932 protein-coding genes, 3 tRNA genes, 2 other RNA genes, 4 pseudogenes, 12 riboswitches and 5 other annotated features (1 of these 958 only partly in view) are annotated in these 922,746 nt (G+C 38.9%); of the genes and pseudogenes, 567 read left to right on the top strand and 374 right to left on the bottom strand.

Annotated features, from left to right (window positions below; all coding sequences use genetic code 11):
* Positions 1 to 1,605, top strand: partial view of an ABC transporter ATP-binding protein gene (locus ACFW35_RS12200; protein ID WP_379846021.1) — the 3' portion only. The gene continues 204 nt to the left of window position 1, outside the view; only the last 1,605 of its 1,809 coding nucleotides appear in the window; its start codon lies beyond the left edge, outside the window; its stop codon occupies positions 1,603 to 1,605.
* A gap of 40 nt (positions 1,606 to 1,645) precedes the next feature.
* On the opposite strand, the gene ACFW35_RS12195 is transcribed toward ACFW35_RS12200, so the two are convergent.
* Positions 1,646 to 2,602: a metal ABC transporter solute-binding protein, Zn/Mn family gene (locus tag ACFW35_RS12195; RefSeq protein WP_379846019.1), complete on the bottom strand. Its 957-nt coding sequence runs from the start codon at positions 2,600 to 2,602 to the stop codon at positions 1,646 to 1,648.
* Positions 2,603 to 3,140: 538 nt separating this feature from the next.
* Here ACFW35_RS12195 and ACFW35_RS12190 point away from each other — a divergent pair.
* The 6 genes from ACFW35_RS12190 to ACFW35_RS19840 all read left to right on the top strand — a co-directional run bounded on the left by ACFW35_RS12190 (position 3,141) and on the right by ACFW35_RS19840 (position 5,872).
* On the top strand, positions 3,141 to 3,563 hold the full coding sequence (locus tag ACFW35_RS12190; protein WP_066288500.1) for a CBS domain-containing protein: 423 nt from the start codon (positions 3,141 to 3,143) through the stop codon (positions 3,561 to 3,563).
* Positions 3,564 to 3,609: 46 nt separating this feature from the next.
* Positions 3,610 to 3,999, top strand: coding sequence for a fluoride efflux transporter CrcB (crcB, locus tag ACFW35_RS12185; protein WP_379846017.1), 390 nt, complete (start codon positions 3,610 to 3,612; stop codon positions 3,997 to 3,999).
* The gene (locus tag ACFW35_RS12180; protein ID WP_379846015.1) at positions 3,996 to 4,343 is read left to right on the top strand and encodes a fluoride efflux transporter FluC; all 348 of its coding nucleotides are present in this window, start codon (positions 3,996 to 3,998) and stop codon (positions 4,341 to 4,343) included. The genes crcB and ACFW35_RS12180 overlap by 4 nt, the downstream gene beginning before the upstream one ends.
* A gap of 20 nt (positions 4,344 to 4,363) precedes the next feature.
* A complete protein-coding gene (locus ACFW35_RS12175; RefSeq protein WP_379846013.1) occupies positions 4,364 to 4,948 on the top strand; it encodes a DedA family protein in 585 nt (194 codons plus the stop codon).
* A 131-nt stretch (positions 4,949 to 5,079) separates the two neighbouring features.
* Positions 5,080 to 5,271, top strand: coding sequence for a hypothetical protein (locus tag ACFW35_RS12170; protein ID WP_379846011.1), 192 nt, complete (start codon positions 5,080 to 5,082; stop codon positions 5,269 to 5,271).
* Positions 5,272 to 5,590: 319 nt separating this feature from the next.
* On the top strand, positions 5,591 to 5,872 hold the full coding sequence (locus ACFW35_RS19840; RefSeq protein ID WP_425590086.1) for a HesB-like (seleno)protein: 282 nt from the start codon (positions 5,591 to 5,593) through the stop codon (positions 5,870 to 5,872).
* 45 nt (positions 5,873 to 5,917) lie between these two features.
* Here ACFW35_RS19840 and ACFW35_RS12160 read toward each other — a convergent pair whose 3' ends face one another.
* Positions 5,918 to 6,625 (bottom strand): thermonuclease family protein, encoded by a 708-nt coding sequence (locus ACFW35_RS12160; RefSeq protein ID WP_379846007.1) that lies wholly within the window; start codon positions 6,623 to 6,625, stop codon positions 5,918 to 5,920.
* Between the two features lie 134 nt (positions 6,626 to 6,759).
* Between ACFW35_RS12160 and ACFW35_RS12155 the strand changes: the two genes are divergently transcribed.
* The 3 genes and pseudogenes from ACFW35_RS12155 to ACFW35_RS12145 all read left to right on the top strand — a co-directional run bounded on the left by ACFW35_RS12155 (position 6,760) and on the right by ACFW35_RS12145 (position 7,752).
* Positions 6,760 to 6,942, top strand: coding sequence for a hypothetical protein (locus ACFW35_RS12155; protein ID WP_379846006.1), 183 nt, complete (start codon positions 6,760 to 6,762; stop codon positions 6,940 to 6,942).
* A gap of 15 nt (positions 6,943 to 6,957) precedes the next feature.
* A pseudogene (locus ACFW35_RS12150) lies at positions 6,958 to 7,275 on the top strand (redoxin domain-containing protein); the annotation flags it as partial.
* 114 nt (positions 7,276 to 7,389) lie between these two features.
* Positions 7,390 to 7,752, top strand: coding sequence for a cupredoxin domain-containing protein (locus ACFW35_RS12145; RefSeq protein ID WP_379846004.1), 363 nt, complete (start codon positions 7,390 to 7,392; stop codon positions 7,750 to 7,752).
* Between the two features lie 40 nt (positions 7,753 to 7,792).
* Here ACFW35_RS12145 and ACFW35_RS12140 read toward each other — a convergent pair whose 3' ends face one another.
* From ACFW35_RS12140 to ACFW35_RS12115, 6 genes are all read right to left on the bottom strand, one after another.
* Positions 7,793 to 8,518: a hypothetical protein gene (locus tag ACFW35_RS12140; RefSeq protein ID WP_379846003.1), complete on the bottom strand. Its 726-nt coding sequence runs from the start codon at positions 8,516 to 8,518 to the stop codon at positions 7,793 to 7,795.
* A gap of 15 nt (positions 8,519 to 8,533) precedes the next feature.
* Positions 8,534 to 8,821, bottom strand: a complete 288-nt coding sequence (locus tag ACFW35_RS12135; RefSeq protein ID WP_379846001.1) for a hypothetical protein — start codon at positions 8,819 to 8,821, stop codon at positions 8,534 to 8,536.
* 87 nt (positions 8,822 to 8,908) lie between these two features.
* Complete coding sequence (locus tag ACFW35_RS12130; RefSeq protein ID WP_379846000.1) at positions 8,909 to 9,667, bottom strand: IucA/IucC family C-terminal-domain containing protein; 759 nt, start codon at positions 9,665 to 9,667, stop codon at positions 8,909 to 8,911.
* Positions 9,642 to 10,460 (bottom strand): ABC transporter ATP-binding protein, encoded by an 819-nt coding sequence (locus ACFW35_RS12125; RefSeq protein WP_379845998.1) that lies wholly within the window; start codon positions 10,458 to 10,460, stop codon positions 9,642 to 9,644. The genes ACFW35_RS12130 and ACFW35_RS12125 overlap by 26 nt, the downstream gene beginning before the upstream one ends.
* Before the next feature lie 16 nt (positions 10,461 to 10,476).
* Complete coding sequence (locus ACFW35_RS12120) at positions 10,477 to 11,520, bottom strand: FecCD family ABC transporter permease (RefSeq protein WP_379845996.1); 1,044 nt, start codon at positions 11,518 to 11,520, stop codon at positions 10,477 to 10,479.
* Entirely contained in the window at positions 11,517 to 12,527 is a 1,011-nt protein-coding gene (locus tag ACFW35_RS12115) for a FecCD family ABC transporter permease (RefSeq protein ID WP_379845995.1), read from the bottom strand. The genes ACFW35_RS12120 and ACFW35_RS12115 overlap by 4 nt, the downstream gene beginning before the upstream one ends.
* A gap of 185 nt (positions 12,528 to 12,712) precedes the next feature.
* On the opposite strand from ACFW35_RS12115, the gene ACFW35_RS12110 reads away from it, so the two are divergent.
* The 7 genes from ACFW35_RS12110 (at position 12,713) to ACFW35_RS12080 (ending at position 17,719) form a co-directional block, all read left to right on the top strand.
* The gene (locus ACFW35_RS12110) at positions 12,713 to 13,672 is read left to right on the top strand and encodes an ABC transporter substrate-binding protein (RefSeq protein ID WP_379845993.1); all 960 of its coding nucleotides are present in this window, start codon (positions 12,713 to 12,715) and stop codon (positions 13,670 to 13,672) included.
* A gap of 453 nt (positions 13,673 to 14,125) precedes the next feature.
* On the top strand, positions 14,126 to 15,349 hold the full coding sequence (locus ACFW35_RS12105; RefSeq protein WP_379847481.1) for an MFS transporter: 1,224 nt from the start codon (positions 14,126 to 14,128) through the stop codon (positions 15,347 to 15,349).
* Between the two features lie 106 nt (positions 15,350 to 15,455).
* Positions 15,456 to 15,878 (top strand): DUF1992 domain-containing protein, encoded by a 423-nt coding sequence (locus tag ACFW35_RS12100; protein ID WP_379845992.1) that lies wholly within the window; start codon positions 15,456 to 15,458, stop codon positions 15,876 to 15,878.
* An 11-nt stretch (positions 15,879 to 15,889) separates the two neighbouring features.
* Positions 15,890 to 16,264 carry a cupin domain-containing protein gene (locus tag ACFW35_RS12095; protein WP_379845990.1) on the top strand — a complete coding sequence of 125 codons (375 nt, stop codon included), beginning with the start codon at positions 15,890 to 15,892 and terminating at the stop codon, positions 16,262 to 16,264.
* Between the two features lie 26 nt (positions 16,265 to 16,290).
* Complete coding sequence (locus ACFW35_RS12090) at positions 16,291 to 16,428, top strand: hypothetical protein (protein WP_379845989.1); 138 nt, start codon at positions 16,291 to 16,293, stop codon at positions 16,426 to 16,428.
* Positions 16,376 to 17,311, top strand: coding sequence for a magnesium transporter CorA family protein (locus ACFW35_RS12085; RefSeq protein WP_379845987.1), 936 nt, complete (start codon positions 16,376 to 16,378; stop codon positions 17,309 to 17,311). Before ACFW35_RS12090 ends, ACFW35_RS12085 begins: the two co-directional genes overlap by 53 nt.
* Before the next feature lie 57 nt (positions 17,312 to 17,368).
* Positions 17,369 to 17,719, top strand: a complete 351-nt coding sequence (locus ACFW35_RS12080) for a hydrolase (RefSeq protein ID WP_379845985.1) — start codon at positions 17,369 to 17,371, stop codon at positions 17,717 to 17,719.
* Positions 17,720 to 17,740: 21 nt separating this feature from the next.
* On the opposite strand, the gene ACFW35_RS12075 is transcribed toward ACFW35_RS12080, so the two are convergent.
* Positions 17,741 to 17,959 (bottom strand): hypothetical protein, encoded by a 219-nt coding sequence (locus ACFW35_RS12075; protein ID WP_379845984.1) that lies wholly within the window; start codon positions 17,957 to 17,959, stop codon positions 17,741 to 17,743.
* A 46-nt stretch (positions 17,960 to 18,005) separates the two neighbouring features.
* Positions 18,006 to 18,656: a deoxynucleoside kinase gene (locus ACFW35_RS12070; RefSeq protein WP_379847479.1), complete on the bottom strand. Its 651-nt coding sequence runs from the start codon at positions 18,654 to 18,656 to the stop codon at positions 18,006 to 18,008.
* Between the two features lie 278 nt (positions 18,657 to 18,934).
* Here ACFW35_RS12070 and ACFW35_RS12065 point away from each other — a divergent pair.
* The 3 genes and pseudogenes from ACFW35_RS12065 to ACFW35_RS12055 all read left to right on the top strand — a co-directional run.
* Positions 18,935 to 19,516, top strand: a pseudogene (locus tag ACFW35_RS12065) (DsbA family oxidoreductase); the annotation flags it as partial.
* 413 nt (positions 19,517 to 19,929) lie between these two features.
* Positions 19,930 to 21,153: an MDR family MFS transporter gene (locus ACFW35_RS12060; protein ID WP_379845982.1), complete on the top strand. Its 1,224-nt coding sequence runs from the start codon at positions 19,930 to 19,932 to the stop codon at positions 21,151 to 21,153.
* A gap of 17 nt (positions 21,154 to 21,170) precedes the next feature.
* Positions 21,171 to 21,545: a VOC family protein gene (locus ACFW35_RS12055; protein WP_379845980.1), complete on the top strand. Its 375-nt coding sequence runs from the start codon at positions 21,171 to 21,173 to the stop codon at positions 21,543 to 21,545.
* 102 nt (positions 21,546 to 21,647) lie between these two features.
* Here the strand turns inward: ACFW35_RS12055 and ACFW35_RS12050 are convergent, their stop codons facing one another.
* Positions 21,648 to 21,983: a toprim domain-containing protein gene (locus tag ACFW35_RS12050; RefSeq protein ID WP_379845978.1), complete on the bottom strand. Its 336-nt coding sequence runs from the start codon at positions 21,981 to 21,983 to the stop codon at positions 21,648 to 21,650.
* 164 nt (positions 21,984 to 22,147) lie between these two features.
* Complete coding sequence (locus ACFW35_RS12045) at positions 22,148 to 22,327, bottom strand: hypothetical protein (protein WP_379845977.1); 180 nt, start codon at positions 22,325 to 22,327, stop codon at positions 22,148 to 22,150.
* Positions 22,328 to 22,528: 201 nt separating this feature from the next.
* Here ACFW35_RS12045 and ACFW35_RS12040 point away from each other — a divergent pair, with 201 nt between their 5' ends.
* On the top strand, positions 22,529 to 23,164 hold the full coding sequence (locus ACFW35_RS12040) for a hypothetical protein (RefSeq protein WP_379847477.1): 636 nt from the start codon (positions 22,529 to 22,531) through the stop codon (positions 23,162 to 23,164).
* A gap of 480 nt (positions 23,165 to 23,644) precedes the next feature.
* Complete coding sequence (locus ACFW35_RS12035; RefSeq protein WP_379845975.1) at positions 23,645 to 24,121, top strand: hypothetical protein; 477 nt, start codon at positions 23,645 to 23,647, stop codon at positions 24,119 to 24,121.
* 23 nt (positions 24,122 to 24,144) lie between these two features.
* Here the strand turns inward: ACFW35_RS12035 and ACFW35_RS12030 are convergent, their stop codons facing one another.
* Together ACFW35_RS12030 and ACFW35_RS12025 are read right to left on the bottom strand one after the other, a co-directional pair.
* Positions 24,145 to 24,633: an NUDIX domain-containing protein gene (locus ACFW35_RS12030; protein WP_379845973.1), complete on the bottom strand. Its 489-nt coding sequence runs from the start codon at positions 24,631 to 24,633 to the stop codon at positions 24,145 to 24,147.
* A gap of 58 nt (positions 24,634 to 24,691) precedes the next feature.
* Positions 24,692 to 26,167, bottom strand: a complete 1,476-nt coding sequence (locus ACFW35_RS12025; RefSeq protein ID WP_379845971.1) for a methyl-accepting chemotaxis protein — start codon at positions 26,165 to 26,167, stop codon at positions 24,692 to 24,694.
* A 134-nt stretch (positions 26,168 to 26,301) separates the two neighbouring features.
* Here ACFW35_RS12025 and ACFW35_RS12020 point away from each other — a divergent pair, with 134 nt between their 5' ends.
* From ACFW35_RS12020 to ACFW35_RS12010, 3 genes are all read left to right on the top strand, one after another.
* Complete coding sequence (locus tag ACFW35_RS12020; protein ID WP_379845969.1) at positions 26,302 to 27,165, top strand: hypothetical protein; 864 nt, start codon at positions 26,302 to 26,304, stop codon at positions 27,163 to 27,165.
* 135 nt (positions 27,166 to 27,300) lie between these two features.
* Positions 27,301 to 27,876, top strand: a complete 576-nt coding sequence (locus ACFW35_RS12015; RefSeq protein WP_379845968.1) for an MEDS domain-containing protein — start codon at positions 27,301 to 27,303, stop codon at positions 27,874 to 27,876.
* Between the two features lie 77 nt (positions 27,877 to 27,953).
* Entirely contained in the window at positions 27,954 to 28,097 is a 144-nt protein-coding gene (locus ACFW35_RS12010; RefSeq protein ID WP_171978841.1) for a hypothetical protein, read from the top strand.
* Positions 28,098 to 28,391: 294 nt separating this feature from the next.
* Here ACFW35_RS12010 and cspD read toward each other — a convergent pair whose 3' ends face one another.
* Positions 28,392 to 28,592, bottom strand: a complete 201-nt coding sequence (cspD, locus tag ACFW35_RS12005; protein WP_066237152.1) for a cold-shock protein CspD — start codon at positions 28,590 to 28,592, stop codon at positions 28,392 to 28,394.
* A 396-nt stretch (positions 28,593 to 28,988) separates the two neighbouring features.
* The gene (locus tag ACFW35_RS12000; protein WP_066288578.1) at positions 28,989 to 29,279 is read right to left on the bottom strand and encodes a late competence development ComFB family protein; all 291 of its coding nucleotides are present in this window, start codon (positions 29,277 to 29,279) and stop codon (positions 28,989 to 28,991) included.
* A 212-nt stretch (positions 29,280 to 29,491) separates the two neighbouring features.
* Here ACFW35_RS12000 and ACFW35_RS11995 point away from each other — a divergent pair, with 212 nt between their 5' ends.
* The 21 genes from ACFW35_RS11995 to ACFW35_RS11895 all read left to right on the top strand — a co-directional run bounded on the left by ACFW35_RS11995 (position 29,492) and on the right by ACFW35_RS11895 (position 51,042).
* A complete protein-coding gene (locus tag ACFW35_RS11995) occupies positions 29,492 to 30,169 on the top strand; it encodes a GntR family transcriptional regulator (RefSeq protein WP_379845966.1) in 678 nt (225 codons plus the stop codon).
* A 3-nt stretch (positions 30,170 to 30,172) separates the two neighbouring features.
* Positions 30,173 to 31,105 carry a 2,4-dihydroxyhept-2-ene-1,7-dioic acid aldolase gene (gene hpaI, locus ACFW35_RS11990; protein WP_379845964.1) on the top strand — a complete coding sequence of 311 codons (933 nt, stop codon included), beginning with the start codon at positions 30,173 to 30,175 and terminating at the stop codon, positions 31,103 to 31,105.
* The gene (locus tag ACFW35_RS11985) at positions 31,106 to 31,897 is read left to right on the top strand and encodes a fumarylacetoacetate hydrolase family protein (RefSeq protein WP_379845962.1); all 792 of its coding nucleotides are present in this window, start codon (positions 31,106 to 31,108) and stop codon (positions 31,895 to 31,897) included.
* The gene (gene hpaE / locus ACFW35_RS11980; RefSeq protein WP_379845961.1) at positions 31,881 to 33,395 is read left to right on the top strand and encodes a 5-carboxymethyl-2-hydroxymuconate semialdehyde dehydrogenase; all 1,515 of its coding nucleotides are present in this window, start codon (positions 31,881 to 31,883) and stop codon (positions 33,393 to 33,395) included. Before ACFW35_RS11985 ends, hpaE begins: the two co-directional genes overlap by 17 nt.
* Before the next feature lie 12 nt (positions 33,396 to 33,407).
* Positions 33,408 to 34,883: a 4-hydroxyphenylacetate 3-monooxygenase, oxygenase component gene (gene hpaB / locus ACFW35_RS11975; RefSeq protein ID WP_379845959.1), complete on the top strand. Its 1,476-nt coding sequence runs from the start codon at positions 33,408 to 33,410 to the stop codon at positions 34,881 to 34,883.
* A gap of 13 nt (positions 34,884 to 34,896) precedes the next feature.
* On the top strand, positions 34,897 to 35,880 hold the full coding sequence (gene hpaD / locus ACFW35_RS11970; RefSeq protein ID WP_379847476.1) for a 3,4-dihydroxyphenylacetate 2,3-dioxygenase: 984 nt from the start codon (positions 34,897 to 34,899) through the stop codon (positions 35,878 to 35,880).
* Positions 35,881 to 35,972: 92 nt separating this feature from the next.
* Positions 35,973 to 37,142: an ABC transporter substrate-binding protein gene (locus tag ACFW35_RS11965; RefSeq protein ID WP_379845958.1), complete on the top strand. Its 1,170-nt coding sequence runs from the start codon at positions 35,973 to 35,975 to the stop codon at positions 37,140 to 37,142.
* Positions 37,143 to 37,154: 12 nt separating this feature from the next.
* The gene (locus ACFW35_RS11960; protein WP_379845956.1) at positions 37,155 to 38,036 is read left to right on the top strand and encodes a branched-chain amino acid ABC transporter permease; all 882 of its coding nucleotides are present in this window, start codon (positions 37,155 to 37,157) and stop codon (positions 38,034 to 38,036) included.
* Positions 38,037 to 38,044: 8 nt separating this feature from the next.
* Positions 38,045 to 39,073: a branched-chain amino acid ABC transporter permease gene (locus ACFW35_RS11955; RefSeq protein ID WP_379845954.1), complete on the top strand. Its 1,029-nt coding sequence runs from the start codon at positions 38,045 to 38,047 to the stop codon at positions 39,071 to 39,073.
* Entirely contained in the window at positions 39,070 to 39,837 is a 768-nt protein-coding gene (locus ACFW35_RS11950) for an ABC transporter ATP-binding protein (RefSeq protein WP_379845953.1), read from the top strand. Before ACFW35_RS11955 ends, ACFW35_RS11950 begins: the two co-directional genes overlap by 4 nt.
* Positions 39,834 to 40,565 (top strand): ABC transporter ATP-binding protein, encoded by a 732-nt coding sequence (locus ACFW35_RS11945; RefSeq protein ID WP_379845951.1) that lies wholly within the window; start codon positions 39,834 to 39,836, stop codon positions 40,563 to 40,565. The genes ACFW35_RS11950 and ACFW35_RS11945 overlap by 4 nt, the downstream gene beginning before the upstream one ends.
* Positions 40,566 to 40,744: 179 nt before the next feature.
* Complete coding sequence (gene iadA, locus ACFW35_RS11940; RefSeq protein WP_379845949.1) at positions 40,745 to 41,917, top strand: beta-aspartyl-peptidase; 1,173 nt, start codon at positions 40,745 to 40,747, stop codon at positions 41,915 to 41,917.
* A 95-nt stretch (positions 41,918 to 42,012) separates the two neighbouring features.
* Complete coding sequence (locus tag ACFW35_RS11935; RefSeq protein ID WP_077361867.1) at positions 42,013 to 42,468, top strand: pyridoxamine 5'-phosphate oxidase family protein; 456 nt, start codon at positions 42,013 to 42,015, stop codon at positions 42,466 to 42,468.
* 86 nt (positions 42,469 to 42,554) lie between these two features.
* Positions 42,555 to 42,944 (top strand): hypothetical protein, encoded by a 390-nt coding sequence (locus ACFW35_RS11930; protein ID WP_379845948.1) that lies wholly within the window; start codon positions 42,555 to 42,557, stop codon positions 42,942 to 42,944.
* Between the two features lie 124 nt (positions 42,945 to 43,068).
* Positions 43,069 to 43,674 (top strand): TVP38/TMEM64 family protein, encoded by a 606-nt coding sequence (locus tag ACFW35_RS11925; protein WP_379845946.1) that lies wholly within the window; start codon positions 43,069 to 43,071, stop codon positions 43,672 to 43,674.
* A 377-nt stretch (positions 43,675 to 44,051) separates the two neighbouring features.
* Positions 44,052 to 44,801: a type I methionyl aminopeptidase gene (gene map / locus ACFW35_RS11920; protein WP_379845944.1), complete on the top strand. Its 750-nt coding sequence runs from the start codon at positions 44,052 to 44,054 to the stop codon at positions 44,799 to 44,801.
* Positions 44,802 to 44,957: 156 nt separating this feature from the next.
* Positions 44,958 to 45,359, top strand: coding sequence for a DoxX family protein (locus ACFW35_RS11915; RefSeq protein WP_379845943.1), 402 nt, complete (start codon positions 44,958 to 44,960; stop codon positions 45,357 to 45,359).
* A gap of 173 nt (positions 45,360 to 45,532) precedes the next feature.
* Positions 45,533 to 46,891, top strand: coding sequence for a magnesium transporter (gene mgtE, locus ACFW35_RS11910; protein WP_379845941.1), 1,359 nt, complete (start codon positions 45,533 to 45,535; stop codon positions 46,889 to 46,891).
* Positions 46,892 to 47,139: 248 nt separating this feature from the next.
* Complete coding sequence (locus ACFW35_RS11905) at positions 47,140 to 48,966, top strand: GAF domain-containing sensor histidine kinase (protein ID WP_379845939.1); 1,827 nt, start codon at positions 47,140 to 47,142, stop codon at positions 48,964 to 48,966.
* Positions 48,963 to 49,601 (top strand): response regulator, encoded by a 639-nt coding sequence (locus ACFW35_RS11900; RefSeq protein WP_066288615.1) that lies wholly within the window; start codon positions 48,963 to 48,965, stop codon positions 49,599 to 49,601. Before ACFW35_RS11905 ends, ACFW35_RS11900 begins: the two co-directional genes overlap by 4 nt.
* Before the next feature lie 604 nt (positions 49,602 to 50,205).
* Positions 50,206 to 51,042: a GNAT family N-acetyltransferase gene (locus ACFW35_RS11895; protein WP_379845938.1), complete on the top strand. Its 837-nt coding sequence runs from the start codon at positions 50,206 to 50,208 to the stop codon at positions 51,040 to 51,042.
* Between the two features lie 332 nt (positions 51,043 to 51,374).
* Here ACFW35_RS11895 and ACFW35_RS11890 read toward each other — a convergent pair whose 3' ends face one another.
* Both ACFW35_RS11890 and ACFW35_RS11885 read right to left on the bottom strand, forming a co-directional pair.
* On the bottom strand, positions 51,375 to 52,976 hold the full coding sequence (locus tag ACFW35_RS11890; protein ID WP_379845936.1) for an MDR family MFS transporter: 1,602 nt from the start codon (positions 52,974 to 52,976) through the stop codon (positions 51,375 to 51,377).
* A gap of 72 nt (positions 52,977 to 53,048) precedes the next feature.
* The gene (locus ACFW35_RS11885; RefSeq protein WP_379845934.1) at positions 53,049 to 53,486 is read right to left on the bottom strand and encodes a MarR family winged helix-turn-helix transcriptional regulator; all 438 of its coding nucleotides are present in this window, start codon (positions 53,484 to 53,486) and stop codon (positions 53,049 to 53,051) included.
* A gap of 589 nt (positions 53,487 to 54,075) precedes the next feature.
* Between ACFW35_RS11885 and ACFW35_RS11880 the strand changes: the two genes are divergently transcribed.
* Positions 54,076 to 54,732 (top strand): peptidoglycan recognition protein family protein, encoded by a 657-nt coding sequence (locus ACFW35_RS11880; protein WP_379845933.1) that lies wholly within the window; start codon positions 54,076 to 54,078, stop codon positions 54,730 to 54,732.
* Here the strand turns inward: ACFW35_RS11880 and ACFW35_RS11875 are convergent.
* A complete protein-coding gene (locus ACFW35_RS11875) occupies positions 54,729 to 55,091 on the bottom strand; it encodes a hypothetical protein (protein ID WP_379845931.1) in 363 nt (120 codons plus the stop codon). The two genes, ACFW35_RS11880 and ACFW35_RS11875, sit on opposite strands and share 4 nt — an antisense overlap.
* A 133-nt stretch (positions 55,092 to 55,224) precedes the next feature.
* Here ACFW35_RS11875 and ACFW35_RS11870 point away from each other — a divergent pair, with 133 nt between their 5' ends.
* The 10 genes from ACFW35_RS11870 to ACFW35_RS11825 all read left to right on the top strand — a co-directional run bounded on the left by ACFW35_RS11870 (position 55,225) and on the right by ACFW35_RS11825 (position 72,588).
* Positions 55,225 to 56,055, top strand: coding sequence for an STAS domain-containing protein (locus ACFW35_RS11870; RefSeq protein WP_379845930.1), 831 nt, complete (start codon positions 55,225 to 55,227; stop codon positions 56,053 to 56,055).
* Between the two features lie 92 nt (positions 56,056 to 56,147).
* Positions 56,148 to 56,357, top strand: a complete 210-nt coding sequence (locus tag ACFW35_RS11865) for a hypothetical protein (RefSeq protein WP_379845928.1) — start codon at positions 56,148 to 56,150, stop codon at positions 56,355 to 56,357.
* 15 nt (positions 56,358 to 56,372) lie between these two features.
* Positions 56,373 to 56,732 carry a hypothetical protein gene (locus tag ACFW35_RS11860; RefSeq protein ID WP_379845926.1) on the top strand — a complete coding sequence of 120 codons (360 nt, stop codon included), beginning with the start codon at positions 56,373 to 56,375 and terminating at the stop codon, positions 56,730 to 56,732.
* A gap of 358 nt (positions 56,733 to 57,090) precedes the next feature.
* Positions 57,091 to 57,744 (top strand): serine/threonine protein kinase, encoded by a 654-nt coding sequence (locus tag ACFW35_RS11855; protein WP_379845925.1) that lies wholly within the window; start codon positions 57,091 to 57,093, stop codon positions 57,742 to 57,744.
* A 77-nt stretch (positions 57,745 to 57,821) separates the two neighbouring features.
* Positions 57,822 to 57,911, top strand: a riboswitch (cyclic di-GMP riboswitch).
* A 263-nt stretch (positions 57,912 to 58,174) separates the two neighbouring features.
* Complete coding sequence (locus ACFW35_RS11850; RefSeq protein ID WP_379845923.1) at positions 58,175 to 59,110, top strand: GGDEF domain-containing protein; 936 nt, start codon at positions 58,175 to 58,177, stop codon at positions 59,108 to 59,110.
* A 116-nt stretch (positions 59,111 to 59,226) separates the two neighbouring features.
* On the top strand, positions 59,227 to 60,300 hold the full coding sequence (locus tag ACFW35_RS11845; protein ID WP_379845922.1) for a GGDEF domain-containing protein: 1,074 nt from the start codon (positions 59,227 to 59,229) through the stop codon (positions 60,298 to 60,300).
* A 451-nt stretch (positions 60,301 to 60,751) separates the two neighbouring features.
* Positions 60,752 to 64,255, top strand: coding sequence for a helicase-exonuclease AddAB subunit AddB (gene addB, locus ACFW35_RS11840; protein ID WP_379845920.1), 3,504 nt, complete (start codon positions 60,752 to 60,754; stop codon positions 64,253 to 64,255).
* Positions 64,252 to 67,995 (top strand): helicase-exonuclease AddAB subunit AddA, encoded by a 3,744-nt coding sequence (gene addA, locus ACFW35_RS11835; protein ID WP_379845919.1) that lies wholly within the window; start codon positions 64,252 to 64,254, stop codon positions 67,993 to 67,995. Before addB ends, addA begins: the two co-directional genes overlap by 4 nt.
* Positions 67,996 to 68,005: 10 nt before the next feature.
* Positions 68,006 to 69,187, top strand: a complete 1,182-nt coding sequence (locus ACFW35_RS11830) for a metallophosphoesterase family protein (protein WP_379845917.1) — start codon at positions 68,006 to 68,008, stop codon at positions 69,185 to 69,187.
* On the top strand, positions 69,184 to 72,588 hold the full coding sequence (locus ACFW35_RS11825) for an SbcC/MukB-like Walker B domain-containing protein (protein ID WP_379845915.1): 3,405 nt from the start codon (positions 69,184 to 69,186) through the stop codon (positions 72,586 to 72,588). Before ACFW35_RS11830 ends, ACFW35_RS11825 begins: the two co-directional genes overlap by 4 nt.
* Before the next feature lie 39 nt (positions 72,589 to 72,627).
* On the opposite strand, the gene ACFW35_RS11820 is transcribed toward ACFW35_RS11825, so the two are convergent.
* From ACFW35_RS11820 to ACFW35_RS11810, 3 genes are read right to left on the bottom strand one after another with little or no spacing between them, the layout of a single operon-like run.
* Positions 72,628 to 73,749, bottom strand: coding sequence for a Ger(x)C family spore germination protein (locus tag ACFW35_RS11820; protein WP_379845913.1), 1,122 nt, complete (start codon positions 73,747 to 73,749; stop codon positions 72,628 to 72,630).
* Positions 73,746 to 74,840, bottom strand: coding sequence for a GerAB/ArcD/ProY family transporter (locus ACFW35_RS11815; RefSeq protein WP_379845911.1), 1,095 nt, complete (start codon positions 74,838 to 74,840; stop codon positions 73,746 to 73,748). The genes ACFW35_RS11820 and ACFW35_RS11815 overlap by 4 nt, the downstream gene beginning before the upstream one ends.
* Positions 74,837 to 76,402, bottom strand: coding sequence for a spore germination protein (locus ACFW35_RS11810; RefSeq protein WP_379845910.1), 1,566 nt, complete (start codon positions 76,400 to 76,402; stop codon positions 74,837 to 74,839). Before ACFW35_RS11810 ends, ACFW35_RS11815 begins: the two co-directional genes overlap by 4 nt.
* Positions 76,403 to 76,566: 164 nt before the next feature.
* Here ACFW35_RS11810 and ACFW35_RS11805 point away from each other — a divergent pair, with 164 nt between their 5' ends.
* Both ACFW35_RS11805 and ACFW35_RS11800 read left to right on the top strand, forming a co-directional pair.
* Positions 76,567 to 77,238, top strand: coding sequence for a hypothetical protein (locus ACFW35_RS11805; protein WP_379845908.1), 672 nt, complete (start codon positions 76,567 to 76,569; stop codon positions 77,236 to 77,238).
* A gap of 14 nt (positions 77,239 to 77,252) precedes the next feature.
* Positions 77,253 to 78,332 carry an efflux RND transporter periplasmic adaptor subunit gene (locus ACFW35_RS11800; RefSeq protein ID WP_379845906.1) on the top strand — a complete coding sequence of 360 codons (1,080 nt, stop codon included), beginning with the start codon at positions 77,253 to 77,255 and terminating at the stop codon, positions 78,330 to 78,332.
* Between the two features lie 240 nt (positions 78,333 to 78,572).
* Here ACFW35_RS11800 and ACFW35_RS11795 read toward each other — a convergent pair whose 3' ends face one another.
* Positions 78,573 to 80,330, bottom strand: coding sequence for a B12-binding domain-containing radical SAM protein (locus tag ACFW35_RS11795; RefSeq protein WP_379845905.1), 1,758 nt, complete (start codon positions 80,328 to 80,330; stop codon positions 78,573 to 78,575).
* Positions 80,331 to 80,529: 199 nt separating this feature from the next.
* Between ACFW35_RS11795 and ACFW35_RS11790 the strand changes: the two genes are divergently transcribed.
* Genes ACFW35_RS11790 through ACFW35_RS11780 form a run of 3 tightly spaced genes read left to right on the top strand, consistent with a single transcriptional unit; the run spans position 80,530 to position 83,692 of the window.
* The gene (locus ACFW35_RS11790; RefSeq protein WP_379845904.1) at positions 80,530 to 81,414 is read left to right on the top strand and encodes a fumarylacetoacetate hydrolase family protein; all 885 of its coding nucleotides are present in this window, start codon (positions 80,530 to 80,532) and stop codon (positions 81,412 to 81,414) included.
* Between the two features lie 37 nt (positions 81,415 to 81,451).
* Positions 81,452 to 82,876 (top strand): NAD-dependent succinate-semialdehyde dehydrogenase, encoded by a 1,425-nt coding sequence (locus ACFW35_RS11785; RefSeq protein WP_379845903.1) that lies wholly within the window; start codon positions 81,452 to 81,454, stop codon positions 82,874 to 82,876.
* Between the two features lie 27 nt (positions 82,877 to 82,903).
* Complete coding sequence (locus ACFW35_RS11780) at positions 82,904 to 83,692, top strand: SDR family oxidoreductase (protein WP_379845902.1); 789 nt, start codon at positions 82,904 to 82,906, stop codon at positions 83,690 to 83,692.
* Positions 83,693 to 83,879: 187 nt separating this feature from the next.
* On the opposite strand, the gene ACFW35_RS11775 is transcribed toward ACFW35_RS11780, so the two are convergent.
* On the bottom strand, positions 83,880 to 85,088 hold the full coding sequence (locus tag ACFW35_RS11775; RefSeq protein ID WP_379845901.1) for an ornithine--oxo-acid transaminase: 1,209 nt from the start codon (positions 85,086 to 85,088) through the stop codon (positions 83,880 to 83,882).
* Positions 85,089 to 85,235: 147 nt separating this feature from the next.
* Here ACFW35_RS11775 and ACFW35_RS11770 point away from each other — a divergent pair, with 147 nt between their 5' ends.
* Positions 85,236 to 85,592 (top strand): YisL family protein, encoded by a 357-nt coding sequence (locus ACFW35_RS11770; RefSeq protein WP_379845900.1) that lies wholly within the window; start codon positions 85,236 to 85,238, stop codon positions 85,590 to 85,592.
* Between the two features lie 159 nt (positions 85,593 to 85,751).
* On the top strand, positions 85,752 to 87,593 hold the full coding sequence (locus ACFW35_RS11765) for an EAL domain-containing protein (protein WP_379845899.1): 1,842 nt from the start codon (positions 85,752 to 85,754) through the stop codon (positions 87,591 to 87,593).
* A 24-nt stretch (positions 87,594 to 87,617) separates the two neighbouring features.
* On the opposite strand, the gene mtnA is transcribed toward ACFW35_RS11765, so the two are convergent.
* The 3 genes from mtnA to ACFW35_RS11750 form a co-directional block, all read right to left on the bottom strand.
* On the bottom strand, positions 87,618 to 88,673 hold the full coding sequence (mtnA, locus tag ACFW35_RS11760; protein WP_379845898.1) for an S-methyl-5-thioribose-1-phosphate isomerase: 1,056 nt from the start codon (positions 88,671 to 88,673) through the stop codon (positions 87,618 to 87,620).
* Positions 88,674 to 88,676: 3 nt separating this feature from the next.
* Positions 88,677 to 89,894 carry an S-methyl-5-thioribose kinase gene (gene mtnK / locus ACFW35_RS11755; protein ID WP_379845896.1) on the bottom strand — a complete coding sequence of 406 codons (1,218 nt, stop codon included), beginning with the start codon at positions 89,892 to 89,894 and terminating at the stop codon, positions 88,677 to 88,679.
* Positions 89,895 to 89,981: 87 nt separating this feature from the next.
* A riboswitch (SAM riboswitch) is annotated at positions 89,982 to 90,153 on the bottom strand.
* A gap of 204 nt (positions 90,154 to 90,357) precedes the next feature.
* Positions 90,358 to 91,140 (bottom strand): carbon-nitrogen family hydrolase, encoded by a 783-nt coding sequence (locus tag ACFW35_RS11750; protein ID WP_379845895.1) that lies wholly within the window; start codon positions 91,138 to 91,140, stop codon positions 90,358 to 90,360.
* Between the two features lie 106 nt (positions 91,141 to 91,246).
* On the opposite strand from ACFW35_RS11750, the gene ACFW35_RS11745 reads away from it, so the two are divergent.
* The 5 genes from ACFW35_RS11745 to ACFW35_RS11725 all read left to right on the top strand — a co-directional run bounded on the left by ACFW35_RS11745 (position 91,247) and on the right by ACFW35_RS11725 (position 95,764).
* Entirely contained in the window at positions 91,247 to 92,425 is a 1,179-nt protein-coding gene (locus ACFW35_RS11745) for a pyridoxal phosphate-dependent aminotransferase (RefSeq protein ID WP_379845893.1), read from the top strand.
* Between the two features lie 56 nt (positions 92,426 to 92,481).
* A riboswitch (SAM riboswitch) is annotated at positions 92,482 to 92,595 on the top strand.
* Positions 92,596 to 92,672: 77 nt separating this feature from the next.
* A complete protein-coding gene (locus tag ACFW35_RS11740; protein ID WP_379845891.1) occupies positions 92,673 to 93,914 on the top strand; it encodes a 2,3-diketo-5-methylthiopentyl-1-phosphate enolase in 1,242 nt (413 codons plus the stop codon).
* Positions 93,911 to 94,576: a 2-hydroxy-3-keto-5-methylthiopentenyl-1-phosphate phosphatase gene (locus ACFW35_RS11735; protein WP_379845889.1), complete on the top strand. Its 666-nt coding sequence runs from the start codon at positions 93,911 to 93,913 to the stop codon at positions 94,574 to 94,576. Before ACFW35_RS11740 ends, ACFW35_RS11735 begins: the two co-directional genes overlap by 4 nt.
* A 2-nt stretch (positions 94,577 to 94,578) precedes the next feature.
* Positions 94,579 to 95,250 (top strand): methylthioribulose 1-phosphate dehydratase, encoded by a 672-nt coding sequence (locus ACFW35_RS11730; protein ID WP_379847474.1) that lies wholly within the window; start codon positions 94,579 to 94,581, stop codon positions 95,248 to 95,250.
* Entirely contained in the window at positions 95,228 to 95,764 is a 537-nt protein-coding gene (locus ACFW35_RS11725) for a 1,2-dihydroxy-3-keto-5-methylthiopentene dioxygenase (RefSeq protein WP_379845887.1), read from the top strand. Before ACFW35_RS11730 ends, ACFW35_RS11725 begins: the two co-directional genes overlap by 23 nt.
* Positions 95,765 to 95,932: 168 nt before the next feature.
* On the opposite strand, the gene ACFW35_RS11720 is transcribed toward ACFW35_RS11725, so the two are convergent.
* The gene (locus tag ACFW35_RS11720; RefSeq protein ID WP_379845886.1) at positions 95,933 to 97,027 is read right to left on the bottom strand and encodes an AI-2E family transporter; all 1,095 of its coding nucleotides are present in this window, start codon (positions 97,025 to 97,027) and stop codon (positions 95,933 to 95,935) included.
* 157 nt (positions 97,028 to 97,184) lie between these two features.
* Here ACFW35_RS11720 and asnB point away from each other — a divergent pair, with 157 nt between their 5' ends.
* Positions 97,185 to 99,032, top strand: a complete 1,848-nt coding sequence (gene asnB, locus ACFW35_RS11715; RefSeq protein WP_379845884.1) for an asparagine synthase (glutamine-hydrolyzing) — start codon at positions 97,185 to 97,187, stop codon at positions 99,030 to 99,032.
* 132 nt (positions 99,033 to 99,164) lie between these two features.
* On the opposite strand, the gene ACFW35_RS11710 is transcribed toward asnB, so the two are convergent.
* Positions 99,165 to 100,523, bottom strand: a complete 1,359-nt coding sequence (locus ACFW35_RS11710; RefSeq protein WP_379845882.1) for an MATE family efflux transporter — start codon at positions 100,521 to 100,523, stop codon at positions 99,165 to 99,167.
* A 102-nt stretch (positions 100,524 to 100,625) separates the two neighbouring features.
* Complete coding sequence (locus ACFW35_RS11705) at positions 100,626 to 102,350, bottom strand: glycoside hydrolase family 13 protein (protein ID WP_379845881.1); 1,725 nt, start codon at positions 102,348 to 102,350, stop codon at positions 100,626 to 100,628.
* A gap of 503 nt (positions 102,351 to 102,853) precedes the next feature.
* On the opposite strand from ACFW35_RS11705, the gene ACFW35_RS11700 reads away from it, so the two are divergent.
* The 5 genes from ACFW35_RS11700 (at position 102,854) to ACFW35_RS11680 (ending at position 109,379) form a co-directional block, all read left to right on the top strand.
* Entirely contained in the window at positions 102,854 to 104,119 is a 1,266-nt protein-coding gene (locus ACFW35_RS11700) for an extracellular solute-binding protein (protein WP_379845879.1), read from the top strand.
* Positions 104,120 to 104,274: 155 nt separating this feature from the next.
* On the top strand, positions 104,275 to 105,537 hold the full coding sequence (locus tag ACFW35_RS11695) for a sugar ABC transporter permease (protein WP_379845878.1): 1,263 nt from the start codon (positions 104,275 to 104,277) through the stop codon (positions 105,535 to 105,537).
* Position 105,538: 1 nt separating this feature from the next.
* On the top strand, positions 105,539 to 106,375 hold the full coding sequence (locus ACFW35_RS11690; RefSeq protein WP_379833445.1) for a sugar ABC transporter permease: 837 nt from the start codon (positions 105,539 to 105,541) through the stop codon (positions 106,373 to 106,375).
* Between the two features lie 28 nt (positions 106,376 to 106,403).
* Positions 106,404 to 107,960: an alpha-amylase family glycosyl hydrolase gene (locus tag ACFW35_RS11685; RefSeq protein WP_379845876.1), complete on the top strand. Its 1,557-nt coding sequence runs from the start codon at positions 106,404 to 106,406 to the stop codon at positions 107,958 to 107,960.
* A gap of 396 nt (positions 107,961 to 108,356) precedes the next feature.
* Positions 108,357 to 109,379 (top strand): LacI family DNA-binding transcriptional regulator, encoded by a 1,023-nt coding sequence (locus tag ACFW35_RS11680; RefSeq protein ID WP_379845875.1) that lies wholly within the window; start codon positions 108,357 to 108,359, stop codon positions 109,377 to 109,379.
* A 42-nt stretch (positions 109,380 to 109,421) separates the two neighbouring features.
* Here the strand turns inward: ACFW35_RS11680 and ligD (ACFW35_RS11675) are convergent, their stop codons facing one another.
* Genes ligD (ACFW35_RS11675) through ACFW35_RS11665 form a run of 3 tightly spaced genes read right to left on the bottom strand, consistent with a single transcriptional unit; the run spans position 109,422 to position 112,161 of the window.
* A complete protein-coding gene (ligD, locus tag ACFW35_RS11675) occupies positions 109,422 to 110,342 on the bottom strand; it encodes a non-homologous end-joining DNA ligase (RefSeq protein ID WP_379845873.1) in 921 nt (306 codons plus the stop codon).
* Positions 110,315 to 111,277: a non-homologous end-joining DNA ligase gene (gene ligD, locus ACFW35_RS11670; protein WP_379845872.1), complete on the bottom strand. Its 963-nt coding sequence runs from the start codon at positions 111,275 to 111,277 to the stop codon at positions 110,315 to 110,317. The genes ligD (ACFW35_RS11675) and ligD (ACFW35_RS11670) overlap by 28 nt, the downstream gene beginning before the upstream one ends.
* The gene (locus ACFW35_RS11665; protein ID WP_379845870.1) at positions 111,274 to 112,161 is read right to left on the bottom strand and encodes a Ku protein; all 888 of its coding nucleotides are present in this window, start codon (positions 112,159 to 112,161) and stop codon (positions 111,274 to 111,276) included. Before ACFW35_RS11665 ends, ligD (ACFW35_RS11670) begins: the two co-directional genes overlap by 4 nt.
* A gap of 169 nt (positions 112,162 to 112,330) precedes the next feature.
* Here ACFW35_RS11665 and ACFW35_RS11660 point away from each other — a divergent pair, with 169 nt between their 5' ends.
* A complete protein-coding gene (locus ACFW35_RS11660; protein ID WP_379845869.1) occupies positions 112,331 to 113,479 on the top strand; it encodes a histidine kinase N-terminal domain-containing protein in 1,149 nt (382 codons plus the stop codon).
* A 22-nt stretch (positions 113,480 to 113,501) separates the two neighbouring features.
* On the opposite strand, the gene ACFW35_RS11655 is transcribed toward ACFW35_RS11660, so the two are convergent.
* Together ACFW35_RS11655 and ACFW35_RS11650 are read right to left on the bottom strand one after the other, a co-directional pair.
* A complete protein-coding gene (locus ACFW35_RS11655) occupies positions 113,502 to 113,639 on the bottom strand; it encodes a hypothetical protein (RefSeq protein WP_172827342.1) in 138 nt (45 codons plus the stop codon).
* A gap of 57 nt (positions 113,640 to 113,696) precedes the next feature.
* Positions 113,697 to 114,560, bottom strand: coding sequence for a DegV family protein (locus ACFW35_RS11650; protein WP_379845867.1), 864 nt, complete (start codon positions 114,558 to 114,560; stop codon positions 113,697 to 113,699).
* A 197-nt stretch (positions 114,561 to 114,757) separates the two neighbouring features.
* Between ACFW35_RS11650 and ACFW35_RS11645 the strand changes: the two genes are divergently transcribed.
* Together ACFW35_RS11645 and ACFW35_RS11640 are read left to right on the top strand one after the other, a co-directional pair.
* Complete coding sequence (locus tag ACFW35_RS11645) at positions 114,758 to 115,582, top strand: YitT family protein (RefSeq protein ID WP_379847472.1); 825 nt, start codon at positions 114,758 to 114,760, stop codon at positions 115,580 to 115,582.
* Positions 115,583 to 115,723: 141 nt separating this feature from the next.
* Positions 115,724 to 116,539, top strand: coding sequence for a BsuPI-related putative proteinase inhibitor (locus tag ACFW35_RS11640; protein WP_379845865.1), 816 nt, complete (start codon positions 115,724 to 115,726; stop codon positions 116,537 to 116,539).
* A gap of 220 nt (positions 116,540 to 116,759) precedes the next feature.
* Here ACFW35_RS11640 and ACFW35_RS11635 read toward each other — a convergent pair whose 3' ends face one another.
* On the bottom strand, positions 116,760 to 117,020 hold the full coding sequence (locus ACFW35_RS11635; protein ID WP_379845863.1) for a NifU N-terminal domain-containing protein: 261 nt from the start codon (positions 117,018 to 117,020) through the stop codon (positions 116,760 to 116,762).
* Between the two features lie 20 nt (positions 117,021 to 117,040).
* Positions 117,041 to 117,493, bottom strand: a complete 453-nt coding sequence (locus ACFW35_RS11630) for a GNAT family N-acetyltransferase (protein ID WP_379845862.1) — start codon at positions 117,491 to 117,493, stop codon at positions 117,041 to 117,043.
* A gap of 147 nt (positions 117,494 to 117,640) precedes the next feature.
* Here ACFW35_RS11630 and ACFW35_RS11625 point away from each other — a divergent pair, with 147 nt between their 5' ends.
* Positions 117,641 to 118,228 carry a GDSL-type esterase/lipase family protein gene (locus ACFW35_RS11625; RefSeq protein ID WP_379845860.1) on the top strand — a complete coding sequence of 196 codons (588 nt, stop codon included), beginning with the start codon at positions 117,641 to 117,643 and terminating at the stop codon, positions 118,226 to 118,228.
* A gap of 20 nt (positions 118,229 to 118,248) precedes the next feature.
* Here the strand turns inward: ACFW35_RS11625 and ACFW35_RS11620 are convergent, their stop codons facing one another.
* The 3 genes from ACFW35_RS11620 to ACFW35_RS11610 form a co-directional block, all read right to left on the bottom strand.
* On the bottom strand, positions 118,249 to 118,611 hold the full coding sequence (locus tag ACFW35_RS11620) for a DUF3813 domain-containing protein (RefSeq protein WP_379845859.1): 363 nt from the start codon (positions 118,609 to 118,611) through the stop codon (positions 118,249 to 118,251).
* 2 nt (positions 118,612 to 118,613) lie between these two features.
* Positions 118,614 to 118,757 (bottom strand): hypothetical protein, encoded by a 144-nt coding sequence (locus tag ACFW35_RS11615; RefSeq protein WP_379845857.1) that lies wholly within the window; start codon positions 118,755 to 118,757, stop codon positions 118,614 to 118,616.
* Between the two features lie 136 nt (positions 118,758 to 118,893).
* Positions 118,894 to 119,706, bottom strand: coding sequence for a Cof-type HAD-IIB family hydrolase (locus ACFW35_RS11610; RefSeq protein ID WP_379845856.1), 813 nt, complete (start codon positions 119,704 to 119,706; stop codon positions 118,894 to 118,896).
* A 139-nt stretch (positions 119,707 to 119,845) separates the two neighbouring features.
* Here ACFW35_RS11610 and ACFW35_RS11605 point away from each other — a divergent pair, with 139 nt between their 5' ends.
* A complete protein-coding gene (locus ACFW35_RS11605; protein WP_379845854.1) occupies positions 119,846 to 120,622 on the top strand; it encodes an alpha/beta fold hydrolase in 777 nt (258 codons plus the stop codon).
* Between the two features lie 3 nt (positions 120,623 to 120,625).
* On the opposite strand, the gene ACFW35_RS11600 is transcribed toward ACFW35_RS11605, so the two are convergent.
* Complete coding sequence (locus ACFW35_RS11600) at positions 120,626 to 120,817, bottom strand: hypothetical protein (protein WP_077361738.1); 192 nt, start codon at positions 120,815 to 120,817, stop codon at positions 120,626 to 120,628.
* Between the two features lie 103 nt (positions 120,818 to 120,920).
* Between ACFW35_RS11600 and ACFW35_RS11595 the strand changes: the two genes are divergently transcribed.
* From ACFW35_RS11595 to moaD, 4 genes are read left to right on the top strand one after another with little or no spacing between them, the layout of a single operon-like run.
* Positions 120,921 to 122,243: a molybdopterin molybdotransferase MoeA gene (locus tag ACFW35_RS11595; protein WP_379845853.1), complete on the top strand. Its 1,323-nt coding sequence runs from the start codon at positions 120,921 to 120,923 to the stop codon at positions 122,241 to 122,243.
* The gene (gene mobB, locus ACFW35_RS11590) at positions 122,180 to 122,719 is read left to right on the top strand and encodes a molybdopterin-guanine dinucleotide biosynthesis protein B (protein WP_379845851.1); all 540 of its coding nucleotides are present in this window, start codon (positions 122,180 to 122,182) and stop codon (positions 122,717 to 122,719) included. The genes ACFW35_RS11595 and mobB overlap by 64 nt, the downstream gene beginning before the upstream one ends.
* On the top strand, positions 122,706 to 123,167 hold the full coding sequence (locus ACFW35_RS11585; RefSeq protein ID WP_379845849.1) for a molybdenum cofactor biosynthesis protein MoaE: 462 nt from the start codon (positions 122,706 to 122,708) through the stop codon (positions 123,165 to 123,167). Before mobB ends, ACFW35_RS11585 begins: the two co-directional genes overlap by 14 nt.
* A complete protein-coding gene (moaD, locus tag ACFW35_RS11580; RefSeq protein ID WP_077361730.1) occupies positions 123,168 to 123,407 on the top strand; it encodes a molybdopterin converting factor subunit 1 in 240 nt (79 codons plus the stop codon).
* Between the two features lie 176 nt (positions 123,408 to 123,583).
* Here moaD and ACFW35_RS11575 read toward each other — a convergent pair whose 3' ends face one another.
* Positions 123,584 to 123,880 carry an HNH endonuclease gene (locus ACFW35_RS11575; protein WP_379845848.1) on the bottom strand — a complete coding sequence of 99 codons (297 nt, stop codon included), beginning with the start codon at positions 123,878 to 123,880 and terminating at the stop codon, positions 123,584 to 123,586.
* 371 nt (positions 123,881 to 124,251) lie between these two features.
* Between ACFW35_RS11575 and ACFW35_RS11570 the strand changes: the two genes are divergently transcribed.
* Complete coding sequence (locus ACFW35_RS11570; RefSeq protein ID WP_379833469.1) at positions 124,252 to 124,569, top strand: hypothetical protein; 318 nt, start codon at positions 124,252 to 124,254, stop codon at positions 124,567 to 124,569.
* Between the two features lie 90 nt (positions 124,570 to 124,659).
* Positions 124,660 to 124,839, top strand: coding sequence for a YjzC family protein (locus tag ACFW35_RS11565; protein ID WP_066288770.1), 180 nt, complete (start codon positions 124,660 to 124,662; stop codon positions 124,837 to 124,839).
* Positions 124,840 to 125,171: 332 nt separating this feature from the next.
* On the opposite strand, the gene ACFW35_RS11560 is transcribed toward ACFW35_RS11565, so the two are convergent.
* Positions 125,172 to 125,351 carry a YjzD family protein gene (locus tag ACFW35_RS11560; protein ID WP_077361724.1) on the bottom strand — a complete coding sequence of 60 codons (180 nt, stop codon included), beginning with the start codon at positions 125,349 to 125,351 and terminating at the stop codon, positions 125,172 to 125,174.
* A 422-nt stretch (positions 125,352 to 125,773) separates the two neighbouring features.
* Here ACFW35_RS11560 and ACFW35_RS11555 point away from each other — a divergent pair, with 422 nt between their 5' ends.
* The 3 genes from ACFW35_RS11555 to ACFW35_RS11545 all read left to right on the top strand — a co-directional run bounded on the left by ACFW35_RS11555 (position 125,774) and on the right by ACFW35_RS11545 (position 127,864).
* A complete protein-coding gene (locus ACFW35_RS11555; protein WP_379845846.1) occupies positions 125,774 to 126,514 on the top strand; it encodes an alpha/beta hydrolase in 741 nt (246 codons plus the stop codon).
* 118 nt (positions 126,515 to 126,632) lie between these two features.
* Positions 126,633 to 127,529, top strand: a complete 897-nt coding sequence (locus tag ACFW35_RS11550) for an NAD-dependent epimerase/dehydratase family protein (RefSeq protein WP_379845844.1) — start codon at positions 126,633 to 126,635, stop codon at positions 127,527 to 127,529.
* Positions 127,530 to 127,684: 155 nt separating this feature from the next.
* Positions 127,685 to 127,864 (top strand): ComZ family protein, encoded by a 180-nt coding sequence (locus ACFW35_RS11545; RefSeq protein ID WP_379845843.1) that lies wholly within the window; start codon positions 127,685 to 127,687, stop codon positions 127,862 to 127,864.
* 41 nt (positions 127,865 to 127,905) lie between these two features.
* On the opposite strand, the gene ACFW35_RS11540 is transcribed toward ACFW35_RS11545, so the two are convergent.
* Positions 127,906 to 128,217: a YppG family protein gene (locus tag ACFW35_RS11540; RefSeq protein ID WP_379845841.1), complete on the bottom strand. Its 312-nt coding sequence runs from the start codon at positions 128,215 to 128,217 to the stop codon at positions 127,906 to 127,908.
* Positions 128,218 to 128,406: 189 nt separating this feature from the next.
* Between ACFW35_RS11540 and ACFW35_RS11535 the strand changes: the two genes are divergently transcribed.
* The 3 genes from ACFW35_RS11535 (at position 128,407) to ACFW35_RS11525 (ending at position 131,503) form a co-directional block, all read left to right on the top strand.
* On the top strand, positions 128,407 to 129,339 hold the full coding sequence (locus ACFW35_RS11535) for a beta-ketoacyl-ACP synthase III (protein ID WP_379833478.1): 933 nt from the start codon (positions 128,407 to 128,409) through the stop codon (positions 129,337 to 129,339).
* A 41-nt stretch (positions 129,340 to 129,380) separates the two neighbouring features.
* Positions 129,381 to 130,619, top strand: coding sequence for a beta-ketoacyl-ACP synthase II (gene fabF / locus ACFW35_RS11530; RefSeq protein WP_379833479.1), 1,239 nt, complete (start codon positions 129,381 to 129,383; stop codon positions 130,617 to 130,619).
* A gap of 137 nt (positions 130,620 to 130,756) precedes the next feature.
* Entirely contained in the window at positions 130,757 to 131,503 is a 747-nt protein-coding gene (locus tag ACFW35_RS11525; protein ID WP_066288792.1) for a YjbA family protein, read from the top strand.
* Positions 131,504 to 131,546: 43 nt separating this feature from the next.
* Here ACFW35_RS11525 and trpS read toward each other — a convergent pair whose 3' ends face one another.
* Entirely contained in the window at positions 131,547 to 132,536 is a 990-nt protein-coding gene (trpS, locus tag ACFW35_RS11520; protein WP_379845840.1) for a tryptophan--tRNA ligase, read from the bottom strand.
* Positions 132,537 to 132,594: 58 nt separating this feature from the next.
* Positions 132,595 to 132,843: a binding site (T-box leader), on the bottom strand.
* A 27-nt stretch (positions 132,844 to 132,870) separates the two neighbouring features.
* Positions 132,871 to 133,242 (bottom strand): DUF3899 domain-containing protein, encoded by a 372-nt coding sequence (locus ACFW35_RS11515; protein WP_379845838.1) that lies wholly within the window; start codon positions 133,240 to 133,242, stop codon positions 132,871 to 132,873.
* 428 nt (positions 133,243 to 133,670) lie between these two features.
* Here ACFW35_RS11515 and ACFW35_RS11510 point away from each other — a divergent pair, with 428 nt between their 5' ends.
* The 6 genes from ACFW35_RS11510 (at position 133,671) to ACFW35_RS11485 (ending at position 140,566) form a co-directional block, all read left to right on the top strand.
* A complete protein-coding gene (locus ACFW35_RS11510; protein ID WP_379845837.1) occupies positions 133,671 to 135,359 on the top strand; it encodes a peptide ABC transporter substrate-binding protein in 1,689 nt (562 codons plus the stop codon).
* 232 nt (positions 135,360 to 135,591) lie between these two features.
* Positions 135,592 to 136,521, top strand: a complete 930-nt coding sequence (opp3b, locus tag ACFW35_RS11505; protein ID WP_379845835.1) for an oligopeptide ABC transporter permease — start codon at positions 135,592 to 135,594, stop codon at positions 136,519 to 136,521.
* On the top strand, positions 136,521 to 137,543 hold the full coding sequence (gene opp3C / locus ACFW35_RS11500; protein WP_379845833.1) for an oligopeptide ABC transporter permease: 1,023 nt from the start codon (positions 136,521 to 136,523) through the stop codon (positions 137,541 to 137,543). Before opp3b ends, opp3C begins: the two co-directional genes overlap by 1 nt.
* Positions 137,544 to 137,564: 21 nt before the next feature.
* The gene (locus ACFW35_RS11495; RefSeq protein WP_379845832.1) at positions 137,565 to 138,584 is read left to right on the top strand and encodes an ABC transporter ATP-binding protein; all 1,020 of its coding nucleotides are present in this window, start codon (positions 137,565 to 137,567) and stop codon (positions 138,582 to 138,584) included.
* A complete protein-coding gene (locus tag ACFW35_RS11490; RefSeq protein ID WP_379845830.1) occupies positions 138,584 to 139,582 on the top strand; it encodes an ABC transporter ATP-binding protein in 999 nt (332 codons plus the stop codon). Before ACFW35_RS11495 ends, ACFW35_RS11490 begins: the two co-directional genes overlap by 1 nt.
* 132 nt (positions 139,583 to 139,714) lie before the next feature.
* A complete protein-coding gene (locus tag ACFW35_RS11485; RefSeq protein WP_379845829.1) occupies positions 139,715 to 140,566 on the top strand; it encodes a DegV family protein in 852 nt (283 codons plus the stop codon).
* Between the two features lie 32 nt (positions 140,567 to 140,598).
* On the opposite strand, the gene ACFW35_RS11480 is transcribed toward ACFW35_RS11485, so the two are convergent.
* From ACFW35_RS11480 to ACFW35_RS11470, 3 genes are all read right to left on the bottom strand, one after another.
* Positions 140,599 to 141,138, bottom strand: coding sequence for an HD domain-containing protein (locus tag ACFW35_RS11480; protein ID WP_379845827.1), 540 nt, complete (start codon positions 141,136 to 141,138; stop codon positions 140,599 to 140,601).
* A 108-nt stretch (positions 141,139 to 141,246) separates the two neighbouring features.
* Entirely contained in the window at positions 141,247 to 143,007 is a 1,761-nt protein-coding gene (locus ACFW35_RS11475; protein WP_379845826.1) for a UbiD family decarboxylase, read from the bottom strand.
* 95 nt (positions 143,008 to 143,102) lie between these two features.
* Positions 143,103 to 143,285 carry a hypothetical protein gene (locus tag ACFW35_RS11470; protein ID WP_379845824.1) on the bottom strand — a complete coding sequence of 61 codons (183 nt, stop codon included), beginning with the start codon at positions 143,283 to 143,285 and terminating at the stop codon, positions 143,103 to 143,105.
* Between the two features lie 125 nt (positions 143,286 to 143,410).
* Here ACFW35_RS11470 and ACFW35_RS11465 point away from each other — a divergent pair, with 125 nt between their 5' ends.
* From ACFW35_RS11465 to spxA, 3 genes are all read left to right on the top strand, one after another.
* A complete protein-coding gene (locus ACFW35_RS11465) occupies positions 143,411 to 144,025 on the top strand; it encodes a GNAT family N-acetyltransferase (RefSeq protein ID WP_379845822.1) in 615 nt (204 codons plus the stop codon).
* A 38-nt stretch (positions 144,026 to 144,063) separates the two neighbouring features.
* Positions 144,064 to 144,198, top strand: a complete 135-nt coding sequence (locus ACFW35_RS11460) for a hypothetical protein (RefSeq protein WP_276531343.1) — start codon at positions 144,064 to 144,066, stop codon at positions 144,196 to 144,198.
* Between the two features lie 644 nt (positions 144,199 to 144,842).
* On the top strand, positions 144,843 to 145,241 hold the full coding sequence (spxA, locus tag ACFW35_RS11455; protein ID WP_066288819.1) for a transcriptional regulator SpxA: 399 nt from the start codon (positions 144,843 to 144,845) through the stop codon (positions 145,239 to 145,241).
* Between the two features lie 370 nt (positions 145,242 to 145,611).
* Here spxA and ACFW35_RS11450 read toward each other — a convergent pair whose 3' ends face one another.
* Positions 145,612 to 146,277, bottom strand: a complete 666-nt coding sequence (locus ACFW35_RS11450) for a TerC family protein (protein ID WP_379845821.1) — start codon at positions 146,275 to 146,277, stop codon at positions 145,612 to 145,614.
* Between the two features lie 323 nt (positions 146,278 to 146,600).
* Here ACFW35_RS11450 and mecA point away from each other — a divergent pair, with 323 nt between their 5' ends.
* The 3 genes from mecA (at position 146,601) to pepF (ending at position 150,507) form a co-directional block, all read left to right on the top strand.
* Positions 146,601 to 147,269: an adaptor protein MecA gene (gene mecA, locus ACFW35_RS11445; RefSeq protein WP_379845819.1), complete on the top strand. Its 669-nt coding sequence runs from the start codon at positions 146,601 to 146,603 to the stop codon at positions 147,267 to 147,269.
* Between the two features lie 167 nt (positions 147,270 to 147,436).
* Positions 147,437 to 148,615: a competence protein CoiA gene (locus tag ACFW35_RS11440; RefSeq protein WP_379847470.1), complete on the top strand. Its 1,179-nt coding sequence runs from the start codon at positions 147,437 to 147,439 to the stop codon at positions 148,613 to 148,615.
* A gap of 74 nt (positions 148,616 to 148,689) precedes the next feature.
* The gene (gene pepF, locus ACFW35_RS11435; protein ID WP_379845818.1) at positions 148,690 to 150,507 is read left to right on the top strand and encodes an oligoendopeptidase F; all 1,818 of its coding nucleotides are present in this window, start codon (positions 148,690 to 148,692) and stop codon (positions 150,505 to 150,507) included.
* A gap of 397 nt (positions 150,508 to 150,904) precedes the next feature.
* Here the strand turns inward: pepF and ACFW35_RS11430 are convergent, their stop codons facing one another.
* The 5 genes from ACFW35_RS11430 to ACFW35_RS11410 all read right to left on the bottom strand — a co-directional run bounded on the left by ACFW35_RS11430 (position 150,905) and on the right by ACFW35_RS11410 (position 153,956).
* Positions 150,905 to 151,081: a hypothetical protein gene (locus ACFW35_RS11430; protein ID WP_379845816.1), complete on the bottom strand. Its 177-nt coding sequence runs from the start codon at positions 151,079 to 151,081 to the stop codon at positions 150,905 to 150,907.
* Between the two features lie 93 nt (positions 151,082 to 151,174).
* Positions 151,175 to 152,077: a ClpXP adapter SpxH family protein gene (locus ACFW35_RS11425; RefSeq protein ID WP_379845815.1), complete on the bottom strand. Its 903-nt coding sequence runs from the start codon at positions 152,075 to 152,077 to the stop codon at positions 151,175 to 151,177.
* Entirely contained in the window at positions 152,061 to 152,477 is a 417-nt protein-coding gene (locus tag ACFW35_RS11420) for a globin (RefSeq protein WP_379845813.1), read from the bottom strand. The genes ACFW35_RS11425 and ACFW35_RS11420 overlap by 17 nt, the downstream gene beginning before the upstream one ends.
* A gap of 166 nt (positions 152,478 to 152,643) precedes the next feature.
* A complete protein-coding gene (locus ACFW35_RS11415; RefSeq protein ID WP_379845812.1) occupies positions 152,644 to 153,312 on the bottom strand; it encodes a lytic transglycosylase domain-containing protein in 669 nt (222 codons plus the stop codon).
* Between the two features lie 62 nt (positions 153,313 to 153,374).
* Positions 153,375 to 153,956 carry a CYTH domain-containing protein gene (locus tag ACFW35_RS11410; RefSeq protein ID WP_379845810.1) on the bottom strand — a complete coding sequence of 194 codons (582 nt, stop codon included), beginning with the start codon at positions 153,954 to 153,956 and terminating at the stop codon, positions 153,375 to 153,377.
* 126 nt (positions 153,957 to 154,082) lie between these two features.
* Here ACFW35_RS11410 and ACFW35_RS11405 point away from each other — a divergent pair, with 126 nt between their 5' ends.
* Genes ACFW35_RS11405 through ACFW35_RS11390 form a run of 4 tightly spaced genes read left to right on the top strand, consistent with a single transcriptional unit; the run spans position 154,083 to position 156,832 of the window.
* Positions 154,083 to 154,481, top strand: a complete 399-nt coding sequence (locus tag ACFW35_RS11405) for a hypothetical protein (RefSeq protein ID WP_379845808.1) — start codon at positions 154,083 to 154,085, stop codon at positions 154,479 to 154,481.
* 2 nt (positions 154,482 to 154,483) lie between these two features.
* Positions 154,484 to 155,125 carry a GTP pyrophosphokinase gene (locus ACFW35_RS11400; RefSeq protein ID WP_379847468.1) on the top strand — a complete coding sequence of 214 codons (642 nt, stop codon included), beginning with the start codon at positions 154,484 to 154,486 and terminating at the stop codon, positions 155,123 to 155,125.
* 14 nt (positions 155,126 to 155,139) lie between these two features.
* Positions 155,140 to 155,934: an NAD kinase gene (locus tag ACFW35_RS11395; RefSeq protein WP_066288848.1), complete on the top strand. Its 795-nt coding sequence runs from the start codon at positions 155,140 to 155,142 to the stop codon at positions 155,932 to 155,934.
* A 1-nt stretch (position 155,935) separates the two neighbouring features.
* A complete protein-coding gene (locus tag ACFW35_RS11390; RefSeq protein WP_379847467.1) occupies positions 155,936 to 156,832 on the top strand; it encodes an RluA family pseudouridine synthase in 897 nt (298 codons plus the stop codon).
* Positions 156,833 to 157,034: 202 nt separating this feature from the next.
* Here ACFW35_RS11390 and prpE read toward each other — a convergent pair whose 3' ends face one another.
* The gene (gene prpE, locus ACFW35_RS11385; RefSeq protein WP_379845806.1) at positions 157,035 to 157,775 is read right to left on the bottom strand and encodes a bis(5'-nucleosyl)-tetraphosphatase PrpE; all 741 of its coding nucleotides are present in this window, start codon (positions 157,773 to 157,775) and stop codon (positions 157,035 to 157,037) included.
* Between the two features lie 65 nt (positions 157,776 to 157,840).
* Complete coding sequence (locus ACFW35_RS11380; RefSeq protein WP_066288855.1) at positions 157,841 to 158,998, bottom strand: FtsW/RodA/SpoVE family cell cycle protein; 1,158 nt, start codon at positions 158,996 to 158,998, stop codon at positions 157,841 to 157,843.
* 151 nt (positions 158,999 to 159,149) lie between these two features.
* Between ACFW35_RS11380 and ACFW35_RS11375 the strand changes: the two genes are divergently transcribed.
* The 5 genes from ACFW35_RS11375 to ACFW35_RS11355 all read left to right on the top strand — a co-directional run bounded on the left by ACFW35_RS11375 (position 159,150) and on the right by ACFW35_RS11355 (position 165,709).
* Positions 159,150 to 160,994, top strand: coding sequence for a monovalent cation:proton antiporter family protein (locus ACFW35_RS11375; RefSeq protein WP_379845805.1), 1,845 nt, complete (start codon positions 159,150 to 159,152; stop codon positions 160,992 to 160,994).
* 86 nt (positions 160,995 to 161,080) lie between these two features.
* Positions 161,081 to 161,227, top strand: a complete 147-nt coding sequence (locus ACFW35_RS11370; RefSeq protein ID WP_379837204.1) for a hypothetical protein — start codon at positions 161,081 to 161,083, stop codon at positions 161,225 to 161,227.
* 109 nt (positions 161,228 to 161,336) lie between these two features.
* Complete coding sequence (gene fabI / locus ACFW35_RS11365) at positions 161,337 to 162,116, top strand: enoyl-ACP reductase FabI (protein WP_379845803.1); 780 nt, start codon at positions 161,337 to 161,339, stop codon at positions 162,114 to 162,116.
* Between the two features lie 165 nt (positions 162,117 to 162,281).
* A complete protein-coding gene (locus tag ACFW35_RS11360; RefSeq protein ID WP_379845802.1) occupies positions 162,282 to 163,280 on the top strand; it encodes a glycosyltransferase in 999 nt (332 codons plus the stop codon).
* Positions 163,281 to 163,348: 68 nt separating this feature from the next.
* The gene (locus ACFW35_RS11355; RefSeq protein WP_379845800.1) at positions 163,349 to 165,709 is read left to right on the top strand and encodes a DUF707 domain-containing protein; all 2,361 of its coding nucleotides are present in this window, start codon (positions 163,349 to 163,351) and stop codon (positions 165,707 to 165,709) included.
* Between the two features lie 175 nt (positions 165,710 to 165,884).
* Here ACFW35_RS11355 and ACFW35_RS11350 read toward each other — a convergent pair whose 3' ends face one another.
* A complete protein-coding gene (locus ACFW35_RS11350; protein ID WP_379845798.1) occupies positions 165,885 to 166,838 on the bottom strand; it encodes a UDP-glucuronic acid decarboxylase family protein in 954 nt (317 codons plus the stop codon).
* A 27-nt stretch (positions 166,839 to 166,865) separates the two neighbouring features.
* Positions 166,866 to 168,155 carry a UDP-glucose dehydrogenase family protein gene (locus ACFW35_RS11345; protein ID WP_379845796.1) on the bottom strand — a complete coding sequence of 430 codons (1,290 nt, stop codon included), beginning with the start codon at positions 168,153 to 168,155 and terminating at the stop codon, positions 166,866 to 166,868.
* Positions 168,156 to 168,309: 154 nt separating this feature from the next.
* Here ACFW35_RS11345 and ACFW35_RS11340 point away from each other — a divergent pair, with 154 nt between their 5' ends.
* The 8 genes from ACFW35_RS11340 (at position 168,310) to ACFW35_RS11305 (ending at position 173,997) form a co-directional block, all read left to right on the top strand.
* Positions 168,310 to 169,299: a glycosyltransferase gene (locus tag ACFW35_RS11340; RefSeq protein WP_379845794.1), complete on the top strand. Its 990-nt coding sequence runs from the start codon at positions 168,310 to 168,312 to the stop codon at positions 169,297 to 169,299.
* 60 nt (positions 169,300 to 169,359) lie between these two features.
* The gene (galE, locus tag ACFW35_RS11335; RefSeq protein WP_379845793.1) at positions 169,360 to 170,379 is read left to right on the top strand and encodes a UDP-glucose 4-epimerase GalE; all 1,020 of its coding nucleotides are present in this window, start codon (positions 169,360 to 169,362) and stop codon (positions 170,377 to 170,379) included.
* A gap of 197 nt (positions 170,380 to 170,576) precedes the next feature.
* Positions 170,577 to 170,666 (top strand): glycosyltransferase, encoded by a 90-nt coding sequence (locus ACFW35_RS11330; protein ID WP_379847465.1) that lies wholly within the window; start codon positions 170,577 to 170,579, stop codon positions 170,664 to 170,666.
* Complete coding sequence (locus ACFW35_RS11325) at positions 170,626 to 170,766, top strand: glycosyltransferase (protein WP_379847464.1); 141 nt, start codon at positions 170,626 to 170,628, stop codon at positions 170,764 to 170,766. Before ACFW35_RS11330 ends, ACFW35_RS11325 begins: the two co-directional genes overlap by 41 nt.
* Before the next feature lie 146 nt (positions 170,767 to 170,912).
* Positions 170,913 to 171,596, top strand: coding sequence for a PIG-L deacetylase family protein (locus ACFW35_RS11320; RefSeq protein WP_379845791.1), 684 nt, complete (start codon positions 170,913 to 170,915; stop codon positions 171,594 to 171,596).
* Positions 171,597 to 171,642: 46 nt separating this feature from the next.
* Positions 171,643 to 172,260 carry a methyltransferase domain-containing protein gene (locus ACFW35_RS11315; RefSeq protein WP_379845789.1) on the top strand — a complete coding sequence of 206 codons (618 nt, stop codon included), beginning with the start codon at positions 171,643 to 171,645 and terminating at the stop codon, positions 172,258 to 172,260.
* A gap of 135 nt (positions 172,261 to 172,395) precedes the next feature.
* Positions 172,396 to 173,187 (top strand): glycosyltransferase family 2 protein, encoded by a 792-nt coding sequence (locus ACFW35_RS11310; protein WP_379845788.1) that lies wholly within the window; start codon positions 172,396 to 172,398, stop codon positions 173,185 to 173,187.
* Positions 173,188 to 173,205: 18 nt separating this feature from the next.
* Positions 173,206 to 173,997 carry a glycosyltransferase family 2 protein gene (locus tag ACFW35_RS11305; RefSeq protein WP_379845786.1) on the top strand — a complete coding sequence of 264 codons (792 nt, stop codon included), beginning with the start codon at positions 173,206 to 173,208 and terminating at the stop codon, positions 173,995 to 173,997.
* A gap of 165 nt (positions 173,998 to 174,162) precedes the next feature.
* Here ACFW35_RS11305 and ACFW35_RS11300 read toward each other — a convergent pair whose 3' ends face one another.
* Positions 174,163 to 175,185 carry a glucose-1-phosphate thymidylyltransferase gene (locus ACFW35_RS11300; protein WP_379845784.1) on the bottom strand — a complete coding sequence of 341 codons (1,023 nt, stop codon included), beginning with the start codon at positions 175,183 to 175,185 and terminating at the stop codon, positions 174,163 to 174,165.
* A gap of 220 nt (positions 175,186 to 175,405) precedes the next feature.
* On the opposite strand from ACFW35_RS11300, the gene ACFW35_RS11295 reads away from it, so the two are divergent.
* From ACFW35_RS11295 to ACFW35_RS11275, 5 genes are all read left to right on the top strand, one after another.
* Positions 175,406 to 176,206, top strand: coding sequence for a glycosyltransferase family 2 protein (locus ACFW35_RS11295; RefSeq protein WP_379845783.1), 801 nt, complete (start codon positions 175,406 to 175,408; stop codon positions 176,204 to 176,206).
* Positions 176,207 to 176,212: 6 nt separating this feature from the next.
* The gene (gene glf / locus ACFW35_RS11290) at positions 176,213 to 177,349 is read left to right on the top strand and encodes a UDP-galactopyranose mutase (protein WP_379845781.1); all 1,137 of its coding nucleotides are present in this window, start codon (positions 176,213 to 176,215) and stop codon (positions 177,347 to 177,349) included.
* Positions 177,350 to 177,526: 177 nt separating this feature from the next.
* The gene (galE, locus tag ACFW35_RS11285) at positions 177,527 to 178,531 is read left to right on the top strand and encodes a UDP-glucose 4-epimerase GalE (RefSeq protein WP_379845780.1); all 1,005 of its coding nucleotides are present in this window, start codon (positions 177,527 to 177,529) and stop codon (positions 178,529 to 178,531) included.
* Between the two features lie 14 nt (positions 178,532 to 178,545).
* The gene (locus tag ACFW35_RS11280; protein ID WP_379845779.1) at positions 178,546 to 179,247 is read left to right on the top strand and encodes a glycosyltransferase; all 702 of its coding nucleotides are present in this window, start codon (positions 178,546 to 178,548) and stop codon (positions 179,245 to 179,247) included.
* 60 nt (positions 179,248 to 179,307) lie between these two features.
* Positions 179,308 to 180,027 (top strand): glycosyltransferase, encoded by a 720-nt coding sequence (locus tag ACFW35_RS11275; RefSeq protein WP_379845777.1) that lies wholly within the window; start codon positions 179,308 to 179,310, stop codon positions 180,025 to 180,027.
* Between the two features lie 57 nt (positions 180,028 to 180,084).
* Here ACFW35_RS11275 and ACFW35_RS11270 read toward each other — a convergent pair whose 3' ends face one another.
* Positions 180,085 to 180,348, bottom strand: coding sequence for a hydrolase (locus ACFW35_RS11270; protein WP_379845776.1), 264 nt, complete (start codon positions 180,346 to 180,348; stop codon positions 180,085 to 180,087).
* Between the two features lie 292 nt (positions 180,349 to 180,640).
* Here ACFW35_RS11270 and ACFW35_RS11265 point away from each other — a divergent pair, with 292 nt between their 5' ends.
* Entirely contained in the window at positions 180,641 to 181,183 is a 543-nt protein-coding gene (locus ACFW35_RS11265; protein ID WP_379845774.1) for a DUF6932 family protein, read from the top strand.
* A 62-nt stretch (positions 181,184 to 181,245) separates the two neighbouring features.
* Entirely contained in the window at positions 181,246 to 181,662 is a 417-nt protein-coding gene (locus ACFW35_RS11260; RefSeq protein ID WP_379845772.1) for a helix-turn-helix domain-containing protein, read from the top strand.
* Between the two features lie 158 nt (positions 181,663 to 181,820).
* On the opposite strand, the gene ACFW35_RS11255 is transcribed toward ACFW35_RS11260, so the two are convergent.
* The 3 genes from ACFW35_RS11255 to ACFW35_RS11245 form a co-directional block, all read right to left on the bottom strand.
* On the bottom strand, positions 181,821 to 182,204 hold the full coding sequence (locus ACFW35_RS11255) for a hypothetical protein (RefSeq protein WP_379845771.1): 384 nt from the start codon (positions 182,202 to 182,204) through the stop codon (positions 181,821 to 181,823).
* Positions 182,205 to 182,447: 243 nt separating this feature from the next.
* Positions 182,448 to 182,591, bottom strand: a complete 144-nt coding sequence (locus tag ACFW35_RS11250) for a hypothetical protein (RefSeq protein WP_379845769.1) — start codon at positions 182,589 to 182,591, stop codon at positions 182,448 to 182,450.
* Positions 182,588 to 183,619: a hypothetical protein gene (locus ACFW35_RS11245; protein ID WP_379845768.1), complete on the bottom strand. Its 1,032-nt coding sequence runs from the start codon at positions 183,617 to 183,619 to the stop codon at positions 182,588 to 182,590. Before ACFW35_RS11245 ends, ACFW35_RS11250 begins: the two co-directional genes overlap by 4 nt.
* A gap of 120 nt (positions 183,620 to 183,739) precedes the next feature.
* Between ACFW35_RS11245 and ACFW35_RS11240 the strand changes: the two genes are divergently transcribed.
* The 5 genes from ACFW35_RS11240 to ACFW35_RS11220 all read left to right on the top strand — a co-directional run bounded on the left by ACFW35_RS11240 (position 183,740) and on the right by ACFW35_RS11220 (position 187,576).
* The gene (locus ACFW35_RS11240; protein ID WP_379845766.1) at positions 183,740 to 184,888 is read left to right on the top strand and encodes a hypothetical protein; all 1,149 of its coding nucleotides are present in this window, start codon (positions 183,740 to 183,742) and stop codon (positions 184,886 to 184,888) included.
* A gap of 132 nt (positions 184,889 to 185,020) precedes the next feature.
* Positions 185,021 to 185,911, top strand: coding sequence for a hypothetical protein (locus ACFW35_RS11235; RefSeq protein ID WP_379845765.1), 891 nt, complete (start codon positions 185,021 to 185,023; stop codon positions 185,909 to 185,911).
* A 63-nt stretch (positions 185,912 to 185,974) separates the two neighbouring features.
* Positions 185,975 to 186,229 carry a hypothetical protein gene (locus ACFW35_RS11230; protein WP_379845763.1) on the top strand — a complete coding sequence of 85 codons (255 nt, stop codon included), beginning with the start codon at positions 185,975 to 185,977 and terminating at the stop codon, positions 186,227 to 186,229.
* Positions 186,230 to 186,346: 117 nt separating this feature from the next.
* Positions 186,347 to 186,577: a hypothetical protein gene (locus ACFW35_RS11225; RefSeq protein WP_379845762.1), complete on the top strand. Its 231-nt coding sequence runs from the start codon at positions 186,347 to 186,349 to the stop codon at positions 186,575 to 186,577.
* Positions 186,578 to 186,658: 81 nt separating this feature from the next.
* Positions 186,659 to 187,576, top strand: coding sequence for an MBL fold metallo-hydrolase (locus tag ACFW35_RS11220; protein ID WP_379845760.1), 918 nt, complete (start codon positions 186,659 to 186,661; stop codon positions 187,574 to 187,576).
* On the opposite strand, the gene ACFW35_RS11215 is transcribed toward ACFW35_RS11220, so the two are convergent.
* From ACFW35_RS11215 to ACFW35_RS11200, 4 genes are all read right to left on the bottom strand, one after another.
* Entirely contained in the window at positions 187,548 to 188,243 is a 696-nt protein-coding gene (locus ACFW35_RS11215; RefSeq protein ID WP_379845759.1) for a DUF421 domain-containing protein, read from the bottom strand. The genes ACFW35_RS11220 and ACFW35_RS11215 overlap by 29 nt on opposite strands.
* Before the next feature lie 84 nt (positions 188,244 to 188,327).
* A complete protein-coding gene (locus ACFW35_RS11210) occupies positions 188,328 to 188,768 on the bottom strand; it encodes a GNAT family N-acetyltransferase (protein WP_379845758.1) in 441 nt (146 codons plus the stop codon).
* Between the two features lie 5 nt (positions 188,769 to 188,773).
* Entirely contained in the window at positions 188,774 to 189,289 is a 516-nt protein-coding gene (locus ACFW35_RS11205) for a YjcG family protein (RefSeq protein ID WP_077361613.1), read from the bottom strand.
* 59 nt (positions 189,290 to 189,348) lie between these two features.
* The gene (locus ACFW35_RS11200) at positions 189,349 to 190,080 is read right to left on the bottom strand and encodes an alpha/beta hydrolase (RefSeq protein WP_379845756.1); all 732 of its coding nucleotides are present in this window, start codon (positions 190,078 to 190,080) and stop codon (positions 189,349 to 189,351) included.
* Positions 190,081 to 190,218: 138 nt separating this feature from the next.
* Here ACFW35_RS11200 and ACFW35_RS11195 point away from each other — a divergent pair, with 138 nt between their 5' ends.
* Together ACFW35_RS11195 and ACFW35_RS11190 are read left to right on the top strand one after the other, a co-directional pair.
* On the top strand, positions 190,219 to 190,776 hold the full coding sequence (locus ACFW35_RS11195) for a phosphatidylglycerophosphatase A family protein (protein ID WP_379845755.1): 558 nt from the start codon (positions 190,219 to 190,221) through the stop codon (positions 190,774 to 190,776).
* Between the two features lie 208 nt (positions 190,777 to 190,984).
* Positions 190,985 to 191,060 (top strand) — tRNA-Val (locus ACFW35_RS11190).
* A gap of 155 nt (positions 191,061 to 191,215) precedes the next feature.
* Here ACFW35_RS11190 and ACFW35_RS11185 read toward each other — a convergent pair.
* Positions 191,216 to 192,541, bottom strand: a complete 1,326-nt coding sequence (locus ACFW35_RS11185) for a short-chain fatty acid transporter (RefSeq protein WP_379845753.1) — start codon at positions 192,539 to 192,541, stop codon at positions 191,216 to 191,218.
* Positions 192,542 to 192,719: 178 nt separating this feature from the next.
* On the opposite strand from ACFW35_RS11185, the gene ACFW35_RS11180 reads away from it, so the two are divergent.
* The 3 genes from ACFW35_RS11180 to ACFW35_RS11170 all read left to right on the top strand — a co-directional run bounded on the left by ACFW35_RS11180 (position 192,720) and on the right by ACFW35_RS11170 (position 194,997).
* Positions 192,720 to 193,181: a CotD family spore coat protein gene (locus tag ACFW35_RS11180; RefSeq protein ID WP_379845752.1), complete on the top strand. Its 462-nt coding sequence runs from the start codon at positions 192,720 to 192,722 to the stop codon at positions 193,179 to 193,181.
* A 102-nt stretch (positions 193,182 to 193,283) separates the two neighbouring features.
* On the top strand, positions 193,284 to 194,030 hold the full coding sequence (locus ACFW35_RS11175) for an SDR family NAD(P)-dependent oxidoreductase (protein WP_379845750.1): 747 nt from the start codon (positions 193,284 to 193,286) through the stop codon (positions 194,028 to 194,030).
* A 91-nt stretch (positions 194,031 to 194,121) separates the two neighbouring features.
* Positions 194,122 to 194,997, top strand: a complete 876-nt coding sequence (locus ACFW35_RS11170; RefSeq protein WP_379845748.1) for a cation diffusion facilitator family transporter — start codon at positions 194,122 to 194,124, stop codon at positions 194,995 to 194,997.
* Between the two features lie 7 nt (positions 194,998 to 195,004).
* Here ACFW35_RS11170 and ACFW35_RS11165 read toward each other — a convergent pair whose 3' ends face one another.
* Together ACFW35_RS11165 and ACFW35_RS11160 are read right to left on the bottom strand one after the other, a co-directional pair.
* A complete protein-coding gene (locus ACFW35_RS11165) occupies positions 195,005 to 195,364 on the bottom strand; it encodes a VOC family protein (protein ID WP_379845747.1) in 360 nt (119 codons plus the stop codon).
* 5 nt (positions 195,365 to 195,369) lie between these two features.
* A complete protein-coding gene (locus ACFW35_RS11160) occupies positions 195,370 to 196,101 on the bottom strand; it encodes a sulfite exporter TauE/SafE family protein (protein ID WP_379845745.1) in 732 nt (243 codons plus the stop codon).
* A gap of 121 nt (positions 196,102 to 196,222) precedes the next feature.
* Between ACFW35_RS11160 and ACFW35_RS11155 the strand changes: the two genes are divergently transcribed.
* The 5 genes from ACFW35_RS11155 to ACFW35_RS11135 all read left to right on the top strand — a co-directional run bounded on the left by ACFW35_RS11155 (position 196,223) and on the right by ACFW35_RS11135 (position 201,185).
* Positions 196,223 to 197,092, top strand: coding sequence for a LysR family transcriptional regulator (locus ACFW35_RS11155; protein ID WP_379845743.1), 870 nt, complete (start codon positions 196,223 to 196,225; stop codon positions 197,090 to 197,092).
* Between the two features lie 69 nt (positions 197,093 to 197,161).
* Complete coding sequence (gene dapD / locus ACFW35_RS11150) at positions 197,162 to 197,878, top strand: 2,3,4,5-tetrahydropyridine-2,6-dicarboxylate N-acetyltransferase (RefSeq protein ID WP_379845742.1); 717 nt, start codon at positions 197,162 to 197,164, stop codon at positions 197,876 to 197,878.
* 22 nt (positions 197,879 to 197,900) lie between these two features.
* Positions 197,901 to 199,025 (top strand): N-acetyldiaminopimelate deacetylase, encoded by a 1,125-nt coding sequence (locus tag ACFW35_RS11145; RefSeq protein WP_379845740.1) that lies wholly within the window; start codon positions 197,901 to 197,903, stop codon positions 199,023 to 199,025.
* Between the two features lie 486 nt (positions 199,026 to 199,511).
* Positions 199,512 to 199,757 (top strand): YkuS family protein, encoded by a 246-nt coding sequence (locus ACFW35_RS11140; protein WP_379845739.1) that lies wholly within the window; start codon positions 199,512 to 199,514, stop codon positions 199,755 to 199,757.
* A gap of 114 nt (positions 199,758 to 199,871) precedes the next feature.
* Positions 199,872 to 201,185 (top strand): hemolysin family protein, encoded by a 1,314-nt coding sequence (locus ACFW35_RS11135; protein ID WP_379845737.1) that lies wholly within the window; start codon positions 199,872 to 199,874, stop codon positions 201,183 to 201,185.
* A 15-nt stretch (positions 201,186 to 201,200) separates the two neighbouring features.
* Here the strand turns inward: ACFW35_RS11135 and ACFW35_RS11130 are convergent, their stop codons facing one another.
* The gene (locus ACFW35_RS11130; RefSeq protein WP_379845736.1) at positions 201,201 to 201,404 is read right to left on the bottom strand and encodes a ChaB family protein; all 204 of its coding nucleotides are present in this window, start codon (positions 201,402 to 201,404) and stop codon (positions 201,201 to 201,203) included.
* 251 nt (positions 201,405 to 201,655) lie between these two features.
* Between ACFW35_RS11130 and ACFW35_RS11125 the strand changes: the two genes are divergently transcribed.
* Both ACFW35_RS11125 and ACFW35_RS11120 read left to right on the top strand, forming a co-directional pair.
* On the top strand, positions 201,656 to 202,204 hold the full coding sequence (locus ACFW35_RS11125) for a peroxiredoxin (RefSeq protein WP_066288975.1): 549 nt from the start codon (positions 201,656 to 201,658) through the stop codon (positions 202,202 to 202,204).
* Positions 202,205 to 202,402: 198 nt separating this feature from the next.
* Positions 202,403 to 203,068, top strand: coding sequence for a potassium channel family protein (locus ACFW35_RS11120; protein WP_379845734.1), 666 nt, complete (start codon positions 202,403 to 202,405; stop codon positions 203,066 to 203,068).
* 45 nt (positions 203,069 to 203,113) lie between these two features.
* Here ACFW35_RS11120 and rnjA read toward each other — a convergent pair whose 3' ends face one another.
* The gene (gene rnjA, locus ACFW35_RS11115; protein WP_379845733.1) at positions 203,114 to 204,784 is read right to left on the bottom strand and encodes a ribonuclease J1; all 1,671 of its coding nucleotides are present in this window, start codon (positions 204,782 to 204,784) and stop codon (positions 203,114 to 203,116) included.
* 3 nt (positions 204,785 to 204,787) lie between these two features.
* Entirely contained in the window at positions 204,788 to 204,997 is a 210-nt protein-coding gene (locus tag ACFW35_RS11110; RefSeq protein ID WP_379833604.1) for a DNA-dependent RNA polymerase subunit epsilon, read from the bottom strand.
* 359 nt (positions 204,998 to 205,356) lie between these two features.
* Here ACFW35_RS11110 and ACFW35_RS11105 point away from each other — a divergent pair, with 359 nt between their 5' ends.
* The gene (locus ACFW35_RS11105; protein ID WP_379845731.1) at positions 205,357 to 206,265 is read left to right on the top strand and encodes a DMT family transporter; all 909 of its coding nucleotides are present in this window, start codon (positions 205,357 to 205,359) and stop codon (positions 206,263 to 206,265) included.
* 385 nt (positions 206,266 to 206,650) lie between these two features.
* Here ACFW35_RS11105 and def (ACFW35_RS11100) read toward each other — a convergent pair whose 3' ends face one another.
* Complete coding sequence (gene def, locus ACFW35_RS11100; RefSeq protein WP_379845729.1) at positions 206,651 to 207,202, bottom strand: peptide deformylase; 552 nt, start codon at positions 207,200 to 207,202, stop codon at positions 206,651 to 206,653.
* Positions 207,203 to 207,743: 541 nt separating this feature from the next.
* Between def (ACFW35_RS11100) and pdhA the strand changes: the two genes are divergently transcribed.
* From pdhA to lpdA (ACFW35_RS11080), 4 genes are all read left to right on the top strand, one after another.
* Positions 207,744 to 208,826 (top strand): pyruvate dehydrogenase (acetyl-transferring) E1 component subunit alpha, encoded by a 1,083-nt coding sequence (gene pdhA / locus ACFW35_RS11095; RefSeq protein ID WP_130295819.1) that lies wholly within the window; start codon positions 207,744 to 207,746, stop codon positions 208,824 to 208,826.
* A 1-nt stretch (position 208,827) separates the two neighbouring features.
* Positions 208,828 to 209,805 carry an alpha-ketoacid dehydrogenase subunit beta gene (locus ACFW35_RS11090; protein WP_379845727.1) on the top strand — a complete coding sequence of 326 codons (978 nt, stop codon included), beginning with the start codon at positions 208,828 to 208,830 and terminating at the stop codon, positions 209,803 to 209,805.
* 103 nt (positions 209,806 to 209,908) lie between these two features.
* Positions 209,909 to 211,240, top strand: a complete 1,332-nt coding sequence (locus tag ACFW35_RS11085; protein WP_379845725.1) for a dihydrolipoamide acetyltransferase family protein — start codon at positions 209,909 to 209,911, stop codon at positions 211,238 to 211,240.
* A gap of 4 nt (positions 211,241 to 211,244) precedes the next feature.
* Positions 211,245 to 212,657: a dihydrolipoyl dehydrogenase gene (lpdA, locus tag ACFW35_RS11080; protein WP_379833614.1), complete on the top strand. Its 1,413-nt coding sequence runs from the start codon at positions 211,245 to 211,247 to the stop codon at positions 212,655 to 212,657.
* A 389-nt stretch (positions 212,658 to 213,046) separates the two neighbouring features.
* Here lpdA (ACFW35_RS11080) and ACFW35_RS11075 read toward each other — a convergent pair whose 3' ends face one another.
* Positions 213,047 to 213,487: a DUF1885 family protein gene (locus tag ACFW35_RS11075; RefSeq protein WP_379845723.1), complete on the bottom strand. Its 441-nt coding sequence runs from the start codon at positions 213,485 to 213,487 to the stop codon at positions 213,047 to 213,049.
* A 214-nt stretch (positions 213,488 to 213,701) separates the two neighbouring features.
* Here ACFW35_RS11075 and ACFW35_RS11070 point away from each other — a divergent pair, with 214 nt between their 5' ends.
* Positions 213,702 to 214,001: a DUF3055 domain-containing protein gene (locus ACFW35_RS11070; RefSeq protein ID WP_066289017.1), complete on the top strand. Its 300-nt coding sequence runs from the start codon at positions 213,702 to 213,704 to the stop codon at positions 213,999 to 214,001.
* A gap of 112 nt (positions 214,002 to 214,113) precedes the next feature.
* Entirely contained in the window at positions 214,114 to 214,236 is a 123-nt protein-coding gene (locus ACFW35_RS11065) for a GapA-binding peptide SR1P (RefSeq protein WP_077361557.1), read from the top strand.
* Positions 214,237 to 214,268: 32 nt separating this feature from the next.
* Here ACFW35_RS11065 and ACFW35_RS11060 read toward each other — a convergent pair whose 3' ends face one another.
* The gene (locus tag ACFW35_RS11060) at positions 214,269 to 215,744 is read right to left on the bottom strand and encodes an aminotransferase class I/II-fold pyridoxal phosphate-dependent enzyme (RefSeq protein WP_379845721.1); all 1,476 of its coding nucleotides are present in this window, start codon (positions 215,742 to 215,744) and stop codon (positions 214,269 to 214,271) included.
* 365 nt (positions 215,745 to 216,109) lie between these two features.
* Here ACFW35_RS11060 and ACFW35_RS11055 point away from each other — a divergent pair, with 365 nt between their 5' ends.
* Entirely contained in the window at positions 216,110 to 217,072 is a 963-nt protein-coding gene (locus tag ACFW35_RS11055) for an NAD(P)H-dependent flavin oxidoreductase (protein WP_379845719.1), read from the top strand.
* 108 nt (positions 217,073 to 217,180) lie between these two features.
* On the opposite strand, the gene ACFW35_RS11050 is transcribed toward ACFW35_RS11055, so the two are convergent.
* Positions 217,181 to 217,804, bottom strand: a complete 624-nt coding sequence (locus ACFW35_RS11050; RefSeq protein ID WP_379845718.1) for a YktB family protein — start codon at positions 217,802 to 217,804, stop codon at positions 217,181 to 217,183.
* A 167-nt stretch (positions 217,805 to 217,971) separates the two neighbouring features.
* Between ACFW35_RS11050 and ACFW35_RS11045 the strand changes: the two genes are divergently transcribed.
* Positions 217,972 to 218,160, top strand: a complete 189-nt coding sequence (locus ACFW35_RS11045; protein WP_066289027.1) for a hypothetical protein — start codon at positions 217,972 to 217,974, stop codon at positions 218,158 to 218,160.
* 110 nt (positions 218,161 to 218,270) lie between these two features.
* Entirely contained in the window at positions 218,271 to 219,065 is a 795-nt protein-coding gene (locus ACFW35_RS11040) for an inositol monophosphatase family protein (RefSeq protein ID WP_379845716.1), read from the top strand.
* Between the two features lie 246 nt (positions 219,066 to 219,311).
* On the opposite strand, the gene ACFW35_RS11035 is transcribed toward ACFW35_RS11040, so the two are convergent.
* Positions 219,312 to 219,482: a DUF5325 family protein gene (locus tag ACFW35_RS11035; protein WP_379845714.1), complete on the bottom strand. Its 171-nt coding sequence runs from the start codon at positions 219,480 to 219,482 to the stop codon at positions 219,312 to 219,314.
* Between the two features lie 155 nt (positions 219,483 to 219,637).
* Between ACFW35_RS11035 and typA the strand changes: the two genes are divergently transcribed.
* The 3 genes from typA (at position 219,638) to ACFW35_RS11020 (ending at position 222,125) form a co-directional block, all read left to right on the top strand.
* A complete protein-coding gene (gene typA / locus ACFW35_RS11030; RefSeq protein ID WP_379845712.1) occupies positions 219,638 to 221,473 on the top strand; it encodes a translational GTPase TypA in 1,836 nt (611 codons plus the stop codon).
* Between the two features lie 79 nt (positions 221,474 to 221,552).
* Positions 221,553 to 221,831 carry a YlaH-like family protein gene (locus ACFW35_RS11025; protein ID WP_379847462.1) on the top strand — a complete coding sequence of 93 codons (279 nt, stop codon included), beginning with the start codon at positions 221,553 to 221,555 and terminating at the stop codon, positions 221,829 to 221,831.
* Between the two features lie 15 nt (positions 221,832 to 221,846).
* Positions 221,847 to 222,125: a hypothetical protein gene (locus ACFW35_RS11020; protein ID WP_379833628.1), complete on the top strand. Its 279-nt coding sequence runs from the start codon at positions 221,847 to 221,849 to the stop codon at positions 222,123 to 222,125.
* Positions 222,126 to 222,467: 342 nt separating this feature from the next.
* Here ACFW35_RS11020 and ACFW35_RS11015 read toward each other — a convergent pair whose 3' ends face one another.
* A complete protein-coding gene (locus ACFW35_RS11015) occupies positions 222,468 to 222,668 on the bottom strand; it encodes a YlaI family protein (protein ID WP_379845710.1) in 201 nt (66 codons plus the stop codon).
* Positions 222,669 to 223,052: 384 nt separating this feature from the next.
* Positions 223,053 to 223,688, bottom strand: a complete 636-nt coding sequence (locus tag ACFW35_RS11010) for a YhcN/YlaJ family sporulation lipoprotein (RefSeq protein WP_379845709.1) — start codon at positions 223,686 to 223,688, stop codon at positions 223,053 to 223,055.
* 139 nt (positions 223,689 to 223,827) lie between these two features.
* On the opposite strand from ACFW35_RS11010, the gene ACFW35_RS11005 reads away from it, so the two are divergent.
* Positions 223,828 to 225,162 (top strand): PhoH family protein, encoded by a 1,335-nt coding sequence (locus tag ACFW35_RS11005; RefSeq protein WP_379845707.1) that lies wholly within the window; start codon positions 223,828 to 223,830, stop codon positions 225,160 to 225,162.
* Between the two features lie 51 nt (positions 225,163 to 225,213).
* Here ACFW35_RS11005 and ACFW35_RS11000 read toward each other — a convergent pair whose 3' ends face one another.
* On the bottom strand, positions 225,214 to 225,717 hold the full coding sequence (locus ACFW35_RS11000; protein ID WP_379845705.1) for a peptidyl-prolyl cis-trans isomerase: 504 nt from the start codon (positions 225,715 to 225,717) through the stop codon (positions 225,214 to 225,216).
* A gap of 142 nt (positions 225,718 to 225,859) precedes the next feature.
* On the opposite strand from ACFW35_RS11000, the gene ACFW35_RS10995 reads away from it, so the two are divergent.
* The 3 genes from ACFW35_RS10995 to pyc all read left to right on the top strand — a co-directional run bounded on the left by ACFW35_RS10995 (position 225,860) and on the right by pyc (position 230,954).
* A complete protein-coding gene (locus tag ACFW35_RS10995) occupies positions 225,860 to 226,129 on the top strand; it encodes a YlaN family protein (RefSeq protein ID WP_379837052.1) in 270 nt (89 codons plus the stop codon).
* 198 nt (positions 226,130 to 226,327) lie between these two features.
* The gene (gene ftsW, locus ACFW35_RS10990; protein ID WP_379845703.1) at positions 226,328 to 227,488 is read left to right on the top strand and encodes a putative lipid II flippase FtsW; all 1,161 of its coding nucleotides are present in this window, start codon (positions 226,328 to 226,330) and stop codon (positions 227,486 to 227,488) included.
* 22 nt (positions 227,489 to 227,510) lie between these two features.
* Positions 227,511 to 230,954 (top strand): pyruvate carboxylase, encoded by a 3,444-nt coding sequence (gene pyc, locus ACFW35_RS10985; protein WP_379845701.1) that lies wholly within the window; start codon positions 227,511 to 227,513, stop codon positions 230,952 to 230,954.
* A 564-nt stretch (positions 230,955 to 231,518) separates the two neighbouring features.
* Here the strand turns inward: pyc and ACFW35_RS10980 are convergent.
* Positions 231,519 to 232,403, bottom strand: coding sequence for a COX15/CtaA family protein (locus ACFW35_RS10980; protein WP_379845699.1), 885 nt, complete (start codon positions 232,401 to 232,403; stop codon positions 231,519 to 231,521).
* 392 nt (positions 232,404 to 232,795) lie between these two features.
* Between ACFW35_RS10980 and cyoE the strand changes: the two genes are divergently transcribed.
* From cyoE to ACFW35_RS10945, 7 genes are all read left to right on the top strand, one after another.
* Positions 232,796 to 233,689, top strand: coding sequence for a heme o synthase (gene cyoE / locus ACFW35_RS10975; RefSeq protein WP_379847461.1), 894 nt, complete (start codon positions 232,796 to 232,798; stop codon positions 233,687 to 233,689).
* A gap of 176 nt (positions 233,690 to 233,865) precedes the next feature.
* The gene (coxB, locus tag ACFW35_RS10970) at positions 233,866 to 234,885 is read left to right on the top strand and encodes a cytochrome c oxidase subunit II (RefSeq protein WP_379845697.1); all 1,020 of its coding nucleotides are present in this window, start codon (positions 233,866 to 233,868) and stop codon (positions 234,883 to 234,885) included.
* A 30-nt stretch (positions 234,886 to 234,915) separates the two neighbouring features.
* Entirely contained in the window at positions 234,916 to 236,760 is a 1,845-nt protein-coding gene (gene ctaD, locus ACFW35_RS10965) for a cytochrome c oxidase subunit I (protein ID WP_379845695.1), read from the top strand.
* A complete protein-coding gene (locus ACFW35_RS10960; RefSeq protein ID WP_077361524.1) occupies positions 236,760 to 237,380 on the top strand; it encodes a cytochrome c oxidase subunit 3 in 621 nt (206 codons plus the stop codon). Before ctaD ends, ACFW35_RS10960 begins: the two co-directional genes overlap by 1 nt.
* A gap of 3 nt (positions 237,381 to 237,383) precedes the next feature.
* Positions 237,384 to 237,728, top strand: coding sequence for a cytochrome C oxidase subunit IV family protein (locus tag ACFW35_RS10955; protein ID WP_066289065.1), 345 nt, complete (start codon positions 237,384 to 237,386; stop codon positions 237,726 to 237,728).
* A gap of 136 nt (positions 237,729 to 237,864) precedes the next feature.
* Positions 237,865 to 238,734 carry a cytochrome c oxidase assembly protein gene (locus ACFW35_RS10950; RefSeq protein ID WP_379845693.1) on the top strand — a complete coding sequence of 290 codons (870 nt, stop codon included), beginning with the start codon at positions 237,865 to 237,867 and terminating at the stop codon, positions 238,732 to 238,734.
* 99 nt (positions 238,735 to 238,833) lie between these two features.
* A complete protein-coding gene (locus ACFW35_RS10945) occupies positions 238,834 to 239,556 on the top strand; it encodes a nucleotidyltransferase domain-containing protein (RefSeq protein WP_379845691.1) in 723 nt (240 codons plus the stop codon).
* 42 nt (positions 239,557 to 239,598) lie between these two features.
* Here ACFW35_RS10945 and ACFW35_RS10940 read toward each other — a convergent pair whose 3' ends face one another.
* Positions 239,599 to 239,949 carry a YugN family protein gene (locus ACFW35_RS10940; RefSeq protein ID WP_066289067.1) on the bottom strand — a complete coding sequence of 117 codons (351 nt, stop codon included), beginning with the start codon at positions 239,947 to 239,949 and terminating at the stop codon, positions 239,599 to 239,601.
* Between the two features lie 159 nt (positions 239,950 to 240,108).
* On the opposite strand from ACFW35_RS10940, the gene ACFW35_RS10935 reads away from it, so the two are divergent.
* Both ACFW35_RS10935 and ACFW35_RS10930 read left to right on the top strand, forming a co-directional pair.
* Complete coding sequence (locus ACFW35_RS10935) at positions 240,109 to 240,537, top strand: CBS domain-containing protein (RefSeq protein ID WP_379833647.1); 429 nt, start codon at positions 240,109 to 240,111, stop codon at positions 240,535 to 240,537.
* 107 nt (positions 240,538 to 240,644) lie between these two features.
* Entirely contained in the window at positions 240,645 to 241,676 is a 1,032-nt protein-coding gene (locus ACFW35_RS10930) for a CAP domain-containing protein (RefSeq protein ID WP_379845689.1), read from the top strand.
* Between the two features lie 40 nt (positions 241,677 to 241,716).
* Here the strand turns inward: ACFW35_RS10930 and ACFW35_RS10925 are convergent, their stop codons facing one another.
* The gene (locus tag ACFW35_RS10925; protein WP_379845687.1) at positions 241,717 to 241,908 is read right to left on the bottom strand and encodes a hypothetical protein; all 192 of its coding nucleotides are present in this window, start codon (positions 241,906 to 241,908) and stop codon (positions 241,717 to 241,719) included.
* A 123-nt stretch (positions 241,909 to 242,031) separates the two neighbouring features.
* Positions 242,032 to 242,511, bottom strand: coding sequence for a PaaI family thioesterase (locus ACFW35_RS10920; RefSeq protein ID WP_379845685.1), 480 nt, complete (start codon positions 242,509 to 242,511; stop codon positions 242,032 to 242,034).
* Between the two features lie 460 nt (positions 242,512 to 242,971).
* Here ACFW35_RS10920 and ylbD point away from each other — a divergent pair, with 460 nt between their 5' ends.
* The 4 genes from ylbD (at position 242,972) to ACFW35_RS10900 (ending at position 244,935) form a co-directional block, all read left to right on the top strand.
* The gene (ylbD, locus tag ACFW35_RS10915) at positions 242,972 to 243,373 is read left to right on the top strand and encodes a spore coat protein YlbD (RefSeq protein ID WP_379845683.1); all 402 of its coding nucleotides are present in this window, start codon (positions 242,972 to 242,974) and stop codon (positions 243,371 to 243,373) included.
* A gap of 14 nt (positions 243,374 to 243,387) precedes the next feature.
* Positions 243,388 to 243,675, top strand: a complete 288-nt coding sequence (locus ACFW35_RS10910; RefSeq protein WP_379845681.1) for a YlbE-like family protein — start codon at positions 243,388 to 243,390, stop codon at positions 243,673 to 243,675.
* A gap of 66 nt (positions 243,676 to 243,741) precedes the next feature.
* Positions 243,742 to 244,173: a hypothetical protein gene (locus ACFW35_RS10905; protein WP_379845679.1), complete on the top strand. Its 432-nt coding sequence runs from the start codon at positions 243,742 to 243,744 to the stop codon at positions 244,171 to 244,173.
* A 327-nt stretch (positions 244,174 to 244,500) separates the two neighbouring features.
* On the top strand, positions 244,501 to 244,935 hold the full coding sequence (locus ACFW35_RS10900) for a YlbF family regulator (protein WP_379845677.1): 435 nt from the start codon (positions 244,501 to 244,503) through the stop codon (positions 244,933 to 244,935).
* Between the two features lie 3 nt (positions 244,936 to 244,938).
* Here the strand turns inward: ACFW35_RS10900 and ACFW35_RS10895 are convergent, their stop codons facing one another.
* Positions 244,939 to 245,262, bottom strand: a complete 324-nt coding sequence (locus ACFW35_RS10895) for a hypothetical protein (protein WP_379845675.1) — start codon at positions 245,260 to 245,262, stop codon at positions 244,939 to 244,941.
* Between the two features lie 113 nt (positions 245,263 to 245,375).
* Here ACFW35_RS10895 and ACFW35_RS10890 point away from each other — a divergent pair, with 113 nt between their 5' ends.
* The gene (locus tag ACFW35_RS10890) at positions 245,376 to 245,651 is read left to right on the top strand and encodes a YlbG family protein (protein WP_379845673.1); all 276 of its coding nucleotides are present in this window, start codon (positions 245,376 to 245,378) and stop codon (positions 245,649 to 245,651) included.
* A 41-nt stretch (positions 245,652 to 245,692) separates the two neighbouring features.
* Here ACFW35_RS10890 and ACFW35_RS10885 read toward each other — a convergent pair whose 3' ends face one another.
* Positions 245,693 to 246,070, bottom strand: coding sequence for a DUF7147 family protein (locus ACFW35_RS10885; protein ID WP_379845671.1), 378 nt, complete (start codon positions 246,068 to 246,070; stop codon positions 245,693 to 245,695).
* Between the two features lie 339 nt (positions 246,071 to 246,409).
* Between ACFW35_RS10885 and rsmD the strand changes: the two genes are divergently transcribed.
* Both rsmD and coaD read left to right on the top strand, forming a co-directional pair.
* Positions 246,410 to 246,964, top strand: a complete 555-nt coding sequence (gene rsmD, locus ACFW35_RS10880) for a 16S rRNA (guanine(966)-N(2))-methyltransferase RsmD (RefSeq protein ID WP_379845669.1) — start codon at positions 246,410 to 246,412, stop codon at positions 246,962 to 246,964.
* Between the two features lie 20 nt (positions 246,965 to 246,984).
* Positions 246,985 to 247,473: a pantetheine-phosphate adenylyltransferase gene (gene coaD, locus ACFW35_RS10875; RefSeq protein ID WP_379845667.1), complete on the top strand. Its 489-nt coding sequence runs from the start codon at positions 246,985 to 246,987 to the stop codon at positions 247,471 to 247,473.
* On the opposite strand, the gene ylbJ is transcribed toward coaD, so the two are convergent.
* Positions 247,470 to 248,687 carry a sporulation integral membrane protein YlbJ gene (gene ylbJ / locus ACFW35_RS10870; RefSeq protein WP_379845666.1) on the bottom strand — a complete coding sequence of 406 codons (1,218 nt, stop codon included), beginning with the start codon at positions 248,685 to 248,687 and terminating at the stop codon, positions 247,470 to 247,472. The genes coaD and ylbJ overlap by 4 nt on opposite strands.
* Positions 248,688 to 248,817: 130 nt before the next feature.
* Here ylbJ and ACFW35_RS10865 point away from each other — a divergent pair, with 130 nt between their 5' ends.
* Together ACFW35_RS10865 and ACFW35_RS10860 are read left to right on the top strand one after the other, a co-directional pair.
* Entirely contained in the window at positions 248,818 to 249,615 is a 798-nt protein-coding gene (locus tag ACFW35_RS10865) for a patatin-like phospholipase family protein (RefSeq protein WP_379845664.1), read from the top strand.
* On the top strand, positions 249,602 to 250,645 hold the full coding sequence (locus tag ACFW35_RS10860; protein ID WP_379845662.1) for a SepM family pheromone-processing serine protease: 1,044 nt from the start codon (positions 249,602 to 249,604) through the stop codon (positions 250,643 to 250,645). Before ACFW35_RS10865 ends, ACFW35_RS10860 begins: the two co-directional genes overlap by 14 nt.
* A gap of 444 nt (positions 250,646 to 251,089) precedes the next feature.
* Here ACFW35_RS10860 and ACFW35_RS10855 read toward each other — a convergent pair whose 3' ends face one another.
* Positions 251,090 to 252,295: a nucleotidyltransferase gene (locus ACFW35_RS10855; protein WP_379845661.1), complete on the bottom strand. Its 1,206-nt coding sequence runs from the start codon at positions 252,293 to 252,295 to the stop codon at positions 251,090 to 251,092.
* 151 nt (positions 252,296 to 252,446) lie between these two features.
* Here ACFW35_RS10855 and ACFW35_RS10850 point away from each other — a divergent pair, with 151 nt between their 5' ends.
* From ACFW35_RS10850 to ACFW35_RS10835, 4 genes are all read left to right on the top strand, one after another.
* A complete protein-coding gene (locus ACFW35_RS10850; RefSeq protein WP_379833669.1) occupies positions 252,447 to 252,965 on the top strand; it encodes a YceD family protein in 519 nt (172 codons plus the stop codon).
* A 51-nt stretch (positions 252,966 to 253,016) separates the two neighbouring features.
* On the top strand, positions 253,017 to 253,190 hold the full coding sequence (gene rpmF, locus ACFW35_RS10845) for a 50S ribosomal protein L32 (protein ID WP_066240492.1): 174 nt from the start codon (positions 253,017 to 253,019) through the stop codon (positions 253,188 to 253,190).
* A 79-nt stretch (positions 253,191 to 253,269) separates the two neighbouring features.
* Positions 253,270 to 254,034 carry an enoyl-CoA hydratase/isomerase family protein gene (locus tag ACFW35_RS10840; RefSeq protein ID WP_379845659.1) on the top strand — a complete coding sequence of 255 codons (765 nt, stop codon included), beginning with the start codon at positions 253,270 to 253,272 and terminating at the stop codon, positions 254,032 to 254,034.
* Positions 254,035 to 254,577: 543 nt separating this feature from the next.
* The gene (locus ACFW35_RS10835; protein WP_379845658.1) at positions 254,578 to 255,147 is read left to right on the top strand and encodes an RsfA family transcriptional regulator; all 570 of its coding nucleotides are present in this window, start codon (positions 254,578 to 254,580) and stop codon (positions 255,145 to 255,147) included.
* Positions 255,148 to 255,179: 32 nt separating this feature from the next.
* Here ACFW35_RS10835 and ACFW35_RS10830 read toward each other — a convergent pair whose 3' ends face one another.
* The gene (locus ACFW35_RS10830; protein WP_379845656.1) at positions 255,180 to 255,659 is read right to left on the bottom strand and encodes an N-acetyltransferase; all 480 of its coding nucleotides are present in this window, start codon (positions 255,657 to 255,659) and stop codon (positions 255,180 to 255,182) included.
* A gap of 166 nt (positions 255,660 to 255,825) precedes the next feature.
* Here ACFW35_RS10830 and ACFW35_RS10825 point away from each other — a divergent pair, with 166 nt between their 5' ends.
* The 47 genes from ACFW35_RS10825 (at position 255,826) to ACFW35_RS10595 (ending at position 307,014) form a co-directional block, all read left to right on the top strand.
* Positions 255,826 to 257,169: an acetyl-CoA carboxylase biotin carboxylase subunit gene (locus tag ACFW35_RS10825; protein ID WP_379845655.1), complete on the top strand. Its 1,344-nt coding sequence runs from the start codon at positions 255,826 to 255,828 to the stop codon at positions 257,167 to 257,169.
* Positions 257,170 to 257,188: 19 nt separating this feature from the next.
* Positions 257,189 to 257,401: an acetyl-CoA carboxylase biotin carboxyl carrier protein subunit gene (locus ACFW35_RS10820; RefSeq protein ID WP_066289134.1), complete on the top strand. Its 213-nt coding sequence runs from the start codon at positions 257,189 to 257,191 to the stop codon at positions 257,399 to 257,401.
* A 49-nt stretch (positions 257,402 to 257,450) separates the two neighbouring features.
* Entirely contained in the window at positions 257,451 to 258,992 is a 1,542-nt protein-coding gene (locus tag ACFW35_RS10815) for an acyl-CoA carboxylase subunit beta (RefSeq protein WP_379845653.1), read from the top strand.
* 308 nt (positions 258,993 to 259,300) lie between these two features.
* Complete coding sequence (locus ACFW35_RS10810; RefSeq protein ID WP_379845652.1) at positions 259,301 to 260,194, top strand: 2-dehydropantoate 2-reductase; 894 nt, start codon at positions 259,301 to 259,303, stop codon at positions 260,192 to 260,194.
* A gap of 4 nt (positions 260,195 to 260,198) precedes the next feature.
* On the top strand, positions 260,199 to 260,582 hold the full coding sequence (locus ACFW35_RS10805; RefSeq protein WP_379845650.1) for a DUF3397 domain-containing protein: 384 nt from the start codon (positions 260,199 to 260,201) through the stop codon (positions 260,580 to 260,582).
* Positions 260,583 to 260,662: 80 nt separating this feature from the next.
* Positions 260,663 to 262,285 carry a bacillithiol biosynthesis cysteine-adding enzyme BshC gene (gene bshC, locus ACFW35_RS10800; protein WP_379845649.1) on the top strand — a complete coding sequence of 541 codons (1,623 nt, stop codon included), beginning with the start codon at positions 260,663 to 260,665 and terminating at the stop codon, positions 262,283 to 262,285.
* Positions 262,286 to 262,413: 128 nt separating this feature from the next.
* Positions 262,414 to 262,845, top strand: coding sequence for a division/cell wall cluster transcriptional repressor MraZ (gene mraZ, locus ACFW35_RS10795; protein ID WP_379833683.1), 432 nt, complete (start codon positions 262,414 to 262,416; stop codon positions 262,843 to 262,845).
* 33 nt (positions 262,846 to 262,878) lie between these two features.
* Positions 262,879 to 263,811 (top strand): 16S rRNA (cytosine(1402)-N(4))-methyltransferase RsmH, encoded by a 933-nt coding sequence (gene rsmH, locus ACFW35_RS10790; protein WP_379845647.1) that lies wholly within the window; start codon positions 262,879 to 262,881, stop codon positions 263,809 to 263,811.
* A 15-nt stretch (positions 263,812 to 263,826) separates the two neighbouring features.
* A complete protein-coding gene (ftsL, locus tag ACFW35_RS10785) occupies positions 263,827 to 264,192 on the top strand; it encodes a cell division protein FtsL (protein ID WP_379845645.1) in 366 nt (121 codons plus the stop codon).
* A 15-nt stretch (positions 264,193 to 264,207) separates the two neighbouring features.
* The gene (locus ACFW35_RS10780) at positions 264,208 to 266,430 is read left to right on the top strand and encodes a penicillin-binding protein (protein ID WP_379845644.1); all 2,223 of its coding nucleotides are present in this window, start codon (positions 264,208 to 264,210) and stop codon (positions 266,428 to 266,430) included.
* 67 nt (positions 266,431 to 266,497) lie between these two features.
* A complete protein-coding gene (locus ACFW35_RS10775; protein ID WP_379845642.1) occupies positions 266,498 to 268,432 on the top strand; it encodes a stage V sporulation protein D in 1,935 nt (644 codons plus the stop codon).
* Positions 268,433 to 268,771: 339 nt separating this feature from the next.
* Positions 268,772 to 270,238, top strand: a complete 1,467-nt coding sequence (locus ACFW35_RS10770; RefSeq protein ID WP_379845640.1) for a UDP-N-acetylmuramoyl-L-alanyl-D-glutamate--2,6-diaminopimelate ligase — start codon at positions 268,772 to 268,774, stop codon at positions 270,236 to 270,238.
* Positions 270,235 to 271,617 carry a UDP-N-acetylmuramoyl-tripeptide--D-alanyl-D-alanine ligase gene (locus ACFW35_RS10765; protein ID WP_379845639.1) on the top strand — a complete coding sequence of 461 codons (1,383 nt, stop codon included), beginning with the start codon at positions 270,235 to 270,237 and terminating at the stop codon, positions 271,615 to 271,617. The genes ACFW35_RS10770 and ACFW35_RS10765 overlap by 4 nt, the downstream gene beginning before the upstream one ends.
* Positions 271,614 to 272,588 (top strand): phospho-N-acetylmuramoyl-pentapeptide-transferase, encoded by a 975-nt coding sequence (gene mraY / locus ACFW35_RS10760; RefSeq protein WP_379845637.1) that lies wholly within the window; start codon positions 271,614 to 271,616, stop codon positions 272,586 to 272,588. Before ACFW35_RS10765 ends, mraY begins: the two co-directional genes overlap by 4 nt.
* On the top strand, positions 272,589 to 273,941 hold the full coding sequence (gene murD, locus ACFW35_RS10755; RefSeq protein WP_379845636.1) for a UDP-N-acetylmuramoyl-L-alanine--D-glutamate ligase: 1,353 nt from the start codon (positions 272,589 to 272,591) through the stop codon (positions 273,939 to 273,941).
* A gap of 63 nt (positions 273,942 to 274,004) precedes the next feature.
* Positions 274,005 to 275,078, top strand: a complete 1,074-nt coding sequence (spoVE, locus tag ACFW35_RS10750; protein ID WP_379847459.1) for a stage V sporulation protein E — start codon at positions 274,005 to 274,007, stop codon at positions 275,076 to 275,078.
* A gap of 520 nt (positions 275,079 to 275,598) precedes the next feature.
* Positions 275,599 to 276,510 (top strand): UDP-N-acetylmuramate dehydrogenase, encoded by a 912-nt coding sequence (gene murB, locus ACFW35_RS10745; RefSeq protein ID WP_379845634.1) that lies wholly within the window; start codon positions 275,599 to 275,601, stop codon positions 276,508 to 276,510.
* 240 nt (positions 276,511 to 276,750) lie between these two features.
* Positions 276,751 to 277,530: a cell division protein FtsQ/DivIB gene (locus ACFW35_RS10740; protein WP_379845633.1), complete on the top strand. Its 780-nt coding sequence runs from the start codon at positions 276,751 to 276,753 to the stop codon at positions 277,528 to 277,530.
* Positions 277,517 to 278,212, top strand: a complete 696-nt coding sequence (locus tag ACFW35_RS10735; RefSeq protein ID WP_379845631.1) for a DUF881 domain-containing protein — start codon at positions 277,517 to 277,519, stop codon at positions 278,210 to 278,212. The genes ACFW35_RS10740 and ACFW35_RS10735 overlap by 14 nt, the downstream gene beginning before the upstream one ends.
* A gap of 5 nt (positions 278,213 to 278,217) precedes the next feature.
* Positions 278,218 to 278,925: a DUF881 domain-containing protein gene (locus ACFW35_RS10730; RefSeq protein WP_379845630.1), complete on the top strand. Its 708-nt coding sequence runs from the start codon at positions 278,218 to 278,220 to the stop codon at positions 278,923 to 278,925.
* 1 nt (position 278,926) lies between these two features.
* Entirely contained in the window at positions 278,927 to 279,280 is a 354-nt protein-coding gene (locus tag ACFW35_RS10725; protein ID WP_066289181.1) for a small basic family protein, read from the top strand.
* Positions 279,281 to 279,422: 142 nt separating this feature from the next.
* Entirely contained in the window at positions 279,423 to 280,703 is a 1,281-nt protein-coding gene (gene ftsA, locus ACFW35_RS10720) for a cell division protein FtsA (protein WP_379833703.1), read from the top strand.
* Between the two features lie 31 nt (positions 280,704 to 280,734).
* Complete coding sequence (gene ftsZ, locus ACFW35_RS10715; RefSeq protein WP_379845628.1) at positions 280,735 to 281,928, top strand: cell division protein FtsZ; 1,194 nt, start codon at positions 280,735 to 280,737, stop codon at positions 281,926 to 281,928.
* 745 nt (positions 281,929 to 282,673) lie between these two features.
* Complete coding sequence (gene spoIIGA / locus ACFW35_RS10710) at positions 282,674 to 283,585, top strand: sigma-E processing peptidase SpoIIGA (RefSeq protein WP_379845627.1); 912 nt, start codon at positions 282,674 to 282,676, stop codon at positions 283,583 to 283,585.
* 32 nt (positions 283,586 to 283,617) lie between these two features.
* Complete coding sequence (sigE, locus tag ACFW35_RS10705) at positions 283,618 to 284,337, top strand: RNA polymerase sporulation sigma factor SigE (RefSeq protein ID WP_077363663.1); 720 nt, start codon at positions 283,618 to 283,620, stop codon at positions 284,335 to 284,337.
* Positions 284,338 to 284,458: 121 nt separating this feature from the next.
* On the top strand, positions 284,459 to 285,241 hold the full coding sequence (gene sigG / locus ACFW35_RS10700) for an RNA polymerase sporulation sigma factor SigG (protein WP_066240567.1): 783 nt from the start codon (positions 284,459 to 284,461) through the stop codon (positions 285,239 to 285,241).
* Positions 285,242 to 285,330: 89 nt separating this feature from the next.
* Complete coding sequence (locus tag ACFW35_RS10695; protein ID WP_379845625.1) at positions 285,331 to 285,615, top strand: YlmC/YmxH family sporulation protein; 285 nt, start codon at positions 285,331 to 285,333, stop codon at positions 285,613 to 285,615.
* Positions 285,616 to 285,689: 74 nt separating this feature from the next.
* A complete protein-coding gene (gene pgeF / locus ACFW35_RS10690; RefSeq protein WP_379845624.1) occupies positions 285,690 to 286,517 on the top strand; it encodes a peptidoglycan editing factor PgeF in 828 nt (275 codons plus the stop codon).
* Between the two features lie 4 nt (positions 286,518 to 286,521).
* Complete coding sequence (locus ACFW35_RS10685) at positions 286,522 to 287,202, top strand: YggS family pyridoxal phosphate-dependent enzyme (RefSeq protein WP_379845622.1); 681 nt, start codon at positions 286,522 to 286,524, stop codon at positions 287,200 to 287,202.
* Between the two features lie 12 nt (positions 287,203 to 287,214).
* Positions 287,215 to 287,637: a cell division protein SepF gene (locus tag ACFW35_RS10680; RefSeq protein WP_379845620.1), complete on the top strand. Its 423-nt coding sequence runs from the start codon at positions 287,215 to 287,217 to the stop codon at positions 287,635 to 287,637.
* Positions 287,638 to 287,657: 20 nt separating this feature from the next.
* Positions 287,658 to 287,933 carry a YggT family protein gene (locus tag ACFW35_RS10675; RefSeq protein WP_379845619.1) on the top strand — a complete coding sequence of 92 codons (276 nt, stop codon included), beginning with the start codon at positions 287,658 to 287,660 and terminating at the stop codon, positions 287,931 to 287,933.
* A 9-nt stretch (positions 287,934 to 287,942) separates the two neighbouring features.
* On the top strand, positions 287,943 to 288,716 hold the full coding sequence (locus ACFW35_RS10670) for an RNA-binding protein (protein ID WP_379845617.1): 774 nt from the start codon (positions 287,943 to 287,945) through the stop codon (positions 288,714 to 288,716).
* Between the two features lie 76 nt (positions 288,717 to 288,792).
* Complete coding sequence (locus ACFW35_RS10665) at positions 288,793 to 289,302, top strand: DivIVA domain-containing protein (protein WP_066289220.1); 510 nt, start codon at positions 288,793 to 288,795, stop codon at positions 289,300 to 289,302.
* A 39-nt stretch (positions 289,303 to 289,341) separates the two neighbouring features.
* Positions 289,342 to 289,565: a binding site (T-box leader), on the top strand.
* Positions 289,566 to 289,933: 368 nt separating this feature from the next.
* Complete coding sequence (gene ileS / locus ACFW35_RS10660; RefSeq protein ID WP_379845616.1) at positions 289,934 to 292,696, top strand: isoleucine--tRNA ligase; 2,763 nt, start codon at positions 289,934 to 289,936, stop codon at positions 292,694 to 292,696.
* A gap of 147 nt (positions 292,697 to 292,843) precedes the next feature.
* Positions 292,844 to 293,308 (top strand): signal peptidase II, encoded by a 465-nt coding sequence (lspA, locus tag ACFW35_RS10655; protein WP_379833717.1) that lies wholly within the window; start codon positions 292,844 to 292,846, stop codon positions 293,306 to 293,308.
* On the top strand, positions 293,301 to 294,215 hold the full coding sequence (locus tag ACFW35_RS10650) for an RluA family pseudouridine synthase (protein ID WP_379845614.1): 915 nt from the start codon (positions 293,301 to 293,303) through the stop codon (positions 294,213 to 294,215). Before lspA ends, ACFW35_RS10650 begins: the two co-directional genes overlap by 8 nt.
* A 460-nt stretch (positions 294,216 to 294,675) precedes the next feature.
* Positions 294,676 to 295,218: a bifunctional pyr operon transcriptional regulator/uracil phosphoribosyltransferase PyrR gene (pyrR, locus tag ACFW35_RS10645; RefSeq protein WP_066289231.1), complete on the top strand. Its 543-nt coding sequence runs from the start codon at positions 294,676 to 294,678 to the stop codon at positions 295,216 to 295,218.
* 163 nt (positions 295,219 to 295,381) lie between these two features.
* Positions 295,382 to 296,701: a solute carrier family 23 protein gene (locus ACFW35_RS10640; protein ID WP_379845612.1), complete on the top strand. Its 1,320-nt coding sequence runs from the start codon at positions 295,382 to 295,384 to the stop codon at positions 296,699 to 296,701.
* A 126-nt stretch (positions 296,702 to 296,827) separates the two neighbouring features.
* Positions 296,828 to 297,748, top strand: a complete 921-nt coding sequence (locus tag ACFW35_RS10635) for an aspartate carbamoyltransferase catalytic subunit (RefSeq protein ID WP_379845611.1) — start codon at positions 296,828 to 296,830, stop codon at positions 297,746 to 297,748.
* A complete protein-coding gene (locus ACFW35_RS10630) occupies positions 297,723 to 299,015 on the top strand; it encodes a dihydroorotase (RefSeq protein ID WP_379845609.1) in 1,293 nt (430 codons plus the stop codon). The genes ACFW35_RS10635 and ACFW35_RS10630 overlap by 26 nt, the downstream gene beginning before the upstream one ends.
* Positions 299,012 to 300,109, top strand: a complete 1,098-nt coding sequence (locus tag ACFW35_RS10625; RefSeq protein WP_379833724.1) for a carbamoyl phosphate synthase small subunit — start codon at positions 299,012 to 299,014, stop codon at positions 300,107 to 300,109. Before ACFW35_RS10630 ends, ACFW35_RS10625 begins: the two co-directional genes overlap by 4 nt.
* A complete protein-coding gene (gene carB / locus ACFW35_RS10620) occupies positions 300,102 to 303,308 on the top strand; it encodes a carbamoyl-phosphate synthase large subunit (RefSeq protein ID WP_379845608.1) in 3,207 nt (1,068 codons plus the stop codon). Before ACFW35_RS10625 ends, carB begins: the two co-directional genes overlap by 8 nt.
* Positions 303,305 to 304,075: a dihydroorotate dehydrogenase electron transfer subunit gene (locus ACFW35_RS10615; RefSeq protein ID WP_379845606.1), complete on the top strand. Its 771-nt coding sequence runs from the start codon at positions 303,305 to 303,307 to the stop codon at positions 304,073 to 304,075. Before carB ends, ACFW35_RS10615 begins: the two co-directional genes overlap by 4 nt.
* Positions 304,072 to 305,010, top strand: a complete 939-nt coding sequence (locus tag ACFW35_RS10610) for a dihydroorotate dehydrogenase (RefSeq protein ID WP_379845605.1) — start codon at positions 304,072 to 304,074, stop codon at positions 305,008 to 305,010. Before ACFW35_RS10615 ends, ACFW35_RS10610 begins: the two co-directional genes overlap by 4 nt.
* Positions 304,983 to 305,717 (top strand): orotidine-5'-phosphate decarboxylase, encoded by a 735-nt coding sequence (gene pyrF, locus ACFW35_RS10605; protein WP_379845603.1) that lies wholly within the window; start codon positions 304,983 to 304,985, stop codon positions 305,715 to 305,717. Before ACFW35_RS10610 ends, pyrF begins: the two co-directional genes overlap by 28 nt.
* Positions 305,686 to 306,324, top strand: a complete 639-nt coding sequence (gene pyrE / locus ACFW35_RS10600) for an orotate phosphoribosyltransferase (RefSeq protein ID WP_379845602.1) — start codon at positions 305,686 to 305,688, stop codon at positions 306,322 to 306,324. The genes pyrF and pyrE overlap by 32 nt, the downstream gene beginning before the upstream one ends.
* Positions 306,325 to 306,354: 30 nt before the next feature.
* Positions 306,355 to 307,014 carry a class I SAM-dependent methyltransferase gene (locus ACFW35_RS10595; protein ID WP_379847458.1) on the top strand — a complete coding sequence of 220 codons (660 nt, stop codon included), beginning with the start codon at positions 306,355 to 306,357 and terminating at the stop codon, positions 307,012 to 307,014.
* Between the two features lie 246 nt (positions 307,015 to 307,260).
* Here ACFW35_RS10595 and ACFW35_RS10590 read toward each other — a convergent pair whose 3' ends face one another.
* Complete coding sequence (locus ACFW35_RS10590; protein WP_379845600.1) at positions 307,261 to 308,970, bottom strand: Rqc2 family fibronectin-binding protein; 1,710 nt, start codon at positions 308,968 to 308,970, stop codon at positions 307,261 to 307,263.
* A gap of 97 nt (positions 308,971 to 309,067) precedes the next feature.
* On the opposite strand from ACFW35_RS10590, the gene ACFW35_RS10585 reads away from it, so the two are divergent.
* From ACFW35_RS10585 to spoVM, 17 genes are all read left to right on the top strand, one after another.
* Positions 309,068 to 311,740: a calcium-translocating P-type ATPase, SERCA-type gene (locus ACFW35_RS10585; protein WP_379845599.1), complete on the top strand. Its 2,673-nt coding sequence runs from the start codon at positions 309,068 to 309,070 to the stop codon at positions 311,738 to 311,740.
* Between the two features lie 536 nt (positions 311,741 to 312,276).
* Positions 312,277 to 312,534, top strand: a complete 258-nt coding sequence (gene remA / locus ACFW35_RS10580) for an extracellular matrix/biofilm regulator RemA (protein ID WP_066240628.1) — start codon at positions 312,277 to 312,279, stop codon at positions 312,532 to 312,534.
* 15 nt (positions 312,535 to 312,549) lie between these two features.
* On the top strand, positions 312,550 to 313,167 hold the full coding sequence (gmk, locus tag ACFW35_RS10575) for a guanylate kinase (RefSeq protein WP_379845597.1): 618 nt from the start codon (positions 312,550 to 312,552) through the stop codon (positions 313,165 to 313,167).
* Positions 313,167 to 313,373 carry a DNA-directed RNA polymerase subunit omega gene (gene rpoZ / locus ACFW35_RS10570; protein WP_379833737.1) on the top strand — a complete coding sequence of 69 codons (207 nt, stop codon included), beginning with the start codon at positions 313,167 to 313,169 and terminating at the stop codon, positions 313,371 to 313,373. The genes gmk and rpoZ overlap by 1 nt, the downstream gene beginning before the upstream one ends.
* A 264-nt stretch (positions 313,374 to 313,637) precedes the next feature.
* Positions 313,638 to 314,849, top strand: coding sequence for a bifunctional phosphopantothenoylcysteine decarboxylase/phosphopantothenate--cysteine ligase CoaBC (coaBC, locus tag ACFW35_RS10565; RefSeq protein ID WP_379847456.1), 1,212 nt, complete (start codon positions 313,638 to 313,640; stop codon positions 314,847 to 314,849).
* Entirely contained in the window at positions 314,846 to 317,254 is a 2,409-nt protein-coding gene (gene priA / locus ACFW35_RS10560) for a primosomal protein N' (RefSeq protein ID WP_379845595.1), read from the top strand. Before coaBC ends, priA begins: the two co-directional genes overlap by 4 nt.
* Before the next feature lie 16 nt (positions 317,255 to 317,270).
* Positions 317,271 to 317,744: a peptide deformylase gene (def, locus tag ACFW35_RS10555; RefSeq protein WP_379845594.1), complete on the top strand. Its 474-nt coding sequence runs from the start codon at positions 317,271 to 317,273 to the stop codon at positions 317,742 to 317,744.
* A gap of 6 nt (positions 317,745 to 317,750) precedes the next feature.
* Positions 317,751 to 318,680 carry a methionyl-tRNA formyltransferase gene (fmt, locus tag ACFW35_RS10550; RefSeq protein ID WP_379845592.1) on the top strand — a complete coding sequence of 310 codons (930 nt, stop codon included), beginning with the start codon at positions 317,751 to 317,753 and terminating at the stop codon, positions 318,678 to 318,680.
* A 2-nt stretch (positions 318,681 to 318,682) separates the two neighbouring features.
* On the top strand, positions 318,683 to 320,056 hold the full coding sequence (rsmB, locus tag ACFW35_RS10545; RefSeq protein ID WP_379845591.1) for a 16S rRNA (cytosine(967)-C(5))-methyltransferase RsmB: 1,374 nt from the start codon (positions 318,683 to 318,685) through the stop codon (positions 320,054 to 320,056).
* Positions 320,049 to 321,134 (top strand): 23S rRNA (adenine(2503)-C(2))-methyltransferase RlmN, encoded by a 1,086-nt coding sequence (gene rlmN / locus ACFW35_RS10540; RefSeq protein WP_379845589.1) that lies wholly within the window; start codon positions 320,049 to 320,051, stop codon positions 321,132 to 321,134. Before rsmB ends, rlmN begins: the two co-directional genes overlap by 8 nt.
* Positions 321,135 to 321,141: 7 nt before the next feature.
* Entirely contained in the window at positions 321,142 to 321,900 is a 759-nt protein-coding gene (locus ACFW35_RS10535; protein ID WP_379845588.1) for a Stp1/IreP family PP2C-type Ser/Thr phosphatase, read from the top strand.
* On the top strand, positions 321,897 to 323,867 hold the full coding sequence (gene pknB, locus ACFW35_RS10530; RefSeq protein ID WP_379845586.1) for a Stk1 family PASTA domain-containing Ser/Thr kinase: 1,971 nt from the start codon (positions 321,897 to 321,899) through the stop codon (positions 323,865 to 323,867). The genes ACFW35_RS10535 and pknB overlap by 4 nt, the downstream gene beginning before the upstream one ends.
* Positions 323,868 to 323,869: 2 nt before the next feature.
* Positions 323,870 to 324,760 carry a ribosome small subunit-dependent GTPase A gene (rsgA, locus tag ACFW35_RS10525; protein WP_379845584.1) on the top strand — a complete coding sequence of 297 codons (891 nt, stop codon included), beginning with the start codon at positions 323,870 to 323,872 and terminating at the stop codon, positions 324,758 to 324,760.
* Positions 324,761 to 325,408, top strand: coding sequence for a ribulose-phosphate 3-epimerase (gene rpe / locus ACFW35_RS10520; RefSeq protein ID WP_379845583.1), 648 nt, complete (start codon positions 324,761 to 324,763; stop codon positions 325,406 to 325,408).
* A gap of 19 nt (positions 325,409 to 325,427) precedes the next feature.
* Positions 325,428 to 325,535, top strand: a riboswitch (TPP riboswitch).
* 92 nt (positions 325,536 to 325,627) lie between these two features.
* Positions 325,628 to 326,197 (top strand): energy-coupled thiamine transporter ThiT, encoded by a 570-nt coding sequence (gene thiT, locus ACFW35_RS10515; protein ID WP_379845581.1) that lies wholly within the window; start codon positions 325,628 to 325,630, stop codon positions 326,195 to 326,197.
* Complete coding sequence (locus ACFW35_RS10510) at positions 326,194 to 326,838, top strand: thiamine diphosphokinase (RefSeq protein WP_379845580.1); 645 nt, start codon at positions 326,194 to 326,196, stop codon at positions 326,836 to 326,838. Before thiT ends, ACFW35_RS10510 begins: the two co-directional genes overlap by 4 nt.
* A 106-nt stretch (positions 326,839 to 326,944) precedes the next feature.
* Complete coding sequence (spoVM, locus tag ACFW35_RS10505; protein ID WP_066240671.1) at positions 326,945 to 327,025, top strand: stage V sporulation protein SpoVM; 81 nt, start codon at positions 326,945 to 326,947, stop codon at positions 327,023 to 327,025.
* A gap of 303 nt (positions 327,026 to 327,328) precedes the next feature.
* Here spoVM and rpmB read toward each other — a convergent pair whose 3' ends face one another.
* Positions 327,329 to 327,517 (bottom strand): 50S ribosomal protein L28, encoded by a 189-nt coding sequence (gene rpmB / locus ACFW35_RS10500; protein WP_066240673.1) that lies wholly within the window; start codon positions 327,515 to 327,517, stop codon positions 327,329 to 327,331.
* 234 nt (positions 327,518 to 327,751) lie between these two features.
* On the opposite strand from rpmB, the gene ACFW35_RS10495 reads away from it, so the two are divergent.
* From ACFW35_RS10495 to rnc, 11 genes are all read left to right on the top strand, one after another.
* Complete coding sequence (locus ACFW35_RS10495; protein WP_066289314.1) at positions 327,752 to 328,114, top strand: Asp23/Gls24 family envelope stress response protein; 363 nt, start codon at positions 327,752 to 327,754, stop codon at positions 328,112 to 328,114.
* Positions 328,115 to 328,129: 15 nt separating this feature from the next.
* Positions 328,130 to 329,803 carry a DAK2 domain-containing protein gene (locus tag ACFW35_RS10490; protein WP_379845578.1) on the top strand — a complete coding sequence of 558 codons (1,674 nt, stop codon included), beginning with the start codon at positions 328,130 to 328,132 and terminating at the stop codon, positions 329,801 to 329,803.
* 310 nt (positions 329,804 to 330,113) lie between these two features.
* The gene (gene sdaAB / locus ACFW35_RS10485) at positions 330,114 to 330,776 is read left to right on the top strand and encodes an L-serine ammonia-lyase, iron-sulfur-dependent subunit beta (RefSeq protein WP_379845577.1); all 663 of its coding nucleotides are present in this window, start codon (positions 330,114 to 330,116) and stop codon (positions 330,774 to 330,776) included.
* A gap of 14 nt (positions 330,777 to 330,790) precedes the next feature.
* The gene (gene sdaAA, locus ACFW35_RS10480) at positions 330,791 to 331,678 is read left to right on the top strand and encodes an L-serine ammonia-lyase, iron-sulfur-dependent, subunit alpha (protein WP_379845575.1); all 888 of its coding nucleotides are present in this window, start codon (positions 330,791 to 330,793) and stop codon (positions 331,676 to 331,678) included.
* A gap of 2 nt (positions 331,679 to 331,680) precedes the next feature.
* Positions 331,681 to 333,717 carry an ATP-dependent DNA helicase RecG gene (gene recG, locus ACFW35_RS10475; protein WP_379845573.1) on the top strand — a complete coding sequence of 679 codons (2,037 nt, stop codon included), beginning with the start codon at positions 331,681 to 331,683 and terminating at the stop codon, positions 333,715 to 333,717.
* A 178-nt stretch (positions 333,718 to 333,895) separates the two neighbouring features.
* On the top strand, positions 333,896 to 334,468 hold the full coding sequence (gene fapR / locus ACFW35_RS10470) for a transcription factor FapR (protein ID WP_379845572.1): 573 nt from the start codon (positions 333,896 to 333,898) through the stop codon (positions 334,466 to 334,468).
* A gap of 6 nt (positions 334,469 to 334,474) precedes the next feature.
* Positions 334,475 to 335,473: a phosphate acyltransferase PlsX gene (plsX, locus tag ACFW35_RS10465; protein WP_379845570.1), complete on the top strand. Its 999-nt coding sequence runs from the start codon at positions 334,475 to 334,477 to the stop codon at positions 335,471 to 335,473.
* A gap of 3 nt (positions 335,474 to 335,476) precedes the next feature.
* Complete coding sequence (fabD, locus tag ACFW35_RS10460) at positions 335,477 to 336,427, top strand: ACP S-malonyltransferase (protein ID WP_379845568.1); 951 nt, start codon at positions 335,477 to 335,479, stop codon at positions 336,425 to 336,427.
* Entirely contained in the window at positions 336,420 to 337,160 is a 741-nt protein-coding gene (fabG, locus tag ACFW35_RS10455; RefSeq protein WP_379845567.1) for a 3-oxoacyl-[acyl-carrier-protein] reductase, read from the top strand. Before fabD ends, fabG begins: the two co-directional genes overlap by 8 nt.
* Positions 337,161 to 337,791: 631 nt before the next feature.
* Entirely contained in the window at positions 337,792 to 338,025 is a 234-nt protein-coding gene (gene acpP, locus ACFW35_RS10450; RefSeq protein WP_066289334.1) for an acyl carrier protein, read from the top strand.
* A gap of 175 nt (positions 338,026 to 338,200) precedes the next feature.
* The gene (gene rnc / locus ACFW35_RS10445; RefSeq protein WP_379837064.1) at positions 338,201 to 338,917 is read left to right on the top strand and encodes a ribonuclease III; all 717 of its coding nucleotides are present in this window, start codon (positions 338,201 to 338,203) and stop codon (positions 338,915 to 338,917) included.
* A 47-nt stretch (positions 338,918 to 338,964) separates the two neighbouring features.
* Here the strand turns inward: rnc and ACFW35_RS10440 are convergent, their stop codons facing one another.
* On the bottom strand, positions 338,965 to 339,189 hold the full coding sequence (locus ACFW35_RS10440) for a DUF1128 domain-containing protein (RefSeq protein WP_379845565.1): 225 nt from the start codon (positions 339,187 to 339,189) through the stop codon (positions 338,965 to 338,967).
* 528 nt (positions 339,190 to 339,717) lie between these two features.
* Between ACFW35_RS10440 and smc the strand changes: the two genes are divergently transcribed.
* The 119 genes from smc (at position 339,718) to hfq (ending at position 463,325) form a co-directional block, all read left to right on the top strand.
* Entirely contained in the window at positions 339,718 to 343,284 is a 3,567-nt protein-coding gene (gene smc / locus ACFW35_RS10435) for a chromosome segregation protein SMC (protein ID WP_379845564.1), read from the top strand.
* A 12-nt stretch (positions 343,285 to 343,296) separates the two neighbouring features.
* A complete protein-coding gene (ftsY, locus tag ACFW35_RS10430; protein WP_379845562.1) occupies positions 343,297 to 344,286 on the top strand; it encodes a signal recognition particle-docking protein FtsY in 990 nt (329 codons plus the stop codon).
* A 207-nt stretch (positions 344,287 to 344,493) separates the two neighbouring features.
* Complete coding sequence (locus ACFW35_RS10425; RefSeq protein ID WP_130295710.1) at positions 344,494 to 344,817, top strand: putative DNA-binding protein; 324 nt, start codon at positions 344,494 to 344,496, stop codon at positions 344,815 to 344,817.
* A 15-nt stretch (positions 344,818 to 344,832) separates the two neighbouring features.
* The gene (ffh, locus tag ACFW35_RS10420) at positions 344,833 to 346,179 is read left to right on the top strand and encodes a signal recognition particle protein (protein WP_379845560.1); all 1,347 of its coding nucleotides are present in this window, start codon (positions 344,833 to 344,835) and stop codon (positions 346,177 to 346,179) included.
* Positions 346,180 to 346,261: 82 nt separating this feature from the next.
* Positions 346,262 to 346,534: a 30S ribosomal protein S16 gene (gene rpsP / locus ACFW35_RS10415; RefSeq protein WP_066393596.1), complete on the top strand. Its 273-nt coding sequence runs from the start codon at positions 346,262 to 346,264 to the stop codon at positions 346,532 to 346,534.
* 21 nt (positions 346,535 to 346,555) lie between these two features.
* On the top strand, positions 346,556 to 346,783 hold the full coding sequence (locus ACFW35_RS10410; protein WP_077361335.1) for a KH domain-containing protein: 228 nt from the start codon (positions 346,556 to 346,558) through the stop codon (positions 346,781 to 346,783).
* A gap of 391 nt (positions 346,784 to 347,174) precedes the next feature.
* Positions 347,175 to 347,690, top strand: coding sequence for a ribosome maturation factor RimM (rimM, locus tag ACFW35_RS10405; protein WP_379833774.1), 516 nt, complete (start codon positions 347,175 to 347,177; stop codon positions 347,688 to 347,690).
* On the top strand, positions 347,691 to 348,431 hold the full coding sequence (trmD, locus tag ACFW35_RS10400; protein ID WP_379845558.1) for a tRNA (guanosine(37)-N1)-methyltransferase TrmD: 741 nt from the start codon (positions 347,691 to 347,693) through the stop codon (positions 348,429 to 348,431).
* 113 nt (positions 348,432 to 348,544) lie between these two features.
* Positions 348,545 to 348,889 (top strand): 50S ribosomal protein L19, encoded by a 345-nt coding sequence (gene rplS, locus ACFW35_RS10395; protein WP_066289359.1) that lies wholly within the window; start codon positions 348,545 to 348,547, stop codon positions 348,887 to 348,889.
* Positions 348,890 to 348,973: 84 nt separating this feature from the next.
* Entirely contained in the window at positions 348,974 to 349,525 is a 552-nt protein-coding gene (lepB, locus tag ACFW35_RS10390; protein ID WP_379845556.1) for a signal peptidase I, read from the top strand.
* Between the two features lie 11 nt (positions 349,526 to 349,536).
* A complete protein-coding gene (gene ylqF / locus ACFW35_RS10385) occupies positions 349,537 to 350,397 on the top strand; it encodes a ribosome biogenesis GTPase YlqF (protein WP_379833779.1) in 861 nt (286 codons plus the stop codon).
* A gap of 110 nt (positions 350,398 to 350,507) precedes the next feature.
* Positions 350,508 to 351,293 (top strand): ribonuclease HII, encoded by a 786-nt coding sequence (locus ACFW35_RS10380; protein ID WP_379845554.1) that lies wholly within the window; start codon positions 350,508 to 350,510, stop codon positions 351,291 to 351,293.
* A 1-nt stretch (position 351,294) separates the two neighbouring features.
* Complete coding sequence (locus ACFW35_RS10375) at positions 351,295 to 352,752, top strand: DUF6240 domain-containing protein (protein ID WP_379845553.1); 1,458 nt, start codon at positions 351,295 to 351,297, stop codon at positions 352,750 to 352,752.
* On the top strand, positions 352,749 to 353,015 hold the full coding sequence (locus ACFW35_RS10370) for an EscU/YscU/HrcU family type III secretion system export apparatus switch protein (RefSeq protein WP_379845551.1): 267 nt from the start codon (positions 352,749 to 352,751) through the stop codon (positions 353,013 to 353,015). The genes ACFW35_RS10375 and ACFW35_RS10370 overlap by 4 nt, the downstream gene beginning before the upstream one ends.
* Positions 353,016 to 353,067: 52 nt before the next feature.
* On the top strand, positions 353,068 to 353,226 hold the full coding sequence (locus ACFW35_RS10365; protein WP_379845550.1) for a small, acid-soluble spore protein, alpha/beta type: 159 nt from the start codon (positions 353,068 to 353,070) through the stop codon (positions 353,224 to 353,226).
* Between the two features lie 201 nt (positions 353,227 to 353,427).
* Positions 353,428 to 354,588: an ADP-forming succinate--CoA ligase subunit beta gene (gene sucC, locus ACFW35_RS10360; RefSeq protein ID WP_379845548.1), complete on the top strand. Its 1,161-nt coding sequence runs from the start codon at positions 353,428 to 353,430 to the stop codon at positions 354,586 to 354,588.
* Positions 354,589 to 354,625: 37 nt separating this feature from the next.
* Positions 354,626 to 355,549: a succinate--CoA ligase subunit alpha gene (sucD, locus tag ACFW35_RS10355; protein ID WP_379845547.1), complete on the top strand. Its 924-nt coding sequence runs from the start codon at positions 354,626 to 354,628 to the stop codon at positions 355,547 to 355,549.
* Positions 355,550 to 355,653: 104 nt separating this feature from the next.
* Entirely contained in the window at positions 355,654 to 356,520 is an 867-nt protein-coding gene (gene dprA / locus ACFW35_RS10350; RefSeq protein WP_379845545.1) for a DNA-processing protein DprA, read from the top strand.
* Positions 356,521 to 356,619: 99 nt separating this feature from the next.
* Positions 356,620 to 358,695 carry a type I DNA topoisomerase gene (topA, locus tag ACFW35_RS10345; protein ID WP_379845544.1) on the top strand — a complete coding sequence of 692 codons (2,076 nt, stop codon included), beginning with the start codon at positions 356,620 to 356,622 and terminating at the stop codon, positions 358,693 to 358,695.
* Between the two features lie 11 nt (positions 358,696 to 358,706).
* Positions 358,707 to 360,014, top strand: coding sequence for an FADH(2)-oxidizing methylenetetrahydrofolate--tRNA-(uracil(54)-C(5))-methyltransferase TrmFO (trmFO, locus tag ACFW35_RS10340; RefSeq protein ID WP_379845542.1), 1,308 nt, complete (start codon positions 358,707 to 358,709; stop codon positions 360,012 to 360,014).
* Positions 360,015 to 360,075: 61 nt separating this feature from the next.
* The gene (xerC, locus tag ACFW35_RS10335; RefSeq protein ID WP_379845541.1) at positions 360,076 to 360,978 is read left to right on the top strand and encodes a tyrosine recombinase XerC; all 903 of its coding nucleotides are present in this window, start codon (positions 360,076 to 360,078) and stop codon (positions 360,976 to 360,978) included.
* Between the two features lie 25 nt (positions 360,979 to 361,003).
* Positions 361,004 to 361,543 carry an ATP-dependent protease subunit HslV gene (gene hslV, locus ACFW35_RS10330; protein ID WP_066289386.1) on the top strand — a complete coding sequence of 180 codons (540 nt, stop codon included), beginning with the start codon at positions 361,004 to 361,006 and terminating at the stop codon, positions 361,541 to 361,543.
* A gap of 25 nt (positions 361,544 to 361,568) precedes the next feature.
* Positions 361,569 to 362,963 (top strand): HslU--HslV peptidase ATPase subunit, encoded by a 1,395-nt coding sequence (gene hslU, locus ACFW35_RS10325; protein ID WP_379833793.1) that lies wholly within the window; start codon positions 361,569 to 361,571, stop codon positions 362,961 to 362,963.
* 24 nt (positions 362,964 to 362,987) lie between these two features.
* Entirely contained in the window at positions 362,988 to 363,767 is a 780-nt protein-coding gene (codY, locus tag ACFW35_RS10320) for a GTP-sensing pleiotropic transcriptional regulator CodY (protein WP_379833795.1), read from the top strand.
* 596 nt (positions 363,768 to 364,363) lie between these two features.
* On the top strand, positions 364,364 to 364,750 hold the full coding sequence (gene flgB / locus ACFW35_RS10315) for a flagellar basal body rod protein FlgB (RefSeq protein WP_379847454.1): 387 nt from the start codon (positions 364,364 to 364,366) through the stop codon (positions 364,748 to 364,750).
* A 2-nt stretch (positions 364,751 to 364,752) separates the two neighbouring features.
* The gene (gene flgC, locus ACFW35_RS10310) at positions 364,753 to 365,205 is read left to right on the top strand and encodes a flagellar basal body rod protein FlgC (protein WP_379833797.1); all 453 of its coding nucleotides are present in this window, start codon (positions 364,753 to 364,755) and stop codon (positions 365,203 to 365,205) included.
* Positions 365,206 to 365,217: 12 nt separating this feature from the next.
* Positions 365,218 to 365,517, top strand: a complete 300-nt coding sequence (gene fliE / locus ACFW35_RS10305; RefSeq protein ID WP_379845539.1) for a flagellar hook-basal body complex protein FliE — start codon at positions 365,218 to 365,220, stop codon at positions 365,515 to 365,517.
* Between the two features lie 81 nt (positions 365,518 to 365,598).
* Complete coding sequence (gene fliF, locus ACFW35_RS10300; protein WP_379845537.1) at positions 365,599 to 367,191, top strand: flagellar basal-body MS-ring/collar protein FliF; 1,593 nt, start codon at positions 365,599 to 365,601, stop codon at positions 367,189 to 367,191.
* A 13-nt stretch (positions 367,192 to 367,204) separates the two neighbouring features.
* Complete coding sequence (gene fliG, locus ACFW35_RS10295) at positions 367,205 to 368,218, top strand: flagellar motor switch protein FliG (RefSeq protein ID WP_066289406.1); 1,014 nt, start codon at positions 367,205 to 367,207, stop codon at positions 368,216 to 368,218.
* 1 nt (position 368,219) lies between these two features.
* Complete coding sequence (gene fliH / locus ACFW35_RS10290; RefSeq protein WP_379847453.1) at positions 368,220 to 369,017, top strand: flagellar assembly protein FliH; 798 nt, start codon at positions 368,220 to 368,222, stop codon at positions 369,015 to 369,017.
* Complete coding sequence (gene fliI / locus ACFW35_RS10285; RefSeq protein WP_379845536.1) at positions 369,007 to 370,326, top strand: flagellar protein export ATPase FliI; 1,320 nt, start codon at positions 369,007 to 369,009, stop codon at positions 370,324 to 370,326. Before fliH ends, fliI begins: the two co-directional genes overlap by 11 nt.
* Positions 370,326 to 370,763 carry a flagellar export protein FliJ gene (fliJ, locus tag ACFW35_RS10280; protein WP_379845534.1) on the top strand — a complete coding sequence of 146 codons (438 nt, stop codon included), beginning with the start codon at positions 370,326 to 370,328 and terminating at the stop codon, positions 370,761 to 370,763. The genes fliI and fliJ overlap by 1 nt, the downstream gene beginning before the upstream one ends.
* A 14-nt stretch (positions 370,764 to 370,777) precedes the next feature.
* A complete protein-coding gene (locus ACFW35_RS10275) occupies positions 370,778 to 371,344 on the top strand; it encodes a MotE family protein (RefSeq protein ID WP_379845533.1) in 567 nt (188 codons plus the stop codon).
* Between the two features lie 14 nt (positions 371,345 to 371,358).
* The gene (locus ACFW35_RS10270) at positions 371,359 to 372,522 is read left to right on the top strand and encodes a flagellar hook-length control protein FliK (RefSeq protein WP_379845531.1); all 1,164 of its coding nucleotides are present in this window, start codon (positions 371,359 to 371,361) and stop codon (positions 372,520 to 372,522) included.
* A gap of 6 nt (positions 372,523 to 372,528) precedes the next feature.
* Positions 372,529 to 372,981, top strand: a complete 453-nt coding sequence (gene flgD, locus ACFW35_RS10265; protein WP_379845530.1) for a flagellar hook assembly protein FlgD — start codon at positions 372,529 to 372,531, stop codon at positions 372,979 to 372,981.
* Positions 372,982 to 372,995: 14 nt separating this feature from the next.
* A complete protein-coding gene (locus ACFW35_RS10260) occupies positions 372,996 to 373,373 on the top strand; it encodes a TIGR02530 family flagellar biosynthesis protein (protein ID WP_379845528.1) in 378 nt (125 codons plus the stop codon).
* Between the two features lie 85 nt (positions 373,374 to 373,458).
* The gene (flgG, locus tag ACFW35_RS10255) at positions 373,459 to 374,262 is read left to right on the top strand and encodes a flagellar basal body rod protein FlgG (RefSeq protein WP_379845527.1); all 804 of its coding nucleotides are present in this window, start codon (positions 373,459 to 373,461) and stop codon (positions 374,260 to 374,262) included.
* Positions 374,263 to 374,309: 47 nt separating this feature from the next.
* On the top strand, positions 374,310 to 374,525 hold the full coding sequence (locus ACFW35_RS10250; protein WP_379845525.1) for a flagellar FlbD family protein: 216 nt from the start codon (positions 374,310 to 374,312) through the stop codon (positions 374,523 to 374,525).
* A complete protein-coding gene (gene fliL / locus ACFW35_RS10245; RefSeq protein WP_379845523.1) occupies positions 374,526 to 374,954 on the top strand; it encodes a flagellar basal body-associated protein FliL in 429 nt (142 codons plus the stop codon).
* Positions 374,955 to 374,989: 35 nt separating this feature from the next.
* Positions 374,990 to 375,982, top strand: a complete 993-nt coding sequence (fliM, locus tag ACFW35_RS10240) for a flagellar motor switch protein FliM (RefSeq protein WP_379833818.1) — start codon at positions 374,990 to 374,992, stop codon at positions 375,980 to 375,982.
* Positions 375,976 to 377,118 carry a flagellar motor switch phosphatase FliY gene (gene fliY, locus ACFW35_RS10235; protein ID WP_379845522.1) on the top strand — a complete coding sequence of 381 codons (1,143 nt, stop codon included), beginning with the start codon at positions 375,976 to 375,978 and terminating at the stop codon, positions 377,116 to 377,118. Before fliM ends, fliY begins: the two co-directional genes overlap by 7 nt.
* Positions 377,119 to 377,136: 18 nt before the next feature.
* The gene (locus ACFW35_RS10230) at positions 377,137 to 377,499 is read left to right on the top strand and encodes a response regulator (protein WP_077361278.1); all 363 of its coding nucleotides are present in this window, start codon (positions 377,137 to 377,139) and stop codon (positions 377,497 to 377,499) included.
* Between the two features lie 11 nt (positions 377,500 to 377,510).
* Entirely contained in the window at positions 377,511 to 378,164 is a 654-nt protein-coding gene (locus ACFW35_RS10225; protein WP_379845520.1) for a flagellar biosynthetic protein FliO, read from the top strand.
* A complete protein-coding gene (gene fliP, locus ACFW35_RS10220; RefSeq protein ID WP_379845519.1) occupies positions 378,157 to 378,837 on the top strand; it encodes a flagellar type III secretion system pore protein FliP in 681 nt (226 codons plus the stop codon). Before ACFW35_RS10225 ends, fliP begins: the two co-directional genes overlap by 8 nt.
* 17 nt (positions 378,838 to 378,854) lie before the next feature.
* A complete protein-coding gene (fliQ, locus tag ACFW35_RS10215; RefSeq protein ID WP_066289449.1) occupies positions 378,855 to 379,127 on the top strand; it encodes a flagellar biosynthesis protein FliQ in 273 nt (90 codons plus the stop codon).
* Position 379,128: 1 nt separating this feature from the next.
* Positions 379,129 to 379,902, top strand: coding sequence for a flagellar biosynthetic protein FliR (fliR, locus tag ACFW35_RS10210; protein WP_379845518.1), 774 nt, complete (start codon positions 379,129 to 379,131; stop codon positions 379,900 to 379,902).
* A 4-nt stretch (positions 379,903 to 379,906) separates the two neighbouring features.
* Positions 379,907 to 380,986: a flagellar biosynthesis protein FlhB gene (gene flhB, locus ACFW35_RS10205; protein ID WP_379845516.1), complete on the top strand. Its 1,080-nt coding sequence runs from the start codon at positions 379,907 to 379,909 to the stop codon at positions 380,984 to 380,986.
* A gap of 23 nt (positions 380,987 to 381,009) precedes the next feature.
* Positions 381,010 to 383,043, top strand: a complete 2,034-nt coding sequence (gene flhA / locus ACFW35_RS10200) for a flagellar biosynthesis protein FlhA (RefSeq protein WP_379833829.1) — start codon at positions 381,010 to 381,012, stop codon at positions 383,041 to 383,043.
* Positions 383,043 to 384,167 carry a flagellar biosynthesis protein FlhF gene (flhF, locus tag ACFW35_RS10195; protein WP_379845515.1) on the top strand — a complete coding sequence of 375 codons (1,125 nt, stop codon included), beginning with the start codon at positions 383,043 to 383,045 and terminating at the stop codon, positions 384,165 to 384,167. The genes flhA and flhF overlap by 1 nt, the downstream gene beginning before the upstream one ends.
* Complete coding sequence (locus tag ACFW35_RS10190) at positions 384,160 to 385,017, top strand: MinD/ParA family protein (RefSeq protein ID WP_379845513.1); 858 nt, start codon at positions 384,160 to 384,162, stop codon at positions 385,015 to 385,017. The genes flhF and ACFW35_RS10190 overlap by 8 nt, the downstream gene beginning before the upstream one ends.
* 8 nt (positions 385,018 to 385,025) lie before the next feature.
* Entirely contained in the window at positions 385,026 to 386,075 is a 1,050-nt protein-coding gene (locus ACFW35_RS10185) for a protein-glutamate methylesterase/protein-glutamine glutaminase (protein ID WP_379845511.1), read from the top strand.
* Between the two features lie 18 nt (positions 386,076 to 386,093).
* Positions 386,094 to 388,097 (top strand): chemotaxis protein CheW, encoded by a 2,004-nt coding sequence (locus tag ACFW35_RS10180; protein WP_379845510.1) that lies wholly within the window; start codon positions 386,094 to 386,096, stop codon positions 388,095 to 388,097.
* Between the two features lie 16 nt (positions 388,098 to 388,113).
* The gene (locus tag ACFW35_RS10175; protein WP_379845508.1) at positions 388,114 to 388,578 is read left to right on the top strand and encodes a chemotaxis protein CheW; all 465 of its coding nucleotides are present in this window, start codon (positions 388,114 to 388,116) and stop codon (positions 388,576 to 388,578) included.
* 1 nt (position 388,579) lies between these two features.
* Positions 388,580 to 389,212 (top strand): chemotaxis protein CheC, encoded by a 633-nt coding sequence (locus tag ACFW35_RS10170; RefSeq protein ID WP_379845507.1) that lies wholly within the window; start codon positions 388,580 to 388,582, stop codon positions 389,210 to 389,212.
* A complete protein-coding gene (locus ACFW35_RS10165; protein WP_379845505.1) occupies positions 389,205 to 389,693 on the top strand; it encodes a chemotaxis protein CheD in 489 nt (162 codons plus the stop codon). Before ACFW35_RS10170 ends, ACFW35_RS10165 begins: the two co-directional genes overlap by 8 nt.
* A 35-nt stretch (positions 389,694 to 389,728) precedes the next feature.
* Positions 389,729 to 390,493, top strand: a complete 765-nt coding sequence (locus tag ACFW35_RS10160; RefSeq protein ID WP_379845503.1) for a FliA/WhiG family RNA polymerase sigma factor — start codon at positions 389,729 to 389,731, stop codon at positions 390,491 to 390,493.
* Between the two features lie 12 nt (positions 390,494 to 390,505).
* Positions 390,506 to 391,876 (top strand): DUF342 domain-containing protein, encoded by a 1,371-nt coding sequence (locus ACFW35_RS10155; RefSeq protein WP_379845501.1) that lies wholly within the window; start codon positions 390,506 to 390,508, stop codon positions 391,874 to 391,876.
* A gap of 16 nt (positions 391,877 to 391,892) precedes the next feature.
* Complete coding sequence (locus ACFW35_RS10150; protein ID WP_379845500.1) at positions 391,893 to 392,159, top strand: hypothetical protein; 267 nt, start codon at positions 391,893 to 391,895, stop codon at positions 392,157 to 392,159.
* Between the two features lie 10 nt (positions 392,160 to 392,169).
* Positions 392,170 to 392,604, top strand: a complete 435-nt coding sequence (locus tag ACFW35_RS10145; RefSeq protein ID WP_379845498.1) for a DUF6115 domain-containing protein — start codon at positions 392,170 to 392,172, stop codon at positions 392,602 to 392,604.
* A 159-nt stretch (positions 392,605 to 392,763) separates the two neighbouring features.
* Positions 392,764 to 393,489, top strand: coding sequence for a 30S ribosomal protein S2 (rpsB, locus tag ACFW35_RS10140; RefSeq protein ID WP_379833846.1), 726 nt, complete (start codon positions 392,764 to 392,766; stop codon positions 393,487 to 393,489).
* 387 nt (positions 393,490 to 393,876) lie between these two features.
* Positions 393,877 to 394,755: a translation elongation factor Ts gene (tsf, locus tag ACFW35_RS10135; RefSeq protein ID WP_379833847.1), complete on the top strand. Its 879-nt coding sequence runs from the start codon at positions 393,877 to 393,879 to the stop codon at positions 394,753 to 394,755.
* Positions 394,756 to 395,098: 343 nt separating this feature from the next.
* A complete protein-coding gene (gene pyrH / locus ACFW35_RS10130) occupies positions 395,099 to 395,824 on the top strand; it encodes a UMP kinase (RefSeq protein ID WP_379833849.1) in 726 nt (241 codons plus the stop codon).
* Positions 395,825 to 396,382, top strand: coding sequence for a ribosome recycling factor (gene frr, locus ACFW35_RS10125; protein ID WP_077361240.1), 558 nt, complete (start codon positions 395,825 to 395,827; stop codon positions 396,380 to 396,382).
* 188 nt (positions 396,383 to 396,570) lie between these two features.
* A complete protein-coding gene (locus ACFW35_RS10120) occupies positions 396,571 to 397,326 on the top strand; it encodes an isoprenyl transferase (RefSeq protein WP_379845497.1) in 756 nt (251 codons plus the stop codon).
* A 13-nt stretch (positions 397,327 to 397,339) separates the two neighbouring features.
* Positions 397,340 to 398,128, top strand: coding sequence for a phosphatidate cytidylyltransferase (locus ACFW35_RS10115; protein ID WP_379845495.1), 789 nt, complete (start codon positions 397,340 to 397,342; stop codon positions 398,126 to 398,128).
* A gap of 16 nt (positions 398,129 to 398,144) precedes the next feature.
* Positions 398,145 to 399,302 carry a 1-deoxy-D-xylulose-5-phosphate reductoisomerase gene (gene dxr / locus ACFW35_RS10110; RefSeq protein WP_379845494.1) on the top strand — a complete coding sequence of 386 codons (1,158 nt, stop codon included), beginning with the start codon at positions 398,145 to 398,147 and terminating at the stop codon, positions 399,300 to 399,302.
* A 5-nt stretch (positions 399,303 to 399,307) separates the two neighbouring features.
* On the top strand, positions 399,308 to 400,570 hold the full coding sequence (rseP, locus tag ACFW35_RS10105) for an RIP metalloprotease RseP (protein WP_379845492.1): 1,263 nt from the start codon (positions 399,308 to 399,310) through the stop codon (positions 400,568 to 400,570).
* Between the two features lie 27 nt (positions 400,571 to 400,597).
* Positions 400,598 to 402,304, top strand: coding sequence for a proline--tRNA ligase (locus ACFW35_RS10100; RefSeq protein ID WP_379845491.1), 1,707 nt, complete (start codon positions 400,598 to 400,600; stop codon positions 402,302 to 402,304).
* A 302-nt stretch (positions 402,305 to 402,606) separates the two neighbouring features.
* Entirely contained in the window at positions 402,607 to 406,908 is a 4,302-nt protein-coding gene (locus ACFW35_RS10095) for a PolC-type DNA polymerase III (RefSeq protein WP_379845489.1), read from the top strand.
* Between the two features lie 155 nt (positions 406,909 to 407,063).
* Complete coding sequence (gene rimP, locus ACFW35_RS10090; RefSeq protein WP_066289524.1) at positions 407,064 to 407,534, top strand: ribosome maturation factor RimP; 471 nt, start codon at positions 407,064 to 407,066, stop codon at positions 407,532 to 407,534.
* Between the two features lie 19 nt (positions 407,535 to 407,553).
* Positions 407,554 to 408,660 carry a transcription termination factor NusA gene (nusA, locus tag ACFW35_RS10085; RefSeq protein WP_379845487.1) on the top strand — a complete coding sequence of 369 codons (1,107 nt, stop codon included), beginning with the start codon at positions 407,554 to 407,556 and terminating at the stop codon, positions 408,658 to 408,660.
* A 20-nt stretch (positions 408,661 to 408,680) separates the two neighbouring features.
* Entirely contained in the window at positions 408,681 to 408,947 is a 267-nt protein-coding gene (gene rnpM, locus ACFW35_RS10080; protein ID WP_379845486.1) for an RNase P modulator RnpM, read from the top strand.
* Complete coding sequence (locus ACFW35_RS10075) at positions 408,944 to 409,249, top strand: YlxQ family RNA-binding protein (protein WP_130295654.1); 306 nt, start codon at positions 408,944 to 408,946, stop codon at positions 409,247 to 409,249. The genes rnpM and ACFW35_RS10075 overlap by 4 nt, the downstream gene beginning before the upstream one ends.
* Before the next feature lie 15 nt (positions 409,250 to 409,264).
* Positions 409,265 to 411,568, top strand: coding sequence for a translation initiation factor IF-2 (infB, locus tag ACFW35_RS10070; RefSeq protein ID WP_379833863.1), 2,304 nt, complete (start codon positions 409,265 to 409,267; stop codon positions 411,566 to 411,568).
* Complete coding sequence (locus ACFW35_RS10065; protein WP_077361220.1) at positions 411,565 to 411,843, top strand: DUF503 domain-containing protein; 279 nt, start codon at positions 411,565 to 411,567, stop codon at positions 411,841 to 411,843. Before infB ends, ACFW35_RS10065 begins: the two co-directional genes overlap by 4 nt.
* A 31-nt stretch (positions 411,844 to 411,874) precedes the next feature.
* On the top strand, positions 411,875 to 412,258 hold the full coding sequence (rbfA, locus tag ACFW35_RS10060) for a 30S ribosome-binding factor RbfA (RefSeq protein WP_379833865.1): 384 nt from the start codon (positions 411,875 to 411,877) through the stop codon (positions 412,256 to 412,258).
* Positions 412,259 to 412,632: 374 nt separating this feature from the next.
* Positions 412,633 to 413,544, top strand: a complete 912-nt coding sequence (truB, locus tag ACFW35_RS10055; RefSeq protein ID WP_379845485.1) for a tRNA pseudouridine(55) synthase TruB — start codon at positions 412,633 to 412,635, stop codon at positions 413,542 to 413,544.
* A 24-nt stretch (positions 413,545 to 413,568) separates the two neighbouring features.
* Positions 413,569 to 414,510 carry a bifunctional riboflavin kinase/FAD synthetase gene (locus tag ACFW35_RS10050; protein WP_379845483.1) on the top strand — a complete coding sequence of 314 codons (942 nt, stop codon included), beginning with the start codon at positions 413,569 to 413,571 and terminating at the stop codon, positions 414,508 to 414,510.
* Positions 414,511 to 414,649: 139 nt separating this feature from the next.
* Positions 414,650 to 414,919, top strand: a complete 270-nt coding sequence (gene rpsO, locus ACFW35_RS10045; RefSeq protein WP_379845481.1) for a 30S ribosomal protein S15 — start codon at positions 414,650 to 414,652, stop codon at positions 414,917 to 414,919.
* A 187-nt stretch (positions 414,920 to 415,106) separates the two neighbouring features.
* Positions 415,107 to 417,221, top strand: coding sequence for a polyribonucleotide nucleotidyltransferase (gene pnp / locus ACFW35_RS10040; RefSeq protein WP_379845480.1), 2,115 nt, complete (start codon positions 415,107 to 415,109; stop codon positions 417,219 to 417,221).
* Positions 417,222 to 417,342: 121 nt separating this feature from the next.
* Positions 417,343 to 418,317, top strand: a complete 975-nt coding sequence (locus tag ACFW35_RS10035; RefSeq protein ID WP_379845478.1) for a polysaccharide deacetylase family protein — start codon at positions 417,343 to 417,345, stop codon at positions 418,315 to 418,317.
* Positions 418,318 to 418,396: 79 nt separating this feature from the next.
* Positions 418,397 to 419,638: a M16 family metallopeptidase gene (locus ACFW35_RS10030; protein ID WP_379845477.1), complete on the top strand. Its 1,242-nt coding sequence runs from the start codon at positions 418,397 to 418,399 to the stop codon at positions 419,636 to 419,638.
* 579 nt (positions 419,639 to 420,217) lie between these two features.
* Positions 420,218 to 421,111 (top strand): dipicolinic acid synthetase subunit A, encoded by an 894-nt coding sequence (gene dpaA / locus ACFW35_RS10025; protein ID WP_379845475.1) that lies wholly within the window; start codon positions 420,218 to 420,220, stop codon positions 421,109 to 421,111.
* Positions 421,112 to 421,116: 5 nt separating this feature from the next.
* The gene (dpaB, locus tag ACFW35_RS10020) at positions 421,117 to 421,704 is read left to right on the top strand and encodes a dipicolinate synthase subunit B (protein ID WP_379845473.1); all 588 of its coding nucleotides are present in this window, start codon (positions 421,117 to 421,119) and stop codon (positions 421,702 to 421,704) included.
* A 145-nt stretch (positions 421,705 to 421,849) separates the two neighbouring features.
* Positions 421,850 to 422,893, top strand: coding sequence for an aspartate-semialdehyde dehydrogenase (asd, locus tag ACFW35_RS10015; protein WP_379845472.1), 1,044 nt, complete (start codon positions 421,850 to 421,852; stop codon positions 422,891 to 422,893).
* A 21-nt stretch (positions 422,894 to 422,914) separates the two neighbouring features.
* Positions 422,915 to 424,180 (top strand): aspartate kinase, encoded by a 1,266-nt coding sequence (gene dapG / locus ACFW35_RS10010; RefSeq protein WP_379845470.1) that lies wholly within the window; start codon positions 422,915 to 422,917, stop codon positions 424,178 to 424,180.
* Positions 424,181 to 424,192: 12 nt separating this feature from the next.
* The gene (dapA, locus tag ACFW35_RS10005; RefSeq protein WP_379845469.1) at positions 424,193 to 425,062 is read left to right on the top strand and encodes a 4-hydroxy-tetrahydrodipicolinate synthase; all 870 of its coding nucleotides are present in this window, start codon (positions 424,193 to 424,195) and stop codon (positions 425,060 to 425,062) included.
* Between the two features lie 590 nt (positions 425,063 to 425,652).
* Positions 425,653 to 427,320: a ribonuclease J gene (locus ACFW35_RS10000; RefSeq protein ID WP_379845467.1), complete on the top strand. Its 1,668-nt coding sequence runs from the start codon at positions 425,653 to 425,655 to the stop codon at positions 427,318 to 427,320.
* A gap of 95 nt (positions 427,321 to 427,415) precedes the next feature.
* The gene (locus tag ACFW35_RS09995; protein ID WP_379845465.1) at positions 427,416 to 428,159 is read left to right on the top strand and encodes a ClpP family protease; all 744 of its coding nucleotides are present in this window, start codon (positions 427,416 to 427,418) and stop codon (positions 428,157 to 428,159) included.
* On the top strand, positions 428,156 to 428,365 hold the full coding sequence (locus ACFW35_RS09990; protein WP_379845463.1) for a YlzJ-like family protein: 210 nt from the start codon (positions 428,156 to 428,158) through the stop codon (positions 428,363 to 428,365). Before ACFW35_RS09995 ends, ACFW35_RS09990 begins: the two co-directional genes overlap by 4 nt.
* A 121-nt stretch (positions 428,366 to 428,486) precedes the next feature.
* Entirely contained in the window at positions 428,487 to 430,853 is a 2,367-nt protein-coding gene (locus ACFW35_RS09985; protein WP_379845461.1) for a DNA translocase FtsK, read from the top strand.
* A gap of 142 nt (positions 430,854 to 430,995) precedes the next feature.
* Positions 430,996 to 431,163, top strand: coding sequence for a hypothetical protein (locus ACFW35_RS09980; RefSeq protein ID WP_379845459.1), 168 nt, complete (start codon positions 430,996 to 430,998; stop codon positions 431,161 to 431,163).
* Between the two features lie 96 nt (positions 431,164 to 431,259).
* Entirely contained in the window at positions 431,260 to 431,985 is a 726-nt protein-coding gene (locus ACFW35_RS09975; RefSeq protein ID WP_379845458.1) for a GntR family transcriptional regulator, read from the top strand.
* Between the two features lie 90 nt (positions 431,986 to 432,075).
* The gene (locus ACFW35_RS09970) at positions 432,076 to 433,140 is read left to right on the top strand and encodes a BMP family lipoprotein (protein ID WP_379845456.1); all 1,065 of its coding nucleotides are present in this window, start codon (positions 432,076 to 432,078) and stop codon (positions 433,138 to 433,140) included.
* Positions 433,141 to 433,227: 87 nt separating this feature from the next.
* Positions 433,228 to 434,754, top strand: a complete 1,527-nt coding sequence (locus tag ACFW35_RS09965) for an ABC transporter ATP-binding protein (RefSeq protein ID WP_379845454.1) — start codon at positions 433,228 to 433,230, stop codon at positions 434,752 to 434,754.
* On the top strand, positions 434,744 to 435,796 hold the full coding sequence (locus tag ACFW35_RS09960; RefSeq protein WP_379845452.1) for an ABC transporter permease: 1,053 nt from the start codon (positions 434,744 to 434,746) through the stop codon (positions 435,794 to 435,796). Before ACFW35_RS09965 ends, ACFW35_RS09960 begins: the two co-directional genes overlap by 11 nt.
* Positions 435,796 to 436,758 (top strand): ABC transporter permease, encoded by a 963-nt coding sequence (locus ACFW35_RS09955; RefSeq protein WP_379833895.1) that lies wholly within the window; start codon positions 435,796 to 435,798, stop codon positions 436,756 to 436,758. The genes ACFW35_RS09960 and ACFW35_RS09955 overlap by 1 nt, the downstream gene beginning before the upstream one ends.
* 352 nt (positions 436,759 to 437,110) lie before the next feature.
* On the top strand, positions 437,111 to 438,409 hold the full coding sequence (gene yfmF, locus ACFW35_RS09950) for an EF-P 5-aminopentanol modification-associated protein YfmF (protein ID WP_379847451.1): 1,299 nt from the start codon (positions 437,111 to 437,113) through the stop codon (positions 438,407 to 438,409).
* Positions 438,390 to 439,679, top strand: a complete 1,290-nt coding sequence (gene yfmH / locus ACFW35_RS09945) for an EF-P 5-aminopentanol modification-associated protein YfmH (RefSeq protein WP_379845450.1) — start codon at positions 438,390 to 438,392, stop codon at positions 439,677 to 439,679. The genes yfmF and yfmH overlap by 20 nt, the downstream gene beginning before the upstream one ends.
* Positions 439,680 to 439,739: 60 nt before the next feature.
* On the top strand, positions 439,740 to 440,465 hold the full coding sequence (gene ymfI, locus ACFW35_RS09940) for an elongation factor P 5-aminopentanone reductase (RefSeq protein ID WP_379845448.1): 726 nt from the start codon (positions 439,740 to 439,742) through the stop codon (positions 440,463 to 440,465).
* Positions 440,466 to 440,533: 68 nt separating this feature from the next.
* The gene (locus ACFW35_RS09935) at positions 440,534 to 440,791 is read left to right on the top strand and encodes a DUF3243 domain-containing protein (RefSeq protein WP_379833899.1); all 258 of its coding nucleotides are present in this window, start codon (positions 440,534 to 440,536) and stop codon (positions 440,789 to 440,791) included.
* A 135-nt stretch (positions 440,792 to 440,926) separates the two neighbouring features.
* Positions 440,927 to 441,703, top strand: a complete 777-nt coding sequence (locus tag ACFW35_RS09930; RefSeq protein ID WP_379833901.1) for a YmfK family protein — start codon at positions 440,927 to 440,929, stop codon at positions 441,701 to 441,703.
* Positions 441,704 to 441,721: 18 nt separating this feature from the next.
* Positions 441,722 to 442,588, top strand: coding sequence for a helix-turn-helix domain-containing protein (locus ACFW35_RS09925; RefSeq protein ID WP_379845446.1), 867 nt, complete (start codon positions 441,722 to 441,724; stop codon positions 442,586 to 442,588).
* A 38-nt stretch (positions 442,589 to 442,626) separates the two neighbouring features.
* Positions 442,627 to 443,205 carry a CDP-diacylglycerol--glycerol-3-phosphate 3-phosphatidyltransferase gene (pgsA, locus tag ACFW35_RS09920; protein ID WP_379845445.1) on the top strand — a complete coding sequence of 193 codons (579 nt, stop codon included), beginning with the start codon at positions 442,627 to 442,629 and terminating at the stop codon, positions 443,203 to 443,205.
* 148 nt (positions 443,206 to 443,353) lie between these two features.
* Positions 443,354 to 444,595, top strand: a complete 1,242-nt coding sequence (locus tag ACFW35_RS09915) for a competence/damage-inducible protein A (protein ID WP_379845443.1) — start codon at positions 443,354 to 443,356, stop codon at positions 444,593 to 444,595.
* A gap of 128 nt (positions 444,596 to 444,723) precedes the next feature.
* Complete coding sequence (gene recA / locus ACFW35_RS09910; protein ID WP_379833907.1) at positions 444,724 to 445,767, top strand: recombinase RecA; 1,044 nt, start codon at positions 444,724 to 444,726, stop codon at positions 445,765 to 445,767.
* 514 nt (positions 445,768 to 446,281) lie between these two features.
* On the top strand, positions 446,282 to 447,847 hold the full coding sequence (rny, locus tag ACFW35_RS09905; protein ID WP_379845441.1) for a ribonuclease Y: 1,566 nt from the start codon (positions 446,282 to 446,284) through the stop codon (positions 447,845 to 447,847).
* Between the two features lie 260 nt (positions 447,848 to 448,107).
* The gene (gene spoVS, locus ACFW35_RS09900) at positions 448,108 to 448,368 is read left to right on the top strand and encodes a stage V sporulation protein SpoVS (protein ID WP_010193268.1); all 261 of its coding nucleotides are present in this window, start codon (positions 448,108 to 448,110) and stop codon (positions 448,366 to 448,368) included.
* Positions 448,369 to 448,723: 355 nt separating this feature from the next.
* Positions 448,724 to 450,466: a 2-oxoacid:acceptor oxidoreductase subunit alpha gene (locus tag ACFW35_RS09895; RefSeq protein ID WP_379845439.1), complete on the top strand. Its 1,743-nt coding sequence runs from the start codon at positions 448,724 to 448,726 to the stop codon at positions 450,464 to 450,466.
* 1 nt (position 450,467) lies between these two features.
* Positions 450,468 to 451,334: a 2-oxoacid:ferredoxin oxidoreductase subunit beta gene (locus ACFW35_RS09890; RefSeq protein ID WP_066289611.1), complete on the top strand. Its 867-nt coding sequence runs from the start codon at positions 450,468 to 450,470 to the stop codon at positions 451,332 to 451,334.
* A 346-nt stretch (positions 451,335 to 451,680) separates the two neighbouring features.
* Positions 451,681 to 452,721, top strand: a complete 1,041-nt coding sequence (gene tdh / locus ACFW35_RS09885; protein ID WP_379833912.1) for an L-threonine 3-dehydrogenase — start codon at positions 451,681 to 451,683, stop codon at positions 452,719 to 452,721.
* Positions 452,722 to 452,738: 17 nt separating this feature from the next.
* A complete protein-coding gene (locus tag ACFW35_RS09880; RefSeq protein WP_066289615.1) occupies positions 452,739 to 453,914 on the top strand; it encodes a glycine C-acetyltransferase in 1,176 nt (391 codons plus the stop codon).
* 493 nt (positions 453,915 to 454,407) lie between these two features.
* Positions 454,408 to 455,922 (top strand): tRNA (N6-isopentenyl adenosine(37)-C2)-methylthiotransferase MiaB, encoded by a 1,515-nt coding sequence (miaB, locus tag ACFW35_RS09875; protein ID WP_379845437.1) that lies wholly within the window; start codon positions 454,408 to 454,410, stop codon positions 455,920 to 455,922.
* Positions 455,922 to 456,356: a RicAFT regulatory complex protein RicA family protein gene (locus ACFW35_RS09870; RefSeq protein ID WP_066289618.1), complete on the top strand. Its 435-nt coding sequence runs from the start codon at positions 455,922 to 455,924 to the stop codon at positions 456,354 to 456,356. The genes miaB and ACFW35_RS09870 overlap by 1 nt, the downstream gene beginning before the upstream one ends.
* A 590-nt stretch (positions 456,357 to 456,946) precedes the next feature.
* Positions 456,947 to 457,519 carry an outer spore coat protein CotE gene (gene cotE / locus ACFW35_RS09865; RefSeq protein ID WP_379833916.1) on the top strand — a complete coding sequence of 191 codons (573 nt, stop codon included), beginning with the start codon at positions 456,947 to 456,949 and terminating at the stop codon, positions 457,517 to 457,519.
* A gap of 109 nt (positions 457,520 to 457,628) precedes the next feature.
* Complete coding sequence (gene mutS, locus ACFW35_RS09860) at positions 457,629 to 460,220, top strand: DNA mismatch repair protein MutS (protein ID WP_379845435.1); 2,592 nt, start codon at positions 457,629 to 457,631, stop codon at positions 460,218 to 460,220.
* A 17-nt stretch (positions 460,221 to 460,237) separates the two neighbouring features.
* Positions 460,238 to 462,097, top strand: coding sequence for a DNA mismatch repair endonuclease MutL (gene mutL / locus ACFW35_RS09855; protein ID WP_379845433.1), 1,860 nt, complete (start codon positions 460,238 to 460,240; stop codon positions 462,095 to 462,097).
* Positions 462,098 to 462,106: 9 nt separating this feature from the next.
* Positions 462,107 to 463,057, top strand: coding sequence for a tRNA (adenosine(37)-N6)-dimethylallyltransferase MiaA (miaA, locus tag ACFW35_RS09850; RefSeq protein ID WP_379845431.1), 951 nt, complete (start codon positions 462,107 to 462,109; stop codon positions 463,055 to 463,057).
* A 31-nt stretch (positions 463,058 to 463,088) separates the two neighbouring features.
* A complete protein-coding gene (gene hfq / locus ACFW35_RS09845; protein ID WP_379845429.1) occupies positions 463,089 to 463,325 on the top strand; it encodes an RNA chaperone Hfq in 237 nt (78 codons plus the stop codon).
* Positions 463,326 to 463,354: 29 nt separating this feature from the next.
* Here the strand turns inward: hfq and ACFW35_RS09840 are convergent, their stop codons facing one another.
* Entirely contained in the window at positions 463,355 to 464,329 is a 975-nt protein-coding gene (locus tag ACFW35_RS09840; RefSeq protein WP_379845427.1) for a tyrosine-type recombinase/integrase, read from the bottom strand.
* A 101-nt stretch (positions 464,330 to 464,430) separates the two neighbouring features.
* Here ACFW35_RS09840 and ACFW35_RS09835 point away from each other — a divergent pair, with 101 nt between their 5' ends.
* Complete coding sequence (locus tag ACFW35_RS09835) at positions 464,431 to 465,009, top strand: YhcN/YlaJ family sporulation lipoprotein (protein WP_379845425.1); 579 nt, start codon at positions 464,431 to 464,433, stop codon at positions 465,007 to 465,009.
* A gap of 120 nt (positions 465,010 to 465,129) precedes the next feature.
* Here the strand turns inward: ACFW35_RS09835 and ACFW35_RS09830 are convergent, their stop codons facing one another.
* Positions 465,130 to 465,753: a YitT family protein gene (locus tag ACFW35_RS09830; protein WP_379845423.1), complete on the bottom strand. Its 624-nt coding sequence runs from the start codon at positions 465,751 to 465,753 to the stop codon at positions 465,130 to 465,132.
* A gap of 281 nt (positions 465,754 to 466,034) precedes the next feature.
* Here ACFW35_RS09830 and spoVK point away from each other — a divergent pair, with 281 nt between their 5' ends.
* The 5 genes from spoVK to glnA all read left to right on the top strand — a co-directional run bounded on the left by spoVK (position 466,035) and on the right by glnA (position 471,481).
* Complete coding sequence (spoVK, locus tag ACFW35_RS09825; protein ID WP_379845421.1) at positions 466,035 to 466,985, top strand: stage V sporulation protein K; 951 nt, start codon at positions 466,035 to 466,037, stop codon at positions 466,983 to 466,985.
* A gap of 34 nt (positions 466,986 to 467,019) precedes the next feature.
* Positions 467,020 to 468,276, top strand: a complete 1,257-nt coding sequence (hflX, locus tag ACFW35_RS09820; protein ID WP_379845419.1) for a GTPase HflX — start codon at positions 467,020 to 467,022, stop codon at positions 468,274 to 468,276.
* Between the two features lies 1 nt (position 468,277).
* Entirely contained in the window at positions 468,278 to 469,546 is a 1,269-nt protein-coding gene (locus ACFW35_RS09815) for an aminotransferase class I/II-fold pyridoxal phosphate-dependent enzyme (RefSeq protein WP_379845417.1), read from the top strand.
* A 122-nt stretch (positions 469,547 to 469,668) separates the two neighbouring features.
* Positions 469,669 to 470,070: a MerR family transcriptional regulator gene (locus ACFW35_RS09810; protein ID WP_379845416.1), complete on the top strand. Its 402-nt coding sequence runs from the start codon at positions 469,669 to 469,671 to the stop codon at positions 470,068 to 470,070.
* A gap of 76 nt (positions 470,071 to 470,146) precedes the next feature.
* Positions 470,147 to 471,481, top strand: a complete 1,335-nt coding sequence (gene glnA / locus ACFW35_RS09805) for a type I glutamate--ammonia ligase (RefSeq protein WP_379845414.1) — start codon at positions 470,147 to 470,149, stop codon at positions 471,479 to 471,481.
* Between the two features lie 183 nt (positions 471,482 to 471,664).
* Here glnA and ACFW35_RS09800 read toward each other — a convergent pair whose 3' ends face one another.
* Positions 471,665 to 473,104: a phosphoesterase gene (locus ACFW35_RS09800; protein WP_379845413.1), complete on the bottom strand. Its 1,440-nt coding sequence runs from the start codon at positions 473,102 to 473,104 to the stop codon at positions 471,665 to 471,667.
* A gap of 699 nt (positions 473,105 to 473,803) precedes the next feature.
* On the bottom strand, positions 473,804 to 474,418 hold the full coding sequence (gene lexA / locus ACFW35_RS09795) for a transcriptional repressor LexA (protein ID WP_066289770.1): 615 nt from the start codon (positions 474,416 to 474,418) through the stop codon (positions 473,804 to 473,806).
* 161 nt (positions 474,419 to 474,579) lie between these two features.
* Here lexA and yneA point away from each other — a divergent pair, with 161 nt between their 5' ends.
* From yneA to ACFW35_RS09725, 14 genes are all read left to right on the top strand, one after another.
* Positions 474,580 to 474,846 (top strand): cell division suppressor protein YneA, encoded by a 267-nt coding sequence (gene yneA, locus ACFW35_RS09790; RefSeq protein WP_066289773.1) that lies wholly within the window; start codon positions 474,580 to 474,582, stop codon positions 474,844 to 474,846.
* An 18-nt stretch (positions 474,847 to 474,864) separates the two neighbouring features.
* Entirely contained in the window at positions 474,865 to 475,509 is a 645-nt protein-coding gene (locus tag ACFW35_RS09785) for a YneB family resolvase-like protein (protein WP_379845411.1), read from the top strand.
* Positions 475,510 to 475,570: 61 nt separating this feature from the next.
* Positions 475,571 to 475,810, top strand: coding sequence for a DUF896 domain-containing protein (locus ACFW35_RS09780; RefSeq protein ID WP_379834001.1), 240 nt, complete (start codon positions 475,571 to 475,573; stop codon positions 475,808 to 475,810).
* Positions 475,811 to 475,915: 105 nt separating this feature from the next.
* A complete protein-coding gene (locus tag ACFW35_RS09775) occupies positions 475,916 to 476,200 on the top strand; it encodes a HesB/YadR/YfhF family protein (RefSeq protein WP_379845409.1) in 285 nt (94 codons plus the stop codon).
* A gap of 176 nt (positions 476,201 to 476,376) precedes the next feature.
* The gene (tkt, locus tag ACFW35_RS09770; protein ID WP_379845407.1) at positions 476,377 to 478,380 is read left to right on the top strand and encodes a transketolase; all 2,004 of its coding nucleotides are present in this window, start codon (positions 476,377 to 476,379) and stop codon (positions 478,378 to 478,380) included.
* Between the two features lie 152 nt (positions 478,381 to 478,532).
* A complete protein-coding gene (gene sirA, locus ACFW35_RS09765; RefSeq protein ID WP_379845405.1) occupies positions 478,533 to 478,973 on the top strand; it encodes a sporulation inhibitor of replication protein SirA in 441 nt (146 codons plus the stop codon).
* Between the two features lie 78 nt (positions 478,974 to 479,051).
* Entirely contained in the window at positions 479,052 to 479,270 is a 219-nt protein-coding gene (locus ACFW35_RS09760) for a YneF family protein (protein WP_066241071.1), read from the top strand.
* Positions 479,271 to 479,347: 77 nt separating this feature from the next.
* Positions 479,348 to 480,391: a tRNA 2-selenouridine(34) synthase MnmH gene (gene mnmH, locus ACFW35_RS09755; RefSeq protein WP_379845403.1), complete on the top strand. Its 1,044-nt coding sequence runs from the start codon at positions 479,348 to 479,350 to the stop codon at positions 480,389 to 480,391.
* Between the two features lie 115 nt (positions 480,392 to 480,506).
* A complete protein-coding gene (locus ACFW35_RS09750; RefSeq protein WP_379845401.1) occupies positions 480,507 to 482,258 on the top strand; it encodes an ABC transporter transmembrane domain-containing protein in 1,752 nt (583 codons plus the stop codon).
* Complete coding sequence (locus ACFW35_RS09745; protein ID WP_379845399.1) at positions 482,255 to 484,066, top strand: ABC transporter ATP-binding protein; 1,812 nt, start codon at positions 482,255 to 482,257, stop codon at positions 484,064 to 484,066. The genes ACFW35_RS09750 and ACFW35_RS09745 overlap by 4 nt, the downstream gene beginning before the upstream one ends.
* A gap of 250 nt (positions 484,067 to 484,316) precedes the next feature.
* Complete coding sequence (locus ACFW35_RS09740) at positions 484,317 to 485,165, top strand: M15 family metallopeptidase (protein WP_379845397.1); 849 nt, start codon at positions 484,317 to 484,319, stop codon at positions 485,163 to 485,165.
* Between the two features lie 104 nt (positions 485,166 to 485,269).
* On the top strand, positions 485,270 to 485,980 hold the full coding sequence (locus tag ACFW35_RS09735; protein ID WP_379845395.1) for a cytochrome c biogenesis CcdA family protein: 711 nt from the start codon (positions 485,270 to 485,272) through the stop codon (positions 485,978 to 485,980).
* A gap of 28 nt (positions 485,981 to 486,008) precedes the next feature.
* The gene (locus tag ACFW35_RS09730) at positions 486,009 to 486,464 is read left to right on the top strand and encodes a Na(+)/H(+) antiporter subunit B (RefSeq protein ID WP_379845393.1); all 456 of its coding nucleotides are present in this window, start codon (positions 486,009 to 486,011) and stop codon (positions 486,462 to 486,464) included.
* Between the two features lie 2 nt (positions 486,465 to 486,466).
* A complete protein-coding gene (locus ACFW35_RS09725) occupies positions 486,467 to 486,931 on the top strand; it encodes a CcdC family protein (RefSeq protein WP_379845391.1) in 465 nt (154 codons plus the stop codon).
* A 35-nt stretch (positions 486,932 to 486,966) separates the two neighbouring features.
* Here ACFW35_RS09725 and ACFW35_RS09720 read toward each other — a convergent pair whose 3' ends face one another.
* The gene (locus tag ACFW35_RS09720) at positions 486,967 to 487,392 is read right to left on the bottom strand and encodes a DUF2621 domain-containing protein (RefSeq protein WP_379845389.1); all 426 of its coding nucleotides are present in this window, start codon (positions 487,390 to 487,392) and stop codon (positions 486,967 to 486,969) included.
* 26 nt (positions 487,393 to 487,418) lie between these two features.
* Positions 487,419 to 487,515 (bottom strand) — tRNA-Sec (locus ACFW35_RS09715).
* A gap of 724 nt (positions 487,516 to 488,239) precedes the next feature.
* Here ACFW35_RS09715 and selB point away from each other — a divergent pair.
* Genes selB through phnC form a run of 5 tightly spaced genes read left to right on the top strand, consistent with a single transcriptional unit; the run spans position 488,240 to position 493,565 of the window.
* A complete protein-coding gene (selB, locus tag ACFW35_RS09710) occupies positions 488,240 to 490,129 on the top strand; it encodes a selenocysteine-specific translation elongation factor (protein WP_379845387.1) in 1,890 nt (629 codons plus the stop codon).
* A gap of 3 nt (positions 490,130 to 490,132) precedes the next feature.
* Entirely contained in the window at positions 490,133 to 491,161 is a 1,029-nt protein-coding gene (locus ACFW35_RS09705; RefSeq protein WP_379845385.1) for a glycosyltransferase family 4 protein, read from the top strand.
* On the top strand, positions 491,158 to 492,051 hold the full coding sequence (gene phnD / locus ACFW35_RS09700) for a phosphate/phosphite/phosphonate ABC transporter substrate-binding protein (RefSeq protein ID WP_379845383.1): 894 nt from the start codon (positions 491,158 to 491,160) through the stop codon (positions 492,049 to 492,051). Before ACFW35_RS09705 ends, phnD begins: the two co-directional genes overlap by 4 nt.
* Before the next feature lie 9 nt (positions 492,052 to 492,060).
* Complete coding sequence (gene phnE / locus ACFW35_RS09695) at positions 492,061 to 492,819, top strand: phosphonate ABC transporter, permease protein PhnE (protein ID WP_379845381.1); 759 nt, start codon at positions 492,061 to 492,063, stop codon at positions 492,817 to 492,819.
* Between the two features lie 8 nt (positions 492,820 to 492,827).
* The gene (gene phnC, locus ACFW35_RS09690; protein ID WP_379845379.1) at positions 492,828 to 493,565 is read left to right on the top strand and encodes a phosphonate ABC transporter ATP-binding protein; all 738 of its coding nucleotides are present in this window, start codon (positions 492,828 to 492,830) and stop codon (positions 493,563 to 493,565) included.
* A gap of 26 nt (positions 493,566 to 493,591) precedes the next feature.
* Here the strand turns inward: phnC and selD are convergent, their stop codons facing one another.
* On the bottom strand, positions 493,592 to 494,647 hold the full coding sequence (gene selD, locus ACFW35_RS09685; protein WP_379845377.1) for a selenide, water dikinase SelD: 1,056 nt from the start codon (positions 494,645 to 494,647) through the stop codon (positions 493,592 to 493,594).
* A gap of 93 nt (positions 494,648 to 494,740) precedes the next feature.
* Between selD and ACFW35_RS09680 the strand changes: the two genes are divergently transcribed.
* Together ACFW35_RS09680 and selA are read left to right on the top strand one after the other, a co-directional pair.
* Positions 494,741 to 494,977 (top strand): Rdx family protein, encoded by a 237-nt coding sequence (locus ACFW35_RS09680; RefSeq protein WP_379845375.1) that lies wholly within the window; start codon positions 494,741 to 494,743, stop codon positions 494,975 to 494,977.
* 56 nt (positions 494,978 to 495,033) lie between these two features.
* Positions 495,034 to 496,416 carry an L-seryl-tRNA(Sec) selenium transferase gene (gene selA, locus ACFW35_RS09675; RefSeq protein WP_379845373.1) on the top strand — a complete coding sequence of 461 codons (1,383 nt, stop codon included), beginning with the start codon at positions 495,034 to 495,036 and terminating at the stop codon, positions 496,414 to 496,416.
* A 44-nt stretch (positions 496,417 to 496,460) separates the two neighbouring features.
* Here selA and ACFW35_RS09670 read toward each other — a convergent pair whose 3' ends face one another.
* Positions 496,461 to 496,601, bottom strand: a complete 141-nt coding sequence (locus ACFW35_RS09670; protein WP_066289807.1) for a small acid-soluble spore protein P — start codon at positions 496,599 to 496,601, stop codon at positions 496,461 to 496,463.
* Between the two features lie 78 nt (positions 496,602 to 496,679).
* On the opposite strand from ACFW35_RS09670, the gene ACFW35_RS09665 reads away from it, so the two are divergent.
* Positions 496,680 to 496,937, top strand: a complete 258-nt coding sequence (locus ACFW35_RS09665; protein ID WP_066289810.1) for a hypothetical protein — start codon at positions 496,680 to 496,682, stop codon at positions 496,935 to 496,937.
* On the opposite strand, the gene sspO is transcribed toward ACFW35_RS09665, so the two are convergent.
* Both sspO and ACFW35_RS09655 read right to left on the bottom strand, forming a co-directional pair.
* Entirely contained in the window at positions 496,934 to 497,104 is a 171-nt protein-coding gene (gene sspO / locus ACFW35_RS09660) for a small acid-soluble spore protein O (RefSeq protein WP_077364495.1), read from the bottom strand. The genes ACFW35_RS09665 and sspO overlap by 4 nt on opposite strands.
* 81 nt (positions 497,105 to 497,185) lie before the next feature.
* Positions 497,186 to 497,374 carry a DUF378 domain-containing protein gene (locus ACFW35_RS09655; RefSeq protein WP_379845371.1) on the bottom strand — a complete coding sequence of 63 codons (189 nt, stop codon included), beginning with the start codon at positions 497,372 to 497,374 and terminating at the stop codon, positions 497,186 to 497,188.
* Between the two features lie 280 nt (positions 497,375 to 497,654).
* Between ACFW35_RS09655 and acnA the strand changes: the two genes are divergently transcribed.
* A complete protein-coding gene (gene acnA, locus ACFW35_RS09650; RefSeq protein ID WP_379845369.1) occupies positions 497,655 to 500,381 on the top strand; it encodes an aconitate hydratase AcnA in 2,727 nt (908 codons plus the stop codon).
* Between the two features lie 41 nt (positions 500,382 to 500,422).
* Here the strand turns inward: acnA and ACFW35_RS09645 are convergent, their stop codons facing one another.
* Positions 500,423 to 500,551 carry an FbpB family small basic protein gene (locus ACFW35_RS09645; protein ID WP_379845367.1) on the bottom strand — a complete coding sequence of 43 codons (129 nt, stop codon included), beginning with the start codon at positions 500,549 to 500,551 and terminating at the stop codon, positions 500,423 to 500,425.
* A 423-nt stretch (positions 500,552 to 500,974) separates the two neighbouring features.
* On the opposite strand from ACFW35_RS09645, the gene ACFW35_RS09640 reads away from it, so the two are divergent.
* From ACFW35_RS09640 to ACFW35_RS09620, 5 genes are all read left to right on the top strand, one after another.
* On the top strand, positions 500,975 to 501,118 hold the full coding sequence (locus tag ACFW35_RS09640; RefSeq protein WP_066241162.1) for an acid-soluble spore protein N: 144 nt from the start codon (positions 500,975 to 500,977) through the stop codon (positions 501,116 to 501,118).
* A 105-nt stretch (positions 501,119 to 501,223) separates the two neighbouring features.
* Entirely contained in the window at positions 501,224 to 501,733 is a 510-nt protein-coding gene (locus ACFW35_RS09635) for a hypothetical protein (RefSeq protein ID WP_379845365.1), read from the top strand.
* Positions 501,734 to 501,801: 68 nt separating this feature from the next.
* Positions 501,802 to 502,038, top strand: a complete 237-nt coding sequence (gene tlp / locus ACFW35_RS09630) for a small acid-soluble spore protein Tlp (protein ID WP_066289823.1) — start codon at positions 501,802 to 501,804, stop codon at positions 502,036 to 502,038.
* Positions 502,039 to 502,123: 85 nt separating this feature from the next.
* A complete protein-coding gene (locus ACFW35_RS09625; RefSeq protein ID WP_379845364.1) occupies positions 502,124 to 502,546 on the top strand; it encodes an acyl-CoA thioesterase in 423 nt (140 codons plus the stop codon).
* Positions 502,546 to 502,842 (top strand): hypothetical protein, encoded by a 297-nt coding sequence (locus ACFW35_RS09620; RefSeq protein WP_379845360.1) that lies wholly within the window; start codon positions 502,546 to 502,548, stop codon positions 502,840 to 502,842. The genes ACFW35_RS09625 and ACFW35_RS09620 overlap by 1 nt, the downstream gene beginning before the upstream one ends.
* Positions 502,843 to 502,846: 4 nt before the next feature.
* On the opposite strand, the gene ACFW35_RS09615 is transcribed toward ACFW35_RS09620, so the two are convergent.
* The gene (locus tag ACFW35_RS09615; RefSeq protein WP_379845358.1) at positions 502,847 to 503,140 is read right to left on the bottom strand and encodes a HesB/YadR/YfhF family protein; all 294 of its coding nucleotides are present in this window, start codon (positions 503,138 to 503,140) and stop codon (positions 502,847 to 502,849) included.
* 157 nt (positions 503,141 to 503,297) lie between these two features.
* On the opposite strand from ACFW35_RS09615, the gene asd (ACFW35_RS09610) reads away from it, so the two are divergent.
* On the top strand, positions 503,298 to 504,155 hold the full coding sequence (asd, locus tag ACFW35_RS09610) for an archaetidylserine decarboxylase (protein WP_379845356.1): 858 nt from the start codon (positions 503,298 to 503,300) through the stop codon (positions 504,153 to 504,155).
* A gap of 121 nt (positions 504,156 to 504,276) precedes the next feature.
* Complete coding sequence (locus tag ACFW35_RS09605; RefSeq protein WP_379845355.1) at positions 504,277 to 504,903, top strand: uracil-DNA glycosylase family protein; 627 nt, start codon at positions 504,277 to 504,279, stop codon at positions 504,901 to 504,903.
* A gap of 10 nt (positions 504,904 to 504,913) precedes the next feature.
* Here ACFW35_RS09605 and ACFW35_RS09600 read toward each other — a convergent pair whose 3' ends face one another.
* Positions 504,914 to 506,323 (bottom strand): Na+/H+ antiporter NhaC family protein, encoded by a 1,410-nt coding sequence (locus tag ACFW35_RS09600; protein ID WP_379845353.1) that lies wholly within the window; start codon positions 506,321 to 506,323, stop codon positions 504,914 to 504,916.
* A gap of 488 nt (positions 506,324 to 506,811) precedes the next feature.
* Here ACFW35_RS09600 and ACFW35_RS09595 point away from each other — a divergent pair, with 488 nt between their 5' ends.
* From ACFW35_RS09595 to ACFW35_RS09580, 4 genes are all read left to right on the top strand, one after another.
* Positions 506,812 to 508,344 carry a DEAD/DEAH box helicase gene (locus tag ACFW35_RS09595; protein WP_379834053.1) on the top strand — a complete coding sequence of 511 codons (1,533 nt, stop codon included), beginning with the start codon at positions 506,812 to 506,814 and terminating at the stop codon, positions 508,342 to 508,344.
* 395 nt (positions 508,345 to 508,739) lie between these two features.
* Entirely contained in the window at positions 508,740 to 509,240 is a 501-nt protein-coding gene (locus tag ACFW35_RS09590) for a metallophosphoesterase family protein (protein WP_379845352.1), read from the top strand.
* Positions 509,241 to 509,300: 60 nt separating this feature from the next.
* Positions 509,301 to 509,834 (top strand): GNAT family N-acetyltransferase, encoded by a 534-nt coding sequence (locus ACFW35_RS09585; RefSeq protein ID WP_379845350.1) that lies wholly within the window; start codon positions 509,301 to 509,303, stop codon positions 509,832 to 509,834.
* 127 nt (positions 509,835 to 509,961) lie between these two features.
* On the top strand, positions 509,962 to 513,501 hold the full coding sequence (locus ACFW35_RS09580) for a dynamin family protein (protein WP_379845348.1): 3,540 nt from the start codon (positions 509,962 to 509,964) through the stop codon (positions 513,499 to 513,501).
* A 314-nt stretch (positions 513,502 to 513,815) separates the two neighbouring features.
* Here the strand turns inward: ACFW35_RS09580 and ACFW35_RS09575 are convergent, their stop codons facing one another.
* Together ACFW35_RS09575 and ACFW35_RS09570 are read right to left on the bottom strand one after the other, a co-directional pair.
* Positions 513,816 to 515,267, bottom strand: coding sequence for a UDP-N-acetylmuramoyl-L-alanyl-D-glutamate--2,6-diaminopimelate ligase (locus tag ACFW35_RS09575; RefSeq protein ID WP_379845347.1), 1,452 nt, complete (start codon positions 515,265 to 515,267; stop codon positions 513,816 to 513,818).
* 127 nt (positions 515,268 to 515,394) lie between these two features.
* Positions 515,395 to 516,552, bottom strand: coding sequence for an aminotransferase A (locus ACFW35_RS09570; protein ID WP_379845345.1), 1,158 nt, complete (start codon positions 516,550 to 516,552; stop codon positions 515,395 to 515,397).
* Positions 516,553 to 516,727: 175 nt separating this feature from the next.
* On the opposite strand from ACFW35_RS09570, the gene ACFW35_RS09565 reads away from it, so the two are divergent.
* The gene (locus ACFW35_RS09565) at positions 516,728 to 517,987 is read left to right on the top strand and encodes an MFS transporter (RefSeq protein ID WP_379845344.1); all 1,260 of its coding nucleotides are present in this window, start codon (positions 516,728 to 516,730) and stop codon (positions 517,985 to 517,987) included.
* A 284-nt stretch (positions 517,988 to 518,271) separates the two neighbouring features.
* Here the strand turns inward: ACFW35_RS09565 and ACFW35_RS09560 are convergent, their stop codons facing one another.
* Positions 518,272 to 518,883, bottom strand: coding sequence for a cyclase family protein (locus ACFW35_RS09560; protein ID WP_379845342.1), 612 nt, complete (start codon positions 518,881 to 518,883; stop codon positions 518,272 to 518,274).
* A gap of 4 nt (positions 518,884 to 518,887) precedes the next feature.
* On the bottom strand, positions 518,888 to 520,387 hold the full coding sequence (gene zwf / locus ACFW35_RS09555; RefSeq protein ID WP_379845341.1) for a glucose-6-phosphate dehydrogenase: 1,500 nt from the start codon (positions 520,385 to 520,387) through the stop codon (positions 518,888 to 518,890).
* 95 nt (positions 520,388 to 520,482) lie between these two features.
* Here zwf and ACFW35_RS09550 point away from each other — a divergent pair, with 95 nt between their 5' ends.
* From ACFW35_RS09550 to ACFW35_RS09485, 14 genes are all read left to right on the top strand, one after another.
* Positions 520,483 to 521,316: a sulfurtransferase gene (locus ACFW35_RS09550; protein ID WP_379845339.1), complete on the top strand. Its 834-nt coding sequence runs from the start codon at positions 520,483 to 520,485 to the stop codon at positions 521,314 to 521,316.
* Between the two features lie 48 nt (positions 521,317 to 521,364).
* The gene (locus ACFW35_RS09545; protein ID WP_379845337.1) at positions 521,365 to 522,195 is read left to right on the top strand and encodes a PHP domain-containing protein; all 831 of its coding nucleotides are present in this window, start codon (positions 521,365 to 521,367) and stop codon (positions 522,193 to 522,195) included.
* Between the two features lie 73 nt (positions 522,196 to 522,268).
* On the top strand, positions 522,269 to 522,865 hold the full coding sequence (locus ACFW35_RS09540) for a trimeric intracellular cation channel family protein (protein ID WP_379845335.1): 597 nt from the start codon (positions 522,269 to 522,271) through the stop codon (positions 522,863 to 522,865).
* A 98-nt stretch (positions 522,866 to 522,963) separates the two neighbouring features.
* Positions 522,964 to 523,824 (top strand): putative beta-lysine N-acetyltransferase, encoded by an 861-nt coding sequence (gene ablB, locus ACFW35_RS09535; RefSeq protein ID WP_379845334.1) that lies wholly within the window; start codon positions 522,964 to 522,966, stop codon positions 523,822 to 523,824.
* 58 nt (positions 523,825 to 523,882) lie between these two features.
* Positions 523,883 to 525,283 (top strand): sigma-54 interaction domain-containing protein, encoded by a 1,401-nt coding sequence (locus tag ACFW35_RS09530; RefSeq protein ID WP_379845332.1) that lies wholly within the window; start codon positions 523,883 to 523,885, stop codon positions 525,281 to 525,283.
* Between the two features lie 167 nt (positions 525,284 to 525,450).
* Entirely contained in the window at positions 525,451 to 526,878 is a 1,428-nt protein-coding gene (gene ablA / locus ACFW35_RS09525) for a lysine 2,3-aminomutase (protein WP_379845331.1), read from the top strand.
* 14 nt (positions 526,879 to 526,892) lie between these two features.
* Positions 526,893 to 527,165 (top strand): YokU family protein, encoded by a 273-nt coding sequence (locus tag ACFW35_RS09520; protein WP_379845329.1) that lies wholly within the window; start codon positions 526,893 to 526,895, stop codon positions 527,163 to 527,165.
* Between the two features lie 72 nt (positions 527,166 to 527,237).
* Positions 527,238 to 528,605: an aspartate aminotransferase family protein gene (locus ACFW35_RS09515; protein ID WP_379845328.1), complete on the top strand. Its 1,368-nt coding sequence runs from the start codon at positions 527,238 to 527,240 to the stop codon at positions 528,603 to 528,605.
* A gap of 14 nt (positions 528,606 to 528,619) precedes the next feature.
* Positions 528,620 to 529,348, top strand: a complete 729-nt coding sequence (locus ACFW35_RS09510) for a CoA transferase subunit A (protein WP_379845327.1) — start codon at positions 528,620 to 528,622, stop codon at positions 529,346 to 529,348.
* A complete protein-coding gene (locus tag ACFW35_RS09505; RefSeq protein WP_379845325.1) occupies positions 529,291 to 529,953 on the top strand; it encodes a 3-oxoacid CoA-transferase subunit B in 663 nt (220 codons plus the stop codon). Before ACFW35_RS09510 ends, ACFW35_RS09505 begins: the two co-directional genes overlap by 58 nt.
* Positions 529,954 to 529,974: 21 nt before the next feature.
* Positions 529,975 to 531,234 carry a peptidase gene (locus ACFW35_RS09500; RefSeq protein ID WP_379845323.1) on the top strand — a complete coding sequence of 420 codons (1,260 nt, stop codon included), beginning with the start codon at positions 529,975 to 529,977 and terminating at the stop codon, positions 531,232 to 531,234.
* Positions 531,234 to 532,541: a 4-aminobutyrate--2-oxoglutarate transaminase gene (gene gabT, locus ACFW35_RS09495; protein ID WP_379845322.1), complete on the top strand. Its 1,308-nt coding sequence runs from the start codon at positions 531,234 to 531,236 to the stop codon at positions 532,539 to 532,541. The genes ACFW35_RS09500 and gabT overlap by 1 nt, the downstream gene beginning before the upstream one ends.
* Positions 532,542 to 532,662: 121 nt before the next feature.
* The gene (locus ACFW35_RS09490; RefSeq protein WP_379845320.1) at positions 532,663 to 532,818 is read left to right on the top strand and encodes a hypothetical protein; all 156 of its coding nucleotides are present in this window, start codon (positions 532,663 to 532,665) and stop codon (positions 532,816 to 532,818) included.
* A 217-nt stretch (positions 532,819 to 533,035) separates the two neighbouring features.
* Positions 533,036 to 534,472: a hypothetical protein gene (locus ACFW35_RS09485; RefSeq protein WP_379845319.1), complete on the top strand. Its 1,437-nt coding sequence runs from the start codon at positions 533,036 to 533,038 to the stop codon at positions 534,470 to 534,472.
* Positions 534,473 to 534,523: 51 nt separating this feature from the next.
* On the opposite strand, the gene ACFW35_RS09480 is transcribed toward ACFW35_RS09485, so the two are convergent.
* Complete coding sequence (locus ACFW35_RS09480) at positions 534,524 to 534,772, bottom strand: DNA alkylation repair protein (RefSeq protein ID WP_379845317.1); 249 nt, start codon at positions 534,770 to 534,772, stop codon at positions 534,524 to 534,526.
* A 105-nt stretch (positions 534,773 to 534,877) separates the two neighbouring features.
* Between ACFW35_RS09480 and ACFW35_RS09475 the strand changes: the two genes are divergently transcribed.
* The 3 genes from ACFW35_RS09475 to ACFW35_RS09465 all read left to right on the top strand — a co-directional run bounded on the left by ACFW35_RS09475 (position 534,878) and on the right by ACFW35_RS09465 (position 536,194).
* Positions 534,878 to 535,018: a hypothetical protein gene (locus ACFW35_RS09475; protein WP_165389407.1), complete on the top strand. Its 141-nt coding sequence runs from the start codon at positions 534,878 to 534,880 to the stop codon at positions 535,016 to 535,018.
* A 30-nt stretch (positions 535,019 to 535,048) separates the two neighbouring features.
* Positions 535,049 to 535,233, top strand: a non-coding RNA gene (gene ssrS / locus ACFW35_RS09470) — 6S RNA.
* 73 nt (positions 535,234 to 535,306) lie between these two features.
* Positions 535,307 to 536,194: a 5'-3' exonuclease gene (locus tag ACFW35_RS09465; protein WP_379845316.1), complete on the top strand. Its 888-nt coding sequence runs from the start codon at positions 535,307 to 535,309 to the stop codon at positions 536,192 to 536,194.
* Here the strand turns inward: ACFW35_RS09465 and ACFW35_RS09460 are convergent.
* A complete protein-coding gene (locus ACFW35_RS09460; protein ID WP_379845314.1) occupies positions 536,191 to 537,117 on the bottom strand; it encodes a DMT family transporter in 927 nt (308 codons plus the stop codon). The two genes, ACFW35_RS09465 and ACFW35_RS09460, sit on opposite strands and share 4 nt — an antisense overlap.
* Positions 537,114 to 537,515 carry a reverse transcriptase-like protein gene (locus ACFW35_RS09455; protein WP_379834106.1) on the bottom strand — a complete coding sequence of 134 codons (402 nt, stop codon included), beginning with the start codon at positions 537,513 to 537,515 and terminating at the stop codon, positions 537,114 to 537,116. Before ACFW35_RS09455 ends, ACFW35_RS09460 begins: the two co-directional genes overlap by 4 nt.
* A gap of 73 nt (positions 537,516 to 537,588) precedes the next feature.
* Between ACFW35_RS09455 and ACFW35_RS09450 the strand changes: the two genes are divergently transcribed.
* From ACFW35_RS09450 to ACFW35_RS09440, 3 genes are read left to right on the top strand one after another with little or no spacing between them, the layout of a single operon-like run.
* Positions 537,589 to 538,257: a reverse transcriptase-like protein gene (locus ACFW35_RS09450; protein WP_379845312.1), complete on the top strand. Its 669-nt coding sequence runs from the start codon at positions 537,589 to 537,591 to the stop codon at positions 538,255 to 538,257.
* Between the two features lie 52 nt (positions 538,258 to 538,309).
* Positions 538,310 to 538,609, top strand: coding sequence for a DUF6123 family protein (locus tag ACFW35_RS09445; RefSeq protein WP_379845311.1), 300 nt, complete (start codon positions 538,310 to 538,312; stop codon positions 538,607 to 538,609).
* 2 nt (positions 538,610 to 538,611) lie between these two features.
* Positions 538,612 to 539,256: an HD domain-containing protein gene (locus ACFW35_RS09440; protein ID WP_379845309.1), complete on the top strand. Its 645-nt coding sequence runs from the start codon at positions 538,612 to 538,614 to the stop codon at positions 539,254 to 539,256.
* Between the two features lie 169 nt (positions 539,257 to 539,425).
* On the opposite strand, the gene ACFW35_RS09435 is transcribed toward ACFW35_RS09440, so the two are convergent.
* Positions 539,426 to 539,755 (bottom strand): 2Fe-2S iron-sulfur cluster-binding protein, encoded by a 330-nt coding sequence (locus tag ACFW35_RS09435; RefSeq protein WP_379845308.1) that lies wholly within the window; start codon positions 539,753 to 539,755, stop codon positions 539,426 to 539,428.
* A 165-nt stretch (positions 539,756 to 539,920) separates the two neighbouring features.
* Here ACFW35_RS09435 and ACFW35_RS09430 point away from each other — a divergent pair, with 165 nt between their 5' ends.
* The 4 genes from ACFW35_RS09430 (at position 539,921) to ACFW35_RS09415 (ending at position 544,534) form a co-directional block, all read left to right on the top strand.
* A complete protein-coding gene (locus tag ACFW35_RS09430) occupies positions 539,921 to 541,609 on the top strand; it encodes a formate--tetrahydrofolate ligase (protein WP_379845306.1) in 1,689 nt (562 codons plus the stop codon).
* Between the two features lie 61 nt (positions 541,610 to 541,670).
* A complete protein-coding gene (locus ACFW35_RS09425; RefSeq protein WP_066289923.1) occupies positions 541,671 to 541,820 on the top strand; it encodes a YycC family protein in 150 nt (49 codons plus the stop codon).
* 304 nt (positions 541,821 to 542,124) lie between these two features.
* The gene (locus ACFW35_RS09420) at positions 542,125 to 542,985 is read left to right on the top strand and encodes a CvfB family protein (protein WP_379845304.1); all 861 of its coding nucleotides are present in this window, start codon (positions 542,125 to 542,127) and stop codon (positions 542,983 to 542,985) included.
* Between the two features lie 130 nt (positions 542,986 to 543,115).
* On the top strand, positions 543,116 to 544,534 hold the full coding sequence (locus tag ACFW35_RS09415) for an amino acid permease (RefSeq protein WP_379847449.1): 1,419 nt from the start codon (positions 543,116 to 543,118) through the stop codon (positions 544,532 to 544,534).
* A gap of 15 nt (positions 544,535 to 544,549) precedes the next feature.
* On the opposite strand, the gene ACFW35_RS09410 is transcribed toward ACFW35_RS09415, so the two are convergent.
* Together ACFW35_RS09410 and ACFW35_RS09405 are read right to left on the bottom strand one after the other, a co-directional pair.
* On the bottom strand, positions 544,550 to 546,091 hold the full coding sequence (locus tag ACFW35_RS09410) for a solute symporter family protein (protein ID WP_379845302.1): 1,542 nt from the start codon (positions 546,089 to 546,091) through the stop codon (positions 544,550 to 544,552).
* Positions 546,088 to 546,423, bottom strand: a complete 336-nt coding sequence (locus ACFW35_RS09405) for a DUF485 domain-containing protein (RefSeq protein WP_379845301.1) — start codon at positions 546,421 to 546,423, stop codon at positions 546,088 to 546,090. Before ACFW35_RS09405 ends, ACFW35_RS09410 begins: the two co-directional genes overlap by 4 nt.
* A gap of 208 nt (positions 546,424 to 546,631) precedes the next feature.
* On the opposite strand from ACFW35_RS09405, the gene ACFW35_RS09400 reads away from it, so the two are divergent.
* Positions 546,632 to 547,315 carry an MgtC/SapB family protein gene (locus ACFW35_RS09400; protein ID WP_379845299.1) on the top strand — a complete coding sequence of 228 codons (684 nt, stop codon included), beginning with the start codon at positions 546,632 to 546,634 and terminating at the stop codon, positions 547,313 to 547,315.
* Between the two features lie 9 nt (positions 547,316 to 547,324).
* Positions 547,325 to 547,897, top strand: coding sequence for a cysteine hydrolase family protein (locus tag ACFW35_RS09395; RefSeq protein ID WP_379845298.1), 573 nt, complete (start codon positions 547,325 to 547,327; stop codon positions 547,895 to 547,897).
* A gap of 358 nt (positions 547,898 to 548,255) precedes the next feature.
* On the opposite strand, the gene ACFW35_RS09390 is transcribed toward ACFW35_RS09395, so the two are convergent.
* On the bottom strand, positions 548,256 to 549,320 hold the full coding sequence (locus tag ACFW35_RS09390) for an SDR family oxidoreductase (RefSeq protein WP_379845296.1): 1,065 nt from the start codon (positions 549,318 to 549,320) through the stop codon (positions 548,256 to 548,258).
* Between the two features lie 63 nt (positions 549,321 to 549,383).
* Here ACFW35_RS09390 and ACFW35_RS09385 point away from each other — a divergent pair, with 63 nt between their 5' ends.
* Positions 549,384 to 550,046, top strand: a complete 663-nt coding sequence (locus ACFW35_RS09385) for an oxidoreductase (protein WP_379845295.1) — start codon at positions 549,384 to 549,386, stop codon at positions 550,044 to 550,046.
* A gap of 66 nt (positions 550,047 to 550,112) precedes the next feature.
* Positions 550,113 to 550,541, top strand: a complete 429-nt coding sequence (locus tag ACFW35_RS09380; protein WP_379845293.1) for a BrxA/BrxB family bacilliredoxin — start codon at positions 550,113 to 550,115, stop codon at positions 550,539 to 550,541.
* 104 nt (positions 550,542 to 550,645) lie between these two features.
* On the opposite strand, the gene ACFW35_RS09375 is transcribed toward ACFW35_RS09380, so the two are convergent.
* The 3 genes from ACFW35_RS09375 to ACFW35_RS09365 form a co-directional block, all read right to left on the bottom strand.
* Entirely contained in the window at positions 550,646 to 550,831 is a 186-nt protein-coding gene (locus ACFW35_RS09375) for a YjcZ family sporulation protein (protein ID WP_379847448.1), read from the bottom strand.
* Between the two features lie 229 nt (positions 550,832 to 551,060).
* A complete protein-coding gene (plsY, locus tag ACFW35_RS09370) occupies positions 551,061 to 551,645 on the bottom strand; it encodes a glycerol-3-phosphate 1-O-acyltransferase PlsY (protein ID WP_379845291.1) in 585 nt (194 codons plus the stop codon).
* Between the two features lie 90 nt (positions 551,646 to 551,735).
* Positions 551,736 to 553,913, bottom strand: coding sequence for an MMPL family transporter (locus ACFW35_RS09365; protein WP_379845290.1), 2,178 nt, complete (start codon positions 553,911 to 553,913; stop codon positions 551,736 to 551,738).
* A 109-nt stretch (positions 553,914 to 554,022) separates the two neighbouring features.
* On the opposite strand from ACFW35_RS09365, the gene ACFW35_RS09360 reads away from it, so the two are divergent.
* Both ACFW35_RS09360 and ltaE read left to right on the top strand, forming a co-directional pair.
* On the top strand, positions 554,023 to 554,796 hold the full coding sequence (locus ACFW35_RS09360) for a class I SAM-dependent methyltransferase (protein WP_379845288.1): 774 nt from the start codon (positions 554,023 to 554,025) through the stop codon (positions 554,794 to 554,796).
* A 15-nt stretch (positions 554,797 to 554,811) separates the two neighbouring features.
* Positions 554,812 to 555,831, top strand: coding sequence for a low-specificity L-threonine aldolase (gene ltaE, locus ACFW35_RS09355; RefSeq protein WP_379845286.1), 1,020 nt, complete (start codon positions 554,812 to 554,814; stop codon positions 555,829 to 555,831).
* A gap of 188 nt (positions 555,832 to 556,019) precedes the next feature.
* On the opposite strand, the gene ACFW35_RS09350 is transcribed toward ltaE, so the two are convergent.
* The 3 genes from ACFW35_RS09350 to ACFW35_RS09340 form a co-directional block, all read right to left on the bottom strand.
* The gene (locus ACFW35_RS09350) at positions 556,020 to 556,292 is read right to left on the bottom strand and encodes a hypothetical protein (protein WP_379845284.1); all 273 of its coding nucleotides are present in this window, start codon (positions 556,290 to 556,292) and stop codon (positions 556,020 to 556,022) included.
* Positions 556,293 to 556,341: 49 nt separating this feature from the next.
* Positions 556,342 to 557,466 carry an amidase family protein gene (locus tag ACFW35_RS09345; RefSeq protein ID WP_379845283.1) on the bottom strand — a complete coding sequence of 375 codons (1,125 nt, stop codon included), beginning with the start codon at positions 557,464 to 557,466 and terminating at the stop codon, positions 556,342 to 556,344.
* A gap of 140 nt (positions 557,467 to 557,606) precedes the next feature.
* Positions 557,607 to 558,347 carry a DUF6081 family protein gene (locus ACFW35_RS09340; RefSeq protein ID WP_379845281.1) on the bottom strand — a complete coding sequence of 247 codons (741 nt, stop codon included), beginning with the start codon at positions 558,345 to 558,347 and terminating at the stop codon, positions 557,607 to 557,609.
* 190 nt (positions 558,348 to 558,537) lie between these two features.
* On the opposite strand from ACFW35_RS09340, the gene ACFW35_RS09335 reads away from it, so the two are divergent.
* From ACFW35_RS09335 to ACFW35_RS09285, 11 genes are all read left to right on the top strand, one after another.
* A complete protein-coding gene (locus ACFW35_RS09335) occupies positions 558,538 to 558,822 on the top strand; it encodes a hypothetical protein (protein WP_379845279.1) in 285 nt (94 codons plus the stop codon).
* Positions 558,823 to 558,921: 99 nt separating this feature from the next.
* On the top strand, positions 558,922 to 559,296 hold the full coding sequence (locus ACFW35_RS09330; protein WP_379845277.1) for a DUF2203 domain-containing protein: 375 nt from the start codon (positions 558,922 to 558,924) through the stop codon (positions 559,294 to 559,296).
* Positions 559,297 to 559,376: 80 nt separating this feature from the next.
* A tRNA-Arg gene (locus tag ACFW35_RS09325) sits at positions 559,377 to 559,451 on the top strand.
* 122 nt (positions 559,452 to 559,573) lie between these two features.
* Positions 559,574 to 560,494 (top strand): rhodanese-related sulfurtransferase, encoded by a 921-nt coding sequence (locus ACFW35_RS09320; RefSeq protein ID WP_379845276.1) that lies wholly within the window; start codon positions 559,574 to 559,576, stop codon positions 560,492 to 560,494.
* A gap of 83 nt (positions 560,495 to 560,577) precedes the next feature.
* Positions 560,578 to 560,898 (top strand): hypothetical protein, encoded by a 321-nt coding sequence (locus ACFW35_RS09315; RefSeq protein ID WP_379845274.1) that lies wholly within the window; start codon positions 560,578 to 560,580, stop codon positions 560,896 to 560,898.
* Positions 560,885 to 561,259: a kinase-associated lipoprotein B gene (locus tag ACFW35_RS09310; RefSeq protein WP_379845273.1), complete on the top strand. Its 375-nt coding sequence runs from the start codon at positions 560,885 to 560,887 to the stop codon at positions 561,257 to 561,259. Before ACFW35_RS09315 ends, ACFW35_RS09310 begins: the two co-directional genes overlap by 14 nt.
* A 68-nt stretch (positions 561,260 to 561,327) precedes the next feature.
* Positions 561,328 to 562,143: an ammonia-dependent NAD(+) synthetase gene (gene nadE / locus ACFW35_RS09305; protein WP_379847446.1), complete on the top strand. Its 816-nt coding sequence runs from the start codon at positions 561,328 to 561,330 to the stop codon at positions 562,141 to 562,143.
* A gap of 91 nt (positions 562,144 to 562,234) precedes the next feature.
* Entirely contained in the window at positions 562,235 to 562,486 is a 252-nt protein-coding gene (locus ACFW35_RS09300) for a hypothetical protein (protein ID WP_379845271.1), read from the top strand.
* A 265-nt stretch (positions 562,487 to 562,751) separates the two neighbouring features.
* Positions 562,752 to 563,621, top strand: coding sequence for a D-amino-acid transaminase (dat, locus tag ACFW35_RS09295; RefSeq protein ID WP_379845269.1), 870 nt, complete (start codon positions 562,752 to 562,754; stop codon positions 563,619 to 563,621).
* An 18-nt stretch (positions 563,622 to 563,639) separates the two neighbouring features.
* Positions 563,640 to 564,212: a DUF502 domain-containing protein gene (locus ACFW35_RS09290; protein WP_379845267.1), complete on the top strand. Its 573-nt coding sequence runs from the start codon at positions 563,640 to 563,642 to the stop codon at positions 564,210 to 564,212.
* A gap of 161 nt (positions 564,213 to 564,373) precedes the next feature.
* Positions 564,374 to 565,513 (top strand): DUF2515 family protein, encoded by a 1,140-nt coding sequence (locus tag ACFW35_RS09285; protein WP_379845266.1) that lies wholly within the window; start codon positions 564,374 to 564,376, stop codon positions 565,511 to 565,513.
* A gap of 6 nt (positions 565,514 to 565,519) precedes the next feature.
* Here ACFW35_RS09285 and ACFW35_RS09280 read toward each other — a convergent pair whose 3' ends face one another.
* Together ACFW35_RS09280 and proC (ACFW35_RS09275) are read right to left on the bottom strand one after the other, a co-directional pair.
* Positions 565,520 to 565,891 carry a hypothetical protein gene (locus ACFW35_RS09280; RefSeq protein WP_379845264.1) on the bottom strand — a complete coding sequence of 124 codons (372 nt, stop codon included), beginning with the start codon at positions 565,889 to 565,891 and terminating at the stop codon, positions 565,520 to 565,522.
* Positions 565,892 to 566,508: 617 nt separating this feature from the next.
* Entirely contained in the window at positions 566,509 to 567,348 is an 840-nt protein-coding gene (gene proC / locus ACFW35_RS09275; RefSeq protein WP_379845263.1) for a pyrroline-5-carboxylate reductase, read from the bottom strand.
* 143 nt (positions 567,349 to 567,491) lie between these two features.
* Between proC (ACFW35_RS09275) and ACFW35_RS09270 the strand changes: the two genes are divergently transcribed.
* Positions 567,492 to 567,884, top strand: a complete 393-nt coding sequence (locus ACFW35_RS09270) for a group-specific protein (protein WP_379845261.1) — start codon at positions 567,492 to 567,494, stop codon at positions 567,882 to 567,884.
* On the opposite strand, the gene ACFW35_RS09265 is transcribed toward ACFW35_RS09270, so the two are convergent.
* A complete protein-coding gene (locus ACFW35_RS09265) occupies positions 567,878 to 568,702 on the bottom strand; it encodes a GDSL-type esterase/lipase family protein (RefSeq protein WP_379845260.1) in 825 nt (274 codons plus the stop codon). The genes ACFW35_RS09270 and ACFW35_RS09265 overlap by 7 nt on opposite strands.
* Before the next feature lie 77 nt (positions 568,703 to 568,779).
* Between ACFW35_RS09265 and ACFW35_RS09260 the strand changes: the two genes are divergently transcribed.
* On the top strand, positions 568,780 to 569,724 hold the full coding sequence (locus tag ACFW35_RS09260; RefSeq protein WP_379845258.1) for a DMT family transporter: 945 nt from the start codon (positions 568,780 to 568,782) through the stop codon (positions 569,722 to 569,724).
* A gap of 76 nt (positions 569,725 to 569,800) precedes the next feature.
* Positions 569,801 to 570,763, top strand: coding sequence for a peptide-methionine (S)-S-oxide reductase MsrA (gene msrA / locus ACFW35_RS09255; protein WP_379845256.1), 963 nt, complete (start codon positions 569,801 to 569,803; stop codon positions 570,761 to 570,763).
* 17 nt (positions 570,764 to 570,780) lie between these two features.
* Here the strand turns inward: msrA (ACFW35_RS09255) and ACFW35_RS09250 are convergent, their stop codons facing one another.
* The gene (locus tag ACFW35_RS09250) at positions 570,781 to 572,142 is read right to left on the bottom strand and encodes an MATE family efflux transporter (protein WP_379845255.1); all 1,362 of its coding nucleotides are present in this window, start codon (positions 572,140 to 572,142) and stop codon (positions 570,781 to 570,783) included.
* An 87-nt stretch (positions 572,143 to 572,229) separates the two neighbouring features.
* Between ACFW35_RS09250 and ACFW35_RS09245 the strand changes: the two genes are divergently transcribed.
* From ACFW35_RS09245 to ACFW35_RS09220, 6 genes are all read left to right on the top strand, one after another.
* Positions 572,230 to 572,502, top strand: a complete 273-nt coding sequence (locus tag ACFW35_RS09245; RefSeq protein ID WP_379845253.1) for a hypothetical protein — start codon at positions 572,230 to 572,232, stop codon at positions 572,500 to 572,502.
* Positions 572,503 to 572,558: 56 nt separating this feature from the next.
* Positions 572,559 to 572,763: a binding site (T-box leader), on the top strand.
* A 41-nt stretch (positions 572,764 to 572,804) separates the two neighbouring features.
* Positions 572,805 to 574,487, top strand: coding sequence for an arginine--tRNA ligase (argS, locus tag ACFW35_RS09240; protein WP_379845251.1), 1,683 nt, complete (start codon positions 572,805 to 572,807; stop codon positions 574,485 to 574,487).
* A 146-nt stretch (positions 574,488 to 574,633) separates the two neighbouring features.
* Positions 574,634 to 575,572 carry an EamA family transporter RarD gene (gene rarD, locus ACFW35_RS09235; RefSeq protein ID WP_379845250.1) on the top strand — a complete coding sequence of 313 codons (939 nt, stop codon included), beginning with the start codon at positions 574,634 to 574,636 and terminating at the stop codon, positions 575,570 to 575,572.
* Positions 575,573 to 575,742: 170 nt separating this feature from the next.
* Complete coding sequence (locus ACFW35_RS09230) at positions 575,743 to 578,601, top strand: 2-oxoglutarate dehydrogenase E1 component (RefSeq protein ID WP_379845248.1); 2,859 nt, start codon at positions 575,743 to 575,745, stop codon at positions 578,599 to 578,601.
* Entirely contained in the window at positions 578,594 to 579,877 is a 1,284-nt protein-coding gene (gene odhB / locus ACFW35_RS09225) for a 2-oxoglutarate dehydrogenase complex dihydrolipoyllysine-residue succinyltransferase (protein ID WP_379845246.1), read from the top strand. The genes ACFW35_RS09230 and odhB overlap by 8 nt, the downstream gene beginning before the upstream one ends.
* A 355-nt stretch (positions 579,878 to 580,232) precedes the next feature.
* On the top strand, positions 580,233 to 581,063 hold the full coding sequence (locus ACFW35_RS09220) for an NERD domain-containing protein (protein WP_379845245.1): 831 nt from the start codon (positions 580,233 to 580,235) through the stop codon (positions 581,061 to 581,063).
* A gap of 345 nt (positions 581,064 to 581,408) precedes the next feature.
* On the opposite strand, the gene ACFW35_RS09215 is transcribed toward ACFW35_RS09220, so the two are convergent.
* Positions 581,409 to 582,371 carry a quinone oxidoreductase family protein gene (locus ACFW35_RS09215; RefSeq protein WP_379845243.1) on the bottom strand — a complete coding sequence of 321 codons (963 nt, stop codon included), beginning with the start codon at positions 582,369 to 582,371 and terminating at the stop codon, positions 581,409 to 581,411.
* Between the two features lie 177 nt (positions 582,372 to 582,548).
* On the opposite strand from ACFW35_RS09215, the gene ACFW35_RS09210 reads away from it, so the two are divergent.
* Positions 582,549 to 582,749, top strand: a complete 201-nt coding sequence (locus tag ACFW35_RS09210; RefSeq protein ID WP_066290020.1) for a DUF6501 family protein — start codon at positions 582,549 to 582,551, stop codon at positions 582,747 to 582,749.
* 60 nt (positions 582,750 to 582,809) lie between these two features.
* Here ACFW35_RS09210 and ACFW35_RS09205 read toward each other — a convergent pair whose 3' ends face one another.
* Positions 582,810 to 583,889, bottom strand: coding sequence for a bifunctional 3-deoxy-7-phosphoheptulonate synthase/chorismate mutase (locus ACFW35_RS09205; protein ID WP_139343145.1), 1,080 nt, complete (start codon positions 583,887 to 583,889; stop codon positions 582,810 to 582,812).
* Between the two features lie 315 nt (positions 583,890 to 584,204).
* Positions 584,205 to 584,409, top strand: a binding site (T-box leader).
* A 59-nt stretch (positions 584,410 to 584,468) separates the two neighbouring features.
* On the opposite strand from ACFW35_RS09205, the gene aroC reads away from it, so the two are divergent.
* From aroC to katA, 5 genes are all read left to right on the top strand, one after another.
* Positions 584,469 to 585,638 (top strand): chorismate synthase, encoded by a 1,170-nt coding sequence (aroC, locus tag ACFW35_RS09200; RefSeq protein ID WP_379845241.1) that lies wholly within the window; start codon positions 584,469 to 584,471, stop codon positions 585,636 to 585,638.
* Positions 585,639 to 586,712: a 3-dehydroquinate synthase gene (gene aroB / locus ACFW35_RS09195; RefSeq protein ID WP_379845240.1), complete on the top strand. Its 1,074-nt coding sequence runs from the start codon at positions 585,639 to 585,641 to the stop codon at positions 586,710 to 586,712. It begins immediately after the preceding gene.
* A gap of 18 nt (positions 586,713 to 586,730) precedes the next feature.
* Entirely contained in the window at positions 586,731 to 587,828 is a 1,098-nt protein-coding gene (locus ACFW35_RS09190) for a prephenate dehydrogenase (protein WP_379845238.1), read from the top strand.
* A gap of 14 nt (positions 587,829 to 587,842) precedes the next feature.
* Positions 587,843 to 589,129 (top strand): 3-phosphoshikimate 1-carboxyvinyltransferase, encoded by a 1,287-nt coding sequence (gene aroA, locus ACFW35_RS09185; RefSeq protein ID WP_379845236.1) that lies wholly within the window; start codon positions 587,843 to 587,845, stop codon positions 589,127 to 589,129.
* A gap of 260 nt (positions 589,130 to 589,389) precedes the next feature.
* The gene (gene katA, locus ACFW35_RS09180; protein ID WP_379845235.1) at positions 589,390 to 590,850 is read left to right on the top strand and encodes a catalase KatA; all 1,461 of its coding nucleotides are present in this window, start codon (positions 589,390 to 589,392) and stop codon (positions 590,848 to 590,850) included.
* A gap of 59 nt (positions 590,851 to 590,909) precedes the next feature.
* On the opposite strand, the gene cbpA is transcribed toward katA, so the two are convergent.
* Positions 590,910 to 591,557: a cyclic di-AMP binding protein CbpA gene (gene cbpA, locus ACFW35_RS09175; protein ID WP_379834194.1), complete on the bottom strand. Its 648-nt coding sequence runs from the start codon at positions 591,555 to 591,557 to the stop codon at positions 590,910 to 590,912.
* A 591-nt stretch (positions 591,558 to 592,148) separates the two neighbouring features.
* Between cbpA and abc-f the strand changes: the two genes are divergently transcribed.
* The 6 genes from abc-f (at position 592,149) to ACFW35_RS09145 (ending at position 600,316) form a co-directional block, all read left to right on the top strand.
* Positions 592,149 to 593,768 carry a ribosomal protection-like ABC-F family protein gene (abc-f, locus tag ACFW35_RS09170; protein ID WP_379845233.1) on the top strand — a complete coding sequence of 540 codons (1,620 nt, stop codon included), beginning with the start codon at positions 592,149 to 592,151 and terminating at the stop codon, positions 593,766 to 593,768.
* Between the two features lie 106 nt (positions 593,769 to 593,874).
* Entirely contained in the window at positions 593,875 to 595,416 is a 1,542-nt protein-coding gene (locus tag ACFW35_RS09165; protein ID WP_379845232.1) for an FAD-dependent oxidoreductase, read from the top strand.
* Positions 595,417 to 595,924: 508 nt separating this feature from the next.
* A complete protein-coding gene (locus ACFW35_RS09160) occupies positions 595,925 to 597,664 on the top strand; it encodes an ABC transporter ATP-binding protein (RefSeq protein ID WP_379845230.1) in 1,740 nt (579 codons plus the stop codon).
* Positions 597,661 to 599,439, top strand: a complete 1,779-nt coding sequence (locus ACFW35_RS09155; RefSeq protein ID WP_379845228.1) for an ABC transporter ATP-binding protein — start codon at positions 597,661 to 597,663, stop codon at positions 599,437 to 599,439. Before ACFW35_RS09160 ends, ACFW35_RS09155 begins: the two co-directional genes overlap by 4 nt.
* A 101-nt stretch (positions 599,440 to 599,540) precedes the next feature.
* Complete coding sequence (locus tag ACFW35_RS09150) at positions 599,541 to 599,732, top strand: hypothetical protein (protein ID WP_379845227.1); 192 nt, start codon at positions 599,541 to 599,543, stop codon at positions 599,730 to 599,732.
* Between the two features lie 146 nt (positions 599,733 to 599,878).
* Positions 599,879 to 600,316, top strand: a complete 438-nt coding sequence (locus ACFW35_RS09145) for a hypothetical protein (protein ID WP_379845225.1) — start codon at positions 599,879 to 599,881, stop codon at positions 600,314 to 600,316.
* 45 nt (positions 600,317 to 600,361) lie between these two features.
* Here the strand turns inward: ACFW35_RS09145 and ACFW35_RS09140 are convergent, their stop codons facing one another.
* A complete protein-coding gene (locus ACFW35_RS09140) occupies positions 600,362 to 601,690 on the bottom strand; it encodes a polysaccharide biosynthesis protein (protein ID WP_379845224.1) in 1,329 nt (442 codons plus the stop codon).
* A gap of 132 nt (positions 601,691 to 601,822) precedes the next feature.
* Here ACFW35_RS09140 and ACFW35_RS09135 point away from each other — a divergent pair, with 132 nt between their 5' ends.
* From ACFW35_RS09135 to ACFW35_RS09110, 6 genes are all read left to right on the top strand, one after another.
* Positions 601,823 to 603,094 (top strand): M24 family metallopeptidase, encoded by a 1,272-nt coding sequence (locus tag ACFW35_RS09135; RefSeq protein ID WP_379845222.1) that lies wholly within the window; start codon positions 601,823 to 601,825, stop codon positions 603,092 to 603,094.
* Positions 603,095 to 603,188: 94 nt separating this feature from the next.
* The gene (locus ACFW35_RS09130; RefSeq protein WP_379845220.1) at positions 603,189 to 603,686 is read left to right on the top strand and encodes a hypothetical protein; all 498 of its coding nucleotides are present in this window, start codon (positions 603,189 to 603,191) and stop codon (positions 603,684 to 603,686) included.
* Positions 603,687 to 603,788: 102 nt separating this feature from the next.
* Positions 603,789 to 604,529 (top strand): CBS domain-containing protein, encoded by a 741-nt coding sequence (locus ACFW35_RS09125; RefSeq protein ID WP_379845219.1) that lies wholly within the window; start codon positions 603,789 to 603,791, stop codon positions 604,527 to 604,529.
* Between the two features lie 526 nt (positions 604,530 to 605,055).
* Complete coding sequence (gene fdhF / locus ACFW35_RS09120) at positions 605,056 to 608,010, top strand: formate dehydrogenase subunit alpha (protein WP_379845217.1); 2,955 nt, start codon at positions 605,056 to 605,058, stop codon at positions 608,008 to 608,010.
* The gene (locus tag ACFW35_RS09115) at positions 608,003 to 608,548 is read left to right on the top strand and encodes a DUF1641 domain-containing protein (protein ID WP_379845216.1); all 546 of its coding nucleotides are present in this window, start codon (positions 608,003 to 608,005) and stop codon (positions 608,546 to 608,548) included. The genes fdhF and ACFW35_RS09115 overlap by 8 nt, the downstream gene beginning before the upstream one ends.
* 22 nt (positions 608,549 to 608,570) lie before the next feature.
* Positions 608,571 to 609,830: an L-lactate MFS transporter gene (locus ACFW35_RS09110; RefSeq protein ID WP_379845214.1), complete on the top strand. Its 1,260-nt coding sequence runs from the start codon at positions 608,571 to 608,573 to the stop codon at positions 609,828 to 609,830.
* 213 nt (positions 609,831 to 610,043) lie between these two features.
* Here the strand turns inward: ACFW35_RS09110 and ACFW35_RS09105 are convergent, their stop codons facing one another.
* A complete protein-coding gene (locus ACFW35_RS09105) occupies positions 610,044 to 610,946 on the bottom strand; it encodes a LysR family transcriptional regulator (RefSeq protein ID WP_379834218.1) in 903 nt (300 codons plus the stop codon).
* A 138-nt stretch (positions 610,947 to 611,084) separates the two neighbouring features.
* Between ACFW35_RS09105 and gltB the strand changes: the two genes are divergently transcribed.
* From gltB to ACFW35_RS09070, 7 genes are all read left to right on the top strand, one after another.
* Complete coding sequence (gene gltB, locus ACFW35_RS09100; protein WP_379845212.1) at positions 611,085 to 615,641, top strand: glutamate synthase large subunit; 4,557 nt, start codon at positions 611,085 to 611,087, stop codon at positions 615,639 to 615,641.
* 25 nt (positions 615,642 to 615,666) lie between these two features.
* Positions 615,667 to 617,145: a glutamate synthase subunit beta gene (locus ACFW35_RS09095; RefSeq protein WP_379845210.1), complete on the top strand. Its 1,479-nt coding sequence runs from the start codon at positions 615,667 to 615,669 to the stop codon at positions 617,143 to 617,145.
* Positions 617,146 to 617,250: 105 nt separating this feature from the next.
* The gene (locus tag ACFW35_RS09090; protein WP_379845209.1) at positions 617,251 to 618,180 is read left to right on the top strand and encodes a manganese-dependent inorganic pyrophosphatase; all 930 of its coding nucleotides are present in this window, start codon (positions 617,251 to 617,253) and stop codon (positions 618,178 to 618,180) included.
* Between the two features lie 327 nt (positions 618,181 to 618,507).
* Positions 618,508 to 618,614: riboswitch (TPP riboswitch) on the top strand.
* Between the two features lie 91 nt (positions 618,615 to 618,705).
* Entirely contained in the window at positions 618,706 to 619,416 is a 711-nt protein-coding gene (tenA, locus tag ACFW35_RS09085; protein ID WP_379845207.1) for a thiaminase II, read from the top strand.
* Positions 619,409 to 619,990 carry an ECF transporter S component gene (locus tag ACFW35_RS09080; protein ID WP_379845205.1) on the top strand — a complete coding sequence of 194 codons (582 nt, stop codon included), beginning with the start codon at positions 619,409 to 619,411 and terminating at the stop codon, positions 619,988 to 619,990. Before tenA ends, ACFW35_RS09080 begins: the two co-directional genes overlap by 8 nt.
* Before the next feature lie 15 nt (positions 619,991 to 620,005).
* Positions 620,006 to 621,475: an ABC transporter ATP-binding protein gene (locus ACFW35_RS09075; protein WP_379845204.1), complete on the top strand. Its 1,470-nt coding sequence runs from the start codon at positions 620,006 to 620,008 to the stop codon at positions 621,473 to 621,475.
* Positions 621,459 to 622,250 carry an energy-coupling factor transporter transmembrane component T family protein gene (locus ACFW35_RS09070; protein WP_379845202.1) on the top strand — a complete coding sequence of 264 codons (792 nt, stop codon included), beginning with the start codon at positions 621,459 to 621,461 and terminating at the stop codon, positions 622,248 to 622,250. Before ACFW35_RS09075 ends, ACFW35_RS09070 begins: the two co-directional genes overlap by 17 nt.
* 43 nt (positions 622,251 to 622,293) lie before the next feature.
* Here ACFW35_RS09070 and ACFW35_RS09065 read toward each other — a convergent pair whose 3' ends face one another.
* A complete protein-coding gene (locus tag ACFW35_RS09065; protein WP_379845200.1) occupies positions 622,294 to 622,590 on the bottom strand; it encodes a hypothetical protein in 297 nt (98 codons plus the stop codon).
* Positions 622,591 to 622,701: 111 nt separating this feature from the next.
* Positions 622,702 to 623,322, bottom strand: coding sequence for a DUF2238 domain-containing protein (locus ACFW35_RS09060; protein WP_379845199.1), 621 nt, complete (start codon positions 623,320 to 623,322; stop codon positions 622,702 to 622,704).
* 105 nt (positions 623,323 to 623,427) lie between these two features.
* Between ACFW35_RS09060 and ACFW35_RS09055 the strand changes: the two genes are divergently transcribed.
* Genes ACFW35_RS09055 through ACFW35_RS09045 form a run of 3 tightly spaced genes read left to right on the top strand, consistent with a single transcriptional unit; the run spans position 623,428 to position 624,997 of the window.
* Positions 623,428 to 624,297 (top strand): chemotaxis protein, encoded by an 870-nt coding sequence (locus tag ACFW35_RS09055; RefSeq protein ID WP_379845197.1) that lies wholly within the window; start codon positions 623,428 to 623,430, stop codon positions 624,295 to 624,297.
* Positions 624,298 to 624,336: 39 nt separating this feature from the next.
* Positions 624,337 to 624,501 (top strand): DUF6944 family repetitive protein, encoded by a 165-nt coding sequence (locus ACFW35_RS09050; protein WP_379847444.1) that lies wholly within the window; start codon positions 624,337 to 624,339, stop codon positions 624,499 to 624,501.
* Between the two features lie 31 nt (positions 624,502 to 624,532).
* Positions 624,533 to 624,997: an aminoacyl-tRNA deacylase gene (locus tag ACFW35_RS09045; RefSeq protein ID WP_379845196.1), complete on the top strand. Its 465-nt coding sequence runs from the start codon at positions 624,533 to 624,535 to the stop codon at positions 624,995 to 624,997.
* A 62-nt stretch (positions 624,998 to 625,059) separates the two neighbouring features.
* Here the strand turns inward: ACFW35_RS09045 and ACFW35_RS09040 are convergent, their stop codons facing one another.
* The 3 genes from ACFW35_RS09040 to ACFW35_RS09030 form a co-directional block, all read right to left on the bottom strand.
* Positions 625,060 to 625,647, bottom strand: a complete 588-nt coding sequence (locus ACFW35_RS09040; RefSeq protein WP_379845194.1) for an AbrB family transcriptional regulator — start codon at positions 625,645 to 625,647, stop codon at positions 625,060 to 625,062.
* Positions 625,605 to 626,153 (bottom strand): AbrB family transcriptional regulator, encoded by a 549-nt coding sequence (locus ACFW35_RS09035; RefSeq protein ID WP_379845193.1) that lies wholly within the window; start codon positions 626,151 to 626,153, stop codon positions 625,605 to 625,607. Before ACFW35_RS09035 ends, ACFW35_RS09040 begins: the two co-directional genes overlap by 43 nt.
* An 85-nt stretch (positions 626,154 to 626,238) precedes the next feature.
* A complete protein-coding gene (locus tag ACFW35_RS09030) occupies positions 626,239 to 626,877 on the bottom strand; it encodes a YczE/YyaS/YitT family protein (protein ID WP_379845191.1) in 639 nt (212 codons plus the stop codon).
* Positions 626,878 to 627,032: 155 nt separating this feature from the next.
* Here ACFW35_RS09030 and aac(6') point away from each other — a divergent pair, with 155 nt between their 5' ends.
* On the top strand, positions 627,033 to 627,476 hold the full coding sequence (gene aac(6'), locus ACFW35_RS09025; RefSeq protein WP_379845189.1) for an aminoglycoside 6'-N-acetyltransferase: 444 nt from the start codon (positions 627,033 to 627,035) through the stop codon (positions 627,474 to 627,476).
* Between the two features lie 290 nt (positions 627,477 to 627,766).
* Here aac(6') and ACFW35_RS09020 read toward each other — a convergent pair whose 3' ends face one another.
* Positions 627,767 to 628,033, bottom strand: coding sequence for a hypothetical protein (locus ACFW35_RS09020; RefSeq protein WP_379845188.1), 267 nt, complete (start codon positions 628,031 to 628,033; stop codon positions 627,767 to 627,769).
* Positions 628,034 to 628,313: 280 nt separating this feature from the next.
* On the opposite strand from ACFW35_RS09020, the gene galT reads away from it, so the two are divergent.
* The 9 genes from galT to ACFW35_RS08975 all read left to right on the top strand — a co-directional run bounded on the left by galT (position 628,314) and on the right by ACFW35_RS08975 (position 638,016).
* A complete protein-coding gene (gene galT, locus ACFW35_RS09015; protein WP_379845186.1) occupies positions 628,314 to 629,300 on the top strand; it encodes a galactose-1-phosphate uridylyltransferase in 987 nt (328 codons plus the stop codon).
* Positions 629,301 to 629,428: 128 nt separating this feature from the next.
* A complete protein-coding gene (locus ACFW35_RS09010; RefSeq protein ID WP_379845184.1) occupies positions 629,429 to 631,105 on the top strand; it encodes a DUF6044 family protein in 1,677 nt (558 codons plus the stop codon).
* Between the two features lie 19 nt (positions 631,106 to 631,124).
* On the top strand, positions 631,125 to 632,162 hold the full coding sequence (locus ACFW35_RS09005; RefSeq protein ID WP_379845182.1) for a glycosyltransferase family 2 protein: 1,038 nt from the start codon (positions 631,125 to 631,127) through the stop codon (positions 632,160 to 632,162).
* Entirely contained in the window at positions 632,116 to 632,550 is a 435-nt protein-coding gene (locus ACFW35_RS09000; protein WP_379845181.1) for a GtrA family protein, read from the top strand. The genes ACFW35_RS09005 and ACFW35_RS09000 overlap by 47 nt, the downstream gene beginning before the upstream one ends.
* A gap of 12 nt (positions 632,551 to 632,562) precedes the next feature.
* Positions 632,563 to 633,138 (top strand): hypothetical protein, encoded by a 576-nt coding sequence (locus tag ACFW35_RS08995; protein WP_379845179.1) that lies wholly within the window; start codon positions 632,563 to 632,565, stop codon positions 633,136 to 633,138.
* Positions 633,139 to 633,305: 167 nt separating this feature from the next.
* On the top strand, positions 633,306 to 634,868 hold the full coding sequence (locus tag ACFW35_RS08990) for a phosphodiester glycosidase family protein (RefSeq protein ID WP_379845178.1): 1,563 nt from the start codon (positions 633,306 to 633,308) through the stop codon (positions 634,866 to 634,868).
* 29 nt (positions 634,869 to 634,897) lie between these two features.
* Complete coding sequence (locus ACFW35_RS08985) at positions 634,898 to 635,833, top strand: DUF6454 family protein (RefSeq protein WP_379845176.1); 936 nt, start codon at positions 634,898 to 634,900, stop codon at positions 635,831 to 635,833.
* A gap of 128 nt (positions 635,834 to 635,961) precedes the next feature.
* The gene (locus tag ACFW35_RS08980; protein WP_379845175.1) at positions 635,962 to 636,726 is read left to right on the top strand and encodes a MerR family transcriptional regulator; all 765 of its coding nucleotides are present in this window, start codon (positions 635,962 to 635,964) and stop codon (positions 636,724 to 636,726) included.
* 114 nt (positions 636,727 to 636,840) lie between these two features.
* Positions 636,841 to 638,016, top strand: a complete 1,176-nt coding sequence (locus tag ACFW35_RS08975) for an alanyl-tRNA editing protein (RefSeq protein ID WP_379845173.1) — start codon at positions 636,841 to 636,843, stop codon at positions 638,014 to 638,016.
* A 50-nt stretch (positions 638,017 to 638,066) separates the two neighbouring features.
* On the opposite strand, the gene ACFW35_RS08970 is transcribed toward ACFW35_RS08975, so the two are convergent.
* Complete coding sequence (locus ACFW35_RS08970; protein WP_379845172.1) at positions 638,067 to 639,470, bottom strand: hypothetical protein; 1,404 nt, start codon at positions 639,468 to 639,470, stop codon at positions 638,067 to 638,069.
* Between the two features lie 98 nt (positions 639,471 to 639,568).
* Positions 639,569 to 640,591: an acyltransferase gene (locus tag ACFW35_RS08965; RefSeq protein ID WP_379845170.1), complete on the bottom strand. Its 1,023-nt coding sequence runs from the start codon at positions 640,589 to 640,591 to the stop codon at positions 639,569 to 639,571.
* A gap of 220 nt (positions 640,592 to 640,811) precedes the next feature.
* Here ACFW35_RS08965 and ACFW35_RS08960 point away from each other — a divergent pair, with 220 nt between their 5' ends.
* Together ACFW35_RS08960 and ACFW35_RS08955 are read left to right on the top strand one after the other, a co-directional pair.
* Entirely contained in the window at positions 640,812 to 644,114 is a 3,303-nt protein-coding gene (locus ACFW35_RS08960; RefSeq protein ID WP_379845169.1) for a hypothetical protein, read from the top strand.
* A 66-nt stretch (positions 644,115 to 644,180) separates the two neighbouring features.
* Entirely contained in the window at positions 644,181 to 645,398 is a 1,218-nt protein-coding gene (locus ACFW35_RS08955; protein ID WP_379847443.1) for an MFS transporter, read from the top strand.
* Positions 645,399 to 645,615: 217 nt separating this feature from the next.
* Here ACFW35_RS08955 and ACFW35_RS08950 read toward each other — a convergent pair whose 3' ends face one another.
* Complete coding sequence (locus ACFW35_RS08950) at positions 645,616 to 647,247, bottom strand: sensor domain-containing diguanylate cyclase (RefSeq protein WP_379845167.1); 1,632 nt, start codon at positions 647,245 to 647,247, stop codon at positions 645,616 to 645,618.
* A 247-nt stretch (positions 647,248 to 647,494) separates the two neighbouring features.
* Between ACFW35_RS08950 and speD the strand changes: the two genes are divergently transcribed.
* The 7 genes from speD (at position 647,495) to ACFW35_RS08915 (ending at position 654,746) form a co-directional block, all read left to right on the top strand.
* Positions 647,495 to 648,304 (top strand): adenosylmethionine decarboxylase, encoded by an 810-nt coding sequence (gene speD / locus ACFW35_RS08945; RefSeq protein ID WP_379845165.1) that lies wholly within the window; start codon positions 647,495 to 647,497, stop codon positions 648,302 to 648,304.
* Between the two features lie 162 nt (positions 648,305 to 648,466).
* On the top strand, positions 648,467 to 649,486 hold the full coding sequence (locus ACFW35_RS08940) for a Bug family tripartite tricarboxylate transporter substrate binding protein (RefSeq protein WP_379845164.1): 1,020 nt from the start codon (positions 648,467 to 648,469) through the stop codon (positions 649,484 to 649,486).
* Positions 649,487 to 649,555: 69 nt separating this feature from the next.
* Positions 649,556 to 650,017, top strand: coding sequence for a tripartite tricarboxylate transporter TctB family protein (locus ACFW35_RS08935; protein WP_379845162.1), 462 nt, complete (start codon positions 649,556 to 649,558; stop codon positions 650,015 to 650,017).
* 11 nt (positions 650,018 to 650,028) lie between these two features.
* Positions 650,029 to 651,555, top strand: coding sequence for a tripartite tricarboxylate transporter permease (locus ACFW35_RS08930; protein WP_379845161.1), 1,527 nt, complete (start codon positions 650,029 to 650,031; stop codon positions 651,553 to 651,555).
* 64 nt (positions 651,556 to 651,619) lie between these two features.
* Positions 651,620 to 653,191: an ATP-binding protein gene (locus ACFW35_RS08925; RefSeq protein ID WP_379845159.1), complete on the top strand. Its 1,572-nt coding sequence runs from the start codon at positions 651,620 to 651,622 to the stop codon at positions 653,189 to 653,191.
* A 15-nt stretch (positions 653,192 to 653,206) separates the two neighbouring features.
* Positions 653,207 to 653,896, top strand: a complete 690-nt coding sequence (locus ACFW35_RS08920; protein WP_379845158.1) for a response regulator — start codon at positions 653,207 to 653,209, stop codon at positions 653,894 to 653,896.
* Between the two features lie 130 nt (positions 653,897 to 654,026).
* Positions 654,027 to 654,746, top strand: coding sequence for a YebC/PmpR family DNA-binding transcriptional regulator (locus tag ACFW35_RS08915; protein ID WP_379834275.1), 720 nt, complete (start codon positions 654,027 to 654,029; stop codon positions 654,744 to 654,746).
* A 78-nt stretch (positions 654,747 to 654,824) separates the two neighbouring features.
* Here ACFW35_RS08915 and ACFW35_RS08910 read toward each other — a convergent pair whose 3' ends face one another.
* Positions 654,825 to 655,232, bottom strand: a complete 408-nt coding sequence (locus ACFW35_RS08910) for a disulfide oxidoreductase (RefSeq protein ID WP_379845156.1) — start codon at positions 655,230 to 655,232, stop codon at positions 654,825 to 654,827.
* 2 nt (positions 655,233 to 655,234) lie between these two features.
* Complete coding sequence (locus tag ACFW35_RS08905; protein ID WP_379845154.1) at positions 655,235 to 655,945, bottom strand: DsbA family protein; 711 nt, start codon at positions 655,943 to 655,945, stop codon at positions 655,235 to 655,237.
* A gap of 236 nt (positions 655,946 to 656,181) precedes the next feature.
* Between ACFW35_RS08905 and ACFW35_RS08900 the strand changes: the two genes are divergently transcribed.
* The 6 genes from ACFW35_RS08900 to ACFW35_RS08875 all read left to right on the top strand — a co-directional run bounded on the left by ACFW35_RS08900 (position 656,182) and on the right by ACFW35_RS08875 (position 662,775).
* Complete coding sequence (locus ACFW35_RS08900; RefSeq protein WP_379845153.1) at positions 656,182 to 657,354, top strand: processed acidic surface protein; 1,173 nt, start codon at positions 656,182 to 656,184, stop codon at positions 657,352 to 657,354.
* Positions 657,355 to 657,357: 3 nt separating this feature from the next.
* Positions 657,358 to 657,996, top strand: coding sequence for a class D sortase (locus ACFW35_RS08895; RefSeq protein ID WP_379845151.1), 639 nt, complete (start codon positions 657,358 to 657,360; stop codon positions 657,994 to 657,996).
* A 292-nt stretch (positions 657,997 to 658,288) separates the two neighbouring features.
* Positions 658,289 to 659,005 (top strand): GDSL-type esterase/lipase family protein, encoded by a 717-nt coding sequence (locus ACFW35_RS08890; protein ID WP_379845150.1) that lies wholly within the window; start codon positions 658,289 to 658,291, stop codon positions 659,003 to 659,005.
* Positions 659,006 to 659,110: 105 nt separating this feature from the next.
* Positions 659,111 to 659,294, top strand: a riboswitch (Lysine riboswitch).
* A gap of 83 nt (positions 659,295 to 659,377) precedes the next feature.
* Entirely contained in the window at positions 659,378 to 660,793 is a 1,416-nt protein-coding gene (locus ACFW35_RS08885; RefSeq protein WP_379837080.1) for an amino acid permease, read from the top strand.
* Positions 660,794 to 660,823: 30 nt separating this feature from the next.
* Positions 660,824 to 660,926: riboswitch (purine riboswitch) on the top strand.
* A 252-nt stretch (positions 660,927 to 661,178) separates the two neighbouring features.
* A complete protein-coding gene (locus tag ACFW35_RS08880; RefSeq protein ID WP_379845148.1) occupies positions 661,179 to 661,646 on the top strand; it encodes a hypothetical protein in 468 nt (155 codons plus the stop codon).
* 52 nt (positions 661,647 to 661,698) lie between these two features.
* Complete coding sequence (locus tag ACFW35_RS08875; protein WP_379845146.1) at positions 661,699 to 662,775, top strand: tetratricopeptide repeat-containing glycosyltransferase family 2 protein; 1,077 nt, start codon at positions 661,699 to 661,701, stop codon at positions 662,773 to 662,775.
* A gap of 33 nt (positions 662,776 to 662,808) precedes the next feature.
* Here ACFW35_RS08875 and ACFW35_RS08870 read toward each other — a convergent pair whose 3' ends face one another.
* On the bottom strand, positions 662,809 to 663,996 hold the full coding sequence (locus tag ACFW35_RS08870; RefSeq protein WP_379847441.1) for a glycosyltransferase family protein: 1,188 nt from the start codon (positions 663,994 to 663,996) through the stop codon (positions 662,809 to 662,811).
* Positions 663,997 to 664,151: 155 nt separating this feature from the next.
* On the bottom strand, positions 664,152 to 664,376 hold the full coding sequence (locus ACFW35_RS08865; protein WP_379845145.1) for a hypothetical protein: 225 nt from the start codon (positions 664,374 to 664,376) through the stop codon (positions 664,152 to 664,154).
* An 88-nt stretch (positions 664,377 to 664,464) separates the two neighbouring features.
* On the opposite strand from ACFW35_RS08865, the gene ACFW35_RS08860 reads away from it, so the two are divergent.
* Complete coding sequence (locus ACFW35_RS08860; protein ID WP_379845143.1) at positions 664,465 to 664,557, top strand: DinB family protein; 93 nt, start codon at positions 664,465 to 664,467, stop codon at positions 664,555 to 664,557.
* A gap of 76 nt (positions 664,558 to 664,633) precedes the next feature.
* Here ACFW35_RS08860 and ACFW35_RS08855 read toward each other — a convergent pair whose 3' ends face one another.
* Positions 664,634 to 665,167, bottom strand: a complete 534-nt coding sequence (locus ACFW35_RS08855; protein WP_379845142.1) for a GNAT family N-acetyltransferase — start codon at positions 665,165 to 665,167, stop codon at positions 664,634 to 664,636.
* Between the two features lie 140 nt (positions 665,168 to 665,307).
* Here ACFW35_RS08855 and ACFW35_RS08850 point away from each other — a divergent pair, with 140 nt between their 5' ends.
* The gene (locus ACFW35_RS08850) at positions 665,308 to 665,655 is read left to right on the top strand and encodes a winged helix-turn-helix transcriptional regulator (protein ID WP_379845140.1); all 348 of its coding nucleotides are present in this window, start codon (positions 665,308 to 665,310) and stop codon (positions 665,653 to 665,655) included.
* 469 nt (positions 665,656 to 666,124) lie between these two features.
* Here ACFW35_RS08850 and ACFW35_RS08845 read toward each other — a convergent pair whose 3' ends face one another.
* Complete coding sequence (locus tag ACFW35_RS08845; protein ID WP_379845138.1) at positions 666,125 to 667,387, bottom strand: benzoate/H(+) symporter BenE family transporter; 1,263 nt, start codon at positions 667,385 to 667,387, stop codon at positions 666,125 to 666,127.
* Between the two features lie 122 nt (positions 667,388 to 667,509).
* Here ACFW35_RS08845 and ACFW35_RS08840 point away from each other — a divergent pair, with 122 nt between their 5' ends.
* From ACFW35_RS08840 to ACFW35_RS08825, 4 genes are all read left to right on the top strand, one after another.
* The gene (locus ACFW35_RS08840) at positions 667,510 to 668,379 is read left to right on the top strand and encodes a LysR family transcriptional regulator (protein ID WP_379845137.1); all 870 of its coding nucleotides are present in this window, start codon (positions 667,510 to 667,512) and stop codon (positions 668,377 to 668,379) included.
* 351 nt (positions 668,380 to 668,730) lie between these two features.
* On the top strand, positions 668,731 to 669,105 hold the full coding sequence (locus tag ACFW35_RS08835) for a hypothetical protein (protein WP_379845135.1): 375 nt from the start codon (positions 668,731 to 668,733) through the stop codon (positions 669,103 to 669,105).
* Between the two features lie 547 nt (positions 669,106 to 669,652).
* On the top strand, positions 669,653 to 670,090 hold the full coding sequence (locus ACFW35_RS08830) for a VOC family protein (protein WP_379845134.1): 438 nt from the start codon (positions 669,653 to 669,655) through the stop codon (positions 670,088 to 670,090).
* 348 nt (positions 670,091 to 670,438) lie between these two features.
* On the top strand, positions 670,439 to 672,613 hold the full coding sequence (locus ACFW35_RS08825) for a type IA DNA topoisomerase (RefSeq protein WP_379845132.1): 2,175 nt from the start codon (positions 670,439 to 670,441) through the stop codon (positions 672,611 to 672,613).
* Positions 672,614 to 673,105: 492 nt separating this feature from the next.
* Here ACFW35_RS08825 and ACFW35_RS08820 read toward each other — a convergent pair whose 3' ends face one another.
* Positions 673,106 to 673,249 (bottom strand): hypothetical protein, encoded by a 144-nt coding sequence (locus tag ACFW35_RS08820; protein ID WP_379845131.1) that lies wholly within the window; start codon positions 673,247 to 673,249, stop codon positions 673,106 to 673,108.
* 90 nt (positions 673,250 to 673,339) lie between these two features.
* On the opposite strand from ACFW35_RS08820, the gene ACFW35_RS08815 reads away from it, so the two are divergent.
* Positions 673,340 to 674,599, top strand: a complete 1,260-nt coding sequence (locus ACFW35_RS08815; protein WP_379845130.1) for a YeeE/YedE family protein — start codon at positions 673,340 to 673,342, stop codon at positions 674,597 to 674,599.
* Positions 674,600 to 674,648: 49 nt separating this feature from the next.
* On the opposite strand, the gene ACFW35_RS08810 is transcribed toward ACFW35_RS08815, so the two are convergent.
* From ACFW35_RS08810 to ACFW35_RS08755, 12 genes are all read right to left on the bottom strand, one after another.
* The gene (locus ACFW35_RS08810) at positions 674,649 to 674,954 is read right to left on the bottom strand and encodes a serine hydrolase (RefSeq protein ID WP_379845128.1); all 306 of its coding nucleotides are present in this window, start codon (positions 674,952 to 674,954) and stop codon (positions 674,649 to 674,651) included.
* A gap of 42 nt (positions 674,955 to 674,996) precedes the next feature.
* Positions 674,997 to 678,449: a methionine synthase gene (metH, locus tag ACFW35_RS08805; protein WP_379845126.1), complete on the bottom strand. Its 3,453-nt coding sequence runs from the start codon at positions 678,447 to 678,449 to the stop codon at positions 674,997 to 674,999.
* On the bottom strand, positions 678,442 to 680,292 hold the full coding sequence (locus ACFW35_RS08800; RefSeq protein WP_379845125.1) for a bifunctional homocysteine S-methyltransferase/methylenetetrahydrofolate reductase: 1,851 nt from the start codon (positions 680,290 to 680,292) through the stop codon (positions 678,442 to 678,444). Before ACFW35_RS08800 ends, metH begins: the two co-directional genes overlap by 8 nt.
* 61 nt (positions 680,293 to 680,353) lie before the next feature.
* Positions 680,354 to 680,467: riboswitch (SAM riboswitch) on the bottom strand.
* 15 nt (positions 680,468 to 680,482) lie between these two features.
* Positions 680,483 to 681,106, bottom strand: coding sequence for a precorrin-2 dehydrogenase/sirohydrochlorin ferrochelatase family protein (locus ACFW35_RS08795; RefSeq protein ID WP_379845123.1), 624 nt, complete (start codon positions 681,104 to 681,106; stop codon positions 680,483 to 680,485).
* 15 nt (positions 681,107 to 681,121) lie between these two features.
* Complete coding sequence (locus ACFW35_RS08790; protein ID WP_379845122.1) at positions 681,122 to 681,874, bottom strand: sirohydrochlorin chelatase; 753 nt, start codon at positions 681,872 to 681,874, stop codon at positions 681,122 to 681,124.
* On the bottom strand, positions 681,875 to 682,660 hold the full coding sequence (gene cobA, locus ACFW35_RS08785; RefSeq protein ID WP_379845120.1) for a uroporphyrinogen-III C-methyltransferase: 786 nt from the start codon (positions 682,658 to 682,660) through the stop codon (positions 681,875 to 681,877).
* 12 nt (positions 682,661 to 682,672) lie between these two features.
* Positions 682,673 to 682,894 carry a DUF3906 family protein gene (locus ACFW35_RS08780; protein WP_379845119.1) on the bottom strand — a complete coding sequence of 74 codons (222 nt, stop codon included), beginning with the start codon at positions 682,892 to 682,894 and terminating at the stop codon, positions 682,673 to 682,675.
* 14 nt (positions 682,895 to 682,908) lie between these two features.
* Positions 682,909 to 684,537, bottom strand: coding sequence for a nitrite/sulfite reductase (locus ACFW35_RS08775; protein ID WP_379845117.1), 1,629 nt, complete (start codon positions 684,535 to 684,537; stop codon positions 682,909 to 682,911).
* A gap of 14 nt (positions 684,538 to 684,551) precedes the next feature.
* Positions 684,552 to 685,151 (bottom strand): adenylyl-sulfate kinase, encoded by a 600-nt coding sequence (cysC, locus tag ACFW35_RS08770; protein ID WP_379845115.1) that lies wholly within the window; start codon positions 685,149 to 685,151, stop codon positions 684,552 to 684,554.
* Positions 685,117 to 686,313, bottom strand: a complete 1,197-nt coding sequence (gene sat / locus ACFW35_RS08765; protein ID WP_379845114.1) for a sulfate adenylyltransferase — start codon at positions 686,311 to 686,313, stop codon at positions 685,117 to 685,119. Before sat ends, cysC begins: the two co-directional genes overlap by 35 nt.
* A 24-nt stretch (positions 686,314 to 686,337) precedes the next feature.
* Positions 686,338 to 687,042, bottom strand: coding sequence for a phosphoadenylyl-sulfate reductase (locus ACFW35_RS08760; RefSeq protein ID WP_379845112.1), 705 nt, complete (start codon positions 687,040 to 687,042; stop codon positions 686,338 to 686,340).
* A gap of 107 nt (positions 687,043 to 687,149) precedes the next feature.
* A complete protein-coding gene (locus ACFW35_RS08755) occupies positions 687,150 to 687,293 on the bottom strand; it encodes a YezD family protein (protein ID WP_226534934.1) in 144 nt (47 codons plus the stop codon).
* An 86-nt stretch (positions 687,294 to 687,379) separates the two neighbouring features.
* Positions 687,380 to 687,485: riboswitch (SAM riboswitch) on the bottom strand.
* A gap of 213 nt (positions 687,486 to 687,698) precedes the next feature.
* Between ACFW35_RS08755 and ACFW35_RS08750 the strand changes: the two genes are divergently transcribed.
* The 5 genes from ACFW35_RS08750 to ACFW35_RS08730 all read left to right on the top strand — a co-directional run bounded on the left by ACFW35_RS08750 (position 687,699) and on the right by ACFW35_RS08730 (position 694,214).
* Complete coding sequence (locus ACFW35_RS08750) at positions 687,699 to 688,610, top strand: sulfite exporter TauE/SafE family protein (protein ID WP_379845111.1); 912 nt, start codon at positions 687,699 to 687,701, stop codon at positions 688,608 to 688,610.
* A 41-nt stretch (positions 688,611 to 688,651) separates the two neighbouring features.
* Positions 688,652 to 688,756: riboswitch (SAM riboswitch) on the top strand.
* A 121-nt stretch (positions 688,757 to 688,877) separates the two neighbouring features.
* A complete protein-coding gene (locus ACFW35_RS08745) occupies positions 688,878 to 690,185 on the top strand; it encodes a homocysteine synthase (RefSeq protein ID WP_379845109.1) in 1,308 nt (435 codons plus the stop codon).
* A gap of 352 nt (positions 690,186 to 690,537) precedes the next feature.
* Positions 690,538 to 691,266: a GntR family transcriptional regulator gene (locus ACFW35_RS08740; RefSeq protein WP_379845107.1), complete on the top strand. Its 729-nt coding sequence runs from the start codon at positions 690,538 to 690,540 to the stop codon at positions 691,264 to 691,266.
* Between the two features lie 46 nt (positions 691,267 to 691,312).
* Complete coding sequence (gene gntK / locus ACFW35_RS08735) at positions 691,313 to 692,851, top strand: gluconokinase (RefSeq protein WP_379847439.1); 1,539 nt, start codon at positions 691,313 to 691,315, stop codon at positions 692,849 to 692,851.
* 16 nt (positions 692,852 to 692,867) lie between these two features.
* On the top strand, positions 692,868 to 694,214 hold the full coding sequence (locus tag ACFW35_RS08730; protein ID WP_379845106.1) for a GntP family permease: 1,347 nt from the start codon (positions 692,868 to 692,870) through the stop codon (positions 694,212 to 694,214).
* A 119-nt stretch (positions 694,215 to 694,333) separates the two neighbouring features.
* On the opposite strand, the gene ACFW35_RS08725 is transcribed toward ACFW35_RS08730, so the two are convergent.
* The 5 genes and pseudogenes from ACFW35_RS08725 to ACFW35_RS08705 all read right to left on the bottom strand — a co-directional run bounded on the left by ACFW35_RS08725 (position 694,334) and on the right by ACFW35_RS08705 (position 698,399).
* Positions 694,334 to 694,897, bottom strand: a complete 564-nt coding sequence (locus ACFW35_RS08725; protein WP_379845104.1) for a recombinase family protein — start codon at positions 694,895 to 694,897, stop codon at positions 694,334 to 694,336.
* Between the two features lie 264 nt (positions 694,898 to 695,161).
* The gene (locus ACFW35_RS08720; protein ID WP_379847437.1) at positions 695,162 to 695,851 is read right to left on the bottom strand and encodes a LysR family transcriptional regulator substrate-binding protein; all 690 of its coding nucleotides are present in this window, start codon (positions 695,849 to 695,851) and stop codon (positions 695,162 to 695,164) included.
* 15 nt (positions 695,852 to 695,866) lie between these two features.
* Positions 695,867 to 696,040: pseudogene (locus tag ACFW35_RS08715) on the bottom strand (LysR family transcriptional regulator); the annotation flags it as partial.
* Between the two features lie 223 nt (positions 696,041 to 696,263).
* Positions 696,264 to 697,628 (bottom strand): LVIVD repeat-containing protein, encoded by a 1,365-nt coding sequence (locus tag ACFW35_RS08710; protein ID WP_379845102.1) that lies wholly within the window; start codon positions 697,626 to 697,628, stop codon positions 696,264 to 696,266.
* Between the two features lie 153 nt (positions 697,629 to 697,781).
* The gene (locus ACFW35_RS08705; protein WP_379845101.1) at positions 697,782 to 698,399 is read right to left on the bottom strand and encodes a LysE/ArgO family amino acid transporter; all 618 of its coding nucleotides are present in this window, start codon (positions 698,397 to 698,399) and stop codon (positions 697,782 to 697,784) included.
* Positions 698,400 to 698,437: 38 nt separating this feature from the next.
* Here ACFW35_RS08705 and ACFW35_RS08700 point away from each other — a divergent pair, with 38 nt between their 5' ends.
* Together ACFW35_RS08700 and ACFW35_RS08695 are read left to right on the top strand one after the other, a co-directional pair.
* Complete coding sequence (locus ACFW35_RS08700; protein ID WP_379845099.1) at positions 698,438 to 698,614, top strand: hypothetical protein; 177 nt, start codon at positions 698,438 to 698,440, stop codon at positions 698,612 to 698,614.
* 127 nt (positions 698,615 to 698,741) lie between these two features.
* Positions 698,742 to 699,449 (top strand): DUF421 domain-containing protein, encoded by a 708-nt coding sequence (locus ACFW35_RS08695; protein WP_379845097.1) that lies wholly within the window; start codon positions 698,742 to 698,744, stop codon positions 699,447 to 699,449.
* A gap of 89 nt (positions 699,450 to 699,538) precedes the next feature.
* Here ACFW35_RS08695 and msrA (ACFW35_RS08690) read toward each other — a convergent pair whose 3' ends face one another.
* Positions 699,539 to 700,072 carry a peptide-methionine (S)-S-oxide reductase MsrA gene (gene msrA, locus ACFW35_RS08690; protein ID WP_379845095.1) on the bottom strand — a complete coding sequence of 178 codons (534 nt, stop codon included), beginning with the start codon at positions 700,070 to 700,072 and terminating at the stop codon, positions 699,539 to 699,541.
* 145 nt (positions 700,073 to 700,217) lie between these two features.
* Here msrA (ACFW35_RS08690) and ACFW35_RS08685 point away from each other — a divergent pair, with 145 nt between their 5' ends.
* Entirely contained in the window at positions 700,218 to 702,050 is a 1,833-nt protein-coding gene (locus tag ACFW35_RS08685; RefSeq protein ID WP_379845093.1) for a terpene cyclase/mutase family protein, read from the top strand.
* 18 nt (positions 702,051 to 702,068) lie between these two features.
* Here the strand turns inward: ACFW35_RS08685 and ACFW35_RS08680 are convergent, their stop codons facing one another.
* The 14 genes from ACFW35_RS08680 to ACFW35_RS08615 all read right to left on the bottom strand — a co-directional run bounded on the left by ACFW35_RS08680 (position 702,069) and on the right by ACFW35_RS08615 (position 719,312).
* Complete coding sequence (locus ACFW35_RS08680) at positions 702,069 to 703,571, bottom strand: malate:quinone oxidoreductase (protein ID WP_379845091.1); 1,503 nt, start codon at positions 703,569 to 703,571, stop codon at positions 702,069 to 702,071.
* Between the two features lie 460 nt (positions 703,572 to 704,031).
* Positions 704,032 to 704,547, bottom strand: coding sequence for a type 1 glutamine amidotransferase domain-containing protein (locus ACFW35_RS08675; RefSeq protein ID WP_379845089.1), 516 nt, complete (start codon positions 704,545 to 704,547; stop codon positions 704,032 to 704,034).
* 83 nt (positions 704,548 to 704,630) lie between these two features.
* A complete protein-coding gene (locus ACFW35_RS08670; protein WP_379845087.1) occupies positions 704,631 to 705,137 on the bottom strand; it encodes a metal-dependent hydrolase in 507 nt (168 codons plus the stop codon).
* Between the two features lie 70 nt (positions 705,138 to 705,207).
* Positions 705,208 to 707,652, bottom strand: coding sequence for a DNA topoisomerase IV subunit A (parC, locus tag ACFW35_RS08665; protein WP_379845086.1), 2,445 nt, complete (start codon positions 707,650 to 707,652; stop codon positions 705,208 to 705,210).
* A gap of 13 nt (positions 707,653 to 707,665) precedes the next feature.
* On the bottom strand, positions 707,666 to 709,624 hold the full coding sequence (gene parE, locus ACFW35_RS08660; RefSeq protein WP_379834376.1) for a DNA topoisomerase IV subunit B: 1,959 nt from the start codon (positions 709,622 to 709,624) through the stop codon (positions 707,666 to 707,668).
* Positions 709,625 to 709,828: 204 nt separating this feature from the next.
* Entirely contained in the window at positions 709,829 to 710,236 is a 408-nt protein-coding gene (locus tag ACFW35_RS08655) for a CoA-binding protein (RefSeq protein ID WP_130295358.1), read from the bottom strand.
* Positions 710,237 to 710,402: 166 nt separating this feature from the next.
* Complete coding sequence (locus ACFW35_RS08650) at positions 710,403 to 711,923, bottom strand: carboxypeptidase M32 (protein WP_379845084.1); 1,521 nt, start codon at positions 711,921 to 711,923, stop codon at positions 710,403 to 710,405.
* 96 nt (positions 711,924 to 712,019) lie between these two features.
* Positions 712,020 to 712,199: a hypothetical protein gene (locus ACFW35_RS08645; protein WP_379845082.1), complete on the bottom strand. Its 180-nt coding sequence runs from the start codon at positions 712,197 to 712,199 to the stop codon at positions 712,020 to 712,022.
* Positions 712,200 to 712,666: 467 nt separating this feature from the next.
* Entirely contained in the window at positions 712,667 to 713,812 is a 1,146-nt protein-coding gene (locus tag ACFW35_RS08640; protein WP_379845081.1) for a THUMP domain-containing class I SAM-dependent RNA methyltransferase, read from the bottom strand.
* Positions 713,813 to 713,937: 125 nt separating this feature from the next.
* Positions 713,938 to 714,343, bottom strand: an RNA gene (gene rnpB / locus ACFW35_RS08635) — RNase P RNA component class B.
* Positions 714,344 to 714,419: 76 nt separating this feature from the next.
* Positions 714,420 to 714,731 carry a cell division regulator GpsB gene (gpsB, locus tag ACFW35_RS08630; RefSeq protein WP_077364143.1) on the bottom strand — a complete coding sequence of 104 codons (312 nt, stop codon included), beginning with the start codon at positions 714,729 to 714,731 and terminating at the stop codon, positions 714,420 to 714,422.
* Positions 714,732 to 714,811: 80 nt separating this feature from the next.
* Positions 714,812 to 715,372, bottom strand: a complete 561-nt coding sequence (locus tag ACFW35_RS08625) for a DUF1273 domain-containing protein (protein WP_379845079.1) — start codon at positions 715,370 to 715,372, stop codon at positions 714,812 to 714,814.
* 411 nt (positions 715,373 to 715,783) lie between these two features.
* Positions 715,784 to 717,046, bottom strand: a complete 1,263-nt coding sequence (locus ACFW35_RS08620) for a ribonuclease H-like domain-containing protein (RefSeq protein WP_379845078.1) — start codon at positions 717,044 to 717,046, stop codon at positions 715,784 to 715,786.
* On the bottom strand, positions 717,030 to 719,312 hold the full coding sequence (locus tag ACFW35_RS08615) for a DEAD/DEAH box helicase (RefSeq protein WP_379845076.1): 2,283 nt from the start codon (positions 719,310 to 719,312) through the stop codon (positions 717,030 to 717,032). Before ACFW35_RS08615 ends, ACFW35_RS08620 begins: the two co-directional genes overlap by 17 nt.
* Positions 719,313 to 719,506: 194 nt before the next feature.
* Here ACFW35_RS08615 and ACFW35_RS08610 point away from each other — a divergent pair, with 194 nt between their 5' ends.
* Entirely contained in the window at positions 719,507 to 719,932 is a 426-nt protein-coding gene (locus ACFW35_RS08610; RefSeq protein ID WP_379845075.1) for a VOC family protein, read from the top strand.
* Positions 719,933 to 720,215: 283 nt separating this feature from the next.
* Here ACFW35_RS08610 and mutM read toward each other — a convergent pair whose 3' ends face one another.
* Both mutM and kynA read right to left on the bottom strand, forming a co-directional pair.
* On the bottom strand, positions 720,216 to 721,019 hold the full coding sequence (gene mutM / locus ACFW35_RS08605) for a DNA-formamidopyrimidine glycosylase (RefSeq protein ID WP_379845073.1): 804 nt from the start codon (positions 721,017 to 721,019) through the stop codon (positions 720,216 to 720,218).
* A 96-nt stretch (positions 721,020 to 721,115) separates the two neighbouring features.
* Positions 721,116 to 721,964: a tryptophan 2,3-dioxygenase gene (gene kynA, locus ACFW35_RS08600; RefSeq protein WP_379845072.1), complete on the bottom strand. Its 849-nt coding sequence runs from the start codon at positions 721,962 to 721,964 to the stop codon at positions 721,116 to 721,118.
* Positions 721,965 to 722,148: 184 nt separating this feature from the next.
* Here kynA and ACFW35_RS08595 point away from each other — a divergent pair, with 184 nt between their 5' ends.
* Complete coding sequence (locus ACFW35_RS08595; protein WP_379845070.1) at positions 722,149 to 723,429, top strand: aminotransferase class I/II-fold pyridoxal phosphate-dependent enzyme; 1,281 nt, start codon at positions 722,149 to 722,151, stop codon at positions 723,427 to 723,429.
* Positions 723,430 to 723,446: 17 nt separating this feature from the next.
* Here the strand turns inward: ACFW35_RS08595 and ACFW35_RS08590 are convergent, their stop codons facing one another.
* The 7 genes from ACFW35_RS08590 to ACFW35_RS08560 all read right to left on the bottom strand — a co-directional run bounded on the left by ACFW35_RS08590 (position 723,447) and on the right by ACFW35_RS08560 (position 727,607).
* Positions 723,447 to 723,896: an SRPBCC family protein gene (locus ACFW35_RS08590; RefSeq protein WP_379845069.1), complete on the bottom strand. Its 450-nt coding sequence runs from the start codon at positions 723,894 to 723,896 to the stop codon at positions 723,447 to 723,449.
* A 9-nt stretch (positions 723,897 to 723,905) separates the two neighbouring features.
* A complete protein-coding gene (locus ACFW35_RS08585; protein ID WP_379845067.1) occupies positions 723,906 to 724,688 on the bottom strand; it encodes a metalloregulator ArsR/SmtB family transcription factor in 783 nt (260 codons plus the stop codon).
* Between the two features lie 156 nt (positions 724,689 to 724,844).
* On the bottom strand, positions 724,845 to 725,033 hold the full coding sequence (locus ACFW35_RS08580) for an alpha/beta-type small acid-soluble spore protein (RefSeq protein WP_066290324.1): 189 nt from the start codon (positions 725,031 to 725,033) through the stop codon (positions 724,845 to 724,847).
* A 131-nt stretch (positions 725,034 to 725,164) separates the two neighbouring features.
* Complete coding sequence (locus ACFW35_RS08575; protein WP_379845066.1) at positions 725,165 to 725,353, bottom strand: hypothetical protein; 189 nt, start codon at positions 725,351 to 725,353, stop codon at positions 725,165 to 725,167.
* A gap of 63 nt (positions 725,354 to 725,416) precedes the next feature.
* Entirely contained in the window at positions 725,417 to 726,049 is a 633-nt protein-coding gene (locus ACFW35_RS08570) for a phosphatase PAP2 family protein (protein ID WP_379845064.1), read from the bottom strand.
* 66 nt (positions 726,050 to 726,115) lie between these two features.
* Positions 726,116 to 727,033, bottom strand: a complete 918-nt coding sequence (locus ACFW35_RS08565; protein ID WP_379845062.1) for a rhodanese-related sulfurtransferase — start codon at positions 727,031 to 727,033, stop codon at positions 726,116 to 726,118.
* 85 nt (positions 727,034 to 727,118) lie between these two features.
* Positions 727,119 to 727,607 carry an ankyrin repeat domain-containing protein gene (locus ACFW35_RS08560; protein WP_379845061.1) on the bottom strand — a complete coding sequence of 163 codons (489 nt, stop codon included), beginning with the start codon at positions 727,605 to 727,607 and terminating at the stop codon, positions 727,119 to 727,121.
* A gap of 202 nt (positions 727,608 to 727,809) precedes the next feature.
* On the opposite strand from ACFW35_RS08560, the gene ACFW35_RS08555 reads away from it, so the two are divergent.
* Positions 727,810 to 728,580: a LysM peptidoglycan-binding domain-containing protein gene (locus ACFW35_RS08555; RefSeq protein WP_379845059.1), complete on the top strand. Its 771-nt coding sequence runs from the start codon at positions 727,810 to 727,812 to the stop codon at positions 728,578 to 728,580.
* A gap of 200 nt (positions 728,581 to 728,780) precedes the next feature.
* On the opposite strand, the gene ACFW35_RS08550 is transcribed toward ACFW35_RS08555, so the two are convergent.
* The 5 genes from ACFW35_RS08550 to racA form a co-directional block, all read right to left on the bottom strand.
* Entirely contained in the window at positions 728,781 to 729,077 is a 297-nt protein-coding gene (locus ACFW35_RS08550) for a YciI family protein (RefSeq protein WP_379845058.1), read from the bottom strand.
* Positions 729,078 to 729,169: 92 nt separating this feature from the next.
* Entirely contained in the window at positions 729,170 to 730,393 is a 1,224-nt protein-coding gene (locus ACFW35_RS08545; protein ID WP_379847436.1) for a DEAD/DEAH box helicase, read from the bottom strand.
* A 5-nt stretch (positions 730,394 to 730,398) separates the two neighbouring features.
* On the bottom strand, positions 730,399 to 730,938 hold the full coding sequence (locus tag ACFW35_RS08540; protein WP_379834414.1) for a hypothetical protein: 540 nt from the start codon (positions 730,936 to 730,938) through the stop codon (positions 730,399 to 730,401).
* A 314-nt stretch (positions 730,939 to 731,252) separates the two neighbouring features.
* Positions 731,253 to 731,618 (bottom strand): DUF1798 family protein, encoded by a 366-nt coding sequence (locus ACFW35_RS08535; RefSeq protein WP_379845056.1) that lies wholly within the window; start codon positions 731,616 to 731,618, stop codon positions 731,253 to 731,255.
* 64 nt (positions 731,619 to 731,682) lie between these two features.
* Positions 731,683 to 732,192 carry a chromosome-anchoring protein RacA gene (gene racA, locus ACFW35_RS08530; RefSeq protein WP_379845055.1) on the bottom strand — a complete coding sequence of 170 codons (510 nt, stop codon included), beginning with the start codon at positions 732,190 to 732,192 and terminating at the stop codon, positions 731,683 to 731,685.
* A 215-nt stretch (positions 732,193 to 732,407) separates the two neighbouring features.
* Between racA and ACFW35_RS08525 the strand changes: the two genes are divergently transcribed.
* A complete protein-coding gene (locus tag ACFW35_RS08525) occupies positions 732,408 to 732,542 on the top strand; it encodes a hypothetical protein (RefSeq protein ID WP_379845053.1) in 135 nt (44 codons plus the stop codon).
* Positions 732,543 to 732,582: 40 nt separating this feature from the next.
* On the opposite strand, the gene ACFW35_RS08520 is transcribed toward ACFW35_RS08525, so the two are convergent.
* Positions 732,583 to 733,539, bottom strand: a complete 957-nt coding sequence (locus tag ACFW35_RS08520) for a DUF2515 family protein (RefSeq protein ID WP_379845052.1) — start codon at positions 733,537 to 733,539, stop codon at positions 732,583 to 732,585.
* Between the two features lie 131 nt (positions 733,540 to 733,670).
* On the opposite strand from ACFW35_RS08520, the gene ACFW35_RS08515 reads away from it, so the two are divergent.
* The 3 genes from ACFW35_RS08515 (at position 733,671) to ACFW35_RS08505 (ending at position 737,280) form a co-directional block, all read left to right on the top strand.
* Positions 733,671 to 733,916 carry a glutaredoxin family protein gene (locus ACFW35_RS08515; protein ID WP_379845050.1) on the top strand — a complete coding sequence of 82 codons (246 nt, stop codon included), beginning with the start codon at positions 733,671 to 733,673 and terminating at the stop codon, positions 733,914 to 733,916.
* A 72-nt stretch (positions 733,917 to 733,988) separates the two neighbouring features.
* A complete protein-coding gene (gene recU / locus ACFW35_RS08510; protein ID WP_379845049.1) occupies positions 733,989 to 734,612 on the top strand; it encodes a Holliday junction resolvase RecU in 624 nt (207 codons plus the stop codon).
* 76 nt (positions 734,613 to 734,688) lie between these two features.
* Positions 734,689 to 737,280, top strand: coding sequence for a PBP1A family penicillin-binding protein (locus ACFW35_RS08505; RefSeq protein ID WP_379845047.1), 2,592 nt, complete (start codon positions 734,689 to 734,691; stop codon positions 737,278 to 737,280).
* Positions 737,281 to 737,321: 41 nt separating this feature from the next.
* Here ACFW35_RS08505 and ACFW35_RS08500 read toward each other — a convergent pair whose 3' ends face one another.
* From ACFW35_RS08500 to ACFW35_RS08410, 19 genes are all read right to left on the bottom strand, one after another.
* Complete coding sequence (locus tag ACFW35_RS08500) at positions 737,322 to 738,584, bottom strand: glycosyl hydrolase family 18 protein (RefSeq protein ID WP_379845046.1); 1,263 nt, start codon at positions 738,582 to 738,584, stop codon at positions 737,322 to 737,324.
* A gap of 55 nt (positions 738,585 to 738,639) precedes the next feature.
* Entirely contained in the window at positions 738,640 to 738,996 is a 357-nt protein-coding gene (locus ACFW35_RS08495) for a YpoC family protein (RefSeq protein ID WP_379845044.1), read from the bottom strand.
* Positions 738,997 to 739,206: 210 nt separating this feature from the next.
* Positions 739,207 to 739,866 (bottom strand): endonuclease III, encoded by a 660-nt coding sequence (gene nth, locus ACFW35_RS08490; protein ID WP_379845043.1) that lies wholly within the window; start codon positions 739,864 to 739,866, stop codon positions 739,207 to 739,209.
* A 63-nt stretch (positions 739,867 to 739,929) separates the two neighbouring features.
* Complete coding sequence (locus ACFW35_RS08485) at positions 739,930 to 740,634, bottom strand: DnaD domain-containing protein (protein ID WP_379847434.1); 705 nt, start codon at positions 740,632 to 740,634, stop codon at positions 739,930 to 739,932.
* Between the two features lie 323 nt (positions 740,635 to 740,957).
* On the bottom strand, positions 740,958 to 742,250 hold the full coding sequence (asnS, locus tag ACFW35_RS08480; RefSeq protein WP_379845041.1) for an asparagine--tRNA ligase: 1,293 nt from the start codon (positions 742,248 to 742,250) through the stop codon (positions 740,958 to 740,960).
* 68 nt (positions 742,251 to 742,318) lie between these two features.
* A complete protein-coding gene (locus ACFW35_RS08475; RefSeq protein ID WP_379845039.1) occupies positions 742,319 to 743,509 on the bottom strand; it encodes a pyridoxal phosphate-dependent aminotransferase in 1,191 nt (396 codons plus the stop codon).
* Positions 743,510 to 743,528: 19 nt separating this feature from the next.
* Positions 743,529 to 744,014, bottom strand: a complete 486-nt coding sequence (locus ACFW35_RS08470) for a DUF5590 domain-containing protein (protein WP_379845038.1) — start codon at positions 744,012 to 744,014, stop codon at positions 743,529 to 743,531.
* Between the two features lie 12 nt (positions 744,015 to 744,026).
* Positions 744,027 to 744,197, bottom strand: a complete 171-nt coding sequence (locus ACFW35_RS08465) for a YpmA family protein (protein WP_077364085.1) — start codon at positions 744,195 to 744,197, stop codon at positions 744,027 to 744,029.
* Between the two features lie 867 nt (positions 744,198 to 745,064).
* Positions 745,065 to 747,875: an ATP-dependent DNA helicase DinG gene (gene dinG / locus ACFW35_RS08460; RefSeq protein ID WP_379845036.1), complete on the bottom strand. Its 2,811-nt coding sequence runs from the start codon at positions 747,873 to 747,875 to the stop codon at positions 745,065 to 745,067.
* Between the two features lie 48 nt (positions 747,876 to 747,923).
* Positions 747,924 to 748,307, bottom strand: coding sequence for an aspartate 1-decarboxylase (gene panD / locus ACFW35_RS08455; RefSeq protein WP_077364081.1), 384 nt, complete (start codon positions 748,305 to 748,307; stop codon positions 747,924 to 747,926).
* The gene (panC, locus tag ACFW35_RS08450) at positions 748,292 to 749,176 is read right to left on the bottom strand and encodes a pantoate--beta-alanine ligase (protein WP_379845034.1); all 885 of its coding nucleotides are present in this window, start codon (positions 749,174 to 749,176) and stop codon (positions 748,292 to 748,294) included. The genes panD and panC overlap by 16 nt, the downstream gene beginning before the upstream one ends.
* Entirely contained in the window at positions 749,173 to 750,012 is an 840-nt protein-coding gene (gene panB, locus ACFW35_RS08445) for a 3-methyl-2-oxobutanoate hydroxymethyltransferase (protein WP_379845033.1), read from the bottom strand. The genes panC and panB overlap by 4 nt, the downstream gene beginning before the upstream one ends.
* Positions 750,013 to 750,239: 227 nt before the next feature.
* Positions 750,240 to 751,226 carry a biotin--[acetyl-CoA-carboxylase] ligase gene (locus ACFW35_RS08440; RefSeq protein ID WP_379845031.1) on the bottom strand — a complete coding sequence of 329 codons (987 nt, stop codon included), beginning with the start codon at positions 751,224 to 751,226 and terminating at the stop codon, positions 750,240 to 750,242.
* The gene (locus ACFW35_RS08435) at positions 751,211 to 752,395 is read right to left on the bottom strand and encodes a CCA tRNA nucleotidyltransferase (RefSeq protein ID WP_379845029.1); all 1,185 of its coding nucleotides are present in this window, start codon (positions 752,393 to 752,395) and stop codon (positions 751,211 to 751,213) included. The genes ACFW35_RS08440 and ACFW35_RS08435 overlap by 16 nt, the downstream gene beginning before the upstream one ends.
* 7 nt (positions 752,396 to 752,402) lie before the next feature.
* Positions 752,403 to 753,533 carry an N-acetyl-alpha-D-glucosaminyl L-malate synthase BshA gene (bshA, locus tag ACFW35_RS08430; protein ID WP_379845028.1) on the bottom strand — a complete coding sequence of 377 codons (1,131 nt, stop codon included), beginning with the start codon at positions 753,531 to 753,533 and terminating at the stop codon, positions 752,403 to 752,405.
* Between the two features lie 10 nt (positions 753,534 to 753,543).
* The gene (gene bshB1 / locus ACFW35_RS08425; protein ID WP_379845026.1) at positions 753,544 to 754,236 is read right to left on the bottom strand and encodes a bacillithiol biosynthesis deacetylase BshB1; all 693 of its coding nucleotides are present in this window, start codon (positions 754,234 to 754,236) and stop codon (positions 753,544 to 753,546) included.
* Positions 754,233 to 754,649, bottom strand: coding sequence for a methylglyoxal synthase (gene mgsA / locus ACFW35_RS08420; RefSeq protein WP_379845025.1), 417 nt, complete (start codon positions 754,647 to 754,649; stop codon positions 754,233 to 754,235). Before mgsA ends, bshB1 begins: the two co-directional genes overlap by 4 nt.
* A gap of 11 nt (positions 754,650 to 754,660) precedes the next feature.
* Positions 754,661 to 755,464 (bottom strand): 4-hydroxy-tetrahydrodipicolinate reductase, encoded by an 804-nt coding sequence (gene dapB / locus ACFW35_RS08415; protein WP_379845023.1) that lies wholly within the window; start codon positions 755,462 to 755,464, stop codon positions 754,661 to 754,663.
* Positions 755,457 to 755,804, bottom strand: coding sequence for a nucleotide pyrophosphohydrolase (locus tag ACFW35_RS08410; protein ID WP_066290414.1), 348 nt, complete (start codon positions 755,802 to 755,804; stop codon positions 755,457 to 755,459). The genes dapB and ACFW35_RS08410 overlap by 8 nt, the downstream gene beginning before the upstream one ends.
* 453 nt (positions 755,805 to 756,257) lie before the next feature.
* Between ACFW35_RS08410 and ACFW35_RS08405 the strand changes: the two genes are divergently transcribed.
* Positions 756,258 to 757,130, top strand: a complete 873-nt coding sequence (locus ACFW35_RS08405; RefSeq protein ID WP_379845021.1) for a YitT family protein — start codon at positions 756,258 to 756,260, stop codon at positions 757,128 to 757,130.
* A gap of 30 nt (positions 757,131 to 757,160) precedes the next feature.
* On the opposite strand, the gene ACFW35_RS08400 is transcribed toward ACFW35_RS08405, so the two are convergent.
* From ACFW35_RS08400 to prsW, 43 genes are all read right to left on the bottom strand, one after another.
* Positions 757,161 to 757,841: a zinc metallopeptidase gene (locus tag ACFW35_RS08400; RefSeq protein ID WP_066290419.1), complete on the bottom strand. Its 681-nt coding sequence runs from the start codon at positions 757,839 to 757,841 to the stop codon at positions 757,161 to 757,163.
* A gap of 85 nt (positions 757,842 to 757,926) precedes the next feature.
* Positions 757,927 to 758,721, bottom strand: a complete 795-nt coding sequence (locus tag ACFW35_RS08395) for a sporulation protein YpjB (protein ID WP_379845020.1) — start codon at positions 758,719 to 758,721, stop codon at positions 757,927 to 757,929.
* A gap of 83 nt (positions 758,722 to 758,804) precedes the next feature.
* Entirely contained in the window at positions 758,805 to 759,371 is a 567-nt protein-coding gene (locus tag ACFW35_RS08390; protein WP_379845018.1) for a DUF1405 domain-containing protein, read from the bottom strand.
* 58 nt (positions 759,372 to 759,429) lie between these two features.
* Positions 759,430 to 760,197 carry a menaquinol-cytochrome c reductase cytochrome b/c subunit gene (locus ACFW35_RS08385; RefSeq protein WP_379845017.1) on the bottom strand — a complete coding sequence of 256 codons (768 nt, stop codon included), beginning with the start codon at positions 760,195 to 760,197 and terminating at the stop codon, positions 759,430 to 759,432.
* 48 nt (positions 760,198 to 760,245) lie between these two features.
* Positions 760,246 to 760,917 carry a menaquinol-cytochrome c reductase cytochrome b subunit gene (gene qcrB, locus ACFW35_RS08380; RefSeq protein ID WP_066241815.1) on the bottom strand — a complete coding sequence of 224 codons (672 nt, stop codon included), beginning with the start codon at positions 760,915 to 760,917 and terminating at the stop codon, positions 760,246 to 760,248.
* A 3-nt stretch (positions 760,918 to 760,920) separates the two neighbouring features.
* Complete coding sequence (locus tag ACFW35_RS08375) at positions 760,921 to 761,424, bottom strand: ubiquinol-cytochrome c reductase iron-sulfur subunit (RefSeq protein WP_379834455.1); 504 nt, start codon at positions 761,422 to 761,424, stop codon at positions 760,921 to 760,923.
* A 120-nt stretch (positions 761,425 to 761,544) separates the two neighbouring features.
* Positions 761,545 to 762,009 carry a YpiF family protein gene (locus ACFW35_RS08370; RefSeq protein WP_379834457.1) on the bottom strand — a complete coding sequence of 155 codons (465 nt, stop codon included), beginning with the start codon at positions 762,007 to 762,009 and terminating at the stop codon, positions 761,545 to 761,547.
* Positions 762,010 to 762,294: 285 nt separating this feature from the next.
* Positions 762,295 to 762,846, bottom strand: coding sequence for a ReoY family proteolytic degradation factor (locus tag ACFW35_RS08365; RefSeq protein WP_066290437.1), 552 nt, complete (start codon positions 762,844 to 762,846; stop codon positions 762,295 to 762,297).
* Between the two features lie 90 nt (positions 762,847 to 762,936).
* Positions 762,937 to 764,190, bottom strand: coding sequence for a tetratricopeptide repeat protein (locus ACFW35_RS08360; RefSeq protein WP_379845015.1), 1,254 nt, complete (start codon positions 764,188 to 764,190; stop codon positions 762,937 to 762,939).
* Between the two features lie 38 nt (positions 764,191 to 764,228).
* On the bottom strand, positions 764,229 to 765,101 hold the full coding sequence (locus ACFW35_RS08355) for a hypothetical protein (RefSeq protein WP_379845014.1): 873 nt from the start codon (positions 765,099 to 765,101) through the stop codon (positions 764,229 to 764,231).
* Between the two features lie 486 nt (positions 765,102 to 765,587).
* The gene (gene hisC, locus ACFW35_RS08350; protein WP_379845013.1) at positions 765,588 to 766,691 is read right to left on the bottom strand and encodes a histidinol-phosphate transaminase; all 1,104 of its coding nucleotides are present in this window, start codon (positions 766,689 to 766,691) and stop codon (positions 765,588 to 765,590) included.
* Positions 766,692 to 766,706: 15 nt separating this feature from the next.
* Entirely contained in the window at positions 766,707 to 767,513 is an 807-nt protein-coding gene (gene trpA / locus ACFW35_RS08345) for a tryptophan synthase subunit alpha (RefSeq protein ID WP_379845011.1), read from the bottom strand.
* Positions 767,506 to 768,714 carry a tryptophan synthase subunit beta gene (gene trpB, locus ACFW35_RS08340; RefSeq protein WP_379845009.1) on the bottom strand — a complete coding sequence of 403 codons (1,209 nt, stop codon included), beginning with the start codon at positions 768,712 to 768,714 and terminating at the stop codon, positions 767,506 to 767,508. Before trpB ends, trpA begins: the two co-directional genes overlap by 8 nt.
* The gene (locus ACFW35_RS08335) at positions 768,692 to 769,336 is read right to left on the bottom strand and encodes a phosphoribosylanthranilate isomerase (RefSeq protein WP_379845008.1); all 645 of its coding nucleotides are present in this window, start codon (positions 769,334 to 769,336) and stop codon (positions 768,692 to 768,694) included. The genes trpB and ACFW35_RS08335 overlap by 23 nt, the downstream gene beginning before the upstream one ends.
* Complete coding sequence (gene trpC, locus ACFW35_RS08330; RefSeq protein WP_379845006.1) at positions 769,326 to 770,102, bottom strand: indole-3-glycerol phosphate synthase TrpC; 777 nt, start codon at positions 770,100 to 770,102, stop codon at positions 769,326 to 769,328. The genes ACFW35_RS08335 and trpC overlap by 11 nt, the downstream gene beginning before the upstream one ends.
* Positions 770,092 to 771,120: an anthranilate phosphoribosyltransferase gene (gene trpD, locus ACFW35_RS08325; RefSeq protein WP_379845004.1), complete on the bottom strand. Its 1,029-nt coding sequence runs from the start codon at positions 771,118 to 771,120 to the stop codon at positions 770,092 to 770,094. Before trpD ends, trpC begins: the two co-directional genes overlap by 11 nt.
* A gap of 368 nt (positions 771,121 to 771,488) precedes the next feature.
* The gene (locus ACFW35_RS08320; protein WP_379845002.1) at positions 771,489 to 772,262 is read right to left on the bottom strand and encodes a CheR family methyltransferase; all 774 of its coding nucleotides are present in this window, start codon (positions 772,260 to 772,262) and stop codon (positions 771,489 to 771,491) included.
* A 444-nt stretch (positions 772,263 to 772,706) separates the two neighbouring features.
* Complete coding sequence (gene ndk / locus ACFW35_RS08315; RefSeq protein WP_066290459.1) at positions 772,707 to 773,150, bottom strand: nucleoside-diphosphate kinase; 444 nt, start codon at positions 773,148 to 773,150, stop codon at positions 772,707 to 772,709.
* Between the two features lie 89 nt (positions 773,151 to 773,239).
* Positions 773,240 to 774,205 (bottom strand): heptaprenyl diphosphate synthase component II, encoded by a 966-nt coding sequence (hepT, locus tag ACFW35_RS08310; protein ID WP_379845001.1) that lies wholly within the window; start codon positions 774,203 to 774,205, stop codon positions 773,240 to 773,242.
* A gap of 22 nt (positions 774,206 to 774,227) precedes the next feature.
* Positions 774,228 to 775,055: a menaquinone biosynthetic enzyme MqnA/MqnD family protein gene (locus ACFW35_RS08305; RefSeq protein WP_379844999.1), complete on the bottom strand. Its 828-nt coding sequence runs from the start codon at positions 775,053 to 775,055 to the stop codon at positions 774,228 to 774,230.
* A 6-nt stretch (positions 775,056 to 775,061) separates the two neighbouring features.
* The gene (locus ACFW35_RS08300) at positions 775,062 to 775,652 is read right to left on the bottom strand and encodes a UbiX family flavin prenyltransferase (RefSeq protein WP_379844997.1); all 591 of its coding nucleotides are present in this window, start codon (positions 775,650 to 775,652) and stop codon (positions 775,062 to 775,064) included.
* Positions 775,649 to 776,512 (bottom strand): UbiA-like polyprenyltransferase, encoded by an 864-nt coding sequence (locus ACFW35_RS08295; protein WP_379844996.1) that lies wholly within the window; start codon positions 776,510 to 776,512, stop codon positions 775,649 to 775,651. Before ACFW35_RS08295 ends, ACFW35_RS08300 begins: the two co-directional genes overlap by 4 nt.
* A gap of 16 nt (positions 776,513 to 776,528) precedes the next feature.
* Entirely contained in the window at positions 776,529 to 777,233 is a 705-nt protein-coding gene (locus tag ACFW35_RS08290; protein ID WP_379844994.1) for a demethylmenaquinone methyltransferase, read from the bottom strand.
* Positions 777,234 to 777,237: 4 nt separating this feature from the next.
* The gene (locus ACFW35_RS08285) at positions 777,238 to 777,945 is read right to left on the bottom strand and encodes a heptaprenyl diphosphate synthase component 1 (RefSeq protein ID WP_379844993.1); all 708 of its coding nucleotides are present in this window, start codon (positions 777,943 to 777,945) and stop codon (positions 777,238 to 777,240) included.
* Positions 777,946 to 778,127: 182 nt separating this feature from the next.
* Positions 778,128 to 778,346: a trp RNA-binding attenuation protein MtrB gene (gene mtrB, locus ACFW35_RS08280; RefSeq protein ID WP_066241872.1), complete on the bottom strand. Its 219-nt coding sequence runs from the start codon at positions 778,344 to 778,346 to the stop codon at positions 778,128 to 778,130.
* A gap of 15 nt (positions 778,347 to 778,361) precedes the next feature.
* On the bottom strand, positions 778,362 to 778,928 hold the full coding sequence (gene folE, locus ACFW35_RS08275) for a GTP cyclohydrolase I FolE (RefSeq protein WP_066290471.1): 567 nt from the start codon (positions 778,926 to 778,928) through the stop codon (positions 778,362 to 778,364).
* 262 nt (positions 778,929 to 779,190) lie between these two features.
* Positions 779,191 to 779,463 (bottom strand): HU family DNA-binding protein, encoded by a 273-nt coding sequence (locus ACFW35_RS08270; RefSeq protein WP_066290474.1) that lies wholly within the window; start codon positions 779,461 to 779,463, stop codon positions 779,191 to 779,193.
* Positions 779,464 to 779,959: 496 nt separating this feature from the next.
* Complete coding sequence (gene spoIVA / locus ACFW35_RS08265) at positions 779,960 to 781,438, bottom strand: stage IV sporulation protein A (RefSeq protein ID WP_066290479.1); 1,479 nt, start codon at positions 781,436 to 781,438, stop codon at positions 779,960 to 779,962.
* A 259-nt stretch (positions 781,439 to 781,697) separates the two neighbouring features.
* Positions 781,698 to 782,408, bottom strand: coding sequence for a hypothetical protein (locus ACFW35_RS08260; RefSeq protein ID WP_379844991.1), 711 nt, complete (start codon positions 782,406 to 782,408; stop codon positions 781,698 to 781,700).
* A 14-nt stretch (positions 782,409 to 782,422) separates the two neighbouring features.
* Positions 782,423 to 782,623: a DUF2768 domain-containing protein gene (locus ACFW35_RS08255; RefSeq protein WP_379834484.1), complete on the bottom strand. Its 201-nt coding sequence runs from the start codon at positions 782,621 to 782,623 to the stop codon at positions 782,423 to 782,425.
* A gap of 451 nt (positions 782,624 to 783,074) precedes the next feature.
* Positions 783,075 to 783,335: a stage VI sporulation protein F gene (locus tag ACFW35_RS08250; RefSeq protein ID WP_077364014.1), complete on the bottom strand. Its 261-nt coding sequence runs from the start codon at positions 783,333 to 783,335 to the stop codon at positions 783,075 to 783,077.
* A gap of 111 nt (positions 783,336 to 783,446) precedes the next feature.
* A complete protein-coding gene (locus tag ACFW35_RS08245) occupies positions 783,447 to 784,472 on the bottom strand; it encodes an NAD(P)H-dependent glycerol-3-phosphate dehydrogenase (RefSeq protein WP_379844989.1) in 1,026 nt (341 codons plus the stop codon).
* A 20-nt stretch (positions 784,473 to 784,492) separates the two neighbouring features.
* Positions 784,493 to 785,074: a glycerol-3-phosphate 1-O-acyltransferase PlsY gene (gene plsY / locus ACFW35_RS08240; RefSeq protein WP_379834488.1), complete on the bottom strand. Its 582-nt coding sequence runs from the start codon at positions 785,072 to 785,074 to the stop codon at positions 784,493 to 784,495.
* A 9-nt stretch (positions 785,075 to 785,083) separates the two neighbouring features.
* A complete protein-coding gene (gene der / locus ACFW35_RS08235) occupies positions 785,084 to 786,397 on the bottom strand; it encodes a ribosome biogenesis GTPase Der (RefSeq protein WP_066290493.1) in 1,314 nt (437 codons plus the stop codon).
* A gap of 147 nt (positions 786,398 to 786,544) precedes the next feature.
* Positions 786,545 to 787,147: a YphA family membrane protein gene (locus tag ACFW35_RS08230; protein WP_379844988.1), complete on the bottom strand. Its 603-nt coding sequence runs from the start codon at positions 787,145 to 787,147 to the stop codon at positions 786,545 to 786,547.
* A 94-nt stretch (positions 787,148 to 787,241) separates the two neighbouring features.
* Positions 787,242 to 788,381 (bottom strand): 30S ribosomal protein S1, encoded by a 1,140-nt coding sequence (gene rpsA / locus ACFW35_RS08225; protein WP_379844986.1) that lies wholly within the window; start codon positions 788,379 to 788,381, stop codon positions 787,242 to 787,244.
* Between the two features lie 81 nt (positions 788,382 to 788,462).
* The gene (locus tag ACFW35_RS08220; protein ID WP_379844985.1) at positions 788,463 to 789,044 is read right to left on the bottom strand and encodes a lysophospholipid acyltransferase family protein; all 582 of its coding nucleotides are present in this window, start codon (positions 789,042 to 789,044) and stop codon (positions 788,463 to 788,465) included.
* 1 nt (position 789,045) lies between these two features.
* Complete coding sequence (gene cmk, locus ACFW35_RS08215; protein ID WP_379844983.1) at positions 789,046 to 789,720, bottom strand: (d)CMP kinase; 675 nt, start codon at positions 789,718 to 789,720, stop codon at positions 789,046 to 789,048.
* Positions 789,721 to 789,851: 131 nt separating this feature from the next.
* On the bottom strand, positions 789,852 to 790,037 hold the full coding sequence (locus tag ACFW35_RS08210) for a DUF5359 family protein (RefSeq protein ID WP_379844982.1): 186 nt from the start codon (positions 790,035 to 790,037) through the stop codon (positions 789,852 to 789,854).
* A gap of 42 nt (positions 790,038 to 790,079) precedes the next feature.
* On the bottom strand, positions 790,080 to 790,742 hold the full coding sequence (locus ACFW35_RS08205; protein ID WP_379844980.1) for a flagellar brake protein: 663 nt from the start codon (positions 790,740 to 790,742) through the stop codon (positions 790,080 to 790,082).
* A gap of 335 nt (positions 790,743 to 791,077) precedes the next feature.
* Positions 791,078 to 792,427: a germination protein YpeB gene (ypeB, locus tag ACFW35_RS08200; protein WP_379844978.1), complete on the bottom strand. Its 1,350-nt coding sequence runs from the start codon at positions 792,425 to 792,427 to the stop codon at positions 791,078 to 791,080.
* 18 nt (positions 792,428 to 792,445) lie between these two features.
* Positions 792,446 to 793,312 (bottom strand): spore cortex-lytic enzyme, encoded by an 867-nt coding sequence (gene sleB, locus ACFW35_RS08195; RefSeq protein ID WP_379844976.1) that lies wholly within the window; start codon positions 793,310 to 793,312, stop codon positions 792,446 to 792,448.
* A 119-nt stretch (positions 793,313 to 793,431) separates the two neighbouring features.
* Positions 793,432 to 794,112, bottom strand: coding sequence for a glutamic-type intramembrane protease PrsW (prsW, locus tag ACFW35_RS08190; protein ID WP_379844975.1), 681 nt, complete (start codon positions 794,110 to 794,112; stop codon positions 793,432 to 793,434).
* A 91-nt stretch (positions 794,113 to 794,203) separates the two neighbouring features.
* Here prsW and ACFW35_RS08185 point away from each other — a divergent pair, with 91 nt between their 5' ends.
* Positions 794,204 to 795,172 (top strand): asparaginase, encoded by a 969-nt coding sequence (locus tag ACFW35_RS08185; protein ID WP_379844973.1) that lies wholly within the window; start codon positions 794,204 to 794,206, stop codon positions 795,170 to 795,172.
* 32 nt (positions 795,173 to 795,204) lie between these two features.
* On the opposite strand, the gene ACFW35_RS08180 is transcribed toward ACFW35_RS08185, so the two are convergent.
* From ACFW35_RS08180 to ACFW35_RS08130, 11 genes are all read right to left on the bottom strand, one after another.
* The gene (locus ACFW35_RS08180; protein ID WP_379844972.1) at positions 795,205 to 796,191 is read right to left on the bottom strand and encodes a YpdA family putative bacillithiol disulfide reductase; all 987 of its coding nucleotides are present in this window, start codon (positions 796,189 to 796,191) and stop codon (positions 795,205 to 795,207) included.
* A 128-nt stretch (positions 796,192 to 796,319) separates the two neighbouring features.
* On the bottom strand, positions 796,320 to 797,603 hold the full coding sequence (locus tag ACFW35_RS08175; protein ID WP_379834506.1) for a Glu/Leu/Phe/Val family dehydrogenase: 1,284 nt from the start codon (positions 797,601 to 797,603) through the stop codon (positions 796,320 to 796,322).
* A gap of 244 nt (positions 797,604 to 797,847) precedes the next feature.
* Positions 797,848 to 798,765, bottom strand: a complete 918-nt coding sequence (locus ACFW35_RS08170; RefSeq protein WP_379844970.1) for a D-alanine--D-alanine ligase family protein — start codon at positions 798,763 to 798,765, stop codon at positions 797,848 to 797,850.
* Between the two features lie 167 nt (positions 798,766 to 798,932).
* Positions 798,933 to 799,523: a genetic competence negative regulator gene (locus ACFW35_RS08165; protein ID WP_379844969.1), complete on the bottom strand. Its 591-nt coding sequence runs from the start codon at positions 799,521 to 799,523 to the stop codon at positions 798,933 to 798,935.
* 101 nt (positions 799,524 to 799,624) lie between these two features.
* Entirely contained in the window at positions 799,625 to 800,536 is a 912-nt protein-coding gene (locus ACFW35_RS08160; protein WP_379844967.1) for a MerR family transcriptional regulator, read from the bottom strand.
* Positions 800,537 to 800,606: 70 nt separating this feature from the next.
* A complete protein-coding gene (locus ACFW35_RS08155; RefSeq protein WP_379844966.1) occupies positions 800,607 to 801,350 on the bottom strand; it encodes a metallophosphoesterase in 744 nt (247 codons plus the stop codon).
* A gap of 392 nt (positions 801,351 to 801,742) precedes the next feature.
* Positions 801,743 to 802,195 carry a DUF2663 family protein gene (locus ACFW35_RS08150; RefSeq protein WP_379844964.1) on the bottom strand — a complete coding sequence of 151 codons (453 nt, stop codon included), beginning with the start codon at positions 802,193 to 802,195 and terminating at the stop codon, positions 801,743 to 801,745.
* Between the two features lie 99 nt (positions 802,196 to 802,294).
* On the bottom strand, positions 802,295 to 802,594 hold the full coding sequence (locus tag ACFW35_RS08145; RefSeq protein WP_379844963.1) for a hypothetical protein: 300 nt from the start codon (positions 802,592 to 802,594) through the stop codon (positions 802,295 to 802,297).
* Between the two features lie 5 nt (positions 802,595 to 802,599).
* Entirely contained in the window at positions 802,600 to 803,202 is a 603-nt protein-coding gene (locus ACFW35_RS08140) for a CPBP family intramembrane glutamic endopeptidase (protein ID WP_379844961.1), read from the bottom strand.
* A gap of 8 nt (positions 803,203 to 803,210) precedes the next feature.
* Entirely contained in the window at positions 803,211 to 804,704 is a 1,494-nt protein-coding gene (locus tag ACFW35_RS08135) for a RecQ family ATP-dependent DNA helicase (RefSeq protein ID WP_379844960.1), read from the bottom strand.
* Positions 804,682 to 805,752, bottom strand: coding sequence for a helix-turn-helix domain-containing protein (locus tag ACFW35_RS08130; protein ID WP_379844958.1), 1,071 nt, complete (start codon positions 805,750 to 805,752; stop codon positions 804,682 to 804,684). The genes ACFW35_RS08135 and ACFW35_RS08130 overlap by 23 nt, the downstream gene beginning before the upstream one ends.
* A gap of 231 nt (positions 805,753 to 805,983) precedes the next feature.
* Between ACFW35_RS08130 and ACFW35_RS08125 the strand changes: the two genes are divergently transcribed.
* Both ACFW35_RS08125 and serA read left to right on the top strand, forming a co-directional pair.
* Positions 805,984 to 806,232, top strand: coding sequence for a ferredoxin (locus ACFW35_RS08125; protein WP_066290559.1), 249 nt, complete (start codon positions 805,984 to 805,986; stop codon positions 806,230 to 806,232).
* A 187-nt stretch (positions 806,233 to 806,419) separates the two neighbouring features.
* Positions 806,420 to 807,994 (top strand): phosphoglycerate dehydrogenase, encoded by a 1,575-nt coding sequence (gene serA / locus ACFW35_RS08120; RefSeq protein WP_379844957.1) that lies wholly within the window; start codon positions 806,420 to 806,422, stop codon positions 807,992 to 807,994.
* A 44-nt stretch (positions 807,995 to 808,038) separates the two neighbouring features.
* Here the strand turns inward: serA and ACFW35_RS08115 are convergent, their stop codons facing one another.
* From ACFW35_RS08115 to ACFW35_RS08035, 17 genes are all read right to left on the bottom strand, one after another.
* Complete coding sequence (locus ACFW35_RS08115; RefSeq protein WP_379847432.1) at positions 808,039 to 808,851, bottom strand: histidinol-phosphatase; 813 nt, start codon at positions 808,849 to 808,851, stop codon at positions 808,039 to 808,041.
* A 622-nt stretch (positions 808,852 to 809,473) separates the two neighbouring features.
* Positions 809,474 to 810,022, bottom strand: coding sequence for an ECF transporter S component (locus ACFW35_RS08110; RefSeq protein ID WP_379844955.1), 549 nt, complete (start codon positions 810,020 to 810,022; stop codon positions 809,474 to 809,476).
* Positions 809,994 to 810,395: a DUF4430 domain-containing protein gene (locus ACFW35_RS08105; RefSeq protein ID WP_379844954.1), complete on the bottom strand. Its 402-nt coding sequence runs from the start codon at positions 810,393 to 810,395 to the stop codon at positions 809,994 to 809,996. Before ACFW35_RS08105 ends, ACFW35_RS08110 begins: the two co-directional genes overlap by 29 nt.
* 378 nt (positions 810,396 to 810,773) lie before the next feature.
* Positions 810,774 to 810,957: riboswitch (cobalamin riboswitch) on the bottom strand.
* Positions 810,958 to 811,067: 110 nt separating this feature from the next.
* Positions 811,068 to 812,855 carry an ATP-binding protein gene (locus ACFW35_RS08100; RefSeq protein WP_379844952.1) on the bottom strand — a complete coding sequence of 596 codons (1,788 nt, stop codon included), beginning with the start codon at positions 812,853 to 812,855 and terminating at the stop codon, positions 811,068 to 811,070.
* Complete coding sequence (locus tag ACFW35_RS08095) at positions 812,852 to 813,568, bottom strand: response regulator transcription factor (protein ID WP_379844951.1); 717 nt, start codon at positions 813,566 to 813,568, stop codon at positions 812,852 to 812,854. The genes ACFW35_RS08100 and ACFW35_RS08095 overlap by 4 nt, the downstream gene beginning before the upstream one ends.
* A gap of 163 nt (positions 813,569 to 813,731) precedes the next feature.
* On the bottom strand, positions 813,732 to 814,916 hold the full coding sequence (gene ccsB, locus ACFW35_RS08090; protein WP_379844949.1) for a c-type cytochrome biogenesis protein CcsB: 1,185 nt from the start codon (positions 814,914 to 814,916) through the stop codon (positions 813,732 to 813,734).
* Positions 814,917 to 814,944: 28 nt separating this feature from the next.
* A complete protein-coding gene (gene resB, locus ACFW35_RS08085) occupies positions 814,945 to 816,549 on the bottom strand; it encodes a cytochrome c biogenesis protein ResB (protein ID WP_379844948.1) in 1,605 nt (534 codons plus the stop codon).
* A gap of 12 nt (positions 816,550 to 816,561) precedes the next feature.
* Entirely contained in the window at positions 816,562 to 817,086 is a 525-nt protein-coding gene (gene resA / locus ACFW35_RS08080; protein WP_379844946.1) for a thiol-disulfide oxidoreductase ResA, read from the bottom strand.
* A 53-nt stretch (positions 817,087 to 817,139) separates the two neighbouring features.
* On the bottom strand, positions 817,140 to 817,886 hold the full coding sequence (locus tag ACFW35_RS08075; protein ID WP_379834534.1) for a pseudouridine synthase: 747 nt from the start codon (positions 817,884 to 817,886) through the stop codon (positions 817,140 to 817,142).
* A gap of 93 nt (positions 817,887 to 817,979) precedes the next feature.
* Positions 817,980 to 818,513 carry a spore maturation protein gene (locus ACFW35_RS08070; RefSeq protein WP_066290584.1) on the bottom strand — a complete coding sequence of 178 codons (534 nt, stop codon included), beginning with the start codon at positions 818,511 to 818,513 and terminating at the stop codon, positions 817,980 to 817,982.
* Entirely contained in the window at positions 818,514 to 819,107 is a 594-nt protein-coding gene (locus tag ACFW35_RS08065; RefSeq protein WP_379844945.1) for a nucleoside recognition domain-containing protein, read from the bottom strand.
* Complete coding sequence (locus tag ACFW35_RS08060; RefSeq protein ID WP_379844943.1) at positions 819,101 to 820,270, bottom strand: D-alanyl-D-alanine carboxypeptidase family protein; 1,170 nt, start codon at positions 820,268 to 820,270, stop codon at positions 819,101 to 819,103. The genes ACFW35_RS08065 and ACFW35_RS08060 overlap by 7 nt, the downstream gene beginning before the upstream one ends.
* An 80-nt stretch (positions 820,271 to 820,350) precedes the next feature.
* A complete protein-coding gene (locus ACFW35_RS08055) occupies positions 820,351 to 820,905 on the bottom strand; it encodes an isoprenylcysteine carboxyl methyltransferase family protein (protein ID WP_379844942.1) in 555 nt (184 codons plus the stop codon).
* A 2-nt stretch (positions 820,906 to 820,907) separates the two neighbouring features.
* Entirely contained in the window at positions 820,908 to 821,987 is a 1,080-nt protein-coding gene (locus ACFW35_RS08050) for a type III polyketide synthase (protein WP_379844940.1), read from the bottom strand.
* Positions 821,988 to 822,788: 801 nt separating this feature from the next.
* Complete coding sequence (locus ACFW35_RS08045) at positions 822,789 to 823,148, bottom strand: hypothetical protein (RefSeq protein WP_379844939.1); 360 nt, start codon at positions 823,146 to 823,148, stop codon at positions 822,789 to 822,791.
* Between the two features lie 13 nt (positions 823,149 to 823,161).
* The gene (gene scpB / locus ACFW35_RS08040) at positions 823,162 to 823,755 is read right to left on the bottom strand and encodes an SMC-Scp complex subunit ScpB (RefSeq protein WP_379834545.1); all 594 of its coding nucleotides are present in this window, start codon (positions 823,753 to 823,755) and stop codon (positions 823,162 to 823,164) included.
* A 6-nt stretch (positions 823,756 to 823,761) separates the two neighbouring features.
* The gene (locus ACFW35_RS08035; protein WP_379844937.1) at positions 823,762 to 824,505 is read right to left on the bottom strand and encodes a segregation/condensation protein A; all 744 of its coding nucleotides are present in this window, start codon (positions 824,503 to 824,505) and stop codon (positions 823,762 to 823,764) included.
* Positions 824,506 to 824,641: 136 nt separating this feature from the next.
* On the opposite strand from ACFW35_RS08035, the gene ACFW35_RS08030 reads away from it, so the two are divergent.
* Positions 824,642 to 825,154, top strand: coding sequence for a DUF309 domain-containing protein (locus ACFW35_RS08030; protein ID WP_379844936.1), 513 nt, complete (start codon positions 824,642 to 824,644; stop codon positions 825,152 to 825,154).
* 108 nt (positions 825,155 to 825,262) lie between these two features.
* On the opposite strand, the gene ACFW35_RS08025 is transcribed toward ACFW35_RS08030, so the two are convergent.
* From ACFW35_RS08025 to ACFW35_RS07920, 22 genes are all read right to left on the bottom strand, one after another.
* Positions 825,263 to 825,697, bottom strand: coding sequence for a peptidylprolyl isomerase (locus ACFW35_RS08025; protein WP_066290613.1), 435 nt, complete (start codon positions 825,695 to 825,697; stop codon positions 825,263 to 825,265).
* Positions 825,698 to 825,764: 67 nt separating this feature from the next.
* The gene (gene lysA / locus ACFW35_RS08020; protein WP_379847431.1) at positions 825,765 to 827,105 is read right to left on the bottom strand and encodes a diaminopimelate decarboxylase; all 1,341 of its coding nucleotides are present in this window, start codon (positions 827,103 to 827,105) and stop codon (positions 825,765 to 825,767) included.
* Between the two features lie 76 nt (positions 827,106 to 827,181).
* A riboswitch (Lysine riboswitch) is annotated at positions 827,182 to 827,358 on the bottom strand.
* Positions 827,359 to 827,423: 65 nt separating this feature from the next.
* Positions 827,424 to 828,896, bottom strand: a complete 1,473-nt coding sequence (locus ACFW35_RS08015; RefSeq protein ID WP_379844934.1) for a spore germination protein — start codon at positions 828,894 to 828,896, stop codon at positions 827,424 to 827,426.
* Positions 828,862 to 829,458 (bottom strand): stage V sporulation protein AE, encoded by a 597-nt coding sequence (locus ACFW35_RS08010; protein ID WP_379844932.1) that lies wholly within the window; start codon positions 829,456 to 829,458, stop codon positions 828,862 to 828,864. The genes ACFW35_RS08015 and ACFW35_RS08010 overlap by 35 nt, the downstream gene beginning before the upstream one ends.
* Entirely contained in the window at positions 829,459 to 829,809 is a 351-nt protein-coding gene (gene spoVAE, locus ACFW35_RS08005; RefSeq protein ID WP_379844931.1) for a stage V sporulation protein AE, read from the bottom strand.
* Between the two features lies 1 nt (position 829,810).
* On the bottom strand, positions 829,811 to 830,827 hold the full coding sequence (gene spoVAD / locus ACFW35_RS08000; protein ID WP_379844929.1) for a stage V sporulation protein AD: 1,017 nt from the start codon (positions 830,825 to 830,827) through the stop codon (positions 829,811 to 829,813).
* 11 nt (positions 830,828 to 830,838) lie between these two features.
* Positions 830,839 to 831,294 (bottom strand): stage V sporulation protein AC, encoded by a 456-nt coding sequence (gene spoVAC / locus ACFW35_RS07995; protein WP_379844928.1) that lies wholly within the window; start codon positions 831,292 to 831,294, stop codon positions 830,839 to 830,841.
* 18 nt (positions 831,295 to 831,312) lie between these two features.
* The gene (locus ACFW35_RS07990) at positions 831,313 to 831,735 is read right to left on the bottom strand and encodes a stage V sporulation protein AB (RefSeq protein ID WP_379844926.1); all 423 of its coding nucleotides are present in this window, start codon (positions 831,733 to 831,735) and stop codon (positions 831,313 to 831,315) included.
* Positions 831,725 to 832,345, bottom strand: a complete 621-nt coding sequence (locus tag ACFW35_RS07985) for a stage V sporulation protein AA (RefSeq protein WP_379844925.1) — start codon at positions 832,343 to 832,345, stop codon at positions 831,725 to 831,727. The genes ACFW35_RS07990 and ACFW35_RS07985 overlap by 11 nt, the downstream gene beginning before the upstream one ends.
* Before the next feature lie 123 nt (positions 832,346 to 832,468).
* Entirely contained in the window at positions 832,469 to 833,227 is a 759-nt protein-coding gene (gene sigF, locus ACFW35_RS07980) for an RNA polymerase sporulation sigma factor SigF (protein WP_066290631.1), read from the bottom strand.
* Positions 833,228 to 833,239: 12 nt separating this feature from the next.
* Complete coding sequence (gene spoIIAB / locus ACFW35_RS07975) at positions 833,240 to 833,680, bottom strand: anti-sigma F factor (protein WP_379844923.1); 441 nt, start codon at positions 833,678 to 833,680, stop codon at positions 833,240 to 833,242.
* A gap of 1 nt (position 833,681) precedes the next feature.
* Positions 833,682 to 834,032: an anti-sigma F factor antagonist gene (spoIIAA, locus tag ACFW35_RS07970; protein WP_066290635.1), complete on the bottom strand. Its 351-nt coding sequence runs from the start codon at positions 834,030 to 834,032 to the stop codon at positions 833,682 to 833,684.
* 114 nt (positions 834,033 to 834,146) lie between these two features.
* A complete protein-coding gene (locus ACFW35_RS07965; protein ID WP_379844922.1) occupies positions 834,147 to 835,313 on the bottom strand; it encodes a D-alanyl-D-alanine carboxypeptidase family protein in 1,167 nt (388 codons plus the stop codon).
* A gap of 733 nt (positions 835,314 to 836,046) precedes the next feature.
* Positions 836,047 to 837,351, bottom strand: coding sequence for a pyrimidine-nucleoside phosphorylase (locus ACFW35_RS07960; RefSeq protein ID WP_379844920.1), 1,305 nt, complete (start codon positions 837,349 to 837,351; stop codon positions 836,047 to 836,049).
* Positions 837,352 to 837,433: 82 nt separating this feature from the next.
* On the bottom strand, positions 837,434 to 838,246 hold the full coding sequence (locus ACFW35_RS07955; protein WP_379844919.1) for a purine-nucleoside phosphorylase: 813 nt from the start codon (positions 838,244 to 838,246) through the stop codon (positions 837,434 to 837,436).
* Between the two features lie 12 nt (positions 838,247 to 838,258).
* Positions 838,259 to 839,443: a phosphopentomutase gene (gene deoB / locus ACFW35_RS07950; RefSeq protein ID WP_379844917.1), complete on the bottom strand. Its 1,185-nt coding sequence runs from the start codon at positions 839,441 to 839,443 to the stop codon at positions 838,259 to 838,261.
* A gap of 113 nt (positions 839,444 to 839,556) precedes the next feature.
* Entirely contained in the window at positions 839,557 to 840,447 is an 891-nt protein-coding gene (gene xerD / locus ACFW35_RS07945) for a site-specific tyrosine recombinase XerD (RefSeq protein WP_379844916.1), read from the bottom strand.
* Positions 840,448 to 840,458: 11 nt separating this feature from the next.
* Positions 840,459 to 840,686 (bottom strand): YqzK family protein, encoded by a 228-nt coding sequence (locus ACFW35_RS07940; RefSeq protein ID WP_379844914.1) that lies wholly within the window; start codon positions 840,684 to 840,686, stop codon positions 840,459 to 840,461.
* A 160-nt stretch (positions 840,687 to 840,846) separates the two neighbouring features.
* Positions 840,847 to 841,317, bottom strand: a complete 471-nt coding sequence (locus ACFW35_RS07935) for a Fur family transcriptional regulator (RefSeq protein ID WP_379834570.1) — start codon at positions 841,315 to 841,317, stop codon at positions 840,847 to 840,849.
* 117 nt (positions 841,318 to 841,434) lie between these two features.
* Positions 841,435 to 842,073: a stage II sporulation protein M gene (gene spoIIM / locus ACFW35_RS07930; RefSeq protein ID WP_077363898.1), complete on the bottom strand. Its 639-nt coding sequence runs from the start codon at positions 842,071 to 842,073 to the stop codon at positions 841,435 to 841,437.
* Between the two features lie 70 nt (positions 842,074 to 842,143).
* Positions 842,144 to 843,310, bottom strand: a complete 1,167-nt coding sequence (locus ACFW35_RS07925; protein WP_379847429.1) for an endonuclease Q family protein — start codon at positions 843,308 to 843,310, stop codon at positions 842,144 to 842,146.
* Positions 843,311 to 843,332: 22 nt separating this feature from the next.
* Positions 843,333 to 843,881 carry an NUDIX hydrolase gene (locus tag ACFW35_RS07920; protein WP_379834573.1) on the bottom strand — a complete coding sequence of 183 codons (549 nt, stop codon included), beginning with the start codon at positions 843,879 to 843,881 and terminating at the stop codon, positions 843,333 to 843,335.
* 97 nt (positions 843,882 to 843,978) lie between these two features.
* Here ACFW35_RS07920 and mciZ point away from each other — a divergent pair, with 97 nt between their 5' ends.
* Together mciZ and ACFW35_RS07910 are read left to right on the top strand one after the other, a co-directional pair.
* Positions 843,979 to 844,113, top strand: coding sequence for a Z-ring formation inhibitor MciZ (gene mciZ / locus ACFW35_RS07915; protein WP_066290662.1), 135 nt, complete (start codon positions 843,979 to 843,981; stop codon positions 844,111 to 844,113).
* Positions 844,114 to 844,211: 98 nt separating this feature from the next.
* Positions 844,212 to 845,135, top strand: coding sequence for an aldo/keto reductase (locus ACFW35_RS07910; RefSeq protein ID WP_379847428.1), 924 nt, complete (start codon positions 844,212 to 844,214; stop codon positions 845,133 to 845,135).
* Between the two features lie 48 nt (positions 845,136 to 845,183).
* Here ACFW35_RS07910 and ACFW35_RS07905 read toward each other — a convergent pair whose 3' ends face one another.
* From ACFW35_RS07905 to ACFW35_RS07885, 5 genes and pseudogenes are all read right to left on the bottom strand, one after another.
* Positions 845,184 to 846,356 (bottom strand): thiolase family protein, encoded by a 1,173-nt coding sequence (locus tag ACFW35_RS07905; protein WP_379844912.1) that lies wholly within the window; start codon positions 846,354 to 846,356, stop codon positions 845,184 to 845,186.
* A gap of 18 nt (positions 846,357 to 846,374) precedes the next feature.
* A pseudogene (locus ACFW35_RS07900) lies at positions 846,375 to 846,623 on the bottom strand (TIGR00366 family protein); the annotation flags it as partial.
* A gap of 3 nt (positions 846,624 to 846,626) precedes the next feature.
* Positions 846,627 to 847,280, bottom strand: coding sequence for a CoA transferase subunit B (locus ACFW35_RS07895; RefSeq protein ID WP_379844911.1), 654 nt, complete (start codon positions 847,278 to 847,280; stop codon positions 846,627 to 846,629).
* 17 nt (positions 847,281 to 847,297) lie between these two features.
* Entirely contained in the window at positions 847,298 to 847,990 is a 693-nt protein-coding gene (locus tag ACFW35_RS07890; protein ID WP_379844909.1) for a CoA transferase subunit A, read from the bottom strand.
* A gap of 62 nt (positions 847,991 to 848,052) precedes the next feature.
* Complete coding sequence (locus tag ACFW35_RS07885) at positions 848,053 to 849,252, bottom strand: acetyl-CoA C-acetyltransferase (RefSeq protein ID WP_379844908.1); 1,200 nt, start codon at positions 849,250 to 849,252, stop codon at positions 848,053 to 848,055.
* 145 nt (positions 849,253 to 849,397) lie between these two features.
* On the opposite strand from ACFW35_RS07885, the gene ACFW35_RS07880 reads away from it, so the two are divergent.
* Positions 849,398 to 850,303, top strand: a complete 906-nt coding sequence (locus ACFW35_RS07880) for a hydroxymethylglutaryl-CoA lyase (protein WP_379844906.1) — start codon at positions 849,398 to 849,400, stop codon at positions 850,301 to 850,303.
* A gap of 225 nt (positions 850,304 to 850,528) precedes the next feature.
* Here the strand turns inward: ACFW35_RS07880 and ACFW35_RS07875 are convergent, their stop codons facing one another.
* Positions 850,529 to 850,867: an iron-sulfur cluster biosynthesis family protein gene (locus ACFW35_RS07875; RefSeq protein ID WP_379844905.1), complete on the bottom strand. Its 339-nt coding sequence runs from the start codon at positions 850,865 to 850,867 to the stop codon at positions 850,529 to 850,531.
* Between the two features lie 4 nt (positions 850,868 to 850,871).
* On the bottom strand, positions 850,872 to 851,417 hold the full coding sequence (locus tag ACFW35_RS07870; RefSeq protein WP_379844903.1) for a PadR family transcriptional regulator: 546 nt from the start codon (positions 851,415 to 851,417) through the stop codon (positions 850,872 to 850,874).
* Positions 851,418 to 851,574: 157 nt separating this feature from the next.
* Here ACFW35_RS07870 and ACFW35_RS07865 point away from each other — a divergent pair, with 157 nt between their 5' ends.
* The gene (locus ACFW35_RS07865) at positions 851,575 to 854,721 is read left to right on the top strand and encodes an efflux RND transporter permease subunit (RefSeq protein WP_379844901.1); all 3,147 of its coding nucleotides are present in this window, start codon (positions 851,575 to 851,577) and stop codon (positions 854,719 to 854,721) included.
* A gap of 474 nt (positions 854,722 to 855,195) precedes the next feature.
* Complete coding sequence (locus ACFW35_RS07860; protein ID WP_077363874.1) at positions 855,196 to 855,456, top strand: HPr family phosphocarrier protein; 261 nt, start codon at positions 855,196 to 855,198, stop codon at positions 855,454 to 855,456.
* Between the two features lie 14 nt (positions 855,457 to 855,470).
* Here ACFW35_RS07860 and ACFW35_RS07855 read toward each other — a convergent pair whose 3' ends face one another.
* Positions 855,471 to 856,124 carry a TVP38/TMEM64 family protein gene (locus ACFW35_RS07855; protein ID WP_379844900.1) on the bottom strand — a complete coding sequence of 218 codons (654 nt, stop codon included), beginning with the start codon at positions 856,122 to 856,124 and terminating at the stop codon, positions 855,471 to 855,473.
* 90 nt (positions 856,125 to 856,214) lie between these two features.
* On the opposite strand from ACFW35_RS07855, the gene ACFW35_RS07850 reads away from it, so the two are divergent.
* Complete coding sequence (locus ACFW35_RS07850; protein ID WP_379844898.1) at positions 856,215 to 856,463, top strand: HPr family phosphocarrier protein; 249 nt, start codon at positions 856,215 to 856,217, stop codon at positions 856,461 to 856,463.
* Between the two features lie 91 nt (positions 856,464 to 856,554).
* On the opposite strand, the gene ACFW35_RS07845 is transcribed toward ACFW35_RS07850, so the two are convergent.
* Complete coding sequence (locus ACFW35_RS07845) at positions 856,555 to 857,949, bottom strand: N-acetylmuramoyl-L-alanine amidase (RefSeq protein WP_379844897.1); 1,395 nt, start codon at positions 857,947 to 857,949, stop codon at positions 856,555 to 856,557.
* Between the two features lie 136 nt (positions 857,950 to 858,085).
* Between ACFW35_RS07845 and ACFW35_RS07840 the strand changes: the two genes are divergently transcribed.
* On the top strand, positions 858,086 to 858,817 hold the full coding sequence (locus ACFW35_RS07840) for a ZIP family metal transporter (protein ID WP_379844895.1): 732 nt from the start codon (positions 858,086 to 858,088) through the stop codon (positions 858,815 to 858,817).
* Between the two features lie 38 nt (positions 858,818 to 858,855).
* On the opposite strand, the gene ACFW35_RS07835 is transcribed toward ACFW35_RS07840, so the two are convergent.
* Together ACFW35_RS07835 and ACFW35_RS07830 are read right to left on the bottom strand one after the other, a co-directional pair.
* Positions 858,856 to 859,188: a YolD-like family protein gene (locus ACFW35_RS07835; RefSeq protein ID WP_379844894.1), complete on the bottom strand. Its 333-nt coding sequence runs from the start codon at positions 859,186 to 859,188 to the stop codon at positions 858,856 to 858,858.
* A gap of 13 nt (positions 859,189 to 859,201) precedes the next feature.
* Complete coding sequence (locus ACFW35_RS07830; protein WP_379844892.1) at positions 859,202 to 860,458, bottom strand: DNA polymerase thumb domain-containing protein; 1,257 nt, start codon at positions 860,456 to 860,458, stop codon at positions 859,202 to 859,204.
* Between the two features lie 166 nt (positions 860,459 to 860,624).
* Between ACFW35_RS07830 and ACFW35_RS07825 the strand changes: the two genes are divergently transcribed.
* On the top strand, positions 860,625 to 860,825 hold the full coding sequence (locus ACFW35_RS07825) for a YqzH family protein (protein WP_379844891.1): 201 nt from the start codon (positions 860,625 to 860,627) through the stop codon (positions 860,823 to 860,825).
* Positions 860,826 to 861,086: 261 nt separating this feature from the next.
* Here the strand turns inward: ACFW35_RS07825 and ACFW35_RS07820 are convergent, their stop codons facing one another.
* Together ACFW35_RS07820 and ACFW35_RS07815 are read right to left on the bottom strand one after the other, a co-directional pair.
* Positions 861,087 to 861,878 carry an SDR family NAD(P)-dependent oxidoreductase gene (locus ACFW35_RS07820; RefSeq protein ID WP_379844889.1) on the bottom strand — a complete coding sequence of 264 codons (792 nt, stop codon included), beginning with the start codon at positions 861,876 to 861,878 and terminating at the stop codon, positions 861,087 to 861,089.
* On the bottom strand, positions 861,875 to 862,852 hold the full coding sequence (locus tag ACFW35_RS07815) for an MBL fold metallo-hydrolase (protein WP_379844888.1): 978 nt from the start codon (positions 862,850 to 862,852) through the stop codon (positions 861,875 to 861,877). Before ACFW35_RS07815 ends, ACFW35_RS07820 begins: the two co-directional genes overlap by 4 nt.
* Positions 862,853 to 862,936: 84 nt before the next feature.
* Positions 862,937 to 863,147: a binding site (T-box leader), on the top strand.
* A 49-nt stretch (positions 863,148 to 863,196) separates the two neighbouring features.
* On the opposite strand from ACFW35_RS07815, the gene proC (ACFW35_RS07810) reads away from it, so the two are divergent.
* Positions 863,197 to 864,015 (top strand): pyrroline-5-carboxylate reductase, encoded by an 819-nt coding sequence (gene proC / locus ACFW35_RS07810; protein WP_379844886.1) that lies wholly within the window; start codon positions 863,197 to 863,199, stop codon positions 864,013 to 864,015.
* A gap of 2 nt (positions 864,016 to 864,017) precedes the next feature.
* Here the strand turns inward: proC (ACFW35_RS07810) and ACFW35_RS07805 are convergent, their stop codons facing one another.
* On the bottom strand, positions 864,018 to 864,356 hold the full coding sequence (locus ACFW35_RS07805; protein WP_379834604.1) for a DUF3889 domain-containing protein: 339 nt from the start codon (positions 864,354 to 864,356) through the stop codon (positions 864,018 to 864,020).
* 135 nt (positions 864,357 to 864,491) lie between these two features.
* Between ACFW35_RS07805 and ACFW35_RS07800 the strand changes: the two genes are divergently transcribed.
* The 3 genes from ACFW35_RS07800 to namA all read left to right on the top strand — a co-directional run bounded on the left by ACFW35_RS07800 (position 864,492) and on the right by namA (position 866,621).
* Positions 864,492 to 864,671 (top strand): hypothetical protein, encoded by a 180-nt coding sequence (locus ACFW35_RS07800; protein ID WP_379834606.1) that lies wholly within the window; start codon positions 864,492 to 864,494, stop codon positions 864,669 to 864,671.
* A 109-nt stretch (positions 864,672 to 864,780) separates the two neighbouring features.
* On the top strand, positions 864,781 to 865,545 hold the full coding sequence (locus tag ACFW35_RS07795; RefSeq protein WP_379844885.1) for a glycerophosphodiester phosphodiesterase: 765 nt from the start codon (positions 864,781 to 864,783) through the stop codon (positions 865,543 to 865,545).
* Positions 865,546 to 865,595: 50 nt separating this feature from the next.
* Positions 865,596 to 866,621, top strand: a complete 1,026-nt coding sequence (gene namA, locus ACFW35_RS07790) for an NADPH dehydrogenase NamA (RefSeq protein ID WP_379844883.1) — start codon at positions 865,596 to 865,598, stop codon at positions 866,619 to 866,621.
* A 207-nt stretch (positions 866,622 to 866,828) separates the two neighbouring features.
* Here the strand turns inward: namA and ACFW35_RS07785 are convergent, their stop codons facing one another.
* From ACFW35_RS07785 to ACFW35_RS07755, 7 genes are all read right to left on the bottom strand, one after another.
* A complete protein-coding gene (locus ACFW35_RS07785; RefSeq protein WP_379844882.1) occupies positions 866,829 to 867,353 on the bottom strand; it encodes a phosphatase PAP2 family protein in 525 nt (174 codons plus the stop codon).
* 135 nt (positions 867,354 to 867,488) lie between these two features.
* Positions 867,489 to 868,670 carry a DNA polymerase IV gene (locus ACFW35_RS07780; protein ID WP_379844880.1) on the bottom strand — a complete coding sequence of 394 codons (1,182 nt, stop codon included), beginning with the start codon at positions 868,668 to 868,670 and terminating at the stop codon, positions 867,489 to 867,491.
* A gap of 81 nt (positions 868,671 to 868,751) precedes the next feature.
* The gene (locus ACFW35_RS07775) at positions 868,752 to 869,249 is read right to left on the bottom strand and encodes a MarR family transcriptional regulator (RefSeq protein WP_379844878.1); all 498 of its coding nucleotides are present in this window, start codon (positions 869,247 to 869,249) and stop codon (positions 868,752 to 868,754) included.
* Between the two features lie 196 nt (positions 869,250 to 869,445).
* Positions 869,446 to 870,576, bottom strand: a complete 1,131-nt coding sequence (locus ACFW35_RS07770) for a M20/M25/M40 family metallo-hydrolase (protein WP_379844876.1) — start codon at positions 870,574 to 870,576, stop codon at positions 869,446 to 869,448.
* 17 nt (positions 870,577 to 870,593) lie between these two features.
* Positions 870,594 to 872,141, bottom strand: coding sequence for an acyl-CoA carboxylase subunit beta (locus tag ACFW35_RS07765; protein WP_379844875.1), 1,548 nt, complete (start codon positions 872,139 to 872,141; stop codon positions 870,594 to 870,596).
* 2 nt (positions 872,142 to 872,143) lie between these two features.
* Positions 872,144 to 872,989, bottom strand: coding sequence for a methylmalonyl-CoA epimerase (gene mce / locus ACFW35_RS07760; RefSeq protein ID WP_379844873.1), 846 nt, complete (start codon positions 872,987 to 872,989; stop codon positions 872,144 to 872,146).
* Between the two features lie 22 nt (positions 872,990 to 873,011).
* Entirely contained in the window at positions 873,012 to 874,652 is a 1,641-nt protein-coding gene (locus ACFW35_RS07755) for an acyl-CoA mutase large subunit family protein (protein ID WP_379844872.1), read from the bottom strand.
* Positions 874,653 to 874,835: 183 nt separating this feature from the next.
* On the opposite strand from ACFW35_RS07755, the gene prli42 reads away from it, so the two are divergent.
* On the top strand, positions 874,836 to 874,928 hold the full coding sequence (prli42, locus tag ACFW35_RS07750) for a stressosome-associated protein Prli42 (RefSeq protein ID WP_251320750.1): 93 nt from the start codon (positions 874,836 to 874,838) through the stop codon (positions 874,926 to 874,928).
* 341 nt (positions 874,929 to 875,269) lie between these two features.
* On the opposite strand, the gene ACFW35_RS07745 is transcribed toward prli42, so the two are convergent.
* The 5 genes from ACFW35_RS07745 to ACFW35_RS07725 form a co-directional block, all read right to left on the bottom strand.
* Positions 875,270 to 875,770, bottom strand: a complete 501-nt coding sequence (locus tag ACFW35_RS07745; RefSeq protein ID WP_379834623.1) for a L,D-transpeptidase — start codon at positions 875,768 to 875,770, stop codon at positions 875,270 to 875,272.
* Positions 875,771 to 875,818: 48 nt separating this feature from the next.
* Positions 875,819 to 876,784 (bottom strand): aromatic acid exporter family protein, encoded by a 966-nt coding sequence (locus tag ACFW35_RS07740; protein ID WP_379844870.1) that lies wholly within the window; start codon positions 876,782 to 876,784, stop codon positions 875,819 to 875,821.
* 392 nt (positions 876,785 to 877,176) lie between these two features.
* Positions 877,177 to 877,890 carry an amino acid ABC transporter ATP-binding protein gene (locus tag ACFW35_RS07735; protein WP_379844868.1) on the bottom strand — a complete coding sequence of 238 codons (714 nt, stop codon included), beginning with the start codon at positions 877,888 to 877,890 and terminating at the stop codon, positions 877,177 to 877,179.
* Positions 877,883 to 878,542 (bottom strand): amino acid ABC transporter permease, encoded by a 660-nt coding sequence (locus ACFW35_RS07730; RefSeq protein WP_379844867.1) that lies wholly within the window; start codon positions 878,540 to 878,542, stop codon positions 877,883 to 877,885. The genes ACFW35_RS07735 and ACFW35_RS07730 overlap by 8 nt, the downstream gene beginning before the upstream one ends.
* 21 nt (positions 878,543 to 878,563) lie before the next feature.
* On the bottom strand, positions 878,564 to 879,349 hold the full coding sequence (locus ACFW35_RS07725) for a transporter substrate-binding domain-containing protein (protein ID WP_379844865.1): 786 nt from the start codon (positions 879,347 to 879,349) through the stop codon (positions 878,564 to 878,566).
* 126 nt (positions 879,350 to 879,475) lie between these two features.
* Here ACFW35_RS07725 and ACFW35_RS07720 point away from each other — a divergent pair, with 126 nt between their 5' ends.
* Positions 879,476 to 879,913 (top strand): NUDIX domain-containing protein, encoded by a 438-nt coding sequence (locus ACFW35_RS07720; protein ID WP_379844864.1) that lies wholly within the window; start codon positions 879,476 to 879,478, stop codon positions 879,911 to 879,913.
* An 81-nt stretch (positions 879,914 to 879,994) separates the two neighbouring features.
* Here ACFW35_RS07720 and ACFW35_RS07715 read toward each other — a convergent pair whose 3' ends face one another.
* The 9 genes from ACFW35_RS07715 to ACFW35_RS07675 all read right to left on the bottom strand — a co-directional run bounded on the left by ACFW35_RS07715 (position 879,995) and on the right by ACFW35_RS07675 (position 890,724).
* Complete coding sequence (locus ACFW35_RS07715) at positions 879,995 to 880,432, bottom strand: BrxA/BrxB family bacilliredoxin (protein ID WP_379844862.1); 438 nt, start codon at positions 880,430 to 880,432, stop codon at positions 879,995 to 879,997.
* Between the two features lie 164 nt (positions 880,433 to 880,596).
* Positions 880,597 to 881,913, bottom strand: a complete 1,317-nt coding sequence (locus ACFW35_RS07710) for a dihydrolipoamide acetyltransferase family protein (RefSeq protein ID WP_379844861.1) — start codon at positions 881,911 to 881,913, stop codon at positions 880,597 to 880,599.
* Between the two features lie 19 nt (positions 881,914 to 881,932).
* Positions 881,933 to 882,916 (bottom strand): alpha-ketoacid dehydrogenase subunit beta, encoded by a 984-nt coding sequence (locus ACFW35_RS07705; protein WP_066290759.1) that lies wholly within the window; start codon positions 882,914 to 882,916, stop codon positions 881,933 to 881,935.
* A 14-nt stretch (positions 882,917 to 882,930) separates the two neighbouring features.
* Positions 882,931 to 883,923 carry a thiamine pyrophosphate-dependent dehydrogenase E1 component subunit alpha gene (locus ACFW35_RS07700; protein ID WP_379834637.1) on the bottom strand — a complete coding sequence of 331 codons (993 nt, stop codon included), beginning with the start codon at positions 883,921 to 883,923 and terminating at the stop codon, positions 882,931 to 882,933.
* Positions 883,924 to 883,936: 13 nt separating this feature from the next.
* Positions 883,937 to 885,358 carry a dihydrolipoyl dehydrogenase gene (lpdA, locus tag ACFW35_RS07695; protein WP_379844859.1) on the bottom strand — a complete coding sequence of 474 codons (1,422 nt, stop codon included), beginning with the start codon at positions 885,356 to 885,358 and terminating at the stop codon, positions 883,937 to 883,939.
* 21 nt (positions 885,359 to 885,379) lie between these two features.
* Complete coding sequence (gene buk, locus ACFW35_RS07690) at positions 885,380 to 886,492, bottom strand: butyrate kinase (protein WP_379844858.1); 1,113 nt, start codon at positions 886,490 to 886,492, stop codon at positions 885,380 to 885,382.
* A 26-nt stretch (positions 886,493 to 886,518) separates the two neighbouring features.
* Positions 886,519 to 887,619: a branched-chain amino acid dehydrogenase gene (bcd, locus tag ACFW35_RS07685; protein WP_379844856.1), complete on the bottom strand. Its 1,101-nt coding sequence runs from the start codon at positions 887,617 to 887,619 to the stop codon at positions 886,519 to 886,521.
* 12 nt (positions 887,620 to 887,631) lie between these two features.
* Positions 887,632 to 888,543 (bottom strand): phosphate butyryltransferase, encoded by a 912-nt coding sequence (gene yqiS, locus ACFW35_RS07680; protein ID WP_379844855.1) that lies wholly within the window; start codon positions 888,541 to 888,543, stop codon positions 887,632 to 887,634.
* Positions 888,544 to 888,672: 129 nt separating this feature from the next.
* Positions 888,673 to 890,724, bottom strand: coding sequence for a sigma 54-interacting transcriptional regulator (locus ACFW35_RS07675; RefSeq protein WP_379844853.1), 2,052 nt, complete (start codon positions 890,722 to 890,724; stop codon positions 888,673 to 888,675).
* A 145-nt stretch (positions 890,725 to 890,869) separates the two neighbouring features.
* Here ACFW35_RS07675 and ACFW35_RS07670 point away from each other — a divergent pair, with 145 nt between their 5' ends.
* The gene (locus ACFW35_RS07670) at positions 890,870 to 891,106 is read left to right on the top strand and encodes a DUF2627 domain-containing protein (RefSeq protein ID WP_379834646.1); all 237 of its coding nucleotides are present in this window, start codon (positions 890,870 to 890,872) and stop codon (positions 891,104 to 891,106) included.
* 221 nt (positions 891,107 to 891,327) lie between these two features.
* On the opposite strand, the gene spo0A is transcribed toward ACFW35_RS07670, so the two are convergent.
* The 12 genes from spo0A to nusB form a co-directional block, all read right to left on the bottom strand.
* Positions 891,328 to 892,119, bottom strand: a complete 792-nt coding sequence (gene spo0A, locus ACFW35_RS07665; protein WP_379837108.1) for a sporulation transcription factor Spo0A — start codon at positions 892,117 to 892,119, stop codon at positions 891,328 to 891,330.
* Between the two features lie 550 nt (positions 892,120 to 892,669).
* Positions 892,670 to 893,956 carry a SpoIVB peptidase gene (spoIVB, locus tag ACFW35_RS07660; RefSeq protein ID WP_379844851.1) on the bottom strand — a complete coding sequence of 429 codons (1,287 nt, stop codon included), beginning with the start codon at positions 893,954 to 893,956 and terminating at the stop codon, positions 892,670 to 892,672.
* Positions 893,957 to 894,092: 136 nt separating this feature from the next.
* Entirely contained in the window at positions 894,093 to 895,784 is a 1,692-nt protein-coding gene (recN, locus tag ACFW35_RS07655; RefSeq protein WP_379844850.1) for a DNA repair protein RecN, read from the bottom strand.
* 24 nt (positions 895,785 to 895,808) lie between these two features.
* The gene (gene ahrC, locus ACFW35_RS07650; RefSeq protein WP_077365265.1) at positions 895,809 to 896,258 is read right to left on the bottom strand and encodes a transcriptional regulator AhrC/ArgR; all 450 of its coding nucleotides are present in this window, start codon (positions 896,256 to 896,258) and stop codon (positions 895,809 to 895,811) included.
* A 428-nt stretch (positions 896,259 to 896,686) separates the two neighbouring features.
* Positions 896,687 to 897,505, bottom strand: coding sequence for a TlyA family RNA methyltransferase (locus ACFW35_RS07645; RefSeq protein ID WP_379844848.1), 819 nt, complete (start codon positions 897,503 to 897,505; stop codon positions 896,687 to 896,689).
* On the bottom strand, positions 897,502 to 899,400 hold the full coding sequence (gene dxs, locus ACFW35_RS07640) for a 1-deoxy-D-xylulose-5-phosphate synthase (protein WP_379844847.1): 1,899 nt from the start codon (positions 899,398 to 899,400) through the stop codon (positions 897,502 to 897,504). Before dxs ends, ACFW35_RS07645 begins: the two co-directional genes overlap by 4 nt.
* 20 nt (positions 899,401 to 899,420) lie before the next feature.
* Positions 899,421 to 900,017: a hypothetical protein gene (locus ACFW35_RS07635; protein WP_379834656.1), complete on the bottom strand. Its 597-nt coding sequence runs from the start codon at positions 900,015 to 900,017 to the stop codon at positions 899,421 to 899,423.
* A 701-nt stretch (positions 900,018 to 900,718) separates the two neighbouring features.
* The gene (locus ACFW35_RS07630; RefSeq protein WP_379847426.1) at positions 900,719 to 901,597 is read right to left on the bottom strand and encodes a polyprenyl synthetase family protein; all 879 of its coding nucleotides are present in this window, start codon (positions 901,595 to 901,597) and stop codon (positions 900,719 to 900,721) included.
* The gene (locus ACFW35_RS07625) at positions 901,597 to 901,839 is read right to left on the bottom strand and encodes an exodeoxyribonuclease VII small subunit (protein WP_379844845.1); all 243 of its coding nucleotides are present in this window, start codon (positions 901,837 to 901,839) and stop codon (positions 901,597 to 901,599) included. The genes ACFW35_RS07630 and ACFW35_RS07625 overlap by 1 nt, the downstream gene beginning before the upstream one ends.
* 3 nt (positions 901,840 to 901,842) lie before the next feature.
* Positions 901,843 to 903,189, bottom strand: a complete 1,347-nt coding sequence (xseA, locus tag ACFW35_RS07620; protein ID WP_379844843.1) for an exodeoxyribonuclease VII large subunit — start codon at positions 903,187 to 903,189, stop codon at positions 901,843 to 901,845.
* Complete coding sequence (gene folD, locus ACFW35_RS07615) at positions 903,189 to 904,052, bottom strand: bifunctional methylenetetrahydrofolate dehydrogenase/methenyltetrahydrofolate cyclohydrolase FolD (protein ID WP_379844841.1); 864 nt, start codon at positions 904,050 to 904,052, stop codon at positions 903,189 to 903,191. Before folD ends, xseA begins: the two co-directional genes overlap by 1 nt.
* Before the next feature lie 22 nt (positions 904,053 to 904,074).
* Complete coding sequence (gene nusB / locus ACFW35_RS07610) at positions 904,075 to 904,470, bottom strand: transcription antitermination factor NusB (protein WP_379844839.1); 396 nt, start codon at positions 904,468 to 904,470, stop codon at positions 904,075 to 904,077.
* A 273-nt stretch (positions 904,471 to 904,743) separates the two neighbouring features.
* Between nusB and ACFW35_RS07605 the strand changes: the two genes are divergently transcribed.
* Positions 904,744 to 904,878 carry a hypothetical protein gene (locus ACFW35_RS07605; protein WP_379844837.1) on the top strand — a complete coding sequence of 45 codons (135 nt, stop codon included), beginning with the start codon at positions 904,744 to 904,746 and terminating at the stop codon, positions 904,876 to 904,878.
* Between the two features lie 9 nt (positions 904,879 to 904,887).
* Here ACFW35_RS07605 and ACFW35_RS07600 read toward each other — a convergent pair whose 3' ends face one another.
* The 15 genes from ACFW35_RS07600 to ACFW35_RS07530 form a co-directional block, all read right to left on the bottom strand.
* On the bottom strand, positions 904,888 to 905,292 hold the full coding sequence (locus ACFW35_RS07600; RefSeq protein WP_066290809.1) for an Asp23/Gls24 family envelope stress response protein: 405 nt from the start codon (positions 905,290 to 905,292) through the stop codon (positions 904,888 to 904,890).
* Between the two features lie 17 nt (positions 905,293 to 905,309).
* On the bottom strand, positions 905,310 to 906,668 hold the full coding sequence (gene accC, locus ACFW35_RS07595; RefSeq protein ID WP_379844835.1) for an acetyl-CoA carboxylase biotin carboxylase subunit: 1,359 nt from the start codon (positions 906,666 to 906,668) through the stop codon (positions 905,310 to 905,312).
* Between the two features lie 12 nt (positions 906,669 to 906,680).
* Positions 906,681 to 907,184 (bottom strand): acetyl-CoA carboxylase biotin carboxyl carrier protein, encoded by a 504-nt coding sequence (gene accB, locus ACFW35_RS07590; protein ID WP_379844833.1) that lies wholly within the window; start codon positions 907,182 to 907,184, stop codon positions 906,681 to 906,683.
* Between the two features lie 303 nt (positions 907,185 to 907,487).
* Positions 907,488 to 908,000 carry a SpoIIIAH-like family protein gene (locus ACFW35_RS07585; RefSeq protein WP_066290819.1) on the bottom strand — a complete coding sequence of 171 codons (513 nt, stop codon included), beginning with the start codon at positions 907,998 to 908,000 and terminating at the stop codon, positions 907,488 to 907,490.
* Positions 908,001 to 908,004: 4 nt separating this feature from the next.
* Positions 908,005 to 908,649, bottom strand: coding sequence for a stage III sporulation protein AG (gene spoIIIAG, locus ACFW35_RS07580; RefSeq protein WP_379844831.1), 645 nt, complete (start codon positions 908,647 to 908,649; stop codon positions 908,005 to 908,007).
* The gene (gene spoIIIAF / locus ACFW35_RS07575) at positions 908,646 to 909,269 is read right to left on the bottom strand and encodes a stage III sporulation protein AF (protein WP_379844829.1); all 624 of its coding nucleotides are present in this window, start codon (positions 909,267 to 909,269) and stop codon (positions 908,646 to 908,648) included. Before spoIIIAF ends, spoIIIAG begins: the two co-directional genes overlap by 4 nt.
* A 14-nt stretch (positions 909,270 to 909,283) precedes the next feature.
* Complete coding sequence (spoIIIAE, locus tag ACFW35_RS07570; protein ID WP_379844827.1) at positions 909,284 to 910,453, bottom strand: stage III sporulation protein AE; 1,170 nt, start codon at positions 910,451 to 910,453, stop codon at positions 909,284 to 909,286.
* A gap of 32 nt (positions 910,454 to 910,485) precedes the next feature.
* Positions 910,486 to 910,875 (bottom strand): stage III sporulation protein AD, encoded by a 390-nt coding sequence (gene spoIIIAD, locus ACFW35_RS07565; RefSeq protein WP_379844825.1) that lies wholly within the window; start codon positions 910,873 to 910,875, stop codon positions 910,486 to 910,488.
* 13 nt (positions 910,876 to 910,888) lie between these two features.
* Entirely contained in the window at positions 910,889 to 911,095 is a 207-nt protein-coding gene (gene spoIIIAC, locus ACFW35_RS07560) for a stage III sporulation protein AC (protein WP_066290831.1), read from the bottom strand.
* Between the two features lie 15 nt (positions 911,096 to 911,110).
* A complete protein-coding gene (gene spoIIIAB / locus ACFW35_RS07555; RefSeq protein ID WP_379847424.1) occupies positions 911,111 to 911,623 on the bottom strand; it encodes a stage III sporulation protein SpoIIIAB in 513 nt (170 codons plus the stop codon).
* Positions 911,623 to 912,552 (bottom strand): stage III sporulation protein AA, encoded by a 930-nt coding sequence (spoIIIAA, locus tag ACFW35_RS07550; protein WP_379844823.1) that lies wholly within the window; start codon positions 912,550 to 912,552, stop codon positions 911,623 to 911,625. Before spoIIIAA ends, spoIIIAB begins: the two co-directional genes overlap by 1 nt.
* Before the next feature lie 314 nt (positions 912,553 to 912,866).
* Complete coding sequence (gene efp / locus ACFW35_RS07545) at positions 912,867 to 913,424, bottom strand: elongation factor P (protein ID WP_379844821.1); 558 nt, start codon at positions 913,422 to 913,424, stop codon at positions 912,867 to 912,869.
* Positions 913,425 to 913,443: 19 nt separating this feature from the next.
* A complete protein-coding gene (locus ACFW35_RS07540; protein WP_379844819.1) occupies positions 913,444 to 914,517 on the bottom strand; it encodes a M24 family metallopeptidase in 1,074 nt (357 codons plus the stop codon).
* Positions 914,518 to 914,519: 2 nt separating this feature from the next.
* Positions 914,520 to 914,972, bottom strand: coding sequence for a type II 3-dehydroquinate dehydratase (aroQ, locus tag ACFW35_RS07535; protein ID WP_379844817.1), 453 nt, complete (start codon positions 914,970 to 914,972; stop codon positions 914,520 to 914,522).
* An 80-nt stretch (positions 914,973 to 915,052) separates the two neighbouring features.
* Complete coding sequence (locus ACFW35_RS07530) at positions 915,053 to 915,565, bottom strand: YqhR family membrane protein (protein ID WP_379844815.1); 513 nt, start codon at positions 915,563 to 915,565, stop codon at positions 915,053 to 915,055.
* A 193-nt stretch (positions 915,566 to 915,758) separates the two neighbouring features.
* Here ACFW35_RS07530 and ACFW35_RS07525 point away from each other — a divergent pair, with 193 nt between their 5' ends.
* Complete coding sequence (locus ACFW35_RS07525; RefSeq protein ID WP_379844813.1) at positions 915,759 to 916,706, top strand: DUF1385 domain-containing protein; 948 nt, start codon at positions 915,759 to 915,761, stop codon at positions 916,704 to 916,706.
* 19 nt (positions 916,707 to 916,725) lie between these two features.
* The gene (locus tag ACFW35_RS07520) at positions 916,726 to 917,094 is read left to right on the top strand and encodes an SA1362 family protein (protein ID WP_379834684.1); all 369 of its coding nucleotides are present in this window, start codon (positions 916,726 to 916,728) and stop codon (positions 917,092 to 917,094) included.
* A 3-nt stretch (positions 917,095 to 917,097) separates the two neighbouring features.
* Here ACFW35_RS07520 and ACFW35_RS07515 read toward each other — a convergent pair whose 3' ends face one another.
* The 4 genes from ACFW35_RS07515 to ACFW35_RS07500 all read right to left on the bottom strand — a co-directional run bounded on the left by ACFW35_RS07515 (position 917,098) and on the right by ACFW35_RS07500 (position 922,607).
* On the bottom strand, positions 917,098 to 918,021 hold the full coding sequence (locus tag ACFW35_RS07515) for a patatin-like phospholipase family protein (protein WP_379844811.1): 924 nt from the start codon (positions 918,019 to 918,021) through the stop codon (positions 917,098 to 917,100).
* Positions 918,022 to 918,381: 360 nt separating this feature from the next.
* Entirely contained in the window at positions 918,382 to 918,798 is a 417-nt protein-coding gene (gene mntR / locus ACFW35_RS07510; RefSeq protein WP_379847422.1) for a transcriptional regulator MntR, read from the bottom strand.
* Between the two features lie 111 nt (positions 918,799 to 918,909).
* Positions 918,910 to 919,947, bottom strand: a complete 1,038-nt coding sequence (splB, locus tag ACFW35_RS07505; RefSeq protein WP_379844809.1) for a spore photoproduct lyase — start codon at positions 919,945 to 919,947, stop codon at positions 918,910 to 918,912.
* A gap of 98 nt (positions 919,948 to 920,045) precedes the next feature.
* Positions 920,046 to 922,607 (bottom strand): vitamin B12-dependent ribonucleotide reductase, encoded by a 2,562-nt coding sequence (locus ACFW35_RS07500; protein WP_379844808.1) that lies wholly within the window; start codon positions 922,605 to 922,607, stop codon positions 920,046 to 920,048.
* Between the last annotated feature and the right edge of the window lie 139 nt (positions 922,608 to 922,746).

Here is a 922,746-nt window from a genome sequence, read left to right as displayed (position 1 = left end):
GATCATGCGATTAAGAACAAAGATACATCACTTCTTATTAAATTAATCATTGCTATATCTGCTCTATATCTTATCTCATGGGGAGCGAATACCCTCCGGATAAAATGGATGAATTATCTGGGACAATACGTGATTTATGATATTCGCCAGCATCTGTTCAAACATATCCAGCGTTTGTCACATCGTTTCTTTGATCAGCGTTCGGCTGGTTCGATACTCGTTCGTATCATCAACGATGTTAACTCCCTGCAGGATCTATTTACAAACGGTGTTATCAACGTTCTTATGGATGTAATCATGCTGTTTGGTATCATCGTAATCATGTTTGTTTACAGTCCAGAGCTGACTTTGGCAATTATGGTGATTTTACCGCTGATGTTCTTCATTTCTACAAGCTTAAGAAAGAAAATAAGACGTTCGTGGCAGGTTGTCCGCATTAAGCAGGCAAAGTTGAACTCGCATCTGAACGAAAGTATTCAGGGGATAAGAGTTACAAAGTCTTATACGCAAGAAAAAGAAAACATGGGCTTTTTTAACGGAGTAAATAATGAGACATATAACAGCTGGAAAACGGCAACACAGCAGAATGCTTTATTCCGTCCTTTTGTAGAAATGTCTAACGCGATCGGTACAGCGATATTATTATGGTTTGGGGCTTACTTGATTCAGGGTGAAGCGTTGGAAATCGGTGTTTTTGTTACCTTTGCATTTTATCTGGGGATGTTCTGGGAGCCGATCTCCCGTTTAGGGCAAGTGTATAATCAGCTTTTAGTAGGGATGGCTTCATCTGAACGAATCTTTGAATTTTTGGATGAAAAGCCTAATGTTCACGAGAAAAAAGGTGCCTTTGAGTTTTCCAGAATTAAAGGAGAAATTGAGTTTGAAAGCGTTGAATTCTCTTATGATGATAAACGAAAAGCATTGAAAGGAATCGACCTGACGATTGGTGCAGGTCAGACTGTAGCTCTTGTGGGTCATACAGGCTCTGGAAAAACAACGATCGCAAACCTGGTGAGCAGATTCTACGATCCAACTTCAGGAGATGTTTTGATCGACGGCGTAAACTTGAGAGATGCCAGCTTAGGCAGCCTTCGTGAAAAGGTGAGTGTTGTGCTTCAGGATACCTTCATCTTCTCGGGAACGATCATGGAGAACATCCGGTTCGGAAGACCTGATGCAACAGATGAAGAAGTTAGGAACGCTTCGAAAGCGGTAGGAGCTCATGCCTTTATTGAAAGACTGTCTGATGGTTATGAAACAGAGGTTGAAGAGCGAGGAAATGTTTTATCGGTAGGAGAGAGGCAGCTGCTTTCCTTTGCACGGGCTTTACTTGCTGACCCCGATATTTTAATCCTAGATGAAGCGACTGCAAGTATTGATACAGAATCTGAACAAAAAATTCAAACCGCTCTAAAGACTTTGCTGAATGGAAGAACAGCGATCATCATTGCACACAGACTTTCAACGATCAGGGAAGCGGATAATATTGTTGTCCTGGATCATGGAGAAATCATTGAGCAAGGAAATCATAACGAACTGATGGATGCTGAAGGGGTTTATTATCACCTTGTAGTATCACAATTTAAAATGCTTGATGCGATATAAAAAAAACGCCTGGGAAATGATTCCCTAGGCGTTTTGCTAATTATTGAAGTGCTTTAGATAGTGTATCAATGTTTTCTTTCATGATCGAAAGATAATCACGGTCGTTCTTTAGATCATCTTTTGTAAGTGTTTCAAGATTGTGCAGCGTCATTGTCTTCGCTCCGACTTCTTTATTGATCATTTCAGCCACTTTGTTATTAACGTTTTTCTCGAATAGGATATATTGAATCTTATCTTTCTTTGCACTTTGAATGATGTTTTCGATCTGATGCTGACTCGGTTCATGAGAAGGTGAGAGTCCACTGATCGCAATTTGCTCCAATCCATAGCGCTCAGCCCAATAACCATATGCTGCATGAGATACGATGAAAGAGTTCTTTGGTGCTTCTTCAACTTTACTTTTAAAGGAAGCGTCTAACTCTTTTAGGTCTTTAATCAATGCAGCATGATTCTTTTTGAAATCATCTTTTGCGTCCGGTTTAATTTTAACTAAACCGTTATAGATGTTATCTGCCATTTTTTGAGCAAGAACCGGGTCTAGCCAAATATGTGGGTCCTGTGAGCCATGTTCGCGATGCTCTTCTTTCCCGTGAGATTCTTCACCTTCTTCATGTGCACCTTCTTCTTCATGCTCTTCCATGTTGGCAAGCTCAACATCCTTAGCTGCATCTACAATTGGCACATCTTCTTCTTTTAACGTATCAGCAACTGAGGAGGAGAACTCATCGGATTCCATCTTGTTGTAGACAAACGCATCGCCTTCTGTAATCTCAACCATTTTTTTAGTTGAGGGCTCATACGTATGTGCATCTGCTCCTGGTGGTATAATGGATGAAACTTCAACATGCTTTCCGCCTATTCTTTCTGTAAAGTATTCTAAAGGATACATCGTTGTATATATATTTAAAGTTCCATCTTTTTTATCAGCACCTTTGTTCCCGCAAGCTGCTGTTGCGATCAAAAGAAAAATTATGCCTATCAAGCCAAGTCTTTTCATCGGTTTTTCTCTCCTTTCAAACAATCCATTTTCATTATAAACGGAATCATTACGATTTGCAAAAAAATCTTTTTATGGCCATTTTTTAAATTTATTTTCTTAGGATTTTTGCTCCTGAAAGGTTTAGTCTTAATTCCTCATTGAATAGTTAAGAGGAGCGAAAGGGCGAGACTCCTCGAAAATAAAAATCGCATTTTCTTCGTTCGATGTAATGCTGTCGCAGCCTTCCTTGTCCTGCAGGATGAGTGGGACAGGTGAGACCACTCAATGTCGCGAGGTTACGAGGGGGCTCACCGCACACCCTGAGGAAAGCGAGTCCTGTAGCGGAAATTAACCTCTTATAAAAACAACAATGAATACGAAAACAGCCTTTTTATTAGCCTTGGACTAAAGAATCAGTTGAATGTAAGAGGAGATTTTAAAATAAGACAGTGGTTTAAGAAGCAGACCAAGTTCCTTTTTGATATAATGAAGTAGGTGTTAGAAAAAGCGTTTAAATAAGCGTGAATCATGCTTACAAAGGAGAGCGCGTACCAACATGAATATTGCTTTTTATTTGTTGCCGAAAGATGAAGTAAAGTACTTGAACCCTGAAGCAACTATGAGGCAGGCATTAGAGAAGTTATCTTATCACAAGTATACTTCAGTGCCGCTTGTATCTGAAGAAGGACGCTACATTGGAACGCTGACTGAAGGCGATCTTCTATGGAAGCTTAGGGAAGCTTTTGAAAAGGGTTATGATGAAGTGTTAAAGACAAAGTTAACTGATGTACCGCAGCGTATAAATAACATATCTGTATCGATCAACTCAAATATGGAAGACCTTATTACTTTGTCTACTGACCAGAACTTTATACCTGTTACCGATGACGATGGTCATTTCATCGGTATTATAAGAAGAAGAGATATCATCAAGTATTGTGCAAATTTAATTTGGAAAAAAGAACTGACAAAAGATTAAGGCATGTGTCTTAATCTTTTTGTACATACAGGAGGAATAGTATAGGGTGAAAATCGCAGCAATCACAGCCGGCGGAATGATTGGAGCTGTTCTCCGGTTTTGGATCGGTATTCTTCTTTTTCAGCCTCATGCGCAGTTTCCGTTTTCCACCTTGGCGATAAATCTGATCGGAAGTTTTGTTCTGGGATGGTTTGTTGTTCACGGATCTCAGCATATAAAAAATAGAACACTTGTATCAGGAATTCAAACGGGATTTTTAGGATCTTTTACGACGTTCTCAACCTTTAATGCGGAGATTGTTCTGCTTTTGGATCAAGGACTGTATTCGATAGCTATCCAGTATTTTATAATCAGTGCAGTAACGGGTATTGGAGCGGTCTTACTCGGGATAAAGTGCGGCTCAGTACTTCTAGAAAAAGAAGGTGCAGAACAATGATCGTAAGTTCTATAGCCGCAGCGGCTGGCGGTGCATGCGGTGCACTCGCTCGATACTTTGTGAGTCAGCGATTAAATGGAGAGTTTCCTTGGGGAACGTTTTGTGTTAATATTTTCGGATCGTTCTTATTAGGCTGGTATGTCACGAATGAAGGACGGGAAATACTAGATTCACTGTACGCAGCAGGTTTTCTAGGTGCTCTCACGACATTCTCGACACTTCAATTTGAAGTTGTTACACTTTATAAAAAAGATAAAAGAAAAGTTCTTCTTTATTTGGTTCTGACATACACATTAGGATTGATAGCTGCTTGGACAGGCTTTTTGGCAGCAGCAAAAATATAATTAGAGGTTAAGGAGATACAATGAAAGAATTAGTGATTTCACTGCTTGAATGGATTATGAGTTTAGGTCATCTAGGAATTGCACTTGGATTAATGATTGAGGTCATTCCGAGTGAACTTGTTCTGTCTTACGGTGGGTATATGGTAGCCAAAGGACATCTGAATTTCACCTTGGCTGTTATTGCCGGAACAATCGGGGGAACGCTGGCACAGCTTTTCTTATATTGGATGGGCCATTATGGAGGACGACCGTTTTTAGAAAAGTACGGAAAATACATTCTAATCTCTAAAAAGCAAATCGACCTTTCAGAAAAATGGTTTAATAAATATGGTACAGGCGTTATTTTCTTTGCTCGATTTATTCCGGTTGTAAGACATGCGATCAGCATTCCAGCGGGTATTGCAAAAATGTCATTTGCGAAGTTCACGTTATTTACAACACTAGCAGTTATTCCATGGTCAATCTTCTTCATTGAATTAGGAAGCAGACTCGGAAGCAACTGGGAAGACATTAAAACAATCGCTGCCCCTTACACAAGAGGAATTATGATTGCAGCAGTCGTTATCATCTTCCTATTTATCTTGTATAAAGTAAAAAAGAAATAAGGATTAGTTAGTGAATGAGCCCACTTAATGATAAGCGGGTTTTTAATTTGTTTAGAGGACAAATTCTAATCAAATTCGTCCAAAACATATATATCCCTACTGTGAAAAAATTTCTGAAGGAGGGAAGGGATATGGATACTTTCATAAAAAATTATCATGAAACCTATAATGCAGCAAAAGTTAACGAACTTTTGCAGCGAATTAAAGCTCATAATGAAAGATCAGATATGACAGCAAAAGTCTCGGAAGCGATGCGGAACTGCGGTTTCAACAGCAGCGACATCGAGCAGGTGCTGAAGCAGCTCCGGGGGGACAGTCCCTAGACAATTACACTTTGGCTGATGATTTTGTGTGTTTGGGACGGACATTCGCGGTCAAGGCTTATAAATATTTTTGTAGGCTCATAAAAAAATTGAAGGCTCATAAAATTTCCTGGAAGGCTTAAATATCAAAAAAATCATAAAAATATTACGCTATAAGTTTACATTCCTCTAATAATCGCATAGCCGCTTCACATTAGTGACTTCCACTAATGAGAGCGGCTTTTCAAGATGAATTAGAATGTAATTCCCACTTAGGACAAGCATTTTCTTCACGATTTAGGCAAAAATACGATATACTACACATGAAGAGGTGATGGTTGTGGAAATTACATTAAGCGCAAAGAAGTATATTGAAGAAGTGCTTGAAATGAATAACGCAAACGGAATCCGAGTTTATTTTGCAGGCATGGGCTGAGGAGGTCCAAAGCTTGGCTTGGCTCTGGATGAGCCGGAAAACTCAGATGTTATTGAAGAAATTCACGGAATTCGTGTTGCATTTGACCAAAGAATTAAAGATCAGACAACTGCATTAAAACTTGATTTTGAAGATTCTAAGCACGGGTCTGGATTAATTATGATCGGGCAGGATGAATGCTGCTAAAATAAAAACCGCTATCAGGAACTTTGCCTGACAGCGGTTTTATTATTATTGCTGAGACTTCCGGAATCCGGCATCGATTGCTTCTTGCTCGCTGCAGAACCATTCTTCAGGTTTAGTAATTTTATAATATCTGCCGCTTTCAACATGATAGATTTTTTCTCCAGAAGAGTTAATGTTCCCTTTAATCGTGCATTTTGAGTCAGCAGTCTCCTCGACTGAATCTTCTGCTTCTTCAGGAATATAACGATCCTCTTGTGAATAGTTCTCCAGACTCCAAATGCCAATCCCTTCTTTTTGAGCTTGTTTTTGGATCTTCTCGTAGTCATCCACATATTTTGTGTTTGGCTCAAACACATAGGCCACTCGCGCTAATCCTTTTTCAAGCAGTGATTTCTGAACACTTTTTCCATCTGCATACACGTATGCTAAAAGTCGTCCGTACTTGTCACGTTCACCGATTCCTAGCTCGAGTTCAACATCCGATCCACTCAGCATTCCCTCAGTATGTTTGCTCGCTTCTTTACTGAAAGGCTGAACGGGTTTATTTGGATGGACGCTCTCTGGGGTGTCCACTAGTAAAAAACGAACGGTTTCACTTTTCCCATCGACCTTTACTTTTATTGTGTCACCATCCACTACGTCTAGAACTTGAACTTGAATTCTATCTTTTTCAGACAATTGCAACTGGCTGCATCCTGCGAGAATCAAGGAAATTGAAGAGAGGATCAGCCAAACTTTAAAGCTAAATTTCATATGTATCATCCTTTAATAAACCTATTTATTGTATATGTGTTACCGGTATCTATTATAATAAAAGATAGATTGAAGAAATTATAGAATATCACATTATATGAAAAAAGTGGCGGTATTCTAGAAAGGAGATTGCCTTGAAAAAGATACATAAATTATTTACGATCTGTTTTGCAGTGATTTTAACACTGGCAGTTGCAGGCTGCGGGAATGACTCTAAGCTTAAAGAAGCGAAACTGGAAAACCAGAACGGTGAACCGGTAGCTGTATTTCCTTCAGACAAACCGTCATTAATTTTCTTATTTACAACAGCTGGCTGAGGACTCTGTCAAGCTCAGCTGGTTCAGCTGAAAGAGAATGTAGATAAGTTTGAAGATATGGATGTTAATATGTATGCAGTGAGTTCTGACACGGTTGAACATTTGTCAGCCCTTCATCAAGAAATGCAGCCGCCGTTCCCATTTTTGTCCGATCCAGAATTTAAACTGATCGACCATTTGGATATGAAAGGTGAAGGCGTAGCAAAACGCGGTTATGCACTAGTCGATAAAAAAGGAAAAGTGATATTTACGAAAGTAAACGACCACTGGGGAGAGCAGATCGACCAGACGTCGAAAAAAATTCATGAAGAATATAAAAAGATGGAAAAGTAGTCTGGTGAATATCACCGGGCTTTTTTCTTTGTGACATCTGTCACAGATTCTCCATACTAGATGCATTAAAATAGGGTTATAATTAAATTAGAAAGATTCAAGGAGGCAATTCAGATGTTGAAAAAATCATTATGGCTTGCGGCAATCGCAATTCTTGCTATTGGTATCCTGGCAGCTTGCGGCGGAGGTAAAGATAAAGAAGAAGGTTCTAAAAAAGCAGAAGAAACAGTATCAATCGAAGCGAAGAACTTTGAGTTTGATCAAAAAGAATACAAAATCCCAGCAAATAAAGATGTTGCTCTAAAACTAGAAAACGTTGACGGAAATCATGCCCTTATGATTGAAGGGGAAGATGTTAACATCGCAGGCGGATCGTCTGATGTTGTTAACTTAAAACCAGGTGAATATACACTTCGCTGCAGCATTCCATGTGGTAACGGACATGCAGATATGGTCTCAAAGCTTGTAGTTGAATAAAATTAAGCCCTCCGACTTGTGTTGGAGGGCTTTTTCGTATTTAAGAAAGTGGCTGAATTCGTATAAGGTCTTTATTGTAAGGCAGTTCCTTCATTGTTGAAGCCCATAAGTTCCCGAGCAGACGCGGCATCATCTGATCTGAGGGAATGGAACCATTGTTATCGAGAAAATAAGAAAAATATAACAAATACAGCCATGATGAAACTGGCATCAAAATATCATCCGCAAAATCATTGCTCTCTGTAATCGTAGCAAAAGAGTGTGATTCCCAGCCAGAAATAAAACGAGACCGTTTCCCATTAAGTTTAGACTCAATAAAATGCAGTGAATGAGCCACTTGCGGGTCATCATCTCCATCCGCATGGGCTAACTTAGACTGCATCTCTAAAGAAATTTCATCAAGTTTGCCTACTTCTGCTATCACATGGCATAATGCCTTATCGTAATGAGCATTCATAGGTACCCAATCATTCTTTTCTAATATCTCAACAAAAGAAAGTTCTTCATCAGGAATGTCCTTATAAGGTGGCCGGAATGTTTGTCTCCCATATTTAACGTTGTGCAAAGAATCTTTTACAAAATGAGCAGCAGCATACCATTGGTCGTTCTGATCTTTAAACAGTCGTTCCCTTGAGGAGAGGGAATAGGCGGTAAATAAGTCTTTTTTATTAAACTCATAATCAGGGAGTTTTTCCTGCGTCAAAGAATCAATAATCTGGTTGTCTGGGGCTTCTATTGCAGCTAGCACGAACGTATGAATGCGCAATTATGTCACGATCCTCTAATTTTTTATTTTGTGAATGGTATCCTTTATTTCAGCAAAACCTTCTTTTACAGCCAAAAAGCTGTTTTTCTTTTGATAGATATCATAACGAAGGTAATCTTTCTTTTCCTGCAGAAGCTGCTGCTGGGTTTTTACATCGTTCATGCGGGCAGTGATACTGTCTCCCGTACTTTTCATTTGTTGAACCGTAGTCATGGATTCCTTTATTGCTTTGAACCCTGGAATCAAAAAGAAAACAGCAACACCTGTACAGGCTGCTAAAAATAGAAATAACCACATCATCATCAAATACCTCCAATCATCTTTTCTTTACTAAAGTACCCGGAAATACACAAGAAAAAACAAAAAAAACCGGGGCTGTTTTGCCCGGTTTTATCTCTTGGGACATGTAGAACAGCAAGTCCCGTTTTCAGTTTTGTAATAAAGGCAGCACGTTTTGCGGATTTTCGTTGGTGCGCAGCCGGCAGGTGCCATAAACCGGTGAAATGGATTCTTTGTTAATCCAAAATGATAAGCTTCAGCATCCATGAAAAATGCATAGTCCTCTTGAATGCGCTGTTTCACTTCATCTGAATGATCTTCACTAAGCCATGTTTCGTAAATCCACCGTATGTAGATCCAAGCATTCTCCCATAGTGTTGCTTTAGAGATACGTGCAGATTTCGCCACGTGGTTAAGCATCACTGAAATATTTTCTTTAAAAAGAGTTTCAATCACACTTGATCGCCAGTCTTCTCTTGATTGTGAGGAGAGCTGTGCAGAAGCATCTTTTAATGTGAAAGATGGAAGCCACATTGCATCAGAGTTATGATCGATTAAGTATACGTTCTCAATATCCATGTCAAACGATTTATTTAACATAGTCATTCCGTACAGAGAAGAGGTAAGACTGCAGTAAGCATAGCGTTTAAAAAATAGCGATGCCGTAACTGGACGCTTATTAGAGCCAATTCGCGGTCCAGTTTGATCCAAGAAATCCAGCAAGCTGTCTTCGCTCAATAACTGTCCTGCAGAAATTACAGCTTCGTTCTCGAATGGTGCCTGAAAAGAAAATCGGTAGTTTGAACTGATATGCTTTTTTTCATCTGCAGTCCAGCCGTTAGACTTAGGCGTACCGAGGAGTATTGACATGTCGGACAACCCGCCCCTTTCCATATGGGATACACATTGGCGTTCCGAATACCGGATCCGGAATAACCGTACTGGACATCTGAAAGACATCTTCCACTAATTGTTCAGTCATGATTTCTTCAGGTGCACCTTGTGCGTAAACTGACTTATCTTGAATCGCTACAATATGGTGTGCATACCGGCAAGCTAAGTTCAGATCATGTAGCACCATCACTATTGTGCGCTTTTCCTTTTCGTTTAACTCAAATAAAAGGTCAAGAATTTCTACCTGATGTGTCATATCCAAATAGGTAGTTGGCTCATCCAGCATAATGGTGTCAGTACCTTGTGCGAGAGTCATAGCAATCCAAGCACGCTGGCGCTGTCCGCCTGAAAGAGAGTCAACAGGTGTTTCCATAAAAGGAAGCAGGTTCGTTGCTCTCAAAGCATTCATCACCGCTTTTTCATCTTCTGGTGACCATTGATGAAGCCAAGATTGATAAGGAAAACGACCTTGTTTCACAAGCTGCAGAACGGTTAATCCCTCAGGTGCCATAGGACCCTGGGGAAGGATGGCAAGTTCTTTTGCTACTTGTTTTGTGGAGCGTTTTGCAATGTCTTTTCCGTTTAAAAGCACGTTGCCTGATTTCGGATTTAAAAGACGTGCCATAGATCTTAACAGGGTGGATTTCCCGCATCCGTTGCTTCCGATAAAAACGGTGATTTTACCTTTTGGAATCTGCAGGTTCAATCCATCAATGATCGGTTCCTTTCCGTAAGCTAACGTAAGATTTGAGGTTGTTAATACAGCCATCTGTCATCCACTCCTGTTATTGGTTTTTAAATAAAAGATAAATGAAATACGGAGCACCGATTGCTGCTGTGAAAACACCAGCCGGCACCTCTAATGGTGAGAAAAGAGTTCTGCCAGCTAAGTCTGCTGACACAACCATGATTCCGCCGATTAATGCTGAAGCAGGGAACAATCCGCCGAAGGATGACCCCGTAATTCTTCTGGCGATATGCGGCCCGATTAGTCCGACAAATCCCATTGCTCCTGCAAAGGCGACAGCAGATCCAGCTAAAGCTGTACATACCATTAAAAGCATGAAGCGTTCACGGTGGACCGAAATTCCTGCACCAGTTGTAAGGTCATCACCAAAACCTTGAATGTTCAACCGTCTTACAAGAAGTATGAGTATCGGCAGCATTCCTAAAAACCAGGGAAGCATCGCCTTTACTTCTTTCCAAGAGGTGCCGTACACCGTTCCTGTCAGCCAGACAGTAGCCTGGCTTGCCCGGTAGATCGGTCCCATCAGCATCATTAATGTTGTTAATGCCTGAAAGAGAGCCATTAGCCCGATTCCGATCAAAATGAGTCTTATTGGCGTAACGCCATCTTTCCAAGCTAACCCATATATTAAAAAGGCAACGATTGTCGCCCCGGCAAAAGCAAAAAAAGGCAAATAATTAATACTTAATAACAAGTTGTTGCTATCGTCACTGAACATGGTTAGAAAGGCAACTGCGGCAAATCCAGCTCCGCCTGTAATTCCAATCATGTCGGGTGAAGCGAGGGGATTTCTGATCACCCCTTGCAGGATAGCCCCCGATAGCGCAAGGGACGCGCCCGCGATAAAGGCTACCAATACTCTCGGGAGTCTGAACTCCGTGATGATCAGCTGATTCATTTCAAGACCTGATCCAAATAATGCTGTTAATACTTCGAATGGTGCGATGTACAGTTCACCAACGCCTATACTGACAAGCATTGAAAAGAACGCTGCTAAGGCTAAAATTAAAATTGCTAATGTTGTTTTTTTATCAATTAAGTAAGAAAATGATTTTCGCTGTATTACCCAATACTTTCTCATCTTTGAAATATTCCTTTGCGAACAATGTAAATAAAGAACGGTGTACCGAGTAAAGCGGTAACTACTCCAACAGGAGCTTCTTCCGGCATGATGATGAAACGTGCCCCAATGTCAGCGAGAACAAGCATAATTCCGCCTGTTAGTGCTGAAAATGGGACGATCCATCGGTGATCGCTGCCGACTAGGTATCTTGCAAAATGCGGAACTACTATTCCTATAAAGCTGATCGGTCCTGCAATAGCAACCGAACCTCCTGCAAGGAGAACAACCATTAATGCAGCAGCAAATTTAAAGATCACCGTTTTTTGCCCCAAGCTTACTGCGACGTCTTCACCTAAAGCGAAAGCATTCAACTGGCGCGATAGTAGCATGGAAACAACCCAGGCAATTAACAGTGCCGGCATAACTGCTGCAAGCATGGAAAGCTTTCTTCCTTCTACTGAACCTGCCAGCCAAAACAAAACTTCATCAAGTGCTTTTTCATTTGTTACCAGCATTCCTTGTGTAAGGGAAGCAAAAAGTGCTGCCATAACCGCTCCAGCCAATGTCAGTTTAACAGGTGTTAAACCGCCTCTTCCTGCAGATCCAAGTGCGTATGCAAGTCCGGATGCTGCTGCAGCTCCTAGAAATCCGATCCACATGAATTGCTGAATGGAAGTGATTCCTAAGAAAGTAACACCAAATACAATAAAAAATCCTGCACCGGCATTTACGCCAAAAATATCAGGTGATGCGATTGGATTGCGGGTAAGTGCCTGCATAAGGACTCCTGCAATTCCTAGACTGATTCCTACAGCCATTCCGACGAGTGCACGGGGAACTCGGGAAAGCTGTATGATTAAATGTTCATTTGAGCCGTTAAAAGCGGTGTAAGCTTCAATTGCCATTGATAGCGATGTATCTGTGTAACCTGATACAACACTCAATACCATCACGATAAAAGCTATGAATACCCCTATGATTAATGTGGCTGTTCTTATTTTATTTCCATGTAATATTCCGTTCATCAGAGCCTCTTTTAATAATGAAAAATATTCTCATTTACAGTTTAAAAGTAAAATAGGTATCTGTCAATGACTTTGAAAATCATTATCAATTGGTTATTGACAACGTATACATCCCCGTATTATGATACGAATTGTAATTGATTCTCATTATCATTTACACAATAGAAAAGGGGAGAGACAACAGAATGAAAAAGACTACATACAAATGGCTTGCTTTTGCGGCCGTACTTACATTAATGCTTGCATTAGCAGCATGCGGCGGGAAAGATAAAGCGAAAGAGGAAGAAAAATCAGGCGGATCTGATTCTTCATATAAAGTAGAACACGCAATGGGCACATCAGAAGTTAAGAGTAACAAACGAGTTGTTGTTTTGACAAACGAGGGTACAGAAGCAGTTCTAGCACTTGGCGTAAAACCAGTTGGAGCTGTTAAGTCATGGTTAGGCGATCCTTGGTATGACCACATTAAGGACGATATGGAAGGCGTTGAAGTTGTAGGTGACGAGAGTGCAGTTAACGTTGAGAAAATCGCTGCTTTAAAACCAGATTTAATTATCGGTAACAAAATGCGTCAAGAAAAGCAATACGATGAGCTAAACAAAATCGCACCAACTGTATTTGCAGAAGATCTTCGCGGTGACTGGAAGATTAACTTCGAATTATATTCAAAAGCCTTAAATAAAGAAGAAAAAGGGAAAGAAGTATTATCTGCATTCGATAAGCGTATCGAAGATTTTAAAGCAGAAGCTGGTGACAAGCTGAAAACTGAAGTATCTATGGTACGTTTCATGCCTGGTAAATCTCGTATCTACCACCAGGATTCTTTCTCTGGTGTAATCCTTAAGCAGATCGGATTTGCTCGTCCTGGAGACCAAAACAACCCTGACTTCGCAGAAGAAGTAACACAAGAACGCATTCCTGATATGGATGGCGACATGCTGTTCTACTTCACCTATGAAACAGGAGACGGAAAAGCAACTGAAACAGAAAAAGAATGGACAAACAACCCGCTTTGGAAGAACCTTGGAGCTGTAAAAGAAGGAAATGCACACAAAGTAAGTGACGCAATCTGGAACACAGCCGGCGGAGTAAAAGCTGCTAACCTCATGATTGATGATCTTGAGAAGTACTTTCTAGAAAAATAATACGTGACATAGAGGGAGCATAATTCGCTTCCTCTTTTATTTTAATTTATTTCTTTGTTAAACACTCTTTTCTAAAATTTTGCAGGTGAGGGAATTTTAAAGTTCTTCATTGAATAGTTCATTGGAGCGGAAGGGCGAGACTCCTTGAAAATGAAAAATCACATTTTCTTCGTGCGATGTATCGCTGTCGAAGATTTCCTTGTCCTGCAGGACGAGCGGGGCAGGTGAGACCACTCGATGTACGCAGTACGGAGTGGGCTCACCGCACGCCCTGCGGAAAGCGAGCCACAAAGAGCGGAAATGAATCACATTCAAATGCAACAATGTTTACGATAACAGCCTTTATTTTTTTGTATTCCTAATAAATGAAAAATATTAAATCAATGATCGTTTTCCTGTCTGAATTTTCCTATAATGAGTTTAGATAGAAAAAAGGTCAGGAGATTAATTGTGATGAAGCTTTCAGGGGAGATTTTTCGGAATAGAAGTTTTTCATATTTTTGGTTTAGTTCGATCTTAACAGCTATGGGCGACAGCATTTTTATGATCACATTAATGTGGCTGCTCGTTCAGATTTCTGGTTCACCTGTTATAGTTGGTACGTACATACTGCTTGTTACGCTGACGAAATTCTCGTTTGTTCTGTTTGGGGGAGCAATAGTAGACCGCTTCTCAGTAAAAAGACTGCTGATTGGATCTGCCATTGGAAGAGGAAGTATTTTGCTGCTCCTGTTTGGTGTCATTGCAGCAGGCGATCCTTCCATTTATTTCTATTATATAACAGGTGTACTCTTCGGATTGATTGATGCTGTAAGTGAGCCTGCAGGCATAACCTTCAGGACCCGGCTTGTCCCGGAAAAGCATTACACACAGTCAATGAGCCTTCTAATGATGGCTGGTCAGGCTGCAAGTGTTGTCGGTCCAGCTCTTGGTGCACTGCTTTATGCAATGTACGGAGCTAAAATGGCGTTCTTGTTAAATGGTGTTGCATTCTTCACAGCTGCGGGCTTATTTATTTTTATTAGAGTTTATGACGAGGAGTCAGAAGAAAAAACGACTTCCTTTTTTGCAGGGATTAAAGAGGGATTTTCGTTCTTCATAGGTGCGCCTGTTCTTGCCGCAATGGCAGTGTTCGCCTTTTTTGCAAATGCAGCGGTGGGTGCTGTCATGGTAAGTCTTCCTTTTTTAATGAAGGATTTAGATTTTGGAATTAAAGGGTACGGATGGGCTCATACGTCACTTGCGGTTGGAAGTGTTGTGGCTGCAGTAATTTTCTCTTTATTTGTGATTCATAAACCAAAGCCTTACATGACGTTATTAACTTGTTTCCTGCAGGGTGCAAGCATATTCCTAATCGGTTTCTTTTCAAAAGAGCTGGCTGTTCTTCTGTTTTTGCTTGCTATGGTCGGTTTTCTTGAAGCAGCCGTTAATGTTATCGCTCCAAGCGTAAATCATGCTTTAATTCCGCCAAAGCTGTTCGGGAGGGTGATAGGAATCATGGTAATTATTATGGGGATTTCTGAACCCATTGCAGCAGGAACCGCGGGACTTCTCATTGAAAAGATAGGAGCAGCAGATGTATTTGTGTGGGGAGGTTCTTTGGAGATGGTAGTTGCTTTACTCGTATTCTCACTTCCTTTCATAAGAAATTTTAAAGGTAATGAAAAGAGTTCGTAATTTTTTCACAATTCCGCTACTAATCTGACATAACTTTCGCAAGGCAAATGGATAAGTTTACATAAAATATATAGTAGAAGTAAATTTATTCCTGGAGGTTTTTCCGATGAATAAAAAACCGTCATATGAAAAGGAACTGCAGAAGCGCGAAATTCTAATGAAGGACGAGCAGACAAACGCCTGGTATTATGAAGACCATATCACGGCAATCGTGAACCGTGCCCGAAAGGATGGGGCTTTTGACAATCTGGAAGGCATGGGTAAACCGCTTAATATTGATGAAGATCTCGTTTACAATCCTGAAAAACGCTTGCACAAAGTAATGAAAGATAATAATGTTTTGCCGAATTGGGTGAAACTTGGCAAAGAGATAGACGTATTAAAAGAAGAGCTTAAATCGTACACGGTAGAATATAACATCAAAAAAACAGTTGAGTCCATTAACCAAAAAGTGTTTCAGCATAACTTAACTTGTCCGCCAACTGCACAGCGGATGAAAGTGAATCTGGAGGACGTTTTGAAGAAGTAATTGGAGGATGTATGTCTAAAATAAGCACGTTAAATGCTGAACATTATCAATGGGGAAATGCCTGTGACGGATGGCATCTCCTCAAACAGGATGATCTTAGTATCATCCATGAAAAAATGCCTCCGCAAACAGCAGAGGTTAGACATTACCATGTGTTCTCTCGTCAATTTTTCTTTATTTTAAATGGTGAAATTGTAATCGAAAAAGATGGAGAAGAATGCGTGCTGAGTGCTCATCAAGGAATAGAAATCCCTGCAGGCACACCTCATCAAGTACGTAACGAAAGCGAAGTACCTGCTGAGTTTCTCGTAACCTCCCAGCCTCCTGCACAAGGTGATCGTGTCGTCGTTAAAAAAGTGAAAAGCATCAGTCATGTGACCCTTTAGTATTTATTGCTATAGGGTCTTTTTCTATGGCTGATTTCGTAAACATTCTTACGGCTATTAAGATTCGATTCAAAGGGAAAGCTACTGAAAAAACGGACTGGAGCAGATGTGATGCTGAAATACAAGAAAACCACGAACGAAACTATCCGGCTGAAGCATTTTGAAGTTCCTGATCAGGATGAAACAATTTGGATATTTTATGATTCTCCTGAAGAAATGCAAAAAGACTCTATTCTCGAAAAAGTTGAACTTCATCATCTTGCAGCTTCTGCATTTACCAGCTTTTCAGAACATCCGAGTATTAACGTGTATGCAAAACACGCTGTTGTTTCTACCTTTTATTTAGAAATGGAAAGCCTTGAACCAATCAGGATCAACCTTTTAATTGGGGAACAATATTTGATAGTCCTGTCTGAACGAAAGATACCGTTTAGAGAAGCGCTCGTAAAGGACTTTAAAGAAAATCCGGAGCATATGCAGCACGTCAGCTATATGCTTTATTATTTCATGAAGGATATCGTGAATTCTTATTTAGAAGTAGTGGATCAGCTTTCAAATGAATTTTTAGAGCTCGAAAAAAGTGTGTTTGTTGATCCGTTAAAACGTGAGATCGGTCATAAAGTTTATCGCTGGAAAACCCGGTTGCACAAGTTAAGACAATACGTGGAAGCTGAAGAGAGTGTCATACAAAAGATGGGACATGATGATTTTGAATATGCCAATGAGGAGTCAGGCTTTTATTTTAAGGATTTACTCTCTGCTTTCTCAAGAGTGACAACCGCATTTGACAGTTTTAAAGAGAATTTAAAGGGTGTTCTAGATCTTCAGATGTCATTAAAATCGGATCACATGAACCGCATAATGAAGACTCTAACCCTTGTGAGTGCAGTCTTTGTACCCCTAACATTTATAGCAGGTTTATATGGAATGAACTTTGAATATATTCCTGAACTGAAATGGCGTTACGGCTATTTCTATGTATTAACGTTTTGTTTTGCTTTAGCTGTAATGATTATGGGTTATTTTAAGAAAAAAAGATGGTGGTAAACGTTACATAAAAATCGGCATGTGGCGAAAAATAAATAAAAAAGGAGGACGTCACCCTTGGAGAAAAGACCTTATTATGTGAACGTTGAGAGCGGAGAAATTTTGCCGATAAAAACAGCGTCAACTTTTCAGTTTGAGATATCAGCTTCAGATGAGGATGTGCGGAAACTCGAGAAAAAGTTTCAAGAAGTAGACAGCGCCGCATCAGATACTTTTGTAAGATCACATGTACCTTATGTTCCTTATTCTAATGATCCAGATAACGATCGTTATGATCAAAAATTAAGAGAAGCTTACCGAATTATTCATGATCTCGGTCAAGACGAAACAAGACGGTTTATTGAAACGATGAGCTTCTGGAATCCGGAAAAACCTGAAGACATAGAAAAAAGGCCAGAGACTCATTAATCTCTTGGCCTTTTCTTTTGGTTAATAAACGAAAAACGCGATATAAATGATGAGGATCACCGCTATTGAAAATCCTCCCAATGCAATAAAAACAGGATTTAACAATGCCGTATGTCTTGAAACTGCAGGATTTACTTCATCCTCTGTATAAACTTTTTGTTTCTTTGCAACTTTCATTGTCCACCATAATCCAGCAGCAGCTACAAGGACAGCTAATAAAATAAAGAATAGTGTAAACAAAATGTTCACTCCTTAAAGCTTGATTGTCCATATAGTGTTTGTGAATTTAGTGTGTTTCATGCATTTGATGCTCAAGAGAATCAAGACGCTGAAGCTCATTAATAACAAGTGTCATAATTTTGTCCTGATCATTTTTGTCAAAGATATTGTATTGATCACTTTCGATTATCAAAACAGGTGTCTTATCGTATGCTTTGATCCAGTCCTTATATTTTCCATGAAGAGTTTTGTAATAAGCTAGAAGTTCGGGATTCTCTTCAATCTGTTCATAAGAGCGGCCTCTTTGTTTAATTCGGTTTAAAACGGTATCCAGATCACTGTCTAAATAAATGAGAAGATCCTGACGGGACTTTGGTGTTTTGTCAATTTCGTTCATCATCGTTTCGAGCAGATCTTTATACGTATCAAATTCAAGCTGAGTCATATTGCCGGAATCAAAATTCAGTTCAGCGAAAATCAAGTCTTCATATAAACTGCGGTCGAGTACGTTATCTGGACTAGTTCTAGCTTGGCGAATCGTTTTAAAACGTGTGTTCAGAAAATAAATCTGAAGCGGGAAAGCCCATCGCTTCGGGTTTTTGTAATAATCGGGTAAAATAGGATTATCAACGACGCTTTCGTAAAAAATCTCGCTGCCTAGCTGTTCGCTCAGAAATTCAGCATACGTAGATTTGCCCGTTCCGATCATACCTGCCATTAAAATCACGGTATATCCTCCTAAAATGAAATGCTAAAACACATTGATGTTATAGCGAAGAGTGGTGCATATGTATGTAAATCAATATATGGTATGTATGGCTTGTAAGCCCTTCTAAATATATCACGGAATATAAAAGGTGAACAGAGGGTGTTTGTCGGAATATGGGGAATTACGCATAAAGTTTATATACAAGATATAAAAAGCAATGAGAGGAGATAAAGGATATGACTATTAAAATCAGAGTTTATTCAGATTTCGTTTGACCATATTGTTTTTTAGCGGAGGCTCCGCTACTAAAAGCAACAAAGGATAAAGATGTTGAAGTGGAATGGATGCCATTTGAATTGCGCCCCTATCCAGAGGAAACGTTAAAGCCTGAAGGAAATTACATTCAGCGTGCATGGCAGGAATCTGTCCTTCCGCTTGCACAAAAAATGGGAGTGAAAATGATTCTGCCCGAAGTTTCACCTCAGCCTCATACACATTTGGCACATGAAGGACTTCTGTTTTCAAAAAGGCATAATAAAGAGAAAGAATATGCACATCGTGTTTTCACCAGTTTCTATCAAGAAGATAAAGACATTGGACAGATTGGTGTACTTCGCAGCATCGCTGAAGAGGTTGGACTCGATGGAGAATCGTTTGAGCAGGCACTTGCTTCCCGTGAATTCAGCAGCGAGAGAGAAAAATACTTGCGGCAAGCGTTTGAAGAGGTGCAGATTACAGCTGTTCCAACTATGTTCATAGGTGACAGAATATTAAAAGGGCTGCACCCGCAGGCAAACATTGAACGTGCTCTGAGAGGAGCGATCCGGGACGAGAAAATGGAATTTTGTGAAGGCGACGAATGTGATTAAAGAACAGAAAAAAGAGCGCTTAGAAGGATGTCCTTCTTTGCGCTCTTTCTCGTTCTTAACAATGAAAAAAGGGGGTTGTTGATAGGGATGTCTATAATATAGCAAGTCTCATAAAAATTATGAGGAATATGTGATTTTTTTGATAAACGTTATCACTTTGTGACAAAGTCGCGTTGACGGACTAAAGAGAAGGTGTGAGTCTTGCATCTTCCGCTCGAATCAGCTTTTCATCACAGAAAAAACAAAAAGAAAAAAGCCCATGTAAGGGGAGGGCTCTTTTCCGGGAAAGGGGGGTACACCTATATCAGACGAATCAAATAAAAGAAAGTTTCAAAAAATGTAAATTTTCTTTTCTATCTTTTTTAAAAAAGTGATAAAGTTATTAAACAGAAAAGATGAGAGAAGGAATGGAGATGAACGGATTTTTTGCAAAATGGCATCCAGCTGTCATCGTTATAGTAACGGGAACTCTTTTTACTAGAGCTGCATTTTTTATGACAATGCCATTTTTAGCGATTTACTTGTACAGCGAAAAAGGAATAGAACCTGCTATGGTAGGATTGATTATCGGTGTGAGTGCACTTACAGGAACATTCGGGGGTTTCTTTGGAGGTTATCTCTCTGACCGAGTTGGAAGGCTTCCTGTTATGACAGCTGCTATTTTAACATGGAGTGCTGTTTTTTCAGGGTTTGCGATTGCCGAACATGTCTGGCACTTCTTTATACTGAATATGTTAAACGGCCTCTGCCGATCATGGTTTGAACCGATTTCAAGAGCATTGCTTGCAGATGTTACTACGAAGGAAAATCGACTTCGCGTTTTCAATGCCCGCTATTTTGCAATCAATGTAGGAGCGGCAATTGGACCAGTTGCTGGGACTCACCTTGGAACAAGTTCTTCAACTGGTGCATTCTATATTACTGCTGCTGCGTATCTGGTATACGGACTCTTAATTATCGTTACGCTAAAAGGTTATTCAGCAGAACTAAAAGCCGGTGAAGAAAGAAAGTTCTCCATCAAATCTGCACTGACTGTCCTGTCAAAAGATAGAGTCTTGGCATTTTTTCTAATAGGAAACACAATAGTGATGATGGCACAGTCACAAATGGATACAACACTTGCGCAATATATAGGGAATGCCCCGCAATTTGAGAATGGTGTGAAGCTTTTTGCTTATCTTGTGGTTACAAATGCCGTAACAGTGCTAATTTTACAGTTTCCAGTTACGAACTATGTTAAACGGTTTCAACCGATGAACGCACTTCGCTTTGGAAGCATTGCCTTTAGTCTTGCTTTACTTGGATTCGGATTATCAACGAACTGGATTTTCCTCGTAATAAGCATGGTGTTTCTAACTGTTGGAGAAATAATCGTTTTCGTAATGAGTGACGTATTATTAGACGACCTGGCTCCAGACCATATGAGAGGTACATATTTTGGAGCAATGTCATTTCGCTCGATAGGATTCAGTGCAGGACCATGGATTGGCGGGCTCTTTTTAGGTGCGTTCGGTTTTGAACATGGGTTCTATGTATTTGGGAGCTTGACGCTAATCTCATTATTGTCTCTGCCATTTTTTCAATATGGGGAAGCAATTCGAAAGAACTTAGCAGCTGAACATTCTGTTTCAACTTAAGAGAGGAGTTTACCTACATGATTACAGGTATTGAACATACGGGAATTATGGTAACGAACATGGAAAAATCGCTTTCGTTTTATACGGAAATTTTAGGATTAAAGCTACTGGACCGTTTTGATCATACAAGCCACCCAGTGGAACTTGCTTTTTTAGGATTAGAAGAAAAGGTGCTTGTTGAACTGATATCTGGTTATCCGGGAGAAGTAACGAATGAGGGGAAAGTTCACCATCTTGCTTTCTCTGTCACGAACATCGAAGAAAAGTTCGAGATCTTAAAAGAAAAAGGGGTTCAGCTTAAAGACAAAGAAATCACAGAACTGCCAAACGGAAAATACTTTTTCTTTTACGGCCCTGATGAAGAGTCGCTTGAATTCTTTGAAAGAAAATAAAATGGAGGCTGCGGAGAATTTCTCTGCAGTCTCTTTTTTAATTTTTTGTAAAGGTTATTGAGTTTTAGAAGGAAGGTATTCGAGCAGAGAGAATTCTTCAGTTTAAATACTAGGAAGTGTTTCCTTTAAATATTGATTAGAACAGTATTCGACTCCGTACCTGTAGCGTCGTTCTCTTACATTTCTAGCTTTTTTAGGATCGATGGGAATACGTTTTATTTCTGGATAAGCCTCCATAATCTTTTGCGCGATTTTGTCTCCAGGTTCATCAGGATCTGTTAAAACGTATACCTCGTTACATATAATCAATGCCTCTTCAATCGCTCTTCTTTCTTTATGACGAAATGAAATGCCATTCAATATAACGAAATGAGCATGTGGATCGACACTTTGTACTCTCAGTTGATCACTTTTGCCTTCAACAATGTATCGGGTCATAGCGCCTCCTGTAAAACTTGGATTCACTATGATTTTATGGAGTGCATATTGATAATAGTACAACTTCTAGAAAATTACTCATAAAAAAGGGGATTATACATTTTGAACAGGCTTTATCTCATCACGAAAACATTTTGTTACTGCTTATGTTTGGTATTATTGCTTTATGGTTTGTTTCTTCTGACGGATAAATTACTTGGATTATTGCTAGGTGTGATCTTGATCGTTTCAAGTATTAAATTTTTTCTGGCAAAGAGGTTCACTAAATCAAAAGCTGAAAGAATCAGCTTTTTATGCATCGTTATAACCGTTGTTTTATCCTCTGTTCTTTTTTCTTCATTCAATTTTTTCCTTCATCATACTTTAACTCAAGATTTACCTGCACGAGCCAAAAATCAATTTTATACGAAATCACTTTTTTATGATAATCAATTCTTATTTAAGAGAATTGGTTTCCTTAAAAAGCTCAGCGTAAAATCATCAAAAGAGGCGGTTGTATTCTATAGACCGGGAGATGAGCACTTCGCAAACCTCGCCATAAGCATATCCGAAAAGTGATCACAATGAATGAAAAGTTGATTGATGTCCATCAACCAGTTCCGGTTACAGTCATTCTATATCGAAATCCGGAGAATTTTCAAAAGCAATTACCCGTTCATTCCTATGAAAATTTACATGGCATGTATGTTCCGACAGAGGAAACGATACATCTTTTAGTTACTAAGAAAATGGAGAGGGATTATGAACCTTTTCTAGAACTAACCGCTCATGAGTATACCCATCATTGGATTGTAAGCTATCTGGGACAAAGGGGTCTTGTTAACGGGCATTTGCCTCGATGGTTTGAAGAAGGAATAGCTGAGTATGTTGGATTTGCAAGTATAGAAAAGACCCCCAGGTTTATGCCGCTTCATTTCATTCCTTTTAAAAGAATTCAAAGTGTTAGTGAATGGGCAAATGAAAATCGCAGAAATTCTCCGCATCTTCCATATCGCCAAAGCTATTATGCGATAGATCAACTAGTAAGAGATGGCAATCAATCAAAAATTAAGAATTTATTGCTGGAAAACGACCAAAACTTCTATCAATCGTTCCAAAATGAGCTCGCAGAATCAATGGTAGAATTTGAGTTAAGATTCTTAAGGGATGAAATGAGAGAATATAGAGAGAACCACGAGTGAAAGAGACTAGAATGGAGTTATGGTGCCGTAAAATGAAATCACTCCAAATAAAATCCCTACGAGATTAGGGCATGAGTCCAAAAATTTTAGCGTTTTATCCACTAGTTTTGACCACTTATCCACGAGTCTGCAATCCTCGATAAATATCGATATGTAATCACTAAACTTATCGCAAACAACCTCATAAAAAAAGACCCAGTGAATATGGGTCATTTCATTATCTGCTTTTAAGTTTTCGTTTAATAATTGGCAGCAATCTCTTTTTTCCTTGCTTAATTAAATAGGCAACCGCCATTCCTTTTATACCTTTACTAATGCGTCCCATTAGATCAGCCTCCTTAAAAAACATAGGTGTTTCATGTAATATACCCTAAACAATAGAACAGCAATCCTATTTATTTGGAATTACGGGATACTTGTCTATACGCTGGGGTTAATAGATGAATAAACTAAATCGAGTACAAACAATATATACAGGAGATGAATATTTTGACGCAAAGATATTTTCCTTTCTTTCCGGGTCAAGGCGGAGGACAAGGCGGGGGCCAAGGGTTTGGACCTCCAGGCAGCGGTCAGGGATTCGGACCACCGGGACCTCCTCTAGGTGGACCAGGCGGTAAAGGGCCAGGCGGAAAAGGCGGACCTCCAAGCGGTGGGGGCGGGGGAATGGCGCCAACATCACCACCACCAGGTTTTACACCTTCACAATCCCAGGCTTACAGCTTACAAGGTGGGGGCGGCGGGGGCGGCCAGTATGGTGCTTACGCAGTTGATCCAGTGACACTCAGATATTGTCTGTTTCGTTACGTTTACATTTGGCCGTCTTGGGGACCAGGTTTCTGGGCATGGCTTACATTCGTAGGCAGACGTTCTGTTGCAGGCTTCCGCTGGAACGGACGCCGCTGGGTATACTTCGGAATGGACACACGCCAGATCAGTTCATTTTATTGCTATTAAAAAAGCCGCCTTTGGCGGTTTTTTTATTTGTACTTTGGCAGCTGCAGAACTTCCCATGTACGATAAGACTTTCTTTCAGCCGGTATCTTTTTTTCTAAAAGGTAGTGTTTTGCATCACTAACAAGAGGAGAACACCAATCTTCTTTCAATGATTCAGCGTCTTTCCATAAAGCACCCTTAGAATCTTGATCCGGAATATCTGCTAGACCAATCTTATTCGATTCATCGACCGTACATAAATAATAGACAGCCGTATGCTGAGAGTGTGTCCATTGTTTATAATTCCACGGAAGTTCATAAGACCTTTCGCCTGCTTTATCTGCTGTCAGTACCTTATAGCCGGTTTCTTCTAACACCTCCCGCACAACGGTTTCGATTTCTGTTTCACCACTTTCAGGTGTCCCGCCAGGAAGGTCAAGGCGGTTTTTATACGGGCCGCCGTTTTTTTCCACAGTGAGCAGGTGACCATTGTTATTTGTGCAGATGCAATAAATACCCCTATGTGTGTGCATGATAATCTCCTTAAAAAAAAACCTTTTCACTTTTATATGAAAAGGCATTTCCGTAAATTTATTCTTTTACAAGTTCATTCAATTCGGCCGTTAACGCTTCAAATTTGTTGAAACTCTCAACTACTTCTTCCACACATCTGTGCTGCTCTTCTACACTTGCAAGTACTTCTTCAACAGCACCGCTTGATGTTTCTGCAGTACCAGAAACGGATTGGATCTCACCTACGATGTAACCTGTTGATTCATAAAGCTGATTGATCAATGTTTGCACTTGGAAAGATTGTGCCGCTACTTGATCTGTATTTATTAGAATACGCCCGAAGTTGTCGGCTGTTTTCTGGGTTGCTTCAAGACTTGAGGTGACAACACCTTGTGAGCCGTCAACAAATTGTGCAGCCTGTTTTGCTTTGTTGCGGATTTCACCGAGGATGCTGGCGATTTGTTTAGTAGAGTTTTGTGAGTCTTCCGCCAGCCTGCGAACTTCATCAGCCACCACTGCAAAACCGCGTCCCTGTTCACCAGCACGTGCGGCTTCAATGGCTGCGTTCAGTGCAAGCAGGTTTGTCTGAGAAGAGATTTCTTCAATCGTTGTCAGAATCCCTTCAATTGATTCACTTTGTTGGTTTAGTTCGTGCATTAATGAGTTGGTTTGGCGCATTAGTTCGCTGACTTCTTCCATCTTAGCTGATAGCTCCGAAACTTGGCTTTCTCCTGCCTTAGTTACTTGAGCTGTTTCTTCAGATAATTTTTTCATGTCGCTTGAGTGCTGATAAAGTCCTTTTGCAACATCATTTGTGTTTGTGACAGAGTCGTTCATCCCGCCGACACTAACTGCCTGGGACTCAACTCCTTTAGCCACTTCGGTAAAAGCGTAAGTGATGTTGCTTGAGATCTCACCGGTTCTTGTAACGTTTTCTCTTACAGACTGACTGAAGATGTGCAGATTTTCAGTTGCTTCTTTTACCTTCGCTAATAGATGTTCAAGCTTGATCTTATCATTTTCGGCCTGCTTTTCAGCTTTTCGAATATTTTCCTGCATACGCTGCCCCATTTTGGCTTGAGCAACCAGTGCACCCGTAATTACAATAAGAAACACATTTAATGAAATGATGATTTTAGGATCTTGTCCAGCAAACATGGATTCTTTATATTGAAAAAAGAAAAAATTGGTTAACAATACTCCGCTTACACCCGATAGTAAGATAGAAATGTAATTATGGTATAGCGTGATTACAGCAAGAGATACATAAGTCATCAAGTAAGTGGAGATTTTCGGATTCGAGTGTGCCATGATAACCGTTAAGGCCGTCATGCCGAAAACCACGTAATATTGAACAGCATGCGGCGCCCATTTTCGGTAAGTCCAAACTGTGAGCGAGAGAAGAATTACTAATCCTGATAAACCATAAAACATAACACTGTTAATGGTTTTTGTACTCGCATATGTACTTCCGAGTCCAAGAAAGAACATTCCCCATAACATTTTCGTTACAAGCTTGTTGGTTTGTAAATTTGAGGCAAATGATGGATTCAAAATTTTTCATCTCCGTTTTAGAATGTATAAGTACTGCCTTTATATCGACATATATTATTAAGTTTTAAAGGTGTAATTACCAGTATGTAACAATTTTTTTATAAGTTTCGTCTAAATTAATGAGGTGATGAGTCATGACAGCAAAGACTTGGATGAAGAGATCTATTCTTGCACTTGCGGTATTATTATCGGCGTGCAGCGGTGACGCTAAGGATACAGAGAAAAAAGAAGCAATTAAACAATCAGCAGAACCGGCACAAGCTGAAGATCAAAAGGAAGAACCAGCCGCAGAACCAGCCGCATCTATTGAAGAGGAAGGTACTTATATCGGACAGATCGATAATAATTCTATTGAAGTAGAAGCATCGGGTGATACACTTGTCCTCCGATTGTCTGATGAAGTGCGAGACACTGTTGCAAATTTAGAAGATGGGTCAAAAGTTTCGATCGTTTACAAGAAAAACGAGAATGATCAATGGATTCTCGAAAAGATTATAGCTGCTGAATCTGGAACAGGTGAACCGGCTGCCTCACAAACTCTTAAATATACTGTCAATGGGAACCCGATTGAGAAGGAAGCTGCTCTAACAGAGAGTGAACAAGATTACTACTTTTATAAAATAGAGGATTTTGAGTTTACTGCTGAAGAACCGCGAAAAGACGTAATGTTTGCTACAGAGTTCGCAGAAACGTTCGTCAGAATAGAACCTCTCTCAGAAGATGCATCTATCGAAGACCTTAAAAAATGGGCGCATGATGAGCTTGAGGCTGTTGGGGAAGTAAAAGAGGTAAACGGAGTCGAAACGGCCGGTCCGGCATTTGAATCTACTGAACTCTTTATTACAGCGTCAAAAGATTCCTTTAAGAAATTTATCGTCATCCAGGAACTCGAGAGCGGAGATAAAGTAAAATACACAATTAACCTTCCTGAGCATAAAAAGACAGCTGAGTGGGAGCAAGCGATTTGGGCAATGCTTTCTACCTTGAAAATGAAGTAATTGAAACAAAAGCGTTCCTAATGAGCGCTTTTTTTATTTGTATCTGCTAACCCCTCAGATAAAGGGATTTTATAAAAGATAAAGAATTTAAATGATATAAACATTAAAAAAATAAAGAATGGGGAGGGTAAACTCTTGAAAACTAAAATAGATGAACTTTTACTAGATAATAATAGTGCACATTTGCTTTATGCTTTTAAAAGTATGGATAATTACATGAAAACGGTAGTCCATTACATAATGGATGGGGTTGCAAAAGAACAATCTATTATTCTGATTGAAAATGAAAAGTATTTACCTTTTGTAATAAATGAGTTGAAGATTCATTTGACTGATAATGAAATAGAGAAAGTTCATATTGTAAATAATTTCGATTTTTATTTTTCTACTGGGAGCTATCACCCTCCAGCAATTCTTGGTCATATTGAAAAAATGTACAAGCCTTTATTGGATCAGAACAAGTCCATACGCACCTGGACACATGTAGAATGGAGCACGATAGAGGGACCCCTAGCTATAGTTCAAGAACTTGAAAAAGTAGTTGATAAACTTTCAGCTGACTTGGGCTTGACCATAATGTGTGCATATGAAGAAGAAGGCATGCCTGAATCACTTAAATTATCCCTGCTTCGGACGCACAAATTCATACTGAATGACGATGGAGTGGATTACTCAGATTATTATGACATGGAAAATGTAATCGAGATTTAGAATCATTAAAGTAGCATATGGCATATAATATTTGCAAAGGATAAAAAAGTTTCCTTAAGGAAAGATAGGTGAATGCCATGTGGTACAAAGAAAGTTCTTTATTTAAACTGCAGCAATATACATTGATCCTGCATAAACTCGGTATATTTTCACAGGAAGATAAGGTAGACATACTGGGTAAGATCGAAAACTACAAATCAAAAATTGGATTTAAAGAGTAGAGGTCCTGATCCAAGGAGCCTCTTCTTTTTATGTTTTGGTTCTTTTTTAATTGGTTGCTTTTAATGTTTGTCTTCTCTGTCAGTTGATTGGAGTGCAAGGTGCGAGACTCCAGCGGGATGAGTGGGACAGGTGAGACTCCTAACAGCGCAGAGCGTTAGGTGGCTCACCGCACACCCCGCGGAAAGCGAGCATCCTGGAGCGGAAATCAACCGCATTTAATAGCAAAAGGGTTGAAAAAATTACCAAAGAAAAAAACCGGCAACAGTATGCCGGTTTCATATATAAGTTTAAACTTATTTTTTAGTTACGTTAGCTGCTTGTGGTCCGCGAGCTCCGTCAACGATTTCGAATTCTACTTCTTGACCTTCGTCAAGTGATTTGAATCCTTCAGATTGAATAGCAGAAAAGTGTACGAATACATCGTCTCCACCTTCAACTTCGATGAAACCAAAACCTTTTTCTGCGTTAAACCATTTTACTTTACCTGTTTGCATGTGAATGCCTCCTAGAACGTTTGCACATTTGTGCCGTAATTACCAAACAACTTTCAAACTCTTAATTAAGATGTAATCCAGTCCGGAATGGTTGTCACAAATATATCACAAAGCTGCTTGTCCCGCAAGGAACTATTCTGAAAAATAGGAATAAAGAGACACGTGCATTTAAAGGCTCTTCTCTAAAAGATTGTTCTTAAAGAAGGGTTTTGTTCGATTCTCTCCTTCGAGAAGTTGATTGGAGAGCAAGGTGTGAGACTCCTGACAGCGCAGAGCGCTAGGAGACTCACCGCACACCCCGAGGAAAACGAGCATCCTGGAGCGGAAATCAACTCTTTCAAGACCAACAAAGTTTGCAAAAATATATTAATTAAAAACTAAAGAAAAAACCATCTTCTACTCTTGGGAGGAGGATGGTTTTAAGTCATGTGAAGGACGCGTTGCTACGATGCCTGTTGCCTTAACGATCTGGTTCAGAATATTTACTCGTGATTGGTCATCAAAGTTTTGTGCTTTTACGTATGCATAGCCATCTTCATTTGATACATAGCGGGGAGGTAAATTGTTGAGTGTAATGGCAAAAACATCTGCTTTACAAATCTCACATTTACAAGGAAGCTGTAGTTGTCCCCAATAATTCCGTAATGCTTCATCTACTAGTATTTCCATTGCATTTTTCACATTCATGGGTTAGTTACCCCTTTATACACAATCTATATGAATAGAATAGCTTATTCTTACTATAAGTGTAAACTTCTAAAGTCTTTAACATGACCTTATGACTAGTACATTTTTAAATATATCCCGAAAACATTACTATCTTACTAAATTGACAATAATATATGATTTTTCTGAAAATAAACTTGAAATCATATATGATTTAAGATTAACATAAGATTATGAATACTCAACAAAAACCCAACAAGCAGCAATATGCTTACCAAGTCATCCGTTCCCGCATCTTAGATGGAAGATATCCGCCTGGCCACAAGCTCGTAATTGATCAGCTGGCAAGGGAGCTTCAAACGAGTGCCATTCCTGTTCGTGAAGCGATCAGGCTGCTCGAAGCTGACTCCCTTATTTCTTTCAAACCCTATTCAGGAGCGATTGTTACCCCCTTTGATGAAGAAGCATATTTAGAGACATTGTCTGTACTAGCCGTACTAGAAGGTTTTGCAACAGCAGAATCGTCTAAATCCTTTCCTCACGAAAAACTCTACGAACTAAGAGCGTACACCAAGTTAATGGAAGATGCACTTGATTCACTTGATTTTTCTCTTTTCTCCAACTACAACAAAGAATTCCACAAACTTACCTACAAATATTGCTCAAACCAGTTTTTAATGGAACAAATTCATTCAACATGGGAGAGACTTGGTACAGTCCGAAAGAGCGGTATCACAATGAAACCTTCCAGAATGAAACGATCCATTGCTGAACATTACCTGCTAATTGAAATGATTGAAAAGAGAGAAGATCCAGAGAAAATTGAGTCTTTTACACGCAATCACAAAATGAATACGCTAAAAGCTTTTCTTGAGGAAAAATTGAGTCAGTCAAAAACGATCAATTTCTAGGAGATGAAAAGAATGAATGTAGAAGAAGCCAAAAAAACACTTCGTGGATCTATTGCGCCTATCATCACACCGTTCCACGATGATGAATCACTTGATCTCGACACGCTTAAAAGTTTAATAGATTGGCATATCAAGTCGGGAAGTCACGGTATTTCGGTAACAGGAACAACAGGAGAGCCTTCTTCACTAACGCTGAAAGAGCGTGAGCAAGTGATGGAAACAGCAATAAAGGCTGTAAACAAACGTGTACCGATCGTTCCTGGAACAGGCTCTACGAACCACCTAGAATCACTTCATCTTACAAAACTCGCACAAGAAATGGGTGCAGATGCTGCTATGGTCATCGTCCCATACTACAATAAGCCTTCACAGCATGCCCTTTACAAACACTTTAAAACAATCGCAGACAGTGTAGATATTCCGCTTATCATTTACAACATTCCTGGCCGAACAGCGGTAAACCTTGAAGTGAAAACACTTGCTAGACTTAACGAAGACTGTCCGAACATTATCGGTGTAAAAGAATCAAACAAAGATTTTGAACACATCAATCGTGTGCTATTAAACTGCGGACGTGACTTTTTGCTATATTCAGGAATCGAACTCCTTTGCTATCCGATGCTTGCAATAGGAGGAGCCGGATACATATCTGCAACAGCAAACGTTCTTCCGTCTAAAGTAGCTGAAGTATATAATGCATGGGAAGCTGGAAATGTGGAAGAGGCACTCAAGCTTCATTACGATCTAATGCCGCTGAATGATGTTCTATTTAAAGACACCAACCCAGCACCTTTAAAAGCCGCACTTGGGATGATGGGGAAAATTAATCCGACGTTAAGAATGCCGATGGACCTGCCGGCAGAATCCTTGCAAAATGAAATCAGATCTGTACTAGCTGATTATGGATTAGTAGAAAAAATAGGGAGTGAAGCATAAATGAAACATGCGCGAGTGATATATGAAGGAAGAGAACAAAAAGGGACAGTGTCGGATGATGTGATTACATTCTCATCAGGTAAAACGGCAAACATAAAGGATATTGAAACATGGCTTCCTCCGTTGCAGCCAAACAAGATGATTGGTCTTGCACTTAACTATGCTGACCATGCGGATGAACTGGGTCTTGAGAAGCCAGCTGAACCCGTTCTATTTATTAAGCCGAACTCTTCTCTTGTCGGACATAAAGGGCAAGTGTTCTTTCCAGACGGTGCGACATATATGCACTATGAAAACGAACTTGCGGTTGTGATCGGAAAAGAAGGTAGAAACATTAAAGCTGAAAACGCGATGGATTTTGTAAGCGGTTACACGATCGCTAATGATGTAACAGTCCGTGATTTTGTGAACAATTGGTACCGTCCGCCAGTACGTGCAAAAGGACATGATACGTTTGGTCCGATGGGTCCTTATTATGTGGATGCTGCAGATATTCCAGACGTTACGAACATTGAATTGCGCACGTATGTGAACGGTGAATTAAGACAGCAGGGAAATACGAAAGACCTAATGTATTCAATTCCTGAGATCATCGAGTTCGTGTCTTCGTTTATGACGCTTGAGCCGAACGATGTAATCTGGACAGGAACACCAAAAGGAATTTCACACGTTCACCCTGGAGATGTTGTGAGACTGGAAATCGACTATCTTGGCGTATTAGAGAACACGATAATGGATGGCCGTACCCAAAAGGTGCCAACGGGAGGGAAGGAAAATGAAGCCAGAAGTTAACGAGATGATCCGTCATTATATTAACGGTCAGTTCGTTTCAGGCCATACCGGTGAATTCTTTGTAAACTTAAATCCTTTCACGAATGAAAAAATTAATACGGTCAGTGAAGGGACAAAGGAAGACATCAACCTGGCAGCAAAAGCCGCAAAAGAAGCTTTCAAGCAAGTACCTTGGGGTAGGATGAAACAGGAGAAGCGTCTTCAATTTATTTATAAGATTGCTGAACTGATCGATCGGGACATTGAAGAGATCGCATTGCTTGAATCATACGATACAGGTCTGCCTATCGCACAGACGAGAAAGATGGTTGGACGCGCGGCGGATAACTTCAGATTTTATGCGGAGATGGTAAAAAACCGAATGTCTGGAGAAGCGTATCATGTGGATGATGAGTTCATGAATTATACGATACAAAAACCTGTTGGTGTAGCTGGATTGATCACCCCATGGAATGCGCCTTTCATGCTTGAAACATGGAAGATTGCGCCTGCTCTTGCAACGGGTAACACGGTTATCTTAAAACCGGCGGAGTGGTCACCGCTCACAGCGAACAAATTAGCAGAACTAGTAGACGAAGCAGGCATCCCTCCAGGTGTCTTTAACGTGGTACACGGTTTTGGAGAAACAGCAGGGGCATCGCTCGTTGCGCATCCGGATGTGCAGCTTATCTCTTTTACAGGGGAGACGAAAACAGGTTCAGAGATTATGAAAAACGGAGCGGATTCATTGAAACGCTTCTCTATGGAGCTAGGAGGCAAATCTCCTATTATCGTATTTGATGATTGTGACATGGAACGCGCAATGGATGCTTGTGTGTGGGGAATCTTCTCTTTTAACGGTGAGAGATGCACCGCTAATTCCCGTTTGTTTGTGCAGGAGTCTATTAAAGATGAATTCGTTGCCAAGCTGAAAGAGAGAGTTGACAACATCATCGTAGGTGACCCGTCAGATCCTGATACAGAAGTGGGACCGTTAATTCATAAAGAGCACTATGAAAATGTGAAACGCTATCTTCAGATTGCAGTGGATGAAGGAGCGGAGGTTTACAGCCAGCCTCTCTCTGAATCTCACAAAAAAGGAAACTTTATAGCTCCTACTCTTTTATTAAATGTGAAGAATGATATGACGGTGGCTCAAGAAGAAATTTTTGGCCCCGTGTTATCAGTAATGACTTTCAAAAATGAAGAGGAAGTTATCGAATACGCAAATGATATTAAATATGGTCTTGCGGGTTACGTATGGACGAACGATATGAAAAAAGGACTGCGCGTGGCAAACTCTGTTGAAGCAGGCATGCTGTGGGTGAATTCGCAAAACGTCCGTGATCTTCGCATTCCGTTCGGAGGCTCTAAAAACTCCGGAATCGGCCGAGAAGGCGGGCATTATGCGTTTGAGTTCTACACGGAAATGAAGGTCGTGCATGTTGCACTCGCTGACCATCACATTCAGCAGTTCGGAAAGAAAAAACAATCGCTTCAGACGGAAGCAAAACACTAGGGAGGGATTTCTTTGCCTGCACGTACGGGGGAACAATATATTCAAGGAATCAAGAAGGCAAAAAATAACGTTTGGATTCATGGTAAAAAAGTAGATGATGTACCTTCTCATCCAGCATTCCGAAATATTGTGAGATCCATTGCCAACCTGTATGACCTCCAGCATGAAAAAGCAGACAAGATGTTATATACCTCTGAGACAACAGGCGATCACGTAGGGCTTTCGTTTATCGCACCAAAAACGGTGGAAGATCTGATCCGCCGCCGTGAGATGATTTCGGAGTGGGCGGGCTATACAGGCGGTATGATGGGACGTACGCCTGATTACTTGAATACAAGTGTGATGGCATTCGGTACATCAGGAAGTTTCTTTGCTCAAGATGATCCAATGTTCGCCGAAAACGCTAGAAAGTATTATGTCTATTGCAGGGAAAATGACATCAGTTTAACACATACGCTGATTCACCCGCAAACGAACCGTTCTAAAAAGCAAGCTGAACAAAAAGATCCATACCTATCCGCACGAATTGTAGAAAAGAACAAAGATGGGATCGTTGTAAAAGGCGCTCGATTACTTGCTACACTTGGCGGAGTAACCGATGAGATAGTCGTTTTCCCTTCAACGTTAAACAAGGCGTCATCTGATGATGATCCATACGCAATGGCTTTTGCGATCCCGAACAATACGGAGGGATTGAAGTTCTTATGCCGTGAATCCTTTGACCAAGGCAGAAGCCAGTGGGATCATCCGCTAAGCTCTCGTTTTGAAGAGAGTGACGCAATTGTTGTATTTGATAATGTTCTTGTTCCATGGGAGCGTGTTTTTGTCAGCGGCAACTCTGACATTTGCAATCGCACTTATGTAGAGACAAATGCGATAGTTCATATGGCTCATCAAGTAATAGCGAAGAATACAGTTAAAACTGAGTTTGTCCTTGGTGTAATTCTGAACATGATGGAATCCATTGGAATCGATGTGTTCCCGCATGTTAAAGAAAAAGCGTCTGAAGTGATGCTGATCTTAGAGACAATGCGTTCTCACTTATATCGTGCAGAACACAATGCTTCGATTGATAAGTACGGCAATATGACACCTGACTTTGCTCCATTAAACGCAGCGCGTAACTGGTATCCGAAGATGTATCAGCGCATTGTGGAGATCGTGAAAATTCTTGGTGCATCTGGCTTAATGGGGATACCAACTGAAGCAGACTTCAATGCTGATGACATCGGCGAACTGGTTCACCGCTATACACAAGGTGCAAACATTGATGGATATGAGCGAACTCAACTATTCCGGTTAGCATGGGATATTTCAATCAGCACGTTCGGCGGACGCCAAGCACTATATGAATATTATTTCTTTGGGGATCCGGCGCGTATGTCGAATATTTATTATGACCAGTTCAACAAAGAGCCATATAAGGCAATGGTAAAGGACTTTTTGAACCGTGTGAAATCCTCAAGTCATAATTATACGAGTGTATAAGGAGGTGCAGATGTTGGATTTTAACATTATACGTATCGCGCGAGTTGTCATGAACGTGACTGATCTCAACGCTTCCCGTGATTTTTATGTAAACGCTCTAGGGTTCATTGAAACGGCATCAACTTCAGAATGGATGGCTTTAAGGGGATTAGAAGAGCATTGTCATCATAGCCTTCTTTTGAAAAAAGCCGAACAGCCAGGCGTGCATGCCGTGAGCTACAAAGTGTGGGAAGATGGTCACTTGAAAGCTTTAGAGTCCTTCTTTAAAGGAAAAAGGGCAAAAGTACTCTGGAAAGAAGCTGATAAGTCGGTTGGTATCGGCAAAACACTGTGTGTAGAAGACCCTTCAGGCATTCCTCTCGAGTTTTTTGTCGAAATGGAAGGGGCTGAGCGCTGCATTCAAAAATATGATTTATACCGCGGTGCTCGTGTTCAGCGCATCGATCATATCAACTGTATGGTTCCTGATGTGGAGGCTGCAGTTGCATTCTATACGGATGAACTCGGATTTCGAGTTTCAGAATACACAGCAACTGAAGATGACAGGACTTGGGCTGCATGGCTTCACCGAAAACCAACCGTCCATGACGTAGCATTCATGAATGGTGAAGGGCCTCGTCTTCATCATGTGGGCTTTTGGCTGTCTGACCCGATGAGCCTTATCCACTGCTGTGATGTGATGGCGAGTATGGGATATGCTGATAACATTGAGCGCGGACCAGGACGTCATGGATTATCGAACGCTTTTTTCCTGTATATCCGTGACCCTGATGGAAACCGCATCGAATTGTACAACGGAGATTATTTAACAAGTGATCCTGACTTTAAGCCGGTAAAGTGGGATATTAACGATCCTAGAAGGCAGACGTTCTGGGGACATAAAGCACCTGACAGCTGGTTTAACGAGGCAACCTCATTTTTAGATTTCGAAACGGGTGAGCCAGTTAAACAAAAAAGCCCGACACTCGCGCAGCGCAAGCCGGACTTTGTGACTTGATATAACGTGTTGATGAAAGCTGCCTCGAAGACTAGCAAAACAGATTCGAGGCGGCTTTTTTATTCATATATAAATGAGAGGGGTATCAGAAAATGAAAAAATGGGTTTGGTTATTTGTGATGGCTCTGGTTTTGTTCACGATTTCTGCTTGCAGTGACAGTTCTTCAGGTGAAGGAGATGAGATAATTATCGGAGGAATCTTCTCGGCATCAGGACCAGCAGCACCTCTTGGAAAAGGTGAGATGGATACGGTGAAAATGCTGGTAGATAAGGTAAATGAGGATGGCGGTATCGACGGCAAAAAGATAAAACTTATTTCCTATGATGATAAATCGGATCAGAATGAAGCTGTGTTATCGATGAAAAAGCTCATTGAACAAGAAAAAGTCCATGCTGTGATCGGAGGTACGATCAGCGGGAACACCTTAGCTATGATTCCTCTGGCAGAAAAGTCTGAAATCCCGTTTATCTCACTTGCAGCCAGCAAACAAATCCACAACCCGGATGATAAGTCATCAAGAAAATGGGTCTTTAAGACAGCCCAGGGAGATGATGTAGTAATACCGAAGGTTTTGCAGTATCTAAAAGATGAAGGGTTAACGAAAATTGCCTGGCTGAACGTCGCCAATGCATATGGAACGAGCGGGCATACGGAATTTGCAGCGATGGCAAAAGAATATGGAATAGAAGCTGTTGTTGAAGAAGAATTTGAGGCGACAGTTACCGATGCTAAGGCTATGCTTACACGGGTGAAAAAGGAAAAACCACAGGCTGTAGTCGTCTGGGGTACAGCCCAAGAATCTGCTGTTATTACCAAAAATATTCGTCAGATCGGAATTGATGTTCCCATCATTAACAGCCATGGAATTGGTACAAAACAGTTTATAGAATTAGCTGGAGCGGAGGCAGAAGGAATTATCTTTCCGATTGGCAGACTTCTTGTAGCAGATCAGCTGAGTGATGATGATAAACAAAAAGAGAAGCTATTAACCTATCAAAAAGATTATGAAGCTGAATTTAACGCGCCTCCAAGCACGTTTGGCGGACATTCCTGGGATGCTTTTTATCTTTTGCTAGAAGCGATCAAAAAAGCAAATGGAACTGATCCTGAAAAAGTAAGGGATGCACTTGAAAAAGATACTGGAGGATTCGTAGGGATCTCAGGTGTATTCAACATTAATGAAAAGGATCATAACGGATTATCAAAAGATAGTTTAGTCATGGTAAAAATCAAAGATGGCGGATGGGTGATAAACGAATAGGAGGAACAACAGGTGGAATCGTTAAGTCAGTTAATGCAGCTTTTGTTTTCGGGTCTTACCATAGGGAGCATTTATGCCTTGATCGCTATCGGGTTTGTCATTACCTATAACATCACGGGTGTCCTTAATTTTGCACAAGGAGAGTTTGCCATGCTTGGTGCTCTCCTTACTATCTCTCTATCAAGCGCAGGTCTCCCTCTATATTTAGCCGTAATATTGGCAATTCTAATTGTTATGATGGTTGGCGGGTTCTTTGAAAGAGCAGCGATTTATCCTGCGAGAAAATCGTCTGTCGCAACATTGATCATTATTACAATCGGAGTATCTTTTGTATTTCGTGGAGCAGCCATTTTCATATGGGGAACCCAGCCTCATTCGCTTACTCCTTTTTCAGGAAATTCTCCTATTAGGATTTTTGAGGCTGTACTTCTGCCTCAGAGCTTATGGGCAGTGGGCATCTCATTAGCAGCGCTAGCCGGAATGTATTACTTCTTTAATAAGACTTATACAGGTAAGGCTGTAACTGCATGTGTGATGAACCGTTTCGCAGCCCAGTTGATGGGAATTAAGCCAGAAAAGATGTCTTTTCTTTCTATTTCATTAAGTGCGGGACTCGGCGCATTGGCAGGAATCATCATTGCACCTATTTCCGGTGCTTCTTACCAGATGGGATTAATGCTTGGGATGAAGGCTTTTATCGCGGCTGTTATCGGTGGTCTGACTAACGCGCCAGCTGCTGTTTTAGGTGCATTCTTGATCGGAATAATAGAAGCATTCTCAGAGGGCTATCTATCTTCAGGGTATAAAGATGCCGTTAGCTTTGCAGTATTGCTGCTTGTCTTGTTTTTTATGCCGAATGGACTTTTCTCAAAAAAATCGGGCAAGAGAGTATAGGTGGGAGCATGGATATAAAAAAATTCACTAGAAGTTACAGATTTAATTTATATGGTATTACTGTACTGCTTTTTGCAGTGATCATTTTTCCCTTTCTTGTCCCTTCAAATTATATTATCAGTACGTTTATCTTAATTGGACTGTATGGGATTGTATGTACTGGACTTGTTGTACTAATGGGGCATGCTGGACAAATTTCTCTTGGTCACGCTGCTTTTTATGGGATAGGAGCCTATTCAAGTGCTATTGTGTCGGGGAAATTTGATTTTCCGCCACTTGCCGGAGTATTAACGGGTATCTTAATCGCCTGTATAGTCGCTCTGCTTATCGGTATTCCTTCTTTTAAATTGAAAGAACACTACCTTGCTCTTGCGACACTCGGGTTCGGCGTTATTGTTTTTACCTTTTTAAAAGAATGGACTTCATTAACAGGCGGATTAAATGGCTTTTTTGGCATCCCTCCTTTTGAAGTTGCTGGTTTCTCGTTCACTACAGATCGATCTTTTTACTTTTTAGTATGGGCTGTTCTAGCATTTGGATTGTGGTTTGCGAATAATCTCATACATTCACGGACTGGACGTGCCCTAAAATCAATTCATGGAAGTGAGTCTGCTGCAGAATCAATCGGAATAAACTTAATGACTTCCAAACTTAAGGCCTTAATCATCAGTGCCGTTTTCGCTTCAGTAGCAGGAAGCTTGTATGCACATTACATTAGTTTTATTAATCCTCAGCTTTTTGAAGTTATGACTTCAATCGTTTTTCTGATCATGGTTGTGATAGGCGGAAGTTCTTCACTTTGGGGAGGGCTTGCCGGTGCTATTATCTATGTTTGGCTTGTAGAACTTTTAAAAGACTGGGTTCCTTTATTAGGCTTCTCTACAGGCGGAGAATTTGAGATTGTGTTCTTTGGAGTTCTTCTTGTAGTTCTGTTGATATTTAAGCCTGAAGGACTTATGGGTTCGTGGAAGGAAAGGAAGACTTTATTTTCACCTCAAAAGAAGAAAGTACAGGATAAGAAGGGAGCGGCATTATGAACCTTCTTGAAATAAAAAATTTATCAAAGGATTTTGGCGGAGTACACGCGGTCCAAGATGTTTCGTTCACTATAAAGCAAGAATCGATTACGGCTTTGATCGGTCCGAATGGTGCAGGTAAAACGACCGTATTCAACATGATAACAGGCGTTTTTCCTCCAAGCGATGGAACAATAATACTAGATACAAAGAAGATATCAAATAAAAAGCCGCATCAGATTGCGAAAGAAGGAATCACGAGAACCTTTCAAAATTTGCAGCTGTTTGCTGATATGACTGTTATAGAAAATATTATGGCTGGTATGCACCTTTTAACGAAGGCGGGCGTGTGGAAAGCTGGTTTAAGACTGACATCTGCGAAGAGAGAGGAACAATATATTTACGAAAAATCAATGGAATGGGTTAAAAAGCTTAATCTTGAACAGGAAGCCTATCTTCCGGCAGGGACATTATCATACGGCAAGCAGCGTCTTGTTGAGATTGCCAGAGCGGTAATCACACAACCAAAACTAATTTTACTTGATGAACCGATGGCCGGACTGAACCACAATGAATCTGCAAAACTTGCAGATCTACTCCTTGATATGAAAAAAGAAGGAAACACTTTTTTACTCGTAGAGCATGACATGGAAATCGTTATGAGAGTTGCTGATCATATTGTGGTACTGGATCATGGTGTAAAAATTGCAGAAGGTACACCTGATGAAATCCAGCAGAACGCATCTGTTATTGCTGCTTATTTGGGAAGTGAGGTGACAGTATGATAAACGTTCATAACCTGTCAGTGAATCATGGACATTTAAAAATTATTAAAGAAATTAGCTTCTCTGTTGGCAAGGGTGAGATTGTTTCCATAGTAGGGGCAAATGGAGCAGGGAAAAGCACGTTGCTTGGGGGGATCGCAGGAATTTATCCCCCGGCTTCAGGTTCTATTCGAATGGAAGATGAAGAATTAGCAATGATAAATTCAGTGGCTATTGTCTGTAAAGGAATAACTCTTGTTCCAGAGCGCAGACAAATATTTGATGGATTAACGGTTGAAGACAATCTTATCCTGGGAAGCTATCATCGTTATTCCAAAGAAAAAAAACAGTGTTTACAAGACTTAGAGATGGTCTATGATTATTTTCCTAAACTTGCAACCATGAAGAGCAGACTAGGCGGCTTATTGAGTGGCGGAGAGCAACAGATGCTTGCCATCGGGAGAGGGTTAATGGCAAAACCCAAACTGCTGATGCTTGATGAACCTTCATTGGGGCTGGCTCCTTTAATTGTACGGGATATTATGAACATACTGGTTCAACTCCGTAATGAAACCGGTACTTCAATATTGTTAGTAGAACAAAATATCAAGGCAGCACTTTCTATATCCGATCGTGGATTTGTTTTGGAACGAGGGTCCATTGTACTCGAAGGGGAAGCTGAATCACTGCTTCAAAATCAAAGTGTTAGAGATGCTTATTTGGGTACCAGTCCAAGTTTACAAAAATAAGTGGAAAAAGTTTATTGCATTCAAGTAAGCATCACCTCTTTTATCGCTCGGTTACGTTATGTAGCCGAGTCCTTTTAAATGGTTTTGAGTAGTCGTACATATGTTGCTCCTTCTTTTTTGTATGTATAATTGGAATATGATCGGCTTACAGTTAACGATTTTGTAAAGGGATGATAAAAGTGTTTGTTCTCATTAAAAACGGCGATGTCTTTATTCCTGAGCATATTGGAAAAAAAGACATCCTTTTAGCAGGGTCAAAAATTGCTGCGATTTCCAATAACATTGATTGGCCAGATTCTTTTATTGATGTTCAAGTGATAGATGCAACTGGAAAGTATGTAACACCCGGATTTATAGACAGCCATGTACATATTGCCGGCGGCGGAGGGGAAGGGAGCTTCAAAACACGTACACCTGAACTGTATCTGACAGATGCAACTCTCGCGGGTGTTACTACATTAGTAGGTGTAATCGGAACAGACGGAACAGCAAGAACGATGACCAACTTAATCGCAAAAGCAAAGGCTTTGAAAGAAGAGGGAATTTCTTGTTATGCATACACAGGTTCCTACCAGATTCCCGTTAAAACGTTAACGGGCAGCATAGAAACTGATATTATGATGATTGATGAAATCATCGGTGTAGGAGAAATCGCGATTGCCGATCACCGATCCAGCCAGCTTCAGGCACACGAACTGGCAAGACTCGCCTCGCAAGCACGAATTGCTGGTATGCTGTCAGGAAAAGCGGGAGTAGTAAATATCCATCTTGGGGACAGCAAAACTATGCTTTCTTTAATACAAGAAGTGGTACGTACGAACGATCTGCCGGTCACCCAGTTTTATCCGACCCATATCAATCGCAATCCTTACATATTTGAAGCAGGCATTCAGTATGCCAAGAACGGTGGATTCGTTGATTTTACAACGAGTTCCGTTAAAAAGTATCATGAAGAAGGGGAAGTAAAGTGCAGCAAAGGTTTAAGACTTATGCTTGAAGCTGGTGTACCGATCGAGCAGATTACGTTTACTTCTGACGGTCAGGGAAGCCTGCCGGAATTTAATGAAAAAGGGGAATTAACAGGCTTGCTAATCGGTAAAGTGTGTTCTTTGTATCGAGAGGTTCAAGTGGCAATCCAACAAGAGAATATTCCGATAGAAACCGCACTAAAAGTCATCACTCAAAATCCTGCATCTATACTAAAATTGAAATCAAAAGGAATACTTCAGGAAGGACTGGATGCAGATATAGTACTTTTAGACAGTGAGTCACTGGATATCGATACGGTTATCGCACTCGGTCAAGTGATGGTTCAAAACGGGAAAGCAGTTATTAAAGGAACGTTTGAGTAAAGGGAGTTTTTATCCTCTTCCTTTTCATTTTTCAGATGTGAAAAATATGGTAAAATAAACAGCACACATACAAATACATTTGAGGTGGCGATCACATGGCGAAACAGGAAACACCAACAAAGTTAAGTCCTGAATTGTTTGAACACCTGCAAGGCGAGCAGCTTGTATTACTTGGTACAGTTGACGCAGAATCCAATGCTCCATCCGTAAATGCAATTTCATGGGTAAAGAGTTTATCAGAAGAAAAAATCCGTTTTACAGTAACAAACAATTCCCGAATCGTTACTAACATTCAAGCAAATCCTAATGTAGTGATGACAGTTGTCGGGCTGGAAACCGTTTATTCGATTAACGGAAAAGCGAATATCCTGGAAAATGCTATGGCGGATGTACCTCTTAAGCTTGCGAAAATTGAAGTAGATATTGAACACGTATTTGAGAGCATGTTCTGGGGTGCTAAGATCGTCCAAGAACCTGTTTATGAAAAAACGTATAATGAAAAGAAAGCGAAAGAGCTGGATGAACAGGTATATGCTGCTCTTATGAAGTAAATCTGACAGAATTATGAGGAATGAGCAGAAACCGTCTTAAAGCATGTTAAGGCGGTTTTTATTATACCGAAAAGAGGGGGACTGAAATGACAGCTGCCTGGCGTATGCTGCTTTTATCTGGATTGATATCTGTCTTTACCGGTATATTCTTTGTAACGGATTTGTTAAAAACGAAGTCAGCGGCAGGGATGGGATTATGGGGCTACTTTCTTTTATTTTGGGGGATAGCTGCTGTTATGTTCTCGTTTAAACGGCTGCCGTTTTTTGGGTTGATGAAAGTTTTAGCGGCAGCAGGTATTCTGCTTCATGGATCACTATTTTTATATTGGCTGTTGTTTCCTGAAGGTCTTGGACAGGAATTGGGCAAAGGAAATTCATTTTATGGTATTACCTCAGGGCTTTCCGCTGTTTTCTGCATCTTCATAATCGGAAAAAAGGCAAAGAAAAAAATCCGTTCGCATTCAATTTCAAAATAGTGTGCTTTTTTGAATTATGATAAAATTATAGGAATGAAAGACTCCTTGTTTTTCCTCGATTCAGTTTTAAAAGTGTTAACGATGGCAACGATGAGGGTATGAGGAAGAAAAGGGTGAGCGAACGATGAATTGGAAAAATTGGCAGCAATATTTTACAGAAGACAACATACTTAAATTACTTGAGCAATATCGAGATCTAGGCTTTTTGCCAGGTATTCTATTACCGATGCTTGAATCATTTATTCCAATCTTGCCATTATTCCTTTTTGTAGCGGGTAATGCAGCTGCATACGGATTTTGGTTAGGTTTTATCTATTCATGGGTCGGAGTTTGTTTAGGTTCAGCTATTGTCTTTTTGTTAGTTCGCAGATTTGGACAAAAACGATTCTTGAATTTCTTAAACAGGCATACAAACACAACGCGGATGCTGAACTGGGTGGAACGCCATGGATTTGGAATGCTCTTCTTAATCTATTGTTTTCCGTTCACACCTTCAGCATTAGTTAACGTCGTTGGCGGACTTTCCCGGATTAATGTTAAAACTTTTTTATTAGCTTTAACGCTCGGTAAACTTGTAATGATTGCGATTGTTTCATTCATTGGCTACGATTTCGTAGATGTATTGAAAAGTCCATTAAAATTAGGGTTAATCGTGTTCGGTATATTTGTTTTATGGTTAGGCGGCAAAGTAGTTGAATCCAGATTAAAACAATCGGAACATCAGGCTTAATTTATAGCCTGGTGTTTTTTTTACTTATAGGCTTTTCTAAAAGATTGTTGTTTTTGGATAGTTTATGTAAAGACCTCGTTGACAAGTTGATTGGAGCGCAAGGTGCGAGACTCCTCGAAAATGAAAATCACATTTTCTTCGTGCGATGTAAGGCTTCCGAAGCCTTCCTTGTCCTGAGGGATCAGTGGGACAGACGAGACCCCGCCAGCGTAAAGCGATAGGGTGGCTCACCGCCCGCCCCGCGGAAAGCGGGCATCCTAGAGCAGATATCAACTACTTCCAATAGCTAACTTAAAACGGTCAACCTTAATCAGACAATTTTTCACGCAGAACTTTTCCTCGGAATATAGTTTAAAAAGAGGAAGGGAGATGGCGGTTTGGTTGAGATTAAATCCGATAAACAAATAGAGAAAATGAAACATGCAGGATCAATCCTTGCTGAATGTCACAAAGCTTTAAGCAAAATGGTCTTGCCAGGAATCACAACGTTAGAACTTGATCAATTTGTGGAGCGCTTTCTTCACGAGAGAGGTGCAAAACCTGCGCAAAAAGGGTATATGGGCTATCCTTTCGCAACGTGTTCATCTGTAAACAATGAGGTCTGCCATGGCCTTCCTAATAGAAAACCTTTAAAAAATGGTGATATCCTTACCGTCGATTTTGTTGTGGATCATGATGGATGGCTCGCTGACTCAGCATGGTCATATGAAGTTGGGAAAATCGCACCAGAAGCACAGCGGTTAATGAAAGCAACTAGAAAAGCATTGTATAAAGGGATCGAACAAGCGCAAGTCGGTAACCGATTAGGAGATATTGGGAACGCGATTGAATCGTATGCTGACAGAAAAGGCTATTCTATTGTGAGAGAATTCATCGGTCATGGCATTGGTCGAAATATACATGAGGAACCACAAGTTCATCATATTGGCGAACGGAATACAGGCATTAAATTAAAAGAAGGTATGGTCATAACGATAGAGCCCATTTTCAATGAAGGGCTTCCTTATATCACGATGGGATCAGATGGATGGACGGCATTGACGTACGATGGAAGCTTATCTGTCCAATATGAACATACTGTTGCCATAACAAGAAATGGACCGATTATTTTAACTGAACAAGCTTAAAACTGAATTTGCCGCATATTCTTTATAAAAGGAATGCGGTGATTTTTTTTGACCTTGTAATTATTTTTTTAAAGTAACTTGACACAGACAAGTTACATATTGTAATATACTAACATAAAGTAAGTTAAATAAACTTAAGAAAGAGGGAATCATTACATGTTATCTTTAGGATTACTTATTATTCGTCTAGTTGTTGGTCTGGCACTTGCTGCTCACGGAGCGCAAAAGTTATTCGGCTGGTTTGGAGGCTATGGTTTAAAAGGAACAGGAGGCTGGCTGGAGTCAATTGGAATAAAGCCTGGCTATACGATGGCTCTAATAGCTGGTCTTGCGGAATTTGGCGGGGGATTGCTTTTTGCTGCAGGACTCTTTACAGAAGTAGGGGCGATTTTAATCGCTGCTACCATGCTTGTGGCCATCCTTAAAGTCCACTTGCAGAACGGTTTTTGGGTGACAGCTAACGGATACGAATTCAATCTTGTCCTTATTGCAGTAGTTGTTGGAGTTGCGTTAACAGGGGCAGGTACTTATTCACTTGATTATTTATGGCTGAAGTAGGGAAATAGAATAAAAATAGAGAGGAAACCATCTATTTAAGGTGGTTTTTTCTTTTTGAAAAGCGATATGCTATGAATAGGTTTAAAAAGCGTGATGTTGCATCATTTCTTTCATAGTCACACATGAAAAAATCACTTATAATAAATGAGTATTTTATAAGGAGGTGACGTTCCTTGTTTAAAGAGATGTCAGAGAATCAGATTTTATTGTATGTCATTAAAAACCTGAAAGAACTTAGAAAAAGAGAATTTCAGCTGCTTATTGATGAACTTCATCCATACGACATTGCCAATGTATATAAGAACTTGCCTGAAAAGCACAGACATAAGTTTGTAACGTTTTTGACAACCAGACAGATTGCATCATTGATTCAAGAATTAGACAGTGACCTGCAGATGGAGATTCTTCACAAATTAGGCATCGAACGTTCATCTCATATCATGAACTTGATGGAAAACGATGACCTTGCTGACTTGCTTGGTAATTTGGATGTAAATGAAATTCAGGATTTCTTATCTTCAATGAAAGCGGATGAATCAAAAAGTGTTCAGAGTTTGATGCAATATGACTCTGATACTGCCGGCGGAATTATGACCAACCGTTTTGTCTGGATTCCGAAAGTCTATACGGTTCGGGATGCGGTTGAAAAATTAAAAACATTCGCAGGTTTTGCCGAGAACATTTATTATCTCTATGTTATTGATGAAGAAAAAAAACTGGTTGGGGTTGTTTCGTACAGAGACTTACTGTTGGCTGAAATGGATGAAAAGATTGAAGAGATTATGTACAGCAGGGTTATTGCTGTACCTGCCGAAACAGATCAGGAAGAAGTAGCCAGAACGATTGAGCGATATGACTTTATAGCGGTTCCAGTTATTGATGATCAGGAACGATTGATCGGGATTGTAACTGTCGATGATGTTCTCGATGTCTTAATTGAAGAAGCGAATGAAGACATTGAAAAGCTATCAGCAACTGGTAAATCGATTGACTTTCAAACAAGCGCGATTGTAGCATCATATCGCCGTCTGCCTTGGCTTATCTTGTTACTCTTTATTGGGATATTATCTGGAAGCATCATCAGTACATTTGAAGGCACCATTGAAAAAGCTGTTGCCTTGACTTATTTTATGCCGATGATCGCTGGGATGACGGGGAACACAGGTACACAGTCACTTGCCGTTGTGGTTCGTGGATTAGTATCGCATGATATCGACCGGGCAACGATCATAAAGCTGATCATGCGGGAGTTTGGTGTAGGCTTTATTATTGGAATAACATGCGGTATTTTAATTGCGATTGTCGCTTTTTTATGGAAAGGCAATCTCATTTTAGGTCTTGTTGTAGGAAGTTCTTTATTTTTCACTTTAATAATTGGAACACTTGCCGGTACATTAATTCCTTTACTGCTGTATCGCTTTAAGGTGGATCCGGCTGTTGCATCGGGACCTCTGATTACAACGCTGAATGATATTTTCTCGCTATTTGTTTACTTTGGAACAGCAACAATGTTTTTATCTCATCTCTTATAAAAGGTTAGTTAAAAGGTACTATACTCATATACGTCTTTTGTGTAATAGAAACAGCATAAATGAAGTGCGATAATATTAAAAAAACATGGTTTTTCCGGAATTGGTCAGCGGCGTAAGTCATTCGACTAATTTCGGTTTTTTTACGCTCTGTTTCTTTAGCACATTCACCACATTTTGGAGGAGAATGTCTGCTAAATAGCTATGTTATAATGAATTGACTGAATTTTTTATAAAAAGAGGTGGGAAAAGTGGGTTTGAATCGGGAGGCAGCAGCAAGTAAATTTGTTTCGGCTATCATTTTAGCTGGGTTCATTATTTGGATTTTTAGTGCTTTTTCTATCACGAAATATCCTGATCTGCTTATTTTTTCTACATTATTGCTGTTTCTATTTATTACAGAATACTTTCCGATTCCGATTTGGAAAGGACTTAGTGCTTTAAGTTTTCCTCTGCTTTATACAATTGAACTTCTATATGGCTGGGGATTAACTGTTGTCGTATTTGGCGCAATGGTTTGTCTCATTCATGCGTTGAATAACCGTCCGCTTCGCATTGTTCTATTCAATCCAGCACAGCTCCTGCTTAGTTTTTTTGGTGCTGTTCATGTTACAGAACTTATTCTTTTATCCATAGAAGCTGGATTAAGCGCTTTCTGGTATGCAGAACTAAGAATGATCCTGATCGCTGGGATGTACTATATCATCAATAACCTTATCGTAGATGCTGTTTTACTGATTCGGCCACAAACGTACCCATTAAAAATATGGAAAACAAAAACGATCTCAGAGAGCCTTGTAACACTCTTTTCCATATCGTATATTACCTTAATGTTCTTGTTAGGCAGCCAAAATCGTGGTGTGGTTGACGTATTCTCCTATATCTTTTTCTTCTCCCCGCTGGTCGCGATCGCACTTATCTCTTCATTTATTGCGAGGCTGCACCAGGAGAGAAACCGTTTAAAGGCTTTATACAAAATTAGTACAACCTTCAATGCTCATCTTCCATCGAAAGATTGGCTTCAGCAAGCGGAGCTCCCATTTTTAGAGTTTCTCGGAACTGATGCGGTGATATTGTTTCTAAATGATGGAAACTCATGGAAAAAAGCATATGAAAACGGCGTGGTTTCAGTTGAAAAAGAAATTTGTTCTGATTTTATTGAGCTGCTGGAAACGAATCCTTCCATGCATTTATTTAACAAAAAAAATGAGAATAACGCGTGGGGATTTTCTTTCTTTCCCGGTTCTATCAAGTCTGTCATGCTGGCGCCGCTAATGGCGGAAGAAGAGGTAACGGGGGTACTTATTACTGGCAGAACGAGATCGCATTCTTTTTCTGCAGTTGATACACAAACCATGGCAACATTAGCAAACCAGCTGGCAGTTGCCTGGAAAACAAAATTGCTGATTTCTGAACGTGAAAAACGTGTTTTATTAGAAGAACGAAACCGTATTGCGCGTGAAATACATGATGGAATTGCACAGACACTGGCTGGATCTGTCATGCAGCTTGAAACGGCACAGCGTGTTTTTACCATAAAACCTGAAAGAACAAAACAATTAGTAGCAGTCAGTACAGAGAAGCTGAGAGGGAGTTTGAAGGAACTCCGAGAGTCCATCTATGCATTAAGACCTTATCCAACTGAAAGAATTGGGCTTCATCAAGCAATTAAAGCAAAGATAAAGTCTATAAAAGAAGAAGGGCACATCATTCAGATTCATTTTCAGGAGCGGGGAACACCTAGCAGATTGAGTACAATGGTTGAAAAAGTGATTTTTGATATTTTTCAAGAAAGCCTTCAAAACGTCTTAAAGCATGCAAAGGCTACAAAGGTGAGCATCCTGCTAAGCTACTCAAACGATCAAGTAATTTTTAGGATCAAAGATGACGGTGTTGGATTTTCTCTTTATGAATCGATGATTAAAGCTCAGCAAGAACCCCATTACGGCATATTAAACATGAATGAACAGTCAGATACTTTGGGGGCATCTCTTCATATTGATTCTGCCAAAGGAAAAGGAACAGAAATTAAACTTCAAATACCTCAATTAGAAACAAAGGAGGCTCACATAACATGATTTCTATATTACTAGTAGATGACCATGCTATTCTAAGAGACGGATTAAAAAATATACTATCTTTTGAAGATGATATAAAAGTTATTGGAGAAGCGATCTCTGGTGAGGAAGCACTCAAACTAACAGAAGAATTGTCACCAGATGTGATCATTATGGATATTAATCTTCCAGGTATGAATGGAGTCGAAACAACAGCTGTTATTAAAGAAAAAAATCCTGATGCCCGCATACTCGTTTTAACGATGTACACACACGATGAGTATTTAATGTCTGCATTAAAAGCAGGAGCGGATGGATATTTATTAAAAGATGCTCCTTCTGAACATGTTGTTGATGCTATAAATGCGGTTTACCGCGGCGAATCTATGATTACACCGAGCATGACAAAGAAACTAGTAAATATTCACCTTCAGCAAACCCAAGTGAAGAAAGATGAATCGAACCTGACTGACAGGGAACAGGAAGTGCTGATTGGTTTAGTAGAAGGACTGAGCAATAAAGAAATCGCAGAAAAACTCTTTATCAGTGATAAAACAGTAAAAATCCACGTTAGTAAAATCTTTAAAAAACTAGAAGTTAAGAGCCGTTCCCAAGCCGTCATCTATGCGGTACAAAACCATCTCGTTTCTATGTAAACCAGTCCATTGGCTGGTTTTTTTTGAAAGATTAGAAAGCATAAAAATATGTCGCTTTTGAAAGCAGTTGATTTCCGCTCCAGGTACTCGCTATCCGGGGGACGTGCGGTGAGCCTCCTCTGCGCTTGCGCCGTTAGGAGTCTCACCTGTCCCGCTTCATAGAAGGAACCTTGCTCCTGCGTCTACAAGTTAATGCTACCGATGTGAGTTTCTCGTCGCATGCCTTGCGAGAAGCTTATCATGTGGTAGGCACGCACCTTGCGCTACAATCAACTTTTCAATGAAGATAATGAAAATAACCATAACAATAAGAGCCTTATTTATGAACTGAAATAGCACCCTTTAGTGTCGCTTGTCGAAAATTCGATAAATCTTTTTATGTGTGGAATGATTGAGGATTAGCATGGATTATTCCACATTACCATGAAATAGTTATCTATTACCCTGTTCTGTTGCATTACTGACCCTAATATAAAGAGGAAAAGAAGTTTACTATCTCACAACAAGGGGCGTTTTTTCTTAAAACGCTTTTTTATGAAAAATTGTTGCATTTTTCCACCTTGAGGCTAAAATTAATAGAAACATATGAGAGGGGAACAGGCAGATGGTTGTTAAAGCAGATCAGACGATGCATGAGAAAGTGATGAATTATTTGAGTGATGAACCTGCTCTAAATCTATTTATCATTGCGGATATTGAGAATTTCGGCTATGAAACTGATTTTCAGGAAATCTGGACAGACCTTGATGAGGCAGGAGAAATACAAGGGATCCTCCTTCGCTATATGGGGAACTACTTGCCATATTCAAAAGGAACCATTAATGCAAAAGATTTTTCAGAGATCATAAACAAAGACACCGCATACGAAATGCTCTCAGGGAAAAAAGAGATCACTGAACAGTTCCGTCCATATGTTAAGTTTGGTCGCACAAAAGAAACGTATTTTGCTGAGCTTAAAGATAACCGCTTGTTAAATAAAAACAGCAGCCGAGAAGGTATTCAGGAAGCAGGGCTTCAAGATGTGGATTCATTAATAGAACTGAAACAGCAGATTATAGAATTCACGATTAGAGCTACTGCAAGACAAAGTTTAGAGCAGGCTCTGAAAACAAAAACGGGACGTACATATTTTATGAAAGAAGACAACATTGTCGTTTCATGCGCCTCAACAACTGCTGAAAATTCATTATCCGCTATGATCGTTGGTGTATGTTCACATCCCGAAAAAAGAAACCAAGGTCTTGCAACCCTATGTATGGAAGCACTTTGTCAGGATGTTCTTTCAGAAGGAAAAGCACTTTGTCTTTTCTACGATAATCCAAAAGCGGGTTCCATCTATAAAAGGCTTGGATTTAAAGATATTGGCATGTGGAGTATGAATTTTCCTGTTAATATAACTGTTCCAGAAAACGGTCCAACAGAAGAAACACTAATAAAATAAAGGCTGTTTTCGTAAGCTTTGCTGCTCTTGAAAGTGGTTGATTTCCGCTCCAGGTACTCGCTTTCCGGGGGCGTGCGGTGAGCCTCCTGCCGCTACGCGTCTTTACGGGTCTCACCTGTCCCGCTTCATAGAAGGAACCTTGCTCCTGCGTCTACAAGTTAATGCTACCGATGTGAGTTTCTCGTCGCATGCCTTGCGAGAAGCTTATCATGTGGTCGGCACGCACCTTGCGCTCGAATCAACTTGTCTAAGAAGATAGTCGTACAAAATTTTTTCTTAAGTAGCCAAAATAAAAAAGACGGAGGAAAAATTAATTCTCCTACGTCTTTTCTTTAGGCGGATTGATCTTTTAATTCTTCTTTGCTTTCATTAGATGTTCTTAGCGGTATCTCTTTTAAGAAGAAGAAAGTAAGCAGCAGGGCGGTTCCGATCACGAGTGCTCCTGTCAGGAAAACGCCATTTAAGGCATAGCTTAAAGATTCGCGCAGAATCTCCATGACTTGTTTTAAGAAAACTACAGATTCTAAAGGCATGTCGCTGAACTTCGCCATCACTGCATCTTGGTTCAATAGTACTTGAGGGTTCGCCATCTCCTTAATTTGTTCACTCATCTGAGGAGTAACATTTGGAGTGGAAGCGATCAGTTTTTGAGAATTTTCGCTAAAGTGATCTGCCAATGTGTTGTTCATTACACTTCCCATGATCGAAACGCCGATTGTTCCTCCTAACTGGCGGAACAGCTGTACCGAGGAAGTGGAAACTCCTAAATATTTATGTTCAACGGCATTTTGTACAGTTAATGTAAAGATAGGGAACGTGATTCCAAGGCCTGTTCCTACTAAAATCATGTTCAGTGTAGCTGTAATATTCGTTGTTTCTGTATCCATAAAATGCATGCTTGTCATTCCGCTTGCCATGATGAATAATCCGAACAGGGCAAGTTTTTTATACTTGCCGGTCTTCGTTATGATCTGGCCGCTGATCGTACTTCCGGCTACCATCGCAAGTGTCAGGGGCATCATAACAAATCCGGATTTCGTAGCTGACGTGCCCATTACGCCTTGGATAAAGAAAGGCATATACATGATTGAACCGAACATTCCTGCTCCCAAGAATAATCCGATAATGTTTGAGATTGTAAAAACCTTATTTTTAAACATATCAAGCGGAAGTACAGGGCTCGCGACACGCTTTTCTGTACGGATAAACAAAAAGAGTGCAACGATTGTTACTCCGAAAAGTCCTATGATCTCGGGCGATAGCCATTCATACTGATTTCCAGCCCATGTGAATGAAAGCAGAAGTGGAACTACTGTTATCGTTAAAAGCAAAGACCCGGTATAATCAATGGATTCCTTTTCTTTTCTTGGAACAGATGGAAAAAGAAAATAAATAGCTGCAAAAGCTACTAACCCGAACGGAAGAAAGATCCAAAACACCCAATGCCAATGAAAATGATCCACGATATAGCCGCCCAGTGTTGGTCCGAAGACGCTTGCCAATCCAAAAACACTGCTCATAATCCCTTGCCATTTACCGCGTTCACGCGGAGAAAAGAGGTCACCTACAGCTGTAAAAGCTGTAGACATGATCATCCCTCCGCCAAAACCTTGAATCCCGCGGTATAGGATGAGTTCGAGGATGCTTTCTGAAACACCGCAAAGCAGTGAACCGACAGTGAAAACTCCAATACCTATAAGGATAAAGGGTTTTCGACCATATATATCTGATAGTTTTCCTACAAGAATAGCTGTAATGCTCGATGTTAACATGAAAATTGTAAATACCCAGCTATAATATTCAATGCCGCCAAGATCGGCGATTATTCTTGGCAGTGAAGTTCCTACGATCGTTTGATTTAAAGCTGCAAAAAGCATGGCAGCCATAATAGAAATCATGATTATGATTTTCCGCCGGAGTTCGAGATGTTCCATAATCTGTTTCCTCCTATTCATCTAACAAATAATTAATAAAGTGAAGTATATAAGAAAAGCAAAACTGCCCAATCAATCAAGCAGTTTTGTAGAAGCAGCTACCATGAGCTTCATTTCTTCTTCTGATAAATGAGTAAACTTTTTAGCTAAATACTCATTTTTAATTTGATCCATTTCATCTGCAATTTTCTTGCCGTCTTCAGTAATTTCCAAATATACGATTCTGCGATCAGAATCCGAACGTACCCGCTGAATATAGTTCTTTCCAACAAGCCGGTCTGTAACAGCTGTGATATGGCTGGATGAAACCTTTAATTCATTTGCGATCTCAGAGGCCATTAAAGGACTGTTCTTGTGAAGAGTCTGCAGAACTGCAAATTCATTGCTGGGAATATAATCGGTATAAACTTCATTCAAACCTTTTCTGAGAGTCCGAAAAAGTCTGCGTAAACTCATTTCCAATTCGCGTTCTAAGTTATTTCTTGATTGGGATTGCTCGTTATTTTCCATATTAACACCCTTGCTTTTTGTTTCTTCTCTAACTATATGATAATTTATATTTAATAAGAAAGAAAGTAAAAGGGTTAAGGGGAATAATAGATGAAGAATTCAACATTGTTTTTTGTGCTTCTTGGTTTTGGTTTTTTAATAGGTATCGCCTATTGGATCTGGGCAATTACAACTCAATCGCCACCGGGCGGGATGTAAAAAGAAGCTGTTTTCGCAAACTTTGTTGCTCTTTTAAGTAGTTTATTTCCGCTCCAGGTTGCTTCGCTTTCCGCGGGGCGTGCGGTGAGTCCCCTCGCCGCTTTGCGCCTTTGAGTGGTCTCACCTGACCGCTTCATGGAAGTATCCTTGCTACTGCGTCTACGAGTAAATGCTTCCGATGTGAGTTTCCTCGTCGCATGCCTTGCGAGAAGTTTTTCAGGTAGTAGGCAAGCACCTTACGCTCCAATCAACTTGTCAGTGAAGGGAATGAACAAAATTACATAAAAGCAACAACTTTTTAGAAAAGAGCCAAAAAAAAGAGCCGTCATGGCTCTTTTTTTATGCAGAAAAACATTTATAAATGAAAGGTTATTAATTAGGAGGTGTAACTTTGAAGGAGAAATACTTGATTACAAACCAGCATATCAAAAAGGAGCTCAAGCAGCGTCCAGGCGGAAACCGGACTCCTCGTTATGCAGTTGCTCATGATATTGGAAACCCAGGTTCAACAGCCAGGCAAAATTTTAACTATTTTAACAGCAGACCATTGGAAGCCTCTGCACATGTGTTTATTGACGATAAAGAAATTCTGGTTATTATCCCGCTGCATGAAAAAGCCTGGCATGTCCGATCAAATGTTTCAGATGCCAATGAATGGGCGATAGGAGTAGAATTGTGCTATGGATCATCAATTAATTTTTCAGAAGCTTACAACCGCTATGTTTGGTTTTTTGCTTATTTGTGTGAGAAATACCAATGGAATCCAGAGACCTGCATCAAAGGACATTTTCAGCTGGATCCGAAGAGAAGAACAGACCCGCTGAACAGTTTCCATAAATACGATAAAAGCTTTCCTTTCTTTATTGAAGATGTTAAATATGAATTGAAAAAAAGGCTGGTCAATCATGATGAATTCAAAGAAACAGCAACTTCACCAGACAATCTTTTTAAAGTGCAGATCGGGGCGTTTTCATCCAGAGAGAACGCACAAAAACTTGCAGCCAAGGCTAAAGCTGCTGGTTTTGCTGTTTACATTGAACATAACTAGATGATCTGCTGTTCTTTTTTCCACGTATAATACACTAAGCCGATCCCTGCTATAACAAATAATGGTTCTAGCACATTTGCTTCGGGCCCGCTCGTTACTCTGTGCAGCTGAAAAACCCAATGGAACAAAATGTTGTCTACTGTTAAAAACAATCCTATTGCAGCAATAAATCCGTGAAAAAATGAAGAATGATATCGTTTATAGATAAACAGTAATATAAATAACAAAATAATAACTCCCAAACCAACAGCCCCAATGCGTTCACCCATAGTTTCGGCCTTTAATTCCAAGGCAAAAACATTTGTGGACCAATGAGACATTGCAAAAATACCTAATATAAACCCAAACCAAACCTTCATAGTACCTCCTTACTAGTAAAAGAACAAAATCCGACATAAAATTCTAAAAAACAGGTTTAACTCATGTATAATAATGGTATATAGATAAGTGGTATGCAATCATTTTTTATTCTATAGGGGGATTATAGATACGATGGAACGACAATTGCATGAATTGGGGCAAAAGATCCTTACACATAAATACGATCTTGCCAGAAAAATTGATGAAGTTAAAGCTGAGTATGGTGAACCTGTATCAGAGCTTACTGACCAGGTTTTGAAGCTTCGAGGAGATTTATTCAGTTATTTTGGGGAAGCACTTTATCAAAAAATGGAGGATGTTGAACCTCGGTTTATTGCGTGGGGAAAGATGAGCGGCGAACTTGCCGTTCAATACGAAGTTCCTTTGGACATGGCGTTAAAAAGCACCCGATTCTTCCGGATTGTATTATGGGATTTCATTCGTAACGAGATTCATAATGAAAGTTTTTCAGTAGAGGCGGTACTTACAGCAGCTTCTGTTATTGACCCGTTACTAGATGCAACGGTTCATGCTTTCAGTGTTGCTTATGTTGAAAACAACAACAGAGTCCTTGGACTTGCACGTGAGGCGATTGAGGAGCTTTCTGTTCCTGTTGTCAGATTAACAAGAACTGTTGCAGTTCTGCCGCTTGTCGGTACAATTGATACACACCGTTCTAAGTTAATCATGGAAACGTCTCTTCAGAAATGTACTGAATTGCAAGTTGAACACTTATTTATCGACTTATCAGGCGTACCTGTCATTGATACGATGGTGGCTCACAACCTGTTTAAGGTTATCAATTCGCTTAAGCTTTTAGGTGTAAAAGTTACATTGAGCGGAATGCGCCCAGAATTAGCGCAAACAGTTGTATCCTTAGGAATCAGCTTTGAAGGAATCTCAATTTCAGGGAATCTTTATCAGGAGCTTGAAGCAATGGGAATCGCTCAACAGCCGATTTAAGAATAAATATCTGCCATTTTATGGGCAGGTATTTTTTTCTTGTATAAAAAGAACGTTTGTTCGCATATAATAAAAAAAAGGAGGTTTTTTTAATGACGAACATGTTGTTAAGATGCATCCAGGAGAGGGCAGCCATCGAGATGATCTACTTATCAGAGAAAGGTGTGATCAGCCACAGGCTTATTACTCCATATTCTTTTGATGGCAAATTAATAACGGCCTATTGCGCAGTCCGCAAACAAATTAGAACATTCGAGCTGAAAAATATTTTATCTGCGCAATTCAAATTTTCGCCTTCGTAGAATGGGGGGATAGACATGCAATATGGAAACGAGGAAGAGCGTTCACTCATTGAAAAATTTGTGATGTATCCGATTATGCTTACTCTATTTGACAGAGATTTAAAAGTTGTGAATCGTTCCCCATTTAAAATAAAACGGCCTTATATTGCATTGTTGGAACAGATTATGAATCAAGTGAGCAAGGATCTTCACGATGTCCGCATTGAACTTAGAAAAAGAAAAATTAAAGTGATGGATGGACGAAGAGATCATGATATTACTGAATATGAGATATTTATCAGGGGTTATCGTGAAATTATGCGATTTCCAAACGTTCACTTAAAAAATAAAGCAGAAACCCTCATGCTGTCATATCTTCGAGTAGCATCAAAATAATCAGTACTGCTTTTATTTAGGCTTTCTTCTAAAGCGTTTATAAAGACTCTTCATTGACAAGTTGATTGGAGCGTAAGGTGCGTGCCTACCACATGATAAGCTTCTCGTAAGGCATGTGACGAGGAAGCTCACATCGGTAGCATTAACTTGTAGACGCAGGAGCAAGGTTCCTTCTATGAAGCTCACCGCACGCCCCACGGAAAGCGAGCATCCTGGAGCGGAAATCAACATCTTTCAAGTCGCAACAAAATTAAAGAAAACAACCTTGTTTAAGTTTCCTTTTTGACTCTGTCTGTATACAATGAACGTAATGCAGAATGATATTATTACTGAAGAATATCAGAAATTGAGGAAACACATGGAACGTTTTATCCAAATGGCACGACAATTGAATAGAGAGATTATGATCGAAAGCCGCAACCCGTTTGACCCCGTATGTCCAGTGAATATACCTTTCCCATGGAAGATACTCGGATGCGGAAATTATGCCGCAGTATTTTATCATCCCGATTACCCTTCATATGTTGTAAAAATCTATGGCAGGGATGAGCATGGACTTCTTGAAGAAAAGAAGGTCTATGAACGTTTAGGTGAACATCCGGGCTATTCGGTTTGCTATTATACAGAAAAAAGATTTTTGATTTTAAAGAGAATAGAAGGGATCACGCTTTATGATTGTGTTCATAAAGGGGTCAAAATTCCTGAAAGTGTCATCCGAGATATTGATGAGGCTTTGTATTACGCTGAAAAAAGAGGACTGTTTCCGAATGATGTACATGGAAAGAACGTCATGATTTCAAAAGGAAAAGGTATAATAGTAGATGTTTCTGACTTTTATAAGAAAGTACCTTGCCGAAAGTGGAGGGATTTACGAAAGGCTTATTTCAAGGTTTATAAGCCTGTTTTTTATCGTTTTCCCATTCGGATTCCGTATTTTGTTTTAAATATGATCAGAGTTGGGTATAGGTACTATCGTAAGTTAAAATTATCCATAAACAAGGGTAATAAATAATGGTATTAAAGTCCTATAAAAAATATTGGCACAATTTACCTTCATAGGATATAATATCTATAAACGAATAGAAAACCTTTGTTTAAAGGCAAACCAGTTGAAAAACTGGGACGCAAAGCTATGGGCCTAAAGTATGAAGAAACATACAATGGCAGCCGGTTGCCAAAGGGGAACGGATAATATTGATGTTTTGAGGCGATAGGATTTATTCTATTGAGACAGAACGGAGTCACGAAAACAATGCATCTGAGATTACTCGGTGCAACTCACAGTTTTCATAAAGACTTCGCTGGTCACTGTAGATGAGTTCCGACGCTTGTCAAACATTAAATTAATGTTTTAATGTTATTAAACATTAAAAGCCATTTCCCTTTATTTAAGGGTAATGGCTTTTTGTATGCAAATTTTTAAGATTTGAGGGGTTGCAATAATGGAAAACTTCCAACTAGAATTACGCACACTCAAAAAAAGCTTATTTAAGGAATTCATGAAGTCGATTCCAACGATGATACATACACATAAAGAACACTTAAGCCAGTTTGATGACTTCAGCTCATTTATGAACGGTTTTGTTGAACAATATGAAAAAATATTAGAGAAATTTTTGCGTGGAATCGTACATGCAGTATTTTTGCAGGAGGAACGTTTTCAGCATTTCTTGAAACAAGCTGAACAGAAAGCATTCCGCTCAGGCATCCATTTCTTAAGACACCAGCGAATTCCTCACCAAGCGCTAGCTTGTTTCTCTACAAGTATAAGAGAATCAGTTCTGCAAGAAATGAAAAGAGTGACAGTTTCCGACTCGCTTCCGGTGCAGCTTTTTATGTTAGAACGCTGGAACACGGTAGCACATCGTGCGATTACAGGTTTCTTAAGCGGATTTTCATCTCAGCAATTTAAAGATTTAAAAGAGATCAGTATCCGTGATCCGCTTACTAATCTATATAATCGCCGTTATTTTTACGACTGTCTTGAAAAAGAAATTGGCAAAGCTCAAAAACAAGAGATGCCGATTACACTCGTTATGTTTGATATAAATAACTTCAAACATATCAATGATGAGTATGGCCATCATGCCGGAGATGAGCTTTTACAGCAGATCGCGGAATTATCCAAGCGATTAAAACTTTTATCAGGTTTTCGGTTTGGGGGAGATGAATTTGTCTTTTTGCTGCCGGGAATAACAGAAGAGGACGCTTACAAACTGGTTGAAAAGATGGAAAGCCAGCTAATGGCATGGAACCAATCTATTTCATTAGCATACGGTGCAATCGAGCTGTTAGGTGATGCATGTGAAAATATTGATTATTACCTGCAGCTTGCTGATGAACGGATGTACAGCAATAAAAGAGAAGTTAAAGCATAATTTCTGAGACTTAAGTGTGGTTTTTGTATAATGGAAGTTTAAGTAATATTAAACAAGAAAGACCGTATGCAATAATTTCCTGATTATAGCAACTAAATGCAAAGGAAGATGGCAGCATGAAAGACTTATTTATAATAACTGAACATCGTTCTGAGACCATCTCTTCACTATTGCGATGGTTCTTTCTTGTCATTTGTATACCGCTTTTTTATTACAAGCCGATCGCAGATGTTTTAAATTTTAACAAAGACACATTTCCAGTCCTTTTTACAATAGGGATTCTATATATGACATCTACACAAATCGTCTTAAACCGATTTCCTGAAAAGTCCTCTTATTATCTGATTTTTACCAGAGGCGGAATCCTTTTTGATTATATTGCTTATGTTTGGCTGATGCAGCTGTCTGGAGGCTCGGAAAGTCCATTCATGCCTGTAGGTTATTTGATTGTTATTCATGCCGCTCTTTACTGGAGGTTAAAAGGTTCTTTTATAGTTGGCGGTGCCAGTTTTGCTGTTATTCTGTACTTCTTTTTAAGAGATGGAGGATATCAGGACACAACAGAGTTTTTTCAGTTCTTTATGAATACGTCATTTTTATGGCTGATTGCCCTGTATGGAGGGGTAATTGCATCTAAAGAAAGACAGTATTATTTCGAGAAAAATATGTACCAGCTGCAATCTCTCCAGGATTATCTTACTGGGTTATTAAACCACCGAAAGTTCCAGGAGGATGTCTTAGAGAAAACGAAACAGAAAGCTCCTTTTGCGCTAGTTCTTTGCGATATTGATCATTTCAAAGAATTTAACGATACACATGGACATGTTATAGGTGACGAAGTCCTTAAACTTGTTGCTACAGCATTCGAGCGATATTTACCCGCAAAAGAAGGTAAAGCTTATCGATATGGAGGAGAAGAATTTGCGTGGATCATGGAAACGGCATCTGAATATGAAGTGACACAAACGACCCAGCAGGTTAATACCCACCTTCAAATGTATCCGTATATACATAAGGATGGAGAACTTCCCGTTACATTAAGTTATGGAATTGCTTTTTATCAAAAGGAAGACCGTCCGGCAGATATTATACAGCGAGCAGATACGCTCCTTTATGAAGCAAAAGCAGCGGGGAGAAACACACTAAAATTAGAACATAAAAAAAGTAACGAAAAGCAGCTCATCATGTAGCTGTTTTTCTTTTTTGTTAGGCTTTTCTCTAAAAAATGTTGCTTTTGGTCATTTTTTCATTTTCTTCATTAGCAACTTTATTGGAGCTCAAGGTGCGTGCCTTCTACATGAGAAGCTTCTCGCTAGGCATGCGACGAGGAAGCTCACGCCGGTAGCATTTACTTGTAGACGCAGGAGCAATAATACTTCTCTGAAGCGGTCAGGTGAGACCCCTCAAAGGCGCATATCGCAGAGGAGGCTTACCGCACGCCCCCCGGAAAGCGAGCATCCTGGAGCGGAAATCAACCTCTATCAAAAGCTGCAAAGGTTACGGATACAGCCTTTTTTTATAATAGGTATCCTTTAAATACCAGCCGTATTTCGTGCGTTTTGAGTATACTAGCCTTTGCCCTGCTAGTAGATTGTGAGATAATAGAAGCAGAATTTGTGTACGGAACAGGGGATGAAAAATATGAGTTTGCAATTTATTTTGGGACGATCCGGCAGCGGAAAGTCCCACTCTGTCTTTCAAGAGATACGTGAAAAACTTGCAGAGGATCCGATGGGGAGTCCTATTATCTACTTAGTGCCGGATCAGATGACCTTTCAATCCGAGTATAAGCTTGCATCAACTCCCGGATTAAATGGGATGATTCGTGCCCAAGTTTATAGTTTTTCACGTCTGGCTTGGCGCATTCTTGGTGAAACAGGCGGGATGACAAGAATGCACATCACAAGCACTGGTGTGAGAATGATGCTTCGCAAAATTATTGAGAGTAAGAAAGAAGAACTGAAGATATTTAAAAAAGCTTCTGAACAGAGCGGTTTTTATGAACTGCTCGAGCTTATGACAACAGAATTAAAGCGGTATTGTATATCCTCAGAAGACCTTTCCTGGAATGCAGAAACGCTGCTTTCTCTTGGTCAAAAAGAAAATAACAAAAAAGTGCTCAAAGACAAGATGTATGACTTAAGCATCATTTCAGGCGCTCTTGAAAAAGCTCTTGCTGGAAAATACTTAGATTCTGAAGATTATTTAAAACTGCTGCAAGAGAAAATACCTTATTCAGATACGATAAAGGATTGCGAGATTTACATAGACGGTTTCCATTCTTTTACACCGCAAGAACTTGAAGCAGCTGCTGGACTCATGGCACATGCAAAGAAAGTGACGATTGCCCTGACTTCAGAGGAATCATATCGTCCGGACACTGATCCGCATGAACTGGATCTCTTTTATATGACAAAGAAGACAGCACAAGTTCTCACACAAAAAGCGAAAGAGCTGAATGTGGAGATAGAAGAGCCAATCGTGCTTTCTCATACGCCAAAATTTATTTCTCCTGCGATTGCCCATATTGAAAAACAATATGATGCGAGACCTGCGATCAGCTATTCGAAACCAGAGGGGATACACTTAGCAGCTGGGGTCAATTTAAGATCAGAGGTTGAAGGTGCAGCGAGAAAAATTATTGAACTTGTACGTGATGAAGGATACAGATACCGGGATATTGCTGTAACGGTAAGAAATGCGGGCAGTTATCAGCCTCTTATTGAAACAGTATTTGCCGATTATGGGATACCTGTTTTTCTAGACCAAAAAAAATCGATGCTTCATCATCCGCTCATTGAACTGATCCGGTCTTCACTGGATGTTGTTTTAAAGAACTGGCGGTATGAAGCTGTATTTCGTGCTGTGAAAACGGATATGCTTTATCCGCTTGATGAGATGAGAAAAACAACATCAGAGATTAGAAGATGCATGGACGACCTGGAAAACTATGTATTGGCTCTCGGTATTCAGGGCAGCCGATGGACAGATTCAAAGCCTTGGAAGTATAAGAGATTCAGAGGATTTGAAGCTGATGATTTCGGAAAAACGAGCCAGGATGATGAAAAAGAACAGCTTATCAATGATCTTAGAGATATGATCGTGTCACCGATGAAAAGACTTTCTCGAGATTTATCTAAGAGCATAACCGTAGCAGATTTTTGTACATCACTTTATAAATATTTAGAAGACCTCTCCGTTCCTATGAAACTAGAACGCTTAAGGCTTCATGCTGAATCTGAAGGGAAACTTAGAGCTGCACGTGAGCATGGACAGGTGTGGAATGCAGTGCTTGGCCTTTTAGATGAAATGGTAGAACTGACAGGAAGCGAGAAGCTTTCCAAAGAAACATGGATGCAGATGCTTGAGACGGGTCTTGAAAGTATGAAGTTTGCTCTTGTTCCGCCATCACTGGATCAGGTGCTCGCAGGAACTTTGGAGCGTTCCCGTTTTACAGATGTGAAAGTTAACTTTTTATTAGGGGTTAACGATGGAATCATACCGCTTAAACCAAAAGATGATGGTCTGTTATCGGAAGATGAGAGAGAAGCGCTTGAAAGAAACGGTGTTGTCTTAGCACCTTCAGCAAGAAGAAAACTGCTGGACGAGCAATTTATGATCTATCTGGCATTGACGAACGGCAGTGACCGGTTGTTCATATCCTATGCGCTGGCTGATGAAGAAGGAAAAACATTGCAGCCATCAATGGTCATTCAAAGGATGCGGGATCTATTTCCTGATCTAAAAGAGACTCTATATCAGAATGAACCCGGAGTTGAAGAAGATTTGTCTTTTGTTCAGCATCCTGTGAAAAGTGTGTCCTATTTAAGTACGCAGCTTCGAGAATGGAAAAAGGGTTACCCGATCTCGCCAGTTTGGTGGGATGTCTATAATTGGATCATTACTGATGATCAGTATGACCACTATGCAAAAAAAGCGATATCGAGTTTGTTTTACTTTAACCGTGAAGCACCTTTAAGCTCTTCTGTATCAAAGGATCTTTATGGAGAAAGCATCTTAACGAGTATTTCCCGCATGGAGTTATTTCAATCTTGTCCGTTTTCACAGTTTATGTCATATGGACTGAAACTGCGGGAGCGTCAGATGTACAAACTGGAAGCTCCTGATATCGGACAGCTGTTCCATGCTGCTTTAAAACAGATGAATGATGCATTGCAGCAGAGGAGAGTCCAGTGGAGCGATCTTTCAAAAGGAGATTGCTACCGCATGGCAGGAGATATCGTTGATCTCTTGGCTCCTCAGCTTCAGCATGAGATTCTGTTAAGCTCCAACCGCCATCTTTATATTAAGAAGAAGCTGAAAGAAGTTGTGGGCAAGGCTTCGCATATTTTAAGCGAACATGCAAAGGCAAGCGGATTTACTCCAGCAGGTCTTGAACTGGCATTTGGCACAGGCGGAACGCTGCCGCCATTAGTGTATAAACTGCCGAACGGCACAACGATGGAAGTAGCAGGACGTATTGACAGAGTTGATACTGCTGCTAGTTCAAAAGGTCTCTTAATGCGGGTTATTGATTATAAATCGAGTTCAACAGGATTAAACCTTGCTGAGCTGTACCATGGCATCGCACTTCAGATGCTCACATATCTGGATGTAGCAGTAGCACATTCTGAGAAATGGCTGGGACAAGAATCGATTCCTGCCGGCGTGCTTTATTTCCATGTTCATAACCCTCTTTTAAATCAAAAGAAGCTATTGACTGCTGAGGAGATAGAAAAAGAAGTGCTGAAGAAATTCAAGATGAAAGGTCTTGTTTTAGCAGAAGAAGAAGCCGTGCAATTAATGGACAGCACGATGGATAAGCGTTCTAACATTATTCCGGTTGCACTCACGAATAATGGATTCCATAAGTCGCACTCTTCCGTTGCTTCGGCTTCCAATTTTGAAACAATGAGACATCATGCGCGTAAAATGGCTGTCAGCTCTGGAACAGGTATTACGGACGGAGTGATTGATATTTCGCCTTATGAAATGAAAAAGAAGGTGCCTTGCACGTTCTGTTCGTATAAACCTGTCTGCCAGTTTGATCAGACACTTGAAGAAAATCAGTACCGTCAGCTGAAACCGGAAAAAGATGAAATCATTTTAGAAAAAATGCAGGAGGAAGGAGGCAGCCTCATTTGAAAACATTAATTCCAAAACCTGAAGGATCAACTTGGACGGATGAACAATGGCAAGCAATCCAGGCACGAGGAGAAAATATACTTGTTGCAGCAGCGGCCGGCTCAGGGAAAACAGCAGTTCTTGTTGAAAGAATCATTACGATGATAAGAGAACAGTCTGCAGATGTAGACAGATTGCTCATCGTTACCTTCACAAATGCCGCAGCTGCAGAAATGCGCAAGCGGATTGGAGAAGCGATTGATAAGGAGCTGACTCATAATCCTTCTTCGCTGCATCTTAGAAGACAATTGAATTTATTGAACAAAGCTTCCATCTCTACCCTTCATTCTTTTTGTATTGAAGTTTTAAGAAAGTATTATTACGAAACAGATCTTGATCCAGGGTTCAGGGTAGCTGAAGAAACAGAAGCTGAACTAATCCGTCAGGAAGTGATCGAGGAGCTTTTTGAAGAAGAGTACAGCAAGGGAGAAGACCATACTTTTTATCAAGTGGTTGACGCCTATAGTTCAGATCGGAATGATATGGATCTTCAGAAATTTGTTCTCTCACTCTTTGATTTTGCAAGAAGCCATCCAGACCCTGAAGGATGGCTGGATCAAATGGCTGATACTTACAAGATCAATGCTTCGTCCATCGATGACCTTCCTTGGACTAAAGAACTTCTTGCGGATATTTCCCTGCAGTTAGAAGGACTGCAAGCGATGGCCATTCGTGCGCATGATCTGGCAGAAATTCCAGGAGGACCACTCTCTTATGCAGCGACACTGGAAGAAGACTTGGAATTTTTAAAGTCACTTGGTCATGTGAAAGAGAGCTGGAGCCAATTATATGAGGTTTTCCAAACGTATGAACCGCCAAAGCTAAAAGCGGTCAGAGGAAAAGATGTTGATGAAGAATTAAAGAATAAAGTAAAAGCAATGAGAGACATCATTAAAAAGAAAACGGGCAGTTTAAAAGAAGAATTCTTTGAACGTCATCCTGATTCCTATGTTGCACATATTGAAGAGATGGCACCGATCGTAAGAGAGCTATCATCTCTTGTAAAAACATTCGGCCGCAGATATTCATTGGCAAAGCGCGAAAAATCACTCGTCGATTTTGGAGATCTTGAGCATTATTGCCTGCAGGTATTAAAAGGTGAAGGTTCAACAATGGAAAATCCGGTTCCTTCTGATGCGGCAGCTGAATACCGTGAGCGGTTTGTCGAAGTTTTAGTAGATGAATATCAAGATACAAACTTTGTTCAGGAATCCATTGTCCGTCTCGTTTCAAAGGACTCGGGTTTTGGAAACATGTTCATGGTTGGTGATGTAAAGCAGTCTATCTACCGCTTCAGGCTTGCTGAACCGCTTCTCTTTTTATCAAAGTATAAGCAGTTCACAAAAGAAGGCGGGAATGGACTCCGAATCGATCTTGCCAAGAATTTCAGAAGCCGAAACGAAATTCTTCAGGCTACCAACTATTTGTTCAGGCAGATTATGAACGAAACAGTCGGAGAGATTGAATACAGTGAAGATGCTGAACTTAAATTAGGAGCAGATTATTACCCGGATCAGCCGGGAAATGAACCTGAACTGATTTTGATTAATAAAAGCCAGCCTGCTATTGATGAGGAAGGTCTAGAGAGCGGTGAGCTGGAAAAGTCAGACCTTGAGACCGTCCAGCTGGAAGCGCGTGTGATCGCTGAAAGAATAAAAGAAATAGTCGGGACAACGGGGAATTCTCCTCATCTTGTTTTTGATAAAAAAACGAAGATGATGCGTCCTGCAAAGTACAAAGACATCGTCATGCTTTTTAGAGCAACCTCACAATGGGCACCAGTTATTTTAGAAGAATTTAAACAGCAGGGGATTCCTGCACATGCTGAACTTTCAACTGGATATTTTGACGCGACGGAAATCCATGTGATGATGTCGCTTCTAAAAGTAATCGATAACCCTCTTCAAGATATACCGCTTGCAGCGGTTCTCCGATCTCCGGTAGTAGGTCTGACTGGTGAAGAGCTTGCAATCGTCCGGCTCATTCAAAAAAAGGACAACTATCTTGGAGCGGTCGAGCTATACAGTCAAGAAGGAGAAAATCCGGAAATCAAGGAAAAGCTTTCTCTATTCTTAAAACAGCTTGAATCATGGCGTCATCAGGCTCGTCAAGGGTCACTGGCAGATCTGATCTGGGACATTTATAGAGAAACGGGTTACTTTGATTATGTTGGCGGTCTTGCTGGAGGTAAACAAAGACAGGCAAACTTAAGGGCGTTATACGACCGTGCAAAAATGTATGAAAGCACATCTTTCCGCGGGCTATTTCGTTTCCTGCGTTTTATCGAAAGGATGCAGGAACGCGGCAAAGATCTAGGAGCAGCTAGAGCGCTCGGTGAACAAGAAGATGTTGTACGCATAATGACAATTCATAAAAGTAAAGGTCTCGAATTCCCGATCGTTTTTATCGGAGGCTTGAACAAGCAGTTCAATACGAGAGACCTAAAAGAAAAAGTGCTGCTTCATAAAGAACTTGGTCTCGGAACGCAATATATTAATCCTGTATACCGTGTAGCATATCCAACACTTCCACGATTAGCAATCATAGGCAGAAAAAAGATGGAGCTTGTCGCCGAAGAAATGCGTGTCCTTTATGTAGCACTGACACGTGCGAAGGAAAAATTGTATCTAGTCGGAACTGTGAATGACATCGAAAAATCTGCTGAAAGCTGGAGTGACTCTCTTTATGAAGAAAACTGGCTGCTTCCGGACCATGAACGTGCAGGAGTGAAAAGTTATCTGGATTGGATCGGGCGTGCGGTGATCCGGCATAAAAATGCAGGTCCTCTATTATCTGTACTAGGTACTGGTGAACGAGGAAGAGGAGAAGTTTTCATAGATGAAACAGATTGGAAGATTACCATTCTTCCAGCGAGTGATTATGAAGAACTTGAGACAGCACAAGAGCAGAAACAAGAAGAGCTGCTTTTAAAACTGCAAAAATCCGAGACGGTGGACATTGCTAGTGACTCGAAAGATGAGATCAGCCACCGTCTAGAGTGGCAATATCAACATAAGTCTTCAACTGCAACGCGCTCCAAGCAATCTGTTACAGAGTTGAAAAAGCAGTTTCAGACAGCAGATGAATACAGCAGTACTGATCTTGTAAAAGCAGCCCAGCCTGCCATCCACGAACGTCCTCGATTCATGCAGGAATCTCAGTTGAATGCCGCTGAAGCAGGTACTGCTATGCATATGGTTATGCAGCATGTGGATTTTAAGAAATCTCAAACTCTGGAAGACTTGCAGGAACAGATTGCAATGATGGAATCAAGAGAGCTTCTGACCTCGGAACAAGCCCGTTATATCCAGATTGGACAAATAATTGATTTTATCAATGGACCCCTTGGACAGAGAATCATAGAGAACGGAAACGTAAAGCGGGAAATTCCATTCAGTATGGCACTTCCCCTTTCTGAAACGAGAGAAAATTGGGGCGGGGAAGAGGAGCATGTACTCGTTCAGGGTGTTATCGATTGCCTGATTGAAGATGAGGATGGATTTGTCTTAATCGACTATAAAACAGATAAAATACAGAACAGATTTTCGAATGGATTTTCAGGAGCGAAAGAAACGCTGTTGAACAGATACGAAATGCAGCTTACTTTATACGCAAAAGCAATAGAAAGAATCTTAAAGAAACCGGTAAAAGAAAGCTATCTCTACTTTTTTGACGGTGGACACATTCTTCAAGTGAAATAGGGGGGATACGATGCGATTGCTTCACACCGCTGACTGGCATTTGGGACGTTCTTTGGAAGGACGCAGCAGGCTAGAAGAACAGCAAGCTTTTTTGGACGAACTAGTAGAAATTGTGTCCAGAGAAAAAATTGATGCAGTTCTTATGGCAGGGGATGTATTTGATACGGTGAATCCCCCTGCAGCTGCAGAACAGATGTTTTATGAAACTCTTGCCCGGATCAGCCGGAAAGGTGAATGTCCATTTATAGCGATAGCTGGAAACCATGATCATCCAGACAGACTCGCAGCTTCTTTTCCGCTTTCGAAAGAGCTGGGCATTACGCTAGTAGGACTTCCAACTTTAGAGCTGCAGCGGGTTCCAATTACCAGAACGGGAGAGATGCTGGAGATCGCAGCATTGCCTTACCCGTCTGAATCCCGTTTGAAGATGCTGTTAAGTGAATCAGCTGAAGAACTTGACGTTCGCAGCCAGTATGATGATTGGGTAGATTCCTACTTTAAAGAAATGACATCACGATACACACCTGGAAATGTGCACCTGGCAATGAGCCATCTATATGTTGCAGGAAGCAAGGAGAGCGATTCAGAGCGTCCCGTACATATTGGCGGAGCTTACACGGTCGCAGCAGAAAGCCTTCCTGCTGCAGCTCAATACGTAGCGCTGGGTCATCTGCACAGACCGCAAATCATAAAGCGTGCCAAAACAGAAGCGCGTTATTCGGGTTCTCCGCTTTCATATAGTTTTTCTGAGAGCGGTCAATCTAAATCAGTAACGATCATTGATGTGGAACCAAATCAGAAGGCAAATGTAGAAGAGATTCACTTAACATGCGGCAAACCTCTTGTAGCATGGGAAGCAAAGAATGGTGTTTCCGAAGTCTTTCAAGGTATTCAGGATGGTCTGCATCACAATTGCTGGATTGATCTGTCCATTCATGTGCAGGATGCTCTTTCAATGGAAGAGATTCAGAGACTCAGAAAAGCGCATGATGGTATTGTTCATATAAAGCCCGTTTTTACAGAAGCTCTTGGTGAACAGATCAGCATTTCTGCACAAAAGCTTCCGGTAGATGAGCTTTTTACAGCATTTTATAAACGTCAAACTGGCGGAGCTGTACCTGATCAAGAACTGATTTCACTTTTCCTCGATCTCGTAGGTGAAGAAGATGGGGAAGGAGAGAATGCGGGATGAGACCATTATCATTAAGTGTTTCTGGACTCCAAAGCTTCCGCGAATCACAGACCATACCTTTCAGCGAGCTTTGTTCGGGTGGAGTATTCGGGATCTTCGGACCAACAGGAAGCGGGAAATCAACAATCCTCGATGCAGTAACACTTGCTTTGTATGGAAAAGTGGAGCGTGCTGCTGGCGGAACACACGGAATCATGAACCAGGCTGAAGATAAACTCTCTGTTTCTTTTTCTTTTCAGTTAGGTCAGGACGATACCGAAAAGAACTACACGGTTGAACGTTCCTACAAAAGAACAGGTGAACATACGATTCGGACGAGCACTTCTAGATTGATTGAGTCCGTAAATGGTGAATCCGTTGTACATGCGGACAAAGAAAGAGACGTTACAAGGCTTGTTCAAGAACTCATAGGTCTTACGATAGAAGACTTTACACGTGCAGTTGTACTGCCACAAGGCAAGTTTGCCGAATTTTTATCGTTAAAAGGTGCAGACAGAAGACAGATGCTTCAGCGTCTTTTTCAGCTAGAAAAATATGGCGACGTTTTAAATCAAAAGCTTAAGAAGAGATCTGATGAACAAAAGAACCGCCTAAATGAGATTACGGCGGAACAAGCCGGATTAGGCGATGCTTCACAAGAAGCCTTACAGGAAGCAGAGTCACAGCTCAAAGAAAAAGAACAAGTTCTGCTTAACATTTCAGAACTTCTAAAAGCAGAAGAAGAAAAATATAAGCTGAAAAAAACATATTGGGAGACACAATCAGAAAACGAAAAACTTCTTTTAAGACAAAAAGAGCTGGACTTACAATTGCCTGAAATGGAACAGCTGAAACAATTTCATAAAAAAGCAGTAATGGCTGACCGTCTTATACCATATGCAGAAGAATGGTTCGATTCCGACAAAGTAAAAAAAGAACTGGGAATGGAAAAGGAACAGCTTGAGTTAAATGCTGAAAAGCTAAAAAAGCTTTTTGCAGAACATGAAAAACAGTACGTGGAAGCGAAAGATACAAAGGATAAAGAAGAGCCGGAATTAATAAGAAGACTCAGTGTGTTAGAAGAGGCGTTCCGGTGGGAGAAAGATCTCAATGAAAAGGAAGCAGAATTGCAGAAAGAAACTATAAAGCTTTCTGAAATGGAAAGCTCTTATTCACTTGGTAAAAAATCTGAAGAAGATGCGATTGGCTTGCTTGAAAAAGGGAAGAACAAACAAAGTTCTCTACAAGAGGAATTAACGGGAATTGAGATCAGTCAAAAAGAACGTGCGGTAATGCAGTCTGCTCTATTGCTCTCACAGCGTTATCGAAGCTTTCAAAACGAAGAACAAAACATTCAAAACGAGCTTAAGCAAGCTGTGAAAAATCTGGAATCGATGAACCAAAACATAAAACTTGTAAAGGGCACGATCAGTACAAGCATAGATAACTGGAAAGCTCTATCAAGTGATGTTTTGTCTTTATATAATGAAGCACAAAATGCGATCAGAGAAAATGAAAGTCTGTCTCTTTCGTTACAGGAAACACTTAAAATAGAAAAAGAGTACCAGGAAAAATGTAAGATTCAGCATCTAGCTGCCCAGCTATCTTCGCAATTGGAAGAGAACGAGCCATGTTCAGTTTGTGGCTCGACTGTTCACCCTTTTCCATTTAATGAATCAAACAATGGCTTAGAAAGTAACGATGACAAAGTAGAGTTCTTAGAAGCTGCAAAAGTTACTTTGCAAAATAAGCACCGTGATTTAATTCATCTTACAGAAGCGCTTGAAAAATTATCAAATAAAATATGGTCAAAGATGAATGTGCCAAGCGAGGAAACAGCTGCAGCACGTGATGCTGCAATAACTGAAAGTGTAAATACCGACAGAACAATTGATGATGAGAAACTGAATGAGCACTCAACTAAAGTAAAAGGAGTTGTGCAGGATCAGCTCTCACTAGAAGACCGATTTGAATCACTCACTTCCCGCTTTGACGAACAGCAAAAACAGCTTGAGCATCTGACATTTAACTGTGAACATGCTGACAAGCAGGTGAATGATCTCCAGCAAAAACTAACAGCTAATAAAGAGTCTAAAGAAGAGATTTCAACTGAATGGAAAGAAGCAGAAATATCTTATGAATTAGATAATCTGAATGAAGTAAAAAAGCAGTTTGAACAGCGTGAAACAAGGCAAAGTGATATTCAGGAAAGCCTTAAAGTCGCTGCAGATTTTCTTGAAAAGCAAAATAGTAAAATTGAAAAACTAAAAGAAGAGAACAGAAAGCTTGAATTCTATATAAATACAAATAAGAACCAGCTGGAGCTCCTGAATAAGGATATTCAGCATCTTAAAGAAAAACTGCTCGACCGACTAGGTGATAAAAAAGCAAGTGAACAATATGAATACGTGGATAATCAGCTGAAAACGATTGCTGCCGCATATAAGGATGCTGCAGAGCAACATGAGCGTTCACGCAAACAATTCCAGGAAGCTGACAAAGCATTTCATTCGATTCTGCAGCGTTATGAAGATGCTCTTAAAAGAAGCGAAAAAGCTCATGCCCAATGGAATGAGAAACTGCAAAATTCAATTTTTAACAGCTTTGAAGAGTATTCAGAATCTGTTAGAGATGAAGCTTCTCAACAAAATTGGGAAGAGCAGCTGACGATCTTTTCTGATCAGTGCAAAGAGGTAAAAGCAGCTATTGAAGGATTAAAAGCAAAACTTCCTGAAAAACCAATTAGTGAAGAAGAAATGCTTCAACAGCAAACAGCTTTGAATGAACGGAAGCAAGAAGCTGATGCCACTAGGGAAGCTGTAGGACAGGCAAAGCAAAATTGGATTACAATTGAAAAAAATCACGCTCGTTTTAAAGAGCTCGAAAATGAAAAGCATAAAGTGTCAATACTTCTCGAACAAATCGGAAAGCTTCAAAGTGTGTTTAGAGGAAACGCGTTTGTAGAATTCATGGCAGAAGAGCAGCTCATTCATGTGACGCGTGATGCTTCAAGCCGGCTTTCTAAGCTCACAAGAGGGCGTTATGCGATTGAAGTTGACTCCAACAGCGGTTTTGTTATTCGAGATGATGCAAATGGAGGAATCAAGAGGCCGGTTACTTCTTTATCAGGAGGAGAAACATTTCTGACTTCACTTGCGTTAGCACTATCCTTATCAGCGCAAATCCAGTTGAGAGGTAAGTTCCCGCTTCAATTTTTCTTCTTAGATGAAGGATTTGGAACGCTGGATCAAGAACTGCTCGATACTGTTGTAACAGCACTTGAAAAAGTTCAGATGGAAAACTTTGCAATTGGTGTCATTTCACACGTACCTGAGCTGAAAGCTAGATTGACGAAGCGTCTCATAGTAGAACCAGCTCAATATTCTGGTAAGGGGACTAGAGTAAGACTGGATCAGCTATAAAAGAAAGGGTTCAAGGCAATTATACCTTGAACCCTTTTTTTATTCGATAATACCATGTCCGATTACATCAACATCAATCGAAGCTTTAAAATCAATTTTCGGATATACTTCTTTCCAGTTTAACTTCTCCCAGACTGGATAATGATAGGCCATCACATGTCTGCCGACTCCGTATGGGTCGCTGTTCATTTTTTGAAGTTTATCGATTACTTTTTGTGCATCTTTTGTAAGCTTTTTAGAAAGCCGTTTTTCAACATTTTCCACTTCGCCCGGGGTTGCGAAGTTATCGCTAGGGTACTCCGTTACTAAAACTTTCATTTTTAATTTTATTTCTGCAGAAACTTTTCCTTCTGGTGTTACATCAACATTAAAAGAACGCTTATTCTTTTTAACCTTAATCGTCACATAATTCATTAATTCAGGTTTTTTGTTATTAAAGATTTTCTTCGTTGTACTCATGGCGATCGTATGCTTTTCTCCAGTTAGCATTGTATATGTCACAGATAAAGGTTCTCTGATTGTTCCAACCATCTTATGTTCATGGAACAATGCTACACCACGGATGCTTACTGTTTTTTTTAAGGGCTCTAGATAGGGAAGAGCAAAATCTTGGCCAGGATCAAACATGATAGGACATATCGTCTGTATATTTTCTTTTGGAACTGTGGCAGATTCTTCTGCACTGCGAATGGAATCTCTTAAGTATTCCCCTACGCCTGACGACATTTTAGTCTCCTCAAACCTTGTGCTGATCACATCAGAAGCTTTTCCTTTTGCAACGGCTAGCTTCGCATTCAAAGCTGATTTGGGATCACGGTAAAAAACATCTAAAAGTTGATAAATGTCTTTTTTTGCAGCATCTTCTCCGAAAAGAATGATTTGATTCTTAGAAGCATCAAGTCTTTCTGCTACTCTTCTATCAAGTCTTAACCGGCTCTGCCGAGCTGTGTTGCCTGAAGCAGAGAATATTTGATTTACAATGTTTCCTTTTCCCGCTTCTGTCGCAACAGATTGAGGAATAGCTGCTGTTGTTAATACTTTTCCATCCTTTGTATAATCAAAGCCTCCAGCTGTAATCAGCTTGGTTTGGTTAAGCATATTTTGATCCCAGCATCCAGTTAAAAGAAGCAGAACAGGAAGAATAGATAGAATTTTTCTCATGAAGAAGCTGCTCCTTTCTCCTGCTTTTTCCTAAGTACGGCGATCAGTAGTAGAATGATTGGAAATAGGGCAGAAAAGAAGAGTGATGTAAGGCTTATATATTTGTTCCATGTCATTACTTCCAGTTTTTCATTTGGAATGATAGCAATTAATGCGCAAAAGATAACAACATAAGGTGCTCCTTTTTGATGATTTTTTAGTCTAAAAAGAGTTTGTACGCCTTTTGCTGTGATAAAGAGATAACTGATGAATGAAGTAGCCACTGATATGATCCACACAGAAAGAAAGATCAAGTCGGTTCTTTCAATAATGGAAAATGAAAAAGCTTTAAGCATATATAAAACAGGTTCAGGCACAATTATGATTTCCTCAGGGTTAAAAAATATATAAGTGGTAAAAACGATAAATGCATAAAGGACTGTTATACAAAAAGCTGCGAAAGAAATGACTTTTATATTTTTTGACGGTGTTCCGTTCGAGTAAGCTAAAAATACAAGTGCTGCATCAAATCCCAGCATAGCAACAACAGCATCAGAAGAGCTCTTAATAATCGTAAGCATTCCAGTCTGCCCAACTGGAAAGATATACAGAAGTTGAACATCTGTATAAGCGTACAGGATGAAAAGAAACAAAATAATCAATAGTGGCGTGACGATTACAAAAAATCTTGAAATTTCTCTAGGGGTACTTGTAATGAAATAATATCCTGCAGCGGCCATGATAAAAATTATCACCCAATGCGGTGTTTCAAATAAAATCCATTTACCAACAATGGTGTTATACATGATTAAGATTAAAATTGAAATGAACGCGAAATGCATCGTGTAGATAAAGTTGAACACGAGACCTAAGTTCTTCCCCATTATTTTTGGAAGAATCTCATAAATCGTGTTCTGTGGAAATCTGTCACATAATTTCCAGATTGCCAAAATTGAAAATTGAATGAATAAACCGGCAATGATCAGAGAGATCCATCCATCAATCTTAGCCTTCGTAAATAAAGAGTATGGCAATGATAATACACCGACACCGATCTGTGTCTGAACAATCAAAAAGAATAGCTGTCTATGTGTGATCGTATGACTATTCATGATTTATCCCACTTTCGAGTATGGTTAGCATTATCCACTTTTTGAGCAGTTACATCTTTAGGGCGAGTGTTTTGTTTCCAAAATGGAGCACGTATGAACGCATCCTTTAAATCTGCTAAGTTCAAAGGGGCGATTGGAGCAAAATAAGGCGACCCAAACGTATAAAGTCTGCATAAATGAAAAATTAAGATTAGAAATCCGAATACTATCCCCAAAAAGCCCATAGTAGCAGCTGCAACCATGAACGGGAAACGTAATATACGTACTGCAGCACTCATCTCATTTGACGGAACAATGTAAGCTGCAATGGCAGTAATGGCCACAACGATGATCATTAAATTTGATACTAGTCCTGCTTTTACTACTGCATCACCGATTACGAGACCACCAACAATAGCGATGGTGGAACCGATCCTTGTTGGAAGTCTTATAGAAGCTTCTCGTATCAATTCGATCGTGAGCTCCATCAGAAGTGCTTCAAATAGGGGAGGATAAGGGATATCCTCAAGAGAACTTTTTATCAGCAAAATGAGACCGAACGGAATGACCTCATAATGAAACGAAACGATAGCGATATATACAGCAGGTAATCCCATAGCAATAAAAAAACCCATGATTCGAACAAAACGGAAGAAGGAACCGATATGCCATCTTTTATTGTAATCATCCACGGATTGATAGAACGAAAAGAAATTTACAGGCATGACGTGTGCCGTAGGTGATGTGTCATATATAAGGGCTACTCTGCCTTCCATTAAGTTAGCCGCCACACGATCTGGCCGTTCTGTACTGAGCATCTGCGGGAAAAAGCTGAACGGCTTGTCTTCAATGCTTTCCTCAATATTTCCCGGAGTAAAAACCGCATCAGCCTCAATGGATTTTATTCTTTTTTCAACTTCCTTTACATGTTCAGGGTCACAAATATTGTCGACATATAATAAAGCGATTGTAGTATGAGTCTCTTTACCAACTTGGAGATATTTCACAGTCAATCTTGGCGTTTTTAACCGTTTCCGTACCAGTGCCAGATTAGTTGAAAGGTTTTCGATGAAACCTTCATGGGCACCGCGGATTATTGTTTCATTGTCGGGTTCTGTTATATCTCTCTGAGTTTTCACAGGTGTAGACATAGCATAAAAACAAGTTGTATCTTCAGTAAAAATAAGCGTGTTTGATTGCAGAAGCAGCTCCTGTACTTGTTTCATTTCTGTGTGCTTCTTAAGGTCAATACTCGCCATCTGCTTAAAAGAAGCAAAATTGATATCTTTATCTGTCACAAATAAAGGATTTAAGATCATGCTCTGCACAAGCTGTTTATCGACAATAGATTCAATATAAAGAAGAGCTATCCGGCTTTTATCAGATGGAAGCTCAATTTCATGTGTCATTAAATCTTCAGTTGCAGAGAAGGGTTCTTTAACCTTGGTTAAAATTTCATCTAGACTAAGATTTTGAACCGTGACTGACTCGTAATCTTCCGAATTGGCCTCTTTAGGATTGTCTTGCTGTTGTGGAGCCTCTTTTTCTTGTATTAGCTTTTTAGGTTTCTTAAAAAAAGTCATATAGACCTCATCCCGATCTGCAATAGTTTGCCTTAGTTTTTGCGGATTAAAGGCATTTATACGGAGATGTGCCTATTTTTGAAAAAACGAGTCAGAAATTGTCATTATGAGTAAAAAATTGTGATACGATATATAGATAAACAGAGAGAGAAGGGGGAGGCCTTATGACAGGAAGAGCTCAATTTATTCCTGCTTTAACAAAGCCTTATACATATTTTTCATTTTATAAAGAGTGGAAAGAAAAAGAAGGATTCTGGATTAGATTTATTGCCATATTAGCGGTCAGCGGACTGCTTCATGCGCTATCTTTTTTTGCGGCATATCCATCTTTTAAAACCATTTCATTCGTTGAATCTGCAAAACTTTCAGGAGCAGAACAAGAGCTGCTCAGATTTTTCATATCTTTAGCCGGAGGTGCATGGGGAATTATTGTACCGTTCCTAATTCTCCAAGCAGGGACTTTATATCTTTACGTATTCTTTAGAGATGTCGGCTACAAAGCTCTTTTTTATGTGATGAGTGTCGTGTATGTGCTTTTTCTAATTGGATTAGCATTTGAACTGCCATTTCAATTTGCAACAGGTGCTGAAGAAGTTGTTCAGCCTTTAGGTTTTGGATTTACAGGAGTTCTGTTTTTTAAGCACGGATTTTGGCAGGAGCTTTTGAATTCCATTAATTTATTTACCGTATGGGGTTCAGTTGTCATTTACTTTGCATTAAGACAGTTATCATTTAAAGCAAAAAGTTACTGTTTAGCCATCACAATTTGCGGATCTGTTTTCTGGATAATTTTATATTCCTTATATGCTGCATTAGTCAGCGGACAATTGGTGTAGGGGGGAGCTGTCATATGAATAGGTTGAAATGGATAGCGGCTGGCATAATAATTGTTCTCCTGCTAGTGATGAATTTATTTATATTTGATAAAAAAGAGTCTACAGCAATTGAAGCTCCAAGACTTGAAACAACACTCTCCAAAGAGAGAGATTTTTCGAAAAAGCATGAAGTAACAGGAATTGCATTTTCAAAAAACACGTTTGATATTTATCGGAATGACTCATTAGGATCGATAAAAGAAATAATGGTGAAACCTGGTGATATGGTATCCTCAGGTCAGACACTTGTTACATACGAAAATAACGAAATTGAAAAAGAACTTCGAACACTGAAAAGAGAAAAAGAAGCTGCAGATGTGCGTGCCGATCATTACTCTAGCCAGATAAGCGAGTGGGAAAGCGAACTTTCAAGCTTCGACGATGAGAAAGACAGTGCCGAGGCAAAGGTAAGACTTCAAGAGCAGTTGAGCAATGCTGAACTTCAAGAAGAGCTTGCAGAAAATGAAAGCTCAGTATTATCCGGTGAAATCAGCGATTTAGAAGATCGTCTTGATTCTCTCTCTATAAAAAGTCCTGCAGATGGGGTCGTTTCAGAAGTTAATGGCATTCAAGATCAAAAACCCGTAATGACAATTGTGGGACAAGGAAATTTTGAATTAAAAGCTGAAGTCAAACAAGAGATTGCTGGTTTCGTAAAAACAGGAGATCCTGTCCAGATTGAGTCACCTGCTATTAATAAAAAGCTTAATGGAACGGTTCAAACGGTTCTGCCATCTGAAGAGGATCAGACTTTTACGTTGACAGTTCTTGTAGAGGATGAAGCTGCTTGGGTAGAAGGACAGACAGCGAAAATCATCATTTCTGAAAAATTAGCGGAAAAAGCAGTAAGTGTTCCAAAAAAAGCTGTCTTGAAAGATGAGGGTAATAAGTATGTGCTTATTATCGTAAAAGATAAGCTGTACAAGATGAAAGTTGAGACAGGGATTGAGCAAAAAGGTTTCGTGCACATAAAAAAAGGACTCAAAAAGGACAAAACCGTCATTTTGAATCCTTCATCAGTATTTGTTTCCGGGCAGCCGGTATTTAAAAAGTAGGGTTGTTTAGGTAAACTTTGCAGCTTTTGAAAGAGGTTAATTTCCGTTGCAGTGGCTCGCTTTCCGCGGGGCGTGCGGTGAGCCTCCTGCCGCTTTGCGCCATTAGGAGTCTCCACCTGTCTGCTCGTCCCGCAGGAGTCTCGCCCTTTTACTCCAATTAACTATTCAATGAAGATGCTTTCCTTAATAGCAACAATCGTTAGATAACAACAAATATAATAAACAAAAAAGGGATGCGGATTACGCGTCCCTTTTTACATGTATAAGTGATTTAGGTGCAGTGAAAATCTGCATGTTTTGCTGTTTTGGGTCAAACAGAGCAATCAGCAAATATGATTTTTCTGGATGATGTTCAATTTGATCTAATAATGGATCGATTGCGGTTTCTGTAACAAAGGCATGTTTATAAATGTCTTTTTCAGAAAGTGCCGGGAAACCTTCAATCACTTCAGGTGACTGTGTAAGCAATGACAAGACTTTAGATGTTTCTTCTTTGTTTTGTGTATTTTCCCACCATGGCTTACGAGGCTTATACTGCTGACGTTCTAAATAGTCAAGCTTCATCAGACTTTCAGCTGCAGGCAAAGCGTGTGGTGCAGATTCTTTTAAGAATGCGATCAATCGTTTAAATAAATCTTCAAGCTGGTGTCCGATTCTGGACCACCCTCTTGTCTCCCAATATGTTCCGAACTCCTGGAAGAAATCAAACGGCGAATCAAACACATTGTTGATCAGATATTTTACCGTGTGATCCATTCGATGATCGTTCCAGTATTTCTCCAATACGTCCTCTACTTGCTTAATGCGGATGATTTCGTCAAACGTCAGGACATTGTTCCCTAAAATTTCATATGGAGAATGATCCATATAGATGTAATCATGCTTTTCAGCTGTCAGACGAAGCCCAGTACCGCGCAGCATCTTTAAAAACCCTAACTGAACTTCCTCAATCCCAAATGCAAAAACATCGTTAAATGTTTTACGGAACGAGTTATAGTCTTCTTCAGGCAATCCAGCGATTAAATCTAAGTGCTGAACAATCTTTCCGCCGTCACGCACTGTTGTAACTGTTCGGGTAAGCTTCTCGAAATTTTGTCTGCGCTGTACAAGTTCGTTAACCGCATCATTTGTAGATTGAACACCAATCTCAAAACGGAACAAACCTTTTGGAGCATGTTCATTTAAATAATCGATAACTTCAGGTCTCATAATATCTGCCGTGATTTCAAATTGGAACACGACGCCAGGCCGGCGGTTCTCGATTAAAAAAGAAAACATTTCAAGCGCATAATCACGGCGAATATTGAACGTTCTATCTACGAACTTAATAATCTTCGCCCCGTTATCCATCAAGAAGATTAAGTCATCTTTAACAAGATCAGGATTAAAATAACGGACACCTACTTCGATTGAAGATAAGCAGAATGCACATGAATAAGGACAGCCGCGGCTCGTCTCAAAATAAGTGATGCGTTTAGAAAGAGATTCAATGTCTTCCTCAAACCGAAATGGGGATGGGACTGTTTTTAAATCCAGCTTTTCACGTGGTCCATTGATTTTCGGTTTGCCGTCTTTTCTATATGCAAGACCAGCGACAATATCAAACGAACCGTTATTCTGAATCTGGCCAAGCAAGTGCTTAAAAGTTTCTTCGCCTTCATTCACAACGATAAAATCAACTTCTGGAATACGGTCAAGCCAATACGCTACATCGTAGGAAACTTCAGGTCCGCCAAGAACGATCTTTGTTTCAGGCTTAATCTTCTTAAACATCTGAATAACCTTGATCGTTTCTTCAATGTTCCAGATATAACAGCTGAAACCAAGGACATCTGGCTGCTGGCTGTAAAGGTCAGTCACGATATTCAGCGATGGATCTTTTATCGTGAACTCGCGAATCGTTACAGTAAATTCAGGTTCGCTGTATGCTTTTAAATATCTTAAAGCAAGACAAGTGTGTATATATTTTGCATTTAACGTACTTAGTACAGTTTTCATGGTTTCATTCCCTCATTACGTTTACCCAAATGACTGGGTGATTTAGATGACACACTATTTTACCATATTTTAAAACGAAGAAAAAATCAGTTCTGACTGGAATTATTAACAGCATATTTCTTTACGGTACAAAGCTCTGGAATATATAGTAGAACTAATCATCATGAAAGCGTTTTTTAATAGGAGGAGTTTAGACAAAATGAAACTTGTGTCTGCAGTTCAAAAGAGAGATTCATTTATAGGAATGGTAAATGATGATGCTGTTATCAACGTATCAGCTCTGGCAGCTTCACTGGAAAAAAAGATGCCTCAAACCTTATTAGATGGAATTCAACAAGGGGAAGAATTTATTTCTGCTGTTCAAGATCTTGTGAATTCTGCAAAAGCCGCAGATTATACATATCCATTGGAAGAGGTTCATTTATTAGCGCCTATTCCGCGTCCTTCGAAAAATGTATTTTGTATCGGTAAAAATTATCGTGACCACGCAATAGAAATGGGGAGCGAAGCAGATATTCCTGAAGACATCATGGTATTTTCAAAAGCTCCAACAGCGGTTATTGGACATGGTGAGGGAATTCCAAGCCATTCGAAGGTTACTGATCAATTGGATTACGAAGGAGAACTCGCTGTTGTCATCGGGAAAACAGGAACAGGAATCACTAAGGAAGAAGCAATGGATTACGTGTTTGGCTACACGATTATCAATGACATCACAGCACGTGATCTGCAGCAGAAGCATAAGCAATTTTTGCTTGGAAAAAGTTTAGACGGTACTTGTCCGATGGGACCTTGGATCGTACATCATTCTGAAATCCCGAATCCAGAGAATCTTATGATTGAAACGAAGGTAAACGGGGAAGTGCGTCAGAAAGGAAATACATCTGAATTTATTTTTGACATACGGACTATGATTGCTGAACTTTCAAAAGGCATGACGCTTGAAGCCGGAGACATTATCGCGACAGGAACGCCAGCAGGGGTAGGGAAAGGTATGAAGCCGCCAGTTTTCCTTCAAGCCGGAGACACGATTGAAATCTCAATAGAAGGAATCGGGACACTTCGTAATGAAATAGTAGAATGAAGTCGAATTTTACTAGTTACATAGAGGAGGAATTCACATGGAAAAGCTGCTTTATATTAATGGTTCTTGGACAGGAGATTCTCTTGAAAAAATAGAGGTATTTAACCCTGCTAATGGCGAGGTTGTCGGTACAGTGCCATCTTGCGGAAAAGAAGAAACGGAAGCTGCAATTGATGCAGCGCATGATGCTTTTGCCGGATGGGCTAAACTGACTGCCTATGAGCGTGCTGACTACCTCATGAAACTGCATGACTTGATGATCGAAGAAAAAGAAGAGATCGCAGAACTGATGACGTTAGAAATGGGAAAACCATTAAAAGAATCTGTAGGTGAAGTGATGTATGCAGCTTCTTTTATCAAATGGTACGCTGAGGAAGGTAAACGTGTTTACGGCAGAACGATCCCTTCAAGTGCTGGAAATAAAAGAATGCAAGTATTGCGTCAGCCAGTTGGAGTAGTTGCAGCGATCACACCATGGAACTTTCCGGCTGCCATGATCACGAGAAAGCTTGGTCCGGCTCTTGCAGCTGGCTGCACATTTATCGTGAAGCCGCCAAAGGAAACACCTCTAACAGCTATAAAACTAGTAGAACTTGCAGATAAAGCAGGCTTTCCAAAAGGAGTTATCAATCTTGTAACAGGTTCGTCTTCTATTATTGGGAAAGCGATCATGGATTCTGAAAAAGTAAGAAAAGTAACATTTACGGGATCAACTGAAATTGGGAAAAAGCTGATCGAACAGAGCGCAGCTACAGTTAAAAACGTATCTATGGAACTTGGTGGCCATGCACCTGCAGTCGTACTCGATGATGCTGATCTTAAAAAGGCAGTGGCTGGAATCGTAGCTTCGAAGTTTCGTAATGCAGGTCAAACGTGTATCTGTATCAATAGAGTCTATGTTCAGGAAAACGTATACGATGAGTTTGTGGAACTCGTTGCCGCTGAAGCGAAAAAACTAAAAGTAGGCAACGGACTTGAAGAAGGTACGGATATCGGACCGATCATTAATAAAGACGGCTACGATAAAATATCTGAGCATGTAGAAAACGCTGTTGCAGGCGGAGCAGAGTGTGTAACGGGCGGAAAAGGAAAAGCAGAAAACGGGGCGTATTATTACGAACCTACGGTGTTGAAAAACGTAACACAAGATATGTTGATCATGAATGAAGAGACGTTCGGACCGGTTATTCCAATTCACAAGATCGTTTCCATTGAAGAAGGGATCACACTTGCAAACACAAGCCCATTTGGCTTAGCAGCATATGTGTACACTGAAAACATGTCAAAAGGAACTCAAATCGTAGAAGGATTAGACTATGGAATCATCGGCTGGAATGATGGCGTACCATCAGCAGCTCAAGCGCCATTTGGCGGCATGAAAGAAAGCGGTCTTGGCCGTGAAGGCGGAGTCGAAGGAATGGAAGCTTATCTTGAAACGAAATATGTGAGTTTTGTTCTATAAATCTGTAAAGAAACCAGGTGATATTTGATGGATTTAGGATTAAGAGGTAAAAATGTACTAGTCCTTGCTTCAAGTAAAGGACTCGGAAAAGCGTGCGCACTGCAGTTTGCCAGAGAAGGTGCGAATGTCATGCTCACAAGCAGGGATGAACAGCAGTTATCACAAGCAGCTGAAGAAATAAAAAGCGAAACGGGAGCAGACGTACATTATAAGAAGTGTGATATCACACAGCGGAATGAGATCGATGAACTTGTTGCAGAAACAGTAGAGAAGCTCGGAAGCATCGATGTTTTGGTGAACAATGCAGGTGGTCCGCCAGCTGGAACCTTTAACGACTTTGAAGATGAACACTGGCAGGGAGCGTTTGAACTAACACTCTTGAGCCTAGTGCGGACAGTTCGTGCGGTCACACCTAATATGAGAAAGAATGGCGGCGGCCGCATTGTAAACATCGCATCATCCTCATTCAAGCAGCCAATCGATGGTTTGATTTTATCTAACACGTTCCGTACAGCCATTAATGGTTTATCAAAAAGCCTTTCGCAAGAGCTTGGAAAAGACGGTATCCTGATCAATACGATTGGTCCAGGGCGAATCGGAACAGACAGAGTAGGTGAACTGGATCAGATGGCTGCAGAGAAGAAGGGTGTCTCTGCAGAAGAAGTGAAAGCCGCAATGGAAAGCGGCATTCCGCTTGGCCGCTATGGTGAGCCTGAAGAGTTTGCAAAGATGGTCGTGTTCTTGTGCTCTGGCGCTAACACTTACGTTACTGGTCAGTCATTGCTAATTGATGGCGGAATGGTTAAAGCTCTTTAATATTAAACAAAAAGAAGCAGCAGCGGCTGCTTCTTTTATTATGTGGCGCATATAAAATGCCGTATGGCGCTCATAAAATCCAAATGACGAGCATAAAACTTCGAAAACAAGCAAAAATCGTCCGTGACAAAGCAAAATCTTCCATAAAAACAAAAGAGCTGACCCTCAGAGTCAGCTCTCCATATTTTTAAACAGAAAGTACGTTTTTAATGCGCTCAATCGCCCAATCTAAGTCTTCTTCAGAGATGATCAGCGGCGGTGCGAAGCGGATTACATTTTCATGTGTTTCCTTACATAATAAGCCTTGCTCTTTTAATTTTTCACAATAAGAACGAGCTGGTTCGTTTAGCTCAACTCCGATAAATAATCCTTTTCCGCGAACTTCTTTGATCGCTGGGTTATTAATCTTCTTAAGCTCGCCTAGGAAATACTCCCCAAGCTTTAATGAACGCTCAACCAAGTTCTCCTCAACAAGTACTTCAAGAGAAGCTACAGAAACTGCGCAAGAAAGCGGGTTTCCTCCAAATGTTGATCCGTGTGATCCAGGGTTAAATACACCAAGGATTTCGCGGTTAGCTGCAACACAAGAAATCGGCATAACGCCTCCGCCAAGTGCTTTTCCTAGGATGTACATGTCTGGCTCAATTTCTTCCCAGTCACAAGCGAACATTTTACCAGAACGACCAAGACCGGATTGGATTTCATCTGCTACAAAAAGAACATTCTCTGATTTACACACTTCAAGAGCTTCCTTTAAGAAGCCTTCACGCGGGATAACGATTCCTGCTTCACCTTGAATCGGTTCTAAGATGAATGCTGCCGTGTTTGGAGTAATAGCAGTCTTCAATGCTTCCAAATCGCCGTAAGGAATTACTTTGATTCCAGGAAGCATAGGACCGAATCCGCGCTGATAATCTGGATCAGAACTCATGGATACGGCTGTCATCGTACGTCCGTGGAAGTTTCCTTCACACACGATGATTTCCGCCTGGTTATCAGCAACACCTTTCACATCATAAGCCCAGCGGCGTACGGCTTTAATTGCAGTTTCAACGGCTTCAGCACCAGTGTTCATAGGAAGCACCATGTCTTTTTTCGTCAGGCTAGAAACTTTCTCATAAAAATCACCTAGCTGATCGTTGTGAAAAGCACGTGAAGTTAGTGTTACTCTGTCTGCTTGATCTTTAAGCGCCTGGATGATCTTAGGGTGGCGGTGTCCTTGGTTTACCGCGGAGTATGCACTAAGCATATCCATGTAACGGTTTCCTTCAGGATCTGTTACCCATACACCTTCCGCTTTTGAAATTACGATTGGCAGCGGATGATAGTTTTGTGCACCATACTGCTCCGTTTTAGAAATAACAGTTTCCGTATTCTTAGTCTGTGTCTGTTTCATAGGAAACACCTCTATTCTGCAAGATTTCTCACAGTGCTATTATACCAGTGAAAGTGCTTTCTTTACAGGGGCAACTCATTTGGTTGTCTTGTTGGATAGACTTCGTGTTATATTAATATGGAGAATTATACATAGGAGGATATATTTATGATTCATGCACATGTTACATCTTGGTTTCTGGCTCTCATTTTGTTTTTTGTAACGTATATGCTATACAAAAAAAATGCCGGGAAAAAATCTAAAATTTTTCATATGATTCTGCGGGTTTTGTATTTAGCAATCCTTGCAACAGGTGGGCATATGCTTGCTGGCTACCTTACAGACCCTGGAATTGTAAATAAAGGTCCACTGATTATTAAAGGTGTATTAGGGCTAGTTATGATTGGATTGATGGAAATCATTCTCGTTCAAAGAAAACGCGGTGAAGGCCGTATAATGAACTGGGTATTTTTCTGGGTATCACTTGTTTTAGTATTATTCTATGGTTATATCGTGCTTAGTTAAATGATATAGAGAAATCGTCTGATATTAAATCAGACGATTTTTTATATGGTAAAAATAACCACCAATAGTCCTGTTAAAATATTGAACGATGCACCGATATTAATAATGGCATTATGCCCAAAGCGATACGATTGTTCTTTTAGCAGATGAGGTGTAATCATGAGAACCATCAATTATATAGATAAAAAAGAAATTGAAATAAAATTAAAAATGACAGAGCAATCACAAGAAATAGATGACCTCTTAGCGATGTCACACTTGGTTCAAGCGAGTGCGAAAGAAATGGAGCAGCTGAATAATACACTCCTCGAGTCTGAACAGCGTTACAAATCATTATTCGAACACAATCCTGATATGATCTATTCAATGGATATGAACGGATATATTACAAGTGTGAATCCAGCACTTGTACAGACATTAGGATTTTCTGAAACAGATATGCTCCAGGCTCATGCGTTAAATTTCGTATGTAAGAAAGATCATAAGCGGGTTGTTGAACATTTTCGACTTGCCATACATGACAAACCGCAAACTTTTGTTACGAGTATCAGGAAAAAAGACGGCACCGAAATCGTATGCAGCATTACAAACATACCGATAGTTGTGAACAAGGCAGTTGTTGGCGTTTACGGAATAAGCAAAAACATAACATGGCAGAAAAATGCAGAAGAAAAGATTGAAAGACTTGCTTTTCATGACTCACTTACGGGCTTGCCGAACCGCAGTCAATTCGAGAAACGGCTTCGTGAATTTGTGGATGAGAACCACCATACCAAGAATAAACTAGCTGTCATGTTTATAGATATTGACCATTTTAAAATTATAAATGAAAGTCTAGGTCACCATATCGGCGATGTCGTATTAAAGCATGTTAGCAAGCAGCTCAGACAGACGATAAAAGGAGATGACCTTTTATGCCGTTTTGCCGGAGATGTGTTCACGCTGATCCTGCCAACACTTGAAAAGCCGGGAGAAGTGATAAACACAGCAAACAGAATTGCAGAAGCACTAAAGATGCCGATCTATTTAGACGGACAGGAATATACCGTAAGTGCATCGATCGGAATAAGCATCTATCCAGATGATAGTATGGATGCAGATGTATTGATAAAAAATGCTGACATTGCTCTTCATAAGGCAAAAGAAAAAGGACGCGGCAAACGTGAGTTTTTCACTGGCGAAATGAACGCATTTACACTTGAACGCCTTAAGCTCGAAGGCTATTTAAGAAAGGCAATTCAAAAAGGAGAGCTTCAGCCTTACTTTCAGCCGCAGCTTTGCATGAAGACGGAAAGAATCACAGGTTTCGAAGCACTTGTACGCTGGAATCACCCGGAACTTGGCCTTGTATCACCGATGCAGTTTGTTCCTCTTGCAGAAGAAATTGGCCTGATAGATGACATTGGAAGATTTGTTCTCTTTGAATCTTGTAAACAGCTGAGACACTGGCACGATGAAGGTGCACACCATCTTTCTATATCTGTTAATGTTTCAGGAAGGCAGTTTCAGAGATTGTCATTCGTATATGAAGTAAAAGAGGCGCTGCAAACGTCAGGTATACCTGCTGAGTGTCTGCATTTGGAGTTAACCGAAAGCACGATGATTCATAATGTGCAATACAGTATAAGTATTATGCAGGAATTAAGAGAACTAGGTGTTAAACTATCGATTGATGATTTTGGCACAGGCTATAGTTCACTTAGCTACTTAAAAGATTTTCCTGTTGATTCGCTTAAAATCGATCAAAGCTTTATCCGCCACTTGAGTGATGACTTTTTCAATACGAGTGATGCCGCCATCATTAAGGCTATTATTATGATGTGTGAAGGTTTGTCGTTAACTACTGTGGCAGAAGGTGTTGAATCGTACGAACAGATGAAGCTTCTTCGTGAATATGGCTGCCATACCGCACAAGGATATATCATCAGTAAACCGATGCCTGCTAATGAAGCACAACTTTTTTTAGATGAATTTTATAAAATGAAAAACAGCACATCCTGACCACGGGGTGTGCTGTTTGTTGTATTAATTGTTTTCCTTCTTAAGCCCAGAAAGAGAATCTTTGTAGTTACCGCTCACAATACCTTTTTCCGTAATGATGGCTGATATATACTCAGCGGGTGTTACGTCAAAAGCAGGGTTGAACACTTTAATGCCTTCAGGTGCAATACGGATACCGTTTAAATGAGTGACTTCTTCTTCAGGACGCTCCTCGATCGGAATATCTTCACCGCTTGCTGTTCCTAGATCTAGAGTAGATAAAGGGCAAGCGACATAAAAGGGAATGCCCAGCGCTTTTGCCTGAAGAGCTAATCCGAATGTTCCGATTTTGTTCGCGGTATCTCCATTCGCCGCAACACGGTCACAGCCCACGATAACGGCTTTTATATTTTTTGTTTTAAGGGTATGTGCTGCCATATTGTCTGTAATGAGCGTTACATCAATATCATTTGCCTGAAGCTCCCAAGCTGTTAAACGAGCCCCTTGGAGGACAGGTCTTGTTTCGTTTGCGTAGACGGAGAGATTCAATCCTCTTTCTTTTGCAAGGTGAAAGGGAGCCAGTGCTGTGCCGTATTTACTCGTGGCGATGGCACCAGCATTACAGATTGTCATTACTGCATCGCCATCCTGTAAAAGTGAAAGAGCATATTCGCCAATCTTGCGGCATGTGTTTTCATCTTCTGTCTGAATGTTGATCGCTTCTTGCTCAATCTTTTCTTTACCATCTTCTACCGAAACGGCCTTTTGCGCCGCGCGAACTACCCGGTCAAGTGCCCAAAATAAGTTAACAGCTGTCGGGCGGGAGGAGGCAAGGTAATCTCGCTGAACTTGCAGCTTTGATAAAAAGGATTCAAAGTTGTTATCCTTCTCGCTGTTGCTCCAAAGCACAAGGCCAAAAGCGGCCGCGATGCCGATTGCAGGTGCACCCCGCACCTTTAGTTTTGAAATAGCATCCCACACATGTTCGATATTTGTTACATTCAAGTATACAGTGTGATGCGGAAGCTGCTGCTGATCTAAGATAAGAAGATGATCCCTGCGATATCGAACAGAAGGGACCCATTTTTCAGCTACGTTCATTGTTTATGCACCTCTAATCCAGTCAGTTAGTTGAGTGATACTCTTAAATTTTCTTTGGTTTTTTATGAGATAGCTTCCTAGTTCAAGCGCTTTTTTCTTATAAAAAAGTTCTATATCTTTTTGTTCAATGGAATCAAGGTCAGCAACATGTGCAAGACCGATCGTTCTTCGTATTACTTCACAGCCAGCAAACCCGATTGTTTCCTGAAAGGTGTGCTGAAGGAAATTTTCAAGAACGCCTTCTGTTTTAGCAAAAGGATCTGATGCTTTTTCGCGCCATAGTTCTGTAAAAGTATTCGTGTATGTCTCCCATGTTTTCTCGATCGTTTGCAGCAGGAAGGACTGTACATTTTCCCGATGGAACGGTTCTTTTGCATGTGCGTTTTGTGAAAGATGATTCAGTGTCAGATTCGCAAAAAAGTGTGCAAGATCAAAACCAGCTGGACCATAGAAAGCAAATTCCGGATCAATCACTTTTGTCGAGTCTTCTTTTACAAAAATACTTCCTGTATGAAGGTCGCCATGCAGCAAAATCTCAGCTCTAGTTAAAAAAGAAAATCTGAGTTGAGCGACTTCACGAAGCAATTCTTGATCTGCCCAAATTTTTTCTGCACCACTTCTCAGTTCAGCAGGAAACTCGTTAGTGTCATGGTCAAAAAATGGATCTGTAAATACTAAGTCCTCTGTAATCTTGCAAAGTTCAGGGTTGGAAAAACGCTTTACCTGTTCTTTTTTATCGAAAGGGTGGAGATAAAAATCACTGGAATAAAAAGCTGTATTTGCTGCGAATGTTCCGATGTCTTTTGCTAGAAGAGGATACATATTTCCTTCAATCAAACCTTTGCGCAATATGACATGGTCTGAAAGATCCTCCATCACTGTTACGGCTAAGTGTGGATCGGAGTAATAAACTTTTGGTACGAGGTGCGGAACGGACTCAGCCTCTTGCAATAAAGCATCACTTTCAATTCTGGCTCGGTCTAAAGTAAGCGGCCAGCTTTCTCCAACTACTTTTGCATAAGGAAGAGCCTGCTTCACGATCAGTGCTTGTTCGGAATCAGGATCTTGTAAACGGAAAACAAGATTTAAGTTGCCATCACCAATCTCTTGAACAACGAGCTCGTTTAGAGAGGCTGTATCAAAAAAGTTCAATGGTTTAATTACATCGAGTACAGTCAGTTCGTTTAATGGTTCATATGCTGATTTTACTTTTGCGGTCATTTTATGTTCCCCCCGGAATGTTTTTAAAAAATAAAAGAGCCTCTTTTCATATTAGAAAAGAGGCCCGGAAAGACAGTTGTCCCGCACCTCTTATCTTAGCAAAACGATTAGTTTTGCTGGAATTAGCACCGTGCCATACGCTGATTTCCTTAAAAATTCAGCGGCTCCCCATATCTTGCGGGCGCCCCATTTCACAATGGTATTACGGTCGGTTGCTGGGTTTCATCGGGCCATTCCCTCCACCTGCTCTTGATAAGAGACCAATTATTCAGTTCGTTAAAGCGAAATAATATTCGCGCAATTCATAATCGTTATACTACAATGTTTGGAAACGATTTGTCAAACTTTTTTTTGGTAGCTGTTCTCGTAAAGCTTATTGAAAGTGTTGATTTCCACTCCAGGTGCTCGCTTTCCGCGGGGCGTGCGGTTAGCATCCCCTGCGCTTGCACTAGTGGGGTTTCACTTAGTAAAGATCTACACGGCGGTCATTAAAAACAGGAACCTTCGCCCGAACTTCATCAACCAATTCAGGAGAGATCTCAGCAGAAAGAATTTTTTCTTCAGAAACGGAGGCTTCTGCCACAATATCGCCCCAAGGATCGATGATCATAGACTGACCGGCGAATGTATTTTTCGGATCGCTTCCAACACGATTGCAAGCTACAACATAACACTGATTTTCAATAGCCCTGGCAATCAAAAGAGCACGCCAGTGAGTCTGTCGCTGGATTGGCCATTGAGCAGGAACAAATAAAATTTTTGCCCCTTTTATAAAAGGCATGCGTATCCATTCAGGAAAACGGATATCATAGCAGATCGCAGCTGAAGACAATATCCCATCAACAGTGAAAATACCGTTTTCTTTGCCAGGAGCAATATATTTTTCTTCTTCCATAAGCGTAATAAGGTGTGCCTTGGAATACGTTCCGATATGCGAACCTTTTCTGTCAAAGCTTAGCATTGTATTATAAACGTCATTACCTTTCCGAAACGCCACAGATCCGCCAACGATATTAATTTCGAACTCTTTAGCAAGGGAACTGAGCCATTTTTTTGCTTTTTCCCCATTTTCATCACTGATCTCGTCAAGGCGCGTCAGGTCATACCCTGTATCCCAAAGTTCAGGAAGCACTATGGTGTCGGGCTTGTGATGACGAACTGCCTCACGAATTTTTTTCTCAATGTGTTCCATGTTTTTTCCAGGATTTCCAAATTGGACATCGACTTGTATACATGCAATTTTCACAAAAACACTCCTATCTGCCAAAAAAAGTCTTTACAGAATTTCCTTAAGCGTATAACATAACTGATTAGAATTTCAAGAACATTCAAATAAGACTGGAAGTGATCGTTTGAAACGTTTTGAACAGGCAGAGGTCATGGGGAAACTGCCGGAACAATTTTTCGCTAAACTTGTAAAAAAAGTATCACATTATGTGGATCAAGGCTATGATGTTATTAATCTTGGACAAGGGAACCCGGATCAGCCCACTCCAAATCATATTGTTGATGCGTTAAAAGAAGGGGCAGACAATCCTGCATATCACAAATACTCGCCGTTTCGCGGACATTCCTTTTTAAAGCAGGCTGCAGCCGATTTTTATAAAAGAGAATACGGAGTTACGCTGGATCCGGAAAAAGAAGTAGCAGTATTGTTCGGAGGTAAAACGGGTTTAGTAGAGTTATCTCAGTGCTATTTAAATTCTGGAAATATTGCTCTTGTTCCAGATCCCGGATATCCTGATTACTGGTCAGGAATCGCAATGGCTGGGGCGAAGATGGAGACGATGCCTCTCTTAGCAGAGAATGCTTTTTTGCCTGATTATGATCGTTTAGAGGAAAATGTACTGCAAGAAGCTAAACTTATGTTCTTAAACTATCCGAACAATCCGACAGCAGGTGTCGCTACGAAGGATTTTTTTGAAGAGACCGTTGAACTTGCAAAAAAGCATGATATTTTAGTGTGCCATGATTTTGCGTATGGTGCTATTGGATTTGAAGGCAAAAAGCCTGTCAGCTTTTTAGAGGTTGATGGAGCGAAAGAAGTTGGAATAGAAATCTATACACTGTCCAAAACATACAACATGGCTGGCTGGCGTGTCGGTTTCGCAGTCGGAAATGAGCAAGTCATTGAATCTATCAACCTTCTTCAAGACCATTTTTATGTCAGTCTATTTGGAGCCGTGCAGCATGCAGCGGCCGCAGCACTCAATGAATCCCAGGAATGCGTGGATGAGCTGGTAGCGACATATGAAAAGAGGCGCAACGCTTTTATAGGCAGGTTAAAAGATAACGGGTGGAACGTTCAAGCTCCCAAAGGATCGTTCTTCTGCTGGCTGCCAGTTCCTGAGGGATACACGTCAGAAACGTTTGCGGATCATTTATTAGAGAAAGCGCATGTTGTTGTTGCACCAGGTATCGGATTTGGAAAAGAAGGAGACAAATATGTACGTGCTGGATTGCTTACTTCAGAAGATAGGCTGATTGAAGCAGCAGACAGAATCGCAAAAGTCCTTAAAAAAATTGGTTGACAGGATCTTCATGCCCTGTCATAATCACAATTAATATTATATTCGAACAATTTGCACTCTTATTAAGAGCAGGTGGAGGGACTAGCCCGATGAAACCCGGCAACCATTCAGCTAATGTTTAGCTGAAAACGGTGCTAATTCTTGCAGTCAAATAGACTGAGAGATGAGAGGAAGCGGACCTGCGATATTTAGCACCCCTTCCTTTTGGATGGGGCTTTTTATTGTGTTTGAGAGGAGTTTTAACGATATGGGAAAAGTAACAGCGACCTATTTGGTTCATGACAAGAAAGGTAATTTAGATAAAAAAGCTGAAGGCATTGCGCTGGGATTGACAGTAGGATCTTGGACAGGTCTGCCGCTGCTTGAGCAGGAACAGCTTCGAAAACATAAAGGTGTTGTGGAGAGCGTCGTTGAATTGGAGAGCGACGATGCAGCTGATAGGTTTTTAGGAAATCAGCGTACGAGAGGATTGCTGAAGATCTCTTATCCTTCTGCAAATTTTTCTAACGATATTCCAGCGATTCTAACGACTGTCTTTGGCAAACTGTCTCTTGATGGAGAGATTAAGCTCGTAGATTTGGAGTTTGATAAACAGCTGGAATCGAGCTTCCCAGGACCGAAGTACGGAATATCTGGGATACGTGATATTTTAGGTGTCCATAACCGGCCGCTAGTGATGAGTATTTTCAAAGGAGTGCTCGGTAAAGATCTTTCATTCTTTAAACAGCAGCTATATGAACAGGCACTTGGCGGAGTAGACCTTGTGAAGGATGATGAAATTCTTTTTGATAATCCGCTGACTCCGTTCGAAGAACGCATAAAGACGGCAAAAGAAGTGCTGCAGCAGGCAGAACAACGAACTGGGGAAAAAACGCTCTACGCTGTGAACTTAACCGGAAGGACAAGCGAACTGCGTGATAAAGCAAGGCGCGCTGCAGATCTAGGTGCAAATGCATTGCTGTTCAATGTGCTGTCATATGGTCCTGATGTGCTTCAGGAATTGTCAGAAGATAAAGAAATAACGCTTCCGATCATGGCCCATCCTGCGTTATCCGGAGCAATCGGTTCATCTTCTCTTTATGGAATTGGTTACTCAGTATTGCTCGGAAAACTTTTGCGTTATGCAGGAGCAGATCTAGTACTGTTCCCGTCCCCATATGGAAGTGTGGCACTTGATAGAGATGAAACACTAAATATTGCAGAAGCATTAACAACAGAAAATATTGCGCTAAAAAAATCATTCCCGGTACCATCAGCGGGGATACATCCTGGATTAACTCCAGTACTGTTCAGCGATTTTGGCTTAGATAGTGTCATCAATGCTGGAGGGGGGATTCACGGTCATCCTGACGGAGCTGCAGGCGGGGCACGAGCATTCCGTCAAGCTGTAGATGCAGTAGTTACAGGCGAAAATCTAGAAAATTATGCCGAGAAACACCTAGAACTTCAAAAAGCTTTGGAGTTATGGGGCGGAGTGCCTGTAACATGACGCGCAAAGTAATCTTCTGCGATTTTGACGGAACTGTAACTGAGAAAGACAACATCGTAGCCATAATGGAAGAGTTCGCTCCAGATGGATGGCAGCCGATCGTGAACGATATTTTAAACGAAAACATCTCGATTCGAGAAGGAGTAGGGAAGCTGTTTTCACGGATATCTTCCAACAAGAAGGAGGACATCATACAGTTTGTTTTAACTCGTTCCAAAATAAGAGATGGGTTTAAAGAATTTATAAATTTTACGAAGCAAGAAGAAATTCCGCTTTATATCGTAAGCGGAGGTATTGATTTCTTTGTTCATCCAGTGCTGAAAGATAAACTGAATCCTGAACAAATCATCTGCAATCATAGTGATTTTTCCGAAGAGCAAATCAAAATTACGTGGCCAAACAAATGTGATGAACTTTGCCAGAATGATTGCGGGTGCTGCAAGCCTTCTTTTATCAGAAAGACAGATAACCATTATCACGATTTTCAAAAAATCGTAATCGGTGACTCCATAACGGATCTTCAGGCTTCTAAGCTTGCTGATGTAGTTTTTGCAAGAGACTACTTAATTGAAAAATGTGAAGAAAACAAAATTCAATATACACCTTTTGAAACATTTTTTGATGTCATCCATGCATTGGAAAAAGAGGAGGTAAGAAGTTGACTATTCATGAACAACGCTGGAACGAACTGGCCGATGTGAAAGATGAATTAGCTGCAAGAAACTGGTTTCCTGGAACTAGTGGAAACGTATCTATAAAAGTTGGAGAGAGTCCGCTTACCTTTTATGTTTCTGCAAGCGGCAAAGATAAAACGAAGCGTACGTCAGAAGATTTTTTACTCGTTAATGGAGAAGGGAAAGCAGTTGAGCAGACATCGCTTAAAGCTTCTGCTGAAACCGGCATTCACTGTGAAGTATATCGCTTAACTGATGCAGGCTGCTGTCTGCATGTTCATACCGTTGACAATAACCTTATCTCTGAGCTGTATGGAAACGAAGGAGAGATCACATTTCAAAGACAAGAATTAATCAAGGCATTTGGGATATGGGAAGAAGACGGAAGTATAACAGTACCTATCGTTGAGAACTATGCAGACTTGACTAAGCTTTCTGAAGCCGTTGCCGGTGTGATAAAACAGGATACGAAGGCAGTACTGATCCGCAATCACGGAATCACGGTTTGGGGAAAAAATGCATTTGAAGCGAAAAAACATTTGGAAGCTTTTGAATTTCTTTTCTCCTATCATTTAAAACTTCAAACACTTTCTTTTTTAAGCAAAAAAACAAAAAATATATCATTTGGGGGCGTAAAACATGGCACAATTAAGATTTCATGACAACAACGAAAGAATCGAAAATCAAAGTGAAGTAGAAGCTTACTTAAATTCACAGGAAGTTATTTATGAAAAATGGGATATTGAAAAACTCCCTCAAAACCTTCGTGAAAACTACTCTTTAACGGATGAAGAAAAAGAAGAAGTGCTTCAGACGTTCCAAAGCGAAATTAATGATATTTCGGAGCGCCGGGGGTATGTAACTTCAGATGTAATCTCACTGTCTGATGCAACACCAAACTTAGATGAACTATTGAAAAATTTCTTATCTGAACACCACCACACAGATGATGAAGTGCGCTTTATCGTTTCAGGTCACGGAATTTTTGCAATAGAAGGACCAAACGGCAGGTTCTTTGATGTAGAGCTTGAGCCAGGCGATCTTATATCTGTTCCTGAAAATTACCGTCATTACTTTACTCTGCAGGAAGATCGAAAAGTAGTAGCAGTACGCATCTTTAAATCAAAAGAAGGCTGGGTGCCGATTTACGACAAAAAACCTCTGGAAGCAAAGTAATCTTAACGAAGACACACCATTTCAACTGAAATGGTGTGTTTTTTCTATATTAATAAAAGCAGAGGTGGGATTTATACTCGCTGAATGAGCGCCATCCAAGATATATGAGCGCTACCCCAAGAAATCCACCCAACCAAAAAAGAGCACCGGCCAACCGGTGCTCTTTCCTTATCCCTCTATCTTCTTTTCTCTTCTTAAATTAATCAATCTGTACGTATGCAGAACTATAACCTTTAACACTGCATAGACAGGAACCGCTAAAATTAAACCAAGCAGTCCGCCAAGACTTCCTGCAACGAGCAAGATGGAAATGATCGTAAGCGGATGGATATCAAGTTTTTTACCCATAACTTGCGGCGAAATGACATTCCCTTCAATCTGCTGTGCAATGACCATGATAACCAGCACTTTAATTACCATAGCAGGAGAGTCAACAACCGCTACAATCAGCGCAGGTACAACCCCGATAATAGGCCCTAAGAACGGAATTACGTTCGTAAACATTGCAATGATTGCAAGGATCAACGAATACTCGATCCCAATAATTAAATATCCGATATAAAGCATTGTTCCTACACATACACTGACTAAAATCTGTCCCTGGATATATGAGCTTAGCGCGATATCCATATCTTTTAAAATTTTCGTCCCATTGTTGCGCTGTTTTTCAGGCAATGTCTGAAGCACCATCTGAGGCGCCTTTTCACCTTCTTTTAGCATGTAGTAAAGGATAAATGGTACTGTTACGAAAATCATGATGATGTTGGTAATGATTCCGATGAAGTTCGCAATGTTCGTTCCAATGGTTTGAACACTATTAGATAAGTAAGCTGAAACTTTATCAGAGATTTCTTTCACATCAAATTGTTCACTTTCCTGGAAGCGATTCACCCATTCATTTTGCTGCAGATCGTTCAGCTTTGAACGTATCGCATCAATTAACGCAGGTGTGTTTTCTACCAGGTTGCTGACCTGTCTTTGCAATACAGGACCGATGGAATAGAACAATAAGACAAACAATCCGATGGCAAGCAAGTAGATTAACAAAATAGATAATACTTTCGGTACGTTGCGCTTATGTAGAAATTGAACAACGGGACGGAACAAATAGTACAGAACGCCGCCTAATAAGAATGGGAAAAACAATGTTTGAACAAGAACGACGATCGGTCTGAAAATAAAATCAATCTTTGTTCCTACTAAAATAATAAGAAAAATGAGGAGCAATCCGTAACCGATACGAAAAAACTTCGACTGTGGCATTAAATGATCACCTTTATCTTCTGAAATATAGATTCATTATATACAAGTTGGAAGAACTTGCACAAATATTTCATAACACCCGTACAAGGATAAAAGCATATGTTAAGTATTGGGCATACGCATTATACTCGCAGTTCGCATAGAAAGGATGAAACCAATGTGCGGAATAACAGGTTGGGCAGATTGGAATCGAAACCTCATCAATGAAAAAAATGTACTGTTAAAAATGGCCACAACTTTATCCAAAAGAGGACCTGATGCATTGAATGTCTGGAGCACAACACATGCAGGATTTGGTCACGCCCGGCTTGCTGTTGTCGATATTGAAGGCGGCGTACAGCCGATGAGCAGAAAAAAGAACAACAACAATTATACACTTTGCTATAACGGGGAACTGTACAACACGGAGGATATCCGAAAAGAGCTCTTGCAGGGCGGCTACACATTTGAAGGCCATTCTGATACAGAAGTTCTCCTAGTATCTTATATAGAGTGGGGAGAGGCCTGTATCGAAAAGTTTAACGGGATTTTCGCCTTCGGAATATGGGATGAGGAGAAGGAGAGTTTGTTCGTCGCAAGAGATCGTTTAGGCGTTAAACCATTCTTTTATTCAGAAAAAGGCGGCCGTTTTCTTTTTGGGTCGGAACTGAAAGCTATTCTGGCTCATCCCGAAATGAAGGCGGAAGTTGATCGTGAGGGACTTCAAGAAGTATTTGGCCTCGGTCCATCCAGAACACCAGGTAACGGTGTTTATAAAGGAATAAAAGAGCTTCGGCCGGCACATGCAGCAACCTACACAAAGAATGGATTGAAGATCTGGCGTTATTGGAACGTGGAAAGCAAACCTCACGAGCATTCACTCGAAGAAACAATTGAGAACGTAGGGACGCTTGTAAAAGATGCTGTAACCCGTCAGCTTGTAGCAGACGTACCGGTTTGTACATTTTTATCAGGCGGATTGGATTCAAGTGCGATAACGGCAATCGCATCCAAGCATTTTAAAGAAGAAAACAAAGGTGAACTTCACACATTCAGCATTGATTATGAAGACAATGACAAATACTTTAAGGCGAGCGATTATCAGCCGAACTCAGATGGCTTCTGGATTAATAAAATGGTAGAAGCAACAGGATCCACCCACCATAGCTGTGTCATTGATAACGAACTATTAATCAATCATTTGCGTGAAGCTGTTACGGTACGCGACCTTCCTGGTATGGCAGATGTGGATTCTTCATTATTATGGTTCTGCCGGCAGATTAAGCCGCAATCAACAGTAGCACTGTCTGGAGAATGCGCAGACGAAATTTTTGGCGGATATCCATGGTTTCATAAAGAAGAGCTCATGAACCGGGATATGTTTCCTTGGATGCGCTCAACAAAAGCAAGACAGAATCTTCTTCAGGATTCCTGGGCAGAAAAAATGAATCTCGCATCATATGTTCAGCAAAGATATGAAGAAACAGTAAAAGAAACACCATTACTTGAAGGAGAAACGAGATTAGAAGCAAGAAGAAGAGAAATTTTTTATTTAAATATGCTATGGTTTATGACAACACTTCTTGATCGTAAAGACCGCATGAGTATGGGAGCAAGTTTAGAAGTCAGGGTGCCTTTTGCAGATCATAGAATCGTAGAGTATGCATGGAATATCCCTTGGGAAATGAAGATGCTTGAAGGAAGAGAGAAGGGGATTCTGAGAAAAGCATTAACCGGCATGCTTCCAGATAACGTTTTGTATCGGAAGAAAAGTCCATATCCTAAAACTTTTCACCCCGAGTATACGGACGGCGTAAAAGACTGGCTGCAGTGTATTGTAAATAAGAAGAACTCGCCGCTTTTTGAAGTCCTGAACCGTGAGAAAGTACAGAAAATCATTGATACGAACGGGGATACATTCAAAGAACCTTGGTTCGGACAGTTGATGACTGGTCCGCAGCTAATGGCACATCTGGCTCAAATAGACAGCTGGCTGAGTGACTATAATGTAAATATCATAGATTAATAAACAAAAAGCGGGCAAACTCAGAAGATACCTCTCTTGAGTGACCGCTTTTTTATATTTGTATTTCTTTGAAAGACAAGATATACGTAATGTATGCGTGGAATAATCATATTAAAATAATCCCACGAAAGTTTAAGCAGTCGCCTCAGCATTCCGCACCATAAATTTATTCTGCCATTTTCGTTTTCTCCATCTTGCTAACATGAAAAGCCCGCGCAGCCACTCGTCTGCAATAAAGGCAATCCAAATACCTGCCAATCCAAGTTCAAAGACGATGCCGAGGAGATAGGCGAGCGTTACACTTACACCCCACATAGAAATAACACCCATCACAACGGGGAACTTTACATCACCAGCAGCTCTTAAGCTTGAAATAATGACCAGATTAAAGGAACGTCCAGGTTCGAGCAATAGTGTTAAGTAAAGCAATAGTGTTCCTTCTTTTATAATCTCAGGGTTATCCGTGAAAAGGGAAAGAAGCGGTTTTGCAAAAAAAGAAGCAACTCCAGCCATAAAGAAGCTAATGATCATGGCATAGATCTGGCTTTTTAAACACATTTTATAAGCAGAGTCATATGACTTCGCACCAATCATATGTCCGATTAGAATTTGTGTCCCTTGTCCGATTGCTACGGCAAATAAGAAGATAAACATCATAATATTAAACGTGTACACTTTTGTAGTAAGAGCAGAAGTGCCGAGCAATGTAATGAAAAAAGTAATAACCATTTGAGAACCGCTGTAAGAAAGATGTTCACCTGCAGCCGGAAGTCCGATTTTCAACACGCTTTTAATATGAAGCGGAATCAGCTTAAATGACTTTGCAAAGGGCAGAGGAATAGAAGATCGTTTGAATAATAGATACAAAATGACAACCAATCCTAAAAATCGGCTGAAAACAGTGGAGATGGCGACACCTTCAACACCAAGAACAGGGAATCCAAATGTGCCGAAAATGAATAAGTAGTTTCCGATCACATTTAAGATATTCATCCCGATGGTTACATACATCGCATCCTTCGTAAATCCGTAACTGCGAATAGCGGCACCAATTGTCATAATAACAGATTGGACAAAAGAAAAACCGCCAACGATCATAAGATAACTGGTTGCCTCTTTCATTAATTCAGGCGGAGTATTCATCCACTTTAAGAAAGTGTCACCCCAAATAAGCAATGCTCCGCTTAACAGCAAACCGAAAAGTAAGTTTGCTATAATCGATACAACCGCAACTTCGGCTGCCGTTTTATCAAGCTTCGCACCGATTGCTTGTGCAATGACCACACTCGCCCCTGTAGCAACAAAACCGAACATAACGATTACGACTGATAAAAGCTGGTTAGTTAATCCAACAGCTGCAACCGAGTGATCAGAGTATTGGCTTAGCATAAGGGTATCAGCGTTACCCATCAGCATATGAAGTAAAATCTCTATAAAAATGGGCCACGTAATGGCAAAAAGGGAAAGCTTTGCGGCTTTATTTCCATTCATGTACATCCCTCTCCATCTAGGTGTTTAGAATATTTTCCTATTGTAGCAGAAAATTGAACTCTTGAAAGGAAATCCCCTTACTTTTTTAGTAAGGGGACGGTTTTAATTCTTTTTATACATGCTGAATCCATAAGGCAGTATTACTTCAGATGCATCATTTCCGAATAGTAATTCATAACCTTCTGGGACAACAAATGCTTTCTCAACAGGTTCATCTCCAGCGTTCAGGAGAATCATTATGCTTTCATCATAAGAAGATTTTTCATAAACGAGTGTCTTGCCATTTGCCGAGATGAATGACAGCTTGCCTTCATTTGCTAATACTTTGTGTTCTTTACGAAGAGAAAGGAGTTTCTGGATATGATTAAAAAGATCCAGATCCTGCTTTTCTTCATCCCATTCCATACATTTTCTGCATCCAGGATCCATTTCCCCAGTCATACCGATTTCGTCTCCGTAATAAATACACGGTGTACCTTTGAATGTCAGCATAAGAAGGAAGAGAAGTTTCATTTTGTCCTTGTTGCCTTCACAGAAGTTTAAAACACGTTTTGTATCATGTGAGCCAAGAAGATTAAACGCTGCTTCGTTCACATTTTCTGGATACATATGCATAACAGCGGTGATTTTTTCAACAAAGACTTTTGCACCAATTGTATTTTTTGCAACAAATTCAAGAGCAGCATTTGTAAAAGGATAGTTCATTACTGCATCAAACTGATCCCCTTGCAGCCAGTTCATAGAGTCGTGCCAGATCTCGCCTAAGATGTAAGCTTCAGGTTTAGCAGTCTTTACAGCAGTTCTAAACTCTCTCCAGAAAGAATGATCAACTTCATTCGCAACATCGAGTCTCCAGCCATCTATGTCAAACTCTTCAATCCAATAGCGGGCAACCTTCAACAAATATTCACGGACTTCAGGGTTTTCGGTATTCAGCTTAGGCATTGTTTTTTCAAAAGCAAACGTATCATAATTTGGACGCGGTTCAGTCACAATCGGAAATTCTCTGAGATGAAACCAATTTTTATAACGGGATTTCTCTTCATTTTTAAGTACATCCTGAAAAGGTTCAAAATAGTAGCCGCTATGATTAAACACTGCATCGAGCATCACCTTAATGCCGTTTTCATGACAAACTTTCACGAGTTTCTTAAACGTTTCCTTATCCCCGAATTGAGGATCGATTTCTAAGTAATCGATTGTATCGTATTTGTGGTTAGACTTAGCCTTAAATATTGGCGTGAAATAAATACCTGAGACACCAAGCTTCACTAAATGATCGATGTGATCGATCACGCCCTGAAAATCGCCGCCAAAGAAATTATCTTTTTTTGGTTCTTCACTGCCCCATGGTACCGCGCTTTCAGGGTCGTTGCTTGTGTCACCATTCGCAAAGCGCTCCGGGAATATCTGATACCATACCGTATCCTTTACCCAGGAAGGTGCACGAAATACATCAATCGCATTCAAGAAAGGGAAACAGAAGTAATAGGCAGTGTCGTCAAACGGAGCTTCTTCATAAAAGCCTTTTTCGGTATACACTACTGTTTCATCACCGCTTGTGATTTCAAACCCGTAACGCAATCTGCGAAAAGGCGGCTGAATTTCAATAAGATAATAATCAAACCATTCATCTGTTCCGCTCAATGTCATAGGTGAAGAAGAGGTTTGCCATCCCTCTTTCGTCCAGTTATACGGATCGCCATAAATTAAGGAAACTTTATCAGCATCTCCTTTTTTTGTGCGCAGACGGATATGGAGAGTCTTTTCATCATAAGCATACGCATAATTATTTCCTGCTCTGTGGTAGATCGCTTCTTTTAACATATCTTTTCTCCCTTCATTTTAAAGATTTATCTTATAGTTGTTTCTAAAAACATCATTGTCAGTTGATTGGAGCGCAAGGTGCGAGACTCCTGCGGGATCAGGGTGACAGGTGAGACTCCTAACGGCGCAAAGCGCAGAGGAGGCTCACCGCACCCCCCGCGGAAAGTGAGCACCTGGAGCGGAAATCAACCGCTAACGAAAAAAGGGCACAACCTATAAACTACCTAGGTTGTACCCCCTAACGCTGTACATTGCCTTCATATTGTTGAAAGTAGTATAAACCGCTTTCAAAGTGAAAATCAAGGGGAATGAAAGCGAATCCAAAAAAAAATAAAAAACTATTGTAAAAATTTAATGCCAAGGTATAATGAAATTAAGCAGGTAATGCAATCGTTTTCATAAACGACAAAAAACTACATAATTCAACAGAGTTATATTTTTTTGTTAGTCTGTGCAAACGTTTGTATGCTTTGAATTTTTATATCTTATGGGGGGTACAATTCATGAAAAAGTTATTAGCATTGCCTTTAACTTTTGCTCTTGCTGCAAGTGCTCTAGCTGCTTGCGGACCGCAAGAAGACAGCACTTCAACTGGCGGTAAGAAAGAAGCTTCAAGCAAAAAGCCAGAGAAACTGGTTATCTGGGAAGACCAGGAAAAAGGTATGGGAACGAAGGATGCCATCAAAAAGTTTGAAGAGAAACACGGTATCAAAGTAGAACTAAAAGAAATTCCTATGCTTGACCAACAAGAGAAACTTCGTCTTGATGGACCAGCTAAAAAAGGACCAGATGTTATCACAACACCGCATGACCGCATCGGACCTTTAGCAATTGAAGGCTTAATTGCACCACTCAAAGTTTCTGACGATGTGACAAAGCTTTACACAGAATCATCAATTAACGCATTAACATATGACGGAAACCTTTACGGACTTCCAAAGTCAACTGAAACACCAGTATTCATCTACAATAAAAAGATGATGGATAAAGCACCTGAATCTTTAGAAGACTTAATGGCTTTCTCTAAAGGAGACAAAGGTGGAGCTCAATACGGATACCTTGCAAACTGGACAGACTTCTACTTTGCACACGGTGTACTTTCTGGATATGGCGGATATGTATTTAAGGATGACAACGGTACTTTAGATCCTAAAGATGTTGGCCTTGCTAACGAAGGTGCTGTTGAAGGTTTAGACTATATCACTAGCTGGTACAACGAAGGATTGTTCCCGAAAGGTATCATCGGTGAAAAAGCTGGTTCTACAATCGATGGATTATTCACTGAAGGTAAAGCAGCTTCAGTTATGAACGGACCTTGGTCTTTCCAAGGCTATAAAGATGCTGGAATCGACATCGGTGTTGCACCAATGCCTAAGCTTCCAAACGGTGAGTATGTAAAAACATTCATCGGAGTTAAAGGTTATAACGTAAGTGCTTTCTCTGAAAACCAAGAATGGGCTGCAAAGCTTGTTGAATTCATTACAAACGAAGAAAACGCTAAAGTTCGTTATGAAAAGACAGCAGAAATCCCTCCAGTTGTATCTCTAATGGAGGACCCAATCATTGCAGACAACGAAGCTGCTAAAGCTGTAGCTGTTCAATCAGAACGCGGTGTTCCAATGCCTAACATCCCTGAGATGGCAGAAGTTTGGGCTCCGGCTGCAAACGCACTTCAATTATCTGCAACTGGCAAATCTAAGCCTCAAGCAGCATTAGACAGTGCAGTAAAAACAATCGGACAAAACATTGAAGCAAACCACAAAAAATAAAAAGCACTAAGAGGAAAGCGGTACCCACTCGTCGCGGGTACTGCTTTCTCTCACTATTGTGTATGTTGGAAAGGTTTCGCTAAAAAGAATGGGTCCTGAAATCTTTCGAGCAATACACAATACAGTAAGCGGGAAAAGGAAAGGGGAAACCTGTAATGACACATCGTAAGACGGCAGCGCTGCTGTCCATCATTCCAGGATTGGGGCAATTTTATAACAAGCAATGGGTGAAAGGATTTGTATTCTTATTTTTAGCTGCATGTTATTTTATTGCGTTTCTGGATTTTCTAAATATTGGACTTTGGGGAATTGTAACATTAGGTACAGAAGTGCCAAGAGATCATTCTATATTCTTGCTTGTAAATGGTGTTATCTCCTTGATCGTAGTTGCAATCGGACTAGGCTTTTATGCATTGAACTTTTATGATGCTTATCAAAATGGCAAGAAGCGCGACATGGGGCTGCAGTTAGCGACACTTCGCGAACAATATCATAACGTGATCGACAAAGGGTTCCCTTACCTTATGGTGGGACCTGGATTCCTGCTATTAGTTTTCGTAGTTATTTTCCCGATCGTCTTTATGCTTCTACTATCATTTACTAACTATAATTTATATAACTCACCGCCTAATAAACTAGTAGACTGGGTAGGTTTTCAAACGTTTATTGAAATGTTCACATTAGATATCTGGCGTGAAACGTTTATATCCGTATTTGCTTGGACAATTATCTGGACTTTTACAGCTACAACATTACAAATTGGTGTAGGGATTTTCCTTGCCGTACTTCTTAATCAGAAAGATCTTAAATTTAAAGGGTTAATGCGTACATTATTGATTCTCCCATGGGCTGTACCAGCGTTTGTATCTATTCTTATCTTCTCAGGATTATTCAATGATACTTTCGGAGCAATTAATAACGATATTTTAGCATCTCTTGGAATCGATTCCATACCTTGGATGACAGATCCATTCTATACAAAAATTGCATTGATCTTTATTCAATCATGGCTTGGCTTTCCGTTCGTTATGGCAATGACAACAGGAGTTCTTCAATCTATTCCTGGTGAGCTTTATGAAGCAGCTACGGTTGATGGGGCATCAACTTGGGACAAATTCAGAAAGATTACGCTTCCTATGATTCTATTTACGACAGCTCCGATCTTGATTACGCAGTATACGTTTAACTTTAATAACTTTAACGTAATCTACCTGTTCAACAATGGTGGTCCTGCGATTCCTGATCAGAACGCAGGTGGAACTGATATCTTGATCTCCTGGATTTATAACTTAACGATGACATCTGCACAATACAGTAAAGCTGCAGCAGTAACCGTTATGCTATCCATCATTATTGTTTCGGTGTCACTGTTCTACTTTAGAAAGACCAAATCATTTAAGGATGAAGGAATGATTTAATATGAGTATAAAAACAGCAAATAGAATCCGTTTAACTCTGTCGTATCTTATTCTTTTAGGTGCAATTGCTGTTGTAATCTACCCGATCGTTTGGGTAGTCGGCTCTTCACTGAATCCAGGTAACAGCTTATCAAGTTCGACGATTATTCCCGAAAATGCTACCTTGGATCACTATAGAAAGCTTTTTGCAGAAACTGAATATCTAACATGGTACTGGAATACGCTTAAGATCTGTTTTATTACAATGGTGCTTTCCGTCATCTTTATAGGCCTTACTGCTTATGCCTTCTCAAGATATAAGTTTGTTGGACGCAAGAATGGATTGTTATTGTTCCTGATTTTGCAGATGATCCCGCAGTTCGTAGCAATACTTGCAATCTATATTCTTGCATTCCAAGTAGGATTGTTAGATACACATCTGGCTTTAATTCTTGTGTACGTTGGCGGATTAATTCCGATGAACACATATTTGGCGAAAAACTATTATGATACGATTCCAAAAGAACTGGATGAATCCGCACGTATTGATGGTGCAGGTCACTTCCGTATCTTCTGGCAAATTATTTTGCCGCTTTCGAAACCGATTCTAGCGGTAATTGCGCTATTCAGTTTCATCTCGCCATTTGCTGATTTTATCTTGGCTTCTATTCTTATTAGCTCTGATGAAAAGCAGACACTGGCAGTTGGATTGTTTAACATGATCTCAAATAAATTTGGAAATAACTTTACGCTTTTTGCGGCAGGTTCAGTATTAGTTGCTATTCCAATCGGATTGCTTTTCTTATCGCTGCAGCGTTACTTTATCTCAGGTTTAACAGCAGGCGGAACGAAAGGTTAATAAGTACAACAATCTAGGAGGAACGGCGATGGGCAAAAAGATCATGATCTTGGGCTTGTCGTTTCTTCTTTTTTTATCTGTTCAAAATAAAGCGCTTGCAGAAAAAAAGGAAGAGCGATCATGGAAAGACGAGACCATCTATTTTATTATGATAGACCGGTTTCATAATGGTGATAAAAAGAATGATTTTAATGTTGATACATCAGACCCTGCAGCCTATCATGGGGGAGATTTTAAAGGGATTACTGAAAAGCTTGAATACCTCAAAAAACTTGGTGTAACAGCAATTTGGATGACACCTGTAGTGAAAAATGAGGAACGCGGCTACCATGGTTATTGGACAGAGGACTTTTACGAAACGGAAGAACATTTTGGGACGAAGGAAGAGTTAAAGCAGCTTGTTAAGGAAGCCCATGATCGTGACATAAAAGTAATATTGGATCTTGTTGTGAATCATACAGGCTACAAACATTCATGGCAGAACGAACCTGAAAAAAAAGACTGGTTTCATCCCCAGGAGGAGATCAGCAATTGGGACAATCAGCAAAATGTAGAGAACGGATGGCTTGCAGGATTGCCGGATTTAAATACAGAAAATCCTGAAACGAGAAACTACTTGCTCGAAATGGCTGAATATTGGATAAAAGAAACAGATATTGACGGCTACAGGCTAGATACAGTTAAGCATGTTCCAAAAGATTTTTGGATAGAATTTTCCGAAAGAGTTAAAGGAGCGAAATCTGATTTCTATTTAATCGGTGAAGTGTGGCACAACGATCCTCGGTATATTGCAGAATATAACAAAGCAGGAATTCAATCCTTTGTAGATTATCCTTTGTTTAATGAGATGGTAAGGATTTTCAAACAAAGCGGTCAATCTCTTTCAGAGCTGCACTCTGTGTGGGAAAGAAACAATTATTATTATGAAGATCCCTATACGTTAGGCAATTTCATCGATAATCATGACAACATCCGTTTTGTAAGAGAAGTGCTGCTTAAACAAGAGGACCCAGAAAAAAGACTTAAATTGGCACTAACCTATCTTTACACCGCTCCTGGAATTCCGATTCTATATCAAGGGACAGAACATATGATGGACGGTGCGAAAGATCCTGACAACCGCCGTATGATGGACTTCAGCCAGAACAAAAAGCTGGAAACATTTACAGCGAAGCTTGGTGATATGAGACAAAAACATCCATCACTTCGCCGCGGAGATTTTTCCATGATAAAAGATGATGGAGCAAAAGCGGTATTTAAGAGAACGCATAAAGATGAAACGATTTATATCGTTTATAACAACGATAAAAAAGATGCAGAGATCACTTTTAAAGACAAGGATTTGAAAGGACATATACTAGTTGATCTATTAAACAAAGAAGAAGCAAAAGTTAAAGGTGACACCATGGAACTTCAAGTTAAAGGAGAGGCAGCGCATATTTTCCTTTTACAAAAAGATAGTTCAAATCCTTATCTCTACGCTGAAATAGCTTCAGGAGTTATTCTCGTAATTTTGTTGGTTGTATTTCTGTATAGAAAACTTAAAAGATTAAGATTTTGCGAATTTCTAAAAAATTTTCTCTAAAAATTATTGGTTTTGGGTCGCTTTCATTCTCTTCATTGACAAGTTGATTGGAGCGCAAGGTGCGTGCCTACCACCTGAGAAGCTTCTCGCTAGGCATGCGACGAGGAAGCTCACTTCGTAGCATTTACTTGTAGACGCAGGAGCAAGAATGTTTCAGTGATACTATCTTGTGAGACTCCTAACAGCGCAGAGCGCTAGGAGGCTCAACGCACACCCCACGGAAAGCGAGCACCCTGGAGCGGAAATCAACCACTCACAAGAGCTACAAAGAAAACAGTCAATTTTAGAAACTTAATCAATAATCATATATCTTTTTTCCTAAGGATTCTATACAATTATGTTGGATTAATAAAGCGTATACAGCCAAAGTAATAGTCTGAAAGGAGGACTCCCATTATGTCAGTTACCATTAAAGATGTAGCGAAATTAGCAGATGTTGCTCCTTCAACGGTATCAAGGGTTATTGCTAACAACCCGCGTATATCAGAAAAAACAAAACGAAAAGTGAAAGAAGCAATGGATTACCTTGGCTATCATCCTAACTTTAATGCTAGAAGTTTAGCTAACCGCAGCACTCAGGCTATCGGACTCGTCATGCCGAGTTCTGCAGATAAAGCTTTCCAAAACCCTTTCTTCCCGGAAGTAATCAGAGGAATCAGCACGATGGCGCACGAGCAGGAATATGCGCTATATATGTCAACGGGAAAAACGGAGGATGAAATTTTTGATGGTGTTGTCCGCATGGTGCAGGGACGGCGTGTTGATGGAATCGTTATGCTGTATTCGAGAGTGGACGATCGGATCATGTGCTATCTGCAAGAACAAAACTTTCCTTTTACCGTAATCGGAAAACCTTTTAAAAATGCAGAAACGATAACACATATTGATAACGATAATTTCCGTGCTGGACAGGAAATGACTGAACATTTATTGTCCCTCGGCCATGAACGAATAGGCTTTGTTGGCGGTGACTTAAACCTCGTCGTAACAATCGACCGTTTGTTAGGTTATGAAAAAGCGATACGAAATGCAGGACTGCCGCATAAAGATGAATATATCGTTCACGAAGAGTTCCTAAAAGAAGGCGGGCAGGAAGCTGTAAAAGAACTGCTGGCATTGAAAAATCCGCCAACTGCATTGATTGTGATGGATGATCTTATGTCATTTGGTGTATTAAGTACATTAAATGATCTAGGATTAAGTGTTCCCGAGGATATTTCCTTGTTAAGCTTCAACAATGTAATGCTTTCAGAACTTTCTTCACCGGCCTTAACTTCCGTTGATATTAATATTTTTCAGCTCGGTTATGAAGCAGCAAAGGGGTTACTGGAATGCATTCAAACACCAGGAAAACCAGCAAAACGCGTTGCGGTGCCATTCGAGCTCGTTGAAAGACAATCTTGTAAAAAAATGAATTAGCCTATGTTAAAAAGCCTCTATCTGATGAGTTCATTCTCTCAGTTAAAGGCTTTTTTCTTTTAATGCTTTTAATACAGGAGAAAATTGCTGTCTATTTTTCGCTAAAAAAAACTCTTTAAAAGGATCGCCAACTTCTTTAATTCGATCTTGAATAACAGTTAGCGGAAAAAAGTCAGGTTTAAGCGACTCATCCACCTCATGCCAATAAAGCGGCGCAGCTACGAGTGCATCATCATTTCCTCTTACTGAATAAGGTGCAATAATGGTTTTGCCTTCGGCATGCTGGATATAATCGATATAACATTTGTTGCCTCTGTTCTTTTTTAGCCTTTCGATTGTGAACCAGCGAGGTTCTTTTTCAATTAAATAGTGTGCAAGAAATTCAGTGAAAAGCCGGGCCTCATCAAATGTTACTTGATCATCAGGTAGAGGAATATAGATCTGCATCCCTTTATTGCCGCTTGTTTTAATAAAAGTTGTCAATCGAAGGTTATCGCAAACTTCTTTGATCATCAAAGCGGCTTCAATCGAAAGCTTAAATTCTTCCCGGGATGGTGGATCGAGATCCATCACAATCTCTGACGGAAAGGAAGTATCAGATGTCCGGTAAGGAATATGAAACTCAAATGCAAGCTGATTTCCAAGCCATAAAAGGGTAGGCAAGTTATTGCAAACAATATAATTGATATCCTCTTCTTGAACCGTTTGTATGAATTCAGGCGCATAATCTGGACAGTTCTTTTGATAAAATCTTTCATCTCCAACGCCGTGCGGATATCTGATTACTGTAAGTGCACGGTTCTTAAGGAAGGGGAGCATGTACGGCGCTATGTGTGTCAAATAGTTGATGTATTCGACTTTTACTATGTTATGTTTTGGCCAAAGAGGCTTATCAGGACTCGTCAATGTGACGATCTCTCCATTAACTTGCAGGTTCAGCTGTTCTTTTGCAGGCTTTCCCATGTACAATCCTCCCAGTCAGCGTCAAAACGAAAACGGAAAAAGCGCGGCTGTCTTAACTGTTCTTTGTAAACCTCTAAAAAAGAAAGCTCCACACACAGCGACGGTTCAATCATAATGATAGAGCCTGATTTTCCGCTTCGGTTTCTTTTCACGACCTGAATTAAGGCTTCCTTCTCTTCAGGTGAGATTCCGTGCGAAAACAATCCGACAAAAATGATCTGATCTTCTTTTACAACACCAACATGGAAAAAACCGTTTTCTGTATCGTATCCTGTCAGAATAAACGTACTGTATTTAAGATTTTTTACCTTTATCCAGTGAGTTGTCCGAGTTCCTGAAGACCACTTATTCTTAATATTTTTCGCTACGATACCCTCGCTTTTGTTATTCCGGACAGTATGTTCAATATACTCTTTATCATTAGTAAAAGGGACAAAGTTCATAAAAGATGAAGGGATTACCTTTTGGATATCCACATCTAATGCTTCTATGAAACCCGACAGCAATTCTTTTCTTTTTAAAAAGTGCTCGTGATAGATGTATTGACCTTCAACAGCAAGCAAATCAAAAGCACAAAAAGAGGAGGGACACAGCTTAACAGCTTGTGTAATTCTGTCACTTTGTTTTAGCCGGCCTCTTTTTTGAATCTGTTCAAAGTTTGCTTTAAAAGGATTTTCTAAAATACACAATTCACCATCGAGCAAAAGCGGAAACAAGTGATTCAGCTTATTTTCAAAGCTCTTTAAAAAGTTAGGGATTTCCGGAAATATTGTATGCAGAGGATGCCCATTTCTGGAAGTCATAACAATTTTGGAATGATTCCAATAAAGAAGACACCGAAAACCATCGTACTTTACTTCATATACCCAATCCTCGCCAACCGGAAGTTCATTAGAAAGAGTAGGGAGCATGGGTTTAAGAAAAGCAGAAATCATGAACTTGAAGCTTTCTTCTTAGCTGTTGATTTTTTCTTCTTCGTTTTCTTTTCCTCGTCAGATTTTTTCTCTGCCGTTTCCTTTTGTTTCTTTGTTTCTTTTTTCTTTGGTTCTTTGCCTTTACTTTCGTTGATTGAAGCTTGTAGAGCTTCCATTAGATCAACTACATTTGTCTTTGGTTTTTCTTTTGCCACTTTTACTTCATCACCTGAAATTTTACTGTTGATCAGCTCAAGAACAGCTTCTCTATACTCGTCTTCATATTTTTCCGGCTCAAATGGAGCTGTTAATTGTTCGATAAGCTGTTTCGCCATTTCAAGCTCTTTTTCATTAAGTGAAACTTCGTCAGTTAATCTAGGAACGTGATCAACATTGCGTACTTCGTCCGGGTAAAAGATTGTTTCTAGCACTAACCCGTTTTTATACACACGTACTGCTGCAAGATGCTCTTTAGATCGGAGTGTGAACTTAGCAAGACCGATCTTGCCTGTGTCTTCCATAGCTTTTTTTAATAGTGCAAAGGATTTCGTTCCGTTTTCTCCTGGCCCAACAAAATAAGAACGGTTGTAAAAAATCGGATCAATCTCTTCTAGTTGTATGAAATCAATGATTTCGATCGATTTATCAGACACTCCTGCCAGTTCATCCAGCTCATCCTTATCAACCACGACGAACTTTCCAGGCTCATATTCATACCCTTTAACAATCTCTTTAGAGTCAACTGTTTCTTCACATACAGGGCATATCTTTTCATATTGAACAGGGCTGTGGCACTTTTCATGTAAATATCTCATCTTAATATCTTTATTTTCTGTGGCAGCAAACAGTTTAATTGGAATATTTACTAGCCCGAAGCTGATTGCACCTTTCCACATCGTATGCATGGAAACCATCCTTTCACGATCGTTTATTACATAGTGTTTGATTTCCATTAAAATAAACATCATGTATATTTTTCCATAATTTATACACATTTCGACAATGCATTGTAGAATCATGTAATATCCTTCATAATGGATGACAGAGATTGTTTATTTAAAGGGTGATTACTACATGGATAGCAGTACACATGAACAAATAAATAAGAAGCTGGCTTCGTTCCTTAGTGAGCAGAAATCAAGCATCGTTGAAAAATGGCTTGAAAATGTACTGTTGCCGCAGAATGATCCTTTTTATGAGGAAGTCAAAAAGAACGGCTATCAAACGATCGCAGAACTGATCTATTACTTGGAAACAGGTTCGCTCGACAGAGTAAGTAATCTCACAAACAAAATGGCCAAAGAGCGAATTGAAGCAAAGGCAAACATCGGAGATTTTGTACATAACATAAACATCGGCCGGAGCATTGTTTACGAGCTTTTAATGTGTTCCTTATTAAACGAACATGAAAAAGGCGAAGGTGTCCTTATGATGCAGCGTTATTTTGATCACCTTCTATTTTTAAGCGTGAAAGACTATACGGCACTAAAGGACTCCATCATAGATAGAAAAAATCAGTTCATTCAGGAAATGCATCATGACAGGCTAACGATGCTTGGACAAATCGCAGCAAGCTTTGCACATGAGTTTAGAAACCCGCTGACATCAGTTAAAGGATTTATTTATTTGCTTCAAAGAGAACTGGAGAAAACGGATCAATCAGCTTATTACTTTGAGATCATCCAGAACGAGATGCAGAGTCTTGAAGAAAAGATCACTCAGTTTCTTTATTTATCCAAAATGAGAGGCCTTGAAGATAAGCTTGTAAGTGTACCTTTAACAACACTCCTAAAAGAGATGCTTGAATTTATGTATCCTCGATTCACAGAAACCAATATCATCATTCATTCTGATTTAAGCGATGAGGTATATATTGAAGGAGACAGTTCACAGATCAAACAGGTCTTATTAAATATTCTCGTGAACGCAGTTGAAGAATTAAGTGAGTGGAATGGTAAACGTAATATTGAGGTCAAACTAAAGAGGACCTTAGAAAAAACAGTTGAACTTTCAATCTGTAATAACGGAAATCCAATCCCTGATTATTTACTGGAGAACGTTTTCGAGCCGTTTGTAACGACTAAATCCCTTGGGACAGGTCTTGGATTATCGGTTTGCAAACAGATTGTAGAAAAACATAATGGCACAATCGAAGTGAATTCCAAAGAAGATTTCACATGTTTCACTATAAAATTTCCAGCAATAAAAGAAAGCTCCCGTTGATTCGGGAGCTTTTTTCATGCTGTTAAAGATGATCAGGCTTTTTAGAGTAAGGCTGTTTGCCTTTCTGCTTTATCTCGAGTTCAGCTTCGTTCTTAAGCTGGTTCATCGCCTGATTGTCTTCTGGTCTTTTATTATCGTCCTTTGTATAGCGGTGTGTCATATAGAATCCCTCCTGTCTCTAACATCTGTCAGAAGGAAATCGATTATGCATCATGTTTCAATAAACTTTTTTAGGTGTATTTAAAAAGAATAACGCAATTGTTCCTGGTCCTGCATGCGCACCAATTGCACAGCCGATCATCGTGATTAAGATGTTTCGGTTGCCTGTTTCTTCGATGATCAGTTCTTTAAGTGCTTGTGCCGTTTCTGTATCATCAGCATGGCTGATTCCTATTGTAATATCATCCAGTGACTCAGCACGTTCCTTCATAAGTTCGACCATACGGCCTAAAACTTTCTTTTTTCCGCGCAATTTTTCAAGCGGGAAAAGCTTGCCGTCTTCCATATGCAGCACAGGCTTAATCTTTAAAAGAGCACCCATTACTGCCGCTGTTTTACTAACCCGGCCACCGCGTAATAAATATTCAAGATCATCAACGGTAAAAATAGATTCAAGATGTTTCTGATAATGCTGTAAGGTATTAATGATTTCGTTCAATGCTTTTCCTTCTTTTGCTTCTTTGGCTGCCTCATAGACCATGAGTCCATAGCCGAGTGAAGCTGCCTGACTATCAAAAACTTCAATCTGGGCGTCAGGATATTCTTCAAGCACTTCATTTTTCATAAGGACTGCGGTTTGATACGTGCCGCTAATTCCTGAAGATAAAGTTATGTATATTGCCGGTTTTCCATTCTTTGCATAGGAAGTTAATGTTTCTTTTATAAGAGCAGGAGGTACTTGTGCCGTTTTTGGTACGGCTCCGTCTTTCATATATGTATACAGCTGTTTTGGTTCAATGTTTGACCGGTCTAAATACTCTTCGTTATTGATCTGTACTACTAATGGAAGCATAGAAATATTGTATTCGTCCAAAAGCTGTTTTGGCAGATCAGAACCTGTATCCGTTATAATATGTATCATTTCATTTCACCTGCTTGGCTTTTTCTCTAGTTTAACTTGTGATGGAATGAAAAGGCAATCAACATGTTTTGAAAAAAGGTTAATATGGCTGTTGACGGTGTTCTGTATTATCTGTTAAAAATGAATCTTGGACTATGAAAGGAGGGGCTCATATGATTAAAGAACGTTTTCGTATCTCTGAACTAGGAATAAATGAAATGAAAACAATCTTTTTTATAATAGTAGGGGCAATATTAAACGCAATATCACTGAATATGTTTTTGATTCCCGCAAAAGTATACGCAAGCGGATTTACTGGGGTATCCCAGCTTATTTCATCACTGCTTGAAAATACGGCATTTCCTATCTCAACAGGTATTTTATATCTAATATTTAATATTCCGGTTACAATTCTCGGCTGGATGAAAGTAGGTAAGTCGTTTACAATATACAGTTTCTTAAGCGTACTCATGATTACTTTTTTCTTAGAAATAATTCCTATTACAGTAGTATCAACAGATATCTTGCTGAACGCAGTTTTTGGGGGTGTAATTGCTGCATTAGGTGTCGGGGTTACATTAAAATACGGTGCATCAACCGGTGGATTAGACATCATTGCCATGGTACTTTCCCGAATGAAAAACAAACCGATCGGTGGCTACTTTTTCATATTAAACGGATTGATCATTATGGCGGCAGGTTTCTTATTCGGCTGGGAAAAGGCACTTTATACACTTGTTGCTCTCTATGTTTCTTCACGTGTGATCGACGCAGTACATACTCGTCATGAAAAGCTTACAGCGATGATTGTTACGAAGAAAGGGAAAGAGATACAAGAAGCCATTCACGGCAGAATGGTGCGAGGGATAACAATCATCCCTGCAAAAGGAGCTTTCTCAAATCATGATAAAGAAATGCTTATGATTGTAATAACACGCTATGAATTATATGATTTGGAGCTGGTTCTAAAAGAAGTGGACCCTAATGCCTTTACGAATATCATTCATACCCAAGGCATCTATGGCTTCTTCCGCAACGACTAGGGGGGACAGACCCCATACAAATACAAATTGGCTATTTTTGTACACGCGGCACGGACATTATCCATGCCGCGTTTTATTTATGAATCTTTTCGTTAAAATCACCATATAACGGTAAAAATGAATGAGAAGGTGGTGATTTGCTTGGGACATAAATTAAAACAGATTTTTTTAATAGTTATTACGTCATTACTCATATTTTCTATCCTATCTGCCTGCAGCAAAGGTAAAGAGAAAAAGGCTCAAGGGAATGAAAGCGTAAGTTCACAGCTTAATCCCGTATTATCTGTTCAACAGAGAAACGATGGAATCGATTTTTTAATAGCTTTAGAGAACCAAAGCAATCATACAGTAACTTTGAAATTCGACAGCTCTAAAATGTTTGATATTACGGTTACAGATACAACAGGAAAAGAAAATTATAGGCATTCAAAAGGGAAGAAATATAAGCAGGACACAGAGAAGGTGCAGATTAAAGCAGGAGCAAGCCATTTATGGAAAGCAAAATGGAAGCTATCCCCAGAGGACAGAACAGCGGGAATATACAAAGTAAAAGCGGTATTTAACCCGAGCAAAGTAACACCAGGTTCAATTAAATCTGAAAATCTGGTTGTTACCGAGAACTTGACCTTGCAATCAGGGCTAGCAGATTTAAAAAACAACTCGTTCAGGAATATTCACTTCACAGGGACTGATGGGGAATATAAAGTTTCAGGTGAAGCAAGAGTTTTTGAGGCTTCATTTGCATACTTGGTTACAGATGGCCATGAGGTTTTTGTTGAACAACATGTACAAACTGCAGAAGGAGCACCTGCATGGGCGCCTTTTTCATTCGAAATTAAGATCCCTGAGGAAGACTTGCCGATTAATGGCACATTGATCCTTGAACTGTTCTATTATAGTCCGAAAGACGGCGAGAAAACAGATGTATTGGCAGTTCCACTAGAGAATTTTAGATAAAAATGAGAGGGGAACTACATTTGAGGCAAAGATTAATGCGAGTCTGCGGAGATTTATGAGCGTTCGCAAAGATTTATGAGCGTTCACGGAGGTTTATGAGCGCTCACGGGAATTTACGCTCTTCCAGCAACACTCATCACTCGCTAAACGAGCGTCATTCACCTAATAAAATCAAAAAACCAGCCCTCACCAAACTTAGGCTGGTTTCGCATTTTACATATTAAGCATTTTCGTTTAAAGCTTTTTCAATTTCAGGCATTAGCTGATTCCAGTCACTGTCGTTTGTTTTGTTAACTGTGATGAAATTTTCAAAGCCGAAGATTGATTCTACGCCGTCGATAGATAGCAGTGCTTTTGCAAGAGGTGAATCTGTATCGTCACCAACACGTGCAGATATTCTTCCTTCTAGAAATTTTTCAGATGCATCAAACTTAATTGCGTTTGGATTTGGTGTAGGCTGGATCGAAAATTCAATTGCCATTAAAGAACACTCCTTCTTAATTAAAAATTAAATGCGTATCTCTTAGAGATGATATCATGAAAATCCAGTGAGTTATACAAATGCTTCGTTACAGAGTTATTGATTCCTGTTTCTAATTCAATTGATTTAATTCCATCACGTTCGGCCCAATAGATTAAATGAAGAAGCAGTTTGCGGGCAATACCCTTATTTCGGTACTCTTCATGTACATAAAGTTCGTTAAGCCATAAATAAGGACCACCGATGCGAATGCTTATCCCCAAATTAAAAAAAGCTAGTCCGATAATAGTATCTTCTTCCTGAGCAACAATGATCCCGCTCTTATCAGGGTTTTCCAGCGCAAGCTTAACACCTGCAAGCGTTCGGGAATGTTCTTCAGGTTCACCGTCCATTGTGCGCTGCTGTATAAAAAGGTACGCGATTTCTTCGATAATATGGGATTCTGCGTCATTCGTTACTCGATATATTTTCATTAAAATGCCCCCAAAATTACTCTTAAAACAATAAATTTAAACTTAACATAACACATTATAACAAATTTAATGATGCTATGACGTTTGATAAATGGAAATTTCTTTCGAATAACTATAAAAATAGTCAATAAAAGGAGATGGGTGGGAATGAAGACTCTTGTTTGTTTTGGGGACAGCATCACTTCAAAAGAAAAGAGTAAAGACGGTTCGTTGCGTCTGACCTCCCGGCTAAGACAAGAATTAACAGAATGGGTGGTCATGAACGCTGGTATTCCCGCTGAAACAACAAGGGCTGCTCTTGTAAGGCTGCAAGATGATGTTTTGAGACATCAGCCCGACTTTGTTACGATATTGTTTGGTGCAAACGATTCAAGTGACCACAGACTCATTCCTTTAAAAGAATACGAAAAAAATCTTACGTACATGGTAAATAAAATCGGAGCAAAAAAAGTAATTCTGATTAGTCCGGCACCTGTTTATGAAGAAAAGCAAAAAGCAAGAACGAACGAAAGAATGAAAACATATGCCCAGACCGTTAAAAAGGTGGCAAAGCATGAGGGAACCGCATATGTACCTCTTTTTGAAATACTTAACGAAATGGATATCAAGAACTACGTTATTGAAGATGGCCTCCACTTTAATAAGTACGGATATGAAGAATTAAGTGAACTGGTCTTAAGAAAAATCAATACACTGACCGCAATATCATTTCCAAAAAAACAGCTTTCTCCATAATTAGAGAAAGCTGTTTTCCATTACTGAAGGTTATTTTGATTTTGATCGTCCTCTAAAAGGTTTTGCGCATCTTCTAAGCTTAAGCCTGTCGCCTGAGAGAAGGATGGAGGCTGCCCTGTTTGAGAAGTACCTGCATGATTTGAATGAGCATCAAGTTCCTGCTGAAGTTCAGCAAGCTGAGCACGTTCTGCATCAGAAGAATTCGCCATAGCTGAGGATAAAGCATTCTGAGCAACTTCCATATCATGACTCGAAAGGTTCGTATGTGATGTATGGCTGGTAGTGTTATTTTGGTTACCCATCATCTCATTAGCCGAGTTTTGAAACTTTCCAACAGCCTGCTGAACAGCATTTCTTGCCATTTGATATAATTTATTTGCCATTTTTATATGCCTCCTAAAGAATTTCTTTCTTCTTTTTCACGCTTGCGCTCTTCTTGTTCATTCTTGCTGAATGCCATAGTTGTTTCTTGGCTCACCATATCAGCACCTTGTTTAATTGTTCGTTTTGAGCGGCTTTTTTTACTCATTTTAAATACCTCCTTTTCTCCCGTAGGATTAGTTTTAACCGTGAAGAAGACATTATGTAAAAAGAAGATGAAACGGCATATAAAAGAAATGGAAAAATAAAAAACCTCTGGAATCCCAGAGGTTTTTTCAAGTGAACTACACAAGTTGTAATACATTTTTCAAAAAATGTGCAATTCCTTCTTCTTCATTTGTTAACGTAACATAATTCGCACGCTCTTTAAGTTCATCAATGGCATTGCCCATCGCTACACCATGTCCTGCGTATTCGATCATTTCAAAGTCATTGTCCTCATCCCCAAATGCAATAATTCGTTCTTGAGGGATGTTGTAATAAGCTGCAACTTTTTCAAGACCAGTTGCTTTATTTATGCCTGAACGAATCACTTCGATGATGTTCCATGGAGCTGCCCAAACACGCTGATCAACTACTTCTGCATGCTCAAGTTCCAGCATTTCTCTCAATTCACCTATATGGTGATCTTCAGGATGGACGAGGATGGCTGTTGGATCTTCGGTTAATGTTTTTTGAAGATCTCCGATTTGAAGAGGATTTTCGTTCATTATGAACGTATTAACAATAACTTCATCGTGTTTTCTTAAATAAACTTCATCAAGAACTTCTACCATGATGTTTTTTACTTTAAAGGTTTCACATGCTTTAATAATTCTTTGTGCGACATCCAGCTCCAAAGGTGAATGGTGAATACCGAAAGAAGCATCATGCGGATGGTGAACAAATGCGCCGTTAAAATTTACGATAGGAGTTTTTAATCCAAGCTCTTCATAATACATGTTTGATGAACGAAAAGGTCTGCCAGTCGAAATGCACACATGGTGACCTTTTTCGATCAGTTCAAAAAGCAATGCTTTTGTCTTGCGGGGAATTTTCTTTTCATCTGTCAATAAAGTTCCATCAAGATCAAGTGCGATTAAGTATGGTTGCGTCACAAAAGTACCTGCCTTTTTATTATGCTTTACGTAAAGTGTAATATTTTCCCTTGAAAAAGTCTATTCAAACAGGTCTTCATTCATGAAAATGAAGCGTGTATCATGATAAGATGGAAAAAAAGAGAAAGAGGAGATACATTTGGTTTCGATTCAAAAAGGAACGATAGGGGATATCCCTTTTTTAATGGCTGAAAAAGAAGAAAATAAAGGAATGCCGCTGCCGCTCTTTATTTTTATACATGGATACACAAGTGCGAAAGAACATAATCTGCATTTTGCATATACCCTTGCTGAAAAAGGTCTTCGTGTCATTTTGCCAGATGCTCTTCATCATGGTGAACGAATTTCTCCCAATCCTCCAAAAGTTATGGAATATGAATTTTGGAACATTGTTCATCAAGGGATTAAAGATGTAAATACAATCATTGAATGGGCGAACGGAAATAATTTGGTTTCGGATGGAGAGATCGCGGTTGGCGGGACTTCAATGGGAGCCATTATAACGTATGGTTCACTTGTAAACAATCAGGATATTAAAGCGGGATGTGCATTAATGGGAACTCCTTCGCATGAAGATTTCGCCAGATGGCAAATCGAAAGGATCGAAAAGGATGGGCATAAGCTGCCTCTTTCAATAGAAGAATTAGATCGATCATATGAATTAATCAGTAAATATGATCTTGTTCAAAATATGGATAAACTGAATAACCGACCATTATTCATCTGGCATAGTGAGATCGATGCCGTTATTCCATATGAATTTGCAAAGCCTTTCGTGGATCGTCTTACTGAAAATAACAGCATGTCAGTTTACATGAATGACAAGACATCTGGTCACAAAGTTTCGCGTCCTGCCTATTTGAATGCTGTTGAGTGGGTCGCTCAAAATATTAAATCAAAAAAAGAAACGGTGTAGTCTTTACCCCGTTTCTTCCAATTTAAGGCGATATGTTCTTTTTGGCTGGTACATATGATCAATTTCATCAATTTGCTTTTGAAGTGAATGCATGATGCGTAGTGTCCAAACACCTTTCTCGTTAAATTCTTCTGGGATGTCGGTAATGGTTACTTTATTGCCGCTTCGGTGGTAATATTCATAAGAAACCTTCATAAAATCAACATCCTTTCTATAATTTAAAAAAATAATAACAAATTTAAATAAAAAAGTAAACTGAAAAGTGTTTATTTTCTGATAATTTAAAGGAGGTACTATTTTGCCTGTTGCAAAAAGAAATCCGATTCCTGTTTCAGAAGCAATAAAAAGCATCATGAATCATACCCGTATCTGGGGAACTGAAGAAGTCCCATTAACGGAATGTGACAATCGTATATTGGCAAAAGACCTTTCTGCTTCGCATGATGTACCGCCTTTTAACCGTTCACCTTATGATGGATTTGCTATTCATTCGAAAGACACAGCAGATGCATCTGAAACTCACCCTGTTAAACTTCATGTTTTAGAAACGATCGGTGCAGGTCATGTTGCAGCTAATAAGGTGAAGAGCGGAACTGCAATAAGAATCATGACTGGAGCACAGATACCCGATGGTGCTGATGCTGTAATCATGCTTGAACTTGTAAAAGAAATGGATGAAAATGGAGAGTCCTTCATTGAAATTAAGCGTACCGTTAAATCAAATGATAATATTTCGTTTCAAGGTGAAGATACAAAAAAAGGAACAATGCTTGCTGAATCAGGCACTCGAATAACACCAGGTTTAATCGCAGTTCTTGCAACGTTCGGTCATCATGCGGTCGCTGTTTTTAAAAAGCCTGTCGTAGGTATTTTATCTACTGGAACTGAATTGCTGGATGTTAATGAACCTTTGCAGCCCGGTAAAATCAGAAACAGTAATGCATATATGGTAGCCGCACAAGCCAGAGCAATGGGTGCAGCGGTGAATTTGTATCAACACAGGGAAGATGACTTTGATTCTTTATTTGAGAATATAACAGAATGCCTTAAAGAATCAGATATATTAATTACAACTGGCGGCGTATCTGTAGGCGATTACGACTATCTTCCAGCAATTTATGAAAAGTTAGGGGCTGAAGTCTTATTTAATAAGATCGCAATGAGACCCGGAAGTGTTACAACAGTTGCTGTCTATGAAGGCAAATGGCTCTTTGGACTTTCAGGGAATCCTTCTGCATGCTTCGTTGGATGCGAGCTTTTTGTAAGACCTGTTGTATTATCAGGTATGAAAGTAAAGAAGCCGCATTGTAAAGCAGTTAAAGCTGTTCTTGGTGCTGACTTTCCAAAACCTAATCCCTTTACCCGTTTTGTTAGAGCTGTTTTGACAGAAGGGTTTGATGGGAACGTTGTTACTCCAGCTGGTCTTGATAAATCTGGTTCGGTTTCTTCACTTCTGAAAGCTAACTCACTCATTGTACTGCCTGGAGGAACAAGAGGCTGGGAAAAGGGAAGTGAGGTTGGCGTACTATCCTGGAACGGTGAAGGGAGTGAGTGGCCATGGGATTCCCCGTTATTCTTCAAGTCGCCGGTTTCCAGAACAGCGGTAAAACAACAGTCATAACAAAACTGCTGAAGCAGCTATCACAACAAAGCATAAAAACTGCGGTCATAAAGCATCACGGGCATGAAGATGCACTTGACTTTAAGGATTCTGGCAAAGATACTGAAAGTCACAGAAATGCAGGATCTTTCATTACCGGAATCTCTTCTTCAGGAGGCACCGTTTTTTCAATGAATCACGAAATGCCTCTTGAAAAAGCAATTGAGATATATAAATTATTGGATATAGAGTGTGTATTAATAGAGGGTTATAAAAAAATTCAATTCCCTCGTGTTCTGCTTTGCCGAAATCAAAATGACAGTGACCTTATTATAAAATCCAGTGAGCCTGTAGCTGTAATTAGCGAAAAACAACTAAAGTCCGTCAGCAGTTTACCGTATTTTTTAAGATCGGAAGAAAGCAAGTGGCTCAAATTTTTAATGGATTATATAACAAGCCGGGTGAATGAGGAGAGGGCTTATCATGAAACTGTTTAATATCACCAAAGAACCGATCAATAATCAAGAAGTTATTGATAAAGTGATTCATCATAACGCAGGTGCAGTATCCGTTTTTATTGGAACGGTAAGGGAAATGACTGGAGAAAAGCAGACACGCTATTTAGAATATGAAGCATATGTACCTATGGCAGAAAAACAGCTCGAAAAAATTGGGGATGAAATTCAAGAAAAATGGCCTAGTGCAAAAACAGCAATCACACACAGGATTGGAACACTTCAAATCTCTGATGTTGCTGTTACAATTGCCGTTTCAACGCCTCACAGACAGGACGCATTCGAAGCTAGCCGATATGCCATCGAACGAATTAAAGAAATCGTACCAATCTGGAAAAAAGAACATTACACAGATGGGGAAGAATGGGTAGGCAATCAAAAAGGAACTAAAAAGTATCCAGAAGGCCGTCCGGAAAGGATTGAGAAATAGATGGTGCAAATTTTGCTGTTCGCAAGCCTCGCACAACAAGCGGGTACTCAAAAAGTATCATTGGATTTAGAGACACCAGTTACTGTTGAAAAGGTTAGAGACCACCTTCAAAATCAGCTCGGAGAACTTAACGGAATAGAAAATGCGCTCGTTGCTGTAAATGAAGAATATGTTGATCTTACAGTTGAAATAAAAAATGGTGACACAATCGCGTTTATCCCTCCTGTAAGCGGAGGCTAATAAATAAAAATGAAGGAATTTAACGAAAGATTATTCGTTGGATTCCTTTTTTTCTTCTATATAACATAAAAAACAAAAAAGCTTTCCTGACGGGTCAATTTCACCTTGGAAAAATCCATCCATACAAAATAAATCTTTCTTACAGATTTCACACGAACCAACATGTTCCTTCATATTTATTTTCTCCTCCGTTTAAGCCGGTTTGATTTTTTCATACGTGGCAATGAGGTTGCGGGTTGTTTTCTTAACCAGCTGATAAATTTTTTCATTTCAGGTGCATGCTTTAATGAATCCACTGTAGAATAGAGCTCGGCTAGTTCTGTATTTGTATATAGAAAGTGAATCTGTTTATGACAAGGTATACATATTTGTGCGGTATCTGAAAAACGGACGCCTTCTTCTTTAGGGATTAAATGATGTACGGTTAAATCAACGGGCTGCCGTTTGCAAAGTTCACAAATCCCTTTCTCCATAATATTATCAAACCCTTCTTAATTGTAGGTTTTTTACGCAAACATTGTTGCTCTTGAAAGTGGTTGATTTCCGCTCCCAAGGTGCTTGCTTTCCGGGGGGCGTGCGGTGAGCCTCCTCTGCGCTTTGCGCAGTTAGGAGTCTCACCTGTCCCGCTAATCCCGCAGGACAAGGAAGGCTTCGGCAGCGTTATATCGCACGAAGAAAATGTGATTTTCATTTTCGAGGAGTCTCGCACCTTGCGCTCCAATTAACATGCCAATGAGGAAAAGCCAAAAACCACAATCTTTTGGAAATGAGCCTAATTGTATAATCAGAACATTGAACCAACTTCTTTTTCTTTGAATAGGATGAGTTAAAAGGAGGGCGTATTATGTATCCAAATCAATTTGAAGGGCAGAATCCGATTCAGCAGGCACTTGGCATAAACAAGAATCCATTTAAAAAGATATATAAAACCTGTATGAAGAACAGAAACCAGCATGTACAGCTGATGTTGATTGATGGAATGACATACTCAGGGTTTATAGAATATGTAGATCAGCAAAATGTTTATTTTGCAATTCCTTATGTAGAAAACAAACCGAACGAAACCCGGAACACCCAATCTCAATATAACGTTGCAGGTTATCAATTATACAGATGTATGTTTCCGCTTCAGGCAGTTGCAGGAGTTTCAGGGGCATTTTAAACTTTCTCCCTGATGTGAATCTTTTCTTTTTTTTAGCAAGTGTTATCACGCAAACCGCGGGTAACCTATAAAAGAAAGGAGGCTCATCAAATGGGGCAGCATAGGCATTTTACACACGGTCAAAAAGCACCAAATAACGGCATATATGTTGAGATTGGCGAGACTGGAAGCATGGTCAATGACCCTCGGCAAATTCATTTGTCAGCAGGTGACCGTTTTCCAGAAACAACAAATCACAACCGTGTATGGACATATAAGAGGAAACCATAACATAATTTAAAGGCTGTTTTCGCAAATTTTGTTGCTCTTGGGAGTGGTTGATTTCCGTTTCAGGATGCTCGCTTTCCGCGGGGCGTGCGGTGAGCCTCCTTGGCGCTTTGCACCATTAGGAGTCTCACCTGTCCCGCTGGTCCCGCAGGACAAGGAAGGCTACGACAGCGTTACATCGCACGAAGAAAATGTGATTTTTCATTTTCGAGGAGTCTCGCACCTTACACTCCAATCAACTTATCAATGAAGGCATTTTCAAATAATTATTCAAAAGCAACAATCTTTTAAAAATGAAAAAAAACAAAAACCCGGCATTTTGCCGGGTTTTCATTTTATATCTCTTCGCTTTGAGCTGGCAATAATTCACCAAGTACAGAAATTACGACTGTAAAGATAACGCCGAAGATCGATGCTTTTACAAAATCGAATGTCCCGCCTTGCATAGAGACTAGTACATAAAAAATCATATTACTTAACAATAAAGACCAGATTAACGTCCAAATATAACGCATGCTACATTCACCTCTTTATGTAAACGAATTCTTTACCCTACTGTATAGTAACAAAAGTTGAGGCAAAGGAAAAGATTCTTTACAAGAATTTATACACCTGGGTGTAAGAAATATCAAAAATTTTCATAAAATGTTCATGCTTAACAGGATTGAGTGTCATAAATAAAGAAAGGAATACATATACGTGCACTGCTGATACTTTAAATAACTATTTTAAAGAGGGGGCCGCGATATGGAGCAAAAATGGGAAGAACTTAAAGCGTTGGAAGAACAAGACGAGAAGAACCTTACTCCGGAAGGAAAAGAGGCTCTAGAACAGCTGAAAAAAGAACTCAATTCATAAAAAACATAGGCAGATAACTTTGGCTAATTTTTTTCCCTTGCATACATTAGTTAAGAAAAGCTAATGCGAGGGGAGAAATGTGAGTATCGATAAACGCACTTTCCAAATAGACAATCAATGGAATATTATCCATCTGCCAGTGCGCCCGAATGGATTTGCAGTTATGATCATCGGTGATTGCAGCCATTACGTTGACGCTCATACCAGTCTTTGGAAACAAAGCACTGAACGCGCCCATCTAATTCAATCCCTCAAAGAACAAGGATATACGATCTTTTATTCGAACCTTTATGGACGCCATTGGGGAAGTCCAAAAGCTGTTACCCTTGCAAAAAGGCTGTACCATTATGTCATGAAACACGAAATATTAAATCCGAACATACATCTAATTGCAGAAGGCATGGGTACTTTAGTTGCACTGCGGTTAATGGAAGAAATGGAATCTCATATACGCTCTGCCATTTTCATAAATCCTTGTTTTGACTTGAAGCATCACTTTAACCACGAAATGCAGAATCGTCTTTTTTTTAAGCGGCTAGTGAGGGAAATCAGCTCTGCTTATAATGTAGATGTACTTCAAATCGCTCAGCTTATTGACCAACTTCCAGAAATTAAAGATTTACATGCAAAAACACCCGTGAAAATATGGCATGCTGCAAGAGGTGTTTCCTTTAATTTTCGTGATCATAGCAGAATTTATGAAAAAAGAAGACTAGAAATCCAAGCTCCAATATCACTTTTAATCCATGTACCAGAAAATACATTCAATCCCGCCAGAGCCTTTAGGGAATTTTTTAGAGAAAATGAAAAAGTGTTTTAACCCCATTGTTTCTTTTTAAAAAGGGCAATGGGGTTTTTAAATGCAAAAAAAGTATCGTAATCTTGGCTTTCCTCCCATAGGATAATAAGAAGAGAAAAATGAAACTGGAGGCTCATACATGAAAAAGGCATTTGTTACAGGGGCAGCAGGGTTTATCGGTTTTCATTTGTGCAGCCGTTTGTTGGATGAAGAAGTTGATGTGGTCGGAATTGATATGGCAGAGTCACCAGACCGCATCGATTATATTGCACGCCATGCTGGTTTTCAATATCTCCCATACGATATAAACGAAACAGACCTGCAGCCATACACTAAAGGCTGTGATGTTATATTCCATCTTGCTTGTTCCATTAAACCTGCAGCACCATGGGCAAATATTGAAGATGAAGTTCAAAGGCATGTTTCCGTTCTGAAAAAAGTCGCTTCGTTTGCCAACCCGCAAACCAAGCTCATATATGTTTCTTCATATGATGTCTATGGAAAGAGGCAAGGAGAAGTACTCGAAAATTCTCCAAAGAATCCTGAAACACTTTTTGGTCTTATAAAATTGACAGAAGAAAATATGATTAAACAATTGGCTGAACAGCATGACTTTCCATTTGTTATTATGCGATTGCCAACAGTATACGGACCAGGACAGCCGGAGCATCACACTTATCAGCAAGTGATATCCAAGGAGGATAATAGACAAGAACAAATATCAAAAGATACAGTTACTGAAGATGTTTTATTTGTAGAAGACGCTGCAGAAGCATTATTTTTAGCTGGTAAAGCACCCGCCAAAAATGAAATCTACAATATTTCAAGTGGCAAACCAAACCATTGGCTCGAGGGGCTTACAGAATTAAAAGCAGAAAAGCTGACTTTCACGGAGAAAAGAAAAATGCGCATTAAGGGAGAGAAAGCTGAGCTTGAACTCGGCTTTAGAGCAAAGACAAAGATCAAAGAAGGCATACAAAAACAAATTATGCATTTTAAAAACAAGAAATCCAAGCCAAAATCAAATGAAATCTAAATTTTGAAGGTGGTTTCAGACAATTTAAGAAGTCTGGGGCCATTTTTTTATTTGGTTAGTCTTAATAAAGAGTTTCTTGAAGTGTCTATTTTCTTTATAATATAAAAGGGACTGATCTATTGCCCATTTTACATAATGAGGAGGCAGTTATAACGATGAACAACGAGCTTAACATGAAATTTATGCAGATTGCGATGTCTCATTTACCAGAGGCGAAAGCTTTTTTAGAGCAAAAGGGGATTGAGCTGGGAATGGAAGATATTCAGCCAATGCTTAAGCTTTTAATGAACGTCATGAATGACGCATATGAACTAGGAAAAGAAGAAAACAAATAAGATATGTATGCAAAAAGCCAACCTGAGCGGGTTGGCTTTTTTTACTTCTTTTTAAACGCAGAGAAAATTGGAGAAATCTGCTGAGCAACTTTCACGGATTGATCAATCACGGCAAAAATCTTATTGTAGTCCAAAGATCCTTCCTGCGTTCTGAAAGAATGTAAAAATGGGCGAGGCGGAAACGGCTGCTGAAACGGTGCAGGCGGCATTCCTCTAAATCCAGGCCCTCCAAAGGCTTGAGGCGGCATTCCCTGTCGCATATGAAGGGGCTGCTGCTGCCCATGGCCCATTGGATAACGTCCAGGAAACTGCGGAGGATACATTGGCTGTTGTTGATGCAGAGGATTGTGCATTTTGAACCACTCCTATTATCAATTTCACCAAACTTACATTTTTCTTCTTTACAGGATATGCCCTAAGCCCTGTATTGGTGAAAGAAAACAACTTTAACTAGACAAAATACCGGATTTGGCATAAAATTAGTACCAGGTCATAATATTTGATATTAATTTATTTAAAACTATAGGCAAAGGGGTAATGGTATGAATGCAGGAATCATAGGGATGGGCAGTTATATCCCGGAAAAAATTCTGGCGAACTCCGACCTTGAAAAAATGGTAGATACGAATGACGAGTGGATTAGAACTCGTACCGGAATCGTAGAACGCAGAATTGCAGAAGAATCTGTGACAACTTCACATATGTCAAGACATGCTGCTGAAGAAGCTTTGAAAGATGCAGGCATAAAAGCAGAAGACCTTGACATGATTGTTGTAGCAACCGTAACACCGGATAATCCTTTTCCTTCTGTAGCGTGTCAGCTTCAAGATTATTTAGGAGCAAAGAATGCAGTAGCAATGGATGTCAGTGCAGCATGTGCAGGGTTTATTTATGGGATAGTGGTTGCAAAACAATTTATTGAAACAGGCACGTATAAAAACGTACTAGTCGTAGGGGCTGAAAAGCTATCCAAAATTACAGATTGGAATGACCGCAATACGGCTGTATTGTTCGGTGACGGTGCAGGAGCAGCCGTACTGTCCCCAGTAAGCGAAGGAAGAGGGATACTTTCTTTTGAATTAGGTTCTGACGGGACAGGTGCTAAGCATCTTTACCAGAATGAATTTATTCATATGAACGGACGGGAAGTTTTTAAGTTCGCTGTAAGACAAATGGGAGAAACATCGTTGAGTGTTGTTCATAAAGCAGGTCTTACAAAAGAAGATGTAGACTTTTTGATTCCACATCAGGCGAATATTAGAATTATGGAAGCGTCCAGGGAGAGACTGGAACTACCGAAAGAAAAAATGATCGTAACCATTGATAAATTTGGCAATACATCATCAGCGTCAATTCCAATGGCATTAAAAGAAGCACTAAAAGATGGTAAAATAAAAGAAGATCATACAATCGTACTTGTCGGATTTGGTGGAGGCTTAACATGGGGTGCACTTGCACTTCGATGGGGCAGATAAGCTGAATTTAACAAACCTGATAAAGGAGAGTAGGTTTTACAATGAAAAAAAGAGTAGTCGTAACTGGTTTGGGAGCCGTAACTCCTCTTGGAAATAGTGTTGAAGAAACATGGAAAAAGATTTTAGAAGGACAAAGCGGGGTAGGACCGCTAACGAGAAGAAACGCTGAAAAGTTTCCGGTAAAAGTTGCCGCTGAAGCTACTGAATTTGATCCAACTGCATTTATGGATAAACGTGATGCACGCAGAATGGATCGTTTCACACAATTTGCAGTAGCTGCATCACTGATGGCAGTTAAAGATGCAAACCTGGAGATCACAGAAGACATCGCACCTCGCGTTGGCGTATGGATTGGTTCAGGTATAGGCGGAATGGATACACATGAAGAACAGTTCAGGATTTTTGAAGAAAAAGGCGTAAGACGTGTTAGTCCGTTCTTTGTACCAATGATGATACCTGACATGGCTTCAGGTCAGGTTTCAATTGCAATTGGTGCTCAAGGAATGAACTCTTGTACGGTAACCGCATGTGCTTCAGGTGCAAACTCGATCGGAGATGCATTCAAAGTTATTCAGCGCGGAGATGCTGATGTTATGGTTACTGGCGGTACTGAAGCACCTATTACGGATATGGCATTAGCAGGATTCTGCCAGGCAGGTGCTCTATCAACAAATCCGGATCCGAACACAGCTAGCCGTCCATTCGATAAGAACCGCAGTGGTTTTATTATCGGAGAAGGTGCTGGTATTCTTATTCTTGAAGAATATGAATTTGCTAAAAAACGCGGAGCTAAAATTTATGCCGAAATCGTTGGGTATGGAGCAACTGGTGATGCCTATCACATTACTCAGCCAGCTCCTGGCGGAGAAGGCGGTGCACGTGCAATGAAGCAGGCTGTTGAGGACAGCGGTCTTGCTTTAGAAGACATTTCTTATATCAATGCACATGGCACAAGTACTGATTTTAACGATAAATTCGAAACAGCAGCGATTAAAGCTGTCTTTAATGAGCAAGCATACAAGATTCCTGTAAGTTCAACTAAATCAATGACAGGCCATCTGCTTGGTGCTGCAGGTGGTATTGAAGCTATTTTCTCAGTAAAAGCGATTCAGGAAAACATTCTGCCTCCAACAATCAACTATGAAACACCAGACGAAGAATGTGATCTTGACTATGTGCCAAACAAAGCAAGACAAGCAGAAGTGAAAGCCGTACTAAGCAATTCACTAGGTTTTGGCGGGCATAATGCGTCACTTGTATTTAAAAAAATAGAAGAATAATGAATAAGAACCCCGTTTTCATTAAGGAAACGGGGTTCTATTTTTCAATTTGCTAATTGCCTTATTTTAGAATAAAAAGGACAACCTCTGACTATACTGATTTTAAATACAAATCGGTAAAAAAGTGAGGGGTACAAATGTTATACTTACGTGATGTTTGGGTCAACTGGTTTGAAGGAGAAGAGAATGGCTATAACGTTTGTGAGTTCCATGAATGGAGAAAAGACGACTATATAGAGCTGCTGGATCAAGTACCCATTATCAAGATTGAATCAACACTTTTTCATTACATCGAAAATGACTTAAACGATCTTCCAGATGCATTATTAGAAGAAGTACATCAAAAAGCATATGTCAGAAAGAACAACCAGCGCGTACAGCTAGAACATTGCTTTATCATAACGGATGAGAAAAAATCGTTGATTGTAGATACGATGGGTTATAGAATTCCAATCCGAAAGAGCAGACTCATTCCAAGACAAGAACAGCTCGTTTTTGAAATGGCGGAGCAAACTGAAACAAAAGTTTACACATTCAGCGCAAAGCAGATGAGCAAAGAATATCACATTTTGTCTCCGAATCCAGACAGCATGAGAGGGCTGACAAGAAAGGAAAGACAGTTAAAACAACTGCTCTTTATGGCCCTTGATCAATTGCATTCGACAAAAAATGTAGCTGAAATGAGATATTGGTGTACAGAGTGGATGCCTGAACAATACGGGAAAATTCAAAGAATGGATTTTGACGAAGCATGGGACGCGCTATATTGCGAATTAAAGAGCGGCTGGTCAAAGCAACATTTAGATATGTGCGAAAGGCTTGTTAAAGGTCAGCCATACTTTGAAAAGATCTGGGAACTTGAAAATGGAACTCACGTGAACTAAAAAAACCAGCGGATTTTAGATTCCGCTGGTTTTTATTTGTATATTAAATTCTTTTTCTAGCTAATCCCATAGCACGTTCAGCCTTATTCAGAGTTTTGTTTGCAACTCGGTTCGCTTTTTCTGCACCTCTATCGAGAATAGCATCCAATTCATCTGATTCTAGAAATTCCTTATAGCGTTCTTGAATTGGCTTTAATGTGTTGATGATCGCATCAGCTACACCTTGCTTAAAATCTCCGTAACCTTTTCCTTCGTATTTTTCAACAAGTGATTTAATGCTCTCACCTGTAAGCTGTGAGTAAATAGTCAGCAAGTTTGAGATACCTGGCTTATTTTCTTTGTCATAAGCCACAACTCCATCAGAATCTGTAGTTGCTCGCTTAATTTTCTTTAAGATAACAGATTCGTCGTCCAGCATGGAGATAAAAGAATTCTGGTTCGGATCTGATTTGCTCATCTTTTTCTCAGGATCAACGAGTGACATGATTCTTGCACCTTCAGAAGCAATACGCGGTTCTGGAATAACGAAGACTTCCCGGTATTTCTTATTAAAACGCTGGGCAATATCGCGTGTCAGCTCAATATGCTGTTTTTGATCATCCCCAACTGGAACGATACTTGTATTATATAAAAGAATATCTGCTGCCATCAGTGGAGGATAAGTTAATAAGCCAGCAGAAACAGCGTCCTTGCCAGAAGACTTATCCTTAAATTGTGTCATGCGCTCCAATTCACCGATGTAGGAAACGCATTGCATCATCCAACCCATTTTTGTGTGCGCCGGCACCTCTGATTGAATAAAAATCGTTGAAATTTCGGGATCAATTCCAGCTGCTAAATAAAGAGCAGCTAAATTTCGGCTGTTTCTTTTTAGCTCAACTGGATCTTGTGCTACGGTAATTGCATGCTGATTAACTACGCAAAAATAACAGTCATGTTCATGCTGAAGCTCAACAAAATGTCTCATAGCTCCAATATAGTTGCCGATAGTTAAGTTGCCGCTCGGCTGTATGCCTGAAAAGATTACAGACAAGATTCATCTCTCCTTTTTCTTTTGAAATCAATATAAAAAGGCCCACTCGTCGCCTTATGCAAGGGACGAATGGACCGCGGTGCCACCCTTATAATTCTCACTTAAAATGAAAATCACTCGAATACGTACAGGAAATACCGATACGCTGTCCATTTATATCGTGCGGACACATACACGTCTGAGCCTACTAAAAGGTTCGGTCAGAATGCTCCAAAGCCCATTCCATCATGATCTACTGCCTGCTTTCACCAGCCACAGGCTCTCTGAGAGCTTCTCATCATGTACTCTTCTTCATCATCACATTAGTCATTTATTTTTAAGTAGTATACACAAATTACAATACATATGCAACGGCAATTGAAAGAAATGTTAAAAATAATCCGCTGTATAAGAAAGATTTCATATAAGAAACATTTACTCTTTCTGATAATTGAAAGTTGGTTTTAAAAGATACTTCATCATGAACATCAGGCGTTCTCGTTAATGCTTTCGCTACTTTTTTAAAACTGTATGAAAAAAAGTCAAAAAATCCGCCTTTCACAACATATAAAGCAATACCGATCAATGCAATAGAAAGTGCAAAGTAAAAAAGAGTATTTACGTATTTTTCAAGGGTAAATGGTCCAGAAGATAAAAAAGCAACGATCAAAGCGATAATAATAGGGAATGCCGAAATAACAATAATCCTTCTTATGTGTACGTTCATGAAATAAGCCTCCAAATAGTAAAAATACACCATAAACATTTAAAAATGTACCACGAAATTCAAAATATGCCGTCAGACTATACTCCCATTGTAACAAATGAAATATAAATTTGACGAATTATAATTCAAAATGAGGCATTGTCTATCTGCACAGGAAATCGAGAATGTAATATTCATGCTAGTTTACATATAATATTGGTAAAATTTGTAGAATAATCAGAAAATACACACTTACACATTATAGGTCTTTATACCTATTTTTTGTTAAGGAAAAGTAAATATCATGGGCTTTTTGTAAAACTCTTAAAAAAAATAATTCCACAATTGTTTGAAAACTTGTATAATCGAACTTGTAGATGAAATGTCTGATAATTCTTGAGACTTTCGTCTGCTAACAAATTAACAGGATAAAAAGGGGAGGTCGACTCATGAAGAAGTCAAAATGGTCATTGCTTCTTACGCTAGTTCTTGTTCTTAGCATGTTCTTAGCTGCTTGTAGTGGCGGAGAAAAAGAAAAAGCTGGCGACAAGAAAGGCGGCAACGAAGGCGATAAAACTGAAAAGCCTGCTGAGCCGCAAGTACTTAACATCCTTGATGGAGAAGAAATTCCTTCAATGGATTCGTCTCTTGCAACAGACTCTGTATCATTTGAAGTACTTAACAACGTAATGGAAGGTTTATACCGTCTTGATAAAGACAACAAACCAACTCCAGGTGTGGCGTTAAGCCATGATACAAACGAAGATGGAACAGTTTATACTTTTAAACTTAATCCAGAAGCAAAATGGAGTGACGGATCTAAAGTAACTGCTAACGATTTCGTTTACTCTTGGAGAAAAGCTCTACACCCAGATACTCTTTCTGAGTATGCTTACATCATGGGACCTGTAAAGAACGCTAACGCGATCCAAACTGATGGTGACCCATTATTCGGTAAAGTAGAAGAGCTAGGTGTTAAAGCTGTTGATGAATCAACTCTTGAAGTAACTCTTGAAGCTCCAGCTCCTTATTTCTTAGGACTAACTGGATTCGCAACTTTCTATCCGCAAAAAGAAGAGTTTGTTAAATCTCAAGGCGACAAGTACGCTTTAGAAGCTAACACTCTATTATACAACGGTCCTTTCGTACTTAACGAGTGGAAACACAACGAAGGATGGCAGTACAAGAAAAACGATAACTACTGGGATAAAGACAACGTGAAGCTAGACGAAATTAACGTTAAAATCGTTAAAGACGTTGCTACAAGCGTAAACCTTTATGAAACAGGTCAAACAGATATCACTGGTCTAAGCATGGAATATGTTGACCAATACAAAGATCACGAAGATCTTTACACTCGCGGAGAAGCTACAGTATTCTTCTTGCGTTTAAACCAAAACTCTAAAAATTCAGATGCTCTTAAGAACGCTAACATCCGTAAAGCGATCGACATGGCATATGACAAGCAATCTATGGTAGACGTACTTCTTAACAACGGATCTACTCCTGCTTACTACCTAGTTCCTGGTGAGTTCACTCCAGGTCCAGACGGAGAAGACTTCCGTAAGACTAACGGCAACTTCGGTAGCTATGATTTAGAAAAAGCTAAAGAACTTTGGGCTGCAGGTCTAAAAGAACTTGGCAAAGAAACTGTAGAACTTGAGTTATTGAACTACGATTCTGATGGCGCTAAGAAGATGGGTGAGTTCTTCAAGAACCAACTTGAAAAGAACCTTCCTGGAATCAAAGTTTCTATCAAAGCACAACCATTTAAGCAAAAGTTAGAACTAGAATCTAAAGGTGAGTATGACTTCTCTTATGCTGGTTGGGGTCCTGACTACCAAGATCCAATGACGTTCCTAGATATGTTCGTAACTGATGGAGCTCATAACCAAATGGGTTATTCAAATCCTGCGTATGACAAGTTAATCAACGATGCTAAGAAAGAAATGGATCAAGAGAAGCGTTGGGAAATGATGCTTGAAGCTGAGAAAGTTCTTTTCGAAGATCAAGCGATCTCTCCACTATACCAACGTGGTGTTACTGGCCTTCAAAAGCCGTACGTAAAAGACTTGGCTCATCACTTATTCGGAGCTGATGTTTCTTACAAGTGGGCTTACATTGAAGGAAAACAATAATCTATTGAAAAATAGTAAATAGTTTTTCTCAGGAGAGTACATGTGTTCCTGACATGTACTCTCTTTTTTGCCTTGAAAACAACGGATGAAATATTCATGAATAAAAAAGATATCAGAAAATGTCGAAAAAAGATTATTTTCTATTGATATAAAATATTTTGTCCCTTAAGATAGATATTACAGAAAGATTTCAAAATATTAAGGCTTGAAACATTTGGGGGAGGTGTTTGTAATGTTGCGTTATATATCTAAGCGCGTGTTTGCGATGTTTTTAACACTGCTTATCATTGCAACGATTACATTCTTTTTAATGAAATTATTACCTGGTTCTCCTTTTAACAACCAAGAGAAGTTAACTGAGTCCCAGCGCTTTGCTCTGAACGAAAAATACGGGTTAAATGACCCGGTGCCTGTTCAATACATCAATTATCTAGGGAAATTGGCACAGGGTGATTTAGGATATACGTTTCAGTTCGATGGACGTACCGTTAACTCAATGATCGCTAACGGTATGGGCCCTTCAGCTACAGTAGGTTTTGAAGCATTGGTATTCGGAACGTTAGTTGGCTTGATTTTAGGTATCGCAGCTGCACTTAAACATAATTCGTTTATCGATTATGGTGCTATGGTAGTAGCCGTATTTGGAATAGCTATACCATCCTTCGTATTTGCAGGACTATTGCAATACTACATTGGGGTAAAACTTGGATGGCTTCCAGTTGCATTCTGGGATGGTCCTAAATATCACATTATGCCGGCATTCTCTCTATCCGTAGGAGTTATTGCCACAGTTGCTCGTTTTATGCGTACAGAAATGCTTGAAATATTAGGAACAGACTATATTTTAATGGCGAGATCTAAAGGGGTCAGCAAAAATTCAGTAATCATTAAACACTGTGTACGAAACAGTATGATCCCTATCGTTACAATTCTTGGACCGATGGCAATCGCACTTATTACAGGATCACTCGTTATTGAAAATATCTTTGCGATACCTGGTATTGGTGAACAATTTGTTAAGAGTATCAACCTAAATGACTATCCGGTAATTATGGGTACGACACTATTCTATAGTTTCTTAATCATCGTTATCATTCTTGTAGTAGATATCCTTTATGGAATCATTGATCCTCGTATTCGTGTAGCAGGAGGTAAATCATAATGAGTATGTCAGAAAGAAAATTAACACCTGATTTATTTCGCCCTGCAGATTTAGGTAAAGGTAAAGGCGAAGAAATTACAAAACCGAGTTTAAGCTTTTGGCAAGATGCCTTTAGACGATTGAAGAAGAATAAAGCTGCCATGCTAGGTTTCTTTGCAATCGTATTCATAATCGTATTCTCTCTAATCGCACCATCTTTAAGTAAGTATGGAATGGATGATCAAGAACTCATGCGTGCAAACTTGCCTCCAAAGATCCCAGGATTAGAGAAGATTGGCTTCTTAGGGGTAGATGGGGTAGATATTCGTGGTGTAGATCAGTACGAAATGAAGAATGTACCAGCTGAAGATAAATTTTGGTTTGGAACTGACCCGCTTGGGCGTGACCAATGGGTACGTGTATGGAAAGGGACACAAATTTCTCTTTATATCGCATTTTTGGCAGCAACCATCGATTTGATTGTTGGTGTTGCTTACGGTGGAATTTCTGCCTTTTATGGTGGAAGAGTAGATGACGTGATGCAGCGTGTAGTAGAAGTATTAGTAGGTATACCGAATCTGGTTGTAATTATCCTGTTCATTATCATACTAGATCCAGGGATACTCTCAATCACACTAGCTCTCGTTATAACCGGGTGGATAGGAATGTCGCGTATTGTACGTGCGCAGATTCTTTCATTAAAAAACCGGGAATTTGTATTAGCATCAAAAACACTTGGGTCAACAAATGGCCGATTAATTACAAAACACTTATTGCCAAATACACTTGGTGCAATCATTGTAACAAGTACATTTACAATTCCAGGCGCTATTTTCTTCGAAGCGTTTCTTAGCTTTATCGGTCTAGGTATACAGCCGCCGACTGCTTCGCTAGGTGCTTTGATTGCAGATGGATTTAGATCTTTGCGTATCTATCCGCACTTAGCGATCTATCCTGCTTCCATCATGTGTATCTTGATGATCAGCTTTAACTTGCTTGGGGACGGATTGCGTGATGCACTTGATCCGAAAATGAGAAGATAGTATAGGAAGGAGATTTTATAAATGGAAAAACTTTTAGAGCTAGATAACCTTCATGTCTCCTTCCAGACATATGGGGGAGAAGTTAAAGCCGTTCGTGGTGTTAGCTTATCATTAGATAAAGGGGAATCACTTGCAATCGTAGGTGAATCCGGATCTGGTAAGTCTGTTACTTCTAAAGCAGTAATGAGACTTTTACCAAATAAAATAGGTTCAATTAAAGAAGGCGCAATTCGCTTCCAAGGTAAAGACCTTGCAAAAGCGACTGAGCGTGAAATGGAAAAAATTCGCGGTGCTGAAATCTCAATGATCTTCCAAGATCCGATGACATCCTTGAATCCAACGATGACAATCGGAAAGCAGATCATGGAAGGATTGCGTAAGCATCAGAACATGAGCAAGAGCGAAGCAAAAGAGCGTTCAATTAATCTATTAAAGCTTGTAGGTATTCCAAATCCTGAACTTCGTGTGGATGAATATCCTCACCAATTTTCAGGCGGAATGCGCCAGCGTGTTGTTATCGCGATTGCACTAGCGTGTAACCCTAAAGTATTGATCGCGGATGAACCGACAACAGCACTTGATGTAACGATTCAAGCTCAGATCTTAGACTTGATGCGTGACCTTCAAGATAAGACAGGAACTGCAATCATTCTTATCACGCATGATTTAGGAGTAGTTGCAAACCTTGCTCAGCGTGTAGCCGTAATGTACGGTGGCATGATCGTTGAGACTGGAACTGTTGATGAAATCTTTTACAAGCCGAAGCATCCTTATACATGGGGGCTGTTAGCTTCCATGCCAAAATTGAATTCAGATTCAAAAGAGTTATTAGCAATTCCAGGAACACCGCCTGACTTAATGAATCCTCCGAAAGGATGTCCGTTTGCAGCGCGTTGTCCTTATGCGATGGAAGTTTGCGTAGAACATATGCCTGAAGCAACTGACGTTTCTTCATCGCACAAAGCTGCTTGCTGGTTGTTAGATGAGCGAGCGCCAAAAGTTGAACCGCCTGAAGCGGCAGTAGTTGGGGGTGCTCGATAATGGCAGTTGTAGAGAGAGAAAAGTTACTAGAAGTTAAAAATCTTAAAAAGTATTTCCCAGCTGGAAAAAAGGGCGTTTTACAAGCAGTAGACGATGTATCTTTTGATATTTATAAAGGTGAAACACTTGGTCTAGTAGGAGAGTCCGGATGCGGTAAATCTACTACAGGTCGTACAATCATCAGACTATATGATGCAACAGATGGAGAAGTATTCTATGAAGGTGAAGACGTTCACGGAAGAAAATCCCGTTCTGATCTAAAGAAATTCAACCGTAAGATGCAGATGATCTTCCAAGATCCATATGCATCATTAAATCCTAGAATGACAGTTAAAGATATCATTGCTGAAGGCATCGATATCCACGGCTTGGCAAAAACAAAGAAAGATCGTGACAACCGTGTTTACGAACTTCTTGAAACAGTAGGTTTGAACAGAGAGCATGCTAACCGTTATCCGCATGAGTTTTCAGGCGGTCAGCGTCAGCGTATCGGGATTGCTCGTGCACTTGCTGTAGATCCTGACTTTATCATTGCCGATGAGCCTATCTCGGCACTTGACGTTTCCATTCAGGCACAAGTAGTAAACCTAATGATGGAACTTCAAAAAGAACGCGGTCTTACTTATCTATTTATTGCCCATGATCTATCTATGGTTAAACATATTTCTGATCGTGTAGGTGTAATGTATTTAGGAAATATCGTGGAACTTACAACAAGTGATGAGCTTTATGAAGAGCCTCTGCATCCTTATACACAAGCTCTTTTATCAGCGATTCCTGTTCCGGATCCTGAATTAGAAAGAAGCCGTGAACGAATCATCCTTGAAGGTGATGTTCCAAGTCCTATCAATCCTCCAAGCGGATGCCGTTTCCGTACGCGCTGCCCGCATGCAATGGATGTATGTGCAGCTGTTAAGCCAAAATGGCAAGAAGCACGAGAAGGACACTGGGTAGCTTGTCATCTATATGATGAAGAAGTTGTTAAACAAAATAATTAACACATTTAAAACGGTCTCCCTCATTTAAGGAGATCGTTTTTTATGTTAAACTAAATTGAGTGTGTAAAGCGTATACAATATTATTGTTACACATCCCTACAATTGATTGAGAAGCAGAAAAGGGGTAAATTCATGAAACTAAGTTTTATCGTTGATAGCGCAAGTGATTTAAAAATAAATTCTAAAATAACAGAGATTCCATTAACGATTGTCCCTCTAAATGTACAGTTTGGAGAAGATCACTATTTAGATGGAGTAAATATAACAGAAGATGAATTCTATAAAAGAATGTCAAGTGAACCGGAGCTGCCTAAAACAAGCCAGCCATCACCACAATCATTCTTTGAGGCATTTCAAAAAGAATTGAACAAAGGAAATGAAGTTTTATATATCGGTATTTCTTCAAATTTAAGCGGTACTGTTCAAAGTGCAACAATTGGCAAAAGCATGCTTTCGGAAGAGGAACAACAAAGAGTAACGATTATCGACTCTGGGATTGCTTCTGGCGGTGTACAGATCTTATTGAATGAAGCGATCGAGATGTCAAAAAATGATTCTTCCCTAAATGAAATTGTTAGTCAGCTTGAAAAAACAAAAGCAGGTATTAAAGCTTATGTTCTTCTTGAGACACTGGAGAACCTTAAAAAGGGCGGCAGAATCTCAGCAGTTCAAGGTGCAATAGCTGGCATGCTGAACATTAAACCAATGATTTCTATTATTGACGGTGTTGTTGAAACAATCGGAAAGTTCCGTGGAAGCAAAAAAGGTTTAACGAAAATGAAAGAAATCATTTTAGAGTGGAAATCGGAAAACCCTGAGAAAACACTTTATTTAATTCATAGCTTTTCTTCTACAGAAGATGTAAAAAAAGACTTTAATGAGTTATTTGAATTAGAGAGCTTTCCCAAAGTGATCTATACCCGATTTGGAAGTACAATTGGAACGTATTCCAGTGAGAAAGCTATTGGTTTTGTAGCTTATTAATATGTAAAATGACAAAAACACTCTTTTCCTTCTTAGGAAACAGAGTGTTTTACTTTTTCTTCTTCATTATACTCATCTACCATTTCATCTAATTTTTTGATCATGGTTAATGCCTTTATATCGCTGACAGTTCGATAGTGATGTGATCCACCTGGTTCTTCGTCTGCTTCATCAGCAAGAGCAACAACTTTCTGCAGCGGATTTAAATGTAATGACCCTGCCGGAAGATAAGAATCTGTATGAAGTAAAATAGCCAAAGCGATCTCTTTTGCTTTTTTACGGTCTTCTCCCAATGAGACTAAAATACGGTGTGCACGTTCGGCTCCCTTAATAGCATGAATATCATTTTCCTTATACATGTCATAGTCCCAGTGGCCATTTTTGTACCATGTATAATGTCCGATATCATGAAGAAAAGCTGCCTTAGTTGCCATATCAGGATCTACACCATGTTTCACTGCTAAACGATAAGCATGATAAGCGGTTGAAATGGCATGTACCATACCTGAGCGTTTCACGTATTTTTGTACATAGGAATGTTTGTATAAGTCCGTTAAAGTAATTTTTCTCATAAGCGATTTCTCCTTTCCTCAAAAAATGTATATTGTTAAATACTTTACCACCCTTTGGACAATATATCAACATTTAAAATGTAAAAAAGAAGCGTGAAAACGCTTCTTTTATTTAGGGAAATATTCATTCCATCTTTCAGTAACTTTTTGATCAATATCGGGACGAGTTTCAACAACATCCGGATAGAAAGGCTTCATTCTTGCATCAATGATTATCGTTCCTTCATATTTAATACGGTTCCGGTCAATCGTACTTTTAGCATAGACATCATATGCCGGATCAAAGCGCGTAAAAGTTGTCCATAAAAACTCAGCTTGAGTTGATGCGATGGAAGCATCATCTACTAAAAAGACGAGTGGCCAATCCTTAAAGGAGTCATGGCTATTAGACAAAAGTTGTTCAGCAAAATCTGGAGCTTCATCAAAGGATGGTCCGCTCACAGTTAAACAGCCTCCGCAGAAAACACCCACATCATTAATCCCTGATATAGTTCCTCCTTCATACGTTCTCTTTAATTCACGGACAGGTTCACCAAGACCAGTCATAATTGCTTTTGAGCCTGTATTAAACTTTCGTCCCGTATAATCCAAAGTATCCATGGAAGTATCATGAATAATCAGCAAATCGCGCTCAGGAAGGAATCTTTCGAGAACCCCTTCAGCTAATTCCGCGAAATTTTGCAGGTTAACAGGTTTGTTGGTTACCATCAAAAACTTGGTTAACGTAAGCTGGCCCTCTCCCATAATACGGAATGCATGAGCAAGACCTTCTTTATAATACGATTCACGAACAACTGCACCTGCTAATGCATGGAATCCAGTTTCGGCGTACGTCCATAAATCCCGTACACCATTCATAACTACCGGGAATAAAGGGCTCATTAAACGCTGCAGATATTCTCCGATAAAATAGTCTTCTTGTTTTGGCTTTCCTACTACTGTAGCAGGATAGATCGCATCTTTTCGTTTCCACATCTTATCAACGTTGAAAACAGGGAAGTCATGCGCCCATGAGTAATATCCATAATGATCTCCAAATGGTCCTTCAGGTTCACGAACATGAGGTGGAACCACACCGCCAAAAGCAAATTCTGCTTCGGCAATTAACGGATGAGGGTGGCCATCAACATGAGCAAGGCTTAATTTTTCTCCCATAAGCATAGATGAAAACATCAGTTCGGGAACTGCTTCTGGAAGTGGAGCTATCGCACTGATCATTAAGGAAGGAGGTCCTCCTAAGAATAATGTTACAGGCAGTGCTTGGTTTTTTTGTTCTGCTTCGTAATGATGGAAACCGCCGCCTTTATGTATTTGCCAGTGAATTCCGGTCTTATTTTCTTCTTTAATTTCAATCCGATACATCCCAAGGTTGTGTTCGTGTTTATCGGGATGTTCAGTATAAACGAGCGGCAAAGTAACAAAAGGATTGCTGTCAAGGTGCCACCCAGTAAGAGCCGGGAGATCCTTCATATTGACATTCGTCGTAAACGTTTCGAGGATAGGTGATTTATTCTTGCCGACTTTTTTTGTTCCTAGAGATAAAACGTCCTTGATCATACCTTTTTTCTTCCATAGAACAGAAGGGGAAGGAGGCATGAGTTCATCAATAGATGAGACAAGATCTTTAACTAATTGTTCAGGCTTTGGACCGAAAGCCATATCTACACGTTTTATCGTTCCAAATAAATTTGTCACTACAGGTATGTTTTTACCTTTAACGTTTGTAAAAAGAAGAGCAGGGCCTTCTTCTGCAATGACACGTCTGTGAATTTCAGGGATCTCTAAATATGGATCGACTTCGGCATGTATCTCAATAATTTCGTTTTCTTCTCTTAATTGACTAATAAAAGTTCTAAGGTTTCTATGCATTTGTACACCTCTATTATGTATGTTACCCTTGTATTATAAAGCAGTTCGGGGAAAAAATGTGAAAAAACAACCCAAAAGGTAAGGGTTGTTTCCATTTAATTTCTTCTTTTTACAGGATTCCAATTTTGTTGGAAAGACTTCGATTTATCCACGAAATGTGAAACTTTCTTACCGCCGAACAATTTTACCGCGATGAGTTGAGAAATCGTTCCCATTAATGCTGTAATACCAACCACACATAAAGCTAATAACGTTAAATCGGTAAAGAATGATATCAAAGAGGATGCCTCCTTTTTTTACAACTCGTTCACCACGTACTTCTTTCTCTATTGTATCCCATGATAACAAAGGAAGAAAGAGGGAAAACTATAATAAAAAAAATTAAGGAGCTGATGGGGAAACAATGAATTGGTATGAGAAGTTAAATCAATATTTTCCGATTGAAGAAATGAAATCAAAAGAACATATGGAACTTCTGCTCGATGAAAAGAGTAATATCTATCATAAAGATGAAGGAAAACATCACGTACTAATGTACGTTGAACTTCCAGACTTTGTTTTTATCGATTATTTATTCGTTTCAAAAGATGCCAGAGGACAAGGTTTGGGACATAAGCTTATCGATAAATTAAAATCTAAAGGCAAACCGATTATCTTAGAAGTTGAGCCGGTTGACTATGAAGACAGCGACACAGAAAAACGTCTTCGTTTCTATACACGAGAGGGCTTTGAACATGCATCAAGTATTGGGTATAGAAGACGTTCATTGGCAACTAATGAAGTAAATGAGATGGAGATCTTATACTGGTCACCTACAAAAGAATCTGAAGAAACTATTTATGAAAACATGAAAAAGACGTATAATGAAATACACACGTACAAAGATAGTGAATTGTACGGCAAGTCTTATCAGCCAGCAAGTGAAGTGCTCACCTTGGATACAGAACCAGCGGCTCCAAAACCCGAAATGGTTAAAAATGAGTCTTCCGATACGCCAAGGGAATCCGCTTCCGAATAATTATTACTATTTTCCTTGTTGAAGGAGGAGCAGGCGTTATGAAACAAAAAGATAAGAAGAAAAAAACAAAGCGCGAATTATGGAAAGAGATGCTGAAGAAAAACCTCAAGAACCTTAGACCAAGTATTCCGCGAAAAGGACCTGCATCACAAGTAAATAAAACAATAGCTTAAAAAGAGTGGCTAAGCCACTCTTTTATTTTTTTGCCGTTTTCATAAACTATGCAATTTGAAGGGTTGATATCCGCTCCAGGATGCTCGCTTTCCGCGGGCATGGGTTGAGCCTCCCTATCGCTTTGCGCTGGAGGGGTCTCATTCAAAGAAGTATTTGTGCTCCTGCGTCTGCAAGAAAATCATATCGAAGTTTGCTTTTTCGTCGCATGCCTTGCGAGAAGTAATTTCAGGTGGTTGGCACGCTGATCCCGCAGGACAAGGAAGGCTTCGGCAGCGTTACATCGCACGAAGAAAATTGATTTTTATTTTCGAGGAGTCTCGCACCTTGCGCTCCAATCAACTTATCAACGGGGGTCTTCAAAAAACAATTTAAAAACAAAAAAACTATTAGAAAAGAGCTTATTTTTTATGTTTTATGAAACTTATCTTCGGGTAATACGTCTATATATATGTATGAAAAAATGACGGATAAGTTGTGTAAGACAAGCTGTATATGTATTGCATTTGTATGACAAATTCGTAAAAATGTACAAAAGTCTGTATAACCTCTACCGAAAATGTAAAATGTGTAGTATACTATTAATGATGATTTAATAACTTTTTTAAAGTACCTAAATCAGAGAGAGGGGAAGGAGAGTTCCAATATGGTCACACTATTTACTTCGCCGAGCTGTACATCATGCCGAAAAGCTAAAGCATGGTTAAAAGAAAATGAGATTCCTTATCAAGAAAGAAATATTTTTTCGGAACCTTTATCAATAGAAGAAGTTAAGCAAATCTTGAGAATGACAGAGGACGGTACTGACGAGATTATTTCTACTCGTTCAAAAACGTTCCAGGAACTCAACATTAATCTTGAATCCATGCCATTGCAAGATCTATATCAATTGATTGCAGATCACCCTGGATTATTGAGAAGACCAATCATCCTGGATGAAAAGCGTCTGCAAGTTGGCTATAACGAAGATGAAATTCGCCGTTTCTTGCCAAGAAGAGTTCGGACTTTTCAGCTTATGGAAGCACAGCGTCTTGTAAATGAATAAAAGAAAAACTTCCGCTGCAATTGCGGGAGTTTTTTATATTTTATTGTTGAATTGTTAAATGGAGAGGGCTAGACTCCTCGAAAATGAAAATCATATTTTCTTCGTGCGATACAGTTTTTATAAAGATTATTGCTTTTAGAGGGATTCTTAAGAATTTCTGCATTGTATAGTTAATTGGAGCGTAAGGGCGAGACTCCTGCAGGATGAGTAAGACAGGTGAGACCATTCAATGACGCAAAGCGGCGAATGTGCTCACCGCACACCCTGCGGAAAGCGAGTCCTGGAGCGGAAATTAACTTCTTTCAAAAGCAACCAAAAAAACAGCCTGAAAAAATAATCCTGCCAGCATGTGCCGGCAGGATTCGTATTTTTACTTTGCTTTTCTTTTAATGGAGTTCGTCAATATACCTGCAAATAAGACACCGATGATTAAGAATAAATATAAACCATATTCAAGCATAGTGTTATCAGCAAATACTGTATGAAGCATTTTTTCTTCAATGATCATACCTGCAGCGGTAAAAGCGAGTACGCCTGAACCAATATAAATTAAAACAGGAAACCGTTCCATGAAGTGCAATATTATTTTACTTCCCCATATAATGATTGGTACAGATACTAATAATCCAATTACGACAAGAATAATATTTCCGTGTGCAGCTCCTGCTATCGCTAAAACATTATCCAGACCCATAGCAATATCTGCGAATACAATGGTTTTAACCGCATCAGATAAATTTTTCCCTGCTTTTACATCAAGCTCTTCATCTTCTTCCAGTATAAGCTTGTACGCTATGATTAGAAGTAAAATACCTCCTGCAAGGTATAAGAATGGAATATTTAATAAATAAACAGCTACAATGGTTAATACTACACGTACAACGATAGCCAGTCCTGTTCCTATGAAAATCGCTTTATTTCTCTGTTTCTCAGGTAAGTTTCTGCTTGCAAGGGCTATAACAATAGCGTTATCGCCGCCAAGTAGAATATCAATTGCGATAATTTGCAAAAGGGATATCAGAAAATCTGTTTCCAAAAGTAAAACCCCCGTATTTAATGAAATTTCAAGTGAGTTATGGTACAATATGTTAACCTTTAAGACCATTGAATTATAGTCCAGCTTGACCACTTGAGTCAAGCAGCAGCAGTTTTATTATCATTGATCTAGGCGCAAAAAAGGGCAGTAAATACGGGCCTTTTTTATTTCCAGTTTAGCTGTTTTGTCATAGAATAAGGTACAAGAGGTTTAATTGTGATTGATGTATTTTTAGTTGGGGAATAAAAGGTAATAAGTATTGCTTTTTTCTAGGGGTATTTATCCCTTCACGAACAAACCGGAGAGAAGGGAGAGAAGCAGAAATGGAAATTGAAAGAGTGAATGAGTTCACCATTAAATTTTTCATAACGTACAGAGATATTGAAGATCGCGGATTCGACCGTGAAGAAATATGGGCTGACCGCGAAAGAGGAGAAGAACTCTTCTGGGAGATGATGGACGAAGCACACCAGCAAGAACAGTTTCCATTAGAAGGTCCTCTTTGGATTCAAGTGCAGGCTCTGGATAAAGGTCTTGAAATTATTGTTACACGTGCACAAATGTCTAAGGATGGTAAAAAGATTGAACTTCCAATAGGTGATGATAAATTAGACTTACCTGTTGATCAAAATATCGAAAAACTGCTGGATCAGCAATTTCAAACAGAAGAAGAGTTCGATGAACTTGAAGAAACTGAAGAAGATTACTTGTCATTCTTAATTTCTTTTGGAGATTTTGAAGATGTTATTCTTCTCAGCCATACAATTGATTCTTCCTCATTTGAGAATTCGCTGTTTCACTTCGAAGGCAAGTATTATCTGTATGTGACATTCAACCCAGAAGCGCCTGACAGAGAACAAGATGATTTATTAGCTCAGTTGCTGGAGTACGGCAATGACTCAGATTTGTCAGTATACCGTATTCAGGAATATGGCAAAACAATTGTTGCTGAAGCTGCTTTGGATCATGTACAGAAATATTTTAAATTATAAGTTATAACCGATTTCAGTAACATTTGAAATCGGTTTTTATTTTTTTTTGCTTAAAGGGAATTCTGGATATCTATTGTAATAAAGAGTATTTTTTAGAAAAGCTCCAAATGTTTTTTATGCTCCTTTCCCACATTATTAATTTAGAAGTGAGGGGAGAGGTGACAGAAATGCTTGTTGCTCTATATGAAAATCAATTTGTTGATATGACTGGAGAAACATCAAAGGAACAGTGGTATTCAAAAATGAGAACAGGATTGCTTTTATGTCCCGTTTGCAAGAATAAAGTAATTCCTAAGTGCGGTTCAAAAAAAATATGGCATTTCGCACATCAGTCGCAAAGTGCTTGTACTGGTTTACATGAAGCAGAAACGAACTATCACTTAATGGGAAAAAAGAGTCTGTTTCACTGGCTTATGAAAAAAGAAGAAAACCTATACCTGGAACATTATTTGCGAGACATAGCTCAAAGGCCGGATATTTATCTTGGTAAGAAAAATCATGCAATCGAATATCAATGTGCAACATTGAATGTTGATATGTTTACTAGCAGAATTTATGGATATCAATCAATTGAAGTAGAATCTGACTGGATTTTTGGTATGAAAAGAATTAAGAAAAAGAGGGAGAATTTATATTCTCTGCAAATGACTGATCTTACCGCTGCCAAAAAAGACAAATCAGGAAAGCTATATTTAAATTATTTTTGTCCTTTACAGCAGCAGTTTCTCCTCCTAAGAAATATTCTTCCAATTTCACAAAGAAAAGTGATAGCTGAGGGATATACGTTTCCTGCAAAAAAACTGGAACTGAGCATGATGTTTGATGCATTAAATAGTAAATGTTATAAGCATCAAAATCTATTATGGAATAATCAGAAAAAGACATGGAGGATGACCGCTTATAAAAATGTTTCTCCTTCTATTATGTATGTAAAGAAAGTTATGTATTTTAATCACAGGTCAATCACTTTATTTTCTCCTTTAGCAGGAATGCTTTCTTATAACTATTACTTCATTGAAACTTCACCTTATATTTGGCAATCATATCTTTTGTTTATTATTGATAAATTATCTTCAACCTTTACTTTGCAGCAGCTTGAAAATGAGTGTAAGAAACTGATATCGAAACGGATATTTCAGGAAAGAAAACTTCCTTATCTAAAAGGTAGTTATCAATGTGCCATAAAAGGATATTTAAACTATCTGGAGTCTGAAAATATTATTGAGCAGATTAATGGCATCCATTATAAAAAGAAGAGATCAGTTCCGTATCCAAAAACGCTTGAAGAGGCGTTCGAACAAGACAAAATTTTCAGTAAAAAAGCCGTAATTTTTGACTTTGTATAAGCATTTTCTGGTAATATGTAGATATACATAAGGAGAATGTTATGCATTCTCTTAAATTATATGGAGGTGTTTGTATGTCTCAAACAAAAACAAAATCATTGCCTAAGCGTAATGAAGTTGCTGTTGAAGATACGTGGGATTTAGAAGCAATTTACACGTCGGATGACGTTTGGGAAAAAGAATTTGAGGAAACGAAGCAGATGCTTCCTGAACTTAAATCCTTTCAAGGAAAATTAGGTGAATCAGCTGAAACACTTTATACTTATCTGCAAAAACAAGATGAAGTAACGAAAAAACTTGGTAAGCTTTATACATATGCTCATATGAGATATGATCAGGACACTACTAACTCCTTCTATCAAGGATTGAACGATCGTGCTTCCAATCTTGCAACGCAAGTAAGCAGCACTGTTTCTTTTGCAGTACCTGAAATTTTATCTCTTTCTGAAGAAGCACTCAGTCAGTTCCTTCAAAGTTACGAGCCTCTTGCGCTTTATAAACATGCACTAGACGAGATCAACCGTCAGCGTCCCCATGTGCTTTCAAAGGAAGAAGAAGCACTTTTAGCTGATGTCAGAGAAGTAGCTAATACTTCAAGCAATACTTTTGGTATGCTTAACAACGCTGATTTGAAGTTTCCTGTTATTAAAGACGAGAATGGGGAAGATATTGAAGTTACCCATGGCCGTTACATCCGTTTTCTTGAAAGCTCTGACCGCCGTGTAAGGGAGGATGCGTTTAAAGCGGTTTATGGAACATATGATTCTTATAAGAATACATTTGCAAGCACACTTGCAGGTACTGTAAAACGCGATAATTTCTTTGCGAAAACTCGGCATTTTGATTCAGCTCGACAAGCAGCTCTAAATAACAATAATATTCCTGAAGCGGTATATGATAACTTAGTGAAAACCGTCAATGATAACCTTCACTTGCTTCACCGTTATGTCCGTCTTCGTAAAAAAGCTCTAGGTCTTGATGAGCTCCATATGTACGACTTGTATACGCCGCTTGTTAAAGATACAAAGATGGAAGTTAGCTTTAAGGAAGCACAGCAGCTGGTGTTGGACAGCTTGGATCCTATGGGTGAAGAGTATAAAACAATCGTTAAAGAAGGCTATGAAAAGCGCTGGATTGATGTACATGAGAATGCTGGAAAGCGAAGTGGAGCATATTCTTCTGGTGCCTATGGAACAATGCCATACATCCTGATGAACTGGCAAGACAATGTAAATAACTTGTTCACACTTACTCATGAAATCGGTCACTCTGTTCATAGCTACTATACACGTGAAAACCAGCCGTATCCTTATGCTGATTATTCAATCTTTGTTGCAGAAGTTGCATCGACATGTAATGAAGCTCTATTAAACCACTACATGCTGCAAAAAACTACAGATAAGAAAGAAAAGCTTTACCTTCTGAATCACCACTTAGAAGGATTTAGAGGTACTGTTTTCCGTCAGACGATGTTTGCTGAGTTCGAACAGGAAATCCATGTTCGTGCTGCAAAAGGTGAGCCTTTAACGCCAGAACTATTAACAAAGATCTATTACGATCTGAATGTTAAGTACTTTGGTGAAGATCTTGCAATTGATAAAGAAATTGGATTAGAATGGGCAAGAATTCCTCATTTCTATTACAACTTCTATGTTTATCAATATGCTACAGGATTCTCTGCAGCCGCTTCCTTATCCAAACAGATCCTTGAAGAAGGAAAACCTGCAGTAGAAAGATATCTGGAATTCTTGAAAGCCGGAAGCTCAGATTATCCGATCGAAGTATTGAAAAAAGCTGGTGTTGATATGACAACACCAGAACCAATTGAAGATGCTCTTAAAGTATTTGAGTCTATTTTAGACGAGATGGAAGAGCTGCTATTTGAGAAATAAAAAGGCTCTTTTCTAAAAGATTGTTGCTAATAATTCTTTTTTGTGAAGACACTTCGTTGACAAGTTGATTGGAGCGTAAGGTGCGAGACTCCTCGAAAATTAAAATCAATTTTCTTCGTGCGATGTAACGCTGCCGAAGCCTTCCTTGTCCTGCGGGATCAGCGTGCCGACTACCAGAGTATTCTTCTCGCAAGGCATGCGACGAGGAAGCTTGCTTCGGCAGGGTTTTCTTGTAGTCGCAGGAGCAGCACTTCATATATCTTTCGCCGGGGCTAACCGCACGCCCCGCGGAAAGCGAGCATCCTGGAGCGGAAATCAAACACTTCCACTAACAACAAAGTTTACGAAAACTGCCTAAAAAAATCCTGTCCGGAAAACCGGGCAGGATTTTCTAATGCTATAAAATTCTTTTTAATTTTGAACGGTAGTTGTAGCATAGCATCGTAATTAATATTGCGATGAACAGACTTGGAACCGCAACAATTTTTGGGGCCATATTTAATAGAGAGAGTACAAAATAATAGAAACTCCCTGCTAATGAGATTAGACTAACAATGATAAGTACTAAATACATTTCATCTCCCTCCTTAGTACATGTTTATTCTGTTTTGAGGAGGATATGCAAGCACGTCCTGAAAGAAAACGAAACAAAAAAACCGCTGATTTCTCAGCGGGATTGAATATATCTCCAGAACGTTCCGTATTTTACGGGGACTCGTTCAACTTTTTGCTGTAATACAAGTCTTTTTAATTGTTTTTCAGCTTCTTCACAGCTGATTTGATAAACAACAGAGACTTCTTTTGTAGCGACAAAAGCGTAATTAGCAAGAAATTCCTCTAAGGCAGGAAGTGGTGCTGGTTCAATCTTCACTTCAGACATTTCCCTTAGGATTTCAACATACACATCATAAGAATAGCAGCCGGAAATTTTAATTCCGTCATCATCTGTTTTATCATTAAAGACAATGAGAGTTGGGATTTGAGTTACATCCATCTCTTGTGAAAACTTTAAATCGCATTGCAGCGCTTTAATGGCAGCTTCTGAAGATAAATCATTTAAGAATTCTTCTTCATCCAGTCCAACAGATCGGGCAATCTCCAATAGAACTTCCTCGTTGCCGATGTTTTGTTTGTTTAAGAAAAGGTTCTCTCTTAGCTTTCTAAGAAACTTTATCCCTTGCTGTTTACCTTGAAGTTCAGCTGCTTTGATAGCCAAAGTAGCTTTATGCGGTGACAAAATCGGATTCTCCAGCCATACATCGCCATCACAGCTCATTCCTGAAATTGATGCTGTTTTTTCCCATTTTTCAGCAATTTGTTCAGCGGTTTTTAATCCTTTTCTTTTAGGGATATAGGTATTTAAAGACTCAAGACTTCCACTAACAAAATTGCGAAGTCTGAAATAGTGTCCATATTCAACTTGCAGTTTTTTTAGAACAGGTTCCAATGACCAGCATTCTGGACAAAGCGGATCGATGACAGAATAGATTTCCAATGGCTTTTGACATGCTTGACTTTTATTGTTCTCTTGATCGTCATAAAAGGAATTGGAATTATACAGTGTCAGCATTCTCGCCCCTTTCTGAATCTTCGTTCGTATTTACCATATGATAAGCTGTCATTTTTAGGCGGCTTAGTAAAAACTCTTGTAGTTCGGGTTCCAATTTTTGAATAGTCATTGCTCGCTCCATACAGTTTATCCAAGCTTTTGCATGAGTATTAGTTATAGGGAACGGCATGTGACGGGCTCTAAGCATAGGATGTCCGAATTCCTCTGTATATAAAGGCGGTCCGCCAAAGAACTGACTTAAAAAAAGGGTCTGTTTATAAGCAGTCTCGGTTAAATCATCTGGAAACAGAGGTGACAGCAAAGGATCTTTACTTACCAAACTATAAAAAGTAGTTACAAGTTTTTCGATTCCCTGTTTTTCTCCTAATAGGTAATATGGTGATTTCGTTTCATCAAACATGGTGCAAAAGCTCCTTGCGTTAATTTGTAAGTTTATTGTAGCAAGGTTCATGAATTGTAAGCAAACAATATGAACTCTTAGCAAAGTATTCTATCCGCTATTTACATTCCTTTAGCGCGTGTATTAATGTAATTTAGACAAAAAGAAAACCCTCCCAAAAGGAGGATTAAATCATCGTCTTATATGTATTCATGACCTTTTTAACATAGGCAATGGTTTCCTTAAATGGAGGGATGCCATTATATTTATCAACGTTTCCGGGTCCTGCGTTATAAGCAGCAAGTGCGAGTTGTTCGTTGCCATTATACTTTTCGAGCATCATTTTCAAATACTTAGTCCCTGCCTCAACATTTTGAACGGGGTCAAAAGAATTGGTGACTCCAAGACTTTTAGCAGTGGCAGGCATTAACTGCATGAGTCCTTGTGCACCTGCATGGCTTTGCGCTGTACTTTTGAAATTAGACTCATGCTTAATGACAGAGCGGATTAAATTTGCGTTCACACCATATTTCTCGGCTGTACGTTCAATCAAATCGTCAAGACTCTTTGAAGGTATGTTCATCTTGCCCGAGGCTTGGAAAATAGGATCCACTGTAATACTATTCGAGAGGTCAGGAGCAAAAGGTAATTGCACAGAAAGGGGACTGCTCATTGACTCAAACTGATTCATGCTCAATGTTGAATTTGAGTTTATCCCCGCTTTCGCGTAAGCTTCATTCAGCAATGCAGCAAAGGGGCTGGACCCTGAACCACTGTTATCAGATGAACCTGGATTTATATTGAGTTGCTGCAGAGCTTGGATTTCCATAAGTGCTTTAAAAGATTGGATATTCAAGATGTTTCCTCCTAATAGGAATTCGATAAGAAACTCGTTGTAGTATTTAATTCCTGCAACGGTTATATTTTTGCTGCTTTTTCTGCAAAGAACCGATGGATCTTACTTTTTGTTTCACGTACTGGAATGTTTTTTGATTCTAACAACTTCAGAAAATATTGCTGTCCCTTCTTACAATCGGCAGATTCGTATTCTAATTCATAGTCGATTTTACCTAAATAATGATTTTCATCTAGGACGAGTAAACCCTCTCGGTAAGGGAGTTCGACCCTGTTCGTTGTTAATTCTCCTAAAAATTTTATTTCAGACGTATCAATTTTCAGTTTGCGGATTTCTTCTGTCACTTCACCTTCCGGCAGCGGCACTCCACTAAGCACTTTGGGAAAAATACCATTATCAATTGTTTGATGGGTTTCAAGTATGTGTTTGTCAAACTGCTGTTTTAAAGTAAGAGTGTATGTATTCTTTTTATAACGAATTCTTAATGCGCTTTTATGATTCTTTAATTGAAAATCCTCTGTATCAAAATAATAGTTTGTCTGTTCATTAAAATCGGATTTTTGGACCTCGAATGCACTAATGAGCTGAAAAAATTCTTCATATGTTAATAAGTTTTTAAACTCGATCTCTATTTCTTGTGACACAGCCGTATTCCCCCTATTGCAAAATTAAGTTAAACACATTATCTCATAGCAAAACCCGCTTCTCAATTTCTTAATAAATTCCTATTTTGTGTTACACTAATAGTGAAGAAACAGGAGGTTTTTAAGATGATGCCACTACGATTGAATATGCAGTCAACTGCATGGGAAGAAAACAAACTTTACTTAAATGTATCAGATGAAGTGAGCCAGCAGCTTTCCGAGTGGAAAGACAGTGAGAGAATGCTTGTTGATTCTGATGGTTTAGCATTTATTTATGTACTCGAAAACAATGAAGGCTTTATCCATATCGCGATAGGCAGCAGCCATTGGGCCGATGCAAAAAAAGCATTGTTAGAAAGAGCTGCTGTTGTCATTCGAAACGAAATAGGAGAAGAGCTTGAACTAACTGCTTTCTCTAGTGAAATGGATTATTTGACTGAGAATATTCAAGGTAACGCAAACTATGGTCAACAAATGGAAGAAGAAGTGATTAAGATTTTTGGTACAGAGGAAAAAGCTCAATGAGTATGGACTGGGAAGCTCTATTAATTCCGTATAAGCAAGCTGTTGATGAACTTAAAATTAAGTTTCGGGGGATCCGCGAACAATTTGAAAGATCAAACCAGCATTGTCCTATAGAATTTGTAACAGGAAGAGTGAAGCCAGTTAAATCGATTGTTAATAAAGCGTACCAAAAAAATATTCCAGATAACAGTTTGGAGAAGGAAATACAGGATTTAGCCGGTTTAAGAATCATGTGTCAATTTACTGATGATATTGCGACCGTAATAAATCTGCTCAGGCAGCGCAACGATTTTAAGATTGTTGAAGAAAGAGATTATATTACACATAAAAAGCCAAGCGGCTATAGGTCTTACCATCTAGTTATCGAGTATCCTGTACAAGTTTTAGACGGTGAGAAAAAGATACTAGTGGAAGTTCAAGTAAGAACCCTCGCAATGAATTTTTGGGCGACAATTGAACACTCGATGAATTATAAGTATCATGGACAAATTCCGGAAGACATCCGTCAGCGCCTGCAAAGAGCGGCAGAAGCGGCAAACCGGCTGGATGAGGAGATGTCTCAGATCAAAGGTGAAATCCAAGAAGCACAGCTTGTGTTTTTGGAACGCAACGATAAATCTAGTGAAACCAATCTAGGATCATAAAGGATGGAGAGAGAATGAAATTTGCCATCATTTCAAAAGGCGATAGCAAATCGAATATCTTAACGGAAAAAATCCGTTCGTATTTGGAAGAATTCGAATTAGTTTATGAAGAAAAAGAACCCGAAATCGTGATTACTGTTGGCGGTGACGGAACATTGCTTCATGCTTTCCATCATTATGTACACCGCATTGATCAGACAGCCTTTGTTGGTGTTCATACAGGTCATCTTGGATTTTTTGCAGACTGGCTCCCTGAAGAGGTGGAGAAACTCGTTATACATATTGCTAAGACACCTTTTCAAATTGTGGAATATCCTCTATTGGAAGTAACCGTTCGGTACATTGATGGAATTGACGAGAAAAGATATTTGGCAGTCAACGAATGTACAGTCAAAAGTGTAGAAGGTTCACTTGTTATGGATGTAGAGATCAAGGGTGAAAAGTTCGAAACATTCCGCGGGGACGGCTTATGTATCTCTACACCTTCAGGGAGTACTGCTTACAATAAGGCTCTTGGCGGTGCGATTATCCATCCTTCTCTTGCATCAATCCAGCTATCAGAGATGGCATCTATCAACAACCGTGTATTCCGTACAATTGGTTCGCCGCTTGTACTGCCACAGCACCATACATGTATTTTAAAGCCGGTAAACGATGTGGATTTTCATATTACGATAGACCATTTGTTCTTAGTGCAGAAAAAAGTCAAGTCGATTCAATATAGAGTTGCTGAAGAAAAAATAAGATTTGCCCGATTCCGACCGTTTCCATTTTGGAAGAGGGTCAAAGAATCGTTTGTCAGTGAATAACATGAAAAACTTCTTTGAAATTTCATGGGTTGTAACTGAAGCTGAAGGACCTGTCTTATTGAGAGAGTTTTTGAAAAACAAACAAATATCTAAAGCAGCGCTGACCGATATTAAGTTTCACGGCGGCGCTCTTTTTGTGAATGAAAAAGAAGTGACGGTAAGGACCTTTCTATCAAAAGGGGATGTCGTAAAAGTTCACTTTCCACCCGAGAAACAAAGTGAATCTATGGAAGCAGAGAATATTACATTCGACATCGTATATGAAGATGAGCATTTTCTGGCAGTAAATAAAATGCCAGGAATGCCTACTATACCTTCCCTTTATCAGCCGAAAGGTTCGCTTGCAGCAGGAGTTTTGTTCTTTTATCAGCAAAATGGTATTCCGGGTACTTTTCATGCTGTTAACAGGCTGGACAAAGATACATCAGGCATCGTGATTGTTGCTAAACACCGGTTTGCTCATTCGTTGATGTCCAAGCAGCAAAGAGAGAAGACCATTCAACGTGAGTATATTGCGATCGTTCACGGAGAATTGGAGCAAGATCTTGGGACGATAACCAGTCCGATCGGAAGAAATCCAGACAGTATTATTGAACGAATGGTAAGAGAAGATGGGCAGCCTTCCATCACTCACTTTGAAAAATTAAATTATATTTCTGATTATCATATTTCAGTTGTCAGACTTAAACTTGAAACAGGAAGAACACATCAAATCAGAGTGCATATGGCCTCAATTGGTCATCCTTTAATTGGAGACGACCTGTATGGGGGAAGTCGGGACATAATTAAACGCCAGGCCCTTCATAGCGAGACTGCAAGATTTATTCATCCATTCAGCGATAAAGAGGTTATAATCAAAGTGGATTTGCCAGATGATATGAAGAAGTTATTAAAATAAATTTAACTTTTTGCTGATGTGAATTTATATACATTAATTCGAAACTGTACGCTGCCGCCGTATCAAAATTTCTATGATGCTGAAACGAAAAGGTTAGTGTTCGAAATTTATGAACAAGATTTTATCATGCTGGGTTTTGATCCAGATCAGTTAATATAAACAAAAGGAGTGCAGTTCATTAAAAACTAACACTCCTTTTGTATTAATCATCAAATGAACGGAATTTCTCAGGGACAAAGGGCATCGTGGAAGATACACTAACTGATTCCATCTCAGGGTACCTTAGTGCACTTAACTTACCGCCAAATACACATCCGGTATCAATATTCCATGTGTTTTTTATATGTCGGACACTTTCTACAGGGGTATGGCCATAAACGATAGTTAAATCACCATGGTGTTCCTTCGCCCAATCTCTCCTCACAGGTGTTCCATCTGGATTGGTTTCCCCCGTTATGTCCCCATACAATACAAATGTTTTTACCTTTTTGCTTGTCTGTCCTACATAATCGGCACGGATGCCTGCATGAGCCACTACCAATTTACCTTTATCAAGCTCTAAATAAAGAGGGGCATTTTCATACAGGGTGCAAAAGCGGTCACTAACAGCTTTGCGTTTAGCAGCATCGAGCTCTTCCAGTTCTGCAACAGTAGTTTCTAAGCCATGCTTTACCTGAACATTTCTTCCTAATAAATATCGGTATAGTTTATTGCAATGATTGCCTGGTGTGTAAAGTGCTAAATTTTGATTAACTAGTTCAAAGACATGTTCCATTACTTTTATGGATTCAGGACCTCTGTCAGTAAGATCTCCCAGGAAGACGAGTTTTCTGCTTTCTTTGTGTTTAGGCAATCCGTCAGCCCAATCATAGCCTAATACTTCGGTCAAACCTTTGTATTCATTAAAGCAGCCATGGATGTCGCCGATGATGTCATACTTCATATTTTCACCTCATTTTATCTTAGGATACTTCAATGACATAAGAAAAACACCTGAAAAATCAGGTGTTATTCAAACATATATTTGGTTGTTCTCGACCTTACGTTTAACACGAGTCCAAAGGCGATCATGTAAGCAAGTATCGAACTGCCTCCATAACTGATAAACGGAAGCGGAATACCGGTGATCGGCATTACTTGTATGTTCATACCGATGTTTTGGAACACTTGGAATGTAAGCATTCCGATTACTCCAGCACATAAATAGCTGCCGAAAGCTTCGTTGCTCTCAAGTGCAGTGTTAATCATTCTGTATACCATCAGGAAGAATAATGAAATCACGATACTCGTCCCTAAAAATCCAAATTCCTCACCAATAATCGAGAAAATAAAGTCAGTCTGGGCTTCAGGAAGATAAACGGAACCTTCCGTAAAACCTTTACCGAAAAGCATACCGCTGCCAATGGCCAGCAACGCGTTACGAGTATGATATCCAGCATCTTTATGTTCATAAGGTTCCAGCCAAGCATAGAAACGATTCAGCTGATATTGATCAAGGATATGATCCACGAAAAACTGCGGAAAGGTAAAATATATCCAGACTAGGATTGATATGAACAGAATAAAGGAAAGAATTAGGAATAGAATAATTCTCCATCTCACACCCGAAACGAGTAATAGACTGCCAGTGATCGCCATAAAGACGAGACTTGTGCCAAGATCGGGCTGCATGAGAACCAAAAGGGTAGGGAAGCCGGCAATTAAGGCTATTTTCCCAAGCAATAAGAGGTCTTCATGCATGGTACGGATAATATACTTTTCATTATGTGTAGCTATTGTATTTGCAATAGCAATAACAAGTGAAACTTTTACTAGTTCTGACGGCTGCAAGGCAAAAGGACCAAACCTGTACCAACTCTGTGCACCGTTAATGTTAGGAACAATGCTTTCTGGAGCTGCAAGTATGCCGAGAAGCAGTAATATTCCTAGTCCGTACAAATACCAAGAAAGCTTTCTAAACTGATCGAAATCTAATACCATTACTCCTACAACAGCTATACCGCCAATGAAGTACCAAACTAGCTGTTTGATAACAAAGTTGCTTCCATACTGATCCATCATTTGAGCACTGTAGATGGCAATACAACTTGTAATGACCATGAGGAACAAAATGAACAAAAGATTGTAATCAAGCTGCTGCCATGGAGATTTATGGTTATTATGCATGTTGAATCGACTCCTTAAAGTAAAACAATAACATGTATTATCTTACCTAAAAACACAAGCTTTGCATATCATTTTGAGCACAATCGTTTGACTTTTCTTTTTGGGGTTTAATATAGTAAACCAATAATATCATGGAAATTACGGAGGTCCTATGGAAGAACATGCTTCTTTTACTTCATTAGTATTAGTTATTCTTACCGCATTTTTTATACCGATATTGTTAACCAAATTCCGATTACGCGTTATTCCTGTTGTTGTAGCAGAAATCATTGCGGGGATTATTCTTGGGAAAAGCGGCTTTGATATTGTTCATCCTGACGCGTGGCTAGAGATTCTATCAGTCCTTGGCTTTATCTTTTTAATGTTTTTAAGCGGTCTTGAGATTGATTTTAGTATCTTTTCTGGCGGCAATAACCAAAAGAAAAATAAAGGAGAAAGAAAAGAACCAAACCGTATTTTTGTTTCATCGGTAATCTTTTTGTTTATTCTTATCCTTTCATACGGATTATCCCTATTGTTTGTCTGGGGAGGGTTTACGGAAAGTGCGTTCTTTATGACTCTTGTTATATCTACAATATCATTAGGTGTTGTGGTACCAACATTAAAAGAAGAAAAGTTATCTAAAACTACAATCGGACAGATCATCTTATTAGTCGCTGTAATTGCTGATCTTGTTACAATGATCCTTCTGGCTCTTTTTGTTTCCATGCAATCAGGAGATCCAGGCAGAATGTGGCTTCTGCTCATTTTATTTGCAGCAGGAATAATCTTATACTTTGTTGGTAAACAGATGAGGCATCGATCTTTTCTTGAGACAATGTCTAAAGGAACCATTCAGCTTGATACAAGAGCAGTATTTACGCTGATCATCGTATTAGTCGGCTTATCTGAAACCGTTGGGGCTGAAAATATCCTTGGTGCCTTTCTTGCCGGGGTACTTGTTTCGCTGCTGTCACCCAATAAGCATCTTGTACACAAGCTTGATTCATTTGGTTATGGATTCTTAATTCCTATCTTTTTTGTAATGGTAGGTGTAGAGCTTGATATCCGATCCATTTTTTCAGATACTAAAGCACTGGCATTAATACCTTTGCTGCTCGTTGCATTATTAATTTCAAAGTTCCTTCCAATTCTGTACCTGAGAAAATGGTATGACTGGAAAACGGTAACTGCAGCTGGTTTCCTATTAACTTCCACGCTGTCACTCGTAATCGCAGCAGCAAAAATTGGAGAACGAATTGAGATTATAGATGCGAGGACATCTTCCGCACTAATCTTAACAGCAGTGATTAGTGCAATCATCACACCGATTTTCTTTAAAAAGTTTTTCCCGCGGAAAGAAGAGGGAGAAACAGCCAAAGAACAGCTCGTTATTGTCGGGGCTAATCAATTTACCTTGACTTTAACAACTGAGCTGGATACTACAAGATTCGAGCAAAGAATCTACCACACAAAGCAAGAAGAAAAAGACCAAAAGCAATTAGAAAGCTTCAATATAAAAGAACTTGAAGATTATGAAGGAAACACACTAAAGGAAGCAAATGTATTTAACACAGACGTTTTCATTTGTGCAACTGGTCAGGATGAAACGAACGAAAAACTTGCTCTCCTAGCAAAAGAAGAAGGAGTAAAAAGAATTATTGCTCGAATAGAAGATCCTTCAAAACGTGATGTACTTAAAGATGAGGGGATAGAAGTTTACTCCGTCTATTTCTCTTCTCAGGTTTTATTAAAAGCCTTAATTGAAAATCCTGCTGTTGTTGATATTCTTACTACTCAAGACAACAGCCTGAATGAAATCATCGTAAGAAATAGTTCGTATCACCGCACGGCGTTAAGAAATTTCCCATTCCTGGGTGACAGTATTATCGTTCGGATCTATAGAGGAAAAGAGTCCATTAATCCTCACGGTGACACAGAAATTTTGCTGGGAGATAAGATGGTTGTTACAGGAAGCAAACAACAAGTTCATCAGATGAGAGAGATTCTTTCATAATAAAAGTGCTGGCCTATGCCGGCGCTTTTTTATTTTTGGAAAAATGGAGCATGCTAGTAATAAAACAATAGAAAGGTGAAATTAATATGATTCCAACTGTTTATTGCCCAAATTGTGAGGCGCAGCATAACCTTAACGATGAGATCCTTATCGCCCAATCGAACCAGAATGTCATTTACCGCTGTCATGCATGCGGATTTGAAGTGAAAAATATTGAGACAAGCAAAGGTTAACTAGTGAATTCTCTCTTTTTATCTGTTATACTAATTAGGACTTGGTACTAATAACAAATACTAATTATTAATTTTAATGAAACATAGACCATGGGGAGGAGTTTTTTTTATGTATCAACTATCATTGCAGAATAAAACGTTTGTTGTTATGGGTGTTGCAAACAAAAGAAGCATTGCCTGGGGAATCGCTCAATCTCTATCAAAAGCAGGAGCACGTCTCGTTTTTACATATGCAGGTGAAAGACTTGAAAAGAACGTACGTGATCTTGCTGAATCGTTGGAAAGAAACGATTCTATCGTTTTGCCTTGTGATATTACAAATGATGAAGAGATCAAAAAGACGTTTGCTCAATTAAAAGAAGAAGTTGGAGTAATCCATGGTTTAGCACACTGTATTGCATTCGCGAATACTGAAGAACTGAAAGGTGAATACCTAAACACAACTCGTGAAGGGTTCCTTTTGGCCCATAACATCTCTTCTTATTCATTGACTGCTGTCGTAAAAGAAGCGCGTCCATTGATGACAGAGGGCGGTAGCATTGTAACGCTGACTTACCTTGGCGGAGAAAGAGTCGTATCTAACTATAATGTAATGGGTGTTGCTAAAGCTTCCTTGGATGCAAGTGTGAAATACCTTGCTAGTGATGTTGGAAAAGACGGCATCCGTGTTAACGCAATTTCAGCTGGTCCAATCAGAACGTTAGCTGCAAAGGGAATCGGCGACTTCAACTCTGTATTAAAAGAGATCGAAGAAAGATCACCGCTTAGAAAAGCGAACACACAAGAAGAAGTGGGAGATGCTGCTTTATTCTTGATGAGTGATTTAGCAAGAGGAATAACAGGTGAAATTCTTCATGTAGATAGCGGATATAACATTATCGCTCGTTAAACGAAAAGACCGTTGATTGGTTAAATCCAACAACGGTCTTTTTTATTTTAAATAAAACCCCATAATTTATCCTCTTCTAATCCAGATCTACTTTTACAGTTCTTAAAAATTACGTCCTCCAATACATTAGAAAAGTAAGAATCGTAATAAAAGAGGAGGCTTTTTGTGTTTGTTTCTGTGGTGATGGCTGTTTATAATGGGGAAAAATATCTGAAAGAAGCTATTGATAGCATCATTTTTCAATCATACGATCAATATGAACTTATTATTGTAAATGATGCTTCCAGTGACCAAACTAAAGCTATCTTAGATAATATTGAAAACAAAAAAATAAAAATTATTCATTTAAATAGTAATATGGGGGCAGCTTATGCTCTGAATTTAGCTATTGAACATGCAAGTGGAGATTGGATTGCAGTACATGATGCAGATGATGTCAGCTTTCTCAACAGAATCGAAGAACAAGTTAATTTTATTAAAAAACATCCAGAGTTTGTTGGAGTTGGATCGTTTATAGAATGTATTTCTGGACCACAAAATTTTAAGCATCCTGTAAATGATTTCCGTAAATTTGAAAATGACAGAAATCTGCATTTGAATTGTGAACAAATGAGAGCAGCTTTGTATTTTGGGTGCCCTTTGACACATGGAACAATGATGTATTCAAAAAAAGCATTTTTTAACGCAGGAAGGTATAACACTTCTTTAAGGATTGCATATGATTATGATTTATGGACTCGATTAATTACAGTCGGTCCAATAGTTAATGTTCCTAAAATCTTATATAAATACCGTCGCTATTATGAATCACTATCTAATACGAATTTAAATCAAACGAATAGTGAACTGTTTTATTCTTATTTAAAATTTATCCGAAATACTTGTTTTTTTGAAAAATCAAATAATCCGTCTGTAGTGGTTTTTGGTAAACAAGAAGATTTTAACCACTTTGATTTAGCAGCAAATGCTTTAAACGTGGTGAACATCTTCAATAAAGGTGACCGAAATTCAATCAACTACACACTATCATTATTTGATAATGGAAAGATTGATGGTGTCATAATACTTGATAATGTGAGGAGAAAGAAAAAAATTGTAAGCCGTCTTCAAAAAAATGGATTGGAATTAAATAAACACTATTTTGAATTTTATCTTGCAAATTAATTATTATTAATGGATGTTTAGTCCCGGTTATGAAACTAGTTAACTTCAAAAGTTAAGGAGGGATTACTTTGAAATTAATAAATAATAATAGTATTAATCGTTTTCTAGTTGTTGCAGTAATAGGGGATCATGCTTCACATTATGAATGGATAAAACCATCAGAATACAAAAATTTCGATTTATGTATCATTTATAATGGGGATTATACAGGGGGTTTAAAAGACGATTGTAATTTCTATTTTGAAAAAAAAGGTGCAAAATGGCCTGCAATAAAGGAAATTATAAAAGAATTAGGTGAACAGATAAATAAGTATGATGCTATTTGGTTCCCTGATGAAGAAATTCTAACAAATGCTTATACGATAAACCGAATGTTTGAGATTTTTAACAATCAAAATTTTGAAATAGCCCAACCAGCATTAACGAATGATTCATATTATTCACATCATACTACTTTACAACATTCTTTTTATTTGTGGAGATACAGTTCATTTGTAGAAATTACAGCCCCAATATTTTCTCAAAATGCATTAAAATTATGCTGGAATACATTTGACCTCAATCAATCTGGTTGGGGATTAGATTTGTTATGGCCTAAAATAATTAATAATCCGTATAAAAGAATTGGGATTATTGATGAAACCCCTGTTACTTATATAAGAAAAGGACCATCTTTGTATAATAGGTCATTTTATAAAGACCTTGAAGTTATAGAGAAACAATTCGATGTATCAGCTGCTACTTATTCTCAGACTCACTATGATGGTATGTTAATGGAGAGAAATGTTTTTGTTATAGTCCTTGCTCATAAAGATGAAAAAGTACTAGAAGAACAAATAAAAAATATTCGGCATTTTATTCCTGAAGCAGGAATTATTCTTTATAATGGTGGGAATAATCCAGATTTTGCAAAAAGTTTAAAAATACCAATTTATCCATATAGCCGCCCTGTACAATGGTCTCGTTCAGCTCGAGTTTATTGGGATGTTATGAGATGGTTAGAGGATATGGATGTTAATTATAAATATTTAGTAAATTTTGATCATGATATGTTATTTATAAAACATGGATTTGAGGAATTTCTTGACGAATCTATGAAAGATTTTGATTGTATGGGTTGGCAATTATTTAAGGGAACAGAAATAGAAAAATATCCCGCACCTGTAGTCCCGCAATCTCTATGGAATGAATGGGAAATATGGCAACCAATTTTTCAAACCAATGACTTTCTTCGATATTTTAATCCGGGGCAAGTTTATCGGCGGGGGATTATTCAACAAATGTTAAGGTATCTTCAAACAATAGATGATGAGAAATTGAGCAATCTATTTGATAAAACTCATGTTCATACACTAGATGAAATGTTTTATGTGACACTAGTAATGGCTTGTGGTGGAAAGTATAGAGAGTACCCGGATGGACATCAATATAATGAGGCAGTGCGTTGGGGAGAAAATATTACTTTAAAAGAGCTGAGAATAGTACAAAATAATCCTTCGTATTACTGGATTCATCCCATTAAAGATAAAAAATTAGTAAAAATGAATAAATGGTTACTTTTTTCAGCAGGATCAACAGAGAAAAGTACATCTGAACAAATAGAAGTTGTTAATACAGGAAAAGAAATAAGGAAGGAACGAAAAAAGAGAAGAAAGAGAGAAAAAGAGAAAAAACGTTCAATAAAGAGATCCAGGGAATGTAATTGCCATGACTATCAAAATTTAATGATAGGAAACAATGAAGTATTAGATTTGATAAAATTAGCAGCCCAAAAAAAAGAGGCATTTTCTTTAACCAGATTTTCACATGCGGAAATTTCATATTTAAATTGGGAAATCAATCCTCTCTTAATTAAAAATTATGAAGAATATAGAGCTTATAGCGGGATTACAGGATCTACAGAGGCAGTGGCCGAAAAATTATTAAATTCTATGAATAGTACTGATATTGTTGGATTTGTTCCAATAAATTGTAAGGACAATGGTGAATGGTGGTATACGAATACAAAAAAATTTTTACATCATATCAACAGAATACCAGAAAAAATTTGTTCAGTATGGGTTTCCCAAGAGATTATATATAATAATGAATTCTGGGATTTTTTGAAGCAAAATAGAGTAGCATTAATCGGGAGACGAGCTGAAGAAGCAGTACCTAACTTTACAAAAAAAGGTGTACAATTAACTGTAGTAAAAAGTCTCGAAGGAATTGATGAGATTGATTCCGTACATGAATATATGAAGTATAATAAGAATTGGGATATAGCACTAATTTCTGCTGCAATTCCTGCTACGATTCTAACTCCTTTATTGGCAAAAGATTCGGGGCGTGTTGTTATTGATTTTGGTCATGCAATGGATATGGTTATCGAAGAAGATCGCTATAACTTTTATAAATATTTAAAAGAATGGAATAGTAAAAAACATTAATAGTTTCAAAACATCACGTTATAAGATTGGTTAAAAAAGTTAGCTAGATATTCCGTTATTAAAAAACTACATGTTTCGAATGAGATACTTCAAATAGGGTTTGTTAAGGGAAAGTTGAAATTAAAAAGAGAAAGCGCAGCTTTCTCTTTTTAAATCATTATTCTAAATACATTTTTTATTTTATCTTGATTCTGTATGCCTCAATGGTTTTAAGCAAACCTTTCTTAAGGTTTATTTTTGGCTTCCAACCTAATATTTGTTTGGCTTTATTAGTATTTGGACATCTTTGTTTTGGGTCATCCTTTGGAAGGGGGTGAAAAGTAATTAAACTCGAAGAATTAGTAAGCTTTTGTATAAGCTTAGCTAGATTTATGACTGAAATCTCTTCTGAATTACCAATATTAATAATTTCGCCATTTGCTTTATCATTTTCCATCATTAAAATTAATGCTTCTATCGTATCATCCACATAACAAAATGAGCGAGTTTGAGTGCCGTCCCCATATACTGTAATATTTTCTCCTTTCAAAGCTTGTATGATAAAGTTTGAAATGACCCTTCCATCATCGTTGCGTAATCCCGCGGAATACGTATTAAATATCCGAGCTACTTTGACTTCAATATTAAATAGCTGATAGTACAAATAACAGAATACTTCTCCAAGTCTTTTTCCTTCATCATAGCAAGCTCTTGGACCCCATGTATTTACACAACCTCTGTACTCTTCATGCTGCGGATGTATCTCAGGGTCTCCGTATACTTCACTTGTGCTAAGGTAAACAAGCTTTGCTCTATTTCTTTTTGCAATATCCAACATGTTTTTTGTTCCAATTGTATTAACTGCTATAGTATCGAAAGGAGATTTTTGATAAAAGGTAGGGGAAGCTGGGGAAGCCAGATGATAAATCTCATCAATATCTTTTAATTCTTCTAGATCCATTACTATTTCCATCGATACATCTATATCTATAAACGTGAAATCTGGATTTGATGAAAAAGATAATAAATTTTGTTCTTTTCCAGTTGAGAAATTATCTAATCCAATAACTTTATTTTTTTGAGCCAAAAGTTCTTTTGCAAGGTGAGATCCTAAAAATCCGGCAACACCGGTGATCACGATTTTTTTCAAGCTTTAATCCCTCCATGAAAGTGAAAATTATCGGTAGCCTATCCCTTCATAATAAAAACCTAATTCTGTCATTTTGCTGGCATTTAACATGTTTCTGCCATCAAAAATGTAAGGATTCCTCATCTTTTTCTTAACCAGTAACCAATCAATAGTTTCATACTCCGGCCAATCGGTACAAATTATGAGAGCATCTGCATTTTCTAACAATGAATGAATGGAAGTACTCTGGGTTATTTTCAGCGAAAGGGTTTTAGGGAGTTTTGCTACTGGATCATGAACAACAATGTTTGCTGATTGTTTGTGCAATTCCTCGATAATTTTTATGGCGGGAGATTCCCGGATATCATCAGTCTGAGGCTTAAACGATAAACCAAGAATAACTATCTTTTTCCCCTTTATCTCCCTTAATTTATTTTTAATTTTTTCAATCATATATAACGGCTGAGTGTTGTTAATATCATTTACTTTTTCTAATAGTGAGAGGTTAGTGTTGTATTGTTGGGCAGTTGAGAGTAATGCCAATACATCCTTTGGAAAGCAAGAGCCCCCATAACCTATTCCTGCTTGGAGGAATGACATGCCAATCCTTGAGTCTAAGCCAATTCCGTACGCAACGTCTTTTATATCAACATTCACATTTTCGCATAATTTTGCCATTTCATTTATAAATGATATTTTTGTAGCTAGAAATGAATTTGCAGCATATTTAATCAGTTCCGCAGTTTGCGGTGTAGTGTGAACAAAAGGAGCCTTAAAAATACAATACAGCTTTTTCATGATATTCGTTGCCCTCTCACTTTTGCTTCCAATGACGATTCTTTCAGGATTTAGAGAATCTTGTAAAGCTGTCCCTTCTCTTAAGAATTCAGGATTGGATATAACGTCAAAATTAGTAGGTGATACCAAAGATTCTTCAATCCATTTTGTTACTTTTTCAGCTGTTCCTACTGGTACAGTGCTTTTATTAACTATAATTTTATAGTTATTTAAATAGTTTCCAATCATGGCCGCTGCCTGTTGTACGTATTCTAGATTTGCACTCCCATCCTCTTGTTGCGGTGTTCCTACACAAATAAAGATAATTTCACTTTGTTGAACAGCGTGTTTTATGTTTTCAGTAAATTGAATATTTCCTGAATGTAAATGTTTAACTAATAACTCTTTCAATCCTGGTTCATAAAAGTGTAATTTTTTATTTTGCAAGGAAGCGATCTTTATTGGGTCTACATCGTATCCTGTAACCTGATGTCCAAGTTCACACAAGGTTAAAGCTGTAGTTGTTCCGACATAGCCTGTTCCAATTATTAATATTTTCAATAAAGCACCTCCGTAATTAAAAATGTACATAACATTATATGGGAGTGCTTTCAAACAGGAAACGGCAGTTGCCTAACAGACTTGTTACCATTTCAAGGTTTTCAGCATAGAAATGAAATAGTATGTAAGAGCTTTATAAGAAAAGGAGATTTGTATGCTGGTATCTATAGTAATGCCTGTATTTAATGGTGAATGTTATTTGAAGGAAACTGTTAACAGTGTACTTAATCAAACATATAAACAAATTGAATTAATCATTGTTAATGATGGATCTACTGATGAAACAAAAAACATTTTAAGCTCATTGGATGACGAGCGAATAAAGGTAATCCATCTGGAAATCAACTGCGGTGCTGCAAATGCTTTAAATGTTGGCATAGATGTGGCCCAAGGAAATTGGATCGCAATACAGGATGCTGACGACATTAGTTTACCGAATAAGATAGAGGAACAAATTAGATATATCAGTGAACATACTCATATCCGTGCAGTAGGTTCTTTTGTTGAATGTATATCAGGCAAAACTGAGGTACCAAAAAGGAACCTTCAAATTGAATCAACTAGAAACTATCTTTTTTCTGAAGAGCATATTTATGCGTACCGTTATTATTTAAATCCATTTTGTCATGGCTCTGTTTTATTTTCAAAATCCCTCTTTCATCAAGTAGGCGGCTATGACACACAATATAAAATTTGCTATGACTACGATTTATGGTTAAGGATGCTTGAAAGAACCTCTATTAACAAAATCCCTCTTGTTTTGTATCAGTATCGTCTTCATTCTGATTCATTGAGCCGCAGCAACCAACAAACGATTAATGAAGATTGGCTCGTGGCTTCTAAATATATAAAAAAACAGTTACAAGAAGGTTCCAAAAAGGAGGCTAAATTAATCATTTTGGGCTTAAAGGAGGCATGTGAGGATTTTAAACAAGTCAGTTTAACGAACAGGATAGATGTAACACACTATTTTTCTGAAGACTTTGATGTTGACGATATTCTGCAAGTCTATCAAGAGAGAAATGCAGATGGAGTTATTTTTTTAGAAGATATTAGGTTAATTCATTTGTACAACAAACTGCAAGACAAAGGATTTGAGTTGAATAAAAACCTGTTTAAAATCTGGGCAGGTTATTATGAATAATCAAATACATTCGCCGCAAGTATGGGAGAGTATGAATGGTTTAGAACTGGGGGCAGCTGCATGACTATTTTAGTTACAGGAGGCGCAGGTTATATTGGTAGTCATACGTGTGTTGAGCTATTAAATAACGGTTATAAGCTTGTGGTATTAGATAAATTGATTAATAGCAAACTAGAATCAATAAACCGTGTAAAGAAAATTACTGGTAAGGATTTTATATTTGAGCATATCGATCTTTTAGATAAAAAAGCATTAGAAAGAATCTTTTCCGATCACAAGATTGATGCTGTCGTTCACTTTGCCGGATTAAAGGCTGTTGGGGAATCAGTTATAAAGCCTCTAGATTACTATCGAAATAATGTTACTGGTACGATCGTACTCTGTGAAGTGATGCAGCAGTTCGATGTGAAAAATTTGGTGGTAAGCTCATCTGCTACAGTCTATGGAACCGCTAAGCAAATGCCGATTTCCGAAGATGCTCCGCTTGGTGTTACCAATCCGTATGGTCGGACAAAGCTGATGGTCGAAGAGATTTTACGTGATATATATACTTCAGATAATAATTGGAGCATTGCCCTATTGCGTTATTTCAATCCGTTTGGAGCTCATAAAAGCGGACAGATTGGGGAAGATCCGAATGGTATGCCGAACAACTTAACAACCTATATCACACAAGTCGGGATTGGACGATTAAATGAAGTTAGAATCTTTGGCAATGATTATCCTACGAAAGATGGTACTGGGATTAGAGATTATATTCATATCATTGACTTGGCAAAGGGGCACTTGAAAGCGCTCAATAATGTGCTAAACAGTAATGGTATAGAAGCCTATAACCTTGGGACAGGGAGAGGGTATAGCGTGCTGGAAGTGATCAAAACTTTTGAAAAAACAGCAGGAATAAGTATACCTTACAAAGTGGTTGGCCGCCGACCAGGAGACGTTGCTGTCAGCTATGCTGATCCGTCAAAAGCGAAGAGAGAGCTCGGATGGGAAGCTGAAAAAAATCTTGAAGAAATGTGCAGAGATTCCTGGAATTGGCAGAAGGATAATTTGTACGGTTATCTTAACAAAAAATGATTTAGCAAAACGCTGTTTACTTAGGTAAATAGCGTATTTTAAAAAACGCGTTTTTTACTTCTTCTAAAACTAGTAGCGATATTAACCTTTGAAAATATAATGCTCATAAATGGGTTTAACCTAAAGGAGAGTAAGAATGTTAGTTTCAGTTGTAATGGGGGTCTATATTGCTGAATGCTATGTTGAAGAGGCAATAAATAGTATCTTACCAGACATATAAAAATATAGAACTTATCATAATTAATGATGGATCCACTGACCGGTCATTTGAAATTCTTGAATCATAAAAAAAATCAGGGAGCTGCTCATTGTTTAAATTTAGGGGTCAAGCATGCTAATGGAAGCTGGATTGCAATTCAAGATGCTGATGATTTAAGAAACATATGAAAAGTTAAAGCAGCTGGGAATGACTGTTAACAATCAATTGTTCAGGATAATGGTTTAACTTATTTGTTTTTTTGCCTATACATTCCCAAAATCACCGAATAGATTAAAACTAACGGAAGTATTTAGTTTTTTTTCGGGGGTGTACGATGCTTAACACTGGTAAAGAACGAATATTAATCATAGCTCCGCACTCCGATGATGAAGTGTTGGGTTGTGGAGGGTTAATTGAGAGAGCATGCAGCTTAGGGAACAATGTAAAAGTGGTCATTGCGGCATTGGGAGAGACGACATTCTGGCATTCCGGAATTACAGTGACAGCCGATATTCGAAAAAAAGAACTGTCCGATGCCCTGTTATATCTAGGGTGTCGTGATTTTGAAGTCATGTACGATGATAAGGAAGCGGTTTTGGATACCATACCTCAAAAGGATTTAGTATCTAAAATTGATGAAATATTAATGAGTTTCCAGCCTTCGATGGTGTTTATACCATATCCAAGTTTTCATCAGGATCATAAGGCACTATTTAATGCCTGCATGGCGAGTTTAAGGCCACAGCCGGGGCATCATTATAAGCTGATCGCCATGTATGAGTATCCATTAATTGTCTGGCAGTATCCTCAGATTAACAATACCGGTGTGCTCTTCTTGGATCTTGGTGAAAAAGTAGATAGAAAGGTAGAAGCGATGAGGAAGCATGTTTCTCAACTTCGGGACCCGAAACATCTCATATCACCAGAGAATGTGAAGAAATGGGCAGAAAAACGTGGGATGGAGAATGGTTGCCAGTATGCGGAGAAATATTACATTCTGAGTGCGCAGCTTTTTTAGCACTCAAACCCGCCTGGAAAAAGAACGATGATAAGGAGGAGTTTTGTTGAATAACCATTCAATACGGCCTAAAAGCAGAAATTTTGGTTTTGATCGGGGAAAACCAATCGACAGATATTATATTGAAACGTTTTTGGAAAATAATCGTTCAGAGATAAAAGGGCAAGTTCTGGAAGTAGGAGATAACTATTATACGAGGACGTATGGCGTTAACGTTACAAAAAGCGAAGTTCTTAATTTGATTCCTTCACCAGATGCAACAATTGTAGGTAATCTGGAAACAGGCGAAAATATTCCTGAAGAAGCATTTGACTGTATTATTCTTACTCAGGTTATTCATGTTATTTATGATGTTAAAACAGCTTTAATAAACACATTAAAAGCATTGAAACCAGGTGGTACGTTACTGCTAACGACGACCGGTTTAAGCCAGAGCTGCCGTACAGATTTTCATGGAGACTATTGGAGGTTTACCGATACCTCATTAAAAATGCTGTTGAATGAACTGGTTGATGAAGAAAAAATTGAAATGGAAGTGTTCGGCAATGTTGCGGTAGCCAAAGCATTTCTTGACGGTCTGGCCATTCATGAGATACCTGAAGCCATTTTAGGTATCAAGGATCACCATTATCAAGTGCTTCTGACTGCCAAAGTGAGAAAATGATTATTAATAAAGGGGCAATTAAAGAATTGCTCTTTTTTTGTTTCATAATATACGCATCTGTACAATCTAGCTTTATATTTAGGCATATAAAATAATAAGGGGTATTTTATATAAATTGTAGGAGGTGTTAATAAGTTGAGTAAAGAAGTGACGATTTTAATACCTTCTTATAATTCAGGAATTTATTTAAGAGAAGCTATAGAGAGTGTGTTTAATCAAACCTATCCTTATTGGAACATCATTGTAGTTGATGATGCATCAACAGATGACAGCTTGTCCCATGCTGCAGATCTATTGAAAGATCCAAGAATTACATTGATAAAAAATGAGATAAATAGCGGCCAGTCTGTTTCTCAAAATATTGGACTTCAGAAGATTACAACAGAATTTTTTCTGCAATTAGACAGCGATGATTGGCTTCCAGAAAACACGCTCGAATTATTAATGGATGCTGCAAAAAGTATGCCGGAAAATGTAGCACTGATTATCGGCAATGTGATAGAAGTAACAGAAATGAGCAAAAGAAAAAGGTACAGATTTGTCTCGAATGAATGGAGTAATATTCATCAGGATAAATATGAGCTGTTGCTTGCGAACTTTATTCCCTGGCCTAAATTTTACCGTACATCATCTATAAAAAAGATAGGTGGGTGGGCAGTTAATGACCCTTATGGGGGGAGGCATGCAGAAGATCTTCGCATGTTTCTTAGATTAATAGAAGAGTACCGTTTTTACTATATACCTGAGACGATCCTTTACTATAGAATCCATGGAAATAATTCTACTCATCAGAAAGATGTATACAAAGAGGCAGTAGAATGGATCGTACAGGATGCTCTTAACCGTTGGGGAAATGAATATGAACCCATTTTTAAGACATTAAGAGGCGGTTGGAGAATCGTTAAAAAGTTAAAGCGGATCTTGTAATGGAGGTGTAGAAGAAAAGTGGAAGAAAAGGTAACAGTGTTAATGCCTTCATATAACCCAGGCGAGTATTTGCGAAACGCTGTTGAAAGTGTATTTAATCAGACGTATCATGGCTGGAAGATGGTAATCGTAGATGATGCTTCATCTGATGATAGCTTATCATCGATACAAGACTATCTTTCGGATCCCCGTATAACTCTTATAAAAAATAAACATAACTTGGGCCAGTCCAAAACTCAAAACGCAGGATTAGCATATATCAATACTGAGTTCACCATTATGCTGGACAGTGACGACTGGTTTTTCCGTGATACGCTTGAAATTTTGGTAAATGAAGCTGAAAATGTCTCAGAAGATGTAGGATTAATTTGCGGCAAAAAAATGGTTGTAATAGAAGACAATCATGGCGAAGTTTTGTATAAGATGATCGATGTAAAGGGGCGTTCCTATGACGACCCTTACGAATTTTTGCTGGCAAACTTTATTCCATATCCCCGGTTTTACAGGACATCCGCTCTTAAAAGGGTTGGAGGGTGGCCAACAGATGACCCTTATGAAGGACGTTATCTGGAAGACCGTCGAATGGACGTTCTTTTGATTGAACATTATCGAATTCTTTGGATCGATAAAATGCTTTATAACTATAGAAAACATATCAATAATGTAACGGTAAATAAGAAGGCTGTTTTAAATGAAATGATTAAATGGAACATTCATTATGCTTTAAAGAAATGGGGAAATAAGTTTGAGCCCCATTTTGCATTGAATAAATCAGGATGGGTGGAATTAACCTCCTTAACACCTATATAATCCATACAAAAAAGGCCATCTCAAATTCGAATGAATTGAGAAAGCCTTTTTTCTAGTTTTGATACATTTTAAAGATGTGCCGGTTTGCACTAAAAGGATTGGTTAATTCTGATTGAGCTGCATGAGACTTTTTTAATATATCTGGCTCGTTCTTTTCATTCGTATTCAGGTTAAAATAATTTTTGTTTTGTCTCCAAAAATACATTTTGCTAATTGACCATTTAATCCTTTAATATACGCTTCTCTTCCGAAAACGGAATCTGTAAAGGTGCATGAACAACCTTTAATGACTGTCTCTTCGAGAAGGATACTATTTTGTATTTTGCAATTTTCAATAGAAGAACCTTTGCCAATGGTTACATATGGACCGATTGTTGCATTGTTTAAAGTACAGCCTGGCCCAATAACAACCGGTGGAATAATCAAGCAATCTTGTATTTTTGCTTCATTCATATATTCCATCCCTGATGTGGATGTTATCTCGCTTAAAATCCATTGGTTGGCAAGAAGCCATCTTTCAGTTGTTCCGACATCGATATAAGGCTTTGTGGTAATCGTATAAGAGATTGTTTGTCCATTATCCATTAACCATTGTATAGCATCAGTAATTTCAAGTTCCCCCCTTAGTGAAGGGGTTATTTGATCTATTGCTTTAAAGATAGAGGGACGAAAAGCATATGCTCCTATCACTGCTAGGTTAGATTTCGGAGATTGGGGTTTTTCCTCTAATCTGATGATTTCTTGATTTCTGATTTCGGCAATTCCAAAATCTTTCGGGGAATCAACTTTTGATAACATGATAGAGCTGCTGATTTCTGGATTTTCTAAATTATTTCTAAGGGAAATAAGGGGCTCTTTAATTAAATTATCACCTAATAAGAGTAAAAACGGCTCATTATTTAAATATTCTTCAGCCTGCTTAACTGCATGAGCAATACCTTTTGCCTCATGCTGAATGATAAACGTAATATTAACCGTTTGATCAAATCTGGTATTGATATAATTAACAATCTCGTGCTGTAATGAATTAATAACAATTCCAATTTCTTTAATATTGGCCATTTTTAAATTTTCAATACAATATTCCAAAACAGGTTTATTTGCAATAGGGAGCATTGTTTTAGGCTGTGAAAATGAAAATGGCTGTAACCTGCTACCTTTTCCTGCTGCTAAGATTATTCCTTTCAAAAAACTTCCACCACCATAATACGAATTAATCACTTTTTTTAAAGTATATATATATATAGTATGAGCTCATGTTGGCATTGTGACCTGTAATATAAAAATGAGCGAATAAAATATAAAATTGGATTTTTATAACCTATTTGATTATATGATTACACATTCAATGTAGGGTCTGATGGCCCGACGAAGGGGTAAATTAAACTGAAATGAAAAGGAGAAAAATGTGGATAAACCTGATGTTACTGTATTAATTCCTTCCTATAACCCAGGTCCTTTTCTTAAAGAAGCAGTCGAGAGTGTATTTAATCAGACCTATCAAGGATGGCAGATTGTCTTGGTAGATGATCATTCAACAGATAATAGTTTACTAACTATTGAGGAATTTTTAAAAGACTCCCGTGTGACCGTTTTAAGGAACTATACCAATTTAGGCCAGTCCAAAACACAAAATAGAGGATTATCCATTATTCATACACCCTATATTCTAAAATTAGATGCTGATGACTGGTTATTTCCGGATACCATAGAAAAAATGAGGAATGAAATAGATCAAGTTTCAGAAAATGTTGCTTTAATTTGGGGAAACAAAACGGATGTTTATGTAGATAGAAAGGGAAATATTCTACTGAACGTGCCTCGTACAGGTGGTAGTTCTTACAATGACCGATATGAATTTTTGTTATCGAATGTTGTTCCTTTTCCTCGTTTTTACCGTACATCTGCATTAAAGAGTGTAGGGGGATGGCCAACAGATGATCCATGGGAAGGCAGGCATATGGAGGACAGAAGAATTGATTATTTGTTAATTGAACATTTTGAAATACATTGGATGAATGAAATGCTCTACTATTATCGTCAGCACCCGAATAATGCAACAAAAAATATAGCATTATATAATGAAGTTTTTGAATGGCTCGTGAATTATACATTAAAAAAATGGGGCGGCAAGTATCATCCTGTGTTTAAAACACATTGTGGCTGGAGACAGATTGCACAATTACTGCCGGCAGAAAAAAGCAGGTGAGAAAATATGAAGGTTGATTGGTTAATAGTCGGGGCTGGCTTTTCAGGCTGTGTGATAGCAGAGCGTATAGCAACGCAGCTAGGAGAGCGTGTATTGATTGTAGAAAGTAGGGACCATATTGGGGGGAATGCGTATGATTACTTTGATGAGAATGGAGTATTAGTTCATAAATATGGCCCTCATCTATTTCATACGAATTCAAAAAAAGTATGGGAATACCTTTCTGGATTTACTGAGTGGACCCCTTATTATCATAGAGTCCTAGCTGTTGTTGAAGGGAAAAAAGTACCTGTACCATTTAATTTAAATTCTATCAATGCCCTATATCCTACTTGTCACTCCGCTAAATTAGAAGAACATTTATTAAATAATTATAGCTTTGGAGATAAAATTCCAGTATTGAAAATGATAGAACATGCAAACCAAGATATTCGTTCATTAGGTAACTATATTTATAGAAATGTATTCCTCGGCTACACGGTTAAGCAATGGGATCTAAAACCAGAAGAGCTCGATTCTTCAGTAACAGCCCGTGTCCCTTTTTCTTTTAGCAGAGATGATCGATATTTTAAAGATAAATATCAAGCTCTTCCTAAGTATGGCTACACAAATATGTTCAAAAGGATTTTGAAACATAAAGATATTAAGGTTTTATTAAATACTGATTATAAAGAAGTGTTTAAAGAAATTGAATATAAAAGAATGGTTTACACGGGTCCAATCGATCTGTTTTTTGATTATAAGTATGGTGCATTGCCTTACAGAAGCTTAACCTTTGATTTTCGATTTCATCAAGAAGGCGATTATCAGGAAGCAGGACAGGTCAATTATCCAAATGAATTCGATTTTACTCGTATTACAGAATATAAGAAGATTACCGGGCAGTGTGTAAAAGGTACTACTATTGCAATTGAGTATCCTGAAGCTTATAAAGCAGGTGTGAATGAACCTTATTATCCGATACCTAAAAAAGAGAATACTGAAATATATACTTTATACAAACAAGAAGCACAGCAATTAAAGGGAAAAGTAATCTTTGCAGGCAGGTTGGCAGAATACAAATACTATAATATGGATCAAGTTGTAGCTAGAGCTTTGCATCTATTCGAAACAGAAATCACCCCTAGTATTGATAAATCTTAACACTTTCCTCATTAAAGAAATACAAAAAATTGGACAGTTTGTTGCCTTCCTAATAAAATACGGAAGGTTTTTTGTTTTAATTCATAATTCTTAACTGTAATCAATAAAACTTAAGATAGGGTGTGTTGTGAATTTAGTTGTTCGGCAAATTACATTTAAAAGTGGAGGTGATTATTTATGATTTTTGTCACGGGTGGAGCGGGTTATATCGGGAGCCATGTTGTTAAAGAGTTAATTAACAAAGATTATGAAGTTGTCGTTTTAGATAATTTAAGTGAAGGTCATAGAGAAGCGGTTCATGTAAAAGCTAAATTTATTAAAGGTGATATTAGGAATGAACAGGATTTAATTTCGGTGTTTTCACAATTCCCTATTTCTGCCGTCATTCATTTTGCAGCTCATTGTTATATAGGAGAGTCTGTAATAAATCCTGCTATTTACTACGAAAATAATGTTCAAGGTACATTGAATTTATTAAAAGTAATGAAAAATTACCAAATAACAAAACTTGTCTTTTCATCTTCATGTGCTGTATACGGAAAAACAAATAACGTAATTAGTGAAAAATTGGACACAAAACCTATAAACCCATATGGATGGTCAAAGTTAATGTGTGAACAAATGATCAAAGATTTTTATAAGGCTTTTTCCTTGAACTATGTTATACTGCGATATTTTAATGTGACAGGTGCAGATATTAAAGGGCAGATCGGTGAAGATCACAATCCTGAAACGCATTTAATACCTAATATTCTAGAACATTTGTTAGGAAAAAAAGAGAAAATCCAAGTTTTCGGAAATGATTATGAAACAAAAGACGGCACTTGTATAAGGGATTATATACATGTATCAGATTTGGCAAATGCTCATGTCAGAGCACTTGAGTATATGATTGAAAATAAGAATACACATAAAATTTATAATGTGGGAAATGAGCAAGGATATTCAGTTAATGAAATCATCAAAGTGTGTGAAAACATTTCCAAAAAAAAAGCAACAGTAGAATACGTAAACAGGAGAGAGGGAGACCCTCCTATATTAATAGCCAGTTCTTTGCAAATTAGAAATGAATTAAACTGGGAAGCAAAATATGACCTTAAACAGATGATAGAAACAGCTTGGAATTGGTTTACAGCTTATCCGAATGGGTACTCAAAAATAACTAATATAGAAGATGAATAAGAAAGGAGCCTTTTATGGTTTCAATAATTTCCTGTACAATAAGGGATCATTGTATCGATAATATATTTGAAAATTACCATAAGCAAACCTTTGAACCTAAGGAATTGATAATTGTTTTAAATCATGATGGCATGGACATTAAAAAATGGAGAGAAAAAGCATCAGTGTATAAAAATGTTTCAGTTTATCAATTGCCGCAGGATATCAGCTTAGGATCTTGTATAAATTTTGCTGTTGAGAAGACAAGGTTTGATATTATAGCAAATTTTGAAGATGATGACTACTACAGTTCAACATATTTACAAAAATCAGTCGAGAATCTCAGAAAGCTAAAGGTGGATGTGATAGGAAAAACATCCGTATATATTTATTTGAAAAACAGACAAATATTAGCTGTTTTTAACCCGAATAATGAAAACCAGTTTGTTCATGTTCAAAGGAGTTTCGGCAAGCAATATTTACAAGGGGGGACTTTAGTCTTTAAAAAAAAAGTTCATGAAAAGGTGAAATTTGCTGACCAGATAAAAGAGCTTGACCGAGTTTTTAGTATGGATTGTGTTAGAAATGGGTTTAAAGTGTACTCCTCAACAAAGGATGACTTTGTATATATCAGAAGTGATGATGAGGGACAGCATACGTGGAAAGTCCCAGTTGAAATTATTATTAATGTAAGCCAGGTTATTGCGAAAACTAGTAATTTTAAAGACTATTTATAATATTTAATTTAGATAACTTGTTGTATTTAGCAGAGTGCTAATAGCTGGAGGGAGGAAGTGATGGTCTCTATTATTTCTTGCACGATACGACAGGATTGTTTAGATAATATTTTCCAAAACTTTAACAGACAAATTTGGGAGGATAAAGAACTAATAATCATCTTAAATAAAGATGAGATGGATATTGAAATATGGGAAGAAGAAGCGAAAGTATACCCTAACGTTTCGGTATATCAATTACCTGAATCAAAAACTCTTGGAGAATGTTTAAATTTTGCAGCAAAAAAGGCGAATTACCCATATGTAGCCAAATTTGATGATGACGATTATTATTCACCCTATTATTTAAAGCATAGTATGAGAGCATTTGAGGAAACGAATGCTTCAGTTGTAGGAAAAACGACCATTTATATGTACTTTAAAAAACAAAAGTTACTTACACAGTTTAATCCTAATAGGTTTGGTGGTAACCATTCGGATAATGAAGGCCGATATAATAATAATCTCCTAATGGGTGGAACACTTATTATCAAAAAAAGCGTTTTTGATCACGTACAGTTTTCGAATACAAATATTGCAGAAGATGCTGCCTTCTGTTTGGCTTGCATTAAAAATGGCTTTACAATATATTCTACTACAAAAGAAAACTATGTATATTTAAGAAGTGGAGAACCTGGTGATCATACATGGAAATTAAGGAATGAAACCATTCTAAAATTTTGCAAAGTGATTGCGAACATAGAAAATTTTGAACCATTGATAACAAAAGGATTTGATTAAAAAAGAAATCAGGATGATATTCCTGATTTCTTTGTTTAACTAATGAAACAGTCATGTTTACGAAGATACAATTTGGATACCTGCAATATTTTCGCAGTCAATGATGAATGGATATCCGTCTAGAATAAAAGTAACACAGCAAGTTTTAGGGTCAAAACATACAAAGGCAAGTTCATCTTCAAAAAATTCATCTCCGCCCTTTAGAACAATGTTTACTAAAGTCCCTTGAGTTGCTTTTTTTAGAATATCACAAGCACAACCCTTGCACTTATTTTTGAAATCATGGTTATCTTTGTTGCCGTGACTGTCAAAAAAACTCATTAATTTTCCTCCTTTTCATTTGCTTCCTTATTTGAAAGGCGTAGTATACTATATTTTGTCAGACCTGTTTTTGTATAGATTAATACCTACTTATATTGAAATATACCGAAAATACCGAATAATATGTACCATAAATAGCTCCGCTTTAGAGATGATACAAGAAATCTTAGAAGAAAAAGAGAAAGTTTCCGACGAAGATATTCTGCAAAAACACCCTCTACTTTTTGATTATCTTGTGTACTTTAATAAAACAGTTGAGAAGTTCTTTATTTGAAGTTGGAGGAAACCTAAAATGCACTTTAATAAGGATGGATTGTTACCGCCAAAGGATTATCCACTAACTATAGAACAATTAAAGGAATCTATTTTAGTACAAGGGCCAGGAGATGGTGAGCCATGGGATAGAGATTGGAGATTACATTTAGTCGATAATCTAGAAATCATGGTAAAACAACTGTGGAAAATAGGAATCACCGAAATCTTTATTGATGGTTCTTTTGTAGAAAATAAAGCACATCCGAATGATATTGATGGTTATTTTCAATGCGATATATTCGATTTCATTTCAGGTGATATTCAACACAATTTAAACAAAATTGATAAATATAAAATTTGGACATGGGACTCTAAAAGCCGTAGACGTTGTAGGAACTTTACTAAAAAACAATTACCTATGTGGCATAAATATAGAGTTGAATTATATCCGGAATACAATCAAAATTCAGGGATTAAAGACGAATTCGGGAATAAACTAAAATTTCCTGCGGCATTTAGGAAGACCAAGGATAACTTTTTACCTAAAGGGATTGTGAAAATTGTTAAACCTAAATTATAAAATAAGCATTAGGAAAATGCCTCTTGAATTTAACATTTAAAAATATTTAGGAGATGAATTAAATGATAAGAACTGAAGCTGCATATAAAAAAGCTTTACTAAAACTTAGAGAAGATCAAGCATTTATTCAGAACGAAAAAGAAAGATTTAAACAAATGGGACTCACAGATGAACAAGTTCAGGTGGCAATTGAGCCACAAATTTCATTCCATGAACAACTTAAAGAAGAAGTAGAGTATTACGAAAAAATAAAACGTGGAGAATTTGATCCAATTATTAATTTTACAAATATAGGAAAAACACTTATAGCATATAGAATCTATATTGGAATGAGCCAACAAGAATTAGCAAGTAAAATGGGAGTCCCAGACTCACAGGTATCAAGAGACGAAAGAAATGAGTATTATGGCGCTACTAAAGATAGAATTGAAGATGTTATGGAAGCTATGGGAATGAAAACTGGTTTTACTTTATTCTGAGTTAGGAAAACGATTTGAAGATTTGGTTGGAGAACTGTTGCAAGAGATTCGGATTCCATTCACTAAATTTTTATTTTGAAGGAAGAGCTTTAATGTTTTTTATAAAAAAAGAGACGGCTGATTTTTACAATCAGCCGAACAGAATTCACTAAATTAAATTAGTTTCTTTTTTCAATGAAAATAGTGTCAATTTTGCGGCAATCTATAGTAAAGAAGATTCTATCGTTACCGCCGCCACCGTAACCGCCGCCACCGCCGCCGCCGTAACCGCCGCCGTTGTCTTTTTCTGCCACAAAAGTAGCACAACAAGTTTTTCGGTCAAAGCATACAAAAATAGTATCGTCGACGTCATCGAGAATGTCTCTTCCATTAACAAAGATTGCTTCTATTTCAGTACCTGTAGTCAAATTTCTAAGTTGGTCACAAACACAACCTTCACATTCATCACGTCTGTTTGATTGTACACCGGCTACAGAACGTCTGTTTGATTGTGCACCGGCTACAGAATTATTACAACCGCAATCATTTTGAAATAAACTCATTCATTTTTCCTCCTTTTAAAGCTACCTGATTTTTCAGGCTTAATATACTATATTATGCTTGGCCACCTTTTGAATGGATTGATACCTACTTGTACAAAAAAGGGCTTTTTAATTTCACATTCACTGGAATCTATAATTATTAAAAAAGGAGTCTAGTTTAGTGAAATAGTTTAATTGAAAGAAATGTTATTACTTATTTTTCATTCCTTTTTCAATAAAAAAAGCTGCCTGCTGCAGCTTTTTTTAAGATTTCTTATTTGGTTTCCAAGTTACCTTCCCACAAGAGCTGCAGCCTTTATTTGTATTTTGCTTAAGCAATGAACGGGCATTCTTGTATTTGTTTGCTTTTATTTCAGCATAAAGCTTTTGTAATTCATCCTTAGTCACTTTCCATCTCTCCTCTGTCTAAATATCCTGGATGCGTTGTTATTATATTCTCTGTTGGATGACGGGGTGTGTTGATTTGCCTGAAATGGACGTATGACGGATTTTTCCTTTTTATTAGACAGAATTGGTTTAAAAGGCTGAATGGGATGTTCAGTTCCTGACTTTGGCTTAAACGGATTTATGGGCTGTGAATTCCTTGAAATGAACTGACCTTGATCATATGGTTTCTGTATTGGATTTGTAATTAAAGAACCTGCCGACGAAAAAGGTCTGATAGGAGGAGATGTAACTTTTGGTCCATGCAGCTTTTTGTGTGTATTTTCACTATTTACTTCTTCAAAAAATGCATCATCATCCGGAAGCTTCTTTTTATACAGCTTGGTATTATTTTCCTTTTGGTCCTCAACTTTTGTTTCGCTTATTGGACTTTTAATTCGCTCAGGTATCTGGACAGATGCAAATCGAGAGTTTACTTGATTAAGCACATTTTCAGCACATGACATAAAAGTATCTTCTGAGATAGAGGTTAAGGATTCAAACGAAAAACGCAAGAAGGTTTGTATAACAAGATAGCTGATCCATTCTGCAATTTTTTCCTCATATTCCGGCTGTACTGCTAAAAAGAGAGGTCCGTCTTTTCGTTTAAGTGTTATCCCTTTATGAATGGCAGATTGAACGGGCAAACGAAACGATGTCGCTGGATTTAAGTAATAGAGCTGTTTGTCCGGAGTGTTCAATGCTAAAGGCATAGGATGATTTGCATGAAAATCAACATAAAATCTTTGATCACATTTGGCATGGTCATCCGAAGTTATGGTTAAGCCTGTGTGATATAAAAGTTGACTCAGCTCTCTAAGCCTCTGTTGTGATAGACCTTTAATTCCCAAGGTAAAAGTGGATAGTGCACCTGAGATATTTTCGTCTTCAGAGATCTGCAAGCCCCAGTATGGCAATAAGCGACAAAGAGATTCATATTCTAATGGTGTTAACTCACACACTTTTTGGTTGTTATACAAAATTGATCTCATAAATAATCCTCCTTGAAGTCTTGACTATAAAAATAGGCAGTCGTACTTGTGTCATAACCCACTCTATTCCCATAGTATGTATGGAATCTTCAGATCATGATGAGGAAAGGAAGGGAAACAATGGGAAACAATCATAAACACTTGCAGGATGAGTGTATCCGCGTACAGAAAGTTTACGACTGGGTGACGGATGCACTAAGCGTAAGAAAAACTGTTTCTTTTACTCCTGAACAAATTGCAAAAATAGAAGATGCTTTAGATGATCCTAGACGTCGCCCGTTAAGAATCATTACAAAAGTACCTAAAACACCACCAGCATTCCCGCTTTCACACGAAACACATGATGAATGTGCTGATCATTTTCTATGCGAACAAGTAGGAGAAAAGAGAGATGTAACCGTCGCACTTAACGGTGGGTTTGCAGATGCACAGCTAGTTGAACTTCTGTTTACAACTGATATTAAGGTGAAAGTTGTAGACCGAAACGGTGAAGAAGTAACAGAACTATTGGTAAACGCTTCTGTTTTTGAATCTTTTGTACTGTGCTTTCCAGACGGAACAGACCTATTCTGTCGTATTACAAAAATCTTAGCCCGTGTGCCATCTGGTACTGTTTTGTTGAACAGTCCAGCACCTAGATCTTTTACATTAGATATTACTTTCTGCGTCGACATCCAAGTTGAAGCTGAAGTAAAACTAGAGGTATTGGCTAAATTCTGTTCACCACGTGAAAATGATTTAGAAGCAGAAGAAACTATAAAAGAAATGTGTCCACCGGTAACGTTCCCGGAACAATGCCCTGACATATTTCCCAGGCCCGATTGTGTGTGCAAAGCAGAAGGAGAGGCAAGCGGATTAACAAGCGAGTCAGGTGGAGCAACAGAAACTGGCCGTGCAACTGTATTAGTTGATATTTGTCCGAATTTCCAGCTGGTTAACAGCAAATTCTTGCTGAACTTTAATGATACTGACACATCTGATGGTGAAAGAGACTTTAGCTTTACAGCAACAGAATTTAATCAAGACACATTATGCTGCGATAAATTCATGGGTGGAAAGAAATTAACCATCTCCGGAAAAGGAAAAGTTAATAACCATGATAAAAAAGGAGAAAAGCTGGATTTTAATTTAGCTCTTGTTGACACTCCAAATGGCAGTATGTTCGAGGTTGAATTGATTAACTCACATGGCAAAAAAGTATTTACAACAGGAACAGTCACAGCTGATAATGGTGAAATCTCTGTTGAAAATTGCTTGCAACACAGTTAAAACAAAAGATCTGAAGAGTAAAAAGGACCGCTGGAAACCAGTTGGTCCTTTTTGTTAGAGAAAAAAAAGTGAACGATTGGATAGGGTATACATACAATAAGAAAAGAGCCTATTTTGCAAGGGGGAAGATGCATGGGAACAAAAGACAAATTAAGCTATGAGCGGCTCATATCAAGGGTAGAATATTACAAAGAAAAAGCACTCGAACTCGAGAAGAAGCTGGTGTTTGCAGAAGAAACGTTGGAGCAATTAGAAAATGAAAAAAATATAAATGATTCCCTTCGGCTGATCGAAGAAAAAGAAAGGGAAATTGATCATTTACGAAAGCAAGTGGAAGATCTCTCTAAAAAGTTAAATCGTATGGAAGAGCATGAGCTGGAAAAAAGAATGAAGGGTTATGAGGAATTATTAAGCAGCATTCAGCAAGAATTAAATGACAAAGATCAGCAAATAGACCTGTATCAACAAAGAATAAAAAGCATGGAAAAAAGGTTTAACATTAACCGATCAGCGGAGCCAGTGTTTGAGGAAACAGAACAAGAACCTGAAACAACTGTACCCAGAAATAAAAACGAGTTAAATTGTATGAGTTACTTTGATTACTCTGTTATTTTTACAAAAGATAGAAAAGGTTTTGTACGCGGATCATTCTATCTTGAAAATACAGGAACCGAAACACTTGAAAATCCGTATATCTGTTTTCGTTTTCAGCCAGCTGAATCTTCTGCAATAAAAGGGAAAATTATTTCCTTAATTTCATCACCAACACAAGATGAAATGCTGCAGTCTACCTGGATGTATATGGATAATGATTGGGCTGAAAAAGCAAAGGAACGAGGGGAAATATGGATTTGTCCGCTGCGTGAAACGAAATTCAAGAGCGGTGACAGACTCTCTTTGGATGATTTTCAGATACCAATCAAGAGCAAGATTGATGAAAATATCACAGTTGAAGCTTTTGTATATTTCCATAAACAAAAATATCGAACTAAAGCAATAAATCATATAGCTATAAATTTTTAGTTAGACAGCCTATAACCAACTCGTTAGACATGCATAAGATGTACTATACGAGGAGGTTGAAACATGGAAGATTGTTTTTACTGTAAGAATAATAAGAAGTATAAAAAGATTTATGCAGATAAAGTAATTATTAAAGCAGGTAAAATCATTATCCATGAAGATGAACATCATTGGGAATCTTCTAGCTCAAGCTCTTACAAACATGAATCCAGCCACAAAAAGCATGAATCTTCATCTTCTAAATATGGATCTAACCATAAAAAATATGAATCTTCTTCTAGCTCCAGCTCCGGCGAATATTATGATCCTTGGGAATAAGCAATTCACATGTTTTTAAGAGTGCCCCTTAAAGGTGCTCTTTCTTTATTTAATAGGCTTAACTTAGAAGGAAAAGGGAAAAGAAAAAAGAAATACATAATAAAGGAGATGTTGTATATGGGCTATATTTTACCGTATATACCTATACAAAGGATGCAATATGCCAGCAGGATGGAAAAAGCTGAACCTGGACTTCCGGTTGTTTCAAGTGTTCCACCCATTCATAATGACACGGTTCATACATCTTCAAACCCAAAAAGTAGTTATACAGTCGAAGGAAAAAAGAGGTTTCACCAAGTCTTAAGTGAAATAGAAGGAAAAGGATTGATAATTAACGAAACCATTTAATAGGTTTCTTTTTTTGGTCTTAATCCGAAAAAGAGTTACCGAGACAGAAAAAACTATTAACCAACATCTGAGGTGATCCCGTTGGAATTTATTGAAATTAAAGAGGGTTGCTTTTATATTAAAAGTGCTGTCAATATAGGTTACATCGTTAGCGAGGATAGAAGTGCAGGTATGCTGATCGACGCAGGTCTTGAGTCATCTGCTGCAAAAAAAGCCATTAAAATGCTGCAGGACAGAAAGCTTCCAATTACGCATTTGTTTATTACTCATGCACATGCTGACCATTTTGGAGGCGCGCAATATATACAAAAAAACTATAAAGTTCATACAATAGCTCCTTCACTTGAAGAAGCCATTATGAGATATCCTATTCTAGAACCGATGTACTTGTTTCATGGCAATATACCATTAAAAGAGATGCGGAACAAATTTTTAGAAGCTCCCTCCATACAAATTGATGAAATTTGTGAGTCAGGAATTTGGAGCGATGGTTCGTTTGAAGTTGAATTCATTCATTTGCCTGGTCATAGTCATAACCAATACGGGATTTTATACAATGAGATACTTTTTGCAGCTGATGCGTTTCTCGGCAAGGAAGTTATAGAAAAACATAAGATTCCTTTTATCGTTGACTCCGCTTTAAATTTCTCAACACTAGATTATCTTCTTCATGTAAAAGTAGACGGAATGCTCCCGGGACATGGTGCTTTTTCAGATAAGTACAAGGATACGTTAAGAGAGAATATTGAAGTCCACCAAAGACTATTGAGCCAAATGAATAATTTCTTGATTGCGTGTGGCGATCGCGGTCTTTCGTTGGAAGACCTCATTGCAAAAATGCTTGTTAAACATGAGATTGAATCTGCAAATTTCGGAATGTATTCTTTATTCAGAACAGCTATAACAGCATACTTAATTCAGCTAATTGAAGAAGGGAAAGCGGTTTATACCATAAAAGAAGGGCGACCTATTATTTTTTCGGGTCAGTCATCGGCATGATTAACAGTTTCCCTTCTGAAAATTCTGCATAAAGAACTTCTTCAACAGATTTATAACCATGCTCATGAATCTGATTTAATAGTTTCTTTTTTGATATTCCAGCGGTTGAAAGATTATCCGTATTTATTTCTCCATCTAGAATTAGAGTAACAGGAAGTTCAGGCTGTTGCCCTGTATGCATATTCAAGTCTTGTCTATTTGGTGATCCGTATTGATATTTCGGCAATATGCTAAGTGTGCCGTTTGTTTCTAAGATGGCATATTCGACTTCGCGAAGACTGAAGTATCCTTTTTGCCTGACTAAGTTTTGCAGCTGATTTATATCAAGCTTGCTTTTTTTTAGCTGATCACGGTCTAAATATCCTTTGCGGATAACAATAGTCGGCGCACCTTCTAGCACTTTACGAGTACCTTTGAATTTTTGTGAGATGATCTCTATCAGGTATACGAGAGAACCCCATATTAAAATAGCGTACAAAATTACAAAAATAGAAGTCTCGTCATCATACATTGCATTACCCACTAATTCGCCTAAAAAGATTGACGAAATAAAATCAAATGGAGTAATCTGTGAAATTTGAGTTTTTCCTAAAATTTTTGTAAGGATAAAAAGAGCCAGAAAGCCCACAATCAGTTCTGTAGTTAGTTGTCCCACATGTATGTCCATCAACCGTATCTCCTCATAATAATCGTATTACTGTTCAGTTTTGACGAGATAGGACGTTTATAAACTAAAAAAGTATTGATTCCGTCACTGGGACGAATTCAATACTTTTTTCATGGCTACATGTGGTATGTTGGCATCTAAAAATGGTTCTGGGGAAGTGGTTTCATACCCCAGTTTTTTATAAAAGTCTTCTGCTTGAATTTGTGCATATAATATAAGGCTTGGAAAAGATTGATCTTTTGCAATCTGTTCCATAGCTCTCATCAATTCTTCACCTAATCCTTTTTTTCGGTGTGATGAAAGGATGCAAACCCGTTCAACTTTACCTTCACCCTTTACATCGCGAAGTCTGGACGCTCCAACAGGCTTGCTGTTTTCATCGTACAACACAAAATGAACAGCGGAATCTTCAAACTCATCGATTTCTTCGCTTTCGTCAATTTGCTGTTCACGTACGAAAACATCTCTTCTAACTTCTAATGCATCTTTGTAGCCTTCTTCATCAGATGTATACTTTTTAATCAAACCTTTTAGACACCCTTTCCAAGACGAAACGTTTCATATACTGTCCAGTATCCATTCTCCAGCTGGTATAGAAGCTGGAAGCGATCGATTCGTTCTTCGTGTTCAATGTCAATCATACGAAGACGCTCCAAGACATCTGAATGCTCTTCGTCAGAGAGCTTTTGCCCCAATGTTAGATGGGGAACGAAATTATAAGGCTGCTGGTGTTCAAGCGGACCTGAGTACAGCTGATCATGCAGTGACTTTAATTCTTCAGCTTCGTTTACTTTTAGGTAGATTGCATTATTAACAGGATGGAAGGAGCCCACCTTGTTAATCTTTATTGAAAATGGATTAATGTTCTGAGCAACAGATGAGATATAGGAAATCTGATCCTGAAGCTCTTCTTCAGTCGCCTCAAATGGTTCCTTTAACGTGATGTGAGGTGCGATAAGGGCATAGTGTGGATCGTACCTTTTTCGGTAGGAATTTACTTTGTCTTGAAGATTTTTTGATGGAAAAATTGCAATACCATATTTCATAATTCTTCCTCCCTCATCTTTTGAAATAGTATACCAAATATTCTTTTTATTTCCCACAGTTAGCGATTATTGTAAAGAAACGTTAATGCGGGGACTAAATCTTTTTGCCAGTTTACCCAAAGATGATTACCCTGAAACTCCGAGTATTCATAATCCAGTGCAAAATTGTTTAGCAGCTTGTTCATCCTGCGGTTTGGTGCAAGGAAATCTTTTGTTATTCCTTCGGGATTTGTGAAGCTATGTTCTTCATCTCCGATGGAATGATAGATCGTTAATGTTTGCATTTGTTCAATAGATTCAACGGTTTGCAGCAGTTCTTCTGGAATATAAGGAGATTGCACAATCACTTTTCCAAAGGTGTTCGGATATAAAAGACTAAGTTTCATAGCAACATATCCGCCAAGTGAATCCCCGATTAATCCCATGCCTGCACCTAGCTGTAATGTGTTAAATTTCTCATTTAGATAAGCTGTTAATTCATATGCCATAAATCGAATATAATTCTCGTGTTTTTCACCTGTTGGATCATATTTTGCTTTTCTGTCTTCAATTCCTTTATGGTTCACACCAATAATAATAAAATCTTCTATTTGGTCTTCTTCCATCAAGCGGTCAGCCGTTTTTGCCAGCTTTCCTAATTGAAAATAATCCCTGCCATCCTGTGCAATTAATATTGGATATTTTACTAGTGGAGTAAACCGTGAAGGAAGATAGATTAGTAAATCTATTGATTCATCTAAATATTTGCTTTGTATTTTATCGTCTGTAATGGAACCTTTAAGAATGGCCATAAACGGACCTCCTTTTCTGACATCATATTAAGTAAAAGCGTTTTCATTCGGCTCGTATAATTGTAACATATAATGCTATAATGAAAGAATCAATACGAATGACGATTAATAGTGAACATAAAGATGAGGTGAAGTCTGTTGAAAAATAGAGTGCACAGCAGGGAAGTCGAAGCGGCAGCTAGAAGGCTGCTGATTGAAAGAGGCGTCACCATTCCTGAGATCGCAGAAATCGTTTATGAAATGCAAATTCCATTTTCACCGGGACTGACTAAAGAAGAATGCATTGAGAGCGTCGATGCAGTCTTAATGAAAAGAGAAATTCAGCACGCTATTTTAGTAGGTGTAGAACTCGATATATTGGCTGAGCAAAAAAAGCTATCAGAACCTTTGCAGAGTATCGTAGAACAGGATGAAGGTTTGTTCGGAGTGGATGAAACGATCGCCCTCGGCGCTGTATTTGGATACGGAAGCATCGCTGTTACGACGTTTGGCCACTTGGATAAATTTAAGATGGGCATCATTCAAAAGCTCGATACGAAGATAGCAAACGGAAAAGTTCATACTTTCCTGGATGACCTGGTTGCAAGCATCGCAGCCAACGCCTCAAGCCGCCTTGCACACAGACTTCGCGATAAGCAGGAGCGACTGACAGCTGAAGAAATTGCACAGCATGAAAATGAAGAAAAAATAGGTTGATATAGGAGCCTCCGCGTTGGCGGAGGTTTTTTGCATACTTTTCAGCGAAATTTGAAGGCTCATAAAATCTGTTGAAGGATCATAAATTTTTTGAAGGATCATAAAAGTGAATGAAGGCTTATAAATGTTTTTCAGGCTGATAAAGTCAATTTTTTATTGACAGACTAGTTGCCCTGTCGTATATTTTTAATTGTTCCGTAAAAACAGAGATCCGATAGCTCAGCTGGGAGAGCGCCACCTTGACAGGGTGGAGGTCGGGGGTTCGAACCCCTCTCGGGTCACCATACATAACATAGTCATTTCAACCCTTTTGATTGTTTTCAAGAGGGTTTTTATATTTTTAAAGAATAGAATCGGTTCAAAATCTATTCTTTGTTCCAAAACTAATCAAAAAAAACTCCTTGGAACCAAGGAGTTTTCTCGTAAATGAACGTACTTGTTATAGTAGCAGGAAAGCACCAGAAATAAATACTCCTGTAATAATCATGATGACCAGTCCGTATCCCATTATGTCTTTTGCTTTCAAGCCTGCTATTGCAAGGGCAGGGAGAGCATAGAACGGCTGAATCATGTTTGTCCATGCATCCCCCCAGGCTACTGCCATTGCTGTTCTAGACATGGAAACGCCAAGATTTTGAGCTGCTTCAAGCATAACAGGTCCTTGAACAGCCCATTGGCCCCCGCCGGATGGGACAAAAAAGTTAACAAGTCCTGCACTCCATAATGTGAATAAGTGAAATGTATGTTCATTTGAAATAGAGATAAATGAATTTGCCAAAATGGCAACCAGTCCTGAAGAAGTAACGATACCCATTAAACCAGCATAAAAAGGAAATTGAATAATAATGCCGCTAGCATTTTTTACAGATTCGGTAACCGCTTTCAAAAATTGCATTGGTGTTTTATGTAATAGAATTCCTATAAAGAGGAATAAGAAGTTAACGATATCAAGATTTAATGCAAACCCATTTTTAACAAAATAGTAAATTAAAAAGGAGATGCCCAGTAAACCGACTAATAGAGAGAGTAGTTGACTATTTTCTAAACGGTCAGCAGGAGTTAACTCTGCTTTTTCCCCACTCACTGCTTCTAGTGCATGGTCTTCTTTAAGCAGTTCAGGATCGATTACGAAAGCCGCATCTTTTGATGGTACCATAAGCCGGTTAATAATAGGTACTAACAGAAATAGGCCGGCTAGAATGATAAAATTAAAAGTAGAAAAAATAGTTTCGCTTGTTGGCACAACTCCAATCAGTTTTTCGGTAAAGTGTCCAGGTGTTGCGATAGTTAATACAACCGATCCAGAAAGTCCGCCGCTCCAAATAATAAACCCGCTATAAGCACTTGCGATTAATAGGCGGTAATCAACACCCTTTACTTTCTGAGCAATTTCTTTTGCAAATAAAGCACCGATAATTAAACCAAACCCCCAATTGATCCAACATGCAACAAGGGCGACTACTGTAACAAGAACAATTGCCTGTCCAGGTGATTTTGGTAGCTTCGCCAAACTTCCCATCAATTTTTTAAAAAGAGGGCTGCTTGCCATTACATGTCCGGTTACGAGTATTAAGACCATTTGCATTGAGAATGTTAATAAACTCCAGAAACCGCCACCCCAATATTCAAGGACCTGTATTGGCGTGCTCTTTGTAAATAGCAGCGCAAGTCCAGATACAAAAAACGTGAGCAGAATGACTAATAAAAATGGATCTGGCATATACCTTTGCATCAATTTGTTTGAAAAAGAAATCAGCAGCTTCATTTCATCTCTCTCCTCTTCTTAATGTATGAAATATAAATAAAAATTCATTTGTGTAATTTCGATTTATTTCTACAATTTCCTCTTTTTTGTTTATGAGTAAATTGGACGAACTTTTTAAGTCGTCCTACATAAAATATAGAGAAATGTGATTTAAGATTTTTGAAAGGAGAAGTCTTTTTTGTTTAAACGCCCTCGAATTTTCCCTAAAAAGGGAATGGGAATGCCTGCAGCAGCTGCTGGCGCAATGGGAATGGGTCCAACAATGGGTGCCATGGGGATGGGACCGGTAATGGGAGCTATGTCGCAAATGCCTCAAATGGGTGGTTGCGGATATCCTCCAGTTTCACCATCGCAATATTACCCTCCGCAAGTTTTGCCTGCACAATATAGTCCTACTAACCAACAGGTGCAATATAATCAGCAAGATGTATATGTACCAATGGTTCATCCTACTCAAACAACACAGGTTAATCAGACAAACTATAAATATGTTCATTATTTCCCTCAGAACACGAATGTTGTTAACCAAGCAACTCAGCAGAACCTTTGCGGAACTACTTCACCCATAATGGCTAATCCTTGTCCGCCTCCATGTGTTCCATGTCCTCCGCGTCCGCCATGCGGCTGGAGAAAGAAGTAATTTAGAAGCTGCCGGCACCGTCGGCGGCTTTCTTTTTTTTGATTCTGTTGAAGTAAAATAGGGAAAGAATAGTAGTGAGAAAATACGAGCGGAGGGTTAGCCATGAATACTACTAAAAAGATTGTACTTATTACTGGAGCAGCTCAAGGGATTGGAAAACAAATCGCGGTAGATTTTGCAAAAGCGGGATGGATTCCTTCTCTGATAGATTTCGACCAGCAACAGCTGGAGAAAACTTTAGCCGAAGTCCGGCATATCGAACCGAAAAGTATTTCCATTACGTGCGATGTGAAAAAACCTGAAGAGATTATAAAAGCTGTGTCTGAAACAAATGATAAATTAGGCTGTCTCAATTGTGTCATTAATAACGCAGGTATTGCAAAATGGAAATCTCCATATGAATTATCTGTAGAAGAATGGGATGAAATCATACAGACCAATTTAAGGAGCGTTTTTCTATTTTCTAGAGAAGCCGCAAGATATATGGCAAAAGCAGGCGGCGGTTCAATTCTTAACATGGCATCAACGCGTGCGTTCATGTCAGAGCCGCATTCTGAAGCTTATGCCGCAACAAAAGGAGGTATAGTTGCGCTGACACATGCCCTTGCAGCTTCTTTTGCAGAAGACCGTATTACGGTTAATTCAATTAGTCCCGGCTGGATCCATACGGGAGATTATTCTGAGCTAAGAAAAATCGATCATGAACAGCATCTTTCAAAAAGAGTAGGGAAACCATCTGATATTTCACGAGCCTGCTTGTTTCTTGCAGATCCTGAGAATAATTTTATCACCGGTGAAAACATGACGATCGATGGCGGGATGACGCGGAAAATGATTTACGAACACTAATTGTTTCCTATAGGGAAAAAGATTGCTCTAGACCCACCCGGAAACCATTCTTTATGATTAAAAAGGTATTACATATGAAGGAGAAGAGAGAATGCAAGCTGATCAGCAAAAAAGAGTGGAACGCGGTGTTTACTACAGTTTAGGAGCATATATTTTTCTATCAATCGTTAAGCTTGTCTCAGGATTCGTTTATAGTTCTGATGCACTTATTGCTGATGGATTGAATAACGCCACTGATATTATCGCATCTATCGCGGTTTTAATTGGTTTAAAAATTTCAAGAAAACCGGCAGACGAAGATCATCCCTATGGTCATCTTCGTGCAGAAACGATTGCCTCGATGGTAGCGTCATTCATAATGGTTGTAATCGGAATAGAAGTACTGATTTCTTCCATTAAAAAGATGTTTAAAGGTGTTGAAACAGAGCCCTCTTTAACAGCTGCGATTATTGCCTTATTTGGTGCAGCTGTTATGCTTGGAGTTTACTTTTACAATATGAAAGTTGCCAGAGAAACGGATAGCCAAGGATTAAAGGCAGCCGCACTAGATAACCGTTCTGACGCATTTGTAAGTATTGGAGCTGCAGTAGGTATTTTAGGCGCGCAGATCGGAATGGCTTGGCTTGATCCTGCCGCAGCTGTTTTAGTAGGCTTAATTATTATTAAAACTGGTTGGGAAATTTTCACCGAAACTTCCCATAACCTTTCAGACGGATTTGATTACGAAGAAGGCAAAGAGATGGAGCATAAGATTTTAGATGTCGATGGTGTTGAAAACGTAGGTGATTTAAAGGCAAGAAAGCATGGTAACCGTGCAATCATTGATGTAACGATTAAAGTCGATCCTTCTCTGAATGTAGTGGAAAGCCATGAGATTACAGAGAAAATAGAGGATACGATTAAAGAAGCTTATAATGTTGAAAGTATACAAGTTCACGTTGAACCCGAAGATGGAAAGAATAAATAAATTAGTTTTATTCAGGTTCAATAAACTCAATTCGGTTGCCAAAAGGGTCACGAATGGAAAAGCGGTTATATCCTGGAATGGGTAACTCTTTTTGAATCGTGATTTCTTGAGCTGTTAAGTGATCTTTTAATTCACTCAGCCCTATCACTAAAAAGGCTGGATGATGTTTTCCTTTGAACACTTGATCTTCTACACCAATATGTAGTTCTTGGCTGCCGATCTGGAACCACATTCCTCCGTTTTTCTTAAGAGCTTCCGGTTTAGGAATTTCTTTTAATCCAAGGACATCTTTATAGAATATTTTTGCTTCTGATTCTTTCTCTGCAGGAATACATAGCTGCACATGATGGATACCCGAAATTTTCATTGAAACTACCCCCATTGAATGATTAATTGAAGAATAAGCATAACGGTTACAGTCCTCATCAGGATTGTAACTTGTTTTGTTTTTAGCTTAGGTGCGAGTTTAACGGCAACCTGTGCACCGCAAATACTACCGATTGTAAGAGGGATTGCAACATCCCACATATAATGACCCGCCAAAAAGTAAGTAACAACTGCACCCGTACAGCTTAAGAAAGTATTGAACCTTGTAAATGAAACGGTGCGGATGTAAGAAAAGCCATTTCTTAAGAAAAGCTGCATCTGCATGGTGCCCTGTCCAGGACCGAACATGCCGTCATACGCTCCGATTCCAAAGAGGAACGGATATTTTCGTGCAGGAAGCTGTTTTGCTTCGTTTTCAGGGCTAATATCTTTTTTGGTTTTAATAAAGGTTAAGAATAATGCTCCGCTTAATAATATTAAAGCGATAATGGTTAAGTTTTCCTTCGAGATCGCTGATGCGATTAAGCCACCGCAAATACCGCCTATTAAACTTACTGCACCTGATAAAAAGTAAGGTTTAAGTTTCGCGTCATTTTTTCTTAATAGCACAAAAAAGCTTGAAAATGAGCTGAACATATTGGCAAACTTATTAGCAGCAATAGCAGAATGAACAGGTATTCCTAATAAAAGCATAATAGGAAAGTTGATCATTCCGCCGCTGCCAGAAAGTGTACCAATAAAAGTGGCGAAAAAACCGACAACTATTAGGATATACATAGCGACACATCCTTTCATTTCTGTTTACATATATATCCTATGTTACGGTATACTTAAAATAAATTACCTAAATTGTACAATGGTCTATAAGTAAAACTTATTGTTTGAAAGAAGGTACGCTATGCAATTATCCGAATTTCGTATTTTACACGTACTGGCTGAAGAACTAAATATGAGAAAAGCATCAGAAAGATTGTATGTATCTCAGCCTGCCTTAAGCCAGCGGCTGCAATCCATTGAAAACAATTGGGGCACCATTATATTTATAAGATCCCAAAAAGGCTTGACGCTTACACCAGCGGGGGAAAAGATTATTTCATATGTAAATGAAGTGCTGCAAAAAGAGGAAGCAGTTAAGGAAGAACTGCAATCCCTCTCAGAGCACGTTCATGGCACACTTAAATTAGCAGTAGCTTCAATCATCGGCCAGTATTGGCTGCCGCATGTTTTGAAGGAATATGTGAATCTTTATCCTCACGTTAATATTTCTCTTATTACCGGCTGGAGTTCAGAAATTATCAAGCATTTATATGAGGACCGCATCCACTTAGGGATTGTCCGCGGGAATCCCGAATGGCGCGGCAGTAAAGAACATATCTTATCTGATCATCTATACTTGGTTGATACTGCGATTTCTTCCATTGAAGAGTTGTCAGAGACATCGAAGCCTTTTATCCAATTTAAAAGCCACTCCACTTATTATCAAGAGATTCAGGATTGGTGGCACAGTCATTTTAAGACAACTCCGCAAAAGACGATCGTAGTGGACCAGATTGAAACTTGCAAACAGATGGCATTGAACGGAATCGGCTATGCCATTTTGCCATCGATCAGCTTGCGGCCAGAGGATGAGGTATTCAAAATACCCCTTACAGATAAAAGGGGAAATGTTCTTAAAAGAGATACATGGCTGATACACCATGGTATGGGTTCTGAACTGAAACAGGTAAACGTGTTTATGGAATTGATTCAAAAATTAACAAGAGAATAACGTTTGAATGTTTCGATATTTAGTGGTTTAATACAATACAGAATGACTTTTAAGGAGGACATAACAATTATGAAAATGATGGATGCAAACGAGATTATTTCATTTATTCAAAACAGCACAAAATCTACACCTGTAAAAGTTTATGTAAAAGGAAATCTTGACAATATAGATTTCGGTAACGAAACGAAAGTATTCCCTTCAGGCAATACAGCAGTATTGTTTGGTGAGTGGAAGGAAATCGAAGCTGCAATTCGCGCAAACGAAAGCAGCATCGAAGACTATGTAGTAGAAAATGACCGCCGCAACTCTGCGATTCCTTTATTGGACATGAAGAACATTAAGGCGCGTATTGAACCAGGTGCGATCATCCGTGATCAAGTTGAAATTGGAGACAACGCAGTTATCATGATGGGTGCTTCTATTAACATCGGTTCAGTAATCGGAGAAGGTACAATGATCGATATGAACGTTGTCCTAGGCGGACGTGCAACTGTAGGGAAGAACTGCCACATTGGTGCAGGTACAGTCCTGGCGGGAGTAATTGAGCCACCATCAGCTAAACCGGTTGTTGTTGAAGACGACGTAGTAATCGGAGCAAACGCAGTTGTACTTGAAGGCGTTACAGTTGGAAAAGGTGCAGTTGTTGCTGCAGGTGCTATTGTTATCGAAGATGTAGAACCTTACACAGTTGTTGGTGGAACACCAGCACGTATTCTTAAGAAGATTGATGAAAAGACAAAATCAAAAACAGAAATCAGACAAGAACTACGTCAATTAAACGACTAATAAATTTAGGGGATGTGAGAAGATGAAACCATTAATTGAGATCAGAAAAGACCTGCACCGTATACCGGAGCTTGGCTTTCAGGAATTTAAGACTCAAAGGTATCTGCTTGATCTCATCTCCACTTTTCACCAGGGTAATCTGGAAGTGCATACGTGGGAAACGGGTATCTTTGTAAAAGTAAAAGGTAAAAATCCCGAAAAAACGATTGCCTATCGTACAGACATGGATGGACTTCCGATCACTGAAGAAACAGGCTATGAATTTGCGTCTATGCACGATGGACTGATGCATGCTTGTGGTCACGATCTTCACATGACGATCGCCCTTGGTCTTTTATCCCAATTTTCAGAGAATCCGCTTGATGATAACTTGCTATTTATTTTTCAGCCAGCGGAAGAAGGGCCTGGCGGAGCGTTGCCGATGCGTGAGAGTGAGCTTTTTCAACAGCTTAAGCCGGATCAGATAACAGCGCTTCATATCGCCCCTGAATATCCGGTTGGAACCATTGCAGTAAAAGAAGGATTGCTGTTTGCGAATACGTCAGAACTTTTTATAGATCTAGTGGGAAAAGGCGGTCATGCTGCCTACCCGCATTTAAGTAATGACATGGTAGTCACAGCTAGCCATCTTGTTACACAGATGCAGTCGATCGTTTCGCGCAATATTGATCCGCTGGATTCAGCTGTTGTTACGATCGGCAAAATCACCGGTGGAACAAAGCAAAATATCATTGCCGAAAAAGCAAGACTCGAAGGTACAATTCGAACTTTATCTCCTGAAGCAATGGATAAGGTTAAAATGCGGATTGAAGCACTCGTTGAAGGAATTTCTCGCGGTTTTGACTGTGAAACGTTGATTGATTACGGTTCGAACTATCGTCAAGTAGATAATGAACCGGATCTGACTAGAGAATTCATGGAATTTGCAAAACAGCAAGGAACTGTGAATGTTATTGAATGCAAAGAGGCTATGACAGGGGAAGACTATGGATATTTTTTAGAAAAAATTCCTGGTTTCATGTTCTGGCTTGGGGTTGATACTCCATTTGGTCTTCATCATTCAAAATTAAAGCCGCAAGAAGAAGCAATTCAGTATGCGGTAGACCTTTTAATCCAATATTTCACTTTTAAAGGGAATAGAAATTAGGAAAACGGCCGCTGCGGCCGTTTTTTTGTTTTTAAAGATAAGAAAAAGGTACTTTTGAAAGTAGTTGATTTTTGTTACAGGTGCTCCCTTTCCGCGGGGCGGGCGGCGAGCCTCCTGGCGCTTTACGCCTTCAGGAGTCTCGCCTGTCCCACTCGTCCCGCAGGACAAGGAAGGCATCGGCAGCGATATATCGCACGAAGAAAATGTGATTTTTCATTTTCGAGGAGTCTCGCACCTTCCACTCCAATCAACTTATCAAAGAAGATAATCAAAAAAAACAAAACAACTTATTTTTGAAAGCTTAAATCACACATTATAGCTGGTAATCCACAAAATTCAGCCCTCAATCCAAAAGTTTTAGCGATTTATCCGCGAGTCGACAACCTGCCCATAGTTCAAGCACATCACGAAGACAATTCCTGTAATTGTTCATTACATATTCCCTCTCAGAGTTGGAAACATTAACAAAAGTAAGGAGGTGGGAATATGGCTAGAATTGGTGTTGAACAATCATTAACGAATGTTTCTGATGCTCTGAGAGCTGCAGGGCATGATGTAGTAGAACTTCGTCAGGAACAAGATGCAAATGGCTGTGATTGCTGTGTAATTTCCGGACAGGATGAGAATGTTATGGGCATGCAAGACGTGGTGACTCAAGGCTCTGTCTTGAACGCTCATGGTATGTCAGCAGAGGAAGTATGTCAGGCTGTTGAAAGCAGATTACAATCATAGCATTCCCGGGGACAGCCATGCTGCCCCTTTATTTCTGTTTAGCGTATGTTTGAAAAGGGAAATAGTTGAGCAATCTTAATAAAATCTTTTGTAAATAAAGATGGGGAGGATCTTATGCCAATCTTCAACGTACTCATGATCATTTTACTCATCATTCTAACGGCGTTTTTCGTTGTAACTGAATTTGCAATCGTAAAAGTCCGCAAAACGAGAATTGACCATTTGGCTTCAGAAGGAAACAGCAAGGCATTAGCCGCTCAACAAGTGCTGGGAAACCTGGATGGATATCTTTCAGCCTGTCAGCTTGGCATAACAATTACTGCATTAGGTCTAGGCTGGTTAGGAGAGCCAACGGTTGAAATATTTCTGAAACCTCTATTTGAGCATGCGGGCTTATCTGAAGGGCTAACTCACACTTTATCATTTTCAATTGCATTTTTTCTTATCACTTTTCTTCATGTTGTTTTAGGAGAGCTCTCACCAAAGACAGTGGCGATTCAAAAGGCTGAAGCCATGAGTCTTGCAACAGCTAAGCCGATTATCATGTTTTACAAAGTTATGTATCCGTTTATTTTTTTATTGAATGGATCTGCCAATTTGCTAACGCGGATTTTTGGAATCAGTCCAGCTAGTGAGCATGAGGTTGTACATACGGAAGAAGAACTAAGGCTAATCCTTTCTGAAAGCCTTCAAGGCGGAGAGATTAATCAGTCTGAATATAGGTATGTGAACCGGATCTTTGAGTTTGATGATCGAATAGCAAAAGAAATTATGATACCCAGAACGGAAATGGTCTGTTTGTTTATAGAAAATACATGTGAAGAAAACTTGGCCATTATGCGTGATGAAAAATTCACAAGGTACCCTGTTGGGAAAGAAGACAAAGATCACATTGTAGGTCTAGTTAATATTAAGGAATTCTTTAATGAACATTTCAGTAATCAAGAGTTTGAACTTAAAGATTATATTCGACCTATTATCACTGTACATGAAACGATACCCATTCAAAAATTACTTGTGAAAATGCAAAAAGATCAAACGCATATGGCTGTTTTAGTTGATGAATACGGTGGTACAGCTGGTATCGTAACGGTAGAAGACATTTTAGAAGAAATTGTCGGGGAGATCAGAGATGAGTTTGATGTTGATGAAGAACCTGAAATACAGCAAATTTCAAAAACCAAAACGGTAGTAGATGGGAAAGTATTGCTATCACAAATTAACGACATGTTTGCACTTGATATTGATAACAGAGAAATTGATACAATCGGCGGGTGGGTTTTAACAAGATCCATCGATTTAGAAAAAGAGCACTCATTTAATTATGGAAGCTACCGTTTCACGATTATTGATCTAGAAGGCAGGCAGATTAAGAAAATAGGCATTGAAAAATTACCGGATTCAGAAATTGATGAAACACAAAAATAAAGACTCCTGAGCTGATCAGGAGTCTTTGCTTTTCCATTTGCCATCATCGTCTTTTTCATATTTGTTCTTTACAGCACTCCAAGCAACTTTATGCGCTGTTTCTTCTTCTTTATATTCTTCAAGTGCAGAGTTGAATGCTTCTTTGTAGATTTCCTGACCGTGGTGAGGGAGGTTATCCCTGACTCTATCAGGTAAATCTTTTAATGAATCATACGGCATTAAAAATGCACCTCCTTAATGTATGATTTCCCAAGCAATCCTCAATTTAAACGCTGTTATTGAGAATGTAAGCATATTAATTTGAGCGGATGATTTCACATTTTACGTTTAACTTGCTATGATTAAGGAGAAATTAAGAAGTGGGGACAAGAACCTTATTTAAATTAATTATTATTTAATATTGACTAAAAATAAGGCTTGTACTATAATGAACCATGTAAAAAAATTAGTTTTTGGAGGGATTTTTACCTATGGCAGAACGTATGGTAGCAAAACAAGCACCTCGATTTGAAATGGATGCAGTATTACCAAATAAAGAATTTGGAAAAGTAAGTCTTGAAGAGAACATGAAGAACGACAAGTGGACTGTTCTTTTCTTCTATCCAATGGACTTCACATTTGTATGCCCTACAGAAATTACATCTTTAAGCGATCGGTTCGATGAGTTTGAAGATCTTGATGCTGAAGTGATCGGTGTTTCTACTGATACAATTCACACACACAAGGCTTGGATCAACACTCCTCGTGATATGAACGGTCTTGGAGAGTTAAAATATGCATTGGCAGCTGATACTAACCACACAGTAGCTCGTGATTATGGTGTACTTATTGAAGAAGAAGGAATCGCACTTCGTGGTCTATTCATCATTTCTCCTGAAGGTGAATTGATGTACTCTGTAGTAAACCACAACAACATTGGCCGTGACGTTGAAGAAACATTGCGTGTACTTCAAGCACTTCAAACTGGCGGACTTTGTCCAGCAAACTGGAAGCCAGGTCAAAAAACTCTAGAAGTTTAATAATTAAGTGTTATTAGAATAACCCAGGACTATGTTCTTGGGTTATTTTTCTATAGATAAATTTTTTCTAGCAGGGTTATAGGAAATGTTTATAGAAGTTTCCTTCATAAATGAAATACATATGATGCTTTTAAGCTGTGTTTTGAAATGAATATTATATGGTAAAATAAGGCTAGTACGGGAAACGGAGTGAATTCATTGAAAAAACAATTTGCTGTTATTGGTCTGGGACGTTTCGGGGGAAGTATGTGCAAGGCTTTGTCAGATCAAGGCATGGAAGTCTTAGCAATTGATATTGATGAGGACCGAGTAAACGAATTTTCAAATATCGTAACACATGCTGTAATTGCTGATTCGACTGATGAAGGTGTATTAAAAAGTCTTGGGATCCGCAACTTTCAGCATGTTGTTGTAGCGATAGGTGATAACCTTCAGTCCAGTATATTGACCACACTGATTTTAAAAGAGATTGGTGTTGAAAAAATCACTGTAAAAGCCCAAAATGATTATCACGAAAAAGTGCTGCGAAAAATTGGAGCGGATAAGATCATTCATCCGGAGAGAGACATGGGTGTCCGTATTGCTCACCAGATTGTTTCTAACAATGTATTGGATTACTTGGAGTTATCAGATGAACATAGTATCGTGGAGCTGGTAGCAACACAGAAGATGGATGGGAAAACCTTAATCCAACTTGATATACGTGCAAGGTTTGGGTGTAACGTCGTAGCTGTAAAAAGGGGTAAAGATATCTATGTCTCCCCGCAAGCTGACCAGTCGATCAGGCAGGGCGATGTTTTAATTGTGATTGGCGGAGATAAGGATATAAACCGGTTAGAAAAACAAATGGCAAATGAAGAATAAAAAAACCGTTTCCCTATAAAAGGGGTAACGGTTTTTGTTTGTCTATTAGATTTCCATAATGATCGGCAGTATCATAGGGCGTCTTTTTGTTTTTTCATATAGGAATGGTGCTAATGTGTCTGTAATTTCATTCTTGATTTCAGACCATTGAGTCGTGCGTTTTTCGCTCATAATGGTCTGTAGATGCTTGCTTAACAAGCTTTGAGCATCATGGATAAGATCACCGGATTCACGCATATATACAAATCCGCGAGATATGATGTCTGGACCTGCTTCTATCGTGAATTCCTTCATATCCATACTTACAACGACGACTACAAGACCTTCTTCCGAAAGAATCTTACGATCGCGGAGTACTATGTTACCAATATCGCCGATACCGCTTCCGTCTACATATACGGATCCAGACGGGATTTTTCCTGCGATCATAGCATCGTTTTGAGAAAGAGCCAATACTTCACCATTATCCATAATAAATGAATTCTGCGGCGGTACGTCACAATCAGCAGCAAGTTTAGTATGCATTTTCAGCATTCTGTACTCACCATGGATCGGGAGGAAATATTTAGGCTTCATTAAACGAAGCATCAATTTTTGTTCTTGCTGGCCGCCATGACCTGAAGTATGAATATCATTAAGTGAGCCATGAATAACTTCAGCACCGGCGCGATATAATTGATTGATTGTCTTACTTACACTAAGAGCGTTCCCAGGAATAGGTGAAGAAGAGAAAACAACTGTATCTCCAGGAATAATTTGAATCTGGCGGTGAGTCCCGTTAGCAATTCTTGAAAGTGCCGCCATTGGTTCTCCCTGGCTTCCTGTACAAAGAATCGTTACCTGATTGTCAGGAAGGCGGTTGATCTGGTTTGCTTCAACGAATGTGTTCTTAGGTGCTTTTATAAACCCAAGTTCTTGTCCAACTGAAATCGCCGAGTCCATGCTTCGTCCAAATACAGCGATTTTACGGTTGTTGGCTACTGAAGCTTCTACAACTTGCTGCAATCTATGAATATTGGAAGCGAACGTAGCGAAAATAACTCGTCCTTCCATTTTTCTGAAGATATCTTGGATGCTCTCACCAACACGTCTTTCAGATAATGTAAAACCAGGAACTTCACTATTGGTGCTGTCGGAAAGCAAGCAAAGTACGCCTTCTTTACCGATCTCAGCCATTTTCGTAATATTTGCAGGTTCACCTACTGGTGTAAAATCGAATTTGAAGTCACCCGTATGCACGATATTTCCTGGAGGTGTCTTAACTACGATTCCGTACGCGTCAGGTATACTGTGAGTTGTTCTGAAAAAGCTGACAGAAGTTTTTCTGAACTTAATAACATCATCTTCTGTGATTTCATGCAGCTGTGCACTGCGGAGCAGACCATGTTCTTCTAATTTGTTTTTAATAAGAGCAAGTGCAAGTTTACCGCCATAGATCGGTATATTGACTTGTCTTAATAAATAGGGAATACCGCCAATATGATCTTCATGTCCGTGAGTGATGAAGAGCCCTTTGATTTTTTCCTCATTTTTTACAAGATAGGTGTAATCAGGGATTACGTAATCAATTCCCAGCAATTCATCTTCAGGAAATTTAATTCCTGCATCGATAAGGATAATTTCATCTTGAAATTGAACGGCATACGTGTTTTTGCCGATTTCCCCTAAACCACCGAGGGCGAAAACGGCGGCTTGATGATTTTTTACAAATTTCATATGTTACACATTCTCCAATTCCAATGAGTTCGTATCTTTTTCATACTCAAGAAATTTACCGTTAATTTCTTGTATGTATTCAATATTGTACTTGCGGTCAGCTAGTTTTTTACGAACATCATTTATAGTTTTTGCTTCTACGTAAACCGTTTGTGTATGTTCACGGATCGGTACCTCAGTTAAGCTTGTTTGAAAAAATACTTTGAAAATCATGTTTCATGTCTCCTTACCGGTCTATAGTATTTGAGTATCTTCGTTCTATTATAAAGGAAAGTGACATGTTTTTCATGTGTTTTTCATTACTCTTCGTTTTTATCGTTGAAAAGTGAAAAATAATTACTGTTCGGGATGAGACTTTTACCCTTATAATTACATTAAAATTATTTTATTAGTTAAGGATGAGTTTTCCGTTATTATTTTGCTGTTTTACCCATTTTTTAAACTTTTTTAATAAACGTAATCTCTTTTTCATTTATTGCCCTCCGTTCCATTTTTTATTACTTAGTATGTGTAAAATGAAGAAAATCAGAGAGGGAAATTGTGTCATTTATTTTTATCCGCAGGAGGATTACATGAAACTTTATTCAGCACTTTTTATTTTAAGTTTGATCTGGGGAATGTCTTTTCTATTTATTAAAGTTCTGCTGGATGTGTTTGATCCATGGCAGATCGTATTCATAAGATGTGTGCTTGGCATCATTACGATTATCCCGCTTTTTCTTATCAGTAAACAGAAAGTCAATTGGAGAGAACTGCCTTATAAGTCACTAATAATTGTAGGATTGTTAAATGCTGGTCTTCCATGGGGTCTGATCGCTTGGAGTGAAACTTTTTTAGACAGCGGCTATACTGCGATATTAAACGCAACAACTCCAATATGGACAGCGATGATGGGGGTTTTATTTTTTTCTGTTAAAATGCATTGGAAACAATGGAGTGGAGTCATGGTCGGCTTTATAGGAATTATTTTCTTAATGGATGCGGATGCACCAGGCTTAACTCAAGAACAGCTCTTTTTAGGAATCGTCTTCATGCTCATTGCTACTTGCTGTTATGGGTTCAGTTCACAATATGCTAAAAAACATCTTCAAGAAACGACAGTCTGGATTACAGCTTCAACTACACTAATGACAGGTTCGGTTTTAAGCGGAATAATCATGAGCTTTACTGGAGGGTGGCATCTGCCTGGGAATGTTTTAGAAGGGAATGTGATATTATCTTTAATAGGTCTCGGGGTTTTTGGTTCAGGTTTAGCATATCTCTTGTACTATTTTATGATATCAGCAGGATCAGCCGAATTTGCTACTCTCGTTACTTATCTAGTTCCTGTTTCAGCAGTAGTATGGGGGAGTGTTCTCTTAAATGAGAAGATCCCGCCGATTGCTTATTTTGGTTTATTTTTAATCTTTTTCGGTGTTTATCTGACAGGAAGAAAAAAGCGTAATACAACAATTAAAATTAAGCAGAACCGCACAGCGTAAACACTCAGTGGGAAAGAAGCATTAACAGTCGACGACGATCGCGAAGGTGCTTAATAAAAACGAAAAAGCTGAATTCTGCCTTTTAAGGGGCAGAACTCAGCTTTTTATTTGGCTCTTTTTCTTTTAGATCATTTAGTTGACTATTTTCATTGACAAGTTGATTGGAGCGCAAGGTGCGAGACTCCTCGAAAATGAAAAATCACATTTTCTTCGTGCGATATATCGCTGCCGATGCCTTCCTTGTCCTGCGGGACGAGCGGGACAGGTGAGACTGCTAATGGCACAAAGCGCCAAGGAGGCTCACCGCACGCCCCGCGGAAAGCGAGTACCTGGAGCGGAAATCAACTCCTTACATGAGCATTGTTTATAAAAACAAGATTAAATTTTATCTGAAAGTTGCTGAATTTGAAGGAGGCTCAAATGGCTGTTTTTCATTGATTCGATCATAAAACATAATACCATCAAGGTGATCTAGTTCATGTTGAAAACAAATACCTGGGAGACCTTTTAATTTCAACTCAACTAGAGAACCATCTGGTGTATAGCCTTTTACAGTTACTTTTGCATAACGAGGTACTAAACCTAGCACATCTCTGTCAACGGACAGACAACCTTCGCCTCCATCCAAATATGTCATTTGCACCGAGTGGCTGATTATTTTTGGGTTTAATAGTGCATAACTGTACAGTTGTCCCTGTTCATCCGTCACATGCATTGCGAATATTCGTTTTGAAACTCCGATTTGAGGAGCAGCCAGACCAATGCCAGGTCTTAAATTATATTTTCCCGCAACCTCGGGATCCTGACTGTTCTTTACAAACTCCAAGAGCTTATTAGCTGTTTGAATATCTTTCTCTGAGAAGGGTGAGGATACCTCTGCAGCCTTCTGTCTTAGAACCGGATTTCCTTCCCTTACAATATCTTTCATTGTTAACACAAGCAAAACCTCCGTGCCTATATTCATTTATTAGTAATTTCCTCTTATCATAACATAGAGAAATTTTATAGAAAAAGAACAGAAATTAATCTATTAGGTTATTTTTATCGGTATATATATTGTTTATTATGCAGTATATCGTTCATTTCAACTTACGACTGATACAGTTTGTTATAATTGGTGAAACAGTTAAGTTTTACAGCGATTACAGGAATAGGCAGCCAGAGCTTCATGTATACGTGAAACTGTAATGATTCTATAGATTGACGGCGTTTAACAGGTGGTGTAAACTAATTTACGTGTAAAGGGTTGTTGTGTTACTATGAATACATATTTAAGTAATACAGTTAGGATGCCATATGATGGTTTAGCTCCTTAATACAAGGGAAAACTTGAATGGGGACACAAAGGTACGCCTAATGGCCTTTTAAAAATATAATCCTGTCTTAAAAATGTGGCACTTTGGGCAACCTGTTATGTGTGTGTGTTTTTAAGATAAGGGTAAATTGACAGGGTAAAAGAAAGGAAGAGGTGACTTTTCATGACGAAAACAATTGATGCTGTTCAAGATCAATTTGAAACGTTTCAGATTCTTTCTGAAGATGGAGAAGTAGTTAATGAATCAGCAATGCCTAAGTTGTCTGATGAACAGCTCCAAGAATTAATGCGCCGTATGGTTTATACGCGAATTTGGGATCAGCGTGCAATCTCTTTAAACAGACAAGGACGTCTTGGTTTCTATGCTCCAGTTGCTGGACAAGAGGCTTCAATGCTAGGGAGTCACTTTGCATTAGATAAAGAAGACTGGATTCTTCCAGGATACCGTGATATTCCTCAAATCGTATTTCATGGTTTTCCGTTATATCAAGCATTTTTATGGTCCCGTGGACACTTCCAAGGCGGACAAATTCCTGAAGGTGTAAACGTATTAATGCCGCAAATTATCATTGGTGCTCAAATTATTCAAGCTGCCGGTGTTGGATTTGGTTTAAAGAAACAAGGCAAGAAAAACGTTTGTATCACTTACACAGGTGATGGCGGAGCATCACAAGGTGACTTTTATGAAGGATTAAACTTTGCCGGTGCCTATGCTGCTAACGCAATCTTTGTTGTTCAAAACAACCGATTTGCAATTTCAGTTCCAGTAGAAAAGCAATCTGCCGCAAAAACAATTGCACAAAAAGCAGTAGCAGCTGGAATTGAAGGCATCCAAGTAGATGGAATGGATGTACTTGCTGTTTACGCAGCTACACAACAAGCTCGTGAGCGTGCGATTGCAGGTGAAGGTCCTACACTGATCGAGACTCTTACTTACCGTTACGGGCCACATACGATGGCGGGAGACGACCCTACACGCTACCGTACAAAAGATTTAGACAGCGAATGGGAAAAGAAAGATCCGTTAGTTCGTTTCCGCAAGTTCTTAGAAAAGAAGAACCTTTGGTCTGAAGAGCAAGAAAATAAAGTAGTAGAAGAAGCGAAGGAAGATATTAAAGCTTCTATTAAAAAAGCTGATGGTGCACCTAAACAAAAGGTTACCGACCTTATCAACTTTATGTTCGAAGAGCTTCCGTATAACCTTCGCGAGCAATTAGAACAATATACAGCAAAGGAGTCGAAATAATATGGCTCAAATGACTATGATTCAAGCTATTACAGACGCAATGCGCAATGAATTAAAAAACAATGAAAACGTACTTGTTTTCGGTGAAGACGTAGGTCAAAACGGCGGTGTATTCCGTGCGACTGAAGGTCTTCAAAAAGAATTTGGAGAAGATCGTGTTTTTGATACTCCGCTTGCCGAGTCTGGAATTGGGGGACTTGCAATAGGTCTTGGGCTTACAGGTTTCCGTCCAGTAATGGAGATTCAATTCTTTGGCTTCGTATTTGAAGTATTTGATTCAATTGCCGCTCAAATGGCTCGTATGCGCTATCGTTCAGGAGGAGTATATAACTCTCCTGTAACAATCCGTTCTCCATTTGGTGGAGGGGTTAAAACACCAGAACTTCACGCAGACAGCTTGGAAGGATTAATGTATCAAACTCCAGGGATTAAAGTGGTTATTCCTTCAACACCATACGACGCAAAAGGATTATTAATTTCTGCTATCCGTGACAACGATCCTGTTGTTTACTTAGAGCATATGAAGTTATACCGTTCATTCCGTGGCGAAGTTCCTGAAGAAGAGTACACGATTGAACTAGGTAAAGCGGATGTGAAACGTGAAGGTAAAGACGTTTCTATCATTACTTATGGTGCAATGGTTCACGCTTCATTAAAAGCTGCAGAGGAGCTTGAGAAAGAAGGCATATCTGCTGAAGTTATCGATCTTCGTACGATCAGCCCGCTTGATATTGACACAATTATTGCATCAGTTGAAAAAACAGGACGTGCAATTGTTGTTCAAGAAGCTCAGAAACAAGCAGGTATCGGAGCGTTTGTTGTAGCTGAAATTAATGATCGCGCTATTTTAAACCTGGAAGCTCCAGTACTGCGTGTAACTGCACCAGATACTACGTTCCCATATGCATCTGCAGAGGATGTTTGGATTCCAGATCATCGTGATATTGTAGATAAAGCAAAGAAAGTCTACAATTTCTAAAATATAATTGAATGTCAGCTGAAAGGGTAGTTTATTAGTGACTGCTTCTTTCAGCCTTTTCACATAAACGAGTAAACTAGATTGAAAATTGGAGGCGTTAATCGTGGCATATGAATTTAAGCTTCCCGATATTGGTGAAGGAATTCACGAAGGTGAAATTGTAAAGTGGTTTGTTAAAGCAGGGGACACTATTAAAGAAGACGACATCCTGCTCGAAGTCCAAAATGATAAAGCCGTTGTTGAAATTCCCTCTCCTGTAGACGGTAAAGTTTTAGAGCTAAAAGTAGATGAAGGTACTGTATCTGTTGTAGGTGATGTCCTTGTAACGATCGAGGCAGAAGGTGAGATTCCTGCGGATGCACATGGCGGAAGCGATGAAGCACCAGAGCAGCCGAAAGCTGAAGAAGAAAAAGAAGTTACTGCTGATCAGGCAAAAGAAAATGACAAACCTGAAGCTAAAACAGATAAGACTGAAGACACTACTAAAGAAGAGCCTGCTGATGATTCAAAACGTGTAATCGCTATGCCTTCTGTTCGTAAATATGCTCGTGAGAAGGAAGTAGATATCCGTAAAGTACAAGGATCTGGAGATAATGGACGTGTACTTAAAGAAGATATCGATAAGTTTGTAAGCGGCGGTGGTGAAGCTGCAGCAGAAGCACCAGCGGCTGACAAAGAAGCACCTAAGGCGGATGCAGCTAAGAAAGAAGCTCCTAAAGCTATTCCTGCTGGAGAAATGGAAACACGCGAGAAGATCAAAGGCATCAGAAAAGCGATCTCTAAAGCGATGGTTAACTCCAAACATACAGCTCCACATGTTACACTTATGGATGAAGTGGACGTTGCTGATCTTGTTGCACACCGTAAGAAGTTCAAACAAGTAGCGATGGATAAAGGCATTAAGCTTACTTATCTTCCATATGTGGTGAAAGCATTAACATCTGCACTTCGTGAGTTCCCAGTGCTTAACGCATCGATCGATGATGCAAACGAAGAAATCGTGTACAAGCACTATTACAATATCGGAATCGCTGCAGATACAGATAACGGATTGATGGTTCCAGTTGTAAAAGAAGCAGATCGCAAGTCCATCTTCAAGATCTCTTCTGAAATCAACGAATTGGCTACAAAAGCACGTGATGGAAAACTTTCTGGTGAAGAAATGAAGGGCGGATCTTGCACGATTACAAACATCGGATCTGCCGGTGGACAATGGTTCACTCCAGTAATTAATCACCCTGAAGTAGCTATCCTTGGTATCGGCCGTATCGCTGAAAAAGCAGTTGTTAAAGATGGAGAGGTTGTAGTAGCTCCAGTATTGGCACTTTCTCTAAGCTTTGACCACCGTCTGATCGATGGTGCAACTGCACAAAATGCATTGAATCACATTAAGCGTTTGTTGAACGATCCACAACTATTAGTAATGGAGGCGTAATTCGATGGTAGTAGGAGATTTTCCAATTGAGTTAGACACACTTGTCATTGGTTCAGGTCCTGGGGGATATGTAGCAGCAATTCGCGCTGCACAATTAGGACAAAAAGTGGCTATTGCGGAAAAGGCGGAAATAGGAGGCGTTTGCTTAAACGTTGGCTGTATTCCATCTAAAGCTCTTATTAATGCTGGTCACCGTGTTGAACATGCGAAGCACTCTGAAGACATGGGGATTAAAGCTGAAAACGTAACAGTTGATTTCAGCAAAGTTCAAGAATGGAAAGCTGGCATCGTTAAGAAGCTTACTGGCGGTGTTGAAGGGCTTTTAAAAGGAAATAAAGTTGAAATCATCCGTGGTGAAGCTTATTTCGTAAATGAAAACACAGTTCGTATCATGGACGAGAAGAACTCTCAGACATATACGTTTAAAAACGCAATTATTGCAACAGGTTCCCGTCCGATTGAAATTCCAGGATTCAAATGGAGCGACCGTGTAATTTCTTCCTCTGGTGCACTGGCTCTTAAAGAGGTTCCTAAGAAGCTTGTTGTTATCGGCGGCGGATATATCGGAATGGAGCTTGGTACGGCTTATGCAAACTTTGGTACTGAAGTAACAATCCTTGAAGGTGGAAAACAAATCCTTCCAGGTTTCGAAAAGCAAATGAGTCAAGTAGTTTCTAAGCGCTTAAAGAAAAAAGGCAATGTGGAAGTATTTACTGAAGCAATGGCTAAAGGCGTAGAAGAAACAAAAGACGGTGTTACAGTGACTGCTGAGATCAAAGGTGAGTCAAAAACATTTGAAGCAGATTATGTACTTGTAACAGTTGGACGCCGTCCAAACACTGAAGAACTTGGTCTTGAGCAAGTTGGTGTTGAAATGACTGAACGCGGTCTTATCAAAATCAACAAAAAAGCTCAAACAAGCGTTAACGGCATCTACGCAATCGGTGATGTTGTTGAAGGTCCTGCTCTTGCTCATAAAGCTTCTTACGAAGGTAAAGTAGCAGCTGAAGTAATCAGCGGACATGCGGCAGAAATTGATTACTTGGCGATTCCTGCTGTAGTATTCACAGACCCAGAACTAGCTTCTGTAGGCTATGATGAAAAGTCAGCAAAAGAAGCAGGATATGAAGTGAAAGCTTCTAAATTCCCATTTGCAGCTAATGGACGAGCTTTATCTATGAACGAAACTGATGGCTTCATGAAGCTTATCACTCGTAAAGAAGATGGACTTGTTTTAGGAGCTCAAATTGCTGGCGGAAACGCATCTGATATGATCGCAGAACTTGGATTAGCTATTGAAGCAGGAATGACTGCAGAAGATATTGCTATGACAATTCATGCGCATCCAACTTTCGGAGAAATTTCAATGGAAGCAGCAGAAGTTGCTATCGGACTTCCTGTTCACATCGTAAAATAAAGGATTTAAAACCCCTTGTATACCGCGGAAGCGGCCTACAAGGGGTTTTTTGATTTCCTCATATAATACGAATCTCTTCATAACATTTAGTATAAAGGTGTACATGGAGGATGTTATGAACGTATTTTTGTGTGTTATCATTCAAATTTTGGTATGGTGCGGATATTCTCTCGTTCTTTATCTGTCGCATCATGATCATTCTTTTTATGAAACGGTGCTCTTAGTTATGTTTTCATATTTTAATTTTCTTATTGCTATGAGGTTTATTACCAATAAAACGGCTGGAGTAAATTTAACCATTTTTTTTACTGTAATCTATGTTGCAGGCAGAATAATGTTTTTATGATTTTGGTTTTTCTTCTGACAGAGCTTTTTATTGAAAAAAGAGTCTACTTTTTAGGGTAATAATACATTATCCTGCCATTAAAAAGATGTAGTTCACCTTTTAATTTCGTCGCTAAAAACTTACAGAATTCATTCGCTTTTCCTTTATCTCCATGAGTTGAAATATCTGTAAGAGATACTTGAATATAGCATTGCTGATTTTCTGAAGAATCTGTTTCAACATCTTTTTTTTCAAAACCGACTCCAATCAAAATATATCTGTTTTTTCTTGGATCAATTCCTTTTAAAAAGAACCATTCGTTGTTAGCTCCTTCTTTCTCCTCAATCGTATAAGGAAAAGCGGCTTCAGAGTATCCCCATGAAAGCTGTTCTCCTGTTTTAGAAGTGATTGATTTGTAATAATTGAACATATCTTTAATTTCTTCTATCGTAACAACTTGTTTTTCAGAAGCAGGAACAAGCTTTATGTATGCATTTTGGGACATTCCAACTCACTCCAGTTAGTCATTTTTAACAATATTTGTTCATAGAATAGTTTATCATATTTCAAGAAGATTTTGACAATATAAGTTTAAAGTTCATTTAAAAAGGGAATTACTCTTACATCAATTTTGAACTTAACAGAGTATCCAGTCATTAAATGCCAGGTTAGAACAACCCGATCGATGAACAATGTTTTATCATACGAGGAGGGATAGCATGGAATGGTTTGAAAAATTGTATGACGAGAGTGAGTCCGTTAAGGTTAGGTTTGTAGGTTTTACAACAGATACGGTGAGATATGATTTTGGTATTGTGTACACAAATATGTTTTTCGGAAAACCGCTGGTCGTGTGCATGCAAACAGGCAGATCAGCGCTGCTTGACTCGAATGATATGCGAAACCTTGAGTATATTAAACAGGTATTTCATATAAAGAGCTTAAAAGAAGCTGAAGATTTAGCGCTTTTCTTTGAAGAAGCTGTTCCTCATCTTCCCGTCATCGAACAATATGATTAATGAGCACATTTTTTTAATGTGTTATACTAAAAGGGTTGACAAACGAATTGTGACATAATATTATACAGATATAAACGTAAGCGCTTTCAAAATGCGAAGGGAGATGGAACGGATGGGAGTAATCATTTGCCAAACGTGTGAGACAACAATTGAACATTTTGAAGAGGAAAAGGTAACAACATTGTATTCTAAAACATGTCCGCATTGCCAAGAGCAAGCTAAATTAAACAAATAAAAGAAGACCTGCTGAGGTCTTCTTTTTTTTAACTATCTAATCGCTACTTGTTCTTGAATAACTTTAAGATAATTTAAATTGGCATCTTCAGGACCTTGAACAGGCAAGCCTGCTTCTAGGTTCTCTTTTATATATGCGAGGTTTTCTTTTGTAATGATTTCTCCAGGTATAAAGATTGGAATCCCTGGCGGATATACCATAACAAATTCTGCAATGATTCTTCCTGCTGATTCTTCAAATGGAACACTTTCTGTATTTGCATAAAAAGCATCACGCGGAGAGAGGGCAAGAACCGGAATATCAGGGACGTGTACCGGCAAGGATCTAATCTCTTCCGTTTTTGAGGAGCTTTTTTCATTTGAAAGCTTAGTTAATGCTTCAACCAGGATCATAGTGTCTTTTTCATGATCGGCAGTAGTAATCAGACACAAAATGTTATACAGATCCGATAATTCTACCTCAATGTTGTAATTATCTCGAAGCCATGTTTCAGCTTCATAACCTGTAATTCCAAGATCTTTTACAGAGATAAGCAGTTTAGATGGATCGTAATCGAATGTCGCCGAAGTACCAAGCTTTTCTTCACCTACACAATACAGGTTTGGTATTTCGTTTATTTTCTCCCTCGCTTGGTTTGCGAGGCGAATCGTTTTTTCAATTAATGTATAACCTTCAGTTGCTAAACGTCTGCGTGCAGCATCCAAAGAAGCTAAAAGGATATAGGAAGTAGATGTTGTTGTCATCATACTTAATATGGTTTGAACACGCTCAGGCGAGACAAGTCCTTCTTTAACATTTAAAATAGAACTACCGGTAAGTGACCCTCCAAGTTTATGAACACTTGTTGCAGCCATATCGGCACCAGCCTGCATAGCTGACAGTGGCATATGGTCATGAAAATGGATAAGGACACCATGTGCTTCATCGACAAGGACAGGTACATTAAAACGATGAGCAACATTAACAATACCTTTTAAATCTGCTGCAAAACCAAAATAAGTTGGGTTAATTACAAGAACCGCTTTTGTATCAGGGTGCTGGTTCAACGCTTTCTCAACGCTGTCCGGTGTAATCCCATGTGATATCCCTAATTCAGGATCGATTTCTGGGTGGATAAAAATAGGGGTTGCACCAGAAAACACGATTGCAGTCATAATAGATTTATGCACATTTCTCGGAACAAGAATTTTATCCCCAGGAGAAACGACGGACATGATCATCGTCATTATAGCGCCGCTTGTACCTTGAACAGAGAAAAAGGTATGATCTGCACCAAACGCTTGTGCTGCAAGATCTTGAGCCTTTTTAATCATGCCTTTCGGATGATGAAGGTCATCGAGTGGTGTGATATTTATAAGATCGATTGAAAGAGCATTAGGTCCAATAAAATTCTTGAACTCTTCATCCATTCCTTGGCCCTTTTTATGACCGGGAATATGGAATTGCAATGGATTTTTGTTTGCATGTTCGCGCAAGCCTGTAAATAAAGGAGTTTCATGTTGAGACAATTTTTACTACACCTCATCTATAATTAACTTAAATTTTTCATTTATTTAGACTCTTTTTCAAAGAATGTTGCAGTTGGTAATTTTTATTTTCTTCATAGACATGTTGATTGTAGTGCAAGGTGCGTGCCTGCTACCTGAGAATACATCTCGCAAGGCATGCGACGAGGAATCCCGTTTCGATAGCATTTGCTTGCAGACACAGGAGCACCGACTTTCTACGCCCCAAGCATTTTGTTACTTAAATCAACTACTTCCAAAAGCATCAAAGTTTGCTAACACAGCCTTTATTTATAAAACAAAAGAAGTATAACAGAAAATGCATGAAGATGTAAGTAGATGATTTAATTTTCAGGAGGAGAGATCATATGTTTAAAACACGTGTAACAACTTTGTTAAATATTGATTTACCGATCATTCAAGGGGGTCTGGCATATTTAGCATATTCAGATCTTGCTGCAGCCGTTTCTAATGCAGGAGGACTGGGACAGATTACAGCTATGTCGCTTCCAAATAGTGATGCATTGAGAACCGAAATCAAGCAAACGAAGCAGATGACAGCACGGCCATTTGGAGTGAATTTTGCAATTGGCCAGCATGGAAGAACTTATGAGGAACAACTGGAAACAGCTATTGAAGAGGGTGTAAAAGTTATCAGTATAACAGGCGGAAATCCTGCACCTGTTTTAAAAAGATTAGAAAATACAGGCATAAAAACACTTGTGCTGGTCTCTAGTAAACGCCAAGCGATAAAAGCTGAACAGCTTGGAGCTGATGCGGTAATGGCTGTTGGTCAGGAAGGCGGAGGACATATCGGAAAAGAGGATACGGGTACCTTTGTTTTGATACCCCAGATAGCAGAGAGCTTATCGATACCAGTTATCGGTTCTGGCGGGATCGTTGATGGAAAAGGAATGATGGCTGCATTGGCTCTTGGTGCAGAAGGGATAGAAATGGGGACAAGGTTTATTGCAGTGAAAGAATGCGTACATGCTCATCCAGCCTATAAAAAATGGATACTCGAAAGTTCCGAAAACGATACGGTTGTAATCAAAAGAAAGTTAGGTATGCCAGGCAGGACACTCAATACACCTTTTGCATTAAAGATTGTTGAAGAAGAAAATAAAAACGGATCTTATGAGCATCTAAAAGATTTTATCAGCGGGGAAGCGAATCAGAAATTTATTTATGAAGGAAAGAGTGACGAAGGATTTGGATGGGCTGGTCAAGGAGCTGGGAGGATCAATGAGGTTATATCTGTTAGTGAATTGTTCAAGCAAATAAAAGAAGAAGCAAAATCTGTCCATCAAAAATGGAACAGCCTTTTCTAACACTTTTCTTACAATAGAGATACATACCCATACATTTATACAGTAAGGCAATATACTAGTGGTAAGAAGCAGCTGAACTTCTGCTTCCTGCCACTTTTTTTATTATAGTTACTTCTTCAAGTTGTATAGAGGTAAAAGGGTTTGAAATGTCTCGGAGATTCGTGTGTACCATTCGTCTCCCGACATATTAACAGCTTCATCTTTTGAGATATGAACACCGCAAAGCAATTCGGCTTTTTTAACAGAAATTAGACGTTCAGCCATTTCCTTTAATCTTTCCTTTTTTACTTCGCTATGCTTATAGCTATCTGGCTTTGTATGATCGTCAGACCAAACAAAGGAATCGGGAATTTCCTTTTTTACCTTACTAAGTTTCTTTAGAAAGGTTTTGCCATACGAAACCTTTATCGGTGACTCATATATAAGAGCAAACCAGATAAAAACATGTGTTTCAAATAATCCAATCTGAAAATGTGGCAGCATTTTGTACCCTCTTTTATTTGGAGCAAAAGCTACCCATGTATCTTTTGGCGGATTTACAGTGCGTCTTGCGTGTTTAGCTACATGATAGAACATTTCCTCCCCTGTTAAACCTGTAAGTTCATCAGCATACTTAGTGCCAAGCACCTCGAGTTTAGGTCGTATATGGTAAATGATTTGATCCATACGCTGCTCAAGACCATCTGTCTTAAAAAGATTAAAATCCTGCTCTTTAAATCCAGTGAATGTCATGAATGTTTCCTCCTGATTATAAAACGATACAAAAAAAGTTTATCACAGAAGCTGTTTTATAAAAAAATGTTTGCATTAGATTCCGCAAAGTGCCGTTTCACTATACCTCAGTCCTTCATAAAATATATAAAACATGAAAACGAAAAAAGAAAGGATGTGCCGGCGATATGAAACAAGTAATGAATACCTTAAAAAGAACGGATGCAGAAAGAAGAATTCCAGTTTTAAAACTTGAGATTGACTATGAATTAGCTACCTTGTTTGATGCCTTAAAATCAAAAGATCAGAAACAAATCAATGATTCTAAACGTAAGCTCGAAAGATTAAGGCTGGAGCTCGTGAGACTTGAGGCATGATTCAAAGAAATAGCGGGTAGCAAAAACGAATCCATCATGAACGGATGGTTCGTTTTTTTGTGAACAAGTCGAAATTGGCATATACTATAGGAAAGGCAAGGGGTGAGACGATGGAAAAAGAAAAGTGGAGAAAGATTGAACAGTTAGCTAAAGCTTGGACGATTGAAGCCGCAGAGCTGTTACAAGAATCGTTTGAAAATACATTAACGATTACATATAAATCACATATTGCTGACCTCGTCACAAATATGGATAAGAATATCGAAAAGTTTTTTATTGATAAAATACAAAAAACATTCCCAGAACACAGGGTCCTAGGTGAAGAAGGGTATGGGGATGATATCCAAGATAAGTCGGGTATCATTTGGATCATTGACCCTATCGACGGAACTACAAATTTTATTCATCAGCAATCAAATTTTGCTATCTCTATCGGCATCTATGAAAACGGATCGGGAAAAATGGGTTTGATATATGATGTTGGAAGCAAAAATCTCTATTTTGCTAAAGATGGAGAAGGTGCTTATTTAAATGATTTAAAACTTTCTAAGTTAGATAAGGTAACACTTTCTGAAGCGGTTGTTGGAGTGAATGCTACTTGGGTTGGTCCAAACAAAAGAATTAATCACGAGAACGTACAGGAAATCGTAAGAAAATCCAGAGGAACACGTTCGTACGGTTCTGCTGCTATTGAACTGGCTTATGTGGCATCAGGCAAACTTGATGCTTATATGACAATGAGATTGTCTCCATGGGATTTTGCTGCTGGTCTAATTCTTCTGAATGAAGTTGGAGGGATCGCAACAAATACAGATGGCAAACCTATACAGCTGCTAGAACAAAACAGCATATTAGCAGCTAAGCCTGGCTTGCATGAGGAGATATTAAAACATTTAACTAATTAAAAGGTTGTTCTTGTTAGGCTTTGTATATTGTAAGTAGTTGATCTCCGTTCCAGGTGCTCGCTTTCCTCGGGGCGGGCGGTGTGCCTCTTAGGCTATTCAAGCGTGCAATGTCTCACCCAAGGAAGTTAGAGTGATCCTGCGTTAACAAGCAAAACAGCATCGAAGCTCCCTGCAAGAAGTATTTTCAGGTGGATGGACATAAGCAACATTATTTTAGAAAACACCCAAAAAGAAAGAGAGCCTTCTTTATGAACGCTCTCTTTGTTTTTTCTTTAATGAAAATCCAAATCCCATCAAAATGAAAACGGAAACGATGGATATGATAAAAATAAGTAAACTTTTTTCGCCGATAGCCACACCCACTCCGCAGATGGCAAGAGCTGTAAGAAAGGCTATAATAAAGAAAATTCCGTTCATGATGACCTCCAAATGTAAATAAATCTGTCGATGCTGCATAATAAGTGTAACGAATTTACATAAAAAGAAAAAGCCTTTTATAAATTTGTGATATAATAGTCAAGTTGAACAAAAAAAGATAAGAAAAAGAGATAGGATATAAGGAGAGAATAATTTTGAATAGAAGAGATGATTTACGCAATATAGCGATTATCGCCCACGTTGACCACGGAAAAACAACACTGGTTGATAAACTGCTTCATCAATCAGGAACATTCCGTGACAATGAACAGGTTAATGAACGTGCAATGGATTCCAATGACTTGGAACGTGAGCGCGGGATTACGATCTTAGCTAAGAACACAGCGATTAACTATAATGAGAAGCGCATTAACATTATGGATACACCAGGACATGCCGACTTCGGTGGTGAAGTTGAACGTATCATGAAAATGGTTGATGGTGTACTACTTGTTGTCGATGCATATGAGGGATGTATGCCTCAAACTCGTTTCGTACTGAAAAAAGCTTTAGAGCAAAAATTAACACCAATCGTAGTTGTTAACAAAATCGACCGTGATTTTGCACGTCCAGAAGAAGTAGTAGACGAAGTGATCGATCTATTTATTGAACTGGGTGCTGAAGAAGATCAATTAGAATTCCCGGTTGTTTATGCATCTGCGCTTAAAGGGACAGCAAGTATGGATCCTGGCAAGCAGGATGAAAACATGACAGCCTTGCTTGATACGATCATTGAAACAATTCCTGCACCAGAAGATAACAGTGAGGAGGCGCTTCAGTTCCAAGTTACAATGCTTGATTACAACGACTATCTTGGCCGTATTGGTATTGGTCGTGTGTTCCGCGGTACAATTAAAGTTGGACAAGCAGTATCTTTAATGAAGCTTGATGGATCAGTGAAAAAGTTCCGTGTTACAAAATTGTTTGGTTTCCTTGGTTTGAAGCGAATTGAAATTCAAGAAGCAAAATCCGGAGATCTTATTGCAGTATCCGGAATGGAAGAGATCAACGTTGGTGAAACAGTATGTCCAGAAGGCCAAGAAGAAGCACTTCCTGTTCTTCGTATTGATGAACCAACTTTAAAAATGACATTCCTGGTAAATAACTCACCCTTTGCTGGTCGAGAAGGTAAATATGTAACGAGCCGTAAAATTGAAGAGCGTTTGATGTCTGAATTAGAAACAGACGTGAGCTTGCGTGTTGAAAATACTGATTCTCCAGATGTTTGGACAGTTTCTGGACGTGGTGAGCTTCACCTTTCAATCTTAATTGAAAACTTACGTCGTGAAGGATTTGAACTTCAAGTTTCAAAACCTGAAGTAATCGTTCGTGAAATTGATGGAGTGAAATGTGAGCCTGTAGAACATGTTCAAATTGATATTCCTGAAGAATACACTGGTGCAATCATGGAATCATTAGGTGACCGTAAAGGTGAAATGAAAAACATGATTAACAATGGTTCAGGCCAAGTACGTCTTGAATTCATGGTACCAGCTCGCGGATTGATCGGTTATACAACAGAGTTCTTAACACAGACTCGCGGATATGGAATCTTGAACCATACGTTTGACAGCTATCAGCCGATGGTTGCTGGAAACGTTGGCGGACGTCGTCAAGGTGTACTGGTTTCTATGGAAAACGGTAAAGCGTCACAATACGGAATCATGGGTGTTGAAGACCGCGGTACGATATTCGTTGAGCCTGGTACAGAAGTTTACATGGGAATGATCGTTGGGGAACATACTCGCGAGAACGATATCACTGTAAACATTGTAAAAGTGAAGCAGATGACAAACATGCGTTCAGCTAACAAAGACCAGACTGTAACAATGAAAAAACCTCGTGTTATGTCGCTTGAAGAAGCATTAGAATACTTGAACGATGATGAGTATTGCGAAGTAACACCAGAGAGCATTCGTCTTCGCAAAAAGATTTTAGATAAGAACGAACGTGAAAGAGTAGAGAAGAAAAAGAAACTTGCTCAAGGCTAAACTTAACTTTTAAGAAGCGGGAGTGGGAATCGTGAAAGAACAAGAAATTATGAAAGCGACAGGTGAAGATTCGTCCTCAATGGCTTTGCTGTTGGGTATTGAAAATGACCCTGTCAGAGCTTTCTTGCTGTTGTATTTAATCATTACAGTGCTTAGCATAATTGTTTTTAAATTAGGATTCGCAAAAAGACTGCCGCCTTTAAAATCAGCATTGATTTATCTGTTTTTAATTATCGGCTGTATGCCTTTAGCATTCTTTGGAATTGGACTTCCCGTAGCTGAAGGATTGATAGTGGCAGCGCTTATCCTGATTATTTACAAAGTAAGATTATATCAAAGCAAAAAAGAAAACGGCTAAAACAGGGGGTTCAGCATGAAACTCGTCGATGCTCTTTCCAATTGGCTAAGCATAAAAAAAGTGCATGAAGAACGTCCCGATGATTTGGCTGCCGAGGATACTTTTGAATTTTTTAGTGAGATATTAAGAGAAGATCACCAAGTAAAAATACAATCTGTTTCCATTCAAGGACCGTTTTACATCGTCTTATTCGAAGCGGGCGGCGTTGAACAAACAGAGAGATTTTTTGTTGATGCAGTGGATGCTTTATACGAAGGAATTCAAAATGAACCAAGGTTTAACGAGGAGTGCTGATTAGTCAGCGCTCCTTTTTTTATGCAGACTGAAACAAAGTATCGGATTAGGAAAGCAAATAAAAGGTGTCCGGTAAACCAAAGTGTAAATGGCAAGATAAAAGGAGGATGGAAAGGCTTTGAAACAGCGATTTGATAAAGAGGAAAAAAGGTAAAGGACATAATTGTATTTATGATTAAAGAAATAAAGATTGGTTGATTAAATCTTGCAGACAAAATATCAATAACTGCGACCAAAATCACCGATATCACTAAATGCATACGAACTGTTCTATTGCATAAAAAAAAACAAGCCAGCAAGGCGCCGGCAAATGTACCATATAAAGTCCAATCCGATAAACGGTTACCAGTCATTGTTCGTATCTGGACTTCTGTATAAAGTAAAATTACCTGTAGCTTCCCGCTGGGCTGTTTTTCTAGTGATTCGCTCTCTGCATGGTTCGCACATGAAGGTGTGTATCGGTCTATTACGTAATCTCTTTGCAAGTGAACATTCATTTTCAATAACTTCAATATTATCGCATAATACGCATTTTACACGCATCGTATTTCACCTCTTTCAAACAGTATACCATAAAGAAAATTGTAAATTAAGTAAAGGAATTGAAGCACTATAGAGGAGCATGGCGGTCATTGTATTTTTCAAGAGGATTTTTATTAAGGCTGTGCGTCTGAAACCGACAAAATATATGAAATCCTCGTTATATGAGAAGTGAAAAACTCAAATCACATAAAAAAGATAGAACATCATATAAAAATTGACCCATCATCATATAATTTACCAATTTAAGGGAATTGTTATCCTATGAAGGACACCCTCGCTACTTAGTGCATTCACAAAGCGAGCATCAAGCGGAAATCAAAATCCTTTCATAAAAAAAACTGACAAGGGAAGTTGAAGATATCATCCCTCATCAGTCTCATTAATTCAGCTTTCATTCAAACGCTGCGGCTGATTTTTATCTGCTTTTTCTTGCTTTTGTTGATTATTTTTCAGCTGGCGTTCCTCTTTTTCGGAAAGCTGGCTGTTATTTGTTTCTGTTGGAGAAGGCTTTTCCGTTTGAAGGCTGTGTGGAACTTGTGGCATTAAACGGCCTACGATTCCTGCTAATTCATTAGCGATTCCCCCGATAGGATGCCCCTGGCGTATCTGTTTTCCCATTTGCCGCAGTCTTTCAACAACATCAGGATCGGCAGTTACAACTGCATTTTTCCCATTAGGATCGTTTTTAAGTGCTTCTGCAACAGAATATTTAATCGATCCAACTCGTGAATTATCAAGCTTCCGGTCTACATCTATACCTACAACGGCATATGGGCCTAAGACAACAGCTGTAGCATCTTCAACACCAGGAATACCTGTAGCCAGTCCGACAAGATGCCGTGATACTTCCTGAGAGCCTTTTGGCTGATCGGATTTCTTGCTTTCAGCAGATTGATTTACTTTAGTAAGACGGGGAGTATTTTTATCAGCTTGCTGTGCATCATCATTATTATTTTCGTTCATGCAGCCAAATAGAACTAAAATTGCGCTTAAGACTGCAGCTATTCGTAATGTTTTCAAATGAATATCAGTCCTTCCAAGTCATTTCCGTTATTTTTTGTTCAATCTTCTAACTTTATTCCTTCTCACATACATTTTTAATAGGCAGTCCATAAAAATGCACTTGATAGATAGGATTACATTTAAGTCAGGAGGCTGAATGTTGAATAAACGATACGTCCTAGATACAAACGTGCTTTTGCAGGATCCTTATTCCATACAATCTTTTGGGGACAGTGAAGTGATCATACCTGCTGTAGTTTTAGAAGAAGTGGATTCCAAGAAACGTTATATGGACGAAATTGGGAGGAATGCAAGAGAAGTTTCCCGTTTAATTGACCGTGTAAGACAGAATGGTAAACTGCATCAAGGTGTTCCACTTGAAAATGGGGGAAAACTTCGTGTTGAGCTTAACCATAAATCTTTTCGAAGGCTTCAGGAAACGTTTGTTGAACCTACAAACGATAATCGGATATTAGCTGTTACTTTGAATTTAAAACAAGAAGAAGAGGCCAAAAAGAGCGGTGTGAAGGTAGTATTAGTTTCAAAAGATGTATTGGTCCGTGTAAAGGCAGATGCTCTAGGTATAGAAGCAGAAGATTTTTTAAGTGACAGGGTTATCGATAAGAATGACCAGACATATACGGGCTATAAAGAAATTTATGTTCAAGGAGAACTTCTGAGTAAATTTTATGAGAAGAATGAACTTCATCTTATCGAACTTACAGGACACTCCTTTTACCCCCATCAATTTGTCATCTTGAAAGATGTATTCAGGTCATCCGTTTCTGCTCTTGGGAAAGTAGACGAGTTCGGTAAAACTCTTAAGCCCCTGCGTTATGATTCAGAGCAGATCTGGGGAATCCGGGCCAGAAATGTACAGCAAAAAATGGCATTTGAACTTTTGCTGCGAAAAGACCTTCCGCTAGTTACACTGATTGGAAAAGCAGGTACAGGAAAGACGCTGATAACACTGGCTGCAGCATTGCTCCAGACAGAAGACTTGAAGGATTATATCAAATTATTTATTGCACGCCCAATAGTACCCGTTGGAAAGGATATCGGCTATCTGCCAGGAGAAAAAGAAGAAAAACTTAAGCCGTGGATGCAGCCGGTCTATGATAATCTCGAATACCTGTTCAATACAAAAAAGCAAGGGGAACTGGAAAAAATTCTAGCTGGCATTGGTTCTATCCATGTTGAAGCACTCACTTACATCAGGGGGAGAAGTCTGCCGGATCAGTTTATTATTATAGATGAAGCTCAGAACCTGACTAAGCATGAAGTAAAAACGATTCTTACAAGGGTAGGGGAAGGAAGTAAAATTGTTTTGCTCGGTGACCCTCAGCAAATTGATCATCCTTATTTGGACGAATTTACAAACGGACTGACATATGTGGTGGAAAAGTTTAAAGACCAGGCAGTCAGCGGGCACGTGCGACTGGAAAAAGGTGAACGTTCTTCATTGGCACAAATTGCGGCAGATCTGCTGTAACCGAAAAAGACAGCTCCAAAAGAGCTGCCTCTCATTTTTTCTGTTTGTTTTTTAGAGAAGAGTGATAGCTGTAATGCGCTTAATTGGGTTTTCTTTGTTGCTTCCGTCACCAAAATAAAAGTGAACAGGTCCATCTGTTTTTAATGGTTTGCCGTTTTCGGAAAAAGCCAAATAACCATCTTGAGCTTCTTTAAGTGTGATTTCTACATTACCGTCCCCTGATTCAATGAGTACTCTTTCTGCGTCAGGGTGCGGTTGTGCATTATAGATAAAATAAGATAAAGATATAGCGAAGGAACTTGTAAGAAGAGTTTCTTTTAAAGTTTTCTTAGGTTTTTGCTTATCTTTTTCAGAAGGAGGGATAGCACCTTCCTGCAATTCTCTGTCCCAGTGAGCAGAAACGTCCTTTAAATATTTCTCTTGCTCGCTTTCTTTGTCTTCTTGCTTATCGAACAAAGTGTTCAGATCTTCTTTTCTATCATCAAAAATCCAGACACCAGGATCTAAAGTCAGCGGATAGTTTACCTTACCTTTAAGTGCAACTATAAATTCCATATGTACCTCCTTGATTTGAAAACACTATTAAAAGCATAGCATGATTATGTGAATACTGTAATATGTTGATTTTTTTTAGACAAACCTTTATATTTAAAGGTAGAAATTCGTGCGAACGGAGGGATGATCATTGTCAGCTGAGATGGCAACTGGACATCGGGAAAGGGCATTTGAACTCTTAAAAGCAGATGCAGACAAAATCCTGAAATTAATTGAAGTTCAAATGGAAAACTTAACAATGCCACAATGTCCCCTCTATGAGGAAGTATTGGATACGCAAATGTTTGGTTTATCCCGTGAAATAGATTTTGCAGTCCGCTTAAATCTTGTAGAAGAAGATGCGGGCAAACAATTATTAGAGTCGCTCGAAAAGCAGCTTACTGCATTGCATGATGCTTCAATGAAAAAATGATACACAGCCAGTCCGAGAAACATTTGGACTGGATTTTTTTATATTTATAAAAAAGTATTCATTTTTTATCAAAAACTGATAAAACGTTACGAAATAATATGTTTAAGAGATTGTCGCCGGGCTGAATCAATAAGAAAAAGATTTTATGTGTTACAATATCTAATAATTATGAATTTAGAGAGGAGAAAGGTGGACAACGTGAAAAAAGCAGTAAGACCCTATGACTATTCTCTTTTAGTGGCCGTACTTTTATTGTGCAGTACTGGTTTAGTCATGATATACAGCGCGAGTATAGGGGTAACAATCAATAAATACGATTATAGCAGCAGTTTCTTCTTTACCAGACAGCTCATCTTTTTAATCGCAGGAATAATTTTCATGTACTTTACGATGAGATTCAATGTACAAATCTACAAAAAATTAATGATGCCCATCGTGCTGATATCCATAGGAATACTTGTTGCCGTATTACTATTTGGCCGGGAAGTAAATAATGCAAAAAGCTGGTTATACATAGGACCTGTTGGAATTCAGCCTGCAGAGTTCATTAAATTAACTCTTGCCATGTACTTGGCCGCAATCTATTCAAAAAAACAAGGGAAAATGCATGATTTTAAAAAAGGTGTCATACCTCCTCTTAGCATCTTTGCAATAATGTTTATTTTGATCATTATGCAGCCGGATCTAGGAACAGCACTGATTGTCGCAGGTGTAGCGGGAATTATTCTTTTCTGCTCAGGTATTAAATTTAAACATATTTTTTCAATGGCAGCATTAGCCGGAATTGTGGGACTCGGGATTTACCTTCAGCTAAGTGATGAACAGCTTTCACGGTTTGATGCAGCTTATGCACCATTTAAAAATCCGGCGGGTGATGGATATCAGCTAGTTAACGGCTATATTTCTATTGCAGCTGGCGGTTTAACTGGAAGCGGTCTAGGACAAAGTATTCAAAAGTATGGCTTCTTGCCTGAACCCCATACTGATTTCATTATAGCGATCATCGCAGAGGAATTAGGTTTCATAGGAGTGTTTTTAATTATTGCTCTTTTAGGGTATATCGTATTGAGGGGATTCTGGATCGGTATGCAGAGCGACGACACATACACGAGCCTCCTTGCTTTCGGAATATCTGGGATGATTGGCATTCAGACAGTTGTTAACTTAGGAGCAGCAGTAGGCTTATTGCCCATTACTGGTGTCCCGCTTCCTTTTATATCTTATGGTGGATCTTCCCTTCTCTTGTTTTTGACATCGATGGGGATTCTAATAAATATTTCTGCAAAAGTAAAACTGAATAAGAAAGTGCCTGACAAACAACCGAATGTAACAAACAAAAGCTTAAAAGCAATCATGTAACGGTAAAAGGAGAGGAACTTGTATGAGCAGAAAAATCAGCAAAGTCTTAGTAGCAAACCGAGGAGAAATTGCAATCAGGATTTTCAGAGCATGTACAGAACTGAATATTCGAACAGTGGCAGTATATTCAAAGGAAGATACTGGTTCCTACCATCGTTATAAAGCAGATGAAGCATACCTGGTCGGAGAAGGAAAGAAGCCGATTGATGCATATCTCGATATTGAAGGGATTATTGAAATAGCAAAAGCAAACGGCGTAGATGGCATTCATCCAGGCTATGGTTTCTTGTCAGAAAATAAAGAGTTTGCAGAGCGATGCCGTGAAGAAGGAATTGTCTTTATCGGACCTGAAGATAAACATCTTGAAATTTTCGGAGACAAAGTAAAAGCTAGACAAGCAGCTATTGATGCAAACATCCCGGTTATCCCAGGAAGTGATGGTCCTGTTAACTCATTAGAAGAAGTTAAATCATTCGCAGAAGAAAATGGGTTTCCGATTATCATTAAAGCTTCCATGGGCGGCGGCGGCCGAGGTATGCGAATCGTAAGAAGTGAAAATTCTTTAGCTGAAAGCTTTGAGAGAGCTAAGTCTGAAGCCAAGGCAGCTTTTGGTAAGGACGAGGTTTATGTTGAAAAATTCTTAGACAAACCAAAACATATCGAAGTACAGATCCTAGGAGATAATGAAGGAAATCTTGTGCATTTATATGAGCGTGACTGTTCCGTTCAAAGAAGACATCAAAAAGTAGTTGAGGTAGCACCTAGCGTTTCATTAACTGAGGAACTGCGTCATGAAATCTGCGAATCTGCGGTTTCTTTAATGGAGCATGTAGGATATGTAAATGCAGGTACTGTAGAATATCTTGTTACTGGATCCGGTGAGTTTTATTTTATTGAAGTCAATCCTCGAGTTCAGGTAGAACATACGATTACAGAAATGGTAACCGGCATTGACATTGTACAATCACAAATCCTTATCGCTCAGGGCTTCTCATTGCATAGTAAAGAATTAGGAATTCCTCAGCAACAAGATATTTATTGTCATGGGTACGCCATTCAATCTCGTGTTACTACCGAAGATCCTGCCAATCAGTTTATGCCTGATACAGGAAAGATAATGGCATATCGTTCAGGAGGCGGATTTGGAGTACGTTTAGATGCCGGTAATGGCTACCAGGGTGCAGTTATCACGCCATTTTATGATTCATTGCTTGTAAAAGTTTCAACATGGGCGTTGTCCTATGAACAAGCTGCATCTAAAATGTTAAGAAATTTAAAAGAATTCCGTATTCGCGGGATCAAGACTAACATAGCTTTCCTTGAGAACGTTGTAACTCACCAAAAATTCTTATCGGGAAACTATGATACTTCCTTTATTGATACGAGCAGTGAATTATTTGTGTTCCCTAAACGCAAGGATAGAGGAACAAAGATGCTTTCATATATTGGAGCGACAACGATTAATGGATTCCCTGGTCTTCAAAAACAAGAGAAGCCATCGTTTGATCAACCACGCATACCGAAAGTAAAACATTCTGAGCCAATTCCTAATGGCACTAAACAATTGCTGGACAGTGAAGGCCCGGAAGCAGTTGCTCAATGGGTTAAGGATCAAAAGAAACTATTGCTTACAGATACAACATTCCGTGATGGTCATCAGTCGCTGCTTGCAACACGTGTCAGAACAAACGATCTCCTTCATATCGCAGAACCGACTGCAAGACTTTGGCCAGATATGTTCTCTATGGAAATGTGGGGGGGAGCAACGTTTGATGTTGCATACCGCTTCTTAAATGAGGATCCGTGGGACAGGCTGTTAAAGCTTAGAGAAAAAGCTCCCAATGTATTGTTCCAAATGCTTTTAAGAGCTTCGAATGCTGTCGGCTACAAGAATTATCCAGATAACGTAATTGAAGAATTTGTTAAAAAATCTGCAATGGCCGGGATAGATGTCTTTAGAATCTTTGACAGTTTAAACTGGGTTGAAGGCATGAAAGTTGCTATTCACGCAGTTCGTGAAACAGGTAAAATTGCCGAAGCAGCTATTTGCTATACAGGTGATATTCTAGACCCTAGCCGTACAAAATATGATCTGAACTATTATGTGAATCTTGCCAAGGAACTTGAACAAGAAGGTGCTCATATCCTTGCAATTAAAGATATGGCAGGTCTGTTAAAGCCACAGGCTGCTTATGATCTTGTTTCGGCCCTAAAGGATTCAATTGACATTCCTATTCATCTTCATACGCACGATACGAGCGGAAATGGTATTTATACCTATGCGAAAGCTGCAGAAGCGGGTGTAGATATTGTGGATGTTGCAGTAAGCTCAATGTCAGGTCAAACATCACAGCCAAGCGCTAACTCTTTATATTACGCTTTAACTGGAAACGAAAGACAGCCTGACTTAAACATTCAAAGTGCAAATCAGCTTTCCGCATATTGGGAAGATATCAGAAAGTATTACTCCGGTTTTGAAAACGGCATGAATGCTCCAGATCCTGAGGTATATGAACATGAAATGCCTGGCGGTCAGTTCAGTAATCTTCAGCAGCAAGCGAAAGCTGTTGGTCTAGGAGAACGCTGGGATGAAGTAAAACAGATGTACAGAAGAGTTAACGACATGTTCGGGGATGTTGTTAAAGTTACACCGTCATCTAAAGTAGTGGGGGACATGGCACTTTATATGGTTCAAAACAACTTAACCGAGGATGAGGTGTATGAAAGAGGTGAATCACTGGACTTCCCTGATTCAGTAGTGGAATTCTTCCAAGGTTACCTTGGGCAGCCGTATCAAGGATTCCCACGAGAACTTCAGCAGATCATCTTAAAAGGCCGAGAGCCGTTAACTGTAAGACCTGGCGAAACGCTTGAAGCTGCTGATTTTAATGACATTAAAGAGACGTTATTCCATAAGATCAACCGCCAAGTTACGAGCTTTGATGTTCTCGCCTATGCTTTGTATCCGAAGGTGTTCTTAGACCGTGAGAAGATGTATGCTCAATTTGGAGATGTATCTGTGCTGGATACTCCGACATTTTTCTATGGCATGACATTAGGCGAAGAAATTGAAGTTGAAATTGAACAAGGAAAAACCCTTATCGTAAAACTTGTTTCGATTGGGGAAGCTCAAAGTGATGGATCTAGAGTTCTCTATTTTGAGCTTAACGGACAGTCACGTGAGATTGTAGTAATTGACGAAAGTGCAAAAGTAACCGTTACAGCTAAACAAAAGGTAGATCCTTCAAATCCTTCACAAATCGGTGCGAGTATGCCAGGAACAGTAATTAAAGTGCTGGTTGAGCAAGGTGAAAAAGTGAAGAAGGGCGATCATTTGATGATTACGGAAGCCATGAAGATGGAAACAACCGTTCAAGCACCATTTGACGGCCGCGTTAAATCCATTTCTGTACAAAACGGAGAAGGCATCAGCGCTGGAGATCTATTGATTGAATTGGAAAAATAATCACGAAAAAAGGCGTCTCAATGAGAGACGTCTTTTTGTTGGTAAAGTTATGTTTCCGTATGTATGCAGGGTGATTTTTTAATAAGAGGATGTTGTGCTTCCGGTTCGTCAATATATCTTGTGAAAAGGTGAAATTATTGCTTGATAGGTGAAATTATAGCCATAACTGGTGAAATTATTTCATTATTGGTGAATATATTATTGGTTTTCGTCAAATTAAGTTAAAAATACCTCTGACTGTAAGGATTAATCATTTCTACGAGCTCTTCTCGCAAGTTGATTGGAGTGCAGGGTGCGTGCCAGCCACCTGATTATGCCTCTTGCAAGGCATGCGACGAGGAGTAAGGATTTACCTTGTAGACGCAGGAGCACACAAACTTCCTTAAATGTGAGACTCTTAAGGGTGCAAAGCGCGAGGAGGCTTACCGCACGCCCCGCGGAAAGGGAGCTTCTGTAACGGAAATCAACAACTTTCAAGAACAACAAAGTATAAGATAACAGCGTTCCTATAAAAAAGCTGACAGATATGTTCCATAGAACAACCTCTGTCAGCCTTTTAAATAACTATTTTCTATAAACAATTAAAGCCACGAAACTAAGTGTTCCGAATAAGAAGGAAATAATTAATCCGTGTGATAAAGCAACAAATAAGTTTAAGTTTGATAAGACGATCATGGCGCCAGATAGACCTTGAAGTAAAACAAATAGCGCAGCAAATTGTAACCCTTTATTTAATGCTTTTTGATCTTTATAATGCTTTCTCGCGTGGTACCACGAATAAACAATCCATATGAATAGAACAATAGCTGCAGTCCGATGGAGCAGATGTATGCTCGCTTGAGAACCTAAATCAGCTATCGTACCGCTGCACGACGGGAACTTTGGCCCGCATCCCATGCTTGAGCCTGTATGCCTTACAAGAGCACCTGTGTAAACAACTGCATATAGGTAAGCAAAAAGCCAATAGAGGTTCTTTTTAAATGCTTTGGAAACTCTAGCAACAAATGGATCTTCACGTTTTTCAAAAGATAGCAGTGCAAGAAGCAGCACACTCGCAAATGATACGAGTGAGAAACCAAAATGTGAAGCGAGTACAGCTGATGACTGACTCCATATTACAGCAGCGGCTCCTAAAAGACCTTGAAGAACAATGAAAAATACAGCAGATCCAGCTAGTATTTTAACTTCTTTTCTATGAGGATCTCTTTTCCACGCCCATATTGCTAAAATAATTACTAGAATACCAAGCCATGCAGATACATAGCGGTGACTGACTTCAATGATCGTTTCCAGCTTCGGCTGAGTCGGCAGCAATTCTCCATAGCAAAGGGGCCAAGAATTACCGCAGCCTTCGCCTGAATCTGTTTTTGTAACAACTGCTCCCATAAGTAAAACAAGCAGCATGCCGAATGATGTAATAATAGAATAAATTTGATAAGCTCTTTTCAATTTCTCTCACCTGCTTTAAAGTTCTATAAACTTCACAAAATTGTAAAAAAATTTGCTAGCATTAAGGTCGGCCTGATAGTACAAATAATATAAGGTACTGTCAGTATTAGTCGAAGTATACAAAGTACATGTTTTGTTTTATAATGTTAAAGGACATTTTCTTTACTTTCTTTGTATATTCTTATCCTATCATATGGGAAAATCAATCTACTTTACATATTGTGAACAGATAAAGACAATTTTTAACCGTTGATTTTACTTACAAGCCCATATAGAATGAATGAGGGCTTATCTTACACTTGAAGAAAGAATTGGAACTGAATTTTTCCTTAGAAGGAGGTGTATCTGTGTTGAGCAAAACACCAACTGCATATGAAGCCGCTAACAAGGTTATGGAACCAGGACCTCTTTCAGAAGCAAATCCAACAGGTACTTGGAAAGACTTTTTAACAATCGCTAAACTCGGTATTGTTATGAGCAACCTGATTACAACTTTTGCAGGATTTTTCCTGGCTCTCAAGTATAACGGTTATTTTTTTACTGACAACATCCTTACATTAGTATTATGTATACTAGGCGCTGCTTTAGTTATTGCCGGAGGATGCTGTTTAAATAACTATATTGACAGAGATATCGATCAGCTTATGGAAAGAACGATTGAAAGACCAACTGTTACTGGCCGTATTTCTGCCAGTCAGGTCCTTTGGGTGGGAATTATTCTATCTGCTCTAGGAACAGTAATGCTTGCAATGACAACACCTACTGCAGCAGTAATAGGATTAATTGGACTCTTTGTATATGTCTTTGTTTATACATTGTGGCTAAAGCGCACTCATTCAATTAACACGGTTGTTGGAGGAATATCTGGAGCTGTACCTCCGCTAATCGGCTGGGCTGCAGTAGATGCTAACCTTCATTGGGTGGCATGGATCCTATTCCTTATCATGTTCTTATGGCAGCCGCCGCATTTTCTGGCACTTGCCATGAAACGCTGCGAAGATTATCGAAAAGCAGGCATACCAATGCTTCCAGTAGTATCCGGTTTTGGGATTACTAAGCGTCAGATGATCTGGTATGTGGCTGCATTGCTTCCAGTATCTCTTTACTTATTTGATTTTGGAATGTTATATCTAATTTTGGCAGCTGTATTAGGTACAGGATGGCTGATCTTAGCACTTTCAGGATTAAAAACGAAAGATGATATGAAATGGGCCCGTATGATGTTTGTTTATTCATTGAACTACATGACAATCATGTTTGTTGCCATGATTCTAGTTAATATATAAAAAGTATTGTTTACTCTATGGAACAGCGTAATATTGCGCTGTTCCTGTAATTGCCTTTACATAAAAGGGCTTTCAAAAGCTATTCAGCTATTTCCATTCAAATAAAATTATTTGAATTGAATAGAAAGAAGATCAGTCAAGACAGACTACAACGAGAAAGTGGGGTATATGTAGTGATGAAAAAATGGCTACAAAAAGGACGTCTGGTTTCCTTATTTGCCATGTTGGCACTCTTATTGATGGGGTGCGGAGATCCGACACTATCGGCGTTAATTCCGCAAGGTGAAGTTGCTGACAAACAGTTCCAGCTAATGCTGATTTCAATTAGTATTATGATTCTGGTTCTAGTGGTAGTTTTCGTTCTTTATGCATTTGTATTATTAAAGTTTAGAAAGAAAAAAGGAGATACTTCTACACCTAAGCAAGTGGAAGGTAACCACATGCTAGAGTTGTTATGGACAGTGATCCCTATTCTTTTGCTAATCATTTTAGCGGTGCCAACTGTTATGAGAACGTTTGAATTCTCTGCAGATGCGAAACCAGCTTCAAAAAATGAATTGAGCATTAAAGTAACTGGACATCAATATTGGTGGGAATTTGAGTATCCAAAAGAAGAATTGATTACTTCACAGGAATTAGTACTTCCTGCAGATACAAAAGTTCACGTGGAATTATCTTCAGCTGATGTTATCCACTCATTCTGGATTCCGTCATTAGCTGGTAAAACAGATACAAACCCTGGGGATAAAAACAAGAACTATATGTGGTTTGATACTGGAAGCAAGACAGACGTTGTTTACAAAGGCAAGTGTGCCGAGCTTTGTGGTGCATCACATGCTTTAATGGATTTCAAAGTAAGAGTTGTTTCTAAAGAAGACTATAAGAACTGGGTTGCAAGCTATAAGGCTGCAGACGGTAAATCTTCTGCTAATGCTAATGGACAACAAGTCTTTGAAAAGAACTGCTTATCTTGCCACGCTGTTGGACAAGAAGGCGGTAACACAGGACCAAGCTTAACTGGTTTTGCTGATAAAGACCGTGTAGCAGGTATCTTAGAACATAACAAAGAAAATCTGAAAGCATGGATTAAAGATCCTCAAGAAGTGAAACCAGGCAACAACATGCCAAAAGTGAATCTTTCTGATGAGGAAATTGATGCTGTTTCAGATTACTTGTTAGGTCTTAAATTGAAATAGTCTTAAGCATTGAAAAAAGGAGGTTACACCGTGGCAACTCACGAAAGTCACAAAAAGAGAAGTGGGCTAATGGATTGGCTCACTACCGTTGACCATAAAAAAATCGGTATTTTGTATCTTTTGGCTGGCGGGTTCTTCTTCTTAATCGGAGGACTTGAAGCCATCTTAATGCGTATTCAGTTAATGGAGCCAGACAGCAAGATCTTTACTGGCGAGCTTTACAATCAATTATTAACGATGCACGGAACAACGATGATCTTCTTGGCAGCGATGCCGATCATCTTTGGATTTATGAACGCGATCCTTCCACTGCAGATCGGGGCGCGTGACGTAGCATTCCCATATGTGAATGCAGTAGGTTTTTGGTTATTTTTCTTTGGCGGTCTATTGCTGAACCTGAGCTGGTTCTTAGGCGGAGCACCTGAAGCTGGATGGACAGCTTACGCACCATTGTCAACTGTAGCGGAAGATACTGGAGTGGATTTCTACGTACTGGGTCTTCAGATTGCAGGGGCAGGGACACTTGCTGGGGGTATCAACTTCCTGGTAACTGTTATTAATATGCGGGCACCTGGTATGACTTTTATGCGTATGCCGTTGTTTACATGGGCTTCATTCGTAACCTCTGGACTTATTTTGTTCGCATTCCCTGCTTTGACAGTAGGTATTTTCCTACTCATGTTTGAACGTGTTTTTGATGCTAATTTCTTTAATGCGGACATGGGCGGAAACGTATTAATCTGGGAACATATTTTCTGGATATTTGGACACCCAGAAGTATATATTTTGATCTTACCTGCATTTGGCATTATCTCTGAAATCGTATCTACATTCTCTAGCAAGCGTTTGTTTGGTTACAGTGCAATGGTATTTGCGACAGTACTTATCGGTTTCTTAGGATTTATGGTATGGGTCCACCACATGTTTACTGTTGGTCTTGGACCGGTTGCGAACTCAATCTTTGCAGTAGCAACAATGGCAATTGCGATTCCTACAGGTGTTAAGATCTTCAACTGGATCTTCACAATGTGGGGGGGACAAATCCGTTTTACAACAGCCATGCTGTTCGCAGTTGGCTTTATTCCTACGTTTGTTATGGGTGGAGTTACAGGGGTTATGCTATCTGTTCCCGCAGCAGACTATCAGTACCATGATAGTTATTTCGTAGTAGCTCACTTCCATTATGTTATCGTTGGAGGTTTGATTTTAGGATTGTTCGCCGGGTTATACTACTGGTATCCAAGAATGTTTAACCGTGTACTGAATGAAACTCTTGGAAAATGGAACTTCTGGTTGTTCTTTATCGGATTCCACCTAACGTTCTTTCCACAGCACTGGTTAGGATTGATGGGTATGCCTAGACGTGTATATACATATATGTCTGGTCAGGACCTAGATGGAGCAAACTTCGTTAGTACGATCGGTGCTATACTTATGGGTGCCGGAACAATTGTACTATTAATTAATATCGTTATTTCTGCTTCATCTAAATATGCAACAACTAAAGATCCTTGGGATGGGCGTACGCTTGAATGGGCAATGCCAGTTCCAACACCTGAATACAACTTTGCACAAACACCGCTTGTGCGTGGTCTGGATGCATTGTATGTAGAAAAGGCAGCTGGCAATGGTGAAATGACACCAGCTGAACCTGTAGGAGAAATTCATATGCCGAATGGTTCAATTCTTCCGTTTTTCTTATCTTTAGGTATGTTTGTTGCTGGTTTTGGATTTATTTATTCAAACTGGATCGTTGCTATTGTTGGTCTAGGTGGAGTATTAGTAACAATGTTCCTTCGATCTGTAATCGACGACCATGGATATCATATCCATAAAGAAGAAGTTGAAGCTGACATTAAAGGGGGTAGAGCTTAATGAATGCTGGAGAACGTTTAACAGATGCTAATTTTCCTGCTCACCCGGAAAAAGCTACCCTTGAAGGTAAAAATAAGTTTGTAGGATTCTGGCTTTTCCTAGGTGGAGAAACTGTCCTATTTGCTACTCTTTTTGGAACGTATCTTGGTCTTAGAAATATGCATTTAGATGGTCCGTCTGGTGAAGAATTATTTTCACTGCCATTAGTATTTCTTGCAACCATGCTGCTTTTAACAAGCTCACTTACGAGTGTATATGCAGTTCTTTCATTAAAACAAAACAAAGTACGTTCTTTGCAAGGATGGTTTATCGTAACATTACTATTAGGACTTGGATTCCTGGGCCTTGAAATTTACGAGTTCATCCACTATGTTCACGAAGGACATACATTTACCAGCTCCGCATTTGGTTCTGCTTTCTATACACTAGTTGGGTTCCACGGAGGTCACGTACTATTCGGGATCTTATGGATTTCTACATTATTAGCTAGAAACTGGAACAGAGGCATCACATTAGCTAACGCACCTAAGTATTATTTGTTTGCACTATACTGGCACTTTGTCGATGTTGTATGGGTATTCATTTTTACAGTTGTTTATCTAATGGGAAAGGTGGGGTAAGCAATGGCTGATCACCATAAAACTACTGAACCAACCGTACATCGTCATGAGGAGATTCAGCGTAAACTTGCCTTAAAAGAGGAACGAAAGCACCATAACGTTTCCTTTGTTATGATGATTCTTCTTACGATCGTTGCGTTTTTCGCGATTTGGAGTGATAAGATCAGTGATTCATTCGCTGTCATCTTTATCCTTACTTTGGCTGTTGTGCAAGTGTTCTTCCAGCTGTATATCTGGATGCACTTAAGCCACAAAGGCCATGACTTCCCAATATGGGGAATGGCAAGCGGTGTTTTAGTTGCAGCTATTACAGTAGCTTCCTTAATGGGAATGATCTGGACATCGTAATAATGTGAAGGGCTGCATCTCATGCAGCCCTTTTTTATATGTTACAAAATTAAGAATTGTCTCAGTTTTGCCATTACAAGACTTCCAAAGACTGTTATAGTAGAAACGGGTACTATCGATAAAGGAGATGACAAAATTGCATCATAATCATCATATGCCTGCAAGTTTAAGTGAGTTTAGCTGGAGTGAGCTTTATCCGCCATCTGTATATATCATTTCAATCCTGCTTGCCATACTTTATTTCCGATGGATCATGAAAGGAAAAGACGGAAGTAATATCGCGACTAAGTGGAATATAGCTGCAATGGTATCAGCTATTGTTCTATATATAGCTATAAAAGGAACGCCTATTCAGATATTAGGGCACCATTATCTCTTTAGTGTTCATATGGCACAAATGGCTGTATTATACCTGATGATAGCACCTTTGGTCATATTGGCTGTTCCAGAACAAAAATGGAAAAACTGGCTAGATAAAAGCCCTTTGATTTTAAGCGTTTTTAAAGCACTCACAAAACCTTTAATAGCATTGTTAGTATTTAATACTCTTTTTTCTTTTTATCATATACCGATAGTATTTGATGCTGCTGTATCAAATGTATTTCTGCATTATACTTATCACTTTGTTCTTATCGTAACTGCTTTCACGATGTGGTGGCCGGTTCTTTGTCCTGTAAAAGAGCTTGATACGCTTTCGGATATAAAGAAGGTAGGATATGTTTTTGCGAATGGAGTTTTGATGACACCAGCCTGTGCATTGATCATGTTTGCTGATTATCAGCTATATGAGGCTTATAGGAATGTTCCACAGCTGTATGCTGCAATGACTCCATCAGAGGATCAGCACGTTGGCGGTGTTACGATGAAGATATTCCAAGAAGTCATTTATGCTTTCGTATTAGGCTTAATATTCTTTAGATGGGTGAAAAAGGAACGTGCCCGGGATAAAGCCGATTTAGAAATGATAAAAACCCAAAATAACAGACTTAATCCCGAAATGAAATAACCAGTACATGTTCTGGTTATTTTTTTTTGTCAAAAAAAATGAAACTGTATCCTTTTGTAGAATGATATATAGAAGCCAATTGTGAAGGAGAAGAAAATTATGAGAATCAGCGCAAGACAAGCAGCAAGTAAATTTATAGAATCTTATTTTCCAAACTGTGAAATAGCATATTTGGCTGGCAGCGTCGTCAGAGGAGAAGAAACGGAAAGTTCTGATCTGGATATTATTATTATCGATAGCACAGTTGGAGAATCGTATCGCCAATCTCTTACCGAATTCGGTTGGCCAATAGAAGTGTTCGTCCATAATATGTTTACTTACAAAAATTTTTTCAAAGAAAATATTGATAGAGCGAGACCATCTCTTCCGCAAATGTGTGCAGAGGGCATAATTCTTCGTGATACCGGACATGCTTCCCGGATAAAAAATGAAGCACTTCAACTTTTAAAAGCAGGGCCTACACCATGGAGATCTAATGAAATTGAGAAAGCCAGATATCACATAACAGACCTTTTAAATGACTTAGAAGGATCAGTTAATGAGATTGAGGATTTATTTATTGTGTCAAAGCTAGCCGACTTAACGCATGAATTTGTCCTTAGAGTCAACGGTCATTGGATTGGAGAAGGAAAGTGGATAATAAGGGCGTTAAAGGAGTTCAATGAATCATTTGCAGACGATTTTGCCAAGGTGTTTAACCTTTACTATAGCAGCCGTGAAAAAACAGGTGTAATTCATTTTGTTGATGAAACGATCGCTCCATACGGCGGCAGGCTTTTTGAAGGTTATTCCTCACATGCTCCAGAAAGTGCAGCTGAATAGAAAAAAATCCCTCATGATCATGATCTGAGGGATTTTTTTATGTTATACATGGAGTTCATTATGAAGTGCTTCAATCAACTTGTTGCATTGGTTAACGACATGTTTTGGAAACTCTTCATCATATTCAACACCGTGCGGATAATAATGCTTGCCTAAATATGGAGTGCCAAGTTCAATTTTAGCATGTGGTGTTTCAGTTTCTCCCTCAATCACATGGCAAGGAAAACGGAAATAATAAACATCGCCATTTGTCATGTCTTCAAATTTGTAATCGTATGTAATACGGTCATAGTCCCATTGCCCTGCGCGGATCATTCCGTGGCTGTCCATGACATGTTCTAAAAGTGAGAATTCAATTACCTTCCCGTTTAAGCCGCTTTCTTCAAATTTCATTGTGAAACCTCCTAGGAAAATTCAATAAAAAATTACAATCACTTCTTAATGATATTATGAAAGCGCTAAAGATGCAATCATTGTCAAAAACATGCATATTTGTTCTTCAAACGTAAAAGATAAAAGGTATCAAAATTAATATTAATGGAGGCAATTTTTATGAAAAAAATAAGTGATATTATGACTAGAGACGTAGACTTTGTAACGCCTTTGGACAATGTTTACGAAGTAGCTGTAAAAATGAAACAAGATAATGTAGGTGTTATCCCAGTTTGTGAAAACGAACAGATAATAGGGGTAATTACAGACCGCGACATCGTAGTAAGAGGCGTAGCAGAGAAACGCCCAGGCTCTACTCAAGTTTCTGATATCATGAGTGAAGATTTGTATACGGGATCACCTGAAATGAGCGTGAAGGAAGCTGCTGAGCTTATGGCAGATAAACAAATCAGAAGACTTCCGATTGTAGAGAACAATAAATTGGTAGGAATTATTTCTTTAGGTGATATTTCTCTTAATAAAGAAAGTGATAATGCGGCAGGACACACTTTAAGTGAAGTTTCAGAACAAAGAGATCAATTGCAATAAAACTTAAACAGTATCATCTATTACTGATGATGCTGTTTATTTATTAACCCTGTAAATCGCTCTATATGCTAAACTATAGGGAGATGAAAGACACAGGGGGAACCATTATGCGTGGATTGGTTACTTTTTTTCTATCAGTAGTGATCTTGATTGGTTTGTTTTTTTATGATGTACTGCCAGAATTTCCATTGGAAAAAGAACCATCTGAAACAAAATTAAAGTACATAGAAGAACCATTAAAAATTCCAGAAGGCGCTTTATCTTATTGGCTTGGCAAAGATATAGATACTTTTAAAAAGCAGTGGGGAGAACCCGAGAGAATTGATCCATCAGCATATGAATATGAATGGCTGATTTACGGCAGCAGAAGTCCTAAAGGATACATGCAGGCTGGCGTTCAAAATGGTAAAGTAGTTACCATTTTTGCGATCGGTTCTGAGTTGAATACGAAACCTTTTACGATTGGCGATTCTTCAAACAGCATCATTCAGCAATATCCTATTGAAAGTGATGTTACGATTAACGATGGCGAGGATTTTTTCAGATTTGAACTTTCCGAACAGGAAGTAATGCTCAGGCCGCTTATTAATGTTGGAAAAGATATGTGGGTACAATTGTACTTCGATAAATTTACAAATAAATTATCGAGTGTTAGATACACCACTTCAGATATTTTATTAAAACAAAGACCTTATTCTATTGTTTACAGGGGAGACCTTCCAGAAACTGAAGAAATATCAGAAGAAAAACAAAATAAAATTGATCAATCTGAGGAACAGCAAATTTTTGAACTGACGAATATTATCAGATTAAAGTACAGTAAGAACCCACTGCAATGGGATGAAAGTACATCGGACGTTTCTTTCTTACATTCTAAGGACATGCTGGACCAGCAATATTTTTCACATGAGAGCAAAGACGGAAGAACTCTTTCTGACCGGCTGCAAGAAGGAAATGTAAAATTTATGCAAGCGGGTGAAAACATTGCTGCAAACTATACTGATGGAATCGCAGCAGTTGAGGGCTGGATGAACAGTGAGGGGCATCGAAATACAATGTTAAACGATGAATATACCCATTTAGGGGTAGGTGCTTATAAGAAGTACTATACACAAAACTTTCTTATTCCTGCTGAATAAAGCAAAGAGCTGACTTGATGAGTCAGCTCTTCTTTTGTTATTAAAGGGTCTTTTCTAAAATATTGTTGTTTACGATTATTTTTTCTTTCACTTCATTGATAAGTTGATTGGAGTGCAGGATGCGAGACTCCTGCGTGCCAGCCACCTGAATATACTTCCAGCAAGGGCATGTGACGAGGAACATGCTTCGATGCTGTTTTGCTAGCATACGCAGGAGCACATATACATCCATGAAGGTGAGACTCCTAAAGGCACAAGGAGGCTCACCGCATGCCCCGCGGAAAGCGAGCCGCCTGGAACGGAAATCAACTACACTCAAAAACAACAAAGTTTGCGAAAACAGTCTTATTAGCTTTCATTCTGGAAGCTTAAAGAATGTTCCGGTAGCTGAGGCAATTAGATTTCCTTTTTCATTTCTAACTTTCCCTTCCATTCGCACTAATTGACGGCCATTATGAACCACTTCAGCTCTGCAAATGAATTTTTCACCAATACCTGGTGTTAGGAAATCTACTTTTAACTCAACAGTCACTGCTCCCTTTTTATTTCCAGGGACATGGCTTGCCAAAGTACCCAATGCGGTATCAAGAAGTGTTGCAGTAAGTCCTCCGTGAACAATTCCAATGGAGTTATCAAGCAGAGGTGAATTTGGCATTTCCATTTCTAGAGTTTTCTCATCTATAAGGGTAGTTTTTAATTGCAATAAGGAAGCGATATGAGTAAGGTTTGTATTTTCCCGTTTAGCCTTCAGGCTGTTTAAAAATATTTTCATAGCCACTTTTTCTTGATCGCTGCTTTCATCGATAAAACGGTTCAATTCGTCTTTAATATCCACAGATGCATTCCCTCAATCTTTTTATTTGGCTGTTTTCTAAAAGCTTGTTGCTTTCGGGTCATTTTTTCATTCTCTTCATTGGCAGTTGATTGGAGCGAAAGGTGCGAGACTCCTCGAAAATGAAAATCACATTTTCTTCGTGCGATGTAACGCTGCCGAAGCCTTCCTTGTCCTGCGGGATTAGCGGGACAGGTGAGACTCCTAACGGCGCAAAGCGCGAGGAGGCTCACCGCACGCCCCGCGGAAAGCGAGCATCCTGAAGCGGACGTCAACCACTTACATAAGCAACAAAGATTACGAAAACAGCCTTTTATTTATATTGTACCTTTTTAGGCACCGTGGAATAAAGTAAACAGAATCAACTTAAAAATTTTACGAAAAATGGGCGCACCAATTACTGGGCATTTATGTATCATGTAGTAAAACATGATTCGTCAGTGGACGGCTGGGGGTGGATTCTGTGGTAAAGACTGATATCGAAAGCTTTAAGGAATTTGTGCACAAACATCCTGAATTAATAAAAGAAGTAAAGAAGAATAAACGGCCTTGGAAAGAAGTTTACCAGGATTGGATTGTGTTAGGAGAAGAGCATGAAAGCTGGAATCAATATTCCAAGGAGAAAAAAAAGCAGAAAGATAAACGGTCTTCATCTGCACAAAATATGAAAGCAGAGCTGACAATCGGAGATATTGTCGCTGGACTGAGCAAACTCCAGATCAACGATGTTCAGAAATACTTATCCCAATTTGGCAGTTTAATGGATGCAGTTCAAGAACTTTTACAGCAATTTAATAATCAGTCTGACAGACCAAGCCAGCTGCCGGAAAATAAAATGAATGATTATCCTTCTTACAAAGATTAAAGGATGTGTGTGGTGTGCGGAGAGAAATCCAGGATTACTTAAATACAAGACCTGACCTCAAGTACTATATAAGAGAAAAGCCTGAATGGTATAGAATGTTAAGCCGCAATCCTTTTTCAGTGGCAGAACTTGAAGAAAGCGCAAAAGTATTTTACGGCCGTACATTTGGCCAGAGAGTAGACCGGTTTCACCAGCAGCTTCAAAACTTTGGACTATTAATGGAATTAATCTCTGTTATGGGGGAGACATCAAATGATTCAATGCCTCCAGATGAATTTAATCCTCCGATACCTGATGCTTAATTAAACATCAAGCGGATAATATAATAAAATTTGGAAAAAACTATTCCTATAAGGAGTGGTTTTTTTATGAATAAAAAGAAGGCATTGTTACTAGCCACCGGTTTCATATTTATTGTTTCTCTGGTTATATTTGGATTTAACTATACTGATTCTGCAAAGCAAAATGAGTCCGGTAATATTCAAGCTATTGAGGCATCAAGTGTATATCCGTTAATGGAAAAAGACTGGGCCATAAACTACCGTGTAAAAAAACAGCGCATCTATGTAGAAAACATTATCCCTAGATTTTCTTTTCAAGGTAATGCTCCAGAAGGTATGAATCGATTAGATGGGTATATAGCTGTTTTTATAAATGGGAAATGGACAATGAATGCAAATAAATCTATCTTTATATTGAAAAACATGAGCCAGGGAAAACATAAGATTACACTTCAACTTAAGAAAAAAGACGGATCAGATTACGGGATTAAGAAAAATATATATGTTCATATTCGCTGACTCTTCTAACCGAAGGGTTTTTTTATTTGATCTTGTAAGTAGTTGATTTCCGCTCCAGGATGCTCGCTTTCCGCGGGGCGTGCGGTGAGCCTCCTCGGCGTATAGCGCCTGCGGGGTCTCACCTGTCCCGCTGCTCCCGCAGGAGTCTCGCACCTTACGCTCCAATCAACTTGTCAATGAAGAGAGGTAACAAAATACTCAAAAGCAAAAATCTTTTTAGAAAAGAACAGCCTTTTATTTACTGCTAATAGGCTGCTATGCTTTTAACTAGAATCATTATCCGCTATAATATAAAGGAAACCTCATACCTAAAAGGAGGTGTGTTGTATGAGTTTAGATCAAGTTGTATTGCTGGAAGAGTCTTTAACATTAGCAGAAATGGTTTCAAGTTCCAGCATTGCATTAGAATATAAAAAATCCAAATATATTTTGGAACAAGATAACCAGGCTCAGGAGATGATTTCACGCTTTGCAGATATGAAAGAGAAGTATGAAGAAGTGCAAAGGTTTGGTAAATATCATCCTGACTTTCATACAGTTTCTTCACAAGTGCGTACTCTTAAAAGGGAACTTGATTTTCATGAGAACATAGCAAACTTTAAGAAGGCTGAAAAAGAGCTTGAAAAGCTTCTTATTGAGTGCAGCAGAATCATAGCCCACAGTGTTTCGGAGCAGATTAAAGTACCCACAGGCAATCCGTTTTTTGATGAGAGTTCTTGCAGCGGAGGCTGTGGATCTGGGGGATCTTGCGGGTGTGCATAGAATCTAAGGATTCCTTAGTCTGATACAATCAAAACATAAGTTGCCGCAGCAGAACATTTTTTCCTGCGGGACCAGGAAACGCATACGGAAAACATAAAGGTTTTCTTCTGATCTGACAAAATTCAGTTCCAATGTCAGACGTTTTCCTTTCATGGATTTTACCGCATGTTTTTTCAAAATGTCTGTTGTGGCTTCAAGTGATGTGTTTGGAACAACTGTTACATATACAAAAGGGATACCTGCCATTATTTTTTTTTCGATAGTGATTACTTCAGGATCTGGTTTGGTACGATTTAAAAAATCTTCCCATATGATATTTAAGTCCATACATCATCACATCCTTATCTAACAAGTATTCTGGGTAAAATATAGTATCGCAGCGTTACAATGTTTGTGTAATTATAGAGGTATGAAAATTTTTAATTAAAGGGGCTTATGTTATGATTGGTAACCGTCGTGGATTTTCTGTCTTTCTACATTCCTTAAAATTCTCTAAGCAGCTGCGGCGCTACGGAAATGTTCATTACGTTTCCAGAAGACTTAAATATGCTGTGTTATATTGTGATGGAAACAAAGCAGACGAGATTGCAGCAAAGCTTGAATCACTGCACTTTGTAAAAGAAGTAAAGAAATCGCACAAACAGGAAATCAAAACCGAATATGAAAGTAAAATTGCTGATAAAGCAAAAGAATATGATTATAAAATGGGTATTTAAAAAACAGGCAAGCAAAGCGTAAAAGCTGCTGCCTGTTTTTTTTAGGTTAATGGCGGGATTAAATAGTTAAGTCTTAAGATGCCGGTCAGGTAATGGAAATAGAGTTCAGTTTCAGCAAAATCTGTTGATGGTTTTACGTCAAAAGAAATAATTTCCTTATTGATCTCAGCAGCTTTTGCTTCAAACAGGCTGTAGCGTTTCGAAGGAAAAGGTATTCCTTCGCGGCATATGTATAAAGGCTGGAATTTGCCCTCTGATGCAGGATTAAGAACTACTACAACTGATGCATATTCTTTGTCTTCTTTTTTTACCCTCAAACACAAAAGCTGTGAAACTCTATTTTGATTGGTTTCCATAATTTCAAAAAGCTCATATAAATCAGAATACCCTTCACCAAGCTCAATAAATCGTTGAATCATATAGAATGCTCCTTTCTCCTTCCTCAATGTAGCATAACAAAAAGCCGTTATAAAGGGATTTATGCATGAAAAAAACCTGCAGCATTTGCTGCAGGTTGCCTTTAAAACAAAATCACTTCTGTTCAAAGGCGATGGGAGAGGAGAAACCGGATGAAGAACTTATGGGGAGTAAGTCTTCTCCGCGGTTGGCAACAACATCGTTCGTGATGTTGTTATATGTAGTATGACCTCTTTTATTTTGCTCTATACTTATTAGTAAAAGATTTGATTGTTTGATTACGTGTTTACTTGTGATAGGATAGGTAATGGAAAAAAGGATAAAAGAATCAGGTGAAAAACGTGAGAGTAATAGCTGGAGAATGTAAAGGAAGACCACTTAAAGCTGTACCGGGAACAAATACGAGACCTACCACTGATAAGATTAAGGAATCCATTTTTAACATGATCGGTCCTTTTTTTGAGGGGGGAACAGGTCTTGATCTTTATGGCGGAAGCGGAGGTCTTGGACTCGAAGCATTAAGCCGCGGTATGAATCATTTTATATTCATTGATAAAGACCAAAGAGCTATACATACGATTAAAGAAAATATAAAACAATGCAACTATGAAGAAAAAACTGAAGTTTTTAGAAATGATGCAAAACGCGCGTTGAAAGCGCTTCATAAAAGAGAAGTTCGATTTGATATGATATTTATCGATCCTCCTTATGCAAAACAGATGCTTATTAAAGATATGGAAGAGATTGATAAGCTCGAACTGCTTGCAGATGATGGAAGCATTGTAACGGAACATGGGGCAGACATTTCACTGCCTGAGCAGGTTGGCAACTTTCAGCGCATAAGACAGGAAACCTACGGGAAAACGACGACGATTTCTATTTTTAGACGCATTTAAGAAAATAAGAGGTGAAGATTATGCCAACGACTGCTGTTTGTCCTGGAAGCTTTGATCCTGTTACAAGAGGTCATCTGGACATTATTAAACGCGGAGCAAAAGTATTCGACGAAGTAATTGTAGTAGTAGCCAATAACCAGAGCAAAGACCCTTTGTTTACAGTAGATGAAAGAATCGCTTTATTAAAAGAAGTTACACAAAAGTTCCCTAATGTAAAAGTAGATTCTTTCAATGGCCTTCTGATCGATTATGTGAAAAGTATCGGTGCGAATGTTATCTTAAGAGGACTTAGAGCCGTTTCGGATTTTGAATACGAAATGAAAATAGCATCTATCAATAAAAAATTGGACGATGAGGTCGAAACATTCTTCATGATGACCAATAACCAATTTTCATTCTTAAGTTCAAGCATTGTAAAAGAAGCTGCAAAATATCATGCTAACGTATCAGATTTGGTTCCAGAAGTCGTAGAAGAAGCTCTTAAAGAAAAATATAACAGCCCCCGTTAGTAACGGAGGCTGTTTTTCTTAATGAGTTTTCGATGCCAAATAAATATGGAAAGCAATAAAAATCCAAGGGTAACATAGTGGCTATGTGCCAGCGCTGCCATACCGTAATTTCCAAAATCCGCACTTTTATCGGTAATGAAGGAAAATGCTGGAGCAGCTCCGCTTTTAACGTGGTACAAATAAGGGAATACTAAAACACAAATAATGGCAGACAAAAATCCATGCATGATTCTGGCAATAAAGAATGGTTTAAACTTTATATCAGTATCTGCAAGAATACTGGCTACTTGTGCCTGTACAGAAAAACCGCTAAACGCCAGAATGAAACTTGTAATCACTGCCTGCTGTAAAACAGAGGATTGAGCAAGACTTGTTAAATTGCTGCCAAGCGTAATTTCAAAAATTCCTTTTATTAATGGAAGACTTAATGTTTCCGAAAGTGAAAACAGAAGGAAGATATAGCTCATGAGTTTTGATAAAAGATCTGCAACATGCAGCAGATCCATCATTCGGCTTAATACCGAAAACAGAATGATAAAACCGCCTATCATTAAAAGGGTTTTAGTGGACTGCTGAACGGCATCACCAAGCAGCTGACCAATAGGGCGGTTATCAGCCAGCCTTGCCTCATGCATGTGTTTAAAAGCATTTTTGAGTCCTTTCCCGCGATAAATATCATTTTGATTACTTTCGTCTTTTTTCCAGCCATGAAATCTCATGATTAAGCCGACAACGAAATTTCCTAAATAATGACTGACGGCAAGAACGATACCAAGGGCAGCATTATGGAAAAAGCCAACAGCGATCGCGCTGAACATAAAGAGAGGGTTAGAACAGTTTGTAAAAGAAACGAGGCGTTCTGCTTCAATGGTAGTAATTTGTTTTTGATGCCAAAGACGGGCTGTTAATTTCGCTCCTGCTGGAAAGCCGGACGAGATTCCCATCGCCCAAACGAATCCTCCAGATCCAGGCACACGAAAGAGCGGCCGCATCATGGGTTCAAATAGGACCCCAATAAGATGTACGACACCAAAACCCATCAAGACCTCTGATAAAATAAAAAAAGGCATAAGAGAAGGAAAGACAACATCCCACCACATTTTGAGTCCGGTTACGGATGCTATAAAGGTATCTTTTGGGTATATAATAATGGAGAAAGCAATAATGATTGCCGAAGCAGCCAGTAAAAATGATTTTAAATGTGCTTTATTCATAAAGGGGAGTGCTCCTCTCACCAAAAAAATTACGCAATGCTTACTTGTCCTCATCCTTATTTATACGTATAGCGAATCTCTTTAGACCATATGTTAAAAAAAGACGATGCTTCCAAAGGAGGAGCAAAGGATGACTGAACCCAAAATCGGACTTGCTCTAGGATCTGGCGGTGCTAGAGGCTTTGCGCATCTTGGAGTGGTAAAAGCGTTAAGAGAAGCCGGAATTCCAATTGATATGGTAGCTGGAAGCAGTATGGGATCACTTGTCGGTGCAATGGTTTGCATCGGACAAAGTGATGAAAACCTATATAAAATGGCAAATCTTTTTAAACGGAAATATTATATGGACTATACTGTTCCTAAAATGGGCTTTATTACAGGCAAAAAAATAAAAGAATTAATAAAACTTCTTACAAAACAAAAGCATATCGAACAAACGGAAATTCCTTTGGCGATCGTTGCAACTGACTTGCTGCATGGTGAAAAAGTAGTGTTCAGAACAGGTCCGATAGCTGACGCAGTAAGAGCGAGCATATCTATTCCTGGAATTATGGTTCCTGAAAAGATAGATGGCAAGCTGTTAGTGGATGGCGGTGTAATTGACCGTGTACCCGTATCTGTAGTTCGAGAGATGGGCGCAGATTTAGTAATTGCGGTGGATATATCTCATTTTAAAGCCGAGCATGAGGTATCTTCTATTTTTGATGTGATTATTCAAAGCATAGATATCATGCAGCGTGAAATGGTCAGGTGGCATGAAGTATCTGCCGATATTATGATTCGTCCAATGGTTGAGCAATTTAGCTCTACAGCGTTTAAAGATGTTAATGACATCATTGCTATAGGAGAGGAAGCTGGCAGAAAGCAGGTTCCAAAAATATTGGATATGATTAAGACGTGGAAGGAGTCATCGAATGACCATCAATAGAGATGAGAAAAAGAAAAATTTTTTCTCGCAAAATAAATTTGTAATCTTGTTTTTAATCGCATTTGCATTCATCGCTTTTTATCCCCTTCCTTACTACATTACTTCTCCTGGAGATGCAAGGGAGCTGGATCCGATAATCCATGTAGAAGATGGTGATGAAGATGAAGGGGTCTTTATGCTTACAACCGTATCAATCGGAACAGCAAATATACCACAGTACATATGGGCAAAATTCAGCGATTATCGAGAAGTAATACCTGCAGATCAAATCAGAAGCGAAGATGAAACAGATGAGGAATATAACCAGCGGCAGCTGCAAATGATGGAAGATTCTCAGCATGCGGCAACAATCGTTGCATATCAAGAAGCAGGAAAGAAAGTCGATATAGAATATCACGGTGTGTATGTGACTGGAATCATGTCTGGCATGCCTGCAGAAAAAAAATTAAAAGTTGGAGATAAGATTATAGCAGTTGACCATAAACCTGTTATGGAAACTAAAAAACTTTTAGAAGTGCTAAGTCCGAAAAAAGCAGGGGATAAGGTAGACCTGACTATTTTACGCGGTGACAAAAAGATGAACGTTGCTTTAAACATTGAAGAGTTTCCAAAAAAGTATGTGCAAGATGAAGGTCCAAAAGCAGGACTTGGAATCACTTCACCTGTAGCAGATGTTTCTATTGTAACGAATCCTAAAGTTAAGATTGACACTTCTCAAATCGGAGGACCGTCTGCAGGTCTTATGTTTACTCTTGAAATCTTAGATCAGCTTAATAAAGAAGATTTAACACACGGCAAAAAAATTGCTGGAACAGGCACGATGGATCTTCAGAAAAACGTAGGTCCAATCGGAGGGATTCAGCAGAAGATAGTAGCTGCTGATGATGCAGGAGCAGAAATATTCTTTGCGCCAGTTGAAGGCAACAACTATCGTGATGCTGTTAAAGTACAAAAAGACATCGGTTCGAAGATGAAAATCGTGCCGGTAAAGACTTTAGATGATGCTTTGGAGTATTTGGAGAAGCTTTAATTAAGGCTGTTTTCGCAATCTTTATTGCTCTTTTAAGTGGTTAATTTCCGCTGCAGGATGCTCGCTTTCCGCGGGGCGTGCGGTGAGCCTAAGTGAAAAATATGAAGTGCTGCTCCTGCGTCTACAAGAAAATCCGCCGAAGCGAGCTTCCTCGTCGCATGCCTTGCGAGAAGAATATTCAGGTAGCTGGCACGCTGATCCCGCAGGAGTCTCGCACCTTCCGCTCCAATTAACTTGTCAATGAAGAGAGGTAACTAAAGACTCAAAAGCAACAATCTACTAGAAAAGAGTCTTAATTAACAAAGAAAGGATGCAAGGTCTGTTTTAATGGGACCTGCATCCTTTTTCTTTATGTATTTGCGGCATTTAAGAAAAGAATGAGTAGCTCGTTTAGCAGGATTTATCCTTGCTGAAACGAGCGCCATACGAAATTTATGAGCGCTCTTACTTCAACATCACCGGCGGAGTATTATACTCTTCCTTCTCGGCATCTAGCCTGTTTAATGATGCCCCTTGCGCATATACAAGGGACGTTTTCGCCTCCATCTTCAAACCTTCAAATTCATGTTTTGAGACAGTCGTCACCAAAGGTAGTTCTAATGATTTTTTAACAGTACTCAGATATTCGCGTCCTGTTTCTGTCATTCCTAAAACACGCAGATAGGCTGGAGGAGACTCTAATATACGGTGCATATCCTCTTTATGAATTTTGTTCAGCACGTGAAGACATGCTCGCTGAAGTCTTGTCCATGTATATCGCTTCGTTTTTAAACGGGTCATAAACGAATGAAAGCTGTCAGAGTCCTTCATTGCATCGATCATTCTATTTTCTAATCCTTCTTCCACTTCATAAAACCTGTTTAAATCAGAAGGACTTGAAGATAATAGTTGATAACGAAGCAGCGGGTAAAAACGTTCCCAGTTCATTAAAGCACCCTTATATTTTTTTTCTTCTTTTAATATGTCAAAAGTGAAAGACGGTATATAGTTAACTGCTTTTTCAATATCGTGAGAGAATACAGCTTCCCGGATAGCAGTTGCACTTGCAATGTCTCCTTTTCCAAGAACTACATCATGATAATCCGCATTTTTTCGTTTTATTGTCAGTGGCTTTATAGCTGAACCGAGTTCCCGGCTTGCACGTATGTATTCAAACCCTAAAATATTATTTGGCTTGCTTAGATCAAGTGTCAGTGGCATATTAAGCTGTTCATAAGCCTTGGCAGCAGCTGAAGGATAGGAGAACCCTTGTGACATAAATTCACATACATGTGATTGGTAGACATGGTCTTGGGAACTTACTAAATCAAGCGTTTCATGAAAAACCGATACATCACCAGATTCGCTTCCAAAGCAGAAGGAATAAGCACCTGCTGCCTGAAGCAAATAGATGCTCCCAAAAGCAAAACGGGGTGCGTGGCTTGTGGCATAAGCGTAAGGAAGTTCAATCACAAGGTCAGCGCCGCCTAGTAGAGCCATTTTCGTTCTTTTCCATTTAGAAAGCAGAGCAGGTTCCCCTCGCTGAAGAAAGTTTCCGCTCATAACAGCGATAATACAGTCAGCTTGTGTTACAATCCTGGATTCCTGCAAATGATAATAATGACCATTGTGAAAAGGGTTATATTCTACAACAACACCGGTAGCTCTCAAAATTTCCACTCCCTTGACAGACCTTAAATCTTTTACGTTTACATTGTACTAAAAACAGTTTAAAATCAAAAGCATCACTGTAAAGATATAATATTGACATTTTATATTTTGACCGATATAATTACTACTGTTGCCTTGAGGTGATAACGACATGAAATGGTCACTACAGGAATTAAAGAATTTTTACCGTAAACCGTTAACGTTTGAACAAAATGTTGATGTGAGCGGTGTGATGGAAAAAGACCCGGAGATCAGAAGCATTGATCCTGTTTACGTAGAAGGACATGCAGATGTTACTCAACAAAAAGCCACTTTTTATTTGACCATAAAAGGAAAAATGGTGCTGCCTTGTGCAAGCACATTGGTGGATGTGGAATTTCCATTTTCGGTAAAAACGACGGAAATTTTCATTTTCGACCCGAACTATACGGAATTTGAAGATGAAGAAAGCCTTCATAAAGTCGAAGGACATTACGTTGATCTTCTCCCTGTCATCGAAGAGCATATTTTGCTTGAGAAGCCGCTGAAAATAACGGCTGGTGATGTCACAGATGGTCCTGCTCCCAAAGAGGGAAAAGGATGGCAAAGGATAACGGATGAAGACCGTCAAAACAGGGTTGACCCGAGATTGGCTGGTCTGGCTAAATTTTTTGACAAAGACAATGAATGAAAGAATAGGTTATAATGATTCTTTCAAGACCTTTAAGGAGGTGGATACAAAATGGCAGTACCTTTTCGCAGAACATCACAAACTCGCCAAGCGAAGCGTCGTACACACTATAAGCTTTCCATGCCTGGTATGGTAAAGTGTCCACAGTGCGGAGAATACAAGTTATCTCACCGTGTTTGTCGTGAGTGTGGCTCTTACAAAGGAAAAGAAGTAGTTAGCAAGTAATGAAAAACAGGAAGCCTTATGCTTCCTGTTTTTTCATATACATAAAAAGAAGCGCTTTCTTTTATTGGAGGTGTAAGGATTGAGTGAGCAGCCTGTACTTTGGCATAAAGAAAATAATATCGGATGGGTAACGCTAAACCGTCCTTCTGTAAGAAATGCAATTAATTTTGAGGTGATGGAAAAATTATCGTCACTTTTGAATACAGCAAAAATGGATGATGATGTAAAAGTGCTGATTATTACGGGAGCAGGAACTAAAGCCTTCTGTTCTGGCGGGGATTTAAGTGCTTTTCACTCATTAAAAACAGAAGAAGAAGCATTTGGTATGCTCTCCAAAATGGGGGATGTGCTGGATGAATTATTTTTCTTTCCGAAACCAACTGCAGCATTAATAAATGGTTCAGCGGTTGGTGGAGGCTGTGAGATCGCTGCTGCTTGTGATATAAGGCTTGCACGGGCTGAAGCAAAAGTTGGTTTTATACAGGGCAAGCTTGGAATCACAACTGGCTGGGGTGGAGGCAGCTATCTTTTAGAGCGTATCGGGCAGACGGAAGCAATGGATCTTCTCTATAGTTCCTCTCCAGTTACAGCTAAGCAAGGAAAGGACTTCGGATTTATACAATATGTAATTAAAGGAAGCAGTAAAAAGGAAACTGAACGTTATTTAGAGAGATACACAGCTCAGCCTCTTGGTGTCATCACTTCATATAAGACACTGCAGCTCAATAGGTTTGATCAGCAGAAAATTAAGCAAAATGTTCAGCATGAAATAAGAAGATGTGCAAAACTCTGGGCTTCTGATGACCATCATAAAAGAGTAGAGGCATTTTTAAAAAAGGCTTAATTCTAAAGGCTGTTTTCGCAAACTTTGTTGCTTTTGAAAGATGCTAATTTCCGCTGCAGGACTCGCTTTCCGCAGGGTGTGCGGTGAGCCCATTCGCCGCTTCGCGTCATTGAACGGTCTCACCTGTCCCACTCATCCTGCAGGAGTCTCGCCCTTACACTCCAATTAACTATTCCATGGAGAATTTCTTAAAATCTCTCTGTAGCAACAATTTTTTAGAAAAGAGCCATTCTAAAAGATTGTTGCTTTTAAATATTTATTATTTTATAAGCTTCTTTGACTAGTTGATTGGAGCGGAAGGTGCGAGACTCCTACGGGATCAGCGGGACAGGTGAGACCCAGGCAGGCTTGAAGAGCCTAAGGGGCTCACCGCACGCCCCGTGGAAAGCGAGCATCCTGGAGCGGAAATCAACACTTCTAAAAGCTACAATATTTACGAAAACAGTTTAAAAATAAACTTCCCCTATTTTAGTAGAATAAAAAGTCTATCTTTTCTAGCACTAGCATATTCATATTACAAACCACTAAAATGGGGGGATCATAATGACCAATCTGCGCCAGGATGCCTGGACAAAAGACGAAGATGCGATTCTTGCAGAAGTTACACTAAGGCACATACGTGAAGGCAGTACACAGCTTGTAGCGTTTGAAGAAGTGGGAGAGAAATTAACAAGAACACCTGCTGCCTGCGGGTTTAGGTGGAACTCACTAATACGGAAACAATATGAAAAAGCGATAGCAGAAGCGAAAAAAGTTCGCAAAGAACGCAATAAAAGAAAAGGTAAACAGCTAGTTTCACAATCCTGCGATAATTCATTTTCTTTCAATGCAGAAGTCTCTAACAGAAATGAAGAAGAAAAAAGTCTTTCACTGAATGAAATCATTGTATTTTTACAGCAGCTTCAATCAGAAGGGCCATCCGCAAAAAATTTAGAAGCAGAAAACAAAGCCCTGCTTTCACGGCTCCAACATATGAAAAAAGAAAACGGCACTCTAAAAAATAAGCTGGACAAAGTTAATAAAGAATATGAATCTGTTTGCCGTGACTATAAAGAAGTACTGCAGATCATGGAAAGAGCTAGAAAACTTACAGAAGTACCTGTTAGAAATTAAAAAAAGATGGCATCTGCCATCTTTTTTCCACTTTATGCAAGCCGCTGTTCGCTTACTCCGGTTGGATACCATACATAAGGATTTTGTCCGCGGTCGCGGTCTTTATTATATGTTACTGCCTCAAACCCCATCTTCTCCCAAAAGCTGCCTGATTGCTGTCTTCCGTTAGTCTTGATAGGCAAATTAAACGTTTTGGCAAATTCTACAAGAGCTCTTCCAAGTCCTTTTGTCTGGTAATGCGGAAGCACTTCCAGTTTCCATAACTCTAAATAGTCTTGCGGTGGATCAAAATATTGGTCATACGCAGCTTCGATCTGATATAAACTCATTCGTGCGACTAACTTATCACCGTAATAAATTCCGTAGAAAGGGGACTCGCTGTCGTTTTCGATCATATTATCTTGAAGGTCCTCGAGCATTGACAGTTCTTGTACACCATATTCTTTGAACTGTTTAAACTCTTCCAATGTTTTATAGTTAACTAATAATTTCTTAACTTCATATTGAAACATCTTCTCTCCCCCAGTCATTCTGTACTTTTCTCTATACTTATAGTATATACTAATTATGCTAAAAATTCTTTAAAAATAAAATATTCGTTTAGTTTGCATTTTCAAAAAAGGAAAAGGAGTCTTTTTGTCGAAAAAGGTAATGTTGACAACAGGAAGGAGGATTAACATGAAAAAAATCTTAATCGCTAATCGTGGAGAAATTGCACTTCGAATTATTCAAACGTGTAAAGAAATGAATATTGAAACAGTTGCCGTTTATTCTGATGCAGACAAAGACCTCCCTTTTGTAAAGGCTGCTGATGAGGCAATACATATTGGGGAATCCCCGGTTGCCAAATCTTATTTGCAAAGTGATGCCATCTTAAAAGCCGCTATCGAGCAAAAAGTGGATGCTATTCACCCGGGCTATGGCCTTCTATCTGAAAATGACGAGTTTGCTAAAAAAATAGAAGAAGCAGGTATTAAATTTATTGGTCCCTCACCTCAAACGATCGAGTGGATGGGTGACAAGATCATGGCTCGCAAAACTATGCAGCAAGCAGGCGTTCCAATCGTTCCGGGGACTATCGAACCGATCGAGGATGTCGAAGAAGGCGTTAAACTTGCTGAGCAGATCGGCTACCCTGTTATGCTAAAAGCAAGCAGCGGCGGCGGCGGAATCGGAATGGTAAAATGCGAAAATAAAGAAGATCTTCATAAGCATTTCGTATCCTCGCAGCAGCGGGCTAAGAACTATTTTGGCTCCGGAAGAATGTTTATTGAAAAATGCATTGAAAACGCAAGACATATTGAAGTTCAGGTAATGGGTGATACACATGGAAATATCGTTCACCTGTACGAACGCGACTGCAGCATTCAGCGTCGAAATCAGAAAGTGGTAGAAGAATCTCCTTCACCTTTTTTAACTGAAAGTCTTCGCTCAAAAATTACAGAAGCTGCGGTGGAAGCAGCCAAAGCTGTAAACTATGTGAATGCAGGAACAGTGGAATTTGTAGTGAGTGAGAACGGTGATTTTTACTTCCTGGAAATGAATACACGTCTTCAAGTGGAGCATCCCGTAACAGAAAGCATTACAGGACTTGATTTAGTAAGATGGCAGATTCAGATCGCACAAGGTGAAGCTTTGCCGCTCGCTCAAAATGAGATCATGAGCAAAGGGCATGCGATGGAATTCAGACTGTATGCTGAGGATCCTGTTACCTTCTTCCCAGCGCCTGGAAAGATAGAAGAATTGGTATGGCCAGAAATAGATAACGTGAGAATTGATACAGGGTATGAAAGCGGAAATCAGGTTACACCTTTTTATGACCCAATGATTGCGAAGATTATTGTAAGCGATTCCAATCGTGCTGAATGTCTAAATAGTGCAAAGCATTTCTTTGACAGCATTCAGATTAAAGGGCTCAAAACAAACGTGCCGCTTTTTCAACAGCTTTTAGAAGAAGAAGGGTTTAGAAAAGGGAACTACACAACAGATTTCCTTAGCAAAAGATCAGTAAGTAAACCGTAAACAAAAAGGAGAGAGAAACATGAAAGAAATTACAGCATCTATGGCAGGAACAGTATGGCAAGTATTAGTAAGTGAAGGTGATGAAGTAACAGCAGGACAAACTGTTATTATTTTGGAATCTATGAAAATGGAGATTCCTGTTGATGCTGCAGATGCAGGAACAGTGGAAAGCATTAAGTTTGCATCTGGCGATTTTGTAAATGAGGGAGACGTACTCGTTACGTTGAAATAAAAGTTATGCTTACATTCTGAGCGAGCGCTCACTCTCTTGAAGGAGGTACATGATGGTAGCAAAATTAGAAAATCAGCTAAAAGAGAAAATTGAACAGATTGAAGCTGGAGGAGCACAAAAGTATCATGAAAAAAACAGTGCTCAAAACAAAATGTTCGTTCGTGACCGTCTAAAACAATTATTCGATAATGGTGAATATACAGTAGAAGACGCTAAATTTGCCAACAACCAAGCAGGTGATCTGCCTGCGGATGGTGTTGTTACTGCGATCGGCAAAATGGGCGGAAAAACGGTTTGTGTTATGGCAAATGACTCTACAGTAAAAGCAGGATCGTGGGGAGCGCGAACTGTAGAAAAAATTATTCGTATTCAAGAAACGGCTCAAAAACTTAAAGTGCCGATGCTGTATCTTGTTGACTCAGCTGGAGCAAGAATAACAGATCAGATTGACATGTTTCCAAATCGGCGCGGAGCAGGGAAAATCTTTTATAATCAAGTGAAGATGTCAGGGATGATCCCTCAAATCTGTATTTTATTTGGTCCTTCTGCTGCGGGCGGAGCATACATCCCAGCATTCTGTGATGTTGTTATCATGGTTGACCAAAATGCTTCCATGTATTTAGGAAGTCCGCGTATGGCTGAAAAAGTTATTGGCGAAAAAGTAACGCTTGAAGAAATGGGCGGAGCAAGAATGCATTGTTCAATTAGCGGATGCGGTGATGTTCTGGCTGCTGATGAGACAGAAGCAATTGAAGAAGCTCGCCGTTATCTTTCTTACTTCCCTAGTAACTATAAAGAAAAAGCACCGGTTTCTGAAGCTCTTTCTCCAAAAGCAGGGAGAGAGCTCGAGGCGATTGTTCCAGAAAATCAAAACGTTCCTTTCGATATGTACGAGTTTATCGATGGATTAATTGATGAGGGCAGCTTCTTTGAGATGAAAAAGCTGTTCGCGCAAGAAATCGTTACTGGATTTGGACGTATTGACGGAAAGCCGGTTGGTATTATTGCAAATCAGCCTAAAGTAAAAGGCGGAGTATTATTTGTAGATTCAGCGGATAAAGCTGCACGTTTTATCACTCTCTGTGATGCTTTCTCAATTCCGCTTCTTTTCTTATCAGATGTTCCTGGCTTTATGATTGGGACAAAAGTTGAAAGAGCAGGAATTATCAGACATGGAGCAAAACTGATAGCTGCGATGAGCGATGTTACGGTTCCTAAAATCTCTGTAATCGTTCGTAAAGCATATGGTGCAGGTCTTTATGCAATGGCAGGCCCTGCTTTTGAACCGGACTGTTGTTTGGCGCTTCCGACAGCGCAGATTGCTGTCATGGGACCTGAAGCAGCAGTAAATGCTGTCTATTCCAATAAAATTAACGAGATTGAAGATGTGAAAGAGCGAATTCAATTCGTCCAGCAAAAACAACAGGAATATAAAGAGCATATTGATATTTACAAGCTTGCATCAGAAATGATCATTGATGATATCGTTTCCCCTTCATCCCTTAGAGATGAACTGAAGAACCGGTTTAGTTTCTATGAGAACAAAGAAATGATTTTTAGTGAACGCAAGCACCCAGTATATCCTGTATAAAATGCACCCCTCCTTTTAAAGGAGGGGTGTTTTTCAAAGGCAGTTTTCGTAATCTATGATGTTCTTGGAAGTGGTTGATTTCCGCTCCAGGTTGCTCGCTTTCCGCGGGGCGTGCGGTGAACCTCCTCGCGCTTTGCGCGTTCAGGAGTCTCACCTGTCCCGCGGGGTCTCAAGAAACATATCAATGGCAACAATTTTTTATAAATAAGGCTAAAGTGAGAAACTTCATAGCAAGAAGTGTTAATTTATGGTATTTTATTTTATATGGTAAAATAATACTAAGAAAATTGATGAAAAGGAGGCTTTTTATGAAAGTCGGTGTGATCGGCGGAGGAGCAATCGGCTTATTAATCTCTTATTTCCTCAAATTGAACGGGCATGAACCTGTTATATATACACGAACCAGTGCACAAGCTGAATTTTTAAACCAAAATGGAATTACATATAGGAATCAATCAAGCAAAGAAAATAAAGTTAACGTTCAAGCACTCCACGTAAATGAATATTCAGGTGAAGAATCGTACTGCATTATTTCTGTGAAACAAACTTCGATCTCGGAATTATTCTTTATAAAAAATGAAAATTTCCAAGAAGTATCGTACTTGTTTTTGCAGAACGGGATGAGCCATATAAAATTTTTAGAAAATCTTCCGCAAAAGAACCTCTCAGTGGGAGTTGTGGAGCACGGAGCACTTAAAGATGGATTGTCTTCTGTTAATCACCTGGGAGAAGGAAGAATCAAAGTTTCATCTTTTAAAGGTGATTCATCATCTGAATGGATTGAAATTCTTCATGGTTTAAATTTCCCTGTCACTGCAGAGAGCAATTGGGAAGAAATGCTGTACAAAAAATTAATTATCAATGCCTCCATAAATCCAGTAACTGCAATACTTAGAATACCGAACGGTCAATTGATAGAAAATGAATATGCTCTTTCAATCATGAAGGAACTTTTTGAAGAAACTATCTTTGTTTTGGATATGACGGATAAACGAGATGAATTATGGAAGGAATTGTTAGTCCTTTGCAGAAATACTTCATTTAACCGTTCTTCTATGCTAAAGAGTGTCGAAAGCGGACAGCAAACTGAAATAGACAGCATAACAGGTGAAATTATAGAGCGTGCAAAAAAAAGCAACTTACAGATTCCTAGTTCTATGCATGTGTTTAAAGCTGTTAAAGCATTGGATTGGAGAGGATGAGTGATTGTCTAGTGTTTTAGGTGCGGTTATTGCTACTTTCATAACGGTGCCGTATCTTGTCTTTTTTGTTGTTAAAAAGAGCATCTATAAAGTAACCCGGAAGAAAAGAAAAGCTTTTAAAATAAGTACGGATGTAACAACCTTTTTTTTATTTTTTTCCATTGAAAGAATGACAGTTGAAATTTGGGGTCAATCTTATTATTGGGTATTAATCTTATTGTTTATATCAGGATGTGTAATGATCACGGTAATGATCTGGAAAAATGATCTGGACCTGTCGATGGGGAAAATCTTCAGGCTGAACTGGCGGCTGCAGTTTTTGCTCCTTACTTTTGGCTATTTTTCACTAATGACATACGGGATAATCGAACGTATTCTTGAGGCTTAGAGCATATCTTTTATAACCATAGCTGTTTCTTTGCTATACTCTTTAAGGATGTAATTGATATGCAGAAAGGAAGTACATGAATGAAACTGGAGGAAATAAAACTTCAGACATCGCCATTTCTAGAGAGGTACTTGAATGGAGATGAGGATGCTGCCAGTTTTTTTGATTATAAAGAGCCCTTTAACAACAGAGATTTTTTAACTAGACAGCAGGAGTTAAAGTATTATACTTTTCCAAGAGATGAACTGACTGAATACTTGTCGTCATATAACCAAAAGATCGGTACTTCAGACAAAACATTGAATAACATTCAAAAATTAAAAAGCAGTGATGGATTAGCAGTTGTCGGAGGGCAGCAAGCCGGCCTCCTTACCGGACCGCTTCTCGTAATCTATAAATGTATCAGCACGATTCAGTTAGCCAAACAGGCAGAAAAAGAGCTTGGAGTTCCTGTGGCTCCTGTATTCTGGATAGCAGGTGAAGATCATGATATGGATGAGATAAACCATGTTATGGTTCCTAAGAATGATACAGCTAAGAAAATTTCATTAAAAGCAGCTTCATCAGTGAAATCCTCTGCTTCACTGTGGCAATGGAATCCTGATGATGTAAAGCCTTGGCTCCAAGATGTTTTCCGTTCGTTCGGAGAAACTGCTTTCACAAATGACTTCCTTGCACAAACTGAAAGTTATCTTTACGAATCAGACTCTATCGTGACCTTTTTTGCAAAGCTTCTTTCACACTGGTTTTCAGACGAAGGTTTAATATTACTGGATTCAGGTGATCCGGAATTTAAAAAGCTGCAATCCGAATATCTTGAAAAGATGATTCGCAACAATCTTGATATCGATCAGGCTTTTAGATTACAAACAAAGAATCTGAACGATAAGGGATTTAATGATCCGATTGAAGTTCAAGAAAACAATGCTCATTTGTTTTATACAAAAAATGGGGAGCGGATTCTGTTATTTCGAAATGAATATGGTTTCACTTCTAAAGAAAAGGACTTTACTATTTCTGAGGATGAATTATTGAAAGAAGCTGCACTTTATTCGGAAAAGTTCAGTAATAACGTAGTGACTCGTCCTTTAATGCAGGAGTTCCTGTTGCCTGTTTTATCCTTTATAGCAGGTCCAGGCGAAATTTCTTATTGGGCATCACTTGGAAAAGTCTTTCGTCATTTTGACCGTAAGATGCCTGTGGTGATGCCAAGGCTGTCCATAACACTTGTTCCGCAAAGGATTAAGGGACTCCTAGATTCTAAGAAACTTAATGCGGAACAGGTGATAATGGAAGGAACCGAAAAGTACAAAAGAGATTGGTTCGATGAGAACAGACCTGTTGAGACGAACGATTCAATAGAGACTGTTAAATCCGATATCGCAAAATCATATTCGCAGCTGGTAAAGCTTGCTGAAGAAATAGACCCTAAGCTGCTTCCAGTCGCTGAGCTAAACTTGAACCGTATTTTATCTGAGATTGATTATATGGAACAAAAGATGGAACAGCGTGTCAGGAAAAAAGTAAAGGTTCCGCTGGCTGAATATGATGAAATTATGCTGGAATTAAAACCAGGCGGAGTATTGCAAGAAAGAGTTTGGAATGTTTATCAATTTATGAACGAGGAAGGTTCATATTTAATAAAAGACCTCTTAGAATTCCCTTTTTGTTTCAATGAAAAACATAAAATTGTTTTCCTATAAAAATTAAAAAATATTTTTGAAAAAATCCTGTGAGACAGCAGGATTTTTTTTTTTGTAAACGAATAATACTTGTAGTGGTGAAAAGTGGAGTGTTGTGGTAGATTTAGGGGAGAAAGTGGGGTGATCATATGTTCATGGGAGAGTATCAGCACAGCATCGATGACAAAGGACGTATGATCATCCCCTCCAAATTTCGTGAAGAACTAGGCACCGAGTTTATTTTGACTCGCGGGTTAGATCAATGTGTATTCGGTTATCCCTTAAGTGAGTGGAAGGTTATTGAGGAAAAATTAAAGAGCCTGCCATTTACTAAAAAGGATGCACGGGCATTTACCCGTTTTTTCTTTTCTGGAGCTGCTGAATGTCAGCTTGATAAACAGGGTAGAGTGAATATTGCATCTCCGCTCAGAGACTATGCAAAACTAGAAAAGGATTGCGTAGTTATAGGTGTGTCGAATAGAATTGAGATTTGGAGTAAATCAATTTGGGAAGAATACTTCTCAAAATCAGAAGATTCTTTTGGTGAGATTGCAGAGAGTCTTATGGACTTTGATTTATAAACCCTTAAGTTTACAGCAGAAAGGAATTTTCCATTGTTTGACCATATAACAGTTTTAAAACAAGAATCGGTAGATGCATTAAACATTAAGCCAGATGGAATTTATGTTGATTGTACGTTGGGTGGGGCAGGCCATAGTGCACTTATACTGTCCCAATTAGAAACAGGGCATTTATATGCTTTTGACCAAGATGACAAAGCGATCGAAAATGCACGGCAGGTGTTGAAAGAATATGAAGGGAAGTTCACGATCGTCCGCAGCAATTTCCGGTACATAAAAGAAGAGCTGAATAGCCTTGGGGTACATGAAGTAGATGGGATTCTTTTCGATCTTGGGGTTTCATCACCGCAGCTTGACGAGGCAGACAGGGGATTCAGTTATCAGCATGATTCTGAATTAGATATGCGAATGGATCAGTCTAGTGAACTTACAGCGAAACAAATTGTAAATGAATGGTCTTTTAACGAGTTGATGAAGATTATTTCTCGATATGGCGAAGAGAAGTTCGCTAAGCAGATCGCTCGGAAAATTGAAGCGGCCAGAGAGAAAAAAGAGATTCAAACAACCGGTGAACTTGTCGAAATAATAAAGGACGCTATACCTGCGCCTGCAAGAAGAACAGGTGGTCATCCGGCAAAAAGGACATTTCAAGCCATTCGCATTGCAGTTAATGATGAACTAAACGCCTTTGAAGATGCACTAAAAGACTCCATTGAACTATTAAATATCGGTGGACGTATTGCGGTCATCACTTTTCATTCACTTGAAGATCGTGCGTGTAAAAATATACTGAAAAAAGCGAGTGCGGGACCGGAACTCCCTCCAGGGCTGCCTGTCATACCAGATGAATACAAACCAACTTTAAAACTGATCACACGCAAACCAATAGTGCCAACAGAGAACGAGCTTGAAGAGAATAGAAGATCTCGATCAGCGAAACTAAGAATTGCCGAAAAGCAGAAATAGAGAGGAGAAAAAGTATTGAGTAATTTAGCATATCAAGTTCAAAAACAACAATTACAAACACAATCACAGCCCCAAAGAAATCCTAGACCCGTCGAACAGCCATCACGAAAACTTTTTACAAAAGGTGAAGTGATCCTGTGGGGAATGATGGGAGTTGTTTTAATAGCTGGTCTTGTGTGGCTTATTTCACTTTACGCATCTGTATATCAGACAACTGCTAAGGTTGAAACAATCCAAAGAGATATCTCAGCTGAAACTAAGATCGTAGAAGATTATCACCTACAAGTAACAGAATTAAGCAACCCTGAGCGCATCATGAAAATCGCTAAGGAACAAGGTTTTATTTTTGATGATAAAAACGTAAAAGTTGTTCAGGACTAAAAAGCAGGTGTTGTTATGAAATTAAAAAGAAAAAATGTAGGAGCAGGTATTCTTATGGTTTTGTTTACCGTGCTCTTTTTTGTTTTAACAAGCAAGTTCTTTGTCGTGGCATCTTCTCAATCCGCTGAAGGTGTAGATTTAATCGAGTACGGAAAAAGAAAATGGATGAAGAGCGATGTTCTTGATGCGAAGCGCGGAACGATGTTTGACAGGAATGGTGAAGTAGTTGCACAAGATATTCCCTCTTACAGTGTTATTGCAATTCTTGATAAGAATTACCCGAATCATATCAAGGATCCAGTAGAAGCTGCAGAAAAGTTAGCCAAGGTTCTTGACACTGATAAGGAAAACTTAGTTAAATTGCTAAGCAAGGAAGGCCGATTTCAGATTGAGATACCTTCAGGCCGAAAAGTTTCTTACCGTAAAAAGGAACAAATTGAAGACCTGAAGATTCCTGGAATTGATTTTCTTAGAGAATCCAGACGTTACTATCCTAATCAAACATTTGCCTCTCATGTTATAGGTTATACAGGAAATGGTGAAAAAGGCGTTCAAGCTGGATTGATGGGTCTCGAGAAATCATTGAATAAATATTTGCAGGAAAAGGACGGAAAGATTACATTTCTTGGAGATGCATTCAGCCGTGCTATCCCTGCTAATAAAGAGTCGGTTGAGAAGCCTAAGCATGGTCAGGATGTCTATCTGACAATCGATGAAAAAATCCAGTTATACTTGGATGAGGCTATGCAGGAAGCGGCTGAAGAATATGAACCAGAAAAGATTACAGGAATTGTTGCAGACCCTAAAACAGGAAGAATACTAGCAATGAGCAACTATCCTGCTTTTAATCCGAATCAAAAAGATATTGAAAACTATACAAATTTTGCGGTTTCTTATCCTTTTGAACCAGGGTCAACCATGAAAATCTTCACATTGGCAGCAGCTATTGAGGAAGGCAAATATAACGGAAATGAACAGTTCCAGTCAGGTTCATACAAGCTTCCGAACATCGGACGCCCGATATATGATCATAACCGCAAGGGCTGGGGAACGATCACTTACAATGAAGGGGTACAAAACTCTTCCAACGTAGCATTCTCGAAATTAGTACGTGAAAAATTGGGCTATGAAAAATTCAGAAGCTACATCTCTAAATTTGGATTGGATCAAAAAACAAACATTGATCTGCCTAATGAGAAGAACGGTTCTATCCTATATAACTATGAAATTGAAAAAGTAACAACTGCGTTTGGACAAGGTTCAACCATTACACCTATCCAACAGATACAGGCGGCCACGGCGATTGCGAATGGCGGCAAAATGATGCAGCCATATGTTATCGATAAAATTATGAACCCAGAAACAAAAAAGGTGGTTCTAGATAATGAACCAGAAGTTAAAGGCAAGCCGATTTCAGAAGGCACTTCCAAGCAAGTCAGAGATATTTTAGAAACGGTTGTAACTGAGGGAACAGGGAAGCCATACATGATTGATGGCTACAGTGTTGCTGGTAAAACAGGTACTGCACAGATTCCGGGGAAAGATGGAAAATACATTTCAGGATGGGGAGAAAATGTCTTTTCATTTATTGGGATGGCACCTAAAGATGACCCCAAACTATTGGTCTATGTTGCTGTCGAACGCCCAAAGGTTGAATTTCCTGAAATGGGATCTACACCAACAGCGAATATTTTTACAAGTGTTATGAAAAGCAGCCTGCAATATTTAAATATCCAGCCGGAAGCGAAAGAAAAACAGACCAAATCCAAAGCCAAAAAAACATATGGTAAGGAATTGGATAATTACACCGGACAATCCGCTAAGGAAGCTAAATCCGAACTTGAAAATTTAGGCATGCATGTTTCTGTTATTGGCTCTGGAGATGAGGTCATAAAGCAGGAGCCATATGAAGGAGCTTATGTCATCAAGGGAGAGCGTGTTATTCTACGGACTTCAGGCGATGCCAAAATGCCGGATCTAACAAACTGGTCCTATATGGACATACTTCGACTAAGTAAGCTTCTGGGACTGAAAGAAACAATCACAGGCAGCGGATTTGCTGTTAAACAAAATGTTAAGGCAGGAAGCCCGGTAAAAGCGGGAGATTACCTGGTGGTTCAGCTTGAAGCACCAAAGGAAACAGAACCTGTATCAGAAGAAAATAGTGAAGAGACAGAACAGAACGGCGAAGGAACGGAGCAAAACAGCGAAGAGGAAACCATAGTAACGACTGAGTGATAATATGTTCTATGCGCTTGTGTACAAGCATATATTTGAAACGAACCATACAGAGGAGGTATTGTATGTGCGAGTTTCAAATGTAACAGTACGCAGGCGCTTAATTTTTGTTCTTGTATTTGGACTAGCATTCTTTTTTGTTATCTCGGTCCGCCTTGGATATGTACAGTTCGTTTTAGGGAACATGCTGACAGATCAAGCGCTGGATTCTTGGAGCCGTAATATTCCTTTTGAACCTAAGCGAGGTAAGATCGTTGATAGAAATGATGTAGTACTCGCTACGAATATCAGTGCTCCGACGGTCTTTGTTGTGCCAAGACAGGTGAAAGAACCGGACGAAACAGCTGAAAAGCTGGCAGCGGTTCTGAATATATCAAAAACCGAAGTGTATAAGAGAATTACTAAAAAAGAATCGATTGTAAGAATTGATAATGGCGGCAGGAAGATCAGCAACAACAAAGCGAAAGAGGTAGAAGCATTAAATCTATCAGGCGTGTTTGTAGCTGAAGACAGCAAGCGTCATTATCCTTATGGTGCCTATCTTTCTCATGTGCTGGGTTTTGCAGGTATTGACAGTCAGGGCTTAACAGGTCTGGAACTATATTATGATGATCAATTAAACGGTAAAAAAGGACATGTTTCTTTTTTTTCTGATGCCCGCGGCAGGAGAATGCCTTCTTTATCTGATAAATATGAAAAACCCAAAGACGGTTACGATCTGCGTCTTACGACTGATGCCAGAGTTCAGACGATCATAGAGCGGGAATTGGATATTGCACAAGCCACCTACAATGCAGATGGAGCGATTGCAATTGCTATGAACCCTAACACGGGTGAAATTTTAGGTATGAGTTCAAGACCAGATTTTGACCCGGAAGAATACAAACGTGTAGCACCTGAAGTTTATAACCGCAACTTGCCGGTTTGGGCTCAGTATGAACCTGGTTCTACTTTTAAGATTATTACACTTGCAGCTGCACTGGAAGAAGGCAAAGTGGACCTTGAAAATGACCACTTTCACGATCCGGGTTCGATTGAAGTAGCGGGGCGAAAGCTGAAATGCTGGAAAGCAGGAGGGCACGGCAGCCAGAGCTTTTTAGAAGGTGTCCAAAACTCTTGTAACCCGGGCTTTGTTATTTTAGGGCAGCGATTAGGAAAAGATAAATTGTTCTCGTATATAAAAGACTTTGGATTTGGCGAAAAAACGGGTGTTGACCTTGCAGGTGAAGGAAAAGGGATCCTATTCACGCATGATCGCGTAGGTCCGTTAGAACTAGCAACTACTGCTTTCGGCCAGGGGGTTTCCGTAACACCTATTCAGCAAGTTGCAGCCGTTTCTGCGGCCGTAAATGGGGGTTACTTGTACGAACCATATATAGCTAAAGAGTTAGTTGACCCTGTAACGGGTAAAGTAGTCAGTAAGCAAACTCCAAAACTTAAAAGAAAAGTTATTTCAGAAGAAACATCAAAAGAAGTCAGACACGCTTTAGAAAGTGTAGTTGCTCAAGGAACAGGGAAAAATGCATTTGTAGATGGTTACCGTGTTGGCGGTAAAACAGGTACTGCCCAAAAAGCAGAGGGCGGCGTCTATTTAAAAAATAATCATATCGTTTCATTTATAGGAATGGCACCGGCGAACAAGCCTGAGATTGTTGTATACGTTGCGATTGATAACCCGAAAGAAACATTGCAGTTTGGAGGGATTGTTGCTGCGCCAATCGTTGGAAATATTATTGAAGACAGTCTTTCAGCAATGGGTGTGGCAAAACAAAAAGGGCAGATCGAGAAAGAAAAGACATGGCTGGATGCACCGGAAGTTGTTGTGCCAAATTTAGTAGGAAAGAAAACAAAAGAGCTTACAAATCTATTATACAATTTGAAAATTGAAACATCCGGCAAAGGGAATTACATCGTTCAGCAAGCTCCACAAGCAGGAGTAAAGCTTCAAGCAGGAAAGACGATCCGTTTATTTTTGGGTGACAAAAAAGATGTGGAAGATTAAAATGGAAGATGTACACATAGCCAAGCGCGTAATCTTGCCTTGGCTTATTTTTCTTAAAAGTAGGTTTTATCTAGGGGCACTTTTCTGAAAGATTGTTGTCTTTAGCTTGGATTGCTCATTATCTTCATTGATAAGTTGATTGGAGTGCAAGATGCGAGACTCCTGGGGGATTAGCGTGACAGGTGAGACACAGCAGGTGCATAACGCCAAAGTGGCTCACCGCACGCCCCCCGGAAAGCGAGCATCTGGAACGGAGATCAGCTACTTTCAAGAGCAACAAGGTCTACGGAAAAAGCCTTAAATTACTTTTAACGATGATTAGAGGAGAGGTCAGGATTAATGGAATTAAGAGAATTGCTTACATATTTAGTGAACTATGAAATGGATATTGAAGCCAATCCTGAAATTACCTCTGTTGAAATGGACTCGAGGAAAGCGGGGAAAGGCTGTCTGTTTGTTTGTATAGAAGGGGTAATATTTGACGGCCATGATTTTGCTGAGACTGCTGCGAAAAATGGTGCTGCAGCAATATTAGCTGAGAAGGATATAGATGTTAACATTCCTGTAATTAAAGTTAAGAACTCTAAAAAGGCACTGGCTGTTTTGGCAGATGCCTTCTATGGACATCCCTCACAAAAATTACATTTAATCGGAATCACTGGAACAAATGGCAAGACAACAACATCTCACCTTATTGAAAAAGTTTTTCGTGATGCAGGCAGAAGTACTGGAATGATCGGTACGATAGAAATGAAAATTAAAGATCAAAGTTTTAAAGTAGCGAACACTACACCTGATTCTTTATTTCTTCAAAACGCTTTCTATAGAATGACTCAGGAAAAAGTTGATGCAGCAGTAATGGAAGTATCTTCACATGCTCTTGATCAGGGACGCGTCTGGGGCTGTGATTTTGATATTGCCATCTTTACGAATCTTACACAGGATCACCTGGACTACCATAAAAATATGGAAGAATATCAGTTTGCTAAAAGTCTTTTGTTTTCTCAAATGGGCAATACTTATCATAAAACAGATCGAAAAGTAGCCGTACTCAACAACGATGATCCAGCTTCTAAAATGTTTGAGAGAGTTACATCTGCACAAGTGATTTCTTACGGGATCGACAATGATAGCGATGTTCGTGCTGCAAACATAACTATTGGCTCAAAAGGAACTTCGTTTACACTGATTACACCAAAGGGTTCTAGGGAAGTTACACTTAAGCTTATTGGTAAGTTTTCGGTTTATAACGTGCTGGCAGCTATTACAGCATGCTTATTATCCGGATTAGAACTTGATCAGATTATTTCATCTCTTGAAGATGTAACTGGCGTTTCAGGCAGATTCGAACCTGTAATAGCAGGGCAGGATTTTACGGTTATTGTTGACTATGCACATACGCCTGACAGTTTGGAAAATGTTTTAAGAACGATTAAAGAATTTGCAAAAGGAAGTATCACCGCAATTGTAGGCTGCGGTGGCGACCGTGATAAAACAAAGCGCCCTTTAATGGCAGGCATTGCTGCAGACTTAGCGGACTCAGCTATTTTCACAAGTGATAATCCGCGCACAGAGGACCCGCTTCAGATTCTAAAGGATATGGAAGAGGGAGCAGATGAAGGAAGTTATGTGACGATTCCTGACCGGAAAAAAGCAATCGAATATGCGGTTGAGCGTGCAAAAACAAATGATGTTATACTTATTGCCGGCAAAGGCCACGAGACTTATCAGATAATTGGAAAAGACGTGTTTGATTTCGATGATAGAATCGTTGCACGTGAAGCGATTAAGGCGGTGAAAAAATGAAGCTGGATATAAAGGAACTGGTGGCATTAGCAGACCGCTCATCCGGTAAAAAAGAAAACATTTTACTAGAAAGTGTTTCAAAAGATACAAGACAAAAAACGGAGAACGCTCTTTATCTCCCAATTGCAGGAGAGCGGTTTGATGGGCACGATTTTTTACTGGATGCCATTAAACAAGGGTGTATCGCTACTGTCTGGCAAGAAGGTAAGGAACTTCCTGCGGGGCTCTCAGGGGATTTCCCTGTACTTTACACACCAGACACAGTAGAGTACTTGCAAAAAATATCTAAGTATTTCCTTAGAAAAGTTAATCCTGTAGTAGTTGCAGTAACAGGCAGCAATGGCAAAACTACCACAAAGGACATGATTGAAAGCGTGTCTTCAACAAATTTCAAAACATTTAAGACACAAGGGAACTATAACAATCATATTGGGCTTCCTTTAACCATCCTAGCTATGGAGGAAACAACGGAAGTTTTAATACTTGAAATGGGAATGAGCAACTTTGATGAGATTTCCCTTTTAAGTAAAATTGCTGAACCAGATGCTGCAGTTATTACAAACATCGGTGAAAGCCATCTTGAACAGCTTGGCAGCCGTGAAGGTATAGCAAAAGCAAAACTTGAGATTGCTGATGGGTTAAAACAGGGCGGTCTGCTCATCATTGATGGTGATGAACCGCTTCTTTCACATGTAAAGGGTGAAAATGTTCTTAAAGTCGGTTTTGGAGATTCTTGTACTCTTAAATTATCCAACTTGCAGACTGACGCACAAGGTGTTTCTTTTACATTGGAAGAGGGAACATCTGTCTACCGCATCCCTATGCTCGGACGGCATAATATTAAAAATGCGGCATATGCAATTGCAATTGGGCATTACTTAAATATAGAAGAAAACAAAATCCAAGAAGGACTTGAAAATCTTAAAGTTACTTCAATGAGATTAGAGATGAAAAAGGGCCGAAAAGGTACGCTTCTGATTAACGATGCGTATAATGCGAGTCCAACGAGTATGATAGCTGCACTTTCAACACTTGCAGAATTAAACGATATCTCCAGAAAAGTCGCAGTACTTGGAGATATGTATGAACTCGGCTCTGCTGAAGAAAACATGCATCGAAAAGTAGCTGATCATGTTGCTGCTTCAATTAGCCATGTAATTACAGTTGGAGAAAAAGGAGCATGGATTGCAGACGAGTTAAAGAAACAAAACCGTAAAAACCTTGAAGTTATCCAATGTCTGACAAAAGAAGAAGCGCAGGAACCGATTGAAAAGCTCTTATCGAAAGACACTGCTATTCTTTTTAAAGCATCCAGAGGGATGGTTTTAGAAACCCTAATTTCTACATTTACAGAAGAAGAACAGGAGTCGAAAAAATGATTGAGCAAGTTTTACTATTTACATTAGTTGCATCCTTCTTATTAGCAGTATTAAGTTCACCTTTTTTTATACCTTTTTTAAGAAGGCTGAAGTTTGGGCAAAGCATTCGAGATGAAGGACCTAAATCTCATCAGAAGAAACAAGGAACACCAACCATGGGTGGGATTGTTATCGTCTTAGCCCTTGTGGTCGCTACATATGCGATGACTGCAAAGTTTTTCACCATTACCACTGAAACACATCTTCTTCTTCTAGTGACATTAGGCTATGCACTCATAGGATTTTTAGATGATTTTATTAAAGTAGTAAAGAAAAGAAACCTTGGATTAACTTCCAAACAGAAGCTTGTTGGACAGCTGATCATTGCTGCTCTCTTTTATTTAGGATTAAAATTGATCGATTTTTCCACGGCAGTTAATATCCCTGGAACTGATTTTTCGTTTGACCTCGGGTGGATTTATCCGGTCTTTGTACTATTTATGTTAATCGGTGCTTCTAACGCAGTAAATCTTACAGACGGCCTTGATGGTCTTCTGGCTGGAACGGCAGCTATAGCATTCGGTGCTTTTGCGGTATTAGCTTCAACGATGCTTCAATATGAAGCGGCAATCTTCTGTGTAGCAGTTGTTGGTGCCGTTTTAGGTTTCTTAGTGTTTAATGCGCACCCTGCAAAAGTGTTTATGGGTGATACCGGCTCACTCGCACTAGGCGGTGCAATAAGTGCTGTTGCGATTTTAACGAAGATGGAAATTCTGCTTGTTATCATTGGGGGAGTATTTGTAATCGAAACACTTTCGGTAATGATCCAGGTAACATCTTTTAAGCTTACAGGCAAACGGGTATTTAAAATGAGCCCGCTGCACCATCATTATGAACTGTCTGGCTGGAGTGAGTGGCGAATCGTAGTTACTTTCTGGCTTGTTGGACTTGTATTTGCTGCATTAGGAATTTATTTAGAGGTGTGGGTTTAAATGAAGAACAAAGAGTTTTTTACAGGTAAAAACATTTTAATTGTAGGATTGGCCAAAAGCGGTTTTGCTGCAGCAAAACTGCTTCATTCTTTTGGAGCGAATGTTGCAGTAAATGACAGACAGCCAAGAGAAGGAAATGCTGAAGCAGAAATGCTTGAACAGATCGGAATTTCCGTAGAGTGCGGCGGACATCCATTAAGCCTGCTTGACGGTGACATTGATTTTTTAGTAAAGAATCCTGGTATCCCTTACGAGAATCCATTGATTGCTGAAGCTGTAAAACGCAATATACCAGTGTATACAGAAGTAGAGATCGCGGGTCTGATTTCTGAAGCATCTATCATTGCCATAACAGGTTCTAATGGGAAAACAACAACTACAACATTAATTGGAGAGATGCTAAAGAACAGCGGTAAAACACCAGTTGTTGCAGGTAATATCGGCACTGTTTTTTCTGAAGTAGCTGCAAAATCAACTTCTCAAGATATCCTTGTAGCTGAATTATCCAGTTTTCAGCTGATGGGAACAGAAAAATTCAAACCGCAAATCTCTGTCTTCTTGAATCTATTTGAAGCGCATTTGGACTATCATGGCTCTGTGGATGAGTATGGAAAAGCAAAAGCGAAGATTACCGAGAATCAAGATCAGAACGATTTTGTAATCTACAATGCAGATGACGAACGTGTTTCAGAGCTTATGAAACATTCAAAAGCAAAGAATATTCCATTTTCAGTTAAAAAACAGCTGAAAGAAGGAGCATATATTCATGAAGGCAGACTGTATTTCCAAGATAGGAAGATCATTGAGCTGAAAGAAATCGTGCTTCCTGGAGAACACAACTTGTCCAATATTATGGCGGCAGTAGCAGCGTCTATGCTTGCAGGTGCATCAACAGAACAAATTGGGAAAGTGTTAACAACCTTTGCTGGTGTAACTCACCGTCTTCAATATGTGTGCGAGGTTGAAGGAAGGCGTTTTTATAATGACTCAAAAGCTACGAATATATTAGCAACAAAAGCAGCCCTTTCAGCTTTTGAAAAGGATGTTATCCTCCTGGCTGGTGGTCTTGACAGAGGAAATTCATTTGATGACCTCATTCCATCTTTAAAAAATGTAAAAGTACTTGTCACATTCGGTCAGACGGCAGAAAAAATGGCTGATGCAGGAAGACAAGCAGGAATAGAAACGATAAAACGTGCTGATAATGTGGAAGAAGCTGTTCCCTTGGCATACAGCCATTCAAAAGATGGTGACGTTATATTGCTTTCTCCTGCTTGTGCAAGCTGGGATCAATATAAGACTTTTGAACAAAGAGGGGACATGTTTATCAACTCCGTGCATAAACTTAAATAAGGTTTGTACAAATAACAAGAGTTGAGGTGTTTCCCTTTGCCTGCAACGAGATCAACCCCTGATATGATTATGATTGTTGTTACGCTTTTGCTGTTATCCGTTGGGATCATCATGGTCTATAGCGCCAGCGCAGACTTGGGACAGTATAAGATGGATGATTCATTCTTTTTTGTGAAACGGCAAATGTTATTTGCTGGAGTAGGAATTGCAGCGATGTTCTTTATTATGAATATCAACTATATGACTTGGAGAGTATGGTCAAAAATTCTTCTTATCATTTGCTTTTTTCTTTTAATCGCTGTATTAATTCCTGGTGTAGGAATGGTTCGCGGCGGTGCCAGAAGCTGGATCGGCGTCGGAGCTTTTTCTATCCAGCCTTCTGAATTTATGAAGCTGGCCATGATTGTCTTTTTGGCAAAATATTTATCAGAACATCAAAAGAAGATTACATCATTAAAAAAAGGCTTGCTGCCTACACTTTCTTTAGTAATGGTCGCCTTTGGAATGATTATGCTCCAGCCTGATCTCGGTACAGGTGCAGTTATGGTTGGAACGAGTATTGTTATGCTTTTCGTTGCTGGTGCTCGAATCTCACATTTTATTGGAATGGGGCTAATCGGATTGATTGGGTTCGCAGGATTAATTATTTCAGCACCTTACCGAATTAAACGAATTACCTCCTTTTTAGATCCTTGGAGCGATCCGTTAGGAAGCGGTTTTCAGATCATTCAGTCACTGTATGCACTTGGACCAGGAGGGCTGTTAGGTCTAGGGCTGGGACAGAGCCGGCAAAAGTTTGGATATTTGCCAGAACCGCAAACAGATTTTATTTTCGCGATTATTTCAGAGGAACTAGGATTTATCGGTGCCGTTTTTGTTTTAATCCTGTTCAGTTTGCTTTTATGGAGAGGTATTAGGATCGCACTTGGAGCACCTGACCTTTTTGGTTCCTTTTTAGCAATCGGCATCATAGGGATGGTTGCTATTCAAGTAATGATCAACATTGGAGTTGTGACCGGGCTTATGCCAGTAACCGGGATTACCCTTCCATTTTTAAGCTATGGAGGTTCTTCTCTTACACTTATGCTTGCCTCAATCGGAGTAATATTGAATATTAGCCGCTACGCTCGGTATTAATACTTGAGTTTCAAAGAGAATTCTCTTATTCTAAACATATTGAAGATTCAATGGCTACCCTGTCGGATATGACAGGGTATCTTCTTTTTCTAGTTGTTTTCCTATTCTTTTGAAAGTGATTGATTTCCGCTCCAGGTGCTCGCTTTCCGCTGGGCGGGCGGTGAGCCTCCTGGCGCTTTGCGCCTTCAGGAGTCTCACCTGTCCCATTTCAGATAAATCCTTGCTCCTGCGTCTACAAGTAAATGCTACCGATGTGAGCTTCCTCGTCGCATGCCTAACGAGAAGTTTCTCAGGTGGTAGGCACGCACCTTGCGCTCCAATCAACTTGTAAACGAAGATTACCAAATAATACAAGCACAATCTTAGAAAACAGCTTTTTCTTAAGACAAAATAGCAATAAACACAATTTTTCTTTCGAATACTACTTTGTTGATGATGTTTATCAATCGTTTAAACATGGAAAAGAATAGTGCATAACATATAAATAGAGTTATGCGTGATGAATGTAGGGGGTTTTAGCATGTTAAACCAATTAGCCGATAAGTTGAAAAATGAAGACTTAGGAACCGTATTGTTAAATGAACCGTTAAAGAACCACACAACATTAAAAATAGGCGGTCCAGCCGATCTTTATTTCGAACCGAAGAATATTGACGCCCTTAAAAAAGCAATTGTTTACTTGAAAGAAGCGAATATTCCAATCCGTGCAATAGGAAGAGGATCCAATCTCCTCGTTGCAGACGGCGGTATCGAAGGCGCAGTTATCAAAGTAGGGGAGGGGCTAAATCATCTAAAACAAGATGATAACAAGATTACAGTTGGAGGAGGTTACTCTTTAATTCCGCTTGCCACTCTAATGTCTCGAGAAGCTTTTACAGGACTTGAATTTGCTGCCGGAATTCCTGGTTCTGTGGGCGGTGCTGTATTCATGAATGCGGGGGCGCATGGTTCTGATATGTCTCAAATCGTTGAAAAAGCACTTATTCTTTTTCCTGACGGTGAACTGAAATGGCTATCGAATGAAGAGCTGGGTTTTTCATATCGTACATCTGTGCTTCAAAAAACAGGCGGAATCTGTGTTGAAGCTGTCTTGGTGTTAGAAAAAGGCGATAAGGAAACAATTATGGCTGAACTTAAAAAAAATAAAGACTATAGAAGAAATACACAGCCATGGAACTTTCCATGCTGCGGAAGTGTTTTTCGGAATCCATTGCCTAATTACGCTGGACAGCTGATTGAATCGTCAGGTCTAAAAGGTACGAAGATCGGCGGAGCGCAAATATCAGAAATGCATGCGAATTTCATCGTAAATACCGGTGATGCTAAGGCACAAGACGTTTTGGATCTTATAAGTTTTATCCAAAAGACGATTAAAGAAAAGCATGGAATCGACATTGAAACAGAAGTTGAAATCATCGGCCGAAATGAATAACAAAAAATTGGATAAATAGTGCTAAATTGGGACTTATCCGTGCTATAATACAGAGAACAAGAAAAAAAGACCAATGACGTTGTGAAGCGAAGAATAAGTTTCGTTTAATCCTGATAAATCGGCTGTATATTAAGCCTTTATATGTAGGGCTTGGCGTCTTCTGCCAAGTTCTTTTATTTGATTAAGACAGTTGGGCATATGGTTTCTTTCTTGTATTATATGATAAAACGGAGGAAGAGGATGGACAAGGTGAAGGTTGTCAAGATTGAGGACCGAATTCCGAAGCTGAAAGAACATCGTAAACAAAAAGCGAATCGCCGCCTGATATTTTACTTGTCCTTTTTCTTCCTGTTATTAGTGGTCGTTGTGTATTTTCAATCTGATTTGAGCCATGTTAAAAAAATAACTGTTTCAGGAAATTACTTTGTAACTGATGATGAGATTTTAGAAAAGAGCCGGATTTCAACTAATACAAAGTACTTAAATATATCAGAAGAAAGCATACAAAAAAGACTCGATTCGATTTCTGAGATAAGCTTTGTTTCCATTGAAAAGAAATTCTTTAATCATGTTGCGATCAACGTTAAAGAATATCAGCGGGTTGGTTATTTTAAAAAGGACAATACATATTATCCGATGCTGCAAAACGGAAAGATGCTTGAACCTCTTAATAAAAATGAGAGACCGGTAAATGCTCCTGTTATTGTAAGCTGGAAAGATCCTGAGCAACTGGAGACGATGGCACAGGAACTGCAAAAACTGCCAGAGGGAATCATTCACCGTATTTCTGAAATTACTCATACGCCTGATTCGGACAATCCTAGCAAATTGACATTGTTTATGACAGACGGAAATAAAGTAGTTACTTCAATACCCAAGTTTTCAGAAAGACTTTCTGCTTATCCTTCTTTGATAGGCGAAATTAAACCAGATGAAAAAGGTACATTTTATTTAGGAATAAGTACGCGATTTGAACGATACAACCGAGAAGTTACGGAGGAAAAAAATGAGGAAAATTAAAGGGATGCATCTCTTTTTGTCTCTTATCCTTCTAGTTACCGGTTTCATTTTATCCTTCTCCTACCAAAGAGCTCAAGAAGAACAAAAAGAAGCTGTCAAAACTGACGAGTGGAAAAAAGAAGATTCCTTGCGCAGCCAAATATTAAGACTTCAAAAAACAAACCGAGAACTAGCAATCGAACTAATTGGTTTTCAGCAGAGTGTTGAAAAAAAAGAAAACAAATTTGCTGATCAGGAAGAAATCTCCACTAAACTCGTAGAAGATTTGAAAGAGCTCAGGATGGTAGTAGGGAATGTAAAAGTGAAAGGGGAGGGGGTAGAAGTAACACTTCAAGACTCCTCCTATATCCCAGAAGGTGAGAACCCGAATAATTATATTGTTCATGAAGAACATATTAGAAGTGTAATAGATGAACTTCATGTTTCAGGGGCAGAAGCAATTGCGATCAATGGCCAGAGAATATCACATGACACTTATATTGCATGTATTGGACCTGTTGTAAGTGTTGATGGCAATCAGTATCCTGCACCATTTGTGATTACAGCCATTGGAAATTCATCCGCACTGGAAAAATCATTGAATCTATATATCGTTGATAAAATTGTGAATGATGGTGTGGAAGTAAGAGTGGAGAAGGAAAGCGCGATCGAGATGGAGCCATTTATAACAGAAGAGGGATGAGTAAGTTGAAAGATAAACAATTTATGTTTGCAACTATTGCCCTCATTATAGGCGGAATGCTGGCGATCCAGTTTGAGACCACAAATAACCCGATCATAAGAGACACACGAGATCTATGGGAACTAAGAGCTGATCTGGAAAAAGAAAAACAGCGTCAGCAGGAGCTTAATGAGGAACTTCAGCGTTATAGCGAGCTTTTGACTAAATATAAGACTGAAGGAAAAGACGAAAAAATCGAAGCAATGGAAAAAGCTTTGGCAGATTTAAAAAAACAGGCAGGATTAACTACGGTGAGCGGTCAAGGAATCGTAATGACTATCGAACCTTTTAATGACGAGCTAATCGGAGTAGATCGCCCTCTGCCACAGATTGACCCTGATATGCTTAGAAGACTTGTTAATGAATTGAATAGGTATGATGCAAAAGAGATCAGCATTGATGGACAGCGCATTATATCAAAAACACCGATCCGGGAAGTAAATGGCGACATTTACATAAACAACGAGCCTGTTTCAACTTTTCCTATAGAAATTAAAGTGTTGGCAAAAAACAATGAAAAACTGCATCAGAAAATCATTGCTTCACCTGCTGTTGAAGAGTTTATAAGGGAAGACTTCCTTGTAGAATCTGCTCCTGCAGAGAAAGTGATACTGCCAGCATTTGATGAAGATGTAAAAGTGAAGTTTATGAAACCGGCAAAGGAGGAAACATAAGATGTGGTTACCGGTACTTGGACTTTTACTAGGTCTTTTATTAGGTTTCATGTCTGATATCCGGGTCCCTCCTGAATACTCAAACTATTTATCAATAGCTGTTTTGGCTGCATTGGATACTTTGTTTGGAGGTATCCGAGCACATCTGCAGGGCAGTTTTGAAGATAAAGTGTTCATTACAGGTTTTTTCTTCAATATTTTATTGGCTGCCGGGCTAGCTTATCTAGGAGTACACCTGGGTATTGACCTATATTTAGCCGCAATTTTTGCATTCGGAGTAAGGCTGTTTAATAATATCGCAGTTATTCGGCGTCTATTAATCTCAAAATGGTCAGACTCACGTAAAAAGGCCTAAAAAATTTGAAAAACCGGTAAAAAAAAAGAGGGATAACCCGTTGCTTGTGGAATTTATTCCATAAATAAGCGAAAATGAAGGAATTTTGTTCATCTTTAATAGATGAAGATTTAATGGATGAAAGGTTAGGAGGTGCCACAGAATGAACAGCAATGAAATTTATGTAAGTTTAGACATCGGTACATCCAATATTAAAGTGATCATTGGAGAAATGACCAGTGAATCCTTTAATGTTATTGGTGTTGGCCATGCGAAATCAGCTGGAATCAGAAAAGGTTCCATTGTAGATATTGATGAAACTGTTCGTTCCATAAGAAAAGCCGTTGAACAGGCAGAAAGAATGTTAGGTATCCCTATCAATGCCGTTATAGTAGGTGTGAAAGGAAACCATATCCAGCTTCAGCCTTGTCACGGAGTTGTAGCAGTTTCTAGAGAAGATCGTGAAATCGGCGATGAGGATATTGCTAGAGTAATAGAGGCAGCTCAAGTCATGTCAGTGCCTCCAGAAAGAGAAATTATCGATGTTATTCCACGTCAGTTCATTGTTGATGGAACAGATGAAATCATTGATCCAAGAGGAATGCTTGGGGTACGATTGGAAATGGAAGGAACGGTTATTACCGGTTCTAAAACCATCTTACATAACTTACTTCGATGTGTGGAACGAGCAGGTCTTACAGTAGCTGATATTTGTCTAGAACCATTAGCTACTTCATCAATTGCTCTTTCACGCGATGAAATGGAGCTTGGAGTGGCACTGATTGATATTGGCGGTGGTTCAACAACGCTTTCCGTTTTCGATCAGGGGACGATGCAATTAACTTCAGTTCTTTCGATTGGCGGAGACTTTATTACAAAGGATATATCAATCGGATTAAGAACATCTGCAGAAGATGCAGAAAAAATCAAACTAAAACACGGTCATTCTTTTGTCGATTATGCATCTAAAGATGAAACATTCACCGTGTCACAGATTGGCTCTTCACAAGAACAGGAAATTTCACAATATGAGCTTTCATTAATCATCGAGGCGCGTATGGCTGAAATTTTTGAAATGATTGATGATGAACTGCATCAGCGCGGTTATTCTGAACTCCCAGGCGGTTTTGTCATCACCGGGGGAGTAGCAGCCATTCCAGGAGTATTGGAATTAGCCCAGGATATATTCCAGCAGAATGTAAGGGTTTCATTGCCTGATTATATCGGTGTAAGAGAACCGAAGTTTACAGCAGGAGTGGGGCTCATTCAATTTACTCACAAAAATATTAAAGTACAAGGAAAAGAAGTTGCTTCAGCATTAGCTGAAAATGCAGGGGAGCCTTTGCCAAAGAAAAAACAGTCCAGCCAGAAGCCGGCACAAGAGAAACAACCCGGCGGAATGAAATCAAAAGTGAAAGACTGGTTTGGTTTATTTTTTGAATAACTTAAGGAACTAGTCATTAGGAGGAACGCTCATGTTAGAGTTTGATATGAATATGGATCAATTGGCAACGATTAAAGTTATTGGTGTTGGCGGCGGCGGAAGCAATGCTGTTAACCGAATGATTGAACACGGAGTACAAGGTGTGGAATTTATTTGTGTTAATACAGACGCACAAGCCTTGAACCTTTCAAAGGCGCCTGTAAAAATGCAGATTGGCACTAAGTTAACAAGAGGACTTGGAGCAGGTGCAAATCCTGAAATCGGTAAAAAAGCTGCTGAAGAAAGCCGCGAACAGATCGAAGAAGCTCTTGCTGGAGCTGACATGGTTTTCGTAACGGCTGGAATGGGCGGAGGAACTGGAACGGGTGCTGCCCCAGTAGTTGCTGAAATCGCTAAAGATTTAGGCGCACTTACTGTTGGTGTAGTCACGAGACCTTTTACATTTGAAGGCCGCAAACGTTCTACGCAGGCAGTTGGAGGAATTTCTGTATTTAAAGAAAAAGTAGATACACTTATCGTAATTCCAAACGACCGCTTACTAGAAATCGTTGATAAAAATACACCAATGCTTGAAGCTTTCCGTGAAGCAGATAACGTACTTCGTCAAGGTGTACAAGGTATCTCTGACTTAATCGCTGTACCAGGTTTGATTAACTTGGACTTTGCAGACGTTAAGACAATTATGACTGAACGCGGATCTGCACTTATGGGTATAGGTGTTGGTACTGGTGAAAACCGTGCAGCTGAAGCAGCAAAAAAAGCTATTTCATCTCCGCTTCTTGAAACGTCAATCGACGGAGCAAAAGGTGTATTGATGAATATTACTGGCGGAGCTAACTTAAGCCTTTACGAAGTAAACGAAGCTGCTGATATTGTTTCATCAGCATCTGATCCAGAAGTTAACATGATCTTTGGTTCTGTAATTAACGAAGAATTAAAAGATGAAATCCTAGTAACTGTAATTGCAACTGGTTTTGATGAGAACGAAAAGCTAGTGAATAATCAGCAAAGAGCTGAGCGTCCAAGAATGCAGCAATCTCCTGCATCTTCTAATCAATCTCACTCAAATCAAAGTCAGCCGCAATCACAGGGACAGTCTCAATCACAGTCACGCGAGGAAAGCCAGTCTGAATCAAGAAGCAACAATTCTTATTCCAATGCTGATTCAGATACGTTGGATATTCCAACATTCCTTCGTAACCGCAGCCGCAACAGAAGAAGATAAATACAAAAATACAAGCATGTTCTCTTCGATAGAGAGCATGCTTTTTTTATTTTGTTAGTTTTTAAAGGCATTTATCTAAATAAAGTTTTCGTATTCAATGATGCCTTTGTTAGCAGCTGATTTCCGCTCCATGTTGCTCGCTTTCCGGGGGGCGTGCGGTGAGCCTCCTGCCGCTTTGCGCCATTAGGAGTCTCCACCTAACCGCTCGTCCCGCAGGACAAGGAAGGCTTCGACAGCGTTACATCGCACGAAGAAAATGTGATTTTCATTCTCGAGGAGTCGGCAACCTTACGCTTCAATCAACTTGCAATTGAGGAAAATAAAAAAACATTAAAACATTTAGAAGTAACGATCTTCTAGAAAACTGCTGTTAAAAAGATTGTTGCAACAAAGAGATATGTAAGAAATTCTTCATTGAATAGTTGATTGAAGTGTAAGGTGCGAGACTCCTGCGGGACAGGCGGGCAGGTGAGACACTTAAGAGTGAAACGTACGAATGTGGCTCACCGCCTGCCCCGCGGAAAGCGAGCACCTGAAACGGAAATCAACCACTTCCAAGAGCAGCAAGGATTACAAAAATATTCTTTAGTTTTTGTCATATTCTTGTCCCAAAAACGTATATCTAGCATATAAGCTTTTTTGACAAAAAAAGAGAAAATAAGAACAATACTTCTCTCATAAACTGACAGACTTTCAAACAACCTATACGTTATACTAATTTCAAAATTAAGAAAGGAGAAAACCAATGACCCTTTATTTGGATGTCATTTGGTTTCTTAATTTCTGCATTGATTATGTATTGATCTCATTAACAGCCTATGTTTTAAAGCGCAATGCATCGAAAAAGAGAATCCTTCTTGCCTCTCTTCTTGCATCCAGTTATGTCATTTTAGTTGTCTATCCAGAACTGATGGTTTTCTCTCAGCCTTTAGTAAAGTTTCTTTTGTCTAGTGCAATCATGATTACTGCTTTTGGCTTTAAACGTATTCGATTTGTAGTGAAAAATGTAGCGATGTTTTATTTTGTTTCTTTTGTAACGGGTGGCGGGATTTTTGCTCTTCATTATTTTATGCAGAGTGATGCTGTGATTATGAATGGTGTGATTTCAACCAAGAGTACAGGAATGGGTGATCCGGTAAGCTGGTTATTTGTAGCGGCAGGTGTACCAGCTCTATGGTATTTTTCAATTAAAAGAGTAGATGACATTGCTGTGGAAAAAATGGATTCCAACAGTCTTGTCAAAGTTAAAATCTCTATTGGGGAAGTCATTATTTATGCAAATGGACTTATTGATACAGGTAATAAATTATACGATCCCATTTCAAAAATGCCCGTTATGGTTTTAGACATGAACATCCACAGTTCTGAATTTCCAGAGACCATTCAATCGGCTGCAAGAGATGTGATGTCGATTGGTACTGAGGAAAATGATCATCCATGGATCAGCAGATTGCGAATCGTACCGTATCGTTCTGTAGGACATCAGCAATTTCTTGCCTGCTTAAAGCCAGATCAAATTGAGATTGAGAAGGATGGAATTGCAGTTTGTTCACCGCCAGGACTTGTGGGATTAAGCTGGACTTCATTATCAAGCGAGGGTCAGTTCGATGCCATTGTACACCCTAAAATGTATCTTCAACATGTACAAGCGTCATAGTAAGCACTAGATGTGAAAGGGGAGTAAAAATGATCAGCAAATTGCGACTAAGGGTAACAATGTTTTGGTATAAGCTATTATTCAAGCTCGGATTAAAATCAGATGAAATTTATTACATCGGCGGCAATGAAGCGCTGCCTCCTCCATTAAGCAAAGAAGAAGAAGCGGTTTTGCTCGAAAAACTGCCTTCAGGTGATCAAGCTGCCAAGTCACTTTTGATCGAACGAAACTTGCGTCTTGTTGTTTATATTGCCAGGAAGTTTGAAAATACAGGAATCAATATCGAGGACTTAATTAGTATAGGTACGATAGGTTTAATTAAAGCTGTAAATACATTTAATCCAGAAAAAAAGATTAAACTTGCCACATATGCCTCCAGATGTATAGAGAATGAAATATTAATGTACCTGCGGCGAAATAATAAAACACGTTCTGAAGTATCCTTTGACGAACCTTTAAATGTTGATTGGGATGGCAATGAACTGTTGCTTTCAGATGTTCTTGGGACTGAAGATGATATTATTACAAGAAGAATTGAAGCAAATGTTGACCGGAAACTTTTATTAAAAGCTCTTTTTACACTCAATGACAGAGAGAAACAGATCATGGAACTCCGCTTCGGACTATCAGGCGGAGAAGAAAAAACACAAAAAGATGTAGCGGATATGCTGGGTATATCTCAATCGTATATCTCGAGGCTAGAGAAGAGAATTATTAAAAGGCTTCAAAAAGAATTTAATAAAATGGTTTAGACATTATTCTATATAGGATATTGAATCATTAACTGCTTTAATCAAAATTTACAATTGCATAAATTTCCCTCCGTTCGGTGATACTTAATTTGAAATTAGCTCCCGGCAGGAGGGAAAAGACTTGACAAGAAATAAAGTTGAGATTTGCGGAGTTGACACATCAAAGCTTCCTGTTTTAAAAAATCCAGAGATGCGTATCTTGTTTGATAAAATGCACAAGGGTGATCCCGATGCGAGAGAAACTCTGGTGAATGGAAACCTCAGGCTCGTACTGAGTGTGATTCAGCGATTCAACAACCGCGGAGAGCATGTTGATGATTTATTTCAAGTAGGGTGTATCGGACTTATGAAGTCTATTGACAATTTTGATCTTGGTCAAAATGTTAAGTTTTCTACCTATGCTGTACCGATGATTATTGGTGAAATCCGCCGGTATCTACGGGACAATAACCCGATACGTGTTTCCAGAAGCCTAAGAGATATTGCTTATAAAGCATTGCAAGTTCGTGACCAGCTCATGAATAAATTATCCCGCGAGCCAACAGCGCAGCAAATTGCAGAAGCGCTGGATGTACCAAAAGAAGAAGTCGTTTTTGCACTTGATGCCATCCAAGATCCTGTGTCATTGTTTGAACCCATCTATAATGATGGAGGAGATCCTATTTTTGTAATGGATCAGATCAGTGATGATAAAGCGAAAGACATGCAATGGATCGAAGAAATCGCATTAAAAGAAGGTATGAGACGTCTAAACGACAGAGAAAAAATGATATTAACCATGAGGTTCTTTCAAGGCAAAACACAGATGGAAGTGGCAGATGAAATTGGAATCTCCCAGGCCCAAGTGTCAAGACTTGAGAAAGCAGCTATATCTCAGATGAACAAAAATATACAAAGCAGCTAAAACCCGTAAAACTACGGGTTTTTTTTATTACTATGAACATGAAACAGCTTGTTCCTTCATATAATGAAAACAGAAAGGCGGGTTGTGACATGAACAAAATATCAGACTTTCAAGTTAAAGACGTTGTTAACGTAGCAAACGGAAAAAAACTAGGCCATATTGCTGATCTTGAAATTAATTTAAATACCGGAAAGATTGACGCAATCATCATTCCTGGTGCAGGAAAAATGCTTGGGTTTTTTGCAAGAGAAAATGATATTGTAATTCCATGGCGCAACATCGTGAAAATAGGTACAGACGTTATACTCGTCAGGCATATGGAAGCAAGTGAATTAAACGAATACGTAAAAGAGCCGTTTGATCAATTGAAATAAACGGTTCTTTTTTTCTTTATTCCTCAAAAATGTGGTAAAATAAAGATAAAACTTTCCAGGAGGAATACATAGAAATGAAGACATTTAAACAAACTGGAAAGCACCTTATTATAGAAGAATGGCAAAAAGAGAATTCCTTTATTGCCGCTGGTTTCACGATGCGTGATGGAGGGTATAGTCCAATGCCTTTCAAATCATTAAACATGGGATTTCATGTTAATGATGATCCCCGCTTTGTACAAGATAACCGCAAAACTTTTGCCGATGAAATTAATTTTCCGATTCAATATTGGGTAGGTTCAAAGCAGGTTCACGGTACACATATTGTAAAAGTCACAGGAGAGGAAGACCGTGGCAGAGGCTCAATGGATTTTGAAACTGCTATCCCAGATGCTGACGGTTTGTACACAAAGGATGAGGACGTTCTATTAACTTCTCTATATGCTGATTGTGTTCCGCTGTACTTTTATTCACCAAAAAATAACTTGATAGGTCTTGCACATGCTGGATGGCGTGGAACAGTAGGTAAAATCGGTCCAAAAATGGTCGAGCTTTGGTGTGAAAAAGAGAATGCAGACATTCATGATATTAAGGCAGCAATCGGACCTGCAATAGGTGAATGCTGTTATGAAGTGGATGAAAAGGTTATTCGTGAAGTAAAAGTAGCATTGAAGAAGGATGAAGATCCTGATGTATTCAGAACAAACAATAATGACAGATTTCAATTAAACTTACAAAAATTAAATGAGATTCTACTCTTGCAAGCTGGAGTACTTCCAGAAAACATCATGGTCTCCCAGCAATGTACGAGCTGTGAAAATTCTTTGTTCTTCTCACACCGGAAAGATAATGGCAAGACGGGCAGAATGATGAGTTTTATAGGCAGGAAAGGAGTTAAGTAAGCGTTTGAACATATTAGAAAATAAAGAAAAGATATTAAATCAGATTCAAGCTGCATGCTTGAAAAAAAACAGGTCTTCAAAGGGCGTTAATCTAGTTGCTGTAACGAAATATGTAAGTAACGAAACGACGAAGAATGCAGTTTTGGCAGGTGTTGAACATATCGGTGAAAACCGCATTGAAGGATTGCTTGAAAAGAAGGAATACCTAGCAGACATGAATGTGAAATGGCATTATATTGGCACGCTTCAGTCTCGAAAAGTAAAAGATATTATCAATCATGTTGATTATATCCATTCCTTAGACCGGCTAAGCTTAGCAAAGGAGATACAAAAAAGAGCAGACAAGACAATTTCTTGTTTTGTACAAGTCAATGTAGCAGAAGAAGATTCAAAACATGGACTGGCAGTAAAAGAAGTGATTAGTTTTGTCGATAAACTAAAAGACTACGACAAAATTAAAGTTGTAGGTCTTATGACAATGGCGCCTTTTACAGAAGATGAATCGATCGTAAGAAATGTATTTTCAACGTTAAAACAGTTGCAAATAGACATTCAAAATAAAGATCTACAGCATGCACCATGTGAGGAACTTTCTATGGGAATGTCGAATGACTATGTGATAGCAGTTGAAGAAGGAGCAACCTTTGTTCGAATCGGAACAGATTTAGTCGGAAAAGAATTTTAGGAGGTGGAATAAATGGGAATCAAAACAAAGTTTAAGCGTTTTTTTGATTTAGAAGATGATTATGAGTATGAAAATGAATATGAAGAAGAGTCTTTGGCTGAAGAGGAAGAGAGTACACCATCTCATACGAAAAAGAGCAAGCCGAATGTTGTGAGCTTGCAAAGTATCCAGCAGCAGGTTAAGGTTGTTCTTGTTGAGCCGCGCGTTTATGCTGAAGCTCAAGATATTGCGGATCAGCTGAAAAATCGAAGAGCGGTAGTTATGAATTTGCAAAGAATTCCGCATGATCAGGCTAAACGAATCGTAGACTTCTTATCAGGGACTGTTTATGCGATAGGTGGAGATATCCAAAAGCTTGGACCAAATACATTTTTGTGCACTCCTGAAAACGTAGATGTTTCCGGTACGATCTCAGAAATGATGGACGAAGACTAAAAATTGGCAGGTGAAATTTATTGGTAGAGACAATTGCAGGCGTAGTTCAACAACTTATTCAAATCTACTATTACTTAATAATAGGGTACATACTTTTATCATGGTTTCCAAACGCTAGGGAATCATCCATCGGACAGGTAATCGGAAGGCTTGTAGAACCTTATCTCTCTCCTTTCCGCAAGATCATTCCGCCGCTTGGAATGATTGACCTTTCGCCAATAGTAGCGCTAATGTCACTTCACTTTGCACAATATGGTGTAAGAGCTGTAGCTAATATGCTTGCCGGCTCATTTTAAGGTTTCTTTATGAGTATTTATCAGCACTATCGGCCAGAGGAACATGAGTTTGTTGATCGCGTAATGAGATGGAAATCAGAGACGGTGGAAAGATATAGTCCGAAGCTGACTGATTTTCTTGATCCGCGTGAACAGGAAATTGTTAAAACAATCGTAGGAAACGATACAGATGTACGCCTCTCTTTATGGGGAGGCTCTTCTTTTTCTGAACGAAAAAGGGCACTGCTATTCCCGGAGTATTATGAAGCAGCACAAGATGATTTTCAGCTCGTCTTTTATGATATTGCCTATCCATCAAAGTTTACAACAATCGAGCATCGGGACGTACTGGGAGCTTTGATGAATATAGGAGTTAAAAGAGGCAAGTATGGCGATATACTTATATCCGGAGATAAAGTACAATTTGTTTGTGCAGCTGAAATATCAGGTTTTATAGAACTGAACCTTACGAAAATAGGTAAATCAGGAGTAAAGCTGCACCATATAGAAAACAATGATTTGATGGAAATTAAAACTGATTACGATGAAAGAAATGGAACGGTTTCTTCTCTCCGTTTGGATGTTATTGTTGCTGAGGTCTATAACCTGTCACGTTCTAAAGCTTCACCTTTAATACAGCAGGGCCGTGTTAAATTAAATCATAAAATAACAGACCAGGTTGCGGCAGAAGTAATGGAAGGTGATGAACTCTCAGTTAGAGGTTTTGGGAGAAGCAAGTTATTCGCTATCGAAGGCATGACCAAGAAAGAAAAATGGCGTATCCGTTATGGAATTTTAAAATAATTTCCAGGAATAGAAGGAACGACCGACATTTTGTCGAATTTAGGTAGAAAATAATGCATCTATGGAGGTGGCTGTTTTGCCTTTAACGCCGTTGGATATTCATAATAAGGAATTTACAAGAGGTTTCAGAGGTTATAGTGAAGATGAAGTGAATGACTTTTTAGATCAAGTCATTAAAGATTACGAAGCGGTTATTCGTGAAAAGAAAGATTTAGAGGAAACAGTTTCCAAGCTCGAAGAAAAGATTTCATACTTTAAGAACATTGAAGAAACGTTGAATAAATCCATTCTTATTGCACAAGAAACAGGTGAAGAAGTTAAGCGCACAGCTTCAAAAGAAGCACGCTTGATCGTTAAAGAAGCTGAAAAGAACGCAGACAGAATTATCAATGAATCGTTATCGAAGTCCAGAAAGATTTCGATGGAGATCGATGAATTGAAGAAGCAATCATCTGTATATCGCACAAGATTTAGAATGTTAATTGAAGCACAGTTAGAGATGCTAAAGAATGATGACTGGGATTCTCTAAACGCTCCTGAAAATCTTGAAGGCTATGAACTTCAGGAAGTAAAGACGGAAGCTTGACATTCATTTAAAAAATCGCATATACTTTTGTAAGATTAATATGTGACGAAGACGGGGACAGTAAGATACTTTTCTCTATTATAGCGAACCAGGAACTGGTGCAAGCCTGGTATAGAGCGGTATTCGAAGATCACCCCTGAGTTCCTGGACTGAAAATCTTTAGTAAGTTCAGGCGCTTCATCCACGCTACGGATGACTAAGCGGGTTTTGACTAATCAGAGCCTATTAGGGTGGTACCGCGGGTTAACCTTCTCGTCCCTACTGTAACAGTAGAGACGAGAAGGTTTTTTATTTGACTTTTTTCTAATAAATTGTGGTTTGAGTATTTTGTCAATCTCTTCATTGACAAGTTGATTGGAGCGCAAGGTGCGTGCCTACCACCTGAGAAACTTCTCGTTAGGCATGCGACGAGGAAGCTCACATCGGTAGCATTTACTTGTAGACGCAGGAGCAAGGATTTATCTGAAATGGGACAGGTGAGACTCCTAACGGCGCAAAGCGGCAGGAGGCTCACCGCCCGCCCCGCGGAAAGCGAGCATCCTGGAGCGGAAATTAACCACTTACAAGGACAACATAGATTGCGGAAAAAAGCACTTTATTTTTACGGTTACGATATTAAGGAGGAAAAGCAATGAATTATAAAGACACACTTTTGATGCCTAAAACAGAGTTCCCAATGCGTGGGAACCTTCCACAGCGTGAACCTGTAGTTCAGGAAAAATGGAATGAATTAAATATCTATGAAAAAGTTATGGAAAAAACGAAGGATCTGCCGCCTTTTATCCTTCATGACGGTCCTCCTTATGCAAATGGTGATATTCATATCGGCCACGCTGAGAATAAGATTCTAAAAGATATCATTGTCCGTTTTAAATCGATGACAGGTCACTATGCTCCATATGTTCCTGGCTGGGATACACATGGACTGCCGATTGAAACTGCTTTGACAAAGAGCGGAAAAGTAAAAAGAAAAGAGCTCACAGTTGCTGAGTTTCGTAAACTTTGTGAAGAGTATGCATTAAAGCAAGTTGATCATCAGCGTGAACAATTTAAACGTCTAGGTGTTCGGGGTGATTGGGAGAATCCTTATATCACACTTGATAAAGGATATGAAGCTAGACAAATCGAAGTGTTTGGCGAAATGGCAAAAAGAGACCTTATCTACAAAGGATTAAAGCCTGTTTACTGGTCGCCTTCATCAGAATCTGCTTTAGCTGAGGCTGAGATCGAGTATCAAGATAAGCGTTCTGCTTCCATATATGTAGCATTTGATGTAAAGGATGGAAAGGGAGTTTTGGATGCAGACGAAAAACTCGTTATCTGGACAACAACTCCATGGACGATTCCTGCAAACCTTGGTATTTCAGTTCACCCTGACCTAGACTATGTTTCTGTTCAAACAGAGAACGGTAAATATGTTGTAGCTGAAGCTTTAGTAGAATCTCTTAAGAAAGAGTTTGAATGGGAACAAGCTGAAATTGTTAAACGATTTAAAGGGGCAGAAATCGAACATGCTGTTGCAAGTCATCCGCTTTATGGACGTGATTCACTTGTTATGCTTGGTGACCACGTAACAACAGATGCAGGTACAGGATGTGTTCATACAGCTCCAGGACACGGGGAAGATGACTTCCTTGTAGGTAAGCGCTACGGATTAGACGTTTTATGCCCTGTAGATGACCGCGGTGTAATGACAAAAGAAGCTCCTGGTTTTGAAGGTCTGTTTTATGATGAAGCAAATAAGCCGATCACCGAACAGCTTCAGGAAAAGGGTGCATTATTAAAGCTTACGTTTATCACTCACTCCTATCCTCATGACTGGAGAACGAAGAAACCTGTAATTTTCCGAGCGACCGCTCAATGGTTTGCTTCCATTAAAGGAATTCGTGATGATATGCTTCGTGCGATTGAAGAAGTGAACTGGGTTCCTACATGGGGTGAGACTCGACTTCACAACATGATCAAAGACCGTGAAGACTGGTGTATTTCCCGTCAGCGTGCATGGGGTGTGCCGATTCCGGTATTCTATGGTGAAGATGGCGAAGCGATTCTTACAGAAGAAACGATTTCTCACGTTGTAGAATTGTTCCGAGAGCATGGTTCTAATGTATGGTTTGAAAGAGAAGCGAAGGATCTTCTTCCTGAAGGATTCACTTCTCCGCACAGTCCAAACGGACGTTTTTCAAAAGAAACAGATATCATGGATGTTTGGTTTGATTCTGGAACATCACACTGGGGTGTGCTAGAAGAAAGAAACAACTTAGTTCGTCCAGCAGATCTCTATCTTGAAGGATCTGACCAATATCGCGGTTGGTTTAACTCGTCACTTTCTACATCTGTTGCAATCACTGGCAAAGCTCCTTATAAAGCAGTGCTCAGCCATGGATTTGTTCTCGATGGAGAAGGACGGAAGATGAGTAAATCAATAGGTAATACATTGGATCCGATCAAGGTGATGAAGCAGCTTGGAGCTGATGTCATCAGACTTTGGGTTTCTTCTGTAGATTACCAGTCAGATGTACGTGTATCAGATGATATTTTAAAGCAGGTAGCGGAAGTTTACCGTAAAATCAGAAATACACTTCGTTTCTTATTAGGAAACCTGCACGATTTTGACCCAAAACAGCATGCAGTTGCATTTGAAGATATGCCTGACCTTGAAAAATACATGATGGTTAAGCTGGATCAAGTCGTTTCAAAAGTTAAAAAAGCTTATGAAGAGTATCAGTTCATTACAGTTTATAATACGATCCACAACTTCTGTACGATCGAGTTAAGTTCTTTCTATCTGGATATGGCAAAAGACACGCTCTATATCCAAGCTGAAGATGATCACAAGCGAAGAAGTATTCAGACTGTGTTATATGATTCACTCATGGCTTTAACAAAACTGTCTGCACCTGTTTTATCTCACACAGCAGATGAAGTTTGGGAGTACATTCCTGGAGTTGAAGAAGTAAGTGTTCAATTGACGTCTATGCCTGAAGAGAAAAATTATAAAGGTACAGAGCAGCTTGAAAAAGACTGGGATCTGTTTATGGATGTTCGCGATGAAGTACTAAAAGCTCTTGAAGAAGCGAGAAGCCAGAAAACGATCGGTAAATCACTTACTGCATCCATTACTCTGTATCCAACTGAGTCGCTTAAGCCTTGGCTTGAAAGCGTTGAAGATTTAAATAAACTCTTTATCGTTTCAAAAGCGGAAGTTGGCGGCGTGAAATCAGAAGCACCAGAAAAAGCGTCTGCCTTTAATCATGTTGCGGTATCAGTAACATCTGCGGAAGGTGAAACATGTGAACGATGCTGGGTTGTTTCAGAAGAGGTTGGCAAAAATGACAATCATCCAACACTTTGTGCGAGCTGTGCAGATATCGTTGAAAAAAATTATGCATAATTACTGAAGGAATCCCGCGCTATCGCGGGATTTTTCTTTTTCAGACAGTGCAGAAATAATCTGCTGAATGGGTAAATTAAATTGTAGAACATCCGATGGCTGTGCTACAATTCATAAAGACATATTTAATATATCGGAGGAGTTCTATTGTTTTATTATCTATTGGCCTTGTTAATGTTCGCAGCTGATCAAGCGACAAAATGGGTGATTGTTAAAAAAATGGACCTCGGCCAGTCTATACCTGTCATTGATCAAGTACTATACATAACCTCACACCGAAACAGAGGGGCTGCATTCGGTATTCTGCAAGATCAGCGCTACTTTTTTATTATCATAACAATTATTGTAGTCGGAGCTGTCATCTATTATTTACAGAAGCATGCCACGGACAGATTGCTGAAAACAGCACTGGCACTTGTTCTTGGAGGCGCATTAGGAAACTTTATCGATCGTCTTCTTCGAGGAGAAGTAGTTGATTTTGTTGATGTATATATCGGAAGCTATGATTTCCCTATTTTTAATGTTGCTGACAGTGCTTTAGTAATCGGTGTAGGTTTGATTTTTATTCAAAGTTTTATGGAAAGCAAACAGAAGGAGACAGAAAATGAGTAAATTTGAATATACGGTAACCACTGAACAAGAAGGGAACCGTATTGATAAAGTTTTATCTGATGTCCAGAATGAATGGTCCCGGTCACAGATTCAAAATTGGATTAAAGATAAAATTGTATTACTGAACGATAAACCGGTTAAGTCAAATTATAAATGTGTATCAGGTGATACCGTTGAAATCGAAATTCCTGAACCTCAGGAACTGGATGTTGTTCCAGAAGAAATGAATCTTGATATTGTTTATGAAGACTCAGATGTCCTTGTTGTGAATAAGCCAAGAGGGATGGTAGTCCACCCGGCGCCAGGACACTATAGCGGTACACTTGTAAATGGTCTGATGGCACATTGCACAGATTTATCTGGAATTAACGGTGTTCTGCGACCTGGTATTGTACATCGTATCGATAAGGATACATCGGGATTATTAATGGTTGCAAAAAATGATATGGCCCACGAATCACTAGTAAGCCAGCTTAAGGACAAAACAACAACTAGAATTTACAAAGCGATCGTTCACGGCGTTATGCCTCATGACCAAGGAACAATTGATGCTCCGATCGGCCGTGATAAAAATGACCGCCAAAAAATGACCGTAACAGATGACAATAGCCGAAATGCTGTTACTCATTTTAACGTTATAAAGAGATTTACGAACTATACATTTGTTGAATGCCAGCTTGAAACTGGAAGAACCCACCAAATTCGTGTTCATATGAAATATATTGGTTTCCCATTGGCTGGAGATCCAAAATACGGTCCATCTAAAACACTTCCAATTGAAGGACAGGCACTTCATGCTCAAACTTTAGGTTTCACTCACCCAAGAACAGGTGAGTACATGGAATTTGAAAGAGAGATTCCTTCTGAAATGAGCGAGCTATTGGATTTATTAGAGAAAAGAAGTTGACAAAGGGAACACAGTTTGTCATAATCAATGTAACTTAAATAGTCCTTTAACTTTAGTCCCGTGAGGCTGAGAAGGAAACGTTTTTAAAGAGAATCCAACAGGGATTACTCTATCCTCTCGTCATGCGTGACGGGAGGATTTTTTTTGCGAAGGTTCATCTATAAGAGATTGTTGCTTCATTGAATAGTTTATTGGAGCGGAAGGTGCGAGACTCCTCGAAAATGAAAATCACATTTTCTTCGTGCGATGTAGCGCTGTCGAAGCTTTCCTTGTCCTGCGGGATCAGCGTGACAGGTGAGACCCCGCCAACGCGAAGCGATAGGGAGGCTCACCGCACGCCCCGCGGAAAGCGAGCATCCTGGAGCGGAAATCAACATCTTCTAATAGCAACACTGTTTACAAGAACAGACATTGCGAATGATGACGGTTAAAGGGATCTTGGAAAAAGGGAGGGTGCATTATGTCAAAGACAGTATTAATGGATGACCAGGCAATTAGAAGAGCGTTGACTCGAATTGCTCATGAAATTATCGAGCGAAACAAAGGAGTCAAGAACATTGTATTAGCTGGCATAAAAACCCGAGGTGAGTTTCTTGCAAAAAGACTTGCTGAAAGAATTGAACAAATCGAAGGTAATGCAGTTTCAGTTGGTGTGATTGATATTACGCTTTACAGAGATGATCTAAGAATCAAGACGGAAAATCAGGAGCCTGAGCTAAAAGGAACTGACATTCCTGTAGAAGTATCAGACAAAAAAATTATCTTAGTAGATGATGTTCTTTATACAGGAAGAACCGTAAGAGCTGCAATGGATGCGATTATGGATCTTGGCCGAGCTTCCAGTATACAGCTGGCAGTATTGATTGACAGAGGACACCGGGAACTGCCGATCAGAGCTGACTATGTTGGAAAAAACGTTCCGACTTCAAGTGAAGAAGTAATTTCAGCGTCACTGATCGAAGTGGACGGACTGGATGAAGTAGCAATCTCAACAAATAAATAATTGTCCCTTTAAATTCAGTCCAGAGAGGCTGGCAAGGGAGGTAATATATCACGTGCAGCACGGAAAGACCTGTGTACGCGTGTGCCTCCACGGCCTCTTTTGCTAAAGCAAGAGAGGTATTTTAATGGAAATAATGCTTTTTAAAAATGGGAGGTAATTCAAAATGGATAACAATACAAAAGCAATTTTAGATGTACATGAAAAACCATCACCGGTTCAATGGTTTACATTAAGCCTGCAGCACTTATTCGCTATGTTTGGTGCCACAGTGCTTGTACCGTTCTTAGTAGGCCTTCATCCTGGAGTTGCACTAGTTTCAAGCGGACTTGCAACGCTTGCGTATCTTTTAGTAACAAGAGGTCAGATTCCCGCTTACCTAGGATCGAGCTTCGCTTTTATAACGCCGATCTTAACTGTAAAAGCTTTTGGCGGTCCTGAAGCAGCAATGCTCGGAAGCTTCCTGGCAGGTCTTGTATACGGAGTAGTCGCACTGCTTATTAAAGGCTTCGGTTTTAAATGGCTGATGCGCATTCTGCCTCCAGTAGTAGTCGGACCTGTAATTATCGTAATCGGACTTGGACTTGCGAATGTTGCTGTAGGAATGGCAATGAATGTACCGGGAACTGAAAACTACAGCTTAACTCACTTTACAGTTGCCCTATTTACACTCGCAGTTACTATCATTTGCTCCATCTTTTTTAAAGGAATCTTAGGAATCATCCCAATTTTAATAGGAATCTTCGCTGGATATACATTCGCCTACTTTAGAGGACTTGTTGATTTTACAAAAGTAGCACAAGCCAACTGGATTCAGGCTCCTGATTTCATTGTACCGTTTGTAACGTACACACCAGATTTTTCTTGGAGTATCGCAATGATTATGATGCCTGTCGCAGCAGTAACGATTGCTGAACATATCGGACATCAGCTTGTACTATCAAAGGTAGTAGGACGTAACTTTATTGAAAAGCCCGGTCTACATCGTTCCATTTTAGGAGACGGACTTGGAGTCATGATCGGCTCCATGATCGGTGGACCTCCAGTAACGACTTACGGTGAGAACATTGGAGTATTAGCAATCACTCGAGTTTACTCGGTATTCGTAATAGGAGGCGCTGCAGTGACAGCTATCCTGTTCGGATTCTCCGGAAAAGTAACAGCCTTAATCAGCACGATTCCAACTGCTGTAATGGGAGGAGTATCAATCCTGCTGTTTGGTATCATCGCTTCATCTGGATTAAGAATGCTTGTAGATAACAACATCGACTTTGGTAAAAAAAGAAACCTGATTATCTCATCTGTTATTCTTGTAACAGGAATTGGAGGAGCGGTACTTAAGATTAATGCAAACTTTGAGATTGCTGGAATGGCACTCGCAACATTAATCGGTATCTTCCTTAACCTGGTACTGCCGGGCAAAGAAGATGATAATGACTTAATGAATAAGATGTTTAAAAAGAACGGTAACGATACAGCTGCATAATACACCTTTTAATTAAGTACGAGAGACTTAAAAGGGTGAACATTAATAAGAGAACTTTGATTCTTTTGTTAAGGGCACCCTGAAAAAACTTCAGGGTGCTATTTTTATGTAAAGGGAGAGTTTTGGATGAATCATCTGCTATCAATGAATGAATTGTCTATTGAAGACATTCAGTACATTTTAAATCTTGCTGAGGAATTTAAAGGCGGTAAACAAGAGAAAGCCTTTGACCAGAAGCTGATCGCAAATTTATTTTTTGAGCCAAGTACTAGAACAAGGTTTAGTTTTGAAGCTGCTGAACACAAGCTTGGTATGAAGCCTATGAATGTTGAAGTAAGCGGGTCAAGTGTTCAAAAAGGAGAAACGCTTTATGACACATTAAGAACACTTGAGGAAATCGGAGTGTCCGGCTTCGTAATCAGGCATCCCGAAGACCGCTACTTTGATGGCTTAGCTGAAAAAATAAACGTGCCGATCATCAATGCAGGTGATGGATGCGGCAATCATCCGACACAATCACTTTTAGATCTATTAACGATTCAACAAGAATTCATCGTCATACAGGGCTTAACTGTGGTCATTGTTGGAGATATTCTTCACAGCCGGGTTGCCCGGTCGAATGCGGAAGTTCTTCGTAAAATGGGTGCAAGAGTGCTGTTTTCTGGTCCTGAGGAGTGGTTTGTAGATGAATGGAAAGAAGATTTTATTCCGATGGATGAAGCAGTAGAAGTGGCTGATGTAGTAATGATGCTGAGAATTCAGCATGAAAGGCACAGCGCAAGCATGCTGCTGACAAAGGAAGATTATCACCTGCAATATGGTTTAACGATCGAACGTGAAAGAAGAATGAAGGAACATAGCATTATCATGCATCCGGCTCCAGTAAATCGCGGGGTCGAAATAGCGGATGAGCTGGTGGAATGTGAACGCTCCAGAATATTTAAACAAGTTCAAAATGGAGTCTACATCCGGATGGCTGTGCTTAATTGGACACTAAAAACAAACCAGGAGGCGGTAAACAATGGGTTATTTATTGAAAAACGCTAGCATTTTAGACGGGAATAACAATTTGATTAAAACAGATATCCTGATTGAAAAAGATGTGATTACGAAGATTGAAGAAAACATTCCCTTTGATCAGCATGAAGTTTTCGAAGCAGCAGGAAGACTTGTTACACCTGGTTTTGTTGATCTGCATGTTCATTTAAGAGAGCCTGGCGGTGAACATAAAGAAACGATTGAAACGGGAACAAAAGCGGCTGTGAAAGGCGGCTATACAACGCTGGCTGCCATGCCGAATACACGGCCTGTTCCAGATACGATCGAAACGATGGAATTTGTTCAGCAAAGAATTAAAGAAACGGCAAGCTGCAGAGTTTTGCCATACGCTTCGATAACAACTCGTCAGGTTGGAAAAGAATTAACGGATTTTAGCGGTCTATTAGAAAAAGGAGCTTTTGCATTTACAGATGATGGAGTAGGTGTTCAATCAGCCGGTATGATGCTAAAGGCTATGAAAGAAGCAAGTAAAAACGATGCAGTAATCGTTGCTCATTGTGAAGACAATACACTCCTTCCAAAAGGAGGGGCATTTCATGAAGGACAATTCACTGAAAAGGAAGGGTTGCCTGGCATACCATCTGTAAGTGAATCTGTGCATATCGCACGTGATGTTCTGCTCGCTGAAGCAGCAAACGCAAGATATCATGTCTGCCATGTAAGTACAAAAGAATCCGTAAGAGTTATAAAAGACGCAAAACGTGCAGGGATTAAAGTAACGGCAGAAGTTACACCTCATCACCTGATCTTAAGTGATAAGGACATTAAGAGTAACAACACTCATTATAAGATGAACCCTCCTTTAAGAAGCGAAAGTGACCGTGAGGCATTAATACAAGGATTAAAAGAAGGAACGATTGATTTTATCGCAACTGACCATGCTCCGCATAGTGCTGAAGAGAAAAACCAGGATGTTGAACTCGCACCGTTCGGAATCGTAGGACTGGAGACAGCTTTTCCGCTTCTCTACACTGAGCTTGTTTTAAACCAAGAAATTTTTACACTGCAAGAGCTGGTTGACATGATGACCAGCAAACCTGCTGTGAGCTTTAATCTTCCATACGGAACACTTTTAGAAGGTGCAAAAGCGGATTTAACAATCGTGGAGTTGAATAAAGAAGAAGCAATCGACACAAAAACATTTGTTTCTAAAGGTAAAAATACACCATTTGATGGAAGAGTATGCAAAGGGTGGCCGGTCGCAACAATTTTTGAAGGAAAGCTTGTTTACAACAAGGAGGAGAGCTTCGTATGAAACGTTACTTAATCTTAGAAGATGGCACAATTTTTAATGGTTTAGCATTTGGATCAAACCGTGAGGCGAACGGAGAGGTTGTTTTTACAACGAGTATGACAGGCTATCAGGAGGTTCTGACAGATCCTTCATACTGCGACCAAATCATAACTTTCACTTATCCGCTAGTAGGGAATTATGGCATCAATCGTTCAGATTATGAATCCATACGCCCGGCGGCAAGCGGAATCATTGTAAATGAACATGCGGAATTCCCTAACCATCATGAAGGAATTCAGTCTTTAAGCAGCTGGCTGACGGCTAAAGATATTCCAGGACTTTATGGAATTGATACAAGAAAATTAACAAGAAAAATAAGGCAGCACGGGACATTAAAGGGAAGATTGTCCAATACGATTGAAAATGCTCAAGAAATCATCGATGAAATGAACGCAGCACCTTTAACAACAGATCAAGTATCAAAAGTTTCGACTAAATCACCTTATCACCTTCCAAACAGCGGAAACAGAGTGGTTGTTGTAGATTTTGGGGTAAAAACAGGTATGCTGAGAGAATTATCAAGAAGATTATGCGATGTAATTGTAGTCCCTTATAACACGCCAGCCGCTGATATTATCCGCCTTCAGCCTGATGGTGTACTCTTGAGCAACGGACCAGGAGATCCAAAAGATGTCCCTGCAGGCATAACGATGATACAGGAGCTTTTAAACTATAACATTCCGATTTTAGGAATCTGCTTAGGGCATCAGCTTCTTGCGCTAGCTTGCGGCGGTGATACTGAAAAGCTGAAATTCGGACATCGGGGATCGAATCATCCAGTAAGAGACCTTGAGACAGGTAAGATTGCGCTGACTTCACAAAACCATGGTTACGCAGTTACTGAGAATTCGTTGATGAACACTTCTTTGGAACTTACACATCAAGCAGTAAACGATGGAACAGTAGAAGGATTAAAACATAAAGTGAAACCAGCATTTTCAATCCAATATCACCCTGAAGCGTCACCTGGACCACAAGATTCTAATCCGATCTTTGATGACTTTATGAATATGATCAAAACAACAAAGAAAGAAGGTTTGATGCAGAATGCCTAAACGACATGATATCCGAAAGATTTTAGTAATTGGATCAGGACCGATTGTAATTGGACAAGCAGCAGAGTTTGATTATGCAGGAACACAGGCTTGCCAAGCATTAAAAGAAGAAGGATACGAGGTTGTACTTGTAAACTCAAATCCGGCAACAATCATGACAGATCCAAACATGGCAGATAAAGTATACATTGAACCTTTAACACTTGAGTTTGTATCAAGAATCATCCGTCAGGAACGCCCAGATGGTCTTCTTGCAACACTTGGGGGACAAACTGGTCTTAACATGGCCGTTGAACTCTTCAATTCCGGTATTTTAGAAGAATACAACGTGGAACTTTTAGGTACTAAGCTGCCTTCTATTCAGCAAGCAGAAGACCGAGATTTATTCAGAGAATTGATGAGAGAGCTGAATGAACCAGTTCCTGAGAGTGCGATTGTCCATAACATGGATGAGGCAAGAGAGTTTGTTGAAGAACATGGTTACCCGGTAATCATTCGTCCTGCCTTCACGCTCGGTGGAACTGGAGGCGGTATCGTAAACGATGAAGAAGAGTTTTTAGAAATCACACCGGCAGGGCTGCATGCAAGCCCGGTTGGACAAGTTTTGATCGAAAAGAGTATCGCAGGATTTAAAGAAATTGAATATGAAGTGATGAGAGATAAGAATGACACTGCAATCGTTGTATGCAACATGGAAAACATTGATCCAGTGGGTATCCATACAGGAGATTCAATCGTAGTTGCACCGAGTCAAACTTTAACAGACAGAGACTATCAGCTGCTGCGCAACGCTTCATTAAAAATAATCAGAGCATTAAAAATCGAAGGCGGCTGCAACGTTCAGCTGGCACTTGATCCAGATAGCTCACAATATTTTGTAATCGAAGTAAATCCGCGTGTAAGCCGTTCATCAGCTTTAGCATCAAAAGCGACAGGTTATCCGATCGCGAAACTTGCAGCTAAAATCGCGGTCGGCTATACATTAGATGAAATTAAAAACCCAGTAACAGGCACAACTTACGCTTGTTTTGAACCAGCACTTGATTACATCGTAACTAAGATTCCGAGATGGCCGTTTGATAAATTCGAAGGTGCGAATAGAAAGCTTGGAACTCAAATGAAGGCAACAGGAGAGGTTATGGCAATCGGCCGCAACTTTGAAGAATCACTTTTAAAAGCGGTTCGTTCGCTTGAAATATCAGCTTTCCATCTGGAAGTAAAAGAAAAACAGCTTACAAAATCTGAGGCAGAAGAAAAAATCCTGAGAGCAGATGATGAAAGATTATTCTATATCGCAGAAGCATTGAGAATGGGGATCACAGTTGAACAAATTCACGAATGGACAAAGATTGATCTGTTCTTCCTAGAAAAACTGCACGGTATAATTTTGCTGGAAGACAGAGTGAAGGAACGTAAGAATGATGCTGGAATCTTGCAAAAAGCAAAGGAAAAAGGATTCAGCGATAAATGGATTGCAGAAGCTTGGGGAATGGATGAATACGACCTCTTTAAATTCAGACAAAACGAAAACATCATGCCAGTTTTTAAAATGGTAGATACTTGTGCAGCAGAATTCGAATCAGCTACACCATATTATTATGGAACATATGGTGATGAAGATGAGTCTGTCATCACAGATAAAAAAAGCGTTGTTGTATTAGGTTCAGGTCCAATAAGAATTGGCCAAGGAATCGAATTCGACTATGCAACTGTTCATACAGTATGGGCGATTCAGGAAGCGGGTTATGAAGCCATTATCATTAACAATAATCCTGAAACCGTTTCTACAGACTTTAGTATGTCTGACAAGCTTTATTTTGAGCCGCTGACTGTAGAAGATGTTATGCACGTGATTCAGCATGAAAAGCCAGAAGGAGTTATTGTACAGTTTGGAGGACAAACAGCGATCAATCTTTCTGAAGAGCTTGAAAGAAGAGGAATCAAAATTCTTGGAACTTCGCTCGACAGTATGGACTTGGCAGAAGACAGAGAACGTTTCGAAAAAGTGATGCAGAAGCTTAGCATACCTCAGCCTGCTGGTAAAACTGCGTTTTCAGTAACAGACGCGGTAGCTATAGCATCATCAATCGGATATCCGGTGCTCGTTCGTCCTTCTTATGTACTTGGGGGACGTGCGATGGAGATTGTTTATCAGGAAAGCGAACTTCTGCAATATATGGAGAATGCAGCGCGAGTTAATCCGGATCATCCCGTATTAGTAGACAGATACCTTGAAGGAAAAGAGATAGAAGTTGACGCAATTTCTGACGGAACGGACGTTTTTATCCCAGGAATGATGGAGCATATCGAACGCGCAGGTGTTCACTCAGGTGACTCGATCGCAGTTTATCCTCCACAAACACTTCCTGAAGAGATTAAACAAAAAATAATCGAAAGAACGATTTCTATTGCAAAAGGTTTAAATATAGTCGGTCTCTTGAACATCCAATTTGTGTGGCATAAAGATGAAGTTTACGTACTTGAAGTGAACCCGCGCTCCAGCCGGACAGTTCCATTCTTGAGTAAGATTACAGGTGTACCTATGGCGAACGTAGCTACAAAAGTGATCTTAGGTGAAAGCCTGAAAAAACAAGGATATGAAACGGGCTACCAAAAGGAAGCAGATGAAGTTTCCGTAAAAGTTCCTGTGTTCTCATTCGCAAAACTGCGCAGGGTCGATACGTATTTAGGACCTGAAATGAAATCAACAGGGGAAGTAATGGGAAGAGATAAGAATCTTCAAAAAGCTCTTTACAAAGGTCTTATCGCTTCTGGAATGAAGATTCCGGCATACGGAACTGTGCTCTTTACGGTTGCAGATAAAGATAAAGCTGAAGCACTTGAAATGGTAAAAAGATTTTACGAGATCGGCTACACCATTATGGCAACAGAAGGAACAGCAAGCATTATCGAAAAAGAAGGTATTCCGGTAGATGTAGTCGGCAAAATCGGTTCTGAAGGAAGAAACCTGCTTGATGTAATTCGAAAAGGTGAAGCACAGTTTGTTGTAAACACACTGACTAAAGGAAAGATCCCTGCAAGAGACGGTTTCCGAATCCGCAGAGAGTGTGCTGAAAACGGTGTAGTTTGTCTGACAAACCTGGATACTTCTGTAGCTTTGTTAGAAGTTCTTGAATCCATCTCATTCTCAGCTCATGCTCTTTCATCCTTCACAAAAAATGAAAAGGTGCTCGTATGAAGAAACATTTGTTAAGCATTTCTTCTAATACGGAAATTGCACGCAACATCTTTGAGATGAAACTGACTGGCCCTGGTACAGCAACAATGACTGTACCTGGTCAGTTTCTCCATGTCAGTGTCGGAAACCATACATCAAAACTGCTCCGCCGTCCGCTTTCAATCTGTGATGTTGATTTGGAGAAAGAAGAAGTCACACTTTTGTATAGAGCACAAGGAGAGGGAACAAAGCAATTAAGCCAAAAACAAACTGGTGAGATTATTGATGTATTAGGACCTTTAGGAAACGGCTTTTCTCTTGAAACAATTGACGGTAGTAAAACTGCATTACTAATCGGAGGCGGGATAGGCGTGCCTCCACTCTATTATCTTGGTAAGAAACTGAGGGAAAAAGGGATAAAAGTTGAATTCATTTTAGGTTATCAATCACTTGATGACAGCTTTTATATTGAAAAGTTTAATGAAATAGGAGAAACAATCGTAACGACCGTTGATGGCTCTTTAGGGATTAAAGGATTTGTAACAGATGCAATGGATGAGCTTACTTCAGATGAACCTGTTATCTATTCGGTTGGACCTGCTGTAATGCTCAAAGCAGTTGAACAAAAAGCTGCTGGATTAAATGGATTCATCTCTTTAGAGGAAAGAATGGGCTGTGGGATAGGTGCCTGCTTCGCATGCGTCTGCCCGACTGAAACCAGACAGTCTGGCTATGTGAAAATTTGCAGCGATGGTCCTGTCTTTAAAATGGGGGAGGTTGTTTTATGAGCCGGTTAAGTGTTTCATTGCCTGGACTGAATATGAAGAATCCCATTCTGCCAGCATCAGGATGTTTTGGATTCGGAAAAGAATACGCAAAATGGTATGACTTAAGCCTATTAGGCGGAATCACAATTAAGGCAGCTACACTTGAAGGGCGATTCGGAAACCCCACACCCCGTGTAGCAGAAACAGAAAGCGGCATGCTGAATGCAATAGGTCTTCAGAATCCAGGGGTTAAAGGAATTATAGAAAATGAACTTCCTGCATTAGTACCTTATAACATTCCCATTCTTGCAAACATTGCGGGATCGACTGAAGAAGAGTATATAGAAGTAACAAGACAAATCTCAGCTTCACCTCTAGTAAGTGCTGTAGAACTAAACATTTCTTGTCCCAATGTTAAAGAAGGCGGAATCCAGTTCGGAACTCATTATAAATCTGCTGCTGATTTAACAAAAAAAGTGAAAAGTGTTTCTGAAAAACCTGTTTACGTTAAGCTTTCTCCGAACGTATCAAACATCACAGAAATGGCTGAAGCCGTTGAAGATGCGGGTGCTGACGGTTTATCTATGATCAACACGCTTGTGGGCATGAAGCTTGATTGGAGAACAGGAAACCCGATTCTAGCTAACAAAACAGGCGGCCTTTCTGGTCCAGCGATCAAACCGGTAGCCATCCGTATGATCTATGAAGTGAGCCAAAAAGTTTCGCTTCCAATTATAGGGATGGGCGGAGTGAGTACGGCTGAGGATGTTTTAGAAATGATGTCAGCGGGTGCTTCGGCTGTTGCAGTCGGAACTGCAAACTTCGTAAACCCATATGTGTGTCCGGAAATTATTGAGAAGCTTCCCGAGCTGTTAGATGAGATAGGCGTCGAGCAAATCAGTGAAATGACTGGAAGGAGTTGGAGGCAATGGAAAACCCCGTTATCATCGCGTTAGACTTTGAGAATGCAGATATAGCGAAAGAGTTTCTAACTTCTTTTGAAGGACATTCTCCCTATGTAAAAGTAGGAATGGAACTTTATTATGCTGAGGGGCCATCGTTTATCAAATGGCTGAAAGAAAGAAACTTTCGTATTTTCCTGGATTTAAAGCTTCACGATATTCCGACTACCGTTCATAAAGCAATGAAAGTGCTTGGCGGGCTGAATGTTGATATTGTCAACGTACATGCTGCAGGGGGGACTGCGATGCTGAAAGCGGCTAAGGAAGGTCTATTGGCAGCGGGTGCTCATCACACAAAATTGATCGCAGTTACACAACTGACAAGTACAACTGAGAAAGTGCTGAGCGATGAACTTTTAATAAAAGATACAAGCTTAAACGATTGTGTTGCTCATTATGCAAAACTGGCAAAGGATTCAGGATTAGACGGAGTAGTTTGTTCTGTTCAAGAAGCAAATTCTATTAAAAAAATTTGCGGAGACGATTTTTTAACAGTAACGCCAGGCATCAGACCTCAAGGAGCAGATACTCACGATCAGGCGCGGATTGCGACACCTGCAGAAGCAGCTAGAATGGGTTCAGATTTTATGGTTATCGGAAGAAGCATTACACAATCGGATCAGCCAGTTAACACATATGAAGAAATTTTAAACGAATGGAGAGAAAGCTATGAAAACAACAATCGCAAAACATTTGCTTAATATCAAAGCTGTTACACTTTCACCAGAGGAACCATACACATGGTCTTCAGGAATGAAATCTCCAATCTACTGTGATAACCGGTTGATTCTGGCTTATCCTGAACTACGTAAACAAGTTGCTGAAGAATTAGTCTCACTGATTAAGATGCATTATCCTGAGGCCGATGTGATCGCTGGTACAGCTACGGCTGGTATCCCGCATGCTGCATTCATTGCAGACCAAATGAATTTACCGATGTGCTACGTAAGATCGAGTGCTAAAGCGCATGGTAAAGGAAAACAAATTGAGGGTCTAACGGAAAGAACGAAAAAAGCAGTTGTTGTTGAAGACTTAATATCTACTGGTAAAAGCTCGATTCAAGCTTGTCAGGCACTTCAAGAAGCTGGAGTTGAAGTATTAGGTGTGGCAGCTATATTCAGCTATGGACTTAAAAAAGGGACAGAAGCTTTCGAAAAGGAAGGAGTTTCCTTCCAAACAGTCACGAATTTTAGTACATTAATAAAGGAAGCACAAGAAAGCGGTACGATTAGCGAACAAGGGCTTTCTTTATTAAAAGAATGGCAACAAGACCCTGAAAATTGGGGAGCTGCCTCTTTTTCCAAATAGTTTTCTAAGGAGAATACGATTTTGAGAAAAATGAACGGTGAAGAATTCGATGAGCTAGTATCTTTTTTTGACAGTATGGCACGGACAACATGGCTAAGAAGTGTTCATGATACTTTGAAAGAAACGACAGGATCTTGGAAAGATAAGGACATTTTAGATGTTGGATGCGGAACTGGCAGGTTATTGCTCCGGGGAGCAGAAGAAGCAAACAAACTTGTAGGGGTTGATCTTTCATCAGAAATGGTGAAAGCGAGTATTCAGCAATTTTTCTATCATGAACTAAGCGGGAAGAGTGAGTTTTTGGTAGCCGATGCAGAAAAACTGCCTTTAGAAGATGAATCTTTTCATCTGGCATTATCTACTTGTGTGATGTTTTTATTGCCAGATCCATCAAAGGGTATAAAAGAGATAAATCGTGTATTGAAAAAAGATGGACAGATCGCCATGCTTAATCCAAGCGAAAAGATGAGTCAAGAAACTGCTGCGCAATTCGCAAAAGAAAATGATATTTCTGGTTTTGAGAGAACGGCATTATTGAAATGGTCGAATGTCAGTACAAGAAGACACCGTTATACGGTAGATGAAATGACAACATTACTGGAAGAACTTCATTTTTCAGAGGTAACACATAAAGAAGTACTCGGTGGACTTGCCATTATCAGCATGGCAAAAAAAGAGCAGGACAGCTAATCAATAGCGGTCCTGCTTTTTTTGTTTGGCTGTTTACGTATACCTTGCAGACCTTGAAAGTGTTGATTTCCGCTCCAGGCACTCGCTTTCCGCGGGGCGGGCGGTGAGCCTCCTGGCGCTTTGCGTCTTTAGGAGTCTCACCTGTCCCACTCGTCCCGCAGGAGTCTCGCACCCTGCGCTCCAATCAACTTATCAATGACGAATTAAAAAAACAATCCAAAGACAGCAACCTATAGTCGTTTAGCTTTATTTTTTCAATCGGAAAACGAGATCTTCATCAGGTGTTACATACAATGTCTGCTGATTATCATAAATAACAAATCCCGGTTTTGCTCCGCTAGGTTTCTTAACATGCTTCACAAGTGTGAAATCAACAGGTACAGAACTGGAGTTTTTTGCTTTGCTGTAAAATCCAGCTAAGACAGCAGCCTCTTTTATATCTGTTTCACTAGGTTCAGCTGAACGAATTAGAACATGTGATCCAGGAATGTCTTTCGTATGAAGCCATGTTTCGTTTGCGCGAGATAGTTTAAAGGTTAAGTAGTCGTTTTGTTTATTGTTCTTTCCGACTAATATCTCTGTTCCATCACTAGAGACGAATTTTTCAGGCTGAGGTGTACTGTTTTGTTTTTTCTTTTGCTTGCTTTGACGATGTTTTAGATACCCGCCTTCACCAAGTTCCTCTCGTATTTCCTCAACATCTTTCATTGATGCAGAATCCATCTGAACGATGAGACGCTCAAAATAGAGAAGTTCGTTCTTGGATTTTTCTATCTGATCTTTTATGATAGAAACCGACTTTTTGAGTTTTCCATATTTTTTAAAGTAACTTTGAGCATTTTCAGCAGGTGTTTTTAAAGGATCAAGTTCGATTTTAACTAAAGGCTGGTCTTCACTAAAATAATCCTCAACTTCTACTGTTTTATCGCCTTTTTTAGCCATGTACATATATGCAGTAAGAAGTTCTCCTTTACGCTGATATTCTTCAGCATTGACGGTTTGTTCGAGTTCTCGCTCTAGTTTTCCGATCTTTTTGATAATCTTGTCATACTCATTAGAGAGGTATTTTTCAAGGTCGTTCGCCTGTTGTTTAATACGGTCGCGATCAGCTTTTCCATAAAAGAAGCGGTCCAGCAGCTTGCTGACGGTTTCAAACGGTCGAATTTCACCATCAATATGTGTTAAAGAAATAACCGAAAAGTATTCTTTCTTCTCATTTGTAATCATCTGCGGTTCATATCGCTTTTCAGCCAACTGATTCATAATTGATAAAAAGGCGTCAGCTACTTGATCTTTTATGGTTAAGCCTGCCCGTTCTAGTATTTCTTTTGCGATTAAAGGAGAAAAGCCGCTGAATCTCGCAACAAGCTGTTTGTCCAATTTTCCTTCATTCCAAGAAATCTTAGAAATAAATTCTTCTTTCTCAGAAATAGAAAAAGGGTCTATTTTTTCTTGTGCAGGAGGAAGTATATACTTAAAACCTGGCAGGATGGTCCTATGCCTGTTTTGAAAACTAGGAATATGTTTGATGCTGTCTATTATTTTCTCAGACATTTCATCAGTCAAAATAATGTTTGAGTGTCTTCCCATGATTTCCACGAAAAGTACTTTAGTGGTCTCGTCTCCAATTTCATCTCTGTTTTTAACGGTAATCTTAATGATTCGTTCTACGTCCAGCTGTTCAATTTTTTCAATAAAAGCGCCTTCTAGATGTTTTCGGAGCAGCATGCAAAACATAGGGGGAGTGTCAGGATTTTCGTATTGGTGTTCTGTCAGATGTATCCGTGCAAATGAAGGATTTGCGGATATCAATAGCTTATGATTTTTTCCGTTTGAACGAATGGTAAATACAAGATCTGTTTTATGCGGCTGATAAACTTTTGAAATCCGTCCGGATGTTAAAGTCTCCTGAAGTTCAGCAGTTACAGCACGTGTCATTATTCCATCAAAACTCATGATAGGTTCACCTCTTATTTCTGATTCTTAGTATAGCATTTTTGCGGACATGCCTGCATATAAATGGCTTTAACTAATCTTATTAGAGGTGGAAGCTATGAATTGGTACCAGCTGCCGCAAGACGAAATTGAATCAATACTCAACAGCAGGTTAGATGAAGGTCTAACGAAGAATGAGCAAGAAAAGCGATTGAAACTTGATGGACCCAATCAGTTAGAAGAAGGTAAAAAGCAAGCAGCTATTCTGATGTTCCTTGCACAGTTTAAAGACTTTATGGTGCTCGTGCTTTTGGCAGCAACATTGCTGTCTGGTTTTTTAGGCGAGTATCTGGATGCGATTGCTATTATCTTAATCGTTGTGATGAACGGAATTCTAGGGTTTATTCAAGAAAGAAAAGCAGAGAAATCCCTAGCTTCTCTAAAAGAATTATCTGCTCCGACCGCACAGGTTTTAAGAGAAGGTAAATGGGTTTCGATCGCAGCAAAAGATGTTGTTACAGGTGATGTAGTTAAGATTAAGAGTGGTGACAGAGTTGGAGCAGACATTCGTTTGCTCAAAACATCAGGCCTTCAAATTGAAGAGTCTGCTTTAACGGGCGAATCTGTTCCTGCCCAAAAGCATAACAATATTTTAACTGCAGACGAGCTTACACTTGGTGACCAGGATAACATGGCGTTTATGGGAACGATGGTAACTCGGGGGACGGGACAAGGAATCGTAGTTGCAACTGGCATGAAGACTGAAATGGGGAAGATTGCTCACTTAATACAATCGGCTGAGAACTTGGCAACTCCTCTTCAGATGAAACTTGAACAGCTCGGAAAAATTTTGATCGCTCTGGCATTGCTGTTAACCGTTCTTGTTGTACTAGCTGGGGTTTTGCAAGGGCACGATCTTTACAGCATGATTTTAGCAGGGGTTTCTTTGGCTGTTGCTGCAATACCTGAAGGGCTGCCTGCTATTGTTACCATTGCGCTCGCGCTTGGTGTACAAAAGATGATCCGAAAACGAGCGATTGTACGTAAGCTCCCTTCAGTCGAAACACTCGGGTGTGCTACCGTAATCTGTTCTGACAAAACAGGAACCCTTACACAAAATAAAATGACGGTGACTCGAATCTGGTCTCAAGGCAGACAGTGGATCGTCAATGATGATGGTTTCGAAATTGCGGGATCAGGAATTAATGAAGACGGTAAGAGAGGGGATAAGCTTACTGAAGTTTTAGCTTATGCCGCTCTTTGTAACAACGCTGCTCTTGAGGAAGACAAGAATGGTTCTTTTATAGAGGTTGGAGATCCTACAGAAACGGCTTTATTAGTCAGCGCCTATAAAGCTGGTATTACTAAAGAATCATTAAGTGAACAGTTTGCGATTCAGCATGAGTTTCCTTTTGATTCAACAAGAAAAATGATGAGTGTAATTGTTCAGGATACAGAAGGGAATCAGATGCTTGTTGTAAAAGGAGCTCCTGATGTTTTAATGGAAAAAAGCGATTATATTGTTTGGGATGATAAGAAACAGTTAATCAAGCAAGCTCATAAAGAGCGGATAAAAGAAGCGATCTATGCATTAGGAAGCCAAGCTCTGAGAACGATTGCTGTCGCTGTTCGGCCTCTAAAAGAGGGGGAATATTACGCCCAAGCCTCCTTTGCAGAAAGAAGCCTGACTTTTGTGGGACTTCAAGGAATGATGGATCCGCCCCGTCCAGAAGTCGAAGAAAGTATAAGAGACTGCCAGACTGCAGGTATTAAAACGATTATGATCACAGGTGACCATGTAGTAACTGCAGCGAGCATCGCCAAAAAGCTGAACATGCTCCCTGAAGGCGGCAGAGTAATGGAAGGTGCAGAGTTAGCACAGCTTAATGACGAAGAACTGGACAAAGTTTCAGAGAATGTTTATGTGTATGCGCGAGTATCACCGGAACATAAATTAAAAATTGTAAAGTCTCTGCAGAGAAAAGGCCATGTAGTTGCGATGACGGGTGACGGGGTGAATGACGCTCCTGCCATTAAGTCGGCTAATATTGGAATTGCTATGGGGATTACCGGAACAGATGTGGCGAAAGAAGCTTCTTCTCTTGTACTGGGGGACGATAACTTCGCAACCATTCGTTCAGCCATTGAAGAAGGAAGAAACATCTATGAAAATATCCGTAAGTTTATTCGATATCTATTAGCTTCAAACGTCGGAGAAATTCTCGTCATGCTTTTTGCGATGATCATGGGACTGCCTTTGCCCCTTGTACCGATTCAAATTTTGTGGGTGAACCTCGTAACAGACGGACTGCCTGCAATGGCGTTGGGTGTGGATCAGGCGGAAGAAGACGTAATGAGACGAAAACCGCGGCAGGCAAAAGAAGGTGTTTTCTCAAGAGGACTGGGATGGAAGATTGTTTCCCGCGGCTTTTTAATAGGTGCAGCAACGATTCTCGCATTCTGGGTAACTTTAAAAGAAAATCCAGATCAGCTGATCGTGGCACAGTCAGTCGCATTTGCTACACTTGTTATGGCGCAATTAATTCATGTGTTTGACTGCAGAAGTGAACGTTCGGTCTTCCACAGAAATCCTTTTCAAAACGGATATCTTGTTCTAGCAGTTATCTCATCTGTTTTATTGCTGCTTGTCGTAATGTATGTTCAGCCGTTACAAGAGATTTTCCACACTGTTCCGCTGTCACTAAGACAATGGCTGCTTGTACTAGGCATGGCATCTATACCAACATTTGCATTAGCAGGTTTTCAGCTGTTTAAGAGAGAAGTAAGATAAAAGGAAAGCTGGCTCACTTTTTCAGGAGCCAGCTTCGTTTGTTTTTTCTAAAAACAAGCAAATTCGATAAGAATTTGCTCGATTTATGAGCGATTCCCAGCATTTACGAGCTTTTCACAGATTTATGAGCGATTCCCAGCATTTACGAGCTTTTCACAGATTTATGAGCGATTCCCAGCATTTACGAGCTTTTCACAGATTTACGAGCGGTTCTCAGGATTTACGAGCTTTCTCAGGATTTACGAGCGGTTCTCAGGATTTACGATCGATTTCCAAAAATAACGAGTGAATCATAATTTTTACGGTGTTGAGCGAGATATATGGGCTTCCAGGAAGTTAAAAGCCAAGGTCCATTCAAAGACTTCCTTTATAATAATTCATGATATTTCCCCAAATTGAGGGAAAATAGTTTAGATTCTCGATTTTGTGTGCTAAAATATAGGAACATGTGTACAGTTTTTCACAATATCGTGCAATTAGCGTATGACCCGTTATTCCATTTGGCTAGAATAGTAGCAGGTTAGGGGCGGTTAAAGATGAAATTAATTAATATTGGTTACGGAAATATTGTTGCTGCTCACCGGATTATTGCGGTAGTCAGTCCAGAATCTGCACCGATAAAACGATTAATCACGGTCGCAAGAGAAAAGAATATGCTGATTGATGCTACATATGGCCGCAGAACGAGAGCGGTCGTTGTAACTGACAGTGATCATGTCATTCTGTCGGCTGTACAGCCAGAAACTGTAGCTCATAGACTGATGTCGGTTGATGAGGGCTCAGAAGAAAGTTAGGTTGTGGAGGTTTATATGGAAAAAGAAAGAGGCATTCTGTTTGTGCTATCCGGTCCTTCAGGTGTAGGAAAGGGTACTGTTTGTAAAGCGCTTCGAGAACAAAAGCTGGACATTCAATACTCAGTCTCAGCCACTACAAGGCAGCCGCGTGAAGGTGAACGACATGGGGTAGAATACTTCTTTAAAACAAAAGAAGAATTTCTGAGCATGATTGAAAATAAAGAACTGCTAGAGTGGGCAGAATATGTCGGCAACTATTATGGAACGCCGATCGAATATGTGAACCGCACACTTGATGATGGCAAAGACGTTATTTTAGAGATTGAAGTTCAAGGTGCACTTCAAGTGAAAAATATTTTTCCAGAAGGTGTATTTATCTTCTTAACACCGCCAAGTCTTGATGAATTAAGAAGCCGTATTGTCGGGCGGGGCACTGAAACAGAAGATTTGATAAACAATCGAATGTCAGTTGCCAAAGAAGAGATCGAGCTTATGAAGCACTATGACTATTCTGTAGTTAATGATGAGATTGACTCAGCTTGTAACCGTATTAAAGCAATCATTACAACAGAACATTGCCGTGTTGACAGAGTTCGTCCGAAATACCAAAAAATTTTAGGAGATGACCAATAATGCTATATCCATCCATCGATTCTCTTATGGAAAAGATAGACTCAAAATACTCTCTTGTAACACTTAGTTCAAAACGTGCAAGAGAAATTCAAAAGCATGGCAACCAGCAGATTGCTAAACCTGTATCACATAAGTTTGTTGGTAAAGCACTTGAAGAGATTCAATCTGGTATCTTAAAAAAAGTTGGGGAAACACCTGCTGATTAATATATAGAACCTGAAAAAATATACAACCTTGTCTAAAGGTTGTTATTTTTTTGTTCTACTTTCGAAAAGTATAACTTGTTAGCAAGATGATTTTCTACGTAGCAAAACAAGTTTCAGTCGAAAGTATAAGCACAACTAAGGCTGATGCGAGAGGCTTGGCGTCAGCCAAGTTTTCTTCATAAAAAATTCATAAAGTTTTTTAATACATATAAATGCTGTAAAATAGATGTGAATTGTTAAGCAAATGAGCGGCGGAAGGGGTTTATTATGGAAAAGAAAAAAATATTGCTTGCTGTTTCAGGCGGAATCGCTGCCTATAAAGCAGCTCCCGTAGCAAGTAAATTATATCAAAGCGGATATGAAGTGAAAGTTATACTCACAGCGTCTGCCCAGAAATTCATTACACCGTTAACCTTTCAAACGCTGACAAGACAAGCCGTATATACAGATACGTTTGAGGAAAAAGAACCTTCAGTTGTGAGTCATATCGATATTGCAGATTGGGCAGACCTTGTACTGATAGCTCCTGCTACCGCAAACGTTATCGGGAAACTGGCAAACGGCATCGCGGACGATATGCTGTCAACGACATTACTAGCAACAAAAGCAGATGTGCTGATCGCGCCTGCTATGAATGTAAATATGTTTAATCATCCAGCTGTAAAAAAGAATATGGAAACTCTTGCTGCGTTCGGGTGGCGGTTTATAGAGCCGAATGAAGGGCTCCTTGCATGCGGATGGATTGGAAAAGGAAGGCTCGCAGAACCAGAGGAACTCATAAATGCTGTTCATATGTACTTTAAGGAGAAAAAAGAAGAACATTCATTGCCTCTTTCAGGAAAGAAAGTCATGGTAACAGCTGGTCCGACAAGAGAGGAACTGGACCCAGTTCGTTATTTTACAAACCATTCCTCAGGAAAGATGGGATATGCGATCGCTTCTGCAGCAAAAAAACTTGGAGCAGACGTAACCCTGGTAACGGGTCCTACATCACTTGATATACCATCAGGAGTACAAGTTGAAAGAGTCATTTCTGCAAAAGAAATGTTTGATAAAGCAATCAGTCTTTACGGGGAACAAGATATTGTCATTAAATGTGCAGCCGTAGCAGATTATACACCTGTTACAGTTCATTCAAATAAGTTCAAGAAAAAAAACGATACGTGGACGATTGAACTTAAGAAAACAGATGATATTTTAAAAGCGCTCGGTGAGAGAAAGGAACATCAAATTCTCGTAGGGTTTGCTGCGGAAACTGAAAATCTTGAAGACTATGCAAAAGATAAGTTATTAAGAAAGAATTTGGACATGGTAGTTGGAAACGATGTATCAAAAGAAGGATCCGGTTTTGGAAGTGATACAAACGAGATTATCATGATTAAAAAAGATGGTTCTATACGGCCGCTGCCTATTCTTACAAAAGAACAAGCAGCGAATGAAATACTAGAAGAAGTGATGGAAATGATGGAACGATGATTGCGGCAGTCGTTGTTGATGTCCCTTCAGGCAGTGTAAATAAGACGTTTGATTATAAGGTTCCTCCAGAGTTGGAGAATTGGGCAGAACCAGGAATGCGTGTGATCGTCCCTTTCGGACCAAGAAAACTGCAAGGATTTATATTAGCAGTAAAGCAATCGTCTTCTGTAAAAGGTATAAAAAACATCACAGAAATACTCGATCCTCTTCCTGTTCTTACGCCGGAACTAATAGATCTAGGCCAATGGCTGGCAGAGAACACGCTAAGCTTTTATATCACTGCTTATCAGGCAATGCTTCCTGCAGCAATGAAAGCAACTTATGAAAAGTTTTTCACAGTGATTAAGTCTGAATTGTTATCGAGTGAAGTGTCTGTTCTTTTCTCGGCGAGTGGAGAACTAAGTTTAAACGAGGTAACAAAAAACCATGTTCATCTGCTCAAGGAGCTTCAGGAACTGACAAAAACAGGAGTCTTGGATGTTGTCTATAAAGTAAAAGACAAAGCTAACAAAAAGAAAGTCAAATTTGTTTCACTAGGAGACAAAACTGAAGCCGAAGAACTCCTGAACCAAAATGATAAAAGAGCTGAAAAACAAAAAGCTGTAATTTCAGAGCTTTTAAGCAGACCGCCAGGCGAATATTCTCTGCAGGAAATTCTTCATGAGACAGGTGCTTCCCTATCTTCGGTTCAGTCGCTTTGTAAAAAAGGTGCAGTTTATATGGAAGAAAAGGAAGTATACAGAGACCCTTTCCAAGGGAGAAACATAAAACAGACAGAACCGCTTCCTTTAACTGAAAACCAGCAAAATGCCATAACTCCGATTTTAGATTCTATTGAAAATAATGAACATCACACCATACTTGTTCATGGTGTTACCGGAAGCGGAAAGACAGAGATCTACCTTCAATCTATTCAATCTGTCTTAGATAAAGGTAAGGAAGCTATCGTATTAGTTCCTGAGATCTCGCTCACACCTCAGATGGTTAACAGATTTAAAGGACGTTTCGGAAGCTCTGTTGCAGTATTGCACAGTGCTTTGTCTATTGGAGAGAAATACGATGAATGGAGAAAGATTCTTCGAAAAGAAGTTTCAGTAGTTGTTGGTGCTCGTTCTGCCGTTTTTGCACCTTTTGAAAATTTAGGAATCGTTATCATAGACGAGGAACATGAATCAAGCTATAAGCAAGAAGATCATCCGCGTTATCATGCAAGAGATGTAGCAATCTGGAGAGGTAAGTATCATTCTTGCCCGATTGTACTTGGAAGTGCAACACCGGCTTTGGAAACTTATGCAAGAGCACAAAAAGGACGCTATCAACTTGCTGAACTAAGTTCCCGTGTTCATTCAAATCCGATGCCTGAAGTGACTATTGTGGATATGAGGGATGAGTTGAAAAAAGGAAACCGCTCGATGTTTTCTAATGAATTAATGGAAAAACTAAAAGCTGGGATTGAAAAAGGAGAGCAATCTGTTCTTTTTCTTAATCGGCGCGGGTATGCTTCATTCATTTTGTGCAGAGATTGCGGGTATGTAGCACAATGTCCGCATTGCGATATTTCTTTAACTTATCACAAAAGATACGGTGAATTAAAATGCCACTATTGCGGTTATAAAGAGATTACCCCTTCAGCATGTCCTTCGTGTTCCTCAGAACATATTCGTTTTTTTGGAACAGGTACACAAAAGGTAGAAGAAGAGCTTGCTAAAGTTATGCCTGAAGCTAGAGTGATTAGGATGGACGTAGATACAACATCTAAAAAAGGAAGCCATGAAAAGCTGCTTACGTCTTTCGGGAACGGTGAAGCAGATATATTACTTGGCACACAGATGATCGCAAAAGGGCTTGATTTCCCAAAGGTGACATTGGTAGGCGTTTTGGCTGCTGATACGATGCTGCATTTGCCTGATTTCAGAGCGTCTGAAAAAACATTTCAGCTTCTTACACAAGTGAGCGGCCGGGCAGGGAGGCATGAGCTGGAAGGGAAAGTGATTGTTCAAGGATATGACGTTGAACATTACAGCATCCAGCTAGCTTCACAGCATGATTATCTCAGTTTTTATAATCATGAAATGAAAACAAGGAAACTGCATCAATACCCGCCTTTTTATTATTTAGGCCTCCTAACCTTCAGTCACCTGGAATTGATGCAGGTTGTTGAAGCGAGTGAAAAGGCAGCAAGCTTTTTGTCAAAAAGACTGTCACCTGACAGTCTCCTGCTTGGCCCTGTTACTTCACCAATAGCGCGTGTGAAAGATAGATATCGATACCAGGTAATGATAAAATACAAAAATGAACCAGAGCTGAGAAATTGGTTTGAAGAAATAATAGCCCATTTTCAAAAAGATAAAAGTATAAAAGATCTGCAGATTACTGGAGAGTTAAATGCCCAGACACTTATGTAGCAGTTAGGAGATTACGATGACAATTCTTAAGATTGTAGAACACCCAGATCCAGTTTTAGAAACGGAATGTGAACCAGTAAAAACCTTCGATAAAAAATTAAAAAAACTAATAAACGATATGTTTGATACGATGTATGAAGCAGAAGGAGTAGGTCTTGCAGCTCCTCAGATCGGGATTGCTAAACAGGTTGCCGTTGTAGATGTTGGTGATGAAGAGGGACAAATCGTGTTGATCAATCCGGTTATAACATCAGCTTCCGGAAGCCAGACAGGGCCAGAAGGCTGCTTAAGTTTCCCCGGGCTCTTCGGTGAAGTTGAACGCCCTTTTGAAGTAACTGTGAAAGCACAAGATGAGAACGGAAAAGAATTTACTATAAAAGCAAACGATTTTCTTGCCAGGGCACTTCTGCACGAGATCGATCATCTGCATGGCATTTTGTTTACATCTAAAGTAATCGCTTATTACGAAAACGAGGAAATGGAGAGATAGGATAACATGAAGATATTATTTATGGGAACACCTGACTTTTCCGTGCCCGTACTTCGTCAGCTAGTAGACGATGGCTATGATGTTATTGGCGTTGTTACACAGCCGGACAAGCCAGTAGGAAGAAAAAAAGAAATTAAGCAGACACCTGTTAAAGAAGAAGCGATCAAACATGGTATTACCGTGTATCAACCCGTAAAGCTGCGTGAAAACTATGAAGAGATTCTGGCTCTTAAACCCGATCTGATTGTTACAGCCGCTTATGGACAGATCCTGCCTAATGCTATTTTGGAAACACCTCAATATGGCTGCATCAATGTCCACGCCTCATTGCTTCCAAAATACAGAGGCGGAGCGCCGATCCATAAAAGCATAATCGACGGTAATGATAAAACCGGCATCACGATTATGTATATGGTTGAAAAATTAGACGCAGGTGATATACTTACCCAAGTTGAAGTACCGATCGAAGAAAATGACCACGTAGGTTCTATGCATGACAAATTAAGTGCGGCGGGTGCAAAATTATTATCAGAAACCATCCCTTTACTTGTTGAAGGAAAGATTACTCCTGTCCCCCAAAAGGAAGATGAAGTAACTTTTGCCTGGAACATAACTAGAGAACAGGAAAAGATCGATTGGACCCGATCAGGAAAAGAGATCCATAACCATATTCGCGGTCTTCATCCGTGGCCAGTTGCTTATACGTTATTAAACGGCCTGCCTCTTAAAGTTTGGTGGGCGGAAAAGCAAGAAACGAGCTACTCTGCAGAACCTGGTACTGTAATCGGCATACATGAAAATGGGCTTCAGGTGGCCACCGGGGATCAGACGAGCATCATTATTACAGACTTGCAGCTTTCCGGGAAAAAGAGAATGCTCGCAAGTGATTATCTTAAAGGAGCAAGCGTACCACAAGGCTTGAAATTAGGTGAATAAAGTTGGAAAACAACATACGGGCAATCGCCCTGGACGTTTTAATTAAAATCGAACAAAATCAGGCATACTCAAATTTACAGCTGAATCAGACGCTCCAAAAAGCAAATGTAAAAGACATTGATAAAGGTCTTTTAACGAGCATTGTTTATGGTACGATTCAGCGTAAAAACACGATAGATTTTTATTTGGATCAATTGCTGAATAAGCCAATTAAGAAAAAAGACCGCTGGGTTCTATCATTGCTCAGACTGTCCATTTTTCAGATGCTTTACATGGACCGTGTTCCTGATCATGCAATCATTCATGAAGCTGTAGAAATCGCTAAACAAAGAGGACATCAAGGTCTTGCAGGTCTTGTAAACGGTATTCTCCGGAAATTGCAGCGTGAGGGAACAGCTGAGATGGACAAAATAGCAGGTGCCGGTTCCGAAAAAGCGGCTTTAAAATACAGCATGCCTCAGTGGCTTTTTGAACGCTGGAGCTCTCAATTCGGCAATGAAGATGCTGAAAAAATGGCCGAATCAAATCTTTTGCCTTCTCCAGTTACAGCGAGGGTAAATACGATGCTGACGACAAGAGACGAAGTTCTTCAGCAGCTGGAGCAAGAAGGAGTTTCTGCAGAAGAAGGAGAATTGTCTCCTGAGGGTATCATAATAAAAAGCGGCTATCTTCCAGGAACAGAAGTTTATAATAAAGGCTTAGTCACGATTCAGGATGAAAGCTCAATGCTTGTTGCTAGAGCTGTAGCTCCATTACCTGGAGAAACCATTCTGGATGCATGTGCTGCCCCAGGCGGCAAATCAACCCATATGGCTGAAATGATGAAAGGAAATGGGAAAGTTGTTTCTCTGGATCTTCATGCCCATAAGATTGAATTGATTAATAAACAAGCGGAAAGACTGGGTCTTGAAAATATCGAAGCCTCAGTTTTAGACGCTAGAAAAGCAGGAGAAAAATATGATTCTGCATCTTTTGACAGAGTTCTTGTTGATGCCCCCTGCAGCGGGTTTGGTGTAATCCGCAAAAAGCCGGATCTTAAATGGTCTAAAACAGAAGAAGATGTATTAAAGCTTGCATCCATTCAAAAGGATATATTGGAATCCGCTTCTCAAATGGTGAAAGCTGGAGGTCTGCTAGTTTACAGCACTTGTACTGTAGATCAGGAAGAAAACAGTGAAGTAGCAGAATGGTTCCTTCAAAATCATCCTGAATTTGAATGGGATCCAAACTTTTCCGAAAAGATGCCAGAAAACGTGAAAACCTTTATAATAGAAGGACGATCAGATCTGCAAATTATGCCTCATTATTTTAATAGTGACGGCTTTTACATTGCGGCTTACAGAAAAAAGACAAAAGGTGGTGAGAAACATGCTTAAACCATTAACAGATAAACAGACAAAGCCTAATATTAAACCTTCTATATTCTCATTGGAGCTTCACGAACTTGAAGCTTGGCTGACGGATATCAGAGAACCTAAATTCAGAGGCAAACAAATCTTTGAATGGCTGTATAAAAAACGTGTGTCTTCTTTTGAGGAGATGACAAATCTTCCAATAGGTTTGCGTGAGAAGCTGGAAAAAGATTTTTATATCAAACCTTTAAAAGAAGTGGTACGTCAAGAATCAGCAGATGGTACAATCAAATTCTTATTTGAACTGCAAGATGGCTATTCCATTGAAACAGTACTTATGAGACATGAGTATGGAAACAGTATTTGTGTAACAACACAAGTTGGGTGCCGGCTTGGCTGTACCTTCTGTGCCTCTACTTTGGGAGGATTAAAGCGAAATCTGCAAGCTGGTGAAATTGTTGCCCAGGTTCTTCAGGTTCAGAGAGCTTTAGATGAAACAGAAGAAAGAGTAAGTTCTGTTGTTGTCATGGGGATTGGTGAACCGTTTGATAATTATGAAGGACTTATGTCATTCCTTAAGATTATAAACCATGATTTAGGGCTTAATATCGGTGCTCGCCATATCACGATTTCAACAAGCGGTGTAGTACCCTATATTTATAAATTTGCAGATGAAGGAATGCAGATTAATTTTGCGATCTCACTTCATGCACCAAATACAGAAACAAGAAGCCGCTTAATGCCAGTTAACAGAATGTATCCATTAAACGAACTAATGGATTCCATTCGTTATTACATTAAGAAGACCGGCAGACGTATAACATTTGAATATGGTTTATTCGGAAAAGTTAACGATACAGTGGAACACGCTAATGAGCTCGCAGATCTTATTAAAGATATAAAGTGCCATGTTAACTTGATTCCCGTTAACTATGTACCAGAAAGAGATTATGTAAGAACGCCGAAAACACAAATATTTAAGTTCTTAGAGACGTTAACCTCAAGAGGCATTAATGCCACCATCAGAAGAGAACAAGGACATGACATTGACGCAGCATGCGGTCAGCTGCGTGCGAAGGAACGTAAAGAAGAGACGAGGTGACGGGGATATGCAAATTGCCTTTCAAACAGATGTTGGAATGGTAAGGAAGCATAATGAAGACAGCGGGGAAGTGTTCACAAAGGGTGAACACTTTCTTGCAGTTATTGCTGATGGTATGGGCGGTCATAAAGCGGGGGATATCGCAAGTCAGGAAGCCCTTAAAGTGATTAAAGAAGCTTGGGTTCATTTTGAAGAAAACATGGGAAATATGAAAGACTGGATTCAAAGTGTACTTAACGATACCAATAAACATATATTTCAATTTTCGCAAGTTAACCCTGAGACTAGAGGGATGGGTACAACGATTGTAGCTGCCTTGGGAACGAAAAACGAGATAACAGTTGCACATATTGGTGACAGCAGATGTTATTTGTATTCAAATGGAGAATTAAAAAGGGTAACCGATGACCATTCTTTAGTTCAGGAACTCGTAAAGTCGGGTCAGATTACAGAAGATGAAGCCGAAATTCACCCAAGACGAAACATGATTATGAAAGCAGTTGGAACGGATGAAACGGTTGAGGCAGAATTAAATGTGATAACTTGGAGTTCTGGTGATTACCTGTTGCTGTGTTCAGATGGATTATCAGACAAAGTATCATTTAAAAAAATTAAAGAAGCGTTGGATAACTCAATGGAAACCGTTGCCGATAAGGTTGAAAAATTAATAGCCTGGGCAAAAGATGCGGGTGGAGAAGATAACATAACTGCTATCCTTATTCTAAATAGTTCTGACACAGAAATAAAAGGGGAAGCAAAAGCATGATTGGAAAAAGAGTCAGTGGCCGCTACAAACTTTTAGAAGTAATTGGTGACGGCGGAATGGCCATCGTTTATCGAGCAAAAGATTTAATTCTTGATCGAGATGTTGCTGTAAAAGTTCTTCGTTCAGAGTTTAATAAAGATGAAGATTTTATTAGAAGGTTTAAAAGGGAAGCGGAATCAGCTACAAGTCTGGACCATCCGAACATTGTAAGTATATATGATGTCGGAGAAGACGAAGAAATCTATTTTATCGTTATGGAGTACGTGCAAGGGAAGACACTTAAACAATACATAAAAGAACATGGAAAAATATCTGTAGAAGAATCCTTGCACATCATGAAACAAATTGTTTCTGGTATGGCAGTTGCCCATGACCATGGAATTATACATCGTGATATTAAACCACACAATATTTTAATTACTGATAATGGAACAGCGAAACTTACCGATTTTGGCATTGCGCTGGCTATTACTTCTGCAACCATAACACATACTAATTCGATATTGGGTTCTGTTCATTATTTTTCTCCTGAACAAGCCCGCGGAGGAATTGCCAATGCAAAATCGGACATCTATTCGTTCGGTGCAGTTTTATATGAAATGGTTACAGGCAGAGTGCCTTTTGTTGGTGATTCACCTGTTTCTGTTGCATTAAAACACCTTCAGGAAAATGTGATAGAGCCTCGGAGGCTTAATCCTGAAATTCCTCAAAGTGTTGAGAACATAGTCTTAAAAGCACTGGCAAAAAATCCGCTTAAAAGGTATGACAGTGCACAAGAGCTGTTAACTGACATGAACTCTGCGCTTCAGCCGGAACGGATGTATGAACAAAAATGGAATGAAGACAGCGATGAGGATGAGAAAACTAAATTCATACCTCCCGTTGTTCCCCCGCCTGTTGAAGAAAAACCTGTTAAGAAAGAAGAAGAGAAAACCCCCGAAAAGAAGAAAAAGAAATGGTGGCTCATCCTTCTGATTACCTTTCTTTTATTTGGCGGAGCGGCAGTAGCTGCATTTACCATTTGGTCGTCTGTATTTTCTGTTCAAGAAGTCAATGTTCCAGATGTAGTTGGAGACGATTATGAGGATGCTTTTGATAAATTAAAAGCAAAAAATCTGGATGTGAAACGCGAGGAAGTTTTTGATCCTGAAATAGAAGACGGTCATGTGATACGCCAGAACCCTTCCCCTGGAACGGTTGTGAAAGAACACGCTGTTATTACACTGCATGTATCAAAAGGACCTGAAAAGGAAAATATGCCTGATGTAGAAGGCTACAACATCGAATCTGCACAAGCACTTTTAAAAGATAAAGGATTTACAGATATTGATATCAATTATGAGGAATCCGATTCTGAGCCAGAAGGGACGGTACTTGCTCAAAGTCCTGACAGAGATGAGAAGGTAACCCCTGCTGAAACTACGGTTACTTTAACAGTCAGCTCAGGTACACCAACCGTTCAGATTTCAAATTTAATCGGATTAACTCAGCAAGATGTTGAAACATTTGCAGATAACGAGGGATTGGTAGCTGAATTTACGTCTGAGTATTCGGATACTGTCGAAAAAGGAAAAGTTATTTCCCAAGACCCGGCTCCATTTACACAAGTTGAAAAGGGAGCTACTATTACAGTTGTTCTGTCAGATGGCCAAGATCCAAATAAAGAAGAAAAGCCAGAAGAATCCGATGAAACTGCTGGTGACCGTACCACTACGGAAAAGATCAATGTTAAACTAGGCAAAAAGGATAAAAATGAGCCTGCCCGTGTAAAAATTGTTTATTCGGACAAAAATGCAGCAAACGAAGTTTTCGTGGAAGAAGAGATAACAGAGTCAAAGGAATATTCTCTTCCTTTGACTATAGCTGAAGGCGGCACTGCTTCTTACGTTGTTTATATCAATGATAAAGAAGCAAGGAAAGAAACAATAAATTATGATGATATTCAGGGAGGGGACGATGGTGATTAAGCATGCCTGAAGGAAGAATCGTTAAAGCGCTGGCTGGTTTTTATTACGTAAAGGAACAAGGCAAGGCTGAAGTTTTCCAATGCAGGGGAAGGGGGAACTTTCGAAAGAAGAAAGTGAACCCGCTTGTAGGGGACTGGGTAGAATATGAATCCAGCAATGTTACGGATGGCTATATTCTTGATGTGAAAGAAAGAAAAAATGAATTAGTCCGCCCTCCCATCGCAAACGTAGACCAGGCCATACTCGTTTTTTCGGCAACCGAACCTGATTTTAGCACGCTTCTCTTAGACAGGTTTCTAGTTCATATAGAGGCAAATGATATTTTGCCTGTAATCTGTATTTCAAAAATGGATCTTGTCCAGGGTACTGATGACCTTGATGAGATTCAAAAATATATAGAAACATATAAAAGATTGGGCTACGATGTGTTTCCGACTTCAACAAAAACAGACGACAGCCTGGAGATGTTCTACCCGCTTTTTAAAGATAAAGTAACGGTTTTTGCTGGGCAGTCCGGCGTCGGGAAATCATCGCTATTAAATGCCATTAATCCAGAGCTCATGCTTGAAACCAACGAGATATCAAGCCACTTAGGACGTGGAAAACATACGACTCGCCATGTTGAACTCATCTTGTTTGGAAACGGCCTTGTCGCTGATACACCTGGATTCAGTTCCTTGGATTTCATGAACATTGAAGCTGAAGACTTGTCTATGTATTTTCCTGAAATGAATGAGAGACGAGGCAATTGTAAGTTCCGCGGGTGTTCACATACTTCAGAACCTAAATGTGCTGTCAAACAGGGTGTCGAAGAAGGCGCAGTTCCACAATTTCGCTATGATCATTACGTTAGTTTTTTACAGGAAATAAAAGATCAAAAACGGAGGTACTAAATGGTTAAAATAGCTCCTTCCATTTTATCGGCTGACTTTTCAAAGTTAGGCGAAGAAATAAAAGCGGTTGAAATGGCCGGTGCCGATTACATTCATGTAGATGTGATGGATGGACATTTCGTACCGAATATTACGATGGGTCCTCTCGTTCTTAAAGCAATACGTCCATTGACTGAACTGCCGCTGGACGTACATTTAATGATAGAGAATCCGGATTCGTATATTGAGGAATTTGCAGAAGCAGGTGCAGATATTATTACTGTTCATGTTGAAGCGGCAACTCATCTTCACAGAACGATACAATTGATTAAAGCTAAAGGTGTTAAAGCAGGCGTTGTATTAAACCCAGCTACTCCAGTTGATGCAATAAAGCACATCATCCATGATATCGATATGGTATTGCTTATGACAGTTAACCCTGGATTTGGCGGACAGTCTTTTATCCAAAATGTTGTCCCAAAGATCAGAGAAGTCTCTGAGCTAGTACAGACTCATGGGCTGAATGTAGAAATTGAGGTAGATGGCGGTGTTAATGCTGAAACTGCCCCTTTATGCATTGAAGCAGGTGCGAACGTTTTAGTAGCCGGTTCTGCCATATATGGGAAAAAAGATTTAAAAGATGCAATAAACTCCATTCGTGGTGTATAATTAAGGTGTTAATAAAATAAGTAACCACAGGGGGAGTCCTATTAATGGGCTGAGAGGGGAGTGTACTCCCGACCCTTTGAACCTGAAGCTGGATAATGCCTGCGTAGGGATGTGGAGTCGTACTTTTTGCATTCAGATGATATGAATCTTAAAGCAACCGCACTCACATGCCGGTTGCTTTTTTTATTTTCTTCAAAACTATAAAAGAGGAGGATAAATATGAAAAACAACAACGTTGCACTATTAACTGAGATTGCTATTATGGCGGCACTTTCATTAATTTTAGGACTTATAAAATTTAATGGTATCTGGCCGCAAGGGGGTTCTGTTTCTCTAGAAATGGTGCCGATTTTTCTAATTGCATTCAGAAGGGGATTAAAAGCTGGTGTATTTACAGGGTTAGCTGTAGGTTTGCTTCAATTGCTTGTGAACCCATATATCGTACACCCTGCTCAGCTCATTTTAGATTACCCGCTTGCTTTTGCCTTAGCAGGTGTTGCGGGGGCATTTGCGCCGTCAATTACTCAAAATAAAGCAAAGAGAACTTTACTGATGGTTACAGGAATCTTTATTGGATGTGCGTTGAGACTTGCTTCACATGTATTATCCGGAGTTATTTTCTTTAGTGATTTTGCCGAAGAGATGAATGTATGGCTATATTCGATTATGTACAACGGTTCGTTTATGGTCGTCATTTTTGTGATTACATCTCTCATCGTAATTTTTATAACTAACACTGCTCCACGATTATTGCATGCAGCAAGAAAGGGATATCATCAAGCAGCATGAAAATAAGAATTGTTGCCGGTGGTCCACATCATCTGATTCCAGAACTTAAAAGCTATGAAACCTCGTCCGAAGATCTGTGGATTGGTGTTGACAGAGGTACATTCATACTTTTGGAAAAAGGGATTAAGCCTGATTATGCTTTTGGTGATTTTGATTCCGTTTCTGCAGCAGAAAAAGAGATAATACTAAAGTCAGATATCGTTTTGAATCAATATCAGTCAGAAAAAGACCAAACTGATATGGAGTTAGCACTTCAATGGGCAATGGATCAAAAACCGGAAGAAATATTTTTATTTGGGGCAACAGGAGGAAGGCTGGATCACGAGATGATGAATATCCAGCTTCTCTATAGAACGATTTCTAGCAATGCTGAAGTGAAGATAATAGATATTAAAAATGAAATCTCGCTAAAGCTGCCCGGAATATATACGATTGAAAGAGAAGACCATTACACCTATATTTCTTTCTTAGCATTTCAGGGAGAAGTGAAAGGTATCACACTTATTGGATTTAAATATCCTTTAAATAAGGCTTCCTTGAAGATAGGAGCGTCGCTCTGCATATCAAATGAGCTTGTAAATAAAAGTGGTACTTATTCTTTCGACTCTGGCATAATATTGATGGTAAAGAGCCATGATTAATTAAAATCATGGAAAACAGGCCCCGAGACACCTTTTTATAAGACGGGGAATATTGTATGTTAGGTTTTGCTCTTATCATTTTTTATGGGCCTGGAGGAGGGGTAAGATGAAATTTTATACCATTAAACTTCCTAGATTTTTAGGGGGATTCGTACGTGCCATCTTAGGTTCTTTTAAAAAAGGATAACAAACAAAAAAAGCGCCCTGTGCGCTTTTTTTGTGTTGATAAAAATATAAGTAGAGGATGTTACGGTACGTGTTCTTAAATTTATTACACGTTCGCGCAAAAACACTGCGTTTCCACGCAAACAGTTCTTTGTTTCACGCAGAAACTAATAAATTTCACGCGGAATCTCTTTCTGACCACGCAGTACTGGTCTAGTTTCACGCACGGTATGTAATTAATATCAAAAATCTGCACTAAAAAGTGTACAGCCTCAACATATTTATTGAAATAAAAAAAACAGCAGCCTCTGCTGCCGTTTTTTTATTAAACGCGTTCTACTTTACCTGATTTAAGTGCACGAGCAGATACGTATACGCGCTTAGGCTTTCCGTCCACAAGAATGCGAACCTTTTGGACATTAGCTCCCCAGCTTTTCTTTGATTTGTTCATTGCGTGAGAACGCTTGTTACCAGTTTTAGGTCCTTTTCCAGTAATAAAACATTTACGAGCCATAGTAGGTGAACCTCCTTTACAGCAAAAAAGCTTTGCATCAATTCAATCGTATGTTAAATACTAAATAATATTAGCATGACTCTATGAGCATTGCAACATATTCATTATGGTTTTCAAGTAAATTTCCTTGACAATACTTTTTACATAGTGTGAAATGTAGTAGTCCTTTCAAAAAAACTTAATGTATAGTAAAATATTTGTTAGCCATTTAACAATTTAAAGGGGGATGTAAGCATGTCCATTGAAATGAAAACAACCTATGGTCAAATTGATATTTCTAATGAAGTGATTGCTACTATCGCTGGCGGTGCAGCAATTGATTGTTACGGAATTGTTGGCATGGCATCAAGAAAGCAATTAAAGGATGGATTAACTGAGCTTTTAGGACGTGAAAATTTCTCCCGAGGGATCGTTGTCCGACAAGAGGAAGATGAAGTACATATTGATATGTATATCATTGTAAGCTACGGAACAAAGATTTCTGAAGTGGCTCATAATGTACAGAACAAAGTGAAATATACCCTGGATCAAATGCTTGGCTTGGCGGTTGACTCAGTCAATATCTATGTTCAGGGTGTCAGGGTGACAACGCCTTAGTTAGGAGGAAGTTTTGTGTCTTTAAAAGTATTAGACGGAAAAAAGTTTGCAAAAATGGTGCTCGAGGGTGCTTCAAACTTATCAAGAAATGCAGCAATGGTCGATGCACTTAATGTATTTCCTGTACCAGATGGTGATACAGGAACAAATATGAACTTAACGATTACATCTGGTGCAAAAGAGGTTGAGAAAAACACTACAAGTCAAATAGGCGCTGTAGCAAACGCGTTCGCTAAAGGGCTTTTAATGGGAGCAAGAGGTAACTCTGGCGTTATTTTATCACAGTTATTCAGAGGCTTTTCTAAAGCTATTGAAGGTAAAGAATCCATTACAGCTGCTGAGTTTGCCAATGCATTTGACAAAGGTGTAGAAACGGCATACAAAGCAGTTATGAAACCTGTAGAAGGTACGATTTTAACAGTTGCAAAAGATGCTGCTAGAAAAGCAGTAAAAGAAGCTAAAAAATCAGATGATGTCCTTTATATTATGAAGGAACTCGTTAAAGAATCTAAAGCTTCCTTAAACCGTACACCAGATCTGCTTCCTGTTTTAAAAGAAGTAGGAGTAGTAGATTCGGGCGGGCAAGGTCTAGTTACTGTGTATGAAGGCTTTTTAGCTGTATTAGAAGGAAAAGAGCTGCCTAAGGTTTCAGTAAATGCTCCTTCAATGGGTGAACTTGTCAACGCGGAACATCACAAAGCTCAAATACACATGAAAACGGAAGATATCCACTTTGGATATTGCACAGAGTTCATGGTGAAATTTGAATCGAACAAAATAAAAAACAATCCATTTGATGAAACGAACTTCCGAAACGAGCTTGCAGAACATGGTGACTCTCTTCTCGTTGTTGCGGATGATGATGTGGTAAAAGTTCACATCCATACAGAACAGCCAGGTAACATGCTGACTCTTGCTCACCGTTATGGGAGTTTGATCAACATCAAGATTGAAAATATGCGTGAACAGCATTCAGCGATCTTAGAAAGTGAAAATGAAGTTATTCCTTCATACTCTCAGCCTGCTGAGAAAAAGAAAGAATACGGGATTGTTACAGTAGCTATGGGCGAAGGCATAGAAGAAATGTTTTCTTCTATGGGAGCATCCGTTATCCAAGGCGGACAAACTATGAACCCTAGTACGGAAGACATAGTACGTGCTATTTCTGAAGTAAATGCAGAAAAAGTATTCATTCTTCCTAACAACAGCAATATCATCATGGCTTCAGAACAGGCTGCAAGCGTTGTTGATGAAGAAGTTGTCATCATCCGCACTAAGACTGTTCCACAAGGCATCGCTTCTATCTTGGCGTTCAACCCTTCAGCAGATATGAAGGAAAACGAAAAGAAGATGAACAAAGCAATTACTTCTGTAAAATCCGGGCAAGTTACTTACGCAGTCAGAGATACATCAATCGATGGTGTTGAGATTGCTAAGGGTGACTTTATGGGGATTTCAGAGGGTAAAATCATTTCTTCAAAGACAAATAAGCTAGAAGTTACGAAAGAGCTTTTAGAAAAAATGATGGATGAAGATTCAGAAATCGTAACCATCATTTATGGTGAAGATTCTTCTGAAGATGAAGCGCAAGAACTTGCTGATTTCATCGAAGAGAAATTCCCGGATGCTGAAGCTGAGATCCATGACGGAAAACAGCCGATCTACTCTTTTATTCTTTCAGTTGAGTAAAAATTAGCATACTTTGTTGTTTTTGGAAGTGGTTGATTTCCGCTCCAGGTTGCTCGCTTTCCACGGGGCGTGAGGTGAGCCTCCTGCCGCTTTGCGCCATTAGGAGTCTCCACCTGAACGCTCGTCCCGTAGGAGTCGGCAACCTTGCGCTCCAATCAACTTGCAAATGATGAGAATTGAAAAAGCCAAAAGCAGCAATTCTTTATAAAAGAGCCAAAAATTAAAAGTATTCTCTCTTAAACTTAAAGTGTGATAAAGTTAAGAGGGAATACTTATTTTAATGGGAAAAAACGCAATCGAGGAGATCGTCATGAAATATAAAAGTGTTTTTGATATTATCGGTCCCATCATGATTGGACCATCAAGTTCACATACAGCCGGTGCTGCAAGAATTGGAAGAGTAGCAAGAAATTTATTTGGCAGAAAGCCGGAGTTTGCAAAAATTTCTTTTTACGGATCATTTGCTAAAACGTATCGCGGTCATGGAACTGATGTTGCTATAGTCGGTGGAATATTAGACTATGACACATTTGATACCCGGATTGTGGATGCGCTTACAATAGCTAAGCATGAAGGTATTGAAGTATCGATGACTGAGGAAGATGCAGTCACTGACCATCCTAATACAGCACGAGTAATTATTGGTGATGAGAATGGGCAGATTGAAGTTGTAGGAATTTCAATTGGCGGCGGAAAGATCGAAATTACAGAATTGAACGGCTTCAGTCTGAGGCTTTCGGGCAACCATCCGGCACTTCTTATCGTCCATAATGACAAGTACGGAGCTATTGCGGGTGTTGCGAACATTTTAGCGAAGCATGAGATTAACATTGGACATATGGAAGTTTCGCGCAAGGAAAAAGGTAAAGAAGCATTAATGGTGATTGAAATCGATCAGAATGCGGATGAAGTGATCATCAATGAATTGAATTCTCTTCCTATCGTCCAGCAAGTCGTAAAGATACATGATTAAGAGGTGAGGAACGAATGTTTCGTAATGTAGCTGAATTAATAGAATTAGCTGAATCAAAGAAATGTAAAATTGCAGATATTATGATTGAACAAGAGATGGAAGTAACAGGCCGTTCAAGAGAAGAAGTTACTTCGTTCATGGACCGGAATTTAACCGTTATGGAAGAAGCAGTATTACGTGGGATTACAGAAGACGTTAAATCTCATTCCGGGCTAACTGGTGGAGATGGAAAGCTTTTGCAAGAATACATTAAGTCCGGCAAATCCCTTTCAGGAGATCTGATGCTTGATGCTGTCAGTAAAGCTATGGCAACTAATGAAGTAAATGCTGCAATGGGAACAATCTGTGCGACACCAACTGCTGGGTCTGCAGGAGTTGTCCCCGGAACTTTATTTGCATTAAAAGGAAAGCTTAATCCTACAAGGGAACAGATGATTGAATATTTGTTTACAGCAGGAGCATTCGGGTTTGTTGTAGCTAACAATGCCTCTATTTCAGGAGCTGCTGGTGGCTGTCAAGCAGAGGTTGGATCCGCTACAGGTATGGCGGCGGCAGCGATTGTAGAATTAGCTGGAGGAACACCTTCACAGGCAGCGGAGGCAATGGCTATCGCTTTAAAGAATATGCTTGGTTTAGTTTGTGATCCTGTAGCAGGTCTCGTAGAGGTTCCGTGTGTAAAAAGAAACGCAATGGGAGCAAGCAATGCAATTGTTGCAGCAGACATGGCTTTAGCTGGTATCGTAAGCAGAATTCCTTGTGATGAAGTAATAGATGCTATGTATAAGATCGGTCAGTCAATGCCTTCTGCACTACGTGAAACCGCTCAAGGCGGTCTTGCTGCTACTCCAACTGGAAGAGAGCTTGAGGCAAAAATATTCGGCATTCCGCTAAATGAGAAGTAATTATGATTACGAAATCAATAACTGCCGTTCAAGGAATCGGTGACAAAAAAGCAGAAGAATTAGCAAGCATGGGTATTTTTAATGTCCAGGACTTAATTGAGTATTTGCCTTATCGATACGAAGATTATCAGAAAAAAGATTTATCAGAGATCGCACATGACGAAAAAGCAACCATTGAAGGGAAGGTTCATTCTGAGCCTTCTTTGCGTTATTTTCCGAAGAAAAAATCAAGACTTTCATTTCGTATGCTGATCGGCAAGTATTTAATTACTGCTGTAATCTTTAATCGTCCATTTTTAAAAAGTCAAATAACCCTAGGGCAATCCTTAACTATTACAGGTAAATGGGACCGTAATAAAATGACATTAACAGTGAGTGATGTTCATTTTGGAACATTTTCCGATGACAGAAAAATTGAACCTGTATACTCTGTTAAAGGTACATTGCATGGAAAAACGATGCGAAAATTCATTTACCAAGCGTTCAAACAATTTTCCGGCCAGATTCCAGACCCATTGCCAGAAAAACTGCGTGAAGCCTATCGTTTGCCTGAAAAAGAAACGGCATTAAAAATGATGCATTTTCCTGAGAGTTTCCAAGTGTTAAAGGCTGGGAGAAGAAGACTCGCTTACGAGGAGCTTTTATTTTTTCAGTTTAAGATGCAGATTTTTAGAAAGTGGAACAGGCAGCAATCTGAAGGTGCTTCTCTTTTATACGACAGGTCTAAAGTTGATCTGTTTATTCAGTCGCTCCCTTTTCAGCTTACAGAAGCTCAGCAGCGGGTGGTAGAAGAGATTTTAAAGGATCTTTCTGATACAAGCAGAATGAACAGGCTTCTGCAAGGTGACGTCGGCTCCGGAAAAACCGTAGTTGCTGCGATTGCCCTATATGCTGCTGTCACAGCAAACAGACAGGGAGCACTGATGGTCCCTACTGAAATACTTGCTGAACAGCATTTTCAATCTTTAAAAGAGCTTTTTAAGCCATTTGGTATAACCGTCGCTTTGTTAACAAGTTCAGTTAAAGGGAAACTTCGAAAAGAAACACTTAGCTTGCTAAGCGAGGGTGAAATTCAGATCATGGTAGGGACGCATGCCTTGATTCAAGAAGAAGTGGATTTTAAAAATCTTGGATTAGTCATAACAGATGAGCAGCATAGATTTGGTGTAAATCAGCGCAGAGTTCTCAGGGAAAAAGGAGAAAAGCCGGATGTCCTTTTTATGACGGCTACTCCTATACCTCGTACACTTGCCATTTCTGCGTTCGGCGATATGGATGTTTCTACAATTGATGTTATGCCAGCAGGAAGAAAAACTATCATTACGCATTGGGCAAAGCATGGAATGTTAGAACGTGTTCTTGATTTCATCAGAAAAGAGATTGTTAATGGCAGACAAGCATACGTTATTTGTCCTCTTATAGAAGAATCAGAAAAAGTGGATGTCCAAAACGCGATAGATGTACATGCACAATTAAGCCAATACTTTCATGAATACGAAGTTGGGTTAATGCATGGCAGACTTCATTCCTCGGAGAAAGATGAAGTGATGCGGCAGTTCGCTGCAAACCAATGCCAGATCCTAGTTTCAACAACAGTCGTTGAAGTTGGTGTGAATGTACCTAATGCTACCATCATGGTCATTTATGATGCTGAAAGGTTTGGATTATCTCAGCTGCACCAGTTGCGGGGAAGGGTAGGCCGCGGCAGTGAACAATCGTATTGTGTGCTTATTGCTGATCCAAAAACTGATGAAGGCCAAGAACGCATGAGAATCATGACTGAGACAACTAACGGTTTTGAGCTTTCAGAAAAAGACTTAGAGCTTCGCGGGCCTGGTGACTTCTTTGGCAATAAACAAAGCGGTCTGCCAGCATTTAAAGTTGCTGATCTCGTGCATGATTATCGCATTTTAGAGACAGCAAGAAATGATGCTGCTACACTTGTAAATTCAGATGAATTTTGGACTGACGATACGTACGCATTAATTAGAGAGATACTCACCAATGAAGGTGTACTGGATAAGGAAAGGCTCGATTAATTCTTGAAAGATGTATACTGATACTATATACTACTATTAGTACCAGCTCTTAATAGCAGAAAGAACATATAGCAGGTACGCCATTACAAACGGCGCCTGCTTTTCTAACGCCCTTCATTTGCAGAGAGAATATCTTTCTCATAAATGGGACCTTTTTAACGGAAGAAGGAAAGTATTTATGAAAAAAACAAAACGGGAGCGGCAAGAGCTGCTAAAGGAAACGATAAAACAAACACCTTTTATTACTGATGAGGAACTTGCAGAGAAATTCAGTGTAAGTGTGCAGACAATACGTCTTGACCGGCTGGAACTTTCAATACCAGAGCTTCGGGAAAGGATTAAGTCAGTAGCCGAAACGAAGCTGGACGATGTTAAAGCATTGCCTATAGAGGAAGTAATCGGTGAAATCATTGATCTTCAGTTAGATGAGTCAGCTATCTCGATTCTAGATATAAAAGAAGAACATGTATTTTCACGCAACAAGATAGCGAGAGGACATCATGTATTTGCTCAGGCGAACTCCCTTGCAGTTGCTATCATTAATGATGAACTCGCTTTAACTGCCAGGGCCAGCATTCGTTTTTCCAGACCTGTAAGAGTTGGCGAAAGAATTGTGGCAAAAGCGAAAGTTACAGAAAAAGGCTTAGAACGGACAACTGTTGAAGTTAATAGCTATGTAGAAAAAGAGCTTGTTTTTAACGGTGAGTTTACGATGTTCAGATCAAAACAAGATTCAAAGGAAGGAAGTTAAATCAGCATGATTATCGCAATAGATGCAATGGGCGGTGACAATGCCCCGAAGGAAATCGTAAAAGGCGCATTGCTGGCTGTTGAACAATATCCTGAACTAAAGATTACCTTGGTTGGTGACCAAGATAAAATCAATGAACATTTACCAAGCGATCATTCATTTAAAATTATCCATACAAATGAAGTAATTGAAACAGCTGAGGAACCTGTTCGCGCTGTACGCCGAAAAAAAAATGCTTCGATGGTATTGGCGGCAAATGAAGTGAAGACAGGAAGTGCAGATGCTTATATTTCTGCAGGTAATACGGGAGCACTGATGGCGAGCGGTCTCTTTTACGTTGGCAGAATTAAAGGGATCGAACGGCCAGCGTTGGCACCTACACTCCCTACACTCGATGGAAAAGGATTTTTATTTCTAGACGTTGGCGCGAACATGGATGCAAAACCAGAGCATCTATTACAATATGCGCTGATGGGATCAGTCTATTGCCAAGAAGTCAGAGGGATCGAAAATCCTCGTGTAGGACTTCTTAACGTTGGTACAGAAAGTGAAAAAGGCAATGCTTTAACAAAAGCAGCTTTTCCTTTGCTGCAGGACGCAAACATTAATTTTGTGGGCAACGTTGAATCCAGAGATCTTTTAATGGGCGTAGCAGACGTTGTGGTATGTGACGGTTTTGCGGGCAATCTTGTATTAAAGTCTATTGAAGGTACTGCAATGAGCATGTTTTCAATGATAAAAGAAACGCTCACATCAAGCTTTACGAGCAAAATTGCAGCAGGTGTATTAAAACCGAAGCTTAAAGGAATTAAAGATAAACTTGACTATACAGAATATGGCGGTGCAGGATTGTTCGGATTAGCTGCACCTGTTATTAAAGCGCACGGTTCATCCAATGCAAATGCAGTCTTAAACGCAATCAGACAAACTAAAGATATGGTAGACAAAAATGTTGTGAATACTATTTTGAGCCATATACAGCCTGACAGCCAAAAGGAGGAATAATTTATGGGTAAAATCGCCTTTCTTTTTCCTGGACAAGGTTCTCAATTCGCGGGAATGGGAAAACAATTAGCAGATCAAGAAACACTTGCAAAAGATATTTTTGATAAAGCAGACGAAGTTTTGAAATTCGATCTTTCAAAGATCATTTTTGAAGGTCCTGAAGACCTGCTCAAGAAAACAGAGAATACTCAGCCAGCATTGCTGACTGTATCATCTGCTGTACTTGAAGTTTTTAAAAAGCATGGCATCTCTGCTGATTACACTGCAGGTCATAGTCTTGGGGAATATTCAGCACTTGTTGCAGCTGGAAGTATTTCGTTTGAAGATGCGGTTTACGCTGTTAGACACCGCGGGCTCCTAATGGAAGAAGCTGTTCCTGCTGGTGTAGGAACAATGGCTGCGGTTATCGGATTCAATCAAGAACGCCTTGAGGCAATTACTGCTGAAGTTTCAGAGTCCGGAGACAGTGTACAAGTGGCTAATTTGAACTGTCCGGGTCAAATTGTTATTTCTGGGACGGTAAAAGGTGTTGAAGAAGCGGGCAGCAAAGCAAAAGAAGAAGGTGCAAAAGTAATTCCTTTACAGGTAAGCGGTCCTTTTCATTCTGCTTTAATGAAACCAGCTGCAGAAAAATTTGCAGAAGTTTTAACAAATATTACAATACATGATGCGAAAACGCCTGTAATTGCAAACGTTACGGCGAAACCTGTTACATCGAAAGAAGAAATTAAGTCCAAGCTGATTGAACAGCTGTATTCTCCTGTACGCTGGGAGGAAACGATTAGAGAATTAATGGATTCGGGTGTTGATACATTCATTGAGATCGGACCAGGTAAAGTTTTATGCGGTCTTGTGAAAAAGGTAAATCGACGAGCTAACGTGTTTGCGGTGGGAGATATGGATTCAATGATGCAAGCTTTGGAAAAACTGAAAGGGGAATCTGTTGATGCTTAATAATAAATCTGTGTTAGTAACAGGTGCTTCACGAGGTATTGGACGTGCAATTGCCCTTTATTTTGCAAAAAATGGAGCGAAAGTAGCGGTCAACTATTCTGGAAGCGAAGCAAAAGCAAATGAGGTAGTTGAAGAAATTAAAGCAAACGGAGGTACAGCCTTCTCAATTAAGGCTGATATTTCAAGTTCAGAAGACGTAACGAACATGGTTAAGTCTGTCATAGATGAATTTGGAAGCCTTGATGTTCTTGTAAACAACGCGGGAATCACGAGAGATAACCTTTTAATGCGAATGAAGGAAGAAGACTGGGACGCAGTCATAAACACTAACTTAAAAGGTGTATTCTTAACAACAAAAGCTGTTACAAGACAGATGATGAAACAAAGAAATGGCCGTATTATAAATATTGCTTCGATCGTCGGTGTTTCAGGAAACGCAGGCCAAGCAAACTATGTAGCCGCAAAAGCGGGAGTAATCGGACTTACAAAAACGACTGCGAAGGAGCTCTCTTCAAGAGGAATTACGGTTAACGCAATTGCTCCTGGTTTCATTGAAACAGATATGACAGGCAAGCTCGAAGAAGGTATTAAAGAAGATATGCTAAGAAACATTCCACTTGCTCGCTTCGGTCAGCCTGATGATATCGCAGCCGCTGCAGCGTTTCTAGCAAGTGATTCTAGCTCGTATATTACAGGCCAGACACTTCACGTTGACGGCGGAATGGTGATGTAATCCTGCTGGTTAGCTGATATTAAAATAGGTTTTTACAAAAGGTTAGTTTCTAAATGATTGTTGCTTATGGGAGTTTTTTTGTATTTGTCTCCATTGTCAGTTGATTGGAGTGTAAGGTGCGAGACTCCAGCGGGATCAGTGTGACAGGTGAGACTCCTAAGGACGCAAAGCGTTGAGGAGGCTCACCGCACGCCCCGCGGAAAGCGAGCATCCTGAAACGGAGATCAACTACTTTCAAGAACAGCAATGATTAACAAAAAAAGTCTTTAGAAAGTAAGTAGTACTAAATTTTAAAATGCTTCTTCGAAAAGTTGATTGGAGTGCAAGGTGCGTGCCTACTACCTGAGAAGCTTCTCGTTAGGCATGCGACGAGGAAGCTCACATCGGTAGTATGTACTTGTAGACGCAGGAGCAAGGATACTTCCATGAAGCGGGACAGGTGAGACTCCTAAGGGCAAAAAGCGTCGAGGAGGCTCACCGCACGCCCCCCGGAAAGCGAGCACCTGGAACGGAAATCAACCACTTCCAAGAACAGCAAAGGCTACCCAAAACAGCCTAATTATTAGAACGTAAAATCTCTAGTTTTTTTAGAGGAAAAAGCATATACTATTGAAAGGAGGTGACACACAAAATGGCAGACGTTTTAGAAAGAGTTTCAAAGATTGTTGTTGACCGTCTAGGTGTTGACGCGTCTGAGGTTAAGCCTGAAGCTTCCTTTAAAGAGGATCTAGGTGCAGACTCTCTTGATGTAGTGGAACTAGTTATGGAACTTGAGGATGAGTTCGAATTAGAAATTTCTGATGAAGATGCTGAGAAAATTGCAACTGTTGGTGACGTTGTAGATTACATAAACAGCAAACAATAAGGTTTTACGGATAAAGTCCCGTGTATAAATGCGGGGCTTTCTTCCCTTTTTGGGGAGGAAACATCAAATAGCCCTTTTACGAGATTTTTGGAGGAAGTTTATGAAAGGTTCAAAACATCAATCAACTCAAAAGAAAACAGTTAAAAACCGGTTTAAATCGGCTTCCAAAAAGGGCATGGATGACAAAGTGCGCATTCAGAAAGTAGCCCCTCTTCAGGAACGTTTAAACATTCAATTTGAAAATGTAAAACTATTAGCACAAGCTTTTACGCATTCATCATATGTGAATGAGCATCGAGGAAGAACATTCGAGGATAATGAAAGACTGGAATTTCTGGGAGATGCTGTTCTGGAACTGACAATTTCTCAATACTTGTACAGCAAGTTTACAAACATGAGTGAAGGTGAACTCACAAAACTTAGAGCGGCTATCGTTTGTGAACCATCTTTGGTGTTGTTTGCTAACGACCTGCATTTTGGTGACTTTGTTCTATTGGGAAAAGGAGAAGAAAACACTGGTGGGCGATCACGGCCTGCTCTTCTAGCGGATGTTTTCGAGGCATTTATAGGAGCGCTGTATCTTGATCAGGGACTCGATAAGGTAAAAGAGTTTTTAAATCAGTACGTTGTACCACGGATAAACGAAGGTGCTTTTTCTCATGTGATGGATTTTAAGAGCCAGCTGCAAGAGTATGTTCAGCGTGAAGGATTAGGTCATATTGATTACAAGATCGTACAGGAAAAAGGACCTGCACATAACAGGGAATTTGTTTCTGAGGTTAGGCTAAATGATGCTGCTTTTGGCATCGGATATGGAAGGTCCAAAAAAGAAGCAGAACAGCACGCTGCACAAGAAGCGATTGAAAAGGTTGCAAAAAAAGCGAACCAATAATTAAAACCCCCTTAAAACTTGGCGGATGCCATGCAAGGGGGTTTCTGTTATTTCTTTTTAAGGGATGCAAGTTCTTCGACGATTCCTTCCATATCTCTGATGCTGAATGAAGGCATTTTCATTACCATGTCATATAGTTCTTTAATATCATCGTAATTGTTCAGCTCGTAATCTTCAGGCTGGATCAGTCCGCTGTTAACCAGCTGCAGTTTCTTTTTTAAGCTTTCAATCATAAAAGCTAGATTCTCATGATTTTCATTTGTTAAGTCCATTGTGAAGCTCCTTTAGCATTTAATAAGTGAAACCTAATATCTGTCTGTATGAGGGCCGTTCAATTTACTTTCTCTATTTTAGCATACTGTAATCTTTGTGACTATGAGAGAGTAAATCTATGATAAAATAAAACAGTTAAAGGATTTTTTTTTACATAATCTAAGGCTATTTTCTAATATATTGTTGTTTTTGAAGTCTCTTCGCAGACAAGTTGATTGGAGCAGAAGGTGCGTGCCTACCACCTGAAAAGCTTCTCGTTAGGCATGCGACGAGGAAGCTCACATCGGAAGCATTACTCGTAGACGCAGGAGCAAGGATACTTCCATGAAGCGGGACAGGTAAGACTCCGCAAGCGAAAAGCGATGAGGAGGCTCACCGCACGCCCCACGGAAAGCGAGTATCTTGGAGCGGAAATCAACCCTTTCAAATAGCAGCAAAGTTTACGCAAACAGCCTAATCTAAAAATACTGAAATAACCGTTTGAACACGAACGCTTATATAAAGCAGGAAAAAAGGGGGATTTAAAGATGTTCCTCAAACGAATTGATGTAGCAGGATTTAAATCATTTGCAGAGCGGATACAAGTAGAATTTGTTCAGGGAGTAACTGCTGTAGTTGGGCCGAACGGAAGCGGAAAAAGCAATATATCAGATGCTGTAAGATGGGTGCTCGGCGAACAGTCTGCCAAGTCGCTTCGCGGCTCAAAGATGGAGGATATCATTTTTGCCGGCAGCGAAAATCGCAAACCGTTGAATGTCGCTGAAGTAACTCTCACTTTAGATAACGAAGACCAGCATCTTCCGCTTGATTATAATGAGATTTCAATTACAAGAAGAGTTTATCGCTCAGGAGATAGTGAATACTTAATCAATAAGCAGCAATGCCGCTTAAAAGACATTGTTGAATTATTCATGGACTCTGGACTTGGAAGAGAAGCTTTTTCTATTATTGGACAAGGCCGGGTAGAAGAAATCTTAAGCAGTAAATCTGAAGAGAGAAGAAAGATTTTTGAAGAAGCCGCAGGAGTTTTAAAATATAAAACAAGAAAACAAAAGGCTGAACAAAAACTATTTGAAACTCAGGAAAACTTAAACAGGGTTGAAGACATCCTTCATGAACTTGAAGGGCAGGTTGAACCTCTAAAAATACAAGCATCTATCGCGAAAGATTATCTTGAGAAGAAGCAGGAATTAGAAATCGTTGAGACTGCTGTTCTAGTTCAGGAGATAGAAGACCTTCACGAACGCTGGGAAAAACAAAAAACATGGGTAGCAGAATTACAGAAACAAGAATCTGAACTTTCCGTAAAAGTTAAGCAGGGTGAATCTGCGATTGAAAGAGCGAGACTTGATATGCAGGCGATGGATGAATCTATTGATGAACTTCAGGGAGCTCTCCTCTCAGCAAGTGAAACGCTGGAAAAACTTGAAGGAAAAAAAGAAGTTTTAAAAGAGAGAAAGAAGAACTATGATCAGAATAAAACTTCACTTTTAGATCAGATTCAACAACTGAAAGTAAAAAAAGAACAATTAGAAACACAATTGCTCTCAGAGAAAAGTATTTTAGCAGATAAAGAAAAGCAATTGAAAACTGTTCGAAAACAAGTTGCTGAGGAAGAAAGCCGTCTGACTGTCCTTGAAATGGATGTGGAAGCAGAGCTTGAAAAACTAAAAAGTGATTATTTTGAACGCCTAAATGAACAAACGACTATCAAAAATGAAATGCGTTATATTGATGATCAGTCTAAACAGCAAAACTTCAAAAGCAGCAGGCTGGATGAAGAAAACAATAGATATCTTCAGCAAAGGGAAGAATTAAAGAACAGAAAAGAACAGGCGGAAAAGAGCTATAAAGAAGCTGAAACTCAACTGAAGAAGAAACAGGAAGAGTACCAGTACTTAAAATCCGCTGTTTCTTTAGAAGAACAAGAAAGCCGTTCAAGTCAGGAGAAATTGTATCAGGCTTATCAGTATATCCAGCAATTCAAATCAAAGAAAGAAATGCTAGAATCGATGCAGGATGAATATGCCGGGTTTATGCAAGGAGTAAAAGAAGTCTTAAAGGCGAAAGAGACGAGGTTATCTGGAATTGAAGGTGCCGTAGCCGAACTTCTTTCTGTTCCGCCTGAGGTTGAAACTGCTATTGAGACAGCATTAGGGGCTTCTATGCAGCATGTTGTTGTCGATCACGAACAGGACGCAATGAAAGCCATCCAATTCTTAAAACAAACAAGAGCTGGCAGAGCAACATTCTTACCGTTAAACGTAATTAAAAGCCGCAATGTTTCAAGTGCGGATGTTCATAATGCACGCACAGTTGATTCTTTTGTTGGAGTCGCAGCTGACCTCGTGCAATTTGATCAAAAGTATAAGAACATAGTTGGAAACTTATTGGGCAACATTATAATTTCGAAGGACCTAGCTGGAGCAAATGCGATTGCAAAGCAAGTGAACTATCGCTATCGAATAGTTACTCTTGAAGGGGATGTTGTCAGCCCAGGCGGTTCAATGTCTGGGGGAAGCCTAAAACAGAAGAGTTCATCTCTTTTAAGCAGACAAAGAGAAGTTGAAGTACTGACTGAAAAATTAGCTGCAATGGAGGAACAAACTCTTAGCTTAGAAGAAAAAGTTACTAATCTAAAAGCAAAAGTTGCAAAAAACAAAGAAGTATTAGACAGTCTTCAAACTGAAGGTGAGCAACTGCGAGAACTTGAACAAGAACTCAAAAGTAATCTGCGTGAGATTGAGATTCAAGAAAAGAGTTTAAACGACAGGCTGCAATTGTATGATCGTGAAAAACATACGTTTGAGTCTGAGCGATCGGCTGCTGACACGAGATTAACGAATCTTAAGAAGAGGCTTGAGAAAGCAGTGAAATCAGGAAATGAACTGGAGAAAACAATCGCAGACTTAACAGAAAAGAAGAAAATGCATCAGTCTTCTAAAGAAGAACTTAGAGAAACTTTGACACAATTAAAAATTAAAGCTGCCGAACTTGAGCAGCAAGTGGCAAATCAAAAAGAAAAAAGTCTGCGTATTGAAGAAGAGTTTGCAGGTGTTCGTGCAAAAAGCAAGGAAACTGAGGAAGATTACTGGCTTCTTGAAGAAGAAATGAATTCAAGCTCGTCTGGAGAGGATTCACTCGATGAACAGATTAAGCAAAAGAGACATGAAAAAAATACTGCATTAAAACTGATAGCAGAACGCAGACAAGAAAGAACAGAGTCATTCCGCTCTATCGAAGAAATGGAAGTTGAGCTTAAGGAAGCGAAGCGCCAATACAAACAATTGAGTGATGGATTAAGATCGGAAGAAGTGAGCATAAACAGACTTGATGTGGAACTTGAAACCCGATTGACCCATCTCCGGGAAGAATATGAACTGTCATATGAAGGTGCTAAACAAAAACATAAACTTGAGATGCCGTTAGAAGATGCTAAACGAAAAGTAAAGCTGATCAAAATGGCGATTGAAGAGCTTGGTGTTGTAAACATCGGTGCCATTGAGGAATATGACAGAGTCAGTCAGCGTTTTAATTTCCTTACAGAACAACGGGATGACCTGATGGAAGCTAAAAATACACTGTATGGCGTAATTTCTGAGATGGATGAAGAAATGAAGAATCGTTTTGAAGAAACCTTTACATCCATCCGATCGCATTTTGGAGTCATCTTCAAAGAGTTATTCGGCGGCGGCCGCGCAGACCTTGTGCTGACTCAGCCAGACGACATGCTTGCAACAGGTGTTGATATAATGGCGCAGCCTCCTGGTAAAAAGCTTCAGCAATTAGGGTTGTTATCTGGAGGAGAGCGTGCTTTAACTGCAATAGCGCTTTTGTTTGCCATCCTTAAAGTGCGTCCTGTTCCGTTTTGTATTTTGGATGAAGTAGAAGCCGCATTGGATGATGCAAACGTTAACCGTTTTGCAAAGTACTTGCGGGCATTTAGCAAAGAAACACAGTTTATCGTTGTAACCCATCGAAAGGGTACAATGGAGGAAGCCGATGTGTTGTATGGTGTGACCATGCAGGAATCTGGAGTTTCCAAACTTGTCTCAGTACGCTTAGAAGAAACTAAAGAACTGGTAACATCGTAGGGAGGAAAAAAAGTGAGTTTTTTAAAGAAGCTAAAAGAAAAATTTTCGAATCAACCATCAGAATCCTCGTCTGAAAAATTTAAAGATGGATTAGAAAAAACAAGGAGTTCTTTTTCATTTAAAGTAAATGACTTGTTAAAAAGGTATCGTAAAGTAGATGAAGAGTTTTTTGAAGAACTTGAAGAGATCTTAATCGGTGCAGATGTGGGAGTGCATACAGTACTTGATATCATTGATGAACTAAAAGATGTTGCTCGTACAAGGAATATTAAGAATCCTCAAGAGCTTCGTTCATCGATCACAGAAAAGCTTGCTGAAATGCTTCAAAAAGATGATAGTGACAACAAGCTGAATATACAAGCAGATGGCATGACAGTCATATTATTCGTTGGTGTTAACGGAGTGGGGAAGACAACTACGATTGGGAAACTAGCCCACCAGCTCAAAAATGATGGCAAGAAAGTTATACTGGCTGCTGGAGATACGTTCCGTGCAGGTGCGATCGATCAGCTGGAAGTATGGGGAGAGCGTGCAGGAGTTGACGTTATCAAACATCATGAAGGTGCCGATCCGGCTGCCGTAATCTATGACAGCATACAGGCAGCCAAATCAAGAAAAGCTGATGTGCTTTTATGTGATACAGCCGGCCGACTCCAAAATAAGGTAAACTTAATGAACGAACTTTCAAAAGTAAAACGAGTGATCGAACGCGAAATACCCGGCGCGCCACACGAAGTGCTGCTCGTTGTAGATGCAACGACCGGGCAAAACGCGATGAACCAGGCTAAAACATTTGGGCAATCAACAGATGTTACAGGGCTTGTTTTAACAAAACTTGATGGAACAGCAAAAGGCGGAATCGTCCTTGCGATCCGCCACGAACTGGATATCCCAGTGAAATTTGTAGGACTTGGCGAAAAAATTGATGACCTACAGGAATTCGATCCGGAACAGTTTGTATACGGATTATTTGCTGGAGCAGAAGAGGAAGAGGCAGAGTAAATCTGCTTCTTTTTTTTGGGTCATCGAATTTATGTAGCTACAGCCTTTGCATCCATCTTAACTTAAAAGTGGAGCACTACAGCATGTGTAGTGTAATGAATGCTGATACCAACAAGTTATTCTGTTAAGAAAAAAACTTGACATCTATTTTTTATGGTTGTATAGTATTCACGTAAAGGCATTTCACTTAACAAGGGTTGTGAAAGTATGCTTGATAAAACGATGAGAATTAATTATCTTTTTGATTTTTACCAATCACTGTTAACCCCTAAGCAAAAGAATTATATGGGCTTATATTATTTAGACGATTATTCTCTCGGTGAAATTGCTGAACAATATAATGTCAGCCGCCAGGCCGTTTATGATAATATTAAACGGACAGAGGCGATGCTGGAAGAATACGAAGAGAAGTTAGGGCTTTTTGCAAAGTTTCAGGAACGTGATCAGTTGCTGTCATCTTTAAGAGAGCTGCTGAAAACTGAACCTGATAACGTAATTGCAATTATCGATCGCCTTGAAAATATGGAATAGGAGGCGTTCAGTGAGATGGCATTTGAAGGTTTAGCCGACCGTCTTCAGAACACTTTACAAAAAATTCGCGGAAAAGGGAAAGTAAATGAAGCGGATGTAAAGGAAATGATGAGGGAAGTACGCCTTGCTCTTCTTGAGGCGGATGTTAACTTTAAAGTGGTAAAAGATTTTGTGAAAAAGGTATCTGAACGTGCAGTTGGTCAGGAAGTACTAAAAAGCCTGACACCTGGACAGCAAGTTGTAAAAGTGGTTAATGATGAACTTACAGCATTGATGGGCGGAGAACAGAGCAAAATTGCTGTTTCCAACAAGCCCCCGACGGTTATTATGATGGTTGGTCTTCAAGGTGCAGGTAAAACAACTACTACAGGAAAGCTTGCGAATCATTTGCGTAAAAAACAAAATCGCAAACCGCTTCTTGCTGCAGCTGACATATACCGTCCCGCTGCGATAAAGCAGTTAGAAACACTCGGAAAACAGCTTGATTTTCCAGTATTTCAAATGGGAGACCAAGTGAGTCCCGTAAAAATTGCTGAATCAGCGATTGCGAAAGCCCAAGAAGAGCATCATGACTATGTACTCATTGATACAGCCGGGCGTTTGCACATTGATGAAACGCTAATGGATGAATTGAAACAGGTTAAAGAAACAGCAAAACCTGACGAGATTTTCCTTGTTGTGGATGCGATGACAGGTCAGGACGCAGTGAATGTTGCAGAAAGTTTTAATGAAGCACTTGGAATTACAGGTGTCATTCTTACAAAGCTTGATGGCGACACACGCGGTGGTGCCGCGCTTTCAATCAAAGCTGTTACAGGTCTTCCTATTAAATTTGTAGGTCTTGGTGAAAAGATGGATGCTCTTGAGCCGTTCCATCCGGATCGAATGGCTTCTAGAATTTTAGGAATGGGCGACATGCTGACACTTATTGAAAAGGCGCAGTCCTCAGTAGATGAAGAGAAAGCACGTGACCTTCAGAAGAAGATGCGTGATATGTCGTTCACATTTGATGATTTTCTTGATCAGATGGGACAAGTAAGGAATCTTGGACCATTAGATGAAGTGCTTGGCATGCTTCCTGGCGCGAACAAAATGAAAGGTCTTAAGAACGTACAGATCGATGAAAAACAAATCGGTCACGTTGAAGCTATCATTCGTTCGATGACTCTTCATGAAAGAGAACAGCCTGAGATTATCAATGCCAGCCGTAAAAGACGTATCGCTAAAGGCAGCGGACGATCAGTACAAGAAGTAAACCGCCTTATCAAACAATTCGAGGACATGAAGAAAATGATGAAACAAATGTCCGGAATGATGAATGGCAAGAAGAAAAAAGGTGGATTTAAATTCCCTTTTATGTAAACTGAATTTTCAGGTTTACAAACCTGTCAATTTATACTATCATATTATTTTGTGTGAACTATTTTCGGAGGTGCAAGTTATAATGGCAGTAAAAATTCGTTTAAAACGCATGGGCGCTAAGAAAGCTCCTTTTTATCGTGTAGTAGTAGCAGATTCTCGTTCTCCTCGTGATGGACGTTTCATCGAAGAGATCGGAACTTACAACCCAGTTGCTAACCCAGCTGAAGTTAAAATTAATGAAGAAAAAGCTCTTGAGTGGATGACAAATGGTGCGAAGCCATCAGACACAGTTCGTAACCTATTCTCAAAAGCTGGTCTTATGGAGAAATTCCATAACGCTAAAAACCAAAAATAATTTTGACGAAGGGGAACTGATATGACAGAGTTGATCGAAGCGATTGTGAAAGCTCTAGTTGATCACCCAGAAGAAGTTAGCGTCAAAGAGGTAAAAGAAGGACACCGCCTTGTTTATCAGTTATCCGTGAACCAGACTGATATGGGGAAAGTAATCGGCAAACAAGGAAGAGTGGCCAAAGCGATTCGTACCGTTGTAAATGCAGCAGGCACGAATCAGAATAAAAGGATTTCAATCGAAATCGTTTAAAAAAGGATGAGGGACTCCCTCTTCCTTTTTTTATATTGGTTGGGTTGAAAATTCTTGTTGTTTTGGCATTGCTTTTGTGAATACTCTTCCTTGATAAGTTGATTGGAGTGGAAGGTGCGAGACTCCTCGAAAATGAAAAAACATATTTTCTTCGTGCGATGTAACGCAGTCGAAGCCTTCCTTGTCCTGCGGGACCAGCGGGACTGGTGAGACTCAGTTAGCGTAAAGCGTTGAGGAGGCTCACCGCACGCCTCGCGGAAAGCGAGTACCTGGAACTTAAATCAACTACTTCTAATAGCTGAAGCTAAAAGAGTATACATAATTGCATTTATGATAAACTTTAGACTAGATAATAATAAGAATAAGTCGTACGAGAGAAGGTTTTAAAATCATGGAAAAATGGCTGAACGTCGGAAAAATCGTCAACACACACGGCATCAAAGGAGAAGTACGTGTTATTTCAAGAACAGATTTTCCGGAAGAACGATATAAGATAGGCAATACTTTATATGTAGAAAAAGAACCAGGAAACCTTATTCCTGTAACCATTGAAGCTCATCGCAAACATAAACAGTTTGATCTCCTAACGTTTGAAGGTTTAGGCAACATTAATGATGTTGAACCCTTTAAAGGGTATTTGTTAAAAGTTCCAAAAGAACAGCAAGTGTCCTTAGAAGAAGGCGAGTTCTTTTATCATGACATCATTGGGTGTGCTGTTTTTACGGTTGATGGCGAAGAACTGGGGAAAGTGAAAGAAATTTTATCGCCAGGTGCAAATGATGTGTGGGTAGTAAAACGCAAAGGGTTCGGCTCGGACATTTTGATACCCTATATCCCATCCGTTGTTAAAACGGTTGATTTAGAAGCTAAGAAGATTTCAATCGAACCTTTAGAAGGACTTTTCTAAATGAAAATAGATGTATTAAGCCTGTTTCCAGATATGTTTTCAGGTGTTTTCGGCCAGTCTATTTTAAAAAAAGCACAAGAAAAAAGTGCGGTTCAGTTTCAGGTACTCGATTTCCGCGAATTCTCAACAAACAAGCATAGAAATGTAGATGATTACCCTTATGGCGGAGGAGCAGGGATGGTGTTGACTCCCCAGCCATTATTTGATGCAGTTGAAACCATAACGAAAGACACATCTGAGAAACCAAGGGTCATACTGCTATGTCCACAGGGAGAGAGATTCTCTCAAAGGAAGGCGGAAGAACTTGCTAAAGAAAAGCATCTGATCTTTTTGTGCGGCCATTACGAAGGCTACGACGAGCGAATCAGAGAACATTTAGTAACAGATGAGATTTCAATCGGCGACTATGTCTTAACAGGCGGAGAACTTGGTGCGATGGTAGTAATTGACGCCGTAACTAGATTGCTTCCTGGTGTGCTTGGAAAAGAAGAATCACATCTCCAGGATTCATTCAGTACAGGTCTTTTAGAACACCCTCAATATACGAGACCGGCAGACTTCAGAGGTATGAAGGTTCCGGATGTTCTTATGTCTGGAAACCATAAAAATATTGAAGAATGGCGGAAAAAAGAGTCTTTGAAACGGACTTACGAAAGACGCCCAGATCTCTTGGAGCACATAGAGTTAACCAAAGAAGAAGAAAATTGGCTTAGAGAAATAAAAGATAATAAAACAACTTGATACTCGTCTGATTTATATGGTATTATATTGTTTGTGGCTTATGCCCGTTTAATCCGGTGTTCCGCTGCTTGATAATCACGCAAGAACATCTATGGGAAGGGAGGCAATAAACTATGCAACAGCTTATTGCAGATCTTGCAAAAGATCAATTAAAATCAGATTTACCAAAATTCCGTTCAGGTGACACTGTACGTGTACACGTGAAAGTAATCGAGGGTACTCGTGAGCGTATCCAGCTTTTTGAAGGTGTTGTTATCAAAAAGCGTGGGTCTGGGATTTCTGAAACGTTTACTGTTCGTAAAATTTCTTACGGTGTAGGTGTGGAGCGTGCGTTCCCTGTACATTCACCTAAGATTGCGAACCTTGAAGTTGTACGTCGCGGTAAAGTACGCCGTGCTAAGCTATACTACTTGCGTGCACTTCGCGGTAAAGCAGCTCGTATTAAAGAAATTCGCTAATAATTCTCGAAAGGAGCTTGACTTACTCAAGCTCCTTTTTCCATATTATAAGTAAGGAATTTCTACAGATGGTGAGGATTAAGAATGGCTCGTACAAAAAACGAAACGTGGGAATGGATTAAAGCATTAGCTGCAGCATTGTTATTGGCAGGTATCATCCGGTTCTTCCTTTTTGCCCCTGTGGTAGTAGATGGACAATCAATGATGCCGACTCTTCATGATGGAGATCGATTAATTGTTAATAAGTTCAGCTATATGATTGGAGAACCAAACAGATTTGACATTGTAGTCTTTCACGCTACAGAAGAAAAAGATTACATAAAAAGAGTAATTGGTTTGCCAGGAGATACGATTGAGTATAAAGATGATACTCTTTATGTGAATGGCAAAAAGGTGAAAGAAGAATACTTAGAAGCATATAAGAAAAAAACAAAAGACGGAAATTTCACTTATGATTTCACTTTACTGGAAGTGACAGCTAAACAGAAGGTTCCAGAAGGACAATTGTTTGTTCTAGGTGATAATCGCCGGGACTCCAGTGACAGCCGGAACATAGGTACTGTTAATGAAGATGAAATCTTAGGAAAAGCATCATTCCGTTTCTGGCCGTTATCGGATATAGGATTTGTAAAGTAGGGTGAAATAACATGACCATTCAATGGTTTCCGGGCCATATGGCAAAAGCGCGCCGGGAAATAACTGAAAAACTTAAAATGATCGATGTCGTATTCGAACTTGTAGACGCCAGAATTCCATTAGCTTCACGAAACCCGATGATAGATGAGATACTTGGAGAAAAGCCGCGTATTGTTCTATTGAACAAAGCAGATCTGGCTGATCCGAAAGTAACGTCAATGTGGCAAAGCTATTTTTCAGATAAAGGAATTCCATCTCTGGCAATAAACTCACAAGACGGAAAAGGGATAAAAAAAATAGAACCTATTGCACACGAACTTGTAAAAGAAAAGTTCGATAAGATGAGAGCAAAAGGAATTGTTAAACCGCGAGCTGTTCGTGCTTTAATCGTTGGGATCCCTAATGTCGGTAAATCTACAATTATTAACAGGATGGCAGGTAAGAACATTGCTGTAACTGGCGATAAGCCAGGCGTAACAAAAAAACAGCAGTGGATCAAAGCAGGTAAGACTCTTGAACTCCTGGATACACCAGGTATTCTATGGCCAAAGTTTGAGGATCAGTCAATAGGTCTCAAGCTTGCTGTAACAGGAGCGATTAAAGAAACGTTATTTGATTTTACAGAAGTTGTATTATTTGCTGTAAAATATTTAAACGAACATTATCAAGAACGTCTTGTTGAGCGATATAAATTATCAGACATACCCGATGACCCTCTTCGTTTATTTGAAGAGATCGGCAAAAAAAGAGGATGCATCATGAGCGGTGGTGAAGTTGATCTTGAAAAAACAGCAGAGATTGTGCTTCGCGACCTTCGTTCAGAAAAATTGGGCCGCTTGTCTTATGAACTGCCATCAGCAATAACTGAATAAGTTGGTATAACAGGCGCGTATATTTTATGTGCCTGTTTTCTTTGACTCGATAAAGTCTTAAAAGACAGATTAGCGAGCCGATAAATAATACATAAAGAGTGTGAATAAAAATGAAGCTATCTATAAAACAATGGGATCAGAAATTAAGGGACAGTTCTACCGAAGAAATCAGCGACCTTCTTAAGCTTCTTGCTTCAGATGATAGACAAGGTGCTAAAAAATTATTTAAAACATATACAAGCCGTTTAATAGAAGAGGAAGCGGAGTTAAGAAGGCTTGAAATCATGTGCAGTTTTGAAAAGCAATGCATTGCAAAGGGCAAAAAAATTATTGCTGGTGTCGATGAAGTTGGCCGAGGTCCGTTAGCAGGACCTGTAGTAGCTGCAGCCGTTATTTTACCAAATGGCTATATTTTAAATGGTATTAATGACTCCAAAAAACTATCAGAAAAAAAACGAGAAGATTTATATGAAAGAATCACAGCAGATGCAATTAGTTATAGTGTTCATTTAGTTCAGCCTGACAAGATCGACGAGATCAACATCTATCAAGCATCTAAACTTGCCATGACTGAGGCAGTTTGCCAGCTAAAGGTAGAGCCAGATCAGCTTTTGATCGATGCTATGGAAATCACTCTGCCGATCGATCAGTTAAAAATTATTAAAGGAGATGAAAAAAGCATCTCTATTGCAGCAGCTTCTATTGTTGCAAAAGTTACACGGGATCGATACATGAAGAAGCTTGACCAAATGTATCCTCATTATGGTTTTAAATCAAATATGGGCTATGGCACAAAAGAGCATCTAGAAGCGCTGAGAATATTCGGGGCAACTGATATACATCGGAAAACGTTTAGTCCAGTGGGAGAAATTATTCAGTTTACCGGGAGTGAATAAGGTGTTATCCATTAACAACATCATCAATCCACAGTCGCTTGAACAAAATTCAGCAACAGGCATAAGCCTGAAACTAAACCAATTGTTAACGGCTAAAATTTTGGAGATTTTTCCCGATCAAACGGCAAAAATTTTATATAATGGTGCAGCTTTGCATGCCAAATTAGAGGCTCCTTTAACAAAAGGGAACCACTACTTGTTTGAAGTAGGGGACAAAAACGGGACAGTAATCTTAAAAAAAATAGATGTAGATCCTTTAAAATCAACAACTGAACAAATTCTGCAAAAGTTAAATCTTCCACAAACCGAAAATAACAAAAAAGCTGCAGAATTTGTTGTCTCTGAAAAAATGCCTGTAACAAAAGAAAATATTAAACAGGTTGCTGTAATCCTTCAGCTTACAGCAAACATACCTTTTAAAGATAGGAAAGAAGTCATTCATCGAATGCAAGAACTTCAGCTCCCAGCTAAGCCAGTTTCTGTTAATGCAGTCATAGCAAGTATTCAAAAAAATACAGATCAAGCAGAGATGCGTCAATTGTTCGAGTCTCTTATACCCTATGTACATAAAGATAAAAGCATAGCAAAAACTGTGGATCTGCTTCAAAGCTTATATGCCTTTAAAACCAATCATTCAAAACCAAAAGAAAGTTCACAAGTATCTGCAAGCTCTGCAAACACAATACATGTATCAAAAGAACCCTCAGTTTTGCCTGGAAATTCTGGTATAGAAATAAAAGGGTTTATTAGTGAAACGAAGGATGAAGCAAAAACAAGCCAAATAAACCAGCCTGCAGGACAAAGAGCGGAAGCTTCAGTTAATGATATAAAACGCCAGGCTTCAAATGATTTATTACAAGCTGTTCAAAAATGGTTTCTAAAATCAGGGCTGCTGCACGAAAGGAATTTATTGAAAGATCCCTTGCAAGTAACACAAACAGAAACCTTAAAATCACTCATTATGACTTTAAAACAAAATTTAGAATCACTTGGACTGCCTGAAAGTATCTCACTAAAGGCTGAACAAGCGCTCAACAAACTTTCGAGCCAGCAGATTCAAAACATTCCAGCTAACGAACACCTGCATCAGTTTGTTTTGCAGATTCCACTTGGGCAGAATGAAAACCCAAGAGAGATTTCAATCCGATGGGAAGGGAAAAAACAAAACGGTCAATCATTAGACCCGGACCATTGCAGAATGGTGTTTTGGCTGGAGATGAAAAATTTAAAAGACATTGCTGTTGATGTTCAAATTCAAAACAGAATTTTGTCTTTAAAGGTTTTCAGCGGTCATCCACAAATCGAGAATCTTTCAAAAGCATTTCTTCCATCATTAAAGAAAAGCTTAAGTGAAATGAACTATATGCTATCTTCAATAACTTTTGCACAAAAACCAAAAAATGAAATAAAAAGCCCTGAGTCAAACACAGGATATAAAGGGATGGATATGCGTATATGAAGAAAAACATAAAAGAAGCTGTAGCACTTAAATATAATCCCGAAGAATCAAGTTCTCCCAAGGTTACGGCAAAAGGAAAAGGTGAAACGGCTGACCGTATCGTTCAAACCGCATCAGAGCACAATATCCCGATTCAGGAAGACCCTTCACTTGTGCACTTATTATCAAAATTAGAAATCGATGAAAGCATTCCAGAGGAGCTGTATGAAGTAGTTGCTGAACTTTTTGCTTTTATCTATCAAATCGATCAAGAAGCGAAATGACAAACATAATTCTTGCTTAAACGGGCATTGCTAACATAAAGGAGTGTGCACAATGCCAAAAAACAAACTTGTAGTACAACAATCTGAGCAATTAGTTAATCAATTTAGAGAAGAGATGGCTGAAGAATTTGGACTGTACCGTCCTGCTGCGGAAAAAGAAGCAATTACACCTAAGCTAATAAAAAAACAGAAAAACGAGAAAAACAAATGAAATAAGCTTTGGAAGCTCCTATTTTCCAATGGCAAAAAGCAGTAAAACCAAAACCGAATCATGAAGGTTTTGGTTTTTTATTTGGGCATAAAACCTGTATGCGCTTGCAATTTTCTGAAGAATAGTAGACATAAGACGCTTGGTCTTATACAATGATAACGGTACTTTAAGTTTTCACCATGATAGGAGGATGGAGAGTAAATGAATATCCACGAATACCAAGGTAAAGAGATACTTAGAAAATATGGTGTGGCTGTTCCAAACGGAAAAGTGGCATTTTCAGTTGAAGAAGCTGTAGAAGCTGCTAAAGAGCTGGGGAGCGCTGTATCTGTTGTAAAAGCACAGATTCATGCAGGCGGCCGCGGTAAAGCGGGTGGCGTAAAAGTTGCCAAGAATATTGAAGAAGTGCGTACATACGCAAATGAAATTTTAGGTAAAGTTCTAGTAACTCACCAAACTGGCCCAGAAGGTAAGGAAGTTAAGCGCTTACTTATCGAGGAAGGCTGTGACATTAAAAAGGAATATTACATTGGTCTTGTGCTTGATCGTGCAACTTCCAGTGTAGTTATGATGGGATCTGAAGAAGGCGGTACTGAAATTGAAGAAGTGGCAGAAAAAACGCCTGAAAAAATCTTCAAAGAAGTAATTGACCCTGCAATCGGTCTTCAAGCATTCCAGGCAAGACGTTTAGCTTATAACATTAACATTCCAACTGAACTTGTAGGCAAAGCAGTGAAGTTCATGATGGGATTATATACTGCATTCGTAGAAAAAGACTGCTCTATCGCTGAAATTAACCCATTAGTTGTTACTGGAGACGGCAGCGTAATGGCACTTGATGCGAAAATGAACTTCGATTCAAATGCTTTATACCGTCATAAAGACATCTTAGAATACAGAGATTTAGAAGAAGAAGATCCAAAAGAAATTGAAGCATCTAAATATGATCTAAGCTATATCTCACTTGATGGAAATATCGGATGTATGGTTAATGGTGCTGGACTAGCAATGGCTACAATGGACATCATTAAGCATTATGGCGGAGACCCCGCTAACTTCCTTGACGTTGGGGGCGGCGCTACAACTGAGAAAGTAACTGAAGCATTCAAGATTATTCTTTCTGACAAAAATGTTAAAGGGATTTTCGTTAACATCTTTGGCGGTATCATGAAATGTGACATCATTGCAAATGGTGTTGTGGAAGCAACTAAACAAGTTGGACTTGAGTTGCCTCTAGTAGTTCGTCTAGAAGGTACAAACGTTGATCTTGGCAAAAAGATCTTAAAAGAATCCGGACTTAATATTACAGCTGCTGATTCAATGGCTGACGGTGCAGAAAAAATCGTCGCATTAGTTAAGTAATAAAGAAAACATTGCAGGAAGGATGGGAATTTAAAGCATGAGCATTTTTATAAATAAAGACACAAAAGTCATCGTTCAGGGTATTACAGGTTCCGTAGGTCTTTTCCATACGAAACAAATGCTTGAATATGGTACGAAAATTGTGGGCGGAGTTACACCTGGTAAAGGCGGAAGTGAAGTTGAAGGACTTCCTGTATTCAACACAGTTGCTGATGCAGTTAAAGAAACTGGAGCAAACGCTTCTGTTATTTATGTTCCTCCAGCATTTGCTGCGGAAGCAATCATCGAAGCTGTTGATGCAGAACTTGATCTTGCTATTTGTATTACAGAAGGTATTCCTGTAATGGATATGGTAAAAGTTAAGCGCTATATGGAAGGCAAGAAGACTCGCTTAGTTGGACCAAACTGCCCAGGTGTAATCACTCCTGAAGAATGTAAGATTGGTATAATGCCGGGCTATATCCACACTAAAGGACACGTAGGTGTTGTCTCCCGTTCTGGAACTTTAACATATGAAGCTGTACATCAGCTCTCAGAGCGCGGAATTGGACAATCTACAGCTGTTGGTATCGGTGGAGACCCAGTTAACGGGACTGACTTTATTGACGTTCTAAAGGCGTTTAACGAAGATGAAGATACGTATGCAGTAATCATGATTGGTGAAATTGGCGGAACTGCTGAAGAAGAAGCTGCAGAATGGGTAAAAGCTAATATGACTAAACCTGTTGTCGGCTTCATCGGCGGACAAACAGCACCACCAGGAAAACGTATGGGTCATGCCGGTGCGATTATTTCTGGCGGTAAAGGTACTGCTGACGAAAAGATCAAAACAATGAAGGCATGCGGAATTAAAGTTGCAGCGACACCTTCAGTAATGGGCGAAACTTTAGTTGAAGCACTTAAAGAAAACGATCTTTACGACGTTTGCGTTACAAACAAAGAAAAAGCATCAAAAGCATAAATACCACAAGAGGTGTGTACTGCATCTCTAACACCGTGAGAAGCTCCCAGAAATAGGGAGCTTTTTCACTTTAATAAACATTGATTCATGAGGAGGAAAAGGATTTGGATTATGAACGCTTAATCTTTCTTCATCATTGTGAAGGACTTACATGGAATCATTTCAAGAATATTTTAACAGCCGATCCGGAATTAGCTGATATATTTAAAATGGATGTTAAGAGCCTGATGAAGTCATTTGCATTAAGTGAGAAGATGGCAGTGCGTTTATATACCTTTATGAATCAAAAGAATAGTACATACATAATGAATGTTTTAAAGAAAAATTCGATATCTGCAATACCTTATTTTCATGAAGATTATCCGCCTAGCCTGAAAACAATATTTGATCCCCCATGGGTACTTTATGGAAGAGGAGATTGGAGTACGCTGAAACAGGATAAAATAATAAGTGTGGTAGGGACGAGAAACCCCAGTTCTGATGGATTGAGTGCGTTAAGCAAGGTTCTTTCGCCTCTGCTGAAGAATAGATGGGTGGTCGTCAGCGGGCTTGCAAGGGGAATAGATACATATGCGCACCGGTTAAGTCTAGTAAATGGAACGCGAACCGCTGCAGTATTAGGTTCTGGAATAAAATGCGTATATCCCGCCGAAAATAACAAACTGGCAGAAGAAATTAGCAGTCAAGGCATTCTTATTTCAGAGTTTCCGCCTTTTGTTCAGCCAAAACGCTGGCATTTCCCATTGCGTAACCGTATAATTAGCGGTCTCGGCAAAGCAACTCTAGTTGCTGAAGCAAGAACTAAAAGCGGTTCGCTCATAACAGCCGATCAAGCACTGGAACAAGGAAGAGACGTCTTTGCCATTCCAGGATCTATCCTAGAAGATTGTGCAGCGGGCACAAATTTCTTGATTCAGAACGGCGCAAAACTTGTAATGTGTGCAGAGGATATAGCGAATGAATGGACTTAACCGTTTTCATTTAAATTAGGAAACAGTTTGACAAAAGCAGATACATTATTTAATAATAGGGAAGATTTCACTAAACCCTTAAAGGGGGATAAACTGTAAATGGAAAAATACTTAGTCATTGTTGAGTCTCCCGCAAAAGCAAAGACAATAAAAAAATATTTAGGGAGCAAATATGACGTAAAAGCATCTATGGGACATGTTCGTGATTTGCCCAGAAGCCAGACCGGCGTGGATGTAGAAGCAAATTATGAACCTAAATACATTACAATCCGAGGAAAAGGTCCAATACTGAAGGACTTGAAAACAGCAGCCAAAAAAGCGAAACAAATCTTTCTCGCAGCTGACCCGGATCGTGAAGGTGAAGCAATCGCATGGCATCTTGCTCACAGTTTAGAGATGGATTTAGATTCTGATTGCCGAGTTGTATTTAATGAGATTACTAAAACTGCGATAAAAGATTCATTTAAGAGACCGAGAAAAATCAATATGGACTTAGTAGATGCCCAGCAAGCCAGAAGAGTTCTTGACAGACTTGTAGGGTACAAAGTCAGTCCACTATTATGGAAGAAAATTAAAAAGGGTTTAAGTGCAGGACGTGTACAAACTGTAGCAGTCCGATTGATTGTTGAACGCGAAAAAGAAATTGAAGCTTTTCAGCCAGAAGAATATTGGAAGATCAAAGGGATATTCAGTGCTTCGGGCGAAGACTTTGAAGCTCAGTACTATGGGCTTAATGGCAAGAAACAAGAGCTTTCTAATGAAAATGAAGTAAAAGATATCCTTAGTAAAATTAAAGGAAAATCCTTTACGATTGATTCTGTACAGAAGAAAGAACGAAAAAGAAACCCTTCACCGCCATTCATCACTTCTTCCCTGCAGCAGGAAGCTGCTAGAAAGCTTAATTACAGAGCTAAGAAAACGATGATGCTCGCACAGCAGTTATATGAAGGGATTGACCTTGGAAAAGAAGGTACAGTCGGTTTGATCACTTATATGCGTACTGACTCTACCCGCATCTCTGATACTGCAAAAAATGAAGCTTCAGAGTTTATCGCTAACGAATTCGGAAAACAATACGTGAACAGCTCGAGAGCTGAAAAGAAAGCAGGAAAGAATGCTCAGGATGCACATGAAGCCATTCGTCCTACTTCAGTTATGTATCATCCAAAAGATTTGAAAGCCTATTTATCCAGAGATCAGCTCCGTCTTTACAAACTAATTTGGGAACGTTTTCTGGCAAGTCAGATGTCTTCTGCAATACTGGACACTATGACTGTAGATCTTCAAAACAATGGTGTAACATTCCGTGCAACAGGGTCAAAAGTGAAGTTCCCTGGATTCATGAAGGTATATGTAGAGGGCAATGATGACGGCAAGAAAGAAGAAGACCGCATCCTTCCTGATGTACAAGAAGGAATGAAGGTTGCTAAGAAAGACTTGGAGCCAACACAGCACTTTACTCAGCCGCCGCCGCGCTATACCGAAGCAAGACTGGTACGGACGATGGAAGAATTGGGTATAGGAAGACCTTCTACTTATGCTCCGACTCTTGATACGATCCAGAAAAGAGGCTATGTTGCTTTAGACGACAAGAAATTCGTTCCAACTGAACTTGGAGAACTTGTCTTAGAGATGACCCTTGAGTTTTTCCCTGAAGTATTCAACGTTGAATTTACTGCCAAGATGGAAAGTGATCTCGATGAAGTTGAAGAGGGAAATATAGATTGGATCAAGATCATTGATGAATTCTATAAAAACTTTGAGAAGAAACTTAAAATTGCAGAAGCAGAAATGCAAAAAGTAGAAATTAAAGATGAGCCAGCAGGGGAAAACTGCGAGAAATGCGGACACGAGATGGTCTATAAGATGGGCCGCTTCGGTAAATTCATGGCATGCTCCAATTTTCCGGATTGCAGAAACACCAAGCCAATCGTTAAAGATATAGGCGTTGAATGTCCTTCTTGTCATAAAGGATCAATTGTCGAAAGAAAAAGCAAAAAGAAACGAGTTTTCTATGGCTGCAACCGATATCCTGACTGTGAGTTCGTTTCATGGGACAAACCCATTGCAAGAGCATGTCCAAAATGTAATAGTATGCTAGTAGAAAAGAAAACGAAAAAAGGAAAAGTCGTTCAATGTGTGTCTTGCGACTATTCCGAAGAGGAAGCAAAGTAAGGAGTTTTTCCATGAGCCACCAACATGTTAACGTAATCGGAGCGGGTCTTGCCGGCAGTGAAGCTGCTTGGCAGATCGCAAGCCGAGGAATAAAAGTTAAATTATATGAGATGAGACCGGTTAGACAGACACCGGCTCATCACACTGAAAAATTTGCAGAGCTTGTATGTTCAAACTCATTGCGGGCAAATACATTAACAAATGCTGTTGGTGTATTAAAAGAAGAAATGAGAAAATTGAATTCCGTTATCATTTCATCTGCAGATGATTGTGCAGTTCCTGCAGGCGGAGCATTAGCTGTCGACCGTCACGAATTTGCAGGGCTTGTAACAGAACGCGTTAAGAATCATCCTAATGTAGAAGTAATAACAGAAGAAGTAACAGAAATTCCTGATGGACCGACAATTATCGCTACCGGTCCTTTAACTTCTGATAATTTATCAAAAGCTTTAAATTCTTTAACTGGCGAAGAATATTTATATTTTTACGATGCTGCAGCACCTATCATTGAAGTGGATAGTATCAATATGGATAAGGTCTATTTGAAATCTCGCTATGATAAAGGTGAAGCAGCTTATTTAAACTGTCCGATGACAGAAGATGAATTCGACCGTTTTTACGAAGCTCTTATCTCTTCAGAAACTGTTCCTTTGAAAGAGTTTGAAAAAGAAATCTTTTTTGAGGGTTGTATGCCTGTTGAAGTAATGGCTAAGCGAGGAAAGAAGACTCTTCTTTTCGGACCGATGAAACCCGTGGGCCTTGAAGACCCGAAAACAGGAAAGATCCCATATGCTGTTGTTCAGTTAAGGCAAGACAATAGTGCAGGGACGCTATATAATATTGTTGGGTTTCAAACACACTTGAAATGGGGACCGCAAAAAGAGCTTATTCAGCTTATTCCCGGTTTAGAAAATGCAGAGGTTGTACGTTACGGTGTTATGCACCGCAACACATTCTTAAATTCACCTAAACTCTTAAAAGACACATATCAGCTAAAAGAAAGAGATGATCTTTTCTTTGCAGGGCAGATGACAGGTGTTGAAGGATATGTGGAAAGTGCTGCATCTGGACTGATCGCTGGCATAAATGCAGCAAAACTAGTAAAAGGCGAAGAGCTAGCTGTTTTTCCTAGAGAAACTGCAATTGGAAGTATGGCTTATTATATTACGACTGCAAATCCTGATAATTTCCAGCCGATGAATGCAAACTTCGGATTGATGCCTCCGCTTGAAAAAAGGATTAAAAACAAGCAGGAAAGAAACACGGCAATTGCAGAACGCGCATTGGAAACAATTCAGAATTTTATAACAAATTTGTGAACATCTATTGCTTTAGCCCCTAAGTTGTGATACGATTTAGGGGCTTTGTGAGGTGTATGGAATGGAATCAGAACGCCAGCTCGTGGTGGATTTTCTTAATTACTTGATGATTGAGAAGAACAGTTCACCATATACGATTGAACACTATGAAAAAGATATTAATGATTTTACTTCTTTTTTGAAACAGCAAGCAATCGAAGGATTCGCTGCTGTTTCTTATGTTTTAGTCAGACATTATCTCGTGACCCTTCATGAAAAGAAGTATGCGAGAAATACTGTTGCTAGAAAGATTTCTTCCATGAGAAGTTTTTACCGTTTCTTAAATCGGGAAAAAATCGTGGAACTAAATCCTTTTGCAATGGCCTCTCTGCCTAAAAAAGCAAAAATGCTTCCTCAATTTCTTTATGAAAAAGAGTTGGAGAAGCTTTTTAACGTGTCTGACATCAGCACCCCAATCGGACAAAGAAACCAGGCCATTCTCGAATTGCTGTATGGTACGGGTATACGTGTAAGCGAATGCTGCAAACTGCAATTGAAGGATCTTGACCTTTTTGTAGAGGCTGCATTAGTTAAGGGGAAAGGAAAAAAGGAAAGATATGTTCCTATCGGTTCTTTTGCCAAGGAAGCGTTAGAAAAATATATCAGCGATGGACGCAAACTTTTACTTGAAAAAACAGAAAATAAAACAGATTCCCTGTTTTTAAATTATAAAGGGGAACCTTTAAGTCCGAGAAGCGTAAGAAACATATTGAATAAAATCATTGAAGAATCGTCGCTCAATATACATATCAGTCCACACGTTTTAAGGCATACTTTCGCGACGCACATGCTCAATGAAGGTGCAGACTTAAGAGCAGTACAGGAACTGCTGGGACACTCACAGCTATCATCTACACAAGTCTATACACACGTAACGAAAGACCATTTGAAAAAAATCTATAATAATGCGCATCCTCGAGCATAAAAAACAAAAAGGGAGGGATTTTTCGATGTCAACTTTTCATGCAACCACAATCTTTGCTATTCAGCACAATGGGGAAGCTGCAATGACTGGAGATGGCCAGGTGACTTTCGGCAATGCAGTCGTGATGAAACATACTGCCAAAAAAGTGAGAAAGCTGTATGGCGGGAAAGTACTTGCTGGTTTTGCGGGTTCTGTAGCAGATGCATTTACTCTTTATGAGAAATTTGAAAGCAAACTTGAAGAATACAGCGGCAACTTACAGCGTGCATCTGTTGAAATGGCAAAAGAATGGCGTACTGATCAAGTTTTAAGAAAACTCGAAGCATTGCTGATCGTAATGAACACTGAGCATATGCTGCTAATTTCAGGAACAGGTGAAGTCATTGAACCTGATGACGGCATTCTTGCTATTGGCTCAGGCGGAAATTATGCTCTTGCAGCTGGAAGAGCATTGAAAAATAATGCTCCTCAGCTTTCTGCTAAAGAAATAGCGCTCGCTTCATTGCAAACAGCCGGCGAGATTTGTGTCTACACAAATACGGAGATCGTATTAGAAGAACTGTAAAATCCTATATAAGGAGTGATTTTGTTTGAACAGTCAACTAACTCCAAGGCAGATCGTTGAAAAACTCGATCAATACATTATTGGACAAAAAGATGCTAAAAAAGCAGTGGCGGTGGCCCTTAGAAACCGTTACAGAAGAAGCCTCCTGGATGATAAACTTCGCGATGAGGTTTCTCCAAAAAATATTTTAATGATTGGTCCGACTGGTGTCGGTAAAACAGAAATTGCAAGAAGGCTTGCCAAACTTGCTCAAGCCCCATTTATTAAAATAGAAGCTACGAAATTTACTGAAGTCGGCTATGTCGGACGTGATGTCGATTCCATGGTTCGTGACCTGGTTGAAACATCTGTGAGGCTTGTGAAAGAGCTGAAAATGAATGAAGTCAAAGACAAGGCTGAGCAGAATGCTAATAAGCGTTTAGTAGAACTTCTCGTACCTGGTAAAAAAACAGAAACAAACTATAAAAACCCTCTTGAAATGTTTTTTGGGGGAGGGAATCAAAACCAGGAACAGTCAGCACAGCAGGATGACGAAGGGAACTTAAAGCAAAAACGAAATCAAATGGCTCAAAAATTAGCTCTTGGAGAAATGGAAGATCATCTTGTAACAGTGGAAGTAGATGAGCAAAACCCTTCAATGCTTGATATGTTTCAAGGCTCTGGCCTTGAACAGGTAGGGATGAATATGCAAGACATGCTGGGCGGGATTATGCCTAAGAAAAAGAAAAAAAGAAAGCTTACTGTTCGTGAAGCGAGGAAAGTTCTGACACAGGACGAAGCAGCAAAATTGATTGATATGGATGACGTAACGAGTGAAGCTGTTTATAAGACAGAACAAACAGGTATTATATTTATAGATGAGATTGATAAGATTGCCGGCAAGAATCAAAATTCTGCAGATGTCAGCAGAGAAGGTGTTCAAAGGGATATCCTTCCGATAGTAGAAGGATCCACTGTAATGACGAAATATGGTTCAATTAAGACTGATCATATACTTTTTATTGCAGCAGGAGCTTTTCACATGGCAAAACCTTCAGATCTCATTCCCGAGCTTCAAGGAAGATTCCCAATCCGGGTAGAATTAAATAGCTTGTCTGTTGAAGATTTTACACGTATATTAATAGAGCCTGATAATGCGATTGTAAAACAGTACAAAGCTCTATTAAGTACAGAAGGTATAAATGTTGAATTTTCTGACGATGCTATTGCTAAGATTGCAAGTATCGCATTTGAAGTCAATCAAGACACCGACAATATAGGTGCAAGAAGACTTCATACCATATTGGAGCGCTTACTCGAAGACTTGTCTTTTGAAGCGCCTGATATCAGTTTAGATCAAATTACCATTACACCCGAGTATGTAGAAGAAAAACTGGCTAATATCGCAAAGAATAAGGATTTAAGCCAATATATTTTATAGGATGCACTAGGAGGAAGAAATACAATGAATTTATTAAACAAAGCAAGAAGCATTAACTCAATGCTGCAGCAAACAGGTGGAAAACAAGTAAACTTTAAAGAAATGGCTGAAACACTTAGCTCCGTAATCGGTGCTAATATTTTCGTAGTCAGCCGCAGAGGAAAATTATTAGGAACTGCTCTAAAACAGGATATTGAAAACGAGCGTATGAAAAAGATGATCCAAGATCGTCAATTTCCTACTGATTACACGAAGAATCTTTTCAACATTACAGAATCAATGGCTAACATTGATGTTGAAAGTGATTACACAGCTTTCCCTGTTGAGAACAAAGATTTATTCTCGACAGGCTTAACGACGGTCGTACCTATCGTCGGTGGCGGTGAAAGACTAGGAACTCTTATCTTATCCAGACTGTCAACGGCGTTTGAAGAAGATGATCTAGTACTAGCAGAATATGGTGCGACAGTAGTTGGCATGGAGATCCTTCGCGAGAAAGCGGAAGAGATTGAAGAAGAAGCTAGAAATAAAGCTGTTGTTCAAATGGCGATCAGTTCATTATCATATAGTGAGCTTGAAGCAATTGAACACATCTTTGAAGAATTGGAAGGCAATGAAGGCCTGCTTGTAGCAAGTAAAATTGCTGACCGTGTAGGGATTACAAGATCAGTAATCGTAAACGCTCTTCGCAAGCTGGAGAGTGCTGGCGTTATCGAATCTCGTTCACTTGGAATGAAGGGAACGTACATTAAAGTATTAAATGATAAATTCTTGCTTGAACTTGAAAAATTAAAAACTTCTTAATCATAAAAGTTCAAAAACCAATCCGGGGAGGGTTGGTTTTTTTTTGGTCTCAAACATTGATGTTTTTGAAAGTGGTTGCTTTCCGTTCCAGGTACTCGCTTTCCGCGGGGCGTGCGGTGAGCCTCCTCGCGCTTTGCGCGTTCAGGAGTCTCACCTGTCCCGCTCGTCCCGCAGGACAAGGAAGGCTGCGACAGCATTACATCGCACGAAGAAAATGTTGATTTTCATTTTCGAGGAGTCTCGCACCTTGCTCTCCAATCAACTTGTCAATGAAGAGAATGAAAAAAGACCGAAAGCAACTATTTTTTAGAGAGGAGCCCTTCGTAATCTTTGTTGCTCTTGAAAGTGGTGATTAATAAAAAATATGTCGATTAAAAAGATTAGTAAAGTTGTACTGTTCGGCTAAATACGACAGGGATTTTATTACTATATGTAGAATTAGGTATAAAGTCACGGTCGAAACATAGTGCTTTCTATCGAAAAAAGTCATTTTGGGAAAAAATACATAGACACTTTTTGGATATATCACTTAAAATATGATATAGCGGTAAGATTTAACATTAATTGAAACATCTATAGTAAAAAAGAGGGAAGTGATCAACTTGTTCTCTAGCCCTGTCATGAAAAACTTGGAAATGGCATTAGATGGATCAGCGTTAAAACAGAAAACCATTTCAAATAATTTGGCTAATGTGGACACTCCTGGATATAAAGCGAAAGAAACCGTTTTTAAACAGGAATTTGAAAGAAGCTTAAATGCATACCGTACAAATCAGCACCACTTTTCTTTCAGTACGGATAGAACATCTTCTTATTATGTAAAAGAGCAAGGCGGTACAACTATGAACCACAACGGAAATAATGTGGATGTTGACAAAGAGATGGCCGAACTGGCAAAGAATCAATTGTATTATCAGACACTTGTACAGCGAATAAACGGAAAATTCAATTCAATTAAGATGGTTGTTAAAGGCGGGAGATAAATATGGGAATGTTTGATGCACTAAATTTTTCTGCATCTGGATTAACAGCACAGCGATTGAGAATGGATGTAGCGTCTTCCAACATGGCAAATGTTGATTCGACAAGAGGAAGATTATTAGAAAATGGCGAGTGGGAACCATATAGAAGAAAAATGGTGGTACTGGGTTCAGGAGAGTCCAGTTTTAAAAGCATGTTTAATAAAGCAGTGAATCAAAATGGAAATCTTAATGGTGTTAAAGTAAATGAAATTAAAAATGATGAGACACCTTTTAAATCTGTCTATCAGCCAGATCATCCTGATGCAGGAGAAGATGGGTTTGTCCAGCTTCCCAATGTGGATCCTCTAAAAGAGATGGTTGATTTAATGAGTGCAACACGTTCATACGAAGCAAATGTTACAGCATTGAATGCAGCAAAGGGAATGTATTTAAAAGCCCTTGAAATCGGACGTTAGGAGAGGTAGCACATGGATAAAATTTCTTTAGGAACGATTCAAAACATGAACAGCATATCTCCATCTGCGAAAACGACACCTTCTGAAGCTCAAGAAAGCTTCAAAAATTATCTGCAGGGCGCATTGGAGAATGTGAACGAGACACAAGCACAGTCTAACGCAGCTACACAAGCGTTGATGAATGGAAACATGGATAATCTTCATCAAGTCATGATTACGGCAGAAAAAGCGAGTGTAACATTGCAGACCACTCTTGAAATTCGCAATAAAGTGGTTGAAGCATACCAAGAAATCATGAGGATGCAAGTTTAATAGCTAATACATAATTCGAAGTGTGCATTCTATTTTGGGGGTAGCTTCAAAAAATTTTTATTGTGTTTATCGGGGGAAAAAATGAAAGAAAAATGGAAACAAGTCACCAAGCAAATCACTGAACGTTTCAAATCGCGTTCTAATACACAAAAAGGACTTATTCTTGGCGGGATATTCATTTTTATTGCAGGTTTTATTTTCCTGACCGTGATGATGTCCAGTCCGAATCTTGTACCTTTATATACGAATCTTTCTCCGCAAGAAGCTGGGCAGATCCAAGAAAACTTAAATAGTAAAGGGATTGCCAATGAGGTTCAGGATGGCGGAAAAACGATACTGGTACCACAGGAGGAGGTAAATAATCTTCAGGTACAGCTTGCTGCTGAAGGGCTTCCTAAGAGCGGAAATATAGATTTTTCATACTTTGGAGAAAAATCGGGTTTTGGAATTACAGATAAAGAATTTGGAGTGCTTGAACGAGAAGCCACGCAAACGGAAATTGCTAACTTGATTAAAAGTATAAATGGAGTGGATGACGCTAGTGTAATGATTACACTTCCAGAGAGCAGTGTCTGGGTCAATCAGGAAGAAGAGAAAGCATCTGCATCTGTAGTTCTTTCATTAGGTGCTGGCGCTAGGCTGGATGAAGAACAAGTGAAAGCGCTGTATCACCTTGTATCTAAAAGTGTCGCAGACCTTCCTATGGAAAATATCGTCATCACGGACCAATACTTTAATTATTATGATTTAAACTCAGTGAACTCTACTTCTTCAGCTTCAAAATATGAAGAGCAAAGAAAAATTAAACAGGATGTAGAACGAGACCTTCAGCGCAGAGTGCAGCAAATGCTGTCTACGATCATGGGCCAGGGGAAAGTTGTAGCGACTGTAACGACGGATATTGATTTTACTGAAGAGAAACGTGAAGAAACATTAATAGAGCCTGTAGATAAAGAAAACATGAAAGGCATTGAAATAAGTGTTGAACGCATTCGCGAAACATTCACCGGCGAAGGTGCGGCTGCAGGAGGTGTATCCGGAACAGGTGATCAGGAAGTGCCAACTTATCCTGGTTCAGCTGCTGGATCTAACGGAGATTACGAAAAAGTAGAAGAACGTATCAATAATGAAGTAAATAAGATCCGTAAAGAAATTGTGGAGAGTCCTTACCAGATTCGCGATTTAGGAATTCAAGTAATGGTTGAACCTCCTAATCCGAAAGAACCCGATTCATTGCCGCAAGAAAGATTAGATGATATTGAACAGATTTTGAGTGCGATCGTTAGAACGAGTATTTCAAAAGATATTAACAACGAGCTTACAGAAGAGCAGATTCAAGAGAAAATCTTTGTTTCTGCACAGCCATTTAATGGCAAGCCAGACATGGAGCCTGCAAAAACTGGCATTCCTCTATGGATATATATTACAGGCGGTATCCTGCTGATCGTTATTATTCTATTAATCTTTTTGCTGACACGAAAAAGAAGAGCGGAAGAAGATAAAGGCACGATAGAAGAATACGAGATGGAAGAACAGCAGACATATTATGTACCTGATGTGAATAAGGAGCAGGGCTCAGAAGGCACCGTGCGCAAGGAACAGCTGGAAAGAATGGCTAAAGAAAAACCAGAAGAGTTTGCAAAACTAGTACGAACGTGGTTGTCAGAGGAATAGGAGGTAACGAACGATGGCAAAAGGTGTAAAAGAGCTGTCAGGAAAAGAGAAAGCAGCGATCCTCGTTATCTCTTTAGGTCCTGATGTAGCAGCTCAAGTGTACAAGCATTTGAGCGAAGAAGAAATTGAAAGATTGACTCTGCAAATCTCTCAAGTTAGAAAAGTAGATTCAACCTTAAAAGAAGAGATTATCACTCAGTTTCACCAATTGGCGCTTGCTCAAGACTATATTACTCAAGGCGGTATAGGGTATGCCAAAACGGTTCTGGAAAAAGCCGTCGGCAAGGATGAAGCCATGCAGATAATTAACAGGCTTACTTCCACACTGCAAGTCAGACCGTTTGATTTTGCACGGAAGGCTGATCCTGGTCAGATTCTTAATTTTATACAAAATGAGCATCCGCAGACGATTGCACTTATATTAGCTTACTTAGATTCATCCCAGGCAGGGCAGATCTTATCTGAATTGCCGCAGGAAATGCAGGCTGATGTCGCAAAACGAATTGCACTGATGGACAGGACTTCACCTGAAGTAATCAATGAAGTTGAACAGATTTTGGAGAGGAAACTGTCAGCTACAGTAACTCAAGACTTTACTCAGGCCGGCGGTGTAGAAGCTGTCGTTGAAGTGCTTAATGGTGTTGACCGCAGTACAGAAAGAACGATACTTGATGCTTTGGAGATTCAGGATCCTGAACTTGCAGAAGAAATTAAGAAGAGAATGTTTGTATTTGAAGACATTGTTACCCTTGATAATCGTGCGATTCAGCGTGTTATTCGAGAAGTTCAGAACGAAGACTTGCTTCTCGCTCTGCGTGCATCCAGTGAAGAAGTGAAAGAAGTTATGTTTAAAAACATGTCACAGCGTATGGCTGAGAACTTTAAAGAAGAAATGGAATTCATGGGTCCTGTACGTCTGCGTGACGTTGAGGAAGCTCAATCGAGAATTGTTGGAACGATCCGCAGACTTGAAGAAGCAGGAGAACTGGTCATCGCTAGAGGCGGAGGAGATGATGTGATTGTCTAAGGTGATAAAATCTTTTAACAATCGCACGGCTGAAAATAAAGAGAACGAAACTGATGTTGTAATCGGAATTCAGCCTGTTTCCATATTTACTGCTTCATCCAGCTTTCTTATTGAAGAAGATGATGGAGCCAAGATTCAGAGATTAAAGAAAGAAGCAGCTGATCTCCTTGAAGAAGCAGAGAACGAAGCAGCCAGAATAAAAGCAGAAGCTGAAATGGTTCTTCAGGAAAAGCAAGAAAGACTTGCTGCAGAAGAACAAGAGTGGCGCTTAAAGATGGAACAGGAACTTGAGAGGACTAAACAAGAAGGCTATGAAACCGGTTTTCAGAATGGTTTAAATCAAGGGCTTGAAAATTGGAGAAATCAACTGGACGAAGTAAAGCATTTTATTGAAAAGACGAAGCAAGACTATTATCAAGTTTTAAGTGAAGCAGAACCACAGATGATTTTATTAGCCATGAAAGCAGCAGAGAAAATTATCGGAAAGAAGCTTGAGGAATCACCAGAAACGTGGGTATCGATCGTGAAGCAGCTTGTTAAAGAAGCGCGTGAGTTTGAAGAGGTAAAATTATATGTTCCAATTAATTGGTTCGATTTGACCGTCCAGCATCGTGAAGAATTAAAAAATATGCTTCAGTCCACCGCATCTCTTTTCATCTATCCTGATGAATCTTTAAAAGAAAATGGGGCTGTTATTGAATTCCCGTTTGGAAAAATTGATGCCACTCTCGATGTTCAGCTGAAAGAAATAAGAGATAAGCTGCTGGAACAAATTGAGGTGACAGAAAATGAACGTTGATCATCTGCTGGAATCATTGCAATCGATAGATTCTTTTAAAAGATACGGAAAAGTGATCCGTGTCATCGGTCTTATGATTGAATCGAAAGGACCGAAAACTTCCATTGGCGATGTTTGTTATATTCATACAGCCAATGGCAGAAAACAAAAAATAAAAGCAGAAGTAGTCGGATTTCAAGAAGAGAATGTGCTGTTAATGCCTTTTACATACGTGAAGGATATTGCCGTCGGCTCTCTTGTTGAGGCAACAGACAGACCGCTTGAAATTAAAGTGGGACAGTCTTTAATCGGCAAAGTTTTAGACGGGATGGGTGCTCCGCTCGATGGAGCATCTCTGCCAAAAGGATTATTCCGTTATCCTACGGAAAATGAGCCTCCTAATCCGATGGAACGTCCTAGAATCCATGAGAGCATTCAGTTGGGTATACGGTCCATCGACAGTCTTTTGACAGTAGGCAAAGGACAGCGTGTAGGAATTTTTGCTGGAAGCGGTGTAGGAAAAAGTACTTTGCTTGGTATGGTGGCGCGAAATTCGACAGCTGATCTGAACGTTATAGCTCTTATAGGTGAACGAGGCCGGGAAGTCCTGGATTTTATTGAAAGAGATCTCGGAGAAGAAGGATTAAAACGATCCGTTGTAATCGTTGCTACTTCTGATCAGCCGGCGTTAATGCGTATAAAGGGTGCGCAGACAGCTACTGCTATTGCTGAATACTTCAGAGACCAAGGGAAGAATGTCATGCTCATGATGGATTCTGTAACACGTGTAGCCATGGCGCAGCGGGAAATCGGGCTGGCAGTAGGTGAGCCTCCGACAACAAAAGGCTACACACCAAGTGTTTTCGCGGTACTTCCCAAATTGTTAGAGCGTTCTGGCACGAATAGAAAAGGCACGATTACAGCTTTTTATACGGTGCTTGTAGATGGAGATGACTTTAACGAACCGATTTCTGATACGGTCCGCGGGATACTGGATGGACACTTTATCTTAGACCGGAACCTTGCAAATAAAGGTCAATTTCCGGCTGTGAATATTTTAAAAAGCATCAGCCGTGTTATGAATGATATCGTCTCAAAAGAACATCGGCAGGCTGCAGACCGGTTTAGAGAATTGCTCTCATCTTATGTTGATGCAGAAGATCTGATCAGCATTGGAGCGTACAAGAGGGGTTCTTCAAAATCAGTAGACGAAGCCATTCAAATCTACCCAAGCATTTTATCTTTTTTAAAACAGCAAGTCGATGAAGATGTAAGTTTTGACGATGCCGTTGGGCGGCTGCTTATGGAATTTGGAAAGGATGATCTGTAATGTCGTTTCAATTTTCAATGGAAAAAGTTCTTTCAGTTAAACAAAAAGAAAAAGAATCCATTGAACTTGAGCTAGGTGAAGCTGTTCAGGCATTCGAGAGTATTGCAGAAGAAATTTACAGTCTATTAAAACGCAAAGAAGATATTGAAAATCTATCAAATCTGCAATTTCAGCAAAGAATCGTCGTCAATGATCTTCAAACTACGCAGCGTTTTCTTCTATCCATGTCAAATAAGATCAAAGAATTGCAGCCCGTTTTGCAAAGGGCCAGAGAAAGAATGCAGGTTATCCAGCAAAAACTGCTTCAGCAGACAATCGAAGTAAAAAAGTATGAAAAGTTAAAAGAAAGACAATTTAATGCCTATGAAATGGAACTAACTTTGTATGAAAACAAACAGAATGATGAATTCTCCGTATTGCGTTATGCGAAGTCGTGAAAACAGGTGAGCTTATGAAACAAAATGAAAAATCAAGCAAGTTAGTGTGGTTTCTCCTAGTAATTGCTGTTCCTGCAGTATTTGCTGTAACAGTATTTGGGATCGTTCTTTCCTTTATGGGAGTTAACGTGATTGAAGAGGCAAAAAACACAGGGAAGAAGATTCCGATTGTGAAAAATGTTCTTAATGATGAAGCACCAGCAGTTGCTGTAAGTCAAAATACAGAAAAGCAATGGAAAGCTAAATTCGATGATCAAGAAGATTACATAAAAATTCTTTCGGCTGACCTTCAAAAGAAAGAAAAAGAAGTTACTGCCTTAAAGAGCGATATCGCATTGCTGGAAAAACAAGTGGAAGATGCTGAAACGTCTGTTAAAGCAGATGAGAATGAACAATTAAAAAAATTGTATGAAGCTATGTCAGCAAAAGATGCTGCAGCAGTAATGACTGAGATGAACAATAATGAAGTACTAGGGATCCTCACACTATTACAAGCCGAAACGCAAGCAGCAATTCTAGCAAAGCTTGATGCGAAAAGAGCTGCAGAGTTAACAGTATTAATGGCAAGCAATTCTCTTTAAAGGAGGTGAAAAAAATGCAAGTAATGATGGCACAAGTTTCAGCACCGGTTCAAATGACACCGGGCAGCAAACAAACTAGCAATACACAATCTCTTTTTTCACAGCTTCTGTTACCTGCAGAACAATTGCCATCTGAGAGCAGTGAGGGAATTGGCGGAAACTTAGCTGAAATCATAGCGAACCTGTTATCAAATACGGAAGAAATAGAGAAATTCTGGAATCCCGAAGCAATTGAGGATCAAGATGTGCAAGCATTGCTGAACGAACTGCCTGCTGAAATAAAAGAAATGATCGAGGCATTGATTAATGAACAGATTAGCGGTACAGAGAATATTCACACCCCTGCACCTGAAATGAAGTTAGCTTTTCTTTTACAAGCAATGTTCAATGATCAGCAGCACATGTTATCACAGCCGCAGAAAAAAGAACTCACTCAGTTGATTGAAAAATGGTTTCCGGGATTAAAGCTGGAAAACAAAGATTCCCTGCCGAAACAAGTTGACCAAATTTTTAGCCACATAAAAAAGCTGATGAATGAGAATGGTTCAACAGATAAAAACAGCTTCTACAAAATCATGGAACAGCTTTCCGCTGTGAAAAAAGTGCAGACTTTTGCTGAACAAGCATTTCAGCGATACGTACCGGTAAAACAGACAGAACAAACATCAAAAGAATTTCAGACCGTTCAAAGTCCTTTATCTCCATTAGAACAGTGGACGTTAAAAGTACCTGCTTCCCAGGAAGAAGGACAGAAGCAGCAATTCGTTCGTGAAATACAGCAGATCATCACAAAAGGAAAGTTGATGGTTAATGAAGCTGGTTTTACGAAAATGCAGATTAAGCTTACACCAGAAAATCTTGGGACTATAGAAATTCAGCTGATTCAAAAACATGGTGAGATCGCAGCAAAGATTATAGCTTCTTCTCAGGCAGCGAAGGATGCGCTGGATGGCCAGCTTACTCAGTTGAAGCAGGCTTTTGCGGGGCAAAATATTGAGTTTGAGAAGCTTGAAGTTATTTTTCAAAAAGAAGAGCAATCATTTCAATTTCATGATCAGGAAAGACAAAACCATGAAGAACAGCATCAGTCAAATGATAAAGAAACGGATGACTCCGATAACAGCAATCTTTCATTTGAAGAACAGCTCTCACAAATGGTTTTAAATGAAAAGGTGTGATGAATAGTGTCGAAAGTATCAGAAAATCTCATGTTATCCAACTACCAGGCTAAGACAAAACAAACCGGTTCAAACATTTTAGGGAAAGATGACTTTCTTAAGATTCTTATCACCCAGCTGCAAAACCAAGATCCGACAAGTCCCATGCAGGACCGTGAATTTATTGCACAGATGGCGAGCTTCTCATCGCTTGAGCAGATGACGAACATGAACCAGACTATGCAGCAGTTTCTTACATTCCAGACAGAAGCATCACTTCTTCAGCAAAGCCAGATGATTGGCAAGCAAGTTACGTATGAATCGGAAACTGTAGATGCAGAAGGCGAAAAAGTGCTAGAAGAAAAAGAAGGTACTGTTAAAGCGGTATTGTTTGAAAAAGGCTCAGTCATGCTCGAAATGAGCGATGGATCAAAGATAACCAGTTTCCAGGTGATTAAGATTACAGACCCAGCAAAATAAGAGGAGTTGATGCTATGAGCGAACGTATAACCGCTCATCAATTGTACCAGCCAACCCTTTACCAAGCACGAGCACAACAACAGCAAGTTAATCAGAATTCATTCAAGTCACTACTTGATAAAGAGTTAGAATCATCACTCACAATCAGCAAGCACGCAAAGAAGCGGCTTGAAGACAGAAATATTAAAATAACTGACGCTAGCTGGAACAAAATTGGCGAAAAGGTAAAAGAAGCTGGCAGAAAAGGCGTAAAAGACTCTCTTGTAATATTGAGAGATGTAACCCTTGTAGTAAATGCGCCAAACCAGACCGTGATCACAGCTTTAGGAAGAAATGAATCCGCATCCCAGATCTTCACAAATATTAATGGTGCCATCGTAATAGACGATTAAACGAGCTGGACCTTTACAGGAGGCTCACAAAAACTGCCGATTGATTGAAGCAGTTTATTAAACCAAGTAAGGGAGATAAAAACAAATGTTACGTTCTATGTACTCAGGAATCAGCGGTATGAAAAATTTTCAGGTAAAGCTTGATGTAATCGGAAACAACATCGCAAACGTCAATACATATGGCTTCAAAAAAGGCCGTACAACATTTAAAGATTTAGTCAGCCAGCAGATTGCTGGGGCGAGTGCACCAACAACAGGAGCTGGAGCAAGAGGTGGTGTAAATCCTAAACAAGTCGGATTAGGTTCTCAAATGGCTACTATCGATACAGTACACACTCAAGGGAGTTTGCAAACTACGGGTAGACCTTTAGATTTGGGGATATCAGGAGACGGTTTCTTTAAATTAATGTCAGGAACAGAAGTTACTTATTCAAGAGCTGGAAACTTTTATTTAGATAAAACAGGACAAATTGTAAACGGAGATGGAAAGTTCTTACTTGGAACTGGGAATGCCAAATTAACAATACCTACAGATGCAAAAAGTTTTAGTGTTGGCGCGGATGGAACAGTAAGTTATATAAATAATGCTGGAGTTCTTACAACTGCTGGACAAATTGAACTTGCAAAGTTTCCAAACAATGAGGGCCTTGAAAAAGCAGGCAATAATGAATACCGTTCAAGTACAAACTCTGGTGCTGAACTACCATCAGTTCCAGGAGGAGCAGGCGGAGCAGGAACTCTAGTAGCTGGTGCACTTGAAATGTCCAACGTCGACTTATCTGAAGAGTTCACTGAAATGATCGTGGCTCAGCGTGGTTTCCAAGCGAATACAAGAATTATTACAACATCTGATGAGATCCTTCAAGAACTGGTGAATTTAAAACGCTAATGAAGGGAGGAAGGGTTAAGCATTCAGCTGCTTAGCCCTGAATTCATATGATTTCCTTAACTCAGTTAAATGGTAATACGTTTACTCTAAATGCAATCTATATCGAACAGGTTCAATCCTTTCCTGATACGACGATTACTTTAACAACAGGGAAAAAATTTGTTGTGAAGGAAAGCGAAGAAATAGTTGCTCAGAAGGTTGCATCATTTTACAGGGGCATTACATTGCTGCCGCTGAATGGCAATAAAGAGGAGGGTCAGTAGATGGGTAAAAACAAAGCTGTTACGATCATGCTTTCCATGGTTGTAGCTATTGGCCTTGTAGGTGCAGCTGGGTACTTTGGTTTTCAATACTTCTCACCTAAAACCGAAGCTTCTGAACCAACAGCAGAAGAGCTTGATAAACTGATGGTTGAAACAGATGAGATCACGACTAATTTGGCTGATAAGTCTTTTGTCAAAATCAAGTTTAAGATTCAAGCAGATAATAAGGATGCTAAAAAGGAACTTGAAAAAAGATTGTTCCAGGTGAACAATCTGATCATCTATGAAATCTCAAACAAGAAAACAGAAGAACTTTCAGGACAAAAAGGGTTGATCTCTTTAGAAAACACCTTAAAGGCAGAGATTAACAAAGTTATGCAGGATGGGAAAGTAGTCAGAGTCTACACTACTCAAAAGATCATTCAATAATTCATTAAATACGAGCATGAAAAGAGGTGAGACTCTTGGTAGATGTTTTGTCGCAAAACGAAATTGATGCTCTTCTCTCCGCCCTTTCAACAGGTGAAATGGATGCAGAAGAGCTGAAAAAGGAAGAGTCAGAGAAAAAAGTAAAAGTTTACGATTTTAAGAGAGCGCTTCGGTTTTCTAAAGAGCAGATCCGCAGCTTAACACGATTGCATGAAAATTTCGCAAGATTGTTAACAACGTATTTTTCAGCACAGTTAAGAACATATGTACAAATCGGAGTGGCTTCAGTTGATCAGCTGCCATATGAAGAATTTATCCGGTCGGTTCCGAAGATGACTCTTTTAAATGTGTTTGAAGCTCACCCATTTGAAGGCAGAATTTTGATGGAAGTGAATCCGAATATTGCATATGCAATGCTGGACAGAGTAATGGGCGGCAGCGGTACTGGTATGAATAAGATCGAGAATTTGACGGAAATCGAAACTAGAATTATGAGTCAGCTCTTCGAAAATACGCTTGATAGTTTTAAGGAAGCGTGGACAAGCGTTATTGAATTGGATCCTTTCATGCTTGATCTGGAGGTTAACCCGCAATTTTTACAGATGGTTTCACCAAACGAAACAGTCGTAGTCATTTCACTAAATACTACGATCGGAGAAACGAGCGGGATGATCAATATTTGTTTGCCGCATGTTGTGATTGAACCGATCATTCCAAAGCTCTCTGTAAGCCATTGGATGCAGAACAAGAAGAAATTGCGGACTCCGGGTGAATCAGAATTTATTGAACAAAAATTAAAAAACGCATTTCTTCCTTTTAAAGTTGAATTAGGTTCTTCTGAGATGTCAATTGAGGAATTTCTTCATCTTACTCCGGGAGACTGCATTGAACTGGACCAGAGAATTGGACAGCCTCTTGTTATTAAAGTGGAAAACAATCCTAAGTTCTATGGTCAGCCTGGAAAAGTGAAGAAAAAGCTAGCTGTACAAATATTAGAAACCATTAAGGAGGATGAGGATCAATGGTAAGTGGAGATATGCTTTCACAAGATGAAATTGATGCTTTGCTGAATGGTGGAAGTCCTTCTTCGTCCGGAACGACAGAAACCGAAGACTATTTATCTACTATTGAACAAGATGCATTAGGTGAAATCGGAAACATCTCTTTTGGAAGTGCAGCTACCGCGCTATCAACACTTTTAAATCAAAAAGTAGAGATCACGACACCTACTGTCAGCGTTGTGAAAAGAACGGAGCTGAAAGACGAATTCCCGATTCCGCATGTTGCCGTACAGGTTACATATACAGAAGGTATTGAAGGCGCAAATTTATTAGTTATCCGTAAGTCGGATGCACAGATAATCGCAGACCTGATGCTTGGCGGTGAAGGAACTAATCCTTCGCCAGATTTTGGAGAACTGCAGCTAAGTGCAGTTGGTGAAGCAATGAACCAGATGATGGGTTCTGCATCTACTTCTATGTCAACGATCTTTAATAAAAAGGTAGATATTTCTCCGCCTAAGATTGATTTTCTGGATGTTGAATCGAACACGAGCTTGATACCAGATGAAGAAATTCTAGTAAAAGTATCGTTCCGCCTAAAGGTAGGAGAATTAATAGATTCAAATATTATGCAATTGATTGATGCAGAGTTTTCTAAGGACCTTGTACAAAAATTAATGAATCCTGAACCTGCAGCTGAGCAGGCACCTGTTGCAGATTATAAGCCTCAAGAGGAGAAGCAGCCAGTTTCGCAGCCTTCTTTACAGAATCATGAAGAGTCGTATGTACAAAGAGAGACTAGACCAGAACCTTCACCATCCTATCAGCCGCAAATGAGAGATGTTTCTGTAAAGCCTGCAAGTTTTTCAGATTTCAGTGATTTTGGATCCAGCCAGACTGAATCGAAGAACCTGGATATGCTATTAGATATTCCGCTTCAAGTAACGGTGGAACTAGGACGCACAAAGAAAACGATTAAGGATATTTTAGAGATGTCAGCCGGATCCATTGTAGAACTTGATAAGTTAGCAGGAGAACCAGTAGATATCTTTGTTAATCATAAGATGATAGCAAAAGGTGAAGTAGTTGTAATAGATGAGAATTTTGGTGTTCGTGTAACTGAGATTTTAAGTCAGCGTGACCGTTTAGAAAAACTGAAATAAACAACGGAGGTAATTGAAATGGGAGAGCGTATTTTAGTTGTTGATGATGCAGCGTTTATGAGAATGATGATTAAAGATATCTTGGTTAAAAATGGTTTTGATGTAGTAGGGGAAGCTGCTGATGGAGCTCAGGCTATTGAAAAATTTCAAGATCTGAAACCTGATCTAGTTACAATGGATATCACAATGCCTGAAATGGATGGTATTACAGCATTAAAAGAAATTAAAAAATCACATCCTGATGCAAAAATCATCATGTGTTCTGCTATGGGCCAGCAAGCAATGGTTATTGATGCGATTCAGGCTGGAGCGAAAGATTTCATCGTTAAGCCTTTTGCAGCAGACCGTGTAATCGAAGCTATAAAGAAAACCTTGGGATAAGCAGCATACCGATGTCGAAATGGATTATATGTTTGTTTGCAGCAGTTTGCCTTTCGTTTGTACCTCATAGCGTACAAGCGGAAGGCAGCAGTCAAGGGAAAACCGTATGGGATACAGTAAATGATTCTAAGAAAAACGATAAAAATAGTGAAAACAATAGTCCAGAAATTAATGAGCCGACTGAGAATGAAAGTACATTTTTCATGCTCGTTAAACTTATCTTCATGCTTGGGATCGTCCTTGCAATTTTGTTTTTCGTCTTACGATTTATTCAAAAGAAATCAGTCAGCTTTCAAGATGGTAAGAACCTTCAATCACTCGGGGGGATAGGGGTCGGCCAAAACCGGTCAGTCCAGCTGATTAAGACAGGGAATTCGGTGCTGGTAGTAGGAGTTGGAGATACCGTTACCCTATTAAAAGAAATAACGAATGAAGATGAAGTAAAGATGATGCTTGAACAGCGTCCTGCCCAACAAGTCAGCACAATGGCAAATCAGCTGAAATCAAAATGGTTAAATCGCCAGGAATCATCACAAAAGACAGATGAGGTTTCTAAAGATCAAACGACGAACTTTAAAAATTTGCTGGCTACGCTAACGAACGAAAGAAAAGAACAGCGTAAAGAAATACAGAAGGCGTTTGAGGAAGGTAAACATCATGAATGAATTTATTCCAGGTCTAGATTTGGATTTTATCAACAATAGCGATCCGGCAAACATGGAAACAACGATTCAGTTATTGCTGCTCTTAACGGTTCTTTCACTTGCGCCAAGTATTCTTATACTTATGACTTCTTTTACAAGAATCATTATTGTTCTTTCGTTTGTAAGAACTTCACTCGCAACACAGCAGATGCCGCCGAATCAGGTGTTAATCGGCATTGCACTTTTTCTTACATTTTTTATCATGGCACCTGTGATGCATGATGTGAATAAAGAAGCCATACAGCCTCTTGTGAAAGGTGAAATTACACAAAAGGAGGCTTTTGATAAAGGAAGTCTTCCAATAAAGAAATTTATGGCAAAACATACAAGGCAGAAGGATTTGATGCTTTTTCTGGAATATTCAGGAGCGAAGAAGCCAGAGAGTATTCAGGATATCCCTTTAACAACACTCGTACCTGCGTTTGCGATCAGTGAATTGAAAACGGCTTTTCAGATGGGCTTTATGATTTTTGTACCGTTTCTGATCATTGATATGGTCGTAGCTTCTGTATTAATGGCAATGGGGATGATGATGCTGCCGCCCGTTATGATTTCACTGCCATTCAAAATATTATTATTTGTGCTGGTGGATGGCTGGCATTTAATCGTTAAGTCATTGTTATTAAGCTATTAAAACGGGCAGGTGGAAACATGGATTCTCAATTTGTTATATCTTTAGCGGAAAAAGGTGTATACATAACACTTCTCTTATGTGGGCCTTTGCTTGCTTTAGCATTAGTCGTCGGTCTGATCGTCAGTATCTTTCAAGCAACTACACAAATACAAGAACAGACTCTTGCATTTATTCCTAAGATTGTCGCAGTTTTGGTAGGTCTCGTATTTTTCGGACCTTGGATGTTATCACAGATCCTTGCATTTACAGCGAACATTTTTCAAAATCTGCACACATATATAGGTTTATAACATGATAGATTTACTTTCTTTTCCGGCATTTTTATTAATACTAACTAGAGTATCGGCATTTTTTTTAACGATTCCTGTATTTTCGAATAAAAATTTACCGGTTATGCACAAAATCGGTTTTTCTCTATTTTTATCATGGATCATGCTGTACGCCATCAGTCCAGAGACTGTACCTATAAACGGATTCTTTCTTCTTCTTGTCATTAAAGAAGCCATGATTGGTCTAGCGATCGGTTTTATTGCAGCTATCGTCTTTTATGCACTTCAAGTAGCAGGAGGATTCATAGATTTGCAGATGGGTTTTGCAATTGCAAACGTTTTTGATCCGCAGACAGGGATTCAAACGCCTTTGATGGGGAGATACCTTTATACATTTGCCATGCTCTTTCTGCTGGCGGTAGATGGGCATCACATGCTTTTGGACGGAATCTTTTACAGCTATAACTTCCTTCCGCTGGAATCTCCAATTGCTAATTTTGGGAACGGAAGCATGACTAAATTTGTGGTCAGTGTATTTTCGGGAATGTTTCTAGTCGCATTACAGATGGCGATTCCGATTGTCGGAACGTTGTTTTTAGCGGATTTGGCTCTGGGAATCGTGGCAAGGACGGTTCCGCAGATGAACATCTTTGTTATCGGTCTTCCGGTAAAAATATTGATAGCTCTTGTATTATTTTTAGTTGTTATGCCCGCCTTTTTTGTGTCGATTCAAATGCTGATCGAACAGATGCGAGATACCATGGTCAATTTAATGGAATTGTTAGGGGCTGCTTAGTCAGATGAGATACCAAATGAAATTACAGTATTTTTCACAAGAAAAAACAGAAAAAGCGACCCCGAAAAAGCGTCAGGAAAGCCGGAAAAAAGGACAAGTAGCAAAAAGTGCCGATATTAACGCTGCAATCGTATTATTTGTATCTGTCATGTTTCTTTCATTCATGGGCGGCTGGATGGGCGAAAGATTAAAGCACCTCTTCACACATAGCCTGGACAAAAATCTTTTATTTGACGTAACTGAAACAAGTATCCCAAAGCTGTTTTGGGAATTGTCGATCGAGGTTGCAATCATTCTGGCTCCGGTAATGATAGCGGCAATGGCGGCAGGTGTCATTGGAAACTACCTGCAGGTTGGATTCTTACTTTCAACCGAAGCGATTCAGATGAAACTCGAACGCATCAACCCCTTGTCAGGTTTTAAAAGAATTTATTCGGTGCGTGCGCTTGTTGAACTGTCCAAATCATTATTGAAGATTTTGCTAATCGGCGGTGTTACCTTTTTCATCTTATGGATGGAGCGGGATGTTTACTTAAGAATGTCACTTGTAAGTATTGAAGCCTCACTTCCTGTTTTTGGCGGACTGGCCATTAAGATGGGATTTGCCGCTTCGCTCGTTTTGCTGTTTCTTGCGTTTCTCGATTATATGTATCAAAAATACGACTTTGAGAAAAACATTCGAATGTCTAAACAAGATATAAAGGATGAATACAAAAAGTCCGAAGGTGACCCGAAAATCAAAGGAAAGATCAAGGAAAAACAAAGGCAGATGGCAATGAGGCGGATGATGCAGGAAGTGCCAAAAGCAGATGTGATCATCACGAACCCTACTCATTACGCAATTTGCTTAAAATATGATGATTCTGGAATGGATGCACCTGTCGTTGTAGCAAAAGGTGTTGACTTGATCGCCCAAAGAATTAAAGAAATCGGCAAAGAACATGATGTCGTGACAGTTGAAAATAAACCTTTAGCTAGAACGCTTTATGCCAGGGTCGACATCGGGCAAGTAATACCAGAGGATCTGTTTAAAGCTGTAGCTGAAATATTAGCCTTTGTTTATCGCATCAAGAAAAAAGTGTAAGGAATGAATAGGAGAGTATACAGATGAAAGCTAGAGACGTAAGTGTATTAGCGGGTGTTATCTTGATTATCGCCATGCTGGTCATACCAATGCCGACTTTTATGTTGGACTTCTTTATCATAGTAAATATTTCTCTGGCACTTTTAATTATATTAATTGCCATGAATACAACGCAGCCTCTCCAGTTCTCTATATTCCCGTCATTACTTTTATTGGTGACACTTTTCAGGCTAGGGCTAAATGTTTCAACAACCAGAAGCATCTTATCTAAAGGAGATGCCGGAAATGTTGTACATACATTTGGGGAATTTGTAGTCGGTGGAAACATTCTCGTAGGTATTGTCGTGTTTTTCATACTTATAATCATTCAATTTATCGTTATTACAAAAGGATCTGAACGGGTTTCAGAAGTTGCAGCAAGATTTACACTTGATGCGATGCCTGGTAAACAAATGAGTATCGATGCTGATTTAAATGCCGGTATGATATCCGATCGGGAAGCGAAAGAAAGACGTGAAACGATAGAGCGCGAAGCGGATTTTTATGGAGCTATGGATGGAGCCAGCAAGTTTGTAAAAGGAGATGCAATCGCTGGTATCATCATCGTTCTGATTAACATGCTCTTTGGAATTATTATTGGAATGGTTCAAATGGGTCTAGGCTTTGGTGAGAGTGCGGAGATGTTTACACGAATGACTGTGGGTGACGGATTAGTTTCGCAAATACCTGCACTTATCATATCAACAGCTACAGGTATTATCGTTACACGTGCAGCATCAGAAGGAAATCTTGGTTTCGATATCAGCAAACAGCTGTTGGCTTATCCAATTATGCTTTTTGTAGCTGGCGGAACGATCATTATGCTTGGACTTTTCACACCGATAAATGATTTTTTTACCATTACAGTCGGAGGATTGCTAGCGGGTGGAGGTTACTTACTCTTAAAAGCAGAGCGTGAACAAAAAGAAAAAGAAGAAGTCGTGGAAGAAGATATTCAGACAGAACAGCTTAAGAGTCCAGAGTCGGTAGTTAATCTTCTGCAGATCGATCCGATTGAGTTTGAATTCGGGTACAGCTTAATACCACTCGCTGACACTTCTCAGGGCGGTGACTTGTTAGACAGAATCGTAATGATCAGAAGACAGCTGGCACTCGAACTCGGAATGATCGTTCCGGTTGTCAGGATCAGAGACAACATACAGCTTCAGCCAAATGAATACAGAATCAAAATAAAAGGCAGCCAAGTCGCAAAAGGTGAGCTTCTGCTGGATCATTATCTTGCGATGAGCCCAGGTATAGATGATGAAGAAATTACAGGAATTGAAACTGTAGAACCGGCTTTCGGCCTCCCTGCTATCTGGATTGGTGAGGAAATGAAAGAAAGGGCGGAATTCTCCGGCTATACAGTAGTTGATCCGCCATCTGTCGTGTCGACTCATCTAACCGAAATCATTAAGAAACATGCACATGAACTAATTGGACGACAGGAAACTAAACAGCTGGTAGAACATCTGAAAGAATCCTATCCGGCGATCGTGGAAGAAGTTACTCCAGATGCACTGACGATCGGGGAAATTCAAAAAGTTTTGTCCAAATTGCTTAAAGAACGCATCTCAATACGCAACCTAGCCATAATCTTTGAGACATTAGCAGATTTCGCCAAAATGACAAAGGACACAGATCTTCTAACCGAATATGTCAGACAAGGATTATCCAGACAAATTTCTAAAAGCTATGTAGCAGAAAACGAACCTTTGCATGTTATTACGCTTGGGGGATCAGTTGAGAAAAAGATTGCAGATTCTGTTCAGCAAACTGAACACGGCAATTATCTGTCACTGGACCCGCATGATTCACAATCAATATTTGACAGCATCACAAGGGAATTAGAATCAGGAAGAAGCTTTGATCAGTCGATCGTCATATTGTGTTCTCCTGCTGTAAGGATGTATGTCCGGCAGCTGATCGAACGCTACCTCCCGGATGTAGCAGTATTGTCATATAACGAGTTAGAGCCTGAACTTGAGGTCAAAAGTGTTGGGGTGGTGAATATTTAATGAAGGTTAAAAAGTATACAGCAAACAGCTTGCCAGAAGCTATGAAGCTTGTAAGAGCAGATCTTGGAAGCGGCGCAGTAATTTTAAATACGAGGGAAGTACAGGCTGGAGGATTCCTTGGATTTTTCACAAAAAAGAATATCGAGATTTTTGCAGGCTTAGATCAGGATATAGATTACCATGCTCCAAAGAAGCCTGCTGCAGCAATAAGTAACGAACCTGTTCATAAGTCAGTCCAAGGTGAAGAGCTTACTCAGGAAATACGCCAGCTAAAAAAAATGGTGCACAACCTGAGTGTACAGAATAAAGATAGTGAACCTATGCCGGAATTCGCAGAAGAATGGCGAACCTTTTTGCAGCTTCAAGAACTTGAACCGAGTATTTCCGAAGAGCTTATTGCCCAATTAAACAGCAAATATCGTTCGTTTGATAAAGATGAAGCACAAGGTTATGACTGGAATAAATGGATAACAGACTGGCTGAGTGCACGAATGAAAAGGAGTGATTTTGGAGGGTTTCATTATGAAACAAAATTCTTAAATTTGATTGGCCCTACAGGAGTTGGAAAAACAACTACAATCGCTAAAATTGGGGCAAAAGCAGTTCTGAAGGACGGTAAAAAAGTTGCTTTTATAACAACTGATACATATAGAATTGCAGCGATTGAACAGCTGAAAACGTATGCTGAAATATTAAACATTCCTTGTGAAGTGGCGTATACGGCTGATGACTTCAAAAAAGCGAAAGAAAAATTTAAAGATTATGATTTAGTACTCGTTGATTCAGCAGGAAGAAATTTTTTAAACCGGTTTTATATTGAAGAGCTTCAGCGAATCGTTCATTTTGATAAAAATATGAAAAATTATCTCGTATTGTCGCTTACTTCAAAATATAAGGACATGGAAACGATATATAGTCAGTTTAAGAGTCTTCCTGTTCATAAAGTGATTTTTACAAAGAAAGATGAAACGACAACATTTGGTGCATTATTAAACCTTTCCATTAATCATGGAGTTCCTATCGGCTATATAACAAACGGACAAAATGTGCCAGATGATATGTTTGAAGCAGACGCGGAAGAACTGATTCAGATGCTATTAAAGGAAAAGCTGAAACATGATTGATCAAGCTGAGAGTCTTAGAAAGCAATTAATGTTATCATCCGCCCAAAGCGCAAGGGTCATATCTGTTGTAAGCGGAAAAGGCGGAGTGGGCAAAACGAATATCACGGTGAATCTGGCTCTTTCGCTTATCAAAATGGGAAAAAGAGTACTCGTTATTGATCTGGACGTTGGAATGGGCAATGTGGATTTAATCTTAGGGAGAAGAGCACCTAAGCATATTATGGATCTGCTTCAAAACCAATTGTCAGTTTGGGAAATCATTGAAGAAGGCAAAGAAGGTTTGCATACGATTGCCGGCGGCAGAAATTTTGGTTCTCTTGCCCTCATAACAGATGGTATGCTGGATTATTTTCTTAAGCAGCTTGAAGAACTTGAAACATTCTACGACTTTATCTTTCTCGATATGGGAGCCGGGGCTACTGAAACGGCATTGAAGTTTATTCTGTCAAGCCATGAAATTTTAGTGATTGCGACGCCTGAAATTACATCTATTACAGATGCTTACTCGATGATGAAGTTCATTCATGCGAAAGATAGCACACTTCCATTCTATCTAGCAGTTAACCGTTGTGAAAATGAGCGTGAAGGGCGCGAAACTTCTCATAAATTAACGAATGTATGCAAGCAGTTCTTAAATAAAGATCTCATTCATTTAGGAATGATTCCGTTAGACCAAACCGTGCTGGAATCGGTAAAAAAACAAGTTCCATTTACCTTAAATAAACCGGCGTCTGAAGCATCACGTGCAATTGCTGATCTAGCCAGAACTTATACAGGAGCTGCACTGCAGCAAAAAGCATCCTATAAATCATTTATCAGCAGGTTAAAGTCATTATTTAGTGAGAGGTAGATGCTAAAGTGAAACAAATTTCGGTTCTCGTAGTAGACGATTCTGCGTTTATGAGAAAGCTGATCAAAGAATTTTTATCCGAAGATCCTAGGATAAACGTTTTGGATACAGCGAAAAATGGTCAAGAGGCCATTGATAAAATCAAAAAACTAGAGCCTGATGTTGTGACGATGGATGTGGAAATGCCTGTCTTAAATGGAATAGAAGCCGTGAAAATAATTATGAAGCAGCATCCTGTACCGATCATCATGCTTTCAAGCACAACGAAAGCGGGGGCTGAAAATACGATTCTAGCAATGGAAGCTGGTGCGATAGATTTCATTGCAAAACCTTCTGGAGCAATCTCACTGGATTTGTACAAAGTAAAGGCTGCCTTGATTGAAAAAGTCATTACATCGTCTAAAGCAAAGCTGAAACCATTAATTACAGCGCGTATACCGAATGTGAATAGAACGGAAAAGCGTATAGAAAAGAAAGAGAAAAACAATCTTTCTAAACTTGTTTTAATAGGAACTTCCACTGGCGGACCACGCGCATTGCAAGAAGTAATTTCGAGTCTTCCTGCAGATATTGATGCACCAATAATTGTTGTCCAGCATATGCCGCCTGGCTTTACGCAGTCGTTAGCTAACAGGATTGATTCACTTTCTGAAGTTAAGGTGAAAGAAGCTGAACAAAATGAATCTATTAAAAAAGGAACCGTTTATATCGCACCTGGAGGGTACCATGTACGCCTGCGGGAAAAGCTGGGACAAGCGTTTCTCACCATTGATAAAGAACCCCCAGTGGGTGGCCACAGACCAGCTGTTAACGTTCTGTTTGAAAGCGCTGCAAAACTAAAAAACTATCATAAAGTGGCAGTCATTATGACAGGCATGGGATCTGACGGCACGCTTGGTATCCTAGAGTTAAAGAATTCAGGCCAGACCACGGTAATAGCTGAAGCGGAGGAATCGTGCATCGTCTATGGAATGCCTAAAGCGGCTGTGCTGACGAAAAAAGTAGATGAAGTCGTACAACTAGGTTCAATTGCACGTGCTATTCAGAACAATTTGTAAAATGGGAGGGTTTTAAAAATGGAAATGACTCAATATCTAGACATATTTATAGAGGAAAGCAAAGAACACCTTCAAGCTATTAATCAGCAGGTGCTTTTGCTTGAAAAAACACCTGAAGAATTATCAATCGTTAATGAAATTTTCCGTTCTGCCCATACGTTAAAAGGAATGTCAGCAACGATGGGTTATGAGGACCTGGCAAACTTAACACATTGCATGGAAAATGTGCTTGATGCCATCCGAAATAAAAAGATTACTGTGACTACACAAGTACTCGATGTACTGTTCACATCACTTGATCATTTGGAAGCAATGGTAGTTGAGATTTCAGAAGGCGGCAGCGGAAAGCGTGATGTCTCGGACACTGTGCGGGACTTGGAAGCACTTGAAAAAGGTGAAATGACAAAGTCTGTAGCTCATAAAGCCGATAAGGCTGCTGAATTGTCTCAATCATTTGATCAATACGAAAAACAGATCATCTTGCAATCAAAAGAACAAGGTTTTCACGCTTACGAACTTTCTATCAGTCTTCGCAAAGACTGTATCTTGAAAGCAGCAAGAGTTTATATGGTATTTGAAGTGATAGAGCAGATCGGTGAAATTATAAAATCCATCCCATCTGTGGACATGCTTGAAGCAGAACAGTTTGAATCAGATTTCAAACTCTCGATTCTTACAAAAGAAACTGGTGAAGAAATAAAGCAGCGGATTATGAAAGTTTCCGAGGTTGACGAAGCAGTTGTTTCAGAGATTAATACGGAAAGGCTTAACGACTCAGTACATACGGAAAGCGAACATTCCGCAGAAAAAATAAATGCAGCAAATGAAACAAAAAAGGACGACTCTTCAGCTAGCAGTGCCGGCGGTACATCAGCTGGGAAAACAATAAGGGTTAATATTGAAAGACTGGATCAATTGATGAACCTTTTTGAGGAACTAGTTATCGACCGCGGACGCCTTGAAGAGATTTCTAAAATGCTTAAAAATGCAGAACTTAATGAAACAGTAGAACGAATGTCCCGTGTTTCAGGAGACTTGCAAAATATTATTCTTACAATGCGCATGGTGCCGGTTGAACAAGTATTTAATCGTTTTCCTCGCATGGTTCGCGGTCTTGCAAAAGACTTGGGCAAAAACGTGAACCTTGAGATTGTTGGTGCAGAAACCGAATTGGATCGTACTGTAATAGATGAGATCGGTGATCCTCTCGTACATTTACTGCGTAATTCTATAGACCATGGTATAGAGAAACCATCGGTCCGAAGCGCTTCAGGAAAAGATGAAACAGGAACGATCTACTTAAGAGCCTATCATAGCGGCAACCACGTTTTTATTGAGATTGAAGATGACGGAGCAGGTATTAACCGTCAAAAAGTATTAGAAAAGGCATTAGAAAATGGAATCATCACGAAAGAAATGTCTGAAAATTTGACCGATAAACAGTGTTTTGAATTATTGTTCGCTTCTGGCTTTTCAACAGCAGAAGTTATCTCTGACATCTCAGGTCGCGGAGTAGGACTGGATGTTGTAAAGAACAAGATCGAGTCATTAGGCGGTTCGATTTCTGTAGATTCAACAGCAGGATATGGAACAATCTTTTCCATTCAGCTTCCTTTAACACTATCAATCATGTCAGTCATGCTTGTTGAAGTTCAAAAAGAAAAATATGCGATTCCGCTTTCTTCTATCATTGAGACAGCAATTATTAAAAAGGAAGAGATATTGTCTGCACATAATCAAAAGGTGATGGATTTCCGCGGAAGAGTTGTACCTTTAGTAGCTATGAAAGAAATATTCGAAGTACCATCTGCCATGGAAGCAAGTGAATATGTTCCTGTAGTTGTTGTGAGAAAAGGGGACAAAATGGCAGCCCTTGTTGTTGATTCATTCATTGGACAGCAAGAGATCGTTCTTAAATCACTGGGCCAATATCTGTCATCTGTTTTCGCTATCTCTGGTGCAACCATATTAGGCGATGGACAAGTAGCATTAATTCTAGATTGCAATGCACTAATCAAATAAATAGGTGGGTGTCCAAATGTTAAACGAACAAAAAGTAATCATATTTCAATTAAAAGATGAAGAATACGCTGTACCTGTTCAAGAGGTAAAGTCCATTGAAAGAATGCAGCATATTACGAGGATTCCAAGGACAGTTCCTTTTGTCAAAGGAGTCATTAATTTAAGAGGTGTAGTAACTCCTATCATTGATCTGCGTTCACGATTTGATATAGAAGAAACGGATTACACAGACAGCACACGTATCATCATCGTATCAGTAGGAACTATTGAAGCTGGATTAATTGTAGACTCTGCAAACGATGTTATTGACCTGGAAGCAGATTCAATTGAACCTCCTCCCGAAGTTGTAGGAGGGGTGGATGCTGAATATATTCAAGGAGTTGCAAAGATAGAGAAACGTCTTCTTATCTTATTGAACCTTACTAAAGTGTTAAATCCGGAAAAGCTCACTGTGCTTCAACCTTTAGAAAGCGGAAAGTAATATGGATTTCACAAAAATCAATCATATTCATCTAGATATTCTGCGGGAGATCGGCAATATTGGAGCCGGTCATGCAGCAACTGCCTTGTCCACCATGCTGAATAAAGCGGTTGATATGAAAGTGCCATCTGTAAAAGTTATCTCATTCGAGGAAATCACGGAGATGGTCGGAGGTTCGGAAAATATTGTAGCATCTGTTTTTTTAAGGATTGTTGGAGATGCACCAGGATGTATGTTCTTTATGCTGCCAATCGCACAAGCGGAAAAGCTTCTAGGGGACTTATTAGGGGGAGAAGTTGTCCAGCTTACTGAAGGCGTACACTCAGAGATGACAATTTCTGCTCTTCAGGAAGTAGGGAATATCCTTTCAGGGTCGTACCTTACATCATTTTCGGATTTTACAGGGCTCAGTCTGCAGCCATCTGTTCCGGCAACGAGTATAGATATGGCAGGAGCAATCCTTAGTTTTGGGCTTTTAGAAATATCTGCAGTCAGCGACTTTGCAATTGTAATAGATACTGCTTTTACAGATATGAAAAGATTAGATGAAGTAAAAGGACACTTTTTCTTATTGCCTGATCCTAAGTCATTCGCAAAAATTTTTAATGCACTGGGAGTTCCGATGGATGAGTGAAATTATAAAAGTTGGGATAGCGGATATCAACCTCGTATCCCCTCCTGACACAATAAGAACAACAGGTCTTGGTTCTTGCGTAGGAGTTATTTTATATGATGAAGGCAAAAAAATAGCCGGAATGGCACATGTGATGCTGCCTGAATCTGCTTTGATCAAGTCAACTTTTACTAATATAGGAAAATTCGCGGATACCGCTGTAAACGCTCTATATGACATGCTTATAAAAAAAGGTGCTGCTGCAAAAAGCATAAAAGCGAAAATAGCGGGAGGAGCCCAAATGTTTCAATTTTCTTCTGGAAGCGAAATGATGAGAATCGGTCCAAGAAATGTTGAGAGTGTAAAGCTTCATCTTTACCATCTCGGTATTCCGCTTATTGCGAGTGATGTCGGGGGAAACAGCGGGAGAACAATTGAATTCAATCCCGAAAATTCTCAATTGACAATTAAAACAGTAAATAAAGGCACAAAAATTATCTAAGCCGAGAAATCGGTAATAAAACGAGGAGGATTACCATGACGGAGCCATCTTTAGTAGAAGAACAATCTTGCTGGGAAAAGTGGAATACTAGCCGTGATCGAGAAGCAGGTGACGAATTGCTTCGTGCCTATCTGCCTCTTGTTAACTATCATGTTCAAAGAATATCGGTTGGACTGCCAAAAAGCGTCAACAGAGATGAACTCCGGTCCCTCGGGATGCTCGGCTTGTATGATGCTTTAAAGAAATTCGAGCCAGAACGCGACTTGAAATTTGATACTTACGCTTCCTTTCGAATCCGCGGAGCAATATTAGATGGTCTTCGAAGAGAAGATTGGCTGCCACGCAGTCTTCGGGAGAAAACAAAAAAAGTAGAAGCTGCAATAGAAAAACTAGAACAAGAGAATCTTCGTTCTGTAAGTGCGAAAGAAGTTGCAGATGAGCTCGGTCTCTCAGAGAATGATGTTACAACCGTAATGTCCGAAAGTTTCATGGCTAATGTATTATCCATTGATGAAGAAAACAAGGAAACTGAGAGCAGGGAAAAAGTAAGTTATACAATAGAAGATAAAAAAGCAATAACTCCTGAAAATAGTTTGCTTCAGGAAGAACTTCACGGTGAACTTGCTCTCGTTATAAAAGAACTATCTGAAAAAGAGCAACTTGTTGTAAGTTTGTTTTACTTTGAGGAGTTAACTCTGACTGAAATTGGACAAGTGCTTGGTTTATCTACATCAAGAATTTCTCAAATTCATTCAAAAGCACTTTTTAGAATAAGGCAGGTTTTACAACGATACATGTAAGGGGTTAGAGTAATGGATCAGTGGTTCACTATAAAATTTTTAGAAAAAGATACGATAGCGATTTTAGTAAAAAAGAGCGACGTTGAAATTAATCCTGAAGAAGTAACCTATGATCGTCTAGCCGCCTGGATTAATTCAAAAGGAATTAAGCAAGGAATTCAGAGTGAAGTAATTCGTGAAATTGCAGGAAATATCGAGATCATTCACTCTCCGTTGGAAATCGCTAAAGGGATACTGCCTGTTCATGGTGAACCTGCAAAATTAATACCTGCTGCAGAGGCGCATTCATTAATAAATAATCCGGAAAATGATAAGGTTGATTTTAAGCGTCTTTTCACAATTCCGACTGTTTCATTCGGACAGCTCATTGCGCGGAAACGGAAAGCTTCTGATGGTACACCCGGGATTACTGTTTTTGGTGAAACTATTCCAGCCAAAAGAGGAAAAGACTTAAAAGTAAAAAATGGGGAGAATACCGTTTTTAATGAAGAGAATTTAGGAGTTTATGCAGCCGCGAGCGGTGAAGTAAGTTATAGATCAAACTGTGTGAATGTTTATCCCGTTTATAAAGTGGACGGAGATCTGTCATTAAAAACGGGACACATTGATTTTGTTGGAAATGTTCATGTTACAGGTGATGTACCGTCGGGCTTCAAAATTAATGCACAAGGTGATGTGAGGATAGAAGGATTAGTTGAGGCAGCAGAAATTGTAGCTGGCGGCAATATTGTTGTGGGCGGCGGGGTACTCGGTCAGGGAAAAGGATTAATACGCTGCGGTGGAAACTTCACTAGTCTGTATATTAATCAAGGGAACATAATGGCAGGTGAAAATATTGAAGCTGTCCAATCTATTTTGCACAGTTATTGTGAAGCAGGAAAAAGCATCATTTGTGTAAACGGAAAAGGGAACATAGCAGGTGGTACATGTATCGCCCAGAACATGATAACTGCTAATGAAATTGGAAATGAAACGTATTCAAAAACGTTGATATATATGAAATTGCAGGAACCGCAACTCAATCAAGTATTTATTGATGATGAAAAAATAAATGAATTGCAGACTAACCTTGAAAAGCTGCAGCAGCTAAAAGATGCTTTGATCAGACAAGCAGGAAATAGCAATAGAATAGATCAGGCAACGGTCGGTAAAATAGACAATACGATCAATCAAACTTCTGCAAAATTATCAGAACTTTATACAGAGAAAAATAATTTCGCTGCTATAAAAGATCAAAGTAACTCGTCTCATGTCATTATTAAAGGAACATTGCATCCAAATGTAGAAATCAGTATTGGAAAATATAAACGAAGAGTTCAGTCTCCATTCCAGTCAGCAAAAGTTTATATGGAAGAGAAAGAAATAATCATAAATTCCTTATAAAGAACGGGTGTAGAACATGAGCTTGAAATTAATAGAACTTCAAGTGGCAATCCCGCGAACAATGGATGCCGGAAAAACCGCGACTGATTTAGCACAAAGAGGCATGATTCACCAAGCGCAACTTTCAGAACAAGATCGTAAAAAACAATTGAATGAATCCAAAAAGGTCTCTGCAAAAGAACGAACAGAGAATAGTGTGTTGCATACGGGAGAAACAAGTAAATCAACCCAGCTGCTTGCAAAGCATCCGTTTAAAGGGCAGGAAATTGATTATTCAGGATAGGTGAAAAGCTGTGAACGGTATTATCTTTATTAGTCTTGTATTAAATGTTGTCTGTATTTATTTTATATATTCACTTTGGAAAAAAATTGATGAGAATAATAAAAATGCTGAATCAACAGATCATATTGAAGAGCTGCTGGAGCTTTTTTCACAGGAGATGAGATACGAAAATGAGCGGCTGCACAAACTAATCTCTGATTTCAGCAGCAAAAATGAGCAAGATAGACATAAAATTCACGAAAAAACAATTGAAACAGGAATTGAAACAATAAACAGTATTACATTAAATGAAGAAAATGATGAAGTACATATTGAATCTGAAACAAAACCTGATACACAAAAGGTGATAATTTTAGCAAAGCAAGGTTATAATGCAGAACAGATAGCTAAAATGCTGAATAGAGGAAAAGGTGAAATTGAGCTGCTTTTAAAATTTTATGGTTAACATGCCAAAATGACTTGCGGAAATTACGCGAAATATGTTATATTATTTCTCGGTGTTAATCACACACGTTTGCGGATTTGGACAATTTGGTGCTGCTAGAAATGCAGTTATTGTTCAAAGGTGAAACAAACGGAGGAAAAAAACCTAGGAGGTGCCATTATGGCAGTAATTTCAATGAAACAATTGTTAGAAGCTGGTGTACACTTTGGTCATCAGACTCGCCGTTGGAATCCGAAAATGTCTCGTTACATTTTCACAGAAAGAAACGGTATCTACATTATCGATCTTCAAAAAACGGTAAAGAAAGTAGAAGAATGCTACAATGTTATGCGTAACATCGCAGCAGACGGCGGAAAGATTCTTTTCGTTGGTACTAAAAAGCAAGCTCAAGATTCAGTAAAAGAAGAAGCTGAACGTTCTGACATGTACTACATCAACCAGCGCTGGTTGGGTGGAACATTAACAAACTTCGGTACGATCCGCAAGCGTATCAACCGTTTGAAGGATCTTGAAAAAATGCAGGAAGACGGAACTTTCGATGTTCTTCCTAAGAAAGAAGTAATCCTTCTTAAAAAAGAAATGGAACGTCTTGAAAAGTTCCTAGGCGGAATTAAAGAAATGAACAAGCTTCCTGATGCATTATTCGTAGTTGACCCTCGTAAAGAGCGTATTGCGATTGCTGAAGCTCGTAAATTAAACATTCCGATCATCGCTATTGTTGATACTAACTGTGACCCGGATGAAGTAGATCACGTTATCCCTGGTAACGACGATGCTATCCGTGCAGTTAAACTTCTAACTGGAAAAATGGCTGATGCTATCATCGAAGCTAACCAAGGCGGAGAAGAAGTAGCAGAAGCAGCTGAAGAAGAAACAACTGCTTAATTAACTAAATGGAATGCTCAAGGGTGGTAGAGGGGATGACCCTTTATCACCTTTTTAAATGTAAAAGCTCGTTGCTTACGGTCATTATTCTCTTCATTGAGTTGATTGGAGTGCAAGGTGCGAGACTCCAGCGTGCCAGCCACATGAATATGCTTCATGCAAGGCATGCGACGAGGAACATGCTTCGTAGGGGTAAGCTTGCAGACGCAGGAGCACAAATGCTTCTGTAAAGTGAAACTCCTAATGGTGCAAAGCGCCAAGGATGCTCACCGCACGCCCAGCGGAAAGCGAGTATCCTGGAACGAAAATCAACTACTTTCAAAAGCAACTTGTTAAAACAGCCTAATGTAAAAAAAGCACTACATATCACACAAGGAGGCAAAACACATGGCTATTACAGCTCAAATGGTTAAAGAATTGCGTGAAAAAACTGGCGCAGGTATGATGGATTGTAAAAAAGCATTAACTGAAACAGACGGAAACATGGAGGCAGCGGTTGACTACCTTCGTGAAAAAGGAATCGCTAAAGCAGCTAAAAAAGCTGACCGTATTGCAGCAGAAGGTTTAACTTCAGTTATCGTTGACGGTGACAAAGCGGTTATTCTAGAAGTAAACTCTGAAACTGATTTCGTTGCTAAAAACGAAAACTTCAAGAACCTTATCTCTGAATTAGGCAACCACTTATTAGCTTCAGAGCCTGCTTCTGTTGAGGATGCATTAGCTTCTGATTACAACGGCACTACAGTTAATGACTACATTAACAGTGCAATCGCTAAAATTGGTGAGAAGATCACTCTTCGCCGTTTTGAAATCTTGAAAAAAGGTGAAAACGCAGCATTTGGTGCATACTTGCACATGGGCGGAAGAATCGGTGTTCTTTCTGTAGTTGAAGGAACAACTGATGAAGAAGTTGCTAAGGATGTAGCGATGCACGTAGCAGCTGTAAATCCTAAGTATATCTCTCGTGACGAAGTTAGCGAAGAAGAAGTTGCTCGCGAGCGCAAAGTGTTGAGTGAGCAAGCTCTTAATGAAGGCAAGCCTGAAAACATCGTTGCTAAGATGGTTGAAGGACGTCTTGGAAAATATTTCGAAGATATTTGCTTAAATGACCAGTCTTTCATTAAAGATCCAGACCAAAAAGTAGGTAAATATGTAGCTTCCAAAGGTGCTACTGTTAAAGCCTTCGTTCGTTTTGAAGTTGGAGAAGGTCTTGAAAAGCGTGAAGACAACTTCGCTGAAGAAGTAATGTCTCAAGTGAAAAAGTAAGCACAATTATTAAAAAGAGGGGAGCACGTTGTGTTCCTCTTTTTTTACAGAAATAACCTTGGATCGTTAAGGTTTTATCTATTCTAAAAAGATGGCTGCTATTAATTGTCACTTTTAAAGACTTCATTGATTTGTTGATTGTAGTGTAAGGTGCGAGACTCCTGCGGGACGAGCGGTCAGGTGAGACACATTTAGGCGCAAAGCGGCAAGTGGCTCACCGTACGCCCCGCGGAAAGCGAGCACCTGAAACGGAAATCAACCACTCCTATGTGCGACAGAGAATACGGTAACAGCCATTAGAAATACCAAGTAAATACATTTTTTTTAGGTGATGGAGGGACAAATGACTACTTCAAAATATAAACGAGTTGTCTTGAAACTTAGCGGAGAAGCGCTAGCTGGTGAACAAACATCTGGAATCGATCCGAAAATTGTTCAATCCATAGCTGAGCAAGTGAAAGAAATTGTAGAATTAGATGTAGAAGTTGCTGTAGTTGTAGGTGGTGGAAACCTATGGCGCGGTAAGACAGGCAGCGAAATGGGTATGGATCGTGCGTCTGCAGATTACATGGGCATGCTTGCTACTGTGATGAATTCATTGGCTCTTCAAGACAGTCTTGAAAATATCGGGGTTCAAACAAGAGTACAAACATCTATTGAAATGCGACAGGTTGCAGAACCTTATATCAGAAGAAAAGCCATTCGTCACCTTGAAAAAAAGCGAGTAGTTATTTTTGCTGCAGGAACGGGTAATCCATATTTCTCTACAGATACTACAGCAGCACTTAGAGCGGCTGAGATCGAAGCGGAAGTTATTTTGATGGCTAAAAATAATGTTGATGGTGTTTATTCAGCTGATCCAAAACTGGATGAAAATGCGGTTAAATATACAACGTTATCATATCTTGACCTGTTAAAAGACGGATTAGCCGTAATGGACACAACAGCTTCTTCTTTATGTATGGACAATGATATTCCTTTAGTTGTCTTCTCAATCATGGAAGAAGGAAATATTAAGCGTGCTGTCGAAGGTGAAAAAATTGGAACGGTTATAAGGGGGAAAAACTAAATGGCTAAAGAAGTTTTAACTCAAGCTGAAGAAAAGATGCAAAAAGCAATCGGAGCATTAAGACGTGAATACTCTACTCTTCGTGCAGGAAGAGCAAATCCTTCATTATTAGACAGAGTGCAGGTTGATTATTATGGAACACCAACTCCAATCAATCAATTAGCGGGTGTAACTACTCCAGAAGCAAGACTTTTAGTTATCCAGCCTTATGATAAAACGGCTATGGGTGATATCGAAAAGGCGATTTTAAAGTCTGATCTTGGTCTTACTCCTTCAAACGACGGTCAAGTGATTCGTATTGCTATTCCAGCGCTTACAGAAGAAAGAAGAAAAGAATTAGTAAAATTAGTTAAGAAGTTTGCAGAAGAAGCAAAAGTAGCACTTCGCAATATTCGCCGTGATGCGAACGATGATTTGAAGAAGCTCGAAAAAGAAGCAGAGATAACTGAAGATGAACTTCGCCGTTACAACGATGACGTTCAAAAGCTTACTGACAAGTATACGGCTGAAGTAGACTCTGTAAGTTCAAATAAAGAAAAAGAAATCATGGAAGTATAAAGCTTTTCCATGTACAATTAAATAAAAAAAGCCCTCTATAAAGGGGGCTTTTTTATTAGACAATATCAACGCTGCCGCAGGAAAAAAGGATTTCTGGCTAATTGTTGATTTCAGCATTAAAGAGATCCTGACCGGCTGAATATAGCCGCTGGTTTCTTTATGAAGTCTGGAAAGATGGAGGCTTATACATGCTTGACAAGCTTTTCTTTAGAAAAAAAAGTCATGAACAGAAATGGGATCTTGACGATAATATTCCATCACATGTAGCAATAATTATGGATGGAAATGGCCGCTGGGCTAGAAAAAGAGCATTGCCGCGAATCGCAGGTCATCATGAAGGCATGAAAACCGTAAGGAAAATCGTAAAAGAAGCGAATAGAATCGGAATTAAAGTTCTTACACTATATGCTTTTTCAACTGAGAACTGGAAAAGACCCCGTGAGGAAGTTGATTTCCTTATGAAGCTTCCTGGAGAATTTCTGAACACGTTTTTGCCAGATTTGATTAAAGAGAATGTACAAGTGAGAATAATGGGTAAAAAAGAATTGCTGCCAATACATACTGTAAAGGCAGTAGATCAAGCAATCAGCCAAACCGAAAATAACACAGGGCTGATTTTGAACTTTGCTTTAAATTATGGAAGCAGAGATGAAATCACCGCTGCCGTCAAAGCGATTGGGACGGAAATTAAAAATGGAACGCTTGATCCCTCTCATATTAATGAATCTACTATTGAAAATTATCTAATGACACAAGGACTTAGTGACCCGGATCTTCTAATCCGTACGAGCGGTGAAGTACGCTTGAGCAATTTTATGCTTTGGCAGCTGGCTTATTCAGAATTCTGGTTTACTGAAGTTTATTGGCCGGATTTTTCAGAGGATCATTTACGAGAAGCTGTGTCACAGTTTGCCCAGCGAGGCAGAAGATTTGGCGGGGTTTGATTAAGGAGGACTTATGAAACAACGGATAATTACAGGTGTAATCGCAGCCGTTTTATTTATTGGGATTACCCTTTACGGCAGCTGGCCATTTTCATTATTAATCCTTTTGCTTGCAGGAATCGGCATGTACGAACTGCTGCGGATGAAGAGAATGGAACGAACATTTATCGGGTTGATCGGCTACTTATTGGCTATCGTAATTGCTTTGCCCGAACAATGGATGAAAGCGATTGACCCCTTTACTAAAACAGATGCAATTATACTTGCAGTGCTATTACTATTAGTTGTAACGGTCATCCATAAAAATAAAACGGAATATAATGATATTTCATTCGTTTTGTTTAGTTCCCTTTATGTAGGGTTTGGTTTTTTCTATTTAGTTGAAACTAGAATATTAGAGAATGGTGTCCAGCTGTTATTCTTTGTTTTATTTATGATTTGGGCAACGGATTCTGGTGCTTATTTCGTAGGGAAATCTATGGGGAAACGAAAGCTGTGGCCGATTATCTCACCAAACAAAACGATAGAAGGGGCAGTTGGCGGCATATTCTTCAGTATTTTAGTAGCAGTAATCTACTATGCTGCAAGTTTTGTTGATTTGTCACTTTTACCGATACTTATTATTTCTGTGTTAGTCGGAGTCTTTGGTCAGATTGGAGACTTGGCTGAATCTGCGTTTAAAAGAATTTATGATGTGAAAGATTCAGGCAGCCTTTTGCCAGGTCATGGGGGAATCTTGGACAGACTGGACAGTGTATTGTTTGTATTCCCTTTGCTGCACGTACTCCACTTGTTAGGATAATACTAAGGGGGATCATATGAAGTTTGTAAGTTTATTAGGTGCAACAGGATCAATCGGTAAACAGACTCTTGATGTTATTGCATCGCATCCAGAACAATTTCGATTAAGTTCGATGTCAGTCGGGAAAAATATTGAGGCGGCTGAAGAGATCATCCGGAAATTCAAACCTGAAATCTGTGCCGTACAGAACGAATCTGATGCACAGGCACTAAAGGAGCGAGTAGAAAACTCTACAAAGATTGTTTCTGGGATGGAAGGACTTATAGAAGCTGCCGTTTCTACTGAATCATCCGTAGTCGTTAACTCTGTTATAGGAAGTGTCGGATTACTGCCCACATTAAAAGCAATTGAGGCTAATAAGACGATAGCTTTAGCGAATAAGGAGACGCTCGTTACTGCTGGGCATCTTGTAATGGAAAAAGCTAAGAAGCACAATGTTGCCATTTTGCCTGTTGACTCAGAACATTCAGCTATTTACCAATGTCTGAACGGTGAAGATATAAATCGCGTGGAGAAATTGATTCTAACGGCATCTGGCGGGAGTTTTAGAGATAAAACGCGTGATGAGCTGAAAAACGTTACCGTTAAAGAAGCTTTGAATCATCCAAACTGGTCAATGGGAGCTAAAATTACCATTGATTCAGCGACAATGATGAACAAAGGGCTAGAAGTAATTGAAGCTCATTGGCTATTTTCATTTGATTATTCGAAAATAGACGTCATTTTACATAAGGAGAGCATCATACACTCTATGGTAGAGTTTGTTGATACAAGCGTAATTGCCCATCTTGGACAACCTGATATGCGTGTACCGATACAGTATGCCCTCACACACCCTGAAAGACTTGAATTAGTAAATGGGAAAAGGTTAAACTTATGGGAAGCCGGCAAACTCCATTTTCAGAAGATGGATTATGACCGTTTTAGATGTTTGAAATTAGCATTTGAAGCAGGAAACATGGGCGGCTTAATGCCAACTGTATTAAATGCTGCAAATGAAAAAGCAGTAGAATTATTTTTAGATGGAAAAATATCATTCCTCGAAATTGAGGAAATGATTGAACGTGCTATGATGCAGGCTGAAAATATGAACCAGCCTGAATTGGATGCTATACAAGAAACGGATAAAAGGACTCGGTATTTTGTGGAGTCACTACTAAACAAAGGCAGGTAATGGAAATGAACACTGTGATAGCCATTATCATCATTTTAGGGGCTTTAATATTCTTTCATGAACTAGGACATCTTTTGCTGGCAAAAAGAGCTGGTATTTTGTGCCGGGAATTTGCAATAGGATTTGGCCCGAAAGTGTTTGCCTTTAAAAAAGGGGAAACAGTCTATACGATTCGTCTATTGCCTCTTGGAGGATTTGTACGAATGGCTGGTGAAGACCCTGAAGGCATCGAATTGAAGGCAGGTCACAGAGTTGGTTTGATATTTAACGATGCAAATGAAGTAGAAAAGATAATTGTTAATCACCGTGAAAAATATCCTGTACAAAAAACGATTACAATTGAAAAAGCAGATCTAGAGCGTGAATTATACTTAACTGGATTTGAGAACGAAGAGTCCGGACCTGCTACTTATAAGGTTAAAGAAGATGCTCTATTTGTAGCAGATCATCAAGAAATGCAGATTGCTCCTTATAACCGTCAATTTGGATCTAAGACAATTATGCAAAGAACGCTTGCGATCTTTGCGGGTCCTGCGATGAACTTCTTGCTTGCATTCATTATTCTTGTTGCATTTTCTCTAATGCAGGGTATTCCTACGAATGAATCAAGACTTGGAACACTTCAGGAGGGCGCTGCTGCAGATAAAGCAGGTTTAGTTGAGGGAGACAAAATTGTAGCCATCCAAGGTGAAAAAATGGATGACTGGAAAGAATTAGTTTCAGTTATTCAGCAAAATCCTGGAGAAAAATTGCTGTTCACGATTAATCGTGGAGGGGAAGAAAAAGTTGTTCCGGTAACTTTAGGTTCTAGAAAGGGACCTGAAAACAAGAATGAAGGATTTATTGGGGCACACCCATTTACTGAATCTTCATTTGTGGGATCACTTGAATATGGTGCTAAACAAACATGGTTTATGACTACGGCGATCTTTACAGGAATCGGACAGCTTGTTACCGGTCAGCATGGTATTGATCAGCTTTCTGGACCGCTTGGTATTTATGAGTATACGGATCAAGCAGCAAAAGCCGGAGTGTATATGCTGCTGCAATGGGCTGCTATATTAAGTATCAACTTGGGTATTTTTAACCTTCTGCCTTTGCCTGCATTGGACGGAGGAAGACTTCTGTTCTTAGGTGTTGAAGCACTTAGAGGAAAGCCGATCGATCCTCAAAAAGAAGGATTGGTCCACTTTATCGGATTTGCTTTCTTAATGCTGTTGATGCTTGTAGTAACATGGAATGATATACAAAAAATATTTCTTAGTTAATTTGGGATTTTTTGAGGAGTAGAGAAAATGAGACAAAGCCAGTTGTTTATGCCGACACTAAGAGAAGTGCCAGCAGATGCAGATGTAAAGAGTCATCAGCTGCTTTTGAGAGCAGGGTTTATCAGACAAAATGCAGCAGGAATCTATTCATTCTTGCCTTTGGGGAAAAAAGTACTTCATAAAGTAGAAAACATTGTACGTGAGGAAATGAACCGTGCGGGTTCTCAGGAAATGATGATGCCGGCGCTTCAGCTAGCAGAGCTATGGCAGGAAAGCGGCAGATGGTACAGCTACGGACCAGAACTGATGAGATTAAAAGATCGCCACGATCGGGATTTTGCTCTTGGAGCTACTCATGAAGAAGTAATAACAAGCATCATTCGTGACGAAGTTAAATCATATAAAAAGCTTCCATTGAATCTTTATCAGATTCAAACTAAATTCAGAGACGAAAAACGTCCTCGTTTTGGACTGCTGCGCGGCCGTGAGTTTATCATGAAAGATGCTTATTCTTTCCATGATAAACAAGAGAGTCTGGATGAAACTTATGAAACAATGAAAAACGCTTATTCTGCTATCTTCAGCCGCTGCGGCTTAAACTTCCGTGCCGTTTTGGCGGACTCAGGTGCCATCGGCGGCAAAGATAATCATGAGTTCATGGTTTTATCTGAAATTGGTGAAGATTTAATTGCCTATTCTACTGAATCAGATTTTGCTGCCAACATTGAAATGGCTCCTGTAGTAATAAAGGAAGAAGCTTCATCTGAAAGTCCGTTAGAACTTGAAAAAGTAGAAACACAGACTGCCAAGAATATAGAAGATGTTTCAGCATTCTTAAATGTCCCTGCTTCAAAAATCATTAAATCCCTGCTCTATATGGCAGACGGAGAGCCTGTACTTGTATTGGTACGCGGTGATCATGAAGTAAATGAGATTAAATTGAAAAATGAATTATCAGCTTCTGATGTAGTTATGGCAAGTGAAGCAGACGCGGTCAAGTGGCTTAATACTAAACCAGGTTCAATCGGTCCAGTATTAGTTTCAGACGTGAAAGTAATTGCCGATCAAGCTGTACCTCGGATGGCTAATGCTGTATGCGGTGCTAATGAAGAAGGCTATCATTTTGTGAATGCCAATGCAGAAAGAGACTTTAAGATCGATCAAACAGCAGACCTTCGTTTTGTAGTTGAAGGAGACCTTTCTCCAGATGGAAAAGGTACGATTGTTTTTGCAAAAGGTATTGAAGTAGGTCATGTATTCAAACTCGGAAAAGTTTATAGTGAACCTATGAAGGCATCATACTTAGATGAAAATGGAAAAAATCAGATTATGTCAATGGGCTGCTATGGTATCGGAGTATCCAGAACGTTAGCAGCAGTGGCGGAAGAAAACAACGATGAAAATGGCTTGATTTGGCCGTTATCTTTAACACCATTCGATGTTCACTTAATTGCAGTTAACAGCAAAAATGCTGAACAGTCTGCCCTTTCGGACGAATTATATGAACAGCTTAAAAGTGAAGGGTACGATTGTTTATATGATGATCGTCCTGAACGTGCCGGTGTTAAATTTGCCGACAGTGATTTAATTGGTTTACCTGTTCGTGTTATGGTAGGCAAGAAGGCCGGCGAGGGTATCGTTGAAGTGAAAATCCGCAAGAGCGGTGAATCCTATGAAGTCCCAGTTTCAGAACTAAAGAGTGTCTTAAAACGTGAATGGGATAAACTTGTTTGATAAAAACTAGGTGCCTCTTTTTATGGGGTACCTTTCCTATTTACACCAAATATACTCTCTTAAAGAATGTTGCTTTTGAATAGGTTTTGAAAACCCTTCATTGACGAGTTGATTGGAGCGGAAGGTGCGAGACTCCTGCGGGATCAGTGGGACAGGTGAGACTCCTAAGGGCGCAAAGCGCCGGGGAGGCTCACCGCACACCCCGCGGAAAGCGAGTATCCTGGAGCGGAAATCAACACTTCCAATAGCTGCAATGGTATGTAATAGTTAAATGAAATTAACCCCTTAAAAAGGAGGTTCTTATGAGCGGTAATGATCAGCAAATCAGGCAAGAACGACTGTCGCTTCTTTTAGAACAACTTGGAATTCCTGATGAGATGAAAACTGGCTTTTCAGGTGGAACGATTGAAAAACTGACAATTGATAAGGTGAATAGAAGCTGGCATTTTTTAATTGGAATAGAACGTCCTTTATCTTCTAATAGCTATGCATGGTTCAGTTCAAGTTTACGGCAAACATTTGAGCATATTGCAAAAGTTACTTTTTCCATACAATGTGCTGAAAGCTTTCAGTCTGAAGAATTGCTTGCTTATTGGCCTTTGTGCAAAGAACAGCTCGTAAATACAGCAGGTCCCAGTCTCGGAAGTATGCTTTCAACACAAGAGCCTTCAGCGGAAGGTAATTTTTTATGTCTAACAGTAAGAAATGACGCAGAAGAGGCACTTGTACATCGAAAGTTATCTCCAATCATAAAAGATATGTACCAACAGTTTGGATTTCATTCTGTACTTTTAAAAACTGAAATTAATCACTCTGAAGAAGATTATCAGAGGTTTATAGAGCAAAAGAAACAAGAAGACAATCATAAAATTATGGAAGCTCTTGTAGAAAAAGAAAAAGCAGCTAAAAGAGCTGATGCGCCAGCTGCCAGAACTGACATTATGATCGGCTATTCGATCAAGGATGAACCAGTTCCGATTCAGACTATACAAGATGAAGAACGAAGGATCACTATCCAGGGATATGTGTTTCATTCTGAAACAAGAGAACTTCGCAGCGGCAGAACACTATTAACTTTTAAGATCACAGATTATACAGATTCACTTCTTATTAAGATTTTCTCACGTGATAAGGAAGATATTCCGATTCTGCAGGGCATTCAAAAGGGAATGTGGCTAAAGGTTCGCGGAGGCATACAAAATGATACGTTTGTCAGAGATCTGGTAATGATAGCAAACGATATTAATGAGATAAAACCTGAAACAAGAAAAGATCTTGCTGAAGAAAATAAAAAGCGTGTAGAACTTCATTTGCACACACCGATGAGTCAAATGGATGCAGTCTCCTCAGTATCTGCAATGGTTGGACAAGCAAAGAAATGGGGACATCCGGCGATCGCCATTACTGATCATGCAGGTGTACAGTCTTTCCCTGAAGCATATAGTGCAGGAAAGAAAAACGATATCAAAATTTTGTACGGACTCGAAGCGAATCTAGTAGATGATGGTGTGCCGATTGCTTATAATGAAGCACCTAGAAAGCTTGCTGAAGAAACTTATGTTGTTTTTGACGTGGAAACAACGGGTCTTTCAGCCGTTTATAATAAGATCATAGAACTTGCAGCTGTTAAGATTAGAGGCGGAGAGATCGTTGACAGATTTGAAGCTTTCGCTAATCCGCATGAATCCTTGTCACAGACTACTATCGAATTAACTGGTATTACCGATGATATGGTGGAGAATGCTCCTGAGATCGAAGAAGTCCTTCGAGATTTTTATGCATTTATGGGTGATGACATCCTTGTTGCGCATAATGCGAGCTTCGATATGGGGTTCCTGAATGAAGGTTTGCGTAAGATCGATTTAGGAGAAGCGAAGAACCCTGTTATTGATACACTGGAACTTGCCAGATTCTTGCTGCCTCAGTTAAAGAATCATAGATTGAACACACTCTGTAAACGGTTTGATATTGAACTTACACAGCATCACCGTGCCATCTATGATGCTGAAGCAACTGGCTATCTTTTATGGAAGCTACTAAAAGAAACCTTTGAAAAAGAGATCTTTTATCATGACAGGCTGAACGATAATATGGGGCAAGGCGGTTTTCAACGTTCACGTCCTTTTCATTGCACACTTCTTGCTGCTACCCAAGAGGGATTGAAGAACTTATATAAACTAGTTTCAGAGTCTCATTTATCTTATTTCTACAGAACACCGCGTATACCCCGGTCCCGTTTAAGCAAGCTTCGGGAAGGAATCTTAGTAGGTTCCGCATGTGATAAAGGCGAAGTTTTTGAGGGAATGATGCAAAAACCGATAGAGGAAGTAGAAAAGATTGCTTCTTTTTATGATTACTTAGAAATACAGCCGCCAAGCAATTATTATCATCTGATCGAAAGAGAGCTTGTATCAGATGAGATGAACCTGAGAGAGATTCTCTCAAATATCGTAAAGCTGGGTGAGAAACTGGATAAGCCGGTGGTTGCCACAGGCAATGTACATTACTTAAATCCGGAAGATGCGATATACAGGAAAATCTTAATATCATCTCAAGGCGGAGCCAACCCGTTGAACAGACAGACACTTCCTGAAGTTCATTTTAGAACGACAGATGAAATGCTGAATTTGTTTTCTTTTTTGGGTGAGGAGACTGCAGAAAAAGTAGTGTGTCACAACACTAGGCATATAGCGGATTCAATAGCTGAAATCAAACCGATTCCAGATGACCTCTATACTCCGAAGATCGAGGGAGCAGATGAAGAAGTCCGGTCAATGAGTTATAACCGTGCGAGAAGCATATACGGAGAAAACCTCCCTGAACTAGTGGAGAAGAGGCTCGAAAAAGAACTTACAAGCATCATCGGTCATGGTTTTGCTGTTATTTACTTGATCTCGCATAAGCTTGTTAAAAAGTCACTGATTGACGGATATCTTGTAGGATCACGTGGATCAGTAGGATCTTCATTTGTTGCTACTATGACAGAAATTACAGAAGTTAATCCTCTGCCGCCGCACTATGTTTGCCCAAGCTGCAAAGAGTCGCATTTCTTTAACGATGGATCAGTCGGTTCAGGGTATGACCTGCCGGATAAAGAATGTCCGAATTGTAATGTTCTATATATTAAAGACGGACAGGACATTCCCTTTGAAACATTCCTTGGCTTTAAGGGGGATAAAGTACCCGATATCGACTTGAACTTCTCAGGAGAATATCAGCCAAGAGCACATAATTATACGAAAGAGCTTTTCGGTGTAGATTATGTGTATCGTGCAGGTACGATAGGTACTGTTGCGGAAAAGACAGCATATGGCTATGTAAAAGGTTATGCAAGTGACAATAACCTCACAATCCGATCGGCAGAAGTTGATCGTTTAGTGTCAGGATGCACTGGCGTAAAAAGAACCACTGGACAGCATCCGGGCGGAATTATTGTAGTACCTGACTATATGGATATATACGATTTTTGTCCAATTCAGTTCCCTGCGGATGACAGTTCATCTGAATGGAAAACAACACATTTTGATTTCCATTCTATCCATGATAACTTGCTTAAGCTTGATATATTAGGACACGATGATCCAACGGTAATCCGCATGCTTCAAGATTTGAGCGGAATTGATCCTAAAACAATTCCTGCTTCCGACCCGGAAGTTATGAAAATCTTCTCAGGCCCTGAAGTGCTGGGGGTAACCGACGAACAGATCATGTGCAAAACAGGAACACTGGGAATACCAGAATTCGGTACTAAGTTTGTAAGACAGATGTTAGAGGAAACAAAACCAAGCACTTTCTCAGAACTCGTACAGATCTCCGGATTGTCACATGGTACAGACGTTTGGCTGAATAATGCAAATGAACTTATCGCAAATGGGACATGTGTCTTAAAAGATGTTATCGGCTGCCGTGATGACATCATGGTCTACCTTATCTATAAGGGACTTGAGCCTTCACTAGCGTTTAAAATTATGGAGAGCGTCCGTAAAGGTAAAGGTCTTCCTGAAGAATGGATCGAAGAAATGAAAAACAACGATGTGCCTGACTGGTATATCGGTTCATGTCTAAAGATCAAATACATGTTCCCGAAAGCCCATGCTGCAGCTTACGTATTAATGGCTGTCCGGATCGCATATTTTAAAGTGCATTATCCAATCTGGTTCTATGCAGCATACTTTACTGTAAGAGCTGACGACTTTGACGTTGAATCCATGATTCGCGGTTCAAAAGCTCTTCGTGCCAAAATTGAAGAGATCTCGGCTAAGGGTCTTGATGCTTCAACAAAAGAAAAGAACCTGCAAACTGTCCTTGAACTCGCACTTGAGATGTGCGAAAGAGGTCTTTCATTCCAAAAGATAGACTTATATCGTTCAAGTGCTACTGATTTTCTAGTAGAAGGGGATACACTGATTCCGCCTTTCAATTCCATCGCCGGACTTGGAACAAACGCTGCTCTAAATATTGTAAAAGCAAGGGAAGATGGGGAGTTCCTTTCAAAAGAGGATCTTCAGCAGCGTGCAAAATTATCTAAGACCATTATTGAGTATTTAGATGATCAGGGATGTCTGGAAGGACTGCCCGATGCAAATCAGCTTTCTCTCTTCTAACACAAGGGTTTAAGCAGGAAGAAAGTTGCAGTATTTTATTGGTTATGGTATAGTATTTTTGGAAATACTGTTGAATGAATAACTGTCGGCGAAAGAGTGGGGCTCCCCACTCTTTCGTTACGTTTTAAGGTCATTCAGCCAGAAGGAGGGCAGCAATGAGTCAGAAGATTACAGAGCTCACGACTGAGCTTGTAACCCCAATCGTTGAAAAACTAGGACTTGAACTTGTTGACGTTGAATTTGTTAAAGAGGGTAAAAACTGGTTCCTCCGTGTTTATATCGACTCAACCGGCGGTGTTGATATCGAAGAATGCGGAACTGTCAGTGAACAGTTAAGTGAAAAGTTAGATGAACTTGATCCGATTGAACAGCCCTACTTTTTAGAAGTATCTTCTCCAGGAGTGGAAAGACCGCTTAAGAAGCCAGAAGATGTTAAAAATGCAATTGGCAAAAATGTAAACATAAAACTTTATGAGCCTATTAATGGTGAAAAAGTATATGAAGGACTTTTAAAAGACTTTGACGGTGAAACGCTGTTTATGGAGATTAAAGTAAAAACCCAAGTCAAGAAGGTAGAGCTGCCATATAAAAAAGTGGCAAACGCCCGTCTTGCGGTTGTTTTTTAATGAAGAGGGGAGTAAAAAAATGAGTACCGAGCTTTTGGATGCACTTACATTATTGGAAAAAGAAAAAGGGATCAGCAAAGATGTAATTATTGAAGCGATTGAAGCAGCCCTTATTTCAGCGTATAAACGCAATTTTCATCAAGCGCAAAATGTACGTGTGGATTTTAACAGAGATACAGGCAGTATCCGTGTATTTTCTAGAAAAAACGTGGTTGCTGAGGTTGAAGACGATCGTCAAGAGATTTCAGTTACTGAAGCACAAGCGATCAACCCTGGTTATGAGATAGATGATATTGTAGAAGAGGAAGTAACACCTAAGGATTTTGGACGTATTGCCGCTCAAACTGCTAAACAAGTTGTTACACAGCGTGTACGGGAAGCAGAACGCGGAATCATCTTTTCTGAGTTTATCGATCGTGAAGAAGATATTATCACAGGTATCGTCCAGCGTCAGGACCATCGTTATATGTATGTCAGTCTTGGCCGTGTTGAAGCATTATTGCCCGCAGCTGAGCAGATGCCTGGTGAATCACACACTACGAATGACCGCATTAAAGTATATATCACCAAAGTTGAGAAGACGACTAAAGGACCTCAAATTTTAGTTTCACGTACTCACCCTGGACTTTTAAAACGATTGTTCGAACTAGAAGTGCCTGAAATTTATGATGGAACAGTTGAGATTAAATCTATTGCACGTGAAGCGGGAGACCGTTCTAAAATTGCTGTTCATGCAGCAGATCCTGCAGTTGATCCTGTAGGTTCTTGTGTAGGGCAAAAAGGTGCACGTGTGCAAACGATCGTTAATGAACTTAACGGCGAGAAGATTGATATTGTTCGCTGGAGTGAAGATCCTGTCGTTTACGTGGCAAACTCTTTAAGTCCTGCAAAAGTTCTTGAAGTACAAGTGAACGAAGAAGATAAGATGACTACGGTAATCGTACCTGATTATCAGTTGTCACTGGCGATTGGCAAACGTGGTCAGAATGCACGCCTTGCTGCCAAGTTAACAGGTTGGAAGATTGATATTAAAAGTGAATCAGAAGCTGTAGAATCAGGTGTCTATGACCCTTCGAATTCAACGAATGATTCTTTCTATAACGATTCTGTCGAGGATGAAGAGTAAGAGAAGACGAGGTGGAGACAATGAAAACCCGCAAAATTCCAATGAGAAAATGCGTAGCCTGCCAAGAAATGAAGGCGAAAAAAGAATTAACACGTATTGTCCGCTCACCTGAAGGGGAAGTCTCTGTTGACTCAACCGGAAAAAAATCCGGAAGAGGAGCTTATCTTTGTCATGGACTTGTTTGTATTGAACAAGCAAAAAAGAAAAAGATTCTAGAGACACACTTGAAGTCGAAAATTCCTGCTGAATTATACGAACTACTTGAAAAAGGAAGTCATACATCTTGAAAAACAGCCGATGGGAAAACTTTCTTGGAATAGCAGCTCGGGCTGGAAAAGTAATATCTGGGGAAGAGCTCGTAGTAAAAAGCATACAAAAACAAAACGCAAAAATTGTTCTATTATCAAAAGATGCTTCTGAAAACACAAAGAAAAAGGTAACAGATAAGTGTCTTTTCTATAAAGTCGACTATTTTTGGATAGAAGATCGAAATGTTTTAGGAAAAGCAATTGGAAAAGAACAGCGAGTTGTAGTTGCTGTAAATGATCAAGGATTTTCAAAGCGTTTAAAGGAACTTCTTGATCACTAACACGGGGGTGAACATATGAGTAAAATACGCGTATACGAATATGCGAAACAGAAAAATGTTCAAAGTAAAGACATAATCGAAAAGCTTAAAACAATGGATGTCCATGTGGCGAATCATATGTCTATGATCGATCAGGCTGCTTTAACAAAGCTCGATGAAGCTTATAATTCAAAAGCACAAAAAGATCAGCCTGCAAAACCAAAAAATCAGAATCAACTCCCTAAAACAGATAAGAATAGAAACAACTCTGGTAACGACACCAAATCTAATAAAAAGGAAGTTCAAAAAGAGAGTAATATGAAAATTAAAAAAGAGACCGATAACCGTAACTCATCACAAACAAAAAGCCCGCAAACTCAAGGGGCGAAGCCAGGTAATTCAAATAGCCAAAATGCTGCAAAGAATAACAATTCTAAAAACAGCAACAACAGCAACAACAGAAACCAGAATAACAACAACAGAAATAACAATAACCGAAACAATAACAACAAGAACCAGAACAGAAATAAACAAAACAGAGGCGGAGGCAGCCAGCAGCAAGCTCCTCAAAAGAAGGTTCTTGAGACTCCGAGCAAAATCACCTTTACTGATACTCTTCAGGTAGGTGAACTTGCGAAAAAATTAAACAAAGATACTTCTGAAATCATCAAAAAGCTAATGGGCCTTGGTATTATGGCAACGATCAATCAAGAGCTTGATAAAGAAGCGATTGAACTAATCGCCGCTGATTATGATGTTGAAGTGGAAGAAGAAATTATCGTTGATGAAACGGAATTCGAAAATTATGAAGTCGTTGACGATGAAAAAGATATGCAAGTACGTCCGCCGGTTGTAACAATCATGGGGCACGTTGACCATGGTAAAACAACGCTTCTTGATGCTATTCGAAACACGAAAGTAACTGCAGGGGAAGCCGGTGGTATCACTCAGCACATCGGTGCATACCAAATCACAAACAACGGTAAACAAATTACTTTCCTTGATACACCAGGACATGCTGCGTTTACAACTATGCGTGCACGCGGTGCTCAAGTAACGGATATTACAATTCTTGTTGTAGCTGCTGACGATGGTGTAATGCCGCAGACAGTTGAAGCGATCAACCATGCAAAAGCCGCTGAAGTACCAATTATCGTAGCAGTCAACAAAATGGATAAAGAAGCTGCTAACCCAGACCGAGTTATGCAGGAACTTACTGAACATGGACTAGTTTCTGAAGCATGGGGCGGAGATACAATCTTCGTTAACGTTTCAGCTATTAAAGGTGACGGAATTGATGACCTTCTTGAAATGATCAACCTTGTTTCAGAAGTAGAAGAATTAAAAGCAAATCCTAACCGAACTGCTGCTGGAACTGTAATTGAAGCACAGCTTGACAAAGGCCGAGGTTCTGTTGCAACGCTTCTAGTGCAGTCAGGTACATTAAATGTTGGGGATGCTATCGTAGTTGGACATACGTTCGGACGTGTTCGTGCGATGGTAAATGATCTAGGTCGCCGTGTTAAATCTGTTGGACCTTCTACTCCTGTTGAAATTACGGGATTGAATGATGTTCCACAAGCTGGAGACCCATTCATGGTATTTGCTGATGAGAAAAAAGCTCGCCAAGTCGGAGAATCCCGTTTCAAGAAACAACAGGATGCTCAGCGTAAAGAATCTTCTAAACTTAACCTTGATGACCTCTTTAATCAGATTAAAGAAGGTGAGATTAAAGATATCAATGTCATCATTAAAGGTGATGTTCAAGGTTCTGTAGAAGCACTTGCTGGTTCTCTTCAAAAGATCGATGTTGAAGGTGTTAAGGTTAAAATTATTCACTCAGGTGTTGGAGCGATCAACGAGTATGATATCATGCTTGCATCTGCTTCAAATGCAATCGTAATCGGTTTTAACGTTCGTCCGGATGCAGGTGCTAAACGTACTGCTGACGCTGAGAAGGTTGATGTTCGTCTTCACCGTATCATCTACAACGTTATTGAAGAAATCGAATCAGCGATGAAAGGTATGCTTGATCCTGAATTCGAAGAAAAAGTTATCGGCCAGGTTGAAGTAAGAACAACCTTTAAAGTATCTAAAGTTGGAACAATTGCTGGCTGTTATGTTACTGAAGGTAAAATTACGAGAGATTCCACAGTACGTTTGATCCGTGATGGTGTTGTTTCTTACGAAGGCAAAATTGATGCACTTAAACGTTTCAAAGATGATGCCAAAGAAGTTTCAGCTGGATACGAATGTGGTATTACTCTTGAAAAGTTCAATGATATTAAAGAAGGCGATATCATTGAAGCTTATATTATGGAAGAAATTAAAGTAAAATGATCGGATTATTAACGGTTGAGTTTTTCATATATGAAGCACAGTCGTTAAAAGATAAGCGTTCAGTTGTTCAAAAAGCGGTTAACAGACTTCGGCAGCGCTTTAATCTTGCTGTATCTGAAACTGGATTCCAGGATTTATGGCAGCGGGCAGAGATAAGTATGGTAACCGTTTCTTCGGACAAAATAATAGCAGAAAAAGAATTGCAAAGAGCACTTGCAATGATTACATCTATTACCGAATTGGAAGTAACCGATTCTAAAGTGGAGTGGCTATAAGGCAAGTGGCAAGAAACGGGGTGTATAAATTATGGGCACAATCCGTTCCAACCGTGTTGGGGAACAGATGAAAAAAGAACTTACTGATATTATTGGCAGGAAACTAAAAGACCCCCGCGTTGGTTTTGTAACTGTTACGGCGGTTGATGTAACTGGTGACCTGCAGCAAGCGACTGTATACGTTTCTGTTTTTGGCGACAGTGAACAAAAAGAACAGACTTTGCGCAGTCTTGCTAAAGCTACTGGTTTTATCAGGACTGAAATTGGAAAACGTATTCGCATGCGTAAAACACCGGACATCTTCTTTAAATTTGATGAATCCTTAAATTATGGAAGCAAGATCGAAAGTCTTTTGTCTGAGATTAAACGAGATGACGAAGACAGCGAAGAAAACGAAGATTATCCGAAACCATAATAGGAAATGGATAGGCAATTAAATAAATTGTCTATCCATTTTTTGCTTGAAATACATCATGGCTATTTTCTAAGATTTTTTTTAAAATACTCTTCGTCGACAATGTTGATTGTAGTGGAAGATGCGAGACTCCTGCGGGAGCAGCGTGCCAGCTGCCTGAGTTTACTTCTCGCAAGGCATGCGACGAGGAAGCTTGCTGCGGCAGGATTTTCTAATTACACAGGAGCAACACTAAATATCTTTCACCGTGGGCACCGCACGCCCCGCGGAAAGCGAGCATCCTGGAACGGAAATCAACCACTTCACATAGCAACAGAGTTTGCGAACAGCCAAAATTATTTAACTTATGCAGGTATGTAAAAGGAGAAATTGATATGACTTTTAGGCAAGGAATTTTAGCACTGAAAAAACCTGCCGGAATGACATCACATGACTGTGTAGGAAAAATACGCAGAATCTTTTCAACTAAAAAAGTGGGACACACGGGAACCCTGGATCCGGAAGTTACAGGAGTGCTGCCTATCTGTATTGGCAGAGCAACAAAAATTGCTGAGTATATGTCTGACTATGGCAAGGAATATATCGGTGAAGTTACGCTCGGTTTTTCGACAGAGACAGAAGATGCACATGGCGAAAAAGTAATGGAAAAACAAGTAGAGGAAGATATATACTTTGGAAAAATAAAAGAGATTTTGCAGTCTCTTACAGGTGAGATTGAACAAGTTCCTCCAATGTATTCGGCTGTTAAAGTTAACGGGAAAAAACTTTATGAATATGCAAGGCAGGGAATTCAAATCGAAAGGCCAAAACGGAAAGTTACTATACATGAGCTTGAACTGCTGAATACAGAGGATACTTTAAGTAAAGAAAATCCTGTTTTTTCATTTAGAGTAAAATGTTCGAAAGGGACTTATGTCCGTACACTCGCTGTTGCTATTGGTGAAAAACTAGGTTATCCCGCTCATATGTCATCTCTGATAAGAACAGCCTCAGGTCCATTTACTTTAAACGATTGTGTCACGTTTGAAGAGCTGGAAAACACAGAGTCACCTTTGGAAAATTACTTATTTCCACTAGAGAGAGGAATCTCGCATTTTCCAAAATGGACAGTTGATGAGGAGACTGAGGGTCAAGTAAGAAATGGCTCAGTGCTCCCAAAACCAAAAGAGTTGGAACAAAGTCCGTTTGGTGTTTATAATGAAGAAGGAAAATGTCTAGCCATCTATCAGCTGCATCCTTCTAAACCTGGTTTGATAAAACCAGCGAAAGTGTTAGCCATTGAATAACGAAACAGGTTAGTAGGTGAGTTTTTGGAAACGATCGTCATTAATCATCCTCATCATTATGAAAAAGAAAGTCTCCCGCCATTAATCTTGGCATTAGGCTATTTCGATGGAATTCACATCGGACATCAGCGTGTGATAAATACAGCTGTTGAACTTGCAGAAAGAAATAGAGCAATTCCAGCTGTTATGAGTTTTCATCCACATCCTTCTGTAGTTTTAGGGAAAGCGGATGAAACTTGGACATATATCACACCGCTTGAAGAAAAGAAAAAGATTTTAGAAAGTATGGGAGTTAAACGTTTTTATCTTGTGAAATTCGATCTTGATTTCGCTTCACTCTCTACAAAGGATTTTGTTGACCAGTATATTATCGGTTTAAATGTAAAGCATGTTGTAACAGGATTTGATTTTACATACGGCAAGTATGGAAAAGGAAATGTGGAAACACTGGTTCATGAAGCTGACGGCAAATTCGGTCAAACTGTAATTGAGAAAATTGAAGAAAAGGGTCAGAAAATAAGTTCTACCCTTATTCGCCAATGCCTAAGAGAAGGACTGGTCGAGAGCATAGTTCATTATCTCGGCAGAAGATATAAACTCAATGGTACTGTCATACATGGAGACAAACGCGGACGTACAATAGGTTTTCCTACAGCTAATCTTGACACGGATGTCTATACCCTTCCAAAAACAGGGGTTTACGCCGTAGAAGTTAATGTTGACGGAGAAAAGTACTATGCGATGGCAAATGTGGGCTATAAGCCAACTTTTAAAGATGATCAAAAAATGCCTTCTTTAGAAGTTCATATTTTTAATTTTCAAAAAGAGATTTATGGGAGAACGATTAGTGTTACTTGGCTTAAAAGGATCAGGGATGAAAAGAAATTCAATTCTATTGATGAATTGATCGAACAGCTAAAAACAGATAAAAACGAGACATTATCGATCATACAGTCAATGTGTTAAAAAAACTTGCATTTATTTCTTAAACAGGCTATGCTAATACATGTACATTTTTAATGTGCAAAATAACCGTTGCTTGGCAAGTCGAGTCACCGACGCTTGCTCGGTAATAGGTGTTTCTAATATTAAGGAGGTGAAAAGGATGGCTATTACTCAAGAGCGTAAAAACGAACTAATCAGCGAGTATAAGGTACATGATACGGACACTGGATCTCCAGAAGTTCAAATCGCTATCCTTACTGAACAAATTAATGAGTTGAATGATCACTTGCGTACACACAAGAAAGATCACCACTCACGTCGTGGTCTATTAAAAATGGTTGGTAAGCGCCGTAACTTGTTAACGTACCTGCGTAACAAGGAAGTCACGCGTTACCGCGAATTGATCGGAAGACTAGGATTACGTCGTTAATCCAACAAAAGCGGGATTTAATCCCGCTTTTTTTATTGCAAGTAATACGATATCGGACATATCAGAAATGTTTTATACATATTACTAAATTCTTTACAGTTTTTCTTTTTAGGAAGGACTACGTTAGGATATAATAGAACCATAAAATACTAGGATTTTTTAAGTGTTGAGAGGAGTACCAAGTAAAATGGATCAACAAAAACGAACTTTTACAATGGACTGGGCGGGCAGAACGCTTACGTTCGAAATTGGAGAATTAGCAAAACAAGCAAACGGTGCTGTTATGGTCAGATATGGTGATACTGCAGTACTTTCTACTGCTGTAGCTTCAAAACAGCCCAAAAATTTAAGTTTTTTCCCACTGACAGTAAACTACGAGGAACGTTTATACGCAGTTGGTAAAATCCCTGGAGGATTTATTAAACGTGAAGGCCGTCCAAGTGAAAAAGCTGTATTGGCAAGCCGCTTGATTGACCGTCCGATCCGTCCTTTATTTGCTGATGGTTTCCGTAACGAAGTACAAGTTGTCAGCACTGTAATGAGTGTTGATCAAAACTGTTCTTCTGAAATGGCAGCAATGATCGGATCATCCCTTGCATTATCTATTTCCGATATTCCTTTTGAAGGACCAATCGCGGGTGTTACTGTCGGGCGTATTGATGGCGAGTTTGTTATCAACCCGACTGTTGAACAAAACGAGAAAAGTGATATTCAATTAATCGTCGCAGGAACAAAACATGCGATTAACATGGTTGAAGCTGGCGCAGAAGAAGTTTCTGAGGAAACAATGCTTGAAGCAATCATGTTCGGTCATGAAGAGATTAAGAAGTTAATTGCATTCCAAGAAGAAATCGTTTCAGAAATCGGCAAAGAAAAAATGGAAATTGTTCTTCATGAACTTGATAAGGATCTTGAGCAGGAAGTCCGTGAATTTGTCGGCAGCGATGTAAAAGAAGCAGTAAAAGTAATTGAGAAACACGCACGCCAAGAAGCCCTTGATGCAGTTGGTGCAAATCTCGCTTCTCGTTATGAAGAAGATGAAGAAAAAGCTAATGAATCAAAAGAGATTCTACATAAACTTATCAAAGAAGAAGTTAGACGCTTAATCTTAAAAGAAAAAATCCGTCCAGATGGAAGAAAAACGGATGAAATCCGCAAACTTTCTTCTACTGTAGGAGTTTTAGCTCGAACACATGGTTCTGGTCTGTTTACACGAGGACAGACACAAGCATTAAGTATCTGTACATTGGGAGCATTAGGTGATGTACAGGTTCTTGACGGACTTGGTGTTGAAGAGTCGAAGCGATTTATGCATCAATATAATTTCCCTCCATTCAGTGTTGGTGAAACAGGATTTATGCGCGGACCAGGCAGACGTGAAATCGGTCATGGTGCATTGGGAGAACGCGCTTTAGAACAAGTAATTCCGAATGAAGAGGAATTCCCTTACACAATTCGCTTGGTTTCTGAAGTACTTGAATCAAATGGATCTACTTCTCAAGCAAGTATTTGTGCAAGTACATTGGCACTAATGGATGCTGGTGTGCCGATCAAGGCACCGGTTGCAGGAATTGCGATGGGTCTGATCTCAGATGGTGAGGATGTTACAGTTCTTACAGATATTCAAGGTATGGAAGACCACCTTGGAGACATGGATTTTAAGGTAGCAGGTACACCAAACGGTATCACTGCTCTGCAAATGGATATTAAAATTTCAGGTATCAACCGTGAAATCCTTCAAGAAGCACTAACACAAGCAAAAGAAGGCCGTATGATTATCTTGAAGTCTATGCTTTCTACACTTTCTGAGTCTCGTACGCAATTATCTCAGTATGCTCCTAAGATTTTAACAATGAAGATTAATCCTGACAAAATCCGTGATGTTATTGGGCCAAGCGGGAAAATCATCAATAAGATCATTGAAGAAACTGGAGTTAAGATTGACATCGAGCAAGACGGAACAATCTTTATTGCTTCAACTGATGAGCCGATGAACAATAAGGCGAAGAAGATTATTGAAGATATCGTAAGAGAAGTTCAAGTTGGCGAATATTACATGGGCAAAGTAAAGCGAATTGAAAAATTCGGTGCTTTCGTAGAGCTGTTCAGCGGTAAAGATGGATTAGTCCATATCTCAGAACTAGCTGAAGAGCGTGTAGGTAAAGTAGAAGATGTCGTTAAGCTTGGCGATGAAATCCTTGTGAAAGTTACGGAGATCGATAACCAGGGCCGTGTAAACTTATCACGTAAAGTAGTCTTAAAAGAAGAAAAAGCGAAAAATGAACAGCAGCAGAATGTTTAATTCCATAAAAATAAAGGCCAGCCTTGCACAAGGGCTGGCTTTTTCATTGTTGTCTTAATGTTCCAATAACGTTCTAACTTGTACAGGTTGTACATAACTTGATTACAGGGAGGGGAGTTATGTGAAAAAATCAATTCTTCACTGGACCATCATCGTTTTAATCATAACTGCAACAGCTATTTCAGTGCATAACCCATTTACGAGCACTTACATCGAAAGCATTAAAGCACAGAGTACGGCTGTTTCACAGATGAAATCAAATTCAATCTATGCACAGATTAAAGAAAAAGCTAAGGAATTAAATAAGCCGCCTCAGAATGCTGAAATCGATCCTGTTTGGAAAGCCACTCCCGGCTACAATGGACTAGTTGTAGATATGGAAGAATCTTTTAAGGCAATGAAAAAAATAAATAAATTCGATGAAAAAAAATTAGTTGTAAAGCAAATAGAACCAACCATCCATTTAGAGAACTTGCCTGCTTCTCCCATTTATCGAGGGAATCCTGAGAAACCTATGGTAACCCTTCTTGTAAATGTAGCTTGGGGCAATGAGCATTTGCCGGGTATGCTGCAAACAATGAAGAAGAATAATGTACATTCCACTTTTTTCCTGGATGGTTCATGGGTGAAGAAAAATCCTTCTCTGGCAAAAATGATTGCTGAAGAAAACCATGAAATTGGCAACCATGCATATTCACATCCAGATTTGAAAAAAATGACTAATACGAGAATTACCGAAGAACTCAAACAAACGAATGAAGTCATAAATGCCACTTTGGATAAGTCACCTAAATGGTTTGCGCCGCCAAGCGGAAGCTACCGTAACGATGTTGTTCAAATAGCTGCTGAACTTGATATGAAAACAATTCTTTGGTCTGTCGACACTGTAGACTGGAGGAATCCAAATCCTGATGAGATGGTTGAAAGAGTTCTGAATAAGGTACACCCTGGAGCTATGATTCTAATGCATCCAACAGCCTCAACAGCCACGGGGTTAGAGAAGCTTATTAAAGGTATTAAAAATAAGGGACTCAGTATCGGAACTGTCTCAGATCTCATGGATGAAAAAAGACTGCTTCCAAAATCAATCAAGTAAAGTTGTATAGGAGTTATGATAATGGTATATTGTTCCTATGATTAGTAGTGGCAGATTTGACAGCTAGGGGGAAACAAGTTTGATAAAAAGACATTCATGTTCAAACGGCGTCCGCGTCGTTTTGGAGAATATTCCAACCGTACGATCGGTAGCGATAGGGGTATGGATTGGAACAGGATCCAGGTTTGAAAATACGAAGAACAACGGTATATCACACTTTTTGGAGCACATGTTTTTCAAAGGGACAAAAACAAGAACAGCCAGAGAAATTGCTGAGTCTTTTGACAGCATCGGCGGTCAAGTGAATGCTTTTACTTCAAAAGAATATACATGTTATTATGCAAAAGTTCTTGATACTCATGCTCCATACGCACTTGAAGTGCTAGCTGATATGTTCTTTAATTCAACATTTGACGAAGGTGAATTGTTAAAAGAAAAGAATGTTGTATTAGAAGAGATAAAAATGTATGAAGATACACCTGATGATATCGTTCATGACATGCTTAGCCGGGCAAGCTTTCAAAATCATGAACTCGGTTTTCCGATCTTAGGTACTGAAGAAACGCTGCATACTTTTACAGGGAATACTTTGCGTGATTATATGAATACACATTATGTTCCCGAAGAAGTTGTTATTTCAATAGCTGGGAATATAGATGAATCTTTTATCAAAGACGTAGAGGGATTTTTCGGCAGCTACAAAACGAGCTCTTTAGCTAAAGCTGAAATGAATTCTCCGATATTCCACCCTGAAAAATTGGCACGCAAGAAAGAAACGGAACAGGCTCATTTATGTCTAGGTTTTCCAGGCCTTTCTTTAAAAGATAAACGAAGCTACAGCTTGATAATACTCAACAATATTTTTGGCTCGAGTATGTCTAGCCGCCTGTTTCAGGAAGTGCGAGAGCAGAAAGGTCTTGCATACTCTGTCTTTTCGTATCATTCTGCGTTTCAGGATAATGGAATTTTCACTATTTATGGCGGTACCGCACCACATCAGCTCGATGAGTTGTATGAAACAATCACAAATATCGTTGATGACTTAAACGAAAATGGAATTACGGAAAAAGAATTGAAAAATTCAAAAGAGCAGATAAAAGGAAACTTGATGCTTAGCCTAGAAAGCACGAACAGCCGCATGAGCCGAAATGGAAAGCACGAACTTATCTTAGGCTATCATCGTACATTGGATGATATGGTAGAATCTATCGATAAAGTTTCAAAGGAAGATGTTGACCAGCTGATTCAATATATTTTCAATGGAGGCTGCTCAGCATCACTTGTCAGTCCTCAAGGGGAACTGCCTAAGGGGTTACAATAAAATAACGATACATTTTAGAATCCGGGAATCTTTCCCGGATTTTTTATTTTTGTCTCTGTTTTTAAAAATTTTTGCTAATGATTTTTTTGAGTAAAGAAACTTCATTGACAAGTTGATTGGAGCGTAAGGTGCGTGCCTACCACCTGAGAAGCTTCACGTTAGGCATGCGACGAGGAAGCTCACATCGGTAGCATTAACTTGTAGACGCAGGAGCAAAACTAAATCCTTTGAATGTGAGACTCCTAACGGCGCAAAGCGCAGAGGAGGCTCACCGCACGCCCCCCGGAAAGCGAGCATCCTGAAGCGGAGATCAACTACTTTCACAGGCAGTTTTTTTAACAAAAAAAATGGGCGTTCCGTTTAACTAATGCCCCAAACAAGGCAGGTGCTCCTGAATATAATGATGTTGATTGATACCAATAGTTCGTAAAAATTATAATTTGTGACCGTAATGATAAAAAGTAATGCCGTTGTAAAATGGGGTTTTGAGTAACCAGATAGGCGGAGCGTTCATATTATGATGAACGTGGATAGCAATTCCCCTGCAGTAAAAGGAACAACGGAGAAAGGGGAGAAAGAATGTTAACGGATTTGCATATCGCTGTTTTTGGCGGCGATGCGAGGCAGCTAGAAGTAATCAGGAAGTTAACAGAATTAGACGCGATACTTACACTTATTGGCTATGACCAGCTCGATCATGGTTTTACTGGCGCATCAAAAATGGATATAGATGAAGTTGATTTTTCAAAGTTAGACAGCATTATTTTGCCTGTAAGTGGAACGGGGCTGCAGGGAGAGATTGATACTATTTTCTCAAACAGGAAAATCATTTTAACAGAAGAGATGCTGAAAAAAACAAAGAGTCACTGTCAGGTTTTTTCAGGCATCAGCAATTCTTATCTTGATACGATCACAGCAAACAGCAATCTGAAGCTTACAAAATTGTTCGAAAGAGACGATGTAGCTATATATAATAGCATACCTACTGTTGAAGGAACGATCATGATGGTAATCCAGCATACGGATATAACCATTCATCAATCAAACACAGTTGTACTTGGATTCGGCCGGGTTGGTATGAGTGTAGCAAGAACTTTTCAGGCACTAGGAGCACATGTAAAGGTAGGAGCAAGAAAATCGGAGCATATGGCAAGAATTTCAGAAATGGGAATGATTCCTTTTCATCTAGATGATTTGAAAAATGAAGTTTATGAGACGGATGTATGCATCAATACGATTCCTACACAGATTGTAAATGCTGATGTCATATCGAAATTTCCGTCACATGCGTTAATAGTTGATTTGGCTTCAAAACCAGGAGGTACAGATTTTCGGTATGCAGAAAAGCGGGGTATCAAAGCTCTGCTGGCTCCGGGATTACCTGGAATAGTAGCTCCTAAAACAGCAGGGAAAATTGTCGCTAATGTACTTTCGCAGCTGTTAATCAATGAATTTTATAAGCGGAAGGGGTAGTTTTTATGGATTTTAATGGGAAGCATATCGGCTTTGGATTAACCGGTTCACATTGCACCTATGACGCGGTTTTTCCTCAAATCCAAAAGCTTGTGGACCTTGGTGCAAAAGTGACGCCTTTTTTCACGCATACTGTGATGCAAACGACTACGCGTTTTGGTGCTGAAGGAGAATGGGCAGAAAAAATTAAGGATATTACGGGCAATGAACCTGTAGATTCTATTGTAAAAGCTGAACCGTTTGGACCAAAGACTCCATTGGATTGTATGGTTATCGCTCCACTGACTGGAAATTCAATCAGTAAATTTGCCAACGCAATGACAGATTCCCCGGTACTTATGGGAGCAAAAGCAACACTTAGAAATCAGAAACCTGTAGTTCTCGGCATCTCAACAAATGATGGTTTAGGTTTAAACGGTGTTAACATAATGAGACTTATGGCAACAAAAAATATATATTTCATTCCATTCAGCCAGGATGATCCCGTTAAAAAGCAAAATTCATTGGTTGCACATATGGATACATTAATAGAAACAATTGATCTCGCTTTACAAGGTAAGCAGCTTCAGCCCGTACTCAGGGTGATAGATTAATACAGCAGAAGAAAATCCGTTCATAACAGCCCAGTTTATGATAAAATATGATAAATTATATGGATTAACAAGGAGAAACCATAAAATTGCGTTTCTCCTTCTGTTGTAGCTAGCTTACCTTAAACAATAAAGGAGTCAATAAAAGATGAGCCAAAAATCATTTCATGTAGCCGTAGTAGGTGCGACTGGCGCAGTCGGCCAGCAAATGTTAAATACTTTAAGTGAAAAGAATTTTCCGATCGGAAAGTTATCGCTTCTTGCTAGCAAAAGGTCTGCAGGACAGGTCATCACATTTAACGGGGAATCTCATACGATACAGGAAGCAACGCCAGAAGCATTCGAAGGGGTTGACCTTGCTTTATTTTCTGCCGGTGGATCTGTTTCTAAGCAGCTTGCTCATGAGGCAGTGAAGAGAGGTGCAATCGTTGTAGATAATACGAGCGCATTCCGAATGGATCCAAATGTGCCGCTGGTTGTACCTGAAGTTAACGAACAAGATCTTTTGAAGCATAATGGAATCATCGCAAATCCAAACTGTTCTACTATTCAAATGGTAGTGGCGCTTCAGCCGCTTCATGAAAAGTATGGCCTTAAAAAGGTGATCGTTTCCACTTACCAGGCTGTTTCAGGAGCGGGAGCTAAAGCAGTTGAGGAATTAAAAGAGCAATCTAAAGCCGTTTTAAACGACGAGCCTTTTGAAGCATCGATCATGCCATGTGCTTCGGATAAAAAACATTATCAAATCGCTTTTAATGCAGTTCCTCAGATTGATAAATTTGAAGAGAACGGCTATACATTTGAAGAATTAAAAATGATGAATGAAACAAAGAAAATCATGCACTTAGAAAATCTGGAGATCGCTGCCACTTGCGTAAGACTGCCAGTTGAAACTGGACACTCTGAATCTTTATATGCTGAGTTTGAAAATGGTAACCCATCCGTTCAGGAAATAAGAGAAGTATTAAAGTCAGCGCCAGGTGTAACATTGCAAGACCAGCCAGAAGAGCAAATCTATCCGATGCCGGCACTAGCAGCAGGATTGCCAGATGTATTTGTCGGCAGAATCCGTAAAGATTTAGATCGTGATAACGCCTACCACATGTGGGTAGTGTCAGACAATCTTTTAAAAGGTGCAGCATATAACTCTGTACAGATCGCAGAAAGTTTGATCAAGTTAAACTTGCTTTAATTTCATAAAGAAGGTGCATTCATGAAGATTATCGTTCAAAAATTTGGAGGAACATCTTTAAAAGAAGATACGGGCCGTTTAGAAGCAGTCCGTCATATTAAAAAAGCAGTTGATGAAGGCTATAAAGTTGTATGTGTGGTTTCTGCAATGGGAAGATTTGGCGATCCATATGCAACAGATACTTTGTTAAGCCTATTAGGTGAAAACAACAAAATATCCAACCGTGAACAGGATCTGCTTTTATCTTGCGGAGAAATTATATCTTCAGTGGTATTTTCTGGTCTGCTGAATGCTTCAGGCTTATCTGCTGCTGCATTAACAGGACCGCAGGCGGGTTTTCGTACGAATGACGATTTTTCTAATGCCAGAATCATTGATATGAAATGCGAGCGGATTAGAGCAGAACTTGAAAATCATTCAGTAGTGGTCGTAGCTGGCTTTCAGGGTCAATCGAAGAGCGGAGATATCGCAACACTTGGAAGAGGGGGGAGCGATACGAGTGCTTCTGCACTTGGAGCGGCTCTCCAAGCGGAGTTCATTGAAATCTTTACTGATGTAGAAGGAGTTATGACAGCCGATCCAAGGCTTGTTAAAGATGCAAGACCTCTTTCTGTTGTGACATATGCTGAAATCTGCAACATGGCATATCAGGGAGCAAAGGTAATCCATCCAAGAGCGGTAGAGATTGCTATGCAGGCAAAAATTCCGCTTCGAATCCGTTCTACCTATTCAGACCTTCCTGGAACTCTTGTAACCTCTTCATTAAAAGGTCCGGCAGGAAAAGACGTGCAGGAATCAATCATTACTGGGATCGCCCATGTTTCCAACATTACACAGATAAAAGTCTATGCAAATGACGGCCAGTATGATCTTCAGACAAAGGTATTTAAAGCAATGGCGCAAGAACAGATTTCAGTCGATTTTATTAACATCTCTCCAAAAGGTGTTGTCTACACGATCATGGAAGATAAAACTGAGCAGGCGCTGCTTAAACTAAAAGAGATCGGCTATGAACCTGATGTGACAAGAAACTGTGCAAAAGTATCAGCGGTAGGTGCTGGCATTGCAGGTACGCCAGGTGTAACAGCGGCTATCGTGGAATCTCTTTCGAGCAGAAATATCCAGATTCTCCAATCTGCTGACTCCCATACTACGATCTGGGTATTGGTTAAAAAAGAAGATTTAATTGAATCCGTAAATGCTCTTCATACAACTTTCCGCTTAAATGAAGAAGGGATTACCACAAACTTGCAAGAAATTGTACAGCAGCAGTTTAATGAGTATTGAGGAGTGAAAGTAATGAATTTTGGAAGTATTAGCACCGCAATGGTTACACCTTTTGACAGTAAAGGGAATGTTGACTTTGCAAGAACAACAAAGCTAGTTGATCACTTGATTGATAACGGCAGTGACAGTTTGGTAGTTGCAGGTACAACAGGGGAATCACCAACACTTACAACAGAAGAAAAAGTTGCGCTGTTTAAACATGTTATAAAAGCAGTAAACGGAAGAGTACCTGTAATTGCAGGTACAGGAAGCAACAATACAAAAGCTTCTATTGATCTTTCTAAGAAGGCAGAAGATGCCGGTGTTGATGCCATCATGATTGTTGCTCCATATTACAATAAACCAAGCCAAGACGGTATTGTTGCACATTACCAAGCTATCGCGAGCTCTGTAAGCCTGCCGATCATGGCATATAACATTCCAGGAAGATCCGTCATTTCGTTTGCGGCAGATACCGTTCTTAGATTGGCTGAGATCCCGAACATTACTGCATTAAAGGATGCAGGCGGCAACTTGGATTTTATGGCTGAAATCATTGAAAAAACGCCGGATGACTTTTTATTGTACAGCGGAGATGATGGCTTGACACTTCCATCATTAGCAATCGGCAGTGCAGGTATTGTGTCTGTAGCATCGCATGTAATTGGAAATGAAATGCAGACCATGATTAGCAACTTTAAGAATGGTGAAAACCTTGAAGCAGCACGCATTCACCGTAAATTGCTTCCGGTAATGAATGAGCTGTTTAAAGCTCCGAGCCCTGCTCCTGTAAAAACAGCATTGCAGTTAAAAGGACTTGATGTAGGAGGAGTAAGACTTCCATTATTGCCATTAAATCAAGCTGAGAGAGCTTCACTCGCTGCACGTCTAAATGAACTGTAAAAAAACAAACCGGTAATACGGTTTGTTTTTTTTTATTGGCTTTATTCTAAAGGCTCTTTGCTAAAGGCTGATTTAGTTCTTGGAAGTGATTGATTTCCGTTCAAGTATGCACGCTTTCCGCGAGGCGTGCGGTGAGCCTCTTTGGAATGAAACTCTATGTTAAGTAAGCCTATGTTAAGTCAAATTCAAGAAAGCATATGTGCTCCTGCGTCTGCTAGAAATCCTACCGAAGCCGGTTTCCTCGTCGCATGCCTTGCAAGTAGAACATTCATGCAGTAGGCACGCACCTTGCACTCCAATCACCCTGTCTTGATGAGAGAGAAAAATGAACCAAAAGCAACAACCTTTTAGAAAACAGCCTTTCTAAAAGGTTGTTGCTTTACACTTCTTTAAATAAAGATTATTCGTTGATCAGTTAATATTCGAGCGGATATCAACCACTTCAATACCAACAATGCTTATGAACTCATCCTTTTATTTCATTTGATGTTGGCTCAGTCTTGTTTTGTAATCCTCTGATAAGTTATAATGTTTTTAAGTGACGTGATCGGGATTAATTTTTTACATACAACCTAGGAGGAATATACACATTGTCAAAACAAAATAGAGAGAAAATTAAAGTTTTTGCCTTGGGCGGAGTAGGTGAGATCGGCAAAAACATGTATGTAGTGGATACGGGTGAAGAAATTTTTGTTATGGACTCCGGTCTAATGTTTCCGCAGGAGGAAATGCTCGGAATTGATATCGTAATACCGGATGTGACTTACTTAAAGGAGAACATTGAACGTGTAACAGGAATCTTCTTGACTCATGCCCATGAAGATCATATTGGAGGACTTCCTTATGTTCTAAGACAAGTTCCTGTACCTGTTTATGGAACTCGCCTTACATTAGGCCTTGTAGAAGCTAAATTAAAAGAAGCAGGACTGTTGCGTTCTACAGAACTGAACTTAATTGAAACAAATCGGAAATTATCGTTTAACAGTGCAAAAGTGAGTTTTTTCCATGTGAATCATAGTATTCCAGACGCAGTCGGTATTGCAATTCACACGTCACAGGGAGTTATTGCAAATACTGGTGATTTTAAGATTGATCACACACCGATTGATGGACAGCATACGGAATTCGGAAAAATATCAGCTCTTGCAGAAGAAGGTGTTCTTTGTCTTCTGTCAGACAGTACGAATGCGGAACGTCCAGGCTCTACTGGACCGGAAGCTCAAGTTGGACATGAAATTCTAGATGTATTTCAAGCTGCAAAAGGACGTATCATTATTGCTTCCTTTGCATCAAATGTACATCGTGTTCAGCAAGTGATGAATGCAGCTGCCAAAACGAATCGCAAAGTCGCTGTTAATGGCCGAAGCATGGTGAAGGTAGTAGACATCGCTTCACAGCTTGGTTATTTAAATATCGAAAAAGACCTCCTTATCACAATTGACCAAGCAAACGATTACAGTGATGAGAAAGTTGTTATTCTAACAACTGGAAGCCAGGGAGAGTCTATGGCTGCCTTGTCAAGAATGGCTCAAAAATCGCATAAGCAAATTGCACTGCGTCCTTCAGACACAGTTGTTATTGCCGCTACCCCGATACCTGGTAATGAAACTTCTGTTGCTAAAATGGTGGATAAATTAATGCGGACTGGTGCAGATGTAATTTTCGGCCAGAAAAAGGTTCACGTTTCAGGACATGGAAGTGCAGAAGAGCTGAAATTCATGCTCAGTATGATGAAGCCAAAATATTTTATTCCCGTTCATGGTGAATATAAAATGCAAAAGGCCCATCAAAAACTTGCGATTGAAGTTGGCGTAGAAAAAGATAATATCTTTATCATTGATAAAGGTGAAGTCGTAGAATTTGCAAACGGACAGGCTCAAAAGACTGGAAAAGTTCCTTCAGGAAATGTCCTTGTAGATGGATTAGGTGTCGGCGATATTGGCAATATAGTACTCCGAGACCGTAAACTTTTATCACAGGACGGTATCCTTGTTGTTGTAGTAACGATAAGCAAAGATTCTCATCAGCTTATTTCCGGACCAGAAATCATTTCCCGCGGCTTTGTATATGTGCGTGAAAGTGAAGCACTGCTTCAAGAAGCTAATACAAAAGTCCGTGAAGTTCTTGAAAAATGCATGAGTGAGAACATGAAAGAATGGTCAAGTCTAAAATCAAATGTAAGAGATACATTAAGTCAGTATTTATTTGAAAAAACAAAAAGAAGACCAATGATCATGCCGATCATTATGGAAATTTAACCTGCTGTTTTTAAGCAGGTTTTTTTTATTTTCTTATCATACGTTTGGAATTAACGCCCATACTAATAAGAACTAAATGAGAAGGGGTGGAGATTATGGACCAAACACCTGAAACAGAAACACCGCAGCCGGACGTGCCTCCTAAAAAAGACGAAAGCTCAGGACTGATCCAAAAAATTCAATCACTAGGACAAACAAATGTACCTCAGCTGGAAGGTTCGAGTATTCATTGTTTAACGATAGTAGGACAGATAGAAGGCCATATGCAGCTGCCGCCAAATAATAAAGCTACAAAATATGAACATTTGATTCCGCAGCTCGTTGCCATCGAGCAAAATCATAAGATAGAAGGATTGCTTGTAATATTAAATACTGTTGGCGGTGACGTTGAAGCAGGTCTTGCGATATCAGAAATGATTGCTTCTTTGTCAAAACCTAGTGTTTCACTAGTGCTGGGCGGTGGACATTCTATTGGAGTACCTATCGCTGTTAGCGCGAAATATTCTTTCATCGTTCCTACAGCTACGATGACGATCCATCCTGTAAGACTTACGGGATTAGTAATAGGTGTGCCGCAAACATTTGAATATCTGGATAAGATGCAAGAAAGAGTGATTTCATTTGTGACAAACCACTCTAAGATCAGTGAAGAGCGTTTTAAAGAGCTTATGTTTTCAAAAGGAAATTTAACAAGAGATATCGGAACAAATGTGATCGGGACTGATGCCGTTAAAGATGGGCTTATTAATGAGGTTGGAGGGCTCGGTCAAGCGATAAAAAAATTAAACGATTTGATTGATGAACATAGAAATACTGAGAACGACGGTATAAAACAATGACTTGGTATACCATGCAGCCATATGAATTGATGTTTCCGGAAGAAGGAAACAATGCAGCCATGCAGAATGTAATACTTTATAATGATGTTCCTGTTCTTGTTGAACGGGTCGGTGATGAGACAAGAATCGTTCAGATCCTGAGCACAGACCCTTCTCATTATTTATTAGAAGACTGTCAGCCCGGAATGACGCTGCGAAACTTTTAATTAGACACCTAAGAAATATGCTATACTAATGTGGGCAGCCTTTCTATATGCAGGGCTGCTTTTCTTTCCTTTTCTTTTATACATACATAAAGAAAACAGCAATGGTTGTGAGGTGATATTGGTGGCAAAAAACAAGAAAAAGAAAGCTAAAAATAAAGCAAGATGGAAAGAGCAGGTGACCTATGAGATTGCAGGGTTATCATTATTGGCTCTTGCATCATTAGGTCTAGCTAAAATGGGGAATGTCGGTATGGCATTCGTGCATCTTTTACGTTTTTTTAGCGGAGAATGGTATGGCATTTTGCTGTTAGCCTGTATTTTATTATCTTTTTATCTCATTTGGAAACGAAGCTGGCCAGCTATGATTTCAAAAAGATTAACAGGTATTTATATTTTATTTTTCTCCTTCCTCGTTCTCAGTCATTTAACATTGTTTGAACATTTAACGAATGGCGGAGATTGGAAAGATGCTTCCGTAATACGAAACACATGGGAACTGTACTGGCTCCAGATTCAAGGAACGACAGCTACAGATGATCTTGGGGGAGGTATTATAGGATCTATAGGCTTTGCGCTATTTTATTTTTTATTTGGAGCGGGCGGTACAAAGCTAGTTATCTTTTTCTTGATTATTGGAAGTCTCCTTTTGATAACAGGCAAATCACTCTCTGTTATGATGCAGAAAATTGTAACGAGTTTAAATGAAACGAGTGCAAAGCTAAAAGGATTCCTATTAGAAAAGAAAAATTCAATTGCTGAAGAACGGTCTAAGAAGGTAAATGAAAAGAAGAAATTAAAGCCTGCTTCACCTGATGCAGATGATGAAGCTGAGACAGAGGAAATCATCATTTCTGAAGAACCAGTAATAGAAGATTTCACGAAAAGGGTTCATCATACTGAGAGCGGCGTACAACTGAAATTTGGTTCTCAAAACTTCAATGACTCTAATGAAGCAATCAAGAAAAACGAAACAGAAAAAGCTGAGAGTGGAACTACAGCCTCACCGCTTCCAGCAAACTTTGGCGATGAAGTCATTCAGAACGAATATTATCAGCTTCCTTCTATGAAACATCTGCGTACCCCTCAAAACAGCGGACAGCATAAGGATAAGCAGTATGCAGCCAGTAAAAGCAATGCAAAAAAATTAGAAAAAACCTTCGAAAGTTTTGGGGTAAAAGCAAAGGTACTCAAAGTTCATTTAGGTCCTGCTGTAACAAAATATGAAGTGTATCCAGATGTGGGTGTTAAAGTAAGCAAAATCGTTAATCTTACTGATGACCTTGCTTTGGCGCTTGCTGCAAAAGATATAAGAATAGAAGCACCGATTCCTGGGAAATCTGCTGTAGGAATCGAAGTACCAAATGGCGAGATCTCAATGGTTACGTTGAGAGAAGTGTTAGAAGCTCCTCAGTTCTCTGGCCAAAAATCACCGCTTGCAATCGGTCTTGGCAGAGATATTTCTGGAGAACCGATAATCGCAGATCTTTCCAAGATGCCCCATCTGCTCGTAGCAGGCGCTACCGGAAGCGGAAAAAGTGTTTGTGTAAACGGAATAATAACAAGTATTCTCATGCGAGCTAAACCGCATGAAGTTAAAATGATGATGATCGATCCAAAAATGGTCGAGCTTAATATGTATAATGGCATCCCGCATCTCTTAGCACCGGTTGTTACGGAGCCAAAGAAAGCAGCTCAAGCACTTAAAAGAGTTGTGTCAGAGATGGAAAGAAGATATGAATTGTTTTCCCACAGCGGTACGAGAAACATTGAAGGGTATAATGAATCCATTAGAAAACAGAATGGCAGAAGTGACGCCAAACAGCCGTTTTTGCCTTACATTGTTGTGATCGTCGATGAACTTGCTGATCTGATGATGGTTGCTTCTGGCGATGTGGAAGACGCCATCACACGCCTTGCTCAAATGGCCCGTGCAGCCGGAATCCATTTAATTATAGCTACACAAAGACCATCGGTTGACGTAATCACAGGGGTTATCAAAGCGAATATACCTTCAAGGATCGCATTTAGTGTTTCCTCTCAAACAGATTCAAGAACAATCTTGGATATGGGGGGAGCCGAAAAACTTCTTGGAAGAGGAGATATGCTATTCTTCCCATCAGGAGCTTCAAAGCCTGTACGGGTACAAGGAGCTTTTCTGTCGGATGAAGAAGTTGAAACAATTGTTGACCATTGTGTCAGCCAGCAAAAAGCTCAATATCAAAAGGAAATGATTCCTACTGAGGAAGCTGAGCCTGCAGTAATGGAATCAGAAGATGACCTCTTTATAGATGCGGTAAAGCTTGTTGTGGATATGCAGACTGCTTCAGTTTCAATGCTTCAAAGAAGATTCCGCATCGGTTATTCCAGAGCGGCAAGATTAATCGACACGATGGAATCAAAAGGAATAGTTGGGCCATACGAAGGATCGAAACCTCGTGAAGTTCTGATATCAGCAATGCCTGAAGAAAAAGAAGCATCAAGTTCATAAAAACGGGCTTAAATCGCCCGTTTTTTTCTTAATTCTAAAAGTTTTTTGCTGTTGGAGATTTTTTGTGGAGCACTCTTCCTCGACTATTGATTGGAGTAGAAGGTGCGAGACTCCTGTGGGAGTGGGACAGGTGAGACTCCTAATGGCGCAAAGCGGCAGGAGGCTCACCGCACGCCCCGCGGAAAGCGAAGCAACCTGGAACGGAAAACAACTACTTTCTAGAGCAACTAAGTTTAAGAAAACTGCCTTTTTATTTACCTTTTTATTGAAAAAGTGGCAAATGAAAATAATACCTATTAAAAATTTGTAAAAATAGTATTTATTTATAGAATTAAAAATGGTATATTAATGTCGATTATTCAATTAATTTGTCATACGTCGAACAACTAGTTAAGGTGGTTTTGTAATGTCGATAAAAGTGGACCATCGCTTGTTATATATTAAAGTGATAGAAAAGTTAAAAAAAGATATTGAAGAAGGTATTTATAAAGAAGGAGAAAAGCTTCCTTCAGAATTTGAACTTTCCAAACAGCTAGGTATTAGCCGTGCGACATTGCGAGAAGCACTTCGAATTTTAGAAGATGAAAACGTCCTCATACGTAAACATGGAGTTGGAACTTTCGTTAGAACAAGAGCACTTTTTTCTTCAGGTATTGAAGAACTGTACAGTGTTACCGATATGATTGAAAGAGGCGGAAAGAAAGCAGGTACGATTTTTCTTTCTTCGCAAACGACAGATGTTACTGACGAACTTCTTGCAAAGTTTAATGGCTCACTTCCAGACGGGCTAATGATGATGGAGCGTGTCCGGACGGCTGACGGCGAACCAGTAGTTTTTTGTAAAGACCATATGCCGGCACACTTGTTTTCAGCCAAGGGGCTTCATGATTATGAATCATTTTTAGAAATGCTTGAAAAAGAAACTGGAAGACGTGTGATGTATGCGGTTACAAACATAGAGCCCATCGGCTATCACGACAGAATCTCTGAAATTCTAGAAAGTGATGAAGGTGTCCCTTTATTAGTATTAAAACAAATGCATTACGATCAGTATGATGAACCAGTGCTCTACTCATGTAATTACTTTAGATCTGATAAATTTCTATTTTCTGTTTTAAGAAAGCGCTTTTAGAAAAAGTCTTTTTTAGGGGGTGATGGGGGTACTTAATTGCACCTAGGGTTAGTCACAAAAAAATGAAAACATTTTTAGGGGGAAATTAACTTGAAAAAGAAATTAGGTTTAATGGTAACTGCAATGCTAACTGCTGGTACTATTCTTGCAGGTTGCGGAAATTCTGAAGAAGGAAAGTCTGGCGGAGACGCTAAAAAAGATTTTAAAGTAGCAATGGTAACGGATACTGGCGGTGTTGATGATAAGTCATTCAACCAATCTGCTTGGGAAGGTTTAACGAAGTTTGGAAAAGATAACAGCCTGGAAGAAAACAAAGGCTATAAGTACTTGCAGTCAACTGCTCAAAGTGATTACAAGCCAAACTTAAACTCATTAATCCGTCAAAAATATGATCTTGTATTCGGAATCGGTTTCTTGATGGGTACTGATGTAGAAACAGTTGCTAAACAGCAGCCTGATGCAAAGCTTGCAATCGTAGATATGGTTGTTAAAGGTGACAACGTAGCCAATATCACTTTCTCTGAGCACGAAGGATCTTTCTTAGTTGGATTAATTGCTGGTATGCAAACTACATCTAACAAAGTAGGATTTGTTGGAGGAGTTAACTCTGAGCTTATCAAAAAGTTCGAAAACGGATTTAAAGCTGGTGTAAAAACTGCAAATCCTGATGCTGAAATTTTAGTTCAATATGCAGAAGACTTTAACAAAGCAGAAAAAGGACAGCAGATTGCTAACACATTCTATGAGCAAGGCGCTGATATCATCTATCATGCTGCTGGCGGAACTGGAATGGGTGTATTCACAGAAGCGAAGAACCGTAAGAAGAACGGTGAAGATGTTTGGGTAATCGGTGTTGACCGTGACCAGCACGAAGAAGGTATGCCTGAGAACGTGACACTTACTTCTATGGTAAAACGTGTAGACCAAGCAGTATATGAAGTTTCTGAGCAAACAGCTGCAGGCAAATTCCCAGGTGGAAAAGTTGTAGAATTCGGTCTTAAGCAAGATGGAGTAGGTATTGCTCCAACTCAAGAAAACGTTGAAAAAGACGCACTTAAGTCAGTTGAAGATTACAAGAAGAAAATCATCGATGGTGAAGTGAAAGTTCCTAAGACAGATGCTGAGTTCGAAGAGTTCGTAAAAAACATAAAGTAAAATCTATGAAACTATTTGAATAACAGGCCAGGACTTGGCATATGCCAAGTCCTTCCTTATGTACTTAAAAGGGGGGACATCAATAGAATGGAATACGTAATTGACATGCGGGATATCCGTAAAGAATTTCCGGGAATCGTAGCAAATGACAATATTACCCTTCAGGTTAAAAAAGGTGAGATTCATGCACTTCTTGGAGAGAATGGTGCCGGGAAATCAACGTTGATGAATGTCTTGTTCGGACTTTATGAACCTGAACAAGGTGAAATATACGTTAAAGGCAATAAAGTGGTGAACAATGATCCGAATATTGCAAACTCGCTTGGTATTGGGATGGTTCATCAGCACTTTATGCTCGTTGATAAATTTACCGTTACGGAAAATATCATTCTAGGAAAAGAGCCTACAAAAGGCGGAAAAGTAGATTTGCAAACAGCCGCTAAGGAAGTTCAGGCACTTTCTGATCAATATGGACTCAGAGTGGATCCATACGCAAAGATCGAGGATATCTCAGTCGGAATGCAGCAGAGAGTAGAGATCTTAAAGACGCTTTATCGCGGTGCAGATATTCTTATATTTGATGAACCTACTGCAGTTTTAACTCCTCAGGAGATTGTAGAACTGATTCAGATTATGAGAAAACTAGTAAGTGAAGGTAAATCCATCATTCTGATCACTCATAAGCTGAAAGAAATTATGGAAGTGTGTGACCGCTGTACAGTCATTAGAAGAGGAAGAGGCGTTGGTACAGTTGACGTTAAGGATGCCAATCCGGACTCTCTTGCAGCGATGATGGTAGGCCGTGAAGTGAATTTTACAGTTATCAAAGGAATCTCGGAACCAAAAGAATCTGTTTTGACGATAAAAGACCTTGTTGTTTTAGACAGCCGTAAAGTTCCTGCTGTAAATGGATTGAACCTGACTGTTAAAGCTGGTGAGATTGTCGGGATTGCAGGTGTTGATGGAAATGGTCAATCAGAGCTATTAGAGGCAATAACTGGACTTCGAAAAGCAAATGAAGGTTCCATTCATTTAAGAGATAAAGATATTACAAACAAAACACCTAGAAGTGTTACAGCCAGCGGACTCGCTCATATTCCACAAGACCGTCATAAGCATGGACTTGTCTTAGATTTTTCAATTGGTGAGAACATGGTGCTTCAAACCTATTACCAGAAGCCATTTTCTAAAAACGGAATTCTGAAATTTTCGCCAATATTTGAAAAAGCTAATAAACTAATCGAAGAATATGACGTTCGTACACCTGATGCTTATACACCTGCCCGCGCATTATCAGGAGGGAATCAGCAGAAAGCGATCATAGCAAGAGAAGTAGACCGTGATCCAGACTTTTTGATTGCTGCCCAGCCTACACGGGGACTGGATGTTGGTGCGATCGAATTTATTCACTCTAAACTTATTGAACAGCGTGATAAAGGCAAAGCAGTGCTGCTTGTATCTTTTGAACTCGATGAGATTATTAATGTGAGTGATCGTATAGCCGTTATGTATGAAGGTAAAATCGTAGCGATTGTTGATCCGAAGGAAACGACGGAGCAAGAACTCGGATTATTGATGGCTGGCGGAAAGAGAGGTACTGTAAATGCAGAATAAAAATAATAAGATGAAGCTACTTGTGCCTCTTGTTTCTGTCTTCCTTGGATTGTTAATCGGCGGTATTATCATGCTAGTTAGCGGATACAAGCCGATTGAAGCTTATGTTGCGTTATTTCAAGGGATGGTTGGAGGTCCTTATTACATCGGTGAAACGATCAGACAGATGTCACCTCTAATCCTATCAGGACTTGCAGTTGCGTTTGCATTCCGCACAGGTTTATTCAATATCGGAGTTGAGGGTCAGCTTTTAGTTGGCTGGCTTGCGGCTGTTTATGTTGGTGTGACTGTAGATGCACCAGCGATTGTACACATTCCTCTTGCTATCCTTGCTGCAGCTGTAGCTGGGGCATTATGGGGAGCAGTGCCTGGTATTTTAAAGGCGAGATTTAAGGTTCATGAAGTAATTACAACAATCATGATGAACTATATTGCCCTATACAGTACAAATGAAATCATCCGTAACTTTTTGCTTGCTCCTGGTGAACGAACAGAGAATGTTAAAGAATCAGCATCTCTTGCTTCACCATTCTTACAAAGCATCACGGAATATTCAACATTGCACTACGGAATCATTGTTGCCTTGATTGCTGCTGTAATCATGTGGTTCTTGCTTTGGAGAACTACTATGGGATATGAACTACGTGCAGTAGGTTTTAACCAGCACGCTTCTCAGTATGCGGGTATAAATGTATCAAAAAATATCGTGCTTTCAATGGCTATTTCCGGTGCTTTTGCAGGTATTGCAGGAAGTATGGAAGGTCTTGGAACGTATCAGTACATGACGATTAATGCCGCATTCACAGGTGTTGGTTTTGATGGGATCGCGGTAGCTCTTTTAGGGGCAAACAGCGCCATTGGTGTAGTACTTGGTGCAGCACTATTTGGCGGATTGAAGATCGGTGCACTTAACATGCAGTCTATCGCAGGTGTTCCAACTGAACTTGTTGGAGTCGTGATTGCACTCATCATCTTCTTTGTTGCATGCAGCTATATCGTTCATTGGCTGATGAACCGTGTAAGCAAAGGGGGTAAAATCTAATGAGTTTCATGGATATTCTTGCACTGATTGTCCCTGCTGCTATCGTTTCAGCAGCTCCATTGATTTTCACAGCTTTAGGCGGTGTTTTCAGTGAACGTTCCGGTGTTGTAAATATCGGTTTAGAAGGATTAATGCTGTTTGGTGCTTTTACAGGAGCTGTAACCATTTATTATGGAGAACAGTTTGGATTAGGTGGCGCATCCCCTTGGGTAAGTTTTATCGTAGCCATGATCGTAGGAGCTATGCTTGCTTCTATTCATGCACTTGCGAGTATTACACTAAAAGCGGATCAAGTTGTATCCGGTGTTGCATTGAACTTCTTGGCTGCAGGACTTGCAATCTTTTTAACGAAGAAAATCTTTAATGCTGGACAAACACCAGTAATATCTGAAAGAATTTCAAAGAGCGATATTCCGTTCTTATCGGATATTCCTTTAATCGGAAAGCTTTTCTTCTCTAACGCGTATTTAACATCCTATGTGGCTGTTGGTGTGGCATTGATCGTTTGGTATGTATTATACAAAACACCATTCGGGCTGCGTTTACGTTCTGTAGGTGAGCATCCAATGGCTGCTGATACGATGGGTATTAACGTAACAAAAGTACGCTATATCGGAGTTTTATTAAGTGGAGCTCTTGCAGGTCTTGGCGGAGCGGTATATGTAGCTTCTATCTCTGGAAACTTCACTCACTCTACGATAACAGGGCAGGGCTTTATGGCACTTGCTGCAATGATTTTTGGTAAGTGGCATCCGCTAGGCGCATTGGGAGCAGCTTTATTCTTTGGGTTAGCTCAAGCAATCAGTATTTCTGGATCCCACATTCCATTTTTACAGGATATTCCGAAAGTATTTTTATTAATCGCACCTTACGTTCTTACAATCTTAGCTTTGGCTGGACTTGTAGGACGAGCTGATGCACCAAAAGCTCTTGGAACTCCATACGAAAAAGGAAAAAGATAAAGGCTGTTTTGTAAAACATTGTGGCTATTGTAAGTGGTTGATTTCCGCTCCAGGATGCTCGCTTTCCGCGGGGCGTGCGGTGAGCCCCCTAGGCTAATATAGCCTGCCGTGGTCTCACCTGTCCCGCTGATCCCGCAGGAGTCTCGCACCTTGCGCTCCAATCACCTAATCAAAGTAGCATACTAAAAATAAAAAATGTTTAAGAGCAACATTCTTTCAAAATAAGCCCATCACAAAAAGTTCGCCTTATGGCGGACTTTTTTTCTTTTGAAAGAAGGATTGTCATGCTGAGTATAGAAAATGGGTAAACTAGGATGTAGGCTATAATGAAAGGGGCATTTATTCGATGGGAATTGTAAACCATGAAAAAACAGATCTCCATGGTATAACTGTACATACGATAGAAACAAAAAAGTACAAGACCACATCATTTATTCTTCAGATTAAAGAAGCTATTAATGAAAAGAACGTTACAAAAAGAGCATTGCTTTCCTATGTTCTCCAAAGTGGAACAAAAGATTTTCCTTCCAGCAAAGAGTTAAGAAGTGCTCTAGATGATCTATATGGTGCTACGTTAAATGCTGATCTTTCAAAAAAAGGTGAAAATCAAGTGATCAGCATTCGTATGGAAGTTGCAAATGAAAAGTTCTTATCCAACTCAGAACCTGTCCTGGACAAAGCGTTTCACTTGCTCTCTCAAGTACTGCTAGCTCCGGCTCTTGAAAATGGTGTTTTTAAAGAAAATATCGTTAAAAAAGAGAAACGCAGCTTAAAACAGCAGATTGAATCCATTTATGACGATAAGATGCGTTATGCAAATAAGAGATTGCTTGAAGAAATGTATGAATCAGAACCTTATCATTTAAACGTATACGGCAATGAAAATGAAGTGGATGCGGTTACTTCAAAAGAATTATTCGATTATTATCAGGAAGTCATCACAAACGACAATCTGGATCTATATGTAATTGGAGATATCTCTACAAATGAAATGATCGAAAAAGTAAAGAAGCACTTCCGCTTTCCGGAAAATCGAAGTGAAACTCCTGTAACCGATGAACAAAATCGGGAAGAAAAGAAAATCACAGAGGTTAAAGAAATCTTTGAAGAGCAGGATGTACAGCAAGGAAAATTGCATATGGGGTATCGTACATATACCACATACAGTGATGATGATTATTTTGCACTTCAAGTATTCAATGGTGTTTTTGGAGGTTTTTCTCATTCAAAGCTTTTTATCAATGTGAGAGAAAAAGAGAGTCTCGCTTATTATGCAGCTTCCAGGTTTGAAAGCCATAAAGGAGCAGTGTTTGTTATGAGCGGAATTGAAACTGCAAATTACGAAAAAGCGGTAAAAATTATAAAAGAACAGCATGAAGAAATTAAGAACGGGAACATCACTGATGCGGAATTTGAACAGACAAAAGCAATGATCAATAACCAGGTACTTGAAACGATTGACCATCCGATCGGATTGTCAGAAGTGCTCTATCACAATGTAGTTGCTGGAACGAACAGGACGATTGAAGAGTGGATGGATGGCATTGATAAAGTAACTAAAGAGGATGTTGTAAAAGTAGCTAAAAAGGTTACATTGGATACCATTTTCTTTCTGAAAGGAGCAGGCACAAATGGGAATGAAAACATTTGAACAACTAGATGAAACGCTGCATTTTGAGGAGCTTGAAAATGGCTTGAAAGTGTATGTACTTGAAAAGAAAGGCTTTAACAAAACATATGCTACTTTCACCACTCACTATGGATCTGTTGACAACCATTTTAAGCCGCTCGGAAAAAACGAAGAAGTAAAAGTTCCAGATGGGATCGCTCATTTTTTAGAGCATAAATTGTTTGAAAAAGAACATGGTGATGTCTTTCAGGATTTCAGCAAGCAGGGAGCATCGGCAAATGCATTTACTACATTCAACCGTACCGCATACCTTTTTTCAACAACGAGTGATGTGAAAAAGAATCTGACAACACTGATCGATTTTGTTCAAGAGCCTTACTTTACAGAGAAAACGGTGGAAAAAGAAAAAGGGATCATCGGTCAGGAAATCAGAATGTATGATGATAATCCAGACTGGAGAGTATACTTCGGGCTGATCGAAAACATGTATCATCATCATCCTGTAAAGATTGATATTGCAGGTACGGAAAAATCAATCGCTAAAATTACGAAAGATACTCTCTATGAATGCTACGAAACATTTTATCATCCGAGCAACATGATCTTGTTTATCGTAGGTCCAGTAAATGCTCAAGATATCCTTGTTTTTGTAAAAGAGAATCAATCACAAAAATCTTTTAAAGAAAAAGCACCAATCGAACGGTTTTTTGAAGATGAGCCATCGTCAGTAGCCAAAACAGAAAAAATAATTGAGATGACGGTGCAGACACCAAAATGCTATATAGGTTTTAAAGAGGCAGCTCCTAAGCGTAAAGGAAAAGAATTGATGCGTCATGAACTTTGTGTAAACTTGGCACTTGAAATGATGTTTGGAAAGAGTTCTCCAAATTATGAAGCGCTTTACGAAGAAGGATTGATTGATCAAACTTTTTCTTTTGATTATACAGAAGAGAACGGATTCGGCTTCAGCATGCTTGGCGGGGACACCCAGTCTCCTGACGAATTAGTTAAGCGTGTATCAAATATGGTTGAGGACTTTAAACAAGAAAGTGTTTCTGCTGATTCATTTGAAAGAGCTCGAAAAAAGAAAATTGGTGCCTTTCTGAGATCATTGAATTCTCCAGAGTTTATTGCAAACCAATTCACGAGATATACTTTTAATGAAATGGATCTGTTTGATGTAATCCCTGAGTTTGAATCATTGCAAGCAAGTGACGTCGAAGAAGTTCTTCAAAATCACTTTAAGAAAGAAGCGATGACTGTTTGCCAAGTCCGTAAAAAAAAGTCATAATATAATCAAAAAAACATCCTGATTTTAGGATGTTTTTTGGTTGCAAAGAGGGTTAATAAATTGAAAACTGCGCTCGTTACTGGGGCTACGGGAGCTATTGGCTCTAAAATATGCCAGATGCTTGCAAGCCGCGGCTACTTTTTATATTTGCATTACAATAGTAATACTGATGCGGCAATAAAACTTCAAGAAGAACTTGAAACACGATATAAAGTAAAAAGTGTTATTATTTCTGCAGATTTGTCACTTCCAGAAGGTTCTGAAAATTTGATGAAACAAATTCCTGGCTCCATAGATGCATTAATTTATAACTGCGGAGCACAGCATTATGGACTTTTAACAGATTTTACGGATAAATCTATAAATGAAACTATGCAGCTTCATCTTGTTAGTGCAATTTCTATTACAAAAGCAATTATTCCGGCAATGATTCAAAATAAAGCAGGAAAAATTATTATGATTTCCTCGGTATGGGGAGAGGTGGGAGCTGCGTGTGAGACAGTCTATTCTGCTGCTAAGGGGGGATTAAATGCTTTTGTAAAAGCATTATCAAAAGAACTTGCCCCGAGCTGCATTCAAGTAAACAGCGTATCACCAGGAGTTATTTCAACACCTATGCTTGATCAGTTTTCAGAATCAGAAAAGCTTGAACTTGCATCAGATATTCCTGCAGGAAGGTTTGGAGAGCCTGATGAAGTAGCTCATGCTGTTGAATTTTTAATAAGCAATAAAGCAGATTATATTTCAGGGCACATATTATCAATAAATGGATCTTGGTTTACTTAAAATTGATGTATAAAAAAGATTGAACTAAGGGATATTAATGCTGTATCAACCTTGAAGGAGGAGACAGCATGTCTGTATTAGACAACTTCGGCCAATGGAAAGATTTCCTGGCAGAGCGCTTGAATCATGCTGAGCATGAAGGCATGAACCACGAGACGATCTCAAATTTAGCTACAGAAATCGGCGGATATTTAGCTAACCACGTTGAACCAAAGAACGAGGAAGAAAAAGTTCTTGCCGATCTATGGAAAGTGGCAGATGAAAATGAAAAACACGCCATTGCTAACATGATGGTCAAGCTTGTACAAAACGACGGAAGCCGCTAAATTTAGAGAGGATGTTAAGATTTTTTTCTTAACATCCTTTTATTTTTCTTTCATAATAAATTAAAATCATTTATTATTAATTACGAAGAATAAATGTAGAAATTTGTTTCATTTTGAAGAATAAGGAGCTGAAGCATGGGAGAGCAGGAATGGTATTTAGAGTATGAAATACATAAAAACCGACCGGGTCTCCTAGGGGATATATCATCCTTGTTAGGTATGCTGGGCATTAACATCATAACGATCAATGGTGTTGATAACGAGCGGCGCGGTATGCTGCTGATTATTGATAATGATGAGAAGACAAACCGGTTAAAATCAATACTGGAATCTATGGATAACATTACAGTAACCAAATTTCGCAAACCAAAGCTGCGTGACAGACTGGCTGTCAGACACGGACGATATATTGAACGTGATGCGGATGACAAAAAAACGTTTCGGTTTATTCGGGATGAGCTTGGTATATTGGTTGACTTTTTGGCTGAATTATATAAGGTTGAAGGACATAAATTAATCGGCGTCAGAGGAATGCCCCGTGTAGGGAAAACGGAAAGCATTGTAGCTTCGAGTGTATGTGCGAATAAAAGATGGGTCTTTATTTCATCAACTTTGCTTCGTCAAACCGTCAGAAACATGCTCGCGGATGATGAATATGATTCTGATCATGTTTTTATTATCGATGGAGCAGTTTCTGCAAGAAATATGAACGATAAGCATTGGCAGCTGATTCGTGAAATAATGAGGCTTCCTGCGGCTAAAGTTGTAGAACACCCTGATCTTTTTGTACAGCAAACGGAATATACGTTAGATGATTTTGATTATATTATCGAGCTGAAAAGTCATCGCGATGAGGAAATTACATATGAAGCTCTTAAAGAAGATCCAACAGGATTTGGAAATCTAGAATGACGTAAGTGGGTGGGAAGGTTGACAGAACTAGGAAAACTATTGAAAGAAAAGCGTGAAGAAAAAGGCATGTCACTTGAAGAACTTCAAACAGCGACGAAGATACAAAAGCGTTATTTAGCTGCGATTGAATTGGGGAACTATGATGTCCTGCCAGGTACTTTTTATGCTAGGGCCTTTATTAAAAATTATTGTGAAGCAGTTGGATTAAACTACGAAACGATTTTTGATGAATATGCTCATGAAATCCCGCAGGCAGTTAAAGAAACAACAACGGAATTTGAACCCCGGTCCAAAAGAGAACGCTCATCTGTTAACGAAGAGAATTCTTTTTTAAAGCGGTTAATCCCGATTTTACTTATCGGAGTGTTAATTATAGCGATTCTTTTCTTTGTGTGGAAATTTTTGCTGCCGGATGGAAATGATCAGGCCAAAAGCGGTGAAGACGTAAAATCTGTAGAATTAGATGCGGATGCAAACAAACCGGAAAAGAAAGAAGAACACAAAAAAGAAGCTGAAAAAGAAGAACCAAAAAATGAAGAACCGGCTGAGAAAGAAGAAACTACAGCACCAAAATTGACAAAGCTTCAGACAACCGGCAAAGTAACAACATATGAGATGTCTGATGGAAACGAGCTCGTGATTGATCTGACAGCGTCTGGGCCTAGTTATGTAGGAATTAAAGATGAAACCGGCAAAAGTCATTTTGATAGTCAGATTAAAAAAGGAGAAACAAAAACTTTTGATTTAACTTCTGCAAAAGAGGTTACTTTAAATATTGGTGCATCCCATGTAACATCTATAAAAATAAATGGTGAACCATTCACTTATCCTGTACCTGCTTCTGAGTTAGTTCACCAAAAGATTGTTATTAAAAAGGCACAATAATTAACTAAGACGTTGACCGTATTTTGGAGGAATTGGCTTTGAATTTACCTAACAAGATAACAATATCTCGTATTTTTTTAATCCCGCTATTTATGATCGTACTTTTAGGCGGATTCGATTGGGGCACATGGATAATTGCAGGAGAAAAGTTACCAGTGACCCATTTTGTTGCAGCGCTAATCTTTATATTTGCATCCAGTACAGACTGGGTAGATGGTTATTATGCACGGAAATACAACTTAGTAACAAACTTAGGAAAGTTTTTAGATCCTCTTGCAGATAAACTCCTGGTCTCTGCTGCTCTGATTGGTTTAGTTGAACTGGGTGCAGCTCCTGCTTGGATGGTTATCGTTATCCTTAGCCGGGAATTCGCAGTGACGGGTATACGAGCTGTTGCTTCTGCTGAGGGAGAGGTTATTGCTGCAGGTCAGATGGGGAAATTGAAAATGTGGATACAAATCATTGCAATATCCGCTCTGTTGCTTCATAATCTTCCTTTTGCATGGATCGGTTTTCCGTTTGCAACAATAAGCTTATGGTTTGCTACTTTAATTACTCTTTATTCCGGATGGGAATATTTTGTGAACAGCAAACACATTTTACTAAAATCAAAGTAAATCATGAAAAACAGGAGAGGAACACTCCTGTTTTTTTATTCTTCCTAAGAGAAAAAATTAAAAACCAAGCTATAATTATTATGTAATCTTTTCTTTTACCAAGTTGAACTAAAATTCATTGAAGATATAATCAGGGAGAGTGGTTGAGATGAACGCAGAAATTATTGCAGTAGGCAGTGAACTGCTTTTAGGCCAAATCGTAAATTCCAATGCTCAATTTATTTCCAAAAATCTAGCTGATATAGGGGTGAATGTTTTTTATCACACGGTTGCAGGAGATAATGAAAGAAGGCTCTCTTCTGCTGTTAAAACGGCGACTTCACGTTCAAACCTTCTAATTTTCACTGGAGGTCTGGGACCGACAAAGGATGATCTTACAAAAGAGACGATTGCGAAACTTTTCAATAAAGAATTGGTTCATGATGAGGCTTCCTTGCGTTATATAACAAATTACTTTGCACAAACAAATAGGAAAATGACTGAAAACAACAAGAAACAAGCCCTTATTATTAAGGATGCCATAGTTTTACCTAATGATAATGGAATGGCTCCTGGCATGGCATTTACACAGGATGAGATTACCTGTATATTGCTTCCTGGTCCTCCGAGTGAGATGAAGCCAATGTTCATAAAATATGCTATTCCCTTTCTGCATTCAAAGATGGATGTGCAAACTAGATTATATTCGCGTGTTTTGAAGTTTTTTGGCATTGGTGAATCGATTCTAGAAACAAAGCTTTCTGATTTGATTGAAAAACAAACGAATCCTACAATTGCACCATTAGCCTCTGAACATGAAGTGACAATCCGTCTGACAGCTGCACATACCAATCAAGAAGAAGCAAAAAAACTGCTGGATGAAACAGAGTCAGAGATTGTGAGAAGAACATCTGCTTTCTTTTATGGATATGAGAAAGATACGCTGGAACAACAGGCAATGGATTCATTGCTTAAAAGAAATGCTACTGTTGCTTCAGCTGAAAGTTTAACAGGAGGTCTGTTCGGAAGTATTATGACAGATCAGCCAGGTTCCTCAGCTGTGTTTAAGGGCGGTATAATTGCATATTCAAATGAATTAAAGAAAAACTTGCTAAGTGTACCTGATTCTTTAATTAAAGAACACGGTGCCGTCAGTGAAGAATGTGCTCAATGGATGGCGGAACATATAAAAAACATCGCAAAAACAGATTATGGGATCAGCTTTACAGGTGTAGCAGGACCAGAACAACAAGAAAAAAAGCCTGTTGGAACAGTATTTATCGGCGTTGCAGGACCCCAGGTGACAAAGGTCTTCCCTATAAATCTTGCAGGAACAAGGAAGAGTATTCGGGAAAAGACAGTTAAACATGGGTTATACTTGTTAAATCAATTGGTCAAAGAAGATCAATAAAAAAATCGAATAAATGTTCGTAAAATGATTGGCAAAATGAGAAAAAAGATATATGATAGAGAAGTAGTTAACAAAGGAATTAATGAATTAAAAATAAATGAAGATACAAATTAGAGGAGTGAATTTTGATGAGCGATAGAAAAGCGGCTTTAGATATGGCTCTGCGTCAAATTGAAAAGCAATTTGGTAAAGGTTCAATTATGAAACTGGGTGAACAGACAGATCAGAGAGTTTCAACTGTTTCCAGTGGTTCCATTGCTTTGGATATTGCACTTGGAATCGGCGGTTATCCTCGCGGCAGAATAATCGAAGTTTATGGTCCGGAATCTTCAGGTAAAACAACTGTTGCACTTCACGCCATTGCTGAAGTACAAAGAAACGGCGGACAAGCTGCATTTATTGATGCTGAGCACGCGCTGGATCCTGTATATGCACAAAAACTTGGTGTCAACATAGATGAATTGTTATTGTCACAGCCTGATACTGGGGAGCAAGCGCTTGAAATCGCTGAAGCACTTGTTCGAAGCGGAGCGGTTGATATTTTAATCATTGACTCTGTTGCTGCTCTTGTACCAAAAGCTGAAATTGAAGGGGAAATGGGAGACTCTCACGTAGGTCTTCAAGCTCGATTAATGTCTCAAGCTTTGCGTAAACTGTCAGGAGCAATTAACAAGTCCAAAACAATCGCAGTATTTATTAACCAGATCCGTGAAAAAGTCGGAGTTATGTTCGGTAATCCTGAAACAACTCCAGGCGGAAGAGCACTTAAGTTCTATTCTTCAGTACGCCTAGAGGTGAGAAGAGCAGAACAGCTTAAGCAGGGTCAAGACGTCGTCGGAAACAAAACAAAGATTAAGGTTGTGAAAAATAAGGTTGCTCCTCCGTTCAGAACGGCTGAAGTTGATATCATGTACGGAGAAGGAATCTCTTATCAAGGCGAGATTTTAGATATCGGTTCAGAGATTGATATTGTCCAAAAGAGCGGAGCCTGGTATTCATATGAAGGTGAGCGTTTAGGTCAAGGCCGTGAAAACTCTAAACAATTCTTAAAAGAAAATCCTGAAATTTCGGCAGCGATTGTTGCTGAAATCCGTAACTACTATCAGTTAGAAGGAAAAGCAGCTGAAGCAGAAGCTCCGGCTTTAAAAGAAGAATTCGAGCTGACAGAATAGTAAGAAAAAAGGCCATTCAAACGACTGGCCTTTTTTTATTTGATTCTTTTCTAATAAATAGTTGCTTAAAAAACATCACTGACTAGTTGATTGGAGTGTAAGACGCAAGACTCCTGGGGGATCAGTGTGACAGGTGAGACACCTAAGGGTCCTAAGTGCCAAGGTGGCTCACCGCACGCCCGCCGGAAAGCGAGCATCTGAAACGGAGATCAACTACTTCCAAGAGCAACAAAGCTTGCGAACTAGCCTTTTTTTTTATGCGAAATTTCGTCAATTACAGGCAAATAATGCTCCTTGCTATTTTTAAGCCATCCTATTATTATAGAAGATTGACTCTCTTGACAAGCTATAGGCACACCTATAAAATGGAGATATATTTTGATTTCTTATGAAATTAAAAGATATGTATAGAATTTGTACGACATGAATGGTGCAAAGCACATGTAACACGAATGACGCCAAGAAATGCAGTATGAAAAGTAGAAAAGCAGAATAAGCAAGAGGAGGTGGAAATATGCCAAGTTTAGCAGTATTCATCTCCAGTTTGCTTGTCTCATTAGGTGTCGGTGCAATTGTCGGATATCTTGTTAGGAAATCAATTGCTGAAGCGAAGATTTCAAGCGCAGAGCGAGCAGCTGCGCAAATTGTTGAAGATGCAAAGCGCGATGCTGACGCCAGCAAGAAGGAAGCGCTGTTAGAAGCAAAAGATGAAATCCATAAGCTACGTACCGAAGCAGAACGCGAAATTCGCGAACGTCGAAACGAGCTTCAAAAACAAGAACATCGATTGGTTCAGAAAGAAGAGATCCTGGACAGAAAAGGTGAAACTCTTGACAAGAAAGAGGAATCTTTAGAAAGACGTGAGGAATCTCTCACCAAAAAACAGCGACAAATTGAAGAGATTGAAAGCAAAGTGGAGGAATTGCTGGAGGAACAGCAACGAGAGCTTGAGCGCATTTCCAGTATTACCAGGGATGAAGCCCGCCAAATCATTATGACTGAAACCGAGAACGAGATGACACATGAACTGGCGATGATGGTAAAAGAAATGGAAAACCGTGCAAAAGAAGAAGCGGACAAGAAAGCGAAAGAAATTCTTTCACTGGCTATCCAACGCTGCGCAGCCGATCACGTAGCAGAAACAACAGTATCTGTAGTAAATCTTCCTAACGATGAAATGAAAGGAAGAATTATTGGACGTGAAGGACGAAACATCAGAACACTTGAAACATTAACCGGTATTGATTTAATTATCGATGATACTCCGGAAGCTGTTATCTTGTCTGGTTTTGATCCGATTCGCCGCGAGATTGCGCGAATGGCATTGGATAAGCTTGTTCAGGATGGAAGAATCCACCCTGCGCGAATTGAGGAAATGGTTGAAAAATCACGCAGAGAAGTGGATGAGTACATTCGAGAAGTTGGGGAACAAACTACTTTTGAAGTAGGTGTTCACGGACTTCACCCAGATTTAATAAAAATACTTGGCCGTTTGAAGTATCGTACAAGCTACGGTCAAAACGTTCTGAAACATTCAACAGAAGTGGCTTACTTAGCTGGCTTAATGGCAGCTGAAGTAGGCGAAGATGTACATCTTGCTAGACGCGCTGGATTACTTCATGATATCGGTAAAGCGATTGATCATGAAGTTGAAGGCAGCCACGTTGATATCGGGGTTGAACTTGCTACAAAGTATAAGGAACACCCTGTAGTTATCAATAGTATTGCGTCACATCATGGTGATACAGAACCAACATCAATTATTGCTACTCTTGTGGCAGCAGCAGATGCATTATCAGCTGCGAGACCAGGAGCCCGCCGAGAAACTTTAGAAACGTATATTCGCAGACTTGAAAAGCTTGAAGAGATTTCAGAGTCATTTGATGGAGTTGAAAAATCTTTTGCAATTCAAGCAGGACGCGAAATTCGCATCATGGTAAAACCGGAAATGATTGATGATGTGGCTTCTTATAGACTTGCACGTGATATAACGAAAAAGATCGAGAGTGAACTGGATTATCCAGGACATATCAAAGTAACGGTTATTCGTGAGACACGTGCAGTAGAATACGCGAAATAATGAACAGGCTCAAAAGCTATCAAAACCTTTTGAGCCTGTTTTTTCTATTACAGTTTTTATTTTTATATGTAGTTTTCAGAAATCAATAAGGTTTGAACTGCCAATGTTAAGGGAAACAGATAACCGGGGTTTATTCAGAAGGTCAACTCAGCAGAACAAATAATATATAAAGATTCCGGGAAATTTGTTACTGCAGGAATACAAGCCTTGATCAATGAATATAGTAGAACAGGTATCTATCCTGAAGGAGGTTCAAAACAATGGAAATATTAAAAGTTTCAGCAAAATCCAACCCCAATTCTGTAGCTGGTGCACTTGCAGGTGTTCTCCGTGAAAGAGGAGGCGCTGAAATACAGGCGATCGGTGCAGGTGCATTAAATCAAGCTGTAAAAGCCGTAGCGATTGCAAGAGGATTTGTAGCACCGAGCGGAGTAGACCTCATTTGTATACCAGCATTTACAGATATCTTAATTGATGGGGAAGAAAGAACGGCAATTAAATTAATAGTGGAACCGCGATAATGAAGAAATGAAAAAACCTGTTTACTTAAAAATAAGTAAGCAGGTTTTTTGTGGTTTTAATACTTTTACAGGGGCTGTTTATGGAGGAATTTAAAGAAATATACTAGAATTGATTAGTACAAGAACTGTATTGGTCACAATAATACTGCAGATCTTACATGTTTTGCCTGTTTTTGAAATAGTTTGAATAATTTCGGCCGAATACTTGCATTTTTATTAAGTTAAGTCTAGAATTGTAGACGTTTAGTACATATTTTATTTAACGAATCAAAACGTTGAAATCACCATGAATGCAATAAACAAAACTAAGTAATTTCTCAAAATTAACGTTTGGGTTACTGAAAGGGTGGAGTACATGATTGATCAACTTTCCTGGAAAGTTGGCGGACAGCAGGGTGAAGGTATCGATAGTACAGGTGAGATTTTTGCGATGGCTCTTAATCGCCTTGGCTATTATCTCTATAGCTATCGACACTTTTCTTCAAGAATTAAAGGCGGTCATACCAACAATAAAATTCGTGTAAGCACAAGTGAAACCCGTTCTATTTCTGATGATCTTGATATTTTAATAGCATTTGATCAAGAGACGATTGATGTGAATGTACATGAGCTTCGCGATGGCGGAGTTGTAATAGGAGATTCTAAATTTAATCCTACTGTACCAGAAGATCTGAATGTCAGATTGTATGCGGTTCCATTTACTGAGATTGCAAGTGAACTTGGAACTTCTCTCATGAAGAACATGGTGGCGATCGGCGCAACGAGTGCTGTATTAGGTCTGCCTGTTGAAAGCTACTTGGAAGTAGTTGAGGAGATTTTCTCCCGTAAAGGTGTAAAAGTAGTAGAAAAGAACATGGAAGCCATTCAAAAAGGTGCAGATCATTTTAATGAATTATCAGGCGGCCAGATTGATGGTTTCCAATTAAATAAAGCAGACGGCAAAAAGAGAATGTTCATGATTGGAAACGATGCAATCGCATTAGGTTTTGTTGCGGGCGGGGTTCGTTTTATGGCAGCGTATCCTATCACGCCTGCTTCAGAGATTATGGAGTACTTAATCAAAAAACTGCCTGAATTTGGCGGAACAGTTATTCAGACAGAAGATGAGATCGCTGCATGTACGATGGCAATTGGTGCAAACTATGCTGGAGTCAGAACGATCACTTCATCTGCAGGTCCTGGACTTTCATTAATGATGGAAGCACTTGGTCTGTCTGGAATGACTGAAGTACCTTTAGTAGTAGTTGATACACAGCGCGGAGGGCCGTCTACAGGACTTCCGACAAAACAAGAACAATCTGATTTAATGGCAATGATTTACGGTACACATGGTGAAATTCCAAAGGTAGTTATCGCGCCAAGTACTGTTGAAGAGGCATTTTATGATGCCGTAGAAGCATTAAATATTGCAGAAGAATACCAATGCCCAGTAATTTTACTGACGGATCTTCAGCTTTCACTTGGAAAACAATCTGTTGAACCATTAGATTACAGCCGTGTGGAAATTCGCCGCGGTAAACTTGACACAAATCAGGAACTGCCTGAAACTGATGATAAAGACGGATACTTTAAACGATATGAAGTTACTGAAGATGGTATCTCGCCTCGTGTAATTCCTGGTATGAAAAACGGTATTCACCATGTTACAGGTGTAGAACATGATGAAACTGGAAAACCGTCAGAAGTAGCAGCTAACCGTCAAAAGCAGATGGATAAGCGTCTGCGCAAATTAAAGAACCTTAATTTCAATGTTCCTGTAGTAAAGCAGGGACAACACGCGGAAGCAGATATTCTTCTTGTAGGCTTTAATTCTACTAGAGGTGTTATTGAAGAAGCGATGCCGCGTCTGGAAGCTGACGGGTTTAAAGTAAATCATGCGCACATTCGCTTGATTCATCCATTCCCGGCTGATGAGATGAAACCGTTAATTGACGCTGCGAAAACAGTAATCGTTGTTGAAAATAACGCAACGGGACAATTAGCTAGCATCTTGAAAATGAATGTTGGGCAGCATGAAAAAATTAAGAGTTTATTAAAATATGATGGAAATCCTTTCTTGCCATCTGAAGTTTTCATGAAATGCAAGGAGCTGGTTTAATATGGCTACATTCAAAGATTTTCGTAACAGTATCAAACCTAACTGGTGTCCGGGTTGTGGAGATTTTTCTGTACAGGCAGCTATTCAAAGAGCAGCAGCAAATGTCGGTTTAGAACCTGATAATCTTGCTGTTGTATCTGGAATTGGTTGTTCTGGGCGAATTTCTGGATATATTAAGTCCTATGGTTTCCATGGAATACATGGACGTTCACTGCCGATTGCACAAGGTGTAAAGATGGCAAACCGCGATTTAACTGTAATTGCTTCTGGCGGGGACGGTGACGGATTTGCGATTGGTATGGGTCACACGGTCCATGCGATCAGAAGAAATATTGATATCACATACATCGTAATGGATAACCAGATTTATGGCCTGACGAAAGGACAGACATCTCCGCGTTCCGATGTTGGTTTTAAGACAAAAAGTACGCCAGAAGGTTCTGTAGAATCGGCTATTGGCATTATGGAGCTTGCTTTAACTGCAGGCGCTACATTTGTTGCTCAAAGTTTCTCAACAGATTTGAAAGAACTTACTTCTATTATTGAAGCCGGTATTAATCACAAAGGATTCTCTTTGATCAACGTGTTTTCGCCTTGCGTTACATACAATAAGGTAAACACATATGACTGGTTCAAAGAGCACTTGGTTCCGTTAAGCTCAATTGAAAACTATGACTCTTCAAATCGCATGATGGCTATGCAAACATTGATGGAGAATAAAGGTCTAGTAAAAGGGATTATTTATCAGGATAAAGTGAAGCCTTCTTATCAGGATCTTGCCCATGGTTACAGTAAAGAAGCTCTTGCAAAAATGGATTTGAACCTGTCAGAGGAAAAATTCAATCAGCTAATGACAGAATTTATGTAATTCATAGCCTCCTCCTATTTTTAGGAGGAGGTTTTTTAATTAATTTAGGCACATCTTTAAAAGATTGCTGATTTTGAGTATTTTTTACAGGATGAGACGCTGCAGGTTTGATTCGCCTAGCGGGCTCACCGCGAGTCCCGCGGAAAGCGAGCATCCTTGAACGGAAATCAACAACTTCCAATAGCAACAATGTGTACGAAAACAGCCTTATATAAAATTTTTTTCTAAATTTTTTTGGGTATCTGCGTATGTCCATCTGACATGAACACTGCTCTTTACCTCACTATTTTTAAAATGTACAATGATGTTGGATATGATATTTGATGTTTAGTGAGGAGTGTTCAGTTTGGAAGGAAAAATGAAAGCAATTGTTAAGCATCATGCGGGATACGGTGCTAGATTAGAAACAGTAGATATACCACAAATAAAGGAAGATGAAGTATTAATTAAAGTAAAAGCAACTTCGATCTGTGGAACGGATGTCCATATATACACATGGGATGAATGGTCTCAAAGTCGTGTGAAAACACCTTATGTGTTCGGACATGAGTTTTCAGGAGTCGTTGAAAAAGTAGGAAGTTCAGTAAAAAATGTTAAAGCTGGTGATCATGTTTCAGCAGAAACTCATATTGTTTGCCATTCTTGTCCACAATGTTTAAAAGGACAGTTCCATATCTGTAAGAACACTAAAATTATCGGTGTTGATACTCACGGCTGTTTTGCTGAATATGTTGCGATGCCTGCAGAAAACATCTGGAAGAATGATCCTGATATGCCATTCGAACATGGTTCTATTCAAGAACCGATGGGAAATGCAGTTCATACTGTTTTAGCTGGTGATGTAGCAGGAAAAACAGTTGCAGTCATCGGCTGCGGTCCGATAGGCATCATGGCGGTTAACGTAGCTAAAGCTGCAGGAGCAAGCCAGGTAATAGCACTGGACCTTAATGAATACCGTCTTGATTTAGCAAAAAAAATTGGAGCTACAGCTGTTATTAATCCAAAGGATGAAGATCCAGTGAAAAAAGTGATGGAGCTTACAGACGGGAATGGTGTAGATGTTGTCTGCGAGATGAGCGGGCATCCAGTAGCTATCGACCAAGGGTTTAAAATGATTACGAACGGCGGTCGTGTATCTATTTTAAGTTTGCCTGTTAAGCCTGTTGAAATTGACCTTACAAATGATGTTGTCTTTAAAGGCGTTACAGTACAAGGGATCACTGGCAGAAAGATGTATGAAACGTGGCAGCAGGTTTCTGGACTTTTACAGTCTGGAAACATGCATCCTGAGACAATCATCACCCACACTCTTCCAATGGAGCAGTTTGAGGAAGGTTTTGATTTAATGATAAAAGGCAATTGCGGAAAAGTAGTTCTAATTCCTTAGAAAGGGGCTTGATCGTGATGAAAGGTTTTGAATATTTACAAGAAGAATTAGACCATATGAAAGAAGAGGGGACGTTTAGGAAGCTCGTACCTCTTGAATCAGAACAAGGTTCTAAAGTTGTTATCAATGGCAAGGAAGTAATTCAGCTTTCTTCAAACAACTATTTAGGATTAACAAGTCATCCAAAAATGAAGCAAGCAGCGTTAGAATCGGTAGAAAAGTTTGGTGTTGGAACAGGTTCTGTTCGTACTATTGCAGGAACACTTTCTATGCACGAAGAGTTTGAAAAAAAGCTTGCTGAATTTAAACATACAGAAGCATGTCTTGTATTCCAATCTGGCTTTTCAACAAACCAAGGAATCCTTTCAGCAATCCTGACCGATCAGGATGTCGTTATTTCAGATGAACTGAACCATGCATCAATAATAGATGGAATCCGTTTAACAAAAGCAAAAAGAAGAATCTATAAGCATGTAGATTTAGAAGATTTGGAAGCTGCGTTAAAAGAAACACAGGATTATAGAAAAAGAATCGTGGTAACAGATGGTGTATTCTCAATGGACGGCAATATCGCACCACTCCCTGGAATCGTAGAACTTGCTGAAAAGTACGATGCACTAGTGATGGTTGACGACGCACATGCAAGCGGAGTTTTAGGAACTAATGGACGCGGGACGATTGATCACTTCAATTTAAACGGCCGCGTACATATCCAAGTCGGTACATTAAGTAAAGCTATTGGTGTTCTTGGGGGGTATATTGCAAGTACACAAACATTAAGAGACTACTTGATCCATAAGGGACGTCCTTTCCTTTTCAGTACATCTCATCCGCCTGCAGTTATCGCTGCAAGTTCTGCTGCTATTGATGTTTTAGAAGAAGAACCAGAACACATGGAACGTTTATGGGAAAATACGAAATTCTTTAAAGCGGGTCTTAAAGAACTTGGATTCAATACTGGTGTAAGTGAAACACCTATCACTCCTGTGCTTGTAGGTGATGATGCTCTAGCGCATAAGCTTTCAGATACATTGTTAAAGTATGGTGTATTCGCGCAAGGCATCGCATTCCCAACAGTTGCAAAAGGGAAAGCACGTGTAAGAACAATCGTAACCGCGCAGCATACTAAAGAAGAATTGCAAACTGCTCTTGACGCATTTGAAAAGGCTGGAAAAGAACTAGAAATTATTTAATGTAAAAGCTGTTTTTGTAAACAATGTTTTTTGAAGGTAGTTGATTTCCGTTCCAGGTCGCTCGCTTTCCACGTGGCGGGCGGTGAGCCTCCTCGCGCTTTGCGCCTTTAGGAGTCTCACCATCTGGGAAGTATATGTGCTCCTGCGTCTACACGCAAATCCTGACGAGGCCTGTTCCTCGTCGCATGCCTTGCAAGAGGATTATTCAGTTAGTTGGCACGCACCTTGCACTCCAATCAACTTATCAAAGAAGTGAAAAAAATATTCATAAGCAACATTTTTTAAAAAAGAGCCAATGCAAAAAAGAAGGAGAAATCCTTCTTTTTTGTTTGTACAAGCGATGCAGGTTACCGTAATATCGTTATGTAAACTAAAGGGATTTCACGTTTAAATAAAACCAATTATTTGATATAATGTTACAGTTAGATAAATGTTTTATTGAAAGATATAAGTTTAGCAATATGCAGCAAAGGCAGTTAGGAGTGAAAATGTCTTGGATACGAAAGACAATGAAACAATAAATAAAGATAAAAATAGAGACTACTCACAATATTTTCAAACTACTTATACTCCGCCTTCTTTAAAAGACGCAAAAAAGCGCGGTAAAGAGCAGACTCAAATTTTAAAAGATTTCACGATTCCTGAGAATTTAAAAAATATTGGTGTTGGGAAGAAGTTCTATATTCGTACTTACGGTTGCCAGATGAACGAACATGATACTGAGGTTATGGCTGGCATACTCAATGAGATGGGTTATGAAGTCACAGATTCTACAGAAGATGCAGATGTAATTTTATTAAATACATGTGCGATTCGTGAAAATGCTGAAAATAAAGTTTTCGGTGAACTCGGACATCTAAAACATACAAAAGCGAACAATCCAAACTTGCTTTTAGGTGTCTGCGGATGTATGTCTCAGGAAGAATCTGTTGTAAACCGAATACTATCAACTTATCCTCAAGTAGACATGATCTTTGGTACTCACAATATTCATCGTCTGCCTCAAATCATTGAAAATGCTTTATTTTCAAAAGAAATGGTCGTTGAGGTTTGGTCTAAAGAGGGTGACATTGTTGAAAACCTTCCAAGAAAACGCAAGGGCAATGTAAAAGGCTGGGTTAACATTATGTACGGCTGTGACAAGTTCTGTACGTATTGTATCGTTCCATATACACGCGGCAAGGAACGCAGCAGACATCCCCAGGATATTATCGAGGAAGTTAGACAGCTGGCGAGAGAAGGCTACAAGGAAGTTACATTGTTAGGTCAAAATGTAAATGCTTACGGTAAAGATTTCGAAGACTTAAACTTCGGTCTTGGAGATCTAATGGATGAGATCCGTAAGATTGATATCCCAAGACTGCGATTTACGACTAGTCATCCACGTGATTTTGATGACCGTTTGATCGAAGTGCTTGCTAAAGGCGGAAATATCGTCGATCACATCCATCTTCCTGTTCAGCACGGCAATAGTGATATCTTAAAATTAATGGCTCGTAAATATACACGTGAGCACTACCTTGAGCTTGTCGGTAAGATAAAGGCTGCTGTTCCAAATGCAGCATTAACGACAGATATTATTGTCGGATTCCCAAATGAAACAGACGAACAGTTTGAAGAAACGATTACCCTTGTAAAAGAAGTCGAGTACGATGCTGCGTATACGTTTATTTATTCGCCTCGAGAAGGTACTCCGGCTGCAAAAATGAAAGACAATGTGCCAATGGAGGTTAAACGTGAGCGTCTTCAGCGTTTGAACAGTGTTTTAAATGATATTTCACTTCGCAAAAACCAGGCTTACATTGGAAAAGTTGTAGAAGTGCTCGTTGAAGGAGAAAGCAAAAAAAATCCTGATGTGCTGACCGGTCACACTGGTTCAAATAAAGTAGTAAACTTTAAAGCTTCTAAACACTTGATCGGTGAAATTGTAAAAGTTAAGATTACTGACGCTAAAACATGGAACCTTGGCGGAGAATTGATCGTAGAAAAATCAGAGGTGGTAAGCTAATGACAACTTATACTAAAGAAGAAATTTTAGGAAAAGCGAAAGAACTTGCGAAAATGATCGCGACAACGGAAGAAGTGGAATTTTTCAAGAAAGCTGAGGCTCAAATCAACACGAATGCCAACGTTGCTAAATTAATGGGGCAAATTAAAAACATGCAAAAACAAGCTGTTAATCTTCAGCATTATCAAAAACATGAAGCTTCTAGAGAAGTAGAAGAAAAGATTGACGCACTTATGGCTGAACTTGACAGCATCCCTGTCGTTCAGGAATTTAAACAGTCGCAAAATGATGTGAATGATATTCTTCAAATGGTTTCACATACAATCTCAAACAAAGTTACAGATGAGATTATTGAATCTACAGGCGGAGATCTTCTTAAAGGAACGACAGGTTCTCAAGAAGGATGTTCACCTGGCGGCTGCGGCTGCCACTAATATATTTTATTTTTCAAGCTCTTTTCTAATAGTTTGCTGTTTTTGAATGTTTTTTGAAGACCCTTCGTTGAAAAGTTGATTGGAGCGCAAGGTGTGAGACTCCTAAGGGTGCAAAGCGCTGAAGAGGCTCACCGCACGCCCCGCGGAAAGCGAGCATCTGGAGCGGAAATCAATCCTTTCAAATAGCAACAAAGTTAACGGAAACAGCCTTTTTAAGACACGATGTTCTATAGAGCATCGTGTTTTTTGTTGTTTAGCACATTTTCTAGCTATTTAAAGGGATCAAGAAATACCTAATCGACCCTCAATCAGGTATTATGTGCCTTTAAAATATTTTATGAGCCTTCAACAACATTTATGGTCCTTCAAAAGTTTTATGGGCTTTTCGACAAACCCTAGCATCAGATTATTCTTCATTGAAACAAAAAGAATATATTAATTTCACGTACCGTACATCAAAAATATTTTTTGAACATTGTTCTAAGAAAGCCCATATACATAAACTAATTCCTGATTTTCATATTAATAAGCACAATAGGCATTTGCCCTGCATAAAATGTATTGAGAGCGGAAATAGGAGGGATTCAAGTATGGCTAGACACATTCAACAAGAGCTGACTTACAGAGAAATCATTACAAAAGCGGTGTGTGGTAAAGGCAGAAAGTTTTCTCAGGCGACTCATACGATTGCACCAGCTCATCGTCCCAGCAGTATTTTAGGATGCTGGATTATTAATCATGCTTATAAGCCGAAGAGAAACGGTGAATGTGTGGAAGTTGAAGGAAGCTATGATATTAACGTTTGGTACTCATACAATGATAATACTAGAACCGAAGTAGTAACTGAAACCATCCATTTTAAAGATAAAGTGGATTTGAGTGTAAGAGACAAAAACGCGCTTGGGAACCAGTATGAAGTAACTTGCCGTGCACTGCAGGAACCAAATACGCTTGAAGCAACTATTTCTCCAAACGGCAATAAAGTCATCGTTCAGGTAGAAAGAGAGTTTGTATGTGAGATCATTGGTGAGACAAAGGTTTGCGTTTACGTGAATCCAGATGGATTTGACGATGAGAACACAAGAGATTGGGAGTATGATGTAGAGGATGAAAACTTCGAAGATCTTGATCCCAACTTTCTGATTGGCGATTTAGAAGAATAACAAGGAGCGGGGAGAATTCTTCCCGTTTTTTTCATGCAGAGTAAACGAAATGAAATGAGGAGTTATGATATAATAGCAACATCGAAATGTTATGAAAAAAGGTGAAACCATGTCGCAATATACTCCAATGATGCAACAATACTTATCTATTAAGGCAGCTCATCAAGATGCCTTTTTATTTTTTCGTTTAGGCGATTTTTATGAAATGTTTTTTGATGATGCTGTTCAGGCAGCTCAAATTTTAGAGATTACATTAACGAGCAGAGATGGGGGCAGCCAGGATCGCATACCAATGTGCGGAGTGCCTTATCATTCTTCTGCAGGTTATATAAAAACACTGGTAGAAAGCGGCTATAAAGTAGCCATCTGTGAACAAGTAGAAGACCCTAAGCAAGCAGTAGGGGTTGTGAAGCGGGAAGTTATTCAGATCATAACGCCAGGAACGGTTATTGATGATCACTTATTGCAAGACAGAGAAAATAATTATCTAGTTTCAATTGAAAGAGAAAATGATTTATTTGCTTATATTCTTTGTGACCTATCTACTGGAGAATTAAAAGGCTATACGTATAGCGGTAATCAGCTATCATTCATTCAACTGCTCTTAAGTCACGGCGTTAAAGAAATCGTTGGAGATGAAGAGTTACATACTGATTGGAATGAAAAAATGTCTCTCAATGAACAGGCTTCGGTTTCCATTCAACAAGAGAATACCGTCGATGAAAAATTTCAGCATCTCACAAAAGATATCTCGCATCTTTCTTTATTGAAAGCAGCTGGCAGACTATTTCATTACTTAAACTATACACAGAAGCGTTCTTTTCAGCATCTAAAGCCGGTTGAATTTCAGCAGAATGACCTAAGAATGAAGCTGGACGCTTTCTCAAAAAGAAATCTAGAGCTTACTGAGTCAATTCGTGCAAAAGGCAAAAAAGGTTCGCTCCTTTGGTTGTTAGATTCTACTATGACTGCAATGGGAGCCAGAAAACTTAAACAATGGGTAGAAGAACCTCTTTTTGTGAAGAGGACCATCGAGAAACGTTTACAGCTTGTAGAAGAGCTCATTAATGAGTTTTTTATCCGTGAGGAAATGAAAGAACAGCTGAAGTCAGTATATGACATGGAACGGCTGATCGCTAAAATCTCTTATGGAAATGCTAGTCCAAGAGATCTGGTCCAGTTAAAAAGATCACTGTTAAGTGTTCCGGTTCTTAAAGAAAAAATAAGTCAAATTCCGGGTGAGTATGCGTCTGAAATCTATGAAAAAATGACGGATCATAAAGACCTGGCTCAATATTTGGATTCAGCTATACATGATGAAGCCCCTGTTCAAATTAAAGAAGGCGGAATCATTAAAAAAGGCTATAATGCAAAGCTTGATGAATATAAAGATGCGAGCATGAACGGGAAAGCTTGGATTGCTGCACTAGAACAGCAAGAAAAAACAGAGACCGGAATCAAATCTTTAAAAATAGGATTCAATAAAATATTCGGCTATTATATCGAAGTTACGAAATCTAACTTATCGATGGTACCCGCTGAACGTTATGAACGAAAACAGACTCTTGCAAACGCAGAAAGATATGTAACTCCCGAGCTTAAAGAAAAAGAGCGTATTATTTTAGAAGCTGAAGAGAAAATCTCAGGTCTTGAGTACACATTGTTCCTAGAAGTTAGAGAATATGTAAAGCAATATATACCTGGACTTCAACAGCTGGCTTCTGCGATTTCAGAACTGGACGTCATTCAATCATTTGCTGCGATCAGTGAACAGTATCGTTATGTAAGACCGTCCGTTTCAGAGGATGGAAAAGTAAACATTGTCGGAGGCCGTCACCCTGTTGTAGAAAAAGTAATGGATGCACAAGAATATGTTCCAAATGATATTTTCTTAAATAATGAAAGAAATATGCTTTTGATCACTGGACCTAACATGGCTGGTAAGAGTACGTATATGCGCCAGCTTGCTTTAACGGCCATTATGATGCAGATTGGCTGTTTTGTACCTGCAGAACAAGCTGAACTGCCAATGTTTGATCAGATCTTTACACGGATTGGTGCTGCTGATGATTTAGTCGGCGGACAAAGTACTTTTATGGTAGAAATGCTGGAAACAAACTTTGCACTTACGAGTGCGACAGAAAATAGTTTGATCCTGCTCGATGAAATCGGACGTGGAACTTCAACTTATGACGGAATGGCACTTGCACAGTCTATAATTGAATTTATCCACGAAAGAATTCAAGCGAAGACGCTTTTTTCTACCCATTATCATGAGCTGACTGTTCTTGAGAATTCGCTTCCATCCTTAAAGAATGTTTTTGTAAGTGCTGTAGAGGAAAATGGAAGTCTTGTATTTTTGCATAAAGTAATTGATGGACAAGCTGATAAAAGTTTCGGGATTCAAGTAGCAGAACTGGCAGATCTCCCACAGGATGTTATACAAAGAGCAAAAACAATCCTGCAGACTTATGAAAAACAGGAAAAGAATGAAGCGCTTCCTATCCAGGAAGTCTCTGCGGCAAAAGAAGAAGTGCAGGAAAGCCAGCTAAGTTTGTTTGCTGAAAAAAGCACTGTTTCCCGAAAAAGAGATTCAAAAGAAACTGACGTTTTAAAAGATTTGAAAGCATTGAATGTTCTTGAAATGACACCTCTTGAGGCGATGAATGCTTTATATAAACTGCAAACCAAACTGAAATAAATAGGAGGCTATAAACGATGGGCAAAATCATACAGCTAGATGAGCATTTATCGAACAAGATTGCAGCTGGAGAAGTAGTAGAACGCCCAGCCTCTGTTGTTAAAGAACTAGTTGAAAATTCAATTGATGCTAATGCTTCTAGAATCGAGATTGAAGTAGAAGAAGGTGGCTTGTCACTCATTCGTGTGCTGGACAATGGGGATGGTATTGAGGCTGACGACTGTGTCCTTGCCTTTAATCGTCATGCTACAAGCAAGATTAAGAGTGAACAAGACCTTATACAGATTCGTACGATGGGTTTTCGCGGAGAAGCGCTGCCCAGTATTTCTTCCGTCTCTCAAGTTGAGTTGAAATCTTCTACAGGTGATGGACCTGGTACTTATTTGTTTATCGAAAACGGTAAAATTAAAAAACAGCAGCAAACAAATAGCAGAAAAGGTACAGACCTGACAGTGCGCAATTTGTTTTATAACACACCTGCTCGTCTTAAACATGTAAAAACGATTCAAACGGAACTAGGAACGATTACCGATTTAGTCAACAGGCTTGCATTGGCAAACCCAGATGTTTCATTTCGGTTAAAGCATAACGGAAAAGAATTGCTGCATACATCCGGCAATGGAAACTTGCTGCAGATTATTGCAGCCGTTTATGGTATTCAGACAGCAAAGAATATGCTGCCGGTCTCCTGCACATCTCTTGACTATGAAGTAACAGGTTATATAGCCAAACCGGAGATGAACAGAGCATCCAGACAATATATCTCCCTGTTTATGAACGGCAGATATATTAAGAACTATGCTCTTTCAAAAGCAATTCATAATGCTTATCATACTTTCTTGCCGATTGGGCGATTTCCGATTGCAGTTCTTTCCGTTAAGATGGACCCAACAATTATAGATGTAAACGTCCATCCTTCAAAACATGAAGCAAGGCTAAGTAAAGAAACAGAACTAGTCCAATTAGTCGAAAATGAATTAAGAAAAGTAATAAAAGCTCAGCAGCTCATTCCCGAAGTTAATTTTCAGAAGAAAGAACAGAGACAGAAAGAAACAGATATACAATCTTCTTTTTCGTTTGAATACTCTCAAAAGAAACAAGAGAAAGAGCCTTATCGAGTACCTGAACCTGTGGAACTTGAAACTTCCAATCATTCAAAATCAACAGTAAGCATTCAAGAAACAGTTCCAGTAAATGAAATGATGGATTCATTTTTAGATAGAAAGAAAAATTACAATGAAACAGTTTTCGAAAAGAAAGAAGAAAGCACCGAAGACACAGAATCTTACCAAGAGAAGATACCTGTTCTTTATCCGATCGGCCAGATGCACGGGACATATATACTTGCACAAAATGAAAATGGATTATATTTAATTGATCAGCATGCTGCGCAAGAAAGAATTAAGTACGAATATTTCAGGAAAAAAGTAGGGATGGTTGAACGCGAATTACAGCTGTTAACGGTTCCTTACACATTTGAATACACAACACATGAAGCTGTATTTATTAGCGATCATCTGGATTTTTTAAGGCTAGTGGGGCTCTTTCTTGAGCCATTTGGACAAAATACCTTTATTGTTAGAGAACATCCGCAATGGTTTCCAAAAGGGTATGAAAAAGAAACCATCATGGATATTATTCAGCAGGTATTAGATCATAGAAAGATTGATATAGAAAAATTAAGAGAAGAAGCTGCCATCATGATGTCATGTAAAGGATCGATAAAAGCAAACCATCATTTAAGAAACGATGAAATATTTGCGTTGCTGGAGACTTTGCGAAAATCTGAAGATCCATATACATGCCCTCATGGGAGACCGATAACAATTCATCTATCAACTTATGAACTCGAGAAAATGTTCAAGCGGGTCATGTAGGAGCTAACCATGAAAGAAAAATTAGTAGTTATAGTAGGTCCAACTGCTGTTGGAAAAACGAAAACAAGCATCGAACTCGCTAAGGCAATCAATGGTGAAATTATCAGCGGTGATTCTATGCAGGTTTACCGCGGATTAGATATTGGAACGGCGAAAATTACAGATGATGAAAAAGAAGGCATCCCTCATTACATGATTGATATCAAAGATCCTTCTGAGCCATTTTCTGTTGCTGAATTTCAAGAAAAAGCAAAAGAATATATCAGTGATATTAATAGTAGGGGGAAGATTCCCGTCATTGTCGGAGGTACTGGCCTCTATATCCGTTCGGTGACACATCATTATGAGTTTTCAGAAGCGAACAAAAACAGCGAGATCAGGGATAAACTTCAAAAAAAAGCTGATGTTGAAGGTGCAGAGGCACTTCATTTAGAACTAATGTCAATAGATCCTGTAAGGGCAGCTGAAATCCACCCTAATAATGTGCACCGAGTTATTAGGGCTCTAGAAATATATTATGAAACCGGCAGCATACCCTCAAAGGAACAAAAAAATATGCAAGGCAAAGATGAATCATCTTATAACCTAGCATTAGTAGGTTTAACAATGGAACGGGAAAAGTTATATCAGCGCATTAATGAACGTGTAGATTTGATGGTTAAGTCAGGTGTTATTGAAGAAGCGAAGTGGTTATTACAGCAGGATATCTCCAATAGTCTAGCAGCAAAAGCGATCGGTTACAAAGAGCTTTTTCCTTATTTAATGGGTGAAAACACATTAGATGAAGCTATAGATCTTTTAAAACGAAATTCAAGAAGGTATGCTAAAAGACAGTTTACATGGTTCAATAATCAGATGGATGTTAAGTGGTTTTCCATGGATGAGTCCTCATTTGAGAAAAAATTTAAAGAAATTCGTCACTTTGTGGAAGGGAAATTAGATATTTCCGAGAATGTATAAAGGTAATGCCCAAAGAGGAGGATCTGTTCACATGAAGCAATCTATCAATTTACAGGATCATTACTTAAACCAATTACGGCGCGAAAACATTTATGTGACCGTATATTTGCTGAATGGCTTTCAGCTCAAAGGTTTAGTAAAGGGGTTTGACAACTTTACGGTTGTACTTGAGGCAGAAGGGAAACAGCACCTCATATATAAGCATGCCCTTTCAACGTTCACCCCGCATCGAAATGTCGATTTATCTTCTGCAAATATGAATGAATAAAAAATACTCCCTGAGAACCTGCTGAGGTTCTAGGGAGTTTTTATTTGTTTAATAAAGTTATCATATCTTTGTATAGTGAGATGTGATTTTAAACCGAACCAAGACTGAACTTCGTCGTCTGTTTTACCTGAAGCTACATAATTTAATATTGCAGTCCTTCGCAGGTGTTGTGAGCTTATACCTTGTCTGATACCAGATCGTCTGATTTCCTGTCTTAACATTTTCTGAATGGCTATTACAGTTAAGGGTTTTGGTTCATAAATTGAATAATCAAAACGATAAGTACCTCTTTGATAATCAAATGCGATAAAAAAACGGTCAGAAGAATAATTATTTGGTCTGATTGCGGCAGGTATGTCTTCTTTGTATGTATATAATAGTTGTTGGGTGAAATCAGTAAGAGGCAAGTGTCTGATTTCTGCAGTATTTATAACCGTTAACTGCTGCCTAGTAAAATTAACGTGTTTCATTTCAATATTCGTCAATTCTTGTAGAGTTAATCCGTAATGATAAAGCAGTGATAGAATTGCTTCATTTCTTTTGATGAGTAAGTGTCTGTATTTTTGCTGTTTTTCTGTGAGACCATCAAAAGATGAGAGGGTTTCAAACAGCTGCTGAAATTCTTCCTCCGTAATAAAATCTTCTTCTTGAAATTGATTATCTTCCTTTAAATCTTTTTCAATGTCTGTAAAGGGGTTTTCCTGGATAAGTCTTTGTGATTGAAGAAATTGAAAGAGACTTTTTATTACGGTAAATACTCGTTTACTGGTTGCAGTGCTATATTCTCTCTGTTCAGAGAGAAATAAAAAATATTCTTTTAATTGATCAGAAGTCAAATTTTGAATCACAGGTGTATGATCACTGTTTTTGATCACTCTAAGCCAGGCGAAAAAGTCCTGCAGATCATAATAATACCGTTTGATCGTACTTTTTTTCCTGCCTTTATTTTGCAGATGTGAGATAAATGAATTGGCATATTCGGGTAAGTGTGGGTACTCTTCCATAATTGCCTCCTATAACCTCTTTTTCCCATTATATCAAAGGCAATATTTTTTGCATATTTAACATGCGTCCTAACAAAACTATTTAAAAAAGGATGATGAATATGCGAAAATTGTCAGTAGTTTTTATGTGTTTACTCTTTATTCTTAGTGCGTGTTCCGGAAAGAGCGGGTCAGGGGATGAGACACTGGATACGAAACAGGTGAAATACGATACTTCAGAGCGTAAACCGAATTCTCAAATTGATTCACCGCGTGTGGCAGAACATAGTGAAGAAGTACATCAATCAAAAGATTTAGTACAGCTTGCTGAAAAAGTAAACGGGGTTGAAAAAGCATATGTGATCGTCAGTGGCACTTATACGCTGGTAGGAATTGTTTCTTCGGAACCAGTTGCGAAAGGTGAAGAAAATGATGCTTTGCGGAAAGAAGTCTATAGTGTGTTAAAAGGAAACGCACATGGCAGGAATGCAGCGATTACGACTGATCCAGATAAAATTGAAAAAATAAAAGAATTAGGTAATAAAGCAAACCTAAGTAAAAAAGAAAGTCAAAGCGGTGTATATAACGAGCTCGGCATATTAATCGGAAAGATTAAACCGCTTAAAGGACATATGAAATCCACTAGGAGGCAGGAAATGCATGAAGAAATAGACCATAGCCGGGATGATTTATACGAGTAAGAAATTCATTATTTCCTAAGGAAGCGCATAAACAGACATTTTTAGACAGAATCAATTAACATAAGATACATTATGTTGCTTATAGGGCAAAAAAAGCATTCTCCATACGAGGAGAATGCTTTAATTATTTCTGACAGCTTCTGTTTTACGAGGGACATAAACAGAAGTTGAAGTTTTTGTTGTGCCTTTTAATTTTCCTGTTAGAAAAGAAGCGATTGTAATGGCAATGATCGAGATGAGAGCATTCTTAAAGCCAAACATGACCACAGCAGATGAAACAATAATAAAATCAGTTACAAAAAGTGATACACCTCGGTTGATATCCGACTTTTGTTCAAGGTATAAAGCGAGTATGTGTATTCCTCCGAGAGAAGCACCTGAATTTAGAACAAAACTTACCCCGAGACCAATCAGAATTCCAGCTATCACAGCAGCAATTACTGGAGAAATCGTTGGAAAATGAACAAAATCCATTAGATCTGATATAACAGATATGAGTAAAATACATAAAAAAGTTGATAGTGAAAAAGTCCATCCAAGCTTTTTTATAGAGAGAATAAAAAAAGGGAGATTTACAATTAAAAAAAGAATTCCCCACGACCATTCAGTCATAAAAGTGCCAAATGTTGCAACACCAGCTGTTCCTCCGAATGTCAGTGAATGTACAGTTAACAGCTTAATTCCTGCAGCAGTTAAAAATAATCCTAAAATAATCAATATACTTTTATAAAATTTAGATTCCAACATCATTCCTACTTCCGATTTAACAATTAGCTTGATATTTCATTATTTAACATATCACGGAAATCTTGCATACTTGAGTATTTTTATTCGTCTGAAAATAGAAAACGTTTACAATTTATTAATATTTATTCATCAATAAAAAACAAGGCTTGTCATTGTGGTAGACAATGTCGCTTTGTCATAAATTGATAACAGTGGATAAATAAACGATATAGGCATTTGTCACAGGTATTATCTAACAAGCATATAATGATTTGACTGGTAAAGAGAGGTGGTACCGCTTGAACGAACCTATCGCGATAAAAAAACAGCGGCAGATCAACATTGTATTAAACCAGGGAAATGAGAAAATCAAAGCAGATGATGCCATAACTTTGGCAGGAAAAGATAAAGCGAAAGAGCAGCATCTCCCATTATTAAAAATTGAACAAGATCTTAACAGGCTTGTTGGTATGGAAGATTTAAAACATCATGTCAAGGAAATTTACGCCTGGCTTCATATTAATAAATGCCGGCAGGAAATGGGGATGAAGGCAGAAAAGCAGGCCCTTCATATGTTATTCAAAGGAAATCCAGGTACTGGAAAAACTACAGTAGCAAGAAAACTGGGTACACTTTTTCATGAGATGAAAGTACTATCAAAAGGCCACCTAATTGAAGCCGAAAGAGCGGATCTCGTAGGTGAATACATCGGTCATACCGCTCAAAAAACAAGAGAATTACTGAAAAAAGCAAATGGAGGAATTCTATTCATTGATGAGGCCTATTCTTTGGGCAGGGGTGGAGAAAAGGACTTTGGAAAAGAAGCAATTGATACACTGGTAAAAGCGATGGAAGATCAGCAGCATGAATTTATATTGATTTTAGCTGGCTACCCGAAAGAAATGGAACGGTTTTTAAAACTAAATCCAGGTCTTCCTTCAAGGTTTCCTGTTGTTATTTCTTTTCCTGATTATTCGGTGGATGAACTAATGGAAATATCCAAAAGGATGCTTACCGAAAGAGAATATGTATTAACAAGAGACTGTGAGTGGAAACTAAAAACACATATTGAACGAGTCAGAAACTCAGGAAATGGCTCTTTCTCAAACGGAAGATACATTCGAAATATGATTGAAAAAGCTGTAAGAAGACAATCAGTTAGGCTTCTGAATGATGCAAGGCAAGATAAAAAAGCATTGATGACAATTCAAAGTGATGACCTTGTGTTAGAAGAACGTGATTTGATATGATGGAAGGAGACTATGGAAAGCAGGGATCGCGAATTTGAACAGACAAAAAGATTCAGTTCAGGAAAAAGCGATTCTCGTCGGCTGTCAGCTTCCACGGCAGAACGACGAGCGTTTTTTTTATTCAATGGAAGAATTAAAGTCGCTGACTAAAACAGCGAATGGAACAGTTTGCGCAGAGGTTTCTCAAAAAAGAGACAGGTATGATTCTGCTACTTTTATAGGTAAAGGAAAAGTTGAAGAATTGATTACCCTTGAAGAAGAACTTGAAGCGGAACTTATTATATTTAACAGTGAACTGTCACCGTCACAAGTACGTAACCTTTCAAAACATTTTCAAGCAAGAATTATAGACAGGACACAGCTGATTCTTGATATATTTGCACAGCGTGCCAAAACACGAGAAGGAAAGCTTCAGGTTGAACTTGCGCAACTGGAATATCTTTTGCCGAGGCTTTCTGGCATAGGTGCAAGCCTTTCAAGACTTGGCGGTGGAATTGGGACAAGAGGTCCTGGTGAAACAAAACTTGAAAAAGACCGGCGTCATATAAGACTTCGTATTCATGAATTAAAACAGCAGCTAAACCAAGTGGTAAGCCATAGAGAAAGATATAGAGAACGGCGCAAACACCAAGGAGCCTTTCAAGCAGCACTAGTCGGCTACACGAATGCGGGAAAATCAACGATATTCAATAAGCTGACTGAAGCTGACAGTTATGAAGAAGATCAGCTTTTTGCGACGTTAGATCCTTTAACAAGAAAAGTGAAACTGATAAGCGGTTTTCAAATGCTGCTGACAGATACAGTAGGCTTTATTCAGGATCTTCCTACTTCATTAATAGCCGCCTTTCGATCTACCTTAGAAGAAGCTGCTGAGGCAGATCTGCTTATTCACGTTATCGACGGATCAAGTGAAGACCGCAATCAGCATGAAAAAACAGTTAAACGGATATTGAGTGATCTGAAAGCTAGCCACATCCCAATGTTAACGATATACAATAAAAAAGATCAGTTTGCAGCAGACTTTTTACCAGAAAGTCCGTCTATTTCTATTTCAGCTTTAGCCGAACAAGATATTACAAAGTTAAAAGAAACAATTGAAAAAGAAGTAACTAAACAGCTTACCTATTATCAAATCAGCGTGCCTGCACACGATGGCAAACAGCTTGCAAGACTTCGGTCCGAAACGATCTTAATCAAACAGGAGTTTGATAAAGAAAAGCTGGTTTATGATTGCAGGGGATATGCCCTCTCATCAACTTCTATCGAGTCAATCAGCAATAAAGGAGAATAGCATGTATTCGCAGTTCCTAAATGGAGAAATCTTAGAGAAAACAGGAAAAATAGTATCCGAAAGAATAAAGGATATACATGAATCCATTGATTCTGTTGCACAGTTTAATCAGCTTAAAGTTTTAAAAGCATTTCAGAAAAATCATGTAGGAGATCATCATTTCAATCCAACTACAGGTTATGGATATGATGATTCTGGACGTGATACCCTCGAAAAAGTCTATGCTGATGTCTTTCAAGCAGAGGCAGCTATTGTCAGGCCGCAAATTATTTCCGGAACGCATGCTATCACATTATCTCTTTTTGGTGTGCTTCGTCCAGGTGATGAACTTGTATATATATCTGGAAAACCGTATGATACTTTAGAAGAAATTGTAGGTATCAGAGGAACAGGTGAAGGGTCATTAAAGGATTATAACATCTCCTACAGGCATATAGACTTAACTGAACAAGGAGAAATTGATTACGAAGCAGTAAAAGAATCCATTACAGAAAAGACAAAGATGATCGGTATTCAGCGTTCCAAAGGGTATGCTGATCGGCCGTCATTTACAGTGAATGATATTAAAGAAATGATTGAATTTGTAAAAAGTATAAAAGAAGACGTAATCGTATTTGTAGATAACTGTTATGGTGAATTCGTTGAACAAACGGAGCCGATTGAAGCAGGTGCAGATATCATTGCAGGATCTTTAATTAAAAATCCTGGCGGAGGTCTTGCGAAAACAGGAGGATACATCGCGGGAACAGAATCACTGATTAACAGAATTTCATATCGTCTTACCTCTCCTGGAATCGGAAGGGAAGCAGGTGCATCACTTTACAGTTTGCAAGAAATGTATCAAGGCTTTTTCTTAGCTCCTCACGTTACTGCACAGGCTTTAAAAGGAGCAGTTTTTACAGCTGCATTTTTGGAAGAGCTAGGCATGGAAACCCGGCCAGCATGGCATGAGAAAAGAACAGATCTTATCCAGTCCGTTATCTTTGGAGACAAAGAGAGAATGATTACATTTTGTCAGGCTATCCAAAAATCATCCCCAATTAATTCATTTGCAGTTCCATATCCTGATTACATGCCAGGTTATGAAGATGATGTAATTATGGCAGCAGGAACATTTATCCAAGGAGCGAGTATAGAACTTACTGCTGATGGACCGATCCGCCCTCCGTATATTGCATTTGTACAGGGCGGACTTACATTCGAACATGTTAAGATTGCTGTTATTTCTGCTGTTGATGAACTTTTAACACATGGTTTAATTAAAAAATAAGCATCTTAAAAAGGCCGATAAGGGCCTTTTTTTAATTTGATGTTACTTTTTCTAACATTATGTTTGACATGTTAGCTTTTCTGACATAAGATATAAAAAGAAGTTGAAAGGAGGTAGACAAAATGAACGATATGAACCGCAGGAACTTGCCTTTGTTCCCAATTAGCATTGTTATGCAGCTGACTGAGTTATCTGCAAGACAGATTCGCTATTACGAAGAACATAAATTGATTCATCCTGCAAGGACAGAAGGTAATCGTCGTTTGTTTTCTTTCAATGATGTTGATAAGCTTCTTGAGATTAAAGCACTGCTCGAACAAGGCGTGAATTTAGCGGGTATCAAAAGGGTATTTGAACTTAACGAACAGGCTGCTGAATTAATTAAAAATCAGCAAAATGTTCAAGGAGTTAAAGAAATTTCGGAATCTGCGCTTCATCGCCGCTTAAAAAGGGAATTGATTCATGCAGGAAGACACGGGAAAACATCTTTAATCCAAGGAGAACTTTCCAGGTTTTTTCATTAAACAAAAACTGAATAATACTTATTAGGTGAACAATCGCCTTAAACAGGCGTTTTTATATTTAAAGGAGGAGAAAGATTTGGCAAAGTATACAAAAGATGACATTTTAAGAATGGTAAAAGAAGAAAATGTAAGATTCATTCGTTTACAATTCACAGATTTATTGGGTGTAATTAAAAACGTTGAGATTCCAATCGGACAGCTTGAAAAAGCTTTAGATAATAAAATGATGTTTGACGGATCTTCTATTGAAGGTTTTGTACGAATTGAAGAATCTGATATGAACCTATTCCCTGATTTAGGTACATTTATAATCTTCCCTTGGACATCTGAAAAAGGTAAAGTTGCACGTTTGATCTGTGATATCTACATGCCCGATGGAAATCCATTCGATGGAGACCCGCGCGGTATTCTAAAGCGAGTATTAAAAGAGATGGAAGATCTAGGATTCTCAGACTTCAACATTGGACCTGAGCCAGAATTCTTCTTGTTCAAAAATGATGAAAAAGGTGAACCAACACTTGAATTAAATGATAAAGGCGGATACTTCGACCTTGCTCCAACAGACCTTGGTGAAAACTGCCGAAGAGATATTGTACTAGAGCTTGAAGATATGGGCTTTGAGATTGAAGCATCTCACCATGAAGTAGCACCTGGTCAGCATGAAATTGACTTTAAATATGCGGATGCAGTGAGCACATGTGATAACATCCAAACGTTTAAACTTGCTGTAAAAACAATTGCACGTAAGCACGGACTTCACGCTACTTTCATGGCAAAACCATTATTCGGTGTAAACGGTTCTGGTATGCATGCTAACATGTCTTTATTTAAAGACGGCGAAAATGTGTTCTATGATGAAAAGTCTCAAACAGGCTTAAGTGAAACGGCAATGCATTTCTTGGCTGGTATCCTAAAGCACGCACAAGGTTTTACAGCAATTACAAACCCTACTGTAAACTCTTATAAGCGTTTAGTGCCTGGCTATGAAGCACCATGTTATGTAGCTTGGTCTATGCAAAACAGAAGTCCGTTAATTCGTATTCCAGCTTCACGCGGTATCAGCACACGTATCGAAGTTCGAAGTGTTGATCCAACGGCTAACCCGTATCTTGCAATGGCAGTATTGCTTGCATCAGGTCTTGATGGAATCAAGAACAAATTAGCTGCTCCGAAGCCTGTAGACCGCAACATCTATGTAATGGATAAAGATGAGCGCGAAGCAGAAGGAATTCAAGATCTCCCAGCAACATTAAAAGAAGCTCTAGTACTTTTCAGTAAAAATGAAGTTCTGACAAAAGCTCTTGGTGAGCACGCTACAGAACATTTCATAGAAGCGAAAGAGATCGAGTGGGATATGTTCCGTACACAAGTTCACCCTTGGGAACGCGAACAATATATGAGCATGTATTAAAACCTGTAAACCCCTGATACCATTGGTGTCAGGGGTTTTTATGTTTATTCCCAGTTGCATCTTTTTAACCTATTTGATTGTGATCGGAGTCCCGTCAAACTTAGTGAATGAGAAACCACAAAATTTCTCATTGTAGGTCGCCCTGTAGTCCCTAAGAATGCTTATTGCGACGTCTTCACCAAGTTACATCCCCTCAATCCCATCAGAACGCCAATGGACGCCGGCTGTATCGCGGCCTAGGGAGATATTTGCGGCCAGTTTATTCAATTCCCCGCCTATTGTCAATGGTTCTCCTGAATAAGGAAGCAATGAGAGGCCATCCGAACTGGCGGCGACTGGATTTGGAATCTCAAACGATTCTTTAAAGAATGCCTTGAGAATAGTGGCTCCGGCCCCAGCGATGGCTGCGTGGCCAGCTGGGTAAGCCGAATGGGTTGGGCAGCCTTCCGGATAGGACATAGGAAGCAGGTAGCTGCGGAACTTTTTGAATACCTTACAAATCACCTTGGAATTGAGGAGTTCTGAGTTTATCGGGTAGCATTGTGCACCTATCATATGGTTGTGGACGCGTCCTCCGAACTCCTCGGGACGTAGTCTGCGGTGGACAAGGAATTTTTGGAACCAGGCTGCCTCAAGTGCTGCCCGCCCCACTTTTGTAACTAAATCAAGAATATGTGGGGCCCCGAAGGTAATAAAACCACCTTGGGTTTCTGATTTAAGGTAGGGGTTGGATTCATCTAATGCTCCTATGCCGTAGCTCAGCAGAACTAAACAAGCGGAAAGTGGACCCTGGAAGGAAAAGTCCTGATGAACATATTCACCCAAATCCCTTCCATTGCGGATATAGCGGGGTGTAGGGTCGAATAACGCTGCCGCAGGAGTTGAGCCGTTCTGGACATCCAACCATTTATCATATGATGTCATATGATCAGATCCTCTCACAGTTGTACGATATCGTTGAATGATTGTTGTCGCACCATAGGGGATGTCTTTCAATAGAAATTGGGAGACATAAGGACCTGTTAAGTCACCAGGTGTGTCTCCGCGGAATAGCGTACCAGTTGTGACTTTGCCGTCGGCTTTCGGTCCGCGAAAATCAGAAAATGAGGATAAATCTGAAGCTGCTTCCATGGTAAGTGGATTGGTGCCGTACTCAAGAAAAGGCACATCGCGGGTCAGCGCCTGCCAATATAGTTCAGCCATTTCACCAGCCTCCCAAGCACTGTTAAAGGAAGGAGGTACAGCGATACCTAAGTTGTGGCAATCAGTTCCCGCAAGATCAAATGCGTAAACGGCTTGAGGATTTGCAAGCTTGACGTCACCGCCGAGAGGAATAGATTCAAAATGGCGTTTCTTACCTGTTTTTAAGGCCTTAATAAATTGGTTATATGCCTGGAGGTCAACCTCGCCAAGGGAATTATGTGGCAACCCCTTAGAAAAGCTGCCAATTTTAGTTGGATACAATTGTTCGTCACCATTACATGGATGTTTAGTGAGAGGAAGTTTCATTTGGGAAGCTGCTGCCTTAAGACGAACTTGAAATGCTTTCTCATTGCGCTCTATTGAATTTAAAGGTCCGATTAAACAGTTTTTTTTATTATTAGACTTGTTGTTTTTTGCCATCTTATCACCTATTTATTTTATTATGATACTAGGAAAAAATCCTACTTTCTCCGATGTTAATATCTTTATTTTAAAATATTCTTTAGCCCCCTAATCTCTTACTTCAACTGGTTTATTATATTCATTTTTTTTTTATAAGAATAGGTTGTTCACCAATACGAATTAGCCAATTTACTCTTATTAGACCGTGTCCTTTAGCAGGCGAAACAGGAAGCCTTTTCAATTAAAGGATTTGTTTTTTATCTATTTCGCAAATGGAAATCAGAAGAGAATAAAGGAAAATGAAATTATACTTGATATTTTTTGCAAAAAAAAAACAAGCCGGTAATTTTTATTTACAGCTTGTCTAATCGCAAATATTATACTTAATGAATACTTCTATATACGACGATAACTTTCCCTAAAATTGTACACTAATTTATAGACTACCACTGTATCTCCCTTACGCAGAACTTTAAGAAGCTCGTCCAATTGAGGGTCTATTACCATGGGTGGCGAATAGAATGGTCTATTGCTATGTATCACGTAATATTTTCAATCAATGGTTATGTATTTTATCTTTTTCGTAAATGGAAAGCTGAAGAAAAAAATTAGTAATTACCTCTTTTAATTTTTTAGTATTGTTAATATCCGATGAATTTGAAGGTGCAAAAAAACAAGCCATTTTTAAAAAATAGCTTGCTTAAATAAATTGATGAATTAATGAATACTTCTGTAAACACCTATTACTTTACCTAAGATTGTACAGCTCTGCAGAATAATAGGCTCCATAGAAGAGTTCTCTGGCTGAAGCCTGATATGATTCTTTTCTTTAAAGAATCGTTTTACAGTTGCTTCATCTTCGTCAGTCATTGCAACGATAATATCTCCATTATTTGCTGTTGGCTGCTGTTTTACAACAACTAAGTCTTTATTAAAAATTCCTGCTTCGATCATACTGTCTCCAACTACGGAAAGCATAAAGACATTTTCGTCTCCAACAACATGTTCGGGAAGAGGGAAATATTCTTCAACATTTTCAACAGCGCTGATAGGAAGCCCTGCAGTTACTTTACCGATTACCGGAATCGACACAGATCTGACAGAAGGAATATTATCTTCTAACCCTAATACCTCGATTGCTCTTGGCTTAGTTGGATCCCTGCGTATTAGCCCCTTTTTCTCAAGTCTTGCTAAATGTCCATGGACAGTAGAACTCGAAGCAAGTCCAACGGCTTCACCAATTTCTCTAACGGAAGGCGGATAGCCTTTTTGTGATACTTCTTCTTTTATAAAAGCCAGAATATCCAATTGCCGTCTGGATAACTTAGTCATTTTTAAGCACCTCACCAGATTTTTTATCTATAAAAAAGTATAGCATGGCATTCTTGCAGATACAAACATAAGTTCGAAAAAATGTGTTGACACCGAACAAACGTTCCAGTTATTATAAAGATAATAAATACGAACAAACGTTTGTTGAAAGGGGAATAATAATGAAACAAGGGACGTTGCATGTTATTGTATTTTTAGGTTTAGTAGGGGGAATCTTTTTTACATTATCAAATCTTGCATCACAGGATAAACAATATATAGAAGTTACTATTGAAGAAGGAGAGTCATTATGGAGTCTTTCTGAAGAATATAATGCTAAACATCATTATTCCAACTGGGAATTTATTAAATGGGTAGAACAAAAGAACAGTGTAAACGCGGCGGCTGTATTTCCAGGCCAGAAAGTAATAATTCCGGTTAATAAATAAAAAGCAGGTCTTTAATCTATGAAAGCTATCATTTATTGCAGAGTCAGTACAGAAAAAGATGAACAAACCACATCAATCGAAAGACAAAAAGCAGAGCTGTTGAAACTGGCAGATCAATTTAATCTAGAAGTAATTAATTGTATATCAGAAAAGGCTAGCGGCTATTCACTGGAACGTAATGAGCTATTGAGTGTTTTGGATATGGCAAGGGATGGTGAGTTTCAGTATCTGCTTGTTCAGGATGATACTCGTTTAGGAAGAGGCAAGGCTAAGATGGCAATTCTACATCAATTAATTAAATACAATATAAAAGTGTTTACATTATCACATAACGGAGAATACACTTTAACTGAAGCAGATGAAATGGTTCTGGATATTGTCTCAACAGTTGAGGAATATCAGCGAAAGCTCCATAATATGAAGATCAAAAGAGGTATGAAAAAAGCGGTAAAAGATGGCTATAAACCTCAGAAAAATCTGAAGAACAAAACTTATGGAGGCCGTGAAAAGAAAGAAGTACCTATACACGAAATAGTCCGGCTAAAAGAAATGAAGCTTACTTTTCATGATATTGCTGCCACACTCAGGGGGCTAGGCTATAACATTTCAAAAGCCACTGTTCATCGAAGATACAGAGAATATATGGAAAATACCGATAACTAGAAATTCCTTTTCTACTCATGTAAGATTGAGAGAAAGAGATCGGAAAAAGGAGTTTTTATAGATGCTATCTAAAGATAAAATGCAAAGAATAAATGAACTATCCAGAAAATCCAAGCAAACAGAATTATCAAAAGAAGAAAAGATTGAACAAAAGAAACTGAGAGAAGAATATCTCCAAGTGTTTAGAAAATCTTTTGTTCAAGACTTGCATGGCGTTACATTTGTAGATCCAAACGGAAATGATGTAACACCTGAAAAACTAAAAAGAAGCAAAGACAATAAAAATAACCTTAAACATTAATACTTAATGCCTATTTGCAAGAATGCAAAAAGGCATTTTTTTCTGTTGCATTAAATATTTATTAGTATATACTGTTATATAACAACTTTGAAAGGGGAGAATATTTTGACTTTTTCAATCACGAGTGCAGCTGCTAATCTTTATAAAGATATCGAATTAGGAGCAAAAGAAGGTTTGCGTTTTTTTGTGAAGTATGCGGGAAGCGGTGATTCGGGCGGCTTTTCACTTGGTGTAACTCCTGCGGTGCCAGAAGAAAATGACTACATTCAGGAAGTTGAAGGATTAAGATTTTTTGTTAAAGCAGAAGAAAGCTGGTTTGCTGAAAATATGAAGCTTGATTATGACGAAAAAACGGATTATTTCTCTTGTCAGATTCCCGGTTTAGCTTAATATAAATTAAACCGCCTGTACTATAACAACGTATTCGTTGCTATAGTTTCAGGCGGTTTTTGTATGAACTGAAGAGGGTAATGGTAAAATAACAGTAGTTTACAAAGTGTTTACCTTGTCTAATTGGACATGAAGGTTTATTATGTAATTCAAAACTGTTTAGTACATATGAAGGGATGATTTTTTTGTCACGTAATATTGATGAATTAGCAATTAATACGATCAGAACACTATCAATTGACAGCATAGAAAAGGCCAATTCCGGCCATCCAGGAATGCCTATGGGTTCAGCCCCAATGGCATATAGCCTTTGGGCGAAATATATGAACCATAATCCATCTAATCCAGAATGGTTTAACCGTGACCGCTTTGTTTTATCAGCGGGCCATGGATCAATGCTATTGTATAGCTTGCTTCATTTAAGCGGTTATGGGTTAACGATTGAAGACTTGCAGCAATTTAGACAATGGGGAAGCAAAACTCCTGGACATCCTGAATACGGTCATACAGTCGGTGTAGAAGCAACCACCGGCCCACTTGGACAAGGAATTGCGATGGCTGTTGGAATGGCTATGGCAGAACGTCACCTGGCTGCGAAATATAACCGTGATGGACACGAAGTGATAAATCATTATACGTATTCCATCTGTGGTGATGGGGACTTGATGGAAGGTGTATCTGCAGAAGCTGCTTCTTTAGCTGGGCACCTTGGATTAGGAAGAATGATTGTGCTTTATGATTCGAATGACATTTCTTTAGATGGTGATCTGCATCATTCATTCTCAGAGAATGTACAGCAAAGATTTGAAGCATACGGCTGGCAAGTTCTTTTTGTAGAAGATGGAACTAACTTGGAAGAAATCGAAAAGGCTATAGCAGAAGCTCGTGAAGAGTTAAACAAGCCGACACTTATTGAAGTTAAAACAGTAATCGGACACGGTTCACCGAATAAGTCTGGTAAATCTGCTTCACATGGTGCACCACTAGGGAAAGACGAAATCCTGTTAACAAAAGAAGCATACAAGTGGACATTTGAAAATGATTTCCACGTTCCTGAAGAAGTTAAATCACATTTTGAAAAGTTAAAGTCTGAAGGTCAGTCAAAAGAAGATGAATGGAATAAGCAATTCAAGGCATATGAAGAAGCTTATCCTGAATTAGCTCAAGAACTTCAAGAAGCTATTAAAGGAAGTCTGCCAGAAAACTGGGATCAAAATATGCCTGAATTTGATAAGGCGATTGCTACTCGTTCTTCTGCTGGAAAAGCGTTAAATGTACTTGCTAAAAACGTTCCATCAATCTTTGGAGGCTCCGCGGATTTAGCTGGTTCAAACAAAACACTTCTAGAGGGCGAAGTAAACTTTAGCCGAAACGATTACAGCGGCCGCAACATCTGGTTTGGTGTTCGTGAATTCGCAATGGGAGCGGCATTAAACGGAATGGCTCTCCATGGAGGACTTAAGGTATACGGTGGAACATTTTTTGTTTTCTCCGATTACGTTCGTCCAGCAATTCGTTTGTCTGCTTTAATGGGTCTGCCAGTGACTTATGTATTAACACATGACAGTGTGATGGTAGGTGAGGATGGTCCTACACATGAGCCTGTTGAACAGCTTGCTTCATTGCGTGCCCTTCCAAATCTTAACTTGATTCGTCCAGCTGACGGATATGAATCAAACGCAGCTTGGAAGATTGCAGTTGAAAGTACGGATCAGCCAACAGCGCTTGTTTTAAGCCGTCAGGATTTGCCTATTTTGAAAAACACAAAAGAAAAAGCTTATGAAGGTGTAAAACGCGGTGCGTATGTAGTATCGCCATCTGAATCAGAAGTGGAAGTGCTTCTTCTTTCTGCAGGTTCAGAGGTTAGTTTGGCAGTAGAAGCTCAAGAACTTCTGAAAAATGAAGGAATCTCAGCATCTGTTGTTTCCATGCCTTCTTGGGAGAGCTTTGACAAGCAGGATTCAGATTATAAAGAATCAGTGCTTCCAAAGCATATTACGAAACGCTTAGCGATTGAAATGGGTGCTTCATTAGGCTGGCATAAATATGTTGGACTAGAAGGAGAAACATTAGCCATTGATACTTTTGGAGCTTCTGCACCTGGAGAAGTTATCCAGAAAGAATATGGTTTTACTCCTGAAAATGTAGTGAAGCGTGTTAAAGAGATGCTAAATAAGTAAAAATGTTTTTTAAGAAAGAAGGTCTTCAATCGAAAACCTTCTTTTCTTTGTTTTTCGACAAAAAAAGTTATTTTTCACTCTGTTTTTTAGACAAGCTTTTCTCCATTTTTTGTATATACTTGTCAGCAAAGAAGTTGGAGAGGAGCTTTTTCATGAGAGAATTTTTTATATATTTAATAACAAAAGAAGTTGCTCATTCCTACTATGGAAAAGAAAATAAGCTTTTTCAATTATTTTTTGAAGAACAGCGTACATCTGGGATTTCTAAACAAATATTAAATAAACAGATCGGTTACATAACATCCTCTATCTCCGTTTCGCAGCTAGAGGAACATTTTAGGCAGCAATTAAGTGATAAGTATGACTGGCGGTGTGAAGGTCAATCATATACACTTCCGTGCAAAAATAGCACAGTAAGAATAGAGCTGAACGATCGTTATCTCCATTTATACAGCATTGGTAATTTTGAAGCAGAAACGATTGTGTTTGAAGCGTTAAGGCAATTTGAGTCATACTTCTTAGCGATGGATTATGGAGAAAGAAAATATGGATGGCTGTCACCATTTAAATTGAACATGGTGTATGCCACTTAATTAACTTTCAAATGTTGTATGTAACCTATAACTTGTAGTAAACTAGTTCTAGACAACATGAAGGAGGAAGTTTTAACAATGGGTACTGGTATGATAATCCTTGTGTGTGCACTTTCGCTGATTGCAGGCGTTGCGATCGGATTTTTTATTGCCCGCAAGTATATGATGAGTTATTTACAAAAAAATCCACCGATTAATGAAAATATGTTGCGTGTGATGATGATGCAGATGGGTCAAAAGCCTTCTCAAAAGAAAATTAATCAAATGATGCAGGCTATGAACAAGCAAATGAAGTAAGTGTACAAGCACCCTGAGTAAAATCGGGTGCTTGTTTTCGTTCTAATTGCTTAAAACGTCAAAAAAGGATGATGATTATGACCGATATAAAAACAATCCAGATAAATGAAATAGTTTCTGATTCACATCTGCTTTTTGATGTCAGGTCTCCTAAAGAATATGAAGAATATCATATCCCTGGTGCAAAATGCTTAAGTATTTTTTCGAATGATGAAAGAGCGGAAATTGGGACGATTTATAAGCAAAATAGCAAGGAACAAGCGATTGAACGCGGACTGGAGATTGCAGCTCCGAAACTTCCGGAATTGTTAAAAAAGATTAAGAACGAAATGGTAAATAATCCAGATAAGCAGGTTGTGATCTATTGTGCGAGAGGCGGAATGCGTTCTAAAAGTATTGCACAAACAATGTCTATCTTGGGTATAGAGTGTTTACAGCTGGATGGCGGGATACGTTCTTATAGGAAGCAAATTGAAAAAATGCTTGAGGAGTATGCTCAAAATCCGAAAAAAATCATAGTTATTGAAGGCTATACAGGGACTATGAAAACTAAATTTTTGGAGAAGCTGCAGGATGAAGGTTATCCGGTTATAAATTTAGAGGGAATGGCTAGTCATAAAGGGTCAATTTTTGGAAGAATTGGAGAAGAACCAGCTTCACAGAAAAAGTTTGAATCAAGATTGTTTGAGCGTTTAAAGGAACTAAAAGACTCTCCTGTTTTAATTATTGAATCTGAAAGCAAAAGAATAGGAAGGGTCGTTGTTCCCGACTTTTTGCTAGAAGGCAAGTATTCGGGCACCCGCATCCATATTGATATGCCTTTTGGAATGCGAGTAAAATATATTTGTGATGTATATGATCCGCTGTTTCATAGAGAAGAAATCGAAGAAGCAGTTCTGAAACTCTTTAAAAGAATTCCGTTTCCTATCATGACGGAGATCAAAGAAGCACTCACACAGCAAGATTATGAAAAAGTCGTCTCTTTCTTACTTGAAAATTATTATGATCCAAAGTATGAGTTTGCCGAACAAAAGTATGAAAGTCAATGTATCAAGGTGGGTGGAGATTCCTTTGATTACCTTTACAACGAAATTAAGAACGAAATTAACAAAATTCTTTAACTCATTTTAAAGACCGCTTTAAAGGTGGTCTTATTTTTATGAATTTTTTTCTTTTCGGAATTTTCATATATTGGTAAACTATACTTGTTTTATTTGCATATATGGGGGGACAGACATGAAAGTTTTTATGCAATTAATGTGGTATTTCAAACAAGAGAAGCTTCGATATCTAGGTGGTATCATTATGCTTGCGTTTGTTTCACTTTGTCTGCTAGTGCCGCCTAAAATTGTGGGTCTAACCGTCGATCACATTAAGGAAGGTACTTTAACGGATGAATTGTTATGGCAATATGGAGCATTGCTTATTGCAATTGCTGTGGGGATCTATGTTCTAAGGTATATTTGGAGAATATTAATTTTTGGGGCTGCTGTTAAACTTGCTATGCTGCTAAGAAACAGACTTTATGAGCACTTCACAAAAAAGTCTCAGGAATTTTATCAAAAGCGCCGTGTGGGAGATCTTATGGCTCACTCGACAAATGACCTTCAAGCGATTCAGCAAACGGCAGGAGATGGTGTTCTGACCTTAGTAGATTCATTGATGATGGGTGGATTTACACTGATTGCGATGGCCTCGACGATTAGCTGGAAGCTTACGCTTGTAAGTTTGCTTCCTTTGCCTGTAATGGCATGGGCGACGAATAAATATGGAACCATGCTTCACAAACGATTTCACAGCGCACAGGAAGCATTTTCATCACTTAACGATAAAGTGCAGGAAAGTATATCGGGAACACGTGTAATTAAAGCATTCGGACAGGAAAGAGATGATATTAACAGCTTTACAGAACTATCGAAGGATGCTGTTAGAAAGAATATGGCAGTTGCTCGAATAGATTCATTGTTTGATCCTACAATTTCACTTATTATCGGTTTTTCATTCTTTCTAGCAGTAAGCTATGGGTCATCTTTGGTCATTCAGGGAGAACTGTCAATAGGGGAACTTGTGTCGTTCACCAGTTACCTGGGACTATTAATCTGGCCAATGCTTGCATTTGGCTGGCTGTTTAATATCGTGGAAAGAGGAAGAGCATCATATGATCGGATAGAAACGTTACTGGCAGTTAATGAGGAGATTAATGATGAGGGGACAATATCTACTCTGCCGAAAGGTAATATTGAATTTCACCTTAAGGAATTTAGTTATCTGAATAAAACTCCTGTCTTAAAAGACGTCAGTTTTACTATAGAAACCGGGCAGTCAATGGGCATCGTCGGCAAAACAGGAAGCGGGAAAACAACACTTTGCAGGTTGCTGCTCCGTGAATATCACATAATGAGAGGTGATATTTCACTTGATGGAAAGGATATCTGTGATTACCGGCTGCATATTTTACGATCTGCGATTGGTTATGTACCTCAAGACCATTTTCTATTCTCTGCTACCATCGCAGAAAACATTGCTTTTGGAAATATAGATGCTCCTTTTGCGGACATAAAAGATGCTGCAAATACATCTTCCATTCATAAAGATATTGCACAATTTAAATATGGATATGAAACAGTAGTTGGTGAAAGGGGTGTAACGTTATCAGGAGGGCAAAAGCAACGGATATCTATAGCAAGGTCTCTAGTAACTGACCCTGAAATTTTAATTTTGGATGATTCTTTATCTGCTGTTGATGCAAAAACTGAGGAAGAAATCCTCCGGAACTTAAAAGGAAAAAGAAAAAACAAAACAACTATTATTACCGCTCACAGATTGTCTTCAATTGCTCATTGTGACTTGATTATCGTTATGGATAACGGCACCATTATTCAAAGGGGTACACATCAGTCCTTATTATGTGAAGAGGGCTGGTATAAGGATACTTACGAAAGGCAAGCTCTTGAAACGCTGATCGCACAAGGAGGTGGAAACAGATGAGTGGAGACGGCAATGTACACTCTGACGAAGAATTGAATCGTATGAATCAATGGACCGTTTTTAAACGTCTCATGTCATATACAAAAATGCATAAAAAACGTCTATCGATTGCCTTTCTTCTCCTATTGGCTGCAACTGCATCTGAACTTACAGCACCGATATTAGTCAAAACGTTTATTGATGATTATTTAACACCTCGAATTTTCGATCAAAAAGCACTTATTATTCTTGGGTGCAGCTATATTGGTCTAATTGTGCTGTCTGCAACCGTAAATTACATTCAATTTGTCTTGTTCCAGTCAGTAGCTTTAGACATCATTCAAACTTTAAGGATTCAAGTATTCTCAAAAGTACATTCATTAGGTTTGAAATTCTTTGACCGCACGCCGGTTGGAAGTCTTGTTTCCAGAATTACGAATGACACTGAGGCAGTTAAAGATCTATATGTAAGTGTTCTGTCCACATTTGTTCAGAATATCGTTTTTCTATTCGGTATATTTGGGTTTATGTTTTATCTAAATGTGAAACTTGCGGTTTTTTGTTTAGGAATATTGCCTTTTATTATCTGTATCATGTGGCTGTACAGAAAGTATAGTTCGAAATCTTTTTATGAAATGAGAGAAAAGCTCAGCCAGTTAAATGCTAAATTGAATGAGTCACTGCAAGGGATGTCTATCGTTCAAGTCTTTAACCAGCAAAAAAGGCTGAGAGAAGAGTTTGCCAAAGTTAACAATGAACATAATGATGCTCAGATGAAAAATATAAAATATAATGGCTTGCTTTTAAGACCTGCTGTAGACCTTATCTATATGCTGGCTCTACTGATGATCTTATCATTTTTTGGAATTAAGTCGTTTAATTCAGCAGTTGAAATCGGTGTAATCTATGCTTTTATTAATTATTTGGATCGTTTTTTTGAACCTGTAAACATGATGATGATGCGTCTTTCGATCTTTCAGCAAGCAGTCGTTTCAGCGGGAAGAGTGTTTACAGTAATGGACGAAACTGAACTCGCACCAGTAAAAAGAGACAAAGTACAATTAGACCCTATTATAGGCAATGGGAAAATTGAATTTAAAGATGTTACGTTTTCATATGATGGTGAACAAGAAGTGCTTAAAAATATATCATTCACTGCCAACCCAGGAGAAACGGTTGCATTAGTAGGCCATACCGGCAGCGGCAAAAGCTCCATTATTAATTTGCTTATGCGTTTTTATGATGTGGAGAAAGGTGAAATATTGATCGATGATATTCCTTTATCACATTTCGAAAATGATGAACTCCGAAAAAAAGTAGGTCTTGTACTTCAGGATCCATTTTTGTTCGTGGGAGATATCGCTCAAAATATTCGATTATATAACAAAGAAATCACAGATGAAGATGTTAAAGAAGCGGCACAATTTGTTCAAGCTTCAAGCTTTATTGAAAAGTTGCCCCAAGAATATAACACGATGCTGGGTGAAAGAGGAGCTGCATTTTCGAGCGGGCAAAGACAGCTTATTTCATTTGCGAGAACCATGGCTTTTTCTCCTAGGATACTGATTTTAGATGAAGCAACAGCTAACATAGATACAGAGACTGAAGAAGAGATACAGCTTGCTCTTCATAAAATGAGAAGCGGAAGAACAACGATCGCAATCGCGCACAGGTTATCAACGATTCAGGATGCTGAGTTAATCTTAGTTCTTCATAAAGGAGAAATTATTGAAAGAGGAACACATCAAGAGCTATTAAAGCAGCGTGGTTTATATCATAAGATGTTTTTGCTCCAGCATGGTACAGATTCAATAGAGGAAGTAGGTTAGTCGGCTGGTTTCGCAATCTTAAATAAATAGCGGATGTCCTGGAGCGGAATCAACATCTTCTAATACCAACAATGTTATCAAAACAGCCAAATAAAAAGAGGGTGACTAAAAAATTTTTATTTTGAGCCACCCTTTTTTTGTCTGAAATTTTTCGAATTTATGAATATATCTATTATGTCATTGACTTATTTGCAAATTATCCTATGATAAGATAGCATACATACAAACTGAACTAAAGGATGAGAGTGCTTTGAAGAAATATGTAATAACATCAGTGCTTATCGGAAGCTTGTTAGTCCTCTCTGCTTGTAAACCTGTAGATTGGGCTGAACAACAATGGAACTCGGCATTTAACTATTCGAAAGATGAAAAAGCTGAAAAACAAAACGATAATAAACAACAGCAAGACGAGCCAAAAGATGAAACGCCACCTGAAACAGATGGAACTGGAGAACAGGATCAGCAAGCAGATCTTCCTTGGCTAAATGAAACTGTTACTGTTTCAGGTGATGGGAAAGCAATTGTTCAAAACTTAGATGACATGCTTATTGTCGCGAATAAAGAAAGAAATCTTCCAGAAGACTATGAACCAGCTGATCTGGTAATTCCTAATGTTCCTTTTCCTTTTAAAGAGGATCTGCCTAAAAAGAAATTAAGAAAAGAAGCTGCATCCTCTGTGGAAGTGTTATTTAAAGACGCTGAAGAACAAGGGTTAGAACTCCTTGCTCAGTCCGGGTACCGCTCTTATGACACTCAAGTTTCAATCTATGCTTACAATGCAGATCAATTTGGGGAGGAGAAAGCCAATCAAACAAGTGCACAACCGGGACAAAGTGAGCACCAGACTGGTCTTTCGCTCGATGTGACCTCACCACAAGTAAACTATGAATTAGTAGAGAAGTTCGGTGAAACGAAAGAAGGAAAGTGGCTTGCGGAAAATGCTTATAAATATGGATTCATTATTAGATACCTTAAAGGCAAAGAAGATATAACGGGATATCAGTATGAACCATGGCACCTAAGATATGTTGGAAAAGAACATGCAAAAGAAATTCATGAACGCGGAATAACGTTAGAAGAATATTTGGAAAAGCCATAAGTATATTATAAGACAGCCTGTTTGTGGGCTGTCTTTCTTAATGATTGAACAAAACGGCTATTTTCTTTAAGATAGAGAGAGAATGTATAAAGGAGCTTCTGCTTATGACCGATCTAAATATTTGGCTTGCTTTCGGAGCCGGGCTGCTGTCTTTTATTTCACCATGCTGCTTGCCGTTATATCCAGCATTTTTATCTTATATCACTGGAATATCGGTTCAGGAACTGAAAGAAGAACAAGCGATGCTCAGAAAGAGAGCGATATTACATACAGCATTTTTCTTATTAGGGTTTTCCATTATATTTATCGTGCTTGGTTTGTCTACAACGATAATCGGAGAAATCTTTGTTGAGTATCAATCTTTATTAAGGCAGATCGGGGCCATCATAATTGTCTTTTTCGGTTTGGTAGTTATGGGCTTCATCTCACCTGAATTTTTGATGAAGGATAAAAAGATGAAGTTCCAGTCACGACCAACGGGTTATTTAGGTTCGGTTTTAATAGGAATTGGATTTGCTGCAGGCTGGACACCGTGTATGGGACCGATCCTTGCAGGTGTTATAGCACTCGGAGTTTCAAATCCTGCTGCTTCATTAACTTATATGATTGCTTATATTTTAGGATTTGCTGTTCCATTTTTTGTTTTAAGTTTCTTTTTGGACAAACTAAAATCAATTAAAAAATTTAATCGTCAATTTATTAAAATAGGCGGAAGCCTCATGGTTATAATGGGGGTCCTGCTTTATTTTAACTGGATGACCCAATTGACTTCGTTTTTAATCAACCGTGTTTTTGGAGGTTTTCAAGGTTTTTAAGAGGAACAAAGGAAAGGGGAATTGCAACATGTCATCACGCTCAAATGATCTTATCTTAAAAACAACAACAAATATCATTGTTTTTGTTATTTTAGCCTTTTCTGTAAATATGTTATTTTCAGGTCATAATGCGCCTGGGGGAGGTTTTATCGGAGGTCTGATGGGAGCGGGAGCGTTTTTGCTTCTTTACATCTCATATGGACTTCAGCCGGTACATAGAATCTTACCGATCAATTTTACCTATATGATTGCTGCAGGATTGCTGACTGCAATTTTAACAGGTGCCGGATCTTTTGTTTTAGGAGTTCCGTTTTTGAGTCATTCCTTTGGGTATTTTTATTTGCCGCTGTTAGGGAAAACAGAACTTGCTACTGCAATGCTGTTTGATCTTGGTGTTTATTTAACGGTAATCGGAGTAACGATGACGATCATCCTTTCCATTGCAGAAGACGAAATTGAAAAAGTGGAAGAGGAAGGTAACTGACCGTGTTTTTTATAGCAAGTACTTGTTTTGCCATCATAATGGCAGTTATTATTTTTAATTTCAGAATGAGGGAAACGAGAGAACCTGTAACAACTAGAAAAATAATAATTCCTCCGTTAGCGATGAGCACAGGCTTTCTTCAATTTGTATTTCCTGCTTTTCACATCACTTGGATCGAAGCAGGGGAGGCCTTTTTAGTAGGAATTATGTTTTCTATCTTCCTGATCATGACAAGCAAGTTTGAAATAAAAGGAGATCACGTATATCTCGTCAGGTCTAAAGCTTTTATCTTCATCATTATTGGACTGTTTGCCATAAGGTTAGGACTAAAATGGTATATTGGTACTTCCATATCAATCTTTGAAACGAGCTCATTATTTTTTATTGTAGCCTTTGGTATGATATTGCCTTGGCGGTTAGCCATGCTATTTTTATTTATGAAAAAGAAGAACGAGATCGCTTTATAGAAAAACCCCTGAATCTATTTTGGATTCAGGGGTTTTTATGCGAGCAGTGATTGATAGGGTTTTATATCAATATTTTTCTTTTTTAGTGTTTTAATCAGCCATTTGTGATCACGTTTTGGCGTAGCAATGATATAGCCTCGTATGATTAAATCCTCTGTCATCGAACTAGCGTTTTCTGCTATTGCTAGTTCGCCGATTTTGCCTGCGATCTTTTCTTTTGCGACATCACGGAAAAGTTCAGGTACTGGAGCTACTAATTCATTTAACAGTTTCTTTTGATCCTCGTTCCATAAGTGGATCGTTTCGTTAATATAATGTTCCTGCCAATCCAAGATAGATTTACCATCTTCTTTAGGAAGGCGCTTTAAAAACTTCCGGAACATGAAATAACCGCCAATGGCAAACATCGAAAATAAAAAAACGGACCATAGAACGATAAAGGTGATGAACCATCCAGACAATGCGTCCACCTCATATGTATTTTATTTGGCGGGACCATGTGGGAATCGAACCCACCGGAGACGGCACGCGCCTCCCAAAAGGTTTTGAAGACCCAGGCAAGCACCAGCTACACATCTGGCCCCAAGATATGTCTTAGAATAAACGAGTGATTTCATTTATTCACAAAGACTAGTATAGACTATTGAAATTTAAAATCCAAGTACATTGTTTTTACATTCCAAAAAATCGAAGGTGGGGGAGGTGAGTTTCGATTTTTTGAGAGGAGAAATTAGATAGAAGGTAAAGATGATCTTCTATTAATTTTTCTTAGTATTAGAATCTTTTCTAAAGGCTTTTTCTAAAAGCTTTTTCTAAAAGATTGTTGCTACAGAGAGTTTTTATACTTCTTCATATGAATAGTTAATTGAAGCGGAAGGGCGAGACTCCGGCAGGATGAGTGGGACTGGTGAATGGGCTCACCGCACACCCTGCGGAATGGGTGTCCTGAAGCGGAAATTAACCTCTATCAAAAGCATCAATGTATACGAAAACAGCAGGCTATTATAACCACGCTCACCACTGATACAGTTTGGTGATCTCGACTATAACAGCTCACCTTATATAACAGCCCGAAATTCACACTATAACAGTTCCTCCTGTGGACAACTGTGAATAACTTTAATTGTGGATAACCTGGGTGTATCCAACAGTGAATATTTATACATCTATGCATAAAGAGCGCGGGAAATAATTTTGTTTGACCAATGCGAAATGATAATATGAATATAAACTAAGTTATAAATCTTGTGTTTTTACATCTGTTTTCATAAAGTGTAAAAGAGTATGTAAATATAGGTGGTTTAAACGATGACAATAAACTATTATACAATCGGCATGGCTGGACATATCGACCATGGAAAAACAACCCTTACAAAAGCATTGAGCGGTGTTGATACAGATACTTTAAAAGAAGAGAAAGCGCGTAAAATCACTATAGAACCAGGTTTTGCGCCATTTCCTTTAACGGACAGCATTCATACATCAATCGTAGATGTGCCTGGTCATGAAAAATTAATTCGCCAGATGATTGCGGGAGTTGCTGGAATCGACTTGGTATTGTTGGTCATAGCTTCTGATGAGGGTGTCATGCCTCAAACGAGAGAACATTTTGAGATTCTTTCATTTCTTGATATACAAAAGGGAATGATTGTTGTTACAAAGTCCGATTTGATTGATGATGAAATTAAACTCCTTATTGAAGATGAAATCTCTGAGCTTACGAATGATTCTGTTTTTCAATCGTTTCCCGTTCATTTCGTTGATAGTCTTTCTATGAACGGTATTGATGATTTGAAAAAATCAATCGCTAGTCATTTGGAAGAAACAGAAACGAGATCTGCGTCCGGACCATTCCGCTTGCCTATTGACCATATTTTTACGGTGAAAGGACAAGGGACTGTTGTAAGAGGTACAGTGTACGAAGGTGAGGTTCATGAAGGAGATGAGCTGGAGATTCAGCCAAGAGGCGAAAAAGTTAAAGTAAGAAAACTGCAGGTTCACAAAGAGAATGTACAGAATGCAAGAGCAGGACAAAGGGCTGCTATCAATCTTTCTGGAGGCTCGAAGCTGGATTGGAAAAGAGGTCATGTCTTACTGACACCAGGTGTTTTTTCAGTGACAGATACAGTTGATCTTGTTTTAACAACGGGTAAAGAATGGGCAGGCAAATTAAAGCAGCGAACACAAATTAAGTTTTATACAGGAACAGCTGAAGTAATGGGGAAGCTCCTATTTTTTGACAGAAACGAACTTGAAAACTCTGCAGATCATGTTTTTTGCCAAGTGCGTTTAGACGAACCCATCGTAACGAAGCGAAGCGACCGTTTTATTATTCGCCGGCCTTCTCCTGAAGAAACTATTGGAGGCGGTGGAGTAATTGATCCAAACGGAGCTGCTTATAAATTTGGGATTGATACGATTCAAATGCTTCAGGAGAAATTCGAGGGAACACCTAGTGAAAGAGTTATACAAACGCTTCAGAAAGAAGGATCTTTGACAACAGAAGAATTAGTGAAACTTACTGGTATTGAAGAACCTGTATTAGATAGTATTTTACAAGAACTTATAGAGTTGAAGGCAGTTTTTTTTATTAGTGGCTATTATAATGATGAAGTAACAATTAAACTATCGGAAACTGATCTTATACAAAAATTAACCGTGTTTCACGATGATTATCCTTTAAGGCAAGGTATTCCAAAAGCAGAGGTTGTACAATCGTTAAAAGGCAAGCTTCACCAGAAAGTCAGCAGTGGTTTTATAGAGAAGTTGATAAAGTTATCTACTATTAAAATTACTGATCAATTTGTTCATCTACCGGCATTTAAACCTCACTACCCGAATAAATGGGAAAAACGCATGTCCCAAGTTGCGAGAATTCTAGAAGAAAAACAGCTTGAACCTGATGATTTACTGTCAATCTATCAAGCAAATCAATTACCGGAAAATCTTTATTCAGATTATAAATATTTTTTAATTAATCATGATAAAGCACTTGTTTTGTTTGACGATGTTTTAATTGGGAAGGATTCATTCGATTCTGCAGTTGATCTATTAAAAAGCCAGACAGAGCAAAGTTTTACTGTTCAAGAAGCAAAAAATGTTCTCAATACTTCTAGAAAGTTTTTGATCCCGATTTTGGAATGTATGGATTCAAAAGGGTATACTGTGAGAGATGCTAACTTAAGGAAATGGGTGTAAGGATTGAAAGATAGTGCATTAAAAGTAATGTTTTTCACCCCGTATTTTCATCAAAATCGCGGGAATTCAACGACAGCGAGAAGAATTCAGCACGGTTTAAAAAAAGAGAATGTTTCTGTTTTCGTGTATGCGTATGAAGAAGAAGATCTCACACAAGAGGTTCGTGATCAAATGGGAAATGCAGATGTTTTTCATATATTGCAATTCGCCCGTTTTTTAAAATGGTCACAAAAACATCAAATTGAATTGAATAAACCATATATGGTCACTTCAGGCGGAACAGATATTAACCATTCGTTAAAAGAGGATGAAAAAATCTATGCGCCTCTTTTACATAAAGCAAAGGCTGTTACAGTATTTACTGAAAAGGCAAAAGAATCACTCGTAAATGATCATGGATTTTCAAATGAGGTCATACATGTGATACCGCAAAGTGTTTATTTACCTGAAAAAGCGGATGATACAAAGCTAATGCTGCCTGAAGGCAATCCAAGAATTTTACTGCCTGCCGGTTTGCGGAGTATAAAAGATGTGCTCTATGCAATTCCTGCTTTAGTAAAATTAAAAGCTGAATATCCGCAAATTGTGTTTTTGATAATAGGAGCAAGCCTGGATGAATCGGTATATGAAGAAGTTAGAAATGCTTGTGGAAAATTTGAATGGCTTCATTATCTGCCTGAAATAGATTTGTCAAAAATGAAAAAAGTTTACCAGTGGGCTGACATTGTCATAAATACATCTATTTCAGAAGGACAGCCAACTTCTTTGCTGGAGGCAATGATCGAACATAAACCTGTTATAGCTAGAGATAACACAGGAAATAATAGTATTATCAAGCACAAAGTAAACGGCATGATATTTCGTGACGTAAACGGATTGTATGACTCTTTGAAACAACTAGTATCAGATAAAGCTTTTGCACAAAAAGTGATCCAAAACGGGTATCAGACTGTAATAGAGAACCACACTATTGATTTGGAAATCAAATCATACATCACTTTGTATGAAACAATAAAGGAGAGAAATAAATGAAAAAATTAGGTATGTTGTTTGTAATTCTAGCACTGTTAGTATCTGCGTGCGGTACAAAGGAAGAAAATAAAGATAAAGGTGCAGGCAATAAAGATGGAGTGTTCACAATAGGCGTTATTCCTGCTCAAACAGAAGGTGAAATGAAAGGAGCGCTTGATAAGCTTCAGAATATTTTGAGCGAAAAAATGGATCGTGAAGTAAAAATCACTTCTTACCCTGACTACAATGGAGTAGTAGAAGCAATGAATTATGAGAAGATTGATATGGCATATTTCGGACCTCTTACATATGTTGTTGCTCAAGAGGAAAGCGGAGCAAAAGCGATCGTAACACAGCTGATAAAAGGAGAACCATTTTATTATTCTTACTTAATTACTCATAAAGACAGTAAATATGAGAGCATTGACGATATGATTAAAGATGTCAATAATGTAAAATTTGCTTTTGGTGACCCTTCTTCAACATCTGGTTCCTTAATTCCGGGTATCAAGCTTAAAGATGAAGGTGTTTATAAGAGTGAAGCTGAGAATGATTTTAAAAATGTAAGATTCACTGGATCACATGATGCTACTGCACTTGCCGTTCAAAACAAACAAGTTGATGTCGGGGCGATCGATAGTGCCATCTATGACAAGCTGGTGGAAGAAGGAACAGTTGATGGCAAACAGTTTAAGGTGATTTGGAAGTCTGAAAAGCTGTTTCAATATCCTTGGGCAGTTGCAAAAAATACAGACAAGGAAACAATGAAACAGCTGCAAGATATTTTCTTAAGTATTAAAGACAAAGAGATCCTTGATGCATTCGGAGCCACCGGTTTTACGAAAGCGGAGAACAAAGATTATGAAAGTATCCGCAAGGCTGCTATAAAAGAAGGTATGATCCAAGAATAGAGGGAAACAATGGTTTGGTTTAAAAAGAGACAGTTCTTTGTCTTTCTCATCATTGCGGTTCTCGCAGCTTATAGTATGAGATTGACAGAGTTCGACCTTTCTAAGTTTCAGGACTTTGAAAATATGGGAGACTTTCTTTCAAAATGGTTTCCAATGAACACAGAAAGTCTTCCTTACTTATTTACAGAAAGTGTTTTGACGATATCAATCGCATTTTTGGGGAGTTTGTTCGGATTGATCATTGCACTTCCATTTAGCTTTCTTGCAGCACGAAATACGAGCGGGCATCGCATTATTTTTGCGGCAACTCGGTTTTATCTTAGTTTTTTACGATCTGTTCCAGAATTTGTATTTGGCTTGATATTATTAACCACATTAGGACTCGGACCATTTCCAGCAGTAATCGCGATTGTACTGCATAATATTGGAGTGCTAGGAAAGCTCATCTCAGAGCTGATTGAAGCGGCTGATAAAGGTCCGATGGAAGCGATGTCTGCAGTAGGGGCTAAACGCTGGATCGGCAATTTATTTGCCATTCTGCCTCAAATCTGGCCAAACGTTCTGTCTCAATTTTTTTACCGATTTGAAGTTGCTATCCGGACTTCCCTCATATTAGGTCTGATAGGCGGAGGCGGAATCGGGCAGCAGCTTTTTATTCATTTTAAAACATTTCAATATCAGCTAGTGTCTGTAGATGTTCTGTTAATAATGATCATGGTGATTTTAGTAGATTACATTGGCGGAAAAATACGGGAAAAGGTTATTTAGGTGGTATGATGATCAAATTCGAAAATGTTTCAGTTTTATATCCTGGTGCAGCAGAACCAGCCTTGAAAAATTTGAGTATCCATTTTAACCAAGGGGAGTTCGTATGTGTATTAGGGAAGAGCGGCGCAGGGAAATCTACGTTTATTCGCTGCATTAACGGACTTCAGCCAGTATCAGAAGGAACAGTAAAATGGAATGATAAACCGCTGTCAGAAATGACTCCTAAAGAGAATTTAGAGATTCGCCGCAAGACGGGAATGATTTTTCAGCATTTTAACTTGATTCCAAGAATGAGCGTTGTTCAAAACATATTAACAGGGTTGTTTGGCTATAAAAAGTCCTATGAAAATCTGCTGGGATTATTTAATTCAAATGAAAGAATGTCTGCTTTAGAAGCGATTGATCAAGTTGAATTGACAGTGGAGCCAACCAGAAGAGTAGAGAATCTGAGCGGGGGACAAAAGCAAAGGGTAGCAATAGCAAGGGCACTTATTCAAAATCCTAAAGTATTTCTAGGAGACGAACCTGTTGCAAGTTTAGATCCTGGTACGGCTGAGAGAATTTTTCATCTTTTAAAAGAAACTCATATAAAGCGAAACTTAGTATCCATTATCAATGTTCATGATGTCGTTCTTGCAAAAAAATTCGCGACAAGAATTATTGCTTTGAAAAAAGGAAGACTCATTTTTGATGGTGCCCCAGAAAAATTTGACGAAAAAGTTTATGCTGAAACATATAACCAGTAAAAAAACTCCGGAAATCCGGAGTTTTTTTACTTAGCAATAATCGGCTTTTCAGTTAGTTCTGTAACTTTTCCAACAATACTTGCATTCTGTCTGCCTTTTGCATGAAGACGTTTGATATATTCATCCGCTTCATCTTTAGGCATGCTCACTAATAGTCCCCCGGAAGTTACGGCATCGCATAATATATGCTGCTGCCATACCTCGAGGTGATCACCATACAACACGTCTTCTTGAATCCAGCGATGATTTGCTTTTGATCCGCCAGGGACGACCCCTTCTTTAGCGAGTTCTATTGTGCCAGGAAGTAAAGGTACGTTTTCAAAATTGATGTGAATTGAAATGCCTCCGGTGCCTTTAGCCATTTCTGTGGCATGACCGAGCAGGCCGAATCCAGTAACATCTGTTACAGCATGAGGTGAAAGCCCTTCTAAACACTCGGCAGCTGTTCTATTTAGTTCTGCCATTGTTTCAGTCACAAGCTGAAGCTGTTCAGATGTAAGTTTGTCTTTTTTAATAGCGGTTGTCTGTATGCCTACCCCAATTGGCTTCGTTAAAACGAGTGCATCACCGGGTCTTGCACCAACATTTTTGAAAACCTTAGAAGGATGTACGAGGCCGGTTACAGATAGACCAAATTTAGGCTCAGCATCGTCTATGGAATGTCCGCCTACAAGGACTGCACCAGACTCTTTTACTTTGTCTGCGGCACCTTTAAGAATTTCTGCTAATACATCGTGACCTAATACCGCTATCGGGAAACCTACGATATTCATCACGGTAGTGGGACGTCCGCCCATCGCGTAGACATCGCTTAAAGAATTTGCAGCAGCAATCTGACCAAACATATACGGGTCGTCAACGATCGGGGTAAAGAAATCAACAGTCTGTATCATTGCAAGTTCATCTGTTAATTTATAAACTCCGGCATCGTCGGATGTATCAAGACCCACTAAAAGGTTAGGGTCATATTCTCTTTCTGGTAAATGACGCAAAACTTGCGCCAGGTCTTCAGGACCAATCTTGCATCCTCAGCCACCTTTTGATGACAGATGGGTAAGCTTTACTTTGTCTTTGCTCGTCATATGTATAACGCACCTCCTATAGGTAGTATAAACAATTTTTTTGTTTATTGGCTAAGAATATACTAAAATAGTCTTAAAAAAGGAGGATGAATGATGAAAGTAAGTATCGAATTCTGCATGATGTGAAACTTTGCACCAAAAGCCGCGAGTCTCGCGGAAGACCTTTTTAGCCATTTCCGTTCACAAATTCCATCACTAGAGCTTATACCTAGTTCAGGCGGGGTATTTGAAGTATCTGTTAATGGCAGTAAAATCTATTCGAAAAAAGAAACAGGAGAATTTCCTGATCACGATTGGATCATTCAAGAATTTGAAAAATTGAAAGCTTAAATGGAAAAATCCTCCTTTAAGGATATCCGTTTAAGCCTTTTAGGAGGAATTTCATTTTGATAAAATCAGACCTTTTACGGCAGTTGCCTGCGGTTCATGAACTCACTAAAGAAATCAGTCTTGAAGTGAATGGTAAAAATGAGAAGGAAATAACACGTGCTGTTCAGGATGCAATAGCTTTCTGGCGCAACCGTATAAAAACTGATTGGAATTCCATTGACTTGAACGCTGATATTCAAGGACTCATCAAAGAAACAATCAGGAAAAAATTAGCCAGTCCTAAAAATCAGATTCGCACAGTTATTAATGCCAGCGGTGTAGTGATTCACACTAATCTGGGAAGATCAAGGCTAAGTGAAAACGCCGTTAAAAGGATGACAGAAACAGCCTGTATGTACTCGAATCTGGAGTATAACCTAGAACAAGGAAAAAGAGGTTCAAGACACGATCTGACTGAGGATTTAATAAAGAAATCGACTGGTGCAGAAGCAGCCCTTGTAGTAAATAATAATGCTGCTGCAGTTTATCTTATTTTAAAAGCTCTTGCGAAAAATAAGGAAGTTATTGTTTCCAGAGGCGAGCTTGTTGAGATAGGCGGGTCCTTCCGTGTGTCATCGATCATGGAAGAAAGCGGTGCGCTTTTAAAAGAAGTGGGTACCACGAATAAAACTCATTACGCCGACTATGAAAAAGCCATAAATGAAAATACAGGCATGGTGATGAAAGTACATACGAGCAATTTTAAAGTTATTGGATTCACAAAAAATGTTTCTTCAGCTGAGTTGATGGAACTAAAAGCAGATTCACCAGAAGTTCTTATCTATGAAGATCTGGGGAGCGGGGCACTTTATCCATTTCAAGCGCATGGAATCGGTGAGGAACCTTTAGTTTCTTCTATAATTAATCAGGGAATTGATTTAGTTTCTTTTAGTGGTGATAAGCTGTTAGGAGGTCCGCAGGCAGGGATTATTGCAGGTAAAAAGAAATATATAGATATTTTAAAGAAACATCAGCTCGCACGTGTGCTTCGTGTAGATAAATTTACAATCGCAGCATTGAATGAAACTTTAAATTCCTATCTTAATGAAGACTTTTTATCGATTCCGACCGTACGGGATATTTTAAAAACGCCTGATGAGATTAAACGAAGAACATACAAATTAATGAGGGAATTAGAAGATCAATGCAAAGTATCAATGAACATCGTGGAGGATTTTTCTCAGGTCGGCGGGGGTACAATGCCTGATGTTAAGCTTCCTACCTATTGCTTAGGATTAAAACACGAGAAAGGTGCGGAATATTTAGCAAAACACCTTCGAGATTATAACATTCCAATCATTGTGAGAATTAAAGAAGAAGAAGTGCTTCTAGATCTTAGGACAGTTACTGAGGGTGAAGAAAAAGTTATTATAGAAGCAATAACTTCAATTACTGAATAATATAGGGCTAGCCCAAGAATTTGGGTTAGCCCGTTTTTTTATTCTTAACTGCCTTGACCATGATTTTGTCTTGTATGGTTTCGTTGTTTTACCTTTTTTGACCCGCTCATTGGTGCAGGCTGGCCAGGATTTTCGCCTTTAGGTGCATTTTTTCTGATATCTTTAAATGTATTGTGTTCTCCCATAAAATTGCCCTCCTTTTGAATAATAATTATTTAAAATGGAAGCTTAAAGGTATATCAAACCAAAAAAGGAAGGTTATTATGCCATATCACAAAGATAAACAGCAAGCATATCAGGCAGCAGAACAAGGTTATCATCATGCAATTGAAGTATCAAAACAGTTAAATGCTTCTAACAGTGAATACGGCGTTTATTATTCTCACTTCATGACAGAGAATGAGAAGGCACGCCAGCAGATTGAAAATGCCCTTGAAACAGCATCAGAACATCAGCATTCACAGCTGAAAAATTATTTGAATGAATTAGAACAGCTTCAAAATCAATTTCCGAAACCTTAATGACGTTTCTTTGTTTTTTTATTGTTTTGGCGTTCAGCTTCACTTAGTTTTTCGTTAGGCAATGTTAGGGCTTCGTTTCCGAATTCTGTTTCGTATCCTGCACCTTTGCCTTGAGCTTTAGCAGCGTTCATGCCAGGACGTACATGATTTGCTTTATTTCTTCCCATGATTATTTCACCTCCGTTTTCTTAGTGTGTACAAAATAAAAAAAGAAGAAGCACTCCAAAAAAAGGAGTGCTTCATCTGCTTCACGATTTATATTTTGATATAAGCATCCATAATCCTGAAACCCCGATTAGACTATAGATAACCTTTGTAACCGTGGCAGCGCTTCCAAAAATTTCTGTAACTACATTAAAGTCAAAAAGACCGACTAATCCCCAGTTTAATGCTCCGATTAAAACAAGCAATGCTGCTAATTTTTTTAACCAATCCATCCTATTCCCTCCGATCTTATTGCGGCATTTTGATGAAGGAAAAAAACAAATTGTATTGCATACTTCAATATATGTTCATTAAAATTAAACGGTGCTCAACTATTCATAAGTAAAACTTATGTCGATTGATAACGATTAACTATTTTACTTATGAAAGGGTTTTACATATGATTATAAAGGGAAAAAAGTTTTTATGTGATTTACTAGGGAATTGAGCACATTTTTTCGACAATTTTTCTCATAATCGTGTATGATTGTTACTGAAGGGAGAGAGTGGAGCATGAAAATGAATGATGTATTTAATGCCCGTTCTACTTTTGATGTCAACGGTAAGCAATATAGCTACTACCGTTTAGGAGCGTTAGAAGAAGCGGGAATTGGTAACGTATCAAAGTTGCCTTACTCTGTAAAAGTTTTATTGGAATCTGTACTTAGGCAGTATGATGGAAAAGTAATTAACAAAGAGCATGTTGAAAACCTTGCTAAATGGGGGACAAGTGAACTCAAAGATATCGATGTTCCTTTTAAGCCATCTCGTGTTATCCTCCAAGACTTTACAGGAGTGCCGGCTGTAGTTGATTTAGCTTCACTTCGTAAAGCAATGAAAGATATGGGTGGAGATCCTTCACAGATCAATCCTGAAATTCCGGTTGATCTTGTTGTAGACCACTCTGTTCAGGTTGATAAAGCAGGAACTGAAGATTCATTGGCATATAACATGAACCTTGAATTTGCTCGTAACGAAGAGCGTTATAAGCTATTAAGCTGGGCTCAATCGGCATTTGATAACTACCGTGCAGTTCCTCCGGCAACAGGTATCGTTCACCAAGTTAACTTAGAGTACTTGGCACCAGTTGTTCTTACAAGTGAATCAGAAGGCGATACAATTGCGTTCCCTGATTCATTAGTTGGTACTGATTCACATACTACAATGATCAATGGTTTAGGTGTACTCGGATGGGGTGTAGGCGGAATTGAAGCTGAAGCTGGAATGTTAGGACAGCCTTCTTATTTCCCTGTGCCTGAAGTTATCGGTGTTAAACTTACTGGTTCACTACCAAACGGAACAACTGCAACTGACCTTGCATTAAAAGTAACGCAAGTTCTGCGTGAAAAGAAGGTTGTAGGAAAGTTCGTAGAATTCTTCGGACCTGGTCTTGCGGAAATGCCGCTTGCTGACCGTGCAACAGTATCGAACATGGCACCTGAATATGGAGCAACTTGCGGATTCTTCCCTGTAGATGAAGAAGCGCTAAACTACTTGAGACTGACTGGCAGAACAGAAGAACAAATTCAGCTAGTTGAAGCATACTGCAAAGAAAACGGATTATTCTACACTGCAGGCGATGCTGATCCTGATTTTACAGATGTTGTTGAAATCGACCTTTCAGAGATCGAACCAAACCTTTCTGGACCAAAACGTCCTCAAGATTTAATTCCTTTATCTCAAATGAAAGACAGCTTTAATAAAGCTCTAGTTGCTCCACAAGGGAATGCGGGCTTTGGATTAACAGCTGATGAGATCAATAGGGAAGTTAAAGTTAAGCATCCAGGAAATGAAACTTCTACAATGAAAACTGGTGCTGTAGCGATTGCAGCTATTACAAGCTGTACGAACACATCTAACCCGTATGTAATGCTTGGAGCAGGTCTAGTTGCTAAAAAAGCCGTTGAAAAAGGCTTGAAGGTACCTGGCTATGTAAAAACATCTTTAGCTCCAGGTTCTAAAGTTGTAACTCGTTATCTTGAAGAAGCTGGTTTGATGAGCTACATGGACCAATTAGGGTTTAACCTTGTAGGCTACGGCTGTACGACATGTATCGGTAACTCCGGTCCATTAGCAATTGAAGTGGAAAATGCAATTTCTAAAAATGACTTAACAGTTGCTTCAGTTCTTTCTGGAAACAGAAACTTTGAAGGACGTATTCACCCGCTTGTAAAAGCAAACTATTTGGCTTCACCACCATTGGTTGTTGCTTATGCACTTGCAGGGACTGTCAACTTCAACCTGCAATCTGATTCTTTCGGAACAGATAAGGACGGCAACGAAGTTTACTTTAAAGATATCTGGCCAACTTCTGAAGAAATTAATGAAGCAATGAAGCTGGCTGTTACACCTGAATTGTTCAAAAAAGAATACGAACGTGTATTTGATGAGAACGAACGCTGGAATGAGTTGAAGACTTCAGCAGATCAGTTATACTCATTTGATACTTCTTCAACATATATTCAAAACCCGCCATTTTTCGAAGAACTTTCAGCAGAGCTTAAAGAGATTGAGCCTCTTAAAGATCTAAAACTGATTGCTAAGTTTGGTGATTCGGTAACAACAGACCACATTTCTCCAGCAGGGGCAATTGGCAAAGATACACCAGCAGGAAGATATTTAATTAAAAATGGAGTAGAGCCTCGTGACTTTAACTCATATGGTTCTCGAAGAGGAAACCATGAAGTGATGATGCGCGGAACGTTTGCTAACATTCGTATCCGCAATGGTGTTGCTCCTGGAACTGAAGGAGGCTGGACAACTTACTGGCCTACAAATGAAGTTATGAGCATTTATGATGCAGCAATGAAATATAAAGAAAACGGTACTGGCCTTATGGTTATCGCAGGAAAAGATTACGGCATGGGATCATCTCGTGACTGGGCTGCAAAAGGTACAACGCTGCTAGGTATTCAAACTGTTCTAGCTGAAAGCTTTGAGCGTATTCACCGCAGTAACTTAGTGCTTATGGGAGTTCTTCCTCTTCAATTTAAAGATGGAGAAAGCGCTGAAACATTTGGCTTAACAGGTAAAGAGACATTCACTGTACAAGTTGATGAGACAGTTAAACCACGTGACCTTGTAAAAGTTACAGCTGTTTTTGAAGACGGAACAGAAAAATCGTTTGAAGTGGTTGCACGTTTTGATAGTGAAGTTGAGATTGAATACTACCGTCATGGCGGTATCCTTCCAATGGTACTTCGTAATAAGCTTGCACATTCTTCACAAAAACAAAATTAACATAAAAAAATCCTTTGCCATGATCGGCAAGGGATTTTTTTTCAGCCATTTTTTGTATGCTTTTCATCCAGCTTTTTTTCAAGTTGCTCGAGATAAGATTCATCTTTTAACAGCTGGCGTTTGTTTTCATTCACAAGTTCACGAAAACTCATCTTTCGGTTCTTTCTCATAATGGCACCTCTAAATATAAGATATTACCAATATTGCCTAATTAAATTCAAAATAATCAAATTGTGCAAAAATAAAACTTTTGATTTTGTGATATTTCTTTTGGAAATTAAGAAATGTAAAAAATAATAGAAAATTGTTTATTACAGATGTACAAATTTTGTTTTGTCCATTTCAAAACAACAGAGAAACCGGTTAAAAAATTAATCTCTCGGTTAAACGGAAAAATCCCACGTTAATTAAATTAATTCCACGGTAAAGCTTTATAATCCCACGATAATTTGAATGTAACCACAAATCGATACCTCGCGACAGAAAATCTCGATCTCTTTTTATAATCATCCGCAAATTAGGAATTGTTCCATCATGCATAGAGCCATTTATTTAAAGGAAAAGTAAAAAGAAGACGAAAGGGGGTTAGACCTTTGAGTAATCCAAAACGCTTTCCAGAAGATTTTGTTCCAAACCATATTGGCACACAGCCAAGAGAAAGCAACAGCAACAACGGAAAAAAGATGGCGAATAAGTCACATGATCATGCTGACTATGTTCCTCCAAAAGGCAAATAAAATAAAAATGTAAATATTCCCTCCTCCTAATTTTCACATGGACTCCCATATATTAAAGATTTTGTCGAAAAAATGTATGTAGTGAAAGAATTAGGAGGGGTACGTTTGATTACGGCATCTGTCAAACCATTACCTGTATCACATAATAAAGATGATCAGGATTATTTATATCGTCAGCTTGAAATTGAAATGCAAAGGTTAGGACATCTTGTTCCATTTCGTGAAGAATTGAACTGGGATAAAGAAGTTACTACGATGGAACTTGGAAATGTTGAAACGTTAGAAAAGCTAAAAAAAGCTGCTGCAAAAAATGATGGGGTATTCTTATTTTATGCAAAGCTTACAAAAGGAACAGTTTATCAGCACATCATCCTTCATCCAAATACGGAAGGATTTTATTTGCCTTTCCGTTTTGAAGAACCTTTTCAAATTACTGTAAAAAACAAAAAATATTGGATTGGTTCTTCTATAAGACTTGCCGAAGAGCTTGCTTGGCTTGAAATTACAATGAAAAATTCCGATGACGAAAGTGTTGTTGAGTATTGGAAGTATCTTACGGATCTTTGTAAAAGCAGTATTGAGAACATGAGTCCAATTTTGCTGCAAAAAAATTAGAGAATAAGTTATTTGGTTTTTTGCAAACACTATGATGAACTCACTTCAAACATAAAGGAGAATACATCATGCAAAAACCAAACAAAGATGATCGCAGCAATAACGTTGAACGCTTAGAGCAAATGGTCGAGAATACACAACAAAACATTCAAGAAGCTAATGAAACAGCTGATAACACGAATTTAACTGCTAGCCAGAAAGAGCAGATTAAAGAAAAGAATCAGCATAGACAAGAATCGATCGAACAGTTTCAGATTGAAATCCAGGAAGAAAAAGCCTATAGAGAAGGCAATGATCTTCAATAAATGGAAGACCGGCATAATGCTGGTCTTTTTTTGCTTTTTCTACTAAAGTGTAAGAAAAAGAGCAAAAAGGGTGGATATAATACAAATGAAGTTTATTGAAACAACCGTTGATGTTAGATATGCAGAAACAGATCAGATGGGTGTCGTATACCATGCAAATTATTTAGTCTGGTTTGAAATCGGAAGAACAAAACTTATCGAATCTCTTGGATTTAAATATGCTGATATGGAAGCACAGGGTATCCTTTCACCTGTAACTGACATTCAAGCATCTTATAAAAAACCGTTAACATATGGTCAGCAGGCGATTATCAAAACTGCGATAAAAGAATATTCGGGTATTAAAGTTGTTTATGCTTATGAGATTTATAACGAAAATCATGAGTTGTGTGTAACGGGGATCTCTACGCATGTTTGTGTAAAAAAGGAAAACTTTCGTCCGATCTCTATAAAAAAATACTTTCCTGAATGGCATGACGCCTATGTATATGCGAGCAGTGGATCATAATGGCGTTTGGAATAAACAGATCTCAGCTTAATAAATGGAAATCGGAAGTGGAAGCAGGTCAAATTGCTTTTATTACACACTTTTGGATAGATCCGCGTTTTCCCAATGAAAAGAGTGTAACAAAGGTTGGCTGCAAGGATCTGCAGAAATTAATAACGTGGGGAAGTAAATATGGGTTAAAAGCAGCATGGATTCATGAAAGAGATGCTTATCCCCATTTTGATCTGGTCGGGGATAAGCAAAGAACTATAATGGAACAGGAAGGACGTATGAATGAGCTTCAAAAGTTTTTATAACTTCCTATTTATTTTGGTTATTAAATTCAAATTGAATTTCATCGTTTTTAACGGAAACAGTTAAATCATTTTGGTCAAAGAACCATTCATCTTCTTCTTCAATAAAAAATTCATGATTTTGTATGTCTAACACAGCTGCTGGATGTTTTGGTGTATCTTTATTAATTCCAAGAGAAAATCCATCTTGAACTGTGCTGCAGCCTCCTAAGCGGACAAAAAAACGAATTTTTTTACCTTCTACTGCTTGAAGGTCCTTAATGATAAATCCTGCTGTTTCTTCGCTCATGTGTATTTTCAAATGAGAACACTCCTTATTTCTGTGCAGATCTAATTGGTGCTATTGTGACATATGCCTATTTAATTAACAATAAAATTGCCTTTTCATCTATGTTAAAATGGTTATAATAAGTTATAGCTATCATTTGACAGGATCTAACATACAAAGGGGAAATTAAATGAAACAACGAGTTGCAAGGTTAGTCTTAACCTTATTGCCGCAAAATAAAATTTCATCAATCGTCGGTAAAGCTGGACGTTCGAAACTAAGCAAACGATATGTGAAACGTTATGCTAAACATTATAAAATTAACTTATCTGAAATAGAGAAGCCTATTCATGAATATGCCCATTTGACTGAGTTCTTCTCAAGAAAACTTAAACAGGACGCACGGCCGATTCAGGGTGAAGATTCAGAGGCCATTTCACCTGTTGATGGACTTGTTACTCAAATGGGACGTATTGAAAAGGGGACGATCATCCAGGCGAAAGGAATATCTTACCCTGTACAAAAACTCCTTGCGGATGAAGGCAACGCAGACTTCGAAAGCGGTCACTTTATAACCATTTATTTAAGTCCGAAAGATTATCATCGTATCCACATGCCAGTTAAAGGGGAAGTTTATAGTTCTACGTACATTCCGGGACGTCTTTTCCCAGTTAATGATATTGGTGTTAATCATGTTAAAGGACTATTTACCAAAAATGAACGTGTAGTTACATTTGCTGAAACAGATTATGGCAAGCTCGCAATCGTAAAAGTGGGAGCATTTATTGTTGGAAGTGTAAAGGTTAAATATGATGAGAAAGTTCGTAAATGGAAGAAAATCATGAAAACGAACGTTTCTCCTGTAACGTATGAAAAAGGAGATGAAGTAGGACACTTTGAGTTTGGATCTACGGTCATCTTATTGTTTGAAGATAAGGATTTTTCATTTGATAAATCCCTTGCTGTCGGAAAGTCTGTGCGCATGGGCGAAATTATTGGAAAACATCCAGCTTCATCAAAACAGAAAAAGTATTCAGCTTCAAATTAAATCGTTTTTGCCCCGCGGAAAGTAAGCATCCTGGGGCGCAAAGTTTATCAAAACATCCAAAAATATATCCGGCAGACATTCGTTTGCCGGATTTTTACTTTGAGTAAGAAAGGAGTTTACCATGCTCAGAATAAAAGAATTTTTTGAAAAAGCAAAAACCAGTTACAGTGTGCCTGATATTGCCCTTGATTCCAAATTGATCTTTATATTGGAATCCCCTCATAAAGAAGAACTAAAGGCCGGAGTGCCTCTTGCCGGGCTTTCAGGAAGATCAATGGCAAAGGCACTTTTTTTGCAGGAAGATATACTTCCTATGGGAAAATATTTAAAACAGCTTATGCAAGATGAAAAACAGACTTTTTACGGAATTGTCAACGTTTGTCCTTTTCCACTGCAACAATCAGCTTATCCCGAAACTGAATTTATTCAAAAATATAAAAATGAATTGGAAATTGCGGAAACCATCCGTAAAAGCACAGCAAATCAATTTAGAGATGAAAATAAGGCGCTGTTCAATGAATTGCTTATCAATGATTTCCAAGATCGATTGATAAGAACGATGGAAGATGATTCGATTATCGTGCCTTGCGGAAAATTTGCTGAAAAGTATGTGAACCAATTAGCAATTAGGGACAAGCTGAATATAATTAAAGGAGTGCCGCATCCTTCTTATAATTCTTGGTCAAGAGAACGGTATAGAGACGTTATTCAAATTGTCAGGGATCAAGAAATAAAACGAACCTCCTAAATCAGGAGGTTCAAAAGAAAAAGACCGTAACACCATATAGTACTGCTGTAATACCAGCAGCAATAAGTGCGGGTTTCAGTTTGTAACGTGCATATTTAATTACTGATAAATTTAATATCCGTGCGATCGTGTTCGTATCGTCGCTTAGCGGGGAAGCAAAAGCTCCAAAGGTACCACTCGCAAAAACTGCTCCAATCACGAGTGGCAGTGATACGCCAGCAACTCCTGCCATTGAAACCCCAAGAGGCATTAATATTCCCCAAGTCCCCCAAGCAGAACCAATGAAATAGGACACTGTACAGCCGAATAAGAACAATAAAGGTACAATTACTGAAGCCGGGATCCATCCTGCGTATTTTGTAACAAAGGCAGAAAAACCGAGCTCTTCCGTTACAGAGGAAAGCCCCCAGACTACAGCCAGCAAAACAATGACGCTCATAAGCTCATTGCCTCCGAATATAAAACCATTCAATAAATCTCCTGTTTTCATACGCTGTATCCTTAAAAAGAGGAACGTAAAGATCGAGGTGAACAGAAGAGCGATCAGCATAGCATCCATAACATCTGCTGAAATGAATGCTTTTATGATTCCTCCAGATTTTTTATAGCCATCCCACCATGTCAAGAGAAGAGTGAGAAAAACGACTAAGATTAAAGGGATTATTAAATTCCAAGGTTTGTTAGGCAGCTCTTTTCCGACGGCAGGATCACAATTATGCCAATCATCATCTTCTTTATCTCCAACGTTATCTGGATCGCTTTCCTCCGTCGATTTTGAATGGTGAAAGAAACTTAAATAAACACCAACTATAATCATTACGAACGAAAAGAAGTTATATGGAATGCTTTGAATAAATAACGTATATGGATCTCCGTTTAGATTTTCATTTTTAAGTGAGATATCTACGATAGATGTCATATAACCGACGAAAGCTGTAGCGATAGGTATTAAAACTATGATCGGCGTGGCTGTTGTTTCAATAACAAAGCCGAGTTCTTGTGTTGACATTTTCACCTTTTTTAACAATGCTCTCATAATAGGAGCGATTGTTACAAAACGGAAACTCGGTGCTGCAAAAGTTCCGATGGTTGAAGCATAAGTTAAAAAAAGAGCACCTTTTTTAGTTTGAATTCTGCTGGATGCTTCTTCAACAAACCCCCTGATGCCGCCGGAAAGCTTTATCATCGAGATCAATCCTGAAAAAGCATACAAAAAAACTAAAATTTTAATGTTCTTAGGGTCAATCAATCCTTTTACAAGAAACTGGACCATTTTCTCAAGTCCTCCTACAAAAGTAGGTTTAAGGAGATAAGAACCTGTTAAAAGTCCTGCAATCAAGCCTGGCAGCACTTGTTTTGTTTTTATGGCGATTGGTATTACAACTAAAAACGGTATGACTGAAACCCAGCTACTGCTCATAAAAGCCCTTCTTTCGCACGAAGTCATAAGATTAGCGTGTGATGGTTTCAAAAAAATATTCTGCTTAAACAATAAACAAATATTTTTAAGGTGCTTTTTCATGTTTCAACAAGTGCTGCATTGGTTAAAATAGTACCGTTATCATTTAAACACAAGCAATTTAAATACTTTTCACTAAAATAATTAAATGCTTCTTATGATGGAAAGAGTTGCATTTATTATGGTTACGTGATAAGTTTAACAACGGAATATATATGGACGGAACAAGTTTGAATTACGGATAGCCTTGTAACTATTAACTTTTAATTTTTACGCATATTCACATGGCTAAGCATTTCCAGTCAATTAAACCAGCGGAAATGCTATTTTATGTGCAAATCATGATGTATTTTGAAAACAATTTGGCTGACACCTTAAAGAATTAATCACATGTCAGGTCCACGAGGTTATCGTATAAACCTTTTTCGTCAAGAAAAGGAGATAGAACATTGACAACATTTCAAGAATTGGGACTTAGTCCCGAGTTGCTTCAATCAATCAACAATATGGGATTTGAGGAAGCAACACCAATTCAGCGTGATACAATTCCTACAGCATTTAAAGGTACTGACTTAATTGGTCAGGCTCAAACTGGTACTGGGAAAACAGCTGCCTTTGGAATTCCGCTAATTGAAAAAATGGATACAAAATCACGACTCGTGCAAGGTATCGTTTTAGCACCGACAAGAGAATTAGCTGTTCAAGTTGCTGAAGAACTTAATAAAATCGGACAATTTAAAGGTATTAAAACTCTTCCGATCTATGGTGGACAATCGATTGTTCGACAAATTAAGGCATTGAAAAACGGACCGCATATCATTGTAGGAACACCAGGTCGAGTTCAAGATCATATCAACAGAAAGACATTAAAGCTTGATAGCGTTCATACAGTGGTATTGGACGAAGCTGATGAAATGCTAAACATGGGGTTTGTTGAAGATATCGAAAAGATCTTGGAAAACGTTCCAACAGAACGCCACACGATGCTTTTCTCTGCAACAATGCCAAAACAGATTCAAAACCTTGCTGCAAAATTCATGAAAGATGTTTTACTTATTAAAGTAAAAGCTTCTGAAATGACAGTTAAGAACATTGAACAAGAATATGTTGAAGTGAAAGAACGTCAAAAATTTGATGCGCTTTGCCGCTTCATGGACATTCACTCTCCAGAGCTTGCGATCGTTTTCGGACGTACGAAGCGCCGTGTAGATGAATTATCTGAAGCGTTGAGTAAACGTGGATATTCAGCTGAAGGTATCCATGGTGATCTTCCGCAAGCAAAACGTGATAAAGTATTGCGTGCATTTAAAAACAATACAATCGAAGTGCTTGTTGCTACAGACGTAGCAGCACGCGGTCTTGATATCTCTGGTGTATCTCATGTATATAACTTTGATATCCCTCAAGATCCTGAAAGCTACGTTCACCGTATTGGACGTACAGGACGTGCAGGGAAAACAGGTTATGCATTAACGTTTATTACTCCACGTGAGATCGATCACTTGTATACGATTGAAAAAATCACTAAGCGTAAAATGGTCAAACGAGTGATTCCTTCAGTTTCTGAAGCAATGGAAGGACAACAGCAGATTACACTTGAAAAGTTGATGGAAGTTGTTGAAGAAGATAACTTTAGCGGTTATAAGCAAACAGCAGTTGAATTATTGGAAGAGAATGATTCTGTTACGCTTTTAGCAGCTGCTTTAAAACTTCTTACAAAAGAGCCTGATACAACTCCGATCAACTTAACAGACGAGCCGCCTTTATCAGTTAAAAAGCGCCGTCCAAACAATCGTTTCTCTGACCGCAGACGTTCTGGTTCTGGAGGCAAAAGAGAAGGTGGAGGCGGAAGAGACCGTCGTTCTGGCTTCTCAAAAGGTGAAAGAAGCGGATCTCGTGAAGGCGGAAGCCGAAGCGGAGGACGTGACCAGTCTTACCGTTCTCAAAAGCGTGTGCGTGAAGATTTTAAAAACAGAGGATAAATAACTGACAAAAGCAAGGGGAGCTCTCAAATGTCCCTTTGCTTTTTTTATTGGCTCTTTTCTAAAGACTCATTTCTAACAGATTATTGCTTTTCTACATTCTTTGTTGATTAAGCTTCTTTGACTAGTTGATTGGAGCGCAAGGTACGTGCCTACCACATGTGAAGCTTCTCGCTAGGCATGCGACGAGGAAGCTCACGTCGGTAGCATTTACTTGTAGACGCAGGAGCAAGAATACTTCCCTGAAGCGGGACAGGTGAGACTCCTAAAGGCGCAAAGCGCGAGGAGGCTCACCGCCCGCCCTGTGGAAAGCGAGCACCTGGAGCGGAAAAAAACATCTTCTCATAGCAACTATGTTTACCGAAACAACCTTAAATACAAGGAGGAAAGCTGCATTGAAAAAGATATTAATATTAGCTGATACTCATATGCCTAAGAAAGGCAAAGAACTTCCTGAGCATCTCCTTAGCGTACTTAAAGAAGGTGTGGATTTTATCATTCACGCTGGAGACTGGTCTGAAAAGTCAGTGTATGAGGAGTTAAGTCTCTATGCTCCCGTTTATGGGGTAAGAGGGAACGCAGAAAAAGATGAATGGGCTAAACAGCTCTCTGATAAAGAGGTGCTTCAGGCAGAACATATGAAGATCGCAATCGTTCATGGCCATCTGGGAAAAGGAAGAACTACACCAGATAGAGCTTATCATTCATGTATTGATGATAAACCAGACCTGATCGTTTTTGGTCATTCACATATCCCTTTTGTGGAGAAGCGGGATGAGATCATCTTATTTAACCCGGGTTCGCCTACCGATAAACGAAGGCAGAAGAAGTTCTCCTATGGCTTATTAACGATAAATTCTAATGATAATGAATTACAGCACCACTATTTTACATAATGAATGACAAGATATGAAAAAGACATAATAAGAAAATATTGACAAGGGAGGAATTGGTGTATGCGGAGCGGGGAAACTTTTTCTTTTGAAGCTAAAAACGGAGAAACGATTATATTGCGTCCAGTAGATGAAAATGATGCCCAAGATATTATAAAGCATGTTGAGACGATTGTTAAAGCAGGAAGATATCTTCAAAAAGAAGAACCGCACTCTTTAGAAGAGGAAATTAAATTTATACTTGAAACAAGGTTAAAAGGTAACATGTACACAGCAGTTGAAAGGAAGGGAAAAGTAGTGGGGATCGCAAGAGTTTTAAAAGGCGAACTCGAGATGAAAAAACATACCGGTATATTCAGGACGTGGATTCACCCAGATTCCCAAGGTCTCGGGATTGGCAAACAAGTCATGAAATATACTTTAAGATGGGGACGGACAAACAACTTACATAAGTTATGGCTGACTGTTTTTTCAGGTAATGAGAAAGCAGTATTGGTATATGAAAAAGTTGGATTTATTACAGAAGGCAGACAAAAGAATCAAGTGATTATTGATGGGAAATTTGAAGATGAGATATTTATGGCCTATTTTTTTTGAATCGAAGTAAAAGAATTAGTGGAAGAAATCTGTTTTCGCGTATTCATAATGATAAACAATGGTGAAATCGTTATCATATATATGGTAAAGTGAATAGTGATACATGACCCGAAGACAGGTGGATACGATGAAATCAACTGAAAAAGAATTGCTATATACAGAAAAACAGCGTTTGATTGCTTTATATGAAAAGTTTGATGAACTAAAAGAATTTGAAAAAGCAGGACAGATTAGTGAACTGTTTCTTAAAGTTGCGGAAGAAGAGTATGCTATTGCATTCTGCGGTCACTTCTCGGCAGGAAAATCCAGTTTGATCAATGCTTTATCAAATACGGGGATTTTACCGGCAAGTCCTATTCCAACAAGTGCGAATATCGTAAAAATGAAACAAGGTGAACCTAAGGCTGTTGTTCATCTAAAAAATAAAGAAGTAGTTACGTTCAAACATCCTTATAACGTAGAAGAAATCAAGACTTTATGTAAAGACGCAGAACTTGTAGATGCTATCGAACTTTTTTACGAGAAAAAGGAAAATACTGCGGCAAATATTGCATTTTATGATACCCCTGGAATTGATTCTACAGATCCAGCTCATAAGAAAGCGACTGAGAACGTCATACATTTAGCGGATGTTATTTTTTATGTTATGGATTATAACCACATCCTTTCAGAGACAAATATTGAATTTATCAAATCGTTGAATGAAAAGGGCAAATCGATACGATTAATTATTAATCAAATCGACAAACATCAGGAAAAAGAGCTTTCTTTTAATTCCTTTAAAGAGAACGTGTTTGAGGCGTTTAAAGATTTTGGAATCAGTAAGGAGCAAATTTTTTTCACAAGTGTAAGATCCCCGGAAATTCCTTTTAACGATCTCTCGGCTTTAGTAGCTTATATAAAAAAAATAGAATTAAATAAAGACCAATTGCTTCTTCAGGAAACAAACCGCCAGCTTCGTTATTTTGTGACAGAGTTTGTTGAGCAAAATGAAAAAAACAAACTTAACTTAGAGGCACTAGAAGAAAAACTGGCACTTTTGTATAACGAAAAGAAAAACCAGCAATCTTTAATAAGCGATATTGAACAAAATAATAAGGAAAAAGAAGAAACTATTCGTGATCAGTTTGTGAAAATAATTGAGTCTGCTCAATTAATGCCATATGAAACTAGAGAAAAAGCAGGACTGTTCATTGAGGCTGCAAAAAATGACTTTAAGGTAGGTTTGTTCTTCTCAAAACAAAAAACAGAACAAGAACGAACCCATAGAAAAAATGCATTTCAAGAAAAACTGCAAGAGTCAGTTGACGCTCATATAAACTGGCATGCACAAAATTATATAAACAGCTTGCAGAAAGAGTTTCAGATTGATTTTCCTCAATGGGAAACCATAAGTCTTAATGATGAAACGTTATATTCCTATGTTCAATCAGGTTTATCTTCACAAGGACAAGGTCTGATAAATTATTGTGATAACATTGCTGGGGAAGTAAAAAAGAAAGCCCGGCAGCAGATGAGTGAATGTATCTCTTTTGCTATTTCCATAGTAAAAGGTGAGAATGATAAAGTTTCTGCGGCACATCAAGATAAAGAAGAAAAGATTAATAAAGAAATAGCAGCTCTTAAAAAGAAAAAAGAAGATGCTGTTATTTGGGCAGAAAAAAAGAGAGAATTGTTAAGTGCTGCAACTGCTGAAGAACCACTGGTTATTGCTGTGAAAGAGTATGAACAAAAATTCAAATCACAATACAATGAGATATCCGTTGAAGAGTTTAAAAGCAAATTTGGTGAGATAACAGAAAACAAAATGTTAAACGCTGAGCAGGTTATTTCTGAAGTACAAAAGAAAGAAAATGAAAGATCCGGCACGCTATTAGATGAGACTGAAAAGCTATATAAAACAGCAGCCCTTCTTAAGCCATTATCCGGGTTTTCAAACATAGCAGATGAGATGAATCAGCTTGCTGACAGGCTAAAGAAGCGCTCTTTTTCAACTGTATTATTTGGAGCATTTTCGGCAGGGAAATCTTCCTTTGCCAATGCCTTGTTTGGAGAAGCGATCCTTCCTTCATCACCAAATCCGACAACAGCTGCCATTAATGAAATCCGAAAACCAGATGAAGAAAATCAGCATGGTACTGTAATGATTGAAATGAAATCGGATCAGGAAGTTCTTAATGAAATCAATATGATACTTCAATCTAATCACAATGATTTAAGTATTTTAAGAGATACTTCAAAAGAAGAATATGAGGGTAATAAGCATGTAGGAGCCTTTATCGAAGGGTATCAAGGTTCTAAGGGACAGCTGGGCACACACATTAAAGCTGACATTTCCGAAATCAGAAACTTTGCCGCTGTTGAGTCGAAAGCTTGTTATGTTAAAAAAATAACGATATATTACAGCTGTCCATTAACTGAAAAAGGTCTTGTTCTCGTTGATACACCTGGAGCAAACTCCATTCATTCACGTCATACAGAAGTAGCATTTGAATATATGAAACAAGCAGATATTATTATCTATCTGACTTACTTTAATCATGCCTTCTCTTATGCAGACAGGGAATTTCTAATACAGTTAGGTAGGATTAAAGACACATTTGCTTCGGATAAAATGTTCTTTGCCATAAATGCCTCTGATCTAGCTAACAGCGAAAGTGATAAATTGGATGTCGTAAACCATGTTAAAGGTAACCTCCAGACGTTTGGGATTCGAAATCCAAGATTATTTTCGGTTTCCAGTAAAAATGAACTATCCCAACCAGGGCATCCTGAGAGCGGTTTTGACTTATTTACTAAAAGTTTGTTTCATTATGTAGAGAATGATCTTGAACAGGCGATGATTAAAAGTGCAGAAGCTTCTCAGAATCATGCGAAAAATGTCGTTCACAATATGGTCTCTGAAACAGAGCTAAGACTGCAGCAAGAAGATGAATATTTAAATGCTGTTCAACAAAGAGAAAATTCGTTGCTGGAATATTGCGCGAAGAATATTTTCTTAGCAAAGAATCAATTTGAACAGGAGCAGAAAGAGCTTTTATTTTACGTTAAACAGAGGGTTTTAATTCGCTATCACGATTTTTATAAAGAGACCATTCATCCAGCTGCTGTCAAATCTTCTAAAGCGGAGCTCAATGCATGTATCTCAGAATTATATGCAAAGTTAGCACATGATCTTCACCAGGAATTCAGAGCCTGTTCACTGCGCTTGGATAAATGGATACAAAGGAATCTTAATGATAAAGAAAAGAATACGATAGAAAAAGGCGAGGAATTCCAGGTTAGCTTAAAGCTTCCCGCAGAGAATTCAAGTTTGTATGATACACCTTTACTTTCTTCTAAATTCAATGATAGCGCGGGAAGAGATAATAAAGAATGGATATCTTATTTCAAAAATGCAAAACAATTTTTTGAACAAGGCGGTTCTAACGACCTAAAGAATGATTTGGCAAAACGTGTAGAGACAGAAGTGGAACAATGGATTGCAACAGCAGAGAAAGCACTTGAACAACATTACATGTCTGTTATCGCAAAAGCAGAACTTCATTCAAAAGAAGATTTCTTGAATCAGATCACCGGTTATTTTAACGAATTAAAAAAACCAGGAGATCTTGAAGCTCGGATAATTGCTTTGAAAAATTGTCTAAATATAATGTCACATGAATAAAAAGGGCTCATTTTTAAAAGATTGTTGCTTATAGAGTACGCTTTTTTGACTAGTTGCTTGGAGCGCAAGGTGCGTACCAATTACCTGAGTACTCTTCTCGTAAGGCATTCGACGAGGAAACTCGCTTCGATAGGATTTCTAGCAGACGCAGGAGCACAGTAAATTCCTTATGAGACCCCGGCAGGCTATATTAGCCTTGGTGGCTCACCGCACGCCGCGGAAAGCAAGCATCATGTAGCGGAAACAACATCTTCCAATCAACAAACAGCCATAAAAAACAGCACTGCCGCTTGAGCATGTGCTGTTTTTTTGTGTTATAAAGCTGCTTTATTCAAAGATTGAAAAATTTTAACTGTAGATAAATCGGAATCTGAAGGGTATTGATACTTTTCTTTGTAGCTCTCAGGTCCTTTTCCAGTTATAATGACCACACTTTTTGGAGGTGCTTCCCTTAAAGCATAAAAGATTGCTTCTGTTCTGTCAGAAATAACAGTGGGGGAGTGCGGTCCAACTGGTATCGCTTCTTTTGTTTCTTGAATTAGCTGCTCTCTTGTCACTCCATCTAAATCATCTACTGTTAAGACGGTTTCATCGCTATATTCTAAAGAGATGCTGATCATTTCCGATCTTTTCGTCACGTCCCGATTTCCTCTAAATCCAAAAACATGATAGAACGGACGGCTGCCCGCTTTTTTTCTGGCTGCTTCTAATACTTGGGATACCCCGTCAGGAGTATGTGCGTAATCAATGATGACTTCAGTTCCATTATAAAGAGTAAGTTCCTCAAACCTTCCAGGTATGCCCTGGAAGGTCTTGAGATAGTTAATGGAATCCTTAATAGGTACTCCGTAATCAAGTGCAGCAGCGATAGCAGCAGTGGTATTCAAGGCATTATAATCACCGGGCAAGGGAAGAGGGACTGTTACATGCAGCGTTTCATGAACAAGATTAAAATAATTTTTCCCTACATCTTCTATATAAAAATGATCAGTTTTTCTTTTCCCATAAGTCCAAACCTGCAATGTATTCTTTGAAGACAATTCCTGAATTAAACGTTTTCCATAGCTTCCTTCACTGCAAATAATAGCTGTACCTTTTGGTTTTAAATATGAAAAAAGTTTTGCCTTGCACTGATAATAGGACTCCATTGTACCGTGATAGTCCAGATGATCGTGAGTTAAATTTAAGAAGATGGCCTGATTATATATGATCCCTTCAATTCTATTTTGTTCAAGGCCATGGGAACTTACTTCCATCACAACTGCTTCGTCATTACTTTCGCTCAACATCTTCTGTAATGTAACAGGGTCAGGAGTTGTATGCGAGCTTTTTACAATTTTAGAATTGATATAGTGGTGAACAGTACCGAACAATGCAGTTGAGATTCCATGTGATATGAGGATGTGCTGCAATAGAAAGGAAGTCGTGGTTTTTCCATTGGTTCCAGTAATTCCTGTCATCTTATGCTTTTTGTACGGGTCGTCATAAAAGTAAGAAGCAGCAAGGCTTAACAATCGCTTCGTATCTTTTGCGTAAAAGTAAAGACCAGAGGCTGATGTTTCTCGATATTCACCAACTACAGCTGCAGCACCATTCTCAAATGCTTCTTGTATGTATTGATGTCCGTCCGCCTGCACACCTGAAATAGCAAAGAACAAATAACCCGGCTCTACTTTTTTTGAATGAGAAGTAATGCCGGTGATTATAGGATCTTTATCTGTATTGGCGTCAATGTGCAAGTGGCTTAATAATGCTTGTAAATTCACGGAAACGTCATCCTTTTAATAAAGTATTTGTAGTGTTTTTCTAATTTGAGTTCTTATACACGAACCTAAATTTAACCGTAATAGGGTTATGTAAACTATTCGAAAAAACTGCCCATTTTAGGGCAGTTTAAGAAATAGTTTTTATAAAATTTTCTAGACCGTCCATACCCTTTTCCAACTGCTCTAAAGATGCAGCATAAGAGATTCTTATATAACCTTCTCCAAGGGAAGAAAAGGCATCACCCGGTACGACTGCTATACGTTCTTTTTGAAGGAGATTTAAAGCAAATTGATAAGAGCTTAAACCAAATTGCTTAACAGGAATGAAAAGGTAAAAGGCGCCATTAGGTTTTTCGAATTCCAATCCCATCTGCTCCAATCGGCTAGAACAGTAATCCAATCGTTTTTTATATTCATTTCTCATGGGAGCTGCGTCATCTTTGCCCTTGGTCAGCGCTTCTATAGCAGCTGCCTGTGAAATCGTTGATGCACAAGTAACATTGTACTGATGAACCTTTAAAACATGCTGAAGGATTTCAACAGGGGCAAATAAAAGGCCGATTCTCCAGCCAGTCATGCTATGTGATTTTGAAAGACCATTAATAACAAAGGTCTTATCGCGCATCCCATTATAAGATGCTATAGACCGGTGTTTTCCGTTATATCTAAGTTCACTATAGATTTCATCAGAAATGACAAAGATATTTTGGTTACATAAGTAATAAGCCAGTTCTTCAAGTTCGTTATCTTCAAGAGTTACCCCAGTAGGGTTGGATGGAAACGGAAGAATTATGGCTTTGGTTTTAGGTGTAATAACTTCCTTTATAAGATCCACCGTTACTTTAAAACCTGTTCGTGTTGTATCGATATATATAGCTTTCGCTCCGCACAGTGTAATTACGGGTTCATATCCTGGATAAACTGGTGCAGGCAATAAAACTTCATCACCTTCAGACAAAATGGCTCTCAAAGAGATATCAATTGCTTCACTCGCTCCCGTTGTAACAATAACTTCATTTTGATGGTTATAGTTAAGATCATACTTTTCATAAAGAAATGAAGCGGCAGCTTTCCTTAATTCTTCATATCCAGCGTTATGTGAATATACGGTTTGATTATTATGTATAGCTTTTATAGCTGCTTCCTTTACATGCAGTGGAGTAGGAAAATCAGGCTGCCCAAGAGTGAGGGATATCGCGTCTGGATATTTCACCACCTCATTAAAGAACTTGCGTATACCTGATATTTGAATGGATCTAGCGCGGCTGTTTAACAAATGTTCCATTAATAATAACTTCCTTTCGTCTTCCACATGCGGTTTTCTGAGTATTTTGTTGAAAATTCACTTTGCAATAAGTGTAGCTTTAATTTGTTTCTGCAGTCAATGGGTGGATTTTCTTGTATGGTTTCATCACTTTTTACAATACTAAAGAGGTAATAGTACGGTTGTGGAGGATGTTATGGAAGCAAAGAAAAAATGGGATCTGTTTGCACTCGCATCAATTCCTCTTGTAATGACGCTGGGAAATTCGATGCTTATACCTGTTTTGCCTGAGATCGGAAAGGAATTAAAGATTTCCTCATTTCAGGTCTCAATGATCATCACAGTTTATTCAATTGTTGCCATTCTTTTAATACCTATCGCGGGTTACCTTTCAGATCGATATGGACGTAAAAAAGTAATTATCCCGAGTCTTTTTATCGCAGGGATCGGGGGATTAATCTCAGGATGGGCGGCCTGGCAAGCGGATAATGCATTTATGCTAATTCTTGTAGGAAGGTTCCTTCAGGGGGTGGGTTCTTCCGGTGCTGCACCTGTTGTAATGCCTCTAGTTGGAGATATGTTCAAAGAGGAGGAAGAAGTAAGCTCTGGTTTAGGCCTTATTGAAACATCTAATACGATAGGTAAAGTTCTAAGCCCAATCCTTGGGGCTTTTTTAGCCACTATTATTTGGTTTTTACCTTTCTGGCTCATTCCCGTGTTCTGTGTAATTTCTATTTTATTGGTGCTGTTTTTAGTTAAAGTTCCAAAGAAAGACCAAGAAAAGCAGCCTTTTAAAGAGTTTTTAAAGAATGTTAAAGAAATCTTTCATAATGAAGGTAAATGGCTTATGGCTATTTTTTTTATCGGCGGAGTTATTATGTTTGTGCTTTTTGGTATTTTATTTTACCTATCGACCATCTTAGAAGAAAAATACTTCATAAAAGGTGTTATGAAAGGTTTAGTACTGGCGGTTCCTTTATTGGCTTTATCAATTTGCTCTTATATAGCAGGGAAAAAAATTAAACAAAATAAAATAGTTATGAAATGGTGCACGTTCATATCCATGGTGCTTCTCGGAGGATCTGCATTCCTGATTACATTTTTTGAAAATGTTTATTTTTTATTAGGGGCATTATTCATTGCCGGAATTGGTATTGGGGCAGCATTGCCTTGTTTGGACGCTTTAATTACAGAGGGAATTGATAAGGAAGCAAGAGGTACGATAACCTCTATTTACAGTTCAATGCGATTTGTGGGAGTAGCTTTAGGTCCGCCAATCTTTGCCATACTGATGAAATCGTCACACGAAATAGTTTTCTATACATCTGCAGGTGTAAGTATTCTTGCTGCAATAGCCGCGTTCTTTGCGATAAAACCTGAAAAGGAAAAGGACGGGGGAGATGAAGGCAGCAAGGATGAACAGTCTGCAAAGAATTTGGAGCCGGCAGTAGAGTAAGATGGAATAAAAAAGGATTTGTTTATTGTCTTTTCAAAAATTGTTGCTTATGATTCTTTTTGTGTGATACTTCTTTGATAAGTTGATTGGAGCGCAAGGTGTGAGACTCCTGCGGGATCAGCGGGACAGGTGAGACCACGGCAGGCTTGAATAGCCAAGGGGCTCACCGCACGCCCCGCGGAAAGCGAGCATCCTGGAGCGGAAATCAACCACTTCCAATAGCAATAAAGTTTGGGAAAAAGGCAAATAAAAAAACAGCGGACTCAAACCGCTGTTTTTCTTGTTTATTCTTCAATTAATACGATACGTGCGGGCGAGGCATCCAGACCCCTGATTTTTAATGGAGCTGCTACCATCAAGTATTCACCTTCGGGCACATCTTTTAACTGCAGACCTTCAATAATAATTACATCTTTTTGAAACAATTGTTTGTGAGTAGGATGATTTTCTTGAGCACGTTCGACTCCGAGAGCGTCGATCCCTACACCTGATACTCCGATTTCAGCAAGTGTTTTGGCAGCTTCATGATTTACATAAATGAACTCAAAGTTAAATTCCGTATCCCACGAGTTTTTCGTTTTAAAAAGTACAAAATCACCTTTTTGAATATCTTTGCCGGCGAGGTCATCCGCTTTAATTGAATCTTCAGCATTTGTAAGATCGATTACTTTTGCTTTTCGTACTAGTTTTTCTAGCTCCAGAGTTTCAATCGTATCACCGCCAGGGACCATGTGAAGAGGAGCATCAACATGTGTTCCTGTATGAACATCCATTGCGATTCGAGTTTCGGTAACATGGCCGTTTTGTAAAGTGTCAAAAGAAGGCTGTTTTTCAGGTTTGTTTTTATATACAGGCATACCTTCGTAAATTGGTAATGAAACGTCGTAAATTTTCATTTGATTAACATTCCTCTCTTACTTTAGTAGGTTCCCACCAGGAATGGCCATCTGAGTTTAATAATTGGTCTGCTTCCTGAGGACCCATGCTGCCTGAGTGGTAATACGTAATCGGAGCACCAGCGCCATCCCAAGTTTTAGTTATACGGTCAATAAACTCCCAGCTTAACGCAACTTCATCCCAGCGTGTAAAGTATGTGGAATTCCCCAATAAACAATCATGCAGAAGCTTTTCATATGCTTCAGGAGAGTTCATGTCAGTAGCTGATTTATTGTTATATGTCATATCGATCGGCAAAAGATCTGATGTATCTCCTTTTGGTTTAGCATTTAGTGTGAGACTGACACCTTCATCAGGCTGAATATGAATTCTTAACAGGTTTGGCTGATATTTTTCAGTATTAGCGTGATAGAGAGCCATTGGACCTTGTTTAAACTGAATAACAATCTCGGTTGATTTAACAGCCATGCGTTTTCCTGTACGGATATAAAATGGAACGCCTGTCCATCTAAAATTATCTATGAACAGTTTAGCAGCAACAAAAGTTTCAGTTTTTGATTCCGGATCTACATTTTCTTCTTTTAAGTAGGCGGGAACTGATTCACCTTTAATTGTTCCATCTGTATATTGGCCGCGGATAACGTTCTTTCTTACTTCTTCTTCGTTAAAGAAACGCAATGAACGAAGAACTTTTACTTTTTCATCACGGATATGTTCAGGTTTTAGTTCGCCAGGCGGTTCCATGGCTACCATCATAACCATCTGGAGCATATGGTTTTGGACCATATCTAATAGAGCTCCTGATTTTTCATAATAGGCAGCTCTGTCCTCAACGCCTAAAGTCTCACTTGATGTAATCTGAACAGAATCAATATATTTATTGTTCCAGATCGATTCAAAGATCGCATTTCCAAATCGGATAACTTGTATGTTTTGTACCATTTCTTTTCCGAGGTAGTGGTCAATACGATAGATATCATCTTCATTAAAACTTTGCTGAATTTCTTCATTCAATTTTGTAGCAGAAGGGAGATCATGGCCGAACGGTTTTTCAATTACGATTCTTTGCCAGCCATCGGTATTTGTGATGCCTTCTGATTTTAGAAATGTAGGTATGGTACCAAAGAAACTAGGCGCCATCGCTAAATAATATAAACGGTTGCCATTTGTCTGATAATCTCTGTCCAGAACATTCAGCAGTTCTTTAAGCTCATGATAGCTGGGTTCACTTGTAACATCCATCTTTAAGTAATAAAAGTGAGAAGCGAATTTCTTTACCTTATCACTTTCGATGCTTGGCGTGTGTTCGTTAACTGCTTCATACACTTCCTGCTGGAATTGCTCCTGTGAATATTCTTTTCTGGATACACCCACAACAGAAAAATTCTCTTTCATATGGCCCTTTTGGTACAATTGATAAAGAGCAGGAAAAAGTTTTCGGTGAGCAAGGTCACCTGTTGCTCCAAAGATTACAATAGAAGCATTTGGTATACTATGTATCATTTTGCAAGTCACTTCTTTCTATCAGTTCTAATAGTTACAGTTTTCCCAAGATGAAGATAAATTAACGTAATACTTCACAAATAGGAGGTTATCTTATGTCCAATTTAGTAAGCCCTGAATGGGTGGACAGTAAAATAAAGGATGAAAACACTGTTATTTTCGATTGCCGTTTTTCATTGGCTGACCCGGATACAGGCTTTGAACTCTACAAAAAAGATCATATCGAAGGAGCATATTATGCTGACTTAGATAAACATCTATCTGGAACAATTTCAACCCATGGCGGCCGTCATCCGTTACCTTCCGTAAACATACTATCACAATTTTTAAGCAGTTGCGGAGTAGACTCAGAAAAAATAATAGTAGCATATGACGATCAATCCGGTACAATGGCAGCAAGATTCTGGTGGCTTATGAAGTACGCTGGACTGAACAATGTATATGTCATGCAAGGCGGATATACACACTATAAAGAAAAAGGCTACGCTTTCTCAAGTAAAGTGCCTAATAAACAGTTATCAGAAATTAAACTTGATTTTAATAACAATATGATAATTACACGTGATGAACTGGTTAAAGCTCTTCAGCAAAAAGATAGGCTGCTCATAGACGCAAGAGAACCTAACCGCTTTAAAGGGATTACCGAACCGATTGATCCTGTCGCAGGACATATACCAACTGCCATAAATGTACCATGGGTGATTCATTTTAATGAACCAGGCTGTTGGAAAGATAAAAAGGATCTAAAGAACTTATACAAAGATCACTTAGTGGATAACAAAACACCAGTTGTCTATTGCGGATCAGGTGTTACAGCATGTGTTAATATCCTTGCTATGAATGAAGCTGGATTAGAACTTCCGATTTTATATGCAGGCAGCTGGAGTGACTGGATCAGTTACAATGATCATGAAAAAGAAACGCACTAAAATAAAATTTCACGTACCGTAATTTAAATAAAAAAGGAATGAAAAAATATGAAACAAGGCGATCTGCATACCCATACTACTGCTTCTGATGGTACATTTTCGCCATCACAAAACATCCAGCGCGCAGTTGAGAAAGGATTGAAAGCCATTGCAATCACAGATCATGACACAATAAAAGGTGTCGAGGCTGCAATTGAAGAGGCAAGTAAGTATGATGATTTTGAATGTATACCAGGCATTGAGATCAGTACATTGTATAAAGGACAAGATATTCATGTTTTAGGCTATTACATTGATTATAAAGACAAAAATTTTCTGCTGACACTAGAAAAGCTGACCTCAGTAAGAGACCAGCGGAATAAGATGATTTTGCAAAAACTAAATGAGCTGGGTATACAAATAGATGAATCAGAACTGGAAGCAAAAAGGTGCGGCGAAGGGAACGTAGGCAGAGGACATATTGCTGAGATTTTAATGGAAAAGGGTATCGTGAATTCACTTCATGAAGCATTTGAAAAATACTTAGGCAAAGGTAAAGCAGCATACGCCATACCTGATCGCATTTCACCAATGGAAGCCGTAAAAATTATTCAGGATGCAAATGGCGTCCCTGTGTTAGCTCATCCTGGAATCTATGATGCTGATGAACTGATTGCATTATTAAGTGAAATCGGCCTGGCAGGTATCGAATGCTTTCATCCTGACCATACGATAGAACAGGTTCATCATTATGAGAAACTAGCAGATAAATATTCCTTAATTAAGACTGCGGGCAGTGATTTTCACGGCTTTAGGAACGGTGAGGTTTTTCACGGAGATATAGGAAGCTGTACGGTTCCTTTAAGTACACTGGAATCATTAAAGAATTTTTGTAAATAATCCTTGCCAGCAGGCTCGTAACCTTATAAGATTCAATACGGAGAGTTATTGAATACAGAGAGGAAGTACGAGTTTGACTTGGGATTTATTAAATATCATTGGAACGATCGCATTTGCAATTTCGGGGGCGCTCGTTGCAATGGAAGAAGATTATGACATACTGGGTGTATTTATTTTAGGATTGGTTACAGCGTTCGGTGGAGGAATCATACGAAATGTATTAATAGGACTCCCTGTGGATACGATTTGGGAACAAGGTCTTTTACTTAAATCAGCCCTAGCTGCAATGGGCATTGTCTTTTTTATGCCGGAAAATTTAATTCGGTACTCAAAAAGGAGTTTGCATTTCTTTGATGCAATCGGCCTTTCAGCTTTCGCAATTCAAGGAGCAATCACTGCATCAAGCATGGGGCATCCTATGAGCGCGATTATTGTTGCCGCGATTTTAACAGGAATAGGCGGGGGGATCATTCGTGATATTCTAGCTGGCAGAAAGCCCGTAGTGCTGCGAGAAGAAATTTATGCAGTTTGGGCTCTGCTAGGCGGACTGATTGTAGGTTTAAATATAGTGAACGGTACAATTGAATATATGATTCTATTTATCAGCCTCGTTGTCTTTAGGATGCTGTCCCTTAAATTTAATTGGAAGCTGCCGCATAGAGCATTGTAATGACAAGCTTTTTAGCCACCTTATACGGGTGGTTTTTTTGTGCAGGAATTTATCCGTAATTTATGGAATTTATGTAAAAGAGACAGGAGGGCTGACAAGTGTATACCACTTTTTATAAAAACGAAAAAATTCAGCAGCCGAAGTTTACAGCCGAAGTTTGTTTTGATTATTATAACGAACGGATCCGAATTGATGACTATCGCGGAAATGTAAGTTTATTATCGAAGTGGCTCGACGAGATCGCAGCTCAAAATAATTTCCATAAAATAATAATCAAATCCCGTCACGATGATCTTTCCAATTGGCTTGAGTTAGGTTTTATATATGAAGGGGAGTTTAAGGGTTACTTTAACGGTGCGTCTGCAGTTTCTATGTGCAAGTATTTAAATAACGAAAGAAGAAACAGCAGTTATTGGATAGAAGAAGACAAAATTATAAAAGACGTATTAAGGCTGTCCCCAACTTCAATATCAAATCCTATGCCGAAAGAATATACATTGCGGATGGCAGATGAACAAGACGCAAAAGAACTCGCAGATTTATATAGTCAAGTATTTGAGGTGTATCCAACTCCAATGGATGACCCGGAATATGTTCTTAAAATGATCAAATCAGGAACATTGTTCTGTGTGATAACTTATCAAAAAAGAATTGTAAGTGCTGCGTCAGCTGATGTAAATGCTGTTTATCATAATGCTGAAATCACTGATTGTGCAACTCTCACGGAACATCGAAAATTTGGTCTTATGAAACATTTGATTGATCACTTGGAACAAGAACTTTTTAACAGAAAAATCTATTGTTCCTATTCCATAGCGAGAGCTCTTTCATTTGGCATGAATGCCGTATTTCATCAAAAAGGGTACGTTTATAAAGGGAGACTGGCTAACAACTGTAAAATTTTCGATAAATATGAAGATATGAATATTTGGGTTAAAGATTTATCCGAAAGCATATGAGTGCCTGAAATTCGGCACATGCTGACAAATAATCGGCATCAAAGGGCGGTGTTGTTTCATGATTTCTGGATCATTGGAAACAGCTGAAACATTAAATGCGATTTTAAAGACAATTGATGAAGGCATTCATGTTGTGGATGCAAATGGAATGACTATTTTCTATAATTCGGTAGCTGCCTCTTTAGACGGTTTAACTTTAGAAGAAGTGCATAACAGCCATGTTTTAGATGCCTTTCCTTCACTTACAAAAGAAACGAGTACGTTATTAAAAGTTATACAGACAGGTACTCCTATATATAATCAGCATCAAGCTTATACGAATCGAAAAGGAAAACAAATTGATACAGTTAATTCAACTTTGCCGCTTTGGCTGGATGGTGAGCTAATTGGAGCAGTAGAAGTTGCAAAAGATATATCAAAAGTTAAACAGCTTTCAGATCAATTGCTCGACTTGCAGGCAAAAATGAAAACAACAAAAAATAAAACCGATAAACAAACCTTTGCCACCTATCATTTTCATAATATTTTAAGCTTAGATCCTTTACTTAACGATATTAAGGAACAATGCAGAAAAGCATCTAAAACAAGTTCTCCCATAATGATTTATGGTGAAACTGGGACAGGTAAAGAAATGTTTGTACAAGCTATTCATAATGAGTCACCGAGGGCGAATAAACCATTTGTTGTTCAAAACTGTGCGGCTATTCCTGGACCTTTACTTGAAGGGATATTGTTTGGTACGAAAAAGGGAAGTTTTACAGGTGCAGTTGACAGGCCTGGGGTTTTTGAACTGGCTGACGGAGGAACATTATTTTTAGATGAAATAAACTCAATGCCTATTGAGCTGCAGGCAAAGATTCTTCGTGTTATCCAAGAAGGTGTAGTACAGCGGATTGGAAGTACAAATTTACGAAAAGTAAATGTTAGAATAATATCCGCCCTTAATGAAGCCCCTGAACAATGTATATCAAAAGGTCTATTAAGACAGGATTTGTTTTTCAGGCTAAATGTCGTTTATATTGAGCTTCCGCCATTGCGGGAAAGGCAAAAAGATATTTCCTATTTATCAATTCATTTCTTAAATGAATTAAATGCTGCTTTTAAAAAGAATGTAATGGGATTAACACAGGAAGCAGAGCAATTACTTAATGAATATAGCTGGCCGGGGAACATTCGAGAGCTGAAACACGCCGTCGAGCATTGTATGAATTTTGCTGATAACAACACAACAATTGGTATAGCTTTAATGCCTAAACATATAAAAAGCACAAAAAGTTTCAGAGCAGAAAATCACATACCTCATCCTTCATCAATACCGCCATTGAGGGAAGCTCTTGGTGAATATGAAAAGCAGATTATCCAAATGGCTTTGAAACAAACCTCGGGCAATATTCAGCAGGCAGCAAAAATTTTACAAGTTCCAAGACAAACACTTCAATATAAAATTAGACAAAAGTAAACCGCCGATTTTTCGGCGGTTTTTCTATTTCAGTAATTTTGGATTTAGAGCCGAAAACAGCCTAACGTGCATAAACTATACCGTGATTTCATTATTTAGAAATTGCGGATTAATTGGCACGAATCTTGCATGTTTTATTTGATGTAGAAATAAAGGAGGTCACTTATATGCCGGTAGTTAATGGATTGTTCAAACCTAAGAAACATTGGAAAGAGTATGAGCTTTGGAAGGATGTAACTGAGGATCAATGGAATGATTGGTTATGGCAGCTTACCAATACAATCAGAAATTTAAACGATTTAAGGAAAGTAGTTAACTTAACACCTGAAGAAGAAGAAGGCGTAAAGATTTCTACTATGACAATACCTTTGAACATCACACCTTATTATGCATGGCTGATGGATCAAGATGATGCTAGATGTCCTATTCGAATGCAGTCTGTACCTATTGGAAAAGAAATTTTAAAGACAAAATACGATTTAGAAGATCCGCTGCATGAGGATGAAGATTCTCCTGTACCTGGACTTACTCATCGTTATCCGGACAGAGTTCTTTTCTTGGTAACAAACCAATGTTCCATGTATTGCCGATATTGTACGAGAAGAAGATTCTCTGGACAGATTGGCATGGGTGTTCCTAAAAAGCAGCTCGATGCGGCCATTAATTATATAAGAAATAATCCACAAGTGAGAGACTGCTTAATCTCCGGCGGTGACGGACTATTAATCAACGACAATATTCTTGAATATATTTTAAAGAACCTTAGAGAAATACCACATCTGGAAATTATCCGTATCGGGACGAGAGCACCTGTAGTATTTCCGCAAAGAATTACAGAAAATCTGTGTAATATCCTGAAGAAATATCACCCAGTATGGCTTAATACACACTTTAATACTTCCTTAGAGATTACAGAAGAATCAAAGAGAGCTTGTGAAATGCTTGCAAATGCAGGAGTTCCTGTTGGGAATCAATCTGTCATTCTTGCAGGAATTAATGACAGTGTACCGATCATGAAGAAATTAATGCATGATCTTGTAAAAATAAGAGTTAGACCATACTACATCTATCAGTGTGATCTATCTGAAGGAATCGGTCATTTCAGGGCACCAGTTTCAAAAGGTCTTGAAATTATTGAAGGATTAAGGGGTCATACTTCAGGCTATGCTGTTCCAACATTCGTTGTTGACGCTCCAGGAGGCGGAGGTAAAATCGCTGTTCAGCCAAATTATTTAATCTCGCAATCTCCTGAAAAAGTTGTACTCCGAAACTTTGAAGGTGTGATTACTTCCTATCCTGAACCGCAAAACTATCAGTCTGGGAGAGCCGATGCCTACTTTAATGAAATCATGGGAACGGATCACATCAAACCGGCAATCGGTGTATCCGCATTAATGCGTGATGAAGCTTTCAACTTGGTTCCACAAGGCTTAAAACGTTTAGAACGAAGAGAGGATTATGGCACAAACCCTGAACATAGTTCATTAAAAGATAAACGGGATAAACGTGATGAATTAAAAGAGAAAAAATTTAAATTTGAACAAGAAAAAAACGCAGGAGTTTCTGTAGCGCCTGAAGAACAAAAGAATGCATAAGAATGGAGGATAACATGAAGTGTTTATGGTGTGAAAATGAAAAGGCAGAACAGACTGCCCGCACAGGTTATTGGGAACTTCCGGATGGCACAAGAGCAGTCGAAATAACTGTAATACCTTCTGTTTCCTGCCCCTCTTGCGGCATGGAGTATCAAGAAGACCATATTGTAGATGAGATTGAAGATCAGCTTATGCTCATTGACACGAAAAAGATAGATGCTTCTATTTCCTATACTGACCTGATGAGCATTCCAAGGTTTTTAAAGAAAAATTATTTTAAGCTATAACAACACATAGAGGAAGGGAATGTCTTTAAAATGGCATTTCCTTTTCAACCTCACGAGGAAGGAGCCTTTTTTATGAGAAAATCTAATCTCATTAAACCGGTTCTAGGAAATGATTATCCTGTAATCAGTCATGGTAAAGGAATCTACCTGTATGACAAAGAAGGAAAACAGTACATCGACGGATCCTCAGGAGCTATTACTGCCAATATAGGGCATGGTGTACAAGAAATTGCTGAAGCGATGTGGAATCAGGCTAAACACGTATCCTTTGTATACCGTTCACAGTTTACGAGTGATGCTGCTGAAATGCTGGCGGAAAAACTAGCTGAATGTGCACCTGGAGACTTGAATTCCGTTTTCTTTGTTAATAGTGGTTCTGAGGCAACTGAAACAGCATTAAAGATCGCTATTCAATATTTTCAAGAGCAAGGGGTTTTTACGAAAACAAAAGTTCTATCGAGATGGACCAGCTACCATGGCATTACATTAGGAGCTCTATCTATGTCCGGACATCAGCTAAGAAGACAGCGTTTTAATTCGCTTTTAGAAGATTTCCCGGTAGCGCCAGCACCATATTGCTATCAATGTCCATTAAAGGATTCATATCCGGGATGCGGTGTCAGATGTGCTGATGAACTGGAAAACATCGTCCAAGCGATAGGAGCAGAACAAATAGCTGCTTTTATAGTTGAACCAGTGATTGGTGCTTCAGGTGGAGCAATTGTTCCGCCAGATGAGTATTATTCAAAAATCAGAGCGATTTGTGATAAGTATGACATTTTAATGATCGCTGATGAAGTGATGACTGGAATGGGCAGGACAGGAAAAATGTTTGCGATGGAACACTGGGGAGTCATACCAGATATCATCGCGCTTGGAAAGGGCATGAGTGCAGGTTATACACCTATGGCAGCAACAATCGTTTCAGACAAAATCATGAATACAATTGAATCAGGAAGCAAAGTCGTGATGAGCGGCCATACATTTAGTGCAAATCCTCAGTCAGCGGCAGCTTGTCTTGCAGTTCTTCATTATATGGAAAAAAATAATCTCCAAGAAAATGCAGCACTAATGGGTGACTATCTTCAAAACCATTTACAGCGTTTGCAATGGAAATATTCATTGATCGGTGATGTTCGTGGAAAAGGACTGTTGTGCGGACTTGAACTAGTAAAAAATCCTTTAACAAGAGAACCTTTTGAACTAGCAAACAAGATTACAGACCGGCTATTATCAATTTGTTTTGAAAAAGGGCTGCTTGTTTATCCAGCGGTTGGAGGCGTAACAGGATTTTCTGGTGATTCTATCCTTATATCTCCGCCACTGACGGTAACAAAAGAACAGATCAATGACATTATAGAAATCCTTGACCAATCAATAAGCGAACTTACCAATCAATTAATCTCTGAAGATTTATATATTACGGAAGCCACGAGTTGAAAGAGGTGTGGGAGATGGCACAAGTAAATAAACAAATATCATTAGAAAGTGCATCTCAATATTTTTTTAACGGAATGTCACTTATGGTAGGCGGATTTGGAGGGGTAGGTGCTCCTCCTTCTTTAGTGAATCTCATTCTGGAAAAGAATATTCAAGATATTTTTCTTATAAGCAATGATACGGGGTTTCCGTGGATCGGACCCGGTAAGCTTATTACTGAAAAACGAGTTAAAAAGCTGATCGCATCTCATATTGGTTCAAATCCAGAAGCTGGAAAGCAGATGCAGGATGGGTCTTTGGAAGTGGAGTTTGTCCCCCAAGGAACGCTCGCAGAAAAAATCAGAGCAGGAGGTATGGGACTAGGCGGAATTTTAGTAGATGTAGGTTTAGGTACTGTGGTTGAAGCAAACAAAGAAAAAGTTCATGTGAACAGCAAAGAGTATATGATAGAGACCGCTTTAACTGCGGACGTATCCATTATCTATGCGAAAAAAGCGGATTTGTATGGAAATCTTGTATATGACAAAAGTGCCCGAAATACAAATCCTCTAGTGGCGACAGCAGGACAAATCACGATCGCTGAGGTTGAAGAAATTGTGCCGACCGGTTCATTAAATCCCGAAGAAATCGTTACTCCTGGAGTATTTGTTGATTACATTATTCAAAGTAAAGGGGTGGACTGGAAATGGGTTTGGGAATTGAAACAAGGCACAGGATCGCAAGAAGGGCAGCACTCGAAATAAAAGATGGCATGACGGTTAATCTGGGGATTGGCATTCCGACACTTGTTGCAGATTATATCCCAAAGGAATTACATATTATGCTCCACACTGAAAATGGCATTTTAGGGATGGGCGGTTCCCCTGCAGCAGGTGAGGAAGATGGGAATTTATCAAATGCAGGAGGATATCCAGTTACGATTCAGCCAGGTGCTTCTTATTTTGACAGTGCAACAGCCTTCGGGATTATCCGCAAAGGCTTGCTTGATGTAACGATATTAGGCGCACTTGAAGTCAGCGAGAAAGGTGACATCGCAAATTGGATCGTTCCCGGAAAACGTGTACCTGGCATGGGCGGTGCGATTGATCTTGCTCAAAAAGCGAAAAAAGTAATCATTCTAATGAACCATACAGACAAATTCGGAAATCCTAAAATTGTTAAGAATTGTTCTCTCCCGCTTACGGTAAGGGAAGGAGCGCATATGATAATTACTGAAAAAGCAGTCTTTCATTGTGAGGACGGCCAATTATTCCTAAGAGAATTCATGAATCCATATACAATTGAAGAGGTCATCAATACGACAGGTGCTGCCGTTATCGTTGATGAAAAAGTTTCTGTATTTCAATAAACGTGCTGAGGGAGGACAGTCATGCTTCTAAAAGAAAAACTCTCGAATTGGGTTTTAAAAGAACAAGATAATGCGATACGTTTTTTACAGGAAACTGTGCAAGAAGCAAGTACAACCGGCAATGAAGCAGGCGTTCAAAATATGATTGCGAAAAAACTAAATGAAATGGGACTAGAAGTAGATATGTGGCACCCTGATGGGGAAGAACTGGCAAAACATCCTTACTTTTGTGCGAGCCGATCTGACTTTAGCAGCAGTCCTAATGTTGTGGGGATTTGGAGAGGGAAAGGAAATGGACGCTCGCTTGTGCTAAATGGCCATATTGATGTTGTTCCTGAAGGCGATTTGAATCAATGGGATGATCATCCATACAGCGGAAAGATTATAGATGGCAAACTATATGGCCGTGGTTCCACTGACATGAAGGGAGGTAACCTGTCACTTCTTCTTGCAATTCAGGCGTTAAAAGAAACAGGAACAACTTTAGATGGAGACCTGTTATTTCATAGTGTTATAGAAGAAGAGAGCGGCGGTGCAGGTACACTGGCTGCCGTGCTTAGGGGTTATGCAGCTGATGCTGCTATCATCCCAGAACCAACTAACATGAAAATATTCCCTGCTCAGCAAGGATCCATGTGGTTTAAGCTAACCATCAAAGGAAAGGCAGCACACGGAGGCACCCGCTATGAAGGAGTCAGTGCCATTGAAAAAACTGCTATTGTTTTAGACGCAGTCAAAGCTCTTGAAATTGAACGCAACAAAAGGATAACGGATCCATTATATAGTGATATACCCATCCCTGTTCCCATAAATGTAGGGAAAATATCAGGAGGAAATTGGCCTTCATCTGTTCCTGATACAGTTCAGTTAGAAGGCAGGATAGGTGTAGCACCTCATGAAACTTTAGAAGAAGTAAAACGGGAGGTAGAAGCCTATCTTTCTAGCATTCAGGATGAATGGCTATTGGAGCATCCTGTATCTGTAGAATGGTTTGGAGCACAATGGCTGCCTGGATCTATTGATACAGATCATCCACTCATGAATACTCTTATTAAAAACTATGAACATGTTAAAAAAGAAAGGCCGATCATAGAAGCTTCTCCATGGGGAACTGACGGCGGCCTGCTTTCACAAGCAGGAAATACACCCTCAATTGTCTTCGGGCCAGGTGTTACTGCCGTAGCTCATTACCCAAATGAATACATTGAAATTTCTAAGATTATTGAGGCAGCAGAAATTATTGCCTTAACGATTTATGACTGGTGCGGGGGGAGTAACTAATGAAGAAATCAGAAGAATTATTAAAGCGAAAAGAGCTGAATGTACCAAGAGGACCCTTTAATACTGTATTGAGCTTTCTGGATCATGCAAAAGGCAGTACGATGACAGATGTGGACGGAAAGGAATACATTGATTTTGCCGGTGCTATCGGCACACTTAATGTCGGCCATTGTCCGCCAAGAGTCGTTGAAGCTTTAAAAAATCAAATTGATAAATACATTCATCCTTGTTTTCATGTCATGATGTATGAACCATATATACAGCTGGCTGAAAAATTAAATGAGATCACTCCAGGAACTCATCATAAAAAAACATTCTTCCTGAACAGCGGAGCAGAAGCAGTAGAGAATGCAGTAAAAATAGCTCGGAAATATACTGGAAGAAAAGCGATCATTTCCTTTGAGCGCGGTTTTCATGGAAGGACACTCCTTGCCATGTCATTAACTAGCAAAGTAAAACCATATAAGTTTGAATTTGGTCCTTTTGCTCCTGAGACATACAAGATGCCATATCCTTACTATTATAGAGATGAGCGAAATACGGAAGAAACCGATGCAGCGATTTTAAGCAAGTTTGAGGATTTCTTTTTAGGCGAAGTTCCTCCGGAAGAAATTGCAGCTATCATTTTTGAACCGGTTCAAGGCGAAGGCGGTTTTGTTGTTCCATCCAAAACTTTCGTAAAAGGTCTTCGGCAAATTTGTGACAAGTATAATATATTGTTAATTGCTGATGAAATACAAACCGGTTTCGGGCGTACAGGTAAAATGTTTGCAATGGAGCACTTTGATGTGGTTCCTGACTTGATGACGATGTCTAAATCAATTGCTGCCGGCCTTCCTATTTCTGCAGTAACAGGAAGAGCGGAAATCATGGATGCACCTGCCCCAGGAGAAATCGGCGGAACATACGGCGGAAGTCCGCTTGGCTGTGTTGCAGCATTAGAAGTAATTGCTATGATTGAAGAAGAACAGCTATTATCAAAAGCGAACAAAATAGGTGAAATCATTCTAGATACTTTTAACAAATGGAAAGATCAATACGAATTTATCGGTGATGTTCGAGGGATTGGAGCGATGTGTGCTTTGGAAATAGTCAAAGATAAAAAAACGAAAGCACCTGATGCAGAAAAAGCTAAGAAAATCATAGCTTTATGCAACCTAAACGGCGTTGCGATTATGGGTGCAGGATTATATAGCAATGTGATTCGAATTCTTTCTCCACTTGTTATTTCAGAAGATCAGCTTCTAAAAGGCCTAAATGTTATTGAAGCACAATTAAATCATATAAGTGAAACAGTATCTATGTAATTAATCAAACCTTGCTGAACTGGCAAGGTTTTTTAAATTCCAAAAACTAGGATTTATTCATAAATATTCAAAATATTATGGTATTATTAATAAGGAGAGATAGAGATGAGGGATTGCGGTTTTGAATAAATGGAAAAAAGTAATCATCGGAACTTTTCTTTTTGCTGGGTTTGTTATTTTTACGCAGTATGAGAAAAATGCAGAGCCTGCCTGGAAAGTTAATGAAAAAGAGTTTACAGTCGTAAAGACTTTTAATGAAGGGATAACAGTTCAGTAACTATGAAAAGCACATTGATGAAACTGAAACAAATTTTTTCAAAGAAGATAGAAACGGAAGTATTAGAGATTACGTACCTATTCCAGAAGAGCGTTTAACCATTACTTTATCAGATTTAGTGTACTCAAAACCTTTGCCCACAGAGATTACGATAAAGTACAAAGTACCTAAATTAAAGAAATAAGCATTTTTCAAAACTTATAAAGGGGAATCGGCTTTGAACAGCAAATTGAGAAAAATCATTATAGGAGCTGTTTTATTAATAGGCTTTGTAATCTTTACACAATTTAAAAAGAATGCTGAGCCAGCTTGGAAAGTAAACACAGAAAACTTTACCGTTCTAGATAACTGGGAAGAGTTAATGGATTTTGAAAAAATGAAATATAATGAATTAAAATTTGCGGATCATTTTAACTTATTTAAAGATAGTAATATTTCTATTCCGATTTCAAATGAACACAGAACTCTAAGAATAGAAAAGACTTGGAATAATGGGTTTCAGCTTTACGTGCTTTACAGTGTGGATCTAAAAGAAAGAGATAAAGATGAAGGCGATGTTCCGAGATTGAATGTAGAAAAGGTCGAATTATCATCAAAGCAAAGTAAAGAATTTTTAGGCACTGCAGAAATATATCCTGGTGAAACTTCGTCAAGAGGATATGTGTATAAACATCGCTTATACAGCTCAATGATGATTCATCCCGAATTTAATAATGCTGTAAATTCACAAGAAGATTGGGTAGAAGTGATGAAAAGCAACAGATACGAACTAAATGACATCTCCATGATTTCGAAGAATGGGATAATAAACCTGAAGCCTATTGCTTTTCAAGTTGAACCAGCTCAGATAAAAGGCCTTCCAAAAGCTATCGCATCAACCCCGATCAATCAAACTTTGCGTATAAATAATGGCGATAAAATAAATTTAAAAAATATGGAGTTTTATCAGATAGGTTCCAGAATTATGCTAGATAAGAAAATTGATAAAGACTTGGTTTCTCTGATTGGAGAAGTTAATATTAATGACAGAAAACATCCAGTTGAATATGAGATTGAATCAATAAATGAATCAGAGGATTTTATTCAAGGATACTCATTAATGAGTGAGCTATTTAATATAGAGGAAGCTGATGAGGGAAGTTTTTCAATAACACATTCTGTTCACCGTACCAAAAATGAATATTCCTTTTCTGTGCCTAAAATCGACATAGAAAAATATAATGCTAACCAAGCAGAAGGGGTAAGGAAAAACGAATTAATTGTTAACGAAAGTGATATAAACGTTGTTTATGAAGGGTTGTATTGGGATGATGCTAATAATCAAGGCGGTATAAAATTCTCACTCGAAACTTTACCTAAACAAGCCTCTATTCAGGATTTCTTTATATATCCTCGTCCCAGTTATCATTTTAGTCCTCAGTCATACGATGATCGATACGCGAAAAACCTTGTCTCTGTTAGGGATTCTTCAGGTAAACCATTTGAGGAATATGACATAGCTCAAATTTACCAAGACGAAAAACCTTCTTTTTTAATTTATTTTTATAACGGTTTGCCTGTTGAGGATCTGTCTGTTACTCTTTCACATCTCACTCACATTGAGCCATTAAAGCAAAAGGTAGTGGTTCCTTTAAAACTTCCTCCCGCAAAATGATATAAAAGAAGTAAGACTGCCTAAACCTTAAGGCAGTCTTTTTTTGTTTATTTACCTTGGATTGCTTTGAGCACGTTTAATGTACATTTCTTCTTCGCCTACAATACCGCAAGCTCCGCATTGAATTAATCTTTCAGAACCATTGTAAGGCAGGTGGAACATATCGAGCTGACCTTCTTCATACTGCTGTACAACATCACCTGTAGAAGGATCAAGTTTTACAGAAACCGGATTTTGTTCGATAACATTAAAACGTGTTCGATTTGTTTTGCAATTAGGGCACAAATAAGGATTTGCCAATGTAAAGACCTCCTTTTTAGTATTAGGCTAACCATTTAAGGAAAAATTATGTAAGTTTTAATTTAATAATATTTAGCCATAGTAAGAATAAGGAGGGATAAACTGATGGGCAGACAGAAAAAAGGCAATGCGAATGCGCAGAGAAACAACAATGTAAAAGAAAATGGAGCAGAAAACCAAACTGAATTTGCTTCATATGCTGAGATGGAAGTTCAAAAAATGCATCACGGCAAGAAAACAAAATAATTTTACTTCTGATCCAAGACAGAGTATAATAAAAATCTGCGATGTTAGTGGCTTTCCAATGTCTTTAACCTATGTGCTAAAGACGGGAATCCAACATGATCTGTCAGACAGTCATGCCTTGCACTCGACTTGGAAGGCTGTAACGGCAGCTGCGGATACCCACCTGAGAGATCAGGTTCCAAAGGCATATAAAGTCACGGCAGAGCGGACTTTACTTAACAATTAACAAGCGTATTTTACTTCACTGTAAAATGCGCTTTTTTCATAACATAACCGGGGGATATTGGAATGGAGAAAAAAGAAGTATTACTATTGATCGATGGATTTAACCTGCTAAGCAGATGTTATTTTGCTACAGCTTATGGCAAAGAGATGCATGACCTTCCTCGAAATTCGAAAGGACAGTTCACGAATGCAATCCGTGTAACCATACAGAAATTACTCATGCTTGTAAGGGAACACGAGCCTACGCATATTGCAGTTGCTTGGGATGTGAAACGAGAAGAAACGCTTAGACGGGAAAAATTTGCGGAATATAAAGGAACACGAAACGAATTGCCAGAGCCTCTCATACAACAATATGAAACGCTGGTTGAATTGTTTGATACAATCGGAATTACCCAGCTTACAATTCCTAGATATGAAGCAGACGATATCATAGGAACCATGGTTAACCGATGGCGCAATGAAAGAGACGGAGAGTGCATCATTTACAGCAACGACCGTGATCTATTACAGCTGCTATGCGATAGAACATCTCAGCTTATTGCAATAAAACGTGAAGAGTTGAAATATACACTAAACCATTTTCAGGAGGAGTATGGAATCACTCCTGCACAATGGATTGATGTAAAAGCATTATTGGGCGATAAGAGTGATAACATTCCTGGAGTAGCTGGTGTAGGAGATAAAGCTGCATTACCTCTCATTCAGCAATATGGTGCAGTTGAACTCATTTATGAAAATTTTGAAAAACTAGATCCTAAATTCAAACGTTATCTAAAAAAGCTTGAAGCAGGAAGGGATATGGCTGTTTTAAGTAAAGATTTATGTACCATCTTCACCGATGTTCCAGATATAATTGACAGAGATCTTGAAGAATGCAGATATCTTTTAAATAAAGAAGCGGTTCGAGAGGCTTTGCAGGCTTTGGAAATACAAATAAGAGTGGGTTAATATCCCACTCTTTTTGTTTTCTTTTTGAACGTTAAGTCACTGTATTTCAACTCAGAAAGAATCATTCCGAACAAAATGAGAATACATCCAATCAATGCTTTTGAACCTAAACGTTCATTTAGTACAATAAAAGCCGTGATTGCAGCAAAAACAGGTTCCATCGCGAATATTAATGCCACTCTTGCAGGAGTAGTAAAGGATTGAAAATAGGTTTGGGCTAAAAAGGCCAGAGCAGTCGCAAACAATGAAGTGATTAAAAGGGCAGTAATTACTTCAGATTTAAGCAGCATATTCGCAGCAAAGATCTCCTGCCAATGTTCTGTAAATAATGCTGTGATAAAGCTTAATAAGGACACCGTAAAAAGCTGAACAACTGTCAGGCATAAAGCATCAAAGGATTTGGCAAATTTACCTGTAAAAACAATGTGCAGCGCAAACGATAAAGCACATAGAAGTACATACCCATCTCCTATATTTAAGGAAAAACTATTATGGATTGTAAGTAAATAAAGTCCAGCTACTGCAAGCAATGAACTAAAGCCAATCTGCCAGTTCAGTTTTTGTTTTAGCAATGCATAGCTAAAAAGAGGGACAAGTATTACACTTAATCCTGTTATAAATCCAGCTTTTGAGGAAGTCGTATACAGAAGTCCAACAGTTTGAAATCCGTACCCTAAGAAAAGCCAAAAACCCAATAGGGTTCCACTTTTTAATAGATTTTTATTTTTGAAGTTCTTAAATGATGTACGCTTAAAAAAGTATATAATGAATAATAATAGTATTGCAGCTATAAAAAAACGGACAGTATTAAATGAATATGGTTCTAGAAAAGCGATCGCTTTTTGAACAATGACAAATGTCGTTCCCCAGACAAACGCAACTAACAGCAGGTTAAAATCAGCAAACCATGGTTTCTTTATCATTTGGAACTCCTGTTTAACTGGATAGCTTTCCGAGCCAGTTCATCTGCTGCTTTATTTTGTTTTGATGGAATCCATTTGATAAAAAATAAATCTAGCTGATCTGCTAAAGATAGAGCTTTTTCAAGAAGTACAGTATATCTTTTGTCTTTGGCATATCTCTTATCTATTGCACTTTCTACAGCTTGAGAATCTGTACGGAAAGAGACAATCCGCCAGTTATTTTCAACACATAACTCCAAGCCTCGTAATAGAGCTTGAAATTCCGCTTCATGGTTAGACATATTGCCTAATGGGAAACGATAAGATTGGGTTGTGCCGTCTCCAACTTTCACATAAACTCCTGCACCTGACAATCCAGGATCACCAGCACTTGCACCATCTATATATACTTCGATCAATGGATGACTCTCCTCTGTGTAAATTTATATACGTATTATAATGCACTTTAAATAAAACAAAAAGGAGATTGCTATGAAGTTCTCCATAGAATATATGTACAAACAACCAAAATCACAATTGAAAATTCGTTTTGTTTCTGATCCAGTTTCATTGCAAGAAGCAATTTTTACGGCGAATGATCTGGAAAAAACGGGACGAATTTCTGAATTGATATTCATTGACACTAAAGGTGTTACATGGACAAAAAAAGAACTGTTAAAACTTACTGAAGTTAAAAAAGAAGAGCCTAAAGAAATCCGTGTATTTTTTGATGGAGGTTTCTTGGCAGAATCCAAGATGAGCGGCCAGGGAATCATTATTTACTTCTCGCAGAACGGAATAAAATACCGACTAAAGAAAAACGCCAGTTTTACGAATATTGAATCTAACAATGAGGCTGAATATGCAGCGTTATGGGCTGCGGCAAGGGAACTTGAAGAACTGGGTGTTCAATATGAGCAGGTGTTAATTCAAGGGGACTCCAAGGTAGTAATCGAACAGATGAAAGGTGAATGGCCATGTTATGAAGTGAACCTCCAAAACTGGGCAGATAAAATCGAAACACTGTTTAAGAAGCTTCAGATTGAACCTGTTTACGAATGGATTGCAAGAAATGAAAATAAAGATGCTGACCAATTAGTAAATCAGGCTTTAAATGGCAAGATAATCAAAGCAAAAAAAGAAGTCATTGATAATTCCTAATTTTTACTGGTACAATTTACTAGAATCATTTGATTTTGGGGTTGAGTAAAACATGGCAGCAAACATTTTAGAAGATTATGTAGCATTGTTAGCTTCAAAAGGTTTTCGTCTCTCAGATGGGGATCTTCACTTTATTGACTTTGGCAGACATTATACAGCAGCAACTGAATCTCAGGTGAAAATAGCTTTAGAAGTTACACTCGTCAAACAATTATCTTTTGATGGGAGTTACTTTATTGCACTGCTTGAATCATTTGTTAAAGAAGATATCCGGTCTAAGAAACATGCATATGAATTACTTGACCGATTAGAATCAAACAGAGAAATTAACCAATCTTGTACAGTGGGGTAAAGATGAGTCAATTAATGATAGAAAAAACTGAAGAATTTGTTAAAGAAAAATTAAAAGATGAAAGCAGCGGGCATGACTGGTACCATATTTACCGTGTGAAAAAGCTGGCAGAAAACATTGCCGTGCAAGAAGGTGCTGATCATTTTATATGTGTAATGGCAGCATTGCTTCATGATATAGCTGATGAAAAAATAGCAGGCACTGAAGAAAAAGGGCTGGAAGAGGTTAAAGTATGGCTAGTGTCCATAGCCTTAGAAAGTCATTACATAGAACAAATCATATCTATTATAAGCACGATGTCGTTTAAAGGCGGAAATCAGTCTGCTATGCAAACTCTTGAAGGACAGGTCGTACAAGATGCTGACAGGCTGGATGCTATTGGAGCAATAGGTATCGGAAGGACTTTTGCTTATTCAGGAGCAAAAGGACAATTGATGTATGACCCAGAGATTCCAGTCCGGGAGAAGATGACGAAAGATCAATACAGGAATGAAAAGAGTACAGCTGTTAACCATTTTTATGAAAAATTATTAAAATTAAAGGATACAATGAATACAACTTACGCAAAAAAGCTTGCAGATGAACGGCATGCATTCTTGGAGAGCTTTTTAGAGCAGTTTTTTGGAGAATGGGAAGGGAAGAAATAAGAAATCATAAATTATAGCTCTGTTCGGAGGAGTAATTTCACCAATTTCATAATTAATTTCACCAAAAGCATACATATATTCACCAATGATGAACTTAATTTCACCAATATCTAAGTTTATTGACCGGTTTACATTTTTTCAACAAAAAAGGGCCCGCACGGCCCTTTTTTTATTCGCATTCTTCAGCTGGGCGAGGTCCAGCATCTAGACCTTCAGAACTTACAGTAAGTACTGGTTTGATTGACGCGTCTGAACTCACGCAAATCTGACATGAGAGTCTAATGTTGCCTGATAAGCCTTTTGTTTCAATGATGCTAGCTTCTTTTTCTCCAATTGGGCCTAAATCTCCGGATAATACTTCTACACGGCAAGAAGTACATTTTGCTTTTCCTCCACAGCGGTGAAGAATATCAATACCATTATCTTCTAATGCCAAAACAAGTTTTTTGCCATCTTCAATGTTATAAGTTCCATAGCCTTGTACGTCAATTTTTGCCATTAAACTGCCTCCTCAAGAATATCTTTCCATTCTTATTATACGATATCCTGAATTCATGTAAACTAAACGAATAAAAGTTATCATATAAAAACTAATCGCATCACATACTGGTTTCATATACAATAGAGAGTGGAGACAATTTTACATATGGAGGGTTAATTCAACATGCTAGAAAAGGTTACGTATAAAAGTGATATCGAGATTGCCCAATCAGCTAAGATGCTGCGCATTGAAGAAATTGTAGGACAACTAGGAATTGATGAGGATGATTGGGAACCTTACGGTAGATACAAAGGAAAACTTTCACTAGATCTATTTCAAAAGCTGCAAAATGTTGAAGAAGGCAAAGTCGTTTTAGTTACTGCTATTAGTCCAACACCTACAGGTGAAGGCAAATCTACCGTAACGGTCGGACTTGGACAAGCACTTAATCGTGTTGGCAAGAAAACGATAATCGCTTTACGAGAACCTTCACTTGGCCCTAGCATGGGGATTAAAGGTGGAGCGGCAGGGGGCGGCTATTCTCAAGTAATGCCTATGGAAGATATCAACCTCCATTTCACTGGAGACATTCATGCAATTACTACTGCAAATAATGCACTAGCGGCACTTATTGATAATCATATCCATCAAGGCAACGCATTAAATATAGATCCTCGCCGTATTGTATGGAAACGAGCTTTGGATATGAATGATCGTGCTTTAAGAAAGATTGTTATCGGCTTAGGCGGACCTGTTCAAGGTGTACCGCGTGAAGACGGGTTTGACATTACAGTTGCTTCAGAAATAATGGCTATTTTTTGTTTGGCTAATAATCTTGAAGATTTAAAGCTCAGACTATCCAGAATGGTAGTAGCTTTCGATTATGATAATGAGCCTGTAACAGCTGGTGACTTGAATGCACATGGTGCACTTACGCTTCTGTTAAAAGATGCGATCCGCCCTAATATTGTTCAAACACTTGAGAATACACCTGCTCTTATTCATGGCGGTCCTTTTGCAAATATCGCGCATGGATGCAACAGTGTAATTGCAACTAAACTGGCATCAAAGCTAGGGGAAATGGTAGTAACCGAAGCAGGATTCGGCGCTGATTTAGGTGCTGAAAAGTTCTTAGATATAAAAGCAAGATATGCTGGCTTTAACCCTAGTGCGGTTGTAATCGTCGCAACGGTTAGAGCATTAAAGATGCATGGCGGACTTGCAAAGGAATATTTGAAAACTCCAGATGTTGCTGCGCTTGAAAAGGGAATGCCGAATCTTGAAAAACATCTTGAGACATTAAAACAATTTGGAGTTCCAGTTGTTGTAGCCATCAATAAGTTTGTTACAGACACAGAAGAAGAGATTGCTTTTATAAAAGATTGGTGCAGTAAAAAAGGTGTCGCTTCAGAAGAAGCTGATGTTTGGGCTAAAGGCGGAGAAGGCGGAGAAGAACTAGCAAAAAGAGTTTTAGAGACAATCGAAAATGAAAAAAATGAATACAGACCATTATATGACCTTGATTTATCTATTTCGGAAAAAATCGAAACGATATGTAAAAAAGTTTATGGCGCAGGTGAGGTTCAGTTTTCACCTAAAGCATTAAAACAAATGAAACAATATAGTGAGTTCGGCTGGGACAAACTTCCTATCTGTATGGCCAAAACACAGTATTCATTTTCAGATGACCCTAAAAAACTCGGCCGTCCCGAAAACTTTACTATAACGATCAGAGAACTAAAGCCATCAATTGGCGCTGGTTTTATTGTGGCATTAACTGGGGATGTAATGACAATGCCTGGACTCCCAAAAGTTCCTGCTGCTAATAATATGGATGTTACTGAAGACGGTAAAGCAGTAGGTCTATTCTAAAAAATATTGTGTATACAGATAATCAATCTAAACTGCTATACTTTTTGCTGGAGGGAAGCATATGAAACCATTACAATTATCTGCTGAAACTGCGGTTAAATTAGCAAAAGAGTTAAATGTACCGCTAGAGCAACTAATGCATATGCCTCAGCACATTTTAGTAAAAAAGCTAATGGAGCTTGAGGCAGCAAAAGATAATAAAGATGAATAAATAAGATCAAGAAGGCGAAAACCTACTATGTAGGTTTTTCTTTTTTTCTTTAGCGCTATTTTCTAAAAAATTGTTGTAACTGACAGATTAGAAATTCTTCATTGAATAGTTAATTGGAGCGAAAGGACGAGACTCCAGCAGGATGAGTGGGACAGGTGAGACCACTCAATGTCGCTGGGCGACGAGGGGGCTCACCGCACACCCTGCGGAAAGCGAGTCCTGCAGCGGAAATTAACCTCTTACAAAAGCAACAAAGTTTACGAAAACAGCCTTCTAAATTGATCAACAGAAAAGGAATGAAACCATGGAAACAAAAAAACCTGGATTAGTATATACACTGAAAGTACTCAGAGATTCAGATTTAGGGTATGTTTTAGATTTAGAAGACGGAAAAGAAGTGCTTTTGCATAAAGCAGAAGCAAAAGGAAAATATGAAGAAGGTGGAAGTGTAGAAGTTTTTCTCTATCAGGACCATGAAGGAAGACTAGCAGCTACCGAAACCATACCTAAAGTAAGACTCGATTCTTTGGCTTGGCTGGAAGTAGCTGGGGTAAATCATAAGCTGGGTGTATTTTTGCATATTGGCATCAAAAAAGATCTTCTCCTGTCAAAAGATGATCTGCCAGAATCATGGGATGAGTGGCCGCATATTGGAGATAAAGTGTATTCCGGTATGAAGCTTGATAAAAAGGGACGTTTATTTGCTGACTTAGCTACTGAAGAAGAGATGGTTGAACAAGCAGAAGCAGCAACTGAAGAAGCTTTTAATCAGCAAACATCAGGATATGTTTATAAAATCAATGAATCTGGTGTATTGTTGTTTACTGAAGAACAGTATATTGGATTTATTCATAATGATGAATTAAAGGTAAAGCCGCGTCTGGGGCAAAAGTTGGGTGCAAGGGTTGCATTTGTCCGAGAAGATGGAAGAATCAATTTGTCCATGAAAGCTAGAAAAGAAGTAGCTTACAGTGAAGATGCAGAGCGGATTTATCAATACCTTCGCGAACATAAAGGACAAATGCCTCTAACTGATAAATCATCTCCTGATGAAATAAAAGAAACGTTCCAAATGAGCAAAGCTGCTTTCAAACGTGCACTTGGCAAACTCATGAAGGAAGAGAAAATCATTCAGGAAAACGGTAAAACTTATCTTCAAATCTAATTCTAAAGGAGCCAGCACACAGGCTCTTTTTTTATGTTTGCCACTGAATTATCATCTAAAAACCCCTTCTTAATGGTGAGGATTTGAAAATCAGCCAATAGGGTAAAATAAATGATGATTGAAAGGTGGTATTTCAATGAAAAGAAATCTAGGTTTTTGGGTATTAACAGCCCTGGTAGTAGGAAATATGGTAGGGTCAGGAATCTTCATGCTGCCAAGATCTTTAGCAGAAGTCGCTAGTCCTGCAGGAGTAATCTCAGCATGGGTAATAACAGGTTTTGGTGTTTTAATGACGGCTCTGGTTTTTGGGAATTTATCTCTTAGAAAACCAGAATTAAATGGCGGTCCGCAAAATTATGCAAAGGCATTATTTGAGGAAAACAAAAAATCGTCTTTATTGAGCGGATACCTTGTCAGCTGGGGTTACTGGGTTGCTAACTGGTCAGGAAACGTTGCTATCATAACAACTTTTGCTAGTTATTTATCTACATTCTTTCCTGTAATGACCAGTTCAAATCCCTTATTTAAGGTTATGGGAACAACTATAACCACTGGGGGAGTCATAACATTTATCGTATGTACGATTCTTCTATGGGGCGTACACTTCTTAATTTTAAATGGGATAGAAGGCGCTGGGAAAGTTAACTTTATAGCTACTGCTGCAAAAGTATTAGGATTCTTATTATTCATTTTTGCTTGTATGTATGCGTTTCAGAGCAGTAACATTGTTCCTTTCTACGAGCCAGTTGAAGGAGAAGGCGGAGTAGCTAACGGATTTCTAAGCCAGATTAATAATGCAGCGATCGCAACTCTATGGGCGTTTGTTGGTGTAGAATCAGCAGTTGTATTCTCGACACGAGCCAAGAAAAAGAGCGATGTTAAAAAAGCAACTATTTTGGGGCTTTTAATAGCTCTGGCACTTTATTTAAGCATCACTCTGTTAGTTATGGGGACTCTACCTCAAAATGAATTGGTATCTTCCCAAAAGCCGCTGGTCGATGCGCTAATGGCTGCAATTGGTCCATCAGGAAGCATGGTTATGGCACTGCTCGGAGTTATTTCATTATTAGGAGCAACGATTGGCTGGGTACTTCTTTCAGCCGAAGTACCTTTTCAGGCAGCACAGCAAAGGATGTTTATACCTGCGTTTCTAAAGGAAAATAAAAAAGGCGCTCCCGTTTTTTCTTTGTGGGTCACTAACTTATGTACACAGCTCTTTTTATTTTCAGTCGTTTCACAATCCATGGCGCAGGCATTTGACTTTATGATATTTATAGCTACTCTTGCGTTTTTAGTTCCTTATATTGTCGCATCCCTTTATCAATTAAAACTCGTAATAAAAGGGGAGACATATGAAGATACCGGCAATAAACGAATCACAGATGGTATTATAGCATCATTAGCAGCTATCTATTCGATTTGGGTTATATACGCAGGAACAGCTGATATTAAAACATTCCTCTTTGGAATTGCTCTGCTTGCATCTGGAATATTATTTTATCCGTTCGTTCCAAAAAATGCAGATACAAGTGAAAAACCGGCTGATTGACAGCCGGTTTTTCCTTTATGCACCTTTACGCAGACCTGAACCTGTGTTAGCTTTTACAAGAATTTCATTAAACTTGTCAGCATCAGACGGCTTAGAAAGCATTGTTCCTATAAATGCACCTAAGAAGCCAAGAGGGATAGAAACAATACCAGGGTTAGCAAGAGGGAAAATAGCTTCTCCCGTTAGAATCGCTGCTCCCTCTACTGGAGACCAGACACTTGGAGACAGGGCTACAAGGATAAGAGAACTTAATAATCCCACAATCATACCAGTAACGGCACCAGCAGTATTAAAGCGTTTCCAAAAAATCGTTAATAAGATAATTGGAAGGTTTGCACTAGCTGCAACTGCAAATGCAAGTGATACTAAAAAAGCTACATTCAATTTTTGTGCGAATAAAGCCAAAATAATGGATAAAATCGCAACACCGACAGATGCCCATTTTGCTGCTTTCATCTGTTCCTTTTCAGTAGCTTTACCTTTTCGAACAATGTGTGTATAAAAATCATGAGCAAATGCTGAAGCTGCTGATAAAACTAGACCGGCAACTACAGCTAAAATTGTCGCGAATGCAACAGCAGAAACGAATGCGAATAAGAATTCTCCGCCTAATACTTGTGCTAAAAGGGGAGCAGCCATGTTTCCTGCCGCATTTGCTGCTACGATGTCATCTTGACCAACAAATGCTGCAGCACCGAATCCTAAGAAGATCGTCATGATATAAAAGGCACCTATAAGCCATGTTGCATAAACTACAGACTTTCTCGCGGTTGGTGCATCTTTAACAGTAAAAAACCTAATTAATATGTGAGGAAGTCCAGCTGTTCCTAACACAAGAGCTAAATTTAATGAAATCGTATCAAGCGGATCCTTAAACTTATTGCCCGGATTCAAGAAAGATTCTCCTAATGGAGTAGCTTCCTTAACTTGTGCAAACATTTCTGTAAAACTGAATCCAAACTTTGCAAAAACCATAACTGAAATAATAAATGTTCCAATCATTAAAAGAACTGCTTTTACAATCTGTACCCAGGACGTAGCTGTCATTCCGCCAAATACAACATAGACAGTCATCAAGACGCCTACGATCAGTACAGAATATACATAATCGATTCCAAGGAGAAGTTTTATAAGGGCGCCTGCGCCAACAAGCTGAGCGACCATGTAGAACGTTGAGATTGCCATAGTATTCAATGCTGCGACACCGCGCACTTTTTTATCATTAAACCGTGCAGCAATCATATCTGCCATCGTATATTTCCCTAAATTTCGAAGAGGTTCGGCGACTAGATATAAAACAACAAGATAAGCAACTAAAAACCCGATGCTATAGAAGAAACCATCAAATCCAGCTAGAGCGATTGAACCTGCTATTCCTAAAAACGACGCAGCCGACATATAATCCCCTGCAATGGCAAGTCCATTCTGCATTCCAGTTAGACCGCCGTCAGCTGTATAGAAATCACTCGTTGTTTTCGTCCTTTTGGAAGCAAAATATGTAATGACTAAAGTAAGGGCTACGATTGCTAAGAATAAAGTGAATGCTGTACCATTCATGAAGAGACCTCCTTGTCCATTTCAGAAACAACTTTTTCTGCAAGTTCATCAAATCGTTTTGCTTTTTTTGTATAGATCATGCAAAGTGCCCATGTCATAATAAATTGTGCAAAAGCAAATATCCATGCCCAAGAAATATCGCCGATTGCCTTGTTATTTAAGACATCGGAATAAGCTGTCAGGACGGGAAGACTGAAATAAAAAAGTAAAAAAAATAAAGTCATCGGTAAAATAAAACGCTTTTTTTCTTCCATCAGCTGCTTAAAGTAATTGGAACGAACAATTTCGCTATACCTTGGTTCTTCATAGTTTTTCTGTTTTTTAGGTAACATTGAACTTCCTCCTTTAATTGTGTTGAAGAATACTTTAGCTAAACCTCCTTTACAGAATTATTTTTATTTTCAGATAATATAGCTTTTCTTATTATAAACGGAAAACCTTTACCAATTCAAATTAATCAGCTTAATGTTTAGAAGGAATATATGCGGTAGTTTGCGTATTATTAAGTAAGGGCAAAAACAGAGAAGAGGTGCAAACATCATGAGTGTTGTCTTAGTTAAACTAGGAATATCCGCTTTTTTTGGATTAATGATTGGTATCGAACGCGAATTAAAAAACAAACCAGTAGGGCTTAAAACAAGCCTTGTCATCTCGATCAGCAGTTGTTTGCTCACCATTGTAAGCATTGAATCAGCTGAACAATTTTCTACCGTATCAGGACAAACCGTTATGGATCCCATGCGTCTTGCAGCTCAAATAGTGAGCGGGATAGGTTTTCTTGGAGCAGGAGTAATATTGAGAAGAAGCAATGATGTTATTTCAGGGCTTACAACAGCTGCAATGATTTGGGGAGCTTCTGGTTTAGGAATTGCTGCTGGGGCAGGTTTTTATAAAGAAGCTGCAGCTGGAGCTTTGTTAATTTTAATCAGCGTAGAATTGATACCTTTGATTATGAAGTGGATAGGACCAAAAGCATTAAGGCAGATTGATGTAAAGTTAAAATTAATCGTAGACCCCGAAACAAACATGAGTGATGTAATGAAACAAATTAACGAGCTTAACGTCCGTATTGTAAACGTAAGAATTAAAGATCTCGAGAATGATAATCGGAAAATGGAGATGGCTGCTTCCATTTATGAAAAAAGGTACACCACTGATCTGTATGATGATGTAAAAAAAATTCAAGGAATACGAAGTGTTGAAATTGAGACACTTGATAAATAGGAGGAAAAGATGAAAGCTTTGGTAGTTATTGATTACACAAATGATTTTGTCGCTGATGAAGGGAAGCTGACTTGCGGAAAACCAGGTCAGGCAATAGAAGAGAGAATTGCAGCTATTACTGACGAATTTATTAAAAATGATGATTATGTTGTTTTTGCTGTGGATGTTCATGACGAAAATGATCCCTATCATCCAGAGAACAAACTGTTTCCTCCACACAATATAAGGAATACAGAAGGCAGGGAACTGTTCGGGAAACTTAAAGAAGTATACGTTAGGAACATGGCTCGACCAGAAAAGAATATTTTATGGCTCGATAAAACACGCTATAGTGCTTTTGCGGGTACAGACCTGGAGATTAAATTAAGAGAGAGAAATATTCAAGAAGTACATCTGACAGGAGTATGTACTGACATTTGTGTATTACATACTGCTGTAGATGCATACAATAAAGGGTTTTCAATTGTGATACACGAGGATGCTGTGCAAAGTTTTAGCCAGCCAGGGCACGAATGGGCGCTTTCCCATTTTAAAAATACACTTGGAGCAGAAGTTGTCAGCAAGAACAGCAGTCTCGTTTAAAAATAGGGAGGATGACTCAAAAACTTTTGAGGTCATGCCTCTTTTTATTAGGCTCTTCTCTAAAAGTTTGTTGCTTTTGGCTCATTTTTTCATTCTCTTCATTGACAAGTTGGTTGGAGTGCAAGGTGCGAGACTCCTGCGGGAGCAGCGGGACAGGTGAGACTTCTAATGGCGCAAAGCGCCGAGAAGGCTCACCGTACGCCCCGCGGAAAGCGAGCATCCTGGAACGGAAATCAACTACTTCCAAGAGCAACAATGATTGCGAAAGAGGATTTTATTTTTTTTTTATTTTATAAAAAAAATTGGGGCTGCCAAAAGTAAATTTATCTCACTTTTTAAACAGCCCTCATATTTTTTATTAATAACGCTTTAATGAAGCATCAGCAGCATTTTCTTTATAGTACCGTACAAGTACTGGCACATATTCTTCAAAAGGCGGGCATGTTATACCAGTACCTTCTAGATCTTCGACTAGTTGAGAAGTATCATACTCTGCTTCATGTGAGAAGTAAGAAATAGTTTCACGGGGTACACCAAGCCATTTTGAAATAAAAGAAATGGATAACATTCGATCCGCAATTGATCGAGGCAAATGCCAGCTAGGTTTCTTATCATTAAGCTCTTTGCATATTAAAGTATAAGCATCATGGATCTTGGGCGATGATGGACTTAATAAATGATAAGTTTTTGATTCTCCCCGTTTATCGTGAATCAAAAATATAGAAGCATTAATAATAAAGTCCACCGGAACAAGGTGAATATTAGAAGCAGTACGACCGATATAAGGGATTGGCAGAGCAGATAGTCTTCTTAAAAATTGCATCATAAAATAAGGACCATCAAATTTTATTGTTTCGCCAGTTCTTGAATCTCCTACTATGATTCCAGGTCTTATTATAGTGATTGGCAGTTCATTCAAATACATCCTTACCAATCGTTCTGCCTCATACTTGGTTTGTTCATAATAGTTCCGGAAGCCAGCAGGTTCTGACAAGCTGGATTCTACTATTTTTCCTTTTTCATTTCCTGATACATATGCAGTGCTGAAATAACAAAAACGTTTAATATTCTTACAGCCTTGTACAAATTTTATTACATTTTCAGTACCAAGGACATTACAAGAATAAGAAGGAGAATAAGCTGCTGTTAAATCGTAAAGTGCGGCAAGATGTATACAATGTGTTATTTTTTCAGCTATTTCTCTCCTCAAATAATATGGCAGACCAAGCCCTTCTTTTGTTATATCACCCTCTAAAAGCATGGTGTTTTTATCGGCGTCTTTAAGTTTTTGTTCAGCAATTTTTCTTTCTTGTTTTAACGTAAGTAAATAAAATTGTGACGAAGGATATTTATGACGAAGTGCATCTAATAGTTTTGTAGCTATAAAACCTGGAAATCCAGTGATAAAATAAGAATGTTCCAAAATTAGCACCAGCCTGTATTAATATTTTTCAAACGTTTTTAAAAAGCAGAAGGGACTATAAGTATGATGAAAAAAACAGTAATTGTAGCAGGAGCAAGCGGTCTTGTTGGTAAAGAAGTTGTAAAACATCTAATCTCTGATCCGACTTGCAGTGAAATTATCCTACTCGTTAGAAAAAACTCAGAAATTAAGCATCCAAAAATTAAAGAGGTGTTATTTGACTTTACAAGTTCAGAATATAAGATTGAAAACATAAAAGCAGATAGTATGCTTATTTGTATTGGTACCACCATGAAAAAAGCACAAACAAAAGAAAGATTTGAAGAGGTTGACCTTCACATTCCTGTCAAACTGGCAAAGTTAGCGATTAAGTTAAATGTTCAAAATGTCGCAATCATTTCTGCAATGGGAGCAGATTCCAAATCTTTGTTCTTTTACAATCGAGTAAAAGGGGAGATGGAAACAAAATTGATCTCCATAAATTTAAAAAACCTTACTATAGTACGACCATCCTTATTAATTGGTGATCGTAACGAATTCCGTTTCGGAGAAAGATTTGCCGAAAAGATTTATACAGCACTTCCTTTTATTTTTCCGAAAAAATATAAACCAATTGATGCGAGCAGTGTTGCCAGAGCAATGATTAAAGCTAGCTTTTCTTTTTCAGATAAGGAAGTGAATATAATAGAAAACTCGGCCATTCATGAGTTAAGTCGAAACAGTTAAAAAAAAAGCTTATTTACGCTATAATAACATTGTATGTAAATGATTCGTTTTCAGGAGGAATACTTTATGAATGCCTATGAAGAATATATGAAACAAATGGCTCAGCCCATGAGAGATGAATTGACTCGTGCTGGTTTTGAAGAATTAAAGACACCAGAAGAAGTAAATTATTTTATGCAAGAAACTGAAGGAACTGCACTTGTAGTAATAAACTCCGTATGTGGATGCGCAGCAGGTCTTGCTCGTCCAGTAGCAGTAGCATCATTAAACCACGAAGTAAAACCTGACCAGATTGTTACGGTATTTGCCGGCCAGGATAAAGAAGCAACTGCACAGATCAGAGAATTCTTTGGTGATATCCCGCCTTCTTCTCCTTCTATGGCTCTTTTAAAAGATGGAAAAGTCGTACATTTTATCCACAGACATAACATTGAAAATCATTCACCAGAGGAAATCTTGGAGAACCTGTTAGGAGCTTATGACCAACACTGTTAATCTTATGGTTAATTTTGGTAATCGTATGTAATCTAATTCTAACACAGGACATTAAAAGAGAGAAGCGGATCCGCTTCTCTCTTTTTTTTCATAAAATAATTACATTAATGAGATGATGATGATGACTCATCTTTGTCGCAGTCGTCTTTACAATGGAAAGCTGTAGCACCAATAATGATCAATAGAATGAATAGAACAACAATAATTAAGAATCCACATCCATAACCATAACCATGACCATAGCCACCGCCGTATCCACCGTGAAGAGGCATGTTAGCTACTGGCTTCATACCAATATTCATATTGTCACCATAAGGCATATTCATTTTCTTATTTTCCATTTCAGTCCCTCCAAATATTTAAGTATAGGTCAACGTCACATTACACCATATGACCGAAACACCTAAACGGACACGGACAAATGCGGAGTTTTTAGTGAAATCGCCTGTACTTTTTTAGGAGAAGAGCCTATTTTTAATAAATATAAGAAAAAACCGTTCTTATTTTTAAGAACGGTCATTAAATCCACTTTACTTTTGGTTCAGTTTTCTTGGCGATCCGAACAATGTTCTGTCTATGTCTGTACAATAAAAAGAGGGTAAACCCAATGAGGATATAAGTAGTAATGTCATCAGCAAGGAAAAAACTTAAAATTACTGAACCCACACCCGCCATGATCGATGAAAGAGATACATATTTACTTATGTATAAAGATAAAAAGAAAGTAAGCAAGACTAATAAAAATAATAATGGCTCTGCAAACAATAGAACTCCGCCAGATGTTGCTACAGCTTTTCCACCCTTGAATTTTGCGAATACTGGATAACAATGTCCAATAACGGCGGGAATTCCTGCAATCAATGGATGAAGGTCTGCTTCTAGTATTACGGGCAAGCTGGCTGCGAGTGTTCCTTTTAATACATCTGCAGCAGAAACGATAAATCCTGCTTTTTTGCCTAAAATGCGAAATGTATTAGTACCGCCTAAATTACCGCTCCCATGCTGCCGAATATCAATTCCATAACCAACTTTTCCTACTAAAAGCGCAAAGGGGATAGAGCCTAGCAAATAAGAAAGAAGTATAATAATAACTGTGTCGATCATATAAACACCCCTAATATAGAACTAGCTAATTCTTATTATAGGACATAATGTTTTAATTTCCCACTATTGTTTAATGAAAAAGCACCCTTATTAAAGAGTGCTTCGCTGTTTATTTCGTTTTGAAAAAGGCATCCACCAGTTCCAATGTCCAAGAAGCTTCATAAGGGAAGGAACAAAAATCATCCTTACAATGGTTGCATCGATAAAGATAGCTAATGCAATGGCAATTCCTATCTGTTTAACTGGCATTACATCTGTAAATGCGAAGGATCCAGTAATAACGATCATTATCGCTGCTGCAGATGTAATGATCTTTGAAGTTGAAGTTAGACCAAGCAGCGTTGCTTTATCATTGTCACCCGTTTCTTCATACTTCTCTTGAATTCTAGAGATCAAGAACACTTCGTAGTCCATACTTAATCCAAACACAATACCAAAAGTAAAGACCGGAATCATCAAACCAATTTCCACCGGCTCCATAATTGTTCCGCTTTGAAAGATCCAAACGAGAATACCAAAAGTAGCAGCTAAACTCAGCATGTTCATGAGGATTGCTTTAAGCGGAATAAAGATTGACCTAAAGGCAACCATCAGTATAAACAGAGTTGCTGCAAGTACAACAGCGAGTCCATATGGTGCTTTTTCAATAATCTCGTCGAAGATTTCTTGATTAAACTTAGTTGCCCCGCCAATCGTTAAAGAAAGACCTTCATGTTTCTTTTCCCATTCTTTCACAAAATGTTTAGCATCGCTTCCTGTAACATCTACAGATAGATATGCGCGAATAACCGCTGTTCGGTCATTTACGAAAGGTTCCAGAGCAGGGGATAGCTGTTGTTTACCTTGTTCTGTCTGAAGTAATTGGAATAGTTCAGTGCTGCTTAATTGATTTGTATAATCGAAAATTGATTCTGTGTTTGCGATTACATTTTCTTCTTGCAGGTCTTTTACTAACCGTTCTAAAGACTGCAATGTATTTTCATCCTGTAAATATGATTCCTCTGACTCTGCAACAATGAGAACAGGGTACAGCTCGTCTTCGCCAAAAGTCTTTTCAAACTTTTCAAATGCGATTCTTGATTCATAATCAGGAGGTAAAGCCTCTGCTTCTGGGATTGAAAGTTTCATATCCTTAACAGGTGATACTGAGAAGATGAGCAATATAGCTGCAAATAATGCCATTATTACTGGCCGTTTCATCACAAACGATGCAAATGAATGCCAGATAGATCGTTCTTTTTCTTTTGTTTTGAGTATTTTCAGAGCGTTAACTCGTTTACCAAGAACCGCAAGCATCGCTGGCAGGAATGTTATTGCATTCAAGACAGATAACACAACAACAACCATTCCGCCAATAGCTACTGTTTTAAAAATATCGATATCAATAAGGAGCATTCCTGATAGTCCTAAAAAGACACATAAACCAGAAAATGCAATTGCTCTCCCCGCAGTTTGGACAGATATGATTGTAGCTTGTTCAATACCTTGATGAAGTTCTTCTCTAAACCGGTTAACGAGAAGAAGCGCAAAATCGATTCCTAATGCCAGTCCGATCATCGGAACAACATTTAATAGAAATATACTTACGTTCGCTTCTAGTCCGTAAAAGTATAATAATCCAAGGGAACTTGCTACACTTATTAAACCAACAATTATAGGCAGCCCTGCTGCTACAAGACCTCCAAACGCAAGCAATAGAATAATAAGAGCTGCGGGAATACCAATAGCTTCTGCTCTCGCTAAATCCTGCTGGCTGGCTGTATTCATATCCTCAGCAATAACAGGACCGCCAGTTAAAGAAACAGAAATATCACCATCTTTCGGTAACCTGTCTCTAATTTGATCAATGGATTTCTTTAAATCATTAAAACTTTTATCAAATCGGATTGAGGCAAAAGAAACATTTTCTTTTATCATTTTGTCAGGAGCATCATATGGGCTTTGAACACCTACTGCATCTTCAACATCCTTCACTGATGCAAGCGCCTTATTTACAAATTGTTTATAAGCATCATCCTGTGTTTCGTATTTTTTCGAATCAAAGACTAACATTACAGAAGACTTTGGCTGGTTAAACTTATCTTGGAGAATATTTTCAACCCTAGAAAATGATCCATCCATCTCAAAACCGCTGCCGCTCAATATGGAAGGCAATTTTATCGCAAAGAAGCCTAATAGAATGGTAGTCAAGATCCAAAATGCTATAATAGCAATACGGAAACGATATGTAATTCTTCCTAATCTCAGGAAGGGGGAGCTTTTTTTCATTATGGTGCCTCCTTGTATATATCTTCCCATATTTTAGGTTTGTTCCAAGAGATATGCAAATAATACCTAATATGTTAAAGCAATTATTTTTTTAGACTGGATGATCTTTATGATAGTGACAACTGCAGGGAAAAATGCAGAAAGAATTTATGAAAAAGCTAAAGAAACCGCACATTTATTAAATAGCTCTTTTGTAGATAGAGGCAGCAATTCTATTTCTTCAATTATTGAAAAATATAACGATAATGTTCTAATGATCGGAGTAGATAAAATTTCTTATCATCCAAAAGACGGAAGCTCTCCTTTCTTCTTTCATCCTAACTCCTCTATGTTTAGAGTAAAGCAATTACTTAGAGGCGATAATGACTCTTTTATCGAAGCAGCAAAATTAAAAGCTGATATGTCATTACTGGACTGTACCCTTGGACTCGGTTCTGATTCTATTGTTGCAAGTTTAGTAGCCGGTGAAAATGGAAAAGTGACTGGGATTGAGAGCAGCAAGGCTATTTCATTTGTTGTACAGAGCGGCTTGAAAGTATGGGATAGCAGTATAAAAGATATGAATGATGCCATGCGCCGCATTGAAGTCATTCATAGTGATCATTATGAATATTTAAAAAAAGCAGCAGATAACCGTTTTGATGTAGTATATTTTGATCCGATGTTTGAATCGAGTGTTCAATCGCCAGGAATTCAAGGTTTAAAAGGAAGTGCTGATTATCGAGTGATAACACCTGACGTTATAGAAGAAGCATTACGAGTGGCGTCACAGCGAGTAGTGATGAAAGACAGCAGAAACAGCAGTAAATTTGAAGAGCTTGGATTCAAAGTAATTCAGCGAAACGCCAGCTTTTTATATGGAATAATTGAGAAGAATAAATAAATCAGAGGTGATAGAATGATTGATTTAAGAAGCGATACACTGACACAGCCGACTAAAAGAATGAGACAAGCAATTTTTGAAGCAACGGTAGGGGATGATGTTTACGGTGAGGACCCAACAATAAATAGGTTAGAAGAACTGGCAGCAGAAATGCTTGGTAAGGAAGACTCACTATTTGTTACAAGCGGAACACAGGGTAATCAATTAGCTGTTCTTGGCTTTTGTTCACCAGGCGATGAAATTATCGTAGAATCGGAGTCTCACATCTTCTTTTATGAAGGAGGGGCTATTTCAGCTTTAGCTGGAGTACAACCGCGTGTAATAAGGGGGACAAAAGGGGCAATGGATCCAAAAGACGTTAAGAGCGCTATCCGGTCAGAAGATATTCATTTTCCTGATACATCATTAATTTGCCTTGAAAATACACATAACCGGTCAGGAGGCTCAATTGTTTCTACAGGGAATATGAAAGACATCTTTGAGGTAGCCAAACAGGCATCTATACCTGTACATATAGATGGTGCAAGATTATTTAATGCTGCAGTTGCATCTAATAAAAAGGTGACCGACTATACACAATATTGTGATTCAGTTCAGATTTGTTTATCAAAAGGATTAGGTTCTCCGGTTGGATCCCTCTTGGCAGGAAAAAAAGAGATGATACAAAAAGCCAGAAAATGGAGAAAACGATTAGGCGGCGGTTTAAGACAGGCAGGTTTTTTAGCAGCAAGTGGTATAATCTCATTAACTGAAATGGTAGACCGATTAGCTGAAGATCATGAAAAAGCAATGAGACTAGCTGATGCTATTGAAGATATTAGCGGACTTTTCTTAAAAAATAGACCAGACACAAACATCGTGATAATAAATATTGAAAAAACTCATAAATCTAATGAAGAATTTTTAGATGCTCTAAAAAGAGAAGGAGTTCTTGCTGTATCTTTTGGAGAAGGTCAAATACGATTAACAACTCATTATGATGTGAGTTTAGAAGATATTGATCAAGCAATATCTGCATTGAAGAAAATCGTATAAACATAAAGTTCTTTTCTAAAGGCTCTTCTCTAAAAGATTGTTGCTTTTAGGTCATTTTTTCATTCTCTGCACGCCCCGCGGAAAGCGAGCATCCTGGAGCGGAAATCAACCTCTTTCAAGCGCAACAAAGGTTTGCGAAAACAAATAAGAGCAGCCAAAATAAAAACCAGGGAAATTCCCCGGTTTTTTTATTTGAATTCAATTGGTTTACGCTTTTGGGTTGCTTGTTCATATACATATGCAATCTCTATCAATTTTTTCTCTGAGAATGCTTCTGCAGTCAAAATGATGCTTAGCGGCAATCCATCTTCATCAAATCCTGAAGGTACTGAGATCGAAGGGTAGCCAGCTTTTGCAGGAATTCCATACCAAACATCATTAGGACTGATAAGTGCATCAAGCTGATTATCATGCATGACTAAATCAATTCCGTTATTTTGTGTATTCTCTAAATCATTCAATCTAGACTCTAAGTAAGAAGGGCTTGTTAATGTTCCTTCCGTCTGGTCACTATTCTTGATTATGTTTTAGACAATCTTCTTTATGTTTTTCGTTATAGGCAATGATATCTGATAACGTCTGTAAACCTAGTGCTGGGGATACTGTCTTCAGATAATTATTGATGCCTGATTTAAATTCGTACAATAAAACGTTATAATCAAACCTGCCGTTTTCTAATGGAGAAATTTGATCCAAATAAACAATCTCTGCTCCTTCTTTTTTAAGGTCAAAAAGAGCTTGGTCAAACACCGATTTTTGATTTTCATTTAAGTTTCTTAAGCAAAAATCATACGTTACTCCTAATCGTTTTCCCTTTAGTGATGCATTTGCAAGTCCTTCCGTATAGGAGTTGGAAGAGGGTGCACAATGTGTGGCAGAATCTTCAGAGTCACAGCCTGATAATATTTCGAGCAAAACAGCCGCATCTTTAACATTTCTCGCCATCGGCCCAGCTGTATCCTGACTAATAGAAATAGGAATGATTCCTGTTCTTGAAACCAGACCTACTGTAGGTTTTATCCCAACAATATTGTTATTTCCTGCAGGGCAGAGTATGGAGCCTGAAGTTTCAGTTCCAACTGCAAGCATTGTAAAATTGCAAGCTACTGCTGCTCCTGATCCAGAACTCGAACCACTTACATCAAGGACACCGGGACCATAAGGGTTTAACACTTGTCCACCCCTAGAACTGAAGCCATTCGGCATATTATAAGCCATGAAGTTTGCCCATTCTGTCATATTTGCTTTACCAAGAATAACTGCACCAGCATCTCTAAGTTTTTGTACAATAAACGCATCCTTCTTTGCGTAGTGATTCTGAAGGGCTAATGACCCGGCGCTTGTATGCATTTGATCGGAAGTATCGATATTATCTTTAACAATCACAGGGACACCATGTAAAGGACTGCGAACTTTACCGTTTTTTCGTTCTGCATCCATATTTCGGGCAATGAAAAGAGCCTCTGGATTTACCTCAAGAACAGAATTAATAGAAGGACCAGCTTTGTCGTACATGGCTATTCGTTTCAAATAGTGTTTAACCAGTTCGTATGACGTCAATTCCTCATTTTCATAATAAGTATGTAACTGGTCCAGCGTCATTTCTTCAATTTGCAACAGGTTTATTTGGGACATTTTGCCGCTTCCTCTCTTATTTACTCATTACTTATTATATAAAACTGTCGCAAAAAAAGGAATTTTCATATTATTGCTAGAATACATAAAAAAAGGCCCGCTTCATGCAGACCTTTAAGAGAATTAGCCGAATTGCTGTATCAGTCTTCTATCGAGATTTTTATTGGTGTCCATTCACCAATGATACCTTGTCCATGAAGGGAAATACTTCCTTCCGGAGATAAGTCTTTTTCCGTCATTAAACCAAGTGCCACTGTAAATTCATTAAACTTAATCGGAACATTTTTCTCTATTCGAACAGCATCACCATTTACCGAAAAAATAACTTCATCGGCTGCACGGTTATAAGAGATCTCATATTCATTCCATTCTCTTTGCTTGAACGTTGATTCTTCTTTAAAAATACAAAAATATCTTGTTTTATTCGTTTCAGGAACTTGTACACCCGGAAAAGGGAGGACAGCATAAACACTGGCATACTGGTCATTTCCGGCAAAGAAATCAAGCGCTGCACCCGTTGTAAAATCTAATAAGTTTACAGAAACAAATCCATCATATAAATCACCAGGATTCGTACCAATAGGCCGGGAGCGCATATTCCACTTAAAAGTGATGCTGCCTTCTTCAGGGACCTTCACTGGTTCTTTAGAGTAATACATGTGCTTTGCATTATCTAAAAATTGGACAGAAGGGTGGGTTTTAGTAAATGGATTAACTCTGACATATAGTTCATCATTTCTTACGATTACAACTGCTTCCGGCTCTCTAAACTCATGGAAAGATCCATCTGGAAGAGGGAAACCTCCCATTTTCCATGTGTCAGATTCCGATAATATGGAATGAAAATTACCCAGTACAATTTCACTTTGAAGTTTTTTCACTAAACACAGCTCCTAGTTATTTGCTTTATAAAGTTATTTAATCAAATAAAAAGTTTTGAGGCAAATGTTGGCTGTTCTATTAATACCCGTCCATAAAAAAGCTAGATTTATTACATGGACAAGTATATTTCAGAAAAAACTGAATAATAATGGTATTAAGAGCTCGCAAATTAAAGGAGGGTGTTTCTCTATGAAAACTGTATCTCATATTAATTTACGAAAAGAAAAGGAAAAAACGTTCACTTGTGATGATAGAATCATGTTGTTTATTACGAAATTTCATTTAAAAGCCAAAAGGGACAAATGGTTAACATTGAGGCTGCTTCTTAGAAAAGGTTCAGCAGATCTCGTAGAACAAATTTTAATCAGTTCAGAATACAGAAGAGATTTCCCTGAACTGCTTGAAGATGATACTGTCAGAGATTTTTACTTGGACTTAAAGAATCCAAAAAAAGAAATGTGCCTTACCATTTAGCCTTTTGGGAAACCAAAAGGTTTTCTTCTTGCCATTTTTAGTGTGCATGAATACCTTCATTTGTTATAATACTGACAAGAATATGAAGGAGCATGATTTATGAAACGTTATACATTAGAAGAAGCGAACCAGCTGCTGCCAATACTCTCAAAGGAATTTGATTCTCTGCATAACCTGCAAAGAGAATTCGACCTTTGGTACGAATCGTTTCAGCAGGTGGAGCCGCATTTAAATGCTGATGAAAAAGCAGAATGGGAAAAAAGAATTCAATATATGGAATTGGAAGCTGAAATTTTCATCTCAAATATTCTTTCTCATGGTGTATGGTTTGAAGATGCATTTTCATCTACACTTCATTTTCCCGCAATCTTAAATGGAGAAAAAGGTATTTTCAAATGGCAACCAGAGGAACCGTTAATAACTGTATATCAAAGTGCTGAAGAAAAAATTACTCCATTGAACTTAGTAAATTAAGGTAACCCTATTTAATTGTTGTAAAAAAAGCTTGTTTTATTTCTGTTTATTGTTTATGATATTAATCGTGACGGTAATTAGCGCCTATAGTGAAATGGATATCACACGAGATTTCGGCTCTCGTATTCTGGGTTCGAATCCTGGTGGGCGCGCCACTTTCCAATTGAATATCTGAATATCGGTAAATCCGGTACTCACCACGGGGAATGGTAATTGGGACCGGTGGTTTTTTATTTGGCGTCATAAATAAACTAACGTTGCAGGTTGGTGATTATTAATGTCAGAAAAAATGAGAGTACTTTTGTATTATAAGTATGTACCGATTGATGATCCGGAAAGCTTTAAAGACGAACATTTAAAGTTTTGCAAGGATTTAGGACTTCTAGGACGTATTATTGTTGCGCCAGAAGGGATCAACGGAACAGTTTCAGGTACATTTGAACAAACACAAATCTATATGGATCATCTAAAAGCAGATTCTCGCTTTGAAGATATGGTCTTTAAGATAGATGAAGTTGAAGAGCATACATTTAAAAAAATGTTTGTGCGTCATAAAAAGGAACTTGTAACTTGGCGTTTTGAAGAAGATGTGAATCCGAATGAGCTTTCGGGTAAACGATTGTCGCCAAAAGAGTTTTATGAAGCTCTTCAAGATGAAGATGTTATCGTAATTGATGGTCGTAATGACTATGAATATGAAATCGGCCATTTCAAAGGTGCGATTAAACCTGATGTAAAAGCTTCACGCGATTTCCCAAAATGGGTCCGTGAAAACTTAAGTGAATTTAAAGATAAGAAAGTATTAACATATTGCACAGGAGGAATCCGGTGCGAAAAGTTCTCAGGATTCTTATTGCAAGAAGGCTTTAAGGATGTTTCACAGCTTGAAGGCGGTATCGTAACTTATGGAAAAGATCCTGAAGTACAAGGACGATACTGGAACGGTAAATGTTATGTTTTTGACGAGCGGATCTCAGTGCCAATTAATCGTACTGAAGAAGATGTAGTTATCTCTAAATGTTATTATTGCGGCAAAACAGAAGATCGATACGTAAACTGCGCAAATCCAGAGTGCAATAAACAGCATGTGTGCTGTACGGATTGTGAAGTTAAACATAAACGTTCATGTACAAAGGAATGTTTGGAGCATCCTCGAAACCGATACGAAACTGAAAGTAAAGAACAACAAAGCGTTTAAACAAGAGCCAGTAAATATACTGGCTTTTTCTTTTTGCCTGTTTTAAAGTTAACTTTAACAACTAGTACTAGGGGGGAACAAATGTGAACCGTGCAAATGAAATTTCTGAAAAAGTAATAAGTAATTATCAAAAAGATGAAGGAATGATGATCATTATTTATGCCCAGTGGTGCGTAAATAACGGACTTGATCCAAAAGCTTTGTATTTAAAAGCCTATCCTGACCAGGGAAATAATGAATATGTAATGCATATGCTTGAGCAGACTGTGACTAAAGAAGAGGCAGAGGATATTGCTAATGAAACGCTTATGCAGGTTTTATCTTTATTTGGGAACGAGGATCTAGCTTTCACTGTATCAAATGAAATAGATGCATTGGAGGCGAAAAAGAATGACAGGACATAAAAAGCTAGTGCTTGCCAGTTATAAAACAGGGCAATATATAGGTGAGGCAGAAGATGAAAGAAATGAGATGGTACTCTTAAAGGTTCTGGCAGTTATATCTCATCCTTGGCAAGGCGACCTTCATAATCCAAAGAAAGCTGACGTTCCATTTTTTCAGGAAAGAAGAGCTTTAAGCAATGGGGAAAGAACATGGGTGCCAATTCATACTATTAAAGAATATGATGGGAATCCTCCTGAATACAAAGAATCGTTACGAACAGCTTTAAGCAATTACATAAATAAACTTAAAGAAGATAATAGTGACTGGGCAAAACGTTCACTGGAATGTCTTTATCAATTAGAAAAAGATTATAAAATTTGATTAAGAAACTTTAAATTGTGGAAATGAAATGATAATACACACATAATAAGGTGGCGATATAATTGGATTTGCAGCAGAAAATAATCGAAGAATTACTAGTAAAACCTGAAATAGATATTGCAGATGAAATAAATCAAAGAATACAGTTTTTGAAGGATTATGTAAAAAGAACAGGTGCAAAGGGTTATGTCCTGGGAATTAGCGGAGGACAGGATTCGACATTAGCAGGTAAACTAGCTCAGATCGCAATGGAACAACTGAGAGAGGAAACAGGTGAAGAATATTCATTTATTGCTGTAAGACTTCCATATGGTGTACAAAAAGATGAAGATGATGCACAATTGGCTTTAAAATTTATTAATCCTGATATTTCTCTTACGGTCAATATTAAATCAGCAGTAGATGCCTCGGTGAAAAATTTCAAAGATGCAACTGATAAAGAATTGAATAACTTTCTTAAAGGAAATACGAAAGCCCGAGAAAGAATGAAAGTGCAATACGATATAGCTGGTGCCTATCAATGTCTTGTGATTGGAACAGACCACGCAGCAGAAGCGATTACTGGTTTTTTCACAAAACACGGTGACGGTGCATGTGACCTCGTTCCTTTATTTGGACTTAACAAGAGACAAGGTAGAGCTTTGCTGAAACAATTAGGAGCTGACGAACGCCTTTATTTAAAAGTGCCGACAGCTGATTTAGAAGATGACAAACCGCTTATTCCAGATGAAACAGCATTAGGGGTAACATATGAAGAGATCGATAATTATTTAGAAGGAAAAGAAATCTCAGCATCTTCAAAACAAAAAATTGAAAAACGATTTGTACAAACCATGCATAAACGTAATCCTCCTGCCTCAGTTCATGATACATGGTGGAAATAACATTTGACACCTGGTCTTATACCAGGTGTTTTTGTTTTAAGGATTTTAGGTTATACTTGTTTTTGGAGAAAAGGGGAAGGGGATTCAAAATTTGAGTAAAACAGCAAAAATCATTATTGTTGCAAGTGTTATATTTCTTGCTTATTTTGTATTTGATTCGATTAATCGTGAAAATACCAGAAAAGAACGTCTTAATGTGATCGATGATCATTTTAAAAAACCTTTTAAAATTGAAGAAGAACTTAAAGAGCAATATGATGAAGATTTTTTAATCGAAATGGACAATGAATTTTATATAGTAACTGTAAAAGACAATAAAGTTGTTAATACAGTTAAACAGTAAATAAAAGACCGCTGAAAAGAGCGGTTTTTAATTTTATATTTTTAAAAAGATTGTTGCTTTTGAACATTTTTTGTTGAGTATGCTTCTTTGACTAGTTGATAGAAGAGGAGGAAACAAATTAGTCAAAAATAACAATCTTTAAGAGAAGAACCATTAAATAAAATATTCGTTTGTAATAAAGTGACTCTTGAAGGGAGTCACTTTTTCATTTACAGTAGATGAAAGCTCAATTGCATACATATTATATAGATGAGGTGGTTATATCATGGAAAATTCATACGTTTTATATCACGAACAGATAATTAAAAGTGGTTCAATACCTGTAGATCCTGAAGATAGAGGATACTTATTCGGTGATGGTATTTATGAAGTTGTTTTTGTTTATGACAGCAAACCATTTGCATTTAACGAGCATTTTGATCGGTTTGAGCAAAGCGCAAAAAAATTAGAACTTGCAATGCCTTATGATATCGCAACTTTCAAACATCTAACAGAAGAATTAATAACTAAAAACAATATTGTGAACGGAATGGTTTATATTCAAATGACAAGAGGGGTTGCACCTCGTAATCACTTGTATGAACGTAATATGCAGAGTGTAGTTACAGGGTTTGCTAAGTCCGTTTCTTTAGATTCCATTGAAAAGTCTCAGTCCAATGGAATTCAAACATATCTGACAGAAGATATTCGATGGCTGCGCTGTGATATTAAAAGTTTAAATTTGCTTGGTAATGTAATGGCAAAAAGAAAAGCTGCAGATTTGGACTGTCAGGAAGCTATTCAGCATAGGGATGGGACAGTCACTGAAGGTTCATCATCCAATGTTTTTATAGTGAAAAATGGTACGCTTAAAACACATCCCGCTACAAACCTTATTTTGAATGGCATTACTCGGCAAATCGTTCTTAAACTTGCTGAAAAGCTTCATATCCCAGTATTGGAAGAATCGTTTACAGTGGATGAACTAAGTGAAGCAGATGAAGTATTTATTACAAGTACAACAATGGAAGTAACGCCCGTTGTGCAGTTAAAAGGAAAAAAAGAACAAACATATAAAATTGGACCTGTAACTGCAGAATTACAAAAGCAGTTTAAGACTCAAATCCAGCAAAATACTTCAGCGATGAAATCTTAAAAAACGGTTGAGGAACACATGAAGACTTTACTCAAATATTTTATTAATGGGTTAATAACAATTCTTCCGATCGTGCTAGCGATCTATATAATTTATAAGATCTTTGGTTTCTTAGACAGCATTCTAGGCAACTTATTAAAGGATGTATTAAAAGAAGACTATATTCCGGGAATTGGTCTGGTTACAACCCTTGTTTTAATAACAGTTTTAGGATGGATGTCTACACAGTATATATCAGGCAAGATATTTAGACTTATTGATCGAGTACTTGAAAAAACACCTTTTGTAAAAACGGTATATACAGTAATAAAAGATACCGTTAATTCCCTCTTTGGTGAAAAACGGTCATTCTCAACCGTTGTCCTTATCGAATATCCAGAGCTTAATATGAAAAGTGTAGGATTTGTCACGACAGAGGACGTAAGCAGTCTAGGAGATGAACTGGCAGATCACGTTGCAGTCTATATTCCACAAACCTTTCAGATTGCTGGTTTTACATTTTTAGTACCCAAGGAAAGAATAAAAATACTGGATGTAAAACCTGAAGAAGCAATGAAATTTTTGCTGTCGGGTGGCGTTGCATCAAAATAAATGAAAAAGCACCCTTACCATGTTAAGGGGCTTTTTTGTGTTATAAACCTTTTCTATTCATACATTGTGAGTAAAGGAAGGTGTTAATATTGAGAAGTTCTAAAAGAATTTATACAAAATTGACACTTATTCCACTCCATATAATAATGCGTTCTCTTTTTATGTTTAAAAAGAGAAAGGTAACCTGGAAGGTCAATACCATTCAAGAACAACAGTTAAAGCGGAAATGGAATAAAATATTGGAGTGCTCTGGCAGGCTTTCGATAACTTTTCAAAAAGACAAAGAATTAATAGAACGGATTAAAAGAGAAACCTTACTTCATAACATAAACAATGTAACAAGAACAGCCGCCTACCTAGAATTTTATAAAAGACATCCTGAAGTTCACTGGTCTTTTTTAGCACACATGGTCTCCAGGAACGCCGGTTATTTTATGACAGATTTAAAAGGGGAGTTTTTGCCTGATTTAATAGATCCTTCTGTAATTGAAGACTTATATTTCATGCTCGAAAAAGGGAACAGTATGATTTTTCATGACGCATATCCTCAACTACTCTTATATGAAGAAAGTAAAAGAAGGAAGAGATCAGTATTTAACTTATGTAAATTCTTTAATGTTTCTTCATTTATGGAAGGTGTTTGGGAGATGTTTTTCGATGGCGACCGCACTCCTTTATTGCCATCAGCACAAATAATTAATGAACAAAGTCATATTGAGATGCACCTGATTAGAACAGAACAGTTTCAAAAGCTGCAAAACCAGTTATCTTTTAAGCTGCAAGAGTGGCTTCACCTTTCACAAATTCTCTTTCCGGTATTGCCAATAAATAATGCAATAGGGGATACCATGCAGGGTTTTGAAAACCTAGAAGAACGAATAATGTTAGGACAAAACTTATACGTCATGCTCTTTCAGCATAATAATTTTGGTCCGGTATATAATTTTGCAGGTAATTATCCCCATACTGGCTCTCGTTCCGATTATGATTCTGATGTATTCTCAGCCTATAAAAGTCAGTACAGCGATTCGGCAAAAGAAAAGTTATCTCTTTTTAAAACAAAGAAAAATCAAAAACTGTACAGTCCTAAACTTGAGGAAGTGTGGTACGAAAACTATCATGGACCTTTTCATTCTACTGATTGGTTTTCTAATTCGAAAAGTATGATTTCTCAGATCAAATTAGTCTCAAAACCTTCTCCTCAAATCAGGATGGCTTATTGGGCAGGACTTCATCAAATAGAGACAGTATATCTTTTGAAACAATATTACCGATTAATAAAAAAAAATAGAGGCCTTTAAAAGGCTCTATTTAAATAAAGAAAGTATGTTTCCCATTTGCTGAGCTAGACCCATAACTTGGTTTGCTCCACCCATCATCTTGCCAAAATTAAATCCTGAACCTTGTGTGTTTGGGTACATTGATTGCTTTCCTTGAAATGGCATACCCTGCATCATTGGATGAGGGGCTAATCCAGGGGGCATCATTGGCGGCATATATGGCATATATGGTTGTGGGAATGCTTGTGTATATTGCTGTGGCATTGTGAGAGCAGGGGCTGCTGGTGCATAAGGAGGTCTGTCAGGGATGTTATGGCTTTGGGAGAATACTTTTGAAGAAGGAGTGGAAAAAGGATCATATCCGCCATAAGGGAACATTCTCGCAGATTTCTCTTTCAAAAAAAATCACCTCAAAATAGTTTCTATATATATATATTCAACTATACAAAAAGGGACATAACCCTTAGGAGGAACTGATTAAAACGCCCTGTCCAAATTTTATTCACATCCTGAATGTAATGAAAGGCGAGAAACTCCTTCGAGACTGGCGGGCAGGTCAGATACTTAAAATTAAACGTACAAATGTGGATCACCGCCTGCCCTGCGGAAAGCGAGTATCTGGACCGGAAATTAACAACTTTCAAAAGCAATAGATTTTTTTCTTTATTTCATAAAGGCTCTTTTCTAGAAAAATATTGCTACAGAGAGGTTTTAAAGTTCTTCATTGAAAAGTGGATTGGAGGGGAAGGTGCGTGCCTACCACCTGAGAAGCTTCTCGCTAGGCATGCGACGAGGAAGCTCACATTGGTAGTTTTTACTTGCAGACGCAGGAGCAAGGATACTTCTATGAAGCGGGACAGATGAGACACTTAAAAGTGAAACGTACGAATGTGGCTCACCGCCTGCTCCGCGGAAAGCGAGTACCTGGACCGGAAATCAACAACTTCCAAAAACTACAATGTTTAGAAAACACAAAAAAACACAAAGCCGTATAACAGCTTTGTGTTTTATATATTTTAGAGTACAGGCACTTTTTCAAATTCTTTACGCAATGTTTTCGAGCGCTGAGCAGCATTTTCTACAGCTGCTTCGATTGCTTTCCCGCCGCCGTTTTCGTCAAGAGCATCAAGGCCGGCTGCAGTCGTTCCGTTCGGTGAAGTAACCTTTTTGCGCAGTTCAGCAGGTGAATCATCTGATTCCATAACCATTTTACTTGCTCCGTATAAAGTCTGTGCTGCAATATCTCGAGCCATCTTACGATCAAGTCCGTTCTCAACTGCTACATCTTCCATATGTTCAAGCAGATAGTAGAAATATGCCGGACCGCTTCCTGCGATTCCTGTGAAAATATCCATTTGTTTCTCAGAGATAATTTTTACTTTGCCAATTGCTTTAGATAATTCTTGAGCTAAATCCAAATCTTCATTTTTCACATACTTACCAGCACTGATTCCCGTTATGGATTCTCCAATCATACTGGATGTATTAGGCATAACACGGATTACTGGGAGGTGTTTGCCGGTTATCTCTTCAATGAATGGTGTTGATATTCCAGCGAGAACTGATAAAATCACATGGTGGTCTTGCAGATTCGGCTTTAGTTGCTGCAGAACCTCTTCTGCTTGTTTTGGTTTTACCGCAAGAATAATCACATCTGTATTCTTTAATGAAAGCTCATTAAACGAAACTGCTTGAATGTCGTATTTGTTAATTAGTTCAGATCTTCTTTCAACATTAGAATGATTTGCTGCAGTAATCCTTTCAGGCGAGATACCAGCTTTGTTAATAAGCCCTGATATCATTGCTTCTGCCATAGATCCTGCACCAATAAAAGAAATGTTTCTGTATTTTAACATGCAACCCCTCTTTCAAAATTTTAACTGTTATTTATAAAGTACTATGTTAACAGGTTCACAATTAGATGCAAGTTTATCTGTTCATTATTACAGGATTGTAATATGATTTTTACATTAAAACGTTTACAGGTAGGGGTGAGACAATGAAATTTTATATCGCATCCAGTTTTAAAAATAAAGGGCTTGTTCAAAAGATGGCAAAAGATATTCAGACACAACTAGGATGGGAACATACATATGATTGGACTTTGAATGAAAGAGCGGAAACGATTGTAACACTGACAGACATAGGAGTAAAAGAATTTGAAGGAGTATTAGAATCAGATGTGGTTATCGTGATTCTGCCCGGCGGAAAAGGATGTCATACAGAAATGGGAATTGCGCTTGGCAGTAAAAAGCTCCTATTTCTATATGATCCGGACAGGATTCTAAATAACCTAAGTGATGCAACAGCCTTCTATTTTTTACCGGAGATTAAACATTGGAACGGAGATATTAAAGTATTGAATGATACTTGTATTTCAATGAATTATTGAGCTTTTTTATAAGAATGATTTTGAAAAGTTGTAATGGTTTTTTCGGCAATTCTGTCATATCCTTCATCATTAGGATGAATAGAGTCATAAAGCCATTTATCAATATCTTCAGTTTGAAGTGCGTCACTTACAGGAACCACTACAGACGGCTGATGGGAAAGTGCTGTTTCATATGCAATTAAATTCCAGCCATTCAATAATTTTTCCGTTGCTGGATAATAGTTTTTCTCAGACTTCACAACATTATATAATTCATTAAGCACCAATACAGCATCCGGGTTATGTTTACGGATAAGCTCAAATATATCTTCTAAATTCTTTTCGTAGCCGGTTTTAACTTCATCATAGCTTTGAATAGCTTTCAGAGGACCCTCTTCTTTTGCGATTTGAACCAGATCATTGCCGCCAATATTAATCGAAATAATATCTGCTTTTTTTACCGATTCTTGCACGGCAGCTATTCGCAGCTGATTCAACAAACCTTGGCTGGTTGCACCAGAAATTCCTTGGTTTTCAAGAACAAAGGTTTTGTCAGTTAAGCTTTGGAGATTTGTATTTACCTTTTGAGCAAATCCGCCTTCTTCAGAACCTCTCCCTTGAGCTACTGAATCACCAAGTACTAAATGACTGAATGTGGATTTTGGACTGTCTTTGAAGTAATCAAGATAAGTGATTTGACCCTTATCCTTATTTTCACTTTTAACAATAACCGATGCTTCTTTAATTTGGTTTATTTTATACTGTGGATAGTAATACCACCCAGCTGTACCAATTATGATGAATAGAAGAAGCAAGGATACGATATATCTTTTTTTCATTTTTATCCCTCCTCCTTAAATGCTTTTATATTAAAAGATATTAACATAAATATACCTAGAAAGCGCAAGGTGACAATTTGACGAACGATACGCTTAAAATACCCGTTTTCATTCCATTGATTATCGGAATTATCGCTATATCATTTTCATCTATTTTTGTGAAATGGTCAGACGCTCCTGTATCTGTGCAAGGGATGTACCGGCTTTTGTTTACATTATTTCTAATGCTGCCATTTACATTGAAGCACATAAAAGCTCTGAAAAGCATTTCTTTAAGAGAATGGATGCTGCTGCTTTTATCAGGAACATTCTTAGCTCTTCACTTCTTGTTTTGGATGGGTTCTTTAAAGTTAACAACTGTGGCAAGCTCAACAATCTTGCTTTCACTGCAGCCTGTTTTTGTTATGGCAGGAGCATACATTGCTTTTCGGGAAAAAACATCAAAACCAGCCGTTATAGGAATGCTTGTTGCCATTACAGGTGCTGTCATGATTGGCTGGGGAGACATTGGTATCTCGAAACAGCACATACAAGGAGATATACTATCCATATTAGGAACAATCGTTGTTGCTGTTCATATGCTGATCGGTCAAAAGCTTCTTAAAACGATACCCGCTGTAATTTATAGTTTTTCTGTATTTTTGTCTGCAGTTATCGTTTTTGCTGTTTACAATACACTTTTACACATTTCGATGACAGGATATTCCGATAAAGATTGGGGTATATTTCTATTGCTAGCCATTGTGCCGACCGTTTTTGGACATGTTCTTTTCAACTGGCTTCTAAAATACGTAACTGCCGCAACGATCTCTATGGCAATTTTAGGCGAGCCTGTAGGAGCTACATTGCTGGCGTATTTATTATTAAATGAAACATTAACTTTCTCACAATGGGCTGGTGGAGGAATCGTACTATTAGGACTTTATTACTTTTTAAAAAGTACCCGGAAACTAAAGACAGATAAACCACCAGCTCCGATTAAAAGCCCTGTAACTGCAGGGCCCATAGTAAAAAAAGGGTAAGGTTAAGGTCTTTTTCTATGCTTTTACATCGTATTCTTATATGATGGAACAAACAGATAAAAAGGAGTTTGATTTCATGAAGAATTATGAAATTGCGACTTTTGCAGGAGGCTGCTTTTGGTGCATGGTTACACCTTTTGAAGAGTGGCCAGGGATTATTAAAGTTGAATCAGGCTATACAGGAGGACATAAAGAAAACCCTACGTATAAAGAAGTGTGCAGTGAGACGACAGGGCATTTTGAAGCTGTCCAAATCACTTTTGACCCATCAATCATTTCTTATGAAAAAATAGTATCTGTTTTCTGGAAGCAAATTGACCCTACAGATGCGGGGGGACAATTCTATGATAGAGGAGACTCTTATCGCACAGCCATTTTCTATCACAATGAAGATCAAAAAAATATAGCTGAACAATCTAAAGCTGAATTACAGAAGAGTGGACGGTTCGATAAGCCAATTGCAACCTTAATTCTGCCTGCTCAGACTTTTTATAAAGCTGAAGAATATCATCAATATTATCATAAGAAAAATCCATTTCATTATAAAAGATACCGACAAGGTTCTGGACGTGATCTCTTTATAAAATCACATTGGGAAGATAAACGGAAAAAAGAGGAGATACTGAAAACACTGAACCCATTGCAATATAACGTTACACAGAATGATGCAACAGAACCGCCTTTTCAAAATGAATTTTGGGATCACACGGAAGAAGGTCTTTATGTCGATATTGTTTCTGGGGAACCGCTTTTTACTTCTCTTGATAAGTTTGACAGCAGCTGCGGGTGGCCAAGTTTTACTAAACCTGTTCGTTCTTCGACGGTTGATGAAAAAGAGGATCTTTCTCATGGGATGATCCGTACAGAAGTCAGAAGCAAAGAAGCTGATTCTCATCTGGGCCATGTTTTTACAGATGGTCCTAGAGATAAAGGCGGTCTTCGTTATTGCATAAATTCTGCTGCTCTCCGCTTTATTCCAAAAGACCAATTAAAGGAAAAGGGTTATGAAGAATACTTGACACTTTTTGATAACAAATAAACCAGCCATTGGCTGGTTTATTTGTTTATTAGTTTGGTATAAGAGTTTGATTGTATAGATTTAAGACGAATAAATAGCATGATTGCCCCAGCTGATAGACCTGAAATTAATCCTATCCAGTATCCATATGCCCCAAAAGAAGGGAAGTTAGCTAAATAATACCCAACAGGCAATCCAAGTACCCAATAAGAGATGAATGACAATATAAATGTAACATTTACATCTTTATATCCTCTTAACGCACCCTGTATAGGGGCTCCTATAGCATCAGCTAGCTGGAAAAACACCGCGTACCATAAAAAAGAGGTAGTAAGCTGTATTACATCTGGTTCATTCGAGTAAATGCTGGCAACTTGTTCATCAAAGGCAATAAGAAAACCTGATGAAATCAAGGCAAAGCCAATTGCTGTAAAAATTCCAATATAACCGTATTGTGCAGCATCTTTATATCGTGATGCACCAACTTCAAATCCAACAGCTATCGTAAGAGCAAAGGAAATGCTCAATGGGAGCATATAAAGGAAAGAAGCAAAATTTAAAGCAGCCTGATGAGCAGCAATTGTGACTGTATTAAAGTCACTCATCAATAATGTAACTGCGGCAAAAATACTAACTTCAAAAAAGATAGCCAGCCCAATTGGTATTCCTATTTTCAATTGTTCCTTCCATGCTGAAAGGGAAGGCTTATAGAAAGTCTTGAATAGATGATAACTTCTAAATTCGTTCGTTTTCATTACAATAACAATTGTTATAATAGCTGAAATCCAATATGTGATTGAAGAGGCTATCCCTGCCCCGATTCCTCCTAGTTCAGGAAATCCAGCTTTACCAAAGATAAACAAATAATTGAAAAAGGCATTTACGGGTAATGCAAACAGTGTAACAAACATTGAAATTCTAGTTTGCCCCAATGCATCAATAAAGGATCTTAATGCACCATATAAAAATAACGGCAGTATCCCAAAAGACAATGCTATCAAATATCCTCTTGCTACACGTTCGACCTCACCCTCTAACGACATTGCATTCAAAATCGGATCCAATATAAATGAACCAAGAACAATAACGATTATTGAAATCACAACGGAAAGGTAAACGGCCTGCATGACAGCTCGGGGAACATTTTTAGTGTCTTTAGCACCTGTCAGCTGAGATACAATCGGAGTCAGTGCCATTAAGATCCCGTTTAAACCAGTAAAAATCGGAACCCAAAGACTTGTGCCTATGGCAACACCTGCAAGCTGTTTCGCTCCGGCATGTCCGCTCATAACTGTGTCGAAAAAGTTCATCGCATATAGTCCAAGCTGAGTAATCAGAACAGGTACAACCAAAATTAAAAATTGCTTGTATTTATCTTTTAATGTGTGTGTCTGGAACATTTGCATACTTCCTTTGTGGTTTTAACTGACAAACAGAGCTAATGCATTATATCATATAATTACCGACACAAACGTAAAGGAGCAGCTATGAGCGTTCAATTTTTATTTGAGGTTGAGTCAGTTCAGCCTGGAGAGCAAACGGATGAAAAACTAGTTTTAGTGTCAACAGAACTTCTCTATAAAAGCAGCGGGGAAACAATCTTTACCGGTATCATACCAGTAAGAGTGAATGAACATGGCGTTTTCGTATCTATACAAGCTATTTCTTCTGCATTTACATCCAAGTACTTGCGAACTGAAACAATGTTCAGGCTGAAACGATACATTAAGAGAATGAGAGATTACTTAGATTTAGACTAAATGGAATATGTTGACTTTTTAGATTTCCCCTCATATAATATGGAAAACTAAAGAACCGAACATTTATGAAAAAGAGAGTACTCTGTCTAGTTTGTTATAGAGAGCCGGGATCGGTGGAAGCCTGGCACAACCGTCAGAAGAAGCGCACTTTGGAAATGTTTGCTTGAAAATTCCGTAGGGCAAACCGGGACATCCCGTTAACAGATCAAGCGGCCTTTTAAAGGCAACAAGAGTGGTACCGCGGTATAATCCGTCTCTTCTATTATTAGAAGAGACGGTTTTTTATTTTGGGAGGGAAAAATATGAATGAAAAAAAAGAGTTTGCAGCTTATCTTCAAAGCCAAATTGGTGAAGATTTCACTTTTGAACAAATCGTACCTTTAATTGAAAAACCGAAACAGCTGCATCAAGGCGATTTAGCTTTTCCTTGTTTTCAGTTAGCAAAAATCTATAAAACTTCACCTGCTGAGATCGCTAATAGATTATCTGCAGGCAGCCTCCCAAGTCTCTTTAGTAAGATTGAAACTGCCGGAGGATATGTAAATGTGTTCTTAAATAAAAAATCGGCAGCAGCTAACCTGATAACTAACATATTAAAAGAAAGAAAGAATTATGGCAGTCATTTGATCGGAAAAGGCAAAACAATTGTGTTTGACCTGTCATCTCCTAATATTGCGAAACCTTTTTCAATGGGACACCTTCGTTCAACAGTGATCGGATCCTCTTTAGCATCAATCAGTGAAAAATGCGGTTATGAAACGGTGAAAATAAATTATATTGGAGACTGGGGTACTCAGTTTGGAAAATTAATCTCAGCCTATTTACGATGGGGGACAGAAGAAAAAGTTAAAGCCAATCCAATTCCAGAACTGACAAAACTATATGTTCGCTTTCATGAAGAAGCAGAAAAGGATCCTGCATTAAACGATGAGGGCAGAAAATGGTTCAAGCAGCTGGAAGATGGTGATCCGGAAGCAATACAATTGTGGGTGTGGTTTAAAGAAGTATCATTAAACGCATTTCAGAAGATTTATGAACTCCTTGGAGTCCAATTCGATTCGTATAACGGAGAGGCATTTTTCAACGATAAAATGGATGCTACCGTAAAAGAGCTGATGGAGAAAAAACTTCTCGAACTTTCCGACGGTGCTCAAATCGTAAATGTTGGTGAGGACATACCGCCGTGTCTGATTAAAAAAACGGATGGAGCGACACTTTATGCAACACGTGACCTGACTGCAGCAATTTATAGAAAGAAAACTTACGATTTTGATCAAGCTTTTTATGTTGTAGGGCATGAACAATCTCTGCATTTTGAACAAGTTAAACGAGTACTTAATAAAATGGGATATGAATGGGCAAAAAATATGCATCATGTTCCTTTCGGGCTTATTTTGCAGAACGGGAAGAAGATGAGTACGCGAAAAGGAAGAACTGTTTTGCTTGAAACGGTTCTTTTGGATGCCATTCAGCTTGCTGAAAATAATATTCGAGAGAAAAACCCAGCATTACTCGAGGTGGATGAAGTAGCTCGTCAAGTTGGGGTAGGAGCAGTAATCTTTCACGACTTAAAAAATGAGAAAGGCAATGATGTTGAATTCTCTCTTGAGCAGATGCTTAAGTTTGAAGGAGATACAGGACCTTACGTACAATATACAGCAGCCAGAATTCAAACGTTATTAAATAAAGGCAATTTTAATGGCCAATTGCCAGAAAATTACTCAATTGAAGAAGAGAGCTGGGAGCTTATTTCTGTTTTAAATGAGTTTCCATTAATCGTACAAAATGCATTTTTCCGAAAAGAACCTTCTATTATATCGAAATATGTTTTAAAGTTATCTCACAAGTTCAACCACTATTATGGAAGTGTCAAAATACTTAATTGCAATGAGACGGCAGAAAGACTTGCATTGTGCGCCAGCATACAGATCGTTCTAAAAGAAGGCTTAAGATTATTAGGAATTCAGACACCTAAACAAATGTAACGTGTGAGTAACTTTTGAATTATATTTACAATATTATATAAAAGAAATAAATCTTTTTTAGTTTTGAGTTTACTTACTGGCAAATTCTTACGATTCCGTTATATAATCTTATAACCTTAAATCTTCCGGAATCGAGGAAAAAATAGATGAAAACATACAGCGAACAAACTAAAGGAGTCTGGTACGCGGCTTTCGCTTACTTGATCTGGGGGTTTCTTCCTTTATACTGGAAACCTTTAGATCAATCAGGTTCAGGAGAAATATTAGCGCATCGCATCTTTTGGTCATTTGTACTAATGCTGGCAGTAATGTTTATTTTAAAAAGAAAAAAGACCCTTAACAGAGATGTTAAGATTCTTTTCTCGAGCAAAAAACAATTCTTTTCTGTTTTTATAGCTTCCATATTAATCAGCGGGAACTGGCTAATGTATATATGGGCTGTTAATAACGATCATGTAGTTGAAGCAAGCCTGGGATATTACATCAATCCGCTTGTAAATGTCATTTTAGGTATGGCAGTCTTAAAAGAAAGATTAAATAGCTGGCAGATTGTATCATTTGTAATTGCAGCATGCGGTGTGTTTCTTTTAACGTGGCAGTACGGAAAATTCCCTTGGGTAGCAATATTCCTGGCACTCTCTTTTGGGCTTTATGGACTTGCAAAAAAACTTGGGAGCTTTGATTCATTAACTGGATTAACATTAGAAACGATGTTTGTCGTTCCTGCTGCTTTTGCTTATATAGCTTATCTTCAGTGGAACGGAACAGGTTCTTTTATTACTGGCGGCATTTCAACAACTGTCCTTCTATGGGGAGCAGGTATCGTAACCGCATTGCCGCTCGTACTGTTCGCTCAAGGAGTAAAGCGGATAACAATGACGATGACAGGATTCCTGCAATATATTGCTCCAACCATTATGCTTTTGCTGGGAGTCTTCTTATATCACGAAACGTTTACTGATATTCACCTCGTATCTTTTACCTTGATCTGGCTCGCACTCCTTATATTTACTATAAGTAAAACGAAATGGGCAAATTATCTTATAAATCGTAAAAACAAAAATTCACTTTCTGCGAAAATATAGTATAATGGCAATGACCATTGTTACAGTTGAAACCTTATCAATGATAAGGTTCTTTTCATTCATTGTTTGAGAGCGCTTTATATAGGGAAAAATTAATGGCGAGAAATGATGAATCACCTGTTAACAGCAACAGCACAATACTTACAAAGGGAAGCAGGAGGGAACAAAAGATGAGTCATCAACGTTCCAAATCAGAAAATCCTTGGCAGGGACTAAGCGGTCCAAATATGGCTTATGTCCTTGAACTATATGATCAATATAGTGTGGATCCGGAATCTGTTGACAGTTCTTTCAAAGAAAAATTTGAAACTTGGGGGCCTCCAAGCGAGGAATCTGCACCAAGTGAACGTACTGGACAGAGTTTTGATGGAATGAATTTAGAGAAATTAGCAGCTGCACTTAAACTCGCGGAAAACATTCGCACATACGGTCACTTAGCAGCTAATTTATATCCAGTTGGCGAATTTCCTAAAGACAACCACCATATTGACCCGAAAGAATTTAAATTATCAATTGAAGATTTGAAAGCGATACCACCTTCCTTTATTTGGAAAGAAGCTCCGGCATCGGTTAAAGACGGCTGGCAAGCAATCCAAATGCTGCAGGAAGTGTATACGAAGAACATCGCCTATGAATTCAGTCATGTTCATGAAACAGAAGAACGTCAATGGCTGAACACTATGGTAGAAACAAGCCAGCATTACCCTGATTTTTCAGCCGAAGATAAGAAAAATCTTTTACACCGTCTATCAGAGGTAGAAGGTTTTGAAAAATTCCTTCACAAAACTTTTGTAGGTCAGAAGCGTTTTTCTATCGAAGGTGTAGATATGCTTGTACCAATGCTGGATGAAGCTGCAAAAGAAGGGTGCCGTGATGGAGCAGAGCACGCATTAATCGGAATGGCGCATAGAGGACGTCTAAATGTTCTTGCACACGTTCTTGGCAAACCGTACGAATTAATTTTCTCTGAATTTCATCATTCGCCAAACAAAGAGCTAATTCCTTCTGAAGGTTCTAGAGGCATTAACTTCGGCTGGACAGGTGACGTAAAGTACCATTTAGGTGCTAGCCGGACAGTTGAAACGGATCAAGCACACAAGATCAAGATTTCATTGGCTAATAACCCAAGTCACTTGGAATATGTTGATCCAGTTGTTGAAGGTTACACAAGAGCTGCACAGGAAACACGTGACAGCAAAGGGTATCCTGTTCAAGATACTTCAAAAGCATTTGCTATTTTAATCCATGGTGACGCTGCATTCCCAGGTGAGGGAATCGTTGCAGAAACATTGAACTTAAGTCGTTTAAGAGGCTATCATACAGGCGGAACACTCCATATTATTGCGAATAACCTTGTTGGATTTACAACAGATAGCGGAGATTCCCGTTCAACTAAATATGCAAGTGACCTTGCTAAAGGTTTTGAGATTCCGATCATTCATGTGAACGCAGATGATCCGGAAGCTTGTATCGCAGCTGTTCACTTAGCTTATGAATATCGTAAAAAATTCCAGAAAGATGTTCTGATCGATTTGATCGGTTATCGCCGTTTTGGACACAACGAGATGGATGATCCTTCTGCAACACAGCCTAAATTGTACAAAAAAGTCAACAGCCATCCAACTGTTCGTGATGTTTATGCGAAGCAGCTAGTGAAAGAAGGCGTTCTTTCAGAGGATGATGTTAAAGCGATTGAAGATGAAGTTTTAACAAAACATCAAACAGAATACGAAAAAGTACAAGGCCGTAAAGAAAAATTCAAACTGGAAGACACTAGACTTCCGGATCCGTTATCGAAAGCACTTCCTGATATCGATACCACAATTTCAGTAACAGAACTGCAGGAGCTAACGGAAAACATGCTGAAGTGGCCAGGAGATTTTAATGTATATCCTAAAATCAAGCGTATCTTAGAGCGCCGACGCAAAGCGTTCCAAGGAGAAAAGATAGACTGGGGTATGGCTGAATCTCTTGCATTTGCTTCTATCTTAAAAGACGGAACACCAATCCGTATTACAGGGCAGGACTCTGAGCGCGGAACATTCGCTCAAAGACATCTTGTTCTTAATGACAGTGAAAGCGGAAAGAAATTTTCACCGCTGCATGGAATGGATGATATCGATGTTTCATTCGCAATTCATAACAGTCCGCTGTCTGAATCTTCAGTAGTAGGATTTGAATATGGTTATAACGTATTTGCTCCAGAAACACTCGTTATCTGGGAAGCTCAATACGGAGATTTCGCAAACGTAGCACAAGTTCTGTTCGATCAGTTCCTTTCTGCAGGCCGTGCGAAGTGGGGACAAAAATCAGGAATGGTTATGCTTCTTCCACATGGCTATGAAGGTCAAGGACCAGAGCACTCCAGTGCACGTTTAGAGCGTTTCTTGCAGCTAGGTGCTGAAAACAACTGGACAGTAGCGAACGTTACTACTGCTTCTCAATACTTCCATTTGTTAAGACGCCAAGCGAAGCTTCTTTCTATGGATGAAGTTCGTCCATTAGTTGTAATGACGCCTAAGAGCTTGCTTCGTGATACAAAAGTTGCTTCTTTACCGGAAGCTTTCGAAAGTGATCACTTTATGCCATTGCTTGAACAGCCAGGTCTTGGCAAAGAAAAAGACAAAGTTAAGAAAATCTTGTTATGTTCTGGTAAAATTGCGATTGATCTTGAAAAAGCACTTGAGCAAGATCAAGTGGCTAGAACGGAAATGCATATCGTTCGAGTAGAACAGATTTATCCGTTCCCAGAGGAAGAGATGACCGCTCTATTAAATGAATATCCAAATGTTGAAGACTTGATCTGGGTTCAAGAGGAACCTAAGAACATGGGTTCATGGCTATACATCGAACCAAAACTCCGTGCTGTAGCACCAAAGGGAGCACATGTTTCTTACATCGGCAGACAAGAACGCTCAAGTACAGCTGGCGGGGAACCAGATATCTATAAAAAAGAACAAGAACAAATTATCCAAACATCATTAGCACTAGACATTCAATCGCGAGAGGGAGGCCGTGAACATGTTTGACGTTAAAGTTCCGGAGTTAGCCGAATCAATTTCAGAAGGTACAGTTGCACAATGGCTTAAAAAAGAAGGCGACAAAGTTGTAAAAGGTGAAGACATCGTTGAGTTGGAAACTGATAAAGTTAACATCGAAATCAGTGCTGAGCGTGACGGAATCTTAAAAAATATTAAAGTTGAGCCTGGCGACACAGTTGCTGTAGGAGATATCATTGCTTCAATCGTTGAGGGTGATGGATCAGCAGCAGAAACTGAGTCTAAACCTGAAGAGAAGCCAGCTGCAGAAGAAAAAGCAGAGCCAGCTCAAAAACAAGAGCAGTCTTCTGAAAAAGCTCCAGCGGAAGAAGAAGATTCGAAGGCTGCAGATCGCCCAATCGCATCACCAGCAGCTCGCAAACTGGCACGTGAAAAAGGAATCGACCTTTCTGAAGTAAGTTCACGTGATCCACTTGGACGTGTACGTACAGAAGACGTTAAGCGTCATGCTGAAGGCGGAAGCAACGAAAAGGCAGCGAGCTCGTCTAAGCCAGCTGCAAGCACATCGCAGCAGCCAAAAACAGCTGAACCTGTAAATCCTGAAAAGCCAGTAGAACGTGTTAAGATGTCACGCAGACGTCAAACGATCGCAAAACGTCTAGTTGAAGCACAGCAAACAGCTGCAATGCTTACTACTTTTAACGAAGTAGACATGACTGCGATCAACGAAGTCCGCGCTCGCCGCAAGGACAAGTTCTATGAGCAAAACGGCGTAAAACTTGGCTACATGTCATTCTTTACAAAAGCTGTTGTCGGAGCTTTGAAAAAGTTCCCTGCGATCAACGCAGAAATCCAAGGCGACGAAATGGTACTTAAGAAGTTCTACGATATCGGTATCGCAGTAGGCGCAGAAGAAGGATTAGTTGTACCAGTTGTACGCAACGCTGATCGTTTAAGCTTTGCTGGCATTGAGAAAGAAATCGGGAACTTGGCGGAGAAGGCACGCAACAAGAAGCTATCTTTAGAAGACCTTCAAGGTGGTTCATTCACAATTACGAACGGCGGTATCTTCGGATCGATGCTTTCAACACCGATTTTAAATGCTCCTCAAGTAGGTATCCTTGGAATGCACACAATCCAGTGGAGACCAGTTGCAATCGATAAAGAGCGTATGGAAAACCGTCCGATGATGTACATCGCGCTATCTTACGACCACCGTATCGTAGATGGAAAAGAAGCAGTAAGCTTCTTAACAACAATTAAATCACTTCTAGAAGATCCAGAATCATTGCTTTTAGAAGGTTAATATGATGAGTGTGGCCACCTCCGGCTGTTGCTGGGGGTGGTTTTTTTGTATCGGGGCTAGGTCATGACTGTATGTAAAAGAGACTTCCCAAGGGTGAAGTTTTTGATAATTAATAGAGTATGCTTTTGTCGTAATAACAGGTATTGTGTCGATAGACTTAATAATTTCAATTTAGACTCAATATACTTGCAAGAAGACTTAATTAATTTCATTTAGACTTAATTAAGGGGCATTTAGACCTAATTATAAAAATTTTATTAGAAATATGCTATTTAATTTCCTTCTGTCATAAAAATAAAGGATACAAGACAACTAAAGCGAACTATTTTAGGAGCAAAAAAGAAGAGGTGAAAATTTGATTAAAAAACAACGAACAAAACCTTTAAAACTCCTTAAAATCGAGTTGATTTTATCACACTTGCTCCCAAATCATAACAAAAGAAATGATCTTGATAACGAATATGCCAAATTAAATGCAGGCTTTAAAGGAGAAGAATCCTTAGATTATTATTTAGCAGATTTGAAAGGCGAATCCTTTTCTATCTTCCATGATTTACGTCTGCCAAGAGATAAGGATAGAAATTATTTCTTTCAAATTGATTGTTTAGTTATCCACCATCGATTTTGCGTTTTGATTGAAGTGAAAAATTTAATTGGAGACCTATATTTTGATCATCAATATGATCAAATAAAGCGGTCACGAAATGGGATAGAAGAAACGTTCTCAGATCCTGTAAACCAGGTAGCGATACAAAAAAATTACTTAACAAAATGGTTAGAAGCTAATAACTTTCCTGCACTTCCACTCAAAACCCTCGTAGTTATTACCAATCCCAAGTCTTATATAACGATTTCACCTAAGTACGGAAGAAATGCACAAAAAATTATCCGCGGAAAATACTTGGTATCAAAAATTATGGAATATCAGCAAAAGAATAATGGAATAGAGTTATCCAATAAGGAAATTAAAAAGTTATCATCTATCCTAATAAAACAACATTCCGAACATAACAGTGATATTTTAAAAAGGTACAAGATTCAGCCAGAAGATATACAGACTGGTGTAACCTGCCCGAAGTGCGGAGAAATACCGATGATTCGTAGATACGGATACTGGTTTTGTTCGAAATGTTCACTAAAAAGCAAAGATGCACATATACAAGCCATTAAAGAATACGCTTTGTAATTTAAACAGGTAGTAAAAAATAAAGAGATTCGAGAATTTTTACATATTAAATCGAGTACTAGTATGAAAAAACTTCTTATTTCGATGAAAATCCTTCCAAAAGGGAATACCAAATCCGCCACTTACAAACTTCCGCTACCAAAGTAATAATACTCCTAAGAATGAAATTAAATTCTCTAATTTTTTTATCTAGAAATCCACTTAATCTCTTAAACAACATTATTTGCATTTTACAAATATAACAAGTTGCAATATGCAACTACCCATAGTATAACCATTTGCAATATGCAACTACACCGCAAAAAAAGACGGCCTAGCCAGCCGTCATCAATGTATTTATCAAAATTAAGGAGTCAACAAAATCTTCCCTGTACTTTTTCTGCTTTCAATAAACTCATGTGCTTTTCTACCTTCACTTAAAGGAAAGACTGTTTTCGAAATTGTCACTTTACCTTCTGCAACCCATTTAAACAATTCGCTAGAGCGTGTAACTCGTTCCTCATATGAAGTAAGTACGTTCCATAAGTCTCCGCCAGTTAATGTTTTGGATGTATCCATCAGCATACGAGGATCAACTTTCACAGGATCACCGCCTGCCATTCCAAAGAACACTACCGTTCCGCCAACACGTGTTGCGTCAAAACTATCCATTATTGTGGATCCTACAGATTCATAGACAACATCCACACCTTTACCTGATGTCATTTGCATAACTGATTCCTTCCAGTTGCCATTATATAAAAATACCGATTCCGCACCAGCAGATAAGGCAACTTGCCGCTTTTCTTCAGAAGAGGTTAAGCCGATTGCCGTTCCTCCGAGCAGATTAATAATTTGGATCAGCAACTGTCCAACACCGCCTGCAGCAGCATGTACCAGTGCGACATCACCTTTTTTAATAGAATAGCTGTCTTTCGTTAAATAATGAGCTGTAAGACCCTGCAATAGAAGGGAGGCGGCTGATTCAAACGAAACACCATCGGGTATAGGTATCGCCTTATCTTTTGGAACAGCGACTAATTCAGCGTTTGCAGCAGGAACGTCGGCAAATGCAATCCGGTCGCCAACCCTAACATCATGCACGTTATCCCCAATACTTTTTACAATTCCTGCGCCTTCATAACCTAATATATACGGAGGCTGTCCTTCTAGATGATAATTTCCTTTTCTTCTATATACATCTGCAAAATTCAAGCCTATCGCTTTCATTTCAAGCAAAATCTCATCTGGTTCGATAACCGGATCATTTATTTCACGATAATCTAAGACGTCTGGACCGCCAAACTTTTCGAATACTAATGCTTTCATGATTTTTTCCACCATCCATGTATGTTAATGTTCTTTATTATTTTATCGATAAAAATTATGAAAGACTAGGGAAGGACCTTGAGAAAAGATGAATTTGACATTATTCCTCCTGCACCATTATCATTTAAGGAAGAATAGATAGATTTGCCGCATCCATATTTAAAGGAGAGAATTTGAATGATTCACTTAGACTGGGCTACAAGACCAACAATTCGAGAAATTAAATGTGTCCACACGAACGCCGAAAAATATATGGTAGACAGAGCTTTAACAGGCGGAAAGATGTACGAACTGAAAAACGAAACAGAAGAATTTTATTTTGTTATTGATAACACTGGGAAAATTGGCGGATATTATAAAGAATACTTTGAAGGTTGAACAGTATAAAAAACTGCATAAAGAAAGCCTGACTCAGTGAGCCAGGCTTTTCATATATTATTATGAATGAATTTTAGCTTTTTGCTTATTTAAAAGGGCATCCATGAATTCATGGAATTCAGGAATGTTCATTTGCTGGGCTGAATCGGATAATGCGACTGCTGGATCTGGGTGTACTTCAGCCATTACAGCATCTGCGCCGATCGCCATAGCTGCTTTAGCAGCAGGCAATAGGAGGTCCTTGCGTCCAGTAGAATGTGTCACATCTACAACAACCGGTAAATGTGTTTCTTTTTTCAAGATCGGTACAGCAGAGATGTCCAGCGTGTTACGCGTGGCACGTTCGTACGTACGGATGCCTCGCTCACATAGGATAACCTGGCTGTTGCCTTGAGCAAGAATGTATTCAGCAGCGTACATGAATTCTTCAATCGTGGCAGCTAATCCACGTTTTAGGAGAACCGGTTTGTTGACCGAACCTGCAGCTTTTAATAGGTCGAAGTTCTGCATGTTACGTGCACCGATTTGGATAACATCAACGTAATCCAGGGCCATCTCAATGTCATTTGGATTTAAGATTTCACTTACGACTGCAAGCTGATGTTCATCTGCAGCTTTACGCAGTATCTTTAGTCCTTCAAGACCTAGTCCTTGGAAATCGTAAGGGGATGTACGCGGCTTGAATGCACCGCCTCGAATTAATGTTAATCCTTTTTCAGCGATTACCTCGGCAACTTGTTTCACTTGTTCATAGCTTTCAACTGCACAAGGACCCATAATGAAATGTGGATTTCCATCACCAATTTTTTCACCTTTAACATTAACAATAGTATCTTCCGGCTTCTTTTTACGGGATACCAGCAATGCTTTTCTATTATCATCTTTTTGCAGCTCTAAACTTGCCTTGAAAATTTGTTTGAAGATATGCTGCACAGTAGATGTTTCGAACGGTCCATCATTATGAGAAGCAATCAAATCTAAAAGGTTTCTCTCTCTGACTGGATCAAAACGCTTCACACCTTGCGTTTCTTTTAACTTTCCAATCTTTTGCGCGACATTGCCGCGTTCATTTAACAGTTCTAAAATTTTTAATGAAATCTCATCAACTTCTTTGCGTAACACTTCTAATTCGTTTGACATCGGCGGTTCCTCCCCAATTGTTTTACTTCTCCACATTTCCTATATCGCGGCCGCTAATAGGCTATTTGTCATTTATTATCACACTGGACACTTTCGCGCTTTAAAGCGTGTGTCTCATAAAGTATTGTTTGTAACTTTAAAGGGATTTGACAAGAAAGTCAAGTGCTTTTCCAAAAAAAGTTTTATTAAATTTCTGAATGTTCATTTTACGCAAGTTGACTATTAGATGAAGGTAATGTAAATTTTAAGAAAAATGAGTGAATTCCCTTTACAACAGCGCTTCAACGTGTTAAAACTGTCTATAACTTTATAAAACAAATTGCTATGAAAGAACACGAGTAGTGAAAAGGTTCCCTGTTTTAGAGAGCTGATGGTGGTGTGAATCAGTACAAAGCCTTTTGCGAATTACAATTCTTGAGCATGCTTTTTTTGATAAGAGCCGGACTTTCCGTTATGTAATGAAGGTGGCAGAGATTTATCTTTGCTGTCAGGGTGGTACCGCGATTAATTCGTCCCTGCTTTTTAGCAGGGATTTTTTTGTACAATAAAATTGAAAAACAGCAAATTGGAGGAATGAAAATGAGATATTTAACAGCCGGTGAATCACACGGACCGCAGCTTACAACGATAATAGAGGGTGTACCAGCTGGTCTTCCTCTTTTAGCTGAAGACATAAACGAAGAACTTGCAAGAAGACAAAAAGGACATGGCAGAGGCCGCCGCATGCAGATCGAGAAAGATCAGGTACAGATTCTTAGCGGTGTAAGACACGGTATAACACTTGGTTCACCAATAACATTAGTTGTTGAGAACAAGGATTTTACCCATTGGACAAAAATAATGGGGGCTGATCCGCTTGAAGACGAGAATGCTGAAGTTAAACGTGTCATTTCAAGACCACGCCCTGGACACGCTGATCTAAACGGAGCCATTAAGTATAACCATCGAGATATGAGAAACGTGCTGGAACGATCTTCAGCACGGGAAACAACTGTCCGAGTAGCAGCAGGAGCTGTAGCGAAAAAACTTCTAAAAGAGCTAGGGGTTGAAGTCGGCGGTCATGTGCTTGAAATCGGCGGGGTTAAGGCAGAACAAACAACATATGAAACACTTAACGAACTTCGTGAAAAAACAGAGGCATCACCAGTTAGATGTTTAGACGAAACGGCAGAAAAAATGATGATGAAAGCTATTGATCACGCAAAAGAAAACGGTGATTCAATCGGCGGCATTGTAGAAGTTATTGCTGAAGGGATGCCTGTTGCTGTAGGGAGCTATACGCACTACGACAACAAACTCGATGCTAAACTTGCTGCAGCAATCATGAGTATTAATGCATTTAAAGGTGCTGAGATCGGCATTGGCTTTGAAGCAGCAAGAAAACCAGGCAGTGAAGTACATGACGAAATTCAATGGGACATCGAAAATGGATACACTCGCAAAACGAATAATGCCGGTGGTTTTGAAGGAGGAATGACAACAGGAATGCCAGTTGTTGTCCGCGGAGTAATGAAGCCGATCCCGACGTTATACAAGCCGCTTCAAAGCGTTGATATTGAAACGAAAGAAGCATTTGCAGCCAGCATTGAACGCTCAGACAGCTGCGCTGTCCCAGCAGCAAGTGTTGTTGCAGAATCTGTAGTAGCATGGGAACTTGCAAGCGCACTTGTGGAGCAATTCGGTCAGGATAACATGGATGTGATCAAGAAGAATATCGTTCAGCATCAAGAACGTGCAAGGGTGTTTTAAATGAAGCAAATCAATATCACGACACCTTCAAAAAACTATCCAGTTTATGTAGGTGAAAAAGCGATTACTAAGCTAGGTACGGTTTTGCAATCATTAACGCCTGCTCCAAAAAATGTGCTGATCATCACGGATCATAATGTAGGAGAGTTATATCTAAAAGATGTTCAAGCAGAACTTGATCAAACATTTTCGTATGAGACCTTTCAAATCAAACCAGGAGATAGTCAGAAATCCTTTGAAAACTATTATGCCTGCCAAAGTTTTGCGTTAGAAAAGGGACTTGACAGAACCTCTGTAATTCTTGCGCTTGGCGGCGGAATGATTGGTGATATCGCCGGATTTGTTGCCGGGACTTATATGAGAGGAATTCGTTTTATTCAAATTCCAACTACTATTCTTGCTCATGATAGTGCAGTAGGAGGGAAAACAGGAATCAATCATCCTGAAGGCAAAAACATGATAGGTGTTTTTCACCAGCCAGAAGCCGTAATCTATTCAACGGATTTTCTATCAACTTTACCTGAAAATGAAATAAGGTCTGGTTTTTCGGAAGTGATCAAGCATGCGTTAATAGCAGATCCAAGCTTCTATGAATATCTTCACAAAAATATAACAACATTGCATGATCTAAAAGACGAACACCTTTTAAACTGCGTAACAAGAGGAATTGAGATTAAGAACGAAGTAGTATCACAGGATGAGAGAGAAAAGGGCATCAGAGCTTTTTTGAATTTTGGCCACACACTCGGACATGCCATTGAAGGGGAGCTTCAATACAAAGATATTACACATGGTGAGGCAGTAGCACATGGTATGCTTTTCGCTTTATCAATTAAAGAAGAAACCATACAGCTAGGGAAAGATCTCAAAAGATGGCTGCATGACCTAGGGTTTCCGCCCATACCAAAGAATCTTTCAGTACCATCTCTTATCAATCGAATGAAAAAAGATAAGAAAGCTGCAGGAGGGACTATTAACATGGTGCTTCTAGAACAAACAGGACATCCGTATATAGCTCCTTACCAAGCAATCGATTTAGAAGAAAAATTAACTGAATTCTTAAAAGAGAATTAACCTCAAAGGAGCCTGCACATGAAAAACGTCTTGCTGATAGGAGTCGGATTGATTGGCGGATCGATCGCTTTAACAATAAAAAATGAACACGAAGCGGTTATCGCAGGGTATGACGTCCAGACTGCTAATTGTGAGACTGCAGTAAAATTAGGAGTCATTGATAGAATCGCATCTGATTTGCAACATGATGCAGCCAACGCTGACCTTATCATAATCGCTACGCCTGTAGAAGCAACATTGATCATTATGGACCAGTTGTCTTCCATAAAGCCAGCTATTAAAGCACTTGTCATGGATGTTGGAAGCACGAAGAACACAATAATGAAAAAAGCTGAAAACCTGGCTGAAAACGGAATTGTTTTTATCGGCGGTCATCCTATGGCAGGGTCGCATAAAACTGGAGTAGAAAGTGCCAGACCACATTTATTAGAAAATGCTTTTTACATTCTAACACCCAGTTCCAATGCATCTGAAGCAAAAATTGAAGAAGCCAAGGACTGGCTAAAAGGAACTCATGCAAAATTTATAGTGGCTGAGCCGGATGAGCATGATTTTCTAACAGGTATTGTAAGCCATTTTCCTCATCTCATTGCATCGAGCCTCGTAAGACTTGCTCAAAAACATGCCAATTATAATCCGCTGGTTCAGCAGCTGGCAGCGGGTGGTTTTCGTGATATCACACGGATTGCATCAAGCTCTCCAAAAATGTGGAGTGATATTGTAAGCCAAAACAAAGAACACCTATTATCACTTTTAAATGAGTGGAAAGAAGAGATGGACCAAGTTATTAGCTTTGTAGAAAGTGGCGATCAAAATCAATTATTTGACTACTTTAATGGAGCAAAATTATTTCGAGATGGACTTCCAGTTCGTTCCAAAGGAGCAATACAGCCGTTTTCTGATTTATATGTAGATATTTTAGATACAGCAGGTGCTTTGTCTAAAGTTACTACACTCCTAGCAGAATCCCAAATCAGCATTATCAATATAACCATTCTCGAGGTAAGAGAAGATCTAAATGGTGTACTGAGGTTAAGTTTTCAAAACGATAATGATCGGGATAATGCACAACAACTATTACATCATGAAAACTATTTAACACATATCACGGAATAAAGGAGGCACTTTTTATGGAAAAACAATTAATGCCTATTCAAAGCTTAAATGGAACAATTAAAGTGCCAGGTGATAAATCCATTTCTCATAGAGCAGTAATGTTTGGTTCCATTGCAGAAGGAAAGACAACTATAAATGGTTTTTTAACTGGTGAAGACTGTCTAAGTACTATATCTTGTTTTAAAAAGCTAGGTGTTAACATTGTCCAGGAAAATGAACAGGTAACTGTTGAAGGTAACGGGATATCAGGATTGCGGCCGCCTACTGAAGATCTGTATGTCGGAAACTCTGGGACTACCATCCGTTTGATGCTTGGAATCCTTGCAAATACTCCTTTTACTTCTGTACTTACAGGTGATGATTCAATTGCAAAAAGACCGATGAATCGTGTTACAAAGCCATTGAAACAGATGGGTGCAGAAATCAAAGGCAATGAATCAGGAAATAAGGTTCCTCTTCAAATAAAAGGAGGAAACGTTAAAGGAATACACTACCATTCTCCGATAGCAAGTGCTCAAGTAAAATCAGCTATTATCCTTGCAGGACTTGAAGGTGAAGGAACAACTTCTGTTACCGAGCCTCTAAAATCAAGAGATCATACAGAACGGATGCTGGAAGCCTTTGGAGCTGAGGTGAAGTCAGATGCATTAACAGTTTCCATTGAAGGAGGACAGCAGCTTAAAGGTACACATATTGAAGTTCCTGGTGACATTTCTTCTGCAGCCTTTTTCTTAGTTGCTGGAGCTATTGTTCCAGATAGCACAATTACCCTGCAAAAAGTTGGACTGAATCCAACCCGTACTGGCATTTTAGATGTTCTGAATGATATGGGAGCACAGATTTCGTATCAAAATGTAAATGAAGAAGCTTCTGAACCGTATGGCGATTTGGTCATTAAAACTTCGTCACTCAAGGGTACCGTTATTAAAGGAGATGTCATTCCGCGATTAATTGATGAGATCCCGATTATTGCATTGGCAGCAACACAGGCTGAAGGGCAAACAATCATTCAAGATGCACATGAATTGCGAGTCAAAGAAACTGACCGGATTGAAACTGTCGTAAATGAGCTTAAAAAAATGGGAGCGGAAATCGAAGCTACAGAAGACGGAATGATTATTAACGGGAAAACACCTTTAAAAGGTGTTTCTGTTCAAAGTCATGGGGATCACCGAATCGGAATGATGTTAAGCATAGCCTCTTGTATTGCAGAAGGTGAAACAACTCTGGATCAAAGCGAAGCTGTAGCTGTTTCATATCCATCATTTTTTGATCAATTGAAAGATCTATCAAATCAATAATTAAAAACACACTTTCTAAAAGGTTAATGCTTCTAAATTTATTTTCCATAGAAATTACTGAAAAGTGATTGGAATCTAAGGCTAACCATTCAAACCAGCATTTATCGCGGATGCTGGTTTTTGTATGCGGTATTCTATCATTCGACAGATTATAACATTTTTCATATTAGAATTATTATAAAAAAGTATTGATTATCCATTGATAAGTGATATCATTAGAGTTGTACAATGAAACTATTAAAATAATGAGGTGATTTAGTTTGAGTAATGGAAACAAACATCTTACTACCAGCTGGGGAGCACCTGTAGGGGACAACCAGAATTCGATGACAGCAGGATCAAGAGGTCCGACATTAATTCAGGACGTCCATTTATTAGAAAAGTTAGCGCATTTTAACCGGGAGCGTGTACCAGAGCGTGTTGTCCATGCTAAGGGTGCGGGAGCTCACGGGTACTTTGAAGTAACGAATGACGTTAGAAAATATACAAAAGCAAACTTCTTATCTGAAGCAGGGAAACGAACACCTTTATTTGTCCGCTTTTCAACTGTTGCTGGTGAGAATGGTTCTGCTGATACAGTTAGAGATCCTCGTGGATTTGCTGTTAAGTTTTATACAGAAGAAGGTAACTATGATCTTGTTGGAAACAATACACCAGTCTTCTTTATACGAGATGCTATCAAGTTTCCTGATTTTATTCATACTCAAAAGCGTCATCCTCAAACACACCTGAAAAATCCGAACGCAATATGGGATTTTTGGTCATTATCGCCTGAATCTCTTCATCAGGTAACGATCCTTATGTCTGACCGTGGTATTCCTGCAACGTTCCGCCATATGCATGGGTTTGGTAGCCACACATTTAAATGGGTAAATGCAGAAGGCGATGGAGTTTGGGTGAAATACCACTTTAAGACAGAACAGGGTGTAAAGAATCTATCAAATGAAGTTGCTGCTAAGATTGCTGGGGAAAATCCTGATTATCATACAGAAGATCTTTTTAATGCGATAGAAATTGGTGATTTTCCTGCCTGGAAACTCTATGTGCAAATTATGCCTCTTGAGGATGCGAATACTTACCGGTTTGATCCTTTTGATGTTACAAAAGTCTGGTCACAAAAAGACTATCCTTTAATTGAAGTAGGCCGAATGGTTTTGAATAAGAATCCAGAAAATTATTTTGCAGAAGTTGAACAAGCTACATTTTCACCCGGAACATTAGTACCAGGAATCGATGTATCTCCTGATAAGATGCTTCAGGGACGTCTTTTTGCATACAATGACGCACATCGTTACCGTGTAGGAGCAAACCATCAAGCACTTCCGATTAATCGTCCGCGCCATGAAGTAAATAATTATCAGCGTGATGGCCAAATGCGTTTTGATAATAATGGCGGAGGGTCCGTTTATTACGAGCCTAATAGTTTCGGTGGCCCTAAAGAATCTCTCGAAAATAAACAGGCTGCATTTCCAGTCACAGGGGTGGCGGACAGTGTTGGCTATGATCATCATGATCACTATACACAGCCTGGAGATTTATATCGCCTGTTAAGTGAGGAAGAACGTTCACGTCTAGTAGAAACCATTGTTGGCGCAATGAAACCAGTCGAACATGATGAAATAAAAATGCGTCAAATTCAGCATTTCTATAAAGCAGATCCAGACTACGGTACGCGTATAGCCAGAGGACTTGGGTTATCTGTGCCGCAAGAAGTAAAATAATCAAGCATAAAAAATACGTTCCCCAATATTTGCGGGAACGTATTTTAATTTTAGCGTAATTAAACTTTCGCAAATGTTCTTAGATCTTCTACGTCGGCTACTTTAAATCCATTAGCCTCTACACGGTGTATCAATTCATCAATTTCTTTCCGCGTAACACTTTTGTTAAACGTGATTACAACTCTGCGCAAAAATTGTTTTCCAGCATCTTGTGTAAAGACACCTTCAATATTGTATTCTTCATGGATGGCCGTGAAAAGTTTTCTAAGCGATCCTTTACCTTCAGTAGTAGAGACGGTTAAAGAATAGCCGCCATTTTTAATCCCATATGAATCTTGCAGAATATCCATTACTTTAGAGTGAGTAATAATCCCTAAGAAATTATGTTCATCATCAACAACTGCCATGAAAGGAAGACGGCGGATCGAGAACAGCACTTTAAAATAAGCTGTATTTTCATGAATGAAGGCATCTCTTTCTTCTACAACTCTGCTTACATTTTCTTTTACAGAACCTACATTATCGATTATATAATCGGATGTTGTCTCCTTAAAAAGCAAGCCCACAAACTTTTCTTCTTTTTCATCTAATACTGGTATACAGCGGTACCCAGATTGAATGATAGTATAACGGGCTTCACTAATTGACATATTTTCTGTGACATACGTTACTTTGGATTTGGAAAGATAATTGGATTTTACTTTCATAAGACACACCCTTTTCAGAATTATATAAATATTTAAAACTAATTCGCTATAAATTGCAATATACCTGCTTTTTCATAGATATACTCCAACTTTTTTCCTGTTTGCACATTTGAAAATTCTGTCATATAATAAAATGGAAATTATTTATAAATTGAAATCGTAAGGAGGTGTAAGGAATGCTTAGAGATGTACAACTGTTTAGCTGGCTGGTCGTTTTTCGTTCAATTACTTATGTATTTTTTCGTAATTGGTGGAGTCTGTCCAAATTCAGCTATTCGAATATTGTACACCGATAAGTAACCTTACCCTTTCCTTTTTCTAAGTAAAAGATAAAACCATGGGCAGGTACTATTTGCTCATGGTTTTTTTATTGGAGGCTGTTTTCGCATACTTTGTTGTTTTTGAAAGTAGTTGATTTCCGTTCCAGGTCGCTCGCTTTCCGCGGGGCGGGGGTTAGCCTCCTCGCGCTTTGCGCCTTTAGGAGTCTCATACCTTGCACTCCAATCAACTTATCAATGAAGCAGCAATCTATTAGAAAAGTGCCTTTTTGAAAAAGGACAGTGGCATAACATTATTAAAGGAGAAAAAAAAATGAATATATGCACTGTTCAAAATCTAAAAAAAATGTACGGCGGAAATGAGATTCTTAAAAACATATCGTTTGAAATACACGAACAAGATCGAATTGGCATTGTCGGTCAAAATGGTTCAGGAAAGACAACGTTATTTAAGCTGCTCAGCAATTTAGAGCATTGTGACTCAGGTTCAATTTTTATAAAAAAAGATGCAGCTATCGGATATCTTGCCCAGCTGCCTGACCATGATGTTCATTCCACAGTTTACGAGGTTATCTCAGCAACATTCCAAGAGATTAAAGACATTGAAAAGAAGATAGAAGAAGTAAACCTTCAATTAAGTGATCCTTCACAAGGAGATCGGCTTGAAAAGAATTTAAACAAACTATATAAACTTCAAGAACAATACGAGAATTTAGGCGGCTATGCAATAGAATCAAAAATAAACGGTGTCTTAGCGGGGCTTGGTATATCTCATCTTACAAATCATCTATTTAAGCAAATAAGTGGCGGTGAACAAACGAAAGTGGGGTTAGCTTGTTTGCTTCTTCAAGAACCTGAACTTCTTCTGCTGGATGAACCTACTAACCATTTAGATATTGATACTATAAACTGGCTAGAAAATTATTTGCTAAAATATAAAGGTGCGGTAGTAATTATCAGTCATGACAGATATTTTTTGGATAAGGTTACTATGAAGACGATTGATTTGGAAGATGGGGAATGCACTGTATATCACCATTCTTACTCTGGGTTTGTAAAAGAAAAAGAAAACAATCTCTTGCTAGAATTTGAAAAGTATCAAGAACAGCAAAAAAAAGTAAGGAAAATTAAAGAATCAATTAAACAACTGCGGGATTGGGGAGCACGTTCTGGAAATGAAAAGTTCTTCAAACGAGCCAGAAGTATGGAAAAGGCACTTGCTCGTATTCAAAATATGAAAAGACCGCAGCTTGAACGCAAAAAGGCAGCTTTTGAATTTAATGTGAATAAGAGAAGCGGTCAGGATGTTGTTGTTGTTGAACAAGCAAGCAAGTTAATTGAGGACCGTTTGATTCTTGAACATATTGACATGCAGGTAAGATACGGAGAAAAGATTGCTCTCATCGGCAAAAACGGTTCGGGAAAAACCACATTAATAAACTGTTTGCAAAATAACGATTTTGATTATGGAACTATTAAGCTTGGTTCCTCCGTTTCAATCGGATATCTATCCCAAAAAGGACTGGAAGCAGAAGCTAATCTGACCGTTCTCGACATTTTTAGAGATAAAGTTCCCATGGAAGAAGGAGAGGCGAGACATCACTTGGCAAAGTTCTTATTCTATGGTCCTTCTGTATATAAAAAAGCTAGTGATCTAAGTGGAGGAGAGAGAACTCGGTTAAGGCTCGCACAGCTTGTTTATGAAGGGTTCAATTTTCTAATCCTTGACGAACCTACCAACCATTTAGACATAGATTCACGTGAAGCTTTAGAAATTGCTTTAGAAGAATTTGACGGTACAATATTGGCTGTAACACATGACCGTTATTTTATGAATAAGTTATTCGCGAGAACGATTTGGCTGGATAATGGCAAGATTGATAGCTATACAGGGAATTACGATTATTCTCTTGAAAAACGAATTAGCAAGTAAATCTCGGAACAGGCTATATTTTAGCCTGTTTTTTGTTTTTTGGATTGTGACCCTCACATATGGGGAATAATGGATATAAATATTGTTTAAATATAGGAGGTACTCCGTGAATAGTTTCGAACAAAATTTGCCGCAATACCCTGAACCACTTTGGAGGGACAATGTCGATTTGCCCAAATACCCTTCATTAACAGGAAATGAACATGCAGAGGTTGTTATAGTAGGTGGAGGGATTACAGGTATCACGACAGCTTATTTACTTGCTAAAGAAGGACTTCAAGTAACCTTGCTTGAAGCCGGAAAAGTCTTGAATGGAACAACTGGCCATACAACGGCAAAAATCACTTCCCAGCATGGTGTCATATATGATCGTCTGATCTCCCATCTAGGATTAGAACGTGCAAAAATGTATTATCAGTCTAACGAAGCTGCAGGTCAATTCATTCATAATTTTATAAAAGAAAATGGTATCCACTGTAACTACGAAACTCATGACGCTTTTCTTTATGCGAATACAGAACAAGGAATTAAAAAACTCGAAAAAGAAGCTCATGCATATAATCAGCTCGAGATCGATGGCGATTTAACCGAAAAGATGCCTTTTGATATACCTCATAAAAAAGCACTTGTTATGAGGAACCAAGCACATTTTCATCCTGTTAAATACTTGATTGCTCTATTAAAAGAAATGGAGTCACTTGGTGTTAAGATATACGAAAATACAACAGCTTCTGATATTCAGGAAGATAAGGAAGATAAAAAGGCAATAGTAAAAACAGAAAATGGACATGAAGTAAAAGGAAATTTTGCAGCTTGCTGCACACATTTTCCATTTTTCGATGGGATGGGTTTTTATTTTACAAGGATGATGGCAGAACGTTCTTATGTCTTAGCGGTTAAAACCAAAGATAAATTCCCTCATGGTATGTATTTAAGTGTAGATGAAACTGTAAGATCATACAGATCCATTCTTCAAGATGGAGAGCATGTAGTTCTTGTTGGCGGTGAAAGCCATCAGACCGGGCAGGGAATTCCGACACATCAGCATTATGAAGCGTTATTAAAAGAAGCAAAAAAATCACTTAACCTTGAAAGAGTATTGTATCGCTGGTCAGCACAAGATCTTATCACACTAGATAAAGTTCCTTTCATAGGTAAGTTAACACATAAGCATGACAATATTTTTGTAGCAACTGGATTTAGAAAATGGGGGATGACTACTGGTACACTAGCTGCCCATATCATTCGTGATCATATAATGGATAGAGAAAATGAGTTTGCCGATCTGTATAAACCTCAGCGTTTTCAAGCTGACCCTTCAGATATAAAGCAGTTTGTTAAAGAAAACTCCGATGTGGCAAAGCATTTTGTGTCTGGAAAGTTAGACAAGCCATCTAAAAATCCTCGTAGCCTTAATAAAGATGAAGGCGGGGCAGTAACTGTTGACGGAAAACGATGCGGAGCTTATCGAGATTCTAATGGTGAATTGCATGTTGTTGATACCACTTGTACACATTTAGGCTGTGAAGTGGAATGGAACAGCGGTGAAAGAACGTGGGACTGTCCTTGTCATGGATCCCGCTTCACTTACGAAGGAGCAGTTGTAGAAGGACCAGCCACTAAGCCTCTAAAACGGGTAAATCTTTAAACCATAAATTACTCAAAGAGACTGATACCAAACAGTTGCATAACGCGGCTTTTGGTATTGGTCCTTTTTTTGTTTGTTACTTTCTAAAAGGTTATACGATACGTGTTCTTTTATCTGTTGGCTCATTTCTAAATATTATTCTTTTGGTTGAATAGGAATTGACTTCATCGGCCTGTTGATTGGAGTGTAAGGTGCGAGACTCCTGGGGGACGAGTGTGAGAGGTGAGACACCTAAGGGCGCAAAGCGTCGAGGTGGCTCACCGCACGCCCCCCGGAAAGCGAGCATCTGAAACGGAGATCAACTTCTTTCAAAACAACTGCGAAAACAGCATAATTGTTGGATGCTCGCTAAAATTCATCCCAGCCACCCTAAATTTTTTCTTATAGTTGATTAATTAAAGACTTCATATATTTTTCTTATATTGAAAAAAATAACAAGTAAAAATAATGATAATTTTTAGAAAATGGTTTAAAATAAAGTGCTTAGGAGCGAGAGGGGGAACTAAATATGAAGCTTTTAAGAGAGACACTTAAGCATTTTCAGCCTTATTGGAGGGGGCTTCTGATTGCTTTTGCATGTTCACTAATTGGAGGTGCCTTTACAGTAATACCTCCTATTTTAGCCGGAAAGCTAGTGGATGAAGTGCTTCCAAATCAGATGACAGATATGATCGGCTGGCTCGTTGCAGGAGTACTGTTTGCATTTTTATTTAAAGTGATTTTCGAATCGCTTCAGGAATATATTCAGGTTCAGATTGGACTGGATGTAATTACTGATATGCAGATGAGAGCTTTTGGACGTTTGCACCGTACACCTATGTCATTTTTTACGACTACGCCTCGGGGGGATATGCTTTATCGCCTAACGCATGATGTAGAAGCTGTACAAAACTTGAATAATACTGTTGTACCTCGATTTGTCCAGCAGGTGGTTAGTGCTGTAGCTGCATTTATCGCAGTATTCGCTCTATATTGGCCTGTGGCGATCGTTATGTTCTGTGTATTTGCTATCTATTTATATCCATCATTCAAACTTGGAAATACAATGCGAAAAATGAGTGCAGTGCAGCGTGATATGCGTGCTGACATCTATCATCATCTACAAGAGAGCATCGAATCAACAAGACTTGTTCGTACATTCCAAACACAAGAACGGGAAATACATACACAAGACAAAAAACTTACGGACTGGAAAAATTATTCGATTCGTGCTGCTTTAATTGGTAAAGTAAACTGGCGACTAGGAAACTTATTCAATATCGCAACACCTGGAGTTGTTATGTTAGTAGGAGGTATGGCGGTCTGGAACAATACCATATCAGTGGGGACGCTTGTAGCATGCCTCGGCTTTATTCCTACGATGTTTTTTCCTATTCGGTCACTTACAGAGAATGCATTGATCATCCAGCAGGCAATACCTGCCCTTCAACGAATCTATGAATATTTTGACCTTCCAGTTGAACATGAAGAGAACTTGCCAAAAATGAACGAAATAAGCGGGGATCTAGACGTTAATAATCTATGGTTCCGCTATCCTGGAAATGATGAATATGTTCTTAAAGGTGTATCTCTTAGCATGAAATCAGGGCAGCACATAGGAATAGTAGGAACAAGCGGCGGAGGAAAATCAACTCTTATACAATTACTGCTCGGTCTATACGAACCTGAAGCAGGAACCATTGAAGTAGATCAGCAAAATCTATTTGATTACAACCGGAATTCTTTCCGTCAGCAAGTCGGAGTTGTGTCACAAGAAACTTTCCTATTAAACAATACACTCCGTATGAATCTATTATATGGAAGAAAAAATGCATCTCAGGAAGATCTAGATGCAGCATGTTCAGCATCAGGACTTACGGAATTTATAGCAGCACTGCCCGACGGATATGAAACCATTGTAGGAGAACGCGGCCTTAAATTGTCAGGCGGGCAAAGACAGCGTGTCGCTTTAGCGAGGGCAATTTTAAGACATCCAGCTCTATTAATCTTTGATGAAGCAACTTCTTCCCTTGATGGTGAAACGGAAGAGCGCGTCCAAGCCGCATTAGAAAACCTTATTCCTGGACGAACAACCATCACAATAGCTCACCGTCTCATTACAGTTAGAGATGCAGATAAAATTTTGCTCTTGGATAAGGGGATCGTTGCAGAAGAAGGAACACATGAGGAACTTCTTGCGCAAAGAGGTCAATACTATGAACTTTACATGGCCCAATACAGTGAATTAGAAAAGGAGAGAGCGATATGAGCCAATCAGCCGCCAAGCCAAAAAACCGTGACGGCAGACGCGTTCTTGCCTTTTTAAAACCACATAAAAACTGGGTGTTCGCAGACGCTTTTGTTATTGCCGTCAGCCAGGTTTTCTCTGCGCTTATCCCGACACTTGCTCTCGGATGGCTTGTCGATACAATACTTCCTGGGGAGTCTAATAAACTTTTATGGGGATTAATGTGGCTTCTAATATTTGCAGCTGTTGCTGACTTAATCCTGATGGTAATTGATGAATACTTTTGTCACCAGGTTGCTAAATCAGTAACGAACTGGCAAAAACTTCGTTTATTTAAACATTTGCAAGTGCTGCCATTTTCTTTTTACCAGAACAATCAATCAGGTGAGATGATGGCGAGGGTTTCTGATGACCCAGATACTCTGCACAATTTCCTTGCATGGGAAGGCTCTACTTTTATGGCTTCCGTTCAGGGAGTAATCCTCTATAGCATCGTATTGCTTTGGATCCATCCATACCTTATGATTACAAGCGTTGTGTTAGGGGTTATCTTCTATTTAACATCTAATGCAGTTGGACGAAGAACGCGCCAAGCCTCTGCAAATGCAAGAAAAGAAGCTTCTCGCTATCTTGAAAGACTTCGGGAATCTGTTACAGGTATCCACCTTTCAAGAGTTCTCGGTGTATCTGACGGGGAAGTGCAAAGTGTTGCTGAAATTCGCAAATCGTTCATAAAAGAATCTCGTTATGAATTAAAAGCACGTATGCAATCCATCGTTGTTATTGGGAGTTATAATGGTCTTGGTTTAGCAGTTGTTTATGGGCTAAGCGCCTATTTAATCTGGAACAATAGATTAACTACCGGTGAAATGCTGACAGCCGCAGGTCTTGTTGCAATTGCTGCTAATGAAATGCAGAAAATGCTCAGAAACTGGCTATCTGTAAGAAGAACTGGTCCTGCTCTTGACCGTTCTGAAATTTTATTAAACGAAAAGACTTCAACCGCTGAAACAGAAAAAGGTATTAAATTGCCAGAAGTAAAAGGATCAATTGAATTAAGGGACGTAGCATTTGGCTACCCCGAAAAAGATGAATTGGTTCTTAAAGGATTATCATTTACTGTTCAGCCAGGCGAAGCTATCGCTCTTGTCGGTCCAAGCGGTTCCGGAAAATCTACGATCGTCGATTTATTACTCCGTCTTTATGAACCAAACAGCGGTTCTATTCTTTTAGACGGCAAGGATATTTCATCTATTGATGCTGGATGGCTCCGTTCACAGATAGCTATTGTTTCACAGGATGTTCAGCTGCGGAACGGTTCACTTGCTGATAATCTGCGCATAGCAAATCCTGATGCTACAGATGAAGAATTGTTAAGTGCGATAAATGACAGCGGTTTGGGAGAATTCATCCAAACACTGCCTGAAGGCTTGAACACAATGGTAGGAGAGCGGGGAAGTTTATTATCTGGCGGTCAAAAACAAAGATTGTCTCTTGCCAGAGCTCTTGTTAAAGATGCAGCTATTCTTATTTTAGACGAAGCAAGTTCTGCACTTGATCCGATTACAGAGGTTCAAGTTAATGAAGCGATCAACAAAAGAAAATCTAAGCAAACCGTTTTTATCATCTCTCATCGATTATCAACGGTGCTTGCTGCAAATCGTATTATCGTGATAGAAAACGGCAGAATGATTGAAACAGGGAAACACGAATCACTTTTGGAATCAGAACACGGTGTATACAGCCGCTTATTCAAACGTGAAGCAGAAATTGGCACTCAGGCATTTAGCAATTAACCATTTACAAAGGGCAGTCCAAAAAAGGATTGCCTTTTCTTATAAATAATCTCTGAATGGGGTATATATGATACAAGATATCCTAATAGGAGGTACAACAAATGTCCGAAAAGTTTAGAGCGTATTTTAATATATTAGCCCTTGCAGCAGTTATTTTAGTTAATTATCTGGCAAACGCTTTACCGTTAAACGGGAATACAACGGGAGCACTATCAGCTTTATTTTTACTTTTAATAATGACGATTTCATTTATCCGCTCGTTTTCGTTTGGGCATTTATCGGAATTGGCATAAGACACATGGGTGAGATAGACGTTATCACTAACACATGCTTCTCTCTAGCTGTATTACTTTTGTTATTCATTGTTTGGAGAGCATCAAAACGAACTAATATTTTAAGACCAATGCGTACTTAATTTTTTAACAATTGGGGGATTATCATGGTGAAATTATCAATGCCAGCTGGTTTATTACTTGAAGCTGCAATCGCTGGAGGGGTTGACGGAGATCATTTGATTGATGTTATTAGGAATAAGAATATTAGTGCTTTACATCATTTAGGAAAAGAAGAAAATAGCTGGTTAAACTTCTTCCGTTACGCAGAAGAGAATTGGGAGGATATCGTTCTCGCTGTTAATAAGGGTTATATGTTTAAGTTTATTACGATTAGAGGATTACAAAATTTGCTGCAGACAAGATTTTCTTTCAAAGAAGAGGAACATTTTAAAATCGGAGACTCATGGCTCGAGCTAAGTCTAAATGAATCACAGCTTAAATTTTTGCAATGCCGTATTCCTAACCAATGGGCGTTTGTAAAACAAGAAAATAGCAGATATAACTTTCGTGCAGTCGTCGCGCATACACAGACAATCGTCTGATAAAAAGGCATCCCTTAAGGAATTATCCTTATAGAGATGCCCTTTTTATTCTTGATAATTGTTTTTTGCACTCAGCCAGAAGGTAATGCCGATAGCTTTGCATACTGAAAAATAATGAAGGAGCATAAGAAGAACAGAACCTGCATTCATACCAATAATAACACCGTGCATTCCAAATGATGGCTGTGAGCCTAAGATATACATAAGAAAAAAAGAAATGATTGTTGCCCATACAGACTGGATAAAAGCAGTAGTTATCAATCCTAAACCAATTAAATATGCCTGAAGCGGAATTAAGAAGAAAGTAAATAAAAAGCTTGGCCATAAAAGTTCCAGATAGATTGCAGCTGAAGAAGAGTGAAAGAACAACACCGTTAATTTCTCAGAAAACAAAAGGAAAATAACTACTGCAGGAAAACCATATGCTGCTGTTATTTTCATAACCCTCATAAGAAGTATTTTTAATGTATCCATATCTTTTTTTGCAGTCGCTTCAGAAACTGTCGGTATTAGTACAACTAACAAAGAGTGCGCAATAAATGCAGGGAAGAACCCAATAGTTATAGCAACACCTGCAAGCAGCCCAAACTGTTCAGTTGCCGCCACATCAGATAGTCCAGTCAAAGTAAGTGAGTATTTAATCAAAAAAGGCTGAACTGCATTTGTAAATGCATGAAAAAGACGCAGTCCTGTTGTTGGAATGGTCACAACCATTAAGCTTTTTGTAACTTCTCCGGCACTTAAATCATGATTTGATTGGGATTTCATTTTTCTGAATTGCAGCAAATAAGCTGTAAACAAATAAACGAAAACAACAAGTTCACTTCCAACAAAAGTAGCTAATGCAATTAAGATTGCTGTTTCTCGATCAAAGGAAAATAATTGATAAATACCTGCCAGTAATATAAGCTGTGCAAATTTACGGAATAGATTAGAAAAAGCGAGTTTTCCCATCTGCTGCTTCCCCATGAAAAAACCTCTGGCGATCGAGGTAAGCGAGATTAGCGGAATTAAAAGCACCATTAACCATCTTACAAGAGGATGATAGCTGTTAAAGACCGGAATAAAAGGAAGTACAAATACAGCAATAATAATCATAGCTGCCGTTAGAATCAACGTTAGCTTAGTCGCATGTTTCAGCATGCTGTAGTGCTGTTTTTCTTCTTTTTCTGCTACAAATTTAGATATGGAGATTGGCAGCTCTAGACTTGCAATGATGATAATTAAAATAACTGTTGGAAAAATAGACATATAATGGCCTAATCCCAATTCTCCCAATTGACGTGCAAGTATCATATTCACAATAAATTCTAAGCTTTCTCCCACTAACGCTGCAGCTGCAAGCAGCAAAACTCCCCGAAAAAATATATTCATATCATGGTGCATCTCCTTGTACACTTTGTCCTCATATTCATATGCATTAATTTATAAAACAGACCACGAAGGACTTTTCATATACAAAGGAGAAAAGTTTAATTAAACATTGATAGAAAGGAATGAGAAATCGTGGCAATTCAAATAGATCAAAAACCATATAAAATAAAATCACTTATTGAAAGAGACAAAATAACAGATGAATGGCTGCTCACGAGACTAGAGGTTTTACTGCCAATTTTGATGAATAAACATAATTTCGATATGTGGATTACACTTGGAAGGGAATATCATGAAGATCCTGTAGCCATTACTCTTTTTCCTTCCTCAATAGACAGCTCGCGGCGTTTAACGATATTCGTTTTTGTTAGAGAAAAGGATACGGGAAAAGTAAAAAGGCTAGTAATTTCTTCGAATAAACAATTTGAACCCTATTATACATGCTGCATGGGGAAGAAAGGGGAAGGACCATTTGATTTACTAAGAAAACTAATGGATACATATCAGCCAGATCAAATCGCGGTTAACCATTCTACCCATTTTTCATTTTGTGATGGGTTAAGCCATTCTTATTATCAGACGATGACAGATACGATCGGAAAAGATTACTCATCTAAATTAGTATCTTCAGCTCCTTTGGCTATTGATTGGCTTCAATTTCGAACAGATTCGGAACTAGCAGCATATAAAGAACTGGCCTCTATTACCCGTTTGATAGCTAAACAGGCTTTATCTGATCAAGTGATTTCTCCAAATCTAACTGCTTCCCGTGAAGTAGTTGAATGGATCAGGCAAAGAACCTTTGATCTTGGATTAAAAACTTCTTTCTATCCTACAGTTGACATTCAAAGAAAAGGATCATCAGCTGATAGGATTGAAGACACTATTCTGCCTGGTGACATTGTACACCTTGATTTCGGCATTGAATATTTAGGACTTTGTTCAGATACACAGCAGTTAGCCTATGTCCTACATCCAGAAGAAAATGAAGTTCCAAAAGGACTCCGGAATGCCTTAATTACAGCTAACAAATTTGAAGATATCGTCTTTGAATCCGTTAAATCAAGTATGACAGGTAATGAAGTCTTTGAAGAAGTGATGGAGAAAGCTTTGGCATGCGGCATTTCACCCATGCTATATTCCCACCCTATTGGTTACCATTGTCACGCCGCAGGTCCTTTAATAGGGTTATTTGATAAGCAGGAACCAAATCCTGTTCGGGGGGAATTGCAGATTCTGAATAATACGTGCTATGCATTAGAGTTTAACATTAGACAATTTATACCCGAATGGAATAAGGATATTCCTATATACCTTGAGGAATCGGTCTGCTTTAAAGATGATAAATTGCATTACTTAACAAATAGGCAAACTGAATTCTATGTAATATCTTCTAGACATTAATAGCAGGCAACAATTTACATTTGATATATCTCCTTGCCTTTTGTAAAATGAGAAACTGTGTGTTTCTGTTAAAAATCTAAAAGGAGGGATTTATATGTTGCTGCTTGGGCTTGAAAAAGAAACAGAAAACAAACTTGACCGGGATGATCTGGAATTTCAACTTCTCCGATTACAGAACGATATGAAACAAATTGCGAAAGACTATGATGTAATTGGTGTTGACCAAACAAAAGACGATAATCTTGTTATCGTATATAAAACAGAAGAAATGGATCAGTGCAAAATCATGCTAAACGATTGTGAATCTAGATATGATGGCTGGGATTTTGCCATTGATGCGGTATATGAAGATGAAAACACCCTTCATATAGGTGATATAAAGGGACCTGCTAATAAAGGATATGGATCGATCTGTATGGCATATTTAAAAGAAACTGCATCAGACAATAATATTCCATTAATCAAAGGTGACATTGCTAAAAGAGACTGGGATCACGTTGATCGTTTAATTCACTTTTATGAAAAGCATGATTTTGAAGTTGAACTAGACGTAGAAAATAAATGCGGAAAAATTGAATGGAAGGATTTTTAGATTAAAGATGTGTATCAAATGATGCGCTTCTTTTTTTTTGTTTATTAAATGTCTGTTTGAGGGTAGAAAGAGTGTAGTGGAACATATAAGGAGAGATAGAACATGACCGTGACTCATTTAAAAACCAATAAAGAAAATGCTTTGTCAGAACGTTTTGAGATCGCATTTAATCAAATTCATAAGTGTCTAATGGACAAAGTAAAGGATACAAAAGATGATCGGTTTAAGAACTTAGTTGAAGTTGGAATGAAAAAGCATTCTTTAATCAGGTCGTTTTATAATGAGCTTTGCCAGTTCGCGAAGCTTCGAAATGCGATCGTTCACGAAAAAGTTGATCATGATTATTATATTGCAGAGCCGCACCTTGATATTGTGGAGCGCATAGAAAAAATTGCAGGTTATTTTCAAAAGCCTGAAACTGCATTAAGTATTGCTACAAAAGATGTTCACCATTTTAAAGAAAGTGACAGACTAGCTGAAGTATTAAGCTGTATTAGAGAAACATCTTATTCCCGGTTTCCTGTATATAATGAAAAAGGGGAATATCTTTGGCTCTTAACTGCAACCTATTTATTAAATTGGCTTAGCGACCGGCTGGCAGATCAGGTTATTGATTTAAGCAATGCAAAAATATCTGATATCACAAGAAAAAAAGGAAAGCAATTAGTAGCATTTATTTCAAAAACTTCAAGTATATTTAAAGCGGAAGAAATATTCGAAACGTTCCATAAAGAAGACAAAAAACTTGAAGCAATCATCATCACGCTAAATGGAAGTGAAAATGAAAAACCGCTCGGGATTGTAACTTCTTATGACTTAATCGAAATTGATCTAGATAGCTGATTTCCTTAGACACTTCATAGGTGTCTTTTTTTTGCTCTATTCGCAAACTATGTTTCTCTTGAAAGTGGTTGATTTCCGCTCCAGGATGCTCGCTTTTTGCGGGGCGTGCGGTGAGTCTTGGTGAAGATGGATATTCAAGAAAACACGTGTGCTCCTGCGTCTACAAGAAAATCCTTACGATGCGATCTTCCTCGTCGCATGCCTTGCAAGAGGAATACTCATGTAGTTGGCACGCTGATCCCGCAGGAAAATGAAGGCTTCGACAGCGTTACATCGCACGAAGAAAATGTGATTTGCATTTTCGAGGAGTCTCACACCTTGCGCTCCAATCAATTAGTCAAAGAAGTGTAAGCCACAAAAAAGTTGAAAAGCAATAATCTTTTAGAAATGAGCCATTTTTTATGTTTATAATACAGCACAGGATTTGAATAAACTAATTTGTTTAAGGAGATAACGATTAGGGAATCGGCATTTTTAGATGACTGATTTTTTTGTAAGTAACTTTTATTGAAAGGGTGAAATCATTTTGTCCGATTATTCTATTAAAATTAATGGTTCTGAAGTAAAAGCAAACAAAGATCAGACGATTTTAAATCTGCTTACTGACAGTCCTGATCAAGTTCCTCATGTATGCTATCACCCCAGTTTGGGACCGATTGAAACCTGTGACACATGTATTGTAAAAGTAAATGGCGAATTTGTTAGAGCTTGTTCCACCACCCTCAAAGAAGGCGATGAGGTTGATACGAACTCAGATGAAGTGAAAGAAGCTCAAGTCATTGGAATGGACCGGATCCTGTTTAACCATGAATTGTATTGTACAGTTTGTGATTATAACAATGGCGGATGCGAAATACATAATACCGTTAAAGAGATGAAGATAAACCATCAAAGCATTCCTTTCGATCACAAGCCATATGAAGTAGATAGCTCCAATCCTTTCTACAGATATGACCCGGATCAATGTATTTTGTGCGGACGATGTGTTGAAGCATGTCAGGATGTTCAAGTAACTGAAACCCTTTCAATTGACTGGGACCGTGAAAGACCTCGTGTAATCTGGGATAAAGATGTGCCGATTAACGAATCTTCATGTGTTTCTTGCGGACATTGCTCTACGGTATGTCCTTGTAATGCCATGATGGAAAAAGGAATGGAAGGCGAAGCTGGCTACATGACCGGGATTAACCGGGAAACTCTACGTCCAATGATCGAAATCACGAAGAGCGTAGAAACAGGGTACGGCTCTATTTTAGCCATTTCAGATATGGAAGCCGCAATGCGTGAACAACGGATAAAAAAGACGAAAACGGTTTGTACGTATTGCGGAGTGGGCTGCAGTTTTGATGTGTGGACAAAAGGCCGGGAGATTTTAAAAGTGGATCCACAAATCCAAGCTCCTGCAAACGGGATATCCACTTGTATTAAAGGAAAATTCGGCTGGGATTTTGTGAACAGCGAAGAACGGTTAACAAAACCATTGATTCGTGAAGGAGATGCATTCAGAGAAGCCACTTGGGATGAAGCGTTAAACCTGATAGCCTCTAAGTTTACAGATATAAAAGAAAAACATGGTTCACAAGCTTTAAGCTTTATCAGTTCGTCTAAATGTACGAACGAAGAGTCTTATTTAATGCAAAAATTGGCGCGGGGAGTTATTGGAACGAACAACATCGATAACTGTTCACGATACTGCCAGACACCCGCGACAATGGGATTAATCCGTACCGTAGGCCATGGAGGAGATTCAGGTTCCATTAAAGATATTGAAAAATCAGAGCTCGTGATCGTTATAGGATCTAATACATCCGAATCCCATCCGGTACTCGCTACAAGAGTTAAACGTTCTCACAAGTTAAATGGTCAGAAACTGATTGTCGCGGACCTCCGTAAACATGAAATGGCAGACCGTGCTGATCTTTTTATTCAGCCTAGGGCAGGTTCTGATTTAGTATGGCTTTCAGCAGTCACGAAATATATTCTGGATCAAGGCTGGGAGGACAAGGAATTTTTAGACAAGCAAGTGAATGGATTAGAAGAATTCAAACAGAATCTTGAAAAGTTCACATTGGAATATGCTGAGAAGGCAACAGGACTTCCACAAGAGGAGCTAATCAAAATTGCAGAAACGATCCACCTATCAAAGAGTGTTTGTATTCTTTGGGCAATGGGAGTTACACAGCATACGGGTGGCAGCGATACAAGTACTGCTATTTCAAATTTGCTGCTTGTCACAGGGAATTACGGAAGACCAGGTGTAGGATCTTATCCTCTTAGAGGCCATAACAATGTACAAGGTGCAAGTGATTTTGGAAGCATGCCGGATCGCCTGCCTTCTTATGAAAAAGTTTCAGATGAAAAAGTAAGAGCAAAATATGAAAAAGTTTGGGGAGTGAAAATACCGGAAGAACCAGGACTCAACAATCACGAGATGGTGGCTGGCATACATGAGGGTTATGTTAAGGCTATGTACCTAAAAGGGGAAGACATGGGTATCGTGGATTCTAACATTAACCATGTCCATGCAGCTTATGAAAAACTGGATTTCTTTGTTGTTCAGGATATTTTCTTCACCAGAACTGCTGAGTTTGCAGATGTTGTATTGCCAGCAAGCCCAAGTCTTGAAAAAGAAGGAACCTTCACAAATACAGAGCGAAGAATACAACGGTTATATCAAGTTCTCGAACCATTAGGTGAATCAAAACCTGATTGGCAGATTATACAGGAAATCGCAAACCGTCTTGGAGCTGGATGGAATTACACGCATCCCAGTGACATTATGGATGAAGCTGCACAATTAGCACCGCTGTTCGCTGGTGTTTCTTATGAAAGATTAGAAGGATACAAAAGTCTTCAATGGCCTGTTGCACCTGATGGAACAGATACACCCATTCTATTTTTAGATGGTTTTCCTTTTGATGATCGGAAAGCAAGATTATTTCCTGTTGACTGGACAGAACCGAAAGAATTTGGTGAAGAATACGATATACATGTAAACAACGGCAGAATCTTAGAACACTTCCATGAAGGAAACATGACGTATAAGTCGGAAGGAATAACCTCTAAAACGCCTAACGTATTTCTGGAAATCTCACATGAACTTGCAAAAGAAAGAGGCATTAAAGATGGAACTCTTGTACGCTTATCCTCTCCATATGGAAGTGTTAAAGTAAAGTGTTTGATCACAGATCGAGTGAAGGGCAAAGAAGTCTATTTACCGATGAACGATAATGGCGAAGCAGCGATTAATTTACTAACGAGCAGCTACTCAGACAAAGATACGGATACGCCAGCTTATAAAGAAACAAGTGCAAAGCTAGAGATCTTACAAGCAGAAGGTGTAAACCCGCTTCCAAGAACGAATTTCAGATACGGTAACCCACAGCCGCAAATAGGAGTAGCTGTCGAAAAGAAATGGGCCAGAAAAGACTATATTTTCCCTGGAGATGTCGTGAAAAAGGAGCGAAAGCAACATGGCTAAGGCGATTAAGAAAGTTTATAGATTGACCGTGCCGGAGGAAGAACAGCGTAAGAATGATTTGAGTGAAGTTGAGGATGCTTTGATTAAAAATAAGAAAGCGATCTTGCAAACGCTCGAGATTATGAATCATATGGAGGAAAAAGGGATTCTCTCGCTGTTAAACGGGTTATTTGGCCAAGGTGACAAAGTATTAGATGTTGCCGTTAAAGCAATGGACAAACCTGAGAACACGAACACCATGAAGAATCTACTGTTGCTGCTGGGAACGCTCGGAATGATCAACGTGAGACAGCTTGAACCTTTCTTATTAAAGATCGACGCAGGAATAGCCAGAGTTGCCGAATATAAAGACACTGATGAAAAAACAGGATATTTAGATCTTGTAAAATCTATAAAAGACCCAGAGGTTAACAGAGCCATCACCATTCTGATGCAATTTTTAAAAGGAATGGGACAAGAAACCGAACCTTATGAAAAGACAACTCAAGATACTCCAGAAAAACGTGCTAACCAAACTAAAGATAAAACAATGGAGTAAAAATGGGTAAAGGAGAAAAGCAATGGCTAAAAAAGTAAAGAACCGCTGGTTAATTGCAGCAGCTGCTGTTGGTATACACATATCAATAGGTTCAGTCTATTCCTGGAGTGTGTTTACAAATCCACTCCGTGAAAAACATGATTGGGGACTAAGTGAAATTTCATTAACTTTTAGTATTGCAATCTTGTTTTTAGGGTTATCAGCTGCGTTTATGGGACATTTTGTAGAACGATATGGTCCGCGTATATCAGGATTAATAGCTTCAGCGTGTTTCGGAGCGGGACTCATAGGTGCAGGTTTCGCGGACAGTATCGGTTCATTGTATATGCTTTACTTTTTCTATGGAGCATTGGGCGGGATCGGTCTTGGAATCGGCTATATTACACCCGTTTCCTCACTTGTAAAATGGTTTCCGGACAGGAGGGGACTTGCGACAGGTTTAGCTATCATGGGGTTCGGATTCGCCTCGCTAATCGCGAGTCCGGTTATCGCTAAACTTATCAATGTGATTGGAATCTCAAACACTTTTTATCTGTTAGGTGTTATTTATTTTGGAATAATGTTTCTATCTTCTCTTTATCTTGCTCCTCCTCCAAAAGATTGGCAGCCAGAGGAGATGGATGAAAGGAATAAAAAAGAAGAAAAACAAACTAAAGATCTTGCCCAGCTTACAGCAAATGAAGCCGTAAAAACGATTCGCTTTTGGGCGCTTTGGGCAATGCTCTTCATCAATGTAACCTGCGGCATCGCGGTTATATCCGTAGCTTCTCCAATGGCACAGGATATCGCAGGACTAAGCGCAGGTGCAGCGGCAACAATGGTTGGTATCATGGGATTATTCAATGGATTTGGACGAATAGGATGGGCTTCAGTTTCAGACTATATTGGACGTCCAAATGTATATACCACTTTCTTTGCATTGCAAACCGTTGCGTTTTTACTACTGCCAAACGTAACGAATGCGTTTTTATTTCAGCTCTTAATATATGTAATCCTTACGTGTTATGGAGGCGGGTTCGCTTCCGTACCGGCGTACATTGGAGATCTATTTGGAACAAAGCAGCTTGGCGCAATACACGGTTATATATTAACAGCTTGGGCGGCTGCTGGCCTCGTGGGTCCACTAGTGGTTTCGTGGATTCGTGAAACAACGAACAGCTACTCTCTGACACTCTACATCTTCACTGGTGCTTTTGTAGCAGCACTGGCTATATCAATATTAATCCGTATTAATATTCGCAACATTAGAAGAGCGAACAATAACACACAAGCTGCAGGTTGAAATAATAAGAGAATGACCCAAATCGTTCATGGTTTGGGTCATTTTTTTTAAAAAAGAGGTTAATTATGTCGAGTGGCGGACACCTATCCGATTTCTTTGGTTTAGCGGTGCCTTGAGAAGATCGACGAGTCTACAATCCTCGACAAATTTCAATTCCTAACTGCTCTCGATTACCCTCATCCCAATCTAAATTAAACAACAAAAGGGTTACTTTTATTGATACTGCTCCAGCACAGAGAAGAACTTTATAACAAATTCATAAAATACCTGTTCCGCAGGTGCAAGTTCACGGCCACGGGGAGTGATTATCCCAACCGTTCGTTTCACATCTGGAATTTCTATTGGGATTTTCACAGTAAAACGAGGTTTAGTTTCATAGAAAGAACTATCGGGTAAAAGTGTTACACCCATACCAGCTGTGACTAAGCCTTTTATAGCATCAAGATCTTCACCTTCACAAGCGATTTTGGGTATGAAGCCTGATTCTTTACAAGCATTCACAACAACTTCTCGTAAAATATACCCATCAGGAAATAGGACAAAATCGTCATTTCTTAAATCACTTAATAAAAGAGTTCTTTTTTCAGCTAAGGGATGCTGTTCGGGCAATAATGCAGAGATTTTTTCAGTGAACAATATAAAGCCTTCCAAATCAGGATCATTCGTCGGTACCGGTCCAAGAAAAGCTAAATCTATGTCACCGTTCTTAACACTTTCAGTTAAAAATCGATAAGAACCTTGTCGTAGATGAAAGGCAATATTCGGATGTTCTCTTTTAAAAGCAGATACTACTGTCGGAAGCAGATGACCGGCAAGACTAGTCGGAAATCCAATCTTAATCGTACCTCTTTCAGGATCTAAGTATTCATCTATCTGCTTTTTGGCATGTTCGATTGCTTTCATCGCCGTTTTTGCATGAGTTAAAAATAACCGGCCAACAGGTGACAGTTTGATATTTCTGCCTTCTCGCTCAAACAGTTCTACACCTAATTCGGATTCTAAGTTTGCTATTTGACGGCTAACGGCAGACTGAGCTACATGCAATGCAAGCGCAGCTTCTGATACGTGTTCTCGTTCCGCAACTTCAATAAAATACGCTAATTGACGAATCTCCATAACATTCCCACAACCAATCATTCTCAAATTGAGATCGTTTTAATCTAAATTATATATTGTTTCGATTAATTATAAACCTTAAACTAATTGAAAGAAAGTTTTGAACATTAAGTTGAAAACGTGAAGGGGGAGTAACCGATGACCTACAGTCAATTTCCAGAACCACAAGGGTTATATAGTCCGAACTTTGAACATGATGCTTGTGGAATTGGTCTATACGCTCATCTAAAAGGGCATGCTACCCATCAAATAGTGAAAAAAGGACTTCATATGCTATGCCAGCTTGATCATCGCGGAGGGCAAGGAAGTGACCCGTTAACAGGTGATGGAGCAGGCTTGATGACTAAATTGCCGCATCGTTTCTTTAAAAAGGTATTTGATTTTGAATTGCCGGAACCAGGCAGATACGGTGCAGGAATGATTTTTTTTCCGAACGATAAAGAAGCTCAAATGAAACTTGAAAATCAAATTAATTATTTTATTGAACAAGAAGGACAGAAACTTTTAGGGTGGAGAACTGTACCGATTGATAGTTCTTCAATCGGAGAAAAAGCCCAAAATACATGTCCGGTTGTCAAGCAGGTGTTTATTGCTTGTAATGACTCCATTACTGACGAGCTTGTTTTTGAGCGAAAACTTTTTGTCATCCGAAAGCAAGCAGAACACTGGGCAAGACAAAACGGGCTGCAAACTTATTTTGCGAGTCTGTCTACACAAACCATCGTCTATAAAGGACTATTAACACCAGAGCAAGTTGATACTTTTTATATTGACTTGCAGGATGAGGATTTCGTGTCCCCATTCGCTTTAGTGCATTCCCGTTTTAGCACAAATACATTTCCAACTTGGGAACGCGCACATCCAAACCGTTATATCATTCATAACGGTGAGATCAACACTCTTCAAGGCAATATGAATTGGATGAAAGCACGTGAAAAACAGTTTGTATCTGAAGCATTTGGCGATGATATTCAAAAGCTCCTTCCGATTTTAGATGCTGATGGAAGTGATTCTTCTATTTTAGACCAGGCGTTTGAATTTTTTGTACTTGCAGGAAGAAAGCCTTCGCATACAGCTATGATGCTGATTCCAGAACCGTGGAGTGAGAATCCGCATCTAGAACAAGAAAGACGTGCTTTTTATGAATACCACAGCTGTTTAATGGAACCGTGGGATGGACCTACAGCCATTTCATTTACAAACGGTAAACAGATAGGCGCGATTCTCGACAGAAACGGTTTGCGTCCAGCAAGATATTACGTAACAAAAGATGATTATATTATCTTCTCTTCAGAAGTAGGTGTCATTGACGTTGAAGAAGATAACATTCTTTACAAAGAGCGATTAAGTCCTGGAAGAATGCTTCTTATCGACATAGAAGAGGGACGCATTATTACTGATAATGAAATAAAGGCAGAAATGGCTAATGAACAGCCTTATGAAGAATGGCTGACAAACGGATTGCTTCAATTAGAAAATAACGGGGAAGAGCCTGTTGTTAATTTAGAAGATATTAGAAGAAAACAAAAAGCTTTTGGGTATACGTATGAAGATATTCATAAATATTTAATTCCTGTAATTACCGAAGGAAAAGATCCAATAGGATCAATGGGAAATGATACACCTCTTGCCGTGTTATCAGACAGACCGCAATCATTATTTAACTATTTCAAACAATTATTTGCACAAGTTACAAATCCGCCAATCGATGCTATTCGAGAAAAAATCGTAACTTCAACGATGACATTGCTGGGCGGTGAGGGTAATCTGCTGCATCCCGGACCGCAGAACGCCCGCAGAATTCAATTGGATTCTCCTGTTCTGACAACAAATGAATTTAATCAGATAAAAGATAATGACATCACTGACTTTAAACCCGCGATTTTGCAAACACTTTTTTCTGAAGATTTGGAAAACGATTTGAATTCTTTCCATATTAAAGCAGAAAAAGCTATTTCCGATGGTGCAAGCATTCTTATATTATCGGACCGAGAAATGGATTCTTTTCAAACACCAATACCAGTTCTGCTTGCGGTTAGTTCTTTGCACCATTATCTAGTTCAGAAGGGCTTACGCACAAAAGTAAGCTTGATCGTTGAAGCTGGCGAGGTAAGAGAAGTCCATCACTTTGCTGCTTTAATTGGATATGGTGCAGATGCAATCTATCCGTATTTAACTTATAAAACGTTTGAAGAAGCAATAGAAGAGGGTCATATCAAGCTCTCACTTCAAGAGACAGTAAAGAAGTATAAAAAAGGTGTAACAGATGGAATTGTTAAAGTGATGTCAAAAATGGGTATTTCCACTGTTCAAAGTTATCGAGGTGCTCAAATTTTTGAAGCGGTAGGTATTGGAAAAGAAGTTATTGATCGTTATTTCCCTGCAACTGCCTCTCAAATTAATGGCATCACACTTGCTGAGATCCAAAAAGAAGCCCAGTTGCGACATCAAGAAGGGTTTATGGAAACGATTGAGGATACTCTAGATTCAGGAAGTGACTTCCAATGGAGAAACTCAGGTGAACATCATGCCTTTAATCCAAAAACGATTCATACCTTGCAATGGGCTTGTCGTAAGAATGACTATTCGTTGTTTAAAACTTTTTCAAAACTAGCGGACGATGAGCGCACAACCTTCTTAAGAAACTTATTTTCGTTCAAACCTGAAGCAAAAATCATACCTCTTGAAGAAGTTGAGCCTGCAGAATCCATCGTTAAACGGTTTAAGACCGGAGCTATGTCATTCGGATCATTGAGTGCAGAAGCACATGAATCACTTGCGATTGCAATGAACCGTCTAGGCGGGAAAAGCAACAGCGGTGAAGGCGGAGAAAATCCTGCTCGATTCATTCCCGATGCGAATGGAAACAACAGAAGAAGCGGCATCAAACAAGTTGCGTCAGGAAGATTCGGTGTTAAAAGTCATTATTTAGTTAATGCTGATGAGCTGCAAATCAAGATGGCTCAAGGAGCAAAACCTGGTGAAGGAGGTCAGCTACCTGGAAATAAAGTTTATCCTTGGGTTGCTGATGTTCGCGGATCAACTCCTGGTGTCGGTCTGATCTCACCACCGCCGCATCATGATATCTATTCGATTGAAGATATGGCTCAGCTAATACATGATTTAAAAAATGCAAACCGTGCTGCAAGAATCAGTGTAAAACTTGTAGCAAAATCAGGTGTAGGTACGATTGCTGCAGGTGTAGCGAAAGGGGCTGCTGATGTTATCGTAATCAGCGGTTATGACGGAGGAACAGGGGCGTCTCCAAAAACGAGTATCAAGCATACTGGACTTCCATGGGAACTAGGTCTTGCTGAGACTCACCAAACATTGATGCTGAATGGACTTCGTGACCGTGTAACCCTAGAAACAGACGGTAAACTAATGACTGGTAAAGATGTAGTACTAGCGGCTCTATTAGGTGCTGAGGAATATGGATTCGCAACTGCTCCGTTAGTTGTCTTGGGATGTGTGATGATGCGTGCATGTCATCTGGATACTTGTCCAGTGGGAGTTGCAACACAAAATCCGGAGCTTAGAAAGAAATTTATGGGTGATCCTGAACATGTTGTAAATTACATGATGTTTGTTGCAGAAGAGATCCGTGAAATCATGGCACAGCTTGGGTTTAGAACAATGGATGAAATGGTTGGCCGTACTGACGTATTAACTGTTGGTGAACGTGCAACGACTCACTGGAAGGCAAAACACTTGGATCTTTCAAGACTTTTATATCAGCCTGAAGGTGTACGAACTTGCAAGACTGCTCAAAATCACAAGATTGATCAATCATTAGATTTACAAGAAATACTTCCTAAACTAAACCCTGCACTTGAACAGCAAAAAGCGGTATCTATAAACCTGCCAATAAAAAATACAAACCGTGTTGCCGGTACGATTGCAGGCAGTGAAATTACTAAACGTTTTGGAGAAGAAGGGTTACCTGAAGATACAGTCACCCTTAACTTTACTGGGTCTGCGGGACAAAGCTTTGGTGCATTTATTCCCCGCGGCATGACTCTATACCTGAATGGGGATAGCAATGACTATTTCGGAAAAGGTCTTTCAGGCGGAAAGATGATTGTTGCTCCTCCAAAAACAGCAGAATACCTGGCAGATGATAATGTGATTGTAGGTAACGTTGCATTCTATGGCGCAACGAGCGGCGAAGCATATATTAATGGTCTGGCTGGTGAAAGATTTGCTGTCAGGAACAGCGGCGCAAACATTGTTGTTGAAGGTATTGGCGATCATGGCTGTGAGTATATGACAGGCGGAAATGTCGTTGTTTTAGGAGATGTCGGTAAAAACTTTGCAGCTGGAATGAGCGGAGGTATTGCTTATATCTACACACATCAGCCACTTCTGTTTAAGAGACTCTGCAATAAAGAAGGTATTGAGTTTGAAAGACTGGTTGACCATGATGAGACTGAATCAGTTAAACAATTAATATTAAATCACTTTGCATATACACAAAGTGGTAAGGCTGCAGCAATTCTAGAGAACTGGAAGTCAGCTCAATCACACTTTGTAAAAGTTATACCGAAAGATTATAAAGAAATGATTAAGAGAATTGATGATGAAAAACAAGCTGGTCTATCAGATCAGGAAGCTGTCATGAACGCATTTGAAGCAAGATCTGCTGCTAATAAACCAGCAGGAAGTCTTGGACCAACTAAATTAATTCTTAAGTAGTCATAAGATGAAAGGAGAGATGATCATGGGTAAACCAACTGGTTTTTTGGAGTTCCCGCGAGAAGATACAATAGAGAGAAAACCTCTCCACCGTCTGAAGGATTGGAAAGAATATACGGAAAAACAGCCGGAAGATATGCTTAAAAGACAAAGTGCGAGATGTATGGATTGTGGAACACCATTTTGCCATATCGGTATAGAGATCAATGGGGCAGCATCAGGCTGTCCCATCAATAATCTGATTCCTGAATGGAATGATCTTGTATACCGCGGAAAATGGAAAGAAGCGCTTGACCGTCTATTAAAAACAAATAATTTCCCTGAATTTACTGGTCGAGTTTGTCCTGCTCCTTGTGAAGGATCTTGTACGGTCGAATTGGCCGGGCCAGCTGTTACCATCAAGAATATTGAACGAGCGATTATCGATAAAGGCTTTGAAAATGGATGGATTAAACCTAGAATTCCGAAAAAGCGTACAGGAAAAAGAATTGCTATTGTCGGTTCTGGACCAGCTGGTCTTGCAGCTGCGGATCAATTGAATCAGGCAGGACACTCTGTAACTGTTTTCGAAAGAGATAACCGTGCTGGAGGACTTCTCACATACGGTATTCCAAACATGAAGCTTGATAAAGATATTGTAAAGCGCAGAATCACGCTTTTAAGACAAGAAGGAATTGATTTCGTTCTTAATACCGAAATCGGAAAAGATGTTATGCCTGAAGATCTCAAAGCTGATTTTGATTCTGTAATCCTTTGCACAGGTGCCCAAAAACAAAGAGATTTGAATCTTGAGGGAAGAGAAGCAAAAGGCGTACATTTTGCCATGAAATATTTAACTCAATCCACTAAACGGTTATTAAATGATAAAATCAGCGAACCTCTAATAGACGCTAAAGATAAAAATGTTATTGTAATCGGCGGCGGTGATACTGGTGCAGATTGTGTCGCAACTGCTTTACGCCAAAAATGTAAAAGTGTTGTTCAATTCGGGAAGCATCCTAAATTACCGGATGTAAGAAGCAAAGCAAACATGTGGCCTGAACAGCCTTATATTTTCACGATGGATTATGCATATGAAGAAGCAACTGCACAATTCGGGTCAGATCCAAGAGAATATTCGGTTCAAACAAAGAAATTGGTTGCTGATGAAAACGGAAATTTAAAAGAACTTCATACGATTCAAATGAAGAGAACCTCAGATGAAAATGGTAATCTTTCATTTGAAGAGATTCCAGGTACTGAAAAAGTATGGCCTGCAGATCTTGTTTTTATCGCAATCGGTTTTGAAGGAACAGAACAGCCAGTTTTGAAGCAATTCGGTGTAGAAACAAAGAATAATAAAGTAGATGCGAAACATGGGGATTATAAGACAAACGTAGATGGTGTTTTTGCCGCTGGCGATTCCAGACGCGGGCAAAGTTTAATCGTTTGGGCAATCCAAGAAGGACGAGACTGTGCTAAAGAAGTTGATAAACATCTAATGGGCAGTACAGTTTTGCCTTAAGTGTTTTTTCCATGCTACAATAAACTCTAAAAGCCAAAAGCGTTTATTCTATGATAAAATAAGGGCTGGCTATGAAAATTCTATTTATAAATAAGGAGTAGAAGCATGGAAAAAGTACTTATTTTTGGTCATAAAAATCCCGATACTGACACAATAACATCTGCAATTGTATATGCAGATCTAAAAACAAAACTTGGACTAAATGTTGAGCCGGTTCGCTTAGGCGAAATTAATGGTGAAACAAAGTATGCACTTGATTATTTTAAAGCAGATCTTCCTCGCTTAGTGGAAACTGTTTCTGAGGAAACAAACGCTGTCATTTTAGTAGACCATAACGAACGTCAGCAAAGTGCTAATGACATTGATAAAGTACGTGTTTTAGAAGTTATCGATCATCACCGCATCGCAAACTTTGAAACAAGTGATCCATTATATTACCGTGCTGAGCCTGTTGGGTGTACAGCTACGATTTTAAATAAGATTTATAAAGAAAAAGGAATTAAAGTAGAAAAGAACATTGCTGGATTAATGCTTTCTGCGATCTTTTCTGATTCTCTTTTATTAAAGTCACCAACTTGTACAGAAGAAGATGTTGAAGCAGCTCGAGAGCTGGCTGAAATCGCTGGCGTAGATGCAGAAGCTTATGGCCTTGAAATGCTAAAAGCTGGAGCAGACTTAAGCGATAAGTCCGTAGAAGAGCTAATCTCACTCGACGCAAAAGAATTTAACATTGGCGCAAGCAAAATAGAAGTAGCTCAAGTGAATACAGTAGATGCTAGTGATGTATTAAAACATCAAGACGACCTAGAAACTGCAATTTCGAAAGTAATTGATGAAAAAGAATTAGACTTATTCATGTTCGTAGTAACAGACATTCTAACAAATGATTCAACAGCACTTGCACTCGGAAAAAGAGCTCAATCTGTTGAAGACGCATATAACGTGAAGCTTGAAAACAATACAGCTGTATTAAAAGGTGTAGTATCACGTAAAAAACAGATTGTACCTGTACTAACAGAAGCAATGAGCAAATAATATTAATTCTAAGGTCTGTAAAGTAATTGTCGCTTTCAACTCATTTCTTCATTGACAAGTTGATTGAAGTGCAAGGTGCGAGACTCCTGGGGGATCAGCGGGACAGGTGAGACTCCTAAGGGCGCAAAGGGCAGAGGAGGCTCACCGCACGCCCCCCGGAAAGCGAGCATCCTGAAACGGAAATCAACTACTTTCAAAAACAACATCGAATACGAAAACAGCCATTCAAAAAAGATGGAGAGATCCATCTTTTTTAATTGCTATTTTAGTTGACAATTATAACTAGCCTGTTATGATTTAAAACATAATACCAACTTAATAATTTTACGAAACCACTAGGGGTGCCTTTTAAAGGCTGAGATCGAAGTTTGACTTCGAGACTCTTAGAACCTGATCTGGATTATACCAGCGTAGGGAAGTGGCTGTTACGGAAACTTTATTACTTATTATGTTTTCTCTACAACCACTTTCTATTGCTGAAAGTGGTTTTTTTGTTGGTTAAAAACTATCTTGAGGAGGACTTATATGCCTGCGTTTACTGAAGAACTGCGTAAACAAGCTGACCAAATCTGGGAAGCCAATCTCAATCACCCATTCGTAAGAGGAATTGCCGAGGGGAATCTGCCTTTAGAAAAATTTAAATATTATGTGCTGCAAGATTCTTATTACTTATCACATTTTGCAAGAATTCAAGCATTAGGAGCTGCAAGAGCTGATGATTTATACACAACCTCCAGAATGGCTGCACATGCTCAAGGGACGAATGAAGCAGAGTTAGCACTGCACGAAAGGTTTATTAAACAACTTCATATCACAGCAGAAGAACTAGCTGAATTTGAACCTGCACCAACCGCTTATAATTACACTTCACACTTGTATCGAGTTGCTGACACTGGAAGTTTAGGTGAAATAATTGCGGTCATTCTTCCATGCTATTGGATTTATCATGAAATCGGAGAAAGGTTTGAAGGGGCTGAGCCAAAAGAACCTATATACCAGGAATGGATCGCTGCATATGGAGGAGAGTGGTTTGGTCAGCTTGTTCAAGAACAAATAAGCCGATTAGATAACTTAGCAGAGAATGCGAGTCACGCTGAAAGAAAAAAAATGACACAGCACTTTTTACTCAGCTGCCAGTTTGAATATTTGTTTTGGGAGATGGCTTTTACATTAGAAAAATGGCCGGTTCCAAATACGCGCATCTTAAGCAGTGAGAGGAGAACTGAAAATGTCTAAGAGATTAAAGTTGACTGATATATTAGTCACGATTGTAATTTCGACCGGTTTTGGAATTCTTTATAAACTATGGGGACCTCTCTATTATGCCGTTAAACCATTAGGTCTTCACATTGATCAATTAATCTATGGGATGTGGTTTATGGCTGCAACAGCGGCATTTTTGATCATTCGCAAACCAGGAGTGGCTCTCCTTGCAGAAGTTGCTGCTTCTTCAGGAGAATTTTTAATGGGATCAGAATTCGGGCTAGAGGTATTGTTATATGGTATAGCTCAAGGTTTATTTGCTGAACTCTTACTCATGGCATTTAGGTATAAACGTTATGATTTATTGGCTGTTTCATTGGCAGGGATAAGTTCTTGTCTAGGCTCTTTAATCTTGGACTTTTATAAAGGATATATTGGTGATTTATCAACTTGGAATCTTATCCTCTATATTGGATTTAGATTTATCGGAACCATCCTTTTTACAGGAGTCTTTGCTATTGCCATCGTGAAGGCACTTGAAGCAACTGGTGTTACCAATCTCGTCAGATCTTCATCACGAAAAGATTTTGAATCATTGGATCAATAAAAGAGGTGTTTGTTTATGGAATGTATTACATCCGTTAACAAGTTGAGATTAAAGTTTCCAGAAGAGGAAGGACTATTATTTAAAGATTTGTCTGTTTCATTTCAAAAAGGTGAAAAAGTATTATTACTTGGGCCGTCGGGATGCGGAAAATCTACACTTCTGCAAGTCTTATCGGGGCTCATTCCACAATCGATTGATATTCCAATCAAAAGTGAGAGCATAAAAATCCCCGATTCATGGGGATTTGTATTTCAGGATTCTGATTCACAGTTCTGTATGCCATTTGTTGATGAAGAAATTGCGTTTGTTTTAGAAAATCTTAGAGTACCGAGAAAAAAAATGCCTATCAGAATTAAAGAGCTTCTACATACTGTCGGTCTCCACCTTGATGACATTCATACGGAGATTCGAACACTTTCTGGGGGAATGAAACAGCGTTTAGCACTAGCATCAGTTTTAGCTTTAGATCCTGAGGTGATATTTTTAGATGAACCAACTGCATTAATTGATGAAGAGGGTACTGCACAAGTATGGGATACTGTTAAAGTTATTTCAAAAGATAAGACGGTAATCATTGTTGAACATAAAATTGATCAGATCATAGATTTTATCGATCGAGTTATTGTTTTTACACATGACGGAAAAATCATTGCGGATGGAAATTCAACATATGTTTTTTCCAATTTCAAAGATGAGCTTAAAAAATTTGGAATATGGTTTCCCGGTGCATGGGAGGAATATAAAGAAGAGAATGTCCAAAACACTTTCACGAAACACAGTGTTAATATGCTGCGTTTAGAAAACTTTCAAGGATACAGAAAAAAAGAAATTGCGATTACTTTAGAAAAAGCTGCCGTTCACTCTGGTGAATGGATTACTGTTACAGGAGATAATGGGGCTGGGAAAAGCACGCTGTTATTATCGATGATGCAATTACTAAACACATCCGGTGATTACAGAATCGATGGACGACCAATAAAGAATTTTTCTGACTTGCAGAACAAAGCATATTATGTTTTTCAAAATCCTGAATATCAATTTTTAACGAATAGTGTAATAGATGAGATTACTTATGAATTAAGGCAAAGAAACGAAGAGAATAATGTAGATGTTATTAAAAAGGCAAATGAACTCTTAACAATATTCGGGTTGAATGATAAACAGAAACAACATCCTTATAATCTGTCACTTGGTCAAAAGCGGCGATTGAGTGTGGCCACTGCTTTTATACAAAATCCTCAGTTATTATTATTGGATGAGCCTACTTTTGGACAGGATTCTAAAAATACATTTAAGCTGCTTGAATTGTTGCAAGAAGAGAGCCAAAAAGGAACAATCATCATTATGGTCACACATGATTTAAATATCATACATCATTTTGCCACTAGAATATGGGAAGTAAAGAATGGAAAAGTTATCAACGACTGGAAGAAGGATAAGAAAAAAAGAGGATCAGGGGATAACGTGTATGCATACAGCATTTAAAGAAAGATGGCTGCATAAGATTAACCCTGCTCTTAAACTATTAACACTCACTTTTTTATTTATATTTGCTGTAACGATCCATCATTTGAATTTTATGATTAATTTTACATTGACCGTCTCTATATTGTTCTTCTTTTGTACAGGTCAACCCTATAAACATACTTTACTTTTTCTCCTTCCTTTTTTACTTGTATTTTTCTCAACGGCAGTTTCTATGATTTTATTTGGAAAAGGCGAAATAACTTTATTGAAATGGGGGCTTATACACGTTACAGAGGAAAGTTTATATAGGGGTTTGCACTTAGGTTTTAGAGCACTTGCATTTGCGATGATGGGTATAACATTCGTTTTGACGACAAAGCCAGTCCAGCTCTTTTATTCACTGATGCAGCAGCTTAAACTTCAGCCAAAATATGCTTATAGTTTTATGGCGGCAATTCGGCTGATTCCAATTATGTTTGAAGAATTACAGACCATTCGGGATGCACAGAAAGTCAGAGGAGTTCAAAGTCAAAAAGGAATAACGAATGTGCTGAAGAGTATTAAATCACTCCCGATTCCTATGCTTTCACAAAGTATACGAAGAGCTTTTCGTATTGCAGTTGCCATGGAAGCGAAAAGGTTTAATTCTTCAAACGAAAGAACATTTTATTATCATATAGGATTTTCAATTTATGACCTGTTATTTATCGGTTACTTTGTTTTAACGATAAGTTTAGCTTATTTATTTGCATTGGAATTCCCGCTCTTTCCTGTAACAGACGTAAGGAATTAAAAGAGAAAGGCACACTCAAGTCATTCGAGTGTGCTTTCTTACGTTACGGGATAATAATACGATTATTTTGTTCTAACAAAATCGTATATTCACCTTTGTTTAATTTTTGATATATGGGATAGGGGACTGTTAGTGCATCACCAGTTGAAAGAACAATTTTGTAGTTTGGCTTAATTGTCGTTGCAGTCCCCAGATCTATAATTTGTTCAGAACGAATTTTATAAAGGATGTGACCCCTGTATTCAGTAACCTTAAATTCTTCCTCTACATAACCTGTCCATCCAAAATATAGGAGAAAACCTGCTAAGAATGTACTAATTACGATCAGAAAACGTTTCATGATTCCACCTCATTCTATTATTAAACAAAAGCCTAAAAATTATAGAAAGAGGGAAGGAGTATTTAAAAGGATTTGCCTTTTATTTAACTAATATAAATAACAATAATAAATTCATGACCAGCTTTTATCATTCAGGGATTTTATAAATCGATTATGCAATCTCGTTAATAGGAGCAAGGTAATGATTGAACCCGCTAAAGTAAGGGACATGTCCCATTGAGCGTCCCAAATATCTCCTTGAGCACCAACAAAGTCTTTCGTTTTTCTATTTGAAATTCTGCTGGCGATCCATTCAACAATTTCGTAAAACCCAGCAAGCGAGAGAGTCACATTAATCGCTATAAATTGAACCCACTTTCCTATGGGTAAAGCAGTTTTTAAAATTAATATTTCGCGAATAACGATAAAGGTTAATCCTTTAAGAAGGTGGCCAAATCGATCATAGTGGTTTCTTTCAAGCTCATATTTTTTTTGAATCCAATCAAAAAGAGGAACATCATCATACGTAAAATGGCCACCGATAAAGGTCATTATCGTTAATAATGCAATGATGCTGTAAGAAAGACTAGTGAGCCTTACTTTGTTATAAAAATAAAGAACAGCCAAAATGGTAATTACAGAAGGGCCAACTTCTAATATCCATATGGGATAATGTGCAGGCTTAATGATTGACCAAATAAAAAAAGCGATAACCATCGTTAATAGAAATATATGAAAGTAATTTTTTTTCATAATAAAAAATCCCTCACAATCTACTTTTAGTATTGATTTTCTTTTATGGAAGTATACGTTTGCAGCATTATCAGGATTAAATCTAACAAGGGGATGTGAAGCATCATGACAATAAAAATCGCTGTAGCTGTCCTGCATGGGATCGGGGACCAAAAAGAAGATTTTTCAGATATTTTTTCAGAAGAGCTGACTAAAAGATTTTCACAAAATCTAAAACCTTATTTACCAGCCCCAGAAGCAGAGTTAGTTATTCAGCCAATCTATTGGGGCAATGTGTTCAATGGACGAGAAAATGAGATGTGGGAAAAGCTCTCAAAAGCTGCAGAATTAGATTTTGCAAAGCTGAGACATTTTGTTATTCATTTTTTTGGTGATGCCATCGCTTATCAGCCCTCTGCAAATCACAATCCGAACTACATAAAGGTTCATGAAGTCTACGCGAAGGGACTTCAAAAGCTGGGTGAAAAAGCAGGTCAAAACGCACCTTTATTTGTTATAGGTCACAGTTTAGGAACGGTAATTACAAGCAATTATTTTTATGATTTACAATACATACCTGATAGAGTTCCTGAGATGGTGAAAAAAAGTATGGCTGATACACCACTGGAACAAGGAGACACACTGACAGGATTCTATTCTTTAGGAAGCCCGCTGGCTTTATGGAGTTTAAGATATGCTGACTTTGATGTGCCAATAAATGTACCCTCACCTTATCTGAAAAAATATTATCCCAGCCTGAGCGGGAAATGGATAAATATGTACGACAAAGATGATGTCTTTGGGTACCCGCTTAAACCGCTAAATGATGCATATGATAAAGCTGTTGCAAGTGATGTTGAAATAAATAGCGGGAATCTGATCAGCAGCTGGTCACCGTTATCTCATATGCACTATTTCACAACTAATGATTTAATCAATCAAATAGGTGATGACCTCGCTAATACATGGAAACAAATTAATTTAAAAAGCAGCTAATACAATAACAACCATTCAAGTCCTTTATTAAATAAAGCAATCAATGTGATTTCAAATTTATTACAGGCAGCCGGAAACGCCTTACAGGCTCTTGGAGAGAAATTTGAGCTGGATGATCCTAATTGTGACCACGAATACAGTCAGTCTTTAATAGTAGCAGGAAGCTGGATTCAAGCAGTTGGAGCAGTATTATCAGCATTATGATAACTGATCAAAAAAAGAAAGGAAATTAAAATTGGAAAAGTATGAAAATATAATGAAAAAATACATAGAAGAAAACAATCTATCAGCAGAGCATTATACTTTATCAGAGTCTTGTCATTCAGTAGAAGACGCCGCACAAGCAATGGATGCTTCTTCAGATGAGTTCGTAAAAAACATTTGTCTAATCGACGAAAATAAAAGTTTAATTGTCGCAATTGTAAAAGGTGAAGATCGTGCCAGCACAACCCGTGTTGGTAAAGAATTAAATATCTCTAAACCAAGGTTAGCTAATGAAATAGAGATTTTTGAGCAAACTGGTTTTCCTGTTGGAGGGGTGCCTTCTTTTGGATATAAAGCTTTCTTTTTAGTAGATCCTAAAGTAACAGAACAGTCTCATATATATACGGGAGGAGGGTCTCCACATTCCCTTATAAAAATAAGTGTGGAAGAGATGCTAAAAGTTAACGAGGGAAGAGTAGTAAGAGTTAGAAAGTAATTTATGAAGACCCCAATGTCTTTAAGACATTGGGGTCTATTAATGTTTAATAAGGTGAAATATTACTCACCATCGTATTCCTTTTTCTTCAAACTAAACCCTAAGATTAATTTTAATAGGGGAGGTACTGCAAAGAATATGAACAGAATTCTAAATAATTGATAACCCGTAATCATTGATACATCAGCTTCTAATTCATGTCCAATAATTCCCATTTGATCCGCACCGCCAGGGGCAAGGCTTAAGAAACTTGTAATAGCTGAAAATTGATACTGCCATACAAGCAAAAAGCTCATTCCTAATGACATTCCCACTAAAATTAAACTGCTGAATAGGGCAACAGGAATAATTTTTACTTTATGTTTTAATTTATCAGGTTTTAGTAATAAACCTATATAACCACCAATCATAAATTGAGAGATATCCAAAACTGCAGATGGGAGAGGCGGTCCCTGAACACCTGATACATTCAAAAAAGCGATCCCTAGAATTGGTCCTAATAAATAGGCTGTGGGCAGATTTATCTTTTTTCCTATAAGAGCAATTAATACAGAAAATATCGCAAATGAAATGATTTGCGGAAAAAACTCCTGCTGCACATTAGTGCTTATAACTTGTGGAACAGTTTCCAATCCTTCTTTAGAAAACAAGGGACTGAAAATAAGAAAGGGATAATCATAATAACTCTGATCACTTGAAAGAAAGTAACAGTGGTAATATCAATTCCTTTTGTTTCTTCTGCAAATGATATGATTTGCGATAAACCTCCTGGAATACTGCTAGTTAAAGCTGTAGGGAAATTAATGTCGGTAATACGTGAAATAAAAAAAGCCATTCCGGTACATATCAATATAAGGAGGAACGTCATAAATGCCATCGATGGAAGCTTTGATATCATCGTAAAGAGTGTATCCCGTGTAAAAGTAAGACCGATTGAATAACCGACAATAATTAACCCTGTATTTCGGATATATATTGGCCAGTGCAGCTTGATTATTCCTAGATTAGAGGCTATTAATACTGCTGTCATCGGTCCCAAAAGCCAAGGGATAGGCAATTTAAAAAAGTAAAAAAAGAATCCACCAATTAAAGCTGACAATAGAGCTATAGATATTTGGAGAAGTTGGTTAGTTTTATAATCTGGTTTACTCTTCATCACAAAACCTTCTTTTGTTACTATTGTTTTTATGCTTGCTTACTATAGTGTAGCACAGTAACTCCATGAACTGTAAGGGATAAACTCAACTGGCTGCTTTCTTTTTATCCTCTATGGATTCCAGCAAATTTTCAATCCATCTCGAACAAAAATGAAAGGAACGCTGAAAGATAGGGCTCTGAATAAAGGTATAGATGAATGTGAAAATGAAGACAGGTCCACCGATTAATAATCCAATTAATAGTACAAGACATTCCATCATAATTCTAACTCTGCTGATAGAAATGCCCGTTTTCTCCGATATTGACAGCATGAAACCATCCCTGGGTCCCGCTCCTATTCCAGCAGCAGAATACATACCACCGCCTATCCCCATCAAAACAATGCCCATAAATAATATAAGTACATCAAAAGGAAGTCTGGATGAGCTAGGGAGCAGTTCAAAATATAAAAAAGTATCTACCAATACACCAACTAAAACAGCATTTAAAAAAGTACCCACGTTTATGTATTTTTTATTAATCTTTAATGTTATTGAGATCAGAACAAGTCCCACAATAATGTTCCATGTGCCAATCGTTAATCCGAATTTATCAAATAAAGCGATATTTAAAACATCCCATGGGCTTACCCCTAAATATTTCACTTGAATGGCTAATGCAATTCCATAGCTGAAGATGCATAACCCAATTACAAAAAAGAAAATCTTAATTCCATATCTCATCTGCTATCCCTCTTTTCCATAATTAAGTCTATAAATTAATTAGACTATAAAGGAAAGAAATATAAAAAGAAACTTAAAAGATTTATAATTATGAAGGAGAATTCAACCGAATTATTCGAATGGTAAGAGATAAATAAAAAATAAGAGGGGTACACATGGACTCTATAGTTGAAGCAAGTGAACAATATCTAGATCATTTAACAGAAATGGGTGTAGATCTTTGGCCAAATAATGATTTTGACGAGTTAAAAAAGGAGTTTTCAGATCTTATTTATTCATCGAAAGATAAGGTGTTCCTGTACATAATAAATGAAAAATCTTCAGCATTTATTCATGTCTCAATCAGAAGTGATTATGTAGAAGGAGCAGTTTCAAGTCCAACAGGTTTTGTTGAAGGTATTTATGTATCGCCTAATTTAAGAAGAAGGGGAATATCAAAAAAACTATTAGATAAAGGGGAAACATGGCTTAAGAGCAAAGGGTGTTCTCAAATCGGTTCAGATATTGAACTTAATAATGAAACAAGCTATTTGTTTCATACACAAGTTGGATTTAAGGAAGCTAACCGGCTGATTGCATTTATTAAGGATATTAATTAAGGATGTTTTCTTTGTTGCTCTTGAAAGTGGTTAATTTCCGTTCCAGGATGCTCGCTTTCCGCGGGGCGTGCGGTTAGCCTAAGTGAAAAATATGAAGTGCTGCTCCTGTGTCTACAAGAAAATCCGCCGAAGCGAGCTTCCTCGTCGCATGCCTTGCGAGAAGAATATTCAGGTAGCTGGCACGCTGATCCCGCCGGAGTCTCGCACCTTGGGCTCCAATTAACTAGTCGAAGAAGCGTACTCCACAAAAAATGTTCAAAAAGCAACAAGCTTTTAGAAATGAGCCTTAATTAAAGAAAGAATAATAGTGAGGGCAGCCACATGGAAAGAAACACAATAAACACCCCCGCAAGAATAAAACCGTTCAGCCAAAACTTTTTTGCTTTATGTGAATAAAGCAGTTTCCATGTTCCCAAAAAGATAAGCACGATTCCGGTTAGAAAAATAAACAAAGAAATAATCCCGCTTGTTTTTAATATTGTGTTACCGACTACTATCGCAGCCGCAGCAAATAACAGAATGATTATCTTGGGATTAACTTTACTTTTCACCTTCATATTAGTTCCTCCAAAAAGACATGAGAAAATAGCTCTCATGCTTTTTTTTATCTAAATAATTTTTTCACTACCATTCTACTTCCGTAATATTCGGAAAAGAAGTGTACAAGTACATATTGAATCTGGATAGAGGCTAAACTCTTCAAATTTTTAAATCATTCATGTTCTTTAACCACCATTAATAAAATTAATTAAAGACTAATATTCAATAACCCATTAATTTGATAATGGATACCATTCGTGTATTACATCATAAGTATTACTTCTGGGGGTGAGTTGAATGGCTGAACTTCGTTACAATCCGCTTTTGGACAGCTGGGTAATGGTATCCGCAAAAAGACAATTCAGACCTTATTTACCAAAAGATCATTGCCCTTTTTGCCCAGGGTCAGGTAAAGTACCTGAAGATTACGATGTTCATGTATTTCACAATGATTATCCTGTACTTAGAGCTGAACCTCCAGAACCTGAAGATGTAGGAGGAGGCTTGTATCAAACGAGAGAAGCTGCAGGCAGATGCGAGGTTATTCTTTATTCTTCTGATCATAATGCTACGCTCCCCGATCTTACAAGATCACAAATGAAACGGGTAATCGATCTTTGGACAAAAACTTTTGACGAATTAGATAAGGATGAAAAGCACCAATATGTAATGATTTTTGAGAACAGAGGAGAAGAAGTGGGAGTAACGATTACTCATCCTCACGGTCAAGTTTATGCCTATCCTTTTATTCCTCAAAAAGTGAAGGTTGAGTTAGATAATTGTAAAAAGTACTTACAAAAAACTGGACGAAATATGTTTGATGACATGATTAAAGAGGAGAAACGGTTTGGTCAAAGAGTAGTTTTAGAGAATGATTATTTTATTGCATTTATTCCTTTTTTTACTGACACTCCTTTTGGTCTTTTTATTGTAAGTAAAGAAAATAAAACGGCACTGACGGATTTTTCTGAAGAAGAAAAGAACGCTTTGGGCGATATTCTTCAAGAAGTGATTGGCGGAATGGACCGCTTATTTAACCGTACGTTTCCATTTATGATGGGTATCCATGGAAGACCCAGCAATTCAGACAATGTTGAGAGCTATTATCGTTTTCACATAGAGTTTTATTCACCAATGCAAACAAAGGAAAAATTAAAACTAAATGCAGCTTCTGAGACTGCGGGCTGGGCAGTAGCTATTCCGACAAGAGCAGAAGACAATGCTGTTTTACTAAGGAAAGCCATTCAGGAATTTTGGGATAATGGCGGAATAAAAAATAAATAAATGTACAGCAATCATTCAATTCCGGGCACTTATATAAGTGTCTTTTTTTATTGGCCACATATAGGGTATACAATATTTTTTTTATGTTAAACCTGAATACGACTCTATTTTAGTGATGGGGTGTTCTCATGTCATTTAAAAAGATTACTTCAAATGAACAGAAATTGCTGTACATTGCACTATCAATTATTCTTCTCTATTTATCACCTTTATTTATTTTAGGAGAAAATGCACATATTCGTGTTCATGATAACCTTGATTCAAATCTCGCCTGGTATAAAGTTTTAAAAGAAAGCGGACAGATTTTTGGCGGGGTAAATTCAACAATTCCTCAGATTATTAACGGCCTTCCCCGGAATGCACTTGGAACAGAATTTAGTGGTATTATCTGGCTTCACGCAATATTCCCTACAATGATTGCTTATGCGATAAGTCAAAGCATAACAAGGTTTTTTGCTTTTGTAGGCATGTATTTATTATTAAAAAAACATTTCTTAAACGAGAAAAAGTATGCAGTGATCACGATTGGTACTGCCCTGGCTTTTGCTCTCACTCCATTTTGGCCGTCGGGGATGCTCAGCACACTTGGTATGCCTTTAGCATTATGGGCATTCTTAAATATTCGTAATGGTGAAAAAGGGTGGAAGAACTATTTGGTTCTTGCTCTTTTGCCCCTTTATTCGAGTTTTGTTTTAGGCTTTTTCTTCTTTTTATTTGCAATGGGTATTTTTTGGCTTACAGATGTACTCCGTAAAAAGGGCTGGAATTGGCGGTTCTTTTTTTCAATCTTGTTTATGACTTTCGTATTTATGTTAGTTGAATATCGATTAGTGTACTCGTTTATTTATGACGATGAACCGAATACAAGAGACGAGTATTTTCATGCAAGATTGCCATTTTGGTGGGTGACCAGGCTTACATTTAAGAACTTTGTACTTGGTCATACTCATGTCATGACTGTTCATGGTTTGTTTATATTGCTTGTTACCATACTCGCTTTGATTGTTGTCATTTGGAAAAGGCTTTGGCAGCAGGAGAAAGTTTTTGTTTTCCTATTAGCACTAAATTTTGTACTGTCAGCATGGTATGCGTTTTGGTTTTATAAAGGCTGGCTTCCTTTAACAGAACGGTTTCATTTTATGGATACTTTTAATTTTGCGAGGTTTCACTTTTTACGTCCCTTAGTGATTTATATGGGCTTTGCTTTGGGTCTTAAAATTATTTGGGACTATAAAACACTTAAAAATACCGTTCCTTATTTTATCTTAGGACAGATTGTATTGTTATGTTTGTTTAACGACGAGTTGATTTATCGTAAAAAACCTACAGTAAAAGAATTTTATGCTGAAGAACTCTTCCAAGACATAGAAAAATATATTGACCGTCCTTTGAATAGCTACAGGATCGCAAATATAGGAATACATCCAGCCATCGCGCAATACAACGGATTTTACACACTGGATACCTATAACAATTTCTATCCATTAACATACAAATACGCCTTTCGGGAAATAATGGATAAAGAATTAGCAAAAAATAAACGGCTGCGCACCTACTATGATGAGTGGGGAGGACGCTGTTACATATTTACAGACCAACTTGGGAAGCATTATATGTTCAAAAAGAACTCCAGTGAAATGTTAAAGAACGTACAGCTGAATATGGAACCTTTTAAACAGCTTGGCGGAGAATATATTTTTTCGGCGCTTCCTATAGAAAATGCCGCTGAAATAAAACTGGAGTTAGAAAACGTTTTTGAATCCGATACGGCCGCATGGAAAATCTATTTATATAAAGCAATGTAAACAGCCAGGAGGTACTCTCATGAAACAGCCCGCTTTAACAATTGTTGTTCCTTGCTACAACGAAGAAGAAGTATTACCTATTACGATAGATATCCTTCATGTTCTGCTTAAAAGAATGATATCTGAGGAACTTATTTCTGATGAAAGCAAGCTATTATTTGTAGATGATGGCAGCAAGGATCAAACATGGACCATTATTCATAAAGAAAGTTTAAGAAATGAAAATGTCAGGGGTTTAAAGCTAGCAGGAAATGTAGGTCATCAAAACGCCTTGCTTGCTGGACTTTTTACAGCAAAGGAAACTTCAGACTGTGTTTTATCGATTGATGCTGATCTACAAGATGATATCACGGTAATTCCTCTATTTATTGAGCAATTTAATAAAGGCTGTGATATTGTTTATGGCGTTAGAAAAAAGCGAGACTGCGATACATTTTTTAAACGTCATACAGCTGAATTCTTTTATAAGTTCATGAACAAGATGGGTGTAAATCTCGTTTATAATCATGCGGATTTTCGATTGATGAGTAAAAGAGCTTTAATTGAATTGGAAAAGTTCGAGGAAGTAAATATGTTCCTAAGAGGTATTGTACCACTTATCGGATATAAGTCTTCTTCCGTTTATTATGATCGTAAGGAAAGACTGGCTGGAGAAACAAAGTACCCGCTTAAAAAGATGCTTTATTTTGCCTTTGACGGTATTACTTCATTTTCTGTAACTCCTATTCGTTTTGTCCTCCTGACAGGAATGATTTCTTTTTTTGTAAGCTTGTTGTTTGGTGTTTATTTCTTAGGCTTAAAGTTCATCGGAAATACCGAAACCGGGTGGACTTCCCTTATTACTTCCATTTGGCTGATCGGAGGGCTTCAGCTTATTGGCATCGGATTAATTGGCGAATATATCGGCAAAATCTACAAAGAATCAAAGAGGCGACCTAAGTATATCGTTGAAACTGACTCAAATCATCTTCCAAAGCCGCTTCAACTAAAAAATACACAGAGAGCTAAAGATGAATCATATAATCTCAACCTTCGAAAACTTCCTGAAACCAACTAATTCATTTTTAAAATTCGTCTTAGTTGGAGTAATAAATACGTGTATTGGGCTTTCCGTTATCTTTATATTAATGAACCTATTTCATATTGGTTATTGGCCTGCAACTTTTATAGGCAATGCGGCAGGTGCTGCTATAAGTTATATTTTGAATCGGAAATTCACATTTCAAAGTAAAACATCGGTAGGCGGCAGCAGTCTCCGGTTTTTGGCAGTCATTTTGATTTCTTATTTTGGGGCATATAGCCTGAGTGATCAAATTATAAACGCTGCATTTCAGCTTGCAGATCTTCAAATTCTTACTAATAAAGAAGCATCTGTTTTATTGGGTTCTTGTTTATATACTTTCGCTAATTATTTGGGGCAAAAATATTTTGTTTTTATCCGTTGAGGTGACCATACTATGAAAAGAAAATTCCTTTTAATGTTAAGTATTGCATATACCGTTTTTATGGCTTACCTTTGTTTTTACTATTTCACAAAAGGTGAAACCCATAGCTATCAGGTAGCGTTTGGCGGTATCTTCTGTGGACTGGTTCCATTAAGTTTAATTCTTTTTACAAAGATAAAATTTAATATGCCAATCATGCTTTCTTATTTTGCTTTTCTTTTCGCATCACAATATTTAGGATCCATCTTAGGCTTTTATCATCTTGGCTGGTGGGATACTTTCTTACATCTATTAAGCGGAGCACTTTTGGCATTTGTGGGAATTGCACTTTATGAACGTATGACACATCAGCATGCAAGAAGTAATATTTCATATTGGCTTGTATTTCTTTTTGTACTGTCCTTTTCTGTTTTTGGCGGGGTCGTCTGGGAAATCTATGAGTTCAGTATGGATCAGTTCTTTTCGATGACCTTACAGGGCGGAGGAAATTTCGATACGATGATTGATCTTCTTGCCGATACCGCAGGAGGATTGCTAATCGCCATAATTGCATCTGTAAGAACAAAAAGAAGGTTTAAAATGTCTTAAAAACCAAACCAGTTATCCAAACCACTGTTGGGAAACAGTGGTTTTGTTGTGTTTAAATTTAAATGCTTGCTATGTCATTGTTTTTTAACAAACAAAAAACGCTCCATTTACTTAATCTTAATAACGATTTAGTAAGGTGAAGAAGACACTTTACTAAGGAGGATTAGATGAAGAAGTTAAAAAAAGCTTCAAATATAACTCTCGCAGCACTGATGATGGTTACTTTCACATCTTTTGCGGAAAATGCCTCAATAATAAAAACTGTAGAAGCTGAGACACAATCACCATTTGAAGACATTGAATATCAAAACACTCAAAAATTACAAAAAGGGATCAAATATTCGCGAATTGTTTATGGAAAAGCAAGTCAGGAAGCGGACTACATGGTAAACATAGATTTTCTTACTGAAAAAGAAGAAGCCGACAAATTAAGAGAAGAACTAGCATCTCTAGGCTATTCTTCATTTATAAAAACCATTAACGAAAGAGCCCAAGATGATCCAGAACAAACACCACTCGGATATTTAGTAAGAATCGGTCCTTACCAAGAAGAGTCAGAAGCTAAAGTCATAAAGGAAGAACTCGTGTCTAAAGGCTATAACGAGTCTAAGGTTATTTTTACTGATGAAGACGGAGAACCTACCACAGGACCTTGGACCGTTAATGTGCTCGAAATTGATCCTAATACGTTTAAAGGACAAATCTCTCCCGTTATTGCAAATGATAGAATCCCTGAAAAAGAAACACTGACTAGTATGTCTAAGAGAATAAATGCAATTGGAGGTATTAATGGCGGATATTTTGTAATGGGGTCTAAAGATGGTACAGAAGGTGACCTTGCAGGCGTTTCAATGGTAGGAGGCAAGCTTGCTAGTGAAGCTGTGAATGGACGTTCAAGTTTTATTATTAATGAGAAAAACAACGCATCCATATCCACTGTTAATACAAAGATTCATTTAGCATCATCTGATGGCGACAAAAAAGAAATTGACGGACTAAACCGGACACCTGGATTGATTAGAGGATGCGGTGGGATTGGGGATAATGAAACAAATCAGCCAAAACATGATTTCACTTGTACAGATCCAGGTGAACTGATTGAGTATTCCTCACGTTTCGGAATAAAAACTCCTTCAGGAGACGGTGCTGAAGCTGTAATTAATAACAAAGGGATGGTCACTGATATAAGAGAGTCCAGAGGAGGAACAATTCCTTTTGGCAGTACAGTTGTAGCTGGTACAGGAGAAGCCGCTGACTGGATAAAAGAGCATTTGAAAACTGATGAAAAAGTCAAAGTTAAAAAAAAAATAATTGCAAAGGATTCCAAATTTTCAATTGATGAAGGAACAGGAATTATTAATGGCGGACCACGGCTATTACAAAACGGCCAAATTGATATTCCTTCAACTGCAGAAGGATTTCACCAGCCTGATAATCCAGAATTCTTTTATCAGTTCGGTCAAAGACGTCATCCTCGAACAGTTGCTGGAATAAAAGGTGATGGCGCAATTCTTTTGGTAACGATTGATGGCAGAAAACCAGGTTATAGCGTAGGAGCAAACTTTAAAGAAAGTGCCCAGCTCCTTAAATCTTTAGGTGCAGTTGATGCAGTAAATCTTGACGGGGGCGGTTCTACAACAATGACAGTGAATCAAAAAATGGTAAGCTCTCCGTCTGATCCAACGGGTGAACGTCCTATCGGTGACGGTATATTGTTATTACCACAATAAATGTTTAATAGATGAAGGAGAGAAAGAATATGAAAAAAATCATGCTTACACTAGCAGCTGCTGCCACGATTGGCTCAGTTACCACGGCATATGCAAATCCTGATGTTCTTAAACCAATTTCAAACGGAGCACAATTTGAAGAAAACTTTAAGCAGCTTTCTCGTGATACGACTTGGGAACAGAAAGGTAAGGTTGATTTGCAGTTTAACACGTATCATCCACAAGGAATGACCAAGATTGGGAACTTATTCTACATGTCTTCTGTTGAAATCATTGAAAAACCTGTGAAATACGAGCAGCCTCGTAATGGTTATGACCGCACTGCAGGGAAAGGAATCGGCCACCTTTTTGTTTTCAATAATGAAGGGAAGCTTTTAAAAGATATTGAGCTTGGTGAAGGGAATATGTACCATCCTGGAGGCATTGCTTTCGATGGAGAGTCAATTTGGGTATCTGTTGCCGAATATCGACCAGACAGTGAGTCCATTATTTATAAAGTGGATCCTAAAACGATGAAATCAAAGGAAATGTTTAGAACGAATGATCACATCGGGGGAATCTTACGCGACGAAAAGAAAGGAAAACTCAAGGCTGTAAGCTGGGGTTCAAGAACTTTTTACGAGTTTGATCAAAATGGAAAAGTAGTAAGCAAATCCAAGAATCCAAGTCACTTTATTGATTATCAGGATTGTGAGGATGCCGGGAAAGAAAATATGATTTGCAGCGGAATCACAGAACTTCCGCAGAGTGGAACTAATTCTGCAAAATATGAATTAGGCGGATTAGCTTTATTAAATAAGAAAACAATGAAAATTGAACACGAACTTCCAATTTCGCTATTTTCAGATCAAGGGCACACCGCTACACGTAATCCTGTTTATGTAGATAATAGAGATCAATCGTTTAAATTATATGCTGTACCAGATGATGATAAGTCATCAATGCTTGTTTATGAATCAAAATAAATACATTAAAGAATTATAGAAAAACACTTTGGAAAACTTCAAAGTGTTTTTCTATAATATTTAAACAAAAAACCATTGACCTTCACGCAACGTAAAGGTTTAAACTAAAATTGTCAGGAGGTGAGCACATGGAATATACCGTACAAAAGCTGGGCTTGCTGGCTGGAGTCAGCACCCGTACATTGCGATATTATGATGAGATTGGAATTCTTAAACCGGCAAGAATCAACTCTTCTGGATATCGCATCTATGGGCAGACAGAGGTCGATAAGCTTCAGCAAATCTTATTTTACAAGGAACTAGGGCTCCATTTAGACAAAATAAAAGAAATAGTAAACTCTCCTTCTTTTAATGCTGCAAAAGCTCTAAGCGAACACCGTGAACAGCTCCTCGACAAAAGAGTCCAGTTAGATAAATTAATCGCCAATGTAGAAAAAACGATTAATTTTAACGAAGGGAGAATTATGATGACAGATAAAGAAAAATTTGAAGGTTTCAAACAAAAAATGGTGGAAGATAATGAAAACAAATACGGTAAAGAAATCCGTAAGAAATATGGAGACGATACGGTAAACAAATCTAACCAAAAAGTTTTAAATATGACTCAAAGTGAGCATGATGAAGTAACTAAACTTAGTGAAGATCTGCATACTGCATTAGCGGAAGCATTTAAAACCGGAGACCCTGCAGGTGAGCTGGCTCAAAAAGCAGCTGCTCTGCATAAGCAATGGCTGATCTATTATTGGAATGAATATAGCAAGGAAGCACATGCAGGGCTTGCACAAATGTACGTGGATGACGAAAGATTTACTGCCTATTATGATAAAGAACAGCCAGGAACAGCAGAATTTCTAAGAGATGCTATCTACATTTACACGGGCTTGAAGCAGTAATTGAAATTGGTAAGTTTTCAGAAAAAGGGATAACCATGGTTATCTCTTTTTTTTTATTTTATTATCGAGATAGTTTACACTGAATATAGAGACTTAGAAGGGGATGGCCTAATCATGTCGAAAAAAATATACTACTCTTCATCATATACAACTGAATGGGAAACAATCATAAAAAAATCATTCACAAAAGAGGATCAATGTTTTGTGGTCTTAGAAGAAACTGCTTTTTATCCAACAAGTGGCGGTCAGCCTCACGACACGGGAACGATAAACGGCGTTGAGGTTTTAGATGTTTTCACTAATGAAACTGGTGAAGTTGTTCATATGACAGAGAAGCTGCCAGAAATAACACAAGCTTTCTGTACACTAAACTGGAGAAGAAGGTTCGAACACATGCAGCATCACAGCGGACAGCATCTATTGTCAGCAGTATGCTACACACTTTATAACGCGAGGACTGTGAGTTTTCACCTTGGTCAAGATTATGTAACGATTGATCTTGATATATCTGAACTTAACCAATCACAAATGGAGAAGATAGAACAAACCGCGAATGAGGAAATTTATCGTAATAGATCTATACATACATATTATGTAACGAGTGAGGAATTAGCTGAACTGCCTCTTCTAAAAATGCCAAAAGTAACAGAAAATATTCGAATAGTAGAGATTGAAGGCATAGAGTACAATGCATGTGGCGGAACTCACGTTTTAAGTACCGGCGAGATTGGAATTATCAAGTTATTTAAAGCAGAAAAACAAAAAGGGATCATAAGACTCTCTTTTAAGTGTGGTTTACGGGCACTTCAAGATCTCAATGAAGGCCAGCAAATATTAGGGAAGATAGCTGCAAAATTTAATACAGGACGAAATGAAGTAATAAGCCGGATTGAAAAGTGGGAAGAAGAAAGGAAGAGGTTGGAATCAGAACTTTCAAAAGTCAAAGAAGAAAATAATGCTTACGTTGCAAAAGAACTCCTTTTAAAGAAAGAAGAAGATTTTCTTTTTCATGTTTTTGATAACAAGTCGTTTAATGAAATAAAAGAACTTGCCATTAAAATTGCACACGAACATAATTTGTTTATTTTATTTGCTGCAACAGAGGAAAACAAAGTGATTCTTGTCCATAATGGAACTAAAAATTTATCCTGCGGGAAGTTCTTGAAAGAACATTTAGGGTCTTTTAATGGAAAAGGCGGAGGTAATGATAAAACCGCACAAGCAGGGTTTCAATCAAAGGAAGATACAGTGAATTTTTTTGAATTTGCTAAACAAGAAATATTCCAATAAATGAATAAAATAAAGAGGAGTGCAATCGATCTTATTGCACTCCTTTCTAATCAGATTAAAAAGATTGCTACAATGGTTGTAACAATTAACCCGATTGTAACAGGCTTCAGATTTCTTCTTGCAAGCTCAAATGGATCTACACCGCAAATTGCAGCCGCCGGAATTAATGCCCATGGCACCAAAGTTCCTCCGCCTACCCATATCGCTGCAATCTGCCCTAAGGCTGTTAAAGTTGCAGCACCAGCTCCGATTGCCGTCCCAAAGATATTGGCAACAGAGCCAGCTAAAGAAATACCAGAGAAACCTGAACCATCAAGTCCAGTAATTGCACCGACTGCTGTTAATGTAACAGCTCCAATCTCTTTACTTAATGGAACGACTGATGCAAGCGCTAAGCCAAGATCGTTAACAATACCTTGTGAAGTTTTCGGTAAGAATTCGCCTATAATTTTTGTGAAACCAGAGTCACCTAAATAAAAGAAAGCAGCGATGGGTATTACAGGGCCGAAGACTTTGAAACCAAATTGAAAACCGTCAATCATGTAGGAAGTTGTTTTTTCAAGTCCCTTATTTTTATGGCTGACCATTGTGATCAGTAAAAGGATAAAAACAGATGTTCCGCCAATTAATGCTGTCGCATCACCGCCCTGAAGCTTTAGGATGGACATTGCAGCCACATCAAGTGCGAACATTACCGGGATAAATAGAGCGAAGAACTTCTTTTGTCCATTTGATAAAAGATTTATTTTTTGTTCACTCGGCAGTTCTTTTACTGATTCATCTGTCACTCCAGTTGCAGCGGTTAGTTTTCCCGTTTTCATGTCCCGTCTTAAAAAATAAAAGGCAGCGACTGTTGTTACTAACCCCATTACAAAAACAAGCGGAATGCTGGCATTGATTACCTCGTTTACTGGAAGCCCCGCCGCATCAGCTGTTAATTTAGGAGCAGCTTGAATAATGAAATCACCCGATAAAGCTATACCATGCCCAAATAGGTTCATAGCCATCGCTACTCCAAGTGCAGGCAAACCTACTCGAATGGCTACAGGAAGAAGGACTGCACCCATTAGTGCAACCGCTGGTGACGGCCAGAAAAACCATGAGATAACCATCATTAAAATCCCAATAGTCCAATAGGCAAGTGCAGGTGTACGGATCAGTTTGGAAAATGGCGAGATCATCACATCGTTAATACCCGTCGTAGTTAATGTTCTGCTCATTGCAACAATAATAGATATAACAAGTATTGTTGGAAGAAGCTCCGTAATAGCATATATGAAACTATTAAATATACTGCTGATCGAACCGCTTAATGAACCAGTTGCTGCTATCGCAATTAAGAAAATACCGACGATACAAATAAGAGTTGTATCACGTCTTTTTACCATAAAACCAATGATTAAGCCTATAATCACAACATAAATCCAATGAAGCGCTGTTAGTTCAACGCCCATTTAAATACCTCCCCTGTGAACGGGTAATTAGCCCTTTCGTAATGTAATACAGAATATGTAAGGAAGGGGAAGTGGTGAAGCGTTAAAAAGCTTATTATTTATTCTTTTAATTCCGATTTAACTAGCTGCAGAGAATGATAGGTGTAATACGAAATAATAAAAATAAAAAGGGTATAAAATACGTTCCAGATTAAATTCTCTGATAGCAGCTGGTTAACGCCTAAATATTTTAATACGTTATTAATCAGGTCTAAGAAAAACACATGGATAATATAGATACCAAGCGCGTTACCGCCAACTTTTGTAATCCACAATCCTTTTCCAATCTTTTTATTATTCAGAGCAAAGAAGAATAGAAAAGCAGTAACAAGAATCGTTGAGAAAAAGTATTCACCATGGCTGCCATCCAATACTTTGTCTAATAAATATCCTTCCATTACTTGAATAAAGGTACAGATTATCGCTAAACCGAGATAGGTTATTCCGCTTATTTTCCTTAGTTTTTTTAAATGTATGTTAACTGCGAAAACCACTCCTAACGCCGTATAAAACAAACCAAAGAAGAGGGCATCTCTTGTCGTACTTACAGGAAGGTCTAAGAACATCGTATATGCCTGTCCTAAAAGACCGATTAGGTTTAAAATCAAACTTAGGACAAACAAAACATTTATTTTTTTATATCTAATGAAAATATAAACAATGATAGTGCTCCAAATTAACGCCGTCAGGAACCACAGCTGATACCCGCTGGTTCCTTTACCATAATAAAATAAGTTTAATAGCGTAAATTTATCAAAGTATTTAATAAGATTTCCCTGTATATCATTGCCCTTAAGAAGTATGAGCAGAACATCATATATGGCATAAAAAATCAACCAGACGAAATAAATCTTCATCAGCTTAATTACATAGCTTTTTAAATGGAAAAATGATGTATGTTTTTGTATCATTTTCTGTGCAAAGAAATAACCTGAAGCAGCAAAGAAAAATGGTACAGCGAACCTGGCGATATTATCAATAATGAAATATCCTGTAAAACCATCTAACGGGAAAATATGTATGACTACCACTGCAAATATGGCAAAAAATTTAATAAAGTCTATTGAATAAATCCGCTCCATTTTGTACCTCCTTTACTCACGCCGTACTTTACCATTATTCACCAAACCTCATATATTCAAAATCCTTACAGTAAATTAAAATAGTAAGTAGTGACACAAATTAGCAGTTACTGTAAAATTATGACTATCATAAATTTATAATTCAGAAGAGATAACCACTGTTATCTCTTTTCTTTTTCATACATACATTCAACAAAGGAGTTATCAAGGGGGATACATAATGGATGAGCCTAGATTTATCAGGGATTTAAATACGCTGAAAAAAGGCGGGTATATCAAAGAAAAAGACTACCTGACAGTAGTTGACGGATATCACAGATACGCAGATGATCTTAAAATAAAGGAAACTTTGATAAAAGCTGAACCAATAAATCAAAAACCCGTTCAGTCAAAACCAGTAAAACCAGTCGTTCAGCCAAAGCCTAAAATTGAATTAACACCTGAACAGAAGAGGGAAAAGAATATCACTTCATTGATGGCAGCTGGTGTTATTCTCCTTTCATTAGGCGGATTAACACTTGCAACAAGCAATTGGGAAGTATTCAGTTCACTTACAAAAACGATGCTTGTCGGCGGAATTGCTGTTTTGTTTGGAGGATTGGGAGCACTGTCTGAAAAAGTGCTGAAGATCAGAAAAACAGCTTTTACATTTTTTGTTTTGTTTGCGTTATTTATTCCGATTACAATTTTGTCTGCTGGATATTTTGAGTTATTCGGCAGCTGGCTTAGTTTTTATGGAGAAGGAAGATATGTTCTAGGAGTACTCACAACCGTACTATGTGTTCCGGTCTATTTTGGGTTTGGCCGCTATTTTCAGTCAAAGTTGTTTAGCTGGTTTACTTTTATAGCGGGTTCGATAGGTTATTCTTATGAATTATTAGCTTTCGGATTAACGAAGCATGCGTTTTATTTTGCATACGCTTTTGGAAATGTCGGATTTATAGCACTATATCTCATGAACCGATCTACACAGCAAAATGTATTTCTCAAAATCTTGCCAGTCTTTATTCAGGCAAACTTGATTTTATCAACTGTATTAATTCTTGTTTTATTCGATAATCAGCTATATCAAAGCTTTAATATTATCCTGACAGCCATTCTTTATTTAGCAATGAGAATGGTTAATCAGAGGAAAGAATACGAATTTTTATTCATTGGATTCATTACGTATGGATTGTTTCAACTCGTACAAAATTCACTCTTATTAGATTACAGTTTATTCTTAGTCGTCATGATTCCCATTGTTTTACTATTAGTGGCCAAGTTTTCGGATAAACACCTAAACAGTTACTATCAATTGGCAAATGCAGCAATTTCGGTACTGGCATTTTTATATATCACAGTTAATGGTGTCTTGTTATCAGAAGGTGAGGGCAACATCTGGCTCTTGTTAGGATACTTAGTTCTTTCGGGGAACTTTATCTATTTAAGCTATCAAACTTCATTTTCTTTCTTTAAATACTTAGCACCTTTTTATGTAATATGTACATTTATGGAATTGTATCATTTGATGGGAAGCTCTTTAAGCGAATACTGGGGGTTAGCAATCGGAATAGCTGCAGCTTCAGCTTATGGAGTAGGGCAATTCCTCAAACCTTTGCAAAGATCTAGTCTCATGGTGGGGGGAGGAGGAATTCTTTTAAGTTTTCTAATGACCTCTTTAACTGGACTTTATTTACAGGCAGCTATTGTATCCTTGCTTCTGACAAGTTTAGCGCTGCGTCATTACTTTATCGAAAGTGGTCAGAAGAAAAAAATCTCTGCTTGGCTAACTTCCGTGTTTCTTTTTAGTACCGTATTTTATACAGGGATGAAATTTTTACAGGAGCCTAAGCTTTCTTTATCGATAGGATTAGGATGCTTCGTAATACTTGGTTTGTATATTTGGAAAAAAAATCATGTGATGCTTTCTGCAGTTTTTATTTCAGTTGCGGCTATTACAGCAAGTGTTAATTTCATTGTGGCAACGTTTGATGGAAGCTTTACTTGGATTAAACTGTCCTCTTCACTTCTTTTGATGGCAGCATTATGGTTTGCTACACAGCACTTTAAAGTAAAAGCCGGTTATGCAGGTATACAGTTTGGTTTATTCTTTGCGTTGTTTTATACGGCAGAATCAGCCGGATTCTCGTTAACAGATAGAAACTCAGCTTATATGTATATAGGAATCGCTTATCTGCTATTTGTAAGCGGAGAGTACTTTAAACGCGTAGATGCAAGCAGTGAATATCCCATTAAAACTGTTTCTCACTTTTTCTTAGTGTTAACGATTGGATTTTCCCTCTTGGTATCACAAGATGCATTGCCGTTTACTCTTTTAGCCATTCTTTATGGGTTGTATATGATCCGTACGTTAAAAGAATATGAACTTAGATTTTACTTTTACTCAGGTTTAACAATGCTTGCTGTTGCTTTTCATTATTTTATATCCGAATGGCTTCCGCTGGAAGGACCTGTTATCTTTAGTGTCCTTCTCGCAGGATTATATTTTATTTTAAAGCCCCATTGGAAAGACAGAATTATTATTTATACTGTACCGTTTTCACTGTTTTTTCTTGGTGAATATATTTTAAGCCGGGGATTCAACCCAACATACTTATTTATACATGCAGGATTGCTTGTCGGATTTATTCTTTTCTATCAATCTTTAAAAGGCTATTGGAAGTATGCCACAGCTGTAATTCTTGTTTATATAATGATAGACATAGAGGAATTGTTTATCGTTTATGCAGTTCAACCAGATAACAAAGCATTAATTTGGTTTTCAGCAGGATTCCTTACTTCCATGGCTGGACTGATTTACAATAAAAATCTTTTTTCAAAAACGCTTAAGTTTTCTATTGATGTGTTCGCGGTATTTGGAGTTATTTATGTATCTGCGGGATTTACTTATTCACAGGGATTCCTGTCAACGGCAGGACTTTCATTGCTCGCGATTCTATTTTATCTTCACGCAAGACGATTAGGAGAATTCGAAACAGGTAAAAGAATACTGCAAACCATTTCAAGTTTGTTCGTAATGTTTGCTTATTATTCTTTCATCAACCAATTCGAAGTACCTGCAATTGTAAACACTGAGCTCAATGTATTGCCTTGGATTCTCTTAAGTTATGTGATAACGAGAAAGACTTGGAGCATATCTGATAAGATGGCAACTTCAGTTCAATACTCTTTGCTTGGCATAATTGCAGCTTTACTAATAATTGATGCCATGCAAAGCTATCAAGTTATGGATGCCATTATTCTTGGCACACTGTCTTTCGTGAGTATTATTTATGGTTTTCTATCCAGACAGAAAAGCTATTTCTTTACAGGCATGATTGTTCTGCTTTTGAATGTTTTGATTCAAACTCGTCCGTATTGGGGCAGCATGCCATGGTGGGTATATTTGCTGTTAACCGGAATACTACTTATAGGTTTTGCTAGTTTCAATGAGTTTAAGAAGCAGAAAGGAATCGAGTCACCTCCGTTAAAAGAAGTTCTCTTAAAGAAATGGAATCAATGGTTTGGAGAATGGAAATAATGGATAGTTCAGCATGAATTAGGATGAATTATTTTGAATGGGGTACAGGTCAAACCCAAAATTACAATGGGCATGCTTTTTAGGAACAAAGTTATACGGACAATTTTATTTTCAGTGTTTTTTCTTCAAATCGGCATTTGGGTTCGAAACTACTCGATTCTTTTGTATGTCATTGAGAAAACGAATGAGAATCCAATCGCGGTGTCATTAATATCTGTTGCAGAATTCGCACCGATCTTTCTATTCTCTTTTATAGGCGGAACATTTGCAGATCGATGGAAACCGAAAAAGACAATGATATGGTGTGACTTGCTAAGTGCAGTTTCCATTTTCGCCGTGTTGCTTACTCTGTTATTTGGAAGCTGGAAGATCATCTTTTTTGCGACTCTTGTTTCATCTATATTGTCACAGTTCTCACAGCCATCAGGAATGAAATTGTTTAAGATACATGTACCAGAAGAGATGGTTCAAATTGGTATGTCCATGTATCAGACTCTATTTGCGGTATTTATGATTCTTGGACCAATCCTTGGAACGTATGTATATCAGCAGTTTGGTATTAATGCAGCGATAGGTATTATGGGAATAGCTTTTGTTTTATCTGCTGTCATCCTAACTTTATTGCCTCCTGATCAAGAGGTGGAAGGGCAAGAAGAGAAATCGTCCATCTGGCATGAAATGAAGGAGGGCTTCAGTTATGTATTAAGCAAGCGTACCTTAACCCTCCTTGGAGCCTGTTTTGCTTTAGCGGGTCTGGCATTAGGATTAACACAGCCGTTAACAGTATTTTTAGTTACCGAGCAGTTAGGACTTCCTAAAGAACAGCTTCAATGGCTGATGGCAGCATTCGGAACTGGAATGATACTTGGCGGAGGCTTAACAATTGGAATAGCCAGTAAAATAAAGCCTCAAGTTTTGTTGTCATTTGGATTAGGGGCAAGTGCTTTAGGATTTTTCATTATGGGGATCTCTACAGAATTCTGGCTGACTCTAACTGCCGAGTTTTTAAGCGGTTTGTTTATGCCTTGTATCCATATAGGTATAAATACACTTATTTTACAGGGTACTGAACAAAAATTTATTGGAAGAGTAAATGGCATCTTAAATCCATTATTCATGGGTGCAATGGTACTGACAATGTCAATCACAGGTTGGCTGAAAGAAACCTTCTCATTAATCGTGATGTTTGAAGGAGCAGCTATTTTGTTTGCGTTCGGAATCTTGACAATGGTTCCTCTTATGAAAAGAAGTCCTATGGTTCAAAATGAGGTACAAAATTCATAAAAAGAAGGGGCTGTCCCAAAAATAAGGTAAACTTACTTTTGGCAGCCCCAAATTTTTTTATTTTTATAAAATAAAAAATAAACAATATCCTCGAATTTCAAATCGAGGATTTTCCGATAACTTACCACATTATAATAATTTACGTTATCTAAAAGTTTAAATAAAAAGAGACATGACCTTAAAAGTTTTTATACTTTAGATTCAGCCCTTCTTTTGTTTATGAGACTCTATTCTTCATGTAAACGTTAATCTGATTTTTACCTGCGCGTTTTGAAACATATAGTGCTTTATCTGCATTTTGCAGCACTTCATCCGGATGTTCTCCATGTTTTTTCCACACCGCCGCTCCGATACTGCAGCCAATATATGATTTATGACCATTTAAATAAAACGGCTGATTTAAATCTCTGATAATCTCATCACCAATAATTCTAGCATCCTCTAATGGGTGAATTGAATCAGTTGAAATAATGACTACAAATTCATCTCCGCCAAGCCGTGCAACAAAATGGTTATGTTTCAATGCTGCTTTAATCCTTTTGCTAGTTTCAATTAATAGAATATCTCCCATGTGATGACCCAGTGTATCGTTAACCTTTTTAAAACCATCGAGGTCCAAATACAAAATGATCATATGGTTCAGCTCATTTTCCCCTTGTTCCGTTAATTCGTTCATATAGGCATATACAGACAATCGATTAGGAAGACCGGTAAGTGAATCATGCATCGCTATATTTTCCATTTTTCCAAGCTCGGATTCTGTTTTAATCAAAGAAGAGACTAGTTTTCTAAGTGAATTTGAAAGATCTTCGATATCTTTAATTCCTTTTATATAAGGAATTTCAGCATTTTCTCCATTCCTTAATCGGTTTGCAGAAACCGCAATCCGTTGCAGAGGGGTTGATATTTTACCGGCGAGAAACCATCCGATTATCGCCATGATTATAGTAAAGATAGTACCAAGTATAAATATAAAAGTTTGAAGATTGTTCACTGATGTGAAAGCAACCTGTTCAGGCTGCCGGACGATAACTGTCCAACCAAGTCCCTTATAATCTTTATGACCTTCTCCGTAGGCATGTCCCGTTAAATACTTTTTGCCGTCCGGCCATGTTACAAGTTTCCAATTGTTTTTTGACTGATGTATCAAATCAAGTTTTAATGGTTGACCAACGAGATTTTTTGGACCAAGCAAAACGGTTTGATCCTTAGAGCTTACTATAAAGACTTCTACGTCTTCACGCTTTCCTTCAAGTGGCTGAAGCACAGTATTCTTGATTTCTTCTGTCCACTCCCAACTTAGATGTGCAGCAAGTACACCATTAAATGACCCGTCTGATTTATAAACAGGGGTACTGATATCAACTAGCTGAAGAGGTTCGCCATTTTTATTTGGGATTAATTTAGCCAGCAGTACTGCATCATGTACATCTCCAATAAATGGTTCATTTTTTGCATTCTGAAAAACAGGGCGTTCCGATATATTTTGACCAACAAGAATTCCTTTTGTAGCTGATGTGACAATCCCATTCTGATCGGTTAATCCTACCCATGAAAAAGAGGGAAGACTGTCCTGAAGCTTCGTTAGTAACTTTTTAACTTCTAAAGTTGGTTCTGGTTGTTTAAAGGCTTCTAGTTCACTGATGATTTGTATTTCCTTAAAGCGTGACCACATAAAATAATCCAGCTTATCTGCCATCTGAAAAGCAACAGCAGCAAGAGAATCTCCAACTTCCTTTTCCAGCATACTGCTGGATTTCTTACTAATTGTAATACTTAAAAATGTCGAAGTCATAAAAATCAAAATCGAAAATGTGATAGCAAAATATGTTCGTAATTTAATAGACACGTTTTTGCACAGTTCTCCTTGTAATAGTAGTAATCTACATAAGATTACGCTGCCATATTTGTAAAACAATACCACAGATGATTATATCTAATATGCAATACAAATGATATTTATTTTTTTCTTCAAAAATCAATAGAATAAAGGAAATTCATATCAAATTAGCATCAACCGTTTTTCAAGTACAGGTTATGGGTATTATAAAAATATTTACTTCTCAAATTCTTAATGCATAAGGGGAATCGATCATATGACAATTTCACCAGACCAACGTATCACTTTACACGGATTTAATAACCTGACAAAGTCATTAAGTTTCAATATGTACGATGTTTGTTTTACAAAAACTCGGGAAGAGCGGGAAGCTTATATAGAATATATTGATGAACAATATAACGCGGAAAGACTAACAAATATACTTCAGACTGTTTCTGACACTATAGGTGCTCACGTTCTGAACGTGGCAAAGCAAGATTATGTTCCTCAAGGGGCTAGTGTTACTCTCCTTGTTTCTGAAGGCCCGGTCGTTGAGGTACCTACAGATTCATTTGATGATTCGGCAACTGCGATGCCCGAATCAGTAGTTATGCAGCTGGACAAAAGTCACCTTACTGTCCATACGTATCCTGAATTCCATCCAGAAGAAGGGATTAGTACATTCCGTGCAGATATTGATGTATCAACTTGTGGTGAAATATCACCCTTGAAAGCATTAAATCATCTTATCAATTCTTTTGATACCGATATTGTTACGATGGATTACCGGGTACGTGGCTTTACGAGAGACATAAAAGGTCACAAATTATTTATTGACCACGACATTAACTCAATACAAAATTATCTTTCTGAAGATATAAAAAACATGTACGACATGATAGACACCAATATCTATCAAGAGAACATTTTTCATACAAAATGCCGGTTAAAGGAATTTGATTTAAACAATTATCTGTTTGGCTACACCAAAGACACATTGGATTCAAGAAGTGTCTATGAAATAACAGATCGCATTAAATCAGAAATGGATGAAATTTTTTACGGAAGAAATATAAAAAAATAATCTGAATGTATAGGTAAGGCCTCTGATGTTTTTCAGGGGTCTTTTTTTTCTATGAACTTTATGAACAAAAAGCTCATTATGCAGTTAAACTTCTTTTTTTAATATAGCGTGTTAGGATTATAAAAAGATTAAATGAAAGCGCTATCAAAAAGGAGGATACATATGAAAAAAGTAAATTGGAAAAATTGGCTCCTAGCAGGATTCCTTATTCCTTCACTAGCAGCATGCAGTACGTCGGGTTCCAGCGGCAATAATGCCGGAGATTCAGATTATCCTAAAAAATCTATTACAGTTGTTGCTCCATCAGGTGCTGGAGGCGGCTGGGATCTAACTGCACGTTCCCTTACAAAGGTACTTGGGGAAACTAAATTAGTTGACCAAACCATGACAGTTGAAAACAAGCCAGGCGGTGGTGGAGCGGTTTATTTAGCAGAATACGCCACTCAGCATAAAAAAGATGATTATAAACTTTACGTAAATTCACCTCCTATCTTGATTAATAATCTTAAGAAAGAAGGAAACAGCCCATATGGCTATAAAAACACTACGCCACTTGCTCAACTAACAAAAGATTTTGGAGCAATTGTAGTAAAAGAAGACTCAAAATACAACAGTTTAAAAGAGCTTATGGATGCAGTAAAAAAAGATCCTAAATCAGTTACTGCAGCAGGCGGATCAGCACCTGGATCAATGGACCACTTAGTAGCTGTACTGCCAGCTTATAAATCAGGAGTTGATCCTAAAACGGTAAAATACGTTTCCTATGATGGAGGCGGGGAAGCTATTGCGGCTTTATTAGGCGGAAATGCAGACTACATAGCTACAGATGCTTCAGCAGTAGGTGAATTTTTAAAGGCCGGAAAAGTTAAAGTTCTTGGTGTATCTTCTACCAAGAGATTAAAAGGAGAATTGGCTGAAGTTCCAACATTTAAAGAAGAAGGCATTGACGCAGATTTTACGATATGGAGAGGTATCTTCGGTCCTAAAGAAATGTCGGACAGCGCAAAAGATTACTGGGCTAAAACTCTTAAAGACTTGAATGACAGCAAAGAGTGGCAAGCAGAGCTTGAACGTAACGGCTGGGAAGCTGAATTTAAAGATGCTGAGGAGTTTGCTTCATTTTTAGAAGAACAGGAAAAACAAGTTGAAGATCTATTAAAGTCATTAGGGATGAACAAATAGACTACAAATGGAGGAGTAAAGATACTTCTCCATTTTTATTAATACTAGTGTGCTAAAGGAGTTATGTACATGTGGACAGGGAGTTTTGACCGTTATGCAAGTGTGGTTTTTGCTTTAATTGGCGCTGCTTTTCTATTTGAAAGCAGGAATATAGCAAAGAGTGCCTATGGAAGTGAAGTAGGACCAAATGTCTTTCCATTTTTGCTTGGACTCATCCTTATTTTATTAAGTGTAAAGCTGTTTCTGGAGTCATTTAAATCGGTTCAAAATAAAAACAATGAACGTGAAAAATTAATGATAAAAAGATTTCTAATCATACTGATAGCAAGTATTTTATATGCTTTTTTACTTGAAACAATCGGTTATTTGATCAGTACATTCGTATTTCTTTTTGTTTCTTTTCAGACGATGGAAAAAGGCGGATGGATTAAAAATGCGATAATTGCAGGTGCTTTTTCATTTTGTGTCTATTATTTATTTGTGGTTGTTTTAAAAGGCTCTTTGCCTGGACTGCCGGTATGGTTTAGTTAGGAGGAAAAAGTATGGGCGTAATGGATTTTCTAATGCAAGGGTTTCATACAGCAACACAACCTGAAAACTTATTCTTTGCCTTTATAGGTGTTTTGATCGGAACAGCAGTGGGAGTACTTCCGGGTATCGGTCCAATGAGCGGAGTTGCTCTGCTCATACCTGTAACTGCAACTCTAACTGGCGGGATGGAACCATCAGCTGCCGCTACAAGTTCTATTATTCTATTGGCAGGGGTTTATTATGGAGCGATGTATGGCGGTTCGACTACATCCATCTTACTTAATACACCTGGTGAGTCATCTTCTGTTGTAACTACGCTGGACGGGTATCAAATGGCAAAACAAGGACGCGCAGGATCAGCATTGTCGATTGCAGCCATCGGCTCCTTCGCAGCAGGTATTGTCTCAATCATTGGGTTAGCATTACTTGCAAATCCACTTTCTGAAATGGCATTAAAATTCGGACCTGCAGAGTATTTTTCACTTATGCTGTTAGGACTGGCAGCTGTAAGCGGTCTAGCAGGGGGGTCAATCACAAAAGCGTGGATGATGACTTTAACTGGACTGCTTCTCGCTACAATTGGTATTGATGCTGTTTCGGGTGTAGCACGCTTCACCTATGAAATTCCGGTACTTTTTGGCGGACTTGAATTTTTAACAGTAGCTGTGGGATTGTTTGCTCTAGGCGAAGTCTTCAAAACCATTCTTCATAAAGAAGATGACCAAGAAAGAGTTGCGAAAGTCGGGAGAGTTATTCCCTCTAAAACAGATCTTAAAGAGAGTGCAGGACCTATTGCACGCGGATCTATTCTTGGTTTTTTCATTGGTGTCCTTCCTGGTGCAGGTGCAACATTAGCTTCCTTCTTTTCTTACATTGCTGAAAAAAAATTAAGTAAAACTCCCGAAAAATTTGGGAAAGGTGCAATTGCTGGAGTTGCAGCGCCAGAGTCCGCGAACAACGCAGCTTCAGGCGGAGCAATGATACCGCTATTGACACTTGGTATTCCAGGTTCCGGAACAACCGCTATCTTAATGGGTGCCCTTATCATGTACAATGTGCAGCCAGGTCCGTTATTATTCAGTGATCATCCTGATGTAGCTTGGGGACTAATTGCAAGTATGTTTATAGGAAATTTGATGCTGTTAATTTTAAACATGCCTCTCGTAAAGGTATTTGCAAAAATTATTGAAACACCTCCAAAATACCTGCTGCCAATTATTATTGCTATATCTGTTTTCGGAGTTTATGCGGTTCAAGTAACAACCTTTGATCTTTATTTACTGATTGGATTTGGATTAGCGGGTTATTTATTAGCGAAGAACGATTACCCGCTCGCACCTCTTGTACTTGGCCTTGTTTTAGGGCCAATGATTGAGAATAATATGAGACGTGCATTAACTACATCAAACGGAGACTTTAAGGTTTTTATCGAGAATCCTATCTCAGCTATTTTTCTTGTCTGTGCTGTATTATGGATTTTAGTACCTTTCTTGCTTAAGTTAAAAGGAAAAAATGTAGTTGTTAATGTAGAAGGATAAAACAAGAGTGAAAGAGAAGACTTTCTAAATCAGGAAAGTCTTTTCTATTTTCAGGGGGAAACAAATGAAACTGCAAACAAAGTTAATGATCATCAGCTGCTCCCTCATCTTTATAGTGGTCGTTATTTTAGCTGTTCTTTTTCAGGTGATGTTTGTAAATACGATAAAAGATCAGATCGGTCAAAGAGCACTAAGTGTATCAAATACGGTAAGCAGCAATCCATTAGTTATAGAAGCATTTGAAGAAGAAGATCCTTCTCAAAGAATACAGCCTTATGCTGAAGAAATAAGGAAGAAAACAGGTGCACAGTATGTCGTTGTTGGAAATAAGGAAGGAATCCGGTATTCTCATCCTATTCCAGAACGCATTGGGAAAAAGATGGTTGGAGGCGATAATGAATTCGCCTTATCAGGAGAACCAAGTATTACAGAAGCAATCGGATCTCTCGGGCAAGCAGTGAGAGGTAAATCGCCCATAATAAATGATGAGGGTAAAATCATTGGACTCGTTTCAGTCGGTTTTTTGACTACTAGTATAAATGAAATTATCTGGCCTTATAAATTAAAAATTTTACTTATTGGGGTGTTCACTCTTTCTTTAGGAATTATAGGGTCCATATTGATAGCAAAAGGAGTTAAAAAAGCGACGCACGGTTTGGAACCAAAAGAAATAGGTTTATTGTACAAAGAAAAAAGTGCTATTCTCGAAGCTATCAGAGAAGGAGTAATCGCAATCAACCGTGATGGTGATATTACGATGGTTAATCAAACTGCATTACAAATGCTCGAAAGAGATACGGACGATTTGATAGGCAGCAATATATTAAAAACCATTCCAAACTCTAGACTTTTGGATGTCATTTCAAATGGCAGCAGTGAGTTTGATGAACAAATGAAACTTGGTAACAGCAATGTTGTAGCAAATCGCGTTCCTATTACGGATGATAAAGGAGATGTAATAGGTGCAGTAGCAACTTTTCGGAACAAAAACGAACTTTATAGACTTAATGAAGAACTGGCACAAGTTAAAGGGTATAGTGAAGGCTTGCGGGCACAAACTCACGAATTTTCAAATAAATTATATTTAATCTCGGGGTTAATACAATTGGAGTCCTACCAGGAAGCTCTCGATGTAATATCAAAGGAATCAGATGTACATCAGAGCTTTGCTAAGTTCATCATGAAACGAATTTCTGATCCTTACATAGGAGGTTTGCTGATTGGAAAGTTTAATCGTTCAATCGAACTTAAAGTTCCTTTTTCAATTGATCCATCTAGTACGTTTAAAGATATTCCTGAAACATTAGATAGACAATTGCTTGTTACGATTATTGGGAATTTGGTGGATAATGCAATGGATGCTGCTGTTAAAAACAGAGAAAATGAAAGTGAAGTTAAGATATGCCTTTCGGATATGGGAAATCAATTATTAATTGAGGTTGAAGATGATGGAGAAGGAATTCCGCCTTCTATCGCTAATAAGTTATACCAAAAGGGAATTTCGACAAAAGGGTCAGACCGAGGTTATGGTTTATATTTGGTTAATCAATCTGTAGAACAATTAAATGGTGAGCTTTTTTATGAAAGAACAAAAGTGAACACGACTCTTTTTACAGTTATTATCCCGAAAGAATAGAGGTTAACAAATATCATGCGTTCATTGGAAGTATTTATTGTAGAAGACGACATCCGAATCGCTGAGATTAACCGCAGATTTGTAGAAAAGATGGATGGTTTTTCCGTATGCGGCATTGCACTTAATGAAGAAGAAGCTAAAGAACAACTATCAATACTTAAACCTGATCTCGTTATTTTAGACATCTATTTTCCAGATATGAATGGATTAGATTTATTACGCTGGATTCGAAGCGAATTTCGCGGAATCGAAGTAATAATGGTAACTGCAGCTACAGAGGCTGAAACATTAAAAAATGCACTAGAAGATGGTATCTTTGACTATATTGTAAAACCTGTTATTTTTCAGAGATTCAAAGAAACCTTATTAAATTTTCAAGGGTATAAATTATCCATTCAGCAAATAGCGGCTTCAAATGAACTAAACCAAAGTATAATAGATTCTATCTTTAAAAGAGAAAAGGCCGAGAGTGAGACTTCTTACTTACCTAAAGGGATTGACCGAATTACATTAGATAAGGTCATATCTATACTTACGTGTAATAAAATTGGCTACACAGCAGAGGACCTCGGTCAGCTGATTGGAGCAAGCCGTACAACTGCTAGAAGATATTTAGAATACTTAGTCTCAGAACAAAAGGTATCTGCCGACATTTCCTATGGTGGCATAGGCAGGCCAGAAAGAATCTATAAATATAGAAAATAATCAAGTGATATATACATTTGCAATCTCTCATTAGAGGGATTGCTTTCATTATGTTATAAAACTCGTAACAACTTGTGCATTTCATGTATAATAACTGTTATAGATTTAAAGTTGAAAGAGAGTGAACAGAATGGGTCGTAAGTGGAATAACATTAAAGAGAAAAAAGCATCAAAAGACGCAAATACGAGTAGAATTTATGCTAAATTTGGCCGTGAAATTTACGTTGCAGCAAGACAAGGTGAGCCTGATCCTGAATCGAATCAGTCATTAAAAGTCGTCCTTGAACGAGCAAAAACATACAGTGTTCCTAAAACAATTATTGACCGTGCTATTGAAAAAGCAAAAGGCGGCTCAGATGAAAACTATGATGAGCTCCGTTATGAAGGCTTCGGTCCAAATGGTTCAATGGTGATTGTGGATACACTCACTAATAATGTTAATCGCACGGTAGCAGAAGTACGTTCAGCATTCAATAAAAACGGCGGAAACATGGGAGTTTCCGGTGCCGTGGCTTATATGTTTGATGCAACAGCTGTAATTGGGCTTGAAGGCAAAACAGCTGATGAGGTACTTGAATTATTAATGGAAGCTGATTTAGATGTACGTGATGTCATTGAAGAAGATGAAGCTGTTATCGTTTATGCAGAACCTGATCAATTTCATGCTGTCCAGGAGGTATTTAAGAATGCTGGCATAACTGAATTTTCAGTTGCAGAGCTTACAATGCTTGCACAGAACGATCTTACACTTCCTGAAGACGCACAAGTACAGTTTGAGAAGCTGATTGACGCTTTGGAGGATCTTGAAGATGTTCAGCAAGTCTATCACAACGTTGATTTAGGAGAATAATAAGCAACGAAGTGTCTTCAAATAAAAGAATCATAAGCAACAATCTATTAGAAAAAAGCCATAAAAAAACAGCAACCGTTATTTTGGTTGCTGTTTTATCATTATCATACAAATAGTGATGATAACAAAACCTATTAATGCTAACAGCGGGATTGTAATAAAGCCAAGCCAGTTAATATATTGTCCCGAACAAGGCACCCCTGAAGAACACGTTTCAAAAGCTTTTAGTGCAGGTATTTTTTGCAGTGCATAATGATAGCCAGAAACGAACACCCCAAGGATTGATAATGGCAAGATGTACCGGGTTATTCTAAGATCTTGATGATAAAAAGCGATTCCTAACAGAATAACCATCGGGTACATAAGAATACGCTGATACCAGCAAAACGTGCATGGTACAAATTGGAGTACTTCACTGAAATATAAACTTCCGAGAGTTGCAATTACTGATGCCAGCCAGGCGATCAACAAGGGTTTATTCGTCACCTTTACTTACTCTCCTTCGCCGCTTCTTCAACCATTTTCTGAAGATCCCCAAATGAATTTCCTTCGAATTTTTTACCATTTACGAAAAGGGTAGGTGTACCTGTTACTCCAAGGTCATTTACAAGAGCCTCATCGGTTTCCAATGCATTTTCACTCGCATCATTTTCGAAATTTCCACTGACCTTTTTTACATTCTCATCTGCCGTAACTTCACTCAAAGTATCATTTAAGAACTTCTCTGTGAATACGTCTTTCCGCTCAAGACTTTGATCATCAGGCTGCTTTTCATAAAGCAGTTTATGAAACTTCCAAAAAGTCTCGTTTCCTAACTCTTTATAAACCGTTTCACCAAAAAGGGCTGATCTTTCTGAATCAACATTAATAAAGGGATAGTTTAAGAAAAAGAATTTAACTTTCCCAGACTGTATAAGTTCTTTATCAATTAAAGGGAAGAAGGATTCATTGAAGTTTTTGCAAATCGGACATTTGTAGTCTCCAAACTCTATGATATTAACTGGTGCATTTTCTTCTCCTAAGTAAGGCTGGTTTTCATAGGTGATAGCGGATTCCTCAGTATTTTTGTTGAAGCTGCCTGTTAAAATAAAAACAGCTAGCCCGACTGTAACAATTCCTATAATTATAAAAAGCCAGACATGAGAATTACTCTTCTTTGATACTTTAACATTTGTATTTTTCTTTTTTTGTTTACCCATTGTTCACCTCAAAGTATGTAGTTTCACTAAATTAAAAGAAGTTACTTTTATCGTAAACAATATAGCACATTTATACAATTAATACGTAAATATATATAGGTTTTGCCCCTGAAGTATCGGAAAGGAACTTTATTCTATCACATAAAAATATTGGTAAATAAAACCTGTATCCAAAGAGAAAATTAGGCAGTATAATTTTCTAGAAATTATACTATTACACCTTTGGGGGAACAGGGATGAAACACTTAGTAACACTGCTTTTAGCACTTAGTTTGAGCTTTGGAATTTTACCGGTATCTGCTTTTGCTATTGAGCAAAATGATAAAGAGTTTGAAGCGTACTTAAAAGAGATCGGATGGGAAAAACAAGACTTTATCGATTTCATTGAAAGCAAAGAATGGTACTTAGAAGATTTTGAATCCGTTGATGAGCTAGGAATGCCTCTAACTGAAGACGGAGTACAATCCGTTTTAAAGGATTTTGATTTAAGCCGGGAAGAGCTAAATGATTTACTCGTTGAATGGGGTGACATTGAAGAAGGACAAGATGTTCTAGACAGTCCTTACTTTTTATTCAATGAAGATCTTGAAACATCTGTAGATTTTTATTTAAACGGATGGGAAGGAACACCAATTGACGATGAAAATCTTCAGCAGCTTCTTGAAGAGTACAATCTTGAATCAGTAGAAGCACTTGAAGAACTATTAAAAGAAAATGATGACTCTCTTGAAAGCTATGAATACATTGAAGATCTTCAGTGGGCTGTTGATTTTTACATCAATGGCGATGAATATTTGGAAGATGAATTTGCAGATTTGTTTACCGAAATTGATCTGACTGATGAAGAGATGGAAAAGCTTTTTGTACATCTTGAAACATTAAACTGGGAAGACCCAGCTTTCCTTGACAGCATGATGCTTCTTGGGGAAAGAATGATGGCTTTTGAAGAGTTTGAAACAGCGGATGAACTCTCAGCTGAACAGATTGCGGAGGTGCTCGCCATTTTTACAGAAATGAAGCAGCTTTTGCAGATTGAGACAAAATATTATCTTGTTGTAGAAGGTGAAAAGCAGCAAGTATCTATAGATACATTAATGACAATGGATTCAACAAACGGTAATGACCTAGTTATGGAAATCTATAACACGAACGGTGAACTACTTCTTGATCTAGTATTAACAGCTGATATGTTTGGCTCTGAACTTATCCAGGATACAGGAAAAGACATCCAGGAAGCTGAGAAAATTGTTACTGAAGCTCCAATGGCGGCTAAACCACCCGTTAAAACGATAAAGGGCGGAGAACTGCCGAAAACTGCTACAAATCATGTTGGGAACACCCTTGCTGGATTAACAATTGCTGCCGCTGGTATTCTTTTCTTCAGACGTTTTCGTGTTAAAGGATTCTAATCAATGAAAGATACAGAACTGAAAAGAAGCAAACTTCGGTTCATTCTTCTTACATTCTCTGTTGCATTTATCTTGTTTGGACTATGGTTCAGCACTACGAATGCTTTTAAGTTCGTGAAAGGCTATATGATTTTTAAAACAGATCAGGAATCAGCTGATGATTATCAATCGAATCCTGCTCAAAAAGAAATGAGACAGGAAACAAATGATGTGTTGTATCCAGTACGTCCAAAAAAGGGTGAAAATATAGGAGAACTGATCATACCTAAGTTAGGAGCATCACTTCCTATTGTTCACGGAACCGACGAAGAAGAACTAGAAAAAGGGGTAGGACACTTTTCAAAAAGCGTTTTGCCTGGTGAAAACGACAATTCTGTATTATCTGGTCACAGGGATACAGTGTTTCGAAAACTTGGTGAAGTTGGAAAAGGTGACATATTAGTAGTCGAAACGGAAGCGGGAAAATTTACGTACAAAGTGAAGAACGTAAGAATCGTCGACAAAAACGACCGTACCGTAATCGTTCCTAAACCACGAGCAACTTTAACAGTTTCAACATGTTATCCGTTTGATTATATTGGAGATTCACCTGAGCGGTATATATTGGTCGCTAATTTAATCTCAGAGCAATTGAATAAGTAAAAAGTTTAAACAGCTGAAGTACATTCAGCTGTTTTTTTGCATTATCAGAAAGTATAAACTTGTTAGGACGGTGATTTTCGACGTGGCAACAAGTTTAGGTCGATAGTATAAGCGCAACTAAGGCTGACGCAAAAGGCTTGGTATCAGCCAAGTTTTCTTTATGCAATTCTTCAAATTGTTGTTTAACATCCCAATAAAAAAGGTATGTTTACAAAATAATGTATGAATGGTCTAAAAGTATACCCGTCTGTTACATACTTAGAATATCAACATGAAAGCCGGTGGTTGAGCAATGAAAAAAAGCTCCGTAATTATTGTAATTTGTTTAGTAGTTTTATTAGCAAGTGCATTGTTAGTTAAATCTTTTAGTAAAGACGAAATGGAAGCAACTGCTCTTGGTGACTCCTTAGCCTATGGGTTAGGTGATACTGAGGATAACGGCTATATAGGGGATGTACAAGAGAGGTATGAGGAAGAAACTGATAAAAGGCTAGTAGTAAACGATTATGGTGTTCCGAACGATACAAGCACCGACTTGCTTAAAAGATTAAAGAATAAAGAAATCGCTGAGACGGCAAAGGACTCAGACTTTATTTTTATTAATATAGGTACAAATGATTTTATAAAAAGTACTGATCGATTTACTAAGTTTGATAAGAAAGAACTTCAAACCAATCAAGAAATTTATAAAGATAATTTAAACCAAATTATTAAGAAGGTGCAAGAAAAGGAATCATCCAAAACCATTTATATTTTAGGCATATATAATCCAAAAGTAAAATATGCAGATATGTCAACAGTAAATGAAGCTATATTAAATTGGAACCGATCAACTATACAAGTTACGAAAGATCATAAAAATGTTGCTTTTATAAGGACTGATGACCTCTTTATTAATAAAAATAAGAAAGACTATTTCGCAGATAATCTCCACCCGAATGAAAAAGGCTATGCGCTTATTGGAAAAAGAGTATTTGATTCTGTAAAACAAAATTCTGATTACAGGTAAACCAGCACCAAACAATGATCCAAAAAATTCCATTTGACGTAGTTGCAGAAATTTGTTAATCTACTATTCGTGGTTAAATTAAATATAAAGTCCTCACATTAATCTCAGTGAGGTAGAGGTCGCATTAATTATTAGTAAAACTATCAGAGGCAAGTGGTGCCATTGAAGACAGTTTGAAAGGAATTAGTGCCGAAATGTTCCATTGTCCACTTCAATGGCGCATTGGGGCTGCATTTAATAGGTGCAGAACTGTCGCAGGAGTTATTTCCTGCGTTGAGCTATCAGGGATTATTTGGGGAAGCTGGTTATGACACGTATGGGCTGTTCCATACGTGTTTTTTTTATTGGCTAAATTCTTAGGAGGTTTATTTCATCATGAAAAACAGCAATTGGAGCGTTTGGCTTTTGACAGCATTTGTCGTTGGAAATATGGTAGGGTCGGGAATTTTCATGCTCCCGAATACGTTAGCTCAAACAGCCAGTCCATTAGGAGTTACAGCAGCATGGGCAGTTACAGGCTTTGGGGTACTAATGATTGCCTTAGTATTCGGTTCATTGTCTATTAGAAAACCAGAATTAACAGCAGGTCCTCAAAGTTATGCAAAAGCAATGTTCTCAAATCCGAAAAAAGGAAACGTAGCTGGATTCAGTATGGTGTGGGGATACTGGGTTGCGAACTGGATAAGCAACGTTGCAATCATCACCAGTTTTGCAGGATATTTATCAACCTTTTTCCCTATGATGCAAAGCTCAAAGGTTGTAGGTACCGTACTTAATCAAAACATTGAACTTGGAAAGATGATTACATTTATAGTTTGTACGGTATTACTTTGGTTTACACACTTTATTTTAGTTACAAGCATCAATGGTGCAGGAAAGCTTAACTTTGTTGCTACTGCTTCTAAAGTAATCGGTTTTATGTTATTTATTGTTGCTGCATTATTCGCCGTTGAATCTTCTATATTTGCTGACGCATATTTCCCTGTGGTTGATGAATCTGGAGTTTCACATGGACTAGGCAGTCAAATCAATATGGCAGCTATTGCAACGCTTTGGGCTTTTGTCGGAATTGAATCTGCTGTTGTTTTATCTGGCAGAGCAACTTCCCAAAGAGACGTAAAAAAAGCTACGATAATCGGTTTATTAATAGCCTTAAGTATTTATATGATTACTACGATATTAACAATGAATGTACTTCCAAGAGAAGTTCTTATGACTTCTGATAAGCCATTTGTAGATGTCTTATCTGTTCTGATCGGTGATACTGGAGCATCACTAATGGGTCTTCTAGCGGTTATCTCACTTTTTGGATCTACCATTGGGTGGATACTGCTAAGTTCAGAAGTTCCCTATCAAGCTGCAAAATCTGGTGTATTCCCAGCTTACTTTGGAAAGGTAAATAAGAACGGAAGCCCTGTCAAAGCTTTATCTGTAACGAATATAATGTCTCAGATTTTTATCTTTTCTACAATTTCAGGCACTATTGGTGAAGCTTACTTGTTCTTAACAACTTCTGCAACATTAGCTTATTTGATTCCTTATTTAGTATCAGCACTATACTTCTTAAAACTCGTTTATAAGGGCGAGACGTATGATCAAATCAAGGGATCTCGAGTAAAAGATGGAGCAATTGCTTTATTTGCATTGATTTATTCCAGCTGGGTTATCATTTCTGGAACAGCAGACGCGAAAACATTTACTTTGGGAATAGGTCTTTTCCTTATAGGATTTCTTGTATACCCTCTATTTAACAAGTATACTGTTAAGAAAAGTAAAACCTCTGATTGATGTTTTCTTTTTTTAAACTTTAACTTATAAAGTGAATTAACTTAATAAGCTCGTATAATCGCAGGGATATGGCCTGCAAGTTTCTACCAAACCCCCATAAATGGGTTTGACTACGAGTGACGCAAATATTACCAAACATCCTTTTCATATAAGGGTGTATTGGATTATTTCTGTTCCGTTTATTATACCGGAGGATTGTTTCACTCATTTTGAGAGAAGCGATTCTCCGGTTTTTTGTTACTCAAAATAAATAACGAGGTGACCAGGAACGTTTTTTATTGTTAAAAGATGACTCTATACAGACGAGATATAGTACGACACATTTTTCACATTGAATACATATGTTAATAAAGTAAAACAAGCTATTAATTTAGGAAGTGGAAAAGTGGTTAGCAAGAAAAATAAAAGAGAGAAGAAAGCAGCAAACAAAAGATTTTTTGATCCAGCATGTGATTATGTTCCTTCTGCCGTGAACGAGCTAACTGGAGGTTTTTATGTGCCTACGGGAGATTATATTCCAACTGGCGGGTATATGCCTACCGGAGATTATGAGCATTACGGCTTATATGTGCCTACAGGGGATTATATTCCAACTGCCGGATATGTACCTACCGGGGACTATGAACTATATGGCATATATGTACCAACTGGTGATTATCAATTGGACTCTTATGTGCCTTCTGGAGATTTTATGCTGGATGAAGGAGAAGAATCTTCTGATATTACTAGAAGGTTTTCAGCAGAAAACTTATTTGAAGAAAGTCATATAAATCCTATATTCCTTTTAAAGAATAACCCTAATAAACTGAGCTCACCAAAAGGTTATATTATTCCTCCAATAATTCTAGTTTAAAAACTGCTCTTACAAGAATTGATTATATATCCCATTGAAAGGACTATAATCCTTGATTACCATTAGTTTGTGTATGATTGTAAAAGATGAAGAGAATACCATTGCTATATGCCTAGATTCAATTCACGATTTAGTGGATGAAATAATAATAGTTGATACAGGTTCTGTTGATCAGACTAAGAATATAGCAAGGCAATATACAGATAAAATTTATGATTTTAAATGGGTGGATAACTTTAGTTCTGCCCGCAATTATTCTTTTAAATTAGCTACAAAACAATATATAATGTGGCTGGATGCTGATGATGTTATAAATAAACCAAACAGGAAGTTACTTAAACAACTGAAAGATCATTTAAATCCAGCAGTTAATTCGGTTACAATGAAGTACCTTGTGAATAGAGACAAGTTTGGTAATCCTTCATTCATAATTAAGAGAAATAGATTAGTTAAATCCAGTTGTCAATTTAAATGGAATGGTGCTGTTCATGAATATTTAGAAGTAAGCGGTCCAATATTCCACAGTGATATAAGTATTCATCATTTAAAAAACAAAACTGACAACTCCAAACGTAATTTACGGATTTATGAGAAACAGTTAGATAAAGGAGCAGCATTTTCACCGAGAGATCTCTTTTATTACGCAAATGAACTCATGCGTCATAATGAACTTCATAAAGCAATCACATACTATACCTTATTTTTAAATCACAAAGAAGCATGGAAAGAAGATAAAATTGCCTCTTGTGGAAGACTGGCTGATTGTTATCATTTTTTAGATGACCAAGAAAAAGAGAGAGAAATTCTCTATAAATCTTTTGAGTATGATTGTCCTCGTGCAGACTTTTGCTGCAGACTGGGAAATCTATTCTTAGAAAAAAATCAGGTGAATGAAGCAATCTATTGGTACGAATATGCATCTATGCTTACTTGGGATAAAAATTGTATGGGATTTTATCATGTTCCTTCATGGACTTGGCTCCCACATCTAAAACTCTCTATTTGTTATTACAAAAAAGGCGATTTTAAAAAAGCTTATAAACATAATACAATTGCTTTAGATTATTTACCATATGATCCAGGATTAATTAATAATCAAAAGTTGATCAAAAAAGAAATAAGAACTTAACGTAATAAAACAGACCGTATAAACAGTCTGTTTTTACTTTTTACTAATTTTGATAATTTGTCCGGCATAAATTTTATCTGATGTAAACTTGTTGATCTTCATTATTTTTTTCAAAGGAATTTCATAACGCACAGAAATCTGTCCTAGAGTATCTCCTAAATTCACATAGTGAAGGTTGTAATTCTTCTCAAGTTCTTTTTTGTAATTAATCAGCTTTCCTTTGTCCCCGGCGGCTATTTCAGAGCTAATGATACCTCTTTTCACTAACACTTTAATCATTTCTTTCGCTCTATAATAATAGGAGTGTGGTTTTATAGCATCCATTCCATTTTTTTTGATAATTTCTCTTTGTTTAGTGTTTTTTAAATAATATTTTATTTTTTCAATTGTTTCTTCAGGTGAGGAAGATACAATTAAATCCCTGCCAGGTACAAACTTTTCTCGTACGGCTTCTGTGTCCGAAGTCAGCAGACAGCCTCCTGAACCTAGCACTTCATATGTTCTCTGGGATAATTGGTCTGTACAATTTTGCAGTCCAATCACAATTTTGGATGAACTATATACTTTACGAGCTTTTTTATAATTCAGATATCCATGAATCCAATCAGAAGGAATAGGAACACCTAATTGATCTCCTAGCCTTTCCCAATGATTTCCCCAAAAATCAACTCGAATATTCTTTTTTAATAACGGCAATATTAAGTTTTCAAATGACTCAGAACGAAAAACATCAGGATTTTGTTCTAAAAAATCAGGGTAAGCATTTGCAACCACTGCGATATTTGCACTGTATTTGCTGTACGGTTCAGTATGGTAATGAACAATTGGATGGTAACCAAAATCCAGGTGTGACGCTTTTATCCCTAATTTCTCATACGTTTTACACAAAGTTGGAGTGACCGTAAAAACAAAATCCGGCTGCATCGTACATATTAAAGGTAAAGTGAAATTTTTTGTGTGAAGCGGGTCCTCCGTTGACCAATACACTAACGGTATATGAGCTGATCTAGCAGCATCACGTATCCAAGGTTGTTTCTCTTTTGAATGCTCTGGTGTCCAACCCATAGAGAGAATCAAATCAGGTTCATATTTAGATATCATATCTAAAATATTCTCTCTGCTGACAGGTCCTGAAACAATAACCGTGTGACCAAGCTCCTTTAAACCATTAGGTAAACCGTAAATCCACATAGGATGACTTTCGAGGAAAAGAATTTTCATAGAATCGCCTTTCTGTTTTATCAAGTAGTTATCCATATGTATAAAAAGGAAGGCTTGTCGCGGCATAAACCTATAAATAAAAGATTTAAAGAGTTTATCGTTTTGGGTTAACAAGGAAATAGGGGGGAAGAAGGAGAAAAACGAAAGGTAGTAATTTAGACAAATAAAAAAGAACGGTTACTATCATCGCTGTATCCAGCTGCTGATATCCGCTCTTTATGTTTGATTCGATTCAATTTATCTTGCTTTGTTTTGGTTTTCTTTGTAGCCATCAATTTATATATTTCCGAATGAGCGAAAATACTTCGATCCGCATGTGGATTACGTTTACCTTCACGGATCATCTTTTCTCTCATTTTCTTTGCTTTTGACTTTGCCATCGAAAATCCTCCTAATTTTATTGACTTAAAAAATTCATGACACTTTAAGGAATAATATACCACATATGATATGTGATGATCGAAGGGATTGCATACAATCACACATGAGTATCATCACAAAGGTCAGATTATGGCAATGATAAAGCAAATTGATATAAACCTCCAAATACTGATGTTTTAGGTAGTAAAGATTGAAGCAAGTTATTTCAAAGGCGTACTCCACTTATACCAGGGTACGCCTTTTGTATTTTTTTGATTTATTGTTTCTTGTTCCGCAGAACGGTTATAAATCCATCTAAAATATCATGACTGACAGAAAATCCTTTCCGTTTATAGAATTCCAACGCATCATTGTTGCCATTGGAAACATAGATGAAGTAATCTTCGACATCGTCAAATTGCTTGATCCATTCAATAGACATATTAAAAAGCTTAGAACCAATGCCATATTGTCTGTATTTTTCTTTAATATAAAATTGGGATAGGCATCCTACATTATCCCTGCCTACTGTAGACATATCAAAGAAAGTGGCAAACTCATTGTCATACGTTTCTTTGGGAGAGATATTGGAATATACATAGGCTACAATCTTATCATCATCTTTAACTACTACCGTATAGTTATGAATAGCTTTATTTACTGAAGGAACAAGCCTTGTTTCAAAGTTCATGTTATCGAACAATTCCGGTTTTATGTATGCTTTCGATTTTTGAAAAACCATGAGTTCATTGCAAAGATCTCTACAGTATTCTATTTTTTCATCAGGTAAAAGTTCATATTTCAGATTCAAAGCTTTCACACCTTTCTAATGTTAAAAATTCTCTTGCACTTTAACTGGTTACGATATAATTTTATTACATTATGAAACGAAAACAAGTATGCAGTAATTTATGAGTAAGTCAGTAAAAACTGAGTAAAGGGGGAAGATCCATGAGCAGTGAAGCAACAAAATACGGAAGAAAAGAAGATTGCCCATTAACCTTTGCTCTGACCTTAATAGGCAGCAAGTGGCGGCTTCCGATTATTTGGGCATTATACCAAGGCAAAACTCTTCGTTACAACGAACTAAAGCGTAGAGTAGATGGAATTACAAACATGGTACTATCTCAGTCATTAAAAGAAATGGAGAATCAGGGAATTGTTGTTCGCAAGCAGTACATCGAGATTCCGCCACGAGTAGAGTATTCATTAACGAAAGCGGGAGAGGACTTGATTCCATCCTTAGAATCCCTGGCAAAATGGGGTAAGGCTATGCAAAATAAAAGTATAGAAGGTTAGAATTTAATAAAGTCCCTGAAACGGGGACTTTTTTGTTTTTATTATGCTTAAAATCCGTGTCGCGAACATGCGTTTGGTATAATGTGATTATAAGAACAAAGGAGTTGATTGGGATGCGTAAAAAGAAATGCACCATGAGTACTCCTGAAATCATTAAAATGTACGAAAGTGAAGCAGAAACAGAAAATTAGAACAGAAAAACCCATTAATTAATGAAATTTGTGATTCAGTGCAGATTAAAATACAAACATATAATAGATGGCTATTATAAGATAAGATTTTAACTCCTTTTAATCAACAAACGGACAAGATTGTTGAAGATGTAGTTTAGGATTAATAGTGGGGAGCCTTATCATAAGTAAATGAGGTTTTTATTCTATAAAAAGAAATAAATGACACCTAGACCGCACTATGTCTAGGTGTCCGTTTATTGTGTCATGAGATGTATCCGAGGTCTAAAGTAACGGTGTTAGGAAATTTTGTCCTTGCAAAGAGCTTCACTCAAGTTAGTTTCTTTGTTTTGGTCACTTGATTCGGATTTATAAAAATCTTGTTTATCCAAGAATATGGTTGCCAAGGTACCTCCAACCAGACCCCAGAATGACGCTCCGATATGGAGAATAGAGATCCCAGAGATTGTGATTATAAAGGAAAAGAGGGCGCCTGATTTGAAGGGACCAGAGAAACTCATTTTCAAAGAGTCAACCAGTACACTAATCATGGCGATGCCACCTAGTAATTGAATTAATGAGGCAGGAATGACATGTGGAATTTGCGAGGCTATTGGAGAGAATAGAGCAAATAGACAGGATAATACTCCTAATACAATAGCAGCGACATACCTATGTTCAAGTTTGCCTGATTCTTTATTAACAAGTAAGCCCGTCATGGGACCTGCAATACAGGCTGGGTGGCCCCCAAAAAAAGCATTTATAATGGTACCGATTCCGCTCCAATTGGTCATGGCATTGATCGGTGGATGATAGCCATGGGCCTCTAACATAGCAATCCCTTGGGCATTTTGAATGGCAATAACCGTTAAGAGTAACGGAATGACAAGTTCCCCTACAACGGAAAAACTAAATGATGGGATGATAAAATGGGGAATGCCCATTGTTATATGGAGATGCTGTACAGAAACGTTCGGCAAAAATTTAAGACAAAGAATTGCTGCAATGATCGCCCCTAATATAGGCGGAAACTTTTTTGAAAATCGCAAGAAAAAAGAAAGAGCAAGAAAGACAAATAACGGGATTCCGTTGAGTAAAGGATTTTTTACAACCGACCCGATCATTTCAGTTCCGAAAGGGAGTAAGACGCCTGACACCATCCCCATCATAACCGGCATAGGCAAAACCTTCATCAATTTTGTAACAAGGCCAGATAATCCTAAAAGAAAAATAAGGATCCCGGTTATAATATAGGCACCAACCACTTGGTTGAAAGAATAATGGGTTAAGCTTGAGCCGACAAGAATGGCTCCAGGTATTGAAAAGGCATAGCCAATGGGTTGCCCATAATATAAGGAGACGATGAGCGTTAGGAGTCCCCCCATTCCATAAATGGCGAAAATCCATGAGCTGGTTATGCTACCAGACAAATGACCTTTTGCAGCAGCTTGTAATACAATTAATAATGGTCCTGCTGAACCAAACAGCCAGGCCACAAAACCATTCGATATATTCCCAACCGATAAAAGCTTTGGAAATTGTATGGTATTTATTTTGAACAACAAAGTCACACTCCTTCAACTTATGAATCACACTAAATCTTAGTGTATACTCAATTTATCAATACTTAAAATATCTGTATTATCTTTTTATTATATCTTTTGGGTATGATGGAGGTTTCATCTTGGATATTCGACAGTTAAAATACTTTGTCACTATAGCAGAAGAAGGTAAGATCACGACCGCTGCAAAGAAATTAAATATGGCTCAACCCCCTTTGAGCAAACAACTCAAACAAATGGAAGAAGAGCTAGGCGTCGTTTTATTTGATCGGGATAACAAAAGTCTTAATTTAACCTTGGAGGGGGAAAGATTACTTCTTCGAGCAAAAGAACTATTAAATAAACTTGATGAAACAATGGTTGAAGTTCAAGAATTGAGGAAAAGCGCCAGTGGGATTTTATCTGTTGGATCCAATCTTTATTGTGCATCTTTAATTCTTTCTAAGGTGGTAGATATTCGTGAGAAAAATCCTGGTCTTACATTCAAAGTATGGGAAGGTGAAACGATTCATCTCATAAAAATGTTATCTAAACGTCAGATTGAGATTGCGATAACAAATAGTCCAATAACAGAAAAAAGTATCTCTCAAATGACATTGAAAAGTGATCCATATGTGCTTGTTTTGCCTGAAAAATGGACGTGGAGTGGATCAGAACAATGCAGGTTAGAGGAAATCATCGATTTGCCATTGATCCTTCTGCGACCAAACTATGGTTTAGGTGCGTATGGACAAATTGTCAATGAATTTCAACGGTTAGATTTAGAACCAAATATATTATGCGAATGTCAGGATTTAATTATGTTACTTGGTCTCGTTTCATCGGGGTTTGGTGCAACGATCTTACCCATCTCGTTATTATCCCTCCATTCAATGGGAGGATTGAGAGTCATTCAGCTGAAGGATCAGACCTTAATATCTGAACCCAAAGTAATTTGGAGGAAGAATAGTTATTTATCAAAAGCAGCAAAAGAATTTTTAAAACTTTTTTAGAAACCAAAATTGTTTACTCAAAAGTAAAAGACTTCAACGTTGAAACATGGATTAAAAAGCGAAGCAATTTTGTAACGTGTTATTCCACGATCGGGTGCATTTCTTCAAGTAGGAGAAGTGCACTTTTTTCTTGAACATACTAACGTGCAGTTTAGTTCAACAAGAATACCTAGCCGATGTTTTTTGCTCTGTTTAAGAATAATGGTGATTTTTGATACCTCTTCGAAATCTTATTTTCAGTTACCTGTCAGATGGTAAGAGATAAAGGAATAGTATATTACTGGATTAATAAAATTGAAACAGGAAGAAAAATGAGGTGATTTTATTTTAGAAAAACTCAGGAAAATTAATATGAAAACTGCTGTATTTATGGGAATTATTTTTTACTCTTTGACTATCTTAATCCACTTTCTTATTATAAGTAAAAGTATTCCATTCATATGGGTTAATGGTGGAAGGTCTGAATCATTCGCTGAACAGCTACCAATATCTGTTGTAAATATCGTTATTTCTATTATTGGAGTAGTTTTTACGTTGATTGTTGGTAGAATTAAACTATATAAATACAAAAGAGGAATAACTGTTATATGTTGGTTTTTTGTTATACTTTGGTCTTTTGGATTTATACAACAATTGTTTGGAACACCTTTTGAAAAAATGGTTTGTTCGTTAGTATTGCTTATTGGAGTTATCTCGAACTTGCGTATGGCGATTGAAAAAAAATAGATGTAACTATTTAATTAATAAGTTTGTGAACAATTACACTTAAACTAAAGGGTGCAAGAGTTGAACAGAGGATACGCTGCTTCTGATTAAAATTAAGGGGATTACAGAGGAGTCATTATGACAATTTTAATGATTATATTTGCCGTTTTTTCATTTTTAAGTTTGATTTTTTTTTCAGTTAAAGATAAAGAGTTTTATCAAAGTGAAACTATAAATGCCGATCCTGGAAGTGTTTTAGGAGAAATATTCATTTATATTATTAATTTACTACCGTGGTATTTAAAGAAACTATCTTTGATGCTACTTTTATTAGGGTTATGCATTCTAAGTTTGTGTTACTTTATGTATGAGTAAAGGATTAATTTAGGATGTTATCTTAGAAATGTTGAATTGTGAGATGAGCAGTTTAGCACTGAAGCCATATTGTTGTTATTCAACAATCGAGCAGGATTGTGGAAGAAGATTATTTTCCTGTTTTAAGCGAATTTCAAACAAACCTTACACGTATACAGGTATTGAAAATAACAGGAACGAGGAGGTATGAGATATGAAGATTAATAGAATAGATCATGTGAGTATAAACGTAAAAGATCTTTCAAAAGCTAAAGCTTTTTTTCTTGATTTAGGACTTGAAGTGCAAGCGGAATGGGAATTGAAGGGAGAACAGTTAGACAGAATAGTTGGGCTTAATGATGTTAAAACGGCATGTGTAGGATTGGGGATGCCAGATGGTCAAGCATGGATAGAACTAGTCAAATTTCATACGCCGTCAGATGAAATAGATATTCAGCAACCTTTTGCAAATACGCTGGGTATCCGACATATTTGCTTTGCTGTTGAAGATATTGAAGCTATTATTGCAAAATTGAAAAAGAAGGGCACGGAAATCTTTAGTGAGATACAGCAATATGAAGAAAGTTATAAGTTATGCTACGTTCGTGGTCCAGAGGGAATTATTTTAGAGTTGGCGGAGAAAATCAGATAAATAGTGAATAGGACTTTAAATGATTTAAAACTCCAACTTTAAAGATTTCTTCTTAAACAGGATTGCTGGAAGATGGGCATTGGATTTGCATTTAGATAGAATTACCAGAGAATATGAAGACATCGATATTGTCATCCTGAGATCCGAACACCTTCTACAAACCGAGAATGGTTAAGAGAATCTTTATCCATCCAGTACCCTAATGGACATCAATGGATCGAACGAATAAATTCCTATTCTAAATGAACGAATATAACTCGTCAAATAGTAAACTAGAGTAAGGGTGGTGTATCGCTTCCCTTATTTATTCTTTTAGTGTAAATAATTCAAGTTAAAAGGTGAAGTCCTATGAGTAATATTGTCATTTTAGCAGAAAAGCCATCGCAAGCTAAGGCTTATTCCGACGCCTTTTCGATAAAAAAGAAAGATAAAACGTTTATTGAGTTAAACCCATGCAGCATCTTTCCAAATGGCGCCGTGATAACATGGGGAATCGGTCATTTGGTCGAGCTGAAGCAACCAAAAGAATATAAGTCTGAGTGGGGAACGTGGCGTTTATCTTCCTTGCCTATTTTGCCTGAACGTTATGAATTTAAGGTCGCATCAGGGAAATATGAACAGTTTAATGCGGTAAAACGGTTATTTAAAGAAGCAGACATTATCATTAACGGTTGTGATGTTGATCGTGAGGGTTCGAACATCTTTTATTCGATCTACCATATGACAGGTGTGAGAGGCAAGCCCATTAAACGACTTTGGATTAACTCTTTAGAAGTGGACGAGGTTCGAAAAGGGTTTTCTAATCTTCACGATAACGAGAAAGATCTATTACTTTATTCAGAAGCCAAAACACGTCAGATCTCTGATTGGCTTGTTGGAATGAACGGAAGTCGCCTTTATACGTTACTTTTACAACAAAAAGGTCTAAAAGATAGCTTGAGCATTGGTAGAGTTCAGTCGCCAACAACGTACTTGATCTATCAAAGGCACCTTGAGATCGAGAATTTTGTTCCAAAACTTTTTTATGAAATTGAAGGGGACTTTACAGCAGCAAACGGAAAATACAAAGGAAAAGCAAAAATAAAAAGTGAAAAACAAGAAGAAGTTCAACAGCTGTTAAATCAGCACAACATAACAGGAAACGATACTGGCATCATTAAATCCGTCTCAATAAAGGAAATGCGTATCAAATCACCTAAATTGTACGCTCTCTCCACCCTACAATCAACAGCAAATAAACGATGGAAATACAGTCCGAAGAAGGTTCTGGATACGGTTCAGAAATTGTACGATAAGAAAATCCTATCCTACCCAAGAACAGATACACAACACATTACGGAGAATGAGTTTGCCTATCTAACTGCTAATCTTGAGTCCTATCAAGATCTCATAGAGAATCGTTTTTCTGTAGCTTCTAAAAGACCTAGTAAAAGATATGTAGATGGATCAAAGGTTCAAGAACACTATGCGATTATTCCTACAAAAAAGGTTCCAACGCGAGCAAAAATTCAAGGGTTATCGATAGAAGAGAGAAATATCTACTTTGAAGTGTTGAACACGACCCTTGCCATGTTTCATCATGATTATGTGTACGAAGAAACCAAAGTAACAACAAATGTAAATGGTTTAGATTTTGAAACAGTAGGAAAAACAGAAATCAGCAAAGGATGGAAGGAACTGTTTAACTACAGTTCTAAAGACAACACAGCTAAGAAAGATGAAAACACTACTCAAGCTCTTCCTAAACTTGAAAAAGGGGAGAAAGTAAAGAGTAACGTCAAAATGAAAGAAGGTATGACAACCCCTCCTAAACCCTACACGGAAGGTCAACTCATTTCGATGATGAAAACGTGTGGGAAGTCAGTTGAGAACGAAGAAGAAATGGAAATATTAAAAGAAGTTGAAGGCTTAGGTACTGAAGCGACACGGAGCGGAATCATCGAAACCATTAAAAAACACCAATACATCGAAGTGAAAAAGAACATTGTTCATATTACTGAGAAGGGGAAGGTTTTATGCCAATCAATAGAAGGCAACCTGCTTTCTAGTCCTTCCATGACAGCCAAATGGGAAACATATCTAAAGAAAATAGGAAACGGAAACGGTACACCTCAAGCTTTTTTGGGAAGTATCGCAAAGTTCATAAATAAATTGATTGAAGAAGTGCCTGGACAATTGAATGCAGAATCTATTCAGCAGAGTATTGATGTAGTTAAGAAAGTGAATAAAAACCCAATCGCAGTATGCCCTCGGTGCAAAAAAGGAAGCATCAGCATGAAACGTTCTTTCTATGGTTGCTCAGAATATTCTAATGGTTGTAAGCAAACTTTCCCAGGGAAATTGCTTAGTAAAAATATTAGTGAGAAACAAGTGAAGGATTTGTGTTCGAAAGGCAAAACAAGTGTTATTAAAGGATTCAAGCCAAAATCCAAAGAAAAGAGAAAGTTCGATGCTATGCTCATATTAAAGGATGATTTTTCGATAGGATTTGAATTTTCTAAAAAGCAATTTGCAAAGAAATGAAAAAGTTATGATTGATTTGTTTCAAAATTTCATAATGTAGTTTTAGGTGAAATTTAAGAAATAAACAGTTCAAAAGCCAGTTGGGTTAAGAATCTGCAGAGAACTATAAAAAGAGACAAAGCCAGAAGCGCTTTGTCTCTTTTTGTGATCAGTTTTTAAAGGGGAGATCATCTACTGCTGAACATTGAATAACTGTGCCTGCTTATTAATATATCCGGCTCTGCTGCTAAGATTTTCTTCAACGGACAGACAAGGAGGAGAGGAATAACGATTACTATTAGTTAGTACATTTTTTAAAAGAAGTTTACATAATATTTATTATAGGTAGCTATGTAATATGTACAGAAGTTCATCTCAAAACTTAAGATTACTTAAGATAGTGAGACAAAATGAAAAAATTCAGGTATTATTCAATATTATATTTAAAGTGTATTTTGTTAAATTCAGCTTACATGCCATGAATAGTTTTTTAATCAGTTATTAATTACTTGATTATTTGTTTTGAGTTTTGTTTATCATAATTGTTTTTAAATAATCTTCTTTAATTCCTTTCAATGATTTCGTAACTCTCCAGTTGATTTTAACCACATTTCTTTGATTAATTTCTTTCAACACGTTCATTAGACCTAATCTCATAAAAACATGCACCAAAGACCTTTATTCTGAATAGGATTCGTTGTATAATACTTTAATTCCGATAAGTTTTATAGGATTAGGAGGGTTATTTTGGCACATTCATCAGTTAATACACAGATATCTCATTCAAGTAAACGGCATTATACTACGGTTGTAACAGAATTAAGTCCTTTGCAAAAACCATGGGCTGCACTAGGAATTCTCTCAGCGCTAATATTATTATACTTTATTGTTAATACAGCTAATTGGACTCAGGGAATTCTGTTCATTATAGGTATTTTGCTAGGAAATGCATTGCTATATGCTCGATTTGGTTTTACTTCTGCATTTAGACGACTGGTATCCGTTGGTAATGTTCAAGGACTGCAAGCACATATGGTGATGCTGGCAGTTGCATCTATATTATTTGCTGTAATTTTAAGTACAGGATTTAGCTTTACGGGATCAGCACCTGAAGGAAATGTATCACCAGTGGGAATCAGCATACTATTTGGTGCTTTCCTGTTTGGAATCGGCATGCAGCTAGGAAATGGCTGTGCTTCAGGTACACTTTATTCGTTAGGTGGCGGATCTTCTTCAATGATTCTAACCCTGATTTCTTTTATTACAGGTTCTGTTATAGGCGCATATCATTTCACGTTCTGGATGGGATTACCTTCCCTCCCTCCAATCGCATTCAACCAAATACCTGGATTTGGCTATCTCGGTGCATTGGTATTTCAGTTAGCATTGTTTGGTATAATCTATTGGATCACGGTTCAAATTGCTAAAAAGAAAAATCCGCCGATGATGAAACCACTGCCGACAACTGTGGGCTGGAAAAAGGTATTGCGCGGATCATGGCCGCTGTTTACGGCAGCAATTGTTTTAGCAGTATTGAATGCTGTAACTTTAGCGGTTAAAGGAAGTCCTTGGGGTATCACTTCAGCATTTGCACTATGGGGTTCAAAAGCATTGATGGCAACTGGAGTTGATGTTTCAAGCTGGGGGTATTTCGCTGGAAGCAAAGGTGATGCTTTAACAAAAAGTGTTCTTACAGATGCAACGAGTGTAATGAACTTTGGAATTATATTAGGTGCTTTTATATCTGCTGCTTTTCAAGGAACATTTAAGCCTGGCAAAATCAAACCGGGAATTGCAGGAGCTTCTATTATTGGTGGTTTATTGATGGGCTACGGTGCACGTTTAGCATTTGGCTGCAACATCGGTGCTTACTTCAGCGGAATTGCGTCATTCAGCCTTCACGGCTGGGTTTGGGCAATTATGGCGATGGCAGGAACATTTTTAGCCCTATTTATTCGTCCGTTATTTGGATTAAAAAACCCAAAATCAAATGATTCTGTTTGTTAAAAAAGAAAAAGCTAGTGGTGCGGAGATGTAAATATCCAACCACTAGCTTTTATTTATATACCTTACTTATTACAATTGTTTTTTCATACAGCAATGATCCTAATTCACTCATAATTCTTTTTGGTTCATCTCGATTGGGTACGTTTTTACTAAGTGCGGAAATAGCAAAGGTATGCCCTGGTAAATAGAATAATCCTACATTATTTTCAACACCTGGTACATAACCTGTTTTGTGCGCCATTTCCCAAATCGGAATCATTCCGATAATACCCCCATTTTCAGGAAGACGACTTGGCAGTAAATTATTCATCTTTTGCTGCTTCATAATATCTATCATTTTACGGCAAACACTCATACAAAAAGCACCGTCTGAAGGTGCTTTTTGCCATGGTCATACTTAACTTAACACGTTGAAATATCTGGCTTCTGGGTGCGCAAATACAATAGCAGATACGGAGGCTTCGGGTTCCATCATACAGCCATCTGTTAACTGGATGCCGATATCTTCCGGTTGAATCAGTTTGAATAACTTTTGCTGATCTTCAAGTTCCGGGCATGCAGGATAGCCAAATGAAAATCGCTGACCCTGATAGCGTGCTGAAAACCGCTCTCTCATTGTAAAATCAACGGAATCAGGAAATCCCCAGCGGTCACGCATTTGCTGATGAACAAGCTCTGCGAAACCTTCAGCAGTTTCAAGTGCCAATGCTTGAAGTGCGTGACTCTCTAAGAAACGTCCTTGCTCTTTCATGTCAGCTGCAAGCTCTCTTACACCTGTGCCCGCAGTTACAGAAAAGAAGCCAACATAATCCATTTCCCCGCTATCTTTTGACTTAAGGTAATCTGCTATACAGAGATATGGCTCTTTTGTCTGTCTCGGAAAATCAAATTTCTCAATAATTGTTTGATGATCTACAGGATCGTAAATCAAAACACTGTCTCCATCTGATTGTGCCGGAAAGAACTGATACATTGCAGAAGGATTAATTAAGTCTTTTTCTTTTGCCTCAGTTAACAACGTATCAACGATAGACTTGATATGAAGAGTCTTCTCGTCTTTTTCCTCTAACAATCTTGATATCTTTCCTTTTATGCCAAGGTGATGACCTAATAGCATCTGCAAATTAATATATGGCTGTATGTGAGACAAGGAATAGTTTCTTAAAATATGTCTTTTTGTATCACTAGGTATAAAAACCGGTGCTTTTTGTGATACATTTGATCTTACTTTAACGGCTGTTGCAGTTGCTGTACCTCCATCGGATCGTCCAGAGTCTAATACTATCGTTCTCTTTCTATCACTGAAATCAGCCGCGAGCTTTTCATGATCCTCAGGAGTTTGAAGTTGATTTGCAAGTGATAAGCCTTCCATCGCATCTTTCGCGTACAGAACCATCCCATCATATTCCTTAGAGATTTTCGTATCGGTAAATTTTCTGGATAAAGCGGCGCCTCCAACTAAAATCGGTGTGGAAATACTCGCTTCACGCATGTCATTTGCAGTTAAAACCATTTGTTGAGCTGATTTTACCAATAATCCTGATAGGCCAATAATATCAGGTTTGTTCTTCTTTACAGCTTCAATCAATTCAAGCGGTGTGACTTTAATACCTAAATCTATAACTTGGAATCCGTTGTTGCTTAATATTATGTCCACCAGGTTTTTCCCGATATCATGAACATCACCTTTAACGGTTGCGAGCAATACTTTTCCTTTAGATGATGAAGTATCATTACTCTCCATGTATGGTTCTAAAAATGCTACGGACGCTTTCATTACTTCTGCACTTTGAAGAACTTCAGCAACGATAAGCTGATTTTCGTTAAATAATCTTCCTACTTCTTTCATGCCATCCATTAGCGGTCCGTTTATAATTTTTAGAGGTGCAGAGTATTGCTTTAATGCCAATTCTAAATCGGGAATTAACCCTTCTTTAGTTCCTTCTAAAATGTAGTATTGCAGCCGCTCTTCTAACGTCATGTCAGGCAGCTTCGATTTCGCTTCTTTCTTTTTCCCTCGATAAAATTCAGTAAAGATTGCCAATGCCTCATCGGTTGTTTTAAATAACAGATTTTCCGCCATATCGATTTCGTCTTTAGAAATAGAAGCGAATCGTTCTAATTTTTCTGTGTTCACGATCGCATAATCCAGTCCTGCTTGTGTGCAGTGGTAAAGATATACGGCATTTAGCACTTCACGTCCTACAGGTGGAAGTCCAAATGACACGTTGCTCACTCCGAGAATCGTGAGACATTGAGGAAAACACTCTTTAATCAGCCGGATTCCTTCAACCGTTGCATTTGCTGAACCGATATACTGTTCGTCACCAGTACCTACTGGAAAAACGAGCGGGTCAAAGATGATATCTGAAGGTGAGACTTTATACTTCTCCACTAAAAGCTCATACGATTCTTTTGCAATTTCAAGCTTTCGTTCTGCCGAAACACCCATTCCTTTTTCATCAATGGTTCCGACTACTACTGCCGCTCCATATTTATGCAGAAGAGGAATCACTTTTTCAAAACGTTCTTCTCCGTCTTCAAGGTTAATAGAATTGATGATCGCTTTACCCTGTGAATATTTTAAAGCTAGCTCGATTACATCTTCATCAGTTGAGTCGATTACAAAAGGAATCTTTACTTTCTTAACAGCTTCCTTCATGAACTCTTCCATGTCACATTTTTCATCTCTGTCTGGATCTGCTAAGCAGACATCTAGTACATGTGCGCCGCCTTTCACTTGAGCTCTTGCGATTTCAGCAGCTTCCTCGAATTTCTTCTCTGCAATAAGCCTCTTAAACTTTCTTGAGCCAATTACATTCGTGCGCTCACCGACCATGATCGGCCGTAAAGTTGGGTCATCATAAATGAAAGGTTCAATTCCTGAGACCATATGGGTTTCATTCGTTTGAATCGATCGTGGTGAATAGTTCTTCATTACTTGTGCTAATGCTTCTATATGTTTAGGCGTTGTTCCGCAGCAGCCTCCAACAATATTAAGCCAGCCTTTTTCTGCGAATCCCAATAATTTAGCTGCTAACGTTTCAGGAGTCTCATGATAATTTCCTTCTTCATCCGGCAGCCCTGCATTCGGGTAGCAGCTGACTGCAGTTGTTGATAAATTAGAAAGCGAGCGAATATGGTCTTGCATGAATTCAGGTCCAGTCGCACAGTTTAAGCCAACTGCTAACGGATTCATGTGTTTTAATGAAATATAGAACGCTTCAATCGATTGACCAGCTAATGTTGTTCCCATCGGTTCAATGGTTCCTGATACCATGAGGGGAACTCGTTTTCCTGTTTGCTCAATCGCTTGTTCGATTCCTAAAAAACCCGCTTTTACATTAAGCATATCCTGGCTTGTTTCTAAAAGGAGCAGATCTGCACCGCCGTCGATCAGTCCTCTTGCTTGCTCTGCGTAAGCTTCCCTTAACGCATCAAATGTCGTACCGCCAGTAACGCTTAATGTTTTCGTAGTTGGCCCCATTGAACCGGCAACAAAACGCGGCCATTTTTCGGAAGATACTGCATCAGCTGCTCTTCTCGCAATTTCCGCACCTAACCTATTAATCTCATAAGCTCGTACGCCAAGATCATACTCGTCTAAAACAAGATTAGTTCCCCCAAAGGTATTCGTTTCAATGATATCTGCGCCAGCTTGCAGATACGTTATATGAATGGATTCAATAACTTCTGGTGCTGTAACATTTAAATATTCATTACACCCGTCAAATTCCTCGCTGCCAAAATCTTCTGCTGTGAGCTTTGCTTCTTGAAGCATCGTCCCCATTGCGCCATCCATAATTAATATTCTCTTTTTCAGCTGATCTTCTATTGATGTCTTAGGCATTCTGCCACCTCCTTGCTAAAAGGGATGGATGATTCGTTCGTGCATATTCGGCTAATTCAACAGTTAGTTCGTAACGCATAAATGGAGTGATGAGATAAATGCCATTAAAAAGATCCATAGCTGTATCCAAAAGTGATTTTGCTATATTTAAACCTTCAACAATTGATTGTTTAGGGTTTTCTTTATATTTCCCCATTTGTTCACGTACAGAGTCAGATAATTTTATTCCTGGCACTTCATGATGAAGAAATTCAGCATTTTGTGAACTTGTTAATGGCATTATTCCTATATAGATCGGTTTATCAATGTGTTTGGTGGCTTCATATGTTTCAATTAGCTTTTCCTCTGAAAACACAGGCTGACTAATAAAATAGTCCGCACCATATTCAATCTTCTTTTCTAAACGTTTCACAGCTTTATCAATTAACCTGATGTTTGGATTAAAAGCTGCTCCTACACTAAAGGAAGTTTTTTCTCCAAGTTCTTTTCCTGATAACGATAATCCTTGATTAAACTGCTTAATGAGTTTGATCAGTTCGAATGAAGTAACATCATATACAGATGATGCACCAGGAAAATCACCGACACTTGCTGGATCTCCAGTTACAGCTAATATTTCACGGATTCCGTGTGTATGAAGCCCCATTAAGTGTGATTGAAGTCCGATTAAGTTTCGGTCGCGGCACGTAATATGAACGAGCGGCCGAATGTTTAATTCTGACTGAACAATCGATCCTAATGCAGAATTGCATATACGTGGTGACGCAAGAGAATTATCAGCCATTGTAAGAGCATCGATTCCCGCTTCTTTTAAAGCCTTCGCACCCTCCATAAATCGAGACGTATCAAGTTTGCGAGGCGGGTCCAATTCAACAATGATGGATTGTTTCTTCTTTACTTCTTCACAAAGCGGAACATATTTAGACTTTGATGCTGACTGAATTACAATATCTCTTTTTCTTTGTTTTACTTCTTTCTCTTTCACAGGCTGCAGGTTTTTAAGCTCGGTTGAGAAAGCACGTATGTGTTCAGGTGTTGTACCACAGCAGCCTCCAATAACACTGACACCTTGCTGTCTGAACAAATGAGCACATTCTTTAAAATAATCAGCATCACTCTCATATTGGAACTTCCCATCTGAATAGGAAGGCAGTGAGGCATTCGGAAACGCAGACAAAAATGCTTGTTTAGGAATCGGTACTTCCTCCAGTGTCTTCAGCATGTGATAAGGACCTAACCGGCAGTTTAATCCCACTACATTTGCACCGATTTCCTCTAGACGCAACAGAGCTTCTGAAATTGGAGTTCGGTCTTGCAGAAAGCCTATTTCCTGAAGGGAAACTTGAGCAATGATTGGAAGAGACGTTTCTTTTCTAGCAATCTCTAATACGGTTTCGAGTTCTTGCAGATCGTAATACGTTTCCAGCTGTATACCGTCTACGTTTTCCATGAGTAAACAATAGAGCTGTTCACGAAAACTGCGTTTAATTTCATCAAGCGAAATACTGTTTGGTTTAATGCCGCGGATTCCACCTATGGTTCCTACGACATATTCGTTTTTGGCAGCTCTTCTCGCAATTTGAACAGCTGCCTTGTTGATTTCTTTTACTTGATCTTGGAGGCCATACCGTTCTAGCTTTGAATAGTTGGCTGCATACGTATTTGTTTGAATGATATCAGCGCCGGCATTCAGATAAGCCCGGTGAATATTATAGATTTGTTCCGGTTGCGAAAGATTTAATTCTTCGTAACAAAAGTCCGAGCCGTACGAATACAGAAGCGTACCCATAGCACCATCGCCGATCAGTATCTTGTTTTGTTTTAAATCCGTTACTAAGCTCATGTAAGCCTCCTTAAATAAAATAAAAAGCCTTCTATAAAGAAGACTTTTTCAGCGTTTGGTCTTCTTATCTTTACAAGTCCATATGTGGACTCGCAGGAATTAGCACCTTTTCAGCTTTACGCTGCTGGTTGCTGAGGTTTCATAGGGCCGCTCCCTCAACCTCTCTTGATAAGGGTATTATTCGTTTTGGTTACTTTACTAGGTTACGAACTTTTTCGTTCGTTAATGTCTTTTTATATCCGTAACGTTTGTTCACATCATGTAAAAAAACGGGATCTGTGAGTTCCGCCATTAAAGCTTTCCTTTTTATTTTCGGAAATTCATTCTTAATGATGTTTCTACATTCAAATAAAAACTCCAAGTAAGATTCATAGTCTTTACTGTACTTTTGCTGAAGTTCTTTTTTTATTGAGATGGACAAGCTGGGACTAGCCCCAGAGGTTGAAACTGAGAGTACAAGCTTTCCTCTTTTCACAACGCTTGGAATGATAAAATTGCCTAATTTCGGCTGGTCAGCTACATTAATCAGCTGGCTCTCATTCACATTAATAGCAATCTCAGCATTCACTTCGTTTGAATTAGTCGCTGCGACGATAAGAAAGGCTTTCTCGAAATCTTTACTCTTAACCTCTCTAGAAATCCAAGTGAGACTTTTTTGTTCATGTAATTCCTGAATCTCTTTAACTGCATCAATACTAATGACAGTTATTATTGCTTTTTCTTTCAGTAGATCTCTTATTTTCCGGTAAGCTACAGGACCGCCTCCTGCTACAACAACTTTTTTACCGCATAGGTCTACGTGTATAGGGTACATAATATACCTCACTTTTTAAAATATTGCAAATTCTTTTGTTCGAAGTGTCTCTTTTATCCGAGTCAGTAATACTTCTTTTAAAATGGGGTGATAGCCTAGCGTCTCGCACAGGATCACTTCTTTTTGTGAATGTTCCAGATATCGTTTTGTCGTAATCTTCATTCCATTTATTAATAGACCTGAAAACAATAGATAAGGAACAACAATTACTTGATCGTATGAATCTTGGCTGTTCCATAGTACTTCTTCAAAGCTTGGAGCTGAACCGGTTAGAAAACAAGCTTGAATACTTGGTATGCCATAATGTTGTTGAAGGTTAGATGCGATTTTCTCTAAATCTAGCTTTACATCTGGATCTGTACTTCCTCTTCCAACCAATAAAATGTGTGAGTTCTTACTTAAACTAGCAACCCGTTTCGTAATCCTTTCCCACAACAGGTGGGAAATGGCATCATGTACGCCGAATTCGCGGCCAAATATGACTTCAGTTTCAGGATACTGACTCTGTAAAAATTTAAGTTCTTTTGGTATGTCTATCTTTACATGGTTAGCCGACAATAAAAACACAGGTACAACAGAGATGCTCGTCGCTCCTTTTTGTATACATGCATTAAATCCTTGTGAAATGGAAGGTTCAGCTAGCTCTAAAAAGCAAATCTCTTTTATTGGAACATCAACTGAAGCCATGCATTGCTTTACGAATTCTTCTGCTTCATTACGGCCTTTTTGCAGTCTTGTGCCATGACAGATAAAAAGTAACGCTTTCATCTAAAGTGCTCCGCTAATAGCAGTCATCTCAACTGGTTCTTCATTAAGCTGTTCAAACCACTTAAGTTCCTCTCGGAGTCGCACCACTTCTCCAACAACGATCATACTTGGATTTTCGATTCTTTCACGAATCACAATATCTTCAATGGTTTCTAATGTACCCGTTACGGTTCTCTGATTTTCTAATGATCCCCATTCAACAAGAGCAACCGGAGTATCTTTGCTTTTACCGTGTTTTGTCAGCTTTTCACAGATATAGGGAAGGTTACCTACACCCATGTAGATCGCTAAAGTATCAATCCCTTTTGCTAAACAGTCCCATTTCAACTCTTCTTCTTCACCCTTTTTCCTGTGACCAGTAACAATCGCGTAACTTGAAGCGATGTTCCGATGTGTAACCGGTATACCTGCGTATGCAGGAGCTGCAATTCCTGAAGTGATACCTGGTACTACTTCAAATTCTATACGGCTTTTTGAAAGTGTTTCTGCTTCCTCTCCGCCTCTACCGAAGACGAATGGGTCGCCGCCTTTAAGACGGGTTACTGTTTTGCCTTTTTGAGCGTGCTTTACTAAAAAGCTATTGATTGTTTCTTGTTTCATGGAATGGTAGTTTGGCAGTTTGCCGCAATAGATAAGATCGCACTCTGGTTTTGCATGAGCTAAAAGTTCCTTATTCACCAATCGGTCATACAAAATCACGTCTGCTTTCTGTATGCACCGCAAGCCTTTTACAGTAATTAACCCTGGATCGCCAGGGCCGGCTCCGACAAGATAAACTTTTCCCATCATCATCACTCCTTAAGGATTTAGTATGGTTTCCCTTTCATATAGTACAAACCCATTACCGCTCCGGATTTTTTTCTTTTCGTAGAGTGAAATCTCCTCAACATTTGGCTGTTTCAAAAAATACTTTTCAAGTTCAACATCTACTAGCTGAAACGCCTGTTCATCTGTTGAAGCGGCTATTACAACAGGAATAACTTCTGATTTTAAGCTCACTTCAAACCGGTATAAATACATAGGAAGACCTCCTTTTACGAAACTTTTTCTTCTAATTGCTCTGAGATTTGATCTAGCTTTATTTGAAGAGGTTCAAGACCCACCCTGTTGATATAATCGAAAAAAGTTTCTAGAGGAAGCTTCGTTTCTTTAAAATGATCCAGAAAACGAACTAGTACTTCATCAAGAAGATCAGCATGAAACTTTCCTTTCAGCTTTTCATTAAACTTTCCACCATCATCAAGTGTTCCGCCAACGTAAATCTCAAAGGCTTGCACCATCTTTTTATCTTTTGTTTTTAACAGTACGCCTTGCAGACCGATATCTGCGATCTGACGCTGTCCGCAAGAGTTTGGACAGCCGACCATATGAATCCTTACCGGTACGTCAAGTGTGATTCTCTGATCCAGGCTTTCAGCGATTCGGCGCATTCTTTCTTTCGTTTCAACCAGTGCTAGATTGCAATATTCAATACCCGTGCAGGAAACAGAATGGCCGATAAAAGAAAGAGGCTGTGTCGTGATTCGTTTAAAGATATCTTCTTGAAGCAGCGATTCAACGTTTTCGTGTTTCACGTTAGGAATAATTAAGTTTTGAGAATTTACAGTTCGGATCTCACCGTTTCCATATAACTTTGCTATTTCTGCAAGCTTCAGCACTTCATCCGCATCTAATCGTCCGACTGGCACATTAAAGCCAATATAGCTTAATCCTTCTTGCTTTTGAGGATGAACACCATAGAAATATCCGCCGTTCCAGCCTTGAAGTGCATCTCTGCCTTTTGAAGGAAGCTGTCCTGTATATTCTAAGAGTTTCTCTTTGAATTTTTCTGGTCCCCAGTCTGCCATTAAAAATTTAAGTCGCGCGAGGTGGCGTTTTTCCCTATAGCCGTAATCACGGAAAATGGTAGTAATCGCAATAGCTACTTCTTTTACCTGATGCGGTTCTATAAAGACATCAAGCGGCTGCGCTAAGAACGGCCGCGACGATAAACCACCGCCAATCTTAATATGAAAACCAGGAATCTCTTGATCATCAACTTCTTTATAAGCCGGAGTAAAGGCTACACAATTAATCTCTGCATGCGCACTGTTATTCACATTAGAACTGATGGACACCTTATATTTTCTCGGCAGATTAGAAAAATCTTCATTGTGCTGAAAGAATTCATACACTTCTTTTACAATCTCTGATGTATCAAATAGTTCATGAGGATCTATCCCGGCAATCGGATTCCCCATAATATTTCTCGTAATATCACCGCATGCCCCTGCACTTGAAAGCCCAACCTCTTCTAAACGTTTAAATATATCCGGGATTTGTTCAATGGTCAGCCAATGAAACTGAATAGCCTGTCGTGTCGTGATATCAAACACGCCTCTTCCATAATCTTTGCATATGTGAGCAAGAGCTTTTACTTGTTCGTAGCTTAAAATGCCAGATGGTACATTGACCCTCATCATGAAGTATCCATCTTCTTTCGGTCGCTGTAAGTACAGACCTGCCCACTTAAAATTGTCCCACTCTTCTTTCGGTATAGAGGCGAATCCGTTTTTTGAGTAATGAGGGATATCTTCAAATATTTTTAATCCGTCTTTTACGAGCTTCCTTTGTTCTGTTTTATTGAGCTTAGGATTATCAGCCCACGCTTTTTCATATGCCATATTATCAGTCCCTTTTATATAAGTTTTTTCTCTTGCAAAAAAGTCAAAATTGCATCTACACTCTCAGATACATTCTTTTCATTTGTTTGAATCGTAAGAGCAGGAGACACCGGTTCCTCGTAGGGGGAATCGATTCCAGTGAAATCAGGAATCTCTCCTTTGCGAGCTTTGCTGTACAGTCCTTTCGGGTCCCGTTTTTCACATTCTTCGATCGGGCATGAAACAAAGATCTCGACGAATTCTTCTTCTGAAACAATCTCTTTTGCTCTTTCACGGTCTTGTATAAATGGTGAGATGAATGCTGTCAGCACAACTGTTCCATTATCTACAAACAGCTTAGAAACTTCAGAAATCCTGCGGATGTTTTCTGTTCTGTCTTCATCTGAAAACGATAGATCACGGTTCAATCCATTTCTGATGTTGTCACCGTCAAGCACATAGTTTCGGATGTTTTGTTCATAAAGCTTTTTTGCTAGTGCATTAGCAATGGTGGACTTTCCTGATCCGGACAATCCTGTAAACCAAAGGACAAAGCTCGAATGATTGTTTTGCTTTCTTCGATCTTCTTTTGTTATGGAACTATCGTGCCAGACGGTATTGTGCAGTGTGCTCATTTGTACCTCCTTTAAGTTGGTTTTCTTCATGTCGTTTTAATCCATCGATCAATACTTCAACTACTTCCTTGCGGCTGAATGTACTTGGAGGCAATTCCCCATTTCTTAGAAGTTCTCTTACTTTCGTTCCAGATAAAATCACATGATGTTCACTCGAATGCGGACACGTTTTAGAAGAAGCCATGGCCTCACATTTTGTGCAATAGAAGCTGTGTTCAAAGAAGAGTGTGGTGATACCGATCTCATCGGCGGTAAACTGTGAAAAGATCTCCTGAGCTTCATACGTCCCGTAATAACTGCCTACACCAGCATGATCACGGCCAACAATAAAATGTGTGCAGCCATAATTCTTTCTCACAAGTGCGTGAAAAATGGCTTCGCGCGGTCCGGCATAGCGCATCGCTGCAGGAAATACAGCAAGGAATACACGGTCACTCGGATAATAGTTTTCAACAAGTACGTGATAGCTTTCCATGCGCACATTTGCTGGAATATCATCTGACTTTGTTTCGCCGACAAGCGGGTTTAGAAATAGACCGTCAACAGTTTCTAGTGCAGTTTTTTGAATGTATTCGTGTGCACGATGCACAGGATTTCTTGTTTGAAAACCAACAACTGTTTTCCATCCCAAACTGCTAAACTTCTTTCTAGTTTCACTTGGGTCCAGGTGGTAGTTCTTAAAGGATTTTTTTTCAGGGCGTTTAACGAGCGTGATTTCCCCGCCTACATAAATCGTTGGTCGCTCCAGCAGCTTCTTTACGCCTGGATGTTCTATGTCAGAAGTTTTATAGACTTTCTCTGCTTCAATATGCTTATCTGGGAAATAGATATCCTCAACTTGCAAGATTCCGTATGTCTCGCCATCACACACGAGCCGAACATCTTCTCCTGTACTAAGAGATTGTGCGGTTTCATGGGTCACTGGCAATGTAATCGGGAGACTCCAAACCGTTCCATCACTCAGCCTGATACGATCTACGACAGATTGATAGTCTGCTTTATTTAAAAAACCGGTTAATGGGCTGTATGCTCCGATCGCTATTAATTCAAGATCACTAAGTGCTGTTGCATCGAGTTCAACTTCTTTTTGTATGTGCTCATACGGTGTATCCGGTCTAAACCGATTAATTAATGTTCCTCCGTGTGCATGTAAAGTTGCCATATTGTTTCTCTCCTCCTATTTTTCTTAGCCTTCATGAAGACCGCATTCTAGTTTCCCAGTTCCTGACCAGCGGCCGGAACGGATATCTTCGGGGTCAATAGCGGCTTTAGTGCAAGGTTTACAGCCGATACTTGGATACCCATTATCGTGCAATGTATTATACGGCAGATTATGTTTATGGGCGTATCGCCATATGTCTTTCCACGTCCAGTGAATGAGCGGGCAAATCTTAATACTGCGGAAACGCTCATCTTTGTTAATAAACTGCGTGTTTTTCCTCGTAGGCGACTGTTCACGGCGCAATCCTGAAAGCCATGCTTTTACGCCGTTGAGCTCTTCTTCTAAAGGGATTATTTTTCTAATGCTGCAGCACTGATTTGAATTTACCTTCCAAAGCTCTTCACCATGATTAATTGCCTGTTCCTCAAGTGATAAGGCGGGTGTCTTAAGCTTAATTCTCAACCATGGATACCTTTTCTTTGCAGCATCAATCACTTCGTATGTTTCCTGAAAGTGCAGCTGCGTATCCAAAAAGACTACTTGAGCATCTGGTTTGACCTGGGAAACAAGATCTACTAAAACACTTCCTTCGATTCCAAAGCTGCACGCATATACGAGATCGTCGCCATACATTTCATACGCCCATTTCAGGACATCTAATGCACCTTTCTCAAGGTTGTTACTATTAAACTCTTGGATGTTGTTATCCCATGTTTCATAAGTGAGCAATTTTTTACCTCCTTCATGAAAAACAAATAGACCAACAAAAAAGCGGCTTTAACGTTTTAAGGGACATGCCCTTTACGTTAAAACCGCCTCTAGTTTTCTAGTCAGCGCTATTTAATTCGTACCTTTTCGTTTTTTTCGAGTTGAATCACTTTTCCATCTTGCACAATTAAAGTTATGGATCCAAATTTGATGTTGCTCAGCATTTTCTGAAGCTGAGGAAGAAAATCGTTTTCACTCTTTTCGTTCGCCACTCCACTGGCCTCCCTTTTTTACAAAATATCTCTAATAAAATAAAAAAACCTTCCCATTTCGGAAAGATAGTGGAGGTAAACGTATTACCTTATCTTCCAAAATGTAAAAACATTCTGCTGGAGTTAGCACCTTACGAATCGCAGGTTGCCGGGTTTCATCGGGCCAGTTCCCTTCACCACTCTGGATAAGAGTTTAATTTTTAAAAATCATATCACATCTGAAACAGATATCAAGCCCTAATTTTTTTATTTTTATTTTTTCTGAAAAAATTAAACCTGCAGTTGACAATTTGTCTTCCTGGAACATATAGTAATAACTAAAATTTCATCCGCATTGCTGATCGGAAAAACCGAAGGCTCTTAACATGACTTGTTAAGGGCCTTTTTATTTTGAGGAGGATTTTGATGAAAAAGTTAATAGTTCTAGCGCTTATTGGACTTATGGCACAGCTGATCGACGGCTCACTTGGAATGGCATATGGGGTTACTTCGACTTCTCTGCTCTTGGTAGCGGGGATTGCGCCCGCGGCAGCCTCCGCCTCTGTCCACCTTGCTGAAGTTGTGACAACAGCTGCATCAGGAGTATCCCATATCAAATTTGGAAACGTTGATCGACAGGTGGTTCTCCGTCTAATACTGCCGGGCTCGATCGGCGCATTTTTAGGAGCTTGTTTTTTAAGCAGCCTTCCAGGAGATATTGTGAAACCCTATGTTTCTCTATTTCTTATTATTCTTGGAATCTATATTTTGTTTCGTTTTCTCTATAAACTTGGAGAAACAAAGACGGCACCCTCTGATAACTCTTTTTCAAAAAAACAGCTTATGCCCCTTGGCTTACTAGCGGGATTTTTGGATGCGACAGGGGGTGGTGGATGGGGTCCTGTAACAACACCTGTCCTTATGGCAAAAGATATGAAAACTAGAAAAGTTATAGGTTCCGTTGATACGAGTGAATTTGCTGTAGCTGTTTCAGCATCTGCTGGTTTCTTTATTTCATTGGGCTGGGAGCAAGTTGAATGGCTATGGGTTGGTGCCCTCATGGCAGGCGGTATCGTTGCAGCTCCTATTGCAGCATGGCTTGTCCGAATAATTCCCGCACACATTTTAGGGGTTTTAGTTGGAGGACTGATCATCATAACTAATGTTAGGACACTGTTTTTAACCATTGGTTTGTCATCTCATGTAATGATTGCCATTTATTTTGTTCTTGCAGCATTTTGGGCAGTAGGCATTATCTATACAGTAAAAAGCATTCCGAAAAAAAGTAATGAAGAAAATAAAAATCCGAAATATTTAAAAAATTCAGTTGACTATTGATTGCTAGCTATGTATTATAGTCCTTAATTCAATATTCAATCTTCTTATCCAGAGAGGCGGAGGGACTGACCCTATGAAGCCCGGCAACCAGCAGAAATGCATGGTGCTAATTTCAGCAGAACAGCTTACGTTCTGAAAGATGAGACTTCGATCGTGTGATATCATCGGGACCTCTTCTTTTGGAAGAGGTCTTTTTTAATGGATAAGTTGAATCTGAAATTCATATTGGATGACAAAAAAATTTAAACAATAAGGAGAGATTTGAAAATGAGCGAACAAAAAAGAGAGTACGGGTTTGAAACAATTTCATTGCATGAAGGACAGAAAGTAGATACTGCTACAGGTGCTCGAGCGGTACCGATTTATCAGACAACATCGTATCAGTTTAACAGTACTGAACATGCAGCAAATCTATTTGCTTTAAAAGAATTCGGAAATATCTATAGCCGTTTAATGAACCCAACACAAGATGCGTTTGAACAGACGATTGCAAAATTAGAAGGCGGTGTGGGGGCACTAGCTGTTGCTTCCGGTCAGGCTGCCATTACGAATGCTATTTTCAATATCGCTGGATCAGGCGATGAAATTGTTGCCTCTACTTCTCTTTATGGCGGAACGTACAATCTCTTCTCTGTGACTTTGCCAAAACTCGGGATCGAGACACGGTTTGCTGACATCGATAACCTTCAATCGTTTAAAGATGCAATCACAGAAAAAACAAAAGCAGTGTATGTTGAAACAATTGGAAACCCAAAAATTGATGTAGCAGATATCGAAGGTCTTGCTAATATTGCTCATGATGCCGGTGTCCCGCTTATTGTTGATAACACGCTTGCTACACCTTATCTTTGTCGTCCGATCGAGCATGGTGCTGATATTGTCGTACACTCCGCAACAAAATTCATTGGCGGCCACGGTACATCTGTTGGCGGTGTAATCGTTGATTCAGGCAAATTTGATTGGAACAACGGTAAGTTCCCTGGCTTAACAGAGCCAGATCCAAGCTACAAAGGCATCGTTTATACCGAAGTATTCGGTCCGCTTGCATATATTTTAAAAGCTCGTGTCCAGTTGCTTCGTGATTTGGGTTCATCCATCTCGCCATTTAACTCATTTTTGTTTATTCAAGGGCTGGAAACCTTGTCATTGCGTTTGGAGCGGCATGTTGAAAATACCCTTAAAGTAGCACAGTTCTTAGAAAACCATCCTTCAGTAGATTGGGTAAATTATGCTGGTCTCGCTAGCAGCCCCTATTATGAGTTAGCACAAAAATACTTGCCTAAAGGGGCGGGAGCTATTCTTACGTTTGGTGTTAAAGGCGGCGTTGAAGAAGGCAAAAAACTAATTGAAAATGTAAGTATCTTCTCTCATCTGGCTAACGTGGGAGATTCTAAGTCATTAATCATCCATCCTGCCAGCACAACGCATCAGCAGTTATCTGAGGAAGAACAGAGAAAATCAGGAGTTTCACCTGAGTTAATCAGACTTTCGATCGGAATAGAGACAGTAGATGATCTTATTTATGATCTCGATCATGCATTAGAAGCAATTGCTCTCTCTCCTAGCGAACTTTAGCAAAACAGAATTGGACTCAAAAGATGCATTTTGCATGCGATTGTATCGGCAAAATAATGACGAATACAAGTGAAAAAGCTAACGTAAGGTAAAATTACAGATACTAAGGCTCATAGATGTTTGACTGAGTTTGTAAAGAAAAGGGCTGGATCAAAGATATTATACTTTTGATCCAGCTCTTTATTTATGTAATCATCTATGCCGATCGGCCTCATGAAAACTCCCCTTCCCCTTTTAAATTCCAAAACTGAGAACTTTAATTGTACGAATAAAAGCGCTTGCATTATTAAAAGCTTATATTATAATACTTGTATACAAGTATACTAACATCAATGAAGGAGGTTATTTTTTTATGGAAAACCACGAGTCACTATATCCTGAAAAATGGCTTTCAAAGGCATCAACTGGTGAGCGTGTAACATGTGAACTTAGGATGCGCATTATTTCAGGTTTTATTGAAAGCGGTACCATTCTTTCCGAAAATAAACTTGCTGCTGAATACAATGTAAGCCGCTCTCCTATCCGGGAAGCTTTAAAGATCTTGGCAAATGAAAATCTTATCCGTTTAGAGCGGATGGGTGCGGTAGTCGTCGGAATATCCGATAAAGAAGTTGAAGAAATTTACGATGTACGTCTGCTTATCGAAACATTTGTGTTTGAACGCCTTGTGAAGCTCGATGCTGCGAGTTTAGTTAGAGAACTTAATAAGATTTTAGAAATGATGCAGATTGCTATTAAATATAAAGATGCAGATGAATTTGCCATTCAAGACGTGTTATTTCATGAAACGATCATTCGTGCAATTAATCATTCCTACATTACAATGATTTGGAACAATATAAAACCTGTTATGGAAAGCTTCATAATTTTATCAATGCGGATGCATTTTAATGAAAAATATGATGATCTATCGAGAATTGTTAAAAACCATGAACTTTATATTGATGCAATCAATACAAAAGATAGAGATATTATGATTCAATCCTTGCATCAAAACTTTGATGATGTTCAGGGAAAAGTGGATGATCTTTGGATGTCACAACGAATGCTTTCTAAAGCACGGGAGCAAGAAAAGGAGTAACTATATGTTAGATATCGACGCACAAACAGAAAGTAAGACTAGCTATATGATAGGAGTCGACATTGGAACCACGAGTACAAAAGCAGTTTTATTTAATGAAATCGGTGAAATTATTCAGCAGGAAAATATAGGATATCCCCTTCATACTCCTGATATTTCAACTGCTGTACAAGATCCTGAAGAAATTTTTTCAGCTGTTATGCAAGCCCTTACAAATGTTGTGAAACGATCTGGTCTTTCGGAAAACAAAATTTCTTTCATTTCTTTTAGCAGTGCCATGCATAGTGTCATAGCTATGGATCATGGTGATCAGCCGTTAACACCTTGCATCACCTGGGCAGATAATCGAAGTGAAGGATGGACTCGTAATATTAAAGAAGAGTTAAATGGACACGAGATATACAAAATGACCGGAACACCTATACATCCAATGAGTCCATTATGCAAAATTACTTGGATAGTGAATGACCTCCCCGAGACAGCAGCTAAGGTAAAAAAATATATTGGCATTAAGGAATATATTTTTTATAAGCTCTTTAATAAATACGTCGTTGATTATTCCCTTGCATCTGCAATGGGTATGATGAATCTAAATAATTTGGACTGGGATGAAAAAGCATTAAATGTTGCCGGAATATCGAGGAAACAATTATCTTCCTTGGTGCCGACGACAGCTATTTTTAAAAACTGCCATCCTGATTTGGCTAAACAGATAGGAATTGACCCAGATACTCCTTTTATTATAGGAGCAAGTGACGGAGTGTTATCAAATCTAGGGGCGAATGCGATCAGTAAAGGCGAAATAGCTGTCACGATTGGTACAAGCGGTGCGATTAGAACTATAATCGATAAACCTCAAACAGATGCAAAAGGAAGAATCTTTTGTTATGCATTGACTGAAGATCATTGGGTCATTGGAGGACCAGTCAACAATGGCGGAGTTGTACTGCGCTGGATCAGGGATGAATTCGCTGCGTCTGAACTTGAAACAGCTAAGAGATTGGGAATCGATCCATACGAAATTTTAACCAAGATTGCTGAACGTGTTAGACCAGGTGCCGATGGATTATTGTTCCATCCCTATCTAGCAGGTGAGCGTGCACCTTTATGGAACTCAGATGTTCGTGGTTCGTTTTTTGGCCTGACACTGTCTCATAAGAAAGAACATATGATCAGAGCAGCTCTTGAAGGGGTTATTTACAACCTGTATACCGTATACTTGGCTTTGGTTGAATGCATGGATGGTCCTGTAACTCGTATTCAAGCAACGGGAGGATTTGCAAGATCAGAAATTTGGCGTCAGATGATGTCGGACATATTTGATACTGAATTATCCGTTCCGGAAGTCTACGAAAGTTCATGTCTAGGGGCTTGCATTTTAGGATTATATGCGACGGGAAAAATCCAGTCTTTTGATGCAGCATCCCAAATGATTGGAAATACTTATCAACACACTCCTGAAAAAGAAGCCGTGAAAGAATATAGAGAATTATTGCCAATTTTTATTAGTTTATCGAGAAAATTGGAAGAGGATTATAAACGAATTGCATCCTATCAAAGAAGTTTAAACAGAACAAATATATAACACCAGGAGGATTATCATGCCATTATTTATTGTTGCTTGTGGAATTTTAGCCCTATTACTCTTAATCATGTTTTTTAAGTTAAACACATTTGTTTCTTTAATTATTGTATCTTTTGGTGTCGCATTAGCACTTGGGATGCCGCTGAATGGAATCGTTAAGTCCATTGAAGCCGGTTTAGGAGGAACACTTGGACATTTAGCGTTAATCTTTGGACTTGGTGCAATGCTAGGTAAATTAATTGCTGATGCAGGAGGAGCTCAGCGTATAGCTATAACACTTATAGAGAAGTTTGGGGAAAAGAAAATTCAATTGGCGATCGTCGTAGCTTCCTTTATAATCGGTGTTGCTCTATTTTTTGAAGTAGGGTTAGTATTATTAATTCCAATCGTCTTTGCAATTTCAAAACAATTACGTGTTTCAATACTTTATCTTGGTATCCCGATGGCTGCTGCTTTATCAGTAACACATGGCTTTCTGCCTCCTCACCCTGGACCAACAGTAATTGCAGGTGAGTTTGGTGCAAACATTGGAGAAGTTTTACTTTATGGATTTATTATCGCAATTCCAACAGTTATTTTAGCAGGTCCTATTTTCACAAAAATCGCTAAGAAAATCGTACCTGATTCCTTTACAAAAACAGGTAACATCGCCTCTTTAGGTGAACAAAAAGTATTTAAGCTTGAAGATACTCCTTCTTTCGGAATCTCAGTGTTTACTGCAATGCTACCCGTAATTTTAATGTCAATTGCAACAATAATTACTCTGATTCAAAACACAATGGGAGTAGAAGATAACAAAGCACTGGAAATTATCCGTTTTATAGGTGATGCATCTACTTCTATGCTGATCTCTCTACTTGTAGCCGTCTATACAATGGGACTGGCAAGAAATATACCGATTAAAACGGTTATGGATTCATGTACAACAGCAATTACACATATCGGTATGATGCTCTTAATCATTGGAGGTGGCGGTGCCTTCAAGCAAGTCCTTATCGACGGTGGTGTCGGCGACTATGTAGCTGAGTTGTTTAAAGGTACTTCATTTTCACCAATTTTACTTGCATGGATTATTGCAGCTATTCTTCGTATCTCACTAGGTTCGGCAACAGTAGCTGCATTAACAACAGCTGGCCTCGTCATTCCGCTTCTAGGTCAAACTGATGTTAATCTAGCTTTAGTCGTATTAGCAACTGGTGCCGGTAGTTTGATTGCATCACATGTTAACGATGCGGGGTTCTGGATGTTTAAAGAATATTTCGGTCTAAGTATGAAAGAAACATTTGCTACTTGGACGTTACTCGAGACGATTATTTCAGTTGCTGGACTAGGGTTTATTCTCTTACTAAGTCTCTTCGTGTAAACACCTTTAATAGTACAAGAAAATATCTATGCCACAACCTGCTCTCGTTATTTTTAGAGGGCAGGTTGCTTTTTTCTATGGTCATCTAACTTAGTTATTATATTTATATTAATAACAAGTCACGTTTCATTTTGGAACTTCTTTTGTTCTATGTATCTATAGATAGTTGCTCGTGCCAAACCCGTTTCCTGCGTAATTTCCTTCATGGTATATTCTCCAGAATGATACATTTCATAAGCTTTTTCTTTAAGGACTCTGTTAGCTTCTTTTCTTCCTATCTTAACCCCCTTTTCTCTAGCATTTTCGACTCCCGCTTTAATCCTTTCGATGATTAACTCCTTTTCAAATTCTGCACAAACTTCAATCATATGGAAGATTATTTCGCCTTCTTTTGCCGAAGTATCAATTTGCTGTGTTAAGGATATAAGATCAATTTCTCTCCCTTTCAGCTCTTTTGTTATTTTTTGGAGATCTTGGATGCTTTTTGCTAGTCTATCAAGTTTGTAAACAATTACTATATCACCTTCTCTTGCGTATTCTAGCATTGCTTGCAGCCCAGTTCTTTCTGTGTTGTTTTTTTCATCAGTAAAAATCTTTCTGCATCCAAATTCAGTGAGAATACTAACCTGTTTATCTAAAGATTGTTTGTCTACAGAGACTCTCGCATAACCTAGCTTAGCCATTACCTCTCCTCCATTCATTTAATATTAATTAATTAATTAAAATGTATCATAAATACGTCTCATAATTAAAGGGCATAACTAAGAGATATACTTTTGAGACAATAATAGATTATTAGTATGAAAGTTCTAGATTGTGTCTCTAAATCGTATTATTTTGGAATCCGATAACAAATTGTGGATATCTGCCATGTTCAGTGGATAACTTTATTTCATTCATGTTACATACCTTAAACAAACAAAAACCACAGCTAATACTGTGGCAAATCATGTGAAATGTTCGTTTAACCATAAAGTCGAAGCTGCTATAAATTTTTCAGCGGCTGGTGATAGATTTTTGAATGATAATGATCCAATTCCTATAGAAGATACTGCTTGATCATCAAATAAGGGTAATTTTTTTACACCATCAGGCAGGTTATGTAAAGCAATTTCTGGAAGAATAGCTACACCAAGGGAATTTTTTACCATCGAGATAATTGTGTGTTCATCATCTAAATGGAAAGCGATTTTGGTAGAAAGTTTATTTGCTTTCAACATTTTTTGTATGATTTTAAGGGTGGAATTTTGAAGAATCAACTTCTCTTCTTTTAATGTATTTGGCTTTATTGAATTTTCATTATTATCAAGATGGTGAGTTTCTGGCACCACACAAAAAAACGCTTCTCGTTTTAGATGGAGAACCTCAAAATCCGCAGCAGGAAGCATTAAAAAACCGAAGTCTACGATCCCCTGAGAAATCCAATGAGAGATTTCCTCTTGTTTCCCTTCCAAAATGTCTACCTTGATATGCGGATATTGATCCATAAATTTTTTTAAAATACCAGGAAGCCATCTTGCAGAAACCGATGAAAATGTGCCAATTCTTACGGTCCCTATTTCTAGTCCTCTTATTTCCCCTGCCTCTTGAACCATTTTTGAATTTATATTTAGAATCTTCCTAATATATAGCAGCATCCGTTCACCATTTGCAGTTAATCTGATACCTGCTTTATTTCGGGTTAATAAGGATAACCCAAGCTCCTTTTCCAAACTAGAAATAGCATGACTTACCCCGGATTGGGAAATCTTTAATGATTCACTCGCTTTTGTTAAGCTGCCAAATTCTACTACTGTATGAAATATTTCATACTTACTTATCGACAAATTTATCCCTCTTTATATTAGTTTTATTCATAATATAACATAAAATATGAGTCTATTTCATCATTTCCGACATGAAACGAATAAATTTCGACAGATTTATCGTAATCTTTCCAAATATAAAAACCTATTATGTATATAGATAAACTATATGACATAATAGGTTTTTTATTTCAAGTGTTGGTATGAAGCTTGAATTTTAAATTCTATTTTGTTCTAAATTACCCTATTCTTCCCCATCCGTTTGTTGAAGCACTTTTAATCCTGTTCCCATGTCTGATGCATATACATAATCACCAGCTACATCAACACCCCAGATATTAGATTTCTCTGGAATGTATTTTCCAATCTCTACCGGTTTGCTAGGGTCGGAAATATCAACAGAGCGGACACCTCCGCCATAATGAGAAAGGTAAAGGGTATTGCCTTGTACCTTTGGATCATGTACGGTATTGGCAAATGTCAGCCCATACTGTACATCATCTACAAGCTCTGTCTTAAATTCACTTAGCAGTTTTGGCTCTGCCTTATCTTTAATATCGAAAATACGTGTGTACCCATAGGCTTGCTCGTAGCCTTCTTTTGTCGGGTTATACACTTCACGTGTTTCGATAAGAACGTTACCACCTTTAGCGAGAGCAGCAGAATGAGCTGAACCTTGCTGATCATCTGCAAATGTAGTTCTTCCTAAATAGGTTGGTTTTTCAGGATTATTAATATCTAGAATAATTGTTCCTAAATCCCAAAACGATAAATATGCGGTTGTTCCGTTTACATCGGCCATCGTACTATGGTTAAAAACGGCTCGATTCTTGCCGTGTTTATCGATCCAGTTATATCCATCAAAGTCTTCAGGCACTTCCGGCAGTGACCGTGGATCAAACTGATAGATAGTTTGTGGATCTGCTGGGTTGCTTACATCTACCAGCTGGAAGTCCTTTTCTTCGCCATGTGTGTAATAATCTGCATAAGGATTTGCAGTTAAAACAAGAGGTCTGCCACTTTGAACAGTTAAGTATAATTCATGAGTACCTCTTACCTTCTTATCGAGTGCCCAAAATCCTAGTTTTTTAGGATGATAAGGATTGGTTACATCATAGAGGAGAAATCCACCGACAGATTCAGGATTATGTGTATCAAGCTGCTGAACGCTGACTACTGCAAGGTCGCCTTTAAAGTGTTTTGTGTTTACACGTTTCACGATTACTTTTTCCTGCCAAGTTCCTGGGATTTCATCTGCAAAAGCTGCGACTTCTTTTGGGTTAGCTGGGTTTTTTAAATCCCATACGCGTACACCGCCTTCACCGCCGCCTTTTGTATGGGTTCCTGTATAAGCAAAGCTTTTATGTACATATACATCCGCAGTGCTATTCAGTTTCCCATTTTTTTTCTGAATTTGAACAGCCGCTACTTCTTTCCAATTAAAACTCTCAGATCCTTCAATGGCAGATTCAATAGCTTCATATCCTGGGCCAGTTCCCTTTTCTATGATGTCTGATCCTAATTCATCATGTGCTAGAACAAGAGAACCTAGACTTCCTAGTGTTAGAGCTGTAGCTAGACCAACGCTTAAAACAAATTTTCTGTTCATATGTACCTCCCATTGTTTAGTTAGTTTCTATGTAAATTATTTCAAAATTACAAAAATAAACATAGAGTCAAAGGAAGGAATTAACATTTCATCTTATCTATTGAAAATAAGCAAAAAGGTTTAGTTCTATCATTTTTGTGGATGCTATTCGGCCTAAAAATTCCCTTCAAGCATAATGAAAATCATATATAAAGCTATTAACCAAATAATAATTGCTGATCCTTTATTAATTAGCTTTTGAACGTTACCAGAGGTATCTATTTTCCCTATTGTTCTTCCTGTCAGTGCAAGACCAATAAACCAAATCCAAGATACTAAGATACAAGATAAGGTGAAAACTAGTTTATCCGCACCAGAATAAGCTATAGAACTTGTTCCAATCACACCGATCGTATCTAAAATAGCATGCGGGTTTAATAATGAAACAGTAGCAGCAAATATGACCTGCTTTTTGGGTGTCATACATGGTGTCGAAGCTTGTGTATGGGTTTTGCTAGACCAAATGGACCACCCCATATACAATAAAAATAGAATACCAGCTCCCATAACTCCTAGTTTAAGAGCATGTATTGCAGATACTAGCGCAGAAATACCTGAAACAGCTAGAATGATTAATAAAGTATCACACATCCCTGCGGTTACAACCGCTGGTAAACTTCGCAATATGTTTGGCTGCTGTGCCCCCTGATTAAAAATAAAAACATTCTGTACACCTAAAGGCAATATCAGACCAAATGCTAAAATAATTCCGTGCAGCAAGGCATTGTCCAAATCAATTCCACTCCTTACACTCAAATGGAGGTTAAAAAATGTATACAAGTCAAATACGAACAAAAAATCATGACCGGAAAAATGTGAATACAACACTTAGCCAATCCCTTTATAAAGAGATTAAGCTACTAGCCAAAAAGCTGGATCGCCCCGCAAATGAACTAATCGAAGAAGGTATGGTCCATGTACTGAATCAGTATACAAAAAACAAATAAAACCTCGTCAGCGCTCAGATCACATTCTGAGCGTTTTATTTTCACTTTTCAATAAGTCTTAATTTCAAACAAATTGGACAAAAAGATTAATAGAGATTTACCCAGTCTGTAATGGATGTGATATTTTTTGAACCCGTATGTTGAAGTTATTATGAGATCAATCATCGCCTTTACTTCTCTTTTTGTGGCTGCAAGAATTCTTGGAAAGCAAACAGTTTCCAGGATGACTATTTTTGATTTAATTGCGGTTGTTACGCTTGGTTCGGTTACGGCAAACCTTGCATTCGCCATGGAAATTGAAACCCGCTATATTTTTATCGTCTTTACGATTTTTGTGTTTCTTATCTATCTGTCTGCTTTTATTTCATTAAAAAGCGAAAAAGCCCGAAAACTAGTAGCGGGCGATCCTACTGTCGTAATCGAGAACGGAAAAATACTTGAACACAATATGAAAAAAATGCGTTATACGCTGGATTATTTAAATCAACAGCTCCGCCAAAAAGACATATTCTCGATTGATGAAGTGCACTATGCTCTTGTTGAAAATAACGGCTTGCTCTCTGTTAAGAAAAAAGAAAAGCACTTAAACGTTACACGAAAAGACTTAAATATCTACAAATCCGAAATAAAACTGCCAGTGGAACTCATTATGGATGGTGAAATTTTAAAGGAAAATCTTAAAGAAAATAACGTCTCTTTAAATTGGCTTCACGAGGAACTAAAATTGCGAAATCTCAATGTGAGTGAAGTTGTATATGCTCTGCTCACAAGCAGCAATAAGCTTTACATAGATACTCATGACGACTATCTACAGTCCCCTTTAGATGTAGAATAACATAATAACCAATTTGGAAATACACAAAAAGAGACTTAGGAACAAGTCCGTTTATATAAGTTTACATAATGTAATTATCGTAAATTAGTCTATTTGCCATTCCAATTTTCATTAATAAATGTATCTCTTCCTGAAGTCTCACGTTCTTCTTTATAAGCATCTGGATTCTTTTTATAGAAATCCTGGTGATACTCTTCTGCCCTATAAAAATCACTTGCAGGCAAGATCTTCGTTACGATTGGTTCTTTAAACCTTCCACTCTCTTCAAGATTTTTACGTGATTTCTCAGCCAGCTCTTTTTGTTCCTCGGTGTGATAGAAGATTGCGGTACGATACTGGCTGCCGCGGTCAATAAATTGTCCCTCATCATCTGTTGGATCAATTTGCGGCCAATATAAATCTAATAACTTTTGATAAGGGAAAACCTCTGGATCAAACGTGATCTGAACAGCTTCACGGTGTCCTGTTTCACCCGTTTTTATTTGTTCATAAGTCGGATTCTCCACTTGTCCACCCGTATAGCCAGATACGATACCATGAATACCAGGCAGTTCATCAAATGGTTTAACCATGCACCAAAAACAACCGCCAGCAAATGTTGCGAGTTCTTTATTTCTCAACATACATTCCTCCTAATAAAAAATTCACTGTTAATGAGATTTTAACGTTATTTTATTAAAAATAACAGTGTTTTACTTTCCGTGGTTCATAGGATAACCATTTCCACTCATACACTGTAACCACTATAGATAAAGTGCGGTGGTCGATATGGACATGCGGAAACTTGAAAAAGAGATTTTCAGAAGATGCAATGAATTGCTTTCCCTGCAGAAACCTGACGGGACATGGCGTTTTTGTTTTGAAAATTCATTGATTACAGATGCTTACATGCTGATCTTATTAAGAAACATTGAATATAGAAATGAGAAATTAATTAAGCAGATTACCAACCGTATTCTATCCCAGCAATCAGAAGATGGATTATGGCGAACCTACCCTGATGAGGAACCAGTTAACCTTTCCGCTACGATACAAGCCTATACCGCACTTCTCTATTCCCAGCATTTTAAATCAAATGATGACAAGCTTCAATCCGCAAAAAAATTTATTCTTCAAAATGGCGGATTAAAGGAAGCGGATCTCCTGACCAAAGTCTTTCTTGCGATGAACGGATTATACGAGTGGCCGGACGTTCCGATCGATCCCGCTATCCTTTTTTCTCTGCCAATGACTGCTCCGATAAATCAGTATGACATCAGCAGCTATGCAAGAGCTCATTTTGCGCCGGTTTTATTGATGGCTGATGAAAAAAAGAAACTTACATCTAAATACACGCCAGATCTCTCATGTCTTTATATTGGTGAAAATGCAGGTTCTCATTTAGAGGAATGGGTAAACTTGTTTTCTCTTTTAAACATTAGAGATTCGTACATCCATTTAAAAAAAGAGAATCTCCTTTCATATATTCAAAATCACATAGAACCGGATGGCACTCTGTTAAGCTACAGCATGACAACAATCTTTATGATTTATGGTCTCCTAACATCCGGATATGAACGTGATTCAACTGTCATCCAAAATGCGTTGAGCGGCTTAATGAAAATGTTTTGTGAAGCAGATGGAACTTTGCATCTGCAAAATTCTCCTTCAACTACTTGGGACACATCTCTTGTTTTATATACATTATTGGAAGCAGGAGTTCCAATTCATAATCCTTCAATATTAAAAGGAGCACAGTTTCTTTTAACACAGCAACACACGAAATACGGGGATTGGTCTGTTCATAATCTTAATGCTGTTCCAGGAGGATGGGGATTCTCAATAGGAAACACCATTCATCCTGACATCGATGATACACAGGCAGCCCTTCGAACGATTGCTCATTTCTGTCAAACGAATACAGTTTACCAAACTAGTTATGATCGAGGTCTTAACTGGTTGTTATCCATGCAAAATGATGATGGCGGCTGGGCAGCTTTTGAGAAAAACACGAACCGTTATTTGATTGGAAATCTCCCTGTTAAACATGCGAAAGATGCTCTTATAGATCCTTCAACACCTGATTTAACAGGTAGAACACTAGAGTTTTTAGGAAAGTTTCATGGATTAAAGCATAATCATTCTTCTGTAAAAAAAGCGGTAAATTGGTTATGGGAAAACCAGGAACACGACGGCTCCTGGTACGGCCGCTGGGGAGTTTGTTACCTATATGGAACATGGGCTGCAATTACAGGTTTGATAGCATGTGGCGTTAGTCCGCAAAATAAGAGAATTCAAATGGCAAAACAGTGGCTGTTAAGTATTCAAAATGCAGATGGGGGCTGGGGAGAATCGTGTGAAAGTGACATGAAGAGAAGGTTTGTAGGCTTAAAGGAAAGTAATCCTTCTCAAACAGCATGGGCTTTAAATGCGCTGACTGTAATTTCTAATCAGCCAGCAATTGAAGTGGAACGAGCAGCTGAATGGCTGATGAACCATAAAAAGACCGACTATCCAACGGGAGCCGGTCTTCCTGGAGCTTTTTATATTCGGTATCATAGTTATGAATTTATCTGGCCGTTATTAGGGTTGGTCAATTACTATAAAAAATTTGTAGGATAAACCATTGATTCCAATGCATTAACTATAAACTAGTTTGTCTTTTCCACTAAGACCTAGCGTCTCAGCATTTGAGGTGTCAATTTCTTGGAAAAGCTCTGGGTTTTCCACTAAAGATACGCCATAAGAAGGAATCATCTCTTTTATTTTCGGTTTCCACTCGTTCATATGCTGCGGGAAGCATTTTTCTAATACCTCAAGCATAACGTGAACTGCCGTAGAAGCGCCCGGCGACGCACCGAGCAATGCAGCTATAGAGCCATCAGCAGCACTTACAACTTCAGTTCCAAATTGAAGAGTTCCTTTACCAGCCTCAGTATCTTTAATAACTTGCACACGCTGTCCCGCTACTACTATATCCCAATCCTCGTTTTTGGCATTCGGAATAAACTCGCGCAGCTCTTCCATACGCTTTTCATTCGACAACAGTACCTGCTGAATCAGGTATTTTGTCAATGCCATCTCTTTTGCACCTGCTGCGAGCATTGTAAGAAGATTATTTGGTTTTACGGAACCAATCAGATCAAAATTCGAACCCGTTTTTAAGAACTTTGGTGAAAAGCCGGCAAACGGTCCGAAAAGCAATGATTTTTTGTTGTCGATATATCTTGTATCAAGATGCGGAACAGACATTGGAGGGGCACCAACCTTAGCCTTACCATATACTTTTGCATGATGCTGCTCTACTACTTCTGGATTGTTACATACCAAAAACAGACCGCTTACTGGAAATCCTCCAATATGTTTTGATTCAGGAATACCTGTTTTTTGAAGGATTGGCAGGCTTGCACCGCCAGCCCCGATAAAGACGAATTTTGCACTATGGTATTCGATTTCACCGCTATCCATATTGTGTACTTTTACTTCCCACGAGCCGTCGCTTGTGCGTTTAATATTTTTCACACTATGCTTATAATTGACTTCAACGCTCTCGCTCTTTAAGTGGTCAAACAACATCCGAGTTAATGCACCAAAGTTAACATCTGTACCAGAGTCAATTTTTGTTGCAGCTATCGGTTCATTTAAATTACGGCCTTCCATGATAAGCGGGAACCATTCAATTAGTTTTTCAGTGTCCTCGGAAAATTGCATTCCTTGAAACAAGGGATAATTTGAAAGCGCTTTAAAACGTTTTTTCAAAAATTCTACATTTTGTTTCCCTTGTACTAAGCTTATATGCGGTAATGGCATAATAAAGTCTTGCGGATTCCGAATAAGATTGCTGTTTATAAGGTAAGACCAAAACTGCATGGAAAGTTGAAACTGTTCGTTAATTTTTATAGCCTTGCTAACATCTATAGATCCGTCCGGTTTTTCGCTTGTGTAGTTAAGCTCGCACAGTGCAGCATGGCCTGTACCTGCATTATTCCATTCGTTCGAGCTTTCTTCACCTGCGCTTGGAAGCTTTTCAAATACTTTGATTTCCCATTCTGGTGCTAATTCTTTCAATAAGGATCCTAAAGTTGCGCTCATGACTCCGGCACCAATTAAGATAACGTCTGTTTTTTTCTGTACGCTGCTCATGATAACCTTCCTTATAACCTATATTTGCAAAAACGAGTAAACGCTCTGCTTAGTGTTACAAAATACAAGGCGCCACCTGGAGAGACACCTTTTCTAAATTCATTTATCTAAAACTCTTCTAATAATTTATTGAATAAAATTTCTACCCTCTCTGATAATTATAAACTATTTGAAACTGGTATAAAAGAGTGAAATCGTTCACAATACTCTAGAGATAGATTCAAACGCTCCCTAAACTTAGAATTATCAATGATTAAAGGCTTTAACTAACGGTTAACTTCAATCTCATTACCAAGAAAATCACTCGGTTCCCTAATTTATTCTTATAGTTTCTTTCATTTTTTAACAGAGTTGATTCATTTATTCAGAGATAATAAAACAAAAAAATATCATTGAAATAAGAAAATCGTCTAGGAATCCCTTAGACGATTTTCTATCATTTGTTTAATGTTAAAGCTATTTATTTTTCTAACACTTTCAATGACTCTCTAATAAATGCTGGAATGTCATCCGGTTGACGGCTCGTAACTAAATTTCCTCCACAAACCACAACCTCCTCATCCTTCACAGTTGCTCCTGCGTTCTTCAAATCAACGTGAATGGATTTGTATCCCGTGATGTTTCTGCCTTGCAAGACTTCGGCAGAGATTAAAAGCTGTGGTCCATGACAGATTGCTAAGACAGGCTTGCCTTCATCTGCAAAGTGCTTCGTGAACGTTACGAACTTGTCATCGCCTCTTAAAATGTCAGGTGAAAATCCCCCTGGGATGAATAGTGCGTCAAAGTCTTCAGGAGAAACTTCAGCGATAGATGCGTTTGTCGTTACCTGTGCCTCTTTTTGCTTCCCTTCTAATGTTGAACCCGTTTCTGAACCGATTACAATTACCTCGTGTCCAGCTTCTCTAAACGCCTTCGCTGGCTCGGTATATTCCACATCTTCAAACATATTTGCTAAAACAGTTGCAATTCTAGCCATTTCTCAACCACTCCTCTTTTTGTGTATACAATTGTTGTATTACCATTGAGGAAGGAAATTAAACCCTTATTTAAGTTAGGGCTTTAAAATATCGGTACAATATAGATATTTATCATCAAAATAGCAGCTATTAAACTTATAATCGTTGCGATTTGATTCTCCGTCTTCGTACCTGTTTTTGTGTATAGAGGAAAACGGAATCGAAATGACAGCGGGTAAAATAGCTGAACCCCTCTGGAAGTTGCTGCGTCCAAAATGATATGGCTGACCACCCCTGCAGCTAACCCTATACTTAAACTCCCTTCATACGTCCAGTCGATCCAATTTGGGAGCATCATCACCAATAGAATCATAATCCAGCTATGTGTGACCGTGCGGTGCCCAAATGTTTTAGAAATGGTTTTTGACAAAAAACTTGTCTTTTTTCCAAGATAAGATCCAGGGTGACATAAATCGGGAAGCAGACTTCCCAAAACGGCAGCCCCAAAAAAAGTAAGTTCATGATGTAATGTATCTGGCGGGAGGTCCGTAGCTGTCTTATAAAGTGCAGCTGCCGCAACTCCGCCTAACAAATGTGTATTGCTTTTCATAATGTATCTCTCTTTTCTCTAAGTTGCTATATCATATCTGATAGAAAGAAGAAAAAGAGCAGCAAGAATGCTACTCTTTTGAACTATCTGTTGAAATCAATGACTTTAGTCTTGTACTAACACCTGTTTCACCTGTATCTACTACAAAGGAGCCGTTATTATATCTGTCGGCAAATTTAAAGTTTTCAGATGATACTGTTTCTTGCTTGCCGCTCGCCGTTTCAAGAACAAATTGTTTCTCTTCATCAGTAACAAGTTTCATCCCTACAATGCGGTGCGGATTAGATTTTAATTCTCTTACCATCACGAGTCCTCGTTTTGCACGGGACGTTTTATCAAACTCTGTGATTTTCATTTTTTTCATTGCACCGCGCTGAGTTGCAACAAGAAGCTGAGCGGTTTCAGGGTTTTCCGGAAGTGCAAACCCGCTTACTAAGTGGTCTCCAGCTTTTAAGTTTATACCTTTAACCCCTGCAGCACGCTGGCCAACAAGACTGATCTCTTCTTCATGGAACCATAATCCATATCCGAAATGTGTGGCGATGAACACATCTTGATTTCCGTTAGTTAAGGACACATCAACAACTTCATCGTCGCCTTTTAGTTTAACGGCCATCAATGTACGGTTATAGCGTGTTGCTTTGTACTGGCTGAGCTCTGTTTTCTTAGTCATTCCTTGTTTTGTAAAGAAGATGAGGAATTGATCTTCCTTAAATTCTTTTGCAGGGAACGCTTTGATCAGCTTCTCATCCTTATCTAAACCAACGATACTCGCAAGATGCTGACCCATGTCTTTCCAGCGGATTTCTGGCATCTCATAGACGGGAAGGTAAATATAGTTTCCTTTATTCGTAAACATAAGCAGTGTATCTGTCGTGTTCAGCTGAGATACAAGCAAGAGTGAATCCGTATCCTTCATTCCTGGCGGTTCACCGTTAGAAGCACTGTAAGAACGAATGCTTGAACGTTTGATATAGCCGTCTTCTGTTACCATTACCATCACATCTTCAGAAGGAATCATTACTTCCATATCGATCTTGATTTCCTGAATCTCAGCCTCGATTTGTGTACGGCGAGGATCAGCGTATTTCTTCTGCACATCGGAAAGTTCTTTTTTAATAACGCTGTATAACTTCTTGTCGCTATCTAAAATTGAACGAAGATATGCAATCTTCTTTTCGAGTTCTTCTGCTTCATTCTGAAGTGTCGTAATATCCGTATTCGTTAAACGGTATAGCTGCAAAGTAACGATGGCTTCAGCTTGCGCTTCGGTAAACTGAAACTTCTCGATGATATTGTCTTTTGCATTTCGCTTATCTTTTGATGCACGGATTGTCTCGATTACTTCATCTAAAATCGAAATAGCTTTAATTAAACCTTCCACGATGTGTGAACGTTCTTCAGCTTTTCGAAGATCATACTTCGTACGCCGTGTCACCACTTCGATCTGATGCTGAATGTATGCGTTCAATATAGCTTTTAGGCCCATTAACTTTGGTGTCTTGTTATGAATTGCTACCATGTTGTAGTTATACGAAACTTGCAGATCAGTATTTTTAAAGAAGTAATTCAATACCCCTTCTGCATTACCATCTTTGCGGAGTTCGATAACGATTCTTAAGCCAGTACGGTCCGTCTCATCACGGATTTCGGCGATACCATCTACCTTTTTATCTAAACGAAGTTCGTCCATGCGCTTTACAAGGTTCGCTTTGTTCACTTCAAAAGGAACTTCAGTGATGACAATCTGCTGACGTCCGCCTTTTAAGCTCTCAATCTCGGTTTTGGCACGAATCACGAAGCGGCCTTTTCCTGTTTCAAAAGCCTTCTTGATGCCATCTACACCTTGAACGATTCCGCCGGTCGGGAAATCAGGTCCTTTAATAACGGTCATAAGTTCATCGAGTGAAACATCGGGCTTATCGATTTGCATTGTAACTGCGTCTATAACTTCTCCAAGGTGGTGCGGCGGGATTTCAGTCGCATAACCTGCTGATATGCCCGTTGACCCGTTTACAAGTAAATTTGGATACTTAGAAGGCAGCACGATCGGTTCTTCTGTCGTATCATCAAAGTTAGGCGCGAATTCAACGGTTTCTTTATCGATATCTCTTAATAGTTCAGAGGCAATCGCAGAAAGTCTTGCTTCTGTATAACGCATTGCAGCTGCAGGATCTCCATCGATACTACCGTTGTTTCCGTGCATCTGGATCAGAACGTTTCTAACTTTCCAGTCCTGACTCATACGTACCATCGCTTCATAAACGGAAGAATCACCATGCGGGTGATAGTTACCGATTACGTTACCGACTGTCTTAGCCGATTTTCTGTATGGTTTTTCGTTTGTGTTTCCTTCCGCGTACATCGCATATAAAATACGGCGCTGTACGGGCTTTAATCCATCTCTTGCATCAGGTAATGCACGCTCCTGAATAATGTATTTACTATACCTTCCGAAGCGGTCGCCGATTACGTCTTCTAACGGCAGCTCTCTAAATTTCTCAAGCAGTGACAATCTTTAAACCTCCTCAGAATGCAGACAAGTTCTCGTTATCTAGTATGTTCGTTTCTTCGTTTAAGCCAAACGCCACATGTTCTTCAATCCATTTACGGCGCGGTTCAACTTTGTCTCCCATAAGGACGGAGACGCGTTTTTCGGCTCTTGCTGCGTCATCAATACGAACTCGGATCAGCGTTCGTGTGTCAGGATCCATCGTCGTTTCCCATAGCTGATCAGCATTCATCTCACCAAGACCCTTATAACGCTGGATGATGTAGCCCTTACCTATTTTTTTCTGTGCTACTTTTAGTTCATCTTCATCCCATGCATATTCGATTACTTCTTTTTTACCCGTTCCCTTGCTCACTTTATAAAGAGGAGGCAATGCAATGAATACTTTCCCTTCTTCGATTAGGGGCTTCATGTAACGGTAGAAAAACGTTAAAAGCAACACTTGAATATGTGCACCATCTGTATCGGCATCGGTCATGATGATGATTTTATCGTAGTTTACATCTTTTAACGTAAAATCAGAACCGACCCCAGCACCAATCGCATGGATGATTGTATTGATTTCCTCGTTCTTAAATATATCTGCAAGCTTTGCTTTTTCCGTGTTGATTACTTTACCACGCAGCGGCAAAATGGCTTGGAATTTTCGATCTCGTCCTTGTTTTGCAGAACCGCCTGCAGAGTCACCCTCTACTAGGTACAGTTCGTTGCGTTCAGGATTTTTAGAAGTTGCAGGAGTTAACTTCCCGCTCAGCATAGAATCCTTGCGTTTGTTCTTTTTCCCGTTACGAGCATCCTCACGTGCTTTGCGTGCTGCTTCACGAGCTTGAGCGGCTTTAATACTTTTACGGATGAGCATTTCACTAATTGCAGGATTCTCCTCAAGGAAATAAGCGAGCTTTCCGGCAACCACAGCATCTACTGCAGATCGTGCTTCACTCGTACCTAATTTGCTCTTTGTTTGGCCCTCGAACTGAAGAAACTCTTCTGGGATACGGACAGAAACAACAGCTGTTAACCCTTCTCGGATATCAGAGCCGTCTAGGTTCTTATCTTTTTCTTTTAACAGGTTCGTTTTACGTGCGTACTCGTTGATGCTTCGAGTAATCGCTGTCTTTGCGCCTGACTCATGTGTTCCGCCGTCTTTTGTGCGAACGTTGTTAACGAATGACAGAACATTTTCTGCATAACCGTCATTGTATTGAAATGCAAAATCTACTTCAATCTCATTTTGCATTCCTTCAAAGCTAACGACATTATGAAGTGTATCTTTATCTTCGTTCAAATACTGCACGAATGCTTCAAGTCCTGTTTCGAACTGGAATTCTTCTTTTTCGCCATTTCGCGCATCTTCAAGAACGATTTTGATTCCTTTTAAAAGAAAAGCCGCTTCTCTAAGGCGTTCACTTAGTGTTTCATAATTATAGTTAATCGTTGAAAACATCGTACGGTCTGGTTTGAAATGAACGGTCGTCCCTGTTTTGCGTGTATTACCGACTACTTCAAGTGTCGTAACAGGCTTTCCGCCATCTTCAAAACGCTGTCGATATGTTTTTCCGTCCCGGTAGATCGTTACTTCAAGCCATTCTGAAAGTGCGTTAACTACAGAAGCACCTACACCATGAAGTCCTCCAGATGTTTTGTATCCGCCTTGTCCGAACTTACCGCCGGCATGCAAAACAGTAAAGATGATCTCAGGAGTTGGTTTTCCAAGCTTATGCATTCCTGTAGGCATACCACGGCCATCATCTGACACAGAAATGCTGTTATCTTTATGAATCTTCACATGTATGTAATCACCGAATCCACCCAATGCTTCGTCAACGGCGTTATCTACAATTTCATATACGAGGTGATGCAAACCTCTGGCATCTGTGCTGCCGATATACATACCAGGACGCTTACGAACGGCTTCTAACCCTTCGAGCACCTGTATGGCATCATCGTTGTAGTCAAATAATGATTTACTTGCCAAAATGTGTTGCTCCTTTCACGAACTGCAGTACTTCTATCATAGCAGAACGTTTGTTTCTATACTACCTCTGTCCTTATATTCTCCTCTTATTTCTCGGTTAAAGAACAAAAACCTTTAGTTCAAAAGAGTTTCTTTTTTGGTTCTTGGATATATAAAATAAAGACAGCATGGGAAAACCACCCGTAATTGGCGGGTGGTTCATTACTACCGTATCATAGCATGTTCCACTTTAATGCACTTATCCATAATATAAGGAATCGTCGCACTTTGCAAAATCTCTTCTGCTTCGGCACTGTATAAACCGAGCTGCGCCCAAAAGAAACCAGCTTTAATATTTGCTGCCGAACGAGCAACCTCAGGCAGGTACTCACTTCTCCTAAACACATTGACGATATCTACATGTCCTTCAATATCTTCAAGCTTTGCATAAGCTTTTTGTCCCAATACTTCTGTGACATTAGGATTTACGGGAATAATCTCATATCCTGCATTCTGCATATATTCCGAGACCATATAAGATGTACGAAACGGCTGATCAGACAAACCGACTACCGCAATACGTTTTCTCAATTTTAGTAGGTTCTTAATATCCTCTTTCGTTGCAGCTCCCATTTTTTCTTCCTCCCAATATCATTTTATATAGATTTTAGACAAAATCAGTAAAAATGAAACATTTTTAAAGAAAACTCAGATGGCACCGAGCATTTCCGTCAGCTCTAGTTGGGCAAAAAAAAGCCGGCATTCTCGGATTATTCACGAGAGCCGGCTCCCCAAGCCTTTATCCGTTTAAATGGTAGATATCACTGTACTTCTTCTCAAAATATGCGATGAGATGATCTGGGTTCAAGCCTTCTCCTGTAACATCGTTTAGGATTTCGATCGGCTTTTTCATCTTACCGTATTGGTGCACATTCTTTGTCAGCCATTCTTTAATTGGGAGGAGATTTCCTGATTCAACAAGAGAATCAAATTCCGGAATATCTTTAATCATTGCATTTTTAAGCTGTGCCGCATAAATGTATCCTAATGCATATGACGGGAAGTATCCGAAGCTTCCCCCTGACCAGTGAACGTCTTGAAGTACACCTTCAGCATCATTTTTCGGTGAAACTCCGATATATTCCTGCATCTTCTCGTTCCAGATACGAGGAAGATCTTTTACTTCAATCTCGTCGTTAAATAATCCTTTTTCAATCTCATAACGAACGATAACATGAAGCGGATATGTCATTTCATCAGCTTCAATACGGATCAATGAAGGTTCCACAACGTTGATCGAACGATAGAAATCTTCCAGCTCAACTCCGTTAAACTGAGAACCCGAAACACTCTTTAGTGTAGAATAATGGTTTTTCCAGAATCCGAAGTGACGGCCAACAAAGTTCTCCCAGAACAAAGATTGGGATTCATGAATACCCATCGAAGTTCCTGAACATAAAGGTGTTCCAACTAGCTCTTCAGAAATATTTTGTTCATAAAGAGCATGTCCTCCTTCATGAATCGTACCGAAAACTGCTGTGCGGAAATCATTTTCCATATACTTCGTCGTTACACGAACATCCCCAGGGTTTAGTCCGATTGCAAACGGATGAACCGTTTCATCCAAGCGCCCCGAATCAAAATCATAGCCCATGTCTTTTAGCACATGAAGACTGAATTCTTTTTGTTTATCTTTCGGGAAATGGTCGAACAAGAATTTCGTTTCTGGCTGACCCGCTTCCGTTACTTTTTGAAGAAGCGGCACGATACGGTCACGAAGTTTTGAGAAAGTCTCATCCAAAATTTCAACTGTTACCCCTGGCTCATACATATCTAAAAGCGTGTTGTATTTATTTCCTTCATAACCCCAGTATTCAATAAACTTCTTATTGAATTCTACAAGTTTTTCTAAGTAAGGCTGGAATAATGAGAAATCAGAGTTGTTTTTCGCCTCTTCCCATACGTTCTCTGCTTTTGATTGCAAAATAACATACTCTTTGAATTCAGCTGGAGGAATCTTGGCGTTGCGCTCAAAATCCTTCTTCACTTCTTCAATCGTTTTTTTCGTTACGTCTGATAGCGTGTCATGAACTTCGGGCTTAGAAAGTTCTTCTATAAAGTTTTTCATTTCATCTGAAGTAGACATCGCAAATACATCGGAAGATAATGTTCCGATTACTTCAGAGCGCTGTTCTACTCCTTTTTTAGGTGCTCCTGTACGCAGATCCCAATACATAAGACCGATCGCTTCATTTACATGCACCATTTTCTTCACATACTCTAAAAAATCTTTTTCAACATTTACTTTAGTTTGCGTCATTATAAAATCCATCCCTTCACGTGTTCATAAAAAAACATACCGCTATAGGAATTCGTGACGCAATAAAAAAGTCCTGCTGGTCAGTTTTATTTTTTATTAAAAATCTTCTTTAAATATTTCTGCGTATGGAGCAAAGGATGGATCAATATTGTTATCATGACCAATCGATTGATGAAGCAGCTGGTGGATCTCTTCTTTATGGTGATTCCCCAGATGAGGATATAGGTTTTGAAAAGCCTTCTTAATGCTTGATAAATGGCTGAATTGATCGTACATATATAAAACCTGCCTTAAATAAATTTTAAGCATAGTATGTACAGGATCGACGTGTATTTAAACAAACTTAGTTAGCATTCATATCTAAAGGTGCCTGCACATCTAGATATGAATGCTAACTTTTCATTAATGAAAAAATGAAAAAGCTTCTACTTGAAATTTCGCACCGTTCAAAATATTGGGTAATAAAGTGATATTTTTTGTGAACCTTAATAAAAACTTTTAAAATATGTACGGTACGTGAAATTATATTGTTGATCTTAAGAAAACCCTTAGTGTTCAATAGAAAAAGCTAGCTCAAACCGAGCTAGCCTTAAGTAATTTATATTATAAAGGAATCCGAAAGTTTGCAGGTTGAATCCATATTTTTTGGACTTCAATCCACGAGTTTACTGTTTAATCCACGAATTACAGTCGGATATCCAGGAGTTTATATTCCTCGACAAAATTCGAATCCCTGGACAATTTTATGATGGCTGTCTCGGCGGTCTCTTTCCGAAGAACTGATAATAATCCGTCTTTAGATCTCCGTTATATAGTTTACGTTTCTTAGTTGCACTTCTGCCATAATATTCTTCAAACTTTTCGTTAGAAGTGATAACATACACACTCCACGTATCATATGGTCTCATAGCATCTCCAAGATCGCGGTACATCTGAGCCACTTCTTCTCTTTCACCTAAGCGCTCTCCGTACGGAGGGTTAGTAACGAGGCACCCGTAATCTTTTCTTGTGGTAAAGTCACGTACCTGCATTTGTTTAAACGTGATAAAACCTTCAAATCCAGCCTCAATCGCATTGTTCTTCGATAGCTCGATCATCTTATGATCAATGTCTGAACCTTGAATATCGAGCGGCAGATCATACTTTGCTACATCCTGAGCTTCTCCGACTGCTTCATACCATACTTTTTTATCAATCCAATCCCATTTTTCTGAAGCAAATTCACGATTAAGACCAGGAGCAATGTTTTGTCCAATCATAGCCGCTTCAATTGGGAGAGTACCTGAACCACAGAAAGGATCTGCAAATGTTTTATCAGGTGTCCAGTTTGTTAGCATAATAAGAGCAGCAGCCATGGTTTCTTTTATCGGAGCACCTGAATGCAATTCACGATAGCCGCGCTTATGAAGACCTGTTCCGCTTGTATCAATTGTCAGTGTTGCAATATCTTTATGAATGGCTACTTCAATACGATACAAAGCTCCGTCTTCTGGGAACCAGGTTTTACGGTTATATTCGGTTTTCAAGTTATCAACTACTGCTTTTTTCACGATCGCCTGGCAGTCAGAAACTGAAAAAAGCTTTGATTTTACAGAGCGGCCGATAACGGGAAATTCTCCGTCTTCCGGAATATAATCCGACCATGGAAGAGCTTTTGTTTTTTCGAATAGTTCATCAAACGTTTCCGCTTTGAATTCTCCGACCACAAGCTTTACGCGGTCAGCCGTTCTTAACCATAAATTAGCTTTTACTAGTGCTTTTTCATCGCCATCAAAATAGACTTTTCCGTTTTCTACCTGTACATTTTCAAAACCTAATGCCCGTATTTCATTCGCTACTAGGGCTTCAAGTCCCATTGCAGCCGTTGCAATCAGCCTTAATTTAGTCATATTCGCAACTCCCTTATTCTTACGTTTGATTGTCTATAATAAGTATACCCTGTTCTTTTTTATGTAAATAGAAAAAGCCCCGTAAGCGGGGCCCTCATTCAGCTTTAATTAGGATACCAATAACGTTCTGTAAGCCATGTTCTGTTCCTTAGTACTGCAAGCGGCTATTCGCCTCGTACACCGGTGGTAATCATCTATCTACAAAAAGCCTTAGCTTCTTGTTCTCCCATTCGTTCAGTTCCGAAATGGGAAACTCCCCTACCATAATTTGGGTTTCTCGCTCGTGGGGTTTACCTCGTTCCACTCCCGCAGTTTCCATTGGGACTACGTCACTGTGGCACTTTCAAGGTATTAACACCATATCCGAAGACTTAGGTGCGTTCCCTGCCGTTAGCCCAGTAAGCTCATAGAGCAAACCAAGCTACCCTGGCTTATTTTTTGGCCAGGCACGATCATTACGGTCATCTCAGATCCGTGCGAGCATGGACTTTCCTCTAAACCAGAAATCTGGTCCAGCGATTACCCGAACGTTATTGATTTAGTTTTTTAAAAGCAAGATTCATTATAGCATGCTGAATTGATAAAAACAAATGGATAATAACTGGAATCAATCGTATAATTTGCTGCCAAAAACATGTTTTTCCAAGTTAGACAAACGCTGAAGAATATCTGAGTTTGTTGTGCTTGAAGTTACTGCAGGCATTCGTCGAGTCGGCTGATCAGAAGAATTTTGAGCTTCGCGACGCAAGCGGTTGTTTTCTTGAACGACTGCATCGTACTCTTTTTGAAAGTTCTCATAATCTTTAATGATCAAATCTAAGAACTTATCCACTTCATCCTGATCGTAGCCACGAAAGCCTTGTTTAAAGTCTTTTTCTAATATTTCTTTTGCTGTTAAATGAAAACGCTGTTCACTCATGTGAATCACCTCACACAAAGATTCTAAAATTATTTTTTCACTACATGACGTAAATGTCAATTTCTTTCTCTTTTAACCTTTTACTCGTTACGATTCCATTGTTCTTCCTGGACAAGCACATCCAAATCATAAGGTGTAATATAAAATATTTCGTATGAATTGTCCATTTCCTGCTTTTGCTTGGCGGCATCCAAATAATACTTCGGTGAGCCATCCTTTTCTTCGTCGTAAAGAAGTAAAATCGCATCGCTTTTTTGGACGAGAAACTGATTTTTCACCCTCAATTGCTGTGGACTTTCATAGGGTTTACGACTGACTGAATCCACAAAATCTGCATTTAAGAGAATTTCTTGATATTTTTCTTGCACATTTTCTTTCCAGCGAGTTTCCTGTTCTAAAAAAGGAGTAAGGACAGCTAATTTCAGATCAGGATATTCCAGCTGCAAATCAAAGACAACATCGGCGGTCCACATCTCCACCCCAGGCTGACCGCTGATTATTACCCATTCTAGCCCCTCATCGATTAGGGAAGTAATTCTTTGTTGCAGTGCTTTCTTTATGTAGTATACCCCTTCGTGATTGTCACTAAAAATACCAAGCTCATGGGCTTTATAACCACTGACCAGCAACGTTTGAAGCATTTGAAAAACCCCCTGTTAATGAAAAATACCCGGCTCTTTCTATAGCCGGGCTTTCCCATTAAAAGTTTTGTGTTGTGTGACTGATTTGATTGCCAATCATGACTGTTAACCCGACGATTACAAAAAATAAAACAACGATCCACTGCTTCACGTACCATCTCTCCATGCCTAAAATATATCATTTCCCTCTTCTATTTCCGTTTATTTTGCGAAAACAATCGAAACGTACAGATTATTGACGAAAAACACGATAAATTTCAGGTATTGTGGCGTTTTTTGCGCTTACCCGGGGAATAAAATAGAGGGGAAATTTATTTTTTCAAAAACATTTTCATGTCCTCTCTTATTCTACAAAAAACATGGGCGATTGAGAAGAGATATTTTGAATAAATTCATAAATTTGACGAATTTTTACGAATATTGGATGATCCGTTGCTCCAATCGTTCGATTCTTTTTGCAAACGCCAGTTTTTCCTGCTCTTCTTTCTTCTTAACGAGCCTTTTTTTACCCTTCCAGATCGTAAAAGCCTGAATAGCAAAATATAATGCTTTTTCATAATCTTTTTGTGCATGTTCATAATATTTAGAGAGTTCAATTGCCGGTTCTTCATCCAGGTTATTTTCCCGGATCAATTCCTGCCAAAATCGAACAGAAACATCTATTTGATTTTGTTTTTTGTATAGAGATGCGAGTGATTTCTTTGATTGATATTGAAGTGATGCTCCAGTATCTAGCACTTCATTATAAAAAGCAATCGCTCGCTCTTGTTCATTTAAAGCTTCAAACCAACGTGCAGCTTCAAATGTTTCTCTTTCCGTTCGAGTACTCTTTCCTTGAACGAGGCTGGACATATGAGTATAAAGCGTGATTAAAGAAAGTACATCCCACTCATTATGCTGAAAGACCCCCTCCAGTAAAGAAGGATCTCCCTCATTGCAATATTGGAAATAAAGCATGGGAGCCAAGTAACCAGGGGTATCATAAATTCTGTTGACTCCAAGGATTTCTTTTTCCACTACTGATAATTTCACAGCTGGCAATGATTCTTTCCAAAGCCTTCTCGCTCCGTGCAGAAGATCAAAATGACCAAACTCCGGCAAAGAAGGAACATAATCACGTATTAATGTATGTCTAGTTTTAACTTGCGGCCAATCAAACGATTTTCCGTTATAGGTCACTAAGTTCCGAAGCTCTTTTACATGATTTAAAAAGTAATGATACAATGCCACTTCAGAACCTGGACCAGGCAGAAAAAATTGATTTACAAGTACATGATCCTCTTTTATCTGGCTCATACCGAGCATAAAGATTGTATTGCCTGCCCCGCCGCTCAAGCCCGTCGTTTCCGTATCGAAGAAAAGAAGCTGAGACGCATCCAAACCTTTAGCGTTTAGCGGATGTGCCGCCTTAAAATCTTGCCACCTTTTTACAGCATCCTTGACATCTGAGAACCGGTACCTTCCCCACATATGATCAAGCGGATATTCTACTTTTCGGATGATGCAATAATCATCCTCAAAAAAGTAAGGCGTTGCACCGAACTTCTTCCAATATTCCGCATGATCAATTATTTTGCCGTCCTTTTCAGTTGTCGATTGAGGAAGAAAGACATCTGTCGAAACAGGATTGACCATATGCTTTTTTAGTCGTTTCAATTTATTTTGAATCGACATGATGCGGCACTCCTATAATTTGAGCAATTAATTTTACAGCTAATGCTTTACTATTGTTGCCTTCTTCGAGTGTTCCGGTACAAGATGGACATCCCTTTTCACAAGGACATTTTTCAATCATGGACAGAGCTTGATCTAAAACGGTGTCCCAAGACCCATACACCTTTTCACTTAAACCAATCCCGCCTGGATACCGATCATAAATAAAAATAGTAGGCTGCTGGTTGTGAACGGCTTTTACCTGAGGAACAACATGTAAGTCATTTGCATCACACATTACAAAAAGAGGAGCAACGTGACGCAAAACATGTGCAATACCCAATAAACCGGCTTCTAATTTTTCCTCAGAAAGATTTTCATTATGAAAAGTCAGCCATGTTGCTGAAGTATGAAGTTCTTCTTCAGGTAAATGAATTGGACCTGAACCGATGTTATCATGTGTTTCAAATTTGATTTTCTTAAAAATCGTCGCTTTTGCGACAACCATGACATCGCCATACGCTTTTGCGTTTTGGTCATTTTTCGTTTCTTTATCGATCTCTAAAACATTCAGCGAAACGGCAAGGTTTGCATCAGTAAAATAATCGACATCAACTTCACGTACATAAGCCTTCTTTTCCTCATAATCGAGTTTTTCAACTTGATATTGAGTTCCTTGATGAAGATAAATGGCTTCTTCATGTAAAAGAGTCATAGAACTAAAACGATCCATTTCACCAATAACTTTCACATCTGCCACATTTGTTTGATCGATAATAATAACGTTTTCCTGGGATGCTGAACGCAAGCTAATGTTGTGCGCCGGAAACGAATCATTCATCCAGTAAAAATGCTTTCCTCTCTTATGAAGCACTTGTTCATCAACTAAAAATTCAAGCACATCTTCTATTTCCTGATTCCCGAACTTTTCGTTTTCCTGAAAAGGCAGTTCATAAGCTGCGCATTTCAAGTGATCAACTAATATGATCAAATTATCGGGATTCATGCGTGCAGATTCAGGTGAACGCTCGAAAAAGTAATCAGGATTCTGTATGACATATTGATCAAGCGGCGATGAGGATGCAACCATGATGACAACACTCTCATCCTGCCGTCTGCCAGCTCGTCCTGCCTGCTGCCACGCGCTTGCGATCGAGCCAGGATAACCTGTTAAAATACAAGCATGAAGCTGGCCGATATCTACACCAAGTTCAAGGGCATTTGTTGAAACAACACCCATAATATCTCCGTTTCGGAGACCTTTTTCAATAGCCCGGCGCTGTTTAGGGAGATAGCCACCGCGATATCCTTGTATTGATTTAGTGCCAAATTCTTTTTTTACCAATTCCTGCAGGTAAGTAAGCAGTATTTCTACTCTTACCCGGCTCCTCGCGAAAACGATTGTCTGAATGTGATTCTCTAAAAAGAGCTTAGCCAAATTACGGGCTTCAAGTGTAGCACTTCTCCTCACATTGAGCGGCTTATTAACAACTGGTGGATTATAGAATAAAAAATGTTTTCTCCCCGCTGGCGCACCATTATTGTTAATTAATGTCATAGGATTTCCGGTAAGCTGTTCAGCCAGCTCTTTTGGATTAGCGATTGTCGCTGACGTACAAATAAAAATAGGGTCACTTCCGTAGAAATTACAGATGCGTTTTAAACGTCGAATGACATTAGCTACATGACTTCCAAAAACGCCCCGGTATGTATGAAGCTCATCGATAACCACATACTTTAAGTTCTCGAATAAGGCTACCCACTTTGTATGATGAGGCAAAACAGCAGCATGAAGCATATCTGGATTCGTCATGACGATGTTCCCAGCTTTCCTCACGACTTGACGGATATTAGCAGGAGTATCTCCGTCATACGTATAGCTTTTAATATCTAATTCCATCTCATCAATCAGTTCATTGATTTCAGCCTTCTGATCTTGAGCAAGTGCTTTTGTCGGAAAAAGATATAAAGCTCTTGCTTCTGGATTCTTTGCGACCTCTTGTAATACAGGCAGGTTATAGCAAAGCGTTTTACCAGAAGCCGTAGGCGTAACTGCAACAAAGCTTTCTTGTCGGAGCGCAGTCTCATATGCAGACAGCTGGTGTATATACAGTGAAGAAATCCCTCTTTTTTTAAGAGCGGATTGAATATTTGGATGCAAAGTTTCCGGAATTGGGACATATACCGCTTCCCGTGGTTCTATCGTCTTCCAATGCACAATTTGTTTGGATATGTCAGGCTCACGCAAAACATCCATAACTTGTTGAATGGATTTTTTTCGAAACATGGTTCTCACCTCACTATCTATTTTAACGAATATTTGTTCGTAATGGAACAAGGACTTACCCAGATTGTCTAAGTCCTGTCTTGTTTTTTCCTTTTTAAAATTGCATTAAAAAATTGACTTATGGAAATATTGTACTTTTCAATGATAAAATATAATTGACCGAACGTAAAAAAATATAAATGGGAGTGAAAAAAATGTCAGTAGATGTTTACCTTAATTTCAATGGAAATTGCCGTGAAGCTGTAGAATTTTACGCAGAAGTATTTAAGACAGAAAAACCTCAGATTATGACGTTTGGTGAAGCCCCTCCAAACCCAAGTTACGAACTTCCGGAAGAGGCTAAAGATTTAGTTATGCACACCCGTTTAAATATTGATGGCAGCAATGTAATGTTTTCTGATACATTTCCAGGCATGCCGTTTGTAGAAGGAAACAACGTAACACTTGCCATTGTTAATAAAGACATGGACCAAATAAAATCGATATACGAAGGATTAATAGAAGGCGGAGAAGTTGTGATGGAACTGCAAGAAACGTTCTGGAGCAAACTTTATGGACAGGTTACAGATAAGTTCGGCATTCATTGGCAGTTAAATTATGATAATGGAGAAAGTTTCTAAACACATATAAGCACTTAAATAATAAGGAGCCCTTGTTAACGAGGGCTCCTTTTAATCGTGTTCTTGAATCAATTGGCTTCTTTGATTGAAAAACTGCTTATATCCTAAATTCCCGCTGCCGCTGGGACCTAGAATACAAGTTACAGACTGTCCGGGTATAGTAAGATTGTCAATTTTAATCAGTTCGTTTATTTTAATATTTGTTAATCTGTACAAACGAAACTCTCCTGTCAACCATAAAGAATCAATCTTTTACTTTCCCTCATTAATGCAATCCCTAACATTATCTTTGACATTTCGGACAATAAAATGATTTAATGGCCGAACTTTCTATCCTTTCAATTTTAGTTCCGCAGCGAAAGCAATTTTCCCCTTCCCTTTCGTAAACAAGGCGATTCTCATTAAATCCTCCCGTTTTCTTATCACCTTCGTACATCGGGTTGTCCATATAGCCCCCCAGCTCAATTGCATTCTTTAATACAGGTTTAATTGCATCGTAAAGTGATTTTGTTTGTTCCTCTGTAAGATCTTTCGCTTTTTTAAGGGGATTAAGTTTTGCTTCGTAACAAATCTCATCTGAATAACAGTTACCGATTCCTGCAATGAACTTTTGATCAACTAGTATTGGCTTTAACCCTCCTTTTTTCTTGTTTATCTTCTTATCAAAATCTTCCGCACTCAATTCAAAGGGTTCAGGTCCAAGATCAGCAAGTTTCTCTTCTAATTCACCGCTTGATAAAAGATGAAGGTATCCTAGCCTCAATCCGATGAAATAAAGCTTAAGATCACCAAAGGATAAAATCACTTGTTTTGTCCGGTCAGGAGAATTTCTGTCATTCCCTAAGAACATCCATCCTCCAAGCATTAAGTGCAATAAAAGGTTCTGTCCTGAGCTCAACTCAAAAATAAGATGCTTTGCTCTTCTATTAATTTGGGTTATAGTCTCCCCTTGAACGTGGGAAGTGAAATCTTTTACATGCTTATTAATTGATTTTTCTCTATTAATCTCCACGTCTGTAATGGTTTTATTGATGATGTTGTGACTTAACAGTATTCGATATGTTTCCATTTCTGGCAGTTCTGGCATTTTTTTAACTCCTTAAGGTTCCTTCCCTTATTATTGAGCCGGGTTTTATTTTTATGTACACAAAAAGGACGGCCCGATTAGCCGTCCTTTTATATCTTATATACTTGTTCTTAAATCCCAAAGCTCAGGGAAGAAACGCTGATCTAATACTTTTTTCAAGTAGTTAACACCAGATGATCCGCCAGTTCCTACTTTAAATCCGATAATTCTTTCAACTGTTTTCATATGACGGAATCGCCACTGCTGAAGCCAGTCTTCTATGTCTACCAGCTTTTCTGCGAGCTCATATAGATCCCAATACTTTTCAACATTTTTATAGACTTCAAGCCAAGCTGCTTCAACGGAACTATTGTACTCATAACGTTTTGTTACATCACGGTTTAATACTACTTCATCAATATGGAGGCCTGCTTTAGCAAGCGCCTGAATTGATACATCATAAAGACTAGGTGTATGAAGAGCAGCTGTCAGATGTTCATGCAGATCCGCATCTTTTTTATAGATTTCTAATATATGAGGCGTTTTATATCCTAAAGCAAATTCAATCATGCGATATTGATAAGATTGAAAACCAGATGCTTGTCCAAGTTTGTCGCGGAACTCCATATATTCTGCTGGAGTAAGCGTTGATAGAACATCCCACGATTCAATTATCTGAGACTGAATCTTTGATACACGAGCAAGCATCTTAAAAGCTGAATGCAGATTACCGTTTTCTATTGAAGAAATAGCTGATCTTGTTTCATGTAAGATTAATTTCATCCAAAGTTCACTTACCTGGTGAATAATAATAAACAGCATCTCGTCATGGTGGCCAGAAAGCCTTTTTTGACTTGATAAAATTTGATCAAGCTGCAGATATTCTCCATAAGTCATCTGATTAATAAAGTCAGTATAAATCCCTTTTTCAGTTTCTTTACTGTCCAATTTTTTCTGTTCTGTCATTTGATCCACTCCCCATAGGACATAAACACTTTGTTAACGCTTTCATTATACATGAAATTTTGAATTTCTTTTAGCTTTTATTTAAAAGGACAAATCTCAAAAATTTTTATATCGAACATTGAAGGTAATTGTAAAATTTTACCGAAATAGACAAACATTCAAATATTCGAAAAGGTGGTTTCATATGACACAGATTCAAACGAAGTACATTGATATCTTTGATAAATGTAAAACAAATGAAGGTTATTTCGGGGACTTCCGGGTTTCAGATGATCAGTATTTTGTATCACCAGTTTTAGATTCTGTTCCCGGAACAGTAATGTCATTTAAAGGACAAGACAAAATCATGTGGGCTACTAACAACTATTTAGGGTTGGCAGAAAACGAAGATATAAAGAAAATCGCAGTGGAAACAGCCGAAGAATGGGGTGTTAGCGGTCCAATGGGCTGCCGCATGGTTAGCGGCAACACGCGGGAGCATGTACTGCTTGAAGAGGAACTAGCTTCTTTCGCTGAAAAAGAGTCTTCTATCCTTTTTAACTTTGGTTATTTAGGCATTATCGGTACGATTGCTTCGCTTGTTGGCAAAGATGATATCGTAATCATGGATAAGCTTTGTCATGCTTCTATCATAGACGCAGCAAAACTCGCGGTGAGCGATCCGCGGAACCTTCGTGTTTTCCGGCATAATGACATGAACAGTCTTGAAAAATTATTAAAGGCAGTAAATAAGAACCGTAAAGGCGGTGTACTAATACTAACAGAAGGTGTGTATGGAATGACTGGTGACATCGCAAAGCTAGATGCGATTTGTGATCTTAAAGAAAAGTATGATGCACGCCTTTTTGTCGATGATGCACATGGGTTCGGAGTAATGGGGCCGGGCGGTAAAGGTGTTGGTGAGCATTTTGGAGTTCAAGACAGAGTAGATATATACTTATCTACTTTTGCAAAAGCCTTTACTGCTATTGGCGGTGTTTCAGCTGCAAGCAAGGAAGTTGTGGATTGGATTCACTACAATGCAAGAACGCAAATTTTCGCAAAAAGTTTGCCGATGGTTTATGTAAAAAGTCTTCGGAAAACATTAGAGCTTGTTTCGTCAGGTCATGACCGCCGCCATAGACTTTTTCAAGTATCACAAAAGCTTTCAAACGGTTTAAGAGAAATAGGTTATTTTGTAGCTGATACTCCTTCCCCTATTATTTCTGTTTATGTTCCTGGGGGCGACCTTCAAATGGGACTTCATTGGGTTAGATACTTACGAGATAACGGCTTGTTTCTACAAGCTGTTATGTATCCGGTTATCCCAAAAGGATTGTTCATGTTCCGCATTATACCGACTGCAAGTCATACTGATGATCAGATTGATACTACTCTTCAAATTTTCAAGAGATTACGCGATGAGCATAGTTTACAGCTAAATGTAAATTTAAGTGCAGTCGACAGAATATATGCAAATAATTAAAGGGAAAAAGCTTGAGTTCAGTTCTCAAGCTTTTGTTTTTCCAGAATTTCTTTTATTTTTATTAAATCTTTTTTATTAGCTTTTTTCATCATTAAAGACATAAATGGAACAAATATTTTAGAAAAACCTGATGGAACTCCTTTATTCCGTAAAGTCATTTGTGTTTGATTTCCATTAATAGATTCCCAAGTATAGGTCGTTTCCATTGGAAACGGCCCATCAGCCGTTTTCATAACGAGCTTTTGCCCTGGAGTATAGTCTGCAATCTCGTATACATACTCCAATTTTCTTCCTAAAAACTCTGCTATGAATGCTATTTTAGAACCGGTTTGTAGTGTTTTCTCGGTTTGCCATTCTGCAGATTTGATGTTCACATACCAATCTGGAGCATGATCAGGATTTGCAGCATACTGTGCTACCTTTTCTTGAGGAATATTAATGATTATTTCCGTTACGACATTTACCATTTCTGCACCTTATTTCTCTTCTATAAAATTCTTTAAATGAACAGCAAGAAGTTCATTCCAGCCATGCCGATGAGCTTCTTCCCAATGTGGTTCAAGAATTCCTGCAGCATGGTGTGTCAGTTGAAGAACAGTCTTATTATCTTCCTCAGTTAACTTATAAGAATAAAAGCTGTTAACAGCACCACTCATACCCAGCAGTCCATTTAACCGAATTTCCACATTCTCTTTAAAATAAGTTACCGTTCCCCATATGGCACCCTCACCATTACCCCAGTCTTCGTAAAAACGACCCGTCAAATGGGGTTCAAAGATTAAAGTTGAACTTTCTTCTCCGAGCCTAAACTTCCACCAGCTGTTTATGTCTTTCGTCAACGCTTTAAATACAGTTTCTTTTCCTGCCTGTATAACTATCTCCTGTTCGATCTCGAATGAGTCTACTTTTCTTTCAGTTGTTTGTTCCATTTTCTCCTCTTCCCTTTCTTCAACTAAGTTTTTAAGTTGTATCAATCCTTGGGCAACTGGTGCCTCATATTTACTGACCCACCTGTTATAAAGCTTTTGCAGCGGGATGACATTTAAATAGTTGAGGCGCATCCTTCCTTTTCGCCTAATAAGTACGAGGTTAGCATCTACAAGAACACTAAGATGTTTCATGATTGCATATCTCGAAACATCATACTTTTCACTTATCTCACCTGTAGAAAGCGGCTGCTTCTTTAAATCGTCCAAAATATCAATACGAATTGGATGTGATAATGCTTTAAAGACATCAACGAGATCTTGGTTAACCATTTCGCTAAATACCACCCTCTTTACTTTAGCTTATATGTGCCAAATTGGTAACATTTAATGTGTGACTAAATGGTAACATTATAAATATAAGTTGTCTACAAAAAAATAAAAACCCGGAACGAATCCCGGGTTATTTCTTACAAGGAGGTTGCTGGATTAACGAAGTCCGCCTAGCGCTTGTGCTACAAGACGCTTAGTGATTTCGCCACCAACAGATCCGTTTGCACGAGAAGTTGTGTCTGGTCCAAGATGTACTCCGAACTCAGCAGCGATCTCTTGCTTCATTGCATCAAGAGCTCCTTGTGCTCCAGGAACTACGATTTGGTTGCTTTGGTTACGTGCCATGCGATTTCCCTCCTTTGGGAGATAATATGTACGGAAAAGCAAAGTTGTTTTTCCGTTAAAGGTAGTATGGGTTAATTTTGAAAACCTATTCATAGAAATATAAATTTTTTCAAAAAAAAAACAAGAACTCGTTATATGTCCTTGTTTTGCGTCTCTTTGCTGAGTAGATCTTCTTCTACTAATTGAGCTCTTTTTAATTCTTTTGCAGAATGTTTTTTAAAAAATACAACTGTTCGCCACGCGAATATTGTAAAGATGGCTAGTGTTATAAAAGCTGGTATATACTCAAGTTTGTTTTCAGGAAACACAATTGGCAGCATCTCTTTGCACCCTCTCGTAAACATTACTACTTATTATATCAAAAAACCATAACAATTGAAAATCTATAAATAGGTATTCTTATTGATTTGTATTTCTGCAGATTTAGCATTTAAAGTTTTGTATATAATTGTTAAACAAACACAAAAAGCTAATCCAATGCTGAATCCTGCAAGTATATCGGATGGAAAGTGTACTCCTACATAGACGCGGCTTACGCTCAAGAAAAATGGAAGCATTGCACCGATCCAAAGAATCCATGGCTTTTGGAATTTTTGATAGAGCAAGAATGCTGAAAATAAATAGAAAGATGTTCCTACCATAGCGTTCCCGCTGGGGAAACTAAACCCATCCTCTTCTAATAAACGACTTCCTAATGGACGTTCCCTTTCAAATACATTCTTTAATAGAAGATTCACACCATAGGAAATTCCTATACTTGCAAGCAGAAGAATACCGCTCAGCCAGTTTCTAAAAAGGAATAAACCTATTACACCAAATATACATGATAACGCTAAAACTTTGGCATCGCCCAAATATGTAAAGGCGGTAACAATTTCATTTAACGTATCGTTTCTCAAACTTAGAATGAATTCTCTTGCGGCATCATCGAATGCACGTACTATCCGAGATTCATAAAATACAAATAATAAAAAACATATAAAACAGACACTTAGTAAAAGATTATACTTTTTCATATATCTTCATACCCCCTAATAATTATTTTACGCTATATAACAAAAAATAGGAGAAAAAAAGCCCTCCTATTTAGGAGAGCTTTCTCGTTCTTGTTCTTTTATATAGCGATTCCAAGGATGCTCAAGACATTCCTTGCTGCAAGATCGCTTATGTTCCTTTTCACAATACTCACACATTAATAGGTGTGCATTACATTCAGGGTTTCCGCATTTCACATACCGTTCTTCAGGATTTCCGCAGTGACAGCATCTGCCGACAACTGTTTCTTCACCGCTTCGATTTACTGGAACTGAGATTCGTTCATCAAATACATAGCATTTCCCATCCCAGAGCTTCCCTTTTGCCTCTTCGTCATAACCATAGCTGATTATTCCGCCTGCTAGCTGAGAAACATCCTTAAATCCCTCTTTTAAAAGAAAACCAGAGAACTTCTCACAGCGGATTCCACCTGTGCAGTACGTTAGTACTTTCTTATCTTTAAACTGACTAAAGTTTTCCCTCACCCATTGTGGAAGTTCTCTAAATGTCTCCACATCGGGTCTGATCGCATTTTTGAAATGTCCAAGATCATATTCATACGTATTACGTGCATCCAGGATTACTACGTCTTCTTGCTCCATAGCTGCAAGCCATTCTTTTGGGGAAAGGTGCTTACCTGTAGTTTCATTTGGATTCACATCATCCTCAAGACTTAGATGCACTAATTCTGGTCTCACTCTGACTTTCATCTTTTTAAATGCATGAGATTCTGAAGTTTCTATTTTGAAAACCGTATCTGCATATCTAGGATCATTTTTCATATCATCCATATATTTTTGGGTCTGTTCAATCGTTCCAGAAACCGTTCCATTTATTCCTTCACGGGCAACTAGGATGCGCCCTTTTAAGCCAAGTTCCTTACAATAGGCAAGATGTTCTTCTTTAAAAGATTCCGGATCATCTATAGTTACATATTTGTAATACAACAAAACTTGATATTGCATAATTCCACCTACTTCTGCTTCTTAAAAACTCCTTTCTTATAATAACAAATTATTAAAAAAAGAAAAATACAGGCTGCCCTGTATTTTAGATTTTATTTAGTGTATAGTTTCGCAATACAGAAGCGGCTTCACGAAGTTGTTCATCTTCAGCCAATTCTAATGCCGTTTTTCCATCTTCTTTTGCTGAATAAGGATCTGCTCCGTGTTCTAAGTAGAAAAGAATCATTTCAGGATCATTATTGTGAGCAGCCTGATGCAGCACGGTCCATCCCCCGCTTTGTTTTTCATTAATATCGGCACCATGAGAAAGCAGTAAACTCATCATTTCTTTACGGTTGTTCTTATTTGCAGCTGCCGCGTGAAGCGGTGTGTTAGCCATCTCATTTCCTGATTTTATATGAATGTTTGCTCCATTTTGAAGCAAGAGTGCTGCTGCTTCAACATTTCCGAAATGTGAGGCTAGATGAAGCGGTGACCATCCATCTTGAATCTGATTTACATCGGTATTCTTATCGTTTAATTGCGCTTGTAATTCGTAAACATTTCCTTCCATAGCTGCTTTATGCAAACTCATAACATCATCCCTTTACATTTTATCAACTTATTATTTTACTTCAACAATTCGGCATGAAATTCCTTTAAAAAGAACTAAACTGCCACCATAGATACATTTATTTACAAAAATTCTCTGCCATTCCCAGTTGTTTGAGCGCTTACATTGTGTGAATATTTAATTAGTGGGATTCGTTGGAGGAACTAGGATTTCGGGGGATATAATGCGTTTAAAAATTGCTTCTTTAAGTATTTCAGCTTTTCTTTTGATGGGGTCTGCAACATATGCAGCCACACCATATACGGTTCAGCAGAACGATACTCTTTGGAGTATCTCTCAAGATAAAAATGTAAGTTTGAACAACATAATTAGAATGAACCTATTAAACAGTTCATCGATTTATGCTGGACAAACTCTTTATGTTCCATCGTCTTCAAAACAATATACAGTAAAAACTGGAGACACATTATATAAAATCGCTTCGGCGTCAAATGTTAGTCTATGGGCAATCCAACAGGCAAATCCGCAAGTACGACAAATCAACTGGGTTTACCCTGGACAAGTTTTAGATCTGCCAGCTTCTGCTGCACAAAAACCTGCCGCACCTGCTCCAGCTCAATCTTCTGTTGGTGCATACGCAACTCAAGTTTCACAATTGGTGAATCAAGAGCGGCAAAAGGCAGGCCTTGCCCCATTAACACTTGATGCTGAATTAAGCAATGTTGCTTTGGCAAAAGCAAAAGACATGATTGCTAAGAATTATTTCGACCACAATTCACCAACTTACGGGTCACCTTTTGACATGATGCGCAGCTTTGGTATCAATTACACTGCAGCAGGTGAAAACATTGCAAAAGGACAGACTTCACCACAAGCAGTTATGAACGATTGGATGAATAGCCCGGGTCATAGACAAAACATATTAAGCACAAATTATGATTCTATTGGAGTTGCTTATTATCAAGGAGCTTGGGTACAGCTTTTCAAAAAATAAAGATCTTCCAGACGATTTCCACGAAAAAAGCATGCAGCCAGAAGCTGCATGCTTTTTATATAAACCTTTTTCGTAAACTTTGATGCTATTAGAAGTGGTTGATTTCCACTCCAGGATGCTCGCTTTTCAATCAACTTGTCAACGAAGGGTCTCACACTAAATTGATTCAAAGCAAAGCAACAGTCTTTTAGAAAAGAACCTTATTTTTTCAGAAGCGATATACGAAACGGAAATAATTCTCCTGTCATTATCTCGTGTATAATAGCAGGATCGTTAAGCATGATGCTGTTCGCTTCTTCTTTATCAACATTATGCAAAATCACTAAACCGAAAGATGCATCTAGACATGGACCTGCCAGCACGAGCTTATCTTCTTGCAAAAGATTTTGAAGGTAGAAAAAATGAGCTTCTAAAGCATTTTTTTCTTCTTGTAACTGATTTTCCAAAAAATCTGATCGAATCGGTTTTATTTGATATAAAAATTCTTTGGTTTCCAAAATAATCTCCCCTTTATAGGGAAAATTCTCTTATTAAACCCGTAATTCCTTTTTTAAAATATCCACACAAACGAGTCAAAAACAAAAACTTTTTATCTGCTGTCTTTTGAATCTCTTTTCTTCTTAGCAGAAAAAAGCTTTTTATTCGCTGTTACCCCATTTTTCTGAGGTGACTGTTTCTTAACCGTATTTTTTTGAATATCTTCTATAACTACATTGCCTCTTTCCAAGAGCTGTTTTTGCAGGGGCACATTTATATTTGCAGTCCATTTCTTTACAGATGACAATTCAGCTTTTGTTACGAGTGAGACAACAATTCCTTCCTTCCCCATTCTGCCGGTTCTTCCTGAACGGTGAACATATTGTTTAACATCTTCGGGGAGTTCAAGATGTACTACATGTGTCACATCAGGTATATCCAGACCGCGTGTCGCAACATCCGTTGTTAAAAGTACTGGAATTTTCCCTCTTTTAAAATCATTTAATACTTTTTGTCTCTCTTGTTTTGTAGAGTTACCTGCTAGAACACCTAGTTTAATCTTTTTGTATTCAAGCTTTGAAGCGAATTCATCCATTTTCATAGAACTGTTTATAAAAACAATCGCTTTGATGCCAGGTGTATGGCGAATTAGCTTTCGAAGGTTATCCACCTTATCACGGTACTCAGATACCATGAACGTATGTGTCACCTGGTTTGATGTTTCTTGTTTTTCGACTTTGATTATTGATGGTTCGACTGCTAATTTATTAGACCAATCTTCTGTCTTTTTATTAATTGTTGCCGAAACAAATACGAGCTGGCGATCTTTTAAGGTGGCAGCTATTACTTGTTCGACATCTCCGTTAAAACCAGCTTCAATAATATGATCCGCTTCATCAATGACAATCGTTTTAACTTCATGCACCTTCAATTTTTTGTTTTGTATTAATTCTTTAACTCGTCCTGGTGTCCCAACGATATATTGAGGTTTTTTCTTCAATTTATCAAGCTGTCTCTGCATATTTGCTCCTCCAATTAGAGAAGCACCGCTGAGCCCGCTGTTTTCGGTGAACTTTTGGCAAACTTCATAAATCTGCATGGCAAGCTCTCTAGTTGGTGCAAGAAATACTACTTGTGCATTTTTTGTTTCTGGATCTAGCTTCGCAAGTGCAGGCAAAACATATGCAAGAGTTTTGCCTGTTCCAGTCGGCGACTCAATAACGATGTCTTTATTCTCAAATAAATTAGGAATAGCGCGCTCCTGAATGTCAGTTAGTGACGTAAATCCGCTTTTATTCCAAGCGTTTTGGATAAATTCCGGAAAACTATGTATCAGTTGTGTCATTTTTTATACCCCTTAAAATATTCATTCATTTCTTTCATTGATGCGATAACCTGTTCAAGTACTAGTGAAAAACGTTCAGGTTCTTCTTCAGAAAAAGGCTTTTGTAAATGGATGGAAATCTTGTTGCTGAAAACGTTTCTTGATTCTCCATATATATAGGTAAGTTTTTGCTGAATGTCTCCTTTTAAATCACCTTCTGACCATTTTTTCAAAATGGATTGAAGCTGTTTACAATCTGTTTCAATTTCATAAACAGGCGTTTCTATAAATATGGAAACCTTGCTGCCAGCCCCTTCAGGATTGTCTTTTAGTTTTTCAGTTGCGTAATTTTCAAGATTTGTATTTAAAGTAAGATTTCCTTTAAAAGACTGACTGATTCCTGAAACAATAAAATCAATTGAATAGCTTCTGCCGATAACGGCAAGATCCACTAAATCTCTTCGATCTACAATTTCTATCGCGCCAGCAAAATCCAAATCATATACGGCACCTTCAAGCACAACCTTTAGATTATCATAAACCGATGGATGATACATCTTGCTCGCTCCTTTATTTAAAAATAATACTGTTTTCGTAAGCATTGTTGCTCTCTGATAGCTTCAGGTTGCTCGCTTTCCATGGGGCGTGCGGTGAGCCTCCTGCCGCTATGCGCCATTAGGATTCTCCACCTGACCGCTTCAAGGAAGTATCCTTGCTCCTGCGCCTACAAGTATATGCTACTGAAGCGAGCTTTCTCGTCGCATGCCTGGCGAGATGCTTCTCATGTGGTAGGCACGCACCTTACGCTTCAATCACCTTGCATAGGAAGAAAAAAATAAACATCCGATTTAAACATACGGTACGTGAAATTTTATTCTTCTTTTGAACTCAATTGTTCTTTCATCTGGTTTAAAACATACAAAACCGATTTCACCATTTCAGTGATGCGCTTATCTTTCATATTTTTTTGAAAGACATAAACACCCAGGTAACCGATGTTTTCAGCCGCGGTTTTGATCTGAATTGGATATAAGTATTTAGGTTTATTTGTGATTACCCATTCACGTGCCAGGGGCTCCCACTCTTGTACCCTAAAATGTATGCGGTCTGCAAACGGCTTAACTTCAGTATAAAAATCCGCTTCCGTCTCTCTTGCCTTTGTTTCTGTTTTATAAATATGAAACGCTTCATTAATATCAGCGATTAATTCTGTCGTTTTTTTGTACAAATTGCTCATAAAAAAGTCCCTCCATTCTTTATATCGTACCAAAGAATGAAGAGACTTACACTTTTCATTTTATTTATAGTGTAAACAAACTCACAAACCAGTTCTTTTTTGGCTTTTCCTTTACATAAAGCTTTTCTTCTGGATAATTGTTTTTTAATAAGGCTACCTCAAGATCCTGAAGACGCGCCTCCATGTTTTCCATTTTCTTTATAAGTTCTTCGAGCTCTGATGCATGCTGCAGCATTTGATACGAAACAACAGCATCAGCTTTCTCTTCAACCTTTTTTTCTAATGATTTAATGGCTGCATTAAGCCGGTCAAACTTCTCTTCAAACTGGGTTGGCAGTTCTACGGATTTCTCTGATGTTTGAAATGACTGGATTTGAATATCACTCATCAATAATCCATTGTCGAGCTGAGCTTTTATTTCCCTTAACTGCTCGATGTCTTCTTGCTTAAACAAATAATGTCCATGTTCGTTCTTATCACATTGAATGTTAAAGTGTCTTACCCAGCGCTGAACCGTTGTCGGATTCACCCCGAGTTCCTCAGAGACAGTTTTGGTTTTCAACACCATTTCCATTATGAATCCCTCCCCGTTTTCTTGTAGTAATTAATTTCGTGCTTTATCCTCTTATCCCCTTCACACGTGACAAAACTAGTTTTTATTCGGCAAAGAAAGTGCAAATTTCCTTTTTCAACTTAAATTCGACAGCTAATTGTTGATTGTTTGTATATTCAGTCGCATCAACCGTAAAACTAATATGAGTTCACGTTTATAAAAGGAGGTGCAATAAAATGAACGAAGAAAGCAAACAGCAAAGGAAGCAGGATCAATATTCACAACAGCAAGGAACTGAAAAAACAGAACAAAAGCAAAACACGGGTTATGGTGATAAGAAACTGAATGGTCCCGATATTCCAAGCACGTAACCAATGAAAAGACGGCATCTCCTCTGCCGTCTTTTTGTATTTAAAGATTTTGTATCCATTCTTTTAATAGGATGCCTATTTTAATCTGTCTCTGTTTTTGTTTATACCAATCTGTAAGACATGGTTTTTGAATTCTTTTTACGGGATGATAAAATACCTCCGTATTCATTCCCTTCCTATACCAGTCTTTCATAGGCTTTCTATGATGGTGGACAATCGGATAGACCATCCTAAGAAACGGTGTCTCCCTTATTTTTTTCGGATAGACATACTTTTCAAAATCATGCCGCGAACCAGTATGAGTAACTGCATCAGAAAAACGAATAATCTCTTCACTCCATCTGGACTCAAACAAAATGGTGTAAAGTATCTTTCCCGTTTCTATTCTGTTTTTTACAGTTTTAAATCCATGAACTGAAATTCCGTAGACATCGCCTGAAAGGACAGGAAAGAGCACTGTGCTGAAATGCATGTAATCCTGTAAAAGAAATGGAATCCCCGAAAAAATCCTCTTTTTATAAAAAGAATGCCTAATCACTGGCTTTTCGATCACATGCTGTTCATTGATGATCAGTGATGTACATATTCTCTTTAAATCTCTTTCAATCCAAAAGCGGTGCCATTCTTCTTTCATGAATGCTGAAACATAAAAGTTATCAAGCAGATCAAATAATGGAGCCCCTTTCACTTTGGAGTATTCATATAGCAGCAGCTGAGGATAAGCATCCTGGAAAATCAGCCAGTTTCCACGTTCATATGTAAGAAACAAATGTTTTCTTGTGTCTTCAGACAAAAATCTTGGAAGCCATTCTCCCTTTAAATCACACATGCTGTATCCAGCGTTGCGTGAAACAAGACTTGCGAGCATTGCCCATCTTATCTCAGGGTTTCTTTTAAAAAAAGCGGCATAGCTTACGGTACGTGAAATATTATCACGATTTTGTGAAATCGTCTTATCCAAGATTGTTATTGTAATATCCTGATATCGCTCTTCCACGCTGTGCCTCCTAAGTTTCGTCCTATTCTTTTATCGTTCGCTTCAGCACTATAAAATATTTGTATCGTGTAAGAAAAAGGAGTAAACTAATCTTTATGAAAGATGCAAAATGGAAAAAGGAGGCATAAAAATTGGAGAAAAAAGTAATCATCTACACACAGGAAACGTGCCCTCCATGCTTCGCAGAAAAAGAGTGGCTGAAATCAAATAATATTGAATTTGAAGAACGCGACATACGAAAAAACCAAAGCTATATGAAAGAAATCATGGATCTGGGTGCTTCGGCAACTCCTGTTACTGTGATCGATACCGAAGAGGGCAAACAGGTTGTAATGGGTTTTAAAGAAGATGAACTTTCTTTACTATTAGAAAAGTAAACTAAAGCGGGCTATGTGTATCTATTTTCGTAATAATGCGCATAGCCATCTTTAATTAAAAGGAGATGAATCATGGGAACCTTTCATTATCCAAATGGTAAGAAAGTGACTTCTGTAATCAAAACACGATCGTCTTCCCCATCTTCTGTTAAAAAAGAAGTGTCATACAGCAACAGAGGGATGTCACTCGAAGATGATATCAATCAAAGCAATCAATTCTATCTCTTGACGAATAAAGCGGTCATTCACAAAAAACCGACTCCTGTACAAATCGTGAATGTTGAGTACCCGAAACGATCTGCAGCTGTCATTCGTGAAGCATACTTTAAACTCGCCTCTACAACCGACTATAACGGTGTATATAAAGGAAGATATATTGACTTTGAAGCGAAAGAAACAAAGAACAAGACGAGTTTTCCGCTTAAGAATTTTCATGAGCATCAGATTACACATATGCAGCAGATTCTAGATCATGGCGGGATATCTTTTATCATTCTTCGATTCTCTGCTACGGATGAAAGCTATCTGCTGGACAGCTCTTACCTAGTTCACTATTGGAAGGAACAAAGCATGGGGAGAAAATCTATTCCAAAGGGTGAAATAGAAGAAAAAGGACATTCTATTACTAACGGGTATCAACCTAGGCTGAATTATTTAGAAACAGTAGATCGTGTCTATTTCTCTCCTTCCCTTTGATTGTTCATAAACTCAGAATTGGCCACGAATATTGATAATGTTAGTTTTTTTACGAAGTTGAAAGGTTGGTAAAACTATGTCAAAAGATTACCGAAGCCGGGTAGAAAGAAGACAATCGTCGTCTAATAATGGCTCCACACCGGCAAAGAAAACAAAAAAGCCAAGACGCAATTGGAAGAAGACTCTCCTATTGCTTGCAGTTATTTTAGGATTATTAGGACTTTTAACCGTAGGTGTAATCGCAGCTACTTCTCCAAAGCTGGATCCGAAGAAACTAGAAACACCTGTATCTTCTAAAATCATGGATATGAATGATAAAGAAGTTTCTCTTGTTTCTGGACAAGAAAAGCGGATCAGAGTAAAGATAAATGAAATTCCTGAACCTGTACAAAATGCGTTTATCGCGACGGAAGACGTACGTTTCCGCCAACATAGCGGTGTTGATGTAAGACGTTTATTCGGGGCTGCTTTTGCAAACGTAACAGAAGGATTTGGTGCTGAAGGTGCTAGTACGATATCTCAGCAGGTTATAAAGAACACGATACTTACGAATGAAAAATCCCTGACGAGAAAGATCCGTGAAGCATATCTTTCTGTTCAGCTAGAACAGAAGTATTCTAAGGATCAGATTCTAGAAATGTATTTGAATAAGATTTATTTTGGCAATGGCGCATGGGGTGTAGCAACGGCAGCAAAAACTTATTTCAATAAAGATGTTAGTGAATTAGAAGTACACGAGGCTGCTTTATTGGCTGGGTTACCAAAAGCTCCAAGCTATTATGATCCGACTCGAAATCCAAAAGAAGCTGAACATCGACGCAATGTTGTCTTAAACTTGATGGCACAGCATAAATTCATTTCTAAAGAAGAAGCAGAAAAGGCAAAGAGTGTTTCTGTAAAAGATACGATTAACCCTGGTAAACTTAATACAGAAACACGCCCTTATGATGCATATATTAAACAAGTAATGGATGATCTAAAAGATATTGAAGGTCTTGAAGAAGCTGACATTTTCTCTTCCGGACTGAAGATTTACACGAATCTTGATACTAAAGCTCAGCAAGTTACAGAAGATGTATTAAAAGCTAAATTAGAACCCGAGCATGAGTTATTACAATCTGGTGTTGCAATCGTTGATACGAAAACGGGTGCAATACGTGCAGTCGGCAGCGGCCGCGGAAACGAATTGAGCAACCAATTCTCAACTCGAATCACTCGCCAGCCAGGGTCAACAATCAAACCAATCCTTGACTATGGTCCGGCTATTGAAAACAAAAAATGGAGCACTGCTCATATGTTAAACGACGAACCAGTCAAGATCGGTGATGTAACGATCAACAACTTCAACAAGAAAAATGTTGGAGATATCACGATGCGCCAGGCTCTCGTTGAATCAAAAAATACTACGGCTGTTAAGACATTCCAAGAAGTCGGTCCAGAAGAAGCAACTGACTTTGCTAATAAGCTTGGATTTGACTTAAATCCAGACACAACTTACCCGTCTTATGCGATCGGCGGATTTGAACAAGGAGTATCACCGCTTACAATGGCAGGTGCTTATCAATCATTCGGAAACGGCGGTGTTTACACAAAACCGACAACGATCCGTAAAATTGAATTCCCAGACGGAAGAGTAATTGAAGTCGACCCAGAACCGAAGGCGGCTATGAAAGATTATACAGCTTACATGATCACAGATATGCTCAAAGATGTTATGAAACGTGGTACAGGTGAGTCTGCTAATATCAGCGGTCTGCACTTAGCAGGAAAAACAGGGACGACAAACTACCCTAAAGACCTTCGGGATAAATACGGCATGCCAAGTAATGCTACAAAAGATGCGTGGATGGCCGGATACACGACAACTTATACGGCAGCAGTATGGACAGGATATGATTCCTACCAAGATGATAACGGTGATGCATTATACCTCGACAATACGAAAGACGATTATTCTAAACAGATCTTTAAGGATATCATGAGTCAGCTTAAGCATAAGAACTCTGACTTTAAGAAACCGAAATCTGTGACTGAAGTTCCGATGGAAAAAGGAACTGGAAAACGTGCAAGTGAGTTTACGCCAGATTCCGAAAAAATCATTGAATTGTTCGTCAAAGGATCTAAGCTGCCAGATGTAAGTGATAAGTTTGAAAAACCTGCTGGCATCGAAGGACTTGAAGCGAAGTTCGATGAAAAGAAAAATGAGATTGAAGTAAAATGGAAGTACGAGAAAAAAGAAGGTGTTACCTTTAAGGTCCTTGCAAGCTATAATGATGGACCGATGCAGGAACGAGCAACGATCAACGATACGAAATTTGTTGTTCCATCCCCTGCTCCTGGTAAATACACATTCCAAGTAATAGCAGTCGACAGTGAAAACAACACTGAAAGCGAACCTGCTGAAACATCAATCACGATCGAAGCACCGGAAGGAGAACAACCACCGCAGCCGCCTGGTGAAGGCGAGCCGGGTACTCCTCCTGGCCAAGGTGAACCTGGTACCCCTCCAGGTCAAGGTGAACCGGGAACACCGCCTCCTTCTGGCGGAGAACCTGGAACTGAACCACCTCCTGGTCAAGAACCTGGAACTCCTCCACCTGGTCAAGGCGGAGGAAACGAAGAAGAGGAAGGCGACGGGGGCTTACAGTTCCCTCCTTTCAACCAATAACAAACAAAAATCCGCCAGCTTAAATCAGCTGGCGGATTTTTTTATTTAATATTGTAACGGTCAACTAAGTAGTTCCAAAACACAGGATAACCAAATGATAAATTCCAAAAGCTTACACCAGCGAATCCATATTGATCGACAATATCAAATTTCGCTTTCATGCTTCGTAAATCTTCAAACCAAACAATATGTTCTTTTTTAACTTTATCCCAATATCTGAAATATGGGGCTTCATCTTTTCTGTTGTACTTAATGGCTGCCTGTCTTTTCCCTGCAAGCTGTGTTGCCTGAACTGGGTTCAATGCTTTAGCAAATTCTCCGCCAGGTTTATAAGGAAGCGTCCAGTCATACCCGTATAGATTTATGCCCATTAGTATTTTCTTAGGATCTATTTCGCTAACAGCATAATCTAACACTTTTTTAACTGAAGAGATTGGACTGACGGCCATCGGCGGTCCCCCGCTATAACCCCATTCATATGTCATCAAAATGACGTAATCCACGATCTCTCCATGAGCTTTATAATCATGTGACTCGTACCATTCACCAATCTGCGTTGCACTGATCTTCGGTGCTACAGCAGTCATCACGATATATTTCTGCTGGTGCATCTTTTCAGTAAGTGTGCTTAAAAACTGATTATAGGCTTCTTTATTTTTCTTTCCTAAAAACTCAAAATCAACAGATATTCCTTGGTATCCTTTTTGCTTCATCATGGCTAAAGAATTATCAATTACTTTGTTCGTGATTTCTTTGTTTGTTAATATCGCGGTACCAACCTCTTCACTGAACTCCCCGTCTTTAATATTTGTAATAGACATGAGTGGTTTTACGTTTTTATTTTTTGCGTCTCTTAAAAATTCGGTATCATCCAGCGGCTTTAATTCGCCCTTTTCATTTACCTCATAGCTGAACATTGTAATATACGTTAAACCTTTCGCTGCTGCAGCAAAATTTTCTTTTGCTTTTGGAACGGGTTCAGCAAATGCATTTGTCGTAATATCTCTTTTTGTTCGTTCTGGGACATTCAACTGCTTTCCAGCCACTAAATTCGCATCTGTAACACCTGGATTCGCCTGATGAAGCTGTGTAACAGAAACGCCAATCATATCTCCGATCTCTTTCAGAGTATCTCCTGGCTGAACTGTATAAGTAAAAGGTGTAGGGATAAATAGTGTCTGGCCAACAGAAAGTTTGTCTTTAGATGTCAGCCTGTTTACCGCAGCGAGCTCTTGCCATGGGAGTCTATAATACTGTGAAAGCTTCCATAAGGAATCGCCTTTTTTCACCACATGAATCTGCATGATACCCCTCCTTGAAACATCTCATGCTTTCATCATATGTCCAAGTGCCTTGTACTTATGTTTTCCGCTTTAAAAGTATGACACTTTTCTTTTCCCATTCTGAAAATAATTCACTTAATTGAATAAAAGATTGATAATGATCCGGCTGTTCTTTAATAAATGAAAGGCGCTCTATTGCATTAACTGGTAGTCGATCCAATTCCTTAACGCTCTCTTTCCATATTATTAAGGCCTGTTCATCGACCATTTTTCTGTTACCGCAGAATAACACCTTCAAAAACTGATGAAAAAAATAAATCATAGGTTCTTTAGCTTTATTTCGATCACGGTTTTTAAAACAATCCGCTATAAATGGACTCTTTTCTTTCCATTCTTTAAAAATCTCTGTTAATTGCTCTGTATATTGTTCCAAAATGAACTCTCTCCTTTTGTCAAAAGGCTATATCAAATAAAAATCAGTCATGATCACATAAAAACATACTCTCATCACATAAAAAATGCAGACCATCATATAAAAATAGTCTTCCATCACATAATTTAACAAATATTACCATAAAATAAATGAAACGAATTTAAAAAACTGACTCTAGAGATTGAGTCAGCCTATGATTATTCTTAGAAGTCATTTCTTCTTCTCTTTTTGATTCATCCGCTTTTTGCCTTCACGGCATATGGACAGCAGCGGGCACTCAGGACAGTTAGGATTTTGCGCCTTGCAATGATACCTTCCAAAGAAAATCAGACGGTGGTGTGTAGCTCCCCATAGGTCTTTAGGAATCTTTTTCATCAATGTTTCTTCGACTTGCAAGACAGAATCCTTCCATCTGCAGATTCCAAGTCTTTTAGAGACGCGTTCAACATGTGTATCTACTGCAATCGCTGGTACATCATAAGCAACGGAAACCACTACGTTCGCTGTTTTTCTTCCGACACCTGGAAGCTTTGTCAGCTCATCACGGTCTTTTGGAATCTCTCCTCCGTATTCGGTAAGCACGAGCTCACTTAATTTTTGAATGTTCTTCGCCTTGTTGCGATAGAGTCCGATTGATCTAATGTCATCTTGAAGTTCTTCAATAGAAACATCTAAGTAATCTTGAGGCTTTTTATATTTTTCAAAAAGTTTTGGAGTTACTTTATTCACAAGTGCATCAGTACATTGTGCAGATAACAGGACTGCTATCGTCAACTCGAACGGATTTGAGTGATGCAGCTCACAATGAGCATCTGGAAACATATCCTCGATCTGTTCCAGGCAAAATTGAATCTGAGCTTTGTTTAACACGATTACATTCCTCCTGTAATGAAAAAGAAGACCCAGTTTTATCAGGGTCTGTTTGTTTTGCAGTTATGATTCAAGCCAATTATAAACGGGTCTTTTTAATTCACTTTCTATTCTTGGTTTATCGGATTGGCCAGATTTTTGAAGCTGTCTAACACGGAATTTCTCTCCATACTGCTTTGCAGCTTCAGGAGTCTTTATTCCGTTCTTCTTCCACTCGAAAAGAATGCGATCGATATATCTGAAGTTGAGCTTGCCAGACAAAACCGATTCTTTTAATGCGGTTAAAATGAGTTCTGGAGATTGCTGGTCTTCATCCATCCAAATTTTTAATGTTTCAAGCTCCATTGGTGAAAGCGGCCGCCCGAATTCTTTTTCGAATAAAACAAATACATTCTGTTCAAGCTGTTCTTTATTTGTCTCTTTCTGTATTTGTTCCTCTTCTTTTAAACTATCCATCAGCCTGTTCCATAACGGCTGCAAGGTATACGCTTCAAAATAAACGCCTTTTTCTTTATCTTCGTACTGATCCATACCCAGGAGCCCTCTCCCTACCAATGAACGAAGCATCGAAGACATCTCATGGGATGAAGCTGTCATCCGTTCAGCCAGTTCTATTGGAGTCGGAAAATAGTTTCCGGATTCAATAAAGACATGCAGCTGTATGAACAGCATACATTCAGTGTCTGAAAGTCCGATCTTTTTATAAGATTTTAAAAGCATATTTGGTATGCTGACTGATCCTTCTGACATCCATTTTTCAAATAACATTCCGTTCACTTGCAACACCTCTTGTACCATTATAGCATAAGAACTTGCTCTATCTTTTTATAAGGTTGTTTTCGCATACATTGTTGCTCTTGGATGTAATTGATTTCCGCTCCATGTTGCTCGCTTTCCACGGGGCGTGCGGTGAGCCTCCTGCCGCTACGCGCCATTAGGAGTCTCCACCTGACCGCTCTTCCCGTCGGAGTCTCGCATCTTGCGCTTCAATCAAATTGCAATGAAGAAAAGAGCCAATTGCAACAATCTTTTAGAGATGAGCCTTTCCAAGAAAAAAAACCTCCCTGCAACAGGGAGATTTTTCATATATATTAAGGATATAAACGGTTTAACAAACGAGGGAACGGGATCGTTTCACGAACGTGTTCCGCACCTGAAATCCATGCAACTGTACGTTCTAAGCCAAGACCAAATCCTGAATGAGGTACGCTTCCGTATTTTCTTAGCTCCAGATACCACTTATAAGCATCGTCTGTAAGCCCATGTTCTTCATAACGCTGCTCCATTAAAGCAAGATCGTCAATACGCTGGCTTCCTCCGATAATCTCTCCATACCCTTCAGGAGCGATCAAGTCTGCACATAGTACAACATCATCACGGTTTGGATCCGGCTTCATATAGAACGCCTTAATATCTTTAGGGTAGTTTGTAATGAATACAGGCTTATCAAAACTTTCAGCAATCGCTGTTTCATGAGGAGCACCAAAGTCGTCACCCCAATCGATATCATCAAACCCTTTTTCTTTTAACATCTTAATCGCATCATCGTAAGAAACACGAGGGAAAGGAGCTTTAACGTTCTCTAATTTGGAAACATCACGACCAAGTGTTTTCAGCTCGTTTTCACAGCGCTTGATCACAGATTGAACGATATGTGAAATGAACTGCTCCTGAATTTCAAGAGATTCTTCGTGTTCAACAAATGCCATCTCAGGCTCGATCATCCAGAACTCAATCAAGTGACGGCGTGTCTTAGATTTCTCAGCACGAAAAGTCGGTCCGAAAGAATATACTTTCCCCATTGCCATCGCTGCAGCTTCCATATAAAGCTGTCCGCTTTGAGAAAGATAAGCATCTTCTTCAAAGTATTTTGTATGGAACAATGATGTTGTTCCTTCAGCAGAGCTTCCTGTAAGAATTGGAGGGTCTACTTTTACAAAATCATTGTTATAGAAGAACTCGTTTACAGCATGTATAATTTCGTTTCTGATTTTTAAAATGCTGTGCTGGCGCTTTGAACGAATCCACAGATGACGGTGATCCATCAAAAATTCTGTTCCATGCTCTTTCGGTGTGATCGGGTAATCTACCGCTTGATGAAGTACTTCTACATCAGTGACTTCAAGTTCCACACCAAGTGATGAACGCTCGTCCTCTTTTACAGTACCTGTTACGTAAAGACTGGATTCTTGAGTCAATCCTTTTGCTTTTGCAAAAATTTCTTCACCAACTTCGCTTTTTACAACGACACCTTGAACAAATCCTGTTCCATCACGCAGCTGCAAGAAAGCAATTTTACCAGAAGAACGTTTATTAGAGAGCCATGCACCAATCGTTACAGACTCACCAACATGTTCGCGTAGCTTTTGAATAGTAGTTTTCACCAAATGTACCTCCACTGTTTCTAAAATCTGTCTCTATCAAAAAATTATGAATGACCGCTCACTAAAAATCAATCTTTCTTTGAATGGCGGACGATAAAACGTTCAATTCGGTCAAGTGCTTCCATGATGGTATCCAATGAAGTAGCGTATGAAAGCCGAACATTATCAGGAGCACCAAAGCCTGATCCTGGAACAAGCGCAACTTTCTCTTCCTCTAAGATCGCTTCAACCCATTCGTCTACTGTTGAGAAACCTGTATTTTTAACAGCCTCTTTTGCATTCGGGAACAGATAGAAAGCACCATTTGGTTTAACACAACTGATGCCAGGCAATGTAATCAGACGCTCATAAACTTTGTTCATACGTTCTTCAAAAGCTTGACGCATCTCTTCAACCGGCTCTTGTGTGCCATTATAAGCAGCTAAAGCACCATGCTGAGAAATCGTTGTTGGATTTGATGTACTGTGGCTATCCAAATTTGTCATAGCCTTAATGATCTTAGCGTTTCCGGCTGCAAACCCGATTCTCCATCCTGTCATCGCATGTGACTTTGAAAGTCCATTAATGATGATCGTCTGCTCTTTCAGCTCTGGTGAAAGTTCAGCAATAGATGTGTGCTTTGCCCCGCCATAGATCAATTTTTCATAGATTTCATCGGAAACGATCAGTACGTCTTCTTGAAGGCAGACTTCACCGATCGCTTTCAGCTCGTCAGCTGTGTAAAGGGAGCCAGTCGGATTGCTCGGAGAATTTAAAACAAGCGCTTTTGTCTGTTTTGTGATTGATGTTTTCAAATCTTCTGCTGTAATCTTAAATTGATTTTCTTCTTTTCCTTCTACGTAAACTGGAACTCCCCCTGCAAGTTTAACTTGTTCAGGGTAGCTTACCCAGTAAGGAATAGGGATGATCACTTCGTCTCCTTCATCTATTATTGCCTGGAACAAGGAATAAAGTGAATGTTTAGCTCCTGTACTCACGATGATTTCAGAAGTTTCATAAGTTAGCCCTTGATCTTCCTTTAATTTGTTTGTGATCGCTTTTTTAAGCGAAAGAAGACCGCCAGAAGCTGTATACTTTGTATGTCCTTCTTTCATAGACTGATAAGCAGCTTCAATAATATGTATTGGAGTATTAAAATCCGGCTCTCCTGCACCAAGACCGATTACATTGTGCCCTTCTGCTTTAAGTGCGTTTGCCTTTGCTGTAATTGCCAATGTTGTTGAAGGTGTCAATGCCTCCACGCGTTTTGCAAGATTCATTTAAATATCCCTCCGCTGATTATTGTTCTGATTCTTTTAAACGGTAGATTTCATACCGCTTCCCTGTTTCAAAGTATCCATAATAATACGTGTAGCGATTTTGATCATCGATGTAGACAACTTCCCATAATGGGATCTCATCTTCCATGCCTAAACGGCTGTCAATAATTTCCACGGCGTTATGGTTCTTTTTCACATAATCAATCATCTGTTTTTCTGATAAGCCTTTTTTAGCAATTTCGGAAAAAATCTCTTTATCTTTTCCTACCCAAACGATCATGTCAATCCCATGCTCGTTCTTGCCTTCTACTACATAATAGGTTTCATTCTTGAAAAAGTGCTCTACATTTGTAACAGATGTGAGATTTTTTTCTTTTTTTGCAAGTTCAACAGCTTCAGCTTCTTTTTTCTGCGGTTTTGCGTGCACTCCGCTATAAAGATAGTACGCCTGCCAGCTTGCTATTATCAAAATACCAACAATTATAAGTATCCACTTTTTTCCCATATTTCAGCCTCTCTATGTGCGATAGATCGTAAATATCATCTTCTCTTTATTCTCGTCATCTAACGCAAGCCCAAACATTAAATCCTGATGCTTTAATGTTTTGTTCAATTCAGAAACAACTTTATACAAATCACTAGACTTGTCTACCTTAACTGTAGAAAGAACCTCGATTTTACTTTCCATTGTTCTTCCTCCTATACTTTGAAACTTATCCCTGTTTACTATATCAGAAATTCATTTAAAGTGGTACTTTAGAATGCCTAAAAACAGGGGATTATTCAACGTTAATAAAACATTTTACGGTACTTAATCTTTTATTTAAGCTCTTTTCTAAAGGCTATTTCGCATACATTGTTGCTTTTGAAAGCAGTTGATTTCCGCTCCAGGCTGCCCGCTTTCCACGGGGCGTGCGGTGAGCCTCCTGCTGCTTTGCGCCATTAGGAGTCTCCACCTGACCGCTTCATGGAAGTATCCTTGCTCCTGCGTCTACAAGTATTTGCTACCGATGTGAGTTTCCTCGTCGCATGCCTAGCGAGAAGCTTCTCAGGTGGCAGGCACGCTCCAATCAACTTGCAATGATGAGAATTGAAAAAGCCGAAAGCAACTAATCTTTAGAAAATGGCATTTCTAAAAATTTCCAAAGAGAGATTTTAAAAAATTCTTCATTGAATAGTTAATTGGAGCGGAAGGGCGGGACTCCTCGAAAATGAAAATCATATTTTCTTCGTGCGATATATGCTGCCGGAGCCTTCCTTGTCCTGCAGGATGAGTGGGACAGGTGAAACCATTAAATGTCGCAAGGCGACGAATGGGCTCACCGCACACCCTGCGGAAAGCGAGTCCAAAGAGCGGAAATTAGCATCCTTTAAAATTCAAAAACAACAAAGTTTTGCGAAAATACATTTATTTATTATACGTTCAAGCTAAATCTAAGAGTTCAAGCAATTTTAGCTAATCACCACGAAACGCAGGAATCCATTACATGCCTTTCAATAAACGAAAAGCCGACATCACAAGGTATTTTACCCCTTGTATGTCAGCTTCTTCTTTCTAATCCATCCAGTCCCGAAGTTCATCAACGAGATCGTTGACCGGTTTAATAGAAACGGGCAGTTTCGGCAGAGACTGAATGAATGATTTTCCGTAACGTGTCTCAATCATCCTGCGGTCAAAAACGAAGACAGCTCCTTTATCTCTGCTGCTTCTTACCAGTCGGCCGAAGCCTTGTTTAAAGCGGATGATGGCTTGAGGAAGCGAAAGATCGTAGAAGGGATTACCGCCCTCTGCTTTCAGTTTCTCGCTTTTCGCTGCCATTACAGGCTGATCTGGAGGCGTAAATGGAAGTCTGATGATCACCAGACAGGAAAGATCATCTCCTGGAATATCAATTCCTTCCCAAAAACTGTTTGTTCCAAAAAGAATAGCGTTATCGAACCGCTGAAAGTTCTTAGTCAGTCTTGCTCTGCTCCCGCTGTCAACACCTTGTGCGATCAAGACGAACTCCTCTTGGCCCATTAACGATTTAAAAGCTGAATGTGTTTCCTTTAACATCTCATACGATGTAAACAGGACGAGCATACGGCCCTTTGTAACTTTTGCTATCTCATATAAAGAGGTTGAGATTTTGGCAACAAACGTTTTTTGGTCCACCTCATTAATGAGTGGTATGTCAGTTGGCACCATCAGCTTTGCCTGTTCCTCATACTTAAAAGGTGATGGCAGCTGTGCGTTTAAAGGACCGAAGTCGAGCAGCCCAAGCCGTTCAGATATATAACTGAACTTGTTTTTCACACTCATTGTTGCCGATGTCAATACAACACTGCTTTTTTTGCCAAAGAATTGATCTGCTAGAATCTGATCGATCTCAACCGGTTTTGCGTAAAGAGTAACAGCATGTCTCGGACCTTTCGATTCAGTTTCCATCCAATAAACTTCCTGAGATAATGGACACGACAGAAGGTGATGAAGAACTGCTGCTTCATCCTGCAGATCGTTTAGAAGTCCTTCAATATCAACTAAGAATCCTTTTTGTTTAACAGTAAGATGTTCCTCAAACTGATCAAAGCTCTTTAAAAGACGTTTAACTGGCTTTACCAAATCTGATATATACTGCTTTACTCTCTCTTCCATCTCAAGTACCGGTTCCCAAAGAGCCGATTCTATGTCTTCATTCGTATAACGAAGTGTCTGTTTTGTTAGCTCTGAAGATCGAGAGGACTTAGCTTTTGTTACACAAATCGTTTTAATTTGCTTAAAAAGATCATCCAGCTCATTTTTAACATCTAGAAACAGGCCGTCCCATTTCGCTAGATATGTTTCATACTTTGGAACTTCCAAAAGATCAGAAAGTTCTCTTAATGTATTCATCATGCCATCACTTTCTGTTGAGGAAAGTCTGTCCAGCAATTTTAGAAATGTGAAATAATCGGTTTCCTTGCCGAAATGATCGCTCACTACCTCTTCAATATGATGTGCTTCATCCAAAACTGCTTCTTTATAAGACGGAAGCAACTGAGAATCGGATTTTAAATCTGTAAACAATAAAGCATGATTCGTAATAACTAGATCTGATTCATGAGCAGCTCTTCTTTGCTTATGATAGTAACATCTCGAGAACCATGGACATCGATGGTTCAAGCATGAATTAGCATCACTTTTCACTGTATTCCAAAAGAGTTTTCCGCCAGATGCCATCGATAGTTCTTCTACATCACCCTGCTCTGTTTCAGTTAGCCATATAATCAATTGAGCTTTTGTAAAGTTCGTATCATAATTGTCTTCATGATGATCCTGAAGAGTATGTTCAAACTTTCTCAAACATAAGTAATGGTTTCTGCCTTTTAAAAGTGTTGCGGTAAAATCAAAAGGCATAATTTTCTTCAATAGAGGCACATCACGCTCTAACAGCTGCTGCTGCAATTGAACGGTATGTGTTGAAACCACAAGCGGGCGGTCCTTTACCTTAGCAAGACGAACACCAGGTATGAGATAGCCTAGTGATTTACCGACACCTGTTCCTGCCTCGATAACAAGATGCTGATTCGTATGAAGCGCTTCATCTACAAGCTCGACCATTTTTTGCTGGCTTTCACGGATCTCATAATGCGCCATGTGTGTTTTTAATTTCTGCTCTAATTCAGATGCACCATAACTTTCGAGGTCATCATTAAATTCTTCTTGTTCTTGTTTTAATGTCTTCTTAAGAGCTAATTTACGGTAAAAATCATATGTTTCTTCATCTGCTAAAAAGACAGATTTCTTACTGATGATATCACTTACGATATTTTCTAATGAGCTCTGCAGTTTTTTCACAAATGGAGATAATCGCTCTAACGTCAATAACGGCAAGGTCTCAAGTTTATCTAATAGATGCATAAGAAGCATAGCCGTCACTTCTGCGTCACTATCTGCCTGATGCGGATTTTCATGTTCAAGCCCAAGGTATTCCGCAAGCATTCCTAGCTGATATCCATCGGCTCCTAGAAGGAGCAGTCTGGATAGCTCAACAGTATCGATAAGAGGCATAGAAAGCGGCGAGTAACCGCAGCGATCCAGCTCTCCCTGTAAGAATGAATAGTCGAACATTACGTTATGCGCAACAAAATAAGCCCCTTCAAGCATCTGAAGGAGCTTCGGCGCTGCTTCTTCAAATAACGGAGCATCTTTGACCATGTCATCATTGATGCCCGTTAATTGTTCAATAAAAGGGGGGATGGGAACGCCTGGCTGGATGAACGTTGAATATCTGTCCGTTATCTGTCCTGCCTCAACGACGACCGCTCCAATCTGGATAATCCGGTCTCCTTTTGCTGCTGAATTTCCTGTTGTTTCAAAATCGATAACGACATATCGCCGTGTCATAGCCTCTTCACCTCATTCCCCTGCGGCTATCTTAATCGTTTTTAATAATTAGTAGATGGTAGCCTCAGGTTCAACACCAAGCATTTCTTGTATCATATTATTCTTGTCCATGATAGCCACTTTTGGCTGATGATTTTTAGCTTCTGCCTCATCATACATGGCATAGGAAATAACAATTATCGTATCGCCTTCTTGAACGAGTCGGGCAGCTGCGCCATTTAAGCACATCACACCGCTTCCTCTTTTTCCTGGAATAATATAAGTCTCAAAACGCGCACCATTATTATTATTTACAATTTGAACTTTTTCGTTCGGAATCATATCAACTGCATCTAAAATATCTTCATCAATTGTGATGCTTCCAACATAGTTTAAATTAGATTCAGTTACGGTTGCACGGTGTATTTTAGCTTTCATTAATGTACGGAACATTTTTCTTCCCCGCTTCCTTGTTTCTCTTGTATGTTGTCTATAATGACATTATCTATTAATCGAGCTTTGCTGAATCTTACACTTAATGCGATGATCAGCTTTTCGTCATCTTTATCTGGAGGAAGAAGTTCAGGATATGAAAGAACTTTGCAGTATTCAACAGTTCCAACAGTATGTTCCTCCAAGTATTTTATCATCTTTTCTTCTGTCTCACCACTATCGCAGTTCGATAGCCAGTTCTGGGCTTTTTGTAAAGATAGATACAAGTTATGAGCTTCTTTTCTTTCTTCTTCTGTAAGATATACATTTCTTGAGCTCTTCGCCAGTCCATCAGATTCTCGTTTCGTTTCACATCCAACGATCTCTACAGGAAAATTAAAATCATCAACAAGACCTCGAACGACTGCCACCTGTTGGGCATCTTTTAGGCCAAAAAACGCCTTATCAGGTGATACGATGTGAAACAGCTTTGTAAGAACTGTTGCCACCCCGTCAAAATGACCTATTCTGCTTTTCCCGCAAAGAGCATCGGTTCTTCTATTTACAGAAACCGTGACAACAGGTCTTTCTGGATACATTTCTTTTGTGTCAGGACAAAAAAGAACATCTGCACCAGCTTCTTCTGCAAGTTTTTTATCACGTTCAAAATCTCGCGGATAACGGTCAAAATCTTCGTTCGGTCCGAATTGCAGCGGATTGACAAAAATACTTACCGCAACGATGTCAGACTCTTTCTTCGCACGTTCTATCAATGAAAGATGCCCTTCATGCAGATACCCCATTGTTGGTACGAATCCTACCGTTTTATCTGCTTTTTTTTCTTGCAGCATGTATTTCTGCATGTCTTGGATGCTTTTCAAGATAATCATGACTTAACTCCTCCATACAAACGGTCGATTGTTTCTGTTTTCATGTTAAAGCTATGTTCTTCTTCAGGGAACTTCATCTGTTGTACATCTTCCTTATACTTCTGGAGTCCTGCGACCATTATATCTTTAACATTTCCGTAAGACTTTACGAATTTTGGTATATGATGAAACCCATACCCGATCATATCGTGATAGACCAAAACCTGACCATCTGTATGTTTACCTGCACCAATGCCTATCACTGGGATCGTCAGTTTCTTTGACGCTATTTCAGCAAGCTGCTGAGGTACGCATTCTAGAACAATCGCGAACGCTCCAGCTTTTTCTAATAACAGACATTCTTCTAAAAGGCTGTTTGCTTCTTCTTCTTCTTTCGCTTGCACGCTGTAACCGCCCATAACTCCGACCATCTGCGGAGTCAGTCCAAGATGCCCCATCACTGGAACACCTGCGTTCGTCAATGTTTCTATTGTAGAAATTACTTGTTTGCCGCCTTCAAGCTTTACAGCGGATGCTCCGCTTTCCTGCATAATTCTTCTCGCATTGTCAACCTTCACGTCGATTGAGCCATGATAGGTCATAAACGGCATGTCTGTTACGATAAACGTGTCGGACGCCCCGCGCTTTACCGCTTTAGTATGATGGATCATATCTTCCAATGTAACTGGTATGGTAGATTCATATCCCAGAACGACCATACCGAGAGAATCTCCGACTAATATGAGATCCATTCCAGCCTTTTCACAGATTACAGCTGATGGATAGTCATAAGCCGTTACCATTGAAATCTTTTCGCCGTCTCTTTTCATCTTGAGAAAGCTTTTTGTTGTTTTCATACTTTTAGCCTCCCTGTTTTTTAACAGGGCCAGAGTGCAAAAAAACCTTCTTCCAAAGAGGAAGAAGGCATAGGAAACATCCCTAGACGTTTTGATTGTTTGCTCCCTCTGTCCCGGTCCTGATTTTGGATCTAGGCAGATATATGGTTGATGTTCAAAAACTTACAGTACAGTGCAGTTCCGCTGTAAGGATACCGCCTATAATATTATTTTATCACGTACATAACTTAGTGAGAAGGAAATTCGATATCCGCTGAATAGATTGAATGAATCTCGCCATTGTCATCCTCGAGCAGCAGGACACCTTCATCAGTAATTCCTTTTGCGTAGCCAGTTATAGACCCTGTGACAGATCTTGCTGTAATTCTTTTTCCAAGGCTGTAAGCACGTGCTTCCCAAAGAAGCTTTATTACCGCAAAGCCTTTGTCCAAGTAGCTTCTATACAGGTTTTCAATCTCTTGCAAAACTGCACCTGCTAGTTCAGCTCGTTTATAGGTTTTTCCGCTTTCGATCGCAAGACTTGTTGCAATTTCTGAAATTTCTTCAGAAAAGTGCTTTTTTTCCTGATTGACATTCATTCCGATTCCCACAATGACAGAATGGATAGAATCGGCTTCTGCCTGAAGTTCAGTAAGAATTCCCGCTACTTTCTTTCCTTTGATTAAAAGGTCATTCGGCCACTTGATAGCTGCTTCAAGGCCCGTCACCTTTTCAATGGCTCTTGATGCAGCAACAGCAATAAGCAATGTAAGCTGCGGAGCTTTTTGAAGGGGGATTTCAGGACGAAGGATGAGACTCATCCAGATACCTGTTCCAGATGGAGACTGCCACGCTCTCCCAAGCCTTCCTCTTCCGCCGGTCTGTTCATCGGCGATTACTATACTTCCTTCAACAGCTCCTTCTCTTGCTAAGCTGTGTGCAATTTCCTGGGTGCTTTTAACAGATTTTTTGTAAGTAACCTTTTTGCCGAATGTCCCTTCACCTGTATATAAAGAGACTTCCTCTGCTGTAACAAGATCAGGAGAAGTGAGCAGACGGTAGCCTCTTTTCTGAACGGCTTCAATCGAATAGCCTGATTTCCTAAGCTCTGATATATGTTTCCATATGGCTGTCCGTGAACAGTTCAAGTTTTCACTTATCTGCTGACCTGAAACAAATTCACCTTCATTTTCAGCCAGCATGTGTAATAATGCTTCTCTCATTCTTTTCCCCACCTTCTCACCCAATCGCTGATCGCATTTTCAGAAAGAGGGAGTTTACCTTCAACGATTTCTTTTTCTAACTCTTGAAAAAGTTGTCCTACCCACACACCTGGAGCTTTTTGTTTTATCTTCAATATTTCCTCGCCGTTTAAAGGGATGTCATCTCTAGAATGAATAACAACTTCTTCTGCAAGGTGTTTCAGCTTGCTCGCTTGATCTTCAAAGGATTCATCCTCAACAAGACATTTTATCCTCAGCCCTGATAGTGCCGCATTTAATCCTGTGGTGTACAAATCCATTTTTGACCATTTTTCTTTTTTATATGAAGCAAGAATGTTCAAAACTGACTGGATCACCTTATTTGGAAGTTTCCATAACTTTAAGAAATCTCTCTCATCATCCACTTTAGTTAAAACGATTAGAGCAGCCCATCTTTGTTCTTCGCTTTTTAAAGAACTCCAGTCAAATGACAGCAAGCTGCCTTCGGAAATTTCCTCTAAAGGATAAGGCATGTATGGGTAGACACCACAATCTTGCATAAGCTGCAGTGCATTTCCAGCTTGTTCTCCTTCCAGCAGTTTCTTGAATTCCACCGTTATTCTTTCTGTAGATATTCTTTTTAGCAATGGTGCATTCTTTTTCAGAGCTAACTTTGTTTTTTCTTCGATACTCATATCGTACACACTCATAAAACGGAATGCTCGCATAATGCGAAGCGGATCTTCAGAGAATCGATGATCAGGTTTTCCTACAGTTCGAATCTGCTGCTTTTTAAGATCTTCTCTTCCATTGAATGGATCGATAAGCTGAAAGTTCTTATCCATGGCCATTGCATTAAACGTAAAATCTCTTCTGGACAGATCTTCTTCTAAATTCGTGACAAACCACACTTTAGAAGGTCTTCGGAAATCTTCATATTTGTCTTCTTTTCTAAAGGTTGTCACTTCATAGGAAACATGATTATATCTAACGATGACCGTTCCATGTTCTATACCGACTGGAATCGTTTTTGGGAAGATGCTCTGTATTTCTTCAGGCATTGCACTCGAAGCTATGTCTATGTCTTTTATCGGTCGATTTAAACAATAATCCCGAACACAACCTCCTACAAAATAAGCCTTGAAGCCTTTTGATTCGATTTGCTCTATTACATGAGAAGCATCCTCAAATAACTTGTTCATATGGACCTCAACCCTTTACTAAAGAGTTATAGATTTCTTCGTATACACTCACTTTTTTTTCAGATAAAAAGTTTTCTCTTACATGCTGAACAGAATTCTCTCTGAAACGTCTAAGTCTTTCAACATTTTTTAATAAAGAGATGGCTTTATCTGCTACAGCAGCTGTGTCGCCTACTTCCACCATGTACCCAGTCTCACCATCCACAATCACTTCAGGAATACCGCCGATGCGCGTTCCAATTACAGGCACGCCGCAAGCCATCGCTTCTAATAGAACGAGTCCGAAACTTTCTTTTTCTGATAACAGCAGTTTCAGATCACAAATAGAAAATATTTCCCCTACATTCTCCTGCTTTCCTAAAAATAACACATCATCTTCTATGTTAAGTTCACGGACTAGTTCACACGCTACTGTTAATTCAGGCCCGTTTCCGATCAGCAATAACTTTGATGGCATCTCTTTTCTGATCAATGAAAAAGCTTTGATCACATCCTGAATCCGCTTAACGGGTCTGAAGTTAGATATATGTACGATTACTTTTTCATCATCTTGTATTCCATATGTTTGTTTAAGCTCTGAATTATTATCACGCCTGTAATACACCCGCTCATCAACAAAGTTATGTACAGGAATAATTTCTTTTCGAGTTTTTAGCAGTTTTTCTGTATCCTCTTTTAACTGATGAGAAACGGCAGTTACTGCATCAGATTTTTCGATGCCGAATTTTATCATCTCACTTAATGAAGGGTCGTAACCTAATACGGTAATATCCGTTCCGTGGAGAGTTGTAACAATTTTAATATTGTCATCTAACATCTGCTTCGCGAGAACAGCGCACACTGCGTGCGGTACAGCATAATGCACGTGCAGAAGATCTAATTTTTCCCGCTTAGCTACCTCTGCCATTTTGCTTGCTAAGGCAAGGTCATAAGGAGGATACTGAAAAACCGAATATTGGTTTACTTCCACTTCATGAAAAAAAATGTTCGGATAAAATTTCCCGAGACGAAAAGGTATGCTGGACGTGATAAAGTGAATCTCATGGCCTCTTTCCGCAAGCAATTTTCCGAGTTCAGTAGCAACCACCCCTGACCCGCCGACAGTAGGGTAACAGGTGATTCCGATTTTTAGCTTCATAACAATCTCCTTATAAATTGTTGGTTACATAAGTTTGTTCAGAAATAAAACCTTCTGCATAAGCAGTACCCGCTTCGAATCCAAACAGCCTGTCCCTTGCTTCAACGCGTTCAATATAGCCGTTCGTGAGCGGTGTATCAACACTATCTGCAGTTTTTATAAACTGAGAAGGGTATGCTTGCAAAGCTTTTATTTTATATGAATATGCTTCACTGACATTCAGAAACAGTGAAGGTCTTTCCGTGCTGTTAATGAAATAATAAAAAATATTTTTTACTTTATGTGCCTCAAGACCATCAGAATCTTTGATATTTTTTATACCAGCTGAAAAAACAGCTTCTTTTACTAGTTTAGCGCAATTTCCATGATCAGGATGACGGTCGGCCCAATAAGGAGCAAAAATATACTCGGGTTTGAACTTTCGGATACAAGAAACCATTTTTAATATAAATTCTTCTTGTAAATACAAACCTCTGTCAGGGAGCTGAAGATTCACTCTACTTTTAACACCTAGAATATCGGCTGCTTCTTTGGCTTCTCTTCTCCTGATCTCAACGCTTCCGTTTGACGAGAGCTCAGCTTCTGTTAAGTCACAGATGATAACTTCACGGCCTCTTTCTGTTTCCTTTTTAATTGCTGCTCCCATTCCGATTTCCACATCATCTGCATGTGCACCGAAAGCAAGCCAGTTTTGTAGGTTCATTTGTTTTCTGACTCTCTTTCATCGATTATTCTGCGCCAGTCTAAGTCTCCTCGTTCTAGTGACTTGATAAAAAGTTCTGCTGAAGCTAAATTTGTTGCCAGTGGAATTTGGTAAACATCACACAGACGCATTAATGCTGATACATCTGGTTCATGCGGCTGAGCTGTTAAAGGGTCTCTGAAAAACAAAACGAGATCCAGTTCGTTTTCAGCAATCAGTGCACCGATCTGCTGATCACCGCCTAAAGGGCCAGACTGTAACAAGTTAATAGAAAGGTTTGTAGCTTCGTTTATTTTAGATCCTGTTGTTCCGGTTGCGTATAAAGTATGATCCATTAAGATATCTTTATAAGCAATTGTAAAATTAATCATATCGTCTTTCTTTTTATCGTGCGCAATAAGAGCTATTTTCATAATTACACCTCTTATTCCATAATATTTTCAAGACCATACACAAGGCCTTCGATGTTCATTACACTTTCTACAGCCATTTTAACTCCCGGCATGAAAGATGCTCTGTTCATAGAATCATGGCGAATAGTCAACAGCTGTCCTTCACCGCCAAACATAACTTCTTGGTGAGCTACAAGTCCTGGCAATCTCACACTATGAATCCGGATCCCTTGCAGCTCTGCACCTCTTGCCCCTTCCAGATCTTCTTTTTCATCTGGGTGTCCCTGCCTTTTTTCCTCTCGAACTTCAGTAATAAGCTGCGCTGTTTTTAAAGCAGTTCCAGATGGGGCATCAAGCTTTTGATCATGATGCTTCTCGATAATCTCGACATCCGGAAGATACTTGGCAGCCATCTGTGAAAATTTCATCATCAAGATAGCACCTATCGCAAAGTTTGGTGCGATTATAGCACCTGTATCCTTTTCTTGTGCGAGCTCTGTCAGCCTCTCGAGATCCTCATTTGAAAAACCAGTCGTGCCGATCACCGTTCTTAATCCGTGGTTAAGGGCGATTTCAAGGTGTTTTTTACCAATATCGGGGCGAGTCAGGTCGACTAATACATCTGCTTCCACCGACTGAATACATCGTTCTAAATCATCGTAAACAGGTGCTTCCATAGAAATAGGAGCCCCTTGCAGATCTTTCACTTGAAAACCGTCATTTTTAGAGTCCACGGCAGCTGCCAGTTCGAAATGAGATGCAGCTTCAATCATCCTTAACGCTTCTGTACCCATTTTTCCGCGGGGACCTGCTAAAATAATTTTTATTTTATCCATTGTTTCTCTCTCCTTCATCAATACGTGTCCATCTGTCTTTATCCCGTGTTTGAAATTTATTCATTACTGTACTTAGTGCTTCATCCAAATCTATATTAAGGGAATTCGCAAGGCATATTAAAACAAAGAACATATCTCCAAGTTCTTCTTCTACTGTCTTCGCATCTTCTGATGACTTTTTCGGTTTTTCGCCATAATGGTGATTAACCTCACGAGCAAGTTCACCAAGCTCCTCTGTCAATCTGGCAAGCATTGCAAGAGGGCTGAAGTAGCCTTCTTTAAACTGTGATATGTATTGATCTACAACGTCCTGACTTTCTTTTAAAGTACGGTTGGCCATGATGGTGACCCTCCTTATCTTTTTAGTTCCACCTTTATGTTATCGGTATTTTTTATGTTTGACAAATTTCATGAAATTTTGATTATAATAGGAAGGCGTGTTTTAAAGAAAAGGCTGTTTTTATAAACTTTGTTGCTGTTGGAAGTAGTTGATTTCCGCTCCAGGATGCTCGCTTTCCGCGGGGCGTGCGGTGAGCCCATCCGTCGCTTTGCGACATTAGGAGTCTCCACCTGACCGCTTCATGGAAGTACTCTTGCTCCTGCGTTTACAAGTAAATGCTACCGACGTGAGCTTCCTCGTCGCATGCCTAGCGAGAAGCTTCTCATGTGGTAGGCACGCACCTTGCGCTCCAATCAACTTTTCAATGAAGGTACTTCATAATCTTCTTAAAAGCATCATCTTTAGATAAAAGTCTAAAGAAACAACTCGATTTAGACAGAAAAGAGGCATTATATGATTTATCCTATCAAACTAAAAAATATTCTTTTCATCCTATTTGGTTCTGCTATTTTCTCTTTTGGAATTGTTCATATTAATATGACGAACAATTTAGCAGAAGGCGGTTTTACTGGGATCACCCTTATTCTCTATTTTTTATTTTCAATTGATCCTTCGTATTCTAACCTTGCTTTGAACATTCCATTATTCTTTGTAGGGTGGAAGCTGCTTGGCAGAAATTCATTCATTTATACAGTGATTGGGACTGTTGCAGTATCTGTCTTCTTATTTATATTTCAGAGATATTCTTCAATTATGATAGACCTGAAAGAAGATATGACACTCGCTGCTCTGTTCGCCGGTGTATTTATTGGCGTCGGCCTCGGAATCATATTCCGCTATGGGGGAACAACCGGAGGAGTAGATATTATAGCACGGCTAGGACATAAATTCTTAGGCTGGAGTATGGGTAAAACCATGTTTATTTTCGATTTTATGGTTATCGCCATATCACTTGTTTACTTAAATTATCGTGAAGCTATGTATACTCTTGTTGCTGTATTTATTGGAGCACGTGTGATTGATTTTATGCAAGAAGGAGCTTACGCCGGGAAAGCAGTGATGGTTGTTTCAGAAAAAAACGCTGAAATTGCTGCGAATATTATGAAGGAACTGGACCGGGGTGCAACATTATTGAATGGTAAAGGAACATTTACCGGGCAGCTTCGTGAAGTTCTGTATTGTGTAATTGCGAAGAACGAAATCGTTCGTTTAAAGCAAGTTATCGAAAGAATAGATCCACATGCCTTTGTAACTGTAAATGATGTTCATGAGGTAATCGGAGAAGGTTTCACTCTCGATGCGGATAAGAATCCAATAGGAAAATAAAAAAAACTCCCAAGAAATCGGGAGTTTTCATTAGTCGTCTTGGTTCATTCCTAAGAACATGAATATAAATCGGGCTAATTCCAGTAATGCAACTAATGCGCCAGCAACATATGTTAATGCTGCAGCGTTTAATACTCTTCGAGCTCCGCGTTCTTCATTGTTGCGAATCATACCAGTTGATACGATTTGGTCCATCGCACGAGAGCTTGCATTAAACTCAACAGGCAATGTTACGAACTGGAACAATACAGCGGCTGACATGAAGATAATTCCCAGCAAGAACAGGTTTGTTGCTTGAAAGAAAATTCCGCCTAATATCAATAAGAATGAAAAGTTCGATCCGATGTTGGCAACAGGTACAAGTGCGTGTCTGAAACGCAGGAAGGCATAACCTTCAGCATCTTGAATAGCATGGCCTACTTCGTGGGCTGCAACAGCAGCACCTGCAATCGAATTTCCATAATAGTTATCTTCAGATAAACGAACTACTTTGCTGCGAGGATCATAGTGATCGGAAAGCATTCCTCTGACAGGTTCTACTTGAACATTATACAGCCCATTTTCATCTAAAATCTGTCTTGCTACTTCCGCACCCGTTTTACCAGTGCTGTTAGCTACCTTTGAATACTTCTTGTACGTACTTTTTACTCTCATTTGCGCCCAAATGGGAACAATGAGCAAAATAGCGAAGTAGATTAAAAATCCACCCATTTTTTGCATTCCTCCATATAAAAAGCTTTTGTTAGGAACATTTTACGTTTTAAAACCATTACTTGTCAAAGAATTCGCATCAGGGTTATCTCTTTCCAGGAACTCGAAGCTCTTCTTCTTTATCACCCTTATATTTTCTCCAGCCAACATAAAATAATGTCGATGAAATAATTCCGCCTATTGAAAAGATAAGCCAAAACAGCGAAGGCTCTGAATTATCATTTTTAGCGAAAAAAAGAGCTTCAAAGTCTGCTGCAGCTGCTTCAAGTTGTTTCTGATATTCGGCATTTGTCAAAATTTTATTTCTGTTGGCATCTACATAGGAAACATGTTCATCCAATTTTTCAATCTTATCGGGACTTAAATCAACCATCAAAGCAGGTCTAACTGTTTCATATCGTTCTAATAGGAGATTGGCTGCTTGATGAAACGCTGTTGAATTTTGATCACCGATTTCTTTTTCCATCGTAATAAACGGTTCGAGCATCATCAAACCGGTTTTTTTCCATAACGGTTCATAATTGGTTTGCAAGGCATCAACAAGGAGACGGACTTCAGTGAGTTTGTTTAGCTTCTTCTCTTTCGTCCATTCTGGATTCTGCAGAGATGTTATTGCATCCGAGAATGTATAGTCTACGAGACGCTGCTGATCTGGTCTTAACGATAGCACATCTTCAATATGGGTGATATTTTCCGAGGTGAATTCCAGGACATCTGCCGCCTCATTATATCTTTCAACTTTACCTAGTTCCCATATTTCACTCGTAAGCTCATTAATCTCTGACCAATCTTTTATAGTTGTATGATTCGATGCATATACAGGCATCGCAGCTAAAGAAACGATACAAAAAATCAATACTGCCCATCCTACCCTTTTCATCCGTTGTCCCTCCTGTACCCTTATACTAAAAAGTATGAGAGCTGGGACAAGGTTAGACCTAATTTAAGGCAATAAAGAAAAGGCTAGCACTTTCTCATTCGCCAGACAAGAACCACAGATAGTACAGAAAGCCAGAATGTAAGATAGCCGATTAAGTCTTGATAAGGAGCTAAAACAGGATATCTTGGCATCATTCCAAATACATAATCTACGATCTCGTTATGAAACAGCCATAAAGCAGCTGCACCTGCATGCCATACTTTTATTCTATAAAATGGTGCATACAAAAGCCCCTGTACAGCCATTCCGAGATGAGAGAATATAAGCATATAATTAACGATATCCAAGGGAGTTCCGACAAAAGCTCCGCCTAAGTTCATCCCTACCGCCCAGATTCCATATTTAAATAACGATGCCGCTGCGAGTGCTTCAAAAAGGCCATTTTGCTGTTTTAGCAAAAAACCTATTAGAACTAACACAAAGAACAGTGATGCTGTCGGGCTGTCCGGAACGAACGGAAGAAAATACCACGGAGTTTCAATCAGCTGATAGTAGTACCAGTAATAACCGTAAATCGTGCCCAGGATATTTACCAGCAGAAGAGTCATTAGAAACCATCGTTCTTTGATGATTGTGAAAATCCACGACATAATTATACTCCTTTACTTTTAGAAAAAAAGCCGGCCCATACCGAGCCGGCTTTTTACATTATTTCTTTTCAAGTTTTGAGATGAATTCAGCTAGCTTTTTAAGCTCTTCATCTGATCCTTTAAACGCGTTTGGCGGCATGCCTGGCGGCTTACCTTCTTTAGCGATTTTCATGATTTCTTCAGGTTTTAAACCTGTTCCGATCAATGATGGACCAGAAGCACCACCTGTTAAGGTGTTACCATGACAGCCAACACAGCTCTGTTTCTGGTAGATCTGATATCCTGGATCATTTTGGTCAAAGCTTACATCAACAATCTTACCTTGAGTCTTCGCTTTTTCCCAATCATGAGTCACAACGGATTCCCATGTTAAATATGTAATGGAAATCAAACCTAAAAGCATTAATCCAGTTGCAATCGGACGTTTAGAAGGACGTCTCTCCAATCCTGTATCTAGGAACGGCGCTAACATTAAAGCACCAAATGCCAGACCAGGAATAATTACTGTACCAATTAGAACATAATCCCCTGCCGCATACTTGTACTTCAAGAGCTGGTATAAAAATAAGAAGTACCAGTCTGGTAGAGGAATATATCCGGCATCGGTAGGATCAGCTTTTTTCTCCAAAGGAGATTCATGAACGATAGTCAATACTAGGTAACCGATTAAGAAAACGGCACCAACCATCCACTCTTTTAAAAGAAAGTTTGGCCAGAATGCTTCTGTTTTTCCCGGGAACTCCGAATAGTCTTTCGGTATATTCGGTTTGCGTTCAGCAGGAACACGAGAGTCTCCGACAAACTTCATTCCTTTACCGCGATGCATATATTTCCCTCCTTTGCTCTCATGAAACTTTTAAATCATTGCTGTTTTTTACAACGGTCCGGAAATACCTTGTTTACGGATCATTAAGAAGTGGGCACCCATTAAGCCTAACAATGCTGCAGGAAGGAAGAATACGTGAATCGCAAAGAATCGCGTAAGCGTCTGTGCTCCAATAATCTCTCCGCCGGCAAGGAATGTTTTAGCGATTGGACCAACAACAGGAATTGTCATAGCAATCTCAATCCCTACTTTTGTCGCAAATAGCGCTTTCATGTCCCAAGGCAATAGATATCCTGTAAAACCTAAACCTAACATAACAAAGAAAATAAGTACTCCGACAACCCAGTTTAATTCTCTTGGCTTTTTATAAGCTCCCTGGAAGAATACGCGCAATGTATGTAAGAACATCATTACGATAACAAGGCTTGCGCCCCAGTGGTGCATTCCGCGTACGATAACTCCAAATGCCACTTCATTTTGCAGGTAATAAACGGATTCCCAAGCATTCACGATATCAGGTACATAATACATTGTTAAGAACATACCTGATAGAATTTGAATAACTGTGATAAAGAAAGTTAATCCGCCGAAACAGTAAACAAACGCAGAGAAATGATGTGCGGGGTTTACGTGTTCAGGTACCTCATGGTCTGCAACGTCTCTCCAAAGCGGCGTAATATCCAGGCGCTCATCTACCCAGTCATAAATCTTTTGTAGCATTCATTACGCCCCCTTTCTTGGTTTTGCCTTTCCTAAGTAAAGCTTCCCATCTTTCACCTGGCTGTCATATACATCAAGCGGTGCAAGAGGTGCAGTACCCTTTACGTTTGTTCCATCCTTCGTATAGCGCCCTAAGTGGCAAGGACAGAAAAACTGATTAGGGTGTGATGGATCTGTGTTCCAGTCTACTGTACAGCCTAAGTGTTTACAGATTGGAGAAAGTGCGATAACATCACCGTTCTTCGCTTTATAAACCCAGGCAGATTGAGTGACATCAGACTCGTACCAGCCATCTTTTTGTTTGATTTTAAAGTCGAAACGCTTCGGTTCGTTCGATAGCTCTTCTATACTCGTAACCGCTACCAATTTTTGATCAGAACCCTCTTTTAAAATCGGATCAAGGGCGAAACGGACCATTGGCATAAGCATGCCGGCAGCCATAAATCCGCCAACGCCAGTTAATGTGTAGTTTAAGAACTGACGTCTTGAAATATCTTCCTTTGACATTGTTTTCCCCCCCTTATGCTGTAAATAACGGTCCCTCCGGACTTTTACACACATATTACTAGGACATAAACATGATAGCTTAAGTTGTCTTTTACTGTCAATATGAACATGACGTATTTATCATGAATTTATCCCGCGCTGCCAATCATTAAAGATGAGCTGAAAAAGCGGTTTCACTTGTTCTTTAATAACTTCCAGCCTATATTTTTCATCCATACTTTCCAGAGGCAGTGCAGGAACCCAAAAAAGCTGCCCTGTAATAGTATGTTCAAATTCCTTCCAATACACATCACTAGTCATCAAAAAGATATGTTTAAAGTGTCCGGAGGCTTTAGTATGTTCTAGCAAACTTTTTAATTGATCGATTGGTGAATGTTCTTTAACATATGTAAAATTAGGAGCTAAAAACATCCTTCCGTGCAGCTGCCGTTCAATTTCGCCGCAAAGCATCTCGGTATATTCCCCCATCGTGACACTGCTCTTAAAATCTTGTTTGAAATCGATCGGGGTTAACGGGATTAACAGACTATCAACATATTCCCCAGACTTTAAAAATACATCTGCATCACTGGTCTTCCATCTCATAATTATGTCTCCTTATGCTATTCCTTATTCTGTTCTATATCGTACCACAACTCTGCTGGTTTTAACGTTATTCTATGTAAAATATGCTTGAGAATTGTCGAAATTTTACTGTGAACGCCGACTTGTGGATATTGGCAAAAACTCGTGGATTAAGGGAGTAGACTTTTGGATTCAGACAGATTGAAGGCATAATGAACAGCATTGTTCCAAATCTGCTCCTTTAATTTTGGCCGTAGATAAACACAAAAAAAAGGATGACTCAATATTTGAGTCATCCTTTTACATTTAAGATGGCTGTTTTTCAAGATTCTTAAGCTCTGTTGTCCACTTGGTAAAACTATCATAATCTTTTTGATCTAATGCTTCATCGATCTTAGCCATAATATCGTTTTTACGGTAAGTTTCAATAGACTTTTCGAGAATCATCTCAGCCCATATGCCGTACTTTTTGTCCATTGACATATTTTGAGGCAGGTGCGGGTTCTCTTCAAGTACTGAGGCATACTCAGGTGTAAGTCTCGAAGCATTAAAGTTGAGCTCCAAATAAATTTCTTCTTCCTGATTTAAACGAATATCATGGAAAGACTTTTCTGCATCCGTTGTTAAAACATTTTGTTTGTAAAAACGGAATGGAACACCATCTGTACATTGAGTAGACATGATAATAGCTTTAGGACAATACTCTGCTTTTTCAACAAAATGAACTTTTTCCATCAGCTGGTCATCACTGACTAAATAATTTAAAAGCCAAACACATTCGCGCTTCTTTAACTGATAATGATTAAGGAACCATTTGATAAAATCCTTCTTTTCAAGGACCGAAACGGTGCTGCTCATTGCAATCCCCCCATCATTCAAAAACACGTCTTATTTATAATATTTATATTCTCTCATTGCTTTTAAAATCCTTCTTTGCTTCAGAAAGTTTTAAAATTCTTCCAATCTGTTTAAAACATCCTCAATATCCGCTCTTTCAGGATTCATTGTAAGCAAAATCTTCATTATATTTTTAGCTTCTTCCTGTTTACCTTCTTCTAATAAATAATAAGCATATTCTTCTAAAAACACGGGATCATCCTGAAAAAGATGTGCAGCTTTTTCATACCATATTAAAGCTTCTTTAAAATCTTCTGTTTCTTTATTAGCGGTGGCAAGATGCCAATACATAAGAGGAATTTCTTCTTTTGTTTCCGTAAGCGGCTTGTAGAGGCTTATAATATCTTCAAATCTCTCCTCGCGTAAATATTGATCACCTAAGCGCAGCAGAGGCTCAATAAGGGCAGGATTTAATTCGAGTGCTTTCTTTACCCATTCTTCACCTTGATCTGGGTTATGCATCTTATAAGCGAGTCTTGCAGCCTGCAAGTATATATTTTCATTATGTTCATCTCTTTTCAAGCCATCTTGTATAACTTGGTACGCCTCATCCAATGCTCCTTCTTCCTCATAAGATTCAGAAAGAACGCTGTATAATGTCGTATAATCCGGATCCATATCTTTCAATTCTTCTAGAGCTGAAATGGCTTCTTTAAATTCACCTGCTTTAAAAGCAGTAACTCCATAACCAAACAAGCTATATAAATCTTTATGATGGTCAAGTCCTTTTCTGTATAACGGAAGTGATTCCTCAAATTTTCCCGAACGGCTCAATGCCTCTGCATATTTTAATGGAAGATCTTCGATTTCAGCATTATTATCTGTGGCTTTTTGAAAAAGCGGCAGACTTGAATCGAACTTTCCTTGTCTTAAATAAAAATCTCCCAATGCATATGAAAGTATAGGGTGTTCGGTATCTTTTTGTTGTGCGTCCTTTAATTTTCGTTCTGCAACTTCAGTTAAACCCATTCCTTCATAAAGGTCTGCTTGAAGAATTAATGCCCTTAAATACTCATCGTCATTCTTATCAACCTGCTCTAAATAATTTATTGCTTCTTCATCCATACCTTCATCCAAACAGCATTCAGCAATGGATACAAGAAGCTCTCCGTCTCCAGGGTATTTCTTCAGCAAGTTTTTTAGCATGTTCATAGCTTTTGAAGTGTGTCCCCAATCCAGATATACTTCAGCAATCTCAAATTGTTCTGCATCGTTTGCATTTTGTGCTAATTCTTCTAATAGAGACATGCCTTTTTCTACATCTCCATGTACTACGAGTCTAATCGCATCTTGGATTGTGTTCAATACATAAAACCCCTTTATCCCATGTTTTCTTGTGCCTATTATACACGAGAAATAGAAGATTCTCCAAAACGACGGGGCTGAGTTATAATAATTTGTTTTCCATAACCCTGTTTCTTTTCTATATTTTTATCAGAATAGACGATAGTACCTCTTACAATTACTGACCTAATCTTTTCTTCAAAGCCTTCTGTTGAGATCAAACAATAATCTGCATCACTGCCAGAGAATAGTCCGCCTTTTTGAGGATATATTCCGAGCATCTTTAAAAAGGGAAGCGGAAGCGGCTCATCTTCGCTCAATTCCTTATAAAGAGTGGGTATCTGCATCTTAGCTGAAAGATCGTTCCATTTTTTGTGCCATATTTTTTTCTTCTTATCTTCTATATCTAAAGGAAATTTCGGAAAGATGACAGTACCATACGGAAAATTAGCTTCTCTGATCCTTTCCCATACTACGCGTGTCAGCTGACTGAAATCATCACAGATCAACTCAATAAAAGGGATCATTTTCTGTTTACAATAACGGACGATATTTGGCGTGATTTTTTCTGGTGATAGAGAGAGACCGATGCAATAATCGATTGAACTTGATATAAGCAGGTGCCGGGTTCTTTTTAATTCGTGTTCAGCTTCGTGGAGATAGTCGATCCTGGCTGAAGTTAATAATGTAGTTGTGCCGCGCTGTGTTTTCTCAACTGTCCATTTCCTAACATCCTCAACGGTCATTTTATTGATAGACATTAGCGGCGTAATATGACCGGGTATCATCTTAAAACCATGCATCGACATTCTCATGACATTCATTCTAAGAGGCCCTTGTGATACATATGATATTTTTTGAGAATCTACAAGATAAGAAAGTACTGTATTTGTACCAAGCGATTCTAAAGGGCGCTCAATAATATACCGCATAGCTCGCCTCCTTTTATCTCTTTAAGACAAGCTATGATTCTATTATAAAATATATGATAAAAGGAGGCTTATTTCTAAAGGCTGTTTTTGCAAACTTTTTAGCTCTTGTAAGTAGTTGATTTCCGCACCAGGTTGCTTCGCTTTCCGCGGGGCGTGCGGTGAGCCCCTTGCTGCTTTGCACCATTAAGGGTCTCACCTGACCGCTCGTCCCGCAGGAGTCTCGCACCTTCCACTCCAACCAACTAGTCCATGTAGAAAAAACAAAATAACCAAATACAACAACCCTAAGAAAAGAGCTTTAAATAAATTGAGGAAAAATAAACAAAAAAAGTCCTGACATGTAAGCGTTGTCAGGAAAGAATAATATGGATAGGAGTGGAGAGAAACCATATTAACTACATTATAAATAGAGTATTCTGAAAATGCAATACTTTTTTGAAAATTATGAAAATAGCCCGAGTATCTGATCGATATCGGGCTGAAAAATCAGTTCACACTTTCCACAAGGGATTCTATATAAGCTTCGAGATGTCCAATTATTTCTTTGTTATGTTCTTCTTCACCTATTGTGATTCGAATCATTGTTGGAAAACCGAGCGCACTTCCTGAACGGACAATATAGCCTTTCTTTAACAGATAATTAAAAGCTGAATCCGCGTCCGATTTTACATCAAGCAATATAAAATTAGCCTCTGAAGGGTAGAAAAGAAGGTCTTTTCTTTCACAGAAAGAATAGAAGAGTTCGAGGCCCTCCCTGTTCTTTTGTCTACACTCAGTGATAAAACCCTCGTCCTCCAGTGCGCCTAATGCTGCTGCTTGAGCAAGCCTTGATGTATTAAATGGTTCTCGGGCAGGCTCAATGCCTTTAATAATAGCTCTATCGGCTATACCGTATCCTATTCGCAGCGCAGCTAGTCCATGTGCTTTAGAAAACGTACGCAGAATTACCAGATTAGGATAATTCTTTAAATAATCAATGGTATTAGGATAATCATTTGCCGAAACATATTCGAAGTATGCTTCATCACTAACCACAATGACATCAGAAGGAACCTTTTTCATAAATTGAACAAAATCATTTTCGGGTATATAGTTCCCCGTAGGATTGTTCGGATTACAAAGCCATACGATCTTTGTCTGGTGATCAATTTCTTCAAGCATTGAATCTAAATCATGGTTGCCGTTAATTAACGGCACCTCTCTTATTTCTGCTCCTTCAATTACTGCATTGTGGCGGTATTGAGGAAAAGTGGGAGCAGCCATTACGGTGTTTGTTTCAGGAGATAAATAAGCTCGGGAAAGAATTTGAACAACTTCATCTGAACCATTTCCAAAAATAAGCTGTTCTTGTTTTACTCCTAAATAACCAGATAATTTTTCTCTAATCTCAGCTGCATATCCATCCGGATAAACTTGAAGATTTGAAAGTTCTTCTGTTATCTTATCTTTGGCTAATTTAGAACATCCATATGGATTCTCATTGGAAGCGAGTTTGACTATTTTTTCTAATCCTAACTCACGCTTTACTTCCTCAACGGGTTTACCTGGTTTGTATGGCTGTAATGATAACAACTGATCTTTCGGCTGCATTTTCCCACTCCTTTTTTAACGGCTATAAACAGGCAGCAACGATTCTACATACTGTTTAAACTCTCTAATAGCTTCTTCTCTGTTATTAATAAGCTCATTCTCCAGCGATTCAATCTTCTTAACGATGGCGCTTCCTACGATAAATCCATCACTTGTTCCTTCGAATTGTTCGATTTGATTTCTTTTCGACAATCCAAATCCTACTAAAACAGGAACAGCAGCATTTTCTTTAGCAGCTCTTAGAAAATCGTTCAATCCATCACGGAATTCACTTCTGACTCCAGTCACTCCAAGTGAAGAAATGCAATATAAAAAACCTTCTGCTTCTTTTGAAAGTTTTTTAAGCTTTTCTTTATGTGTAGTCGGAGCTACTAATGAGATCAAAGCGAGGTGATGAGCTGAGCACATTTCTTTTAGGTAAGAGCTTTCTTCATAAGGAAGATCTGGCACTAAAATGCCGTCAACGCCACATTCTTCTGCTAGCGTCATGAAGCGATTTTCTCCTAATTGTAACAAAAGATTATAATAAGTAAAGATGATTATGGGAATCTTCAAGCCTTTTTCCCGCAGCTTTGAGACGAGATTAATCGTTTTCTCCAGGTTCATTTTCTGCTTTAATCCCCTCATGCCTGCCCGCTGGATAACCGGTCCGTCAGCCAGAGGATCTGAATAGGGTACGCCAAGTTCCAAGGCTGCTGCACCGCAATCTTCTAATGCTAAAGAAAGTTCTATTGTAGCCTCTTCACACGGGTCTCCTGCCATTATATAAGGAACGAATCGATAATCAGCCGAATTTTGAAAAGCTGTCCATCTCTTATTCATGCTGATTCCCTCCTTCGGCTTTTTCCATGAGTGTATGAACATCCTTGTCCCCTCTGCCCGATAGGCAGACTACTACTGCTTCATCTTTGTTCATATTCTTTGCAAGTTTAAGGCTGTACGCTACCGCATGGGCACTCTCTAGCGCACATAGGATGCCTTCATTCAAGCATAGAGACTTTAATGCTTCTAAAGATTCTTGGTCGGTTACAGCTTCATACTTTACCCTTCCGGTTTCATGAAGATAAGCATGTTCAGGACCGATTCCTGGATAGTCCAATCCTGCAGAAATCGAATAAGGCTCTGTAATCTGCCCTTCTTCTGATTGGAGCAGTTTTGTAAGGGATCCATGTATCACGCCGTTTGTCCCCTTTGATAATGTAGCTGCATGCTGATTCGTTTCTATTCCTTTCCCTGCAGCTTCTATACCAAAAAGAGGAACATCTTTTTGGATAAATGGTGCAAACATTCCGATGGCATTACTACCTCCGCCGACACACGCAACAACTGCGTCTGGTAAGGTCCCGTCATTTTCCCGGGTAAACTGATCCATCGTTTCAAAACCGATTACCTGCTGAAAATTCTTCACCATTTTAGGATAAGGATGCGGACCGACAGCTGAACCGATAAGATAAAACGTATCTTCAACAGATGCCACCCATTCCCTGATCGCTTCATTAGTAGCGTCTTTTAGCGTTTGACTTCCGCTAGTTACCTCGATTACTTCTGCACCTAGAAGTTTCATACGAAAAACATTCAACGCCTGCCTTCTTATATCCTCTTTTCCCATATATACTTTGCAGGAAAGGCCATATTTAGCGGCTACGGTCGCTGCGGCAACTCCATGCTGTCCTGCTCCTGTTTCAGCAATGATTTTTTTCTTGCCCATCCTAACCGCTAAGAGTGCTTGTCCGATGGCATTATTTATTTTATGAGCCCCTGTGTGATTAAGATCTTCACGTTTCAGATAGATCTTTGCACCTCCATTAACCTCACTCAATCGTTCAGCTAAGGTTAGAGGAGTTGGTCTTCCTGAATAAACAGCAAGTTCGTTTTGAAATTGCTCCTGAAACTCCTTGTCTTTCATAGCTTCTTCAAATGCTTCTTCAAGTTCTTCAAGTGCAAACATGATTGTTTCAGGTACATATTTTCCGCCAAAGTCACCATATCTTCCTCGGTGATCAGGTACGATTTGTGCTGACATGTGAAATCATCCTTTCCAGTTCTTTTATCCGTTGACTGCTTTTTTTCCCCTCGTATTCTATGCCTCCGCTAAGATCAACCCCATATGGATTAAAATCTAGCAAGGAATTGATGTTTTCCGGATTGATCCCGCCTGCTATAAAACATGGAACATTTTCTTTTTTTGCCTCTTTTAAGATTGCCGGCACCTGAGTCCAGGAAAACGAAATCCCAGTACCTCCAAATTGCCCTTTCGATACAGAGTCAACTACAATTGCATCCGCATACTTTGCATATACAGCAATCTGTTCAGAGATCGTGTCACTATAAGGAATTGCTTTATAGACTAGCTTTTTTGTACGTTTCTTCAGATTAATAATCGTACTAACCGATTCATTTCCATGGCATTGGATAATATCAAGCGGAACTTCTTTTGCCGCCGAAACCATCTCTTCTATTGAACTGTTCTGAAATACACCTGCTAAAAGTTTTCGTTTTTCATGGAAACCAACCCATGACGAGACTTCTTCAGGGGTTACCTTTCTTTTGCTTTCAGCAAAAACAAATCCAATAATATCAGCTCTAGATGAAGAAAGAAGCTTGTAGTCATCCTCTGACTGGCAGCCGCAATATTTAACGTACATTACCATAGATCTCCGTTATTTTCTTTTCAATAGAAGCAGCACGCATAAGTGATTCCCCTATCAGCATTCCGTTCACACCATGATCTGAGAGACTTTTCACATCAGTACCCGATTTAATTCCGCTTTCACTGATCACTATTGTTTCTTTTTTTATATAGGGAAGCAGCGAAAAGGTGTGATTGATGCTAGTAGTAAAGTTTTTTAAGTCACGGTTGTTTATGCCGATCATCAAAGGGTTACAAACTTCATAGACTTGATCAATCTCCTCTTTCGTGTGGACTTCTACTAAGCACTCAAGACCGCATTCTTCTGCAAATTTATGAAGTGCTTTTAACTTTTCTTTCGTTAAGCAAGCTGCAATCAGCAATATTGCATCTGCTCCATGTTCAACACTCTCAATAATTTGCCTTTCATCGATTATAAAATCTTTTCTTAGCAACGGAATGGAAACATGCTTTCGAATTTCTTTTAAATATTTAAGGCTTCCCTGAAAGAACTCAGTATCTGTTAGAACCGATAAGCAAGCTGCTCCAGCCTCTTCATACTCTTTAGCAATGCTTACAGGATTAAAATTTTCTTTAATAATTCCTTTGGATGGTGAAGCTTTCTTCACTTCAGCAATCAATGCTGGCTTATTTTCAGATCTAAGCAGATTCAAAGCAAAGGGACGATGGTCTTTTTCAATAAAATTTAAATTCGCTGATCTCGTGATCGGAGGAAGAACATCGATCTCTTTTTCTTTATGCTGGATTATTTTAGTTAACAAGAGCTTTCTCCTCCTCTTTATTAATTGATAATAGATGTTTATATGCTTTGCCTGATCTCAGGCAGTTCTCTATCACTTCAACGCCTTCCCTGATTCTATTAACACGGTTGGATGCAAATAATGCTGCTGCCGCATTTAGGATCACGATATTTTTTGCTGATTCATTTCCTTGACCTTTTAATATTGAAATAATTAATTCTGCACTTTCTTGCTTATCATTTACAGTAATATCTTTTAATGAACCTCTTTTCAGCCCAGCTTCTTCAGGTGTATATGAAAAGTCCGCAATTTCTCCGTTTTCAACTAAAAACATTTTTGTTTCCCCGGTAATCGAGCATTCATCCAGCCCATCTTTCCCTGTGACTAAAAGTGCTTTCTTAATACCGAGTATTTTAATAGCTTCTGCCATCGCTGCAGCAGCATTTTCATCACTTACACCAATCAGCTGATAGGATGGCGACATCGGGTTTACTAACGGACCAATTATATTAAAAATAGTCCTAAAAGATAGCTGCCGCCTTATGTGAGCGACTTTTTTCAATGATGGATGAAAATAAGGTGCATGTAAAAATGCAATGTCATGTTTATTTAACTGCAAATTTGCTTCATAACTGTTTGTTGCCACTTTAATTCCTAGAGCTTCTAATACATCAGAACTTCCGCTTTTGGATGTGACGGCTTTATTGCCATGCTTTGCTACTTTGATGCCAAGAGAAGACAAGATGATGCTGACTGCAGTAGATATATTAAAGGTGGATGCTCCATCCCCGCCCGTTCCGCATGTATCCATAATTTCATCTGAGCATTTTCTGCTGACCTGTTTTGAAAGTTTTCGAATCGCCTTTACAAAACCTGTGATTTCTTCAGCGGTCTCACCGCGATAGCTCATTATACTAAGAATAGAAATGGCTTCTGCATCAGTAACTCGTCCATTAACGAGGCTTTCCATAAAATAAAAGGCTTCATTCTCTGTCATCGTTTCATTTTTTACTAATTTTTTATTAAGTGATTGAATCATAAGAACACCCCTTTAAACGTTTTGTTTTGTTCTGCTATGAGAAAAAACAATCGTTCAAGGCGGGTTATGAAAGGATAATATCATAAAGTACACCTCCGCAGATTACGGAGAGTGAGGGGGTTTATAAGAGGACGATTCATTTATGGACCACGTACTCCTTAATAAAAAGGATACAAAAAAGCCATGCAGAAATAACCCGCATGGCATATGTACGTTTCCATTCTCGGCTCTGCTCCACTCAAACTCTCTCAACTTGTCTCAACTAAGCTCTAAATACTCTAAACTATTGCTCTAAACTTATCAGTTACATTAAACCATTCATTTTAATCTGTCAACTATAAGAAATTGAAATCCATATAATAAATTATTTATTTTTTTCTGTAAAAAAATGGTTCCTCTGATTCTAATCCGTACAAACCAGGATTAAAGATCTGTTCGGTGCTTCCTACAAATAATACTCCACCTGGACGCAGTGCTTTACTGAATTTTTCATATAAAACAGCTTTTGCTTCTTCTGTGAAATAAATCATCACATTCCGGCAGACGATTAAATCAAAGTCTTTCCCGAATGGATCGGAAAGAAGGTTTTGTTTTCTGAATGTTACATGTTTTTTTATGTCGTCACTTACTTTTAAACCGAGTTCCTGCATTGAAAAATAACGCTTTTTTTTCACATTTGGGACATCTTGCACAGCTTTTTCAAAGTAAAAACCGTTTTTTGCGTGTTCTAAAACTTGTTCATCTAAATCTGTCGCCAAAATAGAAAAGTTGGTGATCCCTTTAAATTCAGAAAGCATCATCGAAAGCGTATATGGCTCTTCCCCTGTCGAACATGCTGCACTCCATACTTTTAAAGATAAACGATCATCTAAGAGCCTCGGCAAGATTTTTTGTTCAAGCACTTCCCAGCGAGAAGGATTTCTATAGAACTCAGAAACATTGATTGTCATTCTGTCTAAAAATTCTTCCAGCATATTTCTGTCATTTGATAACGACTTATAATAGTCAGAAAAGGAATCGAAAGATCTCTTTTCTCTTAACGCGATCAGCCGCCGTTTCATTTGTGCTTCTTTATATTTTGAAAGATCAATTCCCGTCTTTAGCAAAATGTTCTTTTTAAATCCTTCGTAGTCCAAGTCCATATATTTCTCTCCCGCTAGTCATATGCTGCTTTGTTCACGATTCATATCCCTTATATCGGCTGACTTTAAACTTTCTTCATAAAAGAACATTTCTAAAAGATTGTTGCCTAAGATTAATTTTTGTTCACTTCATTGATAAGTTGATTGGAGTGCAAGGTGCGTGCCTGCCACATGAAAAGCTTCTCGCTAGGCATGCGACGAGGAGGCTCACTTCGATAGCATTTACTTGTAGACGCAGGAGCAAGAATACTTCTCTGAAGCGGCACAGGTGAGACTTCCAATGGCGCAAAGCGCCGGGAAGGCTCACCGCTCGCCCCGCGGAAAGCGAGTACCTGGAGCGGAAAGCAACACTTCTAATAACTACAGGGGTTTGTGACAAAAGTCTGATAAATAAAAAACCGGCGCAACGGCCGGCTAAAACGCTTTCATTTTTACATAAAAAAATTAAATCCAAACAGAAACAGCTTTATCGTAAGAAACTAGTTCTTCTTCTTTAAAGAATAATCCGATTTCGCGCTCTGCGCTTTCAGCAGAATCTGAACCGTGGATGATATTGTTGCTTACTTGTACTGCATAATCACCGCGGATTGAACCAGGAGCTGCTTCAGCAGGGTTCGTTTTGCCCATCATGTTACGAGCAGTTAAGATAACGTCTTTACCTTCCCAAACCATTGCAAATACAGGTCCAGAAGTAATAAAATCTACAAGCTCTCCAAAGAACGGACGCTCTTTGTGCTCACCATAATGTTCTTTTGCAAGATCCTCAGAAATGTTCATTAGTTTCGCACCAACTAGCTGAAAACCTTTCTTTTCAAAACGGGATACGATTTCTCCGATTAACGCACGTTGAACGCCATCTGGTTTAACCATTAAAAACGTTTTTTCCATGTATTCCCTCTCCTATCATCTATGTATAGTATATGTGGGACAAGTTCCCCAGAGAAATCGTACCAAAAATTTTAAAAATTAGCAATGGCTCAAAATTTCCGGCCAGCAATATAATCTGCTACTTTCAGCAAGCTGTCTCTTGCATCCGTATCAGGTAAAGACCGTGCCGCCTTTTTAGCACGATTCAGGTACTTTTCGGAGATTCGGGAGGCATACTCAATTCCGCCAAGTCTTTTAATATCTTTTAATAGCTCTGCAAGCAGCTCAGAATCTTTATTTTGATAATACAGATTCAGCTTTTCTTTAACTTCAGGATATTCGCAGATCGTGAATAAAGCCGGAAGTGTTATGTTTCCTTGCTTTAAATCACTTCCTGCAGGTTTTCCAAGCTGTTTTTCTGATGCTGTAAAGTCTAAGATATCATCCGTAATCTGAAAAGCCATTCCAACACAATAGCCAAACTCATATAGCATTTTCTGAAGGGAAACATCCGCTTTTGATGTGATCGCTCCTAATTGACAGCTTAAAGCAATCAGCAATGCCGTCTTACGTTTGATCCGCTTAAAATATTTTCTTATGTTCTGATCGGTATCAAATTGTTCGTTAATCTGTTCTATCTCGCCTAGACACATCTCTTTCATTCCTTGGGCCAGAATCTGATGTGCACGTGGAATATCGATATCCGTCATTAACTTTAGAGCAGAAGCAAAAATATAATCACCCGTGTACATGGCGATTTTACTATCATACTTTGCCTTTACCGTCTCTCTTCCTCTTCTCATGTCAGCATCATCTACAACATCATCATGGACAAGAGAGGCCATGTGGATTAACTCTAATGCTGCTGCAGGCTTTTTTACATGGTTGATGTTATATGTACCAAACTGAGCGGAAAGCAGAACAAATACAGGGCGGATTCTTTTTCCCCCTGCTTTTAATAACTCCATGCCTGCTGTATGAATCATAGGCTGGTCAGAACTAACCGACACCGCGAGCTGATCTTCTATTTGCTGTAAATCTTTTTTTAAAAATGAGTATAAGTCTTTTAACTTCACTTTTATTTCACCCTATCGCCCGTTACTTATACGAAAACTTTAAGATAGAGGGTATTGTCTGCAACAATCCGCACTCTTTAGCAAGCTGAAAATAAACACTTAGACCTTTTTCATGTTCGCCATTAAACCCATAATTTAACCCATTAAAATATGATTCCCAAAAGTCAAAAGTTCCGCCATGCTCCATTACTGCACGTTCAACAACAGGTGCGAAATTTTCTCGGAGACAGCGCTCTTTGCTCTCAGTCATACTTTGACCAACATAAGAGAGCAATTCTCTCTTTTCTGTTTCCATCTCTTTACGATAGGCCATCACAGCAAAAACCATCGGAAGTCCTGTTTCTTGATACCAGATTTCTCCAAGGTCATACACATGATACCTTCCGTTCTTTCTTTTGGCTGAAATTGCATCATCACCAATCAGGAGACAAGCATCATATAGCTCCATCATTTTTTCGAAATGCGGTGTTTCCACTTCGAAAGTAGGCTCAATTCTGTAAAATTGCTGCGTGATGATCTTTAATAAGGCAACAGATGTTTCAGAGCTGGACGTCAAAGCAACCTTTTTTCCGCCTAACTCTTCTAACCGGTATTTCGAAAACAAAAAGATAGAATTGACTTTTCCGAAAGCAGAAACTGACAAGTCTGGGATAATGCTATAACGTTCTGCATTTTTTCCAAAAGAAAAAGAGGAAATCCCTCCAATGTCTACCTTTTTTTCTTCCATCAGCCGGTTAATTCTAGAAGGAACGGCATCTGTTATTGATACACCGTTCTCCTTTAATCGTTCTCTATCCAAATAAAAATATAGGGGTATGATGTTTGTATAGCTTATTTCCCCAATGTTCATAATCTATCAGTCTCCCCAGCGTGTAAACAATTCATGGTGAACACCTAAGTTATCCAAGACTTTCCCTACAAGGAAATTTACTAAATCGTCCATCGACTTAGGCAGATGATAAAAACCAGGCATGGCTGGAACGATCTTACCACCAGCGTCAGTAACTTTGATCATATTTTCCAGGTGAATCTTATGGAGCGGAGTTTCTCTTGGAACTAAGATGAGCTTTCTGCTTTCTTTCAGCATAACATCTGCCGTACGCTCCAACAGATTGCCAGAAGCTCCATGCGCTATCCCTGACAAAGTACCCATTGAACAAGGTATGATAACCATTCCGTCATTCTGATAAGATCCGCTAGCGATAGGCGCATTAAAATCGCGCAGCGTATGATAATGGAAGCGTTCACTGCCAAATGAAGCAAAGTGTTCTTCCAAGCAAGCTTCCCGGTCCTCAGTATCCCAAAGAAGCTCTTCTCTAAAGACTTGCCATCCTGCTTCAGTCACAACAAGATGCACTTTGTGTCCGCTCTTCAGAATTTCCTGTACAAGTCTAATACCATATACAGCACCGCTGGCACCGGTAATTCCTATTGTAATAGTTTTCATAATAAAAGGTCCCCTATTGAAAAAATAAACATAACAACACTTAAAACACCGTTCATCGTAAAGAAAGCAACATCTAGCTTTGATAGATCATGGGGCTTTACCAATGAATGTTCATATACCATGATAGCACCTGAAATAAAGACGCCGAGGTAATAAATCCACCCCATCCCTGACACTGCACCAAGTGTAATGAAAGCTATGAAACTAGCAGCATGAAGCCACCTGGCAGTAATCAGCCCTTTTGCAATGCCAAATGCAGATGGAATAGAATATAGGCCATGTGACTTGTCATATTCCGCATCCTGTGTTGCATAAATCACATCAAAACCTGCCGTCCAAAAAAGCACACCGAAAAACAATAGAAATGCTTCCTGACTTAATGTACCTGTTGCACCAACCCATCCGCCGAGGGGCGCGAGTGCAATTGTAATCCCAAGGACAATGTGGCACAGATAAGTAAAACGTTTCGTATAAGAGTAAATAACAAGAAAAAAGACAGCAAGCGGAAGCAGCTTTACAGAAAGTGCATTAAGCTGGTAAGCACTAAATAGCAATAACGCTAGAGACACTGCGATAAATAAGTATACTTCACCTATTTTTAAAAGTTTTGCAGGAATAACACGAGTCTTTGTTCTAGGATTTGCTTCATCAATCTCTGAATCTATCGCCCGGTTCAGGGCCATTGCAGAACTTCTTGCACCAACCATAGCTAACGTAATCCATACCCATTCAGATAGCGAGGGCATGGTTCCTTCTTCAACAAGGCTCCCCATTATTGCACCTAAATAGGCAAAAGGGAGAGCAAAAATGGTATGTTCAAACTTAATCATTTCTAAAATAATCTTAAATTTTTTCCACACACTTCAACGCTCTCTTCTATTGCGGTTTTTTACCTGTATGCATAGCAGCAGCGCCTAATGCATACGATTTTATTTCAACTTCGGTCAAACCAGATTTTTGAAAAAGATCTTTCAGTTCATCTTTTGTCAAAAAAGCTTCAGTTGATTCTTGCAGCCAAGAGTACTCTTGATAGCTTTTGGCGAACAGCTTTCCAAAGACAGGCATTATATACGTAAAGTAAAATTTGAAAATCTGTTTGAAAATTGGTACTGTCGTATGTGATGTTTCCAGGCAAACCACTCTTCCTCCTGGTTTCACTACTCTTGCCATTTCTTTAAGCGCCTGAAAATAGTCAGGTACGTTTCTGAGTCCAAAACCGATTGTTACAACATCAAAAGTGTTATCTTCAAAAGGCAGCTCCATTGCATTCCCATGTAAAAAAGCTACCTGGGGAAGAGAACGTTTCTTTAATTTCTCCCGTCCAACCTTCAACATGTTTTCACTAAAGTCCAGACCTGTTACATGACCGCTTTCACCTGCAGCTTCAGCAAGCGCAAATGTCCATTCTCCAGTTCCGCAGCAGACATCCAGACAATTGTCACCCGGTTTAACACTGATTCGTTTCATTGTGTCATTTCGCCATCTGTTATGCTGTTTGAAGCTGATCAAGTCGTTCATATAATCATATTGATCTGATATTTTTTCAAATACAGAGTGAACCCGTTCTTCTTTACTCAACATCGGATTAACCCTCTCCTAACAATAAGTCATTTTCAATACATTTATAAATGCTGCAGTCTTCCCGCTGGAAGACATGAGGCATCTCAACTCTTTTTTCTCGCAAATCTTTTTCACACGATTTTAAAAACACTAATTGATCCCCGTTCAACGACATTCTCTTTTCCTTGCTTTGATAGAGGGATATGAGAAGATAACGCTCTATGAACGGGATATACTTTTGCAGACCAAACGATTCTGCAGCTTTTATATACAATAAGCTTTCAATTTGACCTGCAGTTTTTATGTATTCCACACTGCTTTTTTTGATTTTAATTTGATGATGCATAGAAGATTTATGTTCATTTATTTTTTGGACAGCATTTGACAGCTTTGAAATCAAATCTAAATTTTCGCACCGGGATAATAACAGATAGTAAAGACTGCTAAAATAGTCGCCAGATAAAACAACGAGCTGCCTTCTCTTTTTATGTGAAGCAATGTCTTCATCGAGAATATCTTCATGCCGGTCAAGTGCAGATTGTATTAAAAGTATTGAACTAAAATATTCAGCTTCAACAGCTTCATCCAATTCAAGTTCACTAAGCAGACAGTACGCTATAAACACTTTCGCTTCATCAAAAACTGGAGGCTGCAGAAACTTATCGACATAACTATGCTGCATCAATAAAAGTGTATGCTGTTTTAAACGTTGAATTTTTTCCCTGTTGTTCATCATATACCTCCAAAGATACAGCGATATGCGCCTCACTATTATAACATAGTCGCCAATTATTTATGGATTCAATCGTTATTTCGGACATAAAGAAAACTAGGCTGCCCGCCTAGCCTATCCATCAGCATGTATTTATCAAACATTCCTGCCAACGGTAAGTTGATTGTACTTTTAAGCTTTTCTTATGATTCTGTATCTACTTCACCGTGCTTGGTGTAAATAACTGCTTTTCCTCTTACTTTTACAGCAGAAGTATGCTCGGTAAATTGCGCGATCATCACTTCACCCTTATCCAATTTTTCTGAGTGGTGAAATCGTGTTTCTGTTCCTCGGGTTAATCCAATTACATTTACACCATTTTCTTTAGCTTTTATAACAAAAAAGTCAAATTCTGATTTCATTATTGGAAACCCTCCTTAGTTTTTAATCAGGCTTAATACTTCTGCCCTTGCTGCTGCATCTTTTTCAAAAACACCTCTAACTGCAGAAGTAACAGTCATGGAACCAGGCTTTTTCACGCCGCGCATCGTCATACACATATGCTCTGCCTCGATAACAACAATAACACCATGCGGTTCAAGTGTTTCAAGCAGGCTGTTTGCAATCGTTGAAGTAATTCTTTCTTGCAGCTGCGGTCTTTTTGTTACAGCTTCCACTGCTCTGGCTAGTTTGCTCAGTCCAGTAACTTTACCGCCTTTTGGTATGTAACCTATGTGAGCCTTGCCAAAGAAAGGTACAAGGTGATGTTCACACATTGAATAAAAAGGTATATCTTTCACAAGTACTAATTCTTCGTGATCTTCTCCAAAAATAGTTGCAAAGTGCTCTTTTGGATCTTGGTTCAATCCTTGAAAGACTTCCTCATACATTTTTGCTACACGTTTCGGTGTATCTATTAAACCCTCTCTTTCAGGGTCTTCCCCAATAGCTTCAAGTATCATTTTTACTGCGGTTTCAATTTTCTCACGTTGTACTTCTGCCACGCTCTTTGTCCTCCAATTCCAATAACACAATAGCAAAATTTTAGCATACTGCTAAAAGAATAGCAAAAGGAGAAAACCCTTACAGCAGAAGTTGAAGATGAAGAGTTTAACAGTTTGATGTATTATGATCTGAATTGATTAAAAGAGAGCCTCGCTGATTAAATGAAATTTTAACTGCTAACAGTGATGCAGGTGATGACCTCATTTTGAACAATAAAAAAAGACCGTGAACGAATCACGGTCTTTTTGCCCTATGTATTAATTATTTAACAGCGTCCTTAAGGGCTTTCCCTGGTTTGAAAGCAGGAACTTTGCTTGCAGAGATTTCGATTTCTTGTCCAGTTTGCGGGTTGCGGCCTTTACGAGCTGCACGCTCACGAACTTCAAAGTTACCAAAACCGATAAGCTGCACCTTGCTTCCGCTTTGAAGAGTGCCAGTGATCGCTTCGAAAACAGCGTCAACTGCTTTAGATGCATCTTTCTTAGAAAGCTGAGCTTGCTCAGATACTGCGTTGATAAGATCAGTCTTGTTCATTCCATTCACCTCCTCTCAAGGAATTCTCTACAGGTATATCGGTAGTGAAATATTTTTTTAAAGTATTATTTTCATATGTAATATACAGGATTTTACTTATTTTATCTGTAACAAGCCTTATATTATACGATTCGTTTAAAGAATTCAATCTTTTTTCGACGTTTTTAGCGATTCAATCCTTAAATTTCCTTATTTTTTGACCTTTTTTTACAAAAAACGAGTTTAAAAGGTATAAAAGTCTACCTTTTTTTCCGAACCCTTTTTACTATTATTATCACGGAATCAAAATCTGTAATGTTTGAAGTGCAAGGTGTTTGACTCCTGCAGGAGCAACGCGTCAGGCAAAACCTCTTAAATGCACGGTTTCAAGAAGGGCCATGCCTCACGCCGCGTAGAAAGCGAGCACCTGGAGCGGAGAACAAATACACTCAAAATGGCTAAAAGAACCCACAAAAGAACACCAAAAAAAAGACTCCTGGTTATAGGAGTCTCAAAGTTATAAAATAATGGCAATTAAACCGCCTGATCCCTCATTGATAATACGTTCAAGCGTCTCTTTTAATTTATATCTTGCATTTTCCGGCATTAATGAAATCTTTCCTTGTATTCCTTCTCTTACGATAGAGTTTAAGGAGCGTCCAAAGATATCAGAATTCCAGATTGACAGCGGATCTTCTTCAAAATCCTGCATTAAATATCTTAGCATTTCTTCACTTTGTTTTTCTGTTCCAATTATCGGTGCGAATTCGGATTCCACATCAACTTTAATCATATGGATCGAAGGTGCGATAGCCTTAAGTCTAACCCCGAATCTGGAGCCCTGACGGATAATTTCCGGCTCATCCAAGCTCATATCGGTGATAGCAGGAGCAGCAATTCCATATCCTGTTTGCTTCACCATTCTTAGCGCATCTGCCACTTGATCATACTCTGTCTTTGCATACGCAAATTCCTGCATAAGTTGAAGAAGATGATCTTTTCCTCGAATTTCGACCCCAACAACCTCTTTTAAGATCTGATCGTACAAGTAATCCGGTGCAAATAGATCGATCTCTGCAATCCCTTGCCCCATTTCAATTCCTGCGAGTCTTGCATCATCAATAAAGTCATAGTTTGCGAAGAAACCTACCACTTTATCAACATCGCGCAAACGCTTAATATCTTGAACTGTTTCTCTTACTGCTTCTTCATAGCTTTCTCGCAGCCAATGATTCTCTCTTAGCACCATAACCCAGCTTGGAAGATTTACATTTACTTCTAATACAGGGAACTCGTATAAAGCTTCACGAAGAACATTGTTAATATCGTGTTCCGTCATCCCCTCAACACTCATGGCAAGTACTGGAATGTCATACTTCTCACAAAGTTCATTACGAAGCTGCTGTGTATCCGGATGGTGCGGATGAGTTGAATTGATCAGCATAATGAACGGTTTTCCTACCTCTTTTAACTCATTAACAACACGTTCTTCTGATTCTACATAATCATATCTCGGAATTTCTCCGATTGAGCCATCCGTAGTTACGACAACCCCAAGTGTTGAATGTTCTTGAATAACTTTCCTTGTTCCGATTTCAGCAGCTTCATGAAACGGAATCGGCTCGTCATACCAAGGTGTATGAATCATTCTAGGACCATTTTCATCTTCGTACCCTTTTGCACTTGGAACAGCGTATCCAACACTGTCTACGAGACGGATATTTACATCAAGACCTTCCCCAACATTAATCTTTACCGCATTGTTTGGAACAAATTTGGGTTCAGTGGTCATAATGGTGCGTCCAGCTGCACTTTGCGGCAATTCATCCTGAGCTCGCTGACGTTCTGCTTCATTTTCAATGTTAGGCAGGACTACTAGCTCCATAAATTTCTTAATGAATGTAGACTTACCCGTTCTTACTGCTCCTACTACTCCTAAGTAGATATCTCCGCCCGTCCTTTCGGCGATATCTTTAAAAATATCGATTTTTTCCATTCGTTTCCCTCCCGATCCAAATAAAGTTCCGAATGCTAGTCTTGGACAATACATCGTATGATTTTGTCCTATTGATTATGACAAAGGAACGGAAATTTTTATTGGAACCTCTTTTCTCTGTTGTATAGTTCCATTAAAACGGGAGGGCGCACTACTGTGCCTACCGATGAAACTATAAAGCTTGTTTCGTTATAAGGATATCCAAAAAAAATCTCTCCGCCTTTTCTATGAATGTATTAGAAAAAGGGAGAGTTCATGCCTATTTTATTAAAAAAACAGGCTCTTTGTTTTCAACTTTATATGGAACTGAATAGACCGGTACAAAAAAGGAATGTTCTGCTAGCAGATGACGGATATCTTCGTGCTTGCTCAATTCATCTTTATAGCTCTCAACCGCAGGTTTTAAGTCTTTTCTATAATCTATAAAAATTTTCGCATCGCCGTTTACCATCATAGGCAGTTTCTTACCCGTAAAAGGACTGGTGATGAACGGATCTTTTTTAAATCCTAATTTTTTATAATCAAGGGTGTATCTTCCTTGTTCCTCAATCTTTTTAAAAGGGGGGTAACGGTGTTTATCCATATATATGTTTAAAGCAACCTGTACATCCTGAACTTTATCTGTTAAAACAAGATCTGCCAGTTTAACAGTTGGTTTTGTTTCGACGTCTATAAGTACATATTGGAATGTACCGCCTTTTTCATAAGAATTACCGGGCGGTTCCTGCATATATTTTGGAACGAGTTTATTAAAATCAATTAAATATTTTTGATAGATATCTGTGTCTGCTTCTTTTGTTTTAATAGGCAATACACCAGTATCTTTTTGAAAGTTGTCAACAGCTGTCTGTACAGCTGTGATCTGATCCTGATAAGGCATGCGGTTTTGCAGCTTTCGTTCTTCAGGATATAAACATCCTGAGAGAGTAACAAGGATAGTCAGTAAAGGAATCAGCCATTTTTTTTGCAAATTGATCTCCTCCTCTACCCTTGTACAGGTCCGCTAAAAACGACGATTATAATTAGTATTCCAGCCACTATCATACAGATCCAAGCGAAAAAAGAAACGACTCCCTGAATAACACCAGATAGTTTAGAACGGCTGAACATGATTGAAAAAACTGCAATAAACATTAGACCGATGGCTGATAATGCCACCCACATTTTCAATAAACCTTCACTCATATGTATCCTCCTTGTCCACAGCGTACATTATAGCATAATTTGATCTATTTCTTTAAACTTCATTTCGTATAGAAATAAAACTAGGCTTATCTCACCAATTGGTCAGTTCTCGTAACCCTTGCTTATAAAACAGCTTCAGCTAATAAAAGTGTTTTTTGCTGAAATACCCCTGCGGGTAGTTAAACAAGAATTCCCACGGCAATATGCAATAATCCCACGTTAGTTCATTTTTTTCTCACGTTAATTTAAATAATCACACGTTAATTAAAAAATAACCACGAGTTGACACACTCTGACAAATTCCGCGCATTAGATACCCCTCACCTCACGCTCGTAAGACAAAAAAATACCCGGCAGCCACCGGGTATTTGACTAAATACTCCCTTGTTTTTCGTTCAATAACTTATTATTCAGACGCAGAATAAACTGTTAACAGCTTTTATACAGCCGCCTATTTTCCGTCGAACATTTTAGATAGAGTTGCCAGATCTAGAGGGATGTTATTATTCAAAACTGCCTGAACGATCTGGTCTTCTTTCTGTTTCGTGACAGCTACCCCAGCCATAGAAGATACTTGGGAAATCAGCATTCGAATCGTGCGCTCATCACGTAAATTAGAACCGCTTACGGATTGTGCAAGTTTGAAAATATCGTCCTTTTTAACACTCGTTTTTTTCTCGATCTTGTCAAAAAATTGTTGTTCACGTTCCACTTGAAGTCCTCCTCCCACTTCCTTTTCATCCCTATCGTATGCAGTGTCACAAGAAGGGTGAAAAGAAAAAAGGCGATTGCCTAAATTTTTTTAGACACTCGCCTATTCGGATTAGCTTTTTAAGGATGAAACATCTTCAACTTCATGTGTGCGTGTGCGCTGCATCAGCTCATCTACGGCCTGCTTTGCGCCTTTATTGTTAAAAAGAACATCGTAAAGCACTTGTGTAATCGGCATTTCGACTTGCTCTCTCTTGCTTAATTCGAAAGCGGCTTGAGTTGTTCTTACCCCTTCAACGACCATTCCCATATTATCAAGAACATCGTCGAGTGCCATCCCTTTTCCAAGCATATTGCCTGCACGCCAGTTTCTGCTATGTACACTTGTACAAGTTACAATTAAATCGCCAATGCCCGTTAAACCTGAGAAAGTAAGAGGATTAGCTCCCATATGCGTTCCAAGCCGTGCAATTTCCGCAAGTCCTCTGGTGATCAATGCAGCTTTGGCGTTATCTCCGTAGCCTAATCCATCAGATAGACCTGCTCCTAAAGCGATGATATTCTTTAGCGCACCGCCAAGCTCAACACCAATTACATCAGGGTTCGTGTAAACACGGAAATTTTGGTTAATAAACAGATCTTGAACTTTTTCTGATGCTTCTATCTTTTCAGAAGATACAGTTACAGTCGTTGGCTGTCTTAAAGAAACTTCCTCCGCGTGGCTTGGGCCTGAAAGCACAACCACTGCTTCTAGAAGCGACGAAGGCAGCTCTTCTTCAATGATTTCTGAAATTCTTTTATATGTACCAGGTTCAATACCTTTGCTCGCGTGAACGATCGTAACTTTACGAGTTAGTGAATTCTTCAGCTGGCCGAGAACATCCCTCATCGCTTTTGTAGGAGTAACCAGAACGATGATATCTGCACCTTCTATACATTCTTCAAGCTTTACAGAAGCTTTTATACTATTAGGAAGCTCAATACCAGGCAAGTATTTTTCGTTGCGATGTTCTTCATTAATTTCGGATACTTGTTCTTCTCTGCGTCCCCATAAGCGGACATCGTGACCATTATCAGCTAACACGATAGCAAGAGCTGTCCCCCAGCTTCCAGCCCCTAACACAGCAACATTATCCATACATGTCACACTCCAAATTATTAAATTTTGCGTTCGGTTCCTTTTAGCAGCCTTTGTATATTTCCCCTATGACGCCAGACTGAAACAGCTGAGATACAGCCGCCCGTTAAAATCGCAGTAAATGGCAGGCTATAGTGATACAGCATAAAGAACGGTGTAAGGATTAAAAAAACGATCGATCCTAAAGAAACAAACCGGCTTATCCAAATCGTAAGAATAGCAATAACACCTGCTAATAGAGATGGGAAGAAAGATATAGCTGCAAAAACACCGATTGTTGTTGCAACTCCCTTTCCTCCCTTGAATCCAAAGAAGACTGGATAATTATGACCAATTACAGCTGCAAAACCGCACAGTATTGCGATATTTGGACTAAATCCTAGCCATAAAGGGACAAAAACAGATAATATCCCTTTCAAACTGTCTAATAGAAGGACAGCAATGGCAGGTCCCTTTCCAAGCACTCTTAATGTGTTGGTGGCACCTGCATTGCCGCTTCCATGGTTCCTGATATCTTCATTTTTTAACAGCTTTGTAAGCAAATAACTAAAGCTGATGGAACCTAAACAATAAGATAATAAGATGAGGAGGATCCACATCATACTTTTACCTTAATCATTTTTCTTTCTTGCAAAAATTTTGATTGGTGTACCTACAAATCCGAATGTTTCACGAATCCTGTTCTCTAAAAATCTCTTATAAGAGAAGTGGAAAAGCTCAGGATCATTAACGAAAATAACAAATGTAGGCGGTTTAGAAGCTACTTGAGTTGCATAGTTTATCTTTAATCGCTTTCCATTATCCATTGGTGCAGGATTCATCGCAACTGCATCCATGATAACCTCATTCAAAATATTCGTTTGAACTCTTAATGAATGGTTTTCGGCAACCTGATTAATCACCGGGAACAAATGATGAAGTCTCTGTTTCGTTAATGCAGATACGAAAACGATCGGTGCATATGATAAGTAGAGGAAATGATCACGAATCTTCTGCTCGAATTTTTGCATCGTTTTATCATCTTTTTCGATGGCATCCCATTTATTCACTACAATAACGACCGCTTTTCCTGCTTCATGAGCAAAGCCAGCGACTTTTTTATCCTGCTCGATGATACCTTCTTCTGCATCAATGACCATCAAGACGACATCTGAACGTTCAATTGCTTTCATAGCTCGCATAACGCTGTATTTCTCAGTAGTCTCGTACACTTTTCCGCGCTTCCGCATTCCAGCTGTATCTATAATTACATATTTTTGATCTTCCTTCTCAAAACTGGAATCAATTGCATCACGAGTTGTACCTGCAATGTTGCTTACTATAACGCGCTCTTTCCCTAAAATTGCGTTTACTAAAGAAGATTTACCCACATTCGGTCTGCCGATTAATGAGAAATAAATCGTATCATCGTCCTTTTCTTCTTCAACAGTTTCAGGAAAATGACTGACAACTTGATCCAGCAGATCTCCAAGTCCGATTCCATGAGTACCAGACACTCCGATTGGTTCACCCATTCCTAGACTATAAAATTCATATAACAATTCTTTTCTTTCCGGGTTATCAATTTTGTTCACACCTAAAACAACAGGCTTTTTTGAACGGAAAAGCATTTTTGCTACTTCTTCATCGGCTGCTGTAATTCCATTCATGCCATCTACTAAGAACAAGATAACGTCGGCTTCTTCAATAGCTAGTTCTGCTTGTTCCTTCATCTGGCTCATGAACGGTGCATCACTGATTTCAATTCCGCCTGTATCGATTAAGTTAAATTCGGTATTCAGCCATTCCGCTGAACTATAGATGCGGTCACGGGTAACACCTGGCATATCTTCTACAATAGATATGCGGTCTCCGGCAATTCTGTTAAATATAGTAGATTTCCCTACATTAGGTCTTCCTACTATGGCTAAAACTGGTTTAGTCATGTTGACACTTCCCTTTTTTTCCTGATCAAATCAATCATTTCTTTATGAATTCATCATTACTTTGTTAAGTTACAATAAAATTAGCCAAGTCCACTTATTTTAGCAAATTCTTGAGGTTTTAGACAACTTAATAATAATAGATTTCCATCATATCTGCTTTGCTGGATTAACCTTTTTATAAGAGACACGCCTTAATTTTTTGAACATATCTACCAATATTACCATACAAAACAGAATCATTGTAGATGAAGCCAGCAAATCCAATACAAACATCGAACCTATTTCTAAGTATCCGGTAAGCCTGAAGATCAATAACTGATATAATGTATCTCCAATAAAAATACCTATTAAGGGAATATAAAATAAATCAATATTTCTTTTTGAAATAAGAAACAGCACAGCTGAAAGAAAAATTATCAGCAAATACTTTTTATCGATAAACAGTTTAGCCGGATCATAAAGCGCAAAAATCTGAATCGTCACATAGCTTACAGCTATAATAAAACTTACAGCTAAATAATAGAGAAGCTCACCTGTACTGCGGATAACATGAACAAGTCCGATGATTAAAAAGTAGGCAAATGCTGCATTAACAGATCCCAATGAAAAGGGGATGTCATAACCAGACATTATTATTCCTGGAAGCAAAATGAAAATCACTGCATTTCTGAATGGGTTTCTTTCAATTAAAAAGGTTGTTACAACCCATCCGATCCACATGAACCAATAAAACAGTATGCCATCATTCATGAATTTCACCTCGATAGCATTATGCCACTTTCTTCACGTGCTTAATCGCTGCAAAAAAAAGCCCCCGATAATAATCGGGAGCTTTCAATAAAAATTACTTGTATCCTTTTAGCTGGTCGCCAATCATCTCAGCTAACGAAAATCCTTTTTCTTCTTTTGGAAGGTTTTGTTTAAGATTTTCTTTTTCTTTTTCATCTTGAACAGCTTTCATACTTAAGCTCATTCTTTTTTCTTTACTGTTTACATCAAGCACTTTTACAGATACTTGCTGTCCTTCTTTAACGACTTCACTTGGGTTGCCGATATGGCGGTTTGCCATCTCTGAAATGTGCACGAGTCCTTCAATCCCCGGTGCCACTTCAATAAATGCACCAAAAGCAACGATTCGTTTCACTGTACCTTCAATGACACTTCCAGGTGTAATAGAAGAACTAGCTTCTTCCCATGGTCCAGGCTGTGTTTCTTTAATTGAAAGTGAAATTCTGTCATTATCGCGGTCTACAGAAAGAACTTTTACTTTAACTGTTTGACCTTCGCTTAATACTTCAGATGGGTTATCTACACGATTATGAGAAAGCTGTGATACATGGACTAATCCATCGACTCCGCCAATATCAACAAAAGCACCAAAGTCCGTCAGACGCTGAACTTTACCTTCAATGATTTCTCCTGGAGCTAGGCGGTCTAAGATTTCTTGCTTTCTTCCCGCTTCTTCCTCTTCGGTTACAGCACGGTGTGATAATATGACACGCCCTTTTTCAGTATCAAGCTCCACAATTTTAACCGAAAGCTTTTTACCTTTATAATCTGAAAAGTCTTCTACAAAATGAGATTCAACCATTGAGGCAGGAATAAATGCGCGTACCCCTAAATCTACAACCAGTCCGCCTTTTACTACATCGTGAACTGTAACTTCAAACGTTTCTTTCGCATCGTATTTTTCTTGAAGCTCTGACCAGGATTTTTCACTGTCTACCGCTTTTTTAGATATAAGTAGCTTGTCCTCTGTATGAGAAAGCACTTTAACAGTGATTTGATCTCCTTCATTTAACACATCACTTACCTTTTCAATAAAAAGACTTGAAACCTCATTAATTGGCAAAAATGCGTCTTGTTTAGCGCTGATATCAACTAACGCGTGTTTGTCTTCTACTTTCAAAACCGTCCCTTTAACGATTTCGCCTGTTTCAGCTTGGGTAGCATTTGTTAAACTCGTGCTCATTTCCTCTGTCATGTTCGTGGCCTCCTCAAAAAATTAAAAAATAATTTATTGAACTTTCGCTTTGAAAGAACATTAACATTGTAAAGAACAAACTTATTCGTTATCTTTTTTCAACTGTGCGATATGTTTCATTATAAGCTCTGTAGCTTCTTTAGCGGAAGCTTTTTGCTCGCGTAAATGTGAAAAGTCTATCGGCTTGCCGAAGATAATCTTTAAGCTTTTACCCTTTTTATACTGACCCACTATTGCACAAGGGACGATATGTGCTTGGGATTTAAGCGCAAAGAATCCTGCACCTGCCAAACCTTCACCGATCTCACCTGTTTTGCTTCTGGTCCCTTCAGGAAAGAGGCCTACTACCTTTCCTTCTTTTAAAAGGTTCATGCCTGTTTTTAAAGCCGTCTTATCGCTCATTCCCCTTTTTACAGGAAATGCATTAATTTTAGGCAAAATATGTTTTAATACTGGCACCGAAAAAAGTTCTGCTTTCGCCATGAAGTGAACATCCCTTGGTGAAGCAACTCCAACAAGTGGAGGGTCATAGTTGTGAATATGATTTGTACAGAGCAAAACCCCGCCAGTATCCGGCATATTTTCTGCCCCGATTATTTCAGGTTTAAAAGAACTCTTAAAATAAGTACCGCAAAGCCATTTTCCGAAAGAATAAAGCTTCATATTAACGTGCCCTTTCCTCAGCAAAATTAAGAATGCTTGTGACTACTTCTTCGATGCTCATGCTCGTTGTATCTAGTTCAATAGCATCTTCTGCTTTTCTTAATGGAGCAGCTTCTCTTTCGCTGTCTCTTTTGTCCCGAAGTGAAATTTCACTTTTTAACATTTCAAAATCTGCCGGGAACCCTTTTGCAAGATTCTCTTCATATCTTCTGCGGGCGCGTTCATCTACTGAGGCGATCAAGAAGATTTTCAGTTCAGCATTAGGCATCACATGTGTACCGATATCACGGCCATCCATGACTACTCCGCCTGATTCAGCAAGCTGCTGCTGTCTTTTCACCATTTTAATGCGTACTTCTTTTTGCCGGGCAACAAAAGATACATTATTTGTTACTTCTGCTGACCTGATTGCTTCTGATACATCCTTTCCATCAAGATATACAGCTTGACCTGCTTCTGTCTTCACCAATTCGATCTGTGTTGTCTGAAGAACTGATTCAAGAGCGATCCCATCATTTAAATCCGCCCCTAAGGAAAGAGCTTTATAAGTTAATGCCCTGTACATGGCACCAGTGTCAATATAAATAAAAGAAAGGCGCTCAGCTACTTGCTTTGCTACCGTGCTTTTTCCTGCCCCTGCAGGGCCATCAATGGCAATCGATAATAATTTTTTCATGTTTCCTCCTACCCCATACCTATGACAATGCATACATAGCAATAAAAGCAGGTAAACTTCCCCCTGCTTTTTTCTGTACATAATCTGAAAATGACAGATTAATTCTATATCTATCTTATCACAATTCTTGCTTAACGGTCTATTGTTTCCAAAGCAGGTTCTCTTTCACCTTTTATGACACCTTCATAATAAATGCTTTTATTCGTGTACATTTTGAACGAGGGAATCTCTAAGAAAACTTGTGCGATCAATAATAAAATAAAATGAGCGATAGCAAGCTGAATTAATAACCTGTCTAACCTTTTAATCTTAGCCACCTTCTTTTCGGGAGTAGTATTCCCCGAAAAAAGATAACTATTCTAAATGGTTGTTTCCTTTTTTTTCATTAAAAGCTGCTGTTCAAAACAGAATCTTATAATATGCTGTCTTGATTTTTGATCAATCGATTCGAACTGGAGCGGTGCCCTCTGTCTATACTTCGCATGTCCATCTAAGATCCTCAAAACTTTACATCGAAGATCCAGGTAAATTTTCTCACCTGATTGCATAGGAAGAACAGTTAAACATTCCAGCATATCCCCTTTTGACACATTATGTTTTACCGGCAGAGATAAAAGCATTCCCCCGGCACTCAGGTCAAGCACGACAGAATTAAATGGTGGGTAAGAATCATCCAAATTTCTCACCGCTGTATCCAATAATGTTTCAACCCGGACGAATTCTCTTCGCTGAATCTTATGTATCTCTTCCTCTTTTGGAGAGGCAATTATCAATACGGGTATCTTCTCAATCTTCCTGCCCAGCAGTTCTGTGCGAAATGTAAAAACATTCTTTTCCTTGTCCACAAATGATGCTTTAAACTGCGTCCCATCAAAAAAATATTCTGTACGATTTGTTATTTCATTGCTTGGATAATCGATATAAATCCGATCATCTTTCACTTCACAAATCTTGCACCTATATTTATCCTTTTTATCTGAAAATAACGGTTGCAAATATAAAAGTTCCCCTACAGCAATCATAAAATCTTCCCCCAAAATTGCTTTTCTATAGCCTTACCTTATTATGACAGTTATTAAAAAAAAGAAAAAGCAAAATTTCAAAAATCGAAATTTTGCTTTTTTTATTTGGCTCATTTCTGAAGAATTGTTGCGTTTGTCGTTTTTATGAAAATTCTTCATTGACAAGTTGATTGGAGCGCAAGGTGCGAGACTCCTGCGGGACAAGCGGGACAGGTGAGACACAGCAGGTGCAAAGCACCAAGGTGGCTCACCGCACGCCCCGCGGAAAGCGAGCATCCTGGAGTGGAAATCAACCGCTTTTAAAAGCAACAAAGTTTGCAAAAACAGCCTTTTATTTAAATCTCATTATAAGAAGGTTCTGCTTCTTTCAGTTTTTTAACTTCTTCTTCATTTCCATTCTCTGCATTGATGAACACTTGATATGTTTCATTTCCAAGTACCCCAAGGAATTCATAGCAGAAAACCTCTTCATTTATATCATTTCTAATCAATGCCTTACTTACTTCTTTTACTTCAAACTTCGGATTCAGATTTGTTCTTGCTTCTTTCTCCGTAATTTTGAATTCTGGAATTCGTCTATCCTGATGCGCCAGCAGGAAGTCAGTACCCTCATAACCCATAATATCTCCGTTATCGAGGGCGACTTTTACTGTAACCACTTCTGGATAGATTCGCACATCATCTTCTAGCCTTGCATAGGTGAAAACAGCAATATTGTCATATTGATCACTTGATACCATTTCCATCTTGCTCTCCATATGCTTTTTCAAGAAGTCTTCAGCCTGTAACATGGCATCATTCAGTGAGATTTTCGGCTTGCCTACACTGCGGTCATAGAGCACATAAAGCGGGTAACCGCCTTTCTGTGTAATGTCCAGATAAGTTGTACCTTTAGTATCTGGGTTGTAAAGAGTTAGTGAATAGGCATGGTATTTCGCATCTTTACCTGATTTTTCAACTGTTATCTTTACATTTTTCTTAAGATCGAAAAACTCGATAGCAATCTTTTTAGCTTCTGCTTTCGTAATCTTTTTTCCTTTTAACTGGCTTAGATCACGATTTTTCATCTTCATCATGTTGGATACTTCAGGACCAAAATTCACATCTGAATATCCTTCAACATTCTTATCTACGGTTTTAAAACCATCGATTATCGTATTATCTTCCTGCGTCTTATTTGTTGCCAACGCCATCTCTACATCCATCCAGCGGAGATTGTTCTTTTGAGCCAATGATTCTGTTTTGCGGAGCTCATTCTGTATTTCTGTTGCGTTGGCGTACAAGTCCTTCAAAGTCTTATATTCTTTATCAGATAATGGATTTTTATCTAGATCTCGAACTGCCGCTCTGTAACTGAATTCTCCCATTTTCGCTAAGAATTCTTCTGTTTTATTGAAAGGAAGCAGCGCTAATGGGAGCTGTCCTACATCATTATGAGCTTCAGATGTTAATCTCCAAACTTGAGCTAATGCAGGTGAAAGCTGGTTTCTGGAGTTCATAGCCAGCGTTTCTCCAATCTTGTCATGAAGTGAATCAACATGGAAATTCAGATCATGGAAAGCCCGCTGATAGTTATTTTCTGCCTGCAGAAGAACAGCATTCTTTTCTTGGTGCTCTGTATAGCCCCAATATCCTGTCCCTGCTACAGCAACGAACAACAGTGCAATAAGGATTGTGCGTATCATTATATGTTCACCCCTTTATTAGTTACAAAAAATGTGCTTTCCGATTTTCTTGATTTGAGGACGTCCCCAGATCCAGCCTGAAGTTGCTGTATCAGGGTTAAAGTAATAAATTGCTTCACCCGTTGGATCCCAGCCATTTAAAGCGTCCATTACCGCTTTTCTGGCCTGTTTATTAGGGGTTAGGTAAATTTGTCCGTCAGCAACTGCGGTAAAAGCACCGGGTTCAAAAATAACACCGGAAACTGTATTTGGAAAAGCTGAACTCTCAACACGGTTAATGATTACAGCTGCAACTGCTACTTGCCCGATGTAAGGTTCACCTCGTGCTTCGCCATAAACAGCATTTGACATTAAATTAATGTCATTTTGCGAATAGCCATCTGGGATGTTTTTAGCAGGTTTTACTTGTGCTGGTTTAGCTTTTGCTTGCCCGCCTCCAGCTTTGCCTTGCGCTGTGCCCTTCGGTGTACCTTTTGCAGCCCCGCCTTTCGCCTGTTTGCTCTTTGGAACTCCCCCATAGTATGAAAATTTCTTTCCTGAACTAATTTGCTTATTCACCCAGGCTTTATCATACTTAGAAGCTTTCACAAGTTTTTGCTTCGCTGTCGATCCGGCTAAGCCGTCTATATCCATACCAAATTCATATTGGAAGTTTCGTAATGCCCAATAAGTTCTCCACCCAAAAACACCGTCAATGTTTCCTGTGTAAAAGCCTAAATATTGAAGACGGGATTGAAGTTCAACAACATCATCTCCAGTTGCTCCTTTTTGTATGACTTGGTTCGAAAACGCATGTGCATTGTTTTGACCAAATCCAGCAAATAACCCAAAACAAAGGGCGATTGCAAAAAATGCTCCCTTTATGTAAGCTGAATTTCTTTTCATGAGAAAGTTAGCCTCCTGTAATTTTAATCTCCATTTCTTGTTATACATGTATCATTTGTAATCCGGTTTTTTTTATTCAATTTCAAAGTCTCATTGTAGTAGAAATCAAAAAAGACCGGTTAAATACCGGTCTTAGCATCTGCGTTTCGATATGGATTTAATGATGAATTAGCAATCCTTACTTTTCTTAAGGCAAACCACCATAAGAAAATCATGAACGGGAACATATAGAAGAAGATATATTTGGTGTTTGATAGAAGCAAGAAATTAAATGTTCCATGAAGAAAAACAGGGATTATAAGTGAAAGACTTAAATAAATGACTTTCTTCTTTCCAGAAGAAAATTTCCCTTTCCCTAGATAAAAACCCATGATAACTCCAAACAGAGCATGCCCGCTTACCGGAAGAAGCGCGCGGATCAATGCTTCTTCGATCCCGAATGTATACAGATAAAAAATGTTTTCCAATGATGCAAAGCCTAGTGATAATGCAGTTGCATATACGATTCCATCATATGGTTCATTAAATTCTTCATGAAGGAAAACACCATAAAAGACTAAGAACCACTTTAAAAATTCCTCGAGAGTTCCGCTGACTAAAAAGGCATCAGCAAATAAAGGGACGTTCATCTCTTCCTTAAATCCAAATTGCAGGACCATTACAGGAAATACGAGAAGAACTCCAAATATATAGACCTTTATTACTAACGATAAAGGTTCAGTTTCATATTTATCCTTAAGGTAAAAAAATGATAATAGAGCAATAGCCGGAGCCACCGCTGCAGAAATTACAGCTAGCATGTCCTGCCTCTTTTCTACTGTTTTTTTCTATCGTAACATGATATTTTAAGAAGTGGAATAGAGAACACTAAGAACAAGGAGGGCGGCAATATTGAAAAAAATATTACTGATTCATACAGGCGGAACAATTGCAATGGAAGAGAATAAGAACACAGGCGGTGTCAATACAAAAGAGACACATCCACTTGAAGCCACAATCTCAGAACTGTCTGATATAGCCGAAATCGTGGTAAAGAACTACGTTAACCTGCCTTCTCCTCATATTACCCCTTTTTACATGCTTGAACTTGCTTCGTTTATTAACGAGCAGACAGAAGCAGATCGATATGACGGGCTAGTAATCACACATGGTACAGATACATTGGAAGAAACAGCTTACGTTCTTGACCTGATTTTAGAAACTCCGATTCCTGTCATTGTTACTGGCGCAATGAGGTCCAGCAACGAACACGGCTCTGATGGACCCTATAATCTTATTTCGTCTGTGAGAGTTGCCTGCGATCATCAATCATTAGGCAAAGGTGTTCTAGTCGTATTTAATGATGAAATCCACTCTGCTAAGAACGTTACAAAGACGCATACGAGCAACATCGCTACTTTTCAAAGCCCGCAGTACGGACCAATTGGAATCGTTACAAAAAGAGGAGTACTCTTTCATCATACCCCTTTGCGTTCAAGCCGGTTTCAAATAAAACATTTTTCTAAAAACGTCATATTATTAAAAGCCTATGCAGGAATGGATGGAGAATTGATAAATTCCGCATCAAAATCTGCTGACGGTGTTGTAATCGAAGCACTTGGCCAGGGCAATTTGCCTCCTGCTACTGTTCCTGCAATTAAAGAGCTTATCTCACGGCAGATACCTGTTGTACTCGTTTCCAGATGCTTCAATGGAATTGCACAGGACATTTATTCCTATGAAGGCGGCGGGAAACATTTGAAAGAGCTCGGAGTCATCTTTTCTAATGGTTTGAACGGACAAAAAGCTCGTCTTAAACTTATGATCGCACTTGAAAGTACAAATTCTTCTGAAAAGCTGCAGCAGATGTTTCTTGAGTAATTTATGATAAGAAAAGCCGATATCCATAAGGATTATCGGCTTTTTTCTCTTTCCAGAATCGTCTTAGCTACCATTTCTCCATGAAATCTTCCATTTTCTATAAAGATCTCATTAGCATTGTTTCCTGCTGCGATTACACCTGCTATAAATAATCCTTCCACATTTGTTTCCATGGTTTCCTCACAATAATAAGGACGCCCTGTTTCGGAATCAATGCTTACGCCCATCTTTGAAATAAAATCGTGATCTGGATGATAGCCGGTCATAGCAAACACAGCATGAAAAGGGAAATATTTTTCTTCATCCTTTATATCAACAAAGATCCCCTCATCAGTAATCGATTTGAGACAGGCATTAAAAGTCATTTTAATGGTTCCTGCTTTTTCGCAGGCTTCAAATTCAGGAAGCACCCAGGGCTTTATACTTTGAGAATACTCACTGCCTCTATAAAAAACGTGAGGGCGAGCTCCTGCTTTCTGCAGTTCTAAAGCGGCATCGATCGCAGAATTTTTACCCCCAATTACTGCAACATCCAAATCATAGTATGGGTGACCTTCTTTAAAATAATGATGAACATGAGGCAAGTCTTCTCCCTTAATGTTCATCATGTTAGGATTATCATAGTAGCCAGTTGCAATGATTACATATTTTGCTTCATATTGGATTTCCTCATTTTTCCGATTAAAGGCAGCTATCGTAAATGTACCATCGTTATTCTTAAAAACAGAATTTGCCTTCGTAAAAGTATGAATATTAAGCTTATGCCGTTTAACCACTTCTCTATAATAAGTTAACGCATGAATTCTGTTAGGTTTTCGCTGTTCATGAACAAAGGGGAAATCCCCTATTTCCAGCTTTTCGCTCGAACTAAAAAAGGTTTGATGGGTAGGATACTGATAAATCGTATTAACCACATTTCCCTTTTCTATCACACAATACGATATGCCTTTCTTCTGCAAAGCCACTGCTGCTGCTAAGCCGCATGGACCGCCTCCAATTATGCAAACATCTATCTTCACTTCTTCACCACTCCAAAAAAACCGTCATGTCTTTATTTTTGCCTAAGAAAAAATCTCCTATCATCATATGATAGGAGATTTGCTCTTGGTTTGTAAAGGAAACCAGACTTATGGTTACAAGTGAATTATTAAATCCAGCCTCTGAAACGTGATGCTTCAGCCATCTTACGAACACCGACCATATAAGCCGCAAGTCTCATGTTAACTTTTCTGTTCATAGCTGTTGTATAAACCGTATCAAACGATTTAACCATCACTTTTTCAAGCTTCTCTTCAACTTCTTCTTCAGTCCAATAGTATCCTTGGTTGTTTTGAACCCATTCAAAGTAAGAAACTGTTACTCCACCAGCACTTGCTAATACGTCAGGTACAAGCAGGACTCCTCTTTCTGATAAGATTCGAGTTGCCTCAAGAGTTGTCGGCCCATTTGCTGCCTCAACAACAATTGTTGCTTTAATCTGGTAAGCATTTTTCTCTGTAATCTGATTTTCAATCGCAGCAGGTACTAAAATATCGCAATCAAGTTCTAACAGCTCTTGATTTGTTATTGTGTCTTTAAATAATTTTGTAACCGTACCAAAGCTGTCTCTGCGCTCAAGCAGATAATCGATATCAAGTCCTTCAGGGTCATAAAGACCGCCATAAGCATCTGAAATCGCGATTACTTTCGCCCCAGCATCGTGCATGAATTTAGCAAGGAAGCTTCCTGCATTACCAAATCCCTGTACAACGACACGAGCGCCCTCAAGCTGAATACCTTTTTTTGCAGCAGCTTCTCGAATACATATCGTAACACCTTTTGCAGTAGCTGTTTCACGTCCGTGAGATCCACCAAGTACAAGAGGTTTACCAGTGATAAAACCAGGTGAGTCAAACTCTCTGATTCTGCTGTATTCATCCATCATCCAAGCCATAATCTGCGAATTTGTAAATACATCTGGGGCAGGGATATCTTTTGTAGGTCCTACGAGCTGACTGATAGCTCGTACATATCCGCGGCTCAATCTTTCAAGCTCTCTGAAAGACATCGTACGCGGATCACAGATGATTCCGCCTTTACCGCCGCCGTATGGCAGATCTACAATTCCTGCTTTTAAACTCATCCAAATTGATAGCGCTTTAACTTCTATTTCTGATACATTCGGATGAAAACGAACGCCGCCCTTTGTTGGACCAACAGCATCATTATGCTGGGCACGATATCCTGTAAAAATTTTAGTGCTTCCATCATCCATTTTAACCGGTATGCGGACAGTAAGCATACGGATTGGCTCTTTAAGCAATTCATAAACTTCGGAAGAATATCCTAATTTATCGAGCGCATCCGCGATAACGGATTGCGTGGATTGGAGCACATTGTCATTTTCATGATGATTGTCGGATTTTTGGTCTGTAGTATTTTGGGCTGTCATTTGTTTACCTCCCATATTTGTCACCTCTAAAGTTTAGTCAAGCTTCAGTGACAGTATACACCTTTGCAAGACTGTTGAGAAGAAAAATTTAGTGAATTTCACCTAAAAAGAAAACGCTTTCTTAATCACATACTGTTACGAAAATACATAATATTCTGCCAATATACTTATAGGCAATGTTTGTCCAATTTTGTAGAAATCTACCCCACCATTTCATTAAACAGATGGGGTATTGATCTAATCACTATTTTTTTAAAGATAACTCAATTAATTTTTCAATCATAGCTGGATAATCCATGCCTATTTCCTTAGCTGCATCTGGGAAAAGACTTGTCGGTGTCATACCAGGCAGTGTGTTCACTTCTAAAATAACAGGCTCTGTACCATCGTGAGGAACGATAAAATCTACACGGGAATATACTTCGCACCCTAGAACTTCGTGAGCAGCAACAGCCTGCTTCTGAAGAAGTGCGGTGGTTTTCTCATCTAATCTCGCTGGAACATAGTGTATACTTCCACCCTCAGCATATTTCGATTCATAATCATAATAGGCATTTTTAGGCTCAATCTCTACAACCGGCAATGCTTGCATCTGGCCGTGTTCACCCATAACAGCAACTGTTACCTCTTTCCCGCTTACAAATTGTTCTACAAGGACAGTATCATCATGCATGAATGCCTCAGCGATCCCTTTAAGAAGTTCTTCCCTGTTTTGAGCAATTGTTAACCCTATTGTTGATCCTTCTCTATTTGGCTTAACTACAGCAGGAAAATCGAAAGATAATTCTGTTTGATCTTCTTTATATGATTTTTTGTATAATACTTTTTCTTTTGCTATATTGATGCCTGCTTCCTTAAAGAACTGTTTTGATTTTGCTTTATCCATTGCAATCCCTGATGCTAAAGCCCCAGATCCTACATATGGAATATTCAGCATATCTAAAAGTCCCTGCAGACGTCCATCCTCACCATACTTACCGTGAAGTCCCAAAAAAACAACATCTGCTTCCATATCGAGCAACTCATGTAATCGTGATGGATGGAAATCGATACCTATAACATCATGTCCCTTGCTTTCAAGAGCAGCAATAATTTGTTTTCCTGTAGATAGTGATACTTCCCGTTCAGCAGATACTCCGCCATATAAGACTGCAATTTTCATTAATGGTCACTCCTAGCCCAAAAGTTTATGTATATATTATATTCCCTGAACTTTTTACTGTTCAGCGGATAAAAAAATATTACTTATCATAACACGATTTTTCGGAAATCAGGAAGGTGAAATATAAATGAGGACGCAGAATTTTTGCGCCCTCCTTCCTGTTTTTGTTATTTAAAATAACGATGAAGCTCTTTTACAGCTTCGGTCTTCATTAGTTCTTTTCCATATTCGATTACTCTATAGCTTGTAATTGTTGAGGAACTCCCGAATTCAGCAAGAACTGCAATAAATAAATCCAGGTCAAGTGGTTTAACTTCTTCCTCTTCAAATTTTAAGTAAAAATGATTATTAAAAGAGAACAATCTGCCACCCTTAATTTCTAGTGAATAAAGACGATTCGCCAGGCGGATGACATCTTCAAATGATGAAAACTCATAAAAAATTTCATCATTTTCATCCAAAGTAACTTGCATCTCTATATAATCTTCATCATATTCCTCTTCCAGATCATACTCATTGATACCTTTTGTAACAATAACAACCATACCTTGAGCAGGAAGTGAAAATACTTCAACCGCAATAGGACCGTCAGCTTTAAATCCTACCTCATCATCAGCTTCAGTCATCATATCTCGGAAAAGCTGATGTACTTTCGGAATGTCTTGCCATATTTCTTCTTTTGAAATACCACGTTCATTCAAATCATCAAAAGTTAGGAAGATCTTTATTTTATTATAGGTTAACCGTTCTACCCGCATCTCTGGTCCCCCTTACGATCGGCGCTATTATGTCTTAATTACAATATATGAGTTTGTGAAAAGTTGGTGATAAACAAACAAGCCAATTATATCGGCCATCATTATTTATTTTTAAGCTTTCTAGAAATCCAGTCTTCCCATTCTGCTTTCGTGCTGCCGATTAACAGATCGCTGTATGTCTCACGAACTTCGGAAGACAGATGGTTAACAGCAGATCCACCCACACCAAAGGAAGTTTCAGGGAAATTTCTATAAAGATTTTCAGCCCATCTTAGTGTTTTTATTGCTGGATCCACAATTGTACACGATAAAAATACCATCCTAGGTTCCACTTCTTTTAAAACAACCTCAAAGTCTTTCTCTGGAATTCCGTGACCTAAATAGATTACTTCGAACCCTTTACGTCTTAAAAACAACGTAAACATCAAGAGACCTAATTCATGTTCCTCATCTATTCCGCAGCTTGCAATTACCTTAGGCAAATACGGGTCAGAAGGAAGCCATTGCATAAGTTGTCCAATTTTAGTCCGTAAAAAGGATGAAGCAAAGTGTTCGTGTGCAACTGTTATTTTTTGATCTTCCCAAAGATGACCTACCTGTACTAATAATGTACCCAAAATATCAATTATGACTTTTTCCAAATTATACATACTGAATGCCTGACTCAATAGATCGTTAGCTTTCTTTTCCTGAAATGAAAGCAAAGCATCTAAAATCATACTGGACATTTCAGCAGCACGATCCGTATTTTCAATTGTAAAAGGTGCAGCTTCTTTATAAAGTTCCCCGTTCTGGGCAACGTCAACTGCTTGGCTAATTGTGAATCCTTGATTAACTTTATTCACTAGCCATTTTAATATGTATACTTGTTCATCGGTATATAATCGGTGTCCAGCTTCATTTCGATGAGGCTGAACAATAGAGTAGCGTCTTTCCCAGGCTCTTAGTGTACCAGCTTGTATGCCGAGCATTTTGGAGACCGCTTTAATGTTGTACTTCCCTTCACAAGACATCTGCACTTCCTCCAAAAAATAAGTTAAGAAGAGTATATCTGAAAAAACATTGTACTGTAAACTTTTTGCCTTAACCGAGAGTGATCAGATGTGCTTCACAGGGCGCTCCCAATCGAAGAGGCAGATGCGTTGCACCAAATCCATTGCTGACTAAAAGCTTATAATATCCTTCATCGTACCATCCGCCTCTTTTGGCGATTCCCAATGTTCCCAGCCTGATCTGGCCTCCGTGAGTATGTCCTGACAGCACTAAACGAATCTGATATTCTTTCTTGATTTTTTTGGCTATATCTGGATTGTGGCTGATGAGGATACGGCATGAAGAACTGCAATTCATTACAGCATCTTCCAATCTGTCTTTTCCGAAAGAAAGATCGTTTATTCCTGCAATATCAAGAACTTCATTATTTCTTTTCAAAGAAATACTGGTATTATCTAAAATGATTGCGCCATTATTTGATATAGTGTTCTTTAAATAATTTATATCTACATCATAATCATTGTTTCCCCATACAAAATGAACAGGTCCAATTTTAGACAGCATCTTTATATTGTCTTCCACTCTGTCCATCGGAACTCCTTTTTCCACCAAGTCCCCTCCGATAATTACAATGTCTGCTTTTTCTGCTTTTTCAATAAGTTTATTTGTAATCGTTCTTCGATGGATGTCTGAAATGAAAAAGATTTTGAAATTCTTAAAAGAACCAGGGAGATTGTCTATGTTTACCGTATCTAAACTGACACGATTTCTGTGCGCTTCAATATACATATATAGTAAAAGTATAAATGAAGCTACTAAGAAAATGTATATCATTATTGCCTCCTGCAATTATTTAAATAATCATAACACAGAACTGTTCCAGCTCATAAAATGAATAAATGCGGTTTTAATTTTTTGAATATTTAAAAAGTATTAGTTGAAAAATTTGTAAATTTAACGTATGATTATTTACATGAATAACAAAAATTTAGAGAGGAATAACATCATGACATTAACTAAATTAAAGAACAAATCTCTCGTCACAGACCTTGACTTATCATATAGCATGCGACTTGGTTTGCCTATTGAAGTGTACTGCCCGGAAACACATCAAACCATTGCCTTTGGCAGAATAGATCACTTTTGTGAAATGACAGTAATCATACAAGGTCAGCACCACGATAGAGATTCTGTTTTATTTTTCGGCTGTCCATGCCAATAACCTTCTATTTGTGAAAGATATTAATGTTGTATTCTTTTTTCATAAATTCAAATACGATATGCCTCTGATTCCATTGTTCCTCATCGCTCCACCATTCTTCATTTCGATTAATAAAATCTGAACGTATCGCTTCGAAATCATCATCTGCTTTTTTGTACTTTTTTTTCATCCAAATCATATGAAAACTAGAGAATATAATAAATACTGTACAGATCCAAACCATCTCATCTCCGAAAATAAGAGTTAACGGATTTTCAAAGGATGAAGCATGTGGAAGTTTAAAAAAATAGAGATAAACAAACGTGGCAATTACAACAAAAACCATTGACGATCCCCATTGATTAATTGCTTTTTTCCATCTGTCTTTTTCTTCTTTCTTTTCTACGAGCTGGGCTAAAACGATGCTAGTCAGCTGATTAACAAAAGGCTTTATCCTCCAGTGATTCAATGCGTTCATACACAAAACCTCCTGTAGAATAATTATGCCTATACAAGCAGATTCATGCTTTCTAATAAAATAAAGACCGTCAGGAATCCATTGTGTTCCTGACGGTCTTTATCGTTCGATCTCCACTTGCTCAACACCTTTTTTATCTTCACTGTGGACCGGCGTTGATACTTTTTGTGACCAATATTTATAAGTCACAGTCATGCCAATCAATAAAATAAAAGTAAAAAGCAGCAGCCTTGTCAGCCAAAACATAGACATTTTTCGCTGTTTCTGTTTATTCTCTTTCTTTTTTTTGACCTCTTTTTTCTTTCCATGCACTTCACTTCTTGAAGGAAGCGCACTCGTTTGAAATTCGCTTAAGTCAGCGGCTTTTATTCTAAGATTTTCTGCCTGATCTTTCTCCATTTAAGTCACACTCCATTCTCGGTGTCTTTCCTGCCTTTATTATGTTCTCTAGCAATCCAGCAGCCGGAAATAAAATCAATTAAGAAATGAGCAAAAAACGGAACCCATATTGTTCCAGTCATCTCATATAATAGGCCAAGCCAAAAACTTAACAAGGTCACAATACTGAATAATAATGGCTTTCTAATATATCGGACATGAAGAAGTGAAAAGATAAGGCTTGTAATAACTAAACCTAATAAGGATTGTAACACTCCGCGGAAAAGCCATTCCTCCGCAAATGCAATAATTCCTGTCAAAATAAAAATATGAGGATATGACAAGGAGCAGAAGATTTTTTCATTAATTCCGCCATCATCCAAATAATGATCAGGAAGCCTTTTTTTAAATTCTATAGATAAGAAAGGTAAAAACAATCCGGTTGCTCCTGCTAATAGCAGATCTATACTTGTTAGCGTACTATCAATATTCCATGGAAAAGGAACATCAAAGAAAAAAGCAATAACAATAGCGATTATTAAAAATAAACCTTGTGAGATATAAACATTCAATAATAATTCTTTTGGAGTAAAATCATTAATCAAGTTTCCTTCTTGGGAATTATTCATATTTGTTGTTACACTTCCTGTCTAAATAAACGTTTAAGTTCATCTTCCCATACGTGATAAGTATTTATCTCTTTTTCTTGTTTTCCGTAAAAACGGGTAAGTTCATCCTGACAGCTGCTGCAGCATTCATCCACGTCTGCTATTTCTTCTTCACCAAAATATTTCAGCAGCATATTTCGTTTACAGCCTTCATCCATTATCCACTTTTTAATCATTGTTAATGATTTTAACTTTTCTCTTTTTCTTTCCTCTATCTTTTTCTTAAGTATTTTTTTCAATGATTCCCTTTTCACTTCTGGAACACACTTTTCAAACAATACTCCTGCATTATTGAGGTGGTATTCCATAAACCTTTGGCCTGTTTCAGAAATACCAGCTAACTGCAAACGCTCAGATAAAGTCTGTTCTGCAAGTACATCATAATCTGATAAAATGTAATCTATTTGATTATCATCAGGCAGCTCATGTTCAATAAAGTGGAATGGCACCTCTAAATCAGATGGATGATAAAGAAGAATCGCTGCTGACGGCTGCATATCCCGTCCGGCACGTCCTATTTCCTGAACATACCCTTCTACATTTGCTGGTGCATTATAATGAATCACATACCTGATATCAGGTTTATTTATACCCATCCCAAATGCATTTGTGCATACGATCAGCTGCAGCTGCGAATTAAGAAATTGCTTTTGCACTAGCAATCTCTCATCCTGTTCCATGCCCCCATGATAATAGGAAACATCTTGCATCCCCCTTTCATGAAGAACAGAGACAAGCTGTTCAGCACCTCTTCTCGTATTTGTATAAAGTATTCCCGAACCTTTTAATTCAGTTATTAGATCTATAGCCCGGTCTTGTTTTTGCTCTACATCAGAAAAGAATTCTACAAAAATAGAGATATTCGCACGATTCACACTATGTATATGAACTTTCGCATCTCTCATTTCCAAATACTTCCGAATGTCTTCTTGTACTTTTACTGTAGCTGTTGCCGTTAATGCAAGGCATACAGGGTTTCCGAGCTCTTCTCTAATAAATGCTAAATCCAAATAATGGGGCCTAAATTCATGTCCCCATTGAGAAATACAATGTGCTTCATCTACTACAAATAGGGACCAGTCGATCGATAATAAAGCAGATCGTATATATTTATTTTGCATGATCTCAGGGCTTACAAAGACAAACTGGTAATCTTTTAAGTGATGCAAAACCAATCGTCTATCTGATTGATCTAAGAAACTGTTTAAAGCCACCGTTCTCTTAAAGCCAGCCTGTTTGAACTGATCAACTTGGTCCTGCATAAGAGACACCAACGGAGAAACGATTAAAGCTCTTCCTTTCAATAATACGGCTGCCAACTGATAGATCAGTGTTTTCCCCGTCCCAGTAGGAAGCATGCCTAGTACATCATGACCTGAAAGAATATCTTCTAATATTTCTTTTTGTCCCGGTCTGAAATCATCAAAACCGTAATACTGTTTAAGTGCCGCTTCCAACTGCATGTTTCCCACCCTCTTTTGCCAGAACAAGCCGTATTTGCAAATATGTTAAATGTGGAAATGCTTCTTTAATCGGCCTGAGTTTATTTTCTTTTGTTTTATTATAAAAAAGGATAACTTTTTCTTTATCTTCCTCGCTTATGTAAGGATGAATTGAAAATTCAGGAATCTCCCGAGCGATTTCTACGAGGTGATCTTCCATTGTACTCAATTTCAAGTTTCTGATTTTCATAATTTCTTGTATGTCTTTTTCTTTTTGAAGCAGTTGATACGTCTGCAATGCAGATTTGGTTAAGGCGGGTACAACAATAAAATCCCCTATAAGTGAACTTAATACAGGATACATCCCTGGCTGCTCTCTAATTGATTTGAAAATTTGATGCAGTACTGAACGGAAGCGAAGTACCGTTTCAATTTTTGTTAATCCCCACTCTCTGGCAGACTGTTCAAATGTATTTCCAACACGGTTGTAGCCTGACAATTTTTTAACAAAAATTTCAGCACCCTCCGAATCGCATTTTTGCAATACAGTATTTAATTCATTGTATAAATAGGATGCAATATGCTTTCTTTGCTGTTCAGATCTAGGAAAAAGAATTTTTACTTTTTCAGCTGCTTCACGGTCTCTTATAACCGGAGAAAAATCAAAGTTATTATAAAGAGAGTTTGATAGGGACTGCACAAATAATGTAATGACTTGCCAGCATTTATGTTCGATCGAAGCGTATTTTAGACCATTGAGCTTTTCAATGAATAAATAGCGTCCCTTAATCTCCCCGAGGAACTCTACACCTTTTTTCGTTACAAAAAAGACATTGTCTTCTTTAAGATTTATCAGTTCATCCATATATAGCTCATCTATGATTGAGTTAAAATCATCTAACGTTAACCCTTTTAACGATGCATAATATTGTTCTATCTCAAACCATTGACTATCTGATAATGATTGTGATGTTTTCTTTCCAGTTAATATGTAATAAATACCTGAGCATTTTCTGCTGCCATCTACTTTTTGCAGAATGTCCATTATTATGGCATAACAAATATCCATACTTTATCACCACTCTATTTTCTTATATCTATTTTATCAGATTATAGGGAATTGAGAGTAAAAGTGTTATATTTTGAAGGAAGCTGGGTATAAAAGATATGATGAGGATACTAATTTTCTATTGAAATGTAGAGGGATACTTATTACAATATGATTAGAAGACCCTTTAATAAAAAATGGTTAAATATGTATGACCGGATTAGTTTTCCAATTCCTTAGGAGGTATTCATTATGCCAAAGTATACGATTGTAGACAAAGAAACTTGTATCGCATGTGGAGCATGCGGAGCTGCAGCACCAGACATTTACGATTATGACGATGAAGGAATTGCATTTGTAACTCTTGACGAGAACCAAGGAATCGTTGAAATTCCAGACGTATTGTTAGAAGACATGCAAGACGCTTTTGAAGGCTGCCCAACAGATTCAATTAAGGTTGCAGATGAGCCTTTTGATGGCGATGCATTAAAATACGAATAGACAATAGTTACGAACCCTCTTTTAAGAGGGTTTTTTTATTTATTTTATTAAGGATGATTCTCATTGTCAATTAGTTTCTTTATTTTATGAAACCGCTATCTTAAAAAACATGGTTGTACCCTTATTCAGAATGTGTTAAATTATCAAAATATTGATGCAACTTATAAAGAATTCGAGGGGTGGAAACGTGACAGCAACCGTATTAGTTTGTGATGGCATTACAAGCGAGGGAATCGAACCTTTAGTAAGACTCGAAGGTGTAGAACTCATCTTCGGAAAGATTGATGATATCGAAGACCCTGAAATGATTCAAGGAATAATGGTTAGAAGCGCTACTAAAATTACCGAGTCTGTTCTAGAAAAATTTTCAGGATTAAAAATTATTGCCCGTGCTGGTGTTGGTGTAGATAACATCGACCTTACCGCTGCAACCAAAAAAGGGGTTCTGGTTGTTAATGCTCCTGAAGGCAATACAATTTCAACTGCTGAACATACTTGGGCGATGATGATGTCCTTAGTACGTAATATCCCGCAAGCTAACCAATCTGTTAAGCTCGGTGAATGGGATAGAAAAAAATATACAGGCCAGGAACTTTACCAAAAAACACTTGGAATTATTGGTATGGGCCGCATCGGTTCTGAGCTTGCAAAACGTGCTAAAAGTTTTTCCATGAATGTTCTTGTTTTCGATCCTTATTTTTCTTTAGAAAAACAGAAAGAATTATCTGTTACTTCTGTTGACCTTGATACGCTCATTCAACAAAGTGATATTATTACTGTTCATACCCCGCTTACAAAAGATACTCGCAAGCTGTTAAATCACGATAACCTTAAAAATACTAAAAAAGGCACATATCTCCTTAACTGTGCCCGTGGGGGCATCATTGATGAAGAAGCTCTCTTGCACTATTTGAACACTGGCCACCTATCAGGGTGTGCTCTAGATGTATTTGAACAAGAGCCTCCAGTTAACCGTTCATTGATTGATCATCCTAATGTTATCGTCACTCCTCATATTGCCGCTTCAACCATACAGGCTCAAAAAAATGTAGCTTTTATGGCGAGCGATGAGATTAAATCGTTTATATTAAATAAACCTTTAAAACATGCCGTAAACTTCCCGTCATTAACTAAAGATACGTATGAAAAACTTATCGCTTATTATGACTTCTCACATGTACTCGGATCATTTACAACACAATTTTTCAAAGAGCCTGTCACCGAAATTTCCATTGGATATGGCGGATCACTCTCTGAAACGGATACGACATCACTGACCAGAAGCTTTCTTTGCGGTTTCTTAAAAACGAGACTCGGCAGACCTGTCAACGATGTCAATAGTATGGTGGCTGCTAACGAACGCGGGATCGTAGTAGGAGAAAAACGGGGTACAGATGACTACGGCTACCCAAATATTATTCATGTAAAAGTTACCGGACAAAATAGGACTTTCACACTATCCGCTACTTTAGTTAAAGGGTTTGGCGGACGTATTATACAATTGAATGGATATACAGTAGATTTTGTTCCTCAAGGATCTCTTTTATATATTGAACATCGGGATACACCTGGAATTATAGGAAAAGTAGGTGCCTTTCTAGGTGAACGGAAAATAAATATCGCGACGATGCACGTAGGAAGAAAATCAGCAGGCGGTGAAGCAATGATGGTATTAACATTTGATTCACAGCTGCCTGAAGAAATTCAAAAAGAACTAGTCAACATTGAGGATCTGCTCGTTTGCAAACCGTTGGACCTGTAATTTATACATTAAAAAACTTGGCTCTGATGAGCCAAGTTTTTTAGTTATCCTAATTCAACTTCTTTTCGCTCTCCATCTTTAAAAGTCATAAGTGTTGTATATCCTGTCTTTTTTGCAAGCTCAATAGAAGATTCATAGTTTTCCCCTACTTGATGAGGTTCATGGGCATCAGAAGATAAAACGATAGGAATACCCTTTTTAAAGCATAATGAAAGCAGCTCAGGTTCAGGGTATAATCTCCCGACAGGTTTGCGTAAACCAGCTGAAGAAATTTCCACACATGTTTTTGAATCTTTCAAAGCGTCTGTTACCCTCTCATACTGCTCCATTAAAAATTCCTCGTCTTTTGGAACGTGATTAAAAATTTTCACCAAGTCAATATGTCCTACAATATCAAAAAGATTCGATTGTGCCAGCGTTATGATTTGGTCGTAATATGCCCTATATGTTTCGTACAGATCCCTTCGATCCCATTCTTTTCTGAATTCAGCAAGATCAATTCCAAAATCGTCAACCCAGTGAACAGAGCCGATCACGTAATCAAATGGATAAGATGAAATGAAGGATTCCATCTCTTTGTGGCTGCCTGGGGTATAGTCCATTTCAATAGACATTCTTACGTCTAAACCTAACCCTCCCGCTTTCTGAAATAAATTCATGTAGTCATCCATCGCATAATAGCGTCTTTCTTCCATCCATGGTTTCGAAACAATGTTTTTCGTTTCATAAAAATGATAAGCGTGTTCAGATATCCCGAATTCTTCGATTCCTTTTTGTTTTGCTGTCTCCACAAATTTCGTTAAGTAATCAATCGTCAAAGTTCCTTTTTCGAGATGAGCATGGTAATCCGTCAGCATATTAGTCTCCTTTTTAAAAAACGTTTTACCATATGTACCACGAATATCTCTTTCAATCAAGCATTTATGCCCCTAGTTTTCCGCCGATAAAAAGCACACTGATGCAAAGTGTTAAAAATAACACCGCAAAAAAACGATTAAGATAGTCTCTCATTTTGTCCTCCTAAATTTCAAGAATCAACTTTACTATCCTATTCAATTAATGAAATTTTTGAACTCTATTTTTAAAATTAAAGTGTGTGCGCTTGGCGGACTGGTTTTTAGCTAGGCTGTTTTCGCAAACTTTGTTGCTCTTGAAAAATGGTTGATTTCCGCTCCAGGTACTCGCTTTCCGCGGGGTGGGCGGTGAGCCTCCTTGGCGCGTTGCACCATTAGGAGTCTCACCTGTCCCACTGATCCCGCAGGACAAGGAAGGCTTCGACAGCGTTACATCGCACGAAGAAAATATGGTTTTTATTTTCGAGGAGTCTCGCACCTTGCGCTCCAACCAACCTGTCAATGGAGAGAATGAAAAAAAAGACCACAAAAGCAACAGCCTTATAGACAAGAACCTTTCGCTAAGAGTGCTACAGATTTTCTAAACTAAATAAGAAGTTAAACAGGGGCAAAATAAAAAACCGCCTTAATAGGCGGCTGTTTTGTTAAAATTGTTATTTAGCTGCTTCTCCATAATATATAGGAGCGGTTTGTATAGCACTATAAAGAATACTGCATTTCCAATCGCATGGTTCAAATCAAATGGCAGCCCTGCCACATAATATGGCCAGAATTTTTGTGTAATGACACCGCCCATTATTACCGACATAATGAAACCGAACAGAAAGCCGCAGAAGCTTGCATATAAGCTCATGACCCACCATGGCATTATATGACGGTATTTGCCGAGCAGACCGCTTAAAACTGCAATAATCCCCCAAGCGATCATCTGCCCGAAAGTCCATAGGCCGTGACCTAAGAATAGGTTAGTAGTTAAAGTACTTAAAATAGCTAGAATTAGACCTTGGACAGGACCAAGTACAAATGATGCTAATATTAAAATCGTTGTATTCGGCTGAACGTTTGGAATCATTGCAAATGCTATACGTCCTACAGTTAAGATTGCTGCAAGCAAAGCAATGATCGTAATCCTCCTGATCGTCAGCTTATTCATACTTGTGGAAGTCGAATTCAACAGTATCACCAGGTTTCAATGTGATATCTTTTGCGCCTTTCATTGCTTCTTCACCATTAACAGAAAAGAACCATGATGTTTTATCCTGTTCGTTTCCGGCAATTCCTTCAATACTGCTGATAAAAGAATCATCAAATTGAGTTTCGATCTTAAAGTTATCCTTCATAACATCCATGATTGTTGTTTGTTCCGTAATTGCTACCTTCTTTTCTGCAACCTTCTCTTTGCCATTATCTTTTGTAATTTGAACGGTTACTTGTTCTTTTTTGTTTTCTTCAGTTTTTGGCTGATCAGAAGCCTTCTTTGTCTCAGATGTTCCACACCCAGCCATTATCATCATCATTGCTGCAAATACTAAAATAAGCTTTTTCATCATAAAACCTCTTTCTTGTTGATAATCTTTTTTCTTTCAGGGTGTTTTCGTAATCCTTGTTGCTTTTGAAAGGGGTTGATTTCCGCTTCAGGATGCTCGCTTTCCGCGGGGCGTGCGGTGAGCCTCCTCGGCGCTTCGCACCCTTAGGAGTCTCACCTGTCCCGCTGCTCGCGCAGGAGTCTCGCATCTTGCGCTACAATCAACTATTCAAAGAAGAGAGGAACCAAAACACCCAAACTAACATGCTTCTGGAAAACAGTTTTTCACCAAACAAAAAAATCCCCTTCGTCTACGAAGGAGATAGATAATTTGGTGTATAGGCAGAAAACAGCGGCCGTTTAATGGCACTGCTTTAACACCCCCCTATCCTCGTAGGTCATGTCATGTACAAAACAGGCAGGTCTCCTGGCTCTTGATCATCGTCCCCTAACGCCTTCCCGTTTTCACAGTGGCAGATCAATTAGGTTTCTCACAATTACAGTGGCGGGACCGCAACGGAATCTAACCGTTTTCCCTATTATGCTTGTCCGATATGGACAGCACCTGTTAAAACACTTATGAAATTTTCTTTTTACAAATCAATTATAACCGACTGGAGAAAATTGTGAAATCATTTTTTCAATCTGTTCGATGTTCCTTATGAAACAAGATTAATCGGGAAAGAATGATAATTTATTTCACAGTTCGAGGTATTACGAAAGAGAATGTCGTACCTTCATTATTTTTACTATGAACATTAATTTGGCCGCCATGCGCTTCCACAATGTTTCTGGCGATTGCAAGGCCTAGACCCGTACCTCCTGATTTTCCTCTTGTCCTTGCTTTATCGCCTTTATAAAAGCGTTCAAAAACAAACGGAAGATCTTCCTCTTTAATTCCTGATCCGTTATCTTTAATGAAAAACTTAACTGCCTTTTCACTAGTTTCTATTGATAGACGAACGAACCCCCCATGTGAAGAATGGCGAATGGCATTATCTATTAAGTTTGTTAAAACTTGCTCAATTCGGTCAGGATCTATTTCCATCTCATTATGGATACCAGAAATATCGAGTGTTAGCTGTATATCTCTGTCTTTAGCAGGACCTTGAAATTTTCGGACGATACGTTCGGCGAACGGTGGAATTGCTAAGTGTGTATAGTGGAGCTTCATATGCCCTGCTTCTAATCTTGCAAGATCAAGCAGTTCATTAACAAGCCTTCCCATCCTTTTGGATTCATCCAAAATGATGCCTGCTAATTCCTTCTTTTCTTCTTCTGATTCTGCAACATCATCTACAATAGCTTCACTGTATCCCTGAAGCATCGCTATTGGTGTCTTAAGTTCATGTGAAACGTTTGCTACAAAATCCTCTCGCAATTTATCCATTCGACGCTCTTCTGTCATGTCACGCAGAACCGCAACAGCACCGCGAATTACAGAGTGATCATATAAAGGTGTCATTACTATAACCCATGAACGGCCCTGTATGTCTATTTCGGTCATCTGCTCGCTTTCAAGTGAAACAACCTGCTGAAAAAGCTGAGTGACAGCAATTGGAACATTTCCTTTCACTTCACTCTTCATGCCTGATTCATAATAAAAAGCTTGTAAAAAGCGGTCAGCCGGAGGATTAGTTACAAGGATATTCATCTTTCTGTCAAACGTAATAACACCATCAGCCATTGAACTCAAGATGCTTGTCAGCTGTTCTTTTTCCTGGTTTAAAGCTGTAATATTATTTTTAAGCTGACGTCCCATCCGGTTAAAGGTCATTCCTAGTTCACCAATCTCATCATGTGTTAAGATCGGCACTTTCATATCGAATTCACCTTTTGCAACAGATGTAGCTGCTTCTCTCATTTTTCTAAGAGGAGCTGTTATTCGTGTAGATAAAAAGAAAGCAAATATGATCGTGAGTATAATCGCTATACCAGCCGCTAAAAAGATAAGGTATTTCGTATGGTTTGTAGTTTTTGTTATATTCTCGATCGATTGGTAAACATATACGCCGCCTTTACCGGTTCCTGTTTCATAAGGTTCACCGTAAATAATCATCGTATGGGCAGATTCATTACCATCTGAAAGAATTGGAAATTCTCCGTTTATATAAATCTTTTTCCCTTCATCCACTACTGAAGATAATTGTTCGTTATCACTAAAAACAGAAACAGGAATGTAAGGAGCATCACTAAAAGATTTTGTATCAATAAATGATTCCTGATTTTCGTCAATAATCATAATGGACATTGAATAAGCTTCTGCCATTTCACTTGTGATCCTAATGGCTTCTTCTTTATTTTCATCGTTCTCCATGATCAGGACAAGCCTGTCTGCCATTTTTGTTAGTTGTTCTCTTGCCTGATTATCATAAAAATTTTCGAAAAACTGGGTAAGCAATATTGTCAGCACAGTCAGTACAACTAATACCAGCAACAAAATGGTTACCGAAAGTTTGCCTACAACACTTCTCCAAATCATTCATTTCCCGCCTCAAATTTGTATCCTACTCCCCAAACTGTTGCAATCATAGAGGCTGCATCTGGAGATACTTTGTTTAATTTTTCGCGAAGTCTTTTTACATGTGTATCTACCGTTCTTAAATCACCAAAAAATTCATAATTCCAAACATCCTTCAATAGCTGCTCACGAGCATAAACTTTATCTGGTGTTTTGGCTAAATAGTACAGCAGTTCATATTCTTTAGGTGTTAAGTTTACTTCTTTACCACCTGCTGTAACACGATGAGCGTCATGATCGATTGTTATATGCTTGAATACAACCACATTTTTTGCAACGGTTTCCGTTTGAAGGAATTTTGTTGGTGAAGATCTTCTTAAAAGTGCCTTAACACGCAGGATGACTTCTCTTGGACTGAATGGTTTAGCGATATAATCATCTGTTCCAGCTTCAAATCCTTGGATCCTGTTTAGCTCTTCACCTTTTGCTGTCAGCATAATTACTGGAGTGGCTTTCTTTTCCCTTAGTTTTTCACACACTTCAATACCGTCCATACCCGGAAGCATCAAATCAAGCAAAATAAGATCAAAATTAATTGAAACAGCCATTTGAAGTGCTTCTTCTCCATTTTCTGCTTCATGTACTTCATAATTTTCTCTTTCAAGGTACATCGTTAATAATTTGCGAATTCGTTCTTCATCGTCAACCACTAAAATTTTTGCTTCTGTATTCATTTTTCAAGCCTCCACATGAAATCATAGTGAAATATTTATACCTATCATATCTATCCTGTTTCTATCATACATGAATTCTTCCTCTTGGAACAAACAGGATACTCTTCATTTTACTTTATAAAAAAGCCCCTCTTAATAAAGAGAGACTTTTATGAAACTTCTATTATGCATATGAGTGCAATCCTACTAATACTAGATTTACTGCGATAAGGTTGAATGTAATGATCCAGAAACCTAATACGCAAAGCCATGCAGACTTTTCGCCATGCCAGCCTTTTGACAGCCTTAGGTGAAGATAAGCAGCATAGAACAAGAAAGTGATTAATGCCCATACTTCTTTAGGATCCCAGCCCCAGAATCTCGACCAAGCTTCCTGAGCCCAAATCATTGCAAAAATCAAAGCACCTAAAGTAAAGATCGGAAATCCGATTGCTACCGCACGATAGCTGATTTCATCAAGAAGATCAGGATTTATTTTCACCTTCGGCTGAAGCGCAGCCGCAATTCTTTTTCTTAGTATCAGTCTTAGCAGTCCATATAGGATTGCCCCTGAGAGAAGTGACCAGATAAACGTGTTTAATTTAATTGATGCATTTGCACCATTCATCCATGATGGTGTGGAAAAAAGCGGACCGAAAGAATCATCCAGCTGTTCTCCGTTTGCTGGTCCTGCAATTGCAGGCATCTCAAAAACAATCTTTTCCGCTTGGTTCTGATCGTTCATGATTTCAAAGCTTGCTTCATAACCTGCACCTTTGAAAGCCATGGAAATAACGATGAAACCTACTACACTTATTAAACTGTACAAAACTATCTCAATCCACTTCGTCTTTTTAGAAGAAACAGATTGATCGACAGTACGAATTAAATAAATTAGACCTGAAACGAATGAAATAGCGAGTATTCCTTCACCTAAAGCGGCAGTAGTAACGTGAATTTTAAGCCAGTCGCTTTGCAGCGCTGGTATAAGCGGTGAAATATCTTTCGGAAACATACTTGCATAAGCAATAACAAGCAAAGCAACCGGCATTGCGAAAACACCTAATCCATTCGTACGGTAAATTGAATATAAAATGATAAATGCAAGTACCATCATCATTCCAAAGAAAGTTGTGAATTCAAATAGGTTACTAACTGGAGCATGTCCGCTAGCTATCCATCTTGTAATGAAATAGCCAAACTGCGCTGCGAATCCAACGCATGCAGTTATGAATCCAATTTTACCCCATTTTTTTGTATGTGCTGCTTTTTCATTTTTTTTATCTGAAATAGACATCGCAAAAAACAGGGTAGAAAATAAATAAATCATGAATGCGCTATACAAAAGCGTACTGCTAATTTCAGCCATCCTAAACCCTCCTGCTCGAACGGTACTCCTATTTAGTATTAGTTTCCTTATCGACCAAAGCTGTTAAACTTGTCTTTTCACTAAGGAAATCTAAATCTTTTTTCAAGCCATACCAGTTCTTATTCGTGTGAGCTGCTGCCCACACTCCATCTTGATTTTGTTTAATCCAAATTCTTCTGTAGTTCCAATATAACCCTTGCGTAACACCGATCATAAAAATAATTCCGCCAAGAGCAATTATCCAGAGCGTATGGTCTTTTCTAACCGTTAAGGCTGTTAAGTCCTTTGTCTCGATCCCTGCAAACGACATTTTAAATTGATTCTCACCAGCTTCAATGTTCTTTTGAATACCTACAAATGCTTTTTCACCTTTTGGAGTTTCAGGAGAATACATTGAAAATACAAAAGCAGGGTTATCAGGCAAATTGTTTACTGTTGAAGGCTGATTTTGCTCATTAAGAATAAAGTTCGGAAAATACTCCTCGATCTCAACTCTGTAGCCATTTCCCAAATCATACTTTTTCTCAGGTTCATGCAGATCAACAGTCAGTTTGCCAAACTTCTTGCCAGTTTCCTTCTCTTCTAATTCAAAACTCATCTTACTGAATTCATTCAGCTTAAAATCAGTCTGATAGAGTGCAAATGAATCAAATTTAAACGGTTCATTTACACGAATTTCACCGTCTTTTACTTTTATTAGTTCAGGCTCTTCGCCTATCGTGTGATTAGGCTTCGTCTTGTATAGTGTCACATTGCTTTGATAGTTTTTGGCTACTTCTCCATCTACTGAACTTAGTGCACTATTAAACTTCTTTTCTTCCTTATCATACATTTCGAGAATAAATTCTTTGTTTTCTAAGTAATATTGTCCGTCATCACTCTTTGTACCTGGTATTGACGCTTTTTCGCCTTCTCTGACCCAAAGAATTTCATCGACATACATTCCTGGGAAGAATCTAAGCATCGCACCAGTTAAGAAAATGATTAATCCAACATGGTTCACATACGCGCCCCACCTTGAAAAACGGCCCTTCTCTGCAAAAAGATTGCCCTTTTCTTCACGTACTTTATAACGCAATGATTCGAGTGTATATTTGATCTCTTCTAACTCTGCTTCTTCACTTACTGAGAAAAAACGCTGATTCTTCATAAATTGATCATGCCTTGTAACTCTTTGCGTTTTTAAAGCTTTATAAAGCGGTATTCCGCGATCCAGGCTGGCAATAATAATAGAAAGTCCTAACATACCCAGCAGAATGATAAACCACCATGACCCATAAAGTTTATGGAAGCCCAACAAATAATAGATTAATCCAAGTATTCCGTATTCGCTTTCATAATGAGTCGCAGGATCAACATTTGGCGGGATAAATGTTTCTTGAGGAAAAATTGTCCCTATTGCAGCAGCGACCAGTATGATGATTATCAGCCACACTCCAACTCTTACAGACGAAAAGAAGTTCCAGGTATGGTCTACAAACGTTTTTTTATACGTTTGCGATCTTCTGGCGCTTCCTTCATAACGCATGCTTGATAGTACTTCAACGTCGTTATCCAATGGCTTCCCACAGGCTTGGCAAAGACTTGTACCGTAGGGATTTGAGTGGCCGCATTCACAAGTTATTGATTGCATCTTTTCACCCCTTTACGGCTTGATTTTTTCCATAAAGGAAATAATTTTCTCTTCAGACAGTGATTCACTCGTTCGTCCCACCACTTTCCCATTTTTATCAATAAGAATCGTAGTTGGAATAGGGCCTATGCCGTATGCTTTCGTTACTTCTCTTTGTTTATCCATCGGTATTGGAAAGGTTAAACGATAACGATCCACAAAGTTATTTACTGATACATTTGTTTCACTGACATTTACAGCAAGAATTACTACACCTTGTTCTTTGTAGGTTTCGTATTGCCTTTGCATATAGGGCATTTCCCGTTCACATGGCTTGCACCATGTTCCCCAAAAATTTAAGAAGACCCCTTTACCCCGGTAATCTTCAAGTTCAACCCGGTTGCCATTAAGATCAGTAAGTACAAAATTGGGAGCCATGTCTCCCTTTTTTATGTAAGTACCATTATCTTCAAAGATACTGTTATAGATTGTATAACCGATCGCTATAACTAAGATGGCAAGCAAAGCAGAGCGAAACCATAATCTTTTTTTCTTCAAAGCTATCCGCTCCTTTTAGCCGCTTCCATTTTACTATAACTTGAAAAAAAAGCCTATCTACGGCTTTTTTTTGACGTTTGTGTGACAGCCATGTTTCTTAGCTGCTTTATTTCATGTGGAGTTAGTTCTCTAAACTCACCTGGATTAAGTCCTCTAAGATCAAGAAATCCGTATCTTTCGCGCTTCAGCTTCATAACAGGAGATCCGATTGCTTCTAGCATTCGCTTGACCTGCCGGTTCTTCCCTTCATGAATTGTTAATTCTACGATTGCTGTTCCTTTTTTCTTATCGATAGATGTAACTTTCGCTTTAGCGGGTGCAGTCATACCATCTTCCAGACGAATCCCTCGTTCAAGCTGCTTAATCTTTTCTCTTGGGGGAATTCCTTTCACTTTAGCAATGTACACTTTATCTAACTGGTACCGTGGATGCATCAGCACATTCGCGAATTCTCCGTCATTTGTCATGATAATAACACCTGTAGTGTCATAATCTAATCTGCCAACCGGAAAAACTCGCTGTTCGATGATATCTTTGAAATAATCAGCAACTGTTTTACGTCCTTTATCATCAGATACTGCTGTTATTACTCCAGAAGGTTTATACATCAAAAAATAAACGGGCTGTTCCCGTTGAATTTGAATTTCGTTCACTTCAATTTTATCTTTTGTTCCGACTTTTGTGCCGAGTTCGGTCACAACATTTCCGTTCACTTTCACTTTGCCTTCACGGATTAATTCCTCTGCTTTTCTTCGGGAAGTTATACCGCTTTGAGCAATCACTTTTTGCAATCGTTCCATGATTTCACCTCATGTCTCATCATACCTTCATTATTCGTAATTCTCAACCACGATAAACGTAAAAAAGAGCCTTAAAGGCTCTTTTTATTCGTTTTATGAGTAAAAAAGAAGTGATATCGCCGCGATGGATGCTAAAAATCCGATTAAGTCTGCTAATAGACCAACCTTTAATGCATATTTCATTTTTTTAATTCCGACCGCTCCAAAATATACTGTCAGTACATAAAATGTCGTATCCGTACTTCCTTGTATCGTTGAAGCCAACCTTCCAATAAAGGAGTCTGGCCCATGAGTTGCAATGAGATCAGAAGTCATACCAAGTGCACCTGTCCCAGAAATCGTTCTCATCAATCCAAGCGGAACGACTTCGGCTGGTATATGAAACAATGAAAATATGGGACGCATAGCGAGCATAACATAATCTAATGCTCCAGAAGCTCTGAAAACAGATATGGCTACTAGCATACCAACTAAGAATGGAATAATATTTATCGCAATGGAAAACCCTTCTTTTCCTCCTTCTACAAATGTTTCATAGGTTGGGACTTTTTTGTAGGTTCCATAGAGCAATATAAAACCGATTAAAAGGGGGATAAACCAAATCGAAAATGATTGAACGAAATTCATCTATTTCCCTCCCTTTTGCAAGGAGCGGTAATAGTAATACCTGTCGATCAGGATGGCTCCAACTGTTGCAACAGCAGTCGCTAAAAGTGTCGGTGCAACGATATCAGTCGGAGATTGAGAGTTATAGCTCATTCTTATAGCGATGATTGTGGTAGGAATTAATGTTATGCTTGATGTATTAATAGCAAGCAGTGTGATCATCGAACGGCTAGCCTCGTTCTTTCCGCCATTAAGTATCTTAAGCTGTTCCATAGCTTTTATACCCATTGGTGTGGCTGCGTTCCCCAGTCCCAGCAGGTTCGCTGCCATATTTGATAAAATGTATCCCTGTGCCGGATGATCTTTTGGAATATCAGGAAATAGCCATTTGACAATTGGACGAAAAAGGTATGCAAGGACTTCTAACAATCCGCCCCTTTCTGCTATTTTCATAATCCCAAGCCAAAACACGAGAATACTTATCATAGCAAAACTCAAAGTTACTGCTTCCTTTGCACTTGTGAAAATTGCTGCGTTTACTTTATCCATGTTGCCATTAATAGCTGCAACAACAAATCCAATAACCATCATACCGACCCAAATGTAATTCACCATGAGCCATTATGCTCCCTTGCTGCAAAGAAAAGCTGGTTCAGCATATCTTTAAATGTTGTCCAAATACCATCATTGTGAGGTTTTATTAATGCTTTACCATCATAATATAGCGGTAAATCTGCTATTCTTAAACCATTTAAATCTATAAAATACCTTCCTACAGGCTTAGGAATATCTTCTTCTTTCCATTCACCAGACTTGGGCAATTTATATAAATGAATGGAAGAAGAGATCTGTTTAATCTCTTCTTTCATTAACGGATAAGAAAAAGTACGGTTTGCTTCAACTTTCCCTTTATAACCTCTATCTTTAATACTGGATACTTTACCTTCCTTAATCAGTTCGGTCATTTGAAAAGAGTGAAATCCCCACTCGAACATATTTCTATGATCTTCCCAGTCATCAGGATCATTTAGTGTAACTGCGATAAGCTCCATTCCGTCTTTCTCGGCTGTTGAAACCAGAGTTCTTTTTGCACGTTTTGTATAGCCCGTTTTCCCGCCAGTGGCATTTTCATAAAGCTTCAGCATTTTATTTTTGTTTCGCCACACTCTGTCCCATTTTTCACCCGTTTGCTCAGAACGGTATACCTTCGTTGCTGAAATATCTTTAAACATGTCGTTGTTCATAGCATACTTAGTCAGAAGCGCCATATCATAGGCGGTTGAATAATGGTCTTCATGTGTATCGAGTCCATGAGGATTTCTAAAGCGAGTATGTTTCATTCCTATTTCTTCTGCCTTTTGATTCATAAGATAGGCAAATCCATCTAAGCTTCCGCCTACATGTTCTGCGATCGCAACAGCAGAATCATTTCCTGATCTCAGCATCAATCCATAAACCAGGTCTGTTAATGGGATTTTCTCACCAGGTTTTAAATAAAGAGAAGATCCTTCTGTTCTTGCTGCATGTTCGGTTATGGTTACAGTATCCTGCATCTTTCCGGATTCAATGGCAAGGATAGCAGTCATGATTTTTGTTATACTAGCGATTCTCATGGGACGATGTTCATTCCGGCCATATAAAACTCTTCCTGAAGATTGTTCCATCAGTACAGCCGCTTTTGCTGATACACCAAATTCAGCCTTTGCTTCTTGCGGGAAAACTGCAAGTATAAGCGTGCATATTACAATGTAAATAAGAGGTGAATTGATTTGTTTCATTCAAAATCCCGCCCTTTAGGTGTTTTGTAAAAGTTTATGCAAACAAGGACAGGTTATGAATGGGATTTACTTCCGCTCTTTTATTGACTAGGAAAGAAACGTTGTTTTTCACCGTGTCTATTTTCATAATCAGTAAGTTCCATTAATGCTTTTTCTTCTGCTGGTATTCTTACACGGAGCATCAAGATATTTAATATTGTAAAAAGAAATGCGGTAACATAAGCGCCATAAATAAGAGGAATTACTAAAAGTTCCAATGCTACGACTAAGTAATTAGGATGTCTTATAAAACGGTACGGTCCTTTAGCCACAACTTCAGCACCTGGAAGCAGAATGATTTTTGTATTCCAGAAAACTCCTAAAGAGGTGATCGCCCACACCCGAATTATTTGTGCAATTAAAAACAATACAAACGGAATCATCCACCATGAAGGAGAAAAAGCACCGAAGAACATTACTTCAGCAAATAGAAAAAGAAAAAATGAGGCATGCATAGTTACCATCCATTTATAATGGCTGCTCCCTGCCTCAACAGCCCCCTTGGATCGGAGAGTTTCTTCATTCTTTCTGGCGATTTTCACTTCTGCAAGTCTCTGGATTATTAAAAAAGTCCAAAAAATGAGAAACCAATTCACCGTTATTTCCTCCATTCGACTAACAAAAGCTCTGATGAGAAACCAGGGCCAAGTGCTGCCATAATTCCTAAATCACCTTCATTTTGTTTTATGTCCATAAATTGTTTCAAAACATAAAAGACAGTAGCAGAAGACATGTTGCCGTTTGACATAAGCACATCTCGTGAAATATCAGTTTTGGAAAGAGGCAGGCCAAGAGCATCTACATATGCCTGAAGAACTTTCTTGCCTCCGGGATGTGCAATAAAATTTTTGATCTGTTCTCCGGTTAAATGATTTCGGTTTAGAAACTCATCAACATTCGGTTTAAGCCAAGTTCGTATCACATTAGGTATATCACGTGAAAAGACAACATAAAGACCTGTATCTTTTACCTCCCATCCCATTACATCCTCTGAATGAGGCTTTAATGTGGACATTGTATCTAAAATATAAGGCTTTAATTCTGCTGATTTAGCACCATCTGATTCATCTCCGCATATAAGTGCGCATGCAACCCCATCTGCAAATAAGGAGGTTCCTACAAGATTGCTTTTAGAAAAATCCTCATGCTGGAACGTCAAGCTGCATAATTCAACACTCAATACGAGCACGTTTGACTTCGGATATGCTTTACAATAATCAAAAGCTCTCGAAAAGCCTGATGCACCACCTGCACATCCTAAGCCCCATATAGGTATTCGTTTCGTATGAGAGGAAAACGGCAGCATATTCATGATTCTGGCTTCTATACTAGGAGTGGATATCCCGGAACTGGAAATAAAAAAGATTGCGTCAATATTTTCATAAGGGATTATAGGACTGTCTGATGGGCCCATGCATTTATGGATGCATTCTGCTCCAAGATTCGTAGCAAAGTCTATGTATAAATCATTTTTTTCCTGAAAACTTCTCTTTTCTTTAAACCATTCAATCGGCATTACAAAATATCTTGATGAAATCTCACCATTCTGAAAAACTTTTAATAAACGTTCAATATCTGAAAATGCATTTTGAAATAAGTTTCTTGCAAATTCCATCGTTTCTTTTTGCGATAGTTTGTGAGGGGGATTAACGGTTTCGACTGCTGCTATTCTGGGCAAAAGATTTCTCTCCTTCGACTCGTTTACTTATTTGTTAATTTACCCTTAACCCTCTATTTAAAACAGAACAAGTAAGAAATAAAAGGCTGTTTTCGTAAACTTTGCTGCTTTTGTAAGTGGTTAATTTCCGTTACAGGACTCGCTTTTTGCAGGGTGTGCGGTGAGCCCATTCGACGCATCGAACGGTCTCAGCTGTCCCACTCATGCTGCAGGACAAGGAAGGCTCCGGCACCGATATATCGCACGATGAAACGGTGATTTTCATTTTCGAGGAGTCTCGCCCTTCCGCTCCAATTAACTATTCAATGTAGAATTTCTTACATACTTTTTGGTGCACCAATCCCTTGAAACAATAGAATCTGCTAAAGGCATAAGCCGCAGGAGGGCTTACCGCACGCCCCGTGGAAAGCAAGCATCCTGGAGCGGAAATCATCTACTATCAAAAGCAACCTTATATACGAAGGCTTCTTTTAAAAAGGCTCTTTTCTGCTTTTTGATGTTTTCTTTTTTTCTTCCTATGCAAATGATTGAAGCGCAAGGTGAGACTCCTTCGGGACGAGTGGTCAGGTGGAGACTCCTAATGGCGCAAAGCGGCAGGAGGCTCAACGCACGCCCTGTGGAAAGCGAGCATCCTGAAGAGGAAATCATCTACTAACAAAAGCAACCCTGAATAATAAGGCTTCTTTAAGAAAGGCCATTTTCTCCATTTTGATGTTTTCTTTTTTTATTTCTAAAAGCGAAAACAGCCTTTAGAAATAAGCCAAATAAAAAAACAGCCAAAGACTTGGCTGTTTAAAATAATTATTCAAATGGTTGTAGAAGATTGGTTAATGTTTTTTCATCAGGATTCATAAATAGACTCTTAAAGTCTTCATATTCGTTAATATAAACTCGTTTTCTTTTCAAATATGAATCATTTTTGCTGAGTGCTGCTAATGCTGCTATTTCACGGAGTTTATATTTTTGAAGATGCTGCTTCCAGAAATCATGCTGACTTAATTCATCTTCAAGTTTTTCTTCAAAGTAACGCACATAGAGAAGATGAAAGGTATGTTTTTCACCATTTATTTCGTAGGCTGCTTCTGAACGGTTAAAGAAATCCTCTGATGTATTCGGTTTTTCTTTTTCTAATTCAATACCATCAATATGATGAATCAGCAAAACAGCTTCCCCCTTAGTTATCTTCAAAAGATATAGATTCCTGAAACTTTGAAAAGAATAGGTCTGCTTCCTGTTCCACGCTCTCCTCTTGAATGTTCTCCGGGAGCGGAGGCAGTTCTTTAATCGTCTGAAGGCCGAAATGATCTAAAAATGCTTTGGTAGTGCCGTACAAAATAGCTCTCCCAGTTCCTTCTGCCCTTCCGACCTCTTTTACAAGCCCTTTTGCAGACAAAGTTTGAAGAGGCTTTTCTGTCTTCACTCCTCTGACTTCTTCGATCTCAGATCTCGTAATGGGCTGTCTATAGGCAATGATTGCTAAAGTTTCGAGAGCCGCTTGTGAAAGAGTAGAGTGACCAGGGGTTTCAACAAGACGCTCGTAAAAAACTGCATGATCTGGTTTCGTTACGAACTGAAGTGATCCTGCGTATTCAACGATGGTCATACCTCTGTCAGGTGAAAGGTAGCTTTCTTTCAGCTCATTAATAATCTCATCTATTTCCTTGCTGTCTTTTTCAAGAACTTGTGCAATTTGTTTTCGGTCGATGCCTTCATCTCCGCTGACAAAGAGCAAACCTTCAATAACCGCTTTTATTTCATTTCGTTCCAAATCCTTTTACTCCTCTATCATGGTAATATAAATTTCACTAAAATGGTCTTGCTGCTCACAGTTAATACTTTTTACTTTCATTAATTCCAAAATGGCCAGAAACGTAACTACCACATGCTCTTTTGAGCTTTTATCAAAAAGATCGGTAAAACGTCTTTTGCCTCCAACAGATAGGAGTGATTGTTTAATCTGGTCCATTCTGGTTTCAATCGGCATTTCCTGGCGTTCTATCGTTGTTTGTCTTGGTGACCGAGTCACTTTTTCCTGAAAGACCTTCTGCATTGCCTGCAGCATATCATAGAGCGTTACATTTGTTACCTGCTGAGCTGTTTCCTCTTTTTCGAACTGACTTAAATCGAGCGGTTCTCTAGTATAAACTAAGCTTCTTGCAGCTTCTCTTTCTTTTAATTCATCTGCTGCAAACTTATATTTCCGGTATTCAATTAACCTTCTCACAAGTTCGTCTCTCGGATCTTCTTCCACGTCTAATTCCAACTGATGATCAAGAAAATCATCCTCGTGCTTCGGCAAAAGCATCTTGCTTTTTATCGCAAGCAAAGTTGCAGCCATGACTAAATATTCACTGGCAACATCCAGTTTAAGCTCTTTCATCGTATGTATATATTGCAAGTATTGCTCTGTAATTATTGCTACAGGTATATCATAAATATCTACTTCGTATGTTTGAATTAAATGAAGCAGCAAATCAAGCGGACCTTCAAATCCATCAAGCTTCACACTATATTTCATAACATTTCCCCAGTTTTATCAACGTTTTTTGTATTATAAAATTATATCATATTTTCAACATACAAAAGCTGTATTTTTATTAGTCATAGGCCTATGGTAAACTAAATGCGAAAAAGTAAAGGGGTGTGGGCACAAGTTGAATTATCCGAAAGCTTGGATTGATTATCTAATCTTTTTTCATACTGAACAAGACTATTTTGAGTGCCATGAAGTACTCGAGGAGCATTGGAAGAACGAAGGAATGAAAGGAAACCTTTGGCCGGGGCTCATCCAGATCGCTGTAGCTCTCTACCACCAGAGACGCCTTAATATGAACGGTGCAAAAAGAATGATAACAAGCGGAATTCAAAAACTTCAAAGCGAAAAAGCTGCACTTCATTCACTTGGTCTGGAACCTGACACTCTCTTTGAATTGCTGGAGAATAGGAAAAATGAGATTGTTCAGCAAAAAGAATTTAAGCCTTTTTTACTCCCATTAACACCGTCATTGAAAAAAACATGCATATTAGAAGCCGAAAAAACCGGGAAGGCATGGAAATCAAAACTTGTTCGAGACGAGACTATTATTCATAAACATAGATTAAGAGACCGAACACCTGTTATCGAGGAAAGAGAAAAGCAGAAATTGCAAAAGAACAGAATTCTTTAATAAAAAATCTAAATCCCCTGTCAACCGAATCCATGACAGGGGATTTTTATGCGTTCAGCTTATCAAACTACAATAAAAAAAGCCCCGGATACCCGGGGCCGCTCAATATTACTCTTCCCAAACTTTAACTTCTTTCATTACATCGCCTTGCTTAATGCGCAAAACAGTGTCCATTCCTTCAGTAACTTGTCCGAAAACTGTGTGTACGCCATTCAGATGCGGCTGAGGCTCGTGTACAATAAAGAACTGGCTTCCACCAGTATCACGGCCAGCGTGAGCCATTGATAGAGATCCTGCTACATGTTTGTGAGGATTACCTTCTGTTTCACAAGGAATTGAGTAACCAGGACCGCCTGCACCAGTTCCAGTCGGATCTCCGCCTTGTGCTACGAAACCAGGAATTACACGGTGGAATGTTACTCCATTATAAAATCCTTCGTTTGCAAGCTTTTCAAAGTTTTCTACAGTTCCAGGTGCTTCTTCTTGATATAGATCAAATAATATTTTTTCGCCATTTTCGAATTCGATTGAACCTTTTTTCATTAAATTGGCCTCCTTATGTTTCATTCACATACCATTGTACGGTGAAATGACATCCCCGTAAACTAATTTACACAAAAACCTTTGATTTTAGGGGCACATCCTGTCTGACTAAGTCTTCGTACGTTTCTCGCTTAACAACAAGCTGTTTTTCACCATTTTCTACAAAAACAACTGCTGGACGCTGTATTCGGTTATAATTGTTTGCCATACTGTATCCATACGCTCCTGTACAAGATACAGCAAGATAATCTTGATCCGTCACTTCAGGCAGCTCCAAATCCCAAATGAGCATATCTCCGCTCTCACAGCACTTTCCTGCAATTGATACTGTTTGGGCAGGCTTATCGTTCATCTTGTTTGCTGTATATGCGTCATATTTTGCTTGATAAAGAGCTGGACGAATATTATCTGTCATACCGCCATCAACAGACACATAATGTCTTACACCTTCAATCTCTTTTTGAGAACCGATCGAATAGATCGTTGTCCCAGCATCTCCAACGAGTGATCTCCCGGGTTCAATCCATAATTCAGGCATTGGTTTTTCTTCGAATTGAGCCATTTTACGATTGACTTCATCAATCATTGCCATTACATACTGTTCTGGCTCAAGAGGTGTGTCATCAGAAGTATATTGAATACCAAAGCCTCCGCCTAGATTCACGACGCGAGGAAAATATTGATAGCTCTCTTCCCAAATCTTAAAGTGGCTAAACAGCTTATCAATTGCTAAAGTAAAACCTTCAGTTTCAAAGATTTGAGAACCTATGTGACAATGTATGCCGAGCACCTCGAAAAACTCAGACTCAAGGACTACTTGCAACGCCTTATCTGCTTGCCCGCTTCCTAAGTCAAAACCAAATTTAGAATCTTCCTGACCGGTTATGATGTAATCATGGGTATGTGCTTCAATACCAGGTGTAAGACGCAATAAGATCTTCACTTTCTTATTCAGTTTTCTGCAAAGCATCTTTAACAGATTTATTTCATAAAAATTGTCTACTACAATACACCCTACTCCTGCTGTAAGTGCGAACTCTAATTCCTCAACACTCTTGTTGTTTCCATGAAAATGGATACGTTCTGCAGGAAATTCTGCTTGGAGTGCTGTATAAAGTTCCCCGCCGGAAACAACATCCAAACTTAACCCTTCTTGATCCATAAGCTGAATGATCGCGATCGATGAAAATGCTTTGCTGGCGTATGCTACCTGATATCCAACACCCTTTTCTTCAAATGCTTTCTTAAATCCTCTCGCTCTAGTTCTTATTAAAGCAACATCATATATATAAAGCGGTGTGCCATACTTTTTAGCAAGTTTCACCGTATCTGCTCCGCCTATCCAAAGATGATTATTTTCTCCGATTTTAGCTGTGCCATGTAAATTCACAATTAATCTCCTCTCCATGATGATGAAGAATTCAATCCCGACAATAATAAAAAGACAGCCGCAATTAAGGCAGGCTGTCATGACCGTGCCCTCATGTCGGAATAGCTCTCCACTACTGTTGTAGTGACAGTCCGCTGCTTGTTCAGCAGCGGCCCAGCATAAAAAGAAATGGATCTCCTTTTACACTTCGGCAAATTGACCTTTCGACATATTTCATCGTCTTCCATGAACTCCATATGCTACTTATTCGTTTTGCGCCTCTACCTCAAATGAGGCATATATTGAATTAGTTATGAATTTAACACAATTTTTGTTAATCCACAAGGGACAGATACATTAGTTTGGCTGCTTTTTTCTATTCTGCGGATGTACGATGCTAGGACGCACTTTTGACAGCGGCACGGCAACCCGTACAAGAATCTGCAAAAACGCTTTTGGATTAAATGGTATGAACGGCCAGAGATATGGCGTGTTTAAATTTTTTATGGTGCTTAAGTAAAGAATAAACAACGTTACTCCAATCATGTAGCCTGGGACCTTAAACAGTACAACTAATACTATAAGAACAAGTCTGACTACTTTATTCGCTACACTAAGTTCATAACTTGGGGTCGAGAATCCACCAATTGCTGCTATGGCCACGTACAACATAACCTCAGGAACAAACAAACCAACATCTATCGCAATTTGACCGATCAGAATTGCAGCAATCAGCCCCATTGCCGTTGAAAGTGAGCTTGGAGTATGAATGGCGGCCAGCCTTAAAATATCAATCCCAATTTCAGCAAACAAAATTTGCAGGAACAATGGAATATTCGTTGTTTTATTAGGTCCAATAAAGTCTATAAAGTCAGGCAGCAGCTGTTGTTGCATTGAAAATAAAAGCCACATCGGCACCAAAAAAACGGACATGATTATCCCGCTAAAACGAATCCATCTTAAGAAGGCACCGATAAATGGTGTTTGCCGATATTCTTCTGCGTGCTGGACGTGATGAAAAAGTGTAGTCGGTGTGATCATTACACTTGGTGTAGTATCCGTGATGATTAATACATGCCCTTCCATTAAATGCTGCGCGGCAACATCTGGTCTTTCTGTATACCGTACGAGTGGAAACGGGTTCCAGCCTTGCTTTACGATAAACTCTTCAATGGTCTTATCCGCCATGGGAATCCCATCTATTTCAATTTTACTTAGTTCTTTTCTGATAAGATCTACCAGACCAGGGTCAGCAACATCCTGGATATATGAAATGCAGATATCCGTCTTTGATCGTTCGCCTACTTGCAGAATTTCATGTCTAAGTCTTTCATCCCGTATTCTTCTTCTCGTAAGAGCTGTATTAATAATGATGTTTTCTGTATAGCCGTCACGAGCTCCCCTTACAACTTTTTCAATATCCGGTTCTTCTGGTGACCTTCCCGGATAGCTTCTCACGTCTACTATAAACGCTTCTTCCTCACCATCAAGAAAAATGACGATCAATCCTGAAAGCATACGGTCTACCGCTTCATCTAGTGATTTTGTAAGCTCAACCTGCTGATGAGCAAGGTGATTATGTACAAGATCTTTTACTTTCCCTGGAGATCTGTGGCCATGGTCCATGTCCATAAGCTCGCGATACAGCATAATGATAAATTCACTGTCACAAAGACCGGTACAATAATATAGCTGTAGCTCTTTTTTGAGTACAAATATTTTTCGGACACCTACATCAAAACTTATACCGATGCCAAGGCGGTCTTTTAAGAACTTTTCATTCTCTTCTATATTTTTACTGATCGGTGTTTTGTTCTTTGTGTTTGCCATGAGATTCGCTCCTTTCTAGAATGAGATTGATTGCTTTTAAGGTTATTGGGGCTCCTTTTTCAACTGAATCGAACCCAGCCATCTTTCCAATATCACCTACTCCGATTACAAAAGGAAGATTCAGTTCGTCTAATATATAGACCGTATCCCCATTGATTCTTCCAGTTTCCAAATCAGGCACTCCGCTTTTATCAATCCCAAACTCAGTGAGTTCACCATATCTATCCATGGAACAATGAACCTTTGTCCATTCTGCAAAATGTGTTTTAGATGCGACTGCTACCGCACCGATAACATCAAAATCCTCTTGCTGATGAATAATTCTCATAGCCTGTTCACCAGGACCTTCACCTTTAAAGCCACAATCATCAAACATTACAAGCACAGGGTCATGAGGGGTTTTACGGATCATTTTAACAAGTTCTTCACCGCTTTTTTTGGTCGGATTTCCCCAAGACTGTGAAATACAGCGTCCGCCAATTATTTTGGCAGCATGTTCAACAACCCGAAGCGCATAAAAATCTCCATCTGTTATGAAAATAACCCGTTTTTTCACCCTCAATCACCCCTTTGGTTCGAAGAAAACTGCAACTAAAAACCCAAAAAGAATAGCAGATGATATCCCTGCAGAAGTTAACTCGAAAATCCCCATTGCTATACCGATAAATCCATGTTCATCAGCTGCTGCCATTGCTCCGTGCAGCAATGAGTGTCCGAAGCTGGTAATTGGAACAGTAGCTCCTGCTCCTGCAAATTTAATGAGGTTGTCATAAATTCCGAAAGCATCCAGTAAAGCTCCAATTACAACAAATGATGTTGTAACATGGGCAGGTGTCAATTTTAAAATGTCCATCATTAATTGACCCACTACACAGATTGCTCCCCCTACAATAAAGGCCCATAGAAATTCCATCTTACATACCTCCTTCCGCCCGCTCTAAAACTACTGCATGAGCGACAGTTGGAATTGTTTCTTTTTGCTGGACCATCACAGGATTTAACAGTGCACCTGTAGCGACCATCATCACCTTCTTTAAGTTCCCTTTTCGTATTTCATCCAGGATAAAGCCATAAGTTACGACTGCCGAACATGCACAACCGCTTCCCCCGGCAAACACTTGCTGATCTGAACGGTAGACCATTAAGCCGCAGTCACGGTGATTATCAGAAATGTCATATCCTTGTTCTTTAAGAAGCATTTTTACTATTGGAGCTCCGACACCTGACAAATCTCCCGTAGCGATAAGATCGTACTCATCAGGTGAGACATTCATTTCTTTAAAATGTGCTGCAATCGTATCAGCGGCTGCAGGAGCCATAGCTGAGCCCATATCAAAAGGGTCTTTAATACCCATATCTACAACTTTTCCGACAGTAGCTGATGTAATCTTTATGTCTGATACCTCTTTGCTTACGAGCGCTGCACCTGCTCCAGTTACGGTAAATGTAGCTGTATCTGGTTTTTGCCCACCATATTCAGTTGGATATCTAAACTGCCTCTCAGCAGTTGCATTATGTGAACTGACCGCAGCAATAACCCGGTTTGCATAACCGCCATCTACCAAGGCGGCTCCCAATGCAAGAGATTCCATCGAAGTTGAACAAGCTCCAAATACCCCTAAAAAAGGAATACCATTTCCTCTGGCTGTGTAATTCGAGGATACTATCTGATTTAAAAGATCTCCTGCAAGCAAAAAATTAATGTCTTCAGGGTTAAGCTTTGACTTCTTTAAACAGAAATCAATTGCATCTTCCATCAGCTGCCTTTCAGCCAGCTCCCAATTTTTTTGTCCGCAATGAAGATTGTTATAAGTTTTATCAAAATAGCTGCCGAGAGGACCTTCACTTTCCATAGGACCTACGGCAGTACCAGTAGCGTTCAAATAGATGCTGTTTGCGAATTTCCATGTTTGTCTGCCTAATAAATTCATAAGCTCACTCCTCACATCACATGCTGAAATATATATCTGATCATTCCAAAAACGTAAGCGGCAACCGCTCCAAAAACAATAACGGCTCCGGCCAGTTTAAACAGATTTGTTGCGACTCCCAATACTAGCCCTTCGCTTTTATGTTCCAGAGCAGCACTCGTTACAGCGTTGGCAAAACCGGTTACTGGCACTATAGATCCAGCTCCAGCAAACTGACCGATCTTATCATATACACCAAGACCCGTCAGAAGAGCAGCGATTAAAATGAGCGTTGCTACAGTTGGATTACCTGCAGTTTCTTGTGAAAAGTTAAAGAACGTCATATAAAAATTTTGTATCCCTTGACCGATCACACAGATTAAGCCGCCAACAAAAAATGCTTTTAAACAATTGATTACATATGGTGGTTTAGGTTGTATCGGTTTAATTTTTTCAGCATAAGCTTGTTGTTCCTCTTTTGTTGCCATGTTGTTTCACTCCACTTCTTAATGGTTGATATAATAGATCCAATGAAACAAGGACCCCGTAATTTTTCCAAAAACAATAGCCATTAATATAATGATGATTTTTTCCCCAAAGCCCACTCGTTTCGCTAAAATCGGCAAAACATTTAATACTTCTGTTAATGCAGCGGCAAGCATTCCTACAAAAATACCAGCAAACAATCCAACCGGTGCAAGAATAAGCGGCGAAAATGAGAAGGAAGCATTTCTCAAGTTCAGCCATCCGCCTAAAACGGCACCAAGAATTATGCTTATCTCGTAACTTCTTATAAAGCGGTATGTTTTTGAAAGCTGCATCAGTCTTGGTACAATCCCCAGAACCGTTATCAATGCAACGAGGCCTGAACCTACAGTTATTCCTCCGCCAAATCCAATAAACGCCATAAGCAAAACTTTAATTGTCATTGATTTTCTTCTCTGTTTCTTTATTTTCATGGACGATTACATATTGATCGAGGTCTTGCTGGTAATTGAACATTTCTACTTCGAGCGGACTTGGTTCTTCATTAAGCCTTTTTCGAAACAAATGATTAAAAAATAGAATCATTCCGAGCCCCAGGCCAAATGAATAAGGAACCTGCAGCAGCAGCGGCTGCTCTTTATAATGCCCTGTAATCATGTAATAAATTTTCTGGTGAACAAGCTGCATGCTGACATCTTCATGAAAATTCATGATAGCAAGAGCCGAACCCGTAAAGAGGAGAAGCCACACGAGTACAAAATATACAGGAGCTAATGTCTTTTGTTTCATCTGGATTTCCAAGATGGACTGGGCAGGTCCGATCGTCTGAACATCGATGTCTGGATTATTTTTTTGAATCGTACCTATCACCCTCATTACATCGATAACGATTAAATGCTTGTCTTCTGGAGTTACTTCATGGATTATATATTCTTTAATCTTCCTTTCGTTTTCATCTGATGCGACGATTTGCGCGACATCGCCAATTGTTACTTTCTGATGCTGAAGGACTTGAACGCGTTGCCGCATACGAAGGTATATTACTTTATCCAACTTACTTCGCCTCTTTTCTTCAGCGCATTTGTGTTTAGTATGCGATTTGGCTTTTCTAATCATGCTTAGCAATAGAAAACATCCAAAAACTACCACTAAAAATAAAAAACCAGACAAGACTTATTAAGTCTCCATCTGGTTTTTCATAAATAGCAATATTTTCTTTTCGAGCCTAGATACTTGAACTTGCGAGATAGCAAGCCGTTCAGCTACTTCTGATTGGGTCTGGTCTTTAAAATAGCGTAAATACACGATTAAACGCTCCCGCTCATCCAGCTTGTCCATAATATCCTTTAAGGCAATTTTATCAAACCATTTACTCTCTGCATGATCTGAAATTTGGTCTAAAAGAGTTATTGGATCACCATCATTTTCATAAACAGTCTCATGTATCGATTGAGGTGCTCTTACAGCGTCCTGTGCCATAATAACATCTTCCACCGCTACCTCTAGATATTGAGCGACTTCATTAATCGTCGGTGTCCGTCCAAGTGATTTAGATAACTCGTCTTTAGCCTTCCGAACCTTGTTGCCAGTCTCTTTTAGAGAGCGGCTTACTTTTACTGTTCCGTCGTCACGTATAAAACGCTGGATCTCGCCGATGATCATCGGAACAGCGTAGGTCGAGAATCTTACATCGTATGACAGATCAAATTTATCCACTGATTTTAACAAACCAATACTGCCGATTTGGAAAAGGTCATCTGCCTCATAACCTCTGTTTAAAAAGCGCTGAACCACTGACCAGACAAGCCGCATGTTTTTTTCAACAATCGTATCGCGTGCGTGCTGATCTCCTTCCTGACTTTGTTTAATCAATAATTTTATCTCTTCATCCTTAAGAAACGGTTCGCTTTTGCTGCCTTTCACTTCGACATCCATAGGCATACTCCCTTAATTACACATAGCTTTATTTTTGGTTAAGTATTTTGTCAAGTGAATCGTAGTTCCGTACGACGGTTCTGAGATGACTTCAACTTCGTCCATAAAATTCTCCATAATTGTAAAGCCCATTCCTGAGCGTTCCAGCTCTGGTTTAGAAGTATATAGAGGCTGTCGCGCCTGATCAAGATCAGGAATCCCCAAACCTTCGTCACGTATCGTAAGGTGGATAGTATCCTCTTCAATCACTGCTTCAATGTAAACCATGCCCGTAGCTTTATTTTCATAACCATGAATAATTGCATTTGTAACAGCTTCAGATACAACTGTTTTAATTTCAGTTAATTCGTCCACAGTAGGATCGACTTGGGCAATAAATGCTGCAACAGTTACACGGGCAAAGGATTCATTCTGACTTAATGCTGAAAACTGAATCTTCATTTCATTTCTCATATTAAGCCACCCCCAAAGCCTGCAGTGCAAGCTCTTCATCTTCTTCAAGCCTGATTATTTTAAATAAGCCTGACATTTCAAAAAGTCTTTTTACAGCAGGCGAAATAGCGCATACTACCATTTCTCCATCCTGATTCTTTATTTGTTTATAACGGCCTAAAATAACACCAAGACCAGAGCTATCCATAAAGCTTAAACCTTCTAAATTTAGAATGATGTGATTTACGGTATGCTTTTTCAAGTAATCTTCCACTTGTGATCTAAGCAAGTCTGCTGTATGGTGATCAAGTTCTCCGTCTAAGCGGATACACAAAACAGTGTGTTTAAGTTCCAGATTGACAGCTAATCCCACGCTATCCTCTCCTTCTTTTTTGGATAACGTGATTTTCTATAAAAATAGACGAATTCCTTCACTGATGACAAAACTAGTGGGAATTCGCCTATAAAAGTCAAGAATAACTATGATTTATAAGGATTTTGACATTTGTCCTGCTGTACGTTTAAATAATTTCCACCAGGAAGCTTTCTTTATCGTTTCCGAAGCCAATACTGGGCTTTCTGTAATGAGGTCTTTGCCGTTCCATATCTTTAAAGAGCCAATCTGCTGCCCTTTTTTAACAGGCATTTTTAAATCTTTATCAACAGTGACCTCTGTTTTTATCTTTTTAGCAGCTTCTCCTTTTTTCAATAAAAGAGATATATTCTCAGAAGTTACGACTGGTAGTTTTGGTTTGTCCGCTTTTTGTACTTTTACTTCTTTCACGATTTCATGACGATCGAATAATTTCTTTGTTGAGAATTGAGTAAATGCATAATCGAGCATGGAAGTAACCTGTGCGTTTCTTTCTTTCGGAGTCGGTGCTCCCATTACAACAGCTATAACTCTCATCCCATTTTTATTCGCTGTGGCTGTCAAACAATATTTCGCCTCATTTGTAAATCCAGTTTTTAATCCATCCACACCAGGATAAAACTTAACAAGTCGGTTTGTGTTTACAAGCCAGAACTTCTTGTCTGTATCTTCACGTAAATAATCTTCATATAGTCCAGTGAATTTAGTTACTTCTTCATGTTTAAGAAGCTCTTTCCCCATGATCGCCATATCATGTGCAGATGTATAATGACCGGCTGCCGGAAGACCTGTAGCATTCTTAAAGAAGGTATCTTTTAATCCTAAATTCTTTGCTTTATCGTTCATCAAACTTACGAATGAATCTGCAGATCCTGCAATATGTTCTGCCATTGCAACGGATGCGTCGTTGGCACTTCCAATAGCAATTCCTTTAACCATATCTTCTACTCGCATTTCTTCTCCAGGTTCCAGGAATATTTGCGATCCGCCCATGCTTGCAGCATACTCACTTACACGAATTTTATCGCTCCAGCCGATCTTGCCTTTGTCAATCGCTTCCATTACTAAAATTAGCGTCATAATTTTAGTCATACTTGCTGGCGGAAGCTTTTCGTGGCTGTTCTTTTCATATAATACACTTCCACTGTCTTGTTCCATTAAAATAGCAGAATGACTTTTTACAGCTAGTTTTACTTTTTCTTTTTCTGCAGCTTCCACTTTTGGAACGGAAAATGACGCTAACAGACACAAACTCAATAAACCTGAAATCAAGGCTTTCATACTTTTCCCTCCATTCATATAGCTTTATTTTTTCCATAATTTTTCACTTTATACCGTATTTGCCATGTATAATAGATAAGAAAAGTTTTGTTTTTGAAAGTGTAACTATGCGCGGAGTAATCAATAAAGGTACATTGCGTCTCACTCTTGTCGAAAGTTCTATGTATTTAAAATAACGTGCGATTTTTAAATCTAACGTGTGATTTATCTAAATAACGTAGGATTTTTCTATATAACGTGCGATTCTACCGGATGGCGGTAATGGAGATGATTAAAAGTATTAGGATGAGGACAAAGCTCTTATGTGTACTCCTCAAGAACACACTTAAGATTTATATAAGTATTTAATCTTCATAAAAAAGCTATTTCTTAAAGAATGTTGCTTTTGATTCGTTTTTGCGAAGGACCTTCAATGACAAGTTGATTGGAGCGCAAGGTGCGAGACTCCTCGAAAATAAAAATCAATTTTCTTCGTGCGATGTAACGCTGCCGAAGCCTTACTTGTCCTGCGGGATTAGCGTGCCAGCTACTTGAGTATTTTTCCTCGTAAGGCATGCGACGAGGAAACTCACTTCGTTAGGAGTTGCTTGTAGACGCAGGAGCACACAGGTTTCATTGAGACTCCTATAGCGGAAAGCGAGCATCCTGGAGCGGAAATCAACCACTTCCAAAGAAAAAAAAGAGGCCGGAACTCAAAGGTTTGATCCTATGAGTCAGCCTCTTTTTTCTATAATTATTGTTTTATTTCTTTATAAATTAAAGGTGGTGCATCAACAGCGTTTTTCGAAATTGTATAGGCGCTGCGGATTCTATTTTTAACATCTTCAACATTTTCAGTGTTGCTGTAGATGGTTACAAGAGAATCACCTTTAGAAACTTGGTCTCCAACTTTTTTGTTCAGCATTAATCCTACTGCCAAGTCGATTTCCGATTCTTTCGTTGCTCTTCCAGCACCTAAGATCATCGCTGCTGTTCCAATTTCATCTGCAATTATCTCAGACACATATCCGTCCTCATCTGCAGTTAACTCAAATGTATGTGCGGCTTGAGGGAGGTTTTCAGGATTATCAACAACTGAATCGTCGCCTCCTTGAGCTTTCAAGAAAACTTTTAATGTTTCGAGCGCTTTTCCAGAAGAGATCGCGTCTTTTAACATTTCTCGTGCTTCATCAAGTGAGCTTGCTTTTTTAGCCAAGTAAACCATATGAGAACCTAATGTTAAGCAAAGCTCTTCAAGATCTTTAGGGCCCTTGCCGTTAAGGGTATCAATCGCTTCCTTGATTTCAAGCGCATTACCGATTGCAAGTCCAAGCGGCTGGCTCATGTCTGAAATAACAGCCATTGTGTTTCTGCCTACAGCATTTCCGATCTTAACCATTGCATTCGCAAGTTCTTCAGCTTCTTCAGGTGTTTTCATGAACGCACCTGCACCTGTTTTAACATCAAGTACAATCGCATCTGCACCAGCTGCGATCTTCTTACTCATGATCGAACTCGCAATCAACGGGATTGAATTTACAGTTGCAGTTACATCTCGCAAACCGTACAGCTTTTTATCAGCCGGTGTAAGATTTCCGCTCTGACCTATAACAGCCAGTTTGTTTTTATTAACTAATTCAATAAACTGTTCATTGTCGATCTCTACGTGAAACCCTGGAACAGCTTCCAGCTTATCGATCGTACCTCCAGTATGACCTAACCCGCGGCCTGACATCTTCGCAACCGGCACACCGAGAGCTGCAACTAATGGAGCAAGTACAAGTGTTGTAGTATCGCCAACACCGCCAGTAGAGTGCTTATCTACTTTAATGCCTTCAATAGCAGAAAGGTTAATCTGATCTCCAGACTCCACCATAGCCATTGTGAAGTTAGCACGTTCTTCAGTTGTCATATCTTTAAAATATACAGCCATTGCGAAAGCTGACATTTGATAATCAGGAATTTCGCCCTTCGTATAATTTTGAATAATATGATCGATCTCAACTTTCGTCAGTTCTTTTCCATCACGTTTTTTTTGTATTAAATCAACCATTCTCATGTAAAAAACACCACTTTCTTATTACGATACATCTGATACGAATTGTTTTACCAGCTGTATAAATTTAGTTTTGTTTGATTACTTAAATTTCTTTTACAATTCCTTTAACTAAAGAAAGGAAATTAGCTTTTACCATCTCTGTTGTTTCCATTACTTCGTCGTGAGTAAGCGGCTGATCTAAAATTCCAGCTGCCATATTCGAGATACAAGAGATTCCGAGTACCTTCATTCCCGCATGGCGAGCGATGATCACTTCAGGAACTGTAGACATTCCAACTGCATCTGCACCTAGAACACGAAGCATTCTAACTTCTGCTGGTGTTTCATATGAAGGGCCTGTATTACCTACGTAAACTCCTTCTTTCAGTTTGATGCTAAGTTCTTTTGATACTTTCCTAGCAACGTCCTGCAATGATTTCGCATATGCTTCACTCATATCAGGAAAACGAACGCCAAATGAATTATCGTTTGCTCCTATTAAAGGGTTATCTCCCATGTTGTTGATATGATCAGTAATAAGCATAAGGTCGCCAGCTTCGAAGTCTTTGTTCACTCCGCCTGCAGCATTCGTGACAACGATTGTTTCTACACCGATCAGCTTCATTACACGGACAGGAAACGTAACTTTTTCCATAGAATATCCTTCATAATAGTGAAACCGTCCCTGCATGGCTACTACTTGTTTTCCTGCAAGCTCACCAATCACAAGCTGGCCTGCATGTCCTTCAACTGTTGAAACAGGGAACTCAGGAATTTCTGAGTAGGGAATTACAACAGGATTTTTGATTTCTTCGGCTAAAATTCCTAATCCCGATCCTAAAATCAATCCGATTTTAGGTGAGGAATCTAATTTTGATTGAATAAACTCGGCTGATGTTTGTAATTTAGTTGACATGTCTTTTCCCCCTTAAAGCTGGCTTAAAAAGCTTTTTCCTATCTCTGGTTTTTTCACATTATAATTTTCTGCGATTGTTGCTCCTATATCTGCAAATGTATTTCCTATATTCAATTCTTTTCCTTTTTTTATTCCATTGTGATAGACCAATAAAGGCACATATTCACGTGTATGATCAGTCCCATGATGAACTGGATCGTTTCCATGATCAGCTGTAATAAGGAGAAGATCATCATCTTTTAATTTATTCAGGACTTCAGGCAGTCGAGAGTCAAACTCTTGAAGCGCTTCACCATATCCCTTCGGATCTCTTCTGTGGCCGTACAGTGCGTCAAAATCTACCAGGTTCAAGAAATTAAGACCTGTGAAATCTTCTTCCATTGATTGAACCAGCTTGTCCATCCCATCCATATTTGATTTCGTACGGATTGCTTTTGTTACACCCTCACCATCAAAGATATCTGAGATCTTACCTAAAGCGATGCTGTCAAAGCCGCTGTCTTGAAGTTCGTTCATTACAGTTCTGCCAAATGGTTTTAATGCATAATCGTGGCGGTTTGCCGTTCTTTCAAACGCACCTGGGTTCCCTGTAAAAGGACGAGCGATGATTCGTCCAAGCATATATTTGCCTTCGCGTGTCATTTCTCTCGCTGTTTCGCAGATTTCATATAACTCTTCAATCGGAACAATATCTTCGTGAGCTGCAATCTGTAAAACTGAATCAGCAGATGTATAAACGATTAGTTTTCCAGTGTTCATATGTTCTTCTCCAAGCTCAGTAATAATCTCTGTTCCTGAAGCAGCTTTGTTTCCTAGAATGCCTCTTCCCCACTTTTCAGTCAATTGGTTTATTAACTCATCAGGGAATCCTTCAGGAAACGTTTGAAATGGTTCCTGAATGTGAAGACCCATGATTTCCCAGTGTCCTGTCATAGTATCTTTTCCATTAGATAGTTCAGGAAGTTTTGCAAAATGTGCAAGCGGGTTTTCTGTTTTTTCAATACCTTTCATTGTTGTATCAATATTTCCAAGACCCAATTTTTCTAAATTTGGCACCTTCAGTCCATTCATATGTTCTGCGATATGACCTAGCGTATGAGCTCCTTTATCACCAAATTTGTCAGCATCAGGTGCTTCACCAATACCTACAGAATCCATTACGATTAAAAATGTGCGTTTAAAACGAGATTGTTCCATTTTTTCCTCCTGAAATTCTTAACTACACTCTATTTACTATTTCCTTTTAAAGCGTACAACAAACAAATTATCCATGATGTCGGAAGTCTGACAACACAAAACAAAAAAGATGCTCACGCCCTCGGATGAAAGGCGGAGTAAACATCTTTTAATCTGGTTTTAGTGACATGGGTATAAATCTGTGTGGTTGAAATGTCAGCGTGGCCAAGCATTTCTTGTACTGCACGCAAATCTGCACCATTCTCTAAGAGATGTGTTGCGAAAGAATGACGAAGAGTGTGCGGCGTCAAATCCTTTTCTATTCTAGCCTTTTTAGCTAACTGTTTCAATATTTTCCAAAAGCCTTGCCTGGATAATCGATTACCATGGTGGTTAAGAAGCAGTGCTTCCGTTTTCTTGCCTTTTAACATCTCCGATCGGCCGCTATTAATATATCGTTCTATTGCTGATTGAGCCATTTTTCCGAGCGGAATTATTCTCTCCTTGCTGCCTTTACCCATACAGCGTATGAACCCCATATTAAGGTGGATATCACTTATGTTTAACTGGACTAATTCAGATACCCGAATACCTGTAGCGTATAGAAGTTCGAGCATTGCTTTATCTCTTTGCGAGAAAGGATCGTTCGAAGCTGGTGTTTCGAGCAATGCCTCAACTTCTTGTGGAGACAGTACTTTTGGCAGTTTTCTTTCTGTTTTTGGTGTTTCAATATGTACAGAAGGATCTTGAAGCGAAACCTTCTCTCTGAACAAAAACTGATGGAATGAACGTATGGATGCGATGTTGCGTGCTAACGTTGTGGAAGCCTTACCATTTTCTTTTAAAAATAAAAGATACCCCATAATATTATTGCGTTCAATCTGATCAATTGTTTCTATTGATTCCACTTTTTCTAAAAAAAGAACATATTGATTCAAGTCTCTTCTGTAAGAGTCTATCGTATTTTTTGAAAGGGCTCGTTCAACAATAATATATTGAAGAAAATCCTGAACATGATCGTTCACTATACCCCTCCTTATTCACCCGTCTGATAGAAATAAAAAAGCCGTTTTATGATATTCGAATCTTTATCCGTACTTAAATTGAAAACTTTAACCGCTTTCCCTTTAGGTACGTCATATTTATGATAATTTTCATATTCCTGGTTAATCCAAAGCAAACCAAAATAGAAAACCAGCGTGCATAAAGAAAAGGCTAAAAATACTTTCGCCGTATTCCAGACGATTTTCATCCAGGAAACCATCGTGTCCACCCCTGTCCCTCTAATAGTACAGGTTATGCCCACATGGTCCCATATTATACGTAAAAGTTAAAACTACACCTCATACGTTACCTGATTCATAAACTTTTGTAAATATTTCTTTCCATTAGAAAAGTAATAAATAATGATAAAAAAGGAAGCGCTACTCTCCGCTTCCTTCACCTTCATTATTATCATCTGGGTGACATCTGTGACAAATACCATGAAATGTCAGCCTATGATCTTTAATTTTAAAATTCCAGCCCTCTTCAACAACTTTTTCCACATCGCCAAGAAGGTCTTCTTGTATTTCATCAACAGCTCCACACTCAATACACACCAAATGGTGATGAAAGTGATCGGCACCTTCCGTTCTAAGATCATAACGGGAAACACCGTCACCAAAGTTTATTTTATCTACTACTTTAAGTTCTGTTAAAAGTTCCAGTGTACGGTAGACTGTTGCAAGACCAATCTCTGGCGCTTTTTCTTTGACGAGTAAATAGACGTCTTCCGCACTTAAATGATCTTCTTCATTTTCGAGGAGGACTCTCACGGTCGCCTCACGCTGTGGAGTCAGCTTATAACTTTGTGAATGCAGCTGTTTTTTGATACGGTCGATTCTGCTTTCCATACCCGTTTCCTCCTTATGTATACACAAGACAATTATAAGCATGGAAAAAAAAGTTGTCAATTTAAAGTCATTTTAATTAACGATTTAAACTTATTCTTAAAAAACAATTATTATTTCCTATTGTATCGACCACTTTATGACTTGTTCCATTAAGGCCGGCGTGAAAAACGCTTCTAGAGTTGAAGCTAAGAATACCATGATGCCAACCCCTGCTACCAGCAAGGAATAACGCAGCAACTGCGGCAAAAACGGAACATGATGTCTCTTGAAAGCGAGCTGGCGGATCATTTTAATAGAAAAAGAAATCGCAGCTACTGAAACGATAATAAAAGCAGGGATTAAAAGCACATTTTGCGGAAGCACCGAAACAAAAGATAATAAAAAACCATACCAGCCCATCTGATTAACTAGGAATCCTACAGTGAACCCGATTACTACACCTTTTAAAAATAACATGATCAAAATGACTGGCAGCCCGATAACTGATAAACCTAGCAGCCACATAAGCCCCATATATTTTAAATAATGTCCAAAACTTTGAAAGAACATATCCGATCTGCTAGTAAACCCGCCTTCTGATGCCTGAATAAAAAAACGGGATAAATACGTATAAAGATCTTGTTTTTGATTAAGGCTTAAGGAATTAACGATGATTGCTCCAAATATTACTCCCATTAAAAATAAAACGCCAACAAAAGCGTACAGCGTTTTATTTTCCTGCAAGTGCTGATGCATATAGTAACGAAGATTATCCATGTGGTCTTGCCTCCTCTACCAAAACTCTTATTTCTATTCTATGAATCAGCAGAAGAGGTATGTCTCTTTTTTATGAATTGATAGGTTTACCCGTTACTACCTTGCCGTATGTTCCCCCTCCGCCCATCTGGATGGAAAGTTCTCCAGAACGCGCAGAAAGGATGTGGTCTGCAAGTGATGGTTTTATGATTTTTTTTAACTGCTCAGCAGGTGCAGCATGAATAATATCCATATCTGTACCGAATGCTTCACGTAATTTAAGCAGAGTTTTTGGACCAAGACCTGGTATGAACTCCAATGGTATTTGGTGTACATATGGAGGGCGGTTTACTGAATTTTGTTCTGAATCGCTTTTTAGCTCTTGGATTCTGTCATGAACTCCTTTTATAAACTTGCTGCTGCCGCATTTCCGGCAAGTATTCATGTTTTTATAATCGAAAGTATCCAAACATTTTTCACATACTGAGTTATAATACTTGCCCAGGTAAGGATTTAACCCGTAGTTAGCGATGATTCCCCTTCCTTCTTTTCCTTCTAAAGCCATTTTAAATTCTTTAAAAGTAGGTACAGCAAGAGTAATCATCTGATACTCGCGGGCAATCTTTTCTAAAGAATGAGCATCTGAGTTTGATAAAAACGGATAAGGCGACAATTCATGTAACCGTGATGCCATTTCTGTGTTTGAGCTTAGTCCCAGCTCAACAGCGTCTATTAAATTTGGATCGAGAACTTCATAGATAGAAGATTTAACCCCTTTTCCGTACAAACTCTTAAATGGAGTGAAAATATGAGCGGGGATGAATAATCCTCCTAATTGCTGAACTGTATTTTGCAGCTCTTTTGCACTCCCGTACATTCGCTGTGAGCTCAAATTAATATTCTTCATCCGAGCACCCAGCCATCTGCTCAATGTTTCCATTTTATTCAGATCAGGCATATATACTAAGACATGAAGTGGACCTTGGCAGTTTTCATCATTAATTTCAATTTCAGTTCCGGGAATGAGAGTGAGTCCATCCACTTCTAATCCACCGTCTTTGTGTTCATTTAACTGACCGTTTTCCTTCATTTCTTTCAATTCATCTAAAACTTCAGGTGCATGACAATCTATAATTCCGATGATATCCATACCTTTTTTGTATTTCGCTTCATATAAAATATTCGAAAGTGTTAATGTTCGAGAACCTGTTATCTTAACTGGTCTTCCTGTTCGTGATGCGCCGATATGAATATGCATATCGGCAAAATAAGGATGAAGATTATCTGCCTGCTGCACGAGCTAGCTCCATATACATTACACCGTAGGCGGTTTTTGCATCATGAATTCTTTCGTCTCTGACCATTTGTCTCGCTTCATCAACACTAATTTCCATAGCATTTAAGAATTCATCTTCGTCTGTCATCTGAGCACCTTTATTTATTAATGAATCTGTGAAAAATAAATGAATCAGCTCATCAGCAAAACCTGGTGAAGTGTAAAAAGAACCGATCGACTCCATTTTTTCGCAGCTGTACCCTGTCTCTTCAAGCAGCTCCCGTTTTGCACATTCCAGCGGATCTTCCCCTTTTTCGAGCTTGCCTGCCGGAATCTCAATGATCGTCTTCTCTAGAGGTTTGCGAAATTGTTCCACCATGAGGATTTTCCCTTCATCTGTAACAGCCAGTATAGCTACAGCCCCTGGATGCTTAACAATCTCACGTTTTCCGATCTTTTTGTTAGGCAGTTCTACTTCTTCTACATATAAATCTATAATCTTTCCATTATATATTTGTTCTTTGCTTATCGTTTTCTCTGTCAAATTTTCCATTTTACACACTCCAATGGTCTATTTATTTCTTTCGCTACATAAAGTCTATCATACTTTGGAATACTTCCATTACTAGCAAGTAAAAGGGGGGGTAAGAATGAAGATCTATTTGCAGCCAAAAGGAATTACATTAGTAGGTAAAGCATGGCAGATCAAATATATGTTAAGAAACTATATGCGCCAGCACGAGCTTGTTCAAGACTGGATTGATGCAACAGCACCTAAAAAGTAGCTTCCCAGAAATCGGGGAGTTTTTATTTTTGTCTATTTATGTGATACGTTTAATAAAAATAATTTCCGGTAAAATACCATTTGGAGGTGAAAAAAATGATCAACAAAAGAAGAATAGGCACATCTGAACTTTATGCAAGTGAACTTGGCCTTGGCTGCATGTCCCTTTCTCCTGACCTTGGAAAGGAAAACGAGAACATTGTGAAGACAGCTCTCGATCATGGTATTAACTATTTTGACACAGCTGATTTATATAATTTTGGCTGGAATGAAGAATTAGTAGGAAAACTTTTAAAAGATGTAAGGCAAGATATTATCCTTGCAACCAAAGGCGGTAATGAATGGAATGAATCTAAAGATAGCTGGAATTGGAATCCGTCTAAAAAGTACATAAAATCTGCTCTTAAAGAAAGCCTCCGCCGTTTGCAAACAGATTACATCGATCTTTATCAGCTGCATGGCGGAACTATCGAAGATCCGTTGGATGAAACAATTGAAGCCTTTGAAGAACTAGTGTCAGAAGGATTGATCCGTTATTACGGCATATCATCCATCCGCCCGAACACGATTTCATATTATGCTGAGCATTCTAACATCCAAAGTGTTATGATGCAGTACAGCCTTTTAGACAGAAGACCCGAAGAACTTTTCCCATACTTAAAAACTAAAGGAATTAGTGTTGTAGCAAGGGGACCTATCGCAAAAGGATGGCTTAGCGAAAAAGCATTTATGAAGAATCGCGGCGACAAGTTTTTATCTTATACTGGATTCGATATTCAGCAACAGTTAGAAAAAGTTAAGGAACTCATCCCGAAAGACGAAAAACTTACTCAAACAGCATTAAAATTTATTCTAAGCCACTCAATTGTAGCAACCGCTGCAGCTGGAGCAAGTTCTACTGAACAGCTCTTAGAAAATATCAATACATTTAATTCACCGAAGCTGACAGAAAGTGAAAGAAAAGAACTTGAGGCTTTGTTTCCAGCGGAGATTTATGAATCACATCGGGTACAAAAAGCATAAGCTTATGCACAAAAAGGATGCCCCCAAATCTTGGGGTCATCCTTAATTTTATTTCGACAATTTCAAAATCATTGCAATCCCCTGGCCACCGCCGATACAAAGACTCGCAACGCCGTAAGTTTCATTCCGCTTCTTCATTTCGTATGCAAGTGTTAACAAAAGTCTCGCACCGCTTGCTCCAACGGGATGACCTAATGCAATAGCTCCTCCATTTACATTTGTACGGCTTCGATCTAGCTTTAGCTCTTTTTCTACAGCTAAGTACTGGGAGCTGAATGCTTCATTTATTTCAAACAATCCAATATCGTCAATAGACAGGTTCGCTCTATTTAGAGCCATCTTAATTGCAGGAACTGGACCGATTCCCATGACGTTAGGATCGACACCTGTAACTGCCCATGAAACGATCTCTGCTAGGGGTTTTAATTTCTTCTCCTGTATATCTTTTTCATGAGCAAGAATTAAAGAAACAGCACCGTCATTAATCGATGACGAATTCCCTGCAGTTACTGTTCCATCTTTTTGGAAAGAAGGACGCAGTTGTCCAAGCTTTGAAGAAGCAGTTTGCGGTTTAATCCCTTCATCCTCAGTAAAAAGTTCGCCATTTTTTAAGGTTATAGGCACGATTTCATCTTTAAATCGACCGCTTTCACGTGCTTCTGCAGCTTTTTGATGGCTATGACTTGCATATTCATCTTGTTCTTCTCTTGAGATGTTATACTGTTGTGCTAAATTTTCTGCAGTTATCCCCATCCCGCATCCTATATACTCATCACTTAATGTTTGAAGCAGCATATCCTCAAAAGAGATTATACCGAATTTTTGATTGTGGAATCGGTGAGTAAATGAAGCATGTGGAGACTGGGACATGTTTTCAATTCCACCGCATAATGCTATGCCCCCTTCATGATCTCGAAGATTCTGCATGGCAGAGACAACAGCTTGCAGCCCCGATCCGCATAGCCGATTGACCAGCATTGCGGGAACACTTGAAGGAACACCTGCCTTTAGCGCTGTATGACGCGAAACATAAGCCGCATTCTTACTAGAGTGAATAACATTTCCATATACCACATCTGTCACATCCGAAGGAGTTACATTGGCTCGTTTCATTGCTTCAACTGCCGTTGTTTCTCCTAGCAGTGTCGGGGATATATCTGTTAAAGATTTTCCAAAAGAACCAAATGCCGTTCTGGCACCATCAATTAAGTAGATACTCATATCAATTCTGCACCTCTTTTAAAAGATTAAGAACCCTGCACAAATGATTATCCCGCTTACAAAAAGGGCTATTAAACAGAATCCCATAATATCCTTTGCTTTTAATCCTGCAATAGCAAGCGCAGGAAGCGCCCAGAATGGCTGGATCAAGTTCGTCCAAGCATCACCCCATGCCACAGCCATAGCAGTCTTGGCTTGAGATACACCGAGTTCATCTGCCGCATCAAGGACTACATTCGTCTGAACAGCCTACTGTCCCCCGCCCGAATTTTAATATGCGTTTAGTTTAATATCATCTGAGACTGTAAGTTTAGCTTCTGTTGAATTTAAAACATCATCAACGGAGTATCCTTCTGCAACTTCTTTTAAAACAAGACCATTTTCGGATACATCCATTACAGCCCTGTCAGTAATGATTCGCTCAACTACGCCTTTTCCTGTCAAAGGAAGCTGGCAGCTCTTTAAGATTTTGCTTTCTCCTGCTTTATTTACATGTTCCATGATTACAATGATTTTTTTCGCGCCATGAACAAGATCCATTGCCCCGCCCATTCCTTTGATCATCTTGCCTGGAATCATCCAGTTAGCAAGGTCGCCATCCTCTGAAACTTCCATTCCGCCTAAAATGGCAATGTCAATATGACCGCCGCGTATCATAGCAAATGATTCAGAGCTGTCAAAATAAGATGCGCCTTTAATGGCCGTTACTGTCTCTTTCCCAGCATTGATCAGGTCAGGATCTACTTCGCTTTCAAGAGGATACGGTCCGATACCGAGGAGCCCGTTCTCCGATTGCAGTACAACCTGTTTATTATCCGAAATGAAGTTGGCTACCATCGTTGGCATTCCTATCCCTAAGTTTACATAAAAACCTGATTCAATCTCTTTTTCTGCACGCTTCGCGATTCTTTCTCTGATATTCATAACGTTTTCCCCTCCTCTTAGCCTTTTTTTACTGTTAAGCGTTCAATGCGCTTTTCTTGAGTTCCTACGATTAGCTTTTGTACGTACACACCAGGTGTATGTATGTAATCCGGATGAAGATCTCCGATTTCAACAAGCTCTTCTACCTCTGCAATTGTTACTTTACCTGCAGCAGCGATCATCGGGTTGAAGTTGCGAGCTGTTTTGTTATAGATCAGATTTCCTGCTTTGTCCCCTTTTGCGGCACGAATCAAGCTGAAATCTGCAATAATTCCTTCTTCAAGCAGATATTCTTTCCCTTTGAACGTCCGTGTTTCTTTTCCTTCTGCGATTGGTGTTCCAACTCCAGCGGGTGTATAGAACGCTGGAATTCCAGCACCGCCTGCACGAATTCTTTCAGCAAGCGTTCCCTGCGGGATAAGTTCTACTTCAATTTCACCTGATAATACTTGTCTTTCAAACTCTTTATTCTCACCAACGTATGACCCTACCATTTTCTTAATCTGTTTGTTTTTAAGAAGCAGACCTAATCCCCAATCATCCACTCCGCAGTTGTTTGAAATCACTGTAAGATCTTTTGTTCCTTTTTCCACTAAAGCAAGAATTAAATTTTCGGGAATACCTACTAATCCAAAACCGCCTACTAAAAGAGTTGATCCATCTTTAATGTCCGCTACAGCTTCTAGAGCTGAATTTAATATTGGTTTCATGACCTATCTCTCCTTTTTTAATGTTTTATAAGTGCCGAATTTCTTTTCTTCCTTCTAAAACATTAATTTTCTTCGTTTTCAAAGATAGAGGCTACTCCCTGGCCTCCGCCGATACAAAGCGTTGCTAAACCGCTTTTGGATTTTCTTCTTTTCATCTCATGAAGCAATGTAACAACAATTCTTGCACCGCTTGCTCCGATCGGATGTCCAAGTGCAATTGCACCGCCATTTACGTTTAATTTTTCTTTATCAAATCCAAGATCTTTTCCTACAGCAAGTGACTGACTCGCAAAAGCTTCATTTGCCTCGACAAGATCAATATCATCCATTTTCATATTCGTTTTCTTCAGAACTTTTTGTACCGCTTCAACTGGTCCTATGCCCATTACTTCTGGAGCTACACCTGCACTAGCGTTCGCCTTTACGACAGCGAGTGGTTTTAATCCAAGTTCTTCTGCCTTTTTCCTGCTCATTACAACAAGCGCAGCTGCACCATCATTGATCCCTGAAGCGTTCCCTGCTGTAACCATTCCGTCTTTCTTGAAGGCAGGTCTTAATTTGGCAAGCTTTTCACTTGTAGAGCCTGCTTTCGGATATTCATCCTTATCTATGATCAATGGATCTCCTTTTCTTTGAGGGATCTCTACTGCTGTAATTTCATCATCAAACTTTCCTTGTTCTTGAGCTTCAGCACACTTCCTTTGGCTTTCAGCTGCAAACTCATCCAGTTCCTCACGGGAAAGCGAGTGCGTTTCACATAGATTTTCAGCTGTAATTCCCATATGATAATCGCCAAATGCGCACCATAAGCCGTCATTAATCATAGAGTCGACCATAGGGGCATTGCCCATGCGGAGTCCATCTCTAGCCCCGTTCAGCAAATAAGGAGCTTGGCTCATATTTTCCATCCCGCCGCAGACGATTACATCAGCCTCATCCAGCCAAATTGCCTGGCAAGCAAGATGAAGTGCTTTTAATCCAGAGCCGCATACTTTATTGATTGTCATACTTGAAACCCCGATCGGGAGTCCTGCTTTTATTGCTGCTTGACGAGCCGGATTCTGTCCCAATCCTGCTTGGAGAACGTTCCCCATTATGACTTCATCTACAGCATCATGCGGGATACCTGCTTTTTTTAAAGAGTCTTTGATTGTAATTGCTCCTAATTCTGTCGCTGCTACCGTTTTTAAACTTCCCATGAAGCTTCCAATCGGCGTTCTGACAGCGCTTACAATGACAGCTTCTCTCTCTCTTGAAACCATTTGTAGTCTCCTCCTCTTTAAAACGTAAAAATTTCTGAAAATTCCTTTATATCATATCATAACAATTCAAAAGTATTGCAAACAACGATTTTTTACAGTTAAAATAAAAACAAGAAAACGGTTTCAAGGAGGTTTTTTTACAAAGATGGAATTACCCGAGAGAGTCACTCTGATCGAAGTCGGCCCGCGGGACGGGCTTCAAAACGAGAAAAATTTTATAAATGCAAAAGATAAGATTCAATTTATATCTCTTTTAAAAATTGCTGGCTTTCAAGAGATGGAACTTACCTCTTTCGTTTCACCGAAGTGGGTCCCTCAGATGCAGGACGCTGGTACAGTTATTGAACATTGTATGGATGACCTGCGTAACTTTGTTCTGGCACCGAATAAAAAAGGAATTGATATGGCAGTTGAAGCTGGAGTGAAGCACATTGCTGTTTTTGTAGGTGTTAGTGATTCATTTAACAAAAAAAATATCAATAAGACAACAGAAGAAAGCATGAACGAGTTAAGACCGCTGATCGAGGATCTGAAACGCAGAGGTTATTTTGTAAGAGCTTGTATCTCTACCAGCTTTTATTGTCCATTTGAAGGAAAGATAGATGAGCACGCTGTTTTAAAGGTTTGTCAGGACTTTGAGGAAATGGGGGTTGATGAACTCAGCGTGGCTGATACGATCGGAATGGCAAATCCTATTGAATGCTATGAATTGTTTACTTTATTAAAGCATCACCTGCGCTCTACTACACTTATAACAGGACATTTCCATGACACGCGCGGTATGGCACTTGCGAATATTTTCGCGAGTATGCAAGCTGGTATAGACCGCTTTGACACATCTGCAGGAGGACTTGGGGGATGCCCTTTCGCACCTGGCGCCTCAGGAAACGTTGCCTCTGAAGATGTAGTCTACATGCTGTCCCAGATGGGAATCTCTACAGGCATACAGCTTGATAAACTTTTAGAAGCATCTGCCTTTATCTCCCCGCTTCTTTCAAAACCAGTATCAAGCAAGCAATTCGGTCTTCTGAAAAATGTTCTTCAGGGATAAAGTACACATTGTTGCTTTTAGAAGTAGTTGATTTCCACTCCAGATGCTCGCTTTCCGCGGGGCGTGCGGTGAGCCTCCTCGGCGCATGGCGCCTGCGGGGTCTCACCTGTCACACTGATCCCGCAGGAGTCTCGCACCTTGCGTTCCAACCAACTAGCAATGAAGCTACTTCAATAAAAACTTTTCAAAATATCAATGTAAAGATTCCTAAAAAAACACGGGCTGTTAGCTGCCCGTGTTTTGCTCTGTTTTATCGTAGTATTTCATTGCAGGATTTAAGATCTCACCGGGACTTTTTAGGGAAAAATGATTGCCTGCCGGTGCATCAATCGTCATCTTTTTATCAAAGAAGACCTCTGTGTTGTAATCCATATAAAGATCAGGCCCGTTGGTCAGGATTTTCGTATCATTATCCTCCGGTTTTTCAACAAGCCAAAGTGCTGGAATCCCGCTTACGACACATCCGCACCCTTCTGTATCATGCTTCAGTTTTAGGGACCCCTTTTTACCTTGCATTCTATTTTGCAGTCTTTCTAGCGCTGCATCAGTAAACACGACTTCCATAAAATTAAAACTCACCTTTCTTTTTTAAAACGTCTATCGCCCAGTCGCACCAGGACAACCAGCTCTCCATATACCGAATCCCAAATTCACTCGTTAAATATTCTCCAAGTTCCTTTTCTTTATAAGTACCCTTTGGGAAATTTTCATCTTGCCATTTTTTCGTCATCATGAGTCCCATCTGATGATGTTCTTTGCTTTTTTCCAGAAAGGCTATTGCCTGTTCAACCGGAATAAAATGAAACATTGAAACTCTTAAGAGCAGATCATCCTTCAGCTTAGGAACATTTACAGGCTTATTCAGCATCCATTCGAGCAGCTGTTCAAATCCTTTGTCAGTAATTTTATATATTTTTTTATCTGGATAATCAGTTTGTTGAATGATTTTAGAATCTGCCAGCCCCTCTTCTTCCATTTTAAGAAGTTCACGGTAAATCTGAGTATGATGGGCTGTCCAAAAATGGATAACTGTTTCTTTAAATTGCTGTGTAAGCTCATAACCTGTTGCTTCATTTTTTGCTAATAAACCTAACAGCGCATACCTTAACGCCATTTGTTACCCTTCTTTCTCACTGTACTGAATTGAATTGTAACATACTTTTCACAAATTCTTTATTCAATTTACTTGATATAAAACTGATACTTTTATTATATTATAGTTATACATATGTGAAAATACACATATTAATCTAAACGTAGGAGAGGAATCTATGAACTGGCTAACAAAATTTAGTTTAAAAAACCCGGTAGCAATATTTATCTTTTCGTTTTTATTCATTGTAAGCGGTGTTTTTTCATTCACAAATTTAAAAGTGGATTTGCTTCCTAATGTTGAGTTTCCCCAGTTAACGATCCAGACGGTTTACCCTGGTGCTTCACCTGAGGATGTAAATAAGCAAGTTACTGACAAGCTTGAGACTCAATTAAAACAAGTAGAAGATGTAAAATCTGTGAAGAGTTCTTCACTAGAAAGTGTTTCGATCATCAGTATGGATTTTCCTTTTTCTGCAAACATGGATGACGTTGAAGATCAAGTGAAATCCATTATTTCAGAAACTGATCTGCCAGACTCTGTTGAGCCAGATGTCAGCCGCTTTTCTTTCGGTACAATTCCGATCTACAACATCTCCTTGTTCCCTGAAAAGGAGGGCGAAGATATTCAAGCCTTTGTTGACAGCGAACTCGTACCTGAACTAAAGAAGATTCAAGGTGTAAATAACGTATCTGTCGGCGGTGTAAAAGAAACATTCGTATCCATTACACTCGATCGTGAGAAAGCAAAGCAAGCTGGTGTTTCACTTAACGCTGTCAAAGACGCCATTAAAGGCCGAGATCTCTCATTCCCAGCAGGAACCGTTACAGATGATTCTATTACTGTTCCTGTTCGTGTAGAAGAAGCGGTTGATACGATTGCAGAATTAAAACAGATTTCGATTTCGGGTGCTGCTGCAGCTCCATCAGGAAACCAAGGCGGAGCAAAGAGCCCTGGAGAAAGCAGCGGACCTCCTGCTGCCGGAGACCAAGGAGCTCCTGCGCAAGCACAGGCACCTGTATCTTCTCCTAGCATTAAGCTTGGAGATATTGCTGAAATTAAAGAAACTGAAGATATAAATGAAATTACACGCTTCAATCAAAAATCTTCTCTATCTATGGCTGTTACTAAAAAACAAGATGCAAATACGGTTGAGGTAGCAGAAAAAGTTATAGAAGTTCTTAACAAAGAAAAATATGACGATAAATTAAATTATGCAATTGGATTCGGACAGGCAGAAGGCATTAAAGATTCTGTAAATACACTCGTTAAAGAAGGTCTTTTCGGTGCCATATTCGCTTCACTTGCTGTACTCATCTTCTTAAGAAACTTCCGTGCAACAATTATTGCGATTATATCTATCCCGCTCTCATTGTTAGTATCAGCAATTTTCTTAGACCGTCTTGATATTACGCTTAACATTATGACTCTTGGCGGTATGGCCGTAGCTGTCGGCCGTGTAGTAGATGATAGTATCGTAGTTATCGAAAATATTTTCAGACGAATCAGGAAAGCTGATGGCGAGTTTGACCGTGATGAATTAATCATTGATTCTACACAGGAAATTTTAAAAGCGATCGTGTCTTCTACCATTACAACAGTAGTAGTTTTCTTACCGCTTGGACTTGTTGGCGGTGTCACGGGAGAATTCTTCCTTCCATTTGCATTAACCGTTGTTTTTGCTTTATTAGCGTCACTGATTGTATCCGTTACAATTGTACCTATACTTGCAAAATATGCATTTAAAAAGGTAAAGCCTGAAAAAAATGATGGTCCTATGCAGCGAGGATATGAAAAACTGATTAAAGCATCACTGAATCATAAAATTATCGTTCTGTTAACGTCCTTTATTCTCCTTGGAGGATCATTCTTCCTTGCTACAAAACTAGGAATGGTATTCCTTCCAAACGAAGAGCAAAAAACATTGACAGTCAATGTTGAACTTCCAGCGAGTACAAATGTTTCTAAAACGAATGAAATTTCCCTGGAAGTTGAAAAATATTTAGCTGGGCGCGACACTATAAAAGATGTTACCGCAGGTATTGGTTCCCGTGATTTCCAAACCGGTCTTAAACGGCAGAACGTAGCAAACTATTTTATTAATCTTAAAAAAGAAACAAACGTTGAAAAAGAACTTAAAGAATTAGAATTCGGAATTAAAGAAATTACAGACGAAAAAGCAAAAGGAACAGTTCTTGGCTTACAGGAAGTTTCAAGCGGAGGACCTCCTTCTAACAACGAAGTAAACATCGATCTTTATTCCAATGATTTGGATGATCTTCAAAAAGCAGCAGCTCAAGTTGAAGAGTATTTGAAGACACTTGATTCTATCAAATATGTGTCAAATAACTTCAAAGATACACAAAAGCAATGGGCAGTTGATATCGATACTAAAAAAGCAGCTGAAAAAGGTGTCTCAGGATTCGCTGTCCTTGGTGCAGTCTCTGATGTTACGAAGCAAGTTGAAGTCGGGGAATTGACACTTGATGGCGACGAAAAGAACGTAAGAGTTGAATATGATGAAGCTGTAAAAACTCTTGATGAAATTAAAGATCTCACTGTCTTTGGAACATCAGGCCCTGTAAAGATTTCTGAGGTTGCAGAGGTATCTGAAAAAGAAACGGTAACTGCCATCCAAAAGCTTGATGGCAAAGTCTATGCTCAAGTTTCTGCACAAGTAAAAGGTGATAATGTTCAAAAAGTAACGCAGGAAGTAATAAAAGGTGTAGAAGATAATGTTGATCTGCCATCATCTGTATCAACAGAAGGAGGCGGCGGAAGTGAAGAGACAATGGATACTTTTAAAGATCTCGGTCTAGCAATGCTTGTTGCAATCGGTCTCGTATACTTAACGATGCTGATTACGTTTGGCCGTGCACGTATACCGTTTATTATTCTTTCTTCTCTATTATTTGTTCCCGTCGGGGCAATCGGGGGATTATTCTTAATCAATGAACCGCTATCTGTGAGTGCTATGATTGGAATATTGATGCTTATCGGTATTGTAACAACGAATGCGATTGTACTAGTTGATCGTATTGGACAGAACAGAGAAGTCAAGGGCATGCCAGTGCGTGAAGCACTTCTTGAAGCAGGGAAAACTCGCCTAAGACCGATCTTAATGACGGCTTTTGCTACAATTGCGGCACTTATACCACTCGCATTGACTACTTCATCTGGAACATTAATCTCAAAAGGACTGGCAATTGTGGTTATCGGAGGACTCACTACTTCCACTCTGCTAACATTAATTATTGTCCCAGTGCTTTACGAACTATTCTTTAGAAGACAGACAAAACGCGAAAAAGCAAAGAATACTGCTTAATGTAAAGGCTGTTTTCTTAAGCTTTGCTGCTATTAGAAGTGGTTGATTTCCGCTCCAGAATGCTCGCTTTCCGCGGGGCGTGCGGTGAGCCTCCCTATCTCTTCGCGCTGACGGAGTCTCACCTGTCCCGCTTCATGGAAGTATCCTTGCTACTGCGTCTACAAGTAAATGCTACCGATGTGAGCTTCCTCGTCGCATGCCTTGCGAGAAGCTTCTCATGTGGTCGGCACGCACCTTGCGCTCCAAACAACTAGCAACGAAGGGTCTTCACAAAAACGATTTAAAGACAACCACCTTTTTAAGAGCCATACAAAAAGAGTACCGATCCTCCCTTAAGAGGCGGTACTCTTTTTACATGGGCCAAATTGCTGTAATTTTTATTGGAAGCAAAAAATCCGGGACTATAGACCATGTTTCACTTTTAAAATTAATGGGAAATATATCAGCAATTCATAACCTCAGGAGGCTATAAAAATGAAACAGATTTGTTCAAAAAAAGTTAAAGTTACAGCAAAATATACCGTAAATAAAGCACTTGAAATTATGCAATCTGCTAAATCTATTAACAGTCAGCTTTTTTTGTCCAAAAACGGCCATACCGTTCACGCATCAGGACTTTCCCAGCTCGTATCATTTTTCCTTACTTTAAAAGAAGGCGATTCTTTTCTGTATATCGTTGAAGGAGCAGATGCTGAATCAGCTCTGAATGTCATTACTAAAGATACAGCTTTTTAATCAATTATACTTTTTTATAATCCAATCCTTGCCTTCATCTTCTTTTTGAATACAAGGGGTAATCCCACAATAACAAAAAGCAAGGTTGTTCCGATCCAGATGACTTCCTTGCTTTGAGATGTCATAGAAGTACCAAGATAGGTATATGCTATCGTTCCGGGAATTATTCCGATTGCTGTTGCAATTGCGTAATCTTTAAATTTCACTTTAGTAATCGAAGTTAAATAGCTTACAAGATCATAATTTAATACAGGAAGCAGCCTCAGCAGCAGTACATAACGAAACCCTTCTCTCTCAATATTGCTGCGTATTTTATTATACCTTTCATTTTTCCATTGGTTACTTTTCTTAAATCGGCCTAACCGGTTAACAGCATAATAAGTGACTAGCCCTCCTCCAAGCGAGCCGAGATATGTATACAAACAACCCCAGTAGAAACCAAAAGAAAGACCGCTTGTTATTGCAAATATAGACGATGGAAATAATACAAATGGCCTTACCGTATAGAGCAATATAAAAAGAAATGGTGCCAGCAGCCCCCATTGCATGATCCAATTTCTAAATTCTTCAGGACTAAATCCTTTATAATTTTTTTGCAGCCACAAAACTAATAAGACTAGAATAGCCGCACTTATCATGATGAATAGCCACTTTTTTGTGATTTTCATAATTCCTCCATGAAAAATCTAATTTAGTAAGCATTTTTCCTTCTTCTGCACATATCCATACATATGTGTGATGGCAAAGGAGGTTATATTGTGATTGTAAAAGCAACAGCACCCATTTTTGCAGACCGTGCTGCGAAACTTGTAGAGCTTACAGGCAGTTTTCAAGAATCTATTTATATAAAAAAAGGAGACCGCACAGCTGATGGAAAGAGTTTCTTAGGCATTATTGCTCTCTCCATCTATCCAGACGATCCGATTGAAATTATTTGTGATCCGCCCAGTACTCACCTAAAAGAGAAGATTCTCTCATCAGGGCTTTTTGCTTCCTGTAAAGCGTAATATTAAATTCAGCAATTTCTATTATATAATCTTCCCACTTTATTGGCTATTTTTTTCCTATAAGCAAAAAAAGCCGGGAAATAATCCGGCTTTATATTTCTTTTAGTTGCTTGTCTATCTGATTCACTCTTTCTTGCAAATGTGCTTTTGTTTCATTGAGCATTAATTTATAGATTTCGAGAATCATATTGCTGTAATTTGTACCTGGAACTGCCCACTTTCCGTTTAATTGATTCCATGCCTTTGCGCTACCTCTTTGAACAAGATCGAATCTCGGGTCAACCAAAGGATAGTGCGGAGGTAAAGGTTCTGTGGAACTATATGCATATAGATGCTGTATATGTGCCAATACACCTTCTTCTGGTGTTTTAAACGTTGTTCCTTCTGTCTTCCCGGTTGCGCCAATTCCTGCAAAATTATTTTGAGATGCTTTTACACTGCCCTGAAAGCGGAAATATCCAGTTTCATGAACAGCTTGTGCATATGCCGTGTCTCCTCTGATCCCGTATACTTGTCCGATCTGAACATATAATGCGGCTAATTCTGGCGCATTCGGATTTACTTTACGAACAAATCTTTCTATTTCATCGGCAGAAAGCAATGTTGTTCCTTGTATTGTTAGGCCAGCTGGAGGTACTGGTTTTGTAGGTTCTGGTTTTGGAGGTTCTGGAGCTGGTCCTTGCCCATTATCTTCTCCTTTTACTATTACATAGGCATCCTTTATTCCTAAAGCGCGTATCTTCATGACGTGAGCTTCAGCATTGTCTCTTATTTGAAAAGCTCCAGCTTGTACTCTGTAATATTTTTTATTGCTTATTGTCTCTTCGTCAATAAATGCTGGAATCTTCTTATCTGCTAAAAACCGAACTCTTGCTTCAGCATTTTCTTTTTGTTCAAAGGCGCCAGCAATCACGGTAAAAAGATCTTTCGTTTCCTGCTGTTTTTGTTTTAATGAAAGCCCCGCAGCAGCCCCTGATGCAATGGCAGCAGACACTTCATTTTGGAAATCCTGTCTGTTTAATAGAGCTAGGTTCGCAGCGTTATCAATAAACAAAACCTCCAGCAGCACAGCTGGCATCTTTGTTTCACGCAGCACATGAAAATTCGCCTGCTTCTGTCCTCTGTTTCTAGCTCCGTATTTATTCATTACTGCTGCTGTACGAGCATGTATTGCATCTTGTATTTTTTTTGTTTCAGCTCCGACGTTTATATATACATAACTTTCGAAACCTTCCCCGCCACCGCTGTTTTGGTGAATCGATAAATAGAAATCAGCCTTTTGCTTGTTAGCAAAATCTGTTCTATCATCTAATGAAAAAGTTGCATCTGAGCTGCGGGTCATCAATACTTTCACTTCATAGTTATTCTGCAGATAAGACTGAATTTTCTTAGCGATTGCCAGGTTATATGTTTTTTCAAAACTGTTCTTATTTACAGCGCCCGGATCATTCCCACCATGGCCCGGATCAATAATAATGACTTTCAAAGTGTCACCTTCTTTTAATCCATATTCAAACGCTTTCGTTGCGCTTACTTCTATTAAAAACAAAAAGAAGGTATACTAAAAGAGCCATATGACTATTTTCATCAAAAATGGATATTTGACTAAGGTGGGTAACGGAATGGAAGCTGCTTTATTTGGAAGTGTTTTATCTGCATTAGCAACCGGCTTTGGTGCATTACCTGTTCTTTTCTGGTCTCAGGTGACACACCGGTTCCGCGATATACTGCTTGCTCTTACCGCAGGTATCATGGTCGCTGCATCAACTTTTAGTTTAATACCTCAAGCGCTCGAACTATCAAACTTAATTGTGCTTACAATCGGTATTACTCTTGGCACATTGACACTGATGATCCTAGAAAGATTCGTCCCGCATGTAGACTTAGATCATACTAGAATCCTTAAAGGCATTGATGCGAAAGCAGCTTTAGTTATTGCTGCCATTACGCTTCATAACCTTCCTGAAGGATTATCAGTAGGTGTAAGCTACGCGAGTGATGATGCAGGTCTCGGGGGATTGATCGCATTTGCGATTGGTTTGCAGAATGCTCCTGAAGGTTTGCTTGTTGCACTCTTTTTAATACATCAAAAGATGAACAGACTTAAAGCATTTTTCATAGCCACTTTAACCGGAGCTGTTGAGATCGTTACGGCTATGATTGGCTATGCTTTAACTTCATACGTTGAAAATCTTGTGCCGTATGGGCTCTCTTTTGCTGCTGGTGCGATGCTGTTTATTGTTTATAAAGAGCTTATTCCTGAAAGCCATGGTGACGGACACGCACGCTCAGCAACATTATCCTTTATTGCGGGACTTTTAATCATGATATATTTAACACAGATTTTTGGCTGATGTTAAGAAGCTGGCTCAGAATTTTGAGCCAGCTTCTTTCAATCTGTGTATTCGATATCCACGATGTCCATCACTTTTAAAAGATGCATCGTGTCCATTTTATTCATCACGCGCAATTCTTTTTTTATTTCATCCACATAATGAACATGGCCGGTGAGCTCGGCTATCCTTCCCTTTTGATAATACTTGAATTTCAGTTCCCGGTTCTCCTCCATCGCCACACAGATGATTTCATTAAATTCTTCATATCTTTGTTCATCAAGCTCTGGTTTTCTTCCATAATCCAGACCATCCTGATGTTCTCTTAACATTTTCACGTGCTCTGGAAGCATCATAGCAGTCCATTTTATCGTTCCTCTGTCACGAATCACCGTTTCTCCCTCCCTATGCCTTATGTCCGCCTAAGAGACGGCTTCTGTATAGAGCAGTCCCTCCTTTTGTATAAGAAACAGCCCGTAAGAGAGAATTTGAACCATATTTTTGCCTGATCTCGTCCATAACATAGCCGATTTGTCTTTTTTTTGGATGGTCTAAAGAAAAGAGAGTGAGCTGTGTTTCCGTATCCTCACACACGTTTGACAAAGCAATCGATATTTTGCGTACAGTCTGCCCCTGATAAAAGGTGCGAAACAATTCCAGACAAACTTGATAAAGCTCCATCGTAATATTAGACGGCTGCTCGATCGTCTTAGAGCGATAAAAGCCTCCGCCTCCTTCATCTTTGCTGTACCCTACTCCAAAGCTTATCGTCCTCCCTGCTCTCCCTGCTCTTCTTGCACGTCTTGCCACCTCTTCGCACATCTCTAAAATGACATGTTTGATCTCGGTAATATCTATATAGTCTCTGAGCAAAATCTGGCTTTTCCCATAGCTGATCTGTCCCTGCATGATGGGAGCACCGATTTCGGATAAATCGATCCCCCATGCATGATAGTAAAGCTGATTCCCCATGATGCCGAATTTTTTCTCTAAAAGTTCGAGTGGATAATGCGCCAGGTCACCCACTGTCACAATTCCCATCCTGTTTAAAGTCCGCTCCACTCTTGACCCGATTCCCCACATTTTGCTTAAAGGAGATAGAGGCCAGAGTTTCGTTTCAACATCTTCATACCCCCACTCGGCAACACCTTTTTTCTTCGCTTCAAGATCTAAACAAAGCTTTGACATCAGCATGTTCGGTCCAATTCCGATCGCACACGGCAATCCGAATTCCCTCCAGATATCCCGGCGGATCTTTTCAGCTAATTCCTGAGGACTTCCCCATAACTTTTCCGTTCCGTCTGCTTGAATAAAACTTTCATCCACACTGTATGTGTGAATGGATTCAGGCGGGACATAACGGTGCAGCAGCTTTGTAATTTCCATTGACCTCTCGAGAAAAAAGGACATTTGGGCATTTACTACAATGATGTCTTTATTTTTAGGAATTTCAAACAAGCGGTTTCCAGTGCGGATGCCGAAATCTGCCTTCAATCGCGGAGAGGCAGCAAGAACGACACTTCCCTGCCGTTCTGTATCTCCCACCACTGCTAAGTAACATGTGAGCGGGTTTAACCCTAAGCGAACAGCAGCACAGCTGGCGTAAAAGCTTTTCATATCCATACACAAAATGGTACGCTCTGGCATATCTTCATAGTTCATTTGTCACAAGCCCCCTTATCACAATACGAACATTTGTTCTTTATATGTATACCCATTTTAACCGAATATATGTTCTTATAACAATGGTAATTTTTTCAGCATTTTTTGCAGATTGACGATTTGGGCTCATAAGTCTAGGATTTATATAGGAAAGGCAGGTGAAAAAATGAATCGCTCATTGCTTCGCAAAATGATTTTACGGGCATTAAAGGATTATTTATGGGAGGAAGAGGATTGCATGCTGACCGAACAGGAATGGAGTCAGCTGGAAATGAAAATAATGAAGCAAATCAAAGAGGAAGATCAGGAAGAAGCGATGTACGCTATAATTCAGGACGTTATTTATGACTATTTTACAAATAAATAACAGGTTCTGCTCCAGAAAACAGAACCTGCCTGTATGTTGAGGAATTCCGGACAATAATCCATAGGATGTGGACCTTAATCTACGAGTTTTGGATGTCAATCCAGAAATTTCGGGTCTCAATCCACGAGTTTTGAACCTCAATAATCCAGAAATTTCAGGCTTCACTCCACGATATTTGGCTTTGAATCCACAAATCTTAGTTCCGAACCTGAAACCAAATACCATTATCTCTTTTAGTTTACATAACATTATTACGGTATCCTACTTTTGCCGGAATGACTTTCCCCCGAGTTTTTCCACTAATCGCGGCATAACTTGATAAGCTGTACTGCCAATATTCATCCACCATGGCAGATTAATCTCACGTACAGGACGCTGCATAGCCTTTAAGATCTTTTGTGAAACGTGAGAAGGCTGAAGCATAAACTTTTGAATATTTTTTACATAGTTGCCCGATTTGTCAGCAAGCGTGAAAAAATCGGTAGCGATCGGGCCTGGATTAACTGTTGTTATATGAACTCCTTTATGCGCTACTTCAAGACGCAGTCCGTTGGAGAAGCCAAGAACTGCATGTTTTGTTGCTGCATACACACTTGATTTTGGTGTTGAAATCTTTCCAGCTTGTGATGCGATATTGATGATGTGCCCGCTGCCTCTCTGGAGCATATGCGGCAGGACCGCACGAGTACATGCCATCAAGCCTAAAACATTTGTAGAGAACATCCCCTCAATATTCTTCCAGGGAGCATCTGCAAATTCCTCAAAGACTCCAAAGCCAGCATTATTAACTAAAATATGTACGTTTTTTTGATCAATTAAAACTCGGGTAAAAACTTTCTCAACGCTATCAGGGTCAGAAACATCCAATGTATAGAAAGGGGCTTTAATTCCAGTTTCTTTAATAATTGTATCCTGAACGATTTTCAACTGGTCTTCCCTTCTTGCGAACAATACTGGCAAAGCCCCCTTTTTCGCAGCATCCAGCGCAAGGTGTGCTCCGAGTCCGCCTGAAGCTCCTGTAATCGCAACCACTTTATTTTTTAGTGTACTCATCGAACTGCTCCTGTCTGTCTAAAATAAAATAGCCCTTCTTCTTCTGCTTTTATAATTCTTCCCTCTTCTTGAAGAAGGTCAAGATGGCCTGATACTTCAGATACGACTAAACCAAGCTGCTTTTCGTACAGCTTTGGAAAAAGACGGACACACAATTCAAATACAGTTAATGGCTCATCATTTAACAGCTTTTCAATGGCTTTTGCACGCTCGTTCTGATCGTGCAGTCTTTTACGTATTAATTCATGTGCATTTTCAAAAGGCTCGCCATGCCCAGGATAAACCGTTTGAAGATTTAACGTTAATAGATTTTGAAGTGTCTCACGGTACTGAAGCAAAGTTTTTGGCCGGTCTTTTTCATGAAGTGCCGGCGGTTCAAGGAGTGCATTTGATGAAATATGCGGCAAAAGAACATCTCCGCCAATAAAAACACCTTGCACCTCATTGTAAAGAGATAAATGATCAGGAGCATGTCCCGGCGTTTTTAAGAAAACAAAACCTTCATGTCCAGGAACACTTTCCCCAGGCAATGGTGTCAGATCAGGCATGAAAGGAGTAATAAACTCACGGTATTTTTTCAGTTTCAATAGTTCCAGCCTTCCTAATGAATCTGGCACACCAAAAGAACGATAAAGGTCTATATAGAATGAATCAGCCCATTTCAAAAAATCGCTGTCGCCGCTGACATAAGGAACAGCTTCTTTGAGCGTCAGCGTATCCACACCTGCCTGCTGAATTTCTTTAGAGAGGCCAGCATGATCAGGATGATAATGTGTGCATATGTATTGATCCAAATCTTTAAATGAGAGTCTGTTTTCTTTTAAAGAAGATAAAAGGACCTCTCTTGCTTCATCGGTCCTTGGACCAGAATCGATAAGAGTAACCGCATCACCTATAAGGAGGCAGCAATTGACAGGACCCACATCAAATGGTGTAGGCAGGGTAATCGGAATAATAGTTGCAGCTTTTGTCATGATTTCCTCCAAATAATTACTTGTTGACATACATATAGAAATCATAGCATAATGTTTTTTAAAATATAAAAGATTTGGATAATATAATTTGCGTTGAAAGGGATCAGTAAGTATTCTCCCCCGATCAGAGAGTGGAATCCGAAGGCTGCAAGATTTCACCGGAAAAGGAAATGCTGAACCTGCCCTCAGAGCACCTGGAGAAATCCAGCGCAGTCCTGCGATACAGGCGTTTCGAGCGGGCAAGAACTTTTGCCAATAAAGGTGGTACCACGGATCACTCCCATCCGTCCTTTTAACAGGACTAGGGAGTTTTTTTATACTCAAATTTGAGGGAGGGATCTGTCGTGAAAAAAGAAAAAATCACATTTATTGGTGCAGGTGCTATGGCTGAAGCGATTATGGAAGGGCTTATTAAAACAAATAAATGGCAAGCAAATCTTATCACGATTAAAAACAGCAGCAATTCTGAGAGGCTTAAAGAGCTTCAGACAAAATACGGTGTAATCCCTGCTCCAACTATAAAGGAAGCAGTATCAGATGCTGAAATTATCATTTTAGCTGTTAAGCCGAAGGATGCTTCGCAAGCTGTCAAAAGTCTTGAACCTTTTATACAGAAAGAACAGCTCATTATTTCTGTTATGGCAGGAATATCAACAGGAACCATTACAGAATGGACGAATAATGAAAATCCTGTACTCCGGGCCATGCCTAATACATCAGCATCAATCGGATATTCTGCAACCGCTCTTTCCAAAGGTATATTTGCTTCAGATGTTCACGTACAAAAAGCTGTTGAGCTTTTTGAAACGATCGGAACCGTAACACTTGTGCCAGAAGATAAGCTTCATATCGTTACTGGCCTATCTGGCAGCGGTCCCGCTTATATTTATTATATTGCGGAAGCGATGCAAAAAGCGGCTGAGGAATTAAGCCTGTCCCATGAAGAGGCCAAAACATTAATTTCTCAAACACTCCTCGGCGCTTCTCTTATGCTAAAGAACACATCAGAATCTCCAATAGAACTCCGAAAAAAAGTAACAAGCCCTGGCGGAACAACTGAAGCGGGTATAGGAAAGCTGGATCAATACCAAGTACACGATGCTTTCTTAGCTTGTATTAAGAAAGCAGTAAGACGATCTGAAGAATTAGGTAATATTAAATAAATCTAACGGTCAGTTTCTTGAAAGGCTATTGTTTTAAATACACCATTAGGAGTCAGTGTAATGGTTATAATAACTCCTTTTTCAGAGGAACCTTTTTTGAGCCACAGCTTAAACTTTTCGACAATATCTTCGTTTTGAGCTAAATTTCGACCCATATATAAATAATCAACGATATCGTAATCCGGATAGCGTTTTCCGGTTTCAAAAACAGCCAGTCTTCCCCATTTTGCATAGGCTGGCTCCTGCATGCCAGGATATGCCGCGTGTACAGCGGGTGTAATATACGAAGATATCAGAATCCCGGCTAACAGCAGCGGAAATAATTTAAGAAAAATTTTCATTTCAATCAGCTCCTTTTGTTTATTTTATTCAAAATCCCTTATTTTTCTGCGAAAATTGCCGATTAGAAAAAATTGACAAGCCCAGTCCCTCACTCTTATCATTTAAAGAAGAGCTAGATTTAGGGAGGGATTTATGTGGTAGAAACGGAAATTTCCCAAAGATACCTTGAATTGCGCATTCAGTTTGAAAAGTTCACGAAACGATCTCTTACAGAAAAAGAGCTGGTTTTTATCCGCTGGCTTACTGAAAAAGGTGCCAACGTTGAAGAACATAAAAGAGAAGAAACAAAAAAACGGTCAAAACGCCGAAAATAACCATCCCCCCTCCTTGCGACAGGAGGGGTTTATTTTATTTCCCTTGCCAATTATTTTCGCCTATACTATCTATAACTAAAATGAACTGTCGAGGAAGGTGCTCATTTAAATGACTTATATTTTTGCCCATAGAGGTTCAAGCAAAGATTGTCCTGAGAATACGATGGCAGCATTTAAAAAAGCTTTTGAAGACGGCGCAGATGGCATCGAGCTCGATGTACAGCTCTCAAAAGACGGTGTTCCTGTTATTATTCATGATGAAAAACTCGATCGGACTACCAATACAAAAGGCAATGTTGCAGATTTTACATATGAAGAACTTACGAAGATTGATGCGGGAAGCTGGCTTTCAAAGAAGTTTGGCAGTGAACATGTTCCATCACTGCAAATGTTTTTAGAATGGATCGCACCCTTGCCCATGCTTCTTAATATAGAGTTGAAAAATAACGTGATAGAATACAGCGGTCTTGAAGAAAAGACATTGCAGCTCCTGCACCAATATGGAATGGAGAAACGGACGGTCATTTCATCGTTTAATCATTACAGCCTGGTGAAAATCAGGAAGATGAACCCGTACATAGAAACAGCACCGCTTTATTCTTCAGGTATTTTTGAACCTTGGGAGTATGTTAGAGCAGTATGTTCACAATCCGCTCATCCAAATTACAAGTCACTTCATCCATACATTTTGGAGGGATTTAAACGACATAATATACCGATACGTCCTTATACGGTAAACAGCCAAAAGTGGATGGCATACCTGTTTGAATGGGGGATCGAAGCGATTATTACCGATTATCCAATAATCGCAAGAAATGTAAGGAATGGTGATGGACCAGCTCCAAAAGGCAGATTTCTTCAAAAATGGTGGTAATTCGTTTTACAATGAATGAAACTAAAGTTTCTTTTTAGCAGATAAAGGAGATGTTTATTATTCAACCGTTATTATTTGAACCCTATTCGATCCGGGGTGTCACTTTAAAAAACCGTATTGTTATGTCACCTATGTGCATGTATTCATGCTACGAACAAGATGGAATGGTAACACCATGGCATATGACTCATTACACGTCCAGAGCAGTTGGACAGACCGGTCTAATCATGACTGAAGCAGCAGCTGTAAGTCCTCAAGGGAGAATCAGTCCAGAAGACCTCGGTATCTGGGATGACAGTCATATTGAAGGGCTGTCTTCTCTTGTAAAGTCTATTCACGAAAATGGCTCTAAAGCTGCCATTCAAATTGCGCATGCTGGCCGTAAAGCAATGATTGACGGACCGATTATCGCACCTTCAGCTATTGCGTTTTCGGATAAAATGAAAACTCCGGAAGAAATGACTCTGGAGCAAATTGAAGAAACTGTAAATCAATTTAGAGCTGCAGCAAAAAGAGCTAAGACTGCAGGATTTGATGTCATAGAGATCCACGGAGCTCACGGATATTTGATTAACGAATTCCTGTCTCCGTTATCTAATAGAAGGACAGATTCTTATGGCGGGAATCAGCAAAAAAGATACCGTTTCCTGCAGGAAATCATTGCTGCGATGAGACTTGAATGGGACGGACCGCTATTTGTAAGGATTTCAGCAAATGACTATCATCCTGAAGGAAACTCTCCAGAAGACTTTGTAACCTATGCTTCCTGGATGAAAGAGGATGGAATCGATTTGATCGACTGCAGCTCCGGCGCAGTTGTTCCAGCCAAAATTAATGTATACCCAGGCTATCAAGTACCTTTTGCAGAAAAGATTAGGAACTCTGCGGATATCGCTACAGCTGCTGTTGGATTAATTACAACAGGACGCCAAGCAGAAGAGATTCTGCGAAACCAGAGAGCAGACTTAATCTTTATCGGCCGTGAGTTTTTAAGAGATCCTTATTGGCCACGATCAGCAGCCGTAGATCTAGGAATCGACATCCAGAGCCCGAAACAGTATGAGCGCGGCTGGTAAATGAGTGTAAGAAGATAAGAAAACTGGCATCCACACCGAGTTAGCAGGGTGAGATGCCAGTTTTTATGTGTGAGAAGACCAGAATTTCATTAATCCCACGTTAATTTAAATCATCCCACGAAAGGCAAACAAAATTCCACGAAAAAATCACTAAAAAACCACGAGTCGACAAATCTCAATATGCTGCAGCATCAAACTCTTCAACTTTCAGCCGCTCCATCTAATCTTTAACCATTTATAAAACAAAACACATACTAGCAGCCACGTTCCGCCTGCAAGATAACCTCCAAACACATCGGTTGGATAGTGTACACCTAAATAAACACGGCTGAAGCCCACCATAAAAATAAATAAGCCCGTAATGATATAAATTATTTTTTTATAGGGTTGCAGAAATGAATAATTTTGAACAAGCAAGTATGATAGCATTCCAAAAAAAGCAATAGAGATCATCGCATGGCCGCTCGGGAAGCTATAGCCTGTTATTTCAATTACACGGTCAAATTCGGGTCTGATCCTCTCAAACGATATCTTAAACCAATGGTTTCCGTATCTCACCCCGATCAAACATATCGACAAAACTAGCGGCTCTCTCCATTTCCTTTCAGCTAATAGCCAAATTACTGAAAAGAAAATCAAGACTCCATATTGGTACGGCCGAGAAGCTGCATCAGTAATAAATATAAAGAATGAGTTTAATCGTGACTGATGCAAGTCCGATACATTCTTCATCGACCACACATCCACGGCTTCTATAAATGGCTTGTGATACAGATAGGGGAACATCATAAAGAAAACCATAAAAACTGTAATTAAAATGAATGTTCTTTTCACGCTGCTATTAAAGGTCATTAAAATTTCCAGCTCCTATTTATTTTTTCCCCTTTTTATTATTCCTTCACCATGTTTTCTTTCGATAGATGATAGAACGTCATGCAGTAAAGCTTCTTTTTCATTTTTTTCAACTGAGAATAGATCGAGCTGATAAGTAGCATTCTCTCTTTCCACAACCTCTGTTGCAGTTATTCCTAATAGTCTTACCGGTTCTCTGTTCCAGTGCTGCTTAAACAAATGTAAGGCAGTTTTTGAAATTTCATGCTGATCTTGAGTTGCATTTAGAAGCATCTTACTGCGTGTAATTGTTTTCCTGTCACTGTATCTAATTGTGATGGCAATAGTTAATGCTACATATCCTTTTGTCTTTAGACGCGTCATTACTTTTTCGGCGAGTCTTTTAAAAACCGGTTCTGCTTCACCTGTGCTTATAATATCCTCACTTAATGTTGTGGAACTTCCGATTGAACGATAATCACTTGCAGAACTTGGATCGACGGGCCGCGGATCAATGCCGTTGGCTCTTTCCTTCATTTTAAGTCCATTGATGCCAAAACGCTGTTTAAGTTCATAATCTGCCGCTTCGGCTAAGTCTTTAACAGTAATAATTCCGTACTTATTTAGTTTTTCTTCTGTTTTCTTTCCGATGCCATGCAGATCTCCTACTTGTAACGGCCATAGTTTTTTAGCAAGATCTCTTTTTCTTAGAACGGTGATACCTAGCGGCTTTTTCATATCGGAAGCCATTTTAGCCAGAAATTTATTAGGTCCGATACCAATCGAGCAAGGTAGATTCAACTCATTCAAAAGCCTGTTCTGAATTTCTTCAGCTGCCTCTAACGGCTTTGTGCAATCAGTCACATCCATATAGCCTTCATCAATTGAAACAGGTTCAACCCATTCTGTATATTCTTGCAGAAGCTGAAACATTCTCGACGAATAACTTTTATACGTTTCAAAGTCAGGCGGAACAACAATCAGGTTTGGACATAGCTTTCTAGCCTGCCAAAGCGGCATTGTCGTCTTGACTCCTTTTTCTCTTGCTTCATAGCTGCAGGTTACGATAATCCCTTTACGTTCCTCCACATTACCTGCCACAGCAAGCGGTTTTCCACGCAGATCTGGGTTTTCTGCCATTTCAACAGATGCATAGAAGCTGTTCATGTCTACATGAAAAATGATTCTTCTCTTTGGCGTAGGGGATTGATACAACATGAAAACTCCTTTTTTCGAAACTATGTTTATTAGTATATGTTAGCGAATGAGCTTTAAAAACAAAAGAAAAAGACAAGGTATCTACCTTGCCTCATGCAATCTTTTTCCAGTATCCTCAACCCAATCAACAAATTCTTCGCCATGAAAATGCTTATTTAAATCCTTATGTAATTGAATAAGATCCCGATAAAACTCTCGTTTGTCTCCATCTTCGAGCCACTTTTGCAGGAAACCATATATTTGGCAGTTGAAGCTTGTTGATTCTTTATGTTTTTCAACACCTTTTTCAGTTAAATAAACATAAGAGATACGGCGGTCATCATTCTTTTTCTCTAGTGTGACGAGACCTTTGTCTTTTAACCGTTTAATCACCTGCATTACAGTAGAAACATCCCATAATCCATAATAGGCGATCTTAGAGATTGTAATATCCTCTTCAAGAGAAACAATCCATAAAATATGCTGTTCTGCTTGTGTTAATCCGATTGCTTTTGCGGATTTCTGCCAGTCCTCTTCCAGGACTTTATACACACCACGCATATAATTAACCATTATATGCATTTCCGATAACTGACTCATCCCATTTCCTCCCCCGAAATAAGATTTTAAATAATTACCAATATTTTCTTTTACATGATAAAAACATCTTACATAATGCTTAAATAGACTGTCAACTTTAAAAGATCAATTTGTTAATTTTTATGACAAAAACAGGCATCCTGACCTATATATAAACAAAAACTTGGCGAAAATTCGCCAAGTTTCGTCATTTCATTTAATTTTCAGAAGCAACTTCAATTACTGCAAGTACCATTTCTGCAGTTTTTGTCAGTTCTTCAAGAGGCATTCTTTCATTTGTTGTATGAATTTCCTCATAACCAACAGCAAGGTTTACGGTCGGGATCCCGTGACCGGCGATTATGTTGGCATCACTTCCGCCGCCGCTATGAAGAAGTCTATGCGGGCGTCCTATTTTCTCAGCTGCTTTTTTAGCAATTTCAACAACATGGTCTCCATCACTAAACTTAAATCCAGGGTACATCACTTCAACCTTAACTTCAGCACGTCCGCCCAATTCAGCAGCAGCAGATTCATAGGCTTCTCTCATCTTTTGAGTTTGTGCTTCCATCTTTTCATGAATCAAAGAGCGCGCTTCTGCTAAAACAAATACAGTGTCGCAAACGATATTTGTTTGTTCACCGTGACCTCCGCCATGGAAGTGCCCGATGTTTGCTGTTGTTTCTTCATCAATTCTGCCAAGGGGCATGCGTGAAATCGCTTTTGCAGCAATTGTTATAGCTGAGACACCTTTTTCAGGCGCAACACCAGCATGTGCAGATTTACCGTAGATCGTTGCTCGTACTTTTGCCTGTGTAGGAGCGGCTACAATAATATCGCCAACAGGTCCGTCACTATCTAGCGCAAACCCGTATTTTGCTGTAATTTTGGAAGCGTCCATTGCTTTTGCCCCTACTAAGCCGGATTCCTCACCAACTGTGATGATGAACTGAATATCGCCATGAGAGATATTTTTTTCTTTTAGAACTTTAATCGCTTCAAACATAGCAGCCAGACCCGCTTTATCATCTGCGCCAAGGATTGTTGTACCGTCTGTTACAACATAGCCGTCTTTGATAGAAGGCTTGATCCCTTTACCTGGAGTTACCGTATCCATATGAGAAGTGAAATAAATTGTATCCACTCCCTCTTTGTTGCCTTTTAACGTACAGATCAAATTTCCAGCTGCATGATCTGTTTTAGATTCAGCATCATCTTCATATACTTCAACTCCAAGCTCTTCAAACTTTTTCTTAAGTACGATTGAAATTTCTTTTTCATATCTTGTTTCAGAATCAATTTGAACAAGCTCTAAAAACTCGTTTAATAAACGATCCGCGTTTACCATATGTATTCCCTCGTTTCTTATAGTGGTATATTTCCATGCTTTTTGTAAGGTCTGTCTTCTTTCTTGTTGCGCAGCATGTCCAACGCCTGAATACACTTGATTCTTGTTTCTCTTGGATCAATTACATCATCAACCATCCCATTTGCAGCTGCAATATAAGGATTAGCAAACTTCGTGCGGTACTCTTCAATTTTTGCTGCTCTCGTTTTCTCAGGGTCTTCACTGTTTTCTATTTCTCTAGCGAAGATAATATTGGCAGCTCCCTGAGGTCCCATTACTGCAATCTCAGCGTTCGGCCAAGCGAAAACCAAATCTGCACCGATAGATTTACTATTGAGTGCAACATATGCTCCGCCATATGCTTTACGAAGAATAATCGTGATCTTCGGAACAGTAGCTTCCGAATACGCGTATAAAATTTTTGCTCCGTGCCTTATAATTCCACCGTGTTCTTGTTTAACTCCAGGGAAAAATCCGGTCACATCTTCAAATGTGATGATCGGAATGTTGAATGAATCACATAACCGTATAAAACGTGATGCTTTATCAGATGAATCAATATCAAGTCCTCCAGCCATGACTTTTGGCTGATTACATACTAATCCTATCACTTCACCCTTGATTCTTGCAAAACCTACAACTATATTTTTTGCGAATTGAGCATGCACTTCCATAAACGAATCTTTATCCACAACTTCATTTATGACCGTTCTGACATCATAAGGTCTTGTTGAATCAAAAGGAATGATTTCAGTAAGTTCAGGACGGTAATCTTTTTCATCGCCCCAAGGCAATACAGGCGTCTTCTCTTTATTATTCTGCGGAAGATATGAAATTAATCTTCTAACATCTTCTAGTACTTCAGCTTCAGATGGTGCAGTAAAGTGCGCGTTCCCGCTTTTAGATCCATGGACTTCAGCGCCGCCTAAATCCTCAGAAGAGATTTTCTCTCCTGTTACCGTTTCAATTACCTTTGGGCCGGTGATAAACATCTGACTTGTCTTTTCAACCATGAAAACAAAATCGGTAATCGCTGGTGAATATACTGCGCCCCCTGCACAAGGCCCCATAATAACAGAAATCTGCGGAATTACTCCTGAGTAGATGCTGTTTCTATAAAAGATATGCCCATAGCCATCAAGTGACATAACACCTTCCTGAATTCGTGCACCGCCCGAATCATTAAGCCCTATAAAAGGAGTTCCGTTCTTAGCGGCAAGGTCCATCACGGCGGCTATTTTTTTTGCATGCATCTCACCTAGCGCACCGCCAAACACGGTGAAATCCTGTGCGAATAAGTAAACAGGACGGCCATGTATTTTTCCATAGCCTGTTACAACCCCTTCGCCTGGTGCTTTCATACCGGAAAGCCCGAAGTCATGAGTGCGGTGTTCCATAAAAGGGTTAAGTTCAACAAAAGTATCTTCATCCAATAAAATATCGATCCGTTCACGTGCTGTCAGTTTTCCCCGCTCATGCTGCTTATCAATGCGGTCATCTCCCCCGCCTAGTTCAATCTCAGTCTTCTTATCGTAAAGTTCATTTATCTTTTCATAGATGTCCATTTTTAAGCTTCCTCCTTTTTACTCTTTTCACAAAGTTCGAACAGCACTTTATGGGAAGAAGAAGGATGCATAAATGCAACTTGAGCCCCTCCTGCACCAATAACAGGAGCTTCATTAATCATTTTGATGCCATTAGATTTCATTTCCTCTATACGGCTCTGAATATTTGAAACTCCTAAAGCGACATGATGTACTCCCTGACCCCGCTTCTCAATGAATTGAGCGATCGGGCTGTCATCAGACATTGCTTCTAATAATTCAAGCCGTGTTTCCCCAATTTTAATAAAAGCCACCTTTACTCTTTGTGAAGGAACCTCTTCGATCGCTTCAAGAGTAAGTCCTAGTTGGTTAACATAAAAAGGCAGTGTTTCGTCTAGTGAAGATACAGCAATGCCAATATGATCGATTCTTTCAGGCGGTGTTGCGGAAACTTTAGAAGTAGATATCCCATCGCGGTCAAAAACCGTTTTCTCAATAAATTTAGCCGTTTCTATAGTCGGTGTTCCAGGGGTAAATACTTTTTTAATTCCCTTTGACTCTAAGAAAGGAATGTCTTCCCATGGAATGACACCTCCGCCCACGACAATGATATCATCTGCTCCTCTCTCTTGAAGAAGACGCATCACTTCTGGAAAGAGTTCGTTATGTGCACCAGAAAGACAAGACAACCCAATAGCATCCACATCTTCCTGTATAGCTGCAGACGCAATCTGTTCTGGTGTTTGTCTTAAGCCTGTATAGATAACTTCCATTCCGTAATCTCTAAGTGCCTGAGATATTACGAGGGCACCTCGATCGTGACCATCCAGTCCTGGTTTCGCAATTAATACACGGATTGTTTTTTTCATCTCTCTCCACTCCTTCTATTTCTTAGACGCCGGTATATTCTCCAAATTCCTCACGAAGGACACTGCATATTTCTCCCACAGTACAATAGGATTTAACACACTCTAAAATGACAGGCATTAAGTTGTCTTGACCTTTTGCGGCCGATCGCAGCATCTCCAACTGAGCGCTCACTCGGTCCTGGTCTCTATCAGACTTTAATGCTTTAAGTTTTTCTTTCTGTTTTTCACCTAATTCAGGATCTACCCTTAAAAGCTCTGGCTGAGGCTCATTATCAATCGTGAATTTGTTCATGCCAACGATAATTTCCTGGCCATTTTCAATTTTCTTCTGGGTTTCATAGGAAGTGTGGTGAATCTCACGCTGCATATATCCTTGTTCAACAGCTGAAACTGCTCCGCCCATCTGCTCAATCTTATTCAGATACTCGTTTGCTTTGCTTTCCAGTTCATCTGTAAGACTTTCCACATAATACGAACCAGCAAGAGGATCTACCGTATCTGCCACACCTGTTTCATGTGCTAGAATCTGCTGTGTCCGAAGAGCTATTCTTGCTGATTCTTCTGTTGGAAGGGCAAGCGCCTCATCTCTTGAATTTGTATGCAGACTTTGCGTTCCACCAAGTACGGCAGACAATGCTTGTGTCGTAACTCTGACAATATTATTATCGGGCTGCTGAGCTGTTAGAGTGGAGCCGCCTGTTTGTGTATGAAACCGAAGCTGCCATGATTTCGGATTTTTTGCTCCATAACGTTCTTTCATTAATTTTGCCCACATTCTTCGTGCTGCTCTGAATTTAGCAGCTTCTTCAAAAAATTGATTATGAGCATTAAAGAAAAATGCTAAACGCGGTGCAAAGTCATCAATCTTTAGACCAGCTTCCAGTGCTGCATCGACATATGCAAGACCATTAGCGATCGTAAATGCCAGCTCCTGAGCCGCATTGGCTCCTGCTTCTCGTATATGATAGCCAGATATGCTGATCGTGTTCCATTTTGGTACATGTGACTGACAATAGGCAAAAATATCAGTAATTAAGCGCATTGACGGCTTTGGCGGAAAAATGTAAGTCCCGCGGGCAATATACTCTTTTAAAATGTCATTTTGAATGGTTCCAGATAGCTTATCTGCCTCTACACCTTGCTTTTGGGCAACTGCTATATACATAGCGAGCAGTACTGACGCAGGCGCGTTGATCGTCATGGAAGTACTGACTTTATCAAGCGGTATATCTTTTAATAGAGCTTCCATATCCTCCAATGAGTCGATAGCCACTCCTACTTTACCTACTTCACCGCGTGCCATCGGATGATCTGAGTCATAGCCGATCTGGGTCGGCAGATCAAAAGCAACAGAAAGACCTGTCTGACCTTGCTCTAATAAATAGCGAAATCGTTTATTCGTCTCTTCTGCGGAACCGAATCCTGCATATTGTCTCATCGTCCAAAAACGAGCCCGATACATTGTAGATTGAGATCCGCGTGTATATGGATATTCTCCAGGGAGCCCTAAAGTATCAAAAGGATAGTTTTCTTCCTCAGCACCATAAAGGCGTTTAATTTCAATATCAGATGATGTATGAAACCGTTCTTTTCGTTCGGGAAATCTATTCGTTGACTGCTCAGTTTTTTCTTGCCAGTTCTTTAAACGCTGTTGTTTATCCATTAGAGGCCTCCTGTTAACAAAGAAAAATATTCTCAACATAATATCTTTCGTTTTGAAAGCGCTTTTTCCTGCTTGAATCCGCAAATTTTCGACGAAAATTGCAAGGTCTGTTTATAGAATTCTTGTTTCTCATTTGCAAAAACGATACAATTAAATAGGAAAAGCTATGGGAGGGAATCTGTTGTGTCTCAAAAAATGATGAAAACGATTGTATATATTATGATTATTTCTCTTGTATTAAGCAGTCTGCTTACTGGAGTAGCATTGTTCTTATAATCAGGATGTTTTCTCTAAACACTGTTGCTCTTGGAAGGGTTGATTTCCGCTCCAGGATGCTCGCTTTCCGCGGGTGTGGGGTGAGCCTCCCGGTATGTAAGCATATGAGGTCTCACATAATAGGAAGCATGTGTGCTCCTGCGTCTTCTAGAAATCCTATCGAAGCGGGCTTCCTCGTCGCATGCCTAGCGAGAAGAGTACTCAAGTAGTAGGCACGCACCTTGCGCTCCAATCAACTAATCAAAGAAGAGAAATGAAAAAAATCTTATAAAGCAACAAAGTTTTAGAGAAAAGCCTTACATAAAATTAAAACCCCAGTCAGCTGACTGGGGTTTGTTCGTTTATTCCGAGCGTTCTTTCATATATTCTTGAAAGCTCTTATCGGTTGAAATGACTTTAATCTTAGTGCCTATTTTAATTTTGCTATAAATTTTTTGTACGTCTTTTTCATACATCCTGATACAGCCCGCTGTTACGAACCTTCCAATGGAGGAAGGGTTATTGTTTCCGTGAATCCCAAAAGTACGTCCGTCGGTGTTATTTGCATCAAACCCAATCCATCGTGTTCCGAGCGGATTGGATTTGTCCCCTCCTGGAATATCTTTTTTGCGATAATAAGGATCTACAGCCTTTACTGTGATTGTAAATTGTCCCTCTGGTGTTAATTCACTCGATTTACCTGTCGCCACTTTATAGACTTCTGTTACTTTTCCTTCTTCTATAAAAGCCAATCTGTTGCTGGTTTTGTTAACAATTACATATGGGTCACCGAGGTCTTCGGCATTTCCTAATGGCCACATAGGTGATAAAAACAAAAGAAAAACAATTTTGAAGTTTATCATGGCATCCACCCTGTCTTTTTTACTTAGTATTTGTTATTACAGGGTTTCTCATGAATTTGGACCGTCATTTATTTTGAACCTTTTTTTGATGAGCAAATAATCTTCTATATCTTGAAGCAATTGATACAATTTAGACCGTGTTTCAAATTCCTGTCTGTCTTTTGGCAGATGCATCTCCCGAAATTCCTGGCGTATTCTTTCAAGATCATCTAAAAATAATGCTGCGGTATTGCCTGGATGAACTGCTGCACCAAGACGCTCGAAGAACTCTCCTAATTTTTCTCCTTGAATATATGTTTTATCAATGGAAGATAGGATGGGAAGCATTCGCTGAATGATCTCAAATTGTTTTTCTCTCATTTTAAAATAGTGATAATACTGATTTTCATAACGTAAAAAATGATTTTCAACATCACGAAACGCATGACTTTTAGCATTGGAGATTAAATCTGCACATTCTGTAATTTCTTTCCCGTCCCATTCATGGTTGTTATGAGCGAGATAAAGATGAAATTCATGAAAAATTTTCTTATATCTAGTCTCCAGCTCTTTCTGCATGTTTAAAAGAGTCTTTTCCATCGAAGGCATGTATAAATTCATAATAAGACCCATTCCAATTCCAATGACTATAATACTTACTTCGTTTAGAACAATAGACCAGGAGATTTTCTGCAGTGTATACAAATGCAAAATGATTACTGAAGAAGTGATAATGCCTTCTTTCAGATTAAAGGCTACAGTTGTTGGTATAAATAAGATCAGCAGCAAAGTTAAAGCATAAAAATGATAGCCTATCAGAGTAAAAAAGCCAGCAGCGAACAAGATACCTAAAAGACAAGCCGCAAACCGCTCCCATGAACTGATCACGGAGCGTTTTTTCGTAATTTTAATACAAAGAATCGTTAATATACCGGCTGACGTGTAAAAATCGAGCTTTAGCCATTCTGCAATAGCAATTGCAAGACCTGCACCAACTGCTGTTTTTAAAGTCCGGTATCCAATCGTAAATTTCATGAATAGACGCCCTTTCATGCTACTTTCTTCATGTTTTCCCCTATTCCAATACTTTAATTACTTTTAAAAATAAAAGGCTGTCTTCTTAAGCATTGCTGCTTTTGAATGTGGTTAATTTCCGCTGCAGTGGCTCGCTTACCGCAGGGCGTGCGGTGAGCCCACTCCGTACTGCGTACATTGAGTGGTCTCACCTGTCCCGCTCGTCCTGCAGGACAAGGAAATCTTCGACAGCGATACATCGCACGAAAAAAATGTGATTTTTCATTTTCGAGGAGTCTCGCCCTTCCGCTCCAATTAACCATTCCATGAAGAACTTTTTAAAATCTCAGTAGCAACAATTTTTTAGAAATGAGCCAAATAAAAAAAGGACCTCGACAGAAGTCCTTTCGTCATTATAGCACTTTTTCTAAGAAAACTTGAGCTCTCTTTGTTTTCGGATTTTCAAAGAATATCGCCGGCTGTTCATCTTCTACCAATCTTCCGTCATCCATGAATAGAACACGGTCTGCTACTTCTTTGGCAAATCCCATTTCATGCGTAACGATAACCATCGTCATGCCGGTTTTCACAAGGTTCTTCATTACCTGCAGCACTTCTTTTACCATCTCAGGATCCAAAGCGGAAGTCGGTTCATCGAAGAGCATAATATCCGGGTTCATGGCTAAAGCTCGGGCAATAGCAACACGCTGTTTCTGCCCGCCTGACAGCTTTGATGGGTAAGCATTCGCTTTATCGGAAAGTCCAACAGCTTGAAGCAGTTCAAGTGAATATTTCTCAGCTTCTTTTTTGCTGGTTTTCAAAACTTGCTGAGGTGCAAAAGTGATATTTTCTAAAACAGTTAGATGAGGAAAGAGGTTAAAATGCTGAAATACCATTCCTATCTTTTTACGGAGATTATTTTCCAGCTGTCCTATCTCTTTTCCGTCAATTTTGATTGAACCGGCATTATGTGTTTCAAGCAGATTCAAACAGCGAAGGAAGGTTGATTTCCCAGATCCGGAAGGTCCGATTACAGCAATTACTTCACCTTTGCTGATCTTCGTAGTAATGCCTTTTAAAACTTCATTGTGTCCGAAGCTTTTTCTTAATCCATTAACATCAATCACTTTTGGCGAGCCTCCTCTCCATCATACGTCCTGATAAGGTTAACAGCATGACAAGCAGATAGTAGATCAATCCTGCAAGCAGCAATGGTTCAAAAAAGCGATAGTTGCTTGCTCCAACGATTTGAGCACGTCTCATAATATCGAGCGCTCCAATGACGGATACGATCGCAGATTCTTTAGTAAGTGTAATAAATTCATTCATAAGTGCAGGTAAAATATTTTTCATCGCCTGAGGCAGAATAATTTTCAGCATCATAGAACGGTATGGAACACCTAAAGCGATCGCCGCTTCTTTTTGTCCCTTATCAACAGCATTGATCCCTGCTCGAATGATTTCTGAGATATAAGCCGCAGAATTTAATGCAAATGTGAGTACACCTGCTGTAAAAGCGCCGATATCCATTCCTGTCAGCTGCGGGACTGCATAATAGATGATCAGCATTTGTAAAATTAAAGGCGTTCCTCTGAAGACTGATGTGTAGGCATCTGCAAACCACCGCAGTATAGTTACTTTTCCAATCTTAAATAAGGAAAGTACTGTTCCCCATAAGAAACCAAGTACTAATGAAACCGCCACAAACTGCAACGTAACCCATATTCCATACAATATATAAGGAATAGAAGGCACGAGCTGGGCAAAATCCAAGTTCATGCCTATCACTCTCTTTCTCTTCTATTTTTTTACTCCGAACCATTTTTCAACGAGTTTGTCCAAAGTACCGTCTTCTTTCATCTTCTTTAACTCTTTGTTAAATTCGCTAGTTAGTTCGCTATCTTTCGGGAATGCGATAGCTGAACCTGCTGCATCGGTATTTGGCAAAGCAAATGATGAAAGTTCTTTGTTTTTCTTTAAAAACTCATAAGCTACAGCATCTTCAATAATAGCTGCATCAACTCGGTTAGATTTCATTTCTTGCACCAATTCAGTTACTTTGTTTCGTTGTACTACTTCGAATTTATGTTCTTTTAATAGCTTGTCCGCTTCTTTTTCTTGAATGGAAGCTAATTGGACTCCAAGTGTTTTACCTTCAAGATCTTCAATAGACTTGATTGATTTGTCTTTTGTTACGATTAATTGCTGTGCTGCATAATATTCATCTGAAAAATCAACTGTTTTTTTACGCTCTTCATTAGGTGTCATTCCTGCAATGACAAAGTCTGCTTTTCCGCTGTCCAAAGCTGGAATAAGGCCGTTAAAGTCCATATCCTTAATCTCTATTTCATAACCTAACTCTTTTGCAATATGATTAGCTACATCAATATCAAACCCTACAACATCTCCGCCTTGAGCTGTATCAACAAATTCATATGGCGGATAATCTGCAGAAGTAGCCATGATCAATTTTTTTCCGGAAGAATCACTTCCTGTGTCAGATGAACTTTTTTCTTCTACTGCACCACATCCCGCCAGAATAGCGATGATTATGATAAAATAAATGCTTAAGAAATTGCGTTTCATTTTGCATATCCCCTTATACAATGTAGTTATATTTATTCGTTAAAATGAATATTAACACATAAATGTTCGAAACTAAGTATTTTAATAATTCTGAATGTATTTTTATTCAAGGGAGGTGGATTCACAATGGACTTCGGCGAAGTTGTTCCGGGGATCGATTATCGAAAAAGAGATTCCGTCTATGCTGTTATTCTGGATGCTGAGGGAGAGAAAGTCGCTATTATGGTACAGAATGGAAAAGGCTTTCTGCCAGGCGGTGGAATGGAAAAACCAGAAGAACATGAGTCATGTCTAATGAGAGAATGCATAGAAGAAACAGGTTTTAATATGTATATTGAACGCTACATCGGAAATGCAAAACAATATTTTCAGTCAAGAAATAATGAGCACATAATGAATAATGGGTATTTTTATGCAGGTAACTTCGGAGAATTTGTAAAACGACCAATAGAGGATGATCATGAACTTGTGTGGATGGAGCTCGGTGAAGCGAAACGAATGCTTTTTCATTCATCACACTTATGGGCTGTAGAGAAAACATTAAATCTCTGCGAACGCTTATAAATCCTCGGCTGCGCCTTGATTTATGAGCTCTAAATGCAAAAAAAAGCTGCCTCTTTTATAAGAGACAGCTTATCACCGTTTTTACGCTTCCTTTTTGCAATAATTTTCAAAAGCGCTTCTTAATTTATTTACGACTTCCATTGGTTCGTGTCCCTCAATCTCATGGCGTTCAACCATCATTTGAATCTCTCCATCTTTTAATAGAGCAAATGAAGGCGAAGAAGGAGGATACCCTGTAAAGTAAGAGCGGGCTTTTTCAGTTGCTTCTTTATCCTGACCAGCAAAAACTGTAACGAGATTGTCTGGACGAATATCTTGTTTTACTGAATATGAAGCCGCTGGACGTGCGATTCCTCCTGCACATCCGCAAACGGAGTTAACCATCACAAGTGTTGTACCTTTTTTACTAAATGCTTCTTCTACATCCTCCGGCTTAAAAAGCTGTGTATAGCCAGCTTCAGCCATTTCTTTACGAGCCGTTTCTACTACATCATTAAATAAATTGAATTGAAAGTTCATTTCGTCAGCTCCTTTCCTTCTTATTGTACTAAATAAGAGGAATATAAAAAAGAAAAATGCCGTAACATTTACGGCATTTTTCTTAGGGGGTTATGGGGTTTGGAGGTGTTGATGTTAAACTCTACCCCGTTTTAAACCTGCATAAACCACTTTTAAAAATTTTTTTAATAAATAGATGTGTTTTCTTTCGTCATGTTTTCAAGACGTTCTTTTACACGTGCCAAGAAACGGCCGCAAACAAGTCCGTCAAGTACACGGTGATCAAGTGACAAGCAAAGATTTACCATATCACGTACTGCAATCATCCCATTATTCATTACTACGGGACGCTTCACAATGGATTCAACGGAAAGAATTGCCGCCTGCGGGTAGTTAATGATAGGTGTTGACATAACAGACCCAAAAGAGCCTGTATTGTTTACTGTAAACGTGCCGCCTTTCATATCATCGCCTGAAAGTTTATTCGTTCTTACTTTTTCAGCAAGCTCTTTAACATCACGAGCAATTCCCTTGATCGACTTCTCATCTGCATTCTTGATTACTGGCACATAAAGTGCATCATCAGTAGCTACAGCGATTGAGATATTAATATCCTTCTTCTGGATGATCTTATCTCCAGCCCACATAGAATTCAATTGCGGGAATTCTTTTAACGATTCTACAACTGCTTTAATAAAGAATGGCAAGAAAGTAATGTTATAGCCTTCTTTGGATTTAAAATCACCTTTAACAGAATTACGGTATTCCACAAGATTTGTAACATCTACTTCAACCATCGTCCAAGCATGCGGTGCTTCGTGTTTTGAACGTACCATGTTTTGAGCGATCGCTTTACGGATACCTGTTACAGGAATTTCTACATCGCCTGGCATAGATTCAACAGTGATTGGTTTTAAGCCTGATGCAGTTTCTTTTGACTGAGCAATCGCTTCTTGTTTAATTTCAGAAACTGCTGGAGCAGATGCAGCTGCTGGTTTGTTTTCTGCAGTTGGAATCTGACCAGATTCGATAATCTGCTGCAGATCTTTTCTTGTAATTCTTCCGCTTTGTCCTGTTCCTTCAACTTGGCTCAAGTCAATTCCGTGCTCAGACGCCATTCTGACAACAGCTGGCGAGTAACGGCCTCTTGCAGCTGTATCTTTTTTAGGAGCTGCTGCTGCATTGCTCGCTGGAGCGGGCGCTGTATCAGCCGTTTTTTCCTCTTTTTTAGCAGGAGCAGGTTCAGCGGAACTGCTTCCTTCTTCTGTATCGATATAGCAGATCAGTTCACCTACAGAAAGAGTATCTCCTTCTCCAGCAACAAGTTCTTTAATTGTTCCGCTAAATGATGAAGGGACTTCTGCGTTTACTTTATCAGTCATCACTTCAGCTAGAGGATCATATTTCTTTACTGTATCACCAGGCTGTACGAGCCATTTACTGATTGTTCCTTCAGTTACACTTTCCCCGAGTTGAGGCATTGTGATTTGTTCTGTAGCCATTTAAGTTCCCTCCTTTTTGTTAAAATGCCGCAAGATCTCTCATAGCTTTTTCTACTTTGTCAGGATTCACCATAAAGTGTTTTTCCATAGTCGGTGCATATGGCATTGCTGGAACATCAGGACCAGCAAGACGCTGAATCGGTGCATCTAATTCAAACAAGCAGTTTTCAGCAATAATCGCTGCAACTTCACTCATGATGCTTCCTTCTTTGTTATCTTCTGTAACAAGAAGTACTTTCCCGGTCTTAGAAGCAGCTTCAATGATTGCTTCTTTATCCAATGGATACACAGTACGAAGATCCAGAATATGAGCAGAGATTCCGTCTTTTTCTAACTTTTCAGCAGCCTGTAATGCGAAATGAACACAAAGTCCATATGTAATTACCGTAATGTCATCACCTTCACGTTTAACATCTGCTTTTCCGATCTCCAACGTGTACTCTTCTTCTGGAACTTCCCCTTTAATTAAGCGGTATGCACGCTTATGTTCAAAGAATAAAACAGGGTCTTCATCGCGAATTGCTGCCTTTAATAGACCTTTTACGTCATAAGGTGTTGAAGGCATAACAATCTTTAAACCTGGAACATTAGCAAACAACGCTTCAACTGACTGAGAATGATAAAGAGCACCATGTACACCGCCGCCATAAGGAGCGCGAATCGTAATAGGACAAGACCAGTCATTATTTGAGCGATAACGGATTTTAGCAGCTTCCGAAACAATTTGGTTTACAGCTGGCATGATGAAATCAGCAAATTGCATCTCTGCAATCGGACGCATGCCATACATAGCTGCACCTATTCCTACGCCAGCGATTGCAGATTCTGCAAGTGGTGCATCAATTACTCTTTCCTCACCAAATTCTTCGATTAAACCAGTAGTTGCACGGAAAACTCCTCCGCGTACCCCAACATCTTCTCCTACAACGAAAACTTTTTTATCACGCTGCATCTCTTCGCGGATCGCTTGCGTTACAGCATCAATATATGAAATTACCGGCATCTCGTTTTCCCCCTTTACTCTGCGTAAACATGCAGAAGCGCACTTTCAGCATCAGCGTATTTTGCGTTCTCTGCGTATTCTGTAGCTTCATCCACTTCTTTTTGAATATCTTCAGTGATCTGTTGCTCTAACTCTTCCGTTAAAATTCCATTCTCTCTTAAGTATGCAGCAAACGTATGAATCGGATCTTTTGCTTTTGCTTCCTCTACTTCTTCACGTGTTCTGTATGCACGATCATCGTCATCAGAAGAGTGAGGTGTTAAACGATAAGCAACCGTTTCAATAAGTGTAGGACCTTCTCCACGTCTTCCGCGATCAGCTGCTTCTTTCACAGCTTCATAAACAGCCAATGGATCGTTACCGTCAACTGTTACACCCGGCATACCGTATCCAATCGCACGGTCAGAAACGTTTACACACGCCAATTGTTTTGAAATTGGAACTGAAATCGCATACTTATTGTTTTCGCACATAAAGATAACAGGCAGTTTATGAACAGAGGCAAAGTTTGCACCTTCATGAAAATCTCCTTGGTTGGAAGATCCCTCTCCAAACGTAGTAAACGTTACAATATCTTTACCTTCCATTCTTCCGCCTAATGCAATACCTACAGCGTGAGGAACTTGTGTAGTAACAGGAGATGAACCTGTCGCAATTCGAAGCTTTTTAGAGCCGAAGTGACCTGGCATCTGACGCCCGCCGCTGTTTGGGTCTTCCGCTTTTGCAAATCCGGAAAGCATAAGATCTTTTGCAGTCATTCCAAACTGCAATACAACACCCATATCACGATAGTAAGGCAAAACATAGTCTTTTTCGTTATCAAGCGCCATTGCAGCACCCACTTGTGCAGCTTCCTGGCCTTGGCATGAGATTACAAATGGAATTTTACCAGCGCGGTTTAATAACCACATGCGCTCATCAATCTTTCTTGCTAAAAGCATTGTTTTAAACATATGGATAACATCTTCATTCGTTAAACCTAATTGTTCATGACGTGTTTCTGCCATTGTTTTTACCTCCTTAAAAATGAATTGCTTTTCCTTCAACTGCTAATCCAGCTTCACCAAAAACTTCTGAAAGAGAAGGATGCGGATGGATGGTATGTGCAATCTCCCACGGTGTTGCATCAAGTACTTTCGCCAGCCCTGCTTCAGAGATCATATCTGTAACATGAGGACCAATCATATGTACCCCGAGAAGATCATCTGTATCTTTGTCTGCTACGATTTTTACAAAACCGTCACTTTCCCCGTATACTAGTGCTTTTCCAATTGCTTTAAATGGAAACTTTCCAATTTTTACATTAAAGCCCTGATCTTTAGCTTGTTTTTCTGTAAGACCTACACTAGCCATTTCTGGACTCGAGTAAATACACTTTGAGATATTGTCGTAATTAATCGGTTCCGGTTTTAAATTGCATAGGTGCTCTACAGCTGTTATTCCTTCGTGAGAAGCTACATGTGCCAATTGAAGGCCACCGATGACATCACCAATGGCATAAATATGACTTTCGGCAGTTTGGAAATACTCATTCGTCTGAATGTATCCGTTTTCAACTTTAATGGTGGTGTTCTCTAAGCCAATGCCTTCTGTATTCGCTTGACGCCCAACAGAAACAAGCATTTTTTCAGCTGAAAACTGTTTCGATTCCCCTTTATGTTCAGCAGAGATCATAACGCCATTTCCTTTTTCTAATGTTTCAGGAAGTACTTTTGCTGATGTAACAAGTTTAATGCCTTTTTTCTTTAACACACGAGCCGCTTCTTTAGAGATTTCTTCGTCCTCGGTAGGTACAATTCTATCTGCATATTCTAATACAGTTACTTCAACCCCGAGGTCATTAAGCATAGAAGCCCATTCTATACCAATTACTCCGCCTCCAACAATAATGATAGAAGCAGGCAGCGTTTCCATCTCAAGAGCCTCATCACTGGACATAACATAATTACCGTCAATCTCTAATCCAGGTAAAGAACGTGGTCTAGAACCTGTGGCAACGATTACATTATGCGGGATTAAAATTTCATTCTCTGTACCGTCATTAAATTCTACTGACACAGTTCCAGGCATTGGAGAAAAGATAGAAGGACCAAGAATGCGTCCTGTTCCCTCGTAAACTTCTATTTTACCTTTTTTCATAAGGCTTTGGACGCCCATATGAAGCTGATTGACAATCGATTGCTTTCGTTCTTGCATTTTTGAAAAATTAAGACCTAATCCTTCTATATCTACACCAAAGTCAGCAGCTTTTTTAGCTGTTTTGTAGACTTCAGCACTTCTCAACAAAGCTTTACTCGGTATACAGCCTCTATGCAGGCATGTTCCGCCAAGCTTTCCTTTTTCAACAACTGCAACCGTTTTACCTAATTGAGCAGCACGGATGGCGGCTACATAGCCGCCTGTTCCTCCGCCCATTATGACCAAATCAAAATCTTTTGACATCGCTCATATCTCCTTTTGCTGTTAAACCAGCGGCAATTCTGCAGGAGTCTTCCCTCCCGGATATTCCTTCGCCTTCTCTTCATTTCTTAAAACGCGAAGTCCACCTTCTGCTAACGCTTGAAGTTCATTCTCTCCAGGCTGAATGATACAATCTGAAATCCACTCAACACGATCTATTATTTTCTTAACAAATTCTTTGCCAAAAGCTAGCCCGCCAGTTAGAACGATCGCATCAACTTGTCCGTGAAGGACTGTACTCGCTGACCCGATTTCTTTAGCGACTTGGTAAGCCATTGCATCATATACAAGTGCTGCTCTTTCATCGCCGTTCTCAATTTTCTCTTCCACTGTTCTTGCATCATTTGTTCCCAAATAAGCAACAAGTCCGCCTTGTCCTACGAGCTTTTTCATTACTTCGTCCGCGTAATATTCTCCAGAGAAGCAAAGAGAGACTAAATCTCCGATTGGAACTGTACCTGCACGTTCAGGTGAAAAAGGCCCTTCTCCATGCAGGCCATTGTTTACATCAATTACCCGGCCGTCCTTATGAACCCCAACCGTAATTCCTCCGCCCATGTGAACAACAATGAGACGAAGTGATTCATAGGATTTATCAAGCATTTTTGATACTCTTCTTGCTACCGCTTTTTGATTTAATGCATGAAATATACTTTTTCGTTCGATATCAGGTACACCTGATATACGTGCAATCTCATCCATTTCATCAACTACAACAGGGTCTACGATAAATGAAGGAATATTTAATCCTTCTGCTATTTCATATGCAAGAATACCGCCTAAATTAGAAGCATGTTCACCTGCAAACCCCGTTTTTAAATCTTGCAGCATTGGTTCGTTTACGCTGTAAGTTCCACCTTCGATCGGTCTTAATAATCCCCCGCGGCCAACCACGCAGCTTAACTTTGAAATGTTTATTCCTTCATAATCCAATGCCTCTAGAATGGTTTCTTTTCTGAATGAATATTGATCAATGACAGAGTCAAATTGATTAATGGTATCTATATCATGCCTGATTGTTTTTTCAAAAACAGGCCGTTCGTTATCAAAAATACCTATCTTGGTAGAGGTTGAGCCCGGATTGATCACTAGTATGCGAAATTCTTTTTGATGCACGTTTCAAACCTCCATTAATACAAACTTTAGCGAGTTCGGCTTGACAGAATGTGTCGTTCATTTAATAAAAATTGACTTCTTGATTTTCTCATTCGCTCAATACGCTCTTCAGCAAGACGGTCAGCTGCAAGGTAAGTAGGAATATTATCACGCTTTGAAATTTCAATAACACTTGCAATATTGTCATAAATTGTTTCAACTTTCTTAAGTGCTCTCTCACGGTTGTAGCCATTAAGTTCGTCAGCAACATTTATTACTCCGCCAGCATTGATTACATAATCTGGAGCATAGACAATACCCATTTCATGGAGAGCATCACCATGTCTTGTTTCTTTTAGCTGGTTGTTTGCAGCACCTGCAATAACCTTCGCCTTAATTTTTGAAATCGTGTCATCATTAATAATCGCACCAAGTGCACATGGAGCAAAAATATCGCAGTCAACACTATAAATATCTTCGATGTCTACAGCCTTAGCACCGAAATCTTCAACAGCACGCTGAACAGCTTCTTTGTTGATATCTGTTACGATTAGTGAAGCTCCTTCTTCATGAAGGTGTTTACAAAGTGTATAAGCAACATGCCCTACACCTTGAACGGCAATCACTTTTCCTTCTAAAGAATCTGTTCCAAACGCTTCCATAGCTGCTGCTTTCATACCCCGGTAAACACCATAAGCTGTTACTGGAGAAGGATTTCCGCTTGAACCAAACGCTGGTGAAACGCCTGTGACAAATGGTGTTTCCTGATAGATTAAATCCATATCTTCAACCGTTGTACCAACATCTTCTGCTGTAATATAACGGCCGTTTAGACCTTGGATATAGCGTCCGAATGCACGGAACATTTCTTCGTTTTTATCTTTCTTAGGGTCTCCTATGATAACTGTTTTACCGCCGCCAAGGTTTAAACCAGCTGCAGCATTTTTGTAAGTCATTCCTCTTGCAAGTCTTAGTGCATCTTCAATTGCTGCCTCTTCAGAATCATATGTCCACATTCTTGTTCCGCCTAGAGCAGGACCTAATGTCGTGTCATGGATACAGATGATAGCTTTTAACCCAGATTGTTTATCTTGGCAGATCACCATTTGTTCGTAATCGTAAGTCTCCATATATTTGAAAATTTCCATTTTGTATTCCTCCTAAAGTTTCTTATCAGTGATGACAGATTTCACAGCCAAAGCAATTGAGAGGTATTTACTCTCAGAAGAATCAGCTCTTGATGTTAGAACAATTGGCGCTTTAGCACCGCAAATGACTGCTCCAACTTTTGCACGGGCAAAATAAATGAGTGACTTGTATAAAATGTTGCCCGTTTCAATGGTCGGAACAAGTAAAATATCTGCTTTTCCTGCTACATTTCCTGCGATTCCTTTAAGTGCTGCCGCTTCCATTGAGATGGCATTATCGAGAGCTAAAGGACCTTCCACAATTCCGCCAGTTATTTGGTTTCTTAAATTCATTACTGTAAGGCTGGCAGCATCCAGAGTTGCTTGCATGGCAGGGTTTACATTTTCTACTGCAGCTAAAACGGCAGCTTTAGGCTGATCAACACCTGTTTGCTGAACAAAGTCTATTGCATTTTGCAATATTTGACTCTTTTGGTTAAGGTCAGGATTTATATTCATTGCTGCATCTGTAACAAATATCAGTCTGTTATACCCCTCGATTTCAAACGCGGCTACGTGTGACAGGACATTACCTGTCCTTAAGCCAAATTCTTTATTTAATACAGCTTTTAAGAGTACAGAAGTTGAAACGAGTCCCTTCATCAGGATATCCGCTTTGCCATCGTGTACTGCTTTTACAGCCTCTATTGCGGCTGTCGCATATTTAGTTGGAACAATTTCAATTCCCGGTGTAGAATCGTTTGTATTCTTTTCTAGCCAGTCAGAAATTACTTCCGCATTTCCAAATAATATAAAATGAGCAATGCCCTCTTTATAAGCCCGTAAAACACTTTCCATAACTTCTTGATCGCCTGCTTCTGCTACTGCGATGACTGGTTTCACTTGCTGATTTTTGGCTTGGCTGACCAAGTCTTCCAAATGCATGTTATCCCCCCTTGTTAAACACAAATATAGATATGCAAGTTTCATGCCAAATTAATTCATAAAGATTGTTAATAATTAGCTAACTTTTTTGCAACACTTTGCAAGAAGTGCGCAATTTTTTGCATGAAATTATTTGCGTACCTTATCGTCTAATCCATATTTTTCAAGTTTATAATAAAAGTTACGCAATGAGATACCTAATGCTTTCGCAGTTTTCGTTTTATTGCCTTTATATCTGTTAATAGCATCTGTTAAAATGGTTTTTTCAAACTCGTCCATTTGTTCTGCTAAAGTGATCTCTTCCGTTAATTCGTTAAAAGAACCGCCCGATTCTGAATTCGGCTTATTATGATCAACTTGCTGAAGCAGAGAAATATGTTCTCGGTTAATTTTTGAATCTGTATGACTCATATGGATGATTGCCCGGCCCAATACATTTTCAAGTTCTCTAACATTTCCCGGCCAATGATATTTAAGCAGGAAATCTTCCGCGTCACTGCTTATAATTTCAATATTCCGGCCGTAGTCCTGATTCAGTTTTTGCAAAAGATGATTTGCCAGCATTACAATATCACTGTTCCTAGCTCTAAGTGGCGGAATATAAATTGGCATCCGGTTTAGACGGTAATACAAATCCTGCCTGAAAGTGCCATCCGCTATCATCTTTTCAAGGTTAACGTTTGTGGCTGCAATAACTCTCACATTTATGGGAATCGCTTTCGTGTCTCCCACCCGTCTAATTTCATTTTCTTGTAATACACGCAGCAGTTTAGCCTGTGTATTTTGTGAAAGCTCTCCAACTTCATCTAAAAATATACTTCCACCGTTAGCGTCCTCAAAAAGACCTCTTTTACCACCTCTTAAAGCACCTGAAAATGCGCCTTCTACATAACCGAAGAGTTCGCTTTCTAAGAGTGATTCAGAGAGTGCCGCACAATTAACCCTTATAAATTTATTGAACTTCCTGTCGCTCGCATTATGGATCGCATGAGCAAATAGTTCTTTTCCAGTACCTGACTCGCCGCGCAGAAGAACAGTTGCAGGCGTTGAAGCTGCAAGCTTAGCTTGATCAACCGCAAACCTCATCTCATCTGATTCACCAATAATGTCTTCAAAAGAATATTTAGCTTCAAGTGTCCGGATAATCTGCCTGGCCCGATTCAATTCCTCAGTTAAGCCTTTTATCTCAGAAACGTCATGAATTACACCAACGCTGCCTTTTAATAAACCATCAACGATAATCGGCGCGACATTAACGATTACATCTTTTCTTTTTGGACCAACTCGCAGCCTTGCTCCCCTGACTGGTTTCCTCGTTTTCAAAACCTGCATATGAATACTTTCACCCTCAGAAATATCTGTTGTTGCAGGCTTGCCTATTACCTGCTCTGCTGTGTAGCCAGTAAGTTTTGTGTAAGCAGGATTTATCATAATCCCTTTTCCTTCTTCATCCACAACAGATATAGCTTCCTCTGATGAATTGATAATTGAACTAAGCATAATTTGAATACTTTTTAAATTTGTAACTTCTTCTGCAAGGTCTACGATTTCAGTTATATCTTTAAAAACAGCAAATGCACCATGTTTCCGTCCAGACTGATCTAAGATCGGCGTTCTTGTGGTATAAATTTTTGTACCGTTAGCAAGAATCTGTTCTTGGTTTACTTCCTCAATTCCTGAATCCAAGACTCTTGGAAGCTGACTGTTTGGCATTACTTCCAGAATAGACCTGCCTAATGCTTCATCAGCAGATAGACCTGTCATTCTTTCGGCACTTTTATTAAAAATAGTGATGTTCAGCCTTTGATCAATAACAATCATACCGTCATGAGTATTATCTAGAATCGTTTTGAACTGCTGAAGATTAGCTTCGGCAGCCTTAGATTGTTTAATGTGATCTGCTAATTTATAAAATTGAGAATCTGAAATAATGTCTGATTCATGATAAACATCTTCCTGCAGCTGAATGGCTATTTTAATATTTGGAGGTGAATACACCACATAGTCTGGCTCAAGCTGAGGTGGAGATGAATATGAAAAAACCGGCACATCATCATGCTTTTTTTCCGCACCCATTTCAACAAAAACTCCGATTGGTTCAAAAAAAGATGAAGACCTTATTAAACGAAGAATCTTTTTTGTTTCTTCAGGAGCGGTCATTAATAATACAGTTTGCAACATTACCCCTCCATGTTCTATGTAAAATGGATGTGCAATATTTTTCACACATTTATCATATCGTAGCATGAAAGGGTTTGCAAACTGTAATTTCATCGACAATAAAATAAACTTTATGTACAATACATGTAGAGGAGTGAATACAATCATGAGCAGGTATGCAGCATTAGTAATTGTTTTAATTCCTGGTATTATGGCCGTAATGGGCATAAAATGGATGAGGGACACATTATTTGGAGTATTGCAATTTCCATTCCCATTCTTGTGGCTCCAGTTTATCGCAGGATTTATCAGCTTTTCCGCTGGACTTGCCTTTGTGGGAGGATTTATATTTTACCGTGATCGAAAAAGAAATAAAGTACAATTAAAGTATAAGAAAAAATAACCAGACCAATGAAAGAAATTGGCTGGTTATTTTAAGTTGAGCGAAGCGGCAGGGAGATTGAGCGTAACTAGATTATTTAGAGCGCCAATAAAGATTTCTGAGCGTAATTCAGGGATTTAGAGCGTAACTTAAGGTTTTTGAACGTACGTGTAAAAATTAAAAGAACACGTACCGTAAAAGGAAAAAGGAACTAACTCAAATGAGTTAGCCCTTTTTATTATTTATCCAGCTTTATGTTCGATCCTTAATTTATCAGCAACCATTGCGATGAATTCACTGTTGGTCGGTTTTGCTTTAGACATGGAAACTGTATAGCCGAATAAAGAAGAGATGCTATCGATGTTTCCACGGCTCCAAGCTACTTCGATCGCATGGCGGATCGCGCGTTCAACACGGCTTGAAGTGGTGTTAAACTTTTTAGCGATATCAGGGTACAATACTTTTGTAATTGATCCTAATAGCTCAATATCGTTATATACCATAGAAATTGCTTCTCTCAAGTACATATAGCCTTTAATATGAGCAGGAACTCCAATTTCGTGGATGATGCTCGTAATACTTGCGTCTAGATTACGCGGTTTATTTATTGATTGGAAACTGCTTCGATTTCCGGATGCACGCTGAACTGTTGTTTTTTCCGAACCGCAAATCTGGCGGATCTGACTAGCTAAATTATCCATATCAAATGGTTTTAAGATAAAATAAGAAGCTCCAAGATCAACAGCTTTTTTCGTAACATCTTCTTGTCCAAAAGCAGTTAGCATAATTACATTAGGCTGAGGCAGATCATCACTTGATCTGATTTTTTCTAAAACAGCTAATCCGTCTAAATGCGGCATGATAATATCGAGTACGAGTACATCAGGATTTTTATTTTCTAAAACGGAAAGACATTCTTGACCGTTATAAGCTACCCCAATTACTTCCATGTCATCTTGACTTGAAAGATATTCCCTCAAAAGACTAATTAGTTCACGATTATCATCAGCTAGACACACTTTAACTTTTTGCACCATTAATTCCTCCCCATCCAGCAATTTCTTGTTTTTCCCAATGTAAGATTTCAACAATAAATCGTAAATCCCTTTATTTTGTTTTAAATTTTTTAAAATTATTTTATTTTTGTTGTAGAAAAAGCTATTTTCTTCAATTTACTTTGAATTTCGACAGTTATTGGTATGTAAACATATATGTTTGTCGAATTTTCTTTATAACTTCCATTATACAAAATTTTCTTAAAGATGTCTAAACAATAAAGAAAACCTTTTCATTAGGTAGTATATACAAGCCTAAAGTCACACCTTCCCCTCCAACGTAGGAATTCAAAAAAACAACATCTTTTGAAAGTGTTAATTTCCGCTGCAGTGGCTCGCTTTCCGCAGGGCGTGCGGTGAGCCCTCTCCGTACTGCGTACATTGAGTGGTCTCACCTGCCCCGCTCGTTCTGCAGGAGTCTCGCCCTTCCGCTCCAATTAACTATTCAATGAAGCACTTTTGAAAATCTGACTCCTGATACGGAAATCAACCACTTAAATAGCAACAAATAAAAAAACAGGCAACTGCATCAGCTCGCCTGTTTTCTTTCTTCGTATATATTTATACCAGCTTCATCAAGCATCCACTCAATATGAACACCATATCCTGAAGTTGGATCATTTACAAACACATGTGTTACCGCACCAATAATCCTTCCGTTTTGAATGATTGGACTCCCGCTCATACCTTGTACGATTCCACCGGTAATCTTTAAAAGTTGGGGATCAGTGATTTTGATTACCATCCCTTTTGTTGCTGGAAACTTTTGTGGAACAGAACTGATCACATCTACATCAAATTCCCTTACCTTTGAACCGTTGACTACGGTAAGGATTTTTGCAGGGCCTTCTTTTACTTGATCTGACAATGCAATTGGCAGAGGCTTGTTCCAGCTGCCGTTAGAAATCTTATCGTTCAATCTCCCAAATATACCAAAAGGACTGTTTTTTGAAATATCCCCTAAAACTCTTTGATCATTTGAGAAACGTGCTAATTTTTCTCCAGGATGTCCATTTGAACCTTTTTCAATTGAAGTTACTGTCGAACCTAAGATCTCGCCATTGTTTACTTTGATTGGTTTTTTGGTATCCATGTCTGAAATAACATGTCCTAAAGCTCCATACTTAAATGATGCCGGATCATAAAAAGTAAGTGTACCGACTCCAGCAGCAGAATCTCTAATATACAATCCAATTCGATATGACTGATCATTTTTATCCTGAAGGGGTTTAAGTGTTTTGTGCAGGGATTTGCCGTCTCTGATGATTGTTACATCCAGCGGTTTTTGAGATTCCCCAGATTCTCTGACAAAAGGGCTGACATCGCCCATCTTTTTTATATCTTTTCCATTGATTTTGGTAATAATATCTCCTACCTGAATATCGGCAATTTCCCCTGGAGACTGTTTACCTGAATTCGTATTTACAAGATGATGACCAACAATAAGGACTCCGAGTGTATTTAATTTTACACCTATAGATTGTCCGCCTGGTACGACCTTTAAATCGGAAAGTACTTTTACATCCATCTTTTTAATGGGAAAACTTGCTGCTTCGAGAGTTGCCATATGATCACCATTTGTTTTGGCTTGTATCGAAACGATTTTTTCACTTTCCATTGCTGTTGTATAAATTTCATTCTCTTCCTGCTGAATAGATGTACCTGCAGGAAGTGACTGAATCGAATTTTGTCCTTGAAAAATTGTAACAGATTCAGGCAGTTTCACATAATCACGCACAGGAGACAAAAAACCGATTCCCACTAAACTTCCAAGGAGAATAACGCCGATCATTCGCCGAAGTAAATCCTTAAACATCTTTCACTCTCCTCGCTCCAAGCTCACACCCTCACCATGGCTGTACCTTTAATTTAGCCTACGGACCATAAGATTATAACCGGCAAAAAAGAAAAAGCTATTCCTTAAATGGATAGCTTTTTCATGCATAATTGTTTTAAGATGATTTTTTTATGGTCTCTGCAAGCTGGAGCAATTCCTGTGCGTGCTGTTTGGTCAAATCTGTAATTTCCACGCCAGAAATCATCCGGCCGATTTCATGAACTTTTTCATCAGTCTTTAAAGAAAGCACTTTTGTCACAGTTCTGCCTTGGAGAGTTGATTTTGAAATATGGAGATGTGTATCAGCCATAGCAGCAACTTGAGGAAGATGGCTAATGCATAGCACTTGTGAACCGACTGACACACGGTAGATCTTCTCTGCAATAGCCTGAGCAACTCGTCCCGATACTCCTGTGTCCACTTCATCAAAGATAATAGCAGTAATTCCTTGATTTTCAGAAAAAATGGTTTTCAAAGCCAGAATTACCCTGGATAGTTCTCCGCCAGAAGCCACTTTTGATAAAGGCTTCAAAGGCTCACCTTGATTGGGAGAAATAAAGAATTCTACAGAATCCATACCTGTCTTCAAGAACTGATTATCTTCCGTTCTATCCATTACAACCTCAAATTCCGTTTTTTCCATATAAAGCTCTTTAAGCTGCTGCTGAATGGCTTTCTTTAATGTTTTCGCTGTTTCTGATCGCTTTTTTGTAAGCTTTTTGCCTGAGGTCTCTAATTTTGATATAACCTTTGACTGTTTAGCTTTTAGCTCTTCTATATGGTTATCTTTGTTTTGAATGAGTTCAAGTTCCTTTTTGACCTTTTCCCCATACCGTAAGATTTCCTTAACAGAAGAACCGTATTTGCGTTTCAATTTACTGATTTCATCAAGACGCATTTCGATGCTGTTTAATCTTTCCGGGTTATACTCCAGTGAATCAAACATATCGCGAATTTTGTACGTCAGTTCTTCGAGCACGTAGAAGCTGCTGCCGAACTGTTCTTCATCTGCCTTAAGGGATTCATCCAGCGCTGCTACCTGCGAGAAATCAGCCATGGCACTAGAAATAAGTTCCAGACCTTTACCTTCTCCATAGAGACTGTGATATGCGTCCTGGAGGTGTCCATGAATTTTTTCAAAGTTGCCGAGCATTCTCTTTTCTTCTTCGAGCTTGATATCCTCATCTTCGAGCAAATTTGCTCCAGTAATTTCATCGTATTGATACTCTAATAAATCAATTCGCTGAGCGATCTCTTGCTCATTTCTTGATAGTTCAGAAAGCTGTTTGCTTATATCTTTATATTCTTTAAATGCTTCTTCGTAAGTAAAGAGCTCTTTCTTAAAATCTTTGTCACCAAAGCTGTCCAATAAGAATAGGTGTTTATCCGGCTGCATCAAATATTGAGTTTCATGCTGGCCGTGAATATCAACTAAGGCTTGTCCAATTTCTTTTAATACAGAAAGTGTGACCAGCTTTCCGTTTACTCGGCAGATGCTTTTTCCGCTTTCAGTTATATCACGTTTGAGTACAACCATTTCATCCGTTATGGTTATCCCGACTTCTTCACATTTCTCGTAAACACGATGGTCCTCATGAATGTGGAATAATCCTTCGATTTCTGCTTTTTGTGTCCCATAACGAACGAACTCAGTTGAACCGCGCCCTCCTATTAAGAGGCCTATAGCATCAATAATGATCGATTTTCCTGCACCAGTTTCTCCCGTTAGAACAGTTAGCCCTTTTTTAAAAGAAACGCTTAAAGAATCGATAATAGCAAAATTACGAATACTTAATTCTGCTAACAAGTACATCACACCTTATTAAAAGATTTACAGCATATCTAAAAAGCGCTGCGAAATATCCGAACTTACATCTTTTGAACGGCAAATGATTAAAATGGTATCATCACCGCAAATCGTTCCCATCAGATCTTCCCAATCCAGCCTATCGATCAATGCACCTATTGCATTTGCATTACCTGGAAGGGTCTTCATAATAATCAAATGATCGGCATGATCTATGCTTATGAAGCTGTCTGTCAAGGTTCTCCGAAGCTTTTGAAGAGGGTTGAACCTCTGATCAGCCGGAAGACTATATTTATAACGTCCGTCATTCATGGGAACCTTAACAAGGTGCAGCTCTTTAATATCACGTGAAACCGTTGCTTGGGTAACATTAAAGTTTGCTTTCTTCAAAAGTTCAACAAGATCGTCTTGGGTTTCAATATCATGATTGCTGATCATTTCTCGAATTTTAATATGTCGCTGTCCTTTATTCACTAGTAAATCCACCTCAATTTTTACACTGTCACATTCTGCCTTTATCTTATACTATTGTGCATAGGATGTAAATTTTTCATTAATGAAATAAAAAGAAAAGGCTCTTTTCTAAAAGATTGTTGCCTTTAAGTAATTTTATTCATTTCCTTCACTGACAAGTTGATTGGAGTGGAAGGTGCGTGCCTACCACATGAGAAGCTTCTAGCTAGGCATGCGACGAGGAAACTCAAATCGGTAGCATTTACTTGTAGACGCAGGAGCAAGGGTACTTCCATGAGGCGGTCAGGTGAGAGCACTCAAAGGCGCAAAGCGGCGAGGGGGCTCACCGCACGCCCCGCGGACAGCGAAGCAACCTGGAACAGAAATCAATTACTTTCATGAGCAACAAAGTTTGCGAAAACAATCAAAGAAAAAGAGCAGGACTATGGCTAATCCCGCTCTTTTCTAAAGGTATTATGCGCTTCAGTAACAACTTCCTTAATTCTTTCATCAGAGATAGGTGATCTAACCTGTTTATTCACTTCCCCATGAAGAAGAAACTCAATATTTCCGTCTCCTCCTGTTATTGGTGAAAAGGACAAATCCACAGGGTTTATCCCTGTTTTTTTCGCAAATTCAATGATTTCTGTAATAACTCTTTCGTGAACTTTCTGATCTCTGACAATTCCTTTTTTTCCTACTTCTTCTCTGCCGGCTTCAAATTGAGGTTTAATAAGAGCTATTACTTCTCCCTCTTCCATAAGCTGAGTGAGAACTGGAAGAATAATTCTCAGTGAGATAAAGGAAACATCAATTGTAGCAAAATCCGGAATTCCATTTTCAAGCTGGTCAGGAGTTACATAACGAAAATTCGTTCTTTCCATTACAGCAACACGAGGATCATTCCTCAGCTTCCAGGCTAACTGGTTATACCCCACATCGATGGCATAAATAAATTTAGCACCATTCTGCAGTGCGCAATCAGTAAAGCCCCCTGTTGAAGCCCCAATATCCATACCCGTTTTATCTTTAACATCAAAAGAAAAGACTTTTAAGGCTTTTTCTAGCTTTAAACCGCCTCTTCCCACATAAGGAATTAAATCGCCTTTAACATGCAAAGGGGCATCGGTTTCAATTTTTTCTCCAGGCTTCTCCATACGTGTTGTCCCAGAATAAACAAGGCCTGCCATAACAGACCTTTTAGCTTTTTCTCTCGTTTCACACAACCCGCGGTTGACAAGCATCACATCTACACGTTCTTTTTTCATGTAAAAAGACCCTTTTCTGCTTTTCTCTTTACCAGTTTTTTAACTCGTTCAACAAGATCTGGAGTCGTTAGACCGATCTCTTCAAGAAGCTTTGTCACACTTCCATGTTCGATAAAGCAGTCAGGGATACCCATGCGGTCTATTAATACGTTCGCTTGATTATCGGCGGCATGTTCCAGCACAGCACTGCCGAAACCGCCCTGTAAAATAGCTTCTTCCAAAGTAAGAATCGGCATGTTTTGAGCATAGAGATCGTTCAGCATTTTAAAATCCAGCGGCTTAATGAACCTTGCGTTAATTACTCGGGCAGATACTCCAGATTTCGCGAGGACTTCCCAAGCCTCAAGCGCCATAGGAACTGTTGTCCCAAAAGTAAGAATGGCAACATCATCGCCTTCTTTCAAGACTTCCCAAGATCCAATTGGAATATTTTCAAACTCATCGTCCATTTGAACACCAATTCCATTGCCTCTAGGGAAACGGATAGCGATTGGACCATCTTCATATTTCAGCGCTGAATAAACCATATTTTGAAGTTCATTTTCATCTTTTCCCATCATTAGCACCATGTTTGGTATATGGCGTAAAAACGCAATATCAAAAACACCTTGGTGCGTTTCTCCATCTGCACCAACTAAACCTGAACGGTCAATAGTAAAAAGAACATTTAAGTTCTGTCTTGCAACGTCATGAACTACCTGATCGTACCCGCGCTGCAAGAAAGTAGAGTAGATGGAAAGCACAGGCTTCATTTTTTGTGTAGCAAGACCTGCGGCCATAGTAGTTGCATGCTGTTCAGCAATCCCTACATCGAAAAGACGGTCTGGAAAAGCTTTTCCGTAGTCCACAAGCTTAGAACCAATTGTCATAGCAGGTGTTATAACTGCTATCCTCTGATCTTTATGCGAGAGCGTTTCTAATGTTTTACTAACAACACCACTGTAAGAAGGACCTGTTTGCTGAGGCTTGATTTGTTCACCGGACTCGATCTTATATGGTCCAACACCATGCCAGCTGTCCTTTTTATCACTTTCAGCAGGTTCATATCCTTTTCCTTTTTTCGTAAGAACATGAATGATAACAGGACCTTTTGTTTTCTTTGCATATGAAAGGTTTTCAATTAAATCGTCCAAGTCGTGCCCATCTACAGGACCTAAGTACGTATATCCAAGCTCTTCAAAGAACATGCCTGACACCAATAAATATTTTAAGCTGTCTTTTACACGTTCAGCAGTAGCGGCAAGCTTGCCTCCAAACGCAGGTATCTTACGGATTAATGCTTCAAGCTCATCTTTCGCTTTATTATACTTTCTGGCTGTCCGCATACGTCCAAGAACGTTGTGAAGAGCACCAACATTTGGTGCAATGGACATTTCATTGTCGTTTAGGATGACAATCAGGTCTTTCTTTTCATGACCGATATGATTTAAAGCTTCCAGAGCCATCCCGCCTGTTAATGCACCGTCTCCGATAACTGCGATTACTTTATCATCAGTCTTTTTTAGATCACGTGCAATTGCCATTCCCATAGCAGCAGAAAGAGACGTTGAACTATGACCCGTTTCCCATACATCATGTTCACTTTCATTTCTCTTAGGAAATCCGCACAAGCCTTTATATTGGCGCAGTGTATCGAACTGAGACGCTCTGCCTGTCAGGATTTTATGAACATACGCCTGATGCCCGACATCCCAAATGAATTTATCTTTCGGGCTGTCAAATACCTTATGCATAGCGAGTGTCAATTCAACAACTCCCAGGTTAGGGCCTAAGTGGCCTCCTCTTACTGAAAGTTTCTCGATTAAAAAAGAACGTATATCACCGGCTAATTTATTTAATTGTTCAGTCTCATATGATTTTAAAAAATGAGGATTCTGAATGTCTTCCAGGTTCATGGAATATGCCTCTCTTTCCATTAACGCCTTTTTTTCTCTTTCTTAGCAGGCGATAGCAGTTTAATTCTTAATTTTTCCTCTATAAAATATAATAAACGCCCAACCTGAAAAATAATAAAGGTTGAGTGATTGATCGCATAAGATTTTCCTAGCGCTTTTCCTCCGACTGTCAGTGCAGCAACAACACTTGTAAAGATTATTGTAATCAAGTACTCGAGATTTGAGCCATTATTCCGACCCATTGAAAGCGTCAGCTCTACCACAACTGCAGCAGATGCTGTACCACTAACTATACCAGATATGTCCCCGATTACATCATTGCAAAAGTTCGCTACACGATCTGCGTTTCTTGTTATTAGAATAGCATGTTTTGCACCTGGTACTCGTTCTGAAGCCATCGCATGAAACGGAACTTCTTGAGCCGCTGTGGATGCTACTCCGATAATATCAAAGATAACACCGGTTAACACGATTAAAAAGACGATTCCCATCCCGATCCCCCAAGAAACACCATTAAGGAGGGCAGAAGAGACAACTGTAAAAATAGCCGCTAACACAAGAGTGATAACGGCAATGCTTGTACTCCATTTGAGTGTTTTAGAAAAGGAATGCTTCATGCATAACTCCTTCTTTTTTGGTAACTTTATGTAATAAGGAGTGGTCACCTTATTAAGTAAAGACTGCGGCTTAGGTCCAGTAGGTTTTCCCAGAAGAGTACGAAATGTCGCCATATTCGCGGTTTCCCTTTACTCTCTTCTTAACGCTGTCGCCAAACGTTAGACTAGATTACCACTTAGTCCGCACTATAATCCCTAACAGGTGTCTAGATAGCAGAACAGTCTAGGAGTTTTCCTCAACAGCCCTTCGCACATTCCCTAGCCTCTTTTGCAGAGTAGATTTCATATGGCATAAAGCTCAAAATCAGCGGCCAACCGATACAGGCTTTTCACACCATAATCCCCTCTAGCTCCACTCAAGGCAGGCTACGCTGCTCGCCTTTTCTTTTCCTGAAGATCAAGAAAAGCGGCAAAGCAGGTTCAAACCCCATTTCGCAGTAAGGTCTTTTGAACACAAACCGCAAATATGGGGGCCTCCGCGGAAGAAGGGTCATCGCCCACATGCCATTGTGGATCGCCCTTCAACCTTAACTCCCAGCGTTAACCCAAGGCTGGGCGCCTCAAGCCAACACAAGGAACTTCATCGATGTGCCCTTTGGCGGATTTTTAGGCCCGCCTTCAGGAACGGGGGACTGACTAGAATACTGCACCACTCCAAAGCAAATAATATCATATCATACTTCCAATAGCTCAACAATCTCTTAGTGGTTTCTTTTTATAATGTAGTCCGCAATGGATGCTAATATGCCTGTATTTCTATTGATTTTACCTAAATGTTCCAAAGAAATCCGAATGTGATTTTCCATTTCTTTTTGTGCGCCGTCAAGACCCAGCAATTTCGGATATGTTGTCTTCAAGTTTGCTTCATCACTGCCAATCGGCTTACCAAGTTCATCCTGATTACCCGTGATATCCAGGATATCATCCTGGATTTGAAATGCGATTCCTATGTGCCGAGCATAGAGCTGTAAAGCCAAAAGCTCCCCTTCAGTTGCATCAGCCGCAATTCCACCAGTTAATACAGAGCACTCCAGCATTTTACCTGTTTTCTTTTCGTGGATGCTCTCTAGCTCTTTGAGAGAAAGCTCTTTGTTTTCTCCTTCAAGATCTTCTACCTGGCCGCCAACCATTCCTTCTGCACCTGCTGCACGGGAAAGAACTGAGAGCAATCTGACTTTTTGATCTGCATTAAGGAAGACATTATCCGTAACCAAAGAGAAGCTTTCTGTTAAAAGGGCGTCTCCTGCCAATATGGCTTGGGCTTCTCCATATACTTTATGGGAAGTAAGCTTTCCCCTTCTATAATCATCATTATCCATAGATGGAAGATCATCATGTATAAGAGAATACGTATGTACAAACTCAATGGCACAAGCTGCATCTAATACAAATTCAGGGTCTTTTTGAAAAGATTCCATGACTGCAAGTGCTAATATGGGGCGCAGTCTTTTTCCTCCTGCAGAAATAGAATAAAGCATTGATTCTTTTAAAGTAGCCGGAGCATTAAGCCTATTAAGATAACCGATCATCCTATCTTCTACTAATTGTTTCTTATCGCGAAGATATTGTTCAAAATCAATCAATGATCTTCCTCCTGGATGACGAATGGTTCTTCCTTTCCATCTTCATGCATAATCGTATCCATTTTCTTCTCAACGTTTTTAAGCTTTGTATGACACAGCTTTGAAAGCTTCATACCCTGCTGATAAAGATCAATACTTTCTTCTAAAGGCACATCACCTTGTTCAAGTTTCTCAACAATCTCTTCAAGATGTAGCATTGCATCTTCAAATGTTAATTTTTTTTCCTTTTTTTCAGCCATTGGTTAAAGACCCTCCGTTCCAGTGATGTGACAATTGATCTGACCGTTTTTAAGTTTTATCGTTAACGACTCACCAGAATTAACTTGCTTCACTGACTTGACGAGTTCGTTTTTTCCTTTTTTATAAGTAAGACTGTATCCTCTATCCATTATAGCTAACGGGTTTAATGAGGACAGCCTTGAAATTTTATTGGAAAAATTCGTTTGGTGCTGTCTCATATGTCTGTTTGTTTCTTTGATTAAGTTCTTATGAAGCAAATTCACTTTTTCATTTGCTTTTTGCAGCTGGCCAGCTGGTGAGAATAGAGCTAGCTGACGCTGCATCTGTGTTAATTGTTTCTGATGCTCTCCAAGAAAGGTTTCAGCAGTTCTTTTAAGCTTGTCTATGTGTCTGTCCAATTCCTGTTCCTTCTGCTTCACAAGCTGAGTCGGATATTTAAAAGCATATGATTTCTGCAAACGGCTTAAGTGCTGCTGATGCCCAGCTAAAAAATCACCCATAACTCTTTTCAGTCTTACACTTCTTTGGTGCAGCCGGTCACCGAGTTCATCCAAATGCGGGACAGCTAACTCAGCTGCTGCGGTTGGAGTAGGCGCTCTTAGGTCAGCTACAAAATCTGCAATCGTAAAATCTGTTTCATGACCAACTGCAGAAATAACCGGTAATCGTGAAAAAGAAATAGCGCGTGCTACGATTTCCTCATTAAATGCCCATAACTCCTCAATTGAACCTCCGCCACGGCCGACAATCAATACATCAGCTTTATTTAATTCATTCGCCTGCTCAATTGCACGAACAATTGATGGAGCTGCACCCGGTCCTTGTACTAGAACTGGAAACAATGTAACAGTCGCTAAAGGGAAGCGGCGTTTAATCGTAGTGATGATATCCCTGACCGCAGCTCCTGTTGGCGATGTGATAACTCCTATTCTTATAGGAAACTTTGGCAGCAGCTTTTTGCGTGATGCATCAAAAAGCCCTTCGCGTTCAAGCTTGTTTTTCAATGCTTCATACGCTAAAAAGAGATTACCAACACCATCCTGCTGCATCGTTCTTGCATAAAGCTGATATTGTCCTTGTGGTTCATATACGGAAAAGGAACCTTGAATCAAAACATTCATACCTTCTTCAGGCTTGAAATTTAAATATTTATTATTTCCTGCAAACATAACTGCGCTTACTCTGCTATTTGCATCTTTTAAAGTGAAGTATAAATGACCTCTGCTATGCAGCTTAACATTTGATAACTCACCTTTAACCCATACATCCTGCAGATTGCCGTCATTTTCAAATAATCGTTTTATATATCTGGTTACTGCAGATATTGGTACATACCGATCGTTTTGCATTAGTGAACTTCCTTTGTCTTCTTTCTCCATTTTGATGCAAGCACTGTATTATTCATCAGCATCGTGATCGTCATTGGACCTACCCCGCCAGGAACAGGAGTAATATGTTTTGCTTTTGGCTTAATTGCTTCAAAATCAACATCTCCGCATAATTTACCGTTCTCAAGACGGTTTACACCTACATCAATAACAACCGCACCAGGTCTAACCATATCTTCGGTAATAATGTTTGGTTTTCCTACTGCGGCAATTAAAATATCCGCTTGCAGTGTTTGTGCTGACAGATTTTTTGTTCTTGAATGGCAAAACGTAACCGTTGCGTTCTCTTGCAAGAATAGCTGCCCTGCAGGTTTTCCAACTAAGTTGCTTCTGCCTACCACAACAACATGCTTTCCAGAAATCTCTTCACCTGTCTGTTTAACCATCTCTAATATACCAAGCGGTGTACATGGAATAAACGCATGCTCATCACCAGCATGCATTCTTCCGATATTTATAGGATGGAAGCCATCAACATCTTTTTCAGGAAGGATTGTTTCAATAACTTTTGATTCACTTATATGTGAGGGTAAGGGGAGCTGAACAAGAATTCCGTCGATTTGTTCATCATTGTTAAAGGATTGAATGCAGTCTAACAAATCATTTTCAGAAATGGACTCAGGCAATTCAGTTAATACTGAGTGCATTCCTAGTTCTTTGCATGTTCTTTCTTTTGCAAGAACATATGAACGTGATGCAGGGTGATCGCCTACTAGAATAACAGCCAATCCAGGCACATTTCCTTCCAGCTTCAGTTCCTGTATCTCTCTAGCCAGCTGCTCTCTTATCTCTTTTGCAATTTGCTTTCCATCTAATACAGTCATTCTAGGTCCCCCTCAAAAATTTTTATTTTTTCCGGATATCTGAAATTATCTTTCCTAATACACCATTAACGAAGCGTCCTGCTTCCTCACCGCCAAATATTTTAGCAGTTTCTATCGCCTCATTCAGAGTAACGTTCTTGGGTACTTCATCCATGTATAGCCATTCATAAGCTGCCATTTGCAGAACTACGCGTTCTACATTAGCAAGTCTTGAAAAGCTCCATTTTTCTAAATAAGGAGTTAGAAATCTCTCTATCTCTGCTTTATTTTCAACGGTTCCACTCACGATTTCATTAAGAAAATCATCAGATGGTTCTCCTTCTAATACGTGCTCCATTGCTTCTTCAATATTAATGTCACTCACTTCAATTTGAAAAAGCGATTGAAAGGCTTTTTCTCTAGCAAGTCTACGTTTCATAATTCGACTTCCTTTCTATATGCGAACAATTTCTATCTAGCATAATACCATATTCAGACGAGAGGTTACAATCCGAACAATTAATACTAAAACCCTTGAAAACATTCAGTTTTTCATCTGGAAAATGCTGTTTCCGAATACAATGTTGTTTTTGAAAGTAGTTGATTTCCGCTCCAGGCTGCTCGCTTTCCACGGGGCGTGCGGTGAGCCTCCTGCCGCTTCGCGGCATTAGGAGTCTCCACCTGACCGCTCGTCCCGTAGGAGTCTCGCATCTTGCGCTACAATCAACTTGCAAATGATGAGAATTTAAAAAGTCAAAAGCAACAATTCTTTAGAAAACAGCCATTAGTAACAAGCCTAAGAAAAGAGCCAAGAAAGAAAAAAATCAAAGGAGGAATCCCCCTTTGATTTTCTGCATCAATCTACTTCCGGTGCTTCATACTGTTTTTCTTTGGAGTCGAATTGAACGCCTACCACAAAAACATTAATGTCTGTTGCTTCTAGTGCAGTCATATCTAACAATGCCTGTCTGACATAATCTTGGATTTTTTGAGCAACATCTGGAATTGCAACGCCATATTTCATAGATACATAAATATCGATTGAAATACCTGACTCTGACAGCTCAACTTTAACGCCTTTACCGTGCGTTTTCTTTCCTAGCCGCTCTACAACTCCACTTGCAAAGCTCCCTCTCATTGACGCTACACCTTCAACATCTGAAGCTGCAATACTTGCAATAACCTCAATTACTTCAGGTGAGATTTCAACTTTACCTAACTCTGATGAATAGCTCTCCATCTCAAATGACAGTTCATTCATTTTATGCACCTCCACTGTTATTCACTTTTTGAAGTTAAATCATAATTCTCTAAAAACTTAGTATTAAAGTCGCCATTCACGAATGTTTCATGGTTTAAAAGACGCAGATGGAAAGGAATGGTCGTGTGAACTCCCTCAATAACAAATTCACTTAACGCGCGCTTCATACGATTGATTGCTTCTTGTCTAGTGTTTCCATAAGTGATTACCTTAGCAATCATAGAATCGTAGAATGGCGGTATTGTATATCCAGGATACACAGCTGAATCAACGCGGACCCCAAGTCCACCTGGAGGCAGATACATGTCAATCTTTCCTGCAGAAGGCATAAAGTTCTTTTCCGGATTCTCTGCATTTATTCTGCATTCGATCGACCATCCATTAAACTCAATATCTTCCTGTGTATATCTTAATTTTTCGCCTGATGCCACTTTGATCTGTTCTTTTATAAGGTCGATTCCCGTAACCATTTCTGTTACAGGATGCTCAACTTGAATACGTGTGTTCATTTCCATGAAATAAAATTCACCGGTATTATGATCAAAAATAAACTCAACAGTACCGGCACCGGAGTATTGAACGGCTTCCGCGGCTTTAACAGCTGCTTCTCCCATTTCTTGGCGTTTTTCCGGACTTATTGCTGGAGATGGCGTTTCTTCTAAAAGCTTTTGCAAACGTCTTTGAATACTGCAGTCTCTTTCTCCCAAATGAATAACATGTCCGTAATTATCTGCAAGAACTTGTATTTCTACATGACGGAAATCTTCAATGTATTTTTCGATATAAACGCCTGGATTACCGAAAGCAGTTGCAGCTTCTTGCTGAGTAATTGCAATACCCTTTAATAGTTCAGCTTCGTTTTTGGCTACACGAATACCTTTCCCTCCGCCGCCGGCAGTCGCTTTAATAATGACGGGATATCCAATTTTATTGCTTAGTTCAATGGCTTCTTCCTTGTCGCTGATTATCCCCTCTGAACCGGGAACGATCGGAACACCTGCATCTGCCATTGTTGCTCTGGCAACATCTTTAATCCCCATCTTGTTGATGGCTTCTGAACTAGGGCCTACGAATGTTACATTGCATTCCCTGCAAAGCTCAGCAAAATCGGCATTTTCAGCTAAAAATCCGTATCCTGGATGAATAGCATCTGAACCTGTCAATGTAGCGACACTCATAATATTTGTGAAATTTAAATAACTGTCTTTTGAAGCAGTAGGTCCGATACAATAAGCCTCATCTGCCAAACGGACATGCAATGCATCCTTGTCAGCTTCTGAATAAACGGCTACCGTTTCAACACCCAGTTCTTTGCATGCTCGAATAATCCGTACTGCAATCTCACCACGGTTTGCTACTAATAGCTTATTAATCATCGACATACCCTCCTATTCTGCTTTCACGAGGAACAGAGGTTGTCCATATTCTACTAGTTGTCCGTTCTCCACCAATACTTTTACAATTTCACCGTTCACTTCGGATTCAATTTCATTAAACAATTTCATAGCTTCAATGATACAGACGACGCTGTCTTTAGATACTTGGTCTCCAGGTTTAACAAAAGGATCATCTTCTGGAGAAGAAGCCGAGTAGAATGTACCAACCATCGGTGACACTACTTTATGTAATGATGCATCTTCTTCTGCAGCCTTTGTTTCTTGCTGTACTTCCGGACTAGCCTTTACCGGTTCTGCAGCAGGAGCTGACTCTCTTGCAGGTGTTGCTTGATTCACTACTGGCTGAACAGGTACTTCTTCTGTTTGGTATGAAACAGCAGTTCCAGCATTCTTTTTAAGAACGATTTTTGAACCGTCATTTTCATATTTGAATTCATTAATACTTGATTTGTCGATAAGTTTAATTAGTTCTCGTATTTCTTGTATTTTTAGCATGAGATCTCGACTCCTTTAAACAATCCTATCCAGGTTTATTTTGATTTAGCACCTTCTATTGTGACTAGGTCTTAACAAAAGTAATATACCATATTTCTTTTTTCATGGATACATTAGTTTGATGTACAAATCTAATAGTACACGATTCCTAAAGAGATTGTAAGCGATTACCGCTATGAATACTTTATTATTCTATTTTTGCCTATATCAAATAAATACAAACCGGAAATACATCTGATTCTACTAAAAATATAACACGAAATGCTGCAAAATAAAAAAAGCCGGAATCACTCCGGCTTCATTTTACTTTGCAGCATGGTATTCAACAGCTACTGTTTTGCTGCTGCCCAGATGTTCGTTTGCTAAATTCATAATCTCAACAACTTCTTTTTTGGATAATTTATCTGCTTTTACGATCACTTTAATCTCATTGTTCATCGTGCTGACAAGTGCATCTTTAAAGCCCATTGATTTAATTAGTGTTTCGAGAGTAGCTTCTTTCATTGTAAGTGACTGCAATTCAGTCATTTTAGCCCAAGCCTCCGCTTGTACTTCTGCTGATGCATCTTCTGAACCTGCTACAGCTACATAATCTGCACTCATCTCGTCACGAACTTCATCACGCTCTAAACGAAGTGCTGTGAACATATCATCGTTGGCAACACCTGAAACTGTAGCATCTTTGCCAGATTTTTTACCTGCCTCCAAGTATGCAAGATCATCAGTTCCACCTGGTGCAGTAATGTAATACACAGATAATACAATAATCAAACTAAGCATTGTTAATAGCCAAACTGTTTGTTTTTTAAGTAACATTCTTTTAATCCCCCTCGTATTTTTTTGGGACCACAGATACATTGTGGCTGCCGATATCAAATACTTTTGTTATCACATCGATGATCATTGCTTTTGTTTGCAGATTTTCCGCTCCTTGAGCTACAACCGCTATACCCCTTATTTTTGGCTTTTCGGTTGTTATTACAATAGGTTCTTCTTTTCCATCGTTTTGAACGATTACAATCTTTTCTTCTGTCTTTTGATCTTCAATCGTTCGTTTCCCTCCACTTTTATCTGTTTCTGATGTTGTTTGTCTTTGAATGTTCTCGTCAGTTGCAACTTCTTTTCTCTCAGTTGTTTCAAGTTCTACATAAACGGAAACACTCTCCACTCCTTGGATCTGCTCTAACAGATCTTTCAGCTGATTCGCATATCTGTCTTCATAAGATCGAATGTTCTTGTTGGTAACTTCTTTTGTATTCTTGAATACGGCTTCTGATTCATTAGATTGTGTGTTGTTAGAAAGTGTTTGCATGGAAACATTTTTAGCAGGGGAGTCAATCATTTTACTTATAAACATAAGAGCAATTCCCAATAGAAGCAGTACAAGTAAGTATTTTTGTTTATTCCCTGCTTTATCACTCAGCTGCAGCCATTTTTTTATCTGTTCCCAAAATGAATGTTTCATTGGGATGACTCCTCTCCCCCTTCCATTTCCACCTCAAGCTGCTGTGCATCTAGCTGCCATTGGCTGGCCAAGAAATCTACAATCTCTTCAGGTACCCCATCTTTTTCAGCTTGGTCTCTTTTTTCAGAAATGGTCACATCCACTTCTGATACTTCTGAGACACCAGCTGGTTCATGATGTTTAGCTAGTACAACTTTTACACCGGTTATATCTTCAGGCTTTAAAGACTCCGTACCGCTATTCGTATGGATTTGAAGATCGACAATTTCTAATTCATACGTCTTATTCAACTCCTCCTGAACTTGTTTTTTCATTGGGACAGCCATTTGCTCTAATATATATGCACGTTGTGCGCCTTGTATTTCACTTTTATTTTTTTCTATCGAATTTTTTATTTCATTTTCTTTCGCAGCAGCTGGCAGATCCATAGCTTGAAACACTTGATCCATATCAGAATTTAATAGTTTAAATAATGGAGACAGCATAGCAAGCAAAATAAGAAGGCCGATTACCATCTTGATATAACTCTGAAATTGGTTGCCTGGCAATAATAGCTCGATTACCCCTGCGAGCAGAACAAGTACAATGATGTTCGTGATCCATTCAGTTAAAAATACCACTGTTAAACACCTCCCTACCGAACCATCAGCGTGACATTTCCAGCAGCTATTATGATGGTTATCGCTAGGAAAAACATGATCGACACCGTCATTAGTGCTGCAAAGATAAACATGACACTTTTGCCGATAATTCCTAAACACTCTACGATCGGTCCTCCGCCAAGCGGCTGCAGCAAGGCTGATGCCATACTGTAAATGAAAGCTAAGATTAATACTTTAATAGCTGGGAATATAGCTATCAGCAATAAGAGTGCTGCACCTATAATTCCTACCGAATTCTTTAGGAGTATGGAGGCACTCATGACTGTATCGGTTGCATCGGTAAACATTCTTCCTACTACAGGAATAAAATTGCCCGTAATAAATTTTGCAGTCTTAATTGTAATTCCATCAGCTACTGCTGCTGTTGCTCCCTGAACGCTCATAACTCCAAGAAAGACGGTAAAGAAAAATGCTAATGAGCCTATGCTTATATTTCTCAGCAGCTTTGCTAACTGAGTAACTTTGTGATGTTCTGACATTGTAGATACGATACTTAATAAAGCAGATAAAAAAAGCAGAGGAAGTACAAAATTTTTAATGAGCAGACCGCTCGTGTTAACTAAAAATAAGATGACTGGATGGAAAAAGGCGACAGAAGCTATACTTCCTACAGTCGCCATTAAAGCCAAAAGGAGAGGGATGAGTGCAATCATGAAACTGAGCATTGTATCTATCGCTTCTACAGCATATGAAATGGCCACATGAAAACTATTAAGTGCCAGTATGATCAAAACCATATAGATAATTGCATAAGCAACCTTAGATATTGCTGATTTATCAAATGCATTTTGTATAGATTGCAAAAGCATGCTGAACACTGTCAGTAAGATTAATGTACCGAGTAGTTTTCCGTGAACAGCCATTTCATGGAACAAAAATTTTAATAGACCCATCAAGTACGCTTTTATAGAGAACTCTTTATCACCTTTTACAAATTCAAAAAAAGTACCTTTCTGGCTCTCCGGCAAGAAGCCCCCGTATTCACTAGAGACGCTGTCCCAAAAATCTTTAATTTCATCAAGCTGCATGGATGAGATCTGATGCTCTACTATTTCAGAAGTGATTGATTCTGCAGAAACAGATGCATGGCTGCCGAAAGTCATCATAAACACAAATATTAGTAAAAAAAAGCCTGTCCGCATCATACTTCTCCTCATCCTTACGACCCGCTTTCTTATTTGGGAATAAGCGTCAGCACCGTTTCAATAATTACCGTTAAAATTGGAATTGCCATGACTAAAATTAGGATCTTACCTCCAAGCTCTATCTTTGATGCAATTGCCCCTTGTCCGGCATCCCTCGTAATCTGGGCTCCAAATTCTGCAATATAAGCAATTCCAATAATTTTTAATAGTGTTTCAACATAAACCATATTTACATTGGCGTTAACTGCCAGCCTTTGAAGCATCGTAATAACCTGTCCGATCTTATCAATCAGGAATAAAAAAATTCCCACGCCTACCATAAGGGTGATCAAAAAAGCAAAATTCGCTTTCTGCTCTTTCAGGACTAAGGCTAAGAAAGCTGCGACCAGTCCAAAACCAACTATTTGGATAATTTCCAATTGGTCTCCCTCCTTAGTTCTGGAACAAAAACACTCCTTTTACTTTCTGAAAAAGGTCATCAAGCAAAGTGATCACCATGAATAAAGCAACTACAAACCCCAATAAAGTTACCCAATGAGCATAATCTTCTTTCCCAATCATTTTTAAGACGGTATGCAGCATAGCTACAATTATTCCTAAACCAGCGATTTGAAAGACTGCGTTAACATCAAGTCCCATATAAAGTTCCCCCTGTTACATTAAAAGGATTACGATTAAAAGTCCCATCAGTACGCCGAGACTTTTGCACATTTTTTCATAACGCTCCTGTATATCCCTTGCTTCTTTTTCTTCACGATTTAGATGAGCAAGGGTCAGTTGAATTTGCTTCTGCTGATGTTCTTTATCGTGTCTGCCAAGGGTAGATCCAAACTGGCGAAGCACTTCGATCTCCCCGCTTTTAAACGATGTTTCCTTTGCCAAAACCTCTAGCTGACATTCCCAGGCTTCTTGAACAGTAAGGTCTCCATCGTTTAACAAATCAGAAATTATTAGAAAAAAAGAAGATAACGGCTCTTTTAAAGGTTTTCCTATATGCTGAAACGCTTCACTCAGCGGAGTTGAACCATACATGATCTCAGCTTCCAGTGCTTGCAGCGTAACTTTCAGTTCTCGCAGCCGCTTCGGCCTTTCTCTGACACGCTTAGCCCATTCGAAACCAAATATAGTTGTAGCTGACAATATAGCAACGGCACCGAACCAGCTCATCATGCTGCACCTCCTGACGACCGGTAGATCTCATTAAATGAACCGTCATAAATACGCTGAATCGTACCTGGTCCTTTTTCGCGGCTTAAAATAACATATCTTTGAAACAATGAAAGACCAGATAAAGGTTTCATCACCGGTCTTTTAAGAGCATCTTCCAAACTGCTGCCATGCGCCGTGAAAATCATCTGCACACCTGCATGCATAGCTTCTTGGATTGCTTCACCATCTTCTTTTCTTCCTATTTCATCCACAATTAAGACTTGAGGGCTCATTGATCGTATGAGCATCATCATACCTTCTGCTTTTGGACAGGCATCAAGCACATCTACTCGTTTACCAAGTGAATGCTGAGGGATTCCTTTAATAGATCCTGCTATTTCAGAACGCTCGTCCACGATCCCTACTTTAAAAGATGGAATGTTTCTTTGTTTTATTCCGCAGCTGACCAGTCTCGCAATATCTCTTAAAAGAGTCGTTTTCCCTGTTTGCGGAGGTCCGATAAGCAAGGTATTGTGCCAATTTTTTTGAAAAAGATAGGGAACAAGCGGCTCGGCAATACCTATTTTTTCTCTGGCAATCCTGATATTAAAAGAGCTTATTTCTTTAATGGCTTTTACAAATCCCTGCTCAGTTATTACTTTTCCAGCAAGGCCAACACGATGACCGCCAGAAATCGTAATATATCCGCGTTTTAGTTCTTCTTCTAATGCATATAACGAGTGCTGGCTCAGCCGATTAAGAAGAACTTGTGCTTCTTCTGCAGAAACTGGCTTATCAGATGGATAGATTGGATTACTTGAACATACTATTTCTAATGGCTGTTCGATCCTAATCCTTATTTCTTCCACAGATTGAATAATGACTGCAGGAAGATTACGTAACATCTGCTGAATTTCTTCTGGAAACAATCTAAATATTTTTTCCATAGCCGGGGTCTCCTTTTAAAAGCTCGTACTATAAACGTATGGCTTATCCTTACGCTTTATGCCAATAAAGAGAGGCATAGTAAAGTATGGGGGGGAAGATGTGGAGAAGTTTTCTAATTAGGTCTGTTTTAATATAATTAAGTCAAATTGAGATAGAAATAGGTCTAATCGCAGGAACATTAAGTCTAAATTTATAAAATTAGGTCTCTCGTCAAACTTCGACATCTTTTTCAATAAAAAATCTTTTGTAAAGAGCCATAAAAAAAAGCCTTATTCCGAAACGGAATAAGGCTTTCAAATCTTTATTCATTATTTTATGCGCGTGAAACATATGCTCCATTTCTAGTATCAATCACAAGTTTGTCGCCTTGGTTAACAAAGAAAGGAACTTGGACAATCAAACCAGTTTCAAGTGTAGCCGGTTTTGTACCGCCTGAAGCAGTATCACCTTTAATTCCAGGCTCTGTTTCAGCAACAACTAATTCAACTGTGTTCGGAAGCTCAACTCCGATTGTTTCACTTTGATATGTCATGATATGAACTGTCATGTTCTCTAGCAAGTACTTTAGTTCATACTCAATTTGTGATGCAGGAAGTTCAATCTGTTCGTAAGATTCATTGTCCATGAATGTGTGTGTATCACCTGAAGCATAAAGATATTGCATTTTGCGATTTTCAATGTGTGCTTTAGATACTTTCTCTCCGCCACGGAACGTTTTTTCCTGAATTCCGCCAGTGCGCAAGTTACGAAGTTTTGAACGTACGAAAGCTGCACCTTTTCCTGGTTTTACGTGCTGGAATTCTAGAACTTGCCAAATTCCTCCGTCAACTTCAATTGTTAAGCCTGTTTTAAAATCGTTTACTGAAATCATGTTTTTTCCTCCTGATTGGTTAACTTATCGTTATAAGAGACTTTGTAGAATGAGTAAGTGATTCATTACCATCTATCGTTATAAGGGCATCGTCTTCAATTCGCACTCCGCCAAGACCTGAAATATAGATTCCAGGTTCGACTGTTACAAGCATGCCTGGTTCTAGGACAGTATCAGATTTAACTGACAAAGCAGGGCCTTCGTGAACATCTAACCCGATTCCATGACCTGTCGAATGTCCAAAATAATCTCCATAACCTTTAGAAGCGATATAATCTCTTGTCAACGCGTCTGCTTCTTTACCAGTCATTCCCGGTTTAATACCTTTCATGCCAAGCATTTGTGCATCATATACAACTTGATAAATTTCTTTCAGTTCATCTGAGACATTGCCAATTGCCACGGTACGTGTAATATCTGAACAATAACCTTTGTAGTATGCTCCAAAATCCAAAGTTACTAATTCACCAGTCTCAATCGTTTTATCTGATGCTACACCATGCGGCAGAGCTGAACGATAACCCGAAGCCACTATGATATCAAATGATGAAGCGATTGCTCCGTTTTTCCTCATAAAAAATTCAAGTTCATTTGAAACTTCCCGTTCAGTCAAACCAGGACTTATAAACTCGATAATATGTGAAAAAGCGGCATCAGCAATAGACGCGGCATCCTTTACTATCTTAATCTCTGATTCATCCTTTATCAAGCGCAACTTTTCCACTAATCCTGTAACAGGAACGAGCTTTGTTTCTGCTTCATTTAACTGGCTGTCATATGTACGATATGTAGAATATGTAACATTATCTTGTTCAAATCCTAGTTTTTTAATAGATAGATCTTTTGCTAATTTAGCAACCTCTTCAGGAATAGGAGCAGTGTGCATAACTACACGGTACCCTTTTGCTTGTTCCGCGGCTTGTGTTTTATATCTAAAGTCCGTTACCAAGATAGCGTCATTTTTTGTAATAAGAAGCACCCCTGAACTGCCTTTAAAACCGCTTAAATAGAATCGGTTTGAAGAAGAAGTCACTAGTAATGCATCAATATCGAAGTTCTCAAATAATTGCCTTGCTCTTTCTACACGATCCATTTTCATTCCCCCAATTTAACATTGTTGCTGAAAGCCTGAAGTGCAAGTTTGTAGCTATCAAATCCAAAACCTGAGATTTGTCCGATCGTAACAGGAGCAATTACAGACTGCCTGCGAAATTCCTCCCTGGCATGAACGTTTGATAAATGAACTTCAATTACAGGGACATCCACACTGGCAATTGCGTCTCTAATCGCATAACTATAATGAGTATAAGCCCCTGCGTTTAAAACGATTCCCTCATGCTTACCGGAAGATTCATGTATGCAGTCGATAATTTCTCCCTCTGAATTGCTCTGATTAAATGAGACATCAAAGGAAAGCTCAGAAGCTTGTTTTTCCAGTTCTAACTGGAGATCGTCTAATGTTTTCGCTCCATAAATTCCTGGTTCCCGTTTTCCTAAGCGATTTAAGTTAGGACCGTTAATAACAAGAATAGACTTTTTGCAGTCCATTAACGCCACCTCGCCTTTACACAAAAAAATAGAATGTTCTTACAACATTCTATCATAGCGTTTGATCTTTTGGATAGTTACTAACTTTGTGCAGACTGCTTCTTTTCCTGAGCCTCACCGAATCGTTCTCTATATTCAAATGAAATAGAATACCCTATAAAAACACCATATAATATATAAATACAGAGTGTTGTTGTAATTGTATTTTTACCAATTGTATTCATTGGCTCCAATCCTGGAAAGATGGGATGAAGCAAATAAAATACAATACCCCATAATGCAGCTCCAAAGACAATTCCGCCCCACATGGATTTAATTTTTGCAAAAGCATAACGATACCCGATCGCCACTAAGATCGAGAGCAATGAAATAACCAGAATACTGATAAGCTGCCCGATCCATTGAGATTTCCATTTCCCTAATGCCCACGGTGCCAATACTAGAGCTGGTCCTACCTTAGAAAAATTTAAGTAGTATGCAATGAAACCAAATGAAGACCAAATCAGTCCTCCAAAAAAACCTACTCCCACAACCCGGCTCATAAACGAAGATTGGGATTCTTGTTTGTTTTGCTCTAATTGTTTTTCGTCCATAAACGAACACCTCCAACACACTATAGTATGTCCATAAAATACCACATCAAACTCTATTAAGCTTAATCAATCATAATCCGTGTAAAACATGTATAGAATGGGAAAAATACAAATAAATCATACCTTCTGGAGGAATATCCAGCTTTACTGTAGAATAGAAAGTACCTACAAAATTATAGGCTGGGGGTCCAACATGACAAAAGAGAAAAAACCCGTTTACGGCGGTCAAGCTGTACTAGAAGGGGTTATGTTTGCCGGAAGACACACATATGTGACGGCAATTAGAAGAAACGATGATTCAATTGAGTATTTTGAACTTAAAAAGAAACCAGCTCCTGTGTTAGCAAAACTTAAAAAGATTCCTTTTGTAAGGGGATTTATCGCTATTATTGAAGCCAGTATGAACGGCACGCAGCACTTGAATTTTTCCGCTGAACGATTTGGTGTCAATCCTGGTGAAGAACTTGCAGAAGCAGAAGAGGAAAAACCTTCGAAATTTACTTTTTTCTTTAGCCTGGCGATAATCGGTGTCCTATCATTTCTGTTCGGAAAATTCGTGTTTACACTGGTTCCAGTGTTCTTAGCAGAAGCTTTTCGTTTTATTGTTCCAGGTCATCTTGGGCAAAATCTTTTAGAAGGTATGTTTAAGTTTATCTTCTTACTAAGCTATATTTATTTTGTTTCATTAACCCCCGCTATTAAGAGGGTATTTATGTATCACGGTGCCGAGCACAAAGTGATTAATACTTTCGAGGCTGGGGATGAACTTACTGTCGAAAATGTTAAGCGGCATTCACGGCTTCATTACCGCTGCGGAAGCAGTTTTATCCTGTTTACAGTACTTGTTGGAATGGTGATCTATTATTTTGTACCATCTGACGTACTTTGGCAAAGAATTTTATCCAGACTCGCGCTTATTCCTGTCGTTTTAGGGGTATCTTTTGAAGTATTACAGCTGACGAACAAATTAAGAGACGTTCCAGTACTTCGATATTTAGGATATCCGGGACTATGGCTGCAATTATTGACAACAAAAGAACCTGACGAAAAACAAATAGAAGTTTCTATACTATCTTTTAATGAAATGCTTAAACGTGACGCATCCTATGAAAGTGAGAAACAGCAAAATCAAATTGTTTAATTTTAAGGAGGTGGACCTGTTGCAACAGAATAGCAGAAGATTGCATCCTATCATTTGGTTTGTCATTTCACTGGCTGTTGTCGGAATCCTATATCAACTGATCACTTCACCTCGCCAACTATTTACAACCCTTCTGATTGGAGCAGCAGTGGTCGCCGTTTTTTACTTTATATTTCGCAGAACTTCATCAGGAGTAAACGGCAAATATAGAAAAGCAGTAAAACAATCAAAAAAACGGTATGGTTCCAATCAGAAGCCTTCAAAAACTTCGCCGTTATTTTCTAACAAGAAAGTTAAAAGTACAGCTCAGAAAAAACGGGCAAGAGAACATCATTTAACTGTTATTGAAGGAAAAAAGAACAAGAAAAAAAATCGAGCCTCCTTTTAAGGATCAGGCTCGATTTTTGTATGCTGGATGCGGATATGATTTCCCTGCAATCCAACCCTGCAGAAATTGTTCTGCCCTGTCATACCCAAACTGATAAAGTTCATTTTTCGCTTCAGCAGACAACTGAAAGTCGATAACAGACACATGCTTAACAGGCATAAATATAATATCTCTGGCATCGTGTGAATCAATATAACGGTTATCATGTGCTTGCATCATGGTTTCAAACAATGCTTTAAAAAGCTGTACTGCATTCTTAACCTGATGTGTCGGAATATGATCATTGATATATGAACTAAGCTGAAAACCTAACACGGGACGTATTGGTACCCGGTCTTTTCTTTGAAACAGCCACATCGGAAAATTACTCAAGACACCGCCATCGACAATATAGCTTTTTTGTCCAACCCGATTAAACAGCTTAATAGGATAAAAAAAGTAGGGAAGGCTGCAGCTCATCCGAACAGCCCTGGCTATTGGAAAACGTTCTGGAAGCAAGCCGTATTCTTCAAGATCATCGGGTAGTACAATAAGTCTGCCGCGGGTTATATCTGATGCGATTATCTTTAAGCTTCCATAAGGAATATCAGCAAAAGTTACGATTCCCCGGTTAGCCAAAAGGGTTGCCACCCAATTTTCTAAATAATCTCCTTTAAAGAGACCTAGTTTCCAATAAAGCTTTAACCAGTTCATAAACGGTATTGGAACCTTACTTGTGTCCAAGAACTTTTTAAAATCAAGTGCATCAATAATGCTTTTCATTTCATCAGCTTTATACCCGGCTTTTACTAAAGCAGCCATTAACGCACCGGCACTTGTCCCTGCAACCCTTTCAAAAGAAAGTCCTCTGTGTTCTGCCGCCTCAACCGCACCGATCAACGAGAGAGCTTTAATTCCTCCACCTGAAAATACGCCGTCTATTCGCATTGACCATCTCCTCCACTACTATCCTAATCACAAGAAGATGTCCTTTATAACCAATTTTTTCAAAATAAATGGATAGTCTCTAAAAGATTGTTGCTTTTGGGTGTCATTTTTATCTTCATTGACAAGTTGATTGGAGTGCAAGGTGCGTGCCTACCACTTGAGAAACTTCTCGTTAGGCATGCGACGAGGAAGCTCACATCGGTAGCATTTACTTGTAGACGCAGGAGCAAGGATACTTCCATGAGCGGGACAGGTGAGACTTCTAATGGCGCAAAGAGCCGAGAAGGCTCACCGCACGCCCCGCGGAAAGCGAGCACCTGGAACGGAAATCAACCACTATAAAAAAACAACCATAAAAAATTATGATTGTCCTTGTTCTTCGTTTTTAGCTTGTACTTCTCTTAATTCACTAAGGCGATCTTTGTCTTCTTCAAAGAATTGCACGAGATCTCCTATTCGATCAATAGCGTTCCAGCTTAAATGGTGCTCGATTCCTTCAACATCCTGAAAGATGTTTTCCTCATCTACCCCGATTACCTTCAAAAATTCTTCTAACAATTCATGTCTGTATACTAAACGCTTACCTAGTTTTTTTCCATTAGGCGTTAAAACAAAGCCTCTGTATTTTTCATAAACGACATACTTGCCTTTGTCGAGTTTCTGAATCATTTTGGTTACAGAAGAGGGATGTACCTCAAGGTTTTCTGCAAGGTCTGATACTCTTGCATACCCTTTCTCTTCTATTAGGGCATAGATGCGTTCAATATAGTCTTCCATACTTGGGGTTGGCGGCAAAATGTTCCCTCCCTATACTAAAACCGATTGGTCTCTATAAAAAGGATACTATAGAAATGTTTGAGTGACAAGGGAATACCCTTTACCGGAATATTACGTAAAATACTCTATCTTGGCTTGCGGAAACATAGTATTAATATAATTTTCAACAGTCTCACGAAGCTTTGTGGCTTGATCGTCCTGATATACATACTTACCTATTCCATATTTCCCCCACTTGTATTTACGTTCTTCCTCATTCATTTCGAGCTTGCTTTTCGGATAATTTTTTTCGATAACCCTTTTTGCTGGCTTTGTAAAACGGTGCTGAATCAGTTCAAAAGTTAAATCGTTTGTTAATTGTTTTGGGAGCTTTGCTTCTAATATATCAAAAAGCTCTTTATACCCTTCTTCCCAATCCTTATGAAGATATAGCGGTGCCACAATAAAACCTAATGGGTATCCAGCTTCAGCTACTTTTATGGCCGCATTAATTCTTTCCTCTAGTGGGCTTGTGCCTAATTCAAAGTTTTTAATCACATAATGTGAATTTATACTAAATCGAAACCTTGTCCGTCCTTGATGATTGGCATCCAGTAAATGATCAACATGATGATATTTCGTTGTGAACCGAAGCCTACCCAAATCCGTTTGGCCAAAGAATTCAATCGCTTTTTTCAGGGAGTGGGTAAGATGATCAATTCCAACGATATCCGATGTACAAGACGCTTCAAATCGCGTAATCTCCGGTGCTCTTTCCTGCATATACTTTTCAGCCTGAGCAAAGATTTCGTCTGTGTTTACATAGGTTCTTAAATAAGGCTTGCTGCCAAGGGTGGTTTGCAGATAACAATAATGACAATGTCCCATACATCCAGTTGCAAGAGGTATTGCGTATTCTGCTGACGGTTTTGACGTATCAAATTTTAAAGTTTTTCGAATACCTACAACAAGCGTTGATTTTGCTGTTCTATACTTTTGAAAATCGTTATCTCCAGGCAAATCACGGATCTGATTATGTGAAGTTGTCTCTCTTATCTCAACCTCGAGCTTACTGAACTTATCGAAAAGCTCTTTGCCTAATGGATATTCAAGTGCACGCGGTTCAAAATAAATGAGCTGCGGCATAAACGGTTTATTAGCACCGGCCATTTTATTTACCCCCAAAATTCACAAATGATGAGGTTAGTATGTCCGAATATGAGCATATAAAAAGAAGGAACCATTTCCAGTTCCTTCTTGCATTTCGTTTATAGGCCGCACTTTAATTGTGCATTACAGTTCGTACACGTATTGCACCCGCCGATTTCTTTTACTTTTCCTTTTCGGCAGACAGGACATGTGTTGCCTACTTCGTTACCGATTGTAACATCTGTTGAACGAAGGTCAGTAATCGTATCAAGAATTACGACTTTCTTCTTTTCTTCTTCCATTCCAAGGTCGATCTCAGTTTGTTCAAATGTTTCTTCAGCTTTAAGAGTCAGAACTTGCGCATCACGGCTTCCATCAACATAAACGGTTCCGCCTTTTGCTCCGCCTTTATACAAACGCTCATATACCTTTTGAACTTGATCAACTGTATATCCTTTTGGTGCATTTACCGTTTTGGAGATTGAACTGTCAACCCAGCGCTGGATAACACATTGAGTATCCGCATGTGCTTCTGGTGCAAGCTCCATCGCTGCAACAAACCATTCAGGAAGTTCATTTTCATTAGCTTCCGGATTATTATCGAGATATTCTTTTACAATATCAGCTTTTACTTCAATAAACTTCCCAAGGCGTCCGCTGCGGAAGTATGAGAATGAGAAGTAAGGTTCAAGTCCTGTTGAGACTCCAACCATGGTCCCGGTGCTTCCCGTAGGAGCCACCGTTAATAAGTGAGAGTTTCTAATACCGTATTGTAAAATATCATTTCGTACTTCTTCAGGTAGTTTTTTCATATATCCTGTTTCAATAAAACGATTTCGAAGATCATTTGTAGCTATTTCTGTCTCACCTTCTAAGAATGGGAAGCTTCCCTTTTCTTTTGCAAGCTCGATCGAAGTTTTATAAGCGGTAACCGCGATCGTCTCAAAAATTTGATCAACAAGTTTATTTCCTTCTTCTGATCCGTAAACTGTCTCGCAGTAGATGAGTAGATCATGAAGTCCCATTACGCCAAGTCCAACACGGCGTTCGCCTAAAGCTTGGACACGGTTCGGTTCTAAGAAATATGGCGTTGCGTCAATTACGTTGTCTTGCATACGTACGCCGACTTCAACCGTTTGTTTCAACTTCTCAAAGTCGACCTTCTTGTTTTCTTTGTCTGCCATGTTACCAAGGTTCACAGCTGCTAAATTACAAACAGAATATGGTGCAAGTGGTTGTTCTCCACACGGATTAGTAGCTACAACTTTTTGTCCATATGCTGTAGCGTTCGTCATGTCATTGGCATTATCAATAAAAAAGATTCCTGGTTCTGCAGAGTATGTTGCGCAAATGTTGATCAGGTTCCAAAGTTCACGTGCTTTAATACGTTTATAAACACGAATTCCGTAACCTTTTTCTTCCCAAACCCGAACATCTCCAATTTCATGCCACTCATTATTGTAAGCTTCCATTTCTTCAGGAGAGTATGCTTCAACACTTGGGAAACGCAACATATATTCTCCATCGTTCTCAACAGCTTCCATAAATTCTTTGGTTATCGTAACTGAGATATTAGCTCCTGTCAGGAACTCTGAATTATGAACACTGTAAGTACCTCCGTCGCGAAGCATCGTTTCTGCATCGCGTAAAACATCAGAGTCAAAACCGCCTGTTCCCGGAATATCTTTGTAACGTAGAATTCCTTCGTACATTGCCTTTTGAGCTGGTGTTAACGGTGTGAACTTCAATTTATCTTGAGCAACTTGTTTAATCTTCTCGTCGTTCGTGTTTTCAATCAAGTAACGCAAAATACGAGGATTTTGCATTTTAGAAATAATGAAGTCAATAATGTCAGGATGCCAGTCCGCAAGCATGATCATTTGGGCCCCTCTGCGCGACCCTCCTTGCTCAACCAAATGCGTCAATTTCGCAATATCATCCAGCCAGGATACTGATCCAGACGATTTACCGTTTACGCCTCGTGCTAACGCATTTTTTGGTCGAAGTGTTGATCCGTTCGTTCCAACACCGCCTCCCCGGCTCATGATCTCCATTACTTGCTTGCGGTGATCTGAGATTCCTTCACGCGAGTCTTTTACATACGGCATAACGTAGCAGTTAAAATACGTTACATCTGTTTCTGCTCCTGCACCGTAAAGAACTCGTCCAGCCGGTACGAAGTTCATTTCAGAAAGTTCTTTATAGAACTTCTCGAACGATTCCTGGCGCTTTTCCTCTGTCGTTTCAACAGATGCTAAGCCTGTAGCATTCCTTAGTGCAATCTGCTCGTAGAATACTTCCAGCGGCTTGTCCATCACATCGAGTGAACGTGTAATAAGTCCTGTTTCTGCTTCTTCCGGTTTTTCAAGTACTGCTTTGAATTCATCCTCAACTAAAACTACTGCGTTTTTATCGTCCCAGTTGACTGATTGAATATAGCCAAGTCCTCTCGCCGGAAATTTCGGATCTTCTTTGACCGTTAAAACAACAAAATCACCCGGTTTGAGTGTTTTCTTTTCTGTGTCTTTAAAACTGTATCGATCAAGCATCACCAGTAGTGAAACACCTTTATGAGTCGTTTTCATTGTGGATGATACGGGATGTACTTGTGGAAATTGTGCTATATCTTGATTAAGAGCTTCGTAGTCGATACCCTTTTTAACAGTGGCAACTGCGTCCATATTTCTCCTCCTTTTTCATATTCTCACACACGGTGAATGTCTATATCTTGTATGTATTTCTTCTACCCCTATACTATATATACGCAAACACCATGTCAAAGAAAAAATCTTGTCAAACTTGAAATCAAGAGTAATTACT

This window comes from Fictibacillus sp. NPDC058756 (assembly GCF_042746035.1).
Classification (GTDB): Bacteria; Bacillota; Bacilli; order Bacillales; family Fictibacillaceae; genus Fictibacillus.
This window is presented reverse-complemented; position numbering and strand designations above follow the sequence as displayed.

Excerpts from the sequence above, each read along its gene's own strand:
- ACFW35_RS12195 (WP_379846019.1), bottom strand. The coding sequence starts at position 2,602 with ATGAAAAGACTTGGCTTGATAGGCATAATTTTTCTTTTGATCGCAACA.
- ACFW35_RS12190 (WP_066288500.1), top strand. The coding sequence starts at position 3,141 with ATGAATATTGCTTTTTATTTGTTGCCGAAAGATGAAGTAAAGTACTTG.
- ACFW35_RS12180 (WP_379846015.1), top strand. The coding sequence starts at position 3,996 with ATGATCGTAAGTTCTATAGCCGCAGCGGCTGGCGGTGCATGCGGTGCA.
- ACFW35_RS12175 (WP_379846013.1), top strand. The coding sequence starts at position 4,364 with ATGAAAGAATTAGTGATTTCACTGCTTGAATGGATTATGAGTTTAGGT.
- ACFW35_RS12170 (WP_379846011.1), top strand. The coding sequence starts at position 5,080 with ATGGATACTTTCATAAAAAATTATCATGAAACCTATAATGCAGCAAAA.
- ACFW35_RS12160 (WP_379846007.1), bottom strand. The coding sequence starts at position 6,625 with ATGAAATTTAGCTTTAAAGTTTGGCTGATCCTCTCTTCAATTTCCTTG.
- ACFW35_RS12145 (WP_379846004.1), top strand. The coding sequence starts at position 7,390 with ATGTTGAAAAAATCATTATGGCTTGCGGCAATCGCAATTCTTGCTATT.
- ACFW35_RS12135 (WP_379846001.1), bottom strand. The coding sequence starts at position 8,821 with ATGATGATGTGGTTATTTCTATTTTTAGCAGCCTGTACAGGTGTTGCT.
- ACFW35_RS12130 (WP_379846000.1), bottom strand. The coding sequence starts at position 9,667 with ATGTCAATACTCCTCGGTACGCCTAAGTCTAACGGCTGGACTGCAGAT.
- ACFW35_RS12125 (WP_379845998.1), bottom strand. The coding sequence starts at position 10,460 with ATGGCTGTATTAACAACCTCAAATCTTACGTTAGCTTACGGAAAGGAA.
- ACFW35_RS12120 (WP_379845996.1), bottom strand. The coding sequence starts at position 11,520 with ATGAGAAAGTATTGGGTAATACAGCGAAAATCATTTTCTTACTTAATT.
- ACFW35_RS12115 (WP_379845995.1), bottom strand. The coding sequence starts at position 12,527 with ATGAACGGAATATTACATGGAAATAAAATAAGAACAGCCACATTAATC.
- ACFW35_RS12110 (WP_379845993.1), top strand. The coding sequence starts at position 12,713 with ATGAAAAAGACTACATACAAATGGCTTGCTTTTGCGGCCGTACTTACA.
- ACFW35_RS12105 (WP_379847481.1), top strand. The coding sequence starts at position 14,126 with ATGAAGCTTTCAGGGGAGATTTTTCGGAATAGAAGTTTTTCATATTTT.
- ACFW35_RS12100 (WP_379845992.1), top strand. The coding sequence starts at position 15,456 with ATGAATAAAAAACCGTCATATGAAAAGGAACTGCAGAAGCGCGAAATT.
- ACFW35_RS12095 (WP_379845990.1), top strand. The coding sequence starts at position 15,890 with ATGTCTAAAATAAGCACGTTAAATGCTGAACATTATCAATGGGGAAAT.
- ACFW35_RS12090 (WP_379845989.1), top strand. The coding sequence starts at position 16,291 with ATGGCTGATTTCGTAAACATTCTTACGGCTATTAAGATTCGATTCAAA.
- ACFW35_RS12085 (WP_379845987.1), top strand. The coding sequence starts at position 16,376 with ATGCTGAAATACAAGAAAACCACGAACGAAACTATCCGGCTGAAGCAT.
- ACFW35_RS12070 (WP_379847479.1), bottom strand. The coding sequence starts at position 18,656 with ATGGCAGGTATGATCGGAACGGGCAAATCTACGTATGCTGAATTTCTG.
- ACFW35_RS12060 (WP_379845982.1), top strand. The coding sequence starts at position 19,930 with ATGAACGGATTTTTTGCAAAATGGCATCCAGCTGTCATCGTTATAGTA.
- ACFW35_RS12055 (WP_379845980.1), top strand. The coding sequence starts at position 21,171 with ATGATTACAGGTATTGAACATACGGGAATTATGGTAACGAACATGGAA.
- ACFW35_RS12050 (WP_379845978.1), bottom strand. The coding sequence starts at position 21,983 with ATGACCCGATACATTGTTGAAGGCAAAAGTGATCAACTGAGAGTACAA.
- ACFW35_RS12035 (WP_379845975.1), top strand. The coding sequence starts at position 23,645 with ATGAATATTTTGACGCAAAGATATTTTCCTTTCTTTCCGGGTCAAGGC.
- ACFW35_RS12030 (WP_379845973.1), bottom strand. The coding sequence starts at position 24,633 with ATGCACACACATAGGGGTATTTATTGCATCTGCACAAATAACAATGGT.
- ACFW35_RS12020 (WP_379845969.1), top strand. The coding sequence starts at position 26,302 with ATGACAGCAAAGACTTGGATGAAGAGATCTATTCTTGCACTTGCGGTA.
- ACFW35_RS12010 (WP_171978841.1), top strand. The coding sequence starts at position 27,954 with ATGTGGTACAAAGAAAGTTCTTTATTTAAACTGCAGCAATATACATTG.
- cspD (WP_066237152.1), bottom strand. The coding sequence starts at position 28,592 with ATGCAAACAGGTAAAGTAAAATGGTTTAACGCAGAAAAAGGTTTTGGT.
- ACFW35_RS12000 (WP_066288578.1), bottom strand. The coding sequence starts at position 29,279 with ATGAATGTGAAAAATGCAATGGAAATACTAGTAGATGAAGCATTACGG.
- ACFW35_RS11995 (WP_379845966.1), top strand. The coding sequence starts at position 29,492 with ATGAATACTCAACAAAAACCCAACAAGCAGCAATATGCTTACCAAGTC.
- hpaI (WP_379845964.1), top strand. The coding sequence starts at position 30,173 with ATGAAAAGAATGAATGTAGAAGAAGCCAAAAAAACACTTCGTGGATCT.
- ACFW35_RS11985 (WP_379845962.1), top strand. The coding sequence starts at position 31,106 with ATGAAACATGCGCGAGTGATATATGAAGGAAGAGAACAAAAAGGGACA.
- hpaE (WP_379845961.1), top strand. The coding sequence starts at position 31,881 with ATGAAGCCAGAAGTTAACGAGATGATCCGTCATTATATTAACGGTCAG.
- ACFW35_RS11965 (WP_379845958.1), top strand. The coding sequence starts at position 35,973 with ATGAAAAAATGGGTTTGGTTATTTGTGATGGCTCTGGTTTTGTTCACG.
- ACFW35_RS11955 (WP_379845954.1), top strand. The coding sequence starts at position 38,045 with ATGGATATAAAAAAATTCACTAGAAGTTACAGATTTAATTTATATGGT.
- ACFW35_RS11950 (WP_379845953.1), top strand. The coding sequence starts at position 39,070 with ATGAACCTTCTTGAAATAAAAAATTTATCAAAGGATTTTGGCGGAGTA.
- ACFW35_RS11945 (WP_379845951.1), top strand. The coding sequence starts at position 39,834 with ATGATAAACGTTCATAACCTGTCAGTGAATCATGGACATTTAAAAATT.
- ACFW35_RS11935 (WP_077361867.1), top strand. The coding sequence starts at position 42,013 with ATGGCGAAACAGGAAACACCAACAAAGTTAAGTCCTGAATTGTTTGAA.
- ACFW35_RS11930 (WP_379845948.1), top strand. The coding sequence starts at position 42,555 with ATGACAGCTGCCTGGCGTATGCTGCTTTTATCTGGATTGATATCTGTC.
- ACFW35_RS11925 (WP_379845946.1), top strand. The coding sequence starts at position 43,069 with ATGAATTGGAAAAATTGGCAGCAATATTTTACAGAAGACAACATACTT.
- ACFW35_RS11915 (WP_379845943.1), top strand. The coding sequence starts at position 44,958 with ATGTTATCTTTAGGATTACTTATTATTCGTCTAGTTGTTGGTCTGGCA.
- ACFW35_RS11900 (WP_066288615.1), top strand. The coding sequence starts at position 48,963 with ATGATTTCTATATTACTAGTAGATGACCATGCTATTCTAAGAGACGGA.
- ACFW35_RS11895 (WP_379845938.1), top strand. The coding sequence starts at position 50,206 with ATGGTTGTTAAAGCAGATCAGACGATGCATGAGAAAGTGATGAATTAT.
- ACFW35_RS11890 (WP_379845936.1), bottom strand. The coding sequence starts at position 52,976 with ATGGAACATCTCGAACTCCGGCGGAAAATCATAATCATGATTTCTATT.
- ACFW35_RS11885 (WP_379845934.1), bottom strand. The coding sequence starts at position 53,486 with ATGGAAAATAACGAGCAATCCCAATCAAGAAATAACTTAGAACGCGAA.
- ACFW35_RS11875 (WP_379845931.1), bottom strand. The coding sequence starts at position 55,091 with ATGAAGGTTTGGTTTGGGTTTATATTAGGTATTTTTGCAATGTCTCAT.
- ACFW35_RS11870 (WP_379845930.1), top strand. The coding sequence starts at position 55,225 with ATGGAACGACAATTGCATGAATTGGGGCAAAAGATCCTTACACATAAA.
- ACFW35_RS11865 (WP_379845928.1), top strand. The coding sequence starts at position 56,148 with ATGACGAACATGTTGTTAAGATGCATCCAGGAGAGGGCAGCCATCGAG.
- ACFW35_RS11860 (WP_379845926.1), top strand. The coding sequence starts at position 56,373 with ATGCAATATGGAAACGAGGAAGAGCGTTCACTCATTGAAAAATTTGTG.
- ACFW35_RS11855 (WP_379845925.1), top strand. The coding sequence starts at position 57,091 with ATGGAACGTTTTATCCAAATGGCACGACAATTGAATAGAGAGATTATG.
- ACFW35_RS11850 (WP_379845923.1), top strand. The coding sequence starts at position 58,175 with ATGGAAAACTTCCAACTAGAATTACGCACACTCAAAAAAAGCTTATTT.
- ACFW35_RS11845 (WP_379845922.1), top strand. The coding sequence starts at position 59,227 with ATGAAAGACTTATTTATAATAACTGAACATCGTTCTGAGACCATCTCT.
- addB (WP_379845920.1), top strand. The coding sequence starts at position 60,752 with ATGAGTTTGCAATTTATTTTGGGACGATCCGGCAGCGGAAAGTCCCAC.
- ACFW35_RS11830 (WP_379845917.1), top strand. The coding sequence starts at position 68,006 with ATGCGATTGCTTCACACCGCTGACTGGCATTTGGGACGTTCTTTGGAA.
- ACFW35_RS11825 (WP_379845915.1), top strand. The coding sequence starts at position 69,184 with ATGAGACCATTATCATTAAGTGTTTCTGGACTCCAAAGCTTCCGCGAA.
- ACFW35_RS11820 (WP_379845913.1), bottom strand. The coding sequence starts at position 73,749 with ATGAGAAAAATTCTATCTATTCTTCCTGTTCTGCTTCTTTTAACTGGA.
- ACFW35_RS11815 (WP_379845911.1), bottom strand. The coding sequence starts at position 74,840 with ATGAATAGTCATACGATCACACATAGACAGCTATTCTTTTTGATTGTT.
- ACFW35_RS11810 (WP_379845910.1), bottom strand. The coding sequence starts at position 76,402 with ATGACTTTTTTTAAGAAACCTAAAAAGCTAATACAAGAAAAAGAGGCT.
- ACFW35_RS11805 (WP_379845908.1), top strand. The coding sequence starts at position 76,567 with ATGACAGGAAGAGCTCAATTTATTCCTGCTTTAACAAAGCCTTATACA.
- ACFW35_RS11800 (WP_379845906.1), top strand. The coding sequence starts at position 77,253 with ATGAATAGGTTGAAATGGATAGCGGCTGGCATAATAATTGTTCTCCTG.
- ACFW35_RS11795 (WP_379845905.1), bottom strand. The coding sequence starts at position 80,330 with ATGAAAACTGTACTAAGTACGTTAAATGCAAAATATATACACACTTGT.
- ACFW35_RS11790 (WP_379845904.1), top strand. The coding sequence starts at position 80,530 with ATGAAACTTGTGTCTGCAGTTCAAAAGAGAGATTCATTTATAGGAATG.
- ACFW35_RS11785 (WP_379845903.1), top strand. The coding sequence starts at position 81,452 with ATGGAAAAGCTGCTTTATATTAATGGTTCTTGGACAGGAGATTCTCTT.
- ACFW35_RS11780 (WP_379845902.1), top strand. The coding sequence starts at position 82,904 with ATGGATTTAGGATTAAGAGGTAAAAATGTACTAGTCCTTGCTTCAAGT.
- ACFW35_RS11775 (WP_379845901.1), bottom strand. The coding sequence starts at position 85,088 with ATGAAACAGACACAGACTAAGAATACGGAAACTGTTATTTCTAAAACG.
- ACFW35_RS11770 (WP_379845900.1), top strand. The coding sequence starts at position 85,236 with ATGATTCATGCACATGTTACATCTTGGTTTCTGGCTCTCATTTTGTTT.
- ACFW35_RS11765 (WP_379845899.1), top strand. The coding sequence starts at position 85,752 with ATGAGAACCATCAATTATATAGATAAAAAAGAAATTGAAATAAAATTA.
- mtnA (WP_379845898.1), bottom strand. The coding sequence starts at position 88,673 with ATGAACGTAGCTGAAAAATGGGTCCCTTCTGTTCGATATCGCAGGGAT.
- mtnK (WP_379845896.1), bottom strand. The coding sequence starts at position 89,894 with ATGACCGCAAAAGTAAAATCAGCATATGAACCATTAAACGAACTGACT.
- ACFW35_RS11740 (WP_379845891.1), top strand. The coding sequence starts at position 92,673 with ATGGGAAAAGTAACAGCGACCTATTTGGTTCATGACAAGAAAGGTAAT.
- ACFW35_RS11735 (WP_379845889.1), top strand. The coding sequence starts at position 93,911 with ATGACGCGCAAAGTAATCTTCTGCGATTTTGACGGAACTGTAACTGAG.
- ACFW35_RS11725 (WP_379845887.1), top strand. The coding sequence starts at position 95,228 with ATGGCACAATTAAGATTTCATGACAACAACGAAAGAATCGAAAATCAA.
- ACFW35_RS11720 (WP_379845886.1), bottom strand. The coding sequence starts at position 97,027 with ATGCCACAGTCGAAGTTTTTTCGTATCGGTTACGGATTGCTCCTCATT.
- asnB (WP_379845884.1), top strand. The coding sequence starts at position 97,185 with ATGTGCGGAATAACAGGTTGGGCAGATTGGAATCGAAACCTCATCAAT.
- ACFW35_RS11710 (WP_379845882.1), bottom strand. The coding sequence starts at position 100,523 with ATGAATGGAAATAAAGCCGCAAAGCTTTCCCTTTTTGCCATTACGTGG.
- ACFW35_RS11705 (WP_379845881.1), bottom strand. The coding sequence starts at position 102,350 with ATGTTAAAAGAAGCGATCTACCACAGAGCAGGAAATAATTATGCGTAT.
- ACFW35_RS11700 (WP_379845879.1), top strand. The coding sequence starts at position 102,854 with ATGAAAAAGTTATTAGCATTGCCTTTAACTTTTGCTCTTGCTGCAAGT.
- ACFW35_RS11695 (WP_379845878.1), top strand. The coding sequence starts at position 104,275 with ATGACACATCGTAAGACGGCAGCGCTGCTGTCCATCATTCCAGGATTG.
- ACFW35_RS11690 (WP_379833445.1), top strand. The coding sequence starts at position 105,539 with ATGAGTATAAAAACAGCAAATAGAATCCGTTTAACTCTGTCGTATCTT.
- ACFW35_RS11685 (WP_379845876.1), top strand. The coding sequence starts at position 106,404 with ATGGGCAAAAAGATCATGATCTTGGGCTTGTCGTTTCTTCTTTTTTTA.
- ACFW35_RS11680 (WP_379845875.1), top strand. The coding sequence starts at position 108,357 with ATGTCAGTTACCATTAAAGATGTAGCGAAATTAGCAGATGTTGCTCCT.
- ligD (WP_379845873.1), bottom strand. The coding sequence starts at position 110,342 with ATGGGAAAGCCTGCAAAAGAACAGCTGAACCTGCAAGTTAATGGAGAG.
- ligD (WP_379845872.1), bottom strand. The coding sequence starts at position 111,277 with ATGATTTCTGCTTTTCTTAAACCCATGCTCCCTACTCTTTCTAATGAA.
- ACFW35_RS11665 (WP_379845870.1), bottom strand. The coding sequence starts at position 112,161 with ATGCATACGATGTGGAAAGGTGCAATCAGCTTCGGGCTAGTAAATATT.
- ACFW35_RS11660 (WP_379845869.1), top strand. The coding sequence starts at position 112,331 with ATGGATAGCAGTACACATGAACAAATAAATAAGAAGCTGGCTTCGTTC.
- ACFW35_RS11655 (WP_172827342.1), bottom strand. The coding sequence starts at position 113,639 with ATGACACACCGCTATACAAAGGACGATAATAAAAGACCAGAAGACAAT.
- ACFW35_RS11650 (WP_379845867.1), bottom strand. The coding sequence starts at position 114,560 with ATGATACATATTATAACGGATACAGGTTCTGATCTGCCAAAACAGCTT.
- ACFW35_RS11645 (WP_379847472.1), top strand. The coding sequence starts at position 114,758 with ATGAAAACAATCTTTTTTATAATAGTAGGGGCAATATTAAACGCAATA.
- ACFW35_RS11635 (WP_379845863.1), bottom strand. The coding sequence starts at position 117,020 with ATGGCAATTGAATTTTCGATCCAGCCTACACCAAATCCAAACGCAATT.
- ACFW35_RS11630 (WP_379845862.1), bottom strand. The coding sequence starts at position 117,493 with ATGAAAATATATCGAGTAACGAATGACGCAGAATCCCATATTATCGAA.
- ACFW35_RS11625 (WP_379845860.1), top strand. The coding sequence starts at position 117,641 with ATGAAGACTCTTGTTTGTTTTGGGGACAGCATCACTTCAAAAGAAAAG.
- ACFW35_RS11620 (WP_379845859.1), bottom strand. The coding sequence starts at position 118,611 with ATGGCAAATAAATTATATCAAATGGCAAGAAATGCTGTTCAGCAGGCT.
- ACFW35_RS11615 (WP_379845857.1), bottom strand. The coding sequence starts at position 118,757 with ATGAGTAAAAAAAGCCGCTCAAAACGAACAATTAAACAAGGTGCTGAT.
- ACFW35_RS11600 (WP_077361738.1), bottom strand. The coding sequence starts at position 120,817 with ATGAAGGTTTCTTATGAATATTACCACCGAAGCGGCAATAAAGTAACC.
- mobB (WP_379845851.1), top strand. The coding sequence starts at position 122,180 with ATGGGATTCCCCGTTATTCTTCAAGTCGCCGGTTTCCAGAACAGCGGT.
- ACFW35_RS11585 (WP_379845849.1), top strand. The coding sequence starts at position 122,706 with ATGAAACTGTTTAATATCACCAAAGAACCGATCAATAATCAAGAAGTT.
- moaD (WP_077361730.1), top strand. The coding sequence starts at position 123,168 with ATGGTGCAAATTTTGCTGTTCGCAAGCCTCGCACAACAAGCGGGTACT.
- ACFW35_RS11575 (WP_379845848.1), bottom strand. The coding sequence starts at position 123,880 with ATGGAGAAAGGGATTTGTGAACTTTGCAAACGGCAGCCCGTTGATTTA.
- ACFW35_RS11570 (WP_379833469.1), top strand. The coding sequence starts at position 124,252 with ATGTATCCAAATCAATTTGAAGGGCAGAATCCGATTCAGCAGGCACTT.
- ACFW35_RS11565 (WP_066288770.1), top strand. The coding sequence starts at position 124,660 with ATGGGGCAGCATAGGCATTTTACACACGGTCAAAAAGCACCAAATAAC.
- ACFW35_RS11560 (WP_077361724.1), bottom strand. The coding sequence starts at position 125,351 with ATGCGTTATATTTGGACGTTAATCTGGTCTTTATTGTTAAGTAATATG.
- ACFW35_RS11550 (WP_379845844.1), top strand. The coding sequence starts at position 126,633 with ATGAAAAAGGCATTTGTTACAGGGGCAGCAGGGTTTATCGGTTTTCAT.
- ACFW35_RS11545 (WP_379845843.1), top strand. The coding sequence starts at position 127,685 with ATGAACAACGAGCTTAACATGAAATTTATGCAGATTGCGATGTCTCAT.
- ACFW35_RS11540 (WP_379845841.1), bottom strand. The coding sequence starts at position 128,217 with ATGCACAATCCTCTGCATCAACAACAGCCAATGTATCCTCCGCAGTTT.
- ACFW35_RS11535 (WP_379833478.1), top strand. The coding sequence starts at position 128,407 with ATGAATGCAGGAATCATAGGGATGGGCAGTTATATCCCGGAAAAAATT.
- fabF (WP_379833479.1), top strand. The coding sequence starts at position 129,381 with ATGAAAAAAAGAGTAGTCGTAACTGGTTTGGGAGCCGTAACTCCTCTT.
- ACFW35_RS11525 (WP_066288792.1), top strand. The coding sequence starts at position 130,757 with ATGTTATACTTACGTGATGTTTGGGTCAACTGGTTTGAAGGAGAAGAG.
- ACFW35_RS11515 (WP_379845838.1), bottom strand. The coding sequence starts at position 133,242 with ATGAACGTACACATAAGAAGGATTATTGTTATTTCGGCATTCCCTATT.
- ACFW35_RS11510 (WP_379845837.1), top strand. The coding sequence starts at position 133,671 with ATGAAGAAGTCAAAATGGTCATTGCTTCTTACGCTAGTTCTTGTTCTT.
- opp3b (WP_379845835.1), top strand. The coding sequence starts at position 135,592 with ATGTTGCGTTATATATCTAAGCGCGTGTTTGCGATGTTTTTAACACTG.
- opp3C (WP_379845833.1), top strand. The coding sequence starts at position 136,521 with ATGAGTATGTCAGAAAGAAAATTAACACCTGATTTATTTCGCCCTGCA.
- ACFW35_RS11495 (WP_379845832.1), top strand. The coding sequence starts at position 137,565 with ATGGAAAAACTTTTAGAGCTAGATAACCTTCATGTCTCCTTCCAGACA.
- ACFW35_RS11490 (WP_379845830.1), top strand. The coding sequence starts at position 138,584 with ATGGCAGTTGTAGAGAGAGAAAAGTTACTAGAAGTTAAAAATCTTAAA.
- ACFW35_RS11485 (WP_379845829.1), top strand. The coding sequence starts at position 139,715 with ATGAAACTAAGTTTTATCGTTGATAGCGCAAGTGATTTAAAAATAAAT.
- ACFW35_RS11480 (WP_379845827.1), bottom strand. The coding sequence starts at position 141,138 with ATGAGAAAAATTACTTTAACGGACTTATACAAACATTCCTATGTACAA.
- ACFW35_RS11475 (WP_379845826.1), bottom strand. The coding sequence starts at position 143,007 with ATGCATAGAAACCTTAGAACTTTTATTAGTCAATTAAGAGAAGAAAAC.
- ACFW35_RS11465 (WP_379845822.1), top strand. The coding sequence starts at position 143,411 with ATGAATTGGTATGAGAAGTTAAATCAATATTTTCCGATTGAAGAAATG.
- ACFW35_RS11460 (WP_276531343.1), top strand. The coding sequence starts at position 144,064 with ATGAAACAAAAAGATAAGAAGAAAAAAACAAAGCGCGAATTATGGAAA.
- spxA (WP_066288819.1), top strand. The coding sequence starts at position 144,843 with ATGGTCACACTATTTACTTCGCCGAGCTGTACATCATGCCGAAAAGCT.
- mecA (WP_379845819.1), top strand. The coding sequence starts at position 146,601 with ATGGAAATTGAAAGAGTGAATGAGTTCACCATTAAATTTTTCATAACG.
- ACFW35_RS11440 (WP_379847470.1), top strand. The coding sequence starts at position 147,437 with ATGCTTGTTGCTCTATATGAAAATCAATTTGTTGATATGACTGGAGAA.
- pepF (WP_379845818.1), top strand. The coding sequence starts at position 148,690 with ATGTCTCAAACAAAAACAAAATCATTGCCTAAGCGTAATGAAGTTGCT.
- ACFW35_RS11430 (WP_379845816.1), bottom strand. The coding sequence starts at position 151,081 with ATGTATTTAGTACTTATCATTGTTAGTCTAATCTCATTAGCAGGGAGT.
- ACFW35_RS11425 (WP_379845815.1), bottom strand. The coding sequence starts at position 152,077 with ATGCTGACACTGTATAATTCCAATTCCTTTTATGACGATCAAGAGAAC.
- ACFW35_RS11420 (WP_379845813.1), bottom strand. The coding sequence starts at position 152,477 with ATGTTTGATGAAACGAAATCACCATATTACCTATTAGGAGAAAAACAG.
- ACFW35_RS11405 (WP_379845808.1), top strand. The coding sequence starts at position 154,083 with ATGATGCCACTACGATTGAATATGCAGTCAACTGCATGGGAAGAAAAC.
- ACFW35_RS11400 (WP_379847468.1), top strand. The coding sequence starts at position 154,484 with ATGGACTGGGAAGCTCTATTAATTCCGTATAAGCAAGCTGTTGATGAA.
- ACFW35_RS11395 (WP_066288848.1), top strand. The coding sequence starts at position 155,140 with ATGAAATTTGCCATCATTTCAAAAGGCGATAGCAAATCGAATATCTTA.
- ACFW35_RS11390 (WP_379847467.1), top strand. The coding sequence starts at position 155,936 with ATGAAAAACTTCTTTGAAATTTCATGGGTTGTAACTGAAGCTGAAGGA.
- prpE (WP_379845806.1), bottom strand. The coding sequence starts at position 157,775 with ATGAAGTATGACATCATCGGCGACATCCATGGCTGCTTTAATGAATAC.
- ACFW35_RS11380 (WP_066288855.1), bottom strand. The coding sequence starts at position 158,998 with ATGCATAATAACCATAAATCTCCATGGCAGCAGCTTGATTACAATCTT.
- ACFW35_RS11375 (WP_379845805.1), top strand. The coding sequence starts at position 159,150 with ATGGAAGAACATGCTTCTTTTACTTCATTAGTATTAGTTATTCTTACC.
- ACFW35_RS11370 (WP_379837204.1), top strand. The coding sequence starts at position 161,081 with ATGATTCCAACTGTTTATTGCCCAAATTGTGAGGCGCAGCATAACCTT.
- fabI (WP_379845803.1), top strand. The coding sequence starts at position 161,337 with ATGTATCAACTATCATTGCAGAATAAAACGTTTGTTGTTATGGGTGTT.
- ACFW35_RS11340 (WP_379845794.1), top strand. The coding sequence starts at position 168,310 with ATGCTGGTATCTATAGTAATGCCTGTATTTAATGGTGAATGTTATTTG.
- galE (WP_379845793.1), top strand. The coding sequence starts at position 169,360 with ATGACTATTTTAGTTACAGGAGGCGCAGGTTATATTGGTAGTCATACG.
- ACFW35_RS11325 (WP_379847464.1), top strand. The coding sequence starts at position 170,626 with ATGGATCCACTGACCGGTCATTTGAAATTCTTGAATCATAAAAAAAAT.
- ACFW35_RS11320 (WP_379845791.1), top strand. The coding sequence starts at position 170,913 with ATGCTTAACACTGGTAAAGAACGAATATTAATCATAGCTCCGCACTCC.
- glf (WP_379845781.1), top strand. The coding sequence starts at position 176,213 with ATGAAGGTTGATTGGTTAATAGTCGGGGCTGGCTTTTCAGGCTGTGTG.
- galE (WP_379845780.1), top strand. The coding sequence starts at position 177,527 with ATGATTTTTGTCACGGGTGGAGCGGGTTATATCGGGAGCCATGTTGTT.
- ACFW35_RS11280 (WP_379845779.1), top strand. The coding sequence starts at position 178,546 with ATGGTTTCAATAATTTCCTGTACAATAAGGGATCATTGTATCGATAAT.
- ACFW35_RS11275 (WP_379845777.1), top strand. The coding sequence starts at position 179,308 with ATGGTCTCTATTATTTCTTGCACGATACGACAGGATTGTTTAGATAAT.
- ACFW35_RS11270 (WP_379845776.1), bottom strand. The coding sequence starts at position 180,348 with ATGAGTTTTTTTGACAGTCACGGCAACAAAGATAACCATGATTTCAAA.
- ACFW35_RS11265 (WP_379845774.1), top strand. The coding sequence starts at position 180,641 with ATGCACTTTAATAAGGATGGATTGTTACCGCCAAAGGATTATCCACTA.
- ACFW35_RS11260 (WP_379845772.1), top strand. The coding sequence starts at position 181,246 with ATGATAAGAACTGAAGCTGCATATAAAAAAGCTTTACTAAAACTTAGA.
- ACFW35_RS11255 (WP_379845771.1), bottom strand. The coding sequence starts at position 182,204 with ATGAGTTTATTTCAAAATGATTGCGGTTGTAATAATTCTGTAGCCGGT.
- ACFW35_RS11245 (WP_379845768.1), bottom strand. The coding sequence starts at position 183,619 with ATGAGATCAATTTTGTATAACAACCAAAAAGTGTGTGAGTTAACACCA.
- ACFW35_RS11240 (WP_379845766.1), top strand. The coding sequence starts at position 183,740 with ATGGGAAACAATCATAAACACTTGCAGGATGAGTGTATCCGCGTACAG.
- ACFW35_RS11235 (WP_379845765.1), top strand. The coding sequence starts at position 185,021 with ATGGGAACAAAAGACAAATTAAGCTATGAGCGGCTCATATCAAGGGTA.
- ACFW35_RS11230 (WP_379845763.1), top strand. The coding sequence starts at position 185,975 with ATGGAAGATTGTTTTTACTGTAAGAATAATAAGAAGTATAAAAAGATT.
- ACFW35_RS11225 (WP_379845762.1), top strand. The coding sequence starts at position 186,347 with ATGGGCTATATTTTACCGTATATACCTATACAAAGGATGCAATATGCC.
- ACFW35_RS11215 (WP_379845759.1), bottom strand. The coding sequence starts at position 188,243 with ATGGACATACATGTGGGACAACTAACTACAGAACTGATTGTGGGCTTT.
- ACFW35_RS11205 (WP_077361613.1), bottom strand. The coding sequence starts at position 189,289 with ATGAAATATGGTATTGCAATTTTTCCATCAAAAAATCTTCAAGACAAA.
- ACFW35_RS11200 (WP_379845756.1), bottom strand. The coding sequence starts at position 190,080 with ATGGCCATTCTTAAAGGTTCCATTACAGACGATAAAATACAAAGCAAA.
- ACFW35_RS11185 (WP_379845753.1), bottom strand. The coding sequence starts at position 192,541 with ATGAAGCTGCTGATTTCTTTTTCAAACAAATTGATGCAAAGGTATATG.
- ACFW35_RS11175 (WP_379845750.1), top strand. The coding sequence starts at position 193,284 with ATGAATACTACTAAAAAGATTGTACTTATTACTGGAGCAGCTCAAGGG.
- ACFW35_RS11170 (WP_379845748.1), top strand. The coding sequence starts at position 194,122 with ATGCAAGCTGATCAGCAAAAAAGAGTGGAACGCGGTGTTTACTACAGT.
- ACFW35_RS11165 (WP_379845747.1), bottom strand. The coding sequence starts at position 195,364 with ATGAAAATTTCGGGTATCCATCATGTGCAGCTATGTATTCCTGCAGAG.
- ACFW35_RS11160 (WP_379845745.1), bottom strand. The coding sequence starts at position 196,101 with ATGTATATCCTAATAGTTGTCGGTTTTTTCGCCACTTTTATTGGTACA.
- ACFW35_RS11155 (WP_379845743.1), top strand. The coding sequence starts at position 196,223 with ATGCAATTATCCGAATTTCGTATTTTACACGTACTGGCTGAAGAACTA.
- dapD (WP_379845742.1), top strand. The coding sequence starts at position 197,162 with ATGAAAATGATGGATGCAAACGAGATTATTTCATTTATTCAAAACAGC.
- ACFW35_RS11145 (WP_379845740.1), top strand. The coding sequence starts at position 197,901 with ATGAAACCATTAATTGAGATCAGAAAAGACCTGCACCGTATACCGGAG.
- ACFW35_RS11140 (WP_379845739.1), top strand. The coding sequence starts at position 199,512 with ATGGCTAGAATTGGTGTTGAACAATCATTAACGAATGTTTCTGATGCT.
- ACFW35_RS11135 (WP_379845737.1), top strand. The coding sequence starts at position 199,872 with ATGCCAATCTTCAACGTACTCATGATCATTTTACTCATCATTCTAACG.
- ACFW35_RS11130 (WP_379845736.1), bottom strand. The coding sequence starts at position 201,404 with ATGCCGTATGATTCATTAAAAGATTTACCTGATAGAGTCAGGGATAAC.
- ACFW35_RS11125 (WP_066288975.1), top strand. The coding sequence starts at position 201,656 with ATGGCAGAACGTATGGTAGCAAAACAAGCACCTCGATTTGAAATGGAT.
- rnjA (WP_379845733.1), bottom strand. The coding sequence starts at position 204,784 with ATGAAATTTGTAAAAAATCATCAAGCCGCCGTTTTCGCCCTCGGTGGT.
- ACFW35_RS11110 (WP_379833604.1), bottom strand. The coding sequence starts at position 204,997 with ATGATTTTCAAAGTATTTTTTCAAACAAGCTTAACTGAGGTACCGATC.
- ACFW35_RS11105 (WP_379845731.1), top strand. The coding sequence starts at position 205,357 with ATGAAACTTTATTCAGCACTTTTTATTTTAAGTTTGATCTGGGGAATG.
- pdhA (WP_130295819.1), top strand. The coding sequence starts at position 207,744 with ATGACGAAAACAATTGATGCTGTTCAAGATCAATTTGAAACGTTTCAG.
- ACFW35_RS11090 (WP_379845727.1), top strand. The coding sequence starts at position 208,828 with ATGGCTCAAATGACTATGATTCAAGCTATTACAGACGCAATGCGCAAT.
- lpdA (WP_379833614.1), top strand. The coding sequence starts at position 211,245 with ATGGTAGTAGGAGATTTTCCAATTGAGTTAGACACACTTGTCATTGGT.
- ACFW35_RS11075 (WP_379845723.1), bottom strand. The coding sequence starts at position 213,487 with ATGTCCCAAAATGCATACATAAAGCTTGTTCCTGCTTCTGAAAAACAA.
- ACFW35_RS11070 (WP_066289017.1), top strand. The coding sequence starts at position 213,702 with ATGGAATGGTTTGAAAAATTGTATGACGAGAGTGAGTCCGTTAAGGTT.
- ACFW35_RS11065 (WP_077361557.1), top strand. The coding sequence starts at position 214,114 with ATGGGAGTAATCATTTGCCAAACGTGTGAGACAACAATTGAACATTTT.
- ACFW35_RS11055 (WP_379845719.1), top strand. The coding sequence starts at position 216,110 with ATGTTTAAAACACGTGTAACAACTTTGTTAAATATTGATTTACCGATC.
- ACFW35_RS11050 (WP_379845718.1), bottom strand. The coding sequence starts at position 217,804 with ATGACATTCACTGGATTTAAAGAGCAGGATTTTAATCTTTTTAAGACA.
- ACFW35_RS11045 (WP_066289027.1), top strand. The coding sequence starts at position 217,972 with ATGAAACAAGTAATGAATACCTTAAAAAGAACGGATGCAGAAAGAAGA.
- ACFW35_RS11040 (WP_379845716.1), top strand. The coding sequence starts at position 218,271 with ATGGAAAAAGAAAAGTGGAGAAAGATTGAACAGTTAGCTAAAGCTTGG.
- ACFW35_RS11035 (WP_379845714.1), bottom strand. The coding sequence starts at position 219,482 with ATGAACGGAATTTTCTTTATTATAGCCTTTCTTACAGCTCTTGCCATC.
- ACFW35_RS11025 (WP_379847462.1), top strand. The coding sequence starts at position 221,553 with ATGGCTTTGCTGTTGGGTATTGAAAATGACCCTGTCAGAGCTTTCTTG.
- ACFW35_RS11020 (WP_379833628.1), top strand. The coding sequence starts at position 221,847 with ATGAAACTCGTCGATGCTCTTTCCAATTGGCTAAGCATAAAAAAAGTG.
- ACFW35_RS11015 (WP_379845710.1), bottom strand. The coding sequence starts at position 222,668 with ATGCGTGTAAAATGCGTATTATGCGATAATATTGAAGTTATTGAAAAT.
- ACFW35_RS11005 (WP_379845707.1), top strand. The coding sequence starts at position 223,828 with ATGTTGAATAAACGATACGTCCTAGATACAAACGTGCTTTTGCAGGAT.
- ACFW35_RS11000 (WP_379845705.1), bottom strand. The coding sequence starts at position 225,717 with ATGGAATTTATAGTTGCACTTAAAGGTAAGGTAAACTATCCGCTGACT.
- ACFW35_RS10995 (WP_379837052.1), top strand. The coding sequence starts at position 225,860 with ATGGCAACTGGACATCGGGAAAGGGCATTTGAACTCTTAAAAGCAGAT.
- pyc (WP_379845701.1), top strand. The coding sequence starts at position 227,511 with ATGAGCAGAAAAATCAGCAAAGTCTTAGTAGCAAACCGAGGAGAAATT.
- cyoE (WP_379847461.1), top strand. The coding sequence starts at position 232,796 with ATGGAACCAGGACCTCTTTCAGAAGCAAATCCAACAGGTACTTGGAAA.
- coxB (WP_379845697.1), top strand. The coding sequence starts at position 233,866 with ATGAAAAAATGGCTACAAAAAGGACGTCTGGTTTCCTTATTTGCCATG.
- ACFW35_RS10960 (WP_077361524.1), top strand. The coding sequence starts at position 236,760 with ATGAATGCTGGAGAACGTTTAACAGATGCTAATTTTCCTGCTCACCCG.
- ACFW35_RS10955 (WP_066289065.1), top strand. The coding sequence starts at position 237,384 with ATGGCTGATCACCATAAAACTACTGAACCAACCGTACATCGTCATGAG.
- ACFW35_RS10945 (WP_379845691.1), top strand. The coding sequence starts at position 238,834 with ATGAGAATCAGCGCAAGACAAGCAGCAAGTAAATTTATAGAATCTTAT.
- ACFW35_RS10940 (WP_066289067.1), bottom strand. The coding sequence starts at position 239,949 with ATGAAATTTGAAGAAAGCGGCTTAAACGGGAAGGTAATTGAATTCTCA.
- ACFW35_RS10935 (WP_379833647.1), top strand. The coding sequence starts at position 240,109 with ATGAAAAAAATAAGTGATATTATGACTAGAGACGTAGACTTTGTAACG.
- ACFW35_RS10930 (WP_379845689.1), top strand. The coding sequence starts at position 240,645 with ATGCGTGGATTGGTTACTTTTTTTCTATCAGTAGTGATCTTGATTGGT.
- ACFW35_RS10925 (WP_379845687.1), bottom strand. The coding sequence starts at position 241,908 with ATGGATGTATATGTGCTCCTGCGTATGCTAGCAAAACAGCATCGAAGC.
- ACFW35_RS10905 (WP_379845679.1), top strand. The coding sequence starts at position 243,742 with ATGAATAAAAAGAAGGCATTGTTACTAGCCACCGGTTTCATATTTATT.
- ACFW35_RS10900 (WP_379845677.1), top strand. The coding sequence starts at position 244,501 with ATGAGTTTAGATCAAGTTGTATTGCTGGAAGAGTCTTTAACATTAGCA.
- ACFW35_RS10895 (WP_379845675.1), bottom strand. The coding sequence starts at position 245,262 with ATGGACTTAAATATCATATGGGAAGATTTTTTAAATCGTACCAAACCA.
- ACFW35_RS10890 (WP_379845673.1), top strand. The coding sequence starts at position 245,376 with ATGATTGGTAACCGTCGTGGATTTTCTGTCTTTCTACATTCCTTAAAA.
- ACFW35_RS10885 (WP_379845671.1), bottom strand. The coding sequence starts at position 246,070 with ATGATTCAACGATTTATTGAGCTTGGTGAAGGGTATTCTGATTTATAT.
- coaD (WP_379845667.1), top strand. The coding sequence starts at position 246,985 with ATGCCAACGACTGCTGTTTGTCCTGGAAGCTTTGATCCTGTTACAAGA.
- ylbJ (WP_379845666.1), bottom strand. The coding sequence starts at position 248,687 with ATGAATAAAGCACATTTAAAATCATTTTTACTGGCTGCTTCGGCAATC.
- ACFW35_RS10865 (WP_379845664.1), top strand. The coding sequence starts at position 248,818 with ATGACTGAACCCAAAATCGGACTTGCTCTAGGATCTGGCGGTGCTAGA.
- ACFW35_RS10860 (WP_379845662.1), top strand. The coding sequence starts at position 249,602 with ATGACCATCAATAGAGATGAGAAAAAGAAAAATTTTTTCTCGCAAAAT.
- ACFW35_RS10850 (WP_379833669.1), top strand. The coding sequence starts at position 252,447 with ATGAAATGGTCACTACAGGAATTAAAGAATTTTTACCGTAAACCGTTA.
- rpmF (WP_066240492.1), top strand. The coding sequence starts at position 253,017 with ATGGCAGTACCTTTTCGCAGAACATCACAAACTCGCCAAGCGAAGCGT.
- ACFW35_RS10835 (WP_379845658.1), top strand. The coding sequence starts at position 254,578 with ATGACCAATCTGCGCCAGGATGCCTGGACAAAAGACGAAGATGCGATT.
- ACFW35_RS10830 (WP_379845656.1), bottom strand. The coding sequence starts at position 255,659 with ATGTTTCAATATGAAGTTAAGAAATTATTAGTTAACTATAAAACATTG.
- ACFW35_RS10825 (WP_379845655.1), top strand. The coding sequence starts at position 255,826 with ATGAAAAAAATCTTAATCGCTAATCGTGGAGAAATTGCACTTCGAATT.
- ACFW35_RS10820 (WP_066289134.1), top strand. The coding sequence starts at position 257,189 with ATGAAAGAAATTACAGCATCTATGGCAGGAACAGTATGGCAAGTATTA.
- ACFW35_RS10815 (WP_379845653.1), top strand. The coding sequence starts at position 257,451 with ATGATGGTAGCAAAATTAGAAAATCAGCTAAAAGAGAAAATTGAACAG.
- ACFW35_RS10810 (WP_379845652.1), top strand. The coding sequence starts at position 259,301 with ATGAAAGTCGGTGTGATCGGCGGAGGAGCAATCGGCTTATTAATCTCT.
- bshC (WP_379845649.1), top strand. The coding sequence starts at position 260,663 with ATGAAACTGGAGGAAATAAAACTTCAGACATCGCCATTTCTAGAGAGG.
- mraZ (WP_379833683.1), top strand. The coding sequence starts at position 262,414 with ATGTTCATGGGAGAGTATCAGCACAGCATCGATGACAAAGGACGTATG.
- ACFW35_RS10780 (WP_379845644.1), top strand. The coding sequence starts at position 264,208 with ATGAAATTAAAAAGAAAAAATGTAGGAGCAGGTATTCTTATGGTTTTG.
- ACFW35_RS10770 (WP_379845640.1), top strand. The coding sequence starts at position 268,772 with ATGGAATTAAGAGAATTGCTTACATATTTAGTGAACTATGAAATGGAT.
- ACFW35_RS10765 (WP_379845639.1), top strand. The coding sequence starts at position 270,235 with ATGAAGCTGGATATAAAGGAACTGGTGGCATTAGCAGACCGCTCATCC.
- mraY (WP_379845637.1), top strand. The coding sequence starts at position 271,614 with ATGATTGAGCAAGTTTTACTATTTACATTAGTTGCATCCTTCTTATTA.
- murD (WP_379845636.1), top strand. The coding sequence starts at position 272,589 with ATGAAGAACAAAGAGTTTTTTACAGGTAAAAACATTTTAATTGTAGGA.
- spoVE (WP_379847459.1), top strand. The coding sequence starts at position 274,005 with ATGATTATGATTGTTGTTACGCTTTTGCTGTTATCCGTTGGGATCATC.
- murB (WP_379845634.1), top strand. The coding sequence starts at position 275,599 with ATGTTAAACCAATTAGCCGATAAGTTGAAAAATGAAGACTTAGGAACC.
- ACFW35_RS10740 (WP_379845633.1), top strand. The coding sequence starts at position 276,751 with ATGGACAAGGTGAAGGTTGTCAAGATTGAGGACCGAATTCCGAAGCTG.
- ACFW35_RS10735 (WP_379845631.1), top strand. The coding sequence starts at position 277,517 with ATGAGGAAAATTAAAGGGATGCATCTCTTTTTGTCTCTTATCCTTCTA.
- ACFW35_RS10725 (WP_066289181.1), top strand. The coding sequence starts at position 278,927 with ATGTGGTTACCGGTACTTGGACTTTTACTAGGTCTTTTATTAGGTTTC.
- ftsA (WP_379833703.1), top strand. The coding sequence starts at position 279,423 with ATGAACAGCAATGAAATTTATGTAAGTTTAGACATCGGTACATCCAAT.
- ftsZ (WP_379845628.1), top strand. The coding sequence starts at position 280,735 with ATGTTAGAGTTTGATATGAATATGGATCAATTGGCAACGATTAAAGTT.
- spoIIGA (WP_379845627.1), top strand. The coding sequence starts at position 282,674 with ATGACCCTTTATTTGGATGTCATTTGGTTTCTTAATTTCTGCATTGAT.
- ACFW35_RS10695 (WP_379845625.1), top strand. The coding sequence starts at position 285,331 with ATGAACAAAATATCAGACTTTCAAGTTAAAGACGTTGTTAACGTAGCA.
- pgeF (WP_379845624.1), top strand. The coding sequence starts at position 285,690 with ATGAAGACATTTAAACAAACTGGAAAGCACCTTATTATAGAAGAATGG.
- ACFW35_RS10680 (WP_379845620.1), top strand. The coding sequence starts at position 287,215 with ATGGGAATCAAAACAAAGTTTAAGCGTTTTTTTGATTTAGAAGATGAT.
- ACFW35_RS10670 (WP_379845617.1), top strand. The coding sequence starts at position 287,943 with ATGAGTATTTATCAGCACTATCGGCCAGAGGAACATGAGTTTGTTGAT.
- ileS (WP_379845616.1), top strand. The coding sequence starts at position 289,934 with ATGAATTATAAAGACACACTTTTGATGCCTAAAACAGAGTTCCCAATG.
- ACFW35_RS10650 (WP_379845614.1), top strand. The coding sequence starts at position 293,301 with ATGAGTAAATTTGAATATACGGTAACCACTGAACAAGAAGGGAACCGT.
- pyrR (WP_066289231.1), top strand. The coding sequence starts at position 294,676 with ATGTCAAAGACAGTATTAATGGATGACCAGGCAATTAGAAGAGCGTTG.
- ACFW35_RS10640 (WP_379845612.1), top strand. The coding sequence starts at position 295,382 with ATGGATAACAATACAAAAGCAATTTTAGATGTACATGAAAAACCATCA.
- ACFW35_RS10635 (WP_379845611.1), top strand. The coding sequence starts at position 296,828 with ATGAATCATCTGCTATCAATGAATGAATTGTCTATTGAAGACATTCAG.
- ACFW35_RS10630 (WP_379845609.1), top strand. The coding sequence starts at position 297,723 with ATGGGTTATTTATTGAAAAACGCTAGCATTTTAGACGGGAATAACAAT.
- ACFW35_RS10625 (WP_379833724.1), top strand. The coding sequence starts at position 299,012 with ATGAAACGTTACTTAATCTTAGAAGATGGCACAATTTTTAATGGTTTA.
- carB (WP_379845608.1), top strand. The coding sequence starts at position 300,102 with ATGCCTAAACGACATGATATCCGAAAGATTTTAGTAATTGGATCAGGA.
- ACFW35_RS10615 (WP_379845606.1), top strand. The coding sequence starts at position 303,305 with ATGAAGAAACATTTGTTAAGCATTTCTTCTAATACGGAAATTGCACGC.
- ACFW35_RS10610 (WP_379845605.1), top strand. The coding sequence starts at position 304,072 with ATGAGCCGGTTAAGTGTTTCATTGCCTGGACTGAATATGAAGAATCCC.
- pyrF (WP_379845603.1), top strand. The coding sequence starts at position 304,983 with ATGGAAAACCCCGTTATCATCGCGTTAGACTTTGAGAATGCAGATATA.
- pyrE (WP_379845602.1), top strand. The coding sequence starts at position 305,686 with ATGAAAACAACAATCGCAAAACATTTGCTTAATATCAAAGCTGTTACA.
- ACFW35_RS10595 (WP_379847458.1), top strand. The coding sequence starts at position 306,355 with ATGAACGGTGAAGAATTCGATGAGCTAGTATCTTTTTTTGACAGTATG.
- ACFW35_RS10590 (WP_379845600.1), bottom strand. The coding sequence starts at position 308,970 with ATGAGTTTTGATGGAATAATGACACGTGCTGTAACTGCTGAACTTCAG.
- ACFW35_RS10585 (WP_379845599.1), top strand. The coding sequence starts at position 309,068 with ATGAATTGGTACCAGCTGCCGCAAGACGAAATTGAATCAATACTCAAC.
- remA (WP_066240628.1), top strand. The coding sequence starts at position 312,277 with ATGAAATTAATTAATATTGGTTACGGAAATATTGTTGCTGCTCACCGG.
- gmk (WP_379845597.1), top strand. The coding sequence starts at position 312,550 with ATGGAAAAAGAAAGAGGCATTCTGTTTGTGCTATCCGGTCCTTCAGGT.
- rpoZ (WP_379833737.1), top strand. The coding sequence starts at position 313,167 with ATGCTATATCCATCCATCGATTCTCTTATGGAAAAGATAGACTCAAAA.
- priA (WP_379845595.1), top strand. The coding sequence starts at position 314,846 with ATGATTGCGGCAGTCGTTGTTGATGTCCCTTCAGGCAGTGTAAATAAG.
- def (WP_379845594.1), top strand. The coding sequence starts at position 317,271 with ATGACAATTCTTAAGATTGTAGAACACCCAGATCCAGTTTTAGAAACG.
- fmt (WP_379845592.1), top strand. The coding sequence starts at position 317,751 with ATGAAGATATTATTTATGGGAACACCTGACTTTTCCGTGCCCGTACTT.
- rlmN (WP_379845589.1), top strand. The coding sequence starts at position 320,049 with ATGCTTAAACCATTAACAGATAAACAGACAAAGCCTAATATTAAACCT.
- ACFW35_RS10535 (WP_379845588.1), top strand. The coding sequence starts at position 321,142 with ATGCAAATTGCCTTTCAAACAGATGTTGGAATGGTAAGGAAGCATAAT.
- pknB (WP_379845586.1), top strand. The coding sequence starts at position 321,897 with ATGATTGGAAAAAGAGTCAGTGGCCGCTACAAACTTTTAGAAGTAATT.
- rsgA (WP_379845584.1), top strand. The coding sequence starts at position 323,870 with ATGCCTGAAGGAAGAATCGTTAAAGCGCTGGCTGGTTTTTATTACGTA.
- rpe (WP_379845583.1), top strand. The coding sequence starts at position 324,761 with ATGGTTAAAATAGCTCCTTCCATTTTATCGGCTGACTTTTCAAAGTTA.
- thiT (WP_379845581.1), top strand. The coding sequence starts at position 325,628 with ATGAAAAACAACAACGTTGCACTATTAACTGAGATTGCTATTATGGCG.
- ACFW35_RS10510 (WP_379845580.1), top strand. The coding sequence starts at position 326,194 with ATGAAAATAAGAATTGTTGCCGGTGGTCCACATCATCTGATTCCAGAA.
- spoVM (WP_066240671.1), top strand. The coding sequence starts at position 326,945 with ATGAAATTTTATACCATTAAACTTCCTAGATTTTTAGGGGGATTCGTA.
- rpmB (WP_066240673.1), bottom strand. The coding sequence starts at position 327,517 with ATGGCTCGTAAATGTTTTATTACTGGAAAAGGACCTAAAACTGGTAAC.
- ACFW35_RS10495 (WP_066289314.1), top strand. The coding sequence starts at position 327,752 with ATGTCCATTGAAATGAAAACAACCTATGGTCAAATTGATATTTCTAAT.
- sdaAB (WP_379845577.1), top strand. The coding sequence starts at position 330,114 with ATGAAATATAAAAGTGTTTTTGATATTATCGGTCCCATCATGATTGGA.
- sdaAA (WP_379845575.1), top strand. The coding sequence starts at position 330,791 with ATGTTTCGTAATGTAGCTGAATTAATAGAATTAGCTGAATCAAAGAAA.
- recG (WP_379845573.1), top strand. The coding sequence starts at position 331,681 with ATGATTACGAAATCAATAACTGCCGTTCAAGGAATCGGTGACAAAAAA.
- fapR (WP_379845572.1), top strand. The coding sequence starts at position 333,896 with ATGAAAAAAACAAAACGGGAGCGGCAAGAGCTGCTAAAGGAAACGATA.
- plsX (WP_379845570.1), top strand. The coding sequence starts at position 334,475 with ATGATTATCGCAATAGATGCAATGGGCGGTGACAATGCCCCGAAGGAA.
- fabD (WP_379845568.1), top strand. The coding sequence starts at position 335,477 with ATGGGTAAAATCGCCTTTCTTTTTCCTGGACAAGGTTCTCAATTCGCG.
- fabG (WP_379845567.1), top strand. The coding sequence starts at position 336,420 with ATGCTTAATAATAAATCTGTGTTAGTAACAGGTGCTTCACGAGGTATT.
- acpP (WP_066289334.1), top strand. The coding sequence starts at position 337,792 with ATGGCAGACGTTTTAGAAAGAGTTTCAAAGATTGTTGTTGACCGTCTA.
- rnc (WP_379837064.1), top strand. The coding sequence starts at position 338,201 with ATGGATGACAAAGTGCGCATTCAGAAAGTAGCCCCTCTTCAGGAACGT.
- ACFW35_RS10440 (WP_379845565.1), bottom strand. The coding sequence starts at position 339,189 with ATGGACTTAACAAATGAAAATCATGAGAATCTAGCTTTTATGATTGAA.
- smc (WP_379845564.1), top strand. The coding sequence starts at position 339,718 with ATGTTCCTCAAACGAATTGATGTAGCAGGATTTAAATCATTTGCAGAG.
- ACFW35_RS10425 (WP_130295710.1), top strand. The coding sequence starts at position 344,494 with ATGCTTGATAAAACGATGAGAATTAATTATCTTTTTGATTTTTACCAA.
- ffh (WP_379845560.1), top strand. The coding sequence starts at position 344,833 with ATGGCATTTGAAGGTTTAGCCGACCGTCTTCAGAACACTTTACAAAAA.
- rpsP (WP_066393596.1), top strand. The coding sequence starts at position 346,262 with ATGGCAGTAAAAATTCGTTTAAAACGCATGGGCGCTAAGAAAGCTCCT.
- ACFW35_RS10410 (WP_077361335.1), top strand. The coding sequence starts at position 346,556 with ATGACAGAGTTGATCGAAGCGATTGTGAAAGCTCTAGTTGATCACCCA.
- rimM (WP_379833774.1), top strand. The coding sequence starts at position 347,175 with ATGGAAAAATGGCTGAACGTCGGAAAAATCGTCAACACACACGGCATC.
- trmD (WP_379845558.1), top strand. The coding sequence starts at position 347,691 with ATGAAAATAGATGTATTAAGCCTGTTTCCAGATATGTTTTCAGGTGTT.
- rplS (WP_066289359.1), top strand. The coding sequence starts at position 348,545 with ATGCAACAGCTTATTGCAGATCTTGCAAAAGATCAATTAAAATCAGAT.
- lepB (WP_379845556.1), top strand. The coding sequence starts at position 348,974 with ATGGCTCGTACAAAAAACGAAACGTGGGAATGGATTAAAGCATTAGCT.
- ylqF (WP_379833779.1), top strand. The coding sequence starts at position 349,537 with ATGACCATTCAATGGTTTCCGGGCCATATGGCAAAAGCGCGCCGGGAA.
- ACFW35_RS10380 (WP_379845554.1), top strand. The coding sequence starts at position 350,508 with ATGAAGCTATCTATAAAACAATGGGATCAGAAATTAAGGGACAGTTCT.
- ACFW35_RS10370 (WP_379845551.1), top strand. The coding sequence starts at position 352,749 with ATGAAGAAAAACATAAAAGAAGCTGTAGCACTTAAATATAATCCCGAA.
- ACFW35_RS10365 (WP_379845550.1), top strand. The coding sequence starts at position 353,068 with ATGCCAAAAAACAAACTTGTAGTACAACAATCTGAGCAATTAGTTAAT.
- sucC (WP_379845548.1), top strand. The coding sequence starts at position 353,428 with ATGAATATCCACGAATACCAAGGTAAAGAGATACTTAGAAAATATGGT.
- sucD (WP_379845547.1), top strand. The coding sequence starts at position 354,626 with ATGAGCATTTTTATAAATAAAGACACAAAAGTCATCGTTCAGGGTATT.
- topA (WP_379845544.1), top strand. The coding sequence starts at position 356,620 with ATGGAAAAATACTTAGTCATTGTTGAGTCTCCCGCAAAAGCAAAGACA.
- trmFO (WP_379845542.1), top strand. The coding sequence starts at position 358,707 with ATGAGCCACCAACATGTTAACGTAATCGGAGCGGGTCTTGCCGGCAGT.
- xerC (WP_379845541.1), top strand. The coding sequence starts at position 360,076 with ATGGAATCAGAACGCCAGCTCGTGGTGGATTTTCTTAATTACTTGATG.
- hslV (WP_066289386.1), top strand. The coding sequence starts at position 361,004 with ATGTCAACTTTTCATGCAACCACAATCTTTGCTATTCAGCACAATGGG.
- codY (WP_379833795.1), top strand. The coding sequence starts at position 362,988 with ATGAATTTATTAAACAAAGCAAGAAGCATTAACTCAATGCTGCAGCAA.
- flgC (WP_379833797.1), top strand. The coding sequence starts at position 364,753 with ATGGGAATGTTTGATGCACTAAATTTTTCTGCATCTGGATTAACAGCA.
- fliE (WP_379845539.1), top strand. The coding sequence starts at position 365,218 with ATGGATAAAATTTCTTTAGGAACGATTCAAAACATGAACAGCATATCT.
- fliF (WP_379845537.1), top strand. The coding sequence starts at position 365,599 with ATGAAAGAAAAATGGAAACAAGTCACCAAGCAAATCACTGAACGTTTC.
- fliG (WP_066289406.1), top strand. The coding sequence starts at position 367,205 with ATGGCAAAAGGTGTAAAAGAGCTGTCAGGAAAAGAGAAAGCAGCGATC.
- fliI (WP_379845536.1), top strand. The coding sequence starts at position 369,007 with ATGAACGTTGATCATCTGCTGGAATCATTGCAATCGATAGATTCTTTT.
- fliJ (WP_379845534.1), top strand. The coding sequence starts at position 370,326 with ATGTCGTTTCAATTTTCAATGGAAAAAGTTCTTTCAGTTAAACAAAAA.
- ACFW35_RS10275 (WP_379845533.1), top strand. The coding sequence starts at position 370,778 with ATGAAACAAAATGAAAAATCAAGCAAGTTAGTGTGGTTTCTCCTAGTA.
- ACFW35_RS10270 (WP_379845531.1), top strand. The coding sequence starts at position 371,359 with ATGCAAGTAATGATGGCACAAGTTTCAGCACCGGTTCAAATGACACCG.
- ACFW35_RS10260 (WP_379845528.1), top strand. The coding sequence starts at position 372,996 with ATGAGCGAACGTATAACCGCTCATCAATTGTACCAGCCAACCCTTTAC.
- flgG (WP_379845527.1), top strand. The coding sequence starts at position 373,459 with ATGTTACGTTCTATGTACTCAGGAATCAGCGGTATGAAAAATTTTCAG.
- ACFW35_RS10250 (WP_379845525.1), top strand. The coding sequence starts at position 374,310 with ATGATTTCCTTAACTCAGTTAAATGGTAATACGTTTACTCTAAATGCA.
- fliL (WP_379845523.1), top strand. The coding sequence starts at position 374,526 with ATGGGTAAAAACAAAGCTGTTACGATCATGCTTTCCATGGTTGTAGCT.
- fliY (WP_379845522.1), top strand. The coding sequence starts at position 375,976 with ATGGTAAGTGGAGATATGCTTTCACAAGATGAAATTGATGCTTTGCTG.
- ACFW35_RS10230 (WP_077361278.1), top strand. The coding sequence starts at position 377,137 with ATGGGAGAGCGTATTTTAGTTGTTGATGATGCAGCGTTTATGAGAATG.
- ACFW35_RS10225 (WP_379845520.1), top strand. The coding sequence starts at position 377,511 with ATGTCGAAATGGATTATATGTTTGTTTGCAGCAGTTTGCCTTTCGTTT.
- fliP (WP_379845519.1), top strand. The coding sequence starts at position 378,157 with ATGAATGAATTTATTCCAGGTCTAGATTTGGATTTTATCAACAATAGC.
- fliQ (WP_066289449.1), top strand. The coding sequence starts at position 378,855 with ATGGATTCTCAATTTGTTATATCTTTAGCGGAAAAAGGTGTATACATA.
- fliR (WP_379845518.1), top strand. The coding sequence starts at position 379,129 with ATGATAGATTTACTTTCTTTTCCGGCATTTTTATTAATACTAACTAGA.
- flhB (WP_379845516.1), top strand. The coding sequence starts at position 379,907 with ATGAGATACCAAATGAAATTACAGTATTTTTCACAAGAAAAAACAGAA.
- flhA (WP_379833829.1), top strand. The coding sequence starts at position 381,010 with ATGAAAGCTAGAGACGTAAGTGTATTAGCGGGTGTTATCTTGATTATC.
- flhF (WP_379845515.1), top strand. The coding sequence starts at position 383,043 with ATGAAGGTTAAAAAGTATACAGCAAACAGCTTGCCAGAAGCTATGAAG.
- ACFW35_RS10190 (WP_379845513.1), top strand. The coding sequence starts at position 384,160 with ATGATTGATCAAGCTGAGAGTCTTAGAAAGCAATTAATGTTATCATCC.
- ACFW35_RS10180 (WP_379845510.1), top strand. The coding sequence starts at position 386,094 with ATGGAAATGACTCAATATCTAGACATATTTATAGAGGAAAGCAAAGAA.
- ACFW35_RS10175 (WP_379845508.1), top strand. The coding sequence starts at position 388,114 with ATGTTAAACGAACAAAAAGTAATCATATTTCAATTAAAAGATGAAGAA.
- ACFW35_RS10170 (WP_379845507.1), top strand. The coding sequence starts at position 388,580 with ATGGATTTCACAAAAATCAATCATATTCATCTAGATATTCTGCGGGAG.
- ACFW35_RS10165 (WP_379845505.1), top strand. The coding sequence starts at position 389,205 with ATGAGTGAAATTATAAAAGTTGGGATAGCGGATATCAACCTCGTATCC.
- ACFW35_RS10160 (WP_379845503.1), top strand. The coding sequence starts at position 389,729 with ATGACGGAGCCATCTTTAGTAGAAGAACAATCTTGCTGGGAAAAGTGG.
- ACFW35_RS10155 (WP_379845501.1), top strand. The coding sequence starts at position 390,506 with ATGGATCAGTGGTTCACTATAAAATTTTTAGAAAAAGATACGATAGCG.
- ACFW35_RS10150 (WP_379845500.1), top strand. The coding sequence starts at position 391,893 with ATGAGCTTGAAATTAATAGAACTTCAAGTGGCAATCCCGCGAACAATG.
- rpsB (WP_379833846.1), top strand. The coding sequence starts at position 392,764 with ATGGCAGTAATTTCAATGAAACAATTGTTAGAAGCTGGTGTACACTTT.
- tsf (WP_379833847.1), top strand. The coding sequence starts at position 393,877 with ATGGCTATTACAGCTCAAATGGTTAAAGAATTGCGTGAAAAAACTGGC.
- pyrH (WP_379833849.1), top strand. The coding sequence starts at position 395,099 with ATGACTACTTCAAAATATAAACGAGTTGTCTTGAAACTTAGCGGAGAA.
- frr (WP_077361240.1), top strand. The coding sequence starts at position 395,825 with ATGGCTAAAGAAGTTTTAACTCAAGCTGAAGAAAAGATGCAAAAAGCA.
- ACFW35_RS10120 (WP_379845497.1), top strand. The coding sequence starts at position 396,571 with ATGCTTGACAAGCTTTTCTTTAGAAAAAAAAGTCATGAACAGAAATGG.
- ACFW35_RS10115 (WP_379845495.1), top strand. The coding sequence starts at position 397,340 with ATGAAACAACGGATAATTACAGGTGTAATCGCAGCCGTTTTATTTATT.
- dxr (WP_379845494.1), top strand. The coding sequence starts at position 398,145 with ATGAAGTTTGTAAGTTTATTAGGTGCAACAGGATCAATCGGTAAACAG.
- rseP (WP_379845492.1), top strand. The coding sequence starts at position 399,308 with ATGAACACTGTGATAGCCATTATCATCATTTTAGGGGCTTTAATATTC.
- ACFW35_RS10100 (WP_379845491.1), top strand. The coding sequence starts at position 400,598 with ATGAGACAAAGCCAGTTGTTTATGCCGACACTAAGAGAAGTGCCAGCA.
- ACFW35_RS10095 (WP_379845489.1), top strand. The coding sequence starts at position 402,607 with ATGAGCGGTAATGATCAGCAAATCAGGCAAGAACGACTGTCGCTTCTT.
- rimP (WP_066289524.1), top strand. The coding sequence starts at position 407,064 with ATGAGTCAGAAGATTACAGAGCTCACGACTGAGCTTGTAACCCCAATC.
- nusA (WP_379845487.1), top strand. The coding sequence starts at position 407,554 with ATGAGTACCGAGCTTTTGGATGCACTTACATTATTGGAAAAAGAAAAA.
- rnpM (WP_379845486.1), top strand. The coding sequence starts at position 408,681 with ATGAAAACCCGCAAAATTCCAATGAGAAAATGCGTAGCCTGCCAAGAA.
- infB (WP_379833863.1), top strand. The coding sequence starts at position 409,265 with ATGAGTAAAATACGCGTATACGAATATGCGAAACAGAAAAATGTTCAA.
- ACFW35_RS10065 (WP_077361220.1), top strand. The coding sequence starts at position 411,565 with ATGATCGGATTATTAACGGTTGAGTTTTTCATATATGAAGCACAGTCG.
- rbfA (WP_379833865.1), top strand. The coding sequence starts at position 411,875 with ATGGGCACAATCCGTTCCAACCGTGTTGGGGAACAGATGAAAAAAGAA.
- truB (WP_379845485.1), top strand. The coding sequence starts at position 412,633 with ATGACTTTTAGGCAAGGAATTTTAGCACTGAAAAAACCTGCCGGAATG.
- rpsO (WP_379845481.1), top strand. The coding sequence starts at position 414,650 with ATGGCTATTACTCAAGAGCGTAAAAACGAACTAATCAGCGAGTATAAG.
- pnp (WP_379845480.1), top strand. The coding sequence starts at position 415,107 with ATGGATCAACAAAAACGAACTTTTACAATGGACTGGGCGGGCAGAACG.
- dpaA (WP_379845475.1), top strand. The coding sequence starts at position 420,218 with ATGTTAACGGATTTGCATATCGCTGTTTTTGGCGGCGATGCGAGGCAG.
- dpaB (WP_379845473.1), top strand. The coding sequence starts at position 421,117 with ATGGATTTTAATGGGAAGCATATCGGCTTTGGATTAACCGGTTCACAT.
- asd (WP_379845472.1), top strand. The coding sequence starts at position 421,850 with ATGAGCCAAAAATCATTTCATGTAGCCGTAGTAGGTGCGACTGGCGCA.
- dapG (WP_379845470.1), top strand. The coding sequence starts at position 422,915 with ATGAAGATTATCGTTCAAAAATTTGGAGGAACATCTTTAAAAGAAGAT.
- dapA (WP_379845469.1), top strand. The coding sequence starts at position 424,193 with ATGAATTTTGGAAGTATTAGCACCGCAATGGTTACACCTTTTGACAGT.
- ACFW35_RS09995 (WP_379845465.1), top strand. The coding sequence starts at position 427,416 with ATGGACCAAACACCTGAAACAGAAACACCGCAGCCGGACGTGCCTCCT.
- ACFW35_RS09990 (WP_379845463.1), top strand. The coding sequence starts at position 428,156 with ATGACTTGGTATACCATGCAGCCATATGAATTGATGTTTCCGGAAGAA.
- ACFW35_RS09980 (WP_379845459.1), top strand. The coding sequence starts at position 430,996 with ATGGCGCAAAGCGGCAGGAGGCTCACCGCACGCCCCGCGGAAAGCGAA.
- ACFW35_RS09975 (WP_379845458.1), top strand. The coding sequence starts at position 431,260 with ATGTCGATAAAAGTGGACCATCGCTTGTTATATATTAAAGTGATAGAA.
- ACFW35_RS09965 (WP_379845454.1), top strand. The coding sequence starts at position 433,228 with ATGGAATACGTAATTGACATGCGGGATATCCGTAAAGAATTTCCGGGA.
- ACFW35_RS09960 (WP_379845452.1), top strand. The coding sequence starts at position 434,744 with ATGCAGAATAAAAATAATAAGATGAAGCTACTTGTGCCTCTTGTTTCT.
- ACFW35_RS09955 (WP_379833895.1), top strand. The coding sequence starts at position 435,796 with ATGAGTTTCATGGATATTCTTGCACTGATTGTCCCTGCTGCTATCGTT.
- yfmH (WP_379845450.1), top strand. The coding sequence starts at position 438,390 with ATGGGAATGAAAACATTTGAACAACTAGATGAAACGCTGCATTTTGAG.
- ACFW35_RS09935 (WP_379833899.1), top strand. The coding sequence starts at position 440,534 with ATGTCTGTATTAGACAACTTCGGCCAATGGAAAGATTTCCTGGCAGAG.
- ACFW35_RS09930 (WP_379833901.1), top strand. The coding sequence starts at position 440,927 with ATGGGAGAGCAGGAATGGTATTTAGAGTATGAAATACATAAAAACCGA.
- ACFW35_RS09915 (WP_379845443.1), top strand. The coding sequence starts at position 443,354 with ATGAACGCAGAAATTATTGCAGTAGGCAGTGAACTGCTTTTAGGCCAA.
- recA (WP_379833907.1), top strand. The coding sequence starts at position 444,724 with ATGAGCGATAGAAAAGCGGCTTTAGATATGGCTCTGCGTCAAATTGAA.
- rny (WP_379845441.1), top strand. The coding sequence starts at position 446,282 with ATGCCAAGTTTAGCAGTATTCATCTCCAGTTTGCTTGTCTCATTAGGT.
- spoVS (WP_010193268.1), top strand. The coding sequence starts at position 448,108 with ATGGAAATATTAAAAGTTTCAGCAAAATCCAACCCCAATTCTGTAGCT.
- ACFW35_RS09895 (WP_379845439.1), top strand. The coding sequence starts at position 448,724 with ATGATTGATCAACTTTCCTGGAAAGTTGGCGGACAGCAGGGTGAAGGT.
- ACFW35_RS09890 (WP_066289611.1), top strand. The coding sequence starts at position 450,468 with ATGGCTACATTCAAAGATTTTCGTAACAGTATCAAACCTAACTGGTGT.
- ACFW35_RS09880 (WP_066289615.1), top strand. The coding sequence starts at position 452,739 with ATGAAAGGTTTTGAATATTTACAAGAAGAATTAGACCATATGAAAGAA.
- ACFW35_RS09870 (WP_066289618.1), top strand. The coding sequence starts at position 455,922 with ATGACAACTTATACTAAAGAAGAAATTTTAGGAAAAGCGAAAGAACTT.
- cotE (WP_379833916.1), top strand. The coding sequence starts at position 456,947 with ATGGCTAGACACATTCAACAAGAGCTGACTTACAGAGAAATCATTACA.
- mutS (WP_379845435.1), top strand. The coding sequence starts at position 457,629 with ATGTCGCAATATACTCCAATGATGCAACAATACTTATCTATTAAGGCA.
- mutL (WP_379845433.1), top strand. The coding sequence starts at position 460,238 with ATGGGCAAAATCATACAGCTAGATGAGCATTTATCGAACAAGATTGCA.
- miaA (WP_379845431.1), top strand. The coding sequence starts at position 462,107 with ATGAAAGAAAAATTAGTAGTTATAGTAGGTCCAACTGCTGTTGGAAAA.
- hfq (WP_379845429.1), top strand. The coding sequence starts at position 463,089 with ATGAAGCAATCTATCAATTTACAGGATCATTACTTAAACCAATTACGG.
- ACFW35_RS09840 (WP_379845427.1), bottom strand. The coding sequence starts at position 464,329 with ATGGAAGAGTACCCACACTTACCCGAATATGCCAATTCATTTATCTCA.
- ACFW35_RS09835 (WP_379845425.1), top strand. The coding sequence starts at position 464,431 with ATGCGAAAATTGTCAGTAGTTTTTATGTGTTTACTCTTTATTCTTAGT.
- ACFW35_RS09815 (WP_379845417.1), top strand. The coding sequence starts at position 468,278 with ATGTATTCGCAGTTCCTAAATGGAGAAATCTTAGAGAAAACAGGAAAA.
- ACFW35_RS09810 (WP_379845416.1), top strand. The coding sequence starts at position 469,669 with ATGAACGATATGAACCGCAGGAACTTGCCTTTGTTCCCAATTAGCATT.
- ACFW35_RS09800 (WP_379845413.1), bottom strand. The coding sequence starts at position 473,104 with ATGGCAAAAAACAACAAGTCTAATAATAAAAAAAACTGTTTAATCGGA.
- lexA (WP_066289770.1), bottom strand. The coding sequence starts at position 474,418 with ATGACTAAGTTATCCAGACGGCAATTGGATATTCTGGCTTTTATAAAA.
- yneA (WP_066289773.1), top strand. The coding sequence starts at position 474,580 with ATGAAACAAGGGACGTTGCATGTTATTGTATTTTTAGGTTTAGTAGGG.
- ACFW35_RS09785 (WP_379845411.1), top strand. The coding sequence starts at position 474,865 with ATGAAAGCTATCATTTATTGCAGAGTCAGTACAGAAAAAGATGAACAA.
- ACFW35_RS09780 (WP_379834001.1), top strand. The coding sequence starts at position 475,571 with ATGCTATCTAAAGATAAAATGCAAAGAATAAATGAACTATCCAGAAAA.
- tkt (WP_379845407.1), top strand. The coding sequence starts at position 476,377 with ATGATTTTTTTGTCACGTAATATTGATGAATTAGCAATTAATACGATC.
- sirA (WP_379845405.1), top strand. The coding sequence starts at position 478,533 with ATGAGAGAATTTTTTATATATTTAATAACAAAAGAAGTTGCTCATTCC.
- ACFW35_RS09760 (WP_066241071.1), top strand. The coding sequence starts at position 479,052 with ATGGGTACTGGTATGATAATCCTTGTGTGTGCACTTTCGCTGATTGCA.
- mnmH (WP_379845403.1), top strand. The coding sequence starts at position 479,348 with ATGACCGATATAAAAACAATCCAGATAAATGAAATAGTTTCTGATTCA.
- ACFW35_RS09750 (WP_379845401.1), top strand. The coding sequence starts at position 480,507 with ATGAAAGTTTTTATGCAATTAATGTGGTATTTCAAACAAGAGAAGCTT.
- ACFW35_RS09745 (WP_379845399.1), top strand. The coding sequence starts at position 482,255 with ATGAGTGGAGACGGCAATGTACACTCTGACGAAGAATTGAATCGTATG.
- ACFW35_RS09735 (WP_379845395.1), top strand. The coding sequence starts at position 485,270 with ATGACCGATCTAAATATTTGGCTTGCTTTCGGAGCCGGGCTGCTGTCT.
- ACFW35_RS09730 (WP_379845393.1), top strand. The coding sequence starts at position 486,009 with ATGTCATCACGCTCAAATGATCTTATCTTAAAAACAACAACAAATATC.
- selB (WP_379845387.1), top strand. The coding sequence starts at position 488,240 with ATGACAATAAACTATTATACAATCGGCATGGCTGGACATATCGACCAT.
- phnD (WP_379845383.1), top strand. The coding sequence starts at position 491,158 with ATGAAAAAATTAGGTATGTTGTTTGTAATTCTAGCACTGTTAGTATCT.
- phnE (WP_379845381.1), top strand. The coding sequence starts at position 492,061 with ATGGTTTGGTTTAAAAAGAGACAGTTCTTTGTCTTTCTCATCATTGCG.
- phnC (WP_379845379.1), top strand. The coding sequence starts at position 492,828 with ATGATCAAATTCGAAAATGTTTCAGTTTTATATCCTGGTGCAGCAGAA.
- ACFW35_RS09670 (WP_066289807.1), bottom strand. The coding sequence starts at position 496,601 with ATGGGAGAACACAATACATTTAAAGATATCAGAAAAAATGCACCTAAA.
- ACFW35_RS09665 (WP_066289810.1), top strand. The coding sequence starts at position 496,680 with ATGCCATATCACAAAGATAAACAGCAAGCATATCAGGCAGCAGAACAA.
- sspO (WP_077364495.1), bottom strand. The coding sequence starts at position 497,104 with ATGGGAAGAAATAAAGCAAATCATGTACGTCCTGGCATGAACGCTGCT.
- ACFW35_RS09655 (WP_379845371.1), bottom strand. The coding sequence starts at position 497,374 with ATGGATTGGTTAAAAAAATTAGCAGCATTGCTTGTTTTAATCGGAGCA.
- acnA (WP_379845369.1), top strand. The coding sequence starts at position 497,655 with ATGAAAATGAATGATGTATTTAATGCCCGTTCTACTTTTGATGTCAAC.
- ACFW35_RS09645 (WP_379845367.1), bottom strand. The coding sequence starts at position 500,551 with ATGAGAAAGAACCGAAAGATGAGTTTTCGTGAACTTGTGAATGAAAAC.
- tlp (WP_066289823.1), top strand. The coding sequence starts at position 501,802 with ATGCAAAAACCAAACAAAGATGATCGCAGCAATAACGTTGAACGCTTA.
- ACFW35_RS09625 (WP_379845364.1), top strand. The coding sequence starts at position 502,124 with ATGAAGTTTATTGAAACAACCGTTGATGTTAGATATGCAGAAACAGAT.
- ACFW35_RS09620 (WP_379845360.1), top strand. The coding sequence starts at position 502,546 with ATGGCGTTTGGAATAAACAGATCTCAGCTTAATAAATGGAAATCGGAA.
- asd (WP_379845356.1), top strand. The coding sequence starts at position 503,298 with ATGAAACAACGAGTTGCAAGGTTAGTCTTAACCTTATTGCCGCAAAAT.
- ACFW35_RS09605 (WP_379845355.1), top strand. The coding sequence starts at position 504,277 with ATGCTCAGAATAAAAGAATTTTTTGAAAAAGCAAAAACCAGTTACAGT.
- ACFW35_RS09600 (WP_379845353.1), bottom strand. The coding sequence starts at position 506,323 with ATGAGCAGTAGCTGGGTTTCAGTCATACCGTTTTTAGTTGTAATACCA.
- ACFW35_RS09585 (WP_379845350.1), top strand. The coding sequence starts at position 509,301 with ATGCGGAGCGGGGAAACTTTTTCTTTTGAAGCTAAAAACGGAGAAACG.
- ACFW35_RS09580 (WP_379845348.1), top strand. The coding sequence starts at position 509,962 with ATGAAATCAACTGAAAAAGAATTGCTATATACAGAAAAACAGCGTTTG.
- ACFW35_RS09570 (WP_379845345.1), bottom strand. The coding sequence starts at position 516,552 with ATGGAACATTTGTTAAACAGCCGCGCTAGATCCATTCAAATATCAGGT.
- ACFW35_RS09565 (WP_379845344.1), top strand. The coding sequence starts at position 516,728 with ATGGAAGCAAAGAAAAAATGGGATCTGTTTGCACTCGCATCAATTCCT.
- ACFW35_RS09560 (WP_379845342.1), bottom strand. The coding sequence starts at position 518,883 with ATGAAAATTTACGACGTTTCATTACCAATTTACGAAGGTATGCCTGTA.
- zwf (WP_379845341.1), bottom strand. The coding sequence starts at position 520,387 with ATGATACATAGTATACCAAATGCTTCTATTGTAATCTTTGGAGCAACA.
- ACFW35_RS09550 (WP_379845339.1), top strand. The coding sequence starts at position 520,483 with ATGTCCAATTTAGTAAGCCCTGAATGGGTGGACAGTAAAATAAAGGAT.
- ACFW35_RS09545 (WP_379845337.1), top strand. The coding sequence starts at position 521,365 with ATGAAACAAGGCGATCTGCATACCCATACTACTGCTTCTGATGGTACA.
- ACFW35_RS09530 (WP_379845332.1), top strand. The coding sequence starts at position 523,883 with ATGATTTCTGGATCATTGGAAACAGCTGAAACATTAAATGCGATTTTA.
- ablA (WP_379845331.1), top strand. The coding sequence starts at position 525,451 with ATGCCGGTAGTTAATGGATTGTTCAAACCTAAGAAACATTGGAAAGAG.
- ACFW35_RS09520 (WP_379845329.1), top strand. The coding sequence starts at position 526,893 with ATGAAGTGTTTATGGTGTGAAAATGAAAAGGCAGAACAGACTGCCCGC.
- ACFW35_RS09515 (WP_379845328.1), top strand. The coding sequence starts at position 527,238 with ATGAGAAAATCTAATCTCATTAAACCGGTTCTAGGAAATGATTATCCT.
- ACFW35_RS09510 (WP_379845327.1), top strand. The coding sequence starts at position 528,620 with ATGGCACAAGTAAATAAACAAATATCATTAGAAAGTGCATCTCAATAT.
- ACFW35_RS09505 (WP_379845325.1), top strand. The coding sequence starts at position 529,291 with ATGGGTTTGGGAATTGAAACAAGGCACAGGATCGCAAGAAGGGCAGCA.
- ACFW35_RS09500 (WP_379845323.1), top strand. The coding sequence starts at position 529,975 with ATGCTTCTAAAAGAAAAACTCTCGAATTGGGTTTTAAAAGAACAAGAT.
- gabT (WP_379845322.1), top strand. The coding sequence starts at position 531,234 with ATGAAGAAATCAGAAGAATTATTAAAGCGAAAAGAGCTGAATGTACCA.
- ACFW35_RS09475 (WP_165389407.1), top strand. The coding sequence starts at position 534,878 with ATGGGCAGACAGAAAAAAGGCAATGCGAATGCGCAGAGAAACAACAAT.
- ACFW35_RS09465 (WP_379845316.1), top strand. The coding sequence starts at position 535,307 with ATGGAGAAAAAAGAAGTATTACTATTGATCGATGGATTTAACCTGCTA.
- ACFW35_RS09460 (WP_379845314.1), bottom strand. The coding sequence starts at position 537,117 with ATGATAAAGAAACCATGGTTTGCTGATTTTAACCTGCTGTTAGTTGCG.
- ACFW35_RS09450 (WP_379845312.1), top strand. The coding sequence starts at position 537,589 with ATGAAGTTCTCCATAGAATATATGTACAAACAACCAAAATCACAATTG.
- ACFW35_RS09445 (WP_379845311.1), top strand. The coding sequence starts at position 538,310 with ATGGCAGCAAACATTTTAGAAGATTATGTAGCATTGTTAGCTTCAAAA.
- ACFW35_RS09440 (WP_379845309.1), top strand. The coding sequence starts at position 538,612 with ATGAGTCAATTAATGATAGAAAAAACTGAAGAATTTGTTAAAGAAAAA.
- ACFW35_RS09435 (WP_379845308.1), bottom strand. The coding sequence starts at position 539,755 with ATGGCAAAAATTGACGTACAAGGCTATGGAACTTATAACATTGAAGAT.
- ACFW35_RS09430 (WP_379845306.1), top strand. The coding sequence starts at position 539,921 with ATGCTAGAAAAGGTTACGTATAAAAGTGATATCGAGATTGCCCAATCA.
- ACFW35_RS09425 (WP_066289923.1), top strand. The coding sequence starts at position 541,671 with ATGAAACCATTACAATTATCTGCTGAAACTGCGGTTAAATTAGCAAAA.
- ACFW35_RS09420 (WP_379845304.1), top strand. The coding sequence starts at position 542,125 with ATGGAAACAAAAAAACCTGGATTAGTATATACACTGAAAGTACTCAGA.
- ACFW35_RS09410 (WP_379845302.1), bottom strand. The coding sequence starts at position 546,091 with ATGAATGGTACAGCATTCACTTTATTCTTAGCAATCGTAGCCCTTACT.
- ACFW35_RS09405 (WP_379845301.1), bottom strand. The coding sequence starts at position 546,423 with ATGTTACCTAAAAAACAGAAAAACTATGAAGAACCAAGGTATAGCGAA.
- ACFW35_RS09400 (WP_379845299.1), top strand. The coding sequence starts at position 546,632 with ATGAGTGTTGTCTTAGTTAAACTAGGAATATCCGCTTTTTTTGGATTA.
- ACFW35_RS09395 (WP_379845298.1), top strand. The coding sequence starts at position 547,325 with ATGAAAGCTTTGGTAGTTATTGATTACACAAATGATTTTGTCGCTGAT.
- ACFW35_RS09385 (WP_379845295.1), top strand. The coding sequence starts at position 549,384 with ATGATGAAAAAAACAGTAATTGTAGCAGGAGCAAGCGGTCTTGTTGGT.
- ACFW35_RS09380 (WP_379845293.1), top strand. The coding sequence starts at position 550,113 with ATGAATGCCTATGAAGAATATATGAAACAAATGGCTCAGCCCATGAGA.
- ACFW35_RS09375 (WP_379847448.1), bottom strand. The coding sequence starts at position 550,831 with ATGAAGCCAGTAGCTAACATGCCTCTTCACGGTGGATACGGCGGTGGC.
- plsY (WP_379845291.1), bottom strand. The coding sequence starts at position 551,645 with ATGATCGACACAGTTATTATTATACTTCTTTCTTATTTGCTAGGCTCT.
- ACFW35_RS09365 (WP_379845290.1), bottom strand. The coding sequence starts at position 553,913 with ATGAAAAAAAGCTCCCCCTTCCTGAGATTAGGAAGAATTACATATCGT.
- ACFW35_RS09360 (WP_379845288.1), top strand. The coding sequence starts at position 554,023 with ATGATAGTGACAACTGCAGGGAAAAATGCAGAAAGAATTTATGAAAAA.
- ltaE (WP_379845286.1), top strand. The coding sequence starts at position 554,812 with ATGATTGATTTAAGAAGCGATACACTGACACAGCCGACTAAAAGAATG.
- ACFW35_RS09345 (WP_379845283.1), bottom strand. The coding sequence starts at position 557,466 with ATGTCCCAAATAAACCTGTTGCAAATTGAAGAAATGACGCTGGACCAG.
- ACFW35_RS09335 (WP_379845279.1), top strand. The coding sequence starts at position 558,538 with ATGAAAACTGTATCTCATATTAATTTACGAAAAGAAAAGGAAAAAACG.
- ACFW35_RS09330 (WP_379845277.1), top strand. The coding sequence starts at position 558,922 with ATGAAACGTTATACATTAGAAGAAGCGAACCAGCTGCTGCCAATACTC.
- ACFW35_RS09320 (WP_379845276.1), top strand. The coding sequence starts at position 559,574 with ATGTCAGAAAAAATGAGAGTACTTTTGTATTATAAGTATGTACCGATT.
- ACFW35_RS09310 (WP_379845273.1), top strand. The coding sequence starts at position 560,885 with ATGACAGGACATAAAAAGCTAGTGCTTGCCAGTTATAAAACAGGGCAA.
- dat (WP_379845269.1), top strand. The coding sequence starts at position 562,752 with ATGGAAAATTCATACGTTTTATATCACGAACAGATAATTAAAAGTGGT.
- ACFW35_RS09290 (WP_379845267.1), top strand. The coding sequence starts at position 563,640 with ATGAAGACTTTACTCAAATATTTTATTAATGGGTTAATAACAATTCTT.
- ACFW35_RS09285 (WP_379845266.1), top strand. The coding sequence starts at position 564,374 with ATGTTTAAAAAGAGAAAGGTAACCTGGAAGGTCAATACCATTCAAGAA.
- proC (WP_379845263.1), bottom strand. The coding sequence starts at position 567,348 with ATGTTAAAATACAGAAACATTTCTTTTATTGGTGCAGGATCTATGGCA.
- ACFW35_RS09270 (WP_379845261.1), top strand. The coding sequence starts at position 567,492 with ATGAAATTTTATATCGCATCCAGTTTTAAAAATAAAGGGCTTGTTCAA.
- ACFW35_RS09265 (WP_379845260.1), bottom strand. The coding sequence starts at position 568,702 with ATGAAAAAAAGATATATCGTATCCTTGCTTCTTCTATTCATCATAATT.
- msrA (WP_379845256.1), top strand. The coding sequence starts at position 569,801 with ATGAAGAATTATGAAATTGCGACTTTTGCAGGAGGCTGCTTTTGGTGC.
- ACFW35_RS09250 (WP_379845255.1), bottom strand. The coding sequence starts at position 572,142 with ATGTTCCAGACACACACATTAAAAGATAAATACAAGCAATTTTTAATT.
- ACFW35_RS09245 (WP_379845253.1), top strand. The coding sequence starts at position 572,230 with ATGAGCGTTCAATTTTTATTTGAGGTTGAGTCAGTTCAGCCTGGAGAG.
- argS (WP_379845251.1), top strand. The coding sequence starts at position 572,805 with ATGAATGAAAAAAAAGAGTTTGCAGCTTATCTTCAAAGCCAAATTGGT.
- rarD (WP_379845250.1), top strand. The coding sequence starts at position 574,634 with ATGAAAACATACAGCGAACAAACTAAAGGAGTCTGGTACGCGGCTTTC.
- ACFW35_RS09230 (WP_379845248.1), top strand. The coding sequence starts at position 575,743 with ATGAGTCATCAACGTTCCAAATCAGAAAATCCTTGGCAGGGACTAAGC.
- odhB (WP_379845246.1), top strand. The coding sequence starts at position 578,594 with ATGTTTGACGTTAAAGTTCCGGAGTTAGCCGAATCAATTTCAGAAGGT.
- ACFW35_RS09215 (WP_379845243.1), bottom strand. The coding sequence starts at position 582,371 with ATGAAAGCATTAGTATTCGAAAAGTTTGGCGGTCCAGACGTCTTAGAT.
- ACFW35_RS09210 (WP_066290020.1), top strand. The coding sequence starts at position 582,549 with ATGATTCACTTAGACTGGGCTACAAGACCAACAATTCGAGAAATTAAA.
- ACFW35_RS09205 (WP_139343145.1), bottom strand. The coding sequence starts at position 583,889 with ATGTCAAACGAATTAGAAGTGTTACGCAAAGAAGTTGATGAGATTTCA.
- aroC (WP_379845241.1), top strand. The coding sequence starts at position 584,469 with ATGAGATATTTAACAGCCGGTGAATCACACGGACCGCAGCTTACAACG.
- aroB (WP_379845240.1), top strand. The coding sequence starts at position 585,639 with ATGAAGCAAATCAATATCACGACACCTTCAAAAAACTATCCAGTTTAT.
- ACFW35_RS09190 (WP_379845238.1), top strand. The coding sequence starts at position 586,731 with ATGAAAAACGTCTTGCTGATAGGAGTCGGATTGATTGGCGGATCGATC.
- aroA (WP_379845236.1), top strand. The coding sequence starts at position 587,843 with ATGGAAAAACAATTAATGCCTATTCAAAGCTTAAATGGAACAATTAAA.
- cbpA (WP_379834194.1), bottom strand. The coding sequence starts at position 591,557 with ATGAAAGTAAAATCCAATTATCTTTCCAAATCCAAAGTAACGTATGTC.
- abc-f (WP_379845233.1), top strand. The coding sequence starts at position 592,149 with ATGAATATATGCACTGTTCAAAATCTAAAAAAAATGTACGGCGGAAAT.
- ACFW35_RS09160 (WP_379845230.1), top strand. The coding sequence starts at position 595,925 with ATGAAGCTTTTAAGAGAGACACTTAAGCATTTTCAGCCTTATTGGAGG.
- ACFW35_RS09155 (WP_379845228.1), top strand. The coding sequence starts at position 597,661 with ATGAGCCAATCAGCCGCCAAGCCAAAAAACCGTGACGGCAGACGCGTT.
- ACFW35_RS09150 (WP_379845227.1), top strand. The coding sequence starts at position 599,541 with ATGTCCGAAAAGTTTAGAGCGTATTTTAATATATTAGCCCTTGCAGCA.
- ACFW35_RS09145 (WP_379845225.1), top strand. The coding sequence starts at position 599,879 with ATGGTGAAATTATCAATGCCAGCTGGTTTATTACTTGAAGCTGCAATC.
- ACFW35_RS09140 (WP_379845224.1), bottom strand. The coding sequence starts at position 601,690 with ATGAATATATTTTTTCGGGGAGTTTTGCTGCTTGCAGCTGCAGCGTTA.
- ACFW35_RS09130 (WP_379845220.1), top strand. The coding sequence starts at position 603,189 with ATGTTGCTGCTTGGGCTTGAAAAAGAAACAGAAAACAAACTTGACCGG.
- ACFW35_RS09125 (WP_379845219.1), top strand. The coding sequence starts at position 603,789 with ATGACCGTGACTCATTTAAAAACCAATAAAGAAAATGCTTTGTCAGAA.
- ACFW35_RS09115 (WP_379845216.1), top strand. The coding sequence starts at position 608,003 with ATGGCTAAGGCGATTAAGAAAGTTTATAGATTGACCGTGCCGGAGGAA.
- ACFW35_RS09110 (WP_379845214.1), top strand. The coding sequence starts at position 608,571 with ATGGCTAAAAAAGTAAAGAACCGCTGGTTAATTGCAGCAGCTGCTGTT.
- ACFW35_RS09105 (WP_379834218.1), bottom strand. The coding sequence starts at position 610,946 with ATGGAGATTCGTCAATTAGCGTATTTTATTGAAGTTGCGGAACGAGAA.
- gltB (WP_379845212.1), top strand. The coding sequence starts at position 611,085 with ATGACCTACAGTCAATTTCCAGAACCACAAGGGTTATATAGTCCGAAC.
- ACFW35_RS09095 (WP_379845210.1), top strand. The coding sequence starts at position 615,667 with ATGGGTAAACCAACTGGTTTTTTGGAGTTCCCGCGAGAAGATACAATA.
- ACFW35_RS09090 (WP_379845209.1), top strand. The coding sequence starts at position 617,251 with ATGGAAAAAGTACTTATTTTTGGTCATAAAAATCCCGATACTGACACA.
- tenA (WP_379845207.1), top strand. The coding sequence starts at position 618,706 with ATGCCTGCGTTTACTGAAGAACTGCGTAAACAAGCTGACCAAATCTGG.
- ACFW35_RS09080 (WP_379845205.1), top strand. The coding sequence starts at position 619,409 with ATGTCTAAGAGATTAAAGTTGACTGATATATTAGTCACGATTGTAATT.
- ACFW35_RS09075 (WP_379845204.1), top strand. The coding sequence starts at position 620,006 with ATGGAATGTATTACATCCGTTAACAAGTTGAGATTAAAGTTTCCAGAA.
- ACFW35_RS09070 (WP_379845202.1), top strand. The coding sequence starts at position 621,459 with ATGCATACAGCATTTAAAGAAAGATGGCTGCATAAGATTAACCCTGCT.
- ACFW35_RS09065 (WP_379845200.1), bottom strand. The coding sequence starts at position 622,590 with ATGAAACGTTTTCTGATCGTAATTAGTACATTCTTAGCAGGTTTTCTC.
- ACFW35_RS09060 (WP_379845199.1), bottom strand. The coding sequence starts at position 623,322 with ATGAAAAAAAATTACTTTCATATATTTCTATTAACGATGGTTATCGCT.
- ACFW35_RS09055 (WP_379845197.1), top strand. The coding sequence starts at position 623,428 with ATGACAATAAAAATCGCTGTAGCTGTCCTGCATGGGATCGGGGACCAA.
- ACFW35_RS09035 (WP_379845193.1), bottom strand. The coding sequence starts at position 626,153 with ATGAAGAGTAAACCAGATTATAAAACTAACCAACTTCTCCAAATATCT.
- ACFW35_RS09030 (WP_379845191.1), bottom strand. The coding sequence starts at position 626,877 with ATGAGATATGGAATTAAGATTTTCTTTTTTGTAATTGGGTTATGCATC.
- ACFW35_RS09020 (WP_379845188.1), bottom strand. The coding sequence starts at position 628,033 with ATGAAGGTGAAAAGTAAAGTTAATCCCAAGATAATCATTCTGTTATTT.
- galT (WP_379845186.1), top strand. The coding sequence starts at position 628,314 with ATGGCTGAACTTCGTTACAATCCGCTTTTGGACAGCTGGGTAATGGTA.
- ACFW35_RS09010 (WP_379845184.1), top strand. The coding sequence starts at position 629,429 with ATGTCATTTAAAAAGATTACTTCAAATGAACAGAAATTGCTGTACATT.
- ACFW35_RS09005 (WP_379845182.1), top strand. The coding sequence starts at position 631,125 with ATGAAACAGCCCGCTTTAACAATTGTTGTTCCTTGCTACAACGAAGAA.
- ACFW35_RS09000 (WP_379845181.1), top strand. The coding sequence starts at position 632,116 with ATGAATCATATAATCTCAACCTTCGAAAACTTCCTGAAACCAACTAAT.
- ACFW35_RS08995 (WP_379845179.1), top strand. The coding sequence starts at position 632,563 with ATGAAAAGAAAATTCCTTTTAATGTTAAGTATTGCATATACCGTTTTT.
- ACFW35_RS08990 (WP_379845178.1), top strand. The coding sequence starts at position 633,306 with ATGAAGAAGTTAAAAAAAGCTTCAAATATAACTCTCGCAGCACTGATG.
- ACFW35_RS08985 (WP_379845176.1), top strand. The coding sequence starts at position 634,898 with ATGAAAAAAATCATGCTTACACTAGCAGCTGCTGCCACGATTGGCTCA.
- ACFW35_RS08980 (WP_379845175.1), top strand. The coding sequence starts at position 635,962 with ATGGAATATACCGTACAAAAGCTGGGCTTGCTGGCTGGAGTCAGCACC.
- ACFW35_RS08975 (WP_379845173.1), top strand. The coding sequence starts at position 636,841 with ATGTCGAAAAAAATATACTACTCTTCATCATATACAACTGAATGGGAA.
- ACFW35_RS08970 (WP_379845172.1), bottom strand. The coding sequence starts at position 639,470 with ATGGGCGTTGAACTAACAGCGCTTCATTGGATTTATGTTGTGATTATA.
- ACFW35_RS08965 (WP_379845170.1), bottom strand. The coding sequence starts at position 640,591 with ATGGAGCGGATTTATTCAATAGACTTTATTAAATTTTTTGCCATATTT.
- ACFW35_RS08960 (WP_379845169.1), top strand. The coding sequence starts at position 640,812 with ATGGATGAGCCTAGATTTATCAGGGATTTAAATACGCTGAAAAAAGGC.
- ACFW35_RS08955 (WP_379847443.1), top strand. The coding sequence starts at position 644,181 with ATGGGCATGCTTTTTAGGAACAAAGTTATACGGACAATTTTATTTTCA.
- speD (WP_379845165.1), top strand. The coding sequence starts at position 647,495 with ATGACAATTTCACCAGACCAACGTATCACTTTACACGGATTTAATAAC.
- ACFW35_RS08940 (WP_379845164.1), top strand. The coding sequence starts at position 648,467 with ATGAAAAAAGTAAATTGGAAAAATTGGCTCCTAGCAGGATTCCTTATT.
- ACFW35_RS08935 (WP_379845162.1), top strand. The coding sequence starts at position 649,556 with ATGTGGACAGGGAGTTTTGACCGTTATGCAAGTGTGGTTTTTGCTTTA.
- ACFW35_RS08930 (WP_379845161.1), top strand. The coding sequence starts at position 650,029 with ATGGGCGTAATGGATTTTCTAATGCAAGGGTTTCATACAGCAACACAA.
- ACFW35_RS08925 (WP_379845159.1), top strand. The coding sequence starts at position 651,620 with ATGAAACTGCAAACAAAGTTAATGATCATCAGCTGCTCCCTCATCTTT.
- ACFW35_RS08920 (WP_379845158.1), top strand. The coding sequence starts at position 653,207 with ATGCGTTCATTGGAAGTATTTATTGTAGAAGACGACATCCGAATCGCT.
- ACFW35_RS08915 (WP_379834275.1), top strand. The coding sequence starts at position 654,027 with ATGGGTCGTAAGTGGAATAACATTAAAGAGAAAAAAGCATCAAAAGAC.
- ACFW35_RS08905 (WP_379845154.1), bottom strand. The coding sequence starts at position 655,945 with ATGGGTAAACAAAAAAAGAAAAATACAAATGTTAAAGTATCAAAGAAG.
- ACFW35_RS08900 (WP_379845153.1), top strand. The coding sequence starts at position 656,182 with ATGAAACACTTAGTAACACTGCTTTTAGCACTTAGTTTGAGCTTTGGA.
- ACFW35_RS08895 (WP_379845151.1), top strand. The coding sequence starts at position 657,358 with ATGAAAGATACAGAACTGAAAAGAAGCAAACTTCGGTTCATTCTTCTT.
- ACFW35_RS08890 (WP_379845150.1), top strand. The coding sequence starts at position 658,289 with ATGAAAAAAAGCTCCGTAATTATTGTAATTTGTTTAGTAGTTTTATTA.
- ACFW35_RS08870 (WP_379847441.1), bottom strand. The coding sequence starts at position 663,996 with ATGAAAATTCTTTTCCTCGAAAGTCATCCTATGTGGATTTACGGTTTA.
- ACFW35_RS08865 (WP_379845145.1), bottom strand. The coding sequence starts at position 664,376 with ATGGCAAAGTCAAAAGCAAAGAAAATGAGAGAAAAGATGATCCGTGAA.
- ACFW35_RS08850 (WP_379845140.1), top strand. The coding sequence starts at position 665,308 with ATGAGCAGTGAAGCAACAAAATACGGAAGAAAAGAAGATTGCCCATTA.
- ACFW35_RS08835 (WP_379845135.1), top strand. The coding sequence starts at position 668,731 with ATGAAAACTGCTGTATTTATGGGAATTATTTTTTACTCTTTGACTATC.
- ACFW35_RS08830 (WP_379845134.1), top strand. The coding sequence starts at position 669,653 with ATGAAGATTAATAGAATAGATCATGTGAGTATAAACGTAAAAGATCTT.
- ACFW35_RS08825 (WP_379845132.1), top strand. The coding sequence starts at position 670,439 with ATGAGTAATATTGTCATTTTAGCAGAAAAGCCATCGCAAGCTAAGGCT.
- ACFW35_RS08820 (WP_379845131.1), bottom strand. The coding sequence starts at position 673,249 with ATGAGATTAGGTCTAATGAACGTGTTGAAAGAAATTAATCAAAGAAAT.
- ACFW35_RS08810 (WP_379845128.1), bottom strand. The coding sequence starts at position 674,954 with ATGAGTGTTTGCCGTAAAATGATAGATATTATGAAGCAGCAAAAGATG.
- metH (WP_379845126.1), bottom strand. The coding sequence starts at position 678,449 with ATGCCTAAGACATCAATAGAAGATCAGCTGAAAAAGAGAATATTAATT.
- ACFW35_RS08800 (WP_379845125.1), bottom strand. The coding sequence starts at position 680,292 with ATGAGCTTAGTAACGGATTTAAAACAAAACAAGATACTGATCGGCGAT.
- ACFW35_RS08795 (WP_379845123.1), bottom strand. The coding sequence starts at position 681,106 with ATGTACCCTATACACGTAGACCTATGCGGTAAAAAAGTTGTTGTAGCA.
- ACFW35_RS08790 (WP_379845122.1), bottom strand. The coding sequence starts at position 681,874 with ATGAAAGCGTTACTTTTTATCTGTCATGGCACAAGACTGCAAAAAGGC.
- cobA (WP_379845120.1), bottom strand. The coding sequence starts at position 682,660 with ATGGGAAAAGTTTATCTTGTCGGAGCCGGCCCTGGCGATCCAGGGTTA.
- ACFW35_RS08780 (WP_379845119.1), bottom strand. The coding sequence starts at position 682,894 with ATGTATTTATACCGGTTTGAAGTGAGCTTAAAATCAGAAGTTATTCCT.
- ACFW35_RS08775 (WP_379845117.1), bottom strand. The coding sequence starts at position 684,537 with ATGGCATATGAAAAAGCGTGGGCTGATAATCCTAAGCTCAATAAAACA.
- cysC (WP_379845115.1), bottom strand. The coding sequence starts at position 685,151 with ATGAGCACACTGCACAATACCGTCTGGCACGATAGTTCCATAACAAAA.
- sat (WP_379845114.1), bottom strand. The coding sequence starts at position 686,313 with ATGGCAACTTTACATGCACACGGAGGAACATTAATTAATCGGTTTAGA.
- ACFW35_RS08750 (WP_379845111.1), top strand. The coding sequence starts at position 687,699 with ATGAAAAAGTTAATAGTTCTAGCGCTTATTGGACTTATGGCACAGCTG.
- ACFW35_RS08745 (WP_379845109.1), top strand. The coding sequence starts at position 688,878 with ATGAGCGAACAAAAAAGAGAGTACGGGTTTGAAACAATTTCATTGCAT.
- ACFW35_RS08740 (WP_379845107.1), top strand. The coding sequence starts at position 690,538 with ATGGAAAACCACGAGTCACTATATCCTGAAAAATGGCTTTCAAAGGCA.
- gntK (WP_379847439.1), top strand. The coding sequence starts at position 691,313 with ATGATAGGAGTCGACATTGGAACCACGAGTACAAAAGCAGTTTTATTT.
- ACFW35_RS08730 (WP_379845106.1), top strand. The coding sequence starts at position 692,868 with ATGCCATTATTTATTGTTGCTTGTGGAATTTTAGCCCTATTACTCTTA.
- ACFW35_RS08725 (WP_379845104.1), bottom strand. The coding sequence starts at position 694,897 with ATGGCTAAGCTAGGTTATGCGAGAGTCTCTGTAGACAAACAATCTTTA.
- ACFW35_RS08720 (WP_379847437.1), bottom strand. The coding sequence starts at position 695,851 with ATGCTGCTATATATTAGGAAGATTCTAAATATAAATTCAAAAATGGTT.
- ACFW35_RS08710 (WP_379845102.1), bottom strand. The coding sequence starts at position 697,628 with ATGAACAGAAAATTTGTTTTAAGCGTTGGTCTAGCTACAGCTCTAACA.
- ACFW35_RS08700 (WP_379845099.1), top strand. The coding sequence starts at position 698,438 with ATGTATACAAGTCAAATACGAACAAAAAATCATGACCGGAAAAATGTG.
- msrA (WP_379845095.1), bottom strand. The coding sequence starts at position 700,072 with ATGTTGAGAAATAAAGAACTCGCAACATTTGCTGGCGGTTGTTTTTGG.
- ACFW35_RS08685 (WP_379845093.1), top strand. The coding sequence starts at position 700,218 with ATGGACATGCGGAAACTTGAAAAAGAGATTTTCAGAAGATGCAATGAA.
- ACFW35_RS08680 (WP_379845091.1), bottom strand. The coding sequence starts at position 703,571 with ATGAGCAGCGTACAGAAAAAAACAGACGTTATCTTAATTGGTGCCGGA.
- ACFW35_RS08675 (WP_379845089.1), bottom strand. The coding sequence starts at position 704,547 with ATGGCTAGAATTGCAACTGTTTTAGCAAATATGTTTGAAGATGTGGAA.
- ACFW35_RS08670 (WP_379845087.1), bottom strand. The coding sequence starts at position 705,137 with ATGAAAAGCAATACACATTTGTTAGGCGGAGTTGCGGCAGCTGCACTT.
- ACFW35_RS08655 (WP_130295358.1), bottom strand. The coding sequence starts at position 710,236 with ATGGGAGCTGCAACGAAAGAGGATATTAAGAACCTACTAAAATTGAGA.
- ACFW35_RS08650 (WP_379845084.1), bottom strand. The coding sequence starts at position 711,923 with ATGACGCAAACTAAAGTAAATGTTGAAAAAGATTTTTTAGAGTATGTG.
- ACFW35_RS08645 (WP_379845082.1), bottom strand. The coding sequence starts at position 712,199 with ATGTACGATCAATTCAGCCATTTATCAAGCATTAAGAAGGCTTTTCAA.
- ACFW35_RS08640 (WP_379845081.1), bottom strand. The coding sequence starts at position 713,812 with ATGACTAAATTAAGGCTGATTGCAACGGCTGCAATGGGACTTGAAGCC.
- gpsB (WP_077364143.1), bottom strand. The coding sequence starts at position 714,731 with ATGAGTGAACAGCGTTTTCATTTAACAGCAAAAGAAATATTAGAAAAA.
- ACFW35_RS08625 (WP_379845079.1), bottom strand. The coding sequence starts at position 715,372 with ATGCTTCAAACGTTGCTGGTCAGTGGTTATAAAGCCCATGAGCTTGGT.
- ACFW35_RS08620 (WP_379845078.1), bottom strand. The coding sequence starts at position 717,046 with ATGTCGATTCAAAATAAATTGAAACGACTAAAAAAGCATATGGTCAAT.
- ACFW35_RS08615 (WP_379845076.1), bottom strand. The coding sequence starts at position 719,312 with ATGTTTCGAAAAAAATCCATTCAACAAGTTATGGATGTTTTGCGTGAG.
- ACFW35_RS08610 (WP_379845075.1), top strand. The coding sequence starts at position 719,507 with ATGTCAGTAGATGTTTACCTTAATTTCAATGGAAATTGCCGTGAAGCT.
- mutM (WP_379845073.1), bottom strand. The coding sequence starts at position 721,019 with ATGCCAGAACTGCCAGAAATGGAAACATATCGAATACTGTTAAGTCAC.
- kynA (WP_379845072.1), bottom strand. The coding sequence starts at position 721,964 with ATGACAGAACAGAAAAAATTGGACAGTAAAGAAACTGAAAAAGGGATT.
- ACFW35_RS08595 (WP_379845070.1), top strand. The coding sequence starts at position 722,149 with ATGACACAGATTCAAACGAAGTACATTGATATCTTTGATAAATGTAAA.
- ACFW35_RS08590 (WP_379845069.1), bottom strand. The coding sequence starts at position 723,896 with ATGGTAAATGTCGTAACGGAAATAATCATTAATATTCCTCAAGAAAAG.
- ACFW35_RS08585 (WP_379845067.1), bottom strand. The coding sequence starts at position 724,688 with ATGGTTAACCAAGATCTCGTTGATGTCTTTAAAGCATTATCACATCCA.
- ACFW35_RS08580 (WP_066290324.1), bottom strand. The coding sequence starts at position 725,033 with ATGGCACGTAACCAAAGCAACCAAATCGTAGTTCCTGGAGCACAAGGA.
- ACFW35_RS08575 (WP_379845066.1), bottom strand. The coding sequence starts at position 725,353 with ATGCTGCCAATTGTGTTTCCTGAAAACAAACTTGAGTATATACCAGCT.
- ACFW35_RS08570 (WP_379845064.1), bottom strand. The coding sequence starts at position 726,049 with ATGAAAAAGTATAATCTTTTACTAAGTGTCTGTTTTATATGTTTTTTA.
- ACFW35_RS08565 (WP_379845062.1), bottom strand. The coding sequence starts at position 727,033 with ATGCAATATCAAGTTTTGTTGTATTACAAATATGTAACTATAGATGAT.
- ACFW35_RS08560 (WP_379845061.1), bottom strand. The coding sequence starts at position 727,607 with ATGAGTTTGCATAAAGCAGCTATGGAAGGAAATGTTTACGAATTACAA.
- ACFW35_RS08555 (WP_379845059.1), top strand. The coding sequence starts at position 727,810 with ATGCGTTTAAAAATTGCTTCTTTAAGTATTTCAGCTTTTCTTTTGATG.
- ACFW35_RS08540 (WP_379834414.1), bottom strand. The coding sequence starts at position 730,938 with ATGTATCATCCATCGGTTTATGATAATCTAAAGGTTGTGCTTGAAGGT.
- ACFW35_RS08535 (WP_379845056.1), bottom strand. The coding sequence starts at position 731,618 with ATGAGCAATTTGTACAAAAAAACGACAGAATTAATCGCTGATATTAAT.
- racA (WP_379845055.1), bottom strand. The coding sequence starts at position 732,192 with ATGGAAATGGTGTTGAAAACCAAAACTGTCTCTGAGGAACTCGGGGTG.
- ACFW35_RS08525 (WP_379845053.1), top strand. The coding sequence starts at position 732,408 with ATGAACGAAGAAAGCAAACAGCAAAGGAAGCAGGATCAATATTCACAA.
- recU (WP_379845049.1), top strand. The coding sequence starts at position 733,989 with ATGGGAACCTTTCATTATCCAAATGGTAAGAAAGTGACTTCTGTAATC.
- ACFW35_RS08505 (WP_379845047.1), top strand. The coding sequence starts at position 734,689 with ATGTCAAAAGATTACCGAAGCCGGGTAGAAAGAAGACAATCGTCGTCT.
- ACFW35_RS08500 (WP_379845046.1), bottom strand. The coding sequence starts at position 738,584 with ATGCAGATTCATGTGGTGAAAAAAGGCGATTCCTTATGGAAGCTTTCA.
- ACFW35_RS08485 (WP_379847434.1), bottom strand. The coding sequence starts at position 740,634 with ATGTTATTTGAAAAATGGATGTCAGAAGGATCAGTCAGCATACCAAAT.
- ACFW35_RS08475 (WP_379845039.1), bottom strand. The coding sequence starts at position 743,509 with ATGAATCTTGCAAAACGCGTGGAGGCATTGACACCTTCAACAACATTG.
- ACFW35_RS08470 (WP_379845038.1), bottom strand. The coding sequence starts at position 744,014 with ATGGGAAAAAAGTGGATACTTATAATTGTTGGTATTTTGATAATAGCA.
- ACFW35_RS08465 (WP_077364085.1), bottom strand. The coding sequence starts at position 744,197 with ATGGAAAGTAAAATCGAGGTTCTTTCTACAGTTAAGGTAGACAAGTCT.
- dinG (WP_379845036.1), bottom strand. The coding sequence starts at position 747,875 with ATGACACGGCGATATGTCGTTATCGATTTTGAAACAACAGGAAATTCA.
- panD (WP_077364081.1), bottom strand. The coding sequence starts at position 748,307 with ATGTTCCGTACATTAATGAAAGCTAAAATACACCGTGCAACCGTAACT.
- panC (WP_379845034.1), bottom strand. The coding sequence starts at position 749,176 with ATGATTATCTTGAAAAGCATCCAAGACATGCAGAAATACATGCTGCAA.
- panB (WP_379845033.1), bottom strand. The coding sequence starts at position 750,012 with ATGAAAACAACAAAAAGCTTTCTCAAGATGAAAAGAGACGGCGAAAAG.
- ACFW35_RS08435 (WP_379845029.1), bottom strand. The coding sequence starts at position 752,395 with ATGAACAAGTTATTTGAGGATGCTTCTCATGTAATAGAGCAAATCGAA.
- bshA (WP_379845028.1), bottom strand. The coding sequence starts at position 753,533 with ATGAAGCTAAAAATCGGAATCACCTGTTACCCTACTGTCGGCGGGTCA.
- bshB1 (WP_379845026.1), bottom strand. The coding sequence starts at position 754,236 with ATGAACCTACAAAACTGGCTTGCTTTCGGTGCACATGCAGATGATGTG.
- mgsA (WP_379845025.1), bottom strand. The coding sequence starts at position 754,649 with ATGAAAATAGCTCTTATTGCGCACGATAAAAAGAAAGACGATATGATT.
- dapB (WP_379845023.1), bottom strand. The coding sequence starts at position 755,464 with ATGGATAAAATAAAAATTATTTTAGCAGGTCCCCGCGGAAAAATGGGT.
- ACFW35_RS08410 (WP_066290414.1), bottom strand. The coding sequence starts at position 755,804 with ATGGCCAACCGTACTTTAAAAGAAAGTCAGGACGTTGTAGATCAATAC.
- ACFW35_RS08405 (WP_379845021.1), top strand. The coding sequence starts at position 756,258 with ATGATTTATCCTATCAAACTAAAAAATATTCTTTTCATCCTATTTGGT.
- ACFW35_RS08400 (WP_066290419.1), bottom strand. The coding sequence starts at position 757,841 with ATGGGTGGATTTTTAATCTACTTCGCTATTTTGCTCATTGTTCCCATT.
- ACFW35_RS08395 (WP_379845020.1), bottom strand. The coding sequence starts at position 758,721 with ATGAAAAGGGTAGGATGGGCAGTATTGATTTTTTGTATCGTTTCTTTA.
- ACFW35_RS08390 (WP_379845018.1), bottom strand. The coding sequence starts at position 759,371 with ATGTCGTGGATTTTCACAATCATCAAAGAACGATGGTTTCTAATGACT.
- ACFW35_RS08385 (WP_379845017.1), bottom strand. The coding sequence starts at position 760,197 with ATGCATCGCGGTAAAGGAATGAAGTTTGTCGGAGACTCTCGTGTTCCT.
- qcrB (WP_066241815.1), bottom strand. The coding sequence starts at position 760,917 with ATGCTACAAAAGATTTATGACTGGGTAGATGAGCGCCTGGATATTACG.
- ACFW35_RS08375 (WP_379834455.1), bottom strand. The coding sequence starts at position 761,424 with ATGTCAAAGGAAGATATTTCAAGACGTCAGTTCTTAAACTACACATTA.
- ACFW35_RS08370 (WP_379834457.1), bottom strand. The coding sequence starts at position 762,009 with ATGAGATGGAAGACCAGTGATGCAGATGTATTTTTAAAGTCTGGGGAA.
- ACFW35_RS08365 (WP_066290437.1), bottom strand. The coding sequence starts at position 762,846 with ATGAGCAGCACCGTTTCGGTCCTTGAAAAGAAGGATTTTATCAAATGG.
- ACFW35_RS08355 (WP_379845014.1), bottom strand. The coding sequence starts at position 765,101 with ATGCGGTATATTATTGAGCGCCCTTTAGAATCGCTTGGTACAAATACA.
- hisC (WP_379845013.1), bottom strand. The coding sequence starts at position 766,691 with ATGCAGCCGAAAGATCAGTTGTTATCATTACAGCCATACAAACCAGGT.
- trpA (WP_379845011.1), bottom strand. The coding sequence starts at position 767,513 with ATGAATAAGAGATGGACAGCTTTTCAAAATTCGGCTGATTATCGATTC.
- trpB (WP_379845009.1), bottom strand. The coding sequence starts at position 768,714 with ATGTCAGCACAAATCGTACCTGATCACCGAGGAAGATATGGTGACTTT.
- ACFW35_RS08335 (WP_379845008.1), bottom strand. The coding sequence starts at position 769,336 with ATGTACGTTAAATATTGCGGCTGCCAGTCAGAGGATGACTACAAGCTT.
- trpD (WP_379845004.1), bottom strand. The coding sequence starts at position 771,120 with ATGATTCAATCACTTAATAAAAAATTAGTAAAAAATGAAACGATGACA.
- ACFW35_RS08320 (WP_379845002.1), bottom strand. The coding sequence starts at position 772,262 with ATGGACTTGGACTACGAAGGATTTAAAAAGAACATTTTGCTAAAGACG.
- ndk (WP_066290459.1), bottom strand. The coding sequence starts at position 773,150 with ATGGAAAAAACGTTTTTAATGGTTAAACCAGATGGCGTTCAACGTGCG.
- ACFW35_RS08305 (WP_379844999.1), bottom strand. The coding sequence starts at position 775,055 with ATGAACATTGGGGAAATAAGCTATACAAACATCATACCCCTATATTTT.
- ACFW35_RS08300 (WP_379844997.1), bottom strand. The coding sequence starts at position 775,652 with ATGAAAACTATTACAATAGGAATTACCGGTGCCAGCGGTGCTGTATAT.
- ACFW35_RS08290 (WP_379844994.1), bottom strand. The coding sequence starts at position 777,233 with ATGTTGAGTAAAGAAGAACGGGTTCACTCTGTATTTGAAAAAATATCA.
- ACFW35_RS08285 (WP_379844993.1), bottom strand. The coding sequence starts at position 777,945 with ATGAACAACAGGGAAAAAATTCAACGTTTAAAACAGCATACACTTTTA.
- mtrB (WP_066241872.1), bottom strand. The coding sequence starts at position 778,346 with ATGAAATCAGAATTTGACTTTTTTGTTATAAAAGCTAAAGAAAATGGT.
- ACFW35_RS08270 (WP_066290474.1), bottom strand. The coding sequence starts at position 779,463 with ATGAACAAGACTGATCTTATCAACGCAGTATCTGAGCAAGCTCAGCTT.
- spoIVA (WP_066290479.1), bottom strand. The coding sequence starts at position 781,438 with ATGGAAAAAATCGATATTTTTAAAGATATCGCCGAAAGGACGGGCGGA.
- ACFW35_RS08255 (WP_379834484.1), bottom strand. The coding sequence starts at position 782,623 with ATGAGTGAAGGTTTATTGAAAATGTGGGTGGCATTATCAGCCATCGGT.
- ACFW35_RS08245 (WP_379844989.1), bottom strand. The coding sequence starts at position 784,472 with ATGGATAATGTTGCTGTGTTAGGGGCTGGAAGCTGGGGGACAGCTCTT.
- plsY (WP_379834488.1), bottom strand. The coding sequence starts at position 785,074 with ATGATGTGGATCCTCCTCATCTTATTATCTTATTGTTTAGGTTCCATC.
- der (WP_066290493.1), bottom strand. The coding sequence starts at position 786,397 with ATGACTAAACCAGTTTTAGCCATAGTAGGAAGACCTAATGTAGGGAAA.
- ACFW35_RS08230 (WP_379844988.1), bottom strand. The coding sequence starts at position 787,147 with ATGAATGATGGCATACTGTTTTATTGGTTCATGTGGATCGGATGGGTT.
- rpsA (WP_379844986.1), bottom strand. The coding sequence starts at position 788,381 with ATGACAGAGGAAATGAGCACGAGTTTAACAAATGCTACCCAAGCTGAA.
- ACFW35_RS08220 (WP_379844985.1), bottom strand. The coding sequence starts at position 789,044 with ATGAAGCTTTATTCTTTCGGAAAATGGCTTTGCGGTACTTATTTTAAG.
- cmk (WP_379844983.1), bottom strand. The coding sequence starts at position 789,720 with ATGAAAAAATTATTATCGATTGCCATTGATGGCCCTGCAGGGGCAGGA.
- ACFW35_RS08205 (WP_379844980.1), bottom strand. The coding sequence starts at position 790,742 with ATGATTGCTGTAGGGGAACTTTTATATTTGCAACCGTTATTTTCAGAT.
- ypeB (WP_379844978.1), bottom strand. The coding sequence starts at position 792,427 with ATGATACGCACAATCCTTATTGCACTGTTGTTCGTTGCTGTAGCAGGG.
- sleB (WP_379844976.1), bottom strand. The coding sequence starts at position 793,312 with ATGAAAAGAAATTCAGCTTACATAAAGGGAGCATTTTTTGCAATCGCC.
- prsW (WP_379844975.1), bottom strand. The coding sequence starts at position 794,112 with ATGCTAGCTGTAATTTCTGCAGCGGTGGCTCCGGCTATTGCTCTATTA.
- ACFW35_RS08175 (WP_379834506.1), bottom strand. The coding sequence starts at position 797,603 with ATGACAGCCCAAAATACTACAGACCAAAAATCCGACAATCATCATGAA.
- ACFW35_RS08170 (WP_379844970.1), bottom strand. The coding sequence starts at position 798,765 with ATGAAAATTGCAGTCTTATATGGCGGAGTATCTGCTGAACGGGAAGTA.
- ACFW35_RS08165 (WP_379844969.1), bottom strand. The coding sequence starts at position 799,523 with ATGCGGGTAGAACGGTTAACCTATAATAAAATAAAGATCTTCCTAACT.
- ACFW35_RS08160 (WP_379844967.1), bottom strand. The coding sequence starts at position 800,536 with ATGTCTTGTGAAGGGAAGTACAACATTAAAGCGGTCTCCAAAATGCTC.
- ACFW35_RS08155 (WP_379844966.1), bottom strand. The coding sequence starts at position 801,350 with ATGATATACATTTTCTTAGTAGCTTCATTTATACTTTTACTATATATG.
- ACFW35_RS08150 (WP_379844964.1), bottom strand. The coding sequence starts at position 802,195 with ATGAACGCATTGAATCACTGGAGGATAAAGCCTTTTGTTAATCAGCTG.
- ACFW35_RS08145 (WP_379844963.1), bottom strand. The coding sequence starts at position 802,594 with ATGGAGAAAGATCAGGCAGAAAATCTTAGAATAAAAGCCGCTGACTTA.
- ACFW35_RS08140 (WP_379844961.1), bottom strand. The coding sequence starts at position 803,202 with ATGAATAATTCCCAAGAAGGAAACTTGATTAATGATTTTACTCCAAAA.
- ACFW35_RS08135 (WP_379844960.1), bottom strand. The coding sequence starts at position 804,704 with ATGCAGTTGGAAGCGGCACTTAAACAGTATTACGGTTTTGATGATTTC.
- ACFW35_RS08130 (WP_379844958.1), bottom strand. The coding sequence starts at position 805,752 with ATGGATATTTGTTATGCCATAATAATGGACATTCTGCAAAAAGTAGAT.
- ACFW35_RS08125 (WP_066290559.1), top strand. The coding sequence starts at position 805,984 with ATGCCAAAGTATACGATTGTAGACAAAGAAACTTGTATCGCATGTGGA.
- ACFW35_RS08115 (WP_379847432.1), bottom strand. The coding sequence starts at position 808,851 with ATGCTGACGGATTACCATGCTCATCTCGAAAAAGGAACTTTGACGATT.
- ACFW35_RS08105 (WP_379844954.1), bottom strand. The coding sequence starts at position 810,395 with ATGAAAAAGCTTATTTTAGTATTTGCAGCAATGATGATGATAATGGCT.
- ACFW35_RS08100 (WP_379844952.1), bottom strand. The coding sequence starts at position 812,855 with ATGATTTGGAGAAGTGTTGTAGGCAAACTTTCGGTAACCATTTTGTTG.
- ACFW35_RS08095 (WP_379844951.1), bottom strand. The coding sequence starts at position 813,568 with ATGAATACAGAAGCAAAAATTTTAGTGGTTGACGATGAAGAACGAATT.
- ccsB (WP_379844949.1), bottom strand. The coding sequence starts at position 814,916 with ATGGCTGAAATTAGCAGTACGCTTTTGTATAGCGCATTCATGATTTAT.
- resB (WP_379844948.1), bottom strand. The coding sequence starts at position 816,549 with ATGCAATCAATAACTTGTGAATGCGGCCACTCAAATCCCTACGGTACA.
- ACFW35_RS08075 (WP_379834534.1), bottom strand. The coding sequence starts at position 817,886 with ATGGAACGATTGCAAAAAGTGATTGCTCAAAGCGGTATAACTTCCCGA.
- ACFW35_RS08070 (WP_066290584.1), bottom strand. The coding sequence starts at position 818,513 with ATGAATTTCGTTCAATCATTTTCGATTTGGTTTATCCCCCTTTTAATC.
- ACFW35_RS08065 (WP_379844945.1), bottom strand. The coding sequence starts at position 819,107 with ATGGTGAATTACATTTGGGTCGGTATGATGGTTATTGGATTTGTTGTT.
- ACFW35_RS08060 (WP_379844943.1), bottom strand. The coding sequence starts at position 820,270 with ATGAAACAAATCAATTCACCTCTTATTTACATTGTAATATGCACGCTT.
- ACFW35_RS08035 (WP_379844937.1), bottom strand. The coding sequence starts at position 824,505 with ATGAAATATAGTGTGAAGCTTGATGGATTTGAAGGTCCGCTTGATTTG.
- ACFW35_RS08025 (WP_066290613.1), bottom strand. The coding sequence starts at position 825,697 with ATGAAAAAAGGTTCAATCGAATTCGAAAATGGCGAAAAAATATTATTT.
- lysA (WP_379847431.1), bottom strand. The coding sequence starts at position 827,105 with ATGGAGAGGAGATTAATTGTGAATTTACATGGCACAGCTAAAATCGGA.
- ACFW35_RS08015 (WP_379844934.1), bottom strand. The coding sequence starts at position 828,896 with ATGGCAAACACAAAGAACAAAACACCGATCAGTAAAAATATAGAAGAG.
- spoVAE (WP_379844931.1), bottom strand. The coding sequence starts at position 829,809 with ATGGAATTTCTATGGGCCTTTATTGTAGGGGGAGCAATCTGTGTAGTG.
- spoVAD (WP_379844929.1), bottom strand. The coding sequence starts at position 830,827 with ATGAATTTATTAGGCAGACAAACATGGAAATTCGCAAACAGCATCTAT.
- spoVAC (WP_379844928.1), bottom strand. The coding sequence starts at position 831,294 with ATGGCAACAAAAGAGGAACAACAAGCTTATGCTGAAAAAATTAAACCG.
- ACFW35_RS07990 (WP_379844926.1), bottom strand. The coding sequence starts at position 831,735 with ATGACAATTAAAGTTTTGCTTATGGCGTTTATTGGATTTGGCGGAGGA.
- sigF (WP_066290631.1), bottom strand. The coding sequence starts at position 833,227 with ATGGATGTCGAAGTGAAAGGCAGCAAAAGCGAACCGTTTCTTAAGGAT.
- spoIIAB (WP_379844923.1), bottom strand. The coding sequence starts at position 833,680 with ATGAGAAATGAAATGAAGATTCAGTTTTCAGCATTAAGTCAGAATGAA.
- ACFW35_RS07965 (WP_379844922.1), bottom strand. The coding sequence starts at position 835,313 with ATGAAAGCCTTGATTTCAGGTTTATTGAGTTTGTGTCTGTTAGCGTCA.
- ACFW35_RS07960 (WP_379844920.1), bottom strand. The coding sequence starts at position 837,351 with ATGAGAATGGTTGATTTAATACAAAAAAAACGTGATGGAAAAGAACTG.
- ACFW35_RS07955 (WP_379844919.1), bottom strand. The coding sequence starts at position 838,246 with ATGTCAACTAAATTACAAACATCAGCCGAGTTTATTCAATCAAAATTA.
- deoB (WP_379844917.1), bottom strand. The coding sequence starts at position 839,443 with ATGGAACAATCTCGTTTTAAACGCACATTTTTAATCGTAATGGATTCT.
- ACFW35_RS07940 (WP_379844914.1), bottom strand. The coding sequence starts at position 840,686 with ATGGTTTCCTGGATGAAAATCGTCTGGAATACGGCGAAAGTATTTTTA.
- ACFW35_RS07935 (WP_379834570.1), bottom strand. The coding sequence starts at position 841,317 with ATGGAAAGCAGAATCGACCGTATCAAAAAACAGCTGCATTCACAAAGT.
- spoIIM (WP_077363898.1), bottom strand. The coding sequence starts at position 842,073 with ATGGATAATCTTCGTTACTATATGCATCAGCACTTGCAGGAAAATAAA.
- ACFW35_RS07925 (WP_379847429.1), bottom strand. The coding sequence starts at position 843,310 with ATGCATATTCATATCGGCGCATCACGAACAGGAAGACCAGTTAAGATA.
- ACFW35_RS07920 (WP_379834573.1), bottom strand. The coding sequence starts at position 843,881 with ATGGAAAATTTGACAGAGAAAACGATAAGCAAAGAACAAATATATAAT.
- mciZ (WP_066290662.1), top strand. The coding sequence starts at position 843,979 with ATGAAGATCTATTTGCAGCCAAAAGGAATTACATTAGTAGGTAAAGCA.
- ACFW35_RS07905 (WP_379844912.1), bottom strand. The coding sequence starts at position 846,356 with ATGAGTATCTACTTAATTGATGGTGCCAGAACGGCATTTGGTTCTTTT.
- ACFW35_RS07895 (WP_379844911.1), bottom strand. The coding sequence starts at position 847,280 with ATGAATATCAGAGAAAGAATCGCGAAGCGTGCAGAAAAAGAGATTGAA.
- ACFW35_RS07890 (WP_379844909.1), bottom strand. The coding sequence starts at position 847,990 with ATGAAACCAATATTAAATTCAGCTCTAGAAGCTGTAGCGGACATTAAA.
- ACFW35_RS07885 (WP_379844908.1), bottom strand. The coding sequence starts at position 849,252 with ATGGTTTCAAGAGAGAGAGAAGCTGTCATTGTAAGCGCTGTCAGAACG.
- ACFW35_RS07880 (WP_379844906.1), top strand. The coding sequence starts at position 849,398 with ATGGAATTACCCGAGAGAGTCACTCTGATCGAAGTCGGCCCGCGGGAC.
- ACFW35_RS07875 (WP_379844905.1), bottom strand. The coding sequence starts at position 850,867 with ATGGAAGTCGTGTTTACTGATGCAGCGCTAGAAAGACTGCAAAATAGA.
- ACFW35_RS07870 (WP_379844903.1), bottom strand. The coding sequence starts at position 851,417 with ATGGCGTTAAGGTATGCGCTGTTAGGTTTATTAGCAAAAAATGAAGCA.
- ACFW35_RS07865 (WP_379844901.1), top strand. The coding sequence starts at position 851,575 with ATGAACTGGCTAACAAAATTTAGTTTAAAAAACCCGGTAGCAATATTT.
- ACFW35_RS07860 (WP_077363874.1), top strand. The coding sequence starts at position 855,196 with ATGAAACAGATTTGTTCAAAAAAAGTTAAAGTTACAGCAAAATATACC.
- ACFW35_RS07855 (WP_379844900.1), bottom strand. The coding sequence starts at position 856,124 with ATGAAAATCACAAAAAAGTGGCTATTCATCATGATAAGTGCGGCTATT.
- ACFW35_RS07840 (WP_379844895.1), top strand. The coding sequence starts at position 858,086 with ATGGAAGCTGCTTTATTTGGAAGTGTTTTATCTGCATTAGCAACCGGC.
- ACFW35_RS07830 (WP_379844892.1), bottom strand. The coding sequence starts at position 860,458 with ATGAACTATGAAGATATGCCAGAGCGTACCATTTTGTGTATGGATATG.
- ACFW35_RS07825 (WP_379844891.1), top strand. The coding sequence starts at position 860,625 with ATGAATCGCTCATTGCTTCGCAAAATGATTTTACGGGCATTAAAGGAT.
- ACFW35_RS07820 (WP_379844889.1), bottom strand. The coding sequence starts at position 861,878 with ATGAGTACACTAAAAAATAAAGTGGTTGCGATTACAGGAGCTTCAGGC.
- ACFW35_RS07815 (WP_379844888.1), bottom strand. The coding sequence starts at position 862,852 with ATGACAAAAGCTGCAACTATTATTCCGATTACCCTGCCTACACCATTT.
- ACFW35_RS07805 (WP_379834604.1), bottom strand. The coding sequence starts at position 864,356 with ATGAAAATTTTTCTTAAATTATTTCCGCTGCTGTTAGCCGGGATTCTG.
- ACFW35_RS07795 (WP_379844885.1), top strand. The coding sequence starts at position 864,781 with ATGACTTATATTTTTGCCCATAGAGGTTCAAGCAAAGATTGTCCTGAG.
- namA (WP_379844883.1), top strand. The coding sequence starts at position 865,596 with ATGTTTATTATTCAACCGTTATTATTTGAACCCTATTCGATCCGGGGT.
- ACFW35_RS07785 (WP_379844882.1), bottom strand. The coding sequence starts at position 867,353 with ATGAAGAATGTATCGGACTTGCATCAGTCACGATTAAACTCATTCTTT.
- ACFW35_RS07780 (WP_379844880.1), bottom strand. The coding sequence starts at position 868,670 with ATGTTGTATCAATCCCCTACGCCAAAGAGAAGAATCATTTTTCATGTA.
- ACFW35_RS07775 (WP_379844878.1), bottom strand. The coding sequence starts at position 869,249 with ATGAGTCAGTTATCGGAAATGCATATAATGGTTAATTATATGCGTGGT.
- ACFW35_RS07770 (WP_379844876.1), bottom strand. The coding sequence starts at position 870,576 with ATGGTAAACGCGGATCGTTTATTAAACGAGTTTTTAGAGCTTGTTCAA.
- ACFW35_RS07765 (WP_379844875.1), bottom strand. The coding sequence starts at position 872,141 with ATGGACATCTATGAAAAGATAAATGAACTTTACGATAAGAAGACTGAG.
- mce (WP_379844873.1), bottom strand. The coding sequence starts at position 872,989 with ATGAAAAAAACAATCCGTGTATTAATTGCGAAACCAGGACTGGATGGT.
- ACFW35_RS07755 (WP_379844872.1), bottom strand. The coding sequence starts at position 874,652 with ATGGATAAACAACAGCGTTTAAAGAACTGGCAAGAAAAAACTGAGCAG.
- ACFW35_RS07745 (WP_379834623.1), bottom strand. The coding sequence starts at position 875,770 with ATGATAAACTTCAAAATTGTTTTTCTTTTGTTTTTATCACCTATGTGG.
- ACFW35_RS07740 (WP_379844870.1), bottom strand. The coding sequence starts at position 876,784 with ATGAAATTTACGATTGGATACCGGACTTTAAAAACAGCAGTTGGTGCA.
- ACFW35_RS07730 (WP_379844867.1), bottom strand. The coding sequence starts at position 878,542 with ATGAACTTGGATTTTGCCCAGCTCGTGCCTTCTATTCCTTATATATTG.
- ACFW35_RS07725 (WP_379844865.1), bottom strand. The coding sequence starts at position 879,349 with ATGAAACGCAATTTCTTAAGCATTTATTTTATCATAATCATCGCTATT.
- ACFW35_RS07720 (WP_379844864.1), top strand. The coding sequence starts at position 879,476 with ATGGACTTCGGCGAAGTTGTTCCGGGGATCGATTATCGAAAAAGAGAT.
- ACFW35_RS07715 (WP_379844862.1), bottom strand. The coding sequence starts at position 880,432 with ATGAACTTTCAATTCAATTTATTTAATGATGTAGTAGAAACGGCTCGT.
- ACFW35_RS07710 (WP_379844861.1), bottom strand. The coding sequence starts at position 881,913 with ATGGCTACAGAACAAATCACAATGCCTCAACTCGGGGAAAGTGTAACT.
- ACFW35_RS07705 (WP_066290759.1), bottom strand. The coding sequence starts at position 882,916 with ATGCCGGTAATTTCATATATTGATGCTGTAACGCAAGCGATCCGCGAA.
- ACFW35_RS07700 (WP_379834637.1), bottom strand. The coding sequence starts at position 883,923 with ATGGCAGAAACACGTCATGAACAATTAGGTTTAACGAATGAAGATGTT.
- lpdA (WP_379844859.1), bottom strand. The coding sequence starts at position 885,358 with ATGTCAAAAGATTTTGATTTGGTCATAATGGGCGGAGGAACAGGCGGC.
- bcd (WP_379844856.1), bottom strand. The coding sequence starts at position 887,619 with ATGGAAATTTTCAAATATATGGAGACTTACGATTACGAACAAATGGTG.
- yqiS (WP_379844855.1), bottom strand. The coding sequence starts at position 888,543 with ATGCATTTGGAAGACTTGGTCAGCCAAGCCAAAAATCAGCAAGTGAAA.
- ACFW35_RS07675 (WP_379844853.1), bottom strand. The coding sequence starts at position 890,724 with ATGTTGCAAACTGTATTATTAATGACCGCTCCTGAAGAAACAAAAAAG.
- ACFW35_RS07670 (WP_379834646.1), top strand. The coding sequence starts at position 890,870 with ATGAGCAGGTATGCAGCATTAGTAATTGTTTTAATTCCTGGTATTATG.
- spoIVB (WP_379844851.1), bottom strand. The coding sequence starts at position 893,956 with ATGTTTAAGGATTTACTTCGGCGAATGATCGGCGTTATTCTCCTTGGA.
- ACFW35_RS07645 (WP_379844848.1), bottom strand. The coding sequence starts at position 897,505 with ATGAAAAAAGAACGTGTAGATGTGATGCTTGTCAACCGCGGGTTGTGT.
- dxs (WP_379844847.1), bottom strand. The coding sequence starts at position 899,400 with ATGAACCTGGAAGACATTCAGAATCCTCATTTTTTAAAATCATATGAG.
- ACFW35_RS07635 (WP_379834656.1), bottom strand. The coding sequence starts at position 900,017 with ATGAAGCATTCCTTTTCTAAAACACTCAAATGGAGTACAAGCATTGCC.
- ACFW35_RS07625 (WP_379844845.1), bottom strand. The coding sequence starts at position 901,839 with ATGGCTGAAAAAAAGGAAAAAAAATTAACATTTGAAGATGCAATGCTA.
- xseA (WP_379844843.1), bottom strand. The coding sequence starts at position 903,189 with ATGCAAAACGATCGGTATGTACCAATATCTGCAGTAACCAGATATATA.
- folD (WP_379844841.1), bottom strand. The coding sequence starts at position 904,052 with ATGACTGTATTAGATGGAAAGCAAATTGCAAAAGAGATAAGAGAGCAG.
- nusB (WP_379844839.1), bottom strand. The coding sequence starts at position 904,470 with ATGAAACGTAGACTTGCTAGAGAAAAAGCCTTTCAATCGCTTTTTCAA.
- ACFW35_RS07600 (WP_066290809.1), bottom strand. The coding sequence starts at position 905,292 with ATGAATGAACTGTCATTTGAGATGGAGAGCTATTCATCAGAGTTAGGT.
- accC (WP_379844835.1), bottom strand. The coding sequence starts at position 906,668 with ATGATTAATAAGCTATTAGTAGCAAACCGTGGTGAGATTGCAGTACGG.
- accB (WP_379844833.1), bottom strand. The coding sequence starts at position 907,184 with ATGCTAAAAATACAAGAAATACGAGAACTAATTAAACTTATCGACAAA.
- ACFW35_RS07585 (WP_066290819.1), bottom strand. The coding sequence starts at position 908,000 with ATGTTACTTAAAAAACAAACAGTTTGGCTATTAACAATGCTTAGTTTG.
- spoIIIAG (WP_379844831.1), bottom strand. The coding sequence starts at position 908,649 with ATGAAACATTCATTTTGGGAACAGATAAAAAAATGGCTGCAGCTGAGT.
- spoIIIAE (WP_379844827.1), bottom strand. The coding sequence starts at position 910,453 with ATGCGGACAGGCTTTTTTTTACTAATATTTGTGTTTATGATGACTTTC.
- spoIIIAC (WP_066290831.1), bottom strand. The coding sequence starts at position 911,095 with ATGGGACTTGATGTTAACGCAGTCTTTCAAATCGCTGGTTTAGGAATA.
- spoIIIAB (WP_379847424.1), bottom strand. The coding sequence starts at position 911,623 with ATGAGCTGGTTCGGTGCCGTTGCTATATTGTCAGCTACAACTATATTT.
- spoIIIAA (WP_379844823.1), bottom strand. The coding sequence starts at position 912,552 with ATGGAAAAAATATTTAGATTGTTTCCAGAAGAAATTCAGCAGATGTTA.
- efp (WP_379844821.1), bottom strand. The coding sequence starts at position 913,424 with ATGATTTCAGTAAACGATTTTAAAACAGGCTTAACAATTGAAGTTGAC.
- ACFW35_RS07540 (WP_379844819.1), bottom strand. The coding sequence starts at position 914,517 with ATGGATCGTGTAGAAAGAGCAAGGCAATTATTTGAGAACTTCGATATT.
- aroQ (WP_379844817.1), bottom strand. The coding sequence starts at position 914,972 with ATGGACTGCAAAAAGTCTATTCTTGTTATTAACGGTCCTAACTTAAAT.
- ACFW35_RS07530 (WP_379844815.1), bottom strand. The coding sequence starts at position 915,565 with ATGGACGAAAAACAATTAGAGCAAAACAAACAAGAATCCCAATCTTCG.
- ACFW35_RS07525 (WP_379844813.1), top strand. The coding sequence starts at position 915,759 with ATGACAAAAGAGAAAAAACCCGTTTACGGCGGTCAAGCTGTACTAGAA.
- ACFW35_RS07515 (WP_379844811.1), bottom strand. The coding sequence starts at position 918,021 with ATGCGAATAGACGGCGTATTTTCAGGTGGAGGAATTAAAGCTCTCTCG.
- mntR (WP_379847422.1), bottom strand. The coding sequence starts at position 918,798 with ATGGAAGACTATATTGAACGCATCTATGCCCTAATAGAAGAGAAAGGG.
- splB (WP_379844809.1), bottom strand. The coding sequence starts at position 919,947 with ATGGCCGGTGCTAATAAACCGTTTATGCCGCAGCTCATTTATTTTGAA.
- ACFW35_RS07500 (WP_379844808.1), bottom strand. The coding sequence starts at position 922,607 with ATGGACGCAGTTGCCACTGTTAAAAAGGGTATCGACTACGAAGCTCTT.